Source organism: Leisingera daeponensis DSM 23529, assembly GCF_000473145.1.
Lineage (GTDB): Bacteria > Pseudomonadota > Alphaproteobacteria > Rhodobacterales > Rhodobacteraceae > Leisingera > Leisingera daeponensis.
Genome location: NZ_KI421500.1, coordinates 2502125 through 3403113, shown reverse-complemented (window position 1 = coordinate 3403113; position 900989 = coordinate 2502125). Strand labels below are relative to the sequence as shown.

836 protein-coding genes, 16 tRNA genes, 6 rRNA genes, 7 pseudogenes and 2 riboswitches (2 of these 867 running past the window's edge) are annotated in these 900989 nt (G+C 63.6%); of the genes and pseudogenes, 430 read left to right on the top strand and 435 right to left on the bottom strand.

Translation table 11 applies throughout. The features are described 5' to 3' along the window. From DAEP_RS0117105 to DAEP_RS0117085, 4 genes are all read right to left on the bottom strand, one after another. Nucleotides 1-424: the 5' end (the start) of a 2Fe-2S iron-sulfur cluster-binding protein gene (locus DAEP_RS0117105; RefSeq protein WP_027245519.1), read on the bottom strand. 2774 nt of this gene lie to the left of the window's left edge; only the first 424 of its 3198 coding nucleotides appear in the window; its start codon is at nucleotides 422-424; its stop codon lies off the left edge, out of view. 17 nt (nucleotides 425-441) lie between these two features. Then, a complete protein-coding gene (locus DAEP_RS0117100) occupies nucleotides 442-894 on the bottom strand; it encodes a MarR family winged helix-turn-helix transcriptional regulator (RefSeq protein WP_027245518.1) in 453 nt (150 codons plus the stop codon). A gap of 336 nt (nucleotides 895-1230) precedes the next feature. After that, a complete protein-coding gene (locus tag DAEP_RS23680; RefSeq protein WP_008557019.1) occupies nucleotides 1231-1404 on the bottom strand; it encodes a DUF1328 domain-containing protein in 174 nt (57 codons plus the stop codon). A gap of 42 nt (nucleotides 1405-1446) precedes the next feature. After that, nucleotides 1447-1821 carry a hypothetical protein gene (locus DAEP_RS0117085; protein WP_245595110.1) on the bottom strand — a complete coding sequence of 125 codons (375 nt, stop codon included), beginning with the start codon at nucleotides 1819-1821 and terminating at the stop codon, nucleotides 1447-1449. 178 nt (nucleotides 1822-1999) lie between these two features. On the opposite strand from DAEP_RS0117085, the gene DAEP_RS0117080 reads away from it, so the two are divergent. The 3 genes from DAEP_RS0117080 to DAEP_RS0117070 all read left to right on the top strand — a co-directional run bounded on the left by DAEP_RS0117080 (nucleotide 2000) and on the right by DAEP_RS0117070 (nucleotide 3687). Continuing rightward, nucleotides 2000-2680: a Crp/Fnr family transcriptional regulator gene (locus DAEP_RS0117080; RefSeq protein WP_425411774.1), complete on the top strand. Its 681-nt coding sequence runs from the start codon at nucleotides 2000-2002 to the stop codon at nucleotides 2678-2680. A gap of 227 nt (nucleotides 2681-2907) precedes the next feature. After that, entirely contained in the window at nucleotides 2908-3078 is a 171-nt protein-coding gene (locus DAEP_RS23675; RefSeq protein WP_008556398.1) for a DUF1328 domain-containing protein, read from the top strand. A 111-nt stretch (nucleotides 3079-3189) separates the two neighbouring features. Then, nucleotides 3190-3687: a Dps family protein gene (locus tag DAEP_RS0117070; RefSeq protein ID WP_008555645.1), complete on the top strand. Its 498-nt coding sequence runs from the start codon at nucleotides 3190-3192 to the stop codon at nucleotides 3685-3687. Between the two features lie 183 nt (nucleotides 3688-3870). Here the strand turns inward: DAEP_RS0117070 and DAEP_RS0117065 are convergent, their stop codons facing one another. After that, on the bottom strand, nucleotides 3871-4686 hold the full coding sequence (locus DAEP_RS0117065; protein WP_027245515.1) for a response regulator: 816 nt from the start codon (nucleotides 4684-4686) through the stop codon (nucleotides 3871-3873). Nucleotides 4687-4733: 47 nt separating this feature from the next. Here DAEP_RS0117065 and DAEP_RS22835 point away from each other — a divergent pair, with 47 nt between their 5' ends. The 4 genes from DAEP_RS22835 to DAEP_RS0117045 are packed head-to-tail and all read left to right on the top strand — an operon-like array spanning nucleotide 4734 to nucleotide 8760. Further along, nucleotides 4734-4979, top strand: coding sequence for a NepR family anti-sigma factor (locus tag DAEP_RS22835; RefSeq protein ID WP_154665070.1), 246 nt, complete (start codon nucleotides 4734-4736; stop codon nucleotides 4977-4979). Beyond that, a complete protein-coding gene (locus DAEP_RS0117055) occupies nucleotides 4972-5529 on the top strand; it encodes an RNA polymerase sigma factor (protein ID WP_008553468.1) in 558 nt (185 codons plus the stop codon). The genes DAEP_RS22835 and DAEP_RS0117055 overlap by 8 nt, the downstream gene beginning before the upstream one ends. Nucleotides 5530-5534: 5 nt before the next feature. After that, on the top strand, nucleotides 5535-7298 hold the full coding sequence (locus DAEP_RS0117050; protein WP_154665113.1) for a sensor histidine kinase: 1764 nt from the start codon (nucleotides 5535-5537) through the stop codon (nucleotides 7296-7298). Continuing rightward, nucleotides 7276-8760, top strand: a complete 1485-nt coding sequence (locus DAEP_RS0117045) for a phospholipase D family protein (protein WP_027245513.1) — start codon at nucleotides 7276-7278, stop codon at nucleotides 8758-8760. Before DAEP_RS0117050 ends, DAEP_RS0117045 begins: the two co-directional genes overlap by 23 nt. A gap of 241 nt (nucleotides 8761-9001) precedes the next feature. Here DAEP_RS0117045 and DAEP_RS0117040 read toward each other — a convergent pair whose 3' ends face one another. Continuing rightward, entirely contained in the window at nucleotides 9002-9127 is a 126-nt protein-coding gene (locus DAEP_RS0117040; protein ID WP_008556371.1) for an entericidin A/B family lipoprotein, read from the bottom strand. A 10-nt stretch (nucleotides 9128-9137) separates the two neighbouring features. Then, on the bottom strand, nucleotides 9138-9626 hold the full coding sequence (locus DAEP_RS0117035) for a hypothetical protein (RefSeq protein ID WP_008554492.1): 489 nt from the start codon (nucleotides 9624-9626) through the stop codon (nucleotides 9138-9140). A 207-nt stretch (nucleotides 9627-9833) separates the two neighbouring features. Here DAEP_RS0117035 and DAEP_RS0117030 point away from each other — a divergent pair, with 207 nt between their 5' ends. Next, nucleotides 9834-10421, top strand: a complete 588-nt coding sequence (locus DAEP_RS0117030) for an exopolysaccharide biosynthesis protein (protein ID WP_027245512.1) — start codon at nucleotides 9834-9836, stop codon at nucleotides 10419-10421. Between the two features lie 181 nt (nucleotides 10422-10602). On the opposite strand, the gene DAEP_RS22830 is transcribed toward DAEP_RS0117030, so the two are convergent. The 3 genes from DAEP_RS22830 to DAEP_RS0117010 all read right to left on the bottom strand — a co-directional run bounded on the left by DAEP_RS22830 (nucleotide 10603) and on the right by DAEP_RS0117010 (nucleotide 13701). Further along, nucleotides 10603-11280, bottom strand: coding sequence for a PRC-barrel domain-containing protein (locus DAEP_RS22830; protein ID WP_008554725.1), 678 nt, complete (start codon nucleotides 11278-11280; stop codon nucleotides 10603-10605). A gap of 346 nt (nucleotides 11281-11626) precedes the next feature. Beyond that, nucleotides 11627-12607 carry an AI-2E family transporter gene (locus DAEP_RS0117020; protein ID WP_008557419.1) on the bottom strand — a complete coding sequence of 327 codons (981 nt, stop codon included), beginning with the start codon at nucleotides 12605-12607 and terminating at the stop codon, nucleotides 11627-11629. 392 nt (nucleotides 12608-12999) lie between these two features. After that, nucleotides 13000-13701 (bottom strand): GntR family transcriptional regulator, encoded by a 702-nt coding sequence (locus DAEP_RS0117010; protein ID WP_027245508.1) that lies wholly within the window; start codon nucleotides 13699-13701, stop codon nucleotides 13000-13002. A gap of 203 nt (nucleotides 13702-13904) precedes the next feature. Here DAEP_RS0117010 and DAEP_RS0117005 point away from each other — a divergent pair, with 203 nt between their 5' ends. The 12 genes from DAEP_RS0117005 to DAEP_RS0116950 all read left to right on the top strand — a co-directional run bounded on the left by DAEP_RS0117005 (nucleotide 13905) and on the right by DAEP_RS0116950 (nucleotide 28460). Next, nucleotides 13905-14990 (top strand): TRAP transporter substrate-binding protein, encoded by a 1086-nt coding sequence (locus DAEP_RS0117005; RefSeq protein WP_027245507.1) that lies wholly within the window; start codon nucleotides 13905-13907, stop codon nucleotides 14988-14990. Between the two features lie 66 nt (nucleotides 14991-15056). Beyond that, nucleotides 15057-15554, top strand: coding sequence for a TRAP transporter small permease subunit (locus DAEP_RS0117000; RefSeq protein WP_027245506.1), 498 nt, complete (start codon nucleotides 15057-15059; stop codon nucleotides 15552-15554). Next, nucleotides 15551-17101, top strand: a complete 1551-nt coding sequence (locus DAEP_RS0116995) for a TRAP transporter large permease (protein WP_008553427.1) — start codon at nucleotides 15551-15553, stop codon at nucleotides 17099-17101. The genes DAEP_RS0117000 and DAEP_RS0116995 overlap by 4 nt, the downstream gene beginning before the upstream one ends. A 424-nt stretch (nucleotides 17102-17525) precedes the next feature. Continuing rightward, a complete protein-coding gene (locus tag DAEP_RS0116990; protein ID WP_027245505.1) occupies nucleotides 17526-18317 on the top strand; it encodes a cyclase family protein in 792 nt (263 codons plus the stop codon). An 88-nt stretch (nucleotides 18318-18405) separates the two neighbouring features. Continuing rightward, entirely contained in the window at nucleotides 18406-18909 is a 504-nt protein-coding gene (locus tag DAEP_RS0116985) for a MarR family winged helix-turn-helix transcriptional regulator (protein ID WP_027245504.1), read from the top strand. A gap of 27 nt (nucleotides 18910-18936) precedes the next feature. Continuing rightward, nucleotides 18937-21102: a thiamine pyrophosphate-dependent enzyme gene (locus DAEP_RS0116980; RefSeq protein ID WP_027245503.1), complete on the top strand. Its 2166-nt coding sequence runs from the start codon at nucleotides 18937-18939 to the stop codon at nucleotides 21100-21102. Next, entirely contained in the window at nucleotides 21099-22640 is a 1542-nt protein-coding gene (locus tag DAEP_RS0116975; protein ID WP_027245502.1) for an indolepyruvate oxidoreductase subunit beta family protein, read from the top strand. Before DAEP_RS0116980 ends, DAEP_RS0116975 begins: the two co-directional genes overlap by 4 nt. A gap of 285 nt (nucleotides 22641-22925) precedes the next feature. Then, nucleotides 22926-23894: a TRAP transporter substrate-binding protein DctP gene (dctP, locus tag DAEP_RS0116970; protein ID WP_027245501.1), complete on the top strand. Its 969-nt coding sequence runs from the start codon at nucleotides 22926-22928 to the stop codon at nucleotides 23892-23894. A gap of 40 nt (nucleotides 23895-23934) precedes the next feature. Continuing rightward, entirely contained in the window at nucleotides 23935-24435 is a 501-nt protein-coding gene (locus DAEP_RS0116965) for a TRAP transporter small permease (protein ID WP_027245500.1), read from the top strand. Nucleotides 24436-24446: 11 nt separating this feature from the next. Further along, entirely contained in the window at nucleotides 24447-25763 is a 1317-nt protein-coding gene (locus tag DAEP_RS0116960) for a TRAP transporter large permease (protein WP_027245499.1), read from the top strand. 127 nt (nucleotides 25764-25890) lie between these two features. After that, nucleotides 25891-26904 carry a ligase-associated DNA damage response exonuclease gene (locus DAEP_RS0116955; RefSeq protein ID WP_008557923.1) on the top strand — a complete coding sequence of 338 codons (1014 nt, stop codon included), beginning with the start codon at nucleotides 25891-25893 and terminating at the stop codon, nucleotides 26902-26904. Further along, nucleotides 26904-28460, top strand: a complete 1557-nt coding sequence (locus DAEP_RS0116950) for a cisplatin damage response ATP-dependent DNA ligase (RefSeq protein ID WP_027245498.1) — start codon at nucleotides 26904-26906, stop codon at nucleotides 28458-28460. The genes DAEP_RS0116955 and DAEP_RS0116950 overlap by 1 nt, the downstream gene beginning before the upstream one ends. A 151-nt stretch (nucleotides 28461-28611) precedes the next feature. Here the strand turns inward: DAEP_RS0116950 and pqqE are convergent, their stop codons facing one another. The 5 genes from pqqE to pqqA are packed head-to-tail and all read right to left on the bottom strand — an operon-like array spanning nucleotide 28612 to nucleotide 31740. Then, nucleotides 28612-29697 carry a pyrroloquinoline quinone biosynthesis protein PqqE gene (gene pqqE, locus DAEP_RS0116945; RefSeq protein WP_027245497.1) on the bottom strand — a complete coding sequence of 362 codons (1086 nt, stop codon included), beginning with the start codon at nucleotides 29695-29697 and terminating at the stop codon, nucleotides 28612-28614. Further along, entirely contained in the window at nucleotides 29694-29981 is a 288-nt protein-coding gene (gene pqqD / locus DAEP_RS0116940) for a pyrroloquinoline quinone biosynthesis peptide chaperone PqqD (protein WP_027245496.1), read from the bottom strand. The genes pqqE and pqqD overlap by 4 nt, the downstream gene beginning before the upstream one ends. Next, nucleotides 29978-30730: a pyrroloquinoline-quinone synthase PqqC gene (gene pqqC, locus DAEP_RS0116935; RefSeq protein WP_245595109.1), complete on the bottom strand. Its 753-nt coding sequence runs from the start codon at nucleotides 30728-30730 to the stop codon at nucleotides 29978-29980. Before pqqC ends, pqqD begins: the two co-directional genes overlap by 4 nt. Next, entirely contained in the window at nucleotides 30727-31611 is an 885-nt protein-coding gene (gene pqqB / locus DAEP_RS0116930; RefSeq protein ID WP_027245495.1) for a pyrroloquinoline quinone biosynthesis protein PqqB, read from the bottom strand. Before pqqB ends, pqqC begins: the two co-directional genes overlap by 4 nt. Before the next feature lie 21 nt (nucleotides 31612-31632). Then, on the bottom strand, nucleotides 31633-31740 hold the full coding sequence (gene pqqA / locus DAEP_RS0116925) for a pyrroloquinoline quinone precursor peptide PqqA (RefSeq protein WP_027245494.1): 108 nt from the start codon (nucleotides 31738-31740) through the stop codon (nucleotides 31633-31635). 137 nt (nucleotides 31741-31877) lie between these two features. On the opposite strand from pqqA, the gene DAEP_RS0116920 reads away from it, so the two are divergent. Together DAEP_RS0116920 and DAEP_RS0116915 are read left to right on the top strand one after the other, a co-directional pair. Continuing rightward, nucleotides 31878-33962, top strand: coding sequence for a 4Fe-4S binding protein (locus tag DAEP_RS0116920; RefSeq protein WP_027245493.1), 2085 nt, complete (start codon nucleotides 31878-31880; stop codon nucleotides 33960-33962). After that, nucleotides 33959-34864 (top strand): FAD:protein FMN transferase, encoded by a 906-nt coding sequence (locus DAEP_RS0116915; protein WP_036760791.1) that lies wholly within the window; start codon nucleotides 33959-33961, stop codon nucleotides 34862-34864. Before DAEP_RS0116920 ends, DAEP_RS0116915 begins: the two co-directional genes overlap by 4 nt. 6 nt (nucleotides 34865-34870) lie before the next feature. Here DAEP_RS0116915 and DAEP_RS0116910 read toward each other — a convergent pair whose 3' ends face one another. Together DAEP_RS0116910 and pedF are read right to left on the bottom strand one after the other, a co-directional pair. Beyond that, nucleotides 34871-35773 carry a substrate-binding periplasmic protein gene (locus DAEP_RS0116910; protein ID WP_027245491.1) on the bottom strand — a complete coding sequence of 301 codons (903 nt, stop codon included), beginning with the start codon at nucleotides 35771-35773 and terminating at the stop codon, nucleotides 34871-34873. Nucleotides 35774-35791: 18 nt separating this feature from the next. Further along, a complete protein-coding gene (pedF, locus tag DAEP_RS0116905) occupies nucleotides 35792-36469 on the bottom strand; it encodes a cytochrome c-550 PedF (protein WP_027245490.1) in 678 nt (225 codons plus the stop codon). 169 nt (nucleotides 36470-36638) lie between these two features. Here pedF and DAEP_RS0116900 point away from each other — a divergent pair, with 169 nt between their 5' ends. The 9 genes from DAEP_RS0116900 (at nucleotide 36639) to DAEP_RS0116860 (ending at nucleotide 47018) form a co-directional block, all read left to right on the top strand. Beyond that, nucleotides 36639-37802 (top strand): ABC transporter substrate-binding protein, encoded by a 1164-nt coding sequence (locus DAEP_RS0116900; RefSeq protein WP_036760789.1) that lies wholly within the window; start codon nucleotides 36639-36641, stop codon nucleotides 37800-37802. After that, nucleotides 37799-38773, top strand: coding sequence for a YVTN family beta-propeller repeat protein (locus DAEP_RS0116895; protein WP_036760787.1), 975 nt, complete (start codon nucleotides 37799-37801; stop codon nucleotides 38771-38773). The genes DAEP_RS0116900 and DAEP_RS0116895 overlap by 4 nt, the downstream gene beginning before the upstream one ends. 49 nt (nucleotides 38774-38822) lie before the next feature. Further along, a complete protein-coding gene (locus DAEP_RS0116890) occupies nucleotides 38823-39281 on the top strand; it encodes a cupredoxin domain-containing protein (RefSeq protein WP_027245487.1) in 459 nt (152 codons plus the stop codon). Continuing rightward, nucleotides 39278-39997, top strand: a complete 720-nt coding sequence (locus tag DAEP_RS0116885) for an ABC transporter ATP-binding protein (RefSeq protein WP_027245486.1) — start codon at nucleotides 39278-39280, stop codon at nucleotides 39995-39997. Before DAEP_RS0116890 ends, DAEP_RS0116885 begins: the two co-directional genes overlap by 4 nt. Beyond that, complete coding sequence (locus tag DAEP_RS0116880) at nucleotides 39997-40794, top strand: ABC transporter permease (protein WP_008557257.1); 798 nt, start codon at nucleotides 39997-39999, stop codon at nucleotides 40792-40794. Before DAEP_RS0116885 ends, DAEP_RS0116880 begins: the two co-directional genes overlap by 1 nt. A 211-nt stretch (nucleotides 40795-41005) precedes the next feature. After that, entirely contained in the window at nucleotides 41006-42772 is a 1767-nt protein-coding gene (locus tag DAEP_RS0116875) for a PQQ-dependent methanol/ethanol family dehydrogenase (protein ID WP_027245485.1), read from the top strand. A gap of 142 nt (nucleotides 42773-42914) precedes the next feature. Beyond that, nucleotides 42915-43610 carry a LuxR C-terminal-related transcriptional regulator gene (locus DAEP_RS0116870; protein WP_027245484.1) on the top strand — a complete coding sequence of 232 codons (696 nt, stop codon included), beginning with the start codon at nucleotides 42915-42917 and terminating at the stop codon, nucleotides 43608-43610. A 33-nt stretch (nucleotides 43611-43643) separates the two neighbouring features. Beyond that, complete coding sequence (locus tag DAEP_RS0116865) at nucleotides 43644-44813, top strand: FIST N-terminal domain-containing protein (protein ID WP_027245483.1); 1170 nt, start codon at nucleotides 43644-43646, stop codon at nucleotides 44811-44813. A gap of 3 nt (nucleotides 44814-44816) precedes the next feature. Continuing rightward, nucleotides 44817-47018: a hybrid sensor histidine kinase/response regulator gene (locus DAEP_RS0116860; RefSeq protein ID WP_027245482.1), complete on the top strand. Its 2202-nt coding sequence runs from the start codon at nucleotides 44817-44819 to the stop codon at nucleotides 47016-47018. Between the two features lie 17 nt (nucleotides 47019-47035). Here DAEP_RS0116860 and DAEP_RS0116855 read toward each other — a convergent pair whose 3' ends face one another. The 11 genes from DAEP_RS0116855 to DAEP_RS0116805 all read right to left on the bottom strand — a co-directional run bounded on the left by DAEP_RS0116855 (nucleotide 47036) and on the right by DAEP_RS0116805 (nucleotide 61544). Continuing rightward, on the bottom strand, nucleotides 47036-47383 hold the full coding sequence (locus DAEP_RS0116855) for a DUF779 domain-containing protein (RefSeq protein ID WP_208855455.1): 348 nt from the start codon (nucleotides 47381-47383) through the stop codon (nucleotides 47036-47038). Nucleotides 47384-47454: 71 nt separating this feature from the next. Continuing rightward, on the bottom strand, nucleotides 47455-48999 hold the full coding sequence (gene adh / locus DAEP_RS0116850; RefSeq protein WP_027245480.1) for an aldehyde dehydrogenase: 1545 nt from the start codon (nucleotides 48997-48999) through the stop codon (nucleotides 47455-47457). 350 nt (nucleotides 49000-49349) lie between these two features. Next, on the bottom strand, nucleotides 49350-51980 hold the full coding sequence (locus DAEP_RS0116845; protein ID WP_027245479.1) for a nitrate reductase: 2631 nt from the start codon (nucleotides 51978-51980) through the stop codon (nucleotides 49350-49352). After that, the gene (gene nirD / locus DAEP_RS0116840; RefSeq protein WP_027245478.1) at nucleotides 51980-52312 is read right to left on the bottom strand and encodes a nitrite reductase small subunit NirD; all 333 of its coding nucleotides are present in this window, start codon (nucleotides 52310-52312) and stop codon (nucleotides 51980-51982) included. Before nirD ends, DAEP_RS0116845 begins: the two co-directional genes overlap by 1 nt. Continuing rightward, entirely contained in the window at nucleotides 52309-54750 is a 2442-nt protein-coding gene (gene nirB / locus DAEP_RS0116835) for a nitrite reductase large subunit NirB (RefSeq protein ID WP_027245477.1), read from the bottom strand. Before nirB ends, nirD begins: the two co-directional genes overlap by 4 nt. A gap of 4 nt (nucleotides 54751-54754) precedes the next feature. Then, nucleotides 54755-56437 carry an ABC transporter ATP-binding protein gene (locus DAEP_RS0116830; protein WP_027245476.1) on the bottom strand — a complete coding sequence of 561 codons (1683 nt, stop codon included), beginning with the start codon at nucleotides 56435-56437 and terminating at the stop codon, nucleotides 54755-54757. Between the two features lie 6 nt (nucleotides 56438-56443). Beyond that, nucleotides 56444-57517, bottom strand: coding sequence for an ABC transporter permease (locus DAEP_RS0116825; protein ID WP_027245475.1), 1074 nt, complete (start codon nucleotides 57515-57517; stop codon nucleotides 56444-56446). Between the two features lie 85 nt (nucleotides 57518-57602). Further along, complete coding sequence (locus DAEP_RS0116820) at nucleotides 57603-58970, bottom strand: CmpA/NrtA family ABC transporter substrate-binding protein (RefSeq protein WP_027245474.1); 1368 nt, start codon at nucleotides 58968-58970, stop codon at nucleotides 57603-57605. A 265-nt stretch (nucleotides 58971-59235) separates the two neighbouring features. Continuing rightward, the gene (locus tag DAEP_RS0116815) at nucleotides 59236-60414 is read right to left on the bottom strand and encodes a CmpA/NrtA family ABC transporter substrate-binding protein (protein WP_027245473.1); all 1179 of its coding nucleotides are present in this window, start codon (nucleotides 60412-60414) and stop codon (nucleotides 59236-59238) included. Then, nucleotides 60411-60995, bottom strand: a complete 585-nt coding sequence (locus DAEP_RS0116810; RefSeq protein ID WP_027245472.1) for an ANTAR domain-containing response regulator — start codon at nucleotides 60993-60995, stop codon at nucleotides 60411-60413. The genes DAEP_RS0116815 and DAEP_RS0116810 overlap by 4 nt, the downstream gene beginning before the upstream one ends. A 472-nt stretch (nucleotides 60996-61467) precedes the next feature. Continuing rightward, nucleotides 61468-61544 (bottom strand) — tRNA-Arg (locus tag DAEP_RS0116805). Between the two features lie 252 nt (nucleotides 61545-61796). Here DAEP_RS0116805 and DAEP_RS0116800 point away from each other — a divergent pair. Both DAEP_RS0116800 and DAEP_RS0116795 read left to right on the top strand, forming a co-directional pair. Continuing rightward, the gene (locus DAEP_RS0116800) at nucleotides 61797-62474 is read left to right on the top strand and encodes a GNAT family N-acetyltransferase (protein WP_245595108.1); all 678 of its coding nucleotides are present in this window, start codon (nucleotides 61797-61799) and stop codon (nucleotides 62472-62474) included. Nucleotides 62475-62523: 49 nt separating this feature from the next. Beyond that, nucleotides 62524-64293 (top strand): tetratricopeptide repeat protein, encoded by a 1770-nt coding sequence (locus DAEP_RS0116795; RefSeq protein ID WP_008556136.1) that lies wholly within the window; start codon nucleotides 62524-62526, stop codon nucleotides 64291-64293. Between the two features lie 89 nt (nucleotides 64294-64382). Here DAEP_RS0116795 and DAEP_RS0116790 read toward each other — a convergent pair whose 3' ends face one another. The 14 genes from DAEP_RS0116790 to DAEP_RS0116725 all read right to left on the bottom strand — a co-directional run bounded on the left by DAEP_RS0116790 (nucleotide 64383) and on the right by DAEP_RS0116725 (nucleotide 75065). Further along, nucleotides 64383-65237 (bottom strand): pentapeptide repeat-containing protein, encoded by an 855-nt coding sequence (locus DAEP_RS0116790; RefSeq protein WP_027245470.1) that lies wholly within the window; start codon nucleotides 65235-65237, stop codon nucleotides 64383-64385. 147 nt (nucleotides 65238-65384) lie between these two features. Beyond that, complete coding sequence (locus tag DAEP_RS0116785; RefSeq protein ID WP_051337416.1) at nucleotides 65385-66683, bottom strand: gluzincin family metallopeptidase; 1299 nt, start codon at nucleotides 66681-66683, stop codon at nucleotides 65385-65387. Between the two features lie 41 nt (nucleotides 66684-66724). Next, nucleotides 66725-68071, bottom strand: coding sequence for a TfuA-like protein (locus DAEP_RS22825; RefSeq protein WP_036760785.1), 1347 nt, complete (start codon nucleotides 68069-68071; stop codon nucleotides 66725-66727). Then, nucleotides 68068-69273, bottom strand: a complete 1206-nt coding sequence (locus tag DAEP_RS0116775) for a YcaO-like family protein (RefSeq protein WP_027245468.1) — start codon at nucleotides 69271-69273, stop codon at nucleotides 68068-68070. The genes DAEP_RS22825 and DAEP_RS0116775 overlap by 4 nt, the downstream gene beginning before the upstream one ends. 404 nt (nucleotides 69274-69677) lie before the next feature. After that, nucleotides 69678-69752, bottom strand: a tRNA-Phe gene (locus DAEP_RS0116770). A gap of 81 nt (nucleotides 69753-69833) precedes the next feature. Further along, nucleotides 69834-70037, bottom strand: coding sequence for a DNA gyrase inhibitor YacG (locus DAEP_RS0116765; RefSeq protein ID WP_008555311.1), 204 nt, complete (start codon nucleotides 70035-70037; stop codon nucleotides 69834-69836). Next, nucleotides 70034-71056, bottom strand: coding sequence for a ribonuclease E/G (locus DAEP_RS0116760; protein ID WP_027245467.1), 1023 nt, complete (start codon nucleotides 71054-71056; stop codon nucleotides 70034-70036). Before DAEP_RS0116760 ends, DAEP_RS0116765 begins: the two co-directional genes overlap by 4 nt. Further along, the gene (locus DAEP_RS0116755; RefSeq protein WP_027245466.1) at nucleotides 71053-71634 is read right to left on the bottom strand and encodes a Maf family protein; all 582 of its coding nucleotides are present in this window, start codon (nucleotides 71632-71634) and stop codon (nucleotides 71053-71055) included. The genes DAEP_RS0116760 and DAEP_RS0116755 overlap by 4 nt, the downstream gene beginning before the upstream one ends. A gap of 178 nt (nucleotides 71635-71812) precedes the next feature. Continuing rightward, the gene (gene infA / locus DAEP_RS0116750; RefSeq protein WP_005620785.1) at nucleotides 71813-72031 is read right to left on the bottom strand and encodes a translation initiation factor IF-1; all 219 of its coding nucleotides are present in this window, start codon (nucleotides 72029-72031) and stop codon (nucleotides 71813-71815) included. Between the two features lie 83 nt (nucleotides 72032-72114). Beyond that, a complete protein-coding gene (locus DAEP_RS0116745; protein ID WP_027245465.1) occupies nucleotides 72115-72993 on the bottom strand; it encodes a carbon-nitrogen hydrolase family protein in 879 nt (292 codons plus the stop codon). A 103-nt stretch (nucleotides 72994-73096) separates the two neighbouring features. After that, nucleotides 73097-73732 (bottom strand): GNAT family N-acetyltransferase, encoded by a 636-nt coding sequence (locus DAEP_RS0116740; protein WP_027245464.1) that lies wholly within the window; start codon nucleotides 73730-73732, stop codon nucleotides 73097-73099. After that, nucleotides 73729-74127 carry a ketosteroid isomerase-related protein gene (locus DAEP_RS0116735; RefSeq protein WP_027245463.1) on the bottom strand — a complete coding sequence of 133 codons (399 nt, stop codon included), beginning with the start codon at nucleotides 74125-74127 and terminating at the stop codon, nucleotides 73729-73731. The genes DAEP_RS0116740 and DAEP_RS0116735 overlap by 4 nt, the downstream gene beginning before the upstream one ends. Continuing rightward, a complete protein-coding gene (locus DAEP_RS0116730) occupies nucleotides 74124-74582 on the bottom strand; it encodes an arsenate-mycothiol transferase ArsC (protein WP_008557809.1) in 459 nt (152 codons plus the stop codon). Before DAEP_RS0116730 ends, DAEP_RS0116735 begins: the two co-directional genes overlap by 4 nt. Before the next feature lie 3 nt (nucleotides 74583-74585). After that, entirely contained in the window at nucleotides 74586-75065 is a 480-nt protein-coding gene (locus tag DAEP_RS0116725) for a UPF0262 family protein (protein ID WP_008555698.1), read from the bottom strand. Between the two features lie 158 nt (nucleotides 75066-75223). On the opposite strand from DAEP_RS0116725, the gene DAEP_RS0116720 reads away from it, so the two are divergent. After that, on the top strand, nucleotides 75224-75982 hold the full coding sequence (locus DAEP_RS0116720) for an SDR family oxidoreductase (RefSeq protein ID WP_036761214.1): 759 nt from the start codon (nucleotides 75224-75226) through the stop codon (nucleotides 75980-75982). A gap of 244 nt (nucleotides 75983-76226) precedes the next feature. Here DAEP_RS0116720 and hisD read toward each other — a convergent pair whose 3' ends face one another. The 4 genes from hisD to DAEP_RS24270 all read right to left on the bottom strand — a co-directional run bounded on the left by hisD (nucleotide 76227) and on the right by DAEP_RS24270 (nucleotide 79642). Then, nucleotides 76227-77528 carry a histidinol dehydrogenase gene (gene hisD / locus DAEP_RS0116715; protein WP_027245461.1) on the bottom strand — a complete coding sequence of 434 codons (1302 nt, stop codon included), beginning with the start codon at nucleotides 77526-77528 and terminating at the stop codon, nucleotides 76227-76229. 207 nt (nucleotides 77529-77735) lie between these two features. Further along, nucleotides 77736-78212 (bottom strand): DUF2948 family protein, encoded by a 477-nt coding sequence (locus DAEP_RS0116710; protein WP_027245460.1) that lies wholly within the window; start codon nucleotides 78210-78212, stop codon nucleotides 77736-77738. Further along, nucleotides 78212-79480: a UDP-N-acetylglucosamine 1-carboxyvinyltransferase gene (gene murA, locus DAEP_RS0116705; protein ID WP_027245459.1), complete on the bottom strand. Its 1269-nt coding sequence runs from the start codon at nucleotides 79478-79480 to the stop codon at nucleotides 78212-78214. The genes DAEP_RS0116710 and murA overlap by 1 nt, the downstream gene beginning before the upstream one ends. Before the next feature lie 6 nt (nucleotides 79481-79486). Next, complete coding sequence (locus DAEP_RS24270) at nucleotides 79487-79642, bottom strand: hypothetical protein (RefSeq protein WP_008556790.1); 156 nt, start codon at nucleotides 79640-79642, stop codon at nucleotides 79487-79489. 85 nt (nucleotides 79643-79727) lie between these two features. Between DAEP_RS24270 and DAEP_RS0116695 the strand changes: the two genes are divergently transcribed. Together DAEP_RS0116695 and DAEP_RS0116690 are read left to right on the top strand one after the other, a co-directional pair. Next, nucleotides 79728-79802 (top strand) — tRNA-Thr (locus DAEP_RS0116695). 554 nt (nucleotides 79803-80356) lie between these two features. Next, a complete protein-coding gene (locus DAEP_RS0116690) occupies nucleotides 80357-83314 on the top strand; it encodes a PAS domain S-box protein (protein ID WP_027245458.1) in 2958 nt (985 codons plus the stop codon). Nucleotides 83315-83365: 51 nt separating this feature from the next. Here the strand turns inward: DAEP_RS0116690 and DAEP_RS0116685 are convergent, their stop codons facing one another. The 9 genes from DAEP_RS0116685 to DAEP_RS0116645 form a co-directional block, all read right to left on the bottom strand. Beyond that, nucleotides 83366-84205, bottom strand: a complete 840-nt coding sequence (locus tag DAEP_RS0116685) for a DMT family transporter (RefSeq protein WP_027245457.1) — start codon at nucleotides 84203-84205, stop codon at nucleotides 83366-83368. Nucleotides 84206-84244: 39 nt separating this feature from the next. Continuing rightward, on the bottom strand, nucleotides 84245-85918 hold the full coding sequence (locus DAEP_RS0116680) for a Na/Pi cotransporter family protein (RefSeq protein ID WP_027245456.1): 1674 nt from the start codon (nucleotides 85916-85918) through the stop codon (nucleotides 84245-84247). Nucleotides 85919-86071: 153 nt separating this feature from the next. Beyond that, the gene (locus DAEP_RS0116675; RefSeq protein ID WP_245595107.1) at nucleotides 86072-86827 is read right to left on the bottom strand and encodes a DeoR/GlpR family DNA-binding transcription regulator; all 756 of its coding nucleotides are present in this window, start codon (nucleotides 86825-86827) and stop codon (nucleotides 86072-86074) included. 323 nt (nucleotides 86828-87150) lie between these two features. Then, on the bottom strand, nucleotides 87151-88434 hold the full coding sequence (glyA, locus tag DAEP_RS0116670; RefSeq protein WP_027245454.1) for a serine hydroxymethyltransferase: 1284 nt from the start codon (nucleotides 88432-88434) through the stop codon (nucleotides 87151-87153). Nucleotides 88435-88447: 13 nt separating this feature from the next. After that, entirely contained in the window at nucleotides 88448-91108 is a 2661-nt protein-coding gene (locus DAEP_RS0116665) for a phosphoenolpyruvate carboxylase (RefSeq protein ID WP_027245453.1), read from the bottom strand. Then, entirely contained in the window at nucleotides 91108-92079 is a 972-nt protein-coding gene (locus DAEP_RS0116660) for a 2-hydroxyacid dehydrogenase (protein ID WP_027245452.1), read from the bottom strand. Before DAEP_RS0116660 ends, DAEP_RS0116665 begins: the two co-directional genes overlap by 1 nt. Before the next feature lie 96 nt (nucleotides 92080-92175). Next, nucleotides 92176-93069: a succinate--CoA ligase subunit alpha gene (gene sucD / locus DAEP_RS0116655; protein WP_008556966.1), complete on the bottom strand. Its 894-nt coding sequence runs from the start codon at nucleotides 93067-93069 to the stop codon at nucleotides 92176-92178. After that, the gene (locus tag DAEP_RS0116650) at nucleotides 93066-94265 is read right to left on the bottom strand and encodes a malate--CoA ligase subunit beta (protein WP_008553345.1); all 1200 of its coding nucleotides are present in this window, start codon (nucleotides 94263-94265) and stop codon (nucleotides 93066-93068) included. Before DAEP_RS0116650 ends, sucD begins: the two co-directional genes overlap by 4 nt. 32 nt (nucleotides 94266-94297) lie before the next feature. Then, nucleotides 94298-95548: a pyridoxal-phosphate-dependent aminotransferase family protein gene (locus DAEP_RS0116645; protein WP_027245451.1), complete on the bottom strand. Its 1251-nt coding sequence runs from the start codon at nucleotides 95546-95548 to the stop codon at nucleotides 94298-94300. Between the two features lie 298 nt (nucleotides 95549-95846). On the opposite strand from DAEP_RS0116645, the gene DAEP_RS0116640 reads away from it, so the two are divergent. The 3 genes from DAEP_RS0116640 to DAEP_RS0116630 all read left to right on the top strand — a co-directional run bounded on the left by DAEP_RS0116640 (nucleotide 95847) and on the right by DAEP_RS0116630 (nucleotide 98969). After that, nucleotides 95847-96461 (top strand): response regulator transcription factor, encoded by a 615-nt coding sequence (locus DAEP_RS0116640; RefSeq protein ID WP_008558070.1) that lies wholly within the window; start codon nucleotides 95847-95849, stop codon nucleotides 96459-96461. A gap of 187 nt (nucleotides 96462-96648) precedes the next feature. Continuing rightward, nucleotides 96649-97626 (top strand): HpcH/HpaI aldolase/citrate lyase family protein, encoded by a 978-nt coding sequence (locus DAEP_RS0116635; protein WP_027245449.1) that lies wholly within the window; start codon nucleotides 96649-96651, stop codon nucleotides 97624-97626. An 80-nt stretch (nucleotides 97627-97706) separates the two neighbouring features. After that, the gene (locus tag DAEP_RS0116630) at nucleotides 97707-98969 is read left to right on the top strand and encodes a glycerate kinase type-2 family protein (RefSeq protein ID WP_027245448.1); all 1263 of its coding nucleotides are present in this window, start codon (nucleotides 97707-97709) and stop codon (nucleotides 98967-98969) included. Nucleotides 98970-99081: 112 nt separating this feature from the next. Here DAEP_RS0116630 and DAEP_RS0116625 read toward each other — a convergent pair whose 3' ends face one another. Together DAEP_RS0116625 and DAEP_RS0116620 are read right to left on the bottom strand one after the other, a co-directional pair. Further along, nucleotides 99082-99498 carry a group II truncated hemoglobin gene (locus DAEP_RS0116625; protein ID WP_027245447.1) on the bottom strand — a complete coding sequence of 139 codons (417 nt, stop codon included), beginning with the start codon at nucleotides 99496-99498 and terminating at the stop codon, nucleotides 99082-99084. Nucleotides 99499-99528: 30 nt separating this feature from the next. Next, nucleotides 99529-101898, bottom strand: coding sequence for a trimethylamine N-oxide demethylase (locus DAEP_RS0116620; protein ID WP_027245446.1), 2370 nt, complete (start codon nucleotides 101896-101898; stop codon nucleotides 99529-99531). A gap of 181 nt (nucleotides 101899-102079) precedes the next feature. Here DAEP_RS0116620 and DAEP_RS0116610 point away from each other — a divergent pair, with 181 nt between their 5' ends. Continuing rightward, nucleotides 102080-102922 (top strand): EamA family transporter, encoded by an 843-nt coding sequence (locus DAEP_RS0116610; RefSeq protein WP_027245445.1) that lies wholly within the window; start codon nucleotides 102080-102082, stop codon nucleotides 102920-102922. Nucleotides 102923-103067: 145 nt separating this feature from the next. On the opposite strand, the gene folD is transcribed toward DAEP_RS0116610, so the two are convergent. The 8 genes from folD to DAEP_RS0116570 form a co-directional block, all read right to left on the bottom strand. Further along, complete coding sequence (gene folD / locus DAEP_RS0116605; protein ID WP_027243350.1) at nucleotides 103068-103985, bottom strand: bifunctional methylenetetrahydrofolate dehydrogenase/methenyltetrahydrofolate cyclohydrolase FolD; 918 nt, start codon at nucleotides 103983-103985, stop codon at nucleotides 103068-103070. A 106-nt stretch (nucleotides 103986-104091) separates the two neighbouring features. Further along, on the bottom strand, nucleotides 104092-105768 hold the full coding sequence (locus tag DAEP_RS0116600; RefSeq protein WP_008554513.1) for a formate--tetrahydrofolate ligase: 1677 nt from the start codon (nucleotides 105766-105768) through the stop codon (nucleotides 104092-104094). Between the two features lie 287 nt (nucleotides 105769-106055). Further along, on the bottom strand, nucleotides 106056-107387 hold the full coding sequence (gene glnT, locus DAEP_RS0116595) for a type III glutamate--ammonia ligase (RefSeq protein WP_027245444.1): 1332 nt from the start codon (nucleotides 107385-107387) through the stop codon (nucleotides 106056-106058). A 76-nt stretch (nucleotides 107388-107463) separates the two neighbouring features. Continuing rightward, nucleotides 107464-108795, bottom strand: coding sequence for an FMN-binding glutamate synthase family protein (locus DAEP_RS0116590; RefSeq protein WP_027245443.1), 1332 nt, complete (start codon nucleotides 108793-108795; stop codon nucleotides 107464-107466). Between the two features lie 18 nt (nucleotides 108796-108813). After that, complete coding sequence (locus DAEP_RS0116585; protein ID WP_008554875.1) at nucleotides 108814-109497, bottom strand: GltB/FmdC/FwdC-like GXGXG domain-containing protein; 684 nt, start codon at nucleotides 109495-109497, stop codon at nucleotides 108814-108816. A 1-nt stretch (nucleotide 109498) separates the two neighbouring features. Then, nucleotides 109499-110395, bottom strand: coding sequence for a class II glutamine amidotransferase (locus DAEP_RS0116580; protein ID WP_027245442.1), 897 nt, complete (start codon nucleotides 110393-110395; stop codon nucleotides 109499-109501). Nucleotides 110396-110527: 132 nt separating this feature from the next. Continuing rightward, nucleotides 110528-110743 (bottom strand): hypothetical protein, encoded by a 216-nt coding sequence (locus tag DAEP_RS0116575; protein ID WP_008556441.1) that lies wholly within the window; start codon nucleotides 110741-110743, stop codon nucleotides 110528-110530. Nucleotides 110744-110754: 11 nt separating this feature from the next. Continuing rightward, nucleotides 110755-112128 carry an ammonium transporter gene (locus DAEP_RS0116570; protein ID WP_027245441.1) on the bottom strand — a complete coding sequence of 458 codons (1374 nt, stop codon included), beginning with the start codon at nucleotides 112126-112128 and terminating at the stop codon, nucleotides 110755-110757. A 563-nt stretch (nucleotides 112129-112691) separates the two neighbouring features. Here DAEP_RS0116570 and DAEP_RS0116565 point away from each other — a divergent pair. From DAEP_RS0116565 to DAEP_RS0116550, 4 genes are all read left to right on the top strand, one after another. Further along, nucleotides 112692-113828, top strand: a complete 1137-nt coding sequence (locus tag DAEP_RS0116565) for an aminomethyl transferase family protein (protein WP_027245440.1) — start codon at nucleotides 112692-112694, stop codon at nucleotides 113826-113828. Between the two features lie 72 nt (nucleotides 113829-113900). After that, on the top strand, nucleotides 113901-114512 hold the full coding sequence (locus tag DAEP_RS0116560) for a dimethylamine monooxygenase subunit DmmA family protein (protein ID WP_027245439.1): 612 nt from the start codon (nucleotides 113901-113903) through the stop codon (nucleotides 114510-114512). Continuing rightward, nucleotides 114509-115474, top strand: coding sequence for a PDR/VanB family oxidoreductase (locus tag DAEP_RS0116555; RefSeq protein WP_027245438.1), 966 nt, complete (start codon nucleotides 114509-114511; stop codon nucleotides 115472-115474). Before DAEP_RS0116560 ends, DAEP_RS0116555 begins: the two co-directional genes overlap by 4 nt. 11 nt (nucleotides 115475-115485) lie before the next feature. Continuing rightward, nucleotides 115486-116532, top strand: coding sequence for a heme-dependent oxidative N-demethylase family protein (locus DAEP_RS0116550; RefSeq protein WP_027245437.1), 1047 nt, complete (start codon nucleotides 115486-115488; stop codon nucleotides 116530-116532). A gap of 290 nt (nucleotides 116533-116822) precedes the next feature. Here DAEP_RS0116550 and DAEP_RS0116545 read toward each other — a convergent pair whose 3' ends face one another. From DAEP_RS0116545 to DAEP_RS0116515, 7 genes are all read right to left on the bottom strand, one after another. Then, nucleotides 116823-117479: a helix-turn-helix domain-containing protein gene (locus tag DAEP_RS0116545; protein WP_051337513.1), complete on the bottom strand. Its 657-nt coding sequence runs from the start codon at nucleotides 117477-117479 to the stop codon at nucleotides 116823-116825. A gap of 242 nt (nucleotides 117480-117721) precedes the next feature. Then, the gene (locus tag DAEP_RS24000) at nucleotides 117722-118330 is read right to left on the bottom strand and encodes a hypothetical protein (RefSeq protein WP_036760773.1); all 609 of its coding nucleotides are present in this window, start codon (nucleotides 118328-118330) and stop codon (nucleotides 117722-117724) included. Beyond that, on the bottom strand, nucleotides 118281-118988 hold the full coding sequence (locus tag DAEP_RS0116535; protein ID WP_027245434.1) for an ABC transporter ATP-binding protein: 708 nt from the start codon (nucleotides 118986-118988) through the stop codon (nucleotides 118281-118283). Before DAEP_RS0116535 ends, DAEP_RS24000 begins: the two co-directional genes overlap by 50 nt. Continuing rightward, nucleotides 118978-119745 carry an ABC transporter ATP-binding protein gene (locus DAEP_RS0116530; RefSeq protein ID WP_027245433.1) on the bottom strand — a complete coding sequence of 256 codons (768 nt, stop codon included), beginning with the start codon at nucleotides 119743-119745 and terminating at the stop codon, nucleotides 118978-118980. Before DAEP_RS0116530 ends, DAEP_RS0116535 begins: the two co-directional genes overlap by 11 nt. Beyond that, nucleotides 119742-120722 (bottom strand): branched-chain amino acid ABC transporter permease, encoded by a 981-nt coding sequence (locus tag DAEP_RS0116525; protein WP_008557899.1) that lies wholly within the window; start codon nucleotides 120720-120722, stop codon nucleotides 119742-119744. Before DAEP_RS0116525 ends, DAEP_RS0116530 begins: the two co-directional genes overlap by 4 nt. Continuing rightward, nucleotides 120715-121584 (bottom strand): branched-chain amino acid ABC transporter permease, encoded by an 870-nt coding sequence (locus tag DAEP_RS0116520; protein ID WP_027245431.1) that lies wholly within the window; start codon nucleotides 121582-121584, stop codon nucleotides 120715-120717. Before DAEP_RS0116520 ends, DAEP_RS0116525 begins: the two co-directional genes overlap by 8 nt. Nucleotides 121585-121659: 75 nt before the next feature. Further along, nucleotides 121660-122949 (bottom strand): ABC transporter substrate-binding protein, encoded by a 1290-nt coding sequence (locus DAEP_RS0116515; protein ID WP_027245430.1) that lies wholly within the window; start codon nucleotides 122947-122949, stop codon nucleotides 121660-121662. A 474-nt stretch (nucleotides 122950-123423) separates the two neighbouring features. Here DAEP_RS0116515 and DAEP_RS0116510 point away from each other — a divergent pair, with 474 nt between their 5' ends. Continuing rightward, nucleotides 123424-124149, top strand: coding sequence for a FadR/GntR family transcriptional regulator (locus DAEP_RS0116510; RefSeq protein ID WP_008553696.1), 726 nt, complete (start codon nucleotides 123424-123426; stop codon nucleotides 124147-124149). 50 nt (nucleotides 124150-124199) lie between these two features. Here DAEP_RS0116510 and DAEP_RS0116505 read toward each other — a convergent pair whose 3' ends face one another. After that, a complete protein-coding gene (locus DAEP_RS0116505; protein ID WP_027245429.1) occupies nucleotides 124200-125501 on the bottom strand; it encodes an ABC transporter substrate-binding protein in 1302 nt (433 codons plus the stop codon). Between the two features lie 163 nt (nucleotides 125502-125664). Between DAEP_RS0116505 and DAEP_RS0116500 the strand changes: the two genes are divergently transcribed. Then, a complete protein-coding gene (locus DAEP_RS0116500) occupies nucleotides 125665-127011 on the top strand; it encodes an NAD(P)-binding domain-containing protein (protein ID WP_027245428.1) in 1347 nt (448 codons plus the stop codon). Nucleotides 127012-127104: 93 nt separating this feature from the next. Beyond that, complete coding sequence (locus DAEP_RS0116495) at nucleotides 127105-128109, top strand: GlxA family transcriptional regulator (protein WP_008555885.1); 1005 nt, start codon at nucleotides 127105-127107, stop codon at nucleotides 128107-128109. A 204-nt stretch (nucleotides 128110-128313) separates the two neighbouring features. On the opposite strand, the gene DAEP_RS0116490 is transcribed toward DAEP_RS0116495, so the two are convergent. The 5 genes from DAEP_RS0116490 to hpaR form a co-directional block, all read right to left on the bottom strand. Further along, complete coding sequence (locus DAEP_RS0116490) at nucleotides 128314-128895, bottom strand: sarcosine oxidase subunit gamma (RefSeq protein WP_027245427.1); 582 nt, start codon at nucleotides 128893-128895, stop codon at nucleotides 128314-128316. Beyond that, entirely contained in the window at nucleotides 128888-131884 is a 2997-nt protein-coding gene (locus DAEP_RS0116485; protein ID WP_051337511.1) for a sarcosine oxidase subunit alpha family protein, read from the bottom strand. Before DAEP_RS0116485 ends, DAEP_RS0116490 begins: the two co-directional genes overlap by 8 nt. A 26-nt stretch (nucleotides 131885-131910) precedes the next feature. Then, complete coding sequence (locus DAEP_RS0116480; protein ID WP_008556467.1) at nucleotides 131911-132198, bottom strand: sarcosine oxidase subunit delta; 288 nt, start codon at nucleotides 132196-132198, stop codon at nucleotides 131911-131913. Between the two features lie 16 nt (nucleotides 132199-132214). Beyond that, nucleotides 132215-133465, bottom strand: coding sequence for a sarcosine oxidase subunit beta family protein (locus tag DAEP_RS0116475; RefSeq protein ID WP_027245425.1), 1251 nt, complete (start codon nucleotides 133463-133465; stop codon nucleotides 132215-132217). 272 nt (nucleotides 133466-133737) lie between these two features. Continuing rightward, nucleotides 133738-134178: a homoprotocatechuate degradation operon regulator HpaR gene (gene hpaR, locus DAEP_RS0116470; RefSeq protein ID WP_027245424.1), complete on the bottom strand. Its 441-nt coding sequence runs from the start codon at nucleotides 134176-134178 to the stop codon at nucleotides 133738-133740. A gap of 113 nt (nucleotides 134179-134291) precedes the next feature. Between hpaR and DAEP_RS0116465 the strand changes: the two genes are divergently transcribed. The 7 genes from DAEP_RS0116465 to DAEP_RS0116435 all read left to right on the top strand — a co-directional run bounded on the left by DAEP_RS0116465 (nucleotide 134292) and on the right by DAEP_RS0116435 (nucleotide 141172). Then, nucleotides 134292-134687, top strand: a complete 396-nt coding sequence (locus tag DAEP_RS0116465; protein WP_027245423.1) for a 5-carboxymethyl-2-hydroxymuconate Delta-isomerase — start codon at nucleotides 134292-134294, stop codon at nucleotides 134685-134687. Next, a complete protein-coding gene (gene hpaE, locus DAEP_RS0116460) occupies nucleotides 134684-136195 on the top strand; it encodes a 5-carboxymethyl-2-hydroxymuconate semialdehyde dehydrogenase (RefSeq protein WP_027245422.1) in 1512 nt (503 codons plus the stop codon). The genes DAEP_RS0116465 and hpaE overlap by 4 nt, the downstream gene beginning before the upstream one ends. 90 nt (nucleotides 136196-136285) lie before the next feature. After that, the gene (gene hpaD, locus DAEP_RS0116455) at nucleotides 136286-137266 is read left to right on the top strand and encodes a 3,4-dihydroxyphenylacetate 2,3-dioxygenase (protein ID WP_027245421.1); all 981 of its coding nucleotides are present in this window, start codon (nucleotides 136286-136288) and stop codon (nucleotides 137264-137266) included. 59 nt (nucleotides 137267-137325) lie between these two features. Continuing rightward, a complete protein-coding gene (locus DAEP_RS0116450; RefSeq protein WP_027245420.1) occupies nucleotides 137326-138738 on the top strand; it encodes a pyridoxal phosphate-dependent decarboxylase family protein in 1413 nt (470 codons plus the stop codon). Then, nucleotides 138738-139589: a fumarylacetoacetate hydrolase family protein gene (locus tag DAEP_RS0116445; protein WP_027245419.1), complete on the top strand. Its 852-nt coding sequence runs from the start codon at nucleotides 138738-138740 to the stop codon at nucleotides 139587-139589. Before DAEP_RS0116450 ends, DAEP_RS0116445 begins: the two co-directional genes overlap by 1 nt. Then, nucleotides 139586-140386, top strand: coding sequence for a 2-oxo-hept-4-ene-1,7-dioate hydratase (hpaH, locus tag DAEP_RS0116440; protein ID WP_027245418.1), 801 nt, complete (start codon nucleotides 139586-139588; stop codon nucleotides 140384-140386). Before DAEP_RS0116445 ends, hpaH begins: the two co-directional genes overlap by 4 nt. Before the next feature lie 15 nt (nucleotides 140387-140401). Beyond that, a complete protein-coding gene (locus DAEP_RS0116435; protein WP_027245417.1) occupies nucleotides 140402-141172 on the top strand; it encodes an aldolase/citrate lyase family protein in 771 nt (256 codons plus the stop codon). Nucleotides 141173-141383: 211 nt separating this feature from the next. Here DAEP_RS0116435 and DAEP_RS0116430 read toward each other — a convergent pair whose 3' ends face one another. From DAEP_RS0116430 to DAEP_RS0116415, 4 genes are all read right to left on the bottom strand, one after another. Further along, nucleotides 141384-143054, bottom strand: coding sequence for a DUF4139 domain-containing protein (locus tag DAEP_RS0116430; protein WP_027245416.1), 1671 nt, complete (start codon nucleotides 143052-143054; stop codon nucleotides 141384-141386). Between the two features lie 88 nt (nucleotides 143055-143142). After that, the gene (locus DAEP_RS0116425) at nucleotides 143143-143526 is read right to left on the bottom strand and encodes a hypothetical protein (RefSeq protein WP_027245415.1); all 384 of its coding nucleotides are present in this window, start codon (nucleotides 143524-143526) and stop codon (nucleotides 143143-143145) included. A 135-nt stretch (nucleotides 143527-143661) separates the two neighbouring features. Next, a complete protein-coding gene (locus DAEP_RS0116420; protein ID WP_008555055.1) occupies nucleotides 143662-144684 on the bottom strand; it encodes an aspartate-semialdehyde dehydrogenase in 1023 nt (340 codons plus the stop codon). An 83-nt stretch (nucleotides 144685-144767) separates the two neighbouring features. Then, nucleotides 144768-145940: an MFS transporter gene (locus tag DAEP_RS0116415; RefSeq protein ID WP_027245414.1), complete on the bottom strand. Its 1173-nt coding sequence runs from the start codon at nucleotides 145938-145940 to the stop codon at nucleotides 144768-144770. 142 nt (nucleotides 145941-146082) lie between these two features. Between DAEP_RS0116415 and DAEP_RS0116410 the strand changes: the two genes are divergently transcribed. Continuing rightward, complete coding sequence (locus DAEP_RS0116410; RefSeq protein ID WP_027245413.1) at nucleotides 146083-147246, top strand: DUF3095 domain-containing protein; 1164 nt, start codon at nucleotides 146083-146085, stop codon at nucleotides 147244-147246. A gap of 2 nt (nucleotides 147247-147248) precedes the next feature. On the opposite strand, the gene DAEP_RS0116405 is transcribed toward DAEP_RS0116410, so the two are convergent. After that, nucleotides 147249-147899: a carbonic anhydrase gene (locus tag DAEP_RS0116405; protein WP_008553343.1), complete on the bottom strand. Its 651-nt coding sequence runs from the start codon at nucleotides 147897-147899 to the stop codon at nucleotides 147249-147251. A gap of 177 nt (nucleotides 147900-148076) precedes the next feature. Here DAEP_RS0116405 and DAEP_RS0116400 point away from each other — a divergent pair, with 177 nt between their 5' ends. From DAEP_RS0116400 to DAEP_RS0116390, 3 genes are all read left to right on the top strand, one after another. Next, the gene (locus DAEP_RS0116400) at nucleotides 148077-148436 is read left to right on the top strand and encodes a hypothetical protein (protein ID WP_050761597.1); all 360 of its coding nucleotides are present in this window, start codon (nucleotides 148077-148079) and stop codon (nucleotides 148434-148436) included. An 84-nt stretch (nucleotides 148437-148520) separates the two neighbouring features. Next, entirely contained in the window at nucleotides 148521-149903 is a 1383-nt protein-coding gene (locus DAEP_RS0116395; protein WP_027245411.1) for a leucyl aminopeptidase family protein, read from the top strand. Nucleotides 149904-149907: 4 nt separating this feature from the next. Next, a complete protein-coding gene (locus DAEP_RS0116390; RefSeq protein ID WP_008554857.1) occupies nucleotides 149908-150732 on the top strand; it encodes a C40 family peptidase in 825 nt (274 codons plus the stop codon). A 94-nt stretch (nucleotides 150733-150826) separates the two neighbouring features. On the opposite strand, the gene DAEP_RS0116385 is transcribed toward DAEP_RS0116390, so the two are convergent. After that, complete coding sequence (locus DAEP_RS0116385; RefSeq protein ID WP_039185371.1) at nucleotides 150827-151171, bottom strand: DUF2794 domain-containing protein; 345 nt, start codon at nucleotides 151169-151171, stop codon at nucleotides 150827-150829. 115 nt (nucleotides 151172-151286) lie between these two features. Further along, the gene (locus DAEP_RS0116380) at nucleotides 151287-151976 is read right to left on the bottom strand and encodes an ArsR/SmtB family transcription factor (RefSeq protein WP_027245409.1); all 690 of its coding nucleotides are present in this window, start codon (nucleotides 151974-151976) and stop codon (nucleotides 151287-151289) included. Nucleotides 151977-152345: 369 nt separating this feature from the next. Between DAEP_RS0116380 and DAEP_RS0116375 the strand changes: the two genes are divergently transcribed. After that, nucleotides 152346-152831 carry a c-type cytochrome gene (locus DAEP_RS0116375; RefSeq protein ID WP_027245408.1) on the top strand — a complete coding sequence of 162 codons (486 nt, stop codon included), beginning with the start codon at nucleotides 152346-152348 and terminating at the stop codon, nucleotides 152829-152831. 30 nt (nucleotides 152832-152861) lie between these two features. Here the strand turns inward: DAEP_RS0116375 and DAEP_RS0116370 are convergent, their stop codons facing one another. After that, on the bottom strand, nucleotides 152862-153479 hold the full coding sequence (locus DAEP_RS0116370; protein ID WP_008557324.1) for a TetR/AcrR family transcriptional regulator: 618 nt from the start codon (nucleotides 153477-153479) through the stop codon (nucleotides 152862-152864). Nucleotides 153480-153638: 159 nt separating this feature from the next. On the opposite strand from DAEP_RS0116370, the gene mbfA reads away from it, so the two are divergent. Together mbfA and DAEP_RS0116360 are read left to right on the top strand one after the other, a co-directional pair. Further along, a complete protein-coding gene (gene mbfA / locus DAEP_RS0116365) occupies nucleotides 153639-154613 on the top strand; it encodes an iron exporter MbfA (protein ID WP_008557960.1) in 975 nt (324 codons plus the stop codon). Nucleotides 154614-154882: 269 nt separating this feature from the next. Beyond that, nucleotides 154883-155806: an AEC family transporter gene (locus DAEP_RS0116360; protein WP_027245407.1), complete on the top strand. Its 924-nt coding sequence runs from the start codon at nucleotides 154883-154885 to the stop codon at nucleotides 155804-155806. On the opposite strand, the gene DAEP_RS0116355 is transcribed toward DAEP_RS0116360, so the two are convergent. Further along, complete coding sequence (locus tag DAEP_RS0116355; protein ID WP_008554134.1) at nucleotides 155803-156144, bottom strand: cupin domain-containing protein; 342 nt, start codon at nucleotides 156142-156144, stop codon at nucleotides 155803-155805. The genes DAEP_RS0116360 and DAEP_RS0116355 overlap by 4 nt on opposite strands. Nucleotides 156145-156371: 227 nt before the next feature. Here DAEP_RS0116355 and fghA point away from each other — a divergent pair, with 227 nt between their 5' ends. From fghA to DAEP_RS0116320, 7 genes are all read left to right on the top strand, one after another. Beyond that, nucleotides 156372-157205 (top strand): S-formylglutathione hydrolase, encoded by an 834-nt coding sequence (fghA, locus tag DAEP_RS0116350; RefSeq protein WP_027245406.1) that lies wholly within the window; start codon nucleotides 156372-156374, stop codon nucleotides 157203-157205. Nucleotides 157206-157221: 16 nt separating this feature from the next. Then, nucleotides 157222-158724 carry a Si-specific NAD(P)(+) transhydrogenase gene (gene sthA, locus DAEP_RS0116345; RefSeq protein WP_008557797.1) on the top strand — a complete coding sequence of 501 codons (1503 nt, stop codon included), beginning with the start codon at nucleotides 157222-157224 and terminating at the stop codon, nucleotides 158722-158724. Further along, on the top strand, nucleotides 158721-159176 hold the full coding sequence (locus DAEP_RS0116340; RefSeq protein WP_008557945.1) for a YaiI/YqxD family protein: 456 nt from the start codon (nucleotides 158721-158723) through the stop codon (nucleotides 159174-159176). Before sthA ends, DAEP_RS0116340 begins: the two co-directional genes overlap by 4 nt. Nucleotides 159177-159331: 155 nt before the next feature. After that, entirely contained in the window at nucleotides 159332-160294 is a 963-nt protein-coding gene (locus tag DAEP_RS0116335; RefSeq protein ID WP_027245405.1) for a DMT family transporter, read from the top strand. Nucleotides 160295-160299: 5 nt separating this feature from the next. Further along, nucleotides 160300-160920 (top strand): HAD family hydrolase, encoded by a 621-nt coding sequence (locus DAEP_RS0116330; protein ID WP_027245404.1) that lies wholly within the window; start codon nucleotides 160300-160302, stop codon nucleotides 160918-160920. 29 nt (nucleotides 160921-160949) lie between these two features. Continuing rightward, nucleotides 160950-161867 carry an ornithine cyclodeaminase family protein gene (locus tag DAEP_RS0116325; protein ID WP_027245403.1) on the top strand — a complete coding sequence of 306 codons (918 nt, stop codon included), beginning with the start codon at nucleotides 160950-160952 and terminating at the stop codon, nucleotides 161865-161867. Next, nucleotides 161864-162799, top strand: coding sequence for an alpha/beta fold hydrolase (locus DAEP_RS0116320; RefSeq protein ID WP_027245402.1), 936 nt, complete (start codon nucleotides 161864-161866; stop codon nucleotides 162797-162799). The genes DAEP_RS0116325 and DAEP_RS0116320 overlap by 4 nt, the downstream gene beginning before the upstream one ends. 127 nt (nucleotides 162800-162926) lie before the next feature. On the opposite strand, the gene DAEP_RS0116315 is transcribed toward DAEP_RS0116320, so the two are convergent. Then, nucleotides 162927-164171 (bottom strand): MFS transporter, encoded by a 1245-nt coding sequence (locus DAEP_RS0116315; protein ID WP_027245401.1) that lies wholly within the window; start codon nucleotides 164169-164171, stop codon nucleotides 162927-162929. A gap of 181 nt (nucleotides 164172-164352) precedes the next feature. Here DAEP_RS0116315 and zapE point away from each other — a divergent pair, with 181 nt between their 5' ends. From zapE to DAEP_RS23375, 3 genes are all read left to right on the top strand, one after another. Further along, the gene (gene zapE / locus DAEP_RS0116310; protein WP_027245400.1) at nucleotides 164353-165423 is read left to right on the top strand and encodes a cell division protein ZapE; all 1071 of its coding nucleotides are present in this window, start codon (nucleotides 164353-164355) and stop codon (nucleotides 165421-165423) included. Nucleotides 165424-165501: 78 nt separating this feature from the next. Continuing rightward, the gene (locus DAEP_RS0116305; protein ID WP_027245399.1) at nucleotides 165502-165894 is read left to right on the top strand and encodes a hypothetical protein; all 393 of its coding nucleotides are present in this window, start codon (nucleotides 165502-165504) and stop codon (nucleotides 165892-165894) included. 11 nt (nucleotides 165895-165905) lie between these two features. Further along, entirely contained in the window at nucleotides 165906-166358 is a 453-nt protein-coding gene (locus tag DAEP_RS23375; protein ID WP_027245398.1) for a hypothetical protein, read from the top strand. A gap of 2 nt (nucleotides 166359-166360) precedes the next feature. Here the strand turns inward: DAEP_RS23375 and DAEP_RS0116295 are convergent, their stop codons facing one another. The 3 genes from DAEP_RS0116295 to DAEP_RS0116285 form a co-directional block, all read right to left on the bottom strand. After that, nucleotides 166361-167629 carry a bifunctional folylpolyglutamate synthase/dihydrofolate synthase gene (locus tag DAEP_RS0116295; protein WP_027245397.1) on the bottom strand — a complete coding sequence of 423 codons (1269 nt, stop codon included), beginning with the start codon at nucleotides 167627-167629 and terminating at the stop codon, nucleotides 166361-166363. 110 nt (nucleotides 167630-167739) lie between these two features. Then, nucleotides 167740-168690, bottom strand: coding sequence for an acetyl-CoA carboxylase, carboxyltransferase subunit beta (gene accD, locus DAEP_RS0116290; RefSeq protein WP_008556630.1), 951 nt, complete (start codon nucleotides 168688-168690; stop codon nucleotides 167740-167742). A 63-nt stretch (nucleotides 168691-168753) separates the two neighbouring features. After that, nucleotides 168754-169644, bottom strand: coding sequence for a CPBP family intramembrane glutamic endopeptidase (locus DAEP_RS0116285; protein ID WP_008554985.1), 891 nt, complete (start codon nucleotides 169642-169644; stop codon nucleotides 168754-168756). Between the two features lie 155 nt (nucleotides 169645-169799). On the opposite strand from DAEP_RS0116285, the gene DAEP_RS0116280 reads away from it, so the two are divergent. The 3 genes from DAEP_RS0116280 to DAEP_RS0116270 all read left to right on the top strand — a co-directional run bounded on the left by DAEP_RS0116280 (nucleotide 169800) and on the right by DAEP_RS0116270 (nucleotide 171889). Further along, entirely contained in the window at nucleotides 169800-170615 is an 816-nt protein-coding gene (locus DAEP_RS0116280; RefSeq protein WP_027245396.1) for a hypothetical protein, read from the top strand. 93 nt (nucleotides 170616-170708) lie between these two features. Then, nucleotides 170709-171470 carry a DUF6478 family protein gene (locus DAEP_RS0116275; protein ID WP_027245395.1) on the top strand — a complete coding sequence of 254 codons (762 nt, stop codon included), beginning with the start codon at nucleotides 170709-170711 and terminating at the stop codon, nucleotides 171468-171470. A 41-nt stretch (nucleotides 171471-171511) separates the two neighbouring features. Beyond that, entirely contained in the window at nucleotides 171512-171889 is a 378-nt protein-coding gene (locus DAEP_RS0116270) for a hypothetical protein (protein ID WP_008558047.1), read from the top strand. A gap of 75 nt (nucleotides 171890-171964) precedes the next feature. On the opposite strand, the gene DAEP_RS0116265 is transcribed toward DAEP_RS0116270, so the two are convergent. The 5 genes from DAEP_RS0116265 to gpmI all read right to left on the bottom strand — a co-directional run bounded on the left by DAEP_RS0116265 (nucleotide 171965) and on the right by gpmI (nucleotide 178333). Beyond that, on the bottom strand, nucleotides 171965-172708 hold the full coding sequence (locus DAEP_RS0116265; protein ID WP_027245394.1) for an isocitrate lyase/PEP mutase family protein: 744 nt from the start codon (nucleotides 172706-172708) through the stop codon (nucleotides 171965-171967). Beyond that, entirely contained in the window at nucleotides 172705-173769 is a 1065-nt protein-coding gene (locus DAEP_RS0116260) for a bifunctional transcriptional activator/DNA repair enzyme AdaA (RefSeq protein WP_027245393.1), read from the bottom strand. Before DAEP_RS0116260 ends, DAEP_RS0116265 begins: the two co-directional genes overlap by 4 nt. A gap of 568 nt (nucleotides 173770-174337) precedes the next feature. Next, entirely contained in the window at nucleotides 174338-175678 is a 1341-nt protein-coding gene (locus tag DAEP_RS0116255; RefSeq protein ID WP_008557609.1) for a S41 family peptidase, read from the bottom strand. 7 nt (nucleotides 175679-175685) lie between these two features. Continuing rightward, complete coding sequence (locus DAEP_RS0116250; protein WP_008553683.1) at nucleotides 175686-176819, bottom strand: murein hydrolase activator EnvC family protein; 1134 nt, start codon at nucleotides 176817-176819, stop codon at nucleotides 175686-175688. Continuing rightward, entirely contained in the window at nucleotides 176816-178333 is a 1518-nt protein-coding gene (gene gpmI / locus DAEP_RS0116245; RefSeq protein ID WP_027245392.1) for a 2,3-bisphosphoglycerate-independent phosphoglycerate mutase, read from the bottom strand. The genes DAEP_RS0116250 and gpmI overlap by 4 nt, the downstream gene beginning before the upstream one ends. 330 nt (nucleotides 178334-178663) lie before the next feature. On the opposite strand from gpmI, the gene DAEP_RS0116235 reads away from it, so the two are divergent. Continuing rightward, entirely contained in the window at nucleotides 178664-179128 is a 465-nt protein-coding gene (locus DAEP_RS0116235) for a DUF1203 domain-containing protein (protein ID WP_027245391.1), read from the top strand. A 75-nt stretch (nucleotides 179129-179203) separates the two neighbouring features. On the opposite strand, the gene DAEP_RS0116230 is transcribed toward DAEP_RS0116235, so the two are convergent. Next, a complete protein-coding gene (locus DAEP_RS0116230) occupies nucleotides 179204-180136 on the bottom strand; it encodes an ABC transporter ATP-binding protein (RefSeq protein WP_027245390.1) in 933 nt (310 codons plus the stop codon). Between the two features lie 71 nt (nucleotides 180137-180207). Between DAEP_RS0116230 and DAEP_RS0116225 the strand changes: the two genes are divergently transcribed. Beyond that, complete coding sequence (locus DAEP_RS0116225; protein ID WP_027245389.1) at nucleotides 180208-180390, top strand: zinc-finger domain-containing protein; 183 nt, start codon at nucleotides 180208-180210, stop codon at nucleotides 180388-180390. A 131-nt stretch (nucleotides 180391-180521) separates the two neighbouring features. After that, nucleotides 180522-181007, top strand: a complete 486-nt coding sequence (locus tag DAEP_RS0116220) for a flavodoxin family protein (RefSeq protein ID WP_027245388.1) — start codon at nucleotides 180522-180524, stop codon at nucleotides 181005-181007. Between the two features lie 43 nt (nucleotides 181008-181050). On the opposite strand, the gene DAEP_RS0116215 is transcribed toward DAEP_RS0116220, so the two are convergent. Then, nucleotides 181051-181758, bottom strand: a complete 708-nt coding sequence (locus DAEP_RS0116215; RefSeq protein WP_027245387.1) for an SDR family oxidoreductase — start codon at nucleotides 181756-181758, stop codon at nucleotides 181051-181053. Between the two features lie 206 nt (nucleotides 181759-181964). Here DAEP_RS0116215 and polA point away from each other — a divergent pair, with 206 nt between their 5' ends. Beyond that, complete coding sequence (gene polA, locus DAEP_RS0116210; protein ID WP_027245386.1) at nucleotides 181965-184775, top strand: DNA polymerase I; 2811 nt, start codon at nucleotides 181965-181967, stop codon at nucleotides 184773-184775. 94 nt (nucleotides 184776-184869) lie between these two features. Next, nucleotides 184870-185133 carry a hypothetical protein gene (locus tag DAEP_RS0116205; RefSeq protein ID WP_027245385.1) on the top strand — a complete coding sequence of 88 codons (264 nt, stop codon included), beginning with the start codon at nucleotides 184870-184872 and terminating at the stop codon, nucleotides 185131-185133. 109 nt (nucleotides 185134-185242) lie between these two features. On the opposite strand, the gene DAEP_RS0116200 is transcribed toward DAEP_RS0116205, so the two are convergent. From DAEP_RS0116200 to DAEP_RS0116190, 3 genes are all read right to left on the bottom strand, one after another. Further along, nucleotides 185243-185479, bottom strand: a complete 237-nt coding sequence (locus DAEP_RS0116200) for a DUF2798 domain-containing protein (RefSeq protein ID WP_027245384.1) — start codon at nucleotides 185477-185479, stop codon at nucleotides 185243-185245. Nucleotides 185480-185568: 89 nt separating this feature from the next. Next, nucleotides 185569-186321, bottom strand: a complete 753-nt coding sequence (locus DAEP_RS0116195; RefSeq protein ID WP_027245383.1) for a hydroxypyruvate isomerase family protein — start codon at nucleotides 186319-186321, stop codon at nucleotides 185569-185571. A 211-nt stretch (nucleotides 186322-186532) separates the two neighbouring features. Next, on the bottom strand, nucleotides 186533-187129 hold the full coding sequence (locus DAEP_RS0116190) for a DUF1285 domain-containing protein (RefSeq protein ID WP_036760760.1): 597 nt from the start codon (nucleotides 187127-187129) through the stop codon (nucleotides 186533-186535). Nucleotides 187130-187193: 64 nt separating this feature from the next. Between DAEP_RS0116190 and DAEP_RS0116185 the strand changes: the two genes are divergently transcribed. Genes DAEP_RS0116185 through DAEP_RS0116170 form a run of 4 tightly spaced genes read left to right on the top strand, consistent with a single transcriptional unit; the run spans nucleotide 187194 to nucleotide 193951 of the window. Beyond that, on the top strand, nucleotides 187194-188201 hold the full coding sequence (locus DAEP_RS0116185) for an AAA family ATPase (protein ID WP_008557300.1): 1008 nt from the start codon (nucleotides 187194-187196) through the stop codon (nucleotides 188199-188201). Next, entirely contained in the window at nucleotides 188198-189091 is an 894-nt protein-coding gene (locus DAEP_RS0116180) for a DUF58 domain-containing protein (protein WP_008555069.1), read from the top strand. The genes DAEP_RS0116185 and DAEP_RS0116180 overlap by 4 nt, the downstream gene beginning before the upstream one ends. Beyond that, nucleotides 189088-191898, top strand: coding sequence for a DUF4159 domain-containing protein (locus DAEP_RS0116175; protein ID WP_027245381.1), 2811 nt, complete (start codon nucleotides 189088-189090; stop codon nucleotides 191896-191898). The genes DAEP_RS0116180 and DAEP_RS0116175 overlap by 4 nt, the downstream gene beginning before the upstream one ends. Before the next feature lie 10 nt (nucleotides 191899-191908). Next, nucleotides 191909-193951 (top strand): membrane protein, encoded by a 2043-nt coding sequence (locus DAEP_RS0116170; protein ID WP_027245380.1) that lies wholly within the window; start codon nucleotides 191909-191911, stop codon nucleotides 193949-193951. Between the two features lie 149 nt (nucleotides 193952-194100). On the opposite strand, the gene DAEP_RS0116165 is transcribed toward DAEP_RS0116170, so the two are convergent. From DAEP_RS0116165 to DAEP_RS0116155, 3 genes are all read right to left on the bottom strand, one after another. Next, complete coding sequence (locus DAEP_RS0116165) at nucleotides 194101-194949, bottom strand: 2-keto-4-pentenoate hydratase (protein ID WP_027245379.1); 849 nt, start codon at nucleotides 194947-194949, stop codon at nucleotides 194101-194103. A 25-nt stretch (nucleotides 194950-194974) separates the two neighbouring features. Beyond that, on the bottom strand, nucleotides 194975-196969 hold the full coding sequence (gene pbpC / locus DAEP_RS0116160; protein WP_027245378.1) for a penicillin-binding protein 1C: 1995 nt from the start codon (nucleotides 196967-196969) through the stop codon (nucleotides 194975-194977). Nucleotides 196970-197115: 146 nt separating this feature from the next. Then, nucleotides 197116-202563 (bottom strand): alpha-2-macroglobulin family protein, encoded by a 5448-nt coding sequence (locus DAEP_RS0116155; protein WP_027245377.1) that lies wholly within the window; start codon nucleotides 202561-202563, stop codon nucleotides 197116-197118. A gap of 149 nt (nucleotides 202564-202712) precedes the next feature. Between DAEP_RS0116155 and DAEP_RS0116150 the strand changes: the two genes are divergently transcribed. Beyond that, the gene (locus tag DAEP_RS0116150) at nucleotides 202713-204998 is read left to right on the top strand and encodes a response regulator (RefSeq protein WP_027245376.1); all 2286 of its coding nucleotides are present in this window, start codon (nucleotides 202713-202715) and stop codon (nucleotides 204996-204998) included. 458 nt (nucleotides 204999-205456) lie between these two features. On the opposite strand, the gene yaaA is transcribed toward DAEP_RS0116150, so the two are convergent. The 3 genes from yaaA to DAEP_RS0116135 form a co-directional block, all read right to left on the bottom strand. After that, the gene (gene yaaA, locus DAEP_RS0116145; RefSeq protein WP_027245375.1) at nucleotides 205457-206221 is read right to left on the bottom strand and encodes a peroxide stress protein YaaA; all 765 of its coding nucleotides are present in this window, start codon (nucleotides 206219-206221) and stop codon (nucleotides 205457-205459) included. A gap of 42 nt (nucleotides 206222-206263) precedes the next feature. Beyond that, nucleotides 206264-208321 carry a DNA helicase RecQ gene (gene recQ, locus DAEP_RS0116140; protein WP_027245374.1) on the bottom strand — a complete coding sequence of 686 codons (2058 nt, stop codon included), beginning with the start codon at nucleotides 208319-208321 and terminating at the stop codon, nucleotides 206264-206266. Between the two features lie 183 nt (nucleotides 208322-208504). Beyond that, a complete protein-coding gene (locus DAEP_RS0116135; RefSeq protein WP_008553493.1) occupies nucleotides 208505-208792 on the bottom strand; it encodes a YggT family protein in 288 nt (95 codons plus the stop codon). A 133-nt stretch (nucleotides 208793-208925) separates the two neighbouring features. Between DAEP_RS0116135 and DAEP_RS0116130 the strand changes: the two genes are divergently transcribed. The 11 genes from DAEP_RS0116130 to DAEP_RS0116080 all read left to right on the top strand — a co-directional run bounded on the left by DAEP_RS0116130 (nucleotide 208926) and on the right by DAEP_RS0116080 (nucleotide 218617). Then, nucleotides 208926-209474 carry an acyl-CoA thioesterase gene (locus DAEP_RS0116130; RefSeq protein ID WP_008553231.1) on the top strand — a complete coding sequence of 183 codons (549 nt, stop codon included), beginning with the start codon at nucleotides 208926-208928 and terminating at the stop codon, nucleotides 209472-209474. A gap of 50 nt (nucleotides 209475-209524) precedes the next feature. Further along, nucleotides 209525-210889 (top strand): MFS transporter, encoded by a 1365-nt coding sequence (locus DAEP_RS0116125; protein ID WP_027245373.1) that lies wholly within the window; start codon nucleotides 209525-209527, stop codon nucleotides 210887-210889. Further along, nucleotides 210886-211755, top strand: a complete 870-nt coding sequence (gene mepA / locus DAEP_RS0116120) for a penicillin-insensitive murein endopeptidase (RefSeq protein ID WP_008556422.1) — start codon at nucleotides 210886-210888, stop codon at nucleotides 211753-211755. Before DAEP_RS0116125 ends, mepA begins: the two co-directional genes overlap by 4 nt. Next, nucleotides 211728-212642 (top strand): esterase-like activity of phytase family protein, encoded by a 915-nt coding sequence (locus DAEP_RS0116115; protein ID WP_027245371.1) that lies wholly within the window; start codon nucleotides 211728-211730, stop codon nucleotides 212640-212642. The genes mepA and DAEP_RS0116115 overlap by 28 nt, the downstream gene beginning before the upstream one ends. A gap of 140 nt (nucleotides 212643-212782) precedes the next feature. After that, nucleotides 212783-213418, top strand: coding sequence for a queuosine precursor transporter (locus DAEP_RS0116110; RefSeq protein WP_008555822.1), 636 nt, complete (start codon nucleotides 212783-212785; stop codon nucleotides 213416-213418). A gap of 258 nt (nucleotides 213419-213676) precedes the next feature. Continuing rightward, on the top strand, nucleotides 213677-214096 hold the full coding sequence (gene arfB, locus DAEP_RS0116105) for an alternative ribosome rescue aminoacyl-tRNA hydrolase ArfB (RefSeq protein WP_008553743.1): 420 nt from the start codon (nucleotides 213677-213679) through the stop codon (nucleotides 214094-214096). A gap of 63 nt (nucleotides 214097-214159) precedes the next feature. Next, on the top strand, nucleotides 214160-214906 hold the full coding sequence (locus DAEP_RS0116100) for an SDR family oxidoreductase (RefSeq protein ID WP_027245370.1): 747 nt from the start codon (nucleotides 214160-214162) through the stop codon (nucleotides 214904-214906). Between the two features lie 86 nt (nucleotides 214907-214992). Next, entirely contained in the window at nucleotides 214993-216015 is a 1023-nt protein-coding gene (locus tag DAEP_RS0116095) for a P1 family peptidase (RefSeq protein WP_027245369.1), read from the top strand. A gap of 109 nt (nucleotides 216016-216124) precedes the next feature. Then, a complete protein-coding gene (locus DAEP_RS0116090; protein WP_008553376.1) occupies nucleotides 216125-216586 on the top strand; it encodes a c-type cytochrome in 462 nt (153 codons plus the stop codon). Between the two features lie 153 nt (nucleotides 216587-216739). After that, nucleotides 216740-217282 (top strand): isopentenyl-diphosphate Delta-isomerase, encoded by a 543-nt coding sequence (gene idi / locus DAEP_RS0116085; protein WP_008557266.1) that lies wholly within the window; start codon nucleotides 216740-216742, stop codon nucleotides 217280-217282. Nucleotides 217283-217360: 78 nt separating this feature from the next. After that, nucleotides 217361-218617, top strand: a complete 1257-nt coding sequence (locus DAEP_RS0116080) for a flavin-dependent oxidoreductase (protein WP_027245368.1) — start codon at nucleotides 217361-217363, stop codon at nucleotides 218615-218617. Between the two features lie 238 nt (nucleotides 218618-218855). Here DAEP_RS0116080 and glpK read toward each other — a convergent pair whose 3' ends face one another. From glpK to panB, 3 genes are all read right to left on the bottom strand, one after another. Further along, entirely contained in the window at nucleotides 218856-220346 is a 1491-nt protein-coding gene (glpK, locus tag DAEP_RS0116075; RefSeq protein ID WP_027245367.1) for a glycerol kinase GlpK, read from the bottom strand. A gap of 67 nt (nucleotides 220347-220413) precedes the next feature. Then, nucleotides 220414-221274, bottom strand: a complete 861-nt coding sequence (gene panC, locus DAEP_RS0116070; RefSeq protein ID WP_027245366.1) for a pantoate--beta-alanine ligase — start codon at nucleotides 221272-221274, stop codon at nucleotides 220414-220416. A gap of 8 nt (nucleotides 221275-221282) precedes the next feature. Next, nucleotides 221283-222128 carry a 3-methyl-2-oxobutanoate hydroxymethyltransferase gene (gene panB, locus DAEP_RS0116065; RefSeq protein ID WP_027245365.1) on the bottom strand — a complete coding sequence of 282 codons (846 nt, stop codon included), beginning with the start codon at nucleotides 222126-222128 and terminating at the stop codon, nucleotides 221283-221285. Nucleotides 222129-222292: 164 nt separating this feature from the next. On the opposite strand from panB, the gene DAEP_RS0116060 reads away from it, so the two are divergent. Next, nucleotides 222293-223771, top strand: coding sequence for an ABC transporter substrate-binding protein (locus DAEP_RS0116060; RefSeq protein ID WP_008556252.1), 1479 nt, complete (start codon nucleotides 222293-222295; stop codon nucleotides 223769-223771). A 106-nt stretch (nucleotides 223772-223877) separates the two neighbouring features. On the opposite strand, the gene DAEP_RS0116055 is transcribed toward DAEP_RS0116060, so the two are convergent. Then, on the bottom strand, nucleotides 223878-225002 hold the full coding sequence (locus DAEP_RS0116055; protein WP_027245364.1) for an acetoin utilization protein AcuC: 1125 nt from the start codon (nucleotides 225000-225002) through the stop codon (nucleotides 223878-223880). 174 nt (nucleotides 225003-225176) lie between these two features. On the opposite strand from DAEP_RS0116055, the gene DAEP_RS0116050 reads away from it, so the two are divergent. Genes DAEP_RS0116050 through DAEP_RS0116035 form a run of 4 tightly spaced genes read left to right on the top strand, consistent with a single transcriptional unit; the run spans nucleotide 225177 to nucleotide 229984 of the window. Continuing rightward, nucleotides 225177-226124: an ABC transporter permease gene (locus tag DAEP_RS0116050; protein ID WP_008557506.1), complete on the top strand. Its 948-nt coding sequence runs from the start codon at nucleotides 225177-225179 to the stop codon at nucleotides 226122-226124. Further along, the gene (locus tag DAEP_RS0116045) at nucleotides 226121-226936 is read left to right on the top strand and encodes an ABC transporter permease (protein WP_008553757.1); all 816 of its coding nucleotides are present in this window, start codon (nucleotides 226121-226123) and stop codon (nucleotides 226934-226936) included. Before DAEP_RS0116050 ends, DAEP_RS0116045 begins: the two co-directional genes overlap by 4 nt. After that, complete coding sequence (locus DAEP_RS0116040) at nucleotides 226933-228540, top strand: ABC transporter ATP-binding protein (RefSeq protein WP_027245363.1); 1608 nt, start codon at nucleotides 226933-226935, stop codon at nucleotides 228538-228540. The genes DAEP_RS0116045 and DAEP_RS0116040 overlap by 4 nt, the downstream gene beginning before the upstream one ends. Further along, a complete protein-coding gene (locus tag DAEP_RS0116035; protein WP_027245362.1) occupies nucleotides 228533-229984 on the top strand; it encodes an aldehyde dehydrogenase family protein in 1452 nt (483 codons plus the stop codon). The genes DAEP_RS0116040 and DAEP_RS0116035 overlap by 8 nt, the downstream gene beginning before the upstream one ends. A gap of 120 nt (nucleotides 229985-230104) precedes the next feature. On the opposite strand, the gene pncB is transcribed toward DAEP_RS0116035, so the two are convergent. The 3 genes from pncB to pncA all read right to left on the bottom strand — a co-directional run bounded on the left by pncB (nucleotide 230105) and on the right by pncA (nucleotide 234386). Beyond that, a complete protein-coding gene (pncB, locus tag DAEP_RS0116030; RefSeq protein ID WP_027245361.1) occupies nucleotides 230105-231394 on the bottom strand; it encodes a nicotinate phosphoribosyltransferase in 1290 nt (429 codons plus the stop codon). Nucleotides 231395-231458: 64 nt separating this feature from the next. After that, a complete protein-coding gene (locus tag DAEP_RS0116025; protein WP_027245360.1) occupies nucleotides 231459-233720 on the bottom strand; it encodes an ATP-binding protein in 2262 nt (753 codons plus the stop codon). Nucleotides 233721-233789: 69 nt separating this feature from the next. Continuing rightward, nucleotides 233790-234386, bottom strand: coding sequence for a bifunctional nicotinamidase/pyrazinamidase (gene pncA, locus DAEP_RS0116020; protein ID WP_027245359.1), 597 nt, complete (start codon nucleotides 234384-234386; stop codon nucleotides 233790-233792). Between the two features lie 179 nt (nucleotides 234387-234565). On the opposite strand from pncA, the gene trhO reads away from it, so the two are divergent. After that, nucleotides 234566-235477: an oxygen-dependent tRNA uridine(34) hydroxylase TrhO gene (gene trhO / locus DAEP_RS0116015; protein WP_008556670.1), complete on the top strand. Its 912-nt coding sequence runs from the start codon at nucleotides 234566-234568 to the stop codon at nucleotides 235475-235477. Between the two features lie 199 nt (nucleotides 235478-235676). Here the strand turns inward: trhO and DAEP_RS22815 are convergent, their stop codons facing one another. The 9 genes from DAEP_RS22815 to serB (DAEP_RS0115970) form a co-directional block, all read right to left on the bottom strand. Next, nucleotides 235677-236345, bottom strand: a complete 669-nt coding sequence (locus DAEP_RS22815) for a NapC/NirT family cytochrome c (protein ID WP_008554939.1) — start codon at nucleotides 236343-236345, stop codon at nucleotides 235677-235679. Continuing rightward, nucleotides 236345-236815: a nitrate reductase cytochrome c-type subunit gene (locus DAEP_RS0116005; RefSeq protein ID WP_027245358.1), complete on the bottom strand. Its 471-nt coding sequence runs from the start codon at nucleotides 236813-236815 to the stop codon at nucleotides 236345-236347. The genes DAEP_RS22815 and DAEP_RS0116005 overlap by 1 nt, the downstream gene beginning before the upstream one ends. 8 nt (nucleotides 236816-236823) lie before the next feature. After that, on the bottom strand, nucleotides 236824-239322 hold the full coding sequence (gene napA / locus DAEP_RS0116000) for a nitrate reductase catalytic subunit NapA (RefSeq protein ID WP_008555344.1): 2499 nt from the start codon (nucleotides 239320-239322) through the stop codon (nucleotides 236824-236826). Then, entirely contained in the window at nucleotides 239319-239597 is a 279-nt protein-coding gene (locus DAEP_RS0115995; RefSeq protein ID WP_008554334.1) for a chaperone NapD, read from the bottom strand. The genes napA and DAEP_RS0115995 overlap by 4 nt, the downstream gene beginning before the upstream one ends. After that, nucleotides 239594-240109, bottom strand: a complete 516-nt coding sequence (gene napF / locus DAEP_RS0115990) for a ferredoxin-type protein NapF (RefSeq protein ID WP_027245357.1) — start codon at nucleotides 240107-240109, stop codon at nucleotides 239594-239596. Before napF ends, DAEP_RS0115995 begins: the two co-directional genes overlap by 4 nt. Nucleotides 240110-240121: 12 nt before the next feature. Beyond that, nucleotides 240122-240271: a periplasmic nitrate reductase, NapE protein gene (napE, locus tag DAEP_RS0115985; protein ID WP_008553292.1), complete on the bottom strand. Its 150-nt coding sequence runs from the start codon at nucleotides 240269-240271 to the stop codon at nucleotides 240122-240124. A gap of 492 nt (nucleotides 240272-240763) precedes the next feature. Beyond that, nucleotides 240764-242932, bottom strand: a complete 2169-nt coding sequence (locus DAEP_RS0115980) for an ATP-binding response regulator (protein WP_027245356.1) — start codon at nucleotides 242930-242932, stop codon at nucleotides 240764-240766. Next, nucleotides 242929-243927, bottom strand: a complete 999-nt coding sequence (locus tag DAEP_RS0115975; protein WP_245595106.1) for an amino acid ABC transporter substrate-binding protein — start codon at nucleotides 243925-243927, stop codon at nucleotides 242929-242931. The genes DAEP_RS0115980 and DAEP_RS0115975 overlap by 4 nt, the downstream gene beginning before the upstream one ends. Next, nucleotides 243927-244820, bottom strand: coding sequence for a phosphoserine phosphatase SerB (gene serB, locus DAEP_RS0115970; RefSeq protein WP_027245354.1), 894 nt, complete (start codon nucleotides 244818-244820; stop codon nucleotides 243927-243929). Before serB (DAEP_RS0115970) ends, DAEP_RS0115975 begins: the two co-directional genes overlap by 1 nt. Before the next feature lie 329 nt (nucleotides 244821-245149). On the opposite strand from serB (DAEP_RS0115970), the gene DAEP_RS0115965 reads away from it, so the two are divergent. From DAEP_RS0115965 to DAEP_RS23995, 7 genes are all read left to right on the top strand, one after another. Then, nucleotides 245150-246163: an amino acid ABC transporter substrate-binding protein gene (locus DAEP_RS0115965; RefSeq protein ID WP_036760755.1), complete on the top strand. Its 1014-nt coding sequence runs from the start codon at nucleotides 245150-245152 to the stop codon at nucleotides 246161-246163. 144 nt (nucleotides 246164-246307) lie between these two features. Further along, complete coding sequence (locus DAEP_RS0115960) at nucleotides 246308-247402, top strand: amino acid ABC transporter permease (RefSeq protein WP_245595105.1); 1095 nt, start codon at nucleotides 246308-246310, stop codon at nucleotides 247400-247402. A 4-nt stretch (nucleotides 247403-247406) separates the two neighbouring features. Next, nucleotides 247407-248507: an amino acid ABC transporter permease gene (locus DAEP_RS0115955; RefSeq protein WP_008554742.1), complete on the top strand. Its 1101-nt coding sequence runs from the start codon at nucleotides 247407-247409 to the stop codon at nucleotides 248505-248507. 19 nt (nucleotides 248508-248526) lie between these two features. Continuing rightward, the gene (locus tag DAEP_RS0115950) at nucleotides 248527-249297 is read left to right on the top strand and encodes an amino acid ABC transporter ATP-binding protein (protein WP_008555497.1); all 771 of its coding nucleotides are present in this window, start codon (nucleotides 248527-248529) and stop codon (nucleotides 249295-249297) included. A gap of 78 nt (nucleotides 249298-249375) precedes the next feature. Beyond that, nucleotides 249376-250956, top strand: a complete 1581-nt coding sequence (locus tag DAEP_RS0115945) for a Na/Pi cotransporter family protein (RefSeq protein WP_245595104.1) — start codon at nucleotides 249376-249378, stop codon at nucleotides 250954-250956. 58 nt (nucleotides 250957-251014) lie between these two features. Continuing rightward, nucleotides 251015-251677, top strand: coding sequence for a response regulator transcription factor (locus DAEP_RS0115940; RefSeq protein WP_027245350.1), 663 nt, complete (start codon nucleotides 251015-251017; stop codon nucleotides 251675-251677). Nucleotides 251678-252261: 584 nt separating this feature from the next. Beyond that, nucleotides 252262-252420, top strand: a complete 159-nt coding sequence (locus DAEP_RS23995) for a hypothetical protein (RefSeq protein WP_245595103.1) — start codon at nucleotides 252262-252264, stop codon at nucleotides 252418-252420. A gap of 37 nt (nucleotides 252421-252457) precedes the next feature. On the opposite strand, the gene DAEP_RS0115925 is transcribed toward DAEP_RS23995, so the two are convergent. The 13 genes and pseudogenes from DAEP_RS0115925 to DAEP_RS0115865 form a co-directional block, all read right to left on the bottom strand. After that, nucleotides 252458-253813, bottom strand: a complete 1356-nt coding sequence (locus DAEP_RS0115925; protein WP_208855454.1) for an APC family permease — start codon at nucleotides 253811-253813, stop codon at nucleotides 252458-252460. A gap of 92 nt (nucleotides 253814-253905) precedes the next feature. After that, on the bottom strand, nucleotides 253906-254424 hold the full coding sequence (locus DAEP_RS0115920; RefSeq protein ID WP_027245347.1) for a Rossmann-fold NAD(P)-binding domain-containing protein: 519 nt from the start codon (nucleotides 254422-254424) through the stop codon (nucleotides 253906-253908). Beyond that, nucleotides 254424-256781, bottom strand: coding sequence for a copper-transporting P-type ATPase (locus DAEP_RS0115915; protein WP_154665066.1), 2358 nt, complete (start codon nucleotides 256779-256781; stop codon nucleotides 254424-254426). The genes DAEP_RS0115920 and DAEP_RS0115915 overlap by 1 nt, the downstream gene beginning before the upstream one ends. 56 nt (nucleotides 256782-256837) lie before the next feature. Next, on the bottom strand, nucleotides 256838-257899 hold the full coding sequence (locus DAEP_RS0115910; protein ID WP_027245345.1) for a YncE family protein: 1062 nt from the start codon (nucleotides 257897-257899) through the stop codon (nucleotides 256838-256840). 138 nt (nucleotides 257900-258037) lie between these two features. Next, a complete protein-coding gene (locus DAEP_RS22810; protein WP_245595102.1) occupies nucleotides 258038-258727 on the bottom strand; it encodes a TVP38/TMEM64 family protein in 690 nt (229 codons plus the stop codon). Between the two features lie 249 nt (nucleotides 258728-258976). Beyond that, nucleotides 258977-259711, bottom strand: a complete 735-nt coding sequence (locus tag DAEP_RS0115900; RefSeq protein ID WP_027245344.1) for a DsbA family protein — start codon at nucleotides 259709-259711, stop codon at nucleotides 258977-258979. Then, nucleotides 259708-259971, bottom strand: a pseudogene (locus tag DAEP_RS24380) (c-type cytochrome); the annotation flags it as partial. The pseudogene DAEP_RS24380 and the gene DAEP_RS0115900, both read right to left, overlap by 4 nt. 152 nt (nucleotides 259972-260123) lie before the next feature. Next, nucleotides 260124-261518, bottom strand: coding sequence for a multicopper oxidase family protein (locus tag DAEP_RS0115890; protein ID WP_036760752.1), 1395 nt, complete (start codon nucleotides 261516-261518; stop codon nucleotides 260124-260126). 46 nt (nucleotides 261519-261564) lie between these two features. Further along, the gene (locus DAEP_RS0115885) at nucleotides 261565-262017 is read right to left on the bottom strand and encodes a c-type cytochrome (RefSeq protein ID WP_027245342.1); all 453 of its coding nucleotides are present in this window, start codon (nucleotides 262015-262017) and stop codon (nucleotides 261565-261567) included. 460 nt (nucleotides 262018-262477) lie between these two features. Continuing rightward, complete coding sequence (locus DAEP_RS0115880; protein ID WP_245595101.1) at nucleotides 262478-263830, bottom strand: ATP-binding protein; 1353 nt, start codon at nucleotides 263828-263830, stop codon at nucleotides 262478-262480. Between the two features lie 23 nt (nucleotides 263831-263853). After that, nucleotides 263854-264582 (bottom strand): response regulator, encoded by a 729-nt coding sequence (locus DAEP_RS0115875; protein WP_027245340.1) that lies wholly within the window; start codon nucleotides 264580-264582, stop codon nucleotides 263854-263856. Nucleotides 264583-264951: 369 nt separating this feature from the next. Further along, entirely contained in the window at nucleotides 264952-267369 is a 2418-nt protein-coding gene (gyrB, locus tag DAEP_RS0115870; protein ID WP_027245339.1) for a DNA topoisomerase (ATP-hydrolyzing) subunit B, read from the bottom strand. 85 nt (nucleotides 267370-267454) lie between these two features. Beyond that, a complete protein-coding gene (locus DAEP_RS0115865) occupies nucleotides 267455-268048 on the bottom strand; it encodes an NAD(P)H-dependent oxidoreductase (protein ID WP_008556974.1) in 594 nt (197 codons plus the stop codon). A 108-nt stretch (nucleotides 268049-268156) separates the two neighbouring features. Here DAEP_RS0115865 and DAEP_RS0115860 point away from each other — a divergent pair, with 108 nt between their 5' ends. After that, on the top strand, nucleotides 268157-268750 hold the full coding sequence (locus tag DAEP_RS0115860; protein WP_027245338.1) for a TetR/AcrR family transcriptional regulator: 594 nt from the start codon (nucleotides 268157-268159) through the stop codon (nucleotides 268748-268750). Between the two features lie 9 nt (nucleotides 268751-268759). On the opposite strand, the gene DAEP_RS0115855 is transcribed toward DAEP_RS0115860, so the two are convergent. The 11 genes from DAEP_RS0115855 to DAEP_RS0115805 all read right to left on the bottom strand — a co-directional run bounded on the left by DAEP_RS0115855 (nucleotide 268760) and on the right by DAEP_RS0115805 (nucleotide 281880). After that, the gene (locus tag DAEP_RS0115855; protein WP_027245337.1) at nucleotides 268760-269380 is read right to left on the bottom strand and encodes a LysE family translocator; all 621 of its coding nucleotides are present in this window, start codon (nucleotides 269378-269380) and stop codon (nucleotides 268760-268762) included. Further along, nucleotides 269377-270474: a DNA replication/repair protein RecF gene (gene recF / locus DAEP_RS0115850; RefSeq protein WP_008557965.1), complete on the bottom strand. Its 1098-nt coding sequence runs from the start codon at nucleotides 270472-270474 to the stop codon at nucleotides 269377-269379. Before recF ends, DAEP_RS0115855 begins: the two co-directional genes overlap by 4 nt. Before the next feature lie 96 nt (nucleotides 270475-270570). Next, the gene (gene dnaN, locus DAEP_RS0115845) at nucleotides 270571-271692 is read right to left on the bottom strand and encodes a DNA polymerase III subunit beta (protein WP_008555993.1); all 1122 of its coding nucleotides are present in this window, start codon (nucleotides 271690-271692) and stop codon (nucleotides 270571-270573) included. Between the two features lie 254 nt (nucleotides 271693-271946). Continuing rightward, complete coding sequence (locus DAEP_RS0115840) at nucleotides 271947-274397, bottom strand: GcvT family protein (protein WP_027245336.1); 2451 nt, start codon at nucleotides 274395-274397, stop codon at nucleotides 271947-271949. An 82-nt stretch (nucleotides 274398-274479) separates the two neighbouring features. After that, nucleotides 274480-275493, bottom strand: a complete 1014-nt coding sequence (locus DAEP_RS0115835) for a GlxA family transcriptional regulator (RefSeq protein ID WP_027245335.1) — start codon at nucleotides 275491-275493, stop codon at nucleotides 274480-274482. Nucleotides 275494-275523: 30 nt separating this feature from the next. Continuing rightward, the gene (locus DAEP_RS0115830; protein ID WP_027245334.1) at nucleotides 275524-276420 is read right to left on the bottom strand and encodes a homocysteine S-methyltransferase family protein; all 897 of its coding nucleotides are present in this window, start codon (nucleotides 276418-276420) and stop codon (nucleotides 275524-275526) included. 124 nt (nucleotides 276421-276544) lie between these two features. Continuing rightward, nucleotides 276545-278992, bottom strand: coding sequence for a GcvT family protein (locus DAEP_RS0115825; RefSeq protein WP_027245333.1), 2448 nt, complete (start codon nucleotides 278990-278992; stop codon nucleotides 276545-276547). A gap of 15 nt (nucleotides 278993-279007) precedes the next feature. Further along, nucleotides 279008-279379, bottom strand: coding sequence for a GFA family protein (locus DAEP_RS0115820; RefSeq protein WP_027245332.1), 372 nt, complete (start codon nucleotides 279377-279379; stop codon nucleotides 279008-279010). Nucleotides 279380-279389: 10 nt separating this feature from the next. Beyond that, nucleotides 279390-279959, bottom strand: a complete 570-nt coding sequence (locus DAEP_RS0115815; RefSeq protein ID WP_008553279.1) for a helix-turn-helix domain-containing protein — start codon at nucleotides 279957-279959, stop codon at nucleotides 279390-279392. A 197-nt stretch (nucleotides 279960-280156) separates the two neighbouring features. Then, nucleotides 280157-280612, bottom strand: a complete 456-nt coding sequence (locus tag DAEP_RS0115810) for a GAF domain-containing protein (protein WP_008557388.1) — start codon at nucleotides 280610-280612, stop codon at nucleotides 280157-280159. 95 nt (nucleotides 280613-280707) lie between these two features. After that, on the bottom strand, nucleotides 280708-281880 hold the full coding sequence (locus DAEP_RS0115805) for a thiolase family protein (protein ID WP_008557023.1): 1173 nt from the start codon (nucleotides 281878-281880) through the stop codon (nucleotides 280708-280710). Nucleotides 281881-281974: 94 nt separating this feature from the next. On the opposite strand from DAEP_RS0115805, the gene DAEP_RS0115800 reads away from it, so the two are divergent. The 3 genes from DAEP_RS0115800 to DAEP_RS0115790 all read left to right on the top strand — a co-directional run bounded on the left by DAEP_RS0115800 (nucleotide 281975) and on the right by DAEP_RS0115790 (nucleotide 284690). Continuing rightward, nucleotides 281975-282319, top strand: a complete 345-nt coding sequence (locus tag DAEP_RS0115800) for an STAS domain-containing protein (protein WP_008556033.1) — start codon at nucleotides 281975-281977, stop codon at nucleotides 282317-282319. A gap of 34 nt (nucleotides 282320-282353) precedes the next feature. Further along, nucleotides 282354-282803, top strand: a complete 450-nt coding sequence (locus DAEP_RS0115795; RefSeq protein ID WP_027245331.1) for an ATP-binding protein — start codon at nucleotides 282354-282356, stop codon at nucleotides 282801-282803. A gap of 312 nt (nucleotides 282804-283115) precedes the next feature. Continuing rightward, nucleotides 283116-284690: a gamma-glutamyltransferase family protein gene (locus tag DAEP_RS0115790; RefSeq protein ID WP_027245330.1), complete on the top strand. Its 1575-nt coding sequence runs from the start codon at nucleotides 283116-283118 to the stop codon at nucleotides 284688-284690. Between the two features lie 48 nt (nucleotides 284691-284738). Here the strand turns inward: DAEP_RS0115790 and hspQ are convergent, their stop codons facing one another. Then, nucleotides 284739-285065, bottom strand: a complete 327-nt coding sequence (hspQ, locus tag DAEP_RS0115785) for a heat shock protein HspQ (RefSeq protein ID WP_027245329.1) — start codon at nucleotides 285063-285065, stop codon at nucleotides 284739-284741. Between the two features lie 86 nt (nucleotides 285066-285151). On the opposite strand from hspQ, the gene DAEP_RS0115780 reads away from it, so the two are divergent. Both DAEP_RS0115780 and DAEP_RS0115775 read left to right on the top strand, forming a co-directional pair. Continuing rightward, entirely contained in the window at nucleotides 285152-286039 is an 888-nt protein-coding gene (locus DAEP_RS0115780) for an AEC family transporter (protein ID WP_008556364.1), read from the top strand. A 67-nt stretch (nucleotides 286040-286106) separates the two neighbouring features. Then, nucleotides 286107-286694, top strand: a complete 588-nt coding sequence (locus DAEP_RS0115775; RefSeq protein ID WP_027245328.1) for a transglycosylase SLT domain-containing protein — start codon at nucleotides 286107-286109, stop codon at nucleotides 286692-286694. 242 nt (nucleotides 286695-286936) lie between these two features. On the opposite strand, the gene DAEP_RS0115770 is transcribed toward DAEP_RS0115775, so the two are convergent. The 4 genes from DAEP_RS0115770 to DAEP_RS0115755 all read right to left on the bottom strand — a co-directional run bounded on the left by DAEP_RS0115770 (nucleotide 286937) and on the right by DAEP_RS0115755 (nucleotide 293378). After that, nucleotides 286937-287521: a LolA family protein gene (locus DAEP_RS0115770; protein ID WP_027245327.1), complete on the bottom strand. Its 585-nt coding sequence runs from the start codon at nucleotides 287519-287521 to the stop codon at nucleotides 286937-286939. Between the two features lie 79 nt (nucleotides 287522-287600). Beyond that, nucleotides 287601-290645: a DNA translocase FtsK gene (locus DAEP_RS0115765; RefSeq protein ID WP_027245326.1), complete on the bottom strand. Its 3045-nt coding sequence runs from the start codon at nucleotides 290643-290645 to the stop codon at nucleotides 287601-287603. A gap of 113 nt (nucleotides 290646-290758) precedes the next feature. After that, a complete protein-coding gene (locus tag DAEP_RS0115760; protein ID WP_027245325.1) occupies nucleotides 290759-291937 on the bottom strand; it encodes an aminotransferase class I/II-fold pyridoxal phosphate-dependent enzyme in 1179 nt (392 codons plus the stop codon). A 109-nt stretch (nucleotides 291938-292046) separates the two neighbouring features. Beyond that, entirely contained in the window at nucleotides 292047-293378 is a 1332-nt protein-coding gene (locus DAEP_RS0115755) for an amidase (protein WP_027245324.1), read from the bottom strand. Between the two features lie 111 nt (nucleotides 293379-293489). Between DAEP_RS0115755 and DAEP_RS0115750 the strand changes: the two genes are divergently transcribed. Next, nucleotides 293490-294716, top strand: coding sequence for an FAD-dependent monooxygenase (locus tag DAEP_RS0115750; RefSeq protein ID WP_027245323.1), 1227 nt, complete (start codon nucleotides 293490-293492; stop codon nucleotides 294714-294716). Nucleotides 294717-294806: 90 nt separating this feature from the next. Here the strand turns inward: DAEP_RS0115750 and DAEP_RS0115745 are convergent, their stop codons facing one another. The 5 genes from DAEP_RS0115745 to DAEP_RS0115725 all read right to left on the bottom strand — a co-directional run bounded on the left by DAEP_RS0115745 (nucleotide 294807) and on the right by DAEP_RS0115725 (nucleotide 298660). Further along, nucleotides 294807-294995 carry a Trm112 family protein gene (locus tag DAEP_RS0115745; protein ID WP_008556932.1) on the bottom strand — a complete coding sequence of 63 codons (189 nt, stop codon included), beginning with the start codon at nucleotides 294993-294995 and terminating at the stop codon, nucleotides 294807-294809. Next, a complete protein-coding gene (locus tag DAEP_RS0115740; RefSeq protein ID WP_008556701.1) occupies nucleotides 294992-295636 on the bottom strand; it encodes an LON peptidase substrate-binding domain-containing protein in 645 nt (214 codons plus the stop codon). Before DAEP_RS0115740 ends, DAEP_RS0115745 begins: the two co-directional genes overlap by 4 nt. A gap of 27 nt (nucleotides 295637-295663) precedes the next feature. Further along, the gene (locus tag DAEP_RS0115735) at nucleotides 295664-296590 is read right to left on the bottom strand and encodes a thioredoxin family protein (RefSeq protein ID WP_027245322.1); all 927 of its coding nucleotides are present in this window, start codon (nucleotides 296588-296590) and stop codon (nucleotides 295664-295666) included. Nucleotides 296591-296950: 360 nt separating this feature from the next. Further along, on the bottom strand, nucleotides 296951-297739 hold the full coding sequence (locus DAEP_RS0115730; protein WP_027245321.1) for an exodeoxyribonuclease III: 789 nt from the start codon (nucleotides 297737-297739) through the stop codon (nucleotides 296951-296953). A 234-nt stretch (nucleotides 297740-297973) separates the two neighbouring features. Next, complete coding sequence (locus tag DAEP_RS0115725) at nucleotides 297974-298660, bottom strand: response regulator transcription factor (RefSeq protein WP_027245320.1); 687 nt, start codon at nucleotides 298658-298660, stop codon at nucleotides 297974-297976. Between the two features lie 173 nt (nucleotides 298661-298833). Here DAEP_RS0115725 and ribA point away from each other — a divergent pair, with 173 nt between their 5' ends. Continuing rightward, nucleotides 298834-299922: a GTP cyclohydrolase II gene (ribA, locus tag DAEP_RS0115720; RefSeq protein WP_008557077.1), complete on the top strand. Its 1089-nt coding sequence runs from the start codon at nucleotides 298834-298836 to the stop codon at nucleotides 299920-299922. Then, complete coding sequence (locus tag DAEP_RS0115715) at nucleotides 299922-300431, top strand: L,D-transpeptidase family protein (protein WP_027245319.1); 510 nt, start codon at nucleotides 299922-299924, stop codon at nucleotides 300429-300431. The genes ribA and DAEP_RS0115715 overlap by 1 nt, the downstream gene beginning before the upstream one ends. 57 nt (nucleotides 300432-300488) lie before the next feature. Here DAEP_RS0115715 and DAEP_RS0115710 read toward each other — a convergent pair whose 3' ends face one another. Both DAEP_RS0115710 and DAEP_RS0115705 read right to left on the bottom strand, forming a co-directional pair. Then, nucleotides 300489-301139 (bottom strand): YggS family pyridoxal phosphate-dependent enzyme, encoded by a 651-nt coding sequence (locus DAEP_RS0115710; RefSeq protein WP_027245318.1) that lies wholly within the window; start codon nucleotides 301137-301139, stop codon nucleotides 300489-300491. 124 nt (nucleotides 301140-301263) lie between these two features. Then, nucleotides 301264-302280: a porin gene (locus DAEP_RS0115705; RefSeq protein WP_027245317.1), complete on the bottom strand. Its 1017-nt coding sequence runs from the start codon at nucleotides 302278-302280 to the stop codon at nucleotides 301264-301266. Between the two features lie 311 nt (nucleotides 302281-302591). On the opposite strand from DAEP_RS0115705, the gene DAEP_RS0115700 reads away from it, so the two are divergent. From DAEP_RS0115700 to DAEP_RS0115680, 5 genes are all read left to right on the top strand, one after another. Then, nucleotides 302592-303077 carry a DUF3576 domain-containing protein gene (locus DAEP_RS0115700; protein WP_008553872.1) on the top strand — a complete coding sequence of 162 codons (486 nt, stop codon included), beginning with the start codon at nucleotides 302592-302594 and terminating at the stop codon, nucleotides 303075-303077. 88 nt (nucleotides 303078-303165) lie between these two features. Then, entirely contained in the window at nucleotides 303166-305730 is a 2565-nt protein-coding gene (leuS, locus tag DAEP_RS0115695) for a leucine--tRNA ligase (protein WP_027245316.1), read from the top strand. Continuing rightward, nucleotides 305717-306232, top strand: a complete 516-nt coding sequence (lptE, locus tag DAEP_RS0115690; protein WP_027245315.1) for an LPS assembly lipoprotein LptE — start codon at nucleotides 305717-305719, stop codon at nucleotides 306230-306232. Before leuS ends, lptE begins: the two co-directional genes overlap by 14 nt. Then, nucleotides 306229-307257: a DNA polymerase III subunit delta gene (gene holA / locus DAEP_RS0115685; protein ID WP_027245314.1), complete on the top strand. Its 1029-nt coding sequence runs from the start codon at nucleotides 306229-306231 to the stop codon at nucleotides 307255-307257. The genes lptE and holA overlap by 4 nt, the downstream gene beginning before the upstream one ends. A 76-nt stretch (nucleotides 307258-307333) precedes the next feature. Then, entirely contained in the window at nucleotides 307334-307924 is a 591-nt protein-coding gene (locus DAEP_RS0115680) for a glutathione S-transferase family protein (RefSeq protein WP_008557862.1), read from the top strand. Here the strand turns inward: DAEP_RS0115680 and DAEP_RS0115675 are convergent. Then, on the bottom strand, nucleotides 307897-309096 hold the full coding sequence (locus tag DAEP_RS0115675) for a TIGR03862 family flavoprotein (RefSeq protein WP_027245313.1): 1200 nt from the start codon (nucleotides 309094-309096) through the stop codon (nucleotides 307897-307899). The two genes, DAEP_RS0115680 and DAEP_RS0115675, sit on opposite strands and share 28 nt — an antisense overlap. A gap of 68 nt (nucleotides 309097-309164) precedes the next feature. On the opposite strand from DAEP_RS0115675, the gene DAEP_RS0115670 reads away from it, so the two are divergent. Next, nucleotides 309165-309458: an HNH endonuclease gene (locus DAEP_RS0115670; protein WP_027245312.1), complete on the top strand. Its 294-nt coding sequence runs from the start codon at nucleotides 309165-309167 to the stop codon at nucleotides 309456-309458. Here the strand turns inward: DAEP_RS0115670 and DAEP_RS0115665 are convergent. From DAEP_RS0115665 to DAEP_RS0115655, 3 genes are read right to left on the bottom strand one after another with little or no spacing between them, the layout of a single operon-like run. Further along, on the bottom strand, nucleotides 309455-310141 hold the full coding sequence (locus tag DAEP_RS0115665) for a VOC family protein (RefSeq protein WP_036761196.1): 687 nt from the start codon (nucleotides 310139-310141) through the stop codon (nucleotides 309455-309457). The genes DAEP_RS0115670 and DAEP_RS0115665 overlap by 4 nt on opposite strands. Then, on the bottom strand, nucleotides 310138-310749 hold the full coding sequence (locus DAEP_RS0115660; protein WP_027245310.1) for an enoyl-CoA hydratase/isomerase family protein: 612 nt from the start codon (nucleotides 310747-310749) through the stop codon (nucleotides 310138-310140). Before DAEP_RS0115660 ends, DAEP_RS0115665 begins: the two co-directional genes overlap by 4 nt. Next, entirely contained in the window at nucleotides 310746-311495 is a 750-nt protein-coding gene (locus tag DAEP_RS0115655) for an SDR family oxidoreductase (protein WP_027245309.1), read from the bottom strand. The genes DAEP_RS0115660 and DAEP_RS0115655 overlap by 4 nt, the downstream gene beginning before the upstream one ends. Before the next feature lie 135 nt (nucleotides 311496-311630). Here DAEP_RS0115655 and DAEP_RS0115650 point away from each other — a divergent pair, with 135 nt between their 5' ends. From DAEP_RS0115650 to lpxK, 5 genes are all read left to right on the top strand, one after another. Then, nucleotides 311631-313154 carry a DUF2125 domain-containing protein gene (locus DAEP_RS0115650; protein WP_027245308.1) on the top strand — a complete coding sequence of 508 codons (1524 nt, stop codon included), beginning with the start codon at nucleotides 311631-311633 and terminating at the stop codon, nucleotides 313152-313154. Between the two features lie 121 nt (nucleotides 313155-313275). Then, entirely contained in the window at nucleotides 313276-314622 is a 1347-nt protein-coding gene (locus tag DAEP_RS0115645) for a TldD/PmbA family protein (protein ID WP_027245307.1), read from the top strand. Continuing rightward, entirely contained in the window at nucleotides 314609-315412 is an 804-nt protein-coding gene (locus tag DAEP_RS0115640; protein WP_027245306.1) for an inositol monophosphatase family protein, read from the top strand. The genes DAEP_RS0115645 and DAEP_RS0115640 overlap by 14 nt, the downstream gene beginning before the upstream one ends. Nucleotides 315413-315525: 113 nt before the next feature. Next, complete coding sequence (locus tag DAEP_RS0115635) at nucleotides 315526-316719, top strand: 3-deoxy-D-manno-octulosonic acid transferase (RefSeq protein WP_027245305.1); 1194 nt, start codon at nucleotides 315526-315528, stop codon at nucleotides 316717-316719. Beyond that, nucleotides 316706-317707, top strand: coding sequence for a tetraacyldisaccharide 4'-kinase (gene lpxK / locus DAEP_RS0115630; RefSeq protein WP_027245304.1), 1002 nt, complete (start codon nucleotides 316706-316708; stop codon nucleotides 317705-317707). Before DAEP_RS0115635 ends, lpxK begins: the two co-directional genes overlap by 14 nt. Nucleotides 317708-317789: 82 nt before the next feature. Here the strand turns inward: lpxK and DAEP_RS0115625 are convergent, their stop codons facing one another. Together DAEP_RS0115625 and DAEP_RS0115620 are read right to left on the bottom strand one after the other, a co-directional pair. Further along, complete coding sequence (locus DAEP_RS0115625; protein ID WP_008555073.1) at nucleotides 317790-318461, bottom strand: DsbA family protein; 672 nt, start codon at nucleotides 318459-318461, stop codon at nucleotides 317790-317792. Next, a complete protein-coding gene (locus DAEP_RS0115620) occupies nucleotides 318458-318985 on the bottom strand; it encodes a DUF721 domain-containing protein (protein ID WP_027245303.1) in 528 nt (175 codons plus the stop codon). The genes DAEP_RS0115625 and DAEP_RS0115620 overlap by 4 nt, the downstream gene beginning before the upstream one ends. Before the next feature lie 84 nt (nucleotides 318986-319069). Between DAEP_RS0115620 and mutY the strand changes: the two genes are divergently transcribed. Next, nucleotides 319070-320134 (top strand): A/G-specific adenine glycosylase, encoded by a 1065-nt coding sequence (mutY, locus tag DAEP_RS0115615; RefSeq protein WP_027245302.1) that lies wholly within the window; start codon nucleotides 319070-319072, stop codon nucleotides 320132-320134. An 84-nt stretch (nucleotides 320135-320218) separates the two neighbouring features. Continuing rightward, a complete protein-coding gene (locus tag DAEP_RS0115610) occupies nucleotides 320219-321352 on the top strand; it encodes an alkane 1-monooxygenase (protein ID WP_027245301.1) in 1134 nt (377 codons plus the stop codon). Between the two features lie 3 nt (nucleotides 321353-321355). Here the strand turns inward: DAEP_RS0115610 and DAEP_RS0115605 are convergent, their stop codons facing one another. The 4 genes from DAEP_RS0115605 to DAEP_RS0115590 all read right to left on the bottom strand — a co-directional run bounded on the left by DAEP_RS0115605 (nucleotide 321356) and on the right by DAEP_RS0115590 (nucleotide 325384). Continuing rightward, entirely contained in the window at nucleotides 321356-322747 is a 1392-nt protein-coding gene (locus DAEP_RS0115605) for an adenylate/guanylate cyclase domain-containing protein (protein WP_027245300.1), read from the bottom strand. 188 nt (nucleotides 322748-322935) lie between these two features. Beyond that, the gene (locus DAEP_RS0115600) at nucleotides 322936-324039 is read right to left on the bottom strand and encodes a site-specific DNA-methyltransferase (RefSeq protein ID WP_027245299.1); all 1104 of its coding nucleotides are present in this window, start codon (nucleotides 324037-324039) and stop codon (nucleotides 322936-322938) included. 107 nt (nucleotides 324040-324146) lie between these two features. After that, entirely contained in the window at nucleotides 324147-324764 is a 618-nt protein-coding gene (locus tag DAEP_RS0115595; protein ID WP_027245298.1) for a ribonuclease HII, read from the bottom strand. Nucleotides 324765-324865: 101 nt separating this feature from the next. Then, nucleotides 324866-325384 carry a hypothetical protein gene (locus DAEP_RS0115590; RefSeq protein ID WP_008554699.1) on the bottom strand — a complete coding sequence of 173 codons (519 nt, stop codon included), beginning with the start codon at nucleotides 325382-325384 and terminating at the stop codon, nucleotides 324866-324868. Between the two features lie 170 nt (nucleotides 325385-325554). Here DAEP_RS0115590 and DAEP_RS0115585 point away from each other — a divergent pair, with 170 nt between their 5' ends. From DAEP_RS0115585 to DAEP_RS0115575, 3 genes are all read left to right on the top strand, one after another. Then, the gene (locus DAEP_RS0115585) at nucleotides 325555-325848 is read left to right on the top strand and encodes a hypothetical protein (RefSeq protein WP_027245297.1); all 294 of its coding nucleotides are present in this window, start codon (nucleotides 325555-325557) and stop codon (nucleotides 325846-325848) included. Then, entirely contained in the window at nucleotides 325820-326521 is a 702-nt protein-coding gene (locus DAEP_RS0115580) for a winged helix-turn-helix domain-containing protein (RefSeq protein WP_027245296.1), read from the top strand. Before DAEP_RS0115585 ends, DAEP_RS0115580 begins: the two co-directional genes overlap by 29 nt. A 130-nt stretch (nucleotides 326522-326651) precedes the next feature. After that, nucleotides 326652-328226, top strand: a complete 1575-nt coding sequence (locus tag DAEP_RS0115575; protein WP_027245295.1) for a DUF427 domain-containing protein — start codon at nucleotides 326652-326654, stop codon at nucleotides 328224-328226. Nucleotides 328227-328409: 183 nt separating this feature from the next. Here the strand turns inward: DAEP_RS0115575 and DAEP_RS0115570 are convergent, their stop codons facing one another. Together DAEP_RS0115570 and DAEP_RS0115565 are read right to left on the bottom strand one after the other, a co-directional pair. After that, nucleotides 328410-329444, bottom strand: a complete 1035-nt coding sequence (locus DAEP_RS0115570; RefSeq protein ID WP_027245294.1) for an acyl carrier protein — start codon at nucleotides 329442-329444, stop codon at nucleotides 328410-328412. After that, nucleotides 329441-331630, bottom strand: a complete 2190-nt coding sequence (locus tag DAEP_RS0115565) for a dehydrogenase E1 component subunit alpha/beta (RefSeq protein WP_027245293.1) — start codon at nucleotides 331628-331630, stop codon at nucleotides 329441-329443. The genes DAEP_RS0115570 and DAEP_RS0115565 overlap by 4 nt, the downstream gene beginning before the upstream one ends. A 378-nt stretch (nucleotides 331631-332008) precedes the next feature. On the opposite strand from DAEP_RS0115565, the gene DAEP_RS0115560 reads away from it, so the two are divergent. The 4 genes from DAEP_RS0115560 (at nucleotide 332009) to DAEP_RS0115545 (ending at nucleotide 335821) form a co-directional block, all read left to right on the top strand. After that, nucleotides 332009-333457 (top strand): mannose-1-phosphate guanylyltransferase/mannose-6-phosphate isomerase, encoded by a 1449-nt coding sequence (locus DAEP_RS0115560; RefSeq protein WP_027245292.1) that lies wholly within the window; start codon nucleotides 332009-332011, stop codon nucleotides 333455-333457. Between the two features lie 4 nt (nucleotides 333458-333461). Further along, nucleotides 333462-334556: a glycosyltransferase gene (locus tag DAEP_RS0115555; protein WP_027245291.1), complete on the top strand. Its 1095-nt coding sequence runs from the start codon at nucleotides 333462-333464 to the stop codon at nucleotides 334554-334556. Nucleotides 334557-334670: 114 nt separating this feature from the next. Next, a complete protein-coding gene (locus DAEP_RS0115550; RefSeq protein ID WP_027245290.1) occupies nucleotides 334671-334937 on the top strand; it encodes a spike base protein, RCAP_Rcc01079 family in 267 nt (88 codons plus the stop codon). Continuing rightward, nucleotides 334934-335821 carry a phage head spike fiber domain-containing protein gene (locus DAEP_RS0115545; protein ID WP_027245289.1) on the top strand — a complete coding sequence of 296 codons (888 nt, stop codon included), beginning with the start codon at nucleotides 334934-334936 and terminating at the stop codon, nucleotides 335819-335821. Before DAEP_RS0115550 ends, DAEP_RS0115545 begins: the two co-directional genes overlap by 4 nt. Here DAEP_RS0115545 and DAEP_RS0115540 read toward each other — a convergent pair. From DAEP_RS0115540 to DAEP_RS0115510, 7 genes are all read right to left on the bottom strand, one after another. After that, nucleotides 335808-336932: an O-antigen ligase family protein gene (locus DAEP_RS0115540; protein ID WP_208855453.1), complete on the bottom strand. Its 1125-nt coding sequence runs from the start codon at nucleotides 336930-336932 to the stop codon at nucleotides 335808-335810. The two genes, DAEP_RS0115545 and DAEP_RS0115540, sit on opposite strands and share 14 nt — an antisense overlap. A 41-nt stretch (nucleotides 336933-336973) precedes the next feature. Further along, entirely contained in the window at nucleotides 336974-338053 is a 1080-nt protein-coding gene (locus DAEP_RS0115535) for a glycosyltransferase (protein WP_027245287.1), read from the bottom strand. Beyond that, the gene (locus DAEP_RS0115530) at nucleotides 338053-338970 is read right to left on the bottom strand and encodes a sulfotransferase (RefSeq protein WP_027245286.1); all 918 of its coding nucleotides are present in this window, start codon (nucleotides 338968-338970) and stop codon (nucleotides 338053-338055) included. Before DAEP_RS0115530 ends, DAEP_RS0115535 begins: the two co-directional genes overlap by 1 nt. After that, on the bottom strand, nucleotides 338967-340286 hold the full coding sequence (locus DAEP_RS0115525; RefSeq protein ID WP_027245285.1) for a lipopolysaccharide biosynthesis protein: 1320 nt from the start codon (nucleotides 340284-340286) through the stop codon (nucleotides 338967-338969). Before DAEP_RS0115525 ends, DAEP_RS0115530 begins: the two co-directional genes overlap by 4 nt. 100 nt (nucleotides 340287-340386) lie before the next feature. Further along, nucleotides 340387-341766: a polysaccharide biosynthesis/export family protein gene (locus DAEP_RS0115520; protein ID WP_027245284.1), complete on the bottom strand. Its 1380-nt coding sequence runs from the start codon at nucleotides 341764-341766 to the stop codon at nucleotides 340387-340389. Nucleotides 341767-341791: 25 nt separating this feature from the next. Then, nucleotides 341792-342433, bottom strand: a complete 642-nt coding sequence (locus tag DAEP_RS22800) for a YjbF family lipoprotein (protein WP_027245283.1) — start codon at nucleotides 342431-342433, stop codon at nucleotides 341792-341794. Then, entirely contained in the window at nucleotides 342430-344508 is a 2079-nt protein-coding gene (locus DAEP_RS0115510) for a YjbH domain-containing protein (protein WP_245595100.1), read from the bottom strand. Before DAEP_RS0115510 ends, DAEP_RS22800 begins: the two co-directional genes overlap by 4 nt. 373 nt (nucleotides 344509-344881) lie before the next feature. On the opposite strand from DAEP_RS0115510, the gene DAEP_RS0115505 reads away from it, so the two are divergent. Continuing rightward, entirely contained in the window at nucleotides 344882-345172 is a 291-nt protein-coding gene (locus tag DAEP_RS0115505; protein WP_027245281.1) for a hypothetical protein, read from the top strand. A gap of 100 nt (nucleotides 345173-345272) precedes the next feature. On the opposite strand, the gene DAEP_RS0115500 is transcribed toward DAEP_RS0115505, so the two are convergent. The 3 genes and pseudogenes from DAEP_RS0115500 to DAEP_RS23655 all read right to left on the bottom strand — a co-directional run. Further along, nucleotides 345273-347417: a GumC family protein gene (locus tag DAEP_RS0115500; protein ID WP_027245280.1), complete on the bottom strand. Its 2145-nt coding sequence runs from the start codon at nucleotides 347415-347417 to the stop codon at nucleotides 345273-345275. Nucleotides 347418-347521: 104 nt separating this feature from the next. Then, nucleotides 347522-348208: a sugar transferase gene (locus DAEP_RS0115495; protein ID WP_027245279.1), complete on the bottom strand. Its 687-nt coding sequence runs from the start codon at nucleotides 348206-348208 to the stop codon at nucleotides 347522-347524. 395 nt (nucleotides 348209-348603) lie between these two features. Next, nucleotides 348604-348813: pseudogene (locus DAEP_RS23655) on the bottom strand (integrase core domain-containing protein); the annotation flags it as partial. Between the two features lie 315 nt (nucleotides 348814-349128). Here DAEP_RS23655 and DAEP_RS0115490 point away from each other — a divergent pair. The 5 genes from DAEP_RS0115490 (at nucleotide 349129) to DAEP_RS0115470 (ending at nucleotide 353838) form a co-directional block, all read left to right on the top strand. Further along, complete coding sequence (locus tag DAEP_RS0115490) at nucleotides 349129-350160, top strand: SDR family NAD(P)-dependent oxidoreductase (RefSeq protein ID WP_027245278.1); 1032 nt, start codon at nucleotides 349129-349131, stop codon at nucleotides 350158-350160. 143 nt (nucleotides 350161-350303) lie between these two features. Continuing rightward, nucleotides 350304-351905: an exosortase E/protease, VPEID-CTERM system gene (gene xrtE, locus DAEP_RS0115485; RefSeq protein ID WP_027245277.1), complete on the top strand. Its 1602-nt coding sequence runs from the start codon at nucleotides 350304-350306 to the stop codon at nucleotides 351903-351905. 175 nt (nucleotides 351906-352080) lie between these two features. Then, on the top strand, nucleotides 352081-352590 hold the full coding sequence (locus DAEP_RS0115480) for a hypothetical protein (protein WP_027245276.1): 510 nt from the start codon (nucleotides 352081-352083) through the stop codon (nucleotides 352588-352590). Nucleotides 352591-352723: 133 nt separating this feature from the next. Then, entirely contained in the window at nucleotides 352724-353452 is a 729-nt protein-coding gene (locus tag DAEP_RS0115475; RefSeq protein WP_027245275.1) for a metallophosphoesterase, read from the top strand. Between the two features lie 140 nt (nucleotides 353453-353592). Further along, complete coding sequence (locus DAEP_RS0115470) at nucleotides 353593-353838, top strand: VPEID-CTERM sorting domain-containing protein (protein ID WP_027245274.1); 246 nt, start codon at nucleotides 353593-353595, stop codon at nucleotides 353836-353838. A gap of 379 nt (nucleotides 353839-354217) precedes the next feature. Here DAEP_RS0115470 and DAEP_RS0115465 read toward each other — a convergent pair. Beyond that, nucleotides 354218-354293 (bottom strand) — tRNA-Thr (locus DAEP_RS0115465). A 311-nt stretch (nucleotides 354294-354604) separates the two neighbouring features. On the opposite strand from DAEP_RS0115465, the gene DAEP_RS0115460 reads away from it, so the two are divergent. The 8 genes from DAEP_RS0115460 to DAEP_RS0115425 all read left to right on the top strand — a co-directional run bounded on the left by DAEP_RS0115460 (nucleotide 354605) and on the right by DAEP_RS0115425 (nucleotide 359677). Further along, nucleotides 354605-354691: transfer RNA gene (locus DAEP_RS0115460), tRNA-Leu, on the top strand. A 163-nt stretch (nucleotides 354692-354854) separates the two neighbouring features. Then, complete coding sequence (locus tag DAEP_RS0115455) at nucleotides 354855-355469, top strand: ribonuclease D (protein WP_008556859.1); 615 nt, start codon at nucleotides 354855-354857, stop codon at nucleotides 355467-355469. Next, nucleotides 355466-356434, top strand: coding sequence for a KpsF/GutQ family sugar-phosphate isomerase (locus DAEP_RS0115450; RefSeq protein WP_027245273.1), 969 nt, complete (start codon nucleotides 355466-355468; stop codon nucleotides 356432-356434). Before DAEP_RS0115455 ends, DAEP_RS0115450 begins: the two co-directional genes overlap by 4 nt. A gap of 23 nt (nucleotides 356435-356457) precedes the next feature. After that, nucleotides 356458-357057 (top strand): LPS export ABC transporter periplasmic protein LptC, encoded by a 600-nt coding sequence (gene lptC / locus DAEP_RS0115445; RefSeq protein ID WP_027245272.1) that lies wholly within the window; start codon nucleotides 356458-356460, stop codon nucleotides 357055-357057. A 3-nt stretch (nucleotides 357058-357060) separates the two neighbouring features. Then, nucleotides 357061-357573, top strand: coding sequence for an LptA/OstA family protein (locus tag DAEP_RS0115440; RefSeq protein ID WP_008557150.1), 513 nt, complete (start codon nucleotides 357061-357063; stop codon nucleotides 357571-357573). Continuing rightward, entirely contained in the window at nucleotides 357573-358331 is a 759-nt protein-coding gene (gene lptB, locus DAEP_RS0115435) for an LPS export ABC transporter ATP-binding protein (RefSeq protein WP_008557280.1), read from the top strand. Before DAEP_RS0115440 ends, lptB begins: the two co-directional genes overlap by 1 nt. Before the next feature lie 271 nt (nucleotides 358332-358602). Next, a complete protein-coding gene (gene hpf, locus DAEP_RS0115430) occupies nucleotides 358603-359160 on the top strand; it encodes a ribosome hibernation-promoting factor, HPF/YfiA family (RefSeq protein ID WP_008554806.1) in 558 nt (185 codons plus the stop codon). Nucleotides 359161-359212: 52 nt separating this feature from the next. Continuing rightward, nucleotides 359213-359677, top strand: a complete 465-nt coding sequence (locus DAEP_RS0115425) for a PTS sugar transporter subunit IIA (protein ID WP_008553840.1) — start codon at nucleotides 359213-359215, stop codon at nucleotides 359675-359677. A gap of 341 nt (nucleotides 359678-360018) precedes the next feature. Here DAEP_RS0115425 and DAEP_RS0115415 read toward each other — a convergent pair whose 3' ends face one another. From DAEP_RS0115415 to cysQ, 8 genes are all read right to left on the bottom strand, one after another. Continuing rightward, nucleotides 360019-361455, bottom strand: a complete 1437-nt coding sequence (locus DAEP_RS0115415) for a nodulation protein NodH (RefSeq protein ID WP_027245270.1) — start codon at nucleotides 361453-361455, stop codon at nucleotides 360019-360021. A gap of 6 nt (nucleotides 361456-361461) precedes the next feature. Further along, nucleotides 361462-363162 carry a DUF5927 domain-containing protein gene (locus DAEP_RS0115410; protein ID WP_027245269.1) on the bottom strand — a complete coding sequence of 567 codons (1701 nt, stop codon included), beginning with the start codon at nucleotides 363160-363162 and terminating at the stop codon, nucleotides 361462-361464. Continuing rightward, entirely contained in the window at nucleotides 363159-364145 is a 987-nt protein-coding gene (locus DAEP_RS0115405) for a glycosyltransferase family 2 protein (protein ID WP_027245268.1), read from the bottom strand. Before DAEP_RS0115405 ends, DAEP_RS0115410 begins: the two co-directional genes overlap by 4 nt. A 192-nt stretch (nucleotides 364146-364337) precedes the next feature. Then, nucleotides 364338-365378 carry a glycosyltransferase family 2 protein gene (locus tag DAEP_RS0115400; protein WP_027245267.1) on the bottom strand — a complete coding sequence of 347 codons (1041 nt, stop codon included), beginning with the start codon at nucleotides 365376-365378 and terminating at the stop codon, nucleotides 364338-364340. A 2-nt stretch (nucleotides 365379-365380) separates the two neighbouring features. After that, nucleotides 365381-366364, bottom strand: a complete 984-nt coding sequence (gene galE / locus DAEP_RS0115395) for a UDP-glucose 4-epimerase GalE (protein ID WP_027245266.1) — start codon at nucleotides 366362-366364, stop codon at nucleotides 365381-365383. Nucleotides 366365-366411: 47 nt separating this feature from the next. Beyond that, a complete protein-coding gene (gene galU, locus DAEP_RS0115390; RefSeq protein WP_008555264.1) occupies nucleotides 366412-367305 on the bottom strand; it encodes a UTP--glucose-1-phosphate uridylyltransferase GalU in 894 nt (297 codons plus the stop codon). A 182-nt stretch (nucleotides 367306-367487) separates the two neighbouring features. Further along, nucleotides 367488-368288: a 3-deoxy-manno-octulosonate cytidylyltransferase gene (locus DAEP_RS0115385; protein ID WP_027245265.1), complete on the bottom strand. Its 801-nt coding sequence runs from the start codon at nucleotides 368286-368288 to the stop codon at nucleotides 367488-367490. Further along, a complete protein-coding gene (gene cysQ / locus DAEP_RS0115380) occupies nucleotides 368288-369085 on the bottom strand; it encodes a 3'(2'),5'-bisphosphate nucleotidase CysQ (protein ID WP_008553419.1) in 798 nt (265 codons plus the stop codon). The genes DAEP_RS0115385 and cysQ overlap by 1 nt, the downstream gene beginning before the upstream one ends. Before the next feature lie 110 nt (nucleotides 369086-369195). Between cysQ and DAEP_RS0115375 the strand changes: the two genes are divergently transcribed. Together DAEP_RS0115375 and DAEP_RS0115370 are read left to right on the top strand one after the other, a co-directional pair. Continuing rightward, complete coding sequence (locus DAEP_RS0115375; RefSeq protein ID WP_027245264.1) at nucleotides 369196-370017, top strand: ABC transporter permease; 822 nt, start codon at nucleotides 369196-369198, stop codon at nucleotides 370015-370017. Next, nucleotides 370014-370658, top strand: coding sequence for an SH3 domain-containing protein (locus DAEP_RS0115370; protein WP_027245263.1), 645 nt, complete (start codon nucleotides 370014-370016; stop codon nucleotides 370656-370658). Before DAEP_RS0115375 ends, DAEP_RS0115370 begins: the two co-directional genes overlap by 4 nt. A 79-nt stretch (nucleotides 370659-370737) precedes the next feature. On the opposite strand, the gene DAEP_RS0115365 is transcribed toward DAEP_RS0115370, so the two are convergent. Next, the gene (locus DAEP_RS0115365; protein WP_027245262.1) at nucleotides 370738-371340 is read right to left on the bottom strand and encodes an alpha-ketoglutarate-dependent dioxygenase AlkB family protein; all 603 of its coding nucleotides are present in this window, start codon (nucleotides 371338-371340) and stop codon (nucleotides 370738-370740) included. A gap of 215 nt (nucleotides 371341-371555) precedes the next feature. Between DAEP_RS0115365 and dnaK the strand changes: the two genes are divergently transcribed. From dnaK to radC, 3 genes are all read left to right on the top strand, one after another. Next, nucleotides 371556-373478 (top strand): molecular chaperone DnaK, encoded by a 1923-nt coding sequence (gene dnaK, locus DAEP_RS0115360; protein ID WP_008558031.1) that lies wholly within the window; start codon nucleotides 371556-371558, stop codon nucleotides 373476-373478. A 77-nt stretch (nucleotides 373479-373555) separates the two neighbouring features. Continuing rightward, entirely contained in the window at nucleotides 373556-374713 is a 1158-nt protein-coding gene (dnaJ, locus tag DAEP_RS0115355) for a molecular chaperone DnaJ (protein WP_008557973.1), read from the top strand. Nucleotides 374714-374948: 235 nt separating this feature from the next. Beyond that, on the top strand, nucleotides 374949-375713 hold the full coding sequence (gene radC, locus DAEP_RS0115350; RefSeq protein ID WP_027245261.1) for a RadC family protein: 765 nt from the start codon (nucleotides 374949-374951) through the stop codon (nucleotides 375711-375713). A 43-nt stretch (nucleotides 375714-375756) separates the two neighbouring features. On the opposite strand, the gene DAEP_RS0115345 is transcribed toward radC, so the two are convergent. The 3 genes from DAEP_RS0115345 to secA all read right to left on the bottom strand — a co-directional run bounded on the left by DAEP_RS0115345 (nucleotide 375757) and on the right by secA (nucleotide 381279). Continuing rightward, nucleotides 375757-377310, bottom strand: coding sequence for a phosphate ABC transporter substrate-binding/OmpA family protein (locus DAEP_RS0115345; RefSeq protein ID WP_027245260.1), 1554 nt, complete (start codon nucleotides 377308-377310; stop codon nucleotides 375757-375759). Between the two features lie 24 nt (nucleotides 377311-377334). Continuing rightward, nucleotides 377335-378237, bottom strand: coding sequence for a hypothetical protein (locus DAEP_RS0115340; protein ID WP_027245259.1), 903 nt, complete (start codon nucleotides 378235-378237; stop codon nucleotides 377335-377337). 342 nt (nucleotides 378238-378579) lie between these two features. Beyond that, on the bottom strand, nucleotides 378580-381279 hold the full coding sequence (gene secA / locus DAEP_RS0115335; RefSeq protein ID WP_027245258.1) for a preprotein translocase subunit SecA: 2700 nt from the start codon (nucleotides 381277-381279) through the stop codon (nucleotides 378580-378582). Nucleotides 381280-381455: 176 nt separating this feature from the next. On the opposite strand from secA, the gene DAEP_RS0115330 reads away from it, so the two are divergent. The 3 genes from DAEP_RS0115330 to mutT are packed head-to-tail and all read left to right on the top strand — an operon-like array spanning nucleotide 381456 to nucleotide 383931. Then, entirely contained in the window at nucleotides 381456-382307 is an 852-nt protein-coding gene (locus tag DAEP_RS0115330; protein ID WP_027245257.1) for a peptidylprolyl isomerase, read from the top strand. Nucleotides 382308-382309: 2 nt separating this feature from the next. After that, a complete protein-coding gene (gene argJ / locus DAEP_RS0115325) occupies nucleotides 382310-383536 on the top strand; it encodes a bifunctional glutamate N-acetyltransferase/amino-acid acetyltransferase ArgJ (RefSeq protein WP_027245256.1) in 1227 nt (408 codons plus the stop codon). Continuing rightward, on the top strand, nucleotides 383533-383931 hold the full coding sequence (gene mutT, locus DAEP_RS0115320; RefSeq protein WP_008554503.1) for an 8-oxo-dGTP diphosphatase MutT: 399 nt from the start codon (nucleotides 383533-383535) through the stop codon (nucleotides 383929-383931). Before argJ ends, mutT begins: the two co-directional genes overlap by 4 nt. 677 nt (nucleotides 383932-384608) lie before the next feature. Here mutT and infB read toward each other — a convergent pair. The 6 genes from infB to pip form a co-directional block, all read right to left on the bottom strand. Further along, a complete protein-coding gene (gene infB / locus DAEP_RS0115315) occupies nucleotides 384609-387083 on the bottom strand; it encodes a translation initiation factor IF-2 (RefSeq protein WP_027245255.1) in 2475 nt (824 codons plus the stop codon). Between the two features lie 8 nt (nucleotides 387084-387091). Then, nucleotides 387092-387712 carry an RNA-binding protein gene (locus DAEP_RS0115310; protein WP_027245254.1) on the bottom strand — a complete coding sequence of 207 codons (621 nt, stop codon included), beginning with the start codon at nucleotides 387710-387712 and terminating at the stop codon, nucleotides 387092-387094. A gap of 26 nt (nucleotides 387713-387738) precedes the next feature. Then, on the bottom strand, nucleotides 387739-389355 hold the full coding sequence (gene nusA, locus DAEP_RS0115305; protein ID WP_008556806.1) for a transcription termination factor NusA: 1617 nt from the start codon (nucleotides 389353-389355) through the stop codon (nucleotides 387739-387741). After that, a complete protein-coding gene (rimP, locus tag DAEP_RS0115300) occupies nucleotides 389355-389945 on the bottom strand; it encodes a ribosome maturation factor RimP (protein ID WP_008555300.1) in 591 nt (196 codons plus the stop codon). The genes nusA and rimP overlap by 1 nt, the downstream gene beginning before the upstream one ends. 181 nt (nucleotides 389946-390126) lie before the next feature. Continuing rightward, a complete protein-coding gene (locus DAEP_RS0115295; protein ID WP_027245253.1) occupies nucleotides 390127-390972 on the bottom strand; it encodes an ABC transporter substrate-binding protein in 846 nt (281 codons plus the stop codon). Beyond that, entirely contained in the window at nucleotides 390969-391949 is a 981-nt protein-coding gene (gene pip / locus DAEP_RS0115290; RefSeq protein ID WP_027245252.1) for a prolyl aminopeptidase, read from the bottom strand. The genes DAEP_RS0115295 and pip overlap by 4 nt, the downstream gene beginning before the upstream one ends. A gap of 50 nt (nucleotides 391950-391999) precedes the next feature. On the opposite strand from pip, the gene ubiG reads away from it, so the two are divergent. Next, nucleotides 392000-392746, top strand: a complete 747-nt coding sequence (gene ubiG, locus DAEP_RS0115285) for a bifunctional 2-polyprenyl-6-hydroxyphenol methylase/3-demethylubiquinol 3-O-methyltransferase UbiG (RefSeq protein WP_027245251.1) — start codon at nucleotides 392000-392002, stop codon at nucleotides 392744-392746. A 314-nt stretch (nucleotides 392747-393060) separates the two neighbouring features. Here the strand turns inward: ubiG and DAEP_RS0115280 are convergent, their stop codons facing one another. From DAEP_RS0115280 to DAEP_RS0115265, 4 genes are all read right to left on the bottom strand, one after another. After that, nucleotides 393061-393501 carry a MarR family winged helix-turn-helix transcriptional regulator gene (locus tag DAEP_RS0115280; RefSeq protein ID WP_008554049.1) on the bottom strand — a complete coding sequence of 147 codons (441 nt, stop codon included), beginning with the start codon at nucleotides 393499-393501 and terminating at the stop codon, nucleotides 393061-393063. Further along, the gene (locus tag DAEP_RS0115275) at nucleotides 393501-394331 is read right to left on the bottom strand and encodes a carbon-nitrogen hydrolase family protein (protein ID WP_027245250.1); all 831 of its coding nucleotides are present in this window, start codon (nucleotides 394329-394331) and stop codon (nucleotides 393501-393503) included. The genes DAEP_RS0115280 and DAEP_RS0115275 overlap by 1 nt, the downstream gene beginning before the upstream one ends. Nucleotides 394332-394346: 15 nt before the next feature. Then, the gene (gene grxC / locus DAEP_RS0115270; protein ID WP_008553674.1) at nucleotides 394347-394604 is read right to left on the bottom strand and encodes a glutaredoxin 3; all 258 of its coding nucleotides are present in this window, start codon (nucleotides 394602-394604) and stop codon (nucleotides 394347-394349) included. Nucleotides 394605-394686: 82 nt separating this feature from the next. Further along, nucleotides 394687-395415 carry a ComF family protein gene (locus tag DAEP_RS0115265; protein ID WP_027245249.1) on the bottom strand — a complete coding sequence of 243 codons (729 nt, stop codon included), beginning with the start codon at nucleotides 395413-395415 and terminating at the stop codon, nucleotides 394687-394689. 13 nt (nucleotides 395416-395428) lie between these two features. Between DAEP_RS0115265 and DAEP_RS0115260 the strand changes: the two genes are divergently transcribed. The 3 genes from DAEP_RS0115260 to DAEP_RS0115250 all read left to right on the top strand — a co-directional run bounded on the left by DAEP_RS0115260 (nucleotide 395429) and on the right by DAEP_RS0115250 (nucleotide 400512). Next, nucleotides 395429-396268 (top strand): methyltransferase domain-containing protein, encoded by an 840-nt coding sequence (locus tag DAEP_RS0115260; RefSeq protein ID WP_027245248.1) that lies wholly within the window; start codon nucleotides 395429-395431, stop codon nucleotides 396266-396268. A 102-nt stretch (nucleotides 396269-396370) separates the two neighbouring features. After that, on the top strand, nucleotides 396371-397432 hold the full coding sequence (hemH, locus tag DAEP_RS0115255) for a ferrochelatase (RefSeq protein WP_027245247.1): 1062 nt from the start codon (nucleotides 396371-396373) through the stop codon (nucleotides 397430-397432). A gap of 71 nt (nucleotides 397433-397503) precedes the next feature. Beyond that, complete coding sequence (locus DAEP_RS0115250; protein ID WP_027245246.1) at nucleotides 397504-400512, top strand: aminotransferase class III-fold pyridoxal phosphate-dependent enzyme; 3009 nt, start codon at nucleotides 397504-397506, stop codon at nucleotides 400510-400512. Nucleotides 400513-400588: 76 nt separating this feature from the next. On the opposite strand, the gene DAEP_RS0115245 is transcribed toward DAEP_RS0115250, so the two are convergent. Together DAEP_RS0115245 and DAEP_RS0115240 are read right to left on the bottom strand one after the other, a co-directional pair. Next, nucleotides 400589-400771, bottom strand: a complete 183-nt coding sequence (locus tag DAEP_RS0115245; protein WP_008557026.1) for a hypothetical protein — start codon at nucleotides 400769-400771, stop codon at nucleotides 400589-400591. A gap of 138 nt (nucleotides 400772-400909) precedes the next feature. Next, nucleotides 400910-401527, bottom strand: a complete 618-nt coding sequence (locus tag DAEP_RS0115240) for a L,D-transpeptidase (RefSeq protein WP_008556919.1) — start codon at nucleotides 401525-401527, stop codon at nucleotides 400910-400912. 170 nt (nucleotides 401528-401697) lie between these two features. Between DAEP_RS0115240 and dalA the strand changes: the two genes are divergently transcribed. Further along, nucleotides 401698-402180 carry a divisome-associated lipoprotein DalA gene (dalA, locus tag DAEP_RS0115235; RefSeq protein WP_027245245.1) on the top strand — a complete coding sequence of 161 codons (483 nt, stop codon included), beginning with the start codon at nucleotides 401698-401700 and terminating at the stop codon, nucleotides 402178-402180. Nucleotides 402181-402286: 106 nt separating this feature from the next. Here dalA and DAEP_RS0115230 read toward each other — a convergent pair whose 3' ends face one another. The 8 genes from DAEP_RS0115230 to hslO all read right to left on the bottom strand — a co-directional run bounded on the left by DAEP_RS0115230 (nucleotide 402287) and on the right by hslO (nucleotide 411625). Then, nucleotides 402287-402814 (bottom strand): L,D-transpeptidase family protein, encoded by a 528-nt coding sequence (locus DAEP_RS0115230; RefSeq protein WP_027245244.1) that lies wholly within the window; start codon nucleotides 402812-402814, stop codon nucleotides 402287-402289. A 65-nt stretch (nucleotides 402815-402879) separates the two neighbouring features. After that, entirely contained in the window at nucleotides 402880-403689 is an 810-nt protein-coding gene (locus tag DAEP_RS0115225; protein WP_027245243.1) for an ion transporter, read from the bottom strand. 1 nt (nucleotide 403690) lies between these two features. Continuing rightward, on the bottom strand, nucleotides 403691-404938 hold the full coding sequence (locus DAEP_RS0115220) for a class I SAM-dependent RNA methyltransferase (protein ID WP_027245242.1): 1248 nt from the start codon (nucleotides 404936-404938) through the stop codon (nucleotides 403691-403693). A gap of 54 nt (nucleotides 404939-404992) precedes the next feature. Beyond that, the gene (locus DAEP_RS0115215; RefSeq protein ID WP_027245241.1) at nucleotides 404993-406837 is read right to left on the bottom strand and encodes an ABC transporter ATP-binding protein; all 1845 of its coding nucleotides are present in this window, start codon (nucleotides 406835-406837) and stop codon (nucleotides 404993-404995) included. Next, nucleotides 406834-408672 carry an ABC transporter ATP-binding protein gene (locus DAEP_RS0115210; RefSeq protein ID WP_027245240.1) on the bottom strand — a complete coding sequence of 613 codons (1839 nt, stop codon included), beginning with the start codon at nucleotides 408670-408672 and terminating at the stop codon, nucleotides 406834-406836. The genes DAEP_RS0115215 and DAEP_RS0115210 overlap by 4 nt, the downstream gene beginning before the upstream one ends. 214 nt (nucleotides 408673-408886) lie before the next feature. Further along, nucleotides 408887-410038, bottom strand: a complete 1152-nt coding sequence (locus tag DAEP_RS0115205) for a CCA tRNA nucleotidyltransferase (protein ID WP_027245239.1) — start codon at nucleotides 410036-410038, stop codon at nucleotides 408887-408889. Beyond that, a complete protein-coding gene (locus DAEP_RS0115200) occupies nucleotides 410038-410694 on the bottom strand; it encodes a CoA pyrophosphatase (RefSeq protein WP_084204445.1) in 657 nt (218 codons plus the stop codon). The genes DAEP_RS0115205 and DAEP_RS0115200 overlap by 1 nt, the downstream gene beginning before the upstream one ends. After that, entirely contained in the window at nucleotides 410639-411625 is a 987-nt protein-coding gene (gene hslO, locus DAEP_RS0115195) for an Hsp33 family molecular chaperone HslO (RefSeq protein ID WP_027245237.1), read from the bottom strand. The genes DAEP_RS0115200 and hslO overlap by 56 nt, the downstream gene beginning before the upstream one ends. Nucleotides 411626-411702: 77 nt before the next feature. Between hslO and DAEP_RS0115190 the strand changes: the two genes are divergently transcribed. Further along, on the top strand, nucleotides 411703-412146 hold the full coding sequence (locus DAEP_RS0115190) for an NUDIX hydrolase (RefSeq protein ID WP_008558073.1): 444 nt from the start codon (nucleotides 411703-411705) through the stop codon (nucleotides 412144-412146). A gap of 78 nt (nucleotides 412147-412224) precedes the next feature. Here the strand turns inward: DAEP_RS0115190 and DAEP_RS0115185 are convergent, their stop codons facing one another. Beyond that, entirely contained in the window at nucleotides 412225-413478 is a 1254-nt protein-coding gene (locus DAEP_RS0115185; protein ID WP_008554898.1) for a PP2C family protein-serine/threonine phosphatase, read from the bottom strand. A 187-nt stretch (nucleotides 413479-413665) separates the two neighbouring features. Here DAEP_RS0115185 and DAEP_RS0115180 point away from each other — a divergent pair, with 187 nt between their 5' ends. Continuing rightward, nucleotides 413666-413989 carry an Hpt domain-containing protein gene (locus DAEP_RS0115180; RefSeq protein WP_008557459.1) on the top strand — a complete coding sequence of 108 codons (324 nt, stop codon included), beginning with the start codon at nucleotides 413666-413668 and terminating at the stop codon, nucleotides 413987-413989. A 15-nt stretch (nucleotides 413990-414004) separates the two neighbouring features. Here the strand turns inward: DAEP_RS0115180 and ilvA are convergent, their stop codons facing one another. Beyond that, nucleotides 414005-415231 (bottom strand): threonine ammonia-lyase IlvA, encoded by a 1227-nt coding sequence (gene ilvA / locus DAEP_RS0115175; RefSeq protein WP_027245235.1) that lies wholly within the window; start codon nucleotides 415229-415231, stop codon nucleotides 414005-414007. 72 nt (nucleotides 415232-415303) lie between these two features. Further along, nucleotides 415304-416077 carry a hypothetical protein gene (locus DAEP_RS0115170; RefSeq protein ID WP_027245234.1) on the bottom strand — a complete coding sequence of 258 codons (774 nt, stop codon included), beginning with the start codon at nucleotides 416075-416077 and terminating at the stop codon, nucleotides 415304-415306. 137 nt (nucleotides 416078-416214) lie between these two features. On the opposite strand from DAEP_RS0115170, the gene DAEP_RS0115165 reads away from it, so the two are divergent. From DAEP_RS0115165 to DAEP_RS0115155, 3 genes are all read left to right on the top strand, one after another. Continuing rightward, on the top strand, nucleotides 416215-417441 hold the full coding sequence (locus tag DAEP_RS0115165; protein WP_027245233.1) for an argininosuccinate synthase: 1227 nt from the start codon (nucleotides 416215-416217) through the stop codon (nucleotides 417439-417441). Further along, on the top strand, nucleotides 417438-417902 hold the full coding sequence (locus DAEP_RS0115160; protein WP_027245232.1) for a DUF1810 domain-containing protein: 465 nt from the start codon (nucleotides 417438-417440) through the stop codon (nucleotides 417900-417902). Before DAEP_RS0115165 ends, DAEP_RS0115160 begins: the two co-directional genes overlap by 4 nt. Before the next feature lie 79 nt (nucleotides 417903-417981). After that, nucleotides 417982-418266: an SCP2 sterol-binding domain-containing protein gene (locus tag DAEP_RS0115155; RefSeq protein WP_027245231.1), complete on the top strand. Its 285-nt coding sequence runs from the start codon at nucleotides 417982-417984 to the stop codon at nucleotides 418264-418266. Between the two features lie 65 nt (nucleotides 418267-418331). On the opposite strand, the gene DAEP_RS0115150 is transcribed toward DAEP_RS0115155, so the two are convergent. Together DAEP_RS0115150 and DAEP_RS0115145 are read right to left on the bottom strand one after the other, a co-directional pair. Continuing rightward, nucleotides 418332-419045: a sulfotransferase-like domain-containing protein gene (locus DAEP_RS0115150; RefSeq protein WP_027245230.1), complete on the bottom strand. Its 714-nt coding sequence runs from the start codon at nucleotides 419043-419045 to the stop codon at nucleotides 418332-418334. Further along, nucleotides 419045-419953 (bottom strand): D-amino acid aminotransferase, encoded by a 909-nt coding sequence (locus DAEP_RS0115145; protein ID WP_027245229.1) that lies wholly within the window; start codon nucleotides 419951-419953, stop codon nucleotides 419045-419047. The genes DAEP_RS0115150 and DAEP_RS0115145 overlap by 1 nt, the downstream gene beginning before the upstream one ends. 148 nt (nucleotides 419954-420101) lie before the next feature. Between DAEP_RS0115145 and msrA (DAEP_RS0115140) the strand changes: the two genes are divergently transcribed. Further along, entirely contained in the window at nucleotides 420102-420767 is a 666-nt protein-coding gene (gene msrA / locus DAEP_RS0115140) for a peptide-methionine (S)-S-oxide reductase MsrA (protein WP_027245228.1), read from the top strand. Between the two features lie 53 nt (nucleotides 420768-420820). Here msrA (DAEP_RS0115140) and DAEP_RS0115135 read toward each other — a convergent pair whose 3' ends face one another. Then, nucleotides 420821-421693 (bottom strand): ribokinase, encoded by an 873-nt coding sequence (locus tag DAEP_RS0115135; protein ID WP_027245227.1) that lies wholly within the window; start codon nucleotides 421691-421693, stop codon nucleotides 420821-420823. A gap of 6 nt (nucleotides 421694-421699) precedes the next feature. Next, nucleotides 421700-423955: an NADP-dependent malic enzyme gene (locus DAEP_RS0115130; protein WP_008553406.1), complete on the bottom strand. Its 2256-nt coding sequence runs from the start codon at nucleotides 423953-423955 to the stop codon at nucleotides 421700-421702. A gap of 296 nt (nucleotides 423956-424251) precedes the next feature. Here DAEP_RS0115130 and DAEP_RS0115125 point away from each other — a divergent pair, with 296 nt between their 5' ends. Together DAEP_RS0115125 and mutS are read left to right on the top strand one after the other, a co-directional pair. Continuing rightward, a complete protein-coding gene (locus DAEP_RS0115125; protein ID WP_027245226.1) occupies nucleotides 424252-425085 on the top strand; it encodes a flagellin in 834 nt (277 codons plus the stop codon). Between the two features lie 102 nt (nucleotides 425086-425187). Next, on the top strand, nucleotides 425188-427818 hold the full coding sequence (gene mutS / locus DAEP_RS0115120; protein ID WP_027245225.1) for a DNA mismatch repair protein MutS: 2631 nt from the start codon (nucleotides 425188-425190) through the stop codon (nucleotides 427816-427818). A gap of 87 nt (nucleotides 427819-427905) precedes the next feature. Here the strand turns inward: mutS and DAEP_RS0115115 are convergent, their stop codons facing one another. Further along, the gene (locus DAEP_RS0115115; protein ID WP_027245224.1) at nucleotides 427906-428469 is read right to left on the bottom strand and encodes a nucleotide exchange factor GrpE; all 564 of its coding nucleotides are present in this window, start codon (nucleotides 428467-428469) and stop codon (nucleotides 427906-427908) included. A gap of 9 nt (nucleotides 428470-428478) precedes the next feature. Next, nucleotides 428479-429543, bottom strand: coding sequence for a heat-inducible transcriptional repressor HrcA (gene hrcA / locus DAEP_RS0115110; protein ID WP_027245223.1), 1065 nt, complete (start codon nucleotides 429541-429543; stop codon nucleotides 428479-428481). 143 nt (nucleotides 429544-429686) lie between these two features. Here hrcA and rph point away from each other — a divergent pair, with 143 nt between their 5' ends. From rph to DAEP_RS0115090, 4 genes are read left to right on the top strand one after another with little or no spacing between them, the layout of a single operon-like run. Next, nucleotides 429687-430400, top strand: a complete 714-nt coding sequence (gene rph, locus DAEP_RS0115105) for a ribonuclease PH (RefSeq protein WP_027245222.1) — start codon at nucleotides 429687-429689, stop codon at nucleotides 430398-430400. Beyond that, a complete protein-coding gene (gene rdgB, locus DAEP_RS0115100) occupies nucleotides 430397-431011 on the top strand; it encodes an RdgB/HAM1 family non-canonical purine NTP pyrophosphatase (RefSeq protein ID WP_027245221.1) in 615 nt (204 codons plus the stop codon). The genes rph and rdgB overlap by 4 nt, the downstream gene beginning before the upstream one ends. Next, the gene (gene hemW / locus DAEP_RS0115095) at nucleotides 431004-432158 is read left to right on the top strand and encodes a radical SAM family heme chaperone HemW (RefSeq protein WP_027245220.1); all 1155 of its coding nucleotides are present in this window, start codon (nucleotides 431004-431006) and stop codon (nucleotides 432156-432158) included. Before rdgB ends, hemW begins: the two co-directional genes overlap by 8 nt. Nucleotides 432159-432162: 4 nt before the next feature. Next, nucleotides 432163-432516 (top strand): YbaN family protein, encoded by a 354-nt coding sequence (locus DAEP_RS0115090; RefSeq protein WP_027245219.1) that lies wholly within the window; start codon nucleotides 432163-432165, stop codon nucleotides 432514-432516. Here the strand turns inward: DAEP_RS0115090 and DAEP_RS0115085 are convergent. The 7 genes from DAEP_RS0115085 to DAEP_RS0115055 form a co-directional block, all read right to left on the bottom strand. Next, nucleotides 432506-433399 (bottom strand): ParB/RepB/Spo0J family partition protein, encoded by an 894-nt coding sequence (locus DAEP_RS0115085; protein WP_008555341.1) that lies wholly within the window; start codon nucleotides 433397-433399, stop codon nucleotides 432506-432508. The two genes, DAEP_RS0115090 and DAEP_RS0115085, sit on opposite strands and share 11 nt — an antisense overlap. Before the next feature lie 26 nt (nucleotides 433400-433425). Beyond that, a complete protein-coding gene (locus DAEP_RS0115080; protein ID WP_008557554.1) occupies nucleotides 433426-434235 on the bottom strand; it encodes a ParA family protein in 810 nt (269 codons plus the stop codon). Then, nucleotides 434228-434845 carry a 16S rRNA (guanine(527)-N(7))-methyltransferase RsmG gene (gene rsmG, locus DAEP_RS0115075; RefSeq protein WP_008557562.1) on the bottom strand — a complete coding sequence of 206 codons (618 nt, stop codon included), beginning with the start codon at nucleotides 434843-434845 and terminating at the stop codon, nucleotides 434228-434230. Before rsmG ends, DAEP_RS0115080 begins: the two co-directional genes overlap by 8 nt. Beyond that, the gene (gene mnmG, locus DAEP_RS0115070; RefSeq protein ID WP_027245218.1) at nucleotides 434842-436716 is read right to left on the bottom strand and encodes a tRNA uridine-5-carboxymethylaminomethyl(34) synthesis enzyme MnmG; all 1875 of its coding nucleotides are present in this window, start codon (nucleotides 436714-436716) and stop codon (nucleotides 434842-434844) included. Before mnmG ends, rsmG begins: the two co-directional genes overlap by 4 nt. A 13-nt stretch (nucleotides 436717-436729) precedes the next feature. Then, complete coding sequence (mnmE, locus tag DAEP_RS0115065) at nucleotides 436730-438016, bottom strand: tRNA uridine-5-carboxymethylaminomethyl(34) synthesis GTPase MnmE (protein WP_027245217.1); 1287 nt, start codon at nucleotides 438014-438016, stop codon at nucleotides 436730-436732. A 30-nt stretch (nucleotides 438017-438046) separates the two neighbouring features. Further along, on the bottom strand, nucleotides 438047-439318 hold the full coding sequence (gene rho / locus DAEP_RS0115060; protein WP_008554331.1) for a transcription termination factor Rho: 1272 nt from the start codon (nucleotides 439316-439318) through the stop codon (nucleotides 438047-438049). Between the two features lie 173 nt (nucleotides 439319-439491). Further along, nucleotides 439492-439947, bottom strand: a complete 456-nt coding sequence (locus tag DAEP_RS0115055; RefSeq protein WP_027245216.1) for a CopD family protein — start codon at nucleotides 439945-439947, stop codon at nucleotides 439492-439494. Nucleotides 439948-440356: 409 nt separating this feature from the next. Here DAEP_RS0115055 and DAEP_RS0115050 point away from each other — a divergent pair, with 409 nt between their 5' ends. The 4 genes from DAEP_RS0115050 to dnaQ are packed head-to-tail and all read left to right on the top strand — an operon-like array spanning nucleotide 440357 to nucleotide 443094. Next, the gene (locus DAEP_RS0115050; protein WP_027245215.1) at nucleotides 440357-440956 is read left to right on the top strand and encodes a Maf family protein; all 600 of its coding nucleotides are present in this window, start codon (nucleotides 440357-440359) and stop codon (nucleotides 440954-440956) included. Further along, nucleotides 440953-441786 carry a shikimate dehydrogenase gene (locus DAEP_RS0115045; protein ID WP_027245214.1) on the top strand — a complete coding sequence of 278 codons (834 nt, stop codon included), beginning with the start codon at nucleotides 440953-440955 and terminating at the stop codon, nucleotides 441784-441786. Before DAEP_RS0115050 ends, DAEP_RS0115045 begins: the two co-directional genes overlap by 4 nt. After that, entirely contained in the window at nucleotides 441783-442376 is a 594-nt protein-coding gene (gene coaE, locus DAEP_RS0115040) for a dephospho-CoA kinase (protein ID WP_027245213.1), read from the top strand. The genes DAEP_RS0115045 and coaE overlap by 4 nt, the downstream gene beginning before the upstream one ends. Beyond that, entirely contained in the window at nucleotides 442369-443094 is a 726-nt protein-coding gene (gene dnaQ / locus DAEP_RS0115035; protein WP_027245212.1) for a DNA polymerase III subunit epsilon, read from the top strand. Before coaE ends, dnaQ begins: the two co-directional genes overlap by 8 nt. 70 nt (nucleotides 443095-443164) lie before the next feature. Here dnaQ and secB read toward each other — a convergent pair whose 3' ends face one another. Both secB and DAEP_RS0115025 read right to left on the bottom strand, forming a co-directional pair. Continuing rightward, a complete protein-coding gene (gene secB / locus DAEP_RS0115030) occupies nucleotides 443165-443653 on the bottom strand; it encodes a protein-export chaperone SecB (RefSeq protein ID WP_008555959.1) in 489 nt (162 codons plus the stop codon). 56 nt (nucleotides 443654-443709) lie between these two features. Further along, complete coding sequence (locus DAEP_RS0115025; RefSeq protein ID WP_008554665.1) at nucleotides 443710-444210, bottom strand: FxsA family protein; 501 nt, start codon at nucleotides 444208-444210, stop codon at nucleotides 443710-443712. Between the two features lie 116 nt (nucleotides 444211-444326). Between DAEP_RS0115025 and DAEP_RS0115020 the strand changes: the two genes are divergently transcribed. Genes DAEP_RS0115020 through DAEP_RS0115010 form a run of 3 tightly spaced genes read left to right on the top strand, consistent with a single transcriptional unit; the run spans nucleotide 444327 to nucleotide 446620 of the window. Beyond that, nucleotides 444327-444983, top strand: coding sequence for a Tim44/TimA family putative adaptor protein (locus DAEP_RS0115020; protein ID WP_027245211.1), 657 nt, complete (start codon nucleotides 444327-444329; stop codon nucleotides 444981-444983). Next, nucleotides 444980-446032, top strand: coding sequence for a murein transglycosylase A (mltA, locus tag DAEP_RS0115015; RefSeq protein WP_027245210.1), 1053 nt, complete (start codon nucleotides 444980-444982; stop codon nucleotides 446030-446032). Before DAEP_RS0115020 ends, mltA begins: the two co-directional genes overlap by 4 nt. Then, nucleotides 446033-446620: a Smr/MutS family protein gene (locus DAEP_RS0115010; RefSeq protein WP_027245209.1), complete on the top strand. Its 588-nt coding sequence runs from the start codon at nucleotides 446033-446035 to the stop codon at nucleotides 446618-446620. An 11-nt stretch (nucleotides 446621-446631) separates the two neighbouring features. Here the strand turns inward: DAEP_RS0115010 and DAEP_RS0115005 are convergent, their stop codons facing one another. The 3 genes from DAEP_RS0115005 to hslV form a co-directional block, all read right to left on the bottom strand. After that, on the bottom strand, nucleotides 446632-447753 hold the full coding sequence (locus tag DAEP_RS0115005; RefSeq protein ID WP_008557278.1) for an alpha/beta hydrolase: 1122 nt from the start codon (nucleotides 447751-447753) through the stop codon (nucleotides 446632-446634). Between the two features lie 79 nt (nucleotides 447754-447832). Continuing rightward, on the bottom strand, nucleotides 447833-449140 hold the full coding sequence (hslU, locus tag DAEP_RS0115000; protein WP_027245208.1) for an ATP-dependent protease ATPase subunit HslU: 1308 nt from the start codon (nucleotides 449138-449140) through the stop codon (nucleotides 447833-447835). 62 nt (nucleotides 449141-449202) lie between these two features. After that, entirely contained in the window at nucleotides 449203-449760 is a 558-nt protein-coding gene (gene hslV, locus DAEP_RS0114995) for an ATP-dependent protease subunit HslV (RefSeq protein ID WP_008554606.1), read from the bottom strand. Nucleotides 449761-449981: 221 nt separating this feature from the next. Between hslV and DAEP_RS0114990 the strand changes: the two genes are divergently transcribed. Beyond that, nucleotides 449982-450173 carry a DUF1127 domain-containing protein gene (locus DAEP_RS0114990; RefSeq protein WP_008555919.1) on the top strand — a complete coding sequence of 64 codons (192 nt, stop codon included), beginning with the start codon at nucleotides 449982-449984 and terminating at the stop codon, nucleotides 450171-450173. A 52-nt stretch (nucleotides 450174-450225) separates the two neighbouring features. On the opposite strand, the gene DAEP_RS0114985 is transcribed toward DAEP_RS0114990, so the two are convergent. The 10 genes from DAEP_RS0114985 to regB all read right to left on the bottom strand — a co-directional run bounded on the left by DAEP_RS0114985 (nucleotide 450226) and on the right by regB (nucleotide 462997). After that, nucleotides 450226-450597 (bottom strand): Lin0512 family protein, encoded by a 372-nt coding sequence (locus tag DAEP_RS0114985; protein WP_027245207.1) that lies wholly within the window; start codon nucleotides 450595-450597, stop codon nucleotides 450226-450228. Continuing rightward, on the bottom strand, nucleotides 450594-450941 hold the full coding sequence (locus DAEP_RS0114980) for a Lin0512 family protein (protein ID WP_027245206.1): 348 nt from the start codon (nucleotides 450939-450941) through the stop codon (nucleotides 450594-450596). The genes DAEP_RS0114985 and DAEP_RS0114980 overlap by 4 nt, the downstream gene beginning before the upstream one ends. A 155-nt stretch (nucleotides 450942-451096) precedes the next feature. After that, on the bottom strand, nucleotides 451097-451417 hold the full coding sequence (gene trxA / locus DAEP_RS0114975; RefSeq protein ID WP_008557909.1) for a thioredoxin: 321 nt from the start codon (nucleotides 451415-451417) through the stop codon (nucleotides 451097-451099). 62 nt (nucleotides 451418-451479) lie between these two features. After that, nucleotides 451480-454833 (bottom strand): double-strand break repair helicase AddA, encoded by a 3354-nt coding sequence (gene addA, locus DAEP_RS0114970; RefSeq protein ID WP_027245205.1) that lies wholly within the window; start codon nucleotides 454831-454833, stop codon nucleotides 451480-451482. Then, nucleotides 454830-457763 carry a double-strand break repair protein AddB gene (gene addB, locus DAEP_RS0114965; RefSeq protein ID WP_027245204.1) on the bottom strand — a complete coding sequence of 978 codons (2934 nt, stop codon included), beginning with the start codon at nucleotides 457761-457763 and terminating at the stop codon, nucleotides 454830-454832. Before addB ends, addA begins: the two co-directional genes overlap by 4 nt. Next, on the bottom strand, nucleotides 457753-458445 hold the full coding sequence (locus DAEP_RS0114960) for a nucleotidyltransferase family protein (protein ID WP_027245203.1): 693 nt from the start codon (nucleotides 458443-458445) through the stop codon (nucleotides 457753-457755). The genes addB and DAEP_RS0114960 overlap by 11 nt, the downstream gene beginning before the upstream one ends. Next, entirely contained in the window at nucleotides 458445-459443 is a 999-nt protein-coding gene (locus DAEP_RS0114955; protein ID WP_027245202.1) for an aminoglycoside phosphotransferase family protein, read from the bottom strand. The genes DAEP_RS0114960 and DAEP_RS0114955 overlap by 1 nt, the downstream gene beginning before the upstream one ends. Next, entirely contained in the window at nucleotides 459440-459916 is a 477-nt protein-coding gene (gene tsaE / locus DAEP_RS0114950; RefSeq protein ID WP_027245201.1) for a tRNA (adenosine(37)-N6)-threonylcarbamoyltransferase complex ATPase subunit type 1 TsaE, read from the bottom strand. Before tsaE ends, DAEP_RS0114955 begins: the two co-directional genes overlap by 4 nt. A gap of 49 nt (nucleotides 459917-459965) precedes the next feature. Beyond that, a complete protein-coding gene (locus DAEP_RS0114945; RefSeq protein WP_008556732.1) occupies nucleotides 459966-461513 on the bottom strand; it encodes a PAS-domain containing protein in 1548 nt (515 codons plus the stop codon). 89 nt (nucleotides 461514-461602) lie between these two features. Then, on the bottom strand, nucleotides 461603-462997 hold the full coding sequence (regB, locus tag DAEP_RS0114940; RefSeq protein ID WP_027245200.1) for a sensor histidine kinase RegB: 1395 nt from the start codon (nucleotides 462995-462997) through the stop codon (nucleotides 461603-461605). Between the two features lie 116 nt (nucleotides 462998-463113). Here regB and DAEP_RS0114935 point away from each other — a divergent pair, with 116 nt between their 5' ends. Both DAEP_RS0114935 and DAEP_RS0114930 read left to right on the top strand, forming a co-directional pair. Next, a complete protein-coding gene (locus DAEP_RS0114935; protein ID WP_027245199.1) occupies nucleotides 463114-463734 on the top strand; it encodes an SCO family protein in 621 nt (206 codons plus the stop codon). A gap of 78 nt (nucleotides 463735-463812) precedes the next feature. After that, the gene (locus tag DAEP_RS0114930; RefSeq protein ID WP_008553721.1) at nucleotides 463813-464367 is read left to right on the top strand and encodes an ActR/PrrA/RegA family redox response regulator transcription factor; all 555 of its coding nucleotides are present in this window, start codon (nucleotides 463813-463815) and stop codon (nucleotides 464365-464367) included. Between the two features lie 3 nt (nucleotides 464368-464370). Here the strand turns inward: DAEP_RS0114930 and DAEP_RS0114925 are convergent, their stop codons facing one another. Next, a complete protein-coding gene (locus tag DAEP_RS0114925; RefSeq protein ID WP_027245198.1) occupies nucleotides 464371-464967 on the bottom strand; it encodes an HD domain-containing protein in 597 nt (198 codons plus the stop codon). Between the two features lie 236 nt (nucleotides 464968-465203). On the opposite strand from DAEP_RS0114925, the gene DAEP_RS0114920 reads away from it, so the two are divergent. The 3 genes from DAEP_RS0114920 to DAEP_RS0114910 all read left to right on the top strand — a co-directional run bounded on the left by DAEP_RS0114920 (nucleotide 465204) and on the right by DAEP_RS0114910 (nucleotide 467986). After that, complete coding sequence (locus DAEP_RS0114920; protein WP_027245197.1) at nucleotides 465204-465518, top strand: hypothetical protein; 315 nt, start codon at nucleotides 465204-465206, stop codon at nucleotides 465516-465518. A gap of 152 nt (nucleotides 465519-465670) precedes the next feature. Then, nucleotides 465671-467059, top strand: coding sequence for an adenosylhomocysteinase (ahcY, locus tag DAEP_RS0114915; protein ID WP_008556482.1), 1389 nt, complete (start codon nucleotides 465671-465673; stop codon nucleotides 467057-467059). Between the two features lie 219 nt (nucleotides 467060-467278). Next, nucleotides 467279-467986 (top strand): PRC-barrel domain-containing protein, encoded by a 708-nt coding sequence (locus tag DAEP_RS0114910; RefSeq protein ID WP_008556905.1) that lies wholly within the window; start codon nucleotides 467279-467281, stop codon nucleotides 467984-467986. A 306-nt stretch (nucleotides 467987-468292) separates the two neighbouring features. On the opposite strand, the gene DAEP_RS0114905 is transcribed toward DAEP_RS0114910, so the two are convergent. From DAEP_RS0114905 to tsaD, 5 genes are read right to left on the bottom strand one after another with little or no spacing between them, the layout of a single operon-like run. Further along, the gene (locus DAEP_RS0114905) at nucleotides 468293-468688 is read right to left on the bottom strand and encodes a DUF1761 domain-containing protein (protein ID WP_008555561.1); all 396 of its coding nucleotides are present in this window, start codon (nucleotides 468686-468688) and stop codon (nucleotides 468293-468295) included. Nucleotides 468689-468734: 46 nt separating this feature from the next. After that, entirely contained in the window at nucleotides 468735-469157 is a 423-nt protein-coding gene (locus tag DAEP_RS0114900) for an EVE domain-containing protein (protein ID WP_008553369.1), read from the bottom strand. Beyond that, on the bottom strand, nucleotides 469157-469429 hold the full coding sequence (locus DAEP_RS0114895; RefSeq protein WP_019295350.1) for a YciI family protein: 273 nt from the start codon (nucleotides 469427-469429) through the stop codon (nucleotides 469157-469159). Before DAEP_RS0114895 ends, DAEP_RS0114900 begins: the two co-directional genes overlap by 1 nt. Before the next feature lies 1 nt (nucleotide 469430). Beyond that, complete coding sequence (locus tag DAEP_RS0114890) at nucleotides 469431-470393, bottom strand: NAD(P)H-dependent glycerol-3-phosphate dehydrogenase (RefSeq protein WP_027245195.1); 963 nt, start codon at nucleotides 470391-470393, stop codon at nucleotides 469431-469433. Next, complete coding sequence (gene tsaD / locus DAEP_RS0114885; RefSeq protein WP_027245194.1) at nucleotides 470390-471487, bottom strand: tRNA (adenosine(37)-N6)-threonylcarbamoyltransferase complex transferase subunit TsaD; 1098 nt, start codon at nucleotides 471485-471487, stop codon at nucleotides 470390-470392. Before tsaD ends, DAEP_RS0114890 begins: the two co-directional genes overlap by 4 nt. An 89-nt stretch (nucleotides 471488-471576) precedes the next feature. Here tsaD and DAEP_RS0114880 point away from each other — a divergent pair, with 89 nt between their 5' ends. The 3 genes from DAEP_RS0114880 to DAEP_RS0114870 are packed head-to-tail and all read left to right on the top strand — an operon-like array spanning nucleotide 471577 to nucleotide 475170. After that, nucleotides 471577-472287, top strand: coding sequence for a uroporphyrinogen-III synthase (locus DAEP_RS0114880; RefSeq protein ID WP_342665828.1), 711 nt, complete (start codon nucleotides 471577-471579; stop codon nucleotides 472285-472287). A gap of 53 nt (nucleotides 472288-472340) precedes the next feature. Further along, nucleotides 472341-473663: a COG4223 family protein gene (locus DAEP_RS24315; protein WP_027245192.1), complete on the top strand. Its 1323-nt coding sequence runs from the start codon at nucleotides 472341-472343 to the stop codon at nucleotides 473661-473663. Between the two features lie 10 nt (nucleotides 473664-473673). Then, nucleotides 473674-475170: a heme biosynthesis protein HemY gene (locus tag DAEP_RS0114870; protein ID WP_027245191.1), complete on the top strand. Its 1497-nt coding sequence runs from the start codon at nucleotides 473674-473676 to the stop codon at nucleotides 475168-475170. A 138-nt stretch (nucleotides 475171-475308) separates the two neighbouring features. Here DAEP_RS0114870 and DAEP_RS0114865 read toward each other — a convergent pair. Together DAEP_RS0114865 and DAEP_RS0114860 are read right to left on the bottom strand one after the other, a co-directional pair. Further along, a tRNA-Leu gene (locus tag DAEP_RS0114865) sits at nucleotides 475309-475395 on the bottom strand. 104 nt (nucleotides 475396-475499) lie between these two features. Then, the gene (locus tag DAEP_RS0114860; RefSeq protein WP_342665824.1) at nucleotides 475500-475919 is read right to left on the bottom strand and encodes a globin domain-containing protein; all 420 of its coding nucleotides are present in this window, start codon (nucleotides 475917-475919) and stop codon (nucleotides 475500-475502) included. A gap of 214 nt (nucleotides 475920-476133) precedes the next feature. Between DAEP_RS0114860 and DAEP_RS0114855 the strand changes: the two genes are divergently transcribed. Further along, entirely contained in the window at nucleotides 476134-477123 is a 990-nt protein-coding gene (locus DAEP_RS0114855; RefSeq protein ID WP_027245189.1) for a complex I NDUFA9 subunit family protein, read from the top strand. 62 nt (nucleotides 477124-477185) lie between these two features. Here DAEP_RS0114855 and DAEP_RS0114850 read toward each other — a convergent pair whose 3' ends face one another. Next, nucleotides 477186-477992, bottom strand: coding sequence for an undecaprenyl-diphosphate phosphatase (locus DAEP_RS0114850; protein WP_027245188.1), 807 nt, complete (start codon nucleotides 477990-477992; stop codon nucleotides 477186-477188). A 241-nt stretch (nucleotides 477993-478233) separates the two neighbouring features. Between DAEP_RS0114850 and DAEP_RS0114845 the strand changes: the two genes are divergently transcribed. The 8 genes from DAEP_RS0114845 (at nucleotide 478234) to DAEP_RS0114810 (ending at nucleotide 490498) form a co-directional block, all read left to right on the top strand. After that, on the top strand, nucleotides 478234-479673 hold the full coding sequence (locus tag DAEP_RS0114845) for an NAD(P)-dependent oxidoreductase (RefSeq protein ID WP_027245187.1): 1440 nt from the start codon (nucleotides 478234-478236) through the stop codon (nucleotides 479671-479673). 108 nt (nucleotides 479674-479781) lie between these two features. Continuing rightward, nucleotides 479782-480216, top strand: coding sequence for a GFA family protein (locus DAEP_RS0114840; protein WP_051337508.1), 435 nt, complete (start codon nucleotides 479782-479784; stop codon nucleotides 480214-480216). Nucleotides 480217-480243: 27 nt separating this feature from the next. Then, nucleotides 480244-481056: a hypothetical protein gene (locus DAEP_RS0114835; RefSeq protein ID WP_036760719.1), complete on the top strand. Its 813-nt coding sequence runs from the start codon at nucleotides 480244-480246 to the stop codon at nucleotides 481054-481056. Nucleotides 481057-481068: 12 nt separating this feature from the next. Further along, nucleotides 481069-485601 (top strand): glutamate synthase large subunit, encoded by a 4533-nt coding sequence (gene gltB / locus DAEP_RS0114830; RefSeq protein ID WP_027245184.1) that lies wholly within the window; start codon nucleotides 481069-481071, stop codon nucleotides 485599-485601. A gap of 242 nt (nucleotides 485602-485843) precedes the next feature. Next, nucleotides 485844-486581 carry a monofunctional biosynthetic peptidoglycan transglycosylase gene (gene mtgA, locus DAEP_RS0114825; RefSeq protein ID WP_027245183.1) on the top strand — a complete coding sequence of 246 codons (738 nt, stop codon included), beginning with the start codon at nucleotides 485844-485846 and terminating at the stop codon, nucleotides 486579-486581. Nucleotides 486582-486646: 65 nt separating this feature from the next. After that, nucleotides 486647-487312 carry an FtsZ-binding protein FzlA gene (fzlA, locus tag DAEP_RS0114820; RefSeq protein ID WP_008557595.1) on the top strand — a complete coding sequence of 222 codons (666 nt, stop codon included), beginning with the start codon at nucleotides 486647-486649 and terminating at the stop codon, nucleotides 487310-487312. A gap of 54 nt (nucleotides 487313-487366) precedes the next feature. Continuing rightward, nucleotides 487367-488410: a tRNA epoxyqueuosine(34) reductase QueG gene (queG, locus tag DAEP_RS0114815; protein WP_027245182.1), complete on the top strand. Its 1044-nt coding sequence runs from the start codon at nucleotides 487367-487369 to the stop codon at nucleotides 488408-488410. 72 nt (nucleotides 488411-488482) lie between these two features. Beyond that, entirely contained in the window at nucleotides 488483-490498 is a 2016-nt protein-coding gene (locus DAEP_RS0114810; protein ID WP_027245181.1) for a hydantoinase/oxoprolinase N-terminal domain-containing protein, read from the top strand. Between the two features lie 140 nt (nucleotides 490499-490638). Here the strand turns inward: DAEP_RS0114810 and msrA (DAEP_RS0114805) are convergent, their stop codons facing one another. From msrA (DAEP_RS0114805) to ade, 8 genes are all read right to left on the bottom strand, one after another. Next, entirely contained in the window at nucleotides 490639-491154 is a 516-nt protein-coding gene (msrA, locus tag DAEP_RS0114805; protein WP_008557765.1) for a peptide-methionine (S)-S-oxide reductase MsrA, read from the bottom strand. Further along, nucleotides 491151-491600 carry a peptide-methionine (R)-S-oxide reductase MsrB gene (gene msrB, locus DAEP_RS0114800; protein WP_027245180.1) on the bottom strand — a complete coding sequence of 150 codons (450 nt, stop codon included), beginning with the start codon at nucleotides 491598-491600 and terminating at the stop codon, nucleotides 491151-491153. The genes msrA (DAEP_RS0114805) and msrB overlap by 4 nt, the downstream gene beginning before the upstream one ends. A gap of 126 nt (nucleotides 491601-491726) precedes the next feature. Then, nucleotides 491727-492290 (bottom strand): DUF4202 domain-containing protein, encoded by a 564-nt coding sequence (locus tag DAEP_RS0114795; RefSeq protein ID WP_027245179.1) that lies wholly within the window; start codon nucleotides 492288-492290, stop codon nucleotides 491727-491729. A gap of 109 nt (nucleotides 492291-492399) precedes the next feature. Then, a complete protein-coding gene (locus tag DAEP_RS0114790) occupies nucleotides 492400-493305 on the bottom strand; it encodes a DMT family transporter (RefSeq protein ID WP_008557707.1) in 906 nt (301 codons plus the stop codon). Nucleotides 493306-493376: 71 nt separating this feature from the next. After that, entirely contained in the window at nucleotides 493377-494000 is a 624-nt protein-coding gene (locus DAEP_RS0114785; protein ID WP_036760717.1) for a LysE family translocator, read from the bottom strand. A 165-nt stretch (nucleotides 494001-494165) separates the two neighbouring features. Continuing rightward, nucleotides 494166-494453: an HU family DNA-binding protein gene (locus tag DAEP_RS0114780; RefSeq protein ID WP_008553440.1), complete on the bottom strand. Its 288-nt coding sequence runs from the start codon at nucleotides 494451-494453 to the stop codon at nucleotides 494166-494168. Between the two features lie 140 nt (nucleotides 494454-494593). Further along, on the bottom strand, nucleotides 494594-496060 hold the full coding sequence (locus DAEP_RS0114775) for an AMP nucleosidase (RefSeq protein ID WP_008553415.1): 1467 nt from the start codon (nucleotides 496058-496060) through the stop codon (nucleotides 494594-494596). Further along, complete coding sequence (gene ade / locus DAEP_RS0114770) at nucleotides 496057-497859, bottom strand: adenine deaminase (protein ID WP_027245177.1); 1803 nt, start codon at nucleotides 497857-497859, stop codon at nucleotides 496057-496059. The genes DAEP_RS0114775 and ade overlap by 4 nt, the downstream gene beginning before the upstream one ends. Nucleotides 497860-498024: 165 nt before the next feature. Between ade and DAEP_RS0114765 the strand changes: the two genes are divergently transcribed. Both DAEP_RS0114765 and DAEP_RS0114760 read left to right on the top strand, forming a co-directional pair. Beyond that, a complete protein-coding gene (locus DAEP_RS0114765; RefSeq protein ID WP_027245176.1) occupies nucleotides 498025-498447 on the top strand; it encodes a VOC family protein in 423 nt (140 codons plus the stop codon). An 82-nt stretch (nucleotides 498448-498529) separates the two neighbouring features. Further along, nucleotides 498530-499720 (top strand): hypothetical protein, encoded by a 1191-nt coding sequence (locus DAEP_RS0114760; protein WP_027245175.1) that lies wholly within the window; start codon nucleotides 498530-498532, stop codon nucleotides 499718-499720. On the opposite strand, the gene DAEP_RS0114755 is transcribed toward DAEP_RS0114760, so the two are convergent. Beyond that, nucleotides 499717-500658 carry a GlxA family transcriptional regulator gene (locus tag DAEP_RS0114755; protein ID WP_027245174.1) on the bottom strand — a complete coding sequence of 314 codons (942 nt, stop codon included), beginning with the start codon at nucleotides 500656-500658 and terminating at the stop codon, nucleotides 499717-499719. The genes DAEP_RS0114760 and DAEP_RS0114755 overlap by 4 nt on opposite strands. Nucleotides 500659-500737: 79 nt before the next feature. Between DAEP_RS0114755 and DAEP_RS0114750 the strand changes: the two genes are divergently transcribed. The 4 genes from DAEP_RS0114750 to DAEP_RS0114735 all read left to right on the top strand — a co-directional run bounded on the left by DAEP_RS0114750 (nucleotide 500738) and on the right by DAEP_RS0114735 (nucleotide 505323). Continuing rightward, nucleotides 500738-501901, top strand: coding sequence for an acyl-CoA dehydrogenase family protein (locus tag DAEP_RS0114750; protein ID WP_027245173.1), 1164 nt, complete (start codon nucleotides 500738-500740; stop codon nucleotides 501899-501901). A 3-nt stretch (nucleotides 501902-501904) separates the two neighbouring features. Further along, nucleotides 501905-502201, top strand: a complete 297-nt coding sequence (locus tag DAEP_RS0114745) for an Rdx family protein (RefSeq protein ID WP_027245172.1) — start codon at nucleotides 501905-501907, stop codon at nucleotides 502199-502201. Between the two features lie 243 nt (nucleotides 502202-502444). Beyond that, on the top strand, nucleotides 502445-504475 hold the full coding sequence (locus tag DAEP_RS0114740) for an acetate--CoA ligase family protein (protein ID WP_027245171.1): 2031 nt from the start codon (nucleotides 502445-502447) through the stop codon (nucleotides 504473-504475). 50 nt (nucleotides 504476-504525) lie between these two features. Beyond that, on the top strand, nucleotides 504526-505323 hold the full coding sequence (locus tag DAEP_RS0114735; protein ID WP_027245170.1) for a carnitinyl-CoA dehydratase: 798 nt from the start codon (nucleotides 504526-504528) through the stop codon (nucleotides 505321-505323). Nucleotides 505324-505451: 128 nt separating this feature from the next. Here DAEP_RS0114735 and DAEP_RS0114730 read toward each other — a convergent pair whose 3' ends face one another. After that, entirely contained in the window at nucleotides 505452-506105 is a 654-nt protein-coding gene (locus DAEP_RS0114730) for a class I SAM-dependent DNA methyltransferase (RefSeq protein WP_027245169.1), read from the bottom strand. Between the two features lie 73 nt (nucleotides 506106-506178). On the opposite strand from DAEP_RS0114730, the gene DAEP_RS0114725 reads away from it, so the two are divergent. Continuing rightward, nucleotides 506179-507048: an SDR family oxidoreductase gene (locus tag DAEP_RS0114725; protein ID WP_027245168.1), complete on the top strand. Its 870-nt coding sequence runs from the start codon at nucleotides 506179-506181 to the stop codon at nucleotides 507046-507048. 131 nt (nucleotides 507049-507179) lie between these two features. Here the strand turns inward: DAEP_RS0114725 and dxs are convergent, their stop codons facing one another. The 6 genes from dxs to DAEP_RS0114695 form a co-directional block, all read right to left on the bottom strand. After that, on the bottom strand, nucleotides 507180-509108 hold the full coding sequence (dxs, locus tag DAEP_RS0114720) for a 1-deoxy-D-xylulose-5-phosphate synthase (RefSeq protein WP_027245167.1): 1929 nt from the start codon (nucleotides 509106-509108) through the stop codon (nucleotides 507180-507182). A gap of 51 nt (nucleotides 509109-509159) precedes the next feature. Continuing rightward, complete coding sequence (locus tag DAEP_RS0114715) at nucleotides 509160-510044, bottom strand: polyprenyl synthetase family protein (RefSeq protein WP_027245166.1); 885 nt, start codon at nucleotides 510042-510044, stop codon at nucleotides 509160-509162. A gap of 4 nt (nucleotides 510045-510048) precedes the next feature. After that, entirely contained in the window at nucleotides 510049-510291 is a 243-nt protein-coding gene (locus tag DAEP_RS0114710) for an exodeoxyribonuclease VII small subunit (protein WP_008554789.1), read from the bottom strand. Further along, nucleotides 510288-511214: a histone deacetylase family protein gene (locus DAEP_RS0114705; protein ID WP_027245165.1), complete on the bottom strand. Its 927-nt coding sequence runs from the start codon at nucleotides 511212-511214 to the stop codon at nucleotides 510288-510290. The genes DAEP_RS0114710 and DAEP_RS0114705 overlap by 4 nt, the downstream gene beginning before the upstream one ends. Before the next feature lie 129 nt (nucleotides 511215-511343). Further along, on the bottom strand, nucleotides 511344-512045 hold the full coding sequence (locus DAEP_RS0114700; protein ID WP_008554432.1) for a response regulator: 702 nt from the start codon (nucleotides 512043-512045) through the stop codon (nucleotides 511344-511346). Then, entirely contained in the window at nucleotides 512042-512554 is a 513-nt protein-coding gene (locus DAEP_RS0114695; RefSeq protein WP_008554519.1) for a MarR family winged helix-turn-helix transcriptional regulator, read from the bottom strand. Before DAEP_RS0114695 ends, DAEP_RS0114700 begins: the two co-directional genes overlap by 4 nt. Before the next feature lie 163 nt (nucleotides 512555-512717). Between DAEP_RS0114695 and DAEP_RS0114690 the strand changes: the two genes are divergently transcribed. From DAEP_RS0114690 to DAEP_RS0114675, 4 genes are all read left to right on the top strand, one after another. Next, nucleotides 512718-513584 carry a branched-chain amino acid aminotransferase gene (locus DAEP_RS0114690; protein ID WP_008555961.1) on the top strand — a complete coding sequence of 289 codons (867 nt, stop codon included), beginning with the start codon at nucleotides 512718-512720 and terminating at the stop codon, nucleotides 513582-513584. 207 nt (nucleotides 513585-513791) lie between these two features. Next, complete coding sequence (locus DAEP_RS0114685) at nucleotides 513792-514262, top strand: MgtC/SapB family protein (RefSeq protein WP_027245164.1); 471 nt, start codon at nucleotides 513792-513794, stop codon at nucleotides 514260-514262. Between the two features lie 134 nt (nucleotides 514263-514396). Beyond that, the gene (locus DAEP_RS0114680; protein ID WP_027245163.1) at nucleotides 514397-515356 is read left to right on the top strand and encodes an AraC family transcriptional regulator; all 960 of its coding nucleotides are present in this window, start codon (nucleotides 514397-514399) and stop codon (nucleotides 515354-515356) included. Between the two features lie 141 nt (nucleotides 515357-515497). Continuing rightward, nucleotides 515498-515869, top strand: a complete 372-nt coding sequence (locus tag DAEP_RS0114675; RefSeq protein ID WP_027245162.1) for an SPW repeat domain-containing protein — start codon at nucleotides 515498-515500, stop codon at nucleotides 515867-515869. Nucleotides 515870-515872: 3 nt separating this feature from the next. Here the strand turns inward: DAEP_RS0114675 and DAEP_RS0114670 are convergent, their stop codons facing one another. Next, nucleotides 515873-516724: a LysR substrate-binding domain-containing protein gene (locus tag DAEP_RS0114670; protein WP_208855452.1), complete on the bottom strand. Its 852-nt coding sequence runs from the start codon at nucleotides 516722-516724 to the stop codon at nucleotides 515873-515875. An 82-nt stretch (nucleotides 516725-516806) separates the two neighbouring features. Here DAEP_RS0114670 and DAEP_RS0114665 point away from each other — a divergent pair, with 82 nt between their 5' ends. After that, nucleotides 516807-517511 carry an SDR family oxidoreductase gene (locus DAEP_RS0114665; protein ID WP_027245160.1) on the top strand — a complete coding sequence of 235 codons (705 nt, stop codon included), beginning with the start codon at nucleotides 516807-516809 and terminating at the stop codon, nucleotides 517509-517511. Nucleotides 517512-517566: 55 nt separating this feature from the next. Here DAEP_RS0114665 and DAEP_RS0114660 read toward each other — a convergent pair whose 3' ends face one another. Next, entirely contained in the window at nucleotides 517567-518502 is a 936-nt protein-coding gene (locus DAEP_RS0114660; RefSeq protein ID WP_027245159.1) for a DMT family transporter, read from the bottom strand. A 94-nt stretch (nucleotides 518503-518596) separates the two neighbouring features. On the opposite strand from DAEP_RS0114660, the gene DAEP_RS0114655 reads away from it, so the two are divergent. Further along, complete coding sequence (locus DAEP_RS0114655) at nucleotides 518597-520099, top strand: malonate--CoA ligase (RefSeq protein ID WP_027245158.1); 1503 nt, start codon at nucleotides 518597-518599, stop codon at nucleotides 520097-520099. Between the two features lie 61 nt (nucleotides 520100-520160). On the opposite strand, the gene DAEP_RS0114650 is transcribed toward DAEP_RS0114655, so the two are convergent. Next, entirely contained in the window at nucleotides 520161-520799 is a 639-nt protein-coding gene (locus DAEP_RS0114650; protein WP_027245157.1) for a cation efflux transmembrane domain-containing protein, read from the bottom strand. Nucleotides 520800-520873: 74 nt separating this feature from the next. Here DAEP_RS0114650 and DAEP_RS0114645 point away from each other — a divergent pair, with 74 nt between their 5' ends. Beyond that, on the top strand, nucleotides 520874-521290 hold the full coding sequence (locus DAEP_RS0114645; protein ID WP_027245156.1) for a MerR family transcriptional regulator: 417 nt from the start codon (nucleotides 520874-520876) through the stop codon (nucleotides 521288-521290). 75 nt (nucleotides 521291-521365) lie between these two features. On the opposite strand, the gene aroC is transcribed toward DAEP_RS0114645, so the two are convergent. Next, the gene (gene aroC / locus DAEP_RS0114640; protein ID WP_027245155.1) at nucleotides 521366-522466 is read right to left on the bottom strand and encodes a chorismate synthase; all 1101 of its coding nucleotides are present in this window, start codon (nucleotides 522464-522466) and stop codon (nucleotides 521366-521368) included. Nucleotides 522467-522696: 230 nt separating this feature from the next. Further along, nucleotides 522697-522788, top strand: a riboswitch (TPP riboswitch). Between the two features lie 32 nt (nucleotides 522789-522820). Between aroC and thiB the strand changes: the two genes are divergently transcribed. Genes thiB through DAEP_RS0114625 form a run of 3 tightly spaced genes read left to right on the top strand, consistent with a single transcriptional unit; the run spans nucleotide 522821 to nucleotide 526015 of the window. After that, entirely contained in the window at nucleotides 522821-523798 is a 978-nt protein-coding gene (thiB, locus tag DAEP_RS0114635; protein WP_027245154.1) for a thiamine ABC transporter substrate binding subunit, read from the top strand. Next, nucleotides 523774-525330, top strand: a complete 1557-nt coding sequence (locus tag DAEP_RS0114630) for a thiamine/thiamine pyrophosphate ABC transporter permease ThiP (RefSeq protein WP_027245153.1) — start codon at nucleotides 523774-523776, stop codon at nucleotides 525328-525330. Before thiB ends, DAEP_RS0114630 begins: the two co-directional genes overlap by 25 nt. Further along, entirely contained in the window at nucleotides 525317-526015 is a 699-nt protein-coding gene (locus DAEP_RS0114625; RefSeq protein WP_027245152.1) for a thiamine ABC transporter ATP-binding protein, read from the top strand. Before DAEP_RS0114630 ends, DAEP_RS0114625 begins: the two co-directional genes overlap by 14 nt. Before the next feature lie 166 nt (nucleotides 526016-526181). Here DAEP_RS0114625 and DAEP_RS0114620 read toward each other — a convergent pair whose 3' ends face one another. Then, nucleotides 526182-526619, bottom strand: coding sequence for a 6,7-dimethyl-8-ribityllumazine synthase (locus tag DAEP_RS0114620; RefSeq protein WP_027245151.1), 438 nt, complete (start codon nucleotides 526617-526619; stop codon nucleotides 526182-526184). Nucleotides 526620-526710: 91 nt separating this feature from the next. Next, a riboswitch (FMN riboswitch) is annotated at nucleotides 526711-526861 on the bottom strand. An 88-nt stretch (nucleotides 526862-526949) separates the two neighbouring features. Between DAEP_RS0114620 and DAEP_RS0114615 the strand changes: the two genes are divergently transcribed. The 4 genes from DAEP_RS0114615 (at nucleotide 526950) to DAEP_RS0114600 (ending at nucleotide 530480) form a co-directional block, all read left to right on the top strand. Next, complete coding sequence (locus DAEP_RS0114615; RefSeq protein ID WP_008554480.1) at nucleotides 526950-527552, top strand: glutathione S-transferase; 603 nt, start codon at nucleotides 526950-526952, stop codon at nucleotides 527550-527552. A 212-nt stretch (nucleotides 527553-527764) separates the two neighbouring features. Next, nucleotides 527765-528325, top strand: a complete 561-nt coding sequence (petA, locus tag DAEP_RS0114610; protein ID WP_027245150.1) for a ubiquinol-cytochrome c reductase iron-sulfur subunit — start codon at nucleotides 527765-527767, stop codon at nucleotides 528323-528325. 12 nt (nucleotides 528326-528337) lie between these two features. Next, nucleotides 528338-529672: a cytochrome b gene (petB, locus tag DAEP_RS0114605; protein ID WP_008556428.1), complete on the top strand. Its 1335-nt coding sequence runs from the start codon at nucleotides 528338-528340 to the stop codon at nucleotides 529670-529672. Nucleotides 529673-529691: 19 nt separating this feature from the next. Then, the gene (locus tag DAEP_RS0114600; RefSeq protein WP_008557420.1) at nucleotides 529692-530480 is read left to right on the top strand and encodes a cytochrome c1; all 789 of its coding nucleotides are present in this window, start codon (nucleotides 529692-529694) and stop codon (nucleotides 530478-530480) included. Nucleotides 530481-530599: 119 nt separating this feature from the next. On the opposite strand, the gene DAEP_RS0114595 is transcribed toward DAEP_RS0114600, so the two are convergent. From DAEP_RS0114595 to dapF, 3 genes are all read right to left on the bottom strand, one after another. Beyond that, a complete protein-coding gene (locus tag DAEP_RS0114595) occupies nucleotides 530600-531037 on the bottom strand; it encodes a glyoxalase superfamily protein (RefSeq protein ID WP_027245149.1) in 438 nt (145 codons plus the stop codon). A gap of 192 nt (nucleotides 531038-531229) precedes the next feature. After that, nucleotides 531230-532492 carry a tRNA (N(6)-L-threonylcarbamoyladenosine(37)-C(2))-methylthiotransferase MtaB gene (mtaB, locus tag DAEP_RS0114590; RefSeq protein WP_027245148.1) on the bottom strand — a complete coding sequence of 421 codons (1263 nt, stop codon included), beginning with the start codon at nucleotides 532490-532492 and terminating at the stop codon, nucleotides 531230-531232. Then, nucleotides 532489-533331 carry a diaminopimelate epimerase gene (dapF, locus tag DAEP_RS0114585; RefSeq protein WP_027245147.1) on the bottom strand — a complete coding sequence of 281 codons (843 nt, stop codon included), beginning with the start codon at nucleotides 533329-533331 and terminating at the stop codon, nucleotides 532489-532491. Before dapF ends, mtaB begins: the two co-directional genes overlap by 4 nt. Before the next feature lie 187 nt (nucleotides 533332-533518). On the opposite strand from dapF, the gene DAEP_RS0114580 reads away from it, so the two are divergent. The 7 genes from DAEP_RS0114580 to DAEP_RS0114550 all read left to right on the top strand — a co-directional run bounded on the left by DAEP_RS0114580 (nucleotide 533519) and on the right by DAEP_RS0114550 (nucleotide 539011). Continuing rightward, nucleotides 533519-533594, top strand: a tRNA-Lys gene (locus DAEP_RS0114580). Nucleotides 533595-533936: 342 nt separating this feature from the next. Then, nucleotides 533937-534635: a fumarylacetoacetate hydrolase family protein gene (locus DAEP_RS0114575; protein ID WP_027245146.1), complete on the top strand. Its 699-nt coding sequence runs from the start codon at nucleotides 533937-533939 to the stop codon at nucleotides 534633-534635. A 323-nt stretch (nucleotides 534636-534958) separates the two neighbouring features. Then, on the top strand, nucleotides 534959-536002 hold the full coding sequence (locus tag DAEP_RS0114570) for a TRAP transporter substrate-binding protein (protein ID WP_008557503.1): 1044 nt from the start codon (nucleotides 534959-534961) through the stop codon (nucleotides 536000-536002). Nucleotides 536003-536083: 81 nt separating this feature from the next. Next, nucleotides 536084-536665 carry a TRAP transporter small permease gene (locus DAEP_RS0114565; RefSeq protein ID WP_027245145.1) on the top strand — a complete coding sequence of 194 codons (582 nt, stop codon included), beginning with the start codon at nucleotides 536084-536086 and terminating at the stop codon, nucleotides 536663-536665. Continuing rightward, entirely contained in the window at nucleotides 536662-538167 is a 1506-nt protein-coding gene (locus tag DAEP_RS0114560) for a TRAP transporter large permease (RefSeq protein ID WP_027245144.1), read from the top strand. Before DAEP_RS0114565 ends, DAEP_RS0114560 begins: the two co-directional genes overlap by 4 nt. A gap of 151 nt (nucleotides 538168-538318) precedes the next feature. Continuing rightward, nucleotides 538319-538495, top strand: a complete 177-nt coding sequence (locus tag DAEP_RS24265; RefSeq protein ID WP_167630828.1) for a hypothetical protein — start codon at nucleotides 538319-538321, stop codon at nucleotides 538493-538495. An 87-nt stretch (nucleotides 538496-538582) separates the two neighbouring features. Continuing rightward, nucleotides 538583-539011, top strand: coding sequence for an acyl-CoA thioesterase (locus DAEP_RS0114550; RefSeq protein ID WP_027245143.1), 429 nt, complete (start codon nucleotides 538583-538585; stop codon nucleotides 539009-539011). Between the two features lie 6 nt (nucleotides 539012-539017). Here the strand turns inward: DAEP_RS0114550 and DAEP_RS0114545 are convergent, their stop codons facing one another. Beyond that, nucleotides 539018-540220: a winged helix-turn-helix domain-containing protein gene (locus tag DAEP_RS0114545; protein ID WP_027245142.1), complete on the bottom strand. Its 1203-nt coding sequence runs from the start codon at nucleotides 540218-540220 to the stop codon at nucleotides 539018-539020. Further along, complete coding sequence (locus tag DAEP_RS0114540; RefSeq protein WP_008555117.1) at nucleotides 540220-541245, bottom strand: LacI family DNA-binding transcriptional regulator; 1026 nt, start codon at nucleotides 541243-541245, stop codon at nucleotides 540220-540222. The genes DAEP_RS0114545 and DAEP_RS0114540 overlap by 1 nt, the downstream gene beginning before the upstream one ends. Before the next feature lie 145 nt (nucleotides 541246-541390). Between DAEP_RS0114540 and DAEP_RS0114535 the strand changes: the two genes are divergently transcribed. Next, nucleotides 541391-541467 (top strand) — tRNA-Arg (locus tag DAEP_RS0114535). Nucleotides 541468-541655: 188 nt separating this feature from the next. Here the strand turns inward: DAEP_RS0114535 and DAEP_RS22795 are convergent. Then, nucleotides 541656-542690, bottom strand: a complete 1035-nt coding sequence (locus tag DAEP_RS22795) for an AraC family transcriptional regulator (protein WP_036760707.1) — start codon at nucleotides 542688-542690, stop codon at nucleotides 541656-541658. A gap of 147 nt (nucleotides 542691-542837) precedes the next feature. Here DAEP_RS22795 and DAEP_RS0114525 point away from each other — a divergent pair, with 147 nt between their 5' ends. Together DAEP_RS0114525 and DAEP_RS0114520 are read left to right on the top strand one after the other, a co-directional pair. After that, complete coding sequence (locus DAEP_RS0114525) at nucleotides 542838-543275, top strand: cupin domain-containing protein (RefSeq protein ID WP_217513489.1); 438 nt, start codon at nucleotides 542838-542840, stop codon at nucleotides 543273-543275. Between the two features lie 11 nt (nucleotides 543276-543286). After that, nucleotides 543287-544774, top strand: a complete 1488-nt coding sequence (locus tag DAEP_RS0114520) for a flavin-containing monooxygenase (RefSeq protein WP_027245140.1) — start codon at nucleotides 543287-543289, stop codon at nucleotides 544772-544774. Nucleotides 544775-544870: 96 nt separating this feature from the next. Here DAEP_RS0114520 and DAEP_RS0114515 read toward each other — a convergent pair. After that, nucleotides 544871-544957 (bottom strand) — tRNA-Leu (locus DAEP_RS0114515). A 217-nt stretch (nucleotides 544958-545174) separates the two neighbouring features. On the opposite strand from DAEP_RS0114515, the gene hemN reads away from it, so the two are divergent. Next, entirely contained in the window at nucleotides 545175-546530 is a 1356-nt protein-coding gene (gene hemN, locus DAEP_RS0114510) for an oxygen-independent coproporphyrinogen III oxidase (RefSeq protein WP_027245139.1), read from the top strand. Between the two features lie 333 nt (nucleotides 546531-546863). Here the strand turns inward: hemN and DAEP_RS0114505 are convergent, their stop codons facing one another. Further along, nucleotides 546864-547658, bottom strand: a complete 795-nt coding sequence (locus tag DAEP_RS0114505) for a formylglycine-generating enzyme family protein (RefSeq protein WP_027245138.1) — start codon at nucleotides 547656-547658, stop codon at nucleotides 546864-546866. A gap of 75 nt (nucleotides 547659-547733) precedes the next feature. Continuing rightward, on the bottom strand, nucleotides 547734-548858 hold the full coding sequence (nirK, locus tag DAEP_RS0114500; RefSeq protein WP_027245137.1) for a copper-containing nitrite reductase: 1125 nt from the start codon (nucleotides 548856-548858) through the stop codon (nucleotides 547734-547736). A 273-nt stretch (nucleotides 548859-549131) separates the two neighbouring features. Between nirK and DAEP_RS0114495 the strand changes: the two genes are divergently transcribed. From DAEP_RS0114495 to DAEP_RS0114475, 5 genes are all read left to right on the top strand, one after another. Further along, nucleotides 549132-549968 (top strand): flagellar motor protein MotB, encoded by an 837-nt coding sequence (locus DAEP_RS0114495; RefSeq protein WP_027245136.1) that lies wholly within the window; start codon nucleotides 549132-549134, stop codon nucleotides 549966-549968. A gap of 124 nt (nucleotides 549969-550092) precedes the next feature. Beyond that, the gene (locus tag DAEP_RS0114490; protein WP_008554946.1) at nucleotides 550093-551400 is read left to right on the top strand and encodes a flagellar hook protein FlgE; all 1308 of its coding nucleotides are present in this window, start codon (nucleotides 550093-550095) and stop codon (nucleotides 551398-551400) included. Between the two features lie 46 nt (nucleotides 551401-551446). Continuing rightward, on the top strand, nucleotides 551447-552895 hold the full coding sequence (gene flgK, locus DAEP_RS0114485; RefSeq protein WP_027245135.1) for a flagellar hook-associated protein FlgK: 1449 nt from the start codon (nucleotides 551447-551449) through the stop codon (nucleotides 552893-552895). Between the two features lie 3 nt (nucleotides 552896-552898). Continuing rightward, nucleotides 552899-553906, top strand: coding sequence for a flagellin (locus tag DAEP_RS0114480; protein ID WP_008554850.1), 1008 nt, complete (start codon nucleotides 552899-552901; stop codon nucleotides 553904-553906). Further along, nucleotides 553903-555009: a flagellar basal body P-ring protein FlgI gene (locus DAEP_RS0114475; RefSeq protein ID WP_008557925.1), complete on the top strand. Its 1107-nt coding sequence runs from the start codon at nucleotides 553903-553905 to the stop codon at nucleotides 555007-555009. The genes DAEP_RS0114480 and DAEP_RS0114475 overlap by 4 nt, the downstream gene beginning before the upstream one ends. Nucleotides 555010-555466: 457 nt before the next feature. Here the strand turns inward: DAEP_RS0114475 and fliP are convergent, their stop codons facing one another. Genes fliP through fliF form a run of 4 tightly spaced genes read right to left on the bottom strand, consistent with a single transcriptional unit; the run spans nucleotide 555467 to nucleotide 558765 of the window. Further along, the gene (fliP, locus tag DAEP_RS0114470) at nucleotides 555467-556210 is read right to left on the bottom strand and encodes a flagellar type III secretion system pore protein FliP (RefSeq protein WP_008556495.1); all 744 of its coding nucleotides are present in this window, start codon (nucleotides 556208-556210) and stop codon (nucleotides 555467-555469) included. Continuing rightward, nucleotides 556207-556503, bottom strand: coding sequence for a FliM/FliN family flagellar motor switch protein (locus tag DAEP_RS0114465; RefSeq protein WP_008555804.1), 297 nt, complete (start codon nucleotides 556501-556503; stop codon nucleotides 556207-556209). The genes fliP and DAEP_RS0114465 overlap by 4 nt, the downstream gene beginning before the upstream one ends. Then, the gene (locus tag DAEP_RS0114460; protein ID WP_008556843.1) at nucleotides 556496-557095 is read right to left on the bottom strand and encodes a FliH/SctL family protein; all 600 of its coding nucleotides are present in this window, start codon (nucleotides 557093-557095) and stop codon (nucleotides 556496-556498) included. Before DAEP_RS0114460 ends, DAEP_RS0114465 begins: the two co-directional genes overlap by 8 nt. Next, a complete protein-coding gene (gene fliF / locus DAEP_RS0114455) occupies nucleotides 557095-558765 on the bottom strand; it encodes a flagellar basal-body MS-ring/collar protein FliF (protein WP_027245134.1) in 1671 nt (556 codons plus the stop codon). Before fliF ends, DAEP_RS0114460 begins: the two co-directional genes overlap by 1 nt. A 119-nt stretch (nucleotides 558766-558884) precedes the next feature. Here fliF and DAEP_RS0114450 point away from each other — a divergent pair, with 119 nt between their 5' ends. From DAEP_RS0114450 to DAEP_RS0114410, 9 genes are all read left to right on the top strand, one after another. Then, nucleotides 558885-559409, top strand: a complete 525-nt coding sequence (locus DAEP_RS0114450) for a flagellar basal body-associated FliL family protein (protein ID WP_027245133.1) — start codon at nucleotides 558885-558887, stop codon at nucleotides 559407-559409. A gap of 9 nt (nucleotides 559410-559418) precedes the next feature. Beyond that, entirely contained in the window at nucleotides 559419-559865 is a 447-nt protein-coding gene (locus DAEP_RS0114445) for a hypothetical protein (RefSeq protein WP_027245132.1), read from the top strand. Further along, nucleotides 559865-560479: a MotE family protein gene (locus DAEP_RS0114440; protein ID WP_027245131.1), complete on the top strand. Its 615-nt coding sequence runs from the start codon at nucleotides 559865-559867 to the stop codon at nucleotides 560477-560479. Before DAEP_RS0114445 ends, DAEP_RS0114440 begins: the two co-directional genes overlap by 1 nt. A gap of 78 nt (nucleotides 560480-560557) precedes the next feature. After that, nucleotides 560558-561427, top strand: a complete 870-nt coding sequence (gene motA / locus DAEP_RS0114435) for a flagellar motor stator protein MotA (RefSeq protein WP_008553318.1) — start codon at nucleotides 560558-560560, stop codon at nucleotides 561425-561427. Then, nucleotides 561424-563880, top strand: coding sequence for a hypothetical protein (locus DAEP_RS0114430; protein ID WP_027245130.1), 2457 nt, complete (start codon nucleotides 561424-561426; stop codon nucleotides 563878-563880). The genes motA and DAEP_RS0114430 overlap by 4 nt, the downstream gene beginning before the upstream one ends. A gap of 450 nt (nucleotides 563881-564330) precedes the next feature. Beyond that, complete coding sequence (gene flhA / locus DAEP_RS0114425) at nucleotides 564331-566409, top strand: flagellar biosynthesis protein FlhA (RefSeq protein WP_425411770.1); 2079 nt, start codon at nucleotides 564331-564333, stop codon at nucleotides 566407-566409. Further along, entirely contained in the window at nucleotides 566406-567185 is a 780-nt protein-coding gene (locus DAEP_RS0114420; protein ID WP_008557685.1) for a flagellar biosynthetic protein FliR, read from the top strand. The genes flhA and DAEP_RS0114420 overlap by 4 nt, the downstream gene beginning before the upstream one ends. Beyond that, nucleotides 567182-568270, top strand: coding sequence for a flagellar type III secretion system protein FlhB (gene flhB / locus DAEP_RS0114415; protein ID WP_027245128.1), 1089 nt, complete (start codon nucleotides 567182-567184; stop codon nucleotides 568268-568270). Before DAEP_RS0114420 ends, flhB begins: the two co-directional genes overlap by 4 nt. Then, nucleotides 568267-568665 carry a hypothetical protein gene (locus DAEP_RS0114410; protein WP_008558029.1) on the top strand — a complete coding sequence of 133 codons (399 nt, stop codon included), beginning with the start codon at nucleotides 568267-568269 and terminating at the stop codon, nucleotides 568663-568665. Before flhB ends, DAEP_RS0114410 begins: the two co-directional genes overlap by 4 nt. Nucleotides 568666-568739: 74 nt before the next feature. On the opposite strand, the gene DAEP_RS0114405 is transcribed toward DAEP_RS0114410, so the two are convergent. Genes DAEP_RS0114405 through DAEP_RS0114365 form a run of 9 tightly spaced genes read right to left on the bottom strand, consistent with a single transcriptional unit; the run spans nucleotide 568740 to nucleotide 573311 of the window. Next, complete coding sequence (locus DAEP_RS0114405; protein WP_027245127.1) at nucleotides 568740-569237, bottom strand: flagellar basal body-associated FliL family protein; 498 nt, start codon at nucleotides 569235-569237, stop codon at nucleotides 568740-568742. 8 nt (nucleotides 569238-569245) lie between these two features. Continuing rightward, on the bottom strand, nucleotides 569246-569986 hold the full coding sequence (flgH, locus tag DAEP_RS0114400; RefSeq protein ID WP_027245126.1) for a flagellar basal body L-ring protein FlgH: 741 nt from the start codon (nucleotides 569984-569986) through the stop codon (nucleotides 569246-569248). Next, complete coding sequence (gene flgA, locus DAEP_RS0114395; protein ID WP_008554633.1) at nucleotides 569986-570408, bottom strand: flagellar basal body P-ring formation chaperone FlgA; 423 nt, start codon at nucleotides 570406-570408, stop codon at nucleotides 569986-569988. The genes flgH and flgA overlap by 1 nt, the downstream gene beginning before the upstream one ends. Continuing rightward, nucleotides 570408-571193 (bottom strand): flagellar basal-body rod protein FlgG, encoded by a 786-nt coding sequence (flgG, locus tag DAEP_RS0114390; RefSeq protein ID WP_008553363.1) that lies wholly within the window; start codon nucleotides 571191-571193, stop codon nucleotides 570408-570410. The genes flgA and flgG overlap by 1 nt, the downstream gene beginning before the upstream one ends. 10 nt (nucleotides 571194-571203) lie before the next feature. After that, on the bottom strand, nucleotides 571204-571920 hold the full coding sequence (locus DAEP_RS0114385) for a flagellar hook-basal body complex protein (RefSeq protein ID WP_008556787.1): 717 nt from the start codon (nucleotides 571918-571920) through the stop codon (nucleotides 571204-571206). Further along, complete coding sequence (locus DAEP_RS0114380) at nucleotides 571920-572192, bottom strand: flagellar biosynthetic protein FliQ (RefSeq protein ID WP_008557586.1); 273 nt, start codon at nucleotides 572190-572192, stop codon at nucleotides 571920-571922. The genes DAEP_RS0114385 and DAEP_RS0114380 overlap by 1 nt, the downstream gene beginning before the upstream one ends. A gap of 3 nt (nucleotides 572193-572195) precedes the next feature. Next, complete coding sequence (gene fliE / locus DAEP_RS0114375; RefSeq protein WP_027245125.1) at nucleotides 572196-572492, bottom strand: flagellar hook-basal body complex protein FliE; 297 nt, start codon at nucleotides 572490-572492, stop codon at nucleotides 572196-572198. 23 nt (nucleotides 572493-572515) lie between these two features. Continuing rightward, nucleotides 572516-572908 (bottom strand): flagellar basal body rod protein FlgC, encoded by a 393-nt coding sequence (flgC, locus tag DAEP_RS0114370; RefSeq protein WP_008557099.1) that lies wholly within the window; start codon nucleotides 572906-572908, stop codon nucleotides 572516-572518. A gap of 13 nt (nucleotides 572909-572921) precedes the next feature. Continuing rightward, entirely contained in the window at nucleotides 572922-573311 is a 390-nt protein-coding gene (locus DAEP_RS0114365; RefSeq protein WP_027245124.1) for a FlgB family protein, read from the bottom strand. Nucleotides 573312-573398: 87 nt separating this feature from the next. Between DAEP_RS0114365 and DAEP_RS0114360 the strand changes: the two genes are divergently transcribed. Beyond that, the gene (locus DAEP_RS0114360) at nucleotides 573399-574727 is read left to right on the top strand and encodes a FliI/YscN family ATPase (RefSeq protein ID WP_027245123.1); all 1329 of its coding nucleotides are present in this window, start codon (nucleotides 573399-573401) and stop codon (nucleotides 574725-574727) included. Nucleotides 574728-575156: 429 nt separating this feature from the next. Here DAEP_RS0114360 and flbT read toward each other — a convergent pair whose 3' ends face one another. The 5 genes from flbT to DAEP_RS0114335 form a co-directional block, all read right to left on the bottom strand. Beyond that, nucleotides 575157-575561 (bottom strand): flagellar biosynthesis repressor FlbT, encoded by a 405-nt coding sequence (flbT, locus tag DAEP_RS0114355; protein WP_027235787.1) that lies wholly within the window; start codon nucleotides 575559-575561, stop codon nucleotides 575157-575159. Between the two features lie 2 nt (nucleotides 575562-575563). After that, nucleotides 575564-575935 carry a flagellar biosynthesis regulator FlaF gene (flaF, locus tag DAEP_RS0114350; RefSeq protein ID WP_027245122.1) on the bottom strand — a complete coding sequence of 124 codons (372 nt, stop codon included), beginning with the start codon at nucleotides 575933-575935 and terminating at the stop codon, nucleotides 575564-575566. 77 nt (nucleotides 575936-576012) lie between these two features. After that, the gene (locus DAEP_RS0114345) at nucleotides 576013-576822 is read right to left on the bottom strand and encodes a flagellin N-terminal helical domain-containing protein (RefSeq protein ID WP_027245121.1); all 810 of its coding nucleotides are present in this window, start codon (nucleotides 576820-576822) and stop codon (nucleotides 576013-576015) included. A gap of 202 nt (nucleotides 576823-577024) precedes the next feature. Next, nucleotides 577025-577384 carry a flagellar export chaperone FlgN gene (locus DAEP_RS0114340; protein WP_027245120.1) on the bottom strand — a complete coding sequence of 120 codons (360 nt, stop codon included), beginning with the start codon at nucleotides 577382-577384 and terminating at the stop codon, nucleotides 577025-577027. After that, nucleotides 577377-577646 (bottom strand): rod-binding protein, encoded by a 270-nt coding sequence (locus tag DAEP_RS0114335; protein WP_036760701.1) that lies wholly within the window; start codon nucleotides 577644-577646, stop codon nucleotides 577377-577379. The genes DAEP_RS0114340 and DAEP_RS0114335 overlap by 8 nt, the downstream gene beginning before the upstream one ends. A 151-nt stretch (nucleotides 577647-577797) precedes the next feature. Here DAEP_RS0114335 and fliK point away from each other — a divergent pair, with 151 nt between their 5' ends. The 3 genes from fliK to DAEP_RS0114315 all read left to right on the top strand — a co-directional run bounded on the left by fliK (nucleotide 577798) and on the right by DAEP_RS0114315 (nucleotide 581216). Continuing rightward, nucleotides 577798-579609 carry a flagellar hook-length control protein FliK gene (fliK, locus tag DAEP_RS23645; protein ID WP_084204440.1) on the top strand — a complete coding sequence of 604 codons (1812 nt, stop codon included), beginning with the start codon at nucleotides 577798-577800 and terminating at the stop codon, nucleotides 579607-579609. Nucleotides 579610-579613: 4 nt separating this feature from the next. Further along, nucleotides 579614-580291, top strand: coding sequence for a flagellar hook capping FlgD N-terminal domain-containing protein (locus DAEP_RS0114320; RefSeq protein ID WP_027245117.1), 678 nt, complete (start codon nucleotides 579614-579616; stop codon nucleotides 580289-580291). A 148-nt stretch (nucleotides 580292-580439) separates the two neighbouring features. Then, complete coding sequence (locus DAEP_RS0114315) at nucleotides 580440-581216, top strand: phosphotransferase (protein WP_084204439.1); 777 nt, start codon at nucleotides 580440-580442, stop codon at nucleotides 581214-581216. Here the strand turns inward: DAEP_RS0114315 and DAEP_RS0114310 are convergent. From DAEP_RS0114310 to DAEP_RS0114290, 5 genes are all read right to left on the bottom strand, one after another. Next, nucleotides 581189-582508 (bottom strand): NAD(P)/FAD-dependent oxidoreductase, encoded by a 1320-nt coding sequence (locus DAEP_RS0114310; protein ID WP_027245115.1) that lies wholly within the window; start codon nucleotides 582506-582508, stop codon nucleotides 581189-581191. The two genes, DAEP_RS0114315 and DAEP_RS0114310, sit on opposite strands and share 28 nt — an antisense overlap. After that, the gene (locus DAEP_RS0114305; RefSeq protein WP_008553323.1) at nucleotides 582508-583323 is read right to left on the bottom strand and encodes an ABC transporter permease; all 816 of its coding nucleotides are present in this window, start codon (nucleotides 583321-583323) and stop codon (nucleotides 582508-582510) included. The genes DAEP_RS0114310 and DAEP_RS0114305 overlap by 1 nt, the downstream gene beginning before the upstream one ends. Further along, nucleotides 583320-584201 (bottom strand): ABC transporter permease subunit, encoded by an 882-nt coding sequence (locus DAEP_RS0114300; RefSeq protein ID WP_027245114.1) that lies wholly within the window; start codon nucleotides 584199-584201, stop codon nucleotides 583320-583322. Before DAEP_RS0114300 ends, DAEP_RS0114305 begins: the two co-directional genes overlap by 4 nt. Next, a complete protein-coding gene (locus tag DAEP_RS0114295) occupies nucleotides 584201-585328 on the bottom strand; it encodes an ABC transporter ATP-binding protein (protein WP_027245113.1) in 1128 nt (375 codons plus the stop codon). The genes DAEP_RS0114300 and DAEP_RS0114295 overlap by 1 nt, the downstream gene beginning before the upstream one ends. A 116-nt stretch (nucleotides 585329-585444) precedes the next feature. Beyond that, the gene (locus DAEP_RS0114290; protein WP_027245112.1) at nucleotides 585445-586533 is read right to left on the bottom strand and encodes a polyamine ABC transporter substrate-binding protein; all 1089 of its coding nucleotides are present in this window, start codon (nucleotides 586531-586533) and stop codon (nucleotides 585445-585447) included. A 103-nt stretch (nucleotides 586534-586636) separates the two neighbouring features. Between DAEP_RS0114290 and DAEP_RS0114285 the strand changes: the two genes are divergently transcribed. The 6 genes from DAEP_RS0114285 (at nucleotide 586637) to DAEP_RS0114260 (ending at nucleotide 594360) form a co-directional block, all read left to right on the top strand. After that, nucleotides 586637-587362 (top strand): GntR family transcriptional regulator, encoded by a 726-nt coding sequence (locus tag DAEP_RS0114285; protein WP_088129882.1) that lies wholly within the window; start codon nucleotides 586637-586639, stop codon nucleotides 587360-587362. A gap of 66 nt (nucleotides 587363-587428) precedes the next feature. Next, entirely contained in the window at nucleotides 587429-588823 is a 1395-nt protein-coding gene (locus DAEP_RS0114280) for an aspartate aminotransferase family protein (protein WP_027245111.1), read from the top strand. Nucleotides 588824-589187: 364 nt separating this feature from the next. Beyond that, nucleotides 589188-590288, top strand: coding sequence for an ABC transporter ATP-binding protein (locus tag DAEP_RS0114275; RefSeq protein WP_008556043.1), 1101 nt, complete (start codon nucleotides 589188-589190; stop codon nucleotides 590286-590288). Nucleotides 590289-590365: 77 nt separating this feature from the next. Continuing rightward, a complete protein-coding gene (locus tag DAEP_RS0114270) occupies nucleotides 590366-591466 on the top strand; it encodes an extracellular solute-binding protein (RefSeq protein ID WP_008554799.1) in 1101 nt (366 codons plus the stop codon). Nucleotides 591467-591550: 84 nt separating this feature from the next. Beyond that, entirely contained in the window at nucleotides 591551-593179 is a 1629-nt protein-coding gene (locus DAEP_RS0114265; RefSeq protein WP_027245110.1) for an ABC transporter permease, read from the top strand. A gap of 5 nt (nucleotides 593180-593184) precedes the next feature. Continuing rightward, a complete protein-coding gene (locus tag DAEP_RS0114260; RefSeq protein WP_027245109.1) occupies nucleotides 593185-594360 on the top strand; it encodes an ABC transporter permease in 1176 nt (391 codons plus the stop codon). A 132-nt stretch (nucleotides 594361-594492) separates the two neighbouring features. On the opposite strand, the gene DAEP_RS0114255 is transcribed toward DAEP_RS0114260, so the two are convergent. Then, nucleotides 594493-595824 carry a lytic murein transglycosylase gene (locus tag DAEP_RS0114255; protein WP_027245108.1) on the bottom strand — a complete coding sequence of 444 codons (1332 nt, stop codon included), beginning with the start codon at nucleotides 595822-595824 and terminating at the stop codon, nucleotides 594493-594495. Nucleotides 595825-595886: 62 nt separating this feature from the next. Beyond that, on the bottom strand, nucleotides 595887-596600 hold the full coding sequence (locus tag DAEP_RS0114250) for a helix-turn-helix transcriptional regulator (protein WP_027245107.1): 714 nt from the start codon (nucleotides 596598-596600) through the stop codon (nucleotides 595887-595889). An 84-nt stretch (nucleotides 596601-596684) separates the two neighbouring features. Here DAEP_RS0114250 and DAEP_RS0114245 point away from each other — a divergent pair, with 84 nt between their 5' ends. Both DAEP_RS0114245 and DAEP_RS0114240 read left to right on the top strand, forming a co-directional pair. Continuing rightward, nucleotides 596685-597383, top strand: coding sequence for a glutathione S-transferase family protein (locus DAEP_RS0114245; RefSeq protein WP_027245106.1), 699 nt, complete (start codon nucleotides 596685-596687; stop codon nucleotides 597381-597383). Beyond that, the gene (locus DAEP_RS0114240; protein WP_027245105.1) at nucleotides 597380-597802 is read left to right on the top strand and encodes a DUF1801 domain-containing protein; all 423 of its coding nucleotides are present in this window, start codon (nucleotides 597380-597382) and stop codon (nucleotides 597800-597802) included. Before DAEP_RS0114245 ends, DAEP_RS0114240 begins: the two co-directional genes overlap by 4 nt. 34 nt (nucleotides 597803-597836) lie before the next feature. Here DAEP_RS0114240 and rnr read toward each other — a convergent pair whose 3' ends face one another. The 3 genes from rnr to dapE are packed head-to-tail and all read right to left on the bottom strand — an operon-like array spanning nucleotide 597837 to nucleotide 601892. Further along, nucleotides 597837-600110 carry a ribonuclease R gene (rnr, locus tag DAEP_RS0114235; protein ID WP_027245104.1) on the bottom strand — a complete coding sequence of 758 codons (2274 nt, stop codon included), beginning with the start codon at nucleotides 600108-600110 and terminating at the stop codon, nucleotides 597837-597839. A 51-nt stretch (nucleotides 600111-600161) separates the two neighbouring features. After that, the gene (locus tag DAEP_RS0114230) at nucleotides 600162-600734 is read right to left on the bottom strand and encodes a TIGR04282 family arsenosugar biosynthesis glycosyltransferase (protein ID WP_027245103.1); all 573 of its coding nucleotides are present in this window, start codon (nucleotides 600732-600734) and stop codon (nucleotides 600162-600164) included. A gap of 6 nt (nucleotides 600735-600740) precedes the next feature. Further along, nucleotides 600741-601892 carry a succinyl-diaminopimelate desuccinylase gene (gene dapE, locus DAEP_RS0114225; RefSeq protein ID WP_027245102.1) on the bottom strand — a complete coding sequence of 384 codons (1152 nt, stop codon included), beginning with the start codon at nucleotides 601890-601892 and terminating at the stop codon, nucleotides 600741-600743. A gap of 270 nt (nucleotides 601893-602162) precedes the next feature. Here dapE and DAEP_RS0114220 point away from each other — a divergent pair, with 270 nt between their 5' ends. Continuing rightward, nucleotides 602163-603218, top strand: coding sequence for a transporter substrate-binding domain-containing protein (locus DAEP_RS0114220; protein ID WP_027245101.1), 1056 nt, complete (start codon nucleotides 602163-602165; stop codon nucleotides 603216-603218). 9 nt (nucleotides 603219-603227) lie between these two features. Here the strand turns inward: DAEP_RS0114220 and DAEP_RS0114215 are convergent, their stop codons facing one another. Next, nucleotides 603228-603575, bottom strand: coding sequence for a hypothetical protein (locus DAEP_RS0114215; protein ID WP_027245100.1), 348 nt, complete (start codon nucleotides 603573-603575; stop codon nucleotides 603228-603230). Between the two features lie 145 nt (nucleotides 603576-603720). On the opposite strand from DAEP_RS0114215, the gene DAEP_RS0114210 reads away from it, so the two are divergent. Then, on the top strand, nucleotides 603721-604254 hold the full coding sequence (locus tag DAEP_RS0114210) for a HutD/Ves family protein (protein WP_027245099.1): 534 nt from the start codon (nucleotides 603721-603723) through the stop codon (nucleotides 604252-604254). Here DAEP_RS0114210 and DAEP_RS0114205 read toward each other — a convergent pair. The 4 genes from DAEP_RS0114205 to DAEP_RS0114190 all read right to left on the bottom strand — a co-directional run bounded on the left by DAEP_RS0114205 (nucleotide 604251) and on the right by DAEP_RS0114190 (nucleotide 608363). After that, nucleotides 604251-605618 (bottom strand): formimidoylglutamate deiminase, encoded by a 1368-nt coding sequence (locus DAEP_RS0114205; RefSeq protein ID WP_027245098.1) that lies wholly within the window; start codon nucleotides 605616-605618, stop codon nucleotides 604251-604253. The two genes, DAEP_RS0114210 and DAEP_RS0114205, sit on opposite strands and share 4 nt — an antisense overlap. 240 nt (nucleotides 605619-605858) lie before the next feature. Next, nucleotides 605859-606686: a 2,3,4,5-tetrahydropyridine-2,6-dicarboxylate N-succinyltransferase gene (dapD, locus tag DAEP_RS0114200; protein ID WP_008555296.1), complete on the bottom strand. Its 828-nt coding sequence runs from the start codon at nucleotides 606684-606686 to the stop codon at nucleotides 605859-605861. A 118-nt stretch (nucleotides 606687-606804) separates the two neighbouring features. Then, a complete protein-coding gene (locus DAEP_RS0114195; RefSeq protein ID WP_027245097.1) occupies nucleotides 606805-607404 on the bottom strand; it encodes a GntR family transcriptional regulator in 600 nt (199 codons plus the stop codon). A gap of 38 nt (nucleotides 607405-607442) precedes the next feature. Beyond that, nucleotides 607443-608363, bottom strand: a complete 921-nt coding sequence (locus DAEP_RS0114190; RefSeq protein WP_027245096.1) for a threonine/serine dehydratase — start codon at nucleotides 608361-608363, stop codon at nucleotides 607443-607445. Between the two features lie 148 nt (nucleotides 608364-608511). Between DAEP_RS0114190 and DAEP_RS0114185 the strand changes: the two genes are divergently transcribed. After that, on the top strand, nucleotides 608512-609360 hold the full coding sequence (locus DAEP_RS0114185) for an LOG family protein (RefSeq protein ID WP_008556099.1): 849 nt from the start codon (nucleotides 608512-608514) through the stop codon (nucleotides 609358-609360). Between the two features lie 31 nt (nucleotides 609361-609391). Here DAEP_RS0114185 and DAEP_RS0114180 read toward each other — a convergent pair whose 3' ends face one another. Continuing rightward, a complete protein-coding gene (locus DAEP_RS0114180) occupies nucleotides 609392-609601 on the bottom strand; it encodes a hypothetical protein (RefSeq protein ID WP_027245095.1) in 210 nt (69 codons plus the stop codon). 320 nt (nucleotides 609602-609921) lie between these two features. Between DAEP_RS0114180 and DAEP_RS0114175 the strand changes: the two genes are divergently transcribed. Further along, nucleotides 609922-611163: a zinc-dependent metalloprotease family protein gene (locus DAEP_RS0114175; RefSeq protein WP_027245094.1), complete on the top strand. Its 1242-nt coding sequence runs from the start codon at nucleotides 609922-609924 to the stop codon at nucleotides 611161-611163. 39 nt (nucleotides 611164-611202) lie between these two features. Here the strand turns inward: DAEP_RS0114175 and rlmN are convergent, their stop codons facing one another. The 3 genes from rlmN to DAEP_RS0114160 form a co-directional block, all read right to left on the bottom strand. Then, on the bottom strand, nucleotides 611203-612390 hold the full coding sequence (rlmN, locus tag DAEP_RS0114170) for a dual-specificity RNA methyltransferase RlmN (protein WP_027245093.1): 1188 nt from the start codon (nucleotides 612388-612390) through the stop codon (nucleotides 611203-611205). A 94-nt stretch (nucleotides 612391-612484) separates the two neighbouring features. Then, the gene (locus tag DAEP_RS0114165) at nucleotides 612485-612889 is read right to left on the bottom strand and encodes a lysozyme inhibitor LprI family protein (protein WP_027245092.1); all 405 of its coding nucleotides are present in this window, start codon (nucleotides 612887-612889) and stop codon (nucleotides 612485-612487) included. A gap of 77 nt (nucleotides 612890-612966) precedes the next feature. Further along, entirely contained in the window at nucleotides 612967-613497 is a 531-nt protein-coding gene (locus tag DAEP_RS0114160) for an invasion associated locus B family protein (protein ID WP_008556280.1), read from the bottom strand. A gap of 181 nt (nucleotides 613498-613678) precedes the next feature. Here DAEP_RS0114160 and DAEP_RS0114155 point away from each other — a divergent pair, with 181 nt between their 5' ends. Further along, nucleotides 613679-614680, top strand: a complete 1002-nt coding sequence (locus DAEP_RS0114155) for an asparaginase (RefSeq protein WP_027245091.1) — start codon at nucleotides 613679-613681, stop codon at nucleotides 614678-614680. Nucleotides 614681-614737: 57 nt separating this feature from the next. On the opposite strand, the gene DAEP_RS0114150 is transcribed toward DAEP_RS0114155, so the two are convergent. From DAEP_RS0114150 to serB (DAEP_RS0114135), 4 genes are all read right to left on the bottom strand, one after another. After that, nucleotides 614738-615058: a YciI family protein gene (locus DAEP_RS0114150; RefSeq protein WP_008554711.1), complete on the bottom strand. Its 321-nt coding sequence runs from the start codon at nucleotides 615056-615058 to the stop codon at nucleotides 614738-614740. Between the two features lie 33 nt (nucleotides 615059-615091). After that, nucleotides 615092-615529, bottom strand: a complete 438-nt coding sequence (locus DAEP_RS0114145; RefSeq protein WP_027245090.1) for an SRPBCC family protein — start codon at nucleotides 615527-615529, stop codon at nucleotides 615092-615094. Further along, on the bottom strand, nucleotides 615526-615846 hold the full coding sequence (locus DAEP_RS0114140) for an ArsR/SmtB family transcription factor (protein WP_027245089.1): 321 nt from the start codon (nucleotides 615844-615846) through the stop codon (nucleotides 615526-615528). The genes DAEP_RS0114145 and DAEP_RS0114140 overlap by 4 nt, the downstream gene beginning before the upstream one ends. A gap of 266 nt (nucleotides 615847-616112) precedes the next feature. Further along, nucleotides 616113-616988, bottom strand: a complete 876-nt coding sequence (gene serB / locus DAEP_RS0114135) for a phosphoserine phosphatase SerB (protein ID WP_027245088.1) — start codon at nucleotides 616986-616988, stop codon at nucleotides 616113-616115. Nucleotides 616989-617268: 280 nt separating this feature from the next. On the opposite strand from serB (DAEP_RS0114135), the gene DAEP_RS0114130 reads away from it, so the two are divergent. Then, complete coding sequence (locus DAEP_RS0114130; RefSeq protein ID WP_027245087.1) at nucleotides 617269-618423, top strand: phosphoserine transaminase; 1155 nt, start codon at nucleotides 617269-617271, stop codon at nucleotides 618421-618423. A gap of 173 nt (nucleotides 618424-618596) precedes the next feature. After that, nucleotides 618597-620192, top strand: coding sequence for a phosphoglycerate dehydrogenase (gene serA, locus DAEP_RS0114125; RefSeq protein WP_008556385.1), 1596 nt, complete (start codon nucleotides 618597-618599; stop codon nucleotides 620190-620192). A 51-nt stretch (nucleotides 620193-620243) separates the two neighbouring features. On the opposite strand, the gene DAEP_RS0114120 is transcribed toward serA, so the two are convergent. After that, nucleotides 620244-620642, bottom strand: a complete 399-nt coding sequence (locus DAEP_RS0114120; protein WP_027245086.1) for a hypothetical protein — start codon at nucleotides 620640-620642, stop codon at nucleotides 620244-620246. A 154-nt stretch (nucleotides 620643-620796) separates the two neighbouring features. Here DAEP_RS0114120 and DAEP_RS0114115 point away from each other — a divergent pair, with 154 nt between their 5' ends. Further along, entirely contained in the window at nucleotides 620797-621525 is a 729-nt protein-coding gene (locus DAEP_RS0114115; protein ID WP_027245085.1) for a metallophosphoesterase family protein, read from the top strand. A 78-nt stretch (nucleotides 621526-621603) separates the two neighbouring features. Here the strand turns inward: DAEP_RS0114115 and tdh are convergent, their stop codons facing one another. Both tdh and DAEP_RS0114105 read right to left on the bottom strand, forming a co-directional pair. Continuing rightward, complete coding sequence (tdh, locus tag DAEP_RS0114110; protein ID WP_027245084.1) at nucleotides 621604-622632, bottom strand: L-threonine 3-dehydrogenase; 1029 nt, start codon at nucleotides 622630-622632, stop codon at nucleotides 621604-621606. A gap of 17 nt (nucleotides 622633-622649) precedes the next feature. Next, on the bottom strand, nucleotides 622650-623834 hold the full coding sequence (locus DAEP_RS0114105; RefSeq protein WP_027245083.1) for a glycine C-acetyltransferase: 1185 nt from the start codon (nucleotides 623832-623834) through the stop codon (nucleotides 622650-622652). 163 nt (nucleotides 623835-623997) lie between these two features. Between DAEP_RS0114105 and DAEP_RS0114100 the strand changes: the two genes are divergently transcribed. After that, complete coding sequence (locus DAEP_RS0114100) at nucleotides 623998-624399, top strand: VOC family protein (protein ID WP_027245082.1); 402 nt, start codon at nucleotides 623998-624000, stop codon at nucleotides 624397-624399. 64 nt (nucleotides 624400-624463) lie between these two features. Here DAEP_RS0114100 and DAEP_RS0114095 read toward each other — a convergent pair whose 3' ends face one another. Then, on the bottom strand, nucleotides 624464-624670 hold the full coding sequence (locus DAEP_RS0114095; RefSeq protein ID WP_008554505.1) for a cold-shock protein: 207 nt from the start codon (nucleotides 624668-624670) through the stop codon (nucleotides 624464-624466). Between the two features lie 273 nt (nucleotides 624671-624943). After that, a complete protein-coding gene (locus DAEP_RS0114090; RefSeq protein ID WP_008556083.1) occupies nucleotides 624944-625510 on the bottom strand; it encodes a helix-turn-helix domain-containing protein in 567 nt (188 codons plus the stop codon). Nucleotides 625511-625713: 203 nt separating this feature from the next. On the opposite strand from DAEP_RS0114090, the gene DAEP_RS0114085 reads away from it, so the two are divergent. Both DAEP_RS0114085 and DAEP_RS0114080 read left to right on the top strand, forming a co-directional pair. Then, nucleotides 625714-626889, top strand: a complete 1176-nt coding sequence (locus DAEP_RS0114085; protein ID WP_027245081.1) for an acetyl-CoA C-acyltransferase family protein — start codon at nucleotides 625714-625716, stop codon at nucleotides 626887-626889. 255 nt (nucleotides 626890-627144) lie between these two features. Further along, on the top strand, nucleotides 627145-627531 hold the full coding sequence (locus DAEP_RS0114080; RefSeq protein WP_154665065.1) for a response regulator: 387 nt from the start codon (nucleotides 627145-627147) through the stop codon (nucleotides 627529-627531). A 75-nt stretch (nucleotides 627532-627606) separates the two neighbouring features. Here the strand turns inward: DAEP_RS0114080 and DAEP_RS22785 are convergent, their stop codons facing one another. The 4 genes from DAEP_RS22785 to ubiE form a co-directional block, all read right to left on the bottom strand. Continuing rightward, the gene (locus DAEP_RS22785; protein WP_036760690.1) at nucleotides 627607-628746 is read right to left on the bottom strand and encodes an ATP-binding protein; all 1140 of its coding nucleotides are present in this window, start codon (nucleotides 628744-628746) and stop codon (nucleotides 627607-627609) included. 165 nt (nucleotides 628747-628911) lie between these two features. Then, a complete protein-coding gene (locus DAEP_RS22780) occupies nucleotides 628912-632223 on the bottom strand; it encodes a chemotaxis protein CheB (RefSeq protein ID WP_027245080.1) in 3312 nt (1103 codons plus the stop codon). Nucleotides 632224-633000: 777 nt separating this feature from the next. Continuing rightward, nucleotides 633001-634530, bottom strand: a complete 1530-nt coding sequence (ubiB, locus tag DAEP_RS0114065) for a 2-polyprenylphenol 6-hydroxylase (RefSeq protein ID WP_027245079.1) — start codon at nucleotides 634528-634530, stop codon at nucleotides 633001-633003. A 3-nt stretch (nucleotides 634531-634533) separates the two neighbouring features. Beyond that, nucleotides 634534-635286 (bottom strand): bifunctional demethylmenaquinone methyltransferase/2-methoxy-6-polyprenyl-1,4-benzoquinol methylase UbiE, encoded by a 753-nt coding sequence (ubiE, locus tag DAEP_RS0114060; protein ID WP_008556605.1) that lies wholly within the window; start codon nucleotides 635284-635286, stop codon nucleotides 634534-634536. Between the two features lie 86 nt (nucleotides 635287-635372). Between ubiE and mutM the strand changes: the two genes are divergently transcribed. The 5 genes from mutM to rarD all read left to right on the top strand — a co-directional run bounded on the left by mutM (nucleotide 635373) and on the right by rarD (nucleotide 640563). After that, nucleotides 635373-636224 (top strand): bifunctional DNA-formamidopyrimidine glycosylase/DNA-(apurinic or apyrimidinic site) lyase, encoded by an 852-nt coding sequence (gene mutM, locus DAEP_RS0114055; protein WP_027245078.1) that lies wholly within the window; start codon nucleotides 635373-635375, stop codon nucleotides 636222-636224. Between the two features lie 63 nt (nucleotides 636225-636287). Continuing rightward, nucleotides 636288-637064: an enoyl-CoA hydratase gene (locus tag DAEP_RS0114050; protein WP_027245077.1), complete on the top strand. Its 777-nt coding sequence runs from the start codon at nucleotides 636288-636290 to the stop codon at nucleotides 637062-637064. Nucleotides 637065-637279: 215 nt separating this feature from the next. Next, on the top strand, nucleotides 637280-637543 hold the full coding sequence (gene rpsT / locus DAEP_RS0114045) for a 30S ribosomal protein S20 (RefSeq protein ID WP_008556347.1): 264 nt from the start codon (nucleotides 637280-637282) through the stop codon (nucleotides 637541-637543). A gap of 547 nt (nucleotides 637544-638090) precedes the next feature. Further along, a complete protein-coding gene (gene dnaA, locus DAEP_RS0114040) occupies nucleotides 638091-639491 on the top strand; it encodes a chromosomal replication initiator protein DnaA (protein ID WP_027245076.1) in 1401 nt (466 codons plus the stop codon). 169 nt (nucleotides 639492-639660) lie between these two features. Beyond that, the gene (gene rarD / locus DAEP_RS0114035; protein ID WP_027245075.1) at nucleotides 639661-640563 is read left to right on the top strand and encodes an EamA family transporter RarD; all 903 of its coding nucleotides are present in this window, start codon (nucleotides 639661-639663) and stop codon (nucleotides 640561-640563) included. Between the two features lie 8 nt (nucleotides 640564-640571). Here rarD and DAEP_RS0114030 read toward each other — a convergent pair whose 3' ends face one another. After that, the gene (locus DAEP_RS0114030; RefSeq protein WP_027245074.1) at nucleotides 640572-641321 is read right to left on the bottom strand and encodes a phosphodiester glycosidase family protein; all 750 of its coding nucleotides are present in this window, start codon (nucleotides 641319-641321) and stop codon (nucleotides 640572-640574) included. Next, nucleotides 641318-641713, bottom strand: coding sequence for a 30S ribosome-binding factor RbfA (gene rbfA / locus DAEP_RS0114025; RefSeq protein ID WP_027245073.1), 396 nt, complete (start codon nucleotides 641711-641713; stop codon nucleotides 641318-641320). The genes DAEP_RS0114030 and rbfA overlap by 4 nt, the downstream gene beginning before the upstream one ends. 86 nt (nucleotides 641714-641799) lie before the next feature. Between rbfA and dapB the strand changes: the two genes are divergently transcribed. Continuing rightward, nucleotides 641800-642609, top strand: coding sequence for a 4-hydroxy-tetrahydrodipicolinate reductase (gene dapB / locus DAEP_RS0114020; RefSeq protein ID WP_027245072.1), 810 nt, complete (start codon nucleotides 641800-641802; stop codon nucleotides 642607-642609). A gap of 164 nt (nucleotides 642610-642773) precedes the next feature. Here dapB and DAEP_RS0114015 read toward each other — a convergent pair whose 3' ends face one another. Then, on the bottom strand, nucleotides 642774-642965 hold the full coding sequence (locus tag DAEP_RS0114015) for a DUF1674 domain-containing protein (RefSeq protein ID WP_008554612.1): 192 nt from the start codon (nucleotides 642963-642965) through the stop codon (nucleotides 642774-642776). Between the two features lie 77 nt (nucleotides 642966-643042). Here DAEP_RS0114015 and DAEP_RS0114010 point away from each other — a divergent pair, with 77 nt between their 5' ends. The 9 genes from DAEP_RS0114010 to DAEP_RS22775 all read left to right on the top strand — a co-directional run bounded on the left by DAEP_RS0114010 (nucleotide 643043) and on the right by DAEP_RS22775 (nucleotide 655558). Then, a complete protein-coding gene (locus tag DAEP_RS0114010) occupies nucleotides 643043-644305 on the top strand; it encodes an RsmB/NOP family class I SAM-dependent RNA methyltransferase (RefSeq protein WP_027245071.1) in 1263 nt (420 codons plus the stop codon). A 99-nt stretch (nucleotides 644306-644404) separates the two neighbouring features. Beyond that, entirely contained in the window at nucleotides 644405-646147 is a 1743-nt protein-coding gene (locus DAEP_RS0114005) for a heparinase II/III family protein (RefSeq protein ID WP_027245070.1), read from the top strand. A 25-nt stretch (nucleotides 646148-646172) separates the two neighbouring features. Next, nucleotides 646173-647762 (top strand): bifunctional phosphoribosylaminoimidazolecarboxamide formyltransferase/IMP cyclohydrolase, encoded by a 1590-nt coding sequence (purH, locus tag DAEP_RS0114000; RefSeq protein ID WP_027245069.1) that lies wholly within the window; start codon nucleotides 646173-646175, stop codon nucleotides 647760-647762. 16 nt (nucleotides 647763-647778) lie between these two features. Beyond that, nucleotides 647779-648261, top strand: coding sequence for a signal peptidase II (lspA, locus tag DAEP_RS0113995; RefSeq protein ID WP_008556301.1), 483 nt, complete (start codon nucleotides 647779-647781; stop codon nucleotides 648259-648261). Nucleotides 648262-648316: 55 nt separating this feature from the next. Next, entirely contained in the window at nucleotides 648317-648838 is a 522-nt protein-coding gene (locus tag DAEP_RS0113990) for a DUF3035 domain-containing protein (RefSeq protein WP_008554391.1), read from the top strand. A 167-nt stretch (nucleotides 648839-649005) separates the two neighbouring features. Beyond that, nucleotides 649006-650349: a M16 family metallopeptidase gene (locus DAEP_RS0113985; protein WP_027245068.1), complete on the top strand. Its 1344-nt coding sequence runs from the start codon at nucleotides 649006-649008 to the stop codon at nucleotides 650347-650349. Beyond that, entirely contained in the window at nucleotides 650346-651665 is a 1320-nt protein-coding gene (locus DAEP_RS0113980) for a M16 family metallopeptidase (RefSeq protein ID WP_027245067.1), read from the top strand. Before DAEP_RS0113985 ends, DAEP_RS0113980 begins: the two co-directional genes overlap by 4 nt. Before the next feature lie 266 nt (nucleotides 651666-651931). Next, nucleotides 651932-654067 carry a polyribonucleotide nucleotidyltransferase gene (gene pnp / locus DAEP_RS0113975; RefSeq protein WP_027245066.1) on the top strand — a complete coding sequence of 712 codons (2136 nt, stop codon included), beginning with the start codon at nucleotides 651932-651934 and terminating at the stop codon, nucleotides 654065-654067. A gap of 195 nt (nucleotides 654068-654262) precedes the next feature. Then, on the top strand, nucleotides 654263-655558 hold the full coding sequence (locus tag DAEP_RS22775; RefSeq protein ID WP_051337408.1) for a glycosyltransferase family 4 protein: 1296 nt from the start codon (nucleotides 654263-654265) through the stop codon (nucleotides 655556-655558). Here the strand turns inward: DAEP_RS22775 and DAEP_RS0113965 are convergent. Beyond that, a complete protein-coding gene (locus DAEP_RS0113965) occupies nucleotides 655534-656961 on the bottom strand; it encodes a mannose-1-phosphate guanylyltransferase/mannose-6-phosphate isomerase (RefSeq protein WP_027245065.1) in 1428 nt (475 codons plus the stop codon). The genes DAEP_RS22775 and DAEP_RS0113965 overlap by 25 nt on opposite strands. A gap of 117 nt (nucleotides 656962-657078) precedes the next feature. After that, nucleotides 657079-657729: a peroxiredoxin gene (locus tag DAEP_RS0113960; protein WP_008556383.1), complete on the bottom strand. Its 651-nt coding sequence runs from the start codon at nucleotides 657727-657729 to the stop codon at nucleotides 657079-657081. 316 nt (nucleotides 657730-658045) lie between these two features. Between DAEP_RS0113960 and DAEP_RS0113955 the strand changes: the two genes are divergently transcribed. Continuing rightward, a complete protein-coding gene (locus DAEP_RS0113955) occupies nucleotides 658046-659485 on the top strand; it encodes an aldehyde dehydrogenase family protein (protein WP_027245064.1) in 1440 nt (479 codons plus the stop codon). A gap of 176 nt (nucleotides 659486-659661) precedes the next feature. On the opposite strand, the gene DAEP_RS0113950 is transcribed toward DAEP_RS0113955, so the two are convergent. Together DAEP_RS0113950 and DAEP_RS0113945 are read right to left on the bottom strand one after the other, a co-directional pair. Continuing rightward, nucleotides 659662-659955 carry an AzlD family protein gene (locus DAEP_RS0113950; protein WP_027245063.1) on the bottom strand — a complete coding sequence of 98 codons (294 nt, stop codon included), beginning with the start codon at nucleotides 659953-659955 and terminating at the stop codon, nucleotides 659662-659664. Continuing rightward, on the bottom strand, nucleotides 659948-660709 hold the full coding sequence (locus tag DAEP_RS0113945) for an AzlC family ABC transporter permease (protein WP_245595098.1): 762 nt from the start codon (nucleotides 660707-660709) through the stop codon (nucleotides 659948-659950). The genes DAEP_RS0113950 and DAEP_RS0113945 overlap by 8 nt, the downstream gene beginning before the upstream one ends. 63 nt (nucleotides 660710-660772) lie before the next feature. Here DAEP_RS0113945 and DAEP_RS0113940 point away from each other — a divergent pair, with 63 nt between their 5' ends. Next, complete coding sequence (locus DAEP_RS0113940) at nucleotides 660773-661321, top strand: helix-turn-helix domain-containing protein (RefSeq protein ID WP_027245061.1); 549 nt, start codon at nucleotides 660773-660775, stop codon at nucleotides 661319-661321. Between the two features lie 12 nt (nucleotides 661322-661333). Here DAEP_RS0113940 and DAEP_RS0113935 read toward each other — a convergent pair whose 3' ends face one another. After that, nucleotides 661334-661987, bottom strand: coding sequence for an RluA family pseudouridine synthase (locus DAEP_RS0113935; protein ID WP_027245060.1), 654 nt, complete (start codon nucleotides 661985-661987; stop codon nucleotides 661334-661336). A gap of 150 nt (nucleotides 661988-662137) precedes the next feature. On the opposite strand from DAEP_RS0113935, the gene truB reads away from it, so the two are divergent. The 4 genes from truB to rpsO all read left to right on the top strand — a co-directional run bounded on the left by truB (nucleotide 662138) and on the right by rpsO (nucleotide 665513). Then, the gene (gene truB, locus DAEP_RS0113930; RefSeq protein WP_027245059.1) at nucleotides 662138-663049 is read left to right on the top strand and encodes a tRNA pseudouridine(55) synthase TruB; all 912 of its coding nucleotides are present in this window, start codon (nucleotides 662138-662140) and stop codon (nucleotides 663047-663049) included. 441 nt (nucleotides 663050-663490) lie between these two features. Continuing rightward, complete coding sequence (locus DAEP_RS0113925; RefSeq protein WP_027245058.1) at nucleotides 663491-664003, top strand: DUF1643 domain-containing protein; 513 nt, start codon at nucleotides 663491-663493, stop codon at nucleotides 664001-664003. 107 nt (nucleotides 664004-664110) lie between these two features. Then, nucleotides 664111-665085 carry a calcium-binding protein gene (locus DAEP_RS0113920; RefSeq protein ID WP_027245057.1) on the top strand — a complete coding sequence of 325 codons (975 nt, stop codon included), beginning with the start codon at nucleotides 664111-664113 and terminating at the stop codon, nucleotides 665083-665085. Nucleotides 665086-665243: 158 nt separating this feature from the next. Then, the gene (gene rpsO / locus DAEP_RS0113915; RefSeq protein WP_008555454.1) at nucleotides 665244-665513 is read left to right on the top strand and encodes a 30S ribosomal protein S15; all 270 of its coding nucleotides are present in this window, start codon (nucleotides 665244-665246) and stop codon (nucleotides 665511-665513) included. 226 nt (nucleotides 665514-665739) lie between these two features. Here rpsO and DAEP_RS0113910 read toward each other — a convergent pair whose 3' ends face one another. Both DAEP_RS0113910 and deoC read right to left on the bottom strand, forming a co-directional pair. Further along, nucleotides 665740-668076, bottom strand: coding sequence for an aldehyde dehydrogenase family protein (locus DAEP_RS0113910; RefSeq protein WP_027245056.1), 2337 nt, complete (start codon nucleotides 668074-668076; stop codon nucleotides 665740-665742). A 74-nt stretch (nucleotides 668077-668150) separates the two neighbouring features. After that, entirely contained in the window at nucleotides 668151-669140 is a 990-nt protein-coding gene (gene deoC, locus DAEP_RS0113905) for a deoxyribose-phosphate aldolase (RefSeq protein ID WP_027245055.1), read from the bottom strand. A 246-nt stretch (nucleotides 669141-669386) separates the two neighbouring features. Between deoC and mutL the strand changes: the two genes are divergently transcribed. From mutL to DAEP_RS0113885, 4 genes are all read left to right on the top strand, one after another. Continuing rightward, nucleotides 669387-671330, top strand: coding sequence for a DNA mismatch repair endonuclease MutL (gene mutL, locus DAEP_RS0113900; protein ID WP_027245054.1), 1944 nt, complete (start codon nucleotides 669387-669389; stop codon nucleotides 671328-671330). A 37-nt stretch (nucleotides 671331-671367) separates the two neighbouring features. Then, nucleotides 671368-672744, top strand: coding sequence for a DNA recombination protein RmuC (locus DAEP_RS0113895; RefSeq protein WP_036760686.1), 1377 nt, complete (start codon nucleotides 671368-671370; stop codon nucleotides 672742-672744). Then, nucleotides 672745-674049: an adenylate/guanylate cyclase domain-containing protein gene (locus DAEP_RS0113890; RefSeq protein WP_027245052.1), complete on the top strand. Its 1305-nt coding sequence runs from the start codon at nucleotides 672745-672747 to the stop codon at nucleotides 674047-674049. Nucleotides 674050-674136: 87 nt separating this feature from the next. Then, complete coding sequence (locus DAEP_RS0113885) at nucleotides 674137-674460, top strand: DUF3775 domain-containing protein (protein WP_008557767.1); 324 nt, start codon at nucleotides 674137-674139, stop codon at nucleotides 674458-674460. Between the two features lie 145 nt (nucleotides 674461-674605). Here DAEP_RS0113885 and DAEP_RS0113880 read toward each other — a convergent pair whose 3' ends face one another. The 5 genes from DAEP_RS0113880 to DAEP_RS0113860 are packed head-to-tail and all read right to left on the bottom strand — an operon-like array spanning nucleotide 674606 to nucleotide 678359. Continuing rightward, the gene (locus DAEP_RS0113880; RefSeq protein WP_027245051.1) at nucleotides 674606-675748 is read right to left on the bottom strand and encodes a saccharopine dehydrogenase family protein; all 1143 of its coding nucleotides are present in this window, start codon (nucleotides 675746-675748) and stop codon (nucleotides 674606-674608) included. Between the two features lie 12 nt (nucleotides 675749-675760). After that, nucleotides 675761-676012 carry a SemiSWEET family sugar transporter gene (locus DAEP_RS0113875; protein WP_008554719.1) on the bottom strand — a complete coding sequence of 84 codons (252 nt, stop codon included), beginning with the start codon at nucleotides 676010-676012 and terminating at the stop codon, nucleotides 675761-675763. Next, nucleotides 676009-677061, bottom strand: a complete 1053-nt coding sequence (locus DAEP_RS0113870) for a saccharopine dehydrogenase (protein WP_027245050.1) — start codon at nucleotides 677059-677061, stop codon at nucleotides 676009-676011. Before DAEP_RS0113870 ends, DAEP_RS0113875 begins: the two co-directional genes overlap by 4 nt. A gap of 11 nt (nucleotides 677062-677072) precedes the next feature. Further along, complete coding sequence (locus tag DAEP_RS0113865; RefSeq protein WP_027245049.1) at nucleotides 677073-677687, bottom strand: glutathione S-transferase family protein; 615 nt, start codon at nucleotides 677685-677687, stop codon at nucleotides 677073-677075. A gap of 21 nt (nucleotides 677688-677708) precedes the next feature. Next, complete coding sequence (locus tag DAEP_RS0113860; protein ID WP_008554063.1) at nucleotides 677709-678359, bottom strand: histidine phosphatase family protein; 651 nt, start codon at nucleotides 678357-678359, stop codon at nucleotides 677709-677711. A 145-nt stretch (nucleotides 678360-678504) separates the two neighbouring features. Here DAEP_RS0113860 and DAEP_RS0113855 point away from each other — a divergent pair, with 145 nt between their 5' ends. Then, nucleotides 678505-679710, top strand: a complete 1206-nt coding sequence (locus tag DAEP_RS0113855) for a hydantoinase/carbamoylase family amidase (protein ID WP_027245048.1) — start codon at nucleotides 678505-678507, stop codon at nucleotides 679708-679710. A 93-nt stretch (nucleotides 679711-679803) separates the two neighbouring features. Here the strand turns inward: DAEP_RS0113855 and DAEP_RS0113850 are convergent, their stop codons facing one another. From DAEP_RS0113850 to DAEP_RS0113840, 3 genes are all read right to left on the bottom strand, one after another. Further along, nucleotides 679804-680031: a WGR domain-containing protein gene (locus DAEP_RS0113850; RefSeq protein WP_008555613.1), complete on the bottom strand. Its 228-nt coding sequence runs from the start codon at nucleotides 680029-680031 to the stop codon at nucleotides 679804-679806. Between the two features lie 122 nt (nucleotides 680032-680153). Continuing rightward, a complete protein-coding gene (locus tag DAEP_RS0113845; protein WP_008557706.1) occupies nucleotides 680154-680858 on the bottom strand; it encodes a response regulator transcription factor in 705 nt (234 codons plus the stop codon). Next, complete coding sequence (locus DAEP_RS0113840) at nucleotides 680855-682756, bottom strand: hybrid sensor histidine kinase/response regulator (RefSeq protein ID WP_027245047.1); 1902 nt, start codon at nucleotides 682754-682756, stop codon at nucleotides 680855-680857. The genes DAEP_RS0113845 and DAEP_RS0113840 overlap by 4 nt, the downstream gene beginning before the upstream one ends. A gap of 445 nt (nucleotides 682757-683201) precedes the next feature. Here DAEP_RS0113840 and DAEP_RS0113835 point away from each other — a divergent pair, with 445 nt between their 5' ends. Further along, the gene (locus DAEP_RS0113835; RefSeq protein ID WP_027245046.1) at nucleotides 683202-685166 is read left to right on the top strand and encodes an AMP-binding protein; all 1965 of its coding nucleotides are present in this window, start codon (nucleotides 683202-683204) and stop codon (nucleotides 685164-685166) included. 53 nt (nucleotides 685167-685219) lie between these two features. Here the strand turns inward: DAEP_RS0113835 and DAEP_RS0113830 are convergent, their stop codons facing one another. Further along, on the bottom strand, nucleotides 685220-685447 hold the full coding sequence (locus tag DAEP_RS0113830; RefSeq protein WP_245595097.1) for a hypothetical protein: 228 nt from the start codon (nucleotides 685445-685447) through the stop codon (nucleotides 685220-685222). 46 nt (nucleotides 685448-685493) lie between these two features. On the opposite strand from DAEP_RS0113830, the gene DAEP_RS0113825 reads away from it, so the two are divergent. Beyond that, on the top strand, nucleotides 685494-686312 hold the full coding sequence (locus DAEP_RS0113825; RefSeq protein WP_008554020.1) for an ABC transporter ATP-binding protein: 819 nt from the start codon (nucleotides 685494-685496) through the stop codon (nucleotides 686310-686312). 102 nt (nucleotides 686313-686414) lie between these two features. After that, nucleotides 686415-687401, top strand: coding sequence for a branched-chain amino acid ABC transporter permease (locus tag DAEP_RS0113820; protein WP_027245045.1), 987 nt, complete (start codon nucleotides 686415-686417; stop codon nucleotides 687399-687401). Nucleotides 687402-687428: 27 nt separating this feature from the next. Here the strand turns inward: DAEP_RS0113820 and DAEP_RS0113815 are convergent, their stop codons facing one another. Beyond that, nucleotides 687429-687761, bottom strand: coding sequence for a hypothetical protein (locus DAEP_RS0113815; protein WP_008555006.1), 333 nt, complete (start codon nucleotides 687759-687761; stop codon nucleotides 687429-687431). Nucleotides 687762-687863: 102 nt separating this feature from the next. Between DAEP_RS0113815 and DAEP_RS0113810 the strand changes: the two genes are divergently transcribed. From DAEP_RS0113810 to DAEP_RS0113785, 6 genes are all read left to right on the top strand, one after another. Next, a complete protein-coding gene (locus DAEP_RS0113810; RefSeq protein WP_008554294.1) occupies nucleotides 687864-688127 on the top strand; it encodes a hypothetical protein in 264 nt (87 codons plus the stop codon). Nucleotides 688128-688201: 74 nt separating this feature from the next. Further along, nucleotides 688202-689278, top strand: a complete 1077-nt coding sequence (locus tag DAEP_RS0113805) for a branched-chain amino acid ABC transporter permease (RefSeq protein WP_008557260.1) — start codon at nucleotides 688202-688204, stop codon at nucleotides 689276-689278. A gap of 92 nt (nucleotides 689279-689370) precedes the next feature. After that, nucleotides 689371-690654 (top strand): ABC transporter substrate-binding protein, encoded by a 1284-nt coding sequence (locus DAEP_RS0113800; RefSeq protein ID WP_008556619.1) that lies wholly within the window; start codon nucleotides 689371-689373, stop codon nucleotides 690652-690654. Between the two features lie 118 nt (nucleotides 690655-690772). Then, on the top strand, nucleotides 690773-691609 hold the full coding sequence (locus tag DAEP_RS0113795) for an ABC transporter ATP-binding protein (protein WP_008554261.1): 837 nt from the start codon (nucleotides 690773-690775) through the stop codon (nucleotides 691607-691609). Between the two features lie 17 nt (nucleotides 691610-691626). Beyond that, nucleotides 691627-692844 carry a phenylacetate--CoA ligase family protein gene (locus DAEP_RS0113790; protein WP_027245044.1) on the top strand — a complete coding sequence of 406 codons (1218 nt, stop codon included), beginning with the start codon at nucleotides 691627-691629 and terminating at the stop codon, nucleotides 692842-692844. A gap of 159 nt (nucleotides 692845-693003) precedes the next feature. Beyond that, entirely contained in the window at nucleotides 693004-694683 is a 1680-nt protein-coding gene (locus DAEP_RS0113785) for an ABC transporter permease (protein WP_027245043.1), read from the top strand. 21 nt (nucleotides 694684-694704) lie between these two features. On the opposite strand, the gene DAEP_RS0113780 is transcribed toward DAEP_RS0113785, so the two are convergent. From DAEP_RS0113780 to DAEP_RS0113765, 4 genes are all read right to left on the bottom strand, one after another. After that, nucleotides 694705-695565, bottom strand: coding sequence for a CobW family GTP-binding protein (locus DAEP_RS0113780; protein WP_027245042.1), 861 nt, complete (start codon nucleotides 695563-695565; stop codon nucleotides 694705-694707). A 221-nt stretch (nucleotides 695566-695786) separates the two neighbouring features. Continuing rightward, on the bottom strand, nucleotides 695787-696803 hold the full coding sequence (locus DAEP_RS0113775; protein ID WP_027245041.1) for a Fe(3+) ABC transporter substrate-binding protein: 1017 nt from the start codon (nucleotides 696801-696803) through the stop codon (nucleotides 695787-695789). A gap of 299 nt (nucleotides 696804-697102) precedes the next feature. Continuing rightward, on the bottom strand, nucleotides 697103-697228 hold the full coding sequence (gene ykgO, locus DAEP_RS0113770) for a type B 50S ribosomal protein L36 (protein WP_005648635.1): 126 nt from the start codon (nucleotides 697226-697228) through the stop codon (nucleotides 697103-697105). A gap of 79 nt (nucleotides 697229-697307) precedes the next feature. Then, nucleotides 697308-697382: transfer RNA gene (locus DAEP_RS0113765), tRNA-Val, on the bottom strand. A gap of 163 nt (nucleotides 697383-697545) precedes the next feature. Between DAEP_RS0113765 and DAEP_RS0113760 the strand changes: the two genes are divergently transcribed. After that, a complete protein-coding gene (locus DAEP_RS0113760) occupies nucleotides 697546-698406 on the top strand; it encodes an N-formylglutamate amidohydrolase (RefSeq protein WP_027245040.1) in 861 nt (286 codons plus the stop codon). An 18-nt stretch (nucleotides 698407-698424) separates the two neighbouring features. On the opposite strand, the gene DAEP_RS0113755 is transcribed toward DAEP_RS0113760, so the two are convergent. Continuing rightward, nucleotides 698425-699678: a DNA polymerase IV gene (locus DAEP_RS0113755; RefSeq protein WP_084204437.1), complete on the bottom strand. Its 1254-nt coding sequence runs from the start codon at nucleotides 699676-699678 to the stop codon at nucleotides 698425-698427. Nucleotides 699679-699768: 90 nt separating this feature from the next. Here DAEP_RS0113755 and DAEP_RS0113745 point away from each other — a divergent pair, with 90 nt between their 5' ends. Then, nucleotides 699769-700191, top strand: a complete 423-nt coding sequence (locus DAEP_RS0113745; protein WP_008556104.1) for an NUDIX hydrolase — start codon at nucleotides 699769-699771, stop codon at nucleotides 700189-700191. 340 nt (nucleotides 700192-700531) lie between these two features. On the opposite strand, the gene pyrF is transcribed toward DAEP_RS0113745, so the two are convergent. Continuing rightward, complete coding sequence (pyrF, locus tag DAEP_RS0113740; RefSeq protein WP_027245038.1) at nucleotides 700532-701251, bottom strand: orotidine-5'-phosphate decarboxylase; 720 nt, start codon at nucleotides 701249-701251, stop codon at nucleotides 700532-700534. 353 nt (nucleotides 701252-701604) lie between these two features. Here pyrF and clpB point away from each other — a divergent pair, with 353 nt between their 5' ends. Both clpB and DAEP_RS23370 read left to right on the top strand, forming a co-directional pair. Next, entirely contained in the window at nucleotides 701605-704223 is a 2619-nt protein-coding gene (clpB, locus tag DAEP_RS0113735) for an ATP-dependent chaperone ClpB (protein ID WP_027245037.1), read from the top strand. 128 nt (nucleotides 704224-704351) lie between these two features. Next, nucleotides 704352-704993, top strand: coding sequence for a TVP38/TMEM64 family protein (locus tag DAEP_RS23370; RefSeq protein ID WP_161787064.1), 642 nt, complete (start codon nucleotides 704352-704354; stop codon nucleotides 704991-704993). A 33-nt stretch (nucleotides 704994-705026) separates the two neighbouring features. On the opposite strand, the gene DAEP_RS0113725 is transcribed toward DAEP_RS23370, so the two are convergent. Continuing rightward, a complete protein-coding gene (locus tag DAEP_RS0113725) occupies nucleotides 705027-705596 on the bottom strand; it encodes a hypothetical protein (protein ID WP_027245036.1) in 570 nt (189 codons plus the stop codon). Between the two features lie 90 nt (nucleotides 705597-705686). Next, nucleotides 705687-706124 carry a DUF302 domain-containing protein gene (locus DAEP_RS0113720; protein WP_008557022.1) on the bottom strand — a complete coding sequence of 146 codons (438 nt, stop codon included), beginning with the start codon at nucleotides 706122-706124 and terminating at the stop codon, nucleotides 705687-705689. Nucleotides 706125-706383: 259 nt separating this feature from the next. On the opposite strand from DAEP_RS0113720, the gene msrP reads away from it, so the two are divergent. The 11 genes from msrP (at nucleotide 706384) to DAEP_RS23635 (ending at nucleotide 716411) form a co-directional block, all read left to right on the top strand. Next, on the top strand, nucleotides 706384-707313 hold the full coding sequence (gene msrP, locus DAEP_RS0113715; RefSeq protein ID WP_027245035.1) for a protein-methionine-sulfoxide reductase catalytic subunit MsrP: 930 nt from the start codon (nucleotides 706384-706386) through the stop codon (nucleotides 707311-707313). A gap of 11 nt (nucleotides 707314-707324) precedes the next feature. Further along, complete coding sequence (msrQ, locus tag DAEP_RS0113710; RefSeq protein WP_027245034.1) at nucleotides 707325-707936, top strand: protein-methionine-sulfoxide reductase heme-binding subunit MsrQ; 612 nt, start codon at nucleotides 707325-707327, stop codon at nucleotides 707934-707936. A gap of 827 nt (nucleotides 707937-708763) precedes the next feature. After that, a 16S ribosomal RNA gene (locus tag DAEP_RS0113705) occupies nucleotides 708764-710227 on the top strand. Between the two features lie 151 nt (nucleotides 710228-710378). Beyond that, nucleotides 710379-710454, top strand: a tRNA-Ala gene (locus DAEP_RS0113700). Between the two features lie 25 nt (nucleotides 710455-710479). Beyond that, a tRNA-Ile gene (locus tag DAEP_RS0113695) sits at nucleotides 710480-710556 on the top strand. Between the two features lie 406 nt (nucleotides 710557-710962). Next, a 23S ribosomal RNA gene (locus DAEP_RS0113690) occupies nucleotides 710963-713793 on the top strand. 210 nt (nucleotides 713794-714003) lie between these two features. Beyond that, a 5S ribosomal RNA gene (gene rrf / locus DAEP_RS0113685) occupies nucleotides 714004-714118 on the top strand. Together the 16S, 23S and 5S rRNA genes with 3 tRNA genes alongside form the textbook arrangement of a ribosomal RNA operon. A 44-nt stretch (nucleotides 714119-714162) precedes the next feature. Further along, nucleotides 714163-714239, top strand: a tRNA-Met gene (locus DAEP_RS0113680). Nucleotides 714240-714611: 372 nt separating this feature from the next. Then, nucleotides 714612-715013 (top strand): hypothetical protein, encoded by a 402-nt coding sequence (locus DAEP_RS23985; protein ID WP_154665064.1) that lies wholly within the window; start codon nucleotides 714612-714614, stop codon nucleotides 715011-715013. Continuing rightward, on the top strand, nucleotides 715010-715384 hold the full coding sequence (gene tnpB, locus DAEP_RS0113670) for an IS66 family insertion sequence element accessory protein TnpB (protein WP_027245033.1): 375 nt from the start codon (nucleotides 715010-715012) through the stop codon (nucleotides 715382-715384). Before DAEP_RS23985 ends, tnpB begins: the two co-directional genes overlap by 4 nt. Before the next feature lies 1 nt (nucleotide 715385). After that, nucleotides 715386-716411, top strand: coding sequence for an AAA family ATPase (locus DAEP_RS23635; RefSeq protein ID WP_245595096.1), 1026 nt, complete (start codon nucleotides 715386-715388; stop codon nucleotides 716409-716411). Nucleotides 716412-716868: 457 nt separating this feature from the next. Here DAEP_RS23635 and DAEP_RS0113665 read toward each other — a convergent pair. The 7 genes from DAEP_RS0113665 to DAEP_RS0113630 form a co-directional block, all read right to left on the bottom strand. Then, nucleotides 716869-717998, bottom strand: a protein-coding gene (locus tag DAEP_RS0113665; protein ID WP_154665063.1) for an IS3 family transposase whose coding sequence is annotated in 2 segments (ribosomal slippage) — nucleotides 716869-717752 and nucleotides 717752-717998 — 1131 coding nt in all. Because the reading frame shifts where the segments join, the coding sequence is not laid out codon by codon here. Between the two features lie 257 nt (nucleotides 717999-718255). Further along, on the bottom strand, nucleotides 718256-718915 hold the full coding sequence (locus DAEP_RS0113655; RefSeq protein ID WP_027245030.1) for a bifunctional 4-hydroxy-2-oxoglutarate aldolase/2-dehydro-3-deoxy-phosphogluconate aldolase: 660 nt from the start codon (nucleotides 718913-718915) through the stop codon (nucleotides 718256-718258). After that, the gene (locus DAEP_RS0113650; RefSeq protein ID WP_027245029.1) at nucleotides 718894-719841 is read right to left on the bottom strand and encodes a sugar kinase; all 948 of its coding nucleotides are present in this window, start codon (nucleotides 719839-719841) and stop codon (nucleotides 718894-718896) included. Before DAEP_RS0113650 ends, DAEP_RS0113655 begins: the two co-directional genes overlap by 22 nt. A 9-nt stretch (nucleotides 719842-719850) precedes the next feature. Next, nucleotides 719851-721647, bottom strand: a complete 1797-nt coding sequence (locus DAEP_RS0113645) for an IlvD/Edd family dehydratase (protein ID WP_027245028.1) — start codon at nucleotides 721645-721647, stop codon at nucleotides 719851-719853. Then, nucleotides 721648-722976 carry a TRAP transporter large permease gene (locus DAEP_RS0113640; protein WP_027245027.1) on the bottom strand — a complete coding sequence of 443 codons (1329 nt, stop codon included), beginning with the start codon at nucleotides 722974-722976 and terminating at the stop codon, nucleotides 721648-721650. 3 nt (nucleotides 722977-722979) lie between these two features. Next, nucleotides 722980-723540 (bottom strand): TRAP transporter small permease subunit, encoded by a 561-nt coding sequence (locus DAEP_RS0113635; RefSeq protein WP_208855451.1) that lies wholly within the window; start codon nucleotides 723538-723540, stop codon nucleotides 722980-722982. A gap of 74 nt (nucleotides 723541-723614) precedes the next feature. Continuing rightward, nucleotides 723615-724634, bottom strand: a complete 1020-nt coding sequence (locus DAEP_RS0113630) for a TRAP transporter substrate-binding protein (RefSeq protein ID WP_027245025.1) — start codon at nucleotides 724632-724634, stop codon at nucleotides 723615-723617. A 125-nt stretch (nucleotides 724635-724759) separates the two neighbouring features. Between DAEP_RS0113630 and gntR the strand changes: the two genes are divergently transcribed. Both gntR and DAEP_RS0113615 read left to right on the top strand, forming a co-directional pair. Beyond that, nucleotides 724760-726013 (top strand): HTH-type transcriptional regulator GntR, encoded by a 1254-nt coding sequence (gene gntR / locus DAEP_RS23625; protein ID WP_245595095.1) that lies wholly within the window; start codon nucleotides 724760-724762, stop codon nucleotides 726011-726013. Beyond that, nucleotides 725898-726985 (top strand): IS3 family transposase gene (locus tag DAEP_RS0113615; RefSeq protein WP_425411769.1). Its coding sequence is split into 2 segments (ribosomal slippage): nucleotides 725898-726129 and nucleotides 726129-726985, totalling 1089 coding nucleotides; the frame shifts between segments, so codons are not numbered across the junction. Before gntR ends, DAEP_RS0113615 begins: the two co-directional genes overlap by 116 nt. A gap of 92 nt (nucleotides 726986-727077) precedes the next feature. Here the strand turns inward: DAEP_RS0113615 and DAEP_RS0113610 are convergent. The 4 genes from DAEP_RS0113610 to DAEP_RS0113595 all read right to left on the bottom strand — a co-directional run bounded on the left by DAEP_RS0113610 (nucleotide 727078) and on the right by DAEP_RS0113595 (nucleotide 730496). Continuing rightward, a complete protein-coding gene (locus DAEP_RS0113610) occupies nucleotides 727078-727368 on the bottom strand; it encodes a type 2 periplasmic-binding domain-containing protein (RefSeq protein ID WP_084204435.1) in 291 nt (96 codons plus the stop codon). A gap of 91 nt (nucleotides 727369-727459) precedes the next feature. Continuing rightward, nucleotides 727460-728977 (bottom strand): hybrid sensor histidine kinase/response regulator, encoded by a 1518-nt coding sequence (locus DAEP_RS23365; RefSeq protein WP_154665061.1) that lies wholly within the window; start codon nucleotides 728975-728977, stop codon nucleotides 727460-727462. Continuing rightward, the gene (locus DAEP_RS0113600) at nucleotides 728964-729851 is read right to left on the bottom strand and encodes a phosphate/phosphite/phosphonate ABC transporter substrate-binding protein (RefSeq protein ID WP_027245020.1); all 888 of its coding nucleotides are present in this window, start codon (nucleotides 729849-729851) and stop codon (nucleotides 728964-728966) included. The genes DAEP_RS23365 and DAEP_RS0113600 overlap by 14 nt, the downstream gene beginning before the upstream one ends. 234 nt (nucleotides 729852-730085) lie before the next feature. After that, complete coding sequence (locus tag DAEP_RS0113595) at nucleotides 730086-730496, bottom strand: LysR substrate-binding domain-containing protein (RefSeq protein WP_245595137.1); 411 nt, start codon at nucleotides 730494-730496, stop codon at nucleotides 730086-730088. Nucleotides 730497-730543: 47 nt separating this feature from the next. On the opposite strand from DAEP_RS0113595, the gene DAEP_RS0113590 reads away from it, so the two are divergent. From DAEP_RS0113590 to DAEP_RS0113560, 6 genes are all read left to right on the top strand, one after another. After that, entirely contained in the window at nucleotides 730544-730723 is a 180-nt protein-coding gene (locus tag DAEP_RS0113590; RefSeq protein ID WP_027245018.1) for an ATP-binding cassette domain-containing protein, read from the top strand. Nucleotides 730724-730772: 49 nt separating this feature from the next. Continuing rightward, nucleotides 730773-731303, top strand: coding sequence for an oligopeptide/dipeptide ABC transporter ATP-binding protein (locus DAEP_RS22760; RefSeq protein WP_027245017.1), 531 nt, complete (start codon nucleotides 730773-730775; stop codon nucleotides 731301-731303). Between the two features lie 492 nt (nucleotides 731304-731795). Further along, nucleotides 731796-732134 carry an ATP-binding cassette domain-containing protein gene (locus tag DAEP_RS23355; RefSeq protein ID WP_245595093.1) on the top strand — a complete coding sequence of 113 codons (339 nt, stop codon included), beginning with the start codon at nucleotides 731796-731798 and terminating at the stop codon, nucleotides 732132-732134. A gap of 94 nt (nucleotides 732135-732228) precedes the next feature. Continuing rightward, nucleotides 732229-733032, top strand: a complete 804-nt coding sequence (locus tag DAEP_RS0113570; RefSeq protein ID WP_027245014.1) for a UDP-2,3-diacylglucosamine diphosphatase — start codon at nucleotides 732229-732231, stop codon at nucleotides 733030-733032. A 15-nt stretch (nucleotides 733033-733047) separates the two neighbouring features. Further along, the gene (locus tag DAEP_RS0113565; RefSeq protein WP_027245013.1) at nucleotides 733048-734265 is read left to right on the top strand and encodes a BtaA family protein; all 1218 of its coding nucleotides are present in this window, start codon (nucleotides 733048-733050) and stop codon (nucleotides 734263-734265) included. A 41-nt stretch (nucleotides 734266-734306) separates the two neighbouring features. Continuing rightward, nucleotides 734307-734918: a class I SAM-dependent methyltransferase gene (locus DAEP_RS0113560; RefSeq protein ID WP_208855450.1), complete on the top strand. Its 612-nt coding sequence runs from the start codon at nucleotides 734307-734309 to the stop codon at nucleotides 734916-734918. Nucleotides 734919-735156: 238 nt separating this feature from the next. Here the strand turns inward: DAEP_RS0113560 and DAEP_RS22750 are convergent. Next, nucleotides 735157-735555 (bottom strand): annotated as a pseudogene (locus DAEP_RS22750) (transposase family protein); the annotation flags it as partial. A 183-nt stretch (nucleotides 735556-735738) separates the two neighbouring features. Between DAEP_RS22750 and DAEP_RS22745 the strand changes: the two are divergent. The 4 genes from DAEP_RS22745 (at nucleotide 735739) to DAEP_RS22740 (ending at nucleotide 741442) form a co-directional block, all read left to right on the top strand. Further along, nucleotides 735739-736242: a 2Fe-2S iron-sulfur cluster-binding protein gene (locus DAEP_RS22745; RefSeq protein ID WP_084204432.1), complete on the top strand. Its 504-nt coding sequence runs from the start codon at nucleotides 735739-735741 to the stop codon at nucleotides 736240-736242. After that, a complete protein-coding gene (locus tag DAEP_RS0113545) occupies nucleotides 736239-737222 on the top strand; it encodes an FAD binding domain-containing protein (protein ID WP_027245011.1) in 984 nt (327 codons plus the stop codon). Before DAEP_RS22745 ends, DAEP_RS0113545 begins: the two co-directional genes overlap by 4 nt. After that, nucleotides 737219-739408, top strand: coding sequence for a xanthine dehydrogenase family protein molybdopterin-binding subunit (locus tag DAEP_RS0113540; protein ID WP_027245010.1), 2190 nt, complete (start codon nucleotides 737219-737221; stop codon nucleotides 739406-739408). Before DAEP_RS0113545 ends, DAEP_RS0113540 begins: the two co-directional genes overlap by 4 nt. Before the next feature lie 612 nt (nucleotides 739409-740020). Continuing rightward, nucleotides 740021-741442 (top strand): dicarboxylate/amino acid:cation symporter, encoded by a 1422-nt coding sequence (locus tag DAEP_RS22740; RefSeq protein ID WP_208855449.1) that lies wholly within the window; start codon nucleotides 740021-740023, stop codon nucleotides 741440-741442. Between the two features lie 226 nt (nucleotides 741443-741668). Here the strand turns inward: DAEP_RS22740 and rsgA are convergent, their stop codons facing one another. From rsgA to DAEP_RS0113515, 3 genes and pseudogenes are all read right to left on the bottom strand, one after another. Continuing rightward, on the bottom strand, nucleotides 741669-742703 hold the full coding sequence (rsgA, locus tag DAEP_RS0113530; protein WP_036760679.1) for a ribosome small subunit-dependent GTPase A: 1035 nt from the start codon (nucleotides 742701-742703) through the stop codon (nucleotides 741669-741671). A gap of 52 nt (nucleotides 742704-742755) precedes the next feature. Continuing rightward, nucleotides 742756-743497: pseudogene (locus DAEP_RS23620) on the bottom strand (IS5 family transposase); the annotation flags it as partial. A gap of 76 nt (nucleotides 743498-743573) precedes the next feature. Further along, nucleotides 743574-744617 (bottom strand): LacI family DNA-binding transcriptional regulator, encoded by a 1044-nt coding sequence (locus DAEP_RS0113515; protein WP_027245007.1) that lies wholly within the window; start codon nucleotides 744615-744617, stop codon nucleotides 743574-743576. A 94-nt stretch (nucleotides 744618-744711) separates the two neighbouring features. On the opposite strand from DAEP_RS0113515, the gene DAEP_RS0113510 reads away from it, so the two are divergent. The 6 genes from DAEP_RS0113510 (at nucleotide 744712) to DAEP_RS0113485 (ending at nucleotide 751625) form a co-directional block, all read left to right on the top strand. Continuing rightward, nucleotides 744712-746262: a sugar ABC transporter ATP-binding protein gene (locus DAEP_RS0113510; protein WP_245595092.1), complete on the top strand. Its 1551-nt coding sequence runs from the start codon at nucleotides 744712-744714 to the stop codon at nucleotides 746260-746262. Nucleotides 746263-746273: 11 nt separating this feature from the next. Next, the gene (locus DAEP_RS0113505; protein ID WP_027245005.1) at nucleotides 746274-747293 is read left to right on the top strand and encodes an ABC transporter permease; all 1020 of its coding nucleotides are present in this window, start codon (nucleotides 746274-746276) and stop codon (nucleotides 747291-747293) included. Between the two features lie 22 nt (nucleotides 747294-747315). Beyond that, complete coding sequence (locus tag DAEP_RS0113500) at nucleotides 747316-748362, top strand: substrate-binding domain-containing protein (RefSeq protein WP_027245004.1); 1047 nt, start codon at nucleotides 747316-747318, stop codon at nucleotides 748360-748362. Between the two features lie 127 nt (nucleotides 748363-748489). After that, nucleotides 748490-749251: an ATP-binding cassette domain-containing protein gene (locus DAEP_RS0113495; RefSeq protein ID WP_027245003.1), complete on the top strand. Its 762-nt coding sequence runs from the start codon at nucleotides 748490-748492 to the stop codon at nucleotides 749249-749251. 11 nt (nucleotides 749252-749262) lie between these two features. Continuing rightward, complete coding sequence (locus DAEP_RS0113490; RefSeq protein WP_027245002.1) at nucleotides 749263-750390, top strand: ABC transporter permease; 1128 nt, start codon at nucleotides 749263-749265, stop codon at nucleotides 750388-750390. An 80-nt stretch (nucleotides 750391-750470) separates the two neighbouring features. Continuing rightward, the gene (locus DAEP_RS0113485; RefSeq protein ID WP_027245001.1) at nucleotides 750471-751625 is read left to right on the top strand and encodes a substrate-binding domain-containing protein; all 1155 of its coding nucleotides are present in this window, start codon (nucleotides 750471-750473) and stop codon (nucleotides 751623-751625) included. 38 nt (nucleotides 751626-751663) lie between these two features. Here DAEP_RS0113485 and DAEP_RS0113480 read toward each other — a convergent pair whose 3' ends face one another. Beyond that, on the bottom strand, nucleotides 751664-752689 hold the full coding sequence (locus DAEP_RS0113480; RefSeq protein ID WP_027245000.1) for a LacI family DNA-binding transcriptional regulator: 1026 nt from the start codon (nucleotides 752687-752689) through the stop codon (nucleotides 751664-751666). A 161-nt stretch (nucleotides 752690-752850) separates the two neighbouring features. On the opposite strand from DAEP_RS0113480, the gene DAEP_RS22730 reads away from it, so the two are divergent. The 11 genes from DAEP_RS22730 to DAEP_RS0113425 all read left to right on the top strand — a co-directional run bounded on the left by DAEP_RS22730 (nucleotide 752851) and on the right by DAEP_RS0113425 (nucleotide 763973). Further along, nucleotides 752851-753321: a TRAP transporter small permease gene (locus DAEP_RS22730; protein ID WP_154665060.1), complete on the top strand. Its 471-nt coding sequence runs from the start codon at nucleotides 752851-752853 to the stop codon at nucleotides 753319-753321. 2 nt (nucleotides 753322-753323) lie between these two features. Beyond that, nucleotides 753324-754604 (top strand): TRAP transporter large permease subunit, encoded by a 1281-nt coding sequence (locus tag DAEP_RS0113470; RefSeq protein WP_027244999.1) that lies wholly within the window; start codon nucleotides 753324-753326, stop codon nucleotides 754602-754604. 17 nt (nucleotides 754605-754621) lie between these two features. Next, a complete protein-coding gene (locus tag DAEP_RS0113465) occupies nucleotides 754622-755599 on the top strand; it encodes a TRAP transporter substrate-binding protein (protein WP_027244998.1) in 978 nt (325 codons plus the stop codon). Between the two features lie 99 nt (nucleotides 755600-755698). Next, the gene (locus DAEP_RS0113460) at nucleotides 755699-756124 is read left to right on the top strand and encodes a GlcG/HbpS family heme-binding protein (RefSeq protein ID WP_027244997.1); all 426 of its coding nucleotides are present in this window, start codon (nucleotides 755699-755701) and stop codon (nucleotides 756122-756124) included. 202 nt (nucleotides 756125-756326) lie between these two features. After that, nucleotides 756327-757199 (top strand): YncE family protein, encoded by an 873-nt coding sequence (locus DAEP_RS0113455; RefSeq protein ID WP_245595091.1) that lies wholly within the window; start codon nucleotides 756327-756329, stop codon nucleotides 757197-757199. After that, entirely contained in the window at nucleotides 757196-758221 is a 1026-nt protein-coding gene (locus tag DAEP_RS0113450) for a 4-hydroxythreonine-4-phosphate dehydrogenase PdxA (RefSeq protein WP_027244995.1), read from the top strand. The genes DAEP_RS0113455 and DAEP_RS0113450 overlap by 4 nt, the downstream gene beginning before the upstream one ends. Continuing rightward, nucleotides 758218-759393: an L-rhamnonate dehydratase gene (locus tag DAEP_RS0113445; protein ID WP_027244994.1), complete on the top strand. Its 1176-nt coding sequence runs from the start codon at nucleotides 758218-758220 to the stop codon at nucleotides 759391-759393. Before DAEP_RS0113450 ends, DAEP_RS0113445 begins: the two co-directional genes overlap by 4 nt. Before the next feature lie 2 nt (nucleotides 759394-759395). Beyond that, nucleotides 759396-760310, top strand: coding sequence for a dihydrodipicolinate synthase family protein (locus DAEP_RS0113440; RefSeq protein ID WP_027244993.1), 915 nt, complete (start codon nucleotides 759396-759398; stop codon nucleotides 760308-760310). 1 nt (nucleotide 760311) lies between these two features. Next, nucleotides 760312-761814, top strand: coding sequence for an aldehyde dehydrogenase (NADP(+)) (locus tag DAEP_RS0113435; RefSeq protein WP_027244992.1), 1503 nt, complete (start codon nucleotides 760312-760314; stop codon nucleotides 761812-761814). Between the two features lie 103 nt (nucleotides 761815-761917). Then, on the top strand, nucleotides 761918-762922 hold the full coding sequence (locus DAEP_RS0113430) for a LacI family DNA-binding transcriptional regulator (protein ID WP_051337397.1): 1005 nt from the start codon (nucleotides 761918-761920) through the stop codon (nucleotides 762920-762922). A 127-nt stretch (nucleotides 762923-763049) separates the two neighbouring features. Next, the gene (locus tag DAEP_RS0113425) at nucleotides 763050-763973 is read left to right on the top strand and encodes an SMP-30/gluconolactonase/LRE family protein (protein ID WP_027244990.1); all 924 of its coding nucleotides are present in this window, start codon (nucleotides 763050-763052) and stop codon (nucleotides 763971-763973) included. Between the two features lie 63 nt (nucleotides 763974-764036). Here DAEP_RS0113425 and DAEP_RS0113420 read toward each other — a convergent pair. From DAEP_RS0113420 to DAEP_RS23615, 3 genes and pseudogenes are all read right to left on the bottom strand, one after another. Then, nucleotides 764037-764264 (bottom strand): annotated as a pseudogene (locus tag DAEP_RS0113420) (DDE-type integrase/transposase/recombinase); the annotation flags it as partial. A gap of 13 nt (nucleotides 764265-764277) precedes the next feature. Then, nucleotides 764278-766356 (bottom strand): Hint domain-containing protein, encoded by a 2079-nt coding sequence (locus DAEP_RS24375; protein ID WP_245595090.1) that lies wholly within the window; start codon nucleotides 766354-766356, stop codon nucleotides 764278-764280. A gap of 405 nt (nucleotides 766357-766761) precedes the next feature. After that, a pseudogene (locus DAEP_RS23615) lies at nucleotides 766762-766884 on the bottom strand (ATP-binding protein); the annotation flags it as partial. A gap of 483 nt (nucleotides 766885-767367) precedes the next feature. On the opposite strand from DAEP_RS23615, the gene DAEP_RS0113405 reads away from it, so the two are divergent. The 13 genes and pseudogenes from DAEP_RS0113405 (at nucleotide 767368) to fdhF (ending at nucleotide 786758) form a co-directional block, all read left to right on the top strand. After that, nucleotides 767368-769842, top strand: a complete 2475-nt coding sequence (locus DAEP_RS0113405) for an SdrD B-like domain-containing protein (RefSeq protein ID WP_161787060.1) — start codon at nucleotides 767368-767370, stop codon at nucleotides 769840-769842. Between the two features lie 258 nt (nucleotides 769843-770100). Next, nucleotides 770101-770246: pseudogene (locus DAEP_RS24495) on the top strand (transposase); the annotation flags it as partial. Between the two features lie 153 nt (nucleotides 770247-770399). Beyond that, complete coding sequence (locus DAEP_RS23610) at nucleotides 770400-770990, top strand: ImuA family protein (protein ID WP_084204428.1); 591 nt, start codon at nucleotides 770400-770402, stop codon at nucleotides 770988-770990. Next, nucleotides 770905-772383 carry a Y-family DNA polymerase gene (locus DAEP_RS0113395; RefSeq protein WP_027244986.1) on the top strand — a complete coding sequence of 493 codons (1479 nt, stop codon included), beginning with the start codon at nucleotides 770905-770907 and terminating at the stop codon, nucleotides 772381-772383. The genes DAEP_RS23610 and DAEP_RS0113395 overlap by 86 nt, the downstream gene beginning before the upstream one ends. Further along, complete coding sequence (locus DAEP_RS0113390; protein WP_027244985.1) at nucleotides 772380-775763, top strand: error-prone DNA polymerase; 3384 nt, start codon at nucleotides 772380-772382, stop codon at nucleotides 775761-775763. The genes DAEP_RS0113395 and DAEP_RS0113390 overlap by 4 nt, the downstream gene beginning before the upstream one ends. A gap of 632 nt (nucleotides 775764-776395) precedes the next feature. After that, on the top strand, nucleotides 776396-777151 hold the full coding sequence (locus tag DAEP_RS0113385; RefSeq protein WP_027244984.1) for an amino acid ABC transporter substrate-binding protein: 756 nt from the start codon (nucleotides 776396-776398) through the stop codon (nucleotides 777149-777151). Between the two features lie 8 nt (nucleotides 777152-777159). Then, complete coding sequence (locus DAEP_RS0113380; RefSeq protein WP_008555463.1) at nucleotides 777160-777834, top strand: amino acid ABC transporter permease; 675 nt, start codon at nucleotides 777160-777162, stop codon at nucleotides 777832-777834. After that, a complete protein-coding gene (locus tag DAEP_RS0113375) occupies nucleotides 777831-778580 on the top strand; it encodes an amino acid ABC transporter ATP-binding protein (protein WP_027244983.1) in 750 nt (249 codons plus the stop codon). The genes DAEP_RS0113380 and DAEP_RS0113375 overlap by 4 nt, the downstream gene beginning before the upstream one ends. A gap of 182 nt (nucleotides 778581-778762) precedes the next feature. Next, complete coding sequence (locus tag DAEP_RS0113370; protein ID WP_027244982.1) at nucleotides 778763-780424, top strand: FAD/NAD(P)-binding protein; 1662 nt, start codon at nucleotides 778763-778765, stop codon at nucleotides 780422-780424. Nucleotides 780425-780711: 287 nt separating this feature from the next. Continuing rightward, nucleotides 780712-781236: a winged helix DNA-binding protein gene (locus DAEP_RS22715; RefSeq protein ID WP_245595089.1), complete on the top strand. Its 525-nt coding sequence runs from the start codon at nucleotides 780712-780714 to the stop codon at nucleotides 781234-781236. Between the two features lie 51 nt (nucleotides 781237-781287). Continuing rightward, nucleotides 781288-782196 carry a LysR family transcriptional regulator gene (locus tag DAEP_RS0113360; protein WP_027244981.1) on the top strand — a complete coding sequence of 303 codons (909 nt, stop codon included), beginning with the start codon at nucleotides 781288-781290 and terminating at the stop codon, nucleotides 782194-782196. A 95-nt stretch (nucleotides 782197-782291) separates the two neighbouring features. Next, entirely contained in the window at nucleotides 782292-783980 is a 1689-nt protein-coding gene (locus DAEP_RS0113355) for an NAD(P)H-dependent oxidoreductase subunit E (RefSeq protein ID WP_027244980.1), read from the top strand. 3 nt (nucleotides 783981-783983) lie between these two features. Next, the gene (fdhF, locus tag DAEP_RS0113350; protein WP_027244979.1) at nucleotides 783984-786758 is read left to right on the top strand and encodes a formate dehydrogenase subunit alpha; all 2775 of its coding nucleotides are present in this window, start codon (nucleotides 783984-783986) and stop codon (nucleotides 786756-786758) included. A 136-nt stretch (nucleotides 786759-786894) separates the two neighbouring features. Here fdhF and DAEP_RS0113345 read toward each other — a convergent pair whose 3' ends face one another. Continuing rightward, nucleotides 786895-787509 carry a TetR/AcrR family transcriptional regulator gene (locus DAEP_RS0113345; protein WP_027244978.1) on the bottom strand — a complete coding sequence of 205 codons (615 nt, stop codon included), beginning with the start codon at nucleotides 787507-787509 and terminating at the stop codon, nucleotides 786895-786897. Nucleotides 787510-787644: 135 nt separating this feature from the next. Between DAEP_RS0113345 and DAEP_RS0113340 the strand changes: the two genes are divergently transcribed. The 7 genes from DAEP_RS0113340 to rrf (DAEP_RS0113310) all read left to right on the top strand — a co-directional run bounded on the left by DAEP_RS0113340 (nucleotide 787645) and on the right by rrf (DAEP_RS0113310) (nucleotide 796574). Next, entirely contained in the window at nucleotides 787645-789690 is a 2046-nt protein-coding gene (locus DAEP_RS0113340; protein WP_027244977.1) for an NADH:flavin oxidoreductase, read from the top strand. A gap of 1 nt (nucleotide 789691) precedes the next feature. Continuing rightward, complete coding sequence (locus tag DAEP_RS0113335) at nucleotides 789692-790426, top strand: NAD(P)-binding domain-containing protein (protein WP_027244976.1); 735 nt, start codon at nucleotides 789692-789694, stop codon at nucleotides 790424-790426. Between the two features lie 793 nt (nucleotides 790427-791219). Continuing rightward, a 16S ribosomal RNA gene (locus DAEP_RS0113330) occupies nucleotides 791220-792683 on the top strand. Nucleotides 792684-792834: 151 nt separating this feature from the next. Beyond that, nucleotides 792835-792910 (top strand) — tRNA-Ala (locus DAEP_RS0113325). Between the two features lie 25 nt (nucleotides 792911-792935). Then, nucleotides 792936-793012: transfer RNA gene (locus tag DAEP_RS0113320), tRNA-Ile, on the top strand. A 406-nt stretch (nucleotides 793013-793418) separates the two neighbouring features. Beyond that, nucleotides 793419-796249: ribosomal RNA gene (locus DAEP_RS0113315) — 23S ribosomal RNA — on the top strand. Nucleotides 796250-796459: 210 nt separating this feature from the next. Continuing rightward, a 5S ribosomal RNA gene (gene rrf / locus DAEP_RS0113310) occupies nucleotides 796460-796574 on the top strand. Nucleotides 796575-796727: 153 nt separating this feature from the next. Here rrf (DAEP_RS0113310) and maiA read toward each other — a convergent pair. The 7 genes from maiA to hmgA all read right to left on the bottom strand — a co-directional run bounded on the left by maiA (nucleotide 796728) and on the right by hmgA (nucleotide 803695). After that, on the bottom strand, nucleotides 796728-797360 hold the full coding sequence (gene maiA, locus DAEP_RS0113305; RefSeq protein ID WP_027244975.1) for a maleylacetoacetate isomerase: 633 nt from the start codon (nucleotides 797358-797360) through the stop codon (nucleotides 796728-796730). Between the two features lie 61 nt (nucleotides 797361-797421). Then, nucleotides 797422-797964, bottom strand: coding sequence for a VOC family protein (locus tag DAEP_RS0113300; protein WP_008557882.1), 543 nt, complete (start codon nucleotides 797962-797964; stop codon nucleotides 797422-797424). Beyond that, nucleotides 797961-798179 (bottom strand): DUF2783 domain-containing protein, encoded by a 219-nt coding sequence (locus tag DAEP_RS0113295; RefSeq protein WP_008556412.1) that lies wholly within the window; start codon nucleotides 798177-798179, stop codon nucleotides 797961-797963. The genes DAEP_RS0113300 and DAEP_RS0113295 overlap by 4 nt, the downstream gene beginning before the upstream one ends. A 5-nt stretch (nucleotides 798180-798184) precedes the next feature. Then, nucleotides 798185-799795: an FAD-dependent oxidoreductase gene (locus DAEP_RS0113290; protein ID WP_027244973.1), complete on the bottom strand. Its 1611-nt coding sequence runs from the start codon at nucleotides 799793-799795 to the stop codon at nucleotides 798185-798187. A 149-nt stretch (nucleotides 799796-799944) separates the two neighbouring features. Then, on the bottom strand, nucleotides 799945-800895 hold the full coding sequence (locus DAEP_RS0113285; protein WP_027244972.1) for an MBL fold metallo-hydrolase: 951 nt from the start codon (nucleotides 800893-800895) through the stop codon (nucleotides 799945-799947). A gap of 82 nt (nucleotides 800896-800977) precedes the next feature. After that, nucleotides 800978-802234, bottom strand: a complete 1257-nt coding sequence (fahA, locus tag DAEP_RS0113280; protein ID WP_027244971.1) for a fumarylacetoacetase — start codon at nucleotides 802232-802234, stop codon at nucleotides 800978-800980. A 105-nt stretch (nucleotides 802235-802339) separates the two neighbouring features. After that, nucleotides 802340-803695 carry a homogentisate 1,2-dioxygenase gene (hmgA, locus tag DAEP_RS0113275; protein ID WP_027244970.1) on the bottom strand — a complete coding sequence of 452 codons (1356 nt, stop codon included), beginning with the start codon at nucleotides 803693-803695 and terminating at the stop codon, nucleotides 802340-802342. A 71-nt stretch (nucleotides 803696-803766) separates the two neighbouring features. On the opposite strand from hmgA, the gene DAEP_RS0113270 reads away from it, so the two are divergent. Next, nucleotides 803767-804207 carry a MarR family winged helix-turn-helix transcriptional regulator gene (locus DAEP_RS0113270; RefSeq protein ID WP_008556625.1) on the top strand — a complete coding sequence of 147 codons (441 nt, stop codon included), beginning with the start codon at nucleotides 803767-803769 and terminating at the stop codon, nucleotides 804205-804207. Between the two features lie 51 nt (nucleotides 804208-804258). After that, nucleotides 804259-805491 (top strand): adenylate/guanylate cyclase domain-containing protein, encoded by a 1233-nt coding sequence (locus tag DAEP_RS0113265; RefSeq protein ID WP_027244969.1) that lies wholly within the window; start codon nucleotides 804259-804261, stop codon nucleotides 805489-805491. A gap of 18 nt (nucleotides 805492-805509) precedes the next feature. Here the strand turns inward: DAEP_RS0113265 and DAEP_RS0113260 are convergent, their stop codons facing one another. The 6 genes from DAEP_RS0113260 to trmD form a co-directional block, all read right to left on the bottom strand. Next, nucleotides 805510-806319 (bottom strand): division plane positioning ATPase MipZ, encoded by an 810-nt coding sequence (locus tag DAEP_RS0113260; protein WP_008554098.1) that lies wholly within the window; start codon nucleotides 806317-806319, stop codon nucleotides 805510-805512. A 170-nt stretch (nucleotides 806320-806489) separates the two neighbouring features. Then, nucleotides 806490-808526 carry a DEAD/DEAH box helicase gene (locus DAEP_RS0113255; protein WP_036760672.1) on the bottom strand — a complete coding sequence of 679 codons (2037 nt, stop codon included), beginning with the start codon at nucleotides 808524-808526 and terminating at the stop codon, nucleotides 806490-806492. A 112-nt stretch (nucleotides 808527-808638) separates the two neighbouring features. Beyond that, nucleotides 808639-808860, bottom strand: a complete 222-nt coding sequence (rpmE, locus tag DAEP_RS0113250; RefSeq protein ID WP_008555986.1) for a 50S ribosomal protein L31 — start codon at nucleotides 808858-808860, stop codon at nucleotides 808639-808641. Nucleotides 808861-808871: 11 nt separating this feature from the next. Beyond that, nucleotides 808872-809246 carry a 50S ribosomal protein L19 gene (gene rplS, locus DAEP_RS0113245; RefSeq protein ID WP_027244967.1) on the bottom strand — a complete coding sequence of 125 codons (375 nt, stop codon included), beginning with the start codon at nucleotides 809244-809246 and terminating at the stop codon, nucleotides 808872-808874. A 349-nt stretch (nucleotides 809247-809595) separates the two neighbouring features. Then, complete coding sequence (locus DAEP_RS0113235) at nucleotides 809596-809931, bottom strand: YegP family protein (RefSeq protein WP_008555057.1); 336 nt, start codon at nucleotides 809929-809931, stop codon at nucleotides 809596-809598. Nucleotides 809932-810044: 113 nt separating this feature from the next. After that, the gene (trmD, locus tag DAEP_RS0113230) at nucleotides 810045-810848 is read right to left on the bottom strand and encodes a tRNA (guanosine(37)-N1)-methyltransferase TrmD (protein WP_027244965.1); all 804 of its coding nucleotides are present in this window, start codon (nucleotides 810846-810848) and stop codon (nucleotides 810045-810047) included. Nucleotides 810849-810904: 56 nt separating this feature from the next. Between trmD and DAEP_RS0113225 the strand changes: the two genes are divergently transcribed. After that, on the top strand, nucleotides 810905-811948 hold the full coding sequence (locus DAEP_RS0113225; protein WP_027244964.1) for a phosphotransferase: 1044 nt from the start codon (nucleotides 810905-810907) through the stop codon (nucleotides 811946-811948). A 9-nt stretch (nucleotides 811949-811957) separates the two neighbouring features. Here the strand turns inward: DAEP_RS0113225 and rimM are convergent, their stop codons facing one another. The 9 genes from rimM to DAEP_RS0113175 all read right to left on the bottom strand — a co-directional run bounded on the left by rimM (nucleotide 811958) and on the right by DAEP_RS0113175 (nucleotide 818302). Beyond that, nucleotides 811958-812461 carry a ribosome maturation factor RimM gene (gene rimM / locus DAEP_RS0113220; protein ID WP_027244963.1) on the bottom strand — a complete coding sequence of 168 codons (504 nt, stop codon included), beginning with the start codon at nucleotides 812459-812461 and terminating at the stop codon, nucleotides 811958-811960. A 153-nt stretch (nucleotides 812462-812614) separates the two neighbouring features. Then, nucleotides 812615-813253: a 5,6-dimethylbenzimidazole synthase gene (gene bluB, locus DAEP_RS0113210; protein ID WP_027244962.1), complete on the bottom strand. Its 639-nt coding sequence runs from the start codon at nucleotides 813251-813253 to the stop codon at nucleotides 812615-812617. A gap of 4 nt (nucleotides 813254-813257) precedes the next feature. Continuing rightward, nucleotides 813258-813626, bottom strand: a complete 369-nt coding sequence (gene rpsP, locus DAEP_RS0113205) for a 30S ribosomal protein S16 (protein ID WP_027244961.1) — start codon at nucleotides 813624-813626, stop codon at nucleotides 813258-813260. A 60-nt stretch (nucleotides 813627-813686) separates the two neighbouring features. Beyond that, on the bottom strand, nucleotides 813687-813995 hold the full coding sequence (locus DAEP_RS0113200; RefSeq protein WP_008555040.1) for a chorismate mutase: 309 nt from the start codon (nucleotides 813993-813995) through the stop codon (nucleotides 813687-813689). 114 nt (nucleotides 813996-814109) lie between these two features. Continuing rightward, entirely contained in the window at nucleotides 814110-814712 is a 603-nt protein-coding gene (locus DAEP_RS0113195; protein ID WP_027244960.1) for a GNAT family N-acetyltransferase, read from the bottom strand. A 61-nt stretch (nucleotides 814713-814773) separates the two neighbouring features. After that, on the bottom strand, nucleotides 814774-815340 hold the full coding sequence (locus DAEP_RS0113190) for a GNAT family N-acetyltransferase (RefSeq protein ID WP_027244959.1): 567 nt from the start codon (nucleotides 815338-815340) through the stop codon (nucleotides 814774-814776). Nucleotides 815341-815489: 149 nt separating this feature from the next. Further along, nucleotides 815490-816041, bottom strand: coding sequence for a GNAT family N-acetyltransferase (locus DAEP_RS0113185; RefSeq protein WP_027244958.1), 552 nt, complete (start codon nucleotides 816039-816041; stop codon nucleotides 815490-815492). A 3-nt stretch (nucleotides 816042-816044) separates the two neighbouring features. After that, nucleotides 816045-817562 (bottom strand): signal recognition particle protein, encoded by a 1518-nt coding sequence (ffh, locus tag DAEP_RS0113180; protein ID WP_027244957.1) that lies wholly within the window; start codon nucleotides 817560-817562, stop codon nucleotides 816045-816047. Nucleotides 817563-817774: 212 nt separating this feature from the next. Further along, nucleotides 817775-818302, bottom strand: a complete 528-nt coding sequence (locus tag DAEP_RS0113175) for a hypothetical protein (RefSeq protein ID WP_027244956.1) — start codon at nucleotides 818300-818302, stop codon at nucleotides 817775-817777. A gap of 276 nt (nucleotides 818303-818578) precedes the next feature. Between DAEP_RS0113175 and DAEP_RS0113170 the strand changes: the two genes are divergently transcribed. Both DAEP_RS0113170 and DAEP_RS0113165 read left to right on the top strand, forming a co-directional pair. Continuing rightward, a complete protein-coding gene (locus DAEP_RS0113170) occupies nucleotides 818579-820486 on the top strand; it encodes an elongation factor G (protein WP_027244955.1) in 1908 nt (635 codons plus the stop codon). A gap of 142 nt (nucleotides 820487-820628) precedes the next feature. Beyond that, complete coding sequence (locus DAEP_RS0113165; protein WP_027244954.1) at nucleotides 820629-821156, top strand: prolyl-tRNA synthetase associated domain-containing protein; 528 nt, start codon at nucleotides 820629-820631, stop codon at nucleotides 821154-821156. Here DAEP_RS0113165 and DAEP_RS0113160 read toward each other — a convergent pair. Continuing rightward, nucleotides 821153-821905, bottom strand: coding sequence for an aspartate/glutamate racemase family protein (locus tag DAEP_RS0113160; protein ID WP_027244953.1), 753 nt, complete (start codon nucleotides 821903-821905; stop codon nucleotides 821153-821155). The two genes, DAEP_RS0113165 and DAEP_RS0113160, sit on opposite strands and share 4 nt — an antisense overlap. 122 nt (nucleotides 821906-822027) lie before the next feature. Beyond that, the gene (locus DAEP_RS0113155) at nucleotides 822028-822609 is read right to left on the bottom strand and encodes an FMN-dependent NADH-azoreductase (RefSeq protein WP_027244952.1); all 582 of its coding nucleotides are present in this window, start codon (nucleotides 822607-822609) and stop codon (nucleotides 822028-822030) included. Nucleotides 822610-822728: 119 nt separating this feature from the next. Here DAEP_RS0113155 and DAEP_RS0113150 point away from each other — a divergent pair, with 119 nt between their 5' ends. From DAEP_RS0113150 to DAEP_RS0113140, 3 genes are all read left to right on the top strand, one after another. After that, on the top strand, nucleotides 822729-823607 hold the full coding sequence (locus DAEP_RS0113150) for a LysR family transcriptional regulator (protein ID WP_008553992.1): 879 nt from the start codon (nucleotides 822729-822731) through the stop codon (nucleotides 823605-823607). Next, nucleotides 823604-824500 (top strand): DMT family transporter, encoded by an 897-nt coding sequence (locus tag DAEP_RS0113145; RefSeq protein ID WP_027244951.1) that lies wholly within the window; start codon nucleotides 823604-823606, stop codon nucleotides 824498-824500. The genes DAEP_RS0113150 and DAEP_RS0113145 overlap by 4 nt, the downstream gene beginning before the upstream one ends. 107 nt (nucleotides 824501-824607) lie before the next feature. Further along, on the top strand, nucleotides 824608-825033 hold the full coding sequence (locus tag DAEP_RS0113140) for a universal stress protein (protein WP_027244950.1): 426 nt from the start codon (nucleotides 824608-824610) through the stop codon (nucleotides 825031-825033). On the opposite strand, the gene DAEP_RS0113135 is transcribed toward DAEP_RS0113140, so the two are convergent. Beyond that, the gene (locus DAEP_RS0113135) at nucleotides 825030-825374 is read right to left on the bottom strand and encodes an ArsR/SmtB family transcription factor (protein ID WP_008554111.1); all 345 of its coding nucleotides are present in this window, start codon (nucleotides 825372-825374) and stop codon (nucleotides 825030-825032) included. The genes DAEP_RS0113140 and DAEP_RS0113135 overlap by 4 nt on opposite strands. Before the next feature lie 88 nt (nucleotides 825375-825462). Between DAEP_RS0113135 and DAEP_RS0113130 the strand changes: the two genes are divergently transcribed. The 7 genes from DAEP_RS0113130 (at nucleotide 825463) to DAEP_RS0113100 (ending at nucleotide 831130) form a co-directional block, all read left to right on the top strand. After that, the gene (locus DAEP_RS0113130; RefSeq protein WP_027244949.1) at nucleotides 825463-826359 is read left to right on the top strand and encodes a DMT family transporter; all 897 of its coding nucleotides are present in this window, start codon (nucleotides 825463-825465) and stop codon (nucleotides 826357-826359) included. A 204-nt stretch (nucleotides 826360-826563) separates the two neighbouring features. Further along, nucleotides 826564-826899: an AtpZ/AtpI family protein gene (locus tag DAEP_RS0113125; RefSeq protein WP_027244948.1), complete on the top strand. Its 336-nt coding sequence runs from the start codon at nucleotides 826564-826566 to the stop codon at nucleotides 826897-826899. A 40-nt stretch (nucleotides 826900-826939) separates the two neighbouring features. Beyond that, nucleotides 826940-827743 (top strand): F0F1 ATP synthase subunit A, encoded by an 804-nt coding sequence (locus DAEP_RS0113120; RefSeq protein ID WP_008556981.1) that lies wholly within the window; start codon nucleotides 826940-826942, stop codon nucleotides 827741-827743. 87 nt (nucleotides 827744-827830) lie between these two features. Continuing rightward, nucleotides 827831-828067 (top strand): F0F1 ATP synthase subunit C, encoded by a 237-nt coding sequence (locus DAEP_RS0113115; protein ID WP_008553903.1) that lies wholly within the window; start codon nucleotides 827831-827833, stop codon nucleotides 828065-828067. A gap of 89 nt (nucleotides 828068-828156) precedes the next feature. Further along, the gene (locus tag DAEP_RS0113110) at nucleotides 828157-828705 is read left to right on the top strand and encodes a F0F1 ATP synthase subunit B' (RefSeq protein ID WP_008554473.1); all 549 of its coding nucleotides are present in this window, start codon (nucleotides 828157-828159) and stop codon (nucleotides 828703-828705) included. A 4-nt stretch (nucleotides 828706-828709) separates the two neighbouring features. After that, nucleotides 828710-829270 (top strand): F0F1 ATP synthase subunit B, encoded by a 561-nt coding sequence (locus tag DAEP_RS0113105; RefSeq protein WP_008555214.1) that lies wholly within the window; start codon nucleotides 828710-828712, stop codon nucleotides 829268-829270. A 384-nt stretch (nucleotides 829271-829654) separates the two neighbouring features. Further along, a complete protein-coding gene (locus DAEP_RS0113100) occupies nucleotides 829655-831130 on the top strand; it encodes a Hint domain-containing protein (protein WP_036760665.1) in 1476 nt (491 codons plus the stop codon). A gap of 171 nt (nucleotides 831131-831301) precedes the next feature. Here DAEP_RS0113100 and DAEP_RS0113095 read toward each other — a convergent pair whose 3' ends face one another. Further along, nucleotides 831302-832072 (bottom strand): FadR/GntR family transcriptional regulator, encoded by a 771-nt coding sequence (locus DAEP_RS0113095; RefSeq protein WP_027244946.1) that lies wholly within the window; start codon nucleotides 832070-832072, stop codon nucleotides 831302-831304. 158 nt (nucleotides 832073-832230) lie between these two features. On the opposite strand from DAEP_RS0113095, the gene DAEP_RS0113090 reads away from it, so the two are divergent. The 4 genes from DAEP_RS0113090 to DAEP_RS0113075 all read left to right on the top strand — a co-directional run bounded on the left by DAEP_RS0113090 (nucleotide 832231) and on the right by DAEP_RS0113075 (nucleotide 837998). Continuing rightward, nucleotides 832231-833439, top strand: coding sequence for an aminotransferase-like domain-containing protein (locus DAEP_RS0113090; protein ID WP_027244945.1), 1209 nt, complete (start codon nucleotides 832231-832233; stop codon nucleotides 833437-833439). Nucleotides 833440-833604: 165 nt separating this feature from the next. Further along, nucleotides 833605-837060, top strand: a complete 3456-nt coding sequence (locus DAEP_RS0113085) for a chromosome segregation SMC family protein (RefSeq protein WP_027244944.1) — start codon at nucleotides 833605-833607, stop codon at nucleotides 837058-837060. A 55-nt stretch (nucleotides 837061-837115) separates the two neighbouring features. Next, nucleotides 837116-837583: a YbjN domain-containing protein gene (locus DAEP_RS0113080; RefSeq protein ID WP_027244943.1), complete on the top strand. Its 468-nt coding sequence runs from the start codon at nucleotides 837116-837118 to the stop codon at nucleotides 837581-837583. Between the two features lie 70 nt (nucleotides 837584-837653). Beyond that, nucleotides 837654-837998 carry a hypothetical protein gene (locus DAEP_RS0113075; RefSeq protein WP_425411768.1) on the top strand — a complete coding sequence of 115 codons (345 nt, stop codon included), beginning with the start codon at nucleotides 837654-837656 and terminating at the stop codon, nucleotides 837996-837998. On the opposite strand, the gene DAEP_RS0113070 is transcribed toward DAEP_RS0113075, so the two are convergent. From DAEP_RS0113070 to DAEP_RS0113055, 4 genes are all read right to left on the bottom strand, one after another. Further along, complete coding sequence (locus tag DAEP_RS0113070; RefSeq protein WP_027244941.1) at nucleotides 837995-839164, bottom strand: lytic murein transglycosylase; 1170 nt, start codon at nucleotides 839162-839164, stop codon at nucleotides 837995-837997. The two genes, DAEP_RS0113075 and DAEP_RS0113070, sit on opposite strands and share 4 nt — an antisense overlap. A gap of 45 nt (nucleotides 839165-839209) precedes the next feature. Further along, entirely contained in the window at nucleotides 839210-840121 is a 912-nt protein-coding gene (gene cbiB, locus DAEP_RS0113065) for an adenosylcobinamide-phosphate synthase CbiB (RefSeq protein WP_027244940.1), read from the bottom strand. Next, complete coding sequence (locus tag DAEP_RS0113060; RefSeq protein ID WP_027244939.1) at nucleotides 840118-841080, bottom strand: threonine-phosphate decarboxylase; 963 nt, start codon at nucleotides 841078-841080, stop codon at nucleotides 840118-840120. The genes cbiB and DAEP_RS0113060 overlap by 4 nt, the downstream gene beginning before the upstream one ends. Nucleotides 841081-841229: 149 nt before the next feature. Next, nucleotides 841230-842204: a glutathione S-transferase family protein gene (locus tag DAEP_RS0113055; protein ID WP_027244938.1), complete on the bottom strand. Its 975-nt coding sequence runs from the start codon at nucleotides 842202-842204 to the stop codon at nucleotides 841230-841232. A 215-nt stretch (nucleotides 842205-842419) separates the two neighbouring features. Here DAEP_RS0113055 and DAEP_RS0113050 point away from each other — a divergent pair, with 215 nt between their 5' ends. Next, nucleotides 842420-842788 carry a hypothetical protein gene (locus DAEP_RS0113050; protein WP_008554398.1) on the top strand — a complete coding sequence of 123 codons (369 nt, stop codon included), beginning with the start codon at nucleotides 842420-842422 and terminating at the stop codon, nucleotides 842786-842788. Nucleotides 842789-842797: 9 nt separating this feature from the next. On the opposite strand, the gene DAEP_RS0113045 is transcribed toward DAEP_RS0113050, so the two are convergent. Next, nucleotides 842798-843325, bottom strand: a complete 528-nt coding sequence (locus DAEP_RS0113045; protein WP_027244937.1) for a L,D-transpeptidase family protein — start codon at nucleotides 843323-843325, stop codon at nucleotides 842798-842800. A gap of 2 nt (nucleotides 843326-843327) precedes the next feature. Further along, nucleotides 843328-844500 (bottom strand): MalY/PatB family protein, encoded by a 1173-nt coding sequence (locus tag DAEP_RS0113040; RefSeq protein WP_027244936.1) that lies wholly within the window; start codon nucleotides 844498-844500, stop codon nucleotides 843328-843330. A gap of 98 nt (nucleotides 844501-844598) precedes the next feature. Between DAEP_RS0113040 and def (DAEP_RS0113035) the strand changes: the two genes are divergently transcribed. The 5 genes from def (DAEP_RS0113035) to DAEP_RS22710 all read left to right on the top strand — a co-directional run bounded on the left by def (DAEP_RS0113035) (nucleotide 844599) and on the right by DAEP_RS22710 (nucleotide 848008). After that, the gene (gene def, locus DAEP_RS0113035; protein WP_027244935.1) at nucleotides 844599-845117 is read left to right on the top strand and encodes a peptide deformylase; all 519 of its coding nucleotides are present in this window, start codon (nucleotides 844599-844601) and stop codon (nucleotides 845115-845117) included. A gap of 14 nt (nucleotides 845118-845131) precedes the next feature. After that, nucleotides 845132-845629, top strand: coding sequence for a peptide deformylase (gene def / locus DAEP_RS0113030; RefSeq protein WP_008555947.1), 498 nt, complete (start codon nucleotides 845132-845134; stop codon nucleotides 845627-845629). Between the two features lie 101 nt (nucleotides 845630-845730). Next, nucleotides 845731-846636 (top strand): methionyl-tRNA formyltransferase, encoded by a 906-nt coding sequence (fmt, locus tag DAEP_RS0113025; protein WP_027244934.1) that lies wholly within the window; start codon nucleotides 845731-845733, stop codon nucleotides 846634-846636. A 12-nt stretch (nucleotides 846637-846648) separates the two neighbouring features. After that, entirely contained in the window at nucleotides 846649-846885 is a 237-nt protein-coding gene (locus DAEP_RS0113020) for a hypothetical protein (RefSeq protein WP_008556103.1), read from the top strand. A 130-nt stretch (nucleotides 846886-847015) separates the two neighbouring features. After that, nucleotides 847016-848008 carry a glycosyltransferase family 2 protein gene (locus DAEP_RS22710; RefSeq protein WP_051337395.1) on the top strand — a complete coding sequence of 331 codons (993 nt, stop codon included), beginning with the start codon at nucleotides 847016-847018 and terminating at the stop codon, nucleotides 848006-848008. Between the two features lie 6 nt (nucleotides 848009-848014). On the opposite strand, the gene DAEP_RS0113010 is transcribed toward DAEP_RS22710, so the two are convergent. From DAEP_RS0113010 to ispH, 4 genes are all read right to left on the bottom strand, one after another. Continuing rightward, nucleotides 848015-848638, bottom strand: a complete 624-nt coding sequence (locus tag DAEP_RS0113010; RefSeq protein WP_008556246.1) for a trimeric intracellular cation channel family protein — start codon at nucleotides 848636-848638, stop codon at nucleotides 848015-848017. Between the two features lie 16 nt (nucleotides 848639-848654). Next, a complete protein-coding gene (gene rnhA, locus DAEP_RS0113005) occupies nucleotides 848655-849119 on the bottom strand; it encodes a ribonuclease HI (RefSeq protein WP_008554212.1) in 465 nt (154 codons plus the stop codon). After that, on the bottom strand, nucleotides 849112-849711 hold the full coding sequence (locus DAEP_RS0113000; RefSeq protein WP_027244933.1) for a class I SAM-dependent DNA methyltransferase: 600 nt from the start codon (nucleotides 849709-849711) through the stop codon (nucleotides 849112-849114). The genes rnhA and DAEP_RS0113000 overlap by 8 nt, the downstream gene beginning before the upstream one ends. Nucleotides 849712-849931: 220 nt before the next feature. Next, the gene (gene ispH, locus DAEP_RS0112990; protein WP_008553458.1) at nucleotides 849932-850882 is read right to left on the bottom strand and encodes a 4-hydroxy-3-methylbut-2-enyl diphosphate reductase; all 951 of its coding nucleotides are present in this window, start codon (nucleotides 850880-850882) and stop codon (nucleotides 849932-849934) included. Between the two features lie 142 nt (nucleotides 850883-851024). Between ispH and DAEP_RS0112985 the strand changes: the two genes are divergently transcribed. Further along, nucleotides 851025-851486 carry a c-type cytochrome gene (locus DAEP_RS0112985; protein WP_027244932.1) on the top strand — a complete coding sequence of 154 codons (462 nt, stop codon included), beginning with the start codon at nucleotides 851025-851027 and terminating at the stop codon, nucleotides 851484-851486. A 65-nt stretch (nucleotides 851487-851551) separates the two neighbouring features. On the opposite strand, the gene DAEP_RS0112980 is transcribed toward DAEP_RS0112985, so the two are convergent. Next, complete coding sequence (locus DAEP_RS0112980; protein WP_008555764.1) at nucleotides 851552-852121, bottom strand: LabA-like NYN domain-containing protein; 570 nt, start codon at nucleotides 852119-852121, stop codon at nucleotides 851552-851554. Between the two features lie 137 nt (nucleotides 852122-852258). Here DAEP_RS0112980 and folK point away from each other — a divergent pair, with 137 nt between their 5' ends. The 9 genes from folK (at nucleotide 852259) to rnc (ending at nucleotide 859427) form a co-directional block, all read left to right on the top strand. Beyond that, a complete protein-coding gene (gene folK, locus DAEP_RS0112975) occupies nucleotides 852259-852828 on the top strand; it encodes a 2-amino-4-hydroxy-6-hydroxymethyldihydropteridine diphosphokinase (protein WP_027244931.1) in 570 nt (189 codons plus the stop codon). Nucleotides 852829-852922: 94 nt separating this feature from the next. After that, on the top strand, nucleotides 852923-853276 hold the full coding sequence (rpoZ, locus tag DAEP_RS0112970; RefSeq protein ID WP_008554072.1) for a DNA-directed RNA polymerase subunit omega: 354 nt from the start codon (nucleotides 852923-852925) through the stop codon (nucleotides 853274-853276). A gap of 38 nt (nucleotides 853277-853314) precedes the next feature. Then, a complete protein-coding gene (locus DAEP_RS0112965) occupies nucleotides 853315-855450 on the top strand; it encodes a RelA/SpoT family protein (protein WP_008556751.1) in 2136 nt (711 codons plus the stop codon). Between the two features lie 42 nt (nucleotides 855451-855492). Then, on the top strand, nucleotides 855493-856134 hold the full coding sequence (locus DAEP_RS0112960; RefSeq protein ID WP_027244930.1) for a DUF2062 domain-containing protein: 642 nt from the start codon (nucleotides 855493-855495) through the stop codon (nucleotides 856132-856134). Between the two features lie 106 nt (nucleotides 856135-856240). Further along, nucleotides 856241-856996, top strand: a complete 756-nt coding sequence (locus DAEP_RS0112955; protein ID WP_027244929.1) for a pyridoxine 5'-phosphate synthase — start codon at nucleotides 856241-856243, stop codon at nucleotides 856994-856996. Further along, the gene (locus tag DAEP_RS0112950; protein WP_027244928.1) at nucleotides 856996-857430 is read left to right on the top strand and encodes an ABZJ_00895 family protein; all 435 of its coding nucleotides are present in this window, start codon (nucleotides 856996-856998) and stop codon (nucleotides 857428-857430) included. The genes DAEP_RS0112955 and DAEP_RS0112950 overlap by 1 nt, the downstream gene beginning before the upstream one ends. After that, entirely contained in the window at nucleotides 857427-857858 is a 432-nt protein-coding gene (gene acpS / locus DAEP_RS0112945) for a holo-ACP synthase (RefSeq protein WP_008555821.1), read from the top strand. Before DAEP_RS0112950 ends, acpS begins: the two co-directional genes overlap by 4 nt. Nucleotides 857859-857916: 58 nt before the next feature. After that, entirely contained in the window at nucleotides 857917-858753 is an 837-nt protein-coding gene (lepB, locus tag DAEP_RS0112940) for a signal peptidase I (RefSeq protein WP_008555844.1), read from the top strand. Further along, nucleotides 858750-859427 (top strand): ribonuclease III, encoded by a 678-nt coding sequence (gene rnc / locus DAEP_RS0112935; RefSeq protein WP_008553576.1) that lies wholly within the window; start codon nucleotides 858750-858752, stop codon nucleotides 859425-859427. Before lepB ends, rnc begins: the two co-directional genes overlap by 4 nt. A gap of 4 nt (nucleotides 859428-859431) precedes the next feature. Here rnc and DAEP_RS0112930 read toward each other — a convergent pair whose 3' ends face one another. After that, complete coding sequence (locus tag DAEP_RS0112930) at nucleotides 859432-860814, bottom strand: multicopper oxidase family protein (RefSeq protein WP_027244927.1); 1383 nt, start codon at nucleotides 860812-860814, stop codon at nucleotides 859432-859434. Between the two features lie 201 nt (nucleotides 860815-861015). Between DAEP_RS0112930 and era the strand changes: the two genes are divergently transcribed. The 3 genes from era to recO all read left to right on the top strand — a co-directional run bounded on the left by era (nucleotide 861016) and on the right by recO (nucleotide 863134). Beyond that, a complete protein-coding gene (gene era, locus DAEP_RS0112925; protein ID WP_008555932.1) occupies nucleotides 861016-861921 on the top strand; it encodes a GTPase Era in 906 nt (301 codons plus the stop codon). 88 nt (nucleotides 861922-862009) lie between these two features. Then, nucleotides 862010-862339, top strand: a complete 330-nt coding sequence (locus DAEP_RS0112920) for a DUF1491 family protein (protein WP_008557039.1) — start codon at nucleotides 862010-862012, stop codon at nucleotides 862337-862339. A 69-nt stretch (nucleotides 862340-862408) separates the two neighbouring features. Next, nucleotides 862409-863134, top strand: coding sequence for a DNA repair protein RecO (gene recO, locus DAEP_RS0112915; protein ID WP_027244926.1), 726 nt, complete (start codon nucleotides 862409-862411; stop codon nucleotides 863132-863134). Here the strand turns inward: recO and DAEP_RS0112910 are convergent. From DAEP_RS0112910 to DAEP_RS24255, 4 genes are all read right to left on the bottom strand, one after another. Beyond that, a complete protein-coding gene (locus DAEP_RS0112910) occupies nucleotides 863118-863510 on the bottom strand; it encodes an META domain-containing protein (protein WP_027244925.1) in 393 nt (130 codons plus the stop codon). The genes recO and DAEP_RS0112910 overlap by 17 nt on opposite strands. Before the next feature lie 261 nt (nucleotides 863511-863771). Then, nucleotides 863772-864446, bottom strand: a complete 675-nt coding sequence (locus DAEP_RS0112900; protein WP_027244923.1) for an SGNH/GDSL hydrolase family protein — start codon at nucleotides 864444-864446, stop codon at nucleotides 863772-863774. A gap of 160 nt (nucleotides 864447-864606) precedes the next feature. Next, nucleotides 864607-866292: an acyl-CoA dehydrogenase family protein gene (locus DAEP_RS0112895; protein WP_027244922.1), complete on the bottom strand. Its 1686-nt coding sequence runs from the start codon at nucleotides 866290-866292 to the stop codon at nucleotides 864607-864609. Between the two features lie 3 nt (nucleotides 866293-866295). Further along, nucleotides 866296-866538 (bottom strand): hypothetical protein, encoded by a 243-nt coding sequence (locus tag DAEP_RS24255; protein ID WP_167630818.1) that lies wholly within the window; start codon nucleotides 866536-866538, stop codon nucleotides 866296-866298. On the opposite strand from DAEP_RS24255, the gene DAEP_RS0112890 reads away from it, so the two are divergent. The 3 genes from DAEP_RS0112890 (at nucleotide 866438) to dgt (ending at nucleotide 869544) form a co-directional block, all read left to right on the top strand. Further along, complete coding sequence (locus tag DAEP_RS0112890) at nucleotides 866438-867205, top strand: sulfite exporter TauE/SafE family protein (RefSeq protein ID WP_008556537.1); 768 nt, start codon at nucleotides 866438-866440, stop codon at nucleotides 867203-867205. The genes DAEP_RS24255 and DAEP_RS0112890 overlap by 101 nt on opposite strands. Before the next feature lie 23 nt (nucleotides 867206-867228). Next, nucleotides 867229-868125, top strand: a complete 897-nt coding sequence (locus tag DAEP_RS0112885) for a cation diffusion facilitator family transporter (RefSeq protein ID WP_008554981.1) — start codon at nucleotides 867229-867231, stop codon at nucleotides 868123-868125. Nucleotides 868126-868188: 63 nt separating this feature from the next. Then, on the top strand, nucleotides 868189-869544 hold the full coding sequence (gene dgt, locus DAEP_RS0112880) for a dGTP triphosphohydrolase (protein ID WP_208855447.1): 1356 nt from the start codon (nucleotides 868189-868191) through the stop codon (nucleotides 869542-869544). Here the strand turns inward: dgt and DAEP_RS22705 are convergent. Both DAEP_RS22705 and DAEP_RS0112870 read right to left on the bottom strand, forming a co-directional pair. Further along, complete coding sequence (locus DAEP_RS22705) at nucleotides 869541-870218, bottom strand: methyl-accepting chemotaxis protein (protein ID WP_051337391.1); 678 nt, start codon at nucleotides 870216-870218, stop codon at nucleotides 869541-869543. The two genes, dgt and DAEP_RS22705, sit on opposite strands and share 4 nt — an antisense overlap. 171 nt (nucleotides 870219-870389) lie before the next feature. Next, a complete protein-coding gene (locus DAEP_RS0112870) occupies nucleotides 870390-871988 on the bottom strand; it encodes a phosphoenolpyruvate carboxykinase (RefSeq protein WP_008557637.1) in 1599 nt (532 codons plus the stop codon). A gap of 344 nt (nucleotides 871989-872332) precedes the next feature. Here DAEP_RS0112870 and DAEP_RS0112865 point away from each other — a divergent pair, with 344 nt between their 5' ends. From DAEP_RS0112865 to DAEP_RS0112835, 7 genes are read left to right on the top strand one after another with little or no spacing between them, the layout of a single operon-like run. Further along, on the top strand, nucleotides 872333-873037 hold the full coding sequence (locus tag DAEP_RS0112865; RefSeq protein WP_008555485.1) for a response regulator transcription factor: 705 nt from the start codon (nucleotides 872333-872335) through the stop codon (nucleotides 873035-873037). 50 nt (nucleotides 873038-873087) lie between these two features. Next, on the top strand, nucleotides 873088-874803 hold the full coding sequence (locus DAEP_RS0112860; RefSeq protein WP_027244920.1) for a sensor histidine kinase: 1716 nt from the start codon (nucleotides 873088-873090) through the stop codon (nucleotides 874801-874803). A gap of 3 nt (nucleotides 874804-874806) precedes the next feature. After that, nucleotides 874807-875244, top strand: coding sequence for an HPr kinase/phosphorylase (locus DAEP_RS0112855; protein ID WP_008557385.1), 438 nt, complete (start codon nucleotides 874807-874809; stop codon nucleotides 875242-875244). A 4-nt stretch (nucleotides 875245-875248) separates the two neighbouring features. After that, a complete protein-coding gene (gene rapZ / locus DAEP_RS0112850) occupies nucleotides 875249-876127 on the top strand; it encodes an RNase adapter RapZ (protein ID WP_245595088.1) in 879 nt (292 codons plus the stop codon). Continuing rightward, nucleotides 876124-876531, top strand: coding sequence for a PTS sugar transporter subunit IIA (locus tag DAEP_RS0112845; RefSeq protein ID WP_008554296.1), 408 nt, complete (start codon nucleotides 876124-876126; stop codon nucleotides 876529-876531). Before rapZ ends, DAEP_RS0112845 begins: the two co-directional genes overlap by 4 nt. Further along, nucleotides 876532-876801 carry an HPr family phosphocarrier protein gene (locus DAEP_RS0112840; protein WP_027235562.1) on the top strand — a complete coding sequence of 90 codons (270 nt, stop codon included), beginning with the start codon at nucleotides 876532-876534 and terminating at the stop codon, nucleotides 876799-876801. A 32-nt stretch (nucleotides 876802-876833) separates the two neighbouring features. Next, complete coding sequence (locus DAEP_RS0112835) at nucleotides 876834-877727, top strand: lysophospholipid acyltransferase family protein (protein ID WP_008556568.1); 894 nt, start codon at nucleotides 876834-876836, stop codon at nucleotides 877725-877727. Nucleotides 877728-877820: 93 nt separating this feature from the next. On the opposite strand, the gene DAEP_RS0112830 is transcribed toward DAEP_RS0112835, so the two are convergent. Further along, nucleotides 877821-878696 (bottom strand): 3-hydroxybutyryl-CoA dehydrogenase, encoded by an 876-nt coding sequence (locus DAEP_RS0112830; protein WP_027244918.1) that lies wholly within the window; start codon nucleotides 878694-878696, stop codon nucleotides 877821-877823. A 153-nt stretch (nucleotides 878697-878849) separates the two neighbouring features. Between DAEP_RS0112830 and DAEP_RS0112825 the strand changes: the two genes are divergently transcribed. Continuing rightward, entirely contained in the window at nucleotides 878850-879674 is an 825-nt protein-coding gene (locus tag DAEP_RS0112825) for a DUF6473 family protein (RefSeq protein ID WP_027244917.1), read from the top strand. A gap of 73 nt (nucleotides 879675-879747) precedes the next feature. Here DAEP_RS0112825 and DAEP_RS0112820 read toward each other — a convergent pair whose 3' ends face one another. The 6 genes from DAEP_RS0112820 to DAEP_RS0112795 form a co-directional block, all read right to left on the bottom strand. Further along, nucleotides 879748-880677 carry an electron transfer flavoprotein subunit alpha/FixB family protein gene (locus tag DAEP_RS0112820; protein ID WP_008553762.1) on the bottom strand — a complete coding sequence of 310 codons (930 nt, stop codon included), beginning with the start codon at nucleotides 880675-880677 and terminating at the stop codon, nucleotides 879748-879750. Further along, on the bottom strand, nucleotides 880677-881435 hold the full coding sequence (locus DAEP_RS0112815; RefSeq protein WP_027244916.1) for an electron transfer flavoprotein subunit beta/FixA family protein: 759 nt from the start codon (nucleotides 881433-881435) through the stop codon (nucleotides 880677-880679). The genes DAEP_RS0112820 and DAEP_RS0112815 overlap by 1 nt, the downstream gene beginning before the upstream one ends. 328 nt (nucleotides 881436-881763) lie before the next feature. Further along, complete coding sequence (locus DAEP_RS0112810; protein ID WP_008557080.1) at nucleotides 881764-882336, bottom strand: cob(I)yrinic acid a,c-diamide adenosyltransferase; 573 nt, start codon at nucleotides 882334-882336, stop codon at nucleotides 881764-881766. A 6-nt stretch (nucleotides 882337-882342) separates the two neighbouring features. Continuing rightward, nucleotides 882343-882546, bottom strand: a complete 204-nt coding sequence (locus DAEP_RS0112805) for a twin transmembrane helix small protein (protein WP_008553684.1) — start codon at nucleotides 882544-882546, stop codon at nucleotides 882343-882345. Between the two features lie 73 nt (nucleotides 882547-882619). Beyond that, entirely contained in the window at nucleotides 882620-883450 is an 831-nt protein-coding gene (locus tag DAEP_RS0112800; protein WP_008554099.1) for an SDR family NAD(P)-dependent oxidoreductase, read from the bottom strand. Between the two features lie 36 nt (nucleotides 883451-883486). Next, nucleotides 883487-884125: an SH3 domain-containing protein gene (locus DAEP_RS0112795; RefSeq protein ID WP_027244915.1), complete on the bottom strand. Its 639-nt coding sequence runs from the start codon at nucleotides 884123-884125 to the stop codon at nucleotides 883487-883489. Between the two features lie 255 nt (nucleotides 884126-884380). Here DAEP_RS0112795 and parC point away from each other — a divergent pair, with 255 nt between their 5' ends. The 3 genes from parC to tuf all read left to right on the top strand — a co-directional run bounded on the left by parC (nucleotide 884381) and on the right by tuf (nucleotide 888755). Continuing rightward, nucleotides 884381-886729 (top strand): DNA topoisomerase IV subunit A, encoded by a 2349-nt coding sequence (gene parC, locus DAEP_RS0112790; RefSeq protein WP_008554858.1) that lies wholly within the window; start codon nucleotides 884381-884383, stop codon nucleotides 886727-886729. A gap of 127 nt (nucleotides 886730-886856) precedes the next feature. Continuing rightward, entirely contained in the window at nucleotides 886857-887456 is a 600-nt protein-coding gene (locus DAEP_RS0112785) for a hypothetical protein (RefSeq protein WP_027244914.1), read from the top strand. A gap of 123 nt (nucleotides 887457-887579) precedes the next feature. After that, nucleotides 887580-888755 (top strand): elongation factor Tu, encoded by a 1176-nt coding sequence (gene tuf, locus DAEP_RS0112780; RefSeq protein WP_008555140.1) that lies wholly within the window; start codon nucleotides 887580-887582, stop codon nucleotides 888753-888755. Nucleotides 888756-888846: 91 nt separating this feature from the next. On the opposite strand, the gene DAEP_RS0112775 is transcribed toward tuf, so the two are convergent. Beyond that, the gene (locus DAEP_RS0112775; protein ID WP_008557463.1) at nucleotides 888847-889557 is read right to left on the bottom strand and encodes a lysophospholipid acyltransferase family protein; all 711 of its coding nucleotides are present in this window, start codon (nucleotides 889555-889557) and stop codon (nucleotides 888847-888849) included. Nucleotides 889558-889733: 176 nt separating this feature from the next. Here DAEP_RS0112775 and DAEP_RS0112770 point away from each other — a divergent pair. Beyond that, nucleotides 889734-889809, top strand: a tRNA-Trp gene (locus DAEP_RS0112770). Between the two features lie 57 nt (nucleotides 889810-889866). Here the strand turns inward: DAEP_RS0112770 and DAEP_RS0112765 are convergent. Continuing rightward, entirely contained in the window at nucleotides 889867-892011 is a 2145-nt protein-coding gene (locus tag DAEP_RS0112765; protein WP_027244913.1) for an O-linked N-acetylglucosamine transferase, SPINDLY family protein, read from the bottom strand. A gap of 205 nt (nucleotides 892012-892216) precedes the next feature. Between DAEP_RS0112765 and secE the strand changes: the two genes are divergently transcribed. The 8 genes from secE to rpoB form a co-directional block, all read left to right on the top strand. Continuing rightward, nucleotides 892217-892414 carry a preprotein translocase subunit SecE gene (gene secE, locus DAEP_RS0112760; protein WP_008554326.1) on the top strand — a complete coding sequence of 66 codons (198 nt, stop codon included), beginning with the start codon at nucleotides 892217-892219 and terminating at the stop codon, nucleotides 892412-892414. Nucleotides 892415-892630: 216 nt separating this feature from the next. Next, complete coding sequence (nusG, locus tag DAEP_RS0112755) at nucleotides 892631-893164, top strand: transcription termination/antitermination protein NusG (RefSeq protein ID WP_008557720.1); 534 nt, start codon at nucleotides 892631-892633, stop codon at nucleotides 893162-893164. Between the two features lie 481 nt (nucleotides 893165-893645). Continuing rightward, nucleotides 893646-894089 carry an SH3 domain-containing protein gene (locus DAEP_RS24550; protein WP_425411782.1) on the top strand — a complete coding sequence of 148 codons (444 nt, stop codon included), beginning with the start codon at nucleotides 893646-893648 and terminating at the stop codon, nucleotides 894087-894089. Nucleotides 894090-894256: 167 nt separating this feature from the next. Continuing rightward, entirely contained in the window at nucleotides 894257-894682 is a 426-nt protein-coding gene (gene rplK / locus DAEP_RS0112750) for a 50S ribosomal protein L11 (protein ID WP_008555829.1), read from the top strand. A gap of 1 nt (nucleotide 894683) precedes the next feature. Beyond that, nucleotides 894684-895382 carry a 50S ribosomal protein L1 gene (gene rplA, locus DAEP_RS0112745; protein ID WP_008553767.1) on the top strand — a complete coding sequence of 233 codons (699 nt, stop codon included), beginning with the start codon at nucleotides 894684-894686 and terminating at the stop codon, nucleotides 895380-895382. 367 nt (nucleotides 895383-895749) lie between these two features. After that, a complete protein-coding gene (rplJ, locus tag DAEP_RS0112740) occupies nucleotides 895750-896268 on the top strand; it encodes a 50S ribosomal protein L10 (protein ID WP_008555990.1) in 519 nt (172 codons plus the stop codon). A gap of 81 nt (nucleotides 896269-896349) precedes the next feature. Further along, the gene (gene rplL, locus DAEP_RS0112735) at nucleotides 896350-896724 is read left to right on the top strand and encodes a 50S ribosomal protein L7/L12 (protein ID WP_008556274.1); all 375 of its coding nucleotides are present in this window, start codon (nucleotides 896350-896352) and stop codon (nucleotides 896722-896724) included. 249 nt (nucleotides 896725-896973) lie between these two features. After that, nucleotides 896974-900989 carry the 5' portion of a DNA-directed RNA polymerase subunit beta gene (gene rpoB, locus DAEP_RS0112730; RefSeq protein ID WP_027244912.1) on the top strand. Its footprint extends 121 nt past the window's final position, so the window shows 4016 of its 4137 coding nt (coding positions 1-4016); its start codon is at nucleotides 896974-896976; its stop codon lies beyond the right edge, outside the window.

The following is a 900989-nucleotide window of genomic DNA, read 5'->3' as shown; positions in this document are numbered from 1 at the left end:
CCACGTCGATGCCGGAGGCGAAGGTCTTGGTTTGTTTGCTGCGCAGGGTCTTCGCCAGCGCCGCCACATCCGGGTTTGCCAGCGGCGTGGCCAGCCAGGCGCCGGAGGGCACGGCGCAGACGCCCGCGAGCGAAGCATCGCAGAAGTACCCGAAAGCTTTCAGGTGATCGCTGCGCTCCTGCAGGCTGGCGGGGATTTCTGCGCGCTCCCTTTTCACCAGTCCTTCGCGGGTGGCGTCCAGCATTGCCTGATAGTCACGCATTGCATTAACGAGGGACAGCGGCGCATCGGGGCGGCGGAAGCTGACCTGGGTCAGCGGCGGCAGCGCCTCCGTCTCAGCAGGCGTTGCCTGCCGCGCCAGGGTTTCCATCGGGTACGGCCCCAGATGCACTGGCCGGTTTCGGTAGGAAAACAGTTTGCCCATCGCTGCCCCCCGGTGCCTCATAGCCTGGTAACGATGCGCGGCTCGTCCGCGAGCAGCTTGGCGGCAGCGGTGCGCAGCTGGGCCAGTTCCGGCCCGGTGAGCTTCGCCTCGAAATGGGCTGCGTTTTCCTGCGCGAGGGGCAGCACCTTTGCCAGCGCAGTGCGGCCGCCCGGTGTCAGCCGGACCTGGATCTTCCGGCCATCCTGGGCGCCGCCGCTGCGGGTGATAAAGCCGCGCTCCTCCATCTGCCGGAGCGTGCGCGAGGCCGCGGTGCGGTCAATGCCGATGAAGCTTGCGATCTCTGACGGGGCAGTGAGTTCCTCCCGCCCTGCGGCCAGCAGCACGCACCACATCACCCGGGTGAGGCCGAATTCCGCGATCCGCTGTTCAAAGCGGCGCTCGATCACCCGGGCCAGCATGGTTACCTGATAGCCCAGGGAGCGGTGGAGATGAAATGGATCGTCAGACATGATGGTTGGCAATGTCAACCACTTGATTGACCATGTCAACTATACTGCTGACAGCCGGGGTTCTCCGCTGAAGCGCCGTGTCTCGGGCTTATGCAGCGGATGGCGGCACAGCCAGCACCGAACCGAGTTCCTGAAGCCTGAAATGGCTTTTGCCTGAACCGGACACAGGGTGGCGGGCGGTCTTGGCCGCTTGTCAGCGGCGCAAGCCCAGCCCCCGCACGCGCCCCCCGGCACGCACACCCTGTGCCCGGCAGGCAGCCCCCCACCCCCACCCGGGCGGGCACGGCCTGCCCGCGGCGGGGCCTTGGCCGTGCGGGCAGGCCGCTTTGCCGTATTTTAGACCGGCGGTTTGCCCTTCATTGCGCGGGCAATCATCGCGATGACGAACAGCACCAGGAAGATGAAGAACAGAATTTTGGCAATACCCGCGGACGCGCCGGCGATGCCGCCGAATCCAAGCAGGGCCGCAATCAGAGCGATAACCAGAAATGTAAGCGCCCAACCAAGCATATCATTACTCCTTTTCAGCAACGCTGCTTCAGGCAGCATCCGCTAAACCAACCCGGCAACGCGGTTTTTGTTCCCTGCGCCGGGTTTCAGAAGTGCCAGCTGCGCCCGGATCATCTGGGTGGACACAGGCCGGGCAAGCACAGGCCACCGCAGACATGGCGAGTGCGCGTCCAGCTCATTTTCGGCGGCGTTTCCCAACAGAACCAGGCGGCCGCCACGGTCCTGCACCGCACTGTCGAAGTGAAGCCGGGTCACCTGCTCGGAACCCGCCTCGATAAAGGCGACGGCCAACTGCTGGTACCGCTTCAGCGCCGCTAGTGCAGAATCATACTCCTTCTGAACGCTGAGTTCAGCGGCCGGGTCGAAATCCAGAATGGCATCGCAAATGTCACATGTTACCAGATAGTTCCGGGACATGATCAGATAAACCTGTGAGCAGCCTGGAGAGAGCATTTCCATTGCACCGGCCTCCCTGTCTGCATAGACTGTATAGTTATTGCACACCCGGCGCATTAAACTGCGACATAGCTGTTAGGGGAGCGCCATGTCTTCAACTGCCTGCCGCCAATGCCCATTGCGTAAACGGGCCATCTTCATGCCGATGTCGCGAGAGGAGCTGCAATTCACTCAGCAGTTCAAAACCGGCGAACTGGTGGTGGATGCGGGCACAACAATCCTGCTGGAAGGCTCCAACAGCCCGCAGTTGTACACCGTTCTGAAAGGAATGGGCACGCGCTACACCACCTTGGAAAACGGCCGCCGGCAGGTGATCAACTTTCTTTTTCCGGGCGATTTCGCCGGGCTGCAGGCCGGGCTGATGGGGGAGATGAAGCATTCGGTCGAGGCCACCACCGCGATGACGCTGTGCGTGTTCCGCCGGACCGCATTGTTTGAGATGTTCGAGCAACAGCCGCACCGGGCCTATGACCTGACCTGGATTTCCGCGGTCGAGGAGCATTTCCTGGGCGAGACCATCGCCTCGCTCGGCCAGCGCGACGCTGCTCAGCGGATTGCCTGGGCGCTGGTGCGGATCTACGAGCGGCTGAAGGCCGTGGGGATGGAGGCAAACGGCGCGGTGCCGCTGCCGTTCAAGCAGCAGGACCTGGCGGATGCACTGGGCCTGTCGCTCGTCCACACCAACAAGATGCTGAAGGCGCTGCGGGACAAGAAGCTGGTGGAATGGCATAGCGGCCGGCTGAAGATCAGCAATCTGCCGGCCCTGGCCACCGTGGCGATGGTAGATCTTTCCGCGCCCGAACCGCGGCCGCTGATCTGACGCCGCAGCAGCACCCGGCCACGCGGCCCGGCGATTTTCCAGACTGATAAAACCTCACGTGTAATACCTCACGTGCGCGCCGGCCCGGCTTCAGGCGGGCAAGCGGCCTGCCCGGTACGCAGGCCAGGACGCAGCGCGTGTGCTTTGAAAAACTGCGGCGCCGTCGCTGGAACCTTTCGCCGGCTGGCGGGTTGGACTGGTACAAATCGCAACAGAAAGGACACGGAATGCTGTACTGGGCGCTCGTCTTCCTGGCCGTTGCAATTATTGCCGGCATCTTCGGGTTTGGCGGCATCGCTTCGGCCTCCGCCGGGATCGCACAGATCCTGTTCTTTATTTTCCTGGTGCTGTTCGCAGTGGCGCTGATCATACGGCTGCTGCGCGGCTCCTCCCGCTGACGGCCGCTGCCGGCCGCCGCATGCTCGCCAGCCTGCAGACCGGGCACCGAACTGATTGCCGCGTCGTTCGCGCTGAACCGCCGCAATCCAGACAGAGACAAGGAGTATTCTATGACTGACGCACTTTCAGCCACCCCGAGCCCCGACACCGTCGGAACCGGTGTCCGCGACACTGGCCCGATCGCCAGCGGCCTGGCGGATGTGCTGGCGGACACCTACCGCCTTGTTTTCAAGACCCACGCCTATCACTGGAACGTGGAAGGCCCGGCCTTTTACTCGATGCATAAGCTGACGGAAGAGCAGTACGAGAACATGTTCGCTGCCGCCGACACGCTGGCTGAACGCATCCGCGCGCTGGGGCATCTGGCACCGTCGCGGATGGATGAGATCCTGAACCGCTCCAAGATCGAGGACGCCAGCGGCGAACTGTCCGCCGGCGGGATGGCTCAGGACCTGGCCGCCAGCCATGAGCGGATCGCCCACCGGCTGCACGCGCTGGCCGAGCTGGCCAGCAGCCGCCGCGATATCGTGACCGAGGATCTGGCCACCGCGCGCTCCGCCTTCCATGAGCAGGCCGCCTGGATGATGCGGGCTCTCGCCAAATCCTGACACCGGAACCGGTTCTGCCTTCCTGCCTCCCTCCCGTCCTGCAGGAAGGCGACCAAGCCCCGCCCCGTTCTCCTCCCCGGGGCGGGGCCCTTAACAAAAGGCCGCCGCCGAGCGCCGGGCAAAAAGAAGCCCGGACCGCAAAAAGCGGCCCGGGCTGCAAGCCTCCGGCGATTCCGGGCAGTGTCAGCTTTTCAGGGTTTCGGTGGAGGAGAAGAACATCGCCTGGCTCACTGCCGAGCGCACCTGCTCCTCGGTATAGGGTTTCGAGATCAGGAAGGCAGGTTCGGGTCCTTCGCCCGTCAGCAGGCGTTCCGGGAAAGCGGTGATGAAGATCACCGGGCAGTCGCCGTGCTTGGCCAGGATGCCGTTGACAGCGTCGATCCCGCTGGAATTATCCGCCAGCTGGATATCCGACAGGATCAGATCGGCACTTTCCTTGGCGGCCAGGTCCAGCGCGCCGGATTCGGTGCGGGCGATGCCGGTTACCTGATGGCCCATCTCTGTAACGATCGCCTCGAGGTCCATGGCGATAACCGCTTCGTCCTCGATAATCATAATCCTGCCCGCTGTGGCGCGCGACATCTCCTCGTATGCGATGGAAATCAGCTCAGAGGCTTCGCTTTCGCTAACCCCCATGATGGTGCCTGTTTCGGCTGCGCTGAATTCCTCAATAGTGTGCAGCAGAAGCGCCTCGCGGGTGTTCGGGGTCAGCCGCCGCAGATGTCTCTGGGCTTTGGCGGCCAGGCCGTCATCGCTGCCCTCTTCTGCCGCCGGGGCGCCGGAGGAGGACCAGATCGCATGGAAGACACGAAACAGCGCCACTTTTGGAGACAGCACACTGTCGTAGTCGGCGTCACCGGCCAGGATCGCCTCCAGCGAAGCCAGGGCATACTGGTCGCCGCTGTTTTGGCTGCCAGTCAGCGCACGGGCATAGCGGCGCAGGTAGGGCAAGTTTGCACCAATCTGACTTGCGATCAGTTCTCCCGATTGAGCGGTCATTTTGTGATGTCCTTTTTTGCAATACACATGGAACTATACGCTTTAATATGCGTTTTGGTTCCAGAAAACCGCGCAAAAAACCGATGGATGGCATGACACAGCTACACCCCCCCCGGCCGCGCATGGAGACGGCCGACCGCAACATAGACGAAAACCTCAAGCGGGCTTTCGAAGAAATTGCTAATGAGCCCGTTCCTGACCGGTTCACCGACCTGCTGAAGCAATTGAAGGAGAAAGGTGCGTCAACTCCCGCCGCACCGGAACCTTCAGAGAAGGACCGCTCCGATGACTGACGCCGCACAGGACCCGAGAGACGACCTGGTCAATCACCTGGGCGCCCTGCGCGCCTTTGCGATCAGCCTGACCCGCAACGGCGCCACCGCCGACGATCTGGTGCAGGACACGCTGGTGAAGGCCTGGACGAATATCGACAAATTCGAACACGGGTCCAACATGCGGGCGTGGCTTTTCACTATTCTGCGCAACACCTATTACTCGCTGCGCCGCAAGCGCAAACGCGAGGTCGAGGACGCCGACGGAGCACTGTCCGCCACCCTTGCGCAGAAACCCGATCACGACGGGCGGCTGCACATGCGCGATTTTCAAGTGGCCTTTGCCCAGCTGAACGACGAACAGCGCGAAGCCCTGACGCTGGTCGGTGCAGGCGGCTTTTCTTACGAGGAAGCGGCGGAAATGTGCGGGGTGAAGACCGGCACCATCAAAAGCCGCGTGAACCGCGCCCGCGCCCGGCTGAGCGAACTGATGGACATGGGCAGCGACAGCAAAATGGAACTGACAGACACCGTAACCGCTGGGATCGTTGCCCAGCAGGGCGCCGCGTGATCAAAATGCCCAGGCTGCACGCAGGCAGCCTCTTGGTCCGGCTGGCGGCGGTTATGACGCTTGCGCTGCTGCCGCTCGGACTGATTGCGCTGTACCAGACCAACGCAGTGGTGGAAGAAGCCACCCGGCTGTCGCACGCCTCGCTGCTGGACCGCACTGAGCGGGCCGCGGCCAGGGAACGTGCGCTGCTTCAGCGCGCCGGCGGCGCGACTGAAGGTCTGGCTGCTGCAATCCTGCCGGTGGCAGACGATGCCGGCAGCTGCACGCGGCTGCTCAAGTCCTTTACCGAGGGGGCGAACCCGTTCACCTTCGCCGCCTTCATGTCGACCAACGGCGAAGTTCAATGCGCCTCTGACAGCATACCGCGGGACCTGTCCGAAAAGTGGGTTTTCCTGAAAGCCCTGCAGACGACACGCCTGTCCTTTGCCCTGGGCCGCGATGTGGCGGGGGGAACCGGCAGCTTCCTGCTGGCCACCAGCCCGGTGCTGCGCGACGGCATCCTGAAAGGTTATGTGACCATCGGCATTCCCCACCGGGTCAGTCCGGCACAGGCTGCGGTGGATGCGCAGGATACCGGCATTCAGTATGTCACCGTTGACGCCGACGGGGAAATCCTGTCGGCAAGCATCCCTGAGGATGAGGCGCCGCTGGCGCTGCCCGGGTCGGTGCCCCGGCGCGATCTGGTGGCGCGCACCGGCGATACGTTTTTCGAGGACTCGCGCTCTGGCCGCGAGCGTTTCTTTGCAGTGAGCGAGATCCTTCCCGGGCAAGTTTCCGTCGTTGGCAGCTGGCCGGTGGACAAAGCGATGTCGGCGGCCAGAAACCCTGCATCCCTGATGACCCTGGCCTTTCCCCTGCTGATGTGGCTGGCCGGGATTTCTGTAGCGATCTTCGGGCTGCAGCGGATGGTGATCCGCCACCTCAGCGCACTGCGCAAGGCGATGCGCCGCTATGCGCTGGGCGAGCGCGAAAACCCTACCCTGGATCTGGTTGCGCCGCCGCGTGAATTTGCCGAGGCGCAGCAGTCGTTCAACCGGATGGTTTCCATCCTCAGCGAAGCAGAGCGGCGGCGCGAGCTGGATCTGGAAGAAAAGACCATCCTGCTGCGCGAGGTTCACCACCGGGTGAAGAACAACCTGCAGCTTGTCGCCTCGATCATGAATATGCAGAGCCGCAACGCGCAGACGCCGGAGGCGCGGCGGATGCTGGCGCAGCTGCAGCGCCGCGTGCGCGGCCTGGCCACCATTCACCGCAGCCTGAACACCAACCCCGATATCACCACCGTCGACAGCCGCGACCTGATCGACGCGCTGATTACCGAAATCGGCGCGATGACCCCCGGCGCCGGGCAGAAACTGGCCATCAGCAGCGACCTGGTGCAGGTGCCGCTGAGCCAGGACCAGGGGGTGACCTTGTCGATGCTGGTGTCCGAGGCGATGACCAACGCGGTCAAAAACGCCGGGGTGCCCGCCGGCGGAAAGCCGGAAATCCGGATCAGCCTGCGCGAAACCGCGGAAAACTGGCTGGAGCTCGAGATTACCAACACCAAGGGGAAGCCTGCGATGGACCCCGAGGAGGCCGGCGACGGGACCGGCATCGGGTCGCGGCTGATGCTGGCGTTCGCCACCCAGCTTGAAGGCGAGGCTGACACGTACGAGACTGAGGACAGCTATACGTACCGGCTGGGATTCCCCGCAGCGGCCGGGGCTGTCCCGCCGGCGCCGCCAAACCAGAATCGGGAGAAACATGCCGCAGGAGCCGCAACCTGAACAGCGCCGCGAGGAATTCGAGGTGCTGATTACTGCCGAAGAGGCCTGGCCCGCGTTTGAACGCGCGGTGCTGGGCGCTCAGCGCGAGCTCCTTGCCAGTTTCCGCCTGTTCGATTTCGCCACCCCTCTGCTGAGTCCGGAGGCGCGGGAAACCGGGGACACCTGGGCGGATCTGATTGCCGATGCGCTGCGGCGCGGGGTCCGGGTGCGGCTGGTGGTCAGCGATTTCGACCCGGTGATGGCGGCGCCGTTGCATGCCGCCGCGCAGAAGACGCTGACGCAGGCGCAGGAGATCATGGCCGGGCTTGCCCCGGAGGAGGCCGCGCTGCTGTCGGTCGCCGCCTCGCTGCATCCGACGCGGGCGGGGCTGCTGCCGCGGCTTGCGTTTTCGCCCTTCGTAATGCGCAAACTGCGCAAGCTGCCCCGGCGGCTGCGGCCGGGAGCGGCCAGCCGCCCCGGGCTGCCGCAACTGTATCCGGTGTCGCACCACCAGAAGGTTGCGGTGATCGACCGCGAGGTTCTGTACATCGGCGGCCTGGACCTGAACCGGCGCCGCTATGACACCAAGCAGCATGATCTGCCCGCGCATGAGACCTGGGCTGATGTGCAGTTGATCCTGCGCGGCCCCGAAGCTGAAGAGGCGGCCCGCCATCTGGAACTGTTCCGCGACCAGATCGCCCTGCGCAAGCAGCCGCCCGAGGGCAAGCTGATCCGGCGCACGATGTCCGCGCCGCGCCGGTTCGGGTTCTGGGCCCTCTCACCCCGCACGATGCTGAAGGAGATCGAGGAAGACCACCTGGCCGCCTTCGAGCAAGCGCAGAACCTGATTTACCTGGAGTCCCAGTTCCTGCGCTCCAGCCCGATTGCGCGCGGCCTGGCCGCTGCGGCGCGCCGCAACCCTGCGCTGTCGCTGATCCTGGTTCTGCCCGCCCTGCCCGATGACGTCGCCTTTGAAGGCAACCGCGATCTGGACGCGCGCTATGGCATGGCGCTGCAGGCGGAAGCGCTGGAGGAAGTGACCGAGGCCTTCGGCCCCCGGGCCTGCATCGCCAGCCCGGTCCAGCGGCGCATGGCCGCCCGCGACGCGCCTGCCACCCTGTCGGGGTCGCCGATCATCTATGTGCACAGCAAGATTCTGGTCACCGACAGGGATTTTGCCATGGTCGGGTCGGCCAATCTCAACGGGCGGTCGATGCGCTGGGACACCGAGGCGGCCTTGCGGATCACCCAGCGCGGACGGATTGAAACGCTGTGGCACAATCTGGCGCGGCACTGGTGGCAGGAAGACCTGCCCGCCGAGGCGCTGGACCCGGTCCATGCCGCGGCTTGGTGGCTGAAGGAGGTGCGCCGCAATCAGGTGCGCCGGCCGGAAGCGCGCCGCGGGCTGCTGGTGCCGCACGACTCCGGCAAGATGTCGGAACTGCAGCAGCGGCTGCCGGGCGCCACAGAGGACATCGTCTGATCCTGTGAAGCTGGGCCGCCCTCAGCAGCAGCCACAAAAAAGGGCACCCGGGGTGAAACCCAGGTGCCTTGAAGGAAGCCCGAAACTGCCGGATCAAACCGGATAGGGGGAGGACCTCGGGCCGGTATCTGCAAGGTCAACGCCCCCGCCCCGCAAAAGTTCCGCCGGTTCTAAAAAAAGAAAACCCGGCGGGCCCAAGGGCCGCCGGGTTAGCAATATATTCTGGAAACGGACGTCCGGCTTATTGCGCTTCCTGCGCTTCCTCGGTGATCTCATCGCCAAGGTTCGAGACGTCCCGGCCGAAGCCTTCGGTGGTTTCGCAGGCCGCCAGTCCGGCGAGGGCCAGAAATGCGATCAGGATACGCATGGTTGCCTCCTTACTTCAGCTTCGACGCGACATTGCTGGCAAAGGCGTCGACGATGGCATTGTAAAAGATTTCACTGTCAACGGTCACCACGGCCGGATCGGTGCCTTCGGGATAATACGCGTTGACCTGATCGGCGGAAACGGTGAGGTCATAACGCATGTCCTTGGAGGCATCGGGCATGTCGATGTCCACGTCGCCCTTGAGCATCCATTCGCCCACGCCCAGCGCGTTCTCGAAGTTGCTTGCCAGGGAAACGGAGTCGATTTCGATATGGATTTCCGCGGCCTCTTCAGCACCTTCAGCAGCGATCTGGCCCACGAGGTTTTTGGCCAGAGCCGTCTCCAGGTCAGTTTCAAGGCTGGTCCAGGCTTTGGCAGCCTCGTAATTCTCAATCGCGCTCAGGTCGGCGGTCACGTCGATTTCGGAAACCTGGGAGCCCGCCGCGGCTGCGGTGGCCATGGCGGCAACGAGGGCGGTGGTGCGGATCAGATGAGTCATTTTAATGCTCCTTTCCATGTCAGTCCCTCTTGGGGATCCAAGACAGAAACGCGCCGCTGGTCTGAAAGGTTCCTGATGTGTGAACTAAAATCCCGCTGACACTCCTCATGCGCGAAATCTGGCCGGCGACAGGGCAGTTGCAGAGGGAACTTTACCGGCGGGCCAGGCGTAGGTGTTGCGCAGAATAGCAGCCGGAGACAGGAACCGATGAACCCTTCGAAACAGCCCGTTGCCGCGGTCCTTCAGGAAACCAGCCGCATTGTCCGCGACAGCAGCGGGCCGGTCACGGTCGCCACGCTGACAGAGGAGCTTGGCCACCGATCGCTGTCGGCGGTTCTGGCGCTGCCGGCGCTGGCGGTGGTTTCGCCGCTGAGCGGGGTGCCGCTGTTCTCCTCTGCCTGCGGCATCATGATCTGCCTGGTGTCGGGACAGATGCTGCTGGGGCGGAGGCACCTTTGGCTGCCGCAATGGCTGGGCCGCCGCGAGATCAAGGGGCGGACCGTGCGCAAGATGACGGCGGCCCTGCAGCGGACGGCGCGGTGGCTGGACAGGCACGCCGGAAGGCGGCTGCCGGCGCTGGTGCGGCAGCCCTTTCTGACCATCATCCGGCTGGTCTGCCTGATCTGCGGCGCGCTGATGCCGCTGCTGGAGATCGTGCCCTTCTCGTCCTCGATCCTGGGGGCTGCTGTCAGCCTGCTGGCGGTGGCGATGCTGACCCGCGACGGGCTGATTGCCCTGCTGACCCTGTCCGGGCTGGGTGCCGCCGCAACGGCGCTGGCGGCCGGGCTGATCTGACGCCGGCGCCATGTTATTAAAACCCGAAAGGCCGGGCTCCTTTACGGAACCCGGCCTTGAAGGGCCGCCTGGCAGTTGAGTTTGCCCGAAACACCGGTACGAGGCAGGAAACCGGCAAAGGGACGGAGGACAAACCGGCGGCTGTCAAAGGGGCTGGGCGGCCCCTTTGAAACTGGGTGTGTTAGTCAGCCTGGTACTCGGGCAGAGCGTCCAATTCTTCGCGGGTCAGATGGGTGTTCACGCGGATGTCACCATCAACCTTGCCGATATCCAGATCGCCCATGGTCAGCTCGACCGGCTTTTCGCCGATGCCCAGGAAACCGCCGACGTCAATGATCACCGCTTCGACAGAGCCGTTGGTGTTCACGATCACCTGCGACACCTCGCCGATGTGCTCATCTTTGGAGTCGTAGGTCCACGCGCCGGTCAGGGCTTCCGCGGTCAGCTCGCCTTCGGCCAGCGGTTCCATGGCCGGGCCGTCGGCGTCAGGGTTGACGGCGTCGGACATGCTTTCAGCGGCGTTCTCGGTCTCGGTTGCCATTTCGCCGGCTTCCTGCTCCACTTCTTCAGCGGCTGCTTCGGCCTCATTGGCCAGCTCGGCGGCACCGGCTTCGGCTTCAGTCGTCAGCTCTTCGGCCTCGGCTTCGACCTCGTTGGCAGCCTCTTCAGCTTCTTGCTCCAAGGTGCCGGTGTCGGCCTGGGCCTCACCCGAAACGTTGGCTTCGCCGGAGACATCTGCCGCCGGGGTTTGCATTTGAACCTCGGCCTCGGCGTTGCCGGTGGTTTCGGTTTCTGTGCCGGCAAAGGCGGGCACTGCGGTTGCGACGATCAGCGAAGTCGAAAGCATAAGATGTTTCATCGGATTGATCTCCTGTCCAGTTTCACTCATCAGCGCGCTTGAGTTACAGCGACCCAACCCGCTGAGAACCCGCTTGGTTCCCGCGCCGCGCAATTTTTTTTAAAAAAATCGCGCCGGCAAATAAGAGGCAGGCAGATTACCGCCTGACCGGGCCTGAAACGCGCCTGCGGGGACCCGGCTGGCGGCGGCAGCGCCGCATGGGAGCGGTTCAAAAGCGGGACAATATCTATGGGCGTAAGGCCCATGCGCCTCCCCTCAGGGGGCAGAACTCCGAAGGGCTGAAACGGAAAGGGCAGCCGAAAAAGGCTGCCCGAACCGGTTTGAATGTTTGGATGCTGTTCCGGCTCTACTGGTGTTCAGGCGTGACGGCTTCTGCCGTGTCCGGCGGCGGCACCAGCATCCGGCCGCACCACAGCACCAGCGGCAGCGCCACGATGGCCCCCACCGGGCCCCAGATCCACAACCCGAGAACAATGGCCCAGAACACAATAAGCGGATTAAGGTCCAGCTGGCGGCCGACAAAGGCCGGGGTGACAAATTGCGCCTCGGCGATGTTGATCGCGAGGAACACCAGCGGCGGCAGCACGGCGCCAGCGCCGCCGATCTGCGTCAGACCCGCCACCGTCAGCCCTGCCAGCATCATCAGCGGACCAAGATAGAGGATGAAGTTCAGGATGGCCGCCGCCAGGCCCCAGATCCAAGCCCCAGGCAGGCCGATCAGCGCCAGGCCGGCGGCCGTGAGCAAGCCCAGCCCGCCGTTCACAATCGTGACCGCCGCGAAATAGCGCGCCACCGCGCGCTCTGCCCGGAAGAAGCGGGCGGCATAGCTGCCTGCCTTTTCATACAGTTCGTTCCGGGTCAGCACGAAGAAGAACAGCGTGCCGGCAAAGATGAACATCTGCGCCCCAAAGTTCGGCGCCAGCCAGAGCGCGTCCGTCAGGGTCGGCAGGCCGGTGCCCTCTTCCTCTGTATCCGCTTCCGCTGCGCCTATTGTCTCCTCGATCTCGGAACTGATGCTTTCGATGCCGCGCAGCAGTCCGGACACCATGTCGAGCCAGCCGCGGATTTCATATTTGATCTTGGGGACCTGGCTGGCCAGCGATGTCATCAGCGGGTCCAGCGACAATATCAGCAGGGCCAGCAGCGCCGTGGTCAGCAACAGCAGGCTGCTGGCGACAGCCACCCGGCTGACCCCGATCCGTTCCAGCCGGTCAGCCAGCGGCGCGATCACCACGCCGACCACGAGCGCAAAAACACCCGGCGCCAGAACAGGTTTAGCGAAATACATCGCGCCGCCCAGCATGATCAGGGTAATGATCAGCAGCATAACGCGGACGGAGCGCCTGGCGATAACGGTTTGCCACATGATCTAATGCCCCGTGCCGCTGCGCGGCCTGCGGCGTGCAGCCGCCGGCGGCTGAAGAGCGGGGGCGGTGTGGTCCTTTGGCATGGTGGTCCTCCCAGGTGACATTGGCCTTATGGCTCCGCTCGCGCAAGCCGCCGCGAGCATCCATTCGCTCCGGGTGGCGCTGCTGCAGGCGTCTGCGGAACTGGTGTGCGGCGAACTGGCGGGCCTGAGGCAACCGGGCTGCGTGCCGCCTGCCGCGCTTGCGGCGCGTCCGGCTTGCATCATTCCCCCTTGATCAGGCGTCCGTGCGTTTTGGATCAAACGCCTGCCGTGCCCGTTCGGTTCCCTGAGACACCGCCGCGGGCTGGCCGTCAGCCCTGCGTGACCAGCTGATAGCCTGGATGCGCCACAGCGCGCAGGCTGGTGATCGGGTCCTCGCCGATCCAGGTGGTGCGCTCCATGACAAACAAGGCGTCGCCGGTCTTGCTCTGCAAAACTTCGCTGTCGCTATTGGTGCCGGGCCGCGCGTAAAGCCGCAAATCGCAGCGGCTGTAGGGGCGGTTGCGGACCAGCCATTCGTTTGCACTGTCGCGGGTCAGGTCGACGGATGCGATCTCGGGCACCGTTTCCAGGCAGATCCAGCGATCCTCGAAAATATAGGGCCGGCTGTCGGCCAGATGCAGCGCCTCGACCCGCAGCATCGGGCGGGGCTCAGGCAGGCCGAAATTGGCCATGATGGCAGGGGTTGTGGCCTGCACCGACTGGCGGATCAGCTGATACTGGTAGACGCTGCCTTTCTGTTCGACCTCAAGCCGGGTGATCGGGATATTCAGCGTCGCGCGGGTGACAGGATCGCGCCGCACCATGGTGCCGCCCTTGCGCCGCCGCTCCACCACTCCGCTTTCGGCCAGGTCCCGCATGGCGCGGTGCACGGTCGAGCGGGCACAGCCGAACTGGGCCGCGAACTCTTCATCGCGCGGCAGCTTGTCCCCGGGCCCGTAGGTCGAATCCAGGATCATCTGCCGGATGCTGTCCCGGATCTCCGTCCAGGAATGGCGCCGCTTGTCCGTCAATATTCATCTCCCAGGCCGCGCGGGACAATGTTCGCTGCCGCTCCATATTTCATCGTGCGGCGAAAGGCGAACGCGAACCGCGCAACCGTGATTGACAAGAATATGTAGCTACATATTAATGTAAAGCACTTACAAAACAAGATCGACTCTGCGCCACCGGCCCGCGGCCACCGCAGATCCACCGACAGACGGAGGAATGGAACATGCAAAGACGGAAGTTTCTGAAAGCCGGCGCTCTGGGCGCGGCGGCTACGGCCCTGGCCAGCCCGGCCATTGCCCAGGGCAAAATGCAGTGGAAGATGGTCACGGCCTGGCCGAAGAACCTGCCCGGACCCGGTGTCGCGGCGCAGATGCTGGCCGACCGGATCACCACGCTGTCGGGCGGCCGGATCGAGGTGAAGCTGTTTGCCGCGGGCGAGCTGGTGCCGGGCCGCGGCGTGTTCGATGCGGTGTCCGAAGGCACCGCGGAGCTGTATCACGCGGTTCCGGCCTATTGGGGCTCCAAATCGAAGGGCATCCTGCTGTTCGGCTCGCAGCCGTTCGGTCTGCGCGCGGATGAGCAGTTCGGCTGGCTGTACCACGGCGGCGGCCAGGCGCTCTATGACGAGATGTACGGCCGTTTCGGCATCAAGCCTTTCCTGTGCGGCAACTCCGGCCCGCAGTGGGGCGGCTGGTTCAAGACCGAAATCAACTCTGCCGAAGACCTGAAAGGGCTGAAGTTCCGCACCACCGGCCTGGCATCGGAAATGGCCTCGAAACTGGGCATGGCAGCGGAGGCCACCAGCGGCCCGGCGATGTTCCAGGGCCTGCAGACCGGTGCGCTTGATGCCGGCGAGTTCATCGGCCCCTGGACCGACAGCGCGCTTGGCTATTACCAGGTGGCCAAGAATTACTACTGGCCCGGCGTGGGCGAGCCGTCCTCGGCCGAGGAATGCGGCGTCAACGCCAGCGTGTTCGCGGAGCTGCCGGAGGACCTGCAGCAGGTGGTGTCGCTGGCTTGCGAAAGCCTCTACAACCCGGTCTGGACCGAATACACCACCAAACACGCGCAGGCGCTGAAGAAGATGGTGGATGAGGATGGCGTGCAGGTGAAGATGTTCCCCGAGGACGTGATCGCCGCGATGGGCGCCGCCGCCAAGGAAGTGATCGCCGAGCTGCAGGAAGACGAGGACGAACTGGTGCGCCGCATCACCGAGAGCTTCCTGACCTACCGCGACAGTGTCGGCGGCTACATGACCTATGCCGACAACGGCCAGATGAACGCTCGCGCATCGGTGATGGGCTACTGATCCGCGCAACGGCTGCCGGCGCCCCGGGAGACCGGGCGCCGGCTTTTTGATGGGGAGAGACGCAGGATGCTACGGGTTGCGGATGCGATGGACGGCATCAACCGGGGTCTGGCGATGGTGATACGCTGGCTGGCGCTGCTGATGGTGCTGGCGCAATTTGCCATCGTGGTCGGGCGCTATGTGTTCGGGGTGAACTCCATCGCCGCGCAGGAGAGCGTCCTTTATATGCACGCCACCCTGTTCATGCTGGCGGCCGGCTATACGCTGCTGGTTGATAAACATGTGCGCGTCGATGTTTTCTATGCAGGTCTCAGCCCCAAGGCCCAGCGCCGCATCGACATTTTCGGCCATCTGGTCCTGTTGCTGCCGTCGATGGCGGCGCTGCTGTACTGGTCGTGGCCGTCGGTGCGCAATTCCTGGGCCATTCTTGAAGGCCCGATTGCCGTCGGCGGCCTGGAGGCCGTCTTCCTGCTGAAATCGCTGATCCCCGCCTTCTGCGTTCTGGTCATGCTGCAATCCATCGCCCTGCTGATCCGGCTGTTCTCGGAAAGATCCCCTCAATGACGGAATATCTCGACCTGGTCATGTTCGCAGCCCTGATGGCAGCGATCCTCATGGGGTTTCCGGTGGCCTTCTCGATCGCGGGGGTCGCCATCCTGTTCGCCTATCTCGGCTGGGTCCTGGGAGTGATGGACATCTCGCTGCTGGGGGCGCTTGGCCAGCGCGCCTTCGGGCTGCTGAGCAATCAGGTTCTGATCGCCATTCCGCTGTTTGTGCTGATGGGCGCGATCCTGGAAAAAAGCCGCATCGCCGAAGAGCTGCTGGACACCATGGGGCGGCTGTTCGGCCAGCTGAAGGGCGGCCTGGGCATTTCGGTGGTGCTGGTTGGGGCGCTTTTGGCGGCCTCGACCGGCATCGTCGGCGCCACGGTGGTGGCGATGGGCATGATCGCCCTGCCCGCGATGCTGCGGGCGGGCTATGATCCGCGGGTGGCCTCCGGCATTGTCTGCACGGCCGGCACGCTGGGGCAGATCATCCCGCCCTCGACGCTGCTGATCATCCTCGCCGACGTGATGTCCAACGCATTTCAGCAGGCGCAGTACGAGCAGGGCAAGTTTTCGGTCGAGGCCCTGTCGGTGGGCCAGTTCTTTGCCGCGGCGCTGGTGCCGGGGCTGGTGCTGGTGGTGCTGTACCTTCTTTATATCCTGGCCTGGGGATTCCTGCGGCCGCAGGATATGCCTTCTGCCCCGGCAGAAATGGCCCGCCCCAGCCGCGGTGAGGTGGTTCGCGCGGTGGTGCCGCCGATCCTGCTGATCTTTGCCGTGCTGGGCGCAATCCTTGGCGGCGTTGCCACTCCGACGGAGGCGGCCTCTGTCGGGGCCATCGGCGCGCTGCTGATGGCGGGCCTGCGGGCGGGCGGACCGGTCCGGCTGATCTTGCTGGGGGCTGCGGCGCTGATCCTTCTGGGCATCCTGTCGGGCGTGCACCCCATCCGCCTGCAGCGCAGCGACCTGAGCACCGTTGATTTCGCAGCGGGGCTGTTTTACGCGCTGCTGACGGCTGCGGGGGCCATTGCGGTGATCGCCGCCCTGCGCAGCGGCCTGAAGAAGCGCATCCTGCATGAGGCCGTGACCTCGACCGCGACGATGACCGCGATGATCTTTGCCACCATCCTGGCGGCGGGCATGTTCTCGCTGGTGTTCATCGGGCTGGGCGGCGAGGAGCGGGTGGCGCATATCCTGGGCAACATGCCGGGTGGCCCGTCCGGGGCGCTGCTGTTTTGCATGCTGTTCATCTTTGTGCTGGGCTTCTTCCTCGATTTTGTCGAAATCTCGGTGATCGTGCTGCCGCTGGTCACGCCGACTCTGATCCTGATGGGGCATGACCCGGTCTGGCTTGGCATTCTGATCGCCATCAACCTGCAGACCAGTTTTCTGACCCCGCCGTTCGGCTTTTCGCTGTTCTACCTGCGCGGCGCGGCGCCGGAGGAGGTCACCACCCGCCACATCTATCAGGGGGTGGTGCCCTTCATCGGCTTGCAGGCGGTTGGGGTGCTGCTGGTCTGGCTGATCCCAGGGCTGGCGACCTGGCTGCCCGCGGCAATCTTCTGACCCGCCGCGTCCCGGCCGGAAACCGCGCGGCGGCGGGCAGTCCCACCCAAGCGGCGTAAGCCGCCAAAAGATCGGACGAGGTGGGGCCGGATGCTCCGCCGCCGGGGCTTGGGCGGCGCGGGCGGCTGCTCCCTGAGGCTCAGGGGGAGGCGGGCGGCTGATCGGAATTCAGGCCTTCCTCCAGATGAACGTCTGTGCCAGCGAACTTGCCAAAGCACCGGGCCGCTTGCGGGCAGTTCCTGCGCCACCCCCTCCAAGTAACATGCAAATACATACTTACTGGCAGCCGGAGACTCATCCTGCGCCATTTTAGGTCTATTTCTCAAAGGGCTTTTAAATTTGCAAATACATGTATATTTTGACACGCAGTCCTTAACCGGACGCGAAAAGCGGCGTTCAGACCGCGCACAACGGAAGAAGAAGAATGACTGCAGCCAATATATTGGATGGCCTGGGCGCGATGATCCTGTCCGGACAGGTCGAAGTGGTGGACTGCTCCGGCACCCTGGGGCCTGAGACACCGATCCTGCGCCTGCCCGAGGATTTCGCCAAGAACACGCCCAAGGTCGAAATCCACAAGATCAGCGAATATGACGAGGACGGCCCGTTCTTTGCCTGGAACTGGATGGTTCTGGGGGAGCATTCCGGCACCCATTTCGACGCCCCGCACCACTGGATCACCGGCAAGGACCACAGCGACGGCTATACCGATACGCTGGATGTGCAGCGCCTGGTGGCGCCGGTCAATGTGATCGACTGCTCCAAGGAAAGCGCCGAGAACCCGGATTTCCTGCTGACCGCCGATCTGATCAAGGCATGGGAAGCAGAGCACGGAGACATCGGCGAAGGCGAATGGGTGGTGATGCGCACCGATTGGGACAAGCGCGCCGGTGACGAAGACGCCTTCCTGAACGCGGATGACACAGGCCCGCACAGCCCCGGACCGACGCCGGATGCGGTGGAATATCTGCTGTCGAAGAAAATCGCCGGCTGGGGCAGCCAGTGCATCGGCACCGATGCAGGCCAGGCCGGCGGGATGGAGCCGCCCTACCCGGCCCACAACCTGCTGCACCGGGACAACTGCTTTGGCCTGGCCTCGCTGGCCAATCTGGACAAGCTGCCGCCCAAGGGCGCGCTGCTGATTGCCGCGCCGCTGAAGATCAAGCGCGGCACCGGCAGCCCGATCCGGGCTCTGGCTCTGGTGCCGCGGGGCTGAGGCAGGTAACGCGCCCGCATCACCCCCGGAGCCGGCGCTGATGCGCGGGCGGCGGCTCCGGATCTTATCAGGCGTAAAGGAAAGATGCATGACTGCAAAGGAAACCGCAGCACCGCAAGCTGCCGCGGAGGCGAGCGCCCCGCTGCCGCGGCTGGGGGAGATCGGGCTGGAAAACTTCCCGCCCTACCTGATGAACCGCATCATGGGGCGCTACAACGCGGCCCTGCGCGAGGAGATGGCGGCGCATGGGCTGACCACGGCCAAGATGCGGGCCTTGGCGGTCCTGTCGGTGCTGGACGGTCTGCTGATCCGCGACTTGTCGGTGTATGCGGTGGTGGAGCAATCCACCCTCAGCCGGGCGCTGGATGCGCTGGAGCGCGACGGGCTGGTTCTGCGCCAGTCCGATCCCGATGACAGCCGCGCCACCCGCATCGTGATGACCCCGAAGGGCCGTGAAACCCACGAGGGGCTTTGGCCGCATGTGGCGGAGGCCTGCGCGCAGATGTTCAAGGGCATCGACCCTGAGGAACAGCGCGCCTTTACCGCCACGCTGCAGAAGATCCTGCGCAACGTGCGCGTGAACCAATTCTGATCCGGGACCGCAACCAAGGAGGCGCCAATGGCCGAAAGATCGTTTAAGGCTGAGGTCGAGCATCTGCGCCAAGGTGCAGGCAGCAGCTTTACCGGCGAGGGCATTCTGGCCATCACCAAGGCGCTTCTGGAGAACGGCGTGGGATACGTCGGCGGCTACCAGGGGGCGCCGATTTCGCATCTGATGGATGTGCTGGCCGATGCCGAGGAGCTGCTGGGCGAGCTGGGCGTGCGCTACGAGGCCAACGCCTCCGAAGCCGCCGCCGCGGCGATGCTGGCGGCCTCTGTCCATTATCCGATCCGCGGCGCGGTCACCTTCAAGGGGTCGGTCGGGGTTAACGTGGCCTCCGACGCGCTGGCCAACCTTGCCTCCTCCGGGGTCACCGGCGGCGCGCTGGTGATCGTGGGCGAGGATTACGGCGAGGGCTCCTCGATCATGCAGGAGCGGTCCTATGCCTTTGCGATGAAATCCCAGTTCTGGCTGCTTGATCCGCGGCCGAACCTGCCGTCCATCGTGAAATCGGTGGGCGACAGCTTTGCCCTGTCGGAGGCGTCGAATACGCCGGTCATGCTGATGGTGCGGATCCGCTCCTGCCATGTGACCGGCACCTTTGAGTGCCGCGACAACCAGCGGCCGCCGCTGACCGTGCGCGAGGCGCTGTCCAATCCGCAGCGCGATTTCAAACGCGTGGTGCTGCCGCCGATGTCCTATCAGCATGAGCACGACAAGATCGAAAACCGCTGGCCCGCGGCGGAGAAGTTCATCCTGGAGCATGGGCTGAACGAGCGCTTTGGCCCGCAGGACGGTAAGGTTGGCCTGATCTGCCTGGGCGGTATGTACAACACCGTGATCCGCGCCCTGCAGCGGCTGGGGCTGGCGGATGTCAGCGGCAACACCGATGTGCCGCTTTATGTGATGAATGTGGCCTACCCGCTGGTGCAAAGCGACCTCCTTGACTTCTGCGCGGGCAAGGACGCTGTGCTGATGGTGGAGGAGGGCCAGCCGGAGTTCGTCGAACAACAGCTGGGCAACATGCTGTTCAAGGCGGGCAGCCAGACCAGGCTTGAGGGCAAGGGCATCTTCCCCAAGGCCGGCGAATACACCGGCCAGGTGATGATGGACGGGCTGGATGATTTCTTCCGCAAATATGCTGCCCACCTCCTTCCCGGCCAGGTGCGCGCGCCCAACACGCCGCAGCCGGAGATCCCGGATCTGAGCCAGACCGTGCCGATCCGCCCGCCGGGCTTCTGCACCGGCTGCCCGGAGCGGCCGATCTTTGCCTCGATGAAGCTGGTTGAGCAGGAACTGGGCAAGCATCAGATCTCGGCGGACATCGGCTGCCACCTGTTTGCGGCACTGCCGCCGTTTGAAATCGGCGGTCAGACCATGGGTTACGGGCTGGGACCGGCCTCCAACGCGGCCTTTGACGGCGGCGGCGAAAAGCGCGCGATCTCGATCATCGGGGACGGCGGGTTCTGGCACAACGGCCTTAGCACCTCGATCGGCAACATGGTGTTCAACAAGTCGGACAGCGTGGCGATCATCGTCGACAACTACTATTCCGCAGCCACCGGCGGCCAGGATATTCCGTCGAGCCGGGCGAAGAACGCCAGCAAATCCACCAACAACCCGATCACCAAGGCGCTGGAGGGCGCGGGCGTCAAATGGATCCGGCAGATCGACCGGACCTATGACGTCACCAGAATGCGCGAGACCATCCGCGAGGCGCTGACCACCGATTACGACGGGCCGAAAGTGATCGTCGCTTCCTCCGAATGCATGCTGAACCGGCAGCGCCGCGAAAAGCCGCAGCGCAATAAGGCGATCAAGGACGGCGCGCGGGTGGATATCCCCCGCTTTGGCGTTGATGAGGACATCTGTACTGGCGATCACGCCTGCATCCGCCTGTCCGGCTGCCCGTCGCTGTCGCTGAAGACGCTGGACGACCCGCTGCGCGACGATCCGGTGGCGCATATCGACCAGTCCTGCGTCGGCTGCGGCAACTGCGGCGAGGTGGCGGACGCCGCCATTCTCTGCCCCTCCTTTTATGAGGCGCGCGTGGTACATAACCCCAGCGGCTTTGAACGCTGGGCGGCTGGATTGCGCAGCCGCGTGATCTCCTGGCTGCAGACCCGCCGCGCGGTGCGGCGCCTCACCTTCAACGGCACCGCCTCCGGGAGGATTGCATCATGACCATCGAAATGCCGCTTGCGGCCCGCCCGGACGGCCCGGGCGTGCAAGGCGTGATCAAGCTGGCCGTTCTTGCCGTTGGCGGCCAGGGCGGCGGGGTGCTGACCAACTGGATCGAATCTCTCGCCCGCAGCCAAGGGTACAGCGCCCAGGCTACCAGCGTCGCCGGCGTTGCCCAGCGCACCGGCGCAACCATCTATTACATCGAGATGGCACCGGGCAGCGTGCCGCACCCTGTGTTCTCTCTGGCGCCGGCGCCAGGCGACGTGGACGTGATGATCGCCGCCGAAATGATGGAGGCCGGCCGGGCGATCATGCGCGGCTTCGTGACCCCGGACCGCACCACGCTCATAGCCTCGACCCATCGGGCGCTGGCGGTGTCCGAAAAGATGGTGCCGGGCGACGGCATCGCCAACGCGGAGGAGGTGCGCGCCGCCGCCGGAATCGCGGCCCGAAAGCTGGTGATGGCCGATATGGACAGTGCCGCGGTGCGGGCTGGGTCGGTGATTTCCGCCTCGCTGTTCGGGGCCCTGGCAGGCTCAGGCGCCCTGCCCTTTCCCCGGGCCGCGTTCGAGGACGCAATCCGCGCAAGCGGTAAGGGCGTTGAGGCGAGCCTGCGGGCCTTTGCCGCCGGTTTCGATCTGGCGGAGCAAGGCGAGCGGCCGGAGCCCGCACCCGCGGCAGAAACTCCGGCTGAGACCGCAGGCCCCAGCAAGGCTTTGGCCGCCTGGAACGGGCTGATGGCGCAGGTTTCGCAGTTTCCGTCCGGGGTGCAGGAGATGGCCGTGCCGGGCCTGCGCAAGGTGGTGGATTTTCAGGATACGGCTTACGGGGCCGAATACCTGGACCGGCTGCAGCGGGTGCTGGACCGCGACAGCATGGACCGTGGATATGAGCTTGGCCGCGAGGCGGCGAAGCATATCGCCAATGCAATGGCCTATGACGACGTGATCCGGGTTGCCGACCTCAAGACCCGCAGCAGCCGCTTTGGCCGTATCGAGAGCCAGATGGGATCGCAGGGCAAGCTGATGACCCTGACCGACTATCTGCATCCCCGCGCCGAGGAGATCGCCGGGCTGCTGCCCGCCCGCCTGGGCGCGCGGGTGGAAAACAGCCCGAAGTGGATGGCCCGCCTCAACACGCTGTTCAGCAAGGGACGCCGTATCCGCACGGACAGCCTGCGCGGCTTTGCGGTGCTGTATGTATTGGGCGGGTTGCGCGGCTGGCGCCGCCGCAGCCTGAGGCACGCGCAAGAGCAGGCGCATCTGGACCAATGGCTGGCCGCCGCGCTTGGCTATCTTCCGCAAAGTTACGGCATGGCGGTCGAGGTGATCCGCTGCCGCCGCCTGATCAAAGGCTATTCGGACACGCACGCGCGCGGGCATTCGAAGTTCGACAAGGTGATGCACGGCGCCACTCTGGTGGCAGGACGCGAAGACGGACCGCAATGGGTGTCCCGCCTGCGCGAGGCCGCCTTGCAGGACGAAAAGGGAGAGGCCCTGGACGGAGCGCTCAGAACCATCCGGAGCTTCGCGGCGTAGCCGGGCCAAGACGTCCGGCAGGTCACGGGGTGCGGATGCGCGGCTATTGCGGCGATCAGAAAAGGCGAGCGGCCGCGAAAAACCGAATCAGCCGGACCGCCAGCCGCCTGATATAGCTGCGCCACCAAACTTTTTTATGCGTTTGCATATAAACTTACTTGAAGCTTAAAACTTCACACTTGAAGGTGAGACAGCCTGGACCTAGGCTTTTTCAAGGGCGCCCGGAAAAACAAGGGCCAGCAAACCGCCCGGTCTGCGCGCCGCCACACACCCAGGGAGACCAACATGACATTCCGCACACTTGCCGCCGCCGCCCTTTTCGGGGCTGCCACGCTCACCGCCGTCTCTGCCCAAGCTGAAGAAGTCACGCTGAAGGCGGTGACCGCCTTTGCCACCGGAACAACTTTTTCCCGTGATTTCGAGGCCTTCGTTGGTTGGGTCAACGAAAACGGAGAGGGCGTGGTGCAGATCGACCTGCTCGGCGGGCCGGAAGCCGTCCCGCCCTTTGAATTGGGTAATGCGGTGCAGGCGGGGATCGTCGACATCGCCAACAATACCACCGCCTACTACCCGAACCTGCTGCCCGCAGGCGACGCCCTGCACTTGGCGCAGAACACCATTCAAGATCAGCGGGCGAATGGCTGCTACGAGTTGATCGACCAGGTTCACCAGGAGCAGATGGGCGTGAAATACCTCGCCCGCGTGGGCGATCACATGAATTATCATCTATATCTGACCAAGCCGCTGGAGGGCCCGGACCTGACCGGTCTGACCATCCGCACCACGCCGGTCTACCGCGCCATGTTCGAAAAACTGGGGGCCACGCTGGTGCGCACCGCACCGGGCGAGGTCTATACCGCGCTGGAGCGCGGGGCGATCGACGGCTATGGCTGGCCCAGCCAGGGCGTGCTGGACCTTGGCTGGCACGAGCAGACCGCCTATCGCGTCGATCCCGGTTTCTATCAGGTGGACGTGAACTTTCTGGTGAACCTCGACAGCTGGAACAGCCTGAGCGATGAGCAGCGCGCCCTGCTGGAAAAGGGCGCTGCCTGGATCGAAGAGCAGAACGCCGGGAACATCGCCCGCAACGAGGCCGAGGCCAAAGCCCAGGCCGAGGCGGGGATCAAGACCATTACCCTGAACGGCGAGAACGGGAAGCTGTGGAGCGAGACCGCGCAGGCCGAGGGCTGGGGCGAAGTGATGAAAACGGACCCGCAGCTTGGCGAAAAGCTGCAGGCCTGCCTGCTGAAGTGATGGGACCGGGGCGGCCTGGCGCCGCCCCGCCTCTGTGCTCATGACCCGCTTAGACCGCAATTTCGGCGTCCTGCTCACCGGCCTCGCCGTGCTCAGCGCTGCCATTCTCGCCGCGATCACCCTGGTGATTCCGCTCAATGTGCTGTTGCGCAACCTCGGGCTGCCGGTGATCTACGGCGCGCTCGATGCCATCGAATACGGGCTGATGGCGGCGGCATTCCTCGGGGCGCCCTGGGTGCTGCGCCTCAACGCCCATGTGCAGGTTGACCTGATCACCCATGGGCTGCCGCCGCGCGCCCGCCGCAGGGTCGTTCTGGCGGCCTGCCTGCTGGGCGCGGCAACCTGTGCTGTCCTTGGATGGGCCGGGCTGCAGGCGCTGATGCAATCCTATGCCCGCGGCTCCATGGTGCGCACCGCCTTCACCTTTCCGGAATGGTGGACGCTGACAGTTCTGCCGCTGTCGATGGCGCTGTGCACCCTCGAATTCCTGCGCAAGATTTTCCGCCCTGAAGCGGGAGACACGCCGCTCTCCGGCCTCTGAAAGGACTGCCAATGGACTGGATCCTTACCCTGTCGCTGATGCTGGGCGGCCTGGCCGCGCTGCTGCTGACCGGTCTGCCGGTGGCCTTCGCCTTTATCACCGTCACCATGATCGGCGCTTACGAAGTTCTGGGCGGCGACCGCGGCCTGCTGCAGCTGGCCCGCAATGCCACCCAGTCAATAGCCAATTTCCAGATGGCGCCGATCCCGCTGTTCATCCTGATGGGAGAGATCCTGTTCCAGACCGGTATCGCCCACCGAGCCATCGACGCGATCGAGCGGGTGGTCACCCGGGTGCCCGGGCGGCTGTCGGTGGTCACAGTGTTCGGCGGCACCATCTTTGCCGCGCTGTCGGGCTCGACCATCGCCAATACTGCCATGCTAGGATCGACCCTGATGCCGGGGATGCTGCAGCGGGGCTATCACCCGACCATGGCGATGGGGCCGATCATGGCCTCGGGCGCCATTGCCATGCTGATCCCGCCGTCGGCGCTGGCGGTGCTGGTCGGCAGCCTGGCAGGGATTTCCATCGCCGGGCTGCTGGTGGCGGGCGTCATGCCCGCCCTGCTGCTGGCCGCCGCCTTCGTCGTCTATATTGTGACCCGCAGCCTGCTGGATCCAACAGTGGCGCCGCCGGACGATCTGCCCCAGATGAGTCTGGGAGAGCGCTGGCGGCCCTTCCTGATATATGTGGCTCCGCTGTCGGTGCTGTTCGCCGTGGTGATCGGCAGCCTGCTGCTGGGGTTCGCGACCCCAACAGAGTCCGCCGCGCTTGGCTGTCTGGCCGCGCTTGCCACCGGTGCGGCGTACCGGTCGCTGTCGTTTGAAAAAGTCGGCAGGGCGCTGATGGAAACCGTGAAACTGTCGGTGATGATCCTGTTCATCATGGCCGCCAGCCAGACCTTTGCCCAGGTGCTGTCCTTCAGCGGCGCCACCAACGGGCTGATCAAGGCGATCAACGCGGTGGACCCGACCCCCACCATGGTGCTGGTCGGCATGATCGTGATCCTGCTGCTGCTCGGCTGTTTCGTCGATCAGGTGTCGATGCTGATGGTGACCGTGCCGGTGTTTGTGCCGCTGGCAGCACAGATGGGAATCAACGAGCTGGTGCTGGGCGTGGTCTACCTGCTGACCATGGAGATCGGCCTGCTGACCCCGCCCTTCGGGCTGCTGCTGTTCGTGATGCGGGGCGTGGCGCCTGAGGGCATCGGGATGAAGCACATCTATGCTGCGGTCACGCCTTTCCTGGTGATCAAGCTGGCGGTGCTGGCGTTGGTTGTCTGGCAGCCGGCCGTGGGCACATGGCTGCCGGGGCTGATGGCAAAATAGGCGGCTGTCCGTCCGCACGCCAGGTACGGCAACCGCCTGGCGTGCCGGAGCCCTGCCCTTGTTCAGCGCCCAAGGCACCTTAACTCTAAAGCGACGTCTCTGAGAAGGTTGCAAACGGGTACGCATTTTGACCGCTTCACGCCCCCCGGAACAGCTGCTGCATCCGCGCCCGGAGGGGCTTTACTGCCCGGCAGGTGATTTTTTCATTGATCCGGTGCGGCCTGTGCCGCGCGCAATGATCACGCACGGCCATGCAGACCACGCGCGCGCAGGGCATGGCACGGTCTGGGCCAGCCCGCAAACGCTTGACATCATGGCGATCCGTTACGGCGAGGCGTTCTGCGATACCCGTATTCCGGTAGAAGGCCAAACGGAGGCAGGCGGCATTCGCGTAGCTTTCACGCCGGCCGGTCACGTTCTCGGGTCCTGCCAGATCACGGTGGAGGATGGCAGCACCGCCATCACCGTCTCCGGCGACTATGCGCGGGTAGACAACCCGGCCTGCGCGCCGTTTCAGCTGGCCCCCTGCGATATCTTCGTGACCGAGGCGACCTTTGGCCTGCCGGTGTTCAATCATCCCGCGCCCCTTTCCGAGATCGAAAAACTGCTGCGGTCCGTCGCCGCGCAGCCTGACCGCTGCCATCTCGTCGGGGCCTATGCCTTGGGTAAGGCTCAGCGGGTCATAGCGCTGCTGAGACAGGCAGGCTGGGAGCAGCCCATTTATATCCACGGCGCGTTGCAGCGGTTGTGCGACTACCACATCGAACAGGGTGTTGACCTCGGCGACCTGCGCCCGGCGACAACCGGTGACGGCAAGGCTGCGTTCAAGGGGCAGATCATCCTTGGCCCGCCCTCGGCGTTTGCGGCAACCTGGGCGCAGCGCTTTCCCGATCCGGTCATCTGTTTTGCAAGCGGCTGGATGCAGGTGCGTGCACGGGCCCGCCAGCGCGGTGTGGAGCTGCCGCTTATCCTCAGCGACCACGCAGACTGGCAGGATCTGACGAGGACCATCCAGGAACTGGCACCGCGACAGGTCTGGGTCACGCATGGCCGGGAGGACGCGCTGGTGCGGTGGTGCGAATTGAACCAGATCGCCGCCCGCCCGCTGCGGCTGGTCGGCTATGAGGAGGAAGCGGACTGATGCAGTCTTTTGCCCGCGTTCTGGAGCAGCTTGCCTTTACGCCGTCGCGCAACGCCAAGATCGCGCATCTGGTAGAAGCTTTCCGCACGATGCCGGATCCCGAACGCGGCTACGCGCTTGCCGCCTTTACGGGTGATCTTGCGCTGCGCAATGTGACGCCCTCCCTTCTGCGGGGGCTGGTGGCAGAGGAGACAGATGCCGAACTGTTCCGCCTGTCCTATGAGTTTGTCGGCGACCTGGCAGAAACCGTTGCGCTGATCTGGCCGCATTCAGGCACGGTGGCAGACATGCCCCTGACCGATGCTGTGGAGGAACTGGCCGCCACCGCAAAGGCGGAGCTGCCTGCCCTGATTGCCCGCCGCCTGACGCACATGACGCCTTCGCAGCGCTATGCCTATCTGAAACTAGCCACGGGGGGTTTGCGTGTCGGGGTGTCGGCTCAACTTGCCAGGACTGCGCTGGCCCGGTTCGGCGGCGTTGAGGTCACCGAGATCGAAGAACTTTGGCACGGGCTGACCCCGCCCTATCTGCCGCTGTTCGCCTGGCTCGAAGGCGGTGAAAAACCGGTAAGCCTTGCGGCTGCCCCCTTCCGGCCAGTGATGCTGTCGACGGCCACCAATCTGGAGGATTTGGCAGAGTTCGCACCGGCCGATTTCACAGCGGAATGGAAATGGGATGGCATTCGCGTTCAGGCGGTGAATGACAGCGGCACGCGGCGTCTCTATTCCCGCACGGGAGAGGACATTTCGCGATCATTCCCCGATGTTATCGGCGCCCTCAACTTTGAGGGCACGCTGGACGGCGAACTGCTGGTCAAGCGCGGCTGCGGCGTTGCCCCGTTTGGCGATCTGCAAAAGCGTTTGGGCCGCAAGAAGCCCGGCAAAGCTATCCTGGAAAGCCACCCTGCAGCTTTCCGTGCCTATGATCTTCTTTTTTGGAATGGCGAGGACTGGCGCAAGCGGCCGCTGGTCCAGCGGCAGGCCAGACTGCGGGATGTTGTGGCTGAACTCGGCGATCCGCGCATTGATCTCTCCCCTCCCCTTGCGTTTTCAAGCTGGGAAGACCTGGCAGAGCTTCGCGCAAACCCGCCCGACAGCGTGGTCGAAGGCGTCATGATCAAGCGCCGCGGCAGTGCCTATATTGCCGGGCGCAAACGCGGCAATTGGTTCAAATGGAAACACGACCCGATGCTGGTCGATGCCGTCATGCTGTACGCGCAGCGCGGACACGGCAAACGCTCGGGTTATTATTCGGATTTTACGTTTGGCGTGTGGCAGGGCGATCAGCTGGTGCCCGTGGGCAAGGCGTATTTCGGCTTCACCGACGCCGAACTGAAAGAGCTGGACAGGTTCGTGCGCAACAACACCACGGACCGGTTCGGGCCGGTGCGCGCGGTCAAGCCCGAGCTGGTGCTGGAGGTCGCCTTCGAAGGCTTGAACCAATCCAGCCGCCACAAAAGCGGCTTGGCGATGCGGTTTCCACGCATCAACCGGATCCGGACGGACAAGCCGGCGTCGGAAGCCGGGACGCTGGATGAGCTGAAACAGTTTTTATGAGTTTGCGCATTGACGGTGCGCGCTGTGCCCCAGCGCGGATGTGCCTGGAAACACCCCCGCCTCCCGAGCTGGGATTGCCTGTGCAAGGTGCACACCCGCAGAGGTGATATGCCAAGAGCCTCCGGAAAACCGCAGCCTGCGCCGCAATTCCTCAGCGTGCGGCGCTGCGGTAGACAAAAGGTTCTTCTGCCCCGTCGCCGCCCGCTTCAAGCAGATCAGCCACGGCCTGATGCCGGGGCGATTTGCGGCACACGGGATCGGTTGCGCCTGCGTCTCCGGCAAGGGCCAGCGCCTGGCAGCGGCAGCCGCCGAAATCGGTGTCCTTGCGGTCGCAGCTGCGGCAGGGCTGCGGCAGCCAATCGGTGCCGCGGTAGGCATTGAAGGCCGCGCCGCCGTACCAGATCGCCGCGAGCGGTTTGCTGCGGACATTGTCAAAGTCCAGATGCGGAATGGTCTGGGCCGCATGACAGGGCAGCACGGTGCCGTCCGGCGCGATGTTCAGCCCGGCTGTCCCCCAGCCCCCCATGCAGGCCTTGGGATAATCCGCGTAGTAGTCGGGCGGCACGAAATCAAACGCCAGCACCCCGCGCAGCCGCTGCTCTGCCTCGGCAACCATGCGCTTGGCGGCCTCTGCCTGCGCGCGGGTTGGCAGCAGCTGCGCCCGGTTGCGGGACGCCCAACCGTGGAACTGAACGCAGGCGACCTCTAGCCGCCGGGCACCCATTTCGACAGCCATTTCTATGGTGCGTTCCAGATCATCCAGATTGTGCCGGTGCATCACGGCGTTCAGTGTCAGGGGAATTCCCCGGGCCTTGATCTCCGCAGCGATTTGCATCTTGCGGTCAAACCCGCCTTTGTAGCCGCCGATCCAATCCGCAAGCTCCGCAGTTGTGCCCTGCAGCGACAGCTGGATATGGTCCAGCCCAGCCGCCTCCAGCGCATCCAGACGCTTGGGAGTCAGTCCAATGCCGCTGGTGATCAGGTTGGTATAGAGCCCGCAGCCCTGTGCCGCCGCGGTGAGGTCCGCCAGATCGGGACGCGCGGCGGGTTCGCCGCCGGAGAGGTGCAGTTGCAGGACACCCAGCTCGGCAGCCTGGCGGAAGGCATCCGCCCATTCGGCGGTGGTCATCTCGGCCTCGCGGCCCAGCAGGTCCTGCGGGTTGGAGCAATAGGGGCAGGCCAGCGGGCAGCGGTGCGTCAGCTCAGCCAGCATCGCGATGGGCGGCGGCACGGTCATGGGTTCACCGCCAGATACATGCGGGCCCGCAGCCCGGCCAGAAAGCGCTGCACGTCACCGGAGATCTGCTCCGCCGGGGCATCATAGGCCGCCGCCAGACCGGCAACGATTTCCTTGAACGAAGCGCTGCCATCCACCCGCGACAAGATCGCCTCGCCGATGGCATCCAAGGCAATGGCCTTTTCCGGGCAAAGCAGCACCGTGCCGCCCCGCACCTTGTCCGTGATCATCCGCACCCCGCGCGGCAGATAGGGGCGGTCCGTCGGGGCAAGCGCCAGTGTCATGCCAGCCCCTCGCCCGGCTGCCAGGCGCCCGGCGGAATCCGCCCCGGCTCCACATAGGCGCCCCAAAGCGCATCCAGCTGCGCCCACAGGACATTGGTCTTGAAGATCAGCGCCTCGCAGGCGGCGCCTTCCTTTTCCGGGGTGTCCGCGTTCTCCAGCACCCAGGCCAGACCGAATTTCACATCTTTCGGCGCCTCAGTCAGCCGTTTGCGGAAATAGGACAGGCTGGCAGCATTGGCGAAATCGTAGTGCTGAAGCAGGCCTTCGATCCGCCGTTCGTGGATAGAGGGGGCGAACAGTTCCGTCAGTGACGAGGCCACCGCCTGCAGCAGCGGCATGTCGCGGACGTAGCGGATATAAGCGTCCACAGCGAACTGGGTGGCCGGCAGCACGCCCCGGCCGGAGGCCACGTAGTCCGGATCGAGCCCGACCGCTTCGGCCAGCCGCAGCCAGCGGCGGATGCCGCCGCCTTCGCTGATGCCGCCGTCATGGTCTTCAATCCGGCTGCGCCAGGCCCGGCGCATGGCAGGATCGGTGCAGCGCGACAGAAAGGCCGCGTCCTTCATCGGGATCGCCGCCTGATAGGCCCAGCGGTTGATCACCCAGGCGCGGACCTCGTCGGGCGAACACTCGCCGCCGTGCAGCCTGTGGTGAAACGGGTGCTTGTCGTGGTAGCGCGCCGCGCCGATGGCGCGCAAGCGGGCCTCAAGCGGCTCTCTGGCCGGCATTTCCCGGGGTTGGGCGTTCATAGGGCGATCTCCATTCCATCCGCTGCAATTGTCCATCCGGCGGCCAGCACCTGCGCGCGTTCGGCGCTGCCGGGCTGCCAGACAGGGTTGGTGTTGTTGATGTGAATGAACGTCTTGGCGGCATCCACACTCCGCAAACTGGCGATGGAGCCTTGGGGGCCGCTGATGGAGATATGCCCCATCCGCAGGCCGGTCTTGGCGCCCGTCCCGCTCTGGATCATCTCCTGATCGTGCCAGAGCGTGCCGTCAAAAAAGATGTGATCAGCGTCGGCCAGTATCTCCAGCAGCTCTGCGGAGACACCGGAACAGCCGGGGATGTAATAGGCGGTTTTGGTGCCGTCGGACAGCCGGACGCCGACGGTCTGCTCGCCCATCAGATCCGTCTGCACCTGCCCGCCTTCCATGAAGAGCGGCACCTTGCCGGGCACCGCAAAGACCTTGGCCTGCAAGCCCGGAAGCAGCTCGAAGCCCTCGCTCAGCCGCACCGGATGGCGGCCGACAGCCGCCGGAAGCGCGTTGAACACCGGGTTGGCCGCCAGCACATCCAGCAGGCCGGCCGTGGCGAACAGGGTGAATGGCGACTGTTCCCGCAACGACAGCAGCCCCGCAATGTGGTCAATATCGCCATTGGTCAGCAGCACTGCGCGCAGCGGGCTGTGGCGCAGCGACTGCGGGTGCATGGACGGGCAGTTCTGCAACTGAACACGGATATCGGGAGAGGTGTTCAGAACGGCCCAGTTCTGCCCGTCCAATGACACGGCCAGCGACGACTGGGTGGCGGAAGCGATCCTGCCGAGACGCGCGTCCCGGCAGTTCCGGCAGCCGCAATTCCACTGGGGCAGGCCGCCGCCCGCTGCCGCACCAAGAACCAGAAACCGCATGGCCGTTTTCCTGTTTGGCGGTCAGAACAGATCGGGTTCGTATTCGCGGCCGTCGTCCTCGGACGGGGAGTACATGTTGATTTCCATGCCGCAGTTGATTTCTTTCAGTTTCGGGGCAGACCAGGCCATTGCATCCTCCTTTGCTGGCTTTGATCCCCTCAGCCTAGCTGCCCGCCCCTGGCCCCGGTATTGGCCTTTGGTCGTAGGGGCGGTCTCAGACTTTGGTCCAATGGCACGCAGGCGCGCCGCTCGGCAGACTGCCAGCCATGCGCGTCTCCCGGTTCATACTCTGGCTTCAGGCCTGGCTGTTTGCGGCCAGCGCGCTGGCGGCGTCACCCTTGCCCCGCGAGGAGATCAGCGCCCTGATCATGCCGCCGTTCTCTCTGGGCGAACCGGTGAACAGCAAGGGTGTCTATACGCTGCTCAACTCCGGCGGGGCGGAGGCGGGCTATGCCTTTGAAACCGAGCCACTGGCCCCCCTGCCCGGATTTTCCGGCGCGCCGGTCAACGTGCTGGTACTGCTGGACCTGAATGGCAATTTTCTGGATGTCCGGCTGATCAGCCATAACGAGCCGGTCTTTGTCTCCGGGCTTGGCCCGGCCCCGTTCCACAGGTTCTTTGAGCAGTATCCCGGCCTGTCTGTCTTTTCGGCCATCACCGTCGGCAGCCCCTATGGCGAGACGGATTCCGGCTCATCGCTGGTCTATCTCGACGGGGTGAGCAAGGCGACCGCGTCGGTGCGGATCGCGCATGACTCGGTGATGGCTGCGGCGCTGGCGGTCGCGCGCGAGAAGATGCACGGCGTGATCACCGCCCCCCCGGCCCGGCCGGACCCGGACCACAGCGAGCCGCTGGACTGGGCGGCGCTGGTGGATCAGGGGCTGGCCACCCGCGCCACCGTCTCCAATGCGGAGGTAGACGCGGCGTTCGCCGGCACCCTCTGGGCCGATGACGATCCGGAGGCGCAGCAGCACCCCGAGGCAGCCTATCTGGATCTCTGGATCATCGACCTCGGGCCACCGTCAATCGCTCAGGCGGCACTGTCGCGCGACGGTTACAACGAACTGCAGGATTTTCTGGCGATCTCCCCCGATGATGAGCCGCTCTTGCTGATCGAGACCGGCCGCCATGGGCTGGTCAGCCCGGAGTTCATCCGCAACACCGCCCCGGACCGGGTGTTTGCAACGCAGAACGGACTGCCGGTGGCGCTGCGGGACAGCGACCTCCTGGTGGAGCTGTCGCCGGATCTGCCAGACCCTTTGCACGACGGCACGGCGATGATCCTGCGGGCCGACCGCCGCCTCGGCTTTGACCCGGCGCAGGAGTGGACCCTGCACGCCCAGGCGGTGCGCGCGCATGGCATGTTCCAGCCGGAAACGGGCACCGTGGAATTCCCTGTCACCCACCGGACCCCCGAACGCTTTTTCCAGCGGGCCGAGGCCCCGGCGCCCGTGCCGCCCTGGCTGGAGGCACTGCGCAGCCGCCATACGGACCTGATCGTTCTGGCCCTGCTGCTGAGCGCGCTGACCGCCGCGCTGCTGCTGGCCCAAGGCCGGATCGCCGCCCGCAAGGTGCTGACTCCGCTGCGGCTGACGGTGCTGGCGGCTGTCACCCTGTTCATCGGCTGGTGGGGCCAAGGCCAGCTGTCCATCGTCACCGTGCTGGGTGTGCTGCGCGCCGCGGCCGAGGGCGGCAGCTTTGCCATTCTCGCCTACGACCCGTTTTCGCTCCTGATCTGGGGTGTTGCCATCCTCGGGCTGGTGCTGTGGGGGCGGGCCCTGTTCTGCGGCTGGCTGTGCCCGTTCGGCGCGCTGCAGGAGTTCGCGCACCATCTGGGCCGCAAGCTGGGCCTGCCGCAAACAGGCCTTCCGCCTGCCTGGGACGGGCGGCTCAGGTATCTTAAGTACGGGGTGCTGGCGGGGCTGGTTTCGCTGGTTTTCCTGGCGCCTGCGCATGTGGACACCGCAGCCGAGGTCGAACCCTTCAAGACCGCAATCACCACCTATTTCCTGCGCGAATGGTATTTCACTGCCTATGCCGTCTTCTGGCTGGCGGCGGGGCTGGTGCTGTTCAAACCCTTCTGCCGCTATCTGTGCCCGCTGGGCGCAGCGATGGCGGCAGGCGGGCTGCTGCGGCGGCGCGACTGGATCGACCGGCGCGGCGCCTGCGGCAGCCCCTGTCAGCTGTGCCGGGTGAAATGCGCCTATGGCGCGATCAAACCATCCGGCGCGGTCCGCTATGACGAATGCTTCGGCTGCCTCGATTGCGTGTCGATCCACGACGACCCGGCCCGCTGCGTGCCGCTGATCCTGTCGGCGCGCAAGAAACAGCCGCTGGAGGCCGCGGAATGAACGCCAAACTGAACCGCCGCAGGTTCCTGGCAATCTCTGCCGCCGCCCCCCTTGGTGCCGCGGCTCCGGCGTCGCGGGCCGCGCCCGTCACCTGGCAGGGGGTTGCCCTGGGCGCCGAGGCGCGCCTGACCATCCATGCGCCGCCGCCGCTGGCAGACCAGGCGATTGCCGCCACGCTGTCGCAGCTGCGGCAGGCTGAACAGCTGTTCAGCCTCTACGATCCGGCCTCCGCGCTGTCGCGCCTGAACCGGACCGGGGTTCTGAAGAACCCGCCGCCGCCGTTTCTGGATCTGGCCCGGCTCTGCACCCGGATGCACGCGGCAACAGCGGGAGTGTTCGACCCCACGGTCCAGCCGCTTTGGCAGGCGCTGGCGCAGGGTGGCGGCGTCCGCGAGGCCGCCCGCCTCACCGGCTGGCACAAGGTGTCGGTGACGGCACAGGAAATCCGGCTGGCGCCGGGCCAGGCGCTGACCTTTAATGGCATTGCCCAGGGCTATGCCACCGGCATGGTCCGCGCCGCGCATGGCCGCTTGGGGCTGGAGCGGGTTCTGGTCAATGCCGGCGAGTTTGCCGCCCTCGGCGGCCCGTTCCGCATCGGGCTCGCCGATCCGGAACACGGCGTCTTTGCCGCCCGCAGCCTGACCGGCCGCGCCATCGCCACCTCCAGCCCCGGCGCGCTGCGGCTGCGGGGCGCGGCGCATATCCTGCACCCCGCGCTTGACCGCCGGCCGCTATGGGCCACTGTCAGCACCGAGGCCGCGAGCGCCGCGCTGGCGGATGCCGCCTCCACCGCCTTCTGCCTGATGAGCGAAAGTGAAATCACCGCCGCCCTGGCGCGCCTTCCCGCAGGCACCAAGGCCACTCTGCTGGCGCAGGATGGCAGCCTGAAAACGCTGGGGTAAGCTGGATCAGCGCAGCTCTGGCGGCCGGTGGCTGAGACCGTGGGCTGCGAAAATGGCGGCAATCCGGCCATCCTGCAGCGCGGCAGCAATGGCATCCTCCACCGCATAGGCCAGCGGGCGGTAGGAAAAATGCACCGCCACCCCGGCAGTCCAGGTGCCCGCGGAGAAGCCAGGCAGCGGCGGCGTATGGACGGCGGTCTGTGCGGTCAGCCCGGCCTCCAGCTGCGCCAGCGGTCCCATTGCCGCCTTGGTCTCCGCCCGGTCCAGCCCCGCCATTGCGTCGGCCGCCGTCGGGTAGCGGCGGATATTGCCGCTGAGCTGGCCGCCGGGAAAGGCGGAGAGGTAGAAATCGGCAATCGAGTCGTTTTCCACCGCGACGCTGTCGAAGCGGAAATAGGCCGGCACCGGCGGGTCTTCGGGATAAACCTCCCGGCGGTAGGCAATGGCTACCTCCTCGACGTGGTACTGGCCGGTGAACACCACCTGTTCGACCCGGCAGGCAAATTCGCTGTCATAAGGCACATGCAGCATGACGTTGGCCACGCTGCCGCCCACGATCGGCCCCTTCCAGATCCAGTTGCGCAAATCCGCGTCCAGGTTTTCGCCCGCTACGACCAGCGTGAACCGGGCCTCGACCCCCAGCTCAGCGGCAATCAGCCGGGCAAGGTCGATGTCGGCGCCTTTGATGCTTCCCGCCTCCTCGTAGGACCAGGGCGGAAATTCCTCATAAGCCGCAAAGGTGATGAAGCCGCGCTCAAGGATGGTCTCAAGGTCCTGCCCGACGATATCGCGGGAGGCGTTCTGCGGCTTGGGCTGCGGCACGTGGTCCGCACAGCGGGCCTGGCCGGGCTGCGCCCAGCCGCAGGCCAGCGCAGCAACCACAAGAAGTCCGGCCAGCTTCTGTCTCATGTGCCGCAGCCCCCTGCCTTAGTGCGCCGCCGAGAGGCCGACGGTCAGGGCCTCCGCAGCCCCGGCAAAGTCCGGCTGCGCGCCGCCGATCAGGCTCGCAGCCCGGTAGGCCGCGCTGTCGGCAACCGGCGCGCCGGACCCGGTTTCGACACCCTCCGCGATTTCCGAAAGCTCCGCGCGCAGCGCCGCTGCATCACCGCCGCCGCCGCCGGCCAGGGCCGTCAGCTCATCGCGGATTTCCAGCAGACGGCCGGTGGCCTCGTCCAGGGCGCCATCGTCAGGGCGGGTTTCCAGGTAGGTGCGGATCGCCCAGGCGGCCTTCTGGCCCAGCAGCTCCCCGAAGGCGGGCATCTTGGTGATGCCGTTCTGGGTGTAGCCGGTGCGGAAGCGTTCGACGAACCACTCGTCGCCCATCTCCTCCGCCTCCAGGTAGCGCAGGTCAGGCGCCAGCCCGCCAGAAACGCCGCCGAGCCCGTGGCAGCGGGCACAGTTCTGGTTGTAGCCGCTGCCGCCAATGTCAATCGCCGCCTGCCAGACCTCCGCCTCCTGGCCGCGATAGGGGTTTTCGGTCAGCCATTCCTCGCCCACATCGGGCAGGGCATCGGTATTCACCGGTTGCGGCGCGACGTCTCCGTGGGCCAGCGCCGCTGAGGCAAGAGCCGCGAGCCCGAGGGCCGCAAGAGGCAATTTGAACATGAGTTCCTCCCGTAAGTTTGTGCTTGCCGCAAGCATAGCCAGCCCGGCCCCTGCCCCGATACGCGACTTAAGTTGGAGAACCGCGCTGGCGGCCTACGACCTTGGTCCAATGGCAGCGGGCCTCTGGGCGGCAGTACGCTCGGCTCATGCAGCCAGAACCGGGTGCCCCATGCGCTTTCTGATCACATTCCTGATGGCCCTTTGCCCCGCCGCCCTTGCCGCGGCCGCGGGACTTGAGGTGCCGGTCATCTACCTGAAGCAGCAGGAGCAGCAGCCCCCCACCCTCTCCAATCTCGACCCGCAGCCCGCGGACCTGGGCGAGACCGGCGCAAGGCTGGGGCTGGCCGACAACCGGACCACCGGCAGCTTCCTTGGCCACAGCTACAGCCTGGAGACGGTGGCGGTGCCGCCGGGGGGCGATTTTGCCGCGGCGGCGCGGGCGGCGCTGAGCCGCAGCGCGCTGCTGATCCTCGATGCGCCCAAACCTGCGCTGCTGACCGCCGCCGCGCTGCCGGAGGCGCAGGAAGCGTTGCTGTTCAACGTTGCCAGCCCGGACATTGGCCTGCGCAGCGGCGACTGCCGCCGCAACCTCTTGCACACTCTGCCCTCGGACCTGATGCGCAGCGATGCGCTGATGCAGTTTGCGCTGACCAAGCGCTGGACCGGCCTCGCACTGATTTCTGGCAGCCACCCGCAGGACCAGGCCTTTGCCGCCGCGCTGCGCCGGAGCGCTGCCAAGTTCGGGCTGGAAATCACAGCTGAGCAGACTTGGGACTATGGCGCCGACATGCGCCGCAACGCCGCGCAGGAGGTGCCGCTGATGTCGCAGGGGCTGGGCCGCCACGATCTGCTGCTGGTCGCCGACGAGCTTCAGGATTTCGCCCGCTACCTGCCGTACAACACCTGGCTGCCGCGCCCGGTTGCCGGTTCTGAGGGGCTGGTGCCCGCGGCCTGGGCGCCGGTGGTCGAGCAATGGGGCGCCGCGCAGTTGCAGTCGCGGTTTCAGGACCTGGCCGGGCGCAAGATGCTGGCACGAGACTACGCCGCCTGGGCCGCGGTGCGCAGCATCGGCGAGGCTGTGACCCGCACCGGCTCAGGCGACGCGGGCGTCCTGCGCCAATACCTGCTGTCGGACGCGTTCGAGCTGGCGGGTTTCAAGGGCCGCCCGCTCAGCTACCGGAGCTGGAACGGTCAGCTGCGCCAGCCGATCCCGCTTGCCACTCCCCGCGCGCTGGCAGCGCAGGCGCCCTTGCCCGGTTTCCTGCACCAGCACAGCGAACTTGACACCCTTGGCCTTGATGAACCCGAAAGCCGCTGCGGAGCCTTCCAATGACATTTGCTGCAAAACCCCTTGCCGCGCTGGCCTTTCCGGCGCTGCTGGCCGCCGCGCCCCTTGATGCCCAGGAAATCTGGGTCACAAATGAAAAGGACGACACCATCAGCGTGATCGACATAGCCACGCTGGAGGTGGTCCGCACCATCGCAACGGGAGAGCGGCCGCGCGGCATCACATTCTCCAAGGACTTCTCGCGAGCCTATGTCTGCGCCTCCGACAGCGACACGGTTCAGGTTCTGGATGCCGTCACCGGCGAGGTCCTGCACGAGCTGCCCTCGGGCGAGGATCCCGAGCAGTTCGTTCTGCACCCGAACGACCGCCATCTGTACATCGCCAACGAGGATGACGCCGTGACCACGGTGGTCGACACCGAAACCCGCAAGGTGGTCGCCCAGATCAACGTCGGGATCGAACCCGAGGGCATGGCCGTCTCGCCCGATGGCAGGATCGCCATCACCACGTCGGAGACCACCAACATGGCGCATTGGATCGACACGGAAACGCAGCAGCTGTTCGCCAACACGCTGGTCGACGCCCGCCCCCGCCACGCTGAGTTCACCGCCGGCGGCAGCGCGCTGTGGGTCTCCTCCGAGATTGGCGGCACCATTACGGTCTTCGACACCGCCACCCAGACCGAGACCGGCAAGATCGCCTTTGAGGTCAAGGGGGTGCATCCCGACCGCGTGCAGCCGGTCGGGTTCGCCTTCACCGAAGATGAAAAGACCGCCTTTGTAGCGCTTGGGCCGTCCAACCATGTGGCGGTGGTCAATGCCGAGACGCTGGAGGTGGAGGATTACATCCTGGTCGGCCGCCGGGTCTGGCACATGGCGTTTTCCCCCGACAAGTCGCTGCTGTTCACCACCAACGGCGTGTCCGGCGACGTCACCGTGATCGACACCGCCCGGCGCCAGGCGCTGAAGTCGATCAAGGTCGGCCGTTTTCCCTGGGGCGCGGCGATGCGCCCCTGAGACCTGCCGCGCCCTGGCGGCGCGGCGTATCCAGACAGGAGGATCTCCGATGCTGAACCCCCGCCTATTCGCCGCGGCGCTGTGCCTGGCGCTGCCCGCCGCCGCCCTGGCCGGTGACGATGATGATCCGGGCAAGGCCGGCCTCGGTCTCGCCGGGCTGCTGTCCGCCAGCAACAAGGAGGACCTGCCGCCGATCACCCTGTCGGCAGGGATGCCGCTGGCCGATGCGCCCTGGGTGCTGAAATCCGGCACTTATTACGAGTTCGAGATCCAGGGCGATGGCAGTCAGGAGCTGGCGCTGACAGGCGCGGAATTCTTCCGAGCGGTCTGGATCGACGAGATCGTGGTGGAAGGCCTTGAGATCCGCCCGCTGGGGCTCGACAGCGTCGAGTTCGACGAGGCCGGCGAGATGGAGATCGGCTTCATCGCGCTGAAGCCTGGAAAATACCATCTCAAGGTGCCCGGCTCCACCGGCGATACCCAGCGGCTGGAGATCACCATCCAATGACCGGGCTGCAGGTGGAAAACCTGAGCTACGCCTACGGTGCCCGGCAGGCGCTGGATGGAGTCAGCTTCCGGGTTGAGCCCGGCACCTTCTGCGCCCTGCTGGGTCCCAACGGGGCGGGCAAGTCGACGCTGTTTGCGCTGCTCACCCGGCTGTTCGCCGCGCCGCAGGGCAGGATACAGGTTGCCGGCCACGACATGGCCGGTGCCCCGCGCAAGGCGCTGCGGCAGATGGGTGTCGTGTTCCAGCAGCCGACGCTGGACCTGGACCTGACGGTGCAGCGCAACCTCAGCTATTTCGCCGCCCTGCACGGGCTGCGCGGTGCCAGGGCGCAGTCCCGGATCGAGGCCGCGCTGGAGCGGCTGGAGATGCGCGGCCGGCTGGGCGAGCGGGTGCGCGACCTGAATGGCGGCCACCGACGCCGGCTGGAGATTGCCCGCAGCCTGATCCACCATCCCAAGGTGCTGCTGCTGGACGAGCCGACGGTGGGGCTGGATGCGGCAACCCGGCGCGCGATCACCGCTCATGTGCATGACCTGTCGCGGCGCAAGCGGCTGACGGTGCTTTGGGCCACTCATCTGACCGACGAGGTTGACGACGCTGACCAGCTGCTGATCCTGCACCGCGGCAGGCTGGCTGAAGACGGCACCGCCCGGCAACTGCGCGGCGGGCAGGGGCTGGCGGATCACTTCCTCAGGCTGACGGGAGAGGCGGCGTGATGGACTGGCTGGCCGCCCTGATGGCAATCACGCAACGCGAGGCGCTGAGGTTCATTGGCCAGCGCGGCCGCTTTGTCGCGGCGCTGGTGCGGCCGATGCTGTGGCTGGTGGTCTTTGCCGCCGGTTTCCGCGCCGCGCTTGGGCTGTCGATCACCCCGCCCTATGCCACCTACACCACCTACGAGGTCTATATCGTGCCGGGGCTGTGCGGCATGATTCTGCTGTTCAACGGCATGCAAAGCTCGCTGTCGATGGTCTATGACCGGGAGATGGGCTCAATGCGGCTGCTGCTGACCAGCCCGCTGCCGCGCTGGTGGCTGCTGGTCTGCCGCCTGCTCGCCAGCACCGCGATCTCGGTGCTTCAGGTCTATGTATTCCTGGGACTGGCAGCGCTGTTCGGCATCCGCTTTAGCTGGGGCGGCTATGCCGCGCTGTTGCCCGCGCTGATCCCCGCCGGGCTGATGCTGGGGGCGCTGGGGCTGGCGCTGTCTTCGGTGATCCGCCAGCTGGAAAACTTTGCCGGGGTGATGAACTTCGTGATCTTCCCGATGTTTTTCCTCTCCACCGCGCTTTACCCGCTGTGGAAGATGGCCGAAAGCTCTGCGCTGCTGCGCGATATCTGTGCCCTGAATCCCTTCAGCCAGGCGGTCGAGCTGATCCGCTTCGCGCTCTATCAGCAGCTGAATGCCGCCGCGCTGGCCTGGGTGCTGCTGTCGGGGCTGGTCTGGCTTGGGCTGGCGGTCTGGGGCTACGACCCTGCGCGCGGGCTGATCCGCAAGGCTGCGAAACCGGGCTGAGCCGCCCCCGCCCGCGCCGCGTGCAAATTCACCGCAAACCCGGGCCGCAAGGCGCCGGGCGCTGCTGCGTTGAGCCGCCGTCCCGCCCGGCTGGCGCCCGCATACGACCATTGTGCAATACCGCCCGCCCGGTGCGCGCTGAATACTGTGGCAAGCCGGCAGCCCGCACCGGGCCGTGGCTGTTGAGGATCAAACGAAAGGGAGGAAGCCAATGAACCGCTTTATCGCGGCGGTCGCCGCAGGGACCATGATGGCAGGCATCAGCCACGCCGGGGTCACCGAGGACGACCTCAGGAACGACCAGACAACCACCACCCAGGTGGTCACCAACGGGATGGGGCGGCACCTGCAGCGCTACAGCCCGCTCGATACCCTGAACAAGGACAACGTCGCAAACCTGGTGCCTGCCTGGGCCTTCAGCCTCGGCGGCGAAAAGCAGCGCGGCCAGGAAACCCAGCCGCTGATCTACGACGGCATCATGTATATCACCGGCTCTTACAGCCGGGTCTATGCCATCGACGTCGAGACCGGCCGCGAGATCTGGCAGTACGACGCCCGGCTGCCTGAAGGCATCCTGCCCTGCTGCGACGTGGTGAACCGCGGCGGCGCAATCTATGGCGACACCTTCTATTTCGGCACGCTGGACGCCCGCATCGTGGCGCTGGACCTCAAGACCGGCGACGTGAAATGGCGCAAGAAGGTAGCCGACTACAAGGCCGGCTATTCGATGACCGCGGCGCCGCTGATCGTCAACGGGCTGGTGATCACCGGCAATTCCGGCGGCGAATTCGGCATTGTCGGCGAGGTGCAGGCGCGGGATGCCGAAACCGGCGAGCTGGTCTGGACCCGGCCGGTGATCGAGGGCCACATGGGCACCTTCAAGGGTGAGGAAAGCACTATGACCGGCACCCTGAATGCCACCTGGCCGGGCGACATGTGGAAGACCGGCGGCGGCGCCACCTGGCTCGGCGGCTCCTATGATGCGGAGACAGACACGCTGGTCTTCGGCGCAGGCAACCCGGCGCCCTGGAATAGCCACCTGCGCAACGCAGGCACCCCGGTGGAGGGCAATGCGGGCGACAACCTCTATGCCGCCAGCCGCATTGGCATCGACCCTGCCAACGGCGAGATCAAGTGGCACTTCCAGACCACCCCGCGCGAGGGCTGGGATTATGACGGCGTCAACGAGGTGGTCGCCTACACCGACCGCAGCGGCAACAAGCGTTATGCCACAGCCGACCGAAACGGCTTCTTCTATGTCCTGAACCGCGAGGACGGCAAGTTCGTCAGCGCGACGCCCTTCGTCAAGGACATCACCTGGGCCGAGCGCATCGACGAGACCGGCCGCCCGGTATTCAACGAGGACAACCGCCCCGGCAACCCGGCCGATGCAGCCGATGGCAACAAGGGGGAGGTGATCTTTGCCTCGCCGTCGTTCCTGGGCGGCAAAAACTGGATGCCGATGGCGTTCTCGCAGAACACCGGCAATTTCTATGTGCCTTCCAACGAATGGGGCATGGACATCTGGAACGAGCCGATCAGCTACAAGAAGGGCGCCGCCTACCTGGGCGCGGGCTTCACCATCAAGCCGAACTACGAGGACCATATCGGCAGTCTCAAGGCGATCGACCCCGACACCGGCGAGGTCAAGTGGGAATACAAGAACGACGCACCGCTCTGGGCCGGGGTGATGACCACTGCGGGCGGGCTGGTGTTCACCGGCACCCCTGAGGGCCGCTTCATCGCCTTTGACGACGAAACCGGCGAGGAGCTGTGGTCGTTCCAGACCGGCTCCGGCATCGTCGGCCAGCCGGTCACCTGGGAGCAGGACGGCGTGCAGTATGTTTCGGTCGTTTCCGGCTGGGGCGGCGCGGTGCCGCTGTGGGGCGGCGAGGTCGCCAAGAAGGTCAACTACCTGAACCAGGGCGGCATGGTCTGGACGTTCCGCCTGCCCCGTCAGCTGGCGCAGGCGGACTGATCCCGCACCGGCTGAGGCCTTATGCAAGGAACTCAGGCGCGCCTCCTGCGGGGGGCGCGCCTTCCATATGCGACTTTAGGCGTATACCGCTGCTGCTGCCTGCTTGCTAAGCTGGCAGGAAAACAACAGCTCTGGTGCAGATATGCCGACACACACGGACACGCCGAAAACCCCAGGGTTCAATGCGGCGCTGCTGGTGGATGATCACCCGCTGTTCTGTGACGCTCTGGCGATGACCTTGCAGGCGGTGACCGCAATCAGCAGCATGCACACCGCGCCGGCCCTTCAGGCTGCGCTCGACATGATCGCCGGGGGCATCCGCATCGACCTGGTGGTGCTGGACCTGAACCTGCCCGACGTCAACGGGCTGGACGGACTGCTGCGCCTGCGCAAGGTGACGGACTGCCCGATCCTGGTGGTCTCCTCCATGGCCGACAACCGGATTGTCAGCTCGGTGATCCATGCCGGCGCCAATGGCTTTGTTCCCAAGCACAGCCAGCGCGACGTGTTCCAGAAGGCGGTCGAGGCGATCAACCAGGGCAAGGTCTTCCTGCCGGACGGCTTTGTGCTGCTGGATGACAATGCCGGCAGCAGCGACGACGTGCTGCAGCGGCTGTCCCAGCTGACCAACCAGCAGGCCCGGATCCTGCAGCTGATCTGTGAAGGCAAGCTGAACAAGCAGATCGCCTATGACCTGTCGATCGCCGAAACCACGGTGAAGGCCCATATCACCGCAATCATGCGCAAGCTCGGCGTGCAAAGCCGCACCCAGGCGGTGCTGGCCGCCAAGCAGGCGAGTTTTGCAAACGTCTTGCAAGACACGCCGCCGTCCGCCTAGTCTGGCGGACAAAATTCGGGGAGGAGAAAGGCGATGGCCCCTGTCCATGGTCCGTCGGGTGCAACCGTGACGGAACCGCGGGTTGTCCGGTCCGGCTCGGTTGACTGCCGGGCGGCGGACGCTGTCGAACAACTGGCACAGGCGCTGAATCCGAACGGCCTTTCGCTGGTGGTTCTGTTTCTGTCCCCGGACACCGACGTCGCGCGGCTGATCGGCGAGGCGCAGCGCCGGTTTGCCCCGGCGCAAGTTGTCGGCTGCACCACCGCGGGGGAGATTTCGGCAGGCGGCTATGTCGAGGGCGAGATTGTCGCCATCGGCTTTGCCCAGTCGCATTTTCAGACCCGCACCATCCTGATCGAGGACCTTGGCAATTTCGATCCGCACAGCGTGATCGAGCGGATGATCCGCAACCGCAGCCACATGGCGCAGAACACCGGGGACTGGGTGTCGGATTTCACCTTCCTGCTGGTCGACGGGCTGTCCACCAAGGAGGACGCGCTGACCTCGCAGCTGTCGGTCGGGCTGGGCCCGGTGGCCTTCTTCGGCGGCTCGGCGGGTGACGGCACAAATTTTGGCAAGACCTATGTGCTGCATGGCGGAAAGGCCCATTCCAACGCCGCCATCCTGATCCAGGTGCGCAGCCGCTGCCCGATCAAGGTCTTCAAGACCGACCATCTGGTCCCGTCGCAGAAACGCATGGTGGTGACCGGCGCCGATCCGGCCCGCCGGGTGGTGCATGAAATCAATGCCGAACCCGCCGCCCGCGAATACGCCCGGGTGCTGGGCAAGGACCCGGAGCAGCTCACCGCCTTCACCTTTGCCGCCCATCCCGTCGCCGTGCAGTTCGGGGATCAGCACCATGTGCGCGCCATCCAGCGGGTCGCCGACAATGACGAGCTGGTATTTTTCTCCGCCATCGACGAGGGCGTGGTTCTGACCCTGGCCGAACCGGAGGACATGGTGATCCACCTGGAGCGCGAGATGGCCGCGCTCAGCGCCAGCCGCCGCCCCGAGATCATCCTGGCCTGCGACTGCATCCTGCGGCGGCTGGAAGCGCAGCAGAAACAGGTCTCGCAGGACATTTCCCGCATCCTGCGCGACAACCGGGTGGTGGGCTTTTCGACCTATGGCGAGCAGATCAACTCGATGCATGTCAACCAGACCCTGACCGGGGTGGCGATTTATCCGCCCGACGAGGGCTGAGCCATGGCGCATGAGCTGATCGACCCCCGCGACACGCCGGAGCGGCAGAACCAGAAGCTGCTGAAAATCGTCGAAACCCTGATGCGCCGGGCTGAGCAGAGCTCGGATGCTTCCGGCGAGGCCTATGCCCAGTTCCAGCGCGCAGTGATGCTGGAGGAGGAGGTGCGCGTGCGCACCCGCGAACTGGAGCACGCGCTTGACCTGCTCAACGAGTCGAACGCCAGGCTGGCGCTGGCCAATGCCGAAACCGAGGCCGCCCGCGCCAACCTCGCCAATGCGATCGAGACGGTGCAGGAAGGCTTTGCGCTGTTTGACGCGCAGGACGTGCTGGTGATGTGCAACACCCGCTTCGGCAAGCACCTGTCTGACATCTACCATCTGCTGCGGCCGGGGCTGAAATTTGCCGACTACGTGAACCTGGTGGCAACCAGCGCACATCTGGCGCTGCCGGAGGGAGAGACCGCCGCCGATTGGGAGGCCTACCGTATCGCCCGCCACAAGGATGATCACGCTGTGTTCAACGTGATGATGGCCGGCAACAGCTGGCTGCAGGTCAGCGAGCACCGCACCCCGGACGGCGGCACCGTGATCCTGCAGACCGACATCACCGACATGATGCGGCTGGAGCGGCAGGAGCGTGAGCGGCTGCTGGACGATCAGTCGCGCGTCATCAAGGCAACGCTGGAGCATCTCGACCAGGGGGTCTGCATCTTCGACGCCCAGAACCGGCTGGTCGGCTGGAACCGCCGCGCAGGAGAGCTTTTGTCGATGCCCGCGGGCAAGTTCCAGCTGGGCATGTTTTTTGCGACCCTCTACCGCCAGGCCGCGGACAGTATCCGCATTCTGGGCGGCACCCGTCTGGACGACGTTGAGGCCTGGGTGGCCAGCACCGCCAAGCGGGCGCCCCTGTCGTTCGAGATCGGGCTGGGCCGTGACCGCATCCTGGCGGTGTTCGCGCAGCAGATGCCGGACAAGGGATTTGTCATCAGCTTCACCGATGTCACCGCCGAACGCGCCGCCGTCCGCACCATTTCCCAGGTGAACGAAACACTGGAACAGCGGGTAGCTGAACGGACCCTCGAGCTGGAAGACGCGCTGTCGGAGGCGGAGCGCGCCAATGCCTCAAAATCGCGCTTTGTCGCCGCCGCCAGCCACGACCTGCTGCAGCCGCTGTCCGCCGCCAAGCTTTATGTCGGCTCGCTGGAGGATGATCTGCAGGACGCGGTTTTCAGAGACCGGGCGGCCAAGGCCGGCAACGCGCTGGTCGCGGTCGAGCGCATCCTTGGCGCCCTGCTGGATATCTCCAAGCTCGACTCCGGCCTGGCGGCAATCGACCGCACCGCCATCAGCCTGGGCAGTATGCTGGATCAGCTGAAGGACGAGCTGGAACCGGTTGCCCGGCTCAAGGGGCTGGACTTCCGGGTCGTGCGCAGCGGCGCGGTGGTGGAAAGCGACGCCGCCTACCTGCGCCGCATCCTGCAGAATCTCGCCTCCAATGCCGTGCGCTACACCGGCAGCGGCAAGGTGCTGATCGGGGTGCGGCAGCGGCCAGGCCGGGTGCTGCTGGAGGTCCGTGACACCGGCCCCGGCATCCCACCTGAGCATCAGGACAGGGTGTTCCAGGAGTTTCAGCGGCTTAACGCCAAGGCCAGCCCGTCTGACGGCATGGGGCTGGGGCTGGCCATTGTCGAGCGGGCCTGCCGGCTGCTGAAACATCCGCTGAACCTCACCTCGGAGGTCGGGCGCGGCACCTGCTTTTCGGTGGAGCTGCCGCTGAGCACGGCGGCGCGCCCGCCGTCGCCCCTGCCCGGCCCCGGCACCGGCGCCGCGGTGCCGTTTGCGCACCGGATCGTGGTTCTGATCGAAAACGACGCCGGCCTCAGGGCGGCGCTGGAGATCACGCTCGACAGCTGGGGGCTGAACGTGCTGCCCTGCGCCAGCTGCGCCGAGGCGAGCACGCTGCTGCAGGAAATCGACATCTGCCCGGATGCGATCATCGCCGATTACCAGCTGGACGACGGGGCACTGGGCACCGATGCGATTGCCGCGCTCAGGGCGCAGCACGGGCCGGTTCCAGCATGTCTGGTGACCGCCAACCGCTCTCCGGATCTGGCGGCTGCCTGTGCGGGGCTGAACGCGGCGCTGTTGCACAAGCCGATAGACACCAGCGCGCTGCGCGGCTTCCTGGAGCGCGCGCTGACCTGACCATAGTGCGGCGCAACTCAGCGCAGGCACACCTCCGAGCGGGTCAGGAACCGCTTGCCGCTGCCGTTCTCCAGTGAGAACATCCCGCCGATGCCGTCAATCGCGTCGATCACCAGGTTGGTATGTTTCCAGCGCGCGTGCTGATCGGCATTCATGTAAAACGGCACGCCGCCGATTTCCCCCACCAGCACATCGTTGCCGCCAAGGATGTAGTCGCCCTGCTGAAAGCACATCGGCGCCGACCCGTCGCAGCAGCCGCCGGACTGGTGAAACAGCAGGTCCTGCCCGAACCGCGCCTTGAGCGCGCCGATCAGATCCAGCGCCGCCTGTGTTGCCGTCACCGTCATGCCGGTTGTTCCGGTCATTGCAGTCTCCCCCGGCTGAATGAAAAAAGAAACGGCCCCGGACACCCGGGGCCGCCTGCAGCGCAACTTGCTCAGAAGAAGCCCAGCGCGTTGGGGCTGTAGCTGACCAGCAGGTTCTTGGTCTGCCGGTAGTGGTCCAGCATCATCTTGTGGTTCTCCCGGCCGATGCCCGACTGCTTGTAGCCGCCAAAGGCCGCATGGGCCGGGTAGGCGTGATAGCAGTTGGTCCAGACCCGGCCCGCCTGGATGTCACGGCCAAAGCGGAAGGCGCGGTTGGTGTCGCGGGTCCACACGCCGGCCCCCAGGCCGTAGAGCGTGTCGTTGGCGATTTCCAGCGCTTCGGCATCATCCTTGAAGGTAGTGACGGACAGCACCGGCCCGAAGATCTCCTCCTGGAAGATCCGCATCTTGTTGTGGCCCTTGAACACGGTCGGCTCGATATAGTTGCCGCCTTCCAGCCCCTCCAAGGCTGAAACATTGCCGCCGGTCAGCAGCTCGGCCCCCTCATCCTTGCCCAGCTGCAGGTAGGACGCGATCTTCTCCTTCTGCTCAGCCGAAGCCTGGGCGCCGATCATCGTGTCCATCGACAGCGGGTTGCCCTGCTTTACCGCCTTCACCCGTTCGATGGCGCGGGCGATGAAGTCGTCGTAGATCGACTCCTGGATCAGCGCCCGGCTGGGGCAGGTGCAAACTTCGCCCTGGTTCAGGGCAAACATGGTGAAGCCCTCAAGGCATTTGTCGAAGTAGGCATCGTCCGCCGCCATGATATCCTCAAAGAAGATATTCGGGGACTTGCCGCCCAGCTCCAGCGTCACCGGAATCAGGTTCTGGCTGGCATACTGCATGATCAGCCGCCCGGTGGTGGTCTCGCCGGTAAAGGCGATCTTGGCGATCCGGTTCGACGAGGCCAGCGGCTTGCCCGCCTCCAGACCGAAGCCGTTGACGATGTTCAAGACGCCCGCGGGCAGCACATCTGCAATCAGCTCCGCCAGCACCATGATCGAGGCCGGGGTCTGCTCCGCCGGTTTCAGCACCACGCAGTTGCCGGCCGCCAGTGCCGGCGCCAGCTTCCAAACTGCCATCAGCAGCGGGAAGTTCCACGGGATGATCTGCCCGACCACGCCCAGCGGTTCCGGGATGTGGTAGGCGTAGGTGTCGGCATCGATTTCGGAGATATGGCCTTCCTCGGCGCGGATGCAGCCCGCGAAATAACGCCAGTGATCCACGCAGAGGGCGAGGTCGGCGTGAATTGACTCGCGGATTGGCTTGCCGTTGTCCAACGTCTCCGCCGCCGCCAGCAGCTGGGTGTTCGCCTCCATGATATCGGCGATCTTCAGCAGCATGTTGGCGCGCACCGTAGTCGACGTTTTGCCCCAGGCCGGAAACGCCGCATGAGCTGCGTCCAGAGCCGCCTCGACATCCTCGGCGTTAGAGCGGGCAACCTCGCAGATCACCTCGCCGTTAATCGGGGTGATGTTTTCGAAATACTGGCCCGAGCGGGGTTCGGTGAATTCGCCGTTGATGAAGTTGCCATAGCGCGGCTTGAACGGAAATTCGACGCCCAGATGCGCCGTGTCCAGTGCCGGATTGGCCAGCCCGTTCGTGTGGATGTTCATGCCATTCCTCCCAAGAATTGATCCAAGAAATGCAGCGGAACTGGCAGCCATGCACCTTCGATGGCAGGCACTCGGTCCGGTGCTGCTTCAAGGCTTAGACCATCGGCAATAGCCGCGGTATTCGACCAAAGTCCTTGCCGGCCGCCGGGCAGATTGCAGCATTCGCCGCTTAGGTGTTTGATCCCACGGCTTGATGGTGTGAAATGGAGGGAAGACCGCCTCTAATTTGAGCCGTTGAGGTTACCGTGAGGGGAGGCGACGGAGGCCTGCCTCACGGGCATTTAAAAGACAGTTGCGGTTCCCGGTTCCGCGTGCAGTACACGGTCGGGCACGCGGAAACGGTATCCGTCCTATTCTGCGGCTTGCCGGAGCGGCCGACGCGCTAGCAATTCAGCGATGTCAGGGCGGCAGGAGCCGCAATTTGTTCCGGCGTGCAAGGCAGTGCCGATATCGGCAACACTCACCAGCCCGCCGCTCTCGATTGCGTGAAGGATGGTGTTGGCCCCGACGTTGAAGCAAGCACAGATCACCGGGCCGGGATCGGGCCGGTCTGCGGCAGGAATGCCAGTCAGAACACCCGCCGTGCTGGTGCCCGGAAGTCCCGCCAGGTAGTCCCGGCTGACCGCCACCGGTTCCGGCGCGGTGAACAGCGCTGCCATAACCCTGCCATCCTGAAACAGGGCCAGCCGGGTAATGCCCTTGCTGCTGTCCGTCATTATCTGCACTTCGGTCTCGGGCTGGGCGAACAGATCCCGTGCGGCGGCCTCCGGATCCGCAAGCGGAGACAGCCCTGCCAGTTCTGCACGGTACCCCGTTTCCGTGCGAGCCATGGCCCAGTACTCCGACCGGGGAACCATCGGGCGGCAGGATACGGCAAACCCGTACCAGGCCGGCTGCCAGCGCTCCGCCGCGACGACGGCGGCCTTGCTTTCCGGCTGCCCCGAAACAGGATCAACGGCGGCGGCGACCAGCGTGTCAACACGCGCCGAAGGTGCGGTTTCGCCGGTCCAGTGGATCGGCACGAACAGATCGCCGGGCTGCACATCGGTGGTGATCCGGGCGCGCAGGATCGCCTCCCCGTGCGGGCTGCGGAGCCGCAGCAGGTCTGCGCGCTGCACTCCCAGCCGCCGGGCGTCCTCCGGGTGGATATCGGCAAAGGGTTCGGCCAGATGCCCTGAAAGGCGGGCGGCTCGTCCGGTGCGGGTCATCGTGTGCCACTGGTCGCGGATACGGCCGGTGTTGAGGCGGAACGGATGCTGGCGGTCCGGCGCGGCAGCCGGAGGGCGCCAGCGGACAGGCAGCATGCGGGCCTTGCCGTCCGGGTGAAAGAACTGCCCGTCCGCAAAGAACCGCCCGCCCTGGCGGTTCCGGCTCACCGGCCAGCGGACGGGGCTAAGCCCCTCGTAGTCAGGATCGGACATGCTGCTGAGGCCGGAAATGTCGAAATCCAGCCCGAAGCTGCCGGCCAGGCCGGACAATGCGGCATGCTCCCGGAAGATCTGCGCCGGAGACTGGTAATCGAAGGCTGCACTCCAGCCCATGCGCCTTCCTACGTCTGCCAGAATGTCCCAGTCGGCGCGGGCCTGGCCCGGCGGCGGCAGGACCGCGCGCTGGCGGCTGATGGTGCGGTCCGAATTGGTGACGGTGCCCTCCTTTTCCGCCCAGGCAGCGGCGGGCAGCAGCACATCCGCCAGCCGGGCGGTATCGGTTGCCGCGGTGATGTCGCTTACCACGGTGAACTCGCAGGCCTGGAGTGCCGCGCGCACGGCGTCGGCCTCAGGCATGGTGACGGCGGGGTTGGTGTGGATGATCCACAGTGCCTTGAGCCGCCCGCCGCCTGCCGCGCGGAACAGATCGACCGCCTTCAGCCCGGGCCGGTCCGGCAGCGCCGGGGCACCCCAGAATTCCTGCACCGCCGCACGGTGGCTGCGGTTTTCCAGATCCATATGGCAGGCCAGCATATTGGCCAGTCCGCCCACCTCGCGCCCGCCCATGGCGTTCGGCTGGCCGGTCACTGAGAAGGGGCCGCTGCCGGGTTTGCCAATGCGGCCGGTTGCCAGATGGCAGTTCAGGATCGCGGTCACCTTGTCCGTGCCGGAGGCGGACTGGTTCACCCCCTGGCTGAAGATGGTCACTACCTTTTCAGTGCCCATCCAGAGACGGCAGAAGGCTGCGATTTCGTAGTCAGACAACCCGGTGACGGAGGCATCGCTCGCGAAGGCGGCTTCCAGCGCTTCGCCCAGCCCCTCCACATGCTGCAGATACTCCGCGTCCAGTGCGCCGCCCTCATAAAGCGCGGCCAGAAGCCGGTTGAACAGCGCCACGTCGCTGCCCGCCCGCAGTTTCAGATGCATGTCCGCCTGATCGCAGCTCGCCGTGCGCCGCGGGTCGATGACCACCAGCCTGGTGCCGCGCTTTTCGCGCGCGGCGAGAATGCGCTGGTACAGAACCGGGTGGCACCAGGCGAGGTTGGAGCCCGCCAGGACGATCAGGTCCGCCTGTTCCAGATCCTCATAGGTGCCGGGCACCGTGTCGGTGCCGAAGGCGCGTTTGTGGCCCGCGACGGTGGAGGCCATGCACAGGCGCGAGTTGGTGTCGATATTGGCCGAGCCGAGGAATCCCTTCATCAGCTTGTTGGCGACATAGTAGTCTTCGGTAAGCATCTGGCCAGACAGGTAAAAGCCGACGCTGTCCGGGCCGTGCCGATCCACTGCCTGCCGGAACTTGCTGGCGACCAGATCCAGGGCGCTGTCCCAATCGGTCTCCTGCCCGTTCACTTGCGGGGCCAGCAGGCGGCCCTCCAGTCCCAGCGTCTCCCCCAGAGCCAGCCCCTTGGAGCAGAGCCGCCCGCGATTGGCCGGGTGGTCCGGGTCGCCGCGCACCGCCAGCCCGCCTGCGCCGTCCGGGCGCAGCAGCACCCCGCAGCCGGTGCCGCAGTAGGGGCAGGCGGAACGGACCTCCTGACAGGCCGCACCCGCCATCACGCGGCGCTCCGCTTGCCGATGGCACCGCCGTCAATCAGCAGGCGGCCGCCTTCGACGCGCACCGGGTAGGTGCCGATGCGGCCCTCATCTGCGCCGTGCGCCTGGCCGGTGCTCAGGTCGAACACCCAGTTGTGCAGCGGGCAGGTGACGCTTTGGCCGTGCACGATGCCTTCAGACAACGGGCCGCCCTTGTGCGGGCAGCGGTCGTCTGCGGCAAAGACCTCGTCCTCTCCGGTGCGGAAGAGGGCGACGCAGCCGACCGGAGTCTTCACTACCCGGGCGCCGTGCAGGGGTATATCGCTGATATGGCCGATGTCGATCCAGTTCATTCCGCAGCCTCCAGTGTGAGATTGGCAAGGGGAGCGTATTGCGCCCGCGTGGCGCTGTTCTGTGCGTGTTCGGCCCAGGGGTCCTTGCGGTAGATGGATTGCGACAGCGCAAACCGCTCCGCCAGCAGCCGGCGGTTCTCAAGGTCGTCGACGATCTGCGCCTTGACCCAGTCGAGGCCGACCCTGGCCAGCCATTTGTAGATCCGGTCCAGATAGCGGGCGTTTTCGCGGTAGATCTGGGTCATGGCGGAGATCACCTCGACCGCCTCTTCCTCTGTTGCCACCTTACACAATACCTCTGTGCCCTTGATTTCCATCCCCGCAGCGCCGCCGACGTGGATCTCGTAACCGCTGTCGACACAGACGACGCCGATGTCCTTGCAGGTTGCCTCGGCGCAGTTGCGCGGACAGCCGGAGACCGCAAGCTTCAGCTTGTGCGGCGTCCAGGACCCCCACAGGTGTTTTTCCAGCTTGATGCCGAGGCCGGTCGAGTCCTGGGTGCCAAAGCGGCAGTGATCGGTGCCGACGCAGGTCTTCACCGTGCGCAGCCCCTTGGAGTAGGCATGGCCCGAAACCAGCCCGGCGCGGTTCAGATCGGACCAGATCGCGGGCAGATCCTCGCCCCTGACACCCAAGAGGTCGATGCGCTGGCCGCCAGTGACCTTGACCGTCGGCACAGCGTATTTGTCGGCAGCATCGGCGATGGCGCGCAGCTCGTCCGGGGTGGTGATGCCGCCCCACATCCGCGGCACCACGGAGAACGTGCCGTCCTTCTGGATGTTGGCGTGCTTGCGTTCATTGACAAAACGGCTTTGCGGGTCGTCCCGGTACTCCAGCGGCCAGTCCGCCAGCAGGTAATAGTTCACCGCCGGGCGGCAGATGTGGCAGCCGTTGGCGGTGGTCCAGCCAAGCTCCTGCCAGACCGCGGCCAGGCTTTTCAGCTCGCGGCTTTTGATCAGGCGGCGGACGTCCTCGTGCGTGTGGCTGGTACAGCCGCAAACGGGCTGGGCCTGGGGCGCGGCGTAGTCCTCTCCCAGCGTCACCGACAGGAGCTGCTCCACCAGCCCGGCGCAGGTGCCGCAGGAGGCGCTGGCCTTGGTCGTGGCGCGGATCGCGCCGAGGTCCGTGGCACCACCTTCGATGGCACTGGTGATCTGTCCCTTGCAGACGCCGTTGCAGCCGCAAATCTCTGCCTCAGGCGGCAAGGCTGCAACGGCTGACAGAGGGTCCGCGGAGGCGCCCCCTTGGAAGGCCGGACCGAAGATCAGCGTCTCGCGCATCTCCTCAATATCTGTGCCGTCCTTGATCAGGCCGAAGAACCAGCTGCCATCGGCGGTATCGCCGTACATCACCGCGCCAATCAGCCGGTCGTCTTCGATGACCAGCCGCTTGTAGATGCTGCGGGCGGGGTCGCGGAAGACGATATCCTCGCGGGTCTCGCCTTCCGCGAAGTCCCCGGCGCTGAACAAGTCGCAGCCGGTGACCTTGAGCTTGGTGGCCAGTTCCTTGACCGCAAAGGCGTTGGACTTACCCAAGAGGCTGTCTGCCAGGACCTTGGCCTGATCGTAGAGTGGTGCCACGAGGCCAAACAGATGGCCGTTGAATTCCACGCATTCACCCACCGCAAAGACATCCGGATCGGAGGTCTGCATCTGTGCGCTGACCTCGATGCCGCGCGCCACATCCAGATGCGCGTCGGTGGCAAGCCGGGTTTCCGGGCGGATGCCCACCGCCATCACCACCAGATCGGCACCTAGCGTCTCGCCGTTTTCCAGGAGCACCGCCTGGGCGCGGTCCTCGCCCAGGATCGCCTTGGTCGAGGCCCGGGTCTTCACGGTGATGCCGCGCGCCTCCAGATCCTTGCGCAGCAGATATCCCGCGGCCTCGTCGAGCTGGCGCTCCATCAGGTGGCCCGTCAGGTGCAGCACGGTCACGTCCATGCCGCGCTCCTTGAGCCCTGCGGCCGCCTCCAGCCCCAGCAGCCCGCCGCCGATCACCACCGCCTTTCCGCCCTTGGCGGCGGCCTCGATCATCGCGTTGGTGTCGTCCAGGTCGCGGTAGGAAATCACCCCCGGCAGGTCGTGTCCCGGCACCGGGATGATAAAGGGGGCGGAGCCGGTGGCGATCACCAGCTTGTCATAAGGCACATGGCCGTTTTCGCCCTCGACCACTTTCATCTCGGGGTCGATCTTCACCACGTGCTCACCGAAGCGGCAAGTGATGCCGCGCTCCGCGTACCAGTCATCGCCGTGCGTGACGATCTCCTCATAGGTCTTTTCACCCGACAGCACCGGGCTCAGCATGATGCGATTGTAATTGCCGCGCGGCTCGGCGTTGAACAGGGTAATGTCATAGGCGCCGGGGTCCGCGTCGAGCAGATGCTCGATCACCCGGCCGGAGGCCATGCCGGCCCCGATGATGACGAGTTTCTGGGTCATGGTCTCACTCCGCTGCAATCTGGCTCTCGGCCGGTTTGGGGGCGGGTTTGGCCCCGTGCTCGTATTCTTCGAGAAAATCGAGCACCTCCTGCCGGTAGCTGTAATATTCAGGATGCTCTAGCAGCGCCTTGCGGGTGCGCGGGCGCGGCAGGTCCACGTCGGTGATCTTGCCGATGGTGGCCTGCGGGCCGTTGGTCATCATCACCACCCGGTCCGCCAGCAGGATTGCCTCGTCCACGTCATGTGTCACGCAGATGGCGGTCACCTTGGTGCGGCTCCAGACCTCCATCAGCACCTCCTGCAACTCCCAGCGGGTAAGGCTGTCGAGCATGCCGAAGGGCTCATCCAGCAGCAGCAGCTTGGGCGAAAGCGCAAAGGCGCGGGCAATGCCGACCCGCTGCTGCATGCCGTTCGACATGGCATGCGCGGGCTTGTCCATCGCATCCGCCAGGCCGACGCGCTCCAGGTAGTACTCGACCACGTCCTGCCGTTCCGCCTGGGAGGCCTTGGGATAGACCTTGTCGACTCCGATGGCGCAGTTTTCGCGGGCGGTCAGCCAGGGAAACAGGTTGGGCGACTGGAACACCACCGCGCGCTCCGGGTCGGCGCCCTCGACGTGGCGGCGGTCCAGCTTGATCGCCCCCTTGGAGATCGGGTTCAGCCCGGCCGCCATGGTCAGCACCGTGGACTTGCCGCAGCCCGAATGTCCAATCAGCGAGATGAACTCGCCCTTGTTGATCTTGAGGTTGAAATCCTCGACCACGGTCAGCGGCCCTTTGGGTGTCGGGTAGATCTTGTGCAGCTGCGAGAAATCCAGGAACCGCTCCTCGGTCAGCGACTTCGAGGCTTCGGCCACGGCGGCAGGCAGACCGTGGATCGGGGTCACATTCGGCAGGATCTTCGAGCCTTCGATCCTGCCCTTGATCCCCACGTCCATCAGGTAGGAAGTGACCTCCGCCCGCAAGCGCTTGAAGGTCTCGTCCGTGTTCATGGCGGAGCGGTCGCGCGGGCGGGGAATGGTGACTTGGAACTCCTCCCCCAGGCTGCCGTCCGGGTTCAGGGCGATGATGCGGTCGGCCAGCAGGATCGCCTCGTCCACGTCATTGGTGATCAGCACGCAGGTCTTCTTGTCCGCCTCCCAGATCATCTCGATCTCCTCCGCCAGATTGGCGCGGGTCAGCGCATCCAGGGCCGACAGCGGCTCATCCAGCAAGAGCATCTCCGGGTCCATCGCCAGCGCGCGGGCCACATTCACCCGCTGGCGCATGCCGCCCGACAATTCCGACGGGCGGCGGCTGGCGGCATGGCTGAGGCCGACCATTTTGACGTAATGGTCCACCTTCGCCTGCTTTTCCGCCTTGGGCAGGCCGGGAAACACGGTGTCCACCGCCAGCGCAACATTGCCGCTCACCGTCAGCCAGGGCATCAGAGAATAGCTTTGGAAAACCACGCCGCGCTCCGGACCGGGGCTGGTGATCTCCCTGCCCCTGTAGGAGACGGTGCCCTGCGACGGCCTTTCCAGCCCGGCCATCAGGTTGATCAGGGTTGTCTTGCCGGTGCCGGAGAAGCCCAGCAGCACAAGGAACTCGCCCTCCTGAACGCTGAGGCTGATGTTTTTCAGAACGTGCGTGCGGCTGGTGCCCTCGCCAAAGCTCTTGGAGACATTATTGAATTCAAGAATGCTCATGGCGGCTCACCGGTTGTTTGTGAAGGTAAACAGCGATTGCAGCGCGTGCATCACCCGGTCCAGCAGGAAGCCGATGAGGCCGATGGTCAGCACTGCAACGATGATCCTGGCCAGCGACTGGCTGGAGCCATTCTGAAATTCGTCCCAGACGAATTTTCCAAGGCCCGGGTTCTGCGCCAGCATTTCGGCAGCGATCAGCACCATCCAGCCGACCCCGAGCGACAGCCGCAGCCCGGTGAAGATCAGCGGCAAGGCCGACGGCAGCACCAGCTTGGTGATCTTGGTATAGGTGTTCATTTTCAGGACCTTGGAGACATTCACCAGATCCTTGTCGATAGAGGCCACCCCCAGCGCGGTATTGATCAGCGCAGGCCACAGCGAACACAGCGTCACGGTGATGGCAGAGACCAGGAACGACTTGGAAAAAAGCCCGTCGTTGGCAGCATAAAGCGCCGAGACCACCATGGTCACGATTGGCAGCCAGGCCAGCGGCGACACTGGTTTGAAAATCTGCACCAGCGGATTGATGGCAGCGTTCGCAACCGGCGACAGACCGGCCAGGATGCCCAGCGGGATCGCCACGGCGGCGGCAATCAGGAAACCGAAGAAGACGGTCTTTATCGACGTCCAGATCTGCTGATAGTAGGATGGCGCGCCCGTATAGGGGATGTCCTTGACCCGTTCCGGCTGGCCGCGGTCGATAAAGCGCTGGTTGCGGGCTTCCACCTTCTCGGAGTGGGCGCGCTCCTTGGCGGCCTTGGCCTGCGCATCCTGGTGCAGGTTCACCGCTTCGGTCCACACCGCACCCGGGCCGGGAATGGCGCCCAGCGAGGTCTGAACCTTGGGTGCCAGCACAGCCCAGAGCATGAGGAAGCCGGTAATGGCGATGACGGGAATTGCCAGCAGCCGCCAGATTTCCTTCAACTGCGCCTTGGGATTGTCTCCGGCGGCAGCTTTCAGAACCGGGGTGACCCAAGCCAGGCCAAAGACCTGAAACCAGGCGTCCATCTTGCTGATGCGGGTAAAGAGCCGGGCGCGGCGGGCCTCGGAACTGAGCGTATCGGGATCGGCGATCGTCATGATGTCATCCTCTGATGAGTGCGGGGTGGGAGCGGAGCGGCGCGGCCCTTGCCGGGGTCGCCGCCCCCTTCCCTCCTGTCCGGGGTCAGCCCTGAATGGCGCTGCCGACGACGGTCTGGCCGGACTTCAGTCCGATCGGCAGGCTGTCGATATAGGCGTTGGGGGCTTTGCCATCGAAGGGGATGCCATCGATGATGTCCTCTGCGGGCGTCGGGGCCTTGTAGCCATCGCTGTCCCAGGGGAAGTCCTCAGAATTGGCAAGCCCCTCATCCACAAGCATTTTTGCGGCTTCGAGGTAGATCTCCGGCTTATAGACCGACCGGGCGACCTCGTCATACCAGCTGTCGGGCTTGGCCTCGGCGATCTGCCCCCAGCGGCGCATCTGGGTCAGGTACCAGACCGCGTCCGAGTAGAACGGATAGGTGGCGTTGTAGCGGAAGAACACGTTGAAATCCGGAACATCGCGTTTGTCGCCCTTCTCATACTCGAAGGTGCCGGTCATCGAACTGGCGATCACCTCATAGTCCGCGCCGACGTAATCGGGGCGCGACAGGATCTCCACCGCTTCCGGGCGGTTGGCGTTATCGTTTTCATCCAGCCACATGGCCGCACGGATCAGCGCCTTGACGATTGCCAGCGTGGTGTTCGGATTTTCCTCGGCAAATTCCGCGGTGATGCCGAACACCTTTTCCGGGTTGTTCTTCCACAGCTCGTAATCGGTGATGACCGGAACGCCGATGCCCTTGAACACCGCCTGCTGGTTCCATGGCTCCCCCACGCAATAGCCGGAGATGGTGCCGGCCTCCAGCGTCGCGGGCATCTGCGGCGGCGGGGTCACCGACAGGAACACCTCGGCGCCGATCTGGCCCGTCACGTTGTCGGGCGCGTAGTAGCCAGGGTTGATGCCGCCGGCCGCCAGCCAGTAGCGCAGTTCATAATTGTGGGTGGAGACAGGGAAGACCATGCCCATGTTGAAGGGCTTGCCTTTGGCGTTGAAGTCCTCAATCACCGGCTTCAGGAAAGACGCGGAGATCGGATGCGCGATCTTGCCGTCAGCATCCGTGGGCAGGCTCGGCTTCATCATCTCCCAGACTTCGTTGGAGAGCGTGATGCCGTTGCCGTTCAAATCCATGGAAAACGGCGTGACAATATGCGCTTCGGTGCCGTAACCGATGGTCGCGGCCAGCGGCTGGCCTGCCAGCATATGGGCGCCATCCAGTGTGCCACCGATCACGCCATCCAGAAGGACCTTCCAGTTCGCCTGCGCTTCGAGCGTGACAAACAGCCCCTCGTCGTCGAAAAAGCCCTGCTCATAAGCCACCGCCAGCGGCGCCATATCCGTCAGCTTGATGAAGCCGAAGGTCAGCACGTCCTTTTCCAGCTCCAGTGTTCCGGCCAATGCCGGTCCGGTCAGGGCAGTCGAGGCCGCAAGCGCCATCATAAGTGTCTTCATCGGGTTGGTTCCTTTTCCTAGCTGCGCCCCGCCCAGGGGACGGAACAGAAAAAAGCCGCTGACACGCACCGCCAGAAGGAGTGGCGGCGGGTCGAGCGGCTTTGCTCAGTGAAACCCGGTCTTCGGGAAAATTCTCAGTCAGGCTCCGTTGCCTGTCTGACTTCAGACTGCCGGAAGATCCGGCCGGCGCCAAAGGTTTCTTTGCTCGTGCAGCAGGAAATTCTGCATTGCAGCGTTGCGGCGCGGCAAGCTGCCTGCTTTTTCATCAGTCCGCGGCCATGGGATCAAAAACACGGCCATCAAAGAACCGGTTCGGCAGCAGACTGACCGTCCCCGATTCTCCTGCGGCCAGCAGCGGGGTGCCGACCGTGCCTTCCAGTTTCGACGAGGCGCCGGGCAAATCCGCACCGGTCCCGCGCAGGGCGGAGCGGTAAAGATCGCTGCGAAAGACCGGCCCGGCCATTCGCAGCGCCCTGTGCCGGTCGAGGCCGGTCCGCTCCGCCAGTTGCAGCGCAATCCATTGGGCTTGGCTGCGCCAGGGAAAGCCCGCCGCGCCGTCATGGAAGCCGATAAATCCGGGGACTTCACGCTGCAGTCCCTGGGGCGTGACCGTGAACTTTCCCGACAGCGCCCGTTCGATGATTTCGGCGGGGAGATCGAGATACCGCCGCGCGGACAGGATTTCCGCCGCCAGCCCGCGGGAGGCCGGGTCGGCCAGCCAGCGCCCCGCGCGCCAAAGGGCCCGGATCAGGCGGCCGGCCAGTCCGGGTTCGGCCTCTGCCCAGGCACTGCGGACGGCCAGCACTTTTTCCGGCGCAAAGGACCAGATCGCCCGCCCGGGCAACAGCAGCGCCCCCGCGCCATTTTCCACCGCGAGGGATCCCCAGGGTTCGCCAACGCAGAACGCGTCTATCTCACCGCTTTTGATGGCATCGGTCATCAGCGGCGGCGGAACCGTGCGGATGCTGATGCCGCGGCCGGTGTCCGCCGCCAGCCCTTGCAGCCAGTAGTGCAGCAGTTCCGTATGCATGGAAAAGGGAAACGGCACGCCAATCCGCAGGCCAGGGCCGGTTGCGGTTATCAGGGCCTTGCCAGCGGATGCGGCGTCATCGAAGGAAAAATCGTGCCCTGCATCGGCAAGTCTGCGGGCCAGGCTGCTGCTGACCCCAATGACGGTGCCGTTGACGGACAGCACGGACAGAACAGAGAACGGCGTGCTGGCGCCGCCAACGCCAAGCGCCGCAGCGACCGGCACCGGCGCGAGCATCTGAGCAGCATCCACTTGCCCGAAGGCCAGCATGTCGCGCAGGGATGACCAGGAGGGCGCGCGGTGCAGCTCCAGCACCAGCCGTTCTTCGGCGGCAAAGCCCATTTCCTGCGCCGCAATCAGCGGCGCCGCATCAGTCAGCGGAACATAACCAGCGGGAATGCGTGTTGCGCTCATGCCAGCAGCCCTGCCGCGGTGACCAGCGCCTGCGCAACCTCCGCGACGCGCTTGTTCTGGTCCATCGCGGCCTTTCGCAGCAGCGCATAGGCTTCGTCTTCGCCGATGCCCCTGGCCTTCATGACCATCCCTTTGGCGCGGTCGATGACCTTGCGCTCTTCCAGGGCCCTTTTGGTTTCTGCAAGTTCGGTGCGCATGCGCTGAAACAGCCGGAAACGCGCGATGGCTGCGTCCAAGACCGGTTTCAGCCGCGCGGCCTGCAGCCCGTCAACCACATAGGCCGACACCCCGGCTTCAACAGCGGCCGCAGTCATGCCGTCCTCGCTGCGGTCCACAAACATCGCCACTGGCCGGTCCATGGCGCCTGAGGCCAGCGTCAGCTCCTCCAGAACATCGCGGGAGGGGTTGGCGATATCGATCAGCACCACATCCGGGTCGCGCATCTGTATCTGACGCGCAAGGCCTGATGGCTCCGAGATAACCTGAATGTCGAATTCACCCGCGTCCCGCAGCCCGTCCACAATCATGAAGGCGCGCTCACGGTCGGTTTCGACAACAACAATGGACAGGGCATCGGGCATGCGGCAGAGCATGAATAGGCTGGAAGATGGCTGTAAAGGCTGCAGGTGCAGCGCAATTTCCAGACAGCCTGTTAGCGCCGAAAAATTAAGCTGACTGCCCGGGCTTTAAGCGCGGAGGAGACGCACGCCGGCAGCAGCCAAAACTTGGTCTTTCCCGGGATAACACGCGATTTTATCCGACATGTCCGCTTTTCTGGAGCGTAAGAAAAGAGTGTCGATCAATGACGAGTATTCAGGACAAGGTCATCAAACCGACGCTGAGGCTGCTGGAGCTTGCCAAGCAGTTCGGCAGCGTTTCGCGGGCCTGCCCCCTGCTTTGCTCTCCGGAAGACACGAGGTCTTCCGAAGTGAAAATCAGGGAAGGCTTCGCCACTGGCGGAACAGGAGGCGCGAGCGGGGATGCTGGAGACACGAAAAAGGAAAGGTTCTGTCGAAAATGGCAAAACTATGTGTCGCCCGACAAAGAAGGAAGTGGCGGACCGAGGAGGATTCGAACCCCCGACCCCTTGATTCGTAGTCAAGTACTCTATCCAGCTGAGCTATCGGTCCACTGCGGCGGGGTTTATCCATAGCATCACAGAGTCGCAACCCCAAAAGACAGCTGTTGCCGTTTTTCTTCACCCGCCCGAACTGAGGCAAAAGCTGGCGAGCTGCCGGGCCGCTGCGCCGCACGTCCGAAGGGCCGCCCCTTGCTGCGGCTTCCTTCTGCTGCGGCTTCCTTCATCCCCCAAGCCGGCCCGGAAGTGTGGTATAAGTCTGCAGCTGCGCTTTTCCGGCCAGGGCTGGCACCCGGAGAGGCAGGTGTTGCAAATTGAAAGGGGGCGGCGGATGCCGGACCGGAATTCAGCAGGTTTTCAGCTCAGGCCGCTGGAAACAGAGGATCTCGCCACGGCCGCAGGCTGGCTTCAAAACATAGCCGACATGGCCCGTTTCGACCGCTCCACCCGCGTGCCGCTCAGCGCGGCGGGACTTGAGCAGGCATGGGAGCTTTTCGGCGACACAAAGCCAAATGCCAGCAAATGCTGGTTTGCGCTCACCACGGTCTCGGGTGAGCTGTGCGGCATAACCGGCCTGGAGAGCATCTCTGCGGTGAACCGTGATGCCGTGGTCGCCATGTTCATCGAAAAATCCAGGCGCAGACAGGGCGTGGGAATCCGCGCCCTGGCCCTGCTTCTGGACTTTGCCTTCCGGCAGATCGGGCTAAATCGCGTTACATCGTACTACCGGGCCGACAACACCCGCAGCGAGCAAATGACAGCGCGTGCCGGCTTTGCAACCGAAGGCAGGATGCGGGCCGCATGGTTTGCAGAAGGCCGTTTTTTTGACATGGTCACCGTCGGCCTCCTGCGGGAGGAGTGGGACGCCAGCCGCAAGGCGCTGGCGCAGCAACTCGGCGCCAGCCCGCGAGTCAGTTTCCGCGGCGCAGAAGCCGCCGGGTGGGCTTGGCCGCCGGGCCCGCCGGCCCCGCCAGACGGATGAGCGGCGGCACCGGCGGCCTCAGCCCGCACTCACAGGAGGAGGACAGCTTGTGAGCGGCCACAAAGAGACAACAACGGTCCGGCGCCAGCTTGGCGCGGTGCTGTTTGCCGATGTTGTCGGCTATGCCCGGCTAATGGGCAATGACGAGATCGACACTTACAGCGCCCTCAAATCCCTGCTGGAACAGCTTGAAACAGCCTGTCAGGCGCATGAGGGGCGCGTGGTTGCTGTCCGGGGCGACGGGGTTCTGGCACTGTTTGAGACGGCCACCAATGCCGTCGAGTTTGGCGTTGAGCTGCACCGCATAGCAGAACAGAGCAACCGCGCGCGGCCGGAAGACCATCATCTCCGGTTCCGGGCCGGGGTGCATCTTGGCGAAATCCTGGTCGATGACCGCGGCATCCATGGCGATAATGTGAATATTGCCGCGAGGCTGCAGGAAATCGCCGAGCCGGGCCGGGTCTTCGTCAGCGCGTCGGTCTATGAGCAGATCCGAAACCGGTTGCGCTTCGGGTTTGAATTCCTCGGTCCGCAAATGCTCAAGAACATCGCCGAGCCGGTCGCGGCCTATTGCGTCCGCAGCGAGGTTGCGGGCGCAACAATGGCGGCAACCCGCCGCCCGGAGGCTCCGCCCGCGCACCGCCCGCCGCCCGGTATTCCTTCGGTTGCGGTGCTGCCCTTTACCAGCCTGGGCGGAGAGCCGTCCGACAGCTGGTTTGCCGACGGGCTGACAGAGGACATCATTCTGAACCTGTCCAAGTTCAAGAACCTTTTCGTCATTGCCCGCAATTCCTCCTTTTTCTTCAAAGCCAGCACCAAGCCGCCGCAGGAGGCAGCACGGGAGCTTGGGGTGCGCTATGTCGCCCGTGGCAGCGTCCGGCGGGCCGCTGCCCGCGTCCGGATAGCCGTCGAGCTGATCGACGCGGAAACCGGCCGCACCATCTGGGGCGAACGGTACGACCGCAACATCGACGACATTTTCGCCATCCAGGACGAGGTGACCGACGCCATCGTCGCCGCCACGGCGGTGCTGATCGAGGCCCAGGAGCGCAAGCGGATGGCTCAGACAGCACCTGCCGATCTGGCCGCCTACGGCTATGTCCTGCGCGGCCAGCAATATATTTTCCGCTACACAAGGCAGGACAACCGCGAGGCGCAAACCCTGTACGAGCGTGCGCTGTCGCGCGATCAGGACTATGCCCGGGCCTCTGCCGCGATCTCCCGGACCTTGAATATCGATTGGCGCTATTCTTGGGCCAAGGACGCCGAGCATGCGCTTGATACGGCGCTGTCATATGCGCAGCGGGCGGTGGAACTGGACCCCACCGACGCCCGCGGATTTGGCGAGCTTGGCTTTGTGCATCTGTACCGCAAGGAGCATGATGCAGCGATCGGCGCCTACCGGCGCGCGCTGGCCCTAAACCCGAATGACGCAGACCTGCTGTCGGATTACGCCGATGCGCTGGCCCATTCCGGCGACAACCAGGCCGCGATCGGAAACCTGCAGCAGGCCATGCGGTTGAACCCGTATTTCCCGGACCAGTACCTTTGGCACCTGGGCGGTGCCTATTACAATCTCAAACAGTATGATGCGGTGATCGACACGCTGACAAAGATGAACAACCCGACCGAGGGACAGCGCATGCTTGCGGCCAGTTATGCGCAGCTGGGGGACATCGACCAGGCCCGCACCATGGCGGCCCGCCACCGCGAGGCGCATCCGAATTTCTCGCTGGACCGCTGGGCCAAGGTGCAGCCCGACCGGCTGGAAGAAGACACCCAGCACTTTGTCGAAGGGTTGAAAAAAGCGGGATTCTGACAAGTTTTCGCTGGCACGGGTCACGGCCGCCGCCCCCGTGGCGTACTCTGCCGCACTCGTCAGCAACATCCGGTCAACGGAAATCTGTGTCAGTCGCCTGAACCGCGGGCCTTGGCCCCGCTCACCTTGGCGCCGCTGACTTTTGCCCCGCTCACCTTGGCGCCACTCACCTTTGCACCGCTCACCTTGGCGCCGCTCACCTTGGCACCGCTGATATCAGGGCCGACCCCGCCAAAGTATACATCCAGCAGCACCTGCTCCAGCATACCGGTCATCACGTCCATGCGGATGGAATAATCGGCCTTGTCATAATCCCAAACCCGGATGTCGTTTGCGATCTGGTATTCCGCTGAGGCAACCCCGGTCACAGAAGGATCCAAGGGTGCGCGGGCAGCCTGCTCCGCTGGTTTGTTGCCATCTGTCGCACTCTCGCCGTCGCCATGCACCAGGAAGATCACCGGCTCTGGCAGCTCGAAATACGTGCCTTCATAGGCGAACCCGTAGATACGCGCGAGCCTGGCATCATCACTCAACTGATCAGCCAGCATATTATTGCGGCCGCGGCTTCTTTGCTGCCGTTTTCCGGCCCGTATAAACTCCTGCTGTCCTGCGTTGTAATCGCCAACCTGCTTCCACAGGCCCTGGCGGGGTCCGTGAGCAATCTCGACTATCGTTCCCTTCGGGAACCTCTGCTGATTTCCCCAAGGGTTATTGTCGCCCTCCCCGACTTTATAGAGGCCGTTTTGCCCTTTGGCGGTTTGCGCCATCACCAGGATCTTGTCACCCGGCGCGAGCGTTTCACCGTTCACCGACGTGCCCTTCAGGTTCTGAACATTGTTGACCGTGCCGACGATGGCCCCGGCGAATTTGGGGACAATTTTGATGTCTTCGACCAGACGTCCAAATAACAGCACTTCAGAAAAACTCAGTAAGGATTCGGCCACCGCACACACTCCCGTGGCTATGGAAACAACACCAGAAGATCTTTTCGCAATGCCGCGAGCGCAATTGGCGCCACTCTATTTTTCGGAAAAGTCCCCCTGAGGGTGAAAGTAGCACAAAAAGGATAGAATTTACAGCCATTGGGCCAATCATTCATCCGGCACCCGGGTCCGCACCGAATGCGCGTGGCTGTCTTCATCCGCTTCGGCCAGTCGCGGACCGGCCGCAACCAGGCCAATCCCGCGCATTCTGAAGTTGCCTGCGATAATTGATTCAAAGGCGCCTCCGGTTGTTTCACGGTCAACCGCCAGCAGCGCCTCCCCCACCGCCGCGTAAGTGAGGGTTTCCGCCTCCAGCATGCTCCAGGCCGCCGCCAGATAGGCGCCCAGGAAATCGCGCGCCTCCAGCAGAGCGACGCGGAACCCTTCAGGATCAAGCGCATAGCGCGCATTGAACAACTCCTGCATCACGTCGCTGTAATAGGGGCTTTCCTCAAGATGGTCGGACAGATCCTCCATTTCCGGCGTGATCAGATCATGCACCAGCAGCCTCTCGTGGAAGATATCGACCAGAATATCGAACATCGCACCGGTCAGGGGCTCCGACAACGCATGCTCGCTGCTCCAGCCCCGCGCAAATTCCTGCAATGTTCGGGTATTGGCCGCCATCCGGATCTGTGCATTTCCGGCAAGCTCGGCAAACCGGTTCAGCTGGTTGAAGGTGTAAAGATTGCCGCTGGTGCTTTCCAGCAGCTCCTCGACCACAGAGCCGAAATGCAGCGAGGCGATTAGCGCCACCATATCCGCTGCCGATTCATGAAAGCCGTAATACTCTCCCGGCACATCCTCAGAGACCGGCATTCCGACAACGCTGTAGATGATGGCATGGCCGACTTCATGGGCGACAACGTCAAAATTCAGGCTGTAGGCGCGGTATTCGCCGCCATGCTCGCTCGTGCCGCCGGTTTCCAGAAAGCCCCAGCCGATGTGGGCGTTGTCCAGGCTGGGCAGCAGCGACAGTTCCAACCGGTCATAGTCGCGGGCGAAATGCCAGGGGATGGGATGCCCGAAGTATTCTTCCCACACATCCAAAGTGAAATGGGCCGAGGCAAACAAATGCGCCGCCTCGAAACCGGGGTCCGACGGCAGGATATGGAAAAAGTGGCCGTCTTCATCCGGTTCCGGCGGCGGATAAACCTCACCATTCCAGGGCGGGAGGTACATCCCCGGCCCGGACGGCCCCGGCACGATGGCCCCAAAGGGTATGGTCTTACCCGCCGGGTTGACCACATACATCCGCGGCCCCGACGGCCCTGGCCCCAACGAGCCGGGGGGTGCGGAAATCTCGACCAGCTCCAGCGCCGGCTCCGCCATCCGGAACGGGGATTGCGGAAACAGCAGAAATCGCGTCCCCGGCGCTTCCTCCGCCAAGTCATAAGGGTCGTCCATACGGTCCTCCCGGTCTGCGAAGGCCCCGCCGTTTGCCCTGCCTACGCGCGGCCTTCTGATACGGGCCGTGTATTGCGACTTTGATGATACATGAACTCGCGCCGGATCAGCTCATAGAATTCATCCCGGCTGCGGCAGCCAATGGCCTCCAGATAATCATCCAGCCGGTCCGGGACGTCCCGCTGCAGCAGCTCTTCAAAGTACCATAGTGTCAGCGGCAGCCGTTCCTGCTCTGTCACCGGCTTGGCCGGCTGCTCCTGCGCCGCCAGGTACCGCTCCTTTGACACGGCCCGCGATTTCAGCGCTGCATAGTCGCCCGCCTGCCGCAGTTCCGCCAGAAGATGCGGGGCGAGCTGGCCGTTCAAACTGCCTGCCACGGTCCCGGCGAGGGCCGCCTCCCTCAGCCAGCCCTCATAATCCGCCGCGGACAGCGCGTTGTCCTCCAGCCATTTTCGCAGGCTGCCGCTGCTGAACAGGCCCAGCGCCTTGCGATGCGCCGACATTTGCGCCGCAAGCGCTTCACGTTTCACCGTGCGGCCGCTCTTGCCCGCTTCCTGCAAGGCCAGATGGCGCAGCATGGCACGGGTGCGGACCCCCTCATAGCGGTCCGGGTCCAGCCTCAGCTCATCCAGCACCCGCCGGTCTTCCGCTTGCAACAGATGCGCCTCCGCCTCGATACGCCGCACCAGGGTCTGCCAGGCAAGCGTCCGCTCTACTTTCAAAGGCGGTGCCGGCAGGGGGCCGCGCTCGCCGTTCAGATAGGCCGCCATCACCGCCAGCATTTCCCGTGCATCGTCCCGCTTGGCATCCACTCGCCCGGATTTGAGCCAGGCCCTGAACCGTTCGCACCAGGCCGCAGCCTGGAAATCCGCCAGGATCAGGTCCCAGACCCTGTGCTGGTAGAACCGCGCCTTGGCGGCGTTCAGCACTGCCGCCGCCTGATCCGCGTCCAGCACCGCGTCGCCTAGCGCCCGCGCAACCGTGGCCCGGATCGACACCATCGGCTCGCTTAGCGGCGCAAACCCCAGTTCTGCCGGGCTGTGCAGCACCGCCACCTCATCATCGTCGATCAACGCGCCAGAGGCGTAGGCTTCATAAATACTGCCGGCGCCGACCATTCCAAAATCAGACAACTCAGCCGCCCGCAGCGCCCCCATGCTGGCACTGCCGAAAACCGCGATCCCCTGCTCCAGCGCCCACAGGATTTCCTTGTGCCAGACGGACGGGACACCTTGGAAGTACCCGTCAATCAGCCCGATGGCCTTGGCGCCCTGCCGGGCGGCCCTGTAGATGTCGCCCTGGCCGGCCGGGGGCAGAACCGTTGCCTCGAAATAGGCCTGCACCTCTTCCGCCCGGATGGTCGGGCCGGCAAACACAACCGCTGTCATGGCCGGGCCTGCCCGGCCGCGCGTGCCCGCGGACCCGGGATGTAATCGGGATCATCATGCGGCGCCTCCAGCCCAGGGATCACCGCGCGCACCACAGAAACCCCCAGACCCGGACGCGACAGGTCGACCGCCAGGGCCTGGTCCATGCCGGCCCCCGCAAGCCTGCCCAACAGCCAGGACAAATCCTCCTCAAAAGAGGGCGAGGAATAATCCGGGCAGTCCTCGAAACGGGCGGTTGCCGGCGACAGCTCCAGCAGCCCGCGGACATATTGCGTGCGCCCGGCAGATGCCTGCGGCGTGAACTCCTCCGGATCCAGGTCATCGCGGGCGCCAGAGATATAGGTCAGCCGGGTCTGCGCCGCCTCTGTCAGCGCCCGCAGCAGGGCAATGCCCCGGTCCGGATGGCAGCCGCTGCCGATCCCGATGTGCCCGGGCCGGGTGCCGTCCTCGCAGATCATGCAATGAAACGCGGCCACGCCGATGTCAGAGGTGATGTTCCAGATCCCCGCCCGCAAACCTGCCGCCTCAAACCGATCCAGCGCTTCGCGGCAGCGCGGATCTTCGATTGCCGCGACGTCGATCCGCGGACCGGCGGGGGCGTGGTGCCACAGGGTGATCGCATCCCGTTCGATCAGTTCGCAGATGGCGTGGCATGTGGCCTCTGCCAGGCTGTTGCCTGAGGCAAGCCCGTTGGTCGTGCGCGGAAAGGCCCCCTGCCCGCCGCAAGGCCGCGCGGTATAGTCGGTGTCGACCATTTCAAGCGGCAGCCAGTGCGGCTGCCCGGAGACCAGATCCAGGCCCTCCACCCACAGCATCCGGCCATGGGGATTGAAACTGCCGCCTGTGACCCGCGGCAGTCGCTCAACATCGGCGACCAGAACCTCCTGCCGCAGGTCCGCATAACTTGCCGCCCGCAGCGGCCGCGTGATCCGCTCGGCGTGCCAGGTCTCCACCGCTTCCATCACACCGGAGGCCTGCGCCGCCTCCAGCGTCAGCCCCTTGCCCAGCGACACCGCAACGGAGCGGGAATTGGGCCGCGCCACCATCACGGTGGGCAGCCCGACCCGGTCCAAGCCGGTCAGATTGGCGATGCGGGTAATGCCCATCCCAGCGAGATGCGGCCTGACCGTTGCCAGCGTCTGCGCCGGATCGCACAGCCGGTGGGTGTCCAGCACATATCCCTTTTGCTGTGCCTTGGGCATGGCTCAGGCCTCATTGTCGTGACCGCCAAGGGCGGGCTGCCGGCCGCGGCATGGCGGCCCGCCCGCATTGATCAAGGATGCTGGATCGCGCGCCTTCGGTCAACAAAACAGCCCAGCCAGCCGCTTGAGCTATTCGAGGGCTCCGCGTCTGCCGCGGATGCCAAGCCCCAGACCGACGATTTCCAAAAATCAACCCCGCAGACTCTCGTCATGAGCGAGGGAGCCGCGGGGGCAGCACCATTTATTTATGATGCTGCGGCGCACGCAAACCCAAGAAACTGTCACAGTCGGCGGCAATCAAACTTATAGCTACCGTAGGATGCAGTCCCGGTGCTGTCCGGGACAAAGCAACTATGATGCACCCAGCGGCAACTCGGCCAACGCATTGATTTCGTTTGATGAAATGGTGCCCGGGGGCGGAATCGAACCACCGACACGAGGATTTTCAATCCACTGCTCTACCCCTGAGCTACCCGGGCACGGGAAGGCTGATCGCCTTGGGTGGGGGCCTTCTATGCCGAGGGCGCGGCGGTGTCCAGAGGGTTTTTCAAAGAAAATTGCTAATGACGCGTCTGCTGCGTCTTTTCTTCGGATGCCCGTGCGCGCTCGGCTTCTTCCAAAGCGTTTTCAATGTCTTCCGGATCCTGGCTGGGCACCGAGTAGACGCCGGTCAGCCACTTCCCAAGGTCGATATCGGCACAGCGTTTGGAGCAGAACGGGCGGAAGCTCTTTTGCGATTCCCCGCCGCAAATCGGACAGCTCATTTCAGCACCTCACTCAGGGCAATGCGGCCGCGTTTGCGCTGCAGTTCGTAGTGGCCAAGGCTGGTCCAGCCGGCCAGAACCGTTTCCTCGGAATCGGCCCGGAAGGCGGCCCGCAGCGCGGTCTCGAACCCGCGGCGGTCCTTCTTTGGCATCGGCGCCAGGTCCAGCACGATCTGGCCGCCCAGGCCCCTGACGCGCAGGGCCCGCGGCAGGGTTTTGGCGGCCGCCATATTGGCCTTCACACCTGCCGCCAGCGAGGTGTCGGACCCGGTGTTCACATCCACCGCGACCAGGGCGCGGGTGGGCTCGATAAACAGGAAACCGCCGCCCGGCAGCGGTTCGCGGATCCCCCGGGCAATGTCCAGCGCATCCAAAACCCCCAGGCGCTCAAATCCGCCCGGATCCCGTTCGATATCCGCAGGTTCAGCCCATTCCCGCCAGGCCAGCAGATGCGGGGTGTCGCCTTCGGACAGCACTTCCGCTTCGGCTCCTTCATCCTGCAACACCTGAGCCGCCAAAGCCGCCATGGCCGCGACATCCTCGGCAATCTCCTCGCGGTCCGCCCCGGCGCAGGCAGAGCGCAGGATCAGGCCATAGCCCGTTTCCCCCATTTCCTCATGGGCAATTTCCAGCAGCCGGTCGCGCTCTTCCTCGTCGCGGATGCTGCGCGAGATGTTCAGACCCGGGGCCTCCGGCGTCACGATCGCATAGCGGCTCTTGAACAGCAGCTTCTGGGTGACCGGGATCGCCTTGCCCGGCTCGGCATAGCCGGAGACCTGCACCAGGATCATTTGCCCCGGCGCCAGCCCTTTGACCTGACGCAGGAAGGCCGGGCCGTCAGGCGTCGTCAGGAACATGCCGCCCTGCCCTTTCACCGGCCGGTCGGCGCGGGCACGGTAAATGGTACCAGGCGGAGGCGCATCGCTTTCGATCAGAAAATCTTCCAGTTTGCCATCCACCATCAGCGCGGCGGCTTCACGGTCCTGGATGTGGTCGAGAATGACGGTGCGGCCCTTCATGCGGCGGCCTCCTGATACAGCGGCAGCCCGGCGGCGCGCAGAAGATTGGCAGTTTCTGACAGCGGCAGCCCGACGATACCGGTGAACGAGCCGCTGATCCATGGGATGAAGGCCCCGGCGGGCCCCTGGATGGCATAGGCGCCGGCCTTGCCTTCCCAATCGCCTGTTGCGAGGTAGGCATTCAGCTCCTCGTCAGACAGGTTTTTCATTTTCACCTGGCTCACCACGTCCTTTTCCCAGATCTGGTCCCCGCGGCGCACGGCGACAGCTGTGATGACCCGGTGGCGGCGGCCCGACAGGGCGAGCAGGAACGCAGCAGCCTCCCCGGCATCGCGCGGCTTGCCAAGGATGCGGCGGCCCAAGGCGACGGTGGTGTCGGCACACAAGACAATATCGTCCGTCCCCGCGGGGACAGCCTGCGTTTTTTCCCGCGTCACCCGCGCGCAATAGTCGCGCGGCAGCTCGCCCTTCAGCGGCGTCTCGTCGATTTCCGGCGGGCGCACAGCGTCAGGATGCACGCCTAGCTGCGCCAAAAGCTGCAGCCGCCGCGGACTGCCCGATCCCAGAATGAATGCCATGTCTTGGCCCTCTTGCCTGTTCGCGCCTGTCATACGGTGAATTCCGGCAGCGGAAAAGCGCACTGGCCCCCTTCCTGTTGCCGAAAATATCGCCGCCGTAGGCCGCGGCTGCAAAGCCGCTTCAAAAACAAAAGCCCGGCGCGATGCCGGGCTTTGATTGTCTTGTCAGATCAACGGCTTACTTGAAGCGGTAGTTGATCCGGCCCTTAGTGAGGTCGTAGGGGGTCATTTCGACCTGGACCCGGTCGCCAGCCAGAACACGGATGCGGTTCTTGCGCATCTTGCCTGCCGTGTGCGCGATGATTTCATGGCCGTTTTCCAGCTCGACCCGAAACGTCGCGTTAGGCAGGAGTTCCTTCACGACACCGGGAAATTCGAGCGTATCTTCCTTGGCCATGTTGTCTCCATCATTGGGTTAACCCGCAAACTGCAGGACGTGCGCTTAAATGGGGGCATTTTCCCAATATTTCAAGGCCTCAATCAGGGCAACACGGCTTTTGTGACCGAATTCACCCGCGGCATCTGCTCCTCCCAATGCAGCCGGTTCAGCACCCCGCCATCGGCCCGCACATGGGCAATTGTGTCCAGATCAGCCTCGCCGTAGGTCCAGCCCGGCTGATTGAGCACGCCCTCGGCCACCACCCCGGTTCCGGGGAACCCTTTGTCCGGCGGGCCGAAAATGCCGCCCATGCCGGTATTTGTGTCCACCGCCTCGGACCATGCGTTGCTGCCCACGACGGAGGCCATTGCGGTTACGCACTGGTTTTCCAGCGCCCGCGACATCGCGCCGATGCGCACCCGCGAGTATCCGGCCAGCGCCTCCGTGCAGGAGGGGACGAGAATCACATCCGCCTCCGCCAGGGCACGGCCCAGCAGCGGGAACTCGCTGTCATAGCAGATCAGCACACCGATTCTGCCCAAGCTGGTCTCGAAGATCTTGAGCGGGCCGCCCCCGGCGATGCCCCACGGCGCGCGCTCGAACCGGGTCATGATCTGCTTGTCCTGATGGTCGCGGCTGCCGCCGGGCGTGTAGAATTCCGCCCGGTTCACCGGCTGGTCCAGCCCGCTGTTCACGGGCGCCGATGCGCCCAGGATGTGCACCCCGTATTCAGCGGCCAGCCTCAGGTGCAGCGCCGCGGCGTCCTCCATCTTTTCCGAGACCGAATGGATCGATTGCGCCAGATCCCCGGCTACCGCCGCGCCGTCCAGGGTGGACAGCTCCATCGCGCCGTATTCCGGGAACACCAGCAGATCAGCGCCGTTGCCGGCAGCTTCCGCAACCCACGCGGCCAGCTTGTCTTCGTACTGAGCCCAACTGTCGAGCCAGTCGAGCGGGTAAGCGGCAGTGGCGATTTTCATCCTGTCTTCCCTTTGTGCAATTCTAGCTGTGCAGAGAGTTCCGGTTGCTTTTGACGGTTTTCGAAAACGGGGGGGCCTTCCGTACACCCCCTGTGCACCCCTCTTACAAGGGACTGTCAGAAGGCGCCCCGGCCAAACCGCTCCGGCAGTGCTGCAAATCCCGGATCCAGAACTGCAGCGGCTTCTTCGTTTCTTGCGCCTGATCGACGTCTTTCCAAGAGAAATGCGCGATGGCGCCAGCAAGGGGCTGGTAGCCGCGCTTGCGCCAGAACGGGTCCAGCGGCGCGTAATCCGCCGGGCGCAGCGGATGGTCCGCCGGACGCTGCACGCCGCAAAACGCGCATTTGCGGAAACCGTGTTTGCGGGCGTGCGCCTCTCGCGCGTCAAAGAAACCGTGACCGGCACCCTGCCCGCGGTATTCGGGCAGCAGAACCGATTCGGCGCAGTAGAAAACGTCCTTCAGCTCAATGCCGGTGCCCTCAAGGGCTGCCGCGAAATCATCCGCGTGATCAGCCAGCGGCGCGCCAGTGGAGGCGCCGACCAGAACATCGCCGTCGAAAGCGCCGACCACAATGGCGCGGTCACTGTCGCGGTAGCTTTGCAGATATGCGCGCTCATACGCCAGATCGCCGTCATAGAGATACGGCCAGGCGCGGAACACGTTGATCCGCAGGTGCGCCACATCGTCCAGCGCGGCTTCCAGCGCCGCGCCGGTCATGGTTTCGACGCGGAGGGTCATCCCGCCGAAACCTGGGCGATCCAGTCAGCCAGGTTGTAATAGGTGGTGACGCGGGAAATCTTGCCGTTCTTCAGCTCAAAGAACGAGCCGCCCGGCAGGCGGTAGGTCTGGCCCTTGGCTTCGGGCAGGCCCGCGTCGGTTTCCAGATAGGTGCCGTTGACGATGAATTCCGCCGCCGCCCGCGTGCCGTCCTCATTGGAAAAGATCACCATACCGGTCAGCTCTTCCTTGTAGCAGCGGCTCATGTGGGCGCAGAACTCCGCGAATTTCTCCTTGCCCACCCGGATCTTGCCTTCATTGACGTGGTGGGCAATCTGCTCGTCCAGGCAGTCCAGCATGGCATCGGTATCGCCTGCATTGAAGGCTTCAAAATAACGCGCGATGGTGTCGGTCATGTTCTCTCCGTCGGTTCGCCCCAGCGGTTTTTCAGGTGCTGGATGATTTGATCCCGTGTTTGACGGTAGATATCTAGCTTAGCTTCGCGCGTCTCGCCGAGCCCGGTTGGGTCCATAATCGGCCAATATTCGACATCGAGGTGGAAAAAACGGGTCAGTTCCAGCGCCCGGCGCTGGCTGGCGGGCGACAGTGCCACCACCAGGTCAAAGGACGACAGGTCATCGCCCCAGCGTTCCATCTCGTCAAAGGAGCGCGAGCGGTGGCGCGACAGCTCGACATCTATTTCCTGGCAGACCGCGATGGAGAAGCCGTCGATTTCCATGTCGTTCTTGACACCGGCAGACTGCACATAGGTGCCGGTGCCATAGAATTTCTTCATGATGCCCTCCGCCATCGGAGAGCGGACCGAATTGTGGTCGCAACAGAACAGAACGGACTGCGGCAGCTCCTCCACCCGTCAGCCTCCGAAATGCAGGACGCAAATCAGGGTGAACAGGCGGCGGGCGGTGTCGGTATCAACCTCGGCCTTGCCCTCCAGCCGCTCCTGCAGCACCCGGCTGCCTTCGTTGTGGATGCCGCGCCGGGCCATGTCGATGGTCTCGATCTGGCTTGGCGGCATGGTCTTCACCGCGGTGAAGTAGCTTTCGCAGATCTGGTAGTAGTCTTTCACCACCTGCCGGAAGGGCGACAGCGACAGGTGGAATTCCGCGGCCTTCTCGCCTGCTTCTGTGTTGATGTCGAACACCAGCCGCTTGTCGCGGATTGCCAGGCCCAGATGGTACGGGCCTTCGGGCAGATCGCGGTCCTCGCGGGACGGCAGGGTAAAGCTGTTCTCTTCGATCAGATCATAGATCGCCACCTTGCGCTCCTGCTCGATCTCAGGGGTCGGAGGCGGCAGGTTGCGGTCGTCCAGTTCGATGTGGCTGATGCGGCTCATGGGTCTTTGTCTCTATATGCGCTAAGGCGTCCGGCCATGAGTATCGCACCGGCGCGCTTGGGGCAATGCGGCAGCAGGCGTCACGGCACGGGCGGTTTGCGGCAGCGCTTGACAGACAGCGCCCGCCTGCCCAGCCTGCCCCCGCAGGAGACAGGATGATGACAGCACTTGAACAGTTTTCCCTCGCAGGCCAGCGTGCGCTGGTGACCGGGTCCACGGACGGGCTAGGCTTTGCCGCCGCCCAGCTGCTGGCAGGGGCCGGGGCCGAGGTCTGGGTCAACGGCCGCAGCGAAGAGCGGGTCGCAGCGGCCGTTGACCGGATGCCCGGCACCGCTCGCCCGCTGGTTCTGGACGTGGCAAATGAAGAGGCCTGCATCGCGGCGATGGAAGGCATCGCGGCGGCAGGCGGGCTTGATATCCTGGTCAACAACGTCGGCCAGCGCGACCGCCGCAGCCTGCCGGAATTCTCCCGCGCCGATCTGCAGGCGCTGTGGGAGGTCGACCTGGTGTCCCCCTTCCGCCTGAGCCAGCTGGCGGCGGCTCAGATGGCGGCCAAGGGCTATGGCCGCATCATCAATATCTCCTCGATCGCGGGCCTTATCGCGCAGGCAGGCGACGCCGCCTACACCACCGCCAAGGCCGGTATCAACGGCATGACCAGGGCGCTGGCGGCGGAGCTGGGGCCAATGGGCATCACCGTGAATGCCATTGCCCCGGGGTTCTTCAAGACCGCCCCGAACATGGCCGCGGCGGCGGATCCGGCGATTGCGGAAAAGCTCAAGGCGGCCACCTCCCTCGGCCGCTGGGGCGAGCCTGAGGAACTGGCGCCCGCCGTTCTGTTCCTCGCCTCCCCTGCCGCGTCCTACATCACCGGACAGGTGCTGGCGGTGGATGGCGGCTATACCGCGCACTACTGAGTGCTGCGTCATTTTTCCGGGAAAAATGACTTGCGGCCTCCGTCGGGGATATTTGGGGCCAGATGAAGCAACGGATCATTAACCAAACTTGGCAACCCTCGTCCCGCGGTACAGGCGGGGACGCCGATGACCGCGCCAGGTGAAGCGCCCCGGCAGACCCGGGGCGCGGATCCCTTTTCATCTGGCTGAAAATATCCCGGGGTGAATGCGCGGCACGCGCAGAGGGGCAGCGCCCCTCCGGCCCTTACCCGTTCAACGCTTCCAGACGTGCGGTGACGGACAGACCATGCGCCTCCAGGCTTTCGCTTTGCGCCAGCACTTCGGCCGCCGGGCCAATGGCGCGCAGCGCATCCGGTGTCATCTGGCTGAGCGTCGTGCGCTTGAGGAAATCCAGCACCGACAGGCCGGAGGAGAACCGCGCCGAGCGCGCGGTCGGCAGCACGTGGTTCGGGCCGCCGACATAATCGCCGATGGCTTCGGGCGTGTACTGGCCCAGGAAAATCGCGCCCGCGTGTACCGTCTTTTCGCTGAGGGCCACCGGGTCGGCGACGCACAGCTCCAGGTGCTCCGGTGCGATGCGGTTGGACAGCGCAGCGGCTTCATCCAGGTCCCGCACGGTGATCACCGCCCCGAAATCGCGCCAGGAGACGCCGGCAATGGCGCGGCGTTGCAGCGTCTCCAGCCGTTTCTCCACCGCCTCGGCCACCGCGCGGCCAAAGCCTTCGTCATCGGTGATCAGGATGGACTGGGCGCTTTCGTCGTGTTCGGCCTGGCTCATCAGGTCCAGCGCGATCCAGTCCGGGTTGTTGTCCTTGTCCGCGATCACCAGGATTTCGGAGGGGCCTGCAATCATGTCGATGCCGACCTTGCCGAACACCCGCCGTTTGGCCGCCGCGACAAAAGCGTTGCCGGGGCCGGTGATCTTGTCCACCGGTGCGATGGTTTCGGTGCCATAGGCCAGCGCCGCCACGGCCTGCGCACCGCCGACGCGGTAGATTTCATCGACTCCGGCAATCCGTGCTGCCAGCAGCACCAGCGGGTTGATCTGGCCGTCCGGCGTTGGCACCGTGACCGCCAGCCGCCCGACACCGGCCACCTTGGCCGGGATGGCGTTCATCAGAACCGATGACGGATAGGACGCAAGCCCGCCCGGCACGTAAAGCCCGGCAGCCGAGACTGCCGACCAGCGCCAGCCCAGCGTTGCGCCGGCTTCATCCGTCCAATGCGCATCCTGCGGCATCTGGCGCGCGTGATAGGCGCGGATGCGGTCTGCCGCCAGCTCCAGCGCGGCGCGTTCTTCGGCGGAGACTTCGGCAATGGCCGCATCAACCTCCGCATCGGTGATGCGCAGCTGCGCGGGCGCCAGGTCCAGCCGGTCGAATTTGGCCGTCAGCTCCACCAGCGCCGCATCGCCACGGGCGCGCACGTCCGCGATGATCCCGGCCACGATGGCGTCCACATCCGGGCTATCTTCGCGCTTGGCGCCCAGCAGCGCCGTGAAGGATGCTTCGAAATCGGTGTCACGGGTGTTCAGAAACTGCGGCATCGGGATCTCCTTTGGCCTTCGCATAGCTGCATGACCGGACAGTCTCAAGATCTATGGGCTCAAGATGCATGAGCGTGCGCGGCGCAAATGGACGCAATCGCGGGGCGCCGCCCCTTCTGTAACCGGCGGCCAACGCCCCGGAGCGCCGGTCCGGTTGCGCAGCCTTACTGCAAAGGCCCGGGAGAGGCCGGGCTAGTATTGCGCTGGTCAGGCTTTGTGGTCCGGGGCCTTCCCGGAGGGGGCACGATAGGGCCGGGTCACATCGCGCAGAGAGACTTCCAGCGCCTCGACCGTCAGGCGGATGGCACCGTCGCCCGCCAGGGTGAGCAGCACGTGGCCGGTGCCGTCCTCGCCGGGTTCGAAACTGACGGCAAGCAGGGACAGCACCAGATCCTTGTCCTTGCGGTCGACCCCTTGCGAGGCCACCCGCAGCACATTGTCCACCACCAGCAGCGACTGCACCCGTTCATAGGCGCGGCCGCGGCGTTCGGCGGCATCCCGGTCCTCCCAGCGGAAGCGGTTCAGCAGCAGGGCAAAGCGGCGCTGCGAGGCGCGCCAGCTCATTTCAGTTGCAGGAAAGACTGCGTCCTGGATCAGAGAGGAGATGACCTTGAGGTCCTCTTCCTCCAGGGCGCCCAGATTCAGCGGAATCTCACGGCCATCCTCGAAACTTGCATCCGCCATCACTGCTCCTTGATCCGTTCTATTTTGGCGCCGACGCCGGACAGCTTGCGCACCACATGCTCATAGCCGCGGTCCAGGTGGTAGACACGGCTCACCTTGGTTTCGCCTTCTGCTGCCATGCCGGCCAGTATCAGCGAGACCGAGGCCCGCAGATCAGTGGCCATGACGGGCGCGCCTTTCAGTTTCTCGACCCCGGTCACCGTGGCATGGCCGCCATGCACCTCGATCTGCGCCCCCATGCGCACCAGTTCCGGGGCGTGCATGAAGCGGTTTTCGAAGATCTTCTCTTCCAGCACCGAGGTGCCTTCGGCGGTGCACATCAGCGCCATCATCTGCGCCTGCAGGTCGGTCGGGAAGCCGGGGAAAGGTTCAGTCACCACGTCCACCGCCCGGACCCGGCCGTTCTTGCGGCTGACGGTCAGGCTGTTTTCGTTTTCGGTGATCTCGATGCCCGCCGCTTCCAGCTTGTCGCAGAAGCTTTCCAGCAGGCTGCGGCGGCCGCCCAGCAGTTCGACCTCGCCGCCGCAAATCGCGGGGGCCAGCATATAGGTGCCAAGCTCGATCCGGTCGGTGACCACCTGGTGAGTTGCGCCATGCAGCCGGTCAACGCCCTGGATGGTGATGTTCGGGCTGCCATCGCCCTCGATCTGCGCACCCATTTTGCGCAGGCAGTCCGCCAGGTCGACGATCTCAGGCTCGCGCGCCGCGTTCTTGATGACAGTGGTGCCCTTGGCAAGCGTGGCCGCCATCATGATGTTTTCGGTGGCGCCGACCGAGGCAAAACTCAGCTCGACCACCGCACCTTTGAGGCCGCCCGGCGCCTTGGCGTGCAGATAGCCGTCTTTCAGCTCAATCTCGGCGCCAAGCGCCTCAAGTCCGTGGATGTGCAGATCCATCGGCCGCGCGCCGATGGCGCAGCCGCCCGGCAGCGACACAACGGCCTGGCCCAGACGGGCCAGCATCGGGCCGAGCACCAGGTTGGAAGCCCGCATTTTCCGCACGATTTCATAATCGGCCACATGGCTTGTCAGGTCATGGCTCGACAGTGCCAGCACCTGGCCGTCCTGCAGGCTGGACACTTCGGCCCCCAGGGACTGCAGCAGCAGAGTCATCGTCTTGATGTCGCTGAGCCGCGGCGCATTGGTAAGCGTCAGCGGCTCTTCGCTGAGCAGCGTCGCCGGCATCAGGGTCAGGCAGGCATTCTTAGCGCCCGCGATCGGGATCTGCCCGTTCAGCGGGCCATTGCCCGTTACCAGAATCGAATCCATCTGCTCTTACTCTCCGCTCTTACCTGTGTCCTGGTCCTGCTTGTCAGCCCGCGCCTTGGCCTGGGCCTTGCGCCGGGCCATGTTGGCCTTGAGCGCGGCCTTCAGCCGGTCTTCTCGGGAGGCCGCAGATCCGTCGTTTTTCGGTGTTTTCTTCTCTGCCATAGAACTTCTGTAACTTAGTGCGAAAAAACCGTCCAGAATGCTCTTGCACCCCTCCGCGTTTATGCCTAAAAGCCCCCTCACCGGCGCTGCTGTAGCTCAGAGGTAGAGCACTCCCTTGGTAAGGGAGAGGTCGAGAGTTCAATTCTCTCCAGCAGCACCATCTTCCAGAACATCAGTGTTTTCAAGAACTTGGCCTCAAGCCAGACGCCTTTGCTGCCGCTTTCGCATGCAAACGGCCATCGCCTGCGAGCTGGATATCCTGAAAATAAAGGGATTTCGCGCCGCTTGGGCCATTGGCGGCCAGCCGGGCGGTTTTCAGCCGGGACCGGGCGGGCGGCGGCACCGCTCCACCCGGCCGCGCAGATTCGCATTTGCAGGCGCAGTATCGCGGCAGAAACGGGCTGAGCCTCAGCGATTCGCCGCATCGGCGGAGCCCTCAAGTAATACTGAACCGGCCCGTTTGCGGCCCCCGCCGCAGCGGGATGCCGCAAATCAGGGGCTCGGCCACCGGAATTACCGCACCGGAAACGAATCTCTCTGCGGGCTTTCCACATCGGCCGCCATCCTGCCGGCACAGCCCGCCGCGGAAATAGCTGCGGTTGTGAAAACCTGTTTTTCAGACTTTAAGGTGATCTTGGAGCAGAACCGGACACCTGGCGCGCAAAGCCCTAGCGGCTGTCAGAGGAGATTCGCGCAAATGCAGAAGGTGGCTATATGGCCCTGAACAAGATTTCCGCAGGCTGGCTGCGCAGGCTAGGCAACCGGACCTACCTGCCCGCCCTGCTTGCCCTGGCGGTTGTTTGCGCTGCCGGATATTACGCCGAAAGGCAGAACGACACGATTCACTACCAGTCCGAACGCGCCAGGATTCAGCAGCAGGCCGGGCTGATGAAGTCCCGTCTGGAGGGCCAGCTGAACGGCGACTATCAGCGGCTGCGCGGGCTTGCCGCCATGCTGGCCACCGAACCGGATATGCCGCAGGCGCGGTTCAGCCAGATTGCGGAACAGGTTCTGATGGGACAGACCGCGATCCGGCATATTGCCGCGGCCCCGGGGCTGGTGGTTTCGCTGATCTATCCGATCAAGGGGAACGAACCCGCCATCGGGCTGGACTACACCAAAACAGCCCCCCAGCGGGAGGCCGCGTACCGGGTCCGCGATAGCGGCGAGATGGTGCTGGCCGGGCCGGTCAACCTGGTGCAGGGCGGCACCGGTTTCATCTACCGGCTGCCAATCTTCACCGGGCCGGAAGACAATAAAGAGTTCTGGGGCATTCTGTCGGCCGTTGTCGAGACCAAGACGCTCTATGCGGAAACCGGCGTGACAGGCGGCGCCCAGACGCTGGAAATTGCCCTGACCGGCAAAGACGGCACCGGCGCGGCCGGCCAGCAGTTTCTTGGCACCGCGGAGATCCCCGCTGGCGATCCCGTCCTGATGGACATCAATCTGCCGGTCGGGTCCTGGCAGCTGGCGGCCCGGCCCGCAGGCGGCTGGCAGGCCCAGCCCGGCAACCTGTGGCAGCTGCGTCTGGCGCTGCTGGCGGCCGGGACCCTGATTGTTTTCCCGACCTTCCTGGCCGGCAGGCTGTCGGCGGCGCGGCAAACGGTGATCGGGCAGCTGCGCCGCCGGGAGGCGGAGCTGGAAGCGGTTTCGCGGCGACTGGAGATCGCGGTCAAGACCTCCCGGGTCGGCATCTGGGAATGCGACGCCGGCAACAAGCGTGTCAGCTGGGACAGCCGGATGCATGAACTTTACGGCGTCCCCCGCGAGCAGGGTCCGCTGGCGGGCAGCGCCTGGATTGCCAAGCTGCACCCGCAGGACCGGGACCGGGTGGTCAAATCCCTGGAGGCTGCCGAGCGTTCGAAATCGAATTTCGCCTCCGAATTCCGGATCCTGCTGGACGACGGCTCGGTCAAGCACATCCGGGCCCTTGCCAGCCCGTTCACCGACACCCAGGGGCGCAGCTGGATGATCGGCGTCAACTGGAACGTGTCGGAGGACGTCCGCCTGCGCGAGGAGCTGATCCACGCCAACCAGGCCCTGTCGGAACGTAATACCGAGCTGAAAGAAGGCAAGCGGGCGCTTGAGGACGCCCATGCCGAACTTCAGAAACAGCAGGCGGAACTGCACCGCCTGTCGCTGGTCGCCAAACATGCCTCCGACAGCATCATCCTGACCGATGCCAGCCGCAAGATCCTCTGGGTGAACGACGCCTTTACCCGCGCCACCGGCTACAGCGCCGGTGAAGCCATCGGACGCACCCCGTCCGACCTTCTGGACGGGCCGGACACCGACCTCAGCGTGGTGCGTGAAATGAACCGCCACAAGGACGGCGGCATCCGCTACCACAATGAGGTGCTCAATTACACCAAGTCCGGCGAGGAGGTCTGGTTCGACACCAACATCGTGCCCGTGACCGGCGCCGATGGCGAGGTCGACCTGATCATCGGCATCGAGCGCGACATCACCCGCAGCAAGCAACGCGAGCGCGAACTGGCCGAGGCCAAGCTGGCCGCCGAACACGCCGACCGCGCCAAGTCGGAGTTTCTGGCCAACATGAGCCATGAAATCCGCACCCCGATGAACGGGATCATTGGCATGGCCGATCTGCTGGCGGAGGCAGAGCTGACGGCAGACGACCAGCAGAACGTCGAAACCATCCGCAGCTCAGCGCAGGCGCTGCTGAAAATCATCAATGACATCCTCGATCTGTCGCGGCTGGAGGCCGGGAAATTCGCAATCAGCCGGGAGGATTTCAACCTGCGCGACTGCATCGGCGGCGCGGCCGATCTGTTCCGCCCGAAGGCGCTTGAAAAGGGCTTGTCGATGCAGGTGAGCTATGCAAACGGCCTGCCGGACCGGCTGCACGGCGACGACGGGCGGTTGCGCCAGATCCTGGTCAACCTGATCGGCAATGCGGTGAAATTCACTCCGGACGGCAAGATCGCGGTGCGGGTTTCGCAGGCCGGCGAGGACCCCTGCCGGCTTGTGGTCGAGGTCGAGGACAGCGGCATCGGAATCTCCGAAACTCAGGCCAAACACATCTTTGACCGCTTCACCCAGGCCGACGCCGCAACCACCAAGGCGTTTGGCGGCACCGGGCTGGGCCTGACGATTTCCAGCATGCTGGCCAAGCGGATGGGCGGCGGCATAACGGTGCAATCGCAGCCCGGCAAAGGTTCCTGCTTCCGGCTGGAACTGCAGATGGCCCCCGCCAGCCAGGCGGCGGATGCCACAGCACCGGCGCTGCCGGAGGCCCCTCCGCAGCTGCCCCCCTGCCGGGTGCTGCTGGCCGAGGACAACCAGACCAACCGGCTGCTGGTCCGCAAGTTCCTGCGCGGCCAGCCGGTGGATCTGCAAGAGGCCGGGAACGGCCGCGCGGCAGTGGAGATGTGCAGGGAGCTGGAGCCGGACGTCATCCTGATGGACATGTCGATGCCGGAACTGGATGGCATTTCCGCCACCCAGGAAATCCGCAGCCTTCCGATCCGCCAGCCGGTCATCGTGGCGCTGACGGCAAATGCCTTCTCCAGCGACCGGCAGGCCTGCCTGGACGCCGGCATGAACCGCTTTCTGGCGAAGCCGGTGAAAAAGGCGGTGCTGCTGCACACTCTTGCAGCCGTTCTGGCAGACGCAGACGATACGCAGCGGCGGCCCCGCGCCAGCGCCTGATGCCGCAAGCCCCCGCCCTGTCCGGCAGCGGGCCGCCAAGGGGCGCGGGCGCTAGACAGCCGTACCGATGAGCGACACGCCCGCGGCCATCAGCACCGCCGCACCCAGGCGCCGCATCCAATAGCCTTCCTTCAGAACGGCAAACCCGATCAGCGCCGCAAAGATTACCGAGGTTTCCCGCAGCGCCGAGACGGCCCCCAGCGGGGCAAAGTTCTTCGCATAAAGCACCAGGCCGTAGGCCGTCATCGACACCAGCCCGCCGGCAATGCCCAGCGCCCAGGTCCGCGGGCGCAAGGCCGCCAGAGTGCGGCGCTTGCGCAGGGCGATGAAGCCCGCGATGAAAATGTGCAGAAACGCCCCCCAGGCCCAGTAGCTGAGCGTGTTGCCCGACAGCCTCACCCCGATGCCATCGACCAGCGAATAGACCGAAATGCAAAACCCGGTCCCGGCGGCAAATCCCAGCGCCGCACGGCCAACGCCGGAGCGCAGCGCTTTCCAGCTGCTGAGCTGGATGCCAAGCGCGATCACCGCAATCCCCGCCCAGGCCTGCAGCGGCAGCACCTCCCCAGCAAAGATCATCGCCCAGATGCCCACCAGTGCCGGCACGATGCCCCGCGCAATCGGGTACACAACGCTGAGGTCGCCATGCTGATAGGCCCGCCCCAGCATGTAGTAATAGCCGAAATGCACGGCAGTCGAGAGCAGGATGAAAACAAAACTCTCAGCCGACGGCAGCGGCAGCACCGCGATCATCACGGAGGCGGGGATGACATGGCCAAAGGCAACCAGCCCCAGCGTTGTGGTGCGGTCGGTTGCGGTTTTCACAATCGCGTTCCACACCGCGTGCAGCAGCGCCGCTGACAGAATGATGGCAATGATAAAGGGGGTCATAATCGGGATAGGTCTTTTGTTAACAGGCCGGTTTCAGCCTCAATCGGTTTCTTCCGGCCGCATCTCCTCGATCAGCCGCGTTTCCAAGAGCTGGCCGTTTCGGTAGAGCACCGGATAGGCCACCGCGGCGATGTGGCTGTTGAACTCGCGCAGCGCGCGCAGGGTCTCCAGGTGGATGTCGGAGGTGTCGAAACTCTCCTGCCCGCCGCCTTGCAGCCGCCGCAGGTGGCGCTTGCGGCTGTCGCGCTCCATCCGTTTCAGCTCGGTCTTCTCCAGGCTCAGAAGCCGCGCGCTCTCCAGGTCGTCGGAGATCAGCACGTTGGAGGCCAGCTGCAGATTGGCCAGGATCGCCTCATGCATGCGGGTGATCTCCAGCCAGCCGTCGCGGGAAAACCGCAGCTCCTTCTTGCGCATTTCCCCGGCGAGCACCGTCAGGCGGCGGGCCACCACATCGCCCGCGGTCTCCAGCCGGATGGCGTATTCCATCAGGCTGCGGGCGGTCTTCAGCTGGTCCTTGCTGAACGCCTCCGCCGGGATCGCCGCCACATACTGGCGGATGCCCGACAGGCAGGCGTTCACCTCCGCGTCCATCTGCTGCACCGCGCGGATCTGCTCCTTGCTGCCGCTCTCGTACAGCTCCAGCACCGGGCGGAACATGGCGCCGACCAGCCCGGCCATCCGCAAGAGCTCGCGGGTGAGGTTGGCCACCGCCTGCGCGGGCGCGCCGTAGCGGCCCTGCTCCAGCGCGCTGACCGGCCGCCCCGGCGGCTGCGCCCGCGCCGCCGGATCCGGGAACAGCCGCGCAAAGACACCGGCCAGCGGCGTGCAGAGCGGCAGCGCCAGCAGCAGCAGCGCGGCGTTGAAGGCGAGATGCGCGCTGACCAGCATCTGGCCGCCCTGCGGGTCGCCGAGCCAGCCCTGGCGCAGCGCCAGATTGGCCCCGAGCAGGCAGATCACCGCCCAGGTGCCGCGCAGGGCGAGGTTGGCATAGGGAATGCGCCGCGCCTTCAGGTCCATGCCGCGGCTGAGCCAGACCGGAATGAAGGCGGAGCCGAAATTGGCCCCCAGGACCAGCGACAGCCCGGCGGCAAAGGGAAGGGCGCCGATCTGCACCAGCGTTACGCACATCAGGATCGCCGCGACGGAGGAATGCATCACGAAGGCCAGCGCGCCGCCCGCCAGGAAGGCGGTGATATAGTCGCGCGCCAGATAGCCCGCGATGGCGGGCAGAAAGGCGCTGCCGCGGATCGGGTCCATCGCCTCGCGCAGAAACCTGAGCGAAATCAGGATGAAAGCCACCCCCATCAGGATCCGCCCAAGCTGCCGCGCCTTCTTGGCCTCGGTCTTGACGAACAGGTAGCCGCCCGCCGCCAAAAGCATGGGCACCAGCCAGTCGAGCTTGAACGACAGGATCTGGATGATCAGCGCCGAGCCGAGATCGCCGCCCAGCACGATCGCCAGCCCGGTGGGGAAGGCGAGATAGCCGCTGGCGGCGAACCCCGAGGCAAGCAGCGCCACCGCCGCCGAGCTTTGCAGCACGATGGCGAGGGTCAGCCCCATCATTCCGGCCTGCAGATGGCTCTGCCGCCCGGTCAGCAGCCGCTGGAACGAAGCGCCATAGCTGCGCTCGATCCCGGTCCGCACCATCCGCACCGCGTAAAGCAGCAGCATCGTCGCGCCCGCGAGGCTGATCAGAAAGGTCAGGATCGCCATATCAGGTTCCGGTTTCCCCTCCGTGCCGCCAGGTCTCTGCGGTGAGGAGCATCATAATCCTATCAGCACAGCCCTGCCACGGGCGCAACGGGGACACGCAGCACGGCCCGGGTTCCCCGCCGCCAGCCACGGACCGGGCTGATGCCAGCCCCCTCAACCGTCTGCCCCGGGCGCGATGTCGGTCTTTATTCCCCAGCCGGAAAGCGCTGCGGCCAGCTTTCTGCCAGGGGCCTGATCCGTGAACAAAAGATCAATCCTGCGCGGCGACGGGCCGCAATGCGGCGCGGTTTCATCAAATTTGGGGTGCGCGATGGCGACAGCAAGCTGTTCGCAGCACTCCGCAACAACGCGCGCCAGCTGCGCCTCCGCCGGGCTGTGGTAGAGGATCCCGTGTTTGGCGGAGAATCCGTCCGCCGACAGGACCGCCAGGTCCAGCGCGAAGCGGCGCACCTGCTGCTCGGTCACAAAGCCGAAGGTTCCGCGTTCATTGCTTTGCAATTCACCGCCCAGGAAATGAACCCGGTTGCCATTGTGGTTCGCCAGTGTCTGCGCGGCACCTACGGAATTGGTCACCACGGTCAGGCCTGATTTCTGCCGCAGCTCCTCGGCCACAAAGGCGGTGGTGGAGCCGACATCCAGAAACAGCGCCATGCCATTGCGGACATGCGCCGCCGCGCGGGCCGCAATCAGCGCCTTTTCCTTCTGGTTTTCGGAAATCCTCCGGGCAAAGCTGGTCGCGCTTTGCGGCCCGGCCAGGAAGGCGCCGCCATGCACCCGCTGCACCGCGCCCGCTTTGTCCAGCGCCTTGATGGTGCGGCGCACGGTCTCCTCTGAGACGTCGAGCATCCTGGCAAGCTCAGCACTGCGGGCCGAGCCGCCAAGGCGCCGCAAGGCGTCCACAAGCTCCATTTCACGGTGGGAGAGGGCAAGAGAGTCCGGCAAGAGGCACCCCATTGGCAACTGAAGTCTTCACGCGATTAGGCATGGCCCGCCGCCGCATTACAACACCGACCCACAATTTCCCACATTTTTTTGGGATTTTCCGGCGGATCGCCCATAAACGCCTCGCAAACCCGCCCCTCCCGTCCAGCGGCGGAGGCGCTCCCGCCCCTTTCCGGCCTTCCTGCGGCCGTCCCGAAAGCGTTAGGCAGGGCGCGGGAGCCTGCCGGGCAACAGAAAACCGCCGCGGTCCTGGAGCCGCGGCGGTTTCTTTTCGTCAGATAAGCCGGAGCTTACAGGTTCGGGTAGAGCGGGAACTTGGCGCAGAGGTCCGCGACCTTGGCGCGCACCGCCGCTTCCACATCCGCGTTGCCTTCTTCACCGTTGGCCGCCAGCCCGTCGATCACCTCGATGATCAGGTCGGCGATCTGGCGGAACTCCGCCTCGCCGAAGCCGCGGGTGGTGCCTGCGGGCGTGCCCAGGCGCAGGCCCGAGGTCACGGTGGGCTTTTCCGGGTCGAACGGGATGCCGTTCTTGTTGGTGGTGATATGGGCGCGGCCCAGCGCCTTGTCGGCGATGTTGCCGGTCACGCCCTTGGGGCGCAGGTCGACCAGCATCACATGCGTATCGGTGCCGCCGGTCACGATGTCCAGGCCGCCCTTGATCAGCTGATCCGCCAGCGCCGCCGCATTGGCGCGCACCTGCTTCTGGTAGGCCTTGAACTCCGGCTTCAGCGCCTCGCCGAAGGCCGCCGCCTTGCCTGCGATCACATGCATCAGCGGGCCGCCCTGGATGCCCGGGAAGATCGCCGAGTTCACCTTCTTGGCGATCTCCGCGTCATTGGTCACGATCATGCCGCCGCGGGGGCCGCGCAGGGTCTTGTGGGTGGTGGTGGTGGCGACATGCGCATGCGGGAACGGCGAGGGGTGCTCGCCGGCGGCGATCAGGCCCGCGATATGGGCCATGTCGACCATGAAATAGGCGCCGACGCTGTCCGCGATTTCGCGGAATTTGGCAAAGTCGATCTGGCGCGGGATGGCGGAGCCGCCGGCGATGATCAGCTTCGGCTGGTGCTCGGTTGCCAGCGCCTGGATCTGGTCGTAGTCGATCCGGTTGTCATCGCGGCGCACGCCGTAATGCACGGCGTTGAACCACTTGCCCGACTGGTTCGGCGCGGCGCCGTGGGTCAGGTGGCCGCCGGAGGCCAGATCCATGCCGAGGATGGTGTCGCCGGGCTGCAAGAGCGCCTGGAACACGCCCTGGTTGGCCTGGCTGCCGGAGTTCGGCTGCACATTGGCGAATTCGCAGCCGAACAGCTGCTTGGCGCGGTCGATGGCCAGGTTTTCGGCGACGTCGACATACTGGCAGCCGCCGTAGTAGCGGCGCCCCGGGTAGCCTTCGGCGTATTTGTTGGTGAGCACGGAGCCTTGCGCTTCCATCACCGCGGCGGAGACGATGTTCTCGGAGGCAATCAGCTCGATCTCGTCGCGCTGGCGGCCCAGCTCGGCCGTGATCGCGCCGTAAAGCTCAGGATCGCGCTCGGACAGCGATTGGGTGAAAAACAGATCTTTGGACATGCGGGGCTCCTGTCTATCCAGTCCAGCCAAGGCCCGCGGCCACGCAGTTCATCGACTGCATCAGCGGGACCGGCACTGTTGAAGGCTTTTCGGCGCGGTTCTCTTGCAAGAGCCGCACTTGGGTCTTGTGAATTTCGCGCAGCATGTTTTCGACGCGGCCGAAGCGGGCGCGCAGCCGCGGAAAGCGCAGCGCCAGGCGGCTGTCACCGGTGAGGAACAGGATTGCCTCGCAGGCCAGCTGATACTCCTTTCGGATGGAGCCGAAGATGCGGTCACGGATTTCGCCATTCTGCACCAGTGTTGCGTAGTCGGCGGCGATTTCCATGTCGCTTTGCAGCAGGGTCTTTTCAACCTCATCCACCACCAGGCGGAACAGCGGCGACCCCGCAAACATGTCCTGCAGCACCGCCTCTCCGCGTGCGCCGCGGAACCTGCGGAAACTGGCAACCGCCGAGCCGAAACCGTACCATCCGGTGATCATGTGACGGTTCTGCGACCAGGCAAAGACCCAAGGGATCGCCCGTAAATCGTCCAGCGAGCTGGCGCCGAAGCGGCGCGCGGGGCGCGAGCCGATCTTGAGCATGGCCAACTCTTCCACCGGGCTGGCCTGCTGGAAGTAATCCAGGAAACCAGGCGCGTTCAGCAAGTTGGAATAGGCCGCCTGCGACATGCCCGCGAGCGCCTCGAAGGCATCATCATGCTCCGGGTTTACCGGCGGCACATCGTCCTGCAGCGAATGGCGCAGCACTGAGGATGCCATCAGCTCCAGCTGATGCAGGGCGGTGCCGCGGTTGGCGTATTTGGAGCTGACCACCTCACCCTGTTCGGTGATCCGCATCCGGCCAGCGATGGTGCCCGCAGGCTGGGCGGCAATGGCGCGTTCGGCAGGGGCTCCGCCGCGGGAAACCGAGCCGCCGCGGCCGTGGAAGAACACCGGCTTCATCCGGTGCGCCGCCAGGGTGCGAGTGATCAGGCGCTGCGCCTTTTCCAGCTCCCAGGTGGAGCAGAGGAAACCGCCATCCTTGTTGCTGTCGGAATAGCCCAGCATCACCTCGATCCGGCTGTCGCCGGATTTCAACGAGCGGCGGGCGAAGGGCACGTCCAACAGGCCGTCAAGGATGCCGGGCGCCGCGCGCAGGTCGCCGATGGTTTCAAACAGCGGCACCACCTTGAGCGCAGCCTTTTCGGCCCCGAACCCGGCATAGCGCGCCAGCAGGTAGACCGCCAGCAAGTCATCGGTGGAGCGTGTCATCGACAGGATAAAGGGCCCCATCACCTGCGGGTCCTCCCCTGCCCCTGCATCGCGCATCAGCCGCAGCAGTTTCAGCAGCTCGCCGCTTTGCGGGCTCAGCTCCTCCGGCATCATATAAGGCAGCGAGGCGCTGCCCAATTCCCGGCGCAGGCGCGCCGACCACTCCGGGCTGCCGAAATCAGGCACATTGCCCGAGCGCGCCCAGATTTCGGTCAGCGTTTCGGTGGTCACGGTGGAGTTTTGACGCACGTCCAGCGTCACCGTGCGGAAGCCAAAGACATCGGCCTGCCAGCGGATCGGGCGGACATAGCGGGCCGCCAGGCGGTTGGCGCCGATTTCCTCAAGCGCCGCTTCCACTTCTGTCAGGCCGGCAACGAAATCGCCAAGGTGCTTATAGGCGCCGGCGCCCTCGGCAGCCGTGGCCTTGATCCGCGCCAGGATCGCGGTCAGCGCCTGGCGGAAGACTTCACCCGGATTGCGGGCGGACAGCGCCGCGGCGCCGGGTGCTGCAGCAATGACCTTCGCCAGCCTGGCAGAGGTGCCTTCCGGCAAAGCAAAGACTGCCGCCGAAATAGAGATCCGCTCCGCCGCAGTGGTCAAAGCCGTCTGGTAGCGGTCCAGGATCGCTGCGCGGTTCGCGGTCAGGGCTGCCGCCGTGGCCTCCACCGTCACATTCGGGTTGCCGTCTCGGTCGCCGCCGATCCAGGAATGGAATTTGAGGCAGGGCGCATCAGCGGTGTCGCCGAGCCGCGGCTCTGCTGCAGCAATGTAGCGTTCGAACAGCTGCGGAACCGCTTCAAACAGGCTGTCTCGGAAAAACTGCAGGCCCCATTGGATTTCGTCCTGCAGGCTGGGCCGGTCGCGGCGCAGCTCGCCCGTCATCCACAACAGGTCGATTTCCGAGCGCAGATCCGCCAGCAGGCCTGCCCGCTCGCGCGGGGTCCAGCGCTTGGCCTCCAGCGACACCAGCCCGCGGTAGATGCGGCGGTGGATTTCCAGGATGGTGACGCGCTTGGCTTCGGTCGGATGCGCGGTCAGAGTCGGGCCGATGGAAAACTGGCTGGCGACCTCCTGCAGCCGTTCGGGCGTCGCCAGTTCGCCGGCCAGATCCAGCGCACGCGCAAAGCTGCCCTCGACCACTTCGGGCCCGTCCTGGGTTTCGGCCATGCGGCGGTCGCGCATGGCGGCGTTTTCCTCGACGATCTTCAGCAGCTGGAACCAGATGTTGAAGGCCTGCATATAGGCCGTCGCGGGCTGCCCGCCGGACAGATCCCAAGCGGTTTCAGAGACAGCTTTTGCAGCAACCTCCGGCGCGCGCTGGCGCAGGACATCCAGCCAAAGCGCATGCAGTTCACCGCGAAGCCCGGCGGCGTAGCCGGTGTCTTCGACCCCGTCACAGGTGGTTTCGGCAGGATCTCCCATCACATCACCCGGTCGCGCGGCTCGCGCCCTGCAAAGAAATCGGTCAGGTTATCCAGCACGCGAAAGCCCATCGCCTCGCGCGCTTCGCGGGTGGCGCTGCCCAGATGCGGCAGCATCACAAGGTTGTCGCAATCCAGCAGATCCGGGTTGATGCGCGGCTCGCCGTCGAACACATCCAATGCAGCGCCGCCGATGGTTTCGAACCACAGGGCGCGGGACAGGGCAAGTTCGTCAATCACCTCGCCGCGGGCGGTGTTGATCAGGAAGGCGTCCGGCTTCATCAGGTTCAGCATCCGGGTGTTGATCAGGTGCCGGTTTGCAGGCCCGCCCGGGCAGTGCAGCGAGACAAAATCGCACAGCGGCATCAAATCTTCCAGGCTGTCCGCTTGAGTTGCGTTGTAGCGGGCGAGAATATCGGGGGACACGCGGGAGCGGTTCTGCACCACGATCTTCATGCCGAAGCCGTGGTGCGCGCGCCGGGCCATCTCCTGGCCGATGCGTCCAAAGCCCACGATGCCCAGCGTCTTGCCGGAGACCTTGGTGCCGATCAGATGGGTCGGGCACCAGCCGGTCCACGCGCCGGCGCGCAGCTCGCGCTCGCCCTCACCCGCACGGCGGGCCACCATCAGCAAAAGCGTCATGGCAATGTCAGCGGTGCATTCGCTGAGGACATCCGGGGTGTTGGTCACGGTCATGCCGTGGCCGGCTGCGCCATGCATATCAATATGGGAATAGCCGACACCGTAATTGGCGAGGATCCGGGCCTGCGGCTTGGCTATGTCAAACGCCCTCGCGGAAATTTTGTCCGTCACGGTCGGCAGCACAGCGTCGTAAGATGCCATCGCATCGCGCAGTTCGTCCTCGCTCAGGGGCTTATCACCCGTGTTCAGCACAGCATCAAACGCCTCGGACAGCTGCGCCTCAACGGCGGCGGGCCAGCGGCGGGTCACCAGAACCTTGGGCTTTGCCATGATGTCATCTCCCTGACGTGCGTTTTGTTAATGCGCTCCCCCCCCTGCCATTGCCCCGGGCCAAGGGTGGAGCGTTGCGCCTGTTCCGTTACCGGATCAGGCGGCGTTCTTTTTCATCACGCTTGCGATGGTTTCGCCGATCACGGCGGGGTTCTCGGCCACGGTCACGCCCGCAGCCGACAGGATCTCCACCTTTTCCGATGCGCTCTCGCCAAAGGCCGAGATGATCGCGCCCGCGTGGCCCATGGTGCGGCCCTTGGGGGCGGTCAATCCCGCGACATAGGCCACCACCGGCTTGGTCACGTGATCGCGAATGTACTCCGCCGCTTCCGCTTCCTGCGGACCGCCGATTTCACCGATCATTGCAATGACCTCAGTTTCGGGATCCTTCTCGAACCATTCCAGGATGTCCTTGAAGGAGGAGCCGTTGATCGGGTCGCCGCCGATGCCAACCGAGGTGGAAACCCCCAGGCCAAGCTCTTTTAGCTGTGCCGCGGCCTCGTACCCCAAGGTGCCGGAGCGGCCGATGATGCCCACTGTGCCCGGCAGGTAAATATGGCCCGGCATGATGCCCAAGAGCGCCTTGCCCGGCGAGATGGTGCCCGCGCAGTTCGGTCCCGTCAGGATCATCCGCTTGTCCTTGGGATAGCGGTACATGTAGCGCTTCACCCGGATCATGTCCTGGGCCGGGATGCCGTCAGTGATGCAGACACAGTATTTGATGCCCGCATCCGCCGCTTCCATGATGGAGTCGGCAGCAAACGGCGGCGGCACGAACACCAAGGAGGCATTTGCGCCGGTGGCCTCCACCGCTTCCTTCACGGTGTTGAAGACCGGCACGCCCTCGACGGTCTCGCCGCCCTTGCCCGGCACCACGCCGCCCACGACGTTGGTTCCGTATTCGATCATATCTTTGGTGTGGAAGCGGGCGATCTTGCCGGTGATGCCCTGAACAATGACTTTGCTGTCGCGATCAAGAAGGATGCTCATTTGACGGCCCTCACACGGGTGTTTTGATCAAGGTCGTTTTTCCAAGCGCCGACGGCCCGCTCAGCGGCTTCCATCAGCGAGGAAGCGCGGATCAGCGGCAGGCCGCTTTGTGCCAGGATCTTCTGGCCTTCCTCGACGTTGGTGCCTGCAAGGCGGACCACCACAGGCACGTCAACCTGCACTTCGCGCAGCGCCTGAACGACACCTTCGGCCACCCAGTCGCAGCGGTTGATGCCGGCAAAGATGTTGACCAGAACCGCCTGCACGTTGCTGTCGGACATCACCAGGCGGAACGCCTTGGCAACCCGTTCCGGCGTGGCCCCGCCGCCGATGTCCAGGAAGTTGGCAGGCTCGCCGCCGGCCAGTTTGATGGTGTCCATCGTCGCCATCGCCAGACCGGCACCATTCACGATGCAGCCGATGTTGCCCTCAAGCCCGACATAGGACAGGCCGCGGTCGGCGGCGCGGGCTTCGCGCGGGTCTTCCTGGCTTTTGTCGCGCAGCTCCGCGATCTGCGGGTGGCGGAACAGGGCGTTGTCGTCAAAGGTCATCTTTGCGTCCAGCGCGATGACCCGGTTGTCCGAGGTGACCACCAGCGGGTTGATCTCAACCATGGTGGCGTCCAGTTCGGAAAACGCCTGGTAGCAGCCCTTGAGGGTGCGCACCATCTGCTGGGTCAGGGCCGGTTCGATGCCCAGGGCAAACGCGATCTCGCGCGCCTGGAAATCCTGCAGGCCGACGGCCGGTTCAACGGTTGAGCGCACGATGGACTCGGGCCGCTCGGCAGAGATCTCCTCAATCTCCATGCCGCCTTCAGAGGAGGCAACGATCATCACCCGCTGGCTGGAGCGGTCCAGCACAAAACCGAGGTAGATCTCTCGGGCAATCGGCACCGCACCCTCGACATAGACACGGTAAATGCCTTTGCCCTCGGGGCCGGTCTGGTGCGTCACCAGCTTCTTGCCGAACAGATTCTCGGTCGCCTCATAGATTTCGGCTTCGGAATTGCACAGCTTGACGCCGCCCGCCTTGCCGCGGCCGCCGGCGTGAACCTGGGCCTTGACGATCCATTTGTCGCCGCCCAGCTCCCGCGCGCGATAGGCCGCCTGCTCGGGGCTGTAGGCCAGCGCGCCCGGCGGAACCGTCACGCCGAAGTTGCTCAGAACTTCCTTGGCCTGGTATTCGTGGATATCCATGGTCTCTCCTCCTCATGGATGCCGGAATTCTATTACTCAGCCGGTTCCAGTGCCGGTGCGTAATGCTTGTCGAGCAGGGCGTTGATCGCCCCCATGTCGACATTGGCGCCCATGCCGTTCATCGCCTTGCCGAAGCGGTTGACGATGTCGGTGATGGCTGCCGGGGTGATCTGGTTCAGGATGCCGATGCGGACCTGAACCGGCTCCGACAGGGTCGGCCAGATGCCGAAACCGACGGCGCGGCAGTTGCCCACCAATTCCTTTTCACGGCCTGCCAGATCGCCGGGAAGGTTCAGAACCACCAGGCTGGTCATGTTGCTGGTCACGTCGCACCCCATCGCGGTGACGGCATCGCGCAGCGCTTTTTCGTGGAAGGCATAGTCGCGGGCCTTTTGCGCACGCCCGTGCTGCAGGGTGATCCTCAGCGCCTCGTGAAAGGCGGCAACGGCATAGCCGGAATGGGTGCGGTGGTAGGTGCCGGCAGCCACATCCTGACCGTCAACGATACCCCAATGCCGGGCTTCCAGGATCGGGTTGTGGACATAGGAATGGCAGCCGTTCGCACGCACTGTCTGGATGTACGTGTCGGTGAAGGACACCGGCGCATAGGTCAGCGGCAGGCACAGCACACCCTTCTGCGGGCAGGACGCCCAGCCCACGACGCCCGGATAGTCGTCGATCGAGAAGTCCTCGATGCCCAGCGAGGACACCGCGTCGATCAGGCCCATCACGCCGTGCTTCACACAGGCATCCGAGAAGCCCTTGAGGTCGTTGATGCGGCCAGATCCGGTTTCCCAATGCGCCATGAAGGCCCACTTGGGTTTCTTTTCACCCAGCACCTGCTCCACCAGCTTGCCGGACACCGACTCGCCATGCGGCACGTCGACTACGGTGACAGAAGCAGGCTGCGGGTTCATCGGATTGGCAGCCAGTTCCTCGCGGGTGGCGGCCTTCATCCGGATGGTCATCGCGTCGATGCCCGAGAAGGTGCCGTTCTGGAAGGCAACCACGGTATCCCCCGGCAGGATCGCGTTCAGCATGCAATCGAGGCCCGAGAAGCCGGTGCCGCCGACGCCGTAGGTGTAGGTGTTGGAAGTGCCCCAGAGGTCGCGCAGCATCTGCTTGCACTCGATCATGCCGCGCAGCACATCCGCCTGCATGTGGTCGGCCAGGCCGGTGTTGGCGAAGGCCTGCAGCACGCGGGGGTCGGTATTGCCCGGGCCGGGGCCAGCGGCCAGGGTCTCCGGGATTTCCAGGCTGGGGAAGATCGTGGGTTCTGTCATCGGGTCAAACCTCTGTTGGTGTCTGTTTGCCGATGCGCCGGAGGTCACGGGCCTTCTTCGCTGCGGGAAGGTTTGTTTCCTGACGGTCAACATCTGTTAACCTAAGGAAAACCCAGGTCGACAAAACCCGCAACATTCCTATATCCTGCTTTTGGGTATCTAAATGGGCGGCAGGTTACCTACCCAAACTGGTAAAAATACTGTCGCATACCGAAACTGACCCCACCCATTCGGGTAGTTTTTGACAAAAGGGCACCAAATGGCTCCGATAAGCGACAAAGTTTCCCCTATTTCGGTCATGCTTGCGGACGCAAATCCGCTGGTGCTGTCGGCGATGTCCGAGATCTTCGAGAAGGACCCGCGATTCTCGCTGGTCGCCACCTCCGCCACCGCCGAAGGCTTCCTCGGAACCGTGATGCGGGTGCCGGTGCAGGTCGGGATCATCGACTGGAACCTGCCCGCCCTTGGCGGCGCCAAGCTGATCGAGGTGCTGCGCGACCAGGCCAACGCGCCGCGGCTGGTGGTCTATGCCGACGACAGCGGCGACGTTCCGCGCAAGGCGATGAGCGCAGGCGCGGCCGGCTTTGCCCCGCGCTCCAGCGCTGTCGACGGTCTCCTCGACACTTGCCTGGCTGTCGCCGCGGGCAAGATGGTTTTCCCCTTCCTCGACGTCCGCGGGCTGCAAACCGATCCGATCGAGCAGCTGTCGCGCCGCGAGCGCACGATGCTGGAGGCGCTGTCCAAGGGGCTCACCAACAAGGAGCTCAGCAAGGAACTGGAGATTTCGACCAACACGGTGAAGTTCCACCTGTCGAACCTCTACGAAAAACTCTCGGTCAAGAACCGCGCCCAGGCGATTGCGTTCTACTACGCCAACCGCGCTGCCAGAGGCGATTTCAGCCTGGAGGAGTAGCCCCCGCTCGCCGCCCTGCGCCTCGCACGCGGGTGCGCATACGCGCACGCACACGGGGGCGCGACGCGCGGGCGCGCTCCCGCGCGAATGTATTTAAATGAATAGTTTTTTCTTGACAGGAAACACCCTCATGAGGAATGCCTAGAGAGGAGAGGACCAAACCCCATTGCGAATGAGGAGCGCACCCATGTCGTTTCATACCGTCGAACAGGCCCCTGGCCGCCTGAACCGCAGCGAGCTGGCAATCCCCGGATCCCAGCCGCAGATGTTTGAAAAAGCTGCAAAATCGGACGTCGACGTGATCTTCCTGGATCTCGAAGACGCGGTTGCGCCGGACGAGAAAGACCAGGCCCGCAGGAACATCATCAAAGCCCTGAACGAAATCGACTGGGGCAACAAATCCATGTCGGTGCGAATCAACGGGCTCGACACCCACTACATGTACCGCGATGTCGTGGATGTCGTTGAACAGGCAGGCGAACGCCTCGACCTGATCATGGTTCCCAAGGTGGGCACCGCCGCCGATGTTTACGCCGTCGACATGCTGGTCACCCAGATCGAAGACGCCAAAGGCTACAAAAAGCGGATCGGCTTCGAGCACATCATTGAGACAGCGCTCGGCATGCAGAACGTGAGTGAAATTGCCGCAGCCTCCAAGCGCAATGAATCGCTGCATTTCGGCGTGGCAGACTATGCTGCATCGACCCGCGCCCGCACCACCATCATCGGCGGTGTGAACCCGGATTACGCGGTGCTGACCGACCCGGCGGCAGACGGCTCGCGCGATGTGCATTGGGGCGATATGTGGCACTATGCGCTGGCCCGCATGGTGGTTGCCGCCCGCGCCAACGGGTTGCGCCCGATTGACGGCCCGTTCGGCGATTTCCAGGACACGGAAGGCTACAAGGCCGCCGCCAAACGCGCCGCGGTGCTGGGCTGCGAGGGCAAATGGGCCATCCACCCGAGCCAGATCGAGCTGGCCAACGAAGTAATGTCACCGTCGGACGCGGAAATCACCAAGGCGCACCGCATTCTGGAAGCGATGGCAGAGGCTGAAGCCGCCGGCAAAGGCGCGGTATCGCTGGACGGCCGCCTGATTGACTACGCCTCGATCCGTCAGGCAGAAGTGCTGGTGGAAAAAGCCAAGCAGATCGCCGGCAACTAAGCCGCCGTTCGGTTTCAAGACCTTACGCCGCCCTGGCTTGTGCCGGGGCGGCTAAGCGGCGCTATGCCAGGGAGACGCAGATGACCGGATTGCTGACCACCGCCAAGGCCCTGTTCCAGGCCGCTGTCGACCGCGCAGACCCGGCGCGCGCCCTGCGCGCGCAGCTAGAGGTGTCACCGCTCTCCCCGCTGCCAGAAGGCGGCAGAAATGTGCTGCTGGCCGTGGGCAAAGCCGCCCTCCCGATGATGCGGGAGGCGCTGTCTCTGATCCCCGGCACCAGCCAGGCGCTGGCAATCACAAACCCCGAGAATTACACGGACATTCCTGGCGCCAGGGTGATCTGCGGTGCCCATCCGGTGCCGGATGAAAGCAGCGCCGCGGCAGGTCAGGCAGCCATTGAACTGGCGGATTCCCTTGGCCCGGATGACCGGCTGATCGCGCTGATTTCCGGCGGCGGCTCGGCCCTGATGGTGGCCCCTGCCCCGGGCCTCACGCTGGCGGACAAGACCGCGGTGAACCAGCTGCTGCTCGCCTCGGGCCTTGAGATCAACGAGATGAACCTGATCCGCCAGCAGCTGTCGGACATCAAGGGCGGCGGCTTGCTGCGCCATGCCGCGCCGGCTCAGGTGCAAGCCTTCATCCTGTCCGACGTGATCGGAGACGACCTGCGCGCCATTGCCTCCGGCCCCACCGTGGCACCGATCGGCGCCCGCACCCAGGCACGGAAGTTCCTGCAGCGCGCGGGCCTCTGGGACAGCGTGCCAGAGGCCGTCAGAAAGCATCTCAGCGCGCTTGAAGAGGTCCGGGACGTCCCGCCCCAGGCCACCAACACATTGATCGGCTCAAACCGCCACAGCCTCAAGGCAATGATGGCCGCCGCAGCTGATGACTGGACCCCCAAGCTGGTTTCGCACAGGCTGGTGGGCGATGTGGCCGAGGCAGCCGAAACCGTGGTAAAAGCGGCGGAAACCGCCCCCAACGACAAACCCGTCGCGCTCATCTTCGGCGGCGAAACCACGGTGCAGCTCCGCGGCAGCGGCGCCGGCGGGCGCAACCAGGAGCTTGCCCTGCGCGTCGCCAAACTTGGTGCGGAACGGCTCAGCGGCGACTGGCTGTTCCTGTCTGGCGGCACTGACGGGCGCGACGGCCCCACGGACGCCGCCGGCGGCGTCGCAACCCCCGCCACCTGGGACGCGATCAAGGCCGCAGGCCTGGACCCGGACGCGCTGCTGGCCAACAATGACAGCCACGCCGCCCTCAAAGCCGCGGACGCGCTGCTGATCACAGGCGGCACCGGCACCAATGTGGCCGACGTGCAGGTCTTCCTGAGGCGGCCCGGCTGATCCCAGTACCACTCCCGCTTTCCCTCTTTCCTGAAACCCGTCCGTCCGGCTGCCCGCCAGACGGCTTTGCCGCCGAAAGGGGAGGCTCCCGCAGCGGCAACAGGCGGTGCGCTCAGGCCGTCGCGCGCGTCTCGCCCCACTCGGCCAGATCATTCACCAGCATCAAGGCCACCCGCCGGAACACCTGCCGCAGCCGCTCCACATGCGGCCCCTCCAGCTTCAGCTCTGTCAGCGCCTGATCCATGCACCTGAGCCAGTTCTCGGCGTCTTCTTCGGTGATCGGCACATGGGCGTGCATCAGTTTCACGTCCATATGCGCATGCTTTTCCTCGTAGTACCTGCGCCCGCCCATGAAGCCGGACAGAAAATTGAACTGCTCGATCCGGGCATGATCCATCCCATGCCCCCGCTTGTGCAGCTTGACGATCTGCGCACCGGCCTCGGTTTCCTCGACAATATCGTAGAACCGCTCGACCAGCGCGCGCAGCACTTCCTCACCGCCAATCTGTTCAATCAGCTTCTGAACCATTTAACCTCCCAGCCCCGAGAGCGGCCGGCCTCAGGATTGAGGCCGGGTCTTCTTGGGATCGTAATGCGCAAAGGGTACAATCTTGGCCGGCAGCCGTTTCTGATGCCCGTCAAGCTTGCCGATTTCCACTTCGGTTCCAACCTCGGAACAAGACACGTCCACCCGCGCCAGCGCGATGTTCTTGCCCAAGAGCGGCGAACGCATCGAAGACGTCACCTCGCCGATCTGTGCCCGGCCGATATGCACGCAATCGCCATGGCCCACGTCGATCGCCGAGTCGATGTCCAGCCCCACCAGCTTGCGCGCAGGCGTGGTCTTGCGCCGGATCAGCGCATCGCGGCCGATGAAGTCATCCTCCTTCGACTTCAGCGGCACGGTGAAGCCGATACCCGCCTCGAACGGGTCAGTCTGATCGGAGAAGTCATAACCGGCAAAGATCAGCCCGGCCTCAATCCGCACCATGTCCAAGGCCTCCAGCCCCATCGGGCGGATGCCGTGGTCCTGCCCGGCCGCCCAGACCGCGTCAAACACTTGGCCTGCATGTTTCGGATGGCAGAAGATCTCATACCCCAATTCGCCGGTATACCCGGTCCGCGACACCACCACCGGCACGCCCTGGTCATCGCCGATGCGTGCTGGCGTGAAGCGGAACCAGCCCAGTTCCTCCAGCGTTGGATTATGCGGTGCCGTCCAGATGATCTTCTTCAGCAGATCGCGGCTCTCCGGCCCCTGCACCGCGATATTGTGCTGCATATCGGTCGAGGAACGGATCAGCACATTCAGCCCCAGCTTCTCCGCCTGCTCGCGGATCCACTCACCGCCATAATCCGAGCCGCCGATCCAGCGGAAGTTGTCCTTGCCCAGGCGGAACACGGTGCCATCGTCGATCATCCCGCCGTGCGGGTAGCACATCGCGGTATAGACCACCTGACCCACCGCCAGCTTCTTGATATTGCGGGTGAAAATGTACTGGCACAGCGCCTCGGCATCCGGACCCGTGATCTCGAACTTTCGCAGGGCCGACAGGTCCAGCACCACGCATTTCTCACGGCAGGCCCAGTATTCCTCCAGCGGCCCGGAACTGGCATAGCAATTGGCCAGCCAGAATCCGTTATACTCGACAAAGTTGCGGGTCATCTTGCTGAGGCGGTCGTGGAAACCGGTTTCCTTGGTCATCTTGGGCTCCGATTCAGGGGTCGCGCGGAACGCAATCGCCCGCTTGAAACTCTCTTGGCCGCTGTAGGTGCGGACGTGAATGTCAGTGGGGTTCCAGCCATTGGCGGCGCTGGTGTCATCCGGGCAGGCAGAGCTGACACAGACCAGATCGGTCAGCGCCCTCAGCAGCACATAGTCGCCGGGCCGGGTCCAGGGCTCATCAGCATACATCACGCCATGCTCGTCCAAGCCGGTGTTGAAGAAGAAGTTGATCGCCATCCAGCCCGCGCGCGGCGTCACCCCATGGGCCGCCAGCGCGCCGTTGAAGTTATCCGAGCAGTTCACATGCCCGGGATAGCCGATGTCGTCGTAGTATTTCGCAGCACAGGCCAGGGCAAAGGCATCATGCCGCCCCACCGTGTCCTGTACCACTTCGACCAGCGGCAGCATGTCCTGATCATAATATTTCGCATGCAGGCCGGGCATCGGATAGGCATGGCCCATCAGCGTCCGGGTAGTGGTCACATCCAGCGCGTGCTCCACGCCCTTGTCCAGTTTTCGGGCGGCAAAGCACTGGAAATCCGTGCACTGGCGGCCATCCACGTCAATGATCTGGATGTAATCGCCGGCCTTCACGAAATAGCTTTCTGCGGTGGCGCTATGCACCCGCACCTCATTGACCGGCTCCGCCAGCGGGTCGGGCAGCTCAAACCGCGCCACCTGCTTGATCACCGCGCGCTTGACCATGACCGTCAGGGAGGTGGCCGTATCCTGCTTCTCGAAGTCCATGATCCCGCCAGGGGCAGCGACGATCACCACGCCATCGCGCTGCGCGGTAAAGCTTTCTTCGGTCTTGGCAGGCGTCGCCGCATCGAAGAACCGCACCGCGCCGCCCTGCGCCAGGTTTATGCCGCGCGCTTCCATCCCCATGCGCAGACCGCGCAAGGACTGGTCGGAGGAGGTCAGCAGCGCCTTCAGCCCGCTTGCATCGCTATTGCGAGCCGCGCCAATGATCCCCGCGTCGATGCGCCCATTGTCCCCGGCCGCAAAGATCTCGCAGGGCTGGCCGCCCTCGTCATTGATCACCGTCAGCCGGTCGCCGGTTTCCACCCGGATCAGGATCGCGCCACAGCCTTCGACGGCGTAGCGTTCGGTTCCTTTCGGCAGCGAAAACACCGACGGCTGATACAGTCCCGAAGGCCTCGGCGGCCCTTTCACGACGTCAGGGAAGCTCATATCGTTCATCGCGCATCTCCCGTTGAACTCCAGCCGAAAATTGCACAGCCGGAATATTTATTTATTGAAAAGAATATTGCCTTCCGCCACTCTAATCAACAAACATGTTGATTTTCAGCGGAAAAACGGAAAATGCCCGGGATGCGTCATTTTCCTCGGGGTGAATGCCGCAAACGAAAGGATAACCGCCATGCACGCGCTGTTCCTTGGCCTTGCCGCTGCCCTTGCCTGGGGCCTGCACGACCTTTGCGTCCGGTTTGTCTCACAAAGAACCGGTATCCTGCCTGCCATGCTGACCGTCTTTGCCAGCGGGGCGATTCTGGTGGCCGCGGCAGCCCTTGCCTTTGGCAATTGGCAGGCGATGACTCTGCCCGCGGCCCGGCTGGCAGGGCTGTCCGGCGCACTCTTCGCCCTGGCATCTTATGCGCTCTACCGCGCCTTTGCGCTGGGACCGGTCAAGCTGGTGGCACCGCTGATCGGCGCCTACCCTGTGCTGTCGCTTGGCATGGCGATGCTGCAGGGCCAGCCGGTCGGACCGGGCCACTGGCTCGCCGTCGCGGCAGTGGTTGGCGGGGTTGGCTGCATCGCGGTTTTCGCGACAGAAGACGACGGAAGCCCGGCCAGCCTGCAGGCGGCGGCCTGGGGGCTGGCCGGCGCCATCGGTTTTGCACTCACCTTTGCCACAGGCCAGGCTGCTACCCAGGCAGGCGCGGAACTGCCGGTGCTGATCGTGACCCGCACCGCCGCTATCCTGATCCTGCTCGGCCTGGCGCTTGCCGCCCGGACGGTTCAAATGCCTTCCCGCAAGATGCTGCCGCTCCTGTGCCTGATGGGGGCGCTGGACGCATTTGCGCTTGGGGTGGTGATGTACTCCGGCACCCTGCCCCGGCCTGAATTTGCCTCGGTCGGCGCGTCTCTCTTTGGCCTGGTCACAGTGGTTCTGGCTTGGCTTGTGCTGCGCGAAAACATGAACCGCGCGCAGTGGATCAGTGTTGCCGTCACCTTCGGCGGCATAGCCTGCCTGGGCTTCTGACCCCCGCCTCTTTCATCTTTCCAGAAAGGGCTCCGCCCCTTCGCGTGGGAAACGCTCCACTGGAGCGTTTCCAGGAACCCCGCTCACCCCGCCGGAGGCGTCCGGCGGGAGCGCTGGTTTCAGCCGCTGCTGTTTTGCGCTGCGCTTACGCGGTCAGGCCTTCCGGCTCCGCCAGGTTGTTGGCGCGGCAGGCGGCGGTCACGGTGTTGGCCAGCAGGCAGGCGATGGTCATCGGGCCGACGCCGCCCGGCACCGGGGTGATGGCGCCCGCGCGCTCCGCGGCCGAGGCGTAATCCACATCCCCCACCAGACGGGTCTTGACGCTTCCGTCCTCATTGGTGCCCTTCTCCGGCGCATCGATGCGGTTGATGCCGACGTCGATCACCGTCGCGCCTTCCTTGATCCACTCGCCCGGCACCATCTCCGGACGGCCCACCGCCGCCACCACGATATCGGCGCGGCGCACCACCTCCGGCAGGTCCTTGGTGCGCGAATGCGCGATGGTCACGGTGCAGCTGTCGCCCAAGAGAAGCTGCGCCATCGGCTTGCCGACGATGTTGGAGCGGCCGATCACCACCGCGTCCAGGCCCGAGAGGCTCCCGTGGTGCTCGCGCAGCATCATCAGGCAGCCCAGCGGCGTGCAGGGCACCATCGACTTCTGGCCGGTGCCCAGAAGGCCCACGTTGGAGATGTGGAAGCCGTCCACGTCCTTCTCCGGCGCGATCGCGTTGATCACCAGATCTTCGTCCAGATGCTTCGGCAGCGGCAGCTGCACCAGGATGCCATGCACGGACGCGTCGCTGTTCAGCTGATCGATCAGCGCCAGCAGGTCGGCCTCGGAAGTGCCCGCGTCCAGCTTGTGCTCGAACGAGTTCATGCCCACCTCGACGGTGCTCTTGCCCTTGGAGCGGACATAGACCTGGGAGGCCGGGTCCTCGCCCACCAGCACCACCGCCAGGCCGGGGGTGATGCCATGCTCCTCTTTCAGCCGCGCCACATGCTCCGCCACCTGGCCGCGCACCTTGGCCGCAAAGGCCTTGCCGTCAATCACTGTTGCTGCCATTGCTCTCTTCCTTTCCGCCGGGGGGCCGCCCCCGGATCCGGTCCCGTCATCTCAAAGCTTCAGCGGCCCGGGTGTCCCCGGGCCGCTGCATTCCGTCTGTGCCGGCTCAGAACAGGCCTTCGATCTGGCCGTCCGCATTCAGGCGGATGGTCTCCGCCGCCGGGGTGCGCGGCAGGCCCGGCATTGTCATGATCTCGCCGCAGACCACCACGATGAAGCCCGCGCCGGCCGAGAGCCGCACTTCGCGCACCGGCACCGAATGGCCCACGGGCGCGCCGCGGCGGTTCGGGTCGGTGGTGAAGGAGTACTGGGTTTTTGCCATGCAGACCGGCAAGCTGCCATAGCCCGCCTCTTCCCATTCCTTCAGCTGGTTGCGGATTTTCTGATCGGCCAGCACCTCGTCGGCGCGGTAGATGCGCTTGGCGATGGTCTCGATCTTCTCAAACAGCGGCATGTCGTCCGGGTAGATCGGCGAGAAGTTCGCCTTGCCGGAATCGGCCAGCTCCACCACCTTCTGCGCCAGATCGGCAGAGCCTTCGGAGCCCAGCTCCCAGTGGCGCGACAGCACCGCTTCGACGCCATGGCTGCCGCAGTAGTCCTTCACCGCCTGCACCTCGGCCTCGGTGTCGGTCACGAAGTGGTTGATCGCAACCACCACCGGCACGCCGAAGGATTTGACGTTCTCGATGTGGCGGCCGAGGTTGGCGCAGCCCTTCTTGACCGCCTCGACATTCTCGGCGCCGAGGTCGGCCTTGGCGATGCCGCCGTTCATCTTCATCGCCCGCACGGTGGCCACGACCACCACTGCGGAGGGCGCGATGCCCGCCTTGCGGCACTTGATGTTCATGAACTTCTCGGCGCCAAGGTCAGCGCCGAAGCCCGCCTCGGTGACCACGTAATCGGCCACTTTCAGCGCGGTCTTGGTGGCGATCACCGAGTTGCAGCCATGCGCGATGTTGGCGAACGGGCCGCCGTGCACGAAGGCCGGGTTGTTTTCCAGGGTCTGCACCAGGTTCGGCTGCATCGCGTCCTTCAGCAGAACGGTCATCGCGCCCTCGGCCTTGATGTCGCGGCAGTAGACCGGGGTCTTGTCGCGGCGGTAGGCCACGATGATGTCGCCCAGGCGCTGCTCCAGGTCCTTGAGGTCATTGGCCAGGCACAGGATCGCCATCACTTCCGAGGCCACGGTGATGTCAAAGCCGGTCTCGCGCGGGAAGCCGTTGGAGACGCCGCCGAGGGAGGCGGTGATCTGGCGCAGCGCCCGGTCGTTCATGTCGACCACCCGGCGCCAGGCGACGCGGCGCACGTCGATCTCGCACTCGTTGCCCCAGTAGATGTGGTTGTCGATCATCGCTGACAGCAGCGAATGCGCCGAGGTGATCGCGTGGAAGTCGCCGGTGAAGTGGAGGTTCATCTCCTCCATCGGCACCACCTGGGCATAGCCGCCGCCCGCAGCGCCGCCCTTCATGCCGAAGTTCGGCCCCAGCGACGCTTCGCGGATGCAGATCATCGCGTTCTTGCCGATCCGGTTCAGCCCGTCGCCCAGGCCCACGGTGGTGGTGGTCTTGCCTTCGCCCGCCGGTGTCGGGTTGATCGCGGTCACCAGGATCAGCTTGCCGTCTTCGCGGTCCTGCACAGAGTTGATGAACCGCTGGCTCACCTTCGCCTTGTCATGGCCGTAGGGCAGCAGATCGTCATTGGAAATCCCGATCTTCGCCCCAATCTCCTGGATCGGCTTCTTCTGCGCGTCCCGCGCGATCTCAATGTCACTCTTGTAGCTCATGGCCATCTCCCTGCTGCCATCCGTTCCGGGTCACGCCCCGCGGCAATCTTTGATTGCGAGGCAAGATATATTCCTATTACTCAATTTATTTTCCTAACCGTCAACACCCTCTTGCCCCCTTTCCGGGGCCAGACCCGGCATTTTCCGCCTTTCCGCCGCCAATAGGAAACAGGCAGAATTTCACTCCAGGTGAACACGGCGCATATGCGGCAGGCGCTGCCGCAAACAAAAAGGGCCCAGGCGTTGCCCGGGCCATAGAGATCCGGCCCGCAGGCCGGAACGGGGAATCAGATGTCGAGCGTGTTGTCCTTCTCCCAGCGGGAGAAGTGATTGACGAAGGAGTTCCACTCCTGCTGTTTCATCTTCAGGTAGGCAGCGGAGAACGCCTCGCCCATCATCGCCTTCAGGCCGTCGTCCTTGTCGTAGAAACGCAGCGCATCCAGCATGTTGAGCGGCAGCTTCGGCGCGTCGGTGATGGTATGGCCTTCGGCGTACATGTCGATGTCGTGGCGCGGGCCGGGGTCGGCCTTGGCGCGGATGCCGGAGAGGCCCGCCGCGATGATCACCGCCTGCAGCAGATAGGGGTTCACCGCACCGTCGGGCAGGCGCAGCTCAAACCGGCCGGGGCCGGGGACGCGCACCATATGGGTGCGGTTGTTGCCGGTCCAGGTCACGGTGTTTGGCGCCCAGGTGGCGCCCGACATCGTGCGCGGCGCGTTGATGCGCTTGTACGAGTTCACGGTCGGGTTGGTTATCGCCGCCAGGGCCGAGGCGTGTTTCATGATGCCGCCCAGGAACCAGCCGCCCTGCTCCGACAGGCCCAGTTCGGCAATCTGGCCCGCGCCCTTCTCACCGGCAAAGACGTTGACCCGGGCATCCTTGCCCGGCGCGTCCCAGACCGAGATATGGGCGTGGCAGCCGTTGCCGGTCAGACCCTCGACCGGTTTCGGCATGAAGGTCGCGCGGTAACCGTGCTTTTCCGCGACCGATTTGGTCATGAACTTGAAGAAGCTGTGCTTGTCGGCGGTCGACAGCGCATCGTCGAACTCCCAGTTCATTTCGAACTGTCCGTTGGCGTCCTCATGGTCGTTCTGGTACGGGCCCCAGCCCAGCTCCAGCATATAGTCGCAGATCTCGCGCACCACGTCATAGCGGCGCATCACCGCCTGCTGATCATAGCAGGGTTTTTCAGCCGTATCGAAGGGGTCGGAAATCTGCTCCCCGTCCGGCGACAGCAGAAAGAACTCGGCCTCGATACCGGTCTTAACGTGCAGGCCCTCGTCCGCGGCTTCCTTGATCAGGCGGCGCAGCACGTTGCGCGGCGCCTGGGCCACGTCCTCGCCTTCCATCACGCAGTCCGCCGCCACCCAGGCGACCTCCGGCTTCCATGGCAACTGGATCACCGAAGCAGGATCCGGCACCGCCAGCATGTCCGGATGTGCGGGCGTCAGGTCAAGCCAAGTGGCAAAACCGGCAAAGCCGGCCCCGTCTTCCTGCATGTCCGCGATCGCCTGCGCCGGCACCAGTTTGGCGCGCTGCCCCCCGAACAGGTCGGTGAACGAGATCATGAAGTATTTGACGCCTTTTTCTTTTGCGAAAGCAGCCAGATCTGTCGTCATGGTCCTACTTCCTTTCCCTGTTGTACGTATTTCAGAAATGGGGCGCGGACTGTTGCCAGCCGCGCCCCGCCAATCGTCAGAACCCTGCCTTGCCCGGGTACCAGTCGGTCCCGGCCAGCGGCACCCGCGCCATCGCGGCGGCCTCCATGGTCAGGGCGCACAGATCCTCGGGCTCAAGATTATGCAGGTGGTTGTGGCCGCAGGCGCGGGCGATGGTCTGGGCTTCCAGCGTCATCACCTTGAGGTAGTTGCGCAGGCGGCGGCCCGCATCGACCGGGTCCAGGCGTTTCATCAGTTCCGGGTCCTGGGTGGTGATGCCCGCCGGATCCTTGCCTTCGTGCCAGTCGTCATAGGCGCCAGTGGTGGTGCCCAGTTTCTGGTACTCGCTTTCCCACTTCGGGTCATTGTCGCCCAGCGCAATCAGCGCCGCGGTGCCGATCGCGACCGCGTCCGCGCCCAGCGCCATCGCCTTGGCCACATCGGCGCCTGTGCGGATGCCGCCAGAGACGATCAGCTGCACCTCGCGGTGAACACCCAGGTCCTGCAGCGCCTGCACGGCAGGGCGGATACAGGCGAGCGTCGGCAGGCCGACATGTTCGATGAACACGTCCTGGGTGGCGGCGGTGCCGCCCTGCATCCCATCCAGAACCACAACGTCTGCACCGGCCTTCACCGCCAGCGCGGTGTCGTAATAGGGGCGGGTGCCGCCGACCTTAACATAGATCGGCACCTGCCAACCGGTGATTTCGCGCAGCTCCAGGATCTTGATTTCCAGGTCATCCGGGCCGGTCCAGTCCGGGTGCCGGCAGGCGGAGCGCTGGTCGATGCCCTTCGGCAGGGTGCGCATTTCCGCAACGCGGTCGGAAATCTTCTGGCCCAGCAGCATGCCGCCGCCGCCGGGCTTGGCGCCTTGGCCGACCACGACCTCAATCGCGTCCGCCTTGCGCAGGTCGTCCGGGTTCATGCCGTAACGGGACGGCAGGTACTGGTAGACCAGCTTGGTGGAATGCCCGCGTTCTTCGGGGGTCATGCCGCCATCGCCGGTGGTGGTCGAGGTGCCCGCAGCGGATGCGCCGCGGCCCAGGGCTTCCTTGGCGGGGCCGGACAGCGCGCCAAAGCTCATGCCAGCGATGGTGATCGGGATATCCAGCTCAATCGGCTTCTTGGCAAAACGGGTGCCCAGTGTCACCTTGGTTTCACATTTCTCGCGGTAGCCCTCCAGCGGGTAGCGCGAGATCGAGGCGCCGAGAAACAGAAGATCGTCGAAATGCGGCACCCGGCGCTTGGCGCCGCCGCCGCGGATGTCATAGATCCCGGTGGCCGCCGCGCGGCGGATTTCCGCGTTGATCGGGTTCGAGAAGGTCGCCGACTGGATCGGGACCGTGCGGGGGATTTTATTGCTATCCATGTCTAGTGATCCCTGTCCTTAGTACGCTTGCGCGTTGTCGACGTCGAAGTTGTAGAGCTTGCGGGCGGACCCGTAGCGCTTGAACTCCTCCGGCTTGGCATCGGCGCCGGCGCGGGCCAGCAGATCCTTGAGAATCTCGATATGCTCCGGGCGCATTTCCTTCTCGATGCAGTCGGCGCCCAGGCTCTTCACGGTGCCGCGCACGAAGAACCGCGCCTCGTAGCAGCTGTCGCCCAGCGCATCGCCTGCGTCGCCCAGCACCACCAGGTTGCCCGCCTGCGCCATGAAGGCGCACATGTGGCCGATGTTGCCGTGCACGACGATGTCGATGCCCTTCATCGAGATGCCGCAGCGGGACGAGGCATTGCCCTTGATCACCAGCAGGCCGCCATGGCCGGTGGCGCCGGCATACTGGCTGGCGTCGCCTTCGACGATCACGGTGCCGGACATCATGTTTTCCGCCACGCCGGGGCCGGCCGACCCCTCGACCCTGACGGTCGCCTGCTGGTTCATACCGGCGCAATAGTATCCGGTGGAGCCCTTAACGGTGACTTCAATGGGCGAGTTCAACCCCACGGCAATCGCATGGCTGCCCTTGGGGTTGACGATTTCCCAGGCGGTCTTGTTGGAGCTGCCGTTCAGTTCCTGCAGGGCCGAATTCAGACCGCGCAGGCCATTTGCTTCAAGATCATATGTCTGCATCTTAGTGGTTCCAGAAGTAAACGGTTGCGGGTTCGGGCTCCCAGACGCGGGCGTCTTCGATGCCCGGCAGGTTCACCAGCGCGCGGTATTCGCTGCCGAACGCCACATACTGGTCGGTCTCCGCCATTACGGCCGGTTTGCAGGCGATCGGGTCGCGGACCACGCCGAAGCCGTCCTTGGTGCCGACCACAAAGGTGAAGAAGCCGTCCAGGTCCTCCAGGCTGCCCTCCAGCGCCTCGCCCAGGGTGGCGCCGTTCTGCATCTTCCAGGTCAGATAGGCCGCGCCCACTTCGGTATCGTTCTGGCTTTCGATCCGCACGCCTTCGCGGCGCAGCTTGCGGCGCAGCGCGTTGTGGTTGGACAGAGACCCATTGTGCACCAGGCACTGGTCGGAGCCGGTGGAGAACGGATGCGCGCCCTCGGTGGTCACGGCGGATTCGGTGGCCATGCGGGTGTGGCCGATGCCGTGGCTGCCGCTCATGCCGCGCACGTTGAACCGCTCGGCGACCTTCTCGGGCAGGCCCACTTCCTTGTAGATCTCGATGGTGTCGCCCGCGCTCATGACACGCAGGCCCGGACGCAGTTCGGCCAGCGCGCTGCGGGCCTCTTCTTCCTTGCCCGCGGGCAATTCCAGAACCGCGTGGGTGTCGATCACGCGGATCGACACATCGGCGCTCAGCGCTTCGGCCAGCGCGCCGTCCAGCCCGTCAAAGGCCGCTTCCGGCGTGTCGGACTGCACGGTGAGTTTGGCCCGCCCGTCCGCGTTCGCGCCATAGATCGCAATGCCCGCGCTGTCCGGACCGCGGTCCGTCATGGTGATGAGCATATCGGTGAGCATATCGCCCAGTTTCGGCTCAAGTGATTTGTCTTTCAGAAAAAGACCGACAATCCCGCACATGGGTGTGCCTCCTGCTTTTCATCTCGAATCAACGCTAGCAGTTTGCGATCCGCCATTCAACTCTTATGAAACTTATTTTCCTACGAAGGAAAGAAAGGGCGCGCCGATTGGCGCGCCCCTGACCTGGAAAGATCAATACTTCTCCAGCAGATTGTGGATTTTTTCCGTGTCTCCCATCTGCTTGGCCTTCTCCAGGTGCTGGCCCTCGCGGACGAACTGGATCCTGTGCCAGGCGATCCAGAAGACCACCCCAAGGACAACCATCAGCCCCTCTGACCCTTGGAACGGATAGACCGCCCCAACCTCTGCCAGATCCACCGCCCAGCTGTCGTAACCGATCGTAGACATTTCAATTCTCCTTATTCAGCTGGTACGCCGCCGCCATTCAGTGCAGCCTTGTCGGCGGCAATGATCTCGGCCTTGGCATCTTCGTAGGCATGGTGTTCGGCGTAATCGAGGCCCTGCAGCTCGACCTCCACCGGGATCCGCAGAACGCCTGCGGCGGCCTGCATCTTGGCGATCACGAAGCCCGGCAGCCAGCCCAGCACCCCGAACATGATCACCGCACCAACCACCTGGCCGACCGGGTTCACCGTGGCGAAACCTTCATAAGGCGAGCTTGGCGCGCCCCACAGCAGGAAGCCCGCGATGATCAGGCCGACAACGCCGGAATAGCCATGCACCGCAACGGCGCCCACCGCGTCATCCAGCTTGAAGGTGCGCTCCACCCAGTAGTGCAGCTTGTAGACGACCACGACACCCACAGCGCCGACCAGCATCGCCTGGATCGGATGATACAGATCGTTGCCCGCTGAAGCGGTGATGATACCCGCCAGACCGCCGGAGAAGGTCCAGAAGGCATCGCCCTTGGACACCACATAGGCCGCCATCAGACCGCCCGACAGCGACATCAGGAAGTTGAAAGTGATCGCGGACAGCGACGTCGGCGCCAGGTAGATATTGGTGGCCGTCCAGGTGTCGCCGGTCAGCATCCCGCCAATCCCTTCGGGCGAGATCACCGGGATGTTGCACGCGGCGTAAAAGCCCCAGAAACCGGAATAGATCAGGAAGATCCCGATGGTCAGCATCCAGGGGTTATGCGGCGGAATATCCCGCGGGGTGCCATCGGCGGCAAACTTGCCCAGCCGCGGACCCAGCACCATGATCACGCCCAGCGCGTAACCGCCGGCAATCGCGTGGATCACACCGGAGGCATAGGCATCATGGTAGCCCAGGTATTTCACCATCCAGCCCTCGGCATGCCAGCCCCAGGCGGCGTCGATGATCCAGAACACCGATCCGATCATCACCGCATGCACCCAAAGAGCAGAGGAGCGGATCCGTTCGATGACCGCACCGGACACGATCGAGGCGGCGGTCCAGGAGAACAGCAGAAACGCCGCCCAGAACACGCCGGTGATCCGGTCGGACAGGTTGGTGGCCATGTTCTGCGACCACGGCAGGTTCGCCGCCCCCGCCTCATAGTTCAGCCCGCCGAAGAACGGGAAGCTGGGAAAGGCCCAGTAGATCCACCAGCCGAAAAAGAAGAATGTCACCGTGACCAGCGGAATGATCATGATGTTCTTCATCAGTGTGTGCATATGGTTCCGGTGGCGGCTGGCGCCGACCTCATACATGCAGAACCCCACGTGAATGAGGAACATGAAGACAACCGTCACCCAGTAGTAGAACTCGGTGAACACGGTTGTTAACGCGTTCAGATTTCCATCCAATGTTTTACCCTCCTGTTGGCAGTGCTCCCGGGCATTTTTGCCTCTTGGGAATATTATTTTCCTTTATTCTGGGTCTCAGGGTGCAAATCTGTCAATAATCATGTGAAAGTTTATTCACTGAGGGAAAAGTGGCAGCCTCCCAAGCGCCCGCCCTGCCGGGTCCGCCGCAGTTCTCTTCGCCCGCCCGTCCAACGGCTTACAGCGCTCACCCGCCGCCTGAAGCCCGCCTGGGGCCTGCGTGCGCCCGGCAGCCCCGGTCAGCAGTCGGAGCCTTACCGGCATGGCCCGTTTGCGGCGGAATCGCGCGAATCTCCGGCGCTGAAGGCCTCCGATTCTCACTCGAAGCGGGTCAACGGGCAGCGCCCGCAACCCCAAGCCGGCTGCCAAAAAGACCATTTCAGGCCAATCCATGCCGCAAAGCCATGGGGAATCGGCCTTTTAGGCGAAATCTTTTTCCTGATAGGAAAATTCATTGACACAACGCCCCCTCTCTTGGCTAACTGGACCAGACCAAAGGAACCAAATCAACAATTTTGGTCCGCACCAATAGGGAGACTTAGACAATGACTGCATCCTGGCGCTTCTCAACCCTTGCTGACCGCCACCGGGCGATGGGCTCGGATCTGGAAGACTGGAGCGGCATGGGCACCGCCTGGTCTTATGACAAGGACCAGACCGAAGAATACATGGCGATCCGGACCAAGGCGGGCTTCATGGACGTGTCCGGCCTGAAGAAGGTCCATATCGTCGGCCCGCATGCCAGCCACGTGATCGACCGGGCCACCACCCGCAACGTGGAAAAGATCAAACCCGGCCGCAGCACCTATGCCTGCATGCTGAACGACGAAGGCAAGTTCGTCGACGACTGCGTGATCTACCGCATGGGACCGAACAGCTGGATGGTGGTGCACGGCTCCGGCCAGGGCCACGAGCAGCTGACCATGGCGGCGCAGGGCCGCGACGTCGACATCCGGTTTGACGACAACCTGCACGACATCTCTCTGCAGGGGCCGCTGGCGGTCGACTTCCTGGAAAAACAGGGCGTGCCCGGCATCCGCGACGTGGTCTATTTCAGCCACATCCACACCACCCTGTTCGACAAGCCGGTGACCATCTCCCGCACCGGCTACACCGGCGAGCGCGGCTATGAGATCTTCTGCCGCGGCCAGGACGCGCCGCATATCTGGGACAATCTGGTCGAAAAAGGCGCGCCAATGGGTATCATCCCGACCCGCTTCACCACCCTCGACCTTCTGCGCGCCGAAAGCTACCTGCTGTTCTTCCCCTTTGATAACTCGGAAATGTATCCCTTCGAGAACGAGAAATGCGGCGACACCCTGTGGGAACTGGGCCTCGACTTCACCGTCTCGCCGGGCAAAACAGGCTTCCGCGGCGCCGAGGAGCACTACCGCCTGAAAGGCAAGGAGCGCTTCAAGATCTACGGCGTCAAGCTGGAAGGCACAGAGCCCGCCGAAGAAGGCGCGCCGCTCCTGCGCGACGGCAAGCAGGTCGGCGTTGTCACCATCGGCATGTACTCGCCCCTGAATGAGCACAACGTGGGCATCGCCCGCATGCCGGTCGACTGCGCCGAACCCGGAATGCCGCTGACCGTCAAGAACTCCACCGGCGAAATCCCCTGCGTCGCAGCGGAAATGCCGTTCCACGATCCGGAAAAGAAACGCCGGACCGCAAAAGGCTGAGCCGAATTCCGGGCGTCCCCGTTCCGGGGGCGCCCGCTTCCGTTCACCCGGACTGCAGGAAAAGCGACCCACATGTCTAAGACCCAATTTCCCCCTTCCATCACCAGCCGCCCGGTCTACGGCGAGCTTGAAGCCCGCTCCGGCAGCGGCCACCTGATGATTGCCGACGCCGAAGGCGCCGAGGCGATCCTGGATCTGGCCAAATCGGTGGACAAGGCCTTCTGGGCCAAGGCCCACATCATCTACATCCCCAAGACAACCGGCACCGCATACAGCAGCCAGCTGGAAGAACTGGGTGCCGGCCAGTTCTACGCAGGCCCCTCCTATGAGGCCGCGCAAAGCCGCATCCGCCGCGCCTTGCAGGATTGCCACATGGGCACTCAGGTGTATCTGAGCGGCACCGAAGGCCTGATGGGCCAGGCCATGGCCGAGGCCACCGCCGCCGGCATCCCGCACACCGCGATCCAGACCGAACACCGCGGCTCCACCGCGCGGCGCATGCAGTGCGTGCACTGCAAGGGCATCACCGAGGACGTCACCACCGACCCGTTCGAATGCAGCCACTGCGGCCTCAGCCTGTTCGTGCGCGATCACTACTCGCGCCGCCTCGCCGCCTTCCAGGGGGTGCGGGTGGATGCCGAGGATCCGGGCAACATCCCCGAGAAAGTGGAGCTGTTCAAATGAGTGCTGGCACCGCAAAACTGAATGTCACCGTGGCCGAGGTCAAACCGGTCAACGATCTGGTCACCCGTTTCAAATTCGTCCGCACCGGCGGCGGCGACCTGCCCACCTTCTCGGGCGGGGCGCATACCGTTGTGGAAATGCAGGACGGCGATATCACCCGGCTGAACGCCTATTCCCTGATGTCCAACCCGGCCGACCGCGGCGCCTATACCATCTCGGTGCGGCGCGACGATCAAGGCCGCGGCGGCTCCAGGTTCATGCACGGCAGGGTCAAGGAGGGGATGGAGATGGTGATCTCCAACCCGGTGAACCTGTTCTCGCTGGACCTGCGCGCCAAGAAGCACCTGATGCTGGCGGGCGGTATCGGCATCACCCCTTTCATGGCGCAGATGCATCAGCTTGCGATGATGGGCGGCCATTTCGAGCTGCACTACGCGGTCCGCACCGCTTCTCTGGGCACTTACGCCAAGGAGCTGTCAGAGCGCTACCCGGGCAAGGTCCACATCTACCATGACGACCAGAACGAGGCGATCGACCTCAAGACCCTGCTCGCCAACCAGCCGCTTGGCACCCATGTCTACGTCTGCGGTCCCAAGGGCATGATCAACTGGGTGCATTCCACCGCCGGGGAGATGGGCTGGCCGCGCGAGGCGGTGCATTCCGAGGAATTCCTGGCACCGGCCTCCGGGAAACCGTTTGAGGTGAAATGCGCGGTCTCCAACAAGATCGTGCAAGTCGGGGAGCACCAGTCCTTGCTGGAAGCGCTGGAAGCGGCCGGCATCGACGCCCCCTACCTCTGCCGCGGCGGCGCCTGCGGCCAGTGCGAGACCAATGTCATCGGCTATGACGGCAAGTTCCTGCACTACGACCACTGGCTGACGGATGAACAAAAGGCCGGCGGCAAGCACATCATGCCCTGCGTGTCGCGCTTTGAAGGCAAGACACTGGTTCTGGACCGCTGAGGAAACGAGAAATGACCATTCAATTCAACGACGAAACCTTCCACGGCGACTTCACCTTCAAGAACTCGGAATGGGCGATCAAGCGCTTCCCCTTCCCGTTCCACGAAGACAGCTACATGTATTCGGTAAACATGGAGCCGCACAAATCCTACCGGCCCGGCTCGGTATTCGAACGCACCTTCGACGTGGACGAGCATTATGTCTCGGAAATGCGCGACCGCGCCCGGGTGCTGGCCAATGACCCGCTGCGCTGCCAGTCGCTGCCGCACATGACGCTGGCAGGCTGGGATCTGGTAGAGCTGATCATGGAAGCCAAGGCGGCCGAATACCCGGACCTGTTCGAACTGCATAAAGAAGGCAACCGCTGGCGCTGGGTGAACAAGCCGTTAGGCATCGACGACACCTTCACCTTCCTCGACGAAAGCACCCTGCCCTACGGCCCGATGGAATACATCACCCGCCAGACCCAGGGTGACTTTGCGGTGCTCGACCAGCGCGACGACAACCTGTGGATGGACGCCGGCATGGTCACCACCCAGGCCGACTGGTCGCTGGACTTCGATATCGGCATGAACTTCTTTGAATGGCACGCGCCGGTACCCAAGGCGCATGAGATGGGTATCTTCGTGCGGGCGCTGAAGTTCCTGCTCAACATCCAGCAGGGCCAGCCCGCCCGCCGCCTGAACTGGACGATGACGGTGAACCCTCTCCTGGACACCAGCCCCGAGAACTACCACAAATGGGGCGTGATGAAGCAGGGGCTGACGATGGAGAACATCGGCGAGAAGCAGCACCTGCGGGTCGAGCTGCAAACCTTCTTCCGGCTGCCCCGCTCCAACGCGCTGGTGTTCCCGATCCGCTGCTACCTGATCAGCTTCAACGATCTGGTGACGGTGCCGAAATGGGCCCGCCGCCTGCACCGGGTGATCCGCGACCTGCCGGAGGAGCTGGCGGCCTACAAGGGCTTCATCGACAACCGGCCGCTGATGGTGGAATGGCTCTCGCAGTTTGACGACGGCAGCCCGACCTCAGACGGCATCTGGCCCGACGACAACTGATCCCGAGCGGACTTGCGGGCCGTCCCTACCCCTGTCACTTAGGCCCGCTTCACTAACTGCCGCTGCCCCTGGCTCCGGCAGTTTCTTTTTGCCGTCAGGGATGCACGAAGCCCTCCCGCCCCCGCATCAGATGGCAGGCTGCGCCTGCCCCTTGCGCGGCGTTGGGCCGGGCAGCGCCCGCAGGGCCTGCCGCAAAACGCAACCGCGCCGCGCATCGCGCGGCGCCGGGCCCAACTGTGCAGGGGCATCGTCAGATGGCCCGGAACAGGCGGGAGCCCGCCCCGGGTACTTCAGCTCGACTGCGGGTAGGAGATAACTGACAGATAGCGCGCAGGCAGCTTGACCAGGCTTTCCGGCCCGTGCGGCGCATCGGCGTCGAAGAACAGCGTGTCGCCCGGCTTCAGCGAAAACACCTTGTCGCCGTGGCGGTAATCCACCTCGCCCTCCAGCATGTAGAGCATCTCGATACCGTCATGCTGGAAGGTCGGGAAGACATCCGACTCCTCGGTCAGGGTGATCATGTAAGGTTCCACCATCACGCCGGAGGCATTGGCGCCAAGATGGCCCAGAAGCTGATACTGGTGCCCTGCCCGGGTGCCCGCGCGTTCGGTTTCCGCACCTTCCCCGGCTTTCGTGTGCACGGCCTCGCGGGTCTCCTCGAACCGGCGGAAGAACGAGGTGATCGGCACGCTCAGCGCATTGGCCAGCAGTTGCAGCGTGGTCAGCGACGGAGAGGTGTTGCCGTTTTCGATCTTCGACAGCATCCCGATGGACAAGCCGGTCAGATTGGCCAGATCCGCCACCGTGATCCCCTGCTGGCGCCGGAACGACCGCACTTCGCGGCCGATCGCCACTTCCAGGACTTTTTCGGAGCCCTCGCGGACACGGTGCGGATCTTGGGAAAGGTTATTTGCCACTGCGTCGGTATCGTCTTTAGGTTTAGCCACTGTGTTATCTTCCTTATTGACGGCCTCTGACAAGCGCGCAGCGGCGCATACGCAAAAACTTTTCCAAGCGCAAGAAACCACGCGAAAATTATTTTACTGCCGTTACAGGTTTTTCCCAAGCCCCTGCCGGGTCCGGGGGGAAAATAGTTGCCCCGGGGCACCGGCCCGCACAGCCGCAACCAGCAAAACCCGGGCCATCCGGCCCGGGTTCCAGCGCCATGCAGCACAATCACAGATTTAACTCAGCCGTCTATCAGCAGCAGGCAGGCCCCCAGCACTTTGCGGGTGCCGTCAAACACCGCAGGCTTTTCGCCGCGCCAGCGGCTGGCGTGGCGGTGCAGCACCGCCCGGCCCGAGGTCAGGTTGCGCAATGTTTCCCCGGTCTCTGCCGCGATCCGCCCCACACGGGTTTTCAGATTGGCGTGGAACGTGTCCCGGTGCAGCGCCTCCATCCGCAGGTGAAACAGCGACGACCGGCTGCGCGGCGCAATCCGCATCGCCGCGACCTGCACTGCCGCTCCGGCCCAGACCCGCAGGGCGCGGGCCTGCAGCCGCTCCGCCTCCGCCAGCCCGCCGCGCCGGAAGTGCAGCACCGCCAGATTGGCAGGCGCCGCAGCCCGGCGCAGATCCGCGGCCGGAAACGCCGCCCGCGCCAGCAGATCCGCCAGCCGGAACAGGCGCATTGCTTGGCGCGAACGCCCTGCCGCGGCCGCCGCCAGCGCCCGTTCCATCAGCCGCTCCCAAGCCAGATCGGCCCGCGACCAGCCCGCCTCGCGCGCGGCCCGCAATTCTGCATCCCGCCTAAAGCCCCAGATACGCGGCGCGGACGTGTTCGTTTCCGTGAAGCTCATCTGCAGGCCCCTCCATTGCTGCATTTCCGGTTTCCAGAACATAGGCGTAATCGGCAAGCTCCAGCGCCAGTTCGGCGTTCTGCTCGACCAGCACCACCGACAGGCCGTTTGCGTTGATCTCCTCAATAATCCGGGCAATTTCCTCGACAATGACCGGCGCCAGCCCCATCGACGGCTCATCCATCAGCAGCAGCCGCGGCTTGGACATCAGCGCGCGTCCAATCGCCAGCATCTGCTGCTCGCCGCCGGACATGGTCTTGGCCATCTGGGCGCGCCGCTCGCGCAGGCGCGGGAAGCGGGTGAAGACATCCTCCAGATCCGCCTCGACCGCCGCTTTGTCCTTGCGCAGGAACGCCCCCGTGCGCAGGTTCTCCTCCGCCGTCATATCCGGAAAGACCCGCCGCCCCTCCGGCACATGGGCGATGCCATTGGCCGCCACCTTATGCGCGGGCAGATGGTCGATCCGCTTGCCTTCGAACGTGATCTCCCCCGCGGCGACCGGCAGCATCCCCGACATCGCCCGCAGCGTGGTGGTCTTGCCCGCCCCGTTGGCGCCAATGATGGTGACGATCTTTCCCTCCGGCACCGCAACCGAGATATTCCGGATCGCGTTGATCTTGCCGTAGTTCACGGCGATGTTCTTCATCTCAAGCAACATGGCGCGCGCCTCCCAGATAGGCCTCGATCACCGCCGGATGGTTGCGGATCTGCTGCGGGCCGCCCTCGGCCAGGAACTTGCCAAAGCTCATGCAGGTGATGGTGTCGCACAGCCCCATGATCGCCTGCATGTCATGCTCCACGATCAGGATGGTGATCCCGTCCGCCCTGAGGCGTTCCATCAGGTCCATCATCTGCCGGGTTTCCTCAGGGTTCATGCCCGTGAACGGCTCGTCCAGCAGGATCACATCCGGATGACTGGCATAGGCCACCGCCATACCCAGCGCCCGCTGATGCCCGTGGCTCAGGTCTCCCGCCCGTTCCCGCACCAGATGATCCAGGCCAAAGAACTCCAGCGCCTCCCTGGCGCGCGCCTCAGCCCCGCTGCGGTCCTCCCTGTCCCAGCCGATGATGGCGGCAAAGATGTTGGGGCGGAACGGCATGTGGGTCCCGACCAGCGCATTCTCCAGAACCGTCAGCTCCGCAAACAGCGTCGAGTGCTGGAAGGTCCGCACCACCCCGCGCCGGGCGACCTCATGCATCTGCAGGCCGGAGATATCCTCCCCCCGCAGCAGCACCCGCCCTCCGCTTGGCCTGTAGAAGCCTGAAATCATGTTGAACGTCGTGGTCTTGCCCGCCCCGTTCGGGCCAATCAGGCCGTGGATCGTGCCATGCGCCACCTTGAACGACAGGCTGTCCACCGCCGTCAGCCCGCCGAACCGCATGGTCAGGCCTTTGACTTCGAGAAAATCGGTCATTCTGCCGGGCTCCGTTCCGGCGCGCTCTCAGCAGCGCGTCTTTTGGTGAGTTTCTGCACGATGCTTTCCAGCCCGCTGGGCAGGAACAGGATCGACAGGATCATGATGGCGCCATAAACCAGCGGCCGCATCTGCTCGAGCCCCAGCTCGCGCAGGACAATCTCGTTCAGCACCGTCAGAACCACGCAGCCCAGGATTGGCCCGTAGAACGTGGCGGTGCCGCCGACAATCGCCCAGGTCAGCACAAAGACCATCAGGTCGATATCAAACGCAGTGGGATTGATGGTGCCGACATAATGCGCCAGCAGCGCGCCGGAGATCCCGGCAAAACCCGAGGCGATGGCAAAGGCCAGCGTCCGGTAGGCCCGCACATTCACGCCCGAGGCCTGCGCCAGCTTGTCCTGCCAATGCACTGCATGAAAGGTCAGGCCGACCGGCGACTTCTCGATCCGCCACAGGATCCACAGGCAGAAGGCAACGATGACACCGGCGAAATAGTAGTAGGACGTGGGCTCGAAGAAATCGAACTTGTAGAAGCCGATCGAGAAATCCGGCATCGGGTCGATCCCCTTGATCCCCTTGGCGCCGCCAAAGGGATCGCGGAACCGCTTCCACAGCAGGCGGATGATTTCCCCTGCCGCAAACGATCCGATCAGGAAATAGAACCCCTTCATCCGGAACAGCGGGAACGACAGCAGCACCGCGATCAGCGCCGCGATCACCCCGCCCAGCAGCATCGAAACCGGCACATAGACCCCCAGCTTCTTGGTCAGCAAGGCCGACGAATAGGCCCCCACCCCCATGATCACCACATGGGCCAGCGACCATTCCCCGGTCAGGGTCAGCAGCCGGTAGCTGGCGACCAGCAGCACATTGATGGTCAGGAACACCAGGATTTCCTGCTGCGAAAAGCTGAGCCCATGCGGCAGGGCAACCAGCGCGGCAAGGGCCGCGATCCAGATCAGGAACTTAGGCACGGTCCGCACTCCCGAACAGGCCGGTGGGCTTGACGATCAGCACAACCAGCATCAGCGACAGACCCACGATGTCGGCCAGAACACCGTCCCAGAAGGTGGTCACGAAGGTATGCACCAGCGCATAGGCGACCGAGGCGACGATGGCCCCCTCCAGCGAACCGACCCCGCCGACGATAATGACGATGAACGCGGTGACGATCACCGAATGCCCCATATGCGGATTGACCGAGACCAGCGGCGCCGTAAGTGCGCCGGCAATCCCCGCCAGCCCCGCGCCGATGAACATGGCGACGCGCGCGGTCTGGGTGATAGAAATCCCCTGCAGCGCCGCCGCCTCAGGATCCTGCGCCGAGGCCCGCAGCGCCCAGCCGAACCTGGTCCGCTTCAGGAAATACCACAGCGCCGACAGCAGCACGATGGCGGCAATGATCACGTAGAGCCGCGCAACCGGCAGCCGCACCTTGTCACTGAAGGCGATGACCTCCTGCGTGACCGGCGGGATATGCACCATCCGCACGCCAAACCCCATCACCGCCAGCGCCTGCAGGATCATCAGGAACCCGATGGAGGCAACCAGCCCGCCCAAGGGATTATCCTTCAAGGGCCTGAACAGCGCCCGCTCCATCAAGAGGCCCAGACAGCCCACAAACAACAGGCCCGCTGCCACAGCCAGAAAGAACGGCACGTTCAGCCCGGCGTAAAGCGCCACAATCGCATAGGCACCCGCCATGAACAGTTCGCCATGGGCAAAGTTGATCACGCCCATGACGCCAAAAATCAGCACAAGCCCTACAGCAACAAGGGAAATATAGCTCGCAGCATACACGGCGTTGAGGCCGGTCTGCGCCAGAAGGTCCAGCATCGGATTGTCTCTTTGTTCGGTCTCTCGCGCGGTGCGAAGACAGGTCCCGCACCGCCTGATGGACTGGCCTGCAGGTCAGCTGCGCTGATCCCACATCTGATCATAGGCCTTCATGTGCTTGACCAGCAGGTCGCCGTGTTTTGCGTACCAAGCGGGGATAGAACGGAAGTCCTTGATCCGGGCCTTGCCCTTTTCGATGGCAACCACCGGCCAGTCGCCGACCAGCGCGTTGTCGATGCCAAACAGCTCAGTTCCCCACCAGTCCGCATCGCCAAAGGCATGTTTGCCCTTGCCCTCCTTCATCGCAGCCGCCACCGCATCCGGGCTGGCCGATCCGGCCTTTTCGGCGGCCGCCTTCCACAGATCCATGATCGAGGCATATTCCCAGCTCACCGCGCCCCACTGGCCCGGATGCCGCCTGTTGAACTCCTCATAAAACCCGTTCGGATCGGTGAAGTTGATGTTATCGCCATTCAGCGCCGGGTCATCGAAATCCGGGAACTGGAAGACAAAGCCTTCCATGAAGTCCTCCGAGGTCTTGGCGATCATCTGGTCATAGAAATCCGCGGTGCAGGAGATGATCTGCCCCTTGAAGCCCTGCTGGAACAGCTGTTCGGCAATCGGATGCACATAGTCGCTGTAGCAGGTATCCAGGCAGACGATATCCGGGTTCTTGCTGATCAGCCGGGTCACCACCGGCGCAAAGTCGGTGGTGGCCGGATCAAACAGCAGCGGCTCATCCAGCATCTCGATGCCCGCCGCCTCAAACGCCGCCAGATAGGTCGCGACCGACGGCAGCCCCAGCGCGTCATCCTGGGCGCACATCACCGCGGTTTTCAGCTCCGGCTTGGTCTCGGCCAGCCACTCGACACCCGTCACGTTGTAGATCGGATGCACCTCGGCCGGTGCAATCAGCATATTGGTATCCGGTGACAGGTCCGACGGCAGCAGGGTGGAAAACAGCATTCCGGTCTTTTCCGCGACCGGCTGCACGCCCGGCCAGGTGTCGCCGCCCAGCATCATGATGAAGCTGACCCCGTCCTCGCGGATCAGCTTGGTCGCCCCGGTGCGCGCCTTGGCCGGGTCGTATTCATTGTCGTAGGAGACGAACTCGACATTGTAGCTGCCGTCGCCCAGCTTGATACCGCCCGCCGCGTTGACCCGCGCTGCCCAGATCTGGCAGCCGTCCAGCCCCGGCTTGCCCCAGGCCGCGACGGCGCCGGTCAGCGGTGCCAGAAAGCCGATCTTGATGGTATTGCCCGCCGCCAGCGACGCGCCCGGAAGCCCGGCGCTCATCGCAGTGACCGCTGTCGATTTAAGGAACGTCCTCCGGGTCAGCCCCGATTTCACGATCTTGGAAATCATTTTCGTCTCCCATGTTGGACCCGCCTGTTTTTTTGCGGCGGTGTGTTCTTCGGAATGCTCCCTCTGTGCGCCCTCCTGATCCCGCCTCTACACCACTGGACCAGTTGGCCCAAATTGGACCCATCCTGGACCAAGGCTAGCAGCCAGATGGTTCACCTCCAAGAAATTTTCTTTCACCCACCGCGCTAAAAAGGCACCAAAATAGGACCGGAAGCATAGTTTTCCGGCAAATCCCGCGCCAAAAACGGCATCAAAACATACCCTTACGCCTCACCTTAAAAACGCGGCCGGACAACCAATTTAAGAACCAATTCCCTCTGCTTTCTTGCCGTCCGGCGCAGGAACCGGTAGGCTCACGGCAAGTTTAAGCTGAGTCAGACGGTTGCGCACCGGCCGCCAAAACCGGTATTTGCAGCCTTGGCACAGTGATCAGGAGCAGGGGATTCTCCCGCTCGTCCGGCCCGGAAAACAGATATGAGCTCAGCGGAAGAGACGACTTCGCAAATCCTGACCACGCATTCCGTGGGCGCCACCGTGCAGGTGGTGATCGACACGCTGTTTGCCCGCATCAAGGCAGGCACCTACCCGGTCGACACCCGCCTGCCGTCCGAACGGACGCTGGCCTCGGAACTGGGGGTTGCCCGCAACACCGTGCGCGAAGCACTGGATGTTCTGGCCAGCCAGAACGTGATCCACCGCCGCCCCGGCTCCGGCAGCTTTGTCAAATTCCGCTCCGATCCCAAGCCCGAAACCTCCTACTCCTCGCTGGCCAAGGAAGTGTCGCCGCTCGACCACCTGGTTGTGCGCGGCATTCTGGAGCCGGAAATGGTCCGCCTGGCGGTGATCAACATGACCCCGCGCCAGATCGACGAGCTGGATGAGATCCTGTCACGGGTCGAGGCCGTGCGCACCGATCCCGGCGATTTCATCGAGGCGGAGGAGGATCTCTACCGCAAGATCGCCGAGGGCACCGGAAACCCGCTGCTGCACTCCTGCTACGAGCTGACGATCGAGGCCTGCCGCCTGTCCTACCGCACCGCCCTGCGGCGCCGCCACCTGACGCCGCAGCGGATTCAGGACTACCAGAAACGCTACAACACGCTGTTCAACGCCATCGCCTCACGCGATGTCGAATCCGCGGTGGAATTCATCAAGCTGCACCTGATCGACGAACAGAAGCTGCTGCTGCAGGAAATCTGAGCCCGCGCGGCTGCCGCCCCTGCGCTTGCGGCGGCCCCGTCAGCCCCCGGTCAGCCTTGCACGGCGCGCGAGCCGACCTGGCTGCCCGGCGCGCCGCTTTCCAGACGCTGGTGCCACAGCTGCCCCAGCGCCTCCATCTCTGCCTTCAACAGATTGGAGTGCTGTGCCAGCCAGGCAGGGATCGACCTGAACGCAGCAATCCGCGCCTTGCCGTCCCGAATGGTGACCACCGGCCAATCGCCGACCAAGGCATTGGAAATGCCGAAAATATCCTCGCCCCACCATTCCGCGTGGCCAAAGGCGTGGGTGACATGGCCCAGCTGTTTCATCGCCGCCAGCACCGACAGCGGCTCAACCGACCCCGCCTTTTCGACCGCGCTGTGCCAGATATCCAGGATCGCCACATACTCCCAGCTCACCGCGGACCAGCTGCCCGGGAAGCGGCGGTTGTACTCCTCATAGAACTCATTCGGGCGGTTGAAGAAAAACGCCTTCTCCCGCAGCATCGGGTCGTCGAAATCCGGGAACTGGAACACCACCCCTTCCATGAATTCGGCTGAGGTCTTCTCCACCAGCTGGTCATAGCCATCCATGGTGCAGCTGATGATCTGCCCCTTGAACCCCTTGGCATGGGCGTATTGCGTCATCGCATGCACCATCGGCGCATAGGACGAGCACCAGCACAGGATATCGGCGCCGCTTTCCAGCATCGGGTCCACCACCGGCGCCGGGTCGCTGGCGGCCGGATCATACTGCACTTCCCGCAGGATCTGCTTGCCCGCCGCCTTGAACGCCGCGCGATAGACGGCCTGCGCGGGCAGCCCCAGCAGATCGGCCTGGCTGCACAGGGCGACGGTTTTCAGCTCCGGCCGGTTTTCCGCCAGCCACGCCACCCCGGTCACATTCTGGATCGGGTGCGCCTCGCTGGGCGCAATCAGATAGGGCGTGTCCGGCGACAGGTCGGTGGGCAGCAGGGTCGACGTCAGCACCTTGTTGCGCATCAGAAAGCCGCGCACCGCCGCAAAGGTGTCCCCGCCCAGCATCAGCATCAGCTTGACGTTATGCTTCTGCACCAGCTCCACCGCGCCCTCCAGCGAGCGTTCGGGGTCGTGGCCGCAGTCGTAAGAGTGGATGCGGATCGGGTAGCGGCGGCCGCCGATCAGCAGCCCGCCCGCCTTGTTCAGACCGTCCTCCCAGATCCGGCAGCCGTTCAATCCAGGCAGCCCCCAGCTCTCGACCCGGCCCGAAAGCGGGCCCAGAAAGCCGATATTCACTGATTCTGTCATCCCCACCGACAGCCGGGGCAGCGCCGCGCGCGCGGCCAGCTGGTGCGCAAAACTCGTCGTCTTCATGTTCTGAATCCTAACGATAAAATTCCCCCCCGCCAGTCCAATCAGGGAAAAAAAGTATTCCTTCGGTGAAAATATGTTGACTCGGCGGTGCAATTTTGGACCTTATTGGATCAGACCAAAAGAACCAAACAACAATATTGGTCCATACCAATGGGAGAGCCACATGACCAAGAAACGCATTGCCATCATCGGCGCCGGCCCCTCCGGCCTGGCCCAGCTGCGCGCATTCCAGTCCGCCGCCAACAAAGGCGAAGAGATTCCGGAGATCGTCTGCTTTGAAAAGCAGGACGACTGGGGCGGCCTGTGGAACTACACCTGGCGCACCGGCCTGGATGAAAACGGCGAGCCGGTGCACTGCTCGATGTACCGCTACCTGTGGTCGAACGGCCCCAAGGAAGGCCTGGAATTCGCCGACTATTCGTTTGAGGAGCATTTCGGCAAGCAGATTGCCTCCTACCCGCCGCGCGCCGTGCTGTTCGACTATATCGAAGGCCGGGTGAAGAAGGCCGGCGTGCGCAAATGGATCCGTTTCAACTCTCCCATCCGCTGGGTTGACTATAACGAGGACAAGGGCAATTTCACCATCACCGTGCACGACCACACCAAGGACAGCACCTACAAGGAAGACTTCGACCACGTGATCTGCGCCTCTGGCCATTTCTCCACCCCGAACGTGCCGTTCTACCCCGGTTTCGACACCTTCAACGGCCGCGTGCTGCACGCCCACGACTTCCGCGACGCCCGCGAGTTCAAGGACAAGGATATCCTGATCCTCGGTGCCTCCTATTCCGCCGAAGACATCGGTTCGCAGTGCTGGAAATACGGCTGCAAATCCGTCACCTCCTCCTACCGCTCGGCGCCGATGGGCTTCAAATGGCCGGACAACTGGGAAGAGAAACCGGCGCTGGAATCGGTCAGCGGCAACACCGCCACCTTCGTCGACGGCACCCAGAAACAGGTCGACGCGATCATCCTCTGCACCGGCTACAAGCATTTCTTCAACTTCCTGCCGGACGATCTGCGCCTGAAAACCGCCAACCGCCTGGCCGCCGCCGATCTCTACAAGGGCGTGGCCTACGTCCATAACCCCAAGATGTTCTATCTGGGCATGCAGGATCAGTGGTTCACCTTTAACATGTTCGACGCCCAGGCCTGGTGGGTCCGCGACGCGATCATGGGCAAGATCGAGATCCCCGCCGACAAGGAAACCCTGCTGGCCGACGTGAAAGAGCGCGAGGAGCGCGAAGAAGCCTCGGACGACATCAAATACGCGATCAAATACCAGGGCGACTACGTGCTGGAGCTGATCGAGGAGACCGATTACCCGACCTTCGACGTGGCCGGCGCCTGCCAGGCCTTCTACGAATGGAAGGGGCACAAGGCCCAGGACATCATGGCCTTCCGCAACAACTCCTACAAATCAGTGATCACCGGCACCATGGCGCCTGTTCACCACACCCCGTGGAAGGACGCCCTGGACGACTCGCTGGAATCATATCTGCAAAACTAAGCAGATCCGCCCGCGCCGTTTTCCCCTTCCTGTACGGCGCGGGCACCCTTTCGCTGCTGTGCGAATCCCCTTTCGCAAGCTAAGATCAACCCCATGCAGCGCGACAACACCATGACCCTCGGCTTTCTGATTTTCCCCGGCTTTCCAATGGCCTGCCTGACATCGGCCATCGAACCCCTGCGGGCGGCAAATGAAATTGCCGGCACCGAAACTTTCCGATGGAAACTGATCTCCGAGACCGGCGCCAGCGTGAACGCCTCCGCCAATGTGGCGTTCCAGCCCGACTGTTCGCTGGACCAGACCGAAGACATCGACACCCTGTTCCTGCTGTCCAGCCCGCAAGGCAAATTCCAGGACCCCAAGGGCTCCAACGGCAAGCTGCGCCACCTGGCCCGCCACGGCACCAAGATGGGCGCGGTCTCCGGCGGCGTGTTCCCGCTGGCCCGCTCCGGCCTGCTGGACGGGCACAGCTGCTCGGTCCACTGGTGCTACAAGGCCGCCTTCACTGCCGAATTCCCGTCGCTGGCCACCGTGGACGACGTGATCGTGCTGGACCGCCGCCGCTTTACCGCCAGCGGCGCTGCGGCGATGTTCGATCTGTCGCTGAAACTTATCGAACAGACATTGGGCGATGCAGTGATGACCGAGGTCGCCTGCTGGTTCCAGCATCCGATGGTCCGCGCCGAGGGCGTGCGCCAGAAGATCCCCGCCTTCAAGACCGACAGCACCGCCGACAGCCTGCCGCCGCCGGTCGCCAAGGCGGTTGAGCTGTTTGCCGACAATCTGGAGCATCCGGTGTCGATCCGCGATGCGGCCAGCGAAATCGGCGTCTCGCCGCGCCAGCTGGAACGCAGCTTCAAAGCCGCTACCGGCCAAAGCCCGGCCATCTACTACCGCACCCTGCGGATGAACGCGGCGCGGCAGCTGGTGATGTATTCGCGCGACTCGATCACCTCGATCGCCAATGCGGTGGGCTACGCCACCTCCTCCACCCTGTCGCAGCACTACCGCGAAAGCTTCGGCGTCACCCCGCAGGAGGAACGCCGCAAGGTGAACCTGTTCCGGGTCCAGGACAACCGGCCGATCCCGTCGGTCTGACGCCGCGGCCCTTTCTCGAAATAGCCCCTAGCAGCCGCGCTCAGTCCAAGACTGTTCCGGTTCTTTTCATCTTTCCGGAAATACTCCCGCCGGAGGCATCCAGCCCCCGCACGCAGGCCAGCCAGTTCCTTTGACCGTCTCCGTCCGCCAAAGGCAAACCGCCCGGCACTATGGCCGGGCGGCTTCAATCGGCGTGCAGTTTACTCAGATAACCGACTTCGCCGCCGCCGTCAGTGCGTGATGCAGCGATGCTGCGGAGGAGCGCGGGCCGATGACCGAATATCTCTCCCCCGGCTCATGGCACAGCAGGAACACTCCCAGATGCTCGATCGAGGTGCGGGTGGCATCTCCCGCCTTGCCCGCGCGGATGTTGGCGTTGCACAGCCGCTCCAGCACATCGTAACAGCGCGCACCCTCGATGCCGAAACTGCACCAGCCGTCGGTCTGCTCCACCACGGAGCCCGCGCCGCCGACTGCCCGTTTCAGCTCAGCCGCCAGCAGCTCGTGGCTGTCATGCGGGGCTGAGACCATCCACAGATCCGGCCCCATCCACCAGGCGGCAAACTCCCCTGCCGCGCTCCAGCGCGCAGCCTCCGCCAAGGCGCCGCCCAGGTAAGCTGCGGCGGCGGATTTAACCGCCTGCCCCTGCCCTTGCCGCGCCGCCAGCGAGGCCAGCGCCCGGTCGGTGACTTCCCGGATCAGGAAGCCGGTGAAGGCGTCCGCCCGCGGCTCATGCCCGCCCAGCGGAGAGATGGCTTTCAGCCCATGCTGATCAAACTTACCCACGGAGACGCTCCCCTTCCGGATCCACAAAATGCGCGCTGACAACCTCGACCCGGGTTTCCTTGCCCTCCAGCGGGTTGACTGCGCGGATCACCTCGCCCAGCCGCGCGTCGCCGCGCTTCAGGAAGCCGATCCCGATCGAACAGCCCAGCACCGGCGAATAAGCGGCTGAGGTGATGTAGCCCTGATCGGTGGCGGCGCTGACCTCGCCCTCGGCGTTCATCAGATGCGCCCCGGCCTGCACCGGATCGGCAGAATTGACCGGCTTGAAGCCCACCAGCTTCAGCGCATCGTCCTGGTTCATGCCCGGCCGCTCACTCAGCACGTTGCCGATGCAGTCCTTCTTCTTGCTGACCATCCGCCCCATGCCCAGGTTCAGCGCCGAGGTGGTGCCGTTCAGCTCATTGCCGGCCGCATGGCCCTTCTCGATCCGCATGACGCCCAGCGCCTCGGTGCCGTATGGCACCGCGCCGAACTCCTCGCCCGCTTCCATCAGCTTACGGATCATCGCATCGCCGTACCGGGTCGGCACCGCGATCTCATAGGCCAGCTCGCCCGAGAAGGAGATCCGGAACAGCCGCGCCCGGCAGCCGCCCGCGACGGTCACTTCACCGCAGCCCATGAACGGGAACGCCTCGTTCGAGATGTCGAACTCGGGGTCCACGACCTTTTGCAAGAGCTTGCGGGCATTCGGACCCGCCACCGCGAACTGTGCCCAGGCCTCGGTGGTCGAGATCAGCTGCACATCCATGTCCGGGAACAGGCACTGGCGCGCAAACTCCATGTTGCGGTAGACCAGAACTGCGTTGGCGGTGGTGGTGGTCACCACGAAATGATCCTCGGCAAACCGCGCCGCGGTGCCATCGTCATAGGCGATGCCATCCTCGCGCAGCATCAGGCCATAGCGGACCTTGCCCACCGGCAGCTTGGCAAAGGCGTTGGCATACATCTTGTTCAGGAACTCGGCGGCATCCTTGCCCTGCACGTCGATCTTGCCCAGCGTGGTCACGTCGCAGACGCCGACAGAATTACGGGTTTGCAGCACCTCGCGGTCCACCGACTGCCGCCAATGGGTTTCGCCCGCCTTGGGGAACCACTGCGCCCGCAGCCACTGGCCCACCTCGACAAACACCGCGCCCTGCTCCTCAGCCCATTTGTGGCTGGGGGTCTTGCGGGTGGGGCGGAACTCTTCGCCCACCGACCGGCCCGCCATCACACCGAAGGACACCGGCGTATAGGGCGGGCGGAACATGGTGGTGCCGACCTCGGGGATCTGCTTGCCCGCCAGCTCGGCCATGACCGCCAGACCGCCCATGTTGGAGGTCTTGCCCTGATCGGTCGCCATGCCCAGTGTGGTATAGCGCTTCAGATGCTCGACAGAGCGGAAGTTTTCCTGATGCGCCAGCTTGACGTCCTTGACGGTGACGTCGTTCTGCTGGTCCAGCCAGGCGCGGCCCTTGCCTTCCTTCACGTACCAGAAGGGGGTCACGTTAACCGGCGCATCCTCGGCCTCGGGCAGATCACCCGCCTTGGCCTCGATCCCCAGTTCCGACAGTGCAGCCACCGCGCCCTCGGCCCCGGCCCGCAATGCGGCTGCGGTGGAGAAATCGCCATTGGCCGCACCTGCCACGGCCATGTTCTGCGGCAGCTCTCCCGCCGGCACAAAGGCTGCAATGTCCTCGCGCCAGGCCGGGCGGCCGCGCTGGTGGCAGGTCAGATGCACATTCGGGTTCCAGCCGCCGGACACCGCCAGCGCGCCGCAAGGCACGTCGCGGGTGGAGCCATTTGCCAGACGCACCCGCGCCCATTCCAGACCCAGCCGGCCCTTGGTGCCGATCACCTGCGCACCGGCAAACAGCTCGGCACCTTCGACCTTGGGCGCATCGGCGCGGGTGTCGATCACCGCCGTCACCTTCACGCCTTTGGCGATCAGGTCGGCAGCAGTGCGGTGGCCGTCGTCGTTGTTGGTGAAGACCGCAACCGTCTGATCCGGCGTCACCGCCCAGCGGTTGGCATAGGCGCGCACCGCACCGGCCAGCATCACGCCCGGACGGTCGTTGTTCTCAAACGCGATGGGCCGCTCGGTGGCGCCTGCCGCCAGCATCGCCCGCTTGGAGTAGATCCGCCACAGGATCTGCCGCGGCTTGCCCGCCTCCGGCGCCGGCACATGATCAGCCACCCGCTCCACCGCGCCATAGATGCCGTGGTCGAAGGCCCCGATGATGGTGGTGCGCGGCATCACCCGCACATTCGGCATCGCGGCCAGTTCCGCCTGCGCCAGTTCCACCCAGGCGGAACCGGTCAGATCACCGACGCCGAATGTTTCGGCATTGAGGCGCCCGCCCAGCAGGAAGTCTTCATCCGCGATGATCACCTGCGCCCCGGCCCGGCCCGCGGTCAGCGCCGCCATCAGGCCGGCGGGCCCCGCCCCGATCACCAGAAGGTCGCAATGCAGGAAGCCCTTGTCATAGGCATCCGGGTCGGCCTCGAAACTGATGCTGCCAAGGCCGGCCGCCTTCCGGATGATCGGCTCATAAACCTTCTCCCAGAACGCCGCGGGCCACATGAAGGTCTTGTAGTAGAAGCCCGCGGTCAGGAAGTTCGAGAACCGGTCGTTTACGCCCATGACGTCATGCTGCAGCGACGGCCAGCGGTTCTGCGAATTTGCCTCCAGCCCGTCATACAGCTCCGCCACGGTGGCGCGGGTGTTCGGCTCCTGCCGCCCGCCGCTGCGCAGCTCGACCAGCGCGTTCGGCTCCTCCGAGCCGGAGGTCAGCACGCCCCGCGGACGGTGGTACTTGAACGAGCGGCCCATCAGCCGCACGCCGTTTGCCAGCAGGGCCGAGGCCAGCGTATCGCCCTCAAACCCCTGGTAGCGCTTGCCGTCAAAGGTGAAGCCCAGCTTCCTGCCGCCGTTGATCAGACCGCCGTCCAGACGGTTGACCTGCACCCCCTTGCGGGTGCCATTGCTGCCATCTGCACGGAACGCCATGGCACCGGCATTGATCACTGCGTCAGTCATTTGCTGCGCCCCCTTGCCCGGGCCACATCGCGGGCCAGTTCGACAGTCAGGATTTCATGGGTCACGGTGTTGCGGGTCACCACCAGCCAGGAGCGGTCGCCCTGCTCATGGAACCACAATTCGCGGTGCTCGCCCGCCGGGTTGTCGCGCAGATACAGGTAATCGTGAAACTGATCCGCCGCGTCTTCGGCCTGCCAGTCCGGCCGGTCGATCAGGCTGGCGTCCCCCAGATAGGTGAACTCCTGCGCATCCCGCGGCCCGAGGATCGGATGGTTGATAATCATCGCTTCTGTCCTTTCCTCAGTGCAGGTTCGGCTGGGCGCCCTGGCCCTTTTCGTCGATCATGCAGCCGCGCCGGAACCGGTCGAGCCGGTAGGCCGCGGCCACCTTGTGCGGCGTGTCCGTCGCCAGCAGATGCGCATAGCACCAGCCCGAGGCCGGGGTTGCCTTGAACCCGCCGTAGCACCAGCCGCCGTTGAAATAGAGGCCGTCGATATGGGTCTTGTCGATGAAGGGCGAGCCGTCCATCGACATGTCCATGATGCCGCCCCAGCTGCGCAGCATCCGCACCCGGCCCAGCATCGGCATCAGCGCCATGCCGCCTTCCATCACGTCCTCGACCACCGGCAGGTTGCCGCGCTGCGCATAGGAATTGTACATGTCCAGGTCGCCGCCGAAGACCAGGCCGCCCTTGTCCGACTGGCTGACATAGAAGTGGCCCGCGCCGAAGGTGACGACACCGTCCAGCACCGGCTTCAGCCCCTCGGAGACAAAGGCCTGCAGCACATGGCTTTCGATCGGCAGGCGCATCCCCGCCTTCTCCATCACCCGGCTCGACGATCCGGCAACGCAGCTCGCCACCTTGTTCGCACCGATAAAGCCCTTGCTGGTCTCCACGCCCAGGCATTTGCCGTTCTCGATCCGGAAGCCGGTGACTTCGCAGTTCTGGATGATGTCCACGCCCCGCAGGTCGGCACCGCGGGCATAGCCCCAGGCCACCGCGTCATGGCGCACGGTGCCGCCGCGGCGGTGCAGCAGTCCGCCCTTGATGGGAAACCGCGCGTCGTTGAAGTTCAGGAAGGGGTACATCGCCCGCACGCCCTCGGCATCCAGCAGCTCGGCGTCCGAGCCGTTCAAGATCATCGCATTGCCCCGGCGCCGCGCCGCATCACGCTGCGCGTCCGTATGCACCAGGTTCAGAATGCCGCGCTGGCTCACCATGGCGTTGTAGTTGAAGTCCTGCTCCAGCCCTTCCCACAGTTTCAGCGACAGCTCATAAAACGGCTCGTTGCCATCCAGCAGGTAGTTGGAGCGGATGATGGTGGTGTTGCGGCCCACGTTGCCGCCGCCGATCCAGCCCTTCTCAATCACCGCGACATTGGTTACCCCATGGTTCTTGGCCAGGTAATAGGCCGTCGCCAGCCCGTGCCCGCCGCCGCCGATGATCACCACATCGTAGCTTTTCTTGGGTTCCGGATCGCGCCAGGCGGGGCGCCATCCCTTGTGGCCCGTCAGGGCCTCCTTGATCACTTTCAGGCCGGAGTACCGCATGATGTCCTCATCAACTGTCCTTGCAACAGTTGTTGAGAAACGCCGGTCTTCACAGAGCGATTTCGGACACCCGCCGCGCCATTTGCGGCAGCAGCGCGAATTCACCCATTCGGCTGCGGCGGGATAACCGGCACCCGGAGGCTGTCGTTAGAAAGCAAACTTCTGATTACATTGACAAAATAAAGAATTCAAAGACAGGTGTCCGAAAATCCCCGCGCTGCCCGGTTTGCGTCACCCGCCCGGACATCCGCGCCAGATGCGGCAGCAGCGACTCACTCCGTCAGATCAATCTGGTCCAGTTCGTTCAGCAGATCCAAAAGCGCCTCATAGCGTTCAGGCCCCATCCTGGCCCGGGTCCGGTTCATCAGCTCCAGACTCGCCTCGATGTTGTCGGCGATGACCTTCTCGCCCGCAGGCGCGATCCGCACCACCTGGCGGCGGCGGTCCTCCTTGTCGCGCGCGCGGCTGATCAGCTGCTTCTCCTCCAGCTTCTGCAGGATCCGCGTCAGGCTTGGCAGCAGCAGGCAGGCCTTGTCAGCGATCTGGGTCGGGTCGATCGGCCCGTCTTCCTGCACCACCCGCAGCACCCGCCACTGCTGCTCGGTCAGACCCGCGCCGCTCAGCAGCGCCCGGATCGGACCCATCACACGTTCCCGCGCCCGGAGCAGAGCAATTGGCAGCGAACGGTCGGTGGCCGGCATCATCTTGGTCATAGCCGATTATCACCCCCCTGCAGGCTAAACGCAATTGCTGCTTGGATTTCTTCTGCTTGACCAGCAGCCCTCATTTTGCTAAACATGTTAAGCAATTCAGGAGGGCACTGGATATGCCGCACATCATGCTGGACTACTCCGCCAACATGGAGGACCGCACCGACATTGCCGCGCTCTGCCGCCATCTGCGCCAGGCGGCAGCGGAAACCGGCGTGTTCCCGTTGGCCGGGATCCGGGTGCGCGCCTTTGCGGCCAGCCATGCCTCCATTGCCGATGGCGATCCGCAGCACGGCTATATCGACATCTCCATCCGGCTGCGCGCCGGGCGCGATCTGGACACCCGCAAGCGCGCCGCCCAGGCCGTGTTCGCGGCAGCACAGTCCTTTCTGGAACCAGCCTTGCAGCAGCACTCCATCGCGCTGTCGCTGGAGATGCGCGACATCGACCCGGAGCTTTCCCCGAAATGCGGCACCATCCGCGACCACATGCAAAAGGCGGACCCGTCATGAGCGATCTGGCCACCAACACCGCAACGCTGAACCGCCATCTGGCCCGCTTCCGCACCGACGGCATACTGAACCTGATCAACGGCGAAACCCGCCCCGCCGCCTCCGGCGCCACGTTCGAAACACTCTCGCCGGTGGATGAAAGCGTGATCTGCCCGGTCGCCAAGGGCGGCGCCGAGGACATCAGCGCCGCCGCCCAGGCCGCCAAGGCGGCCTTCCCCGCCTGGCGCGACATGCCGGCGCTGGAGCGCAAGAAGATCCTGCACCGCATCGCTGATCTGATCGCCGAACGCGCCGAGGAAATCGCGCTCTGCGAATGCTGGGACACCGGGCAGGCCCTGCGCTTCATGTCCAAGGCCGCCCTGCGCGGCGCCGAAAACTTCCGCTTCTTTGCCGACAAGGCCACCGCTGCCCGCGACGGCCAGCAGCTTCAATCGCCGACGCTGATGAACGTGACCACCCGCGTGCCGATCGGCCCGGTCGGCGTCATCACCCCCTGGAACACGCCCTTCATGCTGTCCACATGGAAGATCGCCCCTGCGCTGGCGGCGGGCTGCACTGTGGTCCACAAACCGGCCGAATTCTCCCCCCTCACCGCCCGCATCCTGGCCGAAATCGCCCATGAAGCCGGCCTTCCGCCGGGCGTCTGGAACCTTGTGAACGGCTTTGGCGAGGATGCGGGCAAGGCGCTCACCGAACACCCGGACATCAAGGCCATCGCCTTTGTCGGCGAGTCCAAGACCGGCTCGATGATCATGAAACAGGGCGCAGATACCCTGAAGCGGGTGCATTTCGAACTGGGCGGCAAGAACCCGGTCGTGGTCTTCGACGACGCCGACCTCGACCGCGCGCTCGATGCGGCGATCTTTATGATCTACTCGCTCAATGGCGAGCGCTGCACCTCCTCCTCGCGCCTGCTGATGCAGGACAGCATCGCAGAGGCGTTCGAGGCCGAGCTGATCGAGCGCGTCAACAGCATCCGTGTCGGCCACCCGCTGGACCCCGCGACCGAGGTCGGCCCGCTGATCCACAAGGTGCATTTCGACAAGGTCACCTCCTACTTCGAGACCGCCAAGCAGGACGGCGCCACCATCGCCGCCGGCGGCACCCGCGCGGGCGGCAAGGGCTGGTTCGTTCGCCCCACCCTGTTCACCAATGCCAGCAACGATATGACCATCGCGCAGGAGGAAATCTTCGGCCCGGTCCTCACCGCGATCCGCTTCAAGGACGAGGAGGAGGCCCTGACATTGGCCAATGACACGCAGTACGGCCTCACGGCTTATGTCTGGACCAATGACCTCACCCGCGCCTTGCGCTTCACAAACGCGCTGGAGGCCGGGATGATCTGGGTGAACTCCGAAAACGTCCGCCACCTGCCCACGCCCTTTGGCGGGGTCAAGGCCAGCGGTATCGGCCGCGACGGCGGCGATTGGTCGTTCGAGTTCTACATGGAGCAGAAACACATCGGCTTTGCCACCGGCCGCCACAAGATCCCGCGCCTCGGCGCCTGATCCGGTCTTCTTCTGGCTCAAAATATCCCGGGGAGCGCGAGGGGCCGGCCCCTCGCTCCCGCACCCGGCCTCAAGCGAAAGGTCCAAACCATGCCCGTTCCCGCCCCGAACCTCTACCCGCCCTTCAACATCGTGCGGCTCAGCCATGTGGAATACGCCGTCACCGACCTCGCCGCCTCCCGCGCGTTCTACGTGGACACGCTCGGCCTGCAGGTGACGCATGAGGATGACAGCCGCATCTACCTGCGCGCGATGGAAGAACGCGGCCACCATTGCATCGTGCTGGTTCAGGCGGACACGGCTTCCGTCGGCGTGCTCGGCTTCAAGCTCTACGATGAGCCGGACCTGGACAAGGCGGCGGAGTTCTTTGCCTCCAAAGGGCTGCCGGTGGAATGGATCGAACGTCCCCATATGGGCAAAACCCTGCGCACCCGCGACCCCTGGGGCATCCCGCTGGAATTCTACGTCAAAATGGACCGGCTGGCGCCGATCCACCAGAAATACAGGCTCTATAACGGGGTAAAACCGCTGCGCATCGACCATTTCAACATGTTCAGCGCCGATGTGGATGCTTCTGTTGCCTTCTACAACGAGATGGGCTTCCGCGTGACTGAGTTCACCGAGGATGAAGACAGCGGCAAGATCTGGGCCGCCTGGATGCACCGCAAGGGCGGCGTGCACGATGTGGCCTTCACCAACGGCCTTGGCCCCCGCCTGCACCACACTGCCTTCTGGGTTCCGAACCCGCTCAACATCATCGACCTGCTCGATCTGATGTCGACCACCGGCTACGTCAGCAACATCGAACGCGGCCCCGGCCGCCACGGCATCTCCAACGCCTTCTTCCTGTACGTGCGCGACCCGGACGGCCACCGGATCGAGATCTACTGCTCCGACTACCAGACCGTCGACCCGGATCTGGAGCCGATCAAATGGTCGCTCACCGACCCGCAGCGCCAGACCCTCTGGGGTGCCCCGGCTCCGCGCAGCTGGTTCGAGGAAGGCTCCGTCTTCACAGGCACCACCCCAAAGCCCAGCGCCTTGAACGCGCAGCCGATTATTGCACCCTGATGAAAAAGACCGCGCCCGGCCGCTAGCCGGGCACAATCCCATAAGAACAAGGTAAGAAAATGAATTGGGATGAATTCTCCGAATGGGGCCGCCGGGTCGCGGACTGGACGCAGGACTATCACCTGACCGTCGGCGACCGCCCGGTGCGCGCCAGGACCAAGCCCGGCGAAGTGCTGAACGCCCTGCCCCAAACCCCGCCTGAGGCCGGCGAGGGGATGGAGGCGATCTTCCGGGATTTCGAAGACATCGTGATGCCCGGCATCACCCATTGGCAGCACCCGCGTTTCTTTGCCTATTTCACCTCCAACGCCGCCGCGCCCTCGGTGCTGGCGGAATTCCTCGCCTCCGCCATCGCGCCGCAGTGCATGCTCTGGCAGACCTCGCCCGCGGCGACGGAGATGGAGACGCGGATGATGGACTGGCTGCGCCAGGCGCTGGACCTGCCGGACCAGTTCCAGGGCGTCATTCAGGACTCAGCCTCCTCCGCCACCCTCGCCGCCGTGCTGACCATGCGGGAAAAGGCGCTGAACTGGCAGGGCAACCAGCAGGGCCTGTTCGCCCAAAAGCCACTCCGGATTTACTGTTCATCTGAAGTCCACACCTCCATCGACCGCGCCATCTGGGTCGCGGGCATCGGCCAACAGAACCTGATCCGCATCCCCATCAAGGGCGGCTGGCGCGGCATGGACCCCGGCGCGCTGGAGGCGGCAATCCAGGCCGACCTCGCCGCGGGCCATCAGCCCGCGGGCGTCATTCTCTGCGTCGGCGGCACCGGCGTTGGCGCCACCGACCCCGTCGATCAAGTGCTGGACGTGGCAGAAAAATACGGCCTCTACACCCATGTCGACGCGGCCTGGGCCGGCTCTGCGATGATCTGCCCGGAATACCGCCACTACTGGCCGGGCGTGGAGCGCGCCGACAGCATCGTCTTCAACCCGCACAAATGGCTGGGCGTGCAGTTCGACTGCTCCGCCCATTTCCTGAAGAACCCGGACGATCTGGTCAAAACCCTCGCCATCAGCCCGGAATACCTCAAAACCCACGGCCATGACGGCATCATCAACTATTCCGAATGGTCTGTGCCACTGGGCCGCCGCTTCCGCGCGCTGAAAATCTGGTTCCTGATCCGCACCTACGGGCTGGAGGGCCTGCGCCAGCGGCTGCGCAATCACATCACCTGGTCCAACCGGCTGCACGACAAGCTCAAGTCAGAGCCTGATTTCGAGATCACCACCCCGCCGATGTGGTCGCTCTGGTCCTTCCGCTATGCGCCCGAGGGTGCCGCGGATCTGGATGATCTGAACCTGAGGCTGGTCAACGCCATCAACGATGACGGCCGCATCTACCTGACCCAGACCCGCCTCGACGGCCAGCTGGTGATCCGCTTCCAGGCGGGCCAGTTCGAGACCACCGAAGCCGACGTCATGACGGCCTTCGATGTCATCACCGAGATCGCAAGGAGCCTGACCTGATGCGCTTTGCCACCTACTCCGCCGGCGGCGAAACCTTCTATGGCGCGGTGACGGATGCGGGCATGATCGCCCTGTCGCCGCAGTTCCCGCACTGGCCCACCCTGCGGGAGGTGATCGCGGCAGACGGCCTGCCCGCACTGGCAGAGGCCGCCGGGGGCAAGCCCGTCACCCACACGGATTTCACCTATGAAATCCCGATCCCCAACCCGGAAAAGATTATCTGCGTCGGCGTCAACTTCCCGGACCGCAACGCGGAGTACAAGGACGGCTCTGCCCAGCCCAAGCATATGTCCCTGTTTCCCCGCTTCCCGCGCTCCTTCACCGGGGCAGAGCGCCCGCTGATCCGCCCGCCGGAAAACCACACGCTGGATTACGAGGGCGAAGTCGCCGTGGTGATCGGCAAACCGGGCCGCCGCATCAAACCGGAGGACGCCTACGACCACATCGCGGCGCTGACGCTGGCGAACGAGGGCACCATCCGTGACTGGGTCCGCCACGCCAAGTTCAACGTGACACAGGGCAAGAACTGGGACAATTCCGGCGCGATCGGTCCCTGGCTGGTGCCCTTTACCGACGCCGCCCAGCTGGATAAGGCCCGCATCCTCACCCGCGTGAACGGAGAGGTCCGCCAGGATGACACCCTCAGCCGGATGATGTTCCCGATCCGCGAGGAGATTGCCTATATCTCCACCTTCACCACCCTGCAGCCCGGCGACGTGATCATCACCGGCACCCCCACCGGCGCAGGCGCGCGGTTTGATCCGCCGAAATACCTGGCCCCCGGCGATGTGGTCGAGGTTGAGGTGGAGGGCATCGGCATCCTGCGCAACACGGTTGAGGATGAGATATGACCCCGAAGGAGCACCAGGACGCCGCGGACCGTCTGTTCAAAGCCGAGCAAACCGGCCAGCAATGCGGCCTGCTCTCCCTGGCCTATCCCGGCATGACGCTGGACGATGCCTATGCGGTTCAACAGGCTCTGATAAGGCAAAAACTGGCGTCCGGGCGCAGCAAGATCGGCTGGAAAATCGGCCTCACCAGCCGCGCCATGCAGCAGGCGCTGAACATCACCACCCCCGACAGCGGCGTGCTGCTGGATGACATGGCGTTCGAAAACGGCGCCACGGTCCCTGCTGGCCGCTTCATCCAGCCGCGGGTGGAGGCGGAGATCGCATTCATCATGAAATCCCCCCTCGCAGGCGCCGAATGCACCCGCGAAGACGTGCTGGCCGCAACGGATTATGTGGCGCCCTCGCTGGAGATCCTCGACACCCGCATCCTGCGTGCCGACCCGGCAACCGGACAGGCCCGCATCATCACCGACACCATCAGCGACAACGCCGCCAATGCAGGCGTGGTGCTGGGGGCGGAGCGCCACGCCGTGGACGCCTGCGACCTGCGCTGGACCGGTGCCATCGCCGCCCGCAACGGCACGGTGGAGGAAACCGGCCTCGGCGCGGGCGTCCTGAACGATCCCGTCACCTCGGTCCTCTGGCTGGCCCGCCGGATGGCTGAATATGGACAACAGATCGAGGCCGGGGATATCGTGCTCTCGGGCTCTTTCATCCGCCCCATCGAATGCCCGCCGGGCACGGAGATCGCCGCCGACTTCGGCCCCTTCGGTTCCGTATCCATCCATTTCGCCTGACAGGAGGCCCCGCTCATGCCCGCGCCCAAGAACCCCTTCAAACAGGCTCTATCTCAGGGCAAACGCCAGATCGGCTGCTGGATGAGCTTTGCCGAGGCCTCCACCGCCGAGATCATGGGCACCTGCGGCTTCGACTGGCTGGTGATCGACGGAGAGCACGCGCCCAACGATATCCGCTCGATCCGCGACCAGCTGATGGCGCTGGCGGCCTCGCCCAGCCATCCGGTGGTGCGGGTGCCGGTAGGGGAGACCTGGATGATCAAGCAGGTGCTGGATGCCGGCGCGCAGACCGTGCTGGTGCCGATTGTCGAAAGCGCCGAACAGGCCCGCGAGCTGGTCCGCGCCTGCCACTACCCGCCCAAGGGCGTGCGGGGCGTCGGCGCCACAGCGGCGCGCGCCACCATGTTCGGCTCGGTTCCCGAGTACATCCAGACCGCCGATCAGGAGGTCTGCCTGCTGGTGCAGGTGGAAAACCGCGCCGGAATGGCCGCCCTGGACGATATCCTTCAGGTCGAGGGCATCGACGGCGTCTTCATCGGCCCCGCGGATCTGTCGACCGACATGGGCCACCAGGGCAACTCCGCCCACCCGGAGGTGCGCGAAGCAATCGCCGATGCCATCCGCCGCATCAAGGCCGCAGGCATCGCCCCCGGCATCCTCGGCACCACGGATGAGGCCACCCAGGCCTACGCCGGTATGGGCGCGCAGTTCCTGGCGGTCGGCATCGACGTGATGGTGCTGGCCAGGAACGCCCGCGATCTCGCTGCCAAGTGGAAGGCAGACTAGCCCCCAGGCGCAAGCCGCAAAAGGAAGCCCTCCCGCGCCCGCCCGCAGCCCTGGCTCCGCCAGCGCAGCGGCAGCGGCCTTGGGCGTGGCACCGCGCCTTGCGCGGTGCCACGCCCAACGGGAGGAAGGTATTTCCAATACCTGACGCCGGGCGGGAGCCTCCCCCCGCCGCAAGGCGCCGCGCCCGGATCAGTCCCGGATCACGCAAGGATCAGCGCAGCACCATCCCCTCGGGCCAGTTCAGCGTGGTGTCCAGCCGGATGGTGCGGCTTTCACCTGCTGCGATCTTCAGATCCCAGGCCAGAATGCCGCGCTGCTTCTCCACATCCTCCTCCGCAGGCCGCGGTTTCGCGCTCCAGCCGATCTCCAGGTCGTCCTGCTGCGAATAGGGCACCCGGTCCAGCACCCGCACCGCCCAGTCCTGCCCGGTCCGGTTCTCCACCTCGATCTCCACCGCCTGCACCTGCTGGCTGCTGCGCGAGATCAGGCCCTGGCCGCCTTCGCTCTGATCCAGCACATCGCGGCGCAGCTCCAGGCCCTCGACCGGGCCGAACCCGGCCTCCATCTCCGCCCCCGGCGCCAGCCCCGCAAACCCTTCAACCGCGATCAGCTTGCCATCCGCAAAGCGCGGCACCTCCGCCGCACCCAGCAGTTGCTCGCCAAAGCTGTTGGTGAATTTAACCACCCTGTAGGCGGTCTGATCCCGCAACGGCACGGCCACCGCCCTCAGCTCAGCCGCGGCAGTCAGGCTGTCCATCTCCAGCCGCAGCAGATCCGCGCCGGAGGCCACGGTGACAGGCGCGCCAAACCGGTAGGTGACAGCGGCGCCGCTGCGATCCGCGCTCCACTCAAGCGCCTCCTCCGCAACTGCGGCCGCCTCTGCCGCCGGCTCCGCCAGCGCGCCCATTTCAGAGTCGAACGATTGCAGCCGCTTTTGCGGGCGCGGCAGCTCCGGCGCCTCGACCCGGCGCAGCCAGGGATGCAGCGCGGAGGGGCTGCCCTGCCCGGAGGGCGTTGCCGTCGACAGCGTCAGCGCTACATCCTGCCAGTTCTCGCCGGTGTCCTGTGCCAGCAGCACCGCCCGCTTCAGGGTGAGTTCAGCCGCATCCGCTGGCTTATCCGCAGTGCTGAGGTGCATTTCATAAGACGGCTGCCAGCCGATGCTTCCGGCCCCTTCGGTGAGGTAGCGGACCGTCACCGTGCCGTCGCCCGCCTGCTCAGCCTCGATATCCACCGCGATGAACAGCCGGTCCCGGTCTTCCAGCGAAATCGCCGCCAGCGCCGCGCGGGCCTCTGCCAGATCTTCCTCCAGATCCTCCAGCTGCAACCCGATCCGCCGCGCCTCAGCCTCGGCCGCCACCGCCGCCTGGCTGGCGCCCGCGGCCTCCTCCGAAATCATCCGGGCAATCGCGCTCAGCGCCGCGGCATCGGCCTGCGCCAGCCCCTCGTTGCCGCCCAGCTGCTGCAGGAACCCGATCGAGGCTTCCGCCGCCCGGACGCCGGCCCGCGCCCGCTCTGCCTCGTCGCGGACCGCAGCGATGCGGGCCTCCGCCGCACGGACACGCGCCTCGGCGGCCTCGATCTGCGGATCACCGGCATCGCGCGGCGGCGCGTAATCCTGGCGCAGCTGCGTGGCAATGCGGCGGGCCCCGGCGATCTCCACTTGCAGGCTGCTCAGCCGCGCAGAGAGCGGCACGTTCTGCAGGATCAGCCGGTGCCGCCCTTCCGTCAGCGTCAGCGCCGCGCTGCGGGTCACTTCGGCCAGGCCCGGGTAAAGGGTCACTTCAGACACCCGGCTGCTGACCGGAATTTCGTCCGCCGCCGCCGGTGCGGCAGCCAAGCCGCAGCAGGAGAAGGCAAAAGCCATCAAGGAAAATCGCATTGGCATCTCTCACTCAGGAAATAAGGGCGGGCAAAAACGCCCGCCTGATGCCAAACCTACCCTTCCGTCTCCGGCGTGGCCAGCACACTCAGGCAGCCTGGGCAGAGGGCCGTTGCGGCTGCGACGGGCCAAAGCGCAGCTCCAGCTCCATCGGGTCGATCCCCAGATCCTCGCAGGAGGAAATCGCGGTGAGGCTGGCCGCATCGAACAGCCACAGATCCTCGCCGCGCATCCGCAGGCACAGCCCCTTGCGGCGCAGCCCGCGGCACAGGGTGAACCAGTCCCCGGCGGCGCTGAACTCGCTGGCGACATGCTGCTTCAATTCAGCCGCCGTGACGCAGCTCAGCCGGGGCTGGCGCTGCGGCTCGGGACGTGCGGCGGCCGCGGACCGGGCCGGCAGATTCAAAGGGCCAAACGACGGCAGCATCTGCGTTGCGGGGGTGGCGGTGCTGAAATCCTGCAGGGCGATCATGGCGGTCTCCTCTGTCTGCGGCGGCTGTTGCGGTTTCCTCCTCAAATTACCGGACCCGTCCGCGCACCGGCAGCCGTGCAAAAGAAAAGGGGCCGCCTCTTCCGAAGCGGCCCCCTCACCAAAAGGATATAAGGCTCAGCCTTTCTTCAGGACCTCGCGGCCCAGCAGTTCGGCAATCTGCACCGCGTTCAGCGCCGCGCCCTTGCGCAGGTTGTCGCTGACGCACCACAGGTTGATGCCGTTGTCGATGGTCGAATCCTGGCGGATGCGGCTGATGAAAGTGGCGAAATCGCCAACGCATTCCACCGGGGTCACGTAGCCGCCGGCTTCGCGCTTGTCGATCACCATGATGCCGGGCGCCTCGCGCAGGATGTCACGGGCCTCATCCTCGTCCAGGAAGTCCTCGAACTCGATGTTCACGGATTCAGAGTGGCCGACGAAAACCGGCACCCGGACGCAGGTGGCAGTGACCTTGATCTTCGGGTCGACGATCTTCTTGGTCTCGGCCACCATCTTCCACTCTTCCTTGGTCGAGCCGTCGTCGAGGAAGACGTCGATATGCGGAATGACGTTGAAGGCGATCTGCTTGGGATAGACTTTCGGCGGCACGTCCTGGGTCGGGTTATAGACCGCCTTGGTCTGATCCCACAGCTCGTCAATCGCGTCCTTGCCGGAGCCGGACACCGACTGGTAGGTCGACACCACAACGCGCTTGATCCGCGCGCGGTCATGCAGCGGCTTCAGCGCGACAACCATCTGCGCGGTAGAGCAGTTGGGGTTGGCGATGATGTTCTTGTTCTTGTAATCGTGAACCGCCTGCGGGTTCACTTCCGGCACGATCAGCGGGATTTCCGGGTCGTAGCGGTACAGCGACGAGTTGTCGATCACCACACAGCCGGCGCCTGCCGCCTTGGGCGCGTATTTCTTGGTCGCGTCAGAGCCGATGGCGAACAGCGCCATGTCCCAGCCGGCAAAATCGAAGGTGTCCAGATCCTTGGTAGTGAGTGTCTTATCGCCAAAGCTGACTTCAGTGCCGAGAGACTTGCGGCTTGCCAGCGCAGCGACCTCGTCCACGGGGAACTGGCGCTCGGCCAGGATGTTCAGCATTTCGCGGCCCACGTTGCCCGTGGCACCGACAACGGCGATGCGGTAACCCATTTTTCTGTTTCTCCAGTATTGCCCGGCCCCATGGCCGGCGCGGGAGTGATAATGCTTCCAGGCAAAAGTTTAAAGGGGGCGCATCAGTCCATGCTGTCGCGGCTGAGCAGATAAATTAAGCATCCCGCGGCCAAGCATAGCAGAAAGAAGCCGAAAATGGCGGTGTAGGGCAAAGCCGGATCGGCTCCCGCCATTTCCGCGTGAATGCGCCCGGTCGCAAACTGCATGATTCCCACTCCGCCAATGCCGAACAGGTTCAGCAGGGTCACCCCGCGCCCCGCCAGATGCGGCGGCACAAAGGCCCGGCCATGCGCCATGATCACCGGGAAGGAGGCTCCGAAAAACCCCACCGCCGCCATCATCGCAACCGGCACCCAGACCGGCGCGCCTGTGGCCATGATCAGCCCCCCCAGGGCCGCGCAGGCCAGCAGGTTGCCGCCCAGGATCACCCATTTGCGGGTGCCCAGCACCCGGTCCAGCGGCCCATAGGCAAAGGTGCCCGCAATCATCGCCGCGCCCATCACCAGCGTCGCCAGCCCCACGGCCTGGGTGCTGAGCCCGTACAGATCGCTCAGATAGGGCCCGATCCACAGCCCCCGCAGCGCGCCCGAGGGCGCATAGGCCACCAGCATCAGCGGAAAGATCGCCCACATTGCCGGCATCTTCAGCAGATCCAGCACCGATCCCTTGAGTTCGCCGTCGGGCTTGTCCGGGTCGCTCACAGTCAGGAATATCCCCGCCGCCACCGCAACCGAGACCGCCGCCAGCCCCGCCAGGGTACCGCGCCAGCCGAACAGGTCCACCGCCAGCGCCGTCGGGTAAGAGGCCACCAGATTGCCGGCCGACCCCACCCCCAGCATCAGCGCCGCCAGGGTGGCAAAGCGGGCGGGCGGGTACTGGCGGGCAAAGATGTAATAGGACGCCATCAGCACCGGCGAGCAGCCGATGCCGATCAGGAACATCGCGATGCTCACATGCAGGGGCGCCGTGGCCGCGGCAAACAGCGCCGCCCCGCCGCCGCCGCCCAGCAGCAGCAGCAGCGCCGCGGTCCGGCGCGGGCCCGCATGGTCCAGCGCCCAGCCCACCGGCAGCTGCATCGCCGCAAAGGACAGGAACCACATGCCCGAGGCAAACGCCAGATCATCCGGCGCCGCGCCGATGTCCTGCCCCAGCACTCCCGACAGCACCGCCAGAAAGGCGCGGAAAAACTGGCTCAGCACATAGGCCAGGCACAACAAGACCAATCCCGCCTGCATTTTCCGTCCCCGCAATTTTTTGTGTCTGCCGCACAGCTTGCATGTTTGGCCGCGGCGCACAATTTGTTTAGGTAGAAACCGCAGGTCACAGAAGCAGACCTCTGGCACCGGTCACCGGGGCCAAGGACCGGAGCGGGAACGCATGACAACGGACAGTTTTTACAACAGCCTCCCCAAGGTCCGCAGCTTTGACAGCCTGTCCGCCCCGGACGCATTTGCGCCGCTGCCGCCGGACTGGCATCTGTGCTGCACCGATATCGTGAACTCCACCGCGCTGATTGCCGCGGGCCGCTACAAGACCGTGAACATGATCGGCGCCGCGGTGATTGCCGCGATGCGCAATGCGCTGGAGGGCGAGGCGTTCCCCTATATCTTCGGCGGCGACGGTGCCGCCTTTGCGGTGCCGCCGCGCCACCGGGAGACCGCTGAGCGCGTTCTGGCCGCCTTGCGCGGCTGGACCGGGGCGGAATTCGGCGTCACCCTGCGCGCCGCCATGGTGCCGCTGCGCGGGATCCGGGCAGAGGGGATGGACGTCGCCATCGCCCGCTATGCCGTGTCGGATCAGGCCGATTTCGCGATGTTCAGCGGCGGCGGGCTGGCCTGGGCCGAGGCGCAGATGAAAGCGGGCGCCTTCGAAGTGCCGCCGGACCCGCAGGCCGCACCGCCCGATCTCTCCGGCCTCTCCTGCCGCTGGAGCAACACGCCCGCCCGCAATGGCGTTATCCTGTCGGTGGTCGTGCAGCCTGCGCCGGGCACGGACCCGCAGGCGTTTGCCCGATTCTCCTCCCGCCTGCTGGCTCTGGCAGGAGAACTGAAGGACAACGGCCATCCGGTCCCGGATACCGGGCCCAAACTCGGCTTCCCGCCCGCCGGGCTGGCGCTGGAGGCGCGATCCTCGCGCGGCAAAACCCCTCTGATTTTACGGAAGCTTTATCTTTTGGCGCACAGCGCCCTCGCCGGGCTGATCTTCCTTGCCAAACGGCCCGCTGGCGGGTTCGACCCGGTGCATTACCTGTCCGTGCTCAAGGCCCATTCGGATTTCCGCAAGTTCGACGACGGCCTGAAGATGACGCTGGACTGCACGCCAGAGATCCGCGGCCGGATCCGCCGGCATCTGGAGCAGGCGGCAGAGGCCGGGCTGGTGCAGTTCGGCCTGCACGAACAGGACGCCGCCCTGGTCACCTGCATCGTGCCCTCCCCGGTTGAGGACAGCCACGTGCATTTTGTCGACGGGGCGGCAGGCGGCTATACGCAAGCAGCCGCCAATCTGGCGGCTGCATTTGGTGTCAGCAAAGGGACGCCCTGACCTCAGACCGGGGCGAAAGTGCCCGCCTTGGGGTCATAGCATTCCAGACCGCCCTCGCCGATGTCGGTCCACAGCCCGTGCAGACTCAGCTCACCCGCCTTCACCGCCGATTCGATGAACGGGAAGGTCATCAGGTTCTCCAGCGAGGCGACAACCGCCTGACGCTCGAACTGGCGTGCCTGTTCAACCGGATCCTGGATGTCCTCAACCCCTTCGAATTTGGGCTTCAGGATGTCCATCCAGCGGCCGACGAAACTGGTCTTCTGTTCCAGCTGCGGCGCCTGGCCCTTGCACATGTCGATGCAGCCCTGCACGCCGCCGCACTGGGAATGGCCCAGCACGATCAGATGCGCCACCTTCAGCGCGGTCACGGCGTATTCCACCGCCGCCGAGGTGCCGTGATGGTCGCCATCGGGCGCATAGGGCGGCACCAGGTTGGCAATATTGCGGTGAATGAAGAACTCGCCCTGGTCGGCCCCGAAGATCGAAGTCACATGCACCCGGCTGTCGCAGCAGGAGATCACCATCGCCCGCGGCCGCTGGCCTTCGGTCGCCAGGCGGCGGTACCAGCCCTGATTCTCCTCATAGGATGTGGCCTTCCACCCATGATACCGGGTCACCAGATAACTGGGCAGGGGTTTGGCAAATTCCATTGGCATGTCCTGTCAACGTTCGTGTTGCCGGGCTTGATACCCTGCATTGTCCGCAAATTCGAGAGATTTGAACACCCCGCCGGAAACCTTTTGAAAACCTGTGGGGCGCACATTGGCAGACGTGCCGTGGGGGCATGAAGAATTTGGGTGAAAGTGGTGGCCAATATACTAACAGTAATGCACTCGGAAACAGTGCGCCTCAATCCTGACAAACTCACCGCGCTGTATGAGCAGCTTGGCGAAACCGGCGCCGAAGACGTCGTCTGCCGTGCGGTCGAGGAAATGGCTGTCCGCCTGACGCATTGCGAGCGTCTGTGGCGGCAGAATGAAATGGCGAGCCTGCGCAAAAGCGCCCGGTCGCTGATCGCGATTGCCGATCAGATCGGCATGACGGCGCTCGCGTCGATTGCCGGCGACGTGACCGCGGCCATCGACGCCGAGGATGCGCCGGCGGTTGCCGCGATTCTGTTCCGGCTGATGCGGGTGGGGGAACGCTCGCTGACCGCGGTCTGGGACCAGCAGGACATGACGATCTGATCTCTCCGCAACCTGCAGGGCTTGCAGGCCGCGCTGCGGCGGCTACTCTGGCGCATCAGAACCGATTGCAACCGGAGTATTTCGATGCCGCCAGTATTTGCCGCAGCCGGCGCGGACGCCTGCCCTGTGCATGTGATCGCAAGCGACACTTTCGACAGCTGGCTCTCGGGCCAGCCGCAGCGTGTTCAGGCCTGGGCAACGGCGCATGGGTTTACCGGCGCCTGCGGCCAGGCTCTGGCAGTGCCGGGCGCCGATGGCGCGGTTGAGATGGCCCTGGCCGGATACGGCAGCGCCGCCCAGCGCGCGCGCCGCCGTTTCGTGCTGGCCGAAGCCGCGCAGAAACTGCCCGCGGGCCGTTACCGGATCGCCTCCGGCCTGCCGCAGGCGGACGCCGCGGCCGAGTCGCTGGGCTGGCTGCTGACCGGCTACCGCTTCGGCCGCTACAAGGAAGGCAAGGACGAGACCGCCATGCTGGCGGCCCCCGATGGGGTGGATGCCGCCGCCGTCGAATCGCTGGCCGCCGCTGAATGCCTGACCCGCGACCTGATCAACACGCCCGCCTCCGACATGGGCCCGGCAGAACTTCAGGCCGCGGCGGAAACCCTGGCCGAAGAGTTCGGCGCAGACATCTCCACGATTCTCGGCGAGGACCTGCTGGCGCAGAATTTCCCGCTGATCCACACCGTCGGCCGCGCCTCGGACCGCGCGCCGCGGCTGATCGACCTGCGCTGGGGCGGCAGCGGCCCCAAGCTGACCCTGGTGGGCAAGGGCGTCTGCTTTGACACCGGCGGGCTGAACCTGAAACCCGGCAGCAGCATGGCGCTGATGAAAAAGGACATGGGCGGCGCCGCCAACGTCCTGGGCCTTGCCCGCATGATCATGGCCGCCGGGCTGGATTTGCAGCTCAGGGTGCTGATTCCGGCGGTCGAAAATTCCGTCTCCGGCCCCGCCTTCCGCCCCGGCGACGTGCTGACATCGCGCAAGGGGCTGACGGTGGAGGTCAACAACACCGATGCCGAGGGCCGGCTGGTGCTGGCCGATGCGCTGGCCCTGGCGGCGGAGGACGCGCCGGACCTGCTGATCTCCATGGCCACCCTGACCGGCGCTGCCCGGGTTGCGGTCGGCCCGGACCTGTCGCCGTTCTACACGGACCACGATGGCGACGCCGCGGCGCTTGCGGTCAGCGCCGCCCGCGCCGCCGACCCGGTCTGGCGGCTGCCGTTCCACGAACCTTACGAGGCGATGATCGAACCGGACATCGCCGACCTCGACAACGCGCCCTCCGGCGGCTTTGCCGGCTCGATCACCGCCGCCCTGTTCCTGCGCCGCTTTGCAGGCGGCGCCCGCTACATGCATTTCGACATCTACGGCTGGACCCCCGCCGCCGCGCCGGGCCGGCCCAAGGGCGGCGCCCTGCAGGGGGCCCGCGCCCTCTTTGCCGCGCTGCCTGATATGCTGGAGCTGTGATCCGATGACCGACCGCCGCCGCTTGCCGATGAACGCCCGGGTGGCTGCCGCGCATCTGAAAGACGCGCCGGAAGACCTTAGGAAGGTGACAGGCACCGCCGCCCGCATCGGGGTGCCGGTGGCGGACCTCCTGCGCGCGCCGGACGGTGCCCGCGACCGCCAGCTGGTCTATGGCGAGCCGGTCACGGTGTATGAGGAGCAGGGCGGCTGGTCCTTCCTGCAGGCGGCCAAGGATGGCTATACCGGCTATGTGCCCAGCGCCAGCCTGACGGCCCCCTTCGAGGCGACCCATTGGGTCAGCGCCCCTGCCACCCATGCCTACAGCGCGGATGACTTCAAGTCCCCCGACACCCACGCCCTCAGCCACGGCAGCCGGGTGCAGGTGCTGGGCGGCACAGGCCGGTTCCTGCAGACCAACCTGGGCTTCATCCCGGCCCGCCACCTCGCCCCGCTGGGCGTCCATCCGGGGGATCCGGCGGCGGTGGCGGACCTGTTCCTCGGCACGCCCTACCTCTGGGGCGGCAACAGCCGCTTTGGCATTGACTGCTCCGGCCTGGTGCAGGCGGCGCTGCTGGCCTGCGGCACCCCCTGCCCCGGCGACAGCGACATGCAGGAGGCCGAGCTGGGCAGCCCGGCACCCGCCGCAGACTACCGGCGCGGCGACCTGCTGTTCTGGAGGGGCCATGTTGCGATGGTGCGGGATGCGGACACCCTGATCCACGCCAATGCACACGACATGGCGGTGGCGATTGAACCGATCGCGGCGGCCATCGCGCGGATCGCGGCCCAGGGCGACGGCCCGGTCACCGCGCATAAAAGGCTGGAATAATCCCCGCCCGCGGCCCCAGGCGGTAAAACCATTCGAAGATACTCAGCCGGAAAATTCGGATTTTCCGGTCCCCGCCCCGCCGCAAGACTTGCGGCTACTCCACGGAGCGGATCAGCTTGCGCTCCAGCACCCTCAGCACGGTCTTCAGATCCGCCCCGCGCTTCAGGATATGCCCGTCCATGCCGACCACCGAATACTGCCCCTGCCGCTGCCGCAGCTTGGGGCGTTTTTCGATCCGGTAGAGCGGATGCTCTGCCGTGCGCCGGAAGACGGAGAAGACTGCCAGATCACGCAAGGAAGAAATCCCGTAATCGCGCCATTCCCCCGCCGCCACCATCCGTCCGTATAACGTCATGATGACCGACAGTTCGCGGCGGTCAAACGCGACTTGCTGAGGTATAGGAGATCCGGGAAAAGGCTGCACCTGATCAAAGCTCATAGGTAAAAGGTTGCGCCTTTCCCCCCGCAAATCAAGGTTTTTAACATTCGATTTTTGCCGTGGTGCAGCAGGCCCACAGGCGCGGCAGGCCTGTCTTGCCCGGTTTCCGCCCCGCTCAGGCCTCCGCCAGCGCGCCGCAGCGCAGGCCCAGAATCTGCTCCAAGGCCACCCGCCCCGGCGCCGTCAGCATCAGCCCGCGCTTTTGCCGGTGCCGCGTGACCCAGCCGCTGTCCAGCGCGTGATCCAGGATCTGCCGCCCCAGTGGCCCGGCCACATGCAGCTTGCGCTCGGTCCAGTCCAGGCAAGGCCGGGCAAAGGGCTGGCGGCCCGGCCGCTCCGGCAGCACCACCCCCAGTTTCAGCCACTCCGCGGCGGGTTCGGCGCGAAAGGCGCCGTGCGCCTCCACCAGCAGTCCCCGGTCCAGCAAGGCCCGGGTCATCGCCACCGCCAGCGGCCCGGCCAGATGGTCGTAACAGCTGCGCAGCTGCGCCAGCCCGCCCGCCTTGCGCTGCTGGGCGCGGTGCAGGCTGTCCGCAGGCGCAATCGCCGCCAGCTGCTCCAGCGCATGCGCCACCTCCGCGCCTGCCAGCCGGTGATAAACGCAGCGGCCGCGCTTTTGTGCCACCACCAGCCCGGCGTCCTGCAGCAGCCGCAGATGCGCCGAGGCGGTCTGCGGCGTCACGCCCGCAGCCGCCGCCAGCTCCTTGTTGGTATAGGCGCGCCCCTCCATCAGCTCGCACAGCATCTGCGTGCGGCTGGCGTCGCTGAGGGCCTGGCCCAGAATGTCGAAACGCGGTGTGATCATGGCTCTACCCTATGCGTTTCTTTCAGGCCGGCCCAAGCAAATCCCTTCGCCGCGCAGCGAACTGTTGCGCAGCCCCTCTGCCAATGCGGCGGCGCTTAACGCGGAAATAACCTGCCTGTTGCAGACTTCCCCGGCAACGGCCAGCGGCCCGCCGGTGCCGCCGCGCTCTGCCCGCAGAACACGCTCCGCCCCAAGACGCGGACACCAAAGCGAAAGAATGCGGCGGCGGGGCTTGGCATCAGGCGCAGGGGAACGGTCAGGGCAGGCAGGGGCAGCAGGGCCGGAAGGCCGCCAGATAACGGGAGGCACAGGCGATATGCTCATATTTTGTTCTCATTTCTCGATTCGGTTAACCCGTGCGGAGGCATCGTGACATCTTTCCGCCTGCACAAAGCCGCGGCCCTGGTCGTGGTGATCACCGCGCTGGCCATCGGCAGCACCGCCCCGGTGACCGCCCGGGACAGCAGCAGCACCAGCAAGCATGTGGCCAAGCGGATTGCGCTGATGACCTCGCAAAAGGCCGCCATGGACGTGCTGACCGGCATGGCTGCCGGGCGCAGCACCTTTGACCGCAGCCAGGCGCGCGCGGCCCGCAAGCAGCTGATCAAATCCACCGGCAGCATCCGCAAGCACTTCCGCAAGCCGCACCTGGACCCGCGGTCCAACGCCCGGCCGCTGATCTGGCACGCGTGGAAGGATTTCAAGGCCCGCGCCGGCACCGCCGAAGCCGCGGCCAAGGACCTCAACACCGGCTCGCTCAGCGGTCTGCGCCGCACCCTGCCCGGCCTGATGCAAAGCTGCCTCAGCTGCCACGAAACCTATCGCAGCACGCCCAACAGCTTCACAACCCACTGACCGGAACGCCGGCCCCGCCGGGCCGGTCTCTCAGGCGCCGAACCGCGCCAGGAACGTGTCGATCGCGCCGCTGATCACCCGCTCGCGCTCGGCCTCGGTGAACTCGGTGTCGATCTTGAACAGGAACCGCAGGAACACATCGGCCTTGCACAGCTCGATGAATTGCGCGGCGGCCAGATCCGCATCTTCGATCTTCAGCTCGCCGCGCGCCGCAGCGGCCTCCATATAGGTCTGGATCTCCCCGTGCAGCGTCATCGGGCCGCTTTCGTAGAACATCGGCCCCAGCTCCGGGAACCGGTCGGCCTCGGCCACGAAGATGCGGAACAGCTGCAGGCTGAAGCCGCCCAGCAGCACCCCGTGCACCCGCTCCGCCGCCGCCCGCAGCACCTCCCGCGGCCCGCGGCTGCCCGGCGCCAGCTCCAGCGAAGCGTCCGCCTGCTGCACGCAGGCCGAGCGCACCACCTCCATGAACAGCACCCGCTTGTCAGGGAAATAGCTGTAAAGCGTCGCCTTTGAGACTCCCGCCGCCTTGGCGATATTGTCGACGCTGGCGCCCTCAAATCCATCCGCCAGGAACACCTCGCGCGCGCCCTCCAGGACCTGGTCGAATTTCCGGCCGGTGCGCAGGACGCTGGCTTGCTGGTTCATGAAGGCTCCTCGGGATACGGGCTGCGGGGTGCAGGGCCTGCCTCTAATGTAATGCGGGCCGCCGCTTTGCAACAAGGCTGTGCATCAAGGCTGGCGCGCCATCTTGCGGCGGCGCAGGGATTTGCTATGTTTAGAATAATTCTAAACTAGGGGCAGACGATGCGGTTTTTTACTCAGCGCAAGCACTTTTCGGACCTGACCGGGCAGGAGATCCTGGCCCTTGCAATCGCCTCCGAGGAGGACGATGCGCGCATCTACCGCAGCTATGCGGCGCGGCTGCGGGCGGACTACCCGGCAACTGCGGCGATGTTCGACGGCATGGCCGCGGAGGAGGATGAGCACCGCGCCCAGCTGATTGCCCTGCACGCAGACAGGTTCGGCCCGGCGATCCCGCTGATCCGGCGCGAGCATGTGGCAGGCTATTACGCCCGCCGCCCGGTCTGGCTGATGGAAAACCTGAGCCTGGACCGCATCCGCGACGAGGCCCGCGCGATGGAGCGCGACGCCGAACGCTTCTACACCGCCGCCGCCGCCCGCACGCAGGACGCCGCCACCCGCAAGCTGTTGGGCGATCTCGCCGCCGCCGAGGCAGGCCACCAGGCCCGCGCCGGCACGCTGCAGGAGGCGCATCTGGACGACGGCACCCGCGACGATGAGGACCGCGCCGCCCACCGCCAGTTCGTGCTGACCTGGGTGCAGCCGGGGCTTGCTGGGCTGATGGACGGCTCGGTCTCCACCCTGGCGCCGATCTTTGCAACCGCCTTTGCCACCCAGGACACCTGGACCACCTTCCTGGTCGGCATGGCGGCCTCGGTCGGGGCGGGCATCTCGATGGGCTTTACCGAGGCGGCCTCGGATGATGGCGAACTCTCGGGCCGCGGCTCCCCCGTCAAGCGCGGACTGGCCTCCGGCATCATGACCACCGTCGGCGGCCTCGGCCACGCCCTGCCCTACCTGATCCCGGAATTCTGGACCGCCACCACGCTGGCGCTCCTGATCGTGTTTGTGGAGCTTTGGGCCATCGCCTGGATCCAGAACAAATTCATGCAAACCCCCTTCTGGCGCGCCACCATGCAGGTGGTGCTGGGCGGCGCGCTGGTGCTGGGCGCCGGCGCCCTGATCGGCAGCGGCTAGACTCGCAGCAAGGCCCTCCCGCCCGCGCCGGAGCAGCCACAGGCTGCCCCTCCCCGGTTGGGCCCGGCAGCGCTGACGCGCTGCGGGTGCGCCACACGGGTCAGGCGCTCTCAGCGAAAACCCCTGCCCCGTGCGCAGCACGGGGCCACGCCCAACTGCGAAGGGCATTCTTCGAATGACCATGAGCAGGCGGGAGCACGCCCCTGCCGCTCAAAGCCTGCCCAAAAAACAGCCTTTGCCAATTGGTCAGCTCTTGTTACCAATCTCCCATGGCCGAGATTTTCTTCCGCACCCTGCCCTTCTTCGCAATCATCGGCCTTGGCTACTGGGCCGGGCGCAGCCGGTTTTTCACCGAGGAAGCAACCGCCTACCTCACCCGTTTCGTGTTCTACTTTCCGCTGTCGGCGATGATCTTCGGTTTTGCCGCCAACCTCTCCTTTGCCGAGGTCTTCGATCCCACGCTGATCCTTGGCTATCTGGCAGGCACGCTGGCGGTCTACCTGCTGGTGACAGCCGTCGCCATGATCCGCGGCCTGGACGTGCCCACCGCAGCGGTGGAGGCGCAATGCGCGGCAATCGGCAATGTGGGCTTCCTGGGGCTGCCGATGATGGCGATCCTGTTCGGCCCGGCCTCCGCGGCGCCGATGATGGTGGTGCTCAGCGTCGATCTGGTGGTGTTCTCCTCGCTGATCGTCATCCTGATCAACGCGGGCCGCGGCCAGGGCCTAGGTCTGGCGACCCTGAAACTGGTCGGCTTGGGCCTGCTGAAGAACCCGATGATCCTGTCCATCGTCGCGGGCCTCGCCTGGTCGGCCTCCGCGCTGCCGATCCCGGAGCCCGCCAACGATTTCCTCACCATCCTCGGCGGCGCCGCCACGCCCGGCGCGCTCTTCGCCATCGGCGCGTCGCTCGCGTCGAAATCGGCGGAGCGGGTCCAGGTCGCCGGCTGGCTCAGCTTTGCCAAGCTGGTGCTGCACCCGGCCTGCGTCGCCGTCGCGGTGCTGTGGCTGATCCCCGCCGCGCCGTTTTCCGCCGCGGTTGCCATCGCCGCCGCCTCCCTGCCGGTGGCGGGCAATGTCTACATGCTGGCGCAGCACTACGGCGTGGCCCCGCACCGGGCCTCCGCCGCCATCTTCATCTCCACCGTAGTGTCGATCGTGACCGTGCCGGCAGTGATGGCCTGGGTCTCCTAAACCCGGATCACGTAATCCTTGCGGGTGGTCTCGATCACCTCCCAGGTGCCGCTGAAGCCGGGCCGCAGGATGAAGCTGTCGCCTGCCGCCAGAGGATACTCGGTGCCGTCGTCGCTGGTGATCACCGACCGCCCCTCCAGGATCCGGCAGTATTCCCATTCGTCATAGGATATCCGCCACTTGCCCGGCGTCGACTGCCAGATGCCGCAGTACAGCCCGTCACGCTCCTCCGCGTTCCAGGTGGTGAACACCGGGTCTCCCGCAATCACCTTCTCCGGCGACGGGCGCTCGACCTCGGCCTCCGCAGCCTCCGGTGTCAGCCTCAGAAAATCCCTCATGGCCCTTGGTCTCCCTGTTGCTCTGGCGGCAGACTGTCCCGGTTTTCACCGCCGCTGTCCAGAACCCCCAGGCGCGGCTGCTGCCGCCGCCAGCCGCCCAAAGCCCCGGATGTTTGCAGTTTCGCAAGCCTTCTGCCGCAAAAACCGGCCTTGCCGCCGCCCTCCCGCTGGACGCTGCGGCAATCTGCGGATAGCGATAGGGCTAACAGATTTGAGGAGCCTCACCCATGGAAACCGTTTCCGAGAACCGCGCCTTTGGCGGCACCCAGGGCGTCTACAAACACGCCAGCAGCGCCACCGGCGGCGACATGACCTTCGGCCTGTTTCTGCCGGAGGAGGCCAAGGACGGGCCGGTGCCGGTGCTGTGGTATCTCTCGGGCCTCACCTGCACCCATGAAAACGCGATGACCAAGGCAGGCGCCCAGGCCTGGTGCGCCGAGCAGGGCATTGCCATCGTCTTCCCCGACACCTCCCCCCGCGGCGAGGGCGTGGCCGACGATGAGGCCTATGATCTGGGCCAGGGCGCGGGCTTCTACGTCAACGCCACGCAACAGCCCTGGGCGCCGCATTTCCGCATGTGGGACTACGTGGCCGAGGAACTGCCGGCACTGCTGGGCGACAAATTCGCCATCGACCTGGACCGCCAGGCGATCACCGGGCATTCCATGGGCGGCCACGGCGCGCTGACCTTGGCGATGAACCTGCCGGGCCGCTACAAATCGGTCTCCGCCTTCGCGCCGATCTCCCACCCGGCCCAGTCGGACTGGGGCCGCAAGCAGCTCAGCGCCTACCTGGGCGACGATGAAACCGCCTGGGCCAAGCACGACGCCACCCTCCTGATGCGCGAAAAAGGCTTCGACGGCCCGATCCTGGTCGACACCGGCACCTCCGACCAGTTTATCGACCTGCTGAAGCCCGAAGCGCTGGCCCACGCCGTCGCCGAACGCCGCCAGCAGGCCACCCTGCGGATGCAGCCGGGTTATGACCACAGCTATTTCTTCGTGTCGACCTTCATGGAGGAGCATGTCTCCTTCCATGCCGACGCGCTGTACCAGAACTGAACACAAGGACGCGGCCATGAGTGACGAATTTGATTATGACCTGATCATCATCGGTTCCGGCCCCTCGGGCCGCGCCGCCGCCATCCAGGCGGGCAAGCTGCACCGCCGGGTGCTGGTGATCGACCGCAAGGACCGGCTGGGGGGCGTGTCGGTCCACACCGGCACCATCCCGTCCAAGACCCTGCGCGAAACCGTGCTGAACCTCTCCGGCTGGCGCGAGCGCTCCTTCTACGGCCGCTCCTACCGGGTGAAGGACCAGATCGAGGCGAACGACCTGAAAGCGCGCCTGCACATGACCCTCGATTACGAGGTCGACGTGCTGGAGCACCAGTTCAACCGCAACCACGTCGACACCCTGAACGGGCTGGCGAAATTCATCGGCCCGAACGAGGTCGAGGTGGCCACCGAGGCCGGCGAATCCACCCGGCTGACGGCAGAGAAGTTTCTGATCGCCACCGGCACCCGCACCTACCGGCCGGATTACGTGCCGTTCAACGGCAAGACCGTGGTCGACGGCGACGAGTTCCTGGAGATGGCCGAGATCCCGCGCTCGCTGGCAGTCATCGGCGCCGGCGTGATCGGAGTGGAATATGCCACCATGTTCTCGGCGCTGGACGTGCGCGTCACCCTGATCGAGCCGCGCGAGACATTCCTCGACTTCATCGACAAGACCCTGATCCAGGATTTCACCCACCAGATCCGCGAAAACGGCGTCGACCTGCGGCTGGGTTCCGCCGTGGAAAGCATCGAGGACGCGGGCGAGCATATCGAGGTGTCGCTGGCCAACGGCCGCCACGTGCGCGCCGAAATGCTGCTGTTCGCGGCCGGCCGCATGGGCGCCACCGAGGCGCTCAACCTCGATGCCGTCGGCCTCAAGACCGACCACCGCGGCCGCCTGTCCGTGGACCGCAAGACCTACCAGACCGCGGTGCCCCACATCTACGCCACCGGCGATGTGATCGGCCACCCGTCGCTGGCCTCCACCTCGCTGCAGCAGGGCCGCGTCGCCGCCTGCCACGCGCTGGAAACCCCGACCCTGCCGGAAAGCCCCTGGTACCCCTACGGCATCTATTCGGTGCCGGAAATGTCCACCTGCGGCATGTCCGAGGAAGAGCTGAAGGAGCGCGGCATCCCTTACGAGGTTGGCGTCGCCCGCTTCCGCGAAACCTCGCGCGGGCACATCATGGGGCTGGAGCACGGCATGCTGAAAATGCTGTTCTCGCTGAAAACCCGCCGGGTGCTGGGGGTGCAGATCGTCGGCGAGGGCGCGACAGAGCTCATTCACATCGCCCAGGCGGTGCTGAACCTCAAGGGCACGGTGGACTACTTCGTGCAGAACACCTTCAACTACCCGACCCTGGCCGAGGCCTACAAGATCGCGGGCCTCGACGCCTTCAACCGGATGCCGATCCCGGAGGAGTTCAAGGTGAAGAAACCCGCCCGCAAGGCCAAACCGGCCTCCAAGGCAGAGGCTAAGGCAGACGCCAAACCCGCGGCTGACAAAAAGGCGGCAGAGTGACCGCCCTCTACATCGACGCCGACGCCTGCCCGGTGAAGCAGGAGGCCGAGCGGGTCGCCACCCGCCACGGCCTGCGCATGTTCGTGGTCTCCAACGGCGGGTTGCGCCCCTCGCAGAACCCGCTGGTGGAGAATGTGATCGTGTCTGAGGGCGCCGATGTGGCCGACATGTGGATCGCAGACCGCTGCGGCCCCGGCGATGTGGTGGTGACGGGGGATATCCCCTTGGCCGCCAAATGCATCGCGGCCGGCGCCCGCGTGCTGCGCCACAACGGCGAGCGGTTCACCGAAGCAAACATCGGCCAGCAGCTGGCGATGCGCGACCTGATGGCCGACTTGCGCGCCGCCAACCCGCTGGGGATGCAGGGCGGCGGCAAGGGCTTCACCAAGGCCGACCGCTCGCGGTTCCTGGATGCGCTGGAGCGCGAACTGCGGGCTGCCAAACAGGCCTGATCCCGGGTCAAGGCTCCGCGCCGCCCCTCCCGTTCCACGCCCAAAATTCCGCCCCGGAATTCTGCCCGGAGAAATTGCATTTTTCCGCCCCCGCCCATTGCCCGGCCACACCAAATCCGCCACTGATCAAACTCAGGGAGCGGGAGGCGGCACAGATGAGCGCAGAGGTCAAAATCAGCGTCCCCGGCCTGTTTGCCGCGGCAGGCGCAGGCATTGCCTTCTCCGTCATCGACATGATCTTCAAGTTCCTGTCCGGCGACTACCCCCTGTACGAGGTGGTCCTGTTCCGCTCCGTCATCGCGGTGGCGGTGATGCTGGCCATCATCGTGCCGCTGGAGGGCGGCTACCACCTCCTGCGCACCCACCAGCCGAAACTGCACCTGCTGCGCTGCCTGGTGGTGTTCTTTGCCAACATCTGCTTCTTCACCGGCCTCACCCTGCTGCCGCTGGCCGAAGCCGTCGCAATCGCCTTTGCCACGCCCCTCATCGTCACCACCCTGTCAGCCCTGTTCCTGGGCGAACGCCCCGGCCCCTGGCGCTGGGGCGCGGTTATCGCCGGTTTCCTGGGCGTGCTGATCATCATGCGTCCCGGCCCCGGCACCTTCCAGCCCGCCGCCATCCTGCCGCTCCTCGGCGCCTGCGGCTATGCGAGTCTGCACGTGCTGACCCGCCGCGCAGGCGGGACAGAGGCGGGCGCCACGCTCGCCTTCTACCCGATGATGGGCTTCCTGATCCTCAGCGCCCTGGCCGGTCTGGCCTTTGGCGACGGCCGCTTTGCCAGCGGCGATAACCCCGCCTTCGGCTTCCTGCTGCGCGCCTGGATCTGGCCTGCCCCCCAGGACTGGCCCTACCTGATCGGCGTCGGCCTTGCCGGTTCCATCGGCGGCTATCTGGTCAGCCAGGCCTACCGCATGAACGAGGCCACGCTGGCCGCGCCATTTGAGTACATCGCGATGCCGATGTCGGTCCTCTGGGGCGTTGTGATCTTCAACGAATGGCCCGATCCGGCGGTCTGGGCCGGCAGCGCGCTGATCATCGCCTCCGGCCTGGTCTCCGTCTGGCGCGAGACCCGCAAGAACCGCCCCGCCCCGCGGCCCCGCCCGCGCGCAGAAGGATGACCGCGATGCCCATTGATGCCGTCGTCTTCGACATCGGCCGCGTGCTGATCGAGTGGGAGCCGGAACGCTTCTACGACAGCCGCATCGGCGAAGCCCGCCGCACGCAGCTGTTCGAACAGGTGCCGCTGCACGAGATGAACCTGAACGTCGACCGCGGCCACCCCTTCCGCGGCAGCGTCTATGCGCTGGCGGACCAGCACCCGGACTGGGCTGAGGAAATCCGCTGGTGGCACGATTGCTGGCTGCAAATGGTGCCGCGCGCCATCCCCCGCACCGTCCGCCTGATGCAGGCGCTGCAGGCACGCGGCACGCCCGTTTTCGCCCTCAGCAACTTCGGCGCCGAGACCTTTGAGCTGGCCTGCGAAACCTACCCCTTCCTGCGGGGCTTTGACCGCACATTTGTCTCCGCGCATCTGAAATGCATCAAGCCAGAGCCGGAAATCTATGCCATTCTCGAACGCGAAACCGGAGTGGCGCCGCCGCATTTGCTGTTCACCGACGACCGCCCCGAAAACATCCAGGCTGCCCGCGCGCGCGGCTGGCAGACCCATCTGTTCACCGCCCCCGCGCCCTTTGCGGCCCGGCTGGTGCAGGCCGGTCTGCTGACAAACCAAGAGGCCGCCTGAGACGGCACACGCAGAAGGACAACAGGCACATGACCATCCCGTTCATCCCCTTTGAAGAGGGCGAGGCGCTGCTCGATTGGGTCAGCTTCACTGACACGCTGGCCGCCAGCCACAATCTGCCCAAGGCAGAGATCGGCGATACCTTCCTCTACCGCGACCCCGACACGCTGCTCAGCCGCTCCGCCTGGATCGACGGGCTGGGCCTGGCGGTGAAAACCGCCAGCATCTTCCCGCGCAACCCAGGCGCAGGCAAGCCGATGGTCAACGGTTCCGTCTGCCTCTACTCCGACACCGACGGCACCCTTGAAGCCCTCGTCGACTTTCACCTCGTCACCAAGTGGAAGACCGCCGGAGACAGCCTGCTCGGCGCCCTGCGGCTGGCCAACCCCGACGCGCGAGAGGTGCTGATCGTCGGCGCCGGCACCGTCGGCGCGTCCCTCATTGAGGCTTTCGGGGCCGGTTTCCCGCAGGCGCAGATCCGCGTCTGGAACCGCACCGCCGCCAAGGCGCAGGCGCTTTGCGCCCAGTACCCCAGCACCCTCCACGCCCCCGGTCTGGAACCGGCGGTGCGCGCGGCGGATATCATCGTCACCTGCACCATGTCGTCCCAGCCGGTGATCCAGGGCGAATGGCTCCGCCCCGGCCAGCACCTCAACATGATCGGCGCCTACCGCCCCGACATGCGCGAGGCCGATGACGCGGCGCTGAGGCGCGCGCAGATCTACTGCGACAGCTTTGACACCACCCTCGACCACATCGGCGAATTCAAGATCCCGCTGGCCGCCGGCACCATCCAGCGCAGCGACGTGCGGGCGGATTTCTATGCCCTGGACAGCTTCCCCGCCTATGACCCGGCCCGGATCACCCTGTTCAAGAACGGCGGCGGCGCCCATCTGGACCTGATGACCAGCCACCACATCCTGCAGAAGTGGCAGGCGCAATCATGACCTGGCTGCTGCTCCTTGGGGCAGCCCTTCTGATCCTGATCATCGCCCCGCCGCTGCGCGAACGGCTGCGCAAGCCGATGAACGCCGCAGCGCGGCAAACCGCCCCCGGCGCCTTTGCCCGGCTTTCCGGCGGCCTCACCCATTACCGCTGGCAGGGGCCGCTGCGCGGCCCCGTTGCGGTCTGCGTGCACGGGCTCACCACGCCTTCTTACGTCTGGAACGGCATCGCCCGGGGGCTGGCCGCGATGGGCTACCGGGTGCTGACCTACGACCTCTACGGGCGCGGCTGCTCGGACCGGCCAGGCGGCCCGCAGGACCGTGCCTTCTTCCTCACCCAGCTGGAGGAGCTTCTGGCGGATCAGGAGGCGGGCGAGGATATCACCCTGGTCGGCTATTCCATGGGCGGCGCCATCGCCACCGCCTTTGCCGCCGCCCATCCCGGCCGCCTGCGCGAGCTGATCCTGCTCGCCCCGGCCGGCTTCGGCCGCAGCCCGGACCGGCTCACCCGGATCATCCGCGATGTTCCCCTGATCGGAAACTGGCTGATGCACGCCCTTTACCCCGCCCTGCACATCCGCAGCACCCGGGCCGGGCGCAATTTGCCCTCCTCGGTCCCCGGCATCACCGCATTGCAGCAGCAGGAGCTGCGCTACCGCGGCTTCATTCCCGCGGTGCTCGCCTCCCTGCGCGGCATTCTGAACCAGGATTTCACCGAAGAGTTGCGCAGCCTGCACAGCAAGGGCGTGCCGGCTCTGGCCATCTGGGGCCAGGAGGACGCGGTGATCCCGCCGACCTCCCCCGGCCGCCTGGCCGAACGCGCCCGCTCGGTCCGGCAGGAGGAAATCGCGGGCGCCGACCACGGTCTGCCCTATACCCACACCGATCAGGTGCTGGAGATCATCGCCCGGAACCACCGCCGCGGCCTCGGCTGACCCAACCCGCCAGCTTCATCTTTCCGGAAATACTCCGGGGGCTGCTATTGGTGCGCCATTGGTCCAAGCCCAATGGCAGCGGGCAGCGCCCCGGTCCCTCAAACCGCCCCGGAACAGACCGCCGGCGTCATGCCGCCAGCGCCGCCGGCGGCAGCGGGCGCTCCTTCACCGGCAGATGCACAATCGCGCTGAACGCCCCGACCGCCACACCGATCCACCAGACCAAGGTGTAATCGCCATAGGTGTCATACATCCGCCCGCCCAGCCAGACGCCCAGGAAGCTGCCCAGCTGGTGGCTGAAAAACACGATGCCGTACAGCGTGCCCATATAGCGCAGCCCGTAGATATGCGCGACCAGGCCCGAGGTCAGCGGCACCGTCGCCAGCCACAACGACCCCATCGCGACCGAGAAGACGATGACGCTCAGCGGCGTGACCGGGAACAGGATGAAGGCTGCCGCCGCAATGGTGCGCCCGGTATAGATCGCCGCCAGCAGGTATTTCTTGGAATACCGCTTGCCCAGGTAGCCCGCCAGCAGCGTGCCGCCCACATTGGCCGCCCCGATCAGCGAAATCGCCGCCGCCCCCAGCGCCGAGGTGGTGGTGATCCCGATCGCATGCAGCGCCCCGCCCGGCAGGATCGGCCCGCACATCTCGGTCACGAAGGCCGGGAAATGCGCGGTGATAAAGCCCAGCTGATAGCCGCAGCTGAAAAAGCCCAGGAAGATCAGCGTATAGGACGGATCCTTGAACGCTTTCATCAGGATCGCGCCCATGCTCTCTTCCAGCTCCGCCCGGCTTGCCGCCACTGGCGCCCGCATCAGCGGCAAGGTCAGGATAAGCGCCAGCACCGCGCCCGCAAAAATCAGGAACACGCTCTGCCAGCTGAGGAACCCCAGCATCCACTCCGCCGCCGGCGCCCCGAATATCTGCCCCGCCGACCCGGCCGCCGTGACCACCGCCAGCGACATCGACCGGTTCTCATCGGAACTTGCCCGCCCGACAACCGCCAGCACCACGCCAAACCCGGTGCCCGCAATGCCGAACCCCACCAGCCACTCATAGGCCTGCATCTCAAACGGCGTCGTGGCCCAGGCGCTCAGCACAAGGCCTGCGGCATAGACAACAGCCCCCATGATGATCGCCTTGCGGTCGCCGATTTTCTCGGCAATGGCGCCGAAAATGGGCTGCCCGATGCCCCAGGCCAGGTTCTGAATGGCAATCGCCAGCGAAAACTCCGAGCGCAGCCAGCCGAACTCCTCGGCAATCGGGATCTGGAACACCCCAAAGGACGCGCGCACCGCAAAGCTCACCATGATGATGATGCAGCCCACGATCAGAACGGGGGTAAACAGCGGCGCGGGACGGTCCATCGGCTCTCTCCTGATAAGCCGGTGAACCCTCAAGGAAATTTACTGCCCGGTCAAATCAGGAAATTTGCGCGCATGATTAAGAAATTTTGATGCGAGGCGCACAAGCCGCAGGGGGCCGGCTGTGTTTCAATCCTGATTGCCCCGCTTCCCATCCCCCGCGCCCCGCGCTATCCCTTCTCCCATGACCCATCTGACCACGCTTTACCGGCAGAAGATTGACGCAGGCCACCTGAAGCCGGACCCGGCGCAGGAAGCTGTGCTGCCCCATTTCGACCGCATCGCCGAAGGCCTCAGGGCGCCGCCGGTGAAACGCGGCTTCTTCCGCAAGGCGGAGTATGAGCCGGTCAAGGGGCTCTACCTCTGGGGCGGGGTCGGGCGCGGCAAGTCGATGCTGATGGACCTGTTCGTCGACAGCCTCGGCGGCATCCCCGCGCGCCGGGTGCATTTCCACGCCTTCATGCAGGAAATCCACGCCCAGATGCACGAGGCCCGCAAGAACGGGGTGGAGGATGCGCTGGCGCCGGTGGCCAAGGGCGTGGCGGAGTCGGTGCGGCTGCTGGCCTTTGACGAGATGCAGATCACCGACATCACCGACGCGATGATCGTGGGCCGCCTGTTCGAGGCGCTGTTTGCCGGCGGGGTCACCGTGATCACCACCTCCAACCGGGTGCCGGACGACCTTTATAAGAACGGCCTGAACCGGCAGCTGTTCCTGCCCTTCATCGGCCTGATCAAGGCGCATATGGACGTGCATGAGATGGCCAGCGCCACCGATTACCGCCAGGACCGGCTGACCGGCGCGCAGGTCTATTTCTCGCCGGTGGACGCAGAGGCCCGCGCCCAGATCCGCGCGATCTGGGAGGATCTCTCGGGCGGCCCGGCGCAGCCGCTGACGCTGGAGGTGAAGGGCCGCGAAGTCACCCTGCCCGCCTTCCGCAACGGCGTGGCGCGGGCCACGTTCTATGACTTGTGCGGCAAGATGCTGGGGCCGGGCGACTACCTCGCCATTGCCGAGGAAGTGAAAGTGCTGGTGATGGAGGACATCCCCCGCCTGTCACGCAACAACTTCAACGAGGCCAAACGGTTCGTCACCCTGATCGACGCTTTGTACGAGGCCAAGGTGCGGCTGATCTGTTCGGCGGCGGCGCAGCCCGAAATGCTTTATGTCGAGGGCGAAGGCACCTTCGAATTCGAACGCACCGCCTCGCGCCTCAGGGAAATGCAGGACAAGGACTGGGGAAGCGGCGGGTAACTTCCGGCCGCCACGGCCGGGGAGATTGCAATTTTCGCGTGTCGCGCTTATCCTTGGCGGCCTGAACGGAGGTTGATCATGGCCACCCAAACAAGCCCGCGCTGGACCGACGCACAGGCCGCCTGCGGGCGCGAGATGTACAGCTCCACCTGGCAGGACGTCCTGGCAACCCTTGGCGGTGCCGCTTCCGGCATCGTTGCCAGCCTCGTCTTTGTTGCCGCCTACAAACCTGCACCCGATCCTCTGGTCGCGGTGCCCGCCGTCCTGATCCTGGCCGCGGCGGTCAGCCTGATCGCCGCCGTGTCATCCAGATACCGCAAACGGCGCCAGGCATTTGTTGCTCAGGAGACCTCCCGGCGCATTGCCAAGCTGATTGCAGAACAGGCGCCGGAGGCCAGCTCTCCTGAGGGTGCGGCCAAGGGTGCGGCAAAAGTCAAATCCAAACTCCACAGCCTGCGTCAAGCCATCTAGGCCGCGTTTCCGTGCGTCTGCCGCAGCCCAATGCCTTCAGCCCCGAGGATCTGGACGATGGCGTCGACATGCTGTCGGCGGATCCCTCGCAGATTCTGGAATGGAGCGGCACTGACCGCCCGCGTGCCGAATGGGATTATGAGGAAGTGGACGGGTGGCGGCAGTTCCTGGCTCAGGCCCGGGCCCGGGAGAACGAGAAGGCGCCGCCACTCTCCGACTATGTGATCACTGGCATCGGCGTCACGGCAATAGTGATCGGCGTCGGACTGACGGCGCCCGTCACCGGTGTGCCTGCTCTTGTCGGCCTCTGGGTGGGCGGCGCCGGATCTCTGGCCACACTCGCGGGCGCGGTCAAACTTGTGCGCCACAACAACCACTCAAACACGCGCTTGTGCATTATTGATCAGGCACAGCGCCTGCTGGAGGCGCGGCTGCTTTCGCACAACGCACCACCCGAATCCTAGGGTCAGCCGTTTTCGCGCAGGATGTGACCGGCCAGATACAGCGAGCCGCAGATCAGCACCCGCGCCTGCGGGTCCTTGGCGGCAATCGCCTGCAGCGCCGCCAGCGGGTTTTCCGCCGTGCCGGCCTCGATGCCCACCGATCTGGCCGCGGCTTCGGTCTCCCCGGCGCTCAGCGTGTTCGCCTCACCGGGGATCGAAACCGCCGTGAGGCTTGCAACATGCGGCGCCAGCGGGGCCATGTAGCCGCGCACGTCCTTGGTGTTCAGCATACCGCAGATCAGATGCGTGGGACGCTCCGGCAGCTTGGCCAGAACATCCGCCAGCGCCACGCCGGCCGCGGCGTTGTGGCCGCCGTCCAGCCACAGCTCAGCCTCCGGCGCGGCCTCGATCAGCGGGCCGGTCTTGAGCCGTTGCATCCGCGCGGGCCATTCGGCGTTCAGCATCGCCGCCTCGCAGGCCGCCTCATCGGCGCCCAGATGGCGCAGCGCCGCCAGCGCTGCACCGGCGTTCTGGATCTGATGCGCGCCCAGCAGAACCGGCAGCGGCAGGTCCAAGAGGCCGGTTTCGTCCTGAAACACCAGCCGCCCGCGCTCCTCCCAGACATGCCAGTGCTGGCCATGGGCGATCAGGGGCGCGCCGAGGCGTTCGGCGGTGGCCTCGATCACCTCCATCGCTTCTTCGGGCTGCGGGCCAACCACAACCGGCACGCCGCGCTTGATGATCCCCGCCTTTTCCGCGGCGATCTTGGCCAGCGTGTTGCCCAGGAACTGTTCATGGTCGATCGAAACCGGGGTGATCACGCTGAGCGCCGGGGTGATCACATTGGTCGCATCCAGCCGACCGCCCAGGCCCACCTCCAGCAGCGTGTAATCCGCAGGGGTGCGCGAAAACGCCAGCAGCCCTGCCGCCGTGGTGATCTCGAAATAGGTGATGTTCCCGCCGCCGTTGCTGGCGTAGCACTCATCCAGCACCTCGGTCAGATGCGGCTCCGAGATCAGCTCCCCCGCCAGGCGGATCCGCTCGTGAAAGCGCGCCAGATGCGGCGAGGTATAGGCGTGAACACTCTTGCCCATCCCCTCAAGCCCCGCCCGGATCATCGCCTGGGTCGAGCCCTTGCCGTTGGTGCCCGCCAGGTGGATCACCGGCGGCAGCTTGTCCTGCGGGTTGTCCAAGGCGGCCAGCAGCCGCCAGACCCGGTCCAGCGTCAGGTCGATGATCTTGGGGTGCAGCGCCATCATGCGGGCGAGGATCGCGTCGGAGGTCTGGGTCATCAGCCTGGTCCTGTCAGATCGGAGTGTCTTAGGTGGCAAAAAACAGCGCCCGCCCTGATAAGGACGGGCGCGGCCCGGCCAGGCGGCCAGGCGTTTCACTATAGGCCGGTTTACTCGGCTGCTTCTTCACTGGGAGCGCCATCGGCCGGCGCATTTGCGGCCTCGGGCGCCTCTTCCTTCTCCGGCACCGGCAGATCGCCCACCACCTGCGGCGGCAGGCCCATCAGCATCCGGATGATGGTGATCAGCTCCTGGCGCATTTCGGTGCGCGGGGTCACCCGGTCCAGCATGCCGTGGTCCAGCAGGTACTCGGCACGCTGGAAGCCGTCGGGCAGCTTCTCGCGGATGGTCTGCTCGATCACCCGCGGGCCCGCAAAGCAGATCAGCGCGTTCGGCTCGGCGATATGCACGTCGCCCAGCATCGCATAAGACGCGGTCACGCCGCCGGTGGTCGGATGGGTCAGCACCACGATATAGGGCAGCCCGGCCTCTTTCAGCATCTCCACCGCAACGGTGGTGCGCGGCATCTGCATCAGCGACAGGATGCCTTCCTGCATCCGGGCGCCGCCGGCCGCAGAGAACAAGACCAGCGGGCGGCCCAGCTTCACCGCTTCCTCAGCCGCGGCGATGATGGCGTTGCCCACATACATGCCCATCGAGCCGCCCATGTAGGAGAAGTCCTGCGCAGCCGCGATGATCGGGGTGCGCCCGATCTCGCCCGCGGCCACCAGCATCGCGTCTTTCTCGCCGGTCTTCTTCTGCGCGGCCTTGATCCGCTCCGGGTATTTCTTCTGATCCTTGAACTTCAAGGGATCGGTCAGCGGCTCCGGCACATCAACTTCGGTGAACACGCCGCCGTCAAACAGCGCGGTGAAGCGGTCGCGCGGGGTGATGTTCATATGGTGGCCGCAGCTGGTGCAGACGTTCTGGTTGTCGCTCAGCTCGCGGTGAAACAGCATGGTGCCGCATTCATCGCACTTCTGCCACAGGTTCTCGGGCACTTCGCGGCGCGAAAAGATCGAGTTGATCTTGGGCCGGACGTAGTTGGTGATCCAGTTCATATTGCTTGCCTCTCCGGGGGCGCGGTTTGCCCCCCAGATAAGGCGCATTTGCCGCAATTGCAATCAGCGGCGTATGGCAAGCCGTGCTGTCAGCCAGCTGACCAGCATCAGCGCAAAGTCGACAGCCATCCACGGGCGCAGGTTGCCGGTGTCGGCCATGTCAAAGGGGATCAGGTACAAGGCCAGCCCGTTCAGGCTGGTCGGCGAGGCAAACAGCAGGAGGGCTGCGGCGTTGTTGAAGAAATGCACCGCCATCGCCGGCCCCAGGGTGCCGGCCCGCGCCGTCAGGTCCGCCATCAGCAGCCCGAACAGCCCGGCCCAGGCGGTGATCAGCAGCGCGTTTTCGCCCGCATCAACAGGCAGGTAGTGGCCCAGCGCAAACAGCGCCGAGGGCGCCACCAGCCAGACCGCCGGGCTGCGGAAGCGCGCCGCCAGCGCCTGCTGGATGTAGCCGCGGAACAGGATCTCCTCAGATCCCGTCTGCACCAGCACCGCAGCAATCGACAGCGGCAGGATGCCCAGCCAGGTCCAGAATGGCAGGTTGGGCGTCATCGGCGGCCCCATGCCATAGGGCGGCAGCGCCATCAGCAGCAGGCCAAGGCCCAGCAGATACAGGCTGACCTGCCCGAACTGCCGCACCAGCGGCCGCAGATGCCCGGTCACAGTGGCAAAGCCGCGCTGGTGAAACAGACGCGCCGCCATTGCAACGCCCAGCGACAGGAAGGCAAAGCTGCCCAAAAGCACCAGCATCGCGCCTGGGTTGCTGCCATCGGCCAGCCCCTGCAGCCAGGCGCCGGGAAACAGCCCCGCCACCGTCACCTGCAGCGCCGCCGTCATCGCAAAACTGACCGCCGCCACCAGCATCAGCCCCAGCATCAGCCGCCACAGCTGCGGCTGCACCCGGGCGAACCGCACCAGGGCCTCATGCGCTCTGTAGCTGTGACTGTGCAGCATGGTTCCTCCGGTCCGGGTGGCGGCAAGGTGCGCCAACGTTATGCATTGCTGCAACGCCAAGGCAAGGCATCGGAGCCCGGGGCCGGTTCGCTCTTGCCCGTCTGCGCGCCCGCCCGCTATGGATTTTACAAAAAACAAGCGCGGCAGGGGCAGAAGTGAGCAGAACAACCAGCGGAAAACCCGCGCCTTTTCCGCCGGACGGCGGAAAGGCGCCGAACTTCGGGCCATTGGCCAAGGCCGTTGCGGCGGCGCTGACCGGTGCGTTGCTGACCGCCTGCAGCCCTGCGCCGCAAGAGTTCTCCTTTGCCGCCCGCGGCGCTGACCTCATTGCCCGGCAGGACAACCAGGTGATGTCCTTTGCCAACGGCGAGGTGATGCTGGCCGCGCCGGAAAGCTACTGTTTCGACCGCCGCAGCAGCGTGCCGCAGGACGGCGGCGGCTTTGCCCTGATCGCACATTGCAGCCGGCTGGAGGGGCGGGGCTGGTTCGGCGCCCGCAAGGCGGCGGTGCTGACCGCCTCCATCGGCCCCGCCAGGCAGAATGCCCTGGCGCCGCGGGCCAGCGACATCGCCGCGATGTTCCCCGGCGCCCGGCTGCTGGAAAGCCGCGAGGATCAGCTGCTGCCGCTGGTCAGGCTGGAATTCCCCGACGCCGTGGCCAAGGGCGCCAGCCCGGTGCACTGGCGCGGCGCCTTTGTGCTGGACCGCCACCTGATCGCGCTGGCGCTTTACGCGCCCGGCGGCAGCAGCGCCCTGGGCAGCCACGGCGCCGCCCTGCTGAACGAGGTGACCCACCGCACGCTGGAGGCCTCCACCCTGCCCGCCCTGGAACAGGCGCAGGCCCCGGCAGCAGCCGCACCCGCAGCGCCGCGGCCCCGGGTCCGGCCCGCAGGCCCCGAAACGGGGGCCAAAGCGGCCGCCGCCCGCAAAAAACGCGGTCTCGGCCAGCGGATTGCCGGTTTATTTCAATAGCCCGGCCCGGTTACACTGCCGCCAGACCCCCGCGGCCAGCCGCGCCGGGGCCGGACAGGCCAGCAAGACCTCGAACAGGCAAGAGAGAGCACGATGGGCAGGATCATGGACCGGTTGCTTCACCTGCGCAGCCTGCGCCGCTGGCGCGCCGCGGCTGAGGACTCGGCGCGCGCGCCGCTGGCGGAGCTGCGCCGCCAGCGCAACCAGGCCCGCCAGCTGCGCACCCATCTGGACCGGCTCATTCACACCGCCGACGGCCGCCTGGCGCTGCCGCAGATCGGCTCTTCCTTCTTTCCGCGCCCGCATGGCACCGACTGGTCCTGGCGTCCGGAACTGTGGCGCGGCCCCCTGCCCGAACGCGGCCTGGCCTCGGCCCCGCCCAAGGCGCGGCTCGGAAATGAGGTGCAGCTGTTCCATGACTGCGCCTTCTCCGAACTGACCCTGCGCCAGCTCCGCAACACCCGCGAGGAGGACCTTGCCCCCTTCGGCCTGCGCATGGACGTGTTCAAATTCGACGGCTCCTTCCTGTCGCTGGTGATCGACCTGCCGCCCGAAGCCGCCCTCGGCATGACCCGCCAGCACCTCCTGCGGGTGGACAGCATCATCGAGTCGGAAAAACCGATCGAGATCTTCGCCCGGCTCAACATCCAGCACGGCCCCAACACCGAACAGCTCGTGCGCGAGCTGCCGATGGAGGAGAACAACATCGTGGTGGAATTCGACCTGGCCTATTCCCGCCTCAACGAAAAGCGGATCGAAAAGATCTGGTTCGACCTGATCTTCGAGGCGCCCGACATGAACCAGGTGATCCTGCGCGACCTGACCTTCTCGCGCCACCGCCGCGCGGCGATCTGAGCGGCCCTGCCCCATGCGTGACTGGACATGAGTGACCTGACATGAGCGATCTGACACTGACCAAAATCCGCTTCCGCAACGGCGTCTGGGAAGGCCGGATCGGCAACGCCCCCGCCAGCGGCGCCCGGCCGGACATCACCGTGATGTTCCAGGATCAGCCGGTCCAGGACGTCCGGCTGAGCGAGGGCGAGACCGGCGGCGAATGGACGGTGGCGGTGCCGGTCCCGGCTGAGGCCGTGGCCGACGGGGTGCAGACCTTCGTGGTCTTCGACGCCGCCAGCAGCACCCGGCTGGGCGATTTCACCCTGATCGCGGGCGAGGCGGTGTCCGACGACCTGCGCGCCGAGGTGGAGCTGCTGCGCGCCGAGCTGGACATGCTCAAGCGCGCCTTCCGCCGCCACTGCCTGGAAACGTCGTGAATTGACTTCCCGGCGCTGCCCGGCCTGCCGGCCGGGCGGAATATCAGCAATTGCCCGAATGCACAGCCATGCCGCCTACTCCAGCGCCTGGAACTGCTCCGCCAGCACCTGCATCAGCTTCGCGTGCGGGATCGGCCCGTAGCTGCAGCGCGCCACACCGGCCTGCCGCGCCGTCTCCAGCGTGATGCCGCGCATCATTGTGTTGACCGGCAGCGCACTCGCCTCGCAGACCCGGGCAATCAGGTCGGGATCGCTCAGCCCCGGCACGAAAAAGCCGTTCGCGCCCGCTTCGGCATAGGCCGCCCCGCGCTCCAGCGCCTCCGACAGCAGGGTGCCGTGCTTGGAGGCATCCTTTTCCTTCAGAAACAGATCGGTGCGCGCGTTGACGAACATATCCGCATGGGCCGCCCGCACCGCGGTCACCCGGCGGGCCTGCTCGATGATGCCGTACAGATCCGCAGTGCCGACCACCTGATCCTCGAAGTTCAGCCCCACCGCGCCGGTATGCGCCAGCCGCGTCACATTGACGGTCAGCTGCTCCGGCTCGCTGGCATAGCCGCCCTCGAAATCAATCGTCACCGGCAGATCGGTGGCCGCGACGATGCGCTCCGCATTGCCCAGCACGAACTCCAGCGGGATCTGCTCGCCATCGGGAAACCCCTGCGCCGCCGCCACCGGAAAACTGCCGGTCGCCAGCGCCTTGGCCCCGGCCCCGGCAATCGCCTTGGCGCTGCCGGTGTCCCAGATGTTGTAAAGCACAACCGGATTGCCGGGCTGGTGCAGCGCCGCGAAACCGGCGGCGCGGTCGGAATATGTCATGCTGAAATCCTTTGTCTGTAGCCTGTCTCAATTTCTATCAGCCTTTGCTTGCGCCACAAGCCGCCGCCATAGCCGGTCAGCGACCCGTCCGCCGACAGCACCCGGTGGCAGGGCACCACCAGCGCCAGCTGGTTGGCGCCGTTGGCCCGCGCCACCGCCCGCACGGCCGACGGCCGCCCCAGCGCCCGCGCGATCTGCGAATAGCTGCGGGTCTCCCCCGCCGGAATGGCCAGCAGACAGCGCCAGACCTCGCGCTCAAACGCGGTGCCATGCAGCGCCAGCGGGGTGCGGAAATCCGCGCCCGCGCCGGCAAAGTAGCGGCGCAGCTCCTCTGCAATCTGCCCGGTCGGCGCGGGGCGGCCAAAGCCCAGACCGCCGGGCTGCGCCTTTTGCAGCCTGGCCACCTCCCGCGGCAGCGCCTTGCGGTCGGCAAACTCCAGCAGATGCAGCTGATGCGCGCAGCTGATCGCAATCATCGCCCCCAAGGGCGTGTCGATCCAGTCCGCCAGCAACAGCGCATCCTTGCGGAAGGCACCCGGCGCAATCCCCACCAGCCTGGCAAAGGCCGCGCGGAAGGCGCTGGCGCTTTCAAACCCCGCGTCAATCTGCGCCGCAATCACCGGCTCCCCCGCCTTCAGCGCGGTAAAGCCCTCGCGCAGCCGCCGCTGCCGCGCCATCTCCAGAAAGGTCATCCCGAAATGCCGCTTGAAGGCCCGCCGGACGGTCGAGGCATCCAGCCCCAGCCGGGCAAGGTCGCCCTCGCCCCAGCGGTAGGCAGGCCGTTCCTCCAGCCGCGCCAGCAGGTCCTGCACCACCGGATCATCGCCGGCGGCAGCGGCCAAGGGCTTGCAGCGCTTGCAGGCGCGGAACCCCGCCCCGATGCAGTCGCCGGGGGTGGCATGGAATTGGCAGTTCTCGAACTTGGGCTTGCGGGCCGGGCAGGTCAGGCGGCAGAAGATACCGGTCGAGGTCACACCGACATAGGCGCGCCCCTCATAGGCGGCGTCACGGTCCAGCAAAGCCTGGTACAGGGTCTTGGAATCAGGCAGGTCAAACATCATGGCCGGAGCATAGACCAGCCCGCCCGGTCAGTACGCCGGATATCGGGCGTTTATTTTCGGGATGACGCAAGGGCGCGGGCGAAGCTGCCTGAAAAGAAAACGCGGCCCTCTTGCTTTCGGGCTCCCGTTTCCGACAGAGGGCTGCGCCTGCCGGGGGGCAGGCAGGCGCAGCCCGGCGGTGCTGCGCACCTTCTTCCGGGCAAGGTGTTGCGCAGGCACCGCACGCCCCCTTCACGCGATCCTCACGCCCCCATGCCATCCTGCCAGACGATCGCGATCCCCCGCCATGGCCCCGCGCAAGGGCCATGATACGAGGCGCAGGCATCTATGGGCTGCCCGCGCAACACCCGGAGACCGGCCCTGATAAAAAGGGGGTCGTCCAAGCGAGCTTGTCCGAGCAGGCCCCCTGCGGGGTCTGTCCACCTCCACCCGGCGGCGCCGCCCCCTTAATCGGGATACCGCGCTCAAACGGCACAGCAACCACCCCCGCCAGACCCGGCGGCAACGCAGACAGAAAAAAAGGCCGCCCAACCGGACGGCCCCTTTGTGCTGCGGTGTTGCGGCGGGTTTACTTCGGACCCAGCGCCACCATCCCCTTCAGGATGTCGATGGCATAGGCCAGCTGGTAATCCTCCTCGCGCAGCTCGGCGGCTTTCTCGGCCTTTTCGCGCTCTTCCTCGATCTGGCGGATCTCATCCTCGCTCAGGGAGTCGTTGCTCAGGCGGCCGCGCAGGTCGGCTTCCGAACGGGAGCGGCGGGCGGCTGCAGAGGCGTCCTCCTCCTCCTCCGCGGCGGCCACCCGGCGGGGCTGCTCCACCACGATATCGGGCGACACGCCCAGCGCCTGGATCGAGCGGCCCGACGGGGTGTAATAGCGCGCGGTGGTCAGGCGCATGGCGCCGTCGCCCTTCAGCGGCATCACCGTCTGCACCGACCCTTTGCCAAACGACTTGGTGCCCACGACAATCGCCCGGCGGTGATCCTGCAGCGCGCCCGCCACGATTTCCGACGCCGAGGCCGAACCGCCGTTGATCAGCACTACGATCGGCTTGCCGTCGGCCAGATCGCCCGGGGTGGCGTTGAACCGCTCGCCATCCTCCGGGTCGCGGCCGCGGGTCGAGACGATCTCACCCGACTCCAGGAAGCTGTCGGCCACCTGGATCGCCTGGTTCAGCAGGCCGCCCGGGTTGTTGCGCAGGTCCAGCACGATGCCGTTCACCTTGTCCAGCCCGCCGGCTTCCTCGATCTGCTCCTTCAGGCCCGCTTCCAGGTTCGGCGTGGTCTGGTCGTTGAAGGTGGTGATCCGCATGACCACGGTATCGCCTTCGATACGGCTGCGCACCGCGGTCAGCGTGATGGTGTCGCGGATGATCGAGACGTCGAACGGCTCATCCTCGCCCTCGCGCACCACGGTGATCACGATCTCCGAACCGACCGGCCCGCGCATCATGGTGACCGCCTCGTCCAGCGACAGGCCCAGCACGCTTTCGCCGTCCACATGGGTGATGAAATCGCCGGCTTCCACGCCGGCCTCATCCGCCGGGGTGCCGTCGATGGGGGAGACGACTTTGACAAAGCCCTCTTCCTGGGTGACTTCGATGCCCAGCCCGCCGAACTCGCCGCGGGTCTGCACCCGCATGCTGGCCGCGTCATCCGGCGACAGGTAGCTGGAATGCGGATCCAGCGAGGTCAGCATGCCGCCGATCGCGGCCTCGATCAGCTCCTTCTCGTCGACCTCCTCGACGTATTGCGCGCGAATGCGCTCGAAGATGTCGCCGAACAGGTCCAGCTGCTCATAGACATTGGCCTCGCGCGTGCCTTCCTGCGCCAGCAAGGGGCCTGCAACATATGTCGTGGCGACAATCCCTGCCAGCGTGCCGCCCAGGGCGGCCATCGCAAATTTTCTCATCAAGCCTTCATCCACCTTTTCCAGTGCGGAACCATGTTTCCGGATCCACCGGGCTGTTGTCCATTCTCACTTCTATATAGAGCGTTTCTGTCCGGTCAGTTCCACCCCCTTCACCGCTTGTTGACAGAATTGCGTCCGGCCCGGGGTTTTCGCCGCTCATCAGGCCGACGGGGGTGCCCTCGGGGATCACCTGCCCCGCCTCGCCGAACACCTCGGCCAGCCCGGACAGCACAAACAGGGTGTCCGGCTGCGGCTCCAGAATCACCACGTTGCCCAGATCCAGAAGCGGCCCGCGGTAGCGGATGGTGGCGGCGGCGGGCGCGGTCACCAGCGCCCGCGGGCGGGCCGCGATCAGCAGGCCCGGGCGGGCGATCCCCGCCGCATCGCGCTCGCCATAGCCGCGCAGCACCAGCCCTTCGACCGGCAGCGGCAGGGTGCCGCGCAGATCGCTGATATCGGCGCTGGATTCGGCGATTTCGCCATCCGCGATTTCGGCCAGCCCGTCGGCAAACCCCGACAGCGTCTCGGTCGAGGAGATCAGGATCGCGGTGCGCACCGGATCGGCGGTGAAGCGCTTGGGCAGGGTGGTGCGGTCGGCAATCGCGGTCGACAGCTGCACCCGCGCGGACTGCACGCCCGCCAGCCCCTCTTCCAGCGTCCTGGCGGCGTTCTGCTGCAGCAGCCGCAAGCTCTGCACCTCGTCCAGATCCGTCTTCAGCGACTGCGCCTTGGCGTGCAGCGCCGGCGTCACCTCGGCCAGCATCATGGCAGAGCGCGCCGCGCCCAAAGGCCCGGAGGGATGCACCATCAGGACCGGCGGCGGCGAGGTCTCAATCGTCTGGATGATCCCCAACAGCCCCGAGACCTCCTCCTGCCGCGCCGCCAGCTGGGCGCTCAGCTGCGCCTCGCGCCGCGCCACCCGGCGCAAGCCGTCGCGCATCGCCGCCAGCCCGGCCTCATAGGCCTGCACGGCCGAGGTCAGCGCCTTCACCCGGTCGCGGGAACTGGCGGCCTCCTGCAACTGGACCGAGGCGGCCTCCAGCTCTGCCGCCGCCTCGCGCGCCGCGGACGCCGGGTTGGCCGCCGCCGGCACGGGCGCCGCCAGCAGCCCCAGCAGCAACAGGCCCGCCCGCCGGATCATGACAGAAGGCTCTCCCCGGTCATTTCCGCAGGCTTCTCCAGCCCCATCAGCTCCAGGATCGTCGGCGCCAGATCGGCCAGCCGCCCGTCGCGCAACCGCGCGCCCTCCGGCCCGCCGACCAGCGCCACCGGCACCAGGTTCAGCGTATGGGCGGTATGGGCGCCGCCGGTCACCGGATCCACCATCACCTCGCAATTGCCATGGTCGGCGGTGACGATCATCGCGCCCCCCGCCTTCTCCAGCGCCTGAACCACCTGGGCGAGCCCCTGATCCACCGCCTCGCAGGCGCGGATCGCCGCCTTCAGATCGCCGGTGTGGCCCACCATGTCGGGATTGGCATAGTTGGTGACAATCAGATCGTAGCCCGCCTCGATCGCCTCGACGAATTTCGCCGTCACTTCCGGCGCGCTCATCTCCGGCTGCAAATCATAGGTCGCCACATTCGGCGACTTCGGCATATAGCGGTCCTCGCCCTCCTCCGGCTCTTCCTTGCCGCCGTTCAGGAAGAAGGTGACATGCGGGTATTTCTCGGTCTCCGCCAGGCGGAACTGGCGCTTGCCCTGCTTGGCCACCCACTCGCCCAGCGTGTTGACGATGGCCGCCTTGGGATAGCAGGTGGTCATGTAGTCATTATGAGCATCGGAATATTCCACCATCCCCATCAGCGCCGCCAGCTTGGGCCGCGCGCCGGTGTCGAACTCCGCAAAGCCCGGCTCGCCGATGGCGCGCAGGATCTCGCGCGCCCGGTCGGCGCGGAAGTTCAGGCAGAAGAACCCGTCGCCGTCCTTCACCCCCGGATAGCCCTGCAGCACGGTGGCCGCGATGAACTCATCGGTTTCGGACTGGTTATAGGCATGGTCCACCGCGCCATGGGCGTTCAGCCCCGGGCGCCCCTTGGCATGGATCATCGCGTCATAGGCTTCGCTGACCCGGCCCCAGCGGTTGTCGCGGTCCATCGCGAAATAGCGCCCGGTCACGGTGGCGATCCGCGCGCCTTCGGGCAGCTTCTCCTCCAGCTCGCGGAAATAGCCGAACGCCGATTTCGGCGCCACGTCGCGGCCGTCGGTGACGGCATGCAGCCAGACCGGCACGCCGGCACCGGTAACGGCCTTCACCGCCGCCAGGATATGGTTGATATGCCCGTGCACGCCGCCGTCGGAGACCAGCCCCATCAGATGCGCCGCCCCGCCGGTGTCCTTCAGCTTGGCAATAAACGCCTGCAGCGCCCCGTTTTCAAAGAAGCTGCCATCCTCGATCGCCAGGTCGATCTGGCCCAGGTCCATCGCCACCACCCGGCCCGCGCCGATGTTGGTGTGGCCGACCTCGGAGTTGCCCATCTGCCCGGTCGGCAGCCCCACATCCGGCCCGTGGGTGATCAGCTTTGCGCTCGGCCCCTTGGCCATGATGGCGTCAAACGCGGGGGTGTCCGCCAGATAAGGCGCGTTGGCCTTGCCCGGCTCCGCACTGCCCCAGCCATCGAGAATGCACAGGACAACGGGTTTGGGTGCGGTCATGGGTCAGACTCCGGGGCAAGGAAAGGTTCGCAAGCCTTCTAACGCCTCGCCGCGCCGGGGTGAACCGCCATTCCTGCCGCAGTTGGCGTTATCAGGCGCAAGATCAGGCGCAAACCCGCCCTGCGCCTTTCATCTTTCCCCAAATACTCATTTCCGCGCTGCCCGCTTTAACCGGCGCCCCGTGTTCTGCGGCACCAGCAGATGCCGGATCAGCGCCAGCGCAGCGCCCGGCGGGCGGATGCGTCCCCAGCAGTCTGCGGGATGCGCAGGATCCGGGTCGATTGCCGCGCGGCGGATGCGCCAAGGTTCCGTCAGCAAAAGGAGACCCCCATGACCAGAATCACCGCCCTGCCCACAGAAATCGTCCGCGCGCTGCAAGACGGCGGCCCCGATGCGCACGGCCAGGTGCCGGAGCGCTCCGTCTCGGACGGCGGCGCGAACCCCTGCCGGCATTGCCTGCACTACATTCCCGCAGGCAAGGAGATGCTGATCCTGGCCCATTGCCCCTTTCCCGAGGCGCAGCCCTATGCCGAGACCGGGCCGATCTTTCTATGTGCGGATCACTGCAAGCGGCATGAGGGCGCGCAGATGCCGGAGGTTCTGGAGGGCGCGCCAGATTACCTGATCAAGGGTTACAGCGCGGATCACCGGATCGTCTATGGCACCGGCATTGTCATCCCGCAGGCGGAGATGATGGCGCGGGCCGAGGCGATTTTCGCGGATGAGCGGGTGGAGTACGTCCACATCCGGTCATCGCGCAACAACTGCTATCAGGCGCGGATCGACCGGGGGTGAAAACGTGATGCCAGCCTCAAAAAGTTGAGCGCAGCGCCCGCCCCGTGGGGGCGGGACGGGCAGAACAGTCATCAATTATGCCGGTGTCTTCGTCAGCGACAGGAAGACATCCTCCAGGTCCGCCTCCTCGGTCTTGACGTCGCGGATGCTGATCCCGGCGGCGCGGACCGCGGCCAGCACGTCCTCGGCGCTGGTCGCCTGGCTGCGGTAGCGCAGCACCACGGCGCCGTCTTCGCGCAGGCTGGCCTCGATGCCGTCGCCCTGCGGCAGCGCCGCGGCGGGCTCTGCCGGATGCACCACCATGGTCTTGGCATCCAACCGGCCCAGCAGGCTGGCCTTGCTGTCGCGCGCGACCACCTCGCCCTGGTTGATGATGGCAATCTCGTCGCACATCTCCTCGGCCTCCTCCAGGTAATGGGTGGTGAGGATGATGGTCATGCCCTGGGCGTTCAGCTTGCGGATGTTCTCCCACAGCATCTGGCGCAGTTCGATGTCGACGCCCGCCGTCGGCTCGTCCAGCACCAGCACGCTCGGGCGGTGGACCAGCGCCTTGCCCAGCAAAAGCCGCCGCCGCATACCGCCGCTCAGGGTCCGGGCATAGGCCTCGGCCTTGTCCTCCAGCCCCACCATGCGCAGGATTTCGTCGCTGTGACGCTCGTGCTTGGGCACGCCGTAAAGCCCTGCCTGCACCTCCAGCGCGCCGCGCGGAGTGAAGAACGGGTCCAGGTTCAGTTCCTGCGGCATGACCCCGATGGCGGCGCGGCTCTGGCGCGGGTTCTCGTCCTGGTCAAAGCCCCAGATCGTCACCTTGCCGGAGGTCTTGCGCACCAGCCCGGCCAGGATGTTGATCATGGTGGATTTGCCTGCGCCATTGGGGCCAAGAAGGCCAAAGACAGAGCCGCGCGGCACCGTCAGGTCAACGCCCTTCAGCGCGTGTTTCTCGGGCTGGCCCTTATAGCCGCCGTAGATTTTGCGCAAAGCCTCAATTCGGATTGCATCGCTTGTCATTGCTGCTCTTGCCCCCGGTATTTGCTTGGCTCATAAATGCGCCTAGCCGAAAACCGAAAGGACTGCCAGCCATGAGCATCGAAGCGCCGGAAACCAAGATCGTGGACAGCCGCAAGGTGGCCTGTGACGGCAGCGAAGGCGCGCTGGGGCATCCGCGGGTTTATCTGCTGATTCCGGAGGACGAGAATTTCGTCGAATGCCCCTATTGCGACTGCAAATATGTTTACCGGGACGCGGCCAAGGCGGCGGAGTGATCCGAGCGGCGTGACGCTGGCCAGGCGGAGGCCGGGTTCCGGAAAATCCGGATTTTCCGGCCAAATTTCTTTGAAGAAATTTGCAGGCGCCCGGTAAGCTGCCGCGGGAGCGCAACAGGCGGGCGGCAGCGATGGCACAGCTCTTGATCGTTTACCACAGCCGCACCGGCGGCAGCCGCCAGATGGCTGAGGCCGCGGCAGCGGCGGCGCAGGATGAAATCGGGACCGTCCTGAAACGGGCCGATGAGGCCGGGCCGGAGGATCTGCTGGCGGCGGATGGCTATATCTTCTGCGCGCCGGAGAATCTGGCGGCCTTGTCCGGCCAGATGAAAGAGTTCTTCGACCGCTGCTATTACCCGGTTCTGGGACGGATCGAGGGGCGGCCTTATGCGCAGATGGTCTGTGCCGGCTCCGACGGGGAGAACGCGGCGCGGCAATGCGCGCGGATTGCCACCGGCTGGCGCCTGAAAGAAGTGCAGAAGCCGCTGATTATCTGCACCCATGCGCAGACGCCGGCGGCGATCCTGGCGGAGAAGGTGATCCCCGAAGACGAGCTGGAAGCCTGCCGCGAGCTGGGGCTGGCTTTGGGCGCGGGCCTCAGCATGGGAGTGTTCTAGGCCCCCTGCCCCGCGGCGGCCCCGGCAGCCGGCTGTGCTGCGCTTACAGCTCCACGCGGACCTCGTGCATCCACAGTTTCGGCGGGCGCGACAGCATGAAAACCACCACATCAGCCAGATCCTCCGGCTCGGTGAAGATGTGGTTGGGGACGTCTTCGCCCGCCTTGGCGAACATCCCGGTGTTGGTGCCGCTTTGATACAGCCCCGCGACGCGCACGCCGGTCTCCGCCTCATCCAGCTTCAGCACATCGGTAAAGCCGCGCACCCCGTATTTGGTGGCGGTATAGACCGACTGCCCCGCTTGGGCGACCACGCCGGATTTGGAGGCGACGTTCAGAATCGCGGCCTCATCACGGGTGCGCAGGGCGGGCAGCAGGTGGCGGGTCAGCTGCATCAGGCCGGTCAGGTTGGTCTGCACTGTGGCCATCAGCATCTCCTCTGAAATGCCGTCGAGCGGACCCGCCTTGTGCCAGATGCCCGCATTGTTGATCAGGATATCGACGCTGCCGAAGTCCCGCAGGATGTCTGCCGCGGCAGCCGCAATCGCCGCCGGATCGGTCATGTCCGCCGCGTAGCTGCGCGCCTCGGGGGCGCCGAGGCTGAGGGCCTCCCCTGCCGCCTGGTCCAGCCGCGCCTGGTTGCGGCCCAGAATGGCCAGCTTGCAGCCCGCGGCGGCCAGCTTCAGGCAGATATGCTTGCCGATGCCATCGCTGCCGCCCGTGACAATGACCGTTTTTCCGTGGAGCTGCATGGGGTTCGATCCTGCTGTGCAATGAAGGGAGGCCGCAGGTCTATCACAGGCGCGCCGCGGCTGGAACATCGGGCGGCCTGGGGCAGCGCCGGACCGCCGCTGCCGGTTCCTGCCACCGGCGGCAAACGGCAATTGCCCTTCCCCGCAGTATCACCGATAACCGGGAAACAGAACACGAACGGATTTCCAACGGGAGCGCGGCGCACATGAGCGGGACAACATTCGGCAAGGGCTGCCATCTGCATCTGATCGACGGCTCGGCCTTCATCTTCCGCGCCTATCACGCGCTGCCGCCGCTCACGCGGAAATCCGACGGGCTGCCGATCGGGGCCGTGGCGGGCTTTTGCAACATGCTGTTCAAGCAGGTGGAGGACAACAAGGGCCCGGATGCGCCGACCCATGTGGCGGTGATCTTTGACCATTCCGGCATGTCCTTCCGCAACGAGATGTACGACCAGTACAAGGCCAACCGCCCGCCCGCGCCGGAGGATCTGGTGCCGCAGTTCCCGCTGACCCGCGAGGCGACCAAGGCCTTCAACATCGCCTGCAAGGAAGTCGAAGGATACGAGGCCGACGACATCATCGCCACGCTGGCCTGCCAGGCGCGCGAGGCGGGCGGCCGGGTGACGATCATCTCGTCGGACAAGGACCTGATGCAGCTGGTCGGCGATGGCGTCGAGATGCTGGATGCGATGAAGAACAAGCGCATCGACAGCGACGGCGTGGTGGAGAAATTCGGCGTCGGCCCCGACCGGGTGGTGGATGTGCAGGCGCTGGCGGGCGACTCGGTCGACAACGTGCCGGGCGCGCCGGGCATCGGGATCAAGACCGCCGCGCTGCTGATCAACGAGTTCGGCTCTCTGGAAGAGCTGCTGGACCGGGCCGAGGAGATCAAGCAGCCCAAGCGCCGCCAGACGCTGATCGAGATGCGGGAGCAGATCGAGCTGTCGAAGAAGCTGGTGCAGCTCGACTGCGATATGGAACTGGACTTCACCCTGGATGATCTGGAGGTGATGGAGCCGGACGCCGAGACCCTGATGACCTTCCTGACGGAGATGGAGTTCCGCACCCTGTCCAAACGCATGGCAGACCGGCTGGGCGTTGAGGCGCCGGCAATCCCGGAGGCGCCCGCCGCAGCGCCGGTTTCCGCGGCGGCAGAGGCGCCGGAAGCGGTGGCCTTCGACAAGGACAAATACGAATGCGTCCGCGACGCAGCCGCCCTGCAGGTCTGGGTCGACCGCATCCGCGAGCGCGGCCGGGTGGCGGTGGACACCGAGACCACGGGCCTTGATGAGATGGTCGTCGATCTGGTCGGCATCTCGCTGTGCGTGGAGGCGGGCGAGGCCTGCTATATCCCCCTGGCGCATAAGGCCGGGGGCGATGACCTGTTCGGCGGCGAAGGCCTGTCGGAGGGGCAGATGCCGCTGGATGAGGCAGTGGCGATGCTGAAAGACGTTCTGGAGGATCCGGCGGTCCTGAAGATCGGCCAGAACATGAAATACGACGCCAAGATCCTGCACCGCTACGGGGTGGATGTGGCGCCGATCGACGACACCATGCTGATGTCCTATGCGCTGCACGCGGGCCTGCATGGGCACGGCATGGACACGCTGTCGGAGCGCTATCTGGACCACACGCCGATCCCGATCAAGCCGTTGCTGGGCAGCGGCAAATCGGCGGTCACCTTTGACCGGGTGCCGATTGAGGACGCGGTGCCCTATGCCGCCGAGGACGCCGACATCACCCTGCGGCTGTGGCAGACCTTCAAGCCGCAGCTGCATCAGGAGCGGGTGACGACGGTCTATGAAACGCTGGAGCGGCCGCTGGTGCCGGTCTTGGCGGAGATGGAGCGCAACGGCATCAAGGTGGACCGCGATACGCTTTCCCGCATGTCCAATGCCTTTGCCCAGAAGATGGCCGGTCTGGAAGCGGAGATCCATGAACTCGCGGGCGAAACCTTCAACGTCGGCTCGCCTGCGCAGCTGGGGGAGATCCTGTTCGACAAGATGGGGCTGGAAGGCGGCAAGCGCGGCAAGAACGGCAAATACTCCACCGGCGCTGATATTCTGGAGGATCTGGCCACAGAACACGACCTGCCCAGGCGGGTGCTGGACTGGCGGCAGCTTTCGAAGCTGAAATCGACCTACACGGATGCGCTGCAGGACCATATCAAGAAGGATACGGGGCGGGTGCATACGTCTTATGCCCAGACCGGGGCGAGCACGGGGCGCATGGCCTCGACCGATCCGAACCTGCAAAACATCCCCGTCCGCAGCGAGGAAGGCCGCCGCATCCGGGAGGCGTTTGTGGCGGAAGAGGGCAACGTTCTGCTGTCGCTCGACTACAGCCAGATCGAACTGCGCATCCTGGCCCATATGGCCGGGATCGAGACGCTGCAGCAGGCCTTTGCCGAGGGGCAGGACATTCACGCCCTGACCGCCTCGGAGATGTTCGGGGTGCCGCTGGAGGAGATGACGCCGGAAATCCGCCGCCAGGCGAAGGCGATCAACTTCGGTGTGATCTATGGCATCTCCGGCTTTGGCCTGGCGCGCAACCTGCGCATTCCGCGCAAGGACGCGCAGGGCTTCATCGACCGCTATTTCGAGCGCTTCCCGGGCATCCGCAAGTACATGGATTCCACCGTGGAGTTCGCCAAGGAGCATGGCTACGTGCAGACCCTGTTCGGGCGCAAGATCCACACCGCGGAGATCAACGCCAAGGGGCCGAAGGCGGGCTTTGCCAAGCGCGCGGCGATCAACGCGCCGATCCAGGGCACCGCGGCGGATGTGATCCGCCGGGCGATGATCCGGATGCCGGAGGCGATTGCCCACCTGCCCGCGCGGATGCTGTTGCAGGTGCACGACGAACTCTTGTTCGAGGTGCCGGAGGCGGCGGTCGAGGACACCATTGCCGCCGCCCGCGAGGTGATGGAAAACGCTGCCGATCCGGCGGTGCATCTGGATGTGAAACTGGTGGTGGATGCCGGCCGCGGGAAGAACTGGGCCGAGGCGCATTGACACAGCGCCGACGGGCTGGAATGCCTGTGCCCGGGGCCGCCGCCGCACGCGGCTGAGGTCCCGGGATTGAGACCAGACATTTCAGGACGGACCATTGAAAACACTGATTTTTGCCGGCGTTCTCGCCGTTGCAGGCGGCTGCGCGCATCACATCCGGCCCGCGGTCACGGAGTATAACGGCGACAGCGTGACCATCGCCACGCCGCAGCATCACCCCCGGCATTGGGCGCTGAAAGCGGCGGCGCAGGAGGCGGACCGCATCTGCCGCAAGGGGCACGGAAAGCAGGCCGAACATGCCTCCTCGCGCAAGGATTCGGCTGCCCGGACGAATTACGACCTGTTTCTCTGCCTGAACTGACAGCGGCACCGGGCGCAACCGCGCCGCGCCAGCGGCGCGCGGCCCAACGGCTGCTGCTGCATCTGTGATGCAGCTTGCAGCGGGCGGGAGGGAGCCGCCGCTGCGGCGCTTAGCCCTGCAGCGGCTGTTTGACGAGTTTCGCCACCAGCCGGCGCACCAGCGGCGCGGCGGTAAAGGCAACGGCAAAGGCGATGGGCCAGCTGAGCGACCAGGCCTGCATCCAGGCCGCGGTCATTCCCGCACCGAACCCCAGTGCCTTCCAGGTCGCCACGCAGGTCACGAGGCAGGACATCAGCCCCGACAGGATCAGGCTGAACAGCACAGGCGCAAAACGGGCGGGCAGCATCGGCGGCCTCCTTGGTCGACTCACCCCTGCGTTATGACGCCCGCCGCATCACATTTCAATTCACGAATATGTTTCTGACCTGCGGCGGCTCAGCGCATCCAGCCCAGGCTGTCTTCGGTGCGCCGGGTGGAGGGCGTGTATTCGGCGCTGACCCAGCCGCCGTAGCCGCTGGCGTCGATGGCCGCGAACAGCCTTTGGAAATCGACCGGCCCGGTGCCCGGCTCGCAGCGGCCGGGGGCGGCGCCGATCTGCACATGCACCGCGCGGCTGCCGAAGGTCTCCCACACTTTGGCCGCGTCGCCGTGGATGAGCTGGGCGTGGTAGGCGTCATACTGCAGGCCGACATTGGGCCGGTCCACCGCGTCCAGCACCTCCACCGCCAGGGTGTAGTCATCGAGAAAATAGCCGGGCTGGTCGCCGCTGTTCAAAGGCTCGATGGTGAACTGCTGCCCCGGCGCGCGGTCGGCGGCCCATTGCAGGTTTTCGACAAAGGTCCGCTGCGCGGCCTCGCCCTTGGCATAGCCCGCCATCACGTGGATCTTGCCCGCCTTCAGCGCCTCGGCGTAGCGCAGCACCCGGCGGATGTCGCGCTGGAAGCGGTCGACCCCGTCGGGCACCGCCGCGTAGCCGGGCATGCCGCCGGTGTAGTTCGGCGGCGGCGCGTTGATCAGCAACAGCTCCAGCCCGTTGGCCAGCAGCGCGCGCTGGGTTTCCTTGGCGGCCAGCTCATAGGGGTAGAGGATCTCCACCGCCTCGAACCCGGCGGCGGCGGCGGCCTGGAACCGGTCGAGATAGGGCAGCTCGGCAAACAGCATCGAAATGTTGGCCGCGAAGCGGGGCATAGGATTCTCCCTTGTTGACTGTTGGTCTAGCGCCGCAGGGCGGGGCAGCCAAGGCGTCAAAAGAGCAGAATTTTCATGTTAAGCCTTCGTTAACCGCGGGTTGGCCGGATTCCGCCGCCTGTCTGCCAGGCTTCAGCTGCCTGCGGCAGACCGCAGCGGGCAGCACCCGGCCTTTCGGCCGGGCGGCAGGATTGCAAAGTGCCGGGGGTTATCAGCCCTCGTGCAGTTCTGCGGACGGAATCAGCGGGAAGAATTCCCCGCCGGACCAGACGCCGAACCAATCGCCGTGGTGTTCGCCCAGCTCCGCCAGCCGGTAAAAGCTCTTGCGGTCGATCAGCGCCTCAAGGCCTGCGCGGATCATGACATAAGGCGCAGGCTCGCCGCTCTCGCCGTCGCGGGTGACCCGGACCGGATGCTCCGGCCCCGCCGCCGCGGTGTCGCCGATGTTGGTGGTGAAGGTTATCACCTGTTCGCGCCCCTGCCCGGCCGCATCGAAATCCACCGCCACAAAGGGCGCGTCCTCGACGGTGATGCCGACCTTTTCGACAGGCGTTACAAGGTAGTACTTGCCGTCCTCCCGCTTGAGGATGGAGGCAAACAGCTTGACCAGCTCAAACCGGGTAAAGGGGGTGCCGAGGTAATGCCAGCTGCCGTCGCGGGCGATGCGGATGTCCAGATCGCCGCAGAACGGCGGGTTCCACAGGTGAACGGGCGGCAAACCTCCGCGCTTCTTGGCGTCTTTTCCCGCGGCTTTGGCAGCGGCGGCGAGGCCTTCGGCATCGGGTGTCACAGGTTTTTGTCCGCTCATTGCTTTTGCCATTTCCTGTCAGCACGATAGAGTAACAGCATATATCCGGGAAACGAGGAATGTCATGCCTGAAACGGACGATCTGCTGGCCGGTATCGAAGCGCTGGAAGCCAAGCTGCAAGAGGCGCGCGCGTCGATCACCAGGCGCTTTATCGGACAGGAGCGGGTGGTGGACCTCACGCTCTCGGTGCTGCTGTGCGGCGGCCACGGGCTGCTGATCGGCCTGCCGGGACTGGGCAAGACCCGGCTGGTGGAAACCCTCAGCACGGTGATGGGGCTGGACGGCAACCGGATCCAGTTCACCCCCGACCTGATGCCCGCCGACATTCTGGGGTCCGAGGTGCTGGACACCGCCGCCGACGGGCACCGTTCGTTCCGGTTTGTGCCGGGGCCGGTGTTCTGCCAGCTTTTGATGGCGGATGAGATCAACCGCGCCAGCCCGCGCACCCAATCGGCGCTGCTGCAGGCGATGCAGGAGCGGATGGTGACGGTGGCGGGCGAGGACCGTTCGCTGGGGGCGCCGTTCCATGTGCTGGCGACCCAGAACCCGATCGAGCAGGAAGGCACCTATCCGCTGCCGGAGGCGCAGCTGGACCGGTTCCTGTTGCAGATCGACGTGAATTATCCCGATCGCGCGACTGAGCGGGACATCCTGCTGGCTACCACCGGGGCGGAGGAAGCGGCGGCCTATCAGGTGTTCACCGCCGCAGAGCTGATCGCGGCGCAGGCCCTGTTGCGGCGGATGCCGGTGGGCGAGTCGGTGGTGGAGATGATCCTGGACCTGGTGCGCGCCTTCCGCCCCGAGGAGCCGGGCGTCTCTGACCATGTGGCGCAGACCGTGGCCTGGGGACCGGGCCCGCGGGCGGCGCAGGCCCTGATGCTGGCGGTGCGGGCGCGGGCGCTGTTGCAGGGGCGGCTGGCGCCCAACGCAGAAGACGTGCTGGACATGGCGAAACCGGTGCTGAGCCACCGGATGCAGCTGAACTTTGCCGCGCGGGCGCGCGGGGAGAGCCTGGCGGCGCTGATCGAGGAAACCGCAAGCGAACTGGCCCGGACCGGGGCCGCCGCGTGACCAGGCCTGCGGCCTCTCATGCTGCAACCGGATTGCGGCACCGCGCGGAGGCCGAGGCCAGCGCCCTGCCCCCCCTGCTGGTGCAGGCGCGGCATCTGGCGGGGTCCGTCCTGATGGGCGAGCATGGCCGCCGCCGGGCCGGCACGGGGGATGATTTCTGGCAGTACCGCCCGGCCCAGCCCGGCGACAGCCGCCGGATGATCGACCACCGCCGCTCTGCCATGGGCGACGTGCAATATGTGCGCGAACGGGAATGGCATATCGCGCAGACCGTGCATCTGTGGGTGGATACCGGCGCCTCGATGCGGTTTGCCTCCTCCCCCAAGCTGCCGCAGAAGGTGGATCAGGCCCGGCTGCTGGGCCTCGCTGCCGCGGTTCTGATGGTGCAGGGCGGCGAGCGGGTGGGCCTGACCGGCGGCAGCCTGCCGCCGCGGCGCGGCAACGTGCAGATCCTGCGGCTGGCGGAGGCGCTGTCGGCGGATGAGGCGGAGGATTACGCCCCGCCCGGCCACCGGGCGCTGATCCCGCACGCGCGGGCGCTGTTCATCTCGGATTTTCTGGGACCGTTCGAGCCGGTGGAACAGGCGCTGTCCAAGGCCGCCGCGCGCGGCGTCCGGGGGGTGCTTTTGCAGGTGCTGGACCCGGCGGAGGAAGCCTTTCCCTTCACCGGCCGCACCCTGTTTCAGAGCATCGCAGGCGGTGTCACACATGAAACACTGAAGGCCTCTGCCCTTCAGGCGCGCTATCTGGACCGGCTGGCGGAACGGCGGGACGCGCTGGAGCGGCTGTGCCGCGCGGCCGGCTGGCGGTTCGGGCAGCATCACACGGGCGACCCGGCGCAGGCGGCGCTGATGTGGCTGTACCACGCATTGGAGCGGACCGCGCCATGACCATGATTGCAGGCATCGGCTTTACCGCGCCCTGGCTTTTGCTGGGGCTGCTGGCCCTGCCGGTGCTGTGGCTCTTGCTGCGGGCGATCCCGCCCGCGCCGAAGCGCCAGCCGTTCCCGGCGGTGACGCTGCTGCTGGGGCTGAAGGATGACGAGAGCCTGTCGGACCGCACGCCGTGGTGGCTGCTGCTGCTGCGCCTGCTCGCGGTGGCGGCGGCGATCATCGGGCTGGCGGGGCCGGTGCTGAACCCCTCCACCGAAGACGCGGGCGGCCGCGGGCCGCTGCTGATTGTGATGGACGCGAGCTGGGGCGGCGCGTCGGGCTGGGACCAGGCCAGCGCGCAGGCCGAGGTGCAGCTGGAGGAAGCGGGCCGCGCCGGACGGCCGGTGGCGGTCTTGCGCCTGAGCGCGCCGGAGGCGTTGCAGTTCCGCGCCGCCAGCGACTGGCAGCGGCAGCTGGCCGGGCTGGCGCCGCTGCCCTGGCAGCCGGGGCCGGAGCAGCTGGCGCAGGCTTTGGCGGCAATCGACGGGGCGGAGGGCGGTTTTGACACCCTCTGGTTCAGTGACGGGCTGGAATACCCGGGCCGCGACGGCCTGATCGAAGCGCTGAGCCGCCGCGGCGGCATCGAGGTGTTTGAACAGCCCGCACCGGTGCTGGGGCTGCTGCCCGCCAGCTATACCGGAGGCGCCATCGGACTGACGGCGCAGCGCAGCCGCGCCGGACCGGCGCAGGAGGTTGCGGTGGTGGCGCAGGGCAAGGATCCCGGCGGCACCGAGCGCAGCCTGGCGTCGCTGACCCTGCGGTTTGCCGATGGCGCCCGTGCAGCCTCGGCTGAGCTGTCGCTGCCCGCCGAACTGCGGGCGCGGCTGTCGCGGTTTGAAATCCGCGGCGAGACATCGGCGGGCGCGGTGGCGCTGACGGATGATTCCCTGCGGCGGCGCGAGGTGGCGCTGGTGTCCTCCGAAAGCGCGGATGAAGGATTGGCGCTCTTGTCGCCGCTGCATTACCTGCGGCAGGCGCTGGCGCCTTCGGCCGAGCTGCTGGAGGGCGCGCTGCGGGATCTGCTGCCTGCCAACCCGGATGTGATCGTGCTGGCCGACGTGGCGCGGCTGGCGCCCGCGCAGGAAGAGGCGGTGATCGAATGGGTGGAAAACGGCGGCCTGCTGTTGCGCTTTGCCGGGCCGCGGCTGGCGGCCAGCGACACCGCGCGCAGCGGTGAGGAGCCGCTGATGCCGGTGCGCCTGCGCATCGGCGGGCGCAGCATCGGCGGCGCGATGAGCTGGGGCGAGCCGAAGACGCTGGCGCCGTTTTCCGAAAGCTCTCCCTTCTACGGGCTGGAGGTGCCGCAGGAGGTGGCGATCAGCTCGCAAGTGGTGGCGCAGCCCGATCCGCAGCTGGCGGACCGCGTCATCGCGGAACTGGCCGACGGCACGCCGCTGGTGACCCGCAAGACGCTGGGCCAGGGCCAGGTGGTTTTGTTTCACGTGACGGCGAATGCGGAGTGGAGCAGCCTGCCGCTGTCGGGGCTGTTCGTGTCGATGCTGGAACGGCTGGCGGTGTCCTCCTCTGCCGCGGCGCCCAAGGCCGAAGACCTGGAAGGCACCACCTGGACCCCGGTCGAGGTGCTGGACGGGTTCGGCCGGCTGGAGGCGGCGGAGACGCTGCCCGGGGTCAAGGGGCCGGATCTGGTGGCCGCGCCCGCGGGGCCGGAGCTGCGGCCCGGGGTCTATGACGGCGGGCGGCGGATGCTGGCGCGCAATGTGCTGCGCCCGGATGATGAGCTGCTGGCGGCGCGCTGGCCTGCATCGGTCCGGGTCAGCGGCTACGGCGCGCCGCAGGAGATGCCGCTGGGCGGGGCCTTGCTGACGGGGGCGCTGATGCTGCTGGCGCTGGATGTGCTGGGCACGCTGCTGGTGTCCGGCCTCTTGGGCCGGGCCCGCACTGCCGCGCTGGCCGCGGCTTTGGGGCTGGCGGCGCTGGCGGCGCCGCAGCAGCTGCGCGCGCAGGAGATCCCGCCGCCGCAGCAGCAGGCGCAGCAGCAGGCGCAGACGGATTTCCGGGCGGCGGAACTGGCCTCGGAACTGGTGCTGGCGTATGTGCTGACCGGCGACGCGGAGGTCGACCGGATTGCCGAGGCGGGCCTGCGCGGGCTGTCGGACACGCTGTTCTTCCGCACCTCGGTGGAGCCGGCCAACCCGGCAGGCGTCGATCTGGAGCGCGATGAGCTGGCGTTTTTCCCGCTGCTGTACTGGCCGGTCACGCGGGACCAGCCGCTGCCCTCCTCCGAGGCTTACGGCAAGCTGAACACCTATCTGCGGGCGGGCGGGATGATCCTGTTTGACACCCGCGACGCCGATCTGGCCTCTGCCGGCGCCACCAGCCCGGCAGCGCGGCGGCTGCAGCAGATCGCGCTGCCCTTGGACATCCCGCCGCTGGAGGTGGTGCCGGAGGACCATGTGCTGACGCGGGCGTTCTACCTGCTGCAGGACTTCCCCGGCCGCCATGCCCGCGGCCCGGTCTGGGTCGAGGCGGCGCCGCCGGATGCGGAGCAGGCCGAGGGCATCCCCTTCCGCAACCTCAATGACGGGGTGACGCCGGTGGTGATCGGCGGCAATGACTGGGCGGCGGCCTGGGCGGTGGATGAAAACGGGCGGCCCTTGCTGCCGGTCGGGCGCGGCTATGCCGGCGAGCGGCAGCGGGAACTGGCGTTCCGGTTCGGCGTCAACCTGGTGATGCATGTGCTGACAGGCAATTACAAATCCGACCAGGTGCATGTGCCGGCCCTCCTGGACCGGCTGGGGCAATGAGGGTGGTTCCATGACGCAGACGATCCTGTTCGACCCGCTGGTGCCCTGGCCCGTGATCTGGGCCGCGGGGGCTGTGACCCTTGCTGCGCTGCTTTTGGGGCTGTGGAAGGGGCTGTCGGGCTGGGCCTTGCGGGCGCTGGCGGCGCTGGTGTTGCTGGCCGCGCTGTCAGGTCCGGTGCATCAGAGCGAGGACCGCGCGCCGCTGGATGACATCGTGATCGTGGCGGAGGACCGGACCGCCAGCCAGCAGCTGCGGGACCGGCCGGAACAGATGGAGCGCGCCCGCAGCGGTCTGAAGGCGGCGCTGGACAACCGGCCCGGCACCGATGTGCGCTGGGTCACCGTGCCGGACGGCGAGGGCGACGAGGGCACACGGCTGATGGAGGCCATTGCCCAGGCGCTGGCGGATGAGCCGCGGGCGCGGGTGGCGGGGATCATCGCCCTCAGCGACGGGCAGGTGCATGACGCCGATCAGCCGGTCAGCCTGCCCGCGCCGATGCATCTGCTGCTGACCGGGCGCGAAGACGACTGGGACCGCCGCCTGATCGTCAAGAACGCTCCAGGCTTTGCCATTATCGGCGAGCCGGTGACGCTGACGCTCAGGATCGAGGATCAGGGCGCAGCGCCGGCTGAGGGCAGCTTTGCCGATCTGGATATCTCGGTCGGGGGCGACGCGCCGCAGCGCTTCACCTTGCCCGTCGGTGTGGATTTCGAGCTGCCGATGGTATTGCAGCATGGCGGGCGCAACGTGATCCAGTTCAGCGTGCCGGAAGAGCCGGGCGAGCTGACCGCGCGCAACAATCAGGCGCTGGTGCAGATCAACGGGGTGCGCGACCGGCTGCGGGTGCTGCTGGTGTCGGGCGAGCCGCACGCGGGCGGGCGCACCTGGCGCAACCTGTTGAAATCCGACAGCGCGGTGGATCTGGTGCATTTCACCATCCTGCGCCCGCCCGAGAAACAGGACGGGGTGCCGGTGGAGGAGCTGTCGCTGATTGCCTTCCCGACCCGCGAGCTGTTCCTGGAGAAGATCGAGGATTTCGACCTGATCATCTTTGACCGCTACAAGCGGCGCGGCATCCTGCCGGCGGTCTATCTGGACAATGTGGCGAATTACGCGATGGGCGGCGGCGCGGTGCTGGTGGCGGCCGGCCCCGATTTCGCCAGCGCCGACAGCATCTACCGCTCGCCGCTGTCGCTGATCCTGCCGGCTGAGCCATCAGCGCGGGTGCTGGAGGAGGCCTACCGCCCCGCGGTGACGGACCTGGGCAAGCAGCACCCCGTCACCTCGGGCCTGGAGGGGGCGGAGGACTGGGGCCGCTGGCTGCGCCAGATCGAGCTGCGCGCGCCCGAGGGCCATGTGCTGATGAGCGGCGCAGGCGAGCGGCCCTTGCTGGTGCTGAACCGGGTGGGCGAGGGCCGGGTGGCACTGCTGGCGTCGGATCATGCCTGGCTGTGGAGCCGCGGATATGAGGGCGGCGGGCCGCAGCTGGAGCTGCTGCGGCGGCTGGCGCACTGGATGATGAAGGAGCCGGAGCTGGAGGAAGAGGCGCTGTGGGCCGAGGTGACGGGCCAGCGGATGCGCATCCTGCGCCGCACGCTGGCGGAGCAGGCGGGACCGGTGACGGTGACCGCGCCGGATGGCTCCACCGTGGACCTGGAGCTGCGTCCGAGCGCGCCGGGCCAGTGGGAAACCCGCTATGAGGGGCCGGAGCCGGGGTTGTACCGGCTGCAGGAAGGCGAGGAGAGCGCGGTTGTGGGGCTTGGCCCTGCCGCGCCGAAGGAGTTTGAGGAAACCATTGCCACGGGTTCTGTGCTGGCGCCGGTGCTGGAGCCGCTGCGCGGCGGTGTTCTGCGGCTGGAGGACGGAATGCCCGCCCTGCGCAGCGTGCGGGCCGGGCGGCCGGCCTCGGGGCGCGGCTGGATCGGCCTGACCCCGCGGGAGGCCTATGAGACGCTGTCGGTTTCCCAAGGCCCGCTGCTGCCCGGCTGGCTGGCGCTGTTGATGGCGTCCTTCTTCCTCGTCGCGGGCTGGCTGCGCGAGGGGCGGCGCTAGGCGGCTTACGCAACCGGGGGTCTCCCGCCTGCCGCAGGTTTTCTTGCGAAACCCCGCGACCGTTGGGCCAAGCGCCGCGCCGGAGGCGCGGCGCGGGTCGCTTCGGGCACAGCCCGAAGCGAAACACCTCCTAGCCAGCGGCCTGCCGGTTATTCCTTGAATGCCACCTGCACCACCGGATCGCCCGGCAGCCCCTCATAACTGACACTGACGCCGCCCTTGCCTGCTTGCGGCGGGAACAGCGGACCGAAGGAACCGACGGAAATCAGGTCGCCTGCCTTGAACTCCACCCCTTTGGAGCGCAGCCACAGGGCGGCATTGACCGGGTTGCCGAGCACCGCGCGGCCCGGCGCCTGCACCAGCACGCCGCCCGCCGCGTCGCGCATGGTGACGGACATCTCCGCCAGCATCCGGGCCATCGCTGCCGGGTCTTCCACCGGCACCGGGGCGCCAAGGACGCCCAGCCGCGTGCCGGCACCCATGGCGGTGATCGTCTCAGCCGTGAAGGGCTGATCCCTGGCGAGCGTCAGGTCGGGCAGTTCGATGAAGGGGCGGATGGCGGAGATATGGGCAAGGGCTTCCTCAGGCGTGGTGGCGCTGTTGATCCCTGCATCCGCGACCACCAGCACCAGATCGGCCTCCACCATCGGGGCGGCGCCCCAGGGCGCGTCGAGGGTGGCGCCATCTTCCAGCATCATGTTTTGAAACAGCAGGCCCCGCACGGGCTCAGTTGCGCCGAAACGCTCCTGCGCGGGTTTGCTGGTGAGGCCCGCCTTGTGGCCGATGACCGGACCCATGTGCGGTTCCAGCGCGGCGGCGAGTTTGGCCTGGGAACACAGCGCGTCCTCCATGCTGCCGCCGGGCGACAGCGCCTGCGCCGGGGTCTTGGCCAGGTAGCTGTCCACGAAGGCGGCGATTTCCGCGTCAGTGGCGCAGGCGGCCATGGCGGCAGGGGACGCGAGGGCGAGAGTGCAGGCTGCGAGGAAAGGTTTCAGCATGGAAAGGCCTCGATCAAGACGGGGATCAGTCGATCCGCAGGTTAACCCGGTCGGAGCGCCCCGCGCCATCGACAATTACCAGGGATGAAAAGCCGGGACCGGGGCTGGGCAGGGAGAACTCGCGGCGGCGCTGGCCGGACAGCACCGGCTGGCCGTTCGCCAGCACCAGGAAGGGCGCGGTGCCGCCGCGGAGTTTGAGCGTGAGGTCCGCTCCCTCCAGCGCCAGCCGGGCGCCGTCGGGCGGGAAGATCAGTTCCGGCGCGTCTGCCAGATCAGAGAAGGCCGCGTCGCGGGGCCGGAAGCGCTGCAGCGGCTGGGGCAGCTCGGCAGAGCTGACGATCAGCGTGGCGGGCGGCGGCGGCGGCAGCGGGTCGAGCGCGGGCTTCAGGCGGCCGAAGGCCTCGAACAGCACCGGCGCGGCGAGGTCGCCGCCGAAGATGCCCGGCACCGGGGTGCCGTCGGCGCGGCCCATCCAGACGCCGACCGCGTGGCGCCCGTCCCAGCCGATCGCCCAGGCATCGCGGTGGCCGTAGGAGGTGCCGGTCTTATAGGCGATGGTCCCGGCCCGCGCGCCAGCGGGCACCGGCAGGCCGCGCAGGATGTCTGCCACCTGCCAGGCGGCCTCGGGCGAGGTGAGGCGGCCTGCGGGTGCGGGCAATTCGCCTTGCACCACGCGCAGGCGCGGACCCTGCCCGCCTGCCGCCAGCCCGGCGTAAAGCTGCACCATGTCCTGCAGGCTGATGCCCAGGCCGCCAAGCGCCAGCGCCAGCCCCGGCGCGCCGCCGGGCAGTTCCGGACTGGCCCCGCTGGCGCGCAAAGATGCCAGTACGCGGGCCGGCCCAAGCTCCTGCGTCAGTTTCACCACGGGGATGTTCAGCGACAGTTGCAGCGCCTCGCGCACGATTATGTCGCCGCGGAAATCGCCGTCGAAATTCTGCGGCGCGTAGCCTGCGAAATTGACCGGGCCGTCGTGGATCAGGGTTTCCGGGTGCGCCAGCCCCTGGTCGAAGGCGAGGCCGTAGATCAGCGGTTTCAGGGTGGAGCCGGGGGAGCGGATGGCCTGGGTCATGTCGACAAAGCCGCGGCGGGCGGCGTCGGAATAGCCGGGGGAGCCAGCCATCGCCAGCACCTCACCCGTCTGGTGGTCGGCGGCGATGAGGGCGGCAGAGAGGCGCGGGCTGCTGCGGACGGCCTCTGCCAGCAGGGCCTCCATCCGCGATTGCACCGCACCGTCGAGGGTCAGTTGCAGCTTCCGTTTGCCGGGGTGCCGGGCTGCCACCCGGTCCGCCAGATGCGGGGCGCGGCGCGGGAAGGCGGCCATGCGGTGCGGCAGCGGGGTGCGGCGGGCGGCCCCGGCCTGTTCTTCGCTCAGGAGGCCTTGGCGTTCCATGCGCTCCAGCACCCGGTCGCGGGCCGCGCTGGCGGCCTCGGGGAAGCGGTCGGGGCGGCGGCGTTCTGGCGATTGCGGCAGGGCGACCAGCAGCGCGGCCTCCGCCGGGGTGAGGCGCTTCGGCTCCTTGCCGAACCAGCTGTAGGCGGCTGCGCGGATGCCCTCTGCCGCGCCGCCGTAGGGGGCGTGGGTCAGGTAGAGGGTGAGGATCTGATCCTTGCTGAGGCGGCGTTCCAGCGCCAGCGCCACCCGCATCTGGCGCAGCTTGCCGGACCAGCGGCCGGTGGTGCCGTCCTCCAGCAGGCGCGCGACCTGCATGGTGAGGGTGGAGCCGCCGGAGACTGTTCTGCCGTTCCACAGCGCCTGCCCTGCGGCGCGCAGGAGGGCGACGGGGTCGATGCCGGCATGGGAGCGGAAGCGCTTGTCCTCGTAGCGCAGGAGCATGTTCAGGAAGCGCGGGTCGACATCGGCGGGCTGCACGGCGAGGCGCCAGAGGCCGGTGCCGACCGGGAAGGCGCGCAAGAGCTTGCCGTTGCGGTCGAGGACCTCGGTGGAGGTTTCCGCGAGGGTGAGGGGGAGGTCAGTCCGGTCGATCCAGCTGTCGAAGGAGCGGCAGGCGGTGAACGTCACCGCAGCGGCAATGGCCAGGATTGCTGCGCGCCGTTTCCACCTCCCGCCCGGCGGCACCGCCGGGCAGCGCCCGCCCCTCCCCGCGGGAGGGTGCTTCGCACCCTCCCGGGCGCGGGCGCTGCCCTTTGCTTTGGTCAGCCAGCGTTTCACTTCACGACCACGCGGCCCGTGCCAGTCCTCGCACGGTAGGCGGGGCGGTACATGTCCTCGACCGAGGCCGCCGGGTGGTGGAACGTGCCCGGCGTCACCGCGCGGACCACATAGGCCAGCGTCACCGGCGCGGCATCGCGCACATTCACCGCCGCCAGGAAGCGGTCGCTGCGGAACTCGGCGTGTTCGGCCTCTGCCGGGTTCAGCCAGTCGAGATCGCGCAGATCGCCGGAGCGCAGCAGGTTGGGGTTGTCGATCTCAAACCCCGCGGGCAGCGGATCGTTGATCATCAGCCTCGCACCGGTCTCCTCATGCGGCATCACCCGCAGGACCGCCACGAACCGCGCGCCTGTCTGCACGGACTGCGCGTCCAGCGGCTGGCCCTCCAGCGTGTAGTAGCTGCGTTCGATGGTGTAGCCGAAGCCGCCCGCGGCGGGCGGGACCTCTGGCACGCCAAGGGTGGTGAGGGTGATGTCCGCGGTGCGGCCATTGGCGGCGGTCAGGGCAAGTTCCGGCATGTCCTGCCCGTCTGCGGCCTGCACAAACGGGCCTTTGACGGGCTGGCCGTTGACCAGCAGACCGGACTCCTCGGGCCGCTGGGTCAGCGCATGGGCGGCCATCAGGGTCCAGGCGGCCTCCTGCGTGGAGCGCTGGCCGCTGGCGTTCGAGATCCGCGCCGACAGGCGGGTCCGGTCCACCGCCTCCGATCCGGCCTCCGCCGCCAGCGCCAGAACGCCCGCGGTGTCGCGCAAGGCGGTGCCGAAGTCCGCACGCCAGAGGCGGGCTTCGCCCTGCCCCTCGGAACCGGTCATTTGGGCGGCGCGGGCAAACATCCGGTCGGCGCGGCGCTGGTCGCCATAGGCCGCGAGCGCGGCGCCCAGCTGGGCGGCGGCAAGGGGCGTGGCAAAGGCGTCGCCCTTCACATCCGCATAGTAGCGCAAATCGCCCATCTGGGCGGCGCCTTCGCGCGCCAGCACCAGGAGGGCATAGGCGATCTCCTCGCCGCCCGTGTCGAAATCGGCGGCGTAGCTGATGCGGTTGCGCAGGTTGTCCATCGCCTGCGCGAAGGCCTGCTGCGGCACCTCATAGCCTTGCGCGCGGGCGCGGCTGAGGAAGTCGGTGGCATAGGCGTCCAGCCAGAACTCGCCGCTGTCGGCGCGCCACATCCCGAAGGCGCCCGAAGGGGCCTGGCGGGTCAGCACCTGGCGGATGGCGGCATTGATGCGCGCGTCCACCGCCGGGCCGTTCCCCAGCCCTGCCGCCTGCGCCACGCTGCTGAGGTAGAGCAGCGGCAAGGCCTTCGACGTCACCTGCTCGGTGCAGCCGTAGGGGTACTGGTCCAGTTCCGCCAGAAGGCCCGGCACGTCGAACTTGGCAAGCGGGCCGGAGGAGATGGTGGCGCGGGCGGTGCCTGGGCGCAGGCCCGCGAAGACGTCCTTGCTGAACAGGAAGGTGTCGCCTGCTGCAAGAGTGAAGCGGCGGGTTTCCGACGTCACCGGATCGTTGGCGCGGACCGGCATTCGCAGGTCCTGCCGCAGCTCCTGCCCGTCGGGCGTGGTGAGAGCGAGGGTCAGCGCGTGGTCGCCCGCTGTTTGCGCCGTGACCGGCAGATCCAGCACGGTCTTGCCCTGCTCCTGCAAGGTGACGGCGGCGGGCAGGCTGCCGAGCGTCAGGCCGCCTGCGGTGGTTGCGGTCAGCTTCATCGCACCAGCCGGGCCATCGGCGTGGACGATTTCTATGCGGGCGCGGCTTTGATCGCCCGGCGCCAGGAAACGCGGCAGGGCGGCGGTGACCACCACCGGGTCGCGCACCAGCATGTCGGCCTCGGCCTGGCCCACGGCCTTGCCCGACCAGGCAACTGCCATCAGCCGCAGGGTGCCGTTGAAGGCGGGCAGCGTCAGGGGGAATTCAACCTCGCCATTCGCGTCCACTTGCAGCGGCCCGGAGAACAGCGCCACCAGGTCCTGCGTTGGCGGCGGCGATTGCATCTTCATGCCGCCGTCCGCATCGCCGCCGGAGCGGATGCGGCCCAAAGCGCCGTTGCCGGGGTCGATGAGGCGGCCATAGACGTCGCGCAGCTCCATCCCCAGACGGCGCTGGCCGAAGTAATGCGCGCTGGGATCGGGGCTTTGGAACCCTGTCAGATTGAGGATGCCGAGATCGACGGCGGCGGCGGTCAGCCAGACCTCCTCGCCCTCCGCCGCGCCGGTCACGCGGATTTTGGCCGCTTGCGTGCCGCGCGGGCGGGCGACATCGGGGACGTCAATCGCGACCTGCAGCTGCTGGCCGGGCTGGGTGACGCCGGCGTGGGCCAGGCCCAGAGCGCGCAGCGGGGTGCGGCCGCGGCTGCCTGCCACCGGCTGGATCACCGTGGCGGTCACATAGGCGCCGCTGCCCCAGTCCTGCGTGACCTCCAGCGGGATCACGGTTTCGCCTGCCGGAACCTCAACCGACATGCGGTGGATCAGGCGATTTGAGACCACCGAGACCAGCGCGGTGCCCGCGGCCTGCGGCACGATGCGCAGGCGGGCGGTATCGCCGGGGGTGTAGCTTTCGCTGTCCAGCGACAGCTCCAGCCGGGCGGGGGTCTCGGTGCTGCCCTCGGGCGCGTACCAGCCGGCGTAGAAGTCGTAGGCCGCCGAGGCATATGCGCCGTCGAGGCGCTCCACCACCAGTTCATACCGGCCCCAGTCGACGGGCTGCGACAGCGGCAGCGGATCGCTGCCCAGCTGCGCCTCGCCGGTGGCGATGCGGGTGCGGCGTGTCACGGGCTCCCAGTTCCAGTTGCCGTAAAGCTGATACCACTGATAGCGCGTCTCGACCCGGTTCAGGGTCCATTTCACACGCATCGGCATCGGAGTCAGGTCCGGCGACAGGGCAATGAGTTCAAAGCCTGCTTCACTGCCTTCTGCCGCGGCCTCGTCAAATTGCGGCTTGATGCCGAGGACCGGGCCAGCGGGGCGGACGGGCAGCTCCAGCGTGCGCTCCACCGGGCGGGCGGAGCCGTCAGCGACGCGGGTGGTGAGGGTCGCCAGCAGCGGCTTGCCCTCTGCCGGGGGGACGGCTGGCAGGCTGACGGTGAAGGCCGCGGCGCCGTCAGGGCCGGTTTCCTGGCCGCCGAAATGTTCGGTCTGGGCCGAGGACGCCTCGTCATAGCGGCCAAAACGGAAACCCGGCCACTGATCCAGCGTATCGGCGGCGGTGAGGCGGACGCTGCCCTCCACCTTCAGGCCCGCGCCCGGCGCGCCGAACAGGTAGTCGGCTTGCAGCGCGATCTGAGCTGTGCCGCCGGGCTGGAGGCTTTCTGCATTCGTTACCTGCTGTTCGAAATCTATCCGTTCGGGCAGGAAATCCTCGACCAGGATCTGCCGGCTGGCGAGCGCGGGGGCCTTGAGGTCGCTCTTGATTTCGATCCGCCAGGTGCCGCGCGGGGCGGCGGGGCCGGTCGGCAGCGCAAAGACGTGGCCGCCCTGATGGCCTGCGGCGGAGGTCTGGCGGGTGTATTCCACCCCGTCGGGGCGCAGGAGAATCGCAGTCAGCGGCAGGCCGCCGATGGCTTTCGCCTGGCTGTCGCGGGCCAGCGCGGTCACATGCACGGTTTCGCCCGCGCGGAAGGCGCCGCGGGTGGTGGCGAGGAAGACATCCACCGGCCCCGGCGCGGGGCGGCCGGCCACGCCGCGGTCGGACAGGTCAAAGGCGGCATCGTTCAGGGGCAGGAAGGTGAAATCCCCCTCCCCCGCGCGCGCGGTGATCAGCGCGGGCGCCGCCCCTCCGGTGCCGCGGGTGAGGCCAGGGGCGAAATGCACATAGCCGCTGGCGTCGCTGGCTTCGGTTGCCAGAACCTCGTTGGCGGAGGAGATCAGGCTGACCTCGGCGCCGGCTTGCGGCTTGGCATCCGCCAGGCCCTGCACCTGCACATGCAACCCGTCGCTGCCGGACATCGCGGACAGGCCCAGCGAGGTCAGCACGAACCACTGGGTGGCGCCGGCGTCCTCATAGGGATCGGCACCCGGCACCCGGGCGGTGAGGGCGTAGAGACCGGGCTTTTGCCCTGCCAAGGCCTCATCCAGCGGCAGGCGGCTGGTCATCGCCTGGTTGAGCGCGGTGTCCACTTCGGCGCTGCCGGTCCAGATTTCCTCGGCAATACTGGACGCGAAGTGTTCATCCTCCCACTGGGAAAGCGGCTTGGCGAAATAGCCTTCCTGCAGGGTGCGCAGCACGTTGCGGCTGCTGACCCGGCGCAGGCGCAGGTCGAGATCGGTCAGGTTCACGGTTTCCACCGGCAGCGCCGCCGCGCCGCCCGCGGGCAGCACATAGGCGCGGCCCGGGAAGCGGACCCGCGGGGCGCGGTCGCGCACGTAATGGGTCAGCTCCACATCCTTGTAGAGCTGTTCGCCGCTGGCCGCGGGCAGGCCGCGGCGCAGGGTCAGGCGGTAGCGCTTGCCGTGCTCCGCCCCGTCGAGGCACAGCTGGCGGCCCTCGACAGTGACGGCCAGGCTGCCCTCCGGCAGACGGACATAGTTTTCATAATCGGTGCCCGCCTGTTCCAGATCCTCCGAAAACTCGGCGCAGATGCGCGGCGCGGCGCTGTCGCTTTCGGCGGTGCTGGCCAGAACGCGGAAGCCGTATTTGCCAATCGCATCCTCCAGCCGGGCGGCGCGGGCCTCATCCGGGGCGATGTCCTGCGCCAGCCGCAGCAGCGGCAGCATGGCGCGGCCCCTGCCCTGCACCTCCTGCGCCTGGGCGGCGGCTGCCAGCGCCTGGGCCTGCGCCGCCGGGTCCGCGGCACGCAGATAGCCGTTCAGCGCAGCATGATAGGCCTGCGCGCGGTAGCGGGTCTGCTGGCTGCGGTTGCCGCTGTCCTTGGCGGCGCGCAGCAGATACGCGGAAAATTGCGTCCAGTCCGCGGCCGCGTCTTCCAGCACCACCGCCTGCGCCATCCAGCGCAAGGCCGCCGGGGAATCACCGTCCCGCAGCAGGCTGCGGGCGGCGGCGCGGGCCTGTGCCGGGGTATTTGCGGCCAGCGGATATTCCAGCCCCAGAATGCGCGCGAAGGCAGCGGCGTCCTGCAGCTCCTGCGCGGGCAGGAAATCCAGCCGCGCCGCACGCGCCGCGGCGGCGGCGGCCAGACCCGGGACGGCGGGCTGTTTCACGGCTGAGAGGGCACCTGCGTAGGGGCTGGACTGCGTCAGCGCCGATTTGGGGAAACAGGCATTGGCGCGCTGGTTGAACACAAAGCCTGCGCAATCCGCCTGCGCGGAGCAGGCGCGGGCGCAGGACTGCACATCGGTGCCGTAGAGCGGCTGCAGGTCGGAGCCGAAGAAATCCGTATCCGCATACGAGCGGTAACGGTAATCAGGCACCTCCGGCCCGGCCCAGGCCGAAGGTAAAAATGCAATAAAAGCAATAAAATATAATAAGGCAGAAGCAAACAGACGCGGCATGGCACCCTCCAAAACTGGCGACAGGCTGGCACGGGCTTAACGTCATAGCAAGATTCCTCCGCGTAACACATGAGAGGCAGCCCTGCGGCCGCCCGTGCGGGATTTTGCCGCGCGCAGTTTGTGTTGATGCATTGCCGGAGTGTGCAGGGATGAGCCTTGCCGACAAATTATCGGAAGAAAGGCGGGCCCGGCTGGCCGCCGAGCGGCTGCTTGAGCTGAAACAGGCGGAGCTGTCTGCCGCCAACCGCAAGCTGGGCCGCCACGCGCTGGCACTGACCAAGCAGATCGGCCAGACCCAGGCCGAAGTCGCCACCGTGCGCGACGAAAACGCCAAGGTGAAATCCGATCTCCACACCGCCAACGAGAAAATCGAAACCGCGGAGCGGCGCCTGTGGCATTCGATCCAGGCATTTCAGGACGGGTTTGCGTTTTTTGATGCGGACAGCAACCTGATCGGTGCCAACACTGCCTATATCAACATCTTCGACGGGCTGGAGGAGGTGGCGCCCGGCATCTCCTACATGCGCATCCTGCAGCTTCTGACCGACGAGGGGCTGATCAACACAGGCGGCATGGCCCCCAATGCCTGGCGGGCGATGATGAACGAACGCTGGCTATCCCCCGCGCCGGAACCGGTGGTGGTCCAGCTTTGGGATGAGCGGTACCTGCGGCTGATCGATCAACGCGGCCACGACGGCGACATGGTGACGCTGGCGCTCGATATCACCTCGACCGTGCGCTACGAAGAAGAGCTGCGCGCCGCCCGCGCCCGCGCCGAAGCTGCAAACCGCGCAAAATCCGCCTTCCTCGCCAATATGAGCCATGAGATCCGCACGCCGATGAACGGGGTGGTCGGCATGGCGGAACTGCTGTGCGACACCGAGCTGGACGAGGAACAGCGGCTGTATGCCAGCACCATCAAGAACTCGGGCGAGGCGCTGCTGGTCATCATCAACGACGTGCTCGACTACTCCAAGATCGAAGCCGACAAGCTGGAGCTGCATCCCGAACCCTTCGATCTGGAGCGCTGCCTGCATGAGGTGGTGATGCTGCTGCAGCCCACCGCCCGGGACAAGGGGATTGCCCTGCTGGTCGACTACGACCTGTTCCTGCCGACCCGCTTTACCGGCGATCCGGGCCGGATCCGGCAGGTGCTGACCAATCTGGCCGGCAATGCGGTGAAGTTCACCAAGGAGGGGCATGTGACGCTGCGGGTGACCGGCATCACCTCTCCCGACGACAAGCAATGCGCGGTGCATGTCAATATCGAAGACACCGGCATCGGCATCCCGCAGGAGAAGATCAGCCACATCTTCGGCGAGTTCAACCAGGTCGAGGACGAGCGCAACCGCCAGTTCGAAGGCACCGGCCTGGGGCTGGCGATCTCCAAGCGGCTGATCGAGATGATGGGCGGCGAGATCTGGGTCGACAGCGAGGAGGGCAAGGGCTCCTGCTTTGGCTTCCGCCTGCCGCTGCCAGTGGAAGCCGGCCCCGAGGCGGCGGTTCAGGCGCTGCCCAGCACCCTGCGCCACGTGCTGCTGGTGGATGACCTGCCGCTGAACTGCGAAATCCTGCAGAAGCATTTGCTGATGCTGGGCATCCAGGTCACCACCGCCGGCACCGCCGCGGCCGCGCTGGCGGCGATGCAGAACGGGATCGACCTGGTCATCAGCGGCCACAACCTGCCAGTGCTGGACGGTGTGCAGCTGGCCCGGGATCTCAAGTCCGGGCCGTGGAGCGGGGTGCCGATGCTGCTGCTGAACTCCAGCCCGCAGGCTGCCAATGATCCGGAAATCCGCCAGTTGGTGAACGGCGTGCTGCAAAACCCGGTGCCGCGCGGCGAGCTGTTCCGCCAACTGTCGGAGCTGGCGGGGTCCGGCAGGCCCGCTGCGGTGCAGGCGGTCCCTGTTGCGGCGCCGGAGCCTGCCGCCGCCATTCCGCTGGCCGCGCCGCCGGAGCGGCCGGAGCCCTACCCGCCGCCCCTGCCGCCGGCCGCTTCCGAAGCCCGGCGGATGCGGGTGCTGGCGGCTGAGGACAACAAGACCAACCAGCTGGTGTTCCGCAAGATGGTGAAGGAGCTGGACATCGACCTGAAGTTCGCCGGCAACGGCCTGGAGGCGGTCGACGCCTATACAAGCTTTGAGCCGGATCTGATCTTCATGGATATCTCCATGCCCAAGATGGACGGCAAGGAAGCCACCGCGGAGATCCGCAAGATCGAGGCCGGAACCGGACGCCACGTGCCGGTAGTAGCGCTGACGGCGCATGCCATGGCGGGCGATTCCGAGGGGATTCTGGCGGCCGGGCTGGATCATTACCTGACCAAGCCGCTGCGCAAGGCGCTGATCCACGAAAAGATCCGCGATTTCGCCCCGGCCGGCACAAGGCCGCTGGACCCCGGCAGCCCGCCCGCCCTCTCCGCAGCCGGAGCCTGACCCGCGCCGGGGACGGGTCTGCACCGGGTTGCGCGGGCACTGGCGGCGCCTGCGCCGGGCCGCCCGCGGCTGGGATAACCGCCCCGCAGAAGCCGCGGCAGTGCCGCGCCCTGAACTGGCCGCCCGGACCGGCCGGCCCGGCTGAGGCCAGTCAGAGGGAGACCGCACAGGCGGTGGCCAGATGTGCTGAGGCCAGTCAGGCTTGGGGCAGTCAGGCGGAAGCCGCTCAGGCGGAGGCGGCTCAGGCGGAGGCGGCGCTCAGCCCGGGCTGCTGCCTGCGCCCGGCAGAGGTGAAGCCGCCAGGCTCTCCCGCGCCCGCGGGCGCACCGGCTGCGCCGGCACGCCCTCTGTGCGGCCTTGGGCCCGGCAGCGCGCGTGCCGCGCCCAACCGGGACGGTGCATTCTATTTGAATGTGCCGGAACGGGCGGGAGCTGCTCCCTTTTACATCAAGTTCAGGTCAAGCCTTGCGCAGAAAGACAGGCTTGTCCGGCTCTGACATCTGCGGCTGGTAGGCGTAGCCGCCGGCATCGAAGTCCTTGAGGCTCTCTGCCTCCGCCAGACGGTGCTGGATGATGAACCGTGTCATCGCGCCGCGGGCGCGCTTGGCGTAGAAGCTCACCACTTTGGGGGTGCCGTTCTTGTCTTCCATGAAAACCGGCGTGACCACCCGCAGCTTCAGCGCCGCCAGATCCACCGCGCCGAAATATTCCTGGCTGGCGCAGTTCACCAGCACCTTCGCGCCCACCGCGTCTGCCTGTTCATTCAGTGCTTGCGCAATCCGGCTGCCCCAGAAGTCATAGAGGTTCTTGCCGCGCGGGTTCTTCAGGCGCGAGCCCATTTCCAGCCGGTAGGGCTGCATCGCATCCAACGGCCGCAGCACGCCGTAAAGACCGGAGAGGATGCGGAAATGCTCCTGCGCCCAGGCCATTTCCTCAGGCTCCAGCGAGGCGGCCTCAAGCCCCTGGTAGGTGTCGCCGGCAAAGGCCAGCGCCGCCGGGCGGGTGGCGACTGTCTTGGGGTCGGCGGCAAACTCCTGGAACCGTGCATAATTCAGCTTGGCCAGATCCTCGCTGATGTGCATCAGCTTCATCAGGTCCGCCACCGATTGCCCGCGGGCCACCTCAGCCAGCGCCACGGCATCGTCGTGCAGCGCAGGCCAGGTCATCTCCTGATCCCGTTCCGCCCAGTCCAGCTTCTTGGCCGGAGAGGTCACTACCAGCATATCTGCCCCCAATTTTTCATAGCCCGGTTTCTTGGCGCGACCCTAGCCCGCGCCGCGCAGGACGTCCAGAAACGCCGCCGCGAAACGTTCGGCGCGGCGCTCCCCCAGCAGCCTGGTGACGCCGCTCTCGTCCTCCGGGCGCAACTGCGCCACTTTGGCCAAGAGCGACGCAGAACAGGTGAGCGGTTTCAGCGTGCCGCATTCGCCGCGCGCTAGCTGCGCCTGGGCCTCCAGCAGCGAATCGTAGACCGAACCGGACTCGCGCCCCGCCAGCTTGCGCCGCGCGGGGTGCAGCTGCTCTGCCGCGCCGGTGATCACGCTCAGGAAATCATCGCCATAGCGTTCCAGCTTCTTGGCGCCGACGCCGTTGATGCGGGCCATCTGGTCCAGCGTTTCCGGGCGTATCTCGGCCATCTCGATCAGGGTGCGGTCGGGGAAGATCACATAGGCCGGCACTTTCTGCGCCTCGGCCAGCGCGCGGCGCTTGGCCTTCAGGGCAGACAGCAGCGGCGCGTCCTCCTCGGAGACCAGCGCCTTCACCGCCGGGCGGCGGTCTGCGGATGTGATGGTGTCGCGGCGCAGCTCAATGGATTGCTCGCCGCGCAGGATCGGCAGCGCGGCTTCGGTAAAGCGCAGGGCGCCGTGGCGTTCGGGGTCGGGGCGCAAGAGGTCGTGGCCCATCATCTGCCGGAACACCGCCTGCCACTGGCGCTTGCCGAACTCCTTGCCGCAGCCATAGACCGACAGCTCGTCATGGCGCTTGGCGCGGATACGCTCGTTGTCGGCGCCCAGCAGGATGTCGATCAGATGGCCGGAGCCGAACCATTCCTCTGTCCTGAGCACCGCTGACAGCGCCTTGCGCACCACGGTGGTGCCGTCGAACACATCCGCCGGCGTGTCGCAGAGGTCGCAGTTGCCGCAGGGCGCTGCCTCCTCGCCGAAATAGCCCAGCAGTTTCTGGCGGCGGCAGTGCAGCGCCTCGGCCAGGCCAAGGAGAGCGTTCAGGCGGGCGTGGTCGGCGGCGCGGCGTTCGGGCGGGGCGAGGCCCTCGTCGATCTGCGAGCGGCGCAGGCGGATGTCGTCGGGACCGAACAGGGTGAGGGTTTCCGCAGGCGCGCCGTCGCGCCCTGCCCGGCCGATTTCCTGGTAATAGGCCTCGATGGATTTCGGCAGGTCGGCGTGGGCGACCCAGCGGATGTCGGGCTTGTCGATCCCCATGCCGAAGGCGACGGTGGCGACCACGATCAGGCCGTCCTCGCGCGCAAAGCGGGTTTCGACGATGCGGCGGTCCTCGGGATCCATGCCGCCGTGGTAGAAGCAGGCGCTGTGGCCTGCGTCGCGCAGGGCGGCGGACAGCGCTTCGGTCTTGGCGCGGGTGCCGCAGTAGACGATGCCGGATTGCCCTTTGCGGGCAGCGGCGAAGTCCAGGATCTGGCGGCGCGGGCTGTCCTTGGCGGCGAAGGCCAGGTGGATGTTGGGCCGGTCGAAGCCGCGCAGGAAGCTGCGGGGGGCCTCGCCGTCGAACAGTTTCTGAACGATCTCTTCCTGGGTTTCCTGGTCCGCGGTCGCGGTAAACGCCGCCAGCGGCACGCCCAGGGCGCGGCGGAGTTCGCCGATGCGCAGGTAGTCGGGGCGGAAGTCGTGGCCCCATTGGCTGACGCAATGGGCCTCGTCCACCGCGATCAGGCTGACGCCGATACGGCGCAGCATCCCCATTGCGGCACCGGAGGCGAGGCGTTCGGGCGCCATGTAGAGGAGTTTCAGCCGTCCGGCCTCAATCGCCTGCCAGACCATTTCGGTCTCTTCATCGGTATTGCCGGAGGTGAGCGCGCCTGCGGTGACGCCCGCCTCCTGCAGGGCGCGGACCTGGTCGCGCATCAGCGCGATCAGGGGGGAGATCACCACGGTGATGCCGTCGCGCAGCAGCGCGGGCAGCTGGTAGCACAGCGACTTGCCGCCGCCGGTGGGCATGATCGCCAGCACGTTCTCCCCGGCGGTCACGGCGTCGACGATCTCCTCCTGCCCCGGGCGGAAGGCGTCAAAGCCGAAAATTTCGCGCAGAATGGGAGTCGCGCCGGTCAGGGCGGTCATTTCCGTCATGGGGGCGGAGGGCCTCGTGGTCAGTGCTGCTCTTGCTTGGCAGGCACAATCCCACAGGAGGCATGGGGCGGCAAGGGGTAGAGGGGGAGCCGAAGCTGCCAATCAGGTTCCGCCCGGCCGTGAAGCCGGGCAGCGCCCGTCCGTCCGCATGGACGGACTCAGCCCTCGCACAGGAAATTCAAGTCAGTAGAACGCCGCCATGTTGTTCATCAGGATGATGCGCAGCGCGTAGACCGCGACCAGCACCACCAGCGGCGCCAGGTCGAGCCCGCCCATGTTCGGGATCACCCGGCGCACCGGGGCGTAAAGCGGTTCCAGGATCCGGTTCAGCCCGTACCAGATCTGCGCCACCAACTGCTGGTGCAGGTTCAGCACCTGGAAGTTGATCAGCCAGCTCATGATCACATGGGCAATGATGAAGAACCAGACGATGTCTAGGATCAGCATCAGGATTTGGAACAGCGAGACCATCTGTATTTCCCTTTTTCGAACAGCCACACAGGTAAGCAGCCGGCAGGAAATACGCAAGGCTTCCGCGAGGTTGCGGTTGACGCGCTGTAAACGGGTGGCATCACGGGCACATGCGAAACAGGAGCGCCGTGCGATGTACCCGATATTCCGCCTGATCAAGGATACCGTTCTGGCCAGCCGGATGGAGCGGCTGCCGATCACCGGCCTGCATGTGTCCAGCCACATCTGCTGGCCCTGGGATCTGGACATGTGGATGGAGCTGAACAACGGCCGCACCATGACCCTGTACGATCTGGGCCGCACCATGCTGGCGCAGCGCGCCGGGCTGATCCGCTGCCTGCGCGAGCACCGCTGGGGGCTGACGGTGGCCGGGTCCTCGGTGCGCTACCGCCGCCGCATCCGCGGCTTCGAGAAGTTCGAGATGCGCAGCCGCACCGCGGGCTGGGATGATAAATTCATCTATGTCGAGCAATCCATGTGGAAGAAAAACGGCGACTGCGCCAGCCATGTGATGCTGCGCACCGCTGTGACGGACAAGAACGGCATTGTGCCGCCCGCCAAGGTGCTGGCGGCGCTGGGGCAGACTGCGGAACCCTCGCCCGAGCTGCCGGACTGGATCAAGGACTGGTGCCAGGCGGATGCGGGCCGGCCCTGGCCGCCGATGCAGGACGGGCTTGCCTAGGCCCCTGGCGGCCTGTCATACCTGAAGGCAACTATAAAAAGAGGCCGGGTATGCAGCAGGTGTCCACGCGCAAGCGGATCTGGGGGTGGTGGTTCTTCGATTGGGCCAGCCAGCCGTACCAGACACTGCTGGTCACCTTTATCTTCAGCCCGTTCTTTGCCGCCGTGGCCGCCGAGCACTTCATGGGGCTGGGCCTGGACGGCGAGGCCGCCAAGGCGCAGGCGCAAACCGTGTGGTCGATGTGCCTGACCGTGACCGGGCTGATCATCGGCTTCGGGGCGCCGTTCCTGGGCGCGCTGGCGGACATCACCGGGCGGCGCCTGCCCTGGATCATGGTGTTTTCGCTGATGTATCTGATCGGTGCCTGGGGCCTGTGGTACATGGACCCGGCGGGCAGCAACCTGTGGTGGATGCTGATCAGCTTCGGCTTCGGCTTCATCGGCGCCGAATTTGCCCTGATCTTTGTCAACGCCCAGCTGCCGACGCTGGCCAGCCGCGAGGATGTCGGCGCCATTTCCGGCTCGGGCTTTGCCTTTGGCTACCTCGGCGGGGTGATTGCGCTGTTCATCATGCTGCTTCTGTTCGTCGAGCAGGGCAGCGGCAAGACCCTGATCGGCCTCAGCCCGGCCCTGGGCCTGGATGCCGGGGCCAAGGAAGGCACCCGCGCCGTTGGACCCTTCACCGCGATCTGGTTTGCCGTCTTCATGATCCCCTATTTCCTGTGGGTGAAGGACCGCGGCGCGACCGGGCGCAAGGCGACGCCGGGCAAGGCCTGGCAGATGGTGGTCAAGCTGGTTTCCGGCCTGCGCCGGCGGCTGAGCCTGGCGAGCTACCTTGGCTCCTCGATGCTGTACCGCGATGCGCTGAACGGGCTGTACGGCTTTGGCGGCGTCTACGCCAAGCTGGTGCTGGGCTGGGAGATCACCCAGATCGGCCTGTTCGGGATCGTCGCCGCCCTTGCCGCCACCCTGTTCAGCTGGCTGGGCGGCAAGGCGGACCGGCAGTTCGGGCCGAAGCCGGTGATCATCGCCGCGATCCTGGTGCTGTCGCTGGTCTGCCTGATCATCGTCAGCATGTCACGCACCCAGGTCTTCGGCATCGCGCTGGCAGAAGGCTCCACCCTGCCGGACGCGGTGTTTTTCGGCTGCGGCGTGCTGATCGGCGGCTTCGGCGGCATCCTGCAGGCCGCCAGCCGCAGCCTGATGGTGCGCCACACCAGCCCCAGCGACGCGACCGAAAGCTTTGGCCTTTATGGCCTGTCTGGACGGGCCACAGCGTTTCTAGCCCCCGCGCTGATCGGCCTGGCGACCACGCTGACCGGCAGCGCCCGGCTGGGGATCACCCCCGTCATCGGGCTGTTTCTGATCGGACTGATACTGTTATTCTGGGTTCATGGAGAAGGAGATCAGGGTTGAGACTGTTATTTGCCACTTGTTTAGCGATTGCTGGTTTACTCAGTCCGGCAAGCGCACAGACCCCCGCCAAGGCCCTGTTCGGGGCCAAGCCGGTCGCCTCCCCGCACCGTCCGGCCCCCTTCGGCTCTTACGCCAAGGGCTGTGTTGCCGGCGCCGAGCAGCTGCCGGAAACCGGCCCCACCTGGCAGGCCATGCGGCTGAGCCGCAACCGCAACTGGGGGCACCCGGCGGCGATTGATTTCGTCAAGGACCTGAGCCGCGTGGCGGCGAAGCAGCGCGGCTGGAAGGGGCTTTATATCGGCGACATCAGCCAGCCGCGCGGCGGGCCGATGCTGTCGGGCCACAGCAGCCACCAGATCGGCCTGGACATCGACATCTGGATGCGCCCGCCGGACCGGCTGGATCTCAGCCGCAACGCGCGCGAGAACATCTCCTCGATCTCGATGCGACGGGCCAATGGCGCCTATGTGAACAGCAGCTGGACGCGGGCGCATCACGAGATCCTGAAGGCGGCCGCACAGGACAAGCGGGTGGCGCGGATCTTTGTGTTCCCCGGCGCCAAGGTGCAGATGTGCAACGACGAGAAGGGAGACCGCCGCTGGCTGCGCAAGATCCGGCCCTGGTGGGGGCACCATTACCATTTCCACGTGCGGCTGAACTGCCCCCGCGGCGCGCGCGGCTGTGTCGATCAGGCGGCCCCGCCCAAGGGGGACGGCTGCGCCGATGCGCAGCAGTGGGTCAGCAACATCCTGAACCCGCAGCCGGCGAAACCGGTTGACCGCAACGCGCCAAAGCCTAAACCTCGGCGGGACTACACCCTTTCGGACCTGCCCCAGCAATGCGCCGCCGTTCTGCACTCAAACTGATCCTTGCGTTTGCCGCTGCCGCCGGGCTGGCGGCGGCGGCTTTTGCGGCCAGCCGCCCGGCCGCAGCCGTGACCGCCAAGGCGCAGTATCTGGGCAGCTACACCTGGACGCTGAAACAGCCCTGGTTCGGCGGCTTCTCCGCGCTGAAGATCAGCGCGGGCGGCCGCGAAATGACGGTGCTCAGCGACCGGGCCACGCTGGTGACAACCAGCATCCAGCGCAAGCAGGGGCAGATCTCCGGCGTGACCGCCCGCACCGCGCATGGGCTGCGCGCCTCCACCGGCAAGATGCTGAGCGGCTTTGCCGGCGACAGCGAGGGCCTGGCCATCGCGCCGGACGGCAGCCGTTACATCTCCTTTGAAGGCGCCGCGCGGGTCGCCCGCTACCGCCGCCCCGAGGGCCGCGCCAAGGTGCTGCCGCGGCCTGCGGCGTTCCGCAAGCTGCCGGTGAATAAGTCGCTGGAGACGCTGGCGATCGATGCCCACGGCGATCTCTACACGCTGCCGGAACAGGCCTTTGACCAGAACGGGCAGATCCCGGTCTGGCGCTGGAACGGCCGCCGCTGGTCGCGCCCCTTCAGCCTGCCGCCCTCAGGCGGCTTCCTGCCGGTGGATGCCGATTTCGGGCCTGACGGGCGCTTTTACCTGCTGGAGCGGGACCTGACCTTTCTGGGCTTCCGCAGCCGCCTGCGCCGCTGGGACATGACCGCTGCCGGGCCGGTGAACGAGACGGTCCTGCTGCAGACCGGCCCCGGCACCCACGACAATCTTGAGGGCCTGTCGGTCTGGACCGACGACACCGGGCGGCTGCGCGCCACCATGGTGTCCGACGACAATTTCCTGCCGCTGCAGCGCACGGAACTGGTGGAATACGCCCTGCCCCTCTGATCCGCGCCCGGCCCAACCGCGGGCGTCAGCCCCTGCCCGCACCCGGAAGGCTTGCACCGCAGGCCGGAGCATTTTAAACGGGCCGGTCTTTTGCTGCCGCGGACACCCTTTCCGCGCCCCGAAACAAACGGATCCGATCCATGACCCGCTCGCATATCCCCGGCATTCTTGCCATGGCCGCCGTGGTGGTGGCCTCCAACATACTGGTGCAATTCCTGTTCGGCCAGTGGCTGACCTGGGGCGCCTTCACCTACCCGGCCGCCTTTCTTGTCACCGATGTGATGAACCGGGTCTACGGCGCCGCCGCCGCGCGCAAGGTCGTGGCTGCCGGCTTTGTCGCCGGGGTGATCTGCTCGCTCATCGGCACCCGGATCATGCTGCAGGGCGATGGCTTCACCTATCCGGCGGTGACCCTGCGCATCGCGCTTGGCTCCGGTCTTGCCTTCCTTACGGCGCAGATGCTGGATGTGGCCGTGTTCTCCGCCCTGCGCGAGGGCAAATGGTGGCGCGCGCCGCTGGCCTCCACCCTGATCGGCTCCTCCGTCGACACTGCGATTTTCTTCACCCTGGCGTTTTCGGCGGCGCTCAGCTGGCTGGAGCCGGCCAACGACGTATCCTGGGCCGCAGAGGTTCTGCCGCTGCTGGGCATTGGCCCCGAAACCCCCTTGTGGGTCTCGCTGGCCGTGGCCGATTGGCTGGTGAAACTGTCGCTGGCCGTGATCGCCCTTGTGCCCTTCCGCATCATCGTGCGTAAGCTTACCGCAAAGACCACATGATTTTGTTTTGACATTAACCGAATCTGTGGCAGGCTGGACCTACACGAAACATTAGAAAGGAGGTGCCCATTGTCTAGAGAAGCTATGGAGAGCAGTACCGGAACAGTTCAGAAGGAGTGCGGCCGAGGCAGCCCTTGGCGCGTATAGATCACTGAATTGGTGCTGACCTAACCGGTGCACCTCCTATCATCTCGAAGGGCTGTTCCCAAGTGTGGGAACAGCCCTTTCGATTTTCCGGTGGCTATTTCATAAAGAGCCATGATCCGCATCAACGACCAAATCAGCCTGCAGGACTGGGAAATGACCGAGAGCTTCATCCGCGCCTCGGGCCCGGGCGGGCAGAATGTGAACAAGGTGGCGACCGCCGTGGAACTCCGGTTCGAGGCTGAACGCTCGCCTTCGCTGACGCCTGCGGTCAAATCGCGGCTGAAGCGGCTGGCCGGCCGCCGCTGGACCAAGGACGGCGCCATCATCCTGCAATGCGACGAGACCCGCTCGCAGCAAAGGAACCGCGAGATCGTGCGTGAGCGTCTGGCGGAGCTGGTGCGCCAGGCGCTGGTAGCGCCGAAGCGGCGGATTGCCACCAAACCCACCCGCGGCTCCGTCAGGCGGCGGCTGGACGCCAAGAAGCAGCGCGGCGAATTGAAAGCGACGCGCGGTAAAATCGACCCGGATTGACATGGGATTGCGTCCGCCGCCCGCTCCCCGCATTCTGGCGCCAAACAGTGCGGGAGGGAGACCATGCGGCTGGACGGAAAGACCGCCATTGTGACCGGCGGCGCCTCGGGCTTTGGCGCAGGCATCGTGCGCAAGTTCCTGGCGGAAGGCGCACGGGTGATGATCGCCGACATCAACGGCGCCGCGGCAGAAGCGATGGCGGCGGAACTGGGCGGCGATGCGATAGCGCAGGCGGCGGATGTCTCGGACGGCGCCTCGGTCACTGCGATGGCGGAGGCGGCGCTGGCGGCCTTCGGGCATCTCGACATCCTGGTGAACAATGCCGGCGTCACCCATCTGCCCGCGCCGCTGGAGGAGATCCGCGAGGACGACTTTGACCGGGTGATGGGCGTCAACATGAAATCGGTCTACCTGACCGCCCGCGCCCTGGTGCCGCATATGAAGGCTAACAAGCGCGGCGCGATCCTGAACGTGGCCTCCACCGCCGGCGTCTCGCCGCGCCCCAACCTCAACTGGTACAATGCCTCCAAGGGCTGGATGATCACCGCCACCAAGACCATGGCGGTGGAGCTGGCGCCGCATGGCGTGAGGGTGAACGCGATCAACCCGGTTGCCGGGGAAACGCCGCTGCTGAAATCCTTCATGGGCGAGGACACCCCGGAAATGCGCGCCAAGTTCCTGTCCACCATCCCGATCGGCCGCTTCTCAACGCCGGAGGACATGGGCAACGCGGCCTGTTTCCTGTGCTCGGACGAGGCCAGCATGATCACCGGCGTCGCAATGGAAGTGGACGGCGGGCGCTGCATCTAGCGTTCCGGCTTTCATCTTTCCGCAAAATACTCCCGCCGGAGGCAGCGCGCGCCAGCGCGCTCCCTTGACGAAAAGGACTGCTTTCCATGCTCCCCGGCCCCAGAAACCTGATCACCGATGTGCCCGGCATCCTTGTTGGAAACGCTCAGGACACGGCGCTGAAATCCGGCACCACGGTGCTGACCGCGGACGCGCCCTTCACCGCCTCGGTCCACGTGATGGGCGGCGCGCCGGGCACGCGGGAGACGGATCTGCTGGCGCCGGACAAATCGGTCGCCAGGATCGACGCGCTGGTGCTGTCGGGCGGCTCTGCCTTCGGGCTGGACGCCTGTTCCGGCGTGATGGACGCGCTGCACGGCCAGGGCCGCGGTTTTCCGGTCGGGTCCGCGCGGGTGCCGCTGGTGCCGGGCGCGATCCTGTTTGATCTGCTGAACGGCGGGGAAAAGGCGTGGCACGAAAACCCTTACCGCGCCCTGGGCCGGGCGGCGTTTGAGGCGGCGGCGGAGGATTTCGAACTGGGCACAGCCGGCGCCGGCACCGGCGCGCTGACGGCGATGCTAAAGGGCGGACTGGGGTCTGCCTCGCTGGTGCTGGAGAGCGGCGTCACGGTGGGCGCGCTGGTGGCGGCCAATCCGCTGGGCGCTGTCACGACGCCGGGGGAGCGGCATTTCTGGGCTGCCCCGTTCGAGATCGGCGATGAATTCGGCGGCATCGGACCGGACCGGGCCGCCGGGCTGGGCCGCAGCCTGCGCAGCCGCAAGATCGAGGCGATCCAGACCCTGGGCGGCGCGCCGCTGCCGCCGGAGCGCGCCAATACCACCATTGCCATTGTCGCCACCGACGCGGCGCTGAGCAAGGCGCAGTGCCAGCGGCTGGCCGCCGCTGCCCATGACGGCATCGGCCGCGCCATCGTGCCGGCCCATGCCCCCGGCGACGGCGATCTGGTGTTTGCCGCCAGCACCGGCGCGCGGGTGCTGGCGGACCTGGATGCAGAACTCGGCACTGTCTGCCATGCCGCCGCCCTGTGCCTCAGCCGGGCCATCGCCCGCGCGGTCTTTCACGCGCGCCCGGCACCCGGAGACCTGCTGCCCTGCTGGTCAGCGCCTTGAATTGCCGCAGTTTCCTGCCGGAACTTTGATGCGCGTCAAACTGCCGGTTGACACTGCGGTCTATTGGATCATGAGTCACACGTGCCAACTCATAACCGGAGCAAGCAATATGAAACCTCTCGTCACTGCCGCCATTTTCGGCCTCCTCGCCGCCCCTGCCTTTGCCGAAGGCGACCCCGAAGCTGGCGAAAAGGGGTTCAACAAGTGCAAGTCCTGCCACATGGTCGTCTCCGATGACGGCGACGTGATCGTCAAGGGCGGCAAGACCGGCCCCAACCTGTGGGGCGTTGCCGGCCGCGCCGCGGCCAGCATGGAAGACTTCAAATACAGCGATGACCTGACCGCCGCAGGCGAAGCGGGCCTGGTCTGGGATGAAGAGAAATTCGTCGCCTTCACCACCGACCCCAAGAAGTTCCTGCAGGATGAAACCGGCAACTCCAAAGCCAAGTCGAAAATGTCCTTCCGCCTGAAAAAGGGCGGCGAAGACATCTATGCCTTCCTGGCCAGCCACGGCCCGGCCGCGGCAGAGGGTGCCGAAACTGAGGAAAGCGCGGAAGCGGCCACCGAATAACGCCCGTATTTCCAGCAAGCACTGCATTAAAGCCGCGGCATTTTCGCCGCGGCTTTTCGCGTAATTGCTTTCGCAACCCGCAGGCGTTAGCGGTAAGAGTCAGGCCACTGCATTTGCGGCAGGCCGGCCAGGGAACCACGTCACGGACACAGCATGAGCCACATGATCCCCGCCTGGGTGAACGGCGATTTGACACCTGTTGACAAGCTCGCCGCGCATGAACGCGGGCTGAAGCACAAGGCGGTTTCCGTCTTTGTGGTGAAAGGCGTGGAAATCCTGATGCAGCGCCGGGCGATGGGCAAATACCACACGCCGGGCCTGTGGGCGAACACCTGCTGCACCCATCCGATGTGGGAGGAGCTGCCCTCGGCCTGCGCGGTGCGGCGGATGCAGGAGGAGCTGGGGATCACCGGTCTTTATCCGGAGTTCCGCCACCATCTGGAATACCGCGCCGATGTCGGCAACGGGCTGGTGGAGCATGAAGCGGTGGATGTGTTCCTGGCCCACGCCCACCGGCCGCTGAAGGTCACCCCGAACCCGGATGAGGTGATGGAGACCCGGTGGGTCGACTATCACGACCTGCTGGCGGAGGTGAGCCGCCATCCTGAACGCTTCACCCCCTGGCTGAAGATCTACCTGCACAATTATGCCGACGTGATCTTTGGCCCCGACCTGATCATCGCCGGACGGCGCTGACCTCTATCCGCCTTTGCCCGCTTGCCCTGCTGCCTGCGCCGTGGTTATCTGCCCGCGCCATTAGGGAGTATGCTTACCATGTCCATCCTCATCGCCGGCGGCGGCATTGCCGGGCTCACCCTGGGGCTGACCCTGCACCAGACCGGGGTGCCGTTCCGGATTTTCGAGGCGGCGCAGGAACTGAAGCCGATGGGGGTTGGCATCAACCTGCAGCCCAACGCGGTGCGCGAGCTGTTCGATCTGGGGCTGGAGGCGGAGCTGGACGCGATTGGCGTCAAAACCCGGCAGCTGGGATTTTACAGCAAGCTGGGCAAGACGATCTGGGAGGAGCCGCGCGGCACCGGCGCGGGCTATGCCTGGCCGCAGTATTCGGTGCACCGGGGGGCGTTGCAGATGATGCTCTGCCGCGCGCTGGCAGAGCGTGCCGGGGCGGATTGCATTGAAACCGGCGCGCGGGCGGCGGGGTTTGAGAACACGGGCGGCGGCGCGGCGCTGCTGCTGGCAGACGGGCGGCGGATCGAAGGCGGGCTGGTTGTGGGGGCGGATGGCATCCACTCTGCCCTGCGCGCGCAGATGGTGCCGGAGGAGGGCGCGCCGGTCTGGAACGGCCGCATCCTGTGGCGCGCCACCACCCGAGCGCCCGAATTCAAGGGCGGCGCTGCGATGGCAATGATCGGCCATGACCATCTGAGGCTGGTGGCCTATCCGATCTCGGCGCCGGACACGGACGGACGCGTCACGATGAACTGGATTGCGGAGAAGAGTTTCGACCCCTCCGCGCCCTGGCGGCGGGAGGACTGGAACCGGCCTGCGGACATTTCTGAATTCCTGCCGGATTTTGCGGGCTGGCAGTTCGACTGGATCGACGTCCCGGCCCTGATCCGCGGGGCAGAGGCGGTTTATGAATATCCGATGGTGGACCGCGATCCGCTGGCGCGCTGGACGCATGGCAACGTCACCCTGATGGGCGACGCGGCGCATCCGACCTATCCGGTAGGATCGAACGGCGCCAGCCAGGCGATTGTGGATGCGCGGGTGATCGGCGCCAAGCTGCTGGAGCACGGCATCAGCGCCGCCGCGCTTGAGGCCTATGAGGCGGACGTGCGCCCGGTGACCACGGCAGTGGGCCTGGCCAACCGCGCGGGCGGCGGGCCGGACGGGGTACTGCAACGGGTCGAGGACCTCTGCGGCGGAGACTTCGGGGACATCAGCGAAGTGATCCCGCAGGCGGAGCTGGCCGCCCATGCCGCCAAGTACAAATCCATTGCGGGCTTCTCCATCGGGGAACTGAATGCACGCCCTGCTACCATCCCGGCAGGTGCCCGCGTCAGTTAGGAAACGCCTGCGGCCGGCCGCGGGTCAAGGGCGGAGCAGCCGCCGTGCCGCAGGCACGGTTCACCCTTGAGGCGCGGAGGGACGCGCAGACCCTTCACCAGGCGCGTTTAAGGGCAGCCCTGCCCTTAAACCGCTTCCCGGCAAAACGGGAACGCCGCGCAAAGCGCGGCGCCACGCCCAACTGTGAGGCGCATTCTGCGAATGCGGCGGAACAGGCGGGAGCCCCCCGCCTGCTGCTTCAGACGCCGATCACGGCCTGCACCGCACGCTGCCAGCGCCCGTAGGCGGCCTCGCGCGCGGCGGGCTGCATCAGCGGCGCGAACTGGCGGTCGAGCTTCCAGGTGTCGGCAAAGCCGGTCTGGTCCGGGTAGATCCCGGCCCGCATCCCCGCCAGCCAGGCGGCGCCCAGCGCGGTGGTTTCCTGCATCACCGGGCGGTCGACGGCGGCGCCCAGGATGTCCGACAGGCTCTGCATGGTCCAGTCGCTGGCGCTCATGCCGCCATCGACGCGCAGGGTCACGGTGTGGTGGCTGTCGTCCTCCCAGTCCGCCCGCATCGCCTCATAGAGGTCGCGGGTCTGGTAGGCGACGCTTTGCAGCGCCGCGCGGGCAAACTCCGCCGGGCCGGAGTTGCGGGTGAGGCCGAACATGCCGCCGCGGCAGTCCGGCTCCCAATAGGGTGCGCCGAGGCCGGTGAAGGCGGGTACCAGGATCACGTCCTGGCCCGGATCGGCGCGCAGCGCCAGTTCGCCCGAGTCCGAAGCCTGTTCGATGATCCCCAGCCCGTCGCGCAGCCATTGCACCGCGGCACCCGCGATGAAGATCGAGCCTTCCAGCGCATAGGTCGGCTTGCCGTCCAGCTGATAGGCGATGGTGGTCAGCATCCGGTTCTTCGACACCACCGGCTCATCCCCGGTGTTCAGCAGCGCAAAGCAGCCTGTCCCGTAGGTGGATTTCATCATCCCCGGCTGGAAGCAGGCCTGGCCGATGGTCGCCGCCTGCTGGTCGCCCGCCACCCCCAGGATCGGGACCGGCCCGCCCAGGATCTCCGGATCGGTGGTGCCGAAATCTGCAGCGCTGTCCTTCACCTCCGGCAGCATCTGCTGCGGCACTTCCAGCAGATCGCTGATGGTGCAGCTCCAGCGGCCCTTGCGGATGTCGTACATCAGAGTGCGCGCCGCGTTGGTCGCATCCGTCACGTGGGAGGCGCCGCCGGTCAGGCGCCAGATCAGGAAGCTGTCGACGGTGCCGAACAGGAGATCCCCCGCCTCCGCCCGGTCGCGTGCGCCCGGCACGGTGTCGAGGATCCATTTCACCTTGGTGCCGGAGAAATAGGGATCCAGCAGCAGCCCGGTGCGGTCGGCCACCATGTCCGCGTGGCCCGCCTCGCGCAGCTGCTCGCAGATGGCGGCGGTGCGGCGGTCCTGCCAGACGATGGCGTTGTGAATCGCCCTGCCGCTGGACTTGTCCCAGACCACCGTGGTTTCGCGCTGGTTGGTGATACCGATGCCTGCGATATCCGCAGCCGAAACATCCAGATCCGCCATCACCTTGCGGCAGACCGCGACGGTGGTGTCCCAGATCTCCTCCGGGTCATGCTCCACCCAGCCCGCCTGCGGGTAATGCTGGGTAAACTCCTGCTGCGCGGTGCCCGCGACCTGCATTCCCGCATCAAACAGGATTGCCCGGGTCGACGTGGTGCCCTGATCAATTGCCAGAATATAGGTCATCTGCTGCCCTCCAGTCTCCTCTGACCGGAGAGCATAAACGCAAACGTGTTACCGCTGCCAGCCCCTACTAAGAATTTAGTTGAGGAACCTCGATATTGTCGATGAGGCGGATGCCATCAAGCCAGGCGGCGGCCAGAAGACGGGCGGGACGGGAGGGGGTCTCGAGCGCCTCCAGCGTTTCGGCGCAGCGCAGGTCGAAGTATTCGACGTCGCCAAAACCCGCCTGTGCCAGCGCCTTGCGTGCGGCCGCCTCCAGCGGTGCCCAGGGGTCGCCTGCGGCGGCCTTGGCGGCGGCTTCGCGCATCGCTGCGTTGAGGGCTGCCGCCTTGGCCAGCGCCTCCGGCGACAGGCGCAGGTTGCGCGAGGACATGGCAAGGCCCGACGGCTCGCGCACGGTTTCGCAGCCGTGGACCGTGATCGGGATGTCCAGATCGCGGGCCATGCGGGTCACCACCATCAGCTGCTGGTAGTCCTTCTGGCCAAAGAACGCCTGATCTGCGCCGGTTTGCAGGAACAGCTTGGCGACCACAGTGGCAACCCCGTCGAAATGGCCGGGGCGGAAGGGGCCTTCCATCACATCCGTGGTGCTGCCGCCGACGGACACATTGGTGGCATAGCCGTCGGGGTAGATCTGGTCCGGGTCCGGGACATAGATCAGGTCAACGCCATAAGGCGCCAGCTTTTCCGCGTCGCCGGTTTCGGTGCGCGGGTAATTCGCCAGATCCTCGGCGTTGTTGAACTGCTTGGGGTTCACGAAGATGGTCACGATCACCCGGTCGCAGGCGGCTTTGGCGGCCTCCACCAGCGACAGGTGGCCTGCGTGCAGCGCGCCCATGGTTGGCACCAGGCCGATGGTTTCGCCATTGCTGCGCCAGTCAGCCGTCTTGGCGCGCAGGTCAGCCAGACGGCGCAGGATCGGGGCAGTCATCTCAGCAGTCATCCTTTGGAGGGGGTCTTGGCCGCCGGGGCCTGGTCGGCAAAGACATGCTCCGCCCCGGGGAAGGCGCGCGCCCGCACGTCGGCGGCGTATTCGGCGATGCCGGCCTCGGCCAGCGGGCCAAGATCGGCGTAGCGTTTCACGAATTTCGGTTTGAAGGCGGTGAAGAAGCCCAGCATGTCGTCGACCACCAGGATCTGCCCGTCGCAGCCCGCGCTGGCACCGATGCCGATGGTGGGAATCGCAACCTCAGCAGTGATCTTGTCGGCCAGTTTCTGCGGCACCTTTTCCAGCACCACGGAAAACGCCCCGGCCTCTGCCACCGCGCGGGCATCGGCCAGCACGGCGTCGCCTTGCGCATCGCGGCCCTGCACCTTGTAGCCGCCCAGGGTGTTGATCGACTGCGGCGTAAGGCCGATGTGCGCCATCACCGGGATGCCGCGTTTGACCAGAAAGCGGATGGTATCGGCCATCTCGACGCCGCCTTCCAGCTTGACCGCGGCACAGCCGGTTTCCGCCATCAGCCTTGCGGCGTTGCGGAACGCCTGCTGCGGGCCTTCCTCGTAACTGCCGAAGGGCATGTCGATCACCAGCATCGCCTGGCTGAGTCCGCGCGCGACCGCCTGGCCGTGCAGGATCATCATCTCCATCGTCACGCCCAGGGTGGAGGTCAGCCCGTGCAGCACCATGCCGACGCTGTCGCCGACCAGCACGAAGTCGCAATGCTTGTCCATCAGCCGCGCCATCGGCGTGGTATAGGCCGTGAGGCTCACCAGCGGGGTGCCGCCCTTGCGGGCACGGATGTCTTCGGCGTTGGGCGCCTGTTTCTTGGCTGTTGCGCTCATGGCTTCCTGTCCGCGGTTCAAAAGTGGGCACGGGTTATCAATTTACGCCGCGTGCTTCCAGTGGGCGAAATGTCCCCCGCCCTTGATTACGCATGGGAAACAGGGAAACTCGTTTCCAATAGGCGCCGCACACGGCCCGCAGATTGTACACGGGGAGTTCATCAATGGCACTGAGATCATTTGTTTTTGCGGCGGGTTCCGCACTGGCCCTGGCCGCGGGCGGCGCCTGGGCCAAGGACAGCGTCACCATCGCCATGCAGCTGGAGCCGCCGCATCTGGACCCGACCAGCGCCGCCGCGCAGGCCATCGACTCGGTTGTCTACACCAATATTTTCGAGGGGCTGACCCGCTTCATGGGCGATGGGTCGGTGGTTCCCGGCCTCGCCGAGAGCTGGGAAATTTCCGAAGACGGCACCGTCTACACCTTCAAGCTGCGCCAAGGCGTCACCTTCCACGATGGCAGCGCGATGGATGCGGAGGACGTGAAATTCTCGCTCGACCGCGCCCGCGCCGAGGACAGCACCAATGCGCAGAAGGCGCTGTTTGAGGGGATCGCCTCGGTCGAGGCGGTGGACCCGCAGACGGTGCAGATCACCTTGGCGGCACCGAACGGCAGCCTGCTGTTCAACCTCGCCTGGGGCGACGCGGTGATCGTGGCGCCGGAGACCATCGGGGACATCAAGACCAATCCGGTCGGCACCGGCGCCTATACCTTCCAGGAGTGGGTGCAGGGCGACCGCATCACCCTGGCGCGCAATCCGGACTACTGGGGCGAGCAGCCGGCGCTGGCCTCGGCCACCTTCAAGTTCATCTCCGACCCGACGGCCGCCTTCGCTGCCATGATGGCGGAGGATATCGACGCCTTCGACAACTTCCCGGCGCCGGAAAACCTGCCGCAGTTCGAGGCCGATCCGCGGTTCCAGGTGCTGGTCGGATCAACCGAGGGCGAGACGATTCTGTCCACCAACAACAAGCAGCCGCCGTTTGACGATATCCGGGTGCGCCAGGCGCTGGCCCATGCCATCGACCGGCAGGCGATCATCGACGGCGCGATGTTCGGCTACGGCACCCCGATCGGCACCCATTTCGCACCGCACCACCCGGCCTACAAGGATCTGACCGGCCAGTCCGCCCATGACCCCGAACAGGCCAAGGCGCTGCTGGCGGAGGCCGGGTTCCCGGAGGGGTTCGAGACCACCCTGCATCTGCCGCCGCCGTCCTATGCGCGGCGCGGCGGCGAGATCATTGCGGCGCAGCTTGCCGCAGTGGGGATCAAGGCCGAGATCATCAACGTCGAATGGGCGCAGTGGCTGGAAAGCGTGTTCAACGGCAAGAGCTTTGGCCTGACCATCGTCAGCCATACCGAGCCGATGGATATCGGCATCTATGCCCGGCCCGAGTATTATTTCCAGTACGACAGCAAGGCGCTTCAGGAGCTGATGAGCCGGCTGACCGCGACCACCGACCCGGACAGCCGCACCGCGCTGCTGCAGGACGCGCAGGAGATGATTGCGGCGGATTACGTCAACGGCTACCTGTTCCAGCTGGCCAAGCTGGGGGTGGCCAAGGCCGGGCTGCAGGGCCTGTGGGAGAACGCGCCGACGGCGGCCATCGACCTGACGGCGCTGAGCTGGGCGGAGTAGCGAACGCCCCTGATCACGAAGGGCAGCGCCCGTCCGTTTCGCCGGAGGCAAACCTTCAGTTTGACGGGGGCGGGACAGGCGCTGCCCGGCCTTCGGCCAGGCGGTGCTAACTTTGGAGCCTGCGTCTTCTTCGCAGATACGCCACCCGCTCCCTGATTTCCTGCCGCACCTCTCCGCCCCGCGGCTGATCCCTGAGCGTGGTGAACCAATGCTCCGGCGGGTTGCGGCCCAGGCGGTTGCCGTTGAACTCCAGCCCGCGCAGCACCGCTTCGCCCGCCGCAGGCAGCCGCTCCGGCACCTCGATCCCGTTCAGCGCGGCCCAGACCCCGGTCCAGAGCCGCCCCACCGACCACGGGTTATAGCCGCCGCCGCCCAGCACCAGATAGCGCGGCGCCATGCCCATCAGCGCCCGCACCACCGCCCAATGGGCGTTGTTTGACAGGTCCAGGTGCGGCAGCGGGTCCTCCGTCACCGCATCCGCCCCGCATTGCAGCACGATGGCGTCCGGCCGAAACGACTGCACCGCGGGCAGGATCAGCGCATCGCGCACCAGCGCCATCTCGTCATCGTTGAACCCGCGCGGCACCGGCAGGTTCAGGGCGGAACCGCCCGCATCCTCCGTCAGCGTGCCGGTCTTGGGCCAGAGGTTTTCCTCATGCACCGAGATCATCAGCACGCCGGCGTCGCCGGCAAAGCCATGCTCCACCCCGTCGGAATGATGGGCGTCGATGTCGACATAGGCGATCCGCTGCGCGCCGTGGTGGCGCAGCGACAGCATCGCCAGGACGGGATCGTTCAGATAGCAGAAGCCGTTGGCCCGGTCCGGCATTCCGTGATGGGTGCCGCCCGCGGGGTTGTAGACAATGCCGCCATCCGCCAGCAGCTCCCCCGCCAGGATCGAGCCGCCCGCAGCGGTGGCCGGGCGGCGGAAGATTTCCGGGAACACCGGGTTGGAGAGGGTGCCGAGGTGATGGCGCGCACGGACTTCCGGGCTGACCGCCTGCGCGGCCTCCGCCGCCTGCAGCGCGGCGACATATTCGGGCGTGTGCCAGACGGTCAGCGCCGCCGGTTTGGCGCGGGGGGAATTCACATAAACCGCATCCGGCAGCCAGCCCAGCGCGCGGGAGAGGTCCATTACCGTAGACACCCGCGGCACCCGCAGGGGATGGGTGCGGCCATAAGAGGAGGTGCGGTAGATTTCCGAACCGATGAACAAGGGGCGGGACAGCATGGCAGAGTGATAGCCGGTTTCCGCGCGCTGCCAAAGGGCTTGCCGGACGCCCTTGGCCCGTTCCCGGCCGGATTGCGCACAACCTTTTGACGCTGCGCATTTTTCGCCGTGTGGGCTCCGTTTCTCCCCGCCCCCCTCTGGACCCGTTCCCCGCAGGCTCCTAACGTGGCCGCCATGCTGCGCTATGCCCTCAAACGCCTCCTGTCGCTGATCCTCAGCCTGGCTGTTGCCTCGCTGGTGATCTTCCTCGTGGTGGAGGTGGCACCGGGCGACCCCGCGTCGTTCATGCTGGGGGTCAATGCGCAGGCGGACACGGTGGCAGCCCTGAAGGCAGAGCTGGGGCTGGATCAAGGCAAAACCGCCCGCTACCTCAATTGGGTTGCGGGGATGCTTGGGGGCGATTTCGGCACCTCCTACACCTACCGCACGCCGGTTGCGGGGATGATTGCCGACCGGATGTGGGTATCGCTGCCGCTGGCGCTTTACGCGCTAACGCTGTCGACGCTAATTGCCTTTCCGGCCGGCATCTACGCCGCTGCCCGCCGCGGCAAGGCAGGCGATATGGCGGTGATGGGCGCAACTCAGCTGGGGGTGGCGGTCCCGAACTTCTGGTTTGCGATGATGCTGGTGCTGATCTTTGCCATCAACCTGCGCTGGTTCGGCGCGGGCGGGTTTCCGGGCTGGGAGGCGGGGATCGGCGCGGGGCTTCATGCGCTTACCCTGCCCGCGATTGCGCTGGCGCTGCCGCAGGCGGCGATCCTGACGCGGGTGATGCGCTCAGCCCTGCTGGACATTCTGGACGAGGATTTCATGCGCACCGCCCGCGCCAAGGGGCTGACCCGGCGCCAGGCGCTGTGGCGGCACGGGGTGCGCAATGCCTTGATCCCGGTGCTGACGATCATCGGGCTGCAATTCTCCTTCCTGCTGGCGGGTGCCATCATCATCGAGCAGGTGTTTTACCTGCCGGGCCTTGGGCGGCTGGTGTTCCAGGCGATTTCCGCGCGCGATCTGATCGTGGTGGAGTCGGTGGTGATGCTGCTGGTCTTTGCCGTCATCACGGTGAACTTCCTGGTCGACCTTGCCTATGCGCTGGTCGACCCGCGGCTGAGGAGCCGGGCATGACCCGCAACCTGATCCTTGGCGCTGTGCTGTCCTCGCTGGTGCTGCTGGCGGCACTGGTGTCGTTTGTCTGGACGCCATTCGACCACAGCGCGATGAACATCCCGGCCAAGCTGCAAACCCCCAATGCGCAGCACTGGCTGGGCACCGATCATTTCGGGCGCGACCTGATGTCGATGATCATGGTGGGCGCGCGCACCTCCATCGCCGTCGCCCTGGTGGCGGTTGGCATCGGCATGGGCGCAGGCGTGCCGCTGGGGCTGACGGCGGCGGCGCGCAAGGGCTCCTGGCTGGATGAGGTGATCATGCGCGGCAACGACCTGGTGTTTGCCTTCCCCTCGCTGGTGATTGCGATCCTGATCACCGCCGTTCTGGGGGCGGGCGCCATCAACGCGATCATCGCCATCGGCATTTTCAACATCCCCGTCTTTGCCCGCATCACCCGCGGCGCGGCGCTGTCCCTTTGGGAGCGGGAGTTCATCCTGGCTGCCCGCGTGGCCGGCAAAAGCGCGGCGCGGATCTCGGCGGAGCATATCCTGCCCAACGTCACCAACCTGCTGATCGTGCAGGGCACCATCCAATTCTCCCTTGGCATTCTGGCCGAGGCGGGCCTGTCCTATGTCGGCCTGGGCGCGCAGCCGCCCACCCCCAGCTGGGGGCGGATGCTGGCCGATGCACAGACCATGGTGAGCTTTGCGCCGCATCTGGCGCTGGTGCCGGGCACGGCCATCATCCTGACGGTGCTGGGGCTGAACCTGCTGGGCGACGGCTTGCGCGACTGGCTGGACCCGAAACTGAGGATGGCCCGGACATGACGCTGCTGGATGTCACCAGCCTGTCGCTGAAGATCGGCGCATTTCAGGTGCTGAAGGACGTCTCCTTCCACGTCGAGCCGGGCGAGATCGTCGCGGTGACCGGCGAAAGCGGCTCCGGCAAGTCGATGACCGCGCTGGCGGTCATGCAGCTGCTGCCGGAACAGGCCGAGGCAAAGGGATACATCACCCTGGACGGCACCCAGCTTCTGGACCAGTCCGAGGCGCAGATGTGCGCCCTGCGCGGCCAGTCCATCGGCATGGTGTTTCAGGAGCCGATGACCGCGCTAAACCCCGTGAAGACCATCGGCGCGCAGGTGATGGAGACGATCCTGATCCATAAGGCGATGCCGCGCGGCCAGGCCGAGGCCCGCGCCCGCGAGGTGCTGGAGCGGGTCGGGCTGCCCGAGGACCGCTTCCCGCTCAGCCGCTATCCGCATGAGCTGTCGGGCGGCCAGCGCCAGCGGGTGGTGATTGCCATGGCAATTGCGCTGCGCCCGAAACTCTTGATCGCGGATGAGCCGACCACCGCGCTGGACGTGACGACCCAGGCGCAGATTCTGGAGCTGCTGAAGGACCTGGTGCAGGACACGGGCATGGGGCTCTTGATCATCACCCACGATCTGGCGGTGGTGGCGGAACTGGCCGACCGGATCGTCGTCATGCGCCATGGCGAAGTGGTGGAGACCGGCGGCACCATGCAGCTGCTGCGCAATATGCGCCACCCTTACACGCGGATGCTGTTTGCGGCCTCCAGCCATCAGGTGGCACTGCCGGAACCGCCCGCGCCGGCGCCGCTGCTGGAAGTCAAGGGGGCTGTCCGCGACTACCGAACCCCGCGCAAGTCGCTGTTTGCCAAACCCGGCCGGTTCCGCGCCGTGAAGGATGTCTCCTTCACCCTGAACCGCGGCGAGCGGCTGGGGCTGGTGGGGGAGTCGGGCTGCGGAAAATCGACCCTGACCCGGGCGATTCTGGGGCTGGAGCCGCTGCAGGGCGGGGAGATCCTGCTGGATGGCGAACCCGTGACCGCCCAGCTGGATCCCGCGGTCCGGCGCAAAATGCAGGTGGTGTTTCAGGACCCCTACGGCAGCTTCAACCCGCGCCACCGGGTGGAGCGGCTGATCACCGAGCCCTTTCATATGCTGCCGGATCCGCCCGTTGGGGCCGCGCGCCGGGATCTGATCGCCGAAACCCTGATTGCCGTCGGGCTGAAACCGGAAGATGCGGGCAAATACATCCACCAGTTCTCCGGCGGGCAGCGCCAGCGCATCGCCATTGCCCGCGCGCTGATCACGCGGCCGGAGCTGATCATCTTTGACGAGGCGGTCTCGGCCCTTGATGTCTCGGTGCGTGCCCGTATCCTCGACCTGCTGGCAGAGCTGTGCGACGCCTACAGCCTCACCTATCTGTTCATCAGCCACGACCTGAGCGTGGTGCGCACGATCACCGACCGCTGCCTGGTGATGCAAAAGGGCGAAATCGTCGAGCAAGGCGGCACCGAAGAGGTGTTTTCCAATCCCCGGCACCCCTACACGCGCCAGCTGATCGCCGCGGCGCCAGTGCTGCCGGATGTCACCGATCCCGAAAGGAGCCCCCGGAATGCCTGACCCCCTCTGGTTCGACCCCGCACTCTGCCTGATTGGCGGCCAATGGCTGCCATCGGCCAGCGGCGGCACGCTGCCGCTTGTGAACCCCTCGGACGGCAGCGAAATCTGCCAGATCGCCCGCGGAAGCGCGGCGGATATCGAGGCCGCGGTGCTGGAGGCAGAGGCGGCGCTGGACGGCGGCTGGGGCCGCATGACCGCGCTGGAGCGGGGCCGCATCCTGACCCGCATCGGCCAGTTCGTGCTGGAGCGGGTGGAGCAGCTGGCCGCAATCGAGGCGATGGACGTAGGAAAGCCGCTGACCCAGGCGCGCGCCGACGCGGTGGCGCTGGCGCGCTACTGCGAGTTCTATGGCGGCGCAGCGGACAAGGTGATGGGGGAGACCATCCCCTATCTGGACGGCTACACCGTCTATACCCTGCGCGAGCCGCATGGGGTCACGGGGCATATCGTGCCGTGGAACTATCCCATGCAGATCATCGGCCGCTCCGTCGGCGCGGCGCTGGCGATGGGCAATGCCTGCGTTCTGAAACCGGCGGAGGAAGCCTGCCTGACGGCCCTGGCCTTTGCCCATATCGCCATGGAGGCCGGGCTGCCCGCGGGGGCCCTGAACGTGGTTCCGGGCCTGGGAGCTGAGGCCGGCGCGGCGCTGGCGGCGCATCCCGGCGTGCATCACATCTCCTTCACCGGGTCGGTCAGAACCGGCGCGCTGGTGCAGCAGGCAGCGGGCGCCAATGTGGTGCCGGTGACGCTGGAACTGGGCGGCAAGTCCCCGCAGCTTGTGTTTGATGATGCCGACCTGGATGCCGCCCTGCCGTTCCTGGTCAACGCAGGCATCCAGAACGCGGGCCAGACCTGCTCGGCTTCCTCGCGCATTCTGGTGCAGCGCGGCGTGTATGAGGCGGTGAAGGCGCGGATGGCCGAGGCCTATGGCGCGCTGACCGTGGGACCGGCGGCAGAGGACCTGCGGGTCGGGCCGCTGATCTCTGCCCGGCAGAAGCAGATTGTCGAGGACTATCTGAAACAGGGGGCGGACCTGCCGGTGGCGGCGCAGGGGACGATTGTGCCCCATGCGCCGGAAAGCGGCGCCTATGTGCGCCCCACCCTGTTCGCGGACGTGCCGGAGGATCATGTGCTGGCGCGGGAGGAAATCTTTGGCCCGGTGCAGGTGCTGATCCCGTTCGAGACCGAGGAGGACGCCCTGCGGATCGCCAATGCCACCGAGTACGGGCTGGTGGCCAGCGTCTGGACCCGCGACGGAGCACGGCAGATGCGGCTGGCGAAACGCCTGCGGGCCGGGCAGGTGTTCCTCAACAACTACGGGGCCGGCGGCGGGGTGGAGCTGCCCTTTGGCGGGGTCGGCAAATCCGGTCACGGGCGGGAAAAGGGCTTTGAGGCGCTCTACGGTTTCTCGCAACTGAAGACCGTGGCGGCGCATCACGGCTAGCGTCTGAATATAGGTCAGCCATTATGTCCAAATGTTTCGCGCGCGAAACATTTGGACAGTGACTCTGCCACTAATTGTATTGCGTCACAGAAAAACCGCCGCAAGACCGGCGAAGTGTTATCAGACGATTACCGCCTGCCGCTCCTGCTTGCCCACACCGAAAACCCGCTTGTAGCGGGCGATTTCCTCCGCCGGACCCATCGCCTTTTCCGGGTTGTCGGAGAGTTTCACAGTGGGCCGCCCGTTGGCCGCAACCGCCTTGCAAACCAGCGAGAACGGCGCCAGCGCATCGTCCGGAACCAGCCCGCGGAAGTCATTCGTCAGCAGCGTGCCCCAGCCGAAAGAGACCTTGGTGCGGCCAGCAAACTGCCCGTGCAGGTCCTGGATCTGCGGCACGTCGAGGCCATCGGAGAAGATCACCCGCTTTTCCGCCGGATCCTCGCCGCGCTCTTTCCACCAGTTGATCGCCACCTCGGCGCCCTTGGCCGGGTCGCCGCTGTCGATGCGGATGCCGGTCCAGCCGGCCAGCCAATCCGGCGCCCGGTCCAGGAAACCTTGGGTGCCGTAGGTGTCGGGCAGGATGATGCGCAGGTTGCCCTCATGCTCGTCATGCCAGTCGGACAGCACGTCGTAGGGGGCCTGGGCCAGTTCCGCGTCGCTGTCCGCCAGGGCGGAATAGACCATCGGCAGCTCATGCGCGTTGGTGCCGATCGCCTCCACCTCGCGGCGCATGGCAATGAGGCAGTTGGAGGTGCCGGTGAACTTCTCCCCCAGCCCCTCGATCATGGCCTGCACGCACCAGTCCTGCCACAGGAAGGAATGGCGGCGGCGGGTGCCGAAATCGGCAATCGTCAAGCCGTCGATCTCCCGCAGTTTCTCGATCTTTTCCCAGACCCGCGTCATGGCGCGGGCATAGAGCACCTGCAGTTCAAAGCGGCCCATCTTGTCCAGCACCGCGCGCGAGCGCAGCTCCATCAGCACCGCAAGCGCCGGGATTTCCCACAGCATGACCTCGTGCCATTTGCCCTCGAACGTCAGCTCATACTGATCGCCCTTGCGTTCCAGGTGGTAGGGCGGCAGGCGCAGGCCTTCGAACCATTCCATGAAGTCGGGGCGGAACATCTGCCGCTTGCCATAGAAGGTATTGCCGCGCAGCCAGGTGCTTTCGCCGCGGCTGAGCGACAGCGAGCGGATGTGGTCCAGCTGTTCGCGCAGCTCGCCCTCGTCGATCAGCCGGGCCAGCGGCACATGGGTGGAGCGGTTGATCAGCGAGAAGGTCACCGTGGTGTCCGGCTTGTTGCGGAACACCGACTGGCACATCAGCAGCTTGTAGAAATCGGTGTCGATCAGCGAGCGGATGATCGGGTCGATCTTCCATTTGTGATTATAGACGCGGGTTGCAATATCCACCGGCGGCCTCGTGCTTAAGGAGTCATTGTTTGATAGGATAGCGCGCCTGCGGGGGCAAAGGAAATCAGCCCGCGCGGCGGGACTGCGCCTGCGGCGCCAGATGCACCAGCAGGTCCAGCAGCTTGCCGCGGTTGACGGGTTTGCTCATGAATTCGTCCATACCGGCGGCAAGGCAGGCCTCGCGGTCAGAGTCAAACGCGTTTGCCGTCAGCGCGACAATCGCGGGCTGCGTCTGCGCCCGGGCGCGGATCGCGCGGGTGGCGTCCAGCCCGTCCATCTCTGGCATCGACATATCCATCAGGATGATATCGGGCGCAAACGCCTCGAACTGCGCCACGGCTTCGCGGCCGTTCTGGGCAAAAACCACCTCCGCCGGGGTGGGCTGCAGAAACTTCTCCAGCAGCACGCGGTTCACGGCATTGTCCTCCGCCACCAGCACCCGCAGCCCCTCCAGCGCGGCAATACTGCCAGCCTGCGGCGCGGCGTCGGGGGCTGCCGCCGGCTTAGCCCGGGGCGGATCCAGATGAAGCCGCACGGTAAAGCAGGACCCAAGCCCCAGGTCGGAGGCCACCGAAATACTGCCGCCCATCGCCTCCGCCAGGCGGCGCGAAATGGCGAGCCCGAGGCCGGTGCCGCCAAAGCGGCGGCTGATGGCGGCATCCGCCTGGGAGAAGCGTTCGAACACTTTGGAGAGCATTTCCCTGGGGATGCCGATCCCGGTGTCCTCGACCGAAAACACCAGACCGGTCCCCTGCCCCGCCGGTTCGGCGTCCAGCGTCACCTGCACCTGGCCGCGTTCGGTGAACTTGATCGCATTGCCGGCAAGGTTCAGCAGAATCTGGCGGATCCGCCGGTCATCGCCGTGCAGCCGTGCGGGCACGCTGTCCTTGATGTCCAGCAGGAGGTCCAGCCCCTTCGCCTCCGCCTGGGCCTTCAGCAGGCGCATGGTGTCTTCGAAACAGGCGCGCGGGTCGAAATCGGTGCAGCTGAGGCTGACACCCTCGGCATCCATTTTGGAGACGTCCAGCACATCATTGATCAGCGCCAGCAGGGTATCCGCCGAGCTGAGAATGGCGCCGGCGTAAAGCTCCTGCTCTTCGTTCAGGCCGCTGTCGCGCAGCAGCTGGGCCATGCCGATCACCCCGTTCATCGGGGTGCGGATCTCGTGGCTCATGGTGGCCAGGAAGTCCGCCTTGGCGCGGGCGCCTTCCTCAGCCGCGATCCGCGCCTGCTCAAGCTGCCGGGCGTGTTCCTTGGCGGCGGAAATGTCGCGTTCCACCGCGATCAGGGTTTCCAGTTCCCCGGCGCTGTTGCGCATTGCCACCTGACTGGTCTCGATCCAGACGTGCTGCCCGTCCTTGCGCCGGTTGCAGATTTCCACCCGCACCGGCCGGGCCTCGCGGACGCTGTCCCGCAGCAAACGGATGGTTGCGGGGTCGGTCCTGCCGCTGTTCAGCAGGTCGCCGGGCAGCCGGCCCAGCGCCTCGTCAAAGGAATAGCCGGTGAGGCGGGTGAAACTGTCATTGACCCAGGTAATCCGCCCGTTCCGGTCCATCAGCATCACGCTGTCGTTGGCATTCTCCGCAACCAGCGCCAGGCGCTTGGCCGCCATCTGCTGATCAGAGAGTTCGGCATAGGCGGCTTCCAGCTCCTGCTGCTGCTGGGCCTGCGCCAGCATATTGCTGCGCGTCCGGCCGAAATTGAGCCTGACAAAGCCCAGAAACCACAGATAAGAGGTGTAAAACACCAGCAGCCCTGCCAGGTGAAGCTGATAGGAGGCCGCCAGTTCCGGCGCCTGGAGGATTTCGTACGCCAGGAAGGCAGCCGGCATCGCTGCATAGGTGACCAGTTTGGCGACGACGGCCTGCGGATGGTAGGGCAGCACCAGCCCGGCATTGATTGCCGATCCCAGAAGCAGGCCGACGGTAAACAGCGGCTCTGCATGGATCTCCGGCTGCAGGGATTGCAACTTGACCCAGAACGGGAGCGAGGCAGCCGCGCTGAGCGTCAGCGCGTGCAGGAAGGCGGTCAGCGCTGTCAGAAGCCGCAGAACGCCCTCGCTCATCCCGCGGCTGGCCAGGTATCCGGCCCGGCGCAGCAGCAGGCAATCCACTGCGTCCCCGGCACAGGTCACTGCAAAGGCCAGCAGCGCATATTGAAACGGGACGATCAGCCCCAGGACAAGAAACGCCATTCCCACGTAGAACTGCCGGCCCCAGAACAGCCGCACGCGGCCGCGGGCGTAGCGCAGCAGCAGCTCGAGCGAGCCGTACCGTTTGTAGTAGCTGGCCAGAGGGCCGGTGGCGGCCCCGTCCGAAATATCCATCAATACGCCTTGCCGTCGGTATGCCGGCTCAGCTTATGCCGGTTATTGTTAATAAATCGGCAAATCAACTCAGGATTGAAGCACAATTCCCGCCTCTTTCATCTGGTCAAGGGCTGCCTGCAGCGAGCCATCCAGATCAATCGCCCGGCAGGCGGAGAGGTCAACGGTCACCTCAAACCCAAGCCGGGCAGCGTCCAGCGCCGTGAAGGCAACGCAAAAGTCGGTGGCAAGCCCGGCCAGGGCCAGCCGCGTGATGCCACGGCTGCGCAGGTATCCTTCCAGTCCGGTGGGCGTGGTCCTGTCGTTTTCGAAAAAGCCGGAATAGCTGTCGATTGCGGGGCGGAATCCCTTGCGGATGATCAGGTCGCCATCGGTGCGCAGATCCTTGTGGAAGGCCGCCCCGCCGGTGCCCTGCACGCAGTGATCGGGCCACAGAACCTGGGGGCCATAGGGCATCTCCACCGTGTCGAACGGGGCCTTGCCCGGGTGCGCGGAGGCGAAGGAGGAATGACCGGCCGGGTGCCAGTCCTGGGTCAGAATCACCGTGTCAAAACGGTCCATCATGGCGTTGATGGGGGCGACCACCTCGTCCCCGCCGGGCACCGCCAGCGCCCCGCCCGGGCAGAAGTCATTCTGCACATCCACAACGATCAGGGCCTGGGTCATCGGCAACTCCTTTGCTGGCTTGCACAATTTGTAACGGGACAAGTGCCGCTTGGGAACTCCCGCTGGACGTCGGCGGGCTGACGCAGGTGAAAACATACATGCAAAGCCCTTGTTTTATTGGCCCCGCGCAGGCGGTTCTTGGTCTTGAAAACCGCGCGCCATGGTTCTAAGGCCGGGGCATGTACACGATTGCTGCCCTCTATCACTTCACCCGTTTCCCCGATCCCGCCGCGATCCGGCCGGCGCTCCTGGACCTGTGCCGGGCGCAGGATGTCAAAGGCTCGCTGCTGCTGGCGCAGGAGGGGATCAATGGCACCATCGCAGGCCCGAGGGCCGGCATAGATGCGGTGCTCGCCCATATCAAATCCCTGCCGGGCTGCGCGGGTCTGGAATGGAAAGAGGCCACTGCGGCAGAGCCGCCCTTTGGCAAGATGAAGGTGCGGCTGAAGAAAGAGATCGTCACCATGGGCCAGCCGGACGTGGATCCGCTGGCCTCCGTCGGGCATTACGTCGAGCCGGAAGAATGGAACGACCTGATCCGGCAGGACGATGTGGTGCTGATCGACACCCGCAACGATTACGAAGTGGCAATCGGCACCTTCGAGGGCGCGATCGACCCCAAGACAGAAAGCTTCCGCGATTTCCCCGCCTGGTGGGAGGAGAACAAAGACCGCTTCCACAACAAGCGTGTTGCGATGTTCTGCACCGGCGGCATCCGCTGCGAGAAGTCGACCAACTACCTGCTGGGACAGGGGGTGGAGGACGTCTATCACCTGAAGGGCGGCATCCTGCGCTATCTGGAGGAAATGCCCGCGGAAAACAGCACCTGGGAAGGCGAATGCTTTGTCTTCGACAACCGGGTGTCGGTCGGCCACGGGCTGGTCGAAGGCCCGCATGAGCTGTGCCACGGCTGCCGCCGCCCGATCCTGCCGGAGGACAAGGCGCGGCCCGAATTCGAGCAGGGCGTTTCCTGCCACCTGTGCATCGATCAGACCTCGGAAGAGGACAAGGCGCGGTTCCGCGAGCGGCAGAAGCAGATGAAGCTGGCGCGGGAGCGCGGCGAGGATCATCTGGGCAGCATCCCGCTGTAAGCCTGAGCCTGAAAACAGACATTCAATGGTGCTGCACCTGTTCGGCCGCCTTGCCGCATTGCGGTGAGCGGCTGCCCGGGCAGGCAGGCGCGTGCCTGCCGCTTATGCGACGGGGCAATGGCAACGGCCAAACCTGACAAAAAAAGGCCGCTGCCCGGATGCGCAGCGGCCTTTTCATGTTTGTCACGGGCAGTCAGCGTCAGTTGCTGTTCAGGCCCAGATAGCTGCGGGTGCTGGCCAAGAGGCCCTCGCCATGCGCCGGGGCCAGCAGGCCTGCGTGATCCTCGCCTTCGGCTGCGGCCATGTCGGGCAACTGGTGGGCGATGCCCTTGTGGCAGCTAATGCAGGTCTTCTCGCCGGTGAACAGGAAGCGCTCATGCGCGTCCGCCGCCCGCTTGGACTGGCGGGTGATGTCCATCGACTCGTCCGAGTGGCAGTTGCGGCATTCCAGCGAGTCATTCGCCTCAAGCCGCGCCCATTCGTGCTGCGCCAGTTCCAGGCGGTGCTCCAGGAACTTCTCCCGCGTGTTGATGGTGCCGAAGATCTTGCCCCAGACCTCCTTGGAGGCCTGCATCTTGCGGGCGATCTTGTTGGTCCAGTTGTGCGGCACGTGGCAGTCCGGGCAGGAGGCCCGCACGCCGGAGCGGTTGGAATAGTGGATCGTCGGCTTCAGCTCCTCGAACACGTTGTCGCGCATTTCATGGCAGCTGGTGCAGAAGGCCTCGGTGTTGGTGACTTCAAGCGCGGTGTTGAAGCCGCCCCAGAAGATGATCCCCATCACAAAGCCGCCCATGGTCAGGAAGCCGAGCGAGAAATAGGCGCTGGGACGCCTGATGATCCACCAGAGCCGTTTCAGGAAAGCAATCATCAGTCCGCCCCGCCCTGTTTGGAGTGGACGTAATCCAGCACCTTGTCGACATCGACGAACTCATTCTCGACCAGCGGCCGGGCGTTGGTCTGCACCACATGGCACTGGGTGCAGAAATAGCGCCGCGGGCTGACCGCGCCGAGGGTCTGGCCCTCGCGGTTCATGAAGTGGGTGACCGAGATCATCGGTGCCTGGCTGATCTCCACAGCGGTGCGGCTGTGGCAGGTCAGGCATTTGTTGGAGTTCAGATCGACCTGGTAGTTGTCGGTCTTGTGCGGGATCAGCGGCGGCTGATCCGGGTAGTTGCGCACCTGGCGGATGTCGGTGTTGACGATGCCGGGGATCTGGGTGGCTTCGCCCTCCTGTTCCAGCGGCACGCCGTTACGCAGCGTGGACACCTGGGTTTGGGCGAAGGCCGTGGTGGCCAGAAAGACCGGAACAGCCAGGACGGCGAGACGGAGATGTTTCATGACGGGCCTCACACTGCTTCGATACGGACTGCGCATTTCTTGAAGTCCGTCTGTTTCGAGATCGGATCGGTGGCATCCAGCGTGACCTTGTTGATCAGCCGGCGCGCATCGAACCAGGGCACAAAGACCAGCCCCTTGGGCGGCTTGTTGCGGCCGCGGGTTTCCACGCGGGTGCGGATTTCGCCGCGCCGCGAGATGATCCGCACCTCGGTGCCGCGCCTAAAGCCCTGGGCCTTGGCGTCGTCGGGGTGCATGTAGCAAAGCGCGTCAGGCACCGCCTGATACAGCTCCGGCACCCGCTGGGTCATCGAGCCGGAGTGCCAGTGCTCCAGCACGCGCCCCGTCGCCAGCCACATCGGGTATTCATCATCCGGGCTTTCCGCCGGCGGCTCATAGGGCAGCGCAAAGATCACCGCCTTGCCGTCGGGCTTGCCGTAGAATTCATAGTCCGCGCCGGGTTTGACGTAGGGGTCCGAGCCTTCCTTGAAGCGCCAGCGGGTTTCCTTGCCGTCCACAACCGGCCAGCGCAGGCCGCGCACCTCATGGTAGGTGTCGAACGGCGCAAGGTCGTGCGCCTTGCCGCGGCCGAATTCTGCGTATTCCTCGAACAGGCCCTTCTGGATGTAAAAGCCGAAGTCCTCGGATTCGTGGTTGCCGTATTCGCGGGCCTTCTCGGACAGCTGGTATTTGTCGACCTTGCCGTTGGCGAACAGCACCTCGAACAGGGTCTTGCCCTTGTACTCGGGGTTGGCGTCGAGAATTTCCGCCGGCCAGACCTCATCCGTGGTGAAGCGTTTGGAGAATTCCGCCAGCTGCCACAGGTCGGATTTCGACTCACCCGGCGCGTTGACCAGCTGGTACCAGAACTGGGTTCGGCGTTCGGCGTTGCCGTAGGCGCCTTCCTTCTCCACCCACATGGCGGCGGGCAGGATCAGGTCGGCGGCCTCTGCCGTCACGGTCGGATAGGCGTCCGACACCACGATGAAGTTGTCGGGGTTGCGGTAGCCCGGCAGCCCTTCCTCCATCATGTTGGGGGCGGCCTGCATGTTGTTGTTCACCTGCACCCAGTAGCAGTTGATCTTGCCATCCTTCAGGTCGCGGTTCTGCTTCACCGCGTGGGAGCCGACCCAGCCCGGAACGGTGCCTTCGGGCAGTTGCCAGATCTTTTCGGCATAAGCGCGGTGGTCCGGGTTATTGACCACCATGTCGGCGGGCAGGCGGTGCGAGAAGGTGCCCACCTCGCGCGCGGTGCCGCAGGCCGACGGCTGGCCTGTCAGCGAGAACGGCGAGTTGCCGGGGGTGGAGATTTTGCCGGTCAGCAGGTGGATGTTGTAAAGCAGGTTGTTCACCCAGACACCGCGGGTGTGCTGGTTGACGCCCATGGTCCAGAGCGACATCACCTTGGTGTCGGGATCGGCGTAGAGCTTGGCGATCTTCTCCAGCGTCTCTGCCGGGACGCCGGACATTTCCGCCGCTTTTTCAAGCGTGTATTCGGACACGAACCCGGCGAATTCCTCAAAGCTCATATCCGTTGCGCCGCCGGCCTTATCGGCGTTGGCGGCGGCCTGCTCCAGCGGGTGTTCAGGCCGCAGGCCATAGCCGATGTCCTGATTGCCGCGCTTGAAGTTGACGTGCTTGGCGACGAAGTCCTTATGCACCGCATCATTCTGGATGATGTAGTTGGCGATGTAGTTCAGGATCACCAGGTCGCTGTGCGGCGTGAACACCGCCGGAATGTCCGCCAGGTCGAAGCTGCGGTGGGTGAAGGTCGACAGCACCGCCACCTTCACATGCGGATGGCTGAAGCGGCGGTCGGTGATGCGGGTCCACAGGATCGGGTGCATCTCCGCCATGTTCGAGCCCCACAGCACAAAGGCGTCGGCGTTCTCGAAGTCGTCATAGCAGCCCATCGGCTCGTCGATGCCGAAGGTCCGCATGAAGCCGCCCACGGCAGAGGCCATGCAGTGGCGCGCGTTCGGGTCGATGTTGTTGGAGCGGAAGCCCGCCTTCATCAGTTTCGACGCGGCATAGCCTTCCCACACGGTCCACTGGCCGGAGCCGAACATGCCGATGCCCTCGGGGCCTTTCTCGGCCAGGGTTTTCTTCCACTTCTCGGCCATGATGTCGAAGGCTTCGTCCCAGCTGACCGGGGTGAACTCGCCGTTCTTGTCATATTCGCCGCCCGTCTTGCGCAGCAGCGGCGTGGTCAGGCGGTCGGCGCCATACATGATCTTGGACAGGAAGTAGCCCTTGACGCAGTTCAGGCCGCGGTTGACCTCTGCCTGGGTGTCGCCATGTGTCGCGACCACCCGGCCCGCCTTGGTGGCGACCATGATCGAACAGCCGGTGCCGCAGAAGCGGCAAGCGGCCTTGGACCATTTCAGCTCGGTCAGATTGGCGTCGGTGACAAGGTTCTGCGCGGCCGCGGGAATCGGCAGCCCGGCGGCAAGGGCCGCGGCTGCAGCGGCCTGCGCCTTAATGGCGTCACGGCGTGTAAGTCCGGTCATTGGGGGGTTCCTTCCTGAAGGGCGAGTTCCTGGGCATCACAGGTCTGATGGAAGACAAGCGCCGCGCTGGCGACGCCGTCGAGAAGCTGGATTTTGGCCAGGGCATCGCCAATGGCACGATCACTGTCCGCTTCGAACAAAACGATGATTTTGCCCGAGGGATCGGTTTGCGAGATTTCGGCGTTGGGCATGGATTTGATGGTGTCCAGCACGGCCGCCATGCGGGCCGGGTTGCTGCGCACCAGCAGGCTGGAAATATGAAGCTCGTTGTTCACCCGTGGCTCCTTTGCTGGCGGGGGTCGCGGATCGCGATGGCGTCGTTGGGGCATGTGGCAAGGCAGGCGCCGCAGCCGGTGCAGGCATCCGCATCAACCAGAATGGCGCCTGCCGGGCGGACCGACAGATCCATCCGCAGGGCGCGCGGGTCGCAGATATCGGTGCAAAGCTGGCAGGTAATGCCCGCAGCCAGCAGGCAGCTGCTGCCGATGTCCACGGTCACCGGCCAGGGCGCGGGCTGCGCCAGGTCGAACACGGGTTCCGGGCAGGCCTCGGCGCAAGCCGCGCAAAAGATGCATTCGCCGCCGTGGAAATTGATCCGCGGGCGGCCCCGGCTGTCGCATTCGATAACCTCTTCCGGGCACGCCTCCACGCAGGCATTGCAGCTGGTGCAATGCGCCTGCACCCGCGCCTCGTCGGTCCAGGGCGGGCGGAATTCAGGCTTGGGCCTGGCGACCCGTCCGGTCAGGAAGGCGCGCCGGGAAGGGGCTGTGCTGGCATGGGCTGGCATCGGCCTGGCCTCTTAACCTGCGGGCGGGCCCAGGAAGATCTGGGAGATCCAGATAATCAGGCCGTAACCGCCGACAATTCCCACCGCCAGAACCGGCGCGAGGATGACGGCGAGAAACAGGAAAGTGTTCCGCTCTTCGGCTTTGGTTGGCTGTTCGGACATATGCGTCCTCCTTGGCTCACGCTTTCTCAGCGGAACACGCCAGCCAGGAAACGATCATCTCAGATGCTGCTTTTCCAGGTCAGTCGCGCTTCGCTGGACCGGAGAATGCGAAGGACCGGCGCCCGGCACCTTGATCTGAGTCATTTTCTAAGTGGTTGATTTGGAAATTCAAAACATTCAAATAATCGAAAGTAAGAGTTAGTTGACGAAGCGCAAACTCTTCCGCTGCTGGTTGTTAAGTATTTCCAAAAGTAGAGACGCGCTGCGGACAAAGCGGCCTGACGGGCGCCGGCCCGCCGCCGCAGCCGCCGCCTGACCACGAACCGAAGCATGTGCCCGAAGGACCTCAGCTGAAGGCCGCGGGAAAGCAGAGACAGCTATACCCGAGCCACGCGAACCGCCTTGGCGGATCAATTTGACTGCGCAAAACCGCTTGGCTGAGGCGAGCCCGTTACCGAAGTCCTGAGCCTAAACGCCGATCGCCGCCGCGTTTCAGGTATCGCTTACAGTGTTGTTCTGTTTGGCAAGGAAGCGGACCAGACGCACCAGGCGACTGCCTGAGAATGGTTTTTCCAGAACTGCGACCTTGCCCGTCCGGTGCCAGGCCTCCGGTACTGCGGCGGGACTTGCCGTGGTGACGATGACACCGGCAAGACCAGCGGAAGTCTCCAGCGCTTCGTCGACGAGCGAGCAGACCTGATGTCCTCGCCCGAGATCCAGATCGGTGATCAACAGGAACGGCTCTGCCCGTTGCGAGATGAGCTGCCGCGCATCCTCTTGCGACGCGCAGTCCGTGACGTCGCACTTCAGGCGTGTGAGACTTTGAAGGGTCGCGGCGCGCACCTCGGGATCGTCTTCGAGAAGGACAATGCTCACCCCGTCAAGCGCGGTGGTCCCGACCGGCGGACCTGGCAGCGCACCGGGCTGCCCCTCGATGGTCTCCGCCAGCGGCAGCGGCAACGAGAACCGCACGCCACCCGCCTCGGGCCGATCAATCGTCATCCGGCTCTGCATCGCCTGCGCAAGGGCAAAGCAGATCGACAGGCCCAGGCCATAACCAGCCCGGCTTGGCCTGGGACCGGACATATCCGGTTTGCCGCCATCCAGAACAAAGCCGGGCCCATCATCTTCGACCGTGATGGTGCAGCTTTCCTCTCCTGTATCGCAATGAAGTCTGATTTGCCCGCCGCCCGCATACTGGATCGCATTGGCAATCAGGTTGCCCAGGATGCGGTAGAGGGCCTGAGGGTCGCCCAGCACGCAGAGGCCGGATGAGGGCTGCGTGATGTCCAGAGTTGCGCCAGCCAGTTCGGCACGTTTGCCGAACGCGGCCTGGATGCGTCCGAACAGTTCGGCCAGCCGGATCGGCTCCTGCGCCGCGGTAAAGGTTCCGGCCTGCAGCTTTGACAGGTCGAGGATCGAATTGAACAGCTGCATCGTTTCCTGCGTCAGCCGCGCCAGCTGATCCAGGGTTTCGCACGAGGCGGCATCCAGCGCGTTGCGGTCGATACCGCCGATCAGAAGCCCCATGGCGTGCACCGGCTGACGCAAATCATGGCTGGCCGCGGCCAGAAGCTCTGACTTCGACCGGTTGGCCTCCTCCGCCTCCAGCCGGGCGTCGCTGGCCAGCCGGTTCAGCGCGACAAGACGGCCCTCGCGTTCAGCGATCGTTGCGGTCAGGTTCGAAAAGGCCGCCTCGATCAGGGTGATCTCATTGCGCCCGACCGGATCGGGTTCGCGGCCGCGCCCCTCGTACGAGCGGATGCGCTGGGTCAGTTTCTGCACCCGGCCGACCACCTGCTTGTCCAGGAAGGTGTAGATGAAGGCGCTGATCGTCGCAAAGACCAGGAAACTGATCAGGATCAGGTACATGTTCGTCCGGACCAGAGACAGGATGGCGTCGCCGCGCTGGTTGGCCCCGGAAATCAGGCGCGAGGACATGAACCGGGTGCTGTCGGCCAGGCGATAGGACAGCTGGATATGGTTCTTGAGCCGTCCGCGAAGCACGGTTTCCGTTTCCAGCAGGGTTCGGCGCATCGCCAGCATCTCGTGCCCGATCGCCGCCAGCGGGCGGGTCGGATCCGGGGCGAGCAACGCGTCAAGCCGCTGCCCCAGCCCGTGAAGCTCGCGCGTCAGGTTCGCGGCATCAAGTTCCTGACGCCAGAGCAGGAAGGCCAGCCGCGCGTCCGTGCTGGCGGGCGCCCTGGTTGCCCGGTCCGACAATGCGGTCATCCCGGCCTGGCTGCGCAGGCGCAGGGTGTTCAGTGCGACCAGGCTGTCCAGGTTCCCGGAAAGCTGGGCCAGAGCGGTTTCGATATCGGTATATTCGCCGGGCCGCAGGGTAAAACCGCTCAGGTCACGGCTTTGCCGTTCGATCGCGTTAAGCTGATCCTGAAGCTGAATGAGGGTGGTGGCGGCGGCAATCTCGGTGTCGGCGGATACCAGCAATCCGACCAGGCTGGTCAGCCCAAGGATCTCGGCGTTCAGCCGGGTTGCCACGGTCGCCTGCGGCAGGTCCTCGTCGACCAGCCGCTCGAATTCCCGGCGAAAGGTCTGGGCGCCGTAGACCGAGACAAAGCCGATGGCAAGCGCCCCAAGAGACATGCAGAACAGCGCCAGAAAGACGATCCGCCCGACACTGACCTGCACCCTTCGCATCATGGCGGTGTCATCGGCAGCGGATACATCAGGCCGCCGTCCGTCCAGAGCGCGTTGCGCCCGCGCGCCATCCTCAGCTCCGACCCGTCGCCCAGATTGCGGCTGAAGATGTCGTCGTAATTGCCGACCTGGCGGATCACATCCGCGCCCCAGGTGCCGGCCACGCCCAAATCGGCGCCCGCAGGCAGGGGAAGGCGGGCAATCTCTGCCGGGCCGCTGGTCTGTCCGATCCCGGCTGCCTCGGCGACCAGGGTCAGGTTGATCACCCAGCGGACGATCTGCTCCCATTGCCGGTCATCCTCGCGCACGACCGGTCCCAGCGGCTCGTTTGCGATCTCGTCCTCGAGCAGGACAAAATCGTCGCGATAACCGGGGCGGCTTGCCATCATCGCGGCAAGATCGCTGCCATCGGCGGTCACCGCCTCGCATTCCCGGCCAAAGAACGCCCGCCACCGTCCCGCCTGCGAGGCGTATTCCTGAATGCCGATGCCGCCGCCCAGACTGTCGATCCTGTGGCGGATGTTGGTGATGCTGGTGGTGCCGGAATTGGCGCAGACCGTCTTGCCGGCCAGATCCGCCAAGGTGCGGGCGCCGGTATCGGCATAGACCAGCACTTTCTGGCTGTCGTAAAAGGTGATGGCCGGGAATTCGAGCGCGGCGTTCACGTCCCGGTCAAAGGTAAAGGTGGTGGTGCGAAACAGCACGTCCACCTCGCCGCGGGCCAGAACCTCGAGCCGGTTCAGGCTGTCCAGCGGAACAAATTCCACCGCCGTCGCATCGCCCAGCATGGCCGCCGCGACCGCGCGGCAGAAATCGACGTCGAACCCGGTCCATTCGCCATCATAGCGCAGCGTTGCAAAACCCAGATCATCGCTGCCGACACCACACAGCAGATAGCCGCGATCCCGGATCGCGGCGCCGGTATCGCCCTCGCCAGCCTGCGCGCCCAGCGCCCCCGCCAGCCAAAGACCAAGTGTCAGCGCGCTGCGAAACCGCATCACCGGCCCTCGATCTCATCTGCGGTAATGCCCTGCGCGAACAGCGCTGCGGTCAGGTCGCCCTGAGTAATGTTGAGATCGACGATGTCCTGCACGACCGGTTTTCCCCTGTAGCTGACCGGCAGGCCACAGGCCCGCAGCATCAAGATGTCATTTGCCCCATCGCCGATGCAACAGGCCATTTCCGGTCCGATACCCAAGGCGGCGCATTCGGCCAGCAGCACCTCGCGCTTGGTCTCGGCGGTACAGACCGGCAACGTGAGCGCGCCGGTCATGACGCCCCGCTCGATCACCGGATTGTTGGCCACCACATGATCGAACCCGCAAAGCCGGGCGGCCTCTTGCGCAAAGATCCCGTAGCCGCCGGTCACCAGAACCGTGCGGGCGCCTGCTGCGCGCATGGTCTGCACCAGCGCCCGGGCACCGGGGGCCAGCCGGATGCGCTGGCAGAGCGCCTCGAGCTGGGCCAGCGGCGTTCCCGCCAACAGCCGGGTGCGTTCGGCAAGCGATTGGGCAAAGTCGAACTGGCCCGCCATGGCACGGGCCGTGATTGCGGCGACCTCGGCGCCTTGGCCGCGGTCCTCGGCCAGCAGATCAAGCATCTCGTCGAGAATGATCGTCGCTTCCATATCCGCCACCAGCAACTTGCACTTGAACGGATTGCCGCGCAGAAAACAGATATCCAGTCCCTGTTGCGCGGCCAGCTCGCGCAGCCTGGCCCGTTCGCCTGCTGGTTCCCCAGGGGGCGGCAGCATATCGATCATGTAGGCCGATGAAGACGCGGCCATCGCCCCATGCGCCGCCCCGGCAGAGGCGTCGACATAGCTGACAAAGCCGGCGGAACTGGCCGCGCTTGCGCCGTTTCGGCCCGGTATCACCAGAAATCTCGTCATCGTGCACTTCCTCTCCTGCCCTGAACGCCTCAGGTATGACCCCATCGCGGCGAATGACCAATACGCCTGAATGACGAGATCACGCGGGGGGCGGAGCGCCGGAGCGGGTCTGGCAAGATGTTGATAACAAGGCGATAAAATCTCCTTCATTCGGAAGGACTAGTCCTTTTGTGCCGAGTTGGGCGCTCGGTCAGGGCCCGAAACCCGCCCGCCTCGTCCCTCAGGCCAATATCCCCACAGCGGGCCTCTACCTAGTCTCGCTCTCCAAGCCGGCCGGTGCCCGCAACAGGGCCACAGGGCCGCGCGTGACGCAGAACTGGGAGGATAGAATGGGGAATAAAGAAACACTTGCGATCCTGGCGACAGCAGTTGCCACGATGGCGGCCAGCGCCCATGCGGGCAAGCTGGAGGATGTCCGGGCCGCGGGCGAACTGGCCTGTGGTGTCAGCGAAGGCGTGCCGGGCTTCTCGAATCCGAACTCCGAAGGGGTCTGGACCGGTCTGGACGCGGATATCTGCCGCGCGGTCGCGGCAGCAACGCTGGGCGATGCAAACGCCGTGCGGTTCGTGCCTCTGGCCTCCAAGCAGAAGGTGCTGGCCGTTTCCAGCGGCCAGGTCGACATGACCTCGCGCACCACCACCTGGACGATGAAGCGCGACTCGGCCGAGGGCGTCGATTTCACTTCGGTCGTTTATTATGACGGTCAGGGCTTCATGGTGCGCGCCGACGCCGGTGTGACCAGCGCCAAGGAACTGGACGCGGCGACGGTCTGTCTGACAACCGGCACCACGACCGAACTCAACATGGCCGATTTCGCCCGCGCCAACGGTCTGACCCTCGAACCGGTGGTCTTTGAGGGCAAACGCGAGGCGGTCGAGGCCTATGCCTCTGGCCGGTGTGACGCCCTGACCACGGATGCCAGCCAGCTTGCGGCCTTTCGCGCTGGCTTTGCCAGTCCGTCCGACCACAAGATCCTGCCCGAGATCATCTCGAAAGAGCCTCTCGCCCCGTTTGTCGCCCATGGCGACAACCAGTGGAAGGATGTCGTGACCTGGGTCGTCTACGGCCTGATCACCGCCGAGGAACTGGGCGTCACCCAGGCCAATGTCGCGGATATGGCGGCAAGCTCGGCCAATCCGGACGTTCAGCGTCTGCTTGGAGCGTCGGGTGATACTGGCGGGCTCCTTGGGCTGAGCAACACGTGGATGGCCGACGCGATCAGCGCGATCGGCAATTACGGCGAGATCTATGAGCGCAACCTGACGGCGACGCTGGGTCTGGAGCGCGGCGTGAACGCGCTGTGGAGCGATGGCGGCATCCTCTACGCGATGCCGGTTCGCTGATCGCGCCGATCCTCGATCTGAAACGCTCACGGTCGGCCCTTGGGGTCGGCCGTCCTCTGAAACAGATTGGTGAATCCTGATATGCCTTCATCCAAGAAAACGGCAGCCTGGTCCCCGGGCTCACTCCTGTCGCAGGGAGGGGTATTGGTCGTTGTAATCGCGATCCTTTATGTCCTGTTCTCCAACACGCAGGAAAATCTGGCCATCCGCGGGATCGAGAGCGGGTTCGCCTTTCTCGGGCACGAGGCAGGCCTGCCCATCGGCGACAGCCTGATCGACTATTCCCCGACCCGCAGCTACGGATACGCCTTTCTGGTCGGGATCCTGAACACGCTCTTCGTCTCGGTCCTGGCCATCGTGTTCTCGACCCTGCTGGGGATCGTTATCGGCGTCGCGCGTGTGTCGCGCAACTGGCTGCTGGCCAGGGGCGCGGCCATCTATGTCGAGACCCTGCGCAACCTGCCGCTGCTGCTGACGCTGTTCTTCATCTACACGGTGGTTCTGGCCGCGTTGCCGCATCCGCGCGATGCCATTGCGCTGAGCGACGGTGTCTTTCTGTCCAAACGCGGATTCTACCTGCCGCGGCCGGTTGCCGAAGACGGGATCGGGCTGTTTCTCGGGGCCTCTGCCGTCGCGCTGGTTCTGGCGGTGATGTTCTGGCGTTGGGCCAAATCCTACAAGGTGCGCACCGGCCGTTCGGTGTCCGGGCTTCGCGGTGCGCTGGCGATCTTCCTCGCCCTGAGCGGGCTCGCCTTTCTGGCCAGCGGTCAGCCCCTGACCAGCGAATTGCCGGTCTACCAGGGCTTCAACTTCAAAGGCGGTCTGTCGATCAAACCCGAATTCGCCTCGCTGCTGATCGGCCTGGTTCTCTACACCGCGGCCTATGTCGCCGAGAACGTGCGCAGCGGCATCCAGTCGGTTCATGCCGGCCAGATCGAAGCGGCCAATGCCCTGGGTGTTTCCAGCGGCGTGGTGACGCGGATGGTCCTGCTGCCGCAGGCGCTGCGGGTGACCATCCCGGCAACCACCAACGACTATGCCAGCCTGGTCAAGAACAGCTCGCTCGCCGTGGCGATCGGCTATCCCGACATGGTTTCGGTCGGAGGCACGATCATCGGCCAGAACGGTCAGGCGATCGAAATCATCGCCATGTGGATGGCGGTCTATCTGACCATCAACCTCATCATCTCGCTGGGCATGAACATGCTGAACGCCCGTGTGCAGCTTGTTGAAAGGTAACGCAATGCCCCAAGATACCATCCTGTTTCAGCCCATGGCCGCGCGCCCGGCACCCGCGTCCCAGTTCGGACCAATCGCCTGGCTGCGCGCCAATCTGTTCGGCGGCTGGAAGGACACAGCGATCACGCTGTCCCTGCTGGCGGTGCTGCTGGCCGTTGTCCCCAATCTGATCGAGTGGCTGCTGATCAACGCCACCTTTGGCGGCGACGACGAGACATGCCGCCAGAACGCCGGTGCCTGCTGGCCCTTCCTGCAGGCCAAGTTCCAGGTTCTGATGGTCGGCGTCTATCCGCAGGACCTGTCCTGGCGCCCCGCCATCGCCGCGCTTGCGCTGCTGGTTCTGGCCGGGTTCACCTATGCCGACCGGATCCGCGGGATCGCCCTGATCGTGGCCTGGGCGTTGCTGCCGGTCTTTGCCCTGATCATGATCGGCGGCGCCTTTGGCATGCAGGAAGTCGACCAGTCGCTTTGGGGCGGGTTGATGCTGTCGGTGCTGCTGGCGCTGGTCGGTGTGATCGTGTCGATTCCGCTGGGCGTTCTGCTGGCGCTGGGTCGGCATTACGGATCGCCCGCGGTCAAGGCGATCTGCGTTGCCTTCATCGAGCTGGTCCGGGGCGTGCCGCTGATCACCATCCTGTTTATGGCCTCGGTGATGATGCCGCTGTTCCTGCCGCCGGACCTGGTGATCAACAACCTTCTGCGCATCCAGATCGGCATGATCCTGTTCTCGTCCGCCTACATGGCCGAGGTCGTGCGCGGCGGGCTGCAGGCCATTCCCAAGGGGCAGACCGAGGCCTCGCTTGCGCTGGGTGTGTCGCCGGCCCGCACGATCATCTTTGTCGTGGTGCCGCAGGCACTGCGCCATGTCCTGCCCCCGCTGATCGGACGCTGCATCGCGCTGTTCAAGGATACCTCGCTGGTGATCATCGTCGGCCTGCTGGATTTCCTGGGCATGGTCCGCGGGGCGGCACTCGACCCGGAATGGCTGGGTTTCCAGGCCGAGGCCTATGTATTCGCCGCCTTTGTCTACTGGCTGATCTGCTACAGCCTCAGCCTTTACGGGCGCGCTCTCGAACGTCGCGGACCTGCCGGTTCCAAGCGCTAATCGAACTCTGGAGACACCAATGACTGTCAAAATCGAAAGCCATATCGCATCCGGCGAAACCGTCATCGAGATGCAAAAGGTCAACAAATGGTATGGCGAGTTCCATGTCCTCAAGGATGTCGACCTGACCGTATCCAAGGGCGAGCGCATCGTCATCTGCGGCCCGTCGGGGTCGGGGAAATCGACCCTGATCCGCTGCATCAACCACCTGGAAGAGCACCAGGAAGGCACGATCACCGTAAACGGCACCGTGCTGAACGAGAACATGAAGAACATCACCCATATCCGCCGCGAGGTCGGCATGGTGTTCCAGCAGTTCAACCTGTTTCCGCACATGACGATCCTCGACAACCTGTGCTTTGCTCCGGTCTGGGCGCGCAACATGCCGCGTGACGAGGCCGAGGAAACCGCCTGCCGCTATCTGGAGCGTGTCGGCATCGGCGCGCAGAAGGACAAATATCCCGGCCAGCTGTCCGGCGGTCAGCAACAGCGCGTCGCCATCGCGCGGTCGCTGTGCATGAACCCTTCGGTGATGCTGTTCGACGAGCCGACCTCGGCGCTTGATCCCGAGATGATCAAGGAGGTGCTGGACGTGATGATCGAGCTGGCCGGCACCGGCATGACCATGATCTGCGTCACGCATGAAATGGCCTTTGCCCGCTCAGTGGCCGACCGGGTGATCTTCATGGATGGCGGCGAGATCGTTGAAGAGAACACGCCAAACGCGTTCTTCGACAATCCGCAGGTGGATCGCACCCAGAAATTCCTGAGCCAGATCCTGTCGCACTGACGCAGTTGCAAGCAAAAGGGAGGGCTGGCCATTACCAGCACGGTCGTACTTGTGCAGATCGTCGGATCTGTCGCGTTGATGCTCTGGGGCATTCGCCTTGTCCGCACGGGGTTCATCCGTGCCTTTGGCGGCTCGCTGCGGCACTATCTGGGGCTGGCGATCAGCGGCCGGCTCACCTCGTTCGGGGTTGGGCTGGCGATCACGGTGTTCCTGCAAAGCAGCACCGCGACAGCGCTGATCATCTCGTCCTTCGCCTCCAAGGGTCTGGTGCAGACGCCAGCGGCGCTTGCGGTGATGCTGGGGGCGGATGTGGGAACGTCGATCTCGGCCCAGATTCTGTCGTTCAACCTGTCCTGGCTGGCCTACGCGGCCATTCTGATGGGCTTCTTCCTGCACGGGCGGGGCGGGCGCTTCGCGACCCGCCAGATCGGCCGCGCCATCGTCGGGCTGGGCATGGTTCTGCTGGCACTGAGCCTGATCCGCATGTCCTCGCAGCCGTTGCGAGAGGCCGACGGGCTGGCCTATGTCCTTTCGGCGCTTGAGGGCGAGGTTCTGCTGACCCTGTTCCTGATGGCGGTGCTGACCTGGCTGGTGCATTCCAGCCTGGCGGTGGTGCTGCTGACCGCCTCGCTGGCCAGCGCGGGCATCGTGCCCGCCGGCACCGGCTTGGTCATGATCCTGGGGGCCAATATCGGCGGCACCATCCCGCCGATCATCGCAACGCTCAGCACCGGCCCGCAAAGCCAGCACGCCGCCCTTGGCAACGCGGGATTCAAGCTGCTTGCCAGCCTGCTGGTTCTGCCGTTCCTGCCCTGGGTGGGTGAACGGCTCCAGTCCTTTGGCGGCGACGCGCAGGTGCTGGTGAATTTCCACCTGACGTTCAACCTGCTGGTGGCCACGCTTTTCCTGCCCTGGGTGCAGACCGCCGCCGCACTGCTGGCGCGCGTCTTTCCCGATACCGGCGCCGGCGCCGTCGAACCGGTCACGAAATATCTGGACAAGGAACTCATCACTTCGCCCGCCCTGGCCCTGACCAGTGCCACGCGCGAGCTTTACCGGGTGAACGAGCGGATCGAGGATTCCCTGGCCCTGCTGTCGGGCGGCATCGCCGCACGAGATCAGGTCGATGTGCATGGCGCTCAGCAAAATCGCGCGCGGGTTGCCGCGATGCTGGAAGAGTTCAAGTTCTATCTGACCGATATCACCCGCGAGGAAATCTCGGAAAGTGACAGCGCCAAGGCGATGAACCTGTTGCTGATCGCGACCAATCTGGGACATGTTTCAGAGCTGGTGACGAACGCGGTCGAACTGACGGCCTCGACCTCGCAAGAGCAGATCCGGTTCTCGGATGCCGGAACCGCCGAGCTGCTGGAGATGCTGGAGCTGATCCATCAGGGTATCCGCCTGGCATTGTCCGCCGCGCTGCTTGGGGACGCCAAGGTGCGCAAGACTCTGCAAAAGGGCCGAAAGGAACTGGAGCGGATGGTGGATGAAAGCCGCCAGGCCCATTTCACCCGGCTTGCCGATGGCACCCTGTCCTCGATCAGCACCACATCGTTGCATAACGAACTGCTTCGGGATTTTTCGCGTATCTACTATCATATTTACACCGCATCCAAGATCGGAGGCCGGGACAGCTCTGTCATGATACGCGGATAGCCATGGAACCAGCGCGCCCGGGCTGCTAGTCCTGCTGCGGAGGGGAAGAGGGCAGACAATGACCGTTGTGTTGATCGTGGATGACCATCACCTGATCCGGGCAGGCGCCAAGAACCTGCTGGAGGGCGCCTTTTCGGGCATGCGGGTCGAAGGGGCCGAGACGGTATCGGACGCGCTGGCCTTTCTTGGCGCGGATAACACGGTCGATCTGATCCTTCTGGATGTCCACCTGCCGGATTCCGAGGCAATCGACGGGCTGGTCCGCCTCAAGCGGTTCGATCCCTCAAATGCGGTGGCGCTGATCTCGGGCGATACGGATCATGACCTGATCAGGGCCGCGCTGGAAGCCGGAGCGGATGGGTTCATCCCCAAATCGGCCGATCCGCAGGTCTTGATCCATGCGGTGTCCCTGATCCTCGAAGGCGAGATTTTCCTGCCCCGTTCCTATCTGCAAGGCGGGATGCTGGCAGAGGTGCCGGCGCCTCTGGACACTTTCGAACGGCCCGAGCAAAGCCTCACAGCCCGGCAACGCGATGTCTTCGAGCTGATGTGCAAGGGGTTGGCCAACAAGGAAATCGCAAGACTGCTCGACCTGTCCGAAAGCACGATCAAATCGCATGTATCGGCCATCTTCAAACAGATCGGCACCACCTCACGCTCGAAAACGATCGCGATCTTCCGGCAGGAAGGGGCCGCCCTCCCCTCCTCATCCGAAGATTGAAGGGGCCGGCTGCGCCGATCCGGCGTGCCTATCTTGAGAGGCGGCAAGGGGCGCTTCCTCGGCAAACGGTGTTGTCACGTTGACCCGCGGAGTTTGCCAGTTTGCAGTCCGGTCGTTTCAAGAGACGTTTGCGGCGGAGTTCCGCGCCTCGAAAGCGCTCCAGCACCGGAAGAAGCCGGGCCATCATTGCGGGGGCCACTGTGGAGGGGGCAAGGAGCCGGCGCCCGTTCCTCAGCACGATCTCGAGTTGGACGTCAGGGGCGTCATGCCGCCCAGCTCGCCGTCGCAAAATTGACGCCGCCGTATTGTCAGCAGGGAACGCTGCGTATCCGCGGCAGGAGGGACTTCGATATCGGGTCTGACCTTATGGCCGGCCATACCGCCGGACTTATCATCAGCGCCAAGATCTCGTCAGCCGGCCTCCGCCGGAGGCATACACTGCTTCCCTATCTGCATCGGATTGTGAACAGGCTGAGGCACGAACGTATGCGTGCTATGCGGATCCTGGCCAAGGACCTGAGCGAGCAGTTGTTTCCTGACCGCGCTGCCCCCCCTTTCTTTGTTGTTCGCCCGGCGGCAATTTTGTGATCGAAGAGCGGATTACCTCAGGCGCATTGATCGCGGTTCTGGCGGCGCACAAGGATTTCCCGTCGCCGCTTAAGGAGCTGTTGCGTTATTACCAGCAACTTGAGGACACCGGTATCCGCCGTGGGGTTGCTCTAGGTTTTCTCATCAAGAGGTAAGAAGGTCGCGTTGGCATTCTGACGCGACGGCCCTGAATCAACTGTGCCGGTGGTGTTCAGCAGGATCTTCGCCGGCGTGTGCGGACACAAACCGCCCTAGATAAAGGCGTTGTGCCAGCAAGGCCACCAATACGGTCACAAGGGCGACGATGACGATCAGATGATCGGAACGCCACTTGAACAGCGTGAAGGCCGCAAGGACGGCTGCGTCGAGAGCCAGCGCCGACAGGATCACCCAGCTTCGGGCACCAATCTGGTGCCGAAGGTTGCGCCATACCCCCCAATGCACCACCATATCCATGACGAGATAGAAGAACGCGCCAAGTGAGGCTATTCGACCAAGATCAAACAGTACGGTCAGAACGCCTGCGATCACGACCGTATAAATTAGCATGTGCGACCTTATCCCGCCCGGCAGGCCAAAATGGCTGTGCGGAATCATCTTCATCTCAGTAAGCATTGTCAGCATGCGAGATACTGCAAAAACGCTGGCGATGAGGCCCGATGCAGTGGCCACCATTGCGAGCACCACGGTCAAATAGAAGCCGGCCCGGCCCAGCACCGGCTGCGCTGCTTCGGCCAGAGCATAATCGCGGGCCTGCTGAATCTGCGCAGGCGTCAGAGCTGAACCGACGGCTAGTGCCACCAACAGATAAACTATGGTGCAAATCCCAATCGAGATGAGGATGGTGCGCCCAACATTGCGCCGAGGGTTTGTAATCTCGCCACCACTGTTGGTGATCGTGGTGAACCCTTTGAATGCGAGGATCGACAGCGCCACCGATGCGGCAAACCCTGTGAGCCCGTCTTCCGAAAAACGGGCCTCGACCGGCCAGCTTTCCATGCCGCCGGCCCAGAGAGCGGCGATGCCAAACAGCGCGATACCGCCGATCTTGACTGCCGACATCACCACCGACCACAGCCCCACCGACCGGTTTCCAGAAACGTTGACCAGATAGGCCATCACGATCAGGGCCACTGCAATCACTGGCACCAACGGCCCGTCCTGAATGCCGAAGGGGCGCAACGCATAGGTGGAAAAGGTGCGCGCCACCAGGCTTTCGTTGATGACCATCGAAAGCGCCATCAGCACCGAGGCCGCCGCCGCTACCGCACCGGGGCCATAGGCCTTGGTCAGGATCATCGCGATGCCTCCCGACGAGGGCCAAGCGTTCGACATCACAATATAGCTGTAGGCGCTGAACATCGTCACGACCGCGCCCAGCACAAAGGACAGTGGGAATAGAGGCCCAGCGAGTCCTGCGATCTGCCCGGTCAGAGCAAATATCCCGGCCCCGATCATCACCCCGGTGCCCATGGCGACAGCGTTGGTCAGGCTGATACTCCCGGCTCCGCCGGTTACTGTTCCGGGTTCATGTTGCTGCATTTTCATAGAAATATTTCCTGTTTCCGAAGCAGTGCCGGGCCAACAATGCCGGCGGCGCGTGGCGGATCGAAGCATCGTGGTGAGTCGCACCAACCGCCTCAAATGCCTGTTCGAGAGTCAGCACATCGGGCAGAGTCCGGATCGGCCCGCTTTGACAAGGACTTTCCCGCTCCCGTGCCAAGCAATATCTTGAACAATTGGGCCACCCGCCCAGGTCTGACCGGCAAGAAGCTCTGAACCGTGTCGCAAGCAGGTCCTAACTCTTCGGCCAGAAAGGCGGGGCCCTTTGCTGACCGGGCCATGTCTCGCATCGCCATCATATAGTTGGGGCTGGCAGACCTTTCGATAAATCCGGCGCCCCGCCGGATCACCGTCCCGGCGACTGCGGCCGGGGTTTTCCCGGACAGGTTGACCACGATATCGCCGCGTGCGCAGGGAATGTCTGACTGCGGGTCTGCAAGATTGCGCAACAGATGCGCCGTGCCGTCCAGCAGGGGGTGTCGCGACACCGTTGCAACCTGGTCAGCTTCCGGCGCGCGCAACACGCGGACGAGATACTGGCCGACAACACCTGTGCCGCCCAGAACCCGAACCGTAGCGATTTGCGCGCCGTGCATCAAATCTTCGTGCCCCGCAGGCGCAGCGCGTTCAACACCACGGAGATGGACGAGGCGCTCATCGCGAAGGCGGCGAACATCGGACTGATCAGGATGCCAAGGAAGGGATACAGCACACCTGCGGCCACTGGCACGCCCGAGGCGATGTAGATCAGCGCAAAGAACAGGTTCTGACGAATGTTGCGCATCGTTGCGCACGACAGACGGCGGGCACGCACGATCCCGTCGAGATTGCCCTTGATCAGGGTAAAGCCCGCGCTTTCGATGGCGACATCCGCGCCTGTTCCCATGGCGATGCCGACATCGGCCTGCGCCAGTGCCGGTGCATCGTTGACCCCGTCGCCCGCCATGGCGACCTTGCGACCTTCCTCCTGCAACTCGCGGATGATCCGCGCCTTGTCCTCGGGCAGCACATCGGCGCGGATCTCGTCAATCCCCAGCCGCGCGCCAATGGCCTTGGCGGTGCGCTCGTTGTCGCCAGTAGCCATAATGATCCGAAAGCCCAGATCGTGCAGTGCTTTGAGCGCGGCGGGCGTCGTTTCCTTCACCGGGTCGGCCACGCTAACCAGCCCCGCAATCTCGCCTTCCAGAACGACGAACATGACCGTTTCACCTTCGTCACGCCGCGCATTGGCCTTGCCGGTCAGCGCTCGCGCCTCAAGCCCCATATCGGTGATCAGCGCGAGATTGCCCAACGCCACGGCGCGGCCGTCGACCACGCCCGTCACACCCTTGCCGGTCACGGCTTCGAAATCGCTGGCATTGGCCATATCCACACCGCGCTCCTCAGCCCCGCGCACGATGGCTTCGGCAAGCGGGTGTTCCGATCCGCGTTCCAGCGAAGCGGCCAGTCGCAGAACCTCTGCCTCGTCATGCCCCGGTTCGGGCAGGACCGCGACCAGCTTTGGTTTGCCTTCGGTCAGCGTTCCAGTCTTGTCCACGATCAGCGTGTCTACCTTCTCGAACAGCTCCAGCGCCTCGGCGTTCTTGATCAGAACGCCCGCCTGGGCACCGCGCCCGGTGGCCGTCATGATCGACATTGGGGTTGCCAGACCCAATGCGCAGGGGCAGGCGATGATGAGGACCGCCACAGCAGAGATGAGAGCATAAGAAAGGGCAGGCGCTGGCCCCCAGATCGCCCAAGCGATAAACGACAAGAAGGCAATCACGATCACCACAGGCACGAAGAATCCCGCGACCTTGTCGGCATATTTCTGGATAGGCGCGCGCGACCGCTGGGCATTCGCCACCATTTCGACAATCTGCGCCAGCATGGTGTCGGCGCCAACCCGCGTCGCCTCCATCACCAGGCTGCCGGTGCCGTTGATCGTGGCCCCTGTCAGCGCATCGCCTTCGGTTTTCTCGACCGGAACCGGCTCACCCGAAATCATGCTTTCATCCACCGACGACCGCCCGTCGATGACGGTACCATCGACCGGCACCTTGTCACCGGGCCGCACGCGCAGGCGGTCGCCGACCTGGACCGCCTCGAGCGGAATTTCTTCTTCGCTTCCGTCGGCGCGGATCACCCGCGCGCTCTTGGCTGCCATATCCAATAGCGCCCGGATCGCCTTGCCCGTACCTTCGCGGGCGCGCAACTCCATCACCTGACCTAACAAGACGAGGGTGACAATGACCGCCGCCGCCTCGAAATAGACACCGACATTGCCCTCAACATCGCGGAACCCATCGGGAAAGACTTGCGGCCACAGCACCGCAACGACGCTGAACAGCCACGCCGCCAGCACCCCCATCGAGATCAGTGAGAACATATTCAGGTGCCGGGTGCGGAAAGAGGTCCAACCTCGCAGCATAAACGGCCAGCCGCACCACCAGACGACCGGAGTTCCCAGCGCTAGCTCGATCCACAGTGTCATGCGTTCGCCGAACAGCTCACGCACGCCCGGGAAGCCCAAATAGGGTGCCATAGTTAAGACCAGCAATGGCAGCGTCAGCACCGCACCCACCCAAAAGCGGCGGGTGAAATCCACGAGTTCCGGGTTGGGACCGTCATCAGCCAGCGCCGCGTTGTCCAGCTCCAGCCCCATGCCGCATAGCGGGCAAGAACCGGGATCGGTCTGCCGAACCTGCGGGTGCATCGGGCAAGTGTAAACGCTGCCAGTCCACCCAACAGGAACGCGGTCATATTGACCGCCAGTCTCAGCCGGGCCAGCATCAGCATGCTGATGACTGTGACACTGAGCATGAGGCGCGGTTGCCATCCCGTTCTCGGAAACAAGCGTCATACCGCACTTCGAACAGTTGCCGGGCTCAGATTGCCGCACCTCGGGGTGCATGGGGCAGGTAAACATGCCGGTGGTTTCGGGAGGGTGATGAGAATGGGCAGAGTGTTTCATGCTGAATCCGTTTTTCGGTTATGGGCTTGGAAATCATGCAGATTGTGAGCCGCGCATTATGGCAGGACGACAATCTGGTGGCCTTCGCCCTCGATCCCGATCTCGCTGATCGCTCGAAGCGATGACGGCTCCACGACCCAGACTATGGGTGCGTCGCGGCTGCTGACAAAAATCGTTTCGCCGCCATCGGCCACAGTCAGGTGATAGGGCGCCGGGGGAAGCTGCTGCAGCCGGATCGCGCCCGAGGACAGGTCGACCGCGGCCAGCTGACCGGCACCCTTGACCGCGACAAACAGGGTTTCTTCACGATCGGACACGTCGAGCCCATGCAACTCTGCTCCGAACTCGTAAGTCGCAACCACTGCAGCCGAAGCTATGTCCAGCCGCAGTACCGTACCCGCCTCCGCATCAGCAACAAAAGCGGTTGTACCATCGCTGGACAGAGCAAAATGCTCGGGGCCTTCGCCCGCCAGCAAATTACGCGTCAGGATGCGCTTTTCGATATCCAGTTCACTCAGAGTCCCGTTTCCGGAGTTGCTTACATAGGCGCGACTGCTATCGGGACTGAAAGACACGTAGTTCGGCATTGGTCCGGTTGTGATGAAGCCGGAATATTCCAGGGTGGACAAGTCAATCACTGAAACGCCGCCACTGCCTGGATGGGTCGCCATGGCCCAGCGGCCATCGGGCGATACAGCGGTGTGGTGCACCGCGCCCGGCACTTCGATCCGGCGAACCACCTCGCCGGTTTCGGCGTCCAGTACGGACAAGAGGCTCACCCCCTGGCCTTTCGGCATCACGGCCTTGGCGGGCTTGCTATGGTGGGCGTTGTGGTCGGCCTGACTGACACCTTCGGGCTTGGATGTCTGGGAAGTGTTTTCCGGGTCGATCTCGGAATAGCTGCCCGCCACCAGATATGGAGTACCCGCAGCGCCCGCCAGTCCATGCACCGCCTCGACACCAACGATCCGCCTGATCGGCTTTCCGGTCTTGCTGTCGACCATCAGGACAGAATCTGCGCTGCCCTCGGGGATATAGACGGTGTCAGCCTGCGCGGCCCATGCTGTCATCAATGCGCTGGTCAAACCAAACGCCGGAAGTATGCGGGACCGGTTCATGACCTGGTTCCGTTCCATGTTGGATTTTCGATACGGATCAGCTTCCGCCGCACCACGTGGCGCAGTCCCAGCCCAACGAGCGGAGACAGCAGCAGGGTATAGAGAATGAGCATCATCAGAGCCTCTTTGACATCTTGTTTATTGGGTAGGTGAGCTGTCTGCACCGGCTGGACCGGGCGAGCGCCGAGATCGCCAAGCGGCAAAGATCAAAGGCGCACCTGTCAAAAGGCCAAGCGCCAGAACGGGTAAGATCACGCTGCCGGAAGCGGGCTGGCTCAGCGCACTGCCCAAATGGGCCAGCCCGAAACTGGCAGGCACGATCCCGGCCAAAGTTGCCAGCACGAACCTCCAGGGCCGGAGCGCCGACAACCCGGCGGCATAGCTGACAAGGTCGAACGACACGAAGGGCATCAAGCGGCTTACGAAAACAGCCCAGGTCAAAAAGTTCTGCGAGCCGAGCAGGCCCGCATCTGGCGCGGAGCCGACCCATCGCACCACGAATTCTCTCCCCAGAAACCGCGCCAGAGCAAAGGCGATCACGGCGCCAGCCAGTGCCCCGGCCAGCACCAGCCCGGTACCCAGCACATGGCCATAAGCCGCGCCAGCGGCGATCGCGATCGGGGCCGAAGGCAAAGGACTGATTACCACCGCGAGCGTCATCAGCGCGACAATTGCGATGGGTCCCAAAGGTCCCGCCCGTTCCAGCAAGAGCGCGATATTCCGCTGATCGAGTCCGATCCATCCGCCGGACAGTCCCACCGCGAGCACACCCCCCAAAGCAACAAGTAGTGCGACCGTCACCAGACGGCTGGGGAATAGTCTCTGCACATGTCTGCTCTGCAACTTGGCACCTATGGTTGAAGGTTGAACGGGCGGCAGCAGATCGCCGGTACTGTCAGATATCGGGAGTGACCTCAGACCGTACCAGCGTGACGAGAAAGAGATTTGTATCGGGATGTAACCAAGCCTGAGTGCTGCGACAGATCGTTACAATTCAGGGCACGCCTCTCAAATGAAGGCCCCGGACGAGGGCGTGGATGATGGAAGTGAAAGAGGCGGCGCTGTCTCGGGGACGAGTTAATCGCTCGCAGCGCCGCGTGCGCTATCAACCACTGACTGCAGTTGCGACTGCTCGACGAAACCGGGCACCAAAGCGTCCTCGATGACAAATGACGGGGTGCCATTGAACCCAAGCTTCTGCGCAAGCGCCATGGACTGCGCGATATGGGCAGCGACCTCGGGGGCCTCCATGTCGCGTTTCAGCTGATCGATATCAAGCCCGACTTCGCGCGCGATCCGCAAAACGCTGATCTCGTTCGCCTTGCCAGACATTCCCATCAGCGCCCAGTGCAACGCCTCGTATTTACCTTGCTGGCGCGCCGCCAACGCGGCGCGGGCTGCGAAATCGGATCCTTCTCCCAGGATCGGCCATTCGCGGTAGACCAGCCGAACATTCTGATCGGCATCAAGCAGCCCCTGAACCTCGGCCATGGCGCGGCGGCAATACGGGCAGTTGTAGTCAAAGAACTCTACAACGGTCACATCACCCTCTGGATTACCCAGAACCGGCGCGTTGGGATCATTAAACAGATTGTTGCGGCTTTCGGTCAGGGCCGCACGTGCCGATGCGGCTTGCTCTGCCTCTTCAGCCTGTTGCAGTTGTTCGACCGCTTGCAGGATGATCTCAGGGCGCTCCAGGATCGCCTCATAAACCAGCGCCTTGATCTCGTCAGCGCTGCGTTCATTTGCCTGGGCGATCAAGGGCATCGCAGAAAGGCTGGCCCAGAGGACTATCGTCTTGGTTCGTGTCATTGGTTTTTTGCCTCCTCGTCGGCGCGCGTCCGCCCGGCCTGGGCAGCACGGACGCGCGCTGGCCGGGTCGAGTCGATGTAGTCCGGTCTCGACCGGATCTGGTTGTCGGAAAGCTGTTCGGCGAACGCGGGCATATCGCTTTCCAGCTCTACCCCCATCGCAGCCGGCGGCGCCGGCAGGCGCCCATCTGCACACGGTTCGTTCCAATTCGGCTGCCCTTCGAACGGTCTGCCGTGGCAACGGGCGCAGCTTTCCTCATAGAGCGCCTCTCCTTATGCAAGCCTGGCGTCGCTCGCTGCGCACGCAGTTGAGGACGCGCCTCCCGGTACGGGCGAAGCCGTTGCGCGCGCGGCATAGATCACCGCGCCATCAGCAATGATCGCAACGGCAGAGCTGACAAGATAGATGGGTTTCATCTCGTCACCTCGATCCAGGTCATCATGCCAGATGCCGCGTGGCTGAGCATGTGGCAATGAAAGGCCCAGCGGCCCGGGTTGTCGGCGGCAAAGACAATCTCATGGCTTTCCCCACGCAGGGTCAACAGCGTGTCCCGCAACGGTCCGGGGGTGCCGTCCTTGGCGAGCACCCGGAAGTGCATCCCGTGCAGGTGCATCGCATGAGGAAAGACGGTTCCGTTGACCACGGTCATGCGCGCGACCTGGCCAAGCGACAGGCGTGCCAGCGGTGTCTCGGTCATTCCTACAAGCCCGTTAAAAGCCCAGAATTGCCCGTTCTCCATCAGTTCGCCCGCGTTGCGGCTGGAACCTTTCCAGATGGCCTCGCGCATGCCGCCCATGGCACCGCCGCTCATCTCCAGCCGCAGGATCGCGGCATCGGCCAGACCGGTCAGGTCCGGTGCCCGGTTGGGCGGCAGCGGCGCGGGCGCGGGGCGGCGATTGGCGCTGGCGCTGCCCGAGACCGGAAAGGACGCCTGAACGTAACCTTTGCTCTGGTCAATGCGCCCCAGCAATGCCTCCTCGCCCTCTTCTGCGATGACATCCACGAATAAATCCACCCGCTGACCGGGACCCAGGGTGAGCGTCTCCGGCACCGGCTCGGGGCTTGGTACCGGCATCCCGTCATAGGCCATCAGCCAACCGTCAAGCCCCTGGAGGCCAAGCGTGAACAGCCGGGCATTGGCCGCGTTCACGATGCGCAGGCGCAGCCGCTCGTTCCGCTTGACCGGGAGCTGATATGCGGCCTCGCCATTGGTCGAGATGAAATTGCCCAGGCGCCCGCCATGCGACAGATCATGCGGGGCATCGAAGTCCAGGGTGATTTGGCCGGTCTCGGGGTCGATCCGCCAGTCGTCCAACATCAGCGTCACATCGCGATCCACGTCCGGCGGCGCCGGTTCGTCGACGATCAGCGGACCGTGAAGCCCGCGCGCCACCTGCTCGGCCGAGCGGTTGTGCGAGTGATACCAGAAGGTTCCGGCGTCTTCTGCCAGCAGATCATATTCGAAGTTCTCACCCGGAAGGACAGCGTCCTGTGTCAGGCCCGATACACCGTCCATAGCGTTTTCCGCACGCAGCCCGTGCCAGTGGACTGAGCTGGCCTTCGGCAATTGGTTGACGAACTGGCGCTGGATCCGGTCACCCTGAAGTACCCTAATCTCCGCCCCCGGTGCTTGACCGCCATAACCCCAAACCGTTGTTTCCGGATAGCTCGAAGGCAGCAATTGCACCGCATTCTCCCGCGCAATCAGCTTGGCCACCGCAGCCTCGGCGCGTATCGCCGTTGCGGGCAACGCCATCAGAGCGACCGTGCCGCCCGATGCCGATAGAAAGGAACGTCTGCTCAACATGTTCTTGCCATTCTGTCTTGGGATGCCCGGCTCACTTGGGTGGGCATCAATCGATCCCGTTAGCCCGTTGCAATTCGCGGATATACTGGGTGACTAAACGCACTTCTCCATCGGTGACCCCCTCAACCGGTGGCATATTTCCGAACTTCCAATGATGCGCCCTCACCCCATTCCGGGCGGCAATCAGAAAGGCCGCGTCGGCGTGGTGGCCAGGGCGGTAGATCGAATGCACCAAGGGCGGTGCCACACCGTTCTGACCAGCTGCATTCCGGCCGTGACACACCGCACATTTCGCCTCGAAAACCCGCTCTCCAATTTGGGCGTTTTCAGACAGTTGAGCGGGCAAGGTAACTTCAGCAATGGCGGATGGCTTTTCCAGCCCAGTTACATCCAGCGGTGTCAGCGATTTCGGTTGCCCCCCGGTCTCAAGGCTAGTCCAAACAAGAAAGAGAACAGCTGCCAAAACCACTGCGAAAGTCACCAGACTAAACTTGCTCATTTGTTTCAGTTGTCCTGATGAAGCCACTGAGTTGCGTTATTGCCGTGTACCGGCGGGCTTCATTTCAGTGCTGGAAGATCAATCCGGCAGCAAGTTTGGTTTTGTATCGATATGTATCCTTGACCTGCCCCCGCGGGAACATGCGAGTGAAGTCGGCGGAATCGAAAGGAAGGGTTCATCATATGGAACAGCAACCTGCACCCCGCGACGATAGTGCTCCGTGGCTAGCCAGATGGGGGATTGTGTTGTGTTGCTTGGTATTCGTTGCGCCAGTGGCAATTGCAATGATCTTTGGGACTGGCCTGACATCACTATCAGGCAATCTTTGGATCATATTACCGCTTGCCGTTTGCCTTGGCCTGCATTTCGTATTGCATAGGGTGACCGGAAAATCCTGTCACACATCCAAGCCTGAAGCCCAAGAAAACACCGGCCAAAGACCAAAGACCTGAATTCGAATTCATGCTCCCAGTGGCAGCATCAGGCTAGCACAAAGCCCCCCGCTTGAGCGATTGCTCAGCACAATGTCACCGCCATGCCCACGCAAAATGCTGCGCGCGATTGACAGGCCCAGTCCGTGTCCGCCGGTATCGCGCGAGCGCGAAGCCTCCAGACGCATGAATGGATCGAACACGCGCTCCAACTCAGATTCAGGAATGCCGGGCCCTCGGTCGCAGACCCGGATGATGACGGTTTCGGCCACTGCTGCGTAGCTGACCTCTGCGCCTCCGCTGTATCGCTGGGCATTTTCGATCACATTTCGCAAGGCACGCCGCATTGCATTCGGGCGAACCCGTACCTGCACACAATCTCCTTGGGCCAAGGTGAAACCTTCCGGCATACTCTCGCGCAGAGCTTCGAGAAACGTTCCTAAATCAACGTCTTGCCGTGGTTCGGCATCCGCCAATCCACGCGCAAAGGACAACGTTTCCTCGACCATATGCTGCATTTCCTCAATTGAAGCTATGAGGCTATCGCGGGTCTCTTCATCCTCGACCATCTCACTCCGTACACGCATTGCTGTGAGCGGTGAGCGCAGGTCATGCCCCATCGCCGCAAGCATGCGGGTCCGTTCCGCTACTAGCCTGACAATCCGGTTCTGCATTCGATTAAAGGCTTGGATTAACTCCCTTACCTCGCGCGGTCCTGCTGTGGGAAGCACGGGTCCGCATTGTTCCGGACCAAGCTTCTCGGCAGCATCCGCCAATAGCCGCAAGGGCCCCGTGACCCGCGCGAGGAAGTACCAGAACAGTGCGAGCAGTATGAAACCCGCGCTTAACCCGAAAGATAGAGCAGCAAATTGCGGCCATTGAAAAGGAGGCCGTTCAAACCGTGTCGAGACGTTAAGCCAGTCACCTCCTGAAAGAGCAATCGAAAGCTGCATTTCGACCGCAAGCAATTGACCGCGCATCATTTCCCTGTGCTGTTCCGCCATCTTTGGCTCAAGATAGGTGAACGGCAGCGCTGAACTGTCTATCTCGTGTAATTCAGCCCGTACTTCACGGCTGAAATCTTCGTCAAGCAGGGCACGTACCCTTGCTTCGGTGGCCCCTTTCGCATCATGAGATGCATGGTCGACTACAGGAATGGTGCCAATCTCGAATTGCACCAAGGGAGAATTAGCCGCGTTTACAATCTGCCCGCGCAGGCTTTCCGGTGCTTTTTCTATCAGCCTCACGACATTCACTGCCCTGCCGGTAGCCTCGTCGCCAATTGCTGCTCGCACAGCAAGGTTTCTTTGGTCTTCCAGCAGAACAAGCGTAATGGCTTGTGCAATCACAAGTGCCACCAAGACCAGCCCGACGATTTGCAACCGAAGGCTCTGTGGTGCAAACCTCACTTGTCCAAAACCTCTACATCTGCTGCGAGGCAATACCCCCCGTTTCGATAGGTCGTGATGAGGCACGGGCGCAGAAGGTCCTGCTCAATCTTGCGCCTTAGGCGACTGATCTGGTTATCGATTGTCCTGTCTAGCGGAGCCGCTGCCCGGCCAGATGTCAATTCCATGAGTTGCTCGCGGCTCAACACCATTCGAGACCGCTCCAACATCACGACAAGAAGCTTGAAATCAGCGCTGGTCAGACTGGTTTCTCGACCGTCGCTATCCACGATCACGCGCCGGTCGGTGTCCAGAATCCATTGCGCGAACCGGATGCGCTTTCCGGCAAGCCTGCCCGCCGGAGACGCCGTGCCGGATGTTCTGCGCAGAATGGCTCGAATGCGCGCCAGCAATTCGCGCGGATTGAACGGTTTGGCTAGATAGTCATCCGCGCCGGTTTCCAGGCCGACAATCCGGTCAATGTCCTCGCCGAGAGCCGTCAGCAACAGAACCGGAACATCGCCAACATGAGACAGCCGTTTGCACGCAGAAAGACCGTCCTCGCCAGGCATCATCACATCCAATACCACAAGATCAATGTTGCTGGATGCCAAGACAGCATCCATTTCTCTTGCATCCTTCGCGACCGATGTTCGCAGACCATTCTTTTCGAGATACCGGGTAACTGCATTCCGAATCTCGCTATGGTCATCAACGACCAAGATATGTGGCGTAGTGTTTTGCATAACCCCCAAGTAACTTTAGCGACTGCCACTCATGCCCGGTTCGCAGACCGTCTACAGACGCCAGGCTGCAATGCCGCCTGGCCTTTTTCAACCGATCCTCAACCATGGCCATCTAAAGCGGCGGCTCGGCCTCTTACCCCCCTACCGGAGTTCGATTGATAGGCAACGCGCCTCTGCGTTGAGATATGGCATCGACGCCGAAGCAATCGCTCTGTCGCTTGCAAGAAGCCTAACTCAGACAGGTCGACGCGTTCCGCGACGCCCAATTTACCTAACAATTGAAAATGCGCGATCTAATCTTCAAGGAGCACGTCCGCGGCGCGAAAAAATATGCGCGCCGCGAAGAAATATCCGCACACCTACAGGGTCTTAGAAGTCCAGATTTTCGACGCTGAGGGCGTTTTTCTGGATGAATTCCCGGCGGGGTTCCACCACATCTCCCATCAGCTTGGTGAACAGGTCATCCGCCTCGACCATATCGTCGACGCGCACCTGCAGCAGCGTGCGGGCGTCCGGGTCCAGAGTGGTTTCCCACAGCTGGTCCGGGTTCATTTCCCCCAGGCCCTTGTAGCGCTGAAGGGTCAGGCCCTTCTCGCCCTCCTCCAGAATCGCCTGCAGCAGGCCCAGCGGACCGTGGATGAGCTGGCTGCGGTCGCGGCGCACCAGCTGGGCGGTGGCGCCATAGATTTCCTGCAGGCTCTTGGTGAAGCTGCCGGTCTTGCGCGCCTCGCCGGAGCGCAGCATCGGGCCGTCCAGGGTGCGCACTTCCTCCACCCCGCGCAGGATGCGGGCCAGGCGGATGCCGTGGTCCTGGGTGATCCGGCCCTGCCAGCCGCGCTCGTATTCCAGCGCGATGGCGTCAAGGCGGGTCGCCACCTTGTCGGCAACCCCCTGCAGGTCTGAGTCCACTGCCCCAGGCACAAAGGCACCGGCCACCGCGGCCTGCTCCAGAATGTGGCGCGGGTAATGGGTCGGGAAGGCATCCAGCACGCGCTTGAGCTGGCGCGCCTCATCCACCACGCGGGTGAGGTCGGCGCCGGCAATCTCGGAGCCGTCGCCCAGTTTCAGCAACGCGCCATCGACGCCCTGGTTGATCAGATAGTCATCCAGCGCCGCCTGATCCTTGAGGTAGACCTCCGACTTGCCGCGCGCGACCTTATAAAGCGGCGGCTGCGCAATATAGAGGTATCCGCCCTCGATCAGCTCCGGCATCTGGCGGTAGAAGAAGGTCAGCAGCAGCGTGCGGATGTGGGCGCCGTCGACGTCGGCGTCGGTCATGATGACGATCTTGTGGTAGCGCAGCTTGGAGATGTCGAACTCATCCCGGCCGATGCCGGTGCCCAGCGCCATCACTAGGTTGCCGATCTCCTGGCTCGACAGCATCCGGTCGAAGCGCGCCCGTTCCACGTTGAGGATCTTGCCGCGCAGGGGCAGAATCGCCTGCGTCATCCGGTCCCGGCCCGTCTGGGCGGAGCCGCCGGCCGAGTCGCCCTCGACCAGGAAAACTTCGGTCTTGGAGGGGTCTTTCTCGGAACAGTCCTTCAGCTTGCCCGCCAGGTAGTTCACGTCCATCGCGGTCTTGCGGCGGGTCAGCTCGCGCGCCTTGCGCGCGGCCTCGCGCGCCAGAGCGGCTTCGACGATCTTGCCGACGATCTGCTTGGCCTGGTTGGGGTTCTCCTCGAACCATTCGGCCAGCTTTTCGCCCATCAGGCTCTCCACCACCGGGCGCACCTCGGAGGAGACCAGCTTGTCCTTGGTCTGGCTGGAGAATTTCGGATCCGGCACCTTGACCGACAGAACACAGGTCAGCCCTTCGCGGGCGTCGTCACCGGTGAAGGAGACCTTCTCCTTCTTGGCGATGCCCGAACTCTGCGCGTAGTTGTTGATGGTCCGGGTCAGCGCACCGCGGAAGCCCGCCACATGGGTGCCGCCATCGCGCTGCGGAATGTTGTTGGTGAAGGGCAGCACCGTCTCATGATAGCTGTCGTTCCACCACATCGCGATCTCGACGCCGATGTCGTCCTTTTCCCCCACGATGTATACCGGAGCGTCCATCACCGGGGTCTTGTGCCGGTCAAGGTATTTGACGAACTCCCTGACACCGCCTTCGTAGTAGAGTTCGGCCGTGATTTTCTCCGCCGGACGTTCGTCCTCCAGAATGATCCGCACACCGGAATTCAGGAAGGCCAGCTCACGCAGGCGTTTTTCCAGCGTCTCGAACGAGTACTCCAGATTCGAGAATGTATCGGTCGACGCCATGAACCGGACCTCGGTGCCGGTCCGGTCGCCGCAATCGCCGACCACTTCCAGATGCTTGACGGTATCGCCGCGCTCGAACCGGGCAATGTGTTCCTTGCCGTCGCGCCAGATGCGCAGCTCCAGCCAGTCGGACAGCGCGTTCACCACGGAGACGCCCACCCCGTGCAGACCGCCGGACACCTTGTAGGAATTGCTGTCGAACTTACCGCCGGCGTGCAGCTGGGTCATGATGACCTCGGCAGCGGAGACGCCTTCCTCCTCGTGGATGCCCACCGGAATCCCGCGCCCGTTGTCGCTGACGGAGACGCTGGAATCGGCGTGAATTTTCACGGTCACATGGTCGGCGTGGCCTGCCAGCGCCTCGTCGATGCCGTTGTCCACGACCTCATACACCATGTGATGCAGGCCCGAGCCGTCATCCGTGTCCCCGATGTACATGCCAGGGCGCTTGCGAACTGCCTCCAACCCTTTGAGAACCTTGATGGAATCCGCGCCATATTCTGCGGGGGCCTGCTCGTTTCCGGACATTCACATCTTCCTGTCTTAGCTTCGGGATTTTATACGAAGTCTGACCGGGAATGTCACGCGCAAGCCCCCTTTTTTCTTGGCAGAATCAAGCCGCTTTGGCCCCCAGCCCGCTTGCCGTTCTCAGCCAGGTTCCGACCTTGGCCTGCGGCGCGTCCGTGGCCGGCGCAAACGTGGTGAACCGCGTGGGTTTGATGCCGACAAAGCCAAGAATCTGGCGGCTGATGAATTTCTTCACCGCGTTGCCGTAGAACAGCCGCAGCCACAGCGAAGGCGTGTCGGATGTCAGCAGCACACGGGCGGTCTTGCCGGTCAGCATCGGTGCCGGCAGGCCCATGAAATTGACGTTGCGGGTGTCAAATGCGCGGCCCGGCAGCAAGGCCCGGTCAAACACCGCCTTCAGCTTGGCCGGCACCGCCCCCCACCACAGCGGCGCGGCCATCACCACATGCTCCGCCCACTCCAGGTCTTCCAGAAAGGCGGCCAGATCCGGCTCCAGGGGTTTGGGGTTTTTGTACCCGCTCTGCCCGTAATCCATATCGAACTGCATCTGCGAGATGTCATGGCTGCGCACCTGATGGCCGTTTGCCTCAGCCGCGGCCTGATAGGCGGCGCACAGGGATTTTGACAGCGAGGTTTGGCCGGGGTGGCCGTTCAGGATCATGATTTTCCGGGCAGACATATCGGGCTCCACAAGTTAAGTTGACCATGGTCACTTTATTAAACAAAAACTGACCATGGTCAATTATAAAAATGACCGCGGTCAATAACGGAATCGTGAGGCTGAGACATGACACGCGCACCGCAGAAACGGCGGCTGGAAACCCGGGCAAAACTGCTGGATGTGGCGTCCGCCATCGTGGAGGAGCAGGGCTACAGCGGATTGCGGGTGGAGGATGTGGTCGCCCGTGCCGGCGTGGCCAAGGGCACCCTGTTTTCCCACTTCAAGGACAAGGACGGGCTGCTGGCGGTCCTGATCGGGGAAGAGGTGACCCGCCTGCTGAACCGGATGGAGGATGAAGGCACCCCCGAAGACGTTGCCGCCCTGACCGCCCGGCTGGCGCCGCATCTGGACTATGTGGCGCAGGACCGGGTGATCTTTGACCTTCTGCTGCGCTATTCAGGCACCACGGCAGCGGAACCGGACGAAGTGGTGGCGGCCAGCTTCATCCGCCAGGTTGCCTTGCTGACAGGCTGGCTGCAAACCCTTCAGGCTACGGGCAAGGCCCGCCAGGACCAGCCGCCCGGCCTGCTGGCAGAAGGCATCCAGGGTTTTCTCAACCATGTGCTGGGAGTGTGGTTCTGCGCCGAACACGAAAACGGCGCGTCACCTGCGGATGCGCTCGCCCCCTATCTGCGGGCCTGGCTGCTGCCGCCCGGCTAGAGGCAGCGCTCAGGTGAAGGGAATCACCAGCCCCACCGCGATCAGCAGCCCGCCCGACACCAGGTTGATGCGCCGCCGGATCCGCGGGGAGGTCACCGCGCGCCGCACCCGGTGCACCATGCCCGCCAGCGCCAGGTTGCCGATCAGCGGGATCAAGAAGGACAGGGTCACGATCGCGGCCACATCCGGCCAGGAGGTGCCCGACAGGTCAAAGAACCCCGGCAGCACCCCCATGTAGAACAGGATCGCCTTGGGATTGCCCAGGATCGCGGCAATCCCCGCCATGAATCCGGCCCAGACACCGGGCCGGGTGAGCGCCCGGTTTTCTTCCACCGCGTCGCCTGCATGGCGGATCAGCAGATAGCCCATGCCAAGGAACATCAGGCAGGCCACCCAGCGCAGCACGGTCATGATGCCGGTGAATTCCGACACCACCCAGGACATGCCTGCCACCGCGATCAGCGGCCACAGGATATCGCCGCAGGCCACCCCCAGCGCCAGCGGCCAGGCCGCCTGGAACCCGCCCGAAACCGAGCGCGCCACCAGCGCCAGCCAGACCGGACCCGGGGTCAGAAACAGGATCAGCAGCGCGCCGGCATAAAGCGTCAGATCCCAAGCTGTGACGGTCATTTCTGCAATACCTCCGAGGTGCCGCCGCGGTCCGAGACTTCCAGCACCTGCGCGCGGCCTTCCAGTTCGGCGAACAGCTCCGGCCCGGTGCCGGTCATCCAGGCCTGGGTGCCAAGCGCGCAGATCTCGTCATAAAGCGCGGCCCGGCGGCCCGCGTCCAGATGCGCCGCCACCTCATCCAGCAGCAGGATCGGCGGCGCCCCCTCGCGCTGCGCCAGGGCACGGGCGTTGGCTAGGATCAGCGATACCAGCAGCGCCTTCTGCTCACCCGTGGAACAGTCCTTGGCCGGGATGCCCTTGGCCCGGTAGGTGCCGAGCAGGTCGGTCCGGTGCGGCCCCACCAGGGTGCGGCCCGCCGCCAGATCGCGGAACCGGCTTTCCTCCAGCGCCTCTTTGAAATCGGTCTCGGAGGACGGCATGCTGCCCTCGGACTGCAGCAATTCCAGCTCAGCCGCGGGAAAAGCGGTTTCCGCCTCCGCCTGCGCCTGCTGCAGCAGTTCCACCGCCTGCACCCGCGCGGCATGGATCCGGTGGCCCGCGGCGGCCATGCGGTCCTCCAGCACGCGGTACCAGGCGGCATCGCGCACTTGCTCCTTCAGCAGCCGGTTGCGCTCGCGCATCGCCTTTTCATAGACCAGCGACGCCTCGGCATGGCCCGGCTCGAAACTGAGCGCGATCCGGTCCAGGAACCGCCGCCGCCCTTCGGCCGCCTCGATCCACAGCCGGTCCATCGCCGGGATCAGCCAGACCACCCGCGCCACCTGCCCCAGCGCCAGCTGGCTGGCGGATTTGTTGTCGATCTTCACCTGCCGGGCCGCGCCGCCCTCGGACCAGGTTTCCACTTCATAGGCCTGTCTGGGTGCCCGCAGCTCACCTTTCAGCTTCCAGCCCAGCGCTTCGGGCTGGCGCGCCATCTCTGCCGCGCTGGCCCGGCGCAAGCCGCGGCCGGGGGAAAACAGCGACACCGCTTCCAGGATGTTGGTCTTGCCCGCGCCGTTGTTTCCGTAAATCGCAACCGGACGCCCGTCAAAACGCAATTCCGCCCGCAAATGCGAGCGGAAATGGGACAGGGTCAAGGCAGTCAGGGCCAGCACGCGGCGCGCTCCCTTTTCATCTTTCAAAAATACTCGCGTCCCGCTGCCCGGCAGGCGGCTTTGCCGCCGAGAGGGGAGGCAGCGCCGTCAGGCGCTTCAGACCCGCATCGGCATGACGACGTAAACGGCGCTTTCGTCGTTGCCTTCGCGCATCAGGGTCGGATCGCCGGAGGAGTTGAACATGAACACGGCGTTTTCGCGGTCCACCTGGTTGGCAATCTCCAGCAGGTACTTGGCGTTAAAGCCGATCTCCAGCCGCTCGTCATTGTAGGCGACCGCCAGCTCTTCCTCGGCGGCACCGCTGTCGGGCGCGTTGACCGACAGGATCAGCCGGTCCTCTTCCAGCTGCAGCTTCACCGCGCGGGAGCGTTCGGAGGAGACGGTGGCAACCCGGTCCACCGCCTGGGCAAACTCGGCTGCATCCACCTCCAGGCGGCGGGTGTTGCCGGCCGGGATCACGCGGGTGTAATCCGGGAAGGTGCCGTCGATCACCTTGGAGGTCAGGGTGATGTTCGGGGTCGCAAAGCGCACCTTGGTTTCCGAGACAGACACCGCGATGTCCATGTCATCCTCGTCCAGCAGCTTGCGCAGCTCGCCCACGGTCTTGCGCGGCACGATCACGCCGGGCATGTCCTCGGCGCCCAGCGGCAGCTCCGCGTCGATGCGGGCCAGGCGGTGGCCGTCGGTGGCCACGGCGCGCAACGCCTTGCCGCCTTCGGCGCCATTGGCAACATGCAGGTAGACGCCGTTCAGGTAATAGCGGGTCTCTTCGGTGGAGATTGCGAATTTCGACTTGTCGAACAGGCGGCGCAGCACTGCGGCCTTGGCGGCGAAATTCGAGTGGTATTCGGACGATGCCATCACCGGGAAATCCTCCCGCGGCAGGGTCGCCAGCGAGAAGTTGGAGCGCCCGGCCTCAACCGCCAGACGCCCGGTTGCAGCATCAGCCGTCAGGGTGACCAGCGCGCCGTCGGGCAGCTTGCGGACAATCTCGTGCAGGGTGGTCGCGGCGACGGTGGTGGCGCCGGCGCGTTCCACCTGGGCGGGGGCCTTGTCGACCACCTCGATGTCCAGGTCGGTGGCGCGGAACTGGACGCTGTCGCCCTCGGCTTCGATCAGCACATTCGCCAGAATCGGAATGGTGTTGCGGCGCTCGACCACAGACTGCGCCTGGGCCACAGCCTTGAGAAGCGTGCCGCGTTCGATGCTGATCTTCATATCCCAAATCCTCTTCGTCAGGCCCGTGTCAACGGCCGGGACAAGCAACCTACCTGTTTACCCCTGCCGTACAAGGCTTTTTATGGATTTCTCCAAGGGATTTCCGGCGGGGTCAAGAGGCGGCGGACGGCCAGACGGCGAAACCCCGGAAAGCGTTGCAGCGGAACCCGCCAGGTTCCCGTGAGGCAGCCGCAAAAAACGCCCCGGCGCTGGGACCGGGGCGTAGCAGACGCTGGTGAAACCGCCGGAGAGCTCTAGGCCTTCACCCGCTCCGATTTCGGATCGTACATCGGTTTCAGCGCGGCCTCGGCCGCCACCCTCACGCCGCAGACATCTATTTCGTAGGTCGAGCCCAGCACGTCCGCTGCGCTTTCGCCCTCGCACGGGACATAGCCCATGCCGATCGCAGCGCCCAGCGTGTGGCCGTAGTTGCCGGAGCTGAGGTAGCCCACGTATTTGCCGTCGCGGATGATCGGTTCGTTGTGAAACAAGAGCGGCTCGGGGTCGGTCAGCTTGAACTGAACCATGCGGGCCTTGGGGCCGGTTTCCTTGCGCTCCAGCACCGCCGCCTTGCCGATGAAGTCATCCTTGCCGGTGGCGACCGCAAAGCCCAGGCCCGCGTCGATCACATTGTCCTCGCAAGTGATGTCGTGGCCGAAGTGGCGGAAGCCCTTCTCGATCCGGCAGCTGTCCATCATGTGCATCCCGCAGAGCTTCAGCCCCATGTCCTGGCCGGCCTCCCAGAGGGTTTCGAACGCGTGGCCGGACATCTCAGCCGGGATGTAGATCTCCCAGCCCAGTTCCCCCACATAAGTCACCCGGTGGACGCGGGCGAGGCCCATACCCAGCTCAATCTCCTGCGCGGTGCCAAAGGGGTTCGCTTCGTTGGAGAAATCATTGGGCGAGACTTTCTGCAACAGCTTGCGCGCGTTCGGCCCCATCACGGCCAACACACCCTCGCCTGCGGTCACATCGGTGAGCACGACGTTGAAACCGCCCTTGTTGCGCATCATCCAGGTCTGGTCAGCGAGGCGGGTCACAGCCGGGGTCACCACCAGATATGCGGTCTCAGACAGGCGGGTGACGGTCACATCCGCCTCGATGCTGCCGCGCGGGTTCAGGAACTGGGTGTAGACGATCTTGCCCGCGGGGACCGAGACATTGGCGCCGCAGATGTAGTTCAGGAACTTCTCCGCATCCGGGCCTTCGACGCGGATCTTGCCGAAGGAGGACATGTCGTACATGCCGACATTCTCCCGCACGGCGCGGTGTTCGGCGGCAGAGTTCTCGAACCAGTTCTGGCGCTTCCAGCTGTACTGGTATTGCCGCTCCTGGCCCGCGTTTGCGAACCAGTTGGCGCGCTCCCAGCCGCCGATCTCGCCGAAGACGGCGCCCTGTTCTTTCAGATGATAGTGGAACGGGGTGCGGCGCACGCCGCGGGCGGTCGCCTTCTGGCGGTAGGGGAAGTGGTCGGCGTAAAGCAGGCCCAGCGTCTCTTTCGAGCGCTCGAACAGGTAATGCTTGTTGCCCTGGAACGGGTGCATCCGGGAGATGTCCACATCGCCGAGGTCAAACGGCTTCTGGCCGTCTTCCATCCACTGCGCCAGCGCCATGCCGGCACCGCCTGCGGACTGGATGCCGATCGAGTTGAAGCCTGCGGCAACCCAGAAATTGTCCATCTCCGGCGCCAGGCCTAGGTGGTAGGCATCATCCGGCGTGAAAGATTCCGGGCCGTTGAAGAAGGTGTGAATGCCCGCCTCCGCCAGCATCGGCATCCGGTTGCAGGCGGCTTCCAGGATCGGCTCGAAGTGGTCAAAGTCCTCGGGCAGCTGGTCGAATTCAAAACTGTCCGGGATGCCGTTCATCGCCCAGGGTTTGGCGTTCGGTTCAAACGCGCCCAAGAGGATCTTGCCCGCGTCTTCCTTGTAGTAAGCGCATTCATCCGGCACCCGCAGCACCGGCATCTGCGTCAAACCTTCGATGCCTTCGGTCACGATGTAGAAGTGTTCGCAAGCGTGCAGCGGCACGTTGACGCCTGCCATGCGGCCGACCTCATGCCCCCACATGCCGGCGCAGTTCACCACCATGTCGCATTCGATATGGCCCTGCGCTCCGCCATCGTCGCTGACCCAGTCCACACCGGTGACGCGGCGGCCCTGTTTGGCGATGCCGGTGACCTTGATGCGCTCCTTGACCAGCGCGCCGCGCTGGCGGGCGCCCTTGGCCAGGGCCAATGCGATGTTGGCCGGATCCGCCTGCCCGTCGGTCGGCAGCCAGACGCCGCCGGTCACGCCGTCCAGATTGATGTGCTCGTAGCGCTCCTTCACTTCCTTGGGCGACAGCTCCTCCACCGGCACGCCAAAGGCGCGCGCCATGGCGGCGTTGCGGTAGAGCTCCTCAAGCCGCTCATGGGTCAGAGCCGCCGACACCGACCCCACCTGGCGCATGCCGGTGGCGACGCCGGTTTCCGCCTCAAGCCCCAGGTACAGCTCTGCCGAATAGCGGGCGAGCTTGGTCATGTTGGAGGACGCGCGCAGCTGGCCGATCAGGCCCGCGGCATGCCATGTGGTGCCGGAGGTCAGCTGCTTGCGCTCCAGCAGCACCACATCTTTCCAGCCGAGCTTGGTCAGGTGATAAGCCACCGAGCAGCCGATCACGCCGCCGCCGATGATGACCACGCGGGCCTTGTTGGGAAGATCGCTCATGTCATCGCTCCACAATCAGTCTCTGGCCGATTTATCACGGACAGGCGGCGCAAAATGCATCAAAAACGTCAGACTCCCGGTGCTATTCTCCGGCCTTCAGGATATTTTCCGATCCGTCCTCCCCCAGCCTGCGGCGCTTGCGCAAGGCAAAGGGGGTGATGCCGAAGAAGCTTTTGTAGAGGCTGGAAAACCCGTTCGGAAAACCGCAGGCGAGGCCGATTTCGCGCACGCTCATGGTGGTGTTGAGCAGGAGGTTGTTGGCCTTGGACAGGCGCATTTCGCGGTAGAAACCGTTGGGGGTGGTGCCGAGGAACGTCCTGAATTTGCGCTCCAGCGAGCGGGTGGAGATGCCCAGCTCATCGACGATATCGCTGATTGGCACCGGTTCTTCGATATTGTCCTGCATGATGCGGATGCAGTGGTCCAGGTCGCTGTCGCCGGTGATCGTCGGCCTGGCGCCGGCAAAGGGCTGCAGCGAGGAGAAATCGCGCACCTGTTCATGCAGCATGATGTTGCCCACGGTCATCTGGGCGGCGGCGGAGGTGAGCCGCCCGACCAGCGCCAGGATGATATCCACGGTCGATCCCATGCCGGCGCAGGTCACCACCAGCCCGTCCTCGCTGGCCAGCGCGTGGCTGGAATCATTCAGCCCCATCCGTTCGCGCAGCAAAGCGGAGTTTTCCCAATGGGTGGTGAGCCGCCCGGATGCGCCGCCCTGGTCGCGGATATACCGCGCCGCAGCCTCGGCCAGCAGGTAGATCTTGATGCCGCGGCAGGTATAGCTGGAGATCACCCGGCCCAGGCTGAGGCCCGGATGATCCGGGTCGGAGTTGCCAAGGAAGAAGGCGAAATCGGCGTCCGGCTTGGCCGCAAAAGGTTCGGTATCGAGGCTAAGGCCCGCGCGGCAGCCGACGCGGCCGCCCTGCAGCGAGCGCACTTTCCATCTGAACGGCGGCTGGGCAAGCACCCGGTTGGCGATCCTGAGCACCTCAAGTATTGCCGCCATTTCGACCAGGACAAAGCCTTCGGCCACGATGATGTCGATGGTCCAGACCCGGGCCGGATCCGCGGCTTTGGGTTTTTGCGGAGTTGCCATGCCAATCCCCCCTCCCCTGGGCAGAAGATGTCAGACGATCCGATGCCCGGCCGCACGCAGCTGGCGGGCCAGTTCGGCAATGTGATCCGGGCCGATTTCGCAGCAGCCGCCAACGATGGTGGCACCCTGGGCGACCCAGCCCATCGCAAAGGCCGCATAAGCTTCGGGCCCCAGATCCCGGCGCTGCTCCAGCGCGTCCACGGTCGGCGCATCCTTCAGGAAGTCCTCGGAGATCCGGGTGAAGCCGTTGGCATAGGCCCCAAACGGCTTGCCGAAGCCTTTGATGATGTCCAGCCCGCTGCCAATAACCTCAGGCCGCGAACAGTTGAGCAGGACCGCATCGGGCTGGAACTCCCCGGCCAGCGGCGCAAGCGCTGCCAGCGGCTCTCCGGACCGCAGAAGGGTGCCGTCGCCGTCCTGCACGGATGCGGCCAGCCAAACCGGCTTGCCGGTGCCCGCGCAGCCCAGCAGCGCGCCTTTGGCCTGCTCAACGGAAGAAACGGTTTCGATCAGGAACAGGTCTGCCTGCGGCTCCAGCAACTGAACGATTTCTGCGTAAACAGGTGCGGCCTCCCCATGCGGCGGGCAGATGTCCGGGCGGTAGGAGGCAATCAGCGGCCCCAGCGCAGCAGCGATGCGCCCCGAGCCATGCGCATCCCGGGCAGCCGTCGCCTGTGCCGCGGCTTTCTCCAGCAGCTCTTCAAAATGGTTCTCGATACCGGCGCGCCTGAGACGGTCGCGCAGCACGGCATAGGTGTTCATCGTGGCAATCGTGGCCCCGGCCGCGAAATAGCTGGCATGAACCCCGCCCACCACATCCGGCCGTTCGATCATCACCGAAGTGGACCACAAGGGCGTTGCCCGGTCGCCGGAGCGTTTGACAACCTCCTGCCCGATCGAGCCGTCCAGAAGCGTGATTTCAGCCATACCGAACCGTCCTTATTACCGGTGCCAAACGCCGCCAGGATACAGAAACCGGTCCGGCGGCGCGGGCTGTCTTGCAATGCGGCACCAGCCCGGGCAGATCGCGGCCCGGGCTGGTGCCCTTAGATCAGGCGCGCAGGCGCGCGTTCGCAGGGTCCCACAGCGGTTCGTCCTTCTGAACAACCGCACGGTATTTCTCGCCGTAGATCTCGACCTCCAGCCCGGTTCCCGGCACCGCCAGATCGGCGCGCACCATGCCCAGCGCGATGGAGGCATTCACACGGTAGCCCCAGTCCCCGGAGGTGGTTTCGCCCACAATCTCCCCGTCCTTCCAGATGCAGGACATGTAGGGCGCATCCGCCTCGCCCGCGTCGACAATCAGGGTGACAAAGGATTTCTTCACCCCGCGCTGCTTTTCGGCCTGGATCGCGGCCTTGCCCGGGAAATCCTGCGGTTTGTCCAGCTTGACGAACCGCTCCAGCCCGCCTTCGAGCAGCGAGTAGTCGGTGGACAGGTCGCCCTTCCAGGTGCGGTAGCCCTTTTCGATGCGCAGGGAGTTCAGCGCGTACATGCCAAACGGCTTGGCGCCGCCCGCCAGCAGGGCCTCGTAAATCTCCGGCTGATGCGCGTTGGCGCAATGGACCTCCCAGCCCAGCTCGCCCGCAAAGGACACCCGCGCCAGGAAGGCGGGCTTACCCGCGACGGCGGCTTCCTGATGGGTCAGCCAGCCCAGCGACAGATCGGCATCAGAGATGCCCGCCAGCAGCTCCCGCGATTTCGGGCCAGTGACGATCATGGTTGCAAATCCGGTGGTGCGGTCGGTCAGGGTCAGACCCTCGGGCAGCGCCTTTTTCAGGATCTCGAAGTCATGCCACTGGGCCGACCCTGCGGTGATCAGGGTGAAGTGATCCTCGCCGTGACGGATGCAGGACATCTCGGTCAGGATGCGGCCGCGATTGTCCGAGAAATAGACCAGGTTCATCCGGCCCGCCTTGGGCAGACCGCCGGTGATCATGCCGCGCAGAAACCCGGCTGCGCCTTCGCCCTCCAGGTTGAAGCGGGAGAAGCCCGGCAGGTCCAGAACGCCAACACCGTCGCGGACCGCTTCGCATTCCTCCTTGATCCGCTGCTGCCACGGACCGGAGCGGCCCCAGGTCTGGGTCGCTTCCTCGGAGGTGTCGTCACCGTCCTTCGCAAACCAGTTGGCGCGCTCCCAGCCGTTGTAGGCGCCCATCTGGCCGCCCAGTTCCTTGATCCTGGCGTGAACCTGGCTCACCTTCTTGTCCCGCGCAGCGGGCCATTCGTGGTGCGGGAAGTGCATGGCGTATTCGTTGCCGTAAACCTCCATGCCTTTCTTGTTGCAGTAGTCCTGGTCGGTATAGTCGGTGTAGCGGCGCGGATCGACCGCCCACATGTCCCATTCGGTCTGGCCATCTGCGATCCATTCCGCCAGCACCTTGCCGGCACCGCCGCCCTGGGCAATGCCGAAGGTAAACACGCAGGCCTCGAACGCGTTGTCCACACCCGGCATCGGGCCGAGCAGCGGCAGCCCGTCGGGGGCATAGGGGATCGGGCCATTGATCACGCTGGAGACGCCGGAGGACGCCATCAGCGGCACCCGCTCCATCGCGTCGGTCACGATATCCTCGATCCGGTCCAGATCGTCCGACCACAGCTGGAACGAAAAATCGTCCGGCATCCGGTCGTCCTCAGACATCCAATGGCCTTTGCAATTCGGCTCGTACGGGCCGAGGTTGTAGCCGTTCTTCTCCTGCCGCAGGTAATAGGACACGTCCACGTCGCGGATCAGCGGAAGCTTCTTGCCGGTCTTCTTGGTGTGCTCTTCGATCTCGGGGATCTGCTCGGTCAGCAGATACTGGTGGCTCATCACCATCATCGGCACGGTGCGGCCGCCATAGGGCTTGAACCACTCCCCGACACGCTGGGCATAATAACCGGCGGCGTTCACCACATAGTCACAGGCGATATCACCCTTCCCGGTGTGCACGATCCAGGTCTTGTCCTCCTTCTGGGTGACACCGGTTGCCGGGCAGAAACGGATGATCCTCGCGCCCATGTCGCGGGCACCCTTGGCCAGCGCCTGTGTCACCTGCGCCGGGTCGATGTCGCCATCAGACGGATCCCACAGCACCCCCTTCAGATCGTGGGTTTCCAGGAACGGATAGCGCTCCTTGGCCTGCTCAGGCGTCCAGATCTCCATCCCGATGCCCTGGTAGCGGCCCATCGAGCAGGCGCGCTCGAACTCCTGCATCCGTTCCTTGGTGTGGGCCAGACGGATCGAACCGGTCTGGTGGTAATTCATCGGATAATCGACTTCCTCGCCGAGACGGGCGTAGAGTTCGGTCGAATACCGCTGCATGTTCATGATCGACCAGGAGGTCGAGAACGTGGGGACGTTGCCCGCGGCGTGCCAGGTGGAGCCTGCCGTCAGCTCGTTCTTTTCCAGGAGCACACAGTCGGTCCAGCCCTTTTTGGCCAGGTGATAGAGTGCCGAACAGCCGACGACACCGCCGCCGATGATGACCACGCGGGCCTTGGATGGAAAATCGGACATGATTGCTCCCTGATGTCAGTCCTTTTGCGGCACGCCGTCCGCGATGTCGTAGTAATCGCCCTTGGAGGCGGTAAAGATGTGCTTTTCGATGCTGAGGCCGGTGGCCCCGTCGACAGCGCCCAAGGCGAAACTGGTGGTGTCTTCCCCCGTCCCCTTCCAGAACAGGAAAGAGCCGCAGCGCGGGCAGCTTCCGCGCCTGGCCTTCGGCGTTGCCGCAAACCAGCTCACCGGTCCGGTGATGGCGAGATCCGCGTCGCGCACTTGCGCAGAGGCCCAGATGCCGCCGGATTGTTTGCGGCACTGGCTGCAATGGCACATCGAGGCGCCCTGCGGCCGGGCCGCGGTCTCAAACCGGATGTCGCCGCACAGGCAGGATCCCTTGATCATCGTCTTCCTCCTAGTAAACCGGCGGTGCGATCACCCAGACCGCCACGGCGGGCTCGTCATAGGGGTTCGACCATTGATAAGGCTCATGCCGGATCCGGAAGCTGTCGCCGGGACCGACAGTAAAGCTGCGGCCGCCGATCAGCAGGTCCAGCCTGCCCGCGATCATGTAGCCGACCTCCTGCGTGGGCCGGTTGGCCGGTGTCTGCATCCGCGACTTGGGCCGGAAGGTGGAATGCACCATCTCGAAATCGTCGGTCAGGTCGGGGGACAAGAGTTCCTCGATCAGCCCCTCCTCGCCCGAGCCCATCGGACGGCGGGAGCCCGCACGCACGATGTACCCATGCTCATGCGCCGGGGCGCCGGAGTGGGCAAACAGCATCGACATCGGCACCCCCAGCGCCTCGGCAATCTGCCGCAGGTCGGAGATCGAAGGCTCGGACATGTCGCGTTCAACCTGGCTCAGCCAGCCGACGGACCGGTTCAGCACCGCGGCCACATCCGTCAGCGTCAGCCCGCGCGCCTTGCGCAAGGCCCGGATATCGGCCCCCAGTGTCGCTGCTGCCCGGGTCTGGTCGTTCACGGCCGCTCTCCCCGCTCGTGAAAAATTCCATTCTATTTTCACGATGACCTGAGTCTGTGAAATTTCCAAGCATTTTTTCACGGGAGGCTTCTCCCTTGAAAAAAGCCCGGCGCAACAAGGCGCCGGGCTCTTTCATCTTTCAAGAAATACTCTGGGGTGAGGCCGCCAGGCCGAGGGGCAAAGCCCCTGCACCCGAATCAGCTGCGGCCGAACACCTGCCGCAGGATTGCGGCCAGCTGGTCCGCGTCTTCCTGGGTGAAGGCATCGGGCTGGTCGCTGTCGATGTCGAACACCCCGATCAGCTCCCCGGCGCCGTTCCAGACCGGCAGCACCAATTCCGACCGGGTGGAAGAGGCACAGGCGATATGGCCGGGAAAGGCGTCCACATCGGGCACCAGCTGCACCTCGCCGCTGCGCGCAGCCGCACCGCAAACGCCGCGGGAGAACGGGATCTGCAGGCAGCCATGACCGCCCTGATAGGGGCCGATCTTCAACAGCTCCGGTGCCGCAACGCGGTAAAAGCCGGTCCAGTCGAACCGGCTGTCAGCGTGATGCACCTCGCAGACGACGGTGGCCATCAGCGCCACTTCATCCGTTTCGCCTTCGGTCAGCGACGCAATTGTCTTGGCCAGGGTTTCGTAATCGGCCCGCATGGGCTTGCTCTCCTTCAACGCAGCAGAGGGGGCTGTCTGCCCCCTCTTGACCTCGCGGTCAATTCACCCCCGAGAGTATTTTGCAAAGGTGAAGATCACACCCGCTCGATCGCAATCGCGGTGCCTTCGCCGCCGCCGATGCAGATGGCGGCCACGCCGCGCTTGAGGCCGCGCTTTTCCAATGCGTTCAGCAGGGTCACCATGATCCGCGCGCCGGAGGCGCCGATCGGATGGCCCAGCGCGCAGGCGCCGCCGTTCACATTCACCTTGTCGCGGGAGATGCCCATTTCGTGCATGAAGGCCATCGGCACAACGGCAAAGGCCTCGTTGACCTCCCACAGATCGACGTCCTCGACCTTCCAGCCGATGGATTTCAGCAGCTTCTGCGCGGCCGGAACCGGCGCGGTGGTGAACCAGCCCGGCGCCTGCGCATGGCTGGCGTGGCCCAGGATACGGGCGCGGACCTTCAGGCCCTGGGCCTCGGCAGCCTCAGCGGAGGCCAGCACCAGCGCCGCGGCACCATCCGAAATGGAGGAGGCATTGGCGGCGGTCACGGTGCCGTCCTTGCGGAACGCGGGTTTCAGCGTCGGGATCTTTTCCGGGCGCGCCGATTTCGGCTGCTCATCCGCATCCGTCACCACCTCGCCCTTGCGGGTTTTCACGGTCACGGCGGCGATTTCGCCGTCGAAGGCGCCGCTCGCCTGCGCTTCCAGCGCGTTGGACAGCGATTTCAGCGCGTATTCGTCCTGGGCTTCGCGGGTGAACTGGTACTTTTCGGCGCAGTCCTCGGCGAAGGTGCCCATCAGGCGGCCCTTGTCATAGGCATCTTCCAGCCCGTCCAGGAACATGTGGTCGATCACCTGGCCGTGGCCGATGCGGGCGCCGCCGCGCATTTTCGGCAGGATATAGGGGGCATTGGTCATGCTCTCCATGCCGCCGGCGATCATCGTGTCGGCGTGGCCCAGCGCAATCTGGTCAAAGGCGATCATCGCCGCCTTCATGCCGGAGCCGCACATTTTGTTGAGGGTGGTGGCTGGCACCTCTTCGCCCAGTCCCGCCGCAAACCCGGCCTGGCGCGCCGGCGCCTGGCCCTGGCCTGCGGGCAGAACACAGCCCATCAGCACTTCATCGACAGTGGCAGCGCCGGCCCCTTCGAGGGCCGCCCGGATGGCCGCGCCGCCAAGCTCCGAAGCCGTCACCCCGTCGTACATCCCCTGAAACCCGCCCATCGGCGTCCGGGCTGCTCCGGCGATAACAACATCTTTCATGCAATTTTCCTCCAATCGTCGAAATTATACCTACAGAAAAGTAAGCTTTGCGGTCTAGAGTGCATCCGAATAACGTTACATCCCGGGGGAAGAAATGAGCCTGACGACCACCATGACGGACGATGTCCAGATCGTCAAAGTCAATGCCGAACGTATTGACGCCGCCATGGCTATCCAATTCAAAGAAGACATGCGGACGGAGACCGACAGCGGAGCCAGCCGCGTGATTCTGGACCTGTCCGAAGTCCAGTTCATCGATTCCAGCGGGCTTGGCGCGATTGTGGCTGCCATGAAGCAGCTGGGCGGCAGCCGCAAGCTGGACCTCGCCGGGCTGACCCCGATGGTGGAGAAGGTTTTCCGGCTGACCCGGATGGACACGGTTTTCGACCTTTACGGTTCGCTGAGCGAAGCAACCGCGCCTGCTAACGCAAATTCCTGAAGACGATGCGCTGGCGGCGCAAAGCGAGAAATTGATGGTAAAAACCTTTGCCTGCTCGTTCACAGCCACAAACCTGGATGCCCGCCAGGGGATTCAGTCCGTGGTCAGCAAACTGCGGTCCCTGGGGGTTCCGGGGGCCCGCGTGGACGAGGTGCAAATTGCCCTGACCGAAGCCGTGAACAACGTGGTCGAACATGCCTATGAAGGCAGCCCCCCCGGCGATGTCCGGATCAGGGGGGAGCTGTTCCCGGAACGTCTGTGGATCAGCATTCAGGATGCCGGCAGCCCGTTCCCCAAGGGCGAGCTGCCCGAGGGCAAGCCCGCCGACGTCAGCGGACCCGCCGACAGCCTGCCCGAAGGCGGCTTTGGCTGGTTCCTGATCCGGGAGCTGGCAAGCCAGGTCCAGTATGAGCGCTCGGAGGGAAACAATAACCTGTCGCTCTGCTTTGAAATCCAGGTCACCAGCCCTTCTGCGAACTCCTGACCCGGATCCTGCACCTGTCCGCAGGCAGCCCGCCGGTTAGCTGCATTTTTAACGCTCCGCCACACCGGCGCCGCATTCCCGGCCAACCGCAGCCCAATACATATGCGAAACCTTACCTGTAGCTGAAACGAGCTTCCCCTGGTGCCGCGTATCCTAGCCCCCACCAGTGCACGGCACCGGGGATATTTCTTTCAGTCTGCGCTCCCGTTTTTTGACCCGTAACGTTCCGTCCCGCTGCACCGGGAAGGAAATCTTATTGCCTTCCCGCACCGCCTGCCTAGGCTCTGTCCGGCAGCAGCAAGGAGCCGGAGCATGCGCGACTTTCATCTTCCCGGGCGCTCAGCCGTTTTCGCAGGCAACGGCCTGTGCGCGACGTCGCACCCGCTGGCGGCCGGCGTCGCGGTGGATATCCTCAAGCGCGGCGGAAATGCGATGGATGCGGCGCTGGCCGGGGCTGTGCTGCTGGGCATTTGCGAGCCGCAGATGACCGGGATCGGCGGCGACTGCTTTGTGCTGTATTCGCGCCCGGGCCGCGGGGTTCAGGCGCTGAACGGGTCCGGCTGCGCGCCGGCGGCTGCCAGTGCCGGGGCCATGCGGGCACGGGGTTTGGACGCAGTGCCGCTGGGCAGCCCCGAGTCTGTTACCATCCCTTGCGCAATCGACGCCTTCTGCCGCCTTGCCGAACGCGAGGGCCGGCTGGGGCTCGATACGCTGCTTCAGCCCGCGATAGATTATGCCGACGAAGGCGTGCCGGTGGCTCCGCGCACGGCTTTCGATTGGAAGAATGGCGCCGCCACCCTGCAAGGCGCGGCCCGGCGCCACTACCTGCGGGACGGGCAGCCCCTGCGCAGCGGTGAGGTGTTCCGCGCGCCCGGTCAGGCCGAGGTGCTGCGCCGCATCGCCAAGCACGGGCGGGATGCGTTTTATACTGGCGAAGTGGCCGAGGATATGGTCCAGGCGCTGGCCGCAGCAGGCGGCGTTCACAAGCTGGAAGATTTTGCCGCCGCAACCAGTTTTGCAACACAGCCGGTAACCGGCCGTTACAAGGCACGCGAACTGGCCGAGCATCCGCCCAACGGCCAGGGCGCCACGGCGATCCTGCTGCTGAATATCCTCAAGCACTTTGACCTTGCGGGGATGGAGCCTTTCGGGGCCGAACGCGCGCATATCGAGGCCGAGGCCGCCAAGCTCGCCTATGATGCGCGCAACCGGTTTCTGGCCGATCCTGACCACACCTCGCGTCTGGCGCATATGCTGGCCCCGGAAACCGCTGCCAGCCTTGCCGCGCTGATCGATCCCAAACGCGCCATGCCCGCCGCCGCGCCGCTGAGCGAGGCTGTGCACAAGGATACGGTCTATATCACCGTGGTGGACAAGGACCGGATGGCAGTGTCGCTGATCTATTCTATTTTCCACGGCTTCGGGTCCGGCATCGCGTCGGAAAAGTTCGGCATCCTGCTGCAGAACCGCGGCGCGGGGTTTTCTCTGGAGGAAGGCCACCCGAACGAGTTTGGCCCCGGCAAACGGCCGATGCACACGATCATCCCCGCCATGCTGCAACAGGACGGAGAGGTGATCATGCCCTTTGGCGTGATGGGCGGCGGTTACCAGCCCGCGGGTCATGCCCGGCTTGTCTCGAACCTCTTGGATTTCGGCATGGATCTGCAATCCGCCATAGACGCCCCGCGCATCTTTGCAGACGGCGGCGTCCTGAAGGTCGAGCGCGGATATGCGGCACCGGTTCATCAGGCCCTTGCGGACCTGGGGCACCGCATAGAGGTCCCGGACACACCTCTGGGTGGGGCGCAGGCCATCAGGATCCATGCCTCAGGCGTTCTGGAAGGCGCCAGCGATCCGCGCAAGGACGGCTGTGCGCTGGGGTATTGACGGGCAGATCTGCCGCAGTTCCGGGCAGCGGCCCGGCAGGTGCGGCCCTCAGTTCAGCTGGTAATGCAGCGCATAGGCGCCGCCATCGAAAGTGCCGAACATCTCCGGCACGTCCGGGTGGCCGACCGGCTCGCCGGAATAATCCGCCACCAGGTTCTGCTCCGAGACATAGGCCACGTAGTAGCTTTGGTCATTCTCCGCCAGCAGATGATAGAAGGGCTGATCCTTCACCGGACGGCTGTCTTCGGGAATTGCTTCGTACCATTCTTCGGTGTTGGAGAATTCCGGATCGACGTCGAAAACCACCCCGCGGAAGGGGTGCTTCCGGTGGCGGACGACCTGCCCAAGGTTGTATTTCGCTCGTGTTCTCAACATGGTCATGTTAGCCCCCGTTCTTTGTAAATAGCGCGCGCGCGCAGCAATTGTCCAACTCTTGACGCAAATTTTCGGGGAAACAGATTGTGAACCTGGCTTTGACAGTGCTCGAAATCACCGCTCCGGTGTTCCTCCTCGCCTCTGCCGGGTTCGTCTGGGTAAAGCTCGGGTTTGAGTTCCGGACCCAGTTTGTCACCCGGCTGGCGATGACGCTGGCGGTGCCCTGCCTGATCTTCACCGCGCTGATGAACACCAGCCTGGACAAGGGCGCGCTGGGGACTTTTGTGCTGGCCGCGCTGGCAGGCCATGCGGTGATGGCGGCGGCGGGTGAAATCCTTTGCCGCTTCAGCGGGCTGGAGCGGCGGACCTATCTGGCGCCGTTCATCTTCGGTAACACCGGCAACCTGGGCATCCCGCTGGCGATGTTTGCCTTTGGCGAGGCCGGGCTTGGCTATGCCGTCGTCATGCTTGCGGTGTCTGCCGTCCTGTCCTTCACCTATGGCATCTACCTGGTGGCCGGGCACAGCGCGGGCAGCAAGGCCATCCGGGAGCCGATGGTCTGGGCCACGCTGCTGGGGGCGCTGTTTCTGTGGCAGGACTGGCACACGCCGCGCTTTCTGACCAACGCGCTGGAGCTGGCCGGGCAGATGGCGGTGCCGCTGATGCTGATTACGCTGGGCACCGCAGTCGCCCGGCTGACACCGGGGGAAACCGGCAAGGCGGTTGCGCTGTCGCTGGTGAAGTTTCTGGTGAGCGCCGCCGCAGGCTGGGGGCTGGCGGCGGCTTTCGGTCTGGACCCGGCTGCTTCTGGCGTGCTGATCCTGCAACTGGCCACCCCGGTCGCCGTCACCGCCTATCTGCTGGCGGAGAAATTCGAAGCCGATTCCAGCGCCGTGGCGGGTCTTGTTGTGGTCTCGACCCTGATGTCGGCGCTGCTGCTGCCGCTGTTGCTGAGCCAGGTGCTGGAAATTTGATTTTCACACCCGCCGCAATCCGCTAGAGTTGCCGAAAACATAGCCAATACAAAAATGGGCTGAGGCAATGAGCAGATTCCTGAGCGCCCTTGTTCTCCTGATGGCGGTTGCGTCATGCGGAGGGGGGCACAAAGCGCCGCCGCGCGACCTGGACAACGCGTGCAGCATCATCCAGCAGCGTCCTGAATACCTGAAAGCATTCCGCGCCACCCAGCGCCGCTGGGGCGTGCCGGTGCATGTGCAGATGGCCACCATCTATCACGAGAGCGGGTTCCGCGGCGATGCCCGCACACCGCACCAGTTCCTGCTGGGCGTGATCCCGGTCGGGCGGCAATCCAGCGCCTATGGCTACAGCCAGGCCCTGGACGGCACCTGGGACGATTACCGCCGCGACACCGGACGCCGCCGGGCCAAGCGCGACCGCATCAGCGATGCCACCGATTTCATGGGCTGGTACATGCGCAAGAGCTACGAGAAAAACGGCATCCCGCTGTATGACGCGCGCAACCAGTACCTGGCCTATCACGAAGGCCACTACGGCTATGCCCGCGGCAGCTACCGCTCCAAGTCCTGGCTGATGCGCGTTGCCGGACAGGTGGAGACCCGTGCCCAGACCTATCAGGCACAGCTCGCCACCTGCCGCAAGTTCCGCTGAGGCACATCAGGCGGGGCACTCCCGCCCGCTTCGGAGGCTTTCTGGCGAAAGCCTCTCAGCCGTTGGGCCGGGCACCGCGCTGAAGCGCGGTGCGCTGCCGTGCAGATTGCCCCGTTACAGCCGGAAAAACGCGGTGGCGCGCCGGGCGCCAGCCCGGCGCCAGGCCCAAGGCCGCCAGGCGGTTCCGGCAAAGCCGGAGCAGCCGCGGGCGCGGGAGCCGCTGTTGCGCTGAGGATCGTGCCTTATCGGGATCTGCCGCTGGTGGTAAACAGGCTGGAGGACAGCTTCTGGCCGGTTTTCATCGCGCCCAGGATCACGGTCGTCTTGCCGCCTGCGCTGTCATGGATCACCCATTTGCGCAGTTCCACCGGATCACCGGTGAACATCATCTCGATACTGCCGTAATCCGGGTGCTCCGGATCCTGCGCCCGCACGATGGTCGAGGTGCCGTCAAAGCTGTGCCCCACCACCATATTGGCGCGGCCCAAGTCCACCCGGCGGTCGAGGATGATCGACAGCGGCGTCCGTTTCAGCGGATAGGTCTCTGGCGGCTGGTTCGACTTGGGGTCGTGGATCACCACCGCCCCGCCGCCGGCCACAACCGTGCCGCCGCCCTTGCCGTCATATTCAAACCGCATCCGGCCCGGCCGGTGCATGTACAGCTTGCCGGTCGACAGGCTGCCGTCATCGTTGATTTGGGTAAAGGGGGATGACGCCGTGGAGATCCCGTTCAGATAACGGGAAATCTCGTTCAGGCTCAATTTCTCTGCCGCCCAGGACGCCGGCGCGGCGAGGGTCAGCGCAATGGCAAGTGCAATCCGTTTCATGAGTCCAACATAGGTGCGGCATTGCAGATGTGAAGATGCCGGACCCTCGCGAATCCGGCATCGGCAGATTTTTGTCAGCTTACTGTTCGGGAACCAGAATTTCCCGCTTGCCGACATGGTTCGCGGAGGAGACGACGCCCTCTTCCTCCATCTGCTCCACCAGCCGCGCCGCCTTGTTGTAGCCGATTGCCAGCTTGCGCTGGATGTAAGAGGTCGAGCACTTGCGGTCCTTGATCACGATGGCAACCGCCGTGTCATAGAGCGCGTCCTCGGTGTCGGTGTTGCCGCCGGTATTCAGCCCGAGCACCGCGTCGATATTGTCGGCCTTGTCGTCATCCGGGCCGTCCAGCACGCTTCCGACATAGTCCGGCGGTCCGAACTGCTTGAGGTGGTTGACCACCTCCTCGACTTCCTCGTCCGACACGAAGGGCCCGTGGCAGCGGGTGATCTTGGCGCCGCCCGCCATATAGAGCATGTCGCCCATGCCCAGGAGCTGCTCGGCGCCCATTTCGCCCAGGATGGTCCGGCTGTCGATCTTGGAGGTCACCTGGAAGGAAATCCGGGTCGGGAAGTTGGCCTTGATGGTACCGGTGATCACATCGACCGAGGGACGCTGGGTCGCCATGATCAGGTGGATCCCGCTCGCCCGCGCCATCTGCGCCAGACGCTGGATGCAGGCTTCGATCTCCTTGCCCGCGACCATCATCAGGTCGGCCATCTCGTCGACGATGACAACGATATAGGGCAGCGCCTCGGGGGCGAATTGCTCGGTCTCGAACACCGGCTCGCCGGTGTCGTCATCAAATCCGGTCTGCACCGTGCGCGAGAACATCTCGCCCTTGGCCAGTGCATCCTTCACCCGGCCATTGTAGCCCGCGATGTTGCGCACGCCCATCTTGGACATCTTGCGGTAGCGGTCTTCCATCTCGCCCACCACCCATTTCAGGGCCACAACCGCCTTCTTCGGGTCGGTCACAACGGGCGACAGCAGATGCGGGATACCGTCATAGACCGACAGTTCCAGCATCTTGGGGTCGATCATGATCAGGCGGCATTCATCCGGGGTCAGCTTGTACAGCAGCGACAGGATCATGGTGTTGATCGCCACCGACTTGCCGGAGCCGGTGGTGCCCGCGATCAGCAGGTGGGGCATCTTGGCGAGATTTGCGACCATGGCGTCGCCGCCGATATCCTTGCCCAGCGCCAGCGGCAGCGCATGGTTGCCGTCGCCGAAGTCGCGGGACGACAGGATTTCGCGCAGCACCACTTTCTCGCGCTTCTCGTTCGGCAGTTCGATGCCGATCACGGTGCGGCCCGGCACCGTTGAAACCCGCGCCGACAACGCCGACATCGAGCGCGCGATGTCATCTGCCAGGCCGATCACGCGGGAGGCCTTGAGGCCCGGGGCCGGCTCCAGCTCGTACATTGTCACCACCGGGCCGGGGCGGACCGAGACGATCTCGCCCTTGACGCCATAATCGTCCAGCACCGTTTCCAGCATCCGGGCGTTTTCTTCCAGCGCCTCATCGCTGAGATGGTGGCGCTCGATGCCGACCGGGTTGGTCAGCAGGCTCAGCGGCGGCAGCTCGAAATCGCTGCCGCTGTCGTCAAAGGCCAGATTGGGCTGGGCCTCCGCCTTGGCGCGCGCCGAGGGCTGCACGGTCTTGCGCACCGGCTGTTCCACGACAGCCTTGCGCGGCTCTGCCACCGGCAGATCGACCGTCAGGCGCGGTCCTGCCGTCTTTGGCTTTTCCGGGGCGGGCGCGGGCGGCACAGCAGACGCGGCTTGGTCCGGCAGCGCCTCAAACGGCACGTGGTCCGGGGTCAGCATCCCGGACTCAGCGGCAAAGTCCGCGTCATCGGTATCATCATGCAGATCTGCAATCGGGGCTTCGGGGAACGCGGCGTCGTCTTCCGGCGCCTGCCAGGCCAGGACCGGCTCTTCCGGCAGCGGCGGCACCGGGACCATCGCTGCGGTCAGCGGCGGCTCCGGCGGCAGACCGCCCGGGGCGGCTGCCGGGTTGAAGATCAGCGGCGCAGGGCGCGTGCCGCGGCCTTTGGTCAGGGGCAGGTTCGGGTCGTGTTCCGGCGGCACGTTGGCGGCGCGGCGGATGCGGACGGCGTTGGCGATCTTCTGGGAAATCCGGTCCTCGCCAGCCTCGCCGTCTGCCAAAACTTCTGCGCCATCGGTTTCCTCCAGCGCCGCCGCATAGGCATTTGCGGCGGCCGGCGCAGGCGCGGCGCGGCGTATCAGCGACGGAACGCGGGACAGCAGCCCGCCCTTGGCCGGGGCTTCCGGCGCGGCCGGGGCAGCCTCGGCGATGTAATCGCCATAGGGATCCTCGGGGTAATCCTCGAACATCTCGGGGTCTTGGTCCGCGCCGTCATAGGCGGCGGCATCATCCGCAGCGGAATGCGCGCGCCCGGCCCGGTCCTTGCGGTAGGTCATCGCGGCCTGCAGCCCGCTGGAGGCCCCGCGGCCCAGCAGCGCGGCAACCGCGCCATAGCCCAGGATCAGCCCGACCGTGACCTTGTGCAGGCCCTTCTTCACCTCGGGCCAGGTGAAGCCGAGCACGGCGCAGCCCAGCGCCAGCATACCTGCCGCGCTCAGCAGCGACATGATCTTGACCATGAAATGCAGGCTGACCGGCAGCAGCGCCAGAAGCGCGCCCAGGAAGGTATAGCCGACCATGCCGCCGAGGCCGAAATCGTAATTCTGCTGCCAGGCGGAGCTTGCATTGAGGGTTTCCATATGCAGCGCCACAACCAGCAGCCACGGCACCGACAACAGCAGCGGCCAGACCACCCGGTCCTCGCCCCGGTGCAGCACAAAGCGCAGCCCCCAGGTGGACAGGAACAGCGGCAGCGCCCAGCTCGCCTTGCCGAACAGGGTGATCAGAATGAAGGAGACAGAGGCCCCCGGCCGGCCCAGCCAGTTCTGCACCGGCGCGTCGGTGGACACGGTCCAGTTCGGATCCTCCGGCGTGTAGGAGCCGAGCATGGCCGCAACCATCAGCCCCCCCAGAATCAGGGCTATCCCGATCAGTTCCTTGCCGCGCTTTTCAATGGCCGCCTGCATGTTGCTGTCGAGCAGCGGATCGCGGCTGCGGGTTTGAAATGCCATGCCTACCTCAGTTCCGTTTCTTGTGCCTGTGCCCCGCTGTTCACCGCAGGGTCACGCGCCTGTCGTTTATTGGTCTTGGCTGTGCGGCCCCGGCAGGCGCCGCGCAGCGGTGTTCAGTAAAGACAGCCGCGCAGCGTGCTCAGCGCCTTGCGGGTGTCCTCGGCGGGGGCGACAAGCGCCACCCTGATGTAGCTCTCGCCCGGGTTCTGCCCAGGTTCGCCCTGCGCCAGATAGGCACCGGGCAGCACCCGCACGCCGGTTTCCGTCCACAGCTTCAGCGCGGCCTTTTCGCCGTCGTCCACCGGAAGCCACAGAAAGAAGCCTGCTTCAGGCGCCATATAGCCGTTGAGACCGTCGAACACCTCATCGGCGATCTTGTATTTTTCCTGATAAAGCGCCCGGTTCTCCGCCACATGCGCCTCGTCCGCCCAGACCCTGGCCGCAGCAGCTTGCAAGGGCCCCGGCAGCGGAGCCCCGGAATAGGCGCGCAACTGCTTCACCCGCTTGATGGTCTCCGCCCCGCCTGCAATCAGCCCGGAGCGCAGGCCCGGCAGGTTCGACCGTTTAGACAGTGAGTTGAACAGCACCACCCGTTCCGGATCGGCGCCCAGTTCCTGCGCGGCAGTCAGCGCCCCCGCGGGGGCCTCGTCGCGGTAGATTTCGGAATAGCATTCGTCCGCGAAGATGCGGAAATCGTATTTTTCGGCCAGCTGAATCAGCCGGGTCCAGTAATCGCGCGACGCCACAGCGCCCTGCGGGTTGGCGGGTGAGCAGATATAGGCCACCGCGGTGCGGTTCAGCACATCCTCGGGCAGGTTTTCGTAGTCCGGCAGATGGCCGGTGGCCGCGGTCGCGGGCACGAAAACAGGCTCTGCGCCGACGGAGATCGTCGCCACCATATAGACCTGGTAAAACGGGTTCGGGATCAGCACGACGGGCGTCTTGCCGTTCTTCTGCTCCGGGCACAGCGCCATCGCGGCGTTATACAGCCCCTCGCGGGTGCCGTTCAGCGCCATGATCTGCGTTTCCGGGTTCGCGGTCACGCCATAGCGGCGGCTGATCCAATCGGCGATGGCGCCGCGCAGTTCCGGCGTGCCGTCGTTGTCCGGATACTGGTTAAACCCGGCCGCATTCTCGGCGATGACATCAGAGACCCAGGCCGGGAACGCATGTTTCGGCTCGCCAATGGTCATATGCACCACATCCCCGCCGGGAGTGTGATGGTCCAGAAGCGCCCTCAGGCGCGGAAACGCATAGGCTGGCAGGTTCGAAAACCGCTCAGGAAAATCCATGTCTTGTGCCTCGGTCACGGGATCATTGGCGCCCCGTTTGCGCCTCAGGTTACAGATGGCGGGCGGGTGCGTCCACCCGGTGATGCGGCCGATGGGCCGAATGTGTCTTTCAGGCCAAGGCGGCCTCGATCGCGGCGCCGGTGCGCAGCAGCGCCTCCTCGCAGTCCGGCTGTCCCAGCACTTGCAGCCCGCAACTGGGCGTGCCTGTGGGCAGCGACAGCGCGCAAACGCCCATGAGGTTGCCGACCCGCGTGTTGCGCAGAGCCAGCAGGTTGGACTGCACGTAATAGTCATGGTCGCTTTGCAGCCGCTCCAGGTTGGGCGGCAAATTCGGTGAGGCCGGGCTGAGCACTGCGTCAAACCCTGCCACGGCCTGATCCCAGGCCATGCGGCACTGTTCCAGCTTGGCCCAGGCCGCCACGTAATCCGGACCGCTGAACTGTGCGCCGGTGCGGAAACGCTCCAGGATTTCCGCATACATCAGCTGCGGCGCGGCCTCGATCACGTCTTTCCACAGCCCATAGGCTTCGGTGGTGTAAAGAACCGGGCTGAGGCCCATCGCCTCCTCCAGCTCCGGCACTTCCAGCGGCACGATCAGCGCGCCGGCCTCCTTCAGCTTTGCCAGAGTTTCCCGGTAGGCCGCCGCGATTTTCGGGTCGAGGTCATCCTGCACGACATTCTGCAGGTCGGCAAAGCGGCGCCCTTTCAGAGCCGCGGGTTTGCGCAGATCGGGCCCCGCAGTGCCTTCCAGGACGCCCAGCAGCAGTCCGGCATCCTCCACCGAGCGGGCCAGCGGGCCGACGGTGTCGAACTTCAGGCACAGCGGCACCACGCCCTCCAGGGTGATCCGGCCCGACGTGGTCTTGAGCCCCACCAGATCGTTCCAGGCAGCAGGGATGCGCACCGACCCGCCGGTGTCAGAGCCGATGCCAGCCGCCGCCAGGCCAAAGGCCACCGATGCCGCGGCACCGGAGGACGACCCGCCCGGCGCTGCGCCCTGGTCATTCACGCAGGGCGGTGTTTGCTTGACCGGGTTGAAGCCCAGGCCGGAAAAGGCCAGCTCGCTCATATGGGTTTTCCCCAGGCAGACCGTGCCCATGAGGGTTGCGTTGCTCAGCACCGCCGCGTCCTGATCCGGCACCCGGCCTTTCAGCAGGTCAGAGCCGGATTCGGTCGCGGTGCCTGCGCTGTCGAACAAATCCTTCCAGCTGACCGGAACCCCGTCCAGCGGAGACCGGCGCAGGCCCAGACCAGCGCGCTGCTCAGCCGCTTCCGCTTCCGCCAGCGCCCGGTCACGGGTCACCTGCGTGTAGATCCGGTCTGTCAGGGGGTGGGCGTCAATGGCGTCCAGATAGCAGCGGGTCAGCGCCACCGGGCCGATTTCACCCGCCTCAATCCCGCGTCCCAGATCGGCGGCCGTCATCGTCAGCCAGTCTTGCATAAGCCCGTCTCCCCGTAAGCAGTTGCGGGTGACGGTAGCGGCAGCAGGACGCAGGCACAATCCCGCGCTTCCTGCATGGACAATCCCGCCAGCAGGCGCATATTGCGGGGCATGAAAAATGCGTCCGATATCCTGATCGTGGGCGGCGGGCTGAATGGCCCGGCGCTGGCCCTGGCCCTGGCTCAGACCGGCCACAGCGTTACCGTGGTCGACTCGCTGACCCCGGACAAACTGGCCGATGACGGGTTCGACGGCCGCGGCTACGCGCTGGCGCTCGCCTCGCAGCGGCTGCTGCAGCAGACCGGCGTCTGGCAGCATGTCGGGGACAACGCGCAACCGATGCTGGAAATCAAGGTGACGGACGGGCACGCTGGCCACGGCCCCTCACCTTTCTTCATCCATTTCGACCATGCCGAGTTGGAAGAAGGCCCGATGGGATACATGGTCGAGGACCGCTTCCTGCGCCGCGCCTTCCTGCAGGCGATGGAAGACCAGCCGCAGATCACGCTCGTGTCCGGCAGGACCGTGACCGCACAGGCTCCGGACCAGACCGGCGTGACAGTGACCCTGGACGACGGCGGAGAGCTGCGCGGCCAGATTCTGGTCGGCTCCGACGGGCGCCGCAGCGGCACCGCCCGGCGGGCGGGCATCAAGCGCACCGGCTGGGATTACGGCCAGACCGCGCTGGTTTGCGCGATCGACCACGAAAAACCGCACCACGGCATCGCGCATCAGTTCTTCATGCCGCCCGGGCCGCTGGCAATCCTGCCGCTGCCGGGCAACCGGTCCTCCATCGTTTGGAGCGAGCGGACGGAGACCGCCTGCGCCATTCACGCCCTGGATGACGCGGAATATATCCAGGCTTTACGCCCCCGGTTCGGCGATTTCCTGGGGGAGATTTCCCTGGCTGGCAAGCGCTTCACCTACCCGCTGAACCTGACCATCGCCAACAGCTTCATTGGCAAGCGCATGGCCCTGGTTGGTGACGCCGCACACGGGATGCACCCGATTGCCGGCCAAGGCCTGAACGCCGGCCTGCGCGATGTCGGAGCACTGGCCGAAGTGATCACCGAAGCCACCCGGCGGGGTGAAGATATCGGCTCGCCGCTGGTGATGGCGCGTTACCAGCAATGGCGCCGCTTTGACACCGCCTCGCTGGTGGCGGCCACGGATGTGTTCAACCGGCTGTTCTCCAACGACAACCCGCTGCTGCGGCTGGGCCGGGACATCGGCATGGGCGTGGCCGGCGCGATCCCGGGGCTGCGCCGCAATTTCGTGCGCGAAGCGGCAGGGCTGACCGGCGACCTGCCCCGGCTGCTGAAAGGCCAGGCGATCTAGGCGGCGTCCCGCACAGGAAGCCGGCGGGAGCGGCACCGCGCTGGCGCGCAGGGCCGCGGCTGCCCGGCCCCTTCAGTGCTGGGACCGGGCTTAGTCCAGCTCGCGCGCCTCATCCACCAGCATCACAGGGATGCCATTGCGGATCGGGAAGGCAAGATTGGCCGCGCGCGAAATCAACTCCTGTGCCTGGGCATCATAGTCCAGCACGGTCTGGGTCAGCGGACAGACCAGCGCTTCCAGCATCCGCCGGTCAAAGGCCGGCACCTGTGGTTCCGTCATTGCAGGGTTTCCTCCTGAGAGCCGCCGCGCAGGGCGAATTCGATCAAAGTGACAAGCGTTTCCCGCCTTGTCGCAAGGCAGGGCGCCTCGAGCAAGGCCTGTTTGTCCTCGGGGTCGAACTCCAGCAGCATCGCCAGGGAATTGATCAGCAGCTCATCTTCAGCCTCTTTCAGCGCCTCCCAGTCAGTCGACAGGCTGCGGGCGGTAAAGAACCGCTCCAGCAGGTTCAGGAACGAGGGGCGGTCGAGCGCCGCATCCGCCTCGGTCCGGCCCAGGTCGCGCTCAAATCCTGCCCAGCTGACATCACAGCGCCGGTACGGCGCAAACCCGCCGGACTCGCGGGTGACGCGGAACCGGGACACGCCAGACAGCGTGACCAGGTACCGGCCGTCTTCGGTTTCGGAGAACTGGGTGACCCGCCCGGCGCAGCCGATCGCATGCAGGTCTTCGCCCTGCCCGTTCGGCCCCGGGCAAGGCTGTACCATGCCGATCAGCCGCTGCCGCGTTTTCAGCGTGTCTTCAAGCATTTGCAGATACCGCGGCTCAAAGATGTGCAGCGGCAGGCGTGAGCGGGGCAGCAAAAGCGCCCCGGGCAAGGGAAACACGGCAATGGTGTCCGGCAGATCGGCAGGCTGGATCATAGGACAGAGTGTAGTGCTGCCCCGATTTTAGGCAAATATCATCGAGCTCAGCTTGCGCCGTCCGTTCAGAACCACCGGGTCGTTCGGCTTGAGCGCATCGAAGATGGTGAAGAGCTGCGTCTTGGCGGCCCCGTCATTCCAGTCCCGGTCGCGGCGGAACAGCTCCAGCAGTTCAGCAACGGCCGCCTCGGTGTCGCCGGTTGCATGCAGGGCCTGCGCCAGGTCGAATCGGGCCTGGTGATCGCCGGGGTTTGCGTCCACAGCGGCCCGCAGCTCTGTCACCGGACCGGCATTTTCCGCCTGGCGGGCAAGCTCGATCTGCGCAAAGGCCGCTTCGATTTCCGCCGCGGAGGCGATGTCCGCCGGCGCGCCGTTCAGCACCGCTTCGGCCTGATCCAATTCGCCCAGGGCTATATGGGCCCGCGCCAGCCCGCCATAGGCGGCGGCGCACTTGTCGTCCTCGCCCAGGATGGCGGCAAAGGTCTGGGCCGCATCCGCAACCGCGCCTTCGGCCAGCATCTGTTCCGCGGCCTCCAGCGCTTCGCCAAGCCCGCCGTCGGCGGTGCCGCCCGCGGCCTCGATCACGTTCTTCAGGAAAGCGTCGATTTCCGACGCCGGCAAGGCGCCCTGGAACATGTCGACCGGGCGGCCCTGCACAAAGGCGACAACGGTCGGGATGGATTGCAGCGGCAGCCCCTGCTGCGCCAGCGCCTGCGCCAGGCGCTGGTTCTCATCGACGTTGATCTTGGCCATGGTGACGGCGCCCTTGGCCTTGGTGACGGCCGCCTCCAGCATCGGACCCAGGGTTTTACAAGGACCGCACCAGGGGGCCCAGAAATCCACGATCACCGGAGCCTGCATCGACGCGTCGACCACGTCCTGCATAAAGGTGGCTTCGGTCACGTCCTTGATCAGATCGCCCGCTGGTGCGGCGCTGCCAAAAAAGTCGCTCATAAGTTTGTTCTCCGCTTGGAACTTCCCCCCTATATGGAATCCTAAGCGCCGGAAACCAAGAGAGGAGTTGGTCACGGCACGGCCCCGGTCTGACCTCCGTGCCGCATCGGAACGGCTGATGCGCCCGGATGATGCCGCCCGCAACCGGCATGCAAATCCCCGGGGCATTACAGCCGCATCGCGGGGCTGCCGCTGATGATCCCGACCGCGCGCTCCCGCCCCCGCTGGCTGGCCCTGGCTGCGCCAGCCCCCTGGCGGCGTTGGGCCGCACGCCGCGCTGCCGCGCGGCGTGCGGCCCAACGGAGAAGGGTCATTCAGCGGAGGACCCGGATCAGGCGGGAGCCCCCGCCCCGCCCGCTGTCACAGATCGAAGGTTGCAAACACCGGCGCGTGGTCGCTGGGTTTTTCCCAGCCGCGGGCATCGCGCAGGATGCGGCTGGAATGGCCCGCCCCGGCAATATCCGGTGTCGCCCAGACATGATCCAGCCGCCGCCCCTTGTCCGCCGCATCCCAGTCGCGCGCGCGGTAAGACCACCAGCTGTAGAGCTTGCCCCCGGGGATATCGCGGCGGGTGATGTCGATCCAGCCGCCCGCCTCCTGGGTGTCGGCCAGATGCTCGACCTCCACGGGCGTGTGGCTCACCACCTTCAGCAGCTTCTTGTGATCCCAGACGTCATCCTCGCGCGGCGCGATGTTCAGGTCGCCTACGAGAATGGATTTCTCCGGCTTGTCCGCATGGAACCAGTCGCGCATGGCTGTCAGGTAGTCCAGCTTCTGGCCGAACTTTTCATTCACCTCCCGGTCCGGCACGTCGCCGCCCGCCGGCACATAGAAGTTGTGGATCACCACCCCGTTCTCCAGCCGGCCGGCCACATGCCTGGCATGGCCAAGGGCGGCAAAGTCCTGCTCCCCGGCATCCTCGATCGGCAGCCGCGACAGGATTGCAACGCCGTTATACCCCTTCTGCCCGCGCGCAATCATGTGGCGGTAGCCGAGCGCCGCAAACCCCTCCACCGGGATCTTCTCCACCGGGCTTTTGCACTCCTGCAGGCACAGCACATCCGGCCCTTCTTCCTGCAAAAGCTTCTGCACAATCGGCTCGCGCAGGCGGACCGAGTTGATGTTCCAGGTGGCAAGGGTAAATGGCATCGCGCGCCTCATCATGAAATCCGGGTTCGGGCGCGATACTGCCCGCCCCGGCCAGGAAGGGCCAGAGAGGAATTGCGCAAAGGCCCGGTGCGGCCCGGTTCCAAAAAAAAGGCCGGGCAGAAGGCCCGGCCAAGTCCAACAGGGAGGTGCATATCGTAACCCGGATATGCGCGGGATCGAATACAGTCTAAAGATGAACTCTAGTGTCTTCTTTGATCTGGCTCAACGCGTGTCTCAGGCAACCAGCCGGTATCCGCCTGATTCCGTCACCAGCAGGCGCGCATTCGACGGATCGGGCTCGATTTTCTGCCGCAGCCGGTAGATATGGGTTTCCAGCGTGTGGGTGGTGACACCCGCATTGTAGCCCCAGACCTCATGCAGCAGCACATCGCGCGGCACCACCCCGTCGCTGGAGCGGTAGAGGAACTTGAGGATATTGGTCTCTTTCTCCGTCAGCCGGATCTTGCGGTCATCCTCAGTGATCAGCAGTTTCATCGCAGGCTTGAACGTGTAAGGCCCCAGCGCAAAGACCGCATCCTCCGACTGCTCATGCTGGCGCAGCTGGGCGCGGATGCGGGCCAGAAGCACCGGGAACTTGAACGGCTTGGAGACATAGTCGTTGGCGCCGGCATCCAGCCCCAGGATAGTATCGGCATCGCTGTCATGGCCGGTCAGCATCAGGATCGGCGACTTCACCCCCTGCTTGCGCATCAGGCGGCACAGCTCCCGCCCGTCGGTGTCCGGCAGGCCGACATCCAGAATGATAAGGTCATAAAGGGCTTCCTTGGCGCGCTCCATCGCGCTTTGGCCGTTCTCAGCCTCGAAGACATCGAAGTCCTCGGTCATCACCAGCTGCTCGCTCAAGGCTTCGCGCAGGTCCTCGTCGTCATCAACCAGCAGAATTTTCTTCAGTTGCGCCATCGGCTCACCCTCCTGTTCGTGAAACCACAAATGCGCATCCCTTGCGCCCGCGGCAAGATTTGCTGCAAAACTCTCACGCCGACGTGTCCATGACATGGAAATTGTTTCACATCCGTTGCATTTGGGCGTAAAGACGGCGAGCCTTTGTTACAGAATAACACCGGATACCCCGCATGAGCCTGATGCCCACGATGATCGAACTGCTGGCCCGCGCCCGGGTCGATCTGCGCATGGGGCTGCCGGTGGTGCTGGTAAACGGCGAGGAAGCGGCGCTGGCGATTGCTGTCGAATCGCTGACAGAGGCACGCCTGGCAGACATGCGGGCGCTGGGGGAGTTGTCGCTGGCGCTGACCGCGCGCCGGGCGGATACGCTGAAAGCCCGGGTTTACGACGAGGATATTGCGCGTGTTGCCGTTCCCGCATCCGAGGGGCTGCATTGGATCCAGGCGCTGGCAGACCCGGCGGACGACCTGAACACACCGATGAAAGGCCCGCTGTCGAGCCAGCGCGGCGGCAGCGCGGACCTGCACCGGCTGGCGATTGCGCTGGTGAAATCCGCGCGCCTGCTGCCGGCCGCGGCCCTGGTGCCGCTCAGCGGGGCGGCTGAATTTGCCGCCGGTCACGGGCTGACCACCCTGTCCCGGACTGCCGCGGCACCGCTGCTCAGCGAAAGCTCGCCCCTGCATCCGGTGGCTGCGGCCCGCCTGCCGATGGACGCCGCCGAAGCCGGGCGCCTGCACATCTTCCGGCCCGAGGATGGCGCCGAGGAGCATTACGCCGTCGAAATCGGCCGTCCCGACCGTTCCAAACCGGTGCTGGCGCGGCTGCATTCGGCCTGCTTCACCGGCGATGTGCTGGGCTCGCTCAAATGCGATTGCGGCCCGCAGCTGCGCGGCGCGCTGGCGCAGATGGGCGAAGAAGGCGCAGGCGTGCTGCTGTACCTCAATCAGGAGGGCCGGGGCATCGGGCTTGCCAATAAGATGCGGGCCTATTCCTTGCAGGATCAGGGCTTTGACACGGTGGAGGCCAACCACCGGCTCGGCTTTGAAGATGATGAGCGCGATTTCCGCCTGGGGGCCGCCATTCTGCAGAAGATGGGGTTTTCCCAAGTGCGGTTGCTGACCAACAACCCGAACAAGATCGCAATGATGGAAAAAACCGGCATCCACGTCGCGGAGCGGGTGGCCCTGCAAGTCGGTGAAAACGCCCACAACCAGCATTACCTGGCCACCAAGGCCCGCAAATCCGGGCACATGCTGTAATGTCCCCGGCAGATCTGGTCCTGACCCCGCGCGGTGTGCGATTCCTGGGCCGGATTCTGCCCTGCACCATTGGCAAAGGCGGGTTGTCCCGCGCCAAACGCGAAGGCGATGGCGCCACGCCCATCGGCATTCACCGGATTGCGGGAATGCTCTACCGCCCGGACCGGCTTCCCCGGCCCGCTCCGTGGGCAGAGCCGATCGGCCCAGGCGATCTGTGGTCGGATGATGCAGGCCACAGCGCCTACAACCGCCATGTGCGGGCGCCTTATGCGTTCAGCCACGAAAAGCTGCGCCGGGTGGATCCGCTGTATGATCTGATCCTGGTCACGGATTGGAACTGGCCGGACGCCGTGCCCGGCAAAGGCTCAGCCATCTTCCTGCACCAATGGCGGCGTCCGGGGTTTCCCACCGAAGGCTGCATCGCCTTTTCCCGGGCCAACCTTCACTGGCTGGCCGCCCGCCTCCAGCCGGGCACCCGGCTCATCGTGCCGCCCTTGGGCCGCGCCTGACGCACCCAAGACTTGTCTAATAAGTCTTCGCAGAAGTTTTCACAAAATTTTTGCGCCTCAGTAAGTCCGGGCACCGAAGATGGCAGAGCCGACCCGGACATGGGTCGCGCCAAGCGCAATGGCAGTCTCAAAATCGCCGCTCATGCCCATCGACAGGCCCTGCAGGCCGTTGCGTTTGGCAATCTTGGCCAGCAGCGCGAAATGCAGGCTCGGCTCCTCATCCACCGGCGGGATGCACATCAGCCCCTTGACCGGCAGATCCAGCGCGCGGCATTCGGCGATGAAAGCATCCGCATCCGCCGGCATCACGCCTGCCTTCTGCTCCTCTTCGCCGGTGTTCACCTGAATGAACAGGTCCGGGCATGTGCCCAATTCCTGCGCCAGCCGGGCCAGGGTGTTGGCCAGTTTCGGGCGGTCGACCGAATGAATGCTGTCAAACAGCTCCATCGCCTGGCGCGCCTTGTTGGTTTGCAAAGGGCCGATCAGGTGCAGGTCGATCCCGTCGAAGCGCTCGGCAAAGGCAGGCCATTTGCCTGCGGCCTCCTGCACCTTGTTCTCGCCAAAACAGCGGTGGCCTTCTTCCAGCACCGCTTCAACCCGCTCATTCGGCTGCACCTTGGAGACCGCGATCAGCTTTACGTTGCCCGGCGCGCGGCCTGCGTTTGCTTCGGCCTTGGCAATCCTGGATTTGATCTCGTCTAGCGGCATGGGTCCGGCCTCATCTCTGTTTGGCCGCAAAAAACACTGTTTGGCCGCCAATGTTAAGAGCCAAAAGAAAGGGGCGGGCCCCCGAAGGAACCCGCCCCGAAAGTCACGCTAGGCGTGCTTCAGCTTAGAAGCTGAAGTGCAGACCTGCCTGAACGGAGTTGTCGTTGTCGTCGGCTGCGGTGTTCACGTAGCCAGCAACAAAGGTCACGCCGCCACCCAGGTCATACTCGTAGTTGATGCCGAAGGAGGTGCCGTCGTTGACGCTCTGGTCTGCGGCCAGAACGGTGTCGTCGATGTCAGCGGAGTTCACCCAGCCGATCAGGGTCGAGGCTGCGCCGATTTCGGCTTCGCCTGCCAGGGTCACGCTGTCTGCGCGCTCGGTTTCAGCGTACTGCAGGGTTGCGCCGAACTGACCAAAGTCTGCGCCAGCGGCGAAGAACATGATGTCGTCGTTTGCATTAACTGCAACGCCGCCTTTGGTGATCAGCGGGCCGTTGTCGGACGCCTGGTAAGCACCGGTCACGAAGTAGTCGCCGAAGGCGTAGTTCAGCATGATCGCGGTACGCTCTTCACCGTTTGCGTCGGTGGAGGTGCCTGCGGTGCCGTTCTGCTTCGAGTAGGAGACGTGGCCGGTGAAGCCGCCAGCGGAGTAGATGGCTTCGATGCCGCCACGGCCAACGCCAGCGGAGGTGAAGGTGTCAAAGCCAGCGCCTTTGATGGCCAGGGAGTTGAAGCCCATGCCGTCGATGCCGGTGCCAACCGAGGTGGTGTTCAGGTACAGGCCCGGTGCGGAGTCGATCGCGCCCCAGATGTTGCCGACGTTCACACGCAGACCGCCGTATGCGACGTGGAACTGCGGGCTGGACCAGTTAGCTGCGCCCTGAGCGCCGTCACGGTTTTCTGCCTGTGCGCGGATACGGCCGCCAACGGTCACGCCACCGTCGGTTTCGGTCGACGCGTCAAAGGTCAGACGGAAACGGCTGGTGATGTTGGTTGCATCGGTGTTGTCCAGGTTGCCGGTAACGTCGTTTGCTTCGTTCCAGTCCAGGCCGAAACGGCCGTAGCCGGAGATTTTGACTTCTGCCGCGGCCATGCCTGCGGTGGCGATCAGCGCGGTAGTCGCGAAGAGAACCTTTTTCATAGTTTTTCCCTCGGTTTTCTATTCCTCAGCCCAAACCGGGGAATCCGGCGTGGGTATGCCAAGGGGTTTCGCTCTTTCGCCCCCGTTTTGGCAAGTCTTCGGAAAGTCAGGGGAAACGATGCGGGGCTGGATGGTGCAGCTTTGCCACAGTCTGCCCGCCCCCGGCGCGCTGTAGCGCCGGATAAGCCCCGGGTTCCGGCGGAAACACCCGGCGGCGCAGCACTACACCCTCACTATAGAAGCCAAAGCCCTTGCTCCGCCGGCTTGGCTTGCGTTAGGTGTTCGCGCAGAAAATGGCTCCGGGAGCGGTTATGGAATACGGAAAGACCCTGCGGGTAACTTTGGTTGGCGCGATCTGTCTCAGCCTCGCGGCGTGCGGCGGCAACAGAGGCGGCGACGCGCCGGCCAGCACGGCCCGGACAATCAGCCACAAGGAAGAGATTCAGGGCGCCGCGACCAAGTCCTCGGTCTTTGACTTCCTGAATGCCAAGCCGGATCAGACCGTTCAGGTGAACCGCTACCTGTGGACCGCCAGCCTGGATGTGCTGTCGTTCCTGCCGGTTCAGTCGGTCGATCCTTTCACCGGTGTGATTGTCACCGGCTACGGCACCCCGCCGGGCGGCGGCCGCTCTTACCGGGCGACCATCCATATCAAGGATCCGGCGCTGGACGCGCGTTCCCTGAATGTGGCGCTGCAGTCCAAGGGCGGCCCGGTCAGCGCCAGCACCACCCGGGCGGTCGAAGACGCGATTCTTTCCCGCGCGCGCCAGCTACGGATCGCGGACAAGAAACTCTGACCCGCTGCGCACTGGAATCACCTGCCAAACCCCATTATCAGATGCGCCGGGCCCCCTGCCCGGCGTTTTCATGCAAAGGACCGCTCTGATGCCGCGTTACATAGCTCCTGAAATCGAAGCACGATGGCAGAAAGCCTGGGACGAGGCCGGAATTTTCCAGGCCAAGCGTACCGGCGGCAAGCCCAAGTATTATGTGCTGGAGATGTTCCCCTATCCGTCGGGGAAGCTGCACATGGGCCACGTGCGCAACTACACGATGGGCGACGTGATCGCGCGCTACAAGCTGTCGACCGGCCATAACGTTCTGCATCCAATGGGGTTTGACGCCTTTGGAATGCCGGCCGAAAACGCCGCGATGGCCTCTGGCGGGCACCCCAAGGACTGGACCTACTCCAACATCGACACGATGGTCGAACAGATGAAGCCGCTGGGCCTGTCGCTGGATTGGTCCCGCATGTTCGCGACCTGCGATCCGGAATATTATGGCCAGCAGCAGGCGCTGTTCCTCGACTTCCTGGAAAAAGGGCTGGTCTACCGCAAGAACGCGGTGGTGAACTGGGACCCCATCGACATGACCGTGCTCGCCAACGAGCAGGTCGAGAACGGCCGCGGCTGGCGCTCCGGCGCGCTGGTGGAGCGGCGCGAGCTGACCCAGTGGTTCTTCAAGATCTCCGATTTCTCCGAAGAACTGCTGTCGGCGCTGGACACCCTGGAGAACTGGCCCGCCAAGGTGCGCCTGATGCAGGAAAACTGGATCGGCAAGTCGCGCGGCCTGCAGTTCTCGTTTGAGCGCACCGACGGCGGCGCGCCGATTGAGGTCTATACCACCCGCCCCGACACGCTGATGGGCGCGTCGTTCGTCGGCATCTCGCCCGACCACCCGGTCGCCAAGGCGCTGGAGGCCGAATCGGAAGAGGCCGCGGCGTTTGTCGCCGAGTGCCGCAAGGGCGGCACCACCGAAGAAGCCATCGAAACCGCCGAGAAGCTGGGCTATGACACCGGCATCCGTGTGAAGCATCCGCTGAACCCGGAATGGGAACTGCCGGTCTGGATCGCCAACTTCATCCTGATGGATTACGGCACCGGCGCGATCTTTGCCTGCCCGGCGCATGACCAGCGCGATCTGGACTTCTGCCGCAAGTATGACCTGCCGGTCACCAACGCCTTCTTTGCACTGGACGAGGACGCACCGGTCGCAAACGAGGCCCTGGTGCCGCCGAAGTCCGAAAAGGTCCGCTGGGTCAACCACTTTGCCGGGCTGACCGAGGCCACCGGCGAGGACGCGATCAACGCCACCGTCGGCTTTGCGGAGAAGGCCGGCTGGGGCCAGGGCGTCACCAAGTACCGCCTGCGCGACTGGGGGCTGTCCCGCCAGCGCTACTGGGGCTGCCCGATCCCTGTGGTCCACTGCGAAGACTGCGGCGTGGTGCCGGAGAAGAAAGAGAACCTGCCGATCGCGCTGCCCTACGATGAGGGCGGCAAGCCGATCGACTTCTCGGTGCCGGGCAACCCGCTGGACCGCCACCCGACCTGGCGCGACTGCGCCTGCCCGTCCTGCGGCAAGCCGGCCCAGCGCGAAACCGACACCATGGACACCTTCGTGGACTCGTCCTGGTATTTCGCCCGCTTCACCGCCCCGCGCGCCGAAACCCCGACCGATATGGCCGAGGCCGAATACTGGATGAACGTCGACCAGTACATCGGCGGCATCGAGCACGCGATTCTGCACCTGCTGTATTCGCGCTTCTTTGCCCGCGCGATGCACATCTGCGGCCACCTGCCGGAGAAATCGAAGGAGCCGTTTGACGCGCTGTTCACTCAGGGCATGGTGACCCACGCGATCTACAAGACCACCGGCGACAACCACCGCCCGGTCTACCACTACCCCGAGGAAGTGGAACTGAAGGACGGCAAGGGCTTCCTCAAGGACGGCACCGAGGTGGAAATCATCCCCTCCGCCAAGATGTCGAAGTCCAAGAACAACGTGGTGGACCCGCTGCACATCATCTCGTCCTTCGGCGCCGACACCGCGCGCTGGTTCGTGCTGTCCGATTCGCCGCCCGAGCGGGACGTGGAATGGACCGCTTCCGGTGCCGAAGCCGCGCACAAGCACCTGAACCGGGTCTGGAACCTGTGCGACCGGATCGGCGAGATGGACCGCGAGGCGCCCGGCGAAGGCGACGAGGAGTTGCTGCGCGAGATGCATAAGTGCATCCGCGACGTGACGCTGGGCATCGATTCCTTCGGCTTCAACGCCGCGATTGCCAAGCTCTACGCCTTCACCGGAACGCTGTCGAAATCCAAGGCGGGCTATAAGGTGCAGCGCCAGGCCATCATGACGCTGGCCCAGCTGATGTCCCCGATGACCCCGCACCTGGCGGAGGACATCTGGAACCACCAGGGCGGCGAAGGCCTGTGCGCCACCGCACCCTGGCCGGTTGCGGACGACGCGATGCTGGTCGAGGACACCGTCACCCTGCCGATCCAGATCAACGGCAAGCGCCGCGGCGAGATCGAGGTCGCCAAGGATCTGGACAAGGCAGAGGTTGAAAAACTGGCCCTTGCGCATGAAGCTGTGCAGAAGGCGCTGAATGGCAGCGCTCCGAAGAAGGTGATCGTAGTGCCGGGCCGGATCGTGAATGTCGTTGCTTAACCGCAGAACCCTGCTGCTGGCCCTGCCCCTGGTGGCAGCGGCCTGCGGCTTTACCCCGGTGTACGCTCCCGGCGGCACCGGGTCCGCGCTGCATGGGCGGATCGCGGTTCAGGCGCCCGAGGAGATTACAGGCGCCACCGGCACTGATGCCTATTTCCTGGTGCAGAACCTGGAACAGCGGCTGGGCCGCGGCGGCAGCCCGGACTACAAGCTGGATCTGACGATCAGCACCCAGGAAGAAGGGCAGGCAATCACCGCCGGAAATGAGATCACCCGCTATTCGGTGATCGGAACGGTTAACTATTCCCTAACGGAATTGTCAGCTGGCAATATCGTCTCCAGCGGAACCGTGCGGAACTTCACCGGCTATTCCGCGACCGGCTCCACCGTGGAAACGCTGGCGGGCGAGCGCGACGCGCGTGAGCGGCTGATGGTGATTTTGGCGGACCAGATCACGGCGCAGATCCTGGCAACTGCGGATCTTTCCGCTCCGGCAGAATGAAGCTCTCCCCGCGCGAGGCCGACGGTTATTTCGCCAAGCCCGATCCGGGCAAGACCGGCATCCTGATCTATGGCGCCGACGCCATGCGGGTGTCGCTCAAGCGGCAGCAGGTGCTGGCCGCCCTGCTTGGCCCCGGCGCCGAGGAAGAGATGCGGCTGAGCCGCCTGCCCGGCGCAGACCTGCGCAAGGATCCGGCACAGCTTTTGGATGCGGTCAAGGCAGTCGGGTTCTTTCCCGGCGTCCGGGCGGTCTTTGTCGAGGGCGCCAACGACACGGCTACGCCCGCCATCGTCGCAGCATTGGAGGAATGGCAGCCGGGCGATGCCCAGATCGTCGTCACCGCAGGCCAGCTGAAAGCCACTTCCAAACTGCGCAAGGCGTTTGAGGGCCACAGCAACGCCTATGCCGCGGGCATCTACGATGATCCGCCCTCGCGGGCCGAGATCGAGCGCATCCTGGGCGAGGCCGGCATCCGGGATGTGCCCGGCGACAGCATGTCGGCGCTGACAGATATAGCCAACGACACCGGACCCGGCGACTTTTCCCGCATGATCGAGAAGCTGGCGCTTTACAAGCACGGTGACAGCAGCCCGCTGTCGCTGGAGGATATCGGCGCCGTCGCCCCGCAATCGACCGAAGCCGCACTGGATGATGTGCTGAACGTGGTGGCCGAGGGGCGCAGCGCCGAAATCGGTCCGCTGATCCGCCGCCTGCAGGCGCAAGGCACCAATGCGGTCACGCTGTGCATCGGCGCGACACGGCATTTCCGCACGCTCTACACCATTGCCGGCGCCCCCGGCGGCCCGGCCCAGGGCATCAGCCAGTTGCGCCCGCCGCTCTATGGCAAGCGGCGCGACCGGATGCTGCGGCAGGCGCAGAACTGGGGCGCGAACCGGCTGGAAACCGCGCTGACCATCATCACCGATACCGATCTGGCCTTGCGGTCTGCCGGCCAGACCGCCCCGGCGCTGGCGCTGATGGAACGGGCGCTGATCCGGCTGGCAATGCTGGGCCGCGCCCGCTGAACCGGCGGCGCACGGTCCCGCTTGATCCGCCTCCGCTGGCGGCGCATCTTACCCGCACATGAACAGGAGAGAGATGATGTATACCGTCACCGGCATGCCGCTCACCCGCACCTTCCGGGTGCTCTGGGCGCTTGAAGAGCTTGGCGAGCCTTATGAGCTCCACCCGCACGGCCCCCGCAGCCCGGAGGTTCAGGCGCTGAATATCTCGGGCAAGGTGCCGGTGCTGCAGGCTGAGGGGGAGGTCATCACCGATTCGACCGCCATCATCACCTATCTGGCCGACAAGCACGGCGCGCTGACAGCGCCCGCCGGGACGGTGGCCCGCGCCAAGCAGGACGCGATCACCCATCTGCTGCTGGACGAGTTCGATGCCGTCCTGTGGGCCGCGGCCCGCCACAGCTTTATCCTGCCCGAGGAACAGCGGGTGCCGGAAGTGAAAGGCAGCCTGAAATGGGAGTTCGGCCACAATCTGGCGCGGCTTGAGGACAAGATGACCGGTCCCTTCCTGATGGGCGAGGACTTCACCATCGCCGACATCATCTGCACCCATTGCCTGAACTGGGCGCGCAGCGCCAAGTTCCCGGTCGAGGGCGAGAAGATTCAGGACTACGGCAAGCGGATGCGGGAGCGCCCTGCCTTTCAGCGGGTCGCCGCACTCGCCAAGTAAGCCGCCGCCGCCCGGCCCGCCCAGCGCCCGGTCGCCAGGCATCCGGTCAGAAGGTAGCCGCCGGTTGGCGCTTCCCAATCCAGCATCTCCCCGGCGCAGAACGTTCCGGGGAGCTGTTTCAGCATCAGGGTGTCCTCCAACGCCTCGCGGCAGACGCCGCCTGCGGTGGAAATCGCCTCATCCATCGGGCGCAGGCCTGCGTGCTGCACCGGCAGCGCCTTGATCAGCTGCGCCAGGGCCTTCGCCTCCTGCGGCAGCGGTCGCCCGAATTCCTGCAACACCGCCGTTCGCGCAGTCCCCAGCTTCAGCACCTTGCGCAAATGGTTGGAAAAACTCGCCTTGCCGCGCGGCCGGGACAGGCGGCTGGCAATCTCCGCCGCATCCATGTCCGGCAGCAGATCCATCTGCAGAACCGCACCCTCCCGGACCGCCGCGCAGACGGAATAAACGCCGCCGCCCTCCAGGCCGCGCTCCGAAATGACCGCTTCGCCGCGCGACGTGAGGCTGCCGGCGCGCAGGGCAATGCCCTTCAGCGGCTGGCCGAACTGAGGCTTCATATGCGCGGACCATTCCACCAGCACACCCGCATTGGCCGGCTGGAACGGCGCGATCTTTACGCTCTTTTCACGCAGATGCGGCACCCAGGCCCCGTCCGATCCAAGCCGAGCCCAGCTGGCACCGCCCAGCGCCAGAACCACGGCCCCGGCCCCGATCCGCTGCGGGCCCTCCGGCGTCTCAAAGGCAAGCGCAGCGCCGTCCCAGCCGGTCCAGCGCCAGCGGGTGCGGATCTGAGCGCCGTACCCATCCAGCCGCGCCAGCCAGGCGCGCAGCAGCGGCGAGGCCTTCATCACCGTGGGAAACACCCGGCCCGTCGATCCGGTGAACAACGCGCTCCCCAGCCCCTGCGCCCAGTCCTGCACGGCCTGCGCATCAAAGGCGCGGATCATCGGGGCCAGCCAGTCCGCTGCGCCCCCATAGTGGGTGATCAGCTGCTCATACGGCTCATCCTTGGTCAGGTTCAGGCCGGACTTGCCCGCCATCAGGAACTTGCGCGCAACCGACGGCTTGGCCTCGATCACCAGCACCCGGTGCCCGGCGCGGCCCAGCTCCTCTGCCGCCATCAGCCCTGCAGGCCCGGCGCCGATCACCACTGCGTCCCACGTTTCCGTCATGCCATCCCCTTGCCAGCGCCCGCCGCCAGCGTGTCTATTCAGCGCACGAAACCGCAAGAGGCCCGCACATGTCCGATCCGGTCTGCCCGCTTTGCGGCCGTCCCATCCCCGATGACGCCCCGCAAAGCCTGCACCATCTGATCCCAAAACTGAAAGGAGGCAAGGGCGGGCCAACCGTGCTGCTGCATGACATCTGCCACCGCGAGATCCACGCGACGCTGACCGAGGCAGAACTGGCCCGCGAATACAGCACCCCGGAAGCGCTGAAAACACACCCGCGGCTGGCCAAGTTCATCGTCTGGGTGCAGAAACGCCCGCCGGGCTTCCGTTCCCGAGTGCCCGGCAAGAGGCGCAAGCGCTAGGTGATCTCCAGCCCCAGAAACGCCGGGCTGTCGCGCAGGTCGGCCCCGGCAATGTGCTGGAATTCCAGCGTCGTGTAAGGCCGCTTCCACAGCCAGGGCCGGTTTGCCACAGCCCGCAGATCGGGGTCCGGCGGGGCTTCGTCGGTGTAGGCCAGGAAATGCAGGTCAAAGCCGAACTCCGCCACGTCCTGAACCGCCAGCAGCGTCATGTCCGCGCGCATCGCCAGTTCGGCGGCAATGTCGCCGGTGCGCAAGGTGATCTGTCCCAGATGCGCCCCGCCGCCCAGCGGCAGCGCCGGATCGCCCGCCCCGTCAGGCCGGCAGCCCTGGAAGTCATGCTGGAGCAGCTCGATGGCAAAGCCTTCGGGATCGTGCAGATGCGCCATATAGCCGATGTCGCGGAACTGGTGCGGGGCAGAAACTTCCACCCCCTTCTGCCGCAGCTGTTCGCAGGCGGTGTCCAGATCGGGCAGGCAGATGCCGATTTTCCAGTACCGCTCCTCCCGTGAATGCGGAACCGGGCGGCCGCCCGGCTGCAGGACCAGATCGGCGTCCGCCCCTGCATAGCCTGCGCGCCATCCGCCGTTGTCGCGGCGCGCATTCATGCCCAGCACATCCGAATAGAACCGGGCCAGCCGTTCGGGATCCTGCACCTGCAGTTGAACGCCGGACAGCCGCTTCACCGGCACATCCTCAGAATCCCGGCGGCGGTTTCCGGCATGGCCGCCAGCGAATGCGCCAGCAGTTCGTGCGCGGTGGCCATCAGCGCGTCCGGCTCCACGATCCGGTCGATGAGACCGTAATCATAGGCCTCCTGAGCGGTGATCTTCTGCCCTGCCGCCAGGATCATCTTGGTGCGCGCAGGCCCGATCAGCGCCGCCATCCGGCCCGCGTCCGAGGGCTGCGGCAGATAGCCGAGCTTCATCACCGGATAGAAGACCTTGGCCGACGGCACGGCAATGCGGATATCGCAGGCCAGCACCATGCCGTTGGCGCCGCCTGCGAGGGTGCCGTTCAGCGCAGCCACTTTCAGGCAGGGCACAGCAGCCATCGCATTGGACAGCCGCTCCCACACCGGAGAGGTCGCCAGTCCGGCCCGTGCCTCGTCCAGATCGGCGCCGGCGCTGAAAACCTTGCCAGTGCCGGTCAGGATCAGCCCGCGCGCTTCCTGCGCACGCTCGGCGATCTCTGCCAGCTCGGTCAGCATCGACCCGGTCAGCGAATTGGCCTTGTCCGGGCGGTTGATGGTGATGGTCCACAGGCCGCTGTCCGCGATATCCAGCCCGATCATGCCAAGCCGACCCGCTGGCGGATGCTGTCTTCGCGCAGGGAGACTTCCTCGCCGATATAATCGTCCGCATCGGCCGTGCACATCCACAAGAGCGTCCGGGCGGGCCATTCCGGCGGGATATGGTCTTCCCACTCCAGCTCGCTCACCGGGTTGATGCCGCTGGCCTTGATCTCGCGCTGCATCCGGGTTGCCACCGTGCCCGGCGACAGGCCCATGGCGCGGATGCCGTTTTCGCGCTCCTCCAGGTCCAGCGCGCTGGTCATCATCGCCGCCCCCGCCTTGGAGGTGCAATAGGCGCTCCAGCCCTCCAGCGGGCGGTGCGCCGCGCCGGAGCTGACGGTGATGATGGTGCCGCCGCCCGCGGGCTTCATCAGCGGCAGCGCGGCCCGGATCCCGTTGAACACGCCTTTGACGTTGATATCGATCAGCTTGCCCCAGTCTTCGGGCTGCGCCGCCTCCAGCCTGGCGATCGGTTCGATCACGCCGGCATTATTGATCAGAACATCCAGGCTGCCGAATTTCCGGTGCGCCTCGGACAGCGCCGCCGCCACCGCGGCATAGTCAGCCACATCGCAGGCGAAGGTCAGCACGTTGCCGCCGATTTCCGACGCCAGTTCCTGCAGCGCCTCGCCGCTCCTTGCCAGCAAGGCCAGATTGGCCCCGGCAGCGGCAAACACCCGGGCCGCATCCGCGCCGATGCCGCGGCTGGCCCCTGTAATTACAACTGTTTTTCCATTGAAATCCATCCGCTGTCCCTCCAAGTGGCTGCTGACCCAAGTGGTAAAGCGGTTACGGGGAGCGGTCCAGCCCATGGCCCCCTTGACGGCACCGCCCGCCGGGCCGACGATGATTTCAATTATCTCACAGAGAAAGGTTCTCTAATGTCCCGATTTTTTGCGCGCGGCGGTGCCGCAGCGGCAATTTTGGTTGTTTCAGCCCAGGGCGCCCTCGCCGATCTCAGCGCTCAGGATGTCTGGGCCGAGTGGAAGGCGTATCTGACCAGCACCGGCTATACCGTGTCCGGCACTGAATCCATTTCCGGCAGCATCCTGACCGTTTCCGATGTGTCGATGGTCATGCCGATCGACGAAGAGGACGGGTCCGGCACCGTCAGCCTCCCGGAAATCAAGTTCGTGGAAAACGGCGATGGCACCGTCAACCTGCTGCTGCCCGCGGAGTTCCCGGTAGGGTTCGAGTTTTCCGCCGACGGCGAAACATTCTCGGGCAAACTGCTTTACACTCATGACGGCGCGCCGATGACTGTGGCCGGCGACGCCGAAAACATGAGCTACGATTACAGGTCCTCCAAGGTCACCATGACACTGGCAGAGCTAGCCGCCGACGGCGAGGCCGTGCCGGACGGTGTGGCGAATGCGCAGGTCTCCCTGAGCGACGTGACCACCACCACCGACATGGCAATCGCGGACGTGCGCACCTATAAACAGTCGCTTTCCGCCTCCAGCCTGAGCTACGACATGGGGTTCAAGGATCCCGAGAGCAACGGCAACGGGACCTTCAAAGGCGCGCTGGAAGGGCTCAGCTTCAAAGGCACCAGCACCGTTCCGGCTGGTCTCGACGCCCCCGACATGGCAGCGCTGCTGGAGGCCGGTTTTGCCTTTGACGGCACCTTTACCTTTGCCAGCGGCAAAGGGTCGATTTCCGGCCAGGAAGGCAGCGAAAGCTTTGCCATGGAGAGCAGCTCCGAGGGCGGTTCGGTCGCCATTGCGATGGACAACAAGCACCTGACCTATGACGTGTCGCAGAGCGGCACCGATGTGAACATCACCGGGTCCGAGATCCCTTTCCCGCTGGCGCTCAGCATGGCGGAAGCCGGGTTCAAGATGACGATGCCGCTTGCGAAATCCGAGGAAGAGCAGGATTTCGCCCTGGGCGTCACCCTGCGCGACTTTGCGCTGCCGGAAATGCTGTGGGGGATGTTCGATCCGACCGGCCAGCTGCCGCATGACCCGGCCACCGTCGTTCTGGACCTGGCCGGCAAGGGCAAGGTGCTGTTCGACATGTTCGACCCGGAAGCGATGGAAGCCCTGGAAAAGGGCGAGGGACAGCCGGGTGAACTGCATGCGCTGACCATCAATCAGCTTCAGGTGTCCGCCGCGGGCGCTGAGCTGACCGGAACTGGCGACTTCACCTTCAACAACGAGGATCTGACCAGCTTTGACGGGGTGCCTGCCCCCGCGGGCGAGGCCAACCTCAAGCTGACCGGCGCCAACGCCCTGATCGACAAGCTGATCCAGATGGGCCTGATCACCGAGGGCGACGCCATGGGCGCGCGGATGATGATGGGTATGCTGGCAGTGCCGGGCGAGGCTGAGGACACCCTGACCTCGAAGATCGAAATCTCCGAGGATGGCAAGATCCTCGCCAACGGCCAGCGCATCAAATAACCGTCAAACCCTGACGGGTACTGCAAAGGGGCTGCCATGCGCGGCCCCTTTTTTACAGCCCGCACTTGCGGCAAGCGGCCTCACTGGATAGCTCTTTTACAGAGCAGAACAGAAGGTGCCCATGACCCAGTCCCCCGAAGCGCTTTGCCACGCCCTGATTGACGCCGCCCGCAAGGCCGGCGCGGATGCCGCTGATGCGATGGCTGCCGAGGGCAGCTCTCTCAGCATCGAAGTGCGCGAGGGCAAGCTGGAGCACGCGGAACGCTCCGAAGGGACCGACCTGGGCCTTAGGGTTTTTGTGGGCAAGCGGCAGGCGCTGGTCTCGTCGTCGGACATGCGCCCAGAAACCATCGCGGCGATGGCCGAACGCGCCGTGGCGATGGCCAGGGAAGCGCCGGAGGATCCCTATGCTGGCCTTGCCGATCCGTCGCAGCTGGCCCGGGACTGGGACCTGGCCGCACTGGAGCTGGAAGACCCCTCGGGCGAGCCGGAACCGGCCGCGCTGCAAGCGGACGCGCTGGCCGCCGAGGCCGCCTGCCAGGAGATCTCCGGCATCAGCCAGGTGCAGTCCGCCGCCGCAGGCTATGGCCGGCACGCGGTACACATGGCTGCCACCAACGGGTTCTCCGGCGGCTATCAGCGCACCGGGCGGTCGCTGTCCTGCACCGGGATCGCAGGCACCGGCACCGGCATGGAGCGTGACCACGATGGCGACTCGCGCACGTTCCAGTCTGACCTGCGCAGCGCTCAGGAGATCGGCCGCACCGCCGGCGAGCGGGCCGTGGCCCGGCTGGGGGCGCGCAAGCCCAAGACCGGCAGCTTCCCGGTGCTGTTTGACGAACGCATCTCCTCCTCCCTGATCGGGCATCTGCTGTCCGCCGCCAATGGCGCCGCGATTGCCCGCGGCTCCTCCTGGCTGAAGGATTCGCTGGGCCAGCAGGTGCTGCCCGAAACGCTCTCAGTCATCGAGGACCCGCACCGCCCGCGCATTTCCGGCTCCCGCCCCTTTGATGGCGAAGGGCTGCCGACCCGCCGCCGCACCGTGGTGGACAATGGCGTTCTGACCGGCTGGACGCTGGACCTGGCCTCCGCCCGGAAACTGGGGCTGGAAAGCACCGGCAACGCCGCCCGCGGCATCGGCGGGGTGCCCTCGCCCGCCACGTGGAACATTGCGCTGACCCAGGGCGAGGCCAGCCGCGAGGATCTGATCGCACAGATGGGCACCGGCCTGCTGGTCACCTCGATGATCGGCTCCACCATCAATCCGAACACCGGGGATTATTCCCGCGGCGCCTCCGGCTTCTGGGTGGAAAACGGCGAGATCGCCTATCCGGTGAACGAATGCACCATCGCGGGCAACCTGCTCGACATGCTGCGCCGGATCGTGCCGGCCAATGACGCGCGCACGCATCTGTCCACCGTGGTGCCGTCGCTTCTGGCCGAGGGGATGACACTTGCCGGCAACTGACCTGCCCCTGCTTGTGAAAGCGGCGGAACTGGCCGGAGACATCGCATGCCGCTTCACAGGTCCCGAGGCCAGGAGCTGGGACAAGCCCGGCGGCGCGGGCCCGGTGACAGAAGCAGACCTGGCCGTGAACGCCATGCTCGAAGACATGCTGCAGAAGGCGCGCCCCGGTTACGGCTGGCTGTCGGAGGAGACCGAGGACAGCGCCGCGCGGCTGTCGCGGGAGCGGGTGTTCATCATCGACCCGATCGACGGCACCCGCAGCTTTGCCCAAGGCTCGCGCACCTGGGCGCATTCCATTGCGGTTGCGGAAAAGGGCGTGGTGACGGCGGCGGTGATCTACCTGCCGCAGCGGGACCTGATGTACACCGCGGCCAAGGGCCAGGGCGCCGCCTGCAACGGCGCCCCGATCCGGGTTTCTACCGCCTTGGACCTGTCCATAACAGAGGTCCTGGCCGCCAAGCCCAACCTGCAAGCGCATCACTGGCTGGGCGGCACCCCGCCCGCGTTCATCCGCAGCTACCGGCCCTCGCTGGCCTACCGCCTGGCCAAGGTGGCGGACGGCCGGTTCGGTGCGATGCTGACGCTGCGGCCGAGCTGGGAGTGGGACATTGCCGCAGGCGATCTGCTGCTGCGCGAGGCCGGCGGCACCATCACTGACAGGACCGGCACCCCCTTGCGCTTCAACAACCCGGCCCCGCGCCTGAATGGCGTGGTGGCCGGCGGCAGCGCCCTGCACCGGGCATTGCTGGACGCACTGGACCCGGACAGCCCCGGCATCACTGGACATTGACAGCGGCCGGCCTTAAGCGGCGGTAGCAGAGGCGGCTGCAACGCCGGCAAATTTTTCACAGACAAACCCGCATGTTGCCGATACGTTGGGCCGGAAATTTAAGATCGAACCAGATGCAACGGCGAACCACAGCTCCCAGCCGCCAATCCGTGCTGCAGCCCCGTCCCAGGGGCGAGCTGCTGTGGGTGCATGCAACAACGGCGGAGCGCTACCTGGCGCTGTGCGATATCGGCCGCCGGCTCAAGGCCCTGCGCCCGGACCTGTCGGTGCTGGCCAGCTGGGAGCCCGGCCTGCGGCTGACCGGCACCGTCGGCTGCGATGTTCCCGTCGGCCCGCTGGCAGAAGACACCCAGGCGGAGGCGCGGGAGTTTCTGGGGCACTGGCAGCCTGACGCCTGCATCTGGACCGGCCCCCCCGCCCGGCGGGTGATGCTGCGGCAGCTGCGCGAGCAGGGCACCGGGGTATTGCTGGCCGATCTGCTGGAGGATGAGGTTCCGAACCGGGCCAGCCGCTGGCTGCCGGACCAGCGGCGGCGGCTGCTGGAGGGGCTGGCCTGCATCCTGACCCCGTCCAAGGCGGTGCAGGCGCGTCTGGTCAGGACCGGCTTTCCGGCGGAGCGGGTGGAGCTGGCAGGCAAGCTGCGGGTTTCCGCTATTCCGCCCGGCTGCAACGATGACGAGCTGGCCGCGATGCAGCAGACCCTGGGCAGCCGCCCGATCTGGCTAGCGGCCCATGTGAAGCTGAGCGAGCTGGCCCGCATTCTGGACGCCCACCGGGGTGCCTTGCGGCTGCTGCACCGGCTGCTGCTGGTGGTCGCGCTGGACGATTACGCGGATCTGGACGCCGCCCGCCGCCTGCTTCAGGACAGCGGGCTGTCCTTTGCCGACTGGGAAACCGGCGGCGAGCCGGACGATTTCACCCAGGTGCTGCTCACAGGCGGCGAGGATCTGGGCCTGTGGTACCGGCTGTCCCCGGTTGCGCTGATTGCCAGCAGCCTGGACCCTGCGGCCCAGGGCCAGTCGCCCCTGGATGCAGCCGCCCTGGGCTCGGCCCTGCTGCACGGCCCCGGCATCCATGCCCACCGCGACCTGTACGAGCGCCTGGCCAAGGCCGGCGCAGCCCGGCCCGTGCGGACGCAGGAGGAGATGACCGATGCGGTGGTCGCAATGTCGGCGCCGGACAAGGCAGCGGAGATGGCGCTGGCCGGCTGGCAAAGCGTGACCGAAAGCGCGGCCACGACCGACACACTTCTGGAAAAGGTTCAGGAACTTCTGGACCGGCGCGAGGATACCGATGCGGGCACCTGATTTCTGGCACAAGCCGCCGGGCGCATTCGATGTTCGGGCCGCCTTGCTCGCGCCGCTCGGCTGGGCCTATGCGCGCGCCACCGCCGCAAGAATCGCCAAGGGCAGCCCGGCCGCAGCCGGTGTGCCGGTGATCTGCGTGGGCAATCTGAACGCCGGCGGGACCGGCAAGACGCCGACGGTCATCTGGCTGCTGGAAACCCTGCGCAGCCAAGGGCATGACCCGCACGTGGTGACCCGCGGCTATGGCGGCACGCTGGAGGGGCCGGTGCAGGTGCTACCCGCCACGCATGACGCCGCCCAGACCGGGGATGAGCCGCTGCTGCTGGCCGCCTTTGGAGAGGTCTGGGTCGCCAAGGACCGCGCCGCTGGCGCCCGGGCGGCTGCCGCAGCGGGGGCGACGGTGATCCTTCTGGACGACGGCTTTCAGAATCCCTCCGTGGCCAAGGATCTGTCGCTGATCGTGGTGGACGCGCAGCATGGCTTCGGCAACGGACGCTGCCTGCCGGCAGGCCCCCTGCGCGAACCGGTGGCCGCCGGGCTGAAACGCGCGGATGCTGTTCTGTCGATCGGGCCGGAGGCGGCCCAGCAGGCCTTTGCCGCCGCCTGGGGCAGTCAGCTTCAGGGCCTGCCGCATTTCACCGGTGCGCTGGAACCCTTGCAGACCGGAATGCCCTGGAGCGGCACCCGCGTGCTGGCCTTTGCCGGCATCGGCCATCCGCAGAAATTCTTCGACACCCTGCGCAGCCTGGGGGCGGATGTCGCCCGGGCCGAGGCGCTGGACGATCACCAGCCGCTGACCCCGGCGCTGCTGACCCGGCTGGAAAATGAGGCCAAGCTGCGCGGCGCCCAGCTGGTCACCACCGAAAAGGACGCGGTCCGCCTGCCCGATAGCTTCCGCCGCAAGGTGATCACCCTGCCGGTGCGGCTGCAGGTTGCCGGAGACAGCGCCTTGAAAGACCTGCTGAAGAAAGCCGCGCCTGCGCCCTGAGCCGCCACAGGTTGCGCGGTGGCCCTCAAACAGAAAAGCCCGGGCACAGGCCCGGGCTTGCCATCGGTGCAGCGGTGCTGGCTTAGCTTTCCAGCTCTGCGTCCAGCAGCTTCTTGAACTCCTCGTAGGACTGGTTCGAGATCTTCTCGCCGTTCAGGATGAAGGAGGGGGTCGACTCGATGCCGTGCTCGGTCGCGTTCTCCTGGTACCACGCCACCAGGGTCTGCGCCTTGGCGCCATCCTGCAGGCAAGCTTCGAGCTGCTCATTCTCCAGGCCCGCCAGGCGGCCGATCTTGCGCAGCTCATCAACGATTTCCGACGCACCGCCGGCGCGTGCCCATTCGGACTGGCCCTTGTAGATCAGGTCGGAGATGCCAAAGAACTTGTCCGGCCCGTTGCAGCGCGCAATCATCGACGCCCACAGCCCGTAGCGGTCGAAATAGACCTCGCGGTAAATGAACTTCACCTTGCCGGTGTCGATGTAGTCTTTCTTCAGCTGCTTGAAGACCGTGTTATGGAAATTGGCGCAATGCGGGCAGGTGTAGGACGCGTATTCGATCAGCGTGACCGGCGCATCCTCGGCCCCCAGGGTCATCTCGGTGATGGTCGAGGTGTCCACCTCGGCCTCTTGCGCATAAGCGGCGCCGACCAGCGGGTTTTCCGGCAGATTGCTCTGGGCGTTGAAACCGGTCAGGGCATAACCGCCCGCCACAACCGCAACAGCGGCAAACACACCAGACATGAGACGGGTCATTTGAACCCCTTTCCTTGCGTTTTCTGTTTTGTCAGCACATTGCGCCCCAGGCGTTCCAGGGCGGCGCGCAAATCGTCGTTTTCCACCCCTTCGGCGGCCTTGCTGGCCTCCGCCGCATCCTGCGGGTCCGGCTGCAGCGGTGCTTGCACCTTGGGGGCATATTTGAATTCCACGCGGCCGTCGGAAAATCCCGTCGGTGCCGTTTGCGTGATCCGCACCTTGGAGATGGCGTTGAAGCCGTAAACCGCGTTCACCCGCTCGCGCAGGCGTTCTTTCTGCATCTCCAGCATCGGCGCATTGGCCCCGGTTGTCAGCACCGTCAGCGTGGCACCGAAGGAGCCGCGGCCATAGCCGATATTCACCGGCCGCGCCATCGCGGCAATATCCGGGCCTGCGATCTCTTCCCAATGGGTCAGCAGCCGGGACACCGCGAATCCCCGGCTTTCCCCCGCCTTGCGGATCTGCTCATTTAGAAGCTTGGAGGTTCGTGCGAACCCGCGTGTTGTGCTGCGCCTGAATGCCATGATCTAGCTTTTGCTCGACTGCGTACCCTATTGTAAAGAGCCCGACTACAGGCGCCAGCTTAACCGAAAGCCAGGGAATAACGAATGCGTGACTTGAACAGCGATGCAGCGGAAATGAGCGGAGAGCTGCTGGCCTGGTACGATATCCACGCCCGCGAAATGCCCTGGCGCGTCAGCCCGGCAGAGCGCGCCACCGGAATCCGTCCCGATCCTTACAAGGTCTGGCTGAGCGAGGTGATGCTGCAGCAAACCACCGTGGCCGCGGTGCGGGAGTATTTCCTGCGCTTCACCAGCCGCTGGCCCACAGTGCTGGATCTGGCCGCGGCAGAGGATGCCGACGTGATGAGCGAATGGGCGGGCCTTGGTTATTACGCCCGCGCCCGCAACCTGCTGAAATGCGCCCGCACGGTGGCGGATGACCGGGAGGGCGTCTTTCCGGACAGCTACGAGGGGCTGATCAAGCTGCCCGGCATCGGCCCCTATACCGCCGCTGCCATCTCCTCGATCGCCTTCGACCAGCCAGAGACGGTGCTGGACGGAAATGTCGAACGGGTGATGTCCCGGCTGCATGACATCCACGATCCCCTGCCCGACGTGAAGCCCGTGCTGAAGGAGCGCGCGGCGGAGCTGACCCCGGCCCGGCGGCCCGGTGACTATGCCCAGGCGGTGATGGATCTGGGCGCCACCATCTGCACCCCCCGCAGCCCGGCCTGCGGCATCTGCCCCTGGCGGGCGCCTTGCGCGGCGCGGGTGGCAGGCACCGCCGCCGAGCTGCCCAAGAAAACACCGAAAAAGCCGAAACCCACCCGCTACGGCATCGTCTACCTGGCGGAATCCGCGGCGGGGACCTGGCTGCTGGAACGGCGCCCGGACAAGGGGCTGCTGGGCGGGATGCTCGGCTGGCCGGGGTCGGAGTGGAACGAGGCCCCTGCCCCCAATCCCCCCTTCGCGGCGGACTGGCAGGACTTGGGCGGCGAGGTGCGCCATACCTTCACCCACTTCCACCTGATCCTGCAGGTGATGACGGCGGAGCTGCCAGAAGGGTTCAATCCGGACCCTGCGCAGGAACTGATCCCCCGCCACGGGTTCCGCCCCGCCAGCCTGCCCACGGTGATGCGCAAGGCGTTCGACCTCTACAGGGGGCGTTAGGTCAGGCTGCGCCCCTCTTGGGTTTTCAGATCTTTGGGCCTAGGGTCAGCGCAGACGCGCGCTGACTGATTGGGAGACCCCGGCATGATTGCCCCCGAAACCCTTGCCCGCTGGCAAAGCGCCCTGCCATTCTGGATGTCCTTTCTGCTGCTGCCGCTGGTTTGGTTCGCCGCGCTGCAGGGGGGCTGGGCGCTGCTGCTGCCGCCGCTGGTGACCTGGCAGCTGTTTGCGGTGCTGGACGGGATGTTCGGGCTTAACCTCGAGAACGCCGATCCGCAGACGCCGGATAGCGATCTGAAATGGTACAAGGCGCTGACCGCGGCTTGGGTGCCGCTGCAATTCCTCACCCTGTTCGGGCTGATCTGGTACGTCAGCGGCACGGAGCACCTGAACGGTTTTGAGAAATTCGCCGCCTTCTTTGGTGTTGGTGTGGTGACCGGCGCTGTCGGCATCAACTACAGCCACGAGCTGATGCACCAGTCCAGCCGGGTGGAGCGCTGGCTGGGGGATATCCTGCTGGCGATGGTGCTGTACTCGCATTTCCGGTCCGAGCATCTGCTGGTCCATCACCGCTATGTCGGCACGCCCCGCGATCCGGTCACCGCGCGCTATAATGAGGGTTTTCACCGCTTCTATCCGCGGGTGCTGCGGCAGTGCTGGCATTCCGCCTTCCGCGCCGAGAAGGAAAAGCTGGCGAAGAAGAACCGCCCCTGGACCGACCGATCGAACCCGTTCTTCCGTTACTGGGCGCTGCAGGCGGCCATGCTGCTGCTGGCGCTGCTGCTGGGCGGGATATCCGGCGTGCTGCTGTTCCTGGTGCAGGCCGGCACCGCCATCTGGCAGCTGGAGGTGGTCAACTATGTCGAGCATTACGGGCTGACCCGCAAACACCTGGGCGATGGCAAGTATGAGCCGGTCCAGCCGCGCCATTCCTGGAATGCGGCGCACAAAGCATCAAACTGGCTGCTGATCAATCTGCAGCGCCACTCGGACCACCATTACAAGCCGAACCGCCGTTTCCCGCTGCTGCAGAATTATACCGAGGCGGACGCCCCGCAGTTGCCCTACGGCTACCCGGTGATGACGATTGCGGCGATGATTCCGCCCCTGTGGCGCCGGGTGATGAACCCCCGCGTGCGCCGCTGGCGGCAGCGGTATTACCCGGAAATCACCGACTGGCACGCCTATAACAAGGCCGAGAATCCGCTGCCGCGCTAAGGCTCAGCCCCAGGCCAGCACGGTCATCGGCTGATCCAGCCCGCGCACCTCCTGGCCGGGGTGCCGGGTGGCACCGTCCAGCAGGCCCGGCTCTGCCTGCTCTGCCTTGACGCGCTGCGCCAGCGCTTCACTGACCACGATCCTGGCCTGCAGCGTGCGGGTCAGGCTCTCCAGCCGGGCGGCAACATTCACCGTCATGCCGATCACCGCATATTCCAGCCGGTTGGCGCCGATGTCGCCCAGCAGCGCCTCGCCGTAATGAATGCCGATCCCGGCGCGGATCTCCGGTTTGCCCTGGCGGATGCGCTCCGTATTCCACTTTGCCAGCGACGCCCGCATGGCATGGGCACAGGCCAGCGCGTTGCTGGCATCCCGCACCCCCGACACCGGCGTGCCGAAGGTCGCCATCAGCCCGTCGCCCAGGTATTTGTCGAGCGTGCCGTGATGGCGGAACACCTCGCGCTCCATCCGGCCGTGAAATTCGCGCAAGAGATCAATCACCGCCCGCGGCTGCATCCCCGCCGACAGCCGGGTGAAGCCGACGATGTCGATGAACAGCACCGCCACGTTCTCGCTGCGCACCTGTTTCAGCGGCTCGTCGTTCTGCGACAGCTGCTCCACCACGTTGGGCGAGAAGTAGCGCGACAGGTTCGCCCGCTCCCGCGTCAGGCTGGCATTGCGCCGCAGCAGCCCGCTGAACCGGCGCACCGAAAAGCCCAGCGTCACCGCCACCAGCACAAAGACCACGGCCTCCTGCACCCGCAGCCGCACAACAAAATCATTGGGGTCAACAAACGCCAGCAAATGCGGATCCCAGGGAAAGGCCGCGCGGGCAGCTTCGCTCAGGCCGGGCACAGGGGTGGAAAACCACCATGCCAATGACAGCGCACCCAGCCACATCGCTGCGGTCCAGACGCCCATCGCAATCACCGTGCGCCAAGAATAAGCCATCGTGCCGGCGGCCAGAATGACAAAGAAGTACTGAAAGTTGTCGAACCGGTACTGCATGGCCACGGGAAATTCCTGGCTGGCGAACGGGTTCGGCACCACCATGCCGGCGGTCATGATCAGAAGGTCGGCAAAGATCAGGGCCAGCTCTGCCCGCGACCGCCCGACCCGTCCGGCGCGGCTGATGAACCAGCCGTTCAGGCACAACAGCAGCAGAATGCCTTGGTAATACAGCATCTCCCACGCTGGATTTATGAAAACCAGGAACACGCCGATAACCGGCATCGCGATCCAGCGGGCCCGCACGGCCAGCTGCAACCCGCGCCGCTTGTGCGCATCGAGCGCTGCCTCCGCGAACTTGGTTTCGGCGGATGAGCCTTGCTGCAAGCTGCCGCGCTCCGCCGCCTGGACGGCGCTGGTTCCGGACGCAAAGGCGGTATCGGTCATCGGCATTCCCCCTGCCCGGTGGCGGCTGCAGTTGCGGCACCTCAGATAACGGCCCGGCACGGCCCAGGGAATAGCGCATCGGGCCGCATCATCACAAAAAACCCCGCCTGGGACAGGCGGGGCAAGGTGTGCGCCTGCGCAAACGCGCGGCACCTGCAATAGACTTTAATGTTTTGAAACGGTGACCGTCAGTTCTGCATCTCGGCCCGGATCTGCTGGCGCAGCACGTCGATCGGAACCGTCTTGCCGTCGCGTTTGAAGCACCAGTAGGTCCAGCCGTTGCAGGACGGCGCGTTTTCCAGATGCGCCCCCACCTGATGGATCGAGCCCTTGATGTTGTCGCCGATCAGGGTGCCGTCCGCGCGCACCTTGGCCTTGTGGCGGCGGTTCATCGAATAGAGCTCCTCGCCCGGGCGCAGCATGCCGCGTTCAACCAGCTGGCCGAACGGCACCCGCGGCGCCGCGCGCTTGCTGGCGGAAACTTCCAGCGCCTCGCGGTCAAACTTGCGCACTGCCTTGATCCGCTTCTCCGCCACATTGCGGTAGGCTTCCTCGCGCTCGATCCCGATGAACTCGCGGCCCAGCATCTTGGCGACTGCGCCGGTGGTGCCGGTGCCGAAGAAGGGATCCAGCACCACATCGCCCGGGTTGGTCGCGCCAACCAGGATCCGGTGCAGCAGCGATTCCGGCTTCTGCGTCGGATGCGCCTTGTCGCCGTTCTCGTCCTTGATCCGCTCATGGCCGGTGCAGATCGGCAGCACCCAGTCGCTGCGCATCTGGATGCCTTCGTTCAGCGCCTTCAGCGCCTCGTAGTTGAAGGTGTATTTCGCGCCTTCCGACTTCGATGCCCAGATCATCGTCTCATGCGCGTTGGTGAAGCGCTTGCCGCGGAAGTTCGGCATCGGGTTCGACTTGCGCCAGATAACGTCGTTCAGCACCCAGTAGCCTTCGTCCTGCAGCAGCGCGCCGACGCGGAAGATGTTGTGGTAGGAGCCGATCACCCAGATCGAGCCGTTCGGCTTCAGCACCCGGCGCGCCGCCTTCAGCCACTCGCGGGTGAACTGGTCATAGGCCGCGAAGCTGGAGAACTGGTCCCAGTGATCGTCCACGGCATCAACTTTGGAGTTGTCGGGGCGATGCAGCTGGCCTTTCAGCTGCAGATTGTAGGGCGGATCCGCGAAGATCAGATCGACCGAATTGGCCGGCAGACTGTTCATCGCCTCGATGCAGTCCCCGCCAATAATCGTGTTTAAAGGGAGCGCTGCCGCGCCCTTTGTCATGGTTTTATTCATTGCTCTGCCTCATAACCGCGGCGCATTTTTGCGCTCATTAGGTTGTCCACAGGATGAGTCATCGCGGATTCGAGGTCAATTTGTTTATTACAACAACGCCTTACGGTTCACTCTTGATACAAGATGTTGTGTACCGGCTTAAAGGAGCGCCGATGATGTGGGGTCACACCCAGCTGAACTAGCGCCTCGCGGTGCTGTTTCGAGGGGTAGCCTGCGTTTTTCTCCCAGCCATATCCGGGGAACTGTTGCGCCAAATCCACCATGATCCGGTCGCGCGCCAGTTTGGCGATGATCGACGCCGCCGCAATCGACAGCGATTTGGCATCACCCTTGACCACCGCTTCGCAGGGCAGGACCAGCCCCTTGGGGATCAGATTGCCGTCGATCAGCAGGTAATCCGGCGCCGGGTCCAGCGCCGCCACCGCGCGCTCCATCGCCAGATGGGAGGCGCGCAAAATATTCAGGGAATCAATCTCTTCGACCGTCGCGTGGGCAATGGCGGTCTGCGCGCAGGACAGGATCGCGCCTTCCAGCGCCTCACGCTTTTTCAGGCTCAGTTTCTTGGAGTCGTTCAGACCGTCCGGGATCGCGGCGGCATCCAGAACCACCGCCGCCGCCGTCACCGGACCGGCCAGCGGGCCGCGGCCCACCTCATCCACTCCGGCAATCCTCAGATGCCCTTGGGCAAGGGCGGCGGCTTCTAGGCTGTAATCAGGCTGTGTCATGCGCCCGACAAAGCCAATGCCTGCCGGTTATGCAAGGGCGGCGGCAAAAAAAGGGGGGCCGAAGCCCCCCAGTTTGCTGCTGCTCGAATCTGCATTCCGTCTCAGCGCCGCACCAGCCGGTAACCGTGGCTGTTCAGGCAGCCGGGCTTGTACCCGGTGCGATGGCGCTGGCCGTTCCAGAAGGTCACGCGGCAGGATTGCGGCAGCGCATTGGTGTAGCCATAGCTGCGCTCCAGGCAGCCTTTGCCGACCAGCGGGTGGTTGCGGCTGTAGCGCGGGAAATACTTCAGGCACTGGGACGGCAGGTCATAGCGGCGCACCTGCGGCGGCAGCGGTTTCACATACCTGTCGTCACGGCCGTAGCCCCGGTAACCCTGGCCGCCATGGGAATGGTTGTGCGGGGGCTGCGTGTAGTTATGCGTCACCGCATTGTCATCCTTGTCCCGCGAATGCTTGATCGCAGCCCCGAGAATCCCCAGCAGCGCCAAGCCTCCGAGGATCTTTGCGACGTCTTCATCGGCGCGGGCAGGTGCCGCCGAGAACCCGGTGATGGCAATGGATACGGCGACGATCAAAGCAATGAATTTGCGGTGCGGTTGCGGGCGGGGTGTCCGGGTCATATCGGGACCTTTCTCAGAAATGGATTGTCGCGCAGCCAATGCGCCTTGATGACCCCAGCCTGCTTCTGCCCGCTCCGGACAGGCAATATCGGCCTCTTGTTATCAGATATCAGCCTGACCAACCCCCTGCGGTTATTGAATTTCACGCGGCAGAACCGCAGGATGCCCTCATGAAACAGCATCTCCTCACCGCCGCTGCTGCGGCCGCCCTTCTGGCGCTTTCCACCCCGGCCGAGGCCGCCGAATGCTATGCCGATTACAAGGCCAAGCAGGACGACCCCTTGCGTCTGCATTACGGCGTGATCCAGCTTTCAGGCGCCTGCCAGAAACAGGCCGCCCGCAGCGAGATCCAGGCGCGCATCGCGTCCGACGGATGGAAGCTATTGAATGTCCTGACCGTCTTCGGTCCCGAAGGCCTGCAAGAGAGGAAGGCCAATGCCGGACCCTACTATCTCCGTTTCTGAGGCCCGCGCAGCCGGCAGCAAAGTGATCGCCTTTGGCATTGCCGCCATCGTGGCGCTTCTGGTGATTGCGGGCACGGTACTGCTGCTGACCCTGCCGGATGCCAATGCGTTCAACGCGCGCGTTGAACGGCTGTTCGTCGAAAACGACCTGACCGCTCAGGCCGAAATCAAGCTGCTGGAGATCCTGGCCCAATCCGGCACCGCCTTTGCCGACACGCTGACCAGCTACCGGATGGTGATCTTTGTGCTGCTGGTGTTCGCCACCGCGATGATGGTGGCAGCGCTCGCGGTGCTGGGCATGCTGGTGATGCTGAACCGCCGCATGGCGCAGATTGAACGGTCTGGGATCCAGGTGAATGAGCTGCTGATCAGCCGGGACGAAAACACAGTCTATCTGAACAACATGGGGTTCAGGCTGACGCCTGCCGCGATGGAAACCCTGTCGGTCCTGGCCGAGGCCCGGCTGGACGACGATGTGCTGTCGGGTGCCGAGATCGAGGCGGTCATCTCAGGCCGCACGTCGGCAGATTGCGAGGAGGCTGCCGGCGCCACCCGGATCAAGCGGCTGCGGGACACGCTGGGCAACCAGATGGTCAGCGAGCTGCTGGTCAAGAACATCGCCAAGCGCGGCTATGTGCTGGCCATCAGCAAGGACGTGATCCGCATGGTCTGACCCTGCCCGCTCCGGCTCGCTCAATATCACGTGTTGCGCTCTGGAATTCCCGTCCGCAGACCCCAGATAGATCAGAACCGGCCCATGCCGGCCGGTCCTGAAAGCCGCCGCAAGGACAAGGACCACAGGGATGGATGCACAGGTTCAGACCGGCACCCGCGGATACGGCATTGTCGTTCAGCCGCTGCACGGCCAGGTCACGGCCCGGCGCAATGGCATCATTCTGGCGCAAAGCACCCGCGCCAAGGTGATGTATGAAACCCGCCTGCCCCCGGCTATCTATTTCCCGGCAGAGGACGTGACCGTCCCGCTCTCCCCCCATACCGCGCTGCAAACCTTCTGCCCGTTCAAGGGCACTGCCAGCTACCGCGACATCCTGCTGCCTGGGGACCGCGTGCCGAACGGTGTCTGGGCCTATGAGGACGCGATGCCCGAGGCCGCGGCGATTTCCGGCCATATCGGCTTCATGCCCGGAGCAGAGGCTGAATTCGACCTGGGCCGGAACACGGTTGAGACGCCGGACTACGGCAATATCTCCGGCCCGGTGATCGACTGGCTGCTGCGCGATGCGGCCTTGGTGCCGGCCCCGGAAGAGCTGACCGCCGCCCTGGCCGGAAAATTCGTGGAACAGGGCATCCACCTCTCCCGCCTCTCGGTCATGGCATGGTCGCTGCATCCGCTGATCGCCGGCAAGAACTATATCTGGCAAAGGAAGACCGGCAAGGTCACCACCTACGCGCCGTCGTACGAAATCCACGATCACCCGGCCTACCAGAACAGCCCGCTGCGGCATGTGTCCAACGGCCTGGGCGGGGTGCGCCACCGGCTCGGCCGCTGCTGCTCCGACGACGCCTTCCCGATTCTCGAAGACCTGCGCAAGGAAGGCGCTACCGATTATGTCGCCATGCCGCTGCGGTTTTCCGACGGGCGCATCAACGTGCTGACCCTGACCAGCGACCACCCCAACGGATTTTCCACCGCCAACCTGGGGCTGATCTTCGAATGCTCCGGCGTGATCGCGCGGTATTATGAAATCTTCATGCAGCGCGAAAACGCCCAGTCGCTATTGGAAACCTATGTCGGAAAACGCACCGGCGCCCGGGTGCTGGGCGGCGAGATCCGCCGCGGCGATGGCGACGAGATCGACGCCGCCATCATGTTCTGCGACCTGCGCGGCTCCACCCGGCTGGAGGAGCAGCTGGGCCGCCAGGACTATATCGCGCTCTTGAACCAGTTCTTCGAGACCGCCTCGACCATCGTGCATGATCACGGCGGCGAAGTTCTGAAGTTCATCGGTGACGCTGTGCTGGCAGTGTTTCCGGCCGGCAGCGACCCGGAACAGGCCCGCACCCAGGCGCTGGACAGCGCCCGCGCCATCGTAGCCCGGCTGGAGGAGATCGCGGGAGAGGAAGACGGCCACCGCTGCGAAGCCGCCATCGGCATCGCCTATGGCCGCGTGACCTATGGCAACGTCGGCTCGCGGGAGCGGCTGGACTTCACCGTGATCGGCCAGGCCGCCAATATCGCGGCGCGGCTGGGCGATTACGGCAAGACGGTCAATCACCCGGTCGTCGTCAGCTGCGACATCCTGAGCGATCCGTCACATGGCATCCCGCTGGGCGCGGTCAGCCTGCACAATGTCTCCCAGCCGGTGACGTGTTTTGCCATCCCCGCCAGGCCCGCACCGCAAGCCGCGGCACAATAGACGCGGATGAAAATGCGCACCGGTTAAAGGACCGCCGGTGCAACGCTGCCCCTGAAGGCCGTCTCAGCAAGCCCCTTCCGCCCTGCCGGCGGGGCAGGGCCACGCCCAAGGCTGCTTTGCCGGCATCTTCGATGCAGGCAACAGGCGCGGGAGCTTTCCCTTGCCCCGCACCCAACGCCGGACTCAGCCGGTTGCAATCCCGCGCTGCGCCTCGTCGCCCATGGAGACCAGCAGCGGATTCTCCGCCTGACGCGCCTTGAAGGCCGCCTTGCCGGTCATCCCCTGCCAGCCGCAATGCACCAGCGATTGCGCCACCGCGCCGCCCAGCGTGGTGCCGGGGCCGGTCACGATGAACAGGTCCGGCGCAAACTCATACGCCGCGTTCTGCACCGCACGGGTGAAGTCATAGGGCTCCGCCACCTGATGCCCCAGCGTGTAGTCCCAGAGCGCCTGGGTATCGGTGGCCCCCGGCCACCAGATCTGCCCGCGCCCGTCGATCAGCGGCACCTTCGGCTGGGTGAACAGGTCCGCCCCCAGCCTCTTGCGCCCCTCCACCGCCACCGGCGCCTGCAGCGCGGTGTGAAACGCTGCGTGGTTGGCCAGCCGCATCGGGAAACGCTCCTCCACCACCGGCACTGCCGCCTCGAACGCCGCCAGCCCGGCCTCGTTCCCGGCCAGCACCAGCAGCCCGCCCAGATCAATCGACAGCGCCAGATCATGCCCCTCGCGGGCATTGATCTCCGCTGACAGGGCCAGCAGCTCCGCCTTGCGCACGGGATCGTTCTGCCAATCCGGCCCGGCAAAGGGATAGACCAGCTGACCGCCGATCAGCTGCTCCTGCATCAGCGTGCCCATGGTGTTCACCACCTTGAACCCGGCCGCCGCACTCAGCGCGCCGGCCGCCGCCAGCGCGATATACCAGCCCATTGAGTTGCCGGTGACGGCAACAACCTCGATATCCTCGGCCAGCGACTGCGCATCCGCCAGAGCCGAGGCGTAGATCAGCGGCGAGGCAATATCCCCGCGGGAATATTTCGACACCGAAAACCGCGTGGCGCCATCCAGCGCCGTGACCTCTTCCTGCCCGGCGTCCCGCCGCTGCGCGTCAAAGCCCGAAAACAGCGCCGCCTTGTCCGCGTGGTGGCGGTGCAGATACCCCAGCTCCGCCTTGTTGTAGGTGCCCCGTCCAGGGCAGATCAGAACAGCGGTGCGGGTCATTTCTTGCCTCCTGCCAGCGCCATTGCAGCCGCTACAATGCTGTCCTTCGACGGCAGTGTCGCGCCATAGGCGGGTCCGGTTGCGATGAAGCAATCGCTGGCGGCTATGCGCGCCGCGGGAATACCGCTCTGCTCCGCAAACAGCGCCATCAGCGCTTCCGACTGGCTGCCGGTGGTGCGGCATTCATCAACGATCAGAACGTGCTTGCAGCCCTCGGCAGCTTCCAGCAGCGCCGCCTCCGGCAAGGGCGCCAGCCAGCGCAGGTCCACGATCCGGGCATTCACCCCTTGCGCCGCCAGTTCGGCCTGCGCCTGAGCCGACAGGTAGCGCCCGTTGCCATAGGTCACGATGGCCAGATCGCTGCCATCCCCATGCACCCCGACCTCACCCAATCCGATGCGCCGGTCCGGCGCGGGGTAGGTCCGCATCCAGCCGCCATCCTTGGCCTCATGCAGGTCCCGCATGGGGTAGAGCGCAATCGGTTCGACAAAGACCACCACCCGCTGCTCCTCGCGCGCCAGCCGCACCGCCTCGCGCATCATCATCGCAGCCTCGGCCCCGTCCGACGGGCAGGCAATCACAAGCCCAGGAATATCCCGCAGCACTGCCAGCGAGTTGTCGTTGTGGAAATGGCCGCCGAAGCCCTTCTGGTAGCCCAGCCCGGCAATCCGCAGCACCATCGGGTTCGCAAACTGCCCGTTCGAGAAAAACGGCAAAGTCGCCGCCTCGCCGCGCAGCTGATCCTCGGCGTTGTGAAGGTAGGCGAGGAACTGAATCTCCGGGATGGGCAGGAACCCGTTGTGCCCCATGCCGATCGCCAGCCCCAGAATCGACTGCTCGTCCAGCAAAGTGTCAATCACCCGGTCCGGCCCAAACCGCTGCTGCAGCTTCTGGCTGACGCCGTAAACCCCGCCCTTGCGGCCAACATCCTCGCCCATCATGACGATTTCGCGGTGCTCCAGCATCAGATCTGTCAGCGCCCAGTTGATCAGGCGCGACATTGGCTGCGGCTCCTCCATCGCCCGCAGGTCGCTGCCGAAGGTCCCGGCGCGCGCTTCGGCGCTGGGGCCATTGGTGGGCGCGCACGCCCGCCGGGGCGGGATCAGGCTGGCCGCCACATCCGCCGCCGTTTCCAGATGCGGCCGCGTCACCACTTCCGCCCGGATCCGCTCCACCCGCGCGCAGGTGTCCTGATAGATCTTGAGCGCCTCGGCCGGCTTCAAAGCCCCGGCCGCATCCAGCAGCCGCACCGAATGCAGCAGCGGATCGTTGGATTCATCCGCCTCCACCTCTGCCTTGGCCAGGTAGGTGGTCGGCACATCAGCGCCGGCATGGCCGTAAAGCCGCACGGTGCGCAGATGCAGGAACGCGGGCTTCTTTCGGGTCCGCACATATTCCGCCGCCTCCTGCGCCACCTGAAAGGCGTTGTAGATATCCAGCCCGTCCGCCTTGAAATATTTGATGCCGGGGCGATGCGCCATCGACGCCTCGATCCAGCCTTTCGGCGTCTTGGTCGAAATGCCGATCCCGTTGTCCTCGCAGACGAACAGCAGCGGCAGAGGCACCGCCTGCACCGAGGTCCAGCCCGCCGTGTTGATCGCCCCCTGCGCGGTCGAGTGGTTGGCAGAGGCATCCCCGAAGGAGCACATGACAATCGCATCCTCCGGCAGCACCTGGTGTTCCGGCTGGTGCCGCTTGGCGGCGCCGATGGAATAGGCCGCGCCCACCGCCTTGGGCAGATGCGAGGCGATGGTCGAAGTCTGCGGCGGGATCATCAGCGCCTTGGAACCCAAGACCTTGTGCCGCCCGCCGGAGGTCGGATCCTCGCTGGAGCAGGCAAAGGACAGCAGCATGTCCCAGGCAATCCGCTGCCCCGGCACCTGATCGGCGCGGGCGATCTGGAAAGCCGCATCACGGTAGTGCAGGAACGCCATATCCGTGGGACGCAGGGCGCCGGCCACTGCCGCCATCCCCTCATGCCCGGAGGAGCCGATGGTATAAAACCCCTCCCCCGCCTTCTGCATCGCCCGGCTGGTCAGGTCCAGCGCCCGGCTCAAGACCTGCGCGCGAAAGAGGCCTGCAGCCTCCGCCGCGGCAAGCGGCCCTGCGGGCGCAGCGCCTGCAGGCAGCTTCCCGGCCTGAACCCTTTCGAGGAAATTCTGATGCACGATCTGGGCGCGGTCCATACGGCCTCCTTGGAACACTTGCTGCGTGTTGTTATCCGCGAAACCCCAGCGCAACGCCAATGAGATTGCGTACTGCTGCCATTCCAAAATGGAATGACAGGCAGCAGACTCAGTCCGATCCCTCACATGATTTCCGAACCCGGCCAGCCCCGGCCGTCAACGGCGTTTCCGCCCCTTCAGCCTGCAGGTGTAAGCAGCAAGCCTTATCGGTCTCAAAACCTCAGGCACCCGGAACGGCGCGGGCAAACAGCAGGCGAACGCGGCGGCTTTGGTAAACCTAAGATGAAATTTTGCGCCGCGGCTCACCCCGCAGGGTTGTCAGGGCAGCGGTCATTTACTAGGACCACGCGTAAGCGAACTTTAATCGAGTATTTTATCATGTTGATTACACCAATCCTTCTGTGCGGAGGGTCCGGAACCCGCCTGTGGCCCCTGTCGCGCAAAAGCTATCCCAAGCAATTCGTGCCCCTGATGGGCGAAGAAACCCTGTTTCAGGCCTCAGCCCGGCGGCTGTCCGGGCAGACGGATCAGCTCAGGTTTGCCGCGCCCATGGTGCTGACCAATTCCGATTTCCGCTTCATCGTCACGGAGCAGCTGCAGGCCATCGGCATCGACCCCGGCGCCATCCTGATCGAACCGGAGGGGCGCAACACCGCGCCTGCGGTGCTGGCCGCGGCCCTGCGCGCCCAGGCCGAAGACCCCGATGCGGTGCTGCTGGTGGCGCCCTCGGACCACGTGGTGCCGGACACCGCAGCCTTCCAGGCCGCTGTCGCCAAGGGCCTCGAAGCGGTGGCCCAAGGCCAGATGGTGACCTTTGGCATCACCCCCTCCCATGCCGAAACCGCCTATGGCTATCTCGAGCTTGCTGCCGCGCCAGAGGCCGGGAACGCCCCGGTTCCGCTCAAGCAGTTTGTCGAAAAACCCGATGCCGCGCGCGCCGCTGAAATGCTGGCAGCGGGCAATTTCATGTGGAACGCGGGGATCTTCCTGTTCCGCGCCGCGGATGTCATCGCCGCCTTCAAAACACATGCGCCGGCGTTGATCGAACCGGTGCAGGCAGCGCTGGATCAGGCCAAGACCGACCTCGGCTTTCTGCGCCTGGCGGCAGAGCCCTGGAGCCGCGCCGAAGACATCTCCATCGACTATGCGGTGATGGAAAAAGCCGGAAACCTCTCTGTCGTGCCTTTTGACGCGGCCTGGTCGGACCTAGGCGGCTGGGATGCGGTCTGGCGCGAAACCGGCCCGGACGCGACCGGCGTTGTCACCAGCGGCGGCGCGACCGCGATTGATTGCCGGGACACCCTCTTGCGTGCTGACAGCGAAGGGCTGGAGGTTGTCGGCATCGGGCTGGACGGCATAATAGCGGTGGCGATGAATGACGCGGTGCTGGTCGCCGACAAGTCCCGCGCCCAGGATGTGAAAAAGGCCGTTACCGCGCTGAAGCAGAAGGGCGCGGCTCAGGCCACCCAGTTTCCCAAGGACCACCGCCCCTGGGGCTGGTTCGAGAGCCTGGTGGTTGGCGACCGGTTCCAGGTCAAGCGGATCCAGGTGCATCCCGGCGCATCGCTGTCGCTGCAAAGCCACCTGCACCGCGCTGAGCACTGGATCGTGGTGAAGGGCACTGCCAAGGTAACGGTGAATGACGAGGTGAAACTGGTGACGGAAAACCAAAGCGTCTACGTCCCGCTTGGCGCCATCCACCGGATGGAAAACCCCGGCAAGGTGCCGATGGTGCTGATCGAAGTTCAGACCGGCGCCTATGTCGGCGAGGACGACATTGTGCGCTATGAGGATGTCTACGCGCGGGGGCAGGGCGAAAAGGGCTGAGTCAGTGAAAGTCGCCATTGTTCATTACTGGCTCGTCGGCATGCGCGGCGGGGAGAAGGTTCTTGAAGCCCTGCTGGACCTTTACCCGGATGCTGTGATCGTCACGCATGTCTACGACCCCGCCCAGGTCAGCGACCGGGTCCGCCGCCATGAGGTGCGGGAAACCTTTATCGGCAGGCTGCCGGGCGCAAAGAAGCATTACCAGAAGTACCTGCCGCTGATGCCGCTGGCGCTTGAGCTTATGGACATGCAGGAGTTCGACCTGGTCATTTCCAGCGAATCCGGGCCGGCCAAGGGCGTCATCGTGCGCCCGGATGCGGTCCACATCAGCTATTGCCATTCGCCGATGCGCTACATCTGGGACCATTACCATGTGTACCGGGCGCGCGCAGGGCGGCTGGCCCGGCTGGTGATGCCCCTGGCCGCTCACAGGCTGCGGATCTGGGATGTCACCACGGCAGCGCGTGTCGATCATTTCATCGCCAATTCCTCCTTCATCGCCAAGCGCATCGAAAAGTTCTACCGGCGCGAGGCCGAGGTGATCTTTCCGCCAGTGGAAACCGCGGAGTTCGCGATTTCCCCTTCAGCAGGCGACCACTACCTGCTGGCCGGGGAAATGGTCTCCTACAAGCGGGCGGATCTCGCGGTGGACGCCTTCAACGCGTCCGGGCGCAAGCTGGTGGTGGTCGGTGACGGGGAAATGCGGGAGGCGCTGGAGCGCAAGTCCGGCCCCAATATCACCTTCCTGGGCCGGGTGCCCTTTGCCGAACTCAAGCAGCAGTTTGCCACGTGCAAGGCGCTTATCTTTCCGGGGGAGGAGGATTTCGGCATCATCCCGGTTGAGGTCATGGCCTGCGGCCGCCCGGTGATCGCCTACGGGCGCGGCGGCGCGCTGGATACGGTGATCGAAGGGGTGAGCGGCGTTCTGTTCCACGAGCAGACCGCGGACGCCCTGAACGACGCCATCTCCCGGTTCGAGGACGAGCCCGGCCTGGTCGCCGGCCCCGAAGCGATCCGGGAACTGGCCAAGGGGTTTGATACGGCTGTTTTCAAAGAGAAATTCTCTGCGTTCGCGGCCCGGGCGCTGGAGCGCGCCTGACTCGGGCCGCAAGGGGTTGAGAAGGGATTAAGGGGGCGTGCGCAGGCCTAGGGGGACTTTCATCCCTATGCCTTAACGTCCTGGCGGAACAAAACAGCTGATGAGGCCAGTCCGATGACCAACCCTTTTGACAACCGTGTGCCCGCGCTCTCCGGTCCCGCCCGCGACATTGCGCCGGTCGTCCCCTCCGATACCGTGGACCTGCCGGATGTTGCGATTGCGCTTTATGCCGAAACCGGCGGCGCGGTGACCCTGACCACTGTCCGGGGACAGCAGCGGACCGTCCAGGTCGCCGATTTCTCGATCCTGCCGGTGGGCACGGTCAGGGTTCACGCCACCGGCACCACCGCCGCAGGCATCCACGCGATGGTGCTGGCATGAAGCTGCTGACCGATTTTTCCGTCACCGCGCGCCGCCACCGTCCGGCGGCGGCCCCCGCGCTGCTGCTCGACTTCGGGCGGCAGGCCTACCGGGCCGCAGGCGTGCCCGTGCCGCTGTCCTCGGCGCTGCGTTTCAGCCGCGCCTCCGCCGCCGTCCGCGGGACCGCGGGCGGCCTGCTGGAAACGGTGGGGCCGGACGTGCTGCGCCTGGACCATGCCTTTGGCTCCGGGGCCTTCCGCGGCGCACTGTTCGAACCGGCGGCCAGCAACCTGCTGAGCTATTCCAGCGATTTCACCCAGAGCGTCTGGTCCGGCTATGCCGCCAAGCCCGCCTTCACCGGCGGCCACAGCGCCCCGGACGGAAGCCTGACCGCGATGGCCTGGAACTGCGCCGCGACAACCGGCGGCGCCGGCGGCCAGCGCGGCGGCATCCTGGTTGCCGGCGGCGGTGTCTCCGGCATTGCCACCGCCAGCGTCTGGCTGCGCGCCAGCGCGCCGCTGGTGATGCGCTTCGGCCATTCGGACGGCACCTCGGAGGCCATCACCGTGACCCCGGACTGGCAGCGTTTCAGCTACACCGATGTGCTGCCCAACACCCAGAACCGGATTTTCATGCTGTACGAGGACGTGAACGCGGACACCGATGTCTTCATCTGGGGCGCGCAGGTGGAGCTGGGCGGCAGCGCCAGTTCCTGCATCGCCACGGATGCCAGCCCCGCCGCCCGCAGCGCCGACCAGCCCGGCCTGACCGGGATCAGCGGCACCTTTGATGTGACCATCGCCTATGATGATGATAGTCAGGACGCACTGGCCGGTGAGACGGTGAGCGAAGGCTGGTGGCCCGCGCTGTCACGGCCCTGGGTGAAGCGGATCATCCTTGAATAGCACCTCGGCCTAATGCCAGCGGCGTCCGCTTCTCTAGTGTTGTCGCAAATCCTAAAAGCAACCAAACGTAAGGCCTGAACACCGAACTCATGCCCAGCATCACAATCAGCATGATTGCGATGCTGGAGGAAATTTCCCAATGGCCTTTACGGTGAACCCGGATGGCTATTTTCAGAATGAATACCGCCAAGACAGCGGCGGTTATAACGCCAACGTCGACTGCAAGCTCAAGAAAAACGTTTGTAAGCGGCTTGTCATCCAGCCTCATCCACCATCTGTGCTCAACATATTGTGACAAATCACGTTGGGACAGAATTTCACCGATCTGCCCCGGTCCAATACCCATTTTCCAGTTCTCCCATAGCAGATCCCAACCGAGTATCAATCTCGGCCACCTGTTCCCGCCTCTTTCAATGAAAAACTGTATTTTATCAGGACTCTCGATGAAACCTGAAATAGTTGACGTCAAGAGAGTATCACCGCCAACCAAAGCGAGCGGCAAGAAGAAAAGAACTGCTGGCCCAGCCGTAATTGTGACCCAGAAAAGTGCTTTTGGTCGTTTCACTAAATTTGCTGCGAAGGCAAGACATATCAGCGCGATAAGAGTTGCAGATTGTGTTATCATCAAAAAGCACGCTACGACAAAAAGATCAGCACAAAGAGGCTTGGAAAGAATATTCCGGGTAGCGATGACCAGATAGGGTGCTGACGCGAGCACAAAATAGGACGGTTCATAATAAAAGAGGTCAATCCGCCCCCCCACGGCAATCCAGATCAGAAAACCTGCTCCAATTTGAAGCCGAAATGCAAAAAGGTAAGCGCGATACAAGTAAGGCCACGAAATTTTTCGCCCTAATATCTGCCCAGCAAAGAAAAAACTCGCCAGAACGGACAGCCAGTGCCCCATTTCGAGAAATGGCCTCAACCTAAATTGCGACACACAGACAATAAACGTGAAAACAATAAAAATAAAAAGTATTAAATTAGATTCCACAACCTCCCTTTTGAGGAGGGCGCTCATATTCGCAAACACAAAAATCAGAAGAACTAAAATACTTATCCGAAGATTGCCACCACCGACTGGTATTGCAACAACATCGAAACCGGCCAACAATATGAAAAAGGTTGCTATGAAATACCACCTATTGACGGTCATTTGGTTCTATTGCCCATATTAAGCTCCAAATCCTCAACCGTCTGCTGCGCCGCGTCCGCCCAGCGGTAATCCTGTGCGGCAGCGATATTCCGGGCGATTTCCGGTGTGTCGCAGGCAGGCAGCGGTTTCTGCAGCGTCTCCCTGATCGCCCGGACCCAGGCGCTCTTGTCGTCGGGGTCCAGGAAGGTGACCTCCATGTCCCGGGCCACCTCCTGCAAAGCCTCCGCCGTGGAGGACAGGATATAAGCGCCGTTCAGCGCCGCTTCGATGACGGGGAAGCCGAAGCCTTCGTATTTCGTTGGAAACAGCACCACCGCGGCCTCGCGGTAGAGACGTGCCAGCTCCTCGTTTGAAAGTCCGGAACGGAACACGACAGAGCCCTGGGCCTGGCCCAGCGGCACCGAACTGCGCAGCTCGTCACCGGGCGAGACGACGGTCAGACGCCACGGGTCTTCCGGCGCCGCAGCGGCCCAGGCCTCGATGGCCAGCGCCATGTTCTTGTGCAGCTTGGGCGCCCCGACGATCAGGGCGCTTTTGGTTTTTGAAAACGGGGGCAGAGCCGCGGGGAAGTGGTCGGAGCCGTGATGGATGACCCGGCAGTCCCGCGGGGCGCCGGCCGTGCGGATAAACTCCCGGCGGGTAAAGCCGGAGACGAAGATCACGGAGCGGGCCCGCCGCCGCAGATTGGCCAGCATCATCCGGCTGGCGATGCGTTTGGCAGCCGGCGCAGGAAAGAGATCGGGGCGCTGATGCAGCAGGTCATGCACGGTCACAACAAAGGGGGAGCGCCAGAAAAACGGCACCCAGTAATTGGTGAACCAGGCCAAATCATGCGGTCCGGCGGCTGCGTGCAGGTGCCGCTGCTCCTCCAGGCTGAAGGGAGCGATGGGGATTTCGCGCACACTCACGTTGGCAGCTTCGGCAATCCTGCGCAAATCGGGATGGCTGTTTCCCTGCTGCACGCCAAGGATAAATGTCCACTCAGGACGGGCGGCAATCATGTGCGGCAGGATCGAGGCCACATAGCGCCCGATCCCGGATCCCCAAGGCAGGCGTGCATCCACGTAAAGCCTCATCACGCCTCTCCCTTCCAGGCGGACAGGTCGCGCTGCAGCAGGGTTTCCAGGCGCTCCACGCCGGGGCGGAACCAGGCGGTCATTTCCGCCCGCAGCGCGTCGTCCAGCCGGGACCGGGGGCGTTTGACGTTCAGGAAGCCCTTGAGCGCGGCAACCGCCTTGCTGTCGCGCGCCAGAAGCGCCAGGCGCAGCGCCCTGACCGCCGGGGCCAGCGGTTTCGGAGGCGCCAGCAGGAAATGCGACAGCCGGGGAAACCGCTGGGCGTGGGCGGCATTGCGGGGCGAAAAATCCGTGCGCCCGTCGTCCGGCAGCCCGAGGAAGGACAGCAGGTCCAGCCAGACCGCCCGCGGGTTATCGCGGAAATCGTCATAGATGATCACCTTGCGCCGGGAGGCGGGCACTAGCTCAAAGAACCGCTCGATCTGCGGCGAAAACGCCGCGATCCGCCGGTAGAGCAGGCTGTCCGGGCGGCCGTCCCTGGCCGCGTCCCATTCGGCCTCGCGGCGGGCCTGATCCTGCCACGCGGCGGCAAAGTCCTGCTCGGTTTCCAGGCCGGTGTACAGCTGCTCCATATGGAAGGCGTGGGCCACATCAGCGGGGTTTCTCAGGATCGCCACGAACTTCGCCTCCGGGTAGCGGCTGGCGCATGTGCTGACGGCCTGCGCTGAGCGCAAATAGGAGGTTGTCCCCTCGCCGATAATCTTGTGCCGCGCCGGGTCGGCGGCGGCGAACAGGGCGTCATATTCCGCCTGCGTTTCCGGGCGCAGCGCGTGCGGTTCAATCCCCAGATCGCTGCACCAGAACAGCGGTTCCTTGGGTTTGGAGAAGAAGACATCTTCGCGTTCAGACAAGTATTCGGCAATTGCGGTGGTGCCGCACTTGGGGGCGCCGATCAGAAAGAAATTCGGGGTGCTCATGCGGCTTTGCTCCACAATGAGAAAATGGAAGGGTCGATGCCGACCCGCTTTTTGACGGTAAATAATAGGGTAATATGCGTGACAGCGCGCAGCCCTGCGGTGCAGAACGCCGCGCCGGTCATGCCAAAGTGCTCAGTGGCCGGGACCAGGGCGGCGAGGCAAATGAAGTTGAACCAGACCAGCCGCCGCAGCAGCGTCTTCTCCTGGCCTGCAAGCTCCAGGATGTTGGGCACCGGCCCGCAGCAGACGGAAATAAGAAAGCCGGCCCCCAGAACTGTCAGGGCGGGAGCTGCGGTTGCAAAGTCCGGGTTCATCAGGGCGAGCAGCCAGTCGCCGTAAAACACGATGATCAGAAAGCTGACCAGTGTGGCCATGCTGACGAGCAGGACAGAGTAGCGCAGCATGGCCTGTGTTTCGGCGAAATTCCCGTTGGCATGCCCGCGGGCAACCAGCGGCGCCACGACCATGGCGGATGCGAGGGTGAAGAGGTCCAGGACAAGCGCGATCCTGAAGGCGGCGAAGAAGGGGCCGACCTCATCGGGCGAGAGCACCACGCCCAGAATGACCGGCGCCAGCACCGGCCCGCCAACCGTCTGGATCAGCGACGTGCCCCAAAGCGGCAACCCTGTCCGCACCCGTGCAGCCGCGGCCGCAAACAGCTCTCGCAGTGCTATGGGCCTGCGCAGATGCGGATCGCTTCCGGCTTGAAAGAGGATCAGCGCAAACAAGGGCAGGCCGAGCAACCACACAGCGGCTGCCGCAGAGAGGCTTAGCGAAAACGCCCAAAGGCCCAGGCAGACTGCCAGAACTGCCAGCCGCCAGAAAATATCCCGCGGCAGCAGGGAAAACGCAATCGTCCGGTATCCGCGGAAAAAGTGAACGGCGTTCTCGGCGAACGCCAAGGCGGCGGCGAGGACAGCCATGGCCGCAAACACCTGCGCGTCCAGCTGAAGGAGGCCGAAGGCCTTGGCCGGAACCAGCAACAACGCAAAGGCCAGCGTGCCCAGAACGACAAGCAGGAGGCTGGATTTTCCGATCAGGGCGAGCTGGCTGCCGTCCGCATTTTCGTGGGCGATGGCAGCGTCCTTCAGGGACATCATGCGCTGCCCCATAGACCCTGCAACCGCGAGCAGCGTTGCAAGCGAAAAGCAGAAGCCGATGACCCCAAAGCTCTCTGTGTCGGTGACCCAGGCCAATGCGGTGAACATGGCCAGTGACGCCGCGGCGGCTGACCCTTTGATCAGCACCGCAATGGCGCCGCCGCCAAGCAGGCGCAGGAGCATCTTGTTGCTTTTGAGCCGGTGCAAAACCTTCATCGTGACAAAACTCTTTATCAAACTGCGTTCGCAAGAAATACGCATTCCTCCCAACAGGAGGCCTGCAGCGTGCGGCTCTCAGGCCGGGAAAGTCCGCGGATCAGTCCGCCACCGCATTAATCGGAGCGGTGATCAGAGAGGGTGTGATCTGGTTGATGGTGCGGCCCCAGCGGGTGACAGGGTTTTCGGCCACAAACACGATATCGTCGGGGCGCAGCTCAAACCGGGCGGCCAGCGGCAGATGCGCGGCGTTGCGCACGTCCAAGTGCCAGGCTGTCACCGCACCGAACTCGCGGATGTCATCGGAGGCGCGCAGCACGTAGACTTCCGAGGCGTCTCCGGTTTCCTTGGCGATGCCGCCGCCGGTGTCGAACAGCGCATCGGCCAGCGTCGCCTTGCGGCCGAACGGCAGCGTGTAGCGGCCCTGGGTGCGGACCTCGCCGCTGAGATAGACGTAATCCCTGTCAACCGCGTCCAGCTCCAGCGCCTGGGAGAAGTTATCGCGCCGCTCATCAAGGTCGGCGCGGCGCAGGGTGAGGGCGGCGGTCAGCTCGTCAATCGCAGCGCGGCGGCCCGCCAGCGTGGTTTGCTGCAGCTGGATCTGCTGCGCGAAGTAACGCTCGGCGCGGCCAAGGTCGTAATCGGTATCCACAAACACGGAGTCATCCGCCAGCAGCTTGAGCTGCTGCAGTTCGGAGCGGGCATACAGATCCTCCAGCGGGATCTGGTACATTGCGCCATCCCGGTAAATCCGGACCGAGCTTGTGTCGATATCCGCCACCGAGACCGACCCCGCCGCCGCCAGCGCCTCGCCCAGAGTGAGCGGCGTCAGGGTGATGGGGTAGACGCCGGGCTGGCCCACGGCGCCGCCGATCGAGACCCGGCGGGAATTGAATTCGGAAATCTCGAGGCTGAAGGTCGGGTCGATCTGGCTTTCCACCAGGCGCTGGAACAGGAGCGCCTCGGCCTCGTCCACGGTGAGGCCGGCAATCCGCACCCGGCCCACGTCCGGAATGTTGATCGAGCCGTCATCCTGCACGGTATACCCGTTGCGGCTGTTCTGCGCCGCCAGCAGGCCCGACAGTTCTGCCACGGTGCCTTGCGTCGACGGGGTCGACAGCACCACCACATCGCCGGTGCCGATGGTATAGGGTCCCGGATCGACGTTCGGCGGCGGATCAAGCCGCAGCTCCTGGCGGCTGCCGCCCTGGGTGGAGGGCGCGTCGGGCAGCCGGCCCAGGCCGCGCGGGCTGGCCCCGGCACCCGAGCCTGCAGAGATCTGGAAGACGGCAGGCAGGGTCTTGGGCTGATAGGCGGCGCGGTTGGCGACGAGAACGGTTTCCGGGGTCACGGCAACCACCCGGACCTTGCCCGCGTCCGACACGCCGGCCTTCACGGCAGGGCTGCGGTAGACGGTTGAGCAGCCTGACATCAGTCCAGCCAGAGCCAGAGCGCTGAGGGCAACGGAAATGCGGCGCACGGTGCGTCCTCCAATCATCTTACAATCAAATCTCATCCGGCACCGTCTTCATAAAGAGGTTGCCAAGGAAGCTGCCGGTCCACTGCGAGGATTGCAAAACCTCGGGGACTCCCTGCCGCACCCAATAGGTATTTGTGAAGCTTTCCGCTACCCCGTGGCAGCGTTCTTCCAGCTTTTGCGCGGCAACCGGCAGGCCGCGCAGAAAAATGCTCTCCGGCCCCAGACGCGTCACAACGCATTTGTAGGCGTGCAGCTCAATCTGGTCGTTGCCGTTCAGAAAACTGTGGAACCGCTCTGCCGTGCCCTCCTGCCGGGCCAGCACCAGCGCCGCGCTTTGCCGCACATCCGAGGCCGCCAGACCAGAGCCGAACCCCTTGGCGGAGGTGAGAAAGCCGCGCTCCAGTGTGATCGTGGCGCCATCGGCGGTGAGCCAGGTCTGCACCCCGGCCCGCTCGGTCTCCAGCAGCATGACACCGCTCAGGTCGCGGCTGGGAAAGCTCACCTCCAGCCGCGGCGGGATCGGGCGCACAGAGGCCAGCGCGTTGGCGCGCGGATGGAACCGGGGCGCATCGGGCTGCAGCGCGCCGCGCAGCAGGTCGAGTTCGTCCCTGGCGTCGCCGCAGGACGCCAGCAGCAGGCAGATCAGGGCAGTGCGGAACAGCTTCATCGCAGGAACCTCCCCCATCCCTTGGCCAGCTGCTGGGCGCGCGCCTCGCGGGTCACGCCATACAGCCGGTTGCGCACGTTAAGCCGGGCGCCGCCATCGCGCAGCACCGGGCGGATCACCTGCGCCAGCCGGTCGCGCGACGGGCGGCCGGTCAGCCAGGACACCGGAATTTCCAGCCGGATCCCCTTGTCAAAGGAGCCTTCGCCGAAATCGTCGAAGCTGACCGTGGTCAGGGTAAAGAAGGCGCCGACCTTGAAGCCATTGGCAAATTCGCGGTCGAGCGTGACGGTGGCCCCGTAGTCGCCGGCCAGATAGCGGCCTGCGTCCACCTGCGCGTGGTATTCGCCGGGCAAATCATAATAGGCGGAGACATGGCCGGTCGCGACCGAGTAGTCCTGGAACCCGAACAGCACGTCAAAATCGCGCTGCTTGACGTAATTCACCTCGGCACCCAGCGCCAGGCGGCTGTCCGCCGGGAACCACAGCACTTCGGCCGAGACGCCGCCGTACATGGTCTCCAGATACCCCGCCGTGGTGCGGGCATAAAGGTCGGTACCGGGACGCCAGATGTATTCGGCGGTCAGATGCTCGACGCGCAGATCGGACTCCCGGGCGTAGATCCCCCAGTCGGACCGCACCCGCTGGATCACCGAGTTCGACTGCCGCTGGCTGTCGTCCAGGTTGCCGGCGGCCGGCTGGCGCAGCCCGGCAGACAGGGTGAAACCCGGGGCGGCGGTGTAATCCAGCCCCATCTGGGCGCCGATTTCATAGCGCAGCGGCGCATCCGGGTCGAAGAACGAAGCCTGCAGATAGGGGCCGAACCGGTAGCTGAAATTCGGATAGGCCGCATCGGTGAAGCCGCCCCTGACCAGCGTCAGGCTGTCGGACACCTCGGCCCGGGCAAAGCTGCGCCAGGCCCCGTCGGGATCATGCTCCAGCTCATAGAGGTCCTGGCGGGCGATGCGCACGGAGCTGAGCGGCACACCATTCGACATCAGCGCGATATCAAAGCTTTGCACCCGGGCTGGCTGGGTATTGGCCAGCACCCGCGCCGCCCGCCCGATAGCCTGCGCCGCCTGGCCGTAGGTGCCGTTTTCAACCCCGATCCGCAGCGTGCCGCCTGCGTCTTCCAGATAGACCAGCCGCAGCCCTTCCTGTTCCAGGCTGCGGGTCAGGACCTGCTGCCTGCGGCCCGGCGCAGCGGTATCAGGCAGGTTCCAGCTGGCCAGCGCCACCCGGTCGATCGGCTGCAGCGGCGGCGGCGAAGCGCCCTGCCCGCCCGGCGCCACGCTTTGCCGCGGGTCGATGAAATAGCTGTAGTTGAGCCCCAGGGTGGTGCCGTACATGAAGGCGGCGGTCACCTGCGATCCGTTCTTCAGACGGTACTGGGCGCCGAAGTTGAACGGCGAGCTGACCTCGAAACCGATGCGGTCCCGCTCTTTGGTGTAGAGGTCCGGGGAGTATTCCGCGAGCAGGGTCAAGCGGTCGCTGTAGGCCCAGCTGGCGCCGCCAAACAGCGCCGCATCGCCCCGGAACCAATTGCCGAAATCCAGCCGCCCCGTTTCGGTGATGTTGCCCGCACGGGGGTCGCTGCGGGTGTCGAACCGGCTGCTGAGCAGACCCAGAGGGTTGGAGAAGCTGCCGCGTCCGGCCAGCCGTCCCCAGCCGATGCCGCCGGACAGTTTCAGCCGGTCCCGGAAGGTCTTGGTAGCAACCAGATACTCCGAGGCATAGATGCCGGTGCCGCCGAAGTCGCGCAGGCCCAGCGCCAGGGCCGGGGACGTCCGGCCTTCCTCGCGCAACTGGAAGTGCAGGTCGAAGCTGCGGTCGAAGCGGTCGCCGATCTCCCCGTCGAATCCCTCGATCACCGCATAGCGGAAGCTGCCATGCACCCAGGGCAGCATCTGAAAGGTCATCGTGGCCCGCAGGGTCTGGTCCAGCACACCGCTGGTAAAGGCCAGGGTGCCATCGGGATACATTTCAGCCGTAGGCGTTTCGATCAATCCCGGCGTGCCGTAGACCGAAGTGCTTTGCGCCTGGGCCAGTGCGGGGGCCAGTGCCGGGGCGGCAGCCATGAGAGCCGCCGAAAGCAATTGCCGTCCCTGGAAAATCAAATCTGTCATACCGTCTAAGAATGTACTGCTGGCCTGCCGCCCCTTTATCCGTTTTTCGGCGGACTGTCCCGCAGGCTGGAGAAAAGGCCGGAAATGTCTTTCTGCTGTGGCGAATCTGCCTGTCTCTTTCCCTGTTTGGGCCGTCAGTGCAACCCTTGCCGCAGCAAAACCTGCGGTTGCGCGGCTTCTTCTGTTTCCCCCTAGCGGCATTCGCGCCGGACAGCGGCGGAAAAACACCATTTTGGACACATACCGGCAGCTTTGCAGCAGTGCAGCATTTGCAGAGCCGGCGGAGCATGATAGCGTGGCGCCGAATAGGTTTAGGAGATTGACGATGATCCGGATTACCCTTTTGGCCCTGGCCCTTTCCGCAACCGGCGCTGCTGCCCAGAGTGTCAGCCCCGCAACCGCTAAGGACGATTGCGAAGATACCCAGAACACTGACGATGACGAGTGTCTTGCAGCGCTGGCAGACGCCGCCTCTGCGGCAGAGGCGGAAGGCGTCACCGGCTTTGTGCCGCTGGTGGCACCCGCGCTTGGAGCGGCAGCTGCTGCCGCCGGACTCGCAGCCGCGGCAGGCGGCGGCGCGACCCCGTCCACCACAAGCACCGTCAGCACGAACTGAAGCACCCGCAACCGCGGCCTGCAGACTGCAAAAGTGAACGGCGCGCCCCCTGCGGGGCGCGCCGTTTCTTTTTCAAGCCGTCTTCTCCGGCTCCAAATCGTCAGTTGGCGTAATATTTCGAGCCATAGTCCCCGTAGCTGTAGCCATACTGCTTCATCCGGCGGGTGTTGATCTGACCCAGGATCATCCCGGTCAGGCGCTGGTTGTCGGTGTGGAACAGCCGCAGGGCTTCTGCCACATCCTGTTCGGCAGTGTCGTCCCATTTCACGGTCAGCAGCACCGCATCCGCATTGCGGGCGATCAGCCGGGCGTCTGAAACAATCAGCACCGGCGGCGTGTCGATCAGAATGACATCGTAGCGCTGCCGCATCTCCTCCAGGAAGACACGGAACCGCTCCGACGCAAAAAGGTCGGCGGCATTGGCCGAGGTCTTTTCCCCCGCCAGGATGTCACAGCCCAAGAGCGGATCCTGGAAGATGGCTTGCTCAGCAGGGATGTCGCCTGCCAGCACCGAGACAATGCCCTGCGGCGGCACATTGCTGAGCTGGGCCGTCATCGTCCGGCGCCGGATGTCGCCCTCGACCAGCAGAACCTTCTTGCCGATGCCAACGAAATTCTGCGCCAGCGCCAGCGAGTTGGTGGTTTTGCCTTCCCCCGGCAGGGAGGAGGTCAGGACCACGACCTGCGGCGGATGATCCACATTGGACAGCATCAGCGAGGTGCGCAGGTTGCGCACCGCTTCCGCAGTGGCGGACGAGGGTTTCTCGGCCAGGTATTCCAGCACCTTGCGGCGGCCGCTGGCCGGGAACACCGGGATCTGCCCCAGCACGCTGTATCCGGTCTTGCGCTCCAGTTCCTGAGCGGAGCGGATGCCCCGGCGTCGCGCTTCAATCAGCAGCACGATGCCTGCGCCCGCCATCAGCCCCAGAATTCCGCTCATCGCAAGGATCAGCGATTTCTTGGGTGCGGAGGGGCGCAGGGGAATCACCGCCCGCGACAGCAGGCGGCTGTCCGCCTTCTGGATGCCCTCCTGCGCCGAGGTCTCCTTGAGACGGGTCAGGAAGTATTCATAAAGCAGCCGCACAGCTTCCGCCTCGCGGGTGAGCTGCTGAAGGGTGATCAGATCCTCGCTCTGCCGCGCCGTCTGCCTGGATAGTTCCGCCTCCGACTGCACCAGCGTCTGCAGCTGCTGCGTTGCGCGGCGGGCATCCAGCGCGGCGCGGGCGAGAAGCCGCTGGAAGGCTGTGTCAAACGCAGCCCCGCCCGCGGCGGTGTCCGCCTGCGCCAGCAAACGCTGCAGCTGCCGGTCCTGGCCGATCTCCGCCTGATCTTCGCGGGATTCCGCCGCGCGCAGCGCACCGTAGCGCACCTGCGCGGTCTCCTCAGCGGTTTTGGCAAGCGCAATGCGCTCGCGCAGATCCTTCAGCTGCACCTCCTGCGCCTGCAGCGCCTCAGGCGAGACCAGGGCAGTGCCGGCATTGAATTCATTGGCCTTGGCCTCGGCGGTTTCCAGTTCTGCCTTAAGCTCCGCCACGCGGCCGGTCAGCCAGGTTGTGGCCTGTTCGGTGGCGTCGAATTTCACCTCGATCTGGTTGAGGATGTAGAGATCCACGATCGTGTCGGCGATCAGAGCCGATTTGCGGGCGGACTCAGTCTCTGCCGTAACCTCGAACACCAGGGTATTGGGCACGTTGCGCACCGAGATCTTGTCCAGCAGGGTCGAGACCACACTGTCCCGGATCAGCTGTTCAACCAGCTCTTCCGGCATCTCTTCCGCCGGTTTTTGCAGGCCCAGCAGCGATTTGATCTGCGATTTCACCGTCCAGACCAGCGATCCCAGCGCGGAAGGCTCAACGAGGGTTCCGTTGAACTCCGGGTCGTCCATCAGGTTGAGCTTATCGACGACCTTGCTCATCAGCCCGCGCGATTGCAGCACTTCCAGCTCGGAATTCACCTCGGTGTAATCGCCCGACAGGCCGCTGACGACGCTTTGCAGATCAACCACGCTTTCCTGCTTGGTCTCAAGCATCACCACGGCGCTGGAGGTGTACTGCGGCACTGCGGCGACAAAGGCGTAAATCCCGCCCAGGAAAATGGCCGCCGCGGTCGCCAGCAGCATGATCCACTTGCCGCGCCACAGGGTGGCGAACAAGGCGCCGAGATCTATGACATCGTCATCCGGCGTTTCGGCGGGCGAGGGGCGCTGCACAGGGAAGGAAGCTTCGTTCAAAGGCGTCTGTTTCATGAATACCCAAGTACCGTACTGATTGATGCGCGCTGCACACGCGCATCATCCCCCGCATACACGCGGGGGCTTTGAGAAGAAAGTCCTGCGGACCGGCACCGGCCTCAGCGGCCGGTTCTGCCCAGCACTGCTGCACCTGTGCGGAGGATGATCTTCAGATCCTTGAAGAAACCGCGGCAGGACAGATAGGCCACGTCCAGTGCCACCCGCTCATCATAGCTGATGTCATTGCGGCCGGAGATCTGCCAAAGTCCGGTGATTCCAGGCTTTTGGGCCAGATATGCGGACACGCTGCTGCCGTATTTCGGCAGTTCCTTGGTGACGATGGGGCGCGGGCCGACAAAGCTCATCTCGCCCCTCAGCACGTTCCAGATCTGCGGCAGTTCATCCAAGCTTGTCTTGCGCAGGATCCGGCCAAGCCGGTTGATGCGCGGGTCGTTGGTCAGCTTGTGGTCACGCTCCCATTCCGCAGCAGCCTCGGGGTTGCTGTCCAGATGGGCCTGCAGCCGTGATTCGGCATCGACCACCATGCTGCGGACCTTCCAGCATTTGAACGGCTTGCCGTTCTGGCCCACACGGGTATGCCCGAAAAACCCCGGTCCGCCATCCAAACGCACGACACCCCACAGAATAAGGATGACAGGCACCAGGACGGGCAGCAGCAGAAGGGCAAAAAGTATATCAAAAATCCGCTTACCGAATCTGGAGTAGCCGCCAAGCCGTGATTGGCCAAGCAGCTGATATTCAACAGATTCATCAATGGAGTACGCGGTCAGTGCAAAATGTTGCATCGTCTAACACTCCGAAATTCAAAACGTATTAACCAAAACCTACCCGCCAAACGGGATAGGTAAGGGCTCACTACACTCAAGTTGCAACAAACTTAAGTAGTATTTTCTATACTTTTGAAACTTGGTTAACCTTTCTGTCCCGAGCGTGTCCTGAGCGCAAGACTTGGCTGGTCCAATTCAATTCTGAGTGGATGATGGGCTTTGATTCTGCCGGGATGATGGTTTCCGGACAAGGTGGCCTGGGGCCCGATTCAGCTCTTTCGGCTGTCAGAGCCTGAAGGAAAGATGATGCCTGCAGGAGGCAGCCCCGGCGACGTTTTCTCCGCCAGGCAGGCATTCTGGGGAGCCCCCCATTCCCCGAACAGTATTACGGCGCTGCAAAGCTTGCCTGTCGATCATGCCGCCGCCCGTAGGTCAGGCCCTTGATGGGCCTCTACCTGTGTTCTGCCGCCTAGCGCCGAATGGGGCCTCTCGGTGTTGCTGAAGTAGATCCATTTGCCGACGCCAACCCAGGCCGACGACCCGGCTTCAAACGCCTGGAGGTAGACGCACTCGCACTTCAGGGACCGCCATAGCCGTCCGATCACCTCTCGCCACCTTCGCCTTCAACCCGGCGCTGTAGTTCTTCCGTTTGCCAGCTACGCTGTTCTTCCTCGTCATCGTTGGCGGCAAGCTTAGCAGGCTGTCCGATTTTCGGGGACCACCTCGGCCCGCGTCCCCCGTTTCTCTGCCTGCGGCCGTCCGGGGGGGCTGTTTGCTTATGCCGCACCCGCTGGCAGGGCCGGATTGCGCTGCCGGGGATGGTATGCCCCAGCCCGGTTTGCCATAATGCCCGGCGGGCGGTCCGGCGCCTTGCAAAACAAAACCCTGCGGCCGGGTTCCGGATCCCGGCGGTTCAGACAGGCCCCTGGAGCAGACTGATGACTCAGCAAACCGTTCTCGTCACCGGGTCCTCCGGCTTCATCGGCTACCACCTGTGCCGGCGCCTGCTGGACGACGGGTTCCGCGTCGTTGGTATCGACAACCTGTCGGATTACTACAGCGTGCAGCTGAAACGGGACCGTCAGGCGATGCTGGAGCAGCACCCGGATTTCAGCGTCATCAACCGCAGCATCGAGGACCCCGGCGTCGTCCTGAGCGCCTTTGAGGAGCACAAGCCGGACTATGTGGTGCATCTCGCGGCGCAGGCCGGGGTGCGCTATTCGATCGAGAACCCCCGCTCCTATCTGGAAAGCAACATCACCGGCACCTTCGAGATCCTGGAGGCCGCCCGCGCCCATCCGCCCCGGCACATGCTGCTGGCCTCCACCTCCTCGGCGTTCGGCGCCAATACCGAGATGCCCTACAAGGAGACTCAGAAAGCCGATCACCAGATGTCCTTTTATGCGGCTTCCAAAAAGGCGACCGAGAACATGGCGCATTCCTATGCGCATCTGTTTGATCTGCCAGTCACCATGTTCCGCTTCTTTACGGTCTACGGCCCGTGGGGGCGGCCTGATATGGCGCTGTTCAAATTCACCAAGGCGATCCTCGCGGGGCAGCCGATCGACGTCTACAATTACGGCGGCATGCAGCGCGACTTCACTTATATCACCGATCTGGTGGAGGCCGTCCGGCTGCTGATGGACGCGGTGCCCGAACGCCCGGCGGACGAGGCGGTGCCGGAGGGCGACAGCCTGTCGCCGGTTGCGCCGCACCGTGTAATCAACATCGGCAACTCCGAGCCGGTGCAGCTGAATGATTTTATCGCCGCGGTCGAGACCGCCACCGACCGCACCGCGGAGCGCAACCTGATGCCGATGCAGGCGGGCGATGTGCCCGCCACATGGGCCGATGCCTCGCTCTTGCGGCGTCTTACGGGCTACACGCCCCAAACCGGCGTGGCAGAGGGCGTGGCGCAGTTTGTTGAGTGGTACCGGGCGTATTACCCGGAGGCCCCGGACAGCCAGTAAGCCAAACGGCGCAGCCAGGGCTGTCTTGGGCCAAGGCGAGCCTCTTGAACCTGAGGCTGCCTGGATTATGAAGGAGCGGTTGTGACTGCGCAGCGCAGGGGCTGCGCCACCTTGTTGCCAAACCGCACGTCCGGGGAGTGATCATGAGGCAGGAACTGATCTTGAGGCCTGCATCCATGCGTTTGGCCGTTTTTCTGCTGGCGGCAGTGGCCGAGGCCGCGGCCATTCGGCTGCTGACCTATGATGCTGACCAGTTCTTCTGCGGAAACGTGTCCGCATATACTCTCTGCCGGGGCCTGCGGACGCTTCCTCTGAGCGTTTTCTTCATGTGTGCTGCCGTTGTCTTGATGACGGCGGCCCGCCCCCGTCTTTGGCACAGCTATGCCCATCTGGCGGCCGCGGCACCGTCCCGCCGCCTGGTTCCGGCCGGGCTGCATCTGCTGGGGCTGGTGCTGGTGCTGGTGCCGCTCTGGCGGCTTCCGCTAGCCCAGCTTGAGGCGCAGTTCAGCCAGGCGGCGCCGCTGTTTCTTGCCGGCGGGGCGTTTGCGCTCCTGGGCGCTGCGCTCTGGCTGTTGCCGCTGCGCGCGTGGAAACAGTGGTTGCTGGGCAACGGCGCCTTTCTGCCGCTGGTGGCGGCCGGATTTTTCCTTCTCCCGCTTGTCGTTGAGGCGACCGGGTGGCTGTGGGGCGAGAACCGCGCCTTGACCCGGCTGACGTTTCAGGCCGTAAGCGGCGTGTTTGCCTTGACGGGCACCGAGCTGTTCACCCTGCCGGGGGAGCGCATCATCGGCCTCAACGGCTTTTCTGTCCGCATTGCCTCGGGCTGTTCCGGTGCCGAAGGCGTGGCCCTGGTGGCAGTGTTCATGGCGCTCTATGCGCTGCTGGCGCGCCGGACACTGCGCATGAGGCCCTACTGGGCGGTGCTGTTCCCGGTTGCGGTCTGCCTGAGCTGGATCCTGAATATCCTGCGGATTTCAGCGCTGATCTGGCTGGGTGCAAATGTCTCGCCAAAACTGGCGGTGGACGGGTTTCACTCCTATGCGGGCTGGCTGATGTTTTCGCTGCTGGCCTTTGCGGTTCTGGCCATCGTCCATAACATGGCCTTTTTCCACACCGGGGCAGCAAAGCCTGGCAGCCGCCCCGGCCTGCCCCTGAGGGCGGATCCGCTGTTTGCCAGAATCGTTCCGTTCATCCTTTTCATGATGAGCGGCACCATCACGCCGCTGCTATGGGAAAATCCTGCCGACGGCTACCCGCTGCGGGTGGCGTTCATGATGGTGGGGCTGGCGCTGTTCTGGCCTGCGCTGAGGGCCATCGACTGGCGCGCCGGGCCGGCCGACTGGCTGACCGGCTGCGGGGTGGCGGCTATGTGGCTGCTGCTGGCCCCGGAAACCACCGCCAGCGCGGCGCAGGCGCCGGATCCGTTCTGGATCCTGTGCCGCCTGCTGGGCACGGTGCTGCTGGTGCCGGTCATCGAAGAGCTGTTCTTCCGCGCCTATGTGCTGGAACGCGCCGCCGGCACTTCCGCTGCAGCACCCTGGCGCGTCCTGGCCGGGCTGGCGCTCAGCAGCCTGCTGTTTGCGGCACTGCACGACCGCTGGCTGGCAGGGGCCGCGGCGGGCGTTGCCTTCGGGATTTTGTACCTGCGGACCCGCCGCCCCGGCGGCGCCGTGCAGGCGCACATGCTGGCCAACGCCATCATCGCTGCCGTGGCCATCGCCACCATGAATTACGATCTGATCTGATCTCATCCCGCTGGATGGCACGCCGCAGGACGGGGCGAAAACTCTTAAAATTTGCCTAACATGCGGGCTAAAGTGTTGATAATGTACTAATTTTTGCCACATCTCCACCCCGGCCAGCGCGCAGGGGTTTTCTATCCAGTCTCCAACGCCCGTTTTTTGCATTGGAGATCTGATCATGCTGGCACTGAATCTCGCATCTTCTGCTGCCCTGCCGGGGCGCACCCGTTCCGTCTTCCGCAAGGCCGCCAAGGCCGCCGTTGCCGCATGCCTGGCACTTGCGGTGCTGCAGCCGCAGGCAGCTGCCGCCCAGCAGACATATGTCGTGGGCAGCGACCGCGGCGGTTACCTGCACGACCGGCTGATCGAGCTGAAGAACCTTAAGCGCAGCGGCACCCGGGTCGAGATCCGCGGCCGGGTCTGCTATTCCACCTGCACGATGTTCCTGGGCCTGCCGGGGGCCTGCGTTGATCCGAACACCACCTTCGGCTTCCACGGCCCGTCGCGCAGCGGCCGCCGCCTGGCGCAGGAGAAGTTCGATTACTTCAGCCGGGTGATGGCGGACTTCTACCCGGAGCCGCTGAAGGTCTGGTTCATGGCGGAAGGCCGCAACCGGATTTCAGGCATCTACAAGATCAAAGGCAGCGAGATCATCCGCATGGGTGTGAAATCCTGCCGCAGCGCCTGAGCGGGCCAGCTTGCCCCGGTGCGGGCTGGCGGGTATCACGGAAGTGATTGCAAAAGCCCCGGCGCGCCGCAGCACGCCGGGGTTCACTGCGCCAACCAGGCTACCGGGAGATCTGGCTATCGTGCTGTCATCCATGCTCCGCAAGTTTGCAAAGAGCGCCGCCTTTGCGGATCCCGCGCCTGAGGTGCCGCTCTGCGTGATCGGCGACGTGCATGGCTGCCTGCCGCTGCTGGAGCAGATGCTGGCCCAGGTGCCGCAGGATCACCAGGTCATCCTGGCAGGGGATTACGTCGACAGGGGCGAGCAGAGCGCCGGCGTGCTGCGCTATCTGAGCGCCCGCCCGGATCTTACCTGCCTGATGGGCAATCACGAGGATATGCTGCTGCGTTTCCTGCAGAACCCCGCCCGCGACGGCGGCCGCTGGATCAGGAACGGCGGGCTGCAAACGCTGGCATCCTTCGGCATCTGCGGCGCCCGCCCGCAGATGAGCGCAGATGAGCTGCGCGGCTGCCGCGACCGCCTGCAGGCGGCGATGGGGGAGGATCTGATTGCCTGGATTACCGGCCTGGAGACCTCCCTGCTGTCCGGCACTGTGCTGGTGGCCCACGCCGGGGCAGACCCCGGCACAGCCGCAGACGAGCAGCAGGACGGCACGCTGCTGTGGGGGCACCGGGAGTTCTTCCGCACCCCGCGCCGGGACGGGGTCTGGGTCGTGCATGGCCATACCATCGTCAGCAAGCCCGCGGCGGAGCGGGGCCGGATTGCCGTTGATACCGGCGCCTATGCCACCGGAACCCTGTCCGCGGTCTGCCTGGATGGCAGCGCGCCGCGGTTCCTAAGCGTTCCGGGGCAACCTGCCTGACGCAAGGTCACCGGTGCAGACCGGATACAGAAGGGTGCGAAAACCGCACCCTGGCTGTGCTGCAAGTTGAGCAGCGGTTAAGAAAGTGTTAAGCGCCTTCGGGTGAGGGAGTTCAACAGTTATCTTTTGAGGCCAAGCAGATGAAAAAACTTATTTCCGCCGTTCATGCCGCTTTCATTGTCAACTGCATGACCCTGTCCGTCGCGTTTGCTGCGCCCGGCAATGGCAATGGCAACGGGAATGGGGTCGGCAACGGCAACGGGGGCAACGGCAACGGCAATGCGCATGGCGTGCCGGAAATCGATGCGAGTGCCGGTCTGCTGGCTCTGGCCGCAGTTGGCGCGGCGCTGATCCTTGCCTGGGAAGTCAACCGCCGCCGCGCCTGATTCGAAACGGGCCCCTTTAGTGGGGCAAATCCGTTTCCGCCAAGGCTGATCAGGCGTCTGCGGCGATCACCGTAGACGCCTCTCACCGCAATAGCCCGCCACCTTACTCTGCACAGGCTCCGTTCCAAGCGCCTCGGCCTTGGGCGGGCCTGTGGTCGTGCCGCTGGCCTGGCTAATTCAGCGGCCTGTTAAAGGAGCACCTGGGGAGGCACTAGAACGTGACAGGTCCAAACCGCACGTCAATCAGGGGGCAACTTTGGATGCCTGCAGGGGGGTCACGTTCCGTGCCGATTGGCAAATCGAAAGCGTAAAAGTCATCTTGCGGCGATGCCGAAGGTGTTGATTAGAGTAGTAAATTCTCTTGGGTGATGGTGAGGAATGGTGCCGCTGAAGGGACTCGAACCCCCGACCCCATCATTACGAATGACGTGCTCTACCAGCTGAGCTACAGCGGCATTCCTCTCTCGTCGCGGCCCTACTATGGCCCTAACAGTTACTCTGCGCCGCCTCTAAGCGACTGGTTTTGCAAGTCATTCACGAGCGGGCCCGCTACTTACATATGACGTGCTCTACCAGCTGAGCTACACCGGCGCCGCTGGTTTCATAATGCCGGTCCGTGTCGCAGGCAAGCGAAATTGCCACTCCGCCAGCGGCATCGGCGGCCTCTGAAGATCCGGTTGCACATCCCGGAAAACCTCGCTTCCGGCGCGCTATTTCCGTTTGACGCCCCCGGAAAACCATCTTATACGCCCATCCCACGACACCTGCCCAGGTGGCGGAATTGGTAGACGCGCTAGCTTCAGGTGCTAGTGTCCGTATGGACGTGGAGGTTCGAGTCCTCTCCTGGGCACCATTCCCCTGCACATATTGAATCCAAGCCGCGCCCGGCTGACCGGGGGCCCTGCATGCATGCCCCGCATAAACCAGCTTGGCGTCGCGCAGTTGAGTTTGAAGGCCAAAGCGCCTATCTCCTCTCCAGCCCCTGCCGGCGCGATGATCATCAAAAGGGAATTCCAGTGGCCAACCACCTGTACAAAAACGACCTGCCCGACGGGCTGGACCTCGGTCCCGTTGTCGCCATCGACTGCGAGACCATGGGGCTGAACCCGCACCGCGACCGGCTTTGCGTGATTCAGATGTCCGGCGGCGACGGCAACGCGCACATCGTGCAGGTCGAAAAGGGCCAGACCGAAGCGCCCAACCTGTGCCGGATGCTGGAAGACCCCAATGTGCTGAAACTGTTCCATTTCGGCCGGTTCGACATCGCCGCCATGTACCACGCCTTCGGCGCCCTGGCCGCGCCGGTCTATTGCACCAAGATCGCAAGCCGCCTGGTGCGCACCTATACAGACCGGCACGGGCTGAAGAACCTGACTCAGGAACTCTTGGGCATCGACATCTCCAAGCAGCAGCAGATGAGCGACTGGGGCGCGGAGGAGCTGACCGAAGCGCAGCTTGACTACGCGGCCTCCGACGTGCTGCACCTGCACAAGCTGCGCGAGGCGCTGGACAAGCGGCTGGCCCGCGAAGGCCGCTCTGAGATGGCTCAGGCCTGCTTCGATTTCCTTCCCATGCGCGCCAAGCTGGACCTGGCCGGCTGGCCCGAAATTGACATCTTTGCCCACTCATGACCGATTCCGAAAAATTCCTCGTCACCGCACGGCAGGTGATCACCGATGAGGCGCAGGCGCTGAATGCCCTGGCCGAAGGCTTGGACGAGCGCTTTGCCGAAGCGGTGCAGCTGATCTTGCAAGCCAAGGGCCGCATCATCGTGAGCGGCATCGGCAAATCCGGCCATATCGGCCACAAGATTGCCGCGACACTGGCGTCCACCGGGACCCCGGCCTATTTCGTGCATCCGGCCGAGGCCAGCCACGGCGATCTGGGCATGCTGTCCGAAGGCGATGTGGTGCTGGCGATCTCCAACTCCGGCGAGGCGCCGGAGCTGGCCAATCTGCTGGCCTTCACCCGCCGCTTTTCGATCCCGCTGATCGGGCTGTCCAGCAAGATGGACAGCACCCTGATGAAACAGGCCGACGTGCATCTGCAGATCCCCTCGCTGGGCGAGGCCTGCGGGTTCGGGATGGTGCCGTCGATCTCCACCACGCTGACGCTGGCGATGGGCGATGCGCTGGCGATTGCGCTGATGAAGCACCGCGATTTCCGCCCAGAGAACTTCCGCGACTTCCATCCGGGCGGCAAGCTGGGCGCGCAGCTGAGCAAGGTGCGCGACCTGATGCACGCGGGCGACGCCTTGCCGCTGGTCAGCGGCGACACCCCGATGGCCGATGCGCTGATCGAAATCAGCCAGAAGGGCTTTGGTGTCGCGGGCGTTGCCGCCGCCGACGGCTCGCTGGCCGGCATCATCACCGACGGCGACCTGCGCCGCCACATGGACGGGCTGCTGAACAAGACCGCGGCCGAGGTGATGACCGCAGGCCCCGCCACCATCGCTCCCGGCGCCATGGCGCAGGAAGCGGTTGCGGTGATGAACCAGCGCAAGATCACCTGCCTGTTTGTGGTCGATCCCGATAACGGGCAGAAGGCTGAGGGCCTGCTGCACATCCACGACTGCCTGCGCGCAGGCCTGGGCTGACCGAGGCCGGAGGGGAGCTGACGATGGACAGCCATTCCAGAGCCGTTGCCTATCTCAAGGTGCTGCTGCCGCTGGCGGCGCTGGTTCTGATGTCGACCCTGTTCCTGATCTCGCGGGGGGTGAACACCGATGCGGTGATCCCCTTTGCGCAGAAGGAGATCGAGGACCGGATGAAGGGCCAGCAGGTGACCGCGCCCTTCTTCTCCGGCACCACCGCCAGCGGCGACGAGATCATGGTCACCGCCTCCCTGGCCCGTCCCGGCCGCGACGGCACGCCGGCGGTTGCCAGCGATCTGTCTGCCGATATCCGGCTGGCCCAGGGCGGCCGGATCACGCTGGCGTCCGAAACCGGCTCCATCCACCCGGACCGGGATATCGCGCAGTTTACCGGCAACGTTCAAATCACGTCTGCGGACGGGCTTGTGGTCGAGACCGAAGAGCTGAACACCGCGCTGAGCGGACTGGAGGCGGACAGCCCCGGACCGGTCCGCGCCACCGGCGCCATCGGCGAGCTGACTGCGGGAAATATGCACATCGGCGTCAAAACCGAAGGCGGACCGGTCCATATGCTGTTCAAAAACGGCGTGAAGCTGCTATATGATCCCCAGCAACCGGAAAGATAACCTGTGTCCTATTTGCGCACCCTGATCTTCTGCCTGCCGCTGGCGGTATTTCCCGGCCTCGCGGCAGCGCAAACGGCCTCTGTGGCCTTTGGCGCCGTCAAGGCCGACCCCAGCCAGCCCGTCGAAGTCACCGCCGACAATCTGGCGGTCAACCAAGCTGACGGATCCGCCGAGTTCACCGGCAATGTTCTGATCGTGCAGGGCATCATGCGGCTGTCCGCGGACACCGTCCTGGTGATCTACAAAACCGCGGACGACAGCGGCGCCAAGGCAGGCATCGAACGGCTGGAGGCGGCCGGCAACGTGGTGCTGGTCAGCGGGCCTGATGCGGCGGAGGCAGAGCGCGCGGAATACACCATCGACACGGGCACCATCGTGATGACCGGCAATGTGCTGCTCAATCAGGAGGGCGGCACCCTGGCGTCGAACCGGCTGGAGGTGAACCTGACCTCGGGCACTGCCAAGATGGCCGGCCGGGTGAAGACCATTCTGAACCCCAGCGGCGGCAGCAACTGATGGCGAAACCTGACCTGACCGTGACCGAGGGCTCCTCCGGGCTGCGCATCGAGCGGCTGCGCAAATCCTACCGCAAGCGGGTGGTGATCCGGGATGTCTCGATGTCGCTGAACCGCGGCGAGGTGGTGGCGCTGCTGGGGCCCAACGGCTCTGGCAAGACCACCAGCTTCTATGCCATCGCCGGGCTGGTGTTTCCCGAAGCGGGCACCGTCAGCATCGACGGCCAGAATGTGACCGGCCTGCCGATGTACCGCCGCGCGCGGCTGGGCATCGGCTATCTGCCGCAGGAAATGTCGATCTTCCGCGGCCTGTCGGTGGAGGACAACATCTCCGCCGTTCTGGACATCTCGCAAAAGCATGAGCACAAGCGCCGCGAGCGGCTGGAAGAGCTGCTGTCGGACTTCTCGATCGAGCATCTGCGCCGCGCGCCCGCGCTGGCGCTGTCCGGCGGCGAGCGCCGCCGCGTCGAAATCGCGCGCTGCCTGGCCGCAGACCCCAAGTATCTGCTGCTCGATGAGCCCTTCGCCGGCGTGGACCCGATCTCGGTCGGCGACATCCGCCATCTGGTGAGCGACCTCAAGAAGCGCGGCATCGGCGTGCTGATCACAGACCACAACGTGCGCGAAACGCTGGAGATCGTCGACCGCGCCTATATCCTGCACGACGGCCAGGTTCTGATGTCCGGCAGCCCCGAGGAAGTGGTCGAAAACGAGAACGTCCGCCGGGTCTATCTGGGCGACAATTTCCGCATCTCCTAAGCCGTTGCGCCACCCGCAGGCACCCCGAAAATATGCCTGAAAGGCAGGCTTCATTTTTCGGGAATATCCATTGACTCTCCCGCTGTCTTGCCGTCGAATTGGCCCATGGCATACGCGCAGTCCGATGCAATCCGCTCATCAGCCTTGGCAACAAGGCCCGGACGGATGCACCCGGACGGCTGGCCTGCCCCCCGGTTCCGGACCTGATGTGACAGCGCCAAGGATTGCCTTGGCGGCGGGCCCGGCCGCAATAATTTGTGAAGGAGATCACATGCGTTACAAAATCAGCGGAAAACAGATCGACATCGGTGAAGCTCTGCAGACCCATGTGCAGAACGAACTGGGGTCGGCCGTTCAGAAATATGCCGAACGCCCGACCGACGCGGCTGTGGTCTTTTCCCGTTCGGCGCATGAATATGTGTGTGAAGCCACCGTCCATCTGTCGACCGGATTGAGCGCTCAGGCCAAGGCGCATGCCACGGAGATCTATGCCGCCTTCGAGGCCTGCTGCGAAAAGATGGAAAAACAGCTGCGCCGCTACAAGCGCCGCCTGAAGGACCATCACAAGGACCGCAGCGAGCCGGTTGAACATTTGGGCGCCAACTCGTATATCCTCGCGGCTGAGGAAGCGGATTCCGAACCGGACACGCTGCAGCCGATCATCGTCGCCGAAATGGAAACCCGCATTCCGTCTCTATCGGTCGGGGAAGCGGTGATGCAGATGGAGCTGGCAGGCGCCCCGGTTCTGGTCTTCCGCAACGAAGGCAAGAACGGATTGAATGTGGTCTACCGCCGTGAAGACGGCAATATTGGCTGGATTGATCCGTAAACACATCTAAGGCATCGGCGCCCCGCCGGGGGCGCCGGAACGGAGCAGACATATGCAGATTTCCAGCATCCTCAAGCCAGAGGCCGTCCGGGTAATCGGAGCGGCTTCGAGCAAGAAGCGGTTGTTCCAGGAAGTCGCAGATATTGCTCAGACTGCCTACGGGCTGGACGCCCAGCCCACGGTCGAGGCCCTGCTGGACCGCGAGAGCCTCGGCCCCACCGGTGTCGGCCATGGCGTCGCCCTGCCGCACGCCCGGCTGGACAGCATCAGCGAGGTCTGCGGCGTCTTTTTGATCCTTGAGAAACCGCTGGATTTCGGCGCCGTCGACCGTCAGCCGGTGGACATCGCCTTTGCCCTGTTTGCGCCGGAAGATGCAGGCGTCGAACACCTGAAGGCCCTGGCGCTGGTCTCGCGCACCCTGCGGGAGCAAAGCTTCTGCACCAAGCTGCGCGCCAACCACGACCCGGCCACGCTTTACACCATCCTGACCGAGGGTCAGTCAGTCCAGGCTGCCTGATCCCGGCGCCGCACGTGTTGCGCCCGGCAGCCCGCTGACCAAAAGGCCGACCTGCAGCCGCCGCCCCGCCGTCACGGGCTCCAGCCACCGGATGTCCAGGCCCCGCAAGCGCTCCTGCCCGTCATCGGCCGCCGTCCGGCGGCACTCTTCCCGTTGGCCGGGCATGGGCCAGGGCCTCATGCTGCAGCGCCCCTTGGCCCGGTTTGGAAATCAGCGTCAGCCCTGCGCCAGGCGCCGCGCCGCACTTGTGCGGCGCCGGGCCCAAGGCCGCCAAGGATGTTTGGCGCAGCCAATATCCTGCGGGCGCGGGAGAGCCCCCGCCTGTCGCCAAACCTCCCGGATCAGTCTGCGCGCCAAGGCCCGAAGCCGAACGCCAGATAGTCGCGCTGGTAGACCGACGCGATCAGCGCCTCCAGACCGGCGTCGTAAATCTCATCCAACGCAAATGGCTGCTCCGGCGGCGCGGCCGGAACCGGCCCGGGCTCCATCCGCCCCAGTTTCCGCGCCAGGGCCGGCAAATCCTCTGCCATCTCCGTCTCGCGGATCAGCAGATCCGGCACCCCGGCGCCGGCAAACCCCTCCAGCGCCTGGCTCTGGCTGGCCCATTCCGCATCCAGCCGGACCGAGGTCTGGCCCGCCAGGCTGGCCCGCACGAATTCCAGGAACGTAGAGAACGCCTCCCGGTGCTGCGCCCGGCTGTACCCCTCGCCCGGCCCCGCCTCCGGCACCGCCAGCCCGAACTGCCGCCGCAGCGTGTTGCGGATCTGCCGGTAACTGCCCTCGCCCGCGTTCAGGATCCTGCGGCAGAACACTGCATGGGCCCGCGCCGCCGGATGCCGCAGCACGGTAAAGCTGCGAAAGCCCTTATTGCCGCGCTTCCACTGGCGCAGCTGCTTCTGGTTCAGGCCCCGGATCAGCCCGTCCGGCGCGACCCGGTCCAGAACCGCCATCCACTGCTCCACCTCCGCCTCAGGCCCGCCCTTCAGCGGCAGATACAAAAGCGGCGTCACCGCACCCGCCACATAGCCGGGCACCGCCGGTCCGCGGCGCGGCTCGAAGTTCGGGGTGCGGGTCAGGTTGAACCTGTCCAGGCCGGACAGGGCCGCCTGCATCTCCTCGGGATTGGCCACCTTGTCCAGCACCGGTGCCGGGTTCTGCCGCTTGAGGCTCTCGTCCAGCGCATCCAGCTGCTGCGGAACTCCCAGCCAGCGGGCCAGCCCGTTCATCACCGCAACGCTTTGCAGGTCTTCATAAGCCACATAAAACGCAGTCTGGCCCAGCGCCTGCAGCCGGTTCAGCAGCGTCACCTGAAAGGCCTGCAGCGCCCCGGCATGGGCGGCAAACTCCGCCGCATCGAACTGTGCCTTGGCTTCCTTGCGGCGCTTCACATTGGTCAGCTTCCACTGCCCGGTCTCTTGGGCGATCTTCCAGGACACGTAGCTGTCCAGCGGATTGCGCGTAAGCACGATCTTGGCGCAGCGCGGATCCTCCAGCATCAGATCCAGCACCCGCGGATCATGGTCGTGAAAATAGCGGAAGCCCCCAAGCACCCCCGGCTGCGCCCTGATCTCCTGGATCAGCCGCGCCGGATCGGCCTCGCGCAGGCTCTGGGTCACACCCAGGATATCCGCGGACTCGGGGTAGCCGATGAAATGCGGATTGAACGCCTCGCCATGACAGGCGAGCCCGTCAAAGGCATTCAGATTGGTCTCCAGGAAATTGGACCCGGTCCGCATTTCGGCAAAGACAACGAAGTAATCAAAAGCGGGTTCAGACATAAGCGGTTATCGCACCAGATAGGGTTTGCGCTGCGGCGCGGACGGGCTGACGGGCATCGGTCCGGCCGGAAAATCCCCCATCAGATAGGGGTGCATCCCCTGGTTCTTCAGAGTCTGCAGAAACTGGCCGAAGCCTTCAAGATCCGTCATCTTCGGGGCCTCGCTCAGGTGGCGGACGGAGATCGCGCCGATTTCGCCGAGAACGGTCTGAAGCGGCTCCATCGGCGCTTCTGCAAAGTCCGCCATGCTCCAGATCCGCACCCGCGCCTTGGTCCATTGCGACCGCAGGATCTTCAGCTGCTCCGCCTCGATCTGCTGCAGCCGCGCCGCCTCCTGCCGCAGTTCCGCGAAGCTGCGGCTGGATTTGAACAGCGGCACCGCCCAGGCGCCGCTGATGACTGAGACCTGCGCATTTGTATCGCGCGCCAGCAGCCAGTTCACCGCCTGATTGTCGCGCGGGCCGAACTGAAAGCACTGGCGCTCGCCGCGGGTATTCCAGATCAGGCTGGTCAGAAAGCTTTCCGGATTACAGTCGCGCGCTTTGGCATTGCTGTTGAGGCAGCCGTTGATCAGGCTCTGCGCTTGCGCGAACTCCGCCCCCTCCGGCGCGAAGAGATGGCCGTGCACCCGGGCGCCGGTGGTTCTGGCCAGCCAGGGCTCAAAATCCTCGAACAGCTCCGTGAAGCCCTGGAACACCGAATAGGGGTTGGAGGTGATCCCGTTTTCCGACCCTTGCCCGGGAAACCGGCTTTGCATGTAAAGGCCGGGCCGCCCGCGGGTGCGCCGCTCCACCGCCTTGGCAAAGATCCGGTCGATCTTGCCGGGGTTCGGCTCGGTCCGTTTCAGCGCACCGTCGGTGTCGGTCAGGAACGCCTGATACAGCCGGTCCGCATGCGGCCAGATCTTGCGCGCGACAAAACAGTCGGACCGGCGCAAGAGCTGCAGATGGTCGTCATAGAAGATATGCGGCTTACCCTGAAAATCGAACTTGCTCAGCGTCAGGGAGCGGCTTTCGATATTGCTGGAATACCGCCGAGCCAGGGTCTGGAAGTAGCTTTCGTCCGGGATCCAGACCTTGCGGAAATAGGCATCATAGGCCGGGCGGTCCGGGTCCTGCAGGATTGCCGTCAGGGTCCGCCGGGTCAGGCACCACCACTGGCTGCCCATATGCGGCACCAGCCCGGCCGGGATCCGCCGCTTGAACCGCAGCTTGCGTTGCAGTTTCACGTAGCGGTCGAACAGGTAGCGGTGCTTTTTCCATGAAAACGGAAACCGCAGCGTGAACCGTTCATGGCTGAGGCCGCCGACAATCCAAGGCACATCCGCGGTGGTGGCACTTTCGATGAAATCGGTGTCCGGGCGCGCGGCCAGGTAGTCCATCAGCTCCTGCACCGGCCTGAGCGGCAGGCAGGAGCCCGAGGCCAGGTAAACGTGGCGCACATCCGGAAACTCCGCCAGCATCACCTCAGACGCCGCCTGCGTGGCGGCAACGATACCCCAGGTGCCCCATTCGCAGTGGTGGCGGGCGGAAAACCGAACCAGCGGGTTGCCGTCCAGAGACCGGCGGAAACGCTCAAACGCTTCATGCCGGACCTTGCGGTCCACATGCAGCACAACGGGGCAGCCTGCCGCGGTCCAGTGGCGCACCACCTGCGCCGCCCGTTCCAGCGCGGTGTGGACCAGCATGACAACCCCGGCCGTGCTCATGCCCAGTTCCCCTTGGACATCAGCCCCAGGATCTCAAGCTGGCGCCAGTTGATGTATTTCTCGCTCCATTTGCACCACAGCTCCGGCTGCTCCGCCAGCTTGGCGGCATAGGCCTTGTACTCCACCGATCCGCCGTAGTGCTGGCCGCGCTCCAGCTCCTCCTGCGCCTTGGCGGTGAAGGTGTCGAGGAACTTGGTATGCAAGAGCGCGCCGCTCGCCTTTTCGCCTCCGTCGGTCTCATAGACCTGGTTCAGCCCGCGCGGCAGCAGCGCATGGGTGGAGCTGGCATAGGCATAGCGGCGGTGCCATTTCACCAGCGGAATCTTGTTCAACGCCGGCGCCCGGTCCGGCTGGTCGGCAAAGAACACCCGCGCCCGCGGCCCGCCCTGGATCCACAGGTTGCCGTATTCCGGGTTGCGGGAAATGCTGTAGTTGCCGCTGTCGAACCAATGGGCGATCTCCAGCGGGTTCTGTCCCGCCCGATACGGCACCTCATCGATTCGCCCTTTTGGGTAAACATCCAGCAGCATCGCCGAGAAGCTGCGGATCGCCGAATTGTCCAGCCAGTCGGTCAGTGCCCGGATCGGCCGCGTATCGCAGAACGGGTAGATAAAGAACTCATCCGGATCGACCACCAGCACCCAGTGCCCATGGGCGTATCTGCGCTTGAGGCAGTTCATCCAGTCGATACCAAAGCCCGCGCGCTTGTAGCTTGCCGTGGTGTGCCACAGCGAGACATCCGCCATCCCGCGCAGGTAATCCGCCGTGCCATCGGTGGACCCATTGTCCACAAACAGGAAATGGTTGATCCCAAGGCCGCGGTAATACTGCAGGAAATAGGGCAGCCGGATCTGCTCGTTGCGCATGGTGCAGACCAGCAGGATATCCTTTGGGCGGATCGACCGTGTATTGTCCTGGACGGACGTCAGCTCACCGGACTTGCGCACGGCGCGGACCAGCCGCCGTTTGCGCCGCAACCGCATCCGGTAAGAATCCCAAAGCCCCACGTTTACTCCAAACCATTTTCCAAGGAGCGCGCCAGCCTGCCCAAGCCGCCCCGCACCTTCGGCAAGTTTCCGCGCAATATGTCACGGGCATATGGTATTAACAACGGATTTAGAAACAGTTACGCGGGCGCACTGCGCGGCTGCAACACCCTGCACCGGACATGCGGGTCACCACGAAAGCGGCGTCATCAGACCCAGTTCTGCCAGTTGGTCCGGACCGCGGTAGCGGACAGATTCCGGGTGCCACAAATCCGGCGCTTGCGCGATCCGGTCGTAATAGGTGTCAAATTGCTGCGGCGTGTGGAAATGCTGCTGACGCTGTCTTTCCGTTGCTGATTTGGAAACAATTTCCGGCAGGAACTTCGTGTGCAGCAGCACCCCTGACGGCGCCGTGCCGCCCGGCCCGCCGTATTGCGCATTCATCCGCGGCGGCAGCATCGAATGGGTGGAGTTGATATAGGCATAGCGCCGGTTCCAGCGCACCAGCGGCAGCTTGTTCAGCGTCGGCGACCGCTCCGGCTGGTCCGGGAAAAACATGCGCTCGCGCACACCGCCCTGCACCCACAAATTGCCCATCGGCTGCTGCCGCGCCGCGCGGTAGGGACCGGCGTCAAACCACTGCAGCACCTCGCAAGGGTCCTGCCCGGGTGTATAGCTCTGCGCGCCCAGCGGTCCCTTGGGATAAAGATCCAGCATCAGCGCGCCAAATTCCGTGCGCCCCTGCTGCTCCAGCCGCTGCGTCAGGGCGCCAAGCCCATGTGTCTCCATGCCCGAATAGACCAGCAGCTCATCCGTATCGGCCGTCAGGCACCAGCGCCCGTGGCCATAGCGGATCAGCAGCCATCCCAGCCAGTCCAGGCCAAAACGCGTGTTCCGGTAGCTGCCGCCGGCGCGCCACAGGGACACATCCGGCTGGTCCGCCAGCAGTTCGGCGCTGCCGTCATCGCTGGCATTGTCCACGGCCAGGAAATGCACCGCGCCCAGGCGCCGGTAATGCTCAAGGAAAAAGGGCAGCCGGGTGACTTCATTGCGCAGGACGCTAAAGACGAGAACGCCTTCTTGGGGGATCTGCCCGGTGCGGTCCGCGGCCTTTGCCATCCCGCGGCGGGCCCGCAAGGCCCGCCACAGCATCCTCCGCCGCTTCCACCGCATCCGGTAGGCCCCGGTCAGGCCCAGCGGCGGCAGATCAGGGGCGGCGGGGCCAGTCATGCTCAGGCCTCGTAATGGCCCGTCTTGTGCCACTTCCAGGCATCGGTGATCATGGTTTCCAGGCTGGAGCGCCGCGGCTCCCAGCCCAGATCAGTAACCGCGCGGGTCGAGCCCGACACCAGCTTGGTGCAATCGCCCGCCCGGCGCGGGCCGGTGTTGCAGGGCACTTTCTGCCCGGTCACTGCCTCCGCCTTGTCCATCACCTCGCGCACCGAAAAACCCGAACCCGTGCCCAGGTTGAACACCTGACTGCCGTTGCCGTCTTCCAGCCACTTCAGGCCCAGCACATGCGCGTCCACCAGGTCGCAGACATGCACGTAATCGCGGATGCAGGTGCCGTCCGGGGTGTCGTAATCGGTGCCGAAGATGGTCAGCGCATCGCGCTTGCCCGCAATCGCATCCAGCACCAGCGGCACCAGATGGGTCTCGGGCCGGTGGAACTCGCCCACCTCGGCCTCGGGGTCGGCCCCCGCCACATTGAAGTAACGGAAAATCACCGACCGCAGCCCGTGCGCGGCGCCGAAATCCTTGAGGATATCCTCCACCGCGCGCTTGGAGGCGCCGTAGGCATTCAGCGGCAGCTGCGGGGTGTTTTCGTCCAGCACCACGTTGTCATGCTCGCCATAGGTGGCGCAGGTCGAGGAGAACACGAAGTCCAGGCAGCCCGCCGCCACAGCGGCCTCCACCAGGTTCAGCGAGCCTCCGGTGTTGTTGGCCCAGTATCGGCCCGGCTCGCTCATCGCTTCGCCCACCTGGCTCAGCGCCGCGAAATGCATCACCGCGGCCGGCCGGTATTTGGCAAACACCTCATCCAGCCGGGCACGGTCGCTCAGATCGCCCTTCTCGAACGGGCCGAACTTGACCGCGTCCTGCCAGCCCGTCACCAGATTGTCGTAGGTTACAGGAGTATAGCCCGCCGCCTTGAGCGCCTTGCAGGCATGCGAGCCGATGTATCCGGCACCGCCGGTCACAAGGATATTTGTCACTGTCTCTGCCCCATGCTGGGCCGCCCCCGGAAGGGCGGCCAGAGTGGTTACTGCGCGGCCTTTCCGACCTGCACGATTTCGTTGATGTAGCTCATCAGGTCGTCCCGCAGCTCATCGCGCGCCAGCGCAAAGGCAACGGTCGCCTGCAGGAAGCCCGCCTTGGAGCCGCAGTCGAACCGCTGGCCGCGGAAGCGGTAGCCGTAGACCGGCACATCCTTGGCGATGTCCTCGGCAATTGCATCGGTCAGCTGGATCTCGCCGCCGGCGCCATGCTTCATCTTGTTGAGGTTCTTCAGGACAGACGGCGCCAGGATATAACGGCCGATCACCGCCAGATTCGACGGCGCTTCTTCCATCTTGGGCTTTTCGACCATGCCGTTGGCGGCAACCACCTGGCCCATGTCCTCCTTGACGTCGAGCACACCGTAGGAAGAGGTCTTCTCCGGCGGAACCTCCATCGCGGCAACCATGTTGCCGCCGGTTTCCTCGTAGGCTTCGACCATCTGCTGCAGGCAGGGCTTTTCCGCCGCGATCACGTCATCCGGCAGGATCACCGCAAACGGTTCATTGGCGATCAGACGGCGCGCGCACCAGACCGCATGGCCCAGGCCCAGCGCCTTGTGCTGGCGGATATAGGCAATGGCACCGGACTCCATGTCTGTGCTTTTAAGGATTTCCAGAAGGTCATCCTTGCCCTTCCTGCGCAGCTCCTGCTCCAGAACCGGCGAATGATCGAAGTAATCCTCCAGCGCGCCCTTGCCGCGCGAGGTGACGAAGATGAATTCCTTGATCCCGGCGGCGCGCGCCTCGTCGATGGCGTATTGCACCAGCGGCCGGTCGACCAGGGTCATGATTTCCTTAGGCACCGACTTGGTTGCCGGCAGGAACCGCGTCCCCAGGCCCGCGACCGGAAAAATTGCCTTAGTTACTTTTCTACGCATGTCGTTCTCACTGTACTTTAATTACCGGGCCTGCGGCTGTCTCCAGCGCGAGCCGCGGAGAAGCTGGCGCGCATTATGCCCGGCCGCTTCCAACGAATTTCAACGCAGCTGCCTGCTGCCCTCTGCGGCCGCCGGTATGCAACCGTCGCGTGCCTTTACTGTCTCTCATTACCATGATCCAGTCACTCGTGCCCCATTTTCTTCATCATAGCCTCCAGGCGCGGCACGTCCTCAGGGTTGTTCAGCTCCCAGAACTCCCGCCCGCGCGCATCTACCTCAACACACAGCACCTTGCGCCCGTTCTCCAGGAACCGCAGCTGCTCCAGGCCTTCCAGGTTTTCCAGCGGCCCGGTCCGCCACCCAGAATACGCCGCCAGGGCATCCGGGCGGTAGGCATAGACGCCGACGTGATGAAAGACCGGCGTGTTTTCGCCAGCGCCATAAGCCTTGCCGCAATAAGGCACCACCTCTTTGGAGAAATAGAGCGCGCTGCGGTCCTCGGCAAACACCGCCGTGGTGCCGCCGACCCGGCCCGCCTTGCGGTCCGCCAGCAGGCTGTTCAGCGTCTCGCCGTTGCAGCGCAGCACCGGCGTCGCCAGCTCCATGCCGGGCGCATCGCGCAGGCCGGCAACCAGATCCTCGACAAACCAATGCGGGGTCAGCGGCGCATCGCCCTGCAGGTTCACCACGATCTCATAGCCGCCGCCCAGCGCCGCATGCGCCTCGGCGCAGCGCTCGGTGCCGTTGGCGCACTCCGGCGCGGTCATCACCACTTCGGCGCCGAACGCCTCGGCTGCGTCTTTGATGCGATCATCATCCGTCGCCACCACCACCCGGTCCACGCCCTGCACCGAGCAGGCCGCCCTCCAGGAGCGCTCCACCAGGGTGCGCTTTTCACCGGTGGCCCCGGTCAGCGGCACCAGCGGTTTGCCGGGATAGCGGGTCGAGGCGTAGCGGGCGGGGATGACAATCAGGACAGACATCAGGCTTTCTTCAATTCCACAGCCGGTGCATAGGCGATGAAGAACGGGTTCGCATAGCCCTCTTTACCGTAAATAAGCGGGGAATGATCGTCAAAACGCACCACTTTCCCGCCGGCACCCGCCAGCACCGCGTGACCCGCGGCAGTGTCCCATTCCATGGTGCGGCCGACACGCGGATACAGATCCGCCTCGCCGGTGGCCACCAGGCAGAATTTCAGCGAAGAGCCCGCGCTCTTCATGTCCTTGACGCTGTACTTGCCGATATAATCGTCGGTTGCCTGATCGCGGTGCGATTTCGAGGCCACCACCATGAGGGCCGAATTGTCGCTGTCCGCAACCCGGATCGGGCGGATTTCCCCGATGGTCTCGGGATCGAACGCGCCTGTTTCCTCGACTGCGCTGCCGTCCGCCAGGGTAAAAAACATCCGCTCTTTCGCGGGGGCATAGACCACGCCGCGGGTCGGCACGCCCTTTTCCACCAGCGCGATATTGACGGTGAAATCGCCACGGCGGTGGATGAATTCCTTGGTGCCGTCCAGGGGGTCGACGATCAGGAAGGTGTCGCCGCGCGCACTGTGCGAAGCCGCCTGCTCCTCGGTGACCAGCATCATGTCCGGGAACGCCGCCCGCAATCCAGCAGAAATCAGCGCATCCGCGGCTTCATCCGCTTCCGTCACCGGGCTCTCGTCGGATTTCACCTTCACGCCGAAATCGTCGGAGTTGTAGATCTCCATGATCTTCGCGCCGGCCTCGATGGCCAGGCGGCGGATCACGGGCACCAGGTCTTCATAAGTCACGCGGACCTCCCTGTCGGGTTTAATTGAAAATTTGCCTCTCATCTCTTATGCTGCGCAGACAGCAGAACGGCAAGCAGCCGCATCGGATTCGAGCAGAGAATACAGGCCTCATGTTTCAGCAGCGTACGCAGCAATCCTGGATCTCCGGTTTTGTCGCCCTCACAGAGGTCGTGTTCCATTCGGTCGTGCGCAGCGTCCGGTCCAAGCATAACAACGCATTTGCGGCGCTTGGCCTTAATATTATGCAGGCGGTCCTCTTTGTGGCCGCCTTTTACGCGATGTTTGCGCTCCTTGGGATGCGCGGCTCCGCCATCCGCGGCGATTTCCTGCTGTATGTGATGTCCGGCATCTTTCTGTTCATGGTGCACACCAAAACCGTCAGCGCCGTCGCAGGCGCCGAAGGTCCCAGCAGCCCGATGATGCAGCACGCCCCGATGAACACGATGGTGGCCATTCTGTCCGCGGCTATCGGCGCGCTATATATTCAGGTGCTGTCGCTGTTCATCATCCTGTTTGTCTATCACGTTGCCTTCACCCCCCTGCATATCGAAGATCCGGCAGCGGCTTTCGGCATGGTGCTGCTGGCCTGGATCACGGGTGCGTCCGTAGGGCTGGTGTTCCTGGTGCTGAAACCCTGGGCACCCGGCTTTGTCAGCATCCTGACCATGATCTACCAGAGGGCCAACATGATCGCTTCTGGCAAGATGTTTCTGGCCAACACGCTGCCCAGCTTCATGCTGGCGATGTTCGACTGGAACCCGCTGTTTCACTGCATCGACCAGTCCCGCGGCTTTGTGTTCATCAACTACAACCCGCATTTCAGCTCCTGGCAGTATGCGGCCTGGGTGGCATTGGTGCTGATCGTGATCGGCCTGATGGGCGAGTTCTACACCCGCCGCAACGTCTCCCTCAGCTGGAGCGCGCGGCGATGAGACGGCACGCCGCTGCTGCCCTGCTCTGGCTGGCCGCTGCGGTTCTGCCGGCCGCAGCGCAGGAGTTTCCGGCGCTTTACAGCGTCGCCGGCGTGGCGGCGGATGACGTGCTGAACATCCGCAGCACCCCTTCAGCCAGCGCTGAAATCATCGGCACCCTGGCGCCTGACCAAGCCGGGGTGGAGGTCGTGGCAGCGGACAGCAGCGGCGCATGGGGCCTGGTGAACAGCGGCGAGCGGTCAGGCTGGGCTGCCCTTCGGTTTCTGACACAGGAGCCCAGGGACGACTGGCGAAAGCGCCAAAAACAGGCTCTGAACTGTTTTGGCACTGAGCCCTTCTGGTCGCTTGCTCTGGACGAGACGCCAAACCTGACCACACCGGGCGGGCCGGAGATCCCGTTCGTGCTGCTGGCGCGCGAACCTGGCTCAAATCAAAGCGGCAAATCGGGCTTCCACGCCATCCGCGGGGATGACGGCAATATCTCAAACACCGAACCGCTGACCCTGTCCGGCACGCTGACTGCGCAGCAATGCTCCGATGGCATGTCTGACCGGAGCTTCGGTATCTCGATTGACCTGCTGCAGCTGCGCGGCGCCGGGCAATTGGACGTTCTGAGCGGCTGCTGCTCGCTGGTGCCCTGAGCAGCGCCCCGCCCCAAGACTTTTACTGAAAAAGTCTTGGCACAAGTTTTCCGGAAAACTTGTGCGCCCGCCGCCGGAGTCAGGTCACCACCCTCAAGGTCAGATTGATCCGCCCGCCCTTGGGCAGCAGGCGGGAGGATTTGTACCGGATCCGGTCCACCCCGTGATACATCAGCCGCGCCTCGCCGCCCATCACCACCACATCGCCCGAGCTGAGCCAGACCGATTCCGTCTTGCCGCCGCGGGTCCGGTTGCCGATCCGGAACAACCCTTCATCGCCCAGCGAAATGGACACCACTGGAAAGGAAAAATCCGCCTCGTCCTTGTCCTGGTGCAGCCCCATCCGGGCCCCCTCGCCGTAATAGTTCAGCAGGCAGCACTCCGGCTCACGCTCCAGCCGGGTCAGCTGGCGCCAGATCTCCAGCACCGGTTCCGGGATCGCCGGCCAGGGCCGCCCCGACGGGTGCGCTTCGGCATATCGGTAGCCGGAGGTGTCGGAATACCAGCCGAATTTCCCGGCCGAGGTCATCCGCACCGACATCTGCCCGCCGCCCGGCACCACCGGCGAAAACAGGGGCGCTGCCTTCAGCACAGGCCGCAGCGCCTCGATCAGCGCCGCCTGCCGGGCGGGCTCCAGATACCCCTTGTGAATATCAAATCCGCGCACGCGCAGCAGGGTCATTGCCGTTCATCCATCCTTAACCAAGACCGCTGCAAAAAAGCGCATTGATTCACGCTTGGCCGCGCGCCTGAGCGCTTGCAGGGCCGTTTTCACGTCCCTATATACGCCGGGACGCGGCAAGGTGCAGACCAAACCGCAACTACAGATCGGGGCCGGGATGCCGCAACGGGTTCAGGCCTCGGGTAATCGCCTTGAGTAAATGTAAGGGATCGAAAATGAGCAAAGTTATCGGCATTGACCTGGGTACCACCAACTCCTGCGTGGCCATCATGGATGGCTCCCAGCCCCGCGTGATCGAAAACGCCGAGGGCGCGCGCACTACCCCGTCGATTGTCGCCTTCACCGATGAAGAGCGTCTGGTCGGCCAGCCCGCCAAGCGCCAGGCAGTGACCAACCCCGAAAACACCATCTTCGGCGTCAAGCGCCTGATCGGCCGCCGGATCGACGACGCGGCTGTCACCAAGGACAAGAAAATGGTGCCGTTCTCCATCGTGGACGGCGGCAACGGCGACGCATGGGTCGAAGCCAAGGGTGAGAAATACTCCCCGTCGCAGATCTCTGCCTTCACCCTGGGCAAGATGAAGGAAACCGCGGAATCCTACCTGGGCGAGGAAGTCACCCAGGCGGTGATCACCGTTCCCGCCTACTTCAACGACGCCCAGCGTCAGGCCACCAAAGACGCCGGCAAGATTGCGGGCCTCGAAGTGCTGCGCATCATCAACGAGCCGACCGCGGCTGCGCTGGCCTATGGTCTGGACAAGGAAAACACCCAAACCATCGCCGTCTATGACCTCGGCGGCGGCACCTTCGACGTGACCATCTTGGAAATCGACGACGGCCTGTTCGAAGTGAAGTCGACCAACGGCGACACCTTCCTGGGCGGCGAAGACTTCGACATGCGCATCGTCAACTATCTGGCGGATGAGTTCAAAAAGGAAAACGGCGTCGATCTGTCCAAGGACAAGATGGCCCTGCAGCGCTTGAAAGAAGCCGCTGAAAAAGCCAAGATCGAACTGTCCTCCACCTCGCAGACCGAGATCAACCAGCCGTTCATCTCGATGGACCCGTCCTCGGGCCAGCCGCTGCACATGGTGATGAAGCTGACCCGCGCCAAGCTGGAAAGCCTGGTCTCCGACCTGATCAAGCGCTCCATGGACCCGTGCAAGGCGGCGCTCAAGGATGCAGGCCTCTCCGCCTCCGACATTGACGAGGTGGTTCTGGTCGGCGGTATGACCCGGATGCCGAAAGTCATCGAAGAGGTTTCCAAGTTCTTCGGCAAGGAGCCGCACAAGGGCGTGAACCCGGATGAAGTGGTTGCCATGGGCGCCGCCATCCAGGCCGGTGTTCTGCAGGGCGACGTCAAGGACGTGGTGCTGCTCGACGTGACCCCGCTGTCGCTCGGCATCGAAACCCTGGGCGGCGTGTTCACCCGGCTGATCGACCGCAACACCACCATCCCGACCAAGAAGTCGCAGGTGTTCTCGACCGCGGAAGACAACCAGAACGCCGTGACCATCCGCGTGTTCCAGGGCGAGCGCGAAATGGCTGCAGACAACAAGATGCTCGGCCAGTTCAACCTGGAAGACATCCCGCCGGCGCCGCGCGGCATGCCGCAGATCGAAGTGACCTTCGACATCGACGCCAACGGCATCGTGTCGGTCGGCGCCAAGGACAAGGCGACCGGCAAGGAACAGCAGATCACCATCCAGGCATCGGGCGGTCTGTCCGACGAGGACATCGAAAAGATGGTCAAGGACGCCGAAGCCAACGCCGAGGCGGACAAGGAACGCCGCGAGCTGGTGGAAGCCAAGAACCAGGCCGAATCGCTGATCCACTCGACAGAGAAATCGGTGGAAGAGCACGGCGACAAGGTCGACCCGTCCACCGTCGAGGTGATCGAACTGGCCGTTGCCGCGCTGAAGGACGAGCTGGAAAACGAGAAGGCATCCGCCGAGAAGATCAAATCCGGCATCCAGAACGTTACCGAAGCGGCCATGAAGCTGGGCGAGGCGATCTACAAAGCGCAGGCCGAAGAAGCCGAGGAAGAGCCCGCAGCCGCGGATGACGCCTCTGCAGGCCGCGCCGATGACGACATTGTTGACGCCGAATTTGAAGACCTGGACGACGACAAGCGCTAACGCCTGACACGCAGGCCAAAGCGGGCCGGTCCGTACCCCGGACCGGCCCATTTTCGTTGAGGCAGATGGGGTAACCGATGTCAAAACGCGACTATTACGACGTTCTCGGGGTGGCCAAAGGCGCCACCGCAGACGAAATCAAAAAAGGCTTTCGCAAGAAGGCCAAGGAGCTGCATCCCGACCGGAACAAGGACAATCCGGACGCTGAGGCGCAGTTCAAAGAGGCCAATGAGGCCTACGACGTTCTGAAGGACGCTGATAAAAAGGCAGCCTACGACCGCTTTGGCCATGCCGCCTTTGAAAACGGCATGGGCGGCGGCCAGCGCGGCGGTCATGGGCAGGGCTTTGGCGGCGGAGATTTCTCCTCCGCCTTCTCGGATGTGTTCGACGATCTGTTCGGCGACTTCATGGGCGGCCAGCGCGGCGGCGGCGGACGGCAGCGGGCCGCCCGCGGTGCCGACTTGCGGTATAACCTGCGGGTCTCGCTCGAAGAGGCCTTTTCAGGCCTGCACAAGACCATCAAGGTGCCGACGTCGGTGGCCTGCTCCTCTTGCGAGGGCACCGGCGCCGAAGGCGGGGTCGAGCCGACCAACTGCCCGACCTGCTCCGGCATGGGCAAGGTCCGCGCGCAGCAGGGCTTCTTCACCGTCGAACGCACCTGCCCAACCTGCTCGGGCCTGGGCCAGATCATCAAGAACCCATGCAAATCCTGCCATGGCCACGGCCGGGTGGAAAAGGACCGCTCGCTGTCGGTGAACATTCCGGCAGGCGTTGAAACCGGCACCCGCATCCGCCTGGCAGGCGAAGGCGAAGCCGGCCTGCGCGGCGGCCCTCCGGGCGACCTCTACATCTTTGTCGAGGTCTCGGCGCACAAGCTGTTCGAGCGTGACGGCAACAACCTCTATTGCCGGGTGCCGGTCAGCATGGCCAAGGCAGCACTTGGCGGCTCCATCGAGGTGCCGACCATCGACGGCGGCCGCGGCCGGGTGCAGATCCCCGAGGGCAGCCAGTCGGGCCGCCAGATGCGCCTGCGCGGCAAGGGCATGCCGGCCCTGCGCGGCGGGGCAACCGGCGATATGTTCATCGAACTGGCGGTGGAAACCCCGATGAACCTCACCACGCGCCAGAAGGAGCTTCTGCGCGAGTTCGAGGATATCTCCGCGGAGAACACCAACCCGGAATCCCGCAGCTTCTTCTCTTCGGTGAAGAGCTTTTGGGACGGCATGAAAGGCTGAGGCCGGGGCTTTGCCCAGCCGAGCCGCGGATGAAAGCGCCCCTGCGGGGGCGCTTTTTCTTTTGCGCTCCGGCCCAAACCTCTTGCCGGCCGGCCGCGGCAGAGTACAGGCACGCCGCACCTCGGCGGTGCACAGGGGGTGTACAGGGAGTGCACGCCTGTCACCCCCGTTTTGCCGCCGCATATCGAAGCGGATGTTAACACTTCCTCAACCATGATGGCGGCACCATGGCAGCATGGCACAGGATCCCGCATTTGAGGACGTCTCCCTGCCGCTGTTCCCCGGCAGCGAGGAGACCCCGGTTGTGCCCGCGCAATCGAGCCGCCTGCCCTCCTACATCAAGGACCACCGCGCCCGCCTGCGCGAGCGCTTCATGCAGGGCGGCGCCTCGGCAATGCCGGATTACGAACTGCTGGAGCTGCTCCTGTTCCGTTCCATCCCGCGCCGGGACGTCAAACCTCTGGCACGGCAGCTGCTTGAAACTTTCGGGGATTTCAACCGCGTGGTAACTGCCTCGCCGGAACGTCTGGCGAGTGTCAAAGGCATCGGCGATGCCGTCATCACCGACTTCAAAGTGCTGGAGGCCGCAGCCCACCGGATGGCCCGCGCCCGGGTGATGCAGCGGCAGGTGATATCCAGCTGGGACGCGCTGCTGGACTATTGCCACACCACCATGGCCCACCGCGAGACCGAGCAATTCCGCATCCTGTTCCTGGACCGCAAGAACGTGCTGATCGCTGACGAGGAACAGGCCCGCGGCACCGTCGATCACGTTCCCGTCTACCCGCGGGAGGTCGCCAAACGCGCCCTTGAATTGAACGCCAGCGCCTTGATTTTAGTTCATAATCATCCTTCTGGAGACCCCACGCCCTCGGACAGTGACATCGGCATGACGGACCAGATCCTGGCCGCTCTCACCGCTCTTGGCATCACCTTGCACGACCACCTGATCATCGGCAAATCCACTGAACTCAGCTTCCGCGCCCAGGGGCTTCTCTAGCGCTGCCGCACCGCGCGCCAGCGCGGCGCCCGGCGTGCCGTTCCTAGCGCACCCAGATCTCGACCCGGCGGTTGATCTGGCGGCCCCAGGCGCTGTCATCACAGGCCATCGGCAGCGCCTCGCCAAAGCCCTCGGTGCGGATCTGAACCCGGCTGATATCGGCGGTATCGGCGGCCTTCACCACGGCGTCACGCACTGCGCCCGCGCGTTTCAGCGCGATCTGCCGGTTGCCCTCCGCAGGGCCGACGCCGTCGGAAAAACCCGCAAAAACAATCTCCTTGGCATCAAACTCCCCGGCTTCCAGCGCCCGGGCCAGCTGCTCAATATTGCTGCGGGACTGTGCATCCGGGCGGGCTGATCCGGGCTCGAACCGGAAGGAGGCCGTCAGCCGCCTCATCCCGCCCAGCACCGTGACCAGCCGCTGCAGCTCTCCCAGCCCGGCCTCACCCTCAGCGGCCAGGATTGCATTGGCAAAGCGGCTCCCCTGGCGGCTCACCGGGATCAGCTCCGGCGCTTGGTCCACGAATCCCGCCCGGCGGATCACTGCCTGCGCCGCCGGCCCGCGGACGTAGGTCAGGAAATCCCGCGCCACCTTAGGCAGGCGGCGGGCCGGCAGATACAGGAACATCGGCACCGTCAACGGATAATCCTCGGTCTTCACCGCCCAGCGGCTGGCCTGCAAGGAAAACCCGCACGGCCCCGTCAGCGTCAGCATCCGCGCCGCGCCCTTCTCTGCATAGCTGGCGATGCCAATCGAAAACGGGTCGACCAGAACCTGGCGCACCAATGTGCTGCTGCGGTCGTGACGCCGGATCTGCGGCGCGAACCCGGCGCCAAAGGGCGCCATCAGCTTATCCTCCACCGCCTGCGCCAGCCCGGAGCCGGACACTGGCATATGCAGGGAAATCGGCGCGTCAGGGCCGCCAAGCTCCTGCCAGTTGGCAATCCGGCCGGACAGAACCTGCGCCAGTTGCGGCAAGGAAATCTCCCGCACCGGGTTGCCGGGCGCCACCACCGGCACGAAGGCGTCCAGCGCCAGCACGCGGCTGCGGCCGGGTGCGGTCAAGTCCCCCAGCTGCGCGGCGCGGGCCGCTTTTTGCTCCAGCGGGCGGATCTCGCGCAGTGCCATCGCCACATCGGCCTCATCCGCGATCAGCGCCGCAAACCCGGCATCGGTATTGCTGGCCGTGAAAGTGAAGCGGGCAGCCGGCTGCTGACCGCGCAGCAGAACATGGCTGAAGTTCCCCCCCGGCAGGGGTTCGCGGCGGGTCTGATAGCCGTTGCGCAGCGCGAACCCCTCGATGAGCGCCGGCAGCAGCACCTCGGACATGGTGGAAGACCCTGCCAGGGTTACCTCCGCCACAAATCCGGACAGGCTGGGACAGCCCGGCCCCTCGCAGGTCACGCCGGAACCATCAACGGTCAGCTCGCCGAACTGGGTCTGCACCCGGTAAAACTCGCCGTCGAAGCCCAGCAGCGTGCCGGTGATCTCAACCGCGCCGTCGGGCGAAGAGAGGGTGACATCCTCGGCCGCAAGCGCGCGCGCGAAAGCCGCCAGAAAAAGTGCGGCGCAGACGGCCGCACGCAAGAAGGTCATATGAATACCTGAAGTTACCGCAAATCAGTTAGAGGCGATTTTCAGGTCTTCCACCAGATTATTCAACACCAGAAAACTGCCCTGAGCATCGCAATCAGGCATTGCAATCGCCAGATCCCGGCTGCTGAGCCGTCCGCCGCTCAGCTGCAGCGCCTGGGCCGAAATATCGCGGCCGCAGTTCTGGCCGGTCACCTCCGCTTCGGCGGTCACGGAGACCGTGCCTGAGCGGCCTGGCTGGCTGGACGGGACGCTATAGATCTCGGCGATCCGCGGCGCCAGAAGGCGGGCATCACCAAGCCGGATCACCTGCCCGGCAGCCGCGCCGGGCGCTGCCCCGTGCCAGACATGGCCGGTGCTGCCATACTCCGCGCCGAACTCCCGGGCGTGAATTTCGAGGCCGCTGCTGCCGCTCCATTGCAGGATCACGCGCTCCACGGTCCCGGCGTCCGCTGCTTCGGCAACCGCAACCGCGCCGCCGCTTGCGGTCTCCGCAATGTAGACCGCGGTCCGCGTCAAAGCAGGAACCTGCGCCGCAAAGTTTCCGGACAGGTCCAGAGCGGCGGTGAAGGTCATGCCGCTGTGATGCACGGTGAGGCGCCCGCCGCCTTGGCAGGGCGCGGAAACAGTGAGGTTAACCATCGCCATGGGGCCAGCCTCAGCAGCCGCTGTCACACCGCAGGAGCCGGGCTGAGCCAGAGGCGCGGATTGCGGCTGCGCGTCGGAAGGGGCCGGTTCAGCCCGGCGGGAAGTCAGGGTGATATTCTCGATTGCGAGTTCAGCCGGCCCGGGTTCGGGCGGCAGCTGCGGGTCCGCTGCGGCAGCCGTCTCCCCCGCCCAACGGGGGCTCGATGTCTGCATGAAGAACCCGATGCCCAAGGCGCACGCCAGTGTCATTGCACTTGTCAGCACCACCTGTTTGCTCAGCATGGGATCCTCCTGAACCTGTCTGTCAACGCAAGCATGGCTGAAAATGCCGGCCGGTTTGTGGCCTTAACCGGGAGAGATTCCGGCAAATGCGGCAGCTTTGCCATCATTGTTTCAGAGGCGGAAACAACAACGCGGAAGCGCAAGCGGGGAGCTCCCGCGCCTGCGGGCGCCCTGGCTGCGCCAGAGACTCCCTGGCAGCCTTGGGCGTGGCGCTGCGCGATGCGCAGCGCCACGCCCAACGGGAGCGGTCTTGATCAAAGACCGGCGACGGGCGGGAGTACGCCCCTTCCGCGGCCGGCAGCAGGTCCCGGAGTATTGGCCGGGCCCTGAGTGTTCCTGCGGTCAGGCGAGGCTGCCGTGGCAATGCTTGAACTTTTTGCCGGAACCGCAGGGGCATTTGTCGTTGCGCGAAGGGTTGCCCCAAGTGGAGGGGTCATCCTCAACAAAGCCCGGTGCGGGTTCTTCTGCTGCAGCTTCAGCAGGGGCAGGCGCGGCCGCCATCTTCTGCATCGCAGCCTGGCGGGCTGCCATTTCCATCAGAATCTGCTGCTGCTCTTCCTCGGTCATCGGGCGCACCCGGCTCAGCTGCTGGGACACTTCCTCACGCAGACTGTCGAGCATGCTTTCAAACAGCTGGAAGCTCTCGTTCTTGTACTCATTGAGCGGATCGCGCTGCGCGTAGCCGCGGAACCCGACAACCGAGCGCAGATGCTCCAGCGTCAGCAGGTGCTCGCGCCATTTCTTGTCGATGGTCTGCAGCAGAACCTGCTTTTCAATGTTGCGCATGTTCTCCGGACCAAAGGCCGCGGCCTTTTCAGCCATAAGCTTGTCGGAGGCCTCCACCAGGCGCTCGCGGATTTGCTCGTCATCGACGCCTTCCTCGGCGGCCCATGCCGCCACCGGCACCTCAATGCCCAGCATCTCGCGCACCTGCTCCTGCAGGCCCGCGGTGTCCCACTGGTCGGCATAGGTCTTGGGCGGCATGTGGGTGTCGAGCAGGTCGTCGATTACCTCGTGGCGCATGTCGTCGACGATTTCGGACAGGTCTTCTGCGGCCATGATCTCGCGGCGCTGGCTGAAGATCACCTTGCGCTGGTCGTTCATCACGTCGTCGAACTTCAGCACGTTCTTGCGCATGTCGAAGTTGCGGCCCTCGACCTTGGCCTGGGCGCGTTCCAGCGACTTGTTCACCCAAGGGTGAATGATCGCCTCGCCTTCCTTCATGCCCAGCGAGGACAGCAGCTTGTCCAGCCGTTCGGAGCCGAAGATCCGCATCAGGTCGTCTTCGAGGCTGAGGTAGAAGCGGGTGCGGCCCGGGTCGCCCTGACGGCCCGAACGGCCGCGCAGCTGGTTGTCGATGCGCCGGCTTTCGTGGCGTTCGGACGCCATCACGAACAGCCCGCCAGCATCCAGCACTTTCTGCTTTTCCTCGGCGTGCTTGGCTTCCTCGGCGGCGCGCAGCTCTGCCGGGTCGGCCTCGGGGTTTGCCGCCAGCGCCTCCAGCACCTTCAATTCGACGTTGCCGCCCAATTGGATGTCGGTGCCGCGGCCGGCCATGTTCGTGGCGATGGTCACCGCGCCATAGCGGCCGGCATCGGCGACGATCTGCGCTTCCTGCTCATGGTGGCGGGCGTTCAGCACGTTGTGCGGGATGCCTTCCTTCTCCAGCAACTGGCTCAGCAATTCGGATTTCTCGATCGAGGTGGTGCCCAGGAGGACCGGCTGGCCCTTCTCGTGCGCCTTCTTGGCTTCCTTGATCATCGCCTCGTATTTTTCGCGGGCGGTGCGGTAGACCTGATCGTCCTCGTCCACCCGGGCAATCGGGCGGTTGGTCGGCACTTCGACCACGCCCAGACCATAGATCTCCTGGAATTCATCGGCCTCGGTCATCGCGGTGCCGGTCATGCCCGACAGCTTGTCGTAGAGGCGGAAGTAGTTCTGGAAGGTGACAGAGGCCAGGGTGGTGTTTTCCGGCTGGATCTGCACGTCTTCCTTGGCCTCGATGGCCTGGTGCAGCCCTTCGGACAGGCGGCGGCCCGGCATCATGCGGCCGGTGAATTCGTCGATCAGCACAACCTGGCCGTCACGGACGATATAGTCCTTGTCCCGCTGGAACAGCTTGTGCGCGCGCAGGGCCTGGTTCACGTGGTGAACGACGCTGGTGCTTTCGGGATCGTAGAGCGAGGCCTCTTCTTCCAAAAGCCCATGCTGGCGCAGCGTCTGCTCCAGATACTCGTTGCCGTCCTCGGTGAAGGTCACACCGCGTGTTTTCTCGTCGACCTCATAATGCTCCTCCGACAGCAGCGGGATCACCTTGTCGATGGTCGCGTACAGCTCTGAGCGGTCTTCGGCGGGGCCGGAGATGATCAGCGGAGTGCGGGCCTCGTCGATCAGGATCGAGTCCACCTCGTCGACGATGGCAAAGTTGTGCTGCTTCTGGAACACCTGGTCCAGCGACGGCTTCATGTTGTCGCGCAGGTAATCGAAGCCCAGTTCGTTGTTGGTGGCATAGGTGACGTCGCAGCCATATGCGGCCATCTTCTCGGCATCGGCCTGGCCGGACCAGATCACGCCGGTGGTCATGCCGAGCTGGGCAAAAACCTTGCCCATCCATTCGCTGTCGCGCTTGGCCAGGTATTCGTTCACCGTGACCACATGCACGCCCTTGCCGGTCAGCGCGTTCAGATAGGCCGGGAAGGTCGCAACCAAGGTTTTGCCCTCGCCGGTCTTCATCTCGGAAATGTTGCCCTGATGCAGGAACACGCCGCCCATCAGCTGGGTGTCAAAGGCGCGCAGACCCAGCGCTCGCTTGGCCGCCTCGCGCACGTTGGCAAAAGCCTCCGGCAGCAGCGCGTCCAGGCTCTCGCCGTCCAGGGCGCGCTTGCGCAGCTCTTCGGTTTTGCCGATCAGCCCGTCGTCGCTGAGCTTCGCGAACTCGTCCTCCAGCGCGTTGATCTGTGCGATCAGCGGCCGCGTCGCCTTGATCTTACGATCGTTCGGCGTGCCGAAAACCTTTTTGGCGAGTGTTCCGAAACCCAGCATGTTTTCTCCAGCGATCCTATCTCCGGCCTTTGCATCGGGCAGGCTTGCCCGCCGTGTCCGCAACCCATAAACAAGGTGGAAAGACGGTCCTGCCAATGGCCTCAGAGCGATGTAAGCGGCAGGGTTTAGAGTGTCAACGGCACGCCCCCCGGCGGCCAAGGAATAGGAAGGTTTCTATGCGTAAAGGTCTCACTTTTCTGTGCGGTATAGCAGTCGCGGCCTGCGCAGCGCTTCCGCTTGCGGCAGTTGCCGCACCCCATGCCAACACGGTGGTTGCCACGGTCAATGGCGAGGAGATCACCATCGGCCATATGATCATGGCGCGCGAAAACCTGCCGGAGCAGTACAAGCAGCTGCCCGATGACGTGCTGTTCAACGCCATCCTTGACCAGCTGGTTCAACAGACCGCGCTGAAACAGCAGCTGCATGGCGAGGTGCCCCGCTATGTCGAGCTGTCGGTTGAAAACGAAGAGCGCGCGATGCTGGCGGCCAATGTGATCGAGATGGTGATGGACAACGCCAGCGGCGAAGAAGCGCTGCGTGCGGCCTATGAGGAGAAATATTCCTCCGGCGACGGAGGCGATGAATTCCACGCCGCCCACATTCTGGTCGAAACCGAGGAGGACGCGCTGGACGTGATCAAGGAGCTGGACGACGGTGCCGATTTTGCCACCCTCGCCAAGGAACGCTCCACCGGCCCCTCCGGCCCCAGCGGTGGTGACCTGGGCTGGTTCACCACCGGCCGCATGGTGCCGGAATTCGAAGAAGCGGTGATCAAGCTGCGCTCGGGCGAAGTGTCCGGCCCGGTGCAGACCCAGTTCGGCTGGCACGTGATCCTGCTGAATGAGCGGCGCAAGACCGAAGCCCCTGAATTCGACGAAGTCCGGGCGCAGCTTGCGGATGAACTGCAGCAGAAAGCGGTCGAGGCGCGCGTGAACGAGCTGACCGCAGCGTCCGAGATCGAACGGCCTGAGATCGAAGATCTGGATCCGGCCATTCTGCAAGACCTCAGCCTGGTAAGGAACTGATCATGGCGAAATCCCTGCCCGTCTCGCCACTTGCCCCCGCCGGCTTTCCCGACCTGCCGGTTATCAAGGGAGTAAGTTTTGCCTCTGCTTCTGCTGGGGTGAAATACCAAGGCCGCACCGATGTGATGCTGGCGGTGATGGATCCGGGCACCTCTGTTGCCGGTGTGTTCACCCGATCCAAGACCCGCTCTGCCCCGGTGCTGGACTGCCAGTCCAAATTGGGCGGCCCTGCGGATGCCGGCGCGGCAATCCTCGTGAATTCTGGTAATTCCAACGCCTTTACCGGCCGTCACGGGCAGACTTCGGTGGCAGAGATCACCGCCGCGGTTGCCGCGGCGGCGGGCCTGCCGGCGGAGCGTGTCTTTACCGCGTCCACCGGTGTGATCGGCGAGCCGCTGCCGCACGACCGCATTGTCGCAAAGATCGGCGAGCTGCACAGCGCGCTGGACGAGACCGCGCTGGAAGGTGCCGCCAGGGCGATCATGACCACCGACACCTTTGCCAAAGGCGCCAGCGCCACGGTCGGGATCGCTGGCAAGACAGTCAAGATTGCGGGGATTGCCAAAGGCTCCGGCATGATCGCGCCGGACATGGCGACGATGCTGGTCTATATCTTCACCGATGCGAAGGTCGAACAGGCGGCGCTGCAGGCGCAGCTGGCGGAGATCTGCGACCGGACCTTCAACTGCATCACCGTGGACAGCGACACCTCAACCTCCGACAGCCTGATGCTGTGCGCCACCGGCGCCTCGGGCGTGGATGCCACCGGCAACGCAGAGTTCGCGGCAGGGCTGGAGCGGGTCATGCTGGACCTGTCGCATCAGGTGGTGCGCGACGGGGAAGGCGCAACCAAGTTCGTGGAAATCCAGGTGACCGGAGCGGCCTCGGACGCAGATGCCAAGGTGCATGGCCTAGCGATTGCCAATTCGCCGCTGGTGAAAACCGCCATCGCGGGCGAGGATCCGAACTGGGGCCGCGTGGTTATGGCGATCGGCAAGTCCGGCGCCGCGGCGGACCGCGACCTGTTGTCGATTTCCTTTGGGGATGTTCTGGTGGCGGAAAAGGGCTGGGTCTCGCCCGGCTACAAGGAAGAGCTGGGTGCGGCGGAGATGAAAAAGCAGGAGATCACCATCAAGGTGGATCTGGGCCTTGGCGGCGGCCAAGCTACAGTCTGGACCTGCGACCTGACGCACCAGTACATCTCGATCAACGCGGATTACCGGTCATGAAAACTGTTCTGGTCTCCGCTGTCGCGCTCATCGATGCTGATGGGCGCGTGCTGCTGGCGCAGCGGCCCGAAGGAAAATCCATGGCCGGCCTGTGGGAATTTCCCGGCGGCAAGATCGAACCGGGGGAGACACCGGAGGCCGCGCTGATCCGCGAGCTGCACGAGGAGCTGGGGATCGGCACCTGGGCCTCCTGCCTGGCGCCACTGACCTTTGCCAGCCATTCCTACGAGGATTTCCACCTGCTGATGCCTCTGTTTGCCTGCCGCAAGTGGGAAGGCATCCCGCAGGCCAGGGAAGGTCAAACCCTGAAATGGGTGCGTCCGCAGGACCTGCGCGACTATCCGATGCCGCCGGCGGATATCCCGCTGATCCCGATCCTGCGCGACTGGCTCTAAGGCCTCCAAAGCCATGGGTGTGACGCCCGCCCGGTCCGGTTTTCCGCCGGTTTGGCGGGCGTTTAACTGCCGCCGCCCGCACGGGTAACGCTTTGTTAAGCAATCTGATTAAGCATTAGTCTACGGAGCAAGCCACTACCCTGAATTGTAAACAGGCAGGACCGGACCATGCTTAGAACAATCGCAATAGGTAAGTTTTCCTTGGTTCAAGGCAATTTCATACGGGCACTCCCCAATGGGAGAATCGCTGTGCGGGTTGGCTCAATAACCTATCAAGGCCAGCCAGTGACGCCAGCCGCCTGAGCCGCCACTCACGCACATCAGGCACATCAGGCACACAGAAAGGGCAGCTGCCAACAGCTGCCCTTTTCCGGATGCGTAGCCAGCGGCGTGATCACGTATTCTCGTTAGCTTTCTGGCAGAAGACCTGTCCTTTTGGACCGGGACACCGTCCTTTCGCCAGCTGTCATTTCCCAGCTGGCCCGGGCACTGTGACAGTGCAGCAGCGAAGGGCCTGGCCTGAGGCGCCGCCGGACCGCCAAGGGCCGGCTTTCGCCCCCAGACGCTTCGTCAGCTGCTGCACGAAATTTCCCGTGCCGGACAGGACCGTCAGGCGCACAGAAAAAGGCCCCAGCATGGTAGCCGGGGCCTTTGTTTTTTTTCCGATCGCGGACCGGTCAGTCGAGGGTGCGGGTCACTTCCTCGCGCTCGAAAATCTCGATCACGTCGTTCGGACGGATATCGTCGTAGTTTTCGAACGCCATACCGCATTCCTGACCGGATTGAACCTCCGACACTTCGTCCTTGAAGCGTTTCAAGGTCTTCAGCGTGCCTTCGTGGATCACCACGTTGTCGCGCAGCAGGCGCACGCCTGCCGAACGGCGTGCAATGCCTTCGGTGACCAGACAGCCGGCAACCTTGCCGACACCGGTGACTTTGAAGACTTCTTTGATCTGCGCGTAGCCGATGAAGTTCTCGCGAATCTCGGCAGACAGCAGGCCGGAGGCCGCCGCCTTCACGTCATCCACCAGGTCGTAGATCACCGAATAGTAGCGGATCTCCACACCCTTCTGGTTCGCAGTGTTGCGGGCAGAGGCATTGGCACGGACGTTGAAGCCCATGATCGGGGCACCGGAGGCCTCGGCGAGGCCGACATCGGTTTCGGTGATCGCACCGACGCCCGAATGCAGCACGCGCACGCGCACCTCCTCGTTACCGATTTTTTCCATCGCCTGAACGATGGCCTCGGCAGAGCCCTGCACGTCGGCTTTGACCAGGATCGGCAGCTCGGAGACGTTTTCGTCTTCCTTGGCCTTGGCCATCAGCTGTTCCAGCGTGGTCGCGGCACCGGCAGCGGCGCGCTTGTCCTTGGCGGCCTGGGCGCGATACTCGGCGATCTCTCGGGCCTGCGCTTCGGTTTCGGTGACGTTCAGAACGTCGCCTGCTTCCGGCGTGCCATTGAGACCCAGAACCTCGACCGGAACCGAGGGGCCAGCTTCCTGCACGCGCTCGCCCTTGTCGTTGATCAGCGCGCGAACCTTGCCGTACTGCTCACCCACAACAAAGATGTCGCCCTGGCGCAGGGTGCCGTTCTGAATCAGAACAGTCGCCACAGGGCCGCGGCCCACATCCAGCTGCGCCTCGATCACGGCGCCTTGCGCGGCGCGGTTCGGGTTGGCTTTCAGCTCCAGGATTTCCGCTTGAAGGGCAATGGCTTCCAGCAGATCGTCCAGGCCCTGGCCGGTGACGGCGGAGACTTCCACGTCCTGCACTTCACCGGACATGGCTTCCACGACCACCTCGTGCTGCAGAAGATCGGTGCGGACCTTCATCGGGTTTGCAGCCGGCTTGTCGATCTTGTTGATCGCCACAATCATCGGAACACCCGCCGCTTTGGCGTGGTTGATCGCCTCGACGGTCTGCGGCATCACCGCATCGTCCGCGGCCACAACCAGAACCACGATATCAGTCACCTGCGCACCGCGCGACCGCATCGAGGTGAAGGCCGCGTGGCCCGGGGTATCCAGGAAGCTGAGCACAGTGCCGCTTTCGGTGGTCACCTGATAGGCGCCGATGTGCTGGGTAATGCCGCCGGCTTCGCCTGCCACAACGCGGGCATCGCGGATCGCGTCCAGCAGCGAGGTTTTGCCGTGGTCGACGTGGCCCATGATGGTGATGACCGGCGGACGCGGCTTCAGGTCCTCTTCCTTGTCCTCGACCTCTTTGATCACGTCCTCGACGTCGGCGTCGGAAACGCGCGTCACCTTGTGGCCGAATTCCTCGATGATCAGCTCGGCGGTGTCGGCGTCGATCGACTGGTTCTGGGTGACCATCATGCCCATCTGCATGAGCGATTTCACCACGTCGGCAACGCGTTCTGCCATGCGGTTGGCCAGCTCGGACACCACGATGGTTTCCGGCAGCTGCACGTCGCGCACAACCTTTTCCCGCTCGACCGAGCCGCCCATGGCCTTCTGACGCGCACGTTCCTGCTTCCGCTTCATCGCCGCCATCGAGCGCTGGCGGTTGCCTTCGCCGCCAGTGGCCTGGCCAAGCGTCAGCTTGCCGGAGCGGCGGTTGTCGTCACGGCCCTTGCCGCGGGACGGACGCTGCTCGCGTTCGCGCTCGGCTTTGCGCGGGGTTGCAGCAGGAGCGGGCTTGTTCGCTGCCGGACGCTCTGCCTTCTCCGCAGGTTCGGGCGCAGCGGCTGCCATTTTGGCTGCTTCTGCTTCCTCGGCGCGCTTGCGCTCTTCCTCTTCGGCTTTCTGGCGGGCGCGTTCTTCGGCTTCGCGCTGCTCGCGCTCTTTGGCTTCCGCTTCGGCGCGGCGGCGCTCACGCTCTTCGGCGCGGGCCTTTTCCTCGGCTTCGCGCTGCGCGGCTTCTTCCACCTCGCGGGCCTTGGCGGCCTGCAGTGCCTTCAAGCGGCGCTCCATCTCTGCATCGCTGATGCCGGCAGGCCGGCGGGATCCGGACGCTGCCGGTGCAGCACCGCTGCCGCTTTTGGCCGCACCCGGCTTGGGAACCACCACGCGCTTGCGCTTGGTTTCCACTACGACATTCTTGGTCCGTCCATGGCTGAAACTCTGTTTCACGTTCCCCGGACGGGAACTCCCACGCAGACCCAGTGTCTTTTTGCCGTCACTATCGCTCATAAAGCTACTTATCCTTCCGTGCGGCCGCTGCCGCCCACCGTTTCGCGCAAACCTTGCAGTCGTTGCGCCTCATCTACAACACGTTTGCTGAGTCCGCCAGAGGCGAGGGCGGCATGTATCACAGTTTGGCGCCCAAATGCCATTCCCAGCTCGTCCGCCGTGAGGCAGCCGATAAATTTGCCCTTGTAGGGCGTGCTCAGCTTCGACTTTCCGCGGCCCGACCCGTCAGAGGCCTGGATCAGCACCCGGGCCTCTTCCTTGGACAGCCAGTCCTTGACCTTCTCGAAACCGGCCACCGCGTCGCCCGACTTGCGCGCCAGGCTGATCAGCCCGACGAGGCGGCGGACCACTTGGGTCTCCACCTCCCCGGCAAGCCCGCTGGAGACCTGGACCTGCGATTTGAAGCCGCGGGCGAACAGCTTCTTCTTGACGGCGGTTTCCAGCGCCGCGCGGCTGGACGTCACATAGACGCCGCGGCCCGGCAGCTTTTCCATCACATCGGGCACGACCTGGCCCTCGGGTCCCATCACAAATCGGATGAGCCCCTGTTTGGGCTGGATCTCGCCGGTTGCGATGCACTTGCGCTCGCTGCCTTCGGGCCGGTCTTTTTGAACGCCGCCGCGTGTCATGCAGGTCTCCTTTGCAAAGCCCGGGATCAGGCTTCGCCTTCCTCTTCGCCAGCGTCTTCGTCTTCCGCCGCTTCCGCTTCCAGCTCAGCCGGATCGACCCAGCCCAGCATGATGCGGGCGGTCATGACCATGTCCTGCGCCTCTTCCAGCGATACGCCGAAAGGCTCCAGGATGCCGTCATCCTTGACCCGCTCGCCGCCGTTGGAGGTCCAGCCGCCGGCCAGTTCCCAGTCCGCACAAGTGGCGAAATCTTCCAGCGACTTCACGTCGTCCTTGGCAAGCGCCTCGACCATTTGCGGGGTCAGGCCCTCGAACTGGATCAGGCTTTCCTCGGCGCCCAGCTCGCGGGCTGCGTCCAGGGCCGCCTTGGCCTGGGCTTCCAGATAGTCGCGGGCACGGGCCTGCAGCTCCTCGGCGGTGCCTTCGTCAACACCGTCAATGACCAGCAGCTCATCGAGCTCGACATAAGCAACCTCTTCCAGGTTGGTGAAGCCCTCAGACACCAGAAGCTGGGCAAAGAACTCGTCCAGATCAAGGGTCTCCATGAACAATTTCGTGCGCGCCTCGAATTCTTTCTGGCGGCGGGCCGACTCTTCTTCCTCGGTCATGATGTCGATATCGAGACCGGTGAGCTGCGACGCCAGGCGCACATTCTGGCCGCGGCGGCCGATAGCGAGCGACAGCTGCTCTTCCGGCACCACAACCTCGATCTTGCCGGCTTCCTCGTCGAGCACCACCTTGGTCACTTCGGCCGGCTGCAGCGCGTTCACCAGGAAGGTCGGCTGGTCCTCGTTCCACGGGATGATGTCGATCTTCTCGCCCTGAAGCTCGTTCACGACGGCCTGCACACGGGAGCCGCGCATACCAACACAGGCGCCGACCGGGTCGATCGAGCCGTCATAGGAGACGACAGCAATCTTGGCGCGCGAGCCGGGGTCGCGGGCGACTGCCTTGATCTCGATGATGCCGTCATAGATTTCCGGCACTTCCATCTTGAACAGCTCGGCCATGAACTCCGGCGCGGTGCGCGACAGGAAGATCTGCGGGCCGCGCGGCTCGCGGCGCACGTCCTTGATGTAGCAGCGCACGCGGTCGTTCGGGCGGTAGCTTTCGCGGCCGATCTTCTCGTTGCGGCGCAAGATCGCTTCGCCCGCGCCCACGTCGACGATGACGTTGCCGTATTCCTCGCGCTTGACCAAGCCGTTGATGATCGTGCCGGCGCGGTCCTTGAATTCTTCGTACTGGCGGTCGCGCTCAGCTTCGCGGACCTTCTGCAGGATCACCTGCTTGGCCGACTGGGCTGCGATCCGGCCCATCTCAACCGGCGGCACTTCCTCGACATAGGTCTGGCCCACTTCGGGGTTCGCCATGTACTGGCGCGCCTGCTCAACGGTCATTTCGGCCTGGTAGTTTTCCAGCTCATCATCCGCGACAACGGTGCGCACGCGGGTAAAGGTGGCGCGCCCGGTCTTGCGGTCGATCGACACACGGATATCCATCTCGGCGCCATAGCGGCTCTTGGCCGCACGGGCGAGGCTTTCTTCCATCGCCTCGATCACCAGACCCGGGTCGATCATCTTTTCGCGCGCCACGGCCTCGGCGGTTTGCAACAGCTCCAGCTGGTTTGCAGAGGTGATAGCCATTACTTTTTCTCCTCTTCGGACTCTTCGGTCTCGATTTCGTCGAATGCGTCTTCGTTGAGCGTCCCGGCCTCTTTGCGCTGACGCAGCATTTCCTTGATCAGATCGTCGGTCAGAACCAGCTTGGCATCGCTCAGCCAGTCGAACTTCAGACCAACGGTCACGGTCTGGCCCTGATCCTCGATGTTGATCAGGACTTCATCGCCCTCGGTGCCCGCGAGCTCCCCCTTGAAGCGGCGGCGGCCACCGACCGTTTCGGCGGTCTCCAGCTTGGCCTCGTAGCCCTCGAACATCTCGAAGTCTTTCATCCGCGTCAGCGGACGGTCAATGCCCGGGCTCGACACCTCCAGCGCATAGGCATCGATGATCGGGTCTTCGACGTCGAGCGCAGCGCTGACGGCATTCGAAATCTCGGCGCAATCATCCACCTCGATACCGCCGTTGGGCTTGTCGGCCATGATCTGCAGCGTCGTCGACTTACCAGACATCAGCCGGATTCGCACCAGCTCATACCCCAGATCCTCGATCACCGGGGTGACGATCTCGGCCAGGCGCCGGTCGATGGCAGCTTTGGCAATCAGGTCGTTGGTCATCAGACCTCCACTTGGAGCGGCAGGCGCAAACCTGCAAACACAAAAAAACGGGCGCGCGGCCCGTCGAAAATCCCGGTGGAGCCTTGAGCCAGAGGTTCAACGCGCCGCTGTTGTCAAAGCCATATAGGGGGGATTGGGGAAAACTGCAAGGCTTGTCTTCCGTGACGGCCGCCGGGCGGCGTCAGGCGATCCACCAGCGCTCTGCGATGCGGCCGTCATCCAGCGGCGCGCGCTGGCCGACCTTGCGCGGGATGCCGACCGTGTGGCGGGCAGCCAAAGCCATGTCGCTGGACGAAGGGTGATACAGAAACTCGCCGCGGCGCAGCAGGCCGCGCGGCTCCGGCAGGGCTGCCACGTCGACATATCCGTCGCGCAGGGCTTCGGCGCGGACAGCAGCGTCGGGGATCACGATGATCTCTACCGTCTCCACCCAGCCTGCAGTGCCGGCCTTGTAATGATCCGCCACCTTGGAGGCACGGAAATGGCGGCCCTCCTGAGCGCGCGCCACCTGGTAGCAGCCAGTCCCGACCGCATCTGACAGCGGCACCGGCAAAGCGCCTCCGGGGGCGATCACCTGGCCCGCACCGGCCAGCAGATAGGGGAGATGCGGGTTCGGTTGCACAAGTTCCACCAGCAGCTGATGGCTGCCCAGCGCGGTGATCGCCTGCACCTCCGCCCCGGTGATTCCCTGCACCAGGAGCGAAGCGGCGGCATCATCCGAAGTCAGCGGGCTGCCATCATGAAACGCTACGCCGTCCCGCAGGCTGAAGGTCCACGTCCGGGCATCCGCAGTGGAATGCCATCCCGTGGCCAGTTCGCCGCGCAGCAGCCCGTCAGGTGCGATTTCGGTCAGCGTGTCATAGATTGCGCCGCGGGCAGCCTGTTCCAGCATCCCGCCATCGCGCGGAACCGCCAGACGCAGCACGCCGCCCGGCTTGGGCGACGCATGGACCGATCCGCCAGCGGCGGCCAGCAGGGCTGCGGCAGCACCCGAGGTGAACAGCGCGCGGCGGTCAATGCGCGTCATGGCACAAGCTCTCCTGCAATCCGGTCCATCGCCCGGACCAGCTCTGCGCTGATTCCCGGCTCCGACAAAGCATGGCCTGCGTTGCGCACCATCTTCAACTCCGCATTTGGCCACAGCTCATTCAGGCGCCAGGCGGACGACGGCGGGCAGATCATGTCGTAGCGGCCTTGCACGATCACCCCGGGGATATGGGAAATCCGCCCCATATTCGCAAGGATCTGGCCATCATAGTCAAGAAAGCCGCCGTTCAGGAAATAATGGTTTTCCAGACGGGCAAAGGCGCGAGCGTAATCGCCGGGGCTTTCGCCGCTGTGGCCGTTGGAATGCACCGTGGCCAGCGCATTTTCCCAGGCCGACCAGGCACGGCCAAAGCGCACTTCCTCGTCCAGATTTCCGGAGAACAGCCGCTTGTGGTAGGCGCTGATAATGTCGCTGCGCTCCCCATCAGGGATCAGCGAGACGAATTTGGCCCAGGTTTCGGGCCAGAACTTGCCGGCGCCGCCGCCGTAAAACCAGTCCAGTTCTGCCTTGGTCATCAGGAAGACGCCGCGCAGGATCATCTGCTGCACGCGGTCCGGATGCGTCTGGGCATAGATCAGCGCCAGCGTCGCCCCCCAGCTGCCGCCGAACAGGATCCAAGACTCGACGCCGATCTGACGGCGAATCAGCTCCATATCGGCGACCAGATGCCAGGTGGTATTGTTCTCGCAGGAGGCGTAGGGGCGTGAGCGTCCGCAGCCGCGCTGGTCGAACAGGATGATCCGGTAGACATCGGGATCAAAATAGCGCCGCATCGCCGGGCTGCTGCCGCCGCCGGGTCCGCCGTGGCAGACAATCACGGGTATGCCGTTTGGATTCCCGCTCTGCTCTGCATATATGCGGTGACCCTGGCCTGCGTCGATCATGCGCTGGTCAAAGGGTTCGACCGGCGGGTAAAGATAATGCACTGCGCGCTTTTGGTCCGGGTATCTATCCATTACTGACCTTAGTGAGACGTCAGACTACAAAAGAGCACACGGAGACAGGAATGCAAGCGCCTCAGTCCACGGTCGACCCAGCGGAAATCGCTAAATTCGAGGCGATGGCGGCGGAGTGGTGGGATCCGAACGGCAAATTCAAGCCGCTGCACATGCTGAACCCGTGCCGGCTCGATTACATCACCAAGCAAATTGCCGCCGAGTTTAACCGCGACCTGACGTCACGGAATCCGTTTGAGGGGCTGCGGCTGCTGGACATCGGCTGCGGCGGCGGGCTGCTGAGCGAACCAATGGCGCGGCTGGGCGCGACGGTCGTGGGTGCCGACGCCGCCGAGGGCAACCTGCCTGTCGCGCGCATCCACGCCGAGCAATCGGGGCTGGAGATCGACTACCGCCACACCACCGCCGAAGCGCTGGCCGAGGCTGGCGAGCAGTTCGACGTCTTGCTCAACATGGAGGTGGTGGAGCATGTTGCCGATCCGCTCAGCTATCTGACCGCGACGCAGCTGCTGCTGAAACCGGGCGGACTGCAGATCTGCTCGACCATCAACCGCAACCCGAAAAGCTTTGCCATGGCCATCATCGGCGCCGAAGTGATCATGCGCTGGCTGCCGCGCGGCACCCATGAATGGTCCAAGTTCATCACGCCGGATGAGCTGTTCGAGCTGCTGCGCAAGGCCGGGCTGAAGCCGGTGGACCGCAAGGGGTTCGTGTTCAATCCGATCACCTGGACTTGGTCAATTTCCGAGCGGGATCTGTCGGTGAACTACGTGACGGCCAGCGTAAAGCCCGGCTGAGGCGCAGCGGACACCGCCCTGCCGGCGCGGCCGCCTATCCTTAAGGATAGGTGGTAATCCTTATGCACTCTTTAGTTGCACCGCCCTGATTGTTAACGTCAGGTAACGGATTTGGAATGTTACCCGGTCCGTCTGGGGCAAAGCCCCTTAACCGAAGAATTGCTTACCGCTGTTTCCGGCGGGTCCGCCCAGAGGTTGCCAGGACCGCCACTCACGGATTGATGGGGACTGATGGGGAGGAAGGGCGCCTGCTTGCGGGCGTCCTTCTTTTTTGGGGAACCGTTGCAATCAGCCGGCTGCCGGGGCCTGCCGGATCAGCCGCTTTCTTCCAGCTTGCCGCGCAGTTCGCGCAGGATCGGCAGGGCGGCCCGGACCCGGTCGCTGCCCAGTTCCCCCACCACTTCGGAAATCACCGGAACGATCCCGGCCAGCGCCGCGTCGCGGGCCTGTCTGCCCGCCGGGCTGATCGCCACCATCTTGCGCCGCGCATCATCCCAATCCGGCCGGACATGGATATATCCCGCCACTTCCAGCTTGTTCAGCGTGTTGGTCATTGCGCCGCGCGTCACGTGAAACGCCTTGGCCAGCTGTGCGGGCGAGCGTTCCAGCCCGGCGCGCGCCAAGTGATTGAGCACCGAAAAATGCGAGAGCTCCATACCCTTAGGCAGCACTTTGCTGAGGCGTGACCGGGCCAGCTGGTCAGCCATCAGTATCTCGCTGAACAGCGATACCGCCAGGGAATGGGTTTCATCCATCAGGGTCCGTCGAACTCCCGGTCGTGGGTCAGGGAAGGCACACGCTTGCGTGCTTCTGCCACTTTTTCGAGGTCGAGATCAACGTAAGTGACGCCGGGTTCCTGGCCCGCATCCGCCAGCACCTCGCCCCAGGGAGCGACGGCAAGGGAGTGCCCGTATGTCTTGCGGCTGGGCCCGCGGGAGGCTGGATGCTTGCCGGTCTGCGCCGGCGCCAGCACGAAACACCCGGTCTCGATCGCCCGGGCGCGCAGCAGAGAATGCCAATGCGCCTCGCCCGTCACATAAGAGAACGCCGCTGGCGCGGTGAGAATTTGAGCTCCGCCCTGGGCCAGCGCCCGGTGCAGATGCGGAAAGCGCACGTCATAGCAGATCGTCATGCCGATCCTGGCGAAGGGCGTTTCCGCCACGACGGCCTTGGTGCCCGGGCGGTAGCCATCGGATTCGCGGTAGGTTTCCTCTGGCGTGACCTCCACGTCGAACATGTGGATCTTGTCGTAACGCGCAGCGATTTCACCCTGCGGGCTGATCAAAAACTGCCGGTTGGCAAAGCGGCCGTCCGCGTCGTGGGTCTTGACCCCCAGCGAGCCGAGCAGCAGCCAGACCCCGTGCCTGGCCGCCTCGTCCCGCAGGGCAGCCAAAGTCGGGTCGTTCTCTTCATGGCAAAGAACGTCCTTCTGATGGGTCCGGCTGCCGGAGAGGCAATTGGTGACCTCCGGTGTCAGCACGAAACCGGCTTCGCCGCGCACAGCCTCCGCCATCATCGCCTTCACCGTTTCCAGGTTTTCAGCCGGGATGTCGGTGGATGTCATCTGAAGCAGAGCTGCGCGCATGGTGTTTCTCCGGGACTATGCCGCCAGCAGCGGGTCGAGCTTGCCCGCCTGCTCCAGCGCATAGAGGTCGTCGCAGCCGCCGACATGAGTGCCGCCGATGAAGATCTGCGGCACCGTGCGGCTGCCGTTGGCACGCTGGATCATCTCCGCCTTGCGCTCCGGCTCCTCCAGCACGTTGACTTCCGAAAATGCCACACCCTTCTGGTTCAGCAGCCGCTTGGCTGCGTGGCAGTAACCGCACAGAGGCGAGGTGTAGATTTCTACCGTTTTCATTCAGGACCCCATTATCTGGTTTCGAAGCTTGTGGAGGAATTGGGGATTCATTGCAACAATTGCCAGAGGCTGGCCGCCGGGCTCACACTTGCGTGACCCGGGCCAGCACCGCCACCCGCACCTCTGCTGCTCCCGCCCGCAGGCAGGCATCGGTGCAGGCGCTGAGCGTGGCGCCAGAGGTCATCACGTCGTCCACAATCAGAACACTGCGGCCCCTGATCCTGTTCAGCCGGCCCGGATGCGCGCCGATGGCAGACCCCAGAAGCTGGTAACGCTGGTCCCGTGTCTTTCCTTCCAGCGCAGGCGTTTTACGGATCCGGCGCAGCAGGTCCGGGCAATGCTGCAATCCCGAGCGTCTCGCCAGCGCGTCTGCCAGCACTGCCGACTGATTGTACTTACGCTTCAGCAGCCGGGTCCAATGCAGCGGCACCGGGCAGATCAGCGGATCATCCTTCAGCATCGGCTGCGCTGCGCGTTCCAGCCAAACGGCTGCGGCCTGTGCGATTTCTGTCCGGTCGCCGTGTTTAAGGGCCAGCACCAGTTTGCGCCCCTGCCCCTCGTAAATCAGCGCCGACCTCCCCTGGCTCCAGGGCCGCGGATGGCGCAGGCAGCTGTCACACTCCAGGCGGAAGCCGTCCGCCTCCCCAGGCAGCGGAACGCCGCAGCCTTCGCACACTGTGCCGCTGATGAAGCTCATACCGGACCAGCATGTCCCGCATAGGCCGAAGTCGCTGCCTACCAGCCCGCCGCAGCCCAGGCATTGCGGAGGGTAGATTAGCGAAACAGCGGTTTGAATCCCTGCCAGCAGCATCTAAATAGCCCCCATGACACAAGCACCCAAAGACCGGGCCCAGCAACAGCTCTTTGACCGTCAGGCGCTGGCATCCCGCCGCGCCAGACGGCAGGCGGACGCCCTGTTCCTCCACCATATGGCGCGGGATGAGGCCGAGGATCGCCTGAGCCTGGTTAACAGAACCTTTACAGCGCCCGCCGTGGTCTGCCCTTTCCCGGAGGTCTGGGAAGGGTTTCGGCCGGACGCGAAGATCGTGGCCGACGCGGACGTTCTGGAACTGGATCAAGGCGCGCATGATGTGGTGATCCATTCCATGTGCCTGCATTGGGCCAATGATCCCGTCGGTCAGCTGATCCAATGCCGGCGCGCCCTGAAGGAAGACGGGCTGCTGCTGGTCCTGCTGCTGGGTGGCCAGACCCTTCACGAGCTGCGCGCAGCCATGGCAGAAGCTGAGACAACCGTTCTGGGCGGCCTGTCCCCCCGCGTTGCCCCGATGGGTGAGATCCGGGATCTGGGCGGGCTGCTGCAGCGGGCCGGTTTTGCCCTGCCGGTGGCCGACCTGGTGCCGCTGACCGCTCAATACCGTGATCTGACGCATCTTATCCACGACCTGCGCGGCATGGGGGAGACCAACGCCCTCGCCCAGCGCCTAAAGCGCCCGGCGCCGCGAGCCCTGTTCCAGTTGGCCGATCACATCTATCGCGCGCATTTCGCCACCGCAGACGGCCGGTTGCCGGCGACGTTCGAGCTGGTATGCCTCACCGGCTGGTCGCCATCGGACAGCCAGCAAAAACCCTTGCGCCCCGGCTCGGCCCAGATGCGCCTGGCCGATGCCTTGAAGGTGCCGGAAACCAAGCTCGGCCCCCGATAAGTCTCCGCTATGGCTGCGCCAATGTGATCCAATTGGCCTTCTGCGCGTAAAGACAGTAGTTTGCCGCCAACACCGAAATTCTCAGCCCCACAGGACCTGCCCATGCTGGACGCCGCCCGGACCGCCAAATGCCCTGCCCACGCCCCCGCCGATCACCCCAAGATCCCGGCGGAGAAAGTCGGCATTCTGCTGGCCAACCTTGGCACGCCGGACGATCACTCCTATTGGCCGATGCGCCGGTATCTGAACGAATTCCTGTCCGACAAACGGGTGATCGACTACCCGTCATGGAAATGGCAGCCGCTGCTGCAGCTGATCATCCTGACCAAGCGCCCGTTCTCCTCCGGCGCGGCGTACAAGTCGATCTGGAACCATGACAAGGGCGAGAGCCCGCTGATGACCATCACCAAGGACCAGACCGCCAAGATGGCTGAGGTGATGAAGGGACGGTACGGCGATCAGGTGATGGTCGATTTCTGCATGCGCTATGGCAACCCCTCAACCAAGTCCAAGGTGCGGCAGATGGTGGAGGCCGGCTGCCAGAAGATCCTGTTTGTACCGCTCTACCCGCAATACGCCGGCGCGACCTCTGGCACGGCCAACGACCAGTTCTTCCGTGCCCTGATGGAAGAAACTTGGCAGCCCGCCGCGCGCACGATCGCGCCTTATTTCGACCAGCCTGCCTATATAGATGCGCTGGCGCGGTCGGTGGAGGAGGCCTATGCCAAGGCTGCGAAGCGTCCGGATATTCTGGTGGTATCTTACCACGGGATGCCCAAGCGATATCTGATGCAGGGCGACCCTTATCATTGCCAGTGCCAGAAAACGACGCGCCTTCTGAAGGAGCGGCTGGGCTGGGACGACACCCAGATCACCTCGACCTTCCAGTCGGTGTTCGGGCCTGAGGAATGGCTGAAACCCTACACCGTGGACCACGTCGCGGCGCTCGCCAAGGAAGGCAAGAAGAACATTGCGGTGATCGCGCCGGCCTTCTCTGCCGACTGCATTGAGACGCTGGAAGAGATCAACGAGGAAATCCGCGAAAGTTTTGAGCACGCGGGCGGCGAGGACTTTCTCTATATCCCCTGTCTCAACGACGATGATGACCACATCGCCGCACTGGCCGGGGTTATCGAGGAGAATCTGAAAGGCTGGCTGGACTAAACCCTCATCCCGGTCCAAATAGGATCCAATATTTGATCGCCGGGCACGCCGGCAGACCGGGGAGAATTTGGATGACGCTTGCGCATTGGGCCGCTGCCCTTGAGGAGCATTGGGGTATCAAGGCGGAACTGAGCCGCCTTGATGGGGAGTATGACCTGAACTTCCTGGCACGGGACGCAGATGGCCAAGGCTATATCCTCAAGGCCATGCGCCCGGGCTGTGAGGCTTGGCTGGTCGATATGCAGGTGAAAGCCTTTGAGCATATCGCCGCACGCCAGCCGGATCTGCCTTGCCCCCGGGTGATCGCCTCAGCTGACGGCCGCTCTCTGCTGACACTCCCGGACGAAACGGGCCAGGACCGGCTGGTCTGGCTGCTGAACCAGCTGCCCGGGCGCTGCTATGCCAAGGCGGAGCCGAAGAGCGATGCGCTGATCCATGAGATCGGTCAGGTTCTGGGCGGATCGGCCAAGGCGCTGGCGGATTTCCGGCATGAGGGGCTGGAACGGGATTTCAAATGGGACCTTATGCGCGCGGGCTGGATCAAGGATCAGCTGTCCTGCATCACTGACCCAGCGCGCCGTGCGATCCTTGACGAGATTTGCGCGGACTTTGTCAAGTTAGAGCCTGATCTGGCCGCGCTGCCCAAGCAGGCCATCCATAATGACGCCAATGACTACAACATCATGGTCGCGGGTGAACTGAATGAACCGCGCAGGGTGTCGGGCCTTATCGACCTTGGGGACATGTGCGCCGCACCGCGGGTCTGCGACCTGGCGATTGCCGCGGCCTATATCGTTCTGGACCATCCCGCGCCTGAGGCTGCGCTTGCGGCATTGGTGGCGGGCTATCATGAGGCCTGCCCGCTGACGCCCGCCGAAGTGGACATGGTCTGGCCGCTTTTACGCGCGCGTCTGGCTGTCAGCGTGGTGAACTCCACCCTGATGGCGGCGGAGAACCCGGATGACCCCTATGTGACCATCTCGCAAGCGCCGGCCTGGCGGTTCCTGGAAGGCAGCACGCTGCATCGCGGTCTGCTAGCGGCCCGGCTGCGCGCCGCCAGCGGCCTGCCGGTGGTGGACAGCGCCGACAGGGTGATGGCGTGGCTGGAGCAGGAACGCGGCAATTTCGCCCCGCTGATGGGTCAGGACTTGGCGGACGCACCGATGGGCTCGCTGTCGGTGGAGCACTCTACCTGGCCGCAGAACCCGTTCCACATGCCCCTTGAAGAAGCCGCCAGGGCCGGCGAGGAGTTTGAAGATAATGGCCGCATCTGGCTGGGATATTATCACGAGCCGCGGCTGATCTACACGGATGCGGCTTTCCGCAAAGGCCCTTGGAAAGCCAGCAACAGGCGTACTGTGCATCTGGCTGTGGACGCCTTTGCCCCGGCGGGCACACCGATGTTTGCCCCCTTGCGCGGTGAGGTCTATGCGGCCGAAAACCGAGACGGTCATCTGGACTATGGCGGGGTGATCATCCTGCGGCATGAAACCCCGGCGGGCGATTCGTTCTATACCCTTTATGGCCATCTGGACCCGGAATGCCTCACCCGGCTGAAGCCTGGCGACATGGTGGAGAAAGGCGAGGAGTTCTGCCGCCTGGGCGATCCCGGCCAGAACGGCGGCTGGGCGCCGCATGTGCATTTCCAGCTTGCCCTGACCACCGAGGGAATCGAGGCGGACTGGCCCGGTGTTGGCGATCCGGACGAAATGTACCTGTGGCAGACCCTTTGCCCCAACCCGGCAGCACTGCTGAATCTGCCGGATGAAAAAGTCCTCTATCACCCCACCAGCAAGGAAGACGTGCTTGCCGGCCGCCGCGCGCATTTCGGCGGCAACCTGAGCCTCACCTACAAAGACCCGGTGATGTTGCTGCGCGGCTGGAAACACCACCTGTTCGACGAATGGGGGCGGCCCTATCTGGACGCCTATAACAACGTCCCTCACGTCGGCCACGCCCATCCGCGCATTCAAGCAGTGGCGGCGGATCAGCTGAAACGGATGAATTCGAACACCCGCTACCTGCATCCGGCTCAGACCGCCTTTGCGGAGAAGGTCCTGTCCAAACTGCCGGACCGGTTCGAGGTCTGTTTTTTTGTGAATTCCGGCACCGAGGCCAATGAGCTGGCCCTGCGCCTGGCCCGCGCCCATACCGGCGCCAAGGGCATGGTGACGCCCGATCACGGCTACCACGGCAACACCACCGGTGCGATTGACATCTCTGCCTACAAATTCAACAAGCCCGGCGGCGTTGGCCAAGCGGACTGGGTTGAGCTGGTGGAAGTTGCCGATGACTACCGCGGCTCATTCCGGCGCGGCGATCCGGACCGGGCGCAGAAATTCGCAGATCTCGTGGACCCGTCAATCGCCCGTCTGCGGGAGAAGGGCCATGGTGTGGCCGGGTTCATTGCCGAAACTTTCCCGTCTGTGGGCGGCCAGATCATCCCGCCCAAGGGCTACCTGCCCGCGGTTTACGAAAAGATTCGCGCCGCAGGCGGCGTGTGCATCGCAGACGAGGTGCAAACCGGCCTGGGCCGCTTGGGCGAATACTACTTTGGCTTTGAACATCAGGGCGCGCTCCCGGATATCGTTGTAATGGGCAAACCGATCGGCAATGGGCATCCGCTCGGCGTATTGGCCACAACCAAGGAAATCGCCGCGAGTTTCGACAACGGGATCGAGTTTTTCTCAACCTTTGGAGGTTCCACCCTCTCCTGCCGAATCGGCAAAGAGGTGCTGGATATCGTCGATGACGAGCAGCTTCAGGAAAATGCCCGTGTGGTCGGCGCTCAATTGTTAGGCGGACTGAAGGCGCTGGAGGGGAAACACGCCTGCATCGGGGATGTGCGCGGCATGGGCCTATTTCTGGGCGTGGAGCTGGTCAATCCGGATGGCACTGAGGCCACGGAGATCTGTTCCTACGTCAAGAACCGGATGCGCGATCACCGGATCCTGATCGGCAGCGAAGGCCCCAAGGACAATATCCTGAAAATCCGCCCGCCGCTGACGATAGAACCGGAAGATGCGGACATGATAACCAGTGTTCTGGACGAGATCCTGCGCGAGGTGGCGGCGGTTTGACCGCCCCCGCAGCGGCCTTTAGCCAACAAAAAAGGCGGTGGAGAACCACCGCCTTTTCCGTAACTGTGTCGCGAACTTAGTTCGCTGCAACAGCTGCGCCAACCAGGACCAGCAGCAGCAGCGGCAGCAGGATGCCGCTGGAAGAGCCCTGTGCTTCTTCAACGATGACCGGCGGTTCTACAACCGGCTCGGACAGGTTGCCCGCGGTAGCGGTCGAAGCAGCAGCGGTCAGCGCAGCAGCGATAACGAGTTTTTTCATGTTAACCTCCAGAATTTGCGCGGGCCATAAAGCTGAACCGCGCACCCAAGACATACCTCGTATTTTTTTCTAACCAGCAAAATCGCGCGATTGCAATTGCTTGTTATAGTTAACAGGCTAGCGCCCGGTCCCGTGGCGTCAAATTAGCAACACCTGTGTACCCACTTTGGCAAGGCTGAACAGCTGGGCAATGTGCTCGTTGTAAAGCCCGATGCAGCCGTTGGACGATTTGCGCCCGATTTTACGCGTATCGTGGGTTCCGTGGATCCGGTAATACTTCCAGCTGAGGTACAGCGCATGGGTGCCGAGCGGGTTGTCCGGTCCCGGCGGGACATATGCGGGCCATTCCGGATTGCGCTTGCGCATGTTCGGAGTCGGCGACCAACTGGGCCCTTCCACCTTGCGCACCACCTGAGTGCGGCCGCGCCGTGTCAGATCGTCCGACAGCGGCACCGAGGAGGGAAACAGCTTGTAGGTATTTCCATCTGCGGACCAGAAGTGCAGCGCCCGGCTGTCGATATCGACGAGAATCGCGCCATTGCGCAAATTGTCGAAATAAGGCCGCCACGTTTTGGAGCGGAAGGCAGAGACATTGCGATGAACCGGCGGTTCCGGCTCCGGCGGCGGCCGCAGCGGATCGTAGGCCTGCTGAGAGAGTCCGGAGTCTTCCTGCGCCAGCGCGGAAGAGGAAATCAGGGCAGCGCTGCCGGCAAGAAACTGCCGCCTGCTGAAGTTATTAAAAGGGATACGGGACATGATTCATTCCAACTTGCGCAATCGGGATCCAGGATTTCAGCATTTTATGGCCGGAAAGCCGCAGTCGCAAATCAATCCGTCACCGCGGTCCGCATATTTCTGCCACCCCGTTTGCCTCCCGGCCACAGGAAGGATAAATGCAGGAGGATCTGACGGAGCATGAGAGAATTATGAAGCGCGTTTTTCTGCTTATGGCTGCGGCCATTTTGACTGCCGCGGCCGCGTGTACGCCCGCAACCGACTCCAGCAGCAGCTACCGCATCCGCAATGCGGACAAGGTCCAGATCCGGATGCTCGATTCCGTCAATGCGCTGCGCCAGGCCGCAGGGGCGCAAACGGTTCAGCTGAACGCTCAACTGACCGCCGCCGCCGCGACCCACTCGCGCGATATGTCGGTTCAGAACCGGCCCTGGCATTTCGGCTCCGACGGCTCCTCGCCGCTCGACCGGGTGACACGGGCGGGCTACACCGGAACGCTGCTGGGCGAGAATATCTCGGAAACCTATGAGAATGAGCAGCAAACGCTGACCGCCTGGCTGGAACGGCCCGCCACGCGTGCGGTCATTCTGGACCCGAAAGCTGCGAATATGGGCTTTTCCTGGTTTCAGGAACCGAACGGCAAAATCTGGTGGACATTGGTGATGGGCAGCTGAGCCCGCGCGCCGTGCGTCAGCACGGCGCCACGCCCAAGGCTGCCAAGAGGTGCCGGCCCCGCCGGCGCATCTGCAGGCGCGGGAGACCGCCGACGCCGATTGCGGTTCAGGGCCGCAAGGCGATGGTGGTTCCGTCCTGCACCATGGCATAGATCTCTTCGATGTCGTCGTTTGACACCGCGATGCAGCCTGCGGTCCAATCGCTGACCCGCGCTGCGCGCTTGCGCTCTTTCGGGTTATTGGGCTGCCCGTGAATGAAGATCTCGCCGCCGGGCTTCTTGCCTGCGGCCTCCGCCGTGGCCCGGTCCTCCACATTCGGATATGAGATGCCGACTGACAGGTGGTAGCGGCTGTTCGGGTTGCGGCGGTCGATCACATAGGTGCCTTCCGGGGTTTTTCCGTCGCCCTCGAACTGCTTGTGGCCCTGCGGCGCAAAGCCCAGATCAACGTCATATTCCCGCAGCACCTCTTCGTTGTGCAGCAGATACAGCTTGCGTGAGCTCTTGTTGATCACAACCGATGTGACCTGAGGTCCTTCATAAAACTGGAACCTGCGCGCCGCGCTGCCGGTCCTGCTGCAGCCTGCCAGTGCAAAGCTAGCAGCAGCACCGAAACCGAATGCCCTTCTGTTCATTGTTCAGCCTGTATTTCTTGTTTGCCTCTATTCAGGCCATACCGCGAAACCGGGATTAAGAAAATTCACATTTTTCTGTCTTCGCCTGAAAGGCCTGAAATCTTCTGCTCGATGGCCTCCAGGCGGGCCAGCACCTCGTCCCGGTACGCATCGGTGCGCACGCCCTCTTCCTCGCCGTGCGCGTCCTGCATGGAGTTCACGATCAGGCCAACCAGCAGGTTCACCACCGCGAAGGTGGTCACCATGATGAAGGGCACGAAGAACGCCCAGGCATAGGGATGCACCTCCATCACAGGCCGCACGATGCCCATAGACCAGCTTTCCAGTGTCATGATCTGGAATAGCGAATAGGCGCTGCGTCCCAGATCGCCGAACCACTCCGGGAAATCCTGGCCGAAGATCTTGGTAGAGATCACCGCGCCGATATAGAAAATGATCGCCATCAGCAGAAACACAGATCCCATTCCGGGCAGCGCGGTAATGAAGCCTTCGACCACCCGGCGCAGCCTTGGCGCTACTGAGATGACCCGCAGAACCCGCAAAATGCGCAGTGCCCGCAGGACTGACAGACCCTGTGCTGCCGGTATCAGCGCAATGCCCACAATTACGAAATCAAACACATTCCAGCCGCTTAAGAAGAACCGCAGGCGGCGCACGTAAAGCTTGGCCAGGATTTCGACAACAAAGATCGACAGGCAGGCGTGATCTATCAGGTAGATCAGGTCGCCTGCTCTGGACATTACTGATGGTGCAGTTTCCAGTCCCAAAGTGACTGCGTTGACCAGGATAACAGCGGTGATGAAACGGCCAAATCCTGCGCTGTCCAGAAGGGCTTCGAGGCGGCGTGTCGGGGTGGTCGCTGGGGTGTCGGTCATTTCAGTCTTTCAGGGTGAATCGCGCAACAGCTTCGATATGGGCAGACCAGCGGAACTGGTCAACAACCTGGACCCAGCCGAGGTCATAGCCCGCTGCAACCAGCGTTTTGGCATCGCGGGCAAAGCTCACCGGGTTGCAGGATACGTAGGCGATCACCGGTGTGCGGGCCTTGGCCAGCTGCGCGACCTGGGCTTCGGCGCCGGCCCGTGGCGGGTCGATCACTGCCGCGTCAAAGGCGGCGCCAAACGGGTTCAGGTCTTCGGGCAGCAGCGGATTGCGGAACAGGTCGCGGGCCTTGGTGGTGACCTTCTTCAGCCCCTTGGCCTTGCGCCAGCCGGCGTCCAACGCCGCCACCATGTCCCGCTCTCCCTCCACCGCGTGCACCTCGGCAGTCTGCGCCAAAGGCAGCGCAAAGGTGCCGCAGCCGGCAAACAGATCAACGATCCGCTTGGCGCCCCTGGTGATCTCCAGCACGGCGGCCAGCAGCGCGGCCTCGCCGTCTTTGGTCGCCTGCAGAAAGGCCCCCGGCGGCGGGCAGACCAGGGCAGGACCAAACGGCTGCACCGGCGGCTGCTCCATCGCAACCAGTTCGTCGTCCCAGGTCAGGCGGGCAATCCGGTGCTGCTCTGCCAGCTGTGCCAGCGCGATCCGCAACGGCCCGTCCAGAGGTTTGCCGTTGCGGACCAGCATATCGAGGCCCGCGTCCGAGGCAGTGACTGTCACCGACAACGGTGTTTTGCGGCTGGCTCCGGCCAGGGCGAGCGCTTCGGCCACCGGTATCGCCGCCATCAAGGCAGGTTCCAGCAGCTGGCAATCGGGAATCTCCGTAATGACGTCCGATGCCTGGCCGTGGAAGCCGGCCATCGCACCCTTCTTGGTGCGCCGCACCGCAAGCGTGGCCCGGCGGCGGGACTGGGACGGCGAGGTGTGGGCAGGCCGGAACTCCGTTTCGAGCCCCTGCGCGGTGAGCGCATTGCGCACCACATCCGTTTTCCACTGCGCCACAAAGCCATCACTGGCGTGCTGCAGCTGACAGCCGCCGCAGGACTTGTAGTGGCGGCAGGGCGGCTGCACCCTGTGCTCCGACGGCGTCTCGATGCGGATGCTGGTCAAGCGGCTGCCCTCGGCAATGCCGCTGACAACCTCGCCCGGCAGGGTGCGCGGGGCGAACAAGGGGCCGTCGGCCACGCCATCGCCCTGGTGGCCCAGCCGGCTGATCGTTGCTGTAATTCTGGCTGCGTCTGTCATGGCGGCTCAATAGCGCGGCACGGGAGCCAGCAAAAGCAAAATGCGCCGGCTTGTCTACTCCGCCGCCGCCTGCTCCTCGTCCGTGCAGATGAAACCGCCGGACTGGCGGGCCCAGAACTGCGCGTAAAGACCGCACTCGGCCAGCAGTTCATCGTGGCTGCCGCTTTCGGCAATGCGCCCTCTGTCCATCACGATGATGCGGTCCATTTCGCTGAGTGTCGACAGGCGGTGAGCGATGGCCAGCACCGTCTTACCCTCCATCACCCGGTGCAAGGCTGTTTGAATTGCGGCCTCAACTTCGGAATCCAGCGCCGAGGTGGCCTCGTCCAGCACCAGGATAGGCGCGTCCTTCAGAATGGCGCGCGCCAATGCGATCCGCTGCCGCTGCCCGCCGGACAGCTTCACGCCCCGCTCGCCAAGATAGGCGTCATAGCCGGTGCGGCCTTGGGCGTCCTCCAGCTCTGTGATGAATTCATGCGCCTCAGCCTTCTGCGCCGCCGCGACCAGTTCTTCCTCAGAGGCGTCGGGCCGGCCATAGAGAATATTCTCACGGGCCGAGCGATTGAACATCGCGGTTTCCTGGGTGACCATACCGATCTGGCTGCGCAGCGAATTCTGGGTGACGGTGGAAATATCCTGTCCGTCGATCAAAATCCGCCCGTTTTCCCCCTCATAGAGCCTTAGAAGAAGCGACACGAGCGTCGACTTCCCGGCCCCTGAAGCACCGACGATGCCCAGCTTTTCGCCTGGATGAATGGTCAGGCCGATGCCCTGCACCCCGCCCACGTCCCGGCCATAGGCAAACTCCACCTGGTCAAAAGCAATTTCACCCTTGCTGACCTTCAACGGCTTGGCACCGGGCGTATCTTCAACCCTGTCTCGGACGGACAGGGTTTTCATGCCGTTCTCGATCTCGCCCACGTTGGAATAGATCGCCATCAGCGTGAAGCTGACCCAGCCGGTCATCTGGGCGATGCGGATGGACACCGCGCCCGCTGCCACAATGTCGCCCTCGGTGGCCGTGCCCGACTGCCACAGAAACAGCGTTGCGCCGATCAGAAGCACCGGCAAAATGCCTGCCAGGCACATCAGGGAGAAACGGAAGCTGGCGGAGAGGTAACCGAAATGCAGCGACTTGTCACGGAACCGCACCATGGCGTCCTGGGCGGTGCGTTCCTCATGGTCGGCATGGGCAAACAGCTTGACCGTCTTGATGTTGGTGATCGAGTCGACAACCTGCCCGGTTACCATCGCCCGCGCCCCGGCCCGTGCGCCGGACCGTTTGCGGATGCGCGGCAGAAACCAGCGGATCAGCGCGAAATAGGCGATCAGCCACACCAGAAAAACGGCCGTGATACGCCAGTCAATAGAGCCTAATAAGGCTAAAGAGCCCGCAAGAGAGGCCAGAGCAAAGGCCACCACATTGATCATCTCAGTGGTCACGGAGGTGACGGCAGTTGCCGTCTGCATCTGCTTCTGAGCGATCCTGCCGGCAAAATCATCGTCGAAGAACCGCACCGATTGGCCCAGCGTCCACCGGTTCAGCCGCGACAGCACCAGCGGGTTCACATTGGGCTGCACGATAATGGCGTTGGAGGCGGCAGACAGGCCAAACAGCACTGGGCGTACAATAAGGAAAAAGCCCAGCGCCAATGCGATGACCGCCACATTACCGGCCGAGAAAAACTGTTCCGGCCCGCTGGCTATGGCGGTGTCGATGACCATCCCCAGGATAAAGGCGGTACCCGCCTCCATCCCGCCGGCAAGTGCTGAAAAAGCCGCCGCCAGCACCAGCATGGGCCATGCCCCGGCCAGACACCAGCGCATGAAGGATCCCAGCCTTTGCGGCGGCGGGCCCTCTGCCGGGCGGAAGGCGTCAATCAGGTTGCCAATTGTCATTCTGCTGCCTCGATGTTCAGGAAGCCGCCGGACTGGCGCGCCCACAGCTGGGCATAAAGCCCCTGCGCCTGCAATAGCGCCTCATGCGAGCCTTCTTCAACTATACGGCCCTGATCCATTACCAGGATACGGTCCATCTGCGCGATGGTGGACAGCCGGTGTGCAATCGCAATTACCGTCTTGCCCTGCATCATGCCGTAAAGCGTTTCCTGTATCGCCGCCTCAACCTCGGAGTCCAGCGCCGAGGTAGCCTCGTCCAGTACCAAGATCGGCGCATCCTTCAGGATCACCCGCGCCAGCGTCACCCGCTGACGCTGGCCGCCGGACAGTTTCACCCCGCGCTCCCCCACATGGGCATCATACCCTTTGCGGCCCTGGGGATCTTCCAGATCCAGAATGAACTCATGCGCCTGCGCCTGTTTGGCGGCGGCGATCATCTGCGTCTCGGTCGCGTCCGGGCGCCCGTACAGCAGGTTGTCCCGGACCGAGCGGTGCATCAGCGCACTGTCCTGCTGAACCATACCGATATGGCTGCGCAGGCTGTCCTGTGTCACCGCCCGGATGTCCTGGCCGTCGATCAGGATCTGGCCGCTTTCAGCGTCGTAGAACCGCAGAAGCAGTTTCACCAATGTCGATTTCCCGGCGCCAGAACGTCCGATCAGGCCGATCTTCTCGCCCGGCTGGATGGTCAGGCTGATCCTGTCCAGCCCGCCGGCCTCCCGCCCGTAATGGTGCGAAAGATTGCGCAGCTCAATCTCTCCCTTGGTCAGCTTCAGCGGTTCCGCATTGGCAGCATCCACCAGGTCGATCGGCTGGGCGATGGTTTGCATCCCCTCGGCCACCACCCCCAGCTGGCGGAAGAACGAGGTCAGCGCCCACATGATCCAGCCGGTCATTGCATTCAGCCGCAGGGTCAGCGCCGTGGCCGCCGCAACCAGACCGACCGAGGCTGTCCCCTGCATCCACAGCATCACAGCCCAGCCGACGACGCCGATAATCAGCAGACCGTTCAGCGTGACCAGCGTGGCATCCATGATGGTGAAGATGCGCATCTCTGTCTGGAACGTCTTGCGGGTGTTCTCGATTGCTTCGCGGGCATAGGTCAGCTCCCGGTCGTGATGGGCGAACATCTTGACCGAGTGGATGTTGGAATAGCTGTCAACCACCCGGCCCGTTACGGTTGAGCGCGCGTCTGATGACGCCTGGCTGGCAGGCCCGACCCGTCTGACGGTCCACATAACCAGAAGCGCGTACAGCGCGAACCAGACCGCCAGCGGCAGCATCAGCCGTACATCGGCGACCCACAGCAGAACCGCAGCGCCGGCGAGGTAAGCCAGGGAAAAGGTGATCGCATCAAACACCTGAAAGATCACTTCCCCCGCGGCGGGCGGGGTCTGCATGATCCGGTTGGCGATCCTGCCGGCAAAATCATTCTCGAACCAGCCCACCGACTGGCGCAGCACATGCTTGTGCGCCCGCCAGCGGATCAGCGTGCCGAAGTTCGGCAGGATCGCATTGTTCAGCAGCGCGACGTCAAAGAGCTGAATCAACGGCCGCAGCAGCAGAATGAACAGGGCAACCAGGATCAGCTCTGTCCCATGGTTATCCCACACCTGCTGGGGCGTGCCCGACATCAGGTCGACGATCCGGCCCATGTAGTAGATCAGACCAACCTCGATCCCGGCGACCACCACCGACATCAGCCCGGTCAGGGCAAAGACGGATTTGAACGGCTTGCAATAGTCACGCAAGAAAGGCCACAGCCGCGTTGGCGGCGTGTTGGTTTCCGGGTAGGCGCAATAAGGGTCAATAAGGTTTTCAAAGAAGCGAAACATGCGGATGCTCCAGTCGTTCGAGCAAGTCGGAATACAGATGCGGACAGCGGGCGGCCCAAGGCCCCCACGTCAAACGGGGCTAGGTCTCAGGCGTTAGAGAAACCAGATCCCGTAATACATCAGCATTCCTCCGTCATGTGGTGGCTGCCCTATGGGTACGCAAGATTTACCGCCTTGTCACCCCCCAAGGTTGTGACGCTGCTGACAGCCCTTGTCAGCGGAGGGAATCCAGCAGCTCCTCGCGGCAAAGAGTGAACCCGGAAGCGATCCAGTTTGCTTCCATTTTCTTCATCGCTGCCCCCAGGTCCGGGCCCGTCAGGTCCGGCTGAAGATCGCGGGCTTTCACTGGGAACACCGCCCGGGCGCCCTGCGCAATATCAGTCTCTAAATCAGGGGGAAGCGGCTGCTCAAGCAGTGCTGCGCGCAGCAGCAGCGCATCCAGCGCCTTCTGCGCACCCAGCCGGTACCCCAGCTCCCTTGCCTGCGCGGTGCCAGCCGCTGCCTTCCGGATTGCGGCCAGATGAGAGGCCTGCGCCTTGCTCAGCCTCAGGGCCTCCTGCAGGCCTTCCCCGCCCAGCGCGGCAAGGCGGCGGATGCCGGACGCCGCCCGCCCGGCCTCCAGATGAATCAGCGGCGCAAGCGTCCGGTCATCCGCGCCGGGCAGAATCCGCGCCAGCACGCCAGCCTGCCGCATTGCTGCAACAGACGGCGCAGGATCGGGCGCCGCCAGCAGTTTCAGCAGCTCCGCGCCGACCCGCTCCTTGGACAGCGAGGCCAGACCGTCCAGATTGGCGGAAATCGCTGCCAGCGCATCCGGATCAAATCCCTCTGCCTGATCGCCGTACCAGGCGTGAAAGCGGAAATACCGTAAGCTGCGCAGGTAGTCCTCGCGGATGCGGTGTTCCGCGGTGCCGATGAACCGCACCCGGCGCTTGGTCAGATCCGCAAGCCCGCCCAGCGGATCGACGATCTCGCCATCCGGGCGCGCATAGATCGCGTTCATGGTGAAATCGCGGCGGCGGGCGTCCTCAGCGATATCGGTGGAAAACGCCACAACAGCCCGGCGGCCATCGGTCGCCACGTCTTTGCGGAAAGTGGTGATTTCGTGCGGGATGCCATTTTTGACCAGCGTCACCGTGCCGTGGTCGATCCCGGTCGGCACCGCCTTGATCCCGGCGCGGGCGGCCAGTTCCATCACCTGCTCCGGCCGTGCATCAGTAGCGATGTCCATGTCGGAAACCGGCTCGCACAGCAGTGCGTTGCGCACGCAGCCTCCGACAAACAGCACCTGCGCGCCATCCGCCGTGACAGCCTCGCAAACCGCCTGCGTTGCCTTGTCGTTCAGCCAGGGCTGGTCAATCCGCATCAGCTCTCCATCCGTGCCGCAAAGCCGCGCAGCATCCGCGCAGTGGCGCCCCAAATGTAATAGGGCCCGTAGGGAACGGTATAATAGCGCCGGCGGGTGCCGCGCCAGCGGCGCGATTCGATGATGTAGTTGTCCGTGTCCAGAACGTGCCCCAGCGGCACCGAGAACACTTCAGCCACTTCGCCCGCTTCCGGGCGGGCCGCGAAGTCTTCACGGATCAACGCGACAACCGGGGTGACGGAGAATCCGGTCACCGTCTCGTGCTCGGGCAGGCAGCCAAGGATTTCAGGCAGGTCCTGCGGCAGTCCGATTTCCTCCCAGGCCTCGCGCAGAGCGGCAGCGCAGGCGTCCTTGTCGCCCGCATCGACCTTGCCGCCGGGAAACGCGATCTGTCCCGGATGGTGCTTGAGCGCTGAGGACCGTTTGGTCAGGATCAGCCGCGGCGAGCCCGACGCAATGGAAACCGGCACCAGCACCCCGGCAGCCCGCAACTTGCGCCCCTCCGGCAGCACCGTGCCGGGGTTGAGGTCAAAGTCAGAAGAGCCGTTGCCCTGAAGCTGCAGCGCAGCGGCTATTCTGTCCTCAAGATCCCGCACTGCCTCAATCACTGGGCGGAATTTCCGCTTCAAAGCCCAGCGACTCGGGATCCAGGTCATAATGCGCACCGCAGAACTGGCAGTCCGCAGTCACCCGGCCGTCGCCCGTAGTCATCTTCTCGATGTCCTTGGCCGAGTAGATCGACAGGCTCTGGCGCACGCGGTCTTCCGAGCAGGTGCAGCCGAAGCGCACCGGCTGGAAGTCATAGACCCGCGGCTGTTCCTCGTGAAACAATCGCACCAGAAGGTCCGCCGGTGTGACCGACGGGCCGATCAGTTCCAGATCCTCAACCGTATTCAGCAGCATGGTGACGCGGTTCCAGTTCTCTTCCTCGTCGCCGGTCACCAGATCGGCGGCTTGCAGAACCTCGCCCGTTCCTTCGCCCTGGGCCGCGAAGGGCGACGCCTTGGGCATGCTCTGCAGCATCACGCCGCCTGCGCGCCAATGCTCGGGCACGCCGGGTTCAGCCGACTTGCCAAAGCTCAGCTTGAACATCGTGGGCAGCTGTTCGGACTGAGCGAAATACGCCTCGGCGCAGGCGCTGAGCGAACCTTGGGCCAGCGGTGTAATGCCCTGGTAAGGCTGGGTGCCGGTGCCCTGGTCGATCAGAATCGCGAAGTACCCTTCGCCCACCTGCTCGAACGGATCGCCATCGGTCAGGCGGCCGCGGTCAAAGCTGGCATAGGCGCGGATCTTGCCGATTTCACCTTCTTTCTGCGGTGCATAATAATCGGTGGCAATCATCCGTACCGCGCCCTTGGACTGCACCTGCAGCGACAGTTTCCAGCGCAGCGAAATCGTTTGGCCAATGAGCGCGGTCAGAAGCGCCATCTCAGCGACCAATGCCTCAACCGCTGGCGGATAGTCATGCTGTTTCAGGATACCATCCAGCACGCCGTCCAGCCGCGCCACGCGGCCGCGCATGTCGGATACATCAAGCTGGAAGGGCAGGACAGTGTCGTCCCACGCGATTTTAGAACCAAGAGTCATGGGGTTTCCTTAAGCGCCGGGGATTGGCATACCGGGGCTATATAGGAGAAACGCCGCTGGAGTGAAGGGGGCTGCCCGTGATCAGACGTTTTGGCGACACCCCGCAGAAGGGCCAGCGCTACCGGATGCGGCCGGGGGCCTATGCTCTGCTGCCGCGCGGCGGCAAGCTGCTGATCACCTGCCAGTACGATCCCCACCCTGACCTGCAGCTGCCGGGCGGCGGCATCGACCCTGGCGAATCACCGGTCCCTGCCCTGCATCGGGAGGTGTATGAAGAAACCGGCTGGAAAATCTCTGCCCCGCGCAAACTGGGGGTATTCCGTCGCTTCGCCTATATGCCCGAATACGATCTGTGGGCCGAGAAGCTGTGCCACATTTATGTTGCCCGACCGCTGCGCCGCATCGGCCCGCCGTTGGAGGACGGGCATGAAGCGCTGTGGATCGATCCGCAGGAGGCTGCCGTCAGGCTGGGCAACGCCGGAGACCGCCATTTTGCAGCCCGGCTGGCAGCACGTTTGTGAGCCTGTCTGAACCAACCTCCAAAATACACAAAATCCCAGCCGCGGCCGGGATACCATCAGGCGGAAGCTAAGACAGATTCAGGGTCCTTGATATTCGAACAAGGTGGCTGAAACGTCATCTTCCAACCCGTGCTCTTTGCTCATGACCTGGGTCAGGTGCCAGTACAGATCATCCAGGAATTCCTTGCCGCTTTGGCCGGAACCGCATTTCTCTACCAGCTCAAGCAGGCCTTCCGGTTCCAGCATGGAACCATCTTCCAGCCGCGCCTCGGTGAAGCCGTCGGAGAACAGCAGCAGGCGGTCGCCGCGCTCCATGGTGAATTCTTCCTGACTATAGCCGATATCCGGCACCAGCCCCACCGGAACGCCGCCTTTGCCAATAAATTCCATCTTGCCGTTTTTCCGCAGCAGCAGCGGGTGTGGATGCCCGGCCTGCACCATCTTGACGACCCCGCTGCGCAGGTCAGCAATGCAGTAGGCCATGGTGAAGTATTCTTCGATGCCGGTGTCGGCGATCAACCTGGCATTCAGCAGGCTGGCCACTTCTTCCGGCTGGCGCAGGGCGTAGAAGCGGTTGAACCGCTTTTCCATGCCGACGTTCTGATCGAAATAGTTGGAGGACAGGTATCCGCCCAGCCGTGCTGTCATCATTGCGGAGGTGATGCCATGACCCGACACGTCAATGGAGTAGAAGCCGATTCGGTTCACGCCGGGAGAGAACATGCCCACCAGGTCGCCACCGATGTGCCCGCAGGGTTTCAGCAGCAGGCTGACGGTGGAGGAACCAAAGGTCTTGGACAGTTCCGGCACCAGCGATTCCTGGATCTTGCGGGCCTGGATCAGGTCCTTGTCGATCGCGTCATACACACGCTGCAGCTCACCCAGGGTTTCGGAGACGATGCGGTTCTTCTCTGACAGCTCCCGCTGCATACGAAGGATCCGCTCGCCCGCAGAAATACGCGCGCGCAGCTCGTCGGAACTTACCGGCTTGGTCAGGAAATCATCGGCGCCGGCATCAAGCCCCTCGGCAACCTCGTTCTTTTCGCTTTTGGAGGTCAACAGGATGAAATAGGCATAATCCTCGCTTGAGCGGGACCGGAAGGCGCGGCAGAACTCCAGCCCGTTCATGCCCGGCATCATCCAGTCGCTGAGGATCAGATCGGGCGTTTCAGCCTGGCAGATCTCCATCGCAGCCTCGCCGCTCTCAGCCTCGACGACCTCAAAACCCCATTTCTTGAGTGAAGCCACAAGGATGCGTCTCTGCAGGCGGCTGTCATCGACAACCAGCACACGGCGTATTGATCCGGCCACTGTGTGGTCCTCGTTGTCCATCGAACTTTCTGGCAGCACCGAAGGCACCTCACAAATGGCAAAATCAGACAGTCTTGTGATACTATCGGTCCAGAAATTTAACAGGCGGTGAAACCTAAAATTTGAGCTTCCCCCTTTATTTCACTATATTTTTACTGCAATCAACTTAAGAAATCGCGCATGGCGAATGATCGTAGGGACAAGAGACATGATTGACTGGCCGCGCGTGACCGAGCTGCGCGAAGAAGTGGGCGCTGAAGATTTCGAGGAAGTCGTAGAGATATTTCTTGAAGAAGTCGAAGAGGTTATCGGTAAGCTGCAGGGCGGCGACCGCAGCCAGTTGGAGCAGGACTTGCACTTCCTGAAAGGCAGCGCGCTCAACCTCGGGTTTGCAGACTTCTCCGCACTCTGCCTGGACGGGGAGAGGAAGTCAGCGCAGGGCGAAGCGAATGGCGTCGACGTTCCCGCCATCATCACCAACTTTCAGGCTTCCAAGTCTGCTTTTTTGGCGGGCATGTCCGAAAAATTCTGACCTCCGCCGCAGGTATCAGATGACGAATTGCGCCAGCGTTTCGTCCCGGGTGATGTCCGTATAGGTCATCCCAGCCGCATCCAGCCGCGCGAACAGCTGCTCAAAATTTTCCGGCCGTTTGGTTTCGATCCCGATCAGAACAGAACCAAAGTTGCGCGCTGACTTCTTCATGTATTCAAAGCGGGCGATGTCGTCCTCAGGACCCAGGATGCCCAGGAATTCCTTCAGTGCGCCAGGCCGCTGCGGCAGCCGCAGGATGAAGTATTTCTTCACCCCGGAATAGCGCTGCGCCCGTTCCTTGACCTCGGGCAGCCGTTCAAAATCGAAATTCCCGCCGGAGGTGACGCAGACCACCGTCTTGCCGCGAATCCAGGACCGCACATCCTGCAGCGCCTCGACCGACAGCGCGCCAGCCGGTTCCAGCACGATCCCCTCGACATTCAGCATCTCGATGATGGTGGCGCAGATCCGGTCCTCGGAGATTGCCAGGGCATCCGGCAGCGGCACGTCCTTCAGAATGTCAAACGGCAGATCGCCGATCCGTCCCACCGCGGCGCCATCTACAAAGGTATCGACCGTGTCGAGCGGCACCGGCTTGCCCGCCATCAGCGCCGCGCGCAGGCACGCGCCGCCTTCCGGCTCGACAAACAGGCAGTGAACCCCCTCCCCAAACCAGGAGGAAACGCCCGCCGACATGCCGCCGCCGCCCACCGGCAGCAGGATATGATCCGGTGCCTTGCCCAGCTGCGCCTCAATCTCCACTGCAATGGAGGCTTGACCCTCAATCACATCGGCGTCGTCAAAGGGCGACAGGAAGTGCCCGCCTTCCTGCGCGCACCATTCCTGCGCGGCAGCGAGGCAAATGTCGAAATAGTCGCCAACCAGATGGATTTCGATATTGTCGCCGCCGAACATCCGGGTTTTCTGGATCTTCTGCTGCGGCGTGGTGACCGGCATGAAGATCACCCCGCGTTTGCCCATGTGGCGGCACATGAAGGCCACGCCCTGGGCGTGATTGCCGGCAGAGGCGCAAACGAACAGCTCCTGATCCGGCTGCTTGCGCATAGCGTTCAGCGCGCCGCGGATCTTGTAAGAGCGGACCGGGCTCAGGTCTTCGCGCTTGAGATAGATATCGGCGCCGAAACGTTCGGACAGATGCACGTTGCGCTGCAAGGGCGTTGCGGGAAACACATCGCGCATCGCCTGTTCGGCGGCGCGGGCCTGGGTCTTGAAATCGCTCATGTATCCTTCAGTGGCGCATGCCCGCCCCTAAGGCAAGAGGCGGGTGCAAAGCATACATAAGAATACCGGTGATCAGACCGGGCGGCCTTCGACGTAATGGCCGTAGAACGTCGTAAGTATGCTGACGTTCACGAGGGTCATTACCAGCATAGTGAGCGCGGCAAAGGCAAACCCAAGCGGTGCGAAAACGGAAATCGACAACCCTGTAACAACTTGCAGCGCAAATTGCATGACTGCCAGCAGAATGAAAACCAGAATAATGGCTCCGCCCGAACCTGCTGTCGCGTTCCAAGCATCCTTGATTTTAAGGGGCTTTCCAATGGCAGCTGCAGGCAGAATAGGCGCAAATCTGTAGATCACGATGAAGAGGAAGATGAAGTAGCCAAATGCGAAGGTCAGCGCCAGTGCTTGACCTGTCTGCCCCAAGGTCAGGGCAAGCAGGAAGAATATGGCAAACATTGGAACCGTTAGCAGGAGCACAAGGAAGCCAATAAGCAGGCCATGCCCAAAATAGGAGAGTATCCGTCCCCCCCGGAAGCGAGGAAACCAGCCTTCCGGGTATTCTTCAAGCAGGATGAAGCGATGCCAGGAAACGAAAACCCAAAGCTCGACCAACAGCAAGATCGACGTCGCTAGAAAGAATGACGCTCCGAGTTTTCCGGACAGCATAGCTTCTTGCATCGCGGCCTCATCGGCGAAGACCGTGATTGACAGGCCAGCCGAGGTGAGCACTGCATAGATCGACCCAAACCCGAGAAGCACTGGCACCAAGGCGATACGTACAGCCCAGGTAAAATTCCGCGTCACCATTCCAACTGAGTGGGTGAAAATACTCCAGCCTTTCATCAGGGCTTTCTCCAAAATATCTTTTTTTCTTGCTGCGCACGTTAGGCGTGCGGACCCGTATTGAAAACCCCGGAAATCCTTGCTCTTGCGGCCAAAACCCTATACGCCGCAGGCGTTCTGACCTGAGAGGGAATTCCATGTCCGCGCCCAAGAAAGTTGTGCTCGCCTATTCCGGTGGCCTCGACACCTCGATCATCCTGAAATGGCTGCAGACCGAATACGGCTGCGAAGTTGTCACCTTCACCGCCGATCTCGGCCAGGGTGAAGAGCTGGAGCCCGCCCGCAAGAAAGCGGAAATGCTGGGCATCAAGCCAGAGAACATTTTCATCGAGGATGTGCGCGAGGAATTTGTCCGCGACTTCGTGTTCCCGATGTTCCGCGCCAATGCGGTGTATGAGGGCCTCTACCTGCTGGGCACCTCCATCGCCCGCCCGCTGATCTCCAAACGCCTGGTTGAGATTGCAGAAGCTACCGGCGCCGACGCCGTCGCCCATGGCGCCACCGGCAAAGGCAACGACCAGGTCCGTTTCGAACTGGCAGCCTACGCTCTGAACCCCGACATCAAGGTGATCGCGCCGTGGCGCGAGTGGGACCTGACCTCGCGCACCAAGCTCTTGGAATTTGCGGAGGCGCATCAGATCCCCGTCGCCAAGGACAAGCGCGGCGAAGCCCCCTTCTCGGTCGATGCAAACCTCCTGCATACCTCATCCGAGGGCAAGGTACTGGAAGACCCGGCGCAGGAAGCGCCCGATTACGTCTACCAGCGCACCGTGCATCCGGAAGAGGCGCCCGATACCCCCGAGTACATCGAGATCGGGTTTGAAAAGGGCGACGCGGTCAGCATCAACGGCGAGGCGATGAGCCCCGCCGCCATCCTGACCGAACTCAATGAGTACGGCCGCAAGCACGGCATCGGCCGCCTCGACCTGGTCGAAGGCCGGTTCGTCGGCATGAAGTCCCGCGGCATTTACGAGACCCCGGGCGGCACCATCCTGCTGGAAGCCCACCGCGGTATCGAATCCATCACAATGGACCGCGGCGCGATGCACCTGAAGGACCAGCTGATGCCACAGTACGCAGAGCTGATCTACAACGGCTTCTGGTACTCGCCGGAGCGCGAAATGCTGCAGGCCGCCATCGACAAGAGCCAGGAATTCGTCTCCGGCACCGTGCGCGTGAAGCTTTATAAGGGCTTGGCCTCCACCGTTGGCCGCTGGTCGGAAAATTCGCTCTACTCCGAGGCGCATGTGACCTTTGAGGAAGACGCCGGCGCCTACGACCAGAAAGACGCCGCAGGCTTCATTCAGCTGAACGCCCTGCGTCTCAAACTTCTGGCCGCCCGCGAGCGCCGGATCAAAAAGTGAGTGATCACGACGGCATAGATAGCGATTTCGAGGATGATTTCGCGGAAGAGCTGGACATGTTTGTCGAAGCTCAGGACACCGTCTGGGCGGCTGTCCTGAGAGAACTCTCAGCAGGTGAGAAGACGAGCCACTGGATGTGGTTCGTCTTTCCCCAACTGGCCGAGCTCGGCCGCTCCCACATGGCGCAGCTTTACGGGATCGAGGACCTGACTGAGGCCACGGCCTACTTGAACCACGAAAAACTGCGCGCCCGCTTGGTCGAGGTCAGCCAGCTGATGCTGCAGCACCGCAGTAAAAAGCCTGGGCAGATCCTCGGCAGCATCGACGCCAAGAAGCTGCGCTCCTCGATGACACTGTTTGCTGCTGTGCCCGGCGCGCCGGCAGAATTTCAGCAAGTGCTTGATGCCTTCTACGATGGACAGCCCTGCCCCCTGACCCGGGACGCGCTTGCCGGCGGGTAATTCGCCCGCTTCCCCCTTGGTCAATGTTGCCCGGACCGCCTTGCCTGCCTAACGCTCGCGTCAGGCAAGGGAGGACAACATGGCACTTGAAGACATCGCAGCAGGTATCCGCGACGGCCTGACCGGAAAAACCTTCGACGGCTCACTTAAATTCGATTGCGGCGACGAGGGCGTGATTGTGCTCGCCCAAGGGGACGCCACAACCCAGGACCAGGACACTGATTGCACGCTCCGTCTGTCCGCGGACAATCTGCAAAAGCTGCTCGCCGGCAAGCTGAACCCGATGACCGCGGTGATGATGGGTAAGATCAAGGTGTCCGGCGACATGGGCGTCGCCATGAAACTGAGCAAGCTGATCGGCTGATCCCCTTCCTCTCGCCCTAAATTTTCTGGAAGTGAGCGCAGGGGGCGAAGCCCCCCCTCCGCACATCAGATCTTCACCGCTTTCATCTGCTCATAATAGGGCATTGCCGCCTGCAGCACGGGCTGCAGCGCGTCCGGCACGTCTGGGAGCGGCCCTTCGGCACCGGCAAATCCGGTAGAATTCCAGACCGCGCCATACCAATGTTCAGCCCACACGCCGTCATCCTTGTGCCCGCCCTTGGGCCAGTTCAGCATCTTCGGGGAATAGGGTATGCCGATTGCGTCGCACAGCTGCTCCAGTTTCGTCGCCGGGTGTTCGCGGATATCGTGGCTATCCACCACCACCGGCGTCTGCCCCCAGCTGCGCACCTGGTCAAACAGCTCTGCCTGCTGGCGGAAACCGATATCCTCCAGCGTGGGATTCTCCCGTTTTGCCGCATAAGAGGCGATCACCCGCGCCGGATGACGGATCAGAAAGACATTGACCGCCTCACGCATCCAATCCCGAGGCACCCCCGGGATCATGTGCTGGGTCATGTGTTTTTGATAATAGTAGGGCTTCGCCCCCGGAACCGGCCCAAGCAGAGCCTTGGCCACCGCTTCTGGGTCCTGCGGCTGGCTGTCCAGAATCTCACTCCGCATCGGATGGTCAAGACCGGTCATCGCCAGATAAGCGGCATAAAACGGTTCATCCACCACTGCGCAATCGCCGCGGTTGCCAAAGGCATACATCATCGCGGTCGACAGGTTCCGTGGTCCTGACCACATGGCAATCCGCATCACGCACACTCCTTCTCAATCAGGCTCTTGTAGAGGCCCCTGATACGCTCAGTCATCGGACCCATCTTTCCGCTGCCGATCTGCCGCCCGTCGATTTCCCCTACCGGGGTCTGCGCGCCGAACGTCCCGGTGAGGAAGGCTTCCTCCGCGCCGTATGTGTCGACCAGAGAATAGTTCCGTTCACGAACCGGGATGCCGTTTTCGCGGCACAGATCAATCACCTTCTGCCGGGTGATGCCGTTCATGCAATAATCCCCCGTGGAGGTCCAAACCTCACCCTTGCGCACGATGAAGAAGTTGCAGGCGTTGGTGGTGTTCACGAAGCCATTCACGTCCAGCATCAGCGCCTCATCCGCACCCGCTTTTTCCGCTGCGATACAGGCGAGGATGCAGTTCAGCTTGGAATGGGAATTCAGCTTAGGGTCCTGTGTCATCGGCAGACCCCGGATATGCGGCACCGTGGCCAGCTTGATCGGGCGCGGCAGGTTCGGGCGCGAATGTTCCATGATGATCGTCATCGTCGGCCCCTGCTGCGACAGGGAGGGATGCTGGAAAGGCCGTGTCTTCACACCCCTTGTAACCATCAGCCGGGCATGGGCATCTGTCGTCATGCCATTGGCTTTTTGTGTCTCTAACAAGGCATTTTCTACCCCTTCCCGGTCCAGGCCAATGTCAAGGTCGATGGCCTTGGCGGCCTCAAACAGGCGGTTCAGGTGCTCATCCATGAAGGCCCAGGTGCCGTTGTACAGGCGCAGCCCCTCCCAGACGCCATCGCCCAGCATGAAGCCGCTGTCGTAAACGCTCACCTTGGCCTCGGCTTTGGGAACGATTTCGCCGTTCAGGTAAATCAGGATCTCGTCGTTTCGCCGGTCTTCCTCGGCCTGGTGGGTGCTCATCTTTTTGGTCATGGAATCCTCCTGCTGGCGGCACGTTAGTAAGATTGGATCCAATTTCCAAGCGGTAACTTGCTGTCACCTGTTTGTGAAAACCCCGTCTGCCGGGTTGAGCGACACGGATACTGCCGGCAGTGTGGGATCATACTGGATGGAGGCAGCGATGCGCGTTTTCGAGAAAGTGAAGCCTTTGGCTCTGGCGGGTCTGATAGCCATTGGCACCCTGGCGCAAAGCAACCCGCTGCAGGCCCAGTCCACTGAAGTTCTGACCGTGGCCGGAGGTTGCTTCTGGTGTGTGGAAAGCGATTTCGAAAGCGTGCCCGGCGTGATTGAGGCTGTGTCCGGCTACACCGGCGGTGACATGAAGAATCCAACCTACAAGGACGTGACGCGCGGCGGCAGCGGCCATTACGAGGCGGTTCAGATCATCTTTGACCCCGCCAAGGTATCCAGGGAGCGGTTGCTGGAGATGTTCTTTCGCTCAGTCGATCCAACCGACCCAGGCGGCCAGTTCTGCGACCGAGGCGAGAGTTACCGCACAGCTGTTTTTGTCTCTAACAAGGCGGAAACGGCCCTGGCCAACAGGGTGAAAGCCGAGGCGCAGAAGGCCCTGGGGCAACAGATCGTGACGCCGGTGCTACCGGCGAAGACCTTTTACAAAGCCGAGGACTATCACCAGGACTACTACAAAGGGGATAGCCTGGTGCTCACCCGGTTTGGACCCAAGCGGCAAGCCGCAGCCTACAAGCGGTACCGCCAGGCCTGCGGCCGGGACGCAAGGGTCGGGCGGCTTTGGGGCACCGCGGCGCCTTTTGCCAAGGGGCATTAACGCGGGCCCATGCCCCCGGCGCAGTTGACAGGCAAAGCGGCAGGCCGCCCGGATCAGAAACGGGCGGCTTGAACCTCTGCCAGCTCGGGAATCACATCCGCGGTACCGTGGCAGGTGACCATTAGTGCCGCGGCGCGGCTGGCCTGATCCATCGCCTCCGCCATCGCCAGCCCCCGGTCCAGCCCGGACAGGACATAGCCGGTGAAGGTGTCGCCGGCCCCGGTAGTGTCAACCGCAGTGACCGGCAGCGCGGGCACATCCAGAACGGCGCCTGTTTCACCGTCGATATGGCGGGCGCCTTTGGAGCCAAGGGTAATGATCACGTCCTTGATGCCAATTTCACCGGGCGACTTGCCGGTAGCCTGCTGAAGCTGCTGCGCCTCGACCTCATTCAGGATCAGGAAATCCAGATACGGCAGCACCGCCTGAACTGCATCCGCATCAAACGGAGCCGCAGCATAACATACCCTTAGACCCAGCTGCCGGCCCAGCTGCGCCGCTTCTGCCTGCATGCTGGTTTCATTCTGCATCACCAGAATGTCGCCGGCGTTTGCCTTATTCAGCGCCTTGCTCAGCTGGTCCGGGCTGATCAACCGGTTGGCACCTGGGAACAGAATGATCTGGTTCTCTCCGCCGGGTTCCACCGCAATGATGGCGTGGCCCGTTGGTGCTTCGGCCCGGGCAATGTGCTCCGTGCCGGCTCCGTAGGCCTTCAGCCGCTCAATGGCCCAGTCTCCGTCGGGTCCCACAGCACCGATATGATCCACCGCGCTGCCGGCCCGGGCGGCGGCGACGGACATATTGGCACCCTTGCCGCCCAGAAACCGGTCAAGACGCAGGGCGGCCAGGGTTTCCCCCGCCGCCGGCAGATGCGGCATGGAGTAAACCATGTCCGCGTTGATCGAGCCGAGGTTCCAGATCGCCATATCAGATCACCCGATATTGCAGGCTGCCAGCACCGCCATGTTCAGAATGTCATTGGTGGTGGAGGTGGTCGAACAGATCTGGATCGGCTTGTCGATACCCGACAGGATCGGTCCGATCACCGTGGCGCCGCCCATCTCCTGCATCAGCTTGACCGAGATCGAGGCCGAGTGGCGGGCCGGCACAATCAGGATATTGGCCGGGCCGGTCAGACGCTGGAACGGGTAATACCGCTGCGCCCGCTCATTCAATGCCACGTCGACGGTCATCTCGCCTTCGTATTCGAAATCGACGCCGCGCTTGTCCAGAACGGTTGGTGCAACATGCATCTTTTCCGCGCGTTCCGACACCGGATACCCGAAGGTTGAGAAGCTGACGAAAGCCACCCGCGGCTCGAGACCCATATGGCGGGCCACCACTGCTGCACGCTCCGCGATGTTGGCCAAGTGATTTTCGTCAGGCCATTCATGCACCAGCGTATCGCCGATCAGCACGATCCGTCCCTTGTGCAGCAGCGCGGTGACACCCGCCACTCCGTGATCCGCATCGGCATCGAAAACATGGTTGATCCGGTCCAGCACATGCGCGGATTTGCGGGTCGCGCCGGTCACCAGACCGTCGCCATGCCCATGCGCCAGCATCAGGCTGGAGAACACATGGCGGTCGCGGCCCACCAGGCGGTGGATGTCCTTGCGATCGAAGCCCTTGCGCTGCAGGCGTCGGTACAGGAAATCCTTGTACAACTCGAAATGCGGTGTGTTGGCGGCGTTGATAATCTCCAGCTCGCGCACCGCATCGCCAAGGCCTGCTGCCTCCAGTTTGACCCGCACGTCATCCTGCCGGCCGACAACCAGCGATTTACCAAAGCCGGAACGCTGGTACATCACCGCGGCACGCAGCGCGCGCGGATCGTCGCCCTCGGCGAAGATCATCCGAGACTGGGCGGAACGGGCCCGGGCGTTCAACCCGCGAAGGATCGACGCCGTGGGGTCCATCCGCGATTTCAGGCCAACTTCATAGGCGTCCATATCCACGATCGGGCGGCGCGCCGCGCCGGTGTCCATGCCCGCCCTGGCAACCGCTGGCGGAATCCGGTGAATCAGCCGCGGGTCGAACGGTGTCGGGATGATGTAATCACGTCCGAAGGTCAGTGACTTGCCATAGGCCAGCGCAACCTCATCCGGCACATCCTCGCGCGCCAGCGCCGCCAGCGCATGGGCGCAAGCGATCTTCATCTCGTCATTGATCGCGCGGGCATGAATGTCCAGCGCGCCGCGGAACAGATAGGGAAAGCCCAGAACGTTGTTGACCTGGTTCGGGTAATCCGAGCGGCCAGTGGCGACGATGGCATCCACACGCACCTCATGCGCTTCTTCCGGAGTGATCTCCGGATCCGGGTTTGCCATGGCAAAGATCACCGGGTTATCAGCCATCGAGGCCACCATGTCCTGTGTCACGGCACCCTTGACCGAGACGCCCAGGAACACGTCGGCGCCGCGCATCGCCTCTTCCAGAGTACGCAGATCAGTGCTGACGGCGTGCGCCGATTTCCACTGGTTCATGCCCTCAGTACGGCCCTGATAGATCACGCCCTTGGTATCGCAAGCGATGCAATTTTCATGCCGCGCGCCCATGGATTTCAGCAGCTCGATACAGGCGATACCGGCGGCCCCTGCCCCGTTGAGGACGATCTTCACGTCCTCGATCTTCTTACCTGACAGATGCAGCGCGTTGATCAGTCCCGCCGCACAAATCACAGCGGTGCCGTGCTGGTCGTCGTGGAAGACGGGAATGTCCATTTCTTCCTTGAGCTTCTGCTCAATGATAAAGCATTCCGGCGCCTTGATGTCTTCCAGATTGATGCCGCCAAAGGTCGGACCCATCAGCTTGACTGCTTCGATGAACTTGTCCGGATCTTCTGTGTCCAGCTCGATGTCGATCGAGTTCACATCGGCAAAGCGTTTGAAGAGGACCGATTTGCCTTCCATCACCGGCTTGGAGCCCAGCGCGCCCAGGTTGCCCAGGCCCAGCACCGCAGTGCCGTTGGAGATCACTGCAACCAGGTTGCCCTTGTTGGTATAGTCATAGGCTGTTTCGGGATTCTCAGCGATTGCCTCGCAAGGCACCGCAACACCCGGAGAATACGCCAGCGATAAATCCCGTTGCGTGGTCATCGGGACGGTAGCGTTGATCTCCCATTTGCCCGGAGACGGCTCCAGGTGAAACGCCAGGGCTTCCTCGTCGGTGATCTTGTTCTTGGGCATTTAATCTCTTGTCCTCTCCTCGTCGCCGACCGTCTTATCCCAGCCCACCGCGCCCCTCAATCCGGGGTTTCAAGAATCTGTATCGCCAGATTTTAGAAAAAAGCGGCTAAAAGACGATAGATTCCGTCAGGATTTCGCCTCAAAGCAGACCGTTGAATGCTGTATTTCCTTAATAGGTCTTAATGCGCACCTGTCTCACAGGTGGCGCTGAGGCCAGGAAACCAAGGCCTGCAAGCAACGGTCAGAACGGCGTTTGTCCGCCCGCCAAGGGCATAGGATCAAAGGAAAAGTGAGGAATGATAAGTTTCCACAACAATTCCGGGGCGATGGTGGCCTTGCAAACATTGGGCGGAGTCAATTCTCAGCTCAATCAAACGCAAGACAGCATTTCCACCGGTCAGACCATTAACTCCGCACAGGATAATGCGGCCCTTTGGGCGATCTCCGAGCTGATGAACTCGGATATTTCCGGCTTGCGTTCGGTGTCGGACTCTTTGTCGCTGGGCGAGGCCACAGTGGCGGTCGCCTCGGCTGGCGCAGAACAGATCACCGAAACCCTGACCGAGATGCGGTCACTGGCTATCATGGCCAGCAGCGGCATGGGTGACTTCAGCAAGTATGAGACCGCCATGGCAAAGAAGACCGAGCAGATCAATTCGATCATCTCGTCTTCCGGCTTTAACGGGGTGAACCTTTTGAAGACCGATGTCGACGGTGCCGGCAGCACCGGGCTGACAGTACCGTCCGCGATCTCCACCGACGGCAGCCTGAGCACCCTCAGCGTTGACGGTGTGGATTTTGAAGGCAGCCCGCAGTTTGATCTCGGCAACCGGACCGCAATCACTGACAGCGCCAGCGCCCTGACCGCCCTGGGGGAAATCGAAGGTTTTCTTGCCTACGCAATCGAAGGTTCTGCAGCTCTGGGATCCAGCGCCAATCAGCTTGCCGGCCAAGGCGATTACGTCAGCAAGCAGTCGGATGCGCTCACCCGGGGTGTCAGCTCTATGATCGACACCAGCATTGAAGAGGCCGCAACCAAGCTGCTGGCATTGCAGGCGCAGCAGCAGCTCAGCACAGTATCGCTCTCCATTGTGAACACGATGCCTGACACGCTGCGCAACCTCTACTGACAGCAGGCTGCCGCCGGGTCCCCTGGCGGCAGCCATATCCGGGTTTTCCTCGCTCCGCCCCCATTGTAGATGTCTTGCAAAGACGACCCCGGGGGACTTTTCATGACCGTAACGCCCATGATGGCGCAGTATCTGGAAATCAAAGCAGCGCATCCGGACGCGCTGCTCTTCTACCGGATGGGCGACTTCTACGAGATGTTCTTTGAGGACGCCGTGAACGCGGCAGAGGCGCTGGACATCGCGCTGACCAAACGCGGCAAGCACAATGGTGACGATATTCCTATGTGCGGCGTGCCGGTTCATGCCGCAGAAGGTTACCTGCTGACCCTGATCCGCAAAGGCTTCCGCGTCGCTGTCGGGGAGCAGCTGGAAAGCCCGGCCGAAGCCAAGAAACGCGGCTCGAAATCGGTGGTGAAACGCGATGTGGTGCGGCTGGTCACCCCCGGCACACTAACCGAGGACTCCCTGCTGGAGGCACGGCGCCACAATTTCCTGGTGTCCTATTCCGAACTGCGGGATGAGGCCGCGCTGGCTTGGGCTGATATTTCCACCGGCGCGTTTCACGTGATGCCGGTTGCCCGGGTGCGCCTCTCTCCGGAACTGGCCCGCCTGGCGCCTTCGGAACTGATCGTTGCGGATGGGCCAGCCTATGATGCCGCCCGCCCGGTGGCCGATGAATACAAGATTCCGCTTACTCCGCTGGGTAAGGCCAGCTTTGACAGCACCGCAGCGGAAAAGCGGATCTGCTCCCTGTTCAATGTGAGCGCACTGGACGGCTTCGGCACCTTCACCCGCGCCGAAGTCTCTGCGATGGGCGCGCTGATCGACTATCTTGAGATCACACAAAAGGGCAAGCTGCCGCTGATGCAGCCGCCACAGCAGGAAGCCCAGGATCGGGTCGTTCAGATCGACGCCGCCACCCGCCGCAATCTGGAGCTGACCCGTTCCCTGTCCGGCGGCCGTGCAGGCTCGCTGCTGTCGGTGGTGGACCGGACGGTTACACCCGGCGGCGCCCGGCTGCTGGAACAGCGCCTGTCCAGTCCCTCACGCAATCTGGACACAATCCATCGGCGTCTCGCAGCCTTGGATTTCGCGGTTGAGCACACGCGGACTGCTGAAGATCTGCGCGCTGCCTTGCGAAAGACACCGGACCTTGACCGTGCGCTCTCCCGCCTGGCTTTGGAGCGCGGCGGCCCGCGCGACCTGGCCGCTATCCGCAACGGGCTGTCGCAGGCAGAAGTGATCGCAGGCCTCTGCAGCCGGATGGAGCTTCCCGCACTTGTGGCCGGAGCAGTCTCGGATCTGCAGGGGTTCGATGACCTTCTGTCGCTGCTGGACGCCGCCCTCGTCGCCGAACCGCCACTTCTGGCCCGCGATGGCGGTTTCATCGCTGCTGGCTACGACCCCGAACTGGACGAAGCCCGCACCCTGCGTGACGAGGGCCGCTCGGTCATCGCATCCATGCAGCGGAAATACGCAGAGCACACCGGCGTCTCCTCCCTGAAGATCAAGCACAACAACGTGCTGGGCTACTTCATCGAAACGACTGCGACCCACGCGGACAAGATGATGTCGCCGCCGCTGAACGAGACCTACATCCACCGCCAGACCACTGCCAACCAGGTGCGGTTCACCACGGTGGAGCTGAGCGAGATCGAAACCCGTATCCTGAACGCCGGGAACCTGGCGCTGGAGATCGAAAAGCGGCTCTATACAAGGCTTTCCGGCGCTATTCTGGACACTGCGGCCCGCCTCAACACCGCCGCCCGCGGGCTGGCGGAACTGGACCTGCTGACGGCGCTGGCGGATCTGGCCCGCGGCGAGAACTGGACCCGCCCTAAGGTCGACAACAGCCGGGCGTTTCACGTGGAAGGCGGACGACACCCGGTTGTGGAGCAGGCCCTGCGCCAGCAAGGCGGCGAGACCTTCGTGGCCAATGACTGCGACCTCACCGCGCAGGACGGCGCAGCCGTCTGGCTTCTGACCGGCCCGAACATGGCCGGTAAATCGACCTTCCTTCGGCAAAACGCACTCATCGCCCTGCTCGCCCAGATGGGCAGCTACGTCCCCGCAGACGGCGCTCATATCGGTATTGTCAGCCAGCTTTTCAGCCGTGTTGGGGCATCGGATGACCTGGCGCGCGGCCGCTCTACCTTCATGGTGGAGATGGTCGAAACCGCCGCCATCCTGAATCAAGCAGACGACCGCGCCTTGGTCATTCTCGATGAAATCGGCCGCGGTACCGCCACGTATGACGGCCTCTCCATCGCTTGGGCCACGCTAGAGCACTTGCATGAAGTCAACCGGTCCAGGGCCCTGTTCGCCACCCATTACCATGAGCTGACCCAGCTCGCCGCCAAGCTGGAAGGCGTCGACAACGCCACCGTGGCAGTCAAGGAATGGGAGGGCGAGGTGATCTTCCTGCATGAGGTGCGCAAAGGCGCCGCTGACCGTTCTTACGGCGTCCAGGTCGCCCAGCTCGCCGGTCTCCCTGCGTCCGTCGTTGCACGTGCAAGGGATGTTCTCGACATGCTGGAACAGAGCAGCCGCGAAGGCGGGTCCAAGATCCAGATTGACGACCTGCCCCTCTTTGCGGCTGCCCCGCCGCAGCAGCCCAAGGCTCCGGCCGGTCCTTCCCCTGCCGAAAAAATGCTTGCAGCGATCCACCCGGACGAGCTGTCGCCACGCGAAGCGCTGGAGATGCTTTACAAGCTCAAAGAAGCAGCTAGCTGAAACGAAAGAGCGGCCCCAACCGGGACCGCTCTTTCATCTTTCCTGAAATACTCCCGCGGGAGGCACAGGCCACTTAGGGCCTGTTCATCAGCTGGCCGGAGTGGACGACACGCCAACCTGCGCCGCACGCAGCAAACGGTCGTGCAGCATGAAGCCTTCTGCCGACACCTGAATGATGTCGCCGGCCTTGGTGCCCGGCACTGGAGCCTCAAACATCGCCTCGTGCACCTGCGGATCGAACTTGTCGCCGACCTCCGGCGAAACGACCCGGATACCGTGTCTTTCGAACACACCCAGCAGCGAGCGCATGGTCAATTCGACACCTTCGATCAAGGCCGCGGACACCTCGCGCTGCTCGTCGGTTGCGGCTTCGATCGCACGTTTCATGTTGTCGTACACCGGCAGCATATCGCGGGCCAGCTTCGAGCCGCCGTACTGCTCCGCCTCACGGCGCGCCTTGTCGCCGCGCTTGCGGGCGTTTTCCGCATCCGCCAGCGCCCGCATGAAGCGGTCTTTCAGCTCATCCCGTTCCGCCCGGAGCGCATCGATTTCCAACGAGGCATCATCAAATTCCTCGGTCTGCGCTGCCAGCTCTTCAGCCTCGGCGGCGGCGATGTCATCCAGAAAGTCTTCGTCCTTGAGCTCTGCCATGTTTCACCTCTAACTCCGGTCGGACAACAGCTTGCCGACCAGCTGTGCCGTGTAGTCCACGATCGGCACAATCCGTCCGTAATTCAGGCGCGTCGGGCCAATGACCCCCACCGCACCGATGATCTTTCGATCCGCGTTCATATAGGGAGACACCACCAAAGAGGAACCCGAAAGTGAAAAAAGTTTGTTCTCCGAACCGATAAAAATACGCACGCCCTCGCCGTCTTCCGTCAGTTCCAGGAATTCAGCAATATCACGCTTACGCTCCAGATCGTCAAACAAGGTACGGATCCGCTCCAGCTCCTCCGCCGCACCCGGCTCCGCCAGGAGATTCGCCCGGCCGCGCACGATCAGACGGGCCTGCTCGCTTCCGTCATCTTCCCAAACTGCCAGGCCGCTTTCGATCATTGCGTGCGCAAGGCTGTCGATTTCCTGACGCCGCGCTGCGATCTCCTTTTGAATTTCCCGCCGCACTCCGCTCAGGGTCTTACCCTCAATAAGCGCGTTCAGGAAATTCGCAGCCTCCCGCATCGAACTGGGGGTCTGCCCCGGCGGCGGGGTAAACAGCCGGTTTTCCACATGACCGTCAGAGAACACCAGCACAACCAGTGCCCGGTCATGCGCGAGCGAGACAAACTCGATATGGCGGATCTCGGCCTCATGCTTGGGCGTCAGCACCAGCGACGCGCCTTGTGTCACCCCGGACAGCGCCGCCCCCACCCGGTCCAGCATCCCGCCCACATCGCCGGCATTGCGGCCCAGCGTCGCGTCGATTTTCTCGCGGTCCTGCACATTCAGATCGCCGACTTCCAGCAGGCCATCGACAAACATCCGCAATCCCAGCTGCGTCGGCACCCTCCCAGCGCTGACATGCGGGCTGTTCAGCAGGCCCAGAAACTCCAGATCCTGCATCACGTTGCGCACTGTCGCCGCGCTGACTTTCTCACTCAGCGACCGCGTCAGGGTGCGGCTGCCCACCGGGTCGCCGCTTTCCAGATAGCTTTCCACCACAGCCCGGAACACCTCCCGGGAGCGGTCGTTCAGGTCCTCCAGAATGTTGCTCGGATTGCTCATCGTTCATCCAGTATTTCTTACGGTTTAAACATAGGAACCCGTTACCCGGATGTCATTAAAGAGCTGAGCGGCAAAAGGTCAATCGGGCTTGCATAGCCCCGCTCCCGGGGGATATCCCCAACCCAGCTAACAAAGGATGTGCCATGCGACCCTCAGGACGAGAACTGAACGAAATGCGCCCCGTGTCGATCGAGACCGGCTTTACCAAACACGCGGAGGGCTCCTGCCTGATCAAGGTTGGCGACACCCACGTCCTGTGCACCGCCACCATCGAGGACCGCGTGCCGCCCTTCATCAAGGGCACCGGACTGGGCTGGGTCACAGCCGAATACGGCATGCTGCCCCGCGCCACCAACACCCGGATGCGCCGCGAGGCTTCGTCGGGCAAGCAGGGCGGACGCACCGTGGAAATCCAGCGACTGATCGGCCGTGCCCTGCGGGCCGGGGTCGACCGCGTTGCCCTGGGTGAACGCCAGATCACCGTCGACTGCGACGTGTTGCAGGCCGATGGCGGCACCCGCTGCGCCTCGATCACCGGCGGCTGGGTCGCGCTGCGGCTGGCGGTCAACAAGCTGATGAAAGCCGGCGATGTTCACATCGACCCGCTGCTGGACCCGGTCTCTGCAGTATCCTGCGGCATCTATGCCGGCCAGCCGGTTCTGGACCTGGATTACCCCGAAGACTCCGAAGCTGGCGTCGACGGCAATTTCATCATGACAGGCTCCGGCAAGCTGATCGAAGTGCAGATGTCGGCTGAAGGCTCTGTCTTCTCCCGTGATCAGATGAACGAGCTGATGGACCTTGCGGCCAAAGGCACTGTCGAGCTTGCAGAGATGCAGAAGGCCGCATCCAAATGACCCGCAAACTGGAAGGCGGCAAGCTGCTTGTCGCCACCCACAACAAGGGCAAGCTGAGCGAGATCGCCGAGATCCTCGCCCCCTACGGCGTGACGGTAATCGGTGCCGGCGAGATGAACCTGCCGGAACCGGAAGAGACCGAAGACACCTTTGTCGGCAATGCCCGGATCAAGGCCCATGCCGCCGCCAAGGCAACCGGTCTCCCTGCCCTGTCCGATGACTCCGGCATCACTATAGATGCGCTGAACGGCGCCCCCGGCGTTTACACCGCCGACTGGGCCGAGACCCCGGACGGCCGCGACTTCAAGATGGCGATGACCCGCGCCAATGACGAGCTGACCGCAGCCGGCGCCGCCGCGCCCCGCACTGCCCAGTTCCGCTGCACCTTGGTCGTCGCCTGGCCCGATGGCCATGACGAGGTATTTGAAGGCGTGATGCCGGGCCAGCTGGTCTGGCCAATCCGCGGCGGGCATGGCTTCGGCTATGACCCGATGTTCCAGCCCGACGGTTACGAAATCACCTGCGCCGAGATGGACCCGGCGGAAAAGAACAAGATCAGCCACCGCGGCAAGGCGCTGGCCCAGTTCGTGCAGGGCTGTTTCAGTGGATGACTGGCGCAATGGGGGCTTTGGCCTTTACGTGCATTGGCCCTTCTGCCAGGCCAAATGCCCCTATTGCGACTTCAACAGTCACGTCTCTGCAAAAATAGATCAGACGCTATGGGTTAGAGCCTATCTGTCTGAACTCGACAGACTCTCCGAACAGCTCTCCGGCCGCGTTCTTAACACGATTTTCTTCGGCGGCGGCACCCCATCCCTGATGCATCCTGATACCGTTGCCGCCGTCATCGCGCGAGCACGTGAAATCTGGCCGTTCGCTAATGACATGGAAATTTCTCTGGAGGCAAACCCAGGCTCCGTCGAGGCCGGCCGCTTTGCCGGCTACCGGGACGCCGGCGTCAACAGGGTCTCCATGGGCATTCAGGCCCTGAACGACGAGGACCTGCGCAGGCTCGGGCGCATTCACAGTGTCGCAGAAGCAAGGGCGGCCTTCGACATCGCCCGGGATTGCTTTGACCGGGTAAGCTTCGATCTGATCTACGCGCGTCAGGGCCAGACTCTGGAGGCTTGGAAAGCAGAGCTGAAAGAGGCTCTGTCGATGGCCATTGACCACCTCTCTCTCTATCAGCTCACCATTGAGGACGGCACTGCCTTCGGCGACCGCTACGCCAGGGGCAAGCTGCGCGGCCTGCCAGAGGATGACACCGCCGCTGACATGTACCTGGCCACCCAGGATCTAACCGCGGCGCACGGCATGGCATGTTACGAGATATCCAACCACGCCAGGCCAGGCGCAGAGTCTCGCCATAACCTCATCTACTGGCGTTACGGCGACTATGCCGGTATCGGCCCCGGTGCCCACGGCAGGTTGACGTTAGGCGGCGTTCGTTATGCCACAGAAACCCACCTTGCTCCGGGCGCATGGCTGCAAGCGGCAAAGGCCGGCAACGGGGAATCCCTGCGAGTTCCCCTGACCAGGGAAGATGCTGCGGCAGAATACCTGATGATGGGGATGCGCCTGAGCGAGGGTCTGGATATGGTACGTTTCAGTCAGCTTTCTGGCCGGCACCTTCCGGAAAGCAAGCTTAACGACCTTGTAGACCTTGGTATGGTAACTATCTCTGAGAAGAGACTTCGCGCGACCGCTCAAGGACGTGCTGTTTTGAATGCGGTGCTCCGCGACTTGTTGATGGATTGAGGCAATGCGTTTCCTTTATGCCGGCTTAGGACTCTGCTGCGTGGCCTTAGCGGTAATCGGGATTGTCCTGCCTCTTCTGCCAACTGTGCCGTTCCTCCTTCTCGCCGCATTCTTCTTTGCCAATTCGTCCGACCGTTTGCACAACTGGATCGTTGCGCATAATGTTTTTGGCCCGATGATCCTGGATTGGCGGGAACGCGGTGCGATCCGGCCGGGCGCAAAAAAGGCGGCAACCGTCTCGATTGCCGCCGTCTTCGGGCTATCTCTCCTGCTTGGCGCGCCCGGTCATATATTGGGCATCCAAGCTGTGGTTCTCACGGCTGTACTGACCTTTATCTGGTCCCGCCCTAACGGCTGAGCATATTGCACAGCTCATCCAGCTGATCCAGGTTCTCATAACTGATCGTCACGGACCCGCTCTCGCCACCGGGCTTATGGTCAATCGAGACCTTCATCTTCAGCATCGCCGACAGGTCCCCTTCCAGGGCCCGGGTATCCGCATCTTTCTCCGCCTCAGGCTTTGGCTTCTTCGCCGGTGCCGTCCGGATTCCGGCAGCGTCTTTCTTGACCAAAGCTTCAGTTGCCCGGACCGACAAACCGCCCTTTACGATCTTCCGCGCCAGCTCGGACGCGTTATCAGAAGTGATCAGCGCGCGCGCATGTCCAGCTGACAGTTTTCGTTCCTGCACCAGAATTTGAACATCTTCCGGCAGATGCAGCAGCCGCACCAAGTTGGCGATGTGGCTGCGGCTCTTGCCAAGCGCCTCCGCCATCTTTTCTTGGGTATGGCCGAACTTCTCCATCAGTTGCTTATAGCTCTGCGCTTCCTCCATCGCGTTCAGATCGGAACGCTGGATGTTTTCGATGATGGCAACTTCCATCATCTCCAGATCAGAGTATTCGCGGATCAGGACCGGAACTTCATGCAGCTGCGCTGCTTGCGAAGCGCGCCAGCGGCGTTCGCCGGCCACGATTTCGTACATTCCGCCTGCCTTTGGCCGAACGATCAGCGGCTGCAGGACGCCTTTTTCCTTGATGGACGCCGTCAGGTCATCCAGATCTTCCTTCAGAAACTGCCGGCGCGGCTGGTTCGGGTTGGCAACAATCTTTTCGATCGGGACCAGCACTTCTGCATTCCTCGGCGCCTCTGCCTGGGTGCTTACCGGTGCAGGGTTCACATCTGCCATCAATGCCGACAACCCCCGGCCCAGCCCGCGCGGTTTTGTTTTTTTGTCTGCCATGGTTGCCTCCGGTTCTTTTTCTGCATTTAGGCCGCTATCTTGTGATGTTTATTCAGGATTTCTTCCGCCAGGGCGCGGTAGGCCTGCGCTCCCAGAGAGTTGGTATCGTAATTCAGAACAGGTAGCGCGTAGGATGGCGCTTCGCTCACCCGCACGTTACGGGGAATTTTTGTTTGAAACACCAGATCCCCCAGGTTATCTCGCGCATCCTGCTCCACCTGCTGCGACAGGTTGTTGCGCCGGTCGAACATCGTCAAAACGATTCCCTCAATCCGCAAATTGGGATTCGCCGACTGTCGCACCTCCCGGATCGTCAGCATCAGTTGCGTGACCCCTTCCAGCGCAAAGAACTCGCTTTGCAGCGGGATCAGAACGGAATGCGCCGCTACCATCGCATTTACGGTCAGAAGGTTCAGGGATGGAGGGCAATCAATCAGGACATAATCCCAATCGTAGTCGTCCATAGCCGTCTGACGCAGAGCGTCATGCAGAAGGAAGCTGCGCTTTTCATTAGTGAAAAGTTCGATATCCGCGGAGCTGAGGTCCACAGTTGCAGGGATGATGCACAGGTCCTCGATTTCTGTCTGACGAATGACATCCGTCAGCGAGGCATCCTCCACCAATAGATCGTAAGTTGTCAGTTCCCGGTCAGCGGGCTCAATCCCGAGCCCGGTTGAAGCGTTCCCTTGCGGATCCAGGTCGACAACCAGAACCCGCAACCCGCATTCCACCAAGGCGGCAGCAAGGTTTATTGCCGTTGTTGTCTTCCCCACCCCGCCTTTTTGATTTGCGACCGCGATGATACGAGGCCCCTCCGGGCGGGAATAATCAGACACGGGCCACTCCCTTTATTTTCAGGATTACTGCTTCTTGTTCTGTCAGACTTTTAACTGGTTCCGCATCAAACCGCCATCGCTGCCGCGCGTTATCCACTTCTTTTTTCCAGCTCTCCCCTTTGGGGAACAGGGCAGTTCCTCCGGCGGCAAGATGCCGCTCTGAGAACTCCAGCAGAAGGGACAGATCCGCCAGCGCGCGCGCGGAAAGAACCTCCGCGTTCTGCGGGTCTGCGTGCTCAATACGTTTGGAAATCACCGTAACCTTCGCACCGCATTCCCGTGCAGCGGTACGAAGGAACGCTGACTTGCGCTGATCACTTTCAATCAAGGTAGTCTTCATTTCCGGGGCTTCGTCTGCAGCCAGAATCGAAACAATCAGGCCCGGAAATCCGCCGCCGCTTCCGATGTCCACCCAGTGATCAGGGGCGTCAACGCAGCGGAAAACCTGAACAGAATCCGCAATGTGCCGAGACCACAAGAGTTCCAGGCTGGATTTAGAAACCAAGTTGATCTTGGGATTCCATTTCTTTATGACCTGCTCGAAAGCCTCCAGCCTCGCCAATGTTTCACGTGAAACATTCAACTCCTCGAGGATACGCTTATCATTCATGCGGATTTACCCTGCCGCGATTGATCCCGGCGAAGACGGGCCAACAGGAGCGCCAGCGCCGCCGGCGTCATCCCATCAATCCGCGCCGCTTGCGCCAGGGTCTCAGGGCGCGCCAAAGACAGCTTTTGCTGCAGTTCTTTCGACAGCCCCTCGATACCGTCATAGGAATAACCCGTGGGGATCACATACCCCTCATCCCGCTTCATAGCGGAGATTTCCCTTTCCTGGCGCGCAATGTAGTTTGCGTAAAGCGCATCACGCTCAACCTGCCGGCGGATATCGGGATCGACACCTTCCAGCTCAGGCATAAGGGGCACGATATCCTCGAATTCCACATCAGGGAATGCCAGAACCTCCATCCCGGAACGACGGTTTCCGTCCTGATTCACCCGGATCCCCGCCGCAGCAACCTGTTTTGGCGTAAAGCTTTTCGCTTCCAAGACGGAACACGCTTGCCCCAATCGATCACTCTTCTCTAGAAAGGCCGCCTGGCGTTGTTTGCCGGCGCAGCCAATCTCGATAGCCAAGGGGGTCAAGCGCTGGTCAGCATTATCAGCCCGCAGTGAAAGCCTGAATTCCGCGCGGGACGTAAACATCCTATAGGGTTCAGTAACGCCGTTGGTGGTGAGATCATCGATCATAACACCGATATAGCTATTGGATCTACTGAAGCTGACCGGACCCTCCCCCAAGGTGGCGCGGGCGGCGTTCAGGCCGGCAACCATTCCCTGCGCTGCGGCCTCCTCATACCCTGTTGTGCCGTTTATCTGGCCGGCAAGATACAGCCCGGGAACATCTTTCAGCCTCAGCTCCAGAGTCAAAGCCCGCGGGTCAACGTAGTCATACTCAATGGCGTATCCCGGTTGAAGGATAACTGCTTGTTCCAACCCAAGAATCGAATGAACATAATCCTCCTGAACATCCTGCGGCAGGCTGGTGGAGATGCCGTTGGGGTAGACGGTGTGGTCTGTTACACCCTCAGGTTCCAGAAAGATCTGGTGCGAGTCTTTGTCGGCGAAACGCACAATTTTATCTTCGATCGACGGACAGTAACGCGGGCCAACCCCTTCGATATGCCCACCGTACATTGCAGACCGTCCCAGATTCTTCTGTATGATCTCGTGGGTTTTCGCGTTGGTGTGGGTGATGCCGCAAGAAACTTGTTTTGCGCTGGCCGCCTTTGTCAGGAAGGAAAAGAAAACAGGATCCTCATCTCCTGGCTGCGCTTCTAGGATATCCCAGTTGATCGTCCTGCCATCCAGCCGCGGAGGTGTCCCTGTTTTCAGACGGCCCAAAGGCAGTCTGAAGCTGTCCAAACGCTCCGCCAGCTTGACCGATGGCTTATCCCCCATACGTCCGCCCGGTTTGGAAACGTCACCTATGTGAATAACGCCGCGCAAGAAGGTTCCGGACGTCAGGATGACCGACTTACTCGAAATTTCACTGCCGTCGGCCAGGGTCACGCCGGCGACGGCGTTTCCTTGCAGGAGAAAGTCAGTAACCTCTCCTTCTACGATATCCAGATTTTCCTGCGCCTCCGTCAGCCGCAGCATTTCGCGCCGATAGATCGCCCGGTCCGATTGCGCTCGCGGCCCCTGCACCGCCGGTCCTTTGCGACGGTTCAGCAAGCGGAACTGAATGCCGGCGAGGTCAGCCACCCGACCCATCACACCGTCCAGCGCGTCGATTTCGCGGACCAGGTGCCCTTTGCCCAATCCGCCAATCGCCGGATTACAGGACATGACGCCAATACCGTTACGGTCCAGCGTCACCAGCGCTGTCCGAACCCCCATCCGCGCTGCTGCATGGGCGGCTTCGCTGCCGGCGTGTCCGCCGCCTACTACGATCACGTCATAAGCTGAATGTTTCACGTGAAACACTCCTTCATTTCCCCAGGCAAAAACTCGAGAAAATCTCGTCCAGGAGATTCTCTACACCAATCCGCCCAACCAGCATTTCCAGTGCCCGAATAGCCGATCGCATTTCTTCGGCCGCTATATCATAGAACTCGGGGCCGCGTTTCAGGATTTCCTGCGCTTCAGCCAGGCTGGCCAGCGCCGAAACCATCGCATCGCGATGCCGCGCACGCGTGGCGATACCGGCTTGAGCTGACCGGTTTTGCAACACTTTTGAGATATGATCAACCAGACGGTCAATCCCCTGCCCTGACTGGCCGGAAATCGCATCGCCGGCGTCGTCACGCAAATCTGCCTTGGGCAGAAGCCGGATGTCCCCCTGCTGCATTTCGACATCCAGGACTTCGTCCCGTTCTGCCAGAAAAACGCGCAGGTCAGCATCCTGTGCCCGTTTTCGGGCCAAGGCGATACCGATCCCTTCGACATGATCATCGGTATCACGCAAGCCGGCGGTATCAAGAAGAGTCACGGGCAGGCCGGCAAGGTCCATGCGGACTTCGATAATATCCCGGGTGGTGCCAGCATATTCAGATGTGATTGCGGCCTCCCGGCCGGCAAGCGCGTTCAGCAGCGTGGATTTTCCGACATTCGGAGCGCCGACGATTGCCACCTCAAAACCGCTGCGGATCCGCTCTGCAATCCTGACACCGGCAGTCTCCTTCTCAAGGCCGGCCTGGACATCCGCCAGAAGTGCTGAAACCTCGGGGGTGACATCCACCGGCACGTCCTCGTCGGCGAAGTCGATGGTCACTTCGATCAAAGACGCAGCGCGGATCAGTTTGCCCCGCCAGTCTTCCGCCAGCCGGCCGAGCCCGCCGGCGAGAATCACCTGCGCTTGTTTGCGCTGTGCCTCAGTTTCAGCGTCAATCAGATCGGCCAGCCCCTCTACCTGAGCTAGGTCCAGATGACCGTTTTCCAAAGCACGGCGAGTGAATTCACCGGGTTCGGCTATTCTCAGGCCATCGATTCGTCGCAACGAATCGAGCACAGCGGAAACGACTGCGGTACTTCCATGTGTTTGAAATTCAACGGTATTTTCGCCGGTGAAGCTATGAGGAGCGGTAAAGCTCAGGACCAGCGCTTCATCGAGTCGCTCTCCTGATTCGTCCTGCAGGATTCGCAGGCTAGTTCCGCGCGCCGGCAAATGACCGCCGCAAAGCTGTGCGCCGGCGGTAAGCGCCAACGGGCCGGAGACGCGGATCACCGCGACCCCGGCCTTCCCTTGAGCGGAGGCCAGCGCAAAGATCGTGTCCATTGGGTGGCCCTTCTCTCTCGCCGGCCCGGATCAGGTATTCATCGAGTCGAAGAACTCGGAGTTGCTTTTGGTCTGCTTCAGCTTGGACAGCAGGAATTCAATGGCGTCTGTGGTACCCATCGGATTCAGGATACGGCGCAGCACAAAGGTCTTCGCCAGATCGCCCTTGTCGACCAGAAGATCCTCTTTCCGGGTGCCGGACTTGAGGATGTCGATAGCCGGGAACACGCGCTTGTCCGCAATCTTGCGATCCAGGACGAGTTCAGAGTTACCGGTGCCCTTGAATTCTTCGAAGATCACCTCGTCCATACGCGAGCCGGTGTCGATCAGCGCGGTGGCGATGATGGTGAGCGAGCCGCCTTCTTCGATGTTCCGGGCGGCACCGAAAAAGCGTTTCGGCCGCTGCAGGGCGTTTGCATCGACACCACCGGTCAGAACTTTACCCGAAGACGGCACGACAGTGTTGAACGCCCTACCAAGTCTTGTGATCGAATCAAGAAGGATCACAACATCTCGTTTATGTTCGACAAGACGCTTGGCTTTTTCGATGACCATCTCGGACACCGCAACGTGGCGGGTCGCCGGCTCGTCGAAAGTGGAGGAGACCACCTCGCCCTTCACCGAGCGCTGCATGTCGGTCACCTCTTCCGGGCGTTCGTCGATCAGCAGAACAATCAAGTAGCACTCCGGATGGTTCTTCTCGATCGAATGCGCGATGTTCTGCAGGATCACCGTCTTACCGGTGCGCGGCGGCGCCACGATGAGCGAGCGCTGGCCCTTGCCGATCGGCGCAACCAGGTCGATCACCCGCGCCGAACGGTCCTTAATGGTGGGATCCTCGATCTCCATCTTCAGCCGCTCATCCGGGTAAAGCGGGGTGAGGTTGTCAAATGCGATCTTGTGGCGGGCCTTTTCAGGCTCTTCAAAGTTGATCATGGTGACGTTGGTCAGCGCGAAGTAACGCTCTGTTTCCAGCGGCGCCTTGATCTGTCCCTCCACAGTGTCGCCGGTGCGCAGAGAATACTGGCGGATCATGTCGGGGGAGACATAGATATCGTCCGGACCGGGCAGGTAGTTTGCCTCGGGCGAGCGCAAGAAGCCAAAGCCGTCCTGCAGCACTTCCAGCACCCCATCACCGCCAATGTCCCAGCCCTCATCTGCGCGTTCCCGCAGGATCTGGAACATCATCTCGCCCTTGCGCATGGTCGAGGCGTTTTCGATCTCCAGCTCCTCGGCCATCGCCAGCAGCGATTTGGGACTTTTTGCCTTGAGGTCAGCCAGATTCAGGGATTGCACGGTCATATAGATACGGCCTCTACTCCCCGCTCATCCGGGGGTTGGTCACACGACAGGTTTGGAAATCACGGTTACCCGGACGGGCCCGCTGAAAGCCATACATAGGGACTCGTTTCAGATGAGTCAAACGCCGGCTGCAAGCGTTCCGGCGCTGCTGGGCCTGTTTCAGCGCCTCTGCGCTAGAATTTGAAGATGACGGAAACCACGATCACCAGCATCAGCACAGTGGGCACCTCATTCATCATACGGAACTGCCGGCCCGTCAGCGTGTTCCGCCCGTCTTTGAAGTCGCGGTAGCGCAGCAGCAGCCAATGATGGAACCAGGTCATGGCGATGACCGACGCGCCCTTGGTCCAGGGCCAGACATAGCTCCAGTCGACTATGCCGGGGGTCAGAACGATAAACAGCCCTGCGGCCCAGGACACATACATGGCGGGGCGCATGATGATCCTGAGGAGCTTCTCTTCCATGGTGAGGAAGATTGGAATGGCTTCCTGCACATTCTCAGCCTGCTCCACGTGATACACAAACAGACGGGGGAGATAGAAAAGACCGGCCATCCAGCTGAGCACGGCCATGATGTGAAGCGATTTGGCATATGGGTAGAGCGTGAACATCACGTCGCTCAGGTCCATGGGCAGTTCTCCCCGGTCAGGTCTGATCACCCTAATAAAAAATGAATATTTAAAGGATGATGTTTTTGTAGTGTGCGTGGATTCCAGTGGATAAGTGAATCCTCCTCCGCTTATCCCCAGCAGGGATAAGATTCCAGCGCGGAAGGGACAGGAGTCCTGGATTTGCCGCCGGCGCCAGGAAAATAAGGCGCGTTAAGGATGTCTTTACCTTCGCGTGCTTGGGGATAACAAAGGGATGAACCGGGGAGTGCCGGCATATCCACGGATTCAAAGTTATCCTGACTCACAAAGGACGACTCAGCGGGTTGAATCCTGGGATTTGCGTCAACCCCTGGAGTCTTTACTTGAGCGCGGAAAACCATACAAAACGTCCTGAAACCGTCTGCTTCTTTCCCACGGGGTTTTCCACATGACTGCCCACATTGTGCTGGCTTCTGGTTCCGAAATCCGGGCGCATCTGCTGCGTCAGGCCGGGATCGAATTCGATACGGATGTTCCGAGACTGGATGAGCTGGCGATCAAGACCGCGCTGCTGGCAGAGCAAGCGCCGCCGCGGGACATTGCCGATGCGCTGGCAGAAGCTAAGGCGCGCAAAATCAGTGCCAAGCATCCGGGAAGGCTGGTATTGGGGTGCGACCAGGTCCTGGATTTCGAAGGGCAACTTCTTTCCAAGCCGGCGAGTGCAGAGATCGCATTGTCCCAGCTGAAACAGATGCGCGGCAAGCGGCACATGCTGTTGTCGGCCGCCGTGATCTATCGGGATGGTGAGCCGATCTGGCGCCATGTCGGACAGGTCCGGCTGGTGATGCGCAACTGCTCTGACGCATATTTGGAAAATTATGTCAGCCGCAACTGGGACAGCATCCGCCACGCTGTGGGGGCATACAAGCTGGAGGAAGAAGGTGTGCGGCTGTTCGCCTCCATCGAGGGCAGTTACTTTAATGTCTTGGGATTGCCGCTGATGGAGCTTATCAGTTACCTGGGTCTGCAAGGGGTAATCGAGCAATGACAGAAGCAAAAATCCCGCTCGCCGGCGTGATCGGCTGTCCGGTTTCACATTCGAAATCCCCGCAACTGCATGGCCACTGGCTGAAAACCCATCGCATCGCCGGGCATTATGTGCCGATGCATGTGGAGCCTGCGGACTTGGCAGAGGCCATCCGGGCAATGCCGAAGATGGGGTTCGTAGGGGCTAATGTCACGATCCCGCACAAGGAAGCGGTGATGGGGATTGCCGATAAGGTCACCGACCGGGCGAAGCTGATCGGCGCGGCCAACACTCTGATTTTCCGAGAAGACGGCACCATCCTGGCTGACAACACAGACGGGTACGGCTTTATCACCAACCTGCATCAAGGCGCCCCGGATTGGGATCCTCAATCCGGGCCGGCCGTTGTGCTGGGGGCTGGCGGCGCCTGCCGTGCAGTGGTTGCCTCGCTGATAGAGGCCGGGGTCCCGGAGATCCTTCTGAGCAACCGCACACGCGAGCGGGCGGAACAGTTGCAAAGGGATTTCGGCAACCGGATCCGCGTGGTGGAATGGCTCCAGGCCGGCAACGCCATCGAAGAAGGCAGGCTGATTGTGAACACCACCTCTCTGGGTATGGTTGGCAAACCGCGGTTGCGTGTGCCGCTGGACGGTTTGCGGTCCGATGCCGTCGTGACGGACTTGATATATGCACCGCTGAAAACCGGCCTGCTGGAAACGGCGGAGGAAGCCGGCTGCACTGTGGTCGACGGGCTTGGCATGCTGCTGCACCAGGCCGTTCCGGGGTTCGAACGCTGGTTCGGGCACCGTCCTGAAGTTGACGCTGCCACCCGGGAGGCGGTGCTCGGATGAGCTTCAGCCTCGGTCTTACCGGGTCCATCGGAATGGGCAAAAGCACCACCGCTCAGCTGTTTGCGGCGCAGGGCTGCGCGGTCTGGGATGCGGATGCCGCGGTTCACCGGCTGTATGGTAAAGGCGGTGCGGCCGTTCAGCCGATGGCGGAAGCATTTCCTGACGCCATTGAGAACGGGGAAGTCAGCCGCGCCGCGCTGAAACGCATCATTGGTGCAGATCCGCAGGCTCTGACGCGGATCGAGGCCATCGTGCATCCGCTGGTCGCGCAGGACCGCGCGTCCTTTAGGGCGGACGCGACAAGCGATGTTTTGGTCTTTGATATTCCGCTGCTGTTTGAAACCGGCGGCAACGCGGAAATGGACGCGGTGGCCTGCGTGACGGTGGACGCGGAAACTCAGCAAGAGCGGGTTCTTGCCCGCGGCACAATGACGGTTGAGCAGTTCCGGCAGATTCTGCAAAAACAGATGCCGATCGAGGAGAAGATGGCCCGCGCCGATTATGTGATCGTGACGGACACGCTTGAACACGCCGAGGCGCAGGTGGCAGAAATTGTTGCAGACATCAGGAGCAAACTGGCCCATGCGTGAAATCGTTCTTGATACCGAAACCACCGGGTTTGATCCGTTTTCCGGCGACCGCATCGTCGAAATCGGTGCGGTTGAGCTGTATAACCACATGCCCACCGGCAAGACGTTCCACGAATATATCAATCCGGAACGCTCAATGCCGGCAGAGGCGTTTTCGGTCCACGGTATCGGTCCCGACCTGCTGGAGCCGCCGCAGAAGCCGGAACCCGGGGCGGTGACGCTGCGGGACAAGCCTGTCTTTGCAAAAATCGGCCGGAAGTTTCTGGATTTCGTGCAGGATTCCAGGCTGGTCATTCACAATGCCAGCTTCGATATGAAGTTCCTGAATGCGGAACTGGACTGGATGGGCCTGCCGAAACTGCCGATGGATCAGGCGCTCGACACGCTGGCAATGGCCCGCAAGCGGTTTCCAGGGTCGCCGGCGACACTGGATGCGCTATGCCGCCGCTTCAACATCGACAACACAAACCGGACCCTGCATGGCGCGCTGCTCGACTCCGAGATCCTGGCTGATGTCTATCTGGAGCTGATTGGCGGGCGGCAGCCGGATTTTGGCTTGTCCGCCCAATCCTCCTCCAGTTCGGCCCAGGTCGAGGACGACTGGCGGCCTGTGCCGCGTTCAGCACCCCTGCCCGCACGGATCACGGCGGAGGAGCTGGCAGCGCACGAAGCGTTCGTGGCTAAACTGGGCGATGCGGCTTTGTGGAAGGCATCCTGATCCCGCCAAGACCCGCAAAAGAAAACGCCGCTGAAACCAAGCGGCGTTTTCCGTTTCAAAGGTTTGAACCTTACTGCGGCATCGCAGAGGCCGCGGCCTCCTGCTGGCGGCGGGCAAGCTCGTTGCGGTAGATCGCCACAAAGTCGATATTGTCCAGGTTCAGCGGCGGGAAGCCGCCATCGCGGGTCACGTCCGACACGATACGGCGCAGAAACGGGAAGGTCATGCGCGGGCATTCGATCAGCAGGAACGGGTGCAGCTGGTCTTCCGGCACACCCACAATGTTGAACACGCCGACATATTCCAGCTCCAGCACGAAAAGGACGTTGCCGCTGTCCTTGTTCTTGGACTCGACGGTCAGTTTGGTGACAACCTCATACTGGTTCTCGGCCGAACGTTTTTTCGCATCCAGGTTCACCTGCACGCTGACGTCGGGCTGAACCTCGCCGCCGGTGCCTTTCTGCGCCATCACGTTTTCGAACGACATGTCGCGGATGAACTGGCCCAGAATGTTCATCTGGACTTGCGGCTGCTGCTGGGCTTCGCCGTTTTCGGCCATGTAGATACTCCTGAAAATATGCTTTGGACCGTGCTTACCAGCTTGGTCCGGGTTCCTCAACGGGGACCGTCAACCCAGCCGGAGGGCCCGCCGCGCCGGTCTGCCGGCGTCACATCTTCGTAATCGCCATCGATGACGTCTTTGGGCCGGCCGGCCGTTCCGGGATAGTGGCGGCCTTGCATGCTGCCGGGGCCCATCTGGAACTGCGTGACTGTGACACGGGCGCGCAGGTAGCGGTAAACCGCCAGCCGCACTGGCGGCATCAGCAGCGCAAAACCGACGGCGTCGGTAAAGAAACCCGGAGTGAGAAGCAGCGCGCCGGCCACCAGGATCATGGCACCATGGGCCAAAGGCTCGGCCGGATCGGACAATTGCTGGAACGAGGATCTCAGCTGTCCCATGGCCATACGCCCTTGGGTTTTCACCAGCCAAGTGCCCAGAACTGCGGTCAGAACAACAATGGCCAGGGTCGGCCACATGCCGATGGCGCCGCCAACTTGAATAAACAAAGCGATTTCAATGATGGGAACCATCAGAAAGGCCAGGAAAAGATACATAGGGGGTTTCCTTGCGATCATACACCCGGGCGGTAGACTTGCCCCCGCCCGTCACCTACATAAGACGTGACCGCTTTGGTTTCAAACAAAGCACGAACGCCTAGCATGAGGTATCCATGGAGTCGCCTGTGATTCAGCTTTTGGTTCTGGCCGGTATTGCTGTGTTTCTGATCCTGCGCCTGAGAAGCGTTCTGGGAACACGCGAAGGCTTTGAAAAGCCGCCGCTGCCGCAATCCGAAGCTCGGGGCCGCCGCCCGGATCTTGAGGTGATCGAAGGCGGACCGGACCGCGATATCACGGATTACGTTGCGGAAGGCAGCAAGCAGGCCCAGGCACTGGCAGCAATGAAACGGGCTGAGCCTTCCTTCCAGGTGCAGGAATTCGTGCAGGGTGCGCGAGGCGCCTATGAGATGATCCTCATGGGGTTCGAACACGGCAACCTGGACGATATTCAGCCCTTCCTGGCGGAAGATGTCTTTGACAGCTTCGTGGATGCCGTCGCGCAGCGCGAGGACAAGGGCTACAAGATCGAGGCCGACTTCATCGGCGTGCGGGAAACCACTCTGCAGGACGCGCAGTTCGATCCGCAGACCGGTCGCGCCGAAATCACCATGCGCTTTGTCGGCGAGTTGACCTCAGTGGTGCGCGACCGCGGCGGCGACATTGTCGAGGGCGACCCCAAGGCGATCAAACGCCAAAAGGACACTTGGATCTTTGCCCGCAACATGGGCAGCGACGATCCCAACTGGCAGCTGGTTGCGACGGACGCATGATTGTGGCGCTTCGGGGGGCACTTGGGGCGGCTGCAATTGCAGGCGCCGCGATGACCGCCTCCGGGGCGCACTCCGAGACCGTGTCCAGCATTCTGGACTTTGAACAGCTTGATGGCTGGGCAGAAGATGACCATGCCCAGGCTCTACAGGTATTCTTGGGGACTTGCAGGGATCTGAAGGACCCCGACTGGGCCGCCCTGTGCAAGGCCGCCCACTCGCAGCCGCCGGGAGGGGCGCGGGCGTTTTTTGAGCTGTTCTTCCGACCAGTGCTGATCGAGGACGGCAACCCGGCTCTCTTCACCGGCTATTTCGAGCCAGAACTGAATGGCTCCCGCTACCCCACCAGCCGCTTCCGCTATCCGGTCTACAAGATGCCGCCAGAGGCGCGCGGCGCTGATCTGTGGCTGCCGCGCCGTGAAATCCTGACCGGCGACGTGATGCAGGGCCGCGGGCTGGAAATCGCCTGGGTGGATGACCCGGTAGAGTTGTTTTTTCTGCAGATCCAGGGTTCGGGCCGGATACGCCTGCCCGACGGCTCGACCATCCGTGTCGGTTATGGCGGCGCCAACGGCCATCCCTATAAATCCATCGGCAAGGAGCTGGTGCGACGCGGCGTCTACAACGCCCACCAGGTCAGCGCCCAGGTCATCAAGTCCTGGGTCCGGCGCAATCCCGCGGAGGGCAAGGAGCTTCTGTTTCACAACCCGTCTTACGTGTTCTTCCGTGAGGTGCGCAAAGTGGCGGCCTCCAAGGGGCCGCTTGGCGCCATGAACCGCTCGGTCACGCCGATGCGCACGATTGCCGCCGATCCCGCCTATACCCCGCTTGGTGCGCCGGTCTGGGTGGAAAAGGACGGCCATATGCCGCTGCGCCGGCTGATGGTGGCGCAGGACACCGGATCCGCCATCAAGGGGGCTCAGCGCGCCGACATCTTTGTCGGTACCGGTGATCAGGCCGGCGAGACCGCCGGCACGATGAAAGACCCTGGCAGGATGGTGGTACTGCTGCCGATCCAGCGGGCCTACGCGATGCTGCCGGAAGATATTTGAATGACACGGCGGAAATTGACAGGCGATGAGATCGACCTTTGGCAGAAGGTCGTGAAGCACACGGAGCGTTTGCATCCGGGCGCCCACTCGTCGCCCCCTGCCCCGCCGATGCCCAAACCCAAACCGGTAAAGCAACCCGAACCGCGCCTGGACCCGTTCGAGGTGGGCAGCCGGGCCAAACCCAAGCCAGTGAAACACGACCTGAGGCCGTCGCTTGCCCGCAGCCTCGCCAGTGACCCGCTGCAGATGGATGAAAAAGCCTTTCGCCGCATGAAGCGCGGTAAGCTGAGGCCGGAGGGAAAGCTGGACCTGCACGGGATGCGCATCGACACCGCGCACCCTGCCCTCACCAGGTTCATCCTGTCGGCGCAGGCCTCCGGCAAGCGGCTGGTGCTGGTGGTGACAGGCAAGGGCAAGGACCGCGACGAGCCGGGCCCGATGCCGGTGCCGCGCGGCGTGCTGCGCCACAAGGTGCCGCAATGGCTGGCGCTGCCGCCATTGGCGCAGGCGGTGCTGCAGATCACCACGGCGCATGTCAGTCATGGCGGCGCGGGGGCCTACTACGTGTATCTGCGGCGCAACCGCTGAGGGCTGGGCGATTATTTGTTGTCCGCAGGCCGGCCGGTCAGCGCGACCTTGACGGCATTGTCGCGAATGACAATCTGGCCCGGCAGTATGTTCTGAAGCCGGTTCCGTGTCCGGTCGCGTTCAAACGTGTCCGCGGTTTGCCGGGCGCCGTTCAGCAGCGCCACCAGCGCCGGCGAGGAAGCCGCCACGAAATGCTGTGATTGCGCCTCGCCGGCAAAGGCGGTGGTGTCGATGATTTCCACCGGCAGGCTGCTCAGCTCTTCGATATTGTCCAGATTGCCGAGCCGCTCTTGCCCGTCCAGCCCGCGCAGGCGCTGGGACAGTGTCAGGACGCTGTCCTTGCGCGAGACAAAGATCAGGAACGGCTGCGGCACCTTGCGGAACCGCCGCATCTGGCTCTTGAACACATCAATGTCCAGATCCGGCGACATCAGCACCACGCCGCCCAGGTTCCGGGCGGTCCACCCGGGGGTCTGGATTTCTATCTGGCGCAGGGTCTCCATCGTCAGCAGCCCGCCCATGGAATGCGCGACAACCACCACCCTGCCCGCACCGGCGACGCGCAGCTTGCGCAGCAGCTGCTCCAGCCCGTCGCGGGCGAACAGAACGCTGTCGCCGTCATAGGCATAGCCAAGCGGCTGTCCCTTGCTGGGCCAGGAATAGATGACCGTGGCGCCGGGAACGTTGATATCATGGGTCAGCTGGGCGGCCCGGAACGCAGTTTCGGCCTGGGTCGAATTGAAGCCATGCACGAACACCGTGATGTCGCGTTCCTTTGGCGGAAACTTGGCCAGTTCCTGCTGCAGCCGTGCCCCAAAGGCGGCGTCGCTTTCGAATTTCTTTCGCCCTGCCATGGTGAATTCCGTGACCGGATCCGGGTTCCTGTAGCCGAATTTCAAGGAGCCCGGCGTGTGTTCCGGCGGAATTGAAACGGTCAGTTCAAGCAGGCTGTACCCCTCTGCCCGCTCCGCGCCGAAGCTGCCATCGGGCAGCTGGTCGCGGTTGGTGGCGGCAAATACGGTCTTTGGGGTGCCCACGTTCAGGGCTGCGGGAAAGGTGGGGGAAACGGTCCTGTCAGTGCAAGCTGTCAGAAACACCAGCATCACACCGCAAATCAGGCGCAGCCTTTGCATATCATCCCACCTCAATGAACTGGCGGCAGGCTACTGCACCTGCCGCCAATGTCCAGCGGCCGCAACCCGTGCGGGCAGGTTACAGCACGTAACGGCTGAGATCGGATGAGCGGCCAAGCTCACCCAGGTTCTTCGTCACAAAGGCCGCGTCGACGGTTACCGACTCGCCCGAGCGGTCCGGCGCGGTGAAGGACAGTTCCTCGAACACCCGCTCCATCACCGTGTAAAGCCGCCGGGCGCCGATGTTTTCGACGCTCCGGTTCACCTCGGCTGCGATCTTGGCCAGGGCAGCGATCCCGTCTTCGGTGAAGGCGACCTCAACTTCTTCGGTACCCATCAGCGCTGTGTACTGGCGGGTCAGCGCATTGTCGGTTTCGGTCAGGATTCGCACGAAGTCTTCTTCCGTCAGCGCGCGCAGATTAACCCGGATCGGCAGTCGGCCTTGCAGTTCGGGCAACAGGTCCGACGGCTTGGCAATGTGGAAGGCGCCGGAGGCGATGAACAGGATGTGGTCGGTTTTGACCGGCCCGTGCTTGGTGCTGACGGTGGTGCCTTCAATCAGCGGCAGCAGGTCGCGCTGCACGCCTTCGCGGCTGACATCGCCGCCCCGGGTTTCCTGGCGCGCGCAGACCTTGTCGATCTCATCCAGGAAGACGATACCGTTCTGTTCCACCGACTCCAGCGCGCTGCGTGTGACGGTCTCGTCATCCAGCAGCTTGTCGGCCTCCTCGCCGATCAGCACCTCATAGCTTTCGGCGACGGTCAACTTCTTGCGGGTGGTGCGGCCGCCCATCGCCTTGCCGAACAGGTCGCCGAGGTTCAGCATCCCCATATTTCCGCCGGGCTGGCCGGGGATTTCGAACATGCCCATCGGGTTGGAGGTGTCGGCCACATCCAGCTCAATCACGGTATCGTCCAACTCTCCGGCCTTGAGCTTTTTACGGAACATCTCGCGGGTGGCCTCGCGGGCATCACTGCCGGCAATGGCCTCCACCACCCGGTCCTCGGCCGCCTTGCGTGCGTTTGCCTTCACGTCTTCGCGCATGTACTCGCGGGTCTGGGCGATGGCGCTGTCAACCAGGTCACGGATGATCTGCTCCACGTCCCGGCCGACATAACCGACTTCGGTGAACTTTGTGGCTTCCACCTTGATGAAGGGCGCGCGTGCCAGCTTGGCCAGGCGGCGGGAGATCTCGGTCTTGCCTACCCCGGTGGGGCCGATCATCAGAATGTTCTTGGGATAGACCTCGTCGCGCAGATCGTCGGCAAGCTGCTTGCGCCGCCAGCGGCTGCGCAGCGCCACGGCCACGGCGCGCTTGGCTTCCTTTTGGCCGATGATGAAGCGGTCCAGTTCCGAGACGATTTCGCGGGGGGTGAGATCGGTCATGTCAGTCCTTTCCGGGCAAAACTCTTGAGAAAAAGCTTTGCTAAGAATTTCGAGGAAATTTCTTAGCCGCCGATGGTTTCGACGGTCAGGTTTCCATTGGTGTAGACACAGATATCGGCGGCGATGGCCATGGCGTCCCGTGCTACCGTTTCGGCGGACCTGTCGCTGTCCATCAGGCCGCGGGCGGCCGCCAGTGCGTAATTTCCGCCGGAGCCGATTGCCGCCACATCATGTTCCGGCTCCAGCACGTCGCCGGCGCCGGTGATCACGAACATGTCCTTGCCGTCGGTGACAATCAGCATTGCCTCCAGCTTTTGCAGGTATTTGTCGGTGCGCCAGTCCTTGGCCAGCTCGACGCTGGCACGGGCCAGCTGGCCCGGGGTCGCTTCCAGCTTGGCTTCCAGCCGCTCCAGCAGAGTGAACGCGTCAGCGGTCGAGCCGGCAAAACCCGCCACCACATCAAACCCGCCGGGCGACAGGCGGCGCACCTTGCGGGCCGTGCCCTTGATCACCGTTTGCCCCAGCGAAACCTGGCCGTCACCGGCGATGACGACCTGGCCATTCTTTTTCACACCGATGATCGTGGTGCCGTGCCAGCCAGGAAATTTATCGTCTGCCATGTAAGTCTCCGTTTGGTTGCCCCCTATATGGAACCATCCCCCCGCTGGCACAAGAGAGCGGCTAGGATCCGCGCCGTTCCCAGGCTTTCACTGCTGTTTGCTGCTATGCAGCAATTGCAGATCGGGGCTGTTTAACCGGCAATTGTGGAACCCGGAACCGCATCCTAAATGAAGCTCGCAACCGGCACAGCGTCGGCTGTTTCTCAGAAGGATATGCGCAAATGACGACCGCAAACATTCATGCGCCGCTCGGAGCAGTCACCGTTCTCCGCGTGGTCGACGCAGTGGCCAATGTGAAAACCGCCATCGTGGAATGGTATGTTGCCCGCGAAACCCGCAAGGTTCTGGCGCAGCTGACCGATGCCCAGCTGCGAGACATCGGCCTCGACCGTTCCGACATTGCCAAGTTCTGATCCCCGATGACCAGAAACCCTGAATGAGCCGCCCTCCCACGGGCGGCTTTGTTCATTCCGGGGTGCTGGTTTTGTATTTACCGGCCTGATCCGGCAGCCAGGCTTCGACCGCTGCGGTGGCCACCACATGGCGGCTGCCTTCCACGGCATCCTCCACATCCAGTCCGCCCTTGACCGCCCGCACCCTGGCCTGTCCGCGCGGCAGGTCCCGTGCCACCAGTTCGCAATCCACCGCGTCGGGCTGCTGCACGCCGATGGTTACCTCCACCCGCATTTCACTGTGGTCCATTCCCAGCTTGGCAAACAGCGTTATGGAGGAGTGATGCAGCGCGTCCTGCACCGCACGGCGGGCGGCTTTGGTATAGTCCTGGCCGTACAGATCGTTGCCGGTGCCCATTTCAAGAATGATGCGCTTTTCGCTCATTCCGCGGCCTCCATGTCAAAGGATACAACCACCGCTGCATTGGCGATCACCGTGCGTCCGCCCTGCGGCTTGGCTATGTCGAGCCCGCCTTTCACCACCGTGATGCTAGGCCGACCGTAGGGGAAGATCTCCAAGAGCGCGTCCTTGTCCACCGCTTCCGGTTCCTGAACACCGATCTCGGCATCAATGATCATGTCTTCTTTTGAGAAATCAAACAGTTCCGCCATGTTGACGGAGTTGTGCCACAGCGCGTCCCTGATCGCGCGGCGGGCGGCTTCGGTGTAATCTTCGCGCCTGAGAGATGTGCCCATGCCGAATTCCACCAGGACCCGTGTCTTGGCCATGCTGCCTCCTGTAGCTGCTACCTGCGGGACCCTTGCTGGGCAGCCGGGGCAAGGAAAGTGCCAGTTGGGCGATTGCCGCAGCACCAGATCTTGCCCAACAAAAAAGAGCTGTCCCCGCCGGGACAGCTCTCTGAAATGCAGCAGCTGGTTCAGGCTCAGATCGATTCTTCGATCCAGCTCTGCAGCGCGGCCTTGGGGGCGGCGCCTGCGCGGTTCGAGATCACCTGGCCGTCCTTGAAGATGAACAGCGCCGGGATACCGCGCACGCCCATGGCAGCGGCGGCGTTCGGGTTGCTGTCAACGTCGACCTTGGCAATTTTCACCTTGCCGTCAAATTCCACGGCCAGCTCTTCCAGAGCCGGGCCGATCTGCTTACAGGGACCGCACCACTCAGCCCAGAAATCCACCACAACGGGGATGTCGGAGTTCTTGACTTCGGCGTCAAAAGTGGCGTCGGTGACGGCAACGGTGGACATATGAATGTCTCCATGAGTGTGTGGCAACTGGAGTCGGAACCTAGGTACGGCTTAACCGATCGTCAAGGTTCCAACTGCCGCCTCAATGCCGCAGTCACAAGGTCGTGCGGCAGCGGCATCAGGTTTGCGGTACGGGTCCAGAGCAGTGCGGTTCCGATGGTTCGGCCCGGGTAGATCAAAGCCAGCGCATGGGCATAGGCCCCCATCTGCCGCAGCAGGCCCTCGGGGCATTGCTCAGGCGCCGCCGGCACGGTGGCGTTGGATTTGAAATCCACCGCCAGAACCGTTTCCGGAGTGATGATCAGCCGGTCGATAATGCCATGCAGGCGGGCGCCGTTCAGGTCGGCGGTGACAGGAACCTCGGCCAGCGTATCCGGGTGAAACACATCCGCCAGGGCGTCATTGCGCAGGACTGCGGAGGCCTCGGCCAGCAGTTCTGCACAGTCGCCGGCCCCTTGCAGCAGGTTTTGCGCCAGCTGCGGCCAGTCCGCGTCAGCCCGTCCCGGCAGGTGCTCCAGCAGCAGGTGCAGCCGGCTGCCGCGAGCCTTTGCTGCCTCCTCATCGAGCCCCTGATCGCCCGGCAGCGCTTTGGCTCCGCCAAGGTCGGACGGGCTGAGCGCTGGCGCCGGGGCTGCATAGGCTCTGGCGGGGCGTGTGAAGACTTCCGGCAACTCGTGCTTCGCAGCTTCAATCGCTTCGGGCAAGACCAGCGGCAGGCCGTCCCAATCGCCATGCTGCAGGCGCAGGCCGGTGCCGCCTTCTGTGTCGAGTTCCGCCGCACCGCCGTCGCGCATCGCACGCTCCGTCAGCCGGTACCAGCTGTCGCCCTGCTCGCCTACCTCGCCGGCAGCAGCGACGATCAGCCACTTTTCTGCCCGCGTTAGAGCTACATAGAGCAGACGCAGCCGTTCGTTCCGCAGCTTTTCCTGCGCAGCTTCACGGGCCGCCAGCATAGCAGACGGCATCTGGTCCTTTGGCAGTTTCCAGACCGGAGTACCATCAGCCAGCATGATCTCTGCATCCCGCGGCGGCTGCCGCTTGGCAGTGTCAGGCAGGATCACGATCGGCGCTTCCAGGCCCTTGGAGCCATGCACGGACATCACCCGGATCATATTACCGGCCGCACCCATCTGGCGTTTGATTTCCAGATCGTCGGTCTGCATCCAGACCAGAAAGCCGGTGAGGCTGGGGACATCGGTGCGCTCATAGGCCAGCGCCTGCGACAGCAGCGCGTTGATGCCGTCCTCAGCCTCTGGTCCCAGGCGGCCCAGCAGTTTTTTCCGGCCGCCATGACGGGTCAGAATGCGTTCGATCAGGTCATAGGGGCGCAGGAAATCGGCGTTGGCGCGCAGGTCGTTCAGTACGGCCATGGTTTCGGGAAATTCTGCTGCCCGGCCGCGCAATGCAGGCCACAGGTACATCGCCTCCCGCCGGTGCGCGAGGTCAAACAGCGCCTGCTCCGTCCAGCCAAAGAGAGGTGATTTCAGGGCTTCAGCCAGCGACAGAGAATCTTCGGGCAAGGCAAGGAACCGCAGCAGCGCCGCGATATCCTTGACGGCCAATTCTGCGCCCACCTTCAGCCGGTCGGCGCCGGCGATGGGCAGCTCGGCCTTCTTGCAGGCACGGATGATCTCCGAAAACAGATCGGACCGGCGCTGCACAAGGATCAGGAAGTCGCCGGCCTGCACCGGGCGGCGCTGAAAAGTGCCGCGCTCCGGGCCGTCCTCGGGGATTGTGGTGCCGGTGTCGATCATCTGCTTGATCGAGCGGGCGATGCGTTCCGCCAGGATCACCGCGTGGTGGCGGCTGCTAGGGCGGTCCACTGGGCTGGTCCAGTCGGGGTCCTCGTCATCCTCGACCTTTCCAACCACCGGCCACAGATCCACCCGGCCCGGCAGGTCGGATTTAAACGCTTGGTGCAGCGCGTCCTTGCGGAAGCCTGCGCGGGGACTGTCGCGAAACACCAGATCCACGAGCTTCAGGATCGCGGCGGAGGAGCGGAAGGAGAAATCGAGCGACGCATCCTGCAGCCCTGCCCCGGTTTCCGCCAGCCGGTTGCCGAATTCCTGCTGCATCCGGTCGAACGCATCCGGGTCGGCACCCTGGAAGGAATAGATCGACTGCTTCTTATCGCCGACGACAAAGATGGTGCGCTCCACGTCCGAGCGCGCGCCCTCGCCCGCTGTGAATTCCTGCGCCAGCTTCTCGATCACGTCCCATTGCACAGGGCTGGTATCCTGCGCCTCGTCCACCAGGATGTGGTCGATGCCGCCATCCAGGCGGTAGAGCACCCAAGCGGCAACGCCCGGATCGTTCAGCAGCTGGCGCGCCTTCAGGATCAGGTCGTCAAAGTCGAGCCAGCCGCGCAGCTGCTTGCGGCGCTCGTATTCCGGCAGGAAGGCGGCGGCAAAACGGTGCAGGTCGTGGCTCTTGCGCGCTGCCGTCAGCGCCAGGCGTTTCGCCCGCGCATCCTCGACCCGCCGCATCAGAGGTTCCAGCTGGTCCATCAGGGACAGGTGGGCTTCGCGCAGTTTCTTGGTCGGAAACTTGTCAATTTTGGCGGTGAAAGGCTCCTTGGCGCTGGCGCCAGTCAGAAACACGCTTTCCAATGTGTTCAGGTCGGCAAGCGCGGGCTTGGTGATGCCAGCCAGCTGTGCCGCGGCCTTCTGGTCGGTCGAACCGCCCTGCTTCAGCATTTCGCGGGCGCGCTGCAGCAGCTCTTCCTCACCGCCCAGAAAAACCCGCGCTTCCAGTGCGGTCTCGTCAAAACCTTCCGGGAGCCCGAACAGCTCCAGAAGCCCGGCCCAGTCGAGAGGGTCACCGAAATCAGCACGGCGCTGGCAGATGGCAGCAGTGAGCATCTCAAAATCACTGTCGCTGACATGCCGTGCCAAGGCATCGACCTGAGATGCGTGCGGGCCTTGGGCAAAATCCTCCATGATCTCCGCCCGCAGCAGCTGGCCTGCGCGGTCGTCCATTTCGGAAAACTGCGGGCTAACGCCGGCCTCCAGCGGGAACCGGCGCAGCAGCGAGGAACAGAAAGAGTGGATAGTCTGAATCTTCAATCCGCCCGGTGTCTCGATCGCGCGGGCGAACAGGGTGCGCGCCTGTGCCAAATCTTCAACTGCTGTGCTCACTTCGCCCAGTTCGGTCAGCGCGTCGGTCAGCGCCGCATCCCCAAGCATTGCCCATTCGCCGAGCCGCTTGAACAACCGGTTTTGCATCTCGCTGGCGGCGGCTTTGGTGTAGGTGAGACACAGAACGTGCTGCGGCTGCACGCCCTTCAGCAACAGCCGCGCCACCCGGTCGGTCAGCACTTTTGTCTTGCCGGAGCCTGCATTGGCAGCCAGCCAGGTGGAAGCATCAGGGCGCGCAGCCCGGAACTGCGCCTCAGAGGCGGCATCGCGGATGGTCATGCCAGATCCTCCGTTTGCGGCGTGGCGCTACGGTCCCATTCGCCGTAGCGCGCCAGGTGGTCGTAATCGCCGGCGATGTCGTCCCGGTGCACCATGCGCCGGCTCGAATAGCCTTGGTTCGGCTCAAAATAGGCCGCGATGAGCGTGCGCAGCTCATCCCAGACCTTTGCGGGCGGCTCCGCCTGCAGCGGCGCCGCGACTTCGCTCAGTTTGCTGCCCAACCCTATGAACAAGGCGCGCGCGACCTCCGCAGGGCCGAGGTCGTCAAAGGCGCCTTCTTCGGCCATGGCCGCCTCGATCAGCAGCTGTTTTTCGAATTTCTTCTGCTGAGCCTCGCTGGGCGGCGTGCCAGTCTTGTAGTCATAAAGGTGTAGAAATCCGCGGTCGTCCATGTCGATCCGGTCGGCGCGGCAGGCGATGGTGAAATCGAGCGGATCCAGCCGGGCGCTGCCCTTCGCCTCAAATGCGACCGGTGTGGCGCGCGCCTGGCGCTCTTGTTCGGCCAGGACAAAATCGCTGGCAATCTTGCGGATGCGGCTGTGCCACAGGATGCGGGCGACGGGCCAAGGCACGTGTGTCTCCAGCAGCTCCCGGGTCTTGCCGATCAGATGACCGGCAGTCAGCAGCGAGGGGTCCGCCTGTGCGTCCTTGATGAAATGCTCAAACACCTCATGCACCACGATGCCGCGCAGCAGGGCGTCGGGTTCCTGCACCAGCGGGTTCAGCGGTTTCAGGCGCAGCACATGTTTGGCGTAGATGGCGTAAGGGTCGCGGATCAGCCGCGGGATTTCGGTGATCGTCAGCCGTCGCGGGCGGGCCGCCACTGGCGGGCACGGAGACGGGCGGGGGTATTGCGCAATCGGCGTGGGTTCTTCCAGCGCCTCCGCCCAGCCGAGCCAGCGGCGGCCCCTGGCGCGCATGGTGTCCAGCGCCGCGCGGCCGCCTTGTTCCGGAAGGCCCGACAGCAGGTTTGTCAGCCGGTTCAGCCAGCGCGAGGGCACGGTATCGGCTTCCTCTGACCGCTCAGCACGGGTCAGCCAGACCTCGGGCGCGGCGATGGCCTGCTGGAAGTCATGCGCCGACAGGCCGATGCGACGTTCGGGCAGCAGAAGGCCGGCTTGGTGGCGCAGCTGCCGGTTCAGCCAGGGGTCGGGGCTGGCGGCCTCGGGCCAGCTGCCTTCGTTCAGGCCGCCGAGGATCACCAGATCGGCGCCCTGCACACGCGCTTCCAGCGTGCCCCAGATCATGATCGAGCCATAAGGCGCATCGCGGTCGCGCACCTCGCCCTGGCTCAGCAGTGCGCCCAGCAGGTCGGCGAAGTCGCGGGCGGTCATGCCGCCGCCATACGGCGCCTCTGTCTCCAGATTTTCGATGCAGGCGAGGGCGGCCTGGCCGGCCTTCTTGTCCCACAGGGTTCCTGATCCATCGGCTTGGCTGCCAGCGGCGATGCGTTCGGCCAGATCGCGCAGGCGGTTCACCCAATCGGTCAGGGGAAGCATTTCTGCAATCTCCTGATCCGCGAAACAGGCTGACAGCCAACCGGTCCATCCCGGCGTCAGCTCACGGCCCTTTTCAAAGGCGGCAAAGGCTGTGGCATCCGGGAAAGGCGGGCCGTTGCGGCGCAGGGACAGTTCCAGCTCGCGGGTCTGGCGCAGATGGTTGCCGCGGTCCGCGCCGTCATGGGTGAGCGGGTGTTTCAGCAAAGTCAGCAGGCTGTCGCAGGCCAGCGGTTTGCAGAACAGCCCCGCCACATGGCGCAAGAACCGGCCCGGGGGTGACAGCTGCAAGGGCTGGCCGGCGGAGTCATCGGGCAGAATATCCCAGCGGTCCAGAGCCGCGGAGACCTGGCGGGTCAGCATCCGGTCCGGTGTGATCAGCGCCGCGGTCTGCCCGTCTTCAGCCGCCTGGCGCAGGCGCAGTGCAATGGCGAGAGCCTCGGCACGGGGGCTGGGCGCCTCGATCAGGGTGAGGTTTTCGGTGGCCTTGCTCAACCCGGTCAGCAGGGGGCCTTCGCTCATCCAGGCATCGGTGACCGGGGCAGGGCGCAAGGCCAGCGACACCAGCCGGTTGCGTTCGGGCGAGGCCGGCGGTGTGTCTGTCCAGGGCTGCACCTCGCCGAGTGTCAGCTCCAGATCCTTCATCAGTTTATGGAACCGGTACTGCGGGTGGTCTTCTGAGATCATCGGATCATCCAGCCCGGCCCAGACATGATCCGGCTGGTCAAAGTCGAAGCCCGGCAGCACCACGGCCCCTTGCGGCAGCCGCGCGATAGCCTGCATCAGCATCAGAGTCGTGCCGCGCGACCCGGTGGAGCCGGCCAGGATCACCGGATGCTGCGGGGGCTTGTCCTGCCACTGTTCAATCAGGTTCAGAACCACCTGCCGCTGCCGGGCCTGTGCGTCCATCGCGCCCTCATGCAGGCCGGTGAATTCGTCGGCGATGCCGATAAAGGCCTGCGCGCGGGCCCAATGGCCCGACATGTCGGAGACATCCAGCGCGCGGATCGTATCGGTGCTGACGCCTTCGCCCTGCATCTCGTCAATCAGCGCAGCCAGGCTGTCGGAGAGGTCGTAAAGCGAGGCGCGGGAGGCGAGATCAGGCTGGGCGTCCAGAAGTTTCGCAATCAGCTGCGACAGCTCCAGCCGGCGCCGCAGCGGGGGCAGGGCGGGCGGCAGGCCGTCCAGCGTGGCGCGCTGGGCCAAGTCTGTCAGCAGCATCATCCGCGGCAGCAGCATGGCCGGGCCGGTATCAAACAGGTTCCGCACCCGGCGCGCCATGCGGGAGGTGTTGATGATCAATTCGGCCCGCGCCAGCGCCTCCGGCGGCAGGCCCTGGCTGCGGCTGCGCAAGCCCTCAACCAGCGCACGCGGGAAATCGGCGCCGCAGGGCACGGCAAACAGGCGCGGTTTGACGGATGGTTCAAAAATCATCTGCGGCAATCAGGTCCTCGGCCAGTGTGATCCCTTCGGGATGGCCGACATCGCACCAGCGGCCGGGATATTCCAGTGCAAACAGCCGACCCGCCGCGGCCATCTGATTCCAGAGTATGTTGAGCGAGAAAACCTTGTCCTCAACCTGGTGCAGCCCTTCCGTTTTCAGGATCTGCACTCCGCCATAAACCAGATCGCCGCCGCGGCTGATGCGCCCCTCGGCATCCGTCGAGAAATCGCCTCCGCCGGTGCGCCCGGCGGCCTTGCCCAGCGGTACGCAGACCAAGAGCGCATCCATGCGCTCCGGGTTCCAGGACTCCTGTGCCAGATGCAGCGGGTTCGGGCCTTTCCAGATGGCGTCGGTGTTCATCGTGAAAACAGGGCCGTCACCTAGCAGCGGCAGCGCCTGGCGCAACCCGCCGCCGGTGTCGAGAATATCCGGCTCTTCAAGGCTAAGAAGCACGTTTTCAGGCTCTAAATAGGCCTTTAAAGGCTCTGGCTTGTAATGCAGATTGGCGGCGATCCGCGCTGGATTGATGGCTTGCACCAGCTCCAGCGCATGGGCGATCAGCGGCCGGCCCGCCACCTCGATCATCGGCTTGGGCTTGTCGCGGGTCAGCTCCCGCATCCGGGTGCCAAAGCCCGCGGCAAACAGCATTACTGCATCTGGCGAGCGCTGCATCAGGGCCTCAGCCTGGCGAGGTTTTCCGGTGCGGGCGCCGGCAGGTTCTCGCGCAGCAACTCTCCGACCCGGGCCAAAGCAGGATGCTCCAGCCCGTGGATGAAATGGTTCCAGACCCGCGGAATCAGGTCCACGTAGTGCGGTTTGCCGTAGTCCGTGCCAAGCCGGGCAAAGACACCGAGAATACGCATATTCCGCTGCACGCCGAGCACGGTATAGGCCGTGCGGAAGCCGGTTTCATCCGCGCCGGAGGCTGCGATATAGCGGTCGATCATCTGCATTTCGATACCGGCGGGAACGTCCCGGCGCGCATCCTGTAGCAGCGACACCAGATCATAGGCCGGATGGCCGGCGCGGGCGTCCTGAAAATCGAGAAGGCCGACGCGGGCAACCCCCTCGCGGTCCGGCAGCCACAGGAGGTTTTCGGCGTGATAATCGCGTTGTACCAGAACGGGATCGCCTTTGACGGTCCCGCGCAGGATGTCTTCGAACAGGTCCTCGAAGCGGGCCTGCAGGTCCTCATCCTGGCTGCCGAGGATACCGGCGCGGTATTTCGACAGCGCGAGACCGGACATTTCCGCCATCATCCGCGGGCCATACGGCTCCAGATCCGGCATCGGCGCCTGATGCAACGCTACCAGCGCATCCGTCGCCGCTTCATACAGGTCCTTTTCCAGCGCGGGTTCGCGTTGGATAACCCGGGCATAGAGATCGTCGCCCAGATCCTCCAGCAGCAGGAAGCCGTGTTCGATGTCCTGCGCCAGGATCTCCGGGGCACTGAGGCCTTGGCCGCGCAAATATTCGGTGACGCGGATGAACGGCCGGACATCCTCGCCTTTTTCCGGAGGGGCGTCCATCAGCACCACTGTTTTGCCATCCGAACTTGTCAGCCGCTCATAGCGGCGGTTGGAGGCGTCGCCGGCGAGCGGGCCGCGCTGCCAGCCGGCATACGGTGTTGCGGACAGGAAAGAGTCGCAAAGTTGATTGCGGTCGGTCATGCGCTGATGCGCTCCATCAGGGGCTGCCATTTTTCATCGCTCCAGCGGAGCGTCAGATGGCGGCGGTCTTCGTGTTCGGGGTCCAGTGCCAGCGTCAGATGCAGGGCATGGGCAGGCGTCAGCTCAGCCAGCCGGTCGGGCCATTCTACCAGGCAAATCGCGGAGTCAAACGCCTCGGTCAGGCCCAGCTCCTCCAGTTCGTCCAGAGAGGACAACCGGTAGAGATCGGTGTGCCACAGCTCGCCAGCGGTCAAGTCATAGGTCTGTACCAAAGTGAAGGTCGGGGAGGGCACGTCTTCGGGCACCTCCATCAGCGATTGGATCAAGTGGCGGGCGAAATGGGTTTTGCCGGCGCCGATCACCCCCTCCAGCAGCAGGCAATCGCCGGGGCGCAGGGCCCCGGCGATTTGTGCGGCCAAGCGGGCCGTATCTTCCGGTGAGTTCAGCGTGCAGGCCGCGGTATGCGTGGTCATGGCGGTACAATGCCGCCGCCGCCGGCCTGCTGCAAGCCGGTTTCCCGGTTCAACCCTGGGTGATGGCGGGGAAACGCTCCTGGCTTGCCGGCAGGGCGGCGGTTTCCGGCGGGCGGAAGCTAACCATGGTGGCCCCGTTCTGGATCGCAGATACCTTGCAGATCAGTGGCGTGCCATCGCGCAGCTGGACGCGTGACCACCAGGCCTCACGCCCCTTGTAACCGGCGACAAAGTCGCGGATCTCACCCCAGACGGGGGTCGGGGCGGCGGTGTTCTGCCAGACCCGGCTGGCATCCATGATCGATACTTTGGCAAAGCTCGCCTCAGGGTCCATCTGCCAAAGGCTGCCATAGGCGGTGTTGCAGAAAGTCATGGTTCCGTCGCTGGCAAAGACTCCGATGGCCTCGTCCATCTGGTCCAGGATCGACTGCCCCATCTCCAGTTCCGAGCGGAACTGGCGGGTGAGGGTCACTTCGGCCGTGATGTCCTCGAACAGGAAGGCGATGGCACCATCCGGATGCGGGCGGCCAGACACCTTGTAGACGGAGCCCGACGGCAGCGACCAGGTTTCCTGGTACCGGCCTTCGGCTGCGGCTTCCAGCAGGTCTGCCATCTGGTGGCGCCAGCTGGAATAGCTTTTCGGTTCCGGCATCATCCGCTGATCGCGCAGGCGGTCGAAGAAGGTCAGCAGGTTGGGCCGGGAGCTGAGGAAATTGGCGGGCAGGGCGGTCAGGTCGATCAGCACCGGGTTGAACAGAACCAGCTGCCGGTTGCGGTCAAAGATCGCGAGGCCAATCGATAGCTGGGCAAAGGTCTTGGCCAGCGTCTGGACAAAGTTTCGCTGGGCCACCTCGGCATCGACCACAGCGTTCACGTCGACTGCATGGCACAGCCAGCCGGCCTCGGTTTCGGTGGTCGAGACGTTATACCACAGCTTTTTCTTGCTTTCCGGCAGCGGGATGAAGATCCGCTCAGGCTTGCCGCTGGTCATCGGGTCGTGCAGATCGGTGAACAAGGGGTCGGCAAAATCCGCGTTCCGGCCGCGGATTTTCTGGCTGAGGTTGTCATACGCAAGGTTGGACCAGGTGACGTTGCCCTCTTCCGATTGCAGCCAGACCGGGTAGGGCGCCTGATGCACTGCGGCACGCAGGGTTGTCAGTTCCTGATCAAGGGATTTGTTCTGCTCCTCCAAGGCGCTGCGGCGCAGCTGCACCCGCGTCACCCCGTCAATCCATTCGCAATGCGCCTCGCGGCTTTCGGCCGCGGCCGTGCCGGACAGAACAAGCGGGCCGACGTCCTTGAGGAAACCCGGCGATTGCGGCAGGCCCGGATAGCTGCGGGCGAGCTGATCGCGCAGCATGCTCCAGTCAAAGTTTTCGGCCTGATCGCCAATGAACTTGCGCGCGCCCGAGGACCAGCCGATCAGGCTGTTGTCGTCAAACAGGAACACGGCATCGGTACGGCCATCGGCGGCCAGCAGGTCGTGCGCCATGCCCCGGCGGCGGGGCGTTGGCGACAGCCACCAAACCGCGGCGGCAGCCGTTGCAGCGCACAGCGCCGCCAGTACAAACCATTCGATCGAAGCGAAGTCCTGCATCTCGTCCTGCCCAGTTCAGCTCTCGTTTACCCGCATGGTTCCCCAATAATGGTTAAATGAAGTTTAATTGGTTGCCCAAAAGTGAATAGTTAAATTTCTAAAGGTATATTTTTCCCAATGACAGGGCCGCCGTCCTCCATTGCGTCGATTTTTTTGCGCGGCCAGGCCACCTCGACAATGGCGCCGCGGCGTTCGCGGAAGGGGCTTAGGGTCTGAAACGGGTCAGTGCCATTCGCAAACCTCAGCTGGGCCCCGGTTCGCTGAAGCAGGGTTTTGGCGATGAACAGACCCAGCCCCATGCCTTCGTATTCCGGTCTCTGCTTCAATTCGCTTTCCCCGCGGCGGCGGCGCACGAAGGGGTCGCCGATCCGGCCCAGCAGCTGCGGCGGAAAGCCCTGGCCGTCATCGCAAATGCGCAGGACGATCCGGTCGTCGTTCCAGGCAGCGTCAATCCAGACGGTGGAACGGGCAAAATCGACCGCGTTTTGCACCAGATTGCGCAGCCCGTGAATGATCTCGGGCTTTCGCAGCACGGTTGGCTGCTGGAAGTCGCCGCCTTCCAGCGGCTCCTCATGGTAAATGACCGTCTTACCCCGGTTCATATGCGGCTCTGCGGCCTCGGTCACCAGGGTGGAAAACGGCGCCTGGCGCAAATGCAGGTCGTCCTTGCCGGCCCTGCCCATGCTGCGCAGGATATCGCGGCAGCGGTCCGCCTGCTCCCGGATCAGGGCGGCGTCCTCGCGCAGGTCGGGGCGGTCGTCCAGCTCCTCGATCAACTCGGCGCTGGCGAGCTTGATGGTGGCCAGGGGGGTGCCCAGCTCATGCGCCGCGGCCGCCACAACACCGCCCAGGTCGGTTAGTTTCTGCTCGCGCGACAGCGCCAGCTGGGTGGCGCTCAGCGCATCCGACATAGAGCGCATCTCGTTACTGACACGGAAGGAGTAGGCGCCGATGAACAGGATGGCGATCACGATGGCGATCCAGTTGCCGAAAATAAACACATCAGGGATACGCAGGATAAAACCCTGCTCGGTCCGCAGCGGCAGGTGAAATTCGGCCATCAGCGTGACCAGGATAATGGCCGTGGCACCGATGATCAGGGTGGAGCGCAGACCCATCACCGCAGCGGAAATGGTGACGGGTCCCAGCACCAGCAGCGCAAAGGGGTTGTTCAGTCCGCCGGTCAGATACAGCAGGAAGGCCAGCTGCAGCAGGTCGAACAGGACCATCAGGAAATTCTCGAACTCTGTCAGGCGTTTGTTTTCCGGGAAAGCAAAGATCGCGATCAGATTGCCCGCCGCCGAGATGCCGATGGCCAGATAGCACAATGCCAGTTCCAGCTGCAGGTTGAAGCGGTGCTGTGCCACCGCAATGGCGGTGATCTGTCCGGCAATCGCCACCCAGCGCAGCAGAATCAAGGTGCGCAGCCGGATCCAGTGGCTGTGTTCATGGCCGCTTGTCAGCCTGAAAATGCGATCGCTCATTAGGTCCGCTGCTCCCGCAGATGTGACGCCGTGCGCCAGTTGCATCGGCTGTGTTTCTTGATAGGTCTGGCGCCGCAAACGTTCAATAATCCTTCCTTGCCGAAAAGTGCGATCTCATGACCCGCGTGTATGCTCTTCTTGCCGTTGCTTTCGTTGCTGCCCTTGTGGGCGGCGCCTGGTTCCTGACGCGCGGAGGCAGCGGGGGTGACAAATTCGCACAGTGCCGCAGCAGCCAGATCGCCGGGGGGGCGGATACCATCGGCGGGGCGTTCGAGCTGATCAACTCACGGGGTGAAACAGTGACTGACAAGGACGTGATCACCGAACCGTCGATCGTCTATTTCGGATATACCTTCTGCCCGGACGTCTGCCCTATGGACGCAGCCCGCAACGCGGATGCCGTCGACCTGCTGGCAGAGCGCGGCATCAGCGTGACGCCGGTGTTCATTTCGATCGACCCGGACCGCGATACACCTGAAGCGGTTGGCGATTTCGCCGCAAACCTGCATGAGAAAATGATCGGGCTGACCGGCTCGCTCGAGCAGGTCAGGGCGGCCAGCAAGGCCTATAAGACCTATTTCAAGAAGAATGAGGGCGACGAGGATTATTACCTGGTCGACCACTCCACCTTCTCTTATCTGGTGCTGCCTGAGGAAGGTTTCGTCGAGTTTTTCCCCCGCGACGAAACGGCAGAGCAGATGGCCGGCAAGGCCGCCTGTTTCATAGAAAAAATCTGAACCGCGATAGCTGTTTGACCTTTCCCCTCGCCCGGACATATTCTTGCGTGAACTGAAATACTTCGCGGAGGACCGGGCATGGCCGAAACTGCTCTGCAGGACATTGGACCCGATAAATCGCTGCTGCTGGTCGATGATGACGAGCCGTTCCTGCGGCGTCTGGCCAAGGCAATGGAGAAACGCGGCTTCGAGGTGGAAACCGCAGGCTCTGTTGCGGCTGGCAGCGCCATAGCAACCGCCCGCCCGCCGGCCTATGCGGTTGTCGACCTGCGGCTGGAAGACGGCAATGGCCTGGATGTGGTCGAAATCCTGCGCGAAAAACGCCCGGACAGCCGGGTGGTGGTTCTGACCGGATACGGCGCCATCGCGACGGCGGTGGCCGCGGTCAAGATCGGCGCAACCGATTACCTGTCCAAGCCGGCCGATGCCACCGACATCATGAACGCGCTCTTGGCCACAGAGGATGAGCTTCCGCCGCCGCCGGACAACCCCATGAGCGCCGACCGGGTGCGCTGGGAGCATATCCAACGGATCTATGAGCTGTGCGACCGCAACGTGTCAGAAACCGCCCGGCGGCTGAACATGCACCGGCGCACGCTGCAGCGGATCCTGGCCAAGCGCAGCCCGCGCTGAGCCTTACAGTTGTGCCATTAGTTCCGCATGGCGCCCCAGGAACGCCATGCGGGTTTCGACTGGAGGACGCAGCACGATTTCCAGCCCGTCCACGATCTCCGGTTTCGGAGTGCCGAAGAACCGGCTGGCTTCCTTTTCCTGAAATCCGGCAATTTGCACCGCCTCCATCCAGGCGCTGACCTTGTCCGCGCGCTTGATCTGCGCCTTGACCGTCTTGGGCAGTGCCGCAGGCAGCCCGAACCGCAGGTGAATGGCCGTGGTTAGCCTCTGGTCCAATTCGCCATAACCCGGTCCCACTGCTGCTTTGACCGGAGAGATCATGTCACCGATCACATATTCGGGGGCATCGTGCAGCAGCGCCGCCAGCCGCCATTTGACCGGTGCCTTGGGGTACATCCGGGAAAAGATGTCTTCGACCAGCAGCGAGTGCTCTGCGACCGAATAGGCAAAATCCCCCCGGGTCTGACCGTTCCACCGCGCCACAAAGGCCAGCCCGTGCGCGATGTCCTCGATCTCTATGTCCACCGGGGTCGGGTCCAGCAGATCCAGGCGGCGGCCGGAGAGCATGCGCTGCCAGGCGCGGGCGGGTTTGGCGGGCATGGGGTGTTTCCTGTCGCTGCGGTTCCTCTTTTGACTACCTCCTGAACAGGCTTCGGGCAATGCTGTGAGCCATGTCCTGTTCACGGTCGGGACACGGGTGAAAACTCAGTGTTTATAAGCTGTGAATTTGAAACCGCGGCATTCAGACCCAATATTATTAGAGTATAAGGGGCTCCGCCCCCTCGCGCGGCAAACCCCTTTTGTGACGTGACTCACAGAACGGAAAGGAGTTTGTCATGTTTAAACGTCTGCTTGGTGTTTCTTTGCTTTTCGGCATGGCCGCAACCGCTCCGCCTGTGCTGGCCGCCAGCTGCGGCGACCGTGAGGTGATGACCGAAAAGCTGGCAAGCGGGTATTCCGAGCGGCTGACCGCCGGCGGTTTGCAGAAAGGCCGGACCGAGGCCACTGTGATCGAGGTCTGGGCGTCGGATGAAACCGGGACATTCACCGTTCTGGTTTCCCATGCAAACGGGATTAGCTGCGTTGTCGCAACCGGATCCTCGTTCTTCCATATTGCGGAAAAAACGCCGGACCCGGGCACGCCAAGCTGAGACAGCCAGCGTGACAGGCTATCCCCCTACAGCCTGACCGGCCACAAAAAGCCAGAGCCTTCGGCTCCGGTTGCGGGTATCTTCGTTGAATATCAACACATGCAGTGTTAGGCCCTGCTGCAAGTGTACTCGTAACCGGAATGGAGCAGACTATGGCCGGGGATTATATCGTCAAAGACATCGCGCTGGCCGGCTTTGGCCGCAAGGAGCTGGATATCGCCGAAACCGAGATGCCGGGCCTGATGGCCCTGCGCGAGGAATACGGTGAAAGCAAACCGCTGAAAGGCGCGCGCATCGTCGGCTCGCTGCACATGACCATTCAGACCGCGGTTCTGATTGAAACCCTGGTGGCGCTGGGTGCGGACGTGCGCTGGGCGTCGTGCAACATCTTCTCGACCCAGGACCACGCTGCCGCGGCAATTGCCGAAGCCGGTATTCCGGTCTTTGCAATCAAGGGCCAGACCCTGGAAGAGCATTGGGATTACCTGGACAAGTCCTTCATGTTCCCTGAGGGTGCCAACCTGATCCTGGACGATGGCGGCGATGCCACCTTGTATGTGCTGCTGGGCGCGCGTGCCGAAGCCGGCGAGGAGATCATCCCGGTGCCGCAGTCCGAAGAGGAAGCGGTCATCAAGGCGCAGATCAAAAAGCGCATGGAAGCCTCCCCGGGCTGGTTCACCAAGACCCGCGACGCGATCCTGGGCGTGTCCGAGGAAACCACCACCGGCGTCCACCGCCTGTACGATCTGCAGAAGAACGGCCAGCTGCCGTTCCCGGCGATCAACGTGAACGACTCGGTCACCAAATCGAAGTTCGACAACAAATACGGCTGCAAGGAATCGCTGGTCGACGGCATCCGCCGCGCCACCGACACCATGATGGCAGGCAAGGTTGCCGTGGTTTGCGGCTATGGCGACGTGGGCAAGGGCTCCGCAGCCTCCCTGCGCGGTGCCGGCGCCCGTGTGAAAGTCACCGAAGCCGACCCGATCTGCGCCCTGCAGGCCGCAATGGACGGTTTTGAAGTGGTGCTGCTGGAAGATGTCGTGTCTTCCGCCGATATCTTCATCACCACCACCGGCAACAAGGATGTGATCCGCATCGAGCACATGCGCGAGATGAAGGATATGGCGATTGTCGGCAACATCGGCCACTTCGACAATGAAATCCAGGTCGCCAGCCTGCGCAACCACAAGTGGACCAACATCAAGGAGCAGGTGGACATGATCGAAATGCCCTCGGGCAACCGCATCATTCTGCTGTCCGAAGGCCGCCTGCTGAACCTGGGCAACGCAACCGGCCACCCGTCCTTTGTGATGTCGGCGTCTTTCACAAACCAGGTGCTGGCCCAGATCGAACTGTGGACCCGCGGCGACAACTACCAGAACCAGGTCTATATCCTGCCCAAGCATCTGGACGAGAAGGTCGCCCGCCTGCACCTGGGCCGCATCGGTGTCAAGCTGACCCAGCTGAGCGCCGAACAGGCCGCCTATATCGGCGTCAAGCCGGAAGGCCCGTTCAAGCCGGAGCACTACCGCTATTAAGCCCTGACTTAAAGGTGCGATGAAAAGCCCCGCCAAATGGTGGGGCTTTTTGCCGTTGGCGGGCGTGCCCGGACGGTTCTGAGTTTCAGTTCAGCTTAATATGGTCCGAAGATCAAAGGCTTGCACGCTCCGTTTGGCAGTTGTCATTTTCGTGATGGAACGGGTTTTGCGTTTGCTGCGTTGTCCCAGCATCAACACTTTTGGCTGTGGAGAATAATTATGATGACCGAAATGAAATCGAACGTCCGCCTGCTGGTAACCGCTGCCGCCGCCGCGCTGGTGGCTGGCACCGGGTTTGCTGCCGAAAACGGATCCTTCGCGACTGCCGAAGCCGAACTGATTCTCGCGGCCAGTGACGACGGCGTTGGCGCATCTGCTGGCGTAGAAACTTCTCCGTCGCGCGGCAACGAAGGTGAGGGCACCGTTCTGGAAGAAGCCGGCGCTGCTGACTCGGTTACCGAAACCACTGACAGCGACCCTGCCGGCGCCTCCGCTGGCGTCGACCGCTCCCCCTCGCGCGATGGTACCGAGGGCACTGAGCCGGTTGCAGGCGCGGACATCAGCGAAACCGCAGAATCGACCAATTCCCCGGCACTTCCCAACACCGATGGCGCAATGGACATCCGCGCCATGACAGCTGGCGATCTGGTCGGCAAGAACGTGCTGAGCGCCTCCAATGCCGATGTTGGCGAAATCGATTATGTCATCATGCACGACAACAAGCTGTCCGGTGTCGTTGGGGTTGGCGGCTTCCTGGGTATGGGCGAACACTCGGTCGCAATTCCCCTGACCGACTTCGAGGTGACCAAGAACGGGCAGCTGCGGCTGACCGCCCAGACCGAAGAACAGCTGAAGGCGATGCCGGAAATTGACGAAAACGCAATTGAACCGGTGAAGAGCGAGGTCATTCTCGGCGACCACATGTAAATTACCCGGCGGGGCGTCTCAGCTAGAGACGCCCCCTTTCTATCCAGAGGCCGGTCTGCAGCAATCAGTGCAGTTTCCCGCCGTACGGATACTTCAGGTTGAAACTTTAGGCACTCGTTCGCGGGTGCTTTTGTTTTAGCTCACATTGTCCGGGTTATTGCTTTGCGGAATCGCGCTGCCGCACTGTATACAAGAGTCACCGGCCAGGACGGCCAGGAACCAGATTTTCATACGCGTGTGGTGGATTGGAGCACGCGGGGTGGAAGGGAAGGTCCTGCTTGTCCGCAGGTCCTTCCCTTTTTGGTTTCAGAACACGGTCAGAACCAGACCGGCCGCCGCGCAGGCCAGCGTGGCATACCCGCCATCAATCAGCGTCAATTTCACCGGCCGCATTCCGTACATGTTGTTCAGCGCAATCCAGGGGCTGATGAAAAACAGGCCAATACCAGCGCCGCCAATCAGCCCTGCGCCCAGTGTTTCGATCCCGGACAGGCTGAACACATGGCGCATCATGCCCGCCACGATCAGCTGCAGGACAAAGGCCATGGCAAAGATCGCCGGGCTTTGGCCGCCTTTCGGCTTGCCGGACTCGTCGCATTCCACGCCAGAAGCTTCAATCCAGGGCTTGGCCAGAGCACCATAATAAGCTGCCCCCAGCACAAAGGCCGCGGCCGCTGCCGCAATCACACTCAGAAAATCCATGATAATCCCTTCAATGGTTCCCGCCGCTTGAGAGAAGAGTGGCAGATCAGCCGGGATCTGTCTCCCCCAGCGCGCAGACAGCGGACCATTCCTCCTCGCTGACCGGCTGAACCGACAGACGGGAGTTCTTCACCAGAACCATATCCTCAAGGCGCGGATCGGCCTTGATCTGATCCAGGCTTACCGGCTTGGCAAAGGGGCGCACCGCCTTGATATCGACGCATTCCCAGCGGTCATCCACGGTAGTGCTGTCCGGATGCGCCTCTGCGCAGACCTCGACGATGCCGACCACGGATTTTTCCTTCTGCGAGTGATAGAAGAATCCGCGGTCGCCGACGTTCATGTCGCGCATGAAATTGCGCGCTTGGTAGTTGCGCACGCCGTCCCATTCCTCGCCTGTGTCACCCTTGGAGACCTGGTCGTCCCAGCTCCAGGTGGAGGGTTCGGATTTGAACAGCCAGTAGCGCATCAGCCGATAACTTTCTTCCAGGTGATCAGTTCGACAGCTTCAAAGAGGCCGGCCTTGTTGTAAGGGTCGTTGGCCGCCCATGCCTCGCCCGCTGCCATGTCTTCGACGTCCAGAATAACCAGAGAGCCAGCCATATTGCCATCCTGATCCAGCAGCGGACCCGCCTGCGCCACGGCACCGGTGTCGTTGATATAGGCCAGATGGGCGTCGCGGTTGTCCAAGCGGGTCTGCAAATGTCCGGGTTTGTCGCGGGCGATCAATGCGATGAGCATTTTATTCCTCTTTTAACGGTCTTTTAAGTAAAAGAGCCGCCGCTTCCGAAATGGTCAAGCGCTGATCGAGCAAATTGGTTACCGTCTGCGTGATCGGCATATCAAGCTGCATCTTCCGGGCTTGTTCCGCTACCGCGTGCGCCGTTGCAGCGCCTTCGACCGTGATAGAGGAATCAAAAGCCTCGCCGCGGCCGATCGACAGGCCCAGCCGGTAGTTGCGGGAGAGGTCGGACGTGCAGGTCAGCGCCAGATCGCCAAACCCGGACAGTCCTGCCATCGTTTCGGCCTTGGCGCCGCAGGCCAGCGCCATGCGCTGCATCTCGGCATAACCGCGGGTCATCAGCGCGGCGCGGGCGCTGTCGCCCAGCCCGGCACCAATCACCGCACCGCAGGCAATCGCCATGACGTTTTTCAGCGCTCCGCCCAGCTCTGCACCGATGGTATCGGTGGTGCGGTAGAGGCGCAGGTTGGCAGTGGACAGCTGCTGCTGCAGCGCTTTGCCGAGGTCCGCGCCGCCGCAGGCCAGCGTTAGCGCAGTTGGCAGGCCGCGCGCGATATCCGCCGCAAAGCTCGGCCCGGTCAGCAGCGCCGCGGGGGATTCTGGCAGGACTTCCTGTATAACCGACACCGGACCAAGCCCGGTGTGGAGTTCAATACCTTTGCAGCAGGCGACCAGGGTTTTCCCTGACAGATGCTCCTGGTGCCGTTGCAGGACGCTGCGCAGCTTTTGCATGGGCACCGCCAGCAGCAAAACCTCAGAGCTGCAAGCCTGCTCAATCTCAGCAGTGGCGGTGAGGGTTTCCGGCAGTTCAGCACCCGGTAGCCGGGCTTCATTCCGGCGGCTATCTTGCATCGCTTTGGCGTGATCCGCATCACGCGCCCACAGCGTAACCGGCCCGTTGCCGGCCAGAGAAATCGCCAGAGCAGTGCCAAAGGCGCCGGAGCCCAGAACAGAAACGCTCATGCCTTGGCTCCCTTGCGGCCCGAACCGATCAGCGCCGGGCTGCTTTGGTCCAGCGGCCAGCGGGGTCGGGCGGTCAGGTCCAGACCATCGCGTGCACCGGCTTTGAAACGCTCCAGGCCGGCATAGGCAATCATTGCGGCATTGTCGGTGCACAGGCGCAGCGGCGGCGCGGTGAAGGCGGCGCCAGCCTCGCCGCAGACAGTTTCTAACGCAGCGCGAATGGCGGTATTTGCCGCGACGCCGCCGGCGACGGCGACAGTTGGCGTCCCGGGCTGTTCCTCCAGATACAGGTGGAGGGCGCGGCGGGTTTTCTCCGCCAGCGTATCGACGACGGCAGCCTGAAATCCGGCACACAGATCGGCCCTGTCCTGGCGGGTCAGACCGCCTTTTTCCGCCACAATCTGATCGCGCATCCGCATCAGGGCGGTTTTCAGCCCGGAAAACGACAGGTTGCAATCCGGCCGGTCCAACAAAGGCCGCGGGAAGCGGAACCGCTTGGGATCACCGGTTTCGGCTTCGGCCTGCACCGACGGCCCGCCTGGCTGCGGCAGGCCCAGCAGGCGGGCGGTCTTGTCAAAGGCCTCGCCGGGGGCGTCGTCGATGGTGCCGCCCAGGCGGGTGAAATCCTCCGGCCCGCGCACCAGCAGGTACTGGCAATGCCCGCCGGAGACCAGCAGCATCAGATACGGATATGCAATCCCGTCAGTCAGCCGCGGGGTCAGCGCATGGCCTGCCAGATGGTTGACACCAATCAGCGGCAGGCCTGTGGCGGCGGCAATCCCCTTGGCGCACATCACGCCCGACATCACCCCGCCGATCAGTCCCGGGCCCGCGGTCACGGCGACGGCATCCAAATGCTTGAGGGTCAGCCCCGCCTCGGCCAGTGCATCGCGCACGCAGATGTCCAGCTTCTCCGCATGGGCGCGCGCCGCAATCTCCGGCACCACGCCGCCAAAGGCGCTGTGGAGCTCGGTCTGGCCGAATACGACCGAGGACAGAACCTCGGGCTGCGCGCCCTCGGCCTGCCGCACCACTGCGGCGGCGGTGTCATCACAGCTGCTTTCCAGCCCCAGAATGGTCAGGGTCTTTGTCATGGTCTTACCGTTGCATCGAATTGCTGCCGGGGCTACCACCTATGAGGCCTGCAAACAATCCCGGGAGCCCCGCGATGGTGCCTTTGCTGATGACACGCCCGCTGGCAGCGGCAGAGCGGTTCGTGGCCATCCTGCCCGAGGCGGCGCGCGCCGGGCTGCAAGTCATTTTTGCGCCGCTGATGGAGATTCAGGCGGCACAGGCACCGGTGCAGCTGGACGGAATGGAAGGCGTAATTTTCACCTCCGCCAACGGGGTCGAGATCGCTTCACGTGAAACCGCCGCGCGCCTGCCTGCCTATTGCGTGGGGGAACGCACGGCCCAGGCGGCCGCTGCAGCCGGCTGGCAGGCGTCCTGCCTGGGCCATTGCGCCGACGAACTGGTCGCAGCGATCCTCGGCCAGCAGCCTGAGGCACCGCTGCTGCATCTGCGCGGCGCCCATGCCCGTGGCGATATTGCCGGGCGGCTCACCCGCGGAGGCATCGCCTGCCACGAGCAAATCCTGTATGATCAGGTGCTTCTGCCGCTGACCGGCGAGGCCCAAGCGTTGCTTGCTGCGCAAACGGATGTGATTGTGCCGCTTTTCTCTCCCAGATCTGCGCGTCATTTTGCTGAACTGTGCGGGGAAGCCGCGCATTTGCACCTGATTGCCCTCAGTCCGGCGGTCGCAGAACCGCTGAAAGGCTTGAAGTGCAAGACTTTGCGGGTCAGTAAGACGCCGGATGCTGCGGCTGTGGCGGCTGCTGTCCTTGATGCCGCAGCGCAACTGTCGCAGCTTGAGGGGGAACGGCGCGCAGAGTAGTGTCCAGCGTGTTCGCAGGAATGAATTTTTTAGGAATCGAGGGGGAGGCCGGCGTGGCTGACAAGAAAACTCCGGAAGACGTGACCGAGCCTGGCCCCGGCGAAACCAAGCCGGCCGGCGAAACCACGGAAGCGCCCGAACAGGAAGTGACCGTGGATCAGGCGGAAGAGGCGGTTGACACGCCTGAGGATACAGTTCCCCCGCTTTCCGAGACCGAGACCGAGACCGAGACCGAGACCGAGACCGAGACCGAGACCGAGACCGAGACCGAGACCGCATTTGTGTCTCCTTTCGAAAGGGAAACCCCGCAAGAGGACACGCCGGCTGATACGCCGGAGCCGGCCACAGCACAGGCACCGCCGCGCGAAATCGAGCGTGTTGTGGAAAAACGCGGCGGCTTCGGCGCAGCCCTTCTGGGCGGCGTGGTGGCCGCGGGTATCGGCTTTGTGGCGGGACAGAGCGGCTGGCTCGACAGGGTCCTGCCGCCGTCGCTGCAGGGAAGCAGTGCGGATCTGGCCGCGTTGCGGGCCAGCCAGTCGGAGATGCAGGCAGCGCTTGCCTCGCTGCAGCAGCAGCTAGAAGGCAGCCGCGCCCCGGATCTTGCACCGTTGTCCGAACGCGCCGATGCCCTGGCCGCAGAGATTGCGGCGCTGAAGGAGGCGCAGACCGCGCAGGCCCCGGATGAGGCGCTGCGCGGGGATCTGGAAGCCTTGGCCAGCCGTGTGTCCGCGTTGGAAACCCGGCCGCTGGAAGGCGCAACGCCCGAAGCGGTAGCAGCGTTTGAGGCAGAGCTGGGCAAGCTGCAGGACAGCCTTGCGGCGCAGCGCGCCGAAATCGATCAGAAGCTGGCCGAGGCGGAAGAAATGGAAACCGCCAGTGCCGAAGCCGCCCGCATCGCCAGCGCCCAGACCCAGCTAGCGCAACTGCGGTCCGCCTTGGACAGCGGCAACAGCTATGACTCCAGCGTGCAGCAGCTTGAGCTTCTGGGCGTCGAAGTTCCGGCCGCGCTCTCCGGGCCGGCGGAAACCGGCGTCGCCACGCTGACAGCCTTGCGCGACGGCTTTGCCCCGGCCGCCCGCGAGGCGCTGGCAGCTGCCCGGGAAGAAACAAAAGGCGGCGGCAGCCTGATGGATTATGTGAACCGCCATCTTGGCGCCCGTTCCGTTGCGCCGCGCGACGGCGATGACCCCGATGCTATTCTGTCCCGGGCGGAGGCCGCCGTGGCTGCAGGCCGGATAGAGGAAGCGCTGGCCGAAGTGTCGGCGCTGCCGGGAACCGCCCGCGCTGCCCTGTCCGGCTGGGAAGCGGCTGCAAACGCGCGGGTGGCAGCGGTGACCGCTGCTGCCGATCTGGCTCAAAGCCTGCAAGCCAAATAAGGAAGCCGCCATGCTCTGGTCGTTGTTGAAGATCCTCGTATTCGTCGCGATTGTCGCGCTTTTGGCATTTGGCGCGGGCCTTTTGATGGAAACCGCCGGCGGGGTGCAGATCACCGTTGCCGGCACCGAATACACTCTCAGCGCGCTGCAATCGGTCATCGCGCTGGGCGTGCTGGTGGTTGCGGTTTGGCTGTTTCTCAAGCTGTTGTCGCTGCTGGTGGCGACGCTGCGGTTCCTGAACGGGGATGAAACCGCCCTGTCGCGCTATTGGGACAAGGGGCGCGAGCGCAAGGGCTACCGGGCGTTGTCCGAAGGCCTAATGGCGCTGGCTTCCGGTGAGGGGCGGCTGGCGCTGGCCAAGGCGGCGCGGGCGGAGAAATACCTTCAGAACCCTGAGCTGACGGACCTGCTGGTGGCGCAGGCCGCGGAGATGAGCGGCGACACCCACAAGGCGGCAGATGCCTACAAACGCCTGCTGTCGAACCAGCAGACGCGGTTCGTCGGCGTGCGCGGGATCATGAAGCAGAAGCTGTCCCAGGGCGACACCGACACCGCCCGCCAGCTGGCCGAGAAGGCGCTGGCGCTGCGGCCCAAGCATGAAGAGGTGCAGGACACCCTGCTGCGGCTGCAGGCCCAGGCCGAGGATTGGGCCGGCGCCCGCAAGACGCTTTCGACCAAGCTCAAGACGGGCACTCTGCCGCGTGATGTCTACAAGCGGCGCGATGCGGTGCTGGCGCTGTCGGCCTCCAAAGGCGTGATCGACGAGAACGCCACGATCGAGCAGCGAGAGCAGGCGATTGAAGCCAACCGGCTGTCGCCCGATCTGGTGCCTGCCGCGGCGATGGCGGCCCGCGCCTATCTCGCCAAGGGCAAGAAGCGCCCGGCGGTGCGGCTGCTGAAAAAGACCTGGCAAAGCCAGCCGCATCCCGACTTGGCGCACGCCTTTGCCGAGGTTGAGCCGGACGAAAGCGCCGCCGAGCGCGTCGCGCGCTTTGACCAGCTTGCCCGGCTCAACCCGCAGGATGATGAAACCCGGCTGGTGATGGCGGAACTGAACATCGTGGCCGAAGACTTCCCCGAGGCCCGCCGCTGGTTGAGCGACCTGACGGAGCGGGCACCGGACGCGCGGGCGCTGACGCTGATGGCGGCGATCGAACGCGGTGAAGGCGCGGATGACAAGGTCGTGCAGGGCTGGCTGACCAAGGCGCTGACCTCTCCGCGCGGCCCGCAATGGGTTTGCAGCAACTGCAACCACATCCATGTGGAATGGGAGCCAGTCTGCGAGCATTGCACCAGCTTTGACACCCTGTCATGGAAGCGTCCCGAAACGCCAGAAGTGGCAAGCCACGCAGCGGCTTACATGCTTCCGCTGATCATGGGCGTACTGGACAGCAAGCAGTCTGATACCGTGGATGATGCGGAAGAAGCAGACTTAGCGGAACCTGTCCCGGACGCTGACGGGGACGTGGAACCGGAGCAGCAGGACGCTGTGAAAGAGCCGAACTGATACTTCGGGAAAGAACTGCGAACGGCCGGGGGTATTCCCTGCCGTTCTGCCGTTTTCAGGCGCAGGCCATAGAGCGTCGCGCACAGCGTTGCCGGGCCGGAAGGGCCGCCGTGCCGTTCAGTGTATAATGCAGGGGAATGGTGCCCAGGAGAGGACTCGAACCTCCACGTCCATACGGACACTAGCACCTGAAGCTAGCGCGTCTACCAATTCCGCCACCTGGGCAGGTGTCGTGAAACCGGCGTATAAGCTGGTTCGAAAGGGGCGTCAAATAGAAAACAGCAGGGTGGCCGGTTATGCGCGGGGGGGCAGATTGAAGCCGCTTAACGCTAAGCCGAAAAATTCATTTTGCCCGCTACGAATGTCAGAAACCTGGTCCAGGCCAGCTCCGCTTCGGTGCTCCAGTCCGGGCCAAGCGTTTCCGACAGCGCGCCGGTGAAGCTGGCGATGAAGCCCCTGAAATGCGCGTCCGACACCTCCCGCTTCCGGTGCTTCTCCCCTTGTTGTTTGAGGATCGCATCCAGCCGCGCGGAATCGTCCAGCGCCTCGGCCACATGGGTCAGAATGGCCAGCAGCTTTTCCTCCTGCCGGGTCATATTGCGGGAAAACAGGGGGCGGACTTCGGGGCAGGCGGCAAAGAACTTGGCGTAAAAGGCGGTGGCGAAGGCATCGATATCCATCCGCTCGCTCTCGAAACTTTTGCGGACCAGGGATCTGTCCTGTGCGCTGACCATTGGAACCGACCTCATCAACAACCGCCGAAACGCGTGTTTCGGGTACATCAATTTGCCTTAGCAGGGGTAGCCTGAAGACCGGGTTAACCAAACTGGCCAATTTCACGGAAGTTGTTAACGCCGTTCGCGGATTCAGCGCCCATTGTGGCTGCAACCCCACGTTTTGCGCCTTGTTTGACGCCCGTTGCGGCGCTAAGGCATAGGGGCAGCTAAGTTCAGGAGCCAAATGATGTCCAAACTGGTCACGATTTATGGCGGATCCGGTTTCGTGGGCCGCTATATTGCGCGGCGCATGGCCAAGGAAGGCTGGCGTGTGCGGGTCGCGGTGCGCCGTCCCAACGAAGCCATGCATGTGAAGCCTTACGGTGTTCCGGGCCAGGTGGAGCCGGTGTTCTGCAATGTCCGCGACGACATGTCCGTGGCCGCGGTAATGCGGGGTGCGGATGCTGTGGTGAACTGCGTGGGCGTTCTGAACGAGCTGGGCAAGAACACGTTTGGCGCCGTCCACGCCGAAGGCGCGGGCCGCATTGCCCGCATCGCGGCGCAGGAGGGCGTTGCCAGTCTGGTGCACATCTCGGCGATCGGTGCTGATGCGGACGCGAACAGCGCATATTCCCGCACCAAGGCCGCGGGCGAAACGGCAGTTCTGGAGCATTTCCCGGGCGCCGTTATTTTGCGCCCCTCGGTGATCTTCGGGGCTGAGGATGAGTTCTTTAACCGCTTCGCCGGCATGACCCGCCTGTCGCCGGTCCTGCCGATTGCCAGCGGGGACACCCGGTTTCAGCCGGTTTACGTCGATGATGTGGCCAAGGCCGCGGTCATGGGGGCGACGGGCGCGGCAGCCGGCGGCATTTACGAGCTGGGCGGCCCCGAGGTCAAAAGCTTCCGCGAGCTGATGGAGCAGATGCTGGCGGTGATCCACCGCCGCCGCCTGATCCTGTCGCTGCCGCGGTTTGCTGCCTGGCTGGTGGCCTTTGGATTCGACATGCTGCAGGCCGCAAGCTTTCAGCTGATCGCAAACAAAGTGCTGACCCGCGATCAGCTGCGGAGTTTGAAATCGGACAACGTTGTGTCAGAGGAGGCCAAGGGCTTCAGCGATCTGGGGATCAGCCCGGTCAGCCTTGAAGCAGTTCTGCCGGACTACCTTTGGAAATTCCGCCCCTCCGGCCAGTATGACGAGATGACCAACTCGGCCCGCAACCTGCGCAACGGCGCCTGAGAGGCCAATCGCAACAAGAACTTGAAAGCGCGGGGGTTTCCCCGCGCTTTTTTGTTTCCTGTTCAGCTGCTGTAGGCGATGGCGAGCAGGATGCTCCCCAGGATCACACGGTAGATGACGTAAGGCGTGAAGCTGACGGAACGCAGCAGCCGCATCATGAGGCTGAGCGCGGCAAGCGCCGACAGCAGGGCAAGGGCTGCTGCAATCCCAGCGTCGCGCATCAGTGCGGTATCAGCCTCCAGCGCCACCTCGGCTCCCAGGAGCACCCCGGAAGCGATGATCGTGGGGATCGACATCAGCATGGCAATGCGGGCGCCGTCTTCGCGGGTATAGCCCAGTTGGCGCGCGCCGGTGATGGTGATGCCGGAGCGCGAGGTGCCAGGGATCAGCGCCAGCATCTGCCAAAGCCCCATGATCAGCGCATCGCGCCGGCCCCAGTCGCCGGCCTGTTTCACCTCGGCGCCCTTCTGGTCGGCCCAGTACAGGACCAGCCCGAAGCCCAGCATGGTCCAGCCGATCACCGTCATCGACCGCAGTTCATCGCTGAGGCCGGTGAAATGCAGCACCGCACCGAACAGAACAGTCGGGATAGTGGCGATGATCAGCCCCATGGCGAGCCGTGATCCCGGCGTGTCCGTGCGGCCCGTGAGGGCGCGGGGCAGGCCCGCAAGACCCTCGCGCACGTCGCTCCAGAAATAGATCATCACGGCGGCCAGGGTGCCTACATGAACCGCGACGTCGATCACCTGGCCCTGGTCTTTCAGACCGGTCAGCCCCGGCAGCAGAATCAGGTGGCCAGAGGAGGAAATGGGCAGGAATTCGGTGATGCCCTGGATCAGTGCAACCAGGATCAATTGGAAAAGCGGCATCCTGAAATCGTCCTTTGCTGGCCGCGAACGGGCCGTAAACAGTCGTGACTCTGTATAAATCCCGCCTCCGGATTGGGAAGCGCATATTAAGGTCCGGTACGGACCTAAAATCTCTGTACATTTCCGTTGAACACGGTATCAGAAATAAAGAGCTGGCAAAATAGGTCAGCATAGTTGACATAAAACGCGTCAGTACCTGAAAAGGTGCTCCCGCAGCCAGACAAACGATGGAGTCCAGCCCGTGGCCAAGCAACCGATGCTGAAATTTGTGCAGATCGAACGCGACATGCCTCAAAAGCGTGACGCGAGTGTACGCAAGGAAGACTTCAATGAGATTTACGCGGAGTACGCTGCAGCCAAGGCCGAAGAGCAGGCCAGCCGCTGCAGCCAGTGCGGCGTGCCGTACTGTCAGAGCCACTGCCCGCTGCACAACAACATCCCTGACTGGCTGCGTCTGACCGCAACCGGCCGTCTGGAAGAGGCCTACGAGGTCAGCCAGTCCACCAACACCTTCCCGGAGATCTGCGGCCGCATCTGCCCGCAAGACCGCCTGTGCGAAGGCAACTGCGTGATCGAGCAGTCGGGCCACGGCACCGTGACCATCGGCTCGGTTGAAAAATACATCACCGACACCGCCTGGGAAAACGGCTGGGTGAAACCAGCCGCGCCGTTGGCCGAGCGCAGCGAAAGCGTTGGCATTATCGGCGCCGGCCCCGGCGGCCTGGCGGCGGCGGATATGCTGCGCAAGGCTGGTATCCAGGTCACCGTCTATGACCGCTACGACCGGGCCGGCGGGCTGCTGATGTACGGCATCCCCAGCTTCAAGCTGGAAAAGGACGTGGTCGAGCGCCGCAACAAGTTGCTGGCGGACGGCGGCGTGACCTTCAAGCTGAACTGCAGCGTGGGCGAGGATATCTCGTTTGAAGAGATCCGCGGCCAGCATGACGCAGTGATCATTGCCACCGGCGTCTATAAATCGCGCGACCTGGCGATGCCGGGCAGCGGATCGGAAGGGATCGTCAAGGCGATCGACTTCCTGTGTGCCTCGAACAAGAAGAGCTTTGGCGATGCGGTTGAGGACTTCGACAACGGCAGCCTGAATGCACAAGGCAAAAAGGTTGTCGTGATCGGCGGCGGCGATACCGCAATGGACTGCGTGCGGACGTCGATCCGCCAGGGGGCGACCTCAGTCAAATGCCTCTACCGCCGCGACCGGGCCAATATGCCGGGTTCGCAGCGCGAGACCCAGAACGCGGAGGAAGAAGGCGTTGTCTTCGAATGGCTGTCGGCGCCCAAGGGCTTCACCGATGACGGCGGCAAGGTTGCCGGCGTGATGGTGCAGAAGATGCGCCTGGGCCAGCCGGATGCTTCGGGCCGCCAGGCGCCGGAAGTGATCGACGGCGCGGACTATGTTGAAGAAGCCGATCTGGTGATCAAAGCGCTGGGCTTTGAGCCGGAAGACCTGCCGGCCCTGTGGGACCAGCCGGAGCTGCCGGTGACCCGCTGGGGCACCATCAAGGCGGCGTTCCGGACCGGCGCCACCGAGCTGGACGGCGTCTATGCGGTGGGTGACATCGTGCGCGGTGCGTCGCTGGTGGTTTGGGCGATCAAGGACGGCCGCGACTGTGCCGAGGCGATCATCGAAAAGCTGAACAGCAAGGCCGCGGTGGCCGCGGAATAACCCCGGCACCCCCCGTACACCGCCTGTGCACCCCCTGTGCACCGGCGGGCAGCAACACAGCAGCGCCAAGGTCGGCATTGCCGACCCAGCCAGCAAAGGACAATGGATATGAGCGAATTGCAGGGACAGTGCATGTGCGGCGCAGTGAGCGTCACCGCGACGCCGGTTCAGGCCTCCGCGACTGCGTGCCATTGCGCCATGTGCCAGCGCTGGGCCAGCGGCCCGTTCCTGAGTTTTCAGGCCGACACCGGCTATGCGGCGCTGGGCCCGGTGCGGACCTATCAGTCCTCGCAGTGGGCGGAGCGCGCGTTTTGCGGCGAGTGCGGATCGGTGCTCTGGTACCGGATGACCGCGCCGGGCAAGATGCGCGGCCAGACGCAGATGTCGGCGGGCCTGTTCGAGAACGCGGGCGGCACCGAGCTGAAGCTGGAGTTCTTCATTGACGAAAAGCCCGCAGGCTATGCCTTTGCCGGCGCCCACCGGCGGATGACCGGCGAGGACTGCCGCGCCATGTTTGCCGAAACCGCTGAAGGAGAGGCCTGAGGCCCGCCCGGCCTTTTGCTGACTGCCATGCCGCTGATGATCCGCAAATCCCTCCGCCAGGCGATGTTTCGCCTGAGATCCCGACGCCTCCACGCGGATGCGGCGGTGGAGATCCGTGCGCTGGAAGGGCGCGGCGAGGGCGGCATGATCGTGTTCACCAGCTATCACGCCAATGCCGCCAAACGCGGTTTGCTGGAGTTTGCCGCCAGCGCCTCGGACGGCGGCGCGCGGCACTGCATCTTTGTCACCGACCGCCGCCAGGGCTGGTTCCAGGGCGAGGGGGTCGCGGCGGCGGTCCTGCGGACTGTGTCCGGCTATGTGCAGCGCCACGGCCTGCGCCGCCTGATGACGGTTGGGGTGTCGATGGGCGGCTACGGGGCACTGTCCTTTGCCGCGGAGCTGGGTGCAGGCCGCGCCCTGTCGCTTGCGCCGCAATACTGTCCGCGGCCCGGAACCTTCCCCTCGGACCGCCGCTGGATCGAGGCGCGCAGCCGGATCACGGAATTCAGCCGCCCGGCGCTGGATCAGGCGATGGGCGGGCCGGTGCAGTACACCCTGCTGCATGGCCGCCATAATGCTGAGGACGCGCAGCATTGGCAGGCCTTCCCGCAGGGGCCCGGCATCCATCACTACCTGGCGGACCGCGGCAGCCACGATGTCATCGACCCGCTGCGCGCCGCGGGCATCCTTTACCCGGTGATCGGTGCCGTCTGGCAGGACGATCAGGAGCGGGTGAAGACTCTTATGCAACGGATCCGCGCGGTGCCCCGCGCCTGGGGCGAACGCGCCCTGGATCTGCAGACTCAACCGGCCGCAGCGGCATGCTGCGCCATCAGTTAATCGGAGAACGTCATGACCAAATTTGATGCCGCATGGGTCAAGGCCGAGGAAGCCAAGCGCAAATGGATGGCCGAGCACGGTCTCTATTCCGAGGAAGAAGAGCATTCGTCCTGCGGTGTGGGGCTGGTGGTTTCGGTCGACGGCAAGAAAAGCCGCAAGGTGGTTGAGGCCGGCATCAACGCGCTGAAGGCGATCTGGCACCGCGGCGCGGTGGACGCTGACGGCAAGACCGGCGACGGCGCGGGCATCCATGTGCAGATCCCGGTGCCGTTCTTCTATGACCAGATCCGCCGCACCGGCCACGAGCCCCGCCAGAATGAGCTGATGGCGGTCGGCCAGGTGTTCCTGCCGCGCACGGATTTCGGTGCCCAGGAGCGCTGCCGGACCATCGTGGAAACCGAAGTTCTGCGCATGGGCTATTCCATCTATGGCTGGCGCCATGTGCCGGTGGATATCACTTGCCTGGGCGAAAAGGCCAATGCCACCCGTCCGGAAATCGAGCAGATCCTGATCTCCAACGCCAAGGGCGCGGATGAGGAAACTTTTGAGCGCGAGCTTTATGTGATCCGCCGCCGGATCGAGAAGGTGTCCTCGGCGGCCGGCATTTCGGGCCTTTATATCGCGTCGCTGTCCTGCCGCTCGATCATCTACAAGGGCATGATGCTGGCGGAGCAGGTGGCGGTGTTTTATCCGGACCTGATGGACGAGCGGTTCGAGAGCGCATTTGCGATCTATCACCAGCGCTATTCCACCAACACCTTCCCGCAGTGGTGGCTGGCGCAGCCGTTCCGGATGCTGGCCCATAACGGCGAGATCAACACGCTGAAGGGCAACCTGAACTGGATGAAGAGCCATGAGATCCGCATGGCGTCGGCAACCTTTGGCGACTATGCCGAGGACATCAAGCCGATCGTGCCGGGAGGCGCGTCCGACTCCGCGGCGCTGGACGGCGTGTTCGAGGTTCTGGTGCGCGCGGGCCGCTCGGCGCCGATGGCGAAAACCATGCTGGTGCCGGAAAGCTGGTCCAAGCAGGCGGTCGAACTGCCGCAGGCCTGGCGCGACATGTACTCCTACTGCAACTCCGTGATGGAGCCCTGGGACGGCCCTGCGGCGCTGGCGATGACCGACGGCCGCTGGGTGTGCGCGGGCCTGGACCGCAACGGGTTGCGCCCGATGCGCTATGTGGTGACCGGCGACGGGCTGGTGATCGCGGGGTCCGAGGCGGGCATGGTGCCAATCGACGAGGCCAGTGTGGTCGAGAAAGGCGCGCTTGGCCCGGGCCAGATGCTGGCCGTGGACATGGAAAAGGGCAAGCTGTTCCGCGACACCGAGATCAAGGACAAGCTGTCCCGCGCGCTGCCGTTCGGCGACTGGGTCAAGCGGATCAACGATCTGGACGCGACCCTGGCCAAGGTGACGGAGCAGCCGCTGTTCAGCGGCGAGGAGCTGCGCCGCCGTCAGGTTGCGGCGGGCTATTCCATCGAGGAGCTGGAGCAGATCCTGGCGCCGATGGCCGAGGACGGCAAGGAGGCGCTGGCCTCGATGGGCGATGACACGCCCTCTGCCGTGCTGTCCAAGATGTACCGCCCGCTGAGCCACTTCTTCCGCCAGAACTTCTCCCAGGTGACCAACCCGCCGATCGACAGCTTGCGCGAGTACCGGGTGATGTCGCTGAAGACCCGGTTCGGCAACCTGAAGAACGTGCTGGACGAGGACAGCTCCCAGACCGAGATCATCGTTCTGGAAAGCCCCTTTGTCGGCAATGCCCAGTGGGACAAGCTGGTGGAGCAGTTCAACGCGCCGCTGGCCGAGATCGACTGCACCTTTGAACCCGGCAAGGGCGCGCTGAACGCGGCGCTTGCGCGGATCCGGGCCGAGGCCGAGGAGGCCGTGCGCTCCGGCGCCGGCCATATCGTGCTGACAGACCAGCATTCGGGTGCGGACAAGGTGGCGATGCCGATGATCCTGGCAACGTCTGCCGTGCATTCGCATCTGACCCGCAAGGGCCTGCGCACCTTCTGCTCGCTGAACGTGCGGTCCGCCGAATGCATCGACCCGCATTATTTCGCGGTGCTGATCGGCTGCGGCGCGACTGTGGTGAACGCTTATCTGGCTGAGGATTCGCTGGCCGACCGCATCGATCGCGGCCTGCTGGACGGCACCCTGACCGAAAACGTCGCGCGCTACCGTGAGGCCATCGACCAGGGCCTGCTGAAGATCATGGCCAAGATGGGCATTTCGGTGGTCTCCTCCTACCGCGGCGGCCTGAACTTCGAGGCGGTGGGCCTCAGCCGTGCCATGTGTGCCGAGTACTTCCCGGGCATGACCTCGCGCATTTCCGGAATCGGTGTGACCGGCATCCAGACCAAAGCAGAGGAAATCCACGCCAAGGCCTGGAAAGCGCCGGAAGGGGTCCTGCCCATCGGCGGTTTTTATAAAGCGCGCAAGTCGGGTGAGACCCACGCTTGGGAAGCGACCTCGATGCACATGCTGCAGATGGCCTGCAACCGCGCCTCCTATGAGCTGTGGAAGCAGTATTCGGCCAAGATGCAGTCGAACCCGCCGATCCACCTGCGCGACCTGCTGCAGATCAAGCCTATGGGCAAGCCGATCCCGCTGGAGGAGGTGGAAAGCATCACCGCGATCCGCAAGCGGTTTGTGACGCCGGGCATGTCCCTGGGCGCGCTGTCGCCGGAGGCGCACAAGACCCTGAACGTCGCGATGAACCGGATCGGCGCCAAGTCCGACTCCGGCGAGGGCGGCGAGGATCCGGCGCATTTCGTGCCGGAGCCGAATGGCGACAACCCGTCTGCGAAGATCAAGCAGGTGGCGTCGGGCCGCTTTGGCGTGACCGCCGAATACCTGAACCAGTGTGAAGAGCTTGAGATCAAGGTAGCCCAGGGCGCCAAGCCCGGCGAGGGCGGCCAGCTGCCTGGGATGAAGGTCACTGACCTGATTGCCCGCCTGCGCCACTCGACCAAGGGCGTGACGCTGATTTCGCCGCCGCCGCACCACGATATCTACTCGATCGAGGACCTGGCGCAGCTGATCTATGACCTGAAGCAGATCAACCCGCGCTGCAAGGTGACGGTGAAGCTGGTGGCATCTTCGGGCGTTGGCACCATTGCCGCGGGCGTCGCCAAGGCAAAGGCCGACATTATCCTGATCTCGGGCCACAACGGCGGCACCGGGGCGTCTCCGGCGACCTCGATCAAATATGCCGGCCTGCCGTGGGAGATGGGCCTGACCGAAGCGCATCAGGTGCTGGCGATGAACAACCTGCGCGAGCGGGTGACGCTGCGCACAGACGGCGGGCTGCGCACCGGGCGTGACATTGTCATGGCGGCGATGCTGGGAGCCGAGGAATACGGCATCGGCACCGCGGCGCTGATCGCGATGGGCTGCATCATGGTGCGCCAGTGCCAGTCCAACACCTGCCCGGTCGGCGTCTGCACCCAGGACGAATCCCTGCGCGCCAAGTTCACCGGCAACGCGGACAAGGTGGTGAACCTGATCACCTTCTACGCCCAGGAAGTGCGCGAGATCCTCGCTTCCATCGGCGCTCGCAGCTTGGACGACGTGATCGGCCGGGCCGACCTGCTGGCGCAGGTCTCGCGCGGCTCTGCCCATCTGGACGACCTGGACCTGAACCCGCTGCTGATCACCGTCGACGGCTCTGCCAACATCGTCTACAACCGCGACAAGGGACGCAACGAAGTGCCGGACACGCTGGATGCGGAGATCGTGCGCGACGCCGCCCGCTTCCTGCAGGATGGCGAGAAGATGCAGCTGTCCTATGCGATCCAGAACACCCACCGCTCCGTGGGCACCCGCACCTCAAGCCATATCGTGCGCAACTTCGGCATGCGGAATTCGTTCCAGCCTGACCACCTGACGGTGAAATTGCAGGGCTCTGCCGGCCAGGCGCTGGGGGCTTTTGCGGCGCCCGGGCTGAAGCTGGAAGTGTCGGGCGATGCCAATGACTATGTCGGCAAAGGCCTGTCGGGCGGCACCATCGTGGTGCGACCGCCGCAGGTAAGCCCGCTTGTGGCCTCGGAAAACACCATTATCGGCAACACCGTGCTGTATGGTGCCACCGATGGTTACCTGTTTGCGGCGGGCCGTGCGGGCGAACGCTTTGCGGTGCGCAACTCCGGCGCCAAGGTGGTGATCGAGGGCTGCGGCTCCAACGGCTGCGAATACATGACCGGCGGCGTTGCGGTGATCCTTGGCACCATCGGCGCCAACTTCGGCGCGGGGATGACCGGCGGCATGGCCTATCTCTATGATCCGGAGGGCAAGGCCGCGACCCTGATGAATAAGGAATCGCTGGTCACCTGCCCGGTCACCGTGGCGCATTGGGAGGCGGAGCTGAAAAGCCTGATCGAACGCCATCTGGAGGAAACCGGCAGCCGCAAGGCAGCAGAGATCCTGCAGCATTGGGACATCGAGAAGGGCAACTTCCTGCAAGTCTGCCCGAAGGAGATGCTCGACAAGCTGGCGCATCCGGTGATGCAGGAGCAGGCTGCCGTACCAGCGGAGTAAGCCTGGCTAGAGACGGAAACCGAACCCCGCAGGCGCAGGCTTGCGGGGTTTTCTGTGCCTGCGGGCCGCGACCCGCCGGAAACCGTTCTTCTTCCGGCCGAAAACATCCCGGGGTGAATTGAGCCGCGGGCTCAACAGGGGCAGCGCCCCTCCCTGCGCCTCCGAAAGCTCCGAACCGGCAGATTGCAGAAGCAAGGCAACTGACCCTTTGTGAATGACCGGCTGCCGTCTTATAGAGAGTCATGGCGAAGGCAGTTGCAACAAAGAAGAAACCTAAGATCAGCAAGAAGACGGCAAAGCGGCAGGTTCAGCCGCTGCGCTGGTTGAGACGGTGGGTCCTGCGCGCAGCGCTTGCGGTTGCGGCGGTTTTCCTGTTTCTCATCCTGCTGTTTTCGGTGGTGAACCCGCCGGTCACCCATACCATCTGGGCCGAACAGCGCCGCTTGGGCGAGGTGGACCGGATGTGGGTGCCGCTGGACGAGATGGCGCCGGTGCTGGCGCGCTCTGTCGTGGCGGCGGAAGATGCGCAGTTCTGCCGCCATTGGGGATTTGACGCCCGTGCCATACAGGCGGCGATCGAGGCAGGCGGCGCCCGCGGCGGCTCGACCATCTCGCAGCAGGTGGTGAAGAATGTGTTCCTGTGGCAGGGCCGCAGCTGGCCGCGCAAAGTGCTGGAAACGCTGCTGACCCCGGTGGTGGAGATCGTCTGGAGCAAGCGGCGCATTCTGGAAGTTTATCTGAACGTGGCCGAGATGGACGAGGGCGTGTTTGGCGCCGAAGCCGCGGCGCGGAAGTATTTCGGCGTCGGCCCGGATGAGCTGAGCGCCCGGCAGGCGGCGCTGATTGCCGCCGTGCTGCCCAATCCCAAGGAGCGTTCGGCCCGCCAACCCTCCGCTTTTGTACAGCGCCGGGCGCGGCAGATTCAGGATGGGGCGGCTACCATTCGCGCAGACGGGCGGGCAGATTGTTTCGAGGATTGAATCTTTCTCCCGGCCAAGGCATTGCTGGGTATCCGTAGTAACGTTTCTGGAGATCCCCTGTAGCCATGGCGCGCCTGTACCACGTTCCCCTGTCCCCCTTTTGCCGTAAGGTGCGGCTGTCGCTGGCGGAGAAGAAGATCGAGGTCGAGCTGGTCGAGGAGCGCTATTGGGAGCAGGATCCCGATTTCCTACGCCGCAACCCCGCGGCCAAGGTGCCGGTGGTCCGGCTGGACGGTCAGATGATGGCCGAAAGCGCGGCGATCTGCGAATATCTGGAAGAAACCCGGCCGGAGCCTGCGCTGATCCCCAAGGATGCCGCGGGCCGGTATGAGGTGCGCCGGCTGGTGAGCTGGTTCGATGACAAGTTCCACCACGAGGTGACCTCCAAGCTGCTGTACGAGCGGGTGAACAAGAAGATCACCGGGGAAGGCTATCCCGACAGCCGCAATGTGAAGGCGGGAGCCAAGGCGATCAAGTACCACCTGGATTACATGGCCTGGCTGCTGGACCACCGGCGCTGGCTGGCGGGCGACATGATGACGCTGGCAGATTTTGCCGCTGCCGCGCATCTGTCGTCCCTGGATTATATCTCGGATGTGGACTGGAACCGGTCAGCGGTGGTCAAGGACTGGTACGCCAAGATCAAGTCGCGGCCCGCGTTTCGGTCTATCCTGGCGGATCAGGTGCCTGGCTTCCGGCCGCCGCCGCATTACACTGACCTGGATTTCTGATACCAACGGGGGCAGGGGCGCTGCGGGCCGCTCCCCCGGAGTTTTTGGCGAAAGATGAAAGACGGATCCGGCATCAAGGAAAAGCTGGTTGCCCAGGCGCTGGCGGAGGGGTTTGTCTCCTGCCGGATCTGCCGCCCGTGGGATGTGCCGGAGGTGCCGGGACGGCTGCAGGCCTTTCTGAATGCGGGCTATCACGGGCAGATGGGCTGGATGGCGGAGCGCACCCATTGGCGGGGGGATCCGGCGCAGCTGTGGCCTGAGGCGCGGTCGGTGATCATGCTCGCGGAGAGCTATACGCCGGAGGAGGACCCGATGGCAGTGGTCGGGAAGGCGGACCGAGGCGCGGTTTCGGTCTATGCCCGGGGCAATGATTACCACGACCTGGTTAAGAAGCGGCTGAAACGGCTGGCGCGCTGGCTGATTGCGGAGGCCGGCGAGGACTGCGAGGTGAAGGTCTTTGTCGACACCGCACCGGTGCCGGAGAAGGCGCTGGGCCAGGCGGCAGGGCTGGGCTGGCAGGGCAAGCACAGCAATCTGGTGAGCCGGGATTGGGGCAACTGGGCTTTCATAGGCTCTGTTTTCACCACTTTGGATCTGCCTGCGGACAAGGCGGAGCCGGACCGCTGCGGGTCGTGCCGGGCCTGTCTGGACAGCTGCCCGACCGATGCCTTTCCTGCGCCGTACCAGGTCGATGCGCGGCGCTGCATCTCCTACCTCACCATTGAGCATAAAGGTCCGGTGGCGCAGGAGCTGCGGGAGAAGATGGGCAACCGGATCTATGGCTGCGACGACTGTCTTGCGGCCTGCCCTTGGAATAAGTTTGCGGTGGCCGCCAGCGACATGCGCTATGCCGCGCGCGAGGAGCTGAAGGCGCCGAAGCTGGCGGAGCTTGCGGTGCTGGATGACGCGGCGTTCCGGGCGATGTTCTCGGGATCGCCGATCAAGCGCATCGGGCGCGACAGGTTTGTGCGCAATGTGCTCTATGCCATTGGCAATTCAGGCAGGCCGGAACTGCGGGAGACAGCGCAGCGGCTGGCGGAAGATCCGGACCCGGCGGTGGCCGACGCGGCGCGCTGGGCGGTTCAAAGGCTAGCGTGACGCAAACAGGATGGACGCGGCGTAATCAGGCGTTACACCCAGAGCGGCGAACAGAGTTTGAGAGGAACGGGCATGACGCTGCTCTTGGGTGTGGACACGGGCGGAACCTATACCGACGCGGTGCTGATCCGCGATGAGAAGGAGGTGATCGCCTCTGCCAAGTCGCTGACCACGCGCCAGGATTTGGCAATTGGCGTCGGCGGCGCGATCCGTGCGGTGCTGGAACAGTCCGGCGTGCAGCCGCAGGAGGTGTCGCTGGCGGCGCTGTCGACCACGCTTGCCACCAATGCGCTGGTCGAGGGGCAGGGCGGTCGGGTGGCGCTGATCTATATCGGCTTTGCCGAGGCCGACCTGGACCGGCACGGGCTGCGGGAAGCGCTGAAGGGCGATCCGGCGCTGGTGATCGGCGGCGGCCACACTCACGCCGGCAGCGAGGCGGCGCCGCTGGATGTCGGGGCGCTGGAGATGTTCCTGCGCACCGAAGGCCAGGGGGTGACCGGCTTTGCCGTGGCGGGGGTCTTCGCCACCCGCAACCCGGCGCATGAGATTGAGGCCGCGCGGATCATTCATGAGATGACCAGCGCGCCAGTCACCTGTTCGCACCAGCTGTCGGCCAAGCTGAACGGGCCGAAACGGGCGGTGACGGCGGTGCTGAACGCGCGGCTGATCGGGATGATTGACCGGCTGATCGGGCGGGCACAGGACACGCTGCGCGATCTGGGCATCGGGGCGCCGATGATGGTGGTGCGCGGCGACGGCGCGCTGATGAGCGGCGAGCAGGCGCGGGAGCGGCCCATCGAGACGATTCTATCGGGGCCGGCGGCCTCGATCGTGGGCGCGCGCTGGATGACCGGGGCGGATCACGCGCTGGTCAGCGACATTGGCGGCACCACAACGGATGTGGCGCTGATCAGGGACGGCAAGCCGGCGATTGATCCGGCAGGAGCGCGGGTGGGTGAATTCCGCACCATGGTGGAGGCGGTGGCGATGCGCACCACCGGCCTGGGCGGCGACAGCCAGGTGCATCTGAACACCAGCGGGCTGGCGGGCGGACTGACGCTGGGTCCGCGCCGGGTGGTGCCGGTGTCGCTGATCGCCACGGATGCGCCTGACGTTGTGCACGCCGCCCTGGATGAGCAGCTGCGCAATGCCACCGCGGGCGAGTTTGACGGGCGGTTCGTGCGGGCAGTGCCGGGAGTGCCGGTGGCGGGCCTGAGCGAGCGGGAGGCCGGGCTGCTGGCGCGGATCGGAATGCAGGTGCACCCGTTGGGCCAGATTCTGCGCACCCGGATGGAGCATGGCTCGCTGGGCCGTCTGGTGGACCGCGGGCTGGTGCAGGTGTCCGGGGTGACGCCCTCGGACGCCAGTCACGTGCTGGGACGGGTGGCGGCCTGGGACAGGGAGGCTGCGGTGAAGGCGCTGACCCTCTTTGCCCGCCGCCGGGTGGGCAGTGGCGACATGGTGGCAAAAAATGCGGAAACACTGGCGCAGATGATCATTGATCAGTTGACGGAGCAAACCGCTTTGACCTTGTTAGAGTCTGCTTTTGCCGAAGAAGCCGAGAGTTTTGGCCTGCCGGAGAAGGATTTGGCCCGGCATGTGCTGCTGCAAAAAGGCCTCGCCCGGCACCGTGGCCTGCTGGCGCTGGATGCCGCGTTGAATGTGGATGTGGTGGGGCTGGGCGCTTCTGCCCCCAGCTATTATCCGGCGGTGGGGGAGCGGCTGCATTGCAACATGATCCTGCCGAAGCATGCCGGGGTGGCCAACGCGATTGGCGCGGTGGTGGGCCGGGTCACCATGCGGCGCAGCGGCACCGTGACATCGCCTGCTGAAGGCAAGTACCGGGTGCATTTGGAGAGCGGCCCGGTGGATTACCAAGCCTCAGAAGACGCACTGGCAGCACTGGAGGCGGCCTTGGCAGAGGAGGCGCGCGGCGCGGCAGAGGAGGCCGGTGCCGAGGATATCCACGTGCATGTGGAGCGGGATATCCGCTTGGCGCAGGTGGAATCGCGGGAGGTGTTCGTCGAAGGCACGCTGACGGTGGAGGCCAGCGGCAGGCCGCGGGTGGCGCACGCCGAGGCGACATGAACCGTGAAGCGGGTTTTCGGGAGAACCCGCTGTCTCCGGCGGGATATTTTGGGCCGGAAGAAGCAGGGGTGCTTGCTGCGGATCTGGCATATAAAAAGCCCCGCCGGAGTGCGGCGGGGCCGAAAGCAGCCTGTTAGAGACTATTCAGCAGCAGCGCCGCGTTTGGGGAGCACCCAGTCGGGGCGCGGGAAATGACAGGTGTAGCCGGTGGGCAGCCGCTGCAGGTAATCCTGATGCTCCGGCTCCGCCTCCCAGAAATCACCCGCGGGTTCGACTTCAGTCACCACCTTGCCGGGCCAGATACCAGAGGCATCGACGTCGGCGATGGTGTCCTCGGCGACCGCTTTCTGGGTGTCGTCCAGGTAGTAGATCGCGGAGCGGTAGCTCATGCCGATGTCATTGCCCTGGCGGTTCAGGGTGGTCGGGTCGTGGATCTGGAAGAAGAACTCCAGCAGCTCCCGGTACGAGGTGACGGCGGGGTCGAAGACGATCTCGATCCCTTCGGCGTGGGTGCCGTGGTTCTTGTAGGTGGCGTTGGGGACATCGCCGCCGGTATAGCCGACGCGGGTGCTGATGACGCCCGGGCGATTGCGGATCAGTTCCTGCATGCCCCAGAAACAGCCGCCTGCCAGGACGGCGCGCTCGGTGGTGCTCATTTCACGGTCTCCACTTGGTTGATGTAGGCGCCATAGCCCTCAGTCTCCATGTCGTCCAGATGCACGAAGCGCAGGGAGGCGGAGTTGATGCAGTAGCGCAGGCCGCCGCGGTCCATCGGCCCGTCGGGGAAGACATGGCCCAGGTGGCTGTCGCCATGGGTGGAGCGGACCTCGGTGCGGATCATGCCGAGGCTGCGGTCCTCCAGCTCCTGGATGTGGGCGGATTCGATCGGCTTCGTGAAGCTGGGCCAGCCGCACCCCGACTCATACTTGTCGGAGGAGGCAAACAGCGGCTCGCCCGAGACGATGTCCACATAGATCCCCGGCTCCTTGTTATAAAGCAGCTTGCCGGTGCCGGGGCGTTCGGTGCCCGCGTTCTGGGTCACGTAAAACTCTTCCTCGGAGAGGGCGGCAATGGCGTCCGGGTTCTTGAAGTATTTGGTCATGGTGTCCTCCCGCCTGTTCGCGTTTGGTGCAGAACATGGGGTCTGGATGCGCAAAAGCAAAGCCCTGTTACAGGCGGCTCGCAAAGCCGTGTGCTGCGGAGGCCGGGCGCGGGGACAGATGCGGGGTCAGGCAGCGAACGCACTGGCCAGGTCTCCCGGCAGGTCGAACTCCCGCAGCACCCGGGCGCGGGCGTCTGCCGACATCTTGCGCGCGGTCTTCTCCACGATGCGCTGCACCTTGTCCGCTGGATGCTTGGCGGCGAAAGGGGCGAAATACCACTTGAGGAAGACAAAGCAGATGATGTCCTCCAGCGCCTGCACCTGGGCGTCGCGCTTGATCCCCTCCTTGCGCAGCATCCTGGCAGCCGTGTCCCTGTCCTCGGCGCCATAGCCCGCGCCCTGCATCAGGGAGGCGACCACATCGGCGTGATGCTGGGCCTCGGCCTTGCGCCAGGCGAGGTAGCCGGCCCGGCCTTCGGGGAAGGCCGCGCGGGCGAGCTTCCAGCGTTCCACATGCTGGCCGCGGGCGGCGATCTGAAGCACTTCGGAGGCGCCCGGGAACAGGCGTTGCTGCTCCTGGCTCATCCGCTGGCCGTAAAGCAGCGCGGCGGGCTGGCCGTCTTCCAGGGTGGGGTCCTGGGCGTTGGCGGCGTCGATCGCCTCCAGCACCTGTGTCAGTTGCGCGCTCATGCCGCGTCCTCCGGTTGGGGTCTTCAGATCAGATTAAGCGGTAAGCGCGCAGAGGCGCAACGGGCCGCGCCGCCCCGGCGGCGCCGGGCCCAAGGGGCAGGGGCGGGAGTCAGCCCGGCTTTGCCGCGCGGGAGAGCTCCGCCTTGGGCCGGTCCGCCTGTCTGGCGAGCTGGACGGCCAGGATACCGCCGGTGACGATGGCGACACCCAGCAGGTCAAGCGGCCCCAGTTTCTCGCCCAGCAGGACGCTGGCCACGGCAACGCCGAACACCGGGTTCAGGAAGTGGAAGGTGGCGGCGCGCACCGCGCCGATGCGGTTCAGCAGCAGCACCCAGATGAAGGTGGCTGTCAGGCCCGGCACAATGGTGGTGTAGGTGAAGGCAGCGGCCAGGCGCCAGCTGGGGGTGACAAAAATGTCCTCAGTCAGCGGCGCGGCCACGAACAGGACGGCCGAGCCGATCAGCATCTGCAGACCGACCACCATCATGAAATTGCCGCCGGAGGTGGCACCGCGCAGGGCGAGGGTTGCGGCGGTCAGTGCCAGCACGCCGATCACGCACAGGCCGACGCCCAGCAGGTCGACACCGGCGCTGAGCCGCGTGCTCATGATCAGCGCAACACCCAGGATGCCGGCGGCGAGGCCGGCATAGCCCAATGGCCGCAGCCGCTCGCCGAACAGCGCCCAGCCCGCCAGCGCCACCAGAAGCGGCATGGTGGAGGCGATGATGGCGGCCAGAGAGGCCTCAATCCATTGCATGGCGACAAAGTTCAGGCCGAGGTACAGCGCGTTCTGGCAGATGCCGAAGATCACCGTTGCCCGCCACTGGCCCGGCGTCAGCCGCCAAGTCTGCCCCAGGGCACGGGCGATGGCGACGCCGATCAGCCCGGAGATCAGGAACCGCACCGCCAGCGAGAACAGCGGCGAGGCGTCCTGCACGATGATCCGGGCGGAGGTGAAGGCAGAGGACCACATCAGGGCAAAGGCCAGTCCCATGGCAATAGCGCGCGCATCCATCGTGAATTCCTTTCTCCCGCGGCGGACCTTCCGGAATTTGCGGGCAGAGATCAAGCCGGGCGGTACCGGGATCAGCTGAACCGGGCGGCCAGGATCTGCCAGCTGGCGGCGCCGAAGGCAGCGGCAAAGGCAGCCTCAAACCCCCGGCGCAGGCGGATGTAGGCGCGGTCGGCCGCCTGGCTGGAGAACAGCAGCGCGTAGCCGTGGAAGATCAGGGCGCTTTGCACCGCGATGGCGGCCATCACCAGCAGCAGCGCCGGCACAGGGGTGCCGGGCGGCAGTCCGATAGCGTAGAGCGCGCCGAAGAACAGCACTGCCTTGGGATTGGTCAGATGCAGCGCCAGACCTTTGCCATAGGCGCTCCGCAGCGTTGGTGCTGCGGCGGCGCGCAGCGCCGGCGCACCGGGGCGCAGGGCCGACCGGGCGGAGCGGATGGCAAGATACATCAGGTATCCGGCGCCGATGTAGCGGACCGCCTCGAACATCCAGGCGTTCGCCAGCATCACCGCGCCCAGCCCGAAGGCGGCGGAGACCGACCAGATCAGCGAGCCGGTGCAAACCCCGGCGGCCAGCGCCAGACCGGGTTTGCGGCCATGCTGCATGGAGGTGCCGGCAATGGTCAACGTCGCCGGGCCAGGGCTGGCGGCGCCCAGGAAGGCGGCTGCCAGGATCATCACCAGATTGACGTTTTCCATGATGCCCTCCCTTGGCCGCCAACCAAAGGATGCGTCTGCCGGGGAAATCTGGCAAGCGGCAACGCTGCGGTGGCGGACGAACAGTCGGCCGGAGCGGCCCCGCCAAGCCAAAGAAAAGGGCCGCCCGCGGGGGCAGCCCTGAAACCGTCCGGAAGATGTCCGGGATCAGCCGTTGACGCTGTCTTTCAGCGCTTTGGCGATGGTCATCTTGACCACCTTGTCGGCTTCTTTGGTGAATTTCTCACCAGTTGCCGGGTTGCGCACTTCGCGCTCGGGGCGCTCGCGGCAGTAGATTTTGCCGACGCCCGGCAGAGTCACGGCACCGCCGCCCGACACTTCGCGGGTGATCAGCGAGCAGACCGCTTCCAGCGCAGAACCTGCAGTTTTCTTGTCACTGCCCATTTCCTCGGCCAGTGCGGCAACAAGCTGGGTTTTGGTCATCGGTTTGGACATTCTTCGTCTCCTTAAAGCTGCCCGAACTGTGGGGCCTCATCGCGAGACATTATCGTTATGTTGTATGGTAACACAACTTCTTGTGTGCTCCATATAAGGGAAAACAGGCATTTTTTGCCGGAAAACAGCGAAAATCAGCCTTAAAGGAAGGCGGTTTCGTCGAACGAACGCAATTTCCGGCTGTGCAGCCGCTCCAAAGGCATGCCGCGCAAACGTTCCATTGCTCTTATGCCGATTTGCAGATGGCGTGCAACCTGGGTCCGGTAAAAGTCCGACGCCATGCCCGGCAGCTTCAGCTCGCCGTGCAGCGGTTTGTCAGAAACGCAGAGCAGCGTGCCGTAGGGCACCCGGAAGCGGTAGCCGTTGGCGGCAATGGTGGCGCTTTCCATGTCCAGCGCGATGGCGCGGGATTGGGACAGGCGCTGCACCGGGCCGGACTGGTCGCGCAGCTCCCAGTTGCGGTTGTCGATGGTGGCAACTGTGCCGGTGCGCATGATCCGCTTGAGATCAAAGCCTTCGTACTCGGTGATCTCCGCCACTGCTTCCTCCAGCGCGACCTGAATCTCCGCCAGCGCCGGGATCGGGGTCCAGATCGGCAGGTCGTCGTCCAGCACGTGGTCTTCGCGCAGGTAGCCGTGGGCGAGAACGAAGTCCCCCAGCGCCTGGGTGTTCCGCAGGCCCGCGCAATGGCCGACCATCAGCCAGGCGTGCGGGCGCAGCACCGCAATGTGGTCGGTCGCGGTCTTGGCGTTGGACGGGCCGACGCCGATATTGACCAGGGTGATGCCGTTCCCGTCTTCCCGCTTCAGGTGATAGGTGGGCATCTGCGGCAGCTTGGCGATTTCCGGGATCTTTGCCGATGGATCGGTGATCTGGTGATCGCCGGTGCTGACAAAGCTAGTGTAGCCAGAATTGGGATCCGCCAGCTGGGCACGGGCATAGGCTTCGAATTCGGCCACGTAGAACTGGTAGTTGGTGAACAGCACGTGGTTCTGAAAATGCTCGGTGCTGGTAGCGGTGTAATGGGTCAGCCGGGCCAGCGAGTAGTCGACGCGCTGGGCGGTGAACAGCGACAGCGGACCGGTGCCGTTGACCGGCTGGTAAGTGCCGTTGACGATGTCGTCATTGGTGGTCGACAGGTCCGGCACGTCAAAGACGTCGCGCAGAGTGAAACCGGCGGCGCCCTCCTGGGGCACCGTCAGATCCGGGCGCGAAGCGACCGCAAAATGCACCGGGATCGGGGTCGACGATACGCCGATGGTCACCGGCTGGCCGTGGTTGCGGATCAGGAGGCCGATCTGCTGGATCAGGTAATTTCGGAACAGGTCCGGCCGCGTCACCGTGGTGGCATAGGTGCCGGGCGCAGAGACATGGCCGAAGCTGAGGCGGCTGTCCACCTGGGCGAAGGTCAGGGTGGAAAAGCGGATCTCCGGGTAAAAGGCGCGGATGCGCTGGTTGTCCGGCGCGCCGTCGGCCATCGCGCGGGAGAACTCCTCGCAGATGAAGCCGGTGGCCTGCCGGTACAGCAGCTCCAGCCGGTCGACGGCCTCGGTCGCGTCGTTGAAGCTTTCGTCCGGCGGATGGCCGGGGTGTTTTGTTGTTATCATTGCACGGGCTCGATCACCGGAATTTTCTGGAAAGTGCGGACGTCGACAAGGCCCAGGTCGGAGATCCGGAGTTCCGGGATCACCACCAGCGCCAGCAGCGAATGCTGCATATAGGCGTTGTTCAGGCTGCAGCCGCAGGCCTGCATCGCCTCAACCATCTTCTGCGCCTTGGCGGCGACCTCGGTTGCGGGGCTGTCGGACATCAGGCCTGCGATCGGCAGCTCAATCAAAGCGAGCTCCTCACCATCCTTGTAAAGGGTAATGCCGCCGCCCGCTTCGGCAAGCCGGTTGGCGGCCAGCGCCATCTGGGCGCGGTCGGTGCCGACCACGATCATCTGATGGCTGTCATGCGCCACGGTCGAGGCCATCGCCATCTTGCCGCTGTAGCCGAAGCCGGAAACGAAGGCATTGGTGACGCCGCCGGTGGCGCGGTGGCGCTCTACCAGGGCGATCTGGCAGACATCATCGGTGCCCTCGACCAGCCCGTCCACAACCGGCAGCTCCGCCTGCAGCGCCTTGGTCGGGGCCTGGTTCTCCACCACGCCGATCACATTGGCGGTGACCCGGTTGGCGCCTTCGGGGGCGGCGAGTTCGAAATCCTGTGCCGTCAGCTCATGCCCCAGATGGACGGTGCCGCGGGCGCTGGCAGGCCAGTCGTAATGCGGGCAATCTACCTTGATAGAGCCTGATTCCGCCACGATCTGCCCACGGGCGATCACCACTTCTATGGGCAGTTCGGTGAGGCTTGAGGTCAGGATCACATCGGCGCGCCGCCCGGGGGTGATGGAGCCGATCTCGCGCTCCAGCCCGAAATGGGTGGCGGTGTTGATAGTGGCCATCTGCAGGGCGACAACCGGGTCGCAGCCGCAGGCAATTGCATGGCGCACCACCCGGTTCATGTGGCCGTCATTGACCAGCGTGCCCGAATGGCAGTCGTCGGTGCAGAGGATGAAGTTGCGCGGGTCGAGCCCCTTCTCGGTCACCGCGGTGATCTGGCTTTCGACGTCGTACCAGGCAGATCCCAGCCGCATCATCGACCGCATCCCCTGCCGCACCCGGGCGATGGCGTCAGCCTCGCAGGTGCCCTCATGATCATCCGCCGGGCCGCCCGCCACATAAGCTGCGAAATCGGGGCCGAGGTCGGGGGAGGCGTAATGGCCGCCCACCGTCTTGCCCGCGCGCTGGGTGGCGGCGATTTCAGCCAGCATCTTGGGGTCGGCATTGGCGACACCGGGGAAATTCATCATCTCGCCGAGGCCGATGATGCCGGGCCAGCTCATCGCCTCCGCGACATCTTCGGGGGAGATTTCATGCCCGGTGGTCTCCAGCCCCGGTGCGGAGGGCGCGCAGCTGGGCATCTGGGTGAAAATGTTCACCGGCTGCATCAGCGCTTCGTCATGCATGTAGCGCACGCCGTCCAGACCCAGCACATTGGCAATCTCATGCGGATCGGTGAACATCGAGGTGGTGCCGTGCGGGATCACCGCGCGGGCAAATTCCGCGGGTGTCAGCATGCCGCTTTCAATATGCATGTGGGCATCGCACAGGCCTGGGATCATGTAACGGCCGTTGGCCTCGATGATCTGCGTGTCCGGCCCGGTGCAATAGGAGGCATCCGGTCCGACATAGGCGATACGGCCGGCCTTGATCGCAATATCATGGTCCGGCAGCTGCTCGCGGGTGTGGACATTGACCCAGATGCCCTTCCGGATCACCGTATCGGCCGGCGCGCGGCCTGCGGCGACTTCGATCAATTGCGGGGCGGTGTCGGGCCAGCTTGGGAAAATGTTATCTGACATAATCCAATTGTTCCGATTGCAGGCGGGAAGGCAAGTGGATTGCTTGCACTGCCATCAAAGCTTCATGCGGGCGGAGGAAAGGCGCCGAAGGCTGACGCATTTGGAATTGCTGCAACAGAACATTCCCTTGCAGGATGGTTTCATTGCTCTTGGGGAGGGCCTGGCATGGTTTATGAACAGACAGATGCGGACAGTTTCGGCCGCTCCCTGCGCGGGATCGGGATCAACCTTCTGGTACGGGATGTCCCGGCAGAAGTTGCCTTTTTAGAGACTGTTTTTGGCCTGAAGGGCCACCAGGTGAGCAAGGACTTTGCCATCGTCACCTATGGCGGGCAGGTCTTTCAGCTGCACAGCGACGGCACTTACGCAGACAATCCGCTGCTGGGGCTGCTGCCGGAAAACCCGCCCCGCGGGGCCGGGATCGAAATCCGCCTGTACGATACCGATCCGGACGCTGCCGCGGCGCGGGCGGAGGCAGCGGGGCTCACCATCCTGCAAGCGCCCGCGGACAAGCCGCACGGCCTGCGCGAGGCCTATATCCTGTGTGATAACGGCTACGCCTGGGTGCCCAGCCGGCCAAAGGGGTAAGCGGCGGGAATTCCTCCCCTTTCGCTGCGGCGATGGCCGGTCCATGCTGGACGGAACCGTTTGGATGCCGCGAGGGACCGTGATGCACGCCATTGCCGATACAACCGCCCTGGTCGAGGAAGGGGTGCTCACCCCGGATCAGGCCCGCACCATCGAGGCGCGCTCGCGCGAAGTGATGGTGTCGCTGGCGGTGAATGCGATCCTGTGTTTCGGGATCATCGCGGCCACCGCCGGCTTCATCTTCTGGCTGGCGGACCCGCTGGCGGTAGCGGTGACCGGCATTCTGATGCTGGCCGGCGGGCTGGCGGTGCTGGCGCGCGGCGGCGAGATGCTGCGGATGTTCGGCAATTCCGCCACCCTGATCGGCGCGGGGATGCTTATGGGCGGCGCCGGGGTCGAGCTGGTGGACAAATACGAGGACATCGCCGGCTGGGTCATGCTGCCCGCCGGCGCGCTGGTGGCGCTGACCTGCACCTGGCGCTGGCGGCGCGGGGCGTGGTCCACGGGCTTTGTGCTGGGGGCGATCCTGCTGATGGGGCTGGCGATGCATCTGGCGGGGATCGAGCTGCTGCTGCAGCAATACGGCATTGGCTCGCCGCTGCGGAATCTGGCGCTGCTTTACTATGCGGCGGCGCTGGCGCTGGCCGGCTGGCAGGTGGACGTGCGCTTTGTCACCGCGCTGGCGATTGCGCCCTTTGCGCAGATGCTGGAGACCGGGACCAGCTATTTCCATGCGGCCTATGTGTTCTATTCGCCCGAATCGACGCTGACCATCCTGCAAATGGTGCTGCTGATCGTGCTGTGCGTCTGGGGGGCGTCCCGGCTGGCAGAGCGCGACGCCCGGCACCTGCGCATCCTGGCGATCCTGGGGTTTGTGGTCGCGAACCTCTGCGCGCTGGTCGGCTCCTTGTGGGGCGACCTGGTGGGCGAAACCGTCTGGGGGCCGGGCCGGTACAGCGATGGCTACGAGGACTGGGATGCCTATTCCGCCGCCCGCGATGCCTTCCGCGACAGAGCTCTGTTCATTTCCGAGAATGTCTATTCGGTGCTGTGGGCCGCGGTACTGGCCGCGGTGATCTTCTGGGCGGCGCAGCGGCATCAGCGCGGGCTGTTCAACGCGGCGCTGACCTTTGCCGCGATCCATGCCTATACGCAGATCTTCGAATCCTTCGCGGATGAGCCGCTGGCCTATGTGATCGGCGGTCTGGCCGCGATCCCGCTGGCATGGGGGCTGTGGCGGCTGAACCAGTGGATGGCCGCCAAACAGGCCTAACCGGTGCGGCGCAAGCTGCGCGGGGTGGTTCCAAACTCTGTCTTGAAGGCCCGGGTCAGCGCGCTCGGGTCGTCATAGCCGCAGCGCAGGGCAATTTCGGAAACGCTCAAAACAGTCTCTAACACAAGCTTTCTGGCCTGTATCAGCCGCAGCCGGCGGTAGACGGCCTGCGGCGTTGCCCCCAGTTCGGCCTTCATCCGCGCTTCCAGATCCTTCTGGCTGCGGCCGGCTTTTCTCGCCACGGCAGCAATCGGCAGGGGCGTTTCCAGGTTGGCCTGCATCACCGCAACCGCGCGGGCAACCGATTTGCCGCGCACCAGGATCGGGTCCTGTGTCTCCGTCGCCTCGGGCGCCATGAACAGGGCGGCGACCTCCAGCCGCAGGGCGGCGCCATGCTGCTCGCCGATCAGCTCCATCATGGTGTCAAACGCGGCAAGCGCGCCGGTGCAGGTGATGCGGTTTCCATCCCAAACCTGACGGACGCGCTCGGTCTGAACATCGGGGAAGGCCTCTGTGAAGCGGCCCAGTTCGTCCCAATGGATTGTAGCCCGCCGCCCGTCCAGCAGCCCGGCACCGGCCAGCAGCCAGGTGCCGGTGTCAAACCCGGCAAGAGTCTTGTAGCGGCGGGCCGCGGACGTCAGAGCGCGGGCGGTGGCCGCGGTGGCATGGCGCAGGAAGTCATAAGAGGGCATCGCGATCAGCAGGTCGCCGCTGCAATCACCCAGCCGCCCATGCGCCCGCACCTCCATGCCGGACGAGGACACCGCTGGCCCGCCGTCCAGCGTCAGGAACCGCCAGACATAAACCTGCCGCCCGGCAAAAGTATTGGCCGCCCGCAGCGGCTCCACCGTGTTGGCCAGGCAATGAGCTGAAAAGGCGTCAAACAGCAGCACATCAATTTGCTGCAACGCAGCGGTATCTTTTGTCCAACTTCGCATGATTATTTCTATGTCTGCATGATAGGTGCGTGCAAGCGGCGTACTCTGACCCGTAACAGATTTGCCAAGGAAGACCGCCATGCAGTTCGGGATGACCGAAGAACAGTCTATGATCGTCGAAACCACCCGCGCCTTTGTGGAAAAGGAGCTCTATCCGCATGAGGCGGAGATTGAGCGCACCGGCCACCTGGACATGGATGTGATCCGCGATGTGCAGAAAAAGGCGATGGAAGCGGGGCTTTATGCCGCCAACATGCCAGAAGATGTGGGCGGTGCCGGCCTCGATACCCTGACCTGGCTGATGTACGAAAAAGAACTGGGCCGTGCCAATTATGCGCTGCACTGGACCGGTGTTGCGCGGCCGTCAAATATCTTGCTGGCGGGCACCCAGGAGCAGAAGGAGAAGTACCTGTTCCCCTGCATGAAGGGCGAGAAATGGGACTGCCTGGCGATGACCGAGCCGGATGCGGGATCGGACCTGCGCGGCATGAAGGCGACTGCGCGCAAGGATGGCGATGACTGGATTCTGAACGGCACCAAGCATTTCATCAGCCACGCAGACATCGCTGATTTCGCCATCTGCTTCATGGCCACCGGGGTAGAGGACACACCGCGCGGGCCCAAGAAGAAGATCACCGCCTTCTTCGTTGACAAGGGCACGCCCGGTTTCGAGGTGCGCGACGGATACGGCAACGTCAGCCACCGCGGCTACACAAATTCGGTGCTGGAATTCGACGACTGCCGCCTGCCGTCCTCGGCCATTCTGGGCGAGGTCGACAAGGGGTTCGAGGTGGCAAACACCTGGCTGGGCGCCACCCGCCTGCAGGTCGCGGCCACTTGCCTGGGCCGCGCCGAACGGGCCCTGCAGCACTCGATCAAATACGCCGCCGAGCGCAAGCAGTTCGGCCAGCAGATCGGCAAGTTCCAGGGCATCTCCTTCAAGCTGGCAGACATGGCGCTGGAGCTGAAGGCGGCGAACCTCCTGACCTGGGAGGCGGGCTGGAAGTTCGATCAGGGCACTGTGACTGAGGCCGACATGTCGATGGCCAAGCTGAAGGCAACCGAGATGCTGGCCTTTGTCGCGGATGAGGCAATCCAGATCCACGGCGGCATGGGCCTGATGGACGAGCTGCCGCTGGAACGCATCTGGCGCGACGCGCGGGTGGAGCGTATCTGGGAGGGCACCAGTGAAATCCAGCGGCACATCATCAGCCGCGAGATGCTGCGCGCCGTCGGAGGCTGATCCATGACCCGGTCCGGGAAACCCGTTGTTACCATAACCTACTGCACCGGCTGCAACTGGCTGCTGCGGGCGGGCTGGATGGCGCAGGAGCTGTTGCAAACCTTCCAAGGCACCTTGGGCGGGGTGACACTGGTTCCCGGTGACACCGGCGGGATCTTCGAAATCCAGGTTGACAGGGAACTGGTCTGGGACCGCAAGCGGGACGGCGGTTTTCAGGATGCGAAAGAGCTGAAGACCCGCGTCCGCGACCTGATTGACCCGGACCGGGATCTGGGCCATCTCGACCGGCCGGCACCTTGAACTCCGGCAGCTTTTTCGCCTTCGGCGAGGATATTCGAGGGCCAGAAGAAGAATGAAACCAGATCCAGCCCCCGGAGGGCAGCGCCGCAACCGGGGGTCTTCTCCTGGCGCGGTCATCGGCCTCCCCGCCTGTACCGCGCAACCAGCGTTGCCGATTCTGGTTCGTAACACCCTGTGCTTCTTCTGGCTGAAAATATCCCCGCCGGAGCCTTCCGAACTCTCAACCAGCGGATCCGTTCCAGAATGACACGCGACCTTTCACGCCTTTTCCGTCCCAAATCCATAGCTGTGATCGGCGGCGGCGCATGGTGCCGCCTGGTGATCGAGCAGTGCCGGAAGATGGGGTTCGACGGCGCCATCTGGCCGGTCCATCCCAAGGCCGAAGTGGTCGCAGACCTGCCTGCGTTCAAGGATGCGGACAGCCTGCCGGAAGCGCCCGATGCGGCCTTCATCGGGGTGAACCGCTTTGCCACAATCGAGGTGGTGCGGGCGCTGTCGGCCCGCGGCGCCGGCGGGGCGGTATGTTTTGCGTCCGGCTTCCTGGAAGCCGCAGCCGAGGACGCTGAAGGGGCGGACCTGCAGGCGCAGCTTCTGGACGCGGCGGGGGATATGCCCTTCCTTGGTCCCAACTGCTATGGGTTCATCAACTATCTGGACGGCGCGCTGCTGTGGCCGGACCAGCATGGCGGGCAGCGGGCAGAGAAAGGCGTGGCCTTGGTCACCCAAAGCTCCAACATTGCCATCAACCTGACCATGCAGAAACGCGGGCTGCCGCTGGCCTATGTGGTGACTGCGGGCAACCAGGCGCAATCCGGCATCGCCGCGATTGGCGAGGCACTGCTGGAGGACACCCGCGTCACCGCGCTGGGCCTGCACATCGAGGGCTTTGGCGATCTGCGCGCGTTTGAGGCGCTGGCTGCCCGTGCCCGCGAACTGGGTAAGCCGATTGTCGCGCTGAAGGTTGGCAAATCGGCTGAGGCCCAGGCTGCAACTGTTTCCCATACCGCCTCGCTTGCGGGCGGTGATGCGGGGGCGGGGGCTTTGCTCGCGCGCCTCGGCATCCCGCGTCTGGAGGATCTGCCATCTTTCCTGGAGACCTTGAAGCTGCTGCACGTGACGGGACGGCTGCCGTCGAACCGCCTTGCAACAATCAGCTGCTCGGGCGGGGAAGCCAGCCTGGCGGCAGACACAGGCCACACGCGCAACGTCGTGTTTCCGCCCCTGAATGACCGCCAGAAAGCGGACCTGCGCGATGCGCTTGGGCCGATGGTGGCGCTGGCGAACCCGCTTGATTACCACACCTATATCTGGCGCGACACTGAGGCGATGACCAAAGCCTTCTCGGCCATGATGGATCCGCAGCTGGCGATGACCATGCTGATCGTGGACTTCCCGCGCGAGGACCGCTGCGATGCATCGGACTGGGAATGCACTATTCAGGCCGCCATCGGTTCGCGCGAGCGGACAGGGGCAAATGTCGGCCTCGTCGCCACTCTGCCGGAACTGCTGCCGGAGGCCGTGGCGGCCCGGCTGATGGAAGCAGGCGTGGTGCCCCTCTGCGGCCTGAGCGAAGCGATTGCCGCCTGTGAGGCCGCCAGCCTGCCGCTGCCGGAAGCGCCTGCGCCTCTGCTGCTGCCGACGCCGGTTGTGGAGCCGGATCTGGTGCCCGAGGCCGACGCCAAGTGGCAACTGGCAAGCTACGGTTTGCGCGTTCCGCGCTCCAAACGGGCGGCCTCTGCCACCAATGCCCGCGCAGTGGCGGTGGATGTAGGGTTTCCCGTTGTCCTGAAGGGCGAAGGCGTCGCGCATAAGACCGAAGCGGGGGCCGTGGTGCTGAACCTGAACTCCGGCCAGGAGGTAAGCGATGCCGCCTTCAGCATGCCCGCGTCGCGCTTTCTGGTTGAGGAAATGGTCACCGGCGCGGTGGCCGAGCTGCTGGTCGGCGTGGTCAAGGACCCGGTGCACGGCTTTGTCATGACGCTGGCGGCGGGCGGCACTTTGACCGAACTGATGGAGGACAGCGCGTCTTTCCTTCTGCCCGCTTCCGACGCGGACATCGAAGCGGCGCTCCAGTCGCTGCGAATCTCGAAACTGCTGGATGGCTACCGCGGCGCCCCGGCGGCAGACCGCGAGGCGATCCTGCGCGCTATCCGCGCGGTCGAAGCCTATGTCATGGAAAACGCGCTGGGGCTGGAGGAGATCGAGATCAACCCGCTTTTGTGCACCCCGGCGGATGCGGTGGCAGCAGACGCGCTGATGCGGCGAAAATACTAGGGCTTTGGCCCTGAAACAGAACGGCATGTCCCATGCCAGGAGGAGATGAGATGAGCGACAGCCCCGAGAACAGCCCTGTGAAAACCCGCCGCGACGGCGCCATTCTGGAGGTGACTCTGGACCGGCCCAAGGCCAATGCCATTGATCTGAAAACCAGCCGGGTGATGGGCGAGGTGTTCCGCGACTTCCGCGACGATCCGGAGCTGCGGGTGGCGATCCTGACCGGCGGCGGCGAGAAATTCTTTTGCCCCGGCTGGGACCTGAAGGCAGCGGCTGACGGTGATGCGGTGGATGGCGATTACGGGGTCGGCGGCTTTGGCGGGCTGCAGGAGCTGCGCGATATGAACAAACCGGTGATTGCGGCGGTGAACGGCATCGCCTGCGGCGGCGGGCTGGAGCTGGCGCTGTCGGCGGACATGATCATTGCCGCCGGTCACGCCACCTTTGCGCTGCCGGAAATCCGCTCCGGCACGGTTGCGGATGCGGCCAGCGTGAAACTCCCCAAACGCATTCCCTATCACATCGCCATGGAACTGCTGCTGACCGGGCGCTGGTTCGATGCCGAAGAGGCCAACCGCTGGGGCCTGGTGAATGAGATCGTGGCGGCGGATCAGCTGATGGACCGCGCCTGGGAACTGGCTCGGCTGCTCGCCTCCGGGCCACCGCTGGTCTATGCAGCGATCAAGGAGATCGTGCGTGATGCCGAGGACAGCAAATTTCTGGACGCGATGAACCGGATCACCCGGCGGCAGCTGGAGACGGTGGATGTGCTCTACGGCTCCGAGGATAACTTGGAAGGCGCCCGCGCCTTCGCTGAAAAGCGCGATCCGGTCTGGAAGGGGCGCTGACGCGGTCCCCCCGCCTGCTTCAGGAACATCCGGGGATGTCCCCGCACAGTTGGGCCTGGCGCCGCGCTCTGCGCGGCGTTTTTTCTGCTGAGAAGCTCATAAGGAGCAGGTCTGCACCTCCCAAGACCCTATGCCAACGGCAAGGTCTGCACTTTCTGAAACACGGCGATCAGCGCGGTGTCGTTCTTGTGCGCTCCAGTGGCACCCGGGCCGTAGATCGGCACCTCGGGCAGGGTGAGGTTGTTGATCCATTGCCCGCGCAGCAGCCTGTCGAAGGCCCCGGCAAACCCTGCCTTTTCGTAGAACTTTGCATTCACCGACAGGGCAATCCAGGCGCCGGGCATCGCCACGCGCAACAGGGCAGGCAGCACCTCGGGGCCAAGGTGGCCATGGGTGAACGTCCCGGAGGACACTACACCGCGGTAGGAGCCGCGCGGAACCGGGATGCCCTCCATCAGGTCGGCCTCTATCACGTCACGGTAGGCGTCCTTGCGCAGCGCCTCGGCCAGCATGGCGGCACTGATGTCGGTGGCGTCAACCGGCTCAATCCCAAGCGCCCGCAGCGCCTGGCCGCAAAGGCCGGTTCCTGCGCCGGCGTCCAGAACCGGGCCCTCCCCGCCGGCGGCGGCAAAGGCCTTGGCGGTTTGTGCAGGCAGCAGGTAATCCTGCCCGGCGGCGAAGTCCTGGTCGTATGTGCCGGCCCAGTCCGCATAGAGCCGCCGTGAATCCTCAGGCGTGCTCAGCGCATAGGCATCGGACAATCCCGGTGCTTGCTTTTTCATCGGGCTATCAAAGTCGCTCGGCAGATTCGAATCAACCCTTGCACCCTGGCCGCCGCCAACGCATCTAAGTGCCATGGGAAAAACACTGCTTTGTCTTGGATTTGGCTATACCGCCCGGGCGCTTGCGCCGCGCCTGCAGGCGGACGGCTGGAGGGTTATCGGAACCTCGCGGGACACCGTGGAGGCCGATGGCGTGGAGATGATCACCTGGCCCGGGCAAGAGGTGCCGCTGGACGGTGTGACGCATATCCTGAATTCGATCGGGCCGAATGCGGAGGGCGATCCGGTGCTGGCGGCGATCGGCAGCAGGATTGCCGCGGCTTCTGGTATGGAATGGGTGGGCTATCTGTCCACCACCGCCGTCTACGGCCACCACGACGGCGCTTGGGTGGACGAGGATACGCCCGTCACGCCCTCCAGCCAGCGCGGCGACTGGCGCGCCCTGGCTGAAGCGCAATGGCAGGCCATTCCCGGGCTGCCGCTGCATATCTTCCGCCTGGCCGGTATCTACGGCCCCGGCCGCGGCCCATTTGCCAAGCTGATGGCGGGCAAGGCGCGGCGGATCATCAAGCCGGGGCAGGTGTTTTCGCGCATTCATGTGGACGACATCGCCCAGGTGCTGGCCGCTTCCATCGCGCAGCCGCGGCCGGGGGCGATCTACAACGTCTGCGACGATGATCCGGCCCCGCCGCAGGATGTGCTGGGCCACGCCGCCGAATTGCTGGGTTTGCCCATGCCTGCCGAGGTGCCGTTTGACGAAGCGGGCATGACCCCGATGGCACGCAGCTTCTATGGCGAGAACAAGCGGGTGCGTAACCGGCGCATCAAGGACGAGCTTGGGGTGGAACTTCTGTATCCGAGCTACCGCGAGGGGCTGCGGGCGGTGCTGGAGGCCGAGGACATGGAAAGCTTTGTGCCGCCGGCGGAACCGCCGGGGGTTTAAGGACAAAGGCCGCCTGCGCTTGCAGCCCGGTCTAGGCCTGCCTGCCCTTCAAACTGAAGGTTTTTCTATTGTAAAGAGGACAGGCGCTTACGCGCCTGCCTGCACAGGCTTCCGCCTAGAGGTCACGAAAGTTAAGCCCGCTTCCCGGCAATCGTCGCGACGCCCAGAACGTCCAGCACCTTGGCTTCGATCTGCGGCGCGTTCATCGCCGCCACCTCATACATGTCCGCCGGGCTGGCCTGATCGATGAAGGTGTCGGGCAGCACCATAGAGCGGTACTTGAGGCCGCTGTCGAAAACGCCTTCCTCCGCCAGAAGCTGTGCTACGTGCGAGCCGAAACCGCCCACGGCGCCTTCCTCGATGGTGATCAGTGCTTCGTGGTCCGCAGCCAGTTGCAGGATCAGGTCGCGGTCCAGCGGCTTGGCAAAGCGGGCGTCGGCGATGGTGGGCGTGATGCCCTTGGCCGCCAGCGCTTCGGCGGCCTTTTTGACCTCGCCCAGCCGGGTGCCGAAGGACAGGATGGCCACGCGCTTGCCGTTCTGGATCATCCGGCCCTTGCCGATCTCCAGCACTTCGGGGGTCTCGGGCATCTCGACGCCTTCGCCCTCGCCGCGCGGGTAGCGGAAGGCGATGGGGCCATCGTTATGAGCGGCGGCTGTGGCAACCATATGGACCAGCTCTGCCTCATCCGCCGCGGCCATCACCACCATGCCGGGCAGGTTCGCCATGAAGGCAATGTCGAAACTGCCGGCATGGGTGGCACCGTCGGCACCAACCAACCCGGCGCGGTCGATGGCAAAGCGCACCGGCAGGCGCTGGATCGCCACGTCATGCACGACCTGGTCATAGCCGCGCTGCAGGAAGGTGGAATACATCGCGCAGAACGGCTTCATCCCGCCGGCGGCCAGCGCCGCGGCAAAGGTGACGCCATGCTGCTCGGCAATACCCACGTCAAAGCAGCGCGAGGGGTAGCGTTCGGCCATCAGGCTGAGGCCGGTGCCATCCGGCATCGCGGCGGTTACGGCACAGATCTTGTCGTCCTTGGCGGCCAGCTTCACCAGCTCATTTCCGAAGACCGAGGTGTAGGAGGGCGCGTTGGAGGGCGCTTTCTTCTGCTCGCCGGTCACCATGTCGAACTTGGCGGTGGCGTGGCCCTTGTCGCGGGCGCGCTCAGCGGGTCCGTAACCCTTGCCCTTCTTGGTGAGCACATGGATCAGGATCGGGCCGGTCGCCCGCGCCTTGACCGTGCGCAGGACCGGCAGAAGCTGGTTCAAATCGTGGCCGTCGATGGGGCCGAGATAAGAGAACCCAAGCGCCTCAAACAGGGTGCCGCCGACCGCCATGCCTTTCAGCATATCCTTGGCGCGCTTGGCGCCTTCACGGAACGGTTCCGGCAGCAGCGAGACCGCGCCTTTGGCGGCGGCCTTCAGCTCCTGGAACGGCTCGCCCGCGTAGAGGCGGGACAGATAGGAGGACAGCGCGCCCACCGGCGGGGCAATCGACATCTCATTGTCGTTCAGGATCACGAACAGCCGCTTGCCCAGGTGGCCTGCGTTGTTCATCGCCTCAAACGCCATGCCCGCCGACATCGAGCCATCGCCGATCACCGCGATGGCGTCGCCGTTGCCCTCGGGGATCACGCCGCCAAGGTCGCGGGCCACGGCAAAGCCGAGGGCGGCGCTGATCGAGGTGGAGCTGTGGGCCGCGCCGAACGGATCATAGGGCGACTCGGAGCGTTTGGTGAATCCGCTGAGCCCGTCCTTCATCCGCAGGGTGCGGATGCGGTCGCGGCGCCCGGTCAGGATCTTGTGCGGGTAGCACTGGTGGGACACGTCCCAGATCACCTTGTCGCGCGGCGTGTCGAACACCGCGTGCAGCGCAGTGGTCAGTTCCACGACGCCAAGACCCGCGCCCAGGTGGCCGCCGGTGACGGAGACCGCGGAAATGGTTTCCTGCCTGAGCTCGTGCGCGACCTGCACCAGCTGCGCATCCGTCAGCCCTTTCAGATCCGCGGGGCGCGTGATCTGGTCCAGAAGCGGGGTGTTGGGCCGGTCGGGCATGGTGTCTCCTTGGGCTGCGCCGGGCAGAATGCCGGCGCGTGGCGCGCCGGGTTAGCTGTCGCGCGCAATAACGAAACGCGCGGCTTCCTTCAAGGTTGCGGCGTCATCACCATAGGGTGACAGCGCGGCACAAGCATCCTCGCAAAGCGACTGTGCGCGGGCTTTTGCCTCTGCCAGACCCAGCAATGAGACAAAGGTCGCCTTGCCGGCATCCGCGTCCTTGCGCACCGCCTTGCCGACCTTGGCGGCATCACCTTCCACATCCAAGATGTCGTCGGCGATCTGGAAAGCAAGGCCGAGGGCGCGTGCGTATTGCCGCAGCGGTGCCGGGTCCGCGCCCGCCAGCACGGCGCCGGCAGTGGCGGACCATTCGATCAGGCGTCCCGTTTTGTGCTCTTGCAGAGTTGTGATCTCTTTAAGAGTTAATGGAGTTTTGGCAGACTCAGCATCAATGTCGAGCATTTGTCCGTACACCATTCCAGACCTGCCCGCAGACCTAGCAAGTAGTTTAATGAGATCGAGAGCGTTTGGGCCGAACTTCCTATGCGCCAGCAAATCGAAAGCTAAAGCTTGCAGCGCATCGCCGGCTAGAACGGCCGTAGCTTCATCCCATCTCTTGTGAATCGTTGGCACACCTCTGCGTAGGTCATCATCATCCATGCAAGGGAGGTCGTCATGCACCAGAGAATATGCATGGATACACTCAATTGCTACTGCAGCGTCAACGGCTACATCTTCATCGATCGCGTGCAGCCGGGCACTTTCAAGCACAAGAAAACCACGAAGCATCTTACCGCCCAAGAGGGCTTGCAACATAGGTGCACCTAAGCTGCTATCAGTGAGCACTATGTTGTAAATGCGATTAGAAATCAGGCTTTGGGCGCGTTTCAATGCCGCTTCGAATGTAAGCGGCTCGGCATGAATTCCTGCAGTCATTTGATCACCCGGCGTCCAGCGGCTGGGTGCCCTTGGGGGTGCCATTGGCGTCCAGGGTGATGGCGGCGACCTTTTCCTCGGCGCGCTTCAGCTCGTCTTCGCAGCGCTTCTTCAGCGCAGCGCCGCGTGTATAGAGGTCGATAGACGCATCCAGCGCCACATCGCCGCGCTCCAGCTGGTCCACCACGCCTTCCAGCTCACGCATCGCCTGTTCAAAGCTCATCTGGTCTACGGGGGTCTCAGTCATGCCGGTGCCTTCATCAATTCTTCTACATGCGCGCGGGTTGCCGCGGACAGCGCGTTCAGATCATATCCGCCTTCCAAAGTCGAGACGATACGGCCCTGGCACAGCTCACTGGCAAGCTTGCACAGTTCCGCGGTGAGCCAGGCGAAATCCGCGGTGGCCCAGTTGAGGCTGGCCAGCGGGTCGTCTTGGTGCGCGTCAAAGCCGGCCGAAATGATGATTAGCTCCGGCTTGAAGGCGCGCAGGCGCGGGAAGGCCTGGCTTTCATAGGCTGCCTGCATCTCTGCCCGGCCGGATCCCGGCGCCAGCGGCAGGTTGAGGATCTGGCCATGGGCGCCGTCCTCGTCCGGGCGGCCGGAGCCGGGCCAGAGCGGCATCTGCTGGCTGGTGATGACCAGCGCGCGCGGCTCGTCCCACAACAGGTCCTGCGTGCCGTTGCCGTGATGGACGTCGAAATCCACCACCGCAACCCGTTTGAGGCCATGGTGATCAAGCGCGTGCTTGGCCGCCAGCGCCGCATTGCCGAACAGGCAAAAGCCCATCGCCGTGTCTGTTTCCGCGTGATGCCCCGGCGGGCGCACCGCGGCAAAGGCGTTCTGCACCTCGCCGCCCAGCACCATATCGACGCCGCGCACCACAGCCCCCGCCGCGCGGAACGCCGCATCCAGTGATCCGGGAGACAGGAAGGTGTCGCCGTCAATCTGTGCCCAGCCTTCTGCCGGGGAGGCTTTGCGCAGGTCCGAGAGGTAAGACGCAGGGTGAATGCGGAGAATGTCATCCTCCGCGGCCATCGGGGCTGTTACGCGCCTCAGGTCCAGTGGCTCCAGCGCGTGCAGGATGTGCTCCAGCCTGGCAACCCGTTCGGGATGGCCTTCCGGGGTCACGTGGTTCAGGCAGTCCGCGTGGGTGATCAGGGCGGTTGTCATAGAGCGTTCCTCCTGCGGCCGGGCTTAGCGCGACCCTAGGGGGCGGCGGGCTTTGGCCGCAAGGGGAAACCCGGGGCGCTGCCCCGGACCCCGGAATATTCCGGGCCAGAAGAAGGAGCCGGGAATGCGTTAATCCGGTGCCAGCATGTAACCCGCCCCGCGCACTGTCTGCAGATACTGCGGCTGCTTGGGGTTCGGCTCGATCTTGCGGCGCAGGCGGGTGATCTGCACGTCCACCGCGCGTTCCTGCGCCTGGCCGCGGTCGCGGCCCAGATCCTCGACCAGCTTGGTGCGGGAGACCGGTTCGCCGGGCTGGGCGGAGAAGATCTTCATCAGCTGGCTTTCGGTGCCGGTGAGACGGATCAGCTCATCGCCCTGCCACATCTCGCCGCGCTCGATGTCATAGCGGATGGCGCCCAGGTGCAGCACCTTTGGCGCGGCCTCCTGCGTCACGGTGTCGGGCATCCGCCGCAGAATGGCGTTCACCCGCAGCAGAAGCTCCTTGGGCTCGAAGGGTTTGGGCAAATAGTCGTCCGCGCCAGCCTCCAGCCCCGCGATCCGGTCTTCGGTCTCGCCCCTGGCGGTCAGCAGCAGGATCGGGGTGGACATGGTTTCGCGCAGGGATTGGGTCAGCGAGATGCCGTCCTCGCCCGGCATCATCACATCCATGATGATCAGATCGAAATCCAGCCCCGCCAGCACCCGCCGGGCATGGGCCGCATCGCGTGCCGCGGTGACCAGAAAGCCCGAGCGCATCAGGAATTTTTTCAGCAGGCCGCGGATGCGCTCATCATCGTCCACGATCAGAAGATGGGCGTCATGCATGCTCATGCACCCGTTTCGCGCAGCTTGGCATAGGCGCGGCGCATGTCGGCGTCCATCATCGCCTCCAGCACCTTCTTGAAACCCTGCACCGCCTCAGGGCCTGCGTCCTTGTAGGCGGCGCGCATCCGGGCGCGCTGGGCGTCCGACAGCGTGGCCTCCAGCGCCGCGCCCTGTTCCGTCAGGTAGAGGTGGCGTTCACGCTTATCCAGCTCGCCCACCTTGCTTTCGACCAGGCCGTCGCCGATCAGCGTCCGCAGCACCCGGTTCAGCGATTGCTTGGTGACGCCCAGAATGCTGAGCAGGTTATTCACGGTGGTGCCCGGGGAGCGGTTGATGAAGTGGATCGCCCGGTGATGCGCCCGGCCATAGGACAGTTCCGCCAGGATCCGGTCCGGATCGGCGGTAAAGCCGCGGTAGGCAAAGAACATCGCCTCGATCCCCTGGCGCAGCTGCTCGTCTGTCAGAAACAGCAGGCTTTCGCCGCTGTAACCCTGCCCTGTCCGGCCTTCAGGCATTCGGTGCCCCCTCGTTTGTCTTGCCGGTCAGTTTATGTCAGTGTTGTTGACATTCCAAGAGCGAAGATGTATCGAATCCCAGCTTTGACGCAATATTGTGTCCTATCTGGCCGCAGGTTGCGCAATTATTGAAAATCACCGCTAAGTTTCAGGAGGGTGCGGCATGGCTGGTTATGACGACCGCGACGGTGTGATCTGGATGGATGGGGAGCTGGTCGACTGGCGGGATGCGAAGGTGCATATCCTGACCCATGCGATGCATTACGCGTCTTCTGTGTTCGAGGGCGAACGCGCCTATAACGGCAAGATCTTCAAGAGCCGCGAGCATTCCGAGCGCCTGATTGCCTCCGCCGAAGCGCTGGACATGCCGATGCCCTATACCGTCGACCAGATCGAGGCGGCCAAGGAAGAGACCCTCAAGGCCTCCGGTCTGCAGGACGCCTACGTCCGGGCGCTGGTCTGGCGCGGCTCGGGTGAGGATATGGGGGTCGCCTCGGCCCGCAATCCGGTGCGGATGGCCATCGCGGTCTGGGGCTGGGGCGCCTATTACGGCGATGCCAAGATGCAAGGCGCCAAGCTCGATATCGCGGAGTGGAAGCGGCCCAGCCCCGAGACCATCCCGGTACACGCCAAGGCGGCAGGCCTTTACATGATCTGCACCATCTCCAAGCACAAGGCGGAGGCCAAGGGCTGCTCGGATGCGCTGTTCATGGACTACCGCGGCTATGTGGCAGAGGCGACCGGCGCCAATATCTTCTTCGTGAAGGATGGCGAGGTGCATACGCCGCTGCCGGATTGCTTCCTGAATGGCCTGACCCGGCAGACCGTGATTCAGATGCTCAAGGACAAGGGCGTCACCGTGCATGAGCGCCACATCATGCCGGAAGAGATGGAAGGCTTTGAGCAGTGCTGGCTGACGGGCACTGCCGCCGAGGTCACCCCGGTGGGCGAGATCGGCCCCTACAAGTTTGAAGTCGGCGCCCTGACCCGGGAGATCGCCGAAGACTACGAGAAGCTGGTCCGCGCCTGAGCGCAGAGCAGGCCTGATTGGAAACCCCCGTCCGTGTGGCGGGGGTTTTTCTTTGCGGCTGAAGTGCCAGGCCGCATGTCACAGGACATAGCGGCCCTCGCCATTTTCCTGCACATTTCCCGGGGCTGTGCCATAGTCGGGCATATTGCTGAAAAGTCATTCCAGGGCAGCCGCAGGCAGGGCCCGGTGAGGAGGAGCAGGAACGCCATGGACCTGAGCATTGCCTATGTAAGCTATTTTGATCTCGTTTTGCGGCTGATTTGCGCCGCTGCTGCCGGGGCGCTTCTGGGGCTGGACCGGGAACTGCGGCACCGCAAGGTGGGCATGCGGACCTATATGATCGTTTCGCTTGGGGCCGCAGGTTTCACGCTGATCACCATGGAAATGTCGATGGATGCTCTGGCCCTTGAAATGGGCGCTGATCCGACCCGGATTATGCAGGGGCTTGTCGGGGCGATCGGCTTTCTTGGCGCCGGGGCGATCATTCAGGGGGATGAGCGGGTTGGTGGCATGGCGACCGCAGCCAGCCTCTGGGTGGCCGGAGGTGTCGGCATGGCATCGGGACTTGGGTATTTTGCTCACGCCTTGCTGCTGGCGCTGAGCGCCGCTGGCATTCTGGCGATGAGCCGGCTGATGAGCAACCGCGGCAGAAAGGACCGGCCGGACTTTCACGACTGACGGCGGTCAGGACCGGGTTCCCCAGGCGGTGCAGCGCCCTTTGGCCCTGACAGGGATGCGTCCGGGCGTTCACTTTACCTTGCAGATCGTCCGGCAGGATGGACGCCGGCGGCCAGACGCCTAACATCAAGCCCATGTTGGACCTGCTCAGCGATATTCTCACCCGGTTGTCTCTCAAGGGGACGCTTTACTTCCGCACTTCTTTCACCCCGCCGTTCGGGATTCAGGTGCCGGAATACGAGCACGTCGCGCGGTTCCACTTTGTGCAGCGGGGGGAGCTGAACGTGCATGTGCCTGCGAGCGGGGAGACGCTGCGGCTGAAGCAGGGCGATCTGGTGCTGATCCCGCATGGCGCGGCGCATATGCTTCTGTGCAACGAGGTGCAGCCGCCGGAGGCGCTGCCGCTGGAGCAGGTGCTGCAGGACGCGGGCTATGACGGCGGCGGGGTGCTGGTGTACGGCGGCGCCGGGGAGGTGCGGGATACCCAGCTTATCTGCGGCCATTTCTCCTTTGCCGCGCTGCCCGGGCGGCGCGGTGCCGGGCATGTGCTGATCGACCGCCTGCCACCCCACATCGTGATCGAGAACTACGGCGAGTCCGCAGGCGCCTGGATCGAGGCGACCCTGCGGATGATCGGCTCCGAGGTGCAGGGTGCCCGCATCGGCGGCGACCTGATAGCGCTGAAACTCTCCGAGGTGCTGTTTGCCCAGGCGATCCGCGCCTACCTGGAGCATCAGAGCCCCAGCGGATCGGCGCTGGCGGGGTTTGCGGATCCGCGCATTTCGCGGGCGCTGACGGCGTTTCACCGGGCACCTGCCAAGGAATGGAGCGTGGAAGGGCTGGCGCGGGAGGCCGGGATGTCGCGTACTGCCTTTGCGCAGGAGTTCACCGCCAAGATGGCGGTGACGCCGATGCAGTACCTGACCAGCTGGCGGATGCAAATCGCTTGCCAGGGGCTGACGCAGCAGGGGCTGAACGTGGCGGATGCGGCGGAGATTGCCGGCTATGCTTCCGAGGCGGCGTTTTCGCGTGTGTTCCGCAAGCAGGTCGGGATGTCCCCGGCCGCCTACCGGCAGCAGCATCGCGCGGCCTGAGGTGTCCATGCGCCCGCCGTTTGAACGATCTGCAAGGTTTGCCGGAGGGGCTGAAATTCACCGTCCGGGATGACTGCTCCATTCTGGGGACAGAGCCGCCAAAGGGGCGGCCTGTCAATACCCAGAAAAAGGACCTGACCCATGCCCCTCCGTTTCGTGACCCGTACCCTTCATGCCTATCTTGATTATCCGGTGGCTGCCGCCCTGATGGGGCTGCCGTTTCTTCTGGGCCTCGGCGAAAGCAACCCGCTGGCGCTGTGGCTGTCGGTGGCAACCGGCATCGCCGCCTTTGTGCTGACGCTGCTGACCGATCACCACCTCGGCCTGGTCCGGGTGCTGCCTTACAAGCTGCATCTGACCGTTGACCTGATAGTTGGCCTCGCCTTTCTGGCGGCGCCTTTCGTCTTCGGATTTACCGGGCTGGATTCGGCCTTCTACCTGCTGAACGGGGCTGCCGTTGTCGCGGTGATCTCGCTCAGCGCGCCGGAGGAAGCCGAGGCCGCTTCCGCCTGATGCTTATTGGCGCAAGAGCCAGCCCACCACGGTTTTGGCCCGGCCCTGAGCGCTGGGCCAAAGCACGTAGAACCCTTGGTCGCCCAAGCGCGGCGCTTGCCACAGGATTTGCAGCGGCTGACTGCCCAGGAACATCCGCGGCACCAGCGCGATGCCCTGGCCGTTCACCGCCGCATCCATCGCCAGCGCGGTCTGATTGAATTGCAGAACCCGGCCTGTGGCCGTGAGCCCTTCCTGCCGCAGCATATGGTCCCAGTGCCGGTGCCCGTCCTGGATCAGCGTGTGCTGGGTGAGATCGGCCAGTTTCAAGGGTTCTTCCTGTGTTAGAGCCGGTTCCGGCCGGGCCACCGCCACCAGATCCACCAGCGACAGCAGGGCACAGTTCAATCTGCCGTCTTGCGGTTTCCTGCCTTGGCGGATGGCAATGTCGATGCCATCCCGTTTGAAATCAGCCAGGCTCTCCTCCGCAACCACCCGCAGGTCGATATCGGGATGGCGGGCCTCGAATTCCGGCAGCCGCGGCACCAGCCATTTGGCGGCAAAGGAGGGCGGCACCGACAGCGTCACCCTCTGCACGGTCGGCGTCAGCTTGCCGGTCGCATCGCGGATCAGCGCCAGCGCTTGCCGGACTGGCGCATGGTAGCTGCGCCCGGTGTCGGTCAGCGTTAGCCCGCGGGCGTGGCGGTGAAACAGTTTGTGCCCCAGATCCGCCTCCAGCCGCCGCACCTGCTGGGCCACAGCGCCTTGAGTCAGGTGCAGCTCCTCTGCCGCGCGGCCGAAGTTCAGGTGGCGGGCGGCGGCGTCAAACATCCGCAGGGCGTTGAGGTTGGGCAGGCGCATCCGGTTTTCAGCCAATAGTTTTTCTACAGTCTGGCGCGATGAGACATGATTGGTCAAGCGGCCGCTGAGCCGCCATCCTGAGGGCAAGCAAAGGAGTATGGATATGACCAAAGTCGCTCTCTTCACCGCCGCAGGCAGCGGCATGGGCGCGGACGCCGCCCGCCACCTTCACGAGCAGGGGTATGAGGTTGCGATCCTCTCCTCCTCCGGCAAGGGTGAGGCTCTGGCGCAGGAACTGGGCGGGTTGGGGCATACAGGCTCTAACCTGGAACAAAGCGACCTGCAGGCGCTGGTGGACAAGACGATGGACCGCTGGGGGCGGATCGACGTGCTGGTCAACTCGGCTGGCCACGGCCCCAAGGGCGACATCCTGGAGATCAGCGACGAGGATTGGCATCTGGGGATGGAATACTACCTGATGAACGTGATCCGCCCGGCCCGGCTGGTGGCGCCCGTCATGGCGGCCCAAGGCAAGGGGTCGATCATCAACATCTCCACCTTCGCAGTGTTTGAGCCGGATCCGCTGTTCCCGACCTCCGGCGTGTTCCGGGCGGGGCTTGCGAGCTTTACCAAGCTGTTTGCCGACAAGTTCGCAGGCCAAGGCGTGCGGATGAACAACGTGCTGCCGGGCTTCATCGACAGCCTGCCGGAGACTGAGGACCGCAAGGCGCGCATCCCGATGGGCCGCTATGGAACAGCGCGCGAGGTTTCGGCGCTGATCGCCTATCTGGCCTCGGATGATGCGGCTTATACCACCGGGCAGAACATCCGGGTGGATGGCGCGCTGACCCGTTCGATCTGAAATCCGCAAGCCTGCGGCCCAGGCTTCTGCCCCGGCACATCTAGGCGAGAGCCTGCTAAACACCCTTCGGGTTGTTTGCGGCGCGGTCCTTGCCGCGCTGCAGTCCCAGCCGGTGCTCGCGCCAGATCACCAGCACATTGCCGGCGATCACCAGCACCGCGCCGCCCAGCATCACCAGCGTCGGCCATTCATCGAACCATACGTAGCCGATCACGATGGCAAAGATCATCGAGGCGTAATCGTAGGGTGCCAGCATCGAAGCAGGCGCAAAGCGGTAGGAGGAGGTGACCAGGATCTGCGCCACCCCGCCGACCAGCCCGGCGCTGACCAGCAGCGCAGCGGTTCGCGCATCCGGCATCACCCAGCCGAAGGGCGCAGTCAGCAGCGCGAGGCCTGAGGCCGTCAGCGAAAAATAGAACACGATGGCCGCGGTATGCTCGGACTGCACCATGCGGCGGATGTGGATCTGAACAAATCCGCGGGCGACGGTTGCGCCAACCACGAGCAAGACGCCCAGCATGGCGCCATCCTCCAGATCGCCGCCAAGACGGGGCCAGATCATGATCAGCACGCCCAACAGGCCGATGGCCACGGCGCTGATCCGCACCATCCGGATGGTCTCTCCCAGAAACAGCGCCGCCAGGATCAGGGTGAAGATCGGCGTGGCATAGCCGATGGCCGTAACCTCCGGCAACGGCAGCAGCGCCAGCCCCATGAAGGTCATCCCCATCGCCGAGGTCCCCACCAGCCCGCGCCACACGTGAAACATCGGTTTCTTCGTGATCAGCCCGTGCCGCAGCTCTCTGCGCGCGGCCAGCCAGATGACGATCACCGGGATGGCAAAGAAGGAGCGGAAGAACACCGCCTCGCCTGCCGGCACGGTATCAGAGGTTGCTTTGATGATCCCGGACAGCGCGGTGAACAGCGCAATGGCGGTCACTTTCAGCAGGACCGCCAGCACAGGCCGATGCGATGTTAACGATTTCGCCATGGCGCGACCCTGCGCCCAAGCGCCGCAAAGATCAATGGCTTGATTTCACCGCACCAAGGCGCGCAAATGGCGCCGCCAGATGAAGGAGCCGCCGATGTATGACGCCAACCACCTGATCCGCCAGCTGCGCGCCTCCTCCCTTGGGCGGGAGGGCGAGGTCTTTGCCCGGCTTCCGGACGGCAGCACGGTCACCTTCGGCGCGCTGTTCGCCGGCGCGGAGCGGATGGCAGCGGCCCTGGCGGCTCAGGGCGTGCAGCCCGGGGACCGGGTGGCGGTGCAGGTCCAGAAAACCATTCAGGCGATCGAGCTTTATCTTGGCACCGTCATGGCCGGCGGCATCTTCCTGCCGCTCAACACCGCTTATACCGGGCCAGAGGTGGCTTACTTTGTCGGCGACGCCTCCCCGCGCGTGGTGGTCTGCGACCCGGCCCGGCTGGAGGAAATCAGCGCCATCGCGGGCGCGGCGCAGGTGCTGACGCTGGATGCGGCCGGGCAGGGGTCCTTGCGCGATTTGGCGGACGGGCAGTCCGGCTTTGACGCAGTGGCCCGGCAGGCGGATGATCTGGCGGCGATCCTCTACACCTCCGGCACCACCGGCCGCTCCAAGGGCGCGATGCTGAGCCATGATAACCTTGCCTCCAACTCGCTGACCCTGCGCGATTACTGGCGGTTCACCAAGGACGACGTGCTGATCCACGCGCTGCCGATCTTCCACACGCACGGGCTGTTCGTGGCAACCAATGTGGCGCTTTTTGCGGGCGCTCAGGTGGTCTTCCTGCCGGGGTTCGATGCGGATGCCATCTTAGAGGCGATGCCCGCGGCCACGGCGCTGATGGGGGTGCCGACCTTCTATACCCGGCTGCTGGCGGACAAGCGGCTGACGCGGGAGCGGGCGGCGAACATGCGCCTGTTCATCTCCGGCTCCGCGCCGCTGCTGGTCGATACCCACGAGCAATGGGAGGCCCGCACCGGCCACCGCATCCTGGAACGCTACGGTATGACCGAAACCAACATGAGCACGTCAAACCCCTACGAGGGTGAGCGCCGGGCCGGCACCGTCGGCTTCCCATTACCGGGTGTCGAAGCGCGGGTGATGCGGGATGGCACTGAGGTGCCCGCCGGAGAGATCGGCGTGCTGGAAGTGCGCGGGCCGAACGTGTTCCAGGGGTACTGGCAGATGCCTGAAAAGACGGCGGAGGAGCTGCGGCCGGACGGTTGGTTCATCACCGGCGACATGGCGAAGATCGACGCCGACGGCTATGTCACCATCGTCGGGCGCGAGAAGGATCTGATCATCACCGGCGGGTTCAATGTCTACCCCAAGGAGGTTGAAAGCCTGATCGACGATCTGCCCGGCGTGCTGGAAAGCGCGGTGATCGGCGTGCCGCATCCCGACTTCGGCGAGGGTGTGGTGGCCGTGGTGGTGCCGGAGGGTGAGGGCACCAGTGCGGAGGCGATCAAGGCGGCTTTGTCCGGGCAACTGGCCAAGTTCAAGCAGCCGAAGGAGATCATCCTGCTGGACGCCCTGCCGCGCAACACCATGGGCAAGGTGCAGAAAAAAGCCCTGCGTGAGGAATACGCAGGGCTGTTCACCTAATAATCACTCGCTCGGGCCAACGGCCCGGGCAGCGCCCGTCCGCCCGCGGACGGTCACTGCCCTAGTGCTGGTGGGCTTCCGAGTGGCCTTCCTCTTCGCGCCATTCCCGCACCGCCTGCACCAGGATCTGGAAGGCAGAGTTCAGGAACAGACCGCCCATAATGCCGGCCACGATCAGGTCCGGCCAGCCGGTGGCGGTGCCCCAGACGCCAAGTGCGGCAATCATCACCGCCACATTGCCGATGGCGTCATTGCGCGAGCACAGCCAGACCGAGCGCACATTGGCATCGCCGTCCTTGTAACGGGCCAACAGCATGACCGAGATCAGGTTAGCCGCCAGCGCCATGAATCCGATCAGGCCCATGATCTGCGCCTGCGGCACGCCGACGTAAAACACCTGATAGATGGTGGAACCGAACACCCACAGCCCCATCAGCAGCAGGCTGATGCCTTTCCCCAAGGCCGCCAGCGCCCGCGTGCGCAAAGTGGCACCGATCACTGCCAGCGAAATGCCATAGGTCAGCGCGTCACCCAGAAAATCCAGCGCGTCCGCTTTCAGTGCCTGGCTGCCGGACATCTGGCCCGCGCCCATTTCCACCGCAAACATGCCGGCATTGATGGCGATCACCAGCCAAAGCCTGCGTTTGTAGTCGTCTGAGACCCCGTCGAATTTTGCGTCGTGATTGCAGCAGCCTGCCATTGCTCTTGTCCTCATTTCCGATTCGGGATCAATGTAGGGCCTCTAGTCACTAGAGCTTCAAGAGGTTTCTTCAGATGTTTTCCATCGGCCAGCTGTCCAAGGCCACCGGCGTGAAGGTGCCCACCATCCGCTATTACGAGGAGATCGGCCTGCTGCCGCCGCCGGGCCGCAATGCCGGCAACCAGCGCCGCTACGGGCAGGACGGCATGGATGCGCTGGGCTTCATCAAACATGCGCGCGATCTCGGGTTCCCGCTGGAGGACATCAAGGTGATGATGTCGATCGAGGGACAGCTCGGCGAGGATTGCTCAGAGGTCCACCGCATCGCCGAGGCCCAGCTGAGCGCAGTGCGGGCACGGATTGCCCGGCTGGAGCAGCTGGCGGGCGAGCTGGAGCGCATCACCCATCTGTGCGGCCACGGGCAGGGCGGAGAGTGCAAGGTGCTGGCGGCGCTGGGCGATCACGGGCAATGCGAAGGCGAGCATTCCTGAACGGCAAAGGGTGAAGCCTGCCACAGCACGCCTCACCCCTGAAAATAGGATATTGCCCTGCTTAGGGTCTGTTAGTCAGCCGATCCGGCCCTGGTTTTCTCCGATCTGGCCGCGGTGCAGCAGCAGGTGGTCCAGGATCACGCAGGCCATCATCGCCTCGGCCACGGGCACCGCGCGGATGCCGACGCAGGGGTCGTGGCGCCCCTTGGTGATCACCTCGGTGGCGGAGCCGTCCTTGCGGATCGACTTGCGCGGGGTGAGGATGGAGGAGGTCGGCTTCACTGCAAACCGCACCACCACATCCTGCCCGGTGGAAATCCCGCCCAGGATGCCGCCGGCGTGGTTGGAGGAATACTCCGGACCGTTTTCGCCCATGAAGATCTCATCGGCGTTTTCCGAACCCTTCAGCCGGGCGGCATTCATGCCCTCGCCGATCTCGACGCCCTTGACGGCGTTGATCGACATCATCGCGGCGGCCAGATCGGTGTCCAGCTTGCCGTAAACCGGCGCGCCGATGCCTGCGGGAACGCCGCGGGCGACCACCTCCACCACCGCGCCAACCGAGTCATGCGCTTTGCGCAGGGCCTGCAAGTAGTCTTCCCACTCCTGCACCGCGCCTGCATCGGGGATCCAGAAATCATTCTGCTCGATCGCGTCCCAGTCAAAGCGGCTGCGGTCGATTTCCAGCTCGCCCATACGGGTCATGTAGCCCTTGATTTCGAGCCCCGGGACCAGCGCCTTGATTGCTTCACGTGCAACACCGCCGGCCGCAACCCGCGCCGCGGTTTCGCGCGCCGAGGAGCGGCCGCCGCCGCGGTAGTCGCGGTTGCCGTATTTCTGGAAATAGGTGATATCGGCGTGGCCCGGACGGAAGGTCTGGGAAATCTCGCCGTAGTCTTTCGAGCGCTGGTCGGTGTTCTCGATCATCAGCTGGATCGGGGTGCCGGTGGACATGCCGTCGAACACGCCGGACAGGATCTTCACCGCATCCGGCTCATTGCGCTGGGTGGTGTTCTTGTTTTGGCCAGGCCGGCGCTTGTCCAGCCACTGCTGCAGCATTTCCGGCTCCAGCGGCACGTTCGGCGGGCAGCCGTCGACGGTGGCGCCAAGCGCGGGCCCGTGGCTCTCGCCCCAGGTGGTGACGCGGAAGAGGTGTCCAAAGCTGTTCATCGACATGCGGCGCGGTCTCCTTTGGGCCGTGCTTAGCGGGCAGGGGCCTGTGTCTCAAGAGGGTTTCTCTGCGGCAAACGGGGCAAGGGGGCGCTGCCCCCGCCGCCTGCGGCGGCTCCTCCGGGATATTTTCAGCCAGATGAACAGGGGATCCTGGTTCCGGGCGGTCCAGTTTCATCAAGCCATAGGTCCTGGGGGTCTTTGGCTTGTGTTTGCTGCGCCCCGGGCCTAAGGTCCGCGCCACCTCGGGGTGCGCGCAAGCGCTGAGATGACACCCGTTGAACCTGAACCGGATCACACCGGCGGAGGGAAGGTACTGGACAGCCTCCACCCTTGCCCAAAGCCGCAAAGGAGGATGGCATGAAACATCTTGCATTTGCAGCGGGATTGCTTGGCGCCTCGGCCGCTTTTGCCGAAACGCCCGAACTCACCGTTTACACCTATGACAGCGTTGTCTCCGATTGGGGCCCCGGCCCGGCTGTCGAGAAGGCATTTGAGGAAGTCTGCGGCTGCGACCTGAAGCTGGTCGGCGCGGGCGACGGCGCGGCGCTGCTGGCGCGGGTCAAGCTGGAAGGCGCGCGTTCTGATGCGGACGTCGTTCTGGGGCTGGACACCAACCTGACCGCGGCGGCCAAGGAAACCGGCCTGTTTGCGGAGCATTCGGTCAGTGCGGAATATGCGCTGCCGGTCGAGTGGAGCGACGCGACTTTTGTGCCCTATGACTGGGGCTACTTCGCCTTTGTTCATAACGCCGATGCAGCGGCGCCCGCCGATTTCAAGGCGCTGGCCGCCAGCGACAAGAAGATCGTGATCCAGGATCCGCGCTCCTCGACCCCCGGTCTGGGCCTGCTCTTGTGGGTCAAGGCCGCTTATGGCGACGAGGCGCCGGAAATCTGGAAAGGCCTCTCTGACAACGTGGTGACCGTGACCAAGGGCTGGTCCGAGGCCTATGGCATGTTCCTGGAAGGCGAGGCCGACATGGTGCTCTCCTACACCACCTCGCCCGCCTATCACCTGATCGCGGAGGAAGACGGCTCCAAGGCGGCGGCGGCCTTTGATGAGGGCCATTACATGCAGGTGGAAGTTGCCGGCAAACTGGCAAACAGCGACCAGCCGGAGCTGGCCGACCAGTTTCTGGCCTTCATGGTGTCGGACGCTTTCCAGTCGATCATCCCGACCACCAACTGGATGTATCCGGCTGTGACGCCCGAGGGCGGCCTGCCCGAAGGCTTTGAAACCCTGATCGCGCCGGAGAAATCGCTGCTGCTGAGCGAGACGGAAGCCGCAGAGGTGCGCGATGCGGCGCTGGGCGAATGGCTGGACGCGCTCAGCCAGTAAGCGCCCTGCCCGGGACCGGCGCGGCCCTTTTGGTGGCGGTGCTGATTCTGGGAACCCTTGGGGCTGTTGCCCTGAGGGCTGAAGCAGGCAGTGGCTTTGGCGCCAGCGATTGGGCCGCGCTGCGGTTCACGCTGACCCAGGCGGGCCTGTCGGCGCTTTTGAGTGTTGGCCTTGCCATCCCCGCCGCCCGCGCGCTGGCGCGGCGGCGGTTCCCGGGGCGGAGCCTGCTGATTGCGCTGTTGGGCGCGCCCTTCATCCTGCCGGTCATTGTGGCCATCCTTGGCCTGCTGGCGGTGTTTGGCCGCGCGGGCTGGCTGAGCAGCCTGCTAGGGATGTTCGGGCTGGAGCCGGTGCAGATATACGGGCTGCACGGAGTGGTGCTGGCGCATGTGTTCTTCAACCTGCCGCTGGCGATCAGGCTGATCCTGCAGGGCTGGCAGGAGATCCCGGCCGAACGCTTCCGCCTGGCGGCGCAACTGGATGCCGGGCCGCTGGCGATGTGGCGGCTGCTGGAAGGCCCGATGCTGCGGCGGGTGGCGCCCGGCGCGCTGGCTGTGGTGTTTGCCATTTGTCTGTCCAGCTTTGCGGTGGCGCTGACCCTGGGCGGCGGGCCACGGGCGACGACCTTAGAACTCGCCATCTATCAGGCCTTCCGGTTTGATTTCGACCTGGGCCGTGCGGCGCTGTTGTCGGGCTTGCAGCTGCTGCTGACTGGCGCCGCCGCGCTGGTGGCGCTGCGGGTGTCAGCGGGCGAGGGCTTTGGCGCCGGCCTCGACCGTGCGGTGCGGCGCTGGGACGGGCAGAGCGCCCTGGCGCGCAGCTTGGATGGCTTTTGGATTGCCCTGTCCGCCGCGTTCCTGCTGCTGCCGCTGGCTGCTATCGTGCTGGCGGGGCTGCCGGGTATTCTGTCGCTGAAAGCCTCCGTCTGGCAGGCCGCGGGAAACTCCATTCTGGTTGCGGCGCTGAGCACCGTGATCCTGCTGTGGCTGGCCTTGCCGATGGCCGCCGCGGCTGCCGCCGGGCGCAGGGGATTGACTGAACTCTCAGGCATCCTGGGCCTTGCGGCCTCGCCGCTGGTGATCGGCACCGGGCTGTTCATCCTGATCTACCCCATCGCGGACCCTTTTGCGCTGGCGCTGCCGGTGACGGCGCTCGTCAATGCGGTGATGGCGCTGCCCTTTGCCATGCGCATCCTGGTGCCGCGGGCGCGGGAGGTTATGGGGCGCTATGGCCGCCTGTCGCTGTCGCTGGACATGCAGGGCTGGGCCTTTGTCCGGCGCGTCTACCTGCCGCGGATGCGCGCGCAGACCGGGTTTGCCGCGGGATTGGCGGCGGCGCTGTCGATGGGAGACCTTGGTGTGGTGGCGCTGTTTGCCGACCCGGATTTCGCAACGCTCCCTTTGCAGATCTACAGGCTGATGGGGGCCTACCGGATGGAGGCGGCGGCCGGCGCGGCGCTGCTGTTGCTGATGCTGTCGATGGGGGCATTCTGGATATTGGACCGCGGGGGACGCTGGCATGCTGAGGCTTGAGAACTGCCGGATCATGAACGGCGATTACGCGGTGGAGGCGGATCTGGAGATCGCGACCGGGGCCTGCGTTGCGGTGATCGGGCCCTCCGGTGCCGGGAAATCCACGCTGGTGGAGGCGGTGGCGGGTTTTCTGCCCGTTACCCGCGGGCGCATCTTGTGGAACGGCGCGGACCTGACCAGCCAGCCGCCGGGCAAGCGGCCGGTGGCGATGCTGTTTCAGGACGGCAATCTGTTTCCGCATTTGACCGTGGCGCAGAATGTGGCGCTGGGGCTGCATGCGAATCTGCGGCTGAGCGGGGCCGAGCGGGGCCAGGTCGAGGCGGCGCTGGAGCGGGTCGGCCTTGGTGGTATGGGCGGGCGCAAGCCAGCGGCGCTGTCGGGCGGGCAGCAGAGCCGGGTGGCGCTGGCGCGGGTGCTGGTGCAGGGCCGCGATATCCTGCTGCTGGATGAACCCTTCGCGGCGCTTGGTCCGGCGCTGAAGGCAGAGATGCTGGATCTGGTGGCGGAGCTGGCCCGCGAAAGCGGCGCGACGGTGCTTATGGTCAGCCATGACCCCGGTGATGCCCGCCGGATCGCGGATCAGGTGGTGCTGGTGGCGGAGGGCACGGCGCACCCGCCGCAGGAGACGGCGGAGCTGCTGGACAACCCGCCCCCGGCCTTGCAGGCGTATTTGGGAACGGCCTGACCGCGCTGCCGGAAACGGCTTGCGAGAAGGTGTAAATGAAAAGGGGTTTCGCTGCGAAACATCCTTTATTAATATGTAGTTAACGTGAGAATTGTGGAGTGAGGGCGGTTGCCCGCCGCCTGCGCGGCGGGCCAGTCAGTTGTGTAAGGCACTGTAAAAGGAAGATTTATGCAGCCAGTGCCGCCTCCCGCGTTTTGGTGATCATCAGCGCAGCATTGGCAGCCTCACGCCCCTTCTCCACGAAGTGAGCGCGGTAAATCGCGTTGTGGTGCTCCGTCTCCTGAAAATGGTGCGGGGTCAGCGAGACCGACAGCACCGGCACCCCGGTGTCCATGCTTGCACGCATCAGCCCGTCCACCACGGCCTGAGCCACAAAATCATGCCGGTAGATGCCGCCATCCACCACGAAGGCCGCGCAGGCCACGGCGGCGTATTTTCCGGTCTTGGCCAGCTCCTGCGCCAGCAGGGGCATTTCAAAGGCGCCGGGCACGTCGAACACGTCGACCTGCTCCGCCGGGATCAGTTGCAGGAAACCCTCCAGCGCGCGGTCCACAATGTCTGCGTGCCATTGCGCCTTGATGAAGGCATAGCGGGTGTGTGTCATGTCGTAATCTCCTTGTGGTTCTGACACGTCACCCAAGGCGATCACGAACGGCAGGCGCGCGCAGGGCTGGAAAGCCCAAAGCGGTCCTGACGCACGTTCTCTTCCATCCGGACTGTGACCGTCGGCTCTGGAGTCTCACCAGATCTGCTGACACTTCCAAAACCATGGAAGCCGCTCGCGGGCTTGCGGGGACTGGCCCGCTTACCGCCGGTGGGGAATTCCGCCCCGCCCTGAGAACGGCGCGACAGTGGCAGGCCGGTTTTGCAAAATCAAGCGTGGAAAGGTGGAGGACTGCGGCCTAATCTGCGGCCAAACAGCGGAGGATTTTCCATGAAGCTCACTTATTCCCAAGCATCCCCTTTCGCCCGCAAGGTTGTGGTGCTGCTGCGTGAAACCGGGCAGTTGGAGGATGTCGAAATCCTGGATGTCACCACCACCCCGCTTAGTCCCAGCCCGGATGTGAAGGCCAGCAATCCGCTGGCCAAGATCCCGGCGCTGGAGCGCAATGACGGGCCGGCACTGTATGACAGCCGGGTGATTTGCGCCTATCTGGATGAGCGTGCTGGCGGCAAGCTGTACAGCCGCGGCTGGGACAGCAAGGTGCTGGAGGCGACCGCCGACGGGATCATGGATGCGGCGGTGCTGATGTCCTACGAGAAACGGCTGCGCCCGGAGGACAAGCAATGGGACGGCTGGCTGGATGCGCAGCGGGACAAGGTGCTGGGCGGCTGCGCGGCACTGAATGCGCGCTGGATGAGCCACCTGCGGGGGCCGCTGGACATCGGCCAGATCGCGGTGGCCTGTGCGCTGGCCTATGTGAACTTCCGCCACCCGGACACAAACTGGCGCCAGGGCAATGAGGCGCTGGCGGAGTGGTTCGAGACGTTCGAATCGCGCCCGTCGATGCAAGCGACAAAACCGCCGGCGGCTTGACCCCGGCCCCTTGAAACGGACTGGTGCCGCAACGATATGGGTGCGGCACTGTCACCCAGGCGTGACAGAATTGCCGTCTGCGGCTTTCTGCGCGCCCATGACCGCTGGACGAACGGCTCTCTCCCCGCTAGACACGCGCCAGAGTCACTGCGAGCAATCGCGGTGCATGCGCATGTTTGCCCTAAACGGGCGCTGGAATTGGAGAAAACCTCGTGTCCCACGCAGAAGACCACGAAGGAACCCGGAGAGATTTCCTCTACTACGCCACTGCCGGCGCCGGGGCAGTGACCGCGGGTGCCGCCGTATGGCCCCTGGTCAACCAGATGAACCCCTCCGCCGACGTGAAAGCGCTGTCCTCGATCCTGGTCGATGTCAGCGGCGTGGAAGTTGGCACGCAGATTTCGGTCATGTTCCTGGGCAAGCCGGTGTTCATCCGCCGCCGCACCCAAGAGGAGATCGAGGCGGCCCGCGAAGTGGAGCTGTCCGAGCTGATCGACCCGCGGTCGGAAAACGCCAACAAGCCGGGCACCGACGCGGCTGACGTGAACCGTACCCTCGACGAAACCGGCGAATGGCTGGTGATGATGGGTGTCTGCACCCACCTGGGCTGTGTGCCGCTGGGTGACGGCGCAGGCGAATTCAACGGCTGGTTCTGCCCGTGCCACGGGTCGCACTACGACACCGCCGGCCGGATCCGCAAAGGCCCCGCGCCGGAGAACCTGCACATTCCGCTGGCCGAGTTCACCGACGCCACCACCATCAAGCTGGGATAAGGAAACGCGCTCATGTCCGGTATTCCCCACGACCATTACGAGCCGAAGACAGGCGCAGAGAAGTGGCTGCACAGCCGCCTGCCCATCGTCGGCCTGATCTATGACACCATCATGATCCCCACCCCCAAGAACCTGAACTGGTGGTGGATCTGGGGCATCGTCCTGGCCTTCTGCCTGGCGCTGCAGATCGTCACCGGCATCGTCCTGGTGATGCACTACACCCCGCATGTCGACATGGCCTTTGCATCCGTTGAGCACATCATGCGCAACGTGAACGGCGGCCATATGCTGCGCTACCTTCACATGAACGGCGCCTCGCTGTTCTTTGTTGCCGTCTACATCCACATCTTCCGCGGCCTGTACTATGGCTCCTACAAGGCGCCCCGCGAGATCACCTGGATCGTCGGCATGCTGATCTACCTGATGATGATGGGCACCGCCTTCATGGGCTACGTGCTGCCGTGGGGCCAGATGTCCTTCTGGGGCGCCACCGTGATCACCGGCCTGTTCGGCGCGATCCCCTTCATCGGCGAACCGATCCAGACCTGGCTCCTGGGCGGGCCGGCGGTGGACAACGCTACCCTGAACCGCTTCTTCTCGCTGCACTACCTGCTGCCGTTCGTGATTGCGGCGCTGGTGATCGTGCACATCTGGGCCTTCCACACCACCGGCAACAACAACCCCACCGGTGTTGACGTCCGCAAGGGTTCCAAGGAAGAAGCCAAGAAAGACACCCTGCCGTTCTGGCCGTATTTCGTGATCAAGGACTTCCTGGGCCTGGCCGTGGTGCTGGTTGTGTTCTGGGCGATCGTCGGCTTCATGCCGAACTACCTGGGCCACCCGGACAACTACATCGAAGCCAACCCGCTGGTGACTCCGGCGCACATCGTTCCGGAATGGTACTTCCTGCCGTTCTACGCGATCCTGCGTGCCTTCACCTCCGAAGTCTGGGTCGTGCAGTTTGCCTCCTTCATCACCGGCGGCATCGTGGATGCGAAGTTCTTTGGCGTGATCGCCATGTTCGGCGCGATCCTGGCGATGGCCCTGGCGCCCTGGCTGGACACTTCGCGCGTCCGTTCGGGCCGCTACCGCCCGATGTTCAAGTGGTGGTTCGCGCTGCTGGTGATCGACTTCTTTGCCCTGATGTGGCTGGGCGCGATGCCGGCGGAAGAGCCCTATGCGTCGTTCTCGCTGATCGCATCGGCCTATTGGTTCGGCTACTTCTTCGTGATCCTGCCGCTGCTGGGCGTGATCGAGAAGCCGCTGCCGCAACCGGCGACCATCGAAGAGGATTTCGAGGCCCACTACGGCAAGAAATCTTCTGCTGAAGCCACTCCTGCCGAGTAAGAAGAAGGAACACCTAGCAATGTTCAAGAAACTGGCAACCGGTGCCGCCTTCGCTCTGGCCCTGATCCCTGCTGCGTCTTTCGCAGCAGGCGGCGGCGAGCAGCACATCACCGACTACGACTTCTCGTTCGAGGGGCCGTTCGGCACCTACGACCGCAACCAGCTGCAGCGCGGCTTGCAGGTCTATACCGAAGTCTGCGCAGCCTGCCACGGTCTGAAGCTGGTGCCGATCCGCACCCTGTCGGACGAAGGCGGCCCGCAGATGCCCGAAGATCAGGTGCGTGCCTACGCAGCTGACAACTTCAGCGTCTACGATCCGGAACTGGATGAGGACCGCCCGGCCAAGCCGGTCGACAACTTCCCGGTGAACAACAACGCCGGCGCCCCGGACCTCAGCATGATGGCCAAGGCGCGGGCGGGCTTCCATGGCCCCTATGGCCTGGGCCTGAACCAGCTGTTCAAGGGCATGGGCGGTGCCGAATACATCGCCTCGCTGCTGGCAGGCTACACCGGCGAGACCAAGGAAGAAGCCGGCACCACCTTCTATGAGAACACCGCCTTCCCGGGCGGCTGGATCTCGATGGCGCCGCCGCTGTCGGATGAGCAGGTGGAATTTGCCGACGGCCATGCCAACGACGTGGACGCCATGGCGCAGGACGTTGCGGCCTTCCTGATGTGGACTGCCGAGCCTAAGATGATGGCCCGCAAGCAAGCCGGTTTTGTCGGCGTGCTGTTCCTGACCGTGCTGTCGGTGCTGCTGTACCTGACCAACAAGAAGCTGTGGGCGCCGGTCAAAGGCAAGGACTGAGTCCCGTTCTGCTGACCGCGTTTAGGCATCAAACCCCCGCAAGCGCCGCTTGCGGGGGTTTTCCGTTTCTATGAGGGGAGCGCCCCCACGGACTTCGGATCAGAAAGAAGCAGCGCGGCTCAGGCCAGCGGTTTGACCGTCAGATGCGGCAGCCCGTTGGAGGTTCTCTGCGGCGAGCGGTCGTCTGCGTTGATGACCGCCGACACCCGCTGGCGCCAGGACGAGAAGCTGTCGAATTGAACCACGTCCACCGGCGCATCGAAGTGCAAAGTGATCCGCCGGTGGCCGTCGCCGCCGCAGGCCGCCAGCCCGCGAACGCAGCCAGTGAAGGGCTGGCCGAGATAGCGCCCCTCGACCCGCATTCCCAGCCGCAGCTCCGGCGCGTTCGAGGCGCGGGCGCTGAGCGTGTTCCAGTCCCGGAAGCCGTAGCAGCGGGCGATCCGCTCCAGGGCGGTGCTGTGGGGGATGGGCTGGCCCTGGGCCTCGGAATGCTTGCGCAAGAGCCGTGCTTCGGCCTTGAGCTGCGGCACGGGGGGAAGGGCAGAGTTGGTCTGCATGGATATACCTTTCGCAAAAGGGTGCATATGCCGTTGCAGACAGGGCTCGCGTTGCTGTCCGGGCGTGCACCCAGGCGTCAGGATAAACTTTGTCCGGATTTCACCATGGCCAGAGGCCGCGAGCGGCAGGTATCCGGGACCTGTGATGAGAGGTTTAGCGGGAATTGGCGGGGAAAGCAAATCCCCGCAGCCTCAAGCCACTAGCTGGTTGCCTGCCACCCCGGTAATTTCAGCGGTTACGATCCGGCCTTCGTCCTGCGGGGCCGCAAATGCCACCTCGGTGAACTGCTCGGTGCGGCCCATATGCGGGTTTTCCATCAGGATGCGGTGGGTCTTGCCGATCTGGGCTGCCAGATGGCGCTCCACTTGCGCATCGCCAGCCGCGCGCAGGCGGGCCGCACGCTCCTTGATCACATTGCCGTTCACCTGGTTCGGGATCCGGGCGGCCGGGGTGCCTTCGCGCTTGGAGTAGGGGAAAACGTGCAGCCAGGTCAGGCCGCAGTCGGTGACCAGCTTCATAGAGTTTTCGAAATGGGCGTCGGTTTCGGTCGGAAAGCCTGCGATGATGTCGGCGCCAAAGGTCATCTCGGGGCGCAGGCGGCGGGCCTCTTCGCAAAACGCGATGGCGTCGTCGCGCAGGTGGCGCCGGGCCATGCGTTTCAGAATAAGGTCGTCGCCGTGCTGCAGTGACAGGTGCAGGTGCGGCATCAGCCGCGGTTCGGTGGCAATCGCCTGCATCAGATTCTCGTCCGCCTCGATCGAGTCGATGGAAGAGATGCGCAGGCGCGGCAGGTCCGGCACGAGTTTCAGGATCCGCATCACCAGGTCGCCCAGGCGCGGCTTTGCGGGCAGATCCGCGCCCCAGGAGGTGAGGTCCACACCCGTCAGAACCACCTCGTTGTAGCCCCTGTCCACCAGCCGCTTGATCTGGTCGATCACCACGCCTGCGGGGACCGAGCGGGAGTTGCCGCGGCCGTAGGGGATGATGCAGAACGTGCAGCGGTGGTCGCAGCCGTTCTGCACCTGCACATAGGCGCGGCTGCGGGTGCCGAAACCGTCGATCAGGTGGCCCGCGGTTTCAGTCACCGACATGATGTCGTCGACCTGCACCTTTTCCGTGGTGCCGATGAAATCCGGCCCCTTGGCGATCTGCTGCCAGGTTTCGGCCTGCATCTTTTCGGTGTTGCCGATGACGCGGGTGACCTCTTCCATCGCGGCGAAGGTTTCCGGTTCGGTCTGGGCGGCGCAGCCGGTCACGATGATCGGTGCCTCCGGGTTTTCCCGGCGCAAGCGGCGGATCTCCTGGCGCGCCTTGCGCACGGCCTCGGCCGTCACCGCACAGGTGTTCACCACCACGGCGTTTTCCAGGCCCGCCTGCTGGCTCAGATCCTTCATCGCCTCGGTTTCATAGGCGTTCAGGCGGCAGCCAAGGGTGGTGAATTTCGGAGCGCTCATGCCAGGCTCTCCAGGAATTCACGGGTGAAGGTCCCGTCGAACACATGCATGGTCGGGCCGGTCATCCAGACGCCGTCCTCTGCCCAGTCGATCCACAGGGTGCCGCCATCTAGGTCGATCTGCACCTTGCGGCCCGTCAGCCCGCGGCGGGCGGCTGCAACGGCTGTCGCGCAGGAGGAGGAGCCGGAAGCCAGTGTCACCCCCACACCGCGCTCCCACACGCGCATGCGGATGCGGTCGGGGCCGGTCACCTGGGCGACCTGCACGTTGGTGCGCTGCGGGTAGAGCGGGTGGTGTTCATAACGCTGGCCGAATTCCTCCAGCGGAATGACCTCGGCGTCCTCGACAAAGAAGGTGCAATGGGGGTTGCCCATGCCGGTCGCCGTTGGGCCGCCCTCGATCGGCAGTTCCAGCGTGTCCGCTTCCTCGGCCAGGGGAATGTCCTGCCAGTCCAGCTGCGGCGCCCCCATGTTCACGGAGGTAAGCCCGTTGCCGGCATCGCGGGCATAGAGGTCGCCGCGGTCCGTGGTCAGGTGCAGCTCCGGCTTGCCGGTTTCCAGAATCAGATGGCGGGCAATGCAGCGGGTTGCATTGCCGCAGGCGCCGGAGGTGGAACCGTCGGCATTGTAGAAGGTCAGATGCGCATCGCCCTTGCCGTTTGTAAGGACGGCCAGCTGGTCGAAGCCGACGCCGAACTGGCGGTGGGCGATTCCCCTGGCCATTGCCGGGGTGACGGCAATGGCCTGCGCGCGCGCGTCGAGCACGACAAAGTCGTTGCCCAGCCCGTGCATCTTCATGAAAGGGAGTGCGGTATCTGCGGAGGTGCTCATGGCGGGCATATAGACCCGGCGCAAAGATGAATCCAGCCTTCGGTTAGAAAAGTTGAAAAAAGGGGTTGACCCCCCGCGCTACTCCCCCTAGATACGCCGCCTATCGGGACAGTGAGACACACGCTGCCAAGCAGTTCCGAAGCGAAATAAGTGCTTGAACCTTTTGGGAAAAACACTTAGACCGCGACGAAGAAGTGGGCCGTTAGCTCAGTTGGTAGAGCAACTGACTTTTAATCAGTGGGTCGCAGGTTCGAATCCTGCACGGCTCACCACTTCCTCCCAAAAATCCGCTGAAAACAAGTAAGATGTTGATCCCCTTCGGGGAATCTCGCGACCGCCTTGGCGGGCGGCGAGGCGTGCACGGGGAGTGTTGCCAAACCTCTCCTGCTGTTGGGGCAGATTCCGGTGTGCCTGTGTCTAACACATCCCGTCGCTTGCTGGGCTGTCAGCAGCCCGCCGCAAGGTTCCAGGACTTCCTGCGGAGACGGGTCAAAGACGCCGCTGGCGAGCGCCTGGATCAGGAATTTCAAATCTTTAGAAGCGGAAAGCGGGGTTTACAGGTCCATTGTTTGGAGGTCTGACTAGGTGGAAGGCCATACCAAAAGGATTTTCAGATGGGCGAGGTTCTGTTTGCACTGCCGCAGACGCCGGTGATTCCGGTTGCCGGGGAAGCCGCGGGCTATCCTGTCGGGCGGGTGTTTTGTGTCGGGCGCAACTATGCGGCCCACGCCGCTGAGATGGGCAATGAAGTGGACCGGGAGGCGCCCTTCTATTTCACCAAGGCGGCCGCCAATGCGGTGTTGTCAGGTGCAGAAGTGCCCTACCCGCCGGGCACCGGGAACTTTCATCATGAGATGGAGTTGGCTGTGGCTATCGGAGCACCGGTGTTCCTGGCCTCTGCGGAGGACGCACGGCAGGCAATCTTTGGCTACGGCTGCGCGCTGGATATGACCCGGCGGGATCTGCAGATCCGCGAGCGGCAAAAGCAGCGGCCCTGGGATCTGGGCAAGGATCTGGAAAACGGCACGGTCCTGGCGCCGCTGACGCGGGCGGCGGACTGGGGCGGGCCGGAAAAGCAGCGGATCTGGCTGGAGGTGAACGGGGAGATCCGGCAGGACGCCACGCTGGATGAAATGATCTGGTCCGTGGAGGAGATCATCTGCCATCTGTCCGGGTATTACCACTTGCGGCCTGGAGATCTGATTCTGACCGGTACGCCTGCCGGTGTCGGGCCGGTGCAAAGCGGCGACCGGATGCATGGCGGGATTAACGGGCTGGCGCCGGTGACGCTGTCCTTGACTGCTGCGGAATGACGCAAGGCGGGGGAGCGGATGTTTATTGTTGCTTTGCGCTGGCTTCAATATGTATCAATTTGAATGTGATTGCGGGGGGCTTCGTAACATATCAACCGGAAAATCTGTCTGGGACCAAAGCCAGCAGGCGGATTTCATGAGTAGAAAATGCATAATCTGCTGTTGATGGTTACAAACGCACCTAATAGCAGAGAGGCAGCCGGTTCGTTAATCGAACCTTCGGCGGGGCTCTGACGGCAGAAACGGAAAGATAATCGCTGGATCCCGCAGCAAAGTTGCGAAGGCGGGAATCCGGTAAGGGATGAGGTCAAAGGGAGGACGATATGACCACTCGGAGAAAGCTACTTGGCGCCGTTGGCGCGGCAGCTGTCGCGGTATTCTGCGCGGCACCGGCATTTGCGCAGGAGGTGACGCTGAAACTTCACCAGTTCCTGCCGGCGCAGGCGAACGTGCCGAAACTGATCCTGGATGTCTGGGCGGACAACGTCGAGGAATCCTCTGGCGGGCGCATCAAGGTTGATCGCTTTCCGTCGATGCAGCTGGGCGGCAAGCCGCCGGAGCTGATGGACCAGGCCATTGACGGCGTCGCGGATATCGTCTGGACCGTGGTGGGTTATACCCCGGGCCGCTACCCCTCGACCGAGGTGTTCGAGCTTCCGTTCATGATGACCAATGCGCGGGCCGTGTCGCACGCCTATTGGGAAATGTTCGACAAGCACATGAAGGACACCGAGTTCAAGGATGTGAAAATCCTGGGCACCTGGGTGCATGGGCCGGGCATGATCCACACCGCCGATCCGGTGGAAACGCCGGAAGACCTGGAAGGCATGAAGATCCGTGGCGGCGGCCGTTCGGTCAACGCGCTGCTGACCGAGCTGGGCGCGACCCCGGTCGGGATGCCGGTCCCGGCCATTCCGGAAGGCCTGTCCAAGGGCGTGATCGACGGCACCACCATTCCGTGGGAAGTGACCGCAGCGCTGAAGGTTCCGGAACTGGTGCAAAACCACACCGAGTTCGCCGGCAAGGCGCTTTATACCCTGACCTTTGTTCTGGCGATGAACAAAGAAAAGTACGAAAGCCTGCCGGATGACCTGAAGAAGGCCATTGACGACAACTCCGGACTGGAGTTCTCGGTCTTTGCCGGCGGCACCCAGGCAGATTCCGACGGCCCCTCGCGCGAGATGGCGCTGGATCTGGGCAACAACGTGATCACCCTGGACGAAGAGCAGACCGCCATTTGGCGCGAGCGTGCGCAGCCGATCTATGACCAGTGGATCGCTGACATGAAGGAAAAGGGTCTCGATGGCGCTGCCCTGATCGAAGAAGCCAGCGCGCTGATCGAGAAATACACGCCGCAGTACCAGTAAGGCGTTGGTATTGATAAAAGTGAAGGGCCGCGCGGCATTGGCACTGCGGCCCTTTGCATACCGGAACAAGGCAACTTAACCATGCACAAGCTCATGATGCGGCTGGCCAAAACAATGGCCTACCTGGGCGGTGCGGTCCTTACTCTTCTGATCATTCTGACATGTGTTTCGATCGCTGGGCGCCTGCTCAACGGTTTCTTCCATGGCAATTTGATGGAGCGGATTGCGCCGGGGTTTTCAAATTGGATGACGGGATGGGTCGGGCCAGTGAACGGCGACTTTGAACTGGTCGAGGCCGGGGTGGCCTTTGCCATTTTCGCCTTCCTGCCATTGTGCCAGATCACTGCGGGCCATGCGTCGGTTGATGTGGTGGCCGATGCCTTCCCGCGCGGCGTGAAACGGTTTCTGCGGATGGTTACCGAAGTGGTCTTTGCCGCGGTGCTGGTTCTGATTGCCTGGCGGCTGGGGGATGGGCTCGCCGGCAAATACGCCAATGGTGAAACCTCCTTCCTGCTCGAATTTCCGATCTGGTGGGCCTACGCCATCAGCCTTGTGGCAGCCGTCGTGGCAGCCATCGTGGGAATCTATATGGGTGCAATCCGCACCATCGAATTTTTTACCGGCCGGATCCTGGTCTGGGACGGCGTGGAGGGTGAACAGTGACGGCTCTTGAAATTGGCATCGCCTCCTTCCCGGTTCTGATGCTGCTGATCTTTTTGCGGGTTCCGATCGGGCTTTCGATGTTTCTGGTCGGCCTGGGCGGGCTGATCTGGGTCACGGATGGCACCCAGGTCGCGTTCGGGCGGCTGAAAAGCGAGACCTATACCACGTTCTCCTCCTATTCGCTGACCATCGTGCCGATGTTCTTGCTGATGGGGCATTTCGCGACGCTGGGTGGCATGTCCACCGCGCTGTTCAAAGCGGCGGAAGGGTTTCTGGGCCACCGCAAGGGCGGTGTCGCCATGGCGGCCATCGGCGCCTGCGCCGGCTTTGGCGCGATCTGCGGCTCGTCGCTGGCGACCGCGGCCACCATGGGCCGTGTGGCGCTGCCTGAGCTGAAGCAATACGGCTATGCCGGCGGATTCTCCACCGCCACACTGGCAGCCGGCGGCACGCTGGGCATTCTGATCCCGCCGTCGGTCGTTCTGGTGATCTATGCGATCCTGACCGAGCAGAACATCGCCAAGCTGTTCCTGTCGGCCTTCATCCCGGGCCTGCTGGCGGCACTGGGCTATGTGATTGCGATTTCTATTTACGTCCGCGTCTTCCCGGAGAGCGCTGGCACCCGCCCGCCGGTACCGATGCGCGACCGGTTTGCCGCGCTGTTCCATGTCTGGCCGGTGCTGCTGGTGTTCGGCCTGGTGGTCGGCGGTATTTATCTGGGCTGGTTCACCCCGACAGAGGGCGCGGCCGTCGGGGCCTTTGGCACCGGGTTTATCGCCTGGACCAATGGCGGGCTGACCCGCGACACGCTGGCCGACAGCTTCCTGGTGACGGCGCGCTCTACTGCGATGATCTTTTTCATCGTGCTGGGTGCGGGTTTCTACAACGGGTTTCTGGCGCTGACCAAGGTGCCGCAGGAGCTGGCCGACTTCGTCGTGAGCCAGGGCCTGAGCCCCTGGATGGTTCTGGCGCTGATCCTCGCCTTCTATCTGGTGTTCGGCTGCCTGATGGACTCGCTGTCGATGATCCTGCTGACCATCCCGATCTTCTTCCCGGTGATCTCTGCCATGGATTTTGGCCTGCTGTCGCTGCCCGCGATGCAGGCGGATGCCGCGATGGAGGTGCTGAAGGCCGGTGTCCCCGAGGGGATGGGGGCAGAGATGCTAGCCTCGATAAAGGACGCGATTGCCACCGGGGCTGAACTGACCCGTGAGCAGATGAAGGAACTGGGCATCCGGGTGACCGAAGGCCGTGTGAACCGGATTGAGGCGGAATATGTCGCGATCTGGTTCGGCGTGCTGGTGCTGATCGTGGTGGAGGTCGGCCTGATCACCCCGCCGGTGGGCATGAACCTGTTCATCATCAACGCGATGGACCGCAAGACCAAGATGATCGACACCTACAAGGCGGTCATGTTCTTCGTCGCCTCCGACCTGATCCGGGTGGTCATCCTGGTGGCCTTCCCGATCATCACGCTGCTGCCGCTGATGCTGATGCAGTAAAGCGTTGCCCTCTCCCGCATTGCGCAGGGGAGGGCCTGCGGCCAGCCGGTGCTCAAGATGGAAATATTTTGTGACACCGGCCTGGATTGACCAGACTCACCTTTTAGGGTCCGCTGATCCTGTCCGTCACCACACACGGGGGAGACCAGCCATGCAGATCAGCCGCAGCAAAGCCGGCGCGCCGAGGGTCAAGGCGCTGTCCGTCAAGGTTTCGGGGTTGCAAGGACCCTGTCTGGGTTGCACCAATTGCGTTGGGTTGTGCGAGGCGCTGATTGATGCGCTGGTGCTGCCGGATCTGGTCCTGACCCGCACGCGCGGCAGTTCGTGACGCAGCGGTGCCGGCTGCCTTTGCCGTTTACTATCTCAAACCCGCGCCGGTAGGATGCGCCTGCAGAAACGGGCAGGGCGGCGTAACATGGCAGGGCAAAACACTTTCGTTCACGAAATCCGCGTCGGCTGGGGCGACTGCGACCCGGCGCGGATTGCCTATACCGGACGGCTGCCCGCCTTTGCGCTGGAAGCAATCGACGCCTGGTGGGAGCATAACCTTGACGGTGACGGCTGGTACCAGATGGAGCTGGACCGGGGCACCGGCACGCCTTTTGTGCACATGAGCATCGACTTCCGGTCTCCGGTCACCCCCCGGCACCGGCTGATGTGCGAGGTCTGGCCGGCGGCTTTGGGCAGCAAGTCTGTGACTTTCCGCGTCAATGCGCGGCAGAACGGGGTTCTGTGTTTTGAAGGCAAATTCGTCTGTGTCTTCATTGCGCCTGAGACCTTTACCGCCAGGCCTGCACCCGAGGATTACCGCCAGGTGATCGAGGCGCAGCTGCGGCCGGAATGACGCTGTTCAGCGCAGCCAGCCATCTGCGAAAACCACTCTTTTCACACCTGCAAACCGCGCCACCCGGTCCAGCTCGGCCTCCAGCCGTTTTGTGCGGGACCGCGTCCATTTTATATCGTTTTCCGGCCAGACCGCGGTCACGCGCAGCAGGTCCGCGTCCCGGTCCGCTTTCATGTCGATGCGGCCCGCAAGGCGTTCGCCTTCCAGGAGAGGGAAGACATAGTAGCCGTATCGCCGTTTAGGCGCGGGGGTGAAAACCTCGATCCGGTAGTGGAAGCCGAACAGCCGCTCGGCCCGCTTACGGTCGCGCAGGGCGGGGTCGAACGGGCTGAGCACCCGCATCCGGCCAGGTGCCGGCCCCAGTTCTTCTGCTTCTCCGACAGTGCCAGGGCGGCTGAACACCTTGCGCAAACTGCCATCGGCCTGCTCGACGCAGATCTCCTCAAGCCCGCCCTGGCGCAACTGCTCCGCACACCAAGCCTTGGCTTCCGCCGGAGAGGCAGTGTCCCAGAAGGCGGCGAGCTCTCCCGATGTGGCAAATCCCAGGCGGTCCAAAGCGGCAGAGCACAGCCAGTTCACCGTCGCCGCCTCATCGCAATGGGCAGCGGGGCGCAGATGCTCCTCAATCACCCGTTCTGTCAGGTCGTAGCGTTTCTGGAACCCCTCACGTCCCACCACCGTCAGCGCTCCGGAGCGCCAGAGGTATTCCAGCGCGGTTTTGGACGGATGCCAGTCCCACCAGCCGCCAGACCCCTTTTTCTCGCCCTTGCCGACATCGGAGGAACTGACCGGCCCGTGATCGCGGACGTGGGTCAGGACGGAGTCAAATTGCGCCTCGAAACCGTCGCGCCGCCAGTTGCGCCAGCGTTTGCGCAGCAGCTCGGTGTCGCGCCGGAACCTTAGATGCCAATGAGGGTAAAACGCCATCGGGATCATTGCGGCGTCATGGGTCCAATGCTCAAACAGCCCGCGGTCCCGTTCGTAGAGCTGTTTGAGGTTCTGCGCCCTGTAACCCGGCCGGCGTGAATAGAGGATCACGTCATGAGCGCGCGCAACCGTGTTGATGCTGTCGAGCTGCACGAACCCCAGCCGCTGGATCAGCTCCAGCAGATCAGCCCCTTTGGCCGGGCCTGCGGGCTGCTCCAGCAGCGCGTGGCGGTCCAGAAACAGCCGCCGCGCGCTTTGGTTGCCAAGCCGCTGCAGCGCCATCAGCGCCGTTTCAGCGTGTCGCCATAAGAAATCGTGGGTGTCAGCGTGATCTGGGTTTCGATCTCGGCGTCGGGATCTTCCAGCTGTGCGGCAATGATCTCAGCCGCCTTGCGGCCGATTTCCAGGCGGCAGGCATCCATCGTGGCGAGCTTGCGGGGCAGGCCTTGCAGCAGCTCAACGCCGTTGAAACCGGCGAGGCCGATCTGGCCGGGCACGTCGATGCCCTGGTCCAGCAGATACAGCAAGCCGCCAGCGCCGATCATGTCGTTGGAGTAGTAGAGAAAATCCAGCTCCGGTGAGCGCTCCAGCATGGCCTGGGTCATCTCGCGCCCCTTGGCCAGGGCCGAGCCGCCGGAATAGAACTCGCGGTCCTCGATCTCCACGCCTTCCTTGGCGAGCGCCTCGGTGAAGCCCTCGAAGCGTTTGCGGGCGCGGTGGTCGAGCGGCATCTTGGTGCCCATGAAGCCGATGTGGCGGTAGCCGGCCTTGAGGATCGCCTTGGCCATTTCGCGCCCGGCACGGCGGTGGGAGATGCCAACCATCGCATCCACCGGCTTGCCGTCGGTGTCCATGATCTCCACCACCGGGATACCGGCGCTGCTCAGCATGGCACGGGCGGCTTCGGTATGCTCCAGCCCCGCGATAATCACGCCGGAGGGGCGCCACGAGAGCATCTCGTAGAGCACTTTTTCCTCTTTTTCGGGCTGATAGTCGGTAACGCCGACAACCGGCTGAAGCTCGGTATTTTCCAGCACTTGGTTGATGCCGGTCATCACCTCCGGGAACACCATGTTGGACAGCGACGGGATGATCACCGCCACCAGGTTCACCCGGTTCGAGGCCAGCGCGCCGGCAATCTTGTTGGGCACATAGCCCAGTTCCTTTGCGGCGCTCAGCACCTTAGTGCGCGTTTTCTCTGACACGTCGCCGCGGTTGCGCAGAACCCGGCTTACAGTCATTTCGGAAACACCGGTTGCTTCGGATACATCGCGAAGGGTAAGCGGGCGCTTGCTGTCCGTGGTCACGTTCCTGAGCCTCTTGTTATGTCTGCCTGTGACGTTAGCGCAGACATCACTTACTGCACAATGGAAACTGCGCGCGGCAAAACGGCTTTGAGCTGTGCCGATCCCATTGTGATCGCAGGATGGATTTGCTATCGCGGAAAGACGCGGCCCCGTGGCTCAACTGGATAGAGCAGCCCCCTCCTAAGGGGCAGGTTGCAGGTTCGAATCCTGCCGGGGTCGCCAAGCGTTTATCTGATATCAATGGACCGAAGCGGGCAATTCCTGGTTGTTTCGCCGCGGGATCTGCCCGCGGTATTCACCGGAGAGCTTGTGAGAGCTTCAACCCCGCGCCAGTTCCCGGAGATGGCGGCCGCCGATGAGCCCGCAGGCGTATCCTGAGCCCGGATCCAGCCCCGGAACAGAAACGCGTGTCAGGGAGTTGAGGGTTGCTCGGATTGGTCTGGAAACCCGTTGGCTGCGCGGGTGGTGCTGGGCAGTTCGCCAAAGCGGGCGCGGTAGAGCTGGGAAAAACGTCCCAGATGGGAGAAGCCGCTGTCATAGGCGATGCTGCTGACCGGCGTTCCGGCAGGGCGCGAGAGCAGCAGATAGCGGGCCAGATCCAGCCGCAGATCGCGAAGATATTCCACCGGTGTCAGGCCGAAATGCTGCCGGAACCCGGCCTGCAAGGTGCGGATGCTGCAGCCGGCCACGGCGGCGATGGCTGAGACGGTCAGCGGCTCTGCCGCGTTGGCATGGATATAGTCTTGCGCACGGCGGATCTGAAGGCTGCTGCCTAAGGGGGCGCGCTTAGTCAGAAGATGATGGATGTTGCTTTGCTGATGGGTCAGCAAGCCGAGGATCAGCTGCTCTTCGATCACCTGCTGCTGCAGGGCGCCCCAATGTCCAAATCCTGCCTGCGCATCGGTTGCCCTGACGCAGGCGATGAACTGCCGGGCCCAGCCGTGCAGGGGGCCGGTGCCGATAGGTGCGGCTGTGTCAAAGACCACCGGTTCAGACAGCGGCAGCCCGGAGGCGCGCTCGGCAATGCCGTGCAGCGCGTCCCGGTCAATCTGCAACAGCAGCATCCGGCAATCCGCCTGCCATGTCATCTGCGTTGCCCGCGTGGGGTTGAGAACGGTGGCCTGGCCGATGCCTGAGCCAACCGCCCCCGTGCCGTTGGCGACAACGGCTGCGCCGCTCAGCGGCATTTGCACGAGATAGAAATTCTGCAGCTCGCCCGGGTCAATTTGCACGGCTGATCCGTAGCACAGGTAATTGAGGGACAGGCTGCGCCCCGGGACATGGTTGTGACAGGTGCCGAAACCGCGGCTTTTGCCGGCGGGCCGCAGACGGTGGTCGCAGAATTTCTGGGCGACCAGGGTGCGCGCCTCGTCAATGTCGCGGCTGTGGAACTGCCGCCACGCGCGCAAGGGTTCATGTCTCTGTTCTGGTTGCTGCCGGGTCATCGGCGCAGCCTAGCACGGTTCCACGATCAGACAATCATGAGACAGGCAACCCTGCGGTCCCGCGCTATTTTGCGCATTCTGGATAATCCTTTTCGGGGTCTGCCCCTAGGCTTCGTAATACGAGCGATAAGGGAGGAAATTATGGCTATGGATCAGGGAATCACCAAAGCGGCCGGCGGGCTGGAGGGCCTGTCCTGGAATGTCGTCGGGCAAACCTATACGCCCAAGCTGCACAGCGAAAACGCTTTCATATGGCATGCGGCCATTCCGGACGGCACCTTTGTGCCGCCGCATGTGCACCCCACCCAGGACGAGTGGATCACCATGCTGGAGGGCACGCTGGAGGTGGAATTCGGCGGCGACGTCTATCAGGCCGGTCCGGGCGACACAGTGCGGATGCCGATGGGGGTGGCGCACGGCATCTTCAACCGCTCGGGTGCAGAGGCCGCGTGCGTTTTCGGAGTGGCGCCGTCGCGCAAGCTGTTTGACTTATTCTGCGCGCTGGACGGGGTGACCGACCCGGAGGAGCTGGTGCGGCTGTCCGCGCTGCATGAGGTGGATTTCCTGCCGCCGCCGTCGGAATAAGGGAGGCGGACATGGTGAAACGCAAGACGGTCGCTGTGATCGGCGGCGGGGTAAGCGGGCTGGCCGCGGCCAAGGCCTTTGCCGAAAAGGGGCATCAGGTTCTGGGTTATGAGCGCAGCCATGACTTGGGCGGCGTGTGGGAGCTTTCACGTTCCTATCCGGGGGTGCAGACGCAATCCCCCAAGGAGCTGTATTGCTATACCGACCACCCGATGCCAGAGGAGTATCCGGAATGGCCCAAGGGACCGCAGGTGCATGCCTATCTGCATTCTTATGCGGACAAGCATGATCTGCACCGCCTGTTCCAGCTGAACACGAATGTGCTGGAGATGGACCGGCGCCCGGACGGGCAGCCGGGCTGGCGGCTGGTGATCGAGACAGGCGGCGAGACCCGGGTTCAGGACGTGGATTTCGCCGTGGTCTGCACCGGGCAGTTCTCCGAGAAAAACATCCTGACCCACCCCGGACAGGAAGCCTTCGCCGCGCAAGGCGGGGAAGTGATGCACTCCTCGGAGTACCTTGATCCGGAACACGCGCGCGGCAAGCGGGTTGTGGTGCTGGGCGGCTCCAAATCCGCCACCGATGTTGCGGTCAACGCGGCCCAGAGCGGCGCCAAGCAGGTGCATCTGGTCTACCGGCAGAATGTCTGGCGGGTGCCGTATTTTGTCGGCGGCATCAACTTCAAGAAGCTGCTCTACATGCGGGCGCAGGAAGTGCAGTTCAACGGCTGGGGCCGCAGCTGGCTGCACAAGGCCTTCTATGGTTTGGCCAAGCCGCTGATCTGGGCCAATTTCCGCGGCCTTGAAGCGCTGTTGAAATTGCAGCTGGGACTGAAGAAGTGGGACATGGTTCCCGATGTGCCGATCGAAAAAGACGTCTCCTGCTCTGTGCCGATCGTGACACCGGGATTGTTCGAGGGTTTCAAGGATGGTTCGATCATCCCGCACCGCACCACATTCTCACGGTATGAAGGCGATGAAATCGTGCTGGAAAACGGTGAGAGAATCGGGGCTGACCTGGTGATCTCGGCGGTCGGCTGGAAGCTCGGTATTCCCTACCTGGCGCAGCGGCACCTGGACAAGCTGATCGAGGCGGACGGCCAGTACCGGACCTACCGCCTGGCAGTGAACCCGGACCTGCCGGAAATGGGCTTTGTCGGCTTCAACTCCAGCTTCTGCACCATTCTGTCGGCGGAGATGGTGGCAAACTGGCTGGTCCGCTACGCCGATGGCCAGCTGGCGCGTCAGCCTTCGCGGGCGGAAATGGAGGAAAACATCCAGATGATGCTCGACTGGCGCCGCAAGGAGCGTCCGGCGGCGCAAATCTATGGCGGGCTGTGCTCCGCTCCGTTTCATTTCAAGCACTTCGATGAGCTGCTGATGGATATGGGAGCGACGCAATGGAAGCGGTCTAATCCATTGGTGGAGCAATTCGCGCCGCCGGATGCCAGCGCCTATGGCCGGTTCCTGGCAACGGCACCGCACTATCAGGCAGCCTGAGGACCGCCCCTGCGCCTGCCGGAAACGGCGGGCGCTCATGCCTCAACAGCACACGTTGGACGCGCTGCTGCCTGCAAATTCTCGAGTAAGGGGGGATGGTGCCCAGGAGAGGACTCGAACCTCCACGTCCATACGGACACTAGCACCTGAAGCTAGCGCGTCTACCAATTCCGCCACCTGGGCAGGTGTCGTGAAACCGGCGTATAAGCGGAGTCGCAAGAGGCGTCAAACGGAAAATGTGCCTGTTTGCTGAATTTCGGAAAAATTTCCCCGCCCATCGTTTTCTCAAGCGAATCCAGTACGTTGATAGTGAACGCCGGTTTTCCGCCGGTTCCGAATTCCGGATGCCGGTTTGATCCTGCGCAAAGTGGGGGAATCGTAAAAGGGGCATAGGAAAGTCATGAAACAGATTGACCGCCTTCAAGCCCTTGGGCTGTTCGACAGCCGGGTGCCCCGCTACACCTCCTATCCGACCGCGCCGGTGTTCACAGCAGCCGTTGGCGCTGCGGAGCAAGCCCGCGAACTGCGGGCACTGGATCCGGATGTGCCGGTGTCCGTTTACCTGCATATCCCGTTTTGCGAGCGGCTGTGCTGGTTCTGTGCCTGCCGGACCCAAGGCACCCAAACGCTGAGCCCGGTGGAAAGCTACATCGGCACGCTGGAACAGGAGCTGCACCTGGTGGCGCCGCTTTTGCCCAAGGGGTTGCGGATGGGGCGGATGCATTGGGGCGGGGGAACTCCGACCATTTTGCCGCCGCACCTGATCCACCGGCTGGCGCAGGCGGTGAAGGCGGTTTTCCCGCAGACGGAGGATTGGGAGTTCTCGGTGGAGATCGACCCGACCATGGTGGACCGGGACAAGATCGCGGCGCTGGCAGAGGAAGGCATGAACCGGGCCAGCATCGGTATTCAGGATTTCGATCCCTTGGTGCAGCAGGCGATCGGCCGGGCGCAGCCGTTCGAGGTGACCAAGGCCTGCGTGGAGGATCTGCGGGCAGCGGGGATCAATTCTCTCAATGCCGATCTGGTCTATGGCCTTCCGCATCAGACGCAGGCGCGGATGGCGGACACGGTGGAGAAGGTGCTGAGCCTTGGTCCCGACCGGCTGGCGCTGTTCGGCTACGCGCATGTGCCATGGGTGGCCAAGCGGCAGAAGCTGATCAAGGAGGAGACGCTGCCGGACGATCTGGCGCGCTACCATCTGGCCGGGCTGGCGGCGGAGAGATTCGCCGCGGCTGGCTTTGCTGCAATCGGCATCGACCATTTCGCCAAACCCGGTGACGGGCTCGAGGCCGCTGCCCGCACCGGCCACCTGCGCCGCAATTTTCAGGGCTATACGGACGATACTTGCCCGACGCTGATCGGGTTCGGTGCCTCGTCAATCTCCCGCTTTGCGGGCGGATACATCCAGAACGCGGCGGCCACGCCTGCCTATGTGCAGCGGGTTGAGGCGGGCCAGCTGACCGGCGCGCGCGGCCATGTGATGAGCCAGGAGGATCTGCTGCGGAGCCGCGCCATCGAGATGCTGATGTGCGACTTCAGGCTGGACCGGGAAGAGCTGCGGCAGCGTTTCGGCGATCTGGCGGCAAGCCTGGATGCAAATCTGGCGCAGGTCGCGGCCCGGTTTGGCGATCTGGTGCAGTTGGATGACGGCGCGCTGGAGATCGTGCCTGAGGGCCGTCCGCTGACCCGCATCATCGCCAGCAGCTTTGACGCGCATGTTCCCGAAGGCGTGCGGTACAGCCGGGCGTCCTGATCCCGGAGCGGGGCGCTCCCGCCTGTTCCGGGGCCTCCTTCCGGAGGCCCTTCACAGTTGGGCATGGCGCTGTGCTGACGCACAGCGCGGCCGCCTCGGAGACGCATCGCACTTATCGCCGGGCTAACAGTAACAGTCTGCGGCTCGTCACCACGCGGGTTGCGCTTGAGGCGCGGGCGGCAAACTGGCGGGGTTAGAGACGTTCAAGGCAGGCGCGCGCATTACCGGCATTCCGAAATCACGCGCAGCGCAGCTGCCGGGCCCAAGGCCGCCAAGGCGTTCCGGCGCAGCCGGGGCACCTGCGGGCGCGGGAGCGCTCCGGCTGCGCCGGTGTCAGCCGTCTTTCACAAGCCGGAATCCCAGATAATCCGGCGGCAGCCCGACCGCGCAGCCGCCTACGCTGGCGTCGCGGATGAAGTCAATCACAACCGCCCGGTGGCGGCCGCCGGTAATGCGGGCGCTGCAATAAGGTTCGCCCAGCTCAAGGCTGCCGTCCTTGCGCACCTCGCCGTTCTGCATGCAGCCGCCGGTCCATTCCCAAATATTGCCGCCTAATCCGGTAAGACCGTTGCTGTTGGCGCCCGGCTCGCTTTTCGGGCCCTGTGCCGGTCCTGGCAGCCCGCGCAGGGTAACGCCGCGGGCATACTGGCGCAGCCAGCGCTGGGCCGGATCGCCGCCGTCGGTTTCGACCGCCTCGTCGCCAAAGATTTCCGCTGCGGCCAGCTGCCATTCAGCGTCGTCCGGCAGCCGCCAGCTATGGCCGGTCTCCTTGGAATACCACTCGGCATATGCAGCAGCGTCATGCCAGCTGACGTGAGTTTGAGGCTGGCTGCTCTCTGCCGGGGTGGCATCCGCCTTCTTGCAGGCACCCGCGGCAACACAGGCAGAATACTCCGCGGCTGAGACCTGATGCTTCATGATCTCGAAACCCGGAACAGAACGCTGCTGTTCCGGCGGCACGACGCTTTTCCCGTTCCGGTGAAAATTACCGATCGGGCGGTAAGCTATGGTGGCCGCCGCGATGGGTACGGTTTCCGCCATCGGTGCCGGATCCGTGGTCTTGGAAAACCAAAGGCCAGGAAGTCCAACGGCCGCGGCAACCCCGGCGGCAATCAGCTCAGTTTTCATGTCAGCATCCCCTCAAGGCAAAACGGGCGGCCGCGTGATGCAGCCGCCCTTTCCTGTGTCACGCCTGGCAGAAGGTCAGGCGCCGGAGTATTCGGTCGGGGCGACCACCTGTTCCATCAGGTCGTTGTTCCACTCGCCTTCGACCACCACGTGGGCCGTTGCGCCGAGGTTCACCGCCTCGATCAGGTTGTGGTTCACATAGGCGTAGACACCTGGCTGCAGGAACTCATAGAGCGCTGCCCCGGCAGAACCGCCGCGAATGAACCATGTTTCCAGATCGCGGTCCGGCACGTTGTTGAACTTGCCGGCTTCCCACACCAGGTCGCCATGGCCGCCAATAAGGTGCGGGCGGGTGTCGCGGTTGGCCTGGCTGTGCACGAACAGCACTTTTTCGCCCTGTTTCGCCTTCATGGCGTTTTCGCCGGTCAGAGCGCCGACCTTGCCGTTGAAGACCACGTGGCTGGGGATCAGCCCGTTCATGACTTCCAGCGTGTCCGGGTAGCTTTCCCCGACGTCTTCATACCGGAGGTAGTCGCCGTTCTCATCCTTCGGAATGTAGAACTCGTTTTCGCCGATGTAGTAGACGCGGTCGTATTTCACCGGATCGCCGTTGTGGTCCGACAGGCCTTCACGCGGCAGCACCATGATGGTGCCGGCCATGCCCGAGGCGACGTGCCAGGGGATCATCGGGCCGCCCGGAGCGCAGTGGTAGACGAAGGTGCCCGGGCGTGTCGCCTTGAAGCGCAGAACGGTCTTTTCGCCCGGGTTCACCAGGGTCAGCGCGCCGCCGCCCAAAGCACCGGTTGCAGCGTGGAAGTCGATATTGTGCTGCAGCATGTTTTCCGGCGGGTTGATCAGGGTGAGTTCGACATAGTCGCCCTCATGCACCACCATCATCGGGCCTGGAATAGAACCGTCGAAGGTCATGCCCTGCAGATAGGCGCCCTGGTCGACTTCGATTTCCTTCTCGATGATCTTCATCTCGAATTCGACGATGCGCGGTCCGCCCGGCGCAACCTGCTCGTGCTCATGCACAAAGGGCGGTGCCACCAGCTCGCGCTTGATGCGCTTGAGGCTGGACAGGTCAACCGGCGCGGCGGCCTCGTGAACGGTGGTGGTGTCAGCCTTGGCGGCTTTGGCCAGTACAGGCAGCGCTGCTGCGCCGGCTGCCCCTATCAGTGCGGCTCTGCGGGTCAGCATAATGATCTCCTTTCAGTGTCCCATGTGCTGTGTTGAGGGGACACTAGCCCCGGGGCCTTGGCAGCTGTTTGTCCTCGATCAACGTTCGATAAGATTATTAGATGTCAAGATAAGTGGTTTTTAAGATGCAGCATTTGCCGCTGGAAAAGCGATGCCTGCGGCACGGCTGAGGACGGGACGCATGGGGGTTAACTGCCGGCAAGTTTAATTGTTAAGGCCCGTTTAACGCGCCGCCTGCTATGCCAGGGATGGGTGAAAATAGTGGTGGTGGATATGAGCGCACAGAGCAATGTGGCGCCCATTATCATCAAGAGGAAAAAAGTCAGTGGTGGCGATGGCCATCACGGCGGCGCATGGAAGGTGGCTTATGCCGACTTCGTGACCGCAATGATGGCCTTCTTCATGCTGATGTGGCTGCTTAACGCGACGACGGAAAAACAACGCAAAGGGCTGGCGGATTACTTCTCGCCATCAATCCCGCTAAGCCGGGTGTCCGGCGGCGGCAATGGCGCTTTCCAGGGTGACAGTATGTTCACCGAGGACATTCAGCCGCAATCCGGCACCGGGGCGACGGATATCAATCCGATGGATGCCCAGAAGGCGCAGGGCGACACCGGGGTCGAGTCGACCGAAAAGCGCGAGGAAGATGATTCCAAGTTCCGCGCTATCGAGGAACAGTTGTCCGGACGCGGCGGCGAGAGCATGGTGTCCGTTGCAATGGCCCGCCATATCGTCACCCGCGTCACCGATGAAGGGCTGATCATAGAGCTGTTCGCGACTGAAGACATGCCGCTGTTCGAAGAAGACCAGGCGGAGCCGAAGCCGTTGTTCCGGGATCTGGTCAGGATGATTGCGCGGGTCTCGGACGGCGTGACCAGCAACGTTGCGATTGGCGGCCATATCCGCTCGCACCCGGTTGTTCTGGCGAAGAATCCGGTGTGGGAGCTCTCCCATGCACGGGCGGACATAACCCGCACGCTGCTCGAATCGGGCGGGCTGGATGCGGGGCGGGTTCACCGGGTCACCGGCCATGCTGACCGGAAGCTGGCGGTCGGGAATCCGATGGCTGCCCGCAACGACCGGATCGAAATCATCTTTTTGCGCGAATAACCCTCTGTAAACATTGAGGCCGGCGGCTGGCAGATGAGTCATATTTTATCTGTTAGCCGCCCGTTAATCGCTCCTGCGCTAGCTGTTGCATTCAGAATGATTAGATGCAGCAGAAAGGCGTGCTATGACCATTTCTTCGTCGCTGAACGCGGGCGTTTCAGGATTGAGCGCCAACGCCAGCCGGTTGGCTTCCATTTCCGATAACATCGCCAACTCCTCGACCCGCGGCTACAAGCGGGTTCAGACAGATTTCCATTCCATGGTCTTGTCCGGCTCCGGCGGCACTTATTCGGCGGGGGGCGTGCGCACGACCAACGTCCGGCTGATCGACGAGCGCGGCCCGCTGGTTTCGACCAACAACGCCACCGACCTGGCGGTGCGCGGCCGCGGCATGCTGCCCGTTGCCTCGATCACAGAGGTGGAGGCGGGTGGCAGCCCGTCTATGATGCTGACCAGCACCGGATCCTTCCGGACCGATTCCAGCGGGTACCTGTCGACAGAATCCGGTCTGGTCCTGATGGGCTGGCCCGCGCAGGCTGATGGCACGCTTCCGGATGTGGCAAGGGATACCGCCGATGCCCTGGAGCCGATCCGCATCGACCTGAACCGCCTGTCGGCGGAGCCGACAACCGAAATCAGCCTGACGGCGAACCTGCCGGCAGCCGAAACCGATCCCGGTGCCTCTGGCGACCCGGTCGAGCAAGTGGTTCAGTATTTCGACAACATGGGCCGCTCCGAAGAGCTGACTATTACCTATACGCCCAGCGTTGCCACGCCGCCGGCGACCAGCGGAACAAACGAATGGACGATGCAAATCGTGGACTCCGCAACCGGTGCGACGGTCATCGGCGAGTACACTCTGACCTTCGATGACAGCGCGGCGTCTGCAGGCACGCTTCAAAGCGTGGCAACCCTGACGGGTGGTGCCTATGATGCAACCGCCGGTTCGGTGACCATCAACGTTGCGGGCGGGCCAGTCGAGATCAATATCGGTGTGATTGGCGAACAGAACGGCATGAGCCAGCTGGGTGACGAGTTCGTGCCCGGCACCACGGAGAAGGACGGGACGGCGGTCGGATCCTTCGTTTCGGTCGAGGTAAACGCGTCCGGTGAAGTGATCGCCTCCTATGATTCAGGCGACACCAAGGTCATCTACAAGGTTCCGCTGGCGGATGTCTCCAACATCAACGGCATGCAGGCGCTGGACAGCCAGACCTACAAGCCGACCGACGATTCCGGGGCGTTCTACCTGTGGGATGCCGGCGAGGGGCCGACCGGTGAAATCCTGGGCTACGCGCAGGAGGAATCGGCTGTCGACGTGGCAACCGAATTGACCGACATGATCAAGACTCAGCGGGCCTATTCGTCCAACGCCAAGGTCATCCAGACCGTTGACGAGATGCTGCAGGAAACCACCAACATCAAGCGCTAACGCGCTTGATGCTCCCTGACATTGGCTTCACGAAAGCAGGCTGAACATGTCTATATATTCCGCCCTTAACAGCGCCATGACCGGGCTGAGCGCGGCCGGCCGGTCCTCGCAGGTTGTCGCCGAAAACCTGGCCAATGCGCTGACCCCGGGCTACACGCGCCGGGTTCTGGATCTGAACAGCCCCGGGGCCGGCGTTCCCGGCGTTCGGATCGGCGATGTCCAGCGCTTGAATGATCCTGTGCTGATCTCCAACCGCCGGGTTGCCGAAGCAGAATACGGCGCCGCCAAGGCGGAGGGCGATTTCTTCAGCCGAATGTCCGATCTGGTGGGCACCGTCGATGATGAGATGTCGCTGGCCTCCCAGCTTTCGGATTTCGAATCGTCGCTGATCGAAGCAGTCTCGCGCCCGGATTCGCAGCCCCGGCTGAATGATCTGTCGGTGAAGGCGAACGCCTTGGCAGATTCCATTTCGCGCACGGCCGAGGGGTTGCGGGGCCTGCGGATCAATGCGGACAGCGCAATCGGCAGCCAGGTCGACACCGTGAATCAGGCCTTGAAGGAGATTGAAAAGCTCAACGCCCGGATCATGGTCGTCGAGGCCGGCGGCATGGACGCCGTGTCAATGCAGGATCAGCGCGACCAGCTGATCGATCAGGTGAACGCGATCATTCCGGTCAATGTCGTCCGCCGCGACAACGGCCAGGTCACGCTTTATTCCACTGGCGGGGTGATGCTGCTGGACCACAAGGCGTCCGAGCTGAGTTTTGCGCCGTCGCGGGATATCATGCCTCACATGACTTTGGGCAACGGCATGATCTCCGGTCTCCAGGTTAACGGCAAAACAATCGGCACCGGTCCGGACGGGCCGTTGCGCGGCGGCACCCTGACCGCGCAGTTTCAAATCCGTGATGTGACCGCGGTAGAGGCCCAGGAAGATCTGGACGCGATGGCCGCCGATCTTATCGAGCGGTTCCAGGACCCGTCGCTGGATGCCACTATCGGGGTGACGGATGCAGGTATATTCACCGACGATGGCGCCTTCTACGATCCGGCGAACATCGTTGGACTCTCCAACCGGATCGAGCTGAACGATCTGCTGGCTTTGGACCGCGCCGGTGAGACATGGCGGTTTCGCGATGGCCTTTACGCCGCGGCTCCCGGCGATCCAGGCGATTCCAGCTTGCTGCAAGCCTATTCGGACGCTTTGAACACCACCCGCACGGTGTCCTCAGTCGGCCTTGGCACGGCCAACATGACAGCTGCGACGCTGAGTGCGAACCTGCTGTCCCGGTTTGCCCAGGACAATGAAACCGCTGCGCGTGCTTCGACCTTTGCCGCTACCAGTTTCAACGAGCTGAGCCAGGCGGAACTGGCACTGGGCGTCGACACCGACGCCGAGCTGCAGAACCTGATGCTTGTCGAAAAATATTATGCCGCCAATGCCCGTATGCTCAGCGTTGTCGATGAACTTATGGAAACACTCTTGAGGATCTGACCCATGATTTTGAATTCTTATGGCGATATGGCGCAGCACCTCTTTCTCCGCAGCCGCAACACGGAGCTGAAGGAAAACGTCACCACTCTCTCCGAAGAGTTTGCCACTGGAAAATCGTCGAACCTGAGCGAACGGCTGGGCGGCGATTTCACCTATCTTGCAGATCTGGAGAGCTCGCTGAACCGGATCGGCAGCTATATGGTTGCCAATAGCGAAGTGCGGTTGTTTGCGACCACCACGCAAGGCAGCCTTGATAAGGTGCACAGCCAGGTCGAGGCGATGCGCAACGACATCCTGAGACTGTCGCCCGCACTCGATACGGAAAATGCACAGCAGTTCGGCAGCCAGGCCAAGCAGCGGCTGGCCAGCGCCATCAACCTGATGAACACCTCTGTCGGGGGGCGGACAATCTTTGCGGGCACTGCAACGGACACCAAGCCGCTGAATAACACCAGCACGCTGATGACGGCCGTCCTCGCGGAAGTTTCGGGGCTGACAACCAGCAATGACATCATTCAGGAAGTTAAGGACTGGTTCGACGATCCGGCCGGATTTGATGCCGTCATGTACCGCGGCTCTACAACTTCGCTGCAGCCGGTTACCGTCGGCGAGGGAGAGCAGGTGACCTTGGGGATCCGCGCCGACGATGAAAATCTGAAACATGCGCTGCAGAGTTACGTGATCACTGCGCTCGCGGATGAGCCCAGCCTCGGCCTGAGCGAAGACGTGCAGATCGATCTGGTTATCAAGGCCAGCAGCGAGCTGACTGAAAGTGCGGACAGGCTGATTGATCTGCAGGCTGACGTTGGTTTCATCGAGGGCCAGCTCGAGGCGGTCAATACCCGGAACGAGGCGTCGAAAACCAGCCTGAGCATCGTCAAGAACAAACTGGTTTCGGCCGATCCGTATGAAACCTACACCCGGCTTCAGGAAGCGCAGACGCAGCTTGAGGGCCTTTATACAATTACCGCCCGCAGCTCGCAGCTGTCCTTGCTGAAGTATATCTCATGATGGCTGTCCTGCGTCTCTTCTTTGCTTGCCTGTTTTTGCTGCCCGTGGCGGCGCAGGCAAATACTATCCGGCTTAAGGACCTGGTGGAATTCGACGGGGTCCGCGGTAATGACCTGGTCGGCTACGGCCTGGTCGTCGGCTTGGATGGAACCGGTGACGGGTTGCGCAATTCGCCGTTCACCGAAGAAATCATGACCAACATCCTGGAGCGGCTTGGCGTCAACGTGACCGGCGAGCAGTTCCGCCCGAAGAATGTGGCGGCCGTTTTTGTGACAGCCACCTTGCCGCCCTTCGCCCGTGTCGGCAGTACCATCGACGTGACGGTCTCAGCCATCGGCGACTCCAAAAGCCTGCTGGGCGGCACTCTGATCATGACGCCGCTGAACGCCGCCGATGGTCAGATCTATGCTGTCGCCCAAGGCACAATCCTGGCTGGCGGTGCGGTGGCCGAAGGCGAGGCTGCGACAGTGACGCAGGGAGTCCCGACGGCGGGCGTGATCCCGTCGGGCGCCCGGGTCGAGCGGGAGATTGATTTCGATCTGGCCTCTTTGACCTCCATGCGGCTGGCGCTGCGCGAGCCGGATTTCACGACGGCGGGGCGGATCGAACGGGCAATCAACAATGAATTCGGCCGCAATGTTGCCCTGATGCGGGATTCCGGAACTGTTGAAGTCGATATCGGCCGCACCAACACCCGCTCGACGGCGCATGCGGTGGGCCGGATCGAGAACATTCTGGTCGAGCCGCAGCGCAAAGCCCGGGTGGTAGTCGACCAGCGCTCCGGCACCATTGTGATGGGCAGCGACGTGCGGATATCCCGCGTGGCCGTGGCCCAAGGCAATCTTACACTCCGCATTGAAGAGACGCCGCTGGTGGTTCAGCCCAACCCCTTTGCAGATGGGGAAACTGTTGTCGTGCCGCGTACGGGCGCTGCGATCGAGGAGGAGGAGGGGATCCAGCTGGCAGAAGTGCCTGAGACAACTTCGCTTTCGGAGGTCGTGTCTGGCTTGAACGCCCTGGGTGTATCGCCGCGGGATATGATCGACATTCTGAAAAGCCTCAAGGCCGCGGGTGCCTTGCACGCGGAATTCGTCGTCCGCTGACTGGCACCGTAACCCTGACAGAAAATGCGCCGGCTTCACCTGTTGAAGCCGGTTTTTTGTTTGGCGGCAGGCCACCCGTCTTTGGCTCTCCTGAGGCTGGGCTTGCAAGCTTGGGCCTGCGCTGGTCTCCGCATCAGAGTGGGGCCGAGCCGGGTAAGCCGCACCAAAGAGCCGCAAGGGCACAGGGCGGTGGTTTGGTCAGAGGGGGAGCGTTCTGGTTCCCGGAATGAACCAAGGCAAGGGTACGGCCGGGAGGCCAGGACCGGCATCGTCGCCGATTGATAACGGTTGCGAGCAACCTCAGAACCTTGACGGCACGATGCTGAGATCCCTGCGCGTCAAATCGTCTGCTGCGGATATTCGAATGCGAGGTGGAAGGGGGCGGCAGGAGCGCGCGTACAGAAAAGCCCGGGCACATCGGGCGGCCCGGGCTATCCGTTTCTACCGGTTCTAAGGGCTAGGGATAATAGCTGCGCACGAGGGCGGTGGCGATCAGGCTCCAGCCGTCGGCAACAACAAAGAACGCCAGTTTGAAGGGCAGGGACACGATGGCCGGCGGCACCATCATCATCCCCATCGACATCAGGACCGCTGCCACCACAAGGTCGATCACCAGGAATGGCAGAAAGACCAGAAAGCCGATTTGAAAGGCGCGTGCGATTTCGGACAGCAGGAAGCTCGGGACCAGCGCGGACAGCGGCGCTTGCGGCACCGGGTCCATGCCTTGGGTTTCCGGCCTGAGGTCGGCAATGGCATAAAACGTGTCCGGATCCAGACGGTTGGCCATGAACGCCCGGAACGGTTCCAGGCTGCGCGAGATGGCCTCGCCCGGTTCAAGCTGTTCTTCCAGCAGCGGGCTGATACCGCTGTTCCAGGCCTCTGTAAAAACCGGCTCCATCACGAAGTAGGTCAGGAACAGCGCCAGGCTGATCATCAGCATGTTTGGCGGCGCCTGCTGCAGACCGATGCCCTGGCGCAGGATCGACAGGACCGTCACCAGAAAGGGAAAGCAGGTGATCATGATCAGCAGGCCGGGGGCCAGGCTGAGCACTGTAATCAGCAAAATCAGCTGGATCGAGCGGGCCGAAACCGACTCACCGTCTGCCAGCGAAAGGCTCAGTTCTTGAGCCAGGGCGGTCTGCGGCATGGCCAGCAAAAGCGCTATAGCCAGGGCCGCCCGCACAAAGGTCTTCTGTGTCATCCCAAACCGCTTTGCAGATCGGCAATTTCCGTCAGGCGCACGGCCAGCTGTCCGGCCTGCTCGCCTTCCAGCTCTTCCAGTTGGCCCCGGGCGACCAGCCGGTCCCCGACGTAGAGGTCGACCGGATCTTCAACCCGCTTGTCGAGCGTCAGAATCGCGTTTTCACCCAGGCTGACCAGATCGCGGATCAGCGGCCGGGCCTTGCCCACCGAAACAACCACTTCGACGGGAACCGAAACAAAGGGGTTGTTGGCATCAGCGGCTTTCTTGTTCAGATCGGCGGCGTCATCCATATTGGCTGTCCTCTTTCGCGTGATAGGTGAAGGCTTCGATCGAATCCTGGATCGATTCGAGAAGGGCATCGCAGTTGATTTCGCATTCGGTGCTTCCGACGCTCAGGTAGGCCTGGCCGGAGGACAGCGTGCTGTCTTCCCGCACGGTGACCGGGACAGAAAAGTTCTGCGGCAGCAGGTTGCGCACGGGCGCGCCTTCGCCGGGCGATACCACAATTTGCATCGGCTGATCGGTCTGCCCTTTTGCCATTCCTGCGAGCTGGTCGACGATGTGGTGCCCGAAGGAGGCCGCCATCGCATCCGGCAGAATGGCACTGGTCAGAACCTTGAACATCGGATCCAGCGAATCGAGCAGCTGGGCTTGCGCTTCGTGATAGGTAAAGCTCAGGTCCTCCAGAGAGTTGGCCAGTTCGGCGGAGATCCGGGTGGTTTCCTGATCCTTGGCCGTTACCGCGTCATCCCAGCCGGCGCTGTAGCCTTTTTCGAAGGAGGCCAGCCGCTGTTCTTCCAGGACGTCTTCGGAGACCGCCGGCACCACCGGTTCGGCGGGCGTTTCGAATCCGAAGTCCTCAAGCAAATGCGCAATCGTCATCAGGCTTGCTCCCTATTCTCTTCCAGCCAGCCGCGCAGGATCTGGACGGTTTCCTCCTGCCGTTCGCCTATCATGTTGCGCAGGCGGTCGACGGGGTCATCCATACCGCCGCCCATTGCCGGCAGGCCAATTGCGCCCATCATGTCGCCCGTGCCCATGGCCGGCAGGCCGCCCAGCGGTTCGAATTGCCCGGTTTCGTTGTTTTCGATTTCACCATCCAGCGCGAGTCCTGCCCCCAGGTCCGGCGCAGTCATGAAGCCGCCGCCGCCGATACCGGGCAACCCGGGCAGATCGCCGCCGCCAGGGCTTGGCAATGCCGCAACCGGCGTGGCCTGGTTCGACAGGATCGGGCGCACGACAAAAAGGCCAAGGATCAGGCTGACGAGGGCCAGCGCGCCGATCTGGACCAGAGACATGGCGTCAAAGTAGAGGTTATCGAAGAAAGAGGCGGTCGCGACCGTGCCCTGGGGTTCCACGGCGGGCAGCTCCATAGACTTGAGAGTGATCACGTCGCCACGCTCCGCGTCAAAGCCGACTGCCGCGGAAATCAGTTCCCGCATGGCGGCCAGCTCGTCTTCCGGCCGGGGCTGGAATACGGTTTCGCCGGCGTCATTGGTGACGGCTGTGCCATTGATCAGCACCGCGACGGTCAGGCGCTTGATGGCCCCGGGGCCGCGGAGGATTTCTTTTTCGGTTTCGGAGATTTCATAATTGATCCGCTCGCGGGTTGCGCTCGTGTTGGCCTTGGACCCCTGGCCGGAGGCAGCATCGCCATCGGGAATGTTTGAGGCAACGGTGACTTCGCCCGCCTGGTTGGTGGAAGAATCGGCGCGTTCCTCGACATCGGTGCTGACGGCGACACGGCTTTTGGGATCAATGAGCTTTTCTCGGATAGATTCGGTGTCGGTCACGGTTTCGACACTGACCTCGACCACGGCGTTGCCCTGGCCGACGCGGGCCTCGACAAGGCGCATGACCCGCTCACGAATCGTCTGCGACCGGTCATCCGTGCCGGCGCCGGCTGCGGCGGTGGCATCCGAGGACCCGATCAAAGCGCCATTGGCGTCGATCACCGCAACGTTTTCCACCGCCAGACCGGTGACAGCGGAGGACACCAGGAAACGGATAGCGTTGGCCTGTGCAGGCGTGATCGGCGACCCCATCGGCACGATGGAAACCGATGCGGTGGGCTCTACCGTGCGCTGGAAGGGGTTCAATCCGGTGTTGGCGATATGCACCCGGGCCTGGCTTACATGCGGGCTGGCGACAATGGTGCGGGCCAGCTCGCCTTCCTTGGCGCGCCAGTAGGCGGCATCGAACATCTGCGAGGTGGTCCCAAAGCCGCTAAGCGAATCGAGCAGTTCATACCCTTTGCCGCCGTTGGCCGGCAGGCCTTCGCTCGCCAGGGTCATACGAAGTTCGTCACGATGCGTGGACGGCACGTAGATCGAGCTGCCGCGCACTTCATATTGGGTGCCGCGCTGTTCCAGCGCCCGCACCACGTCTCCGGCCGAGCCGCTTTCCAGCCCGGCATAAAGCAGTGTCATTGATGGCTTGCTTGCCACATGGGACATCGCGATCACGCTGAGAATCATGATTACCGTGGCACCCACGGCAATGAGACGCTTCCGCATGTCCATTTCTGCCCAGACATTCTTGATCTGCTGCACATTAACCTCCGTCGCACCGGCGTTCTGTCCGGCGTGCAACCTTTTTGACGGATCGGCCTTAACATTCGGTTAGTTCCTCGCAGGTTATGAAGAAGCTGCACGACGTTTTAGGGATAGCCATGACAGACGCTGCAGTAGATACAGAAGCAGATGCCCCGGCCAAGAAAGGCAAACTGCCCCTGATCATCGGGGTGGTGCTGGCGCTGGCGGGGGCGGGCGGCGGATTCTTTGCCGTTCAGTCAGGCCTTCTTCCCTTTGGTCAGAAAGCAGCGCCCGAACCGGCGCATGCGGCCGAAGAGGCGCCAGAAGGCGTGGACACGGGTGAGACGGCGGAGGATATCGCCAATCTTGCCTTTATCGAAATGGACCCGATTGTGATTACCCTGCGCAAAGCCAGCGGTATCAAGCATTTGCGGTTCCGCGCGCAACTTGAGGTCGACCTGGCGCACCAGGCCGAGGTCGAGAAAATCCTCCCGCGGGTTGTCGATGTCCTGAACAGCTACCTGAGAGCATTGGAGCTTGAGGATCTGACCGATCCGATGGCTCTGCCGAAACTGAGAGCGCAGATGCTGCGGCGGATCAACATTGCCACCGGCCAGGGCCGGGTGCGTGATCTGCTGATTATGGATTTCGTACTGAACTAGGAGGACAGGATGGACATTATTGCTGATATCCTGCTTGCGGCCGGAGCGCTGGGTGCCGGATTCTATTGTCTGGTGCTGTCACGCAGGCTGAAGCGGTTCAATGATCTGGAAAAGGGCGTGGGCGGCGCGGTCGCCGTGCTGTCCTCCCAGGTGGATGACCTCAACAAGTCGCTGCAGTCGGCGCAACAGGTGTCTGACGGCTCCAGCAAGGCGCTGCAGCAGCTGACCGGGCGGGCCGAATCGGTGGCCCAGCGGCTGGAGCTGATGATGGCGTCCATGCATGATATTCCCGAAGCCCGGCCTGCGGCTCCGGTTGCGGAACCCGTGGCCGAAGATGAGGAGATGGCAGCCGCTTATGAGGCCGAATCGAAGCCGGCCGAAGAAATCCAGGAAGAGGTTAAGCCCTCTGGCCTGATGTTCGTCCGCCATAACCGCAGCCAGAACCGGGTGGCGTAATGGCGAAGGCGGCTAAGAAACCCAAAGGCTTGCGGCGGGGCGGCACGCTGATGATGCTGGCGGTCCTGCTGATCGGCTCTGCCGCGGTGCGGTTGGGACTGGAAGCCGGGCCCGCAATTGCCCGCGAAGTGGCCAGTCTGAAGGAGCCGGGCCGGGATGAGCCTGCGCATAAGGGGGAGCCGCGGGGCGAATCGATGCCGTCCTCTGCTGAGCTGCAGACGATGCTGGCGGCCTTTCAGGAGCGGGAACAGGTATTGGCCGCCCGCGAGGCGGAGATTCAGGACCGGATGAAGGCGCTGGAGATTGCCGATCAGGCGATCAACAAGAAGCTGGTGGCGCTGGAGCAGGCAGAAGAGAAGCTGCGCGCGACCCTGGCCCTGGCCGATGGGGCGACGGAGTCGGATGTGACCCGGCTGACCACTGTCTATGAGCAGATGAAGCCCAAGGAGGCCGCAGCCCTGTTCGAGGAAATGGACCCTGCATTCGCAGCAGGCTTCCTTGCCCGGATGCAGCCGGAGGCCGCGGCGGGGATCATGGCGGGCCTGAGCCCGGAAGCCGCCTATACCATCAGCGTGGTCCTGGCCGGACGCAACGGAGCCGTGCCCAAGGAATGACTTGGGCACGCGGGCTTAGTCTTTCCTTAGGACGACTCGCCTAAACTAATAAAAACCAACGGAATTCGGAGTGGACCTATGATCGGGATTGTAGGCATTGTGGTGATCTTTGCCATGGTGTTCGGCGGATACCTTCTGGCCGGCGGCAAGATGGCGATCATTCTGAAGTCGCTGCCGTTTGAAATGATGATGATCGGCGGCGCCGCTGTCGGGGCGTTTCTGATTGCCAACGACATGGGCGGCGTCAAGCACACGCTCAAGGACATCGGCAAGGTATTCAAGGGCCCCAAATGGAAGCCGGACGACTACCGCGATCTGCTCTGTCTGCTGTTCGCGCTGATCCGAATCGCCCGGGCCAATCCGGTTGAGGTGGAACAGCATATCGAAGACCCGGAAAACTCCTCGGTGTTCAATAAATATCCCAAGATCCTGGGCGACAAGGAAGCCGTGAACCTGATCTGCGACACCATGCGGTCGGCCTCGATGAACTATGACGATCCGCACCAGGTTGAAGAGGTGCTGGAAAAGCGGATGGAGGCCAATCTTCACCACGCGCTGCACTCCAGCCACGCGCTGCAGACCATGGCCGATGGCCTGCCTGCCCTTGGGATCGTTGCAGCGGTTCTGGGCGTGATCAAGACCATGGGCTCGATCGACCAGCCGCCCGAGGTTCTGGGGAAACTGATCGGCGGCGCCCTGGTGGGGACATTTCTGGGCGTGTTTCTGTCTTATGGCCTTGTTGCCCCCTTCGCGGGCAAGGTGAAGGCCGTGGTCGAAGAAGACGCGCATTTCTACCAGCTGATCCGCGAAGTGCTGGTGGCCAACCTGCACAACCACGCAGCCGCGATCTGCATTGAGGTCGGCCGCCAGAATACCCCGTCGCATTTCCGTCCCGGCTTCTCGGAGCTGGAAGAAGCCCTCAAATCGGTGAAACAGGACGCAGCATGATCTGGCGAGCATTTGCCGCGGCGGCCGTTGTTCTGACGGCTGGCACAGTCCAGGCGCAGACAATCGTAACCCGCTCCGGCGAGCATAAGGGGTTCACGCGCCTGGTGATGCGTCTGCCAAACGGCGCGGACTGGTCGCTGACCCAAAGCGGCAGCACTGCGACCGTCAACATTGATGCCCCCGAAGCGGTTTTCGATACCTCCCGCGTCTTCAACCTTATTCCCCGCACCCGGTTGCAATCTTTGGAACAGAACGGCCCCGGCCAGCCGCTGCGGCTGCAATTGGGCTGCGAGTGCACAGTCACCTCCTATGTGCAGGAGAACGGCTACCTTGTGGTGGATATCCGCGATGGCGGCAAACCCCCGCCGCAGCCGCAATACACCACAGCGGGCAGCATTCTTCCGATCACCACACCGGTTGCGGGCGGCGGCTACCGTTTCAGTTTTTCCCGGTCGGCCGCGGCAGACGCACGGATGGCGCTGGAACTGGCTGCCGCGGTTGCCGGGCAGTCTGAACCGGCACGCACAGTCCGGCCGCAAAACCGTGCCGGGACGGCTGGCCCCGAACCTGAACCTGCTGGGTCTGAAGAGCAGACGGCAACTGAAATGGTTCTGCCGCTGGACGGCAGTAGCATCCCGGCGGCCGCGGAAGATGTTGCCGCAGCTATGCTGCCGCGGCTGCCGGATGCCGGTATGCTGCTCAATATGGAGGAGACTGAACGCGCTGCGGTGGTCAAGGAATCCGAGCGGCGGTTGCTGCAGCAGATCGGACGGGCAGCGAACCAGGGGCTAGTCAGCGTTGCGGCGGACGGGCTTCCTGGCGCCGGCACTGCAGCCGGCCTCGATCCTCTGGGCCGTTCGGACCGGCCTTTGAACCCGCTTGACCACATCTCTGTCACCTCGGCAATCGACCGCGAAACTGGCCTGATGGCCGCCTTGGCAGAGGGCCGAGACGAGGCGGCGCACTGCATTTCAGACAGGGTCGTGGCAATTCACACCTGGGGCAATGAGAGCCCGTTTGCCGATCAGATCGGACCGTTGCGCAACGCGCTTGTCCAGGAGTTCGACGACGTGAACCCGGCTGGGGTTCTCGCTCTTACCCGGATTTATCTCTATTTCGGCTTTGGTGCCGAAGCCCGCTCCATGCTGGAAATCCTTCCGGCCGCAGAGCGGGGCAGCGCGGATGCGGCTGTGCTGGAGGCGATGGCCCTGCTGATGGATGGCGTTGATCTTCCGCCTCAAAACCCGTTCTCGGGGCAGCAGGCCTGCGAAAGCAACAGCGCTTTCTGGGGCGCGCTGGCCGACGGCGCGGTCAAAAAGAACTCGAACACCGATGCGATCCAGCAAGCGTTTTCGAAGTTGCCCACGCACCTGCGGGTGCATTTGGGGCCGCGGCTGAGCAAGATGTTCGCCGAGGCCGGCGATCACCATGTCGCTGAAGCGGTGCTGAGGGCCGTGGACCGGACCGGAATCGAAGAAGTGCCGGAAATCAATCTGGCCGAGGCGGCGATTGCAGAACTAGAGGGCGACACTGAGAAAGTCGCTGAAGAGCTGACCAGCGAAGTGGCGGAGCGCACCGGGAACGCTCCAGCCGCGCTGATCGACCTGGTTGCCCTCAGTGTGAAAGAGCGCAAAGCGCTGTCGCCGGATGTGCCGGACCTGATTGCTTCCTACGAGCTGGAAAACCGGGACACGGAGCTTGGCGCAGACCTGCGCAAGGCGCATGTCGCATCGCTGGCACTGACAGGACAGTTCCACGATGCGTTTCAGGAGCTTAAAGAGCTGACGGAACGCGATGGACCTGGGGCCCGGGCTGCAGCGCTGGAACCGTTGCTGCTGCTGCTGGCAGAACGCGCGGATGATGTGACCTTTCTGCAGTATGGTCTGGTGTTTGCGGGCCGGGCTACGGCGGCTGAGGCGGCCCCGGTTGCTGTGCCGGTGGCCCGACGGCTGCTTGATCTCGGGTTTGCAGACTACGCTCAGGAACTGCTCAACAAGCTGTCCCTGGCACCGCAGGATGAAACCCGCCGCCTGATGATGGCCGAAGCCGCGCTTGCCCTGGACAAGCCGCACCGGGCGCTGGTGGAACTGATGGGACTGGATGGCTCCAAAGCCAACCGCCTGCGCGCCGAGGCTTTGTGGCGCAACGGCGAATACGGCCGCGCCGGGGAATACCTGCTGGCCGAGAACCAGAAAGACGCAGCCGCCCGCGGGTTCTGGCACTCAGAAAACCTGGGGGCGATAGAGGAAATCGAGCCGGAAGAGGGGGCGCAATTCGGGGCCGTCGCGTCTGTCACAACCAAAATCGGCGAAACCGCCCAGGATCCGGAAAGCCTGCCGCCGCTGGCCTATGCGCGCGCCCTGGTGGAGAGCAGCGAGGGGACGCGGGGCGGCATCGCCGACTTGCTGAACCAGATCGGTACAGCAGCGGACGCTCCGGAAGAAAGACAGTAATCCAGCTCAAGGCTGACTGCGTTAAGGCCGCCCTGCCCGGGGCGGCCTTTGCGTTTGGATGATAACACTTTGTCAACTGGCTGCCGGTAACCTGATGAGCGGGTGAATCCTGATCTGGAACGGGCAGAATGCCGGAAAACAAATTAAAACTTTGCCTGCAAGGGCTGAGTGCGCACACAACGCGCACGGCACGCGCGGCCACGGCCGCCGCCAGTGCCTGTCTCACATTTTTCTGCAAAGCCATAATGCACCGGTTTGCGCTGTCAGCCGCCGCTGCGATGGCGGCCTGCGCCTCCCGGCTTTCCGCCCGCCCGGCATCCGGGCGGCTGCGGATCGTTCCGCCCTTGCTGCAGTGGCAAGCCATCAGGCAACCGGGCCAGGCTTCTGGCGGGATTTCCAACCAATTGAATGCACTCAATAAGTGGGGCCATAATTGTGCCTAAGCTGACGATGGAACAACTATTCAGCCCGACCGTGCTGCTGGCACTGGCGCTGATGGCGATTATCGTGATGATGATCCTGCCGATGCCTGCCTGGGTGCTGGACGTCGGTCTGGCGGCCTCATTTGCGCTTGCAATCCTGATCTTCACGATCACCCTGTTCATTGAAAGACCTCTGGATTTTTCCTCTTTCCCGACGATTCTGCTGGCGTCGCTGATGCTGCGCCTGTCGCTGAACGTCTCGTCCACCAAGCTGATCATCGGCCAAGGCCACTCCGGCACCGATGCGGCCGGCGATGTGATCGAAGGATTCGCCCAGTTTGTCATGGGGGGCAGCGTGTTCCTCGGCCTGGTTGTGTTTGGGGTTCTTTTGATCGTCAACTTCATGGTGATCACCAAGGGTGCCGCGCGGATGGCCGAAGTGGGCGCCCGCTTTGCCCTGGACGGGATGCCGGGCAAGCAGCTGGCCATCGACGCGGATATGTCCGCGGGCGCCATCGACCACCAGACTGCCAAGGAGCGGCGCGAACGTGACCAGCAGGAAACGACCTTTTTCGGCTCGCTGGACGGTGCGTCGAAATTCGTCAAAGGCGACGCCATTGCTGGCTTGCTGATCACCCTGCTGAACCTCGTCATGGGGCTTATCATGGGGGTTCTGGTCCACGGTATGCCTGTGGGCAGCGCGTTCGAGACCTATGCCATTCTGACGGTAGGGGACGGCCTCGTCTCGCAGATCCCTTCGGTGATCATTTCTATCGCCGCGGCACTGCTGCTGGCGCGCGGCGGCACCACTGGCGCCACCGACATTGCTCTGTTCGAACAGTTCGGCCGCCACCCGGCAGCTCTGACCACCGTTTCCGTGCTGATGGTGCTGTTTGCGCTGGTGCCGGGCCTGCCATTTCTCCCCTTCGTGACCGGCGGCGGCGTCTTGGGTTATGCCGCCTTCCGGATGGCCAAGAAGAAAAGGGACGATGCAGAAGCCGAGATCGAGGAAAAGATCGAGGAAGCCTCCGATGCTTCGGTTTCGCGGCCGCTGGGCGACATTCTGGATCTTGATGATCTGCATCTGGAGTTTGCGCCCGACCTGGTCAGCATGGTGCTGGACGAGGGCACCGGCCTGGACGCGCGGATCGCAAATATGCGGTCCCACATCGCCACCACATTCGGTTTGATCCTGCCCGAAATCCGCCTCACCGATCAGCATGATCTGGAGCGGGGCACCTATGTGATCAAGGTGCAGGGCGTCGAACAGGTGCGCGGCACGCTGCATCCCGAAATGGTCCTGGCCCTGATGCCCGACAATCACGATGCGCTGCCCTCCGGCACAGATGTGACGGAGCCGGTCTATGGCGCACCGGCACGCTGGATTTCTGCCAAGTCGCAGGAACAGGCGGCGCTGGCCGGCGCCACCGTGGTGACGCCGCCGGAAATCCTGGCAACCCATTTGCTGGAGGTCATCAAGCAGAACTTCAGCCGCTTGCTGACGCTCAAATCCCTGCGCCGCCTGCTGGATGAAATGACACAGCTGTCCGACCGCTTCCGCTCCGAGGCGAACCGCAAGCTGCTGGATTCGCTGGTGCCGGACAAGGTGCCGATGGACACGCTTCATGCGGTCCTGCGGCTGTTGCTGGAGGAGCGGGTGTCCATCCGGAACATGCCCTTGATCCTGGAATCTATTGCAGAAGCGCGCATGCACGTCGCACAGCCTGAACTGATCTGCGAGCATGTGCGCCAGCGCCTTGGCTTCCAGCTGGTGGCCGAGATGAAGCGTGAGGACGGGACCATTCCGCTGGTCCAGCTGGCGCCGGAATGGGAAGACAAGTTCTCGACCTACCAGGTCGATGCGCAGGGTGCCGGCCTGGACATTGCGCTGCCGCCGGATCTCTTCAACCGCCTTGCGGACGGGCTGAGCGACAAGCTCTCGGCGATCACCGATCAGGGCGTATTTGCTGCGGTGGTCACCTCGACGCGCCGCCGCCGGTATCTGAGGACAATTTTGAAGTCGCGCGGCATTACCAATCCGGTGCTGTCGTTTGAGGAAATCGGACTGGAGGCACGGCCTGCCCTTGTTGGCATGGTGCAGGCATGAACCTGGACTTTCTGCCGCCGGAGCTGGTTCTGATGCTGGGGGCAGGGTTTTGGCACGCCGCCATCGTGTTTCTGAGAGTGGCAGCGATGGTGTCGGTTCTGCCCGCAATGGGGGAGCTTTATGTCCCCGCGCGGGTCAAGCTGGCCGTTGCCGCGGCCTTCACGTTTGTCGTGGCACCGGCGCTGCCTGCCTTTCCCGAGCCGGACAACGTGTTCGCCTACGCCCGTTTTGCGGTGACCGAGGCCATCATCGGCCTGGCTTTGGGTATCGGGGTCCGGATTTTCGTGCTGGCATTGCAGACGGCAGGGGCGATGGCAGCGCAAGCCACGTCCCTGTCGCAGGTGCTGGGCGGCATCGGTGCAGAGCCGATGCCGGCGCTTGGCGCTGTTCTGATGATCTCCGGCGTGACCCTTGCCACCATGATGGGGCTGCATGTCCGGGTGGCGGAACTGCTGATCGGCTCTTACCGGATGTTTCCGGCAGGCGAGTTTCCGGTTGCCGCCGGCTTGACGGAATGGGGCGTTTTCCGGGTCTCGCAGAGTTTTTCGCTGGCATTCACGCTGGCGGCGCCCTTTGTGATCACGGCGGTGATCTATAACCTCGCCCTTGGCGTGATCAACCGGGCGATGCCGCAGCTGATGGTGGCGATGGTCGGCGCGCCGGTGATTACCCTCATGGGGCTGTTCATCCTGATGGTCGGCAGCCCGGTGATCCTGGATGTCTGGTCCCGCGCCTTGATGACCTTCTTTGCAAACCCTGTGGGCGGCATGCCATGAGCGGCCAGGACGACGATTCAGACAAGTCATTCGAGCCAACGGAGCAGAAACTCCGGAAGGCCCGGGAAAAAGGCGAAGTTGCCAAATCCACTGATCTGTCGGTGGCTGCCGCCTATCTGGGCCTGATCATAGCGTTTTACACTGCAGGCAGCAGCAGCGTGGAGGGGATCGGCACTGCACTGCTGGCTTACCTTGACCAGCCGGACCGGCTGGCGCCGCTGTTTTTCGAAGGTCCTGCGGCCGCGCCGGTGGGCGGCTTCATCGGCAGTGCCTTCCGCCCGGTGCTGCCGTGGTTTCTTGTGCCTTTTGCGCTTGTGCTGCTGTCCATTGTCGGCCAGCGGGCGATGGTCTTTGCCCCGAGCAAGCTGGAGCCGAAACTGTCGCGCATCTCGATCGTTTCCAATGCGAAGAACAAGTTCGGGCGCGCCGGCCTGTTCGAGTTCTTCAAGAGCTTTGTGAAACTGTCTCTCTACTCGGTGTGCCTGGGCGTTTATCTGTCCCACCGGCTGCCGGAGATGATCGCGTCGTCCGGCACCGGCCCGCAATCCGTGGTTCTGATGCTGGCGCAGCTGTCGATGGAGTTCTTGTTCCTCGCGCTCATCATTGCGCTGGCAATCGGGGTCGTTGACGCCGCCTTTCAGCATGCCGAGCATCTCCGCAAGAACATGATGTCGCGTAAGGAAATCCAGGATGAGATGAAGGATGCCGAAGGCGACCCGCATATGAAGAGCCAGCGCCGCCAGCGCGGCCAGCAGATTGCGATGGGGCAAATGCTGGCTGATGTGCCCAAGGCAGATGTGGTGATCGTCAACCCGACCCACTATGCGGTTGCCCTGCAGTGGAGCCGGGAGCCGGGCGCCGCACCGGTCTGTGTTGCCAAGGGGGTCGATGAGATCGCCGCAGCGATCCGGCGGGTTGCCAATGAAAACGCGATCCCGATCCACAGCGATCCGCCAACCGCGCGGGCGCTCCACGCGGCGATCGGGATCGGGGATGAAATTCTGGAAGAGCACTACGCGCCGGTGGCAGCGGCAATCCGTTTCGCCGAGGAAATGCGCAAGCGTGCCAAAAGGAGGGTCACATGAAGCAGAAAATGCTGGATCAGATGGCAGCGGTGACCGCTGCGCAATACATGCAGGAACACGCCAGAATTCAGCCCGTTCTGGCCCGCGAAGCGGAGCTGCGCAGCCAGTTGGCCAAACTGAACGAGCAGGTGAAGGCTGCGCGCGAGCAGGCAGATGGCGATCATGCAATGAAGGCTTTGGGGGCGGATCTTCTATGGCAGGGATGGCATGCCCGCACCCGGCGGCAATTGAACCAGGAGCTGGCCAAGGCCACTGCGCAAAAGCTGCGAAGCATGGATCAGCTGCGCAAGGCGTTCGGCCGCAAACATGCGGTAGAAACGATGGCCGCAGCTGAACGCAAGCGGCACAAGGCTGAGCTGGCCAAGGCGCAGATGGCCCGGCTGCTGGAAGGCTGAGCGCAAGAGACCTGCTTTCCGCAAAAAGCCGGCCTTTCGAGGCCGGCTTTTTTGTTTGAATTGTTGTGCGGCGGTCAGACGTCTTGCCGGGAAATCTCCATGATCAGCACGTCATACACGCCTTTGCCGATCTCCTTCTGCGCCGCCTCGCGCAGCGCGGTGCGCAGCGGTTCGAGCACATCAGACCGGGTGAACGCGCCCCGGAAGCCGCCCATATTGGCGTGATCAAAGAGGACTTGCAGGAAGGCATCCCGCAGTTTTGGCTCCAAGGTGCTGACTTTTTCGCCAGTGCCTTGCTTGGCCTCCAGGCTGAGCGACACCACCACCAGCGAAGTCAGCTGATCACGCTCCACGACAGGCACGACGAACTGATTGTTGATCTTGATGTATTCGCGCTGGTTCTCTTCGCTGTCTTCAGCGATTTCCTCTGCGGATTCCTCAGCGGGTTCGGCGGCGCTGCCGGACTCGGCAGCGTGCTCTTCTTCTGGCGCGGGCATCAGCATGATGCCGGCACCTATACCGCCTGCGGTTCCGAGGATCAGCAGGATGACTGGCAGGAGTTTTGACAGCATAATGACCCTCAGAACGGCAGGACAGCGTCAAGCAGCTGCTGGCCGTAGCGCGGCTGCTGAACATCGGTGATCTGGCCGCGGCCGCCGTAAGAGACGCGCGCCGAAGCAATCTTGTCATAAGTGATTTCATTCTGGCGGCTGATGTCCTGTGGCCGGACATAGCCGGTCACCAGCAGTTCGCGCAGTTCGAAGTTCACCCGCAGCTCCTGGGTCCCGCTGATCGCCAGAACCCCGTTGGGCAGCACGTCGACAACGGTGGCTGCAACCCGCAGCTCCAGTTTCTCGCTGCGTTTCACGGACCCCTTGCCGCCCGCGGAACTGGAGCTGCCCAGCTCCACCGCGTCTGCCGAGGTGGCGCCTTCCGGCAGTTTCCGGTCCAGCCGCTGCGGCAGGCCCAGGAGCTGAGGCATGTTCAGGCTTTCGGATCCCGACCGCGAGCGCTGGGTGTCGTTGGAGATTTCCGCTTCTTCGTCGATCTCGATCACCACCGTCAGGATATCCCCCCGTTTAATCGCGCGTCGGTCGCCAAGCAGCGATTGCTGCGAGCCGCTCCACAACGAGGAGCCGTCAACGGTGCGCCGGTTCTGGGTCTGCGCGGGCAGTCCCTCGTAAAGCATCGCCACATGCTCCGACGTCTCGTTGGCAGGGGTAAAGGAGGGCGGCTTGCCCAGGTGATCCATCCGGCCGCAGGCACCCAGGAGGGCCAGCCCGAAGAGCAGCGGTTTGGCGGGGGGAAATTTCAAAGTCATCAGTTTACCTCGACGGAGCCGTCTTCCTTGATCCGTCCAGTGACGGTCGTGCGGGAAGAGAGATTCATGACACGGACAGCTTCACCAGCGGCACCGCGGCCCAGGGCGCGCCCTTCCGCGGCGATGGTCAGCACACCCTGACGGAAGATCAGGGTAACCAGGTCGTTTCGTTCAATGATGGCCGGCGGGCCGATATCGCCGGGCCGCAAGGGCCGCCCCGCGTAGAGCGAGACACGTGCTTCCATGCCTGTGACGTCCGCCGGGTCCGACAGCGCGCCAAGGATCTCGCCGTTTTTAAGGGCCAGATCTTCGGGGTTAACGATCTCCTTGGCGCGGATCGTGCGCAGCGGGATCAGGTAGTCCGCCCAGGCGGGCGGGGCGCAGAGTGCGGCGGCGGTCAGGCAGGCAAGAGCAAGTTTCATCAGCGTACCTGTGTGGTTGCACCCATCATCTGGTCGACAGCAGAGATGACCTTGGCATTCATTTCATAACCGCGCTGGGCTTCGATCAGCTCCGTCACCTCGCGCACCGCATCCACCGAACTGCCCTCCAGGTATCCCTGGCGCAGGGTGCCGAGCCCGTCTTCGCCCGCGGTGGTGACAGTGGCAGCGCCCGAGGCTTCGGTTTCGGTGAACAGGTTGCTGCCGATCGCCTCAAGACCCTTGGGGTTGGTGAAGCTGGCCAGGGTAAACTGCCCCAGCAGCTGGCCTTCGGGAGAGTCCTGAAAATACCCGTAAACTTCACCCTCGGCATTGATCGAGATGCTGGTGGCATCGTCGGGGATGGTGATCTCGGGCGACACTGCGAAACCGTCCGAAGTCACGATCAGCCCTTCGGCCGAGCGTTTGAGCGCACCGTCGCGGGTATAGGCGGACTGGCCGGAGGGCAGGGTGACCTCCAGGTAGCCATTGCCGTCGATGGCGACATCCAGGTCGTTGTTGGTCTGCTGCAGCGCCCCTTGGGACAAATGCACGGAAACGGCGGCCGGTCGCACACCGAGGCCGACCTGAACACCGGTCGGCAGCACGGTGCCGTCCGAAGCATTCACGGTGCCGGCGCGCGAAATCTGCTGGTAGTGCAGATCTGCGAATTCGGCACGGCGGGCGTTGTAGGCCGTGGTGTTCATATTGGCGAGGTTGTTGGAGATGGTCTCCACCCGCAACTGCTGGGCGCTCATGCCGGTTGCTGCGATCTTGAGGGCACGCATCTGGATTCTCCTAGGACTTGATCAGGTTTTTGATGGCATTGCGGATGCGCTCGTCTTCCGTCTGCAGAAAGCTCTGGCCCATCTCGTAGGCGCGCTGCACGTCGATCATCCGGCTCACTTCGGAAATCGCGTTCACGTTGGAGCCTTCCAGAAAGCCCTGCAGGACCTTCGAGTCGAAGTTCTCCTCGATGTCGCCCTCAACGCGGAACATCACACCGTCCTCACGCACGAGCGTGTGCTTTTCGACCGGTTTGAACAGGCCCAGCTGTCCCAGCAGACGCCCGTTTGCGCTGAGCGAACCGTCCGCGCCAACTTCAATCTTGCCGGCATCCGGCGGCACAAAGACCGGCGCGCGGCCCGCATCCAGCACCCGGTAGCCGTCCATGGTCACCAGATCACCGGCGGCGTTGGGGGAAAAGGCGCCGGAGCGGGTCAGCCGTTCCCCTTGCGGGGTTTCGATCATAAAGAAGCCGTCCCCTTCGATCGCAAAATCGAATGTGCCGCCAGTATTGGTCAGCTGGCCTTGCTCCATCGAGGTGTTGAAGATATTGGCACGCGACATCGACACGGACGGCTGGCCAGGCGAGGACTGCACGAATTCCGAGAAGATCAGCCCTTCCTGGCGGTATCCGGTTGTGGCGGAGTTTGCGATGTTGTTGGCAATGACGCGCATTTCCCGCATCAGGCCTGACTGGCGTGAAATCGTGGCGTAACCTGCGGTTCCCATTACGAGCCTCCGGCAATCATTGGAACAACGTGGCCGTCGAAAAAGGCCACCAGGGTTTGTGTCATGAATCCCATGGTCATCCAGAACACGACCAGGATCGCTGTCAGCTTGGGCACGAAAGTCAGGGTCATTTCCTGCACCGAGGTCAGGGCCTGAAACAGGCCGATGGTCAGGCCGACCACCAGCGCGACGACCAGGATTGGCGTCGACATGGTGACAGCGGCCCACAGCGCCTGGCGCAGCGTGTCATAGAAGAGGCTTTCGCTCATCATGGCTCAGACCGGCATCCTCAGGATTTCCTGATAGGCCTCGACGACCTTGTTGCGCACGGTGACGGCGGTTTCGACCGCCAGTTCAGTCTGCGCCAGAGCCTGTACCAGCGCATGCGGGTCAGCTTGCGACGTCATCGCCTGCACCGAGACCTGCTCGCTGTTTTGCAGGGTCGTGGTGAAGTCTTCAAAGCTCTGCTTCAGCTGGGCGCCGGCACCGGTGCTTTCGTGATTGGGGTCAGCTTTGGTGGCGGGACGGGCGGCGGCATAGCCGCTGGCGGCGGAAAGGCTGCGAATATCCATTCTGGATCTCCAATAAATTTCAGTTAGCGTCTCAAAAGTTCCATCAGCGAGGCTGACATGGACCGGGTCTGCTCGAACATTTTCAGGTTGGCCTCATAGCTACGCTGGGCTTCGCGGGCGTCGGCGATCTCGATCATCAGATCAACGTTGGAGCCTTCGAAATGCCCGCTTTCGTCAGCCAGCGGATGCGACGGGTCGTAGACTTTTTCCAGCTCGCTGCGATCCAGGGTAACCCGGCCGGTGCGCACATGCTCCACGTCTGTCCGCAGCTCGCGCACCGATTCGAAGGGCACTGCCTTGCGGCGGTATCCCGGCGTATCGGCGTTGGAAATGTTCTCAGACACATGGCGCAGGCGTGCGGCTTGCGCCTTGAGGCCGCTGGCGGTGACGGACAGGGCTTTGGAAAATTCACTCATCTCTCATACCTCCTCAGGTTTTGCCCAGGCTGGCGCGCAGGATGTTCATGGAGGATTTGTAGATAGCCATGGCACGCTTGTGCTGGCGTTCTGTATCAACGCCTTTCAGCAGCTCCGCCTCAACGGAAACCGAGTTGCCATTGGGGTCGCTGCCGGTCTCGTCGGATATAACCGCCCAGTCCATCTTGCTGCCTGCGGTGCCATTCAAATGGCTGCCGCGGGTGGCGCTCATGCTGCTTTGGCGGGCGCCTGCGGCAAAGACTTCCGTAAAGGGCTTGATATCCTTGGCGTGGTAACCGGGCGTATCGGCGTTGGCGATATTCTGGGCTACCAGTGCCTGGCGCTTGCCGGCATGGGTCGCCATGGAATAGGCAATTTTGAATACGTTCAATTCTGTGAACACCAGGGCTTCTCCCTTGATCGATTTCAATCAAGGCTTAACCCCGATTCCTTTAGAAATTGTTTTCAGGACACCAAGGGAGACCGCGCCATGAAAGCAGAGCTGCAAGCACTGACCCGTCAAATTGCCAGCACGCGCCTGGCAACGCAGATGGGCCGGGTGACTGGGATCGCGGGCGGAGAGATAGAAATCAGCGGCCTTGCATCAGCTGCCCGGATCGGTGACCGGCTGGTGCTGCGCCGCGGTCCCGGGGATGAGCTGCATGGAGAAGTCCTTAAGATCAAAGGAAATAACATAAGTATGTTGCCTGACCGCGCTCCCGATGGCGCCGCCATTGGCGATGCGGTTCTGCTGCATCCTTCGCCGGAGTTCGCGCCCAGCGATCATTGGATCGGCCGGGTGATCGATCCCTTTGGCGAGCCGCTGGACGGCCGCCCGATGCTGCCAGGATCTGTACCACGGGATCTGATGGCGGCCCCGCCTAAGGCCGCCGGGCGGCGCGGCATGGGGGACCGGCTGCCCACCGGACAGGCTCTGCTGAATACGATTCTTCCGATCGTGCGCGGCCAGCGCGTGGGCCTTTTTGCGGGCTCCGGGGTGGGGAAGTCCTCACTGCTGGCCAAACTGGCCAAAGCCATGGAAGCGGATGTGGTGGTGATGGCCCTGATCGGCGAGCGCGGCCGCGAGGTGAACCACTTTGTCGAACAGGTCCTCGGCCCCGAGGGCATGCGCCGGGCTGTGGTGGTGGCGGCGACGTCCGATCAGTCGGCCCTGGTCAGGCGCCGCTGCGCCTGGGCTGCCATGACCGTGGCGGAGCACTTCCGCGACCAGGGTAAGAACGTTTTGTTCCTGGCCGACTCGGTCACCCGTTTTGCCGAGGCGCACCGGGAAATCTCTGCCGCCTCGGGAGAGGCGCCAGCGCTGCGCGGCTACCCGCCTTCGGTGACGCCGCTGATCACCGGACTGTGCGAGCGGGCCGGCCCTGGCGGCGAAGGGCAGGGCGACATTACCGCGGTTTTCAGCGTCCTGGTGGCCGGCTCTGACATGGATGAGCCGATTGCCGATATTCTGCGCGGTGTGCTGGACGGGCATGTCGTGCTGAGCCGGGAAATTGCCGAACGCGGCAGGTTCCCAGCGATCGACGTGTCGCGCTCGGTGTCGCGCAGCCTGCCCGCTGCGGCCACGGCGGACGAAAACGCAGCCATCCAGGAAGTGCGCAAGTTTCTGGGCGCCTATGAGCAATCCGAGGTGATGATCCGGGCCGGGCTTTATGCTGAGGGCAATGACGCAGTGCTTGACCAGGCCGTCAAGCTTTGGCCCGAATTGGATGCCTTTTTCGGGCGCGAGGATGCGGAGGGCATCACCAGCAGTTTCAACCGCCTCTTGCTGCTGCTGCGCCGCGCCAAGGCGGGACGCTGAGGCGCGGCTTGCTGTCGCGGAAAAAGTGAAAGCCGTCGCCCGGCTCAGGCCCGCGGCGCGGCTTTTGACAGCAGATGTGCGGATCGGGGTGGGGAAGCGTCCAGCAGCGGAAAGGCTGTTGAGGCTCGGGATTTTTCCGCCTCGAAAACCGGCGGACTACCAACGCATTCCCTGAGCCGGTGCCCGCCTGGACGAGGCGTTTCAATACAGCTGCTGCGGAGCTGCCTGCCTCCGGGCCGTTGCGCCGGGCGTAAAATCCAGTCGCCGGGGATCGCTGATAAGGCCCCCGGCGCTTTGGTCGCAGCGCGTGTTATTCAAAATTGAAACCGGTCTCGCGCTGCAGGACTGCATCCTGTGTGACCGCTTTACCTTGGTTGCCGAACGTGGCTGCAAGGGCAGTTCCAGCGGCCGGCTTGAACGGCCGGAAGGTTATGACGGCCGGACTGCAAACAGACGGTCTTCGCGCGCCAGCAAGGTGCGCAATGCCTTCAGGCAACGGTAGTGGTTGTTGCCGATCAGGGCGTCGGTTGCTTCTGCCAGCGAGGCGCGGCTGTCCGGGTCCGTGAACACTTGGCTCAGCTCCTCGATGCGGCGCAGCATCGGCAGGCGCTCTTCCTCGGGGTCGGCATCGCCGGACAGGATCAGCTGCGCGGCATAACAGACCCGGCGCACCGGTGTGTTGGCTTCTTCGGGGTGGATGGCATCGCGCAGGCGCAGGATGTTGGCATCCGGGGTTACAATGGACAGGCGGCTGCGGCGGTCGCCGTTTTCAATCACCGCGCCATTCACAAGGACACGCTCCTTGGGGGCAAGTTTCAGGACAAGTCCGCTCATATTCAGGAAGCTCCGCTGCGGAGGCCACGCAGGATGGCCGTATTGATTTCCACCAGGGGCCGGACGTTGGCCTTGCGCTGAAGCACTTTGCTGGTGTGTTGTCGCGTGAATTCCGCCAGTTCGAAGAGATTCTGCTTTAGGTCATCTGGCAGGGGGTTGCTCTTCATTGCGAGATCCGCCGTGAAGATCGACCAAAGCTTGCGGTTGTCGTTCAACGCCTGAGCAAGTTCATTGAACCCGTCGCTGCCTTTTTGGGCAGCCGTGATCAGCCGGCGGGTGACGCGGGTAACCACTTCGTATTCAAAGTTCTTTGCTGTCCGGGTCGGGGTCTTTGCCGCCGAATAGGCACTCTTCGCCTTCAGAAGGGCATTCACGTGTTTTCCTAACGTATTATTCTTCAGGTTCTCTGAGAGGGAAGACCGGGGCGCCATAAGCGCCCCGGATCAGGCTGTTAACGGAACAGCTGCTGCAGGGTCGAGGGTGCCTGGTTGGCGATGGTCAGCGACTGCACCGCCAGCTGCTGCTGGGTTTGCAGTGCCTTCAGCCGCGCCGAGGCCTCTTCCATGTTGGTGTCGCTCATGGTGCTGACACCCGACTTCAGCGAGTCGGTCAGTTTGGACACGAAGGAGCTCTGGTCGGTCAGTCGGTTGCTGTCCGCACCCAGCTGAGCCGCGCTGTCGATAGCAAAGGTCAGAGCGGTTTCAATTTCATTCAGGATAGTGGTGGCATTGCCCGAATCCAGGGTGTTCCCCATAACGCCGGAGATGCTTGCGGCCGCGTCAATGTGATTCACCTGAATGATGTCGTTGGCCGGATCCAGCCCGCCGAGAACATTCAGCTGAGTTGCGCCGCTAACGTCCAGCAGGTTCGCACCGTTGAAGGACGCGGAGGAGATGATCGAGTCAATCTGCTCCCGCTTCTTGGCCAGGTCGTTTTCGATTTTGTCGTGATCAACGTTCTCGGAAACGCCGGCTACCACCAGCTGGCGCATTTCCTTGAGAGTTTCGACGATCTGTTCCATACCGGAGGAGGCAACAGCCACAGTGGCCTCGCCGAAGTCCAGTGCATCTCCGACAGCCTGATATGCCTGGATGTCGGACTCCATCGACTTGGAAATGGCCCAGACAGCGGAGTTGTCCTTGGCCATGCCGACCTCTTTGCCGGTCGAGATCTGGTTCTGGGTCTCTTCCAGGTTGTTGTTCACAGTCTTCAGAGTCTGCAGAGCAACCATTGCGCCGTTGTTTGTCAGAATGCTGGTCATAGCTTTTTCCTTTAGCTGCGGGGCGCTTTAGCCCCTAAATTCTGTGCCCCGGCGGGGCGTTGATTGACGTCTTTCTGACTGTGCGTTCCGCCCTCTGGCTTCCGCGCCACCCCTCTTGAGGTGCAAGGCGACATTGGCCCATCAGTTGCTAAAGGAGTGCTAATGCCGGGATTTGGTTTTTTAGAATTTTCCCAAAATTGCATCAGGCGCGTTTTTCCAGTTTGGCACCGCTGCGTGTGCCGTAGCGGTTCCGGCGTCCGGCCTGGTCATAAACGTCCAGCCCCTTCCGGATTCGGCGCAGTTCGGCCATGCGCGCCGCGACGGAGCGGATGCCGTCCATGGCGCTGTCCAGCAGCTGCTGATTGCGCGACAGTTTGGTCTGAACCTGCGCCAGAGACTCGCGTTCCAGCTCTGACACAGAGTTCAGTTTGCCGATCACCTTCTCTTTTTTTGCAAGAAGCCCTTCCAGCTTGCCAAGGTCGCCCTCCATCAGGGCGGTGCGCTCGCGGTCAAGGATTTGGTCCAGCTCATCAATGAGCTTTTGCGGTTTCAGGTCACTCACCTTGGGTCTCCTTCAATGCGTGATAAAGTGATTCGGCCAGGCCGATGCCGCCGGCGCGGGCGATCTGGTTGGCCTGTTCGCGGATGAGAAAGCTGGAAAACTGGTCCTCGCCTGCGCCGCCGCCGAAACCTTCGCGGGATTCGCCAAGGCCTGCGGACTTCAGCATTTGCGCAAGAAAAGAAGCTTCCAGTTCGATAGCAGCCTCGCGCAGCGGGTCGCTGCCTGCGGGCCGTACTGGGCGAACTGCAGATGCAGTCTGCATCTGGGGGGGCAGTAGATCTGACATGTCCGGTTCTCCGGTTTGACGTCGAATTTCATCGATTTTCTAAAACTGCGCCGGAACCGGTTAAAATTGCCGTAACCGCTTTGGGATAGGTCTGTCCGGGTCGAGATAGAATGTCCGGAACACAATCATGATGATGAATTCGATCCTTGGCTTTGAAGCCGGTTCTGTTGGCAAGATGCCGACCGCAACCGGGGAGTCATCTAAAAAAACATCCAGTTCCAATGATTTCGCTGATGTTGTCGCGTCTCAATCCGGGACCGAAGACGCGGCCGCTGGAGCGGTTGCAGGCAATAGCGGATTGGCGGAAGCAGAGGCAGGCACCGATTCGCAAGCCGCCAAGACAGACGCGGCCGAAGCCGGAAAAGCCGGGTCTGAAGAAAGCGTGGCCGAGACGTCAAGCGAAGGGGCTGAGCTTGCAGCTGCACTGCCCGAGGCCGAGGCCGAGGTGAATGAAGGCCTGGCTGGCATCAGTACAGATCAAGCTTCTGAAAAAATTCCAGATCAAGCTTCTGAAGAAGCCGCAGCGGCCGAAGGGCAGGCGCGGCCGGACTCCGATCCTGAAGCTGCCGGTGATGATGATCCTCAGGACTCTTCCAGCGTTGCAGACGGCGCAGTGCAACTGGCCAAGAGCGATCATGTCCCCGGCGTAGAGAGGCCTTCGCGTGGAAATACCGTTGAGGGGCAGCCAGCTCTGTCTCTTGCTGACGGCACGCGGGAGCCAGGCGGTGCGCCGCTCGTGCAAAACCAGGCGGCAGCCGCTGGCGGCCAGCCCGAAACATCTGAAGAAACCGGTCGAATTCAGGCTCCCGGGCAAACTCAGGCGGAGGCTGCCTCCGGCCGAAACACAGCGGAGCGCGTCCGGAAAAGCGCAGAGTCGAAGGTGTGGCGAGGAACCGAAGGTTCAGGCACCGCCCGTTTGCCTGCGGAGGCTTCGGTTAAGGCGGCCTTAGTTGCCAATGCACAACCGCCGGCCGGGCAACAGCAATCCGGCACCGCCCCGGGACAGGTGAACAAAGGCATTGCAGCCGCTGGTCAGGCGCCTGCCGTTCCGGGTTCCGCAATGGCGATGCCCGGTTCTCAACCCTTGCAGGCAGACGGTCAGCAGGCTGTCATCCGGACGGAGGGCGCGGCGCAATCGAACATGCCAGCCGCGCAAGGCATAATTCAGGCACTGACAGCCGGCCAGACCGCGTCAAAGGGGCTTGAACAAAAAACGCTATCGGAAACCTCAGCTCTAACCAATGATGTACCTGCAGACGCTGAAGAGAGCCGCGTGCTTATTTCCAGCGAACTGAAGGGCCGAGAGTTCCGCGCACCCGCGGCAGCGCCGGCCGGGCACCCGCTCCGGCCCGCTGTTTCCTCGATTCAGCCGCTGGCGGCGGGCGGGCTGGGAGCAGGTTCGGCGGGTGCAGAACTGCTGGTGGGCTCCGAGGACTTGCTGCCGGGCGCGTTCGAGCTCACCGGCGAGGTGCCGGGACTCACTCAATTGCTGGCGGAGGCGTCCTTCGGTACAGGCACGGTGCACCGGCCGGAGACACCGCGCCTTGTTGCGGCGCAACTGGCCGAGGCATTTGCGTCCAAGGGTGAGCAGAAAGTTGAAGTTTCTCTGAACCCGCAGGAACTGGGCCACGTGAAAATGCGCGTGGTCGCCAGTGAGACGGGCATCACCATGATCATCCAAACAGAGCGTCCGGAAACCGCCGATCTGATGCGCCGCCATATCCACGAACTGGCGGAGGAATTCCGCCGTATGGGGTATGAGGACATCTCCTTCGAATTCAGCGGCGGCCAGACAGGCGGCCAGTCCGCAGATGATGCGGGTGACGGCGGGGTATCTCCCGGCGGTACAGGACCGCGCGGCGCCGATTCGGCGGATGGCACTGAACCAGTAATTCAAAACCTACGGCTGGGTGAAACCGGCGTGGACATGAGGGTCTGATCACATGACAACAGCAGTCACCTCCGCGGGCAGCCCTGCGGCACATACATCCCAGCAGCCGGCGGCCACCCAGAAGACCTCGGGGCTGACGTCCGACTTCGAAACCTTCGTGAAAATGCTGACCGCGCAGGCGACGAACCAGGACCCTCTGGAACCGCTTGATTCGACCGAATACGCGGCACAGCTGGCGCAATTTTCGATGGTGGAGCAGCAGACCAAGAGCAACACCTTGCTGGAAGGCCTGCAATCCCAGCTTGGCCTGGCCAACATGGCGGCGCTGTCCGGCTGGGTCGGGATGGAAGCGCGGGGCGTGGCGCCGGGCTATTTCGACGGCAGCAGCGAGATCACCATTGCGCCTAACCCAGCCGCTGCTGCGGATTCGGTGACTTTGGTCGTGAAAGATACCAAGGGGACCGAAGTGCAGCGCGTCACCCTGCCGGTCTCAGCAGAGCCTTACCAGTGGACCGGCCTCGATGAAGACGGCAATCCGCTGGAGGCAGGGGAGTACAAGTTTGTCGTCGAAAGCAGAAAAGGCGACGAGCTCCTGCTGCAGGAATATGCCGAGATCTATTTCAAGGTGAACGAAACCCGGATGCAGGGCGGCGATGTAGGCCTGATCACCGAAGGCGGGTCTGTGGTCCTGGCTTCTTCGGTGACCGCGCTTCGTGATCCGCAAAGCTGACCCGGCAGTATCCGCAGGCCGAAAAACTGTCTAAGAACGGGGCGGCATAACACCGGAGACCGCCCTGCAACCGCTGCCTGACATTTTCGAAGCCCGTTTCTTTGCGCATCTCACTGCAACGGGCCTGCATGTTCCCGCCCCCCGCCGTTTGGCCGGGGGGCGTTCGAATCATGTCTGGCGGGCAGGCGGGCTGGTGATCAAGCTGTATGCAGCCGATGGCAGCAATCCCCTGTTTGCCAATGATCCGGAACGGGAAGCTGCAGTGCTGACCGCGCTGTCCGGAACCGGGATGGTGCCGCCGCTGGTGCAGACCGGTGTTTTCGAAGGTCGCAGATGGCTGGGGTATGCGCATGTGAACGGAAGTCCCTGGCGGCAGGACACTGGCCATGTTGCGCAACTCCTGGGGCGATTGCACGACCTTGCTCCGCCGCCAGGATTGCCGGAAGGCGCGAACGGCAGCGCCGCGCTGGAGGCCCAGACCTTCGAAATTCTGAAATATTGCCATGGCCGGGATCAGCTGTCAGCTGTGCGGCCGCTGGGGCAGGTCCCGCCGCTGCCGCTGCCGGTTCTGATCCACGGCGATCCGGTGCCGGGCAATCTGCTGGCGCATGACGGCACGCTGACCCTGATCGACTGGCAATGCCCGCAAATCGGAGATCCTGCCGAGGATCTGGCTCTGTTCCTGTCGCCCGCCATGCAGCTGATGTACCGCGGCGCACCTTTGTCAAAGGCGGAGGAGGACAGTTTTCTCGCCGCCTATCCCGACCCGCGGATTGCCGGCCGGGTGCTGGCGCTGAAACCCTGGTTTCACTGGCGCATGGCGGCCTATTGCCTGTGGCGGGCGGAGCGCGGCAGCGCCAGAGACCGGCAGGCGTTTGAACTGGAGCGCGCGGCGCTTCAGTCCATCAGGCCAAGCAGCGCATAGGCGGGCGGCATCAGGATCCGGCGGGCGCGGCCAAAAGGGAAGCGCGGCATGTTTTGCACCACGGGAGAGTAGGGTAATTCAGGGGTCCGGTCCTGGACCAGATCGCTCAGCAGCCGCCCGGCATAGCTGCCCATGGCGACGCCGTTGCCGTGGTAGCAGAGACCGGCATAGACGCCCGGCATCTCCGGAACCGGGCCTACGTACGGCACCAGATTCCGGGACAGGCAGACCATGCCGGACCAGCAATGGGTGGTGTCCACAGTATGCCAAGCCGGGAACATCGCCTCGAAATCCTGTCGCAGCTTGCGCCGGATTGCGGCCTCAGCCCGCGGCGAGGCCAGCAGCCCGCCGCGCATTCCAAACAAGAAGCGTTTGTCCGGCATCAGCCGGAAGTAATGCAGCAGGTTGCGGGTGTCATAGGCCATCTGATGCGAATGCCAGCCCTGCGCCTGCATCTCGGCCTCCGTCAGCGGACGGGTCACCATGACGGTGGACTGTGCAGGCATGTAGCGTCCGGCCAGCCAGCCGGGCAAATCTTCCGAGGAATAGCCATTGGTGGCGATGATAATCTTGGAAGCCCGCAAAGCACCCTGTTTCGTCTCTAATCTGTATCCGCCCCGGTCCTGCCGCACCGACCGGACAGCGCTTTTCTGGTACAGGCCAGCCCCCGCATCCTGTGCGGCTCTGGCCAGGCCGAAAAGGTATTTACGAGGATTCAGGGCAAAGCCAACCGGCGTCGTCAGCGCCGCATGGAACGCGCCGTTCAGCCCGCTCTGCGCCAGCTGACTGCGGGTCAGAAAATCTGGCGCCCCACCTGCGGCGCGCAGGGCTTCGGCTTGCGCGCGCAGGCGGCGCGCGGCTTTTTCATTGTGCGCAAGCTGGGTTTCCCCGTCCGAGTGCGTGTCCGCCTCGATACCATGCGCCTGTAGCAGATCCCGCACCAGATGCACTGCGGCTTCCTCGCCGGCATCATAAGAATCTGCGGCCGGTTTTCCGAACCGGCGGCGCATCGCCGGGCCAGAGAGTTTCGAGCCGCCAAGGCAGCAGAATCCGCCATTGCGGCCAGAGGCGCCCCAGCCCGGGGTTTCGGCCTCCAGCACCGCTACGGACACTCCGCCTTCGGCCAGATGCAGCGCGGCTGACACACCGGTGAAGCCGCCGCCGATGACCGCCACTTCGGCCGATGCTTCGCCCTGCAGCACCGGCCAGTCCGGGGCCGCGATGGTCTCGTCCCACCAGCAGTTGCTGCGCGGGCCGGGACCATAGGCGTAGTCGGAGAAGATGCGGCGCATCAGGCGCGCACCGCAGCCTGTTCCTCCCGTCTCTGGCGGGCCACCTGGTGTTTGGTTACCAGCGATGCGGTGATGACGCCCACGGTGACGATGCTGATCATGATGGTCGACAGCGCGTTGATCTCGGGGCTGACGCCCAGGCGCACGGCGGAAAAGATCTTGATCGGCAGGGTGGTGGCCGAGGGACCGGCGGTGAACGAGGCGATTACCAGGTCATCCAGCGACAGGGTAAAGGCCAAGAGCCACCCCGAAATCACCGCAGGCGCAATGATCGGCAGGGTCACCAAGCGGAAGGCCTCCGCCGGGGAGCAACCCAGATCCAGCGCCGCTTCCTCCAGCGAGCGGTCGAAGCTCACCAGACGGGAGGACACCACCACCGAGACATAGCACATGGAAAACGTGGTGTGCGCCAGAACGATGGTGAACACGCCGCGATCCAGGCCGATGCCGATGAACAGCAGCAGCAGCGACAGACCGGTAATAACCTCAGGCATCACCAGCGGTGCATAGATCATGCCGGAAAACAGCGTCCGCCCCATAAACCGCCCGCCGCGCACCAGAACATAGGCGGCGATCGTGCCCAGAACGGTGGCCATGGTAGAGGAGAACACGGCAACTTTCAGCGTCACCCAAGCGGCGTTCAGGAAGGCGTCGTTCTGCAGCAGCTCCCCGTACCATTTGGTTGAGAAACCTGCCCAAACAGTAACCAGCTTGCTTTCGTTGAAGCTGAAGATCACCAGGATCACCATCGGGATGTACAGGAAGGCAAATCCGAGGGTCAGCGATACGGCGTTAAACCAGGTCATACGGTTCATTGCTCGGCCTCCTGCTGTTTCTGCTGGTTACGCTGGAACAGCACGATCGGGATGATGAGCAGCAGCAGCAGAACCACCGCCACGGCGGAGGCCACGGGCCAGTCGCGGTTGGAGAAGAACTCCTCCCACAGAACCTTGCCGATCATCAGCGTGTCAGATCCGCCCAGCAGCGACGGGATCACGAATTCGCCCAGGACGGGGATGAAGACCAGGAAGCAGCCGGCCACGATGCCGTTTTTCGACAGCGGCACCGTCACCAGCCAAAAGGCCGTCAGGCGCGAGCATCCGAGATCCTCCGCCGCTTCGATCAGCGAGCCGTCCAGCCGCTCCAGTGCCGAATAGACCGGCAGGATCATGAACGGCAGGTAGGTGTAGATGATGCCGATATAGACCGCAGAATTGGTGTTGAGGATGGTCAGCGGCTCGGAGATTACCCCCAGCCACATCAGGAACTGGTTCAGGAAACCTTCGTTCGACAGGATCCCCATCCACGCATAAACGCGGATCAGGAAGGAGGTCCAGAACGGCAGGATTACCAGCATCATCAGCGTCGGCCGCCATTCCTCTGGCGCCCGCGCCATGCCGTAGGCAATCGGGTAGCCCGCCAAAAGAGTCAGAAAGGTGGAAATGGCCGCGATCTTCAAGGAGCTCAGGTAGGCCTTCCAGTAAAGATCATCCTCGGTCAGCCAGATGAAGTTTTCAAAATCCAGCTCCGCCAGAAAGGCTGAGATACCCTCAGCCCAGTCGAATTGCGGAACATACGGCGGGATTGAAACCGCGTAATCCGACAGCGAGATTTTCAGGACGATGGCGAAGGGCACCAGGAACAGCGCCAGAAGCCAGGCATAGGGGATGGCGATCAGGACAAAGCGGCGCATCATTCTGCCAGCAGAACGCCTGCCGTGGCTGTCCAGGACAGCCAGACAGTGTCTTCCCAGGTGAAATCGCGGCGGGCGATGCGGCGGGTGTTTGCAGTTTGCGCCTTGATCACCGCGCCGGTCGGCAGCTCAACGTGATAGGTGGAGATGTTGCCGAGATACGCGATGTCGAGAATGCGGCCCTGCACGGCATTGTCTGCTGCCGCCGGTTTTTCGGCACTGATGGAGACCTTTTCCGGGCGGATCGCCAGATGGGCTTTCTGACCGTCAGAGAACTCGTTGCCCGACTGCACGTTCAGCGGCGGCTGGCCGTCGCGCCAGGACATCGCATAACTGCCGCCGCCATTCGGTCTGACGGTGCCTTCGATCAGGTTCACATCGCCAATAAAATCAGCGACATAGACTGAATTCGGCGTTTCATAGATCCGGTCCGGCGTCGCCACCTGAACGATCTTCCCGTGATCCATCACCGCCACGCGGGAGGCGACCGTCATCGCTTCTTCCTGGTCGTGGGTCACGATCACGAAGGTGGTTCCGGTCTTCTCCTGGATATCCATCAGTTCGAACTGGGTATCCTGGCGCAGCTTCTTGTCGAGCGCGCCCAGCGGTTCGTCCAGCAGCAATAGCTTCGGCGCCTTCGCCAGCGACCGCGCCAGCGCCACCCGCTGCCGCTGGCCGCCGGAGATCTGGTGCGGTTTGCGGCGGGCGAACTTCTCCAGCCGGGTCAGCCGCAGCATCTCTTCGACACGGTCGTTGATGTCGAGCTTGGGCATACCCTCGCGCTTGAGCCCGAAGGCGATATTCTCCCAGATCGACAGATGCGGGAACAGCGCGTAAGACTGGAACATCATGTTCACGGCGCGCTTGTTGGGCGGCACCGGGGCAATGTCCTGCCCGGCCAGGAAAATCTTGCCCTCAGTCGGGGTTTCGAACCCGGCGAGCATCCGCATCAGCGTGGTCTTGCCGCAGCCCGAGGGACCCAGGAGCGCATAGAATTCCCGCTCGTAGATGTCGATGGTCAGGTTGTCGATGGCAGTGAACTCACCAAAGCGTTTGGTGACGTTCTGGAAGTGGATCAAGGGCTTAGCCTCAGGATCGTTCCAAGGTTCGAATACGGGAGCAGTCAAGCCGGGCCTCTTCTGCGAAGTGTCGCGCGGATGTATTGGTTGACCGCGCGAGGCACTGCCAGGCGCGTAAGGGGGTGCGGGGCGGTATGCCCGCCCCGCGGGTCATCTGCGGCAGATCAGGTGCCGGACTTGATCTTGGTCCACATGCGGGTGGCCATGCGCTGTACTTTCGGCGGGTAGCCTTCCTTGATGTACAGGTTCTTCACGGTTTCTTCGTTGGGATAGATCGCGGGATCGCCGATCACATCCTCTTCCAAGAGCTCTTGGGACGCCTTGTTGCCATTGGCGTAATAGACATAGTTGGACGCCGTCGCCATATTCTGTGCGTCCATGATGAAGTTCAGGAACTTGTGGGCGCCATCGGGGTTCGGGGCATCGACCGGGATCGCCATCTGGTCGAACCACATCAGCGCGCCTTCCTTGGGGGCATTGAACGCGATCTCGACGCCGTTATCCGCTTCGTCCGCGCGGTCGCGTGCCTGCAGGATATCGCCGGACCAGCCGAAGGCCACGCAGATATCGCCATTGGCCAGGGCGTTGATGTATTCGGAGCTGTGGAACTTGGTGACATAGGGGCGCACGGCCATCAGCACCGGTTCAGCCTTTTCGACAACATCGGCATCCATGCTGTTGGGGTCTTCGCCGATGTATTTCAGGGCCGCCGGGATCATCTCATCCGGCGCATCCAGGAAATGCACGCCGCAGCTTGCCAGCTTTTCCATGTATTCCGGGTTGAACACCAGCTCCAGCGAGTCGATCGGTGCGTCCTCTCCCAGCACTTCCTTGACCTTGGCGGTATTCACGCCGATGCCGGTGGTGCCCCACATGTAATTGATCGAAAACTCGTTGCCGGGATCATAGCGCGAGGTGCGTTCCTCGATCGCGTCCCACATGTTTTCCTTGTTCGGCAGTTTGGACATGTCCAGCTTTTGGAAAGCGCCGGCCTGGATCTGGCGCGCCAGGAAGGACCCGGTGGGCACCACCACATCATAACCCGAGCCGCCCGCCAGCATCTTGGTCTCAAGAACCTCGTTGCTGTCGAAGACGTCATAGATCAGGTCGATGCCGGTTTCGGCTTCGAATTTTTCCAGCAGGCTTTCATCGATGTAGTCGGACCAATTGTAGACGCGAACCTCTTCCGCCGCGGCAGCGGCAGCCGTACCGAGGGCAACGACGGCGGTCATGGTCATCGTTTTCAGTGTCATGAATTTCTCCCTGTGCGTGCCGGTTTCGCAGTCCGGCTGTAAATGGATTTGATCAAGTTTTGCCGCGTTGGGCAATACTCTTTATGTTTTCACTTGGCTTGCGATGGTGCAAGCTGGCCAAAATTCAGGAGGAAAACCACCGGTGACAGAGACGACTTCACCAGCCGTTGCGGCACAGGACAGCCAAGCGAAACTGCCCGCGCATGAGATCGTTTATCAAAAGCTCAGGGCGCAGATTCTGTTCGGCGAACTGGTGCCCGGCCAGGCGGTGACGATCCAGGGCCTGGTGGAGACCCTGGAGGCAGGCATGACACCGGTCCGCGAGGCGATCCGGCGGCTGATCTCGGATGGCGCGCTGATGTTCCAGGGCAACCGCCGGGTGTCGGTTCCCCTGCTTGGACCGGATGATCTTGAAGAGCTTATTTTCGCCAGAAAAACAATTGAGTGCGAGCTTGCACGCCGGGCGACCCCGCATATCTGCGCAGCTGTTATCGAGGAGCTGGCGGCCATCGACAATGCCTTGGACAAAGCCATCTCCACTGGCGATGTGGCGGGATATCTGGTTCAGAATTACAGCTTTCACACGGCGCTCTATTCGCATGCGAATGCCCCCATTCTCAGTGATATTGCAGACCGCCTGTGGCTGCGTTTCGGTCCCTCTTTGCGGGTGGTGAGCGGGCGGCTCGGCACCCAGAGTTTTCCGGACCGGCACAAGGACATTCTCGACGCACTGCGGCGCAGGGACCCGGAAATGGCCGCGCTGGCGATGGAGAGGGACGTCTGTCAGGGCATGGATCAGGTGGTTCAGGGGCTGCAGGGCGCGAACTGATTCGATTGACACTCCAGAATTTGATCATATTCTGGGGCCAATCAGTTTTTCTCAGGAGCGAGTCCCATGACCGTGATCACCAACCACATGCCGACTTCCGAGTTGCAGGCGCTGGACGCGGCCCACCACATGCACCCGTTCACCGCCAACGGCGAGCTGTCGAAGAAGGGCGCGCGCATCATCACCCGGGCTGACGGCGTGCATCTGACCGACAGCGAGGGCCACCAGATCCTTGATGCGATGGCGGGCCTGTGGTGCGTCAACATCGGCTATGGCCGCGAGGAACTGGCCGAGGTCGCGGCCCGCCAGATGCGTGAGCTGCCCTATTACAACACGTTCTTCCAGACCACCCACGTGCCTGCCATCGCGCTGGCTGCCAAAATCGCTGAACTGGCGCCGGGTGATTTGAACAATGTATTCTTTGCCGGCTCCGGCTCCGAGGCGAACGACACCAACATCCGCATGGTGCGTCATTACTGGGCGCTGAAGGGCAAGCCGTCTAAGTCCGTGATCATCAGCCGCAAGAATGCCTATCACGGTTCCTCCGTCGGCAGCGGCTCCCTGGGCGGGATGAGCGGCATGCACGCGCAGGGCGGGATGCCGATCCCGGACATTCACCACATCAACCAGCCGAACTGGTGGGCAGAGGGCGGCGACATGCCGCCGGAGGAATTCGGCCTGCAGCGCGCCCGTGAGCTGGAAGAGGCAATTCTGGAGCTGGGCGAAGACCGCGTCGCCGCATTCATCGCGGAGCCGGTGCAGGGTGCCGGCGGTGTCATCGTGCCGCCGGACAGCTACTGGCCGGAAATCCAGCGCATCTGCGACAAATACGAAATCCTGCTGATCGCGGATGAGGTGATCTGCGGCTTCGGGCGCACCGGCAACTGGTTCGGCAGCCAGACCCTGAACATCCGCCCTGACATTATGACCATCGCCAAGGGCCTCAGCTCCGGCTATGCGCCGATCGGCGGCTCGATTGTCAGCGATGAGGTTGCCTCCGTGATCGCGAGCGACGAGTTCAACCACGGCTACACCTATTCCGGCCATCCTGTCGCGGCGGCCGTGGCGCTGGAAAACCTGCGCATCCTGGAAGAGGAAAACATCCTTGGGCATGTGCGCGACGTGGCGGCGCCGTACCTGAAGCGGAAGTGGGAGGCGCTGACCGATCACCCGCTGGTTGGCGAGGCCAAGATCGCCGGCATGATGGGGTCCATCGCCCTGACCCCCGACAAAGAGGCCCGCGCCGCCTTTGCCTCTGAGGCTGGCACGGTCGGCTACATCTGCCGCGAGCGCTGCTTTGCCAACAACCTGGTGATGCGCCATGTCGGCGACCGGATGATCATCTCGCCGCCGCTGGTGATCACCCCCGAGCAGATCGATGTGCTGATCGAGCGCGCCATCAAATCGCTGGATGAATGTTATGCCGAGCTGAAGGCGCAGGACCTGCTGCACAGCGCCTGATTCTCCTCTCCGGCGCGGCAGCCGCGCCGTGCAGATTGCGACTCATTGCGGCCCGGCAGCCTGTCTGCCGGGCCTTTTCTTCGGTGGCGGGGCTGAAAGCGTCGTTTTCGGGCCGGTGAATTCCATGATGCGGCGCAAAACGTCCGGGGTGCGTCGCAAAATGTCCGGTTCATTCTTGCCCAACGGGACTAGGCTTCCGTAAGGGTATTCTTTTTCCTGAGGCAGGAGGCCGAAGTATGAATTTCGTACTCCAGCGATTGAAAGAATATTTTTTTCATACCTAGCGCTTGGTAGCTTTGGTGTGATTAACTTCGAACAAGCGCAGAGAAAATCTGCCGGATGACAAAACTACGGGGAGCCTGCTTTGGCTGATGCGTCAAACGTTGATGCGTTCGTTGAATTCGAACGCGTCCAAAAGAGCTACGATGGCGAAAATCTCGTTGTCAAAGATCTCAACCTCACCATGCCCAAGGGCGAGTTTCTGACAATGCTTGGCCCGTCCGGGTCCGGGAAAACCACTTGCCTGATGATGCTGGCAGGGTTTGAGACCGCGACCCATGGCGACATCCGCCTGGACGGGACCTCGATCAACAACATCCCGCCGCACAAGCGCGGCATCGGCATGGTGTTCCAGAACTACGCCCTGTTTCCGCATATGACGATTGCGGAAAACCTCTCCTTCCCGCTCGAAGTCCGCAACATGGGCAAGTCCGAGCGCGAGGACAAGGTGAAGCGGGCGCTGAACATGGTGGAAATGGGGGCCTTTGGCGGCCGCCGTCCGGCCCAGCTCTCCGGCGGCCAGCAGCAGCGGATCGCGCTGGCGCGGGCGCTGGTGTTCGAACCGGAGCTGGTGCTGATGGATGAGCCGCTGGGCGCGCTCGACAAGCAGCTGCGCGAGAAGATGCAGTTCGAGATCACCCACCTTGCGCACCGCCTCGGCATCACCGTGGTCTATGTGACCCACGACCAGACCGAAGCGCTGACCATGTCGGACCGCGTTGCGGTGTTTGACGATGGCCGCATCCAGCAGATCGCGCCGCCGGACCAGCTGTATGAAAGCCCGGAAAACAGCTTCGTGGCTCAGTTCATCGGCGAAAACAACACGCTGGAAGGCACCGTTAAGGAGATCAAGAACGGGATCGCATTGGTTCAGCTGGACGATGGCGAGCTTATCGACTGCAAGCCGGTCAACGTGTCCCAGCCGGGCGAGCGCACCCGCGTCTCGATCCGTCCGGAACGGGTCGAATACAACAAGGACCGCCTGCAGGCAGGCGTCCACACACTGAAAGCGGAAGTGCTGGAGTTCATTTACATGGGCGACATCTTCCGCACCCGTCTGCGGGTGGCCGGTAATGATGAATTCATCATCAAGACCCGGAACGCCCCGGACCAGGTCCGGCTGCAGCCCGGTCAGCAGATCGAAATCGGCTGGCTGCCGGAAGACTGCCGCGCGCTGGACGCCTGATCCGCGCGCGCCGAACCCCCGGCAGAAGAACGACCGGGGGCTTCACATCTGTGAAATTCAACAAGGAGAGACTCTCTATGAAACTCAGCAAACTGTCTGCACTGGCGGTGACCACCGCCCTTTGCGCCCCTTCGGCCTTTGCCGAAGAAATGGCCAATGAGCTGACTTTGGTGTCCTGGGGCGGCGCCTATCAGGCCAGCCAGCATAAGGCCTATGTAGAGCCTTACCTGGCGCAGAACCCCGACGTGAAAATCATCTGGGACGAAAGCTCGGCCGAGGCCGTCGCTAAAATCCGCGCCATGAACGAAGCCGGCAATGTGACCTGGGACCTGGTGGACGTTGTGGCCTCCGACTCCATGCGCCTGTGCGATGAGGGTCTTGCGGAAGAGCTGGATCATGATGAGGTCCTGGCCGAAGCGCCCGATGGCACCTCGGCGTCCGAGGACTTTGGCGACCTGATCGTCAGCGACTGCTTTGTGCCGCAGATCGTCTACTCGACCACTTTCGGCTACCGCACCGACCTGATCGACCAGCCGGATTCGGTCTGCGCGATCTTCGACACCGAAAAATACCCGGGCAAGCGGTCGCTGCAGAAGCGCCCGATCGACAACATGGAATGGGCGCTGTACTGCGACGGCGTCGCCAAGGATGAAATCTACGACGTGCTGGGCACCGACGAGGGTGTGGACCGCGCGCTGGCCAAGCTCGACACCATCAAGGACCAGGTGGTCTGGTGGACCGCGGGTGCCGAAACCCCGCAGCTGCTGGCCGATGGCGAAGTGGTGATGGGCTCGACCTTCAACGGCCGCCTGTTCTCCGCAATCGCCGAGCAGAACCAGCCGATCGGCATGCTCTGGGACATGCAGTCCTTTGACCTCGACGGCTGGATTGTGCCCGCCGGCCTGCCCGCAGACCGCAAGGCGCGCGTGATGGACTTCCTGAAGTTCGCCACCGACACCCAGCGTCTGGCCGACCAGGCAGCCTACATCTCCTACGGCCCGGCCCGTGCCTCCTCGGCGCCGCTGGTTGGCAAGCACGCCGAACTGGGCATCGACATGGCGCCGCATATGCCGACCGATCCGGCAAACGCGGGCAACGTCCACAGCTATGACTACGAATGGTGGGCTGACAACCGCGATGATCTGGACGCCAAGTTCCAGGCATGGCTGGCCAAATAATCTGACCTCCTGATGAGAGGCCCGGCGGGGGCCGCCATGCGCAGGCCCCCGCCCCACAAAATAAAAGACCCGACGGGGAACCCCATGAGTGACATCACCCAATCCGGTCCGGTATTGGCCGCCGACGGCACGCCGCTGAAGCGCAGCCTGGCCCGGGCCCTCCGGATGCAGAAGATCCGCGCGCTGATGCTGATTGCGCCGCTTCTGCTCTTTGTCCTGCTGACCTTCATCCTCCCGATTGCGGATATGCTTTTCCGCTCGGTCGAGAACCGCATCGTGCAGGACACCCTTCCGCAGACCGTGGTGGCGGTGCAGGACTGGGACGCCGACAGCGGCGAAGCGCCCCCCGACGCGGTTTATGAGGCACTGGCCTACGACCTCGTCGTGGCCGCTGCGCGGAAACAGCACACCCGCGTCGGCACCCGTCTGAATTATGAAACGCCTGGCATCTCCTCGCTGTTCCGCAAGGCGGGCCGCCGCGTCGATGACGTCGGCGAGGGCTACTTGAAACAATTCGCAGCGCTTGATCCCGCATGGGAAGAGCCGCAGACCTTCATGTCGCTGTTTGCCGGCCCAGAGTGGCTGGCCAGCCGTGCGGACGGCGGGGACGAACCGCCTTTCCAATTGTCCGGGACGGCCCGCGACGCGCTGCCGAAAGCTAGCGTCGCCTACCTGAATTTTGCGCGCACCATCCAGGAAGAGGATAACGACAGCCCGGCCGAGGAAGAACCCTGGGCACCGGTCTATATGGCGCTCCATGCCGACCTGGCGGCCAACCCGCAGGCGGCGCAGGCCTTCAGCGGTGATGCGCAGCGCCTGCTGCAGGACGCCGCGGCCCTGATCGAAGCGGGCCAGATGGAAACCGAATCCGCCCGCGACGCTTTCATTAAGCTGGATAAGGGCTGGGCTGATCCTGAAGTTTGGCGCACGCTCAAGACCTATTCCGGCAAATACACCAACGGCTATTTCCTGAACGCCGCAGACCTGCAAAAAAGTCCGGATGGGCCGGAGCTGCGGCCCGAGGACGAGCGTATCTACGGAACCCTGTTCCTGCGCACGCTGATCATGTCGCTGGCGATCACCTGCAGCTGCATCGTGCTCGGCTACCCGGTCGCCTGGATCCTCGCCAACCTGCCCTCGCGCACCGCGAACCTGCTGATGATCCTGGTGCTGCTGCCGTTCTGGACCTCGCTCCTGGTGCGCACCTCGGCCTGGAAGGTGATGCTTCAGCAGCAGGGGGTGATCAACGACACGCTGGTCTGGCTTGGACTGGTTAGCGATTCCGACCGGCTGGTGATGATCAACAACCAGTTCGGCACCATCGTGGCGATGACCCACATCCTGCTGCCGTTCATGATCCTGCCGATGTATTCGGTGATGCAGACCATCAACCCCACTTACCTGCGGGCGGCAAAATCGCTGGGCGCAACCAACTGGACGGCCTTCTGGCGGGTCTATTTCCCGCAGTCGGTGCCCGGCATCGGCGCGGGGTCGATTCTCGTCTTCATCCTGGCCATCGGTTACTACATCACACCGGAACTGGTCGGCGGCACCAAGGGTGTCTTCATCTCCAACCGGATTGCCTTCCACATCTCGCAGTCGCTGAACTGGGGTCTTGCGGCCGCGCTTGGCACCATCCTGCTGGTGATCGTCCTGGGGCTCTATTGGGCCTATGACAAGATCGTCGGCATCGACAACGTGAAACTGGGATAACCGAAATGGCTTTGACACCTGTTGAAAACCAAACCCCCGGCTTCACTGCGGCCACTGCCGCCGCCGCGGGGGCCTTCTTCGGCCTCTTCGTCGGCACCGCCCAGGGCTCCGGCCTGCTGGGGGTGCTGATCGGCGCGGCGCTGCTGGGCGTGATCGGCTTTGTCTTTGCCGGGATGACGGACAAGGAAACCCCGCTGCGCTGGCTTCTGGTTGCGGTCTTCGCGGCGGCGGGCTTCGTGCTTGGCGGTCTCGTCGCCGCGGTGATCGGGGCGCTGTTCGGCTGGTTTGCCGGCTGGTTCGTATTCTGGGTCGCCACCTCCCGCTACCGCGCCCATCTGGCGCCGTATCTCACTCCGGGTCAGGTGCTGTGGCACTATACCTTCCGAGTGATCTGCGGAGTGATCTTCGTCTTCCTGATCACGCCGATCCTGGTGGTGATGCCGCTGAGCTTCAATGCCCAGGATTTCTTCACCTTCACCCCGGAAATGCTGCGTTTTGATCCAGAGGGCTATTCGCTCAAGCACTACCGCGACTTCTTCACCAACGACGACTGGCAGCAGGCGCTGTGGAACTCGGTGAAGATCGCGCCGATGGCGACGCTTCTGTCGGTGGGATTCGGCACGCTCGCAGCCATCGGCCTCAGCCAGCCGCACGTGCCGTTCCGCCGCGCGATCATGGCGATCCTGATCTCTCCGATGATCGTGCCGCTGATCATCTCGGCCGCGGGCATGTACTTCTTCTACAGCCGGATCGGCCTGCAGGGCACCTACTTCGGCGTCGTGCTGGCGCATGCCGCGCTTGGCATCCCCTTCGTGATCATCACCGTCACTGCCACGCTGGTGGGCTTTGACCGCTCGCTCACCCGCGCTGCGGCCAACATGGGTGCAGGTCCCGTCACCACTTTCTTCCGGGTGCAGATGCCGCTGATCCTGCCGGGCGTGATCTCCGGCGGCCTGTTTGCCTTCATCACCTCCTTCGACGAGGTGGTGGTGGTGCTTTTCGTCGGCTCCGCCGGACAAAAGACGCTGCCTTGGCAGATGTTCATCGGCCTGCGCGAGCAGATCTCGCCGACCATCCTGGCGGTGGCAACGATCCTGGTGGTGATCTCGATCGCGCTCCTGACCACGGTCGAGATGCTGCGCCGCCGCTCCGAACGACTGCGCGGCATGTCGCCCAGCTGACCGTCAAGCACCGGCCCCAAAACACAAAAGGCCCCGCCAAGCGGGGCCTTTCCCTTGTTCATCTGGCTGAAAATATCCCGGGGGTGAATTGGCCGTCAGGCCAAGAGGGGGCTGGCCCCCTCCGCGCCCCCCTTACCGCAGCCGCTGCAACAGCCGGGGCGAAGCATACCCGTCCGCAGTCAATCCATTGGCAACCTGATAGGCCCGCACCGCGCCAATTGTCTTGGGCCCGATCCGGCCGTCGACTCCCTCGGTATCGAAGCCGGCAGCGGTCAGCCGCTGCTGCAATTCCTCCCGCTCCGACCGGGTCAGCGCCCGGTCGCTGCGCGGCCAATCGCCCCGGATCGGCGCGCCGCCTTTGATCCGGTCGGCCAGATGCCCGACCCCGATCACATAGGCATCCGCCGTGTTGTAACGCTCCAGCACGGCGAAATTCTGGAAGATCATGAACGCGGCGCCCGCACTGCCCGCCGGCAGCAGGATCGAGGCCTTCCCGTGATCCGTGACCGCGCGCCCGTCCAGATCCGTGATGCCAAGGGCTGCCCATTCCGACGGCATCTTTTCGATGTCCCGGTCGGCCAAGGTGTAGTCAAACCCCTTGGGAAGCGCCACTTCCACCCCCCAGGGCTGCCCTTTCTCCCAGCCGAACTGCTTGAGGTAAGCCGCGGTTGAGGCCAGCGCATCCGATGGGTTGTCCGACCAGATGTCGCGCTTGCCGTCCCCGGTGAAGTCCACCGCGTAATCCAGATAAGACGTCGGGATGAACTGTGTGTGCCCCATGGCACCGGCCCAGCTGCCGGTCATCTTGCGGGCGGCAACGTCGCCTGCCTGAAGGATCTTCAGCGCCGCCACCAGCTGGCCCTCGAAAAACGCGCCGCGCCGCCCGTCAAAGGCGAGGGTCGCCAGCGAGCGGATCACATCCATCTTGCCGCGGAAGGTGCCATAGCTGCTCTCCAGCCCCCAGACCGCCACCACGATTTCCTTTTCGACACCATACTTGGCCTCGATCTGATCCAGCCGCGCCTGGTGCTCCCGCACCGCCGCCTTGCCGTTTTTCACCCGCAGCTCCGAGGCCGCGCTGTCCAGGTATTCCCAGATCGTCTTGGTGAACTCGGACTGGTTACGGTCGCGGCGGATCACTTCCGGATCATAGCTGACCCCGGCAAAGGCGCTGTCCAGAACCGGCGCTCTGATGCCCTGGGCCAGGGCGCGGTCGCGAAACCCCTGGATCCAGCCTTGGAAATTCAGCTCAGCCGCCGCCGGCTGCGGTTCGGCCTGTTTCAAGGCCGCAGGCCGCGCTGCGGGCCGTAAATCCGTGGCGGCGGACGCAAGCTGATAGCTGTCATTTTGCTGGTCCTGCCTGGCCGCTTCCGGCCGCTGGGCGGGCCTCAGGGAATCGTCCGCTGCGGCCTGTGCCGCCATGGCCCCGCCTGCCACCAGGGACGCCGCAACCCATCTGCGCATGATGCACCTCTTTATACACTGCTCCCCGCCAGTCTAACGGCGGCGCAGCCTGGGTAAAGAGGTCAGTCCTTGCATGTGCGGGCCGCCGCCTGCCGCTCCTCGCGCATTTGCTCCAGGGCATCGCGCAGCATCGGCACCCGGTGCGGGCGGAAGCTCCGCTCCGTCACTTCCAGCCCCCGCATCCGGTCGAGCCGGAACACCCGCACCGCATCGCGCAGGCCGCACCAGGCAATCAGCACTGTGGAGCGGTCAAAGTAGACAACGCTCAGGGGTTTCACCTGCCGCTCTGTCACCGCGCCATGGCCGTCGGTATAGCCAAAGCGCACTTCCACCTCGTCCCAGGCTGCCTGCCGCAGGTCCTGCGCCGAGATGGCCGGCGGCACCGGGCGATCGAACCGGTAGGGCGCCAGCACCGCATGGCGGAGCCGGTGGGCCTGCCGCGGCGGCAGCCGCGCCTGCAGCTTGCGCAGGGCTTCGGAGGCCGCGGTGGCCAGTTCCGGATCGCCGATCAGCTCCACCTCGCGCAGGCCCAGCACCAGCGCCTCCAGCTCAGTGTCGCGAAAGCCCATCGGCGGCAGCGCGTTGTCCTCGATCAGGGTAAAGCCATAGCCCGCCTCGCCATCAATCACCGCCCCCATCTCGCGCAGCGTGGCTATGTCGCGGTGAATACTGCGGGCCGAGACGCCCAGGTCGCGGCCCAGCTCCGCCGCGGTATGCGGGCCGGGCCCCAGGCGCAGGGCCTGCATCAGCTGAAAGAGACGGTGGGTTCGGGACATAACCTATTCTCTCTACGCCTGATGACAGTTTTTGTCACCATGGGGATCTAATCTGCCGCCAACCCGAAACGACAGGAGCCCCCCATGCTGACCCTACTGACCTATCCCCGCAACGGCGCCGTCTTCAGCCTCAGCCCGTTTTGCGTCAAAGCGGCTCTGTTGCTGGCCTTTTCCGGCCAAAGCTGGACACGCGAAGACCTGAACAACCCCAGCGGGATGCCGCACCGCAAGCTGCCGGTGCTGCGCACCCCCGGCGGGCTGGTGCCGGACAGCAGCGCCATCCGCGCCTGGCTGGAGCAGCAGGGCACCGACTTTGACGCCGCCCTCGGTTCGCGGGACCGGGCGCAGGGGCAGATGCTGATCCGGATGGCAGAAGATACGCTCTACTTCCACGTTGTGCGCGACCGCTGGGACAATGACGCGGTTTGGCCTGTGATCCGCGACAAGTACTTCCAGGAAATCCCCGCGCTGATCCGCCGGCCCGTTACCGGTGCGATCCGCCGCTCCGTTCACAAGGGGCTGATGTTTCAGGGCACTGCGCGGTTCAGCGAGGATGAGCGGTACCAACGCGCGGACCAGGACCTGACGGCCATCGCTGCTCTGCTGAAAGGGCAGGACTTCCTGTTTGGTTCACAGATTTCCAGTGCCGATTTCAGTGTCGCCTCAATGCTGCAGGCAATGGGGACGACCCCGGTCCGGACAGCCCTGGTGGCCCGCATTCTCGACGATGCGGTGCTCAAGCCCTATGTTAACCGCGTGTTTGAAGCGGTGCCTTTGCCATGATCCCGCCGTTCGCCAGCCCCGATATTGAGGCTGCATTCGATGTGCCGGACAGGCAGGACCGGGCAGGCCTGCTGGCACTGCGCCAGCTGATCTTTGACACTGCCGCGCAAACGCCGGAGGCCGGGCGCATCGAGGAGGCCCTGCGCTGGGGCCAGCCGTCTTACCTCACGCCCGAGAGCAGGACTGGTTCCACGATCCGGCTGGGCATACCTAAGGGCGCGCGTTTTGCCCTGTTTGTGCATTGCCAAAGCCGGCTGATCCCGGAATTTGCCGCGGCCTTCCCCGCCTGGGACCGGTTCGAGGGCACCCGTGCGGTTCTATTCAACGACCCGCGGGAGGTAGAGCCGGTCCGCCACGGCTGGCTGATCAAGCGGGCGCTGACCTACCGTATCCGGCCGCCGCTGGAGATCCCGGCCTGACAAAGTTGCGGACTGTCCCCACGGGGACAGCCGCTTATTTCGGCCGTTTGCGTTCCACCTTGCGTTTCACTTTGGCGGTCTTGTGTTTGGACTTTGCCGCCTTGCGCTTGACGGTCCGGCCTGCCGGGCTGCGGCGGCCGCGCTGGCCGCCTCCGGCTGGCATCGGCGCATTCTCCAGCGCCAGCAGTTCCAGCTCCAGCCCGCCGGTCACCGGCGCCGCCTGGGTCAGCCGCACCGTGACCCGCTGGCCTATGGCCAGGGTAAAACCGGTGTCCGAACCGGTCAGCGTGCCGGCCTGCGGGTCGAAATGAAAGAACTCCCGACCGATCGAACGCACCGGCACCAGCCCGTCGGCGCCGGTTTCGTCCAGCTTCACAAAGGCGCCGAAACGGGCGATGCCGCTGATCCGGCCTTCGAACTCATTGCCGACCCGCTCGCTGAGGTAGGAGGCGAGGTAGCGGTCGGTGGTGTCCCGCTCCGCAATCATCGACCGCCTCTCGGTGTCGGAGATATGGTTGGCGGTTTCTTCCAGCCGCTCGATCTCCTCCTCCGCCAGCCCGTCATTGCCCCAGCCATGCGCCGAGATCAGCGAGCGGTGCACGATCAGGTCCGCGTAGCGGCGGATCGGCGAGGTGAAATGCGCGTAGTTGCGCAGCGCCAGGCCGAAGTGGCCGAAATTCTCCGGGTTGTAATAGGCCTGCTGCATCGAGCGCAGGGTGGAGATGTTGATCAGCTCCGCATCATCCGTGCCCGCCGCGTGATTGAGCAGCGCATTCAGATGCCGGGTCTGCAGCACCTGGCCCTTTGCCAGGTTGAGCCCGGCCGCGCGCGCGGTTTCGCGCAGCGCCTCCAGCTTCTCGGGTGCCGGTTCCTCATGCACCCGGAACAGCAGCGGCGAGCGTTTCTGGATCAGTGTCTCCGCTGCGGAGACATTGGCGAGGATCATGAACTCCTCGATCAGCTTGTGCGCGTCCAGCCGGTCGCGGAAGGCGACCGAGGTGACATGGCCGTCGTCATCCAGCACGATCTTGCGCTCGGGCAGATCCAGATTCAGCGGTTCGCGTGCGGCTCTTGCCTTTGTTAGAGCCTTATATGCAGCAAACAGCGGCTTGATCACATCTTCCAGCAGCGGCGCGGTCTTTTCGTTCGGACTGCCGTCCTGCGCGTCCTGCACCTCGGCATAATTCAGCGAGGCCACGGAGCGCATCAGCCCGCGCACGAACTTGTGCCCGATCTTGTGGCCCTCGGCGTCGACCTGCATCCGCACCGCTAGACAGGCGCGCGGCACGCCTTCGTGCAGGCTGCACAGATCGCCCGACAGCCGGTCCGGCAGCATCGGCACCACCCGGTCGGGGAAATAGCTGGAGTTGCCGCGCTTGCGCGCCTCGCGGTCCAGCGCCGACCCGGGACGCACATAGGCCGCCACATCGGCAATCGCCACCCAGATCACATGGCCGCCGGGGTTTTTGGGATCGTCATCGGCGTGGGCAAAGCAGGCGTCGTCATGGTCGCGCGCATCGGCCGGGTCGATGGTGACCAGCGGCAGCTCGCGCAGGTCCTCGCGCCCCTTCAGGCCCATCGGCTTGGCCGCGTCGGCCTCTGCCATCACCTTGTCGGGGAAATGATCTGGAATACCATGCTGATGAATGGCGATCAGCGACACCGCCTTGGGTGCTGCAGGGTCGCCCAGCCGTTCCACGATGCGGGCGCGCGGCAGGCCCATGCGGCCCTTGGGCCCGGCCTGTTCCGCCTCGACCAGCTCCCCGTCCTTGGCGCCATTGATGGCATCCGGGGCCACCATCCATTCGGATGATGCGGCTTTGTCGATCGGCACGATCCGCCCGCCCTCGGACCCAGCGCGGAAGATGCCCAGCACCCGTTTCGCGCTGGTGCCGATCCGGCGGATCAGCCGGGCCTCATAGTTGTGGTCCTGATCCGGCACCGCTTGCAGCTTGGCCAGGATCTTGTCGCCTTCGCCCAGAGCCGGGTCCGAGGCTTTGGGCAGGATCAGGATGATCGGTTCCACGCCCTCGCCGTGCCATTCCAGCGGCCGGCCATACAGATCGCCGTCCTCGTTCGGCGCCTTCACCTGCAGCACCGTCACCGGCGGCAGCTGGTCCGGGTCGCGGTAGGTTTTCTTGCGCTTTTGCAAGTGGCCCTCGGCCTCCAGCTCCTTGAGGATGCGCTTGAGGTCGATGCGGTCGGCACCCTTGATGCCAAAGGCCTTGGCAATGTCGCGTTTGGAGGTATGGGTCGGGTTGGCGGAGATCCAGTCGAGGATTTCGGCCTTGGAGGGAATACGGCTCATGTTTCCCGCGTAGCACGGCGGCTGGGCGGCGTCATGAAGAAAAATGCGCGGTCAGCGGCGCGGCAGGTCAGCCGCGGTGTCAACGTCCCGCAGGGTATCCGTCAGCGCGATGCGGCAGCCGGGCAGGGTGCGCAGGGTATCGGCCAGCGCATGTTCCGTGGACCAGCGAACGTTTTCGAACGTGCCGCGGGGGAGGCGGGCGGGGTGCTTGGCGCCCGCCAGCCAATAGCCGCCGTCCGCCGCGGGACCGAAGACCGCATCGTGGCGGCCCAAGGCTGAGAAAGCGCGGGCGACATGGGCACGTGTGATGCCGGGAATGTCGGCGCCGATCAGGCATGCAGATCCGGGCGCAGCCCGAAGCATCCGCTTCATGCGTGCGCCGAGATCGCCGTCCCCCTGCGGCAGGCGGGGCAGATCAGCTGGCCAAGCCTTCGAAAACACTGCGGTATCCGGCGCCACCGCCAGCACGGTCTGCCAGCGCGGGTCGCGCAGGCGCCGGATCAGCCTTGCGGATTGGTGCCGGAACCACCAGGTGGCTGGAATCACGCCGATGTCCTTGCCCAGGCGGGTCTTCACCCGCCCCGGACGTGGCTCCTTGACCATGATGATCAGGGTGCGTTTCACCTGACGTCAGACCTTGGCAAAATAGTCCTGCAGAATGCGTGTATAGATGGCCTTCAGCTGATGAATCTGCGCGACTTCGACCCGCTCATCGACCTGGTGCATCGTCTTGCCCACCAGCCCGAACTCCACCACCGGGCAATGGTTCTTTACGAACCGTGCGTCCGAGGTGCCGCCGGTGGTGGACAATTCCGGCTTGCGGCCCGTCTCCGCCTCAACGGTTTCAGCGACCAGATCCGACAGCGGACCGGGTGGCGTGATAAAGCTCTCGCCGGAGATTTTCACCTGTACAGTGATCTCCACACCGAACTCCGCCGCTGCCTTGTCCGCCTCATCCTGCAGCCAATCCGTGAGGCTGGCGCCGTTATGGGCATCATTGAAACGGATATTCACGGTGGCACGGCTCTGCGCCGGGATCACGTTGGTGGCGGTGTTGCCGGTGTCGATGGTAACAACCGCCAGGGTGGATGCGTCGAAATGCTCGGTGCCCTGGTCCAGCTCATGGCTGGCCAGACGGTCCATCAGCCGGGCCATTGCGTTCAGCGGGTTGTTGGCGCGGTGGGGATAGGCGGAGTGGCCCTGCACGCCGGTCACCGTGAACCAGGCTGTTAGCGAGCCGCGGCGGCCGATCTTGATCATCTCGCCCATCTCATCGGGGCAGGTGGGTTCGCCCACCAGGCAGACCGACATCTTCTCGCCCTCGCGGTCCATATAGTCCAGCAGCGCGGTGGTTCCGTCCTCCGCATCGCCTTCCTCGTCGCCGGTGATGGTCAGGATGATGGCGCCGTCGGGCGGTGTCTCCTTGACGAAATCCACCGCAGCGGCGGCAAAGGCTGCAACGCCCGATTTCATGTCGGTGGCACCGCGCCCGTACATGAAGCCGTCTTTCTCCTCCGCGCCAAAGGGCGGCATGGTCCATGCGGCCTCATCGCCCAGAGGCACCACATCGGTATGGCCGTTGAAGCCGAAGGTTTTGGCGTGCCCCTTGGCGCCCCAGCGGGCAAACAGGTTGGAAACTTCGCCGCGGTCGGTGCGGGTGCAGTCAAAGCCTGCCGCGCTTAGCAGCTGTTCCAGCAGCACCAGCGCGCCGCCTTCTTCCGGCGTGACCGAAGGGCAGCGGATCAGATCGGCGGTCAGACGGGCGGGGTCGGTTTGCGGCATGGAAAGGCTCCTGATGTTCCGTTGGTCAAAGGCCTAGCGCGGATCGGCACACTACGCAATTCTCGCCAGTGCAAGCGGAGCAGAAGCCGCCGCCGCGCTGGGAGTCCATGCTGGCACGCGTCCGGCTGAGCCCAACAGAAACAGGCCGCGCTGCTGCCCGTCTGCGCCTGTGCCACAGGCATTTACCCGTTCGCGCCAAGGCGCTTGCGTGAAAAAGGCGAACCGCCTAAGGACTTTGAAACCGTTCCAGAGGCCCATCCGAGCGTTCCAGTGCTGTACCTCCGCCTGATCACCGCCGCCTGTTTCCTGTTGTGGGGGCAACTGCTGTCTGCGCAGGTGCTGACGGTCAATACCGTCACCCGGCCGCCCTTCTCGATGCTGGATGACGGGGCCGACACCGGGTTTTCGCTGGAGCTCCTCAATCTTTTGGCAGAACGGCTGAACTGGGACTACCGCATCAACCGCACGGACAGTTTTGCGGATATGCTGGGCGGTGTCAGCAGCGGCGAGGCGGATCTGGCCGCCGCCAACATCTCGATCACCGCCAAGCGCGAGGTGTTGATGGACTTCAGCCAGCCGATCTTCGAAAGCGGTTTGCAGATCATGGTGCAGGCAGACGACGTCCGCCAGCCGTCGCTGCTGCGGGCGCTGCTGTCGTGGGACCTGGCCGCGGCCATCGGCATTGCCTTTCTGCTTTTGTTCGGCGGCGGCATGTTGATGTGGGCCTTCGAGCGCCGCGCCCAGCCCTATTTCGACCGCCCCTTGAAAGAGGCCTGGTTCCCCTCCTTCTGGTGGGCGCTGAACCTGGTGGTGAACGGCGGGTTTGAGGAACGTGTTCCGCGCACCCCCGTGGGCCGCGTATTTGGCGTGGTCTTGGTGGTGTCCTCTCTGTTCATCGTCTCGGTCTTCGTCGCCAAGATCACCGCGGTGATGACGGTGGAGGCAATCAGCGGCTCGGTGAACTCGGTGAACGATCTTTACGGCAAGTCGGTGGGCACCATAGAGGGGTCCACCGCCGCCGGGTTCCTGAACCGGCGCGAAATCGATTATGCCGCCTATGCCGGACTGGAGGATATGCTGGCAGGGTTCGAGCGCGGCGAGGTGACGGCGGTGGTCTTTGACGCGCCGGTGCTGAATTACTACGTCCAGCAAGGCGGCCACCGTTACGGCTACACCGTTGGCCAGCCTTTCCTGCGGGAAAACTACGGGCTGGTGTTCCCGGCCGGCTCACCGCTGGTGGAGGAGGTCAACCAGGCGCTGCTGGCGATGCAGGAGGACGGCAGCTATGACGCCCTCTACCGCAAATGGTTCGGCAGCCAGAACTGAGGCCGGCCCTTAGTGGAACACTGGCTCCTCGCCGTCGAAGAACGGGGTCATCTGCGCAACGATCACCGCGTTTTCCTCAAGCGCCCGCTGCATCAGGCCGCGTTCCTCTTCGCCTATCTCATGGCCTTCTGCTTCGCGCTCTTCCAGCGTGCCATAGCCGGTCACATCCAGCGGCGCGGTATCGGCCTGCTTGAGGATCGCCACGGTCTCGCGCACCGCCTCGGCCTCGTCCACGCCGGAGGCATAGATCATCAGCGCGGCGCCGGTGGCGCCGTCGGGCAGGCCGTCCCCGTCCTTGCGGCCGATCTGGACAAGCAGGGTATAGACTTGCTGGCGGGAGGGTTTCTTCTTTTCCATGCCGCCGCCATAGCGCCGGGGCAGGGGGATGGTCAATCAAATAGCGCGGCCAGCGCAGGCTGGACCGGCAGGAAACCGATGGCTTGCGGCGGGCCACGGTTCCGCACTATGCCAGAACTGATTTAAGCGGCGAAAGGACAGTCCGATGCGCATCTCCGCTCTCACCGCCCAGGCAGTGCCGTGGAAAAATGGCGGCGGCGTGACGCGCGAGCTGGCCGTGCATGAACAGGACGGCAGGCTGGTATGGCGGTTGAGCCTGGCGGACATCACGCGAAACGGCCCGTTTTCCGCCTTTCCCGGCCTCGCCCGTATCCACTGCGTTACCGAAGGGGCCGGCCACAGCCTCTCAAACGAAAGCGCACTGCTGGAGGCGCGGCCGCTGCAGCCTTTGTGCTTCGATGGCGGCGCGGAGTTGGAGTGCCGTCTGCGCGACGGGCCGTGCAAGGCCTTCAACGTTATTTATGACCCGGAACTGGTAAGGGCAGAGGCAAGAATACTGGCAGACGGCCCGGTTCCGGATACTGACGTCTGCCAAGTGCTGTTCGTTGTTTGCGGCAGCCTGCAGGTGGCAGGCACAGACCGCCTTGGGTCTGGAGAGGGGATGGTGACGCAAAGCGCCGCCGGCGTGGTCATCACCGGCGGCGGCACTGTGATACAAGCGCGGTTGCTGCCTGTTTAGAGACTGTTCAAAAGCTCTTTGACCGCTGTCTTGTAGCCTGCGACCACGCTATCCCGGGCGATATGGCGGCCCTGCTGAACCACATGGCGGCCGGCGCTCCAGACATCGGTTACAGTGTCATCGCCTGCGGCAAAGCAGAGGCCGTCCAGCAGCTGCTCCGGCTTCAGCGCGCAGAGCGCGGGCGCGCTGCTGTCAATCGCTACCAGATCCGCCAGCGCGCCTGGTTCGATTCGCCCGGCAGCGCGGCCCAGGGCCTGCGCGCCGCCTTTGGCTGCGCCCAGATACAGGGTTTCGCCGACCGAGCCCTCGCCCGGCACCAGCACGTTGCGTGCCAGATCCCGCAGGCGCTGGGAATATTCCAGCGTCCGCAGTTCCTCTGGCAGCGAAATCCGCACGTTCGAATCTGATCCGACCCCGAAAGCGCCGTCCTGCGCCAGGTATTCCACCCCGTTGAAGGGGCCATCGCCCAGGTTGGCCTCGGTGATCGGGCACAGGCCGGCGACGGCGCCGGAGCGGGCCATGCCGATGGTTTCGGCACTTGTCATGTGGGTGGCGTGAATCAGGCACCACTTGCCGTCCACCGGCGCGTTCGCCAAAAGCCATTCAACCGGCCGCGCGCCCAGCCAGTCGCTGATATCCGCCACTTCCTTGGGCTGTTCGGCGATGTGGATGTGCACCGGAAGCCCGTCCTGGATCCGCAGCACCTCTGTCAGATCCTCGGGGCAGGTGGCCCGCAGCGAATGCGGCGCGATGCCGACGCTGGCATCCTGTGGAAGATCCCGTGCGGCAATCTCGCGGGCACGGGTGACGAGCTCGGAGAACTCCGCAACCGAGTTGCCAAACCGCTTCTGGCCCCCGTTCAGAGCCTGCTTTCCAGCCCCGCCGTAGGTGTAGAGCACCGGCAGATGGGTCAGGCCGATGCCGGTCTGGCCGGCGGCGGCAAACACCCGCTCGCTCAGTTCCGTCAGGGACTCAAAATGCGTACCGCCGGGCTGGTGGTGAACGTAGTGGAACTCCCCGACGGAGGCATAGCCGGCTTCCAGCATCTCCATGAAGACCAGCGCTGCGATGGCCTCATACTGCTCGGGCGTGATGCGGTCCATAAAGCGGTACATCAGCTCGCGCCAGGTCCAGAAGCTGTCCTTCCCGGCGGCGCGGTATTCCGTCATGCCGGCCATGGCGCGCTGAAAGCTGTGCGAATGCAGATTGCCCAGCGACGGCAGCAGCACGTCCGCCCGTGCATCGCATGCCTGCGGCGCGGCACCGGTTTCCAAGGTGGAGATCCGGCCGTTCTCAACCGTCAGCCGGAGGTTCTCTGCCCATCCCTGGGGCAGGCGGGCGCGCTGGGCAAATATGGTCTGCATCTGACCCTCTTATGTGTAGATGTAATACTATTAGCGGCAGGCTTATTGCGCGGCAAGGGTTTTACACAGGAGGGGCTCTGCCCCTCGGCCAGACGGCCTCACCCCGGGATATTTCGGGCCAGATGAATGAAGGATCCAGTCTTCATCTGGCTGAAAATATCCTGGGGCTTGGGGCAAAGCCCCAATAAAAAACGCGCCCCGGATAGGGCGCGTTCCTGTTGTTCGGAAGTGCGGCACAGATCAGTCGCGCAGCAGCTCGTTGATGCCGGTCTTGGAGCGGGTCTTCTCATCAACGCGCTTCACGATCACCGCGCAGTAGAGGCTGATGTTGTTCTTCGACGGCATCGAGCCTGCGACAACCACCGAGTAAGGCGGCACTTCGCCGTACATCACTTCCCCGGTCTCGCGGTCGACGATCTTGGTCGACTTGCCGATGAACACGCCCATGCCCAGAACCGATCCTTCACGCACGATGCAGCCTTCCACCACCTCGGAACGGGCGCCGATAAAGCAGTTGTCCTCGATGATGGTGGGGCCGGCCTGCATCGGCTCCAGCACGCCGCCGATGCCGACGCCGCCTGACAGGTGGACGTTTTTGCCGATCTGAGCGCAGGAGCCGACGGTGGCCCAGGTATCGACCATGGTGCCCTCATCGACATAGGCGCCGAGGTTCACGAAGGAGGGCATCAGCACCGCGCCGGGGGCAATATAGGCGGATTTCCGGACCACGCAGTTCGGCACCGCGCGGAAGCCTGCGGATTTCCAGTCTGCCTCGCCCCAGCCGGCAAACTTGCTGTCGACCTTGTCCCACCAGCCGCCGGCCTGCGGGCCGCCTTCGTGGATTTCCATGTCCTTGATGCGGAAGCCCAGCAGCACCGCCTTCTTGGCCCACTGGTTTACATGCCAGTCGCCGTTCGCCAGCTTTTCAGCCACCCGCAGCTTGCCTGAATCCAGCGCGTTCAGGGTATCTTCGATGGCGTCGCGCTGTTCGCCGGTGGTGGCGGGGGTGATGGTGTCGCGCGCCTCCCAGGCGGCTTCGATCGCTGCTTCCAGCTGGGCGTTGGACATGGGGGTTCCTCCGGCATCGGTTTGAGTCGCAGCTTCATAGCGGCTATCGCGGTGCAGGTCATGCCCGGATTGCGTCCAAATTGCCGCCCCGGACGGCGTTTTGCGGGGTTCCGGCGGCTTAGCGCACCCGGCGCAGGTGGCGGCGCAGGATTTCGCAGGCGGCAGCAGGGTCGCGGCGCGCCATCGCCTGAACGATGGCAGCGTGGTCGGCGTCGACCCGGCGGGTCCACTGGTGCTGCCAGTTGGCAAACAGGTGGCGGGCAGCGGCAATGTGCAGATCGTCTATCGAGGCCAGCAGCCGCGGCATTGCGCAAGGCGCCAGAATCACCCGGTGGAACGCGCGGTTGAGGCGTTCCCAGCTGGCCATGTCCTCTGCCGCGTCGCAGGCCAGCCGGGCGGCCTCTGCCGCGGCGGTATCCTCCGGTGTCAGGCGGGCGAAGGCATGGGTGAGGGCCAGAACCTCCAGCGCCACACGCATTTCGATTACTTCGCGGATCTCGGAGGGGTCCAGCGCGCTGACCCTGGTGCCGCGGCGGGGTTCGGATTGCGCCAGCCCATGCGCCTCCAGCCGCAACAGCGCCTCGCGCACCGGCACGTGGCTGGCCTCGAACTCGCGGGCGATATGGTCCTGGCGCAGCTTCTCCCCGGCAGGCAGGCTGCCGGTGATGATGCGCTCGCTCAACGCCTGGTAGATGGTATCGGCAATGGTTGCGGACATGTACTGGCGATAACCGGGCGGCTGGCTGCCCGCAAGGATTATCCCAGCGGGTCCGGAGCGATGTTGCCGCCGCAGACCAGAACCGCCACGCGTTCTCCCGGGGCGGGACGGTAGGCACCGCACATCAGCGCGGCCAGCGCCGTTGCGCCGGCGGGTTCCACCAGGATCCGCCGCTCGCGCCAGAGCGCAGACTGGGCTTCGGTGATGGCGCTGTCCGGAACGGTCAGAGAGCCGATGCCCTGCGTCGCGGCAAGCTCAAAACAGATGCTGCCGATGCGCTTGGCGCCCAGGGCGTTGGCCGCAACGCCGGAGACGTCAACATCGACAGGCTGTCTTGCCGCCAGCGCCGCGTTCAGCGCACAGGCGGTTTCCGGCTCCACCGCGACAATCTTCCTGGCGCCCTGGAACCAGGCCATTGCGCCCCCGATCAGGCCGCCGCCTCCGACAGCGATCAGCAAGGTATCGGCCGCCAGCCCCTGGGCCTGCCATTCGGCAAAGCAGGTTCCCTGGCCCGCAACGGTGGCAGGTGCGTCATAGGCGTGGACCTGCATGGCACCGGTTTCCTGCTCGTAAGCCTGCGCCTGTTCCAGCGCGTTGGCATAGGCGCCGGGCACCACCTGCAGATCGGCGCCGGTGCGTTCGATCAGGGAAATCTTGGCGGGGCCCGCCATCTCCGGCACATAGATCCGCGCCTTGTGGCCCAGCTGATGCGCCGCATAGGCCGCCGCGGCGCCGTGATTGCCGCCGGAGGCCGCGACCAGACCGGCGGCCGGAACCGCCTGGCTCAGCAGCGTGTTGAAGGCGCCGCGGGCCTTGAAGCTGCCGGTGTGCTGCATGTGCTCCAGCTTCAGCTCCACCGGGAAGTCCAGTCCGAACGCCTGGGTATGCAGCACCGGTGTCTGCTGCACATGGGGGCGGATACGCTCTGCCGCTGCTGTGATTTCCTGCTGCCAATTCATGTGTTCTGCTCCCCGCTCAGTCAGCGCGCAGCTTATCCGCGCGGCGCCGGGGCGCAAGCCGGCCGCGCCAGTTCCTGCATTCTTGATTGGCGCTAACGGTCAAGGGCGGCTACAAAGGAAGTCCTGTTTATTTTGACCTGGATTGCCCATGACCGAAGACCGCCACAGCCGTTTCAGCGACGCCCATACCGACCGGAACCGGGCTGAGCATGTGCCCGCCACGCCGCAGACACGGTCGCCTGCCTACCGTCTGGCGTTCGCCGACCAGGATTTCATGTACCGGGAGGAATTGCGCCCGGTGCGGTTGCAGCTGGAGCTTCTGAAACCGGAACTGATGCTGAACGAGCGCGGCATCGAAAGCACCATCGTGATGTTCGGCGGCGCCCGCATTCCGGATCCGGAGCACAAGGATAAGGCGCGCACCCAGACGCTGGCCGATCTGTCGCATTTCTATGACGAGGCGCGCGAGTTCGCGCGGCTTATGACGGCAAAATCAAAGGAGAGCGGCGGACGCCAGAATGTCGTGGTGACAGGCGGCGGCCCCGGCGTGATGGAAGCGGGCAACCGCGGCGCAGCGGATGCGGGCGGCCATTCCATCGGCCTGTCGATCGTGCTGCCGCATGAGCAGGCGCCCAACGGCTATGTGACGCCGGACCTCAGCTTCAACTTCCACTATTTTGCAATCCGCAAGATGCACTTCCTGATGCGGGCACGGGCAATCAGCGTGTTCCCGGGCGGTTTTGGCACCCTGGATGAGCTGTTCGAAAGCCTGACCCTTATCCAGACCGGACGGATGGAGCGGGTGCCGTTCCTGCTGTTCGGCAAGGACTTCTGGGACAAGATCATCAATTGGGCGGCGCTGGCCGATGCCGGCACCATTTCGGAACAGGACCTGGACCTGTTCCGGGTGGTCGACACCGCGCAGGAGGCGGTGCGGATCATCGAAAACTGGGAACCGGCGCCGCCGCGCGAATCCCTTCCGGGGCGCGAGCGCTAAGCGCCAGGGCGGGTATCAGCTGCTGCCGGGCTCAGGCGAGTTCCGGCGGCAGCGTTCCGATTTCGTCACCCGTGGTCAGCCGGGTGAGGACCGGCGTGCCTGCCACAGTCTTCACCGCATAGCCATAGCCGCGCAGGCGGAATTTCCACTCCCGCGGGCTCAGTGCCTTCTGCCGTTCGCTGCGGATCAGTTCCAGAACGCTGGGGTCAACGGGCGCGGCCTGTTTGTCTGACGGTTGCATAAGACGATTACCTTTCAAAACATTTGTCCATGCATTGGAAACTGTCCCCGGCAGATGGCGGAATTTGTGCCGGTATGGGGTGAAAGTGTGGCGGCGGCTGATTGGTGCCATCCCGCAACACACCGCCCGCAGCAGCGCCGGTCAGTCATGCGGCCGGTTCCGGCCCGCAGCAGAGCGGATGATTTTCGCTGATTTCCATCCGTGATCATGCAAACTGAGACTGCGACCGCGGAAGTGAACGGGTTTCGCCCGGAAGCGGGCTAAACTTGGCCACATTTACAAACAAAAACCTACCGGCGGTTGAGCAGTGGAGAAGCTTGATGTCCGAAGTCACAGACTACACAGCGCTATTGGCGTATATGTCCAGCGACAGTTTCCGATGGAACAGCCTGTCTGATCTGGGAACCAGAACGGTGGTAACCTACAGTTTCACCAGCGCCAGCGAACTGGCCCCCGTCAGCAGCGATCCTTACGGCGCCTACCGGTATTGGGCTTTCGACAGCCAGCAGCGGGAGTACTTCCGCAGGGCCCTGGACGAGTTCGAGGAAGCTTCGGGTGTGATCTTTGTCGAAACCAGCGGCCCGGCGATGATCAATGTTTTCGGCTATGATGGCGGTTCGGCCGCGGGATGGGCGGATTATCCCTGGGCCAGCAGCTATTCGACCAATGAGGGCCGCCTGGCGATCGAGGGCGGCAACATAATGCCCGGGTCCTTCGGTTACGAGACGGTTCTGCATGAGATCGGCCATGCGCTGGGCCTGAAACACCCGCATGATGGTGACACCACCCTGGCTGATCACCTGGACACCCAGGCAAACACCGTGATGACCTATACCTATGCCGGCTACAACGTGACTGAGCTGGGAACCTTCGACGTGCAGGCCCTGCAGCATATCTACGGCAGCAGCGCGGGAACAGCAGAGTGGAGCGTGCGGGTCAAATCCGGCGGCATGGTGGTGATCGACACCAGCGCCGCAGCTGAAACGGTGCTGGCGGTTGGCCAGTCGAGCAAGGTTTATGGCCGCGGCGGCAGCGACACACTGATCGGACGCGAGGCTGGCGACAAACTGATTGGCGGCACCGGTCTGGATACCCTTATCGGCGGGTACGGCGAGGACCGGCTGTTTGGCGGCAAGGGAGCAGACGTCCTGATCGGTGGTCTGGACGATGATGAATATTCCGGCAGCACGGGTGAAGCTGACAAGCTGGTTGGCGGCGGCGGCTGGGATACCCTATCCGGCGGAGCCGGAGATGACACGCTGGTGGGCGGCAACGGCCGCGACCGCCTGATCGGCGGCGACGGATCGGACCAGCTGACCGGCGGCCGCCACGCGGACACCTTTGTGTTCGTCTCGGCTGATTATTACGAACAGGAAGTGATCACGGATTTCGGAGTCGGCGGCGACAAGATCGAGTTCTCGGGCACGTCTGTGGACAGCTTCAGCGACCTGTTGATCAGCCAAAGCGGCGGCAGCACGTTCATCAGCTACTACGGGCAATATGAGATTGAGCTTACCGGCTTCACCGGCACACTCACCCAGGACGACTTCCTCTTTACCTGAGGCAGCCGGGGACCCTGCCGCGCAGGGGCCGGAACCGGGTTACTTCATCCCGGCTTCGGCCTCGATCTGCTTGCGGCTCTTGCGGGCACGCTCGGTCGCTGACTTCAGCTGGCCGCAGGCCGCCATGATATCATCGCCGCGGGTTTTGCGGATCGGCGAGGCATAACCCGCCTGATAGATGATATTGGCAAACGCCCGGATACGGTTGTTGGAAGACCGCTTGTACGGGCTGCCCGGCCATTCGTTGAACGGGATCAGGTTGATCTTGGCCGGGATATTGTAACGCTTGATGTGATCGATCAGGCGGTGCGCGTCCTCGTCGGTGTCGTTCACGCCGTCCAGCATCACGTATTCAAAGGTGATCCGCTCTGAATTCGATGCCTTGGGATAATCCGCCAGTGCCTGCAAAAGCTCGTCGATGTTCCAGCGCTTGTTGATCGGCACCAGCACGTCGCGGGTCTCGTTGGTGGTGGCGTGGAAGGAAATCGCCAGCAGACAGCCGATTTCCTGCGCGGTGCGGGCAATTTCCGGCACCACGCCGGAGGTCGACAGCGTGATCCGGCGGCGGCTGAGGGAGATGCCTTCCGGGTCCATCGCGATCTTCATCGCATCGCGAACGTTGTCGAAGTTGTAAAGCGGCTCGCCCATGCCCATCAGCACGATGTTGGAGAGCAGCCGGGTCTCCTCCTTTGGCGCGCCCGGCACCGGCCATTCCTCCAGATCGTCGCGCGCCATCATCACCTGGCCGACGATCTCGGCCGGGGTCAGGTTGCGCACCAGCTTCTGGGTGCCGGTGTGGCAGAAGGAGCAGGTCAGGGTGCAGCCCACTTGCGAGGAGATGCACAGGGTTCCGCGGTCCTCCTCGGGGATATAGACCACTTCGACCTCATGGCCGCCTGCAATGCGCACCAGATACTTGCGGGTGCCGTCGGTCGACACTTGCTTGCTCACAACTTCGGGGATGCGGATTTCAAACGTCTCCGCAAGCTGCGCGCGGTAGGCTTTGGCCAGGTTGGTCATCTCGGCAAAGTCGCGCTTGCCCCACTGGTAGATCCACTGCCAGATCTGGCCAACCCGCATTTTGGCCTGTTTCTCAGGCGTGCCGTGCTCCATCAGCACCTCGCGCATCCGGTCGCGGGTCAATCCGACAAGATTGATCTTGCCGCCTTCGGGGGCCTTGCGGGGCAGGGTCAAGACGTCTTGGGTGATCGGCGCGCTGGCGGTCATGGCTTTCGGACTCGATGCTGATGGGCGGATGCGGCTCTATATAGGAATTCGAACAGAGATCAAAAGGAATCCTGCCAATTTGCTTGCATAGCGGCTACCCGGCATACCGCATCAGCTCATCAATCCGGGCACGGCCCAGCTGTGTCCGGCAGGAACGGATCGCAATCCCCGTCCCCGAGCCGCCGCCGTATGTCGCCCCCACAAAGGCGCAGTGTTCCTCACGGTAGGCTTCCCAAGCCTTTTGCCCGGACTCAAGCGCGGGAACTGCGTCGCTTCGGCCAGTGGCTTCGTCGAGGTCTTCTGCTGAAGTCAAGGCAAAGCTCAAAGCCGTGGCAAGTGCCGCCTCGACCCGTTCCTCGTCCTTGGCAACGCACTCGCCGATCTCCACCTGAGAGCCGGCATTGCCGCACTCAAGCGCGGGGTCTGCAGAAACGGGTTGTGTTAGAACAATCAGAACACCAATGACGCGACGCAGCATGGCAGGCACCTCCTGCCGCATTCTACGCTCCTCACGGCTTTTAAACAAGAAAACCCCGGCGCGGGCCGGGGTTTGCTGACGGACCGTCTGGTCAGCGCTTACTTGCTGCAGCGTTTCTCGGCGTCTTCCACCGCGGCGGTAAAGCCCAGCAGCGAGAAAGTATCCTGGGTCTGGGTGCCGCGAGCGGACCGCGCGGTCAGCACGGCATCAGAACCGCGCTTCATCGCGGTGATGATCTTGGCGTCATCCGCAGGGGTGGCCGGCCAGGCCCATTCGCCCTCGGTGAACAGCTCGAATTCGGAGTCGCCGATCGCCATATTGACGGTGGAGCCCGGCGCAAACGGATAGCCGCCGGTAAAGCTCACCTCGCCCTTGGGGGTGGCGTCCGCGCGGTAGGTGACGAACAGCTGGATCTCGCTGCGGCGCACCGCCACTACGCGGCCGTCGCGGGTGTTCACGGTTTCCTTCGGAGCCGACACGCCCCAGCATTCATTCGGGTCATTGCCCTCGAAGACGCTCCAATCGACCTTGGCCGCAACCCTGTTGTTCGACGTTTCCTGCGCAGATGCGGTGGTTGCCAATGCTGCCAGACACAGGCCCGCAGCCACGCGGGCGAGTTTCAATGCCATTTGTCCCGACTCCAAGACTGTTCTTTTACCTCAAAAACCAAGCAAAGGGCCCGCAGCGTTTCATCCGCTGTCTGGTCCCGATCCCCTCGCTTGCGCTACACAACCACACTAACGTAACAAGCACCACGGGCGAAAGTGCGTTTTGGCAGGATTTCGCCAACAAAACATAAGGGGAGAGATCATGCCGAATCCTGTGCCCATGGCTGAAGTCTGGCGCGGACCGCTGCTGGAAAGCCTGCACCTGGGCCATGCTGTCATCTGCGATGCCTCCGGGCAGGTGGTGCGCAGCTGGGGCGACCCCGATGCGGTGATCTACCCGCGCAGCTCTGCCAAGATGATCCAGGCGCTGCCGCTGATCACCTCCGGCGCCGCCGCGCGCTACGGCCTCACGTCCGAGCAGCTGGCGCTGGCCTGCGCCTCCCACAACGGCGCGCACATCCATACGGACCGGGTCAATGCCTGGCTCGGCCAGCTGGGGCTGAAGGACGATGATTTCCGCTGCGGCCCGCAGTTGCCGGATGACATCCCGGCCCGCAACGAGCTGATCAAGTCTGACAGCAGCCCCTGCCAGGTGCACAACAACTGCTCCGGCAAGCACGCAGGCTTCCTGACCCTGAATCAGTATCTGGGCGGCGGCGCAGAGTACATTGAGGTGGACCACCCGGTGCAGCAGGCCTGCCTTGCGGCGTTTGAGGAAACCACCGGCCAGGACAGCCCGGGCTATGGCATCGACGGCTGCTCAGCGCCGAACTTTGCCACCACCGTCACCGGGCTGGCGCGTTCAATGGCTTGGTTTGCCAGCGCGGCTGACCGCTCCGGCCGCGCCTCAGAGGCGGCGCAGCAACTGGTCGCCGCGATGACCGCGCATCCCGAACTGGTGGCCGGCGAAACCCGTTGCTGCACGAACCTGATGCGCGCGATGGGCGGTAAGGTGGCGATCAAGACCGGCGCCGAGGCGGTGTTCATCGCCATCCTGCCGGAACAGAAGCTGGGTGTTGCGCTGAAGATCGCCGACGGCGCCACCCGTGCCAGCGAATGCGCGATTGCGGCGCTGCTGGTCAGCCTCGGCGTGCTGGACGCAGATCACCCGGAGACCCGCAAGTACATGAACAAGACGCTCTACAGCCGCCGCGGGCTGGAATGCGGCGCAATCCGTCCCGCGGCGGAGCTGCTGTTCCAATAAGGCAGCGGCGCCGCTGTTCTGAAATCAAATGCCCCGGCGCTGAACCGGGGCATTTTCTTACATCTCCATCTCGATGATTTCGGCAACTTCGACCGAGCCGCTGCCGTCCGCCACCATCGGGCAGCCCTTGGCCATCTCGCAGGCCTCGTCCTGGCTGGCCGCCTGCACAACCGAATAGCCCGAAACCGGATTGGCGCCGCCATTGTCCGCGACGCCGCCGGCGCTGACTGTCTTGGACATGCCCACCGGCGCGCCCGGCACCTTCAGCGCGTCCCCCATCGAGCCCATCCAGCTCTTCCAGGATTCCATCACCTTGGCGCCTTCCTCCTCGCTCTCCGGGGTCTTGCCGCCGTGGTAGACAAAAATGAACTCTGGCATCGGTCTTCTCCCTTGGTTGCGGTGAAATGCGCGTCAGGCATCTGCGGTGAGCTGAGCCCCCAGCTTGCGCAGGGTCGAGGTCCAGCCCTCGTCATGGCGCTCGGCAATTCCGTCATCGCCCAGATCGCGGTGGTCAATCAGCAGCATGGCGCCGTCTCCGGCGACGGCGACGGTAAAGGTCACATGGCTCTCGGCGCCGCGGCTGCCGTCCTCATCGTGCCAAGCCCAGGTAAAGCCGACGGATTTCGGCGCATCCACATGGGTTACCTGACCGGAAACATGGAACCGCTGCCCGTCTCTGTTCTGCATGACGGAATGCCACGGCCCGGTGCGGCTGAGATCCAGATCGTGCTCCGGAATGCTGACGCCTTCCGGCCCCCACCATCTCAGCAGCTTGTCCGGCGTGGTCACCCAATCGAACAATGTCTCCGGGCTGACCGGGAAGATCCGTTGCAACTGCAGATCGCTCATGCGCCGTCCTCCCTCAGGGCCGCCTCCAGCCGGTCCAGGCTGCCGTCCCAGAACCCTTTGCGGGATTGGGTCCACTCGGCAATCAGTCTGAGGCCCTCAGGCCGGGCGGAATAGAGCCGCCTTGGGCCATCGGCGCGCTGAGTCACCAGTCCGGCCTCGCGCAGCACCTTCAGATGGCGCGAGATGGCCGGCCCCGAAATGGATGCCCCCGGCGCCAGGTCGCCCGCCGGCAGTTCGCCTTGGGTGATCAGCTGGTCGACAATCGACATGCGGGTTTCGTCCGACAGGGCTGCAAAAGATTTCAGAAGCGGGTTCATGGGCTCATTATTAACGCATTTGTTAAATAATGAAAGTGTTAAATCTACTCCGTTGCAGGGCCGCAAGGTCCGCGGCCCTTGCGGCCCTGCCGAAGAACAGGGGGCTCCCGCCTGTCGTCAGCCTGTTCTGCGAACAGGCCTCCTCCCGTTGGGCCCGGCGCTGCGCAGGTGCGCAGCGCCGGGCCCAAGGCCGCCAAGGGGTGGTTGCGCCAGCAGCCGCACCTGCGGGCGCGGGAGTGCCCCGGACTGCGGCCCCTGGAACGGGCTCAGCTTTTGATATCGGCCTCGGAATAGCCCTGGATATACAGAAGCGCCGTCAAGTCGCCGTGATTGATGCGGATATCGCATTCCGCCGCCACCGAAGGTTTGGCGTGCAGCGCGACGCCTGCGCCTGCGCGTTTCAGCATGCCCAGGTCGTTGGCACCGTCGCCCACCGCGATCACATCCGCCTCGCCGATTCCCAGCCGGGCGGTGATCTGCTCCAGCGCTTCCACCTTGGCCTCGCGGCCCAGGATCGGCCGCGCCGCTTCGCCGGTCAGCCTGCCGCCTTCCGTCAGCAGCGTGTTGGCCCGGTTCTCGTCAAAGCCCAGCTCCGCCGCCACCCTGGAGGTGAAGGCCGTGAACCCGCCCGACACCAGCGCCGCATACGCGCCATTTGCCTTCATCACCGACAGCAGCTGCCTGCCGCCCGGCATCAGGGTGATGCGCTCGTCCAGAACCTTGCCGATTACCGTCTCCGGCAGCCCCTGCAGCAGCCCGACCCGCTCGATCAGCGCGCCCTCGAAATCCAGCTCGCCGTTCATTGCCCGTGCGGTGATGTCCTTGACCCGCGCGCCAACACCCGCTTCCTCGGCCAGCTCGTCGATGCATTCCTGCTGGATCATGGTCGAATCCATGTCGGCCAGCAGCATCTTCTTCTTACGTCCGTCGGCGGGCTGGATCACCAGATCCACACCCATCTGCTGCAAATCCTCCCAGACCTGCCAGCGGTTGTCCGGCATCTGCTCCAGCGCAAACTCGGCCGCGACGCCCGGGGCCAGCCAGATGGCCTCGCCGCCGCCCCAGGCATTGCGCAGTGATTCGGGCAGGGCGGGCTCCAGCACCGGGCTGGCTGGATTGCAGATCAGGCTGGCAACAAACATCGGCAGGCTCCGTTTCCTCAGGATTCCCTTTCTCATAGCGGGCCGCCCGGGCATCGGCCAGATGGCAAAAAGCCGTTCAAAACCGGAGGCGTCATAAGGAGCGGTCCTGTTCGCCATTTCAGGGTGGCTGTTTCCGATGGTGGAAAATCATGTCGCAAAAAACATCCCAACAGCCGCATTCTTCTGATTTTTTCTGTTGCATGCCGCGCTGCAGCAGCCTAGCTCTGTACCCGGGACACCCCTCCCCAACGAGGGGCGCTTATCTGGAAGGATAGCATTTATGGCTATTGCACAACCGGCATCGCGGCCGGTCAATCCGCGTTTTTCTTCGGGCCCCTGCGCCAAACCTCCCGTCTTTGACCTGTCGAAACTTGCCGGCGCGCCGCTGGGCCGCTCGCACCGCGCTGCGGTTGGCAAGGAGAAGCTGAAGGCGGCGATCGAGGGCACCCGCGAGATCCTGGACATTCCCGCAGACTACAAAATCGGCATTGTGCCGGCCTCGGACACCGGCGCGGTGGAAATGGCGATGTGGAACCTGCTGGGCGCCCGCGGCACCGAGATGCTGGCCTGGGAAAGCTTCGGCTCCGGCTGGGTCACCGACGTTGTGAAACAGCTCAAGCTGGACGCCACCGTCAAGACCGCCGATTACGGCCGGATCGTGGACCTGGGCACCGTCGATTTCACCAATGACGTTGTTTTCACCTGGAACGGCACCACCTCCGGCGTGCGCGTACCCAACGGCGACTGGATCCCGGCGGACCGCGAAGGGCTGACGATCTGCGACGCGACCTCCGCGGCCTTTGCGCAGCATCTGCCCTGGGACAAGCTGGATGTGACCACGTTCTCCTGGCAGAAGGTGCTGGGCGGCGAAGCGGCGCACGGCATGATCATCCTCAGCCCCCGCGCGGTCGAACGGCTGGAAAGCTACACCCCAGCCTGGCCGCTGCCGAAAATCTTCCGCCTGACCAAGGGCGGCAAGCTGATCGAAGGGATTTTCAAGGGCGAGACCATCAACACGCCCTCGATGCTGGCGGTGGAGGACTACCTTCTGGCGCTGGACTGGGCCCGCTCGGTGGGCGGGATGGAAGGCCTGCGCGAACGCGCCTACGCCAACCTGGCCGCGGTGCAAAGCTTTGTGCAGGACAACCCTTGGATTGCCTTCCTGGCGGAACAGCCGGAATACCGCTCCAACACCAGCGTCTGCCTCAAGTTCACCGATGAGCGCATCCAGGACGGCGCCGTCTTTGCCAAGGCCGTGGCCAAGCGTCTGGAAGCGGAAGGCGTGGCCTATGACATCGGCGCCTACCGCGACGCGCCTCCGGGACTGCGCATCTGGTGCGGCGGGACAGTTGAGGCTGCCGACGTGGCGGCGCTGATGCCCTGGATCAAATGGGCCTTCGAGGCCGAGATCGCGGCTCAGACCGAAGCCGCCTGAACAACGCCTGTGCCCGGCGGTACCGCCGGGCAGCGCCCGACCCTCCCGTTTTGCCGAAGGCGAACCTTCGGTTTGGCTGGAGGGCGCATCACGCCCACCCAGGGCCGGGCGCAGCCCTCGCACAAAACTTCGCACAATCGGCCGCAACGGCCCCCGCAACAAGGACCGCAATCATGGCTCCCAAAGTTCTCATCTCCGACAAGCTGTCTGAGGCCGCCGTTCAGATCTTCCGCGACCGCGGCATCGACGTCGACTTCCTGCCCGACGTGGGCAAGGACAAGGAAAAACTGGCGGAAATCATCGGCCAGTATGACGGCCTCGCCATCCGCTCCGCCACCAAGGTAACGGAAAAGATCCTGGAGAACGCCGATAACCTCAAGGTGATCGGCCGCGCCGGCATCGGCACCGACAACATCGACAGGGAAGCCGCCTCCAAGCGCGGCGTCATTGTCATGAACACACCGTTTGGCAACATGATCACCACTGCCGAACATGCCATCGCCATGATGTTCGCGGTGGCGCGCCAGCTGCCCGAGGCCTCCGCCTCCACCCATGCCGGCAAGTGGGAAAAGTCCAAGTTCATGGGCGTGGAGCTGACCGCCAAGACCCTGGGTGTGATCGGCGCCGGCAACATCGGCGGCATCGTCTGCGATCGCGCCCGCGGCCTCAAGATGAAGGTTGTGGCCTATGACCCCTATCTGAGCCAGGAAAAGGCTGACAAGATGGGCGTCGAAAAGGTGGAGCTGGATGAGCTGCTCGCCCGCGCCGACTTCATCACCCTGCATGTGCCGCTGACCGAGCAGACCCGCAACATCCTGTCCAAGGAAAACCTGGAGAAGACCAAGAAGGGCGTGCGCATCATCAACTGCGCCCGCGGCGGCTTGGTGGATGAGGCCGCGCTGGCGGAGCTTCTGACCTCCGGCCATGTGGCCGGCGCCGCCTTCGACGTCTTCTCGGAGGAGCCGGCCAAGGAAAACGCTCTCTTCGGTCTGCCCAACGTGGTCTGCACCCCGCACCTGGGCGCCGCCACCACCGAAGCGCAGGAAAACGTCGCCCTGCAGGTGGCAGAGCAAATGTCCAATTACCTGCTGACCGGTGCGGTTGAAAACGCGCTCAACATGCCGTCGGTGACGGCTGAGGAAGCCAAGGTCATGGGCCCCTGGATCAAGCTTGCCGACCACCTCGGCAGCTTCGTCGGCCAGATGACCGACGAGCCGATCAAGGCGATCAACATCCTCTACGACGGCGCGGCGGCCGGCCTGAACCTGGACGCGCTGAACTGCGCGGTGATCGCCGGCATCATGAAGCGTTCCAACCCCGAGGTGAACCTCGTCTCCGCCCCGGTGGTGGCCAAGGAGCGCGGCATCCAGATCTCCACCACCAACCAGGACAAATCCGGTGCCTTTGATGGCTATATTAAGGTGACTGCCGTCACCTCCAAGCGCGAGCGCTCGGTGGCGGGCACCGTGTTCTCCGACGGCAAGCCGCGGTTCATCCAGATCAAGGGCATCAACCTCGAGGCGGATGTGGGCGCGCATATGCTCTACACCACCAACGAGGACGTGCCGGGCATCATCGGCACCCTGGGCCAAACTCTGGGCGACAACGGCGTCAACATCGCAAACTTCACCCTGGGCCGTGCCGAAGCCGGCGGCGAGGCCATCGCTCTGCTCTACGTGGATGAGCCCGTCCCGGCTGAGATCCGCGCCAAGCTTGCCGAAACCGGCCTGTTCAACCAGATCAAGCCGCTGGAGTTCGACGTCGTCTAAACAGACCTGCGCAAGACCTCAAAAGCCCCCGCCACCGCTGCGGGGGCTTTTTCAATGCCCCTTCTGGCGCGCAAACACTGCCTTTTCCGGCCGGTGCCGCAGCACAACCGCGGCAAAGATCAGCATCGACAACAGCGCCGCCACTGATCCCGCCTGCGCCAGCCCCTCGCCGCGCTCCTGGATGGCCAGCGGAATGCCCGGCACCAGCAGCGCCAGCGCCAGCAGCGCCGCGCCCAGATGCAGACGAGGCAGCGCGCCCCCGGCGGCGGCCGGCAGCAGGTGGTAATAAAACGCATAGATCGAACAGCTGACCCAGCCCAGCAGGTTCAGATGCCCATGGGCCGGCGACAGCAGGTGGTCCTGGCTCGCCGACATCTGTATGCCCCAGATCATGCCGCCAAGCGCCGACACAACCGCGGCCAGCATAAACCACCGCGCAATCCCCTCCATCTCCAACTCTCCCTGTTCAGCTTGATGGCAAACTGCCGATGCCAGTAACGTGGCGCGCTTTGTCCGGATTGCCAGCCGCGCACCTGCATTCCCGGGGTTGAGCCGCGCGGCGCAATGCGCCATCACTCCGGCAGATCCGCACAAAGGAGCCGCCATGACCGCCCCCCTCTACGCCATAGGAGACATCCACGGACAGCTGGAGATGCTCGACCAGGCGCTGGCCCGGATCGAGGCCGACGGCGGCGAGGGCGCCCGTATCGTCTTCCTCGGCGACTACACCGACCGCGGCCCGGACAGCAGCGGTGTGCTCGAACGGCTCGCCCGGGGGCAGGCCGAGGGGCGTGACTGGATCTGTCTCAAGGGCAACCACGACCGGATGTTCTCGATGTTTCTGGAGGAGTACCCGCGCAACGACGCCCGCCTGCTGGTCGGCTATCACTGGCTGCATGAGCAAATCGGCGGACTTGAGACGCTGCAGTCCTATGGGGTGGAGGTGGAAGACGGCGACCGCATTTACCAGACCCACGCCCGCGCCCGCGCCGCGGTTCCGCAGGCGCATCTGGATTTTCTGTCCCGCCTCAAACCCTATCACCAAGAAGGCGGGCTGCTTTTTGTCCACGCAGGCGTCCGCCCCGGCCTGCCGCTGGAGAGCCAAAACGAGGACGACCTGATCTGGATCCGCCAGGAGTTCCTCAACGACGAGCGCGCCCACCCCTGGCTGGTGGTGCACGGCCACACCCCGGGCAGGCGGGCGGAGCACCGGGGGAACCGGGTGAATCTCGACAGCGGCGCCGGCTACGGCCGCCCTCTCAGCGCCGCGGTGTTCGAAGGCCGCGACTGCTGGCTGCTGACGGAAGCGGGCAGAGTGGCGCTGACGCCCTGATCCGCTTTCATCTTTCCGCAAATACTCTGGGGGTGAGCGCCGCAAGGCGCGAGGGGGTAAAGCCCCCTCAGCCCGTTATCACGTCCAGTCCAGCACCACCTTGCCGCTGGCGCCAGATTTCATCGCGGCAAAGCCCTCTGCGAAATCATCCACCCCGAACCGGTGGGTGATCACCCGGCTCACATCCAGCCCATTCTGCAGCATGGCGATCATCTTGTACCAGGTCTCGAACATCTCGCGCCCGTAGACCCCCTTTATAGTGATCGCCTTGAACACGATCCGCGACCAGTCGACCGGCGACTTGCCCGGAGGGATGCCCAGAAGCGCAATCTTGCCGCCCATCACCAGCGCCTCCACCATCTGATCCAGTGCAGCCTGCGAACCGGACATCTCCAGCCCGACGTCAAAGCCCTGCTTCATGCCCAGCTCCCGGATCACATCCTGCAGCTCTTCCTTGGACACATCCACCGTGCGCACCGCCGGCACCACATGCGCAGCCAGCTTCAAACGGTCCGGGTTAATGTCGGTAATCACCACATGCCGCGCCCCGGCGTGTTTCGCCACTGCCGCTGCCATGATGCCAATGGGGCCTGCTCCGGTGATCAGGACATCCTCGCCCAAAAGATCAAAGCTCAACGCCGTGTGCACCGCATTGCCCAGGGGGTCCAGGATCGCGCCGATCTCGTCCGGAATGTCATCCGGCAACGGCACCACGTTAAAGGCCGGCAGCTTCAGATACTCTGCAAAGGCCCCCTGCTCATTCACCCCGATGCCGCGGGTGCCGGGGTCCAGGTGAAACTTGCCGGCGCGGCTCTGGCGCGAGTCGGTCTTGATCAGATGCCCCTCGCCGGAGCAGCGCTGCCCCACCGCCAGATCGGTGACATTGCGCCCGATCTCGACGATCTCGCCCGCAAACTCATGCCCGGTGATCATCGGCACCGGCACGGTGTGCGCGGCCCAGTCGTCCCAGTTCCAGATGTGGATGTCGGTGCCGCAGATGCCGGTTTTCTTCACCTTGATCAGCACCTCGTCCGGGCCGATCTCCGGCACCGGCGCCTGCACCATCCACAGGCCTTCTTCCGCGCGGCTCTTTTCCAGCGCCTTCATCGTGTTCGGACGGCTCATCAGATCACCCCCAGTTCCTTGCCCGCCTTGCCGAACGCCGCCAGCGCGCGGTCCAGTTCCTCCTGCGTCAGCGTCGCGTTCATCTGAGTTCGGATACGGGCCTGCCCGCGCGGCACCACCGGGAAGAAGAACCCGGAGACATAGACGCCTTCGTCAAACAGCCGGGCCGCCATGTCCTGCGCCAGCTGCGCTTCGCCCAGCATCACCGGGATGATCGGATGCTCGCCCGGCAGCAGGTCAAACCCAAGCTTTTCCAGCCCGGTGCGCCAGCATTTCGCGTTCTCGAACAGCTGCGCCCGCAGTTCGTCCCCTTCTTCCACCAGCCGGATCGCCTCCAGCCCGGCAGCAACGATGGCGGGCGGCAGCGAATTGGAGAACAGATAGGGCCGCGCCCGCTGCCGCAGCAGGTCGATCACTGGCTGCGGCCCGGCGATATAACCGCCGATGGCCCCCCCAAGTGCTTTGCCCAAGGTTCCCGTCAGGATGTCCGCGTCCACTCCGAAATGCTCCGGCGTGCCGGCGCCGGTCTTGCCCATGAAGCCGGTGGCGTGGCAGTCATCCACCATCACGATGGCGTCGTATTTGTCCGCCAGGGCCCGGATTTCCGGCAGCTTGGCCAGATAGCCGTCCATTGAGAACACGCCGTCGGTGGCGATCATGATATGCCGCGCGCCATCCTCGCGGGCCTGTTTCAGCCAGGCCTCCAGGTCGTTCATATCGCTGTTGAGATAGCGGTAACGCTTGGCCTTGCACAGCCGGATGCCGTCGATGATCGACGCATGGTTCAGCGAGTCCGAAATGATCGCATCCTCCGGCCCCAAGAGCGGCTCGAACAGCCCGCCATTGGCGTCGAAACAGGCAGCAAACAGGATCGCGTCATCTTTGCCCAAGAACTGTGCCAGCCTCTGCTCCAGCTCCCGGTGAATGTCCTGGGTGCCGCAGATGAACCTGACTGAGGCCATGCCGAACCCCTTTGGCTCCATCGCGTCCCTGGCGGCTTTGATCAGGGCAGGGTGGTCGGCCAGACCCAGATAGTTGTTGGCGCATAGGTTGATCACCTGACGCCCGCCAACCGTGATCTCGCCCCCCTGCGGGGAGGTGATCATTCGCTCGCGCTTGTACAGCCCCTCGGCCTCGATCTGGGCCAGCGTGTTGGAGATGTCGGTCAGAAAAGCAGTGGACATGCGCAAACTCCCTTGGTGTCTCGAGTCGCACGTCTAGCATAGCGGATGTGTTTCCGGAATGCAGGATTTCAGGATTGCGGAAAAAAATCCGTGAAACTGGATGCGGCCGGTGAAATTCCGCCAAACCGGACTATCTGCCCCCGAACTAGGGAGGATTGCAGACATGGCAAGAGTCACGGGAATTGGCGGCGTATTCATCAAGGCGCGCGGCGATGCCAAGACGCTGGCGGCATGGTACCGGGATCATCTGGGACTTGAGCTGGAGGAATTCGGTGGCGCCGTGCTCAACTGGCAGGACGACAGGGCAGAGGACGGCGGCCTGACTGTCTGGGCCACTGCCGACCCGGACGGCACATGGTTCGCCCCCAGCACCGCAACGTTCATGATCAACTACCGGATCGACGACATGGACGGCATGATCGCGCAGCTGTCCGCGGCGGGCATTTCCATCCTGCAGGGGCCGCAAACCCATGAAAACGGCCGCTTTGCCTGGGTGCTGGACCCCGAAGGCAACAAAGTGGAGCTTTGGGAGCCCAAACTCTGGGATGAAAAGAACAAAGGCTGACAGCCCAAAAGAAAACGCGGCCCCCTTTCAGGGACCGCGTTTCAAATGTGCAAGTCTGCGCGGCTTATGCCAGCTGCAGATTCACCGCCGACTCGCGGCCGTCACGGCCTGCTTCGATGTCGAAGGTGACTTTCTGGTTGTCCGCCAGGCCGGTCAGGCCGGAGCGCTCAACTGCGGAGATGTGAACGAACACATCTTTGCTGCCGCCGTCGGGTGCGATGAAGCCGAAGCCTTTGGTGGTGTTGAACCATTTTACGGTGCCAGTGGCCATATCCGTAGTCTCCTGATGATTGCTGCCCGCGGAAGTGCGGCAGCCTGGCGTAGTCGGTCTGGATCGAGAGACTGAAAACGCCGCAGAGCGGGAGACAGTGGATCGACAAGAATAACGTAAGCGGACCACATATGGGCCGTTGTCCCGAGTCGTTCAAGGGGTTTGTTCGAATAAGACCCGATAAGGGACTTTCCTGCCGATGCAGGCTTTCAAACCGCTTTTACCTTTCACGCAAGGACACGCGCAGGGCCCGCCTGAACGCAGTCACCCGCGTCAAGCGTTCTTCACAATCAGAAACACCCGTGCGGGCCCCTCGGGGGCGGTGATCGAATGCGCGACATCTGCGGCATAGCGGGCGGTGTCGCCGGCCTGCAGCTGGTCCTTGGCATTGCCTGAACTCACTGCGATTTCGCCTTCCAGCACCGTCAGCTGCTCCACCGCGCCTCGGGTGTGCGGCTGGCTGACCAGCGCGCCGCCCTGGTCGAACCGGATGTCATAAACCTCATGCCCGCCGGCCTCTTCCGGCGGCGACAGGATGCGGATGCGGCAGCCTTGGCCCATGTTCTCAATCTTGGGCACATCCGCGGCGCGCAGCACTTCGATCCGGTCCTGCATGTCGCCCGACTCCAGCAACCCGGCAAAGTCTACCTGCAACGCGCGGGTCAGGTTCCACAGCGTCGCAATGGTGGGGGAACTTTCACCGCGCTCGATCTGGCTCACCATCGAGCGGCTGACGCCGGAGAGATTCGCCACCGCCTCCAGGCTCAGGCCCTGGGCGCGGCGCGCCTCCTTCAAGCGGGCGGGCAGCAGGGTCAGGATATCGTCTGTGTTTTCCGTCATGACGGATTCTCTGCGCTGATGCGGCTGATTTGTCAAATGTTCCCGCACACGGCGATGCCGCGCTGCGGCGGTGCACAGGGGGTGCACAGGGGGTGCATGGAGGGTGACAGACTGGTGACGCCGCGTTTTGATGACGGCACGTATCAGCAGACAGATCAATGCTGCGGGTGCATGATGGGGCAAATCTGACGAGGAGAGAGAGTATGAATGACATCGTGATCCTGGACGGCGCCCGCACCGCCATCGGCACTTTTGGCGGCGCGCTGGCGGGCACTGCGCCGATCGACCTGGCCACGACGGTCTCCAAGGCCGCGCTGGAACGCTCCGGCGTCGAGGGCGGCCAGATCGGCCATGTGGTGTTCGGCCACATCATCAATACAGAGCCGCGCGATATGTACCTGAGCCGCGTTGCCGCCATGCAGGCCGGGGTGCCGGATGCGGTTCCGGCGATGAACGTGAACCGCCTTTGCGGCTCCGGCGTTCAGGCAATTATCTCAGCTTATCAATCCCTTGCCATGGGCGACGCGGAGTTCGCACTGGCCGGCGGCGCCGAAAACATGTCGCGCAGCCCCTACATCATCCAGCAAAGCCGCTGGGGCGCGAAGATGGGCGACGTGAAGTCGCTCGACATGATGCTGGGCGCGCTGAACTGTCCCTTCGGCACCGGCCATATGGGGGTGACGGCAGAGAATGTGGCGGAGGAGCATGAGATCACCCGCGAGCAGATGGATGAGTTCGCACTCACCAGCCAGACCCGCGCTGCGGCAGCGATCGAGGCCGGGCACTTCAAATCGCAGATCACCCCCGTTGATGTGAAGGTGAAACGCGACCTGGTGCCCTTTGAGGTGGACGAACACCCAAAGGCCACGACGCCGGAAGCGCTGGCCGGGCTTAGGGCGGTGTTCCAGAAGGACGGCCGCGTAACCGCCGGAAATGCCAGCGGAATCAACGATGGCGCGGCGGCCATGGTCCTGGCCACGGCTGCGGCGGCAGAGAAAGCGGGGCTGAAGCCCAAGGCGCGGATCCTGGGCTATGCCCATGCCGGCGTGCGCCCCGAGGTGATGGGGATCGGTCCGGTGCCCGCGGTGCGCAACCTCTTGGAGAGGACCGGCCTGTCGGCTGGCGACTTCGATGTGATCGAATCCAACGAAGCCTTTGCAGCGCAGGCGCTGGCAGTGAACAAAGAGCTGGGACTGGACCCGGCCAAGGTTAACCCCAACGGCGGCGCCATTGCTCTGGGCCATCCAGTGGGGGCCACCGGTGCGATTATCACCCTGAAAACGCTTTATGAATTGGAGCGGACTGGCGGTTCCAAGGGGTTGATCACCATGTGCATCGGCGGCGGGCAAGGCATCGCGCTGGCGATTGAACGGCTCTGACGGTAAGCGCGGCAAGGGGCGGTTTCCCAAAGCTCCCCTTGCCGGGACGCACGGCTTTTACGAAAAGATTATGCGGGTGAGATGTACAGGCTGTGCAATTTTAAGTAGAAGAAGATATCCCTTATGAACGCATGGCGGTTCACGGTGGTTTTGAAAATTTGCTTCGAAATTCACATGTCGGGGTTAAACGAACAGCCGTGAATGCGCCAAGGCCGCGTGATCCCGGCACCAGCCACGCCGGTACAGGGTATCAATGTGACAGCCAAAGTTTTGCTTCTGGAGGACGACGCCGGCGTCCGCTTCACTTTCAACATGGCGCTGCAGGAAGCCGGATATGACGTGACCGCCGTCACCAGCTGCAGCGACGCCATCTCTGCATTGACCGAATTGCCCCTCGACGTGCTGGTGCTGGACCTGAAGATCGGGGAGGAGATGTCGCTGCCAGTGGCAGATTACGCCGCTCTGCTGCGCCCGGATATTCCAGTGGTCTGCATCACCGGCAGCCGCCTGTTTTCGGGCGGCGAATTGTTCAGCCTCAGCCGCAATATCCGCTGGGTGCTGCGAAAACCGGTCAACCTGTCCGATCTCCTCAGCATGGTCGACCATGTGACCGGGCGGGTTCCCGCCATGGCGGCAAGCTGACCAGGGCGGCGAGGCGGGTCTCCGCGGCCCTTCCAGACGCCCTGTTTTTCGTGTCCAGGCGGCGCGCTGCCGGCCTTAGCCGCAGGAAATCTTGAAAGTGGCGCCCTTGCCGGGTTCGGCATCGGCAGTGAACTTCCAGGAGTGGCGGCGGCAAATCTCGGCACACGTGGACAGCCCGATTCCGCTGCCTTCGATTTCGCGGTGCACCCGGTGGAACGGCTGAAGGATCCGGTGCTTCTCCCGCGGATCAAACCCCGTGCCGTTGTCGGCAACCGACAACGTCCAGTGCTCCCGTCCGGTGCCTTCCATGCTGATGGTGATTTCCAGCCGACGGGCCGGATCCCGGTATTTGATTGCGTTAGACAGGAGGTTGGTCAGCACCAGATGCAGCAAGGTTGGATCCGCATGCAACGTGATGTCCGCGCCCCGGACGCGGGTCTTGGCGCCGCACTCCTGCAGCGCCTGGTGCAGGCTGTCGCAGGCTTCTGAAACCGCATCTGCCATGACAACTTCCTGAAAGCTGGTGCCGGAGGCGGTTGATACCGAATGCTCCAGCAGCTCCGTCGTCAGCTGGTCCATTTGCCGTGCGGCGCGGGCCATGTGCTGCAAGAACTCCCTGGCGGTCTGCGGCAGCGCGGCGCTGTAATGCTCAGAGAAGAATTGCAGGGAACCGGTCATGGTGTTGATCGGCGTGCGCAGATCGTGCGCGGCGGCATGGGCAAAGGCCTCCATCGACAGAAGGGTTTCCTGCAGCTTTGCATTGGCATCCTTGGCGGTGGACAATTCACCGCGCAGCTTGCCGCGCATCTCGTTCATCTGCCGCAGCCTGTCCGCTGTCAGCCGCAGCTGATCCTGGGTCAGCAGGATCAGCCGTTCGCCCTTGGTGGCCGAACGCAGCAGCGAGACACGGAATTCGGTGTCCGGAAGCGGCGCGATAAAATTGCCCGCGGCCATGGGAAAGGACACCGAGCCGGAAGCGGCGCCTTTGCGCAGGCTGGATATAACATCGTCCCGGTCCCAAAGGGTCAATTCGCTGAAGGATGTGCCGGTCAAGGCGCCGCTGCCAGCCGGGGAAAAGGGGCAGAAACTGCGTTCTGCCCGCCGGTTGCAGACAAGGATGCGGCCATTCCAGTTCAGGATGAACGACCCGTAAGGGGAGGCAAGAAAGGCGTTGCCCAACACATCGGCGTTCACGTCCGCGTCTTCAGGCAGCATTAGCGGCACCTCTGCAGAAATTGCGCTTGCCGCATGCGGGACGGTTGGCGGACGGATGGCACGCGGCACTTGCACAAGCAGCAAAATCCGGTTGCGTGCGGTGCGGCCGGAATGCGGGGCCTGTCTTTGATCGGTTGGTCCTCCATGGCTGCTGACATCGTGCGTCTAAGCGCCCGATGCCTGTTCGGAGCCAGTGACTGTTAGCTGCAAACCGCCGTACACTTGGGAGATCCGGCCATCTTTTTCCCGTTTGGCTTGTGCAAACAGAAGCGCGCGCAGATAGGTCCCGTCCGAAGCGCGCAGCCGCAACGGGTGATGTAAAGGCTGGCCCTCGACCTGCACATTCCGCAATCCGGTTCTGGCAGCGGCCCGGTCGTCCGGGTGGACCTGCTCCAGCAAAAGCTCCACCGAAGGCCGGGTTGTTTCCGGATCATAGCCAAGCAGGTAGAACATTGCCGGGTTCCAGGAAGGCACGTTGTTCACAGCGTCAATGGAAAACACGCCGATGGAAAGGCGGTCTTGTATCGCGGCACCGCAGTCAATCAGCAATTCCCGGTCGTCCACTTCGTCCTTGTCCCAGCAAACGCCGATAAATTGGACGATTTCGCCATGAGAATCCTGAAACACGGTCATGCTGCCCTTCAGCCAGCTGGCATCGCCCGAATCGTCAAAGAACCGCGCTTCGAATTCGAAGGAGCCGCCGTCCTTCTGCAGCTTGGCGAGCGAGGACCTTAGGAACGGCTGGTCTTCGGGGTGCGCGCGGGCAAGTATATCGTCGAAAGACGGGGCGCTAGGGCTATGCCCGATCCCGAAAATCTCCTTGGCCTCCGGCGACAGATGGGTCTCTCCGGAATCCAGATTATGGGTCCAAAAGCCCACCCTGGCGACCTTACTGACCAGCCGGAGCACGTTGTAGAAGGGTTCAATATCAAAGCGGGTGACGGTGATAGAAATGCCGATCTGCTTGTGATGCACGTCCAGCACCGGTGACATGACCAGCGTGTAGTAGCGGCCGCCCGACAGCACCGGTATGCGCCGGGTCTGCTGCAGCCGCAGAACCGCATTGGCGATCGGCGCCAGAGCCGGGAACCCGCGCGGCAGGTTGCATTGGCTGAGGTGCAAGCCGGTGGGCGGAAGCTCGCTGATACCCAGCAATTCCTGGGCCATGCGCGAGGCGCGGCGGATGATTAGCGCCTGGTCTGCCAGCGCCACCGCATAGGGAGAGGAGTCCAGCATGGCCTCAAGCTCCGAGGACAGCGCCTGGCGTTCTGCCGAGCTGATCTGCAGCTCTTCGTTGACGGTCAGCAATTCCTCGTTTGTGGACTGCAGCTCCTCGTTGGAGGTTTCCAGCTCCTCGTTGGTGGCCTGGAATTCCTCATTGGTGGACTGCAGTTCTTCATTCGCGGACTGCAGTTCCTCATTGGCGGTCTGCAATTCCTCGATGGTCTGCTGCAGCGCCTCTTGGGTTGAGCGGATTTCCATCTCCATCCGCTCAACGTAGTCGCGCTGGTCGCGGTCGGAAATTTCTTCGAAGCTGTATTCTTTCTGCTCTTCGAATTTGGTGTTGATTGCAAGCAGGCAATGCACCTCGCCGCCGTTCCGGCTGTGGAACGGAAAGGCCTGCAGCTGAGCGCGGTTGCCGGTGGGCAGCGAGACATTGTGCCAGCGGCCGTCGCGGCGTTGCTCGTTGCGGAGCGCGACAGCGATGAGGCTGGAGGCCTCAGTGCGCAGCGGTTCGATCAGCATTTTTACGTTGAGCGAGGTCGACATGCCGGCGCGGATTTCGCTGTAGACACTGATGTCGCCCAGCACTTCGATTATGTCGCCGTTTCGGGTGCATATAATGCCGTTGGGGGCAACGGCACGGGCCAGTGACAGGTCTGCCTGCGCAGCCTGTTCAGCTGCCGCCCTTTCGGCAGATTTGCGCAGGTTGAGGGACCGCAGATAGCCATTGCCCTGCGTTCTGGAGGAGACGGACAATTCCCCGGAAATCCCGCGCCGCTTGCCGAAGATTTTGTCGGATCCCTGGCGGGCCTCGAAGTAGATACCCATTTCGCCGACGGTCTCCGAAGTGCCGAGAAACAGCAGGCCGCCCGTCGCCATGGAATAGTGCAGCCTGGTCAGGACCCGCTCCTGCAAGGCAAGGTTGAAGTATATCAGCACGTTGCGGATCGTGACGAGGTTGACGTTGATAAACGGCGGATCCTGAAAAACGTTGTGCCGAGAAAACAGCGTGACATTGCGCAATTCCTGACGGACCGTGATGTCGCTTTCGCCGACCACGAAATAGTCTGACAGGTAATTGAGCGGAATGTCCTGCGCCGCGGAAACCGGGTAGACCCCTTTTCGCGCTATTTCGATGGCGTTCTGGTCAATGTCTGTGGCAAAGATCTGCACGTTGCTTTTTGTCAGGGCGTGAATGCCGCCAAGGATCTCCGCGATCAGGATCGCAATCGAATAGGCCTCTTCGCCGGTGGCGCAGCCGACCACCCAAACCCGGACCGGCCCGGGGCCGCGCTCTGCCAGCTGCCTTTCCAGCTGCTCGTGAAGCTTGCGGAACTGTTCCGGGTCGCGGAAGAAGCGGGTGACGGAAATAAGCAGGTCGCGGTGAAGCGCGTCCACCTCGTCAACGCTGGACCGGCAATAGTCGACGTATTTCTCGTAGTCGCCGATTCCCAATGCCGACATCCGCCGGGCAATGCGGCGGTTCAGGGTGTTTTCCTTGTAGTTGGCAAAATCGACCTGGGTGCGGGCCAGCAAGATGCCAAACAGCTCGGTCAGCTTGCTGGGTTCACCCGCAACCGGGCGCAACAGTTCCAGGTCACGCGGCTTGGCCAAGATTTTCTCGAAGTGCTCGCCAATTTGTTCCGGTGTCAGCGTCAGGTCGATGCAACCGGTTTCAATCGCAGAGGTTGGCATGCCGTCATATTTCGCCGTGCCGGGATCCTGGGCAAGGGTGATGCCGCCGGCCTCGCGGATCGACTGCACACCGTAGCTGCCATCGCTCCCGGTTCCCGACAGCACGATACCGATGCAGTTTTCGCCGCATTCTTCGGCGAGGCTTTTGAACAGCCGGTCGGCCGACGGCTTCGGCGTTGCCGGGTGGCCCGCGGGGGTACGCAATCGTAATTGACCGCCTTCGTACACCACATCGGTGTCGGGCGGTGTGACATAGATCGTACCGGCCTCGGGTTCGGTGACACGGCCCAGTTCCACAACCGGCAGCGAGGTTTCCTGCGCGATTAGCGACGTCAGCACGCTTTTATGGGTCGGCGACATGTGCTGGGCGATCACATAGATCGCATTGGCGGAGCGGGGAAGGTTCCGCACTAGGAGGGAAACCGCTTCCAGACCTCCGGCAGAAGCCGCGATGCCTGCAACCTGAAACCCCTGGCTGCGGGCCTTCTCCCGCGCGTCGGACTTCTCGGGCTGAGATTCTGTTTTTCCGGCACTGCTAGCCTGGTTGAGGTCTTCCATCCGAAAATGTGTCTCCAAACGTCTTTTAGCTGTTTTCTGTCCCACACGGACCCGCGCGGGGAATTTGAGCGGGTTGGGGTGCACTGCGGATTTCATCAATAAAATTAAATGACTGGCCGTTATTTTCCGGATTGAAGGCAAGCCCGTTAAAGACTGGTTTTATGACAATCGCGCTACCATGGAAGCCCCTGCCAGACCCGAGCGCCATGTTGCAGAACGGGTTATGCGCGCTTGCGGGGGCCCCGGTGCCCTGGCGCCTGCCTCCGGCGGGGACAGCGTCGGGATCAAACTCCCGAAAATGTTCCCGCGTCATGCAAGGCATCAAACTTTCACTTTTGAAATGCAGGGCTTTCCGCGGATGCCTCATGACCCGGTTCCGTTGTTGGTGAGGGCAAACCCATAATCTGGCATTTGGCCGCAAGTATCTCCTTCAGGAACGATCTGATCCAGATCTCCCTCGCCAATACTGCGATTTCGGAAGAAGCGGCCAGCCCGAACCTGCCGCCATCATGCTGCCGGTTTTGACTGTAGTCAACATTCTGGAAATGAAGACAAATCAACCTGTGATAGAATATGTTTTTCCGCTGCATTCAGGCTGCGTTGCACACGAAAAACCACACATGGGAGCGGATCGGGCGGGGCGGGCCTCCCGTTGTATCCCGGCAGAATCAGCCGCCGGGCGGAGAGGGGGCTTCCCCGTGGGCCTGCGGCCTATGCGCCCTCCAACAGAGTATTCCCGACCAGAAAGAAGGGCGCCGCCGCTGCCGGTGGCGGATCTCAGATCAGCAGGGCGACGGCCGCAAAGAAGGCGGCGCCGCCGGCAGCGCCCAGGGCGGCTGGGGCAATCCAGTTGCCGGTGCTGCGGTTCTGGGCACCGTTCTGCGCCGCCTGGGCAATCAGCGCCTGCTCCACCAGCGCAGGCAGGCGCGGGCCGAAGCGGGCCATCACCTTTGCGGTCTCCAGCAAGTCGGAGGCGACGGCGCGGGGGCCGATGGATTTCTTGATGTAGTCCTCGACCACCGGCCGGGCCGCTTCCCAGATGTTGATATGCGGATCCAGCGAGCGGGCAACGCCCTCGACCACCACCATTGTGCGCTGCAGCAGGATCAGCTCTGTACGGGTTTCCATGCCGAAGCGTTCGGTGACTTCGAACAGGTAGTTCAGCAGACGGCCCATCGAAATCTGCGAGGCGTCCATGCCGAATATCGGCTCGCCCACCGCGCGCAGGGCACGGGCGAATTCATCCACGTCCCGGTTGGCGGGCACATAGCCTGCCTCGAAATGCACCTCGGCCACGCGTTTGTAGTCGCGTTTGATGAAGCCGTAGAGGATTTCTGCATAAACCCGGCGGGTGTATTCGTCGATATGGCCCATGATGCCGAAGTCATAGGCGATGATATCACCGTTGGCGGCGACCTTGAGATTGCCTTGATGCATGTCGGCATGGAAATAGCCGTCCCGCAGCGCATGGCGCAGGAACAGCGACAGCACCCGGTTGGCCAGCAGCCTGCGGTCGTGGCCTGCCGCGTCCAGCGCGTCATTATCGCCCAGCGGGATGCCGTCGGCCCAGCCCATGGTCATCACCCGGCGGGCGGAATAGGCCCAGCGGATCTCCGGCAGCTGAAAGCCCTCGTCCTTGGCGGTGTTGGCAGCAAATTCCGAGGCGGCGGCGCTTTCCAGCCGCAGGTCCAGTTCACCCTGAACCACGCCGTCGAAATGCTCAATCACGTCCATCGGCTTCAGGCGGCGGGCGCTTGGGGCGAACAGGTCCACGATGCGGGCCGCGAAATAGAAGGCGTCTACGTCGCGGTTGAAGGCGCGCTCGATCCCGGGGCGCAGCACCTTGACGGCGACTTCCTCGCCGGTTTCGGCCAGTGTCGCCCGGTGCACCTGTGCGATCGAGGCGGCGGCGACCGGATCACTGAAATCGGAGAAGATCTCCGAGGCCGGGCGTCCCAGTTCCTTTTCCACTTCGGCCAGTGCCTGGGCGCGGGAAAACGGCGGCAGCTTGTCCTGCAGCACGCGCAGCTGATTGGCCAAATCCTTTCCCACCACGTCGGGGCGGGTCGAAAGCACCTGTCCGAACTTGATATAGGCCGGCCCCAGAGCGTTCAGTGCGCGGGTCTCCGGCGGCATAGCAGGGTCGCCCTTGTAGCCCAGCCATTTGAACGGCCAGCCCAGGGTGCGCGCCAGGAGGCGCAGAGGTTTGGGCGCCTCGAACGCCTCCAGCACCGAATGCATGGCGCCCGTGCGCTCGAAAGTGGCGCCTGTCCGGATTAGGCGCAGGATATTATGAGGACCTCTCATGAATCAGATCTTCCAGCCGGAATGCAGGCAGGCGATGCCCATCGACAGATTGCGGTATTTCGCGTTCTCAAAGCCCGCCTGTTTCACCATGCCGAGGAAAGTCTCCTGATCCGGGAAGTTGCGGATCGATTCCACAAGATACTGGTAGCTGTCGTAATCGCCCGCAATCATCTGCCCCATCCGCGGGATCACGTTGAAGGAATAAAGGTCATAAAGCTTCTGCAGGCCGTCATTCGGCAGTTGCGAGAACTCCAGAACCATCAGCCGACCGCCGGGGCGCAGCACCCGGTAGGCCTCGTTCAGGGCTTCCTGCGGGCGGGTCACGTTCCGGATGCCGAAGGAGATGGTGTAGACGTCAAAGGTGTTGTCCTTGAACGGCAGCTTCATCGCATCGCCGGTGACCCAGTCGAGGCTGCCGGCCATCTGCGCGGCCTCGGCGCGCTTGCGGCCCTCTTCCAGCATCGGGCGGGTGAGGTCTAGCACGGTGGAATGGCCGTGGCCCGCGCGTTTCAGGAAACGGAAGGAAATGTCGCCGGTGCCGCCCGCGACGTCCAAGAGCCGCTGGCCGGGGCGCGGTGCCAGCCAGTCCATCATCGCGTCCTTCCAGACGCGGTGGATGCCAACGCTCATCACATCGTTCATGATGTCGTATTTCGAGGCGACCGAGTTGAAGACCCCCTGCACACGGCCGGCCTTTTCCTCCTCGCGGACGGTTTCGAACCCGAAATGGGTGGTGTTGTCGCTGGTGTTGCTCATGCCACTTGCCGTTTGCTGAGTTTGGCCCTTGTTATAAGGCGCTGTGGGGCAGGCACAATGCGGCCCGTTGGTTCAGGAGGGGTGTAATGCCAGAATTGCCCGAGGTCGAGACAGTGAAACGCGGTTTGGCGCCTGCGATGGAGGGCGCGGTCATTCTGAAAGCCGCTGTGAACCGGCCGGATCTGCGCTGGCCGTTTCCGCCAGCGATGGCAGAGCGGCTTACGGGCGCTCGGGTCAATGCCCTTAGGCGGCGGTCGAAATACATTCTGGCAGATCTGGATACGGACGAAACTCTGCTGATCCATCTGGGCATGTCGGGCCGGATGACGGTCTCCGGGGATCCGCTGGGGCAGTTCGTGCATGAGCATCCGCAGGCAGAGAAACATGACCATGTGGTGCTGGACATGGACAATGGCGCCCGTATCACCTTCAACGATCCGCGCCGGTTCGGAGCGATGGATCTGCTGGAGACCGCGGCTGCGGACTCTCACAAGCTGCTGTCGGTGCTGGGGCCGGAACCCTTGGGCAATGATTTCCACGAGGATCATCTGGTGGCCGCCTTCAAGGGGCGCAACACGCCTGTCAAATCGGCATTACTCGATCAGGGAATCATTGCGGGCCTTGGTAACATCTACGTTTGCGAATCGCTGTTTCGTGCGGGAATTTCGCCACGCCGTAAGGCCGGGCAGATTGCCGCGCACAGGGTTGCGGCGCTGGTGCCGATCATCCGGCAAGTGCTGCAGGAGGCCATCAGAGCAGGCGGTTCTTCGCTCAAGGATTTCCGGCAAGCATCTGGTGAACTTGGATATTTCCAGCACAGTTTTGATGCCTACGGGCGCGAGGGCGAACCCTGCCGGCGTGAAGGTTGCGCAGGGTCAATTGCCAGAATCACCCAGTCGGGACGCTCCACCTTCTACTGTGTAAAGTGCCAAAGATAGCTTGATCAGAGGGACCCTTTTGGTAAGGACTCAGGACTGAACGGAACAACCGAAAGAGAAATCATGGCCTACGAGACGATCAACGTCGATGTGCAGGACCACGTTTGCCTCATAAAACTGAACCGCCCGGAGGCGATGAACGCGCTCAACAGGGAGCTCATTGGCGAGCTTTGCGATGCTCTGGAAGAGGCTGATGCCAGCGACAAGGTGCGCTGCATCGTGCTGACCGGCTCGGAAAAGGCCTTTGCCGCCGGTGCCGACATCAAGGAGATGTCGGAGATGAGCTTTACCGAGGTGTTTTCCACCAACCTGTTTGCCGATGCCAACGACCGCATTTCGGCCATCCGCAAGCCGATCATCGCGGCGGTGGCGGGGTATGCGCTGGGCGGCGGTTGCGAGCTGGCGATGCTGTGCGATTTCATCATCGCCGCGGAAACCGCCAAATTCGGCCAGCCGGAGATCAACCTGGGCGTTGTGGCTGGCATCGGCGGCACCCAGCGCCTGACCCGGTTCGTGGGCAAGTCCAAGTCGATGGACATGAACCTGACCGGCCGCTTCATGAACGCCGAGGAAGCAGAACGCGCGGGCCTGGTGTCGCGCGTGGTGCCGGCCAAGAAGCTGATCGAGGAAGCAACGGCCGCGGCGCAGAAGATCGCGGAGAAATCGCTGCTGACCGCGATGGCAGTCAAGGAAGCGGTGAACCGCTCTTACGAGCTGCCGCTGAGCGAGGGCCTGCTGTTCGAGCGCCGGGTGTTCCACTCGATGTTTGCGACAGAAGACCAGAAGGAAGGCATGGCGGCTTTCCTGGAAAAGCGCGAAGCGCAGTTCCGCGACAAGTAAGCGCCGGAAGACCCCTACTAAGAGCGGCGGGCTGTGCGGCCCGCCGTTTTGCGTTCCGGGCCGGTGCCCTTGCAATTCTGCACAGAGTTGGATAAACGCCGCCCTCATACATGCGCGTGCAGCCCGCTCAGGCTAGAATCACACCGGTGGTCCGACCCGGGTTTGGCTGGCATTGCGTCCGATATAAACAGAACCCGAAGATAAGGTCAGACATCATGGCAAATTCGCCCCAGGCCAAGAAGCGCGCACGTCAGAACGAGAAGCGCTTTGCCGTCAACAAAGCCCGTCGTTCGCGCATCCGCACCTTCCTGCGTAAAGTTGAAGAAGCTATCGCTTCCGGCGACAAAGAAGCTGCAACCGCCGCTCTGCGCGCAGCTCAGCCCGAACTGATGCGCGGCGTCACCAAGGGTGTGTATCACAAAAACACCGCTTCCCGGAAAATCTCGCGCCTGTCCGCACGCGTGAAGGCGCTGGGCTGAGATTCGCTCTTCTGAGCAGGCTCACGAGCTGTTGAAAAATTGTCAGGGCGCTGCAAATTGCAGCGCCTTGTTTTTTGGGCAAAGCCTTGGCTGGTTGCCGCGGGTGCAGGAGATTCTTTGCGGCCAAAGGCAGAGTCAACATCATAGTTTCGTTGCTGCTGCCCCCCTCAAATTGCTACCACTGTGTCAGCGATTCACTCGCTGGGGGGACAGGCTGCTTGCGGCAATCTTGACGGGCATCAAGGTTGCCAGGTTGCCCGGAACAGACGGCACGCACGTGCCTTGCTCTGTCCGGGAGCCACTGCTGTATCGTTAAGGTCAGCAGCCTTGTCTCAATTGTGTGCGATACTGTTCGTGACGGCAGATAGCCCGCTTTATGCGGCGGGTTTTCCTGTTGACAGACGAACGTTCAGCCTTCGGGCGATGCGGCCGGCGACGGTCCGCACACAGAAACCCTGTGCGTGGACGGCCCCCGGGTGGTTGGGGGTTACGATGGATTTGGCCCGGCCAAGGGGCCGCTGCTTTTTGGGGACGCGTGAGGCGCAGCATGACAGAAGAAAAATGGGGACAGCTCAGGAACCGGCTGTTGAAGACGGTTGGCCAGAACAACTTCACCACTTGGATCGAACCTCTGGAGTTCGATACCGTCGACGGTGGGGTAGCCGTCTTCAAAGTGCCGACGAATTTCATGGGAAATTACGTCAGCCAGAACTTTGCAGATCTTATCCTGCATGAGCTGACAATGTCAGGCGAGCCGGTGCAGCGGCTGGCGTTCCGTGTAGCGGCAAACAGCCCGGCGCGCCCGGCAGAACCGGCCGTCGCAGCGGGGTCTTACGGCGGCGCGCAGGATGATCTGGCAGTCATGACAGCACCGGCAGCGGCGGCAGTCAGGGACACGCTGGAGGCGCTGCAGGCGGCGCCGCTGGATCCGCGGTTCACCTTCGACAGCTTCGTGGTCGGCAAGCCGAACGAACTGGCCCATGCCGCTGCGCGCCGTGTCGGCGAGGGCGGCCCGGTCACCTTCAACCCGCTGGTTCTGTATGGCGGCGTGGGCCTGGGCAAAACCCACCTGATGCACGCCATCGCTTGGGAACTGAAAGAAAAGAACCCGCATCTGAATGTGCTGTATCTGTCCGCGGAACAGTTCATGTACCGCTTCGTGCAGGCCCTGCGCGAGCGTAAGATGATGGACTTCAAACACCTGTTCCGTTCGGTCGACGTTCTGATGGTGGATGACGTTCAGTTCATCGCCGGCAAGGACTCCACCCAGGAAGAGTTCTTCCACACTTTCAACGCGCTGGTGGACCAGAACAAACAGATCATCATCTCCGCTGACCGCGCTCCGGGGGAGATCAAGGATCTGGAAGACCGGGTGAAATCGCGCCTGCAGTGCGGCCTGGTGGTGGACCTGCACCCGACCGACTACGAACTGCGTCTTGGCATCCTGCAGACCAAGGTGCAGCAGCAGCGCGAAACCTACCCTGACCTGCGGATCGCCGATGGTGTGCTGGAGTTCTTGGCGCACCGGATCTCGACCAACGTGCGTGTGCTGGAAGGCGCCCTGACCCGTCTGTTCGCCTTTGCATCCCTGGTGGGCCGCGAGATCGACATGGATCTGACCCAGGACTGCCTGGCGGACGTGCTGCGCGCCTCCGAGCGCAAGATCACCGTCGAGGAGATCCAGCGCAAGGTCTCCGAGTATTACAACATCCGGATGTCCGACATCATCGGCCCCAAGCGCCTGCGCTCCTATGCGCGTCCGCGCCAGGTGGCGATGTATCTGTGCAAGCAGCTGACCAGCCGCTCTCTGCCCGAGATCGGCCGCCGCTTTGGCGGGCGCGACCACACCACCGTCATGCACGGCGTCAAGCGCATCGAAGAGCTGAAGCTGACCGACGGCCAGATCGCCGAGGACGTCGAAATGCTGCGCCGGTCGCTGGAAGCCTGACGCGCACCCGCACCCCAAATGATTGACTTGCGGCTCCTTAACCCGGAGCCGCTTTTTTTTTGCGTCAGGGCGCTCAGCCCATAACGGGGCCGAATACCCGGTATCACGGAAAACAAAGTTTCCTCCGGCTGAAAAACAGCGATAAGTGTCCCCTGAACAGGAGCGCCGCATGACACCGCACCCCACCGAGACCCTGGATACGCCCCGCGGGCTGGCCTTCGCGGTCACCGCCTATCTGCTGTGGGGTTTTTTGCCGCTGTACATGAAGGCGCTGTCCCATATCCCTGCCGCTGAGATTGTCGTCCACCGGGTGATCTGGTCGGTGCCTGTGGCCGGCGCGCTGCTGATCGTCCTGCGCCGGACCAAGGATTTGCAGGCCGCGCTGAAGAACCCGCGGATGCTGGGCATGGCCTGCATCACTGCGGCGCTGATCTCGTTGAACTGGGGGATTTATGTCTGGTCGATTGCGTCCGGCCGGGCACTGGATGCCGCGCTTGGCTATTACATCAACCCGCTGTTCAGCATTGCGCTTGGCGCCATCCTGTTGCGTGAACCGCTCGGCAAAGCGCAGATGGCGGCGGTTGCGCTCGCCGCCGCTGCGGTGGTGGTGCTGACACTGGAAGCGGGCCGGGTGCCTTGGGTGGCTGTGGGCCTGACGCTGACTTGGGGCTTCTACGCGTTCTTCAAGAAGTCGCTGCCGATCGGGGCCAACCAGGGGTTCCTGCTGGAGGTGCTGATTCTTTTGGCGCCTGCCTTGGGTTACTTCGCCTATCTGACCGCCACTGGCAGCAGCAGCTTTGGCGGCTCGTTCAGCGATACCTCGCTGTTGCTCGGCTGCGGTGTGGTCACGGCGGTGCCGCTGATCGTCTACGCCAACGGCGCCAAGCTGGTGCGGCTGTCGACGATGGGCATCCTGCAGTATATCGCACCGACGATGATCATGCTGGCCGCGGTGCTGCTGTTCGGCGAGGAATTCGGGCAAGCCCGGATGATCGCCTTCCCGATGATCTGGGCGGCGCTGGTGATCTACTCTGTGCCGATGGTGCGGCAGATGCGCAAACGCGCTGGCTGAGCGGGCGGCTACTCGCTCGGCCCGGCGTCTTCAACCACGGCGGCAACCGGCCCCATCGTAAAGCCCGCGTCGCTTCGGCCCAGTTGCGGTGCGTGCAAGCGCGAGATGTTTCCGTCGAAGTAGAGCGCATTTGGCAGCTTCAGATAATCGCGGAACAGGCTGCCGAACTGGTGGAAGGTCACCGCATTGCGCGAGATTGCAAAAACCGCACGCGTTCCGTCCGCTGAGGTGCCCACCCCGTTGCGGATGTAGTAGCTGTCCGAATCGGGCAGGAACCGCGGGTGCAGCGCGCCGTCGATCACCAGCATCGGACCGGACTGGGTGGCATATGTGCAGCCGGGTTGTGCCCGCTCAAAAGCCAGGGTTTCAAACACATCCGCCCGGCCTTTCCGGATGCACAGCACACCGTTCGGCAGCAGGCCGAAATTTCCGGGCCCGGCACTGGTCACTAGCCGCATTTCCTCGGCGCCGCCCTCTACATAAAGGCCCACAGGCGAACGGTCGCTGTGATACATTCCGGCGTTGGTTGCAAAGGCAAGTGCCTTGCCCTCCTCCGCCAACGCTTCCTCAAGGGTGGAAAAATGCCCGTAGACCTGGCCCTCGCCATCCTTCAGGAACAGCCTCAGCTGTTCCTGCGTGGCGTCAACTTCGCAGATCGAGTACCGGTTGCCCTCATAGGCCACATCGCTGCAGTCAACCGCACCAGCCACCGGGGCGGTCCAGAGCGCGGCCAGCAGCAAGGCAGCCCTGCGGATCACTCTTCCACGTCGCGGCGCACCGCGTCCTGGCTCAGCATCCGGCGGGTATCATCCATCTGGTCGAAGGTTTCATCCAGACGGAAGCGCAGATCGGGTGTGAATTTCAGCCCCAGCTTCTTGCCGACCATGCGGCGCAGCTCGCTCTTGTTGCGGGCCAGAAGCTTCAGCACATCCTCTTGCCCCTTGCCGCCCAGGGGCAGCACAAAGGCGGTGGCGATTTTCAGGTCAGGCGAGGTGCGCACCTCGCCCACGGTGATCGACATGCGGTTCAGGTCCGGGTCATGCACGTCGCCGCGCGCCAGCACTTCAGAGAGGGTGCGGCGGATCAGTTCGCCGACGCGAAGCTGGCGCTGGGACGGGCCGGGGCCATCGTGGAATTTGTTCTTTGCCATGATTCCGATCTAAGCCGGATCGCGGGCTTTGCCAAGCGCTGCCCGGCACTGTAGGACAAATCCGGCATGAACAAGGGAATTGGCCAATGACTCACAAACCTGGGATCGTGATTACCGGCGCATCGGGCCGTATGGGGCAGATGCTCATCAAGACGGTGCTGGAGAGCGATAAGGCCACGCTTGTTGCAGCCGTTGAACGCGAAGGCCACGCCTGGGTCGGCCGCGACGTGGGCGAAATGATGGGCGGCGCGCCGGCCGGTGTTACTGTGACCGCCGATGCGCTGGAGGCCTTTTCCAAGGCGCAGGCGGTGATCGATTTCACCGCGCCGGAGGCAACACTGGCCTTTTCCAAGCTGGCAGCCCAGGCCCGCGCGGTGCATGTGATCGGCACCACCGGGATGACGGATGAGCAGATTGCCCAGCTGGAACCGGCGTCGCGCCACGCGGTGATCATCCGCGCGGGCAACATGAGCCTGGGTGTGAACCTGCTGGTGCAGCTGACCAAGAAAGTTGCCGCCGCGCTGGACGAGGATTTCGATATCGAGGTGATTGAGGCGCATCACCACCACAAGGTGGATGCGCCCTCCGGCACCGCGCTGATGCTGGGGGAGGCTGCCGCCGAGGGCCGCGGCGTCAAGCTGGCGGATGTGCGCGATTCCGGCCGCGACGGCATTACCGGCGCCCGCAAACGCGGGGACATCGGTTTCACCGCCATCCGCGGTGGCGACATCGTGGGCGAGCATGATGTGCTGTTTGCAGCGGCAGGCGAGCGGATCGTGCTTCGCCATCTGGCAACCGACCGCGCGATCTTTGCCCGCGGCGCGCTGAAGGCGGCCCTGTGGGGCCAGGAGAAGGCGCCGGGGCAGTACGATATGGTGGATGTTCTGGGACTTTGAGGTCTGAAAGCCGGCCCTGATGGGCCGCCGCCTCCCCGCACGGCGGCGGAGCTGTCTGGCGGGCAGCAGGGTAGGAGTATTGGAAGAAAGATGAATGACGGGCAGTTCATTTCATCTTTCCGGAAATACTCCGGGGGTGCGGGGGCTGGCCCCCGCGGCGCACCTTAAAAGTCGATGGCGATGCCCTTTTTCTCCCAATCGCCATAGCGCGCCGGGTCGGGCCCGTCGCGGCCGCCCAGTTCCTTGGGGCGCGGCTCCTGCGCTTCAGCAGCCTTGCGGCGTTCCTCTGCCTCGGCCAGGGCGCGCACGGCAGCAGGCGGCAGGTCTTTTTTCTCGGGTGCGGTCTCTTCGCTCATCGCGGGTTCCTTTATGCTGCGCCCATGATATACGCCCCTGTCCCGCGCCGACAAGCCGCGCCCCAAGGAGTTGCCAGATGTCCGATGCCAATCATGCCCGCCGCACTGCGGTCTACCTGCTGGATCAGGTGCTGGGAGAGGGGCGGCTCCTGGCGGAATGCTATGCTGCCGGGGCGCTTGAGAAGCTGGCGCCGGAAGACCGCGCGCGGGCACAGCGGCTGGCCGCGGAAACCCTGCGCAGCCTGGAGCGGGCCGACCGGATCCTGAAAAAGCATCTGAAGAAGGTACCGCCGCTGATGGTCATGAACGCGCTGCGGCTGGGTACGGTGGAGCTCTGCTCAGGCGGGGCTGCGCATGGGGTGGTCAATGCGATGGTGGCGATTGTCTCGAAACACCGCCGCCACGGGCAGTTGAAAGGACTGGTTAACGCGGTGCTGCGCAAGGTGGCGGAGGAGGGGCCGGCGGAATGGGCAAAACTGCGTGTTCCGCGCCTGCCGAACTGGCTGCGAAAACCGCTGGTGCAGGCCTGGGGCGCCGATGCGATTCTGGGCATGGAGGCCGCGCATTATGCCGGCGCGCCGCTGGATATCACCGGCAAGCCGGGCGTGGACTTGCAGGCGCTTGGGGGGGTGCCGCTGCCCACCGGTTCACTGCGGATCTCCAGCGCGGGGCAGGTGTCGGCGCTGCCGGGCTACCAGGCTGGCGACTGGTGGGTCCAGGATGCCGCTGCCGCGCTGCCCGCGCTGATCCTGAATGCGCAGCCGGGGGAGCACGCCCTGGATCTGTGCGCAGCGCCCGGCGGCAAGACCATGCAGATGGCCGCTGCCGGCGCCAGCGTGACCGCGGTGGATGTCTCGGAGAGCCGCGTGGCGCGGTTGCGGGAGAACCTGGAGCGCACCGGGCTGGTGGCCCACTTGGTGGTCGGCAATGCGCTGGAGCAGACTGGTCAGTATGACGCGGTTTTGCTGGACGCGCCCTGTTCCGCCACCGGCACCATCCGGCGCCACCCGGACCTGCCGCAGGCCAAGGACGGCAGCGAGTTCGGCGCGCTGATTGAGTTGCAGGCGCAGATGCTGGCGCACGCCTGGACCTTGGTGAAACCAGGCGGGCGGCTGATGTACTGCACCTGCTCCTTGCTGCCGGACGAGGGCGAATGCCAGGTCGAGGAAGCGCTGGACATGTTCCCGGACATGGCGGCAGACCGTGAGGCGCTGAAAGTGCCCGGCGTGGAGGCTGACTGGATCACCGAAGAGGGCGGCCTGCGCCTGCGGCCGGATTACTGGCCAGAGCGCGGCGGCATGGATGGCTTCTACATGGCCCTTTTGCGCAAAACCGCGTGACCGCGGGGCGTGCCGGGCATTCGCCGGTGACTTGAGCTGCACCCCGCGCTATGCTCTTGCCAAAACGCCCTGGCGAACCCGGCGTGAGGCAAAAAGAGCATGTCCACTTACGACAGAATGGCAGGCCGCGGCACCCGGCTGCTGAACCGGTATTACGCCTGGCGGGCCCGCAGCCAGCCTGCCGCGACCGGCTTTGTCTCGCAGCCTGAACCGCGCACCATCGGCAGTTTTGCCCGCGGGCGGCAGCTGGTGGCAGGCAATCTTCTGTTTGCCGGCTATCTGGTCGAATCGCCTGATACAGGCCTGTGGGAGGTTGTTGCGCCGGACGCTGCATTTGACGCCGAGCGGCACGGGTTTGCTTGGCTCGACGATCTGGCTGCAGTCGGTGATTTCAAGGCGCGTGCCAAGGCGCAAAAATGGGTCTGGGGCTGGATCGCGCAGCACGGGCGGGGCGGCGGCCTGGCCTGGCTGCCGGATCTGACCGGGCGGCGGGTGATCCGCTGGATCAACCACGCGCTGTTTCTGCTGAGTGGCAAGGACAAGGACCAAACCGAGGCGTTCTATGGCTCCTTGGCGCGGCAGACCTGGTATCTTGCGCATCGCTGGCAGGGCGCAGCGCCGGGCCTGCCGCGGTTCGAGGCCCTGTGCGGCCTGATCTATGCGGGCCTTGCCTTGCAGGGACGCGAAGAGCTGGCAGACCCGGCTGTCAGGGCGCTGGCGGCTGAATGCGAGTCTCAAATCGACGCCCAGGGCGGATTGCCGACCCGCAACCCGGAAGAGTTGCTGGAGGTGTTTACCCTTCTGACTTGGGCCGCCGCGGCCCTGCACGAGGCGGGCCGTATGGTGCCTCATGCTCATGTCGCAGCCATTGAACGGATCGCGCCGACCCTGCGCACGCTGCGTCACAGTGACGGCGGGCTGGCGCGGTTCCACGGCGGCGGCCGCGGGCTGGAGGGGCGGCTGGATCATGCGCTGGCTGCCAGCCACGTGGCGGAACGCCATTCCGACGGTCTGGCGATGGGCTTTGCCCGGCTGTCGGCGCGGCGCACCTCAGTAATCGTGGACGCCTCCGCCCCGCCCCAGGGCAAGGCATCCTATAACGGCCACGCATCGACCCTGGCGTTCGAGCTGACCTCGGGGCGGCGGCCGCTGATCGTGAATTGCGGCTCTGGTGAAACCTTTGGCGTTGAGTGGCGCCGGGCCGGGCGCGCCACGCCCTCGCATACCACGCTGTGCATCGAGGGGCATTCCAGCGCCCGGCTGGCCCCGCCGCACAAGACCACGGGCCATGAAGAACTGATCGAAGCGCCTGACGACGTGCCGCTGGAATTAAGCGATCTGGCGGAAGGACTGCGGTTTCAGGGCGGGCACAACGGCTATGCGGCGCATTTCGGCCTGACCCATGCCCGCATGCTGGAGCTATCCTTTGACGGGCGCAGCCTCAGCGGCGAGGACATGCTGGTGGCCTTGGACGATTCCGCCAAGCGCCAGTTCGCCAAGGTGCGGGATGCAAGCCTGGATATCGGTATCGGCTTTGATATCCGCCTGCACCTGCACCCGGAGGTCGACGCGGCCCTTGACTTGGGCGGCACGGCAGTATCCATGGCGCTCAAGAGCGGGGAGATCTGGGTGTTCCGTCATGACGGCAGCTGCCAGTTGCGGCTGGAGCCAAGCGTTTTCCTGGAAAAGACCCGCTTGAAGCCGCGTGCGGCAAAGCAGATCGTTTTATCCGGGCGGGCGATGGGATATGCCACCCGCGTCCGGTGGACGCTCAGCAAGGCGCAGGAAACTGCCATCGCCGTGCGAGACCTGAACCGGGACGAGCCCGAGACGTTTGACTGAGCCTTTGAAAAGGACCTGCCCTGCCATGACCGACCTTCACCCCGTACGCCGTGCGCTGCTTTCCGTATCCGACAAGACCGGCCTGATTGAGCTGGGCAAGGCGCTGGATGCGCGCGGTGTCGAACTGCTGTCCACCGGCGGCTCCGCCAAGGCGCTGCGCGACGCGGGGCTGACTGTGAAAGACGTCTCCGAAGTGACCGGATTTCCGGAAATGATGGACGGCCGCGTGAAGACCCTGCACCCGATGGTGCATGGCGGCCTGCTGGCCCTTCGGGACAATGACACCCACGTCGCCGCAATGCAGGAACACGGCATCGGCGCCATCGACCTTCTGGTTGTGAATCTCTACCCGTTCGAGGCGGCGCTGGCGCGTGGTGCGGATTACGATGAGATGATCGAAAACATCGACATCGGCGGCCCGGCGATGATCCGCGCGGCCTCCAAAAACCACTTGTTCGTCAACGTGGTGACCGATGTCCAGGATTATGAGGCGCTCCTGGCAGAGCTCGACAACAACGGCGGCCAGACGTCCTATGCCTTCCGTCAGCGGCTGGCCCAGACCGCCTATGCCCGCACTGCGGCGTATGATGCGGCTGTGTCTAACTGGATGGCATCAGCGCTGGAGGAAAAGACCCCGCGCCGCCGTGCCTTTGCCGGCGAGCTGAAGCAGACCCTGCGCTATGGCGAGAACAGCCACCAGCAGGCGGCCTTCTACACCGATGGCTCGAACCGTCCTGGTGTTGCCACTGCCGTGCAGCTGCAGGGCAAGGAACTGAGCTACAACAACATCAACGACACCGATGCTGCGTATGAACTGGTGGCGGAATTCGATCCGGCTGAAGGCCCGGCAGTCGCTATCATCAAACACGCCAACCCCTGCGGCGTCGCCAAGGGCGCGACCCTGGCAGAGGCCTACCAGAAGGCATTCGACTGCGACCGCACCTCGGCGTTTGGCGGTATCGTGGCGCTGAACCAGCCGCTGGACGCGGAGACCGCCGCCAAGATCACCGAGATCTTCACCGAGGTGGTCATCGCGCCGGGTGCGTCTGACGAAGCCAAGGAAATCTTTGCAGCCAAGAAGAACCTGCGCCTGCTGCTGACCGAGGGTCTGCCGGATCCGCGCAAGCCCATCGTGGCCTACAGGCAAGTGGCTGGCGGTATGCTGGTGCAGGACAAGGACGTCGGCTATGTCGGCATGGAGGACCTGAAGGTGGTGACCGAGAAGGCGCCCTCTGATGCGCAGATGCAGGACCTGCTGTTTGCCTGGAAAGTTGCCAAGCACGTCAAGTCCAACGCCATTGTCTATGTGAAGGACAACGCAACAGTCGGTGTCGGCGCGGGCCAGATGAGCCGTCTGGACAGTGCCAATGTGGCGGCTGCCAAGGCAGGCCGCATGGCCGCTGAACTGGGCCTGGAGGAAAGCCTGGCCAAGGGCTGCGCCGTGGCTTCGGATGCGTTCTTCCCCTTCCCCGACGGTCTGCTGGAAGCGGCTGCCGCAGGCGGCACCTGCGTCATCCAGCCGGGCGGCTCGATGCGCGATGACGAGGTGATCAAGGCTGCCAACGAAAAAGGCCTGGCCATGGTCTTCACCGGCATGCGCCACTTCCGCCACTAAACGGGGCAGTTAAGACATGGCAGCACGTTGGATGATCTGGGGCGCGGCCCTTTCGTTCCTGGCGGATCAAGCCAGCAAATACCTGGTGATTCACTGGATGGGGCTGGACCAGCGCCACCGGATAGACGTGCTGCCGCCATTCCTCAACTTTCGCTACGGCGAGAACACCGGCATCAATTTTGGCCTGTTCGGAGGCGGTGATGAAGCCGCGCGCTGGATTCTGATCGCCCTGTCGGCGGTGATCTGCGTGGTCCTGGCGGTGTGGGTCTGCCGCGGTCAGGACAAGTCCAGGGGCATGCAGCTGTCGGCCGGGCTGGTGATCGGCGGCGCCCTGGGCAATGTCGCGGACCGGCTGCTGTATGGCTATGTGCTGGATTTCCTGAACACCTCCTGCTGCGGCATCCAGAATCCTTTTGTGTTCAATGTCGCCGACATCTTCATCTTCGCGGGTGCTGCGGGGCTGATTTTCTTTGACGGACGCCGCAAAAAGCCTGCGTAGACCTTGGCAGGCAAATACGTTAAAAGCGCCAGGAAACAGGCAGGAGTTTGGGGCAATGAAGATCCCGTTCGCAGTGATCATTCTGGCTGGCGCGCTGGCAATCTCCGGCTGCGCGCAGAAGGGGCTGCGTGTCCTTCAGAAACCGGGCACCGGCCCGGATGAGTTTCTGATCCTGCCGACCAAGCCGCTGAGCGCGCCGGAAAGCTACAGCAGCCTGCCGGCGCCGACCCCCGGAGGGAGCAATCTGACGGATGTCAATCCACGGGCCGAAGCGGTGGTTGCCCTGGGCGGCAAGCCGGGCGCTCTCGTTCCGGGCAGCGGGGTGCCGTCTGGAGACGCGGCGCTGGTCACGGCTTCCAGCCGCTATGGTGTGCAGCCCGGAGTGCGCGCGACCCTTGCGGAGGAAGATGCGAATTTCCGTCACCGCAACCGCCATCTCGGCCGGATCAAGATCGTGCCGGTGGACCGCTACGAGCAGCTCTACCGCAAACAAAGCATCGATCCGTTTGCCGTCAGCGACCAGTTCCGCAGGGCAGGGGCCGCAACGCCGTCTTCGCCGCCTGAAGACGAGTCCTGAGCGCTCACTTTTCTGCCAGCCGGTCTTGCAAGACGCCAGCAGCCGCGTAGGTTGACAGCAGCCTTTCTGCTGGCAATGGACCGCGATTTGTGGCTGCAATGAACAAAAGAGCAGTAACCGCATCCCGCCGGGCAAGGGCAGGGGTGCAGAGATTTGGAGGATGCCAGATGATCCACAGGGTCACATTGGCCGCCGCGGCGCTGAGTGCTGCCTTGTCCGGCCCCTTGCAGGCCAAGGACGAGGCGGTGACTGCGTTCACCCTAGACAATGGTATGGACGTTGTCGTGATCGAGGACCACCGGGCGCCGGTGGTGCAGCAAATGGTCTGGTACCGGGCCGGCTCCGCCGATGAGCCGCCGGGGCAGTCCGGGGTTGCGCATTTCCTGGAGCATCTTCTGTTCAAAGGGACAGACAAGCTGGCGCCGGGCGAATTGTCCGCCACGGTGCGGGCAAATGGCGGTCAGGACAACGCTTTCACCAGCTATGATTACACCGCCTACTTCCAGCGCGTTGCTGCCGATAGGCTTGAGCTGATGATGCAGATGGAAAGCGACCGGATGACCAATCTCCGCTTAAGCGAGGAGGATATCGCCACCGAGCGCGAGGTCATTCTGGAGGAACGTAACCAGCGCACAGACAATGACCCGGTGGCGCTGTTCCGCGAGCAGCTGCAAGCGGTGCAGTACCTCAATCATCGTTACGGCCAGCCGGTGATCGGCTGGCGGCACGAGATGGAAAGCCTGGATATGGAGGACGCGCTGTCCTTCTATCAAACCTATTACGCGCCCAACAACGCCATCCTGGTCGTCTCCGGCGATGTGCAGCCCGACGAGGTGAAAGCGCTTGCCGAACAGTATTACGGCGTAATCCCGGCCAATCCGGATCTGCCGGAGCGCTTTCGCAGCCAGGAGCCGCCGCAGACCGCGGCCCGCCGCCTGACATTCAAGGACCCGCGCGTCGCGCAGCCCTATGTGCAGCGGTCCTACCTGGCACCAGAGCGCGACAGCGGCGCCCAGCAGAAAGCTGCAGCGCTGTATCTGCTGGCGGAACTGCTGGGCGGCGGCAACACCTCCTACCTCGCCGATGCGCTGCAATTCGACCAGCAGGTCGCCGTCTACACCGGCGCCTTCTACTCCGGCAGCACACTGGATGACACCTCCTTTACCTTCCTGATTGTCCCGGCGGAGGGCGTCAGCATGCAGGACGCCGAGACTGCGCTGGATGCCACCATCGCCCGCTTTCTGGAAGAGGGGGTGGATGAAGCCCAGCTGGAGCGGATCAAGCTGCAGCTGCGTGCGGCGGAGATCTATGACCGCGACAATGTGAACGGTATCGCCAACCGCTACGGCCAGGCGCTGAGCATCGGGCTGACGGTGCGGGACGTGCAGGACTGGCCGAAAATCCTGCAATCGGTCACCGCGGATGAGATCATCGCCGCCGCTAACGAAGTACTGCGCCCGGAAACATCTGTCACCGGCTGGATGACGCGCGACCAAGAGGTAACTCAATGACTCCGCTGAAATATATCGCTGCGGCAGTGATGGCCTGTTTCCTGGCACTGCCCGCATGGGCAGGCATCAAGATCGAGGAAGTCACCTCTCCCGGCGGGATCAAGGCCTGGCTGGTGGAAGACCACAGCATTCCCTTCTCGGCTCTGGAGTTGCGCTTTCGCGGCGGCACCTCATTGGATGCGCCGGGCAAGCGCGGCGCAGTCTATCTGATGACTGGGCTGCTGGAGGAAGGCTCCGGCGATTTGCGCGCGCAGGATTACGCCCGCGCAGTGGAGTCGCTGGCGGCGGAGTTCTCCTATGATGCGGACAAGGATTCGGTGTCTATCTCGGCCCGCCTCCTGACCGAAAACCGGGACCAGGCAATGGCTCTGCTGCGCCAGACCCTGTTTGAGCCGCGGTTTGATCAGGACGCGCTGGACCGTGTGCGGGCACAGGTGCTGGCCGGCTTGCGCTCTGATGCCAAGAACCCCGACAAGATCGCTGGCGAAATGTTCTCCAAGCTGGTGTTTGGCGATCACCCCTATGGCAGCGATGGCAAGGGCACGCTGGAGACCGTTGCAGCGCTTAGCCGGCAGGACATCTTTGACGCTTACGAGGCGGTGTTTGCCCGCGACAGACTCTATGTCAGCGCCGTCGGCGATATTACGGCCGAGGAGCTGGGCACCCTGCTGGATGATCTGCTGGGGGCGCTGCCTCCGGAGGGCGCGCCGATCCCCGGCCCGGCAGAGGTCACTATCAAGGGAGGAGTCACCGTTGTGGATTTCGAGACCCCTCAGTCGGTCGCTCTGTTCGGCCAGAAGGGGATCAAGCGTGAAGATCCGGATTTCTTCACAGCCTATGTGATGAACCAGATTTTGGGCGGCGGATCTTTTGAGACTCGCCTGATGACAGAAGTGCGGGAAAAGCGCGGGCTGACATATGGCGTCTATTCCTATCTGGTTCCGCGGGATCTTGCGGCGGTCTATATGGGCTCGGTGGCCTCTGCCAATGGCAAGATGGCCGAAGCGGTCGAGGTGATCCGCAATGAGTGGCGCCGCATGGCCGAAAACGGGGTGACGGAAAAGGAACTCAAGGACGCCCAGACCTATTTGACGGGTGCTTACCCGCTGCGCTTTGACGGCAACGGCCGCATTGCCTCGATACTGGCGGGCATGCAGATGGACGATCTGCCGATCAGCTATGTGGAGACCCGCAACGACCGGATTAACGCTGTGACCCTGGAGGACTTGAACCGCTTTGCAGCGGAGTTCCTGGACCCTGAGGGTTTGCAATTCGTCATCGCAGGCCGCCCCGAAGGCTTGGAAACCACGAACTGATTTCATTCCGGGCGGGGTGCGGCCCCGCCCGCCTGTATGGCAAGGCCACGGCCGCATGGCAGGAAGGCGCGCCGCCGCCCATCGCTGCGCGGATCACTGCTTTCCCTTTCAATTTCCCGCAAACTCATGTATGGGCGGGCCTATCTGAGACGATGTGCCCAGGCCCCGGCACGCGAAAGAAAGATAAGTGGGGCCGGCGGCAATGGGGCCGCCACGCAAACGGGAGACCCGGAGGGCCGGGAGTGCTCCCTTTTAGGATACGCTAGATGTTTAACGTTACGAAGAAATCGATGCAGTGGGGCGAGGAAACGCTCACACTGGAAACCGGCAAGGTTGCCCGCCAGGCTGATGGCTCCGTGATTGCCACCCTGGGCGAAACCTCGGTCATGGCCAACGTGACCTTTGCCCGTCAGCAGAAGCCCGGCCAGGACTTCTTCCCGCTGACCGTGCACTACCAGGAAAAATACTATGCTGCGGGCAAGGTGCCCGGCGGCTTCTTCAAGCGCGAAGCGCGCCCGACCGAAAAAGAAACCCTGACCGCGCGTCTGATCGACCGTCCGATCCGCCCGCTGTTTGTTCCCGGCTTCAAGAACGAAGTGCTGGTGATGTGCACCGTGCTGAGCCACGACCTGGTCAATGACCCGGACATCGTTGCGATGATCGCTGCCTCCGCTGCGCTGACCATTTCCGGCGCGCCGTTCATGGGCCCGATCGCTGGCGCCCGCGTCGGCTTTGTTGACGGCGAATACGTGCTGAACCCGACCGTCGACGACATGCAGGACCTGCGCCTCAACCCCGAGCAGCGCCTTGACCTGGTTGTGGCCGGCACCAAGAACGCTGTGATGATGGTGGAATCGGAAGCTTATGAGCTGACCGAGGCCGAGATGCTGGGCGCGGTGAACTTCGCGCATGAGCAGATCCAGCCGGTGATCGACCTGATCATCTCGCTGGCCGAAGAGACCGCAAAAGAGCCCTTCGACTTCCAGGCGCCGGATTACTCCGAGCTGTACGAAGCTGTTAAGGCCGCCGGCGAAGAGCAGATGCGCGCCGCATTCGCGATCACCGATAAGCAAGAGCGCACCGCCGCTGTTGCCGCTGCCCGTGAAACTATCAAAGCAGCGCTGACCGAAGAGCAGTTGGAAGACGCCAACCTCGGCTCTGCCATGAAGAAACTGGAAGCCGGCATCCTGCGCGGCGACGTGGTCAAGGGCGGCAAGCGGATCGACGGCCGTGACACCACCACCGTGCGCCAGATCGTTGCCGAAACCGGCCTGCTGCCGCGCACCCATGGTTCCGCCCTGTTCACCCGCGGCGAGACCCAGGGCCTGGTCGTGACCACGCTGGGCACCGGCGACGATGAGCAGTTCATCGATGCGCTGCACGGCAACTTCAAATCCAACTTCCTGCTGCACTACAACTTCCCGCCGTACTCGGTTGGCGAAGTGGGCCGTGTCGGCTCCCCGGGCCGCCGCGAAATCGGCCACGGCAAGCTGGCCTGGCGCGCGCTGCAGGCGGTTCTGCCGGCACCGACCGACTTCCCCTATACCATTCGCGTGGTGTCGGAGATCACCGAGTCCAACGGCTCCTCCTCGATGGCTTCCGTCTGCGGCGGCTCGCTGTCGATGATGGACGCTGGCGTGCCGCTGAAGGCCCCGGTTGCCGGTGTGGCGATGGGCCTGATCTTGGAAGACGACGGCTCCTATGCGGTGCTGACAGACATCCTGGGTGACGAAGACCACCTGGGCGACATGGACTTCAAGGTGGCAGGCACCGAGAACGGCATCACCTCGCTGCAGATGGACATCAAGGTTGCCGGCATCACCCCGGAAATCATGGAGAAAGCCCTGGCCCAAGCCAAGGACGGCCGTCTGCACATCCTGAACGAGATGGGCAAGGCGCTGTCCGAGACCAACGAGTTCTCGGTCCACGCCCCGCGCATTGAGACCATGCAGATCCCGACCGACAAGATCCGCGAAGTGATCGGTTCCGGCGGCAAGGTGATCCGCGAGATCGTCGAAGTGTCCGGCGCCAAGGTCGACATCAACGACGACGGTGTGATCAAGATTGCGAGCCCGAACGGCGATGCCATCCAGAAGGCCTATGACATGATCTATTCGATCGTGGCAGAGCCGGAAGAAGGCCAAGTCTACACCGGCAAGGTTGTGAAGATCGTCGACTTCGGCGCCTTCGTGAACTTTTTCGGCAAACGCGACGGCCTGGTGCATGTCTCCCAGATCGAAAACCGCCGCCTGAACCATCCTTCGGACGTTCTGAAGGAAGGCCAGGAAGTGAAGGTCAAGCTGCTGGGCTTTGATGACCGCGGCAAGGTCCGCCTGTCGATGAAAGTTGTCGACCAGGAAACCGGTGAAGAAATCCAGAAAGAGGAAGCTGCCGAAGGCTAAGGCCTGAAAGAGCTTCCGGACGGGTCCCGGCTGCAAGGCCGGAACCCGTCTCCTCTGTCCGCTGCCGCTGCTCCCTCCGGGCAGGTGCCCGGACCCGGCGCACAACCTGCGCTTTCCGGTTCTTACGCTGCTCCGCTTGCCCTGAAGCCATACAGCAGCGATGGCCGGTCCACTCAAAACTCAGCTGGAGATCCCATGCGTCCGCTCTTTTACGATTTGACCGAGCTGCTGTATTTGTCTCACGGGTTTAAAACTTACTACGGTATTGCCAAGGTCGTTGCGGAAGGCGCCAAAGAGGCCTTCCGGGCGAATAACGGCACCCGGTTTGTTGCGTATTCTCAGGGGCATGACGCATTTTTTGAGGTTTTCCCGAAATATGACGATACCGCTGAAGGCGGGATCGACCTGAATGTGCCGAATTCCGGCAAGCCGTATTTCATGCGCCGGATTCACAACCGCAAGAAAAAGAAGGCTCTGCACTACATTGCCCCCTTCGTGTTCGGTGTTGTGGACCTGATTGAACGCTCCCGCTGGGCGCTGAGCGGCGCTGACAATCCTATCGTGTCCCTCGATGGCGGGGCCTGGGTCAGTTGCGGGCGGCCCAAGCTGATCATTCACCCGATCAAGCACCTGCAAAAGCTGGACGTGGAAATCCATGTGCTGATTCATGATATGATCCCGCTGCATGACTTCAAACGCGGCGGTGCGCCGGACTTTTCCAGTTCTTTCCTGGGCGACAACCAGTGGCTGCTGGAGCACGCGGACCATGTCATTGGCAATTCGCAATTCACTATCGACGATGCCAAGGACTTTGCCCGCCAAGGCATCCTTCCGGAGCTTAAGCGGACCTCCGTTGCGCCGCTGGTGCATGAACTGCGCGCCGGGGATGAAGAGCAGTCGGTGGAACTCCCCGAACGGCCCTATTTCCTGATGGTCGGCACGATGCTGGGCCGCAAGAACCTGGATGTGGTTCTGAATGCGATGAACCTGATCGCCAAGCGGGGCGAGACGCCGCCGCTGCTTGTGCTGGCCGGCAAGCGGCGCCACCGCACGATGGACTACCTCGACAAGGAGGAAATGGCGCTGGTCAAACCGCATGTCCTACAGCTCGACACGCCAAATCAAAGCGATCTGGTGCGGCTGTACGAAGCCTCGCAAGGGGTGATCCTGCCGTCCCGCATCGAAGGCTGGGGGCTTCCTGCCGGCGAAGCGCTGTGGGCCGGTGTTCCGGCAGTTTGCGCGGACATTCCCGTGATGCACGAGGTTTGCGGCGATCTGGGGCTGTATTTTGAGGTGGATGATCCGGAAACCCTTGCGGGCCATATGCAGCGTCTGACGCAGGATCCGGCATTTTCTGCCGAGTGGCGGGCGAAGATCGCGGCGAACCGCGACCGGCTGCGCACCTGGCGGGACTTCGGCCAAGACCTGCTGGCCAATGTCGCTGCCAATTCCGAGCCCGCCCGCGCTCAGTCGCTTTCGTTGCGGGCGTAAACATCCTCATACCGGACGATGTCATCTTCGCCGAGGTAGGATCCGGTCTGGACTTCGATCAGCACCATGTCCAGCTTGCCGGGATTCTCCATCCGGTGAACGGCCCCTAGCGGGATGTAGACGGACTGGTTTTCGGCGACCAGCTTCTGGGTGCCGTCTACGGTCACGCGCACTGTGCCCTGCACTACTATCCAGTGCTCCGACCGGTGGAAATGGCTCTGCAGCGAGAGGGCAGCGCCCGGTTTCACAACAATCCGTTTGACCTGGAACCGGCGTCCTGTCGCCAGGCTGTCGAAATAGCCCCACGGGCGGTGATCGCGCGGGAACTGCACCGCCTGCGGTGCCTGCTGGGATTTCAGCAGCTCGACGGCCTTCTTGACGTCTTGGGTGCGCGACTTGTCTGCAACAAGCACAGCATCAGGCATGGCAATGGCCACGATCCCGTCCAGCCCCAAACCGACGATCTGCTGGCCCTCGGATTCGGACCGCAGTAGCACATCCTTGCAGTCAATCGCCGCAGCGTTGCCATTCGTGGCGACACCGTGCGAATCCGGGTCACTCTCTGCCCAGACGGCGTTCCAATCCCCAAGGTCAGACCATTTTCCCTCAAAGGGCACCGAGCAGATATTCTTGGCCTTCTCCATGATCGCATAGTCGATCGAGATGTCCTCCGCCGCAGACCAGGAGGCCGGGTCCAGGCGCAGAAAGCCCAGATCCGCCTTGGCGTTTTCGACGGAGTTGCGGACCGGATCGACCAGATGGGCAGCGTGCTGTTCAAAGGCGGTAATGAGCGCACGGGCGGTGAACAGGAAGATGCCTGCGTTCCAAAGGTAGTTGCCGGCGGCCAGCATCCTGGCCGCGGAGGCAGCGTCAGGCTTTTCGACAAAACGGCTTAGCGGCGTCGGCTTTCCAGGCTCGGCTTCTCCGTCCAGCTCGAGATAGCCATAGCCGGTTTCCGGGTGCGTCGGAACGATACCGAAGGTCACGAGATCGCCTGCAAGCGCCCGCTCAGTTCCCGCCTGAATTGCGGCGCGGAAAGCATCCGCATCGGGGATAACATGGTCCGAAGGAGCCACGATCAGCAGCGCATCGGGGTCCTCGTCAAAAGCATGCAATGCGGCGGCCAGCACCGCAGGCGCGGTATTGCGCCGGTCCGGTTCGATCAGGATCGCGCCCGGGTCAATGCCGACCCCAAGCAATTGCTCGGTCACGATGAAGCGGAAATCCGAGTTGGTCACCACGATGGGCTCCGCAAACCCTTGGCCTGACAAACGCCCGACGCTTTCCTGGAACAGGGTCTTGCCGCCTTTCAGGGACGTGAACTGCTTGGGGTAGGATTCCCGCGACAATGGCCACAGCCGCGTTCCCGAGCCTCCGCACATCAGGACTGGAGTGATCTGCATTCGGACCTCCTTTAGTTTGCATGCGCTATAGGCGAATGCACTTCAGAAGACAAACGGTCAGCCCGGCCCAGCGGGCAGGGAACGGCACTGCCGGATGCGATGCCGCTCCCGCTGACTTTACTCTGGCGCTTTGGTTTTGCGCAGGTAAGGGAAGATGGTTTCGTACTCGCCGAACTTTGCGGTGGCTTCCTCGTCGGAAACGCTCGGCGGGATAATCACGTCTTCGCCCGGCACCCAGTTGGCAGGCGTGGCGACGCCTTTTCCGGACATCTGCAGCCCGTCCAGGGCCCGCAGGATCTCAGCAAAGTTGCGGCCCACGGTCATCGGGTAGGTCATCGACAGCTTCAGCTGCTTGTCCGGGCCGATAATGAACACGGAGCGCACGGTAGCACTGTCCGCCGGGGTGCGGCCGTCGGGCAGATAAGCTTCGGCGGGCAGCATGTCGAACGCCTTGGACACCGCCAGACCGTCATCGGCGATAATCGGGAAGCCGGGATTGGCTTTGCCGTATTCCTCGATGTCCTTCTTCCACTTGCGGTGATCCTCGGCGCTGTCGACGGACACGCCGATCACCTTGGTGTTCCGCTTGGCCCATTCGTCATTCAGCTGCGCGACGGCGGAAAACTCCGTAGTGCAGACCGGGGTGAAGTCCTTGGGGTGGGAAAACAGGATCGCCCAGCTGTCGCCGATCCAGTCATGGAAGTTGATCGTGCCCTGGTCGGTTTCAGCGGTAAAATCCGGGACCACGTCGTTAATGCGCAAACCCATTGCAGTGTCCTCCTTGTCAGGATGTCGTGTCTGATTGTTGTGTCCGGCTACGGCGGGGCAGCCCGAGTCGCCCCAAGTGCAACCTGGGGGCTCTGCCGTTAGGTTACATTTCCTGGCGCGGGATGCCACGGGAATTCTCCAACAGCCTTTTCTGGCAAAGACTTGCGGGTACCGCGTCAGGGGCGTTGACAGCGCTATCCATAATTTGATCAAATCGCGCAACCAAAGCCCCTTGCCCCCCTGCTGGCCGAGTGACACAGTGGCCGCCAAACCGGCCAGACGGTTGGGAGAAAACCTCTGAATTGGGAGATCCCGCATGATCGAGAAACGCGACTTTTACATCAATGGCCAGTGGGTGTCTCCCGCTGAGCCGAACGACTTTGAGGTAATCAATCCCTCGACGGAGGAACCCTGCGCAGTGATTTCACTGGGCTCGGAGGCTGACACCAACGCTGCGGTAGCGGCGGCCAAGGCGGCCTTCCCTGGCTGGATGGCCACACCGGTGGAACAGCGCATCGCGCTGGTGGAAAAGCTGGTCGAAATCTATGAAGCCCGGGCTGAGGATATGGCCCAGGCGATGTCGCTGGAAATGGGCGCGCCGATCAACCTGTCGCGCACGTCGCAAGTCGGTGCCGGCAGTTGGCACCTGCGCAACTTTATCGCTGCGGCCAAGGAGTTCAAGTTCGACGCGCCGCTGAACGAGAACAGCCCCAACGACCGTATCATCCACGAGCCGGTTGGCGTGTGCGCGCTGATCACACCTTGGAACTGGCCGATGAACCAGGTCACGCTCAAGGTGGGTGCGGCGGCAATCGCTGGCTGTACGATGGTCCTGAAACCGTCTGAGCAAAGCCCGCTGAACGCAATGATCTTTGCCGAGATGATGGATGAGGTCGGCTTCCCCGCAGGTGTTTTCAACCTTGTGAACGGCGATGGAACCGGTGTCGGCGCGCAGCTGACCGGGCACCCGGATGTGGACATGGTGTCCTTCACCGGCTCCACCCGTGCAGGCATCGCGATTTCGCAGAATGCGGCTCAGACGTTGAAGAAAGTGCATCTTGAGCTGGGCGGCAAAGGCGCCAACGTGATCTTTGAAGATGCCGACGATAAGGCGGTTAAACGCGGCGTGCTGCACATGATGCAGAACACCGGGCAAAGCTGCAACGCGCCCAGCCGGATGCTGGTGCAGAACAGCATCTATGACCGCGTAGTGTCCGAGGCTGCGGAAGTGGCCTCCAAAGTCGAAGTCGGTCCTGCTGATCGGGAAGGCCGCCACATCGGCCCGGTGGTGAATGAGCTGCAGTGGAACAAGATCCAGGATCTGATCCAGAAAGGTATCGACGAAGGCGCTCGCCTGGTCGCAGGCGGCACCGGGCGTCCGGACGGGCTCAACAAGGGCTATTATGTGAAGCCGACGGTCTTCGCCGATGTGAACAACCAGATGACCATCGCGCGCGAAGAGATCTTCGGGCCGGTTCTGTCGATCATTCCCTTTGAGACAGAAGAAGAGGCGATCGAGATTGCCAACGACACGCCCTATGGCTTGACCAACTATGTGCAGACGCAGGACGGCGCCCGCGCCAACCGCATGGCCCGCGCCCTGCGCTCCGGCATGGTGGAGATGAACGGCAAGTCGCGCTCGGCGGGTTCGCCCTTTGGCGGTATGAAACAGTCCGGAAAGGGCCGCGAAGGCGGCAAGTGGGGGATTGAGGATTTCCTGGAGGTTAAGGCTGTGGGAGGCTGGGCTGCTGAGTAAGCCCGCCGGATGAGAACGGATGGAGAGCCGCCCTTAAGGGGGCGGCTTTCTTTTTTTGCGCTTTCAGGAGCCGGGGGCTCCCGCGCCTGCAAGCCCCCGGCTGCGCCGGGCGGCCCGTCGGCTTGGGCGAGGCCCGTGCTGCGCACGGGGAGGTGGGCGCAAGCTTGCCAGGCAAGTCAGAAATAGGCTCTGAGCAGGCAGATCGCGGCGATCCCAGTAGCCATCGTCAGCGGCAGGCTGCGGGTAAGCAGCGCCACCGTCAGTGCGGCTGCCCCGGCCGCCCATTCCCGCGGCCCGCCTTGCATAAGCAGATAGGTAACCAAGGATAAGATCAGGCAGCCGGGCAGTGCCTGCAGACCACGCGCCCAGGGCCCGTGGTCCGGAAGCCGCCTTCCCAGCAAGCAGCCCGACAGCCGCACTGCAAAAGTGGCGGCAGCCAGGCCAAGGATCAGGGTCCAGGTCTCAGTCATTGCCCAGCACTCCGGCTATCGCCGCACCGCCGAGGCCGCCCAGGATGAGGGTCCAGGTGGGATCCAGCGCAGTGAGCCGGCCGGCCAGCAGCACTGTTGCGATGGATACCGCCCAGGGCAGCAGCATCGCGCTGCCGTGCCACAATGATCGCAGGATCGCAATGAAGGCGGCAGTGAAGGCGAAATCCATCCCTAGGGCGCGCGGCTCCGGCACCACCGCGGCAAAGGAGGTCCCTGCCACTGTTGACAACACCCAGACCGCCATCAGCCCCAGGCCGCCACCCACAAGATACCAGTATCCGGCGCCGCGGCCGCGGGCGCGCATCGCGTGCATCAGCGCCCAGTTTTCATCCGTTGCCAGATGCACGCCAAGGAGGACTTGCCACCAAGGGCGTCCGGCGAATTCATCCCTCAGCGAGGCCGTGATCAGCAGCAGCCGCAGGTTCAGCGCCAGCCCGGCCAGGAGCGCTGCCCCGGCGCCAGCCCCGGCCACCAGCCGTTCCACAGCGATGATCTGCGAGGAACCGGCAAAGACGATGGTGCCCATCACTCCAGTCTGAAGTCCGTCCATCCGGGCCTGCGCGGCCAGCAGGCCAAAGGCCAGTCCGTAGACACCTACGCCAACCGCCAGGGGCAGGATGTCCCGCAAACCGGCGGTCAACTGGCTGCGGACCGTGCCGCTGTGAGGGAGGCCTTGCAGGGTCATGGCGTAGTTCCTGTGGAAGTGGCGGCTTTGATCAACTATATCGAACACATTGATTATATATCGAACGCTCTTGGCGTTCGTCAAGTCGAACGAAAGGATGAAATAAAGAACATGTCAGCGCCCCATCAGATGATCGCCGCGGCAATTCAGCGTGAGCGCAACCGCGCAGGCAAGTCGCTGTCGGCGCTGGCTGCGCAGGCTGGAATTGCCAAATCGACCCTGTCACAGCTGGAGGCAGGCAACGGAAACCCCAGTTTAGAGACGCTTTGGGCTCTGGCCGCGGCGCTGGGTGTCCCGCTGAGCCTGTTGTTTGAGACCGAAGCACCTTCCACCACCCTGATCCGCGCGGCGGAGGGCGAGCCGCTGGAGTCGGAGCAGTCGGATTTCACCGCGGTGCTGCTGTCGCGCTGTCCCTCGAATGTACGGCGGGATATTTACCGGGTGGTGATGCAGCCGGGAGAAGCCCGCCGCGCCCAGCCGCATCCGCGTGGCACGGTGGAGCATATGCTGGTCTGTTCCGGGCAGATGCGGGCGGGACCGGACGGGCAGCAAGATGTTCTGCAGCCCGGCGACTATTATACCTATCCCGGCGACCGCCCCCACAGCTATGAGGCGCTGCAGGCGGATACGCTTTTTCTGATGGTGATGGAGGCGCCGTGAGCTGCGGCGGGGTCAGAAGTCCGGTTTTACCCTGAACTTCAGCGACTCGCCGCTATCGGGATGTTTGATCCGCAGCTCCTCGGAGTGCAGCATCAGCCGAGGGTGGTCCAGAGCTGCACCGCTGGCATAAAGCGGGTCGCCCAGGATTGGGTGGCCCAGCGACAGCATATGCACGCGCAGTTGGTGCGAACGTCCGGTCTTGGGCGTCAGCCGCACCCGGGTGGCGCCGTCTTCGTATTTCATAACCCGCCAGTCGGTGACGGCGGGCTTGCCGGTCTCATGGCAGACCATCTGTTTGGGCCGGTTCGGCCAGTCGACGATCAGCGGCAGGTCCACGGTGCCGCTGCGCGGTTCCAGCTGTCCCTCAACCCGTGCCACATAGGCCTTTTTTGCAGTGCGCTTTTCGAACTGCATCGACAAGTGCCGCTGAGCATGGGGAGTAAGGCCGAACACCATCACGCCGGAGGTGTCGCGGTCCAGCCGGTGCACCAGCAGCGCCTCGGGGAACACGGCCTGAACGCGGGCGATCAGGCAGTCGGCCAGATGCTCGCCGCGGCCCGGCACCGACAAAAGGCCCGCAGGCTTGTTCACCGCCAAGAGCTCGGCGTCGTGGTGCAGGATGTCCAGCGGGTCCTGCGGCGGGGTGTATTCGCTTGAAACGGCCATGGTGCCTGCCTAGCGCCACAGGCGTGCGGGGGCAAGCACGGCCGGTACCCGCGCCGGTGAGGCTTTCCCTTGTGCCCCGCCATTTGCTAAATTGACACTGTCCCGGCGATCCGGTAACCGGCGCGCCTCACTGATAGACGGGGACGATGCATGGCACGCAAACGCAAAGGGCGCGATATTTCCGGCTGGCTGGTGGTGGATAAGCCTGCGGGGCTGACCTCGACCGCGGTTGTGAACAAGGTGCGCTGGGCGCTGGATGCCAAGAAGGCTGGCCATGCGGGCACCCTTGACCCCGAGGCAACCGGTGTTCTGGCCGTGGCGCTGGGCGAGGCGACCAAGACCGTTCCCTATATCACCGACGCGCTGAAGGCCTATACCTTCACGGTGCGGCTGGGGCAGGCGACCAACACCGATGACGCCGAGGGCGAGGTGATCGCGCAGAGCGACGCGCGCCCCACCGACGAGCAGATCAAGGAGGCGCTGCTGCCATTCCTGGGCGAGATCATGCAGGTGCCGCCCAAGTTCTCCGCCGTGAAAATCGATGGCCAGCGCGCCTATAAGCTCGCCCGCGATGGTGAAGATGTGCAAATCGAGGCCCGGCCGCTGTGGGTGGAAGAGCTGATCATGCTGGACCGCCCCGACGCGGACCACGTGGTTCTGGAAATGACCTGCGGCAAGGGCGGCTACGTGCGCTCGATCGCCCGCGATTTGGGGACTGCGCTGGGCTGTTATGGCCACGTCAAGGAACTGCGCCGGATTTGGTCTGGCCCGTTTGATGCCGAAGACGGCATCTCGCTGGAGCGGATCGACGAACTGGCGAAATCGCCGGAACTCGACCATTATCTGCGGCCCCTGGAGGAAGGCCTGGCCGATCTGCCGGAACTGAAATGCACCCCGCAGGGAGCCGTGCGGCTTCGCAATGGCAACCCGGGCATGGTCGTGGCAACGGATGTGGAGTACGGCGAAGAAGCCTGGGCCTCGCTGGACGGCAAGGCGGTGGCTGTGGGGATCTATAAATCGGGTGAGCTGCACCCCAGCCGGGTGTTTGTGCAACCGGAGTGATCCGGCGGCTCTGCAGCTCGGCTCTGTCAGGAGCTGGCAGGGAGCCAGTCATGATCCTTCAGCCGGATGAGCGGATCGCTCGGGCCGCGTCAGCCGTAACTGGGGCCGTGCGGAAAACTGTCCTCGGAAGAAATCCCTCCGCTGCATAGGTCGCTGGAGAAACTGCCGCAGCTTCAGGGGGATCGCGGCCCGGAAATAGAAGCTGGCCCGGAGAGTGATCCGGGGGATCGCTTTGCCGCATCATGTTCGTCCTCCGGTCCGGGCACCTCTTTCAACACGTGCCAGGGGCGCTAGGGGAACCACCCAACCCGAGGAAAACAGTACGGTGTGACCTGGCCTGGGGTTGCTCACAACCATCTGTGGACCCGCAGTGGCGTTATCCCCTCATAGCCGCGCCGGACCTGCTTGGATCACAAACTGCGTCCGAGTATTAAGGCCCGCATGATCACCCGCAGACACACCAAGGGCGATGCCCTCTCGACCGCCGTCTATTCTGACTGCGAAACCTACCGCTACAGCCTGACACGGGTTTGGGCCCCGGCACGGAGGCGTGTGATGTTCGTGATGCTGAACCCCTCGACTGCAACCGAGGTGCAGAATGATCCCACCATCGAACGCTGCGAGCGGCGCGCCCGCGCGCTGGGGGCCGGCGGCTTCAGAGCCACCAACATATTTGCCTGCCGGGTAACCGACCCGCGTGAGATGCGGCAGCTGGAGGCTCCGGAAGGCCCAAACAATATGGCTGCTATTCTGGAAGGGGTGGATTGGGCCGATGTGGTGGTCTGCGCTTGGGGCACCCACGGCGCGCACCGAGGCCAGGGCGCGCGGGTCGCAGCGGTGCTGAGATCCAGAGGCAAACCGTTGTATCACTTGGGGCTCAGCAAGGCAGGCCACCCCAAGCATCCGCTCTACATTGCCTACAGCGAGCAGCCGCAGCTGTGGCAATCGGACTAAGCCAGATTTAGCCCTTGTTAACCTGTGTTCTTGTTTTGTTTTGAACGCCTGCCTGCAATGTGAGATTGTGCTGACTGGTATTGGTTTGTCCAGGGGTTGATCTGGCAATGTTGTGGTTGGCGAGTGTACTGGGGCTTGTAGCGGTTGGCAGTGCGGTTTTTGCAGAAACCGGGTCGGACGAAGATGACCCGGAAGCGCGGCGCGAGCCGGAGCCGGAGGGGGACGGTCTCGACGGCGGCTTTGTCGAGCCGGGCGGCGGATCCGTCACCGGTACGGAAAACGGTGATGTTCTGGCGGGCGGCGAGGCGGCAGACAGTTTGTCCGGCGGTGCCGGGGATGACCAGATCGGCGGATACGGCGGTGGCGATTGGATCGACGGCGGCACCGGCAGTGACTCTCTATACGGCCAAGATGGCGACGACAGCCTGTTCGGCGGAGAGGGGCAGGACTTGCTCCATGGCGAGGACGGCACCGATTGGCTGGAGGGCGGCGCTGGCGGCGACAGTCTTTACGGGCATTTCGGAAGCGACACCCTGCTGGGCGGCAGCGGGGCAGATCTCTTGCATGGTGGCCAGGGCCAGGATTGGATGGAAGGCGGTGCGGACGAGGATACGCTGCACGGCAACGACGGCGACGACAGCCTGACCGGCGGCGCCGGGGCGGACGCGCTGTTCGGCGGCTACGGCAATGATGTGGTGTCCGGTGCAGGGGACGGAACGGAACAGGATTACGTAAACGGCGGTGACGGGGATGACACGCTGATTGCCGGTGCAGGCGATGTGCTGACCGGCGGCGCTGGCGCGGATCAGTTCATGGCAGGCAGCTGGACCGGCAGCATGGAGGCGGTCCAACTGATGGATTATAACGCGGACGATGATCAGCTGGTGGTCGTCTGGGAATTCGAAGACGGGGAAGAGCCCACGCTGGAAGTGCGGCAGAATCCGGATGATGCGGCGGAGCAGCTGATCCTGGTGAATGGCCAGACTGCCTTGCGGATTTCCGGGGCCGAGGGGCTCACCGCTGAGGATTTGGTGCTGATCGACCCGGAATCGGCGGCAGGCACCGGGCTGCTGCCGCAATAGATGCGGCATCCGGCACCTGCCAGTTAGCCTTTGCCTTTACAGCGGAAACATCATATACGCGCGCATCTGCCGTGATTCCGCGGCAGGTTTCTCCATGGGCCTGTGCTGGACGACATCCCGGCCTGTGCCATCCACTCTAACCTATGAAGGAGACCCCGATGTCGATCACTGCGGAAGAAAAAGCGCGCCTGATGAAAGAATTCGCAACCAAGGACGGCGACACCGGCTCGCCGGAAGTCCAGGTTGCAATCCTGACCTCGCGCATCAACACCCTGACTGAGCACTTCAAAACTCACAAGAAGGACAACCACGGCCGCCGTGGCCTTCTGAAGATGGTTGCTCAGCGCCGCAAGCTGCTGGACTACACCAAAGGCAAGGATGAGGCCCGTTACCAGGACCTGATCAAGCGCCTGGGCATCCGCCGCTAATCCGCGCTTTTCCGGATTTTGAACGCCCGTTCCGAAAGGAGCGGGCGTTTTCTGTTGCGCGGGCATCCTTCGGCAGCGGGCGGCTCCCGCGCCCGCAGGCTCCCCGGCTGCGCACGGGCGGTTGCAACTTAATGACAGTCGAGCCTTCGAAGGGCAGCGGCGGATCCGAATGAGAAACGCCGCCCCAATTGGAGCGGCGTTTGATCCGTTTCAGGGTCGGCCGGTGTTACTCGCCATACGGCACCCAGATGTTCTTGACCTCTGTGGCCTCCTGCAGGAAGCGCTTGGTCTGGTCTTGCATCCAGTCAGTTGCAGTTCCGTTGTTGACCCAGGTGCGCTTCAGATTGCCCGCGGATGCCGCTTCAATTGCCGCCGACAGATCGGTGGACGAGAAGCTCCAGACGGCATCCACATTCAAATGCGAGGAAAGCGCTTTTGCCAGTTCTGCATGGCTGCCGGTCAGGATGTTGACCACGCCCGCAGGCACATCCGAGGTGTCCATAACCTGGTAGAAATCGGTCGCCGCCAGGGGAAAGGCTTCGGAGGCTGCCAGCACCACCCGGTTGCCCATGGCAATGGCGGGCGCCATGGCAGAAACAAGGCCGAGAAGCGGTGCCTCATCGGCACAGAGGGCACCGATCACGCCAACCGGTTCCTTCATCGCCAGTGCGACGCCGCGGATCGGGACGCCATGCACCTGGCCGTCGTATTTATCCGCCCAAGCGGCAGCGGTGAACAGGCGCTGGATCGAAGCCTCGACCTCCTCCGCACCGGACTTCTTTCCGGTCATCGCGTCGATGCGGGCAGAAAATTCCGCGGCGCGGGCCGACAGGTTTTCACCGATGTAGTAGAGGATCTGCGCGCGCAGATGACCGGTGGTCCTGGACCAGCCCTCAGCTCCGGCGGCGGCCTCTACCGCGTTGCGCACGTCCTTGCGGTTGGCAAGGCTAATGTGGCCCAGCAGAGTGCCAGCTTTGCCGTAGATGGCTTGGCTGTAGCCGCCGTCCGGGCGGGCCTGCTTGCCGCCGATGTAGAGCTTTGAGGTCCGGTCCAGCGGATCCGCCGGGGCCCCGTTGCCCTCAAATGGCTCCACCTTTGCCAGCGGTTTGGCCTTGGCCCTGGGGCGGGTGTAGGCCGCCAGGCCTTCCCAGCCGCCCTCGCGCCCGAAACCGCTTTCGCGCACGCCGCCAAAGCCTGCGGCAGCGTCGAACATATTGGTGCCGTTGACCCAGACCACACCGGCCGCCAGTTTCGGCGCCATGTCGAGTGCCAGGTTCACATTCTCGGTCCAGACGGTTGCCGCGAGGCCGTAGCGGGTGTTGTTGGCCAGCTCCACCGCCTCCGCCGGGGTGCGGAAGGTGCAGGAGACCAGGACCGGGCCAAAGATCTCCTCTTGCATCAGAGGATCAGCTGGCGACAGGCCCTCAATCAGCGTCGGCGGGTAGAAGCAGCCGCCTTCGGGCATCTCCACCTGTGCCTGGTGCATGGTGCCGGCAGTGTTGGCGGCGACCATGCTGCTGATGGTGTCGAGCTGCACCGGGTCCACAACCGCGCCGACGTCCACGCATTTGTCGAGCGGACTGCCGACGCGCAGTCCGTCCATGCGGGCCTTGAGTTTGCTGTGGAAGCGTTCTGCGATGCCTTCCTGCACCAAAAGGCGCGAACCGGCGCAGCAGACCTGGCCCTGGTTGAACCAGATTGCATCGACCAGCCCTTCGATGGCGGAATCGAGATCGGCGTCGTCAAAGACGATGTAGGGGGACTTGCCGCCCAGTTCCAGCGTCAGCGCCTTGCCGCTGCCTGCGGTGGCCTCGCGGATCTTGCGGCCAACCGATGTGGAGCCGGTGAAGGCGATCTTGTCCACGTCCGCCGCGGTGATCATCTCCCCCACGGCACCATCGCCGGTGACGATATTGACAACGCCCTTGGGCAGACCCGCCTGGCGGCAGATATCGGCAAACAGCAGCGCGGTCAGCGAGGTGTATTCCGCCGGTTTCAGCACCACCGTGTTGCCCATCGCAATGGCCGGCGCGATCTTCCAGGCCAGCATCAGGAGCGGAAAATTCCAGGGAATGATCTGCCCGCAGACGCCCAGGGCCTCGGCGTCCGGCAGTTCACTTTCTATCAGCTGGGCCATGCCGGCATGATAGTAGAAATGGCGCTGGGCCAGGGGAATGTCGATGTCGCGGCTCTCGCGGATCGGTTTGCCGTTGTCCAGCGTCTCCAGCACGGCAAACAGGCGGGAATGCTTTTGCAGCAGCCGCGCGATGGCATAGAGGTACTTGGCCCGGCCCGGGCCGCCAAGCGCTTCCCATTTGCCCTGCGCCTTGCGGGCGGCCTCAACCGCAGCGTCCACGTCGGCCTGGGTGGCCTGGGTCAGGCTTGCCAATACTTCCCCGGTGGCCGGGTTCCTGCTGTCAAAGCCTTCACCGGCGGCGGTGTACTCACCGTTGATGAAATGGCCGAAGCGGCTGCCCTGATCAACGAGCCAGGCCAGCGCCTCCGCGGCGCTTTCGGGGGCGGGGCCATATTCCATGCTGTCGAAGATCTCTTTGATGGTCATGATACTGATCCTTTTCGCGGAACCGGTTTCCGGCGAGGAAACCGGCCCGGAATTCGTGCCGAATTCCGGCGCCCTCACCCCATGGAGTGGCGGTAGCCGGCGGAGTATGCCCCGGTGACATGATGTTCCAGCTGGCGCTCGATATCGCCCAAGAGCGATGAGGCGCCAAAGCGGAACAGGTCGGGCTGCAGCCAGCGGTGGCCGAGCTCGTCTTTCATCAGCGCCAGGTACACCAGCGCGTCCTTGGCCTTGGAGATGCCGCCGGCAGGTTTGTAGCCGACGCGGTAGCCGGTGCGGTCATAATAGTCGCGGATCGCGCGGATCATCACCAGGCTGACGGGCAGGGTGGCGTTGATGCTCTCCTTGCCGGTGGACGTCTTGATGAAATCGGCGCCTGCCATCATGCACACCAGCGAGGCCCGGGCCACATTGCGCAGGGAGCCCAGTTCGCCGGTGGCGAGGATCGCCTTTACATGCGCCTCGCCGCAGGCCAGGCGGAAGGCTTTCATCTCGTCATAAAGCGCCTGCCAATTGCCGGTCAGCACATGGCGGCGGGATATCACGATGTCGATCTCCTCGGCACCGGCGCTGACGCTTTCGCCGATCTCGGCCAGCCGCAGGTGGAACGGCGACAGGCCCGCCGGGAAACCGGTGGAAACTGCGGCCACCGGAATGCCAGTGCCCTCCAGCGCCTTGACGGCAGTGGGGACCATGTCGTGGTAGACACAGACCGCCCCGGTGGTGAGCCCCTCCATCCCCAGGCTGCGCAGAATGCCGGCATTCACCGGCTGGCGCGCCTTGGCGCACAGGCGCCGGACACGGCCTTCGGTGTCGTCGCCGGACAGTGTGGTGAGGTCGATGAGGCTGATGGCTTTCAGCAGCCAGGCCGCCTGATGGTCTTTCTTGACACTGCGGCGGCCCGGCAGGGTGGCGCAGCGGCGCTCGATGGCCGAGGTGTTGGCCTGCACGGCAGCGACCCAGTCCAGGTCCAGCTCCATGCCGGGATTGCGCGGCTCTGCCAGCTGCGGCAGCTGCGCGCTTCTTTCAGCGATATGGCTTTCCATTGGGGATCCTCAGAAGAGTTCCGTGCGAAAATCGCACGGGTGCGGCATATTGGCAAGCGAGCCCCCGGCGGCTGCCGTCAAGTTTTTTGACTAAATGGACAAATTTCCGGCCCGGACGGCTGCCGCCGGCGAGTGCATGCGATTGGGGGAAGGCCGCGGGGCGCAGGAATCGTGTTTTGCGATTCTGCGGCCGCCACAGCGCGCATTCCGGTGGCAGAATCGGCCCCGCATGCTAAATTTAGCGGTATGAGCAGTGCAGAACCCTATATCAGCGAAAATTCGCGCCTGGAAACCCGGCCTGTGATCCGCCAGCTGGACGACAGCGCCATAAACCGGATTGCCGCCGGCGAGGTGGTTGAACGGCCCGCATCCGCCGTCAAGGAACTGGTGGAAAACGCCATCGACGCTGGCGCCACGCGGATCACGGTGGAGATTGCCGATGGCGGCAAGACGCTGATCCGGGTGACGGATGACGGCTGCGGCATGACGCCGGAGGACCTGCCGCTGGCGCTCAGCCGCCATGCGACCTCCAAGATCGACGGCTCTGACCTTTTGAATATCCACACCTTCGGCTTCCGCGGTGAAGCGCTGCCCTCGCTTGGTGCGGTGGGGCGGCTGACCATCACCAGCCGCGCGGCCGGGCATGAGGCGGCGCAGATCCGGGTGTCGGGCGGCAAGCTGGAGCCGGTGAAGCCGGCAGCGCTGCGGGCAGGCACCGTTGTCGAACTGCGCGACCTGTTCTTTGCCACCCCGGCGCGGCTCAAGTTCATGCGCACGGACCGGGCCGAAGCGCAGGCGATCTCCGACACGGTGAAGCGGCTGGCGATGGCAGAGCCCTCGGTCGGCTTTACCTTGCGCGATGTTTCGGGAGGCGGCGAGGGACGGGTCACCTTTCGTGCCGATCCGCTGTCCGGCGACCTGTTTGACGCGCTGCACGGGCGGCTGGCCTCGGTGCTGGGGCGGGAGTTTGCCGAAAACGCGCTGAAGATCGACGCCACCCGCGAAGGCATCCGGCTTTATGGCTATGCGGCGCTGCCGACCTATTCGCGCGGTGCAGCGGTGGCGCAGTTTCTGTTCGTGAACACGCGGCCGGTAAAGGACAAGATGCTGACCGGTGCTTTACGGGCGGCCTATTTCGATTTCCTCAGCCGCGACCGGCATCCGGCGGCGGCGCTGTTTGTTGATTGCGACCCGCAACTGGTCGACGTGAACGTGCATCCCGCTAAATCCGAGGTGCGTTTTCGCGATCCCGGCTTGGCCCGCGGGCTGATCGTCTCTTCCCTGCGCCATGCGCTGGCAGAGGCGGGGCACCGCGCCTCGACCACAGTGGCAGGCACAACGCTGGGGGCGATGAAGCCGGAACAGCCAACCGCCAGCGGCGCGCCGCGGATCTATCAGATGGACCGGCCGTCTTATGGCGCACGCAGCCTGTCCTATGCAGCGCAATCCCCTGGCCAGCCGAAAGCGCCGTCCTATGATGCGCTGCCATCGCCGGGCTTTGCCGAACTTGCTGGGGCCTACAGCGGCCGGGTGACGGAAGTTGCCGAAGCTCCAGCGGCCCCGGGCCGGCCCTCGGATGCGCCTGAGACCTCCGCGCCTGGGGCTGAGCAACTGCCGTTGGGTGCGGCCCGCGGCCAGGTGCATGAGAACTACATCATCGCCCAGACCGCCGACGGCATGGTGATTGTCGACCAGCACGCCGCGCATGAGCGGCTGGTCTATGAAAAACTGAAACGCCAGATGGCAGAAAACGGCGTCGCTGCACAGGCTTTGCTGATCCCGGAGATCGTTGAGCTCAGCGACAACGATTGCGCCTGCCTTCTTGGGGTGGCAGACGAACTGGCCAAGTTCGGCCTGGGCATCGAGGCGTTCGGCGGCAATGCCATCGCGGTGCGCGAAACCCCGGCGATCCTGGGCGAAGTCAACGCCGAAGCGATGATCAAGGACATCCTGGATGAGCTGTCGGACCAGGGCGAAAGCCAGCTGGTGCAGGCCAAGATCGAAGCAATCCTCAGCCGGGTGGCGTGTCATGGCTCGATCCGCTCCGGCCGCCGGATGCGGGGCGAGGAGATGAATGCGCTCCTGCGGGAGATGGAGGCGACCCCCCATTCCGGCCAGTGCAACCATGGCCGTCCCACTTATGTAGAGTTGAAACTGGCAGATATCGAGCGCCTGTTCGGGCGCACATGAACAAGAACCCCCGTTAAAGGGAGGACGAGCAGTGACGATGGAACAGGCCCAGTGGGCAATCTATGCGCTAGCCGGGCTGGCCGCGCTTCTGGCGCTCGCGGGGCTGCGGCTGCGCGGCACGGCGCGGCAGCTGGAACAGGTGAACGCAGATCAGCGCAGCCACATTGCCGGGCTGACGGCAGAAGTGGCGCGGCTGCCAGAACTGGCAGATGAACTGGCCACCCTGCGCCGCACCAGCGAGAATGAGCGCAGCGCCCGCTATCAGGCCGAGGCCCAGGTGCAGGCGCTGAAGGCAGAGCACAGGGCGCGGCTGGAAGAACTGCACCACATGAACCAGCAGATGGAGCACAAGTTTGCCTCGCTGGCCAATGGCGTTTTGAAACAGAACTCGGAGAGCTTCCTGAGCCTGGTCAGCGAGCGCTTTCAGGCACACAGCAAGACAGCGGATGCGGATCTGGCCAAGCGCCATGCCGCGATCGAAAGCCTGGTAAAGCCGCTGGATCACAAGCTCGGTCAGTTCGGCGAGCGGATCAAGGAGATCGAGCAGGCCCGCAACGAGGCTTATGGCGCGATCCAGGCGCAGGTGAAACATCTGGCCGAAGGCCAGGCCATGCTGGGCGGCGAGACCCGCAAACTGGTGCAGGCCCTGCGCGCGCCCAAGACCCGCGGCCGCTGGGGCGAGATGCAGCTGCGGCAGGTGTTCGAGATGGCCGGCATGACCGAACATGTCGATTACGAGCTGGAGAAAAGCGTTGGCACCGACGATGGCCTGCGCAGGCCCGACGCCGTGGTCCGGATCCCGGGTGGCAAAAGCATCGTGGTGGATGCCAAGACCCCGCTGGAAGCCTATCTGGATGCTTTGGAGGCAGAAACCCCCGAGCAGCAACAGGCGGCGCTGGCGCGTCACGCGAACCATGTGAAGACACACGTGCGGCAGCTTTCCTCGAAATCCTATCAAAGCACCCTGGCGGAAACGCCGGACTTTGTGGTGATGTTTATTCCCGGCGAAACCTTTGTGTCGGCCGCGGCCGAAGCGGATCCGGGGCTGATCGAATATGCCTTCGAAAACAAGGTTCTGATTGCCACGCCCACCACGCTGATGGCCCTGGTCAAGTCGATCGCATACGGCTGGCAACAAGAAAAGATGGCAGAGAACGCGGTAGAAGTGCAGAAGACCGCCAAGGAACTTTATGACCGGCTGTCGACCTTCTCGAAAAACCTGGCCTCGGTCGGGCGGTCGCTGTCTTCCTCCGTGAACAACTACAATAAGGCGGTGGGCTCGCTTGAAGCCCGGGTGCTGCCCTCAGCCCGCCGGTTTGAGGCGATGGGCGTTGTGGCAAACGGTGCAGAACTGGAAGATCCGGGCCAGGTGGAAGTCGAGCCGCGGCAGGTTGCGCTTTTGACGGAGGAGTAGATGCGGCTGCAGCTGGCGCGCGCAACGGCAAGTCCTCAGGAGGCCGTGCTGCTCAGCGCGGCGGAAGTCGAGGCCGAACGCATTGTCGCGCTGTTGCGGATCGCGGTGGCGCTGGGTCTGCTGCTGGCAATGATGCTGGCCATAGATTCTGTGCGGTTAATTGACGAGCCGCACCTGCGCCGACAGATCGGGCTGGCGGCGGCCACGCTGCTCTCCTACCTGACGGTTGGGGGGCTGATCTACTGGGCAATCGGAAAGAGTCTGTTCAAGCCTTGGATGATCTGGCTGGCGGTCCTGGCAGACTGCGCCTTTCTGTTGCTCAACACCTTCCTGTCGCTGGTGAATACCGGGGTGCCCGGCGGTGCGCTTTTTGTGATGCCCGCCGTGTGGATGGCGCCGGTTGTGCTGGCCTTTGGCGTGCTGCGGTTCAACCCTTTGCGGCTTGCCGTGATGCTGGTGCTGATTGCTGCGGGGCTTGGCTGGATGATCCTGTGGCAGCCGCCGCAATCCACGCCGGAACTTGCCGGGCGGATCGCCCTGTCCCTGGCGCCGCCGCCCAACGTCATGAGGCTGGTGATGCTGTGTTTGGCAGGTGCCGTTCTGGTGGTGGCTGCGGTGCGCATGCGGCACCTGCTGCACCGCTCGATTGAGGAAGCGCGGCAGAAGGCCAACCTGACCCGCTACCTGCCGGCCCAGCTGGCGGGCCGCCTGGCGGGCGGAGGGCTGGAAGCGCTGCAGGAGGGACGCCAGCAGCCGATGGCAATCCTTTTCATCGACATCCGAGGCTTTACCAGCTGGTGCGAGGGCCGTGAGCCGAAGGAGGTCAGCACTTTGATCACGGAATTCCGCGCCCGGGTGGAAGATGTCGCGGGCCGCACCGGCGGGCTGATCGACAAATATATTGGTGACGCGGCGATGATCCTGTTTGAGGGGGAGCATGCGGCGGCGCGGGCGCTGGACTGTGCCGAAGGCCTGCTGGCGGACGTAACGGCATGGTGCCGGATGCGGGAACAAGCGGGCGGCGCCGGGCTGGCCGCCGGGATCGGGGTGCATTGGGGCGAGGTCTTCTCAGGCGTGACGGGCACTCCCGAGCGGCTGGAGTACTCCGTCTTTGGCGACACGGTGAACACCGCGGCGCGGCTTGAGCAGCTGACCAAGGTGCATGGTATGGCGCTGATTGCCTCTGAGGCGCTTTTGCAGCAGGCCGGGGCGGAGCCCGCGCGCAACGGCTGGGCTGCGCTGCCGGCGGAGGTCCTGCGCGGGCGCAGCCAGCGGCTCGCGCTCTTCGGCAAGGCGCAGGTGTAGCAGCCGCCCCATTTGCCTCAGATCAAAGACTTAGGCGTTTGGCCCGCGGTTTGATATGCTGAGGCAGCGAACAGAAGGAGTGGAGCAATGCTGGAGATCTCAGTCCGCAAGGTGGCGCAGGTGGCGATGATGGCCCGGGAACTGGGCCGCGCGGAGGGTGAGCTGCGCGCCTTCATAGACCGCATGAGCGAGGACCAGCAGGCGGAGCTGGTCGCAATTATGTGGGTCGGGCGCGGCAGCTTCGAACCGGAAGAGCTTGGCGATGCGATCAATACTGCCCGGCAGGAAGCGACCACTCCAACCGCGGATTATCTGCTCGGCACCCCGCATCTGGCCGACAATCTGGAGGCCGGGCTGGAGGCGCTGGGCATCGATGTGAATGACGTCGAGGAAGACGTGATCGGCCGTTGAGGCCAACCCTCCGTGCATTCTGCGGGCGCTAAGACTGCGCCGCAGCGCCCGGGGCGCTGTCCCGGACCCCGGGATATTTGAGGCCAGAAGAAAAAAGGAGCTTGGCGCGTGCCCGCAGGTTTCCGCTTGCGGGCACTCAGGGCTGTCAGCTCTTGCTGTCAACAACTTCCAGATGCTGCGCCAGCTTGCCGATTTCCTCCATCCATTTCGCCACCAGGACCGGATCGCTGGGCGCGGCGTGAACCCCGGCGGCGATCTTGCCGTTCATGGCCGCCTCGATGGCAAAGGACACCGGGTAGGACACCAGGCGCGCCATAGCAGTGCCGCGCGCATCGCCCCAGGCATCCATCACATAGGTTTTGTGCCAGGCCACGGCGCCGTCTTTTTCGGCCTTCAGCCCCACGCAGAGGACAACCCGGTCCGGCTCACCTTCGTCGTAGGCGTTCTCGACCCAGAACTGGTCGGACATTTCCTTGAGGCGGGCATCGCCTTCGGCGCCTGTCAGGGTTTCGACCTCCTTGAACACATCCGCCCAGGCGTCTGCCCAGCCGTTGAGGCGCAGGGTGCCGCGGACGAATTCCTTCACTTTCCAGTCTTTGCCGAACTCATACTGTGCGATGAAAGGGATCGAGTCGCGGTTGGGGTAGACCTCGAAGCTTTCGGGCGCGGGCAGAGGCGCCTCGTAGGAGGAGATCGCGTCCCAGGGGCGGGCAACGTCCAGCTCCTTGAAATTGCGGATTGACTTGGAGGGGGAGCGCAGAGCCTTCAATACGCCCAGCGGCGACCAGCTGAATTTGTAGCGAAACGGGTTTGGCGTTTTTGGTATGCCGCCGCAATAGGAGATGAAGCTGATCTCGTTATCGGCGTCATAGGCATCAGAGGCCTTATAGTCCGCGACCAACGCGTGGGCCATCAGGTGGTCGATGCCAGGGTCCAGCCCAACCTCGTTGATCAGGCAGACGCCGGCATCCTTGGCCTTCTGGTCCAGGGCGCGCATTTCCGGGGCGATGTAGGAGGAAGACACGAAATGCGCGCCGCGCTCGATCGCCAGTTCGGCCAGCGGCACGTGCCAGTCGCCCGGCAGCATCGAGACGATGACGTCCTTGGGGCTGACCATTTGGCCCAGGTTAGCGATGCTGAAGGCGTGGATGTTGGTGGTCAGGTCGCCAACGGCTTCGCGCGCCTTTTCGGTGGTCCGGTTCCAGACCGCTACATCGTGGCCCGCTTCCAGCAGGCGGCGCAGGCCGGGGATTGCTGACAGGCCGGTGCCGCACCAGTGAATAGTCATGAGAGTTCTCCCTTATCCGAATTTCAGTTTGGCCGCGACGATCACCAGCACGGCAGTCACGGCGCAGATATTTGCCAGGATCAAAGGCCAGTCGCCGACCAGCAGCCCATAAGCCAGCCATAAGGACACGGTGGCCAGGAACATCAGGTTCGACGGCAGCGACAAGCCAGAGGTGTCGCGGGACGCCCAGGCCTTCCAGGCCTGGGGGATCCAGCAGACGGTTCCAAGAAAGGCGGCCAGATAGCCTACGTAAGGCGCGATCATTCGGGCAGGTGCTCCAGGAAGGTCGCCTTGGCCCGGCCCCAGACTCCGCTCTCCAGATCGGTCAGAGCCTGCAGCGAGGGCAGCAACTGGGCGGCATAATCCTCCGAGCTCTCCACTGGCAGCATCGACGGCAGGTTGTCGATGGCCATCACGTCAAGCACCGGGGTTTCGGCAACACGGAGAACGGGGGCGTCCCACGTGGTGGCGCGGTCATAGACCGGCACCGGGTTGTAATCGCTGTCCGGATCGCAGGCGACATCGCCGATGGCGGTCAGCCTGCGTTCAGCGGCCAATGCTTCACGGGAAACAAAGACCGGGGTGCCGGGACGGGCAAAGATACAGTTCAGGAACAGGTCATGGTCCAGAATCTGCGGGAAGGGGCCGCCACCGGCCGTTTCTGCCATGTCCCACTTGGTGACCTGCACGCCCATCGCCTCGCATAGGTCAGCCGCGCCGGTGCCGACACGGCCAAGCGCGCCGATCACGATGGCGGTGGGGCGGCCCATGTTCAGGGCATCAAGCTCGCCGCCAAGTTCGGCCAGCAGCGCGTCCCTGCCGCCATAGACGCCAACCGGCCCGCAGATCTCGCCGCGCTGCTGGGCGGCCCAGGCCTTGAGCGTCACGGCAGCGCCAGCGTAGCCAGCCCAATAGCCAAAGGCGGCAACCCGGCGGCCGGTCTCATCGACCAGGTATTCCAGATCATAGAGCGTGCCGCCGCCAGCCTTGAACCGCTCCAGCAGCGCCTTGCCGGAGTGCTGGCCCTTGAAGGCATGGCCGAACATGATGTGGCGGTGCGGCAGCGGGGTGCCGTCCTCCGGCAGTTCCTTTAGGCCGAAAATGATTGCGTCCTCAGGCGCCTGGGGCCAGGAGTTTTCCGGCGCAATATCGCAGCCCGCATCAATGTAGCCCTGCAAAGGGATCGCCCGCACCGAGCTTTCCTCAACCGTGACCCTGATGCCGGCGGCTATCAGCGCCTTGGCGCCTTCGGGGGTCAGGCCGACCCGCTCTTCGTTGGGGCGCTGTTCGGCCCGTACCCACAGATGCGTCATTGTCATGTCCTTCAAAGCATTCCCTTGGCATGAACCGCGCGGACGGACCCGCGCTGCTCCATTGCCGTCATGAAGTTCTGGATTTTCGGGAAATCCGCCACGTTGACCCCGTCGCCTTCCAGCCAGGTGCAGACCACATAGAGGTAGCAGTCGGCGAGGCTGATTTCGTCACCCAGCACAAACGGGCCGCGCAGCCCGAACTGGCTGAGGTATCCGCAGGAGGCCGACATGGTCTGGGGCACCATCTTTTGCATGTCCTTCCAGCTGGTGCGCTCCTTGGCCCAACGGGCGCCGCGCAGCTTGTGCGCGTGGTTCACATGCATGGTGGAGGCGAGGTAGAACATCACCTCGCGCATCCGGGCCAGCCGCACCGGGTCCTGCGGGCGCAGACCGGCGTCCGGCGCCATGTCGGCGATGTATTCCAGCAGCGCGCCGGTCTCGGTCAGGATGCCGCCCTCTACCGCCAGCGCAGGCACCCGGTTCTTCGGGTTGATCTGGCCGTATGCAGCGCCGGTCTGCTCCTTGGCGGCAAAGTCGATCTCCACTGTCTCGTACTCGATCCCGGCTTCCTCCAGCGCGATGGCCACGGCCACCGAAATGGTGTTGGGGGCGTAATACAGCTGCATGGTCTTCCTCCCGTTCGGACGTCACAGATGTGTCTGGGCAAAATGCCGGTCCGGCGCTTCCAGATGCGGCACTGCGTTGAACAAAACCGGGCTCCAGTGGCCGCCGATGGGAAACAGCCGGTGGATAGAGGTGTTCATGACTGCCAGTGCAATCCGTGCCATGCCCGCGGTGTCCAGCCCCATCGCCTGCCGCAGCGCCATCGAGATCAGCCCGCCCGACGTCACCACGAGGGCGGGGCCGTCGCCTGCGGCGATCTCCTCCAGCGCCAGCCGGGTGCGGGCCTCGAAGTCTTCCCAGCTTTCATAGGGCTGGGAGATTTGCCCGCCCGCCCAGGCGGCAAAGACCTTTGGCAGATGCTCGACAAAGCCCTCGCGCTCCTCCGGGATCGGCAGCCCGTGCTGATCGCGCATCGCCTCGGCAAGGGTGAAATACTCCATCTCGTTCAGCCGCGGATCCTGAACCGCGGCGGCATAGCCCATTGAGGCCGCAGTCTCGATGTGCCGGGTCAGCGTGCCGCAATAGACGCGCGGATGATGATTGCCGCTGCTGCGCAGATGCTCCCCCAGCCAGGCCGCCTGCTGGTGGCCCAGATCGCTCAGCCGGTCGTAGCTCGCCTCATCCCGGGCGCTGGTGTTGGCCTGGCCGTGGCGGATCAGGGTGATGTGGGACATGCAGGGCAGCTCCGTTGTTACCGGTGGAAGTCTTAGGGAAGGTTCCGGCTAGAGGGAAGAGAGGGTTTGGGCACTGCTCCCATCAATTCCATTGAGGGCAGCAAACTCTTGGAGCACTGTGGGCCTGTCAGTACGGAGCCCCATCATGACCCTCGACCCTCAGCGATTTCTCGATGATCTGCATGTCTTGCGCAGCTTCGGCGCGTCGGGTGTGGGGAAGGGGGTGGTGCGTCAGGCATATTCAGACGCCGACATTGCAGCGCGCAGATGGCTCGCCGGACGGATGGAAGAGGCTGGTTTGGAGCCGCATTTCGACCCCTTGGGCACCCTGTTCGGGCTGGCCGGAGAGAACAGCCTGCTGGTGGGCTCGCACAGTGACAGCCAGCCCGAGGGCGGCTGGCTGGACGGAGCGCTGGGGGTGGTGGCCGGGCTGGAAGTTGCCCGCGCGGCCAGGGAAGCTGGCGGGCCGCCCATCTCTTGCGTCAGTTTCCAGGATGAGGAGGGACGGTTCGGGGTGCTCACCGGATCGGACGTCTGGACCGGCAAACAGGCTCTGGAGGAAGCGGACAGGTTCACCGACACCGCCGGCAATACCCTTGCGGACATGCGGTCGCGGATGGCGGATCTGGCCGGGGATTTCCTGCCGCACGGCCGGTTCACCGGTTTTCTGGAGATGCATATCGAACAGGGACCCTATCTGGAGGAGACCGGACTTGGGCTTGGCGTCGTTACGGATATTGTCGGCATCCGAGACATGCGGATCACCTTTGAAGGACGGCAGAACCATGCTGGCACCACGCCGATGCACCTGCGCCGGGATGCGTTTCAGGCGCTGTCAGCCTTCAATGCGGCTCTAAACAGCCGGTTTGCCAATGTGGTGACACCTGCCACGGTCTGGACCATCGGCCATGTGTCGCTGCATCCCAATGCTTCCTCAGTGGTGCCGGGGCGCGTGGAGTTTTCGGTGCAGTGGCGCGATGCGGATGCCGACCGGCTGGCACGGATGGAAACGCTCATCAAGGAGACGGCGCAGGACGTTTCTGCGGATCACGGCGTCACAGCGCAGCTAGGTCCGGTGATGGGGATTGAACCGGCGGCGATGGAGGCGCGGTTTCAGGCAGAGCTGGCTGCCGCGGCGGAGACGCTTGCGCCCGGGAGGTGGCAGAAAATGCCCTCCGGCGCGCTGCATGATGCGGCCAACCTGGCCACGGTGATGCCTGCGGGGATGCTGTTTGTGCCTTCGATCGGCGGCATCAGCCATGCCTTTGACGAGGACACGGACGAGGCGGATCTGGTGCTGGGATTGCGGGTGCTGGACAGCGCGGCCAGGGCACTGGCGGCAGGACCGTGACCGCGGAAAAGCGGCGGGCCGCTCCCGCCTGTTTCCGGTCATCCTGCCGGATGACCCTCACAGTTGGGCCGGGCGCCGCGGGCGCCGCGCGGGTCAGGCCCGGCCGTAGCCGCGTTTCAGCATCCGCTTGCGGTGCTGGTCGGCGGCCAGAGAGGCCTCGCGCAGGTTGCCGTAGATGTTGATAACGCTGCGCCCGCTGCCGCCGGCCACACCCCATTCGCGCAGCACGGAAACCTCGGAAAACAAGTTCATAGCCAGCTCGATGCGGTAGAACCGCGACGGGCGCGAGGGGGCTTGGCGGTAGAGCAGACAGGTGGCCATGAAATGATTCTACGCTTAGCGATTCGCCTGGGCAAGAGGCCAGAGGCTGCTTCATCCCGCGGTCCTTTTTCTGGCTGGAGTAGGCGCAGGGTTTTCAGGCAGCCATTTTGCTTTGGCTTGGGTCAGGCCCAGTCCACGTCGCCGAGAAAGATATAACCCGCGCCATAGATGGTTTTGATCAGCCGCGGGTTCTTGGGGTCCTCGCGCAGCTTGGTCCGCAGGCGCGAAATCCGCACATCCATCGCCCGGTCGAAACTTTCGCCGGCAGCACCGCCAAGCGCCTCCTGCATCTGGGCGCGGGAGATCAGCCGCTTGGGGCTATCCAGAAACAGCCGCAGCACCTCGCCTTCGGCGTGGGAGAAGGGGGTCTCGGTGCCGGTGTCATCTTCCAGCATGTAGCGGTCAAAATGGGCGGTCCAGCCGGAAAACCGTGCGGTTTCGCTGGCCGGCGCCGCGGTGCGGGGGCCGCTGCGCAGGCGGGCGCGGACCCTGGCCACGACCTCGGCCGGGTCGAACGGTTTGGTGATATAGTCATCCGCCCCTAGCTCCAGCCCTGTCACCCGGTCCTGCACCTGGGCGCGGCCGGAGATGATGATGACCGCCGCGCCTTGTTCTAGCGCAAGCCTGTGCACCAGCGCCAGCCCGTCCGTGTCGGGCAACGACAGATCCACAAGGCAAACGTCCGGTGTCACCCGGTTCAGCGCCGCCTCGAACTCGCGTGCGCGGGCGAAGCTTTGGGTCCGGAAACCCGCATCCTCCAGCGTTTCGGTCAGGATCCGGCGGATTTCCGGCTCGTCATCCAGGATGGTGACCAGGGGGGATGTCATGCGGCAGGCTCCGGTGCGATCAATTCGGACAACTGGTGGGTGGTGAAAGGTTTGCGCAAAACCGGCCCGCATTTCAATGCCTTGCGGAACAACGGATCGCTGACCGGCAATGAGGTCATCAGAATGCAGGGCAGGCCGGACCCGTCGAGCCTGGAGGCCAGCTCGATGCCGGTCGCGGAGCCTTCCAGCTTGATGTCCGACAGCACCAGCGCGATGTCCGGCAGGTCGGCGGTCAGCGCGCTGGCCTCATCAACGCTGGCGGCTTCGATCACCGAATAGCCAAGGTCGATCAGCATGTCGCGGAAGGCGGTGCGCAGTTCCTCGCTGTCCTCCACCAAAAGCGCCATGCCGCCTTTGGCATCGGGGGCCTGACGGTAGGGCAGCCGCAGGGTGACTGAGGCACCGGTCAGAGTGTTGCCCAGCCGCATGTCGCCGCCCGCAAGCTTGGCCATGTCGTAAACCATCGGAAGGCCCAGGCCGGAGCCTTCGCTGCCCTTGGTGGTGAAGAACGGGTTCAGGGCCTTCTCCAGCGCTTCGGCAGAGAAACCAGGGCCGGTATCGGTGACGGTGATCTCAACCCAAGTGTGCCCGACCGCGTGGGCGCTGACGGTGATCTGGCCGGAGGTGCCGCAGGCATCGCGGGCATTCAGAATCAGGTTCAGAAGCGCATCCTGCAATTTGCCGCTGTCCAGCAGCAGCACCTGATCCGGCATGTTGTCGAGAATGCTGAGACCGACCCCCTGCGGCAGCGAGGGGGAGGCGAGGATCTTCAGTTCGCCCAGCAGGTCATGCATGTTGGTGGCCTGCGGGCGCAGAGTGCGCTGGCCGGTCATCTCGGCGATCCGGTTCAGCAGCCGTCCGCCACGCCGTGCGGCGGACAGGGTGCCCTGGACCATTTCCGCGGCTTCACCGTCCAGGCCCATTTTCTCCAGCTTGCCCTGCATGCCCAAAATGATGGTCAGGAGGTTGGAGAAATCATGCGCCAGGCCGCTGGTCATCTGCGCCGCCATCTCGCGGCGGCGGGCCTGCTGCAGCGCAACACGGGCCTGGGTTTCCTCGGTCACGTCCATCGACAGGATGTAAACGCCGCCCTGCTGATCCGGTGTGAAGGCCACCCGGATACGGCGGCTGCCGTGGCTTTCGGTGAACTCAAACACTGGGCTGCCGCCTTTGTAGGCGGCCAGCAGATGCGGCTCTATCCGTTCAAAGGCGTCAGGCCCCAGTGCGTCTGAGATATGCATGCCCAGAATATCCGAGGGGCGGCTGGGAAAAACTGAGCTGAGGCGGCGGTTGGTATATGTGTAATAGCCGTCCGCATCCACATGTGCGATATGGGCGGGCATCATCTCGGTGGTCAGGCGGGTGCGGCCCTCGATCTCGGTTAGCTGCCGCTTGGCCTCTTCCAGCGCGGTGTTGGCGGCCTCCAGTTGGCGGTTGGCCGCAGACAGCTCCTCGGTATAGGCGATCAGCTTTTCGGACAGCTCCTCCGACCGGGCGCGCAGCAGCTGTTCTGCCCGTTTGGTGCGGGTGATGTCAGTATAGACGGTCACCCATCCGCCCTGCGGCAGCGGCGAGCCTTCGATTGAAATCATTTGCCCGTTGGGGCGCTCACGCTCCAGGTAGTGGGCCACGAAATTCAGCGCCTGCTCGACCCGGGTCCGCACGATATCTTCGATATCTGTTTCCGGGGCATATTCGCCGTTTTCCGCCAGAAAGCGGATGGTGTCGGCGAAGGACGCCCCGGGCTGCGTCAGATGGTCCGGAAGATTGAACATTTCTTGGAAGCGGCGGTTGCACACGGACAGCCGCAAGTCATTGTCATAAATTGACAGCGCCTGGGCGATCAGGTTCAGCCCGGCGGTGGTCATGGCGGCGTGCTGCTTATTTGTACGGTTCATGGCTCTCCCCGGTCCATGGCTAACACCGCTGTTGAACAGGAGCAAATTGCCATTCAGCCGCGGGGGATAAACCGTGCGGCCCCGGCTGGCCAAAACCGCATTCTGAATCCCGGATGCAAGCTGCGGCTGCCGTCTCCGCGGAACCGCAATTCAGAAAGAACCACCGCGAAATCGATTCGGTCTGTCCCCGGTCTGTGCGCATCCCGCGCAGTTTCCACAGCGGCAGCCGCGTGCCGGGAAGGATTCCCCGTGATAGGCGCCGGGATGCCTTGCGTAACAAGCTGTAAAACAAGAGGAAGACGCGTGTTACAATTCGTAAGATTTAGGAAAACTTCAGGAAAAAGTTGACGGGCTAACCTGTGGCTGTCCCTAATCGGGGCCAGAACCGCGGACGGCGGTCAGTCCGGCAGCAACGCCGGAAAGGGAGGAAAAAAAGTTGGCTCAGATGCAGATGGGCGCCGAGGGGAAGCAATCCCTGCCGGCGCTGCTTCAACGCAATGCGGCGCAATTCGCAAACGCGCCGGCCTACCGGGAAAAGGAATTCGGCATTTGGCAATGCTGGACCTGGGCCGAGACGGCAAAGGAAATTGAGGCGCTGGCGCTGGGGTTGATCAACCTTGGCGTTAACGAGGGTGATTTTGTTGCCATTATCGGCCGCAACCGCCCCTATCTCTACTGGTCGATGGTCGCCGCGCAGGCGGTGGGCGCTGTGCCGGTGCCGCTCTATCAGGATGCGGTGGCCGAGGAGATGGCCTATGTGCTTGGCCATTGCGGCGCGCGTTTCGTGATCGTGGGCGATCAGGAACAGGCCGACAAGGTGATCGAGATCCAGGATCAGCTGCATCAGTTTGAGCACATGATCTACCTCGATCCGCGCGGCATGCGGAAATACGATCACACCCAGCTGCACCAATTCAGCCATATCCAGGATCAGGGCCGGGCGGCCCGCGACGAACTGAGCGGCGAGTTGACCGCGCGCCAGAACAAGCTGAACTACGACAGCACCTGCGTGATGCTTTACACCTCCGGCACCACCGGCAAACCGAAGGGTGTGGTGCTGTCGAACCGCAATGTGATCGAAAGCGCCAAGAACTCCGCTGAGTTCGACAAGCTGACCCAGAACGAGAACATTCTCTCTTACCTGCCGATGGCCTGGGTGGGCGATTTCATTTTCTCGGTCGGGCAGGCCTACTGGTGCGGTTTCTGCGTGAATTGCCCGGAAAGCGCTGACACCATGATGACCGACCTGCGCGAGATCGGTCCGACGTATTTCTTTGCGCCGCCGCGGGTTTTTGAGGGCCAGCTGACCAACGTCATGATCCGGATGGAGGACGCAAGCACCCTGAAGCGCAAGATGTTCCACCATTTCCTGGCCCACGCGAAAAACGTGGGTGGCAAGATCCTGGACGGCAAGCCCGTCGCCATGATGGACCGCCTGAAATACGCGCTGGGTAATGTTCTGGTCTACGGCCCGCTTAAGGACACGCTGGGTTATGGCCGCATTCGCGTGGGGTACACTGCGGGGGAGGCGATCGGGCCGGAGATTTTCGATTTCTACCGCTCGCTGGGTATCAACCTTAAGCAGCTGTACGGCCAGACAGAGGCTACCGTGTTCATTACCGTGCAGCCGGATGGCGAAGTGCGTGCCGACACCGTCGGCGTGCCGGCGCCGGAGGTGGAGATCAAGATCGGCGACAACGGGGAGATCTATTACCGTTCGCCTGGCACCTTCGTGGAATACTTCAACAACCCGGAATCCACCGCTTCGACAAAGGATGCCGAAGGCTGGGTGGCCACCGGCGATGCCGGCTTCTTCGAGGAAGGCTCCGGCCATCTGCGGATCATCGACCGCGCCAAAGATGTGGGCAAGATGGCAGACGGCAGCATGTTTGCGCCTAAGTATGTGGAAAACAAGCTGAAGTTCTATCCGGACATCCTGGAGGCGGTGCTGTTCGGCAATGGCCGCGACCGGTGTGTCGCCTTTATCAACATCGACCTTACGGCCGTGGGCAACTGGGCAGAGCGCAACAATATCGCCTACGCGTCCTACCAGGAACTGGCGGGCCATCCGAGGGTTCTGGAAACCATCCGGTCGCATGTGACGGCAGTGAACAAATCTGTCGCGGAAGATCCGATGCTGTCAGGCTGCCAGATCCACCGCTTTGTGGTTCTGCACAAGGAACTGGATGCGGATGATGGCGAAATGACCCGTACCCGCAAGGTGCGCCGCCGTATCGTGGAAGAGAAGTTCGACGATATCATCACCGCGCTTTACGACGGTTCGGAAAAGGTCTCGACCGTCACGGAAGTGACCTATGAGGACGGCCGCAAGGGCTCCATCAAGGCGACGCTGACCATCGTCGATGCCGAAGTGAAACCGGCAGCGGTTCACAAGGTGGCCGCGGAATGACGCACGTATCTCCGGAAATGACCCCGCCCCGTGCCGGGCAGGCCGGAACGGTCTCAGATCAGGTCGGGGTTAAGCTCAGGGTGGAAGGCCGTGTTGACCACCTGCTGAATCTTGAAGGGGGAACTGAACCCGTGTGTCTGCTCAATGATGGAGGCCAGGCTTTCGGATTGGCTGAGGCCCATCTGCTTGCATTCAAGTGCCATCTTCAGAAGGCAGGAATGCTCAAGTTCGCCGAACATAACTTCGATCTCCTTGCTGCTCGTTTCCCACAAGTATCGCATGGAAATCTTAAAATTTCTATGTGGCAAAAAAATGGAGGCCGTTGTTATGCTTGATAATTCCGAGAGCTACGTCACGGAAGACGGCCGCACCATCGGCGGCGTCGTGATGGAGATGAAAAACATCACCCTGCGGTTCGGCGGCGTGGTGGCGATCAAGGACATTTCCTTTGACATCCGTGAGGGCGAAATCCGCGCGATCATCGGCCCGAATGGCGCCGGCAAGTCCTCGATGCTGAACGTGATCTCCGGTTTCTATGTGCCGCAGGAAGGCGAGGTGCTGTTTCACGGCAAGAAGCGCCCGCCGATGCGCCCCTATGAGGTCGCACGCCAGGGCATCGCCCGAACCTTCCAGAACATCGCCCTTTTCGAAGGCATGAGCGTTCTGGATAACGTCATGACCGGGCGGCTCAACTATATGAAAACAGGCCTGTTTTCGCAGGCTCTGTGGAAAGGCAAGGCAGAGGCCGAAGAAACCGAGAACCGGGAAGTGGTTGAGAAAATCATCGACTTTCTGGAGATCCAGCACATCCGCAAGACACCGGTGGCGCGGCTGCCCTACGGCCTGAAGAAGCGGGTCGAGCTGGCGCGCGCGCTGGCGGCGGAGCCGAAGCTGCTGCTGCTGGATGAGCCGATGGCCGGCATGAACGTCGAGGAGAAGGAGGACATGTCCCGCTTCATCCTGGATGTGAACGATGAATTCGGCACCACCATCGCCCTGATCGAGCACGACATGGGCGTGGTGATGGACCTCAGCGACCGGGTCGTGGTGATGGATTACGGCAAAAAGATCGGTGACGGCACACCGGATGAGGTGCGCAATAACCAGGATGTGATCGACGCTTACCTGGGGGTCAGCCATGACTGAGCCGCAGCGCAGCAAGACCCGGCCCTGGCAGGGTGACATCCGTACACCCCCTGTGCACCCCATGTGCACCGCCGCAGCGCAGAATTCCGAGGAGAGCCTCTAATGCCCGAACAACTTGTCTTTGCGATGGAAGTCACGCTGAACGGCCTTATGGCGGGCGTTCTCTATGCGCTGGTCGCGCTGGGGTTTGTCCTGATCTACAAGGCCTCCGGCATCTTCAACTATGCCCAGGGCGTGATGGCGCTGTTTGCGGCGATGACCCTTGTGGGGATCATGCAGGGGCAGGTGCCCTTCTCGCATGTGATCAACGCGGTCTTTGGCGGCCATCTCACCCATTTCGGCTGGAACGTGCCCGGGGTGCTGGCGATTGCCCTGACCGTGGCGGTAATGGTGCTGCTGGCCTGGCTGGTGCAGGTCCTGGTGATGAAGCATCTGGTCGGGCAGGAGCCGATCATCCTGTTCATGGCCACCATTGGCCTGGCCTACTTCCTGGAAGGCGTGGCCGACCTGATGTGGGGATCCGAGATCAAGACGCTGGACGTCGGCCTGCCGCAGGGCATCAACCTGTGGATTGACGAGACCACCTTCAACCTGTTCGGCTACGGCTTCTTTATCGACAATCTGGATGTCGTGGCGACCGTCATCGCGGCGCTGCTGGTGGCGGGCCTGGTGGCCTTCAGCCAGTACACCAAGCAGGGTCGTGCAATGCGTGCAGTGGCGGATGACCACCAGGCAGCGCTGTCGGTTGGCATCTCGCTGAACTTCATCTGGGTTCTGGTCTGGTCGGTCGCAGGCTTTGTGGCGCTGGTGGCGGGCATCGTCTGGGGCACCAAGTCCGGCGTGCAGTTCTCGCTGTCGCTGATCGCGCTGAAAGCGCTGCCGGTGCTGATGCTGGGCGGCTTCACCTCGATCCCCGGCGCCATCGTGGGCGGACTGATCATCGGTGTGGGCGAGAAACTGTTCGAATTCGCCATCGGCCCGATGGTCGGCGGCGCCACCGAGAACTGGTTTGCCTATGTGCTGGCGCTGCTCTTCCTGGTGTTCCGTCCGCAGGGCCTGTTCGGGGAGAAGATCATTGAACGGGTCTGAGGCTCATATGATCTGCTCCCCGCGCGTTCAGCCCTCCAGCCGGCGGAAAGCGGCGATGACGATGGCGGCAAAGACGCTGGCCACCAGTGTGAAGGCGATGCTGAGATCGCCGATCACCTGCCCGGCAATGAATGTCAGCGCGCCGGCGCCCAGCAACCCGATCAGCATCAGCCCCCAAGGGCCGGGTGCGCTGCTGGACACCGCGCGCCGCTGCGGCGCAGCCTGGAACGGCGGCAGCACGGTGGCGTCCTCGACAGTTTCCAGCAGCCGGCCCTTGGCCACTGCATATTCGGATGCTGATATCCAACCCTTCTTCCGCGCGGCCTCCAGCCGCCGGATTTCCTCGAAAATCGCGGTCATTGGTCCCACTCACTTTACCCGCGCACAAGGTGGCAAAGAGATTTGGGCGAAATGTGGCGAAGCCGGGATTTCTGAAGAAGTGGTTAACGGCAGGGCAGTGGCATGAACAAGATGATTGCCATCGTCAACGTGGTCGCCTGGGCCGGTTTCTGGGCCTTCGGATACCTGGCGCTGACGGCGGAAAGCTACAGCGAAACCCAGGTGGTGACCGCGGCGCTGCTGGCCGCCGCCGGGCTGATCACCGGCATCATCGCCTATCTTCGGCTGGTGCGCGGCAGCGAGCGCAGCGGCTATGCCAAACCGTCGGCGCGGATGACCCGCGAACAGCGTGACGCCGCGCAAGCCCAGTGGGGGCAGGTCGAATGAGTGCCGCTGCTGAAACAACCAAGACAGACACCCGGACCGGGTCCCGTTTGCAAGAGAAAGGGAGCATCTGAGACATGTTCTACCGTGAAGCCGGGGATTTCAAAGTCTCCTATGCAGATGACAGCCAGACCTTCCCGATCAAGTTTGACCGCTACCGGTACTATGTGGTGCTGGCGGTGGCCTTCGGGATCATTCCGTTCCTGATCAATGACTACTGGGCCAATGCGATCCTGCTCCCGTTCCTGATCTATTCGATCGCGGCGATCGGCCTGAACATCCTGGTCGGCTATTGCGGCCAGGTGTCCCTGGGCACCGGCGGGTTCATGGCGGTGGGGGCCTATTCCTGCTACAAGCTGATGACGGCGTTTCCGGAAGTCAGCATGTTCATTCACGTGCTGCTGGCCGGCGGCATCACCGCGGGGGTCTGCGTGCTGTTCGGCTTGCCCAGCTTGCGCATCAAGGGCTTCTACCTGGCGGTGGCGACACTGGCAGCGCAGTTCTTCCTGGTCTGGCTGTTCAACCGGGTGCCGTGGTTTTACAACTACTCCGCGTCGGGCCAGATCAACGCGCCGGAGCGCGACACCTTCGGCATCATCATCACTGGCCCCAACGCGCCGGCCTGGGCAACCTACCTGTTCTGCCTGATCTTCCTGACCGTCTGCGCGCTGGTTGCCCGCAACCTGACCCGCGGCACGCAGGGCCGGACCTGGATGGCGATCCGTGACATGGACATTGCGGCTGAGATCATCGGGGTGAACCCGCTGAAGGCCAAGATGACAGCCTTTGCAGTCTCCGGCTTCTTCATCGGCATCTCCGGCGCGCTGTTCTTTGCGGTCTATCTGGGCGCGGTCGAGGTCGGCGAGGCCTTTGGCATCAACAAGTCGTTCCTGGTGCTGTTCATGGTGATCCTCGGCGGTCTGGGCTCGATCTTCGGCTCGTTCGCCGGTGCCGCCTTCCTGGTGCTGCTGCCGGTGGTTCTGAAGGTGGTGGGCGTGGACATCCTGGGCTGGCCCACCGACATCGTGGCGCATTTCCAGCTGGTGATCGTCGGCGCGCTGATCATCGTCTTCCTGATCGCGGAGCCGCACGGCATGGCGCAGCTGTGGCGCGTTGCCAAGGAAAAACTGAGACTCTGGCCCTTCCCGCACTAAGGCGGGGCGGCAGACACGCTGGCGGGGAGAAAATCAAGACCACCCCCGCCGAACGAAACCATCGGATAAGACCAAAGGGAGGATTTAAGCCGATGAAAAAGACACTGACCACACTGGCGCTTGGCGCCGCGATGGCAGCCGGTCCGGCAATGGCCGATCTGGTGTTCCCGGACCTCAGCTACCGGACAGGGCCTTATGCGGCTGGCGGCATCCCGTTCTCGGACGGCTACAACGACTATTTCACCCTGCTGAACGAGCGCGATGGCGGCATCGGCGGCGTCAAGGCCAAGGTGGTGGAATGCGAGACCGGCTATAACACCGAGAAGGGTGTGGAATGCTACGAGTCCACCAAAGGCCAGGGCGCGCTGATTTATCAGCCGCTGTCCACCGGCATCACCTATCAGCTGATCCCCAAAGTGACTGCGGACAACATCCCGCTGCACACCATGGGCTATGGCCGCACCTCGGCCGCGAACGGCGAGGTGTTCAGCCACGTGTTCAACTACCCGGCCAACTACTGGAACGGCGCATCGGGTGTGATCAACTACCTGCTGGAAGAGAACGGTGGCGATCTGAACGGCAAGAAGATTGCACTGGTTTACCACAACTCCGCCTATGGCAAGGAGCCGATCCGCACCCTGGAGGAGCTGTCCAAAAAGCACGGCTTTGAGCTGGTTGCGCTGCCGGTCGACCATCCGGGCCAGGAGCAGAAATCGCAGTGGCTGCAGATCCGCCGCGACCGCCCCGACTATGTCGTGATGTGGGGCTGGGGCGTGATGAACCAGGTGGCGATCCAGGAAGCCGCCAACATCCGCTTCCCGATGGAGAACTTCATCGGCGTCTGGTGGTCCGGTGCCGAGCATGACGTGCTGCCCGCAGGCGACAAGGCTGACGGCTATAAGGCGGTGACCTTCCACAACGTGGGCCGCGACTTCCCGGTGTTTGACGACATCCAGAAATATGTCGTGGATGCAGGCAAAGCGGCGGGTGCCGGCGATCAGGTCGGGAACGTGCTGTATAACCGCGGCATGTATGCGGCGATGCTGGCAGCCGAAGCTGCCAAGACCGCGCAGGAGATCCACGGCACCAAGGACATCACCCCCGCGATGATGCGCGACGGCATGGAAGCGCTGGTGATCGACGAGGCGAAGATGGAAGCTCTTGGAATGCCGAACTTCGGCCCGACCTTCAGCGTCTCCTGCGAAAACCACGGCGGCCCGGGCCTGGTCGGTGTGACCCAGTGGGATGCCGAGAGCAAGACCTGGTCGCTGATCTCTGACTTCAAACCATCGGATACCGAAGTGATCGGCAAGCTGGTCGAGGAAGATTCGGCGGCTTACGCAGCAGAAAACAACATCGAACCTAACTGCAAATAACGGGTTCACGTCGGCCCCTGTGCTTGGGGGCCGGAACGAAACCGGCGCGGCGGCACGCTGCCGCGCCACTCAACGGGATCCCGGATCTGGTCCGGGACAGGCATGAGGACACGCTTTGATGCTGGATGCAGCGAACACCGCCGACGTGCAGGCCGAGACCCTGCTGGAGGTCAACAATATCGAGGTGATCTACAATCACGTGATCCTCGTCCTGAAGGGCGTGAGCCTGAATGTGCCCAAGGGCGGCATCACCGCGCTGCTGGGCGGCAACGGCGCCGGAAAGACCACAACGCTTAAGGCGGTGTCGAACCTGCTGCATTCGGAGCGCGGCGAGGTCACTAAGGGCTCGATCAAATACCGCGGCGAGGCCGTGCATGAGCAGGATCCGGCGGAGCTGGTGAAGAAGGGCGTCATCCAGGTGATGGAAGGCCGCCACTGCTTTGAGCACCTGACGGTGGAAGAGAACCTGCTGACCGGCGCATATACACGCTCGGATAGCGGCGCGAACATCCAGAGAGACCTGGAGATGGTCTACAGCTATTTTCCGCGCCTGAAGGAACGGCGGAAGAGCCAGGCCGGCTATACCTCGGGCGGCGAGCAGCAGATGGTAGCGATGGGCCGCGCGCTGATGTCGCGGCCGGAGACCATCCTGCTGGACGAGCCGTCGATGGGGCTGGCGCCGCAGCTGGTGGAGCAGATCTTCGAGATCGTGAAGTCGATCAATGAAAACGAGGGTGTGACCTTCCTGCTGGCTGAGCAGAATACCAACGTGGCCCTGCGCTATGCCCACTACGGCTATATCCTGGAATCGGGCCGGGTGGTGATGGACGGGCCCGCGGCGGAGCTTCGGGAGAACCCGGATGTGAAGGAATTTTACCTCGGGATGTCGGATGAGGGACGCAAGAGCTTCCGCGACGTGCGGTCCTACCGCCGCCGCAAGAGGTGGCTGAGCTGATGCGGGGAGATGACGTGATGAGCTTTTTTGACACGCTTGAAACCCGCAGCGCAGACGAGCGTGCCGCAGATCTGGCCCGTGCGCTGCCGGAGCAGATCGCCCGCGCGAAAACCGCAGCCGGTTATGCGGCGCTGCTGGACGGGGTGGACCCGGCCGCGGTGACCTCTGCCGGGGCGCTGGCCCAGCTGCCGGTGCTGCGCAAGTCGGAGCTGAGCCGGGCGCAGGCCGAGAACCCGCCCTTTGGCGGCTTTACCGTAAAGCCCGCGCATGGATTTGCCCATATCTTCCAAAGCCCCGGGCCGATTTACGAGCCGGGCGGGGTGGACGGCGACTGGTGGCGGATGGGGCGGTTCCTGAACGCCGCCGGCATCGGCCAGGGCGATGTGGTGCAGAACTGCTTTGGCTACCATCTGACGCCTGCCGGCATGATCTTTGAAAACGGCGCGCGGGCGGTTGGCGCGGCGGTGCTGCCTGCAGGGACCGGCCAGACAGAACTGCAGGTGACGGCCGCGCGCGACGTGGGCGCCACCGCCTATGCCGGCACGCCGGATTACCTGAAGGTGATCTTGGACAAGGCCGATGCGATGGGCGTGGAGCTGGCGTTTTCCAAGGCGGCGGTGGGCGGCGGTGCGCTGTTCCCCAGCTTGCGCCAGGAATACGCCGACCGCGGGATTACCTGCCTGCAATGCTATGCCACCGCTGATCTGGGCAATATCGCCTATGAAAGCGCAGCGATGGAGGGGATGATCGTTGACGAGCATGTGATCGTGGAAATTGTCACCCCCGGCACCGGCAACCCGGTTGCACCGGGTGAGGTGGGCGAGGTCGTGGTGACCACGCTGAACCCTGATTACCCGCTGATCCGGTTTGCAACCGGCGATTTGTCGGCGGTGATGCCGGGTGTCTCGCCCTGCGGCCGTACCAACATGCGGATCAAGGGCTGGATGGGCCGCGCCGATCAGACCACCAAGATCAAGGGCATGTTCGTGCGCCCCGAGCAGGTGGCGGCGCTGGTTGAAAAGCATGACGAGATCGTCAAGGCCCGGGTGATTGCTAGCCGGGACGGCGAAATGGACGCGATGACCGTGCAGATCGAATCCGCTGGCGGCGACGAGGCGGCCTATGCCCGTTCGGTGATTGAAGTGCTGAAGCTTAAGGGCAAGGTCGAGGTTGTCGCGCCGGGCGCGCTGCCCAAGGACGGTCTGGTGATCGAGGATCAGCGCAGCTACGATTGACCCGGGCAGATCAGCTGAGGGAAACGGGCGCCGGATGCAGGCGCCCGTTTTACGTTGCGCCGCCCGCCCGGGCCGCGCCGTGCTTTCCGGCTGGAATTTCTGACTGGAATAGTCGAAATAGGGCGGTGTAACCCTCCAGCCGGACCCCGATTACCGCATATGACTGCTGCCGACGATCCCATTGAATACGCCCCGCAAGGGCACCGCCGCGGCGGCAGGAGCGGCGGCGGCGTGTTTGCCGTCCTGGCCTGGCTGGTCGCGCTGTCCTGCCTGCTGCCGATGCTGGCGGTGGCGCTGGCCGCGGCCTTTGGCGGCACCGAGACCATCAGCCACCTCGCCGAAACGGTGCTGCCGGGCTATACGCTGACGACGCTGGCGCTGGTGGCGCTGGTGGCGCTTGGCACTTTGGCCATCGGCACCGGGGCAGCCTGGCTGGTGACGATGACGCGGTTCCCCGGCGTGCGGCTCTTGGAGGTTGCGCTGGTCCTGCCGCTGGCCTTTCCGGCCTATGTGCTGGCCTATGCCTATACTCATATCCTGGATCATCCCGGCGTCGTGCAATCCACCCTGCGCGCGGTCACCGGCTGGGGGCCGCGGGACTACTGGTTCCCGGAGATCCGCTCCACCGGCGGCGCCGCGGCGATGCTGGTGCTGGTGCTGTACCCCTATGTCTACCTGCTCGCGCGGGCAGCCTTCATGCAGCAGAGCGCCGGCGCCTTCTTGGCCGCCCGGGCCCTGGGCAAGAACGCCTGGCAGGCGTTCTGGATGGTCAGCCTGCCGATGGCGCGTCCGGCCATTGCCTCGGGCGTGCTCTTGGCGGTGATGGAGACGATCGCGGACTTCGGCACGGTGTCCTATTTCGGGGTGCAGACCTTTGCCACCGGCATCTACACCAGCTGGTTCTCGCTGGGCGACCGGGGCGGGGCGGCGCAGCTGGCGCTGTGCCTGCTAGGGTTTGCCCTGACGCTGGCGGTAGTGGAGCGGTCCACCCGCGGGCGCGCGAAGTACCACCATGCCGGCAAGCATCACAGCCAGATGCCGCCGGCAGAGCTGAGCGGCATCAAGGCCGCCATGGCGGTGTTCTTTTGCGCGGTACCAGTCGTGCTGGGCTTTCTGCTGCCGGCGGCCGTGCTCTCCCTGATGAGCCTGGAGTCTGAGCAGAACCTCCTCAGCCGCCGGTACATCGGCTTCACCACCAATTCCATCACCCTGGCAGCGTCTGCGGCCTTGCTGACGGTGGCGGCCGCGGTTTGCCTGGGCTTCTACCAGCGACTGAGGCCCGGGCGGCTGTCGTCCGCAGCGGCCTATTTCGCCCGGCTGGGGTATGCAGTGCCGGGCGGGGTAATCGCGGTCGGGCTGATTGTGCCCTTCGCGGCATTTGACAACGCGCTGGATGCCTGGATGCGGGAAGCCTTCGGGATCCGTACCGGGCTGTTGGTGACCGGCTCGATCTGGCTGCTGGTTGCGGCTTACGGCGTGCGTTTCATGGCGGCGGCGCTGGGGGCGTATGAGGGCGGGCAGGCCACCATGCACACAAACATGGATGCAGCGGCGCGCTCACTTGGGCAGGGGCCGATGGGGATGTTGCGCCGGGTGCATCTGCCGATCCTCACGCCCAGCCTGCTGACCGCATTGCTGATCGTCTTTGTCGACGTGATGAAGGAGCTGCCCGCGACGCTGATCATGCGGCCCTTCAATTTCGACACGCTGGCGGTGCAGGCACACCGGCTGGCGGCGGATGAGCGGCTGGAGGGCGCCGCTGTGCCTTCTCTGGTGATCATGGCAGTTGGCTTGCTGCCGGTGATCCTGATCTGCCGCCAAGTGGGACGGCGGCGCTAGAGGCAAGGGCCGGGTGGCGGCTTATGCCGCCCACCAAGCTTCGATCTCGTCACGGGAAATCCGGTCTGCAGGACCCAGGCCCACCAGAACGGTTTCCTCTGCCTCACAGCGCTTGGCCTCGACATGGCGGCCCACCACATGCAGCTCATAGGCGCCGCCGGTGGTCAGAACGAACCCCTTCATCCGGTAGAGCCCGGCAGGACGGTCTGCCAGCTTGTCCCCCAGCGCGCGGCGGTCCAGCACGGTGCGGCTGCGGTGCTGCCAGGTGGCGTAGGAGGGGTGGGCGGCGACCGCACGGCCCTTGGGCAGCGGCACCACGTCGAACAGCAATTCCGCCACGGGAGAGCCGTTCAAAACCGTCGGGGTTCGGGCGCCAGCCGACTTCAGCGCGGCGCCGAGCGTTTCGGAAATTTCATCGCATTTGGTGGCGATCACCAGATCGGCTGCGCGGATCTGCTGCTCTGCCTGGGGGGCAATCAGCGGGTCGTTCAGCAGCGTTTGCGCATTTTCCGCATCCACCAGGGTGACGATCCCGCCATAGCTGAGGCCGGTTTCATTGAGAACGGAATTGGCGATGGCAACCGGGTCGGAAATGCCGCTGGCTTCGATCACCGCATGGTCCGGGAGTTCGGGGCGGTTCAGCACCTCCCGCAGCGCCGCTGCCAGGTCGTCGCCCATTGTGCAGCAGACACAGCCATTGGTGAGCGCGATCTTGCCGCCGTCCGTGTCCTGGATCAGCGCGTCGTCGATATTGACCGCGCCGAAGTCATTCACGATCACGGCCAGCTTCAGCCCGTGATCCTCGGCCAGAAGCCTGTTGATCAGGGTGGTCTTGCCCGCACCCAGATACCCGCTGATAATCGTTACTGGCAACCGGTTCATAATCTCTGGTCCCCCAGAGCGCGGCGTGCTCCTGCTGGCATATTTCCCCCCGAATTTTAAGATGCGCGAACGTATAGGCGTCAGGCGCAAACGGGTCTAGGAAAAGCTGGCGGGGCTTTGAACTTTTGCCGCCAAACAGCAGCTGGGCCACACGGGGCCCGGGGCAGAGGAAAAAAAGCGCGGCCGGAGCCGCGCTTTCCAGGTTTCTGTGCGGGCTGGAGTTATTTCCAGCCTGTGTCGTTGAAGATCTTCTGCGCCTCGGGCAGGTTCCGGGCGACTTCCGACAGGTTTACATCGTCCGGCTTGAAGTGGCCGAGCGCTGCGATGGACGGGGCCAGGCCAACGCCCGGAACCGCCGGGTATTCGTCATTGCCGGCCGAGAAATACGCTTGGGCGGAATCGCTGGCGAGGTATTCCAGGAACTTGATGGCGTTGTCCTTGTTCGGGGCGTGCATGGCGACCCCGCCGCCGGACAGGTTCATATGCGCGCCTTCGGTGTTCTGCGAAGGGAACAGCCAGCCGATCTGGTCACGGTTTTCCGACACGCCTTTGACATCCGTGCGGATCGCGCGGGCGAAGTAATAGCTGTTGGCGACGGCGATATCGCACTCGCCGGAAACCAGGCCGCGAAGCTGGTCGGTGTCGCCGCCTTGGGGGTCGCGCGCCATGTTGGAAACTACGCCTTCTGCCCAGTTGCGGGCCGCGTCGGCGCCGTGATGGGTCACGATCGAGGCCAGCAGGGTCTGGTTGTAAGTGTTCTTGGAGGAGCGGATGCAAACCTTGCCCTTATAGGCGGGGTCGGCCAGGTCCAGGTAGGTCAGCGGCGGATTGGCGACCGCGTCCTTGTTATAGAAGATGATCCGGGCGCGCTGGCTGAAGCCGAACCACTGGTTGTCCTCGTCCTGCAGATAGCCGGGCACGCGGGCCTCCAGCACATCGCTTTCGATGCTTTGCAGCACGCCTGCGTCCTTGGCCCGGGTCAGGCGGGAGGTGTCGACGGTGATCAGAATGTCGGCGGGAGAGTTTTCGCCTTCGGCCGTCATCCGGGCAATCAGCTCATCCGCGTTGCCTTCGATGCGGTTGATGGTGATGCCGGTGGCCTCTTCGAACTCGGAGTAGAGCTGCTCGTCGGTGTCGTAATGGCGCGAGGAGTAAATGTTCAGCTCGCCCTCGGCAGCGGCAGTGGTGGCAATGGCTGCGGTCAGCGCGCCGGCCAGTACAGTTGTGGCTTTCAGCATTGGATGTCCCGTTCTTGTTTAGATCAGTTTTCCGACTGAAAGAGTCGATTAAAGCATCTGGCGGCAGATGCAATGAATTTCCGACTGAAATAGTCAGAAAGTCGCAGCTTGCTGCTGGCTGGCCAGACCTGGCAGGCGCCTCCCGCCATTCGCCGGATCTTCGGAAAGATCCGCTCCCCTTGGGCGTGGCACCGCGGGCGCGGGAGCCCCCGCCTTTTCAATGGCAGTCCAAACGGATCCCCAAACGAAAAAAAACCGCATCGGATGATGCGGTTTTCTGCATGTCGCTGTGTCGGATCTTAGCCCTGGCGCGCTTTGAACTTGCGCTGGGTCTTGTTGATCACGTAAACGCGGCCTTTGCGGCGCACAACCCGGCAGTCGCGGTGCCGGTTCTTCAGCGAACGGAGCGAGTTCTTGACCTTCATGGTCTCTCTCCTTGTCTGCGGCGCGAACCAGCGCCTGGGTTAGCGGGTGCCGTGGCCATGGCCAGGGCAGTGAATAGAATGGTGGGCGATACAAGGATCGAACTTGTGACCCCTTCGATGTCAACGAAGTGCTCTACCGCTGAGCTAATCGCCCACTCTGTCCTGCGCGCCGTTCCTGCCCCTTAGAAGTGAAAGGGGCGCGGGGTGCCGCGCCGGTGAGGGGGTCTATAAATAGAGTCGCGCAGAGGTGCAAGAGCTTTTGACCGCAGAAATTTCCGCGATATGCTGTTTCTTGCACAAGAAGCACCGGAGCAAGGATGCCAGATACAGCGTTTTCCGTGATTTCCCCGCAGAAACTGTCCTCTGCGGTGGTTTTTGCCTCTCCCCACAGCGGTACCGATTACAGCGATTCCTTTCTGGCACAGTCGATTCTGGGGCGGAAAACCATCCGAAGCTCGGAGGACGCTTTTGTCGACCGGCTGTTCCAGGCGGCGCCGGAGTTCGGCGCGCCGCTGCTGACTGCGGTCAAGCCGCGCGCCTTTCTGGATCTGAACCGCTCCCCCGATGAGCTGGATCCGGCGGTGATCGACGGGGTGCAGCGGCGCGGGCAGAATCCGCGGGTTGCGTCAGGCCTGGGGGTGATTCCCCGGGTGGTGGCCAACGGGCGCGCGATTTACCGCGGCAAGCTGACCCTGGCCGAGGCGGAGCAGCGGATCAGCCGTTACTGGCACCCCTACCACCAAGCGCTGAAGGGGCTGCTGGAACAGGCGCACCGGCGTTTCGGGCAGGCAATTCTGGTCGATTGCCACTCGATGCCGCATGAGGCGATCGACACCATGTCGCAAACAGGCGCGGGCAAGCCGGAAGTGGTTCTGGGCGACCGGTTCGGCGCGGCGGCGGACAGCAGCGTGGTGGACCGGATCGAGGCGGCCTTTGCCGCGGCGGGGCTGAAAGTGGCCCGCAATACGCCGTTTGCCGGGGCGTACATCGCCCAGACCTACGGCCGGCCGTCGCGGCGCCAGCACGCGGTCCAGATCGAGATCGACCGGGCGCTATACATGGATGAGGCGAACATCCTTCCCAATGCAAATTTCGGTCCGCTGCAGAAGCTGCTGCGCCAGGTGACCGCGGAGATTGCGGCGATCGGGCAGAAGGAGTTGCCGCTGGCGGCGGAGTGACCGGATGCGGCGCGCTGCCTACCGCAGGGCGCGGCCTTTCAGAATCGCCCCTTCGCCAAACCGTTTCCGGATCGCATCCGCGGCGCGTTCTGCCTCTGCCCGTTTGCCGGCCTGCGGGTCCAGCAGGTCCCCGGTCTCGTCAGACTGCGATTCGGGCACCAGGTCCGAAATCCCGCAGCCCAGCAGCCGGTAGGGGCCTTCGTCGCCCACCTGGTCCAGCAGGCTGCGGGCGGTGCGGTAGATGCGGTCGGCGATCTGGGTGGGGCTGCGCAGCGTGACCCGCCGGGTCAGCGCCGAATGGTTGGCACGCTTCAGTTTCAGGGTAACAACCCGGCCTGCAAGCTCTTTGGCCTTGGCCCGGTCGGCGACTTTTTCCGCCAGCCGCCATAAATGGCCGTCGAGCACCTCCAGGCTGGCGGTGTCCTCAAAGAAGGTGGTCTCGTTGGAGATGGATTTGACCGGCGCATGAGCCGAGACCCGCCGCCGGTCCTGGCCGCGGGCCAGGTGCCAGAGCCGGTCGCCCATGGATCCGAAGCGGCTGTTCAGCGCCTCGCGGTCCCAGCGCAACAGGTCCGAGAAGGTGCGGATGCCTGCCTTGTCGAGGCTGGCCTGGGCCGCCGGGCCGATGCCCCAGATCAGGCGCACGGGTTTGTCGCGCAGGAAATCGTCTGTCTCGGCTTTGCCGATCACCGAAAACCCGCGCGGCTTGTCGAGGTCGGAGGCGACTTTTGCCAGGAACTTGTTGTGGCTGAGCCCGATCGAGCCGGTGACGCCCAGTTCGTCTTTCATGCGCTTGACCAGGCGGGCCAGCATGACCGCAGGCGGCGCGCCGTGCAGTTTTTCGGTGCCAGTGAGGTCCATAAAGGCCTCGTCCAGTGACAGCGGCTCCACATCCGGGGTCAACTCATTCATCAGCTTGCGGATCTCGCGGCTGACCTCGACATAAACACTCATCCGCGGTTTTATCACCACTGCATCGGGACAAAGCTTCAGCGCCTGAAACATCGGCATGGCTGAGCGAACGCCGCGGATGCGGGCGACGTAGCAGGCGGTGGAAACCACCCCGCGCTTGCCGCCGCCAATGATCACCGGCTTGGTGGCTAGTTCCGGATTGTCGCGTTTTTCGACGCTGGCGTAAAAGGCGTCGCAGTCCATATGGGCGATTGTGAGGGAGAACAGCTCCTCATGCATCTTGATCCGCGGGCTGCTGCAATGGGGGCAGCGCCGGGCGGGGAGGATCTGGCTCAGGCAGTCTCGGCAGAGGGCTTGCATGGTTGGCGGTGGGCTTTGGTTCTGGAAGGAGAAGTTTAGCTTGCGGTGAAGGACTTGTCTTTAGCGCGGCGGATCGCCAAGTGACAGACCATGACCTCAGCAGGCGAAGATTTTGCCGGTGCCAAACTGGCGGTGTTTCTAGGGCAGAACCTGCTGGTCATCCAGCGGGATGACAGGCCTGATATTCCTTATCCGGGCCATTGGGACCTGCCGGGCGGCGGCCGTGAAGCGGGCGAAACCCCGGTAGCCTGCGCGCTGCGGGAAACACGGGAAGAGGTCGGGCTGGTGCTGCCGCCGGAGCTGCTGATCTGGTCCCGGGTCTACCAGCGGCCGCACGGGCGGGTTTGGTTCTTTGCCGCGCATCTGCCTGCGGCGGCGGCTGGCGATATCCGGTTCGGGGATGAGGGGCAGGGCTGGGCGCTGATGGCGCCGGAGGCCTATTGCGCGCACCCGCTGGCAGTGCCGCATTTCGCCGTGCAGCTGCGCCGGTATCTGGAGGCCTGCGGCGGATAGAAGTGCCTGAAAGAAAGATCCCCCGCTGGAATGCGGGGGGAAGGTGACGGGCCTCAGGAAGAAGAGCCCGTCTGGGGAGTGTCTCAACCCCAGAATCGCGCAGCGGCTGACGTTTCGCAAAGTTTGCGGGCCCGGGAGGCGGCGGCGGCTTTGCCGGGTGTGCCTTTCGGGTTACAGGACGATTTGGCGCAGAAACCGGTGCCGCGGCAGGTTTCGTCAGTGAAAAGAGCACGTTGACGCTAGGTAATCTGGGGCGCGGCGGCGGAGGACGCGGAATAGATGTGTCCGCTGCACATTTTTTATTTCTGCCTGTTTTTTGGGCACGCGCCCCGCTGCGCCGTCAGCGCCGCGCGGTTGCGGTCAGTTCGGACAGGATGGCCTCAGCCGCGGCGCGGGGTCTTTCTGCTGTCCAGATCGGGCGGCCCACGACGATATGGTCTGCGCCGTCTGCAATGGCGGACGCCGGGGTGGCGACGCGCTTCTGGTCGCCCAAGTCCGCTCCGGCGGGGCGCACGCCCGGGGTGACGATCAGCTTGCCCTCCGCCGCTGGCAGAGCGCGGATCAGCGCGGCCTCCTGCGGGCTGGCGATGACGCCGTCGGCGCCGGCGGCAAAGGCGTTGCCCGCGCGTTCCAGCACCAGATCCTGCACCGCGCCCGCCTTGATCAGCGCCCCGTCCAGATCCTGACGGTCGAGAGAGGTGAGGATGGTGACGGCGAGGATCTTGAGGTCCTTGCCAGCCGCGCCTTCCTTGGCGGCGCGCACCACGTACGGGTCGCCATGCACGGTGAGGAAGTCGAGGTCGAACTGCGCGAGGCCCCGCACTGCGTTTTCCACGGTGGCGCCGATATCGAACAGTTTCATGTCGAGGAAGATCCGCTTGCCGTGCTCCTGCTTCAGCTCATTGGCCAGCGCCAGGCCGCCGCCAGTCAGCATACCAAGGCCGATCTTGTAGAAAGAGACCGCATCTCCCAGCTGTTCGGCGAGCTTCAGCCCTGCCAGGGCGTTAGGGACGTCCATGGCAACAATCAGGCGGTCGTCGGCGCGCGGGGCTTGGGTCATGAGATCGTCCTTTGTGGCAGCTGTGGCGTGAAACTGGCGTTTCATACGCAAGGGGCGGGCATTCGGCAAGGTGCCGCCGCGGCAGGCGGGCGCTCCCGCATCTGAACAGGCCCCGAGAGCGGGGCCTATTGCAGATTTTGGGCCCGGCGCCGCGCTGGCGCGCGGCGCGGTTGCGTCCGGGGCCGCGGGCGGTGGGCAAAGTTGACGCAGGTCAGGGATTTCCTCACCTTTTGCGGGCATGATGATCTTGAAGCGGCGGCATCGCTTCCCACATCTAAAGCCGAGGCCCGGACCGGGGCGTGCCGCTAAGCGGGCGCTGCCAGCAACGCGGGCGCTTGATAAAGGAGAGCAAGATGGACTTGAACAAGTTCACGGAGCGTGCACGGGGGTTCGTGCAGGCGGCGCAGACGATTGCGATGCGCGAGGGGCACCAGCGGCTGGTGCCGGAGCATATTCTGAAAGCTTTGATGGACGACGATCAGGGGCTGGCGAGCAACCTGATCTCCCGCGCAGGCGGCCAGCCTGCACGCGTGGCGGAGGCCGTTGATGCGGCAGTCACTAAGCAGCCCAAGGTGAGCGGCGATTCCGCGCAAATCTATTTGGACGGCCAAACCGCCAAGGTGCTGGATGAGGCCGCCAGGATTGCCGAAAAGGCGGGCGACAGCTTTGTGCCGGTGGAACGGCTGCTGATGGCACTGTGCATGGTGAAATCCAAGGCCAAGGAAGCGCTGGAGGCGGGCAATGTCACCGCCCAGAAACTGAACGAGGCGATCAACGATATCCGCAAGGGGCGCACGGCCGACTCGGCAACCGCTGAGGAAGGCTATGACGCGCTGAAGAAATACGCCCGCGACCTGACGGAAGCGGCGCGCGAGGGCAAAATCGACCCGATCATCGGCCGGGACGAGGAAATCCGCCGCTCGATGCAGGTGCTGTCGCGCCGGACCAAGAACAACCCGGTGCTGATCGGTGAGCCGGGTGTGGGCAAAACCGCGATTGCCGAGGGCATGGCGCTGCGCATCATTAATGGCGATGTGCCGGAATCCCTGCGCGACAAGAAGCTGCTCGCGCTCGACATGGGTGCGCTGATCGCCGGTGCCAAATACCGCGGTGAATTCGAGGAACGTCTTAAGGCGGTGCTGACCGAAGTTACCGAGGCAGCGGGTGAGATTATTCTGTTCATTGATGAGATGCACACGCTGGTCGGCGCGGGCAAATCGGACGGCGCCATGGATGCGGCCAACCTGATCAAGCCGGCGCTGGCGCGCGGCGAGCTGCATTGCATCGGCGCCACCACGCTGGATGAATACCGTAAGTACGTTGAGAAGGACGCAGCCCTGGCCCGCCGGTTCCAGCCGGTGATGGTGACGGAGCCGACGGTGGAGGACACCGTGTCGATCCTGCGCGGCATCAAGGAGAAGTACGAGCTGCACCACGGGGTGCGCATCGCCGATGCGGCGCTGGTGGCGGCGGCGACGCTGTCGAACCGCTATATCACGGACCGCTTCCTGCCGGACAAGGCGATCGACCTGATGGACGAAGCCGCCTCCCGCCTGCGGATGCAGGTGGATTCGAAGCCGGAAGAGCTGGATGCGCTGGACCGTCAGATCCTGCAGATGCAGATCGAGGAAGAGGCGCTGAAGCTGGAGGAGGATGCTGCCTCCAAGGACCGGCTGGAAAAGCTGCAAAAGGAACTCTCGGACTTGCAAGAGCAGTCCGCGGAGATGACTGCGCAGTGGCAGGCGGAGCGCGACAAGCTGGCCTCGGCCCGCGACCTGAAGGAGCAGCTGGACCGCGCCCGCGCGGAGCTCGACATTGCCAAGCGGGAGGGCAACCTGGCCAAGGCTGGCGAGCTGTCCTATGGCGTTATCCCTGGGCTGGAGAAGCAGCTGGCCGATGCCGAGCAGAAGGAAGAGCAGGGGCTGATGGTCGAGGAAGCTGTGCGCCCTGAGCAGATCGCCGCTGTGGTTGAGCGCTGGACCGGTATTCCGACCTCCAAGATGCTAGAGGGCGAGCGCGAGAAGCTGTTGCGCATGGAAGATGAGCTGCACCGCCGGGTGATCGGCCAGAATACGGCTGTGACGGCGGTCGCCAATGCGGTGCGCCGCGCGCGTGCGGGCCTGAATGACGAGAACCGGCCGCTGGGGTCGTTCCTGTTCCTCGGTCCGACCGGCGTGGGCAAGACTGAGCTGACCAAGGCGGTTGCCGGCTTCCTGTTCGACGACGAGCACGCGATGGTGCGGATCGACATGTCGGAATATATGGAGAAGCACTCGGTCGCCCGGCTGATCGGCGCGCCTCCGGGCTATGTCGGCTATGACGAGGGCGGGGCGCTGACCGAGGCCGTTCGCCGCCGTCCCTATCAGGTGGTGCTGTTCGACGAGGTCGAAAAGGCGCATCCCGACGTGTTCAACGTGCTGCTGCAGGTGCTGGACGACGGTATGCTGACCGACGGCCAGGGCCGCACCGTCGACTTTAAGCAGACGCTGATTGTGCTGACCTCGAACCTTGGCGCGCAGGCGCTGAGCCAGCTGCCGGACGGGGCCGATGCCTCGGAGGCCAAGCGCGACGTGATGGATGCGGTGCGGGCCCACTTCCGGCCCGAGTTCCTGAACCGTCTGGATGAGACCATCATCTTCGACCGCCTGAACCGCAAGGACATGGACGGCATCGTCGAGATCCAGCTGGCCCGGCTGCTCAAGCGGCTGGCGGGGCGCAAGATCACGCTGGAGGTGGACGAAGCGGCCAAGACCTGGCTGGCGGATGAGGGGTATGACCCGGTGTTCGGCGCCCGGCCGCTGAAGCGGGTGATCCAGCGCGCGTTGCAGAACCCGCTGGCCGAGGCCCTGCTGGGCGGCGAGATCAAGGACGGCGATACCGTTCCGGTCTCGGCCGGCAGCGAGGGGCTGATCATTGGCGAGCGGCTGGGCATCAGCGGCAGGCCGCGTCCCGATGATGCCGTCGTGCATTAACACCAGGATCTGAAGCGAAAAGGCCCGCCCTGAGTGGCGGGCCTTTTCATGCCTGCCGAACGGCGCGTTTTGCGGTCGTGGCGGAAAGCGTTAGAATGGAAGCTGTTCCTTGCGCAGGCGCCGGTTCCATGACGCATTCCGGGCGCAGAGCGGCCTTTGCCGCATTCCTCCTCGTGCTGCTGTGCGGCGCGCTGGCGGCCTTTGTGCTGGATGGGCAGGTGCGCCCGGTTGAGGAGATGGCGGCTTGGCTGCGCAGCACAGGCGCCTGGGCACCGCTGGTGGTGATCGTTCTGATGGTGGTGCATTCCTTTGTGCCGTTTCCGGCGGAAATCCTGGCGCTGTGCGCGGGGGCGGTCTTTGGCACGCTTTTAGGGGCTGTACTGATCTGGTCAGGGGCAATGCTTGGCGCGCTGGTGGCCTTCGGGATCGCGCGCGGACTGGGGCGAAAGCCGCTGCGGGCCGTGCTGAGCGGCGCGCAGCTGCGGCAAATGGATGCCTGGACGGAGGAACGGGGCGCGCTGGCGCTGCTGGCTGCGCGCCTGATTCCGGTGATCGCCTTTAACCTGATCAATTATGCTGCCGGGCTGACCCGGGTCCGGGTTTGGACCTTTGTATGGACCACGGCGCTGGGCATTCTGCCGGTGACGCTGCTGTCCACGTGGTTCGGGGCGCAGATGCTGGATATGGACTGGCCGGTGCTGGCGGCGGTTTCAGCCGGGCTGCTTGTTGTTCTGTTTGCAATGCACCGGCTGGCGCGGCCCTGGATCTGATGCAGGGCCGGGCAACAGGGAATGGCGGCGGGTTTAACTGCCTGCCGCCACTTCCTTCGCCATCCGGCGCTCGTATTTGCGTCGCAGGACCTCCAGGCGCGGCTCCCAGTCGTACCGGGGGTCTTCGGTTGTGGCTGACCAGTAGAGCTTGCCGCCATAGCGCCAGGGATCAAGCACGATGCCGTCATATATGCCATCGCCGTTGGCGGCGATCACTGCGGTGCTGTGGTCGATGCGGAAATCGCTTTTCGGCTCGGCAATGGCGCGCAGCATCGAAAGAGTCCGGAAGTTCTCCTGATTGAGGCGCGCCTCCATGTCCTCCGCGTAATGCACGCAGACGCCGCGCGCCTTGACACCGCTGTTGACCAGCGTGTTGTGGATGATTGGCGAGGTGGTGACATCATACTGCTTGGCCAACTGAGCGGAGTAGCTGTAGGCGAGTTCCGCCGCGCGGCGGGCCTCGCCCGGGTCGACCCCGGGGTCCAGCGACTGCAGAGCGAGAGACAGCTCTTCGACATCGTTCTTGGTTGCAGTGGGAGCCGTGCCGCAGCCAGCCAGCGTTGCCGCCGCCAGTATGATCAGGGAAGCGAGGTAGGATTTCATGAAAGCTCTGCCCGTGCCGGAAATTCTGTTTCCGGCCAGCATACTGAAAACGGACGGGCAGTGCAGCGGGGAAATTTCCCGGCCGGCGGCTTATTCTTCGATCGCTTCCTGGACGATGCCGTCCAGCAGATCCTGGATCACTTGCATCTCTCCCTCGGGGAAGGAGCGGAACCCGATGGTGACCTCCTGCGTGTCCGGCAGCTGGGCCACGAAGATGTTATAGGGGCAGAAGGAGATATTCATCGGATCCGCCTCCATCACCTCGCGCGACAGCTGGGCGGAGCAGAAGGAGAAAACCTGCGCGTTCTGAAACAGCACCACGTCAGATCCGACATCGGCGCGGGTGCGCTCCAGCATGTCGCCCACATGGCTGACGTGGTCGACCACCAGCCCGCGGTTGGTGATGGCGCTTTCCAGGCCAAAGACCACATCGTCATAGGCCAGCTCGGTGGTGTAGAGCGCGGCCTCCTGCGCTGCGGCGGTTTGGGCGGTGAGGGCGAGGGCTGCTGCGGCGATGCGCTTTTTCACGGTTCGTCTCCCTGGATGGCCGCCGGGCGGAAGCGCCGGCGCGGCCGGTTGCGTCAAACATATTTTGATGTTTGCATGGGATGGGTCGGCCCGTCACCGGGAAAATTGCCGCGGTGCCGTTTTCATGCTTCCCGCGTTGACCGCCGCTAAAGCCGCGAGCGTTACGTTACAGATCTCTCGCGCAGTCGTGACAGGATATGTTTTGGGTTTTGCGCGGGGCGCCGCTACCTCAGATATGACATGAAATCAGGAGAGCTGTATGGCCCGCCGCTGGACCAACGATTTGACCTACGCAGACGCAACCCCGCAAGCCGCGTTCTGGAACCGCCGCCGGATCATGGCCGGGCTGGCTGGCTCCGGGCTGGCCGCGGCGCTGGGCAGCCAGGCGCAGGCGGACCTGGCACCCGCCGGTCAGGCGGAGCAGGCGCTGGAACCCAACACCTGGGAGGAGGTGACCAGCTATTGCAACTTCTATGAGTTCGGCACCGGCAAGGGGGATCCCTCCGAATATGCGGGCCGGATGACCACCGATCCCTGGAGTGTTGCCATCGACGGGATGGTGGACAACCCCGGAGACTATTCCTTTGAGCAGATCCTGGGCGAGATGACGCTGGAAGAGCGCATCTACCGGTTCCGGTGTGTCGAGGCTTGGTCGATGGTTGTGCCCTGGCAGGGGTTTGAACTGGCCGACCTGCTGAATCTGGCGGGCGTGCAGGAGGGCGCAAAATACGTAGCCTTCGAGACCTTGTACCGGCCCTCTGAAATGCCGGGCACCGCCTATAAAGTGCTCGACTGGCCCTACCGCGAAGGTTTGCGGCTGGACGAGGCGATGCATCCGCTGACGATCATGGCCACCGGAATCTTCGGCGAACCGCTGCCCAACCAGAACGGTGCGCCGCTGCGGCTGGTGGTGCCGTGGAAATACGGCTTCAAATCGATCAAGTCGGTGGTGCGCATCACCCTGACCGATGAAGAGCCGCAGACCAGCTGGAACATGGCGAACCCCCGCGAGTACGGCTTCTACAGTAATGTGAACCCGGACGTCTCGCACCCGCGCTGGAGCCAGGCCAGCGAGCGCCGCATCGGCGGGGGGCTGTTTGCCCGCCGCCAGCCGACGCTGATGTTCAACGGATACGAGGCCGAGGTCGCTGCCCTCTATGAAGGCATGGACCTGAGCGAGTATTTCTGAGGAGGCCGCGCATGGGATTTGCAAACCAGCTTGTCCGGCGTCTGCCCGTTTGGGCGGTCTATCTTCTGGGCGCGCTGCCGGCTCCCTGGCTGTTCTATCTTGGTCTGACGGGCGGTCTTGGCGTGGAGCCGGTCAGGGCGCTGGAGCATGAATACGGGAAACTGGCGCTGCAGCTTCTGATCCTGACGCTTGCGATCTCACCGATGCGCCGCCTGCTGGGCCTCAACCTGCTGAAGTTCCGCCGGGCGGTTGGGCTGCTGTGCTTCTTCTATGTCCTGTGCCACCTGCTGGTCTGGCTGGTGCTGGATGTGCAGATCCTGGGCCAGATCCTCACTGACATTGCCAAGCGGCCCTATATCACCATCGGCATGGGCGCCTTTGTCCTGATGCTGCCGCTGGCTTTGACCTCCAGCAATCTTGCTGTCCGAAAGCTTGGCCGTGCCTGGTCTCGGCTGCACCGGCTGACCTATGCCGCTGCGGTGCTTGGGGCTGCGCACTACGTAATGCTGTCAAAAGGGTTCCAGATCGAGCCGCTGATTTACCTGGGGCTTGTGCTGTTTCTGCTGGCGCTGCGTCTGGCCGGCAGCCGCTGGCTGAGACAGGCCGCGGGCGTGGGCGTCTAAGGCCGGACCTGTATACGAGGCTTTTGGAAGACCCATGGAGGGGCAGCCATTTGGCTGCCCTTCTTCTTTGGTGCTGTGCGCGGTTTGTCCTTTGGCCCGTGTTGCCCTGGCGATTCCGGGCGGGCGGAGGGGTGAGTCTATTGGGTTTGCCGCGATTCCGGGGTTCGGGTCTGTGGATAAGGGGCGCGAGTCGGTGGGTAAGTGTTCCGGGGGCCGGTTTGGGGGTGTTTGGCGGGGTTTTCGGGGCGGGGTTGGGGCGGGAAGCGGGTCAGGGGTGCTGACTTTGTTTTGGTGTAAGCTATTGTTTTTATTGGATGTGCGATTTTTCTTTGCGGAATTCTGCGTTTTTCTGAATTTTGGGGTTGCGGGTCTGCGGGGGTAACCGTAAAAGCCCCCTCACCGGCGGCGCTGAGGCGCTGCTGAGACACACCGGACGGGGCGGCGGCGACGCGGTAACGGATCGGGAAACACGCCGGAGAGACGGCGGGACGCGCTGGAGAGACAGCGGCATCTGAGGGTTTGATGAGGCGGGCGCGCCGGAAGATTGGCGCATCGGTCTGGTTTTTGGCCTCCGGGTGTTTGCTCTTTGACATTGATGGATAACTGAAGAGATATGCGGGCGGTCACGGTTCATTTCGATGGATCAGACTTCTGTATATCGCGCCACTAGGGCTCCGGCCCGATGATGTGGTGTCAGCTTCACTGTTTGTTCGGCTTTCGGTGCCTTTGGTACTGAAGCACAACAGACAGAGACTTTCATCAGGATTAGCCTCCTGGTGAAGATGTGCAGAGGTTCGAACGTCAAGGATACGCTTTAACGAGCGTTTCAACTTGAGAGTTTGATCCTGGCTCAGAACGAACGCTGGCGGCAGGCCTAACACATGCAAGTCGAGCGCGCCCTTCGGGGTGAGCGGCGGACGGGTTAGTAACGCGTGGGAACGTGCCCTTCTCTAAGGAATAGCCACTGGAAACGGTGAGTAATACCTTATACGCCCTTCGGGGGAAAGATTTATCGGAGAAGGATCGGCCCGCGTTAGATTAGATAGTTGGTGGGGTAATGGCCTACCAAGTCTACGATCTATAGCTGGTTTTAGAGGATGATCAGCAACACTGGGACTGAGACACGGCCCAGACTCCTACGGGAGGCAGCAGTGGGGAATCTTGGACAATGGGCGCAAGCCTGATCCAGCCATGCCGCGTGAGTGATGAAGGCCCTAGGGTCGTAAAGCTCTTTCGCCAGAGATGATAATGACAGTATCTGGTAAAGAAACCCCGGCTAACTCCGTGCCAGCAGCCGCGGTAATACGGAGGGGGTTAGCGTTGTTCGGAATTACTGGGCGTAAAGCGCGCGTAGGCGGATTGGAAAGTTGGGGGTGAAATCCCAGGGCTCAACCCTGGAACGGCCTCCAAAACTCCCAGTCTTGAGTTCGAGAGAGGTGAGTGGAATTCCGAGTGTAGAGGTGAAATTCGTAGATATTCGGAGGAACACCAGTGGCGAAGGCGGCTCACTGGCTCGATACTGACGCTGAGGTGCGAAAGTGTGGGGAGCAAACAGGATTAGATACCCTGGTAGTCCACACCGTAAACGATGAATGCCAGACGTCAGCAAGCATGCTTGTTGGTGTCACACCTAACGGATTAAGCATTCCGCCTGGGGAGTACGGCCGCAAGGTTAAAACTCAAAGGAATTGACGGGGGCCCGCACAAGCGGTGGAGCATGTGGTTTAATTCGAAGCAACGCGCAGAACCTTACCAACCCTTGACATCCCGGGACCGCCAGAGAGATCTGGTTTTCACTTCGGTGACCCGGTGACAGGTGCTGCATGGCTGTCTCAGCATCGTGTCGTGAGATGTTCGGTTAAGTCCGGCAACGAGCGCAACCCACATCCTTAGTTGCCAGCAGTTCGGCTGGGCACTCTAAGGAAACTGCCCGTGATAAGCGGGAGGAAGGTGTGGATGACGTCAAGTCCTCATGGCCCTTACGGGTTGGGCTACACACGTGCTACAATGGCAGTGACAATGGGTTAATCCCAAAAAACTGTCTCAGTTCGGATTGTCGTCTGCAACTCGGCGGCATGAAGTCGGAATCGCTAGTAATCGCGTAACAGCATGACGCGGTGAATACGTTCCCGGGCCTTGTACACACCGCCCGTCACACCATGGGAGTTGGGTTTACCCGAAGGCCGTGCGCCAACCTTTCGAGGAGGCAGCGGACCACGGTGAGCTCAGCGACTGGGGTGAAGTCGTAACAAGGTAGCCGTAGGGGAACCTGCGGCTGGATCACCTCCTTTCTAAGGATGATGCTAGCATCACGGAGCTTGCTCCTGATCGTGCATCACTTAGCAGAAGACCGGCAAACAAAGCCGGTCGCATACGGACCGGACCGTCCTCATATCTCTTCAGAAAACATCGGATGCCTGCCCGGCAGGGATCCAAAAGCAAGGGGCCTTAGCTCAGCTGGGAGAGCGCCTGATTTGCATTCAGGAGGTCAGGAGTTCGATCCTCCTAGGCTCCACCACTCATGCAAACGGCCCGGACAATATGGGTCGGTAGCTCAGGTGGTTAGAGCGCACGCCTGATAAGCGTGAGGCCGGAGGTTCAAGTCCTCCTCGACCCACCACTTCCCCGGAAGTGGTCCTGTGGAAGAACATATCTTCAAGCAGTTTGTGACTGTTTGAACGTCTGTTCTTCAGACGCACACATTGACATCGTTAAGAGAGATACAATCAACAATACTGTTGGCGCCCCGCGTGAGGGGAGAGCCTCAGTGAGGTGCCGATCTTCTTCGGAAGTGACGCGAGCCTGCGATCATGCCCCTTTCCTCGGGCACCCGCGGGTCTGCCTGGCTGAAACGACAGTGTTGTCCAAGTCAAGTACACTAACCCGCATGATCGCACGATCATGCAACAAGTTCCCGGCCACCGACATGGCTGGGAGCGGGATAGTTTGCTTTTTGGTTCAGAATAAAGGTGCGGTTTCTTACCAGCTTCCGCACCGTGGCAGATACACTGTCTTTTTCTGGATCAAATCAAGCGCGAGAAGGGCGTTTGGTGGATGCCTTGGCAGTAAGAGGCGATGAAAGACGTGATACCCTGCGATAAGCTTGGGGGAGCCGGGAATAGGCTTTGATCCCAAGATCTCTGAATGGGGGAACCCACCTGAAAGTTTGTTATAATAGCCGCAAGGCTGCTTATAATGGGCTTAACCAGGTACTTAAGGACTGAATACATAGGTCTTTAAGAGCAAACCCGGGGAACTGAAACATCTAAGTACCCGGAGGAAAGGACATCAATAGAGACTCCGTTAGTAGCGGCGAGCGAACGCGGACCAGCCGAGCCTGATAAGTGACCAGAATGCGTTGGGAAACGCAGCCAGAGCGGGTGACAGCCCCGTATGGGAAGCTTTGAGGGACGTATTAAGTAGGGCGGGACACGTGAAATCCTGTTCGAAGATCGGAGGACCACCTCCGAAGGCTAAGTACTCCTTACTGACCGATAGCGAACCAGTACCGTGAGGGAAAGGTGAAAAGCACCCCGGCGAGGGGAGTGAAACAGTACCTGAAACCGAACGCCTACAATCAGTTGGAGGCCCCTTGAGGGCTGACAGCGTACCTTTTGTATAATGGGTCATCGACTTGGTCTCACGAGCAAGCTTAAACCGCTAGGTGTAGGCGCAGCGAAAGCGAGTCTTAATAGGGCGCATGAGTTCGTGGGATCAGACCCGAAACCGAGTGATCTAGGCATGGCCAGGTTGAAGGTGCGGTAACACGCACTGGAGGACCGAACCCACATCCGTTGAAAAGGATCGGGATGAGCTGTGCCTAGGGGTGAAAGGCCAATCAAACTCGGAGATAGCTGGTTCTCTGCGAAATCTATTTAGGTAGAGCGTCATCCGAATACCCCGGGGGGTAGAGCACTGGATGGGTAATGGGGCCCCACAGGCTTACTGATCCTAACCAAACTCCGAATACCCGGGAGTACTAGATGGCAGACACACGGCGGATGCTAACGTCCGTCGTGGAGAGGGAAACAACCCTGACCTCCGGCTAAGGCCCCCAATTCATGGCTAAGTGGGAAAGCAGGTGAGACGTCCAAAACAACCAGGAGGTTGGCTTAGAAGCAGCCATCCTTTAAAGATAGCGTAACAGCTCACTGGTCTAATTAAGATGTCTTGCGGCGAAGATGTAACGGGGCTCAAGCCATGAGCCGAAGCCGAGGATGCCCATAGGGCATGGTAGCAGAGCGTAGTGTGACATAGTTCCATGCGTCCTTACTTTCCTCCGGGAAAGATTGGACGCAAGGAGCTTTCGATGAAGCCGGGGCGTGAGCCATCCGGTGGAGAGATCACTAGCGAGAATGATGACATGAGTAGCGACAAAGAGTGTGAGAGACACTCTCGCCGAAAGTCCAAGGGTTCCTGCTTAAAGCTAATCTGAGCAGGGTAAGCCGGCCCCTAAGCCGAGGCCGAAAGGCGTAGGCGATGGGAACCACGTTAATATTCGTGGGCCAGGAGGATGTGACGGATCATGAAGGTTGTTCGCCCTTATCGGATTGGGCGGGCCGCTGATTGGTTCCTGGAAATAGCCCTCCATCAGACCGTACCCTAAACCGACACAGGTGGACTGGTAGAGCATACCAAGGCGCTTGAGAGAACGATGTTGAAGGAACTCGGCAAAATACCTCCGTAAGTTCGCGAGAAGGAGGCCCGGGTTCAAGGCAACTTGGATCCGGGGGCACAAACCAGGGGGTGGCGACTGTTTATTAAAAACACAGGGCTCTGCGAAGCCGTAAGGCGACGTATAGGGTCTGACGCCTGCCCGGTGCCTGAAGGTTAAAAGGAGGGGTGAGAGCTCCGAATTGAAGCCCAGGTAAACGGCGGCCGTAACTATAACGGTCCTAAGGTAGCGAAATTCCTTGTCGGGTAAGTTCCGACCTGCACGAATGGCGTAACGACTTCCCCGCTGTCTCCAACATCGACTCAGCGAAATTGAATTGCCTGTCAAGATGCAGGCTTCCCGCGGTTAGACGGAAAGACCCCGTGCACCTTTACTACAGCTTCGCACTGGCATCAGGATTGTGATGTGCAGGATAGGTGGTAGGCATCGAAGCCGGGACGCAAGTCCCGGTGGAGCCTCCCTTGAGATACCACCCTTCGCACTCTTGATGTCTAACCGCGGTCCGTTATCCGGATCCGGGACCCTGCGTGGCGGGTAGTTTGACTGGGGCGGTCGCCTCCTAAAGAGTAACGGAGGCGCGCGAAGGTTGGCTCAGAGCGGTCGGAAATCGCTCGTTGAGTGCAATGGCAGAAGCCAGCCTGACTGCAAGACTGACAAGTCGAGCAGAGACGAAAGTCGGCCATAGTGATCCGGTGGTCCCGCGTGGAAGGGCCATCGCTCAACGGATAAAAGGTACGCCGGGGATAACAGGCTGATACTGCCCAAGAGTCCATATCGACGGCAGTGTTTGGCACCTCGATGTCGGCTCATCTCATCCTGGGGCTGGAGCAGGTCCCAAGGGTACGGCTGTTCGCCGTTTAAAGAGGTACGTGAGCTGGGTTTAGAACGTCGTGAGACAGTTCGGTCCCTATCTGCCGTGGGTGCAGGATACTTGAGAGGAGTTGCCCCTAGTACGAGAGGACCGGGGTGAACGATCCACTGGTGGACCAGTTGTTATGCCAATAGCAGTGCTGGGTAGCTATGATCGGACAGGATAACCGCTGAAGGCATCTAAGCGGGAAGCCCCCCTCAAAACAAGGTATCCCTGAGGGCCGTGGAAGACCACCACGCCGATAGGCCGGAGGTGTAAGCGCAGCAATGCGTTCAGCTGACCGGTACTAATCGCCCGATAGGCTTGATTTGATCCAGTAACAGACAGTGTTACATGGCCAAACAAGCAAACCATCCCAAAAAAACGGACAACGTTGATTGTAACCGACGCAGGCTGCCGTGCCTGCCGCCACAAGGCGGTGACACAGCAGCAGGGCCGGAAAGCGCATCCCATAAACAAATGCGCTGCCTGCCCCTCGAATGCCTTGATACCCAAGGCCGTCGGTATTGGATTTTTCTTGGTTTGGTGGCCACAGCACAAGTGAAACACCCGGTCCCATCCCGAACCCGGAAGTTAAGCACTGTCGCGCCGATGGTACTTGGGCTCAAGCCCTGGGAGAGTAGGTCACCGCCAAACCTAGTAAAATCCAATACCTCTCATAACGATCATTAAACACCTGTCGCGGGATGGAGCAGCCAGGTAGCTCGTCAGGCTCATAACCTGAAGGTCGCAGGTTCAAATCCTGCTCCCGCAACCATCGTTTCCGACCAAGCCCCTGCAAACAGCGGGGGCTTTTTCGATTCAGGGCTCCCCAAAGCCATCAGCCCCGCCAATTCCCCAACAAGTTCAAGCTGATGGCCGCCCGGCGCAGCACCGTCCGGAACCATCCGCACCTCTGAAATCAAAGCCCGCAGCGACGCCGTCGCCTCCCGCCGTACCTCCGGCGCATTCAGGGACACTGCCAGGTCCTCTATCAGCTCCCGGTACCGCGCCGACAGGCTCGGGTGAAGCCGCAGGGCAGGGGGCTCCGGGTTGTCCGTAAGCGTTGCATCCACCCCCCTCGAAGGCATCTAAACGCGTTCAACGAACCAGTGATATGTTGGCCTCCAATCCACAGCAGGAGGCGAACATGTCGAAACATGAGGTTTGGGGTTTCACCATTGAAACATCCCCTTCAGGCAAGAATATCTGGCCCATTGACCTGAAACGGGAAGCAACCCGGCGCATCCGGGAGGACGGCCTGTCTCCCGGTGACATCGCCGCGGAACTGGGAGCCCATGAACGCCTCGTTCGTAAGTGGTGGGTCGCTGACCGCCGCAGCCGAGGCGAGCATATCGCGGTCCAAGGCCCTGCGTTCGCCGAAATCAGGATGGCAGAAGAAAGCCAGCCTTCTTCGGCCCCGGTCGAAACTCCCGGCACACCACCTGGATTTGCGCGTTTCCACAGTGGTGCGCTGTGTTTTGAGTTCCCAGTTAGCATACCCGAAGCCGATTTATTGAGACTCATTCGGGTTGCCGGTCAAACCTCATGATCGCTCCGTCAAACTCATTCAAGATTTACCTGGCGACGACGCCTGTCGATTTCCGAAAGGGCATTAATGGCCTCGCCAACTACGTCATGACCAATTTCGAACTTGATCCGTTTTCAGGAGCCTTCTTCGTGTTCCGTTCCAAGGGGCGTGACAAGATCAAGGTGCTTATGTGGGACGGTACCGGCCTGGTTCTGATCTACAAGCGCATCGAAGGCGCTGGTTTCATTTGGCCCAAATTGTCGGATGGAACAATGACCCTGACGAAGGCCCAGTTCGAGGCCCTGTTTGAAGGGATAGATTGGCGCCGGGTTGCCTCTGCGCCTTATCACCGTCCCGCTCTCTTTCAAGGCCAGCATGCCGAGGTTCAATAGAATGCCATTGATATCCTTCATCGACGTCCGTTTTTTCCCGCCTGAGGAAACCAGAGAAAGGCTGGAGAAGCGTTTCACCCGGCATCTGCGGTTGTTGAGGTGCGGGCGCGTAGACGCTTTTAGATCTGGCAAACAACAGTTGCCCGAGGGTGATGCCGATAAGCTGCTTTCGGTAGATATTACGCACATTGACAGGATCCGCGTTCAAAGACGCGCCGGAAGGATGATCGAACGCAGACAAGCTGCGTCCGGCCTCGCTCATCTCGTCAGAGCTGACCGCGAGCGCCTCACGACGCTGCATGACGGGGTCAATCTCGTGGAGTTAACTACCGAGCATCGTGCTGATGAAATTGCGGCGGCGCTGCATGAAGAAATGCCATGGATGGGCGCCGCGACCGAGCAGATATGGCACGCGATGCGGAGGTCGGTTCGAGACGGAACGGCAGGGCTTCGCTTGCCGCCTATTCTACTAGATGGACCGCCTGGGATTGGAAAAAGCTATTGGGCCCGCCGTCTGGGTGAATTGCTGTCGGTTCCTACGACAGTGATCGAAGCTACCAATGAGAACGCATCTTTTGGAATTGTCGGCTCACAGAAAGGCTGGAGCAATGCCGCTCCCGGCCGAATTTTGGAAACCATTCTTCAATCTCGCGTCGCGAACCCGGTGGTTGTCGTTGACGAGGTCGAAAAAGCTGGCACCGCGAAATCTGTATCAGGACGAGCGTTTGGGCTGACCGAGGCTTTGCTGCCCCTTCTTGAGCCTCTGACGGCGCAAAACTGGAGCTGCCCATACTACCAAGTGAAATTCGACATGAGCTGGGTTGCGTGGGTGCTGACCTCGAATGACTACCGAAGTTTGCCTGAGCCTCTTCTAAGCAGATGCCCGCCAATCCGTTTGCGACATCTGACACAAGCTGAGCTGGTGAAATTTATTCGCCGGGAGGGGGCAAGAAGGGTATTAAGGACACTGGGATCGAGGCTGCGGTGGAAGCGTTCACCCGCGCAGGCCGAAAGGACCAAAGTATGAGCTTGCGAACCGCAGCGCGTGTGGTCCAACGCGCATATGATCTGGAGAGGCATCCGATTTTGCATTGATCGCGACGTGGGTGAGACAACTGCCACAACGAAAAACGGCCCCGTAGCATTCACGCCTGGTTACGGGGCATCGGGCAATATTGACAGGCAGCCTTTCTCGGACATTCGTGCATTGTGCAGCAAGGGTTGGTTTCCCGGATGCGGCGGCCTCCCAGCGGACAAAAGTATACGTGGCATCACGGCAGCAGATGAATTGAGGGTAATGCTCCCGATGTGACAGAACCGACCGGTTGATATCACGGGTTACTTGACGCCCGATCAGTCTACCTCATCCTCACCTATCATTGCGGCGAGCTGTGCGAGCGCCTCGGATACAATCCGGCCCTGCTCGTGGATGCTTCGGATGATCTCTGGACGTGTCCCGTTTTTGTGCCGCCCCAGGTGCTCGTTTAGGCCACTTTCCGTTCGAAAGCGACCGGGCTTTTCCAGCCCAATGCTGAGTGCCGCCTTCGCGGATTGTAGAAGCCGTTGATGTATTCGAAGATTGCCAGCTCGGCGGCCCGTCGCGTTGGCCAGGACTGCCGCCAGATCAATTCAGCCTTGATGGTTTTGAAGAATGTTTCAACTGCGGCGTTGTCATAACAATTGCCTTTGCCGCTCATCGATACCTGGAACCCATGCTGGCGCAGGAGCTTCTGATAATCGTGAGAACAGTATTGGCTGCCGCGATCCGTGTGATGAAGGCATCCTTTGGGCGGTTGCCGCAGTGCCACGGCCATCTTCAATGCCCGGATTGCCAGATCACGCTTCATCCTGTTGCTGACCGCCCAGCCGATCACCCGGCGTGAATGTAGGTCAAGGATCACGGCGAGGTAGAGCCAGCCTTCGCGGGTCCAGACATAGCTGATGTCACCGACCCATTTCTGGTTGGGGCGATCTGCGCGGAAGTCCCGGTTCAACAGGTTGGGCGCAATATTGAAAGCGTGGTTGCTGTCGGTCGTCACCTTGTATCTCTTGGATCGTTCGATGCGGATGCCATTCTCGCGCATCAGCCGACCGACACGGCGGTGCCCAACATTCAGGCCCAGTTCTTTCAACTCTTCCGTCATTCTCGGCCGCCCATAGCTCCCCAGGCTGAGCCGGGATTGTTCCTTGATATGGGCCAGAACAACCATATCGCTTCTCTGCCTTTGGCTGGCAGGTCGGCTGCGATAGGCCCGCAGGCCGCGAGACCTGACATCCAAAACGGCACACATCCGATTGGCGCAAAAAATGTCACGATGTTCTTCGATGAACCTGAACCTCATGGCTTTTGGCTCGCGAAGAACTGCGCTGCCTTTTTTAAGATCTCCCTCTCCTCCTTGAGAATGCGGTTCTCCCGTCGAAGCCGTTCATTCTCACGGGCAAGATCAAGGTCCTTATCGGACACAACATCCGTGTCGCGATGCGCTAAAATCCACTTATTCAAAGTCGATAGGCCAACGCCCAAATCAGATGCCACCTGTTTGCGTGTCAGTCCACTCGTCAGCGCGATCCGCACCGCATCAGCGCGGAACTCGTCCGTTCGTTTCAATCCCATAGTTCGTCTCCTTTGTTGCAATAAATGCTATCAAAGGAGCGGCATCAAACCGCGACACGTCCAATCCCCACCAAGAGGCACGCTTGTTGTCACCTGGATATGCAATTGAGGACAACATTCTTGTATAATGCCACCGGTCGTAGCCGTGGCGTGTATGTTGTGGCGCTTCAGCTTCGTTTGATTGTTGAATACCCAGGTGGCCAAAGATCGCTTCTTCAGATCGTGTGCGATGAGGGCGATGTTTTTTTGCTTAGGTTTCAGAATGAGGCTTGTCCCCCAAGTTGGGAAGCGTGGCGCGCACGGGTCTCGATCTCAGCCCAGTCGCCTGACCTGAGCAAGCTGGTCGGCGCGATCCAGGAGCCACCGACACACATCACATTTCCCAACTCCAGGTAATGGGTCGCTTTTTCAGGGGTGATCCCCCCCGTCGGGCAGAACTTCACAAGTGGCAGCGGCCCACCGAATGACCGCAGCGCTGCCCGCCCGCCGCTCGCCTCTGCCGGAAAGAACTTTTGCGCGGTATAGCCCTTCTCAAGCAGGGTCATTACCTCGCTTGCGGTGGCAGCGCCGGGCAGCAATGGCAAACCCGTTTCTTCACAGGCGTCCAAAAGCCGATCTGTCGCGCCCGGGGACACACCGAAACTTGCACCCGCCTGCTTTGCTGCACGCACGTCTTCGGGCGTCCGCAACGTGCCTGCGCCGACAATCGCATTCGGGACCTTGGACATTTCGGAAATCGCGCTCAATGCGCAATCGGTGCGCAGGGTGACTTCCAGCACCCTGAGGCCCCCGGCTATCAAAGCCTGGGCCAACGGGGTTGCCTGCTCGATCTGCTCCACTTCCAAGACCGGAATGACCGGGCACAGCCGGCAGATCTCGATTATCCTGCTGCTTTTCAGATTTCGGGGGCTGTCCATGTCTCGCCTCGGCATTGTTCTTGCAAAGCCAGAACAGCTTCGCGATTTGGGATGGATTTTGCGGCGCCATGGCCCTGAACCGAGATGGCAGCCGCAGTGGCCGCATATGTGGCGGCATCGAACACAGAATGTTCGTTGATCAGCTGTGACAGGAAGGCACCGTCAAAGCAGTCGCCCGCGCCGGTCGCATCCACTGCATCGACGCGGGGACTGGGAATGAAACGCATATCACCTTCATTGGCCGCCAGAACGCCTCTGCCGCCCATTGTCAGCGCGATGATCGGGGCGCCGAGGTCAGCAAAGAACCGGACAATATCCACGGGTTCTTCCATGCCTGTCAGAACGCGTGCATCATCCAGTCCCGGAAGGAAGATGTCGACCTTCCTCACCGTATCCAGGATGACCTTTCTCGCTTCCTCCAACGGCCAGAGCTTGAGCCGCAGGTTAGGATCGTAAGAAACCCTGATGCCCTTCTTCATCGCAATCGCAATGGCTCTTTCGGTCGTTGCTCTGGCGGAAGGGCTGATCGCCTGTGATATGCCGGAAAGATGTACGATTGCGGCATTGCCAAAGGCTTCCTCCGAAAGATCTTCGGGACGAACCTGCGAGGCTGCGGAGCCCGAGCGTCGATACTCGAATTTGTGCTCACCCGCGTCGTGGGTAATGAAGTACATTCCCGTCTCGGCACCTGCCAGGGTTGGGACATAGGCGTCGTTGACGCCTTCGGCGGCCCAGAAGTTCCGGATCTCGGCCGCGAAATCATCGTCGCCCAACTGGGTCAGGATGGTCGACCGTGTTCCCTGGCGCGCGGCAGCGACGGCGACATTCGAAACATCGCCGCCAACGCCGGCGTTCCATTTGCCCGGGCCGACGTTGCTGAGTTCAAATAGGGGCTCACCCACACAAACAAGTTCTGCGTTAGACATTTCTCGTACTCAATGATTGTTGCGCAAGGTGTGTTTGCGGGCGATATCCTGGTGCTCAGTGGCCTCTTTCAGCACCATACCCTCCGAAAACTGTGTGACGGATTGCCGGAAGATGTCTTGCCATGGCGACTGGCTTTGCGGGACGGGAAAGCCGCCCGCGGCCTGCAGTCTTTCGCGGCGGCGCGCCATTTCTTCGTCTGAGAGGAGCACATTGACGGATCGTTTGCCCAGATCGACCCGAATGCGGTCACCTGTCTGAATCAGCGCAAGCCCCCCACCATCCGCCGCCTCGGGCGATGCGTTCAGGATCGAAGCCGATCCGGAGGTTCCCGATTGACGACCATCCCCGATGCACGGGAGCGCCGGTACACCTTGCTTGATCAGATAGCTGGGCGGGCGCATGTTCACGACCTCTGCACCGCCGGGATATCCCTTTGGCCCAGCTCCACGCATCACGAGAATGCAGTTCGCATCGAGCTTGAGCGCGGGGTCGTCAATCTTGGCGTGAAACTCCTCTGGACCGTCGAAAACGATTGCACGCCCCTCGAAGGCTTCAGGATCCTCCGGGTTGGACAAATACCTTTCGCGGAACGCAGCGTCGATGACAGAGGTTTTCATCAATGCGCTGTCAAACAGGTTCCCCTTCAGATTCAGGAAACCGGCGTTTCGCATCAAAGAGCGATCGATGGGCCTGATGACGTCGCTATTGGTTGCTTTGATCCCCGCATAGTTTTCTGCCAACGTCTTTCCATTGGCACCCTTGGCCATTGGGTGGGGTATCAGCTCCGCTTCCAGAAGCTCCGAAACCACAGCGGGAACGCCGCCAGCACGATAGAAATCTTCACCAAGGTAGGCGCCTGCGGGCTGCATGTTGACGAGCAGGGGAACGTCGAAACCAAGGCGCTCCCAGTCGTCGTTCGTCAGATGAATCCCCAGGTGGCGGGCAATGGCGTTCAAGTGGATAGGTGCGTTGGTCGATCCACCAATTGCAGAACCAAGAACAATCGCGTTTTCAAGGGCCTCGCGGGTCATGATGTCACTGGGCCGCAAGTCTTCGTGAACCATTTCCACGATCCGCAAGCCGGTTGCATATGCCATCTGCCCTCGTTCCCGGTAGGGTGCCGGAATGGCGGCGGCACCGGGCAACTGCATTCCCAGAACTTCCGCGAGGGAGTTCATGGTGGATGCGGTTCCCATCGTGTTACAATATCCCACGGACGGGGCGGACGCCGCTGCAATCTCCAGGAACCCCTTCGCATCGATTTCACCCGCAGCGAACTTTTGCCGGGCCATCCAGATGGCGGTGCCGGATCCGGCTCGTTCGCCTTCGTGCCATCCGTTCAGCATTGGCCCGACCGACAATGCGATCGCGGGAATGTTGACGGTCGCCGCCGCCATGAGCAGGGCCGGCGTGGTCTTGTCGCATCCGATGGTCAGAACGACACCGTCAATCGGATACCCGAAAAGCGTCTCGACCAAGCTCAGGTAGGCAAGGTTGCGATCCAGCATTGCGGTCGGTCGTTTGCCGGTCTCCTGGATGGGATGCACCGGGATCTCCAGTGCGATACCTCCGGCAGTTCGGATCGCCTCGCGTGTGCGCTGAGCAAGCGTCACGTGATGCCGGTTGCACGGAGAAAGATCGCTACCGGTCTGTGCGATTGCGATGATCGGACGCCCCGAGGTCAGTTCTTCTATGGTCAATCCATAGTTCAGATAGCGTTCCAGATAGAGCGCCGTCATCTCGGGATCTTCGAGATTGTTGAACCAGTCCTGCGACCGCAGTTTTTTCTTTTGAACGTCTGTCATTTACCACCTCCCGGTGACACCAGGGAAAGCAATCAGGATCGCCAGCGCCAGGACCTGCATGGCAATGAAAGGCAACAAGGACCGGAAGATTTCACCAAGCGAGATCCCCTCGGGCGCGACCGACTTCAGATAGAAGGCTGCCGGGCCAAAGGGTGGCGACAGGAAACTGACCTGCATGTTCATTGCAAACACAACTCCGAACCAGACGGGATCAAGGCCAAGTTCGCGAATAATCGGGACAAAGATCGGCATCGTCAGCAATGCGATCCCGACCCAATCGAGAAACATTCCCAGCACGAAGAGGATCAGCATCATGACAAGGACGATGACTGTCGGGTTCTCTGAAACTCCGATGATCAGCCCGGACACAAAGTTGATGCCCCCCATCAGGTTGAACACACCGACCAGAGCGGTTGCGCCGATACCTATCCAGACGATCATGCCGACGGTCGAAAGAGTCTGGAGTGAAGCCTCTTTCAGAAGTTCCCAGGTAAATTCCCCTCGAATGACAGCGGACAACGCGACCCCGAGAACGCCCATTGCCGAGGCTTCTGTAACTGATGCAATCCCGCCATAGATCGACCCCAGGACCATGAACACCACGAAGATCGGCAAGATAAGGCCCTTGAGTAGACGCAACTTCTCTTTCGTCGGGATTTCATCCGGTTCCGGGATCGGTGCGATATCAGGGTTTAGATATGCCCGGATCAGGACATAGGCGATATAGAACGAGGCCAGCATCAGGCCCGGCAGGAACGATGCCGTGAAAAGATCGCCGATGGAGACGCTCGCCGTGAGGCCATAGATGATCAGAACGATCGACGGCGGGATCATGGTCCCCAGCGCGCCCCCTGCGCAGCATACACCAATTGCAAGCCGTCGATCATATCCCAGCCGCAGCATCTGCGGCAAAGCCAGCAGACCCAACAGAACGACTTCTCCGCCGATGATCCCGGACATCGCGGCCAGGACGACGGCCACAAGAAGGGTTTGAATAGCCACGCCGCCGCGTAGCCGCCCTCCTACAACCCGCATCGCATCAAAAAGATCTTTAGCGATACCCGAGCGATCCAATATCGACGCCATAAGCACGAACATCGGGACAGAGACGAAAACGAAGCTGTTTACGAAACTGAAGATCCGCGATGTGATCAGTGGAACCGCCATCGGGCCGAACCAGCCCAAGGCAAAGATCAAAGCGACAAGCAGTGTCACGAAAGCAAGCGGCATCCCGGTCAACAAAAGCCCGAGCAGCATGATGAACATCGCGAATGTCGCCCACTCGATACCCATGGTTTTGAAGTCAGTGATCAGTGAAAGGAGATCCATGGCTCAGCCACCCCGCTTTCTGAAGTAGTTGAAAGCCAGCACCGCGAATTGCACGCAAAGCAGTATCAGCACGATGAAGAGAAAGATCTTGATCAACCCGGCGGTCGGCGGATCCCAAGCACTGCCCGTTGTTTCGATCCTGATGTGTCCTTCTGGGGTCCAGACGGCACGGGATACGCTTTGCCAGGACGCCCAGGCGAAGAACGCGCAGGAGAAACTGCATATGACCGAGATGACGACATCAAAGAGGCGGCGCATCTTGATGTTCAACAGGTCATAGACCAACACCACCCTGATATGTGCGTTTCGTGCGGCGACATACAGCCCACCGAAGACAAACGAGCTTGCGGTCAGGAAAATGACGGTCTCATGCGCCCAGATCGTCGCGCTATTGAAGACGTAGCGAAGTACAACTTCTACGTTGAGAATGGCTGCGGATGACAGAATCGCTATTCCGAACACGATCCCCAAGCGGTCGATGATTTTCCCCAAGGTACCGGCTTCAGGCGGCGCGCTCATTGGGCCCGCCCGCTCGTTCGTGAAATCATGGCTATCACTGGCCATCGTCATCCTCCCCCAAGTCAGAAAAAAAACGTCCCCGACGAACTCATCGAGGACGTTGCTCTCGGTGATCGCCGTTATTCCAGCAAGCCGTTGTCGCTGAGGTATTTGGTCAGCGTGCTATACACCCGCGCGGATGCATCGGAGGCACCGGCGGCGGCTTCCCACTCGCCTTTTGCAATTGCCCGGAAACGGGCACGCTCTTCAGCCGACCAATCATGAACCGTGACCCCGTCCGCAGCAGCCGCTGCAACCGCGACCGCGTCGCGCTCAGCAAGGGTGCTTACCTGCCGGCGGGCAAAATCGGATACGCTCTGCTCCAGTGTGGCCTGAATGTCGGCAGGAAGAGATCCCCACTTCGCTTTGTTCATGCTGACTTCGACAAGCGGCATCGAGTGGAAGCCCGGGTAGACCGGGTGCTTGGCGATGTCATGCATTCCCTGCTCGTGGTTGGTCGAGAACACGGTGTAATCGGCGGCGTCAATCACGCCCTTGTCCAGTGAGGTGAACACCTCGCTGCCGGGCAGGTTGACAGGCACAGCGCCGGCAGCCGCGAAGACACGCTGCACCATACCCTCCGGCGCGCGCATTTTGATGCCCTTAAGGTCATCCACACCATCCAGCGGCACCTTGGATACGAACGCCTCAAGCCCAGGTGTTGTGGCACCGATGAAGTGAAGCCCATAAGGTTCGACGAGCGAATTCATCAGCTCCTTGCCGCCTCCGTTCTCCATGAAGTCGAACATCTGTTGGGGGTCAGACCATGCACCGACAGGATTGGCGATGAGTCCAAAGGCAGGTTCTTTCCCCGCGAAGTAGGATGTATCGGTGAAATGGCCGTCGATGATGCCTGCGGCAACCGCGTCCTGCGTCTCTGTATGAGCGACGATGGTGTTGACCGGAAGGAGCTCGATCGCGACCTTGCCGCCGGTTCTTTCGCGAACATCCTCTGCCCAGGACTGTTGCAGGATGAAGTTCGCGTTGCCTGCCGGGTCCGAGGACTGAAAGCGGAAGCTGTACTCTTGGGCTGCGGCACTTCCTGCCAGAGCCGCGCCGAACACCGCGGTCGCAGTGAGTTGAGAAATAAATCTACGCATGGTTCCTCCCAGATTTGCACCAGCGGCTGACGGCCGCAAAATGGTTGCGCAATCATTTTGCTAATGGTTGCGCAACCATTTGTCAATTGTTGCATGTAAGAACTATTCTGCTACATTCCCAAGTCATGAGGAAAGCAGAGAAAAAAAATAGCGTTACGCTCGTGGATGTCGCCCGGGAAGCTGGTGTTAGCGCGATCACCGTATCGCGCGTCATTCGCACACCTCACGTCGTTTCCGAGAGGTCGAGGATGAAGGTAGAAGCAGCCGTTAAAAAGCTGGGTTACGTCCCCGATGCGGCCGCTTCAGCGCTTGCTTCAATTCGTACCGATGTAATCGGATTGTTGATCCCGTCCCTTACAAACAGCGTATTCTCTGAAGTTCTCCGCGGCATATACGACGAAGCAGAGAGCCACCCCTTCTCTATACAAATCGGTAACTTCCGGTATCGCCCCCTCACCGAAGAGATGCTCATCGGGAAGTTCCTTCGCCAGAAACCTGCCGGGCTTATCGTGGCGGGTCTGGACCAGACCGAGATCTCGAAGAGCATGCTGCGAGAAGCCGACTGCCCGGTCATCCAGATCATGGATTATGACGCTTCCGCAGAAGGAAATATGATCGGTTTTTCGCACTACGAAGCGGGTGCTGCAGCGGCGCGTCATCTGAGAGACCGGGGTTATCGGAGGATCGGTTTTCTTGGCGCACGGATGGATCCGCGAACGCAACGGCGCTTGGCCGGGTTCAATGACGCACTGAATGACACAGACGATTCGCAACGATCGAAGCGGGTGATTGTTACCTCCACCGCGTCATCAGTGACCCTAGGGGCAGAGTTGTTGCGCGAGCTTCTCGTGCGCGCCCCGGATTCTGACGCGATCTTCTGCAACAATGACGACCTGGCAATCGGCGCGCTTCTGGAAGCCCAGAGACGCGGGATCAAGATAACGGAAGAATTCGGTATCTGCGGCTTCAATGACCTTGAAATGAGCAAACAGATGAACCCCAGGCTGACGTCGATCGCGACACCTCGCTATGAGATCGGACGCCTAGCTATCAGCACCATCGTAGACGCTCTTTCCTCAGACAAAGCCAGAGATCCGACACGAATTGACCTTGGCTTCACGGTCGTCATGCGTGATTCGAGCGCGCGGAACGCGGTGAAGTGTTCCCAGAAAACTGGACAACGGGCTAAGGTGTATCCCAAACCTTTGAAGGGATACGAGAATGACGAAACGCCGGAAGTTTACGGACCAGTTCAAGGCGAAGGTGGCGCTGGAAGCGCTGCGTGGCGACAAGACGATCCAGGAGATCGCGGCGAAGCACCAGGTACATCCGAACCAGGTCAGCACGTGGAAACGCCAAGCGGTCGAGGGGATGGCTGATGTGTTTGCCCGTGGCGGCAAGCCAGAGGGGCCGACCGAGGTGGAGATCAAGGAACTCCATGCCAAGATCGGGAGGCTGGCCGTCGAGAACGATTTTTTGTCCGAAGGGCTGAAGCGGTGAGCCCGGAGAAGAAACGCGCGATGATCAAACGGGATCACCCTGAACTGAGCATCAGCCAGCAATGCAAGCTGGTCCGGCTCAGCCGGTCTGCGTTCTATTACACGCCTGTCGGCATCGATGCTGACACTCTGGCGATGATGAAAGAGATCGATCGGGTGTTCACCAGATACCCGTTCTTCGGGTCGCGCCAGATCGCGGCCTATCTGCGAAGAGAAGGCACGGTCGTCGGGCGGCACCGCGTCAGGCGGCTGATGGCCAAGATGGGCCTGGAAGCGATCTGCAAACGTCCCGGAACCAGCCAGCCGCATCCCCAGCATCCGGTCTATCCGTATCTGCTGAGAAAGATTCAGATCGACCGGTCGAACCAGGTCTGGTGCGCCGACATCACCTTTGTGCCAGTGCGCAACGGCTTCCTGTATCTGGTGGCGATCATGGATTGGGCGTCGCGTAAGGTTCTGAGCTGGCGGCTCTCGAACACGATGCACGCCGGCTTCTGCGTCGATGCCCTGAACGAGGCCATCGCCAAACACGGACCGCCCGAGATCATGAATACGGATCAAGGCAGTCAGTTCACCGGTTCGGCCTGGATCACGACGCTGACCGAGGCGGGTGCGCGCATCTCGATGGACGGTCGAGGCCGCTATCTCGACAACATCTTCATCGAACGGTTGTGGCGGTCATTGAAGCAGGAGGCGATCTATCTCGAGGAGATCAGCGACGGCTTCCAGGCCAGACGTGTCGTTAAGAATTGGATGGCATTTTACAACGCCGAGCGACCCCATTCCGCGCTTGATCGGCAAACGCCGGACGAAGCATATTGGTCCGGCTCGCAAGAGCAAAGAGCAGCGTGAAACCTAAAACCTATACACCTTAGCGAAGCTGCAAAACTGTCCGAAATACTGGGACCACTTCAGGGGGGTGACTATTGCATGCTGATAGGGGGTCAAATTTGAACGCCGGTTGACAGGTTCGACGCAAAGCATCCCGGCGCACCTACAATCGCCATGGGGATATCCGGGCTGATGCGGACAGAAGTCATGTCCTTCTCAACGCTCTCTCCCAAGCGGACGCCCGCATCGAACCGTTCGGCCACGGTATCGGTGAGCCCATAGTCGATAATGATTTCAACGCAGATATCCGGATGCTCGGGCAGAAGAGTTGCAAGCGCCGGGTTGAGGATGATCTTGCCGCATGGCCTTCCGAGCAACAAAGGCAAACGCAATCCAAGTGGCACGCGACCTTTAGCGGCCGGGCTGGCCGTTCAGGTCAGCTTTTGGATTCCCCCGGCCCCTGCTAGGCCAAGGCCTCGGCTTTGCACACCGCAGTTACCCCGTCACCAGATTTTCAGCGGTTGCAAGGGCGCATGTGAAGGTGAACGTGGACCCTTTCCCGAGCACGGACACCACCTCAATACCGCCCCCCATCAGATGCGCGAGACGGGAAGCGATCGCCAGACCCAGCCCGGTTCCGCCGAAATCCCGGGAAGTGGAACTGTTAACTTGAGAAAACGCAGTGAAGATCTTCTCGAGACTGTCTTCAGGAATGCCCACCCCGGTGTCTTTCACGGCGATCCGCAGCTTCGCCATACCGCCAGCAGCCCGGCCGGTGACTTTGACCGTTACCGATCCAGCCTCGGTGAATTTCAGTGCATTGCCGACAAGGTTTACAATGATCTGCCGGATCCGTCCTTCATCCCCCTGAATAGCCTTCGGCGCCCCGGGATCGTATTCCAGCCGCAGCGTCACCGGGCTTTCCGCCGGATTGGGGGCCAGCATACGGACCACCCCGCTCAGAAGCTCCTCCAGGTCAAGCGGCGCAGTCCGCAACTCCAGCTTCCCGGCCTCTACCTTGGAGAAATCGAGTATCCCGTTGATGATGTCCAGCAGCGCTTCGCCGGATTCAGAGATCGTCCTGGCATACAGCGCCTGCTCCTCGTCCAGGTTGGTTTCCTCCAGCAGCGCGGCCATGCCCAGCACCGCGTTCATCGGGGTCCTGATTTCATGGCTCATTGTCGCCAGAAACTCGGACTTTGCCTTGCTCCCCGCCTCAGCAGCCCGTGTCCTTTCCTTCACCTTATGCTCCAGCGAGTTCGCAAGCGCCTTCAGTTCAGTATTGCTGCGGTCTAGGTGATTCAACACCTCGGCGAAAGCATCTGCCAGGCGGCCGACTTCACCGTATCCGCACTCAGGGACTTCCCGCTTGGCACTGCCCAGGCGGATACTGGTGGCAAAGTCCGTCAGTTTCTTGATCGGCCGGGTTATCTGGTTGGCCATGATGACAGCGGCAATTGAGGCAAGACCGGCACAAACACCGGCCAGGAACAGGGTCAACCGGATATGCTTCATCCATTCGGCGTCAAGCCGCGCGGTCGAAAATTCCAGAACCACATACCCCAGCCGCCGGTCCGCAGTTGCCTGCACCGGGCCGGCAACCCGGATGACGCCGTCCTGCAGCCACGTGACCCATTCAGCGCGTTCCCTGGCCTGCCGCAGATAGGGTTCGTTGAACTCCCTTCCCCGCAGCGGGTTTTCATCGGTCCCATCGGTCAGAACACGCGTGCCCGCATCCAGGATCATCACCCGCAAGGCAATTTCGTCGGCCAGGACCGAGCTCACTTGCTGGCGCATCAGTTTGACATTCAGCTCATACAACGGTTCCAGAACAGCCTCGCCCAGGGTCTTTGCCAGCACCGTTGCATGGCGTTCGAACGCAGCAACTGATGCTTGGTGGGCCAAGGTTATCGAAATGGCCGAAACCGCCCCTGCAACCGCAAAGACGATCAGAACCGTGTAGACCACCAGTTTTGTCCTGAGGCCCGACATGCGAAACTCAATTACCGCCAATCAGGGCTGTTACCGGCTTCTCAAATTCTTCCAGCATGTCCAGCGTTTGATCCGGTATGGCATCGAATTTTGTGGTTCTTTCAAAATTTTCCAGAATCCCGCGGCCTTCATCATTTTGATCCATGCTGATAAGCACTGCCTGCACAGCCGCGGTGAACTCAGTGGATGCCCCATGAGACAAACTGACCACATGCCGCGGGATACTCTCCGTCTGGACAAGCACGTCAAGGCTGCCGAAATCATCTCCGGCACGTTTTTTCAGCCCGTTTAGCGACATGGCGCCGGCATCAACCAGCCCGCGCAGCACCCATTCGATGGTGTTTTCATCATCCCCGGAAAACACATAGCCCGTGGCCTCGGCGGGTCGCGCCGCCCTTGGGCCGCTCATCGCGGTGAGCTGAACACCTTGCGTTGCAATCGTGTGCCGCGGCAGGATGTAACCGCTGGAAGAGAAGGCCTCTTCAAAGGCGATGACCCTCCCCTTGAGATCTTCCAGCGACTGGATGCCGCTGTCCCGGCGGACAAAGACGACAGACCGGTATTCGGCGACACCCTTTTTCCATCTGCGCGCCACCAAACGGCTGCCGCATTTTGCCCTGACCGCGAGAGAGACAAGCGGGCTGTCAACAAAGATATCAACCTCACGATTGCTCAGCAGTTCCGCCATATGGGCAATGTTCCGGGCAATCCTGACCTCTCCCGCCGTAACCCCTTCATCCTGAAGTTGCGCTGCCACATATTCGGCAAAGGGCAAAAAAATGCGGGTTTCCTTGACCGTCTCGTCGCTGATTGTGCCGATGACGAGGCTGCGGGCACCGGCGGAATGACCGAACAGCAGGCTGAGGCAAAGGCAGGCTAAAGGGACTGCATTCATGAGGTTCACGAGGCTATTCCTCTCTTTTTCTGCAGACAGTGCGGTGCAAGGAACTTAATATCGCATGCTGCGCAGCCGGGAAGGCAAAGAATAAAATTCTCAATTTGTCTCACGGGAAAACCCAAGCACGGAGGTTACTTTGCACAGGCAAAGCATTCCTTAATTTTTTCTCACTGGGGGATTTTTCCAGCAACGCTGGCCGGAGAACAACGTCTTCCCGTCAGGGCGGGGCCGTCAGAGGTAGTTGGGAATACTGTGCCCTGACCGCTCCAGCAGCCAGCGGGCCACTCGCTTGGCTATGGGCCGGGTATTCTTTTGCAGCTGGGCGGCAGAGCCGTGCATCTTTCCCAGCAAGTATTTTCCCGGGAAAGCCTCGACCAATGCACCCTTCTGCAAGTACTCTGAGATGAATGGTTTGGCCGCAAGCGAAACTCCGGCCCCGGCGCGGGCCAGCCGTATCGCGGCAGCCAGGGAGTTGACCTCGACAACCCTTCCGTCGAGCGGGCCGGATATTCCTGTTGCTGCACACCGCTGGGGCCAGGCCATACGCGGGCCGGAACATTCAATCAGCACACACTGCCCCCATTTGCAGCCATGCTGTTCCAGATAGGCCGGGGTGCAAACTGCCGCCACAGTTTCCTGCACCAAGGGCACGAAGCTCGCGGCATCTCCCGACCCGTAAGGGGAATGTCATGACCGAACCATTGATCAAGATCGAAGACCTGAGCCTGGGTTTCACTGCCAGGGACGGGTGCCGGGCGCCGATCCTGCACAGGCTGTCGCTGGAGTTGGCGCCGGGCGAGACGCTCGGCAGCCTCGGCGAGAGCGGCTCTGGCAAGTCCACCGTGGCGCTGGCGTTGATGGCTATTTGAACCCGGCCTGTCGGTGTTCCGCGGTCGGGCGGTCTTTAACGGCCACGACATGTTTGCCCTGCCGGAGAAGCAGCGGGCGCGGTTGCGGGGGGCGTCGATTGCGCTGATCCCGCAGAGCGCGGACCAGGCGCTGACGCCGACGCTGAAGATTGGCCAGCAGACCGGTGAGGCGCTGCTGCAGGACGAGCCGACCACCGGGCTAGATGTAACCACCCAGGTGCATATCCTGGAGTTTCTGCGCAGCCTCGCCAAAGAGTTGGGCGTGGCGATGATCTATGTCAGCTACGACCTGGGCGTAATCGCCCGCGTCGTCGGCCGCGTGGCAGTGATGTATGCCGGGATGCTGGTCGAGGAAAGCACGACGCGCGACGTGCTGCGGACGCCCAATCATCCCTATACCCGCGGCCTGCTGGCCTCGATCCCGCGGCTGGGCGAGCCGGGCATTCCTGCCTCGTTGCACGGGGTGGCGCCCGCGGCCGGATCAGTTCCGACGGCCTGCGCCTTTGAGGACCGTTGCCCTCAAGTCCGGCCTTTCTGCAAGGATGGCATCCCCGCTCTGGAGCGCCGCGGCAGCCGTTAGGCGCGCTGCCCATATGCAGGCGCCCCGGCACCTGAGCACCCTCCGCCAGCCACAAGTGCAGGAGGCCCGCGCGCTGGAGCTGCAGGACGTCACCATCAGCTACCATAAACCCGGCCTTTTGGACCGCTGGCTCAGGACGCCCGGTCCTGTCCCCACCGTGGACCGCGCCAGCTTCGTTTTGAGAAAGGGCAAAACCCTTTTGGCTGGCCGGTGAACCCGGCTCCGGCAAGTCCGTCATTCCCGGACTGGTGGGCAACCGCAGGGGCGCGGTGACGCTGGACGGCAGCGAAAGTCTGAACGCGCCGGTTTCGGGCCGCAACCGCGAGACCCTGCGCAGGGTGCAGATGAACTTCCAGAACGCCGGCGCCTCACTCAACCCGCGTCAGAGCATAAGTGAGATCCTGATGGCGCCGCTGAAACGGCCTCAAGGGGGCAGAGGCGCAGGCGCGGGCCGAAGAGGTCTTGGAAGCGGTGCGCCTGCCCGCGCGCTTCGTGTCGCGCTTTCCTGGACAGTTGTCAGGCGGCGAGAAGCAGCAGGTAGGCGTTGCCCGCGCCTTTGCCGCCAATCCGGAAGTTACCCTTTGCGACAAGGCGACCAGCGCGCTGGATGTGTCGGTGCAGGCCGCAGCGCTGGCCAATGACATGAGCGAGAAAGGCCCGCCCGCAACCGGCTGCCCGTTCCAGCAGCGCTGTACAAGACGGATTGGACCGGTTTGCGAAACCAATGCGCCGCCCCCTCAGGCCCTCGAAGCATGCCATGTGATCCATTGCCACATACCGGCAGAGCATTTGCAAGAGGCTGGCGAATGCCAAGAGGCGGAGCTTGCCTGACCAGAACTGTCAAAACCCCGATTCACAAGCGTCATGGTTCTGATAACTTGACGCACTAAGCAGTCCAGCAAGCAGTTCAGCGGGGGTGTGCCAAATGAAATACCGCACGATCTTTCTGTCGGATATTCATCTTGGCACACCGGGCTGCCAGGCAGAGCTGCTGCTGGATTTCCTGAACACGTATGAAGCCGAGAGCTACTATCTTGTTGGCGACATCATCGATGCCTGGCGGATCAAGCGCAAAGGCTTCCTGTGGCCGCAAGCCCATAACGATGTTGTTCAAACGCTGCTGGCTAAGGCGCACGACGGTGCCAGCATCTATCTGATCCCAGGCAACCACGACGAATTCCTGCGCTCTTACTTGGGCACCCATTTCGGCGGTATCGAGGTGCTGAGCAAGGCCGATTTCACCGCCAGCGATGGCAAGCGCTACCTGGTAACTCATGGCGACCAGTTCGACTCGGTCGTGATGCACGCCAAATGGCTCGCCCATCTGGGGGATCGGGCCTATGATTTCATGCTGTGGCTCAACACCCGTCTGAACCGCGCGCGCAGCCTGTGGGGCGGACAATACTGGTCGCTGTCCAAATGGGCCAAGCAGCAGGTCAAGCAAGCGGTCAACTTCATCAGCGAATACGAAAAGGTGCTGACGGCAGAGGCACGCCGCGGCGGCTATGACGGCGTGATCTGCGGCCATGTCCACAGCGCCGCGGTCCGCGACATGAACGGTATCACCTATGTCAATACCGGCGACTGGGTGGAGAGCTGCACAGCGGTCGTGGAATTGGAGAGCGGCCGGCTCGCCTTGATCGATTGGGAACGTTCCGCCCGCGAGGCCCGCCACCGTGTCCGCACGCGGCGCGCCCGTACCCGCCAGAAACAACTCGAAAACGTATGACGAAGGCAATAAGCGATGAGTAGCACAGCGCAGGCACAGCTAGAGGCTGCCGTTCTGCAGCAAGGCGATGCCGCGACCGGCCGGCTGGAACGCCTGTTTTCCCGTCTGTTTCTGGGGCTAGTCTACCCGCAAATCTGGGAAGACCCTGTTGTGGACATGCAGGCGCTGGAAATCGCGCCGGGCGACAACCTCGTCTGCATCGCCTCGGGCAGCTGCAATGTGCTGTCCTACCTGACCGCGGGCCCGGCCTCAGTGACAGCAGTCGACCTGTCGCCTGCCCATGTGGCGCTGGGGCGGCTGAAGCTGGCCGCAGTGCAAACCCTGCCGGACTATGCCGCTTTCTACCAGTTCTTCGGCCATGCAGGCATGGCCGGAAATGCGGTACTGTATGACCGTTATGTCCGGACCGGCCTGGACGGCGGCACCCGCGCTTTCTGGGACAGCAGGCAGCCATTCCGCCGCCGGATCTCGCTGTTCGGCAAAGGTTTCTACCGCTACGGCCTGCTGGGCCGGTTTCTGGGGGCGGTGCATCTGATTGCCCGGCTGGGGCGGGTGGATTTCGCACCACTGCTGGCAGCCCGCAGCCTGGCAGAGCAAACTGCATTCTTCGACACCCGCATCGCCCCGCTGTTCGACATGTGGCTGGTGCGGAAACTGGCAGGTTTTCGGGCGTCGCTGTTCGGCTTGGGCATCCCGCCCGCACAATACGACAAGCTGGCGGCAGACGGCGATGGGGAGGTGCTGCCGGTGCTGCGCGAGCGGGTTCGCAAGCTGATGTGCGATTTCCCCATCCAGAACAACTATTTCGCTTGGCAAGCCTTTGCCCGTTGCTACGACCCGGCACCTGACGGTTCTCTGCCGCCCTATCTGCAGCAGCGGAACTTCGCAGCGCTCCGGAACAATGCAGGCCGGGGCTGGATCGAGAACCGCTCGCTGACCGGTCTGCTTGCAGATCAGGCGGACGGCTCGAAGCATGGCTATGTGCTGCTGGATGCGCAGGACTGGATGAACGACGAACAGCTGAATGCGCTGTGGCGGGAAATTACTCGCACCGCAGCCCCCGGCGCGCGCGTGATTTTCCGCACCGGCGGCACCGATGATATTCTGCCGGGCCGCGTGCGGCCGGAAATTCTGGCCCTCTGGGCCTATGACGCAGAAATGTCTGCCCGCGGCACCGCGCAAGACCGCTCCGCCATCTACGGCGGCTTTCACCTTTACCGCTTCCAAGGTTAAGACCGATGCTTGACAATGCCTCCAGCACCCACGCCGTCCTGATGGACCAGACCTACCGGCACCAGCGGCTGATCTATGACCTGACCCGCAAGTACTATCTGCTCGGCCGTGACCGGCTGATTGACGGGCTTGCCCCGAAAGAAGGCTCGCATGTACTTGAAGTTGCCTGCGGCACTGGCCGCAATCTGAAAATGGCATCACGCAAGTATCCGCACTCCGCGTTCTACGGTCTGGATATCTCCACTGAAATGCTGACCTCGGCCCGGCACAAAGTCGGAGACTATGTGCAGCTTGCCCAGGCCGACGCCTGCAGATTTGATGGAGCCCGGCTTTTCCGGCGCAGCAAGTTCGACCGGATTTTCATTTCTTACGGCCTCTCGATGATCCCGGACTGGCAGGCCGCCTTGCGCATGTCCTGCGCGCATCTGGCTCCCGGCGGTCAGCTTCATGTTTTGGATTTTTCGGATCAGGCGGGCTGGCCGCGCTGGTTCGGTAACGGGCTGAACCACTGGCTGGCCAATTTTCATGTCACCCCCCGGCTAGACCTCTGCAGCGCTCTCGAAACAGTCGCTGTGGAATCCGGGGGCCATGCGCAATGCAGTCAACTGTACCGGGGCTATTCGCAATACAGCCTTGTGCGTATGCCTGGCTAAGTTGGCCAAGTAATGCGCACTAGGTCAAACGATGCAGATCATCCTAGAGTCAGGACTTCGGTAACGGGGTCGCCCCAGTCAAGCGGTTTTGCGCAGTCAAATTGATCCGCCAAGGCGGCTCGCGTGGATCGGGTATACCTGTCTCTGCTTTCTGGCTGCCTTCAACTGAGGTCCTTCGGGTGCATGCTTCGGTTCGTCGTCAGCGCGGCGGCTGCCAACATGATGCTGGTTCGATGCAGTCGCTGACTTGCCCGGCCGTAACGAACAGGTTCAGCGGGCGTCCTTGGCTGTCGCAGATGGCGTGCAGCTTGGTGTTCATGCTGCCCTTGGTTCGGCCAATCAGGCGGCTACGCCGCCCTTTTTGACGCCCAAACTGGTCGCTGTGCGGTGTGCCTTCAGATAGGTCGCGTCGGTCATCACAGTCTTCTCCTCTCCGCGTCCGGCGGCCAGACCGGCCATCATCCGGGCGAAGATACCCTCGTCGCTGCACCGTCTCCGAAGGTTGTACATCGTCGTGTGCGGACCATCGGCAGCCGGAGCATCGTCGGTCATCAACGCGTGGCTTGCCGTGGGACTTAGGGCAGTAGGGTTCAAGACGCGCCATCTGCGTGTCGCTCAGCCCGAAAAGATCAGACATGTCACCGCTCGTTTTTCGAGCCGTGAATCACGTGGGAATCCGGAAATCGATGGGTCCTCGCCCTTATGCTGTGCGATGAGCGGGACACGGGTTTGCGGACGTCTCGCATGGATTTTTTTCGTTTGGATCATTGGCCAGCCAGCGCGGCGGTCCATATTGAAGAGTGCCGTCAAGGAGAGCACGATGAGCGAGACGATAAAGGTCAACGGACATGTCTTCCCAATGCCCGCCGATGCGCGGGTCTCGCTTCTGGATTTCCTCAGACTGCATGTTGGACTCACCGGAACCAAGAAAGGCTGCGATCATGGCCAGTGCGGGGCCTGCACCGTGCTGGTGGACGGTGTCCGGATCAACAGCTGCCTGACGCTGGCCGTGATGCATAGCGGTCAGGAGGTGACGACGATCGAAGGGCTGGGCACGCCCGACGCGCCCTCGGACCTGCAAAAGGCCTTTCTGGAGCATGACGGTTTTCAGTGCGGCTACTGCACGCCGGGCCAGATCTGCTCGGCGACCGCGCTGCTGGAGGAGATCCGGGCCGGATGGCCCAGCGACGCGAGCGACGACCTCACCGCGCCCTCCCTCTCCGACGAAGAGATCCGCGAGCGGATGAGCGGCAACCTCTGCCGTTGCGGCGCCTACGCCAACATCCTCGCGGCGATCCGCCAGGTCGCGGAGGCCGGGGCATGAGACCATTTGATTACATCAAGGCCGCCGACACTGCGGATGCCGCAGAGCGGATCTCGCCCGCCGGCGCGTGGGCCATTGCCGGCAGGACCAACTTGCTCGACCTGATGAAGCTCCAGGTCGAAACACCCGAGGTTCTGGTCGATCTCGGCCGGCTCGACATGGCGTCCATCGCGGAAGACGGGGCGGGCCTGCGCATCGGTGCCCTCGTCACAAATACCGCCACGGCCAACCACGCCCGCGTCCGCGCTGATTATCCGCTCCTCGCCCGGGCGATCCTGGCGGGGGCCACCCAGCAGCTCCGCAACAAGGCAACGACGGGCGGCAACCTCTGCCAGCGAACCCGCTGCACATATTTCACCAATATCGACCAGCCCTGCAACAAGCGCGTGCCCGGATCGGGCTGCGGCGCGATCGGCGGAGTGGCGCGACTGCACGCGATCCTTGGCACGAGCGAGCAGTGCATCGCCACCTATCCCGGCGACATGGCCGTGGCGATGGCAGCTCTCGATGCACAGGTTCATCTGCAGGGCGGAGCGGCAGGCGAGCGGACGGTCCCGGTCCGCGACTTCCACACTCTGCCCGGCGAGACGCCTTGGCAGGAGAACGTGTTGCAGGCCGGTGAGATCATCACCGCCGTCACGCTGCCGCCCCCCGTGACGGGCCGGCAGATCTACCGCAAGGTGCGCGAGCGGTCGTCCTATGCCTTCGCCCTGGTCTCGGTTGCCGCCATCGTGGCTATGGAGGGCGGTCGGATCGCCCGGGCCGATCTCGCCTTCGGCGGGCTCGCGCACAAGCCCTGGCACGATCCGCGTCTCTCGGACCTGCTGGTCGGAGAGATGCCAACGCCCGCGCTCTTCGACACGGCCGCGCACGTGCTGCTCGACGGGGCGGACGCGCGCGGCGGCAGCGACTTCAAGATACCTCTCGCGCGGCGGACCCTGGCCGCCGTCCTCACCGAGGCAACAGAGGACCGGACATGACCGCGCATCTGAAGCAGGACGGACCCGTCGAGGGGGCCGCGCTCGATGGCATGAAGCAGGGATTGCTTGGCCGGCCCGTCCCCCGGATCGAGGGCCTGGCCAAGGTCACGGGCACCGCGACCTATGCCGCCGAATATGATGTGGCCGATCCCGCCGAAGGCGTTTTCGTCACTGCGACGATCTCCAAGGGCGTCGTGAGATCCATCGACAGCGCGGCGGCGCGTGCCATGCCCGGCGTGCTTGCCGTTATCGACGACGCGCGGATGACCACACGCGCCGCCCAGGGAACAGCCGGGGAAGCGCCCCAGCAGGCGCCGCAGCGCGTCTCCTACTGGGGCCAACCCGTCGCGCTTGTCGTGGCCGAGACCTTCGAGCAGGCGCGCGACGCAGCGAAGCATCTCGTCATCGAGTACGACGAGGAGCCCGGCGCGGCCCTCGACCCCGCCACCGCCACGCCCGAACCCCAAGAGGACGAGGCCGTCAACATGGGCGACCTCGACGCGGCGATGCAGGCGGCGGCCTACAGCGTGGACCTCACCATCGAGACCGAGGGCCATGCCTCCGCCGCGATGGAACCCCATGCCGCCATCGCCGCGTGGGAAGGGGACAAGCTGACCGTCCATGCCTCGTTGCAGATGCTGAACTACAATATCTCCGAGCTGGCGGACGCGCTGGGCATCGAGGAGGAGAACATCCGGCTTGTTGCCCCCTATGTCGGCGGCGGTTTCGGCTCGAAGCTCGGGATCAGCGAGGACGTCGTCGCCGCCGCCCTCGCCGCGCGCGAGCTGAGCCGGCCGGTGCGCGTCGTGATGTCCCGCCAGCAGGTCTTTCAGTGCGTCATGCGCCGCTCCGAAACCTGGCAACGGCTGCGCCTCGCCTGCGACGGGGACGGCGTGCTGACTGGGTTCGGCCACCAGGCGCGCGTCTCGAACCTGCCGGGAGAGACCTTCACCGAACCGGTTCTGCAATCCTCGCACTTCCTCTACGCGGCGCCGAACCGCTCGCTGTCGATGGACCTTGTCCGCATTCACCGGATGACCGCCGGATCGGTCCGCGCTCCGGGAGAGGCCGTGGGGATGCCCGCGCTTGAGATGGCGATGGACGAGCTGGCCGAGAAGGCGGGGATCGACCCTGTCGCCTTCCGTCTGCGCAACATCCCCGACCGCGACCCCGAAGCGGATCTGCCCTTCACCTCGCACGGCCTTGCCGACTGCCTGAGGAAGGGGGCCAAGGCCTTTGGCTGGGACAACGGCCCCCGCAAGCCCCGGCAGCGCCGCGAGGGGGATTGGTGGATCGGCACCGGCATGGCCAGCGCCGCCCGCGTCCACAACGCGAGCGAGGCCAAGGCCCGGGTGCGGCTGACCGCCGAGGGCCGGGCGGTGGTCGAGACCGACATGACCGATCTCGGCACCGGCACCTACACGATCTGCGCCCAGATCGCGGGCGAGATGCTGGGCCTGCCGCTGGATCGGGTCACGGTGGCACTCGGCGACACCGACCATCCGCGCGGGCCGGGATCGGGCGGCAGCTGGGGCGCGGCCTCCATCGGGTCGGCGGTCTACCTTGCCTGCAAGGCGTTGCGCGAAGATCTGGCCCGCCGTGCCAATACCGACGAAGCGGGCCTTGTAATGAAGGACGGCGCCGTGGAGGGCGGCCGGTGCATAGCCGACCTCTTGGGCGGTGAGACGCTGGAAGAGCTCGGCCATTACGAGCCCGGCGACAACGAGGACGACTTCACCGCCTCGGGCTTCGGCGCCTTTTTCGCCGAGGTTCGGGTGAACCACTGGACGGGCGAGGCCCGGGTGGACCGGATGCTCGGCGCCTTCGGCTTCGGGCGCGTCCTCAACGAGAAGACCGCGCGCTCGCAGTGCCTGGGCGGCATCACCTGGAGCATCGGCACCGCGCTGACCGAGGCACTGCATTTCGACCCCCGGGACGGGCATCTCGCGAACCCCGACCTCGCCGAGTACCACGTTCCCGTCCACCGCGACGTGCGCGAGGTCGAGGTGCTCATGCTGGAGGAGCGCGACCCGCTGGCGAGCGCCATCCAGGCCAAGGGGATCGGCGAACTCGGTATGTGCGGCGGCGCGGGCGCTATCGCGAACGCGGTCTACAACGCCTGCGGCGCGCGGCTTCACCAGCTGCCGATGACGCCCGACCGCATCCTCGCAGGTCTTCCAGCATAAGGGACGAGACGTGTCTGCTCGATCCCGGCCACTCCGCGCTCGCCGCCGGCAGTCAGCCGGTAACGGCGCTTTGCACCGGCGTCGGCAGCACCGCCTGAAAATATCCCGGCAAGGGCCTGGAGTGGCCGCTGGGCGCCAACCTTCGCCTCTCTCGGGACTGGAGATCCGGCGGTTTGGGCGCGGCACGGCCCCATCTGATTGAGTCTAACTTGTGGAGGCGGCATCGACAGCCGCGCGCTGGTCGCCGGACGCGGGCATGTGGGAGGCGAGAACTTCAGCGCCGATGCCTCGTTCATCAAGTCCGACGATGGTGCAATGTCATCGTCCAAGTTAGAATATTCTCGCTGCCGCGCCGTTCGCCTGAATGCTCGACCCCATGCGGCTGCCTTGGCGCCGGAGCTATATGAGGGACATTGTGTCTACCTCACTGCGTTCAACGAAGGTCGAATGCTGCAAATGGCGGGAACAGATTGAAAGTCATGCGTCGAGCAATCGCCCTTCGACTGCCGCTCTATCCAATAGTCCGCATTATCTGATCTAACGCCCATAGCTGCTGGTCCGCTGGCGCTTGAGATCGATCGTCGGCTATGAATGGCAGCTTTGGGCCGTCTATTGACAACTACCCTGCCCAGTTTGCGGCTTGATGAACGACAGTGGACCCACAGCGTCAGCCTGTGTAACGACAACATCATGGAAAGCGAAATCCAAGATCCCCCAATGCAGATCGCTCAACAGCGTTTCAAGCTGCGCGTGTGGATCACGTCTCGGCTATGGGCCCAGGTGATGGCCGGCATGATCCTGGGGTTTGGCCTGGGCTTGCTGCTAAGCGAGGCGACTGGGGTCGTGCCGCCTGATTTGGCCGAGGTGATCGGGCTTTGGCTCGCCCTGCCAGGAAAGATTTTTCTGGCGCTGATCGCCATGGTTCTCATACCGTTGGTTTTTTCGTCAATAGTTGGCGGTCTTGCGGGGGCCGGGTCAGGAGAGCAGTTGCGCTCCGTGGGCCTGCGTTTGGCTGCCTTCATTCTGGTGACCACAACGGCCGCAGCAGCCATCGGAGTGGCGCTTGCCCAATGGCTGAAGCCCGGAACAGGACTTGCCGGATTTTCCTTGCAATCGCCTGCAGCCGGTTCGCAGCCGCAAGAAGGCCTGCTGCCAGGCATTCCTGCGCCTGAAGAGAGAGCTACACTGCCCGACCTGATCGTCGATATCCTCCCATCCAATCCCACCGCCTCAATCGTCCAGGGAGACATGCTGGCCGTTGTGGTGCTGGCACTGCTGGTCGGCATTTCGGTTACGCAAATACAGAGCAGCCGAGCCGCCACGTTCCTGGCGCTGATGGATGCGCTGTTGTCGATCTCCATGAACATCGTGAAATGGGCTATGTTTCTGGCACCTTACGCGGTTTTCGGGCTGATGGCGCAACTGGTGACGCGAATGGGGTTCGAAACCATGCTTGGCATCTCGGGCTACGTGGGCACCGTGCTTCTGGGCCTCGGCGCGCTGCTGTGCCTCTACCTGGCAATCGCGATGGTCTTTGCACGGGTCACGCCGCTGAGTTTCGCCAAGGTTGCGGGCAGCAACCTGTTGCTTGCTTTTTCCACATCCAGTTCGTCTGCGGTCATGCCGGTGACGATCCAGACATCGCGTCAGCTTGGCGTTCCCGACAGTATCGCGAATCTGGTGATTCCATTGGGGGCAACGATGAATATGGCGGGTACCGCACTCTACCAGGCTGTGGCCATTCTGTTTCTTGCGCAGCTTGCCGGATTAGAGTTGACGGCAGTGCAGATCAGTTTGGTGGTGGGAACGCTTGTCGCGTCGAGTATCGGCGCTCCTGGCACGCCAGGTGTGAGCATCGCTATTCTGATCAGCGTCGCCACGAGCATGGGCATTCCGGTCGAAGGGATGGTGATCATTCTCGGCGTTGACCGCCTGCTTGATATGTGTCGGACGGTAATCAACGTCACTGGCGATCTGGTAGCCGCAGTGCTGTTTCGCGCGGCCGGGCAACCCGAGGCGATGACATCGGTTTGATCCTGCCGGCTTGGGATTGAAGTTGCCTTTGAAGTACCTCCCAGTGACAGCAATAGCCAGCCCTGCCGTCATCTGCTCATAGGAAACGCTGCAACATGCATGAATGGCAAGAATGCGAAAGCCGCATCGCAGCGTGAAACAAATTGATGGATTGCGACTTTGGGCCGGGTGCGAGTCTGGAAACGAGCAGCTCTCTTCGTTCAAAGAGACTTACCCAAGTTCAGGCTCAGCGCCGACGACCCCGCGCCGAGGTTCTCTTGTTCCCGCGCGCGCCGGTCACTATGGGCGTATTCTGCTTGTTTTCATTCCTCAACTTACTCCACCGCGCGAGACGCGCGGGATCCAGCTTCCCCGCCGCGACCGCGGATTGCACCGCGCAGCCGGGTTCATGCGTGTGAGTGCAATCGCGAAATCGGCAATCGGGGGCCAGCTCCGTGATCTCGGCAAAAAGCTCATCGAGACCCGTCGATAAATCGCTAACGTGCAAGGTACGCATTCCGGGCGTGTCGATCACCCACGCGCCGCCTTCGATTGTGTGTAGTGAACGGGACGTGGTGGTATGCCTTCCCTTTGCGTCATCTTCGCGGATGCTGCCCGTTGCCTGCGCGTCATCTTCGGATTTGTGGGCCAGCGTATTCAACAGCGTCGACTTGCCCACACCGGATGATCCGATCAGCGCCACGGTCTGTCCGGCGTGACACCAAGGAGCGAGGGCGGCAATCGCGTCCCGTGACTTTCCATTGATCGAGACCACTTGCAATCCCCGCTGCAACGCCGCGGCCTTGCGCTGGAATTTGGCCACATCAGGTGTCTGATCCACCTTGGTCAAAACAATCACGGCGCCAGTCCCTGCTTGGTTGGTCAGGGCCAGATAGCGCTCCAGGCGGGCAGGATTGAAATCGTCATTACAAGAAGTGACGATAAATACTGTATCCACATTGGCTGCGATCAGTTGCAGCTGCCGCGCCCCGGCGGTCTTACGTTGCAGCAGCGAATGGCGGTCCAGTAGGCGGGAGATTTGATGACTTTGAGGGTCGGCCAGAACCCAATCCCCCACGGCGAAACTGGCGGTTGTCATCCCCGCAGGCAGGCTCAGTTTTGCCCGCCCGCCAACAGAGAACGCCGTTATCTTCGACCGATGCACCGAAGAGACCCTCATCGGCTCAAGGCCTGCGTCATCAGGGCCAAGTTGGTTTTGCAAGGCGGGTGTCCAGCCAAGAGCGTACAAAGGTGCGGGGATATGATGGTCTTGCTTTTCCACAACACACTGAATGATGTTATTGGACGTTCAGGGCAAGTGTTTCAGCTTGATTGGCATTCCTGCGGGGCGGAATGACGGCATGGGCGCCCCGATCGGCGATGGCATCATGACATTTGCACGTGTCACACGCCCCGTCTCCGGCGGCCGGGCCGATCTCCGCATCAGCCGGGATCTGGCTGAGTAGTTCGGGCAGCATGGGCGCGTCGCCGGTATTGCTACCGGTGATCTCGATGGCCCGGATCTCCAGCGTTTGCTCATCGACGCCCCCTTTCGGCAGATTGCTTCGCAATCGCCTGCCGGGGCAGTGGATGTGGATCTTGCGCCACAAGCGGCGTTTCGGACCACCCGCTGCCCGGCAGCACATGCATCGCATGTGCGAGAGGAGGCTTGCGGACGTGCCATTTGCCTTCGCCCTCTGCCTTGATGCCGGTACTGCCTATCAGCAGGTGCAACGGGCCCTTGGAGCCCCGATACGGGATGTTGACGGCGAGGGTCTTTGCCGGCGGCTGAGCGTGCTAAAGCCGGGCACCGAGGTCGAGGCCAACCAAGCGCAACAGGCTGTCTACGAACCCCGCCGTCTGCCGCAGCGCTATGCCGAACAGCGCCTTCATGGAGAGGCAGGTCCGGATGGCGGCATCGCTAAACTGCGGCTGCCTGCCTCGCTTGCCGTTGGGTGCCGGCACCCGCGCCATGTCCGGGTCAAACCAGATCGTCAGCGAGCCACGCTTCTTCAGCGCTTCGTTGTAGGCCGGCCAGTTCTTGGTCTTGCGGCTCGGCGGCATGGGTCTGCCCATGATGCCAGCTGCGATGCTGGCTTCACAAGATGAATCCCCCCGGGGCATTCACGCAACAAAGCCGGGGTCAGAGCCTCTACTCCAATTGGGATCGGACGGTTGAACCGGGAATGAGAGTGAAACCAACGTCCTGAGACCTTCGGCGCGGCTCGCCGTTGATCTGGGACAGAACCATTTCAGCCGCGATCATGCCGATCCGCAGGTGGGGGACTGCGGTTGAGGTGAGCCGATAGGGTAGAATTGAAGCGATCGGCAGATCTCCCCAGCCCGCAATGCCGATATCGCCCGGGATGGAGAGCCCGCGCTTTTGACAATATTGCAAACCGCCAACGGCCATATTGTCATTCTGATAATAGATTACCTCAACATCGCTGTTCGCGGCCAATAGCTGTTCGGTGCCATAGTAGCCAGTATAGAACCCCGGCGCATCTTTCAGGAGGAGTTGCTTCTTCAACGAACCCGCTGAATCGCCAATCATCTTGGCATATCCCGCCAAGCGGGCACTGGCGGCATTTGCGGTATCGTGCGAAGTGCCGACATAGCCGAATTTCCGATACCCGAGACCCGTCAGGTAGCGCCCCATGCTGTAGCCGCTATCAAAGTGGTTCAGCCCAACCGACATATCCAGCGGGCTGGAATTGAAATCCCAGATTTCAACCAGCGGAATACCGGCGCTGCTAAGAAGCTGGATTGATTTCGGCGTGTGGGAGCGCCCCGTCACGATGAGGCCCGCCGGTTGCCAGGAGAGCACGGTTTCGATCCATTTCTCTTCCTGTTCGAGTGCGTGCTCGGTCATCCCCAGGACGGTTTGATGCCCAAAGGCCCCCAGTTTTCTGTCGATCCCTTCAAGGACCTGGGCAAAGATTTCGTTGCCCAGTTCAGGGATGGAAACGCCAACAAAGGTGGAGCGCTGATCCCCTGCAAAAACCGTTGCGAGGCGATTCGGAACGTACCCAAGACGATCTATCTCAGCCATGACCTTGGCGCGGGTACTCTCGGAAAATCCGCCCTCGTCCCGCAAGACGCGGCTTGCCGTCATCTTGGACACACCGGCCGCCTTAGCGATCTGCGCAAGGCTTACTTTGCTGTTTTTATTCGATTTATTAAGGATTCTGCTCATCTGGATTAAATTTAGGTTACGGGTAACCCTTTTGTGTTGACAGGTCCAAGCTTCGGAAGAATGCTAACAGAACGTTACGGGTAACTCAACGAGGGTGTTGGAGAGCATCGAGTTATCTTTTCACTGGGGAGGACTGCACGTGTCAGGAGCTTTGCAGAGCAATCTGTTCTTTGATGGCATTCAAAAGCACTTTGGCGGCACCTATGCGTTGCGCGACGTTTCGCTGAATATCGAGCGCGGAGAAATCGTTGCCCTGTTGGGAGAAAACGGGGCTGGTAAATCTACTTTGATCAAAATTCTCGGCGGCATTCACAAACCTGACGAAGGCCGGGTCCTGATCGACGGCCGAGCCTACGAGCATCGCCCCGGTGGCTTTGGCGAGCGCCAATCGGTGGCCTTTATCCATCAGGATCTTGGCATGATCGAATGGATGACCGTGGCCGAGAACATTGCCCTTGCCTTGGGGTATTCCAAGAAGGCGGGGTTGATCCATTGGCGGTCGGTGGAAGTCTTTGCGCAGCAGGCGCTGGACAAGGTGGGCTGCGATATCGATCCCACGACCCGTGTGCAGGATCTGTCCAGAACGGAAAAGTCTCTGGTGGCGATTGCACGGGCCCTGGCGGTGGAGTGCGACTTTCTGGTTCTGGATGAACCAACCGCCTCGCTTCCGGCCGATGAGGTCGAAAGACTGTTCGAGGCGCTGCGACCGCTTAAGCAGCAAGGCGTCGGGATGATCTATGTGTCCCACCGTCTGGATGAGATTTTTCAAATCGCCGATCGGGTCGCAGTGCTGCGGGATGGTGAACTGGTCGGGATGCGGAGCATCAGCCATACGACCCCGGAAGAGCTGGTCTTCATGATCGTCGGCCGCAAGACCCGGCAGGTGCTCAAGCCTCAGGCCGCGCCGGGCGATACCATTCTGGAAGTGCAAGAGTTGCAGGTCGATGCCGCCGGGCCGGTTGATTTCAAACTCCACCGGAATGAGATCATCGGTCTTGTGGGGCTGCGGGGGGCCGGGCATGAGCATGTGTCGCGCGCCCTGTTTGGTTGCGAACCCTTTTCTGGGTCGGTTTCGCTAAATGGGCAGGTGCCTGATTTGACCTCGCCGCAGGGGGCCTTGAATTCGGGCATCGGATTGGTCGCCAGGGATCGTACGGCTGAATCCGTTGCCATGTCCCTGACCATTCGTGAGAACACCTTTTTGAACCCTGCGGCTGTGGGCCGTTCGCTCTTTTCTTTCCTGACCCCACGGCAAGAGACGGCACTGGCGGAACAGATCGGTTCAGACGTGGCCCTGTCTCCGAATGATCAAAGCATGGCAATCGAAAGCCTCTCTGGGGGCAATCAGCAAAAGGTTGTCATCGGCCGGTGGCTTGAGACCAAACGACAGCTTTTGATCTGTGAAGACCCGACTGCCGGAGTGGACGTGGGCGCCAAGGCGGAAATCTACGCTTTGCTGAACACCGCCCTGGAAGAGGGTGTGGGCATCATCGTGGTTTCGACCGATTTCGAAGAGGTGGCGGCCATTTGCCATCGCGCCATCGTCTTCAGCCAAGGAAAAATCGCCGGCGAGCTTACCGGAACTGAACTGACAACTGAAAACCTGATCCAGGTTGCATCCGCGTCAAACGTGGCGACGAACTGAGGAACCAACCCATGCAATCGCTTGAATCCAATGCCCTCGAACCGACCAAAGCCGAGTTGAAGAATGCCAGTTCGCGCACGCGACTCCTCAGGCTTCTGCCTGTCTATGGTCTGGTTATTCTGACGGCGTTTCTGATCCTGCTCTTTTCGGTTCTTTTGCCGAACACCTTTCCGACGATCCTGAATCTTCGGGCGATTATTTCCGACAAGGCGATTATCGCGCTGCTCTCGTTGGGGGCGATGATCCCCATGGCGGCCGGGCGTATCGACCTGACGGTCGGTTACGGCATCGTGCTGTGGCATATCTTGGCGATTTCCCTGCAAACTCTTTACGGTCTGCCCTGGCCTATCGCCGTTGCGCTAGTGCTTGCACTTGGCTTGCTGACCGGTTTCCTGAACGGCCTGCTCGTGGAAGTGGCCAAGATCGACAGCTTTATCGCGACCCTGGGCACCGGAACCGTCCTTTATGCCCTGGCCCTTTGGCACACCGGCGGGCGCCAGATGGTCGGAGCGCTGCCTGACAGTTTCTATGCGATCAACGGCACTTTTGTCTTTGGTCTGCCGATCACCGGTTTTTATGTGCTGGGGATAACCGTCGCCATGTGGCTGGTGCTCGAATACACGCCGGTTGGCCGCTATCTTTACGCTATCGGCGCGAACCAGCGTGCGGCCCAGCTGAATGGCATTCCTACCCGCAAGTTTGTGATCGGCGCCTTCATGTCCTCCGGTTTCATCACCGCCTTTGCCGGTGTGCTCTTGGCATCCAAGCTGCGGATCGGTCAGGCCTCGGTCGGACTGGAGTTTTTGCTGCCCGCACTGGTCGGGGCTTTCCTGGGCTCGACAACAATCAAACCCGGGCGGGTGAACGTTTGGGGCACCATCATTGGTGTAACGATCCTGGCGGTGGGGATCTCTGGCATTCAACAATTCGGTGGCTCCTTCTGGGTGGAACCGATGTTCAACGGCGTAACCTTGCTGGTCGCGATTGGCATTGCCGGTTACGCCCAACGGCGCAAGGGCGCCAAAAAGTGAAGCCAAGCATAAGGAGGAGATTATGCTTAAACGGACTTTCATGGCGGTATCAACTGCCGCACTACTCTCCGGTCTGGGTGTACCGGTTTTCGCAGAAACACCCTTTGACGGCCCCACCACGGGTCCAGCGGCAGCAGAGGGAAAATCCATTGTCGTTGTTGCCGGTGACCTGAAGAATGGCGGCATTCTGGGGGTTACCAACGGGGTGCAAGAAGCCGTCGAGGCCATCGGATGGGAGCTGCGCATACTCGACGGAGCGGGTTCGATTCAGGGGCGCACCGCGGCCATCGGCCAGGCCATGGCGCTCAGGCCTGATGGCATCATCATCAACGGGTTTGATGCGGTTGAACAACAGGCAGCACTTGAAGGTGTCGTGAGCGCCAGCATCCCGATAGTGGCTTGGCATTCTGGCCCCAAGATTGGCTGTGACGCGCCCGGCGGCATCTTTGCGAATGTCTCAACCGATGCGATGACCGTTTCCGAGGTCGCCGCAAAATGGGCGATGGAGGAAGGCGGCAGCAATGTTGGCGCCGTGATCTTTACCGACAGCACCTATCAGATCGCCATCGACAAGGCTGACCGCATCAAGGAAACCATCGAAGCGATGGGCGGTACAGTTCTGGAATATGTCGATACGCCGATCGCGGATACGTCGTCCCGCATGGGGCCGCTGACAACCAGCCTGCTTCAGAAATACGGTGACCAGTGGACACATGCACTGGCGATCAACGATCTCTATTTCGACTTCATGGGGCCTGCCCTTGCGTCGGCCGGGATCAAGAGCGTGGATGGTCCTCAGGCGGGGTCCGCTGGTGATGGGTCCGAGGCGGCGTTCCAGCGTATTCGCTCTGGCAACTACCAGGCGATCACCGTGGCGGAACCGCTGAACCTGCAAGGTTGGCAGTTGGTTGATGAGCTGAACCGCGCCATCCAGGGCGAGGCATGCTCGGGCTACGTCACAACACCTGCTCTGGTGACCAAAGACGGTCTGGAGAAGCTGGGCGATTCAAACCAGTTCGACCCCGATAGTCCCTATCGTCAGGCCTATCAGGCGATCTGGGGCAACTAGGCCCTGATCCAAAGGCGGCTCTCTCCTGATGTCCCTGGAAAGAGCCGCCAAAACGCAAACGAATTAGCGCAAGCCCGTTCGTCGGCCCATGGCCCGGCCTGGCGGAGCTATGCGCGGGGGAGAAGATATGAGCGATCAGCCATTGGTGCGGATGCGCGGAATTACAAAGCGGTTCGGGGGCGTGACGGCCCTGCAAGACGTGGACCTCGAAGCCTACTCTGGGGAGGTCCTGGCCATTGTCGGAGACAACGGTGCCGGAAAATCCACCCTTATCAAGATACTGACTGGGGTCTACCAGGCCACCGAAGGCGAGATCTTCCTCGATGGCAATAGGCTGGAGATGTCTAGCCACTCGGACGCGATCAAGGTGGGTATCGACGCCGTTTACCAGACCCTCGCGCTGGCCGATCATCTGACACCGGCGAACAACATGTTCCTGGGCAACGAACTGATCAAACGTGTCCTGGGCATTCCGATGCTGGACAACCTGCGCATGAAGTCCGAGGCCACCCGCATTCTGGACGAACGCCTTGGTGTCAGGCTGCGGTCAATGGATGTGCAGACCGACAGCCTCTCTGGCGGTCAGCGCCAGGCCGTCGCTATCGCCCGTGCCGTCTATCACGAGGATCTGCGGCTGCTGGTGATGGATGAGCCGACGGCGGCTCTGGGCCCGCAGGAAACCGCCCGAACCCTGAAACTGATCAAGAGCCTTCGCGATCAGGGGCTGGCTGTGATCCTGATCAGCCATTCGCTTGATGATGTGTTCGAGGTGGCCGATCGGGTGCATGTGCAACGCCGGGGCCGTGCTGTGGGCGTTGTGAAAACCGCCCAAAGTTCGGTGCAGGAGGTCCTTGGCCTCATCGTCGGCGCGCAAGACGCCGCCGCCTGAGGAGAGAGATAATGACGTTCACAACAACGAACCCGCAAAACAAAGCCTTCATAGAGCGGCTTGAACCCTATCTCGCGATCATCGGCCCCATGGTCATGATCTTTGCCATTCTGATGTTCATGGGGGTTGCAGAGCCGGCGCGCTATTTCCGCCTGTCCAACCTGAACCTGATCCTGCTGGATGCAGCACTTTACATGCCCATGGCGATGGCCATGACATTTGTGATTACGCAGCGGGGGATTGACCTGTCGATAGGTTCCATCGCGGCCCTCTCGGGCATTCTTATGGCCTTTCTGATCAAACAGTATGGGTTTCCAGCCTGGGTGGCAATGCCCCTGGCCATTGTCCTGGGTGCGACGATGGGCTTGATCAATGGTTTGATCATTACCCGTTTCAAGGTGCCTGACCTCATCGGCACCCTGGCGATGGACCTTGTCTATCGCGGGCTTGCGCTGGTCATCGCCAAGGGTCTGGTTCTGGCCCGCTTCCCGGATCTCATCACCGAAATAGGCCGAGGTCAGATCCCTGGCTTCATCCCGGTGCCGGTGGTGATCGGGCTGTTGACGATGGCACTGGGCTATTGGGCACTGACCAGAACCCATTTTGGCCGCTACACCATTGCGATCGGCTCGAACCCCGAGGCCAGCGAGATGACTGGCATCGCCGTCAATCGTCACAAGATCTATGCCTATGTTCTGATGGGCGCCTGTGCCGCGCTGGCCGGGGTGATGCTGACCGGCAAGCTCAACGCGATTCAGGCGACATCAGCGCCCTATTTCAACCTGCATGTCATTGCGGCGGTTGTTGTTGGGGGGACTTCGCTCTTTGGCGGGAGGGCCTCGATGCTGGGTTCGCTGGCGGGTGTTCTGCTCTTGTCGATGATGATCAATGCCCTGGTGACTCTGCGGATCGAGTTCTTCTGGCAATCTGTTGCATCGGGCGCGGTGATTGTCAGCTCTGTCGCGCTTTACACCTGGATGCAGAAGAAAGACCGCGATGGCGCACGAAGCGTGCTGGCGGGTCTGCGGACATCCGAAGCGCAAAAACTCATGAATTTCGCAGCTTTGCTTATCGGGCTGTTGATCCTGTTGCTGGCACTTGGGGCCGGACTGGCAACCGATCCCAAGCCAACTGGCTAAGGATCAGGGTGGTGCGCCCGAGGTAGGAGCTCGGGCGCACCTGCAAGACTCCACAATTTTCGCGAAAGGGAGGACTTACCGTGAAAAGATTCAACAAACTACTGCTGGCGACAAGCGCATTCTGTGCCATTTCTTCAGTAGCCCTGGCCGATGGCGCCCAAACCAAGCTGCCCCTGCTGGAATTGCCCGGCATCGAAGACCGGGACTACTGGATTCCGGGTGAGGTGAACGCCGAGGGCAAGCTGGAAGCCTTGCAGGCGGTCGTCGGTGCCAAGGCCGTACCCTATTCCGGGACGCTGGCAAAGCCCATCCAGATCGCCTTGATCTATCCGTCGGCTGATACGTCCGACTTTTGGGCGCGGAACTACATCGCCATGACCAAGCGCCTGGAAGATCTGGGCATTCAGTTTGAGACGACCGAATTCGCAAGCCGTCAGATCGAACATTCGTTGCAATCAACCTATGCCAACCAGGTGGTGCAGGATGCCGATCTTTATGACTTCGTGATCTTTGGTCCCTCCGAACTGGCGATTCAAGCGGACAATATCGACAAAATGGCGAGCAGTGATGGCTTTTCTACCTTTGTCTGGGCTTTCCATACACCGCTGAAGGATCTGAAAAACCAACCAGACGGCTGGTTCGATTTCAGCTCGGCAGCCGGGGCCTTGACCATGTGCGATTATATGCTGGGGCGGCTGGGCAATGATGTGACCATGGCGATGAACCGCGGGATTCCGGGGATCACCGACGACCAGCGGTCTGGCGATTTCAAGGCTTGCGTCGAGGAAAAGGGCAACTGGACGACGGCCTATGAACACTATGGCGAGTATCAGCGGGAAGGGGGCTTTGATGGGACCTCATTGATCATGCAAGCCTATCCCGAAGCCACTGTCATTCACAACGCCAACACGGCCATGGCCATGGGCTCTGTCGAGGCGCAGGTCGCCATGGGCAAAGAGAAGGAAATCTTCTCGACCGGGTGGGGTGGCACCGGCCTGGAGCTTGATGCGATCCGCCGCGGAGAGCTTGACGCAACCCCGATGCGGATGGGTGATGATGTTGGTGCGGCCACGGCAGAGTCGATCAAGGCGCATCTGGAAGGACGCTCCGATGAGTTGCCCTTTGTTTTCCTGGGGCGCATCACTGTCGCTCATGACCAGATGTCGGCCGCAGAGATCGATGCCCTGGAGACGGAGGCATTCCGGTTCTCGGGGGCTGGCGCTCTGGAACGCTAAGAGGGTCGGGGCGGGATTATCCCGCCCCCGCACAGACCTTAGGTGGAGTTTCCACGTTCAAGGGTGATCGGCTCGACCTGGATATGGGGCACCTGTTCACCGGAGTAGAGGGCAATGACGCCCTTGGCTGCTTTGCGACCAATGTTTTGATAGGACATGCTGATGGTGGTTAGTCTGGTGCGCACCGAATGGACATAAGAGGTTGCGTTGAAGCCGCCAATCTTGAGCTGATCCGGCACAGAGATGCCTCTTTCGAAAGAGACCCGCATCCCGCCCAAGGCCATGGCGTCATTCAGAAAGTGGATCCCCTGAATGGTTGGGTAATGATCCAGCAGCCGCCGGGTCAGGATCTCTCCACCTTCTGCCTGACGGGGAAGGTCCTCGGCCACGCAGCGGATCAGTTGCACGCCATGGGCATTCAAGGTGCGCTCGAAAGAGTTCGCACGCACTGCTGCACAGATGTCCAGTTCCATCTCGGCGCCAACGTAGCCAACCCGTTCCAGCCCAAGAGAAAGAAAGTGCTCTGCCATCAGACGGCCCGCCTCCACGTGCGAGGGGCCGATACTGATGTCAAAGTCGGTGTTTTCGACATCCCAGATTTGAATGACGGGGCAATGTTGTTTCTTCAAAAGCTTGAGCGTCTCGGCTTTCCTGATGATCCCGCCATGCAGGATCAGCGCGGCGGGGCGTATCGAAAGAAAAGAAGAGACTTGTTCGAAATCCACTTCGGAATCGAAGTAGCTTTCCCCAATGAAAGTCCGCAGCCCGGCGGGGCGAAGTTCGGAGTTGATGGCGCTCAGGATGTCCGAATAGACCACGTCGCGGGCTGTCGGGATAAGCACCCCGACCATATTGCTGCTCGCCCCGGCCAGGAGGCTGGCAAGCTGATTGGTCACATAGCCCAACTCTTGGGCCGCAACCCGGACCCGTTTACGGGTTTCTTCGGGGATTCGCCCGGTGCCGCGCAAAACCTTGGAAACGGTCATTGCGCTCACGCCGGCCAGTTCGCCGACGTCGGAAAGGGTCACTTTGTTACTGATTTTCTTGTTTTTTGCCACGCTCATAACCCCTGCCCATCTGCCTTTGTAAAAAGGATACTACAATATCGTATTGACCTTAAGCCATATTGGGTTATCGTTAACTCAAATTGCGATTTCATCGCAGCAACACAGGCGCCTTGGGCGTCAGGGTGTCCAAAACGCGGTTGGTGGGGAGGCCGATGCACATGTTGAACTGGCTTTGGAAAAGTCTGGATTGGATCATAGCCGGGCTGACTGTTGGCATGATCAGTCTGGTTTTTGCGAACGTCGTCTTACGCTATGGCTTCTCATCAAGCCTTCGGCCTTCGGTGGAGCTTTCCCGCTTGGGGCTAGTGTGGGTCGTCATGATGGGGGCAGTCGTTGCGCTGCGCCGAAATGAACATCTGGCCGTGACTGAATTCTCCGAGACCCTGTTCCCGCGTCTTGTGCCTGCGCTGCGCCGGATCGGCTGGTTTGTTATCCTGGTCTGTGTTTCGATGCTGTTCGTCGGATCTTTCAATCAGATGAACGCGAATTGGGGGAACATCTCCCAATTGACCGGTTTGCCCTCGGCACTCTTCTACCTCGCCGGGGCTCTCTCTGGGGCGCTGATGATCCTTATCTCGGTTGTTCGCATTTTTTCCTTCGATGCCTTCCGCCAAGATTTGGGGGAGTGAACATGACCCTTGCTCTCTTCCTTGGCGTCCTATTGATTTCGATTTTTCTCGGACTGCCTGTCGCCTTCGCGCTCTTGCTGGCGTCGATTGCCTTGATGTTCCAACTGGACACTTTCAGCACCGATATTCTTGCTCAATCCTTGATCAACGGGGTTGATAGTTTCCCCTTGCTGGCGATCCCCTTCTTCCTGGTCGCTGGTGAAGTCATGTCCGCCGGCGGGCTGTCGCAACGGATCGTTCGCCTAGCTACAAGCTTTGTCGGGCATCGCCGTGGCGGCTTGGGATATGTGGCGATCTTTACCTCGATCCTGCTTGCCGGTCTGTCAGGATCTGCGGTGGCCGATGCCGCTGCATTGGTCAGTATTCTTTATCCGATGATGAAGAAGGCAGGCTATCCGGAGGGCCATTCGATGGGATTGCTCGCATCAGGTGGTATCATCGCGCCGGTTATTCCACCCTCCCTTCCTTTGATCCTTATCGGTGTCGCTGGCGGCATTTCGATCAAGAGCCTGTTCCTGGGCGGGATCGTGCCAGGGCTCTTGATGGGGCTGACATTGGTCCTGGTTTGGAGCGTTCTGATGCGCAAGGAAGATCTCGAGGTTGCGCCGCGCGCTACCGCGGGTGAAAGGATGCTTGCTGCCAAAGAAGGGTTCTGGGCCTTGCTATTGCCGGTGATCATCATTGGCGGCATTCGCTTCGGAGTCTTCACCCCAACCGAAGCAGCGGTTGTGGCCGCGGTTTACGCCATTTTTATTTCGACACTGGTTTATCGTGAACTCAACTTGAAATCTCTGTTCCAAGTGCTGGTGAGCGCAGGGCGGGCGACGGCGATCGTGATGTTCCTTGTGGGGTGCGCCATGGTCGCAGCCTGGCTGATCACGATTGCACAGCTGCCACAGCAGCTTGCCGCGATGCTTGGGCCGCTGGTCGACCATCCGCGTCTCTTGATGGCGGTGATCATGCTGATCGTTTTGGCCGTCGGCATGGTGATGGACTTGGCCCCGACGGTGCTGATCCTGGTGCCCTTGCTGATGCCGGTGGTCAAGCTGGCCGGTATAGACCCGGTCTATTTCGGCCTCATGTTCGTCATCAACACCTCGATCGGTCTGATCACACCGCCTGTGGGGAACGTCTTGAATGTCGTGTGCGGCGTGGGACGGGTACCGATGTCTGCTGCGGTCAAGGGCGTTGCGCCCTTCATCCTCGCCTATCTCGTGCTGCTCGCTCTCTTTGTCGTTTTTCCAAACATCATAATCACTCCGATGAAGTTCATCATCGGATAACAACCGGAGGAGACCCAATGAACACCTTTAAACTGCTTGCAGGCGCCGCCGCGGCCATGGCCATGAGCCTCTCTGCCGCCGCCGCCGAGACGACGCTGAAGCTGGCCCATGCGGCGCCAGAGACCGATCTTCAGCAAACAATGTCGCTGTTCTTCAAAGAGCAGGTCGAAACCCGCTCAAACGGGAGCATCAAGGTCAATATCTTTCCGTCGGGCCAGTTGGGCAATGACGCGCAAATGATTGACGGAACGCGGGCAGGCATCATCGACATTTCGATGGTGGGTCTGAACAACTATTCCGGCCTATTGCCTGAAACCGCAGCCTTCACGCTGCCATTCATGTTCCCGACGCGTGATGCGGCTTACCGGGTTCTTGACGGAGAAGTCGGCAAGGGCGTGCTGGCAGATATGGCCGAGTTTGGCCTGAAGGGGCTTGGCTTTCCCGAAAACGGTTACCGCAACATGACCAACAACCGCGGCCCGATCAAAGCGCCAGCCGATGTTGCCGGGCTTCAAATGCGGGTGAACAACTCCAAGGCGCTGAATGACATGTTCGCCGAGCTTAATGCCAACCCGCAGCAAATCCCGGTGGCCGAGCTTTACACCGCCCTTGAAACCGGCGTGGTGGATGCGCAGGACCATCCGATCGGCGTGACACTGTCCTTCAAGTTCTACGAGGTCCAGAAATATCTCAGCATGACCCGTCATGCCTATTCCCCGCTGGCCTTGGCGATGAACCTCAAGTCCTTTGAAGGTCTGTCGGACGATGAACAGAAGATCGTTCTGGTGGTCGCAAAAGAAGCGGTAGACCTTGAGCGCAAACTGAGCATCGAGAAAGAGGATGGCATGATTGCCGATCTCGAAGCAGCCGGCATGACCGTTAACGACGATGTCGATGGTGCAGCCTTCCAGGCGGCAATCACCCCGGTTTGGGACAGCTTTGTCGAGCAGCATGGCGACGGCCTGATCAAGGCAATCTTGGCCGCGTCCAAGTAATCGGCCGGAAGACGCAGAGCCCGCAGGCTGCGGGCTCTGTCTCGGCTCTATCATGAAACTCATGCGGGTCTGTGCGGACCCTTCGCAATAGGCGGAAAAATGGAAAACACGATCAAGACCCGGGCTTTGACGCACAAGGGCACAATGAAAATGCTTGAGGCCGCCATTGCCGAGGCCGAAAAGATCGGCCAGCCGCAGTGCATCGTCATTGTCGATGCGAGCGGCGAATTGCTGGCCGAGGTGCGCATGTCAGGCGCCAAGTTCCTCAGCCGGAAATCGGCACGGAGCAAGGCCCTGACGGCTTCCTCCATTGGCGCGCCGACCACAAACATTCCCGAAGCGGTCCGCCCCTTCATCGCGAGCGCGACGGGAGGCGATGTCACCGGGTTGCCCGGCGGGCTTCCGATTATCAGCGAGTCTACATTGCTGGGGGGCATCGGCGTCGGTTCCGGCAGCGGCAACCAGGATATCGCCGTCGCAAAGGCGGCATTGGCTGCAATCGGGGCGGAAACGGAATTCGCCTAAGGGCAATCATACTGCGGTCACTACGGGCAATACAACGTGGGCAGTGATTGACTACGCCCCGTCTGGCTCAAAACGATGTGACCGATAACAAGTTCGAAAGTCAGGAGATTTCATGTCTCAAACCATGATGCTCATCGAGAAATCTAGCCACTGTGTCAGTTGGTATGACACTGAAACCGGCGCCTTACAGGGACGCCTGGCCTTGCCGGAATTTCCCCATGAGTTTGTCGTCGATCAGGACAACCGCTATGCCTATGTGGGGCATTACGGCGTCCAGAACTCGGGCGTTGAGGGAACGGACGGCCGCTCGGTGATCGTCATCGACATCCGCAAACAGGAGGTTGTGCACCGCTATGATCTGGGGGAGCACGCACGCCCCCATGGCATCAACCTGGATGCACAGGGCCGTCTTTACGTCCTGTCGGAATGGACCGGGCATCTCTTGGTCAAGGAAAACCCACGCGCCTTTGATCAAGGCTGGGACCATGTGACACCTGTCGGCGGCGAGAAGCCCCATCTCTTTGCTCTTACAAGCGACGGTCGAACCGCCTATTCGATGAACCTCAAATCCGGGGATGTAACGGTTCTTGATCCCTATGATCCCACCCGGACCCCGGTTTCGATCAAGACCGGTGTAAAACCGGAGGGGCGCTGCCTGCGCGAAGAGGCCGGTGTACTCTATACATCGCAGCGGATTTCCAACACGGTTGCGGTGGTGGACACCAAGACGCTGCAGGTTCAGCGCATCTTTCCAACCCCGGAAGATCCTTGCCGCGTCTACTATGACTCCAAGCGCAACCGCCTTGTGACCATGAACCATCACGGCGGCTCATTTAGCGTCTTCGACGAAGCCACCGGTGAAATGCTTCACGAACAGAAGACCCCGGCGAACCCGCTGGCGCTCTGCATCGATGACGAAGCTGCCTATGCCTATATCGCTATCGATTGCGAGCAGGTGCAGCGGTTCAACCTCGACACTTTCGAAGTTGTTCAAACCTTTGACACCGGGAAAGAACCAGATGTGATGGTTATCCTCCCGGAAGGAATTTCCAAACATTGGGAGGTAAACGCATGAGCAAACCTCGTATTGCCATCGTACCGGGCGACCCGTCGGGCATCGGACCGGAGTTGATCGCCAAGCTGCTGAATGACGAAGGCGTTCTTGAGGCGGCCAACGTGCTCTTGGTGGGGGATCGCCATCTTTGGGAGCAGGGTGCGGCCCAGGCCGGGCAAGAGGTGCCGTTGAACACCCTTGATCCGCGCGCCATTCCAATTCAGACCGGGTTGGCTCATCTGAACATGCAGACCATTGACCCGAGCGAGATCAGCATCGGAGAAGTGACAGTTGCCGGTGGCACGACTTCGTTGCGTTGCCTCGAAAAGGCGCTCGACCTTGCGCAGGCGGGGCTGGTGGATGGGGTGCTTTTTGGCCCCTTCAATAAGGCGGCGATGACCGCTGCGGGGCTGAATGCAGAGGATGAACACAAATACATGGCCCGCTATCTTGGCTTTGCGGGTTATCATTCTGAAATCAACGTCCTTGACGATCTGATGACCACCCGTGTCACCTCGCACATCGGACTGAAGGATGTCGCCGCCAACATCTCCCAAGAAGGCATCCTCCGGGCGGTGAACCTCGCCAATGACACCCTGCGCAAAGCCGGGAAAGCCCGCCCAAGGATCGCTGTGGCGGCGCTTAATCCTCATGCCGGAGACAACGGGAAATTTGGCCGGGAAGAGATAGATATTCTCGAACCCGCTGTCAGACAGGCTCAGGAAAAGCAACTGGATGTCACTGGGCCCTGGCCGTCTGACACGGTCTTTCTCAAGGCAAAACGGGGCGAGGTTGATGCGGTTGTGACCATGTATCACGACCAGGGTCAGATCGCGATCAAACTGATGGGATTTGAGCGGGGGGTCACCTTGGCCGGCGGCTTGCCGATCCCTGTCGCGACCCCTGCCCATGGCACCGCCTTCGATATCGCAGGACTGAACAAAGCAAATGTTGGCGCAACCCGTCAGGCCTTTGACCTGCTGGTGCGTATGGCAAAAACCCACCGCGCCGACCGCGACGCGGCGCAAGGAGACACTCTATGACCAAGATCAAATCTGTACGTACCCGCGTCTGGAACTGGACCGGCCCGACCGTGCCACCCACCGGGAATTTCTGCACCAATGCCTCGGACGTGCTTTGGGACAAAGGCGACGCCATGTCCTCGTTCCGTTTTCACCAGTGGCTGACCTGCGAGGTCGAAACCGATGACGGCACCATCGGCATCGGCAACGCGGCCCTGGCGCCCACGGTTGTGAAAAAGGCCATCGACGACTGGTTCGCACCCATGGTGATCGGCGAAGACCCGTTCGACTATGCCTATCTCTGGGAAAAAATGTACCGCCGTTCCCATGCCTGGGGTCGCAAGGGTGTCGGCATGACCGCCATCTCTGCCGTCGATCTGGCGATCTGGGATCTGATGGGCAAGCTGACAGGCAAGCCTGTCTTCAAGCTGCTCGGCGGGCGCACCAAGGAGAAGATCCCGGTCTATTATTCCAAGCTCTACTCCGGCCCCATCGACGTCATGCAGGCAGAGGCCGAAGAGGCGAGGAAGAACAACTATCCCGGCTACAAGATGCGCTTTGGCTGGGGCCCCAAGGACGGCATGGCCGGGATGCGCGAGAACCTCAAGCGGGTCGAGGCCGTGCGCGAAGTGATCGGTTATGACGTCGATCTGATGCTGGAATGCTATCAGGGCTGGAACCTTGATTACACCAAGCGGATGCTGCCGAAGCTGGTCAAATACGAGCCGCGCTGGCTGGAGGAACCGGTCATTGCCGACGATGTCGAGGGTTATCGTGAACTGAACGCCATGAACATCGTGCCGATTTCCGGGGGCGAGCACGAGTTTTCAGTGATCGGGTGCAAGGACCTGATCGAAAAGAAGGCCGTTTCGGTCCTGCAATACGACACCAACCGGGTCGGCGGCATCACTGCGGCGCAGAAAATCAACGCCATCGCCGAGGCCTTCCAGGTGCCTGTCATCCCCCATGCCGGGCAGATGCACAATTATCACCTGACCATGGCCAATGCGAATTGCATGATCAGTGAATACTTCCCGGTCTTTGACGTCGAGGTCGGAAACGAGCTGTTCTACTACATTTTCGAGGGCGATCCCGCCGCTGTGGACGGCTTCCTTGATCTGGATGACGACACGCCGGGCCTCGGCATCTCGATCACCGACAAGTATCTGAAAAGCTTTGAGATTCAGGAGTAATCATGTCGTCTAGATATACTGGCATATGGCCCGTTGCGCCGACGCCGTTCCACGATGACGGCTCGCTTGATCTCGACGGTATGAAGCGTGTTCTCGACTGCCTGATCGATCAGGGCGCCGACGGGATCTGTATTCTCGCCAACTTCTCGGAACAGTTCCTGATTTCGGATGCGGAACGCGAAACCCTGACACGCCTCTGCCTGGAACATGTTGCGGGCCGGGTGCCGATGATCGTCACCATCAGCCACTTTGCCACGCAGATCGCCGTGGAACGGGCCAGGTACGCCAAAAGCCTTGGCGCGGACATCGTGATGATGATGCCGCCCTATCACGGCGCCCTGCTGAAGGGCACCGCTCAGCAGACTTTTGACCAGTTCAAGGCCGTGGGTGAGGTCGGCATTCCGATCATGGTGCAGGACGCCCCCCTGTCGGGCGTCGATCTGCCGGTTCCCCTGCTGGTCAGGATGGCGCAGGAAATCGACATGGTGCGGCTCTTCAAGATCGAATGCCCGCGTGCGGCCAACAAGCTGCGCGCCCTGATAGAGCAGGGCGGGGCCGCCATCGAGGCCCCGTTCGACGGTGAAGAAGCCATCACGCTTCTGGCCGATCTGGATGCGGGCGCGACGGGGTCGATGACCTCGGGCATGATCGTTGATCAGATCAAGCCAGTGCTCACCCATTACTATGCTGGCCGCCTGGATGAGGCGACGGCGGCCTATGGCCGGGTCGCCATGGCCATCAATCATGAAAACCGCCAGTGCGGATGGCAGAGCTGCAAAGCGGCCATGGTCGAGGGCGGGGTCATTCGATCCGAATTCTGTCGGCACCCGATCGAACCCCTGCATCCGGCGATCCGGGCCCGGCTTATCGACCTTTTGAGACCTCTGGACCCACTGGTCCTGAACTGGGGGAAATAGAATGCTTCATGGAAAGAACCTGATTGACGGCGTTTGGGTCGGATCTGACGACGTGGCGCACTCCGCCGATCTGGCGGGGCAGAGCTTTGCTCAGGCGACCAAGGCCCAGGTGAACGCGGCCTGTCAGGCCGCGCGCCGCGATTTTCGCACCTATAGCAAAACCGCCCGGAGCGAGCGGGCAGCTTTTCTCCGCGCGATTGCAGAAGAGATAGACAAGCTTGGAGATCAGATCACCCGCACTGGCATGGCGGAAACGGGTCTGCCCGAAATGCGCCTTATCGGCGAACGCGGCCGGACAACAGGTCAGTTGCGGATGTTTGCCGACCTGATCGAAGGGACCGAGTATCTTGATATTCGCAGGGACGGCGCCTTGCCGGACCGCGCAACATTGCCACGCCCGGATTTGCGCCTGACGCACAAGGCCATCGGGCCGGTCGTGGTCTTCGGCGCCTCGAACTTTCCCTTGGCTTTCTCGACGGCGGGCGGTGACACAGCCTCGGCCCTGGCGGCGGGTTGCCCAGTCATCGTGAAGGGCCATAGTGCCCACGCAGGGACCGCCGATCTGGTCGCGCAGGCGATCGAGGCGGCAATTCTTGCCTGTAACATGCCCAAGGCAACCTTTCAGATGCTGCAAGGCTCCGGCCGCGAAGTTGGTGCGGCGCTGGTCCAGCATCCCGAGATCACGGCCGTCGGGTTTACCGGCTCACTGGCGGGCGGTCGGGCGCTCTATGATCAGTGCCACGCGCGTCCCCATCCGATCCCCTTCTATGGTGAATTGGGCTCAGTGAACCCGATGTTTTGCCTTCCGGCGGCGATGGACGCCCGCGCCGCAGAGATCGGTGCAGGCTGGGCTGCATCCTTGACGATGGGCGCAGGACAGTTCTGTACCAACCCCGGCATTGCGGTCATGGTCAAGGGGGCTCAGGCTGAGGCTCTTGAAGCTGCCTGTGTCGATGCGCTGCGCAAGACACCGGAGCAGAAAATGCTGACTGACGGAATCCACAAGGCCTATGAGAGTGGCGTCAAGGGAGTCGCCGGCCTGATAGAAGAAGTGGCCGCCTGTGGAACAGCAAAAGCGGCGCGGTCCGGCTTGCCTGCGCTTTTCAAGGTGTCGGCAAAGGAATGGATGGCGAACCCGATCCTGCAACAGGAGATCTTTGGCTCTGCCGGGATCATGGTACTGTGCGACGATGTTGCAGAAATGGTGGAACTGGCCGAAATCCTGGAAGGCCAGTTGACCGTTACGCTTCACCTGGATGACGCGGATGCCGATCTGGCCGCGGTGCTCATGCCAATTGCCGAAGAGAAGGCCGGGCGTATTCTGGCAAATGGTTTTGCAACGGGTGTCGAGGTCTGCTCAGCGATGATGCATGGTGGCCCATATCCGGCCAGCACCGATGTGCGCGCGACCTCGGTCGGTACACTGGCAATCGCGCGTTGGCTGCGTCCGGTAAGCTACCAGAACATCCCGAGCGCCCTGCTGCCTTCCGAACTCGGAGAGTGACAAGCAAGATTGTGACCGGGTTTAGGCTGCTTTAGTCTCTGCGTGAAACAGAGAAGAACAGCAAGCGATGGACAGCAGGAAACCCGGTCACAGACCCGTCACGATGCGCGATGTCGCCAAGGCGGCGGGTGTCTCTAGAATGACGGTCAGCCGTGCCTTGAAAAAGGATAGCCCGATTTCTTCCGAGACGCGGAAGCGTATCCTGAAGGTTGTCAAGGACATGAACTATGTCCCGGATCAAGTAGCAGGGTCATTGACAACAAAGAGGTCAGGGTTTGTTGGCCTCTTGCTGCCCTCGCTGAACAACCTGCACTTTGCGCAGACAGCGCAATCCCTGACCGATGTCCTTGAACAGGGCCGGCTCCAATTGCTCTTGGGCTATACCGCCTATTCACCCGAGCGCGAAGAGCAGCTTGTCGAAACCATGCTGCGGCGCCGTCCCGAAGCGATGGTTTTGTCCTATGACGGTCACACCGAACAGACCATCCAGTTGCTGCAACGCGCCTCGATCCCCATTGTTGAAATCTGGGAAAAACCGGCCCACCCGATAGGCCATACCGTCGGCTTCTCCAACAAACGTGCCGCCTATGACATGACGCAGGCGCTCTTGGCCCGCGGCTTTCGGAAGATCGTTTTCCTGGGCGAAAAGGACGACGACTGGACCCGAGGTGCCGCCAGGCGAGCCGGATTCAAACGCGCGATGCGCGAGGCCGGTCTGAACCCCGATCAAGAGATCCGTCTTGGCGCACCGCCCTTGTCGATAGAAAATGGTGTCGCAGCCGCAGATCAGATCCTGCAAGAATACCCCGATACCGATTGCATATTCTGTGTCTCTGACATGCCTGCCTTCGGACTGTTGAGCCGGTTGAAAAGCATCGGGGTCGCCGTGCCCGAACAGGTCTCTGTGGTTGGTTTCGGCAATTTCGAGGTCTCCCGTTTTGCCTCGCCCGAGATCAGCACCGTGCGGGTCGATCCCATTGCGATTGGTCGTGAAACCGGCTCGTTGATCCTTCGCCTCCTGGACCAGAAACAGAGATCTCCCCTGACAGCCCAACACATCACGTTGCCACCCGTGCTAGAGTTTCGCGCGAGTCTGAAGAACCTCTGACGTAGATTTTTAGATACCTGAAAAATACAGCTTTGAACCCTATTGTGACCGGTCACAAAGCTGATAAAGTGCTCCCAATGAAGTTTGAAGAAACGGCCCCTGTAATGCCAGAGGAGGGCAATTTTCTATGTTTGGAGTTTTGGAAGGCACCGGTTTTGAAGCTATCGAACCTGAATTCAATGCCTGTTTTATCGGTCATGCCAGGGTCGAGCGGCTCTGGACCGGTGCGCGATGGTCAGAGGGGCCGGCATGGTTCCCAGCCGGCCGTTATCTGATCTGGTCGGATATCCCGAACAATCGGATCATGCGATGGGATGAGACCGATGGATCGGTGTCCGAGTTCCGCCGCCCCTCAAACAATAGCAACGGCAATACGGTGGATGGCCAGGGCAGGCTCGTTTCCTGCGAACACCTTGCCCGGCGGGTCACGCGCACGGAGCATGACGGCTCGATCACGGTCATTGCCGAGGCGGTGGCAGGCAAGCGACTAAACTCGCCAAATGATGTCGTGGTGAAATCCGATGGCTCCATCTGGTTCACCGATCCCGCCTACGGGATCATGATGGATTACGAAGGCGAACGCGCCGAGAGCGAAATCGGGGCTTGCCATGTTTACCGCTGGGATCCGGAAACCGAGCAAGTCACCGCCGTGGCCACAGATTTTGTCAAGCCAAACGGACTGGCATTTTCCGCCGACGAAAAATCGCTCTTTGTCTCCGATACGGGAGGCACCCACCAAGAAGGCGGGCCGGCCCACATCCGCAAACTCGCGCTTACACCTGACGGCAAAGGGGTCTTAGGTGGCGAGGTTTTTGCCGAATGCAGCAATGGTTTTTTTGATGGCTTCCGCCTGGACCGGGACGGCCGAATCTGGAGCTCTGCCGCTGATGGCGTGCATTGCTTGAGCCCCGAAGGCAAGCTGATTGGCAAGATTCACATTCCCGAAATCGTGGGCAACCTTTGCTTTGGCGGCGCCAAACTGAACCGCCTTTTCATCGCTGCGACCAGCTCTCTCTACGCAGTCTATCTGAATGTGAACGGTCTGAAGTAAAAGGCTGACTTGCCTTGTCGCAACACTCGCGGTTGATCAGAAAAGGTCTTTGATCTTCTGCTGTCAGGCGGCCAAGGCAGCGAATTGTGTAAACGGGCAGAGGCCGGGCGTAATCTGGCCTTTCCGGGTCATGTGCGCTCCCTCGATTCCGTCGAGTGTAACGGAGGCTGATGCGAAAGACTTGAAGCCGAGCATCGGTCGGATCCGCTTCTTGATTGTACAGTAATCCTGCTGGACCGTGTTATTGAGGGGTGATGTCGACTTTCTCACCGCCGTTCTCAGGGGGGGGCAATTAGCAAATCCCTCACACCGGATGAACAAAGCTTTTTCCGTTTTTCACATGCCGACCGACAAGTTTTTTTATCATCCTGCCTTTCGAAGGCACGTATCGTGCGGTGCGCGTCAGATGATCCATATCACGGATTACGTGCTGCGGCGCACGGATTTTATCCACAGCATTTATTGGAAGAGCTTTCAAAGCTTCAGGCCCTGTATGCAAACTCTCTGAGGCTGCTCCGTTCGCGAATACAATCTCATGTTCATCAAGCAGGAGGTGCCAGTATTCAACCTCATCGACCTCGCCTGCAATATCTATTCCAGGTACGAGTAAAAGCTTGTTGGCCGGGACGAGGGTCTCGCCAACACCGAAAAGCCTCTCAGCGATAGCGGATCGGACAAATATCCGGTGCTGTGGCGAGGTGAGCAAATCCCTTTCAGGAATTCCGGGGCCGAGGGCGCCAGCCCGGATCCGGATCGGCCGCAGATTGGGATTGGCCAGGAGCGCCTCGCGGCTCAAACTGGTGTTACCGATCCATTGGATCGCCTGATAGCCGTTATCCATGGTCAGAACTTCGTCGCCTGAGCGCAACGTTTCGATGGCACGCTCGCCATCCTTGGTCTGAATCATCGTGCCGCGCAGGAAACAAACGACCTTCGCGTTTGTGACGATATCGCCGTCCTGCCCGCTACTATCGATCATTGCCTCGATGTCGAGCTTGCCGTCCTCGACACCGTCGGCCAGATCATACGACCGGATGGTATCCTTGTTCGTAATGATCGTTCTGCCGTCTTCGAGCATGAACAGGTATTCGCCAGCTTCCGTCCCCGAAGGGATTACAGTGAAATCCTGGCCGGATCCGGTATACAGAACGAGATCGTCATCATATGAACTGGTGTCGTTGATCAGTGCCTCAAGGTCGACAGCACCATCCTCGGCCCCGTCGCCGAGATCCCAGCCGCGCAGCGTGTCCCGGGACAGAAGGGCAGTGGTTCCGTCCTCCAGCTTAAGAATATAGTCCAGAGCCTCGTTTCCGGTCGGCGTCAGAGTGAACCCCTGACCGGACCCGGTGTACAGCCTGACATCGTCATCTAATGAACTGGTATCGTTGATCAGCGCCTCAAGATCGACGGTGCCGTCCTCGGTCCCGTCACCAAGATCCCAGCCCCGCAAAGTGTCACGGGCAATCAGCGCCGTGGTGCCGTCGTCCAATGTGACAATGTACTCCAGAGCATTGTTACCTGACGGCGTGATGGTGAAACCTTGCCCCGAACCCGTGGTCAACACAACATCATCGTCCAGCGAAGACGTGTCACTAACCAAGGCTTCAAGGTCGACGCGCCCGTCCTCAACCCCATCGCCAAGGTCGTAGCCGCGCAGGGTATCCCGGGCCAGAATCGCCGTGGTTCCGTCGTCAAACTGGACGATGTATTCCAACGCGTTGTTTCCCGAGGCCGTGACGGTGAAGCCCTGACCGGATCCGGTGTACATGACAATATCGTCATCGACTGAACTGGTGTCGTTGATCAATGCTTCCAGATCAACCACCCCGTCCTCATTCCCGTCTCCGATATCCCAACCTCGCAGGCTGTCGCGTCCGAGTATGGCGACGGTGCCATCCTCAAGCTCGACAATATACTCCAGTTCGCCGTTGCCGGAGGGAGTGATCGTGAAGTCCTGCCCAGAGCCGGTGGTGAGCCGCACGTCGTCGTCAACAGACGCGCTGTCTCCGATCAGGACCTCAAGGTCAATTTTCCCGTTGTCCAAACCATCCGCATAATCCCAGCCGCGAACGTCGTCACCTGACACATCGGTTCTGTCTATGATGGCGGTCGTCCCATCTTCGAGCTCAATGATATATTCAAGCCCGCTGTTGCCGGTTGGCGTGATCGTGAAAGCCTGGCCTGACCCTGTATAAAATTCGATCATGTCACCACTGGAAGAAACCCCATCGTCCAATGAGTTGACATCGAAATAGCCGTCGTTAGATCCGTCCTTCAGGTCATAGGCCCAAAGGTCGTCGCGGCCGATGATGTACGTCCGGCCGCTGTCGGTCGTTACGATAAACTCGTTGGTGCCGTTCCCGGTTGGTCTGATTGTCGGCATTACCAGTGTGCCCTTTCTTCACTTGTCAACAGGTTGGCCTGTCGTTTGCCCCTCCTCCCGCGGGTTTGCTCGAAACGCGTGGGGCCCTTGCCGCCTTTTGCAGATATTAGGTCGCAAAACTTTTGGTATCCCTAATCGGCGCGGCGGTTTTGAATAAAATCTAAGTAGACAGACGATAAAATTATGGCAAAAAAATGTACTGGGAACGGCGGTGGGAAGTTCGACCGCGGTAACCATGTCGTGTAGTGGGTTCAAATCGGCATGAAGTCGGGACCCCACTTGGGTATTCAAGAGGGACCCGCCTGACGTCCGGGCAACTGGCCTGAGGCGCCCTAGCCCTCAAATAGCGCATTCGATTTTTGGCCAGCGGGCTTCCCGGGAATAATCCCGTGTATTTAAGCGCTAGCTGTCATTGCCTGTTTCGATGATGTCTCGGTGGTGGGTGAGCCGGTCGGGCAGGGCCGTCGTCATCTTGGCATCGGCGAAGCCGCTGGACCATTCGCCGAAGGAGAGGTTGATTGTGACGATATCCTTACAAACGGCCTTAAGGGAAACCCGCAAGGCCCGGCAGATTTGCCGTATCGATTTGCCATCATGAAAATTTGCCCGCCGGATCTGCGCAATCATTTGCACATCCGGCATCCCAAGCCTGCTTCCGGATAATCTCGGAAGCATGGTGGACCACCGCATAAAGTGGATCTCCATTGGAAGCCGATCACTCAGATAGTCGGGAAATTTTCCACGCCGGTTCACTGCCCAGACCAGCCGCGAGCGGAGGCAGAATCATCTTGCGGCAATACTGCAGCGGAATTTGATATTTGGTCCGAGATTTTGCGACACTGCCAAGTCGCTCCGCAGATTGTTTCTTTGGACCCGCCAATAGCACTCTCAATTAATCAAATTCTCAGGATTTTCTTCTCCACAGACGGATGCGGGCTTAGCAGGGAATCCGAACTCGCTCCGAAGGCTGCGGGGTGTTCATTGGAGAGTACACGAAGCACGAGGTTGATGATGCCCAGACAATACCATGACTACCAGTTCTCCGCTTTCCGCGCCCAAGACCTTTTCGGTTGGGGCTCCGGCGATGCCGGTTCCCAGTTCACGGTGCCAACGAGTGGTGCGGTCACGATTTCGGTGCGGGATGACGAAGCCAACCTTGGCGGAGACTTGCGCTGGAATGAACATGCCGACGATCTTTATGTGAGCGGCGCGTCGATTCGCAGCGATAATGGCCACAGCCTGGGGAATGGCGGCAAGATCTACGGCGAAAACTATACCGTCGTCCAAGACACGCATGGCAACGAGTACCGCATGGTCCGGGTCGAGCAGGAGGGCACCGATCAGTCTTACTATGCTTTCGACCGCAGCTTTGGCCTGCCGAGCGAAGGCACGAACCTGAGCGTGGTCCGGACCTACAATGTCAACAAGTGGTTCGGCGACATGTCCAGCTACCACAACCTGACAGTGCCGGACACGCCCGACCCGGTCACGCATCCCGATCCGGACCCGGACCTCGGCAGCATCTCGGGCCGCCTGTTTTTTGATGAGGACTGCGACACCACCCAGCTTAACGAGCATACTGGGCAGCTTGAACAGGGTGTCGCGGGCAATGTCGTGGAACTGCGTCACGCCTACACCAAGCAGGTCATTGCGCGCACGACGACCGATGCGAACGGCGAGTATTCCTTCGAGGGCGTCGAAGCGGGTGCCTACAATGTCACCTTTGAGGGCGAGGACGGATACGTCTTTGTCGGCAGAAGCCCGGAAGGCACGCCGGACAGCATCAGCGCGGACGTGCGTGGCGACGGCTCGGGCAGCCGCGTGTTCGTTGGCGAAGGCGAGCATGTCAGGGACTACGATGCCGGTCTCAAGATCGAGAGCGGCAGCATAGAGGGCACCGTTTTCATCGACGATGAATGCGATGGTCTGCAGATCAGCGACACCTATGAGACCTTGGGCGAGAACCTCATCCAAAACGGCGATTTTGAGGATAACAGCCTTCGGGGCGGTTATTCCTTTAGCCGGATCAATGACTGGGACCGCTCCGGCAAGGTCCGGCTGGACGATAGAGATTACGGTCACGGCAACGAGCGCGGCGATGCCATTGTCAGGCTGACGCATAACACCGAAGTCTCCCAGGATGTGGAGATCGAAAACGAAGGCACCTACCGGCTGACTTTCGACACGCTCCAGTTCCGTAACAGAAACGATGAAATCGAGGTGAGGGTTGATGGCCGGCTCGTCGAGACGATCCGGGTGGACGAAGACAAGTCCATCACGCTCGACCTCGAGCTGAGCTCAGGCCGTCATGAGATCAGTTTTGAAGGCGACACCGGTGGCAACAGGATTTACGGGGCAGGCCTGGATAATGTTGAACTGCGCGAGGTCATTCTGACGGGGGACGAGGACGAGACCAAGGCCGGCGTTACCGTGGCCCTGCAGAACCTCGACGGCACGCCTGTTCTGGATAAGAACGGCGATCCGCTCACAACCCAGACCGACGAAGACGGCAACTACCGTTTCGACAACATCCCTGTCGGCGATTATCAGATCGTCGGCGTGGCTCCGGACGGCACCGAATTCTCGCTGCAGGATGTGGGCGATAACGACGATATCGACAGCGACGTGGATGAGAACGGCGTGTCCGGGACGGTCGAGGTCCGCCACGGCGAGACCGAGGATGTCGACATCGGCATCTGTGAGAAAGATGACGAGCCCGGATCGCTTTCTGGCAAGTACTTCCTCGACGAGAACCGCAACTTTATCGACGATGATGGGGATGACAACGGCATCGCAGGCATCGAGGTGACACTGCTCGACGCCGATGGCAACTCGCTGGGCCGTACCACCACCACCGGCGAGGATGGCAACTACAGCTTCGGTGATCTTGAACCCGGGACCTATGGGGTACAGTTCTATGATCCCAACGATGCGAACATTCTGGTCCCGGCTGACAACGGCGATGACGACAGCATCGACAGCGACGCGGTCGATCTTGGAGACGGCTTTCGCCAGATCGACGGAATTTCGGTTACGGCCGGCGAGGACACACCAGACAACGATGCCGGGGTCAAGCGGCTTTACAGCGATGGCGATGACGATGGCCAGAACACCGACGATGACTGCGACATCTGTTACTTTGCCGAGGGGCCCGATCAGGGCTACTTCGATATCGACCATGAGACCGGCGCGCTCTCCAACAAATTCTGGTTCGACCCGAGCTTTGGTCAGCGCTGGGATGCTGACGACGACGACATCTATCAGGTGTCGGTGGTTGGCAGGGATGCCGATGACAATGAGATCAGCCGCGTCGACAAGGAGCTGGTCGTGCGTCCGGGAGAGGCCCCTTTCTGGCGTGATGTCGCTTCTGATGACGAGGGAGCGGACTCCAGCGATCTGATGTCGATCCTTTTTGTGCCGATGGAGAATGAACACGAACCCCTCGAGGAGGAAGAAGAAGAGCAGGAGTTCGATCTGCTCATGTAACGCAGAAATTCAGATTAGTGTTAATGAAGCAAAAAGTCGGCCAACTGTGACCGCCCGGTGAAGGTGCTCTGGCACTGTTCCGGTGCCATGGTGCTACGCTGCGGCAGCAGCGTAGCACCATGGCATGAGTTCGTTCAGGCGAAGGATTTTATGACCCGCGAACTGTGCCAGAACCCAAGTGGGTTACCCCCTGAAATTTGGGCACAGACGTAAGCTAAGATTGCTCTCTGCTGATCTTCGACGAAGAGGAGATCAGAGATGTCGAAACGGAAGAACCATTCGCCCGAATTCAAGGCCAAGGTTGCGCTTGAGGCTTGGAAGGGCGAGTGGACGGTCGCTGAGCTGGCAAGCCAGTTTGGCCTACCCCCGACGATGATTGCAGCTGGAAGCGGGCTCTGGCTGAGAAAAGAAGAAACCCAACCCGATCAGCAGGAGCAGAAAGCAGCTTAAATTATGCCAGATCCTGTCCAACGATCGGGGAGTAGCTCAGTTCTAATGACCTCTGTAAACGTCAAGTAAATATTTTCAGCTTTCCGGTTGCGTGCTAAATCCCGAACATGCTGGACGCCGGTTTTCTCTTCCCGCCTGTCAATGGCCGCACCCATGAGGTCTGCGGGGCGGGAGTTTATGTTTTCGCGTTTGCGCTTATGGCACAACGCGGGGGATACGCACTATGGGTGCGCGAAGAATGGGATACCCGTCAGATCAATCCAATTGGATTCGCCGGTTTTACAGAGCCCTCAGACGTGACAGTTTGCAACACAAGCGGTCAGACAGAAACGCTCGCAGTTGCTGAAGAGGCACTGCGCTCAGCAGCGGTCTCCCTTGTTGTTATGACGCTGAACAAGCCCGTAGGGCTAACCGAAGGGCGGCGGCTGCAGCTGGCCGCACGTGAGGGGAAATCCACCGGGCTGGCGATTATCCCGGAGGGACTGGGCAGCAATGCAGCTGAAACCCGCTGGCGCTGCACGCCCGTTTTTGATCCTGGCGCGGCTTCGCATGACTCGACTCTGCAAAAGTGGGAACTTATAAAGAACAAATCGGGAACATGTGGGGCTTGGTATGTTCGATGGGATCCGGCGGCGCGTCGTATCGTTATGGTTCCCCCGCCTGGCAAGCGAGCGGGTTTTGCGCCGTTGCCCGGTTGATGGGCCGTTTGCGCTGACCCTGAAACAGCAAAACGCGAACCGGATTTACTGCCTGAATACCGCCGCATCAGAACAGGGTCTGCATCCCGGTATGGCTTATGCGGATGCCCGCGCATTTTGCCCGGATTTGCAAAGCGGTGCGGCAGAGCCGGAACAGGACCAGCTGTTTCTGCGCCTCTTGTGCCGATGGGCTGCGCGCTATTGCCCCTGGGTGGGAGCGGAGGGCACGGACGGGCTGGTGCTGGATATCACTGGGGCCGCGCATCTTTTTGGCGGCGAAGAGGCCATGCTGGCGGATATGCGTATGCGGCTGATGCGTGCCGGGCTATCGGTGCAGGCCGGGCTGGCGGATACCCGCGGTGCCGCTTGGGCCTTGGCACATTATGGTGAAGGGATTGCCCCCACCGGAGAGACGCTGCCAAGTCTGAAACACTTGCCAATTGCAGCCCTGAGAATCGACGAACAGATATCTGTTACCTTGCAGCGTCTGGGAGTGCGCAGCATCGGCGATCTGGTCGACGCCGCGCGCGCCCCGCTCAACCGGCGCTTTGGGCCTGCGCTTTTGCGGCGTCTGGATCAGGCCTTGGGCACAGAGCCAGAGGCGATTTCCCCGCAGGCACCCCCACCGCATTATGCGGTTCGCATGACCTTGCCAGAGCCCATTGGCTTGCTGTCGGATGTCATGACCGGGGCGGAACGGCTTCTTCTGCCGCTTTGTGATAAGTTGAAAAGCCATGAAAAGGGCGCGCGGGAATTGCACCTCACCCTGCGTAGAGTAGATCAGGGGCACCAGCAGGTCGAGTTGCGGCTGGCGCGTCCGTTACGCGATCCGCAACGCATTTTACCCCTGTTCGAACGCGGTTTGAACGAGATCGATGCAGGTTTTGGTATCGACATGCTGCGGCTGGAAGCCACGCAGGTTGAAAGTCTGCCAGTGCAGCAGAGCAGCCATGTTTCGGATGGTGGAAAGGACAAGCTGGATGACCTGATTTCCCGTCTAGGAACACGCATCGGATTGGAAAACATTCAACGTTTCCTGCCCGCTGACAGTCACATCCCGGAGCGCAGCTTTATCATTGCTCCCGCCGCTTATTCGGAACCGGCAAGAGGATGGAGAAGCCTGAAATCGCGACCTTTGATTTTATTCCCGCCCGAACCCATTGCGGCCAGCGGGGCACGCCCGCCCAAGCGGTTTCGCTGGCGGCGGATGTCTTTGGCGACGGGGCGCGCCACCGGACCGGAACGCATTGCCCCGGAGTGGTGGCTGGAGGATGACAACTGGCGTTCAGGCCTGCGTGATTACTGGCGGGTGGAAACCATTCAGGGACGGCGGCTCTGGCTGTTTTATACACCGCAAAATCCCGGCTGGTTTGTGCAAGGTGAATTCACATGATCGAAGTCAACCGCACCCATCGTCCGGTTGAAGCGTTCCGCCGTGATATGCTGACAACCCGCATGCAGGGGCAGGATTATGCGGAGCTTTGTGTCACCACGAATTTCACTTTTCTGACCGGGGCCTCCCATCCCGAGGAATTGGTGGTGCGCGCGGCAGAACTGGGGCTGTCGGCCATTGCAATTACGGATTACAATTCGCTTGCAGGGGTAGTGCGCGCCTGGTCCGCGCTGAAGCAGCTGAAACGCGAAGCGCAAGACGGGGTGCAAATCCGGTCGCAATACCGGTTGGATTCCTCCTCCCGGCAGGAAATCGGGCATAACCACCGCATCGCCAAACCAGATTCTGTGATGCTTCCCAAGCTGATCGTAGGCTGCCGGCTGGTGGTGCAGGACAGTTCCGTGGACTGGATCACCCTGCCGCGTGACCGGGCTGCTTACAAGCGGTTGACGCGTCTTCTGACCCTCGGCAAACGGCGGGCAGACAAAGGGCAATGTATTCTTTATGCCAAGGATATGCTCCCGGCTTGCAAAGGCATGACTTTGATCGCCTTGCCGCGGGGGCGTTTGGATGAATCTGTCCCGGACATTCAAGCACTCAGGCGGCATTTCCCCGGGCATGTCTTTCTGGGCGCCGCGCCACGTTATGACGGAAGCGATCAGGCTTATTTATCCGCCTGCGCAGAGATTGCGCATAGGACTTCTGCGCCGATGGTTGCGGTGGGGGATGTGCTGATGCACCGCGCCAGCCGTCGGCAATTGGCGGATGTGCTGACCTGTATGCGCGAACATATCACCATTGATCAGATCGGCACTCGCGCCCTGCCTAACAGTGAACGCCGCCTGAAGCCGGGCGCGGATATGGCTCGCCTCTTTCGCAACCACCCGGCTGCATTGCGGCGGACATTGGAGATCGCAGACAAATGCAGTTTTGACCTAGGCGAGCTGTCCTATGAATACCCCCACGAAGACACAGCTGACGAAACCCCGCAGATGCGTTTGGAGCGTCTGGCGCATGAGGGGCTGAAACACCGTTATCCCGATGGGGCGCCGGACAGGGCGCTTCAACTGATGGCAAAAGAGCTGGACGTGGTGCGCGAACTGAATTTCCCGGCTTATTTCCTGACCGTGCATGACATCGTGCAATTTGCCAAATCCCAAGGCATTCTGTGTCAGGGGCGCGGGTCGGCAGCCAACTCCATTCTTTGCTACCTGCTCGGGATCACCGATGTCAGCCCCGATATGATTGCCATGGTGTTTGAACGTTTTGTATCCAAGCATCGCGGCGAGCCACCGGATATTGACGTGGATTTCGAACATGAGCGGCGCGAAGAGGTGATCCAGTGGATCTACCGCAAATATGGCCGTCACCGTGCAGGGCTCTGTGCCACGGTGATCCATTTCCGCACCCGCGCTGCCATCCGTGAAGTTGGTAAAGTCATGGGGTTGTCTCAGGATGTCACCGCTGGGTTGTCCAGCCAGATCTGGGGGATGACGAATGGCGGCGTCGATCTAGACCGTGTCAGGGAGTTGGGGCTTGATCCGAAGGACCGCCGCCTGATGCAGACTATCCGGCTGATTGGCGAGATCATCGGTTTCCCGCGCCATCTGTCTCAGCATGTGGGCGGCTTTGTCATCACCCGCGGACGGCTGGATGAATTGGCCCCGATTGAAAACGCCTCGATGGAAGACCGTACTGTAATCTGCTGGGACAAGGACGACATTGACGCTTTGGGTATCCTCAAAGTGGATGTGCTGGGGCTGGGTATGCTCAGCTGCATCCGCAAGGCATTTGCCCTGATGCAGAGCCACGAAAATATCACGCATAGCATTGCCTCAGTCCCCCAAGGGGATAAGGCCACCTATGACATGCTGTGCCGAGCCGATGCGATTGGCGTGTTTCAGGTGGAAAGCCGGGCGCAGATGAACTTTCTGCCCCGGATGCGCCCCCGTGAGTTTTACGATCTGGTGATCGAGGTCGCCATCGTGCGCCCGGGTCCCATCCAGGGCGACATGGTGCAGCCCTATATCCGGCGGCGGAACGGTCAGGAAAACATTGAACCCTTCGGCCCCGCACTGCAAGAGGTCACAAGGCGCACACTTGGCGTGCCGCTGTTTCAGGAACAGGCCATGCAGATCGCAGTGGTCGGCGCCGGATTTTCCGCCGAAGAGGCCGACCACCTGCGCCGGTCCCTTGCATCGTTCCGCCGGATGGGGACCATCGGAAAGTATCGTGACAAGTTCATCGCCGGTATGCTGAAGAACGGCTATAGCCCGGACGTGGCCGAACGCTGTTTCGGCCAGATTGAGGGCTTTGCCGATTACGGCTTCCCCGAAAGCCACGCCGCCGCCTTTGCCATGCTGGCCTACGTATCGGCCTGGCTTAAATGCCACCACCCGGCGATCTTTGGCTGCGCGTTGCTGAATTCCCAGCCAATGGGTTTCTACGCCCCGGCGCAGATTGTCCGTGATGTCCGCGAACACGGGGTGGAGACCCGCCCGGTCTGCGTGAACAAATCCACGTGGGACAACACGCTGGAACGCCGGCCCGACGGTGCGCTTGCTCTTCGACTGGGATTTCGGCAGATCAAGGGTTTTAAAGAAGAGGATGCGAACTGGATCGTCGCCGCTCGTGGCAACGGCTACCCCGATCCGCAAGCGCTCTGGCTAAGGGCGGGTATCCGGCCCGCTGTTCTGACCAGGCTGGCCGAAGCCGACGCCTTTGCAGACACGGGCCTGACGCGGCGCGATGCGCTTTGGCATGTCAAAGCCATTCAAAGCCCGGAGCCTTTACCCCTGTTCAATGACCCGATTGACGGGGAAATCATCAAGGAACCCGCTGTTCATTTGCCCGATATGAATCTGGGCGAAGAGGTGGTGGAAGATTACGTTTCTACCCGGCTGACCTTGCGCGCGCATCCTATGGAGCTCTTGAGGCCAGCACTTCCGGGTCTTGTGACCCATGCGTCATTGCAGGATATCCCCTTAGGCCGCTACAGCGTTTGCGGTCTTGTGATCACCCGGCAGCGTCCGGGAACAGCCTCGGGTGTGATTTTCCTGACGCTTGAAGACGAAACAGGTGTCAGCAATGTTGTTGTTTGGAAGAAAATCTACGAACGCTTTCGGCGTGTTGTTATGGGCGGCCGCCTGTTGCGCGTAACAGGTTATCTGCAACGCGAAGGCATCGTTGTACACCTGATCGCGCAGGATGTTGAGGATGTATCATACAAGCTTTCCGAATTGGGGCACCCGCAGCCCGAAGGCCTCACCACCGAGGGGGCCCGCGCAGATGACACCCCCAAACAAGCCCGTTATCCCTCACGTGCGATGCACCCACGCGATCAGGCAAAACAATTGTTTCCAAGCCGCGATTTTCATTGAACCAGACCTTCAAGCAGGGCGCCGCATTCGGCACTGTGGGGCTTTCTCTTGTATTCCGCTGCAGTCGGTATCCGGATAGAGCCCGGTCACGAGCTGAAAGCTCGGCATTTGCCGCCCCATGAACAGGCGTTCAAGACGCGTGCGGCAAATGCCCGGATCCAGCCCCAACCGGACCTCCTGCATTCCGCATAGTGTAAATCAGTCGGGAGAAAGCGGGAGTTCGATCCTCAAATGATTTGTGCATCAGGACCCTTCCAGATCACCGGCCATGGGCGGTTCCTAATGGGGTGCGGGCTGCCGGCGCTGCCTGGAAACGGCTCTCTCGAAGTCCGTTTCACGTGGCATAGGGCAGGGCCCCCACCGCATTGTCCAAGGCGCGTTTGACCTGTTCTGATCCCGCGGGTCCCTGAAATGCGGCTGCTTCAGGCTGCTCAGAAAATCGCGATCGCAGGGAGAATATTCTGCTGGCCGCGGGTTTGAAAAGACATGCGTTGCGCGCTTTGCGTCTGGTCCAAGATGCATGTTTCCCTTAAGGCCGTGAGGCCAAAGAGCTGTTTTTCATTTGACCAAACGGTTGAAACATCCTGCTCGACCCTCACTTTATGGCGGACCATTCAGACAGGAACAGACCTATGCTAAAATCCCTTACTTTCGGCGCGCTTACCGCCGCCGTGCTGGGCACCGCCGCCATCGCCGAGACTGAACAGCTGCGGGTTGGCATGTCGGGAGGCTACTTCCCGTTTACCTTTGTCAAACAGGACCAGCTGCAAGGTTTCGAAGTCGATGTGATGGACGCAGTGGGCAAAGTGGCCGGTCTGGACATCGCTTATGAGACCATGACCTTTTCCGGGCTGGTCGGGGCTCTGGAATCCGGACGGATCGATACCATTGCAAACCAGATCACGATCACGCCGGAGCGCGAGGCAAAATTCGCCTTCAGCCAGCCCTACGTGATTGATGGGGCGCAGGTCGTCGTGCGTAAAGGCAATGAAGAGGTCGGGTCGGTCGAAGACCTGCGTGGCCGGTCGGTTGCGGTCAACCTCGGCTCGAACTTCGAGCAGCTTCTGCATGAGCTGCCTTATGCGGAAGACATCGACATCCGCACTTACGAGAGCAATATCGCCCAGGACACCGCGCTTGGACGGGTCGATGCCTTTGTGATGGACCGCGTGTCGTCGGTCCAGCTGATCAAGGAAAGTCCGCTGCCGCTGGAACTGGCCGGGGCGCCGTTCTCCGAGATCCGCAATGCGCTGCCGTTTGCCGATACCGAAGAGGGGCGCGCGCTGCGTGACCGGATCGATGCGGCACTGGACACGCTGCGGGCGGATGGCACCTTGACCGAAATCTCCATGAAGTGGTTCGGTTCTGACATTACAGTTGCGCAATAGGACAGACGATGCGGGCGCTCGACTTCGATTACATGCTTGGGCTTGTGCCCGTCATCCTTTCCTATGTTCCGATCACCCTGGCAATGGCCGGCGCATCCATGGTGCTTGCGCTGGCTCTTGCCTCGCTGCTGGCGGTCGAACGGGTCATCAAGGTTCCGGTTCTGGACAGGCTGGTTGTTCTGTTCATCAGCTTCTTCCGCGGCACCCCGCTGCTGGTGCAGCTGTTTTTGTTCTATTTCGGCTTGCCGCAGCTGCTGCCTGCGCTTGCCAATATCAATGGCGTCACGGCCGCGATCATGGGGCTTACGCTTCATTTCGCCGCTTACATGGCCGAAAGCATCCGGGCTGCTATTGCAGGGGTCGACCGCAGCCAGTGGGAGGCGGCGCAATCCATCGGCATGACGCAGGCGCAGATGATGCGCCGCATCATTCTTCCGCAGGCGGCGCGGATCGCGGCGCCGACGCTGGTGAACTACTTCATTGATATGATCAAGGGCACCTCGCTCGCCTTCACACTGGGCGTTACTGAAATGATGGGCGCCGCCCAGAAGGAGGCGGCTGGCAGCTTCCTCTATTTCGAGGCGTTCCTGGTGGTTGCCGTCATCTACTGGATCATGGTTGAGGCGCTGAGCCAGGTGCAGGGCCGGCTGGAAACCCGTCTGAACAAGGCTTTTGCGCGATGATTTCAATCCGGGGACTGACCAAGTCGTTTCGCGGCGCACCAGTGCTGCGCGGCATCGACCTCGATATCAAGGACGGTGAAAAGGTCGTCGTGATCGGCCCGTCCGGCACCGGGAAGTCGACGCTGCTGCGGAGCCTGAATTTCCTCGACGTGCCGGATGCGGGGCAAATAACCGTCGGCGATCTGACCGTTGATGCCGCGCGGGCGTCCAAGTCCGATATCCTGGCCTTGCGCCGCCGCACCGGGTTTGTGTTTCAGAACTACGCGCTCTTTGCCAACAAGACGGCGAAAGAGAACATAATGGAGGCGCTTGTCACCGTACAGAAGCGCCCCCGCGCAGAGGCCGAGGAGCGCGCGCTGTCAGTGCTGCGTGAAACCGGGCTGGCCGAGAAGGCGGACAGCTACCCGGCTGCATTGTCCGGCGGCCAGCAGCAGCGCGTGGGCATTGGCCGAGCGATGGCCCTGGGCGCCGAAGTATTGCTGTTTGACGAGCCGACCTCGGCGCTGGATCCGGAATGGGTGGGGGAAGTGCTGGACCTGATGCGGCGGGTCGCCGAGAAAAGCCAGACCATGATCATCGTCACCCACGAGATGCAGTTCGCGCGCGAAATTGCGGACCGCATTGTTTTCATGGACGGCGGCAAGATCGTTGAATCCGGCCCGCCAAGTCAGATCTTTGATGCGCCCCGGGACGACCGGCTGAGGCGGTTCCTGAAGCGGGTCGGCCGCGAGGAAGGGACCGGGTAAAGGCCGCAGGGCAGAGGTGGCTGAAAGGCCTTCATCCACTATCCGGCAGCCTACCCTGCAGGCCCTGACCCAAAGGCCTCTGCAGGGAAGGCGCGCCCTGCACCCCGGCGCGATAATGGCTTGCACTGCGGAGCCGCCGCAGACCAAGGTGGCGAAACCATGCTGGGTGAGGGAGTGCATGAATGGGGCGGGACCGGCACCGGGTTGCGATCGTTGGGCTCGGGCCGCGCGGCCTGGCAGCGCTGGAGGCGCTGGTGCGCCATGCTTCCGGGGCAGGCGCAGCCCTGGCGGTGGATGTCTTCGAGCCGTCGGGCTGGCCTGCGTCGGGTTCAAGCTTCAGTCCCGGCGAAAGTGAAACCTGCCTGCTGAACCTGCCGTTGCGCAGTATAGATCTGCCGCCGCCGCCATTCGCGCGCGAGGGGGAAGGCAGTTTTGCCGACTGGATGGGCCTGACCGGCGGCGATGGCGAGGCGTATCTGCCGCGGGCCAGGCTTGGCGCCTATCTGAACGCCCGGTTCGACACGCTTCTTGCGCGGTTGCCAAGCCATATAACGGTGACCCGGCGCACAGTGCGGGTGACTGAGGCCTGGCGCATCGGGGAGGGCTGGCAGCTGTATGCGCAAGGCGTGGTTCATGGCCCGTTCGGTCATGTGCTGCTGTCGCTTGGCCAGCCTGAAACTGCCAGCGATGAACAGCTTTGCCGCTGGCAGGATCACGCGGACCGCCATTCATTGCCCTTGAAGCCTGCCTACCCGGGAAAAGAGCTGATAGATGCGGCTGAAGCCTGGACGGGGCGGGTGGTCGGCATACGCGGCATGGCGCTTTCGGCGCTTGATGTGGTCCGCATGCTGACCTTGGGACTGGGGGGCAGGTTCGCAGGCAGCAGTTACATCGCGTCAGGACGGGAACCGGCCAGGATCGTGCCGTTCTCGCTGGATGGTCACGCACCCGCGCCGAAACCCCTGAACGCAAAGCTGGATGCGCGCTTTGATCCCTTGCAGGAAGAAAACGCGGCCTTCGAGGAGGCCTTGCGTGCCGGCTTGTTTGCGCAGCCCGGGTCCGGACTGGAGCCGGTGCGCGGCGTGCTTGAAAGCGCGGCACTGCGCATCATCCGCGCAGGCGGAGGCGCGGTTCAGTCTGACGAGGTGCGCGAGTGGCTGGAGCTGGAAAGCGAACACCCCGGCAGCCAGGAGCAGCGGGGAACGCTGGACGCCCTGCGCGCGGGTATCTCCCAGGCCGAGGGGCGGGAGCCGCCCGCCATCGGTTATACGATCGGCCAGCTTTGGCGGAAATGGCAGCCGCTGCTGCGCCGCGTGTTCGACAGCGCTTCCGTGCCTGCCGCCACCGCGCAGGAATTTGTGAGTTTCGACGACGGGCTCAAGCGGTACTCCTATGGTGCGCCGGTGGACACCGCCCGTCAGCTGCAGATCCTGATCGAAACCGGGCTGGTGGACGCGCGTGCCGCGGATGATCCCGATATTACGCTTACCCCGCAGGGCTGGAAGCTGCACAGCGGCGGGCATACGGTCACCGCCAGCGTCATGGTCGACGCTGTGCTGCCCCAGCCTGCGCTGGCCCCCGTCACGGAACCGCTGGTGGCCGGGCTGCGGCGGGACCTGCCGCTGAAACCCCTGGGTGACGGTTTGGGCGCGCGCTGTGCCCCCGATGCAGCACTGATCGCGGCAGACGGGGTGCGGGTGGCCGGGCTAGCGCTGGTGGGCCGTTTGGCGAATGGCAGCGCCATCGCCACGGATTCGATTCATGATTGTTTTGGCAGCATCCCCGACCAATGGGCGCAGAGCGTGGTTTCGGCGCTTCCGGATCTGGGGGCTTCCGCGTCCTGATATCCGGCCCGGATTCACACGACTGCGCCGCGGTGTTGAGCAGGACTGCCGGCGGGTGCCGTGCTGCCGTCAGGGCAACGGATTGCACTGCCGGGTATTGAAGTCCGGAGGAATTGGTTGGATAAGTCCCGGGCAATTTGAGATGGATTTTCAATAAGGGGGGCAGTTCCTCTGAGTGCTGTGGTCCTGGCGCGCATTCCCGTGCCGGGCAAGGCTCGCTGGTGCCTCCCGTATTCTGATCTGCAGTTTTCATGCCCGTTTGGGCCGCATTTTTTTGGAGCTGTTCCTTGAATAACAACGTCGACCCATCCCCGTTATCATACCTGACTGCGGAACCGGCTGCTGACGGGCTGCATCGGCTGGAGATGGCGGTGCAGCGGGCGGGCGAGGGCCTGATCCGATGGCAGGCCGGGTGCCTGGAGCAGGTCAGCGGCGTGCCTTTGGCTGGTGCCGAGATTACCCTGCTGCTGCTGATCGGCAGCGGCAGGCGGCCAAAATCCATCAAGGAGCTGGCGCGTGCAACCAACCGTGTGGATATCCCGAATATCCAGTATTCCTTGCGCAAGCTGGCGTCGGCAGGACTGACCCGCAAACAGGGGGCTGGCCGTTCTGGAGTGACCTACAGCCTGACTGACGACGGCTGCCAGCTGGCCGGTAAGCTGAACGCTCTTCGTGAACGCCTGCTGACGCAGGCGATTGAAGGGCATTCTGAATTGGCCGGGCGGTTGCGGGGGGCTGCCGATGTGCTGGAAGAACTTGTTGAGCTGTACGGCGCAGCAGCGCATCAGGCAGACGCGCAAAGCAAGGACTGACAGGCGGCTGGCCCATTGCAGCGGCTTGCAGCGGCGGCGTAAGGTGCTGCCATGATCGAACTCAAAGACCTTCAGTTGCTCACCGCATTGGCGCGGCACCAGCATTTTGCCAAGGCCGCCGCCGACTGCGGCATGTCGCAGCCGGCCTTCTCCATGCGGATCCGCAATCTGGAGGAGCGGCTGGGCCTGTCCATCGTGCGCCGTGCCAACCGCTTTCAGGGGCTGACCGAAGAGGGCTTGATGATCGTGCGCCGGGGGCGCTCGATCCTGGATGATGCAAAGGCGCTGGAACAGGAGATCGCCGCGTCGCGCGGCGAAGTGACCGGCACGCTGGTGCTGGGGGTGGTGCCCACTGCCACCGCCTGGGCGGCGCAGCTGGTGGACCAGGTGCATCAGGCCTATCCGCGGATTCTGGCCCGGGTGGAGGTCACCACCTCGTTGGCTATCCAGCAGCGCCTTTATGATGGTACAATTGATGCAGGTATTACCTACGCCGAGAGCCTCGGTCAGGACCTGGTGACAGTGCAGCCGCTGTATGACGAAAGCTATGTGCTGCTGGCGCCCGAAGAGATGGTGGCGGGGCGCGGTGACACGATAAGCTGGGCCGAGGCCGCTGATTTGCCGCTGAGCCTTCTGGACCAGCAGATGCAGAACCGCCGTATTCTGGACCGGATCTTTGCCGATCTGGAACTGAGGCCGGAAATCGTGTCCGAGTCCAACGGCTTTATGGCGTCTATGGTGCTGGCGCGCGAAGGTTCGGCGGCAACGATTCTGCCGCGGGCGCTGATGCAGGCCTTGGGAGAGCTGGGTGGAACCCGGGTTCTTGGTCTGACCGGGCCGGAACAATCGCGGCCGATCTGCATTGCAACGCTGGACCGGACCCCGGAATTGACCACGGTCCGGGCGCTGAAAGAGGTGGTTGCGACGTTTGTGGACGATGGGATGCCGCAAATGGCGTGATAATCTTATCTTATCGTGCAATCGGTTTTCTAGATTTGACGATATTCATTCTTGATGGCATTTCGGAATGAAATACGTGCTGACTGGAGGACCCCATGGCACCATTGGATGATAGCAAGGGCGTATGGAAGTCCGGCCGCGGCAAGGGGCGCAAGACGCCCAAAGGCCGCCAGGTCGACGACATCGCGCTGAGCGAGGTTCAGGACCTGCTGGGGGACCGCCCGCGCAACCGTGACCTGCTGATCGAGTTCCTGCACCTGATCCAGGACAAATACGGCCACCTGAGCGCCGCGCACATCCGGGCGCTGGCTGAGGAGATGCGCACCGGTCAGGCAGAGATCTATGAGGTGGCGAGTTTCTATGCCCATTTCGATGTGGTGAAGGAAGGTGAGGCCCCGCCGCCGGCGCTGACCATCCGGGTGTGTGACTCGCTGTCCTGCGAACTGGCGGGGGCACAGCAGCTGCAGAAGGCGCTGGAAGACGGTCTGGACGCGAGCCAGGTCCGCGTGCTGCGCGCACCCTGCATGGGCCGCTGCGATACCGCGCCAGTGCTGGAAATCGGCCACAACCACATCGACCACGCCACGGTGGAGAAGGTCGAAGCCGCGATTGCGGCAGGTGACACCCACGCGCATATCCCTGCCTATGAAACCTTCGCCGACTATGAGGCCGAAGGCGGCTATGCCGCGCTGAAAGACCTGCGGGCAAACGGCGACTGGGAGGCGGTTCAGGCGAAAGTCAAAGAAGCGGGCCTGCGCGGTCTGGGCGGCGCCGGCTTCCCCTCCGGCACCAAATGGGGGTTTGTGCGCGCCAACGAAGGTCCGCGTTACCTGGCCGTGAACGGCGACGAGGGCGAGCCCGGCACTTTCAAGGACCGCTACTACCTGGAGCGCACTCCGCATGTCTTCCTCGAAGGCATGTTGATCGCCGCCTGGGCGGTCGAGGCCGAGAAAGCCTTTATCTACATGCGCGACGAATATCCGGCGGTGCTGGAAATCCTGCGCCGCGAGATCAAGGCGCTGGAAGAGGCCGGCATCGTCGAGGCAGGCTACATTGACCTGCGCCGCGGGGCTGGGGCCTATATCTGCGGTGAAGAAAGCGCGATGATCGAGTCGATCGAGGGCAAGCGCGGCGAGCCGCGCCACCGTCCGCCGTTTGTGGCGCAGGTGGGTATTTTCGGGCGGCCGACCCTCGTCCACAACGTGGAAACCCTCTACTGGGTCTGCAAGATCAACCGCGAAGGCCCGGAGTGCCTGAACTCGGTTGAGAAGAACGGCCGCAAGGGGTTGCGCAGCTATTCGGTCTCGGGCCGTGTGAAGAAGCCGGGCGTGCATCTGCTGCCCGCCGGTTCCACCATCACCGATATCATCGAGGCCTGCGGCGGTATGCTGGATGGCCACGCCTTCAAGGCCTACCAGCCGGGCGGCCCGTCCTCTGGCCTGCTGCCTGCGTCGATGAACGACATTCCGCTCGACTTCGACACTTTGCAGCCGCATGGCACCTTCATCGGGTCTGCTGCCGTGGTGGTGCTGTCCGATCAGGACTCGGCCCGCGATGCGGCGCTCAACATGCTGCGCTTTTTCGAAGATGAAAGCTGCGGCCAGTGCACTCCCTGCCGGGTGGGCTGCGAGAAAGCCGTCAAGCTGATGAGTGAGAAGAAGTGGGACCAGGGCCTGCTGGAAGAGCTGAGCACCGCAATGGTCGATGCCTCGATCTGCGGTCTGGGCCAGGCTGCGCCGAACCCGATCCGCCTGACCATGAAACATTTTCCGGATGAGGTCTGAGCCATGAGCGATAAAGTCACATTCACACTCGATGGCGAACAGGTCACGGCGGACAAGGGCCTGACCATCTGGGAAGTCGCCAATGGCCGCGGGCTGAAGATCCCGCATCTGTGCCACAAGCCGGCCCCGGGCTACCGCCCGGACGGTAACTGCCGCGCCTGCATGGTGGAGATCGAAGGCGAGCGCACGCTGGCCGCCTCCTGCATTCGCGAACCCGCCGAGGGCATGGTTGTCACCACCAACAATGCGCGCGCCGAAAACGCCCGCAAGATGGTGATGGAACTGCTGATGGCCGACCAGCCCAAGCGGGAAGAGGCGCACGACAGATCCTCCCACATGTGGGATATGGCAGAGCTGAACGGCGTTACCGAAAGCCGCTTCCCCAAGCTGGAAGACGGCCGCATTCCGCTGCTGGACGACAGCCATATCGCCATGAAGGTGAACCTAGATGCCTGTATCTCCTGCGGCCTGTGCGTGCGGGCCTGCCGTGAAGTGCAGGTGAACGATGTGATCGGCATGGCCGGCCGCGGCCACAACGCCTTTCCGACTTTCGACATCGCCGACCCGATGGGCCAGTCCACCTGCGTCGCTTGCGGCGAATGTGTGCAGGCTTGCCCGACCGGCGCGCTGATGCCCGCGACCGTGCTCGACGACAACCAGGCTGGCGACAGCAAAGACTACGATTCCGAAACCGAAAGCGTTTGCCCGTTCTGCGGCGTCGGCTGCAAGGTCAGCCTCAAGGTCAAGGACGGCAAGGTCAAATACGTCGACGGCATCAACGGCCCGGCCAACGAGGGCCGCCTGTGCGTCAAGGGCCGTTTTGGCTTTGATTACATCCACCACCCGCATCGCCTGACTAAGCCGCTGATCCGCCGTGACGACGCGCCTGCAAAAGGCCTGAACGTCGATCCGGGCAACCTGTCCACCCATTTCCGTGAAGCGTCCTGGGAAGAGGCGATGGATCTGGCTGCCAAAGGCCTGATGCGCCTGCGCGATGAGAACCCGAAATCGGTTGCGGGCTTCGGCTCGGCGAAATGCACCAATGAAGAGGCGTACCTCTTCCAGAAGTTCATCCGTCAGGGGTTCAAGCACAACAACGTCGATCACTGCACCCGCCTGTGCCATGCGTCGTCCGTTGCGGCACTGATCGAAAACGTTGGCTCCGGCGCGGTGACCGCGACATTCAACGAGATCGAAAACGCCGATGTGGCGATCGTGATCGGCTCCAACCCGATCGAAAACCACCCGGTGGCGGCAACCTACTTCAAACAGTTCACCAAACGCGGCGGCAAGCTGATCGTGATGGATCCGCGCGGGGTCGGCCTGCGCCGGTTCGCGACCGAGATGGTGCAGTTCCGCCCCGGCGCAGACGTGTCGATGCTGAACGCGATCATGAATGTGATCGTCGAGGAAGAGCTTTACGACAGCCAGTACATTCACCGCTGGACTGAGAACTGGGATGCCGAGAAAGCGCACCTGAAGCAGTTCACGCCGGAGAAGATGTCGGACATCTGCGGCGTCTCCCCCGATCAGCTGCGCCGCGTTGCGCGCACCTTTGCGGGCGGCAAGGCGGGCCTGATCTTCTGGGGCATGGGCGTGTCCCAGCACATCCACGGCACCGACAACTCACGCTGCCTGATCTCGCTGGCGCTGATGACCGGCAATGTGGGTAAACCGGGCGCGGGCCTGCATCCGCTGCGCGGCCAGAACAATGTGCAGGGCGCGTCTGATGCGGGCCTCATTCCGATGTTCCTGCCGGATTACCAGACAGTGACCTCGGACGACGTGCGCAAGAGCTTCACCGATGTCTGGGGCGGCGGCGATTTCTCGAACGAGAAGGGCCTCACCGTGACGGAGATCGTGGACGAGGCTTATGCAGGCAACATCAAGGGCATGTACATCCAGGGCGAAAACCCGGCGATGTCCGACCCGGATGCGGACCACGCGCGCGACGCCTTTGCCAAGCTGGAGCTGATGATCGTTCAGGACATCTTCCTGACCGAGACGGCCAACTATGCCGACATCATCCTGCCGGCCTCGGCGCTCTATGAGAAGAACGGCACCGTGTCGAACACCAACCGCCAGGTGCAGCGCGTGCGGCCTGCCGTTCCGCCTCCGGGCGAAGCGCGGGAGGACTGGCAGGTCACTGTCGAACTGGCGCAGCGCATCGGCTTGCCCTGGGACTACAAGGACGTCAGCGAAGTCTTCGCCGAGATGAAGCTGAACATGAAGTCCTTGGACAACATAACCTGGGAACGTCTGGAAACCGAAACCATTACCTACCCGTCGCTGCATGAGACCGACCCCGGTCAGGCGATTGTGTTCGGTGACGGCTTCCCGCGCCCGGATGGCCGTGCCCGCTTTACCCCGGCATCGGTTATTCCGCCGGATGAGGCGCCGGATGAGGAGTTCCCGATGATCATGACCACTGGCCGCCAGTTGGAGCATTGGCATACCGGCTCGATGACCCGCCGGTCCAAGGTTCTGGACGCGGTAGAGCCGGAGGCGAACTGCTCGCTCAACCCGCGCACGCTCAAGCTGATGGGCATCGAACCGGGCGAGATGATCCGCCTGTCGACCCGCCGCGGCTCGATCGAGATCATGGCGCGGGCTGACCGGGCAATTGCCGAGGACATGGTGTTTGTGCCCTTTGCTTATGTCGAGGCGGCGGCCAACATCCTGACCAACCCGGCGCTCGACCCCTATGGCAAGATCCCCGAGTTCAAGTTCTCGGCGGTGAGGGTCGAGAAGATCGAAGGGCAGATTGCAGCCGAGTAAACCGGCAAAACTGTTTGAGGAAACAGGGCGGGTGCGGAACGAAGGGTTCCGCGCCCTTTTCTTCTGGTGGCGCCGGGCTGGCGCCTGGCCCGCCTTTCAGAGGGAGCGGTGCAGGGCACCGGTAACTTTGCTTGGCTTACCGGTGCCGGGCCAGGAACCGGTCCAGATCCCGCTGGGCGGGACGGGTGCCGGTGAAGACCTCTATCCAGCCGGGCATCAGCGAGATCCGGTATTCCGTGCTCTCGTGCACCTGCATCGAGATATAGCCGATCTGGGTGTAGATCATGGCCCGGGCCCGGATCAGCGCATCTGCCTCCGGGTACTCAAAGCGCACGAACATTTCTGTCATGGCTTTTTCACGCCGGGCATCGGCCAGGTCCAGCCGTTCCTGCAGGCGGCTGTCATTGCGCCCCCAGTTGCGGATCGCCAGGTCAAGGCGGGCATCAAACAGCTTAGGGTCAAGCCAGCAGTCGAACAGATTGAAAAGCGCCTCGGCAATGCTTTCAGCATAGGCTTCGGTCCGGGCAACCAGGTTGCCGGTGTTTTTCTCCTCCCAGCGGCGGATCATCGCTTCCAGCAGGGCCTCGCGGTCTGTGAAGTGCCAGTAGAAGCTGGTGCGCGACACGCCCAGCCGCTTGGCCAGTGGCATCACCTTCACTGCCTCCACGCCGCTTTCGGTGAGCACGTCATAGGCGGCGGACAGCCAGTTCTCTTCGCTCAGGCGCGGGCGGGAGATATCCTGTGTGGTCATGCCTAAGCCTTAGCAGCCGTACCGGGCGGGGGCAACTTTTCCAGACAGGTATGAATGTTTAATTGACACATGTGTCAGGCTGGTGTCGGATGGCACCCGGCCCCGTTACCGTTTCAGTTTCAGGAGAGGCAGGCAATGTCCAACGACCCGCTGCTGCAGCCCTACCAGTTGAAGCATTTGACCCTGCGCAACCGGATCATGACCACCAGCCATGAGCCGGCCTATCCCGAAGACGGGATGCCCAAGGCGCGCTACGCAGCTTACCATGCGGAGCGTGCCAAGGCGGGGGTGGCGCTGACCATGACCGCAGGATCAGCCGCGGTCAGCCGTGACAGCCCGCCGGTGTTCAACAATATCCTTGCTTACAAGGATGAAGTGGTGCCTTGGATCCGCAACCTGACGGATCAGGTGCATGAGCACGGCGCGGCGGTGATGATTCAGCTGACCCACCTTGGCCGCCGCACCGGCTGGAACAAGGGGGATTGGCTGCCGTCTGTCAGCTCCTCCCGCCACCGGGAACCGGCGCACCGGTCCTTTCCAAAACTGGCAGAGGATTGGGATATCGCCCGCATCATCTCCGATTTCGCAGACGCGGCGGAGCGGATGAAAGAGGGCGGCATGGATGGCATTGAGCTGCAGGTCTATGGCCATCTTCTGGATCAGTTCTGGTCGCCGCTGACCAATGATCTCCACGGGCCTTATGGCGGCCAGTCTCTGGATAGCCGGATGCGCATGCCGCTCGACGTGCTGCGCGCGGTCCGGGACAGGGTCGGGGAGGATTTCATCGTCGGCTTGCGGTACACCGCGGATGAGGCGCAGGCAGGCGGGATCACTCCGGAAGAGGGGATTGAAATCTCCAGGCGTCTGGCGGACAGCGGCATGGTGGATTTCCTCAATGTGATCCGCGGCCGCATCCACACCGATCCCGCGATGACTGACGTGATCCCGGTGCAGGGCATGAAATCGGCACCGCATCTGGATTTCGCAGGTGAGGTCAAGAAGGCCACCGGCATGCCGACTTTCCACGCTGCCCGCATCCCGGATGTGGCGACCGCCCGTCATGCGGTTGCCAGCGGATTGCTGGACATGGTCGGCATGACCCGCGCCCATTTGGCGGATCCGCATGTGGTCAGGAAAATCATCGAGGGGCGCGAAGACGGCATCCGCCCCTGCGTCGGCGCCACCTACTGTCTGGACCGGATCTACCAGGCGGGGGAGGCGCTTTGCATCCATAACGCCGCCACCGGGCGCGAACTCACAATGCCCCACGAAATCTCAGCGGCAGAGACGCTTAAGAAGGTGGTGATCATCGGGGCGGGCCCTGGCGGACTGGAGGCGGCGCGGGTGGCCGCAGAACGGGGCCATGATGTGACGGTCTTCGAGGCAGCCGCTGAGCCGGGCGGTCAGGTCCGCCTGACGGCACAGAACCCGCGCCGGGCAGAAATGATCGGCATTATCGACTGGCGCATGGCGCAATGCGCGGCCCGGGATGTGGCGTTCCGCTTCAATACCTGGGCCGAGGCCGAGGATGTGATGGCCCTGGATCCGGATGTGGTGATCGTGGCGACTGGCGGGATGCCAAACATGATGCTGCATGAGACCCGGTCGGACCTGCCGCATGCGGTGTCCAGCTGGGACATCATCTCGGGCGATGTGAAACCTGGCGGGCATGTTCTGGTCTATGACGAAAGCGGCGATCATCCGGGGCTGATGGCGGCAGAGACCGCGGCAGGGGCAGGAGCCCGGGTGGAGGTGATGACACCCGACCGGACATTCGCGCCGGATATCATGGGCATGAACCTCGTACCCTATATGCGGGCGCTGCAGGACAAGGATGTGACGTTCACTGTTGCCCGCCGCCTGCTGGGCATCAGCCGCAGCGGCAACCGGCTGACCGCCGCCATCGGCACTGACTACAGCAGCCACACCTATAGCGCGGAGTATGATCAGGTGGTGGTCAATTATGGCACGCTGCCGCTGGATGATCTGTACTTTGCGCTGAAGGAGCAGGCATCCAACCGCGGCGAGGTGGACCACGATGCTCTGATCGCGGGCCGCCCGCAGGCCGTCACGTCCAACCCGGCGGGCCGGTTCCAGCTGTTCCGGATCGGTGATGCGGTTTCCGCGCGCAATACGCATGCGGCGGTTTATGACGCGCTTCGGCTTATGAAGGATATCTGACATGCGCCTGGGGTTTCTGGGATGCGGCACCATCGCCTCGGCTGTGGTGCGGGGGCTTGCCGGCAAGGGGCACCGGATCATGGTGTCAGAGCGCAGCCGGACTTTTTCAGCGGCATTGGCGGCGGAATTCGATGACGTCACAGCTGCCGCCAACCAGGCGGTGGCCGATACCAGCGACGTTGTCTTTCTGGGGGTGATGGCGGAAGCGGCCGAAGGCATCCTGTCCAAGCTGGCGTTTCGCGAAGATCAGCGGGTGATCTCCTTCATGGCGGGGGCTGGTTTGGCGCGGGTCGCCCAGTTGGTGTCTCCGGCGCGCGCGGCGGCTGTGATGATGCCCTTTCCGGGGATTGCCCAGGGCGGCTCTCCGATCATGGCACTAGGTGACACTGGCTTGGTCGCACGCGTCTTTGGCTCTGAGAATACCGTATTTGCCTTGAAGGACGAGGCGGAGCTAAACGCTTGCCTCTGTGCCCAGGCAGTACTGTCGCCGGTTGCGCGCATGGTGAATGACGCGGCCGGTTGGCTGGGCGGCCGGGTCGAGGACAGTCAGCAGGGGGAAGCGTTTCTGCGCATGCTGATCACCAGCAGCCTGAAAAATCTTTCCAGCGCAGACCTGATTGAGGCGCTGAATACGCCTGGCGGCTACAACCAGCGTCTGCGCCTCCACATGGAGGGCGCAGGCATGGGGCGGGATCTCGTTGCTGGTTTGGATATACTCGAGGGCGGAAAGCCGTGACCTGATCCGGCAACCTTTCGCCGTGCCTTTTTGTTTTCGGCGGTGCGCCCTTTGTCTTTGGCCTGGGACCCTCGGGATATTCCGGGCGGGCGGAGGGGTGAGTCTATTGGGTTTGCCGCGATTCCGGGGTTCGGGTCTGTGGATAAGGGGCGCGAGTCGGTGGGTAAGTGTTCCGGGGGCCGGTTTGGGGGTGTTTGGCGGGGTTTTCGGGGCGGGGTTGGGGCGGGAAGCGGGTCAGGGGTGCTGACTTTGTTTTGGTGTAAGCTATTGTTTTTATTGGATGTGCGATTTTTCTTTGCGGAATTCTGCGTTTTTCTGAATTTTGGGGTTGCGGGTCTGCGGGGGTAACCGTAAAAGCCCCCTCACCGGCGGCGCTGAGGCGCTGCTGAGACACACCGGACGGGGCGGCGGCGACGCGGTAACGGATCGGGAAACACGCCGGAGAGACGGCGGGACGCGCTGGAGAGACAGCGGCATCTGAGGGTTTGATGAGGCGGGCGCGCCGGAAGATTGGCGCATCGGTCTGGTTTTTGGCCTCCGGGTGTTTGCTCTTTGACATTGATGGATAACTGAAGAGATATGCGGGCGGTCACGGTTCATTTCGATGGATCAGACTTCTGTATATCGCGCCACTAGGGCTCCGGCCCGATGATGTGGTGTCAGCTTCACTGTTTGTTCGGCTTTCGGTGCCTTTGGTACTGAAGCACAACAGACAGAGACTTTCATCAGGATTAGCCTCCTGGTGAAGATGTGCAGAGGTTCGAACGTCAAGGATACGCTTTAACGAGCGTTTCAACTTGAGAGTTTGATCCTGGCTCAGAACGAACGCTGGCGGCAGGCCTAACACATGCAAGTCGAGCGCGCCCTTCGGGGTGAGCGGCGGACGGGTTAGTAACGCGTGGGAACGTGCCCTTCTCTAAGGAATAGCCACTGGAAACGGTGAGTAATACCTTATACGCCCTTCGGGGGAAAGATTTATCGGAGAAGGATCGGCCCGCGTTAGATTAGATAGTTGGTGGGGTAATGGCCTACCAAGTCTACGATCTATAGCTGGTTTTAGAGGATGATCAGCAACACTGGGACTGAGACACGGCCCAGACTCCTACGGGAGGCAGCAGTGGGGAATCTTGGACAATGGGCGCAAGCCTGATCCAGCCATGCCGCGTGAGTGATGAAGGCCCTAGGGTCGTAAAGCTCTTTCGCCAGAGATGATAATGACAGTATCTGGTAAAGAAACCCCGGCTAACTCCGTGCCAGCAGCCGCGGTAATACGGAGGGGGTTAGCGTTGTTCGGAATTACTGGGCGTAAAGCGCGCGTAGGCGGATTGGAAAGTTGGGGGTGAAATCCCGGGGCTCAACCCCGGAACGGCCTCCAAAACTCCCAGTCTTGAGTTCGAGAGAGGTGAGTGGAATTCCGAGTGTAGAGGTGAAATTCGTAGATATTCGGAGGAACACCAGTGGCGAAGGCGGCTCACTGGCTCGATACTGACGCTGAGGTGCGAAAGTGTGGGGAGCAAACAGGATTAGATACCCTGGTAGTCCACACCGTAAACGATGAATGCCAGACGTCAGCAAGCATGCTTGTTGGTGTCACACCTAACGGATTAAGCATTCCGCCTGGGGAGTACGGCCGCAAGGTTAAAACTCAAAGGAATTGACGGGGGCCCGCACAAGCGGTGGAGCATGTGGTTTAATTCGAAGCAACGCGCAGAACCTTACCAACCCTTGACATCCCGGGACCGCCAGAGAGATCTGGTTTTCACTTCGGTGACCCGGTGACAGGTGCTGCATGGCTGTCGTCAGCTCGTGTCGTGAGATGTTCGGTTAAGTCCGGCAACGAGCGCAACCCACATCCTTAGTTGCCAGCAGTTCGGCTGGGCACTCTAAGGAAACTGCCCGTGATAAGCGGGAGGAAGGTGTGGATGACGTCAAGTCCTCATGGCCCTTACGGGTTGGGCTACACACGTGCTACAATGGCAGTGACAATGGGTTAATCCCAAAAAACTGTCTCAGTTCGGATTGTCGTCTGCAACTCGGCGGCATGAAGTCGGAATCGCTAGTAATCGCGTAACAGCATGACGCGGTGAATACGTTCCCGGGCCTTGTACACACCGCCCGTCACACCATGGGAGTTGGGTTTACCCGAAGGCCGTGCGCCAACCTTTCGAGGAGGCAGCGGACCACGGTGAGCTCAGCGACTGGGGTGAAGTCGTAACAAGGTAGCCGTAGGGGAACCTGCGGCTGGATCACCTCCTTTCTAAGGATGATGCTAGCATCACGGAGCTTGCTCCTGATCGTGCATCACTTAGCAGAAGACCGGCAAACAAAGCCGGTCGCATACGGACCGGACCGTCCTCATATCTCTTCAGAAAACATCGGATGCCTGCCCGGCAGGGATCCAAAAGCAAGGGGCCTTAGCTCAGCTGGGAGAGCGCCTGATTTGCATTCAGGAGGTCAGGAGTTCGATCCTCCTAGGCTCCACCACTCATGCAAACGGCCCGGACAATATGGGTCGGTAGCTCAGGTGGTTAGAGCGCACGCCTGATAAGCGTGAGGCCGGAGGTTCAAGTCCTCCTCGACCCACCACTTCCCCGGAAGTGGTCCTGTGGAAGAACATATCTTCAAGCAGTTTGTGACTGTTTGAACGTCTGTTCTTCAGACGCACACATTGACATCGTTAAGAGAGATACAATCAACAATACTGTTGGCGCCCCGCGTGAGGGGAGAGCCTCAGTGAGGTGCCGATCTTCTTCGGAAGTGACGCGAGCCTGCGATCATGCCCCTTTCCTCGGGCACCCGCGGGTCTGCCTGGCTGAAACGACAGTGTTGTCCAAGTCAAGTACACTAACCCGCATGATCGCACGATCATGCAACAAGTTCCCGGCCACCGACATGGCTGGGAGCGGGATAGTTTGCTTTTTGGTTCAGAATAAAGGTGCGGTTTCTTACCAGCTTCCGCACCGTGGCAGATACACTGTCTTTTTCTGGATCAAATCAAGCGCGAGAAGGGCGTTTGGTGGATGCCTTGGCAGTAAGAGGCGATGAAAGACGTGATACCCTGCGATAAGCTTGGGGGAGCCGGGAATAGGCTTTGATCCCAAGATCTCTGAATGGGGGAACCCACCTGAAAGTTTGTTATAATAGCCGCAAGGCTGCTTATAATGGGCTTAACCAGGTACTTAAGGACTGAATACATAGGTCTTTAAGAGCAAACCCGGGGAACTGAAACATCTAAGTACCCGGAGGAAAGGACATCAATAGAGACTCCGTTAGTAGCGGCGAGCGAACGCGGACCAGCCGAGCCTGATAAGTGACCAGAATGCGTTGGGAAACGCAGCCAGAGCGGGTGACAGCCCCGTATGGGAAGCTTTGAGGGACGTATTAAGTAGGGCGGGACACGTGAAATCCTGTTCGAAGATCGGAGGACCACCTCCGAAGGCTAAGTACTCCTTACTGACCGATAGCGAACCAGTACCGTGAGGGAAAGGTGAAAAGCACCCCGGCGAGGGGAGTGAAACAGTACCTGAAACCGAACGCCTACAATCAGTTGGAGGCCCCTTGAGGGCTGACAGCGTACCTTTTGTATAATGGGTCATCGACTTGGTCTCACGAGCAAGCTTAAACCGCTAGGTGTAGGCGCAGCGAAAGCGAGTCTTAATAGGGCGCATGAGTTCGTGGGATCAGACCCGAAACCGAGTGATCTAGGCATGGCCAGGTTGAAGGTGCGGTAACACGCACTGGAGGACCGAACCCACATCCGTTGAAAAGGATCGGGATGAGCTGTGCCTAGGGGTGAAAGGCCAATCAAACTCGGAGATAGCTGGTTCTCTGCGAAATCTATTTAGGTAGAGCGTCATCCGAATACCCCGGGGGGTAGAGCACTGGATGGGTAATGGGGCCCCACAGGCTTACTGATCCTAACCAAACTCCGAATACCCGGGAGTACTAGATGGCAGACACACGGCGGATGCTAACGTCCGTCGTGGAGAGGGAAACAACCCTGACCTCCGGCTAAGGCCCCCAATTCATGGCTAAGTGGGAAAGCAGGTGAGACGTCCAAAACAACCAGGAGGTTGGCTTAGAAGCAGCCATCCTTTAAAGATAGCGTAACAGCTCACTGGTCTAATTAAGATGTCTTGCGGCGAAGATGTAACGGGGCTCAAGCCATGAGCCGAAGCCGAGGATGCCCATAGGGCATGGTAGCAGAGCGTAGTGTGACATAGTTCCATGCGTCCTTACTTTCCTCCGGGAAAGATTGGACGCAAGGAGCTTTCGATGAAGCCGGGGCGTGAGCCATCCGGTGGAGAGATCACTAGCGAGAATGATGACATGAGTAGCGACAAAGAGTGTGAGAGACACTCTCGCCGAAAGTCCAAGGGTTCCTGCTTAAAGCTAATCTGAGCAGGGTAAGCCGGCCCCTAAGCCGAGGCCGAAAGGCGTAGGCGATGGGAACCACGTTAATATTCGTGGGCCAGGAGGATGTGACGGATCATGAAGGTTGTTCGCCCTTATCGGATTGGGCGGGCCGCTGATTGGTTCCTGGAAATAGCCCTCCATCAGACCGTACCCTAAACCGACACAGGTGGACTGGTAGAGCATACCAAGGCGCTTGAGAGAACGATGTTGAAGGAACTCGGCAAAATACCTCCGTAAGTTCGCGAGAAGGAGGCCCGGGTTCAAGGCAACTTGGATCCGGGGGCACAAACCAGGGGGTGGCGACTGTTTATTAAAAACACAGGGCTCTGCGAAGCCGTAAGGCGACGTATAGGGTCTGACGCCTGCCCGGTGCCTGAAGGTTAAAAGGAGGGGTGAGAGCTCCGAATTGAAGCCCAGGTAAACGGCGGCCGTAACTATAACGGTCCTAAGGTAGCGAAATTCCTTGTCGGGTAAGTTCCGACCTGCACGAATGGCGTAACGACTTCCCCGCTGTCTCCAACATCGACTCAGCGAAATTGAATTGCCTGTCAAGATGCAGGCTTCCCGCGGTTAGACGGAAAGACCCCGTGCACCTTTACTACAGCTTCGCACTGGCATCAGGATTGTGATGTGCAGGATAGGTGGTAGGCATCGAAGCCGGGACGCAAGTCCCGGTGGAGCCTCCCTTGAGATACCACCCTTCGCACTCTTGATGTCTAACCGCGGTCCGTTATCCGGATCCGGGACCCTGCGTGGCGGGTAGTTTGACTGGGGCGGTCGCCTCCTAAAGAGTAACGGAGGCGCGCGAAGGTTGGCTCAGAGCGGTCGGAAATCGCTCGTTGAGTGCAATGGCAGAAGCCAGCCTGACTGCAAGACTGACAAGTCGAGCAGAGACGAAAGTCGGCCATAGTGATCCGGTGGTCCCGCGTGGAAGGGCCATCGCTCAACGGATAAAAGGTACGCCGGGGATAACAGGCTGATACTGCCCAAGAGTCCATATCGACGGCAGTGTTTGGCACCTCGATGTCGGCTCATCTCATCCTGGGGCTGGAGCAGGTCCCAAGGGTACGGCTGTTCGCCGTTTAAAGAGGTACGTGAGCTGGGTTTAGAACGTCGTGAGACAGTTCGGTCCCTATCTGCCGTGGGTGCAGGATACTTGAGAGGAGTTGCCCCTAGTACGAGAGGACCGGGGTGAACGATCCACTGGTGGACCAGTTGTTATGCCAATAGCAGTGCTGGGTAGCTATGATCGGACAGGATAACCGCTGAAGGCATCTAAGCGGGAAGCCCCCCTCAAAACAAGGTATCCCTGAGGGCCGTGGAAGACCACCACGCCGATAGGCCGGAGGTGTAAGCGCAGCAATGCGTTCAGCTGACCGGTACTAATCGCCCGATAGGCTTGATTTGATCCAGTAACAGACAGTGTTACATGGCCAAACAAGCAAACCATCCCAAAAAAACGGACAACGTTGATTGTAACCGACGCAGGCTGCCGTGCCTGCCGCCAAAAGGCGGTGACACAGCAGCAGGGCCGGAAAGCGCATCCTATAAACAAATGCGCTGCCTGCCCCTCGAATGCCTTCATACCCAAGGCCGTCGGTATTGGATTTTTCTTGGTTTGGTGGCCACAGCACAAGTGAAACACCCGGTCCCATCCCGAACCCGGAAGTTAAGCACTGTCGCGCCGATGGTACTTGGGCTCAAGCCCTGGGAGAGTAGGTCACCGCCAAACCTAGTAAAATCCAATACCTCTCATAACGATCATTAAACAAAACCCGCCGCTGCGCACTCCGCCAGCGGCGGGTTTTGCGTTCAAAGGCAGGGAACTCCCGCGCCACGCAACAGACCCGCACCGCCAAGACGCACCGCCGCGGACGGCAGACACTCAGTCGCTCTGATCCGGATGCGCGGCTGCAAAAGCGGGGTGTTCCGCGCAGGCGGCCTCCACCGCGCAGATCCGCGGCAGGTCCGAAAAATCCGCCTCCCAGCGGCGGGCGTTGTACAGCTGAGGCATCAGGCAGATGTCCGCCAGCCCCGGCGCGCTGCCGGTGCAGAAAGGCGCCTGTTCGAAGCTGCCAAGCAGAACCTCAAACGCTTGCAGGCCGGGGCGGATGAAATGCTGCATCCAGGCCTTGGGCATATCCGGCGCGCCGCCGCTGAGGGCGGTGGCGTGTTTGGCCACTTGCAGATTGCAGACCGGATGCACGTCCACCGCCACGGAATGCGCCAGCGCCCGCGCCAGCGCCCGCCGGCCCGGGTCCTGCGGCAGCAGGCCGAGCGCCCTGGTTTCGTCCAGGTAGTCGAGGATCGCCAGCGATTGTGTCAGCCGCAGACCGTCGATTTCCAGGACCGGCACAAATCCCTGCGGGTTGCGGGCCAGGTGGCCGGGGCTTTTGTGCTCGCCCTTGACCAGATCGACGGGGACAGCGGTGTATCCGATCTCCGCCAGATTCAGCGCAATGCGCAGCCGGTAGCTGGCTGAAGAGCGCCAATAATCATAAAGAACCGTGCGGCTCATCTGCGTCCTCCCTGTTGTGAAAAGGCAGCCCTTGGGGCTGCCTTTGACCGTTTCTGCGGGCTCAGCCCTTGTTCAGTTCCTTGGCGTGCAGCCAGTCGGCGTGTTTCGGTGCCTTCTTGGTTTTCGACCACTCCTCCAGCATTTCCCACTTCACCGCATCCAGCTTTTCAAGCAGCGCGTCTTCCGCCGGATCGGGGCAGGCGAGCTCCACCCGGTGGCCGTTCGGGTCAAAGAAGTAGATCGAGTGGAAGATGGAGTGGTCGGTGACGCCCAGCACCTCGACGCCATTGGCTTCCAGATGCTCCTTGAACTGGATCAGCGTATCGCGGTCCTTTACCTTGAAGGCGATGTGCTGCACCCAGACCGGCGTGTTGCGGTCGCGGTCCATCTCCGGCTTGGTCGGCAGCTCAAAGAAGGCCAGGACGTTGCCGTTGCCCGCATCCATGAAGATATGCATGTAAGGGTCCGGCTCATGCGTCGATGGCACACGGTCCTCGGCAATGGCCAGGACAAAGTCCATGTTCAGCATCTTGTTGTACCACTCAACCGTCTCTTTGGCGTCCTTGCAGCGGTAAGCGACGTGGTGAATCTGTTCGATTTTCAAGCGGTGTCCTCCCCAGGGTTCAGCGCGGCCGCGGCCAGCGCCTGTTTCAGGATCGCGCGTTTTCCAATGTGGTTGGCAAGCACCAGCACCAGGCGTGCGTTCAGCGCATCGCTTTCAGACCTGCTGAGGCCTTCGTGCGCGGCCAGCAGATCTGCATAAAAGTCGTCGGCGCGCTCAGTGTTGGCGGTCAGGATCAGCTGATCGGTTTCTGTCATGGTGATCATTCCTTGCCGATGGCCCGGCGGATTGCGTGCCGGAACTGGTTTTCATCAAAGGAGGGGCGGCGGGCGGCCACGTGCTGGTCCGGGCGGATCAGGTAGACGCCGCTTTCATGCTTGCCCAGGTAACGCTGCTGCAGCGCCAGCGACTTGTCATCCTTGATCGACAGCGCCAGGCGGGTGACCTCGATACCCTCCTCGATGATCACGTCCGGCGCGTCAGCGTCGATGGTCAGCAGCACGAACTTGTCCCCCAGCTTGTCCAGCAGGAACCCGTCGCCAAGCGGTGCGTCGGGGCAGGGGGAGCCAGGGCGGGTGCGGTTCGGTCCGTCCAGCGCGTCCGCCGAGTTCAGCGGCGAGCCATCGTAGGTGCAGGGCACCGACAGCCGGCCGGAGTTCACCAGGGGGCGCGCGAACTCATACTGTTCCGAAAGGTCCAGGACCGCGTCGCGCAGCACCCGGCTGATCTCCGATTTCGGAGTGATGAAATCGGTGGAACGCGAGGAGTTGAGAATATTCTCATCCGCGCCGTGAATGCGCTCGGCGTCATAGCTGTCCAGCAGGCTCTCCGGCGCCTTGCCGTCCATCACCAGCTTCAGCTTCCAGCACAGGTTGTCGGTGTCCTGCAGGCCGGAGTTGGCGCCGCGGGCACCGAAGGGCGAGACCTGGTGCGCAGCATCGCCAGCAAAGATCACCCGGCCGTGGCGGAACTTCTCCATCCGGCGGCACTGGAAGGTATAGATCGAGACCCATTCCAGCTCGAATTTCACATCCTCGCCCAGCATCGCCTTGAGGCGCGGGATCACGTTTTCAGGGCGCTTCTCGCGCTCCTTGTCGATATCCCAACCCAGTTGCAGGTCGATGCGCCAGACCCCGTCAGGCTGCTTGTGCAGCAGCGCCGACTGGCCCTTGTTGAAGGGCGGGTCGAACCAGAACCAGCGTTCGGACGGGAAATCCGCTTCCATGATCACATCGGCAATCAGGAAGTTGTCCTCAAACACCCGGCCGACGAAATCCAGGCCCAGCATCTGCCGGGTGGGGGAGCCCGCGCCATCGCAGGCAATCAGCCATTCGGCCTCAAGGTTATAGGAACCTTCGGGAGTGTCGATTTCCAGCACCACATGGCTGGGATGGGTGCCGATGGCGGAGACCTTGTTGCGGCCGCGGATTTCGATCGGCGCGCCCTGCTCTTGCAGCTCGCGGACCCGGTTCACCAGGTATTCCTCGAAGTAATACTGCTGCAGGTTGATGAAGGCAGGGCGTTTGTGGCCCTCTTCCGGCAGCAGGTCGAACTCATAGACCTGACGGTCGTCAAAGAACACCTTGCCAGTGTTCCACTGCACGCCCTTGTCGACCATCGGCTGGCCGCAGCCCAGCCGGTCGAGGATCTCCAGCGGCCGCTTGGCAAAGCAGATCGCGCGGGACCCGAAGCTCACCTTGTCGTTGTCGTCAAGCACCACAACTTCGGTGCCCTGCTGTGCCAGGTCGATGGCGGCAGCCAGGCCAACCGGGCCCGCCCCGATGACCACCACCTTGCGGCGAACGGGCGAAGAGGCGTCTTCATCCGGATGGCGCTTGTAGGGGTACAAAGGGACTTCAAAGATCTTCTTCATCTGGTCTCCTCCCAAATTCAGGGTGCCGTCAGGCACAGCTCTACCCTTTCCCGGCAGGAGCCGGCCGGGATCATGGTCTAGCGTCTCACAGGTTCTGCCGGGGCGACACGATCTGGATCAAACCGCCCCGGGTTCTAACTCGCGGGGGCTCAGCCCTGCAGGGCCTCCCACATCTCCAGATCGCGCTCTGCGGTCCAGATCCGCGGGGTGTCGATGCCGCGGGCCTCGTCATAGGCGCGGGCAACGTTGAAGGGCAGGCAGTGCTCATAGATCGCATAGTCTGCAAACTTCGGATCGCACTCGGCGCGCACCGCGTCCCAGGCCTCCTTCAAGGTGCCGTTGCGGGCCGCCACCTTAGCCGCCGGGCGGTAGGTGCTTTCAACAAAATCGCGGGTGTTCTCGATGGCGGCGTTGACCATCTCCTTGCCCACCAGCGCATCGCCGCGGCCCGGGGCAATGGCGTCAACGTCAAAGGCCTTGATGTTGTCGAGCGTGCTGCCCCAATCGCTGAAATGGCCGTCGCCGCAATAGCAGGCCGAGTGGTATTCGACGATGTCGCCGGTGAACATCACGTTCTGATCCGGCACATGGATGACAATGTCGCCCGCGGTGTGGGCGCGGCCCAAGTGCATCAGGTCAACCCGGCGGTTGCCGAGGTAGACAGTCATGTCATCCGAGAAGGTTGTGGTCGGGTAGGTCAGTCCGGGAATGCTCTCATGGCCTTCGAACAGCCGCGGGAAGCGCTGGAATTCGCTGTCCCAGTCCTCCTGCCCGCGTTCCACCACCATGGCACGGGCCGTGTCGCCCATGATGATCTGCTGGGCGCCAAAGGCGGAGGCGCCGAGCACACGCACCGCGTGATAATGGGTCAGGGCCACGTGGGTGATCGGCTTGTCGGTCACAGACCGTACGCACTCGATCACCTTGTTGGCCAGCCGCGGGGTCGCCTGCGCCTCGACAATCATCACGCTGTCATCACCGATGATCACGCCGGAGTTCGGATCGCCCTCTGCGGTGAAGGCATAAAGACCGTCGCCCACCTCGGTGAAGGAGATTTTCTTTTCGCTCATGTCCCCTTGGGAAGCGAATGCCTTGGCCATGTGTCAGTCCTTTCAGCGGTGCGCCAGAGGCAAATGCGGGAGCCTCCGGCGGGGGTATTTGTGGCAAGAGGAAAAGCGGTGCTTACCTCTTGAACGGATCTTCCAGGGCAGCCAGCACGGTGCCGGTGCAGTCGCCGAACCCGATGGTGTAGCCATCGCCTTTGGCCGCGCCTTTCAGGGTCAGCGTGTCGCCGTCAGCGATGAAGGAGCGCTCCTCGCCGCTGTCCAGCGTCAGCGGCTCCTTGCCGCCCCAGCTGAGTTCCAAGAGCGAGCCGCGGCTGTCCTTTGTGGCACCGGAAATGGTGCCGGAGCCCAACAGGTCGCCCGCGTTCATCGGGCAGCCCGAGGTGGTGTGATGCGCCAGCTGCTGCGCGGCGGAGTAGTACATCTCTTTGTAGTTGGTCCGCGCGATGGTGGTCGCCTCTTTGCCTTCCGGCGCCATGGTGACTTCCAGGTCAATGTCATAGAGCATCGGGCCGCAGTCCTTCAGGTGGTCCAGCAGCTCAACCTCGCGCTCCGGCGTGTCGCAGCGGAACGGCTCCAGCGCCGGCTTGGTCACGATCCAGGGAGAGATCGAGGTCGCGGTCGCCTTGGCCTGAAACGGCCCCAGCGGCTGGTATTCCCAGGCCTGGATATCGCGCGCCGACCAGTCGTTCAGCAGCACATAGCCGAAGATGTGATCGTCTGCCTCCTGAACGGTGATCGGACCGTCAGAGGGGGTGCCGACGATTGCGCCCATCTCCAGCTCGATATCGAACCGCGCACAGGGCGCCCACCGCGGCTTTGCGTCATCGGGGCCTTTCAGCTGGCCCCAGGGGCGGCGCACATCGGTGCCGGAGACCACCACGGACGACGCGCGCCCGTTATAACCGATCGGGATATGCAGCCAGTTCGGCGGCAGCGCGTTTTCCGGGCCGCGGAACATGGTGCCAACGTTGAACGCGTGGTTCTTTCCCGCGTAGAAGTCGGTGTATTCGCTGACCGCAAAGGGCATGTGCAGCTCAGCATCGGCAGCGGGAACCAGCAGAGGCTCTACCTCGTCCTGCTCGGCGGCGCCTTCGGACAGCAGCACGGTCAAACGGTCGCGCAGCGCCGCCCAGACGGCCGGGCCTTCTTCCATCAGGTCGTTCCAGTAGGGGACGTCGAACAGCGGCGCATCGCTCAACTGCACAAGCCCGGCTTCCTCGGCGGCTTGCATGTCCAGGATCATGTCGCCGATCGCCACGCCGCAGCGGGGATCATCGCCATCAATGGAAAACACACCGTAGGGCAGGTTGTTCAGCGGGAACGGGTGGTCCGCGTCATTGGCCGAGGCCACCCAGGATTTCAGCAGAGGCATAGCGTCTCCAGTTTCCGGATCCGAAGATCCTTTTCATCTTTCCGGAAATACTCCGGGGGTGAATGGGCCGGTCCGGCCCAGAGGGGGCAGCGCCCCCTCACCGTTTCATTTCAGGCCGGGCGTGCCGTCGAACTTCTTCTCGATGTCGCTCCAGCAGTCGATGTAGTCATCCTGCAGCGGCGCGTCCTTGGCTGCAAATGCGGTCAGATGCTGCGGGAAGCGGGTCTCGAACATGAAGGACATGGTGTTCTCCAGCTTCTCGGGGCCGAGGTTAGAGTTCGACGCGCCTTCAAAGGCGTTCTTGTCCGGCCCGTGCGGCAGCATCATGTTGTGGAGAGACATGCCGCCCGGCACAAATCCTTGCGGTTTGGCGTCATACTGGCCGTAGATATTGCCCATCAGCTCCGACATAATATTCTTGTGGTACCACGGCGGGCGGAAGGTATTTTCCGCCACCATCCAGCGCTCGCGGAACAGCACGAAATCAATGTTCGCAGTTCCCGGCACACCCGACGGCGCGGTCAGCACGGTAAAGATCGACGGGTCCGGATGGTCGAACAGGATCGCCCCCACCGGGCAATAGGTGGTCAGATCGTATTTAAAGGGCGCATAGTTGCCGTGCCAGGCGACCACATCCAGCGGCGAATGGCCGATTTTGGTTTCGTGGAACTGGCCGCACCATTTGATGGTCACGGTCGAAGGCGTCTCTCGGTCCTCAAACGCCGCCACCGGCGCCTTGAAGTCGCGCGGGTTGGCCATGCAGTTGGCACCGATCGGCCCGCGGCCCGGAAGTTCGAACTTCTGGCCGTAATTCTCGCAGACAAAGCCGCGGCAGGGGCCTTCCAGCACCTCGACCCGGTACACCAATCCGCGCGGGATGATGGCGATTTCCTGCGGGGCCAGGTCGATAATGCCCAGCTCGGTCGCAAAGCGCAGGCGTCCTTCCTGCGGCACCACCAAGAGTTCGGAGTCGGCGGAGAAGAAATAGCTGTCCACCATCGATTCGGTGACCAGGTAGATGTGGCTGGCCATACCAACCTGGGTGTTCACATCGCCCGCGGTGGTCATGGTGCGCATACCGGTGAGCCAGGTCAGGCCTTCATCGGAATGCGGCACCGGGTCCCAGCGGTACTGGCCCAGCGAGATCACGTCCGGATCGACACAGGGTGCAGACTTCCAATGCGGCAGGTCGATCTTCTGATAGCGGTGCGAATGCTTCACCGAGGGGCGGATCCGGTAGGTCCAGGTCCGTTCCGGCGGGTCGGCGGTAAAGGCGGTGCCGCTCAGCTGCTCGCCGTAAAGGCCATAGTTGCATTTTTGCGGGCTGTTCATGCCCTGCGGCAAGGCGCCGGGCAGCGCCTCGGTTTCAAAGTCGTTGGCAAAGCCGGGCATATAGCCCTCGTTCGGCCCCGCAAGCGAGGGAGCCTGGATCATTTTATGGGGATCGGCTGGCCGATTCATCGCGCGTTCCTCCTGTCACTGCTTGCGGAATATTAGTTGTTTTTGTAACTAACAAGGGAGAGAGGACGCAAATGACCGAGAAAGATGACTTCACTCTGCAGGATTTCCTACCTTTTCTGCTGAACCGGGCGGCCGAAGAAAGCTCGCTGGGGTTCCAGCGGCACTATAAGGACCGCTATGGCATGCTGCGCACGGAATGGCGGGTGCTGTTCCATCTGGGCAACTACGGCCAGATGACGGCCAAAGAGATCGGCGAGCGTGCCAAGATCCACAAGACCAAGATCAGCCGTGCGGTTGCCAAGCTGGCGGAGAAACGGTTTGTGACCCGCACCCGGGATGAAAGCGACCGCCGGGCAGAGCATTTGACGCTGACCCCGGCGGGGCAGTCCGCCTACCGGGAGCTGCGGGATGTGGCGCAGGAGTTCGATGCCAAACTGTGCCGCCAGTTCACGACCGGCGAGGTTGCGATTTTGCGGTATATGCTGCGCAAATTAGCAGGCATCGGCCCGTAGACATTGCTGGGGGCAATACCCAGATATGGCAGCGGAATTGAAGGTGAAAGCATGATACAGATTGATGTCAATTCGGGACCGCTGATTGCCTGGCTGATGGAACAGGGGCTGCACGGGGCGCAGCAGCAGGATCTCTTGCAGGGCTACTGCCAGCGGCTGTGCGATGCGGGGGTGCCGCTGTGGCGTTTCCATCTGGCACAGCGCGCCTTTCACCCGAAATTCGGTGGCATCGGTTTTAACTGGACCCGGGCCGATGGCTTGTCGCACCAGCATTACGAATACCGCGAGTCCCCGCGCGAGGAATGGCTGCGCAGCCCCTTCTACCACATTCTGGATCTGGAGCTGGACGAGTTCCGCGAGAAACTCGAAGACGGCGCGCCGGAGGAATTTCCTCTGCTGCCGGAGCTGCGGGAACGCGGTGCAACGGATTATTTCGCCAAGGGTGTGCGGTTTTCCCCGCCCGAAGCCGGGCCGAACGACCCCAGTCACCCGCAGGAGGGCATGCTGGTCTCCTGGGCGACCGACCGGCCTGGCGGCTTTTCGAACCGCGAGCTGGACCTGATCCGCACCACGCTGCCGCATCTGGGGCTGGCGCTGAAATCCTCTTCCAACCGGCAGATGGCCAGCGACCTGCTGCAGGTCTACCTGGGCCGCGACGCCGGCCGCCGGGTGCTGTCGGGCGAGATCCAGCGCGGCTCCTCGCAGCAGATCGACGCGGTGATCTGCCTGTTTGATCTCAAGGGGTTTACCGAACTATCCGAGCGGCTGCCCGGAACCGAGCTGATCGACATGCTGAACGGCTATTTCGGGCTGGCGGTGGAAACCATCCAGGCGCATGGCGGCAACATCCTCAAGTTCATGGGGGACGGCATGCTGACCATGTTCAACCTTGGCAGCATAGAGGAAGACGCCCACGCGGCACTGGCCGCCGCCAATGAATTGTGCGGCAAGATCCGCGCCTGCAACACCGAACGCGAGGAGCAGGGCCTGCCGACCGCAGGCTTTACCCTGGCGCTGCACGCGGGCACCATCCTCTATGGCAATATCGGGGCGGAGAGTCGGCTCGACTTCACCGTGATCGGCCAGGCGGTGAACCAGACCGCCCGGATCGCCGGGATGCACCGGTCGGTCGGCCAGAACATCATCATGTCCGAGGATGTTAAGCTGGCCGCCAGGGGTACCAACCATGATCTGGTGTCGCTGGGCCGCTACATGCTGCGCGGTGTGGCCGAGCCGATGGAACTCTACACGATCAACCGCGGCAACTGCGGCTGCTCCGGATAAGGTGCCGCCGGGGCGGGGTCAGATGCTGACCTCGACCCCCGGCAAATGCACTTCCTTCATCATATCGCGCAGCTCCTGCCGGGCGGCGATGTTGGAGATGTTCAGCTGCTTGACGCCAACATCCTTGAGGTCCAGCAGTGTCAGCCCGCGCGGGAACAGCTCGCGGAAGATTACCCGCTCCGAGAACCCGGGCGCCACGCGGAACCCGATCCGCTTGGACAGCATCTTGATGGCACGCTCCATCTTCTCCTTGTTGACCATGCGCTGAGTGCCGACCCGGTTGCGGATCACGATCCAGTCAATCGGCTTGAGACCCGCCTGCGCCCGCAACTGGCGGGCGTTCCAGACCATTTCTGAATACACCGAAGGGCCGGTGATGGTCTCTCCCTTCTCGTCGACATGGGCCAGCAGGTCGAAATCGACAAAGCTGTCGTTCAACGGCGTGATCAGCGTGTCGGCCAGCGAATGCGCCACCTGGCTCAGGCGTGTGTGCGAGCCAGGGCAGTCGATCAGGATGAAATCATGGCCCGGCTCCAGCGCGGAAACCGCTGCCGAAAGCCGGTGGTCATAGACGTTCTCGCCCGGCTGCAGGCTGGCCGGGTCTATCTCCGGCAGCTCATGCATTTCGACCATCGGCAGCTCCAGGCCCGCCTTGGCGCAGAAATCCTGGCGGTTCTCCAGATAGCGCCCCAAGGAGCGCTGCCGCAAGTCCAGGTCCAGCGCCGCCACCTTGTGGCCCAGCCGGGCCAGAGTGGTTGCCACATGCATGGAGACAGTCGATTTGCCCGCGCCGCCCTTCTCGTTGCCGACGACAATGATATGCGCCATGTACAGGTCCCTTCGCTCGTGCTTCGGTGCACGTCTTTAGCTTTGTGCCCTTGTATAGGCTCTGGATTCGGCCAAGAAAAGTGGTCCGCGCAGGCTGGTGAATTTAGGGTTAGCGCCCATTAAATCCGCAACACTGGCCCAGCGGATTTAACGGGCGCCAGCGCCCGGATTTACCGGTGTTTCGCAGGCCCGGAGGGTGTGCGTTTGGGGCGGGCATCGCCGCCCTTGCCGCCCTTCCCCGTCTGGGGTGCCCCCGCGCGCGCCTTGTTCTTCTTGCTGTTCGGCTTCCCCGCCGGCGGTTTCGGCCCCTTGGCTTTGAACGGCTTGCCTGCAGGCGCGCCGGGCCTCGCCATCCGCTTGGAGGGATCGGACGCGCCTTTGGGCTTGGCGGTCACGGCCGGCTTGGGCTTGCTGGGGCGGGTCTCAGCGCGCGGCTCCCGGCGCTCTTCCCGCACAGGTTTTTCTTTCCACTCCTTGCGCGGCGGACGGCTGTCTTCCCCGGCTTCAGCCTTGCGGCGATAGGGCTTCGGGCCGTCTTCCTTGCCGCGGTGCGGCTTGGGATTGCGGTCGCCTTTGAAGCCGCCCTTGGGCCCGGAGGGCCCGCGGCGCGGAGCAGGGGCCAGGTCAGGCGCCTCGGACAGCCGTGTCAGCACGGCGCCCGGTTCCAATTCGGTCTTGCCGTCCAGCGCCTTCAGGAAGCCGTCAACCGCGCCTTCGCTGATTTCGGCAAAGGTTTCATTGTCCTGCACCCGGATCGCCCCGATGGCGTCGCGGTCGATATTGCCGGCCTTGCACAGCATCGGCAGCACCTTGCGCGGGTCGGCACCGGCTTCGTGGCCGCCGGACAGCGAGAACCAGACGGAGGGGCCGAAGGCTTTGCGTTCCTTACGCTCCTTGCGCGGCTCTTCCTCACCGGCCGGACGCAGATCCTCCGGCGCCGAATGGCGGCTGCGGAACAGGCGCAGATAGGTCGCGGCGATCTGCTCGGCCGAGAAATTGTCCAGCAGAGTCCGGACGCCGGCCTGCTCGTTTTCCTCAACGGGCTGCTGCCAGACCGGATCGGCCAGCATCCGCTCTTCATCCCGCGCCAGCACATCATCGGCAGAGGGCGCTTCGCAGTGCTCGGCGGTCAGTTTGGCCCACTTCAGCAGACGCAGGGCCTTGGCACGCGCCTTTGGCGGCGCGATCAGCGCGCTGACGCCCTTGCGGCCGGCGCGGCCGGTCCGGCCAGAGCGGTGCAGCAGCGTTTCGTGGTTCGAGGGCAATTCCGCATGGACCACCAGTTCCAGCCCCGGCAGGTCGATGCCGCGTGCCGCCACGTCGGTGGCGACACAGACCCGCGCGCGCCCGTCGCGCATCGCCTGCAGCGCGTGGCTGCGCTCTGTCTGGCTCAGCTCGCCCGACAGCGTCACCACCGGCAGGCCGCGGTTGGACAGGCGCGCCGCCAGCCGGTTCACCGCCGCGCGGGTGTTGGCAAAGACGATGGCGCTGGGCGCCTCGTAGTAGCGCAGCACGTTGATGATAGCGTTTTCCGCATCCGCTTGCGCCACGCTCATCAACCGGTATTCGATATCCGCGTGCTGCTTGGTCTCGCCTGCGGTCTTGATCCGCATCGCATCGCGCTGGAAGGTCTCTGCGAGGCTGGCAATCGCCGGCGGCACGGTGGCGGAGAACAGCAGGGTGCGGCGGTCTTCCGGCGCTTCGCCCAGGATGAATTCCAGATCCTCGCGGAAGCCAAGGTCCAGCATCTCGTCGGCCTCGTCCAGCACCACGCCGCGCACTTGGCTGAGGTCGATGGAGCCGCGCGCGATGTGGTCGCGCAGCCGTCCCGGAGTTGCCGCAACGATATGGGCGCCGCGGGCCAGCGCCCGGCGCTCATCGCGCATATCCATGCCGCCGACACAGGAGGCAATCACGGCGCCCGCCTCGCGGTAGAGCCAGCTCAGCTCGTGTTTTACCTGCAAGGCCAGTTCGCGGGTCGGCGCAATCACCAGCGCCAGCGGTGCTGCGGCCTCGCCAAAGGACTCATCCTCGCCCAGAAGATCCTGCGCCAGCGCCAGGCCGAAACCGACGGTCTTGCCCGATCCGGTCTGCGCCGAAACCAGCAGATCGCGCCCTTCCACGTCGGGCTGGGTCACAGCCTCCTGAACTTGGGTCAGGGTTTCATATCCGCGCTCTTGCAGTGCGTTGGCCAGGGCTTGTTTCACGTGGGGGCTGTCTTTCCCGCGGGGCGTTTGTCCGGCCCCTGCGTCAGGAGAAATGAAAGAAGGCTGCCCGTCCGGGGCAGCCTTCGGGAGTTTGAAAAATACGGCAGGCGGCTTAGAAGCCCAGGCCTTCGTATTTCTTCTTGAACTTGGACACGCGGCCGCCGGCATCCATCAGGCGCGAGGTGCCGCCGGTCCATGCCGGGTGCACGGTCGGGTCGATGTCCAGTGCCATCTGATCACCCTCAGAACCCCAGGTGGAGCGCATCTTGAGGATGGTGCCGTCGGTCATTTTGACGTCGATGAAGTGGTAATCGGGATGAGTGTCTTTTTTCATGATACCGCTCCTCAGGCTTTCTTGGGCTTATAGTTCGCGTCTTCTGCGATACGGGCCGACTTGCCGCGGCGGGCGCGCAGGTAGTACAGCTTGGCGCGGCGCACGCGGCCGCGGCGCACCACTTCGATCGAGTCGATGTTGGTCGAATACAGCGGGAACACACGCTCCACGCCTTCGCCGAACGAAATCTTGCGGACGGTGAACGAACCGGCAATGCCTGCGCCGTTCTTGCGGCTGATGCAAACGCCTTCGTACATCTGCACGCGCGAACGCGAGCCTTCGGTCACCTTGTAGCCGACGCGGATGGTGTCACCGGCTTTGAAATCGGGGATCTCTTTCCCCAGGGCGGCGATCTGTTCCGCCTCCAGCTGTGCGATCAGGTCCATCGCAACTCTCCTAAATTTGCCTGCGGTTCTTGCCGCAGAGGTTTGCGCCGTCATGAGAGCTCCTGGTCTTCACCGGGTCCCGCCGAATGGCAGCCCGCCAGAGATCACGCCGTCTGTTCCTTGCTGCTGGCGGCCGGGTCCCAAGCGAAAACCGAAGAAGATTTTCTGGTGAGTGATCCAACAGCCAGCGGCCCGGAGCCGCAAATGCGAATCCAGACCGGCGTTGTATACGTCCGCGACCCCAACAAAACAAGTGCCCTGCTGCGCCGCGCGCAAGAGTTTTCCCAAAAACGCTTGCCAAATCTTTTCGCAGCAGATTTGCGGGCCGCGCCCCGGCAGTGTCAGGCCGTCAGGCGGTCTGATCGTCCACCGTGGCACCCGGCGCGTTTTTCTTGACCGACTCGATGCCGCCATCGCGGCTTGAGGCGCTGGCATAGCTCTGCGAAGTTCCGATCACCTGGCCGTTGGTGGCCTTCAGATTGAACATGTGCTTGCCCGAAGAGGTCTCTTTGCGCTCATACCGGGCCTCGTCGCCGGCGTTTTTCTTGACCGATTCGATGCCGTTCTCGGCGCTAGCCTTCTGCTTGTAGCCCTCGCTGGACAGAATGTTCTCGCCGTTGCCTGCTTTCAGGCGAAAGCGGAATTCCCCCGCGTTGTCGGTGTAGAGTTCAAATTTAGCAGCCACCCTGTTCACTCCTAATTCTTCATGAATATGAGCGGACTAAAGCACGGCTTGGGGCGCCCGGCAACGGTCTGGCGCTGCGCGCGCCCTCCGGGCCGGACAACCGGCTCCTCCGTTCAGCCGTCTTTTTGGGTCTTGCGGCAATAGGCCTCCCACAGATCCGGGCGGCGGGTTCTGGTGATCTCTTCGCTTATTTCACGCCGCCATTCGGCAATCCGGCCATGGTGGCCGGACATCAGAACTTCCGGTATCTCCCGGCCCTTCCATTCGGCGGGGCGGGTGTATTGCGGATGTTCCAGCAGGCCGGAGGAGAAGCTCTCCTCCTCGGTGGAGGCCTGGTTTCCCAGCACCCCGGGGATCAGCCGCACGGTGGCGTCGATCAGCGCCTGGGCGGCCAGTTCGCCGCCGGTCATGACAAAATCGCCCAGGGAGACTTCCTGGATGCCGTAGTGCTCCAGCACGCGCTCGTCGACGCCTTCAAAACGGCCGCAGAGCAGGGTGATGCCGTCGCACCGGGCAAAGTTCTGCATCATCTGCTGGTCCATCCGCCGCCCGCGCGGGGACAGGTAGACCAGCGGCCAGTTGCCCCGGGTGTCCGCCATCGTGTGCTCGATCGCCTCGCCCAGCACGTCGGCTCTGAGCACCATTCCGGCGCCGCCGCCGGCGGGCGTGTCATCCACGTTGCGGTGCTTGCCGATACCGAAGCCGCGCAGGTCGACGGTTTCCAGCTGCCACAGGCCCTCCTGCAGCGCCTTGCCGGTCAGGCTTTCACCCAGAACGCCTGGAAAGGCCGAAGGGAACAGCGTGATGATCTTGGCTTTCCACACCCCCGCCAAATCCGGCGTCGGCGTCATCAGCTCGCGCGGCTTCAGGGTCGGGCGGATGGCTTTGCGGCCATGAGATTTGCTTGGTGCAGTCATAATGTTGCTGTTTAGTGCAGTCAGATTTCCACGCAATAAAAAGCTTTGGTGTTTCGATGAATTCAGAACAGCCGCCTGCGGCAGCCCGGCACGATCCGTTTGCCGCGATGGACGCGGTAGAGGCCCGTGCGCGGGCGCTTTGGCCCAGGGCGGCCGCTGAAGCCGGCCTGCCCGAAGATGGGGCCGTGTTCCGCAGGATGCAGGTCAACAGCGGTGTTGAGCATCGCCGCTGTGTCTTGGAGGTGCGGACCTCGGATGGCCGGAGCTTTGTCTTGCGTGCCGATTTTGAGGCGTCCGATCCGCTTCGGCAGGCCAGGATTCTGGACCGGCATCAGGCCGCTGCAGACAGTTTGAAGGCGGTGCCGGGCGTGTCTGCACCCGCGCTCCTGTGGCGGGACACGCAGAGTCCGGCTGTCCTGCTGGAATTCGTCCGGGGGGATACGGCGCACCGCGAATTGGCGGTCGCGGATTACGGCTTCGGAGACCGGGGCAGTGTTTTGCGGCGGATTGGGTCTGCGGTGGCCGCATTGCATGAGGTTTTCGGTGCTGGGGAAAGGCAGTTTTGGCCGAAGCCGTTTCTGACCCAGGTTTCAAGCCAGGCTCAAGAGGTGCGCGACGGGCGGCTGCCGGTACCGAAACCCAACAGGTTCCTGGGGCTTTGCGCCTATCTGCACCGGGCAGGGCGGCGCGCGCGGGGGCAATCCTTTCGCGCCGCGGTCGAACATGGCGACCTGCATCTGCGCAATATCCTCATGTCGGAGACAACCGTCTCCTTTATCGACTTTTCAAACCATGACGGCATCTTCCCGCAGCGTGATCTGGCCAATATCTGGCTGGCAAACTGCCCGGACCACCTGGCCGCGGACGGCCAGACGCCCGGGTTCGGGCTGGTTGCGCAGGCCGATTGGGAGGCGTTTCAGGATGGGTACGGCGCGGATCTGGTGAATGATCCCGTTTTCCGCTTCTTCTATGCCCACCGCCTGTTCAGAAGGTGGGTGGGATTGTGCCGCAAGCCGCCGGAGCAGAATCTGAAAAGCGCAGAGATTGCGGTCAGGTTTGCCCAGGTGTTTGAGGCGCTGCTGGGAGAGGAAGCGGGGTGATTACCCGCCTCAGAACAGCCCGTCGGGCGGATCGGCAATGATGCGGCCCTGTGTCAAGTCCACGGTCGGCACCGCCTCCAGGGTGAAGGGCAGCAGCACCGTGGCCTTCAGCCCGGGGCCGTGGATCTCTAGCAGGTCCGATGCGCCGTGGTTCTGCACCGATTTCACCGTGCCCAGAAGGGTGCCGCCGGTGTCATAAACCTCCAGCCCGATCAGGTCAGCGTGGTAGAACTCGTCATCCGGCAGTTGCGGCAGCTGATCGCGGCGGGCAAACAGGCGCAGGCCCTTGATGGCGTCGGCGTCCTCCTTGGTTTCCACGCCTTCCAGCAGTGCGGCAAAGCCGTTTTTGATCGGGCGGGTGATAGTCAGAGAATAGGTCTTGGACCCGTCCTCATTGCTGAGCGGGGAGTAGTCCTCGATCTCTTCCGGGACCGCACAGAAGCTTTTGAGCCGCACTTCGCCGCGCACCCCGAAGGATCCGGCAATTGCGCCAACGCAGATCAGATCGCTCATGGTGTCAGTCCTTTGCACAGAACCCCGCGCGCAGCCACTGGCCGCCGGATTGTTCGCAGAGCTCCACTTGGTGGTTGCGTTCAAAGAAGATGCCCGCGGTAAAGGCCACTGCAACAAAAAACACAAGCCTTATCAACCGTCCCATGGGCGGCCTCAGCGGGTTTCAAGCAGCAGATCCGCCATCCGGCTTTCCCAGCCGGTCTCTTCCAGTTCCGGCGTGTCCGAAAGCCGCTCCGGGTAGCCAATGCAGAAATAGCCGATCAGCTGCCAGCCTTGGGGCGCGTTCAGGTCGCGGTTCAGCTGCTGCGGATCCAGGACGGAAACCCAGCCCAGGCCCAGCCCCTCGGCGCGCAAGGCAAGCCAGAACAGGGTGATGGCGGTGACCACCGAATAGCGGCGCATCTCCGGCATCGTGGCGGCCCCCAGGCCGTGGCCCTGAGCGGTTTCGTCATCGCAGTAGACTGCCAGCTGCACCGGGGCGTCGCGCATGCCTGACAGCTTGAGCCCGGCATAGCGTTCGGCACGCTCGCCGGAATACCCCGACAGCGCCTCGGCATTGGCTTTTTCGAAATTCTTCAGCGCAGCGGCGCGGGCGGTGTCGCTCTCCACCCGCAGGATGCGCCAGGGTTCGCTCAGCCCCACCGACGGGGCGAGCGGAATGGCAGAGAGGCAGCGCCGCAGCACTGCCTCCTCCACCGGATCGCTGTGGAACCGGCGCACGTCGCGCCGGAGCCGCATCAGCAGATCAAGCTGGCTGCGGAACTCTTCGGGAAAAGCGCCCCGCAGCTCCACGGAATTATTCCGCGTCTGCAGCTGCTTCGGCGGCTTCAGCAGCCTTTGCAGCTTTCTCTTCTGCGCGCTCCTGGGCTTTCTTGCCCGGGGTGCCTTTTTTCGGGTTGCTGCGCTCGGCCTTCTCGCGGACGCCTGCTGCTTCCAGCATGCGGGCGATACGGTCGGTCGGCTGGGCGCCCTGGTCCAGCCAGTGCTGCACGCGCTCCAGGTCCATTTTCACGCGGTCTTCCGAGTCTTTCGGCAGCAGCGGGTTGTAGGTGCCCAGCTTCTCGATGAAGCGGCCGTCGCGCGGCATGCGGCTGTCAGCAGCCACGATGCGGTAGAAGGGACGCTTTTTCGAGCCGCCGCGGGCCAGACGGATTTTCATTGCCATGGGTACATCTCCTTTGATGGCGTTGTCCGGGGTATGCCCCGGTTGTTCCTGTTGTCGTTGTTATTCTTGGTGTTTCTTGTGGTGGCGGATGACCTCATCAATGATGAAGTTCAAAAATGCCTTGGCGAATTCAGGGTCCAGATCGGCCTGTTGCGCCAGGTCTTCGAGCCGTGCGATCTGCGCCGCTTCGCGGGTCGGATCGGACGGGGGAAGGTCGTGTTCGGCCTTGAGCCGGCCCACCGCCTGGGTGTGCTTGAAGCGCTCGCCCAGAGTGTAGACGAGGATCGCGTCCAGGCGGTCGATGCTCTCGCGGTGGCCCTTCAGCAGCTGGGCTGCGCGGGCGACGGGATCTTGGATATCTGTTGTCATCAGCTTCTCCGCAATGCAGCAGGCCGGGGGGGCATCAAGAGGGTGCCGCGCGTGCAGCGGGCGTGCACAATCTGTGCACCGCCGCAGTGCAGCGACATGGTATCGAAACGCTGTTCAGTCAATGGCCCAACCCTCCGGTTTGAAGAGCGGGTCGGCATAATGGGCGATTTCCATGTCGATCCCATGCGCAATCTGGCTGTCCTTCAGGGCGTCCGGGGCGGGGTGGCGGTAAACCGCATCGTTGCCGTCGATGGTGGCGGCCTCGTGGTCCTTCCTGGCGCCAAGCCGTTCCGCGAGCCGGATCGAGTCGAGATTCTTGGGGTCGATATAGCTGACCGCGGTCTCCCAGCCCAGATTTGAATAAAAATGCCGACGTGCGGCGTGCGAAGCCTCCAGCGCATAGCCCTTGCCGGCCGCACCGGGCCAGATGATCCAGGCGATCTCACGCTCGGGCCAGCCCGCGGGCTGCCAGCCGCCGGCCATGCCGTAGGTCTCGCCGCTGTTCTTGTCGTGGATCATCCACATGCCAAAGCCGCGCACCTGCCAGTGGCCGATCTCGGCGGCATAGAGCATCCAGGCCTCGTAAGGGTTCAGCGGCCCGCCCATGAAACGGGAGCGGTAGGAGCTGAAGGTGGCCTTGAAGTCCGGGTAGTCCTGCGGTTCAGGACCGCGCAGCACCAGGCGGCGGGTTTCGATCACCGGGATGTCAAACGGCATCAGCGCGCTCCTTCCACGGGAAGGGCGCGGCCGGGCCGGGATATGGTCCCGCTGAGGCGCATCAGTGCAGCAGCCCCCGTGCATCCTGCGGGCCGGACGCGCCGGCCGGCGGCATGTGGCGCCAGGCGCGGATGTTGGGCGCGGGCTGCAGACGGAAGGAAACCGGCTTTTCCGGGCGGGCGCCGACACGGCGGGCCAGCGCGATGGAGGCGTCGTTCTCCTCCGGCACGTAAGAGACGATGGTGTCCCAGCCTGCCTCTGCAAACAGCCAGTCGAGCACAGCCTGCGCGGCTTCGCTGGCATAGCCCTTGCCGCGGCCCGGCTCCATCAGGTGCCAGGACAGTTCCGGCTCCGGCCAGCCTTTCGGGAACCAGGGGCCGACGAGGCCGACCGTCATGCCGGTGCTGCGCTCGACCACGGCAAACAGGCCGTAACCGTGCAGGTGCCAGTGGCCGATGATGGTGGCAATCGACCACCACAGGGAATCCGGGTCCTCCGCCGCGTCGATGAAACGCGATGCGCCCGGGTCCAGGAAAGCAGCGTTTGCGTCAAACTCCGGATCAGCCGGAGAAATCAGCATCAGACGTTTCGATACGAGGCGCGGATACCGTTTTTGCGAGTCATTCATCATATACCCCTTCGCCCGGGCGGCGGACCGCCCGGCCTGAATTTCACCCATCCGGTGAAGGAGTATCGGGGAGACTGCGTAATTTTCAGTTAAGCAGGCCGCCCCTGCAGCACCCGGACGGGTCCGGCTGGAGCTGATTTGATGGAAGCTCATGCGTAGGCCTCCATTCCGCCGTCGCAGGGAGCGGCGGGCGCGGGGTGGCGGTAGACCAGTTCGCGCCCGTGCTTGGGGTTGTCGAAGTCTTTCTCGAACACCGCGCCGAGCCGCTCTGCCAGGGCCACCGAGCGGGTGTTGCCCGGGAAGATGTTGGAGCAGAGCGCCGGCAGGCCCATCACTTCATAAGCATGGTTGCGGGCGGCCCGGGCAGCTTCGGCCATGATGCCGCGGCCTTCACCAGCCGGAAAGGCCACCCAGCCCAGTTCCGGTTCCGGCCAGCCTTCGGGCTGCCAGATGCCGGTGATCCCCAGCACCGCGCCGCTGTCCTTGCAAGTGATGGTCCAGAAGCCAAAGCCCCGCATCGCCCAGTGGCCCACCGACATGGTGAACCAGCGCCAGGCCTCGTTGCGATCCAGCGGCCCGCCAAACCCCCACGAGCGCGCTTCATCGGCGAAGAACGCTGCCACCGGCCCGAAATCCGCCGCCTCCGGTCCGCGCAGGACCAGGCGTTCGGTTTCAAGCTGAGGGATGGCGGGGAGAAGCATGGCTTATTTCTTCTTGCCGAAACCGCTGAGGCCCGCGGGAAGGCCCATGCCGCCGAGGCCGGGGAGGCCGCCGGGCAGGCCCTTGCCGCCGCCCATCGCCTTGGCCGCCGCTTCCAGCGCCTTGGGGTCCATCTGGCTGGGGTCCATGCCGGCCATATCGGGCATGCCGCCCTTGCCGAACATGCCCTTCATGGCCTGTTTCAGCATCTTGCCTTTGCCCATCTTGCCCATCTTCTTCATCACATCGGCCATCTGCCGGTGCATCTTCAGAAGCTTGTTGAGGTCGGAGACCTCCATGCCGGAGCCGGCCGCGATGCGTTTCTTGCGGCTCGCTTGCAGCAGGGCGGGGTTGGCGCGTTCTTTCTTGGTCATAGACTGTATCATGGCGATCTGGCGCTTCAGCACCTTGTCGTCCATGCCGGCATCCTCGACCTGTTTGGCCATCTTGGCCATGCCGGGCATCATCTGCATCATGCCCTGCATCCCGCCCATCTGAAGCATCTGTTCAAGCTGCATCTTCAGGTCGTTCATGTTGAACTGACCCTTCATCATGCGCTTCATCATCTTCTCGGCCTGTTCGGCCTCGATGGTTTCCTGGGCCTTCTCGACCAGCGCCACGATGTCGCCCATGCCGAGGATGCGGCCAGCGATCCGGTCGGCCTCGAAGGTCTCCAGCGCGTCCATCTTCTCGCCCAGGCCGACAAAGCGGATCGGCTTGCCGGTGACGGCGCGCATGGACAGCGCGGCGCCGCCGCGGCCGTCGCCGTCCATCCGGGTCAGCACCACGCCGGAGATGCCGATCTTGGCGTCGAATTCCTCGGCCACCTCAACGGCGACCTGGCCGGTCAGGCCATCGACCACCAAGAGGGTCTCGCGGGGGGAGACCACGTTGCGGACGTCCTCGACCTCCTGCATCAGGGTCTCGTCGATGTGCAGGCGGCCGGCGGTGTCCAGCATGTAGACGTCATAGCCGCCCAAGGTTGCCTGCTGCTTGGCGCGCTTGGCGATATCGACGGGTTTCTGGCCGGGCACGATCGGCAGGGTGTCAACGCCGATCTGCATGCCCAGCACCGCCAGCTGGTCCATCGCCGCCGGGCGGTAGACGTCGAGCGAGGCCATCAGGACCTTCTTGCCCTCTTTCTCCTTCAGCCGCTTGGCGAGCTTGCCGGTGGTGGTGGTCTTGCCGGAGCCTTGGAGGCCGACCATCAGCACGGGGGCAGGCGGGTTGTCGACCTTGAGCTTGCCGGGGTCCTCGTCGCCGCGCAGCACATCGACCAGCGCGTCATGCACGATCTTCACGACCTGTTGGCCCGGGGTCACCGATTTGGTAACCGCCTGGCCGGTCGCCTGCTCCTGCACCTTCTTGACGAAATCGCGGGCAACCGGCAGCGAGACGTCGGCCTCTAGCAGGGCAACACGCACCTCGCGCAGAGCGGATTTCACGTCCTCTTCGTTGAGGGCGCCCTGCTTGGTCAGCCGGTCGAAGACGCCGGAAAGGCGTTCGGATAGATTTTCAAACATGCCTGCGGCCTCCTGATGCCGGTTTCAAAGTGTGGCGCCCCCGTATGTAGGGGACATGCGGTCCATGCGCAAATGCCCCCACGGTGCTGGTGTCAGTCGTGGGGGCAAACCAAACGAGTTTGCCCCCACGGGCGTAACACGCTGGTGGGGGGCGATCCCTGGCACGGGCAGGGACCGGAAGACATGAGATCTCCCGGATGTTTGAGCAGGCGTTACGCGGAATGGGGTGCGGAGTCAACCTTTTCGGGCCCGGCAGCAGGCAGCCACGCATTGACTACATCAGCCAGCCGCTGCGGGCCGCTGCCATTGGTGTAGGCCTCGACCACCGGGTGGCGGCCGGCGCTCATGCCGCTGTCCAGCACCAACACCGCGCGGTAGAGCGTGCGGGTGCGGCCCTCGCTGCGGCTGGTGGTGCTTTCCACCTCGGCGCGGGAGAGGTCGGCGAAGCGGTGCTCCACTTTGCTGTAGCCGAACACCGACTGGCGCCGGATCACGATGCTGCCGCCGGGCCGGTCGAGGATCACCTGCACCCGGCGGACGAAGAGGCAGAAGGCGGCAAAGCCCATGCCGCCGCCCAAAGCGGCAAACCCCAGCCCGAACCAGAGATTTTCGCCGCCGGTGCTGGCGGCACCCAAGCCTGCGCCAACAAAGGCGAGGATAAACAGGATAAGGGCGATGCCGATGAACCAGGGGGTATCGGCCAGAATCAGCTGCTCGGGCGTGTTGCGGGTGATTTTCATGTTGTTAGCGTAGCCTAGGGAGAGTCGGCCGGGAGGGGAAATCGGCGTCACATACGTCGAAACCGTGCGCGGGGCGCCGCCGCTACGCCCTCTGCGCGCTTGACTCGGAGGCGGGTGGCTGGCCAACATCACACGGTGGCCCAACGCCGGTCACTCACTGGACGGGCTGGCTCGAATGAGCCGCGAGGCAGATCTTCAGCACAGGCAGTTCACGCGAACCTCAGCGTCCGCGGCCCTTTACGGGCAGCAGCATCAGCCATGGGAGGATCTGAGAACATGCGCGTTTTCACTATTCTGGGACCGTCGCAGTCCGGCAAATCAACGCTGGCCACGGCGCTGGCCAATCTGGGCAGCGCCGCGGGCAAACGGCAGGAGGTTGCAGGCGTCGCCGCTTTGCAGCCTTTTTCATTTATGGGGGAGGACTGGGCCGCGATCGACATCGCGGGCGGGGCCGACAATCTGGCGCAGGCGGGCCCGGCGCTGGCCGCCAGCGACGCTGCTGTCCTTTGCGTCCCGGCTGACGCCGGCGCTGCGGTCCTCAGCGCGCCCTATTTGCGCAAGCTGGAGGAGGCGGGGATCCCCGCCTTTATTTTTATCAACCGGATGGACCAGGCAACGGACCGGGTGGCGGAGATCGTTGCTGCGCTTCAGGCCTATTGCAGCCACAACATCATCCTGCGGCAAGTACCGATCCGCGAGGACGGGCAGGTTGTGGGTGCTGTGGATCTGATCTCGGAGCGCGCTTGGCAGTATCAGGAGGGCAAGCCGTCGGCGCTGATTGAGCTGCCGGTGGCGATGTATGCCCGCGAGCAGGAGGCGCGTACCGAACTGCTGGAGGCGCTGGCGGATTTCGATGACACGCTGCTGGAGGAATTGATCGAAGATCAGAAAGTGATGGCGGATGAGGCCTATGAGGTGGCCACCAAGGTGCTGCAGCACAATGATCTGATCCCGGCTCTGATGGGATCGGCGGAGCACCGGAACGGGATCCGGCGGCTGATGAAGTCGCTGCGCCACGAGGCCCCCGATGTCGGTGCCGCGCTGGAGCGGCTGTCGCAGGGCGGCAAGGTGGTGGCGGTCGGCTGCATGGCCGATCTGGTCAAGCATCTTGGCAAGACGGTGCTGGTGCGGGCGCTTGATGGCAATGTCGGCAACGGGGTGCCGGTTGGCGGCGCAACGCTCGGGTCGCTGACCGGTGTCGGCTCGGCGGCCATCACCCGCCTGACACCCGGGGATATGGGGCAGGCGGTGAAGTCGGACCATTTGAACCTGGGCTTTGCCTATGGCCCGGACGGCGCTGCGCCGCTGCCGGACTGGGCGCAGCCGCGGCCCTCGACCTTCCGGCGGGTGATCACCCCGGTGCATGATCGTGACGACGCGCGGCTGTCGGGCGCGCTGGAGCGGCTGGCGGAGATCGACCCGGCGCTGGTGGTGGGCCAGGATGAGGCCAGCGGCCATGTGCTGCTGAGTCTGCAGGGGCCGCTGCACATGCGCCGGATCAAGCAGGCCTTGAAGGACGAGTTCGGCGTCGAGGTGGAGGAAGGGCCGGTGCCGCCGGCGCTGCGCGAGACCATCAAAAAACCCGTGCAGGTGCATTACCGCCACCGCAAGCAGTCCGGCGGCGCCGGCCAGTTTGCTGATGTGGTGATCGAGATGAAGCCTTTGCCGCGCGGCAGCGGGTTCGTGTTCGAGGAAACCGTGAAGGGCGGTGCGGTGCCCAAGAACTACATCCCCTCGGTCGAGGCCGGCGCGCGCGAGGCGCTGGCGCAGGGCCTCAATGGACACCCGGTGGTGGATGTCTGTGTGACGCTGAAGGACGGCAAGCATCACTCGGTGGACAGTTCTGACTATGCCTTCCGCACCGCGGGCAAGAACGCGGTGAGGGAAGCGCTGGCGGAGGCTGGCGCGGTGCTGCTGCAGCCGATCATGCGGGTGCAGATCCATGTGCCGTCGGTTTTCACCGGCGGGCTGGTGCCGGTGGTGAGCGGGATGAAGGGCCAGATCCTGGGCTTTGAGGCCGAAGATGGCGTTGCCGGTTGGGACGTGTTCGAAACGCTCTTGCCGATGTCGGCGCAGGACGACTTGTGCAACACGCTGGCAAGCGCCACCCGCGGCACCGGCTGGTTCAGCACTGATTTCGACCACTACGAAGAGGCGCGGCGGGCGGATTTCGCCGAGGCGTGATCCGGCCGGGCGGCGAGCGGTCTCGCCCGCCCTCCAGTGCGATGGCGCAAAACGGGGCGCAGGGGGCGGAACAGCTCTTGCGCCCCGCAGCTATTGTCTGTGATCTGCGCAGCAATTCGATACTGGCTTGCGGAGTAAGATCATGGATGCGTCATCGGCCTATCAGGACAGCTTGCCCGTCTCCTCGGACGCGCTGCTGAAGCAACTGGACGATTGGGGCATCGCCTACCGGCTGCACACCCATGTGCCGCTGCGGACGGTGGAGGACGCCAAGGCGGTCGAAGATCAGTTCATGGTGCCGGGCGAAAATGCGCTGCGGCTGAAGAACCTGTATCTGCGGGACAAGAAGAAGCGGAACTATCTGGTGACGCTGCAGCAGGACCGGGAAATCGACCTGAAAGGCCTCGGTGCGCGGATCGGTGCGGGCAACCTGTCTTTCGGCTCGGCGGACCGGCTGCTGGAGAACCTGGGCATCCGGCCCGGTGCGGTCAGCCCGCTGGCGATGACCACCGGCGCGCAGAAAGGCGTCGCCTTCTATATGGATGCCGCCGCGAGGGAGGCGGATGTGATTTACATGCATCCGCTGGTCAATGACCGCACCGTGGCGATGACGCGTGACGATGTGATGGCGTTCTTTGAAAAGACCGGCGTCGCGGTGAACTGGGTCTAACCGGACTTTTCCACCTCCAGCGCCAGATCCAGCGCCGCGGCGACATGGGCGGCGGAGGGGTTCACGAACAGGAAGCCGCCGGCCTCGAAGCTGACGTCGTCGATATGATCGGGGAAGGCCAGCGGCAGTTCGGTGCAGGCCAGCAGGATGGCGGTGCCGGGCCGGGCGTGTTTGCCACAGAAGCGCAGCAATCGATCCTGCGCGCCACAGGCCGCGCCGCCGTAGAAATCCTCGTCAATCATCGCCTGCATTTCGGCGATCTCCGCCTCCGGCAAGGTATCATTTGCGCTGACACCGTGTTCAGCCAGCACATTCGCGTAGTTGCGGGCCTGCATCGTGACCGCCGTGCCCAGCACCAGTGCCTGCGTGGTGCCGGTTGCGGCGGTGGCCCTGGCGGTGGCGTCGAAGATGCTGAGGACCGGCATCATCACACCCTCACGGATAGCGTGCAGCCGGGCGTGCGGGGTATTGGAGGCGATCAGAGCGAAGTCGCAGCCCGCGCGTTCAAGCCTCAGCATGGCCTCGCGGAAGACGGCGTCGAATGCGGCCCAGCTGGCCTCATCCCCAGGGCGGCCGCGCAGCGCGCGGGTTTGCGCCTGCACAACGGATTCGATGGTGATGGGCGGCACCGGCAGCGGCGAGCCTGCGCCGTGGTCCGCAAAGTACCGCCCGGCACCTTCGCAGATGGCGCGGTAATAGTCGATGGTCGAGGCCCAGCCGACGCCGCCGAGAATGCCGATCTTCTTCATCAAATTGCCCGCCCTTGAAATGATGATGCGGGCAGACTGGCACGGCAGCGGAGGGCTGCCAAACGTAAAAAACCGCCAGCGCTCCGCGGGGAGGGCTGGCGGCGCCGCCTGGGGGCCGGGGATCAGGCGGCCAGGGCTTCGATCTGGCTTTCCGCCTTGGCCAGGGCGCTGCCGGCGTCGATGGACATGGCGTCGGCGGCCACGATCTCGACATCGGTGATGCCGATGAAGCCCAGCACGTGGCGCAGGTAGGTGGTTGCAAAGTCGATGTCGGAGCCGGCCCGGGTGCCGCCGGAGGCCATGGCGATGATGGCGCGCTTGCCTTCCAGCAGGCCAACGGGTCTGGTTTCATGGTACTGGAAGGTGAGGCCGGCGCGGGCCACCAGGTCGATCCAAGCCTTGAGCGTGGAAGGCACCGAGAAGTTGTAGACCGGCGCGCCGATCACGATGGTGTCCGCCTGTTTCAGCTCCTCCACCAGCGAGTCGGAGAGGGCGAGCAGCTGTTTCTGCTCGTCGCTGCGCTGATCCGCCGGGGTGAAGTTGGCGCCCACCCAGGCGCCGTCCAGCAGCGGCAGCGGCGCGGCCAGATCGCGGCGGATCACTTGGTCAGCGCCGAGGCGCCTTACGATCCGGGCCGAGAGGTCGCGGGTGACGGAGCCCTCGATGCGGGCGGAGGAGTCGATGTGGAGAACGGTGCGGGTCATTTTCCTGGTCCTATGCTTGTTGCTGACAGGAATTTGAGGTATTGCAAATTTGAACGCAACGGCGATCAAATAACAACATTTGTGCGCTGGCGCGCAGTTCTGCTGGCAGGGAGACTGGCATGGAAAACTGGGATGAAGTCCGTACCGCCTATCAGGTGGCCCGCATGGGCACTGTCAGCGGCGCGGCGGACGTGCTGGGGGTGCATCACGCCACCGTAATCCGCCACATCGACGCGATTGAGGCGCGGCTGGGGGTGAAGCTGTTCCAGCGCCATGCCCGCGGCTATACGCCAACGGAGGCCGGGCAGGACCTGTTGCGGGTGGCGCAGGCGACGGACGATCAGTTCAGCCAGCTGGTCGGGCGGCTGAAGGGGCAGGGCGACGATGTGTCGGGCGAGCTGGTGGTCACCTCGCTGGCGTCACTTGCGCCGATGATGGTACCGGCGCTGAAGCAGTTTCAGGACATGCACCCCGGGCTGATCATTCGCTACCTGACCGGCGAGCGGCTGTTCCGGCTGGAATACGGTGAGGCGCATGTGGCGGTCCGCGCGGGCAATGCGCCGGATCAGCCGGACAACGTGGTGCAGCCCTTCATGAAGCAGCAGGTCGGCCTTTATGCCGCCAAGACCTATGCCGACAAATATGGGCTGCTGAAGGGGGTGGAAGATATCCCCAATCACCGTTTCGTCGGCCAGGACGACGAGGGCAGCCGGGCGCCGTTTGCGCGCTGGCTGCGGGCCAATGCCCCGGCGGAGGCGATTGCCTTCCGCTGTACCGACGGAGCGACCCTGAAAGCGGCGGTGCGCAGCGGCGCGGGGATCGGGTTCATGGCGGCCTGGGAGGCGCGCCAAGAGCCTGATCTGGTGGAGATGATGGCGCCGCAGGAAGACTGGGAGGGCGCCCTGTGGCTGGTCACCCATGTCGATCTGCACCGGACCACCAAGGTGCAGGCGTTCCTGAAGTTCCTGAAGGAGCAGGTGAAGGACTGGCAGCTGTGAGCGAGGCGCTGCGCGGGCATCTTGCGATGCTGATGTTCTCGGCGCTGGTGGCAGGGTCGTTTTCGCTGGGCGTTATGGTGGCGAATGAGATCGCGCCCGCGGCGCTGAATGCGGCACGTTTCGGCATTGCCGCGGTTGTGATCGGCGCGGCGGCGCTGGCGACCACCGGGCTGCGGCGCGCCCACTTCCGCGCGCCGTGGCGGTTTGCTGTGCTGGGCGGGCTGTTCGGCGGTTATTTCGTGCTGATGTTCTATGGACTGCAGACCGCGGCGCCGGTCAGCGCCGCGGCGGTGTTCACGCTGGTGCCGGTGATGAGCGCGCTGTTCGGCTGGCTGCTGCTGCGCCAGATCACCACCCCCTGGATGGCGCTGGCACTGGCGCTGGGCGCGGCCGGGGCGGTCTGGGTGATTGTGCGCGGCGACTTGGGCGCACTGGCGGCGTTTGAGATAGGCCAGGGCGAGATCATCTATTTCTGGGGCTGCGTGCTGCATGCCATCTATACGCCGATGGTGCGCAAGCTGAACCGGGGCGAGCCGGCCGTGGTGTTCACCTTCGGGATGCTGCTGGCGGGCGGCGCGCTGCTGACCGCCTTCGGCTGGCGGGACATTCTGGCGACTGACTGGATGCAGCTGCCCGGCATCGTGTGGATCGGCCTATTCTATCTGGCGGTCTGCGCCAGCTCTGCCACTTTTGTGCTGCTGCAATACGCAACCCTGCGGCTGCCTTCGGCCAAGGTGATGGCCTATACCTACCTCACCCCCAGCTGGGTGATCCTCTGGGAGATCGCACTGGGCCGGGGCGCGCCGCCAGGCATGGTGCTGATCGGGGTGGCGATGTCGGTGGTGGCGCTGGTGATGCTGCTGGAGGGCGCGCGGGAGCAGCAGCCCGCGTGACTGCTGCGGTTCCGGCTGGCGCCGCTTGATGGAGGTCAAGGCGTGCGCAGCTGTCCCGGCTACCATGGCAGAGGCAGGAAACGCGCTCAGGTAACGAGGAGCGTGACATGTTCAAGCACATCCTGGTCCCGGTGGACCTGCGCCTGCCCGACCCGGTGTCAAAGGCGCTGGACGTGGCGATGGAGATGGCCCGGATCGAAGGCGCGCGCATGACGCTGGTCAACGTGTCCGGGGGCGCCACGGGAGAGACCTTCAACGATGCCGCGGCAGAGGAAGTCATGACTTCGCTGGCCCGGAAAATCGAGGACAGGATTGCCTGCAAAACCGGCGGGGTCAAAGTGGAGGGCATCACGGTCCACTCAAACGACGTCGCGGCAGAGGTGGATAGCATCCTGGCCCGCACGGTGAGGGAAACCGGTGCCGATCTGGTGATCGCGGGCAGCCATGCGCCGCGGCTTTTGGATTACATCACGGCCTCCCACGCGGGGTACCTGGTGCGCCATTCCAAAGCCTCGGTCTTTGTCGTGCGCTAGCCCTCGGTCCGGGTGTTCCCGGCGTTGAATTCGGCTTCGAGGAAACGCTCGAATGCATCCAGGTTCACCGGCTCGAACTGGCCAAAGCCCTGCATCCAGACCGACGCCGCGCGCATGGCGTCGGGCTGCAGCTTGCACCATTTGACCCGGCCGCGCTTTTCCTGCGCAATCAGGCCCGCGCGGGTCAGGATCGTCAGGTGCTTGGAAATTGCTGCCAGCGACATCTCGAAGGGGTCCGCCACATCGGTGACGGCCATGTCGTCCTCCAGCAGCATGGTAAGGATCGCCCGGCGGGTCGGGTCGGCCAAGGCTGCAAAGACACTGTCGAGGGGATCACTCATGCCTTCACTCCTATCCACAGCCCGGGGATTTGACAATCGGTCCTGAGCCGTCATGGTAGCGCCTTTCAGGCGCGCGGGGATTGATGGCATGGCATTGAAGTACTGGCTGGTGATTTTCATCCTCGGCATCGGCTGGGGCATGTCGTTCATGTTCAACGCCATTCTGCTGCGCGAGCTGGGACCGCTGTCAGTCTCGATGGGGCGGGTGGGCTTCGGCGCGCTGGGCTGCTGGATCTATGTGCTGGCAGCGCGCAAGCCTGTTCCCGCAGCGCCGGGGCGCTGGCTGGGGCTGTTCGGCTTTGGCGTGCTCAGCTATGCCGGCCCCTTCGCCTTTTATGCGCTGGGCCAGCAGCACATCGCCAGCGGCGTGGCCGGGATCGTCAACGCCACCACCCCGGCGATGGCGGTTGCCGTCTCGCATTTCTGGCCCGGCGGCGAGCGGGCGACGGTGCTGAAGTCGCTGGGAGTGCTGTGCGGCTTCCTGGGCATTGTGCTGCTGTCGCTGCCGCTGTTGCAGGGCGGCCAATCGTCGGAGGCCTGGGCGGTGCTGATAACGTTGTGCGCGCCCCTGTGCTATGCCTTCTCCGTAAACATCGCGCGCAGCTTCAGGGATATGGAGCCGGTGGTCCTGGTGGCGATTGCGCTGACCGGCGCCACCGCCGCGATTGCGCCGCTGGCCATCTGGAGCGAAGGCCTGCCGCACGTCACGCGGATGGAGACCTGGGCGTCCTTGCTGGTGATCGGCTTTGTGCTGACCTCGGCGGCCTTCATCGCCTTTTACTGGGTGCTGCCCAAGGTGGGGCCGACCAACATCACCCTGCCGACGCTGATCGCGCCGGTCTCGGCCCTGTTCCTGGGCACCTTTGTCCTGAAGGAGCAGCTGCTGGCCGCGCACCTGTGGGGCATGGCGGCGATCCTGATGGGGCTGCTGCTGATTGACGGGCGGATCGTGCGTTTGCGGATGCCGCGGCGGCCTGTCCGCTAAAATCAACCTTTCGGTTGAATATGGAATCCGGGGCGGTTTGGCGCTAACGCGTGCTGCGGCAAGGCGGCGCGGCTTGTGATGTTTCAGTTTTGTCCATTACTTTTCAATGGCTTGACGTAAATCTGAATCTTCAATCCTTGTAATTGACTCCTTAGCTCCTTGGCCTTAGCACCCTTCACAGAACTTCGCGTGAGGATGGCGCCCGTGACCGACGACGACCAAAAGCAGCGCATGGCGCAGCTGGAGGAGAAGCTGGCGGCGGCGCGTAAGGCCCAAGAGCCCAAGCCGCGCGCGGATGAGCATTATTCGATGGCCAACATGGCCTGGCGGATGGTGATCGAATTGGTGGCCGGTCTCGCGATCGGCTTTGGCATCGGATACGGGCTCGACCTGCTGTTTGGCACGCTCCCGATCTTCATGGTGCTGTTTGTATTGCTGGGGCTTGCGGCCGGGGTGAAGACGATGCTTCGCAGCGCGCAGGAGATCCAGGACAAGAAACTGGCCGATGAGGCCGAAAAAAATGCGCAAGACCGGGACTGATCCGACGGGATCGGCTGCCGGCGACAGGAGAAGCGGACCGATGGGCAAAATTTTCTTTTTCGCAGTTCTGGCACTGGTCGTAGTGTCGGGCCTGATTTTCGCTCCGGCGGAATCAAAGCTGGCGATCCACCCGATGGACCAGTTCATCGTGAAGCCGCTGTTTGGCGGTGACCACGTCTCCTGGTACACCCCGACCAACGTGACCCTGTGGATGGGCCTGGCGGTTGCTGCCGTGTTCGCGCTGCTGGTGCTGGGCTCCTCGCGCCGCGCCATCGTGCCTGGCCGCACCCAGTCGGTGGCGGAACTGGCCTATGGCTTCATCTACAAGATGGTCGAAGACGTGGCCGGCAAGGACGGCGTCAAGTTCTTCCCCTACATCATGACCCTGTTCATGTTCATCGTGATGGCCAACTTCCTGGGCCTGATCCCGATGTCCTTCACCACCACGTCGCACATCGCAGTTACTGCAATCCTCGCGGCGCTGGTGTTCTTCACCGTGACCATCGTCGGCTTCGTCAAGAACGGCGCCGGTTTCCTGGGCCTGTTCTGGGTGTCGAGCGCGCCGCTGGCGCTCCGTCCGATCCTGGCCATCATCGAACTGATTTCCTACTTCGTGCGCCCCGTCAGCCACTCCATCCGTCTTGCCGGTAACGTGATGGCTGGCCACGCGGTTCTGAAAGTGTTCGCAGGTTTCGCTGGCGCCCTGGGCCTGTTCAGCTTCCTGCCGATCTTCGCGATCACTGCAGTTTACGCTCTCGAAGTTCTGGTGGCCTTCATCCAGGCCTACGTGTTCACCATCCTGACCTGCGTGTACCTGAAGGACGCACTGCACCCGAGCCACTAAGGCCAGGATCTGAAAGCTAAACGGGTGCGCCCTGACCGGGCCTGCCCACCCTAGAAATCACCACATTCCATCGTAAGGAGAGAAATCATGGAAGGCGATATCGCACAACTCGGTCAGTTCGTCGGCGCAGGCCTGGCAGCAATCGGTTCCGGCGCAGCCGCAATCGGTGTGGGCCACGTGGCTGGCAACTTCCTGGCAGGCGCTCTGCGTAACCCGTCGGCAGCTGCCGGCCAGACCGCAACCCTGTTCATCGGCATCGCGTTTGCAGAAGCACTGGGCATCTTCTCGTTCCTGGTCGCTCTGCTGCTGATGTTCGCCGTCTAAGACCTTAGGAACCTTTTTCCTTACGGCCGGGCAGTGCGGCTTTAAACCTGCACTGCCCGGTGTAACGGCAAGTTCCCAAGGAGGACGACATGGCATCAAATACGCAAGACGCAGCACACGGCGCCGCTGACGCAGCGCACGGGTCTGCTCCGGGCATGCCTCAGCTGGACTTCTCGACCTTCGGGAACCAGATCTTCTGGCTCGTGGTCGCCCTGGTCGTGATCTACCTCATTCTGTCGCGCGTCGCGCTGCCCCGCATCGCTGCGGTGCTGGCCGAGCGTCAGGGGACCATCACCAACGACCTCGCCGCGGCTGAAGACCTGAAAGCCAAGGCTGTCGAGGCCGAAAACGCATACAACAAAGCTCTGGCGGATGCCCGCGCTGAAGCTCAGCGCATCGCCGCTGAGACCCGCGCAGAAATCCAGGCCGGGCTGGACGAGGCCATCGCCAAAGCAGACGAACAGATTTCTGCCAAGGCCGCCGAGTCCGAAAAGGCGATCGCCGAAATCAAGGCCGGGGCGCTGGAAAGCGTCAAGGCTGTTGCCACCGAGACCGCAGAGGCGCTGGTGACCGCGCTGGGCGGATCGGCAGACAAAGACGCAATTGCTTCGGCAGTTGCACAGCGGACGAAGGGATAAGGACATGCGCAATATTCTCGCTCTTGCCCTGACCTTTGGCGCGGCCGGACCAGCGCTGGCGGCAGAAGGCCCGTTCCTGTCTCTGGGCAACACCGATTTCGTTGTTCTGCTGGCATTCCTTCTGTTCGTCGGCATCCTGCTGCTGGCCAAGGTGCCGGGCCTGCTGGGCAACCAGCTGGACAACCGTGCCGAGGCCATCCAGAAGGAACTGGACGAAGCCCGCGCGCTGCGTGAAGAGGCCCAGACCATCCTGGCGTCTTATGAGCGCAAGCAGCAGGAAGTTCAGGCCCAGGCCGATCAGATCGTTGCTGCCGCCCGTGATGAAGCTGCCCGTGCAGCGGAAGTTGCCAAGGCGGATCTGGAAACCTCCATCGCCCGCCGCCTGGCGGCCGCCCAGGAGCAGATCGCTTCGGCGGAAGCCTCGGCTGTGAGGGAAGTGCGCGACCAGGCGATCTCGATTGCTGTTGCTGCAGCGGATGAGGTGATCTCCAAGCAGATGACCGCCGCCGAGGCCAATAAGCTGATCGACGCCGCCATCGCGGATGTGGACGCCAAGCTGCACTAAGGTCTGGCGACACCACTGAAATCAAAGAACCCGGTCCGAGTGGCCGGGTTTTTTCGTTTCGGGAAGGGAAGCTTTTGAGCCCTTGGCGGTCATTGCGCGGCTGGCCTGTCGCTGCATCCGCACCGGACAGTTTTCAAGCATAGCGGACGTGTGGCGGCTTCAGGAAATACCTGAACTGCATTCGTTTATTCGGCTTAAGTAGATGATTTGGATCCATTGGCAGATCTCAATCCGCAATTCATGCCCCAATTCTGCTGTGTTTGTGCCACCGTGATCCCACACTGCAAGTTCATAGCACCCTGATGTATTTTCAAGTCCGCCAAATGCTGCCGGCATGGCAACCTAACCTGGTTCGGCCGCATCCATTCGAAAGACGCTAAGGTCATGCCTACGGTTGATATTGTCCGGCTTGATGAAGACCCGCATGAAAGTGCCTATACCGTTCGAGCGGACACATCCTCTCGCGGGGTGGATCTGGACGGCGCCCGTATCACGGCAACCTACGCCGATGGCACAACGGAAACTCTGACCTGGCAGGCCTTGGATCCCTACACCAATGGCGGGGCGGTAGGCGAAAACATCGATATGTTCTTCGGCTACAGCTGGCACGAACTGTCCACGACGAAACTGCTGACCTCGCTTCAGATCGACCTCGCTCCGGCCAGTTCGGTATTTGATACGACCTTTGCCATGGACGATGATCCGCTCGGGGGGTCCACGCCGACCTCCAAGAACGGCTTTCCGTTCAAGGTTGCGCCCGAATACGAAGACCTGACCGGAACCATCACGGCGACCTATACCGGAATTGTGAATTTGTCCGGAAGCGAGGCTGTCGGCGATCTCTACACAACCATGATCCTCGACTTCTCGGGCCTACCGGATGGCGGTTTGCTCGGGGATCTGGTCTGGAATTCGGACATCGACACGATGACGGGTCCGTTTGAGCCGGATCTGGTTGCAAACGATGATGTCTTTCAAATTTCGGGCGATGGCTCCGAGGTCCTGAACGTTCTGGACAATGACCTTCACAGCGGCGGCGGCAGCCTGACGATCACCCATATTGCTGGCCAGGCTGTTTCACCCGGCGGGTCCGTAACGCTGAGCAGCGGTGAAGTCGTGACCCTGAACCCAGACGGCACGCTCTCGATCGCCAACGACAGTGCTGTGTCTGAAACCAACACGTTTTCCTACACGGTTGCCGATGACCAAGGGCACAGTGACGTCGGATCGGTAACGGTCAAAACCGTTGCAGGTGCTCCGCCGTGTTTCGTGGCCGGCACACAGATAGATACAGGGACCGGTTCCGTCGCGGTCGAAGACCTGAAAGTGGGAGCCGAGGTCATGACCCGGGATCATGGCCTGCAGACGCTGCGCTGGATCGGGTACAGCACCCGGCGGGCAACGGGGCGCAATGCACCGGTGGTCTTTGATGCACAGGCGCTTGGCGATCATGGCCGTATCGCCGTTTCGCAAAACCACCGGGTGCTGATTTCTTCTGAACAGGCAGAGCTGCTGTTCGGACAGCCCGAAGTGCTGGTCAAAGCAAAGCATCTTGTGAACGGCACAACAATCCGAGTGCGGGCAGATGGCCAGCTGGTGACCTATGTGCACTTGTTGTTTGATGAGCATGAAATTCTCTGCGGCAACGGGCTCGAGACTGAAAGCTATCATCCGGGAGCGGAAACTCTAGGGTCCTTTGATGCTGAAACGAGGGATGAAGTTCTAGAGTTTTTCGGGAATTTCGAAGGCTATGGCCCGGCAGCGCGCCTCGCGCTGAAATCTCATGAAAGCCAATTGCTGCTCTCCCGTTTGCCGAAATCTGCAAATCAGCATTGTCATCTTGCCCTATCGAACGGCTAAGGTGCGATAGGTTCGCTGCGGAGTTGCAATTTTTGGCCTGGCTCTGGCCTGATCTGCCTTGGCGAGTTTTCACAGGCCGCTTCTGCGCTTAGCTGCGGTTCGCAAGCCTCTCTGGGCTGCGCCTGCAGCGAACGGCAGCAAAATCCCGCATTTTGGCCGTTGGCCTGTGCTTCACCCCTTCCCCGTCTCATGCTCCAGCCGCTGCTTTGCCACCTCGGCATTGCGCTCAGCCCGCTGGTGGTCGGTGAGGGCCTGTTTCACATAATCCAAGTGCGCCTCGACCGCTGTGCGCGCAGCCTGCGGGTCGCGGGCTTGCAGGGCGGCATTGATGGCGCGGTGCTGCTCCAGCAGCGCCTCATAGGTGGTGTGCTGCTGGAACATGATGCGGCGGTTGTAGAAGACCCCTTCGCGCAGCAGATCGAACATAGACCGCATCATATGCAGCATGATCACGTTGTGGCTGGCGTCCATGATGGCGGAATGGAACTGGGCGTCGAGCTGGGCGGCTTCCTCGGACACGGCGGGATTGCCGGCCGCTTCCATCTTGTCAAAGATCGCCTGGATCACCTGCAGATCATAGTCCGACCCGAACCGGGCAGCGCGTTCGGCGGCCAGCCCTTCCATGTCGCGGCGGAAGGAGAGGTAGTCGAACACCGCCTCGTCATGGGTGGCGAAGAGCTGGATCAGGGCTGGCGAGAAGGCGGAGCCGAGAACATCCGCCACAAAAACGCCGGAGCCGGCCTTGGACGCCAGCAAGCCGCGCGCCTGCATCTCGCCAATGGCATCGCGCAAGGAAGGGCGGGAGACGCCGAGCCGCTCTGCCAGTTCGCGTTCGGCAGGCAGGCGCTCGCCCGGAGACAGGATACCGCGCAGGATCAGCTGCTCGATCTGCTTGACGACGGAGGCGGAGAGTTTTTCGGGCTGGACTTTCTGGAACGGCATCTGGTCGCTCTGGCGGATTGGTCAATTTATATGACCACGTGCGGGCGGCGGCTGCAAGGGCGGGCTGGGATCACGATGGCTGTAACAGTAGGTCAGGAACGTTGACTTTGTTTGGCGCGCTCCTACCGTGGGACTAGATCATGCGCGAGGAGAGAGGCATGCAGCTGAACCAGATCTTTGCCACCCGCAATGCGCGGATGAAGGCGTCGGAAATCCGCGAGCTTCTGAAGCTGCTGGACCAGCCGGACATCATCTCCTTTGCCGGCGGCATCCCGGATCCGGCGCTGTTCCCGGCAGATGAATTCGCCGAGGCCTTCCAGGCTGCGCTGGCGCCGGACCGGCAGGCGCAGGCGCTGCAGTATTCTGTGAGCGAGGGCTATCTGCCGCTGCGCCAGTGGATCGTGGCGGAGATGGCGAAGATCGGGATTGTCTGCGAGGCCGCCAACGTGCTGATCACCTCCGGCTCCCAGCAGGCGCTGGATTACCTGGGCAAGCTGTTCCTGTCGCCGGGCGACACCGCGCTGGTAGGCTGGCCGACGTACTTGGGGGCGCTCGCGGCCTTCAACGCCTACGAGCCTCGGTATGACCGGCTGTCGCTGACCGGCAACCGCACGGCGGAGAGCTATGCCGAGGGCGCGGAGGAGGCGGGAAGTGCGGTGAAATTCGCCTATCTCTCGCCGGATTTCGCCAATCCGACCGGGGAGACGCTGGACCGGGCCGGGCGGCTGCGGCTCTTGGAACTGGCGGATACGCTGGACTGTGCCATCATTGAAGACGCCGCTTATCAGTCGCTGCGCTATGACGGCGAGCCGGTGCCGCCGGTTCTCGCGCTTGAACTGGAGCAAAAGGGCTCGATCGAGGATTGCCGGACGGTCTACTGCGGCACCTTCAGCAAGACGCTGGCGCCCGGGCTGCGGATCGGCTGGGCGGTGGCGGCCAAGCCGGTGATCTCGCAGATGGTGCTGCTGAAACAGGCCGCTGATCTGCACACCTCGTCGATCAACCAGATGGCAGTGTATGGCGTGGCGGAGGCCTGTTTCGATGAGCACACCCGCCAATTGCGTGCGGTCTATCAGCGCCGCCGCGACGTGATGCTGGCGGCCATGGCGGAGCACATGCCGGAAGGCGTGGCATGGACCCGGCCGGAGGGCGGGATGTTCATCTGGGTGACCCTGCCGGAGGGCAGGGACGGCGCGCAGCTGCTGGCCCGGTCGCTGGAGACGGAGAAGGTGGCCTTTGTCCCCGGGCAGGCGTTTTTTGCCGACGGGAGCGGTCAGAACACGATCCGGCTGAGCTTTTCCAACTCCAACCATGCGGCCATCCAGGAGGGTATCGCCCGGCTGGGGCGGCTGTTGCGGTCCGCCTGACGGCCAAACTGCCCCGGCTTGGCGAAACCCTGCCGGAACAAGCAGGTTATCCACAAGATATGGTGTGGATTGAAGCAATCCTGCCCCGATTTGGGGGTGCGGAGCGTTGACACACGCGATAAGACCCGCTGAACTTTCTCCATACGGAATCACGAAGGGGCAGCTTTGCGGTTTTCCAAGCTCAGGCTGAACGGCTTCAAAAGCTTTGTTGATCCTACCGAACTGGTCATTGCCGATGGGCTGACAGGGGTTGTGGGTCCAAACGGTTGCGGCAAATCCAATCTTCTCGAAGCTTTGCGCTGGGTAATGGGCGAGACCCGTGCCAAGGCAATGCGCGGCGGCGGCATGGAGGACGTGATCTTTGCCGGCACCACGTCGCGGCCTGCGCGCAACTTTGCTGAGGTGAGCCTGCAGATCGACAACTCGGAACGGCTGGCGCCCTCCGGTTTCAATGACAGCGATATTCTGGAGATCGTGCGGCGGATCACCCGTGATGTGGGCAGCGCCTATAAATCCAACGGCAAGGACGTGCGGGCGCGCGATGTGCAGATGCTGTTTGCCGATGCTTCCACCGGGGCGCATTCGCCGGCGCTGGTCCGGCAGGGGCAGATTGCCGAGCTGATCAATGCCAAGCCCAAGGCGCGGCGGCGCATCCTTGAGGAGGCGGCGGGGATCTCCGGCCTCTACCAGCGCCGCCATGAGGCGGAGCTGAAGCTCAAGAACACCGAGGGCAACCTGCTGCGCGTCGATGACGTGATCGAGCAGCTGGCAGGGCAGCTGGCGCAGCTGGCCAAACAGGCACGGCAGGCGCAGCGCTACCGCGAGATCGGCGAAAAGCTGCGGCTGTCCGAAGGCATGCTGCTCTACCGCCGCTGGCGCGAGGCGGATGAGGCGCGGCTGGCTTCCGAGGATGAATTGCGGGCGCGGGTCGAGCAGGCGTCGAAGGCCGAGGCGCTGGTGCGCGCGGCAGCGGCGCAGCGCGGTACGTTTGAGGAAAAACTGCCCCCTTTGCGCGAGGAAGAGGCCATTGCCGCCGCTGTCCTGCAGCGGCTTGTGGTGCAGCGGGACTCGCTGAGTGATCAGGAAGCGCAGGCGCGCCAGGCTATCGAGCGGCTCAGCAGCCGGATTATCCAGCTGGGCAATGACATCGAGCGCGAGTCCGGGCTGAACAATGACGCGGGTCAAACCATCGAGCGGCTGGAATGGGAGCAGCGCGAGCTGTCCAAGGCCGGCGAGGGCCACGACGGCCGGCTGGCCGAGGCGGCGGAGCTGGCCCGCGATGCAGGGTCGATCCTGCAGGCGCGCGAGGACCATCTGGCGCAGGTGACCGAGGATGTCGCGCGTCTGGCGGCCCGCCACCAGTCGGCACGCCGTGCGGTCGAGGACTGCCAGCGGGCGCTTGGCCGCTCGGATGGCGAGGCGGAAAAGGCCCGTGCGGCGCAGAGCGAGGCGCGGCAGGCGCTGGGTCTCGCTGCAGAGAAATTCGAGGCCGCCACGGCGGCCGAGGAGGAGGCCCGCGAGGCCTCTGAAGCGGCGGAAGAGGCGCTGGCGGCGGCGGACGAGCTGCGGACGGAGACCCAGAGCCTTGAGGCGGAGGCGCGCTCGCAGCGCTCGGAAGCCGAAGGCGAGCTGGGGGCGTTGCGTGCCGAGGTGACCGCGCTGGCCAAGCTGGTGGAGCGCGACACGGCCGAGGGCGGCCAGATCCTGGACGAGCTGACTGTGGCGCCGGGGTACGAAAAGGCGCTGGGGGCGGCTCTGGCCGATGACCTGAGGGCGCCGCTGGCGGAAGCGGACGGGCCGACAGGCTGGGTCTCCCTGCCGGGCTATGACCACGATGCAGAGCTTCCGGAGGGCGTGCAGCCGCTGTCGCTGTTTGTCTCCGGGCCGGAGGCGCTGTCGCGCCGGGTGGCGCAGATCGGGCTGGTGGATGGCGATGCCGCCGCTGGGCTGCAGGCGCAGCTGAAGCCGGGGCAGCGGCTGGTGACGGTTGAGGGCGACCTGTGGCGCTGGGACGGCTACCGCGCCTGGGCCGAAGATGCGCCGAGCGCCGCTGCGCTGCGCCTGGAGCAGCTGAACAAGCTTGAAGCGCTGAAGCAGGACATGGAGCGTGTCAGCGCCAAGGCCGAGGGCGCCCGCGGCGCGCATGAAATGCTGCTGCGCAAGCTGGAAGAGGTGACGCTGGCCGACCAGAACGCCCGCCAGGCGCGGCGGCTGGCGGATCAGCGGGTGGCGGATTCGGCCCGCGCGCTGAGCCGGGCGGAGGCGGACCGCAACCTGGCCGAGGGCAAGCTGGAAACCCTGGGCATTGCGGTTTCCCGCCACGAGGAAGATGCGCTGAATGCCGGCCTGCAGCTGAAAGAGGCGGAAAAGGCGCTGGGCGAGCTTGGCGATCTGGATCAGGCGCGCGCGGCTGTTGAGGAGATCAAGCAGTCGGTTGAGGCCGCGCGGATCACCATGCTGACCCACCGTTCCAGCCATGACGAGCTGCGCCGCGAGGGAGAGGCCCGCACCAAGCGCGCGCAGGAGGTGACCAAGGAGCTGTCGGGCTGGCGCCACCGGCTGAACAGCGCCAAACAGCGGATCGAGGAGCTGGCGGAGCGCCGCGAAGCCTCGCAGGAGGAACTGGAGGAGGCCAACGCGGTCCCGGCGGAGATTGCTGAAAAGCGGGAAGAGCTGAACGAGGCGATTTCCGGTGCCGAGGCGCGCAAGTCTGCCGCTACCGAGGCGCTGATCTCCGCCGAGGCCGAGCTGCGCGAAGCGGTTCAAAAGGAGCGCGAATGCGAGCGGCTGGCGTCTGAGGCGCGCGAGGCGCGGGCGCGCTCCGAGGCGCGCAGCGATGCGGCCAAGGATGCGGTGACCCAGGCCGCGGGCCGCATCATCGAGGCCCAGCAGATCACCCCGCAGGCCCTGCTGGAGAAGCTGGGCGTGTCGCCGGACGAAATGCCGCCTTCGGAAGGCTTGGAGGCCGATGTCGACCGCTACAAGCGCCAGCGCGACGCTCTGGGCGCGGTGAACCTGCGCGCCGAGGAAGACGCCCGCGGCGTGCAGAACGAGCACGACACGCTGGTTGCCGAGAAACTGGACCTGGAAGGCGCGGTCAAGACCCTGCGCGACGGCATTGCCAGTTTGAACCGTGAGGGCCGCGAGCGGCTGCTGACCGCGTTTGAGCAGGTGAACAGCAGCTTTGCCATGCTGTTCACCCATTTGTTCGGCGGCGGCGAGGCCAATCTGGTGATGGTCGAAAGCGACGACCCGCTCGATGCGGGGCTTGAGATCATGTGCCAGCCGCCGGGCAAGAAGCTGTCGACCCTGTCGCTGCTGTCGGGCGGCGAGCAGACGCTGACCGCGATGGCGCTGATCTTTGCGGTGTTCCTGTCGAACCCGGCGCCGATCTGTGTGCTAGACGAGGTCGACGCGCCGCTGGACGACGCCAACGTCACCCGTTTCTGCGACCTGCTGGACGAGATGTGCCGCCAGACTGACACCCGCTTTTTGATCATCACCCACCACGCGGTGACGATGGCGCGGATGGACCGGCTTTTCGGCGTCACGATGCAGGAAAAAGGCGTCAGCCAGCTGGTTTCGGTTGACCTGAAGAAAGCAGAGGCGATGGTGGCCTGAGCTCCGGCGCCGGGGGATAGGCGCAGGGGCGCAAGAAGTATTGGTGGAGACAAAAATGAGTATAGTTAAGGCATTTGCCGCCTGCGTGGCGCTGGTTCTGCCTGCGGCGGCGTCGGCCCAGAATGTGGTCGCCTCGACCGGCGACAGCGTGGCTGATTTCTTTAAGGACGAGGGTGCCAAGGTGGAACTGACCACCGACAGCGTCGGGGATCCGAACGTCAAGGTCGAGTATTACGGCAGCGACTTTTCGGTCTATTACTACGGCTGCGGCAACAACACCGATTGCAGCGCCATCCAATTCTTTTCGGGCTACCAGACCGATGGCAGCGTGCGCTTGGCCAAGATCAACGAGTGGAACACCGAAAACCGCTTTGCCCGCGGCTATATCTCCGAGGAGGGTGCCGCGCGGATCGAGATGGATGTCTTCCTGGGCGCCGACGGGATGAGCCCGGACGACTTTGCCCAGACGGTCAGCCTTTGGACCCGTGCGATGCAGGATTTCGAAGAGTTTATCGGCTGGTGAGCGCGGTTGTCACCGGATCGTGACGGCGGGCTGAGAGAACAAACGCTAAGGTGGGGGCATGAAACGGATCATGCCCCTTTTCTTGTGCCTGACGGCAGGTGCGACCCAGGCCGCGGACTGGGAGCTGCGCCCGGGCGATGCCCCGTTCGTGCTGGCTGAACTGGAGGCGCTGCCGGGGACGTCCTTCCGCTTTCACGATGGCGGCGAGTCGCTTTACGGCCGGGATGGCGCCTATTCCTATACCTATTCGCAAGAAAACGGCGGCGGCACGGCCTGGGGCACCTACCGGATTGCCGGAGACGGCAGCATCTGCGTCGACTTCACAAACGGGTTTGGCCGCTGCGACCTGTATGTCCGCAACGGCAGCCGGGTGATCCTGATCACCGAAAAAGGCGAGCGTTTCCCGGTGCGCTAAAGCTTTTTCAGCAGCGTCGGGGTTGGCCATGCGTCGGCGGGCAGGCCAAGGCGGGCCTGCTCTTTCTGCACGGCAAGCCGGGTGCGGGCGCCGAGGATGCCGTCGATATCCCCGACATTGTGGCCGCGCGCCTGCAGTTTCTCTTGCAGCTGCTTCATCTGCGTGCCGCTCAGCCCGCTTTCGGGCCTGCCGGCCTCATAGACATCCGCGCCCTCCAGCCGGTTGGCGAAATAGGCGGCGGTCAGCGCATAGGTGAAGCTTTGGTTCCACTCGAAATAGACGTCAAAGTTGGGGTAGGCGAGGAAGGCCGGCCCCTTGTGCCCCTGCGGCAGCAGCAGGGAGGCGCGCATGGACGGATCCGGCAGGCTGCCGTCCCGCGCTGCGACGCCAAGCGCGCGCCAGTCTGCCACGGTCTTCTTGCGGGCGGTTCCGGTCAGCGACAGGTCCATCCCGTCAGGTATGGTGACTTCCTGCAGCCAGGGCTGCCCCGGCTGCCAGCCCAGGTGCGACAGCATCCGGGCGCCCGACATCAGCGCATCGGCGGCAGAGGTTTTCAGGCTGACCTTGCCGTCGCCGTCCGCATCGACGCCGTGCTCCAGGATGTCGCTAGGCAGCATCTGCACCATGCCGATCTCTCCCGCCCAGGCGCCGGTGGTGCGCTTGGGGTCGAAATTGCCCTGCCGGTACATCTCCAGCGCGGCAAAGACCTGCGGGCGGAACAGCTCCGGGCGGCGGCAGTCGTGAGCCAGCGTCACCAGTGCGTCGCGGGTGTTGAAATCGCCCTGATAGCCGCCGTAATCGGTTTCCAGCGCCCAGAAGGCCAGCAGCACGCCACGGCTGATGCCATAGGTGCTTTCGATGCGCTGGAAGGTGCTGTCGTGTTTTTTCGACATCTGCAGGCCGCGCCGCAGGCGGTCCTGCGAGATCAGGCGGCGGGAAAAGTCGATGAAGGGTTTCTGAAACACACCCTGGGCCCGGTCTGCCTCAAGCACCCGGCGGTTCTGGCGGGTGCCGTCAAAGAAGGCGTTGACCGTGGTCACGCCGTAGCCGGCCTGCACCGCCTCGTCTTTCAATAGCTTGACGAAATTCTGAAAGCCGCCGCCGCATTGGGCCGCCGCCGCTGCGGGCAGCAGGCTCACCGCGAGGGCAAAGGGCAATAGGCGCATAACTCTGGCGCTCCTTGTCTTTCCGCTCCCACAGGATCTTATGTGCTAGAAAAATGCGGCGATGGCAATGGTCAGGGCCAGGGTTATTGCCCATGTTTTCCAAAGCAGGGAGACGGAGCGGGTTATGGTTTCGGCGCTGGCGCTTTTGGCGCCCTCGGCGTGGACCCAGGGGAAGTCGCGCATCTTGCCGTCATAGGACCGCGGACCGGCGAGGGCAGTGTCCAGCGCGCGCGCCATCGCAGCCTCGGGCCAGCCGGCGTTGGGCGAGCGGTGCTTACGGGCGTCGGCGGCGATATCTTTCCAGTGGCGCAGCTGGCCGCCGGCCAAGGCGATCAGCAAACCGGTCAGCCGCGCCGGGATCAGGTTCAGGAGGTCGTCCAGCCGGGCAGCGGCCCAGCCGAAGTCCTTGTAGCGGTCATTGCGGTAGCCGATCATGCTGTCGGCGGTATTGATCGCCTTATAGATGATCAGCCCCGGCAGACCGGCAATCAGGAACCAGAAGGCGGGTGCGATAACACCGTCCGACAGATTTTCCGAGCCGCTTTCAATGGCGGAGCGGGCAACTTGCGGCGCGGACATGGCGGCGGTGTCGCGGCTGACGATCATTGCCACCGCCTCCCGGCCTTCTGCCAGGCTGCTGCGCAGGCCCTTGGCGACCGCGGCGACGTGTTCGGTCAACGACCGCTGTGCGATCAGAACGGCAGCCACCAGGATTTCCACCAGCGCCCCCGGCAGCGCCAGCAATTTACCCGCAAAGTAACCGCCCAGGACCAACGCCAGCACCGCCAGCACGCCCTTGGCGCGGCGGTTGACGCCAGAGTTGAGCTTGCGGTCGAGGGCGCCAACGGCCTTGCCCATCAGAACGGCCGGGTGGGTCACGCGGGACCACAGCCAGTCCGGTTCGCCCAATGCGGCATCCAGCAAAAGGGCAAAAACCAGCATCGACGCGGTGGTCATAACGCCGCCTCCAGCCGCTCCCAGCCGTCCGAAGGCGGCAGGCCCAGGCGCAGGAAGGTTTGGGAATAGGGGAAAATGCGGCTCCAGATATGGGCGCGGGCCAGCTGGCGCTGCCAGGCGGCGGCATCTTCCACCGTGTAAAGCCGGAACAGGTCGGTGCCGCCGGCCAAGCTGGCACCCTTGGCCAGCACCAGCTCATCCAGCCGTGCCGCATCCTGTCTAAAGCGCATGCGGGTTTCTTCGGCCCAGGAGCGGTCCTGCAAGGCCAGCGCGCCGGTTCGCAACGCAGGGCCTGAGACAGCCCAGGGGCCCTGCCAGGAGGAAAGCTTGGCGATCAATTCGGGGTCGCCGATGGCAAACCCAAGCCGCATCCCCGCAAGACCCCAAAACTTGCCGAAACTTTTCAGAACGATAACGCCGGGGCGGGCGGCCATGCGGATCAAGCTTTGATCCGGGCACACATCGCAGAAGCTTTCGTCGATGATGGTGAGCGGCGAGGTGAGCTGCTCTTCGCTCCACAGGCGGCCGTCCGGATTGTTCGGGTGCACGACGACGCGGGCTTCGGCTGGGCCTTTATCGCGGATCATCCAGCCATGAGCCTCAAAGGCGGCAGCATGTTCATTGTAGGTGGGTTTGGTGATCTGCACCCAGCGCGGCGCGGCGAGGGCCGGCAGGACCGCGATCAGCGCCGACGCGCCCGGCGCGGCAAGGACGGCCGCCTGCTCAGGGATGTTCCAGAAGGCACGGGCCGCGTGCTCGAGCTCTGCCAAGGCATCGGCATCGGGGAGCGCCCCCCAATCGCCTGCGGTGAAGTCCGGCAGCGGGTAGGGATGCGGGTTGATGCCCGTCGACAGGTCCATCCAGCCGCTGCGGGTGCCGCCGAATTCGGCCATCGCCGCGCTGAGGTTGCCGCCGTGATCGCGGGGCGGAGGAGCGTTATCAAGCGGGCGGTCTGGCATCGCGGGCATCACCGGTGGATATTTCTCTCCAGGCTGATCGCTTGCCATATGAGATTACCCGTTTCTTAAAGCAACCAGTTCAGTGCGTGAATTCCCTATTTGGTGCAGGATAAGCGGATCTGACGCCAGGTGGCGTCAGGTCGCAGGGGTCAGCCGCGGCGGTGCGGTTCCATCCAGTCAATCTCTGGATTGAACGGAATGATCCGGTGCGGGTTGATGGTGTCATGGCTGTAATAATAGTGGCGCACGATGTGGTGCATGCCCACGGTCTCTGCCACGCCGGGCCATTGGTACAGCTCGCGGGTGAAGGCCCAAAGGTTCGGGTAATCCACCAGCCGCTTGCGGTTGCATTTGAAATGCACGTGGTAGACCGGGTCAAACCGCAGCAGGGTGGTGAACAGCCGCCAGTCGGCTTCGGTGATACGGCCGCCCAGAAGATAGCGGTGCTGCGACAGCAGATCTTCCAGCCAGTCCAGGCTTTCGAAAAGCGGCTCTACGGCGTCGTCATAGGCCTCCTGCGAGGTGGCAAAGCCGCATTTGTAGACGCCGTTGTTCACCGTGCTGTAGACGCGGGCGTTTACCGCCTCGATCGGCTCGCGCAGCTCCTCCGGCCAGTAGTCGTCGGTATTGCCGGTGATCCCGTCGAAGGCCGAATTGAACATTCGGATGATCTCGGCGCTTTCGTTGGAGACGATCGTGTTCTGCACCTTGTCCCACAGCACTGGCACCGTCACCCGGCCGGTGTAACCGGAATCGGCGCGGGTATAGATCTGGTGCAGGTGGGAGCTGCCGAACAGGGAATCGCCGGTGGCGCCGTGGCTGTCGGTTTCAAATGTCCAGCCCTCGCCCAGCATGTCGGGATGCACGGCAGAGACGGAGATATGCTCTTCCAGCCCCTTCAATTTGCGGAAGATCAGGGTGCGGTGCGCCCAGGGGCAAGCAAGCGAGACGTACAGGTGATAGCGCCCGCTTTCCGCCGGAAAGCCGCCCTCGCCCGAGGGGCCGGCGCTGCCGTCGGCGATGACCCAGTTGCGGAACTGCGATTCGCTGCGTTTGAAGGCGCCGCCGGTGGAATCGGTATCATACCACTGATCATGCCATTTTCCGTCGACCAGTAAGCCCATCGTGTCTGCTCCTGCTGTTGTGCAGCTCAAACATAAGGACCGCGCGGCCTGGCGCCTATGCAGCGCAGCGCGCAAGCCCTCTGCGCCTCTGCACAGGGGTAACAAAATTGCGCTGCCGTAAATTTTACAGAAAAGTTCACTTGATTTTATCTATTTGTGACGCACCGTTGACTAGATGGACCTGTGATATCCCAAGCATCTGGAAGGCTGCCGCTATGAATACCTACGTTCCCAAGGCCGTGCAGGAAGCGCTCGATGCCGCCCGTCTGCAGGGGATGCGAAAGAAAAGCAGGCTGCGGGTGATGGCGGACAATGAGCTGTATCCCGTGTTGCGGATCTGGAAGACGGGATTCTCGGTCGAGGCGGAAACCGCACCGATGCTGCGCGGGCTGGTCGACATCTACGACGGCGCCCGTCATCTGTCGCAATGCCTGATTGTCGCCAGCGAGGAAGAGGGCGGCGAAATGCGGTATGAGTTCAAGCGCTCGACGCTTGCCTCTGACACGCCGCCGCTGGATTTCTACAAAGCGCCGGACGCGCCCGCCGGGCTGATCCCATTTGACCAGTCGCAGGGCAAGATCTGAGACGTCAGGTCAGGGGCGGATTTCCACTTCTGTTCCGATCTCTGCCAGACGCCACAGCGTTTCCATCTGGTCATTGCTGACGGCGATGCAGCCAGCGGTCCAGTCGCCGGGCAAGGTGATCAGGTTTCCCAGCGAATTCGGCTGCCCGTGAATGAAGATATCGCCGCCGGGGCTGACACCTGCAGCCCGCGCGCGGGCGCGGTCCCCGGGCCGCGGGTAGTCGATCCCCAGGGACAGGTGATAGGCGCTGTTGGGGTTGCGCCTGTCGATCCTGAAGGTGCCCTCAGGGGTTTTGCCGTCGCCTTCCTGAATTTTGTCGCCAGCCGGTTCGAAACCCAGCGCGATAGGGAACTCAAGCACCGTCTCGCCGCCGCGGCTCGCGGTCAGGCGGCGGGCGGATTTCTCGATCAGGATGCGATCGATCCGGTCCACCGCCGTGGCCTGCGGCGGAACGGGGCGCGGAGCGAAGGCCTGCCAGGCCATCCAGGCGGCGCCGGTCAGAATAACCAGCGCCAGCAGGCGCAGCAGGCGTCTCATGCCTATTGCAGGTCCGAGAAAGCCGCGGTCAGGCGGCGGCAGGCCTCTTCGACGCGGGCGCGCTGGGTGGCCAGGTTGAAGCGTTCCATGAACTCGCCGCCGGTGCCAAAGCCATCGCCGGGCGAGGTGGCGATTTTGGCATCCTCGCGCAGCCGCTTGATGAATTCCGCGCGGCTCATGCCGGTGCCGGAGAAATCGACCCAGGCCAGATAGGTGGATTGCAGCGGCAGGGACTTAAGTCCCGGCAGCGCGTTGACCGCATCGTCGAACAGTTTGCGGTTGCCCTCCAGGTGGGCGATCTGGGCATCCACCCATTCGGCGCCCTCGGGGGAGTAGGCCGCGGTGATCATGGCGACGCCAAGCGCGCTCGGGTCGTAATCCAGTGTGTTCAGCCGCTGGCGCATCGCGGCGCGCAGCTCCGGGTCCGGAATGATCATGTTGCCAGTCCGCTGCCCGGCGATGTTGAAGGTCTTGGAGGCGGCAGTCAGGGTCACGGTCCAGGCGCGCGCCTCGGGCGCCGCTGCATCCATCGGAACGAAGGTGCTGCCGGGATAGACCAGATCGTGATGGATCTCGTCAGAGACCAGGATCAGATCATTGCGCTGGGCAAATGCTGCTACCGCGCGCAGCTCCTCCGGGGTCCAGACCCGGCCCGAGGGGTTCTGCGGCGAGCACCACAGCAGCAGTTTCTCGGTTCCGTTCAGCCGCGACTGGGCATCGTCCAAGTCCAAATTGTAGGTGTCGCCATCCCGCGCCAGCGGGCATTCGGTGACCGTGCGTCCGGCCTTGTTCACCTTGTGGGCAAACTCATGGTAGACGGGCGAGAAAATGACTACGCCGTCGCCGGGCCGGCTCCAGACATCCAGGCTCAGCGCGATGGCGTTGCCCAGGCCTTGGGTGGTCAGCACCCAATCGGTTTCGATGTCCCAGCTGTGGCGGGTCTTCATCCACCATTGAACCGCCTGCAGGTATTCCGGGTGCTGCCAGGAGTATCCGAAGACACCATGCTCTGCGGCCTTTTTCACGGCCTCGATGACACAGGGCGCGGTCTGATAGTCGGAGTCCGCGGTCCACATCGCCAGACCGTCCTGCGGGGACACGCCGAACAGCGTCTCCATCTTGTCCCATTTCGAACTGCGGGTGCCGCGGCGGTCGATGATCGTGTCAAAATCCATGTGGTGAACTCCCCTCTGATTGGAAGCGAAGCTAGTCGCTGCAGCGGCAGGTGCAAGGGGGCGTTGCGATGGGGCGGCTGATCGCATACATGAAGCGCATGAAACGACCGATCCTGATCCATCCCGATCCCCGCCTGAAGAAGGTCTGCGCGGCAGTGCCGGACCTCAGCGATGACTTGCGCGTGCTGGCGGATGACATGCTGGAAACCATGTATGCAGCCCCCGGCATCGGCCTGGCGGCGCCGCAGATCGGTATCTTGCAACGGCTGATCGTGCTGGACTGCGTCAAGGAAGAAGACGGCGATCCGCGCCCGCTGGTGATGTTCAACCCTGAAATCATCTCCTCCTCGGACGAAACCAATGTTTATGAGGAAGGCTGCCTGTCGATCCCGGATCAATACGCCGAGGTGACCCGCCCCAAGGTGGTCGAGGTCGAATGGATGGACCGCAGCGGCAATGCGCAGCGGGAGACCTTTGACGGCTTGTGGGCGACGTGCGTGCAGCATGAGATCGACCATCTGAACGGCAAGCTGTTCATCGATTACCTGAAGCCGCTGAAGCGCCAGATGATCACCCGCAAGATGCAGAAGCTGAAGCGCGAACGCGCCCGCGCCTGAGGAACCATACAGACATGACCGTCCGCACCTGCCTGCCCTGGCCTGACAAGCGCCTGCGCACCAAGGCTGAAGAGGTGACAGAGATCACCGATGAGGTCCGCGAAATCTGGAATGACATGGTCGATACCATGGAGGCGATGCCGGGCGTGGGCCTAGCCGCCAACCAGATCGGCGTGATGCTGCGGCTGGCGGTGGTGGACGGCTCCGCCGAGCGCGGCCGGGCGGTGAAGCTGGCAAACCCTGAGATCCTGCATGCCTCGATCGAGCTGCGCGAGCATGACGAGGCCAGTCCCAATCTGCCGGGCGTGTCGGCCAAGATAAAGCGTCCGCGGGCCGTCACCGTCCGCTACCTGAACGAGCAGGGAATGATTGACCGGCGCGATTTTGTCGGGATCGAGGCGACCTCTGTGCAACACCAGATCGACCATCTGAACGGCAGGATGTACTTCGACCGCCTGAGCAAAGTGAAGCGCGACATGCTGATCCGCAAGGCGAAGAAGCTGACCGGCTGATAGACAAAACCGCCCGGCCGCAGGCCGGGCCGCGCCACCCCGCGGGCCTGCGCAGCCCTTTGTGCTCAATAGCGGGACCTTGATGGGAGCAGGAGCACGAAATGCGCATTATCTTCATGGGAACGCCTGATTTCTCGGTGCCGGTGCTGGACGCGCTGGTTGAGGCCGGGCACCAGATTGCTGCCGTTTACTGCCAGCCGCCCCGGCCTGCCGGCCGCGGCAAGAAGGACCGTCCAACCCCCGTCCATGCCCGCGCCGCGGCCTTGGGGCTGGACGTGCGGCACCCGGTCTCGCTGAAAGACGCTGAAGAGCAGGCGGCTTTTGCAGCGCTGAACGCTGATATTGCGGTGGTCGTGGCCTATGGGCTGATCCTGCCGCAGGCCATTCTGGATGCGCCGCAGCACGGCTGTCTGAACATCCACGCAAGCCTGTTGCCGCGCTGGCGCGGCGCCGCGCCGATCCACCGGGCCATCATGGCGGGCGACGCCGAAACCGGCATCTGCATCATGCAGATGGAGGCAGGGCTGGACACCGGCCCGGTTCTGCTGCGCGAGGCCACTGCGATCGGGGCCGAGGAAACCACTGCTCAGCTGCACGACCGGCTGTCCGGAATAGGTGCCGGGCTGATCGTCGAGGCCCTGCGGCGCCTGCCGGAGCTGGCACCCGAAGTGCAGCCCGCGGAGGGCGTCACCTACGCCGAAAAGATCGACAAGGCGGAGGCCCAGGTCGACTGGTCCCGTCCGGCGGCCGAGGTCGACCGCAAGATCCGCGGCCTGTCGCCCTTCCCTGGCGCCTGGTGCGAGATCGAAGGCCAGAGGGTCAAGCTCTTGGCGTCCCGGCTGGCAGAGGGCCAGGGCACGCCGGGCGAGGTGCTGGATGATGCGCTGACCATCGCCTGCGGGAACGGTGCGGTGAAGCTGTTGCGCTTGCAACGGGCAGGTAAAAGCGCGCAGGATCCCGATGTATTCCTGCGCGGCTTCCCGGTTCTGAAGGGCAGCCGCCTGTAACCGGAGGCCGCCATGCCTATCATCGCCCTGATCATCATAGGTGCCGCGGCAGGTTTTCTTGCCACGCGGCTGATGCGGCTGGAAACCGGTATCATCACCACGGTCTGCATCGGCATGGCCGGCGCGCTGCTGGGCGGGCTGGTGCTGCGCGGCCTGCTTGCGGTGATGGGGGTCATGGCGGGCTTCATCGGCGCGGTGCTGGGGGCGCTTTTGCTGATCTGGCTCTGGCAGCGCTACATCGGCAGATAACCGGGGCTGAGGCGCGCGGGACACAGCCGCAGCGGGAAAGCGCAATTCCTGCTGCGCAAAGGGATACGTTGGATAAGATAACGCAACCGCAGCATGAAGCGGCGGGACCCGAGGCAGAGAGCAGCAGAAAATGACACAGGATACCGGCCGCAGCGGCACCCCGAATGTGGTGATCGTGACCACCATGAAGGACGAGGGCGCCTATATCCTCGATTGGATCTGCCACTATAAATCCATTGGTGTCAGCGATTTCGTGGTGTTCACAAACGACTGCTCCGACCCTACCGACCACATTCTGCGCTGCCTGCACCGGATGGGGGTGGTGGAGCACCGCTTTAACCGGGTGATGCGGCGCGGGCCGCACAAAAGCGCGCTGATGTGGGCCGAGTATGAGCCGAAGGTGGCCGCCGCCGACTGGGTGCTGGTGGCGGATGCCGACGAATTTCTGCAGATCAATACCGCGGACGGCACGCTGCCAGGCTTGCTGGCTGAGCGGGAGGATGCGGACGCGGTTTCATTTGTCTGGCGGATCTTCGGCAATGCAGGCGTGGGGACCGCGGACCATCCTGCGGTGCCGCAGGCCTTTGTCCGGGCCGAACCGGAGGAAGGCCAGGCGGATGAGCACCGGTTCTTCAAGACGGCCTTCCGCAACAACGGGAAGTTTGAGCGGATGGGCGTTCACCGCCCCTTCCTGGCGGTTGCGCCGGAAGAGGTGAACTGGCAGCTGGCCGATGGCACCCGCCTGCCGCAGAATGAGCTGGAGGGCGTGCTGTATGTGCGCGGCAGCTACGGATATTCCGCCGCGCAGCTCAACCATTACGCGCTGCGCTCACGCGACGGCTTCCTGAACAAGAAGGCCCGCGGCCGGGCCAATCATTTCACCGCCTCCATCGAGCCGGGTTACTGGCACAAGTTCGACCGGAACGAGGAGGAGGACCGGCGGCTGGCCGACAATTTCGCTGCCGCGCTGGAGATCAAGGAAGACCTGCTGCGCGATGCCAGCCTGCGGGAATACCACGAAATGGCGCAGATCTGGCACCGCCGCCGCGGCCGCAAGGCCCGGATTAGCGATGAGGGGCAGGCGTTTCTGAAAGCCATGGAGGAGAGCCGCAAGAGCGCCTGAACAGGCTCAGCTGCGGGGCGGGCGGCTTTTGTAGACGGGCAGGTGCCAGCCGAAGAGGATGGAACCCGCGCGCAGCGTCCAGCAGACACCGGCGCAGGCGAGCAGGGCAAACCGCAGCTCAAGCCCCGCGGAAATCGCCAGCACGGCGGTGATAGCGCCGGCCATGGCGCAGGTGATGTACAGCTCGCCCTGTTTCAGGACCAGCGGGACCTCGTTGCAGACCACATCGCGCATCAGCCCGCCCAGCGAGCCGGTCGCCATGCCCATCAGCACAACGATCACCGGCTCCTTTCCCAGCGCAATCGCGGCGCCGGTGCCCGCGGGCACCGCAATCGCCAGGGCGAAACTGTCCAGCCAGATCACCCAGCGCATCCGGCTTTCCACCAGATGCGCGGTAAAGAACACCGCCACTGCGGCGGTGGCTGCGAGCAGAATGTAGTTGGGGTCACCGATCCAGAACACCGGATCCCGGTTCAGCAGCAGATCCCGCACTGTGCCGCCGCCAACTGCCGTCAGGCAGGCCACGAAGGCAAAGCCCACGATGTCGAGCTGCGCCCGGCTGGCAACCAGAGCCCCGGTCAGGGCGAAGACCAGCACCGAGGCGTAGTCGAGCAGGGTCAGAAAGCTCATGCGCAGGCCCCGTGCATCAGGCGCCCTTCTTTTTCTTGAAAGGCGCCATGCCGGCGCGCGCCAGTTCATCGGCGCGTTCGTTCTCGGGGTGGCCTGCGTGGCCCTTGACCCACTCCCAGGTCACCTTATGGCGGCGCTGGGCCTCGTCCAGCCGCTGCCACAGCTCGACGTTTTTCACCGGCTTCTTGTTCGAGGTTTTCCAGCCGTTCTTCTTCCAGCCGAAGATCCAGCCGGTGACGCCGTTCTTCACATAGGCGGAATCGGTGACCACGGTGATCGTGGAGGGCCGCGCCAGGCTTTCCAGCGCATTGATTGCGGCCAGCAGTTCCATCCGGTTGTTGGTGGTCTCGGCCTCGCCTCCGCTCAGTTCCTTTTCCTTGACGATGGAGTCACCGTCCATGGCGCGCAGCAGAACGCCCCAGCCGCCGGGGCCGGGATTTCCGGAACAGGCGCCGTCGGTATAAGCAAACAATTCAGGCATCGGCGGTCAGGATCACGTAGGTTTCAACGCCGCCAGCGAGGCCCTGGCCATTGCCGCGGCGGGTCCGGGTTACGGTGAAGCCCGCGTCTTGAAGCAGATTTTTCAATTCATCCTCGCTGTAATAGGCATAGAAACGTCCCAGCTTGTCACGCCCTTCGCCGTCTCCGAGCTTCATGCCAATATGGAAGATGCCGCCGGGGTTCAAGGCGCGATGAACCTGCGCCAGATGTCCGGGCAGGTCAGCCCGCGGCGCGTGCAGCAGGCTGAAGTTGGCCCAGATGCCATCAAAGCTTCTTTTGTGCTTCAACGCTTCGAAGGTAGCTACCTCGACTTCAATCCCGAAATTTGACCTTGCCAGTTCCGCCATCTGGGGAGAGGCATCCATGGCAGAAACCTTGAAGCCCTTTTCCTTGAAACGGGCCGCCCAATGGCCCGGTCCGCAGCCCAGATCCAGAATGCGGGCGCCGGCTGGCAGGCGTGAGGAGAAGGCCGCGAAATCCGGATCGTGAAAGCTGTCACCGGCGCGGGCAAAGCGGTCGGCATAGGCCTGCGCTGCTTCCGCGTAGACTTGCAGGGTTTTCCGGTCGCTCATCTTCCGCCTCCGCGCTGTGAAAAAGCCGGCTCAGGCGCGTTCCGGCGCCAGCATTCGGATGACGCCCGTACCGGGGGAGAGGATGACCACAAATGCAGTGATCAGAAAGTGCTGGGTGATCATGAAAACGGCTCCAGAAAATGCCCGCGGACTAAGGCGTAGCACGATTAGCCCGCGGCGCATGCGTTTTCTGTGACCGGAATGGCCGCCTGCAAAGAGGTTATGCAGGCTGCCGCAAGACGCGGGGCACCTTGAACTCCACCGTTTCCACTGCGGTCTCGACCACCTCAACCGTCACGTCGTAGCGCTCCCTGAAGGCGTCGATCACCTCGTTGACCAGCAGTTCCGGGGCAGAGGCGCCGGCGGTGATCGCAATGGAGCGGATGCCCTCCAGCGCGCGCCAGTCGATGTTTTCGGCGCGCTGCACGAGTTGGGCGTACGCACAGCCGTTCTTGGCGCCGACCTCGACCAAGCGGCGGGAGTTCGAAGAATTCGGCGCGCCGACCACCAGCAGGGCGTCCGACTTGGGCGCCACCGATTTCACCGCTTCCTGGCGGTTGGTGGTGGCATAGCAGATGTCTTCCTTGTGCGGGCCGATAATGTTCGGGAAACGCTCTTCCAGCGCCGCAACGATGCCCTTGGTGTCATCGACCGACAGGGTGGTCTGGGTCACATAGGCCAGACGGTCCGGGTCGCGCACCTCAACCGTTGCCACATCCGCTGCGGTTTCGACCAGCAGGACCTCGCCCTCAGGCAGCTGGCCCATGGTGCCGATGGTCTCCGGGTGGCCCTTGTGGCCGATCATGATCATCTGCAAACCGGCTTCGGCATGGCGCTGCGCCTCGATATGCACCTTGGAGACCAGCGGGCAGGTGGCATCGACATAGATCATCTCGCGCGCCTCAGCCGCAGCAGGCACCGATTTCGGCACCCCGTGGGCGGAGAAAATCACCGGCCGGTCATCGGGGCATTCGTCCAGTTCCTCGACAAACACCGCGCCTTTTTCGCGCAAGGAATCGACCACGAATTTGTTATGCACGATTTCATGGCGCACATAGACCGGCGCCCCCCATTTGCCGATCGCCATTTCGACGATCTTGATGGCGCGGTCCACTCCGGCGCAAAAGCCGCGCGGCGCGGCGAGGTAAAGGGTCAGGGCTGGCTTGGTCATGGGCGTCTCCTTGCGCGCCAGAGGTAAGCGGTTCAGGCGGCGAGGTCCAGTGCCCGGGCGGCCTCACAGGTTTGTGATTGGAGGTTCCCGCGGGGGAAGGCGGCAAAAGCCCGCCTTGGACAGCAACAGGCATGGGGTCGGCATGAAGAAGGTGGTTGCCGCTACCGCTGCGGCCGGGTTGGCGGCGGCCGTGTATTACTGGCTGGCGGAGAGCGGCCCGCAGGCCGCCGGGATCCTGCCCTATCAGGATGCGGAAGCTGTGGCTTTGGGCGAGGCCGTGTATCTGGATTACTGCGCCAGCTGCCACGGAGCAGACTTGCAGGGCGAGCCCAATTGGCAGGACCGGGACAGCGAGGGCTATCTTCCGGCGCCGCCGCAGGATGAAAACGGCCACACCTGGCATCACCCGGACGGGCAGCTGCTGGATATCACGCGGCGCGGCGTCGCCGAGGTGGTCGGCAACGGCTACCGCAGCCGCATGGGCGGTTTTGCCGGTGTGCTGACGGAGGAGGAAATGCTGGCGGTGCTGGCCTACATAAAGAGCCGCTGGCCAGCAGAAGTGATCGCCCGCCACAACCAGATAAACAGCCAGGCAGACAATTGATCAGGTCCGGAGAAGGCGCCGCCCCATCAGGCGCCTCGCTCCGGGTATCAGGCGGCTGCTTGCGCTCAGCCGTGCGCGACAGTTGCCGAGCGCTGATCGCTCTGCTCGCGCGGCGGGCGGCCGATCACGTCGCGCAGCTCTTCCAGTTCGATAAAATTATCGGCCTGGCGGCGCAGGTCGTCAGAGATCATCGGCGGCTGGCTGCGGATGGTGGACACCACCGAAACCCGCACGCCCTGGCGCTGCAGACTTGCAATCAGCGGGCGAAAATCCCCATCGCCCGAGAACAGCACGATATGGTCCACCCGCGGCGCCAGCTCCATGGCATCTACAGTCAGTTCGATATCCATGTTGCCTTTGACTTTGCGGCGGCCCAGGCTGTCGGTGTATTCCTTGGCCGGTTTGGTGACCATGGTGAAGCCGTTGTAATGCAGCCAGTCCACCAGCGGTCTGATCGGCGAATACTCGTCATTTTCCAGCAGAGCGGTGTAATAAAAGGCACGCAGCAGCTTGCCGCGGCGCATGAATTCCTGCCGCAGAAGCTTATAGTCGATGTCAAACCCGAGCGCCTTGGCCGCAGCGTACAGATTCGACCCGTCTATGAACAGCGCAAGCCGTTCGTCTTTGTAAAACATCAAATGTTCCTTCCGGTATATCCGCCTCAGCCGGGAGTTCCGTGAGTGTGAGCTTGAAAACGGCGAAACGGGTGGACTTAATGTAAGTTATTTGTCATCTGCCGCAAGTATACTGCCATTCTGAAAATGGGTCAAAAATGGCCGAAAACCGGAAACTGTCTCTGATCGCACTTGGCGGTAACCTGCCCGTTGAGGCTAGTGCGCCGGAAGACACCTTGTCAAAGGCCATCGCCGCCTTGCAGGCGGAGGATATCAGGCTGCGCAGTGTCTCGCGGTTTTTCCGCACGCCCTGTTTTCCGGCCGGTGCCGGTCCGGATTATGTAAATGCCGCTGTGGCGGTGGAAACCTCCCTGTCCGCCAATGCCCTGCTGGCGCGCCTGCATGAGATTGAGGCGCGGTTCGCCCGGGTGCGGGAGCAGCGCTGGGGAATGCGCACGCTGGATCTGGATCTGCTGGACCACAGCGGTGCGGTTCTGCCGGATGCAGCAGGGTATGCCCGCTGGCAGGGGCTGCCGCTGGAACGCCAGATGCAGGAGGCGCCGGGGCAGCTGATCCTGCCGCATCCGCGCATTCAGGACCGTGTCTTTGTGCTGGTGCCGCTGCAAGACATCGCGCCGCGCTGGCGCCATCCGGTCTTGCAGAAAACCGCGGCCGAAATGCTGGCGGAATTGCCGCCGGAAGAGGTGGCTGAAGTGTGCCCTCTTTAGCGCGCGCGATGCTGTGTTTTCCGCCCTTGTCAAGAGAAAGATTTGGGCGTAGAAGTCTGCCTTCTGGACCAGGAATTGAATTGGAGAGTCGCTGATGGCCCGCGTGACGGTTGAAGATTGCGTCGATAAAGTGCCCAACCGCTTTGAGCTGGTGATGCTGGCTGCGCACCGTGCCCGCGAAATCTCGGCTGGTGCCCCGATCACTGTCGACCGTGACAACGACAAGAACCCGGTTGTGTCCCTGCGCGAGATCGCCGAAGAGACCCAGAGCGCGGACGAGCTGCGCGAGCGTCTGATCGAGAGCAACCAGACCCAGATCGAGGTTGACGAGCCGGAAGAGGATTCCATGGCTCTGCTGATGGGCGCGGACCACGACAAGCCTGCCGAAGACGACATGTCAGAAGAGAAACTGCTGCGCGCGCTTATGGAGGCCCAGGGCCAGGGCTGAGGCGCGCGTTCCGAGAATTTTGAGGCTGCGGACCGGACATGATTTCCCCTGACGACCTGATTGCTCTGGTCCGCAACTACAACCCCAAGACCAATGCAGCACGGATCGCCGAGGCCTATGCCTTCGGCGAGCAGATGCATGAGGGGCAGTTCCGCCACTCGGGCGAGCCCTATTTCACGCATCCTGTGGCGGTGGCCGCGATCCTGACCGAACAGCGGCTGGATGATGCAACCATCATCACCGCGCTGCTGCATGACACCATCGAAGATACCAAGGCGAACTACGAAGAAGTCGCCCGCCGCTTTGGCGGCGAGGTGGCGATGCTGGTTGACGGCGTCACCAAGCTGACCAACCTGCAGCTCAGCAGCCGCGAGACCAAGCAGGCGGAAAACTTCCGCAAGCTGTTCATGGCGATGTCCAAGGATCTGCGGGTGATCCTAGTGAAGCTTGCGGACCGCCTGCACAACATGCGCACCATCAAGGCGATGCGCCCTGAGAAACAGGCCCAGAAGGCGCGCGAGACCATGGATATCTATGCGCCGCTGGCGGGCCGGATGGGCATGCAGTGGATGCGCGAGGAGCTGGAGGATCTGGCCTTCCGCGTGCTGAACCCGGAAGGGCGGCAGTCGATCATCCGCCGCTTTGTGACCCTGCAGCGCGAAACCGGCGACGTGATCCACCGGATCACCGGCGACATGCGGCTGGAGCTGGAGAAGGCCGGTATCGAGGCAGAGGTATTTGGCCGCGCCAAGAAACCCTATTCGATCTGGCGCAAGATGCAGGCCAAGGATCAGGGGTTCTCGCGGCTGTCGGATATCTACGGTTTTCGGGTGATCACCGGGTCCGAAGAGGACGCCTACCGCGCGCTGGGCGCCATCCATCAGCGCTGGCGGGCCGTGCCGGGCCGTTTCAAGGACTATATCAGCCAGCCGAAATCCAACGGCTATCGCTCGATCCACACCACGGTGTCGGGCCGCGACGGCAAGCGGGTTGAGGTGCAGATCCGCACCCGCCAGATGCACGATGTGGCCGAAACCGGCGTGGCGGCGCATTGGTCCTACCGCGACGGGGTGCGCTCGGAGAACCCCTTTGCCGTTGACCCGGCCAAGTGGATTGCCTCGCTGACCGAACAGTTCGACGCCGAGGACGACCACGACGAATTCCTCGAAGCCGTGAAGCTTGAGATGTATTCGGATCAGGTGTTCTGCTTCACCCCCAAGGGCGACGTGATCAAGCTGCCCAAGGGCGCGACGCCGATCGACTTTGCCTATGCCATTCACACCCGCATCGGCCATGCCTGCGTCGGGGCCAAGGTGGACGGGATCCGGGTGCCGCTGTGGACCCGGCTGCGCAATGGCCAGTCGGTGGATGTGATCACCGCCGAAGGCCAGACCCCGCAGGTCAGCTGGCTGGAGATCGCCACCACCGGCAAGGCCCGCACTTCCATCCGCCGCGCTCTGCGCGAAGCGGACCGGGCGCGGTTTGTGAAGCTGGGGCATGAACTTGCGCGCTCGGCGTTTGAGCATGTTGGCAAGAAGGCGACGGACAAGGCGCTGGAAACCGCGGCCCGCGCGCTGCGCGCCAGCGGCGTGAACGAGCTGCTGGCACGGCTGGGCGCGGCCGAGATCACCGCGCATGACGTGGTGCAGTCGGTCTACCCCGAACTGACCACCTCCGGCGATGGAGATGAGATTTCACCGCGCCGGGCGGTGATCGGCCTGGAGCCCGGGCAGAGCTTCGAGCGCGCGCAATGCTGCCAGCCGCTGCCGGGCGAGCGCATCATCGGCATCACCTACCGCGGCCGCGGTGTGGTGGTGCATGCCGCCGACTGCGACAAGCTGGGCGAATTCGAGGACCAGCCGGAGCGCTGGATGGACGTGCATTGGCACAGCGGCACCCACCCGGCGGCTTACGGCACCACGCTGGAGCTGACCATCGGCAATGATGCCGGGGTGCTGGGGCGCATTTGCACATTGATCGGCGAGAAAAAGGCCAATATTTCGGACCTTGAATTTGTTGACAGGAAACCAGACTTTTACCGGCTTATGATCAATGTGGAGCTGCGGGATGTGGAGCAGCTGCACTCGCTGATGCTGACACTAGAGGCGGAAAGCGATGTTGCCGCGGTGGCGCGGTTCCGGAACAAGCCGGAAGAACGCCATTTTCCGGGGTAAGCCGCTGAAACTCTAAGCCGGAACTGGGAAGGACGGACAGCTTTGGTATTCAGGCGCCGGGACAGACGTTCGCCCCTCCGCGCGCTGGCGGACTTCGTCTGGCCGCGCGGCGGCTGGGCCCGGGCCTTCCTGTACGTGAAACACCGGGTGCGGCGGCTGCCCGATTCGCCCGAACGCATCGCCCGCGGGATCTGGGCCGGGGTGTTCACCACCTTCACGCCCTTTTACGGTATGCATTTCGTGGTGGCGGCGATCATCGCGCGGCTGATGAACGGCAATATCCTGGCCTCGCTCAGCGCCACCTTCTTTGGCAACCCGCTGACCTACGTGCCGATCGGGGTGGCCAGCCTGCAGACCGGCCATTGGATCTTGGGCACCGAGTTCGACGAGGAAGTCGACAAGTCGCTTGCGGGCAAGTTCATGGCCGCGGGCGCCGACCTGAAGGACAACCTGTTTGCGCTGTTCATGGACAAGCCCGCCGACTGGCAGGGGCTGCACCTGTTCTATAACGAGGTGTTCTATCCCTACATGATCGGCGGCATCATCCCGGGCATCATCAGCGCCACGGTCTGCTATATGCTCAGCCTGCCGGTGATCCGCGTCTACCAGCAGCGCCGCCGGGCCAAGATCAAGGCCAAGTTCGAGGCGATCAAGCAGCGTGCCGAAGTCAGCACCGGCTCCTGAGCCGCGCTGCCGGATTGTACCATTCTCGCCTGCAGGCTTGCTCTTGCCCGCTGTCTGTCTAGTCTTTGGCTCAAGGCTTTGACTTCAGACGGATGAGAGACCTCTCATGACACAGAACCAACTGCGCCTGGGCGTGAACATCGACCACGTCGCCACTGTGCGCAACGCCCGCGGCGGCGCTTATCCGGACCCGGTGCGCGCTGCAAAACTGGCGGAGGAGGCAGGCGCCGACGGCATCACCGCCCACCTGCGCGAAGACCGCCGCCATATCACCGACGCTGACATTGACGGGCTGATGGAGGCGCTGAGCGTGCCGCTGAACTTCGAGATGGCGGCGACGGAGGAAATGCAGAAGATCGCCCTGCGCCACAAGCCGCACGCGGTCTGCATCGTGCCGGAAAAGCGCGAAGAGCGCACGACCGAGGGCGGGCTGGAAGTGGCGCGCGAGGAAAACCGCCTGGCGCATTACATCGCCCCGCTGCGCGAGGCGGGCTGCCGGGTGTCGATCTTCATTGCTGCCGACCGCAAGCAGATCGAGGCTGCGCACCGGATCGGGGCCGAGGTGATCGAACTGCACACCGGCGCCTATTGCGATTTCCACGCCGAGGGCAAGCTTGCAGAGCGCGACCGCGAGCTGGAGGCGCTGCGGGACATGTCTGCCTACGCCCATTCGCTGGGGCTGGAGGTGCATGCGGGCCATGGCCTCACCTATGAGACCGTGCAGCCGGTTGCGGCCTTTCCGGAGGTGAGGGAATTGAACATCGGCCACTTCCTGATCGGCGAGGCCATCTTTCGCGGCCTGACCCCGGCAGTGCGCGAAATGCGCCGCCTGATGGATGAAGCGCGCGGGGGTAAAGGCTGATGGCGCAACCTCATGGGCGGGCGGAATTGCTGCGTTATGGGCTCGACTGGCTGCTGGCGGCGGCGATTCTGATGGCAATGGCGCTGGTTCTGGACCGTTTCGGCCGTTCCCTGCCGCCCGGGCTGGCGACGGTGCTGCCGCCGATGTTCGCCTCTGTCCGGGCCGGAATGCGCTTTGTCAGTTCCGAGAAGCGGCCACTGGCTGGGCGGGAGGCCTGGCTGGCGTCGCTGGCGATGACCGGCGTTGTTGCGGTTCTGACCCTGCTTCAGCTGCTGCTGTTCTGGAACTCGGCAATGATCGCAGAGGCACGCGAGGTCATCCCAGGCTCATTCCTGGCGCTGATTGCCCTGGTGCTGCTGGGCGTGGTTCTGCTGGTGAACCGGCTGTTTCTGGGCCATGGCATCAAGCTCGGTTTGAAGCGGCTGGAAGAATGATCCTGGGCGTCGGCACCGATCTTGCCAATATCGAGCGTATCCAGCGTACGCTGGACCGGTTCGGAGACCGGTTCCGCAACCGGGTGTTCACCGAAACTGAGCAGAAAAAGGCCGAGCGCCGCCGCGATGTTGCTGGCACCTATGCCAAGCGCTGGGCCGCCAAGGAGGCCTGCTCAAAGGCGCTTGGCACCGGTCTGCGCATGGGCATCGCCTGGAAGGACATGGCGGTCTCCAACCTGCGCACCGGCCAGCCGGTGATGCATGTGACCGGCTGGGCTGCCGACCGTCTGCGCGAGATGACCCCGCCCGGCCATGAGGCGGTGATCCACGTGACATTGACCGACGACCACCCCTGGGCGCAGGCCTTCGTGGTGATTGAGGCGCGCCCGTCCGCCAGCGACCCGGCGGAATCATCTTCGGGAACTTGACTTGCCCCCCTCAGGCCCGCATGTAGCCCCGGACCCTGTTTCCAAACCGGAGAGCCTGATGACGGCCAAAGCAAAGACCGGCAGTTCGATCCTTGAGACGATCAAAACCATCGTCTACGCGCTGCTGATCGCCGGTGTCTTCCGCACCCTGTTCTTCCAGCCCTTCTGGATCCCGTCCGGATCGATGAAGGAAACCCTGCTGATCGGGGACTTCCTGTTCGTGAACAAGATGGCCTACGGCTATTCCTACGCCTCTTGCCCCAGCGTGCGCATTGGCGCGGTCGGGCTGAACATCGACGCCAAGGACATCTGCGGCTTTCTAGACGGTGACAACACCCGCCTGATGGGCGGCCAGCCGGAGCGCGGCGATGTGGTGGTGTTCCGCCATCCGGTCAACGGCAACGACTTCATCAAGCGGCTGGTCGGCCTGCCGGGCGACAAGATCCAGATGAAGAACGGCGTGCTGTTCATCAACGGCGCGCCGGTCAAGCTTGAGGATGCCGGCCAGTTCGAGGAAGTGATGGAACGCCAGGGACCGCAGGGCTCCTTCCCGCGCTGTGAAAACGCGCCGGTGGGCCAGGGCGCCGTCTGCAAGAAATCGCGCAAGCTGGAAACCCTGCCGGGCGGCAATGAGCATATCGTGCTCAACATCACCAACCAGGGCATGGACCACACAGGCGTGTACCAGGTTCCGGAAGGGCACTATTTCTTCATGGGCGACAACCGGGACAACTCCTCCGACAGCCGCCTGCCGCAATCTGCGGGCGGGGTTGGCTTTGTCCCTTTTGAAAACCTGATCGGCCGTGCCGACCGGATCATGTTCTCCTCTGCCGGGCGGTCCATGCTGTATTTCTGGACCTGGCGGAGCGACCGTTTCTTCAAGGGGATCGAGTGAAGCTGTCCAAGGAATTGCGTGCGTTCGAGGAACGCATCGGGCATAAGTTTGCCCGCCCGGAGCTGCTGCAGCGCGCCGTGACCCACGCCTCCGTGTCGTCGTCCAACCGCAAGGACAACCAGCGGCTGGAGTTCCTGGGCGACCGGGTTCTGGGGCTGGTGATGGCGACCGCGCTGCTGGAGCATGACAAGACCGCCACCGAAGGCCAGCTGGCGCCGCGCTTCAACGCGCTGGTGCGCAAGGAGGCCTGCGCCGATGTCGCCAAGGAGATCGACCTTGGCGCGGTGCTCAAGCTGGGCCGCTCCGAAATGATGTCCGGCGGCCGCCGCAAACAGGCCTTGCTGGGCGATGCGATGGAGGCGGTGATCGCCGCCGTTTACAAGGACGCAGGGTTCGACGCGGCGGCGGAGATGATCCTGCGCCTGTGGGGCACTCGCATCCATCAAGTCGAAACGGATGCGCGCGACGCCAAGACCTCGCTGCAGGAGTGGGCGCAGGCGCGCGGGCAGCAAGTGCCCATTTATGTGGAAGTTTCCCGCAGCGGCCCGGATCACGCCCCGGTCTTCACCATCGCGGCGCGGCTGCAGGACGGCACCGAAGCCCAGGCCACCGCAGGCTCCAAGCGGCAGGCCGAACAGGCCGCTGCCAAGGCGCTGCTGGAACAGCTCGGCTGACCGCTCAAGTCACCCGGATATAGCCCGCAAGCCCGGTCTTCTGGTGCTCGATCACATGGCAGTGGAACGCCCAGTCGCCGGGATTGTCGGCGACCAGCGCAATCTCGGCCACTTCGTCCTTCAGCAGCAGCAGGGTGTCCGTCACCAGCGGCGGCAGCTCGCGCAGGTTCGAGCGGAGCGGCACGAACGCCAGCCCGTGCAGATGGATCGGATGCAGGTTGGGCGATTCATTCCGCAGCCGCAGCACATAGCTCTTGCCGCGCTCCAGCACCGCCAGCGGCCCGGTGCCCTTGGCGGCATCCCCGGCCCAGGGCGTGCGGTTGATCGACCAGAAACTGTAACCCATCGAGCCGCAAAAGCCATCATCCGGCGGCCCGCCCTCTGGCGTCCAGCCAAACACGAAATCATGCACTTCAGCGTTTGCCAGATCCGGCCGGGCAACCGGGTTGGCAGGCAGCGGCTTCAGCTCCCGCAGATCCCGCGCCAGGTCCGCGCCAACGGACCGCAGGCGCGCCATAGTGCGGGCGGGCTGCCCTGGCAGCTCCGCCAGCAAATCCGCCGTCTGCCCCTCATCCGCAGCCATCTGCACCGCGAAATCCGCCCGCTGGCCAGGCCCGAGCAGCAAAGGGGCCTCCGCTGAAGGCAGGGGCAGCTCAAACTCCACCGGATGCCCGTCCCAGGCAATGATCCGCGCCTGATCCGTGCTCAGATGCAGCTTGTAGATCCGGGTGGTGTCCGTGTTCACCACCCTGAGCCGCACCAGCCCGCCCGCCGGATGATCATAGACCGGCACCTGCAGCCAGTTCGCCGTCAGCACATTGCCATGCGTCCCGCCACGGGCCGCCCCGCGCGCAGTGTAATAGGGCAGGAAGGCGCCCTGATCATCCAGCCGGAAATCCCGCAGGTTGATGGCCTGATCACCGTCGAAACCGGGATCTTTTGTCTCCCGGATCACCATTACCCCGGTCAGCCCGTGCGCCATCTGCGCCATTGTCATGCAGTGCGGATGATACCAGTAGGTGCCGGCATCCGGCGGGGTGAATTCGTAGTCAAACGACTCGCAGCCCGCGATCGGCATCTGGGTCAGATAGGGCACCCCGTCCATCGCATTGGCGATCCGCAGCCCGTGCCAATGCATCGCGGTGTAGTCTTCGGTGCGATTGACCACCCGCAGCCGCATCGGCTCGCCCTGCGTGCCGTACAGCACCGGCGGCGGCGCATCCGGCGACAGGCTCACCAGACCCTCGGTCGGCGTCTCGCGGAAAGCAAAGCTGGCAGGCTGGATGGTCAGCTGCTGCGCCTCACCGGCAGCCGCCAGCCCCCAGCCGCCTGCGCCAAACGCCCCGGCAGATGCAGCAGTTCCCAGCAGAAATTCCCGGCGGTTCATCAGGCAAGTCCCTTTATGTGCACTGTAAGACAGGCCTGGCTGTCGGACTGGCTTGGCGATGCGGTTCTCCCACGGGACCTGCCACAGGTCTTTGACATAGGGCAAGCCTGTGCGACGCTGTGCCAAGCCCCGTGAAAACGCCTCTGGCCCCTGTGGGTAAAATCCTGTAGGGGATCGGCTCTGCAAACAGGACCATTACAGATGACCACACGCGCCGGATTCGTTGCCCTGATCGGAGAGCCCAACGCGGGCAAATCCACCTTGCTGAACCGCATGGTCGGGGCCAAGGTCTCGATCGTGACCCATAAGGTCCAGACCACCCGCGCCCGCATTCGCGGCGTGGCGATGGAGGGGGACGCGCAGCTGGTGTTCGTCGATACCCCCGGCCTGTTCAAGCCGCGCCGCCGCCTGGACCGCGCGATGGTGGCCGCCGCCTGGGGCGGTGCTGCGGACGCTGATGTTGTGGTGCTGATGGTGGAGGCCCACCGCGGCATCACCGAAGGGGTCGAGACCATCCTCGAAGGCCTTGCGGAGATCGGCGAGGGCCGCACTGTGGCGCTGGCGATCAACAAGATCGACAAGGTGCCCGCGGAAAAACTGCTGGGCCTCGCCCAGGACCTGAACCGCCGCTACGCATTCGCCGAAACCTTCATGATCTCGGCGGAGCGCGGCCATGGCGTCGATGACCTGCGCAAATGGCTGGCGGGCAAGCTGCCGGAAAGCCCCTGGCTCTACCCCGAGGATCAGATCGCGGACCTGCCGATGCGGATGATCGCGGCGGAAATGACCCGCGAAAAGCTGACCCTGCGCCTGCACCAGGAGCTGCCCTACCAGCTGACCGTCGAGACCGAGAAATGGGAAGAGCGCAAGGATGGCTCCGCCCGCGTCGACCAGATCATCTATGTGGTCCGCGACGGCCACAAGGGGATCGTTCTGGGCAAGCGCGGCGAGACTATCAAATCCGTCTCCCAGGCTGCGCGCGCCGAGCTGGAGGAATTCCTGGGCCGCAAGGTGCATCTGTTCCTGCAGGTGAAGGTGCGCCCGAACTGGCTGGAAGAGGCGGAGCGCTACTCGGAGATGGGCCTCGACTTCAAGGACGGCAATTGACGCCGGCCGTGCTTTTCATCTTTCCCAAAATACTCCCGCCGGAGGCACCCGCACGCTCCTTTGGCGCGGGCGCAGGCGAGGGTGCGGCATGACCCGCCTCACCGCCCGCTTCTGGGTGGATGCCTACCTGGCCCGGCTGAGGTTTCAGGACATCCCTGCCTTCATCACCGCGCATGGCGACGACACCGCAGGCGCTGTGCTGGTCAAGCTCAACACGCTGGACGGCCAGGCCCGCGCCTTTCACCGCACCTACGACCTGATGAGCGGCAACCGCAAATGGGATGAGCTGTCCGCCGGCGCCGAGACCGAGGTCGACGCCTCCATCCGCCGCCAGCGCGAGTTCGACCCCGATCTCTGGGTGGTCGAGGTCGAGGACCGCCAGGGCCGCCACCTGCTGGACGAACCCGGCCTCGAATGACCCTGCTGCTTGCAGCCCATCCGGCAATGCGCTCAGGTAGGGCAGGCCGCAGGACAGGGAGGCAGGGCGTTGGAGTGGCGTGATCACGGCATATTGCTTTCGGTGCGCCGCCACGGCGAAAGCTCCGCCATCATCGACATCTTTACCGAAGGCCACGGCCGCCATGCAGGCGTTGTGCGCGGCGGCGCCGGCCGCCGGATGGCCCCTATTCTGCAGCCCGGCGCGCAGCTGGATGTGACATGGCGGGCGCGGCTGGAGGATCACCTGGGCAGCTACCACGCCGAACCCCTGCGCAGCCGCGCTGCCGCGGCGCTCTCCGGGCGGCTGGCGCTGGCCGGGCTCAATACGGTCACCGCGCTCCTGTCCTTCTGCCTGCCGGAGCGCGAGCCGCATCCGGACCTCTATACCCGCAGCGAACAGTTGCTCGACCTTCTAGGGAACGAAGACCTCTGGCCGCTGGCCTACCTGCGCTGGGAGCTGGCGCTGCTGGAGGAGATGGGCTTTGGCCTCGATCTCTCCGCCTGCGCCGTGACCGGCAGCCGCCTCGGGCTGGCTTACATATCGCCGAAAACCGGCCGAGCTGTTTCACGTGAAGGCGCCGGCGACTGGGCGGACCGGCTGCTGCCGCTGCCGCCGGTGATGCTGGGCCAGGGCAGCGCCGAGGATGCCGAAATTGTTCAAGCCCTGCGCGCCACGGGTTTTTTCCTGGAGGCGCATCTGGCGCCGTCGCTGGGCAACCACCCGCTGCCCGAGGCACGCGGCCGGCTCATGGACCTGCTCAGCCGCCGCCTGTGAACAGCATCTCGCGGCCCGCTTCATTGCTCAGGATCAGCACCTCGCCCGACACCTCCGCCAGCGTCATCTCCTGCAGGGCTTGAAGGAACGCGGCCTCTGCCTCCCGCTCCGGGCAGGCGGCGCGCGTCACCGCCAGAGAGCCGGTTTCAAACCACGGATAGGGGGCGGTCTGGCTGCCTTGGAAACTGTTGCAAGGCCCCCGTCCGGCGATCCTGCCCGGTTCCGGAAACGTCAGATGCGCAGACGCTGAAAAGGCTGCACCATCGATGCTCCGGAGCTGCCACATCTCCCCCGCGGCGCCATAGGCCGACAGGCTCTCATCCCCGGCGCAGGCGTTCGCAAGCAGCAGGGAGCCGATCAGGGCGGCGCGCAGCATCAAGACCTCCAGCAATATTCATCTCAAATCATTTTGGAGCGCGGCAGCGCCCTGTACAAGGCCAGCCTGCAGCAGGTGCTCCCGCCCGCCGCCGCGGCATTGGAGATGCCTTGCGCCCGTTGGGCCCGGCGCCGCGCAAGGCGCGGTGCCTGCCGTGTCATTCCGGCAAAGCGCTGCCGCGCCGTGCGCGGCACGGCGCCCGGCCCAACGCCTTGGGTGCATTGCATAAAGGCGCAGCCAAGGGGGCGGGAGCAGGCCCCTTCAGTTTTGGCGGATAATCTCGGCGACCTTGCGGCCGATCTCTCCGCTGGCCTTGATCGACGGGTGGATCATGTCCGGCGCGTGATAGGAGCGGTCGCCATGGGGCACCATGTCCTTGTTCGACACAAAGAAGATACCTTCATCCAGTGCCGCCAGACGGGTGATGCGGGCTTCCAGCGCGATGCCCTCGTCCCGGCAGTGCTCGATTATTGACCCCACGCCGGGGCTGCGCAGATAGCCGACATAGATCACCCTGGCACCGGTGGCGCGCAGCTCTGACAGCATCGCGGGGATGGCCCCGCCGCGCCCGTCAGCCGTGATCAGCTTGTCCATCTTGCGGCCGCAGGCAACGCAGCCGCAGCCGAGCCACAGGTCATTGCCGCCGCCGTTCACGATCACCCAGTCCCATTTCCCGGGCGTGTACTGCTTGCGGATGTTCATCCCGGCGGCGCCGGAAAGGGGCAGCTTGTAAATCATCCGCGCGGCAGAGACCGAGCGGTCCACCACCGGTTCCTGCAACTCCCGCGCCACCGTGTCCGGAATCGATTTGCCCGCCAGGCTGTGCCACGCCAGCAGGGAATCCCCCATTGCCAGGATGCGGGGAGACTGATCCGCAGGCACCGCATCACCGCAGGCGGCCAGCAGAAACAGAAAGGGCACAAGGAAGCAGCGCAAGAGTGTCATGCCTCCTTGTAAACGGGTTTTGGCCGGGAGCGAATAACCCGCAGCGGAAACAGATTTGTTCTGCGCTGCGGTTGCCGGGCGGCGCAAAAAAGCCCGGCGCGAACGCCGGGCAAGAAGGGGATCGCTCCCCTGCGATGGCCTCTTTTGGCGGTCAGCCCAGCAGGCGGCGGGCGATGACCTGTGCCTGGATTTCGGCAGCACCCTCAAAGATGTTGAGGATGCGGGCATCGCACAGCACGCGGGAGATCTTGTATTCCATCGCGAAGCCGTTGCCGCCGTGGATCTGCAATCCGTTGTCCGCCGCCGCCCAGGCGACCCGCGCGCCCAAGAGCTTGGCCATGCCGGCCTCCAGGTCGCAGCGGTGGCCGTGGTCCTTTTCCCAGGCCGAGAAATAGGTCAGCTGGCGCGCGATCATGATCTCCACCGCCATCATCGCCAGCTTGCCGGAGACGCGCGGGAAGCTGATCAGCGCCTTGCCGAACTGCTTGCGCTCCTGCGCGTACTGCATGGCGATATCCAGCGCCGACTGCGCCACGCCGATGGCGCGGGCTGCGGTCTGGATGCGGGCCGATTCAAAGGTCTCCATCAGCTGCTTGAAGCCCTTGTTCTCCTCGCCGCCCAGCAGATTTTCCTTCTTCACGTGGAATTTGTCGAAGCCCAGCTCGTATTCCTTCATGCCGCGGTAGCCCAGCACCTCGATCTCACCGCCGGTCATGCCCTCGGTTGGGAAGGGGTGCTCATCTGTGCCCGGGGTCTTCTCCGCCAGGAACATCGACAGCCCGCGGTGGTCGGTGGTGTTCGGGTCGGTGCGCGCCAGCAGGGTCATCACATGGGTGCGGGCGGCGTGGGTGATCCAGGTCTTGTTGCCGGTGATCTTGTAATCGCCGTTCTCGTCCTTCACCGCACGGGTGCGCAAGCTGCCGAGGTCGGAGCCGGTGTTCGGCTCGGTGAACACGGCGGTGGGCAGGATTTCGGCGCTGGCCAGTTTCGGCAGCCAGTTGGCTTTCTGCTCTTCGGTGCCGCCGCAGAGGATCAGCTCCGCCGCGATTTCAGAGCGGGTGCCAAGCGAGCCAACGCCTATATAGCCGCGCGACAGTTCTTCGGAAACCACCACCATCGAGGCCTTCGAGAGGCCGAAGCCGCCGTATTCCTCCGGAATGGTCAGGCCAAAGACGCCCATCTCCGCCAGCTCTTCGATCACCTCCATCGGGATCAGCTCATCCTTCAGGTGCCACTCGTGGGCATTCGGCTCGACCTTCTCCACCGCATAGCGGCGGAACTGGTCGCGGATCATCTCCAGCTCTTCCTCCAGGCCGGAGTTGCCGAACATGGTGGAACCGGCCTGCGTCTCCATCAGCTCCACCAGCCGGGTCCGCGCGGCCTGGCTGTTGCCTTGGGCGCAAAGCGTCTCCACCGCGGGCACGTTCAGTGTGTTCAAGGCGTCCGCGCCCAGGCCCAGGTCCTGCGGGCGGATGATTTCGCCCTGGTTCATCTGGATGCCGCCGTTCACCTGCAGCAGGTATTCGCCAAAACCGATCTGGTGGATCAGCTGTTCCATCTCGCCGAATTTGCCTTCGGCCTGCAGGTTTTCCGCCCATTTCTGCATCTGCCGCAGGCTGTAGACGTAAGTGGCAAGCCAAGACAGCCCGTGTGCCGCCACCTGGTTTTCCTCGATCAGGCGGCCGGATACCCGGCCCTCCTCGCTCACCATGTCCTTGACCGAGGCGCGAGCGGCCTCAAACAGCTGGTCAAGCGGTTCCAGCGATGCGGCGGTCAGCGCCAGCAGGTCGGGAATGAGTGTCGGTTTCATATGCAAGTCCTGTCCGTCGTGGGCCATGAATCAGATCCTTCTTCGGTCGCCCGGTGGTAAATCATTTTGCAGGTGCAGCGCAACAAAAATACTAACAGGCGTGTCATTTGGATCAAATATTGCGTATTGATTTTGCCGATGCAGCACGCTGCGGATGTGATACAGCGGTGGCATGACGGCGTTGTTTTCTCTTCTTTCCCCGGCGGAGCTGTCGGCCGCATTTGGCATTGCGCTGCTGGCCGGCACCGTCAAAGGCCTGGTCGGTTTTGCCATGCCGATGATCTTTATCTCCGGCCTCAGCCTGTTTCTGGCGCCAGATCTGGCGCTGGCGGGGCTGATTTTGCCCACCTTGGTGACAAACGGCATGCAGGCGCTGCGGCAAGGTCCGGCGGCCGCCCTGGCCTCGATCCGCCGGTTCCGGGTGTTCCTGCTGACCGGTCTTGTTTGTCTGCTGTTCAGTGCGCAGATGGTGCGCGTCTTGCCGCAGCAGGCGCTGCTTCTGGTGATTGGCCTGCCGGTGACGGTCTTTGCCTGCAGTCAGCTGATGGGAAAGGTGCTCACCCTTTCCAATCCCAGCCGCCGCAGCGAGGCCGTGGTGGGGGGCGTTGCCGGGCTGATCGGCGGCGTCTCGGGTGTCTGGGGGCCGCCGACGGTGGCTTACCTGACGGCGCTGGGTACCGAGAAGACAGAACAGATCCGGGTGCAGGGGGTGATCTACGGCCTGGGCGCGGTGGCGCTTCTGATTGCGCATACAGGCTCGGGTGTGATGCGGGCCGAAACGGCACCGTTCTCGCTGGCGCTGATCGTGCCGGCGGTGGCGGGGATGTGGATCGGCGGGCGGTTGCATGACCGGATCGACCAGGCACTGTTCCGGCGGGCAACGCTGGTGGTTTTGCTGGTTGCGGGGCTGAACCTGCTGCGCCGCGGGCTGTTGATGTAAGCAAGGCGCGGGCGGGAGGGATCATGTCTCAAAGGTTCAATGCGCAGCAACTGGCGACGGGCTCGATCTTCGTTGCGCTTGCGGTGATGGGGCTGAAAATCGCGGCCTGGAAGATGACCGGCTCGGTGGCCCTGTTGTCCGATGCGCTGGAATCGCTGGTGAACATCGGCGGTGCAGTGATGGCCTGGTTTGCAGTGCGCTATGCCCAGCGGCCGCCGGACGCAGGCCACCCCTATGGCCACCACAAGGCCGAATACTTCTCGGCAGTGATCGAAGGCATCCTGATCGTGATTGCCGCGCTGGTGATCGTGCATGAGGCCGTGAACGCCCTGTCCCGGCCCGAGATGGCGGATTGGAGCCCGGCGGGCCTGCTGGTCAATGCGCTGGCAATGGCAGTGAACCTTCTGTGGGCGCAGGTGCTGCTGCGGGCGGGCGCAAGGCTGAGCTCGCCGGCGCTGTCGGCAGGCGGGCGGCACCTGATGAGCGATGTCTGGACCTCTGCCGGGGTGCTGGCGGGGCTGGGGCTGGCACTGGCCAGCGGCTGGGCCATTCTTGACCCGCTTCTGGCGCTGCTGGTGGCGGTGAACATCCTGCGGGAGGGGTGGCGGGTGATCGCGTCCTCCGTGAACGGGCTGATGGACATGGCCGCACCCGAAGCGGAGCGCGCGCGAATCGAGGAGATCATCCACCGCTCCGCGGCGGGGGCGCTGCAGGTGCACGGGCTGAAAACCCGCCGCGCTGGCCGCGCCCTGTTTGTCGAGTTTCACATGGTGGTTGACGGTGCCATGCCGGTGCGGGCCGCGCATGACATCTGCGACCGGGTGGAAGCGGCCCTGAAGGCGGCGCTTCCGGATGCGCAGGCGGTGATTCACGTGGAGCCCGAACACAAGCTGGAGCCCGCCGGGATCAAGCCGCGCTGAAGCGTTTGCAATTCCGCCCGGCCTCCCGTTTAAGCGCTGTCAGACAGGCAAAGGAGCAGGCACATGGCGATGGAGTGGAACAGGCTGCTGAACCCGGGGCGGCTGTGCCGGCCGGAGTATGGCGAGAAACCCGGCCGCCCGGCCTATCTTCAGGACTATGACCGGATCCTGTTTTCCGAGCCGTTCCGCCGCCTGGCGCAGAAAACCCAGGTGCACCCGCTGCACAACCATGATCACGTGCACCACCGGATGATCCACAGCATGGAAACTGCCAGCGTGGGCCGCTCTCTGGGCGCAGGGGCGGGGGCTGCGCTGGCGGAGCGGGGCAGCCTGGCGGCAGATCAGGTGGCGCGGCTGGCCGGCCACGTCGAGGCCGCCTGCCTGGTGCATGACATCGGCAACCCGCCGTTCGGCCACTCCGGCGAGGACAGCATCGGCGACTGGTTCGCGGCGCAGTTCCGGTCCGGCCGCGGCATCGCAGCACAAGTGCCGCCGCACCTGCGCGCCGAGTTCGAGCATTTCGAGGGCAACGCGCAGGGGTTCCGCATCGTCGGGCGCTTGGAATACGCGCAGCAGCAGGGCGGGCTGCGGCTCAGCTATGCGACGCTGGGCGCGTTCATGAAATACCCCTGCACCCGTCTGGTGCGGGATGAGGCTGTTGGGACCGGCAAAGCGCCCTATGTCGGCCTCAAGAAATTCGGCGTGTTCCAGTCGGACGCAGCGCTGTTTGAGGAGACCGCCGAAGCGCTGGGCCTGCCGGCCGAGCCGGGCGGCTGGCGGCGGCGGCATCCGCTGGCCTTCCTGGTCGAGGCTGCGGATGACATCTGCTACCGCATTCTGGATATCGAGGATGCGGCCAGCATGGGCGACCTGGACCGCGCTGAGGTTGCGGAGGCGCTGGAAGCGATCGTCGGCAAACCGAACGAGGAGCGCGGCCTGCCGATGCGCGACCGCATCGGGCTGTTGCGCGCCTTTGCCATCGGCCAGTCGATCGACGCCGCCGTGACCGCCTTTCTGGAACACTATGACGCCATCATGATGGGCGAGTTTAACGACGGGCTGATGGAGGTATCCTCCAAGGCGCAGGCTTTTGCCCGTCTGAAAGAGCTGTCGGAGCAGCGGATCTTCGTCGCCCGCCGCAAGACAGAGCTGGAGATCACCGGGCGCCAGGTGCTGCACGCGGTGCTGGACCATTTCCACGGTCTTTACAGCGACCTTGCCGGGTGCAGCTGGGACGCAGAGGAACTGAAGGCAAGGCATGGTTATTGGGGCAAGCTGATCCGTGCTGTGGATCTGGACCTGCGCGGGGTGGAGGACGCCTATACGGCGATGCACGCGCTGGCCGATTTCGTCTCCGGCATGACTGACCGCTACGCGCTCAAGGTACGGGATATGGTTGCGGGGTCGGTGTCCCGCTAACCGGTCTTGGTGCCGCTCGCGGCCTCCCGCGCCTCGTCGCGCTTGCGCTGGGCCATCGTGTCGGTGATGCGGCTGGCCCAGCGGTTGTTCTCATCCGCCAGCGCCTTGATCTCCCGGGCAAGATAGGCAAAGCCCAGCCCCGCCTTGCCTGCCCGCGCGGCCTCGATCCCGGCGTTGATCGCCAGGATCGACAGCTTCTGCACCGACCGCAGGATGTTCTCGGCAAGATTTATGATCTCGGCGTTGGCCGCCTCGGTGCGGTTCAGCGTCTCCTGCAGTTCCCTGCGCAGGCTGACCTCGGCTGAGGCATCCACGACCAGCCCCTCCAGATAGATCATTTCGCCGCTGTCGCTGAACACGGCATTGCCGCGCTCGCGCACCCAGGTTTCCGTGCCGTCGGGCCGGCTGAGCCGGTAGGCAACGTCCCAGTTGCCCCGGCTTTCGATGGCAGCATCCACATCGGCGCAGACGCGGCCGATGTCCTCAGCATGGGTCAATCCAGCGTAAGAGACCTTTGCGTTTCCCAGAATGTCCGACTTCGGGCAGCCGCAGAGTTTTTCGACCTGTCCCGCCATGAACTTCATGGTGAAGTTCTCATCATTGGCGCAGCGGTACACAAATGCGCTGCCGGTGCTGAATATGCTGTTGAAAACGGTCAAAGCCTCTTTATCCATTTCGCCCTCCCTGGGTGCGGCGCAACAAACAGAAAACCCGCCGCAAAGCTGCGCTTGCGGAAGGTTTGCGCGGAAGGGTTAAGGAAGGATTTATTGGAAAATTAATTTCCTGAAATGAAAAACCCCGGCGCATGGCCGGGGTTTTCTTTCCTCAGGGGAAATCGCTCAGCCTCAGCCGATGGCCGCGGCCTTCACGTCGTCGTCGATGAACGGCAGGTACTGTTCGAAGTTGTCGGAGAACATCTGCACCAGCTTGGCCGCCTGCGCGTCATAGGCCGACTTGTCGTCCCAGGTGCGGCGCGGATCCAGCAGCAGCTCCGGCACGCCCGGCACATTGACCGGCACGTCAAAGCCGAAGTTGGCGTCCTTGCGGAACTCCGCGTCCGCCAGCGAGCCGTCCAGTGCCGCGGTCAGCAGCGCGCGGGTGGCCTTGATCGGCATGCGCGAGCCGGTACCATAGGCGCCGCCGGTCCAGCCGGTGTTTACCAGCCAGCAGGTCGCGCCATGCTGGGCGATCTTCTCGCGCAGCAGGTTGCCGTAGACCTCCGGGCGGCGCGGCATGAAGGGCGCGCCAAAGCAGGTGGAGAAGGTCGGCTCCGGCTCGGTCACGCCGCGCTCGGTGCCCGCCACCTTGGACGTGAAGCCGGACAGGAAGTGGTACATCGCCTGCGCCGGGGTCAGCCGCGCGATCGGAGGCAGCACGCCGAACGCATCGCAGGTCAGCATGATGATGTTCTTGGGGTGGCCGCCGCGGGCGCTGGACGATGCATTGGAGATGTAATGCAGCGGGTAGGCGCAGCGCATGTTGGCGGTCAGGCTGTCGTCGTTGAAATCCAGCTCCTTGGTCTCCGGATCGAACACCATGTTCTCGATCACGGTGCCGAACTTGGAGGTGGTGGCATAGATTTCCGGCTCTGCCTCGGGGTTGAGGTTGATGGTCTTGGCATAGCAGCCGCCTTCGAAGTTGAAGGTGCCGTTGTCGGCCCAGCCATGCTCGTCATCGCCGATCAGAACGCGGTCGGGGTCGGCGGACAGGGTGGTCTTGCCGGTGCCGCTAAGGCCGAAGAACACAGCGGTGTCGACCGGGTTGCCCTTGGCGTGGTTGGCGGAGCAGTGCATCGGCATGATGCCCTTCTCCGGCAGCAGGTAGTTAAGCAGGGTGAACACGGATTTCTTGTTCTCGCCCGCGTATTCGGTGCCGCCGATCAGGATCATCTTGCGGTCGAAGTTCATCGCGATGATCGTCTCGCTGCGGCAGTCGTGCCGCTGGGGATCGGCCTTGAAGCTGGGGCAGTTGATGACGGTGAAATCGGCGATGAAATCATCCAGGTCTTCACGGTCCGGGCGGCGCAGCATGGTGCGGATGAACAGGTTGTGCCAGGCCAGCTCGGTCACCATGCGGACGTTGATCGCATGTGCCGGGTCGGCGCCGCCCACCAGGTCCTGGACGAAGTAGTCCTTGCCCTTCATGTGCTCCAGCATGTCGGCATAAAGCGCATCAAAGCCTTCCGGGCTCATCGCTGCATTGTTGTCCCACCAGATGGTGTCGCGCACGCTGTCGGTTTTTACGACATGTTTATCCTTGGGCGAGCGGCCGGTGAATTTACCGGTGGTGACCAGGAAGGCGCCGCCATTGCCCAGCGTGCCTTCGCCGCGCTTCAGCGCGGCTTCGATCAGCGCCGGCTCCATGAAGTTGTAATAGACATTGCCCAGGCCCTCGATGCCCTGATCTTCGAGGCGGAATTTCGGGTTAACCCGTCCAGATGTCATGCGTTTTTTCTCCTGTGGCGGCGCGGGCGGCACGCAGGCTGCGCGGCTGCGCCATTGGGGCAATAGAAAACGGCATCGCTGCCGGTGGCGCGGTCTTAACATGGCGTTTTAGGCGGTGAACAGACCGGCTTACCCTAGTTAGCGCCACCAAGGCGATGTTTAGCGCAACCATTATTTGCAATCGGGAAAAGCGCCCGCTTGTTCAGCAGACGCTAAGGTATTTTTGCCCCAATAGAGCCCAAAGATCGCCGCGATTCCTCAAATGGGATTGATTCGGCGCATCAGAACGGCGATGAAAGTGGCTAAAACAAAACAGAGAACAGAGCAGATTAGGGGCAATTCCAATGTCAAAGATTGCTTTGGTTGACGATGACAGGAACATCCTGACATCGGTTTCCATGACGCTTGAGGCCGAAGGCTTTGAGGTCGAAACCTATAATGACGGCCAGGCGGCGTTGGATGCGTTCAACAAGAAGCTGCCTGATATGGCCGTGCTGGACATCAAGATGCCGCGCATGGATGGCATGGACCTGCTGCAGCGGCTACGCCAGAAAACCCAGATGCCGGTGATCTTCCTGACCTCCAAGGACGACGAGATCGACGAGGTGCTGGGATTGCGGATGGGTGCTGACGACTATGTCAAGAAACCCTTCTCGCAGCGGCTTCTTGTGGAGCGGATCCGGGCGCTGTTGCGCCGCCAGGAGGCGATCAGCAGCGATGCCGCCGGCACCAGCAGCCCAGAGACCAAGGTGATGGAGCGGGGCAATCTGCGGATGGACCCGCTGCGCCACGCGGTCAGCTGGAAGGGCAAGGATGTGTCGCTGACGGTGACCGAATTCCTGCTGCTGCAGGCGCTGGCCCAGCGGCCCGGTTTTGTCAAAAGCCGCGACCAGCTGATGGACGTGGCCTATGATGACCAGGTCTATGTGGACGACCGCACCATTGACAGCCATATCAAGCGTCTGCGGAAGAAGATGCGCAGCGCGGATCCGGAATTTGCGGCAATCGAAACTCTTTATGGAATCGGTTACCGTTATAATGAAGAATAGGCGGCACGTTTGAGCGGGGCGCAAGCCCCCGGCCGGAGGAGTGGGCGCGCATGCGCGATACCAGCATAGTGCAACGCCAGCAGGGCGGCGATGTGGTCTTGGGGGAGGATTGGGTCACCCCCGAGCAATCCGTCACGCGGGAAATGCAGGTCAGCCGCGCGCGCCGCGGGCTGCTGTCGCTCAAAGGCTCGCCGCTCACCCGCAAGATCATCACTTTCAACCTGATTGCGCTGATCATTCTGGTCTCTGGCATCCTCTATCTGAATTCCTCGCGCCAAAGCCTGGTGCAGCAGCGTGCCGGCGCGCTGGTCTCTGAGGCGATGCTGGCCGCCGACGTGTTCGAGGCGGAAATGCCGGCTGCGGGATCGGTCAGCTTTGCGGCCGGCGATGGCATCCAGGCCGAGGACACACTGGCGCGTCTCAGCCTGCGCGGCGGCGTCGAGGCCTTTGTTTTCGACACCACCGGCAATCTGATTTCCAGCGTCAAGGGGGTCGACCGCAGCGACGTCCTGAATGTGCTGAATGACAGCGGCACCAGCAGGACGGTGATCAGCGATATGCTGTCTGCCCTCTGGGGCATTGCCGGCGGCGGCAGCGCGACTGCTGGCGGCCCGGGCGGCCCCGGCCCGTCGCTGGAGCAGCGGCTGGGCGGCCTGGTCGACCAGGCGATGAACGGCGGCACCGGGGTAGAAACCGTGGTCGACACCACAGGCAGCCGGGTGATTTCAGCCGCGACACCGATCCTCCACAACGGGGCGGCCGTCGGCGTGATTGCCCTGACCTCGCCCACCGGCGAAGTGGACGCGCTGGTGCGCGGCGAGCAGGAGCGGGTGCTGCAGATGTTCGTTGTCGCCCTGCTGGTCTCGGTCGGCCTCAGCCTGGTGCTGGCCTCCACCATCGCCAATCCGCTGGCCGACCTGGCCGAGGCCGCTGAACTGGGCCGCGAGCGCGGCAGCCGCAAATCCGGCACGGGCCGGATCCGCATTCCCGACCTCTCCGCCCGCCCGGATGAGATCGGACGCCTCAGCCGGGCTTTGCGCGGCATGGTCAAGGCGCTGTATTCCCGCATCGACAGCAACGAACAGTTTGCTGCTGATGTGGCGCATGAAATCAAGAACCCGCTGGCGAGTTTGCAGTCGGCCGTCGGCACCCTGCGCATGGTGAAGCGCGACGATCAGCGCGAGAAGCTGATGGATGTGATCGAACATGACGTGCGCCGCCTGGACCGGCTGGTCAGCGACATCTCCAATGCCTCGCGGCTCGACGCCGAGCTGGTCAAGGAGGAGGAAGAGGAGTTCGACCTGCTGGCCATGCTGGGCAATCTGAACCAGTATTTGGGCGAGGACGCCCGCGCCAAGGGGATCGACTATATCACCGACCTGCCGGCCCAGCCGATTATGCTGCAAGGGCTGGAGGCCCGGCTGGCGCAGGTCTTTGTCAACCTGATCACCAACGCGATCTCCTTCTGCGAAGAAGGCGACGCCATCCGCGTCTGGGCGCGGCGCCGCGCCAACCGGGTGCTGGTGGTGGTCGAGGACACCGGCCCCGGCATCCCGGATCAGGCGCTGTCCAAGATCTTCAAACGCTTCTACTCGCAGCGCCCGATGGAGCATTTCGGCAACAACTCCGGCCTTGGGCTGGCGATCTCCAAGCAGATCGTGGAGGCGCACGGCGGCGTGATCTGGGCCGAAAACATCCGCCCGACTGAGGCCGATGTCACTTCCGAACCCCTGGGCGCGCGGTTCGTGGTCGGTCTTCCGGTGTAAGCCATGCCAGAACCCGAAAGCCTCATCCTGCATGCCTCCTGCGTCGCGCTGGAGGGGCGGGGGCTTTTGATCACCGGTACCTCCGGCCAGGGCAAGTCGGCGCTGGCGCTGCAGCTGATGGCCTTCGGCGCCCAGCTGGTGGCGGATGACCGGGTGCAGGTCCAGCTTCTGGACGGCCGGCTGGTCGCCAGCGCGCCGGAACCGATCCGCGGGCTGATCGAGGCACGTTATATGGGGCTGCTGCACGCGCAGATCCGCAGCCCGGTGCCGGTGGCGGCGCTTGTGGACCTCGACGAAACGGAAACCGAACGCCTGCCGGTGCGCCGCACAACCCGCCTGCTGGGGCAGGAGGTGGCCCGGCTCAGACGGGTGGACGGCGCTCATTTCGCCCCGGCCCTGATGCAGTACCTCAGATGCGGAGCATTGGACCCGGATGCCTGAGCCCATGAAACAGGCGGTGCCGGCGGTTCTGGTCACCGGTCCCTCCGGCGCGGGCCGGACCACGGCAATCAACGTGCTGGAGGATCTCGGCTTCGAGGCGATCGACAACCTGCCACTGCGGCTTCTGCCCGGGCTGTTCGGCGCCGCTGCTGCGCCGCGACCGATGGCGCTGGGGCTGGACAGCCGCAACCGGGACTTCTCGCCTCGCGCTCTGTTGGATGTGATCGACATGCTGGCCGGCCGCGGCGAGCTGGAGCTGACAGTGCTCTACCTCGACGCACAGCCGGACGTGCTGCTGCGCCGCTATTCGGAAACCCGCCGCCGCCACCCGCTGGCACCTGCCGAATCTCCAGGCGAAGGCGTGCGCCGCGAACTCGACCTGATGGGGCCGATCCGGGACCGGGCCGACATCCTCCTGGATACATCGGAGATGAACGTCCACCAGCTGAAGGCGGAGATCGAGCGCTGGTTCGCGCCGGAGGGCAGGGCGCTGGCGCTGTCTGTGCAGAGCTTCTCCTACAAGCGCGGCATGCCGCACGGCATTGACATGGTGTTCGACTGCCGGTTCCTGGCCAACCCCTACTGGGAGCCGGCCTTGCGGCGGCTGAGCGGCGAGGACCGCGCGGTTCAGGACTACGTCAAGGCAGACCCCTTGTACGAGCCGTTTTTCACCCGGGTGCTGGACCTGACCCGGCTGCTGCTGCCCGCCTACCGCCACGAAGGCAAGTCGCATCTCTCCATCGCCTTCGGATGCACCGGCGGCCAGCACAGATCGGTGACGATGGCGGAAACCCTGGCGAAGGCCCTTGCAGAAGACGGCCAGCAAGTGTCAATTAGACACCGCGAGCTGCAAGGCCAGCAACAAAGTGAGAGGCCGGGTTGATCGGGATTGTGATCGTTGCGCATGGCGGGCTGGCGAAGGAGTACCTCGCCGCGGTGGAACACGTTGTGGGTCCGCAGCCCAGCCTGGTGGCCATTGCCATCGGCCCCGATGACGACCGGGCGGCCAAGCAGGACGAGATTTGCGCTGCCGCCAATGAGGTCGACACCGGCGGCGGGGTTGTGGTGGTGACGGACCTGTTCGGCGGGTCGCCCTCCAACCTCAGCCTCAAGGCCTGCGCACCGCCCGACCGCCGCATTCTCTATGGGGCCAACCTTCCGATGCTGATCAAGCTGGCGAAATCCCGCCACTTGCCGGTGGCCGACGCGGCCCGGCAGGCCATGGAGGCCGGGCGCAAGTATATTAACGCCCAAAACGTAAACCCTGACGGGGAGCAGGCACATTAAATGGCTCTGAAGACGCTGAAAATCATCAACGAAAAAGGGCTGCACGCCCGCGCCTCGGCCAAGCTGGTAGAGGTGGTCGAAGGGTTTGACGCCTCTGCTGAGGTGATCAAGGACGGGCTGTCCGCCTCCGGTGACAGCATTATGGGCCTTTTGATGTTGGCAGCCTCGAAAGGAACGACTATTGACGTCGAGACTTCGGGGCCCGATGCTGATGCGCTGGCGCATGCGCTGGAGGCCCTGGTGGCCGACAAGTTCGGCGAGGGCTACTAGGCCCGCGCCGGCAGCGGAACGGGAAGAACACATTGGCGGATACCGCACACGACAGGAATACCGGCATCGCATCGGAGACCGCTGAGCAGACGGGCGAGGTCTATGACCGCCGCACTCTGACCTATGCCAACTCCTTTGACGACCGCTGGACCTCCTTGGCGATCAAGACCATGGAATGGCTGACCGGCAAGCTGACGATCCTGCGCATGGTCAACAAGTTCGAGAAAAACAACGCCGAATACCGCGGCCAGAAGTTCTGGCGCGGGGCGCTCAACACCATGGGCATCGGCCTGGAGACGCCGCAGGAGCAGATCGACAATATCCCCGCCGAGGGGCCGGTGGTGATCGTTGCCAACCACCCGCACGGCATGGTCGATGGCATGATCTTTGCCGATCTCATTGGCCGCCGCCGCCTCGACTACCGCATCCTGACCCGCTCGGTGCTGACCGGCCTGGACGAGGCCGCGACCTCCTTCATGATCCCGGTGCCCTTCCCGCATGACCCCGAAGCGCAGCGCAAGATGGTCGATATGCGGGCCAAGACCATGGCCTTCCTCAAGGAAGGCGGCGCGGTGGCGCTGTTCCCCTCGGGCGTGGTGATGTCGTCGGACAGCTGGTTCGGCCCCGCGATTGAGCGCGAATGGAACGTCTTCACCGCCCAGCTGATCCGCCGCTCCGGCGCCCGGGTGGTTCCGATCTATTTCCCGGGCTCGAACTCGCGCTGGTATCAGATCGCCTGCCAGATCTCGCCGATCCTGCGCCAGGGCCTCCTGCTGCATGAAATCGTGCGCTCCTGCAACAAGCCTCAGGCGCCGGTGGTCGGCAAGCCGCTGACGGACGCGCAGATGGAAAAGCTGCACAGCGACCCGCGCGGCTTCATGGCCTGGCTGCGCGAGCATACGCTCAGCCTCGGCAAAGGCGGCTGATCAGGCCCCACTTCTTCTTCTGGCTGGAAATATCCCGGAGGTGAACTGGCCGCGAGGCCAAGAGGGGGGCGCGCCCCCTCCCGCCGCTCAGGATCAGCGCGTCGGCACCGGGGTTTCACCACGGTAGTCGTAGAAGCCGCGCTGGGTCTTGCGGCCCAGCCAGCCGGCCTCAACGTATTTGGTCAGCAGCGGGCAGGGGCGGTATTTGGTGTCCGCCAGCCCGTCGTGCAGCACGTTCATGATCGCCAGACAGGTATCCAGGCCGATGAAATCCGCCAGCTCCAGCGGCCCCATCGGATGGTTGGCGCCCAGCTTCATCGACTCATCAATCGATTTGACGGAGCCGACCCCCTCGTAGAGCGTATAGACCGCCTCGTTGATCATCGGCATCAGAATGCGGTTGACGATGAAGGCAGGGAAATCCTCTGCGCTGGCCGAGGTCTTGCCCAGCCGCGCCACCACTTCCTGGCAGGCGCTGAAGGTCGGCTCATCGGTGGCAATGCCGCGGATCAGCTCCACCAGCTGCATGACCGGAACCGGGTTCATGAAATGGAACCCCATGAACCGCTCGGGGCGGTCGGTGCGGCTGGCCAGGCGGGTGATCGAGATGGACGACGTGTTGGATGTCAGAATCGTATGCGGCATCAGATACGGCTGCAGGTCTTCGAAAATGGCCTGCTTCACGGTCTCGCGCTCGGTGGCGGCCTCGATCACCAGATCGGTGGCGCCGACATCGGCCAGCTTCAGCGACGGCTGAATGCGGGCAAGCGCCGCTTTCATGTCCGCTTCAGAGATCTTTCCCTTGCCGGCCTGGCGCTCCATATTCTTGTGGATCAGGCTCAGCGCGCTGTCCAGCGCCTGCTGGCTGACGTCGTTCAGCACAACATCGTACCCGGCAAGCGCCATGACGTGGGCAATGCCATTGCCCATCTGCCCGGCGCCGATCACACCAACCTTCTGAATTCCCATGCCTCAGGCTCCCGAAATATCTGCCGCAACCTTACTGGCCGGGGAAGGGCGGGCACAAGAGCAGCTTGGGCGGATTTGAGGCAAATTCTCACTTTAGGGAAATTGCAATGGTTCGCCTTCAGAGTGAGTCTCGGGTGAAAAATTGGTGGTGAAATGAGCTATGAACTCAAAAGCGCGGGGGCGCTTTCGGGGGAACCATGCAGATATGGGGATTCCCGGCTGCTGGTGCGGGGGCCGCAACGGTCCTTGGCCGAGCCTTACGTCGCTTTTCTAGGCGGAACCGAAGTTTACGGGCGATTCGTTGAATTTCCCTTTGTCGACTCCTTGCAAGGCCGGCTGGGCGTGGATTGCATCAACCTGGGCAGCGTGAATGCCGGGCTGGACAGTTTCGCGCAGGATGAGACCCTGACCGGCATCGCCAGGGGCGCGCAGGTCTCGGTGCTGCAAATGCTGGGCGCGCAAAATATCTCGAACCCTTATTACCGGGTGCATCCGCGCCGCAATGACCGCTTCTTGCAGGCGCAGCCCGCGCTCAAGGCGCTCTATCCGGAGGTGGATTTCACCGAATTCCACTTCAACAAACATCTGCTCTGCACCCTGCGGGACATCTCCGGCCAGCGGTTCGAACAGGTGCGCGAACAGCTGCAGCGCAGCTGGATCGAACGGATGAGCGCGCTGATCGACGCGCTGGGGGGCCGCGTGCTGCTGCTGTGGCTGCGCTATCATCTGGAGGCGGATTCCGGTTTCCCGGATGAGCCGGTTCTGGTGGACCGCGCGATGGCGGATGCCTTGCGCCCCAAGGTGCAGGGGATCCTGGAGTTCCGGGCCGAATCCGCGGCAGCCGCGCGCGATATTGCCGGCATGGTGTTCGGCCAGATGGAGCTGCCGGCAGCACGCCACATGATCGGGCCGAAAGAGCATCTGCGAATCGCCGATGCACTGGCCGGCTGCCTGGAACCGATGCTTCCGCGGAAATAGCACCTAGGTGAGGATCGAAAAAAAAGGCCCGCCATTTGGCGGGCCTTTCCGTTTTCTATCAATCCAGCGGGGCTTAGCCCAGCTTTTCGGTCAGCGCCGGAACAGCGTCGAACAGGTCGGCAACCAGGCCGAAGTCCGCAACCTGGAAGATCGGTGCTTCTTCGTCCTTGTTGATCGCCACGATGACCTTGGAGTCTTTCATGCCCGCCAGGTGCTGGATCGCACCGGAGATGCCGACGGCGACATACAGGTCCGGGGCGACAACCTTGCCGGTCTGACCCACCTGCCAGTCGTTCGGGGCATAACCCGAGTCGACGGCAGCGCGGGATGCGCCAACGGCTGCGCCCAGCTTGTCGGCCAGGTTTTCAATCAGTTTGAAGTTTTCCTCGGAGCCAACGCCACGGCCGCCGGAGACAACGATACCGGCCGAAGTCAGCTCGGGGCGGTCGCTTGCGGCAACCTTGTCTTCGATCCACTCGGACAGGCCGGGGTTTTCCGCCGCAGAGATGGTCTCAACCGGTGCCGAGCCGCCTTCGCCAGCGGCGTCGAAGGACGCGGTGCGGAAGGAGACGACTTTCTTGGCGTCCTTCGATTTCACGGTCTGGATCGCGTTGCCGGCATAGATCGGGCGCTCGAAGGTGTTGCCGTCGACAACACCGGACACGTCCGAGATCACCATCACGTCCAAGAGCGCGGCGACGCGCGGCAGAACGTTCTTGGCGTCGGTGGTGGCCGGAGCAACGATGTGCTCATAGTCTGACGCCAGGCCCGCGATCAGCGCGGCGGTCGGCTCCGCCAGGCGGTGGCCCAGCGATGCGTCCTCGGCGACCAGCACTTTGGAAACGCCTGCGATCTTGGCAGCTTCTTCGCCAGCCGCAGCAGCGGAGGCGCCAGCGGCCAGAACGGTCACGTCGCCCAGCTTGGAGGCAGCGGCAACGGCTTTGGCGGTTGCGTCCAGCGACAGCGCGCCGTCGGTCACTTCAGCAAGGAGAAGAACAGCCATTACACAGCCCCCGCTTCTTTGAGTTTCTCAACCAGTTCGTCGACGGAGCCGACGATGATGCCTGCGGCGCGTGCCGGCGGCTCTTCGGTCTTGACGATTTCCAGGCGCGGCGTGACATCGACGCCGTAATCGGCGGCGGTTTTCTCGTCCAGCGGCTTTTTCTTCGCCTTCATGATGTTCGGCAGCGACGCATAGCGCGGCTCGTTCAGGCGCAGGTCCACGGTGATGATGGCGGGCATCTTCACGGAAATGGTCTGCAGGCCGCCGTCGACCTCGCGGGTGACCTTGGCGGTTTCGCCCACGATGTCCAGCTCGGAGGCGAAGGTGCCCTGGGACCAGCCCAGCAGCGCCGACAGCATCTGGCCGGTGGCGTTCATGTCGTTGTCGATCGCCTGCTTGCCGCAGAGCACGATGCCGGGCTGCTCTTCCTCGACCACTTTGGCCAGGATCTTGGCAACGGCCAGCGGCTCGATGTCGGTGTGCACGTCGTCGGCAGCAACCACCAGGATGGCGCGGTCTGCGCCCATCGCCAGCGCGGTGCGCAGGGTTTCCTGGGCCTGCTTCACGCCGATCGAAACCGCAACAATCTCGTCAGCCTTGCCGGCTTCTTTCAGGCGGATGGCTTCTTCAACGGCGATTTCGTCGAAGGGGTTCATCGACATTTTGACGTTGGCGAGATCGACACCGCTGCCGTCCGCTTTGACGCGGACTTTCACGTTGTAGTCAATCACGCGTTTGACAGGCACAAGTACCTTCATTTTGCGTTCTCTCCTTAACAAACGGCAAGCCGCCCCAGGGCGACTCCCCCTCTATGCTCTCGCAGCGTTGATACCGGCTGGTGTGCGCCTGCAACAGGGCAAAATCGTCACGTTAGCGCACGCCGACGTCGCGTATGCTCATTTGGAACATCATTTTTGCAAGAATGTTTCCGGTGGGAAATCCGCGTGCCGCAACGGCAGAACGCTGTTGCCGCGACGGCAGGACGCCGCTGCCGCAGCGGCAGGAACGCGCTGCTGCAAGTGACGCGTTTGGCACCGGATTCGCAAGAATCCGGCGCAAAGCGCGAATCGGACCGGGCAGGGCGCCTCAGCGGTTGGCGCCGGGAACCCACAAAACGTCGTCCTTGCCGCCGTTGTTGGCGGTGCGGGCGGCGACAAAGAACCAATCGGAAAGCCGGTTCAGGTATTTCACCGCCGCCGGGTTCACGTCCTCTGAGGTGCTGAGGTCGGTGGCCAGCCGTTCGGCCCGGCGGGCGACAGTGCGGCAGACATGCAGATGCGCCGCCAGTTTCGAGCCGCCCGGCAGGATGAAGCTGCGCAGCGCCTCCAGATCCTTGTTCATGACGTCGATCTCGGCTTCCAGCCGCTCGACCTGCGCCGCCACAACCCGCAGCGGCGGGTATTCGGAGTCCGCGTCCTTTGCCATTTCCGGACGGCACAAGTCGGCGCCGAGGTCGAACAGATCGTTCTGAATGCGCGCCAGGGCGGCGTCCATCTCGCCGTCTGCCTCCAGCCGGGCCACGCCGACAAAAGAGTTCAGCTCATCCGAGGTGCCATAGGCGTTCACGCGGGCCGAATGCTTGGCCACCCGCTCGCCGTTACCCAGCGCTGTCTCGCCCTTGTCGCCGGTACGCGTGTAAATCTTGTTCAGAACGACCATCGCCGCTTATCCTCCCTGGTTGCGCAGATAGACGTAGGACAGCACCAGCACCACCGCAATGAACTGAAACAGGATGCGCAGGCGCATCATCTTGTTTGCATTGCGGCGGTTGAACTCGCCGCCCTTGCCAAAGCCGCCAATGCCGATGACCAGCGCCACAACCACAGCCGCCACGGCTGCCAGTGCCAGATAATACAGCGGATCGCTCATTCTGTCCCCCAAGCGTATCAATTCTGTTGGCCCCGTCTACCGCGCGCGACAGCCGAAGGCGACCGCGAATCCGCTATCCGAGCCGCACCAGGATGCGGTCAATTGCCCTTGTGCTGAGGATCCGGCGCAGGACGCCCGCGATATGGGTCGGGGCGGTCACATAATAGCGCGGCCGCGGGCGGCGGGATTCGCAGGCATGCGCCAGCTTGGCGGTCACGGCGGAGGGCGGCAGCTCAAACCGGTCCGGTCCGCTGCTCTCATAGAGCCGTTTCAGCAGCCGCTTTTCATACAGCTCGCGCAGCGGCGAGGCTTTCCAGTTGATGAAACGCTCAAAATACGGGATCGACTTTTCCCGGATCTTCGACGTCACCGGTCCCGGCTCGATCAGCACCATGTGGATGCCGGACCCCTGCAACTCGACCCGCAGGGTGTCGGTCAGCCCTTCCAGCGCGTATTTCGTCGCCACATAGGCGCCGCGCCACGGGAAGGAGACAAACCCCAGGATCGAGGAGTTCTGCACGATCCGCCCGTGCCCCTGCGCCCGCATCACCGGGATTACCTGCCGGGTCAGCTCGTGCCAGCCAAAGAAATTCGCTTCGAAAATCGTGCGCAGCGCGTCGGTCGGCAGATCCTCCACCGCACCGGGCAGACCGTGGGCGCCGTTGTTGAACAGCGCATCCAGGGTGCCGCCGGTGGCTGCCAGCACTTCCGCCAGGCCGGATTCGATGCTGGCCGGGTCGGTGTAATCAATGCGCGGGCTCTCAAACCCCTCGGCGCGCATCCGGTCGCAATCGCGCTGCTGGCGGCAGGAGGCAAACACGCGCCATCCCCGCTCCCGCATACCCCGCGCCGCATCCAGGCCGATGCCGGAGGAACAGCCGGTAATCAGGATGGATTTTTTCATGCGAAACGCCCTTTGACCCGGATTGCCCGGCGCCAGTTATGGGCGTTTCTTGCTCACCAGGGAAGCGGCAATCCAGCCGACAACGCCCTTTTCGGGCGCGCGCAGATGCAGCCAGCCGGTGCCGGTGTCCTCGATCACGATGACCTCCTCACCGGCCAGAAGCCGGGTCAGCACCGGGTATTTGGTGCCCGGCCCCTGGCGCATGTTCACCCGCGACGCGCGGATCCGGCGGCGGTCGATGACCGGTTCCGGAGTAGGTTCTGCCGCTGTGCCAGCGATATCAGCGGTCTGCGGGGCAGGGGCTGCCGTGATCGCGGCCAGGCCGCCATCCAGAGAGGCGAGCTGCAGCGTGCCGCCGCCCGAGCCGACCGAGAATGCGGACTGGGTGGAGGCAAGGACGCTGGACGCATTGACAAGCTGCGCGGCTGCCACACGCTGCCGCAGCGCCGGGTCAGCCTTGGGGCGCACCGGCGCGTTTGCCTGCGACCGGCGGGTCAGCACAGGCTGCGCCTTCAGCGAGGCTGCAGTGATTCTGGCGGTTTCCGGCGCGCTGGTGCTTGGTTTGGCAGCGGCGACCGGTTCGGGCCGCTGAGGCGGTTCAAAATCCGCTCCGCCGCTCAGCTCATAAAATCCCCACCCAAGAAAAGCGAAGGACAACATAACAAATCGCGACATAACCAGGTCCCCCCAGACCAAAATAAACAGGCAAATCCAATGACCCGCAAAAGGCCGCTGCCCTGATTGCAAGAGTTTGGAAAGTAACGCGCGGCGCGGCTGCCTGGTTCCCTTTTATCTAGGGCAAGTCACCGCGCGGGAAATAGGGGAGACTCTTCTGTCTTCTCCCCCGCGCCCTGCACGCAGGCGGCAAAGCTGTGCGAATTTCGCGCACGCCCGCTTTACCAATTCCGGCGGCGGCAGTATCACGATTTCATGACCGACCTGGTAGAAGATCCCGACATGCCGTCTGCCCCTGAACAGGGTGAAATCCTGGAACCGCTGCGCCGCGCCATTGGCGAGCGCTATCTGACCTATGCGCTCAGCACCATTATGCACCGGGCGCTGCCCGATGCCCGCGACGGGCTGAAGCCGGTGCACCGGCGAATCCTCTATGCGATGAACCGCCTGCGGCTCAGCTCCACCGGCGGCTTCCTGAAGTCGGCCAAGATTTCCGGCGACACCATGGGCGACTTCCACCCCCACGGCGACGCCGCGATCTATGACGCGATGGCGCGCCTGGCGCAGGACTTCAACGTCCGGTATCCGCTGGTGGACGGCCAGGGCAACTTCGGCAACATCGACGGCGACAACCCGGCCGCCTCCCGCTACACCGAAGCGCGGATGACCTTCGTGGCCGAGGCGATGCTGGACGGCCTGAACGAAAACGCGGTCGATTTCCGGGACAACTACGACGGCCGCCTGACCGAACCGGCGGTGCTGCCCGCAACCTTCCCGAATATCCTCGCAAACGGCGCGGCCGGCATCGCTGTGGGCATGGCGACCAACATCCCGCCCCACAACATTGCTGAGCTGATCGACGCCTGCCTGCATCTGATCAAGACCCCGGATGCGCGCGATGACACGCTGCTGAACTATGTGCCAGGCCCCGATTTCCCCACCGGCGGCATCATCGTCGAACCCAAGGAAAACATCGCCAAGGCCTACAGCACCGGCCGCGGCTCCTTCCGCCTGCGCTGCAAGCATGAGGTCGAGGACCTGGGCCGCGGCCAGTGGCAGATCGTCGTCACCGAGATCCCCTATCAGGTCCAGAAATCCAAGCTGATCGAGAAGATCGCCGAGCTGATCCAGACCAAGAAGGTGCCGATCCTCGCCGATGTGCGCGACGAATCTGCGGACGACATCCGTATCGTCCTGGAACCCAAGTCCAAGAACGTGGACCCCGAGGTTCTGATGAACATGATGTTCCGCAACTCAGACCTGGAAATCCGCTTCAGCCTCAATATGAACGTGCTGATCGACGGTGTCACGCCCAAGGTCTGCTCAATGAAGGAGGTGCTGCGCGCTTTCCTCGACCACCGCCGCGACGTGCTGCAGCGCCGCTCGCGCCACCGGATGGAAAAGATCGACCACCGGCTGGAGGTGCTCGAAGGTTTCATCATCGCCTTCCTGAACCTCGACCGGGTGATCGACATCATCCGTTATGACGAGGACCCGAAGGCCGCGCTGATCCGCGAGGACTGGAGCAAGGACCACCCGCGCGCCCTCACTGAGGCCGATTACATCACCCCTGCACGGGGCGTCGGCGAGCTGACAGAGGTGCAGGCCGAGGCGATCCTCAACATGCGCCTGCGGTCTCTGCGCAAACTGGAAGAGATCGAACTGACCCGCGAGCGGGATGCGCTGCGCGAGGAGCGCGCCGGTCTGGTGGAGCTCTTGGCCTCCGAAGAACTCCAGTGGTCCCGCATCTCCGAACAGCTGAAGGAAACCAAGAAGCAGTTCGGCAAGGATTACGAAGGCGGCGCCCGCCGCACGCTGTTCGCCGAAGCGGGAGAGGCCGAAGACGTGCCGCTGGAGGCGATGATCGACCGCGAGCCGATCACCGTGGTCTGCTCCCAGATGGGCTGGATCCGCGCCATGACCGGCCACATCGACCTCAGCCGCGAGCTGAAGTTCAAGGACGGCGACGCCCCGCGCTTCATCTTCCACGCGGAAACCACCGACAAGCTCTTGGTGTTCGGCTCCAACGGCCGCTTCTACACCCTGTCGGCGGCAAACCTGCCGGGCGGCCGCGGCATGGGCGAACCGCTCCGCCTGATGGTCGACCTGCCGAACGAGGCGGAGATCGTCGACCTGCTGATCCACAACCCGGAGGGCCGCCTGCTGGTCGCCTCGGATGCGGGCAACGGCTTCATCTGCGCCGAGAAGGAAATCGTCGCCCAGACCCGCAGCGGCAAACAGGTGCTGAACGTCAAGGACGACGAGCGCGCCAAGGTCTGTATCCCGGTGGAGGGCGACCACGTCGCCGTGGTTTCCGAGAACGGCAAGTTCCTGGTCTTCGCGGTCGAGGAGATGCCCGAGCTGACCCGCGGCAAGGGCGTGCGCCTGCAGAAATACAACATGGCCCGCGGCAAACAGGGCTCGCTGGAGCTGGACGGCGGTCTCAGCGACATCACCACCTTCCGCTGGGACGAGGGCCTCAAGTGGGAAATGGGCGGCGGCAAGACCCGCCACGCGGCTGACCTCAGCGAATGGCTGGGCAAGCGCGCCAGCGTCGGCAAGCGCCCGCCGCACGGTTTCCCGCGGAGCTACAAGTTCAAATAGGCAGCGGATTTTCCGGCCAGCCTGTGCCCCCCGCGCCACCCGCGCGGGGGTTCCTGTTCAGGGGTCTTTACCCGCGGCGGCGCGCGGCGCTATCACGGCTGGGCCGAATACCTACAAAGGACGCCTCATGATCCGCATTTCTGCCCTGCTTGCCGCTCTGGCGCTGCTCACTGCCTGCGGTGAAACCCGGCTGGACGAAGCGCCCGAGGATCTGGGGGCGTTCCAGGCCCGGGTGACTCATGTCTACACCGAAAAGGCGCTGCAATGGCCGCTGTCGCGCAACGCCGACCACAGCGAATGGACCTCCCCGATCGAGTCTGCGCTGAACGCCCGGCTGCGCCGCTACGCAGGCACCCAGCAATACGATGTGGCGGTGACGCTCGAAGGCTTCATGCTGGCACCGCCCGGCGTGCCGGTGCTGTTCTCTCCCAAAAGCGCGGTGGTCGTGAACGTGTTTGTCTATGACGTGGCGAACAAGAAATTCCTCGCCAAGAAGCACCAGATGCAAATCTTCGAAAGCACCACCGGCGAAAGCGCGCTGCTGGGGTCGGGCCATGCCCGCACCAAGGAACAGCAGATCCAGGGGCTGGCGCTCAACATCGCCGACAAGGTCGAGGAATGGATGGCCGAAAATCACAAGGAGCAGGGCTGGTTCGCCCCGCGCCCCGCGGCAGGTTCCGCAGGCGCGGCAGCAACGGCTGCAGCGGAGGCCGCCCCGGCTGGTTAAGCCCGGTGATTTCCGCTTCTGTCAAGCTGGAACGGGTTGATTTTTGCGCGCAAACCAAATAATCCGCCCGCGCAGAGGAAACCGGGTCAACGCTGACCCCTCATTTCAAAAGGCGCCCAAGGCATGGCTAAGGAAAAGTTTGAACGTAATAAACCGCACGTCAACATCGGCACCATCGGCCACGTTGACCACGGCAAGACCACGCTGACCGCAGCGATCACCAAATACTTCGGTGACTTCAAAGCCTACGACCAGATCGACGGCGCACCGGAAGAAAAAGCGCGCGGCATCACCATCTCCACCGCGCACGTGGAATATGAGACCGAAGCGCGCCACTATGCGCACGTCGACTGCCCCGGCCACGCCGACTACGTGAAGAACATGATCACCGGTGCTGCCCAGATGGACGGCGCGATCCTGGTTGTGAACGCCGCTGACGGCCCGATGCCGCAGACCCGCGAGCACATCCTGCTGGGCCGCCAGGTTGGCATCCCGAAGATGGTCGTGTTCATGAACAAGGTTGACCAGGTCGACGACGAAGAGCTGCTGGAGCTCGTCGAAATGGAAATCCGCGAGCTGCTGTCGTCCTACGACTACCCGGGCGACGATATCCCGATCATCGCGGGCTCCGCGCTGGCGGCGATGGAAGGCCGTGATCCGGAAATCGGCGAAGAGAAGATCAAGGCGCTGATGGCGGCTGTCGACGAGTACATCGACACCCCGGCACGTGCGGTTGACCAGCCGTTCCTGATGCCGATCGAAGACGTGTTCTCGATCTCCGGCCGCGGCACCGTTGTGACCGGCCGTGTGGAGCGTGGCGTGATCAACGTGGGCGACTCGATCGAGATCGTCGGCATCCGCGACACCCAGACCACCACCTGCACCGGTGTGGAAATGTTCCGCAAGCTGCTGGACCGCGGTGAAGCGGGCGACAACATCGGCGCGCTGCTGCGCGGCATCGACCGTGAAGGCGTTGAGCGCGGCCAGGTTCTGTGCGCGCCGAAATCGGTGAAGCCGCACACCAAGTTCGAAGCCGAAGCCTACATCCTGACCAAGGAAGAAGGCGGCCGCCACACCCCGTTCTTCGCGAACTACCGTCCGCAGTTCTACTTCCGCACCACCGACGTGACCGGCACCGTGACCCTGCCGGAAGGCACCGAGATGGTGATGCCGGGCGACAACCTGAAGTTCGGCGTTGAGCTGATCGCACCGATCGCGATGGAAGACGGCCTGCGCTTCGCCATCCGCGAAGGCGGCCGCACCGTCGGCGCCGGCGTCGTGTCGAAGATCATCGAGTAATTCGCGTCAGCGAATGTTCGAACGGAAAGGCCGCCTTCGGGCGGCCTTTTTGCATTGCCGCGACCGCAAACCGTGCCGAAAAAAAGGCGGATCAGCTCTGCGGCTTCTCCGCACCTTCAATGCGGCGCCCGGCCGCTGCATCCGCCGCATCGGTAATGGCATCCAGCGACGCCTCCAGGCTCAGCCGCAGTGTTTCCACCTCTTCTTCGCTCGGCTTCTTGGGCACTTCGTCCGTCCATTCCCGGCACATCAGCACGCCGCGCGAAAACGGCAGCGGCAGCATCTGCTGGTCCCAGGTCGGCAGCTTGATCACCTTCCGCTCCGCAAAGGCCACGGTGAACACCCGGCAGCCGGTCATCCGCGCCCAGACCACCGGCACGGTGGAGGAAACCCGCGCAGGCCCGCGCGGGCCGTCGGCGGCGATGCCGATGGAGCAGCCGTCCTTGGTGCGGCGCAGCACTTCGCGCGACAGGGCGACGTGGCGCTTGTGGCTCGACATCGGGATGGTCTCGAACCCCAGCCGCACCAGGATCTGCCCGGCCAGCCGCCCGGCCCGCGCAGACGAGGTCAGCGCGCAGATGCGGCCCAGCGAGGTGTCGAACAGATAGGGGGCCATGATCAGCCGCTGGTGCCACAGCACGAAAATCACCGGCTCGCCGCGGCGGACGCAATCGTCCATCTCCTGGAACCCTGTGCGGGTCCACCGGGAGGTGCGGAAGGCGAATCGCACATAGGCGGCAAACAGCCCCTCGATGGCGCGGTTGACCCGGGGGCTGTCGGCGAATTTCTTTCTCAGGCTCACGGTTTCAGGCTCGTTTCCAAGGGATTGGCGGGCCAGGCTGCCCGTATTCCGGCCCGTCTTAGCGCATGGGCGGGTCCGGGCAAAGCCCGCGGCCCGCAAACCGCCGCGCGGCACGCAGAAAATCGGATTTCCCTCTTGCCTCCGCGGCGCGGCTGCCTTAGGACATGCCGCACCACAGGGGTATAGCTCAGTTGGTAGAGCGACGGTCTCCAAAACCGTAGGTCGCGGGTTCGAACCCTGCTGCCCCTGCCAGTCTCCCGAAAGCCAGATAGCTAAGGCCGCCCGCGGCGGGTGGACGGCGCTTGTGCGTTAGCCCTGAGGCGTCTCCGTGCCGGAGAGTGTCAGGTGGCCGGGGGCAACACCTCGCAGATACTGGCTGTAAGCCGCGTCATAAGCGCTCTCAATCTGCCGGGCGAACCGCGCGGCGGAGAACAGGGGGGCGTCCTGCTGCTGTGCGCGCAGCTTGCGCTTCAAGGCGGCACGGGCCTCCGGATCCGCGGCCAGTCCCGCAGCTTTTTCCTCATAGTCTTCCGCGCTGTCCGCGATCAGTTCCGGCAGTCCGGCGGCTTGCAGCAGGCTTGCCCCGGTGCGGGCGGCAAACTGCCGGCCGGGCAGGGTGAGCACCGGCACACCGGCGGCCAGCGCATCGCGGGCGGCAGCGCTGGCATTGACGGTGAAGGTGTCGAGGCATAGGCCGGCCAGCGTCAGCCGGGCAAGGTGCGCCTTGCGCTCCGCGGGCAGGGCAAAGATCAGCCGGTCGGGGTCGACGCCGCGGGCAGCCGCGGCGCGGCGCAGGTTCGAGACGGCGTGCGCGCCGTGGTCCAGCAGCCACAGCACGCTGTCCGGGGTGCTGCTGAGCAGGCGCATCCAGATATCGAATTCCCGCGGGGTGATCTGGCTGGCCGCAGCAAAGCTGCAGAAGACAAAGCCCGCGTCCGGCAAACCGCAATCCGCCCGGTCCGGGCCGCTGGCCGCCTCCGCCGGGGATACCGCCAGGCAGCTCTCCGGCAGGCGCAGCAGATGCTCGTTGTGATACCTCTCGCTGCCGGGCGGGCAGGCGGTGCTGTCGCTGATCAGATAGTCAAAGGCCGCGGTTCCCATGGTGCCGGGGAAACCGGGCCAGGAAATATGCAGCGGCGCCAGCCGCGCGCTGAACAAGCCGCTCCGGTTGCCGCGGCAATAGCCCGAGAGATCCACGGCGATGTCCAGCCCGTCGGCCTTGACCGCGGCGGCGGCGCCGGAGGTTCCGTCCAGTATCCGCAAGCAGGAGACAGCGGTTCGGAGCGCTGCGGCGGTCTCCTCCGCAAGCCCCGGACCGGTGGCATAGGCAAAAACGTCGAACCGGCCGCGGTCGTGGGCGGCGAAAATGGCTGCATGATGGCTCAGCACGTCTTCGGCGTCGCGGGCAGAGAAGACATACCCGGCCTTCAGGCGCTCCGGCCGCTGCGGCGCAGGCGGGGCGGTTTGCGGCTCCACCTCGGGGAACACCTCGCTGGCATAGGCCTGCGCCCGCACCCGCAGCAGGTCCGGGTTGTCCTCCATCACCATCAGCGCGCTGGGATCACAGCCGCTGCTGCGCAGCCCCAGAAGGCGGCGGTATTCCTCGTACTCCTGCACCCAGCGCCAGTCGCAAAGCTCTGCCAGAACATGCAGCCGCTCGGTGCGGGCGCGGTCGTCGGACGGGGAGGCCCGCAGGATCTTGTCAAAGCACGGCAGCGCCTCCGCAGGACGGCCCTCGGCCTTCAGCAGAAGCCCCAGCTGGAACTGCGCTTCGGCCAGGTCCGGCTGCAGGCCCGCAGCGCGGGTGTAGTGGTCCTTCGCCTCTTCCACGGCGCCGAGCTTCTGCAGCAGTCCGGCCAGGGCGAGGTGCAGCGCGGCATCGTCCGGGGCCAGCGCAACCGCCCGGCGCAGGACCGCGGCAGCCTCTGCGCTGCGCCCCTGAAGCGGCAGCGCCTCGGCCAGGCTGCGCAGCGCCAGCAGGCAATCGGCCTCCAGTGCCAGCGCCTTGCGGTAAAGCGCCACGGCGTTTTCCAGCTGCCCGCGCGCCATGTGAACCTGGCCCATCGCGGCATAGGTCCCCGCTTCCTTGGCGTCGATGCCGCAGGCCTTGTTCAGGCAGGTCGCCGCATTGTCCAGATGGCCGGCCGCCAGGTGGCAGCGGCCCAGGAAGTCCCACAGGAAATGCGACTCCCGGAAGGTCTTGAGCAAGGCGCCGCAGCTGTCGGCAGCCTCAAACGGCCGCCCGGCCGCCAGCGCCGCCTCCAGCTCCGCCTTGGTGTCCGCGGATGGCTCGCGCTGCTCCCGCAGGCGGCCGCGCAGCGAATCCAGCGCCTGCAGCGCGCGGGCGTTCTTCGGGTTGCGGGCAAGAATTCCTGCGTAGGCGAGCACGGCATCTTCGAACCTGGCATCACGTTCAAGCTGCTCAGCCTGGGAAAGGGTATGTGCGGGTGTCATGGCATCCTGTCTCACTGAAACACACGGGAGGGCGCCTGCGCGGCACGCGTCACGCACCGGGGCTTCTGAGGACAGTTTTGCGCGAAGTGGATTAAAAATGGATTGACCGCGGCCGGTCCGCCGCAGCGGTGCCGGGCACAGGGCTTGAATTCAGCGGCTGCACCGGTTAAATCGCCTGCACTGCTAGCAGAGAGACTCCCCCAGCATGGCGACTATCAACCCAGTTCAGTTCATCCAGCAGGTGCGTGCCGAAGTGTCCAAGGTCGTTTGGCCGACCCGGCGCGAGGTGCTGCTGACCACAGTCATGGTGTTTATCATGGCGGCCCTGACAGCGCTGTTTTTCGCGCTGGTCGACCTGCTGATCCGCTATGGCCTGCAGGGCCTTCTGGGGATGTTCGGCTAAGCCTGCAGCGGTATGACGGCTCCGGGGCCGCGGCTGCTGCGCTGCACTTGATCTTGGCGGCAATGGGCGGTACCTGAGCAGGAACTATTGAGGCGGGCGTGCAGCGATTCGGTTTGCACGCCGCTTTTTGTTGGAGAGCGCAGCTTCAGGGCTGCAACGGAATGATTACGCAACGGCGCGGCACCGGCCCGCCCTGCAGAACAAGGACAACGGTTCATGGCGAAACGGTGGTACTCGGTCAGCGTTCTTTCGAACTTCGAAAAGAAAATCGCAGAGCAGATCCGCACCGCGGTCGCCGAGCAGGGGCTCGAGGACGAGATTGACGAGGTGCTGGTCCCGACCGAGGAGGTGATCGAGATCCGCCGCGGCAAGAAGGTCTCGACCGAGCGCCGCTTCATGCCCGGCTACGTGCTGGTGCACATGGAAATGTCCGACCGCGGCTATCACCTGATTTCCTCGATCAACCGCGTCACCGGCTTCCTCGGCCCGCAGGGCCGCCCGATGCCGATGCGCGACGCAGAGGTGCAGGGCATCCTGGGCCGCGTCGAGGAAGGCGTCGAGACGCCGCGCACCCTGATCCACTTCGAGATCGGCGAGAAGGTCAAGGTCAACGACGGCCCGTTCGAGGATTTCGACGGCATGGTCGAAGAGGTCGACGAGGACAACCAGAAGCTCAAGGTCACCGTGTCCATCTTCGGCCGTGAAACCCCGGTCGAGCTGGATTTTGCCCAGGTGACCAAGCAGGGGTGATAGATTCCTCAGTGGAATTTGAGGCGCCGCGTTGGGTTCAACGCGGCGTTTTTTGTTTTAGATGCTGAGGATTGCTTCCGTAAAAGGTATGCCAATTAGACCGATGCATCCGTTGGAGGCTTTGCCTGGTGATCTAGGGTCGCACCGTTGTAGTATGTTGACGTTTTGGCGTTGGGTGACTGCGCGTTGATGCTGTGGTCAAACTGCTGTTGCAGAGGCTTTGTTCCAGGAAGGCCAGGGGAAAAAGACTTTGCTGTTGAAGTGTCTAGAGATGCTCGCGTAGCCTGCCCGCAATTTGCACTAATATCATTGGGCATAAGATTTGCTGGATACATTTTTGGTTCATTGGATCGCCGCAGCACTTTTGGGTGTGGGTGGCTTTCTCGGGATACAAGCCTGGGGACGTCGCGGCGAAAAGGGATTTCTGCTTCCCTTCATTGTATCCTGTCTTCTTTTTGTATCTGTTCCAGTATTCACCTCGATGACAGGGGTCACCCTTGATGATCTCACAAGAAGGTACATTGGCGATCCGATCGTAAGCGCATTTGGCCTTAGCCCAAGCGCGCGCGCTCGATCCGATGATCTGAACCGGTTGCAACGTTCAGCGATCCCCTTGGAACCAAGTGGGAGCCAGTTGCAGCCGAATGGCACGGCCGAGGCGCGGTGGGAAAACTACGGCGCAGTTGCGTCTGAGTTTCCTAATACCCACTATATTTCTAAAGATATTAATCGATTGAACATTCGGAATGGGCCCGGAACAGACTATAAAATTGTAGGAGGAAGAAATGCCGGCTCTTGCATAAGGGTCCTTCAGACACGAGGCTCCTGGTCGAAAGTGGTTGTTTCCACGGCTGGTGGGCCCTGGGCATATTATGCAAGCAACAAGTATTTGCTCCCGATCAGACCCAGCCAGAGGTGTGAGTAGATCGAACACCGCACCTATTGCCATTTTTTTTAAACCGGCGTACACGCCACCCAATCGTCTTCGGGCGAGATTCTCTCGTGGGAGATCAAGGGATCGCGATCCTGACATCCGACCACGCAACATTCTCCGGGCAGGACGCGTCCCGCCCTCGTTGAAAGGAAAACCAAATGGCTAAGAAGCTTGTTGGTTCGATGAAGCTGCAGGTTCCTGCAGGTCAGGCAAACCCCTCTCCGCCGGTCGGCCCGGCCCTGGGTCAGCGCGGCATCAACATCATGGAATTCTGCAAGGCGTTCAACGCCAAGACCGCAGACATGGAGCCCGGCGCGCCGTGCCCGACCGTGATCACCTACTATCAGGACAAGTCCTTCACCATGGACATCAAGACGCCGCCCGCGTCTTACTACCTGAAGAAGGCGGCCAAGGTGAAATCCGGCGCGAACAACCCGTCGCGTGAAACCGTCGGCACCGTGACCGTGGCCCAGGTGAAAGAAATCGCCGAAGCCAAGATGAAAGATCTGAACGCCAACGACATCGAAGGCGCAATGCAGATCATCCTGGGCTCTGCCCGCTCCATGGGCATCGAGGTGAAGTAAGATGGCAAAGCTCGGTAAACGTACCCGCGCCGCGCGCGAAGCCTTCGCCGGCAAGGAAAACCTGTCGGTCGAGGAAGCCGTTGCCCTGATCAAGGCCAACGCCTCTGCCAAATTCGACGAAACCGTCGAGATCGCCATGAACCTGGGCGTTGACACCCGCCACGCAGACCAGATGGTCCGCGGCGTGGTCGGCCTGCCGAACGGCACCGGCAAAGACATGCGCGTTGCTGTCTTCGCCCGCGGCGCCAAGGCAGATGAAGCCACCGCAGCCGGCGCTGACATCGTTGGCGCAGAAGACCTGATGGAAGCGATCCAGGGCGGCAAGATCGACTTTGACCGCTGCATCGCAACCCCGGACATGATGCCCGTCGTCGGCCGTCTGGGCAAAATCCTGGGCCCGCGCAACCTGATGCCGAACCCGAAGGTCGGCACCGTGACCATGGACGTGAAAGCGGCCGTGGAAGCAGCCAAGGGCGGCGAAGTCCAGTTCAAGGCGGAAAAAGGCGGCGTCGTGCACGCAGGCGTCGGCAAAGCGTCCTTTGACGAAGCCAAGCTGGTCGAGAACGTCCGTGCCTTCGTGTCGGCCGTGGCCAAAGCCAAGCCGTCGGGCGCAAAAGGCGCCTACATGAAAAAGATCAACCTGTCCTCGACCATGGGTCCGGGCATCACGGTTGACGTGGACAACGCTGTCACCGAGTAATCGGGCTCACAGTTGAAGTCAGGAGGGCGGCCCCGCAAGGGTCGCCCTTTTCCTTTTCCGGCGGACCTCTGCGCGCTGGCGCATTTTCCAATTTCGCTCTTGGAAATCCCCGCCAATGGGTCTAACTACGGCCTTGAGATAAAGCGTGCGATTCGTCGTGCGCTTTATTTCATTTCGTCCAAGATGGTGGGTGGCCTCCGATCGGGCCTTAATTTCCCTCCTGAGACGGGTACAGACCAAGAAGATCGGGGGTTTTCAATCCCTCGGGCGGATTTGGCTCATCCCGTAAAACGGACCTGAACGCCGGTTCATCTGGGCCGGCAAATATGAGCCGGGATGCGCAAGCATCCCTAACTTGGAGAGAACTGTGGATAGAGCCCAGAAAGAGAAAGTGGTCGAGGAACTCGGCCAGATCTTCGAAAGCTCTGGCGTCGTGGTGGTAGCTCACTACGCCGGTCTGACAGTTGCTGAGATGCAGGATCTGCGCGCACGTGCCCGTGACGCGAACAGTTCCGTGCGTGTTGCCAAGAACAGGCTCGCCAAAATCGCCCTCGAGGGTAAGCCGTGTGAAAACATGGCCGGCCTGCTGACAGGGATGACCGTTCTGACCTACTCCGAAGATCCCGTGTCCGCCGCCAAGGTGGCCGAGGATTTCGCCAAGGATAACAAAAAGTTTGAGATCCTCGGCGGTGCAATGGGTGAGAACGCTCTGGACCGTGCCGGTGTCGAAGCCGTGTCGAAAATGCCGTCCCGCGACGAGCTCATCGCTCAGATCGCAAGCTGCATTGGCGCACCTGCTTCCAACATCGCCGGCGCGATTGGCGCACCTGCAAGCAACATCGCAAGCATCCTTTCGACCATCGAAGAGAAGGCGGAAGCTGCGTAAGCGGTTGGCACTGAATGGCTGGCGTGGGGCACAAGCCCGCACGTTGGAACACACATACTGTAAACGGAAAGAGCTGATACAATGGCTGATCTGAAAGCACTCGCAGAAAGCATCGTGGGTCTGACCCTGCTGGAAGCACAAGAACTGAAAACCATCCTGAAAGACGAATACGGCATCGAGCCCGCAGCAGGCGGCGCCGTTGTCATGGCTGCAGCTGGCGACGCCGGCGGCGCAGCTGAAGAAGAAAAGACCGAGTTTGACGTCGTTCTGAAGAACGCCGGCGCTTCCAAGATCAACGTGATCAAGGAAGTCCGCGGCATCACCGGCCTGGGCCTGAAAGAAGCCAAGGAACTGGTTGAAGCCGGCGGCAAAATCAAAGAAGGCGTGTCCAAGGACGAAGCAGAAGACATCAAAGGCAAGCTGGAAGCAGCTGGCGCCGAAGTCGAGCTGGCCTAAGACCTGCCTCTGGTGCATTCCTGATGCATCGGAAATTTGGCTGGGTCCGGAGTTTTCCGGGCCCAGCCGAACCTGTCTTAGAAAGGGCCCTAATTCCGGGGCGTTTTTTCAGGCGAGGTTCAAGGGATCGGGAGGCTGCCTTCGGGACGGTGGCCATGAATTGATCCGAACGCGCTGTCTCGTATGGGCAAGGTGCCGGGGCCCGGCGGCAACCTTGACCGGTGAGAACTCGGAAAGGTGACATCTGACATGGCTCAATCGTTCCTTGGCCAGAAACGTCTACGTAAATACTACGGCAAAATCCGCGAAGTGCTGGAAATGCCGAACCTCATTGAGGTGCAGAAATCTTCCTACGATCTGTTCCTGCGCTCCGGCGATGCAGCAGAGCCGCTTGACGGCGAAGGCATCAAAGGTGTGTTCCAGTCGGTCTTCCCGATCAAGGACTTCAACGAAACTTCCGTTCTGGAGTTCGTGAAGTACTCCTTCGAGAAGCCGAAATACGACGTCGAAGAATGCATGCAGCGCGACATGACCTACAGCGCGCCGCTGAAGGTGACCCTGCGCCTCATCGTCTTTGATGTCGACGAGGACACCGGCGCCAAGTCCGTGAAGGACATCAAGGAACAGGACGTCTTCATGGGCGACATGCCCCTGATGACCCCGAACGGCACCTTTATCGTGAACGGCACCGAGCGCGTGATCGTGTCCCAGATGCACCGCTCGCCGGGCGTGTTCTTCGATCACGACAAAGGCAAGACCCACTCCTCGGGCAAGCTGCTGTTTGCCTGCCGCATCATCCCGTACCGCGGCTCCTGGCTCGACTTCGAATTCGACGCCAAGGACATCGTCTTTGCCCGTATCGACCGCCGCCGCAAGCTGCCGGTGACCACGCTGCTGTATGCCCTGGGCCTGGACCAGGAAGGCATCATGGATGCCTATTACAACACCATCTCCTTCAAGCTGGAGAAATCCCGCGGCTGGGTCGCGCCGTTCTTCCCGGAACGCGTGCGCGGCACCCGCCCGACCTATGACCTGGTGGACGCTGCCACCGGCGAGATCATCTGCGAAGCGGGCAAGAAAGTCACTCCGCGCGCCGTCAAAAAGATGATCGAGGAAGGCACCATCACCGAGCTGCTGGTGCCCTTCGACCACATCGTCGGCAAGTTCGTCGCCAAGGACATCATCAACGAAGACAACGGCGCGATCTACGTCGAGGCCGGCGATGAGCTGACCCTGGAATACGACAAGGACGGCGACCTGATCGGCGGCTCCCTGAAAGAGCTGCTGGACGCGGGCATCACCGACATTCCGGTGCTGGACATCGACAACGTCAACGTCGGCCCCTACATGCGCAACACCATGGCGCAGGACAAGAACCGGACCCGCGAAAGCGCGCTCATGGACATCTACCGTGTGATGCGCCCGGGCGAGCCGCCCACCGTCGAGGCCGCGTCGGCCCTGTTCGACACCCTGTTCTTCGACTCCGAGCGTTACGACCTCAGCGCCGTTGGCCGCGTGAAGATGAACATGCGCCTGGCGCTCGACGCCGAGGACACCCAGCGCACCCTGCGCAAGGAAGACATCGTCGCCTGTGTCAAGGCGCTGGTTGACCTGCGCGACGGCCGTGGCGATATCGACGACATCGACCACCTGGGCAACCGCCGCGTGCGCTCCGTCGGCGAGCTGATGGAAAACCAGTACCGCGTCGGCCTCCTGCGCATGGAGCGTGCGATCAAGGAGCGGATGTCCTCCGTCGAGATCGACACCGTGATGCCGCAGGACCTGATCAACGCGAAACCGGCAGCCGCCGCGGTGCGTGAATTCTTCGGCTCCTCGCAGCTGTCGCAGTTCATGGACCAGACCAACCCGCTGTCGGAAGTCACCCACAAACGCCGCCTGTCGGCGCTTGGCCCGGGCGGTCTGACCCGCGAGCGTGCAGGCTTCGAGGTCCGCGACGTTCACCCGACCCACTATGGCCGGATGTGCCCGATTGAGACCCCGGAAGGCCCGAACATCGGTCTGATCAACTCGCTGGCGACCTTCGCGCGCGTCAACAAGTACGGTTTCATCGAAACGCCTTACCGCGTGGTGAAAGACGGACAGGTGACCGACGAGGTTCACTACATGTCCGCCACCGAGGAAATGCGTCACACCGTGGCGCAGGCAAACGCCTCGCTGGATGAAAACGGCAAGTTCATCAACGACCTGGTGTCGACCCGCCAGTCGGGTGACTACACTCTGGCGCCGAACGAAAGCGTCGACCTGATCGACGTGTCGCCCAAGCAGCTGGTCTCGGTTGCGGCCTCGCTGATCCCGTTCCTGGAAAACGACGACGCCAACCGCGCTCTGATGGGCTCGAACATGCAGCGTCAGGCGGTTCCGCTGCTGCGCGCAGAGGCGCCGCTGGTCGGCACCGGCATCGAGGAAAAGGTTGCGATCGACTCCGGCGCGGCCATCCAGGCGAAGCGTGCGGGCATCATCGACCAGGTTGATGCGCAGCGTATCGTGATCCGGGCCACCGAGGACCTGGAACTGGGCGACGCGGGCGTGGACATCTACCGCATGCGCAAGTTCCAGCGCTCGAACCAAAACACCTGTATCAACCAGCGTCCGCTGGTGAAGGTGGGCGACACCGTTCAGAAAGGCGAAGTCATCGCCGACGGCCCGTCGACCGATATGGGCGAACTGGCTCTGGGCAAGAACGTGGTCGTCGCGTTCATGCCGTGGAACGGCTACAACTACGAAGACTCCATCCTGATCTCCGAGCGCATTGCGCGTGACGACGTCTTCACCTCGGTCCACATCGAGGAATTCGAAGTCGCCGCCCGCGACACCAAGCTCGGGCCGGAAGAAATCACCCGCGACATCCCCAACGTCGGCGAGGAAGCCCTGCGCAACCTCGACGAAGCGGGCATCGTCTACATCGGCGCCGATGTGGAGCCGGGCGACATTCTGGTCGGCAAGATCACTCCGAAGGGCGAAAGCCCGATGACCCCGGAAGAGAAGCTCCTGCGCGCCATCTTCGGCGAGAAGGCTTCCGACGTGCGCGACACCTCGCTGCGCGTGAAGCCGGGCGACTACGGCACCGTCGTGGAAGTGCGCGTCTTCAACCGCCACGGTGTGGAGAAAGACGAGCGCGCGCTGCAGATCGAGCGTGAGGAAGTCGAGCGTCTGGCCCGTGACCGGGACGACGAGCTGGCGATCCTGGACCGCAACATCTATGCCCGCCTGCGCGGCATGATCCTGGGCAAAGTGGCCGTCAAAGGCCCGAAAGGCGTGCGTGCCGGCACCGAAATCACCGAGGATCTGCTGGACTCCCTGTCCCGCGGCCAGTGGTGGATGCTGGCGCTGGAAGACGAACAGGACGCCCAGGTTGTCGAGGCCCTGAACGAGCAGTACGAGGCGCAGAAGCGCGCCCTGGACGCCCGTTTCGAGGACAAGGTCGAGAAGGTCCGCCGCGGCGACGACCTGCCGCCGGGTGTGATGAAGATGGTCAAGGTCTTCATCGCTGTGAAGCGCAAGCTGCAGCCGGGCGACAAGATGGCCGGCCGTCACGGCAACAAGGGTGTGATCTCGAAAGTGGTGCCGATGGAGGACATGCCGTTCCTCGCCGACGGCACCCCGGTCGACTTCTGCCTCAACCCGCTGGGCGTGCCGTCGCGGATGAACGTCGGTCAGATCCTGGAGACCCACATGGGCTGGGCCGCACGCGGCCTCGGCATCAAGGTGGATGACGCGCTGCAGGAATACCGCCGCTCGGGCGACCTGACCCCGGTCCGTGAAGCGATGCACCACGCCTATGGCGACGATGTCTATGACGAAGGCATCGCCAATATGGACGAGGACTCGCTGATCGAAGCCGCAGGCAACGTGACCCGCGGTGTGCCGATTGCGACCCCGGTCTTTGACGGCGCCAAGGAAGGCGACGTGAACGACGCGCTGAAGCGTGCGGGCTTTGACACCTCGGGCCAGTCGATCCTGTTCGACGGCCGCACCGGCGAGCAGTTCGCGCGTCCGGTGACCGTGGGCATCAAGTACCTGCTGAAGCTGCACCACCTGGTGGACGACAAGATCCACGCGCGTTCCACCGGCCCGTACTCGCTGGTTACCCAGCAGCCGCTGGGCGGTAAGGCGCAGTTCGGCGGTCAGCGCTTCGGGGAGATGGAAGTCTGGGCGCTGGAAGCCTATGGCGCCGCCTACACCCTGCAGGAGATGCTCACCGTGAAATCGGATGACGTCGCCGGCCGGACCAAGGTCTATGAGTC

Excerpts from the sequence above, each read along its gene's own strand:
- fliE (WP_027245125.1), bottom strand. The coding sequence starts at position 572,492 with ATGGATATTCGCAGCCTTTCCGCCGCCAGCGGCTATGCCGCCGCCCGT.
- serA (WP_008556385.1), top strand. The coding sequence starts at position 618,597 with ATGGCTCCCAAAGTTCTCATCTCCGACAAGCTGTCTGAGGCCGCCGTT.
- panC (WP_027245366.1), bottom strand. The coding sequence starts at position 221,274 with ATGACTGCCCCGATCCTGCGCCGTCTGGCTGACCTGCGCGCCAAGACG.
- DAEP_RS0115025 (WP_008554665.1), bottom strand. The coding sequence starts at position 444,210 with ATGTATCTTTTCCTGGCCTTTCTGATGGTTCCCATCATTGAAATCGCT.
- DAEP_RS0115145 (WP_027245229.1), bottom strand. The coding sequence starts at position 419,953 with ATGACCAAAAAGATGAGCACCCACCAGGCCGAGGAAGACCGGCGAAAC.
- DAEP_RS0115530 (WP_027245286.1), bottom strand. The coding sequence starts at position 338,970 with ATGAGCACCCCGAATTTCTTTCTGATCGGCGCCCCCAAGTGCGGCACC.
- DAEP_RS0113100 (WP_036760665.1), top strand. The coding sequence starts at position 829,655 with ATGCCTACGGTTGATATTGTCCGGCTTGATGAAGACCCGCATGAAAGT.
- DAEP_RS0114725 (WP_027245168.1), top strand. The coding sequence starts at position 506,179 with ATGGGAAAAACACTGCTTTGTCTTGGATTTGGCTATACCGCCCGGGCG.
- DAEP_RS22730 (WP_154665060.1), top strand. The coding sequence starts at position 752,851 with ATGTTGAACTGGCTTTGGAAAAGTCTGGATTGGATCATAGCCGGGCTG.
- DAEP_RS0114320 (WP_027245117.1), top strand. The coding sequence starts at position 579,614 with ATGACAACAGCAGTCACCTCCGCGGGCAGCCCTGCGGCACATACATCC.
- DAEP_RS0113370 (WP_027244982.1), top strand. The coding sequence starts at position 778,763 with ATGGGGCGGGACCGGCACCGGGTTGCGATCGTTGGGCTCGGGCCGCGC.
- napE (WP_008553292.1), bottom strand. The coding sequence starts at position 240,271 with ATGTCCGAACAGCCAACCAAAGCCGAAGAGCGGAACACTTTCCTGTTT.
- motA (WP_008553318.1), top strand. The coding sequence starts at position 560,558 with ATGATCGGGATTGTAGGCATTGTGGTGATCTTTGCCATGGTGTTCGGC.
- DAEP_RS0112890 (WP_008556537.1), top strand. The coding sequence starts at position 866,438 with ATGACGGCGTTGTTTTCTCTTCTTTCCCCGGCGGAGCTGTCGGCCGCA.
- DAEP_RS0116295 (WP_027245397.1), bottom strand. The coding sequence starts at position 167,629 with ATGACCCAGACCTCCGACGCGATCCTCGCCCGCATGATGGCGCTGCAC.
- DAEP_RS0116130 (WP_008553231.1), top strand. The coding sequence starts at position 208,926 with ATGTACCCGATATTCCGCCTGATCAAGGATACCGTTCTGGCCAGCCGG.
- DAEP_RS0115385 (WP_027245265.1), bottom strand. The coding sequence starts at position 368,288 with ATGTCTGTCCTGATTGTCATCCCCGCCCGCTACGCCTCGACCCGCTAT.
- DAEP_RS0115745 (WP_008556932.1), bottom strand. The coding sequence starts at position 294,995 with ATGACGGAACCACAGGTGCCGGCCTTTGACCGGCGGATGCTGGAAGCG.
- DAEP_RS0115770 (WP_027245327.1), bottom strand. The coding sequence starts at position 287,521 with ATGAAACGGATTGCACTTGCCATTGCGCTGACCCTCGCCGCGCCGGCG.
- hpaD (WP_027245421.1), top strand. The coding sequence starts at position 136,286 with ATGCCCGTTCCCGCCCCGAACCTCTACCCGCCCTTCAACATCGTGCGG.
- DAEP_RS0114490 (WP_008554946.1), top strand. The coding sequence starts at position 550,093 with ATGACCATTTCTTCGTCGCTGAACGCGGGCGTTTCAGGATTGAGCGCC.
- pqqA (WP_027245494.1), bottom strand. The coding sequence starts at position 31,740 with ATGGCCTGGTCTGCCCCGAAACTGAAAGAAATCAACTGCGGCATGGAA.
- DAEP_RS0116665 (WP_027245453.1), bottom strand. The coding sequence starts at position 91,108 with ATGGGAGATCCTGCCGAAACCACCTGTGACGGGGTCGAAGACACCGGC.
- DAEP_RS0114210 (WP_027245099.1), top strand. The coding sequence starts at position 603,721 with ATGCGCATCTCCGCTCTCACCGCCCAGGCAGTGCCGTGGAAAAATGGC.
- DAEP_RS0117045 (WP_027245513.1), top strand. The coding sequence starts at position 7,276 with ATGCCGCAGGAGCCGCAACCTGAACAGCGCCGCGAGGAATTCGAGGTG.
- DAEP_RS0114620 (WP_027245151.1), bottom strand. The coding sequence starts at position 526,619 with ATGACACACACCCGCTATGCCTTCATCAAGGCGCAATGGCACGCAGAC.
- def (WP_008555947.1), top strand. The coding sequence starts at position 845,132 with ATGACCGTCCGCACCTGCCTGCCCTGGCCTGACAAGCGCCTGCGCACC.
- DAEP_RS0113155 (WP_027244952.1), bottom strand. The coding sequence starts at position 822,609 with ATGACCCGCACCGTTCTCCACATCGACTCCTCCGCCCGCATCGAGGGC.
- DAEP_RS0113285 (WP_027244972.1), bottom strand. The coding sequence starts at position 800,895 with ATGGCCAAGGCATTCGCTTCCCAAGGGGACATGAGCGAAAAGAAAATC.
- DAEP_RS0114625 (WP_027245152.1), top strand. The coding sequence starts at position 525,317 with ATGCTGAGGCTTGAGAACTGCCGGATCATGAACGGCGATTACGCGGTG.
- DAEP_RS0113850 (WP_008555613.1), bottom strand. The coding sequence starts at position 680,031 with ATGGCCACCTGTCTGCTCTACCGCCAAGCCCCCTCGCGCCCGTCGCGG.
- DAEP_RS0116225 (WP_027245389.1), top strand. The coding sequence starts at position 180,208 with ATGAGCATCGAAGCGCCGGAAACCAAGATCGTGGACAGCCGCAAGGTG.
- DAEP_RS0115135 (WP_027245227.1), bottom strand. The coding sequence starts at position 421,693 with ATGGCGATCTGGAACCTCGGCTCGATCAACGCGGACATGGTTTACTCC.
- tsaD (WP_027245194.1), bottom strand. The coding sequence starts at position 471,487 with ATGACAAAGACCCTGACCATTCTGGGGCTGGAAAGCAGCTGTGATGAC.
- DAEP_RS0113800 (WP_008556619.1), top strand. The coding sequence starts at position 689,371 with ATGAAAAAGACACTGACCACACTGGCGCTTGGCGCCGCGATGGCAGCC.
- DAEP_RS0112920 (WP_008557039.1), top strand. The coding sequence starts at position 862,010 with ATGACCCGCCTCACCGCCCGCTTCTGGGTGGATGCCTACCTGGCCCGG.
- DAEP_RS0115525 (WP_027245285.1), bottom strand. The coding sequence starts at position 340,286 with ATGAAGGTTTTGCACCGGCTCAAAAGCAACAAGATGCTCCTGCGCCTG.
- DAEP_RS0116230 (WP_027245390.1), bottom strand. The coding sequence starts at position 180,136 with ATGACAAGCGATGCAATCCGAATTGAGGCTTTGCGCAAAATCTACGGC.
- rlmN (WP_027245093.1), bottom strand. The coding sequence starts at position 612,390 with ATGACCGCCAGCGCGCCGATCACCCAAGACGTCTTGACCCTGCCCCGC.
- xrtE (WP_027245277.1), top strand. The coding sequence starts at position 350,304 with ATGAGGCAGGAACTGATCTTGAGGCCTGCATCCATGCGTTTGGCCGTT.
- DAEP_RS0113190 (WP_027244959.1), bottom strand. The coding sequence starts at position 815,340 with ATGAATGACTCGCAAAAACGGTATCCGCGCCTCGTATCGAAACGTCTG.
- DAEP_RS0116810 (WP_027245472.1), bottom strand. The coding sequence starts at position 60,995 with ATGCCCGATGCCCTGTCCATTGTTGTTGTCGAAACCGACCGTGAGCGC.
- DAEP_RS0114240 (WP_027245105.1), top strand. The coding sequence starts at position 597,380 with ATGATCCCGCCGTTCGCCAGCCCCGATATTGAGGCTGCATTCGATGTG.
- DAEP_RS0115725 (WP_027245320.1), bottom strand. The coding sequence starts at position 298,660 with ATGGCGCAACTGAAGAAAATTCTGCTGGTTGATGACGACGAGGACCTG.
- DAEP_RS0117020 (WP_008557419.1), bottom strand. The coding sequence starts at position 12,607 with ATGCTGCTGATCATTACCCTGATCATGCTGGGCGGCGCGATGTATTTC.
- DAEP_RS0116725 (WP_008555698.1), bottom strand. The coding sequence starts at position 75,065 with ATGAGCCGCATCAGCCACATCGAACTGGACGACCGCAACCTGCCGCCT.
- DAEP_RS0114270 (WP_008554799.1), top strand. The coding sequence starts at position 590,366 with ATGAAACTCAGCAAACTGTCTGCACTGGCGGTGACCACCGCCCTTTGC.
- dnaK (WP_008558031.1), top strand. The coding sequence starts at position 371,556 with ATGAGCAAAGTTATCGGCATTGACCTGGGTACCACCAACTCCTGCGTG.
- napF (WP_027245357.1), bottom strand. The coding sequence starts at position 240,109 with ATGCCAGCCCATGCCAGCACAGCCCCTTCCCGGCGCGCCTTCCTGACC.
- DAEP_RS0113390 (WP_027244985.1), top strand. The coding sequence starts at position 772,380 with ATGATCGAAGTCAACCGCACCCATCGTCCGGTTGAAGCGTTCCGCCGT.
- DAEP_RS0113910 (WP_027245056.1), bottom strand. The coding sequence starts at position 668,076 with ATGACCATCAAAGAGATCTTCGACAGCATGGAATATGGCCCCGCCCCC.
- DAEP_RS0114715 (WP_027245166.1), bottom strand. The coding sequence starts at position 510,044 with ATGACTGCAGGAATTCATGCCGAGCCGCTTACATTCGAAGCGGCATTG.
- DAEP_RS0115755 (WP_027245324.1), bottom strand. The coding sequence starts at position 293,378 with ATGCAAGACTGGCTGACGATGACGGCCGCCGATCTGGGACGCGGGATT.
- DAEP_RS0116100 (WP_027245370.1), top strand. The coding sequence starts at position 214,160 with ATGCGGCTGGACGGAAAGACCGCCATTGTGACCGGCGGCGCCTCGGGC.
- rpsT (WP_008556347.1), top strand. The coding sequence starts at position 637,280 with ATGGCAAATTCGCCCCAGGCCAAGAAGCGCGCACGTCAGAACGAGAAG.
- DAEP_RS0116045 (WP_008553757.1), top strand. The coding sequence starts at position 226,121 with ATGACCCGCAACCTGATCCTTGGCGCTGTGCTGTCCTCGCTGGTGCTG.
- idi (WP_008557266.1), top strand. The coding sequence starts at position 216,740 with ATGAGCCACATGATCCCCGCCTGGGTGAACGGCGATTTGACACCTGTT.
- DAEP_RS0112895 (WP_027244922.1), bottom strand. The coding sequence starts at position 866,292 with ATGGCCCACGACGGACAGGACTTGCATATGAAACCGACACTCATTCCC.
- DAEP_RS0117000 (WP_027245506.1), top strand. The coding sequence starts at position 15,057 with ATGCTACGGGTTGCGGATGCGATGGACGGCATCAACCGGGGTCTGGCG.
- msrQ (WP_027245034.1), top strand. The coding sequence starts at position 707,325 with ATGGGATTTGCAAACCAGCTTGTCCGGCGTCTGCCCGTTTGGGCGGTC.
- DAEP_RS0115670 (WP_027245312.1), top strand. The coding sequence starts at position 309,165 with ATGTCCGATCCGGTCTGCCCGCTTTGCGGCCGTCCCATCCCCGATGAC.
- DAEP_RS0113565 (WP_027245013.1), top strand. The coding sequence starts at position 733,048 with ATGAGTAGCACAGCGCAGGCACAGCTAGAGGCTGCCGTTCTGCAGCAA.
- DAEP_RS0114090 (WP_008556083.1), bottom strand. The coding sequence starts at position 625,510 with ATGACGGAAAACACAGACGATATCCTGACCCTGCTGCCCGCCCGCTTG.
- DAEP_RS0116135 (WP_008553493.1), bottom strand. The coding sequence starts at position 208,792 with ATGGTCTCGCTGTTCCAAATCCTGATGCTGATCCTAGACATCGTCTGG.
- DAEP_RS0113270 (WP_008556625.1), top strand. The coding sequence starts at position 803,767 with ATGACCGAGAAAGATGACTTCACTCTGCAGGATTTCCTACCTTTTCTG.
- hslO (WP_027245237.1), bottom strand. The coding sequence starts at position 411,625 with ATGACTCTTGGTTCTAAAATCGCGTGGGACGACACTGTCCTGCCCTTC.
- DAEP_RS0116040 (WP_027245363.1), top strand. The coding sequence starts at position 226,933 with ATGACGCTGCTGGATGTCACCAGCCTGTCGCTGAAGATCGGCGCATTT.
- mutT (WP_008554503.1), top strand. The coding sequence starts at position 383,533 with ATGAAAACTGTTCTGGTCTCCGCTGTCGCGCTCATCGATGCTGATGGG.
- DAEP_RS0115225 (WP_027245243.1), bottom strand. The coding sequence starts at position 403,689 with ATGACCGACACCCCAGCGACCACCCCGACACGCCGCCTCGAAGCCCTT.
- DAEP_RS0115215 (WP_027245241.1), bottom strand. The coding sequence starts at position 406,837 with ATGACAATTGGCAACCTGATTGACGCCTTCCGCCCGGCAGAGGGCCCG.
- DAEP_RS0116785 (WP_051337416.1), bottom strand. The coding sequence starts at position 66,683 with ATGGACGACCCTTATGACTTGGCGGAGGAAGCGCCGGGGACGCGATTT.
- maiA (WP_027244975.1), bottom strand. The coding sequence starts at position 797,360 with ATGAGCCGCACGGTTCTTTATGATTATTGGCGCTCTTCAGCCAGCTAC.
- DAEP_RS0115425 (WP_008553840.1), top strand. The coding sequence starts at position 359,213 with ATGCAGATTTCCAGCATCCTCAAGCCAGAGGCCGTCCGGGTAATCGGA.
- DAEP_RS0114265 (WP_027245110.1), top strand. The coding sequence starts at position 591,551 with ATGAGTGACATCACCCAATCCGGTCCGGTATTGGCCGCCGACGGCACG.
- DAEP_RS0114645 (WP_027245156.1), top strand. The coding sequence starts at position 520,874 with ATGTTTTCCATCGGCCAGCTGTCCAAGGCCACCGGCGTGAAGGTGCCC.
- DAEP_RS0113050 (WP_008554398.1), top strand. The coding sequence starts at position 842,420 with ATGAATACCTACGTTCCCAAGGCCGTGCAGGAAGCGCTCGATGCCGCC.
- DAEP_RS0115295 (WP_027245253.1), bottom strand. The coding sequence starts at position 390,972 with ATGACGCGCATTGACCGCCGCGCGCTGTTCACCTCGGGTGCTGCCGCA.
- DAEP_RS0115510 (WP_245595100.1), bottom strand. The coding sequence starts at position 344,508 with ATGGCTGCCGCCCCGGCACTGGCCCCCGCACTGGCCCAGGCGCAAAGC.
- DAEP_RS0116420 (WP_008555055.1), bottom strand. The coding sequence starts at position 144,684 with ATGGGTTACCGCATCGCCGTTGTCGGTGCCACGGGCAACGTGGGCCGC.
- DAEP_RS0115715 (WP_027245319.1), top strand. The coding sequence starts at position 299,922 with ATGTCCCCGGCAGATCTGGTCCTGACCCCGCGCGGTGTGCGATTCCTG.
- DAEP_RS0116865 (WP_027245483.1), top strand. The coding sequence starts at position 43,644 with ATGGCCCCTGTCCATGGTCCGTCGGGTGCAACCGTGACGGAACCGCGG.
- DAEP_RS0116250 (WP_008553683.1), bottom strand. The coding sequence starts at position 176,819 with ATGATCCGGCGGGCGGGCCTGTTGCTGCTGGGGCTGCTGGCGGCGCCC.
- DAEP_RS0113855 (WP_027245048.1), top strand. The coding sequence starts at position 678,505 with ATGACCCTCGACCCTCAGCGATTTCTCGATGATCTGCATGTCTTGCGC.
- DAEP_RS0113495 (WP_027245003.1), top strand. The coding sequence starts at position 748,490 with ATGAGCGATCAGCCATTGGTGCGGATGCGCGGAATTACAAAGCGGTTC.
- DAEP_RS0115900 (WP_027245344.1), bottom strand. The coding sequence starts at position 259,711 with ATGACACGAACCAAGACGATAGTCCTCTGGGCCAGCCTTTCTGCGATG.
- DAEP_RS0115345 (WP_027245260.1), bottom strand. The coding sequence starts at position 377,310 with ATGACCTTCTTGCGTGCGGCCGTCTGCGCCGCACTTTTTCTGGCGGCT.
- grxC (WP_008553674.1), bottom strand. The coding sequence starts at position 394,604 with ATGAAAACGGTAGAAATCTACACCTCGCCTCTGTGCGGTTACTGCCAC.
- ffh (WP_027244957.1), bottom strand. The coding sequence starts at position 817,562 with ATGTTTGAAAATCTATCCGAACGCCTTTCCGGCGTCTTCGACCGGCTG.
- nirB (WP_027245477.1), bottom strand. The coding sequence starts at position 54,750 with ATGACCCAGAAACTCGTCATCATCGGGGCCGGCATGGCCTCCGGCCGG.
- DAEP_RS0114650 (WP_027245157.1), bottom strand. The coding sequence starts at position 520,799 with ATGGCAGGCTGCTGCAATCACGACGCAAAATTCGACGGGGTCTCAGAC.
- DAEP_RS0115230 (WP_027245244.1), bottom strand. The coding sequence starts at position 402,814 with ATGAACAGAAGGGCATTCGGTTTCGGTGCTGCTGCTAGCTTTGCACTG.
- yaaA (WP_027245375.1), bottom strand. The coding sequence starts at position 206,221 with ATGCTGGTAGTGACCTCTCCGGCCAAGAAGCTGGACTGGGCGGAACGG.
- DAEP_RS0113515 (WP_027245007.1), bottom strand. The coding sequence starts at position 744,617 with ATGAGCAGAATCCTTAATAAATCGAATAAAAACAGCAAAGTAAGCCTT.
- ykgO (WP_005648635.1), bottom strand. The coding sequence starts at position 697,228 with ATGAAGGTCAAGAACTCGCTCCGTTCGCTGAAGAACCGGCACCGCGAC.
- DAEP_RS0116590 (WP_027245443.1), bottom strand. The coding sequence starts at position 108,795 with ATGGATAGCAATAAAATCCCCCGCACGGTCCCGATCCAGTCGGCGACC.
- DAEP_RS0113985 (WP_027245068.1), top strand. The coding sequence starts at position 649,006 with ATGATCCACAGGGTCACATTGGCCGCCGCGGCGCTGAGTGCTGCCTTG.
- rimM (WP_027244963.1), bottom strand. The coding sequence starts at position 812,461 with ATGAGCGATCTGATCTGCGTTGGCGCAATTGCCGGATCCTTCGGGGTG.
- DAEP_RS0114575 (WP_027245146.1), top strand. The coding sequence starts at position 533,937 with ATGGGCGAGGTTCTGTTTGCACTGCCGCAGACGCCGGTGATTCCGGTT.
- DAEP_RS0116560 (WP_027245439.1), top strand. The coding sequence starts at position 113,901 with ATGTCTAAGACCCAATTTCCCCCTTCCATCACCAGCCGCCCGGTCTAC.
- DAEP_RS0113000 (WP_027244933.1), bottom strand. The coding sequence starts at position 849,711 with ATGAGCGACCGGAAAACCCTGCAAGTCTACGCGGAAGCAGCGCAGGCC.
- DAEP_RS0117085 (WP_245595110.1), bottom strand. The coding sequence starts at position 1,821 with ATGTCCCGGAACTATCTGGTAACATGTGACATTTGCGATGCCATTCTG.
- DAEP_RS0113630 (WP_027245025.1), bottom strand. The coding sequence starts at position 724,634 with ATGCGTAGATTTATTTCTCAACTCACTGCGACCGCGGTGTTCGGCGCG.
- ubiB (WP_027245079.1), bottom strand. The coding sequence starts at position 634,530 with ATGAGAGGTCCTCATAATATCCTGCGCCTAATCCGGACAGGCGCCACT.
- DAEP_RS0115860 (WP_027245338.1), top strand. The coding sequence starts at position 268,157 with ATGACACGCGCACCGCAGAAACGGCGGCTGGAAACCCGGGCAAAACTG.
- DAEP_RS0115805 (WP_008557023.1), bottom strand. The coding sequence starts at position 281,880 with ATGAAAGATGTTGTTATCGCCGGAGCAGCCCGGACGCCGATGGGCGGG.
- DAEP_RS0116235 (WP_027245391.1), top strand. The coding sequence starts at position 178,664 with ATGACCAGAATCACCGCCCTGCCCACAGAAATCGTCCGCGCGCTGCAA.
- DAEP_RS0115545 (WP_027245289.1), top strand. The coding sequence starts at position 334,934 with ATGAAGCTGCTGACCGATTTTTCCGTCACCGCGCGCCGCCACCGTCCG.
- DAEP_RS0114750 (WP_027245173.1), top strand. The coding sequence starts at position 500,738 with ATGCAGTTCGGGATGACCGAAGAACAGTCTATGATCGTCGAAACCACC.
- DAEP_RS0113360 (WP_027244981.1), top strand. The coding sequence starts at position 781,288 with ATGATCGAACTCAAAGACCTTCAGTTGCTCACCGCATTGGCGCGGCAC.
- DAEP_RS0113430 (WP_051337397.1), top strand. The coding sequence starts at position 761,918 with ATGCGCGATGTCGCCAAGGCGGCGGGTGTCTCTAGAATGACGGTCAGC.
- DAEP_RS0113340 (WP_027244977.1), top strand. The coding sequence starts at position 787,645 with ATGTCCAACGACCCGCTGCTGCAGCCCTACCAGTTGAAGCATTTGACC.
- DAEP_RS0115625 (WP_008555073.1), bottom strand. The coding sequence starts at position 318,461 with ATGACCCGTCTCATGTCTGGTGTGTTTGCCGCTGTTGCGGTTGTGGCG.
- DAEP_RS0115250 (WP_027245246.1), top strand. The coding sequence starts at position 397,504 with ATGACGCTTGCGCATTGGGCCGCTGCCCTTGAGGAGCATTGGGGTATC.
- DAEP_RS0115975 (WP_245595106.1), bottom strand. The coding sequence starts at position 243,927 with ATGCGGTTTCGCAGCGCGCTGACACTTGGTCTTTGGCTGGCGGGGGCG.
- DAEP_RS0114780 (WP_008553440.1), bottom strand. The coding sequence starts at position 494,453 with ATGTCCAAACCGATGACCAAAACCCAGCTTGTTGCCGCACTGGCCGAG.
- DAEP_RS0114550 (WP_027245143.1), top strand. The coding sequence starts at position 538,583 with ATGGCAGGGCAAAACACTTTCGTTCACGAAATCCGCGTCGGCTGGGGC.
- dapF (WP_027245147.1), bottom strand. The coding sequence starts at position 533,331 with ATGCCCGCCATGAGCACCTCCGCAGATACCGCACTCCCTTTCATGAAG.
- DAEP_RS0116195 (WP_027245383.1), bottom strand. The coding sequence starts at position 186,321 with ATGCCCCGCTTCGCGGCCAACATTTCGATGCTGTTTGCCGAGCTGCCC.
- DAEP_RS0113755 (WP_084204437.1), bottom strand. The coding sequence starts at position 699,678 with ATGCAAGCCCTCTGCCGAGACTGCCTGAGCCAGATCCTCCCCGCCCGG.
- addA (WP_027245205.1), bottom strand. The coding sequence starts at position 454,833 with ATGACCATCCGCGATGCCGCCTCTGAGGCGCAGTTCCGGGCTGCGCGC.
- DAEP_RS0112865 (WP_008555485.1), top strand. The coding sequence starts at position 872,333 with ATGTCAAAGATTGCTTTGGTTGACGATGACAGGAACATCCTGACATCG.
- pyrF (WP_027245038.1), bottom strand. The coding sequence starts at position 701,251 with ATGACCCAAGCCCCGCGCGCCGACGACCGCCTGATTGTTGCCATGGAC.
- DAEP_RS0114765 (WP_027245176.1), top strand. The coding sequence starts at position 498,025 with ATGGTTTATGAACAGACAGATGCGGACAGTTTCGGCCGCTCCCTGCGC.
- pqqB (WP_027245495.1), bottom strand. The coding sequence starts at position 31,611 with ATGCGGTTTCTGGTTCTTGGTGCGGCAGCGGGCGGCGGCCTGCCCCAG.
- DAEP_RS0113295 (WP_008556412.1), bottom strand. The coding sequence starts at position 798,179 with ATGACAGAAACCGATCAGCTGATCCTGACCGCCAACACTGAGCGCGCC.
- DAEP_RS0112800 (WP_008554099.1), bottom strand. The coding sequence starts at position 883,450 with ATGAAAAAATCCATCCTGATTACCGGCTGTTCCTCCGGCATCGGCCTG.
- rarD (WP_027245075.1), top strand. The coding sequence starts at position 639,661 with ATGACACCGCACCCCACCGAGACCCTGGATACGCCCCGCGGGCTGGCC.
- msrA (WP_008557765.1), bottom strand. The coding sequence starts at position 491,154 with ATGAGCACCACCGAGCGCGCCGTCCTGGCAGGCGGCTGTTTCTGGGGC.
- DAEP_RS0114215 (WP_027245100.1), bottom strand. The coding sequence starts at position 603,575 with ATGGAAAAGAAGAAACCCTCCCGCCAGCAAGTCTATACCCTGCTTGTC.
- DAEP_RS0113450 (WP_027244995.1), top strand. The coding sequence starts at position 757,196 with ATGAGCAAACCTCGTATTGCCATCGTACCGGGCGACCCGTCGGGCATC.
- DAEP_RS0116825 (WP_027245475.1), bottom strand. The coding sequence starts at position 57,517 with ATGACGATCGCCGATCCCGATACGCTCAGTTCCGAGGCCCGCCGCGCC.
- DAEP_RS0113465 (WP_027244998.1), top strand. The coding sequence starts at position 754,622 with ATGAACACCTTTAAACTGCTTGCAGGCGCCGCCGCGGCCATGGCCATG.
- hisD (WP_027245461.1), bottom strand. The coding sequence starts at position 77,528 with ATGCCGCAGTTTCTGAACACCCGTGACACCGATTTCGAAGCATCCTTC.
- DAEP_RS0114445 (WP_027245132.1), top strand. The coding sequence starts at position 559,419 with ATGGACATTATTGCTGATATCCTGCTTGCGGCCGGAGCGCTGGGTGCC.
- DAEP_RS0116095 (WP_027245369.1), top strand. The coding sequence starts at position 214,993 with ATGCTCCCCGGCCCCAGAAACCTGATCACCGATGTGCCCGGCATCCTT.
- hpf (WP_008554806.1), top strand. The coding sequence starts at position 358,603 with ATGCGTTACAAAATCAGCGGAAAACAGATCGACATCGGTGAAGCTCTG.
- DAEP_RS0113225 (WP_027244964.1), top strand. The coding sequence starts at position 810,905 with ATGAATTCAGAACAGCCGCCTGCGGCAGCCCGGCACGATCCGTTTGCC.
- DAEP_RS0113335 (WP_027244976.1), top strand. The coding sequence starts at position 789,692 with ATGCGCCTGGGGTTTCTGGGATGCGGCACCATCGCCTCGGCTGTGGTG.
- DAEP_RS0116550 (WP_027245437.1), top strand. The coding sequence starts at position 115,486 with ATGACCATTCAATTCAACGACGAAACCTTCCACGGCGACTTCACCTTC.
- DAEP_RS0114735 (WP_027245170.1), top strand. The coding sequence starts at position 504,526 with ATGAGCGACAGCCCCGAGAACAGCCCTGTGAAAACCCGCCGCGACGGC.
- polA (WP_027245386.1), top strand. The coding sequence starts at position 181,965 with ATGAGCGGGACAACATTCGGCAAGGGCTGCCATCTGCATCTGATCGAC.
- DAEP_RS0116425 (WP_027245415.1), bottom strand. The coding sequence starts at position 143,526 with ATGATCGCCCTGCAGGATTTCAGCACCGCCACCCCCGCAACGCAGATG.
- lspA (WP_008556301.1), top strand. The coding sequence starts at position 647,779 with ATGGCAGCACGTTGGATGATCTGGGGCGCGGCCCTTTCGTTCCTGGCG.
- flgG (WP_008553363.1), bottom strand. The coding sequence starts at position 571,193 with ATGCGTGCCCTCAAGATCGCAGCAACCGGCATGAGCGCCCAGCAGTTG.
- DAEP_RS0115600 (WP_027245299.1), bottom strand. The coding sequence starts at position 324,039 with ATGAATAAAACCATGACAAAGGGCGCGGCAGCGCTCCCTTTAAACACG.
- serB (WP_027245354.1), bottom strand. The coding sequence starts at position 244,820 with ATGACGAGATTTCTGGTGATACCGGGCCGAAACGGCGCAAGCGCGGCC.
- DAEP_RS0113160 (WP_027244953.1), bottom strand. The coding sequence starts at position 821,905 with ATGAAGAAGATCGGCATTCTCGGCGGCGTCGGCTGGGCCTCGACCATC.
- DAEP_RS0116600 (WP_008554513.1), bottom strand. The coding sequence starts at position 105,768 with ATGAGCTACAAGAGTGACATTGAGATCGCGCGGGACGCGCAGAAGAAG.
- DAEP_RS0113890 (WP_027245052.1), top strand. The coding sequence starts at position 672,745 with ATGCGGCTGCAGCTGGCGCGCGCAACGGCAAGTCCTCAGGAGGCCGTG.
- fzlA (WP_008557595.1), top strand. The coding sequence starts at position 486,647 with ATGGCGCGCCTGTACCACGTTCCCCTGTCCCCCTTTTGCCGTAAGGTG.
- DAEP_RS0113355 (WP_027244980.1), top strand. The coding sequence starts at position 782,292 with ATGGCACCATTGGATGATAGCAAGGGCGTATGGAAGTCCGGCCGCGGC.
- arfB (WP_008553743.1), top strand. The coding sequence starts at position 213,677 with ATGATCCGCATCAACGACCAAATCAGCCTGCAGGACTGGGAAATGACC.
- rsmG (WP_008557562.1), bottom strand. The coding sequence starts at position 434,845 with ATGAATGATAAGCGTATCCTCGAGGAGTTGAATGTTTCACGTGAAACA.
- DAEP_RS0115045 (WP_027245214.1), top strand. The coding sequence starts at position 440,953 with ATGACAGAAGCAAAAATCCCGCTCGCCGGCGTGATCGGCTGTCCGGTT.
- nirK (WP_027245137.1), bottom strand. The coding sequence starts at position 548,858 with ATGCTGACCCGCAGAGCCGCACTGATAGGGGCAGCCGGCGCAGCAGCG.
- DAEP_RS0113080 (WP_027244943.1), top strand. The coding sequence starts at position 837,116 with ATGAGTATAGTTAAGGCATTTGCCGCCTGCGTGGCGCTGGTTCTGCCT.
- DAEP_RS0114480 (WP_008554850.1), top strand. The coding sequence starts at position 552,899 with ATGATTTTGAATTCTTATGGCGATATGGCGCAGCACCTCTTTCTCCGC.
- DAEP_RS0115245 (WP_008557026.1), bottom strand. The coding sequence starts at position 400,771 with ATGAAAAAACTCGTTATCGCTGCTGCGCTGACCGCTGCTGCTTCGACC.
- DAEP_RS0114840 (WP_051337508.1), top strand. The coding sequence starts at position 479,782 with ATGAGCGAATTGCAGGGACAGTGCATGTGCGGCGCAGTGAGCGTCACC.
- DAEP_RS0114160 (WP_008556280.1), bottom strand. The coding sequence starts at position 613,497 with ATGGCATTGAAACTCGCCCGCGTGGCTGCGGGCCTGTGTCTGGCAGCA.
- DAEP_RS0116335 (WP_027245405.1), top strand. The coding sequence starts at position 159,332 with ATGAGCGCAGAGGTCAAAATCAGCGTCCCCGGCCTGTTTGCCGCGGCA.
- DAEP_RS0116960 (WP_027245499.1), top strand. The coding sequence starts at position 24,447 with ATGGACTGGATCCTTACCCTGTCGCTGATGCTGGGCGGCCTGGCCGCG.
- DAEP_RS0114680 (WP_027245163.1), top strand. The coding sequence starts at position 514,397 with ATGTTGGACCTGCTCAGCGATATTCTCACCCGGTTGTCTCTCAAGGGG.
- DAEP_RS0115260 (WP_027245248.1), top strand. The coding sequence starts at position 395,429 with ATGACACAAGCACCCAAAGACCGGGCCCAGCAACAGCTCTTTGACCGT.
- gltB (WP_027245184.1), top strand. The coding sequence starts at position 481,069 with ATGACCAAATTTGATGCCGCATGGGTCAAGGCCGAGGAAGCCAAGCGC.
- napA (WP_008555344.1), bottom strand. The coding sequence starts at position 239,322 with ATGACCGGACTTACACGCCGTGACGCCATTAAGGCGCAGGCCGCTGCA.
- deoC (WP_027245055.1), bottom strand. The coding sequence starts at position 669,140 with ATGGAAAGCCATATCGCTGAAAGAAGCGCGCAGCTGCCGCAGCTGGCA.
- DAEP_RS0116520 (WP_027245431.1), bottom strand. The coding sequence starts at position 121,584 with ATGCTGGACCTTCTGGCGCAGACCGGCCTCAACGCCGTGTATGCTGCG.
- glnT (WP_027245444.1), bottom strand. The coding sequence starts at position 107,387 with ATGACGACAGATCTGGCTGCTTTCGCAAAAGAAAAAGGCGTCAAATAC.
- rpmE (WP_008555986.1), bottom strand. The coding sequence starts at position 808,860 with ATGAAAAAAGACACTCATCCCGATTACCACTTCATCGACGTCAAAATG.
- DAEP_RS23370 (WP_161787064.1), top strand. The coding sequence starts at position 704,352 with ATGACGCATTCCGGGCGCAGAGCGGCCTTTGCCGCATTCCTCCTCGTG.
- DAEP_RS0112815 (WP_027244916.1), bottom strand. The coding sequence starts at position 881,435 with ATGAAGGTACTTGTGCCTGTCAAACGCGTGATTGACTACAACGTGAAA.
- DAEP_RS0116485 (WP_051337511.1), bottom strand. The coding sequence starts at position 131,884 with ATGGCGTTCCGTGCAGATGGCAGCAATGGCACCCGCAAGGGGGTGCAG.
- DAEP_RS0115590 (WP_008554699.1), bottom strand. The coding sequence starts at position 325,384 with ATGACCCGGACACCCCGCCCGCAACCGCACCGCAAATTCATTGCTTTG.
- fliK (WP_084204440.1), top strand. The coding sequence starts at position 577,798 with ATGATGATGAATTCGATCCTTGGCTTTGAAGCCGGTTCTGTTGGCAAG.
- DAEP_RS0113635 (WP_208855451.1), bottom strand. The coding sequence starts at position 723,540 with ATGGCCAGTGATAGCCATGATTTCACGAACGAGCGGGCGGGCCCAATG.
- DAEP_RS0116745 (WP_027245465.1), bottom strand. The coding sequence starts at position 72,993 with ATGAAAATCGCCACTGCCGCTTACCCGCTCGACTGGCTCGACAGTTGG.
- DAEP_RS0115865 (WP_008556974.1), bottom strand. The coding sequence starts at position 268,048 with ATGTCTGCCCGGAAAATCATGATCCTGAACGGCCACCCCGGCCAAACC.
- lptE (WP_027245315.1), top strand. The coding sequence starts at position 305,717 with ATGTCGTTGCTTAACCGCAGAACCCTGCTGCTGGCCCTGCCCCTGGTG.
- DAEP_RS0112795 (WP_027244915.1), bottom strand. The coding sequence starts at position 884,125 with ATGTCGCGATTTGTTATGTTGTCCTTCGCTTTTCTTGGGTGGGGATTT.
- DAEP_RS0114245 (WP_027245106.1), top strand. The coding sequence starts at position 596,685 with ATGCTGACCCTACTGACCTATCCCCGCAACGGCGCCGTCTTCAGCCTC.
- DAEP_RS0113345 (WP_027244978.1), bottom strand. The coding sequence starts at position 787,509 with ATGACCACACAGGATATCTCCCGCCCGCGCCTGAGCGAAGAGAACTGG.
- trxA (WP_008557909.1), bottom strand. The coding sequence starts at position 451,417 with ATGTCCACCGTTGCCGTCACCGACGCCACTTTTGACGCCGAAGTCAAG.
- DAEP_RS0115830 (WP_027245334.1), bottom strand. The coding sequence starts at position 276,420 with ATGGCTGAAATCACGCTTCTGGACGGCTCGATCGGGCAGGAGGTTGTC.
- DAEP_RS0115275 (WP_027245250.1), bottom strand. The coding sequence starts at position 394,331 with ATGCGCGCAGCTCTGCTTCAGATGACATCCACCGACATCCCGGCTGAA.
- DAEP_RS0114420 (WP_008557685.1), top strand. The coding sequence starts at position 566,406 with ATGAACCTGGACTTTCTGCCGCCGGAGCTGGTTCTGATGCTGGGGGCA.
- DAEP_RS0112860 (WP_027244920.1), top strand. The coding sequence starts at position 873,088 with ATGCGCGATACCAGCATAGTGCAACGCCAGCAGGGCGGCGATGTGGTC.
- DAEP_RS0114705 (WP_027245165.1), bottom strand. The coding sequence starts at position 511,214 with ATGACAACCGCCCTGATCACCCACGCGGACTGCCTGAACCACGTGACC.
- DAEP_RS0113480 (WP_027245000.1), bottom strand. The coding sequence starts at position 752,689 with ATGAGCGTGGCAAAAAACAAGAAAATCAGTAACAAAGTGACCCTTTCC.
- DAEP_RS0115115 (WP_027245224.1), bottom strand. The coding sequence starts at position 428,469 with ATGGCAGAGCTCAAGGACGAAGACTTTCTGGATGACATCGCCGCCGCC.
- DAEP_RS0116060 (WP_008556252.1), top strand. The coding sequence starts at position 222,293 with ATGGCACTGAGATCATTTGTTTTTGCGGCGGGTTCCGCACTGGCCCTG.
- DAEP_RS0116410 (WP_027245413.1), top strand. The coding sequence starts at position 146,083 with ATGACAACGGACAGTTTTTACAACAGCCTCCCCAAGGTCCGCAGCTTT.
- rpoZ (WP_008554072.1), top strand. The coding sequence starts at position 852,923 with ATGGCCCGCGTGACGGTTGAAGATTGCGTCGATAAAGTGCCCAACCGC.
- DAEP_RS0113875 (WP_008554719.1), bottom strand. The coding sequence starts at position 676,012 with ATGATCGCGCCTTACGTAGGCTATCTGGCCGCCTTTCTTGGAACCGTC.
- DAEP_RS0114775 (WP_008553415.1), bottom strand. The coding sequence starts at position 496,060 with ATGATAACAACAAAACACCCCGGCCATCCGCCGGACGAAAGCTTCAAC.
- DAEP_RS0114615 (WP_008554480.1), top strand. The coding sequence starts at position 526,950 with ATGAAGCTCACTTATTCCCAAGCATCCCCTTTCGCCCGCAAGGTTGTG.
- DAEP_RS0113920 (WP_027245057.1), top strand. The coding sequence starts at position 664,111 with ATGTTGTGGTTGGCGAGTGTACTGGGGCTTGTAGCGGTTGGCAGTGCG.
- DAEP_RS0114810 (WP_027245181.1), top strand. The coding sequence starts at position 488,483 with ATGACGCTGCTCTTGGGTGTGGACACGGGCGGAACCTATACCGACGCG.
- DAEP_RS0113170 (WP_027244955.1), top strand. The coding sequence starts at position 818,579 with ATGCGCGTTTTCACTATTCTGGGACCGTCGCAGTCCGGCAAATCAACG.
- rho (WP_008554331.1), bottom strand. The coding sequence starts at position 439,318 with ATGACCGTGCAATCCCTGAATCTGGCTGACCTCAAGGCAAAAAGTCCC.
- msrB (WP_027245180.1), bottom strand. The coding sequence starts at position 491,600 with ATGACCAAATACTTCAAGAACCCGGACGCCATTGCCGCCCTCTCCGAG.
- DAEP_RS0113590 (WP_027245018.1), top strand. The coding sequence starts at position 730,544 with ATGACCGAACCATTGATCAAGATCGAAGACCTGAGCCTGGGTTTCACT.
- DAEP_RS0115185 (WP_008554898.1), bottom strand. The coding sequence starts at position 413,478 with ATGGACAACGAGGACCACACAGTGGCCGGATCAATACGCCGTGTGCTG.
- DAEP_RS0114195 (WP_027245097.1), bottom strand. The coding sequence starts at position 607,404 with ATGTCCGCAACCATTGCCGATACCATCTACCAGGCGTTGAGCGAGCGC.
- DAEP_RS0116775 (WP_027245468.1), bottom strand. The coding sequence starts at position 69,273 with ATGCCCAAGGCACAGCAAAAGGGATATGTGCTGGACACCCACCGGCTG.
- DAEP_RS23610 (WP_084204428.1), top strand. The coding sequence starts at position 770,400 with ATGCTGGACGCCGGTTTTCTCTTCCCGCCTGTCAATGGCCGCACCCAT.
- DAEP_RS0113955 (WP_027245064.1), top strand. The coding sequence starts at position 658,046 with ATGATCGAGAAACGCGACTTTTACATCAATGGCCAGTGGGTGTCTCCC.
- DAEP_RS0116820 (WP_027245474.1), bottom strand. The coding sequence starts at position 58,970 with ATGAAGACACTTATGATGGCGCTTGCGGCCTCGACTGCCCTGACCGGA.
- DAEP_RS0115005 (WP_008557278.1), bottom strand. The coding sequence starts at position 447,753 with ATGCAAAGGCTGCGCCTGATTTGCGGTGTGATGCTGGTGTTTCTGACA.
- recQ (WP_027245374.1), bottom strand. The coding sequence starts at position 208,321 with ATGACGGAAATGACCGCCCTGACCGGCGCGACTCCCATTCTGCGCGAA.
- DAEP_RS0116110 (WP_008555822.1), top strand. The coding sequence starts at position 212,783 with ATGACCCGCTCGCATATCCCCGGCATTCTTGCCATGGCCGCCGTGGTG.
- tuf (WP_008555140.1), top strand. The coding sequence starts at position 887,580 with ATGGCTAAGGAAAAGTTTGAACGTAATAAACCGCACGTCAACATCGGC.
- DAEP_RS0113460 (WP_027244997.1), top strand. The coding sequence starts at position 755,699 with ATGGAAAACACGATCAAGACCCGGGCTTTGACGCACAAGGGCACAATG.
- DAEP_RS0115810 (WP_008557388.1), bottom strand. The coding sequence starts at position 280,612 with ATGCGGGCCGATTACGAAACCCTGGCCAAGACAATTGCGTCGCTGACC.
- DAEP_RS0114900 (WP_008553369.1), bottom strand. The coding sequence starts at position 469,157 with ATGCGCTACTGGCTGTTCAAATCCGAACCCTCCACCTGGAGCTGGGAC.
- pqqE (WP_027245497.1), bottom strand. The coding sequence starts at position 29,697 with ATGACCGTGCCGCCGCCCATCGCGATGCTGGCTGAGCTGACGCACCGC.
- DAEP_RS0116990 (WP_027245505.1), top strand. The coding sequence starts at position 17,526 with ATGACTGCAGCCAATATATTGGATGGCCTGGGCGCGATGATCCTGTCC.
- DAEP_RS0115340 (WP_027245259.1), bottom strand. The coding sequence starts at position 378,237 with ATGCTGAGCAAACAGGTGGTGCTGACAAGTGCAATGACACTGGCGTGC.
- DAEP_RS0116915 (WP_036760791.1), top strand. The coding sequence starts at position 33,959 with ATGAACGCCAAACTGAACCGCCGCAGGTTCCTGGCAATCTCTGCCGCC.
- gyrB (WP_027245339.1), bottom strand. The coding sequence starts at position 267,369 with ATGTCCGGAAACGAGCAGGCCCCCGCAGAATATGGCGCGGATTCCATC.
- DAEP_RS0112955 (WP_027244929.1), top strand. The coding sequence starts at position 856,241 with ATGACACAGAACCAACTGCGCCTGGGCGTGAACATCGACCACGTCGCC.
- DAEP_RS0116395 (WP_027245411.1), top strand. The coding sequence starts at position 148,521 with ATGCCGCCAGTATTTGCCGCAGCCGGCGCGGACGCCTGCCCTGTGCAT.
- DAEP_RS0113650 (WP_027245029.1), bottom strand. The coding sequence starts at position 719,841 with ATGTCTAACGCAGAACTTGTTTGTGTGGGTGAGCCCCTATTTGAACTC.
- DAEP_RS0113260 (WP_008554098.1), bottom strand. The coding sequence starts at position 806,319 with ATGGCGCATATCATTGTCGTCGGCAACGAGAAGGGCGGCGCGGGCAAA.
- DAEP_RS0116330 (WP_027245404.1), top strand. The coding sequence starts at position 160,300 with ATGCCCATTGATGCCGTCGTCTTCGACATCGGCCGCGTGCTGATCGAG.
- DAEP_RS0113895 (WP_036760686.1), top strand. The coding sequence starts at position 671,368 with ATGGAACAGGCCCAGTGGGCAATCTATGCGCTAGCCGGGCTGGCCGCG.
- DAEP_RS0113925 (WP_027245058.1), top strand. The coding sequence starts at position 663,491 with ATGATCACCCGCAGACACACCAAGGGCGATGCCCTCTCGACCGCCGTC.
- DAEP_RS0116830 (WP_027245476.1), bottom strand. The coding sequence starts at position 56,437 with ATGAGCATTCTTGAATTCAATAATGTCTCCAAGAGCTTTGGCGAGGGC.
- DAEP_RS0116890 (WP_027245487.1), top strand. The coding sequence starts at position 38,823 with ATGCTGAACCCCCGCCTATTCGCCGCGGCGCTGTGCCTGGCGCTGCCC.
- DAEP_RS0113950 (WP_027245063.1), bottom strand. The coding sequence starts at position 659,955 with ATGACTGAGACCTGGACCCTGATCCTTGGCCTGGCTGCCGCCACTTTT.
- DAEP_RS0114450 (WP_027245133.1), top strand. The coding sequence starts at position 558,885 with ATGACAGACGCTGCAGTAGATACAGAAGCAGATGCCCCGGCCAAGAAA.
- DAEP_RS0115475 (WP_027245275.1), top strand. The coding sequence starts at position 352,724 with ATGCTCCGCAAGTTTGCAAAGAGCGCCGCCTTTGCGGATCCCGCGCCT.
- radC (WP_027245261.1), top strand. The coding sequence starts at position 374,949 with ATGGCACAGGATCCCGCATTTGAGGACGTCTCCCTGCCGCTGTTCCCC.
- addB (WP_027245204.1), bottom strand. The coding sequence starts at position 457,763 with ATGATTTTTGAACCATCCGTCAAACCGCGCCTGTTTGCCGTGCCCTGC.
- DAEP_RS0113840 (WP_027245047.1), bottom strand. The coding sequence starts at position 682,756 with ATGAACCGTACAAATAAGCAGCACGCCGCCATGACCACCGCCGGGCTG.
- DAEP_RS22780 (WP_027245080.1), bottom strand. The coding sequence starts at position 632,223 with ATGGAAGACCTCAACCAGGCTAGCAGTGCCGGAAAAACAGAATCTCAG.
- DAEP_RS0115155 (WP_027245231.1), top strand. The coding sequence starts at position 417,982 with ATGGCACTTGAAGACATCGCAGCAGGTATCCGCGACGGCCTGACCGGA.
- DAEP_RS0113880 (WP_027245051.1), bottom strand. The coding sequence starts at position 675,748 with ATGACTATTCACTGGTGCGGCACCGGCCTGTCAGCAATCCCCGGCCTG.
- DAEP_RS0115980 (WP_027245356.1), bottom strand. The coding sequence starts at position 242,932 with ATGATGCGAAGGGTGCAGGTCAGTGTCGGGCGGATCGTCTTTCTGGCG.
- mbfA (WP_008557960.1), top strand. The coding sequence starts at position 153,639 with ATGCGGTTTTTTACTCAGCGCAAGCACTTTTCGGACCTGACCGGGCAG.
- dnaQ (WP_027245212.1), top strand. The coding sequence starts at position 442,369 with ATGCGTGAAATCGTTCTTGATACCGAAACCACCGGGTTTGATCCGTTT.
- parC (WP_008554858.1), top strand. The coding sequence starts at position 884,381 with ATGACCGACCTGGTAGAAGATCCCGACATGCCGTCTGCCCCTGAACAG.
- DAEP_RS0116480 (WP_008556467.1), bottom strand. The coding sequence starts at position 132,198 with ATGATTATCAACCATCCGATCCTCGGGCCGCGGGATGCGCAGGAGTTC.
- DAEP_RS0115710 (WP_027245318.1), bottom strand. The coding sequence starts at position 301,139 with ATGCCGCTAGACGAGATCAAATCCAGGATTGCCAAGGCCGAAGCAAAC.
- DAEP_RS0113195 (WP_027244960.1), bottom strand. The coding sequence starts at position 814,712 with ATGCCGTTTGACATCCCGGTGATCGAAACCCGCCGCCTGGTGCTGCGC.
- DAEP_RS0113075 (WP_425411768.1), top strand. The coding sequence starts at position 837,654 with ATGCCCCTTTTCTTGTGCCTGACGGCAGGTGCGACCCAGGCCGCGGAC.
- DAEP_RS0112985 (WP_027244932.1), top strand. The coding sequence starts at position 851,025 with ATGAAGAAGGTGGTTGCCGCTACCGCTGCGGCCGGGTTGGCGGCGGCC.
- DAEP_RS0116380 (WP_027245409.1), bottom strand. The coding sequence starts at position 151,976 with ATGATCACACCGCGTTTCGACATTCTGGGCCAGGCCCTCAGCGACGCC.
- DAEP_RS0116660 (WP_027245452.1), bottom strand. The coding sequence starts at position 92,079 with ATGGCAAAGCCCAAGGTTCTGGTGACCCGCCGCTGGCCCGCCGCCGTT.
- sthA (WP_008557797.1), top strand. The coding sequence starts at position 157,222 with ATGAGTGACGAATTTGATTATGACCTGATCATCATCGGTTCCGGCCCC.
- DAEP_RS0116585 (WP_008554875.1), bottom strand. The coding sequence starts at position 109,497 with ATGCAGACATATGATCTTGAAGCAAATGGCCTGCGCGGTCTGAATTCG.
- DAEP_RS0116950 (WP_027245498.1), top strand. The coding sequence starts at position 26,904 with ATGCAGTCTTTTGCCCGCGTTCTGGAGCAGCTTGCCTTTACGCCGTCG.
- DAEP_RS0114785 (WP_036760717.1), bottom strand. The coding sequence starts at position 494,000 with ATGGAAAACGTCAATCTGGTGATGATCCTGGCAGCCGCCTTCCTGGGC.
- mnmE (WP_027245217.1), bottom strand. The coding sequence starts at position 438,016 with ATGGACACGATCTTTGCGCTGGCCTCCGCTCAAGGGAAGGCCGGGGTC.
- DAEP_RS0114850 (WP_027245188.1), bottom strand. The coding sequence starts at position 477,992 with ATGCCGCTTTTCCAATTGATCCTGGTTGCACTGATCCAGGGCATCACC.
- DAEP_RS0113120 (WP_008556981.1), top strand. The coding sequence starts at position 826,940 with ATGGGCAAAATTTTCTTTTTCGCAGTTCTGGCACTGGTCGTAGTGTCG.
- DAEP_RS0114880 (WP_342665828.1), top strand. The coding sequence starts at position 471,577 with ATGACACGCCCGCTGGCAGCGGCAGAGCGGTTCGTGGCCATCCTGCCC.
- DAEP_RS0113095 (WP_027244946.1), bottom strand. The coding sequence starts at position 832,072 with ATGCCGTTCCAGAAAGTCCAGCCCGAAAAACTCTCCGCCTCCGTCGTC.
- DAEP_RS0115375 (WP_027245264.1), top strand. The coding sequence starts at position 369,196 with ATGTTTCAGCAGCGTACGCAGCAATCCTGGATCTCCGGTTTTGTCGCC.
- dxs (WP_027245167.1), bottom strand. The coding sequence starts at position 509,108 with ATGCCCGACCGGCCCAACACCCCGCTTCTGGACCAGATCACGCGCCCC.
- DAEP_RS0115090 (WP_027245219.1), top strand. The coding sequence starts at position 432,163 with ATGCGTTTCCTTTATGCCGGCTTAGGACTCTGCTGCGTGGCCTTAGCG.
- DAEP_RS0117035 (WP_008554492.1), bottom strand. The coding sequence starts at position 9,626 with ATGACTCATCTGATCCGCACCACCGCCCTCGTTGCCGCCATGGCCACC.
- DAEP_RS0116355 (WP_008554134.1), bottom strand. The coding sequence starts at position 156,144 with ATGAGGGATTTTCTGAGGCTGACACCGGAGGCTGCGGAGGCCGAGGTC.
- dgt (WP_208855447.1), top strand. The coding sequence starts at position 868,189 with ATGGCGATGGAGTGGAACAGGCTGCTGAACCCGGGGCGGCTGTGCCGG.
- DAEP_RS0115735 (WP_027245322.1), bottom strand. The coding sequence starts at position 296,590 with ATGAGCGACTTTTTTGGCAGCGCCGCACCAGCGGGCGATCTGATCAAG.
- DAEP_RS0114740 (WP_027245171.1), top strand. The coding sequence starts at position 502,445 with ATGACACGCGACCTTTCACGCCTTTTCCGTCCCAAATCCATAGCTGTG.
- DAEP_RS0114980 (WP_027245206.1), bottom strand. The coding sequence starts at position 450,941 with ATGGCCAAGACACGGGTCCTGGTGGAATTCGGCATGGGCACATCTCTC.
- DAEP_RS0113375 (WP_027244983.1), top strand. The coding sequence starts at position 777,831 with ATGATTTCAATCCGGGGACTGACCAAGTCGTTTCGCGGCGCACCAGTG.
- murA (WP_027245459.1), bottom strand. The coding sequence starts at position 79,480 with ATGGATTCGATTCTGGTAACGGGCAATGGCCCGCTGAACGGGCAGATC.
- DAEP_RS0114310 (WP_027245115.1), bottom strand. The coding sequence starts at position 582,508 with ATGCGCCGCATCTTCTCCGACTACGCCTATGGTCCCGGCCCGCGCAGC.
- DAEP_RS0114465 (WP_008555804.1), bottom strand. The coding sequence starts at position 556,503 with ATGGATGACGCCGCCGATCTGAACAAGAAAGCCGCTGATGCCAACAAC.
- DAEP_RS0116650 (WP_008553345.1), bottom strand. The coding sequence starts at position 94,265 with ATGGATATCCACGAATACCAGGCCAAGGAAGTTCTGAGCAACTTCGGC.
- DAEP_RS0116755 (WP_027245466.1), bottom strand. The coding sequence starts at position 71,634 with ATGGCATTCATTCTGGGATCGGGCAGTCCGCGGCGGCTGCAGCTTTTG.
- DAEP_RS22710 (WP_051337395.1), top strand. The coding sequence starts at position 847,016 with ATGACACAGGATACCGGCCGCAGCGGCACCCCGAATGTGGTGATCGTG.
- DAEP_RS0116125 (WP_027245373.1), top strand. The coding sequence starts at position 209,525 with ATGCAGCAGGTGTCCACGCGCAAGCGGATCTGGGGGTGGTGGTTCTTC.
- DAEP_RS22775 (WP_051337408.1), top strand. The coding sequence starts at position 654,263 with ATGCGTCCGCTCTTTTACGATTTGACCGAGCTGCTGTATTTGTCTCAC.
- DAEP_RS0115915 (WP_154665066.1), bottom strand. The coding sequence starts at position 256,781 with ATGAAACACTCTGCCCATTCTCATCACCCTCCCGAAACCACCGGCATG.
- DAEP_RS0114730 (WP_027245169.1), bottom strand. The coding sequence starts at position 506,105 with ATGAAAAAGCAAGCACCGGGATTGTCCGATGCCTATGCGCTGAGCACG.
- DAEP_RS0112820 (WP_008553762.1), bottom strand. The coding sequence starts at position 880,677 with ATGGCTGTTCTTCTCCTTGCTGAAGTGACCGACGGCGCGCTGTCGCTG.
- DAEP_RS0114380 (WP_008557586.1), bottom strand. The coding sequence starts at position 572,192 with ATGATGAGCGAAAGCCTCTTCTATGACACGCTGCGCCAGGCGCTGTGG.
- DAEP_RS0115800 (WP_008556033.1), top strand. The coding sequence starts at position 281,975 with ATGAGCCTGACGACCACCATGACGGACGATGTCCAGATCGTCAAAGTC.
- fghA (WP_027245406.1), top strand. The coding sequence starts at position 156,372 with ATGGAAACCGTTTCCGAGAACCGCGCCTTTGGCGGCACCCAGGGCGTC.
- dalA (WP_027245245.1), top strand. The coding sequence starts at position 401,698 with ATGAAGCGCGTTTTTCTGCTTATGGCTGCGGCCATTTTGACTGCCGCG.
- DAEP_RS0114910 (WP_008556905.1), top strand. The coding sequence starts at position 467,279 with ATGATGACCGAAATGAAATCGAACGTCCGCCTGCTGGTAACCGCTGCC.
- DAEP_RS0115820 (WP_027245332.1), bottom strand. The coding sequence starts at position 279,379 with ATGATCAAGGGATCCTGCCTGTGCGGCGACATCCGGTTTGAGACCGCG.
- DAEP_RS0115130 (WP_008553406.1), bottom strand. The coding sequence starts at position 423,955 with ATGCCCAAGAACAAGATCACCGACGAGGAAGCCCTGGCGTTTCACCTG.
- DAEP_RS0113835 (WP_027245046.1), top strand. The coding sequence starts at position 683,202 with ATGCAGATGGGCGCCGAGGGGAAGCAATCCCTGCCGGCGCTGCTTCAA.
- DAEP_RS0116980 (WP_027245503.1), top strand. The coding sequence starts at position 18,937 with ATGGCCGAAAGATCGTTTAAGGCTGAGGTCGAGCATCTGCGCCAAGGT.
- DAEP_RS0113870 (WP_027245050.1), bottom strand. The coding sequence starts at position 677,061 with ATGACGCATCTGTGGGTACGGGCCGAACAGCGCCCCAACGAAGAGCGG.
- thiB (WP_027245154.1), top strand. The coding sequence starts at position 522,821 with ATGAAACATCTTGCATTTGCAGCGGGATTGCTTGGCGCCTCGGCCGCT.
- fmt (WP_027244934.1), top strand. The coding sequence starts at position 845,731 with ATGCGCATTATCTTCATGGGAACGCCTGATTTCTCGGTGCCGGTGCTG.
- DAEP_RS0113885 (WP_008557767.1), top strand. The coding sequence starts at position 674,137 with ATGCTGGAGATCTCAGTCCGCAAGGTGGCGCAGGTGGCGATGATGGCC.
- DAEP_RS0115150 (WP_027245230.1), bottom strand. The coding sequence starts at position 419,045 with ATGCGGATTGCCATGTGGTCAGGACCACGGAACCTGTCGACCGCGATG.
- DAEP_RS0115490 (WP_027245278.1), top strand. The coding sequence starts at position 349,129 with ATGACTCAGCAAACCGTTCTCGTCACCGGGTCCTCCGGCTTCATCGGC.
- rpsP (WP_027244961.1), bottom strand. The coding sequence starts at position 813,626 with ATGGCAATGAAAATCCGTCTGGCCCGCGGCGGCTCGAAAAAGCGTCCC.
- DAEP_RS0116265 (WP_027245394.1), bottom strand. The coding sequence starts at position 172,708 with ATGACATATTCCGACCGCGCCGCCGGTTTCGCGGCGCTGCACCAGCCC.
- mtgA (WP_027245183.1), top strand. The coding sequence starts at position 485,844 with ATGGCGAAGGCAGTTGCAACAAAGAAGAAACCTAAGATCAGCAAGAAG.
- DAEP_RS0112980 (WP_008555764.1), bottom strand. The coding sequence starts at position 852,121 with ATGTTTTACAAAGACGAACGGCTTGCGCTGTTCATAGACGGGTCGAAT.
- DAEP_RS22705 (WP_051337391.1), bottom strand. The coding sequence starts at position 870,218 with ATGGATAAAGAGGCTTTGACCGTTTTCAACAGCATATTCAGCACCGGC.
- holA (WP_027245314.1), top strand. The coding sequence starts at position 306,229 with ATGAAGCTCTCCCCGCGCGAGGCCGACGGTTATTTCGCCAAGCCCGAT.
- DAEP_RS0115585 (WP_027245297.1), top strand. The coding sequence starts at position 325,555 with ATGAAACAGCATCTCCTCACCGCCGCTGCTGCGGCCGCCCTTCTGGCG.
- DAEP_RS0114300 (WP_027245114.1), bottom strand. The coding sequence starts at position 584,201 with ATGCGCCGCTTTGTCCTGATCGCCATCCCCTATGCCTGGCTTCTGGCG.
- DAEP_RS0116575 (WP_008556441.1), bottom strand. The coding sequence starts at position 110,743 with ATGTCTACGATCGGTTACGACAGCTGGGCGGTGGATCTGGCAGAGGTT.
- DAEP_RS0114335 (WP_036760701.1), bottom strand. The coding sequence starts at position 577,646 with ATGCAGACTGCATCTGCAGTTCGCCCAGTACGGCCCGCAGGCAGCGAC.
- regB (WP_027245200.1), bottom strand. The coding sequence starts at position 462,997 with ATGAGCGATCGCATTTTCAGGCTGACAAGCGGCCATGAACACAGCCAC.
- pip (WP_027245252.1), bottom strand. The coding sequence starts at position 391,949 with ATGGATAGATACCCGGACCAAAAGCGCGCAGTGCATTATCTTTACCCG.
- rimP (WP_008555300.1), bottom strand. The coding sequence starts at position 389,945 with ATGACCAACGACCTGATTGCCAAAGCTGCCATCGACCGGCGCCTGGCC.
- rplA (WP_008553767.1), top strand. The coding sequence starts at position 894,684 with ATGGCAAAGCTCGGTAAACGTACCCGCGCCGCGCGCGAAGCCTTCGCC.
- DAEP_RS0116325 (WP_027245403.1), top strand. The coding sequence starts at position 160,950 with ATGACCATCCCGTTCATCCCCTTTGAAGAGGGCGAGGCGCTGCTCGAT.
- DAEP_RS0115470 (WP_027245274.1), top strand. The coding sequence starts at position 353,593 with ATGAAAAAACTTATTTCCGCCGTTCATGCCGCTTTCATTGTCAACTGC.
- DAEP_RS0116690 (WP_027245458.1), top strand. The coding sequence starts at position 80,357 with ATGGCCCTGAACAAGATTTCCGCAGGCTGGCTGCGCAGGCTAGGCAAC.
- DAEP_RS0116185 (WP_008557300.1), top strand. The coding sequence starts at position 187,194 with ATGCCTGAAACGGACGATCTGCTGGCCGGTATCGAAGCGCTGGAAGCC.
- DAEP_RS0116435 (WP_027245417.1), top strand. The coding sequence starts at position 140,402 with ATGCCCGCGCCCAAGAACCCCTTCAAACAGGCTCTATCTCAGGGCAAA.
- DAEP_RS0115180 (WP_008557459.1), top strand. The coding sequence starts at position 413,666 with ATGATTGACTGGCCGCGCGTGACCGAGCTGCGCGAAGAAGTGGGCGCT.
- DAEP_RS0114760 (WP_027245175.1), top strand. The coding sequence starts at position 498,530 with ATGCACGCCATTGCCGATACAACCGCCCTGGTCGAGGAAGGGGTGCTC.
- flgK (WP_027245135.1), top strand. The coding sequence starts at position 551,447 with ATGTCTATATATTCCGCCCTTAACAGCGCCATGACCGGGCTGAGCGCG.
- DAEP_RS0116415 (WP_027245414.1), bottom strand. The coding sequence starts at position 145,940 with ATGCAGGCGGGATTGGTCTTGTTGTGCCTGGCCTATGTGCTGAGCCAG.
- pqqD (WP_027245496.1), bottom strand. The coding sequence starts at position 29,981 with ATGACACTGGCGCTTGCCCCGACGGACCGCCCCTATCTGCCGCGCGGG.
- DAEP_RS0114930 (WP_008553721.1), top strand. The coding sequence starts at position 463,813 with ATGGCCGAAACTGCTCTGCAGGACATTGGACCCGATAAATCGCTGCTG.
- tnpB (WP_027245033.1), top strand. The coding sequence starts at position 715,010 with ATGATCGCTCCGTCAAACTCATTCAAGATTTACCTGGCGACGACGCCT.
- cbiB (WP_027244940.1), bottom strand. The coding sequence starts at position 840,121 with ATGACCACCGCGTCGATGCTGGTTTTTGCCCTTTTGCTGGATGCCGCA.
- DAEP_RS0113655 (WP_027245030.1), bottom strand. The coding sequence starts at position 718,915 with ATGGACAGCCCCCGAAATCTGAAAAGCAGCAGGATAATCGAGATCTGC.
- zapE (WP_027245400.1), top strand. The coding sequence starts at position 164,353 with ATGACCCATCTGACCACGCTTTACCGGCAGAAGATTGACGCAGGCCAC.
- DAEP_RS0114890 (WP_027245195.1), bottom strand. The coding sequence starts at position 470,393 with ATGAGCGTTTCTGTTCTGGGCTCCGGCGCCTTTGGCACTGCTCTGGCG.
- DAEP_RS0113990 (WP_008554391.1), top strand. The coding sequence starts at position 648,317 with ATGAAGATCCCGTTCGCAGTGATCATTCTGGCTGGCGCGCTGGCAATC.
- DAEP_RS0112910 (WP_027244925.1), bottom strand. The coding sequence starts at position 863,510 with ATGCTGCGCGCCGCCCTGATCGGCTCCCTGCTGCTTGCGAACGCCTGC.
- DAEP_RS0114285 (WP_088129882.1), top strand. The coding sequence starts at position 586,637 with ATGGTGCAAGCTGGCCAAAATTCAGGAGGAAAACCACCGGTGACAGAG.
- DAEP_RS0116740 (WP_027245464.1), bottom strand. The coding sequence starts at position 73,732 with ATGACCCTCCGCGTCGAAACCATGACCGGCGCGGCGCTGGAAGCCGCG.
- hemH (WP_027245247.1), top strand. The coding sequence starts at position 396,371 with ATGCTGGACGCCGCCCGGACCGCCAAATGCCCTGCCCACGCCCCCGCC.
- DAEP_RS0116965 (WP_027245500.1), top strand. The coding sequence starts at position 23,935 with ATGACCCGCTTAGACCGCAATTTCGGCGTCCTGCTCACCGGCCTCGCC.
- DAEP_RS0116175 (WP_027245381.1), top strand. The coding sequence starts at position 189,088 with ATGACCATGATTGCAGGCATCGGCTTTACCGCGCCCTGGCTTTTGCTG.
- DAEP_RS0116900 (WP_036760789.1), top strand. The coding sequence starts at position 36,639 with ATGCGCTTTCTGATCACATTCCTGATGGCCCTTTGCCCCGCCGCCCTT.
- DAEP_RS0113470 (WP_027244999.1), top strand. The coding sequence starts at position 753,324 with ATGACCCTTGCTCTCTTCCTTGGCGTCCTATTGATTTCGATTTTTCTC.
- DAEP_RS0113500 (WP_027245004.1), top strand. The coding sequence starts at position 747,316 with ATGCTTAAACGGACTTTCATGGCGGTATCAACTGCCGCACTACTCTCC.
- DAEP_RS0113150 (WP_008553992.1), top strand. The coding sequence starts at position 822,729 with ATGGAAAACTGGGATGAAGTCCGTACCGCCTATCAGGTGGCCCGCATG.
- DAEP_RS0115765 (WP_027245326.1), bottom strand. The coding sequence starts at position 290,645 with ATGGCATTTCAAACCCGCAGCCGCGATCCGCTGCTCGACAGCAACATG.
- DAEP_RS0114185 (WP_008556099.1), top strand. The coding sequence starts at position 608,512 with ATGACCGAAGACCGCCACAGCCGTTTCAGCGACGCCCATACCGACCGG.
- DAEP_RS0114155 (WP_027245091.1), top strand. The coding sequence starts at position 613,679 with ATGCCGAATCCTGTGCCCATGGCTGAAGTCTGGCGCGGACCGCTGCTG.
- DAEP_RS0115535 (WP_027245287.1), bottom strand. The coding sequence starts at position 338,053 with ATGAGGCTTTACGTGGATGCACGCCTGCCTTGGGGATCCGGGATCGGG.
- DAEP_RS0115550 (WP_027245290.1), top strand. The coding sequence starts at position 334,671 with ATGACCAACCCTTTTGACAACCGTGTGCCCGCGCTCTCCGGTCCCGCC.
- DAEP_RS0114440 (WP_027245131.1), top strand. The coding sequence starts at position 559,865 with ATGGCGAAGGCGGCTAAGAAACCCAAAGGCTTGCGGCGGGGCGGCACG.
- DAEP_RS0116215 (WP_027245387.1), bottom strand. The coding sequence starts at position 181,758 with ATGCAGCTCCACGGAAAAACGGTCATTGTCACGGGCGGCAGCGATGGC.
- DAEP_RS0115500 (WP_027245280.1), bottom strand. The coding sequence starts at position 347,417 with ATGAAACAGACGCCTTTGAACGAAGCTTCCTTCCCTGTGCAGCGCCCC.
- DAEP_RS0115010 (WP_027245209.1), top strand. The coding sequence starts at position 446,033 with ATGACACGGCGGAAATTGACAGGCGATGAGATCGACCTTTGGCAGAAG.
- flgA (WP_008554633.1), bottom strand. The coding sequence starts at position 570,408 with ATGAAACTTGCTCTTGCCTGCCTGACCGCCGCCGCACTCTGCGCCCCG.
- DAEP_RS0113980 (WP_027245067.1), top strand. The coding sequence starts at position 650,346 with ATGACTCCGCTGAAATATATCGCTGCGGCAGTGATGGCCTGTTTCCTG.
- DAEP_RS0114905 (WP_008555561.1), bottom strand. The coding sequence starts at position 468,688 with ATGGATTTTCTGAGTGTGATTGCGGCAGCGGCCGCGGCCTTTGTGCTG.
- glpK (WP_027245367.1), bottom strand. The coding sequence starts at position 220,346 with ATGACCTATATTCTGGCAATTGATCAGGGCACCACGTCGACCCGGGCA.
- DAEP_RS0115450 (WP_027245273.1), top strand. The coding sequence starts at position 355,466 with ATGACCGATTCCGAAAAATTCCTCGTCACCGCACGGCAGGTGATCACC.
- DAEP_RS0113060 (WP_027244939.1), bottom strand. The coding sequence starts at position 841,080 with ATGCCAGACCGCCCGCTTGATAACGCTCCTCCGCCCCGCGATCACGGC.
- DAEP_RS0116985 (WP_027245504.1), top strand. The coding sequence starts at position 18,406 with ATGACTGCAAAGGAAACCGCAGCACCGCAAGCTGCCGCGGAGGCGAGC.
- DAEP_RS0115705 (WP_027245317.1), bottom strand. The coding sequence starts at position 302,280 with ATGAAAAAGGTTCTCTTCGCGACTACCGCGCTGATCGCCACCGCAGGC.
- DAEP_RS0114685 (WP_027245164.1), top strand. The coding sequence starts at position 513,792 with ATGGACCTGAGCATTGCCTATGTAAGCTATTTTGATCTCGTTTTGCGG.
- DAEP_RS0115790 (WP_027245330.1), top strand. The coding sequence starts at position 283,116 with ATGCGCGACTTTCATCTTCCCGGGCGCTCAGCCGTTTTCGCAGGCAAC.
- DAEP_RS0115505 (WP_027245281.1), top strand. The coding sequence starts at position 344,882 with ATGATCCGGATTACCCTTTTGGCCCTGGCCCTTTCCGCAACCGGCGCT.
- dapD (WP_008555296.1), bottom strand. The coding sequence starts at position 606,686 with ATGTCCAACGCCCAGCTGGAAGCAGCGATCGAAGCCGCCTGGGAGGCG.
- DAEP_RS0115210 (WP_027245240.1), bottom strand. The coding sequence starts at position 408,672 with ATGTTTCGCTTCTTTGAAAACCTTATTGACCCTTATTGCGCCTACCCG.
- DAEP_RS0115940 (WP_027245350.1), top strand. The coding sequence starts at position 251,015 with ATGACCGTTGTGTTGATCGTGGATGACCATCACCTGATCCGGGCAGGC.
- DAEP_RS0116630 (WP_027245448.1), top strand. The coding sequence starts at position 97,707 with ATGACCGGATTGCTGACCACCGCCAAGGCCCTGTTCCAGGCCGCTGTC.
- DAEP_RS0112805 (WP_008553684.1), bottom strand. The coding sequence starts at position 882,546 with ATGAGCGATCCGCTGTATTATCTGGCACTGGCAGCCGTGGCGGCTGTG.
- DAEP_RS0114405 (WP_027245127.1), bottom strand. The coding sequence starts at position 569,237 with ATGCTGTCAAAACTCCTGCCAGTCATCCTGCTGATCCTCGGAACCGCA.
- hslV (WP_008554606.1), bottom strand. The coding sequence starts at position 449,760 with ATGGCAGACGATAAATTTCCTGGCTGGCACGGCACCACGATCATCGGT.
- DAEP_RS0116165 (WP_027245379.1), bottom strand. The coding sequence starts at position 194,949 with ATGCTGAAACCTTTCCTCGCAGCCTGCACTCTCGCCCTCGCGTCCCCT.
- DAEP_RS22800 (WP_027245283.1), bottom strand. The coding sequence starts at position 342,433 with ATGAAGCTGTTCCGCACTGCCCTGATCTGCCTGCTGCTGGCGTCCTGC.
- DAEP_RS0113110 (WP_008554473.1), top strand. The coding sequence starts at position 828,157 with ATGGCATCAAATACGCAAGACGCAGCACACGGCGCCGCTGACGCAGCG.
- DAEP_RS0114630 (WP_027245153.1), top strand. The coding sequence starts at position 523,774 with ATGGCTGGACGCGCTCAGCCAGTAAGCGCCCTGCCCGGGACCGGCGCG.
- DAEP_RS0113865 (WP_027245049.1), bottom strand. The coding sequence starts at position 677,687 with ATGCAGCTGTATTACGCCCCCAACACCATTTCGGTGGCCGTGGCCATC.
- rdgB (WP_027245221.1), top strand. The coding sequence starts at position 430,397 with ATGACCCGCAAACTGGAAGGCGGCAAGCTGCTTGTCGCCACCCACAAC.
- pedF (WP_027245490.1), bottom strand. The coding sequence starts at position 36,469 with ATGTTCAAATTGCCTCTTGCGGCCCTCGGGCTCGCGGCTCTTGCCTCA.
- DAEP_RS0115925 (WP_208855454.1), bottom strand. The coding sequence starts at position 253,813 with ATGAAAATGCAGCAACATGAACCCGGAACAGTAACCGGCGGAGCCGGG.
- flgH (WP_027245126.1), bottom strand. The coding sequence starts at position 569,986 with ATGACTTTGAAATTTCCCCCCGCCAAACCGCTGCTCTTCGGGCTGGCC.
- DAEP_RS0114495 (WP_027245136.1), top strand. The coding sequence starts at position 549,132 with ATGAGCGCACAGAGCAATGTGGCGCCCATTATCATCAAGAGGAAAAAA.
- DAEP_RS0113055 (WP_027244938.1), bottom strand. The coding sequence starts at position 842,204 with ATGGGCTTACTGGTCGACGGAAAATGGCATGATCAGTGGTATGATACC.
- DAEP_RS0114695 (WP_008554519.1), bottom strand. The coding sequence starts at position 512,554 with ATGCCTGAAGGCCGGACAGGGCAGGGTTACAGCGGCGAAAGCCTGCTG.
- msrA (WP_027245228.1), top strand. The coding sequence starts at position 420,102 with ATGCGCGTTTTCGAGAAAGTGAAGCCTTTGGCTCTGGCGGGTCTGATA.
- DAEP_RS0115200 (WP_084204445.1), bottom strand. The coding sequence starts at position 410,694 with ATGACCTGGATCCCGAGTCGCTGGGCTTTGAAGCGGAAATTCCGCCCA.
- rnr (WP_027245104.1), bottom strand. The coding sequence starts at position 600,110 with ATGAGCCGTATTCCCTCCAAGGCCGAAATCCTCGACTGGATCTCCGCC.
- DAEP_RS0117050 (WP_154665113.1), top strand. The coding sequence starts at position 5,535 with ATGCCCAGGCTGCACGCAGGCAGCCTCTTGGTCCGGCTGGCGGCGGTT.
- DAEP_RS24550 (WP_425411782.1), top strand. The coding sequence starts at position 893,646 with ATGACAGGGGTCACCCTTGATGATCTCACAAGAAGGTACATTGGCGAT.
- DAEP_RS0113200 (WP_008555040.1), bottom strand. The coding sequence starts at position 813,995 with ATGACAACAGATATCCAAGATCCCGTCGCCCGCGCAGCCCAGCTGCTG.
- DAEP_RS0114755 (WP_027245174.1), bottom strand. The coding sequence starts at position 500,658 with ATGCGAAGTTGGACAAAAGATACCGCTGCGTTGCAGCAAATTGATGTG.
- hmgA (WP_027244970.1), bottom strand. The coding sequence starts at position 803,695 with ATGAATCGGCCAGCCGATCCCCATAAAATGATCCAGGCTCCCTCGCTT.
- hpaE (WP_027245422.1), top strand. The coding sequence starts at position 134,684 with ATGAGCGATCTGGCCACCAACACCGCAACGCTGAACCGCCATCTGGCC.
- DAEP_RS0115220 (WP_027245242.1), bottom strand. The coding sequence starts at position 404,938 with ATGACAGACGCAGCCAGAATTACAGCAACGATCAGCCGGCTGGGCCAC.
- DAEP_RS0113070 (WP_027244941.1), bottom strand. The coding sequence starts at position 839,164 with ATGCGCCTATTGCCCTTTGCCCTCGCGGTGAGCCTGCTGCCCGCAGCG.
- hemN (WP_027245139.1), top strand. The coding sequence starts at position 545,175 with ATGAAACAGATTGACCGCCTTCAAGCCCTTGGGCTGTTCGACAGCCGG.
- DAEP_RS0116530 (WP_027245433.1), bottom strand. The coding sequence starts at position 119,745 with ATGACCGATTTTCTCGAAGTCAAAGGCCTGACCATGCGGTTCGGCGGG.
- tdh (WP_027245084.1), bottom strand. The coding sequence starts at position 622,632 with ATGAAGGCGCTGGAAAAGAGCCGCGCGGAAGAAGGCCTGTGGATGGTG.
- DAEP_RS0114085 (WP_027245081.1), top strand. The coding sequence starts at position 625,714 with ATGAATGACATCGTGATCCTGGACGGCGCCCGCACCGCCATCGGCACT.
- DAEP_RS22745 (WP_084204432.1), top strand. The coding sequence starts at position 735,739 with ATGAGCGAGACGATAAAGGTCAACGGACATGTCTTCCCAATGCCCGCC.
- galU (WP_008555264.1), bottom strand. The coding sequence starts at position 367,305 with ATGCGTAGAAAAGTAACTAAGGCAATTTTTCCGGTCGCGGGCCTGGGG.
- DAEP_RS0113140 (WP_027244950.1), top strand. The coding sequence starts at position 824,608 with ATGTTCAAGCACATCCTGGTCCCGGTGGACCTGCGCCTGCCCGACCCG.
- sucD (WP_008556966.1), bottom strand. The coding sequence starts at position 93,069 with ATGAGCATCCTTCTTGATCGCGACAGCAAAGTCATTGTTCAGGGCATC.
- DAEP_RS0113090 (WP_027244945.1), top strand. The coding sequence starts at position 832,231 with ATGCAGCTGAACCAGATCTTTGCCACCCGCAATGCGCGGATGAAGGCG.
- DAEP_RS0114795 (WP_027245179.1), bottom strand. The coding sequence starts at position 492,290 with ATGAGCGCGCAACTGACACAGGTGCTGGAGGCGATCGACGCCGCCAAC.
- lpxK (WP_027245304.1), top strand. The coding sequence starts at position 316,706 with ATGCGGGCACCTGATTTCTGGCACAAGCCGCCGGGCGCATTCGATGTT.
- DAEP_RS0116645 (WP_027245451.1), bottom strand. The coding sequence starts at position 95,548 with ATGACAGAACCCACGATCTTCCCCAGCCTGGAAATCCCGGAGACCCTG.
- DAEP_RS0113560 (WP_208855450.1), top strand. The coding sequence starts at position 734,307 with ATGGACCAGACCTACCGGCACCAGCGGCTGATCTATGACCTGACCCGC.
- DAEP_RS0114015 (WP_008554612.1), bottom strand. The coding sequence starts at position 642,965 with ATGAGCGAAGAGACCGCACCCGAGAAAAAAGACCTGCCGCCTGCTGCC.
- DAEP_RS0114175 (WP_027245094.1), top strand. The coding sequence starts at position 609,922 with ATGTCCGAAGTCACAGACTACACAGCGCTATTGGCGTATATGTCCAGC.
- DAEP_RS0116190 (WP_036760760.1), bottom strand. The coding sequence starts at position 187,129 with ATGAGCGGACAAAAACCTGTGACACCCGATGCCGAAGGCCTCGCCGCC.
- lptC (WP_027245272.1), top strand. The coding sequence starts at position 356,458 with ATGGACAGCCATTCCAGAGCCGTTGCCTATCTCAAGGTGCTGCTGCCG.
- DAEP_RS0116220 (WP_027245388.1), top strand. The coding sequence starts at position 180,522 with ATGGCACAGCTCTTGATCGTTTACCACAGCCGCACCGGCGGCAGCCGC.
- fdhF (WP_027244979.1), top strand. The coding sequence starts at position 783,984 with ATGAGCGATAAAGTCACATTCACACTCGATGGCGAACAGGTCACGGCG.
- DAEP_RS0114100 (WP_027245082.1), top strand. The coding sequence starts at position 623,998 with ATGGCAAGAGTCACGGGAATTGGCGGCGTATTCATCAAGGCGCGCGGC.
- DAEP_RS24270 (WP_008556790.1), bottom strand. The coding sequence starts at position 79,642 with ATGGCAGAGAAGAAAACACCGAAAAACGACGGATCTGCGGCCTCCCGA.
- DAEP_RS0115055 (WP_027245216.1), bottom strand. The coding sequence starts at position 439,947 with ATGGACCTGAGCGACGTGATGTTCACGCTCTACCCATATGCCAAATCG.
- DAEP_RS0114595 (WP_027245149.1), bottom strand. The coding sequence starts at position 531,037 with ATGCAGACCAACTCTGCCCTTCCCCCCGTGCCGCAGCTCAAGGCCGAA.
- DAEP_RS0113020 (WP_008556103.1), top strand. The coding sequence starts at position 846,649 with ATGCCTATCATCGCCCTGATCATCATAGGTGCCGCGGCAGGTTTTCTT.
- DAEP_RS0114700 (WP_008554432.1), bottom strand. The coding sequence starts at position 512,045 with ATGAGCATGCATGACGCCCATCTTCTGATCGTGGACGATGATGAGCGC.
- DAEP_RS0115265 (WP_027245249.1), bottom strand. The coding sequence starts at position 395,415 with ATGCTGCTGGCAGGGATTCAAACCGCTGTTTCGCTAATCTACCCTCCG.
- DAEP_RS23675 (WP_008556398.1), top strand. The coding sequence starts at position 2,908 with ATGCTGTACTGGGCGCTCGTCTTCCTGGCCGTTGCAATTATTGCCGGC.
- DAEP_RS0113490 (WP_027245002.1), top strand. The coding sequence starts at position 749,263 with ATGACGTTCACAACAACGAACCCGCAAAACAAAGCCTTCATAGAGCGG.
- DAEP_RS0112810 (WP_008557080.1), bottom strand. The coding sequence starts at position 882,336 with ATGGTCGTTCTGAACAAGATTTACACGCGTACCGGCGACAAGGGCGAG.
- DAEP_RS0112855 (WP_008557385.1), top strand. The coding sequence starts at position 874,807 with ATGCCAGAACCCGAAAGCCTCATCCTGCATGCCTCCTGCGTCGCGCTG.
- DAEP_RS0117065 (WP_027245515.1), bottom strand. The coding sequence starts at position 4,686 with ATGACCGCTCAATCGGGAGAACTGATCGCAAGTCAGATTGGTGCAAAC.
- DAEP_RS0112840 (WP_027235562.1), top strand. The coding sequence starts at position 876,532 with ATGGCTCTGAAGACGCTGAAAATCATCAACGAAAAAGGGCTGCACGCC.
- DAEP_RS0116680 (WP_027245456.1), bottom strand. The coding sequence starts at position 85,918 with ATGGCGATCCTGACCTTTCTGATCAGCCTCGCGGGCGCGACGATGCTG.
- DAEP_RS0115595 (WP_027245298.1), bottom strand. The coding sequence starts at position 324,764 with ATGACACAGCCTGATTACAGCCTAGAAGCCGCCGCCCTTGCCCAAGGG.
- DAEP_RS0115570 (WP_027245294.1), bottom strand. The coding sequence starts at position 329,444 with ATGACCCGCACCGCTGTTCTGATCTGCCCTGGACGGGGCACCTACAAC.
- DAEP_RS23635 (WP_245595096.1), top strand. The coding sequence starts at position 715,386 with ATGCCATTGATATCCTTCATCGACGTCCGTTTTTTCCCGCCTGAGGAA.
- DAEP_RS0117005 (WP_027245507.1), top strand. The coding sequence starts at position 13,905 with ATGCAAAGACGGAAGTTTCTGAAAGCCGGCGCTCTGGGCGCGGCGGCT.
- DAEP_RS0114010 (WP_027245071.1), top strand. The coding sequence starts at position 643,043 with ATGTCCGATGCCAATCATGCCCGCCGCACTGCGGTCTACCTGCTGGAT.
- DAEP_RS0116305 (WP_027245399.1), top strand. The coding sequence starts at position 165,502 with ATGGCCACCCAAACAAGCCCGCGCTGGACCGACGCACAGGCCGCCTGC.
- DAEP_RS23680 (WP_008557019.1), bottom strand. The coding sequence starts at position 1,404 with ATGCTTGGTTGGGCGCTTACATTTCTGGTTATCGCTCTGATTGCGGCC.
- DAEP_RS0116475 (WP_027245425.1), bottom strand. The coding sequence starts at position 133,465 with ATGCGGTACTCCGGCCTGAAAGTGATCAAGGAGGCCCTGACGGGCCAC.
- DAEP_RS0116055 (WP_027245364.1), bottom strand. The coding sequence starts at position 225,002 with ATGCTGTCCCGCCCCTTGTTCATCGGTTCGGAAATCTACCGCACCTCC.
- DAEP_RS0113380 (WP_008555463.1), top strand. The coding sequence starts at position 777,160 with ATGCGGGCGCTCGACTTCGATTACATGCTTGGGCTTGTGCCCGTCATC.
- DAEP_RS0114945 (WP_008556732.1), bottom strand. The coding sequence starts at position 461,513 with ATGCAGGACTTCGCTTCGATCGAATGGTTTGTACTGGCGGCGCTGTGC.
- DAEP_RS0116405 (WP_008553343.1), bottom strand. The coding sequence starts at position 147,899 with ATGGAATTTGCCAAACCCCTGCCCAGTTATCTGGTGACCCGGTATCAT.
- DAEP_RS0112830 (WP_027244918.1), bottom strand. The coding sequence starts at position 878,696 with ATGGGAATTCAGAAGGTTGGTGTGATCGGCGCCGGGCAGATGGGCAAT.
- DAEP_RS22815 (WP_008554939.1), bottom strand. The coding sequence starts at position 236,345 with ATGATTGCTTTCCTGAAACGGCTCTGGTGGATCATCAGGCGTCCCAGC.
- truB (WP_027245059.1), top strand. The coding sequence starts at position 662,138 with ATGGCACGCAAACGCAAAGGGCGCGATATTTCCGGCTGGCTGGTGGTG.
- DAEP_RS0115740 (WP_008556701.1), bottom strand. The coding sequence starts at position 295,636 with ATGATCCAGCCTGCCGATCTGCCGGACACCATTGCCGTGTTTCCCTTG.
- DAEP_RS0115580 (WP_027245296.1), top strand. The coding sequence starts at position 325,820 with ATGCCGGACCCTACTATCTCCGTTTCTGAGGCCCGCGCAGCCGGCAGC.
- DAEP_RS0113780 (WP_027245042.1), bottom strand. The coding sequence starts at position 695,565 with ATGAACCGGTTGCCAGTAACGATTATCAGCGGGTATCTGGGTGCGGGC.
- DAEP_RS0116880 (WP_008557257.1), top strand. The coding sequence starts at position 39,997 with ATGGACTGGCTGGCCGCCCTGATGGCAATCACGCAACGCGAGGCGCTG.
- DAEP_RS0114710 (WP_008554789.1), bottom strand. The coding sequence starts at position 510,291 with ATGACTGAGACCCCCGTAGACCAGATGAGCTTTGAACAGGCGATGCGT.
- DAEP_RS0116635 (WP_027245449.1), top strand. The coding sequence starts at position 96,649 with ATGTCGTTTCATACCGTCGAACAGGCCCCTGGCCGCCTGAACCGCAGC.
- DAEP_RS0114095 (WP_008554505.1), bottom strand. The coding sequence starts at position 624,670 with ATGGCCACTGGCACCGTAAAATGGTTCAACACCACCAAAGGCTTCGGC.
- DAEP_RS0113935 (WP_027245060.1), bottom strand. The coding sequence starts at position 661,987 with ATGGCCGTTTCAAGCGAATACACCCCGCCGCAGGACCCGCTGGACATC.
- DAEP_RS0114690 (WP_008555961.1), top strand. The coding sequence starts at position 512,718 with ATGGCTGGTTATGACGACCGCGACGGTGTGATCTGGATGGATGGGGAG.
- DAEP_RS0116275 (WP_027245395.1), top strand. The coding sequence starts at position 170,709 with ATGGGCAGGATCATGGACCGGTTGCTTCACCTGCGCAGCCTGCGCCGC.
- DAEP_RS0112870 (WP_008557637.1), bottom strand. The coding sequence starts at position 871,988 with ATGACATCTGGACGGGTTAACCCGAAATTCCGCCTCGAAGATCAGGGC.
- DAEP_RS0116710 (WP_027245460.1), bottom strand. The coding sequence starts at position 78,212 with ATGGCGGATGCAAGTTTCGAGGATGGCCGTGAGATTCCGCTGAATCTG.
- DAEP_RS0116270 (WP_008558047.1), top strand. The coding sequence starts at position 171,512 with ATGAGCGATCTGACACTGACCAAAATCCGCTTCCGCAACGGCGTCTGG.
- DAEP_RS0114655 (WP_027245158.1), top strand. The coding sequence starts at position 518,597 with ATGTATGACGCCAACCACCTGATCCGCCAGCTGCGCGCCTCCTCCCTT.
- DAEP_RS0114505 (WP_027245138.1), bottom strand. The coding sequence starts at position 547,658 with ATGAAAACTGAGCTGATTGCCGCCGGGGTTGCCGCGGCCGTTGGACTT.
- DAEP_RS0113860 (WP_008554063.1), bottom strand. The coding sequence starts at position 678,359 with ATGTCCCACATCACCCTGATCCGCCACGGCCAGGCCAACACCAGCGCC.
- DAEP_RS0116765 (WP_008555311.1), bottom strand. The coding sequence starts at position 70,037 with ATGAGCTGTCCGATTTGCGGCGGGGAATCGCAAAAGAGCTTCCGCCCG.
- nusG (WP_008557720.1), top strand. The coding sequence starts at position 892,631 with ATGGCGAAACGGTGGTACTCGGTCAGCGTTCTTTCGAACTTCGAAAAG.
- DAEP_RS0114165 (WP_027245092.1), bottom strand. The coding sequence starts at position 612,889 with ATGCGGCAGGAGGTGCCTGCCATGCTGCGTCGCGTCATTGGTGTTCTG.
- DAEP_RS0117080 (WP_425411774.1), top strand. The coding sequence starts at position 2,000 with ATGCCGATGTCGCGAGAGGAGCTGCAATTCACTCAGCAGTTCAAAACC.
- aroC (WP_027245155.1), bottom strand. The coding sequence starts at position 522,466 with ATGTCGATGAACAGCTTTGGACACCTCTTCCGCGTCACCACCTGGGGC.
- DAEP_RS0113440 (WP_027244993.1), top strand. The coding sequence starts at position 759,396 with ATGTCGTCTAGATATACTGGCATATGGCCCGTTGCGCCGACGCCGTTC.
- DAEP_RS0114835 (WP_036760719.1), top strand. The coding sequence starts at position 480,244 with ATGCCGCTGATGATCCGCAAATCCCTCCGCCAGGCGATGTTTCGCCTG.
- folK (WP_027244931.1), top strand. The coding sequence starts at position 852,259 with ATGGCCGAAAACCGGAAACTGTCTCTGATCGCACTTGGCGGTAACCTG.
- DAEP_RS0113540 (WP_027245010.1), top strand. The coding sequence starts at position 737,219 with ATGACCGCGCATCTGAAGCAGGACGGACCCGTCGAGGGGGCCGCGCTC.
- DAEP_RS0116510 (WP_008553696.1), top strand. The coding sequence starts at position 123,424 with ATGAGCTCAGCGGAAGAGACGACTTCGCAAATCCTGACCACGCATTCC.
- DAEP_RS24000 (WP_036760773.1), bottom strand. The coding sequence starts at position 118,330 with ATGAGCTTCACGGAAACGAACACGTCCGCGCCGCGTATCTGGGGCTTT.
- DAEP_RS0116255 (WP_008557609.1), bottom strand. The coding sequence starts at position 175,678 with ATGAGAAAATTTGCGATGGCCGCCCTGGGCGGCACGCTGGCAGGGATT.
- DAEP_RS0115680 (WP_008557862.1), top strand. The coding sequence starts at position 307,334 with ATGTATACCGTCACCGGCATGCCGCTCACCCGCACCTTCCGGGTGCTC.
- nusA (WP_008556806.1), bottom strand. The coding sequence starts at position 389,355 with ATGGCTATCACCTCTGCAAACCAGCTGGAGCTGTTGCAAACCGCCGAG.
- def (WP_027244935.1), top strand. The coding sequence starts at position 844,599 with ATGAAACGACCGATCCTGATCCATCCCGATCCCCGCCTGAAGAAGGTC.
- gpmI (WP_027245392.1), bottom strand. The coding sequence starts at position 178,333 with ATGACCGCACCCAAACCCGTTGTCCTGTGCATTCTCGATGGCTGGGGC.
- DAEP_RS0116845 (WP_027245479.1), bottom strand. The coding sequence starts at position 51,980 with ATGGCGGGTGCGGCCTGTCAGGAGGTCCGTTCCGCCTGCCCCTACTGC.
- DAEP_RS0115655 (WP_027245309.1), bottom strand. The coding sequence starts at position 311,495 with ATGGATTTCAATGGAAAAACAGTTGTAATTACAGGGGCCAGCCGCGGC.
- DAEP_RS0114005 (WP_027245070.1), top strand. The coding sequence starts at position 644,405 with ATGTCCACTTACGACAGAATGGCAGGCCGCGGCACCCGGCTGCTGAAC.
- DAEP_RS0115730 (WP_027245321.1), bottom strand. The coding sequence starts at position 297,739 with ATGCCATTTACCCTTGCCACCTGGAACATCAACTCGGTCCGCCTGCGC.
- DAEP_RS0113940 (WP_027245061.1), top strand. The coding sequence starts at position 660,773 with ATGTCAGCGCCCCATCAGATGATCGCCGCGGCAATTCAGCGTGAGCGC.
- leuS (WP_027245316.1), top strand. The coding sequence starts at position 303,166 with ATGCCGCGTTACATAGCTCCTGAAATCGAAGCACGATGGCAGAAAGCC.
- DAEP_RS0117100 (WP_027245518.1), bottom strand. The coding sequence starts at position 894 with ATGTCTGACGATCCATTTCATCTCCACCGCTCCCTGGGCTATCAGGTA.
- DAEP_RS0113805 (WP_008557260.1), top strand. The coding sequence starts at position 688,202 with ATGTTCTACCGTGAAGCCGGGGATTTCAAAGTCTCCTATGCAGATGAC.
- hpaR (WP_027245424.1), bottom strand. The coding sequence starts at position 134,178 with ATGACCAAGATGATGCCGGCCACCGACCGTTCGCTGCCAATTGCTCTG.
- DAEP_RS0114105 (WP_027245083.1), bottom strand. The coding sequence starts at position 623,834 with ATGTCCACTGCTTTTCTGACCGACATCTCCAACACGCTGGCCCAGATC.
- DAEP_RS0116170 (WP_027245380.1), top strand. The coding sequence starts at position 191,909 with ATGACGCAGACGATCCTGTTCGACCCGCTGGTGCCCTGGCCCGTGATC.
- DAEP_RS0115310 (WP_027245254.1), bottom strand. The coding sequence starts at position 387,712 with ATGACACGCGGCGGCGTTCAAAAAGACCGGCCCGAAGGCAGCGAGCGC.
- dctP (WP_027245501.1), top strand. The coding sequence starts at position 22,926 with ATGACATTCCGCACACTTGCCGCCGCCGCCCTTTTCGGGGCTGCCACG.
- DAEP_RS0113825 (WP_008554020.1), top strand. The coding sequence starts at position 685,494 with ATGCTTGATAATTCCGAGAGCTACGTCACGGAAGACGGCCGCACCATC.
- DAEP_RS0114255 (WP_027245108.1), bottom strand. The coding sequence starts at position 595,824 with ATGCGCAGATGGGTTGCGGCGTCCCTGGTGGCAGGCGGGGCCATGGCG.
- mutM (WP_027245078.1), top strand. The coding sequence starts at position 635,373 with ATGCCAGAATTGCCCGAGGTCGAGACAGTGAAACGCGGTTTGGCGCCT.
- DAEP_RS0114050 (WP_027245077.1), top strand. The coding sequence starts at position 636,288 with ATGGCCTACGAGACGATCAACGTCGATGTGCAGGACCACGTTTGCCTC.
- DAEP_RS0113775 (WP_027245041.1), bottom strand. The coding sequence starts at position 696,803 with ATGCTGAAAGCCACAACTGTACTGGCCGGCGCGCTGACCGCAGCCATT.
- DAEP_RS0113175 (WP_027244956.1), bottom strand. The coding sequence starts at position 818,302 with ATGAAAATCACCCGCAACACGCCCGAGCAGCTGATTCTGGCCGATACC.
- DAEP_RS0115170 (WP_027245234.1), bottom strand. The coding sequence starts at position 416,077 with ATGAAAGGCTGGAGTATTTTCACCCACTCAGTTGGAATGGTGACGCGG.
- gntR (WP_245595095.1), top strand. The coding sequence starts at position 724,760 with ATGAGGAAAGCAGAGAAAAAAAATAGCGTTACGCTCGTGGATGTCGCC.
- DAEP_RS0116260 (WP_027245393.1), bottom strand. The coding sequence starts at position 173,769 with ATGATGTTTGACCTGCCTGATTCCAAGACCCTGTACCAGGCTTTGCTG.
- dnaJ (WP_008557973.1), top strand. The coding sequence starts at position 373,556 with ATGTCAAAACGCGACTATTACGACGTTCTCGGGGTGGCCAAAGGCGCC.
- DAEP_RS0115240 (WP_008556919.1), bottom strand. The coding sequence starts at position 401,527 with ATGTCCCGTATCCCTTTTAATAACTTCAGCAGGCGGCAGTTTCTTGCC.
- DAEP_RS0113815 (WP_008555006.1), bottom strand. The coding sequence starts at position 687,761 with ATGACCGCGATTTTCGAGGAAATCCGGCGGCTGGAGGCCGCGCGGAAG.
- DAEP_RS0114545 (WP_027245142.1), bottom strand. The coding sequence starts at position 540,220 with ATGGCGCTGCAGCGGCTTGGCAACCAAAGCGCGCGGCGGCTGTTTCTG.
- panB (WP_027245365.1), bottom strand. The coding sequence starts at position 222,128 with ATGAGCGCAACAGCCAAGAAACAGGCGCCCAACGCCGAAGACATCCGT.
- DAEP_RS0115855 (WP_027245337.1), bottom strand. The coding sequence starts at position 269,380 with ATGACCGTCACAGCTTGGGATCTGACGCTTTATGCCGGCGCGCTGCTG.
- DAEP_RS0115480 (WP_027245276.1), top strand. The coding sequence starts at position 352,081 with ATGCTGGCACTGAATCTCGCATCTTCTGCTGCCCTGCCGGGGCGCACC.
- DAEP_RS0114955 (WP_027245202.1), bottom strand. The coding sequence starts at position 459,443 with ATGACCGACCGCAATCAACTTTGCGACTCTTTCCTGTCCGCAACACCG.
- DAEP_RS0115965 (WP_036760755.1), top strand. The coding sequence starts at position 245,150 with ATGGGGAATAAAGAAACACTTGCGATCCTGGCGACAGCAGTTGCCACG.
- DAEP_RS0117030 (WP_027245512.1), top strand. The coding sequence starts at position 9,834 with ATGAACCCTTCGAAACAGCCCGTTGCCGCGGTCCTTCAGGAAACCAGC.
- DAEP_RS0114260 (WP_027245109.1), top strand. The coding sequence starts at position 593,185 with ATGGCTTTGACACCTGTTGAAAACCAAACCCCCGGCTTCACTGCGGCC.
- rplL (WP_008556274.1), top strand. The coding sequence starts at position 896,350 with ATGGCTGATCTGAAAGCACTCGCAGAAAGCATCGTGGGTCTGACCCTG.
- DAEP_RS0115750 (WP_027245323.1), top strand. The coding sequence starts at position 293,490 with ATGAAAAATGCGTCCGATATCCTGATCGTGGGCGGCGGGCTGAATGGC.
- DAEP_RS0115920 (WP_027245347.1), bottom strand. The coding sequence starts at position 254,424 with ATGCACGGCGCGCAAATCGCTACGGTTCGGGTTCTGGGCGGCACAGGT.
- DAEP_RS0113130 (WP_027244949.1), top strand. The coding sequence starts at position 825,463 with ATGGCATTGAAGTACTGGCTGGTGATTTTCATCCTCGGCATCGGCTGG.
- DAEP_RS22760 (WP_027245017.1), top strand. The coding sequence starts at position 730,773 with ATGTTTGCCCTGCCGGAGAAGCAGCGGGCGCGGTTGCGGGGGGCGTCG.
- DAEP_RS0117070 (WP_008555645.1), top strand. The coding sequence starts at position 3,190 with ATGACTGACGCACTTTCAGCCACCCCGAGCCCCGACACCGTCGGAACC.
- mutY (WP_027245302.1), top strand. The coding sequence starts at position 319,070 with ATGCGTGACTTGAACAGCGATGCAGCGGAAATGAGCGGAGAGCTGCTG.
- DAEP_RS0113265 (WP_027244969.1), top strand. The coding sequence starts at position 804,259 with ATGATACAGATTGATGTCAATTCGGGACCGCTGATTGCCTGGCTGATG.
- DAEP_RS0116090 (WP_008553376.1), top strand. The coding sequence starts at position 216,125 with ATGAAACCTCTCGTCACTGCCGCCATTTTCGGCCTCCTCGCCGCCCCT.
- DAEP_RS0114520 (WP_027245140.1), top strand. The coding sequence starts at position 543,287 with ATGGTGAAACGCAAGACGGTCGCTGTGATCGGCGGCGGGGTAAGCGGG.
- DAEP_RS0116760 (WP_027245467.1), bottom strand. The coding sequence starts at position 71,056 with ATGAAGGGCCGCACCGTCATTCTCGACCACATCCAGGACCGTGAAGCC.
- DAEP_RS0115365 (WP_027245262.1), bottom strand. The coding sequence starts at position 371,340 with ATGACCCTGCTGCGCGTGCGCGGATTTGATATTCACAAGGGGTATCTG.
- DAEP_RS0114140 (WP_027245089.1), bottom strand. The coding sequence starts at position 615,846 with ATGAACCCGCTTCTGAAATCTTTTGCAGCCCTGTCGGACGAAACCCGC.
- DAEP_RS0115205 (WP_027245239.1), bottom strand. The coding sequence starts at position 410,038 with ATGCGGATTGACCAGCCCTGGCTGAACGACAAGGCAACGCAGGCGGTT.
- DAEP_RS0113570 (WP_027245014.1), top strand. The coding sequence starts at position 732,229 with ATGAAATACCGCACGATCTTTCTGTCGGATATTCATCTTGGCACACCG.
- DAEP_RS0113830 (WP_245595097.1), bottom strand. The coding sequence starts at position 685,447 with ATGCGATACTTGTGGGAAACGAGCAGCAAGGAGATCGAAGTTATGTTC.
- rph (WP_027245222.1), top strand. The coding sequence starts at position 429,687 with ATGCGACCCTCAGGACGAGAACTGAACGAAATGCGCCCCGTGTCGATC.
- fahA (WP_027244971.1), bottom strand. The coding sequence starts at position 802,234 with ATGCCTCTGCTGAAATCCTGGGTGGCCTCGGCCAATGACGCGGACCAC.
- DAEP_RS0114745 (WP_027245172.1), top strand. The coding sequence starts at position 501,905 with ATGACCCGGTCCGGGAAACCCGTTGTTACCATAACCTACTGCACCGGC.
- flgC (WP_008557099.1), bottom strand. The coding sequence starts at position 572,908 with ATGAGTGAATTTTCCAAAGCCCTGTCCGTCACCGCCAGCGGCCTCAAG.
- DAEP_RS0113395 (WP_027244986.1), top strand. The coding sequence starts at position 770,905 with ATGTTCGATGGGATCCGGCGGCGCGTCGTATCGTTATGGTTCCCCCGC.
- DAEP_RS0115495 (WP_027245279.1), bottom strand. The coding sequence starts at position 348,208 with ATGCAACATTTTGCACTGACCGCGTACTCCATTGATGAATCTGTTGAA.
- DAEP_RS0116735 (WP_027245463.1), bottom strand. The coding sequence starts at position 74,127 with ATGACCGACACCATCGCGCGTTATTTTGAAGCCTTCAATGCAGGCGAT.
- DAEP_RS24265 (WP_167630828.1), top strand. The coding sequence starts at position 538,319 with ATGCAGATCAGCCGCAGCAAAGCCGGCGCGCCGAGGGTCAAGGCGCTG.
- fliP (WP_008556495.1), bottom strand. The coding sequence starts at position 556,210 with ATGACACAGAAGACCTTTGTGCGGGCGGCCCTGGCTATAGCGCTTTTG.
- DAEP_RS0115575 (WP_027245295.1), top strand. The coding sequence starts at position 326,652 with ATGGATGCACAGGTTCAGACCGGCACCCGCGGATACGGCATTGTCGTT.
- rplK (WP_008555829.1), top strand. The coding sequence starts at position 894,257 with ATGGCTAAGAAGCTTGTTGGTTCGATGAAGCTGCAGGTTCCTGCAGGT.
- DAEP_RS0113115 (WP_008553903.1), top strand. The coding sequence starts at position 827,831 with ATGGAAGGCGATATCGCACAACTCGGTCAGTTCGTCGGCGCAGGCCTG.
- dapE (WP_027245102.1), bottom strand. The coding sequence starts at position 601,892 with ATGCCGCAAACCGACCCCGCCCGTCTGACCGCCGATCTGATCCGCTGC.
- DAEP_RS0115125 (WP_027245226.1), top strand. The coding sequence starts at position 424,252 with ATGATAAGTTTCCACAACAATTCCGGGGCGATGGTGGCCTTGCAAACA.
- pnp (WP_027245066.1), top strand. The coding sequence starts at position 651,932 with ATGTTTAACGTTACGAAGAAATCGATGCAGTGGGGCGAGGAAACGCTC.
- DAEP_RS0115415 (WP_027245270.1), bottom strand. The coding sequence starts at position 361,455 with ATGTCTGAACCCGCTTTTGATTACTTCGTTGTCTTTGCCGAAATGCGG.
- hpaH (WP_027245418.1), top strand. The coding sequence starts at position 139,586 with ATGACCCCGAAGGAGCACCAGGACGCCGCGGACCGTCTGTTCAAAGCC.
- DAEP_RS0113845 (WP_008557706.1), bottom strand. The coding sequence starts at position 680,858 with ATGACATCCCCCCTGGTCACCATCCTGGATGACGAGCCGGAAATCCGC.
- DAEP_RS0114130 (WP_027245087.1), top strand. The coding sequence starts at position 617,269 with ATGGCTATTGCACAACCGGCATCGCGGCCGGTCAATCCGCGTTTTTCT.
- DAEP_RS0115405 (WP_027245268.1), bottom strand. The coding sequence starts at position 364,145 with ATGCGGTTGCGGCGCAAACGGCGGCTGGTCCGCGCCGTGCGCAAGTCC.
- DAEP_RS0116150 (WP_027245376.1), top strand. The coding sequence starts at position 202,713 with ATGAGCCTTGCCGACAAATTATCGGAAGAAAGGCGGGCCCGGCTGGCC.
- DAEP_RS0116895 (WP_036760787.1), top strand. The coding sequence starts at position 37,799 with ATGACATTTGCTGCAAAACCCCTTGCCGCGCTGGCCTTTCCGGCGCTG.
- DAEP_RS0116315 (WP_027245401.1), bottom strand. The coding sequence starts at position 164,171 with ATGGACCGTCCCGCGCCGCTGTTTACCCCCGTTCTGATCGTGGGCTGC.
- accD (WP_008556630.1), bottom strand. The coding sequence starts at position 168,690 with ATGAACTGGATCACCAACTACGTCCGGCCCAAGATCAACTCGATCTTT.
- secA (WP_027245258.1), bottom strand. The coding sequence starts at position 381,279 with ATGCTGGGTTTCGGAACACTCGCCAAAAAGGTTTTCGGCACGCCGAAC.
- DAEP_RS22785 (WP_036760690.1), bottom strand. The coding sequence starts at position 628,746 with ATGCTGCCTGAAGACGCGGACGTGAACGCCGATGTGTTGGGCAACGCC.
- DAEP_RS0116620 (WP_027245446.1), bottom strand. The coding sequence starts at position 101,898 with ATGAACGATATGAGCTTCCCTGACGTCGTGAAAGGGCCGCCGAGGCCT.
- ubiG (WP_027245251.1), top strand. The coding sequence starts at position 392,000 with ATGCAAGCGCCTCAGTCCACGGTCGACCCAGCGGAAATCGCTAAATTC.
- DAEP_RS0116870 (WP_027245484.1), top strand. The coding sequence starts at position 42,915 with ATGCCGACACACACGGACACGCCGAAAACCCCAGGGTTCAATGCGGCG.
- DAEP_RS0115085 (WP_008555341.1), bottom strand. The coding sequence starts at position 433,399 with ATGGCAGACAAAAAAACAAAACCGCGCGGGCTGGGCCGGGGGTTGTCG.
- ahcY (WP_008556482.1), top strand. The coding sequence starts at position 465,671 with ATGGCCGGGGATTATATCGTCAAAGACATCGCGCTGGCCGGCTTTGGC.
- DAEP_RS0114250 (WP_027245107.1), bottom strand. The coding sequence starts at position 596,600 with ATGTCCCGAACCCACCGTCTCTTTCAGCTGATGCAGGCCCTGCGCCTG.
- flhB (WP_027245128.1), top strand. The coding sequence starts at position 567,182 with ATGAGCGGCCAGGACGACGATTCAGACAAGTCATTCGAGCCAACGGAG.
- DAEP_RS0116500 (WP_027245428.1), top strand. The coding sequence starts at position 125,665 with ATGACCAAGAAACGCATTGCCATCATCGGCGCCGGCCCCTCCGGCCTG.
- DAEP_RS0115840 (WP_027245336.1), bottom strand. The coding sequence starts at position 274,397 with ATGAGCGATCTTCCCAACAAGGCCCGCGTGGTCATCATCGGCGGCGGC.
- DAEP_RS0115885 (WP_027245342.1), bottom strand. The coding sequence starts at position 262,017 with ATGAGCAAGTTTAGTCTGGTGACTTTCGCAGTGGTTTTGGCAGCTGTT.
- DAEP_RS0116685 (WP_027245457.1), bottom strand. The coding sequence starts at position 84,205 with ATGACCCCCTTTATCATTGCCATCATTCTGTCAGCGGCGCTGCTGCAC.
- DAEP_RS0116200 (WP_027245384.1), bottom strand. The coding sequence starts at position 185,479 with ATGCTGCCCGCCCGTTTTGCGCCTGTGCTGTTCAGCCTGATCCTGTCG.
- ribA (WP_008557077.1), top strand. The coding sequence starts at position 298,834 with ATGAGCCTGATGCCCACGATGATCGAACTGCTGGCCCGCGCCCGGGTC.
- DAEP_RS0112825 (WP_027244917.1), top strand. The coding sequence starts at position 878,850 with ATGAGCTATGAACTCAAAAGCGCGGGGGCGCTTTCGGGGGAACCATGC.
- DAEP_RS0116610 (WP_027245445.1), top strand. The coding sequence starts at position 102,080 with ATGCACGCGCTGTTCCTTGGCCTTGCCGCTGCCCTTGCCTGGGGCCTG.
- DAEP_RS0114665 (WP_027245160.1), top strand. The coding sequence starts at position 516,807 with ATGGATATGACCAAAGTCGCTCTCTTCACCGCCGCAGGCAGCGGCATG.
- DAEP_RS0113290 (WP_027244973.1), bottom strand. The coding sequence starts at position 799,795 with ATGAAGAAGATCTTTGAAGTCCCTTTGTACCCCTACAAGCGCCATCCG.
- DAEP_RS0116360 (WP_027245407.1), top strand. The coding sequence starts at position 154,883 with ATGGCCGAGATTTTCTTCCGCACCCTGCCCTTCTTCGCAATCATCGGC.
- DAEP_RS0116640 (WP_008558070.1), top strand. The coding sequence starts at position 95,847 with ATGCTTGCGGACGCAAATCCGCTGGTGCTGTCGGCGATGTCCGAGATC.
- DAEP_RS0114870 (WP_027245191.1), top strand. The coding sequence starts at position 473,674 with ATGCTCTGGTCGTTGTTGAAGATCCTCGTATTCGTCGCGATTGTCGCG.
- DAEP_RS0114925 (WP_027245198.1), bottom strand. The coding sequence starts at position 464,967 with ATGCCCGCCAAACCCGCCCGCGCCTGGCAGCGCATGCTCTCCGGCCGC.
- rplS (WP_027244967.1), bottom strand. The coding sequence starts at position 809,246 with ATGGACCTGATCGCACAGCTGGAGGCGGAACAGATCGCCGCCCTGGGG.
- DAEP_RS0114565 (WP_027245145.1), top strand. The coding sequence starts at position 536,084 with ATGCACAAGCTCATGATGCGGCTGGCCAAAACAATGGCCTACCTGGGC.
- DAEP_RS0115875 (WP_027245340.1), bottom strand. The coding sequence starts at position 264,582 with ATGCAAAACACTACGCCACATATCTTGGTCGTTGATGACCATAGCGAG.
- DAEP_RS0116885 (WP_027245486.1), top strand. The coding sequence starts at position 39,278 with ATGACCGGGCTGCAGGTGGAAAACCTGAGCTACGCCTACGGTGCCCGG.
- rnhA (WP_008554212.1), bottom strand. The coding sequence starts at position 849,119 with ATGCCTGAATTGTTTGCTTATACCGACGGCGCCTGTTCCGGAAATCCC.
- DAEP_RS0114410 (WP_008558029.1), top strand. The coding sequence starts at position 568,267 with ATGAAGCAGAAAATGCTGGATCAGATGGCAGCGGTGACCGCTGCGCAA.
- DAEP_RS0116860 (WP_027245482.1), top strand. The coding sequence starts at position 44,817 with ATGGCGCATGAGCTGATCGACCCCCGCGACACGCCGGAGCGGCAGAAC.
- serB (WP_027245088.1), bottom strand. The coding sequence starts at position 616,988 with ATGTTTGTTGCCAGCCTGATCTGCAATCCAGCCAGCCCGGTGCTGGAG.
- DAEP_RS0113045 (WP_027244937.1), bottom strand. The coding sequence starts at position 843,325 with ATGAGACGCCTGCTGCGCCTGCTGGCGCTGGTTATTCTGACCGGCGCC.
- ispH (WP_008553458.1), bottom strand. The coding sequence starts at position 850,882 with ATGACCAAGCCAGCCCTGACCCTTTACCTCGCCGCGCCGCGCGGCTTT.
- DAEP_RS0117055 (WP_008553468.1), top strand. The coding sequence starts at position 4,972 with ATGACTGACGCCGCACAGGACCCGAGAGACGACCTGGTCAATCACCTG.
- DAEP_RS0114430 (WP_027245130.1), top strand. The coding sequence starts at position 561,424 with ATGATCTGGCGAGCATTTGCCGCGGCGGCCGTTGTTCTGACGGCTGGC.
- lptB (WP_008557280.1), top strand. The coding sequence starts at position 357,573 with ATGGCGAAACCTGACCTGACCGTGACCGAGGGCTCCTCCGGGCTGCGC.
- DAEP_RS0114280 (WP_027245111.1), top strand. The coding sequence starts at position 587,429 with ATGACCGTGATCACCAACCACATGCCGACTTCCGAGTTGCAGGCGCTG.
- DAEP_RS0116465 (WP_027245423.1), top strand. The coding sequence starts at position 134,292 with ATGCCGCACATCATGCTGGACTACTCCGCCAACATGGAGGACCGCACC.
- DAEP_RS0113795 (WP_008554261.1), top strand. The coding sequence starts at position 690,773 with ATGCTGGATGCAGCGAACACCGCCGACGTGCAGGCCGAGACCCTGCTG.
- DAEP_RS0114920 (WP_027245197.1), top strand. The coding sequence starts at position 465,204 with ATGTTTAAACGTCTGCTTGGTGTTTCTTTGCTTTTCGGCATGGCCGCA.
- DAEP_RS0113105 (WP_008555214.1), top strand. The coding sequence starts at position 828,710 with ATGCGCAATATTCTCGCTCTTGCCCTGACCTTTGGCGCGGCCGGACCA.
- DAEP_RS23985 (WP_154665064.1), top strand. The coding sequence starts at position 714,612 with ATGTCGAAACATGAGGTTTGGGGTTTCACCATTGAAACATCCCCTTCA.
- DAEP_RS0115610 (WP_027245301.1), top strand. The coding sequence starts at position 320,219 with ATGATTGCCCCCGAAACCCTTGCCCGCTGGCAAAGCGCCCTGCCATTC.
- DAEP_RS0116515 (WP_027245430.1), bottom strand. The coding sequence starts at position 122,949 with ATGATTTCCAAGATCGTGAAATCGGGGCTGACCCGGAGGACGTTCCTT.
- DAEP_RS0113040 (WP_027244936.1), bottom strand. The coding sequence starts at position 844,500 with ATGGATTTTGACACGATCATCGACCGCCGCGGCACCCGCAGTTCGAAA.
- DAEP_RS0116445 (WP_027245419.1), top strand. The coding sequence starts at position 138,738 with ATGCGCTTTGCCACCTACTCCGCCGGCGGCGAAACCTTCTATGGCGCG.
- DAEP_RS24255 (WP_167630818.1), bottom strand. The coding sequence starts at position 866,538 with ATGGCAAAACCGACCAGGCCTTTGACGGTGCCGGCCAGCAGCGCAATG.
- DAEP_RS0113505 (WP_027245005.1), top strand. The coding sequence starts at position 746,274 with ATGCAATCGCTTGAATCCAATGCCCTCGAACCGACCAAAGCCGAGTTG.
- DAEP_RS0116625 (WP_027245447.1), bottom strand. The coding sequence starts at position 99,498 with ATGGTTCAGAAGCTGATTGAACAGATTGGCGGTGAGGAAGTGCTGCGC.
- DAEP_RS0113640 (WP_027245027.1), bottom strand. The coding sequence starts at position 722,976 with ATGGATCTCCTTTCACTGATCACTGACTTCAAAACCATGGGTATCGAG.
- DAEP_RS0116875 (WP_027245485.1), top strand. The coding sequence starts at position 41,006 with ATGAACCGCTTTATCGCGGCGGTCGCCGCAGGGACCATGATGGCAGGC.
- DAEP_RS22835 (WP_154665070.1), top strand. The coding sequence starts at position 4,734 with ATGCGTTTTGGTTCCAGAAAACCGCGCAAAAAACCGATGGATGGCATG.
- DAEP_RS0114115 (WP_027245085.1), top strand. The coding sequence starts at position 620,797 with ATGACCGCCCCCCTCTACGCCATAGGAGACATCCACGGACAGCTGGAG.
- era (WP_008555932.1), top strand. The coding sequence starts at position 861,016 with ATGACCACACGCGCCGGATTCGTTGCCCTGATCGGAGAGCCCAACGCG.
- DAEP_RS0113810 (WP_008554294.1), top strand. The coding sequence starts at position 687,864 with ATGAACAAGATGATTGCCATCGTCAACGTGGTCGCCTGGGCCGGTTTC.
- DAEP_RS0114190 (WP_027245096.1), bottom strand. The coding sequence starts at position 608,363 with ATGAATTGGCAGCAGGAAATCACAGCAGCGGCAGAGCGTATCCGCCCC.
- DAEP_RS0115050 (WP_027245215.1), top strand. The coding sequence starts at position 440,357 with ATGACTGCCCACATTGTGCTGGCTTCTGGTTCCGAAATCCGGGCGCAT.
- DAEP_RS0116975 (WP_027245502.1), top strand. The coding sequence starts at position 21,099 with ATGACCATCGAAATGCCGCTTGCGGCCCGCCCGGACGGCCCGGGCGTG.
- DAEP_RS0112885 (WP_008554981.1), top strand. The coding sequence starts at position 867,229 with ATGTCTCAAAGGTTCAATGCGCAGCAACTGGCGACGGGCTCGATCTTC.
- hspQ (WP_027245329.1), bottom strand. The coding sequence starts at position 285,065 with ATGTTGAGAACACGAGCGAAATACAACCTTGGGCAGGTCGTCCGCCAC.
- trmD (WP_027244965.1), bottom strand. The coding sequence starts at position 810,848 with ATGACTGCACCAAGCAAATCTCATGGCCGCAAAGCCATCCGCCCGACC.
- DAEP_RS0116400 (WP_050761597.1), top strand. The coding sequence starts at position 148,077 with ATGCACTCGGAAACAGTGCGCCTCAATCCTGACAAACTCACCGCGCTG.
- DAEP_RS0115760 (WP_027245325.1), bottom strand. The coding sequence starts at position 291,937 with ATGGATTTTCCTGAGCGGTTTTCGAACCTGCCAGCCTATGCGTTTCCG.
- flhA (WP_425411770.1), top strand. The coding sequence starts at position 564,331 with ATGGAACAACTATTCAGCCCGACCGTGCTGCTGGCACTGGCGCTGATG.
- DAEP_RS0117040 (WP_008556371.1), bottom strand. The coding sequence starts at position 9,127 with ATGCGTATCCTGATCGCATTTCTGGCCCTCGCCGGACTGGCGGCCTGC.
- DAEP_RS0113185 (WP_027244958.1), bottom strand. The coding sequence starts at position 816,041 with ATGCTTCTCCCCGCCATCCCTCAGCTTGAAACCGAACGCCTGGTCCTG.
- DAEP_RS0116035 (WP_027245362.1), top strand. The coding sequence starts at position 228,533 with ATGCCTGACCCCCTCTGGTTCGACCCCGCACTCTGCCTGATTGGCGGC.
- glyA (WP_027245454.1), bottom strand. The coding sequence starts at position 88,434 with ATGTCCAAAGATCTGTTTTTCACCCAATCGCTGTCCGAGCGCGATCCT.
- DAEP_RS22795 (WP_036760707.1), bottom strand. The coding sequence starts at position 542,690 with ATGACCCGGCAGCAACCAGAACAGAGACATGAACCCTTGCGCGCGTGG.
- flbT (WP_027235787.1), bottom strand. The coding sequence starts at position 575,561 with ATGAGCGGACTTGTCCTGAAACTTGCCCCCAAGGAGCGTGTCCTTGTG.
- DAEP_RS0115565 (WP_027245293.1), bottom strand. The coding sequence starts at position 331,630 with ATGGACCGCGCCCAGATCGTGCATCAGAATTTCCTCGAAAGGGTTCAG.
- DAEP_RS0113745 (WP_008556104.1), top strand. The coding sequence starts at position 699,769 with ATGACCTCAGCAGGCGAAGATTTTGCCGGTGCCAAACTGGCGGTGTTT.
- DAEP_RS0115605 (WP_027245300.1), bottom strand. The coding sequence starts at position 322,747 with ATGACCGATACCGCCTTTGCGTCCGGAACCAGCGCCGTCCAGGCGGCG.
- DAEP_RS0116025 (WP_027245360.1), bottom strand. The coding sequence starts at position 233,720 with ATGGATATTTCGGACGGGGCCGCCACCGGCCCTCTGGCCAGCTACTAC.
- DAEP_RS0115700 (WP_008553872.1), top strand. The coding sequence starts at position 302,592 with ATGGAATACGGAAAGACCCTGCGGGTAACTTTGGTTGGCGCGATCTGT.
- pqqC (WP_245595109.1), bottom strand. The coding sequence starts at position 30,730 with ATGAACGCCCAACCCCGGGAAATGCCGGCCAGAGAGCCGCTTGAGGCC.
- DAEP_RS0116910 (WP_027245491.1), bottom strand. The coding sequence starts at position 35,773 with ATGAGACAGAAGCTGGCCGGACTTCTTGTGGTTGCTGCGCTGGCCTGC.
- DAEP_RS0112965 (WP_008556751.1), top strand. The coding sequence starts at position 853,315 with ATGATTTCCCCTGACGACCTGATTGCTCTGGTCCGCAACTACAACCCC.
- DAEP_RS0115910 (WP_027245345.1), bottom strand. The coding sequence starts at position 257,899 with ATGAACCGGTCCCGCATACTTCCGGCGTTTGGTTTGACCAGCGCATTG.
- DAEP_RS0114525 (WP_217513489.1), top strand. The coding sequence starts at position 542,838 with ATGGATCAGGGAATCACCAAAGCGGCCGGCGGGCTGGAGGGCCTGTCC.
- lepB (WP_008555844.1), top strand. The coding sequence starts at position 857,917 with ATGACGGCCAAAGCAAAGACCGGCAGTTCGATCCTTGAGACGATCAAA.
- rbfA (WP_027245073.1), bottom strand. The coding sequence starts at position 641,713 with ATGGCAAAGAACAAATTCCACGATGGCCCCGGCCCGTCCCAGCGCCAG.
- DAEP_RS0114460 (WP_008556843.1), bottom strand. The coding sequence starts at position 557,095 with ATGACGATTGCGCATTTGCTTGAGGACTTCGGATTCGAAACGCCCGCC.
- DAEP_RS0115165 (WP_027245233.1), top strand. The coding sequence starts at position 416,215 with ATGTCCGCGCCCAAGAAAGTTGTGCTCGCCTATTCCGGTGGCCTCGAC.
- DAEP_RS0115835 (WP_027245335.1), bottom strand. The coding sequence starts at position 275,493 with ATGGCAACTCCGCAAAAACCCAAAGCCGCGGATCCGGCCCGGGTCTGG.
- DAEP_RS0114600 (WP_008557420.1), top strand. The coding sequence starts at position 529,692 with ATGTTCAAGAAACTGGCAACCGGTGCCGCCTTCGCTCTGGCCCTGATC.
- hrcA (WP_027245223.1), bottom strand. The coding sequence starts at position 429,543 with ATGAGCAATCCGAGCAACATTCTGGAGGACCTGAACGACCGCTCCCGG.
- DAEP_RS0116285 (WP_008554985.1), bottom strand. The coding sequence starts at position 169,644 with ATGCTGCACAGTCACAGCTACAGAGCGCATGAGGCCCTGGTGCGGTTC.
- DAEP_RS0115560 (WP_027245292.1), top strand. The coding sequence starts at position 332,009 with ATGTTGATTACACCAATCCTTCTGTGCGGAGGGTCCGGAACCCGCCTG.
- mltA (WP_027245210.1), top strand. The coding sequence starts at position 444,980 with ATGATTGTGGCGCTTCGGGGGGCACTTGGGGCGGCTGCAATTGCAGGC.
- tsaE (WP_027245201.1), bottom strand. The coding sequence starts at position 459,916 with ATGACCACGCATACCGCGGCCTGCACGCTGAACTCACCGGAAGATACG.
- DAEP_RS0115330 (WP_027245257.1), top strand. The coding sequence starts at position 381,456 with ATGCGTAAAGGTCTCACTTTTCTGTGCGGTATAGCAGTCGCGGCCTGC.
- DAEP_RS0116565 (WP_027245440.1), top strand. The coding sequence starts at position 112,692 with ATGACTGCATCCTGGCGCTTCTCAACCCTTGCTGACCGCCACCGGGCG.
- DAEP_RS0114660 (WP_027245159.1), bottom strand. The coding sequence starts at position 518,502 with ATGGCGAAATCGTTAACATCGCATCGGCCTGTGCTGGCGGTCCTGCTG.
- DAEP_RS0114360 (WP_027245123.1), top strand. The coding sequence starts at position 573,399 with ATGAAAGCAGAGCTGCAAGCACTGACCCGTCAAATTGCCAGCACGCGC.
- DAEP_RS0115020 (WP_027245211.1), top strand. The coding sequence starts at position 444,327 with ATGGAGTCGCCTGTGATTCAGCTTTTGGTTCTGGCCGGTATTGCTGTG.
- DAEP_RS0113435 (WP_027244992.1), top strand. The coding sequence starts at position 760,312 with ATGCTTCATGGAAAGAACCTGATTGACGGCGTTTGGGTCGGATCTGAC.
- DAEP_RS0114205 (WP_027245098.1), bottom strand. The coding sequence starts at position 605,618 with ATGCAGACCATATTTGCCCAGCGCGCCCGCCTGCCCCAGGGATGGGCA.
- DAEP_RS0114475 (WP_008557925.1), top strand. The coding sequence starts at position 553,903 with ATGATGGCTGTCCTGCGTCTCTTCTTTGCTTGCCTGTTTTTGCTGCCC.
- DAEP_RS0116050 (WP_008557506.1), top strand. The coding sequence starts at position 225,177 with ATGCTGCGCTATGCCCTCAAACGCCTCCTGTCGCTGATCCTCAGCCTG.
- nirD (WP_027245478.1), bottom strand. The coding sequence starts at position 52,312 with ATGAACTGGATCGACATCGGCCATATCAGCGATATACCCCTGCACGGC.
- DAEP_RS0113445 (WP_027244994.1), top strand. The coding sequence starts at position 758,218 with ATGACCAAGATCAAATCTGTACGTACCCGCGTCTGGAACTGGACCGGC.
- DAEP_RS0115280 (WP_008554049.1), bottom strand. The coding sequence starts at position 393,501 with ATGGATGAAACCCATTCCCTGGCGGTATCGCTGTTCAGCGAGATACTG.
- secE (WP_008554326.1), top strand. The coding sequence starts at position 892,217 with ATGGCGACTATCAACCCAGTTCAGTTCATCCAGCAGGTGCGTGCCGAA.
- DAEP_RS0114935 (WP_027245199.1), top strand. The coding sequence starts at position 463,114 with ATGACCCGCGTGTATGCTCTTCTTGCCGTTGCTTTCGTTGCTGCCCTT.
- DAEP_RS0115945 (WP_245595104.1), top strand. The coding sequence starts at position 249,376 with ATGCTCTGGGGCATTCGCCTTGTCCGCACGGGGTTCATCCGTGCCTTT.
- DAEP_RS0116580 (WP_027245442.1), bottom strand. The coding sequence starts at position 110,395 with ATGTGCGGGATTGTCGGTCTTTTTCTGAAAGACAAATCACTTGAGCCG.
- DAEP_RS0113785 (WP_027245043.1), top strand. The coding sequence starts at position 693,004 with ATGACTGCTGCCGACGATCCCATTGAATACGCCCCGCAAGGGCACCGC.
- DAEP_RS0115950 (WP_008555497.1), top strand. The coding sequence starts at position 248,527 with ATGACTGTCAAAATCGAAAGCCATATCGCATCCGGCGAAACCGTCATC.
- DAEP_RS0116855 (WP_208855455.1), bottom strand. The coding sequence starts at position 47,383 with ATGACCGGAACAACCGGCATGACGGTGACGGCAACACAGGCGGCGCTG.
- DAEP_RS0112950 (WP_027244928.1), top strand. The coding sequence starts at position 856,996 with ATGGCGCAACCTCATGGGCGGGCGGAATTGCTGCGTTATGGGCTCGAC.
- DAEP_RS0112930 (WP_027244927.1), bottom strand. The coding sequence starts at position 860,814 with ATGAACCGCCGGGAATTTCTGCTGGGAACTGCTGCATCTGCCGGGGCG.
- DAEP_RS0116385 (WP_039185371.1), bottom strand. The coding sequence starts at position 151,171 with ATGAGCTTTGATCAGGTGCAGCCTTTTCCCGGATCTCCTATACCTCAG.
- DAEP_RS0113545 (WP_027245011.1), top strand. The coding sequence starts at position 736,239 with ATGAGACCATTTGATTACATCAAGGCCGCCGACACTGCGGATGCCGCA.
- DAEP_RS0114790 (WP_008557707.1), bottom strand. The coding sequence starts at position 493,305 with ATGGATGCGCGCGCTATTGCCATGGGACTGGCCTTTGCCCTGATGTGG.
- DAEP_RS0114120 (WP_027245086.1), bottom strand. The coding sequence starts at position 620,642 with ATGGAGGGGATTGCGCGGTGGTTTATGCTGGCCGCGGTTGTGTCGGCG.
- rapZ (WP_245595088.1), top strand. The coding sequence starts at position 875,249 with ATGAAACAGGCGGTGCCGGCGGTTCTGGTCACCGGTCCCTCCGGCGCG.
- DAEP_RS0116995 (WP_008553427.1), top strand. The coding sequence starts at position 15,551 with ATGACGGAATATCTCGACCTGGTCATGTTCGCAGCCCTGATGGCAGCG.
- DAEP_RS0114345 (WP_027245121.1), bottom strand. The coding sequence starts at position 576,822 with ATGACCAGCATTCTGACAAACAACGGCGCAATGGTTGCTCTGCAGACT.
- DAEP_RS0114860 (WP_342665824.1), bottom strand. The coding sequence starts at position 475,919 with ATGAGGTCGGTTCCAATGGTCAGCGCACAGGACAGATCCCTGGTCCGC.
- coaE (WP_027245213.1), top strand. The coding sequence starts at position 441,783 with ATGAGCTTCAGCCTCGGTCTTACCGGGTCCATCGGAATGGGCAAAAGC.
- DAEP_RS0114180 (WP_027245095.1), bottom strand. The coding sequence starts at position 609,601 with ATGCAACCGTCAGACAAACAGGCCGCGCCCGTTGACCCCAGCGTTCTG.
- folD (WP_027243350.1), bottom strand. The coding sequence starts at position 103,985 with ATGGCAGCAACAGTGATTGACGGCAAGGCCTTTGCGGCCAAGGTGCGC.
- DAEP_RS0116450 (WP_027245420.1), top strand. The coding sequence starts at position 137,326 with ATGAATTGGGATGAATTCTCCGAATGGGGCCGCCGGGTCGCGGACTGG.
- DAEP_RS0114895 (WP_019295350.1), bottom strand. The coding sequence starts at position 469,429 with ATGCTCATCGCATTGATCGCCCGCGACAAACCCGGACATTTGCAGACC.
- DAEP_RS0116505 (WP_027245429.1), bottom strand. The coding sequence starts at position 125,501 with ATGAAGACGACGAGTTTTGCGCACCAGCTGGCCGCGCGCGCGGCGCTG.
- DAEP_RS0114960 (WP_027245203.1), bottom strand. The coding sequence starts at position 458,445 with ATGCAGCGCTCGCCAGATGCAGTAATGCTGTTTGCCGCGGGCTTTGGC.
- DAEP_RS0115410 (WP_027245269.1), bottom strand. The coding sequence starts at position 363,162 with ATGAGCACGGCCGGGGTTGTCATGCTGGTCCACACCGCGCTGGAACGG.
- dnaA (WP_027245076.1), top strand. The coding sequence starts at position 638,091 with ATGACAGAAGAAAAATGGGGACAGCTCAGGAACCGGCTGTTGAAGACG.
- DAEP_RS0113010 (WP_008556246.1), bottom strand. The coding sequence starts at position 848,638 with ATGAGCTTTCTGACCCTGCTCGACTACGCCTCGGTGCTGGTCTTCGCC.
- DAEP_RS0114290 (WP_027245112.1), bottom strand. The coding sequence starts at position 586,533 with ATGACACTGAAAACGATGACCATGACCGCCGTCGTTGCCCTCGGTACG.
- DAEP_RS0116535 (WP_027245434.1), bottom strand. The coding sequence starts at position 118,988 with ATGTTGCTTGAGATGAAGAACATCGCCGTGAACTACGGCAAGATCAAC.
- DAEP_RS0114985 (WP_027245207.1), bottom strand. The coding sequence starts at position 450,597 with ATGAGCGAAAAGCGCATCATTCTTGAAATGGGCACCGGCAACGATCTG.
- DAEP_RS0114855 (WP_027245189.1), top strand. The coding sequence starts at position 476,134 with ATGTCCAAACTGGTCACGATTTATGGCGGATCCGGTTTCGTGGGCCGC.
- DAEP_RS0116675 (WP_245595107.1), bottom strand. The coding sequence starts at position 86,827 with ATGGAGCTTGTGGACGCCTTGCGGCGCCTTGGCGGCTCGGCCCGCAGT.
- DAEP_RS0114305 (WP_008553323.1), bottom strand. The coding sequence starts at position 583,323 with ATGAACCGTATGACCTGGTTTAACGCCGTATCGCTGACCCTCGGATTT.
- DAEP_RS0113405 (WP_161787060.1), top strand. The coding sequence starts at position 767,368 with ATGCCCAGACAATACCATGACTACCAGTTCTCCGCTTTCCGCGCCCAA.
- DAEP_RS0116920 (WP_027245493.1), top strand. The coding sequence starts at position 31,878 with ATGCGCGTCTCCCGGTTCATACTCTGGCTTCAGGCCTGGCTGTTTGCG.
- DAEP_RS0116815 (WP_027245473.1), bottom strand. The coding sequence starts at position 60,414 with ATGAGCGCAACACGCATTCCCGCTGGTTATGTTCCGCTGACTGATGCG.
- mtaB (WP_027245148.1), bottom strand. The coding sequence starts at position 532,492 with ATGAGCGCTCCGAAATTCACCACCCTTGGCTGCCGCCTGAACGCCTAT.
- DAEP_RS0115825 (WP_027245333.1), bottom strand. The coding sequence starts at position 278,992 with ATGTCCGATTTTCCATCCAAGGCCCGCGTGGTCATCATCGGCGGCGGT.
- ubiE (WP_008556605.1), bottom strand. The coding sequence starts at position 635,286 with ATGAGCAACACCAGCGACAACACCACCCATTTCGGGTTCGAAACCGTC.
- DAEP_RS0115400 (WP_027245267.1), bottom strand. The coding sequence starts at position 365,378 with ATGACTGGCCCCGCCGCCCCTGATCTGCCGCCGCTGGGCCTGACCGGG.
- DAEP_RS0115775 (WP_027245328.1), top strand. The coding sequence starts at position 286,107 with ATGAGCAGATTCCTGAGCGCCCTTGTTCTCCTGATGGCGGTTGCGTCA.
- DAEP_RS0114675 (WP_027245162.1), top strand. The coding sequence starts at position 515,498 with ATGCCCCTCCGTTTCGTGACCCGTACCCTTCATGCCTATCTTGATTAT.
- clpB (WP_027245037.1), top strand. The coding sequence starts at position 701,605 with ATGGACTTGAACAAGTTCACGGAGCGTGCACGGGGGTTCGTGCAGGCG.
- ilvA (WP_027245235.1), bottom strand. The coding sequence starts at position 415,231 with ATGAGCGATTTCAAGACCCAGGCCCGCGCCGCCGAACAGGCGATGCGC.
- DAEP_RS0114145 (WP_027245090.1), bottom strand. The coding sequence starts at position 615,529 with ATGAGCGATCTGCAGTTGCAACGGATCTTCCCGGTCAGCCCGGAGACA.
- DAEP_RS0116080 (WP_027245368.1), top strand. The coding sequence starts at position 217,361 with ATGTCCATCCTCATCGCCGGCGGCGGCATTGCCGGGCTCACCCTGGGG.
- DAEP_RS0115650 (WP_027245308.1), top strand. The coding sequence starts at position 311,631 with ATGTCCCGATTTTTTGCGCGCGGCGGTGCCGCAGCGGCAATTTTGGTT.
- msrP (WP_027245035.1), top strand. The coding sequence starts at position 706,384 with ATGGCCCGCCGCTGGACCAACGATTTGACCTACGCAGACGCAACCCCG.
- DAEP_RS0113385 (WP_027244984.1), top strand. The coding sequence starts at position 776,396 with ATGCTAAAATCCCTTACTTTCGGCGCGCTTACCGCCGCCGTGCTGGGC.
- secB (WP_008555959.1), bottom strand. The coding sequence starts at position 443,653 with ATGGCCGAAAACGGCGAAGCCCAGCAGCAGCCGCAAGTCCAGATGAAC.
- DAEP_RS0116155 (WP_027245377.1), bottom strand. The coding sequence starts at position 202,563 with ATGCCGCGTCTGTTTGCTTCTGCCTTATTATATTTTATTGCTTTTATT.
- DAEP_RS0115370 (WP_027245263.1), top strand. The coding sequence starts at position 370,014 with ATGAGACGGCACGCCGCTGCTGCCCTGCTCTGGCTGGCCGCTGCGGTT.
- DAEP_RS0112785 (WP_027244914.1), top strand. The coding sequence starts at position 886,857 with ATGATCCGCATTTCTGCCCTGCTTGCCGCTCTGGCGCTGCTCACTGCC.
- DAEP_RS0116555 (WP_027245438.1), top strand. The coding sequence starts at position 114,509 with ATGAGTGCTGGCACCGCAAAACTGAATGTCACCGTGGCCGAGGTCAAA.
- petB (WP_008556428.1), top strand. The coding sequence starts at position 528,338 with ATGTCCGGTATTCCCCACGACCATTACGAGCCGAAGACAGGCGCAGAG.
- dapB (WP_027245072.1), top strand. The coding sequence starts at position 641,800 with ATGACTCACAAACCTGGGATCGTGATTACCGGCGCATCGGGCCGTATG.
- DAEP_RS24375 (WP_245595090.1), bottom strand. The coding sequence starts at position 766,356 with ATGCCGACAATCAGACCAACCGGGAACGGCACCAACGAGTTTATCGTA.
- DAEP_RS0113760 (WP_027245040.1), top strand. The coding sequence starts at position 697,546 with ATGCCAGATACAGCGTTTTCCGTGATTTCCCCGCAGAAACTGTCCTCT.
- DAEP_RS0116495 (WP_008555885.1), top strand. The coding sequence starts at position 127,105 with ATGCAGCGCGACAACACCATGACCCTCGGCTTTCTGATTTTCCCCGGC.
- adh (WP_027245480.1), bottom strand. The coding sequence starts at position 48,999 with ATGAACATCCACACGAACGGGCTGGCCAATCCGGCACTGGACACGGCG.
- queG (WP_027245182.1), top strand. The coding sequence starts at position 487,367 with ATGAAAGACGGATCCGGCATCAAGGAAAAGCTGGTTGCCCAGGCGCTG.
- DAEP_RS0115955 (WP_008554742.1), top strand. The coding sequence starts at position 247,407 with ATGCCCCAAGATACCATCCTGTTTCAGCCCATGGCCGCGCGCCCGGCA.
- DAEP_RS0115890 (WP_036760752.1), bottom strand. The coding sequence starts at position 261,518 with ATGTTGAGCAGACGTTCCTTTCTATCGGCATCGGGCGGCACGGTCGCT.
- DAEP_RS0115620 (WP_027245303.1), bottom strand. The coding sequence starts at position 318,985 with ATGGCATTCAGGCGCAGCACAACACGCGGGTTCGCACGAACCTCCAAG.
- infA (WP_005620785.1), bottom strand. The coding sequence starts at position 72,031 with ATGGCCAAGGAAGATACGCTCGAATTTCCCGGTGTCGTGAAGGAACTC.
- DAEP_RS0114150 (WP_008554711.1), bottom strand. The coding sequence starts at position 615,058 with ATGCCAGAGTTCATTTTTGTCTACCACGGCGGCAAGACCCCGGAGAGC.
- DAEP_RS0113600 (WP_027245020.1), bottom strand. The coding sequence starts at position 729,851 with ATGAATGCAGTCCCTTTAGCCTGCCTTTGCCTCAGCCTGCTGTTCGGT.
- DAEP_RS0114570 (WP_008557503.1), top strand. The coding sequence starts at position 534,959 with ATGACCACTCGGAGAAAGCTACTTGGCGCCGTTGGCGCGGCAGCTGTC.
- hslU (WP_027245208.1), bottom strand. The coding sequence starts at position 449,140 with ATGACCGATCTCACCCCCCGCGAAATCGTCTCGGAACTGGACCGCTTC.
- DAEP_RS0116430 (WP_027245416.1), bottom strand. The coding sequence starts at position 143,054 with ATGCGATTTTCCTTGATGGCTTTTGCCTTCTCCTGCTGCGGCTTGGCT.
- DAEP_RS0113425 (WP_027244990.1), top strand. The coding sequence starts at position 763,050 with ATGTTTGGAGTTTTGGAAGGCACCGGTTTTGAAGCTATCGAACCTGAA.
- DAEP_RS22830 (WP_008554725.1), bottom strand. The coding sequence starts at position 11,280 with ATGAAACATCTTATGCTTTCGACTTCGCTGATCGTCGCAACCGCAGTG.
- DAEP_RS0115660 (WP_027245310.1), bottom strand. The coding sequence starts at position 310,749 with ATGATCGGGCTGGATATCGCGGACAGCGGCCTGTGGACCATCACCATC.
- acpS (WP_008555821.1), top strand. The coding sequence starts at position 857,427 with ATGATCCTGGGCGTCGGCACCGATCTTGCCAATATCGAGCGTATCCAG.
- ade (WP_027245177.1), bottom strand. The coding sequence starts at position 497,859 with ATGTCAGATAACATTTTCCCAAGCTGGCCCGACACCGCCCCGCAATTG.
- DAEP_RS0115645 (WP_027245307.1), top strand. The coding sequence starts at position 313,276 with ATGACCCAGTCCCCCGAAGCGCTTTGCCACGCCCTGATTGACGCCGCC.
- DAEP_RS0114990 (WP_008555919.1), top strand. The coding sequence starts at position 449,982 with ATGACGACCGCAAACATTCATGCGCCGCTCGGAGCAGTCACCGTTCTC.
- DAEP_RS0113165 (WP_027244954.1), top strand. The coding sequence starts at position 820,629 with ATGGATGCGTCATCGGCCTATCAGGACAGCTTGCCCGTCTCCTCGGAC.
- DAEP_RS0113960 (WP_008556383.1), bottom strand. The coding sequence starts at position 657,729 with ATGGGTTTGCGCATTAACGACGTGGTCCCGGATTTTACCGCTGAAACC.
- DAEP_RS0113725 (WP_027245036.1), bottom strand. The coding sequence starts at position 705,596 with ATGAAATCCTACCTCGCTTCCCTGATCATACTGGCGGCGGCAACGCTG.
- DAEP_RS0116370 (WP_008557324.1), bottom strand. The coding sequence starts at position 153,479 with ATGAACCAGCAAGCCAGCGTCCTGCGCACCGGCCGGAAATTCGACCAG.
- DAEP_RS0115635 (WP_027245305.1), top strand. The coding sequence starts at position 315,526 with ATGCAACGGCGAACCACAGCTCCCAGCCGCCAATCCGTGCTGCAGCCC.
- DAEP_RS0112765 (WP_027244913.1), bottom strand. The coding sequence starts at position 892,011 with ATGACACCCGCACATACCCTTTCCCAGGCTGAGCAGCTTGAACGTGAT.
- DAEP_RS0113965 (WP_027245065.1), bottom strand. The coding sequence starts at position 656,961 with ATGCAGATCACTCCAGTCCTGATGTGCGGAGGCTCGGGAACGCGGCTG.
- infB (WP_027245255.1), bottom strand. The coding sequence starts at position 387,083 with ATGAGCGATAGTGACGGCAAAAAGACACTGGGTCTGCGTGGGAGTTCC.
- DAEP_RS0114385 (WP_008556787.1), bottom strand. The coding sequence starts at position 571,920 with ATGGGAACCGCAGGTTACGCCACGATTTCACGCCAGTCAGGCCTGATG.
- pncA (WP_027245359.1), bottom strand. The coding sequence starts at position 234,386 with ATGACCCAGGCCCTGATCGTTGTGGATGTGCAGAATGACTTCTGCCCG.
- DAEP_RS0116390 (WP_008554857.1), top strand. The coding sequence starts at position 149,908 with ATGACCGACCGCCGCCGCTTGCCGATGAACGCCCGGGTGGCTGCCGCG.
- DAEP_RS0116320 (WP_027245402.1), top strand. The coding sequence starts at position 161,864 with ATGACCTGGCTGCTGCTCCTTGGGGCAGCCCTTCTGATCCTGATCATC.
- DAEP_RS0113790 (WP_027245044.1), top strand. The coding sequence starts at position 691,627 with ATGAGCTTTTTTGACACGCTTGAAACCCGCAGCGCAGACGAGCGTGCC.
- DAEP_RS0113645 (WP_027245028.1), bottom strand. The coding sequence starts at position 721,647 with ATGACAGACGTTCAAAAGAAAAAACTGCGGTCGCAGGACTGGTTCAAC.
- mutS (WP_027245225.1), top strand. The coding sequence starts at position 425,188 with ATGACCGTAACGCCCATGATGGCGCAGTATCTGGAAATCAAAGCAGCG.
- trhO (WP_008556670.1), top strand. The coding sequence starts at position 234,566 with ATGTACACGATTGCTGCCCTCTATCACTTCACCCGTTTCCCCGATCCC.
- mutL (WP_027245054.1), top strand. The coding sequence starts at position 669,387 with ATGAGCAGTGCAGAACCCTATATCAGCGAAAATTCGCGCCTGGAAACC.
- DAEP_RS0113135 (WP_008554111.1), bottom strand. The coding sequence starts at position 825,374 with ATGAGTGATCCCCTCGACAGTGTCTTTGCAGCCTTGGCCGACCCGACC.
- dnaN (WP_008555993.1), bottom strand. The coding sequence starts at position 271,692 with ATGAAGATCAGCATCGAACGCGGCACGCTTCTCAAGGCTGTGGCCCAG.
- DAEP_RS0116005 (WP_027245358.1), bottom strand. The coding sequence starts at position 236,815 with ATGAAACATCTCCGTCTCGCCGTCCTGGCTGTTCCGGTCTTTCTGGCC.
- DAEP_RS22825 (WP_036760785.1), bottom strand. The coding sequence starts at position 68,071 with ATGACAGCGGTTGTGTTTGCCGGCCCGACCATCCGGGCGGAAGAGGTG.
- purH (WP_027245069.1), top strand. The coding sequence starts at position 646,173 with ATGACCGACCTTCACCCCGTACGCCGTGCGCTGCTTTCCGTATCCGAC.
- DAEP_RS0115675 (WP_027245313.1), bottom strand. The coding sequence starts at position 309,096 with ATGACGGAAACGTGGGACGCAGTGGTGATCGGCGCCGGGCCTGCAGGG.
- DAEP_RS0115795 (WP_027245331.1), top strand. The coding sequence starts at position 282,354 with ATGGTAAAAACCTTTGCCTGCTCGTTCACAGCCACAAACCTGGATGCC.
- DAEP_RS0113820 (WP_027245045.1), top strand. The coding sequence starts at position 686,415 with ATGCCCGAACAACTTGTCTTTGCGATGGAAGTCACGCTGAACGGCCTT.
- DAEP_RS0116115 (WP_027245371.1), top strand. The coding sequence starts at position 211,728 with ATGCGCCGCCGTTCTGCACTCAAACTGATCCTTGCGTTTGCCGCTGCC.
- DAEP_RS0116720 (WP_036761214.1), top strand. The coding sequence starts at position 75,224 with ATGACAGCACTTGAACAGTTTTCCCTCGCAGGCCAGCGTGCGCTGGTG.
- rpsO (WP_008555454.1), top strand. The coding sequence starts at position 665,244 with ATGTCGATCACTGCGGAAGAAAAAGCGCGCCTGATGAAAGAATTCGCA.
- argJ (WP_027245256.1), top strand. The coding sequence starts at position 382,310 with ATGGCGAAATCCCTGCCCGTCTCGCCACTTGCCCCCGCCGGCTTTCCC.